The following is a 691,769-nucleotide window of genomic DNA, read 5'->3' as shown; positions in this document are numbered from 1 at the left end:
GTTTTATTTTTTGTGACTTTTTTTGTTAGATTTTTATGAAAAATAGCGTTTCATAACCCTTTTTTAAGGTGTGGCAAATATGTGAACAAAATTCTTAAAAAAAAAATGATTTTCTATTGAATTTTTAGAAATAATTCCTCATGTTTAAGCACTAGCCGAAGCTACAAAAAAATATTTAAATATGCTTATGAAATTCGATGAAATACAAATAAGAGTGAGGTACGGTGAAACCGACCAAATGGGTGTGGTTTATCACGGTAACTATGCATTATATCTTGAAATGGGGCGTATTGAGTGGTTAAGAAAACTTGGTATTTCTTACAAATCTATGGAGGAGAATGGTATTATGCTTCCTGTAGTTTCTTTAAATGTAAACTATAAAAAATCAGCGGGTTATGATGATGTAATTAATGTAAAAACTCAACTAAAAAACACACCCAATGTTAAGATTGAATTTGAGTATGAAATTACTAACGAAAAAGGTGAAATTTTAACAACAGCGAGTACTGTTTTAGTATTTGTGGATATGAAAACAGGGCGACCAACCAAAGCACCTCAATATTTTTTAGATTTATTGGAGAAATAGCTTATAGTTTTTTTATTTTAATCTCGTAGAGACGATCAAAAATGGCATGAATAGATTGGGCTTCACTTTTTCTAACCGAAATGGTGATATTGCAATCTAGCTCTAGTTTTTGCTTAATAATGTTTAAAGATTTTTCTTTTATAACACGCATTACGGTATTCATGTTTTTGTAATCGAACGTTATTAGGTAATCTATGTTTATTGTTTTTTCAATAATGTTAGAGGCATCAAGACTAAGTTGTGCGGCCGTTCTATAAGCACTAATTAATCCACCAACACCCAATTTAACACCGCCAAAATATCTTACTACTACTATTAATATGTTAGTTAGATTGTAAGATTGAATTTGTCCATAAATTGGCATACCTGCAGAGTTACTGGGTTCGCCATCGTCGTTTGCACGATAAGATATGGTTTCGGTACCTACCTGGTACGCATAACACCAATGTCTTGCCGAGTGGTGTTCTTTTTTTAAAGCTTCTAGGTGTCGTTTTATGTCCTCTTCTTGGGTTACAGGAAATGCATATCCAAAAAACTTACTGTTTTTATCTTTATGTAAAACAGGTTCTGTGGCTTTGGTTATGGTGTTATATGTGTCTTTTTCTATCAAATGTATTAAAACAAGTCTTTTTTAGTGGTAAATAGATTTTTAACATCTTCGGTTTCAGGGTTAATTAACCAGGTTTTTATATTTAAAGTATTTGCAGCTTCAATATTGTCCTTATTATCATCAATAAAAAGGCACTCTTCAGCTTTAAGGTTGTTTTCATTTAAAACAAAATTAAAAATGTCTTTATTTGGTTTTACTAAGTTTATTTCGTGAGATAGGTAGAAGGCGTCAAAACAGTTTTTAAATTCATTGTAAAATGAAACATTTATTTTAATAAAATCAATATGAAGTTCGTTGGTGTTACTCAATAAAATCAATTTATATTTTGAAGATTGCTTTAATTCCTTTAAAAAGGTTAATCGACTTTCAGGAAAATCTTTCAGCATAAAATTCCAAATATCAATAAGTTCTTGCTTTGATAGTTTTGGGAAATTTTGTGAATAAAAGTCGAGGAATTCTACTGTGGAAATTAATCCTTGCTCATAAAAACTATTAAAACCTAGCATTTCGTCTGATAGCGCTTCAATATTAAAAGCTTCTAAGGCATGTTTATGAGCGGCTTCTATATTTAAGTTAATAAATACATTACCAAAATCGAAAATTATAGTTTTAATCATTTATGTATATGTTAAGTCTGTCTGATTGTATTTTTTCTTCAGAAATTAATGTTCCTATTAGTCTAGGAGCTTTAATACCATCTAAAAAAGTGGTTGTTCCAATAAAAATTCTAGCTTCGTCCCATAAATTTTCGTCAATAAATGTTTGAAGCGTTTTAGCTCCACCTTCAATAATCACAGAATTTATTTCTATGTTGTAGAGTGCATTGCAAATTTGTAGCCCTATGTTTTTAGAGAAATCTATATTTTTTTTTGAAAACACAATGGTTTCGGTTTCAGCATTAAAAATGTTTAGCGTTTTAGCAAGCTTTTCATCTTTATCGATAACTAGTCGTGTTGGGTTTTTTCCTGTCCAATCTCTAACGTTTAAGGTTGGATTGTCTTGTAAAACTGTATTTGTGCCTACCAAAATAGCTTGTTCTTCTATACGCCATTTGTGTACAAGTTGTCTGGAAAAGCTATTGGTAATCCAAACGGGTTTTTGTTCGTTTTTTGTTATTGGAGCAATAAAACCATTGTTGGTTTCTGCCCATTTTAAAATAATATAAGGCCGTTTTTTATTGTGAAAGGTAAAAAATCGCTTGTGATGGGTTTTGCATTCCTTTTCTAAAACGCCTACAGTAACATGGCAACCGGCTTCCTTTAGTTTTTTAATACCTTTTCCAGCTACCTTTTCGTTATCATCTATACAGCCAATTACAATATTTGGTATGTTGTGCTTAATAATAAGGTCGCTACAAGGTGGTGTTTTTCCGTAATGCGAACAAGGTTCTAGTGTTACATAAATAGTTGCTTCTTTTAATACATCCTTATTTAAAACAGAATTTATGGCGTTTACTTCGGCATGATTACCGCCATACGCACTAGTATAGCCTTCTCCAATTATTTTGTTGTTATGCACAATTACGCTACCAACCATAGGATTTGGTCTGGTGTTTCCTAAGCCGTTTGTAGCAATTTCTAAACAGCGTTTTATGTGGGTTTCGTGAGTGTTCACTTTTATTTTTTGAATATTATATTTGTCTATGCTCAAAAATTTAATAATTCGTCTCCTAGCTTATCCATTTTGTATTGTCATGATTGTTTTTGGATACAAAATGAGTTTTGATACGCCAAATTACGATAATCCAATTTATTTTGGAAAAGCTAAAATTTATGGTGTTTTCCTTATTGGTATCGCTTTGCTTTACATAATATCAGACATTGCGTATCAAATTAAAAAGGTTTGTAATAAAAAAAGTTAAAATTTAATTTTTACATCTTCGGTTTTATCTACATTATAATAATGCGAAAACCCTAAAACTTTATATTTAATCTCGCCTTTATACTGCACTTTTACTTTTTTACTAAATAGGCTACCCAGCAATCCGCTTAAATTTTTATCGCTAAAAATACTATCGGTAGGTACTTTGGTTTTTAAAGGAATAGAGAACTCGTTTTTGGCAGGAACTTCAAAATTTTCTGTAGAAACTGTAGCCATTTCGTTATTGTTTATAAATACTTTTATTTCATCGGTTTGCAATTGGCCTCCAATATCATTAGGGTTAATAAATCTAGCTTCGGCCGTAACCGTAATGTATTTTGAAGTGGATTCTGAAATCTGAATATTTTCTAAACCTATAAATTGTGGTTTTTCATTAACCGAGCAATTCAAAAAGAGAAAACAGATTGTTGATAAGATTATTAGGTTTTTCATTCCGGTTTTTTTCGATTTAGCGTATCTTCACTTCTTTATAATTGACCCTTTAAAGTGAGTAAAGATAGTATAGTTATTCGAGAAATTGAACCTCAAGATAATCCAGAAATTGAAGCTGTTATAAGATCTTGTTTTCATGAGTTTAATATTCCTTTGGAAGGTACAGCATATACCGATCCTGAAACTTCGGAAATGTTTCAGTCCTATCAAAATAATAACGATGCTTATTTTGTAATTGAGCGCAATGGTAAGGTAGAAGGTGGTGGAGGTGTAAAACCATTATCGGCCTCGGATACTGATACTTGTGAAATTCAAAAGATGTATTTTTCTAAAAAGGTAAGAGGTCAAGGTTATGGACGCGCCTTGTTCGAAAAATGTATTGAAAAAGCAAAAGCCTTAGGTTACAAATCGTGTTATTTAGAATCTGCATCGCAACTTAAAGCCGCTATTCATATTTATGAGAGTTACGGTTTTAAGCATTTAGATGGCGCATTAGGGAATACAGGCCATTATTCTTCCGGTGTATGGATGATTAAGAATTTATGAAGTTAAAAGATATACAATACAGGTTTCATGAGGTTTTAGATGCCGATTATGGTAAAGAAGAAGTGGATAGTTTCTTTTTTATGCTTATCGACTTTTATTTTAATGTGTCTAGAGTTCAATTAGCCATGGATTCGGATTACCAGGTAAAGGATACAGAAAAGATATTAGAAGCCTTGCTATTGTTAAAAGAGCAAAAACCTGTTCAATATATTATTGGCGAAACAGAGTTTTATGGTTTAACTTTTAAGGTAAACGAAAGTGTTTTAATCCCAAGACCCGAAACCGAAGAGTTGGTAGAGTGTGTTATAAAACAAACCGATAATAATCCTGCTATAAACATTCTAGATATTGGCACCGGAAGTGGTTGTATTGCTATTTCTTTAGCCAAAAACCTAGAAAACGTTAAGGTTTATGCCTTGGATATTAGTGAGGGTGCTTTAGAAATGGCGAAACAAAACGCTAAGTTAAATGGGGTAGATGTTACTTTTTTTAAGGTCGATATTTTAAATGCAGATCGTATTCAAGATTTAAAATTTGATTTTATTGTATCCAATCCGCCTTATGTTCGCGAAAAGGAAAAACCGCAAATGAAACCAAATGTATTAGAGCACGAACCACATCTTGCATTATTTGTAGAAGACGAAAATCCTTTACTTTTTTATAAAGCGATAACAGATTTTGCAAAAGTAAATTTAAAAGAAAAAGGTAAGTTGTATTTTGAAATTAATGAGTTTTTAGGTCGAAGTATGATTACTTTATTAAACGATAACAATTTTAAGAATATAGAGTTAAAACAAGATATCTTTAAGAAAGATAGAATGATAAAAGGTGATAAAATTTAATGAATACAGTAGAGCAACACATCCAAAACCTTAGAAACGAATTAAGAATGCATAATTATAACTATTATGTTCTTGATAATGCAACTATTTCAGATTTCGATTTCGATATAAAGTTAAAAGAGCTTCAAAATTTAGAGGCTAAACACCCAGAGTTTTTCGATGCTAATTCGCCAACGCAACGTGTTGGTGGGGCTGTTACTAAAAATTTTGAAACTACAGTTCATGAGCATCGTATGTATTCTTTAGATAATTCATACTCTAAAGAAGACTTGCAAGATTGGGAAACACGTATTAAAAAATTAATAGATGGCGATATTCAATACACCTGCGAATTAAAATATGATGGCGCATCTATTAGCTTAACCTATAAAGATGGTAAACTTATTAAGGCTGTAACTCGTGGTGATGGTTTTCAAGGCGATAATGTAACGGCCAATATTAAAACGATTAAGTCGGTGCCATTGCAATTAAAAGGCGATTATCCACCAAAATTCGATATACGAGGAGAGATTGTGTTGCCTTTTGAAGGGTTTATTAAAATGAATGAGGAGCGCATTGAAATTGGTGAAGAGCCTTACAGAAACCCAAGGAATACGGCATCTGGAAGTTTAAAACTACAAGATAGTGCCGAAGTCGCTAAACGCCCTTTGGAATGTTTGTTATATAATTTAACAGGAACCAATTTAGGTGTTAATACGCAATTTGAAGGTTTGGATAAAGCCAGACAATGGGGTTTTAAAGTACCTGATGCTGCTAAATTAGTTAATTCTATTGATGGCGTTTTCGAGTTTATTGAATATTGGGATGTCCATCGTCATGATTTACCTTACGAGACAGATGGTGTAGTTATTAAAGTTAATAATTTACAACAGCAGGATGAGTTGGGGTATACAGCCAAAGCGCCTCGTTGGGCTATGGCATATAAATTTAAAGCCGAACGAGTTTCTACACGCCTAAATAGTATTACCTACCAAGTTGGTAGAACGGGTGCTATAACGCCGGTGGCTAATTTAGAACCTGTTGAGTTAGCAGGAACTACTGTTAAGCGAGCGTCTTTACATAATGCAGATCAAATTGCCAAATTAGATATTAGGGTTAATGATGAAGTGTATGTAGAGAAAGGTGGCGAAATTATACCAAAAATTTTGGGAGTAGATTTAACAAAACGTCCGGAAAACTCAGAACCTACAGTTTATATTAAAAGCTGTCCGGAATGCGAAACAGAATTAGTAAGGCAGGATGGCGAAGCGCAGCATTATTGCCCTAATTATAATGGGTGTAATCCTCAAATTATAGGTAGAATTCAGCATTTTATATCTAGAAAAGCTATGGATATTGATGGCTTAGGAGGTGAAACTGTAGCGCTTTTAGTTAACGAGGGGTTGATAAGTGACTATGCCGATTTATATAAATTAACAAAAGAGCAGGTTATACCCTTAGAGCGTATGGCTGAAAAAAGTGCCGATAATTTAATAAATGGTATTGCAGAATCTGTTAAAGTACCTTTTGAGCGAGTTCTTTTTGCGTTAGGAATACGTTACGTTGGCGAAACAGTAGCCAAAAAGTTAGCAAGACATTATAAGAATATTGATGCCATAATTAATGCGAATCAAGAAGCGTTAATTAATGTAGATGAAATAGGAATAAAAATAGCAGAAAGTGTTGTTGCTTTTTTTGATGCTCAAGAAAATATTGAAACCATTAATAGTTTAAGGGCATTTGGGCTTAAGTTTGAATTAACAGAAGAACAATTAAGCGGACAAACGGAGCTACTTAATGGAGATGTTATTGTGGTTACCGGTGTTTTTGAGTCTATTTCTAGAAATGAACTTAAAAAATGTATAGAGGATAATGGCGGTAAGGTTAGTAGTTCAATTTCTTCTAAAACAAGTTATATTGTTGCAGGAAGAAATATGGGGCCTAGTAAAAAAGAAAAAGCAGAAAAACTTAATATTCCCGTAATAAGTGAGTTAGAATTCCTACAAAAAATAAATTAATTTTTGCAGTAAACCGATAAAGAGTAGGTTTTATTCGATAAATTACATACATTTGTCTTGAAATTTTAATTCTCTCTCATGCTTAAGCCAAAATTTTTGGTTGGAATTGTTTTAATGTGTTATGTTTTATTTACTGTTTGTGAGTTTAACGGTAATGAAACTTTAGCACTCGATCTGCATTCGTTGTTGGTTCCTTTTATAACTATAGGGTATAGCTTTTATGTTTATCCTAAAGATAACTTGTTTTGGGCTTTTTTAATATGCTATTCGTTATCAGATTTGTTAACTATAATGATTGGGAAAATAACTTTTTCTTCGCTATTATTCGCAAATGATTTTGAATACTTCGTGGGGAATTCACTCTATATTTTAGCTTATATATTTCTAATTTTCAGAATAGTACGTTTAACCAATTTTGTGTATGTTTTTAAAAATTTAAAAATACATAGCATAGTTTTAGTTTTTTTAAATATTTATTTGTTTTATGCGCTTAATGGTTTTATTGAGCCAAATTTAATTTATCAAGCAGATTATTATTTTGAGTTTATCTATAATGTCATCATACTTACTTTGTTTTTTGTAGGTATGATAAATTTTTTCTGTCGAGATAATCGAAAATCCCTTTTTATATTCCTGGGGTCTTTAAGTATTGTTTTGGCTGAGATTATAGATATTGCTTATATCTATATAGATGACAGACATCTTCTTAATTTTCTGTCTACCACATTTATGTTATTAGCCTTTAATTTGTTTTACTATCAAACTTCACTGCCAAACGTTGATAATAAAGTTAATAATTTTATTTACTAAGTTTAGTTTCTATTCTTTTTTAAGTAAGGAATATCCCACTTGTATAAATAAAGTATTATAGATGCGAGTATAAAAGTAAGTACTGCAGTTCCAAATAGTAGTCCGCCATCATTTTTTATAGCAATACCAAGTACGGTTAAGTGCATTATAATTGCGCCTCCAATAATTCCAATGGTTAAGCTAGCTCCAAGCCAAACTGTTTTTGGTATAAGAATTAATATGCCAGAAATTAATTCTAAAACACCTATTCCTATTCTTCCAATGGGTTCTAAACCTACTGTTTTAAAAATATAAACACTGTCTGGGTGTGCCAAAAACTTAAAGCGTAGGGTTTGAATTAAAATGGCGGCAACTAGTATTCTTAAAATGAGTGGTATGTGTTTTTTCATGTTGTTTTGGTTATCAAATTGGTCTATTAAGGATTAGACGTATTTAACCAAAAATCATGACAGCATGTTAAACAATAATAGATGTTCCGTTAGCCGTTTTGTTTTTATCGGTATCAAAATAAAAGTCTATTCTACCTAAATTTATTCCGTAGCAGCCTACTTGATTTACAAGTGTATTTTTATTCTCAATATTTTTAACAATAGTTGGTTTTGGTAAGAATGTATGGGTGTGTCCGCCAATAATTAAATCGATGTCCTTTGTGGCTTTAGCAAGCGCTAAATCACATATTTTGTTAGGGGAGTTTTTGTAATTATAACCTAAGTGTGATAAACATATAATAAGGTCGCAAGCTTCATCTGCCTTTAAAATACGTGTCATTTCTTGGCTGCTTTCAATAGGATCCAAATATTTGGTTTCTTTAAACATATTTGGTGCTACCAAGCCTTCTAATTTTATACCTAAACCAAAAACACCTATTTTAATACCATCTTTTATAAAAATTTTATAAGGCTTAGTATGTGTATCCATTATCGTGTTAGAAAAGTCGTAATTAGCCGTTATAAATTGAAATTTAGCATGAGGTAATTGCGCATATAAACCATCAATACCGTTGTCAAAATCATGATTTCCTAGGGTAGCAGCATCATATTTTAACTTGCTCATGAGTTTAAATTCCAATTCGCCACCATAATAATTAAAGTAAGGGGTGCCTTGAAAAATATCACCAGCATCTAATAATAGCGTATTTGGGTTTTCATGTCGGATAGACTCTACCAAAGTGGCTCGTCTAGCAACACCGCCTTTATTGGCGTATTTAGCATCATTAGGACTAAAAGAGTCAATATGGCTATGTACATCGTTAGTATGTAAAATTGTAATTTTAGTAGACGCGCTTGTTCTCGAAAAAGATTGAAGTCCAAGACCTCCTAATGCCATTAGTGCTGTTCCTGCAGAGGTTTTCTGGATAAAATTTCTACGTTTCATGTCTTATTTTATTTGTGTAAAACGATTATCGATTACAGGATTAATAGTATCAAGTTTATTAAAATTATCAATTATGGCGTTTCTAATTTTATAATCTAATCTATATAAAGTGTCATTAGGTTTAAAAAAGTTCATATTGTCTCCACCGTTATATAAATAATCACTTGTGGCTACGTAATAGGTTTTATTGTTAGTAATCTCCTTTCCTTTTATTTTCGCTTCAACAACATTATAATTTTTATCTAAAGTTAGTTTTAGCTTTGAAATTGGGTGTGCTTTTTTCTGTGTAGCTAGATAATCAATTAAGCTATCAATTTGGGGTTTTTTAAGGGCTACTACTACAATACTGTTTTCAAAGGGCATAAGTTGAAAAGCGGTCCTTTTAGATACATTACCTTTATTTAGCAGACCTCTTATTCCTCCATGGTTTAGTAAAACCATGTCAATATCTTTTTGAGTTCTAGATTTAAAAATCGGGTTGGCTTCGCTATAAATAACATCGGCCATAAAGTTTCCTAGAGCACTGTTAAATTCGCCATCGTTTTTTGAGTAAGTACCAGCGGAATAAGCCAAAACACTGTCTAAATCCTTTTGAATATTAACTCTGTAGGGCTTTATAAATGATTCTATTTCCGGATCTGTAGTTATAGAATCGGAAATTGCTATTTGTGTCCCTTCAATTTTAGAAAGCCGTAATTTTCCCTGTTCGCAATTAAGAAAAACTAAAAAATATAACAAAAAAAAGAAATGTGTAAACCTCATTAGAAAACCTATAATTTGAATGTACTTTTGCTACCTTTGCGCAAAGTTATAAAGATAAATGATTTTAAAGGGTTTTAAAGAAAATTCTATTAAAAAGTACTTGAACAAATTGTTAGCTAACCGTGAGGTTATTGTTAATAATAGCGAGGTTGTAAGCCTAGGTATTATTATAAATGTTGATGAATTTGATGATTTTGAGGTCTTTAGAGAACTTGCTGATTACATTAAAATTAGACCAAACAGAATGAAGGTTATTGCCTTTTCTTCTGGTAAAAAAGAAAGTTTATTGTCTTGGGATGATTGTTATAATCCTAAGGATTTTGGATGGAAAGGAACAATTAAAAATGCAGAGTTACAAACTTTTTTAAATAAGGAGTTTGATGTATTGATTAGTTATTATGAAAAAGAAATTTTAGAATTAAAATTAATTACTGCCGAGTCTAAGGCAAAATTTAAAATAGGAATTTTACAAACAGACGAACGTTTAAATGATTTAATTATAAAAACCAATTTAAAACAATTCGATCTGTTTAAAGAAGAAGTGTTTAAATATTTAACCATTTTAAAAAAAATTAAATAGTAATGAATAATAAGTTTGTAGGAACGGGAGTTGCGTTAGTTACACCATTTAATTCAGATTTAAGTATAGATCACGAGTCCTTAGCCAATATTGTTAATTATAATATTGATAATGGTACAGATTATTTGGTAATTTGTGGCACAACAGCAGAGAGTGTTACACTAACAAAACAGGAGAAAAAGGATGTCATTGCAACTATTTCTAAAGCCACTAACGGTCGGTTACCGTTAGTGTTAGGTATTGGTGGTAATAATACAATGGGAGTTATAGAGGAAATTAACTCTACAGATTTAAGTGGAATTGATGCTATATTATCTGTTTCACCATATTACAGTAAACCAACACAAGAGGGGATTTATCAGCATTTTAAGGCCATTGCTACGGCATGTCCAATTGATATCATCCTATATAATGTTCCTGGTCGAACTTCAAAAAACATGGAAGTTGATACAACTTTGCGTTTAGCCAACGATTTTAAAAATATTGTTGGAGTTAAAGAAGCAGGAAATAATATGGCACAATATTACGAGCTTATTAAAAATAAGCCTGAAGGCTTTTTAGTGATTTCTGGTGACGACGACTTAGTTTTAAGCGTTACTTTAGCTGGTGGAGCAGGTGTTATATCGGTTATAGGTCAAGCTTATCCAAAAGAGTTTTCAGAAATGATTCGTTTAGGATTAAAAGGCGAGGCTAAAGCAGCTTTTGCTTTGCACTATAGACTAATGGATGTTATTGGCTATATTTTTGAAGAAAATAATCCTGCTGGAATTAAAGCGGTTTTTGAAACTTTAAATTTGTGTAGAGACACGGTAAGGTTGCCAATAGTCCCTGCATCTAATGCTCTAAAAACAAAAATTCAAGATTTTGTAAAATCATTTTAGTGTGTTAAATATTACTTAAACCTTATAATTACTGTGTTTTAGCTGTTATTTTAGCGCTTAAATATTATTTTTAAAATCCATATAAATAGCGTATTTTTGCGTGCTGTATTAAAAATCTATGAACAAATTTTTTTACATATTAGTATTTCTTACTGTTTTAAGCAGTTGTAGTGAGTATCAAAAGGTGTTAAAAGCCGATGGAGAAGGAGCTATAGCTACAAAATTTAAAATGGGAGAGGAGTTTTATAACGAAGGTAAATTTGCAAAAGCCAATAAGCTTTTTGCTCAAATTGTACCAAGTTACAGAGGTAAACCACAAGCGGAGAAGCTCATGTATTTGTACTCTAACTCATTTTATCAAATGGGAGATTACTACGTAGCAGGTTATCAGTTTGAGCGTTTTGCTTCAAGTTACCCTAAAAGCGAAAAAGTAGCAGAAGCAGCTTTTTTAAGTGCTAAAAGTGCTTATATGTTATCTCCAGTTTTTAGTAAGGATCAAACAGAAACTAAAGAAGCTATTGAAAAGCTTCAAGAGTTTATCAACGTATATCCAGAATCTAATCATGTCTCAGAAGCAAGTACTTTGGTGCAAGAGTTGGATTTTAAATTAGAAAAGAAAGCTTTCGAAATAGCAAAGCAATTCAATCAAATTTCAGATTATCCAGCATCGGTAAGATCGTTTGATAATTTTATTTTTGATTTTCCAGGTTCTAAATTACGTGAAGAGGCTTTATATTACAGACTAGATTCGGCTTATAAATTAGCGGTAAATAGTGTAGAAGTTAAAAGAACGCTTCAATCTGGTTTAGTTTACTTGAAAAAGAAACGTTTAGAAGATGCCAAGGAATATTCGGAAGCCTTTATAAAATCATTTTCAGATTCTAAGTACACAGAAGATGTGAATAATATGATTACAGAAATAAACGAAGAGTTAAAAAATTACAGCGCAAAAAGTTAAATTATAAAATAATGGATTTAAAAAAAACCAATGCTCCAGTTAATACGGTAACGTATGATAGAAATCAAATTGATGAGCCAACAGAGAATATCTACGAATCAATTTCTATCATAGCAAGACGTGCCGAACAAATTAACACTGAGATTAAAAAAGAACTTATTGATAAGTTAGAAGAGTTTGCTACTTACAATGATAGTCTTGAAGAGATCTTTGAAAATAAAGAGCAAATAGAGGTTTCTAAATTTTACGAAAAATTACCTAAACCTCATGCGTTAGCTGTTCAAGAATGGTTAACTGATAAAATTTATTTTAGAAATACTGACCAAGATAGTCAAGAATAATTTCTAAATTTAAACACCATTAAATAAACTCCAAAACCGTTTTACCAAATGGTCTTGGAGTTTGTTTGCTTATTAAAGAAAGTTGCTATGAGTATATTAAGCGGAAAAAACATATTATTAGGTATAACTGGTGGTATTGCTGCTTATAAAACGGCTTCGCTTGTTCGTTTGTTTATAAAATCTGGTGCCAACGTAAAAGTTGTAATGACGCCATCTGCAAAAGATTTTATTACGCCGTTAACTTTATCTACACTTTCTAAAAACCCTGTGCATTCCACCTTTACTAATGAAGACGATGATAATGCCATTTGGAATAATCATGTAGATTTAGGGTTATGGGCAGATCTATTTATAATAGCTCCTGCCACGGCAAATACCTTAGCTAAAATGGTAAATGGAAACAGCGATAACTTATTGTTGGCAACCTATTTATCGGCTAAATGTCCTGTTTATTTTGCTCCAGCAATGGATTTGGACATGTATAAGCACCCATCAACTCTAGAGTCTTTTAAAAAGCTAAAAAGTTTTAATAATATCATGATTCCTGCAGGAAGTGGAGAATTAGCTAGTGGTTTAGTTGGCGAAGGCCGTATGGCAGAACCCGAAGATATTGTTACGTTTCTAGAGCAAGATGTTTTAGGTAAATTACCGCTTCGTGGTAAAAAGGTTTTAATTACTGCTGGTCCAACTTACGAGGCCATCGATCCTGTACGTTTTATAGGTAATCATTCTAGTGGTAAAATGGGATTCGAAATTGCTAAAGCTGCAGCCAACTTAGGCGCAGAAGTTATATTGGTTTCTGGTCCAACAAATCAAAAAACATCACATTCTAGTATTAAAGTTTGTCCTGTGGTTAGCGCAGGAGATATGTATAATGAAGTACACAAGCATTTTGATGCCTCTCATATTGCTATACTTTCAGCAGCAGTAGCAGATTTTACTCCTAAAGAAGTTGCTAGTCAGAAAATAAAAAAGAAGTCCGATACGTTAACGTTACAGCTAGAAAAGACTAAAGATATTTTGGCATCCTTAGGCGCAATTAAAAAAGAACAATTTTTAGTTGGTTTTGCTTTAGAGACAAACAATGAGCTTGAAAATGCAAAAGGAAAATTAAAAAGAAAGAATTTAAATTTAATTGTATTAAATTCGTTAAATGACAAAGGTGCTGGTTTTAAAACAGATACCAATAAAGTAACTTTTATTGATGATAAGGATAATATCTTAGAGTTTCAGTTAAAGTCTAAAACAGAAGTTGCTTCAGATTTATTAAATAAAATTATATCAGAAATTGATGCGTAATATTCTACTTGTATTAATAATTTGCTTCGGAATTAAAGGGTTTGCTCAAGAGTTAAACTGTAGTGTTGTTGTAAATGCAGAACAAACAGGTAACGAAAACTTTCCCATTTTTAAAACTCTAGAAAAGCAACTTACCGAGTTTGTTAATAATACCAAATGGACTAAAAAAACTTTTAAAGATCAAGAGCGTATAAACTGTAACTTGTTTTTAAACATAACAAATTATAGTGGCGAGTCTTTTCAAGGTACATTGCAGGTGCAGTCTTCACGACCAGTTTATGGCTCATCTTACAGTACACCTGTTTATAATTTTAACGATAAAGATTTTAATTTTAGATACCTTGAATTTCAAAATTTAATCTATAACCCAACACAGTTTGAGTCTAATTTAATTTCTGTTTTAGCGTTTCATATTAATATGGTTTTAGGCTTAGATGCCGATTCGTTTTCAGATAAGGGTGGCGATGAATACTTTAAGCAAGCACAAGTAATTACCAACTATTCACAACAAGGTAATTTTAAAGGTTGGAAGTTAGAAGATGGTTTACAAAGTCGATTTGCATTAATAGATAATATCTTATCGCCAACATTTAAAGAGTTTAGACAGGTAATGTATAATTACCACCGAAACGGATTAGATGTTATGAGTACTAATGTAAAAGAAGGGAAAAGTGAAATTGCTTCGGCCTTACAGTCTTTTAAGGAAATGAATAGTCGTAGACCTAATTCTTTTTTACTACGTACATTTTTTGATGCAAAAGCCGAGGAAATCCAACAAATATTTTCAGACGGACCACAAGTTGATATTGTTGCTTTAAATGAAACACTACAAAAAGTAGCGCCAATGCACAGCAGTAAATGGCAAAATATTAAGTTGTAATTATAAGATTCAAGATACACTACTTGGTTAATTAAACCATTATCTTAACACAAAATACTTCATACCTATAGCGAAATATGTTAACTCAACTTTCAATAAAAAATTACGCTTTAATTGATAAACTTCATGTCGATTTTAACGATGGGTTTTCAATAATTACAGGAGAAACTGGTGCAGGTAAATCTATTTTACTTGGCGGATTATCTTTAATTTTAGGTAAGCGAGCAGATTTAAGTAGCTTAAAAGATGCATCACAAAAATGTGTAATCGAAGCCGTTTTTAATATTTCTAATTATAAGCTAAAAGCACTTTTTAAGGCAGAAGATTTTGATTATGAAGAGCAAACCATAATCCGAAGAGAAATTTTACCTTCTGGTAAATCAAGAGCTTTTGTTAACGACTCACCTGTAAATTTGTCTAGTCTGCAAGCTTTGGGAGCACGATTAATTGATGTGCATTCGCAACACCAAACACTGCAATTAACAAGTAACGATTTTCAGTTTCAAGTTATCGATGCCTTGGCTAATAACGACAGTGCTTTATTAAATTATAAAACCGAACTTAAGGTATATAAAACACTTCAAAAAGAATTAGAAGAACTTAAAGTGTTTCAAGCAGAAGCCATTAAGGAACACGACTATAATATGTTTTTGCTAAACGAATTAGTGGAAGCTAATTTAGTTGAAGTTGAAGAGCAAAGTCTTGAAGAAGAGTACGAAACCTTAAACAACATAGAGGGTATAAAAGAAAAACTTGCCGAGGCAGACCATCTTTTAAGTGAAGACGAAGTAGGTGTTATAACAGCGCTTACAACCTTAAAAAATGTGTTTCAAAAATTGGCTACATATTCCTCTAAATACGAGGAGTTGTACAATCGTGCAACCAGTAGCTTAATTGAAATGGACGATTTGTATAGCGAGGTTAACGACCATCAAGAAAATATCGATGCAGATCCAAATAGGCTAGAGGTAGTCGATGCTAAGCTTAAAATGCTTCATAGTTTAAAGCAAAAGCATGTAGCATCAAACGTTTCAGAATTAATAGAAATTAAAAATCAGCTAGAAGAAAAAGTTTCGGTAACCGAAAATTTAGATGCTAATATTTTAAAGAAATCCGAAGAAATCACAGCGCAAGAAAGTCAATTAAATACTATTGCTAAAGGCATTCACGACAGGCGTTTAAAGGTTATTCCGGAGTTAAAAAAGCAGTTAGAAACTATTTTGGCAGATTTAGGAATGCCAAATGCACAGTTTAAAATAGAGGCACAGTTTGGTAAAACTTTTTTTGCAAACGGAAAAGACGAGTTATCATTCCTGTTTTCAGCAAATAAAGGCGGTAGTTTTAACGAGCTTAAAAAAGCAGCCTCTGGTGGCGAGCTTTCTAGAATCATGCTAGCCATAAAATCGGTTTTAGCCAAATACATTCAGTTGCCAACCATTATGTTCGATGAAATTGACACGGGTGTATCCGGCGAAATATCAAACAAAATGGGCGATATCATGTTGCAAATGAGTAAAAGGATGCAGGTCTTTTCTATTACACATTTACCACAAGTGGCCGCCAAAGGACACTCTCACTTTAAAGTGTATAAAGAAGATGTGGACGATGTAACGCAAACCAATTTAGTAAAGCTAAATCACGACGAGCGTATTGTAGAAATAGCGCAAATGTTGGGTGGTACAGAAATGTCATCATCTGCAATAGCTCATGCCAAAGAATTACTCAATTAATTAGTATATTTGACACCTAAAAACAAATTATAAAATCAACTTACAAACCAATACATATGTATAACTTATTAAAAGGTAAACGAGGAATTATTTTTGGAGCTTTAGATGAAAACTCAATCGCTTGGAAAACTGCCGAACGTGTTCATGAAGAAGGAGGCACATTTGTTTTAACAAACGCCCCGGTTGCCATGAGAATGGGACAAATAAATGAGTTAGCCGAAAAAACAGGTTCTCAAATTATTCCTGCCGATGCAACTTCAGAAGAAGATTTAAAAAACCTTGTAGACCAATCTATGGAAATTCTTGGTGGAAAAATCGATTTCGTTTTACATTCAATCGGTATGTCTATAAACGTGCGTAAAGGAAAACATTATACAGACCAAAACTATGCATGGACACAAAAAGGAACAGACGTTTCTGCAATGTCTTTTCATAAAGTTATGCAAACGCTTTACAAAGCAGATGCTATGAACGAGTGGGGAAGTATCGTGGCCTTAACCTATATGGCAGCGCAACGTGTTTTTCCAGATTATAACGATATGGCCGATAATAAAGCATATCTAGAAAGTGTAGCACGTAGTTTCGGTTACTTCTTTGGTAGAGACAAAAAAGTACGTGTAAACACCATTTCGCAATCGCCAACACCAACAACAGCAGGTAGTGGAGTAAAAGGATTCGATGGGTTTATTGCCTACGCTGATAAAATGTCGCCACTTGGTAATGCAACCGCTCTAGATTGTGCAAACTACACCATATCAATGTTTAGCGATTTAACAAAACGTGTAACATTACAAAACTTATTTCACGATGGAGGCTTTAGCAACATGGGAGTAAGCGACGCTGTAATGAGTGCTTTTGTAGATGCCGAAGACAAAAAATAGAAAACAATAATTTATAAAAAAAAAGCGCATCCTAATTACGGTGCTCTTTTTTTTTGCTTAAAAAATAAGGGCGCTACCTCAAGGGTCGGGCTTTCCGCTATATCTTTTTTTGCCATTTATAGCAGCAAAAAAAGGATGTCGCTACAATCCCTAGCGCGGGAGTATTTGCTAACAAAGAGCAAACCGTTTTAGTTGTTGTTTACTTTTGCTAACGTAAGCATTTTGCATGTGCCGTCAAACAAACTAAACTTATATTCTAAACCGTTCTATTAACTGTTTGTGTTCGATTTACTTGACTAAAACCGTCAATAGCAAGACACTCGCAATAGCATAGTTGCAGTCTTCTCTTAATTCTAATTACAAAGCGGACTTTATTCCTAAATTACCTTTATAATTTATATCAATATTTAAAACACAGGTAAACAGGATTAATTACATTTGTACTATGCAATTACAATATTCATTTATAATACCGGTATACAACCGTCCAGACGAAATTCAGGAGCTTTTACAGAGCTTTGAAGCTTTAAAGGGCGCTATCGATTTCGAGATTGTAATTGTAGAAGATGGCTCTACCCAAACATCAAAACCCGTAGTTGATGCCTTTAATGGTAAACTAAATATTTCATATTATTTTAAGGCAAACTCCGGACCAGGAGATTCTCGTAATTATGGAATGCAACAGGCCAAAGGCAACTATTTTATCATTTTAGATTCCGATTGCATTTTACCCGAAAACTATCTACTAGAAGCCGATAAAAGTTTAAAAGCCAATTATGTAGATTGTTTTGGTGGTCCCGATGCGGCACACGAGTCGTTTTCAAACCTTCAAAAAGCCATTAATTTTTCCATGACGTCTTTTATCACCACCGGTGGTATTAGAGGAAATAAAAATAGCGTCGATACCTTTCAACCCAGAAGTTTCAATATGGGGCTGTCTAAAAAAGCATTTCACGATTCTAAAGGTTTTGGTAGAATTCACCCAGGCGAAGACCCAGATTTATCCATAAGACTCTGGAATTTGGGTTATAAAACCAAGTTAATACCAGAAGCTTTTGTGTACCATAAGCGTCGTATATCGTGGAGCAACTTTTATAAACAAGTTAATAAATTTGGTTTGGTGCGTCCTATTTTAAACAAATGGCATCCTTCAACTAAAAAAATAACCTATTGGTTTCCTACGCTGTTTAGTTTAGGTTTAATAGTATCCATTTTGTTGTTTTTAATAGGGTTTAAGTGGTTTTTGTTAGCGTATGCGTGTTACTTTGCTTTAGCATTTGTTTTGGCTGTATTCAATACTAAAAACATCGTAGTTTCAGTATTAGCAATTCCTGCAATCTTAATTCAGTTTTTTGGTTATGGTTATGGATTTTTAAAATCTACATTAGCTGTTTCAGTATTAAACAAAACACCAGAAACGCATTTTCCTAAATTATTTTTCAAATTAAAATAATGAAGAAAATAAAAGCTAACATCATAGAAGCCTTTAAAAATAAAAGAATTAATGTGTTCTTTATTTTTCTGTTTGTATCGTTTGTAATTTTAATGTTTACCAAACTATCAAAACAATACACCAATACCATTCCTTTTAGTGTAGAAAAACTAAACATTCCGCAAGAAAATGTTATTTTAAACGATTCTACTCAAATTAATATCACATTAAAAACCCATGGTTTTAGGTGGTTATCTTATTATTGGACTCAACCAAAAATTACTATAGATTTTAGTGAGGATGTCTTTAAAAAAGAATCTGTTTTTGTTTGGAACAAATCCAAAGCCTATTTAAACAACACCCAATTTGATAAAGATGTAGAGATACTAAATATATCGCCAGATCCCATAACGTTTAGGTATGGCGTTAATATGGTGAAAAAAGTACCCGTTAAATTTCAAACCGATATTAATTTTGCTCCAGGTTTTAATATGACAGGAGAAATTACGGCTAATCCAGATTCGGTAACCGTGGTTGGTCCCGATATTTTGGTGTCCAAAATTAATAGTGTAGAAACCGAAAGTCTTGTTTTTAATGATTTGAGAACGAATATTGCAAAAATAGCAACACTTAAATTACCTGATAACATTTCAGATTTAAAATTTTCGGCAAGCCATGTAGAATTAAAGGCTCAAATAGAAAAATTTACAGAAGGCACACTTAAAATTCCGTTTACGGTTATAAATGCGCCCATAAATGCAAAGCTTAAATATTTTCCTAAATTTGTAAGTGTTTCATATTATGTAAGTTTAGCTAATTTTAAAGCTATAAAAGCAAAAGATTTTAAGGTGGTTTGCGATTTTAATAAAACCAACCAAGAGCAATCTTTTTTAATTCCGGAGTTGGTACAAACTCCCGAATTGGTTCAGCATGCTAAAATTAGCCAACAACGCATAGAATTTATAATTACAAAATGATTGTAGTAGGACTTACAGGCGGTATAGGAAGTGGTAAAACCACAGTAGCAAAAGAGTTTGCTAAGTTAGGAGTCCCTATTTACATTGCAGATAATGAGGCTAAGGCTTTAATGCGAAGATCTAAAGTAATTAAAAGAAAGCTTATCGCTTTATTTGGCGAAGAGGTTTATGTAGATGGCCAATTAAACAAACCATTTATAGCCAATATCATTTTTAATGATAAATCTTATCTGCAAAAAATGAGTGCTATTGTGCACCCTAGAGTGGGAAAGCATTTTCATAAATGGGCATTAAAACAAAAAGCACCGTATGTAATAAAAGAGGTGGCTATTTTGTTTGAAAACGGAGGCGATAAAGCTTGCGATTATGTAATTACAGTTACTGCGCCTATAAAAATAAGGGTAGAGCGTTTGCTAAAACGCGATGATACTTCAAAAAAGAAAATTGAAGCTATCATGAAAAATCAATGGACAGATGAAGAAAAAATTAAACATTCTCATTTCGTAATTGAAAACACCAATCTTGAAGAAACCTTAAATCAAGTACTTCAAATCCATAAGAAACTTCTTATTAAACAATAAATACGTTAAAATTTAACATTTTTGTTAATGTAAGGTTAAAACATAAGATTGCTAAATGTTAAAATGTTAATTTTGATTGATGGGCAAAAAATTATTCATTTTGTTAATAATACTTATGAGTTTATCTCTAATTGGTATTATAGCAATTCAAGCTTATTATATTAACGATTCGGTTAATAACGAAAAAGAGCGTTTTAAGTTTAATGTTATTAAAGCACTTAATTACGTTTCTAATACAATTGAGGAAAACGAATCGGAACAATATTTTTCTAAGTTTTTAGGCTTAGATAGTGAGAAAAAAGCAGATGAAGATGCCGTTTCGCAGTTGTTAATTTATCAAAAAAACAACAGCACAAAAGAAATGTTTGTTTACAGAGGTGATGTTTTAGAAGAAAACTATAAACTTACTTCTTCGCTCTTTGACATTGGTTTAGATAGTATTGATATTAAAAATATCACAACAAAATCTACTACCGAAATTTATAGTGGTAATGGCGATTCTAACAAGGATATAAAAAGCCCTATATCAAAAATTATAAGAAGTGGTAGTATTGATGAAGCGCAGCGTCTAAGTTTTGAACGTGGGTTTAAGGAAATGCGAAAAACATATCCAATACATAAGCGTGTTTCAGAAAATGAAATTAAAAAACTGCTTACCGAAAAACTTAAAAAGGATGATATCGATATTGACTTTGAATTTGCTATTTATAGTAACAATTTAGCAACTAAGGTTAAAAGTGATAATTTTGAGTACGATCCTAATTCTAGTTTTAAAGTGCCCATTTTTTATGATGAAAATAATCAAACACCATATAGATTACATGTAAATTTTCCAGACGACAGAAAGTTTATTTTATCGGGTGTTATTGGTATGATTTTGTTATCCATAACATTTACATCTATTATCATTTTGGCGTATTCAAGTGCTTTATTTCAGTTGGTTAAACAACGTAAAATCTCAGAAATAAAAACAGACTTTATTAATAACATGACGCATGAGTTTAAAACACCTATCGCTACTATTAATTTAGCAATAGATTCTATTAAGAATCCAAAAATTATAGACGATAAGGAAAAGGTTTTAAGGTATCTTGGAATGATAAAGGAAGAGAACAAGCGTATGCACGCGCAGGTAGAAAATGTGTTACGTATATCTAAACTAGAAAAAAATGAGCTTAACATTAGTAAGGATAGGGTAGACTTGCACGACTTAGTAGAAGATGCTTTAACGCATGTAGAATTAATAGTGGAAGACAGACAAGGGTATATAAAAACCTTTTTAGATGCCGAAACGTCATCGGTTTTAGCAAACGAAACTCACTTTACAAATGTTATAGTTAATATTTTGGATAATGCCATTAAGTATTCTCCAGAAGCTCCTAAAATTGAGGTTTATACCGAAAATGCAGGAACAAATATTTTATTAAAAATTAAAGATTATGGTAGTGGTATGAGTAAAGCAGCTGCCAAACGTGTGTTCGAAAAATTTTATAGAGAACACACAGGAAATATTCATAACGTAAAAGGCCACGGTTTAGGTTTGGCTTATGTTAAAAGAATTGTGGAAGACCATCAAGGTCATGTATCAGTAGAATCAGAAAAAGATAAAGGAAGCACATTTATTATAAAGCTACCGCTAATATCATAACTATGGAAGAATTTAAAAAAAGAATATTATTAGTTGAAGATGATCCAAATTTTGGGACCGTACTTAAAGATTATTTAATGATGAATGAGTATGAAGTTACCCATGCCAAAAACGGTATGGAAGGCTTCGAGAAATTTAAAAAAGACGATTTCGATTTATGTATCCTTGACGTTATGATGCCTTATAAAGACGGCTTTACGTTAGCTAAAGAGATAAGAGAAAAAAACACCGATGTGCCTATTATATTCTTAACGGCTAAAACCATGAAAGAAGACGTTTTAAAAGGGTATAAAGTAGGAGCAGACGATTATTTAAACAAACCGTTTGATAGTGAGGTGCTTTTAATGAAGATTAAAGCTATTATACAACGTAAGGCTACCGAAACAATTTCAGATAGTAAACAATTTGAGTTTAAAATAGGTCGTTTCGATCTTAACTCAAAATTACGTTTCTTAAAATTTGATGGTGCAGATCCAGTAAAATTATCGCCAAAAGAAAACGAATTATTACGTTTATTAGCATTACATGAAAATGATTTAATGCCACGTGAATTGGCTTTAACAAAAATATGGCGCGACGATAATTATTTCACATCGCGTAGTATGGATGTGTATATTGCTAAGCTTCGTAAATACTTAAAATTAGACGAAAAAGTAGAAATACTTAACATACACGGCGAAGGTTTTCGTTTGGTTGTAAACAGTTAAGAAAACACACTTTATGATATTAAAAATCTAACTTTATAGTTGGATTTTTTTTATTTAATACTAATCCGATTTGTAGATGAAATTTATAATAAGGTTAATCCGCTTTTAATTTAGAAATGATTCGTCCTACATCTTTAGTTTCAAACTTGGCAATCATTTTTAATAAAAACTGAACAAGGCGTGTTTTTGGTGTTTTAATTATTTCACTCAATTTAACAACAAGTGTGTCTATATTCCTTTTAGTGTTTGCATTATGTGTTTCGCCCAAAGACCATAATAGGTTTGCCGAATTCCACGATTGTTCTCGGGCTTTACGCATACTAAAATCTATTAGTTTTTCATCTTCATTTTGTCCAACCCAATCTAACAGTATCATTAACGGCGAAACGCGGCTTAGGCGATCTTGCAACTCATTAACTATTTGGAACAGGATATCGTTTACCTTGTTAAAATCCTTTTGAATATCATTAAGCTCTAAGCCAGTCATAGTTGTAGCAGTCGCTAAAGCAAGATCTAAGTTTATATGCGCATTCATACCCAACATGATATGTTGGACAATGGTGAATGGTTCTTGGGCATTTATAAAAGCAAACTTCCAAGCATAACTTATGTTTTGGTTGTTTTTATAAGCTTTATAAGCATCTAAATATAAATTAGCAAACTCAACGTCTAGGATTTCTAAACGTGTATTGTCTTCAAAGCGAGCTAAAGCAATCTCAGAGGCAATTTCAGCAGTTGTTCTTCTATAGATGTATGCAAATAAGCCTAACCTGTTGTTGGCTTGGATACACTCGTTAATAATGGCATCAAGCTCAATTAAAACATTCTGGATGGAGGTAGCACGAGGCATGTTTTTGTTCTAATAGGTTTACAAACAGAAATATACGGAAAAACCTAGAGGAATCTACTCGATTGTTATATTTTATAAAATGAACTAGTTGATTATTCTTGTAATACTAGTTGTTGCTTAGATTTACTAGGTTTTATTTGTTGTATGCATGCATACTTGCGGCTTTGTATGCGAGGATTTTCCGAAGAAAAATCATAAGCAAGCAAACTCTCATTTGCTTTTTATTTGTTACTAAACTAAGCATTATTTTTATACATCTTTGTTGGCTATAGTTTATATATTCATTTCCATTTCATATTGATTAACAGTATTCGATAATCCAATTGAATTGATGAAATTTATTTTCTCGTTTAATCTTGTATCAACATTTATTATTTTTATTGAGTTTGATACTTCTTTTATCCCTTTAAATAATCTATTCCAACAGCCATCACTTTCTTTTAAAATCTCAAATTGTGCTAAATATTCATTTTTGGGGTTTACAATAAAAAAAGACTCAATAAAATTATCCTTTGTAATTTGATAGTAATCGTAATCTCCGTTTTTAATTACTTCTAAGTTAAAATCCCAAGAATATAAATTTTGATTAGGTAATTTTCCCCAATCAAAAGTATTATAGTCAACTTTATTCATCTCAATTTTAGCATTTGAGATTAATTTAATTTCTCCACTGAAGCAATTAAATGTTTTACAAATTTCGAATCCAATACTTTGATAAGATTTTATTGCTTGAGTATTTTCAATGATTACCTCTAATAGACATTTTGTAACTCCATTTATTTTTAAATCTGGTATAGCAAAATTGTAAATCGATTTAACGATTCTTCTCCCTCTATATTCTGGAAGTACACCTGTTCCGGTATTAAAGGCTATTTTTTCTCCATTTCGTTTATCTATGGCGTTAATTATAAATCCAACTAATTTTTCGTCATCAAACATTCCATAGGATAAGGCATAATCAACTTTTGCTAATCTCCATCTATTTTTATAATAGTTTTTGTCTGTTGGTAGCTTAACATAATAATTTTCAAAAGACTTTAAAAAGCAATCAACAATTATATCAAATTCAATTTTCTCTAAATTTTTTACTATCAAAATTTTGTCAGTTTTTCGTTCTTAAATTGCACACAACGTCAGTCTGTCTAATAACCGACTGCAATTTTATATATTTCTACTAAAATACAGTTTTTTGAATTAGCTGTATGCTAAGATCTTTTTGTTCGTATACTACTTTAAAACCCATTAGAATAGATACTATGAACCTAAAAAAGGACTTGTAAGCTTTAAAAGCACACGTATTAGCTTTTCTAATGATATTCCAAATTCTTGTTAAATTATAAGCAATAAACATAAAGCCTACATCAGCACTAGCGCGTTGCATAGTTTTCTTAGTCATAATATGATCAAAACTCCATTGACGTTTTATGGTTCCGTAAGGATGCTCAACCATGGCTTGCCTTTTTTTATACGCATCAGGATTTTGCAATACGCTTTGTGCATTAGCTTCAATATACTGATGGTATTCACTGCGCTGTATCACCTTTCCATTTACTTTAGAAGTGGTGCATAATGCTCTTACTGGGCAGGTTTTACATCTGTTTGTTTTATATTGTTTGAAACGATAATTACGCCCTTTATAGGTGCTGCCATTACTTTTAAGTATGTTTCCTTCCGGGCAAGTATACATGTCGTTTTCTTTATTGTACTTAAAATGTTCTGAGTTATAATTTGGATCAGGGGCTTGTGATGCTCTACCTATTCCAGGGATAGCGACAAGGGTTTTAATACCTAATTGATTTGCAGTTTTAAATTCACTCCCCGTATGATATCCTTTATCATAAAGTGCGGTAAAGGTGTTTGTTCCTAAAATAGTTTTAGCGCGCTGCAACATCTGTCCCATAGCTTTGGAGTCATTCATATTGGTGACCAAGTAGTCGAACGGAATATTATGATCTGCATCTACAGTAGATTGTACACAGTAAGCAACTTCAGTAATATTGTTACGCACTATCAAATGCTTGCTATCAGGGTCTGAGGTAGAAATTTGTGGTTCTCCAGAGGTCTTCAGCTGTGCATTTAGTTTTTCATATTCATTTCTGCGACCTTGATGTTTATCAATATTCTTCTTGATGTTTTCTTTCTCATTTTCACTATCACTCTGTTCAAGGGCTTTATTGTACTGCTCTAGTTTGTTGTCTATGTAATCTAAGTGGCGCTGTATCTTCTTCTGATTAAAATTGTTCTTTTTACTATTCTGAGCTCTAAACTTAGTACTGTCTCCAGCAATAAGTGTAGCACCGATAAGCCCAAAATTGCGTGCAATTTGTACGGTAGCAAAAAACACTTTTTTAATAGCCTTTCCATTATTTTTTCTGAAGTTACTAATGGTGTTGTGATCTGGAGCTAGCGATTCAAGCAACCACATCACTTCAATGTTACGCCTGCATTCTTTTTCTAATTGTCGAGAAGAACGAATACGATTCATGTATCCGTATATGTAAAGTTTGAGAAGGACAGATGGATTATAAGCAGGAGGGCCGTTTTCTATAAAGTCTGAACGGAATCCGAGTTCTGCTAGGTTAAGTGAATCTACAAATTGATCTATAGACCTTACGCTGTTCTTAGATTCTATAGAATCTTCAAGAGAAACAGGAAAAAGGCAGGTCTGTTGTCGGTCTTTTCCAAGTATGAATTTCATAACTAAAAGATACAAAAACTACCTGAAAATTACTTTATAACTGTTTCTAAATATCACTAAAAGCTTAAATAGTTATTAGACAGTCTGACGGTTACGTATAAGAATAGTGCGTAGTTTGAGTGCGAGGATTTTCCGAAGGAAAATCAGATGCAAGCAAACAAGCACTAACTCTTGATTAAGGAATAAACTTACGCATTATTTTTATACAATGTTAGCAGTTCGGTTTTTTTATCCAATTTCAAATATGTCATTTATTATTTTATCAATTACATTCTTTGTCCTTGGTACGCTGTCTTTTTTCAAATAGTTTTTTAGTCCATTTGCTATTTTGTCCAGTTTGGGATTGTCAGTCAGTTTAGGATTCAATTCCCTCATGAAAAGAGACTGATTTAGTCGCTCTCCTCTTGTTGTACAGAACATTGTTGCATCGAGTGCAATTAAGCTCAAAGGTCTTCCCTTTTCAAGCCATTTTTCCGCTCTTTTCCAGCTGAAATTTGAACTCGCAGATAAATGTCCCCAATCTTGCGTAATATTTTTATTCCTCTTTGCATTTTTTTTTAATCCAGTCTAAAACGGGCTCATAATTCAAGAAGTTTAAAGGCGCCATAAATTCAGTCAGATATTTGTCCTCACAATCTTTGAGTTCTGTTGTAATCAATTCAAAAGCTTGTTTTTTGTCAAACTTTTCAATTAATTCCTCCATTCTAATCTGAAAGTTTTCTATTTTCTCTTTGTCATACATATGAGTGAGTTCAACTGACTGCTAACGTTTATGTATAAGAATAGTTGCGGGTTTGTATGCGAGGAATTTCCGAAGGAAATTCAGACGTTACAAACACGCAACGACCTTTGATTAAGCACTAAACCGCAATTATTTTTATACTGTGTTGTGTGTAGTGTTTTTTCAGTCAAAAGCATCTCCGATTTTTTCAAATTTATTGTCAATCCAATACCAACTTTCTCCTTTTCCGTTGCTATTATATAAATTCCAAAGTAACTCTGTAAAATCATTCGCTATTATTTCAGACATTCCTTCTTCTCCGTGCGTTTCTAAAAAACTATCATAACATCTTCCGAATTTTTTTTCAGTCAAGTCAACACTAATATATTGTGATAATTCTTCACTTTTAGCAATTAGAAACCATTCATTAGTAATATCGTCCTCAAGTTCTTCCCATATTACATCTCCTTCTGGATAAAGATATTTATTAGTTGAAATAAACTCTTCTTTTCCGATTACTTTTATTCCAAAAGGTTCATTTTCAAAAAGACTAATTCCATTTGTCAGTTTAAAGAATAATTCCAAATCCCTAGGAATTTTCCTGTCAATTTTCAATTCATTATTTGGCTCAAGAATTCTACAATTAGAGTCTTTTGAAATCAATTCGATAATTTTTTTTAAATCTCTCATTTTTTTCACATTACACACAACGTCAGTCTGTCTAATAACCGACTGCAATTTTATATATTTCTACTAAAATACAGTTTTTTGAATTAGCTGTATGCTAAGATCTTTTTGTTCGTATACTACTTTAAAACCCATTAGAATAGATACTATGAACCTAAAAAAGGACTTGTAAGCTTTAAAAGCACACGTATTAGCTTTTCTAATGATATTCCAAATTCTTGTTAAATTATAAGCAATAAACATAAAGCCTACATCAGCACTAGCGCGTTGCATAGTTTTCTTAGTCATAATATGATCAAAACTCCATTGACGTTTTATGGTTCCGTAAGGATGCTCAACCATGGCTTGCCTTTTTTTATACGCATCAGGATTTTGCAATACGCTTTGTGCATTAGCTTCAATATACTGATGGTATTCACTGCGCTGTATCACCTTTCCATTTACTTTAGAAGTGGTGCATAATGCTCTTACTGGGCAGGTTTTACATCTGTTTGTTTTATATTGTTTGAAACGATAATTACGCCCTTTATAGGTGCTGCCATTACTTTTAAGTATGTTTCCTTCCGGGCAAGTATACATGTCGTTTTCTTTATTGTACTTAAAATGTTCTGAGTTATAATTTGGATCAGGGGCTTGTGATGCTCTACCTATTCCAGGGATAGCGACAAGGGTTTTAATACCTAATTGATTTGCAGTTTTAAATTCACTCCCCGTATGATATCCTTTATCATAAAGTGCGGTAAAGGTGTTTGTTCCTAAAATAGTTTTAGCGCGCTGCAACATCTGTCCCATAGCTTTGGAGTCATTCATATTGGTGACCAAGTAGTCGAACGGAATATTATGATCTGCATCTACAGTAGATTGTACACAGTAAGCAACTTCAGTAATATTGTTACGCACTATCAAATGCTTGCTATCAGGGTCTGAGGTAGAAATTTGTGGTTCTCCAGAGGTCTTCAGCTGTGCATTTAGTTTTTCATATTCATTTCTGCGACCTTGATGTTTATCAATATTCTTCTTGATGTTTTCTTTCTCATTTTCACTATCACTCTGTTCAAGGGCTTTATTGTACTGCTCTAGTTTGTTGTCTATGTAATCTAAGTGGCGCTGTATCTTCTTCTGATTAAAATTGTTCTTTTTACTATTCTGAGCTCTAAACTTAGTACTGTCTCCAGCAATAAGTGTAGCACCGATAAGCCCAAAATTGCGTGCAATTTGTACGGTAGCAAAAAACACTTTTTTAATAGCCTTTCCATTATTTTTTCTGAAGTTACTAATGGTGTTGTGATCTGGAGCTAGCGATTCAAGCAACCACATCACTTCAATGTTACGCCTGCATTCTTTTTCTAATTGTCGAGAAGAACGAATACGATTCATGTATCCGTATATGTAAAGTTTGAGAAGGACAGATGGATTATAAGCAGGAGGGCCGTTTTCTATAAAGTCTGAACGGAATCCGAGTTCTGCTAGGTTAAGTGAATCTACAAATTGATCTATAGACCTTACGCTGTTCTTAGATTCTATAGAATCTTCAAGAGAAACAGGAAAAAGGCAGGTCTGTTGTCGGTCTTTTCCAAGTATGAATTTCATAACTAAAAGATACAAAAACTACCTGAAAATTACTTTATAACTGTTTCTAAATATCACTAAAAGCTTAAATAGTTATTAGACAGTCTGACGTGATTGTGTATGGTTAGTTGCGTGTTTGAGCAACTAATTTAGTAAACAAAAACGAACGCGAGAAAATTCCGAAGGAATTTTCCAAATAAGCACTTACCAAAGCAATTAATTATACACGGTGTTGTGTTTTCGTACTTTTTTCCGTTCAGTTTGTAGCGTTGGCAAAGGCATACTCTTTTGCAATTTTTGGTTTAGCGTTGGCTGGTGCGAATTGCAAATGTGTATGGCTTTTAGCGATGGTAAATTCAAGTCGTAAAATTTCGTCTATTCCATTTATGAATTTTTCATTTTTACTCTTTTTAAATTTGGAATATAATTCTAAAATTCGGTCAACTTGTGATTCCGTTAAAGTTGATAAATCAAGCATTTTTGATTTGTTTAAATCGTTTGGTTCAAACTTTTTTAAGCCATTTCCATATTCACGTCTATTATCACTAAAAATTTCTTTGGCAACATCTGTTAGTAAATAAGCAAATAATAAATCATTATTAATCTTTGAAAACAAATTTGAATTTGTAGGATAGACACAATGAAAAGTAGTCAGATTAGAAATTCTTGCTTCATTTCTTATAAATTTAACTCCATTTCTATTGAATACAGAAACCCAAATTGGTGCAGGTGGACGATTTTCCAAAGAATACCAAGGTTTTCTGCTTTTAGTTAAATATTTCTCATTTACTTCCTCCTTAACTCCTTTTTCTATGTAATCTAAAACACTCTTGTTTTTAGAGTTTTGGCCATCAAATAAATATGCCAATTCATTGTTTTTAGCTAAATTTTTATAATCAGATTCTGTAAAGAAATTACCTTTCACATCTTTTGCTTTGCAAATGCAAGGCAACAAGTTTTCTTTTGGAATAGAGAACTCTTTAGCTTTTGATTCTTTGAATGTAAAATAATCATTTGCACCAGTTGCAATACCTCTCACGACTTTGGCATAAGTAGAAAATGGGACAAGATTTTTGTAATTAATTGAATTTTGTAATTGATAATATTTACGCCATTTAATATTTGGGTCTAAATCGTTTAGTTTAAAAGTAAATTCGCCTTTTTCTTTTGGATATGACTTAATATAAGTATCAATTAGTTGTAAATCTGATTTAGAATCTATTGTCGATATATTTATTTCAGAATTGTTTTTATCATTGGCTAAAAGAAGTATAGATGCAGTAGTCATAGCATCATCAAAAACATTTTCTTTAAAATCGATAACAAATAAATGTCTTAAAGTTTTAGTTTTTAGAAGGTATTGTTTTACTAGTTTTCCATAATCAGAATTTAGAAATTCAGATGGAATAATATAAGCAGCTCTACCGTCTTTTTTTAATTGAAATATTGACTTTAAAAGGAATAGCGTATATAGATTTGTAAAGCCATTGAATTTAAATTTTAACTTATTTTCAACTTCTTGTAAGATTTGTTTATTGTCATAATCGTGAAATTTTAAATATGGTGGATTGCATATAATTCCATCATATTTGTTTTTCCAATCATTGTACATATAATCTTCAAGGTTTAATGAAACATTTTTTTGAGATTTGAAATATAATCTTGCTTCATTAAGAATTGTTTCATCAATATCAAAACCTTTAATTTTTAATTTGTCTTGTTTAGATAGCAAAGTCCTTGAAAATATTCCCAAACCAAAAGCTGGTTCTAATACTGTTTTTAATGATTTGTTACCAAGCAACCAATCAGACATAAGATTTGCAATTGGTTGTGGTGTAAAAAATTGAGCAAATTCTTTACGATGAGTTAAACTAGTCTTATTTGTATATTTTTTCTCTAACTCCATCCTAAAAATCTGTTATGTTTAATAATTCTTTAAGGCTGTCAATGTCTAAATAAGCAGTTCCTTTTTCAAAACTAACGTAAAACAATAATCTTCCTCGACCCATTTCTCTTCTGACACTTTTGTGTTCAGGCTCAAGTACTTTATAAGCAACTTGATTTGTATTTCGTGTGTTAATTTTTACTGTCGTTTTATTTTGGTTCTTTATATCTTGACTAATTTCATAGTGCGTTCCTTCTTTGTCAGGTTCGGTAAGTAAAGTCAATATGTTTTTAAAGGATATTCCGTAAGATTTGTCAAAGAAAACTTGAAAATAATAATGTGGAACATTGAATGTTTCAGCCCATTTATAAACGACCTTGACATCTTCTATTTTGGGTGTAATGCTTAAATAATCTCTTTTCTGAACAATGTTTATATTATCTTTTAAGTCCTTAAAAAGTAATGAAAGTTGCTGAAGTCTATCGGTTGCTTTCCAACTTGGTCTTCTGAAGTTTATAGCGTTGATAGTTTCTTCATTAATGCTGTTTAAGATACCTATAAAGTGTTTCTTCTTTTCGTCTTTTAAAATGTCTGAATATTCAGCAAGTATTTTGTCTTTTACAGCGAGTGCTTCTTTAAGATGATATGCTGTTCTATCCTGCATTTCTTTTTCGTATTTATCAATGAGAAATGCACTCGAACGTATTTCTAAACCTGCTATTGATTTTTTTACATAGTCTGTAATCGAAGAATGTTCAAGTTTGCTAATGTCATATCCAAGTTCAGCATCAAAATCAGATTTTTTAAACACAAGTAAGTCTGGTCGTTTTCCAATAGTATCTAACTCATCTTGAAAGTCTGTATAGAATTTATCAAATCCACTATCTCCAGCAATTAAGTCATCTGATTTTCCATATCTTACAGCTACATAATTATGCGAAGTTTCATTGATTGCTCTAAAAATCAAATCTTCCGCCCAATCTCCTTGTTCTTTGTTAGTAATAAAGTTAGAAGATGCTTGTGTTGGTGGCGATGTTCTATCTCTTGGTATAGCAAAATCAATTATTGATGTAGGTATAGTTTTTGTAACTTCCCTTAACTCTTCAAAGTAGGTCATAATGTTTTTCTGTATTTTATTTCTCGTTCTGCAACTTTTAAAACTTCAATTGCCTTTTTTTCATCTTTGATTAAGTCATAAACTTTATTGGCAAGCCACAAAGTTTCTAATTCAGAATATGAGTATTTGAATAACTTACTAATAGTTGTCAGATGCTCTTTTTTAAGATTTTTTTGATTACTCTCAATTTTACTTAAATAGGCATCTCCAACTTTTAATTCATAAGCGAGTTCTCTTTGTAACATTCCTGTTTTCTCTCGTAATTCCCGTATTTTCTGACCGATTGTCATTTTCCTTAATTTGACTTGACTTAATTTGGTCAAATATACAAAATGTTTTTGAAGTTTTTATTCGAGCGTTGGGAAATTTTAGCTCTTTTGGTTTTCGAGCGTTGGAATTATGTGTTGGCAAAACCAAAAGTGCTAAAATATGCGGCTGGCAGTATGAAACACAACGTTGATGTATATGGGCTGTGGCATGTCTCGGCACAGACCTTTCCTGATAAAAACCGACTTTGGAAAATCCGCAGGATTTTCCAAGTGTGGACTGACCAAGCCATAGCTTATATACTGTGTTGCCAGTAGTTTTTATTCCAGTTCAATTATTTCAATTTTCTTTTCAATTAAATTCACTCCGACTTTAAATTCGGGTTTCCATTTATATTCTGGATTATTATAACTTTCAAAACTGTAAACAGTCCAATAATATATATTTCCGTCGGCAGAAACATCCTCAAGATTCGAACTGGTTTGTTCTTTTATTCGCTCTATTTTTCTTTTCCGCTTTTTAACTTGTCTGTCTGATTCAAAAAGTTTTTCAACTTCAATTACCCTTTTCATTTCGGCTATCGTTTCATTCCGAAACTTTTTTTCAGAGTCAATTCCGTGAATACTGTCCATTTTTTTCCAAAGCTTGGAATTAACCGTATTTGCACTATCAACCAATTGTCTTGATACGATACAAGCGGCAACAGGATAGAGTTCAATTCCCCATCTTTTTCCAACAAATTCTTTAGCTTTTTGATGTGAATACATTGGCGTACCATAAGTCAAAATTCGGTCAGGACTATCTTTTTCTTGTGAAAATGAAGTCAGATTTATTAGAAATATTAATATGTAAACGGTTTTTTTCAAATTACTGGCAACGTTTATGTATATGGAAAGTTGCGTGTTTGAGTGCGAGGATTTTCCGAAGGAAAATCGGATGCAAGCAAACAAAGCAACTCACATTGGTTAAGCTAAAAGTAGCAATTTTTTATATACGGTGTTGCCAACAGTATTTTTTTAATCAGTCACATTCAGAGTAATGTCAGCTGGAATTTCGACACTAATACTGTCCAAGTCAAAAACTGTCATCAATTTAATTCGGTTGTCATTTTTGTCTTTTGGCGTATATGAATATTTAAATTCACTAATCTTTTGGTCTTGTAAAATCAGTTCACGTTCATTTTCTTTATCTCCAGTCAAGCGATATACATTGTAATTTTTTATATGATTTCTATACCCAAAAATAAAGTCAATTGTTGCCTCTTCATTTACTTTTAAACTGTTTTTTTTGGTCGTTCCCAAAATGTGAAATGAATAAATATTATTCAAATCATTTTTTGAAATCGAATCTTTTAATATTGCGTTTTGCTTCTTTAATTCCGCTATTTCGTTATTCAAATCAGATGTTTTCTGTTGATTGCAAGAAGTGAAAATCACAGGAAAAATGGTTAAAATAGTTATGAATGTCGTTTTTTTCATATTGTTGGCAACGTGTTTGTGTATGGCTTGTTGCGTTGGCAAGAACTAAGTTAGTAAAAGAAACCGAACCATTAGGAAAATCCGCAGGATTTTCCGAGTACACACAAACTAGCAATTAGTTATACACGTTGTTGTGTGTAGTATTTTATTCGATTTTTAATAATTTATTAGGTAGAGGGAATTCAATTTCTCCAGTTTTATAGTCAATTCTTTTTCCATTTTTATCTATTCGGACTCCTTTAAAATCATTTTCAATGAATTTAGAATAATTTATTTTTCCAATATTAAATTGGACAGGATTAAATTCTTCTTCTTGAGTTGGGAACTTTAAATCATCATTATTACCGTATTTAAAATTAAACTGATTTTCATTTTGTTCCTCAAAATCGAATGGAATTAAAACAGAATACTTTTGGTTGTAAAATTCATTATAAATGAAGAGTTGAAGAAATATTGTAGGTGGATTTTTCATTCCATCAAATCCGCAACTTACGCATCCATATTTCAAGAGGATTGAATAATTTGAGGTCGAGTCATTGTACGTTAACTTTGCTTTACTAAATTTTGAGTTCTGAAATGGTTCGTTAATATATACATTAAGACTGTCTAATTTATATGAATATTTATTAGTTAACTCGAAATTATATTCAAAAGCCCAACCACACCAATCTTGGGAATAAGCTATGGAATTAATCAGAATAAATAGAAATATTAGTATTTTTTTCATTATTAGTGATGTTGCTATATATTACACACAACGTTTATGTATAAGAATAGTTGCGGGTTTGTATGCGAGGAATTTCCGAAGGAAATTCAGACGTTACAAACAAGCAACGACCTTTGATTAAGCACTAAACCGCAATTATTTTTATACTGTGTTGTGGCTAGTGCTTTATTCTCCATTCGGAATGTTTTTATCTTTACAATACTTTTCAATTTCAGAATCATTCTCAAAATAGCCGTCACAAAATTCGTCAAGCTCTTTTTCAGTCGATTTGTAATAACGCTCTTGAGCTGTCATTAATCTGTCAGTTTGCTCAATGAATTGTTCAAATTCCTTGTTTATTTTACATAGTTTATCGATTGTCTTAAAATCGAGGTCTTTATAAATTGCTGGAAATAATATTTTACTTTGATATGGATTAGCATTTAGTTCTATTATTCCAATTCCGAAAGATTGATTTAGTCTTTCCATTTCGTCCGACAAACTATCACTAAACTCAAATGCTACTAAATACCCGTAATTCGCCCAACTTGAATTTGAAACTGCTTGAAAATATGCTTTTTTCAATTCCGTGTCCGAGTTAATTTCTTTTTTTAATTCGTAAGAGCTTAATTTAAAAGTGTCAACTCTATTAATTGACTTCAAGAAATTCTGACTGACTTTGGTTTGCAAATTCAAAAATTTAACTCCAACCATATCTGGATGTGTCCAAATTTGGTTGCTATCTTTTCCGTTTTTTGAGTGTTCGTGAAATATTGTTTTTGAATATATTTTGGTATTCTTTAAATAACTGCTCAAAAGTCTGTGTAAATCTCTTTCGTTATATGATTTAGCTTTTACTTTAGGAAGTTTTACAGAAGTAGTTTCGGTTGAGCCTGATAAGATTTCAATTCCAATATTCTGTTCGTTTTTGGTCAGATAATATGCGTATGAACCTCCTTCTTGTTTTATTCTTTTGACACGAGAATCTCCATTTCTTATGAAATCTCCTAAAAGAGCAGAAATTGTCGCAGGTGGCGTTTTTGCAGGACCAAAGTCATAATATCCATTTTTAATAATATGGTCGTGAACTTCCATATAGTTTGTCAGTCCGTTTATATCGTCAAGACTTTTTAAAATGGCTTCTTTTATTGTCATATTTTTAATTCGTTTTCGGTGGTTTCTCGCATTAGCCACAACGGTTTTGTGTATGGTTAGTTGCGTGTTTCAGCAACTAATTTAGTAAACAAAAACGAACGCGAGAAAATTCCGAAGGAATTTTCCAAATAAGCACTTGCCAAAGCAATTAATTATACACGGTGTTGTGCATAGTTATTTGAAAATTAATTCTTGGAAATATAAACCAATTTCGTCTTTACTTTTCTCCGTAAAAAGTTCATACAAAAATTCATCAGTTATAATTTTTCTAAAACATCTTCTAATTATTTCATCGACATCTTTTGCCGTTGATAATAATAATTGCGATTCATTTTTTAAAAATCGTGATTGTAATCCATCTCCATGTACAACTGAAGACCTAATATCATATGCTAGTTTTAGAGTCTTATAAAGTTCTATTTTATTCTCAAATTTATTTTCTAAAAAGAAACTTACAGTTTCAGAAAGTCTGTGTCTCAGTTCTGAATTAGAAACTGAAAATAAACTTTCTAAAACAGAACAATAAATTGAGACTTTTGTTCCAATATCATCAGTATTTCTCGCAGATGTTAAGAAATAGAATGCACGACTTAATCTCGAAATTTTTGATGTTAATCTTACTGATTCATTCTCTAATGGTTTTTTTAACAAACTAATAGAAATAACAGCAGGTAAAATATCGATGGCTTCAATTAATTCTTCTTTACTAAAATAAGTTGGTTCTACTGTTCCTACACACGTACTATAAGATGAAAGCCACATATTTGAATGCACATTTGTTGAGCTATTCGCTTGATAAATCAAATGTCCTAATTCGTAGTGAACAGAATTGTCTTTAACCAGCCAAAGTGCTTGACAAAAGAATTCCGATAGTTTTAAAAATCGAATTAAGTAGTCTCGTTCTATAAAATTAGTTGCATAGTTCTTTTCATCTTCTTCTAGAAAAAGTATTAATCCAATATTAATAATGCTATGGTATTCAGAAAGTCCAATTATTTCTTTTACATTTCTTTGATTCAATTTGCTTTCAACGAAGGGATTTTTACATGAGATTCCAAAACCAATTTCTTTTATAACATCTAAAGATAGATTCGTTTCAGTTTCTAAATAAAAAACAGAAGTGAGACAATTCGCTTTTTTCATGGGATTGGTTAATTATGCACAACGTTTATGTATAAGAATAGTGCGGTTTTGTGTGCGAGGATTTTCCGAAGGAAAATCAGACGTAACAAAAATGCACGGACTCTTGATGAAGCACTAAACTAAGCATTATTTTTATACGGTGTTGTGGTTAGTTTTTTTATTCCGTTTCGATTTGTTCATTCATAAAGTTCAAGACTTCCGTAAAATAACTTTCCAAATTTATATGTTCTTCTTCTCCAGGATGCCAATTTGCAAATTTCCAATATTTCCACTTTTCATTTGTTGAATTCGGTGGAATTAGAAGAAAGTATTGTTCTTGATTTATGCCTCCAACTAAAATACTTTTTTCAAGTTGTCTTCCTATATTTTTAATTCCGTCAATATTATAAGCTTCTATTATAAAACTGTCAATATTTTTCAGAAAGTCGATTTTGTTAATCGGCTCAAAAGTCGGTTCGATATCGTTTGGAGCAGAAAATCCATTTGTAATTGATAAAAACTGTTTAAAGTCGGTTGGGAATTCAATTCCGAGTCTTTTTTCAGTCAGTTTTATATCAGTTTCTGAAACAGGTTTTGTTCCTAACCATTTATTTTCAGTCTGCTCTTGAGTAAACTCAAAATCAGCTAATTCAATTGCTTTCTCTGATATTTGTTTTAGTAGACTGTTCATTTTTTTAATTAACCACAACGGTTACGTATAAGAATAGTGCGGTTTTGTATGCGAGGATTTTCCGAAGGAAAATCAGAAGCTAGCAAAAGCGCACTAACCTTTGATTAAGCACTAAACTACGCATTATTTTTATACAATGTTAGCTACAGTTTTTATTAACCGGTTACTTTATTCCAAAGTAAATCAGCGTAAATTTCCGCTATTTCACTTTCATTATTTACTTTCCAAGTTCGATGAGTAATTCCTCTTTCTTGGTCAATAATTTTGTCTTTTAATAACCAAATTCCGTCATGTTCAGGATTTGGTGCGTTTTCCAATTTCTGTTTTTCAATAAATCCAGAAATCCGTATGTGTTCTTTAAGGTCATTTTTTGAAATTGTAATATACTTTTTCAAAAGTCGAAAAGGTACTCCTTTGTCCTTAAATTCTGGAACTAATTCCGCAATTGAATTCATATTTCCAGTTTCCATTATTTCCAATTGAGTTTTTTTGTCAAGTTCAGGATAATTAAGTTTTTCGTGAGCTAAACAAATTCCGTTTATTTCATCATTCAGTTTTTTTACTCCGATTTTATTCGAAATAAAAAAGTAAATAATTAGTATTAAAACTAATCCAATTATGATTGTGAAAGTCGTCATTTCAAATTGTAGCTAACGTTGTTGTATATGGTTTGTTGCGTGGTTTAAACAACTAATTTAGTAAATAAAAACCGAATAGAAAATCCGCGAGGATTTTCGTAAGTAGGCAAGAAGCCAGCAATAAATTATATACGGTGTTAGCTTTATGTTTTGTGAAATTTTAATTGTTTGTGATACTTATATATACTGTTCCTTTTGTTGAGTTATCTCCCAATATAGATATATAATCATCTTTATTCACATGGAAAAAATTAATGCCATATTCAAAACTTAGGTTTCGTGCTCCCATATGCGTATCATCGCAAATCAAGGTTAATGCGCTACGATTGTAATTTGGGTCTGCGATTAGAATAGTATCATTTGCATATTTGCTACCCTTCCAAGTATAAGCCTTACCTTTTGGAACATAATATTCAGGCACAGAGATTATTGCTGAGTCTGAAAGAATTTGAAAAGGACCTTCTTTATTTTTTTGAAATGTTATGATTCTCTTTGATAAATAATCTTTTGGAAGCATTTGCTTAATGGAATCGCCAATTATTAAACGATCTTTTCCAATGTGAACAAATTCTTTTTGTTTGAACCAACCAATCATACCATTTTTTGTAAATGGATAACTCCAAAGGGAGTTCAAGATTACTGTATCCTGAATTTGTTTTGTTTTGATTTCAAATTTAAATGGTTCTCCTTGATTACCAGAAATAATCAAACTGTCTATTTTATCTTCTTGTACTAGCATTGCTACTAAAATTGTAAATAAAATTCCCATTCCCATTCCAATTCCAATATACTTGATTTGTTCTTTATTACTGATATTTTCTCCCATTTCTCAATGATTTTAAGTTATATATTCTTTTGTAGGGAGAATTGGAAATAAATCAAAACTAAAGATTTTGATAAGATTCTATTAATTAATCAATTCATTTTTACATATTAGATTAAGTAATTTCTTTTGGGATATTTAGGTAAATGCTATTAAAGTAATTCTTTACTAATTTACAAAAATATTATTTATAATAAAATTAAAGCTAACGTGTTTGTATATGGTTTGTTGCGTGGTTAAGCAACTAAGTTAACAAATAAAAACCGAATAGAAAATCCGCGAGGATTTTCGTAAGTAGGCTATAACCAAGCAATAAATTATATACATTGTTGGGCGTTCGTTATTCAATTATTTCATTTCCAGTATATTTAAAATACTTAACATTATCTTCTGTTGATAATTGAAAGTTTAATGTGCTGTCCTCCGTTAAAAATCCACTTCTCAATCTAATTGTTCCAATATTTCGAGAGGTATTTGGTAAAATAACTGCTCTTTCAGAGCTAATAATTATGGTGTCATCCCCAATTGTTGCTTCTCTCTCAACGATATTTGAATAATGTTTTTCGAAAGCTCCTTGCACAAAAGGACTTGAAACATTCTCGGATGTTGCCGAATCTCCTGTCATATAACAATCCAGATATTTCACAACCTTATTTCCAGAATTATGTATCCAAATAATGACTTCAAAAATTGGTGGATAAGGTGGTGTTTGAAGTAATCTTTTTGGTGGTCTAAATTCAAATTTTATATTAACATCAGTTTTGGATAATCGATTAATAATGTCTTTTATTTCATAGTCTTCCATCATTATTGACTCAAAGTTATATCTTTTGTAATATCTCTTATCCTTTGCTTGATGTGCTGTATTACTTTTAGGTATTTCTACAACATAAATGACTTGGTTATCTTCAACTGCTCCAGCTTGTATTGGTGTGATTTTAATTCCTTTAATTCTCGGTGAAATTGAACTATTGATTACTTGTTCTAACCATTCCTTAGAAAATTCTGTACCATCTATTGGTTCAGTTCTTTCAGGTAGATGATTTCTTTGAGCATCATCAAATTCTCTAACACCATATATTATTACACCTCCATCTGAGTTTGTAAAAGCGCTAACGTCTTTTGAAATTTCTTTCTTTTTCCCATCTGTTTTAGAAATTGAACCTGCACCTTTGTAATCAAGATGAATATTTTCTTCAATTCCGTCAGCAATATATTGTTCTACTTTTTCTAATGTCCACATAGTTTCTTCTAATGACGCCCAACGTGATTGTATATGGTTTGTTGCGTGGTTAAGCAACTAATTTAGCAAATACAAACCGAATAGAAAATCCGCGAGGATTTTCGTAAGTAGGCTAGAACTAGCAATAAATTATATACGGTGTTGGCAGCAGGTTTTATTTTATTTTCAAAGTATATCTACATTTCGGATAATTACTACAACCATAAAATTTCCCGTATTTTCCGCGTTTTTCAATTAATTGATTTTCACATCTTGGACATATCCTTTGCTTTTCTTTTTTATTTCTCTCGTTTATTTGCTGTTTGACTTGTGAGGAATGATTTTTGGATGATTTTCTGTCAGAAATGTTATTCTCAAGTAATTTATTTGAAATCATTTCCATTTGTTCATATGTTAGATTTTTATCTACATTTGAGTTTTTTATCGTTCTAATGAGTTTGTTAGTATAAATTACAGGAAGAGTTGTAGTTACATTTTTTAGTTCTCCATCTCCTGCAAAAACAACAATTGGAAAATATTTTATGTACTTATATTCTGAAAGAATTTTTTTAATAGCAAAGACGTGAACCCAATTTTGTTTAATTGGGTTTCTTAATCTACTTTTATGTTTATAGATAGTTTGAGTCCAATATTCAGAGTTTTGATGTCCGTGAATCCAACCTTTATAGTTTTTAGTCTCAATAACAAATATTCCACTTTGAGAAATGACAATGTGGTCAATTTGAGTTGTTAATTTGCCATTTTTTAATAAAATGTTATTTAAAGCTATATATTCCTTTTGATTGAGTCGTTTTAGTTTAGAAGCTACTTTGTATTCTCCAATTGACCCTTTAATTTTAGGTGTAATTCTATTCTTAAAATAATATGAAATTCCATAAACAGCTAAAATTATGATGATTATTACGAATTCCATTTTTAGTAAGAATGTTCTTTATGATTACGGATTTCAACTTGCTGCCAACGTGTTTGTATATGATTAGTGGCGTGTTTAAGCACCTAATTTAGCAAATAAAAACCGAATAGAAAATCCGCGAGGATTTTCGTAAGTAAGCTAAAACTAGCCATTAATTATATACGGTGTTGGCAACAGTAATTTGTTTATTCATAGCAAGTTAAACATACATTTTCTTCGTTGTCATTATCTCGATAAAGAACATTTCCTTTACAACCTTTATTTGAGCAAGGTTCTCTAATAATATTAAATTCAGCATTGCAGTTTACGCAATATAGATTTTCAGAAGTCGGTTTATTTGGTTTTAAAAATGCCCATTTACTTTCCAAATACCCATATTCTGCATCAATTGTATCTTTGCATATTTTGCAAAAAAATCGTCTTCCATTTAGGTCAACTGAATGAAATTTATTGAGTCTTTTTTTTCCAATCATAAATTCTGCAAAATCCAAAAATTCATAAGACATAGCATCCTCAAAGTCCCAATCAAAATAGCCAAATAGCGGATTTTTGAAATTAAAGTTTGATAAATGAAGAAACCAAGAATCTTTACCGAAAAAATAGGTAAATGTTTTTAATATGTCTTCTAGTAAATCATTTGGCTTAATGCTGATTTTTGAAGCTCCGTGAATAGCTTTATTTCTATTTTGACGTATTTTTTCAATGAAAATTATAAGTTCGTCTTTTATTTCAATAGAAGATTCTACAGCACAAAAAGTTGCGAGTAAAGATTCTCCAGAAATAGTATATAAACTGTCAAAATCTTTATCACTTTTTTTAGGTAGAGTTGGCCAATCTGCTCTATTTTTCTCAATTAGGAGTAAAGGTGAAGTTTTACAAATAACCGACTTCATAAAAGTCTCAACAGCTTGATGCAAAAGAATAACAGAGGTTCTAATTGTTCCATCGTTATGTTCCCAAATTTTTGACATTTCAACATCCTCTTGGACAGTTTCATCATAATCTTGATAGTCCTGATAAACTTTAAATAACAAGTTAAATGCTTGTGTCAAACATTGAAATGTGACTTCTTCAAAATCCTTTGCTGTTGGTAGGTTAGTTATCAATGTCTATAGTTTAGTCTTATTGTTGCCAACGTTTATGTATAAGAATAGTTGCGGGTTTGTATGCGAGGATTTTCCGAAGGAAAATCAGACGTTACAAACACGCAACGACCTTTGATTAAGCACCAAACCGCAATTATTTTTATACGGTGTTGGCAACTGGTTTTTTTTATTCAATATAGTCATTTACGTCATCTTCAGGTATCCATTCTTTCATTTCAGGTAAAACTCTTTTTTGCATAAAATCGAAAAAATCCAAATGTTCTGATTCGATAATATTCCATCCTTTTACATTTGTTCCGAAAGATGGATGAAAGACGATTACATTTTCGGTCATTTTTCCATCTAAAATTTCAAATCCGACAAATGTGTCCATATCTTGTCTACGTCCAAAAGTCAGAACCTCACGATTTTGTTCGCACTCAATTTTAAATCGTTCGTTGATTGATGAATTCGGATTAATTTCCGAGTCAAAATTCCAAGGAATGAATTGGGTTAAATTCAGTTTTGCAAACCAATTATATGAATTTGGTATTTCGTAATTCATCGTTTTATTGAACTTTAGTCTTTTGTTATTTTGTCAGCAATTGTACTAAAATGTATTTTGACTTTTAAAGGTTCTTCAATTCCTCTAATGTGAACTATCGAATATCCAATATCAAAATCTTCTTTCACTAATACTATATCTTTTATATTAATTAAAGTGTTCTGACCATCATTTTTTAACTCTAGAAATGCCATAATTTTTTGTCGTTTATTGTGATTCTGTCGGTTTCGTTAACTTGTTGCCAACGGTTTTGTGTATGATTTCGTTGCGTGTTTAAGCACTAAAGTTAGCAAATAAATCACAGATAGAAAGTCCGCGAGGACTTTCGTAAGTAGGCTATAACTAGCAATGAATTATACACGGTGTTAGCAAACGTATTTTGTTCATTTTCAGTATGCTAATTCAAGAACGATTATTTTTCTATTCAGTTTATCATTTAAATCAATTTCGTAATTCAGCATAACTCTTGCAGTCGATTCAGGGAAAAGAAATCCAGCGTTTTTCTTTGTCTCATAAAATTCTTTATGAAATTCTCCTTTGTCTTTTATTGATTCTAATGCTCGCAGATATTTACCGATATAATTAAAATTCGGTGTGTTCATTTCTCGGTTTATAATAGAATCAAAATTTGAATTTGGCGTAAGTTCTGAAGAATTTCCTCTTGAATATGAATATTCGATAGTTCCGTCTGGATTAGTGTATTTATATCTCGATTTAATATATGGAACTGGATGTTTAATGTATTCTAAAGAGTCAGACTCAATTTTGTCAAAATCACTATTTTCTATAATCCATACAGAATCTGGAAATTCATACATTTCGAGTCGTAAGTCACTTGATTTGAATTTATTCCTTGCCTTTTCGGATATACTTTTCCAGTTTTCGGTTTTTTCATCACGCAATTCAGTTAAAAACTGTCGATAGGCATTTTCACTGTCCAAATTCGGATATTGTCTTTTTAAAAAGTCATTCTCAAAATCGGAAACAAGAAAGTCCAAAGTTTCGATATTCTCTTTACCTAAAACTTTGTCAAATTCCGATGTGTTGTTTTCAGTTTTTTTGTCAGAGCAACTTATGATTAGAATAAAAAGTATGAATGTTTTGATAAATTTCATTGGTTGGTCATATGTTTGCTAACGTGTTTGTGTATGATTTCGTTGCGTGTTTCAGCAACTAATTTAGCAAATACAAACCAAATAGAAAATCCGCGAGGATTTTCGTAAGTAGGCGAGTACTAGCAATGAATTATACACGGTGTTGGCATTAGTTATTTTTTAGTTTCCATCTACTTTTTCTGCTCTTACCTGTATTTTGCACATACTTTAATTTATTTAAAAATTGATAAGTTGATGCAGATGATGCAAAACCTAAATGTTTCATTATCTCTTCATTTGACGCTGCATCATATGATTTAAGAAACTTAAATAACTTTATGTGTTTACTGCTATTAGTAGATGCTCGTGGCGTTTTTTCAACTTCAAATAAATCCTGAATCATTTCATTTGGACAAATAAATACTCCATCGTTATTTCCTTTCAAAACAAGATATCTCTTCATTTCGTCTCTATTCAATGCAGTTTGAATTGAATTCCAAGTGTTAGGAATAATTTTGGATAAATCTGTTTCAATTTCAATTAAATCAGCTTTTCCAGTCTTATAGAGATTATTCAAAATATAAAGTTCTGTTATTCCACATTTAGGAATGCGAGATTGAGTAAGAATAAAAACTCCGCTTTTGAAATATTCAGCTGCCATTGTAACTTCGATATTTCCTAAATTCTCTTTAAATACAGGAAACTCTCTGCCATATTTCAAGGAATTCAAGCCCATTCTTAATACTCCCATGCCAGCCCTATCTACTAACTGAAAATCCATAAGAATTTTTGCTAGAGTTTTATTTCTATGGCGTGGTTCATGATATGAAATGTTATCACTATTAACTCCTCCATAAAATGTTCCTGGATTTGTAATTGTTATTTCAGAACCCTTAAAATTGACAATATTCATTCCATCCATAGAATAGTCTCTATGGACAATCGAATTTAAATAGGCCTCATGAAATGCTATATCGTCTAATGTCCATAATTCGTAATTATTTTTTTTGTACTCAATTATGATTGATGAATTACATTTTTTAAAGTGTTTTTTAGCTCGAATTATTGTGTTCCATATACAATCACTCCAGACGTCATTAATTTTTAACTGACCGTCATTCGTTTTCCAAGAGAATCTACTCTCATAAGTACCTAATATTTCTTGTATGAAGCTTTCCTTTCCGAGAAAAAGTAATCCGCCATAGTTTAATACTCCATTTTTTGTTGCTCCGATTGATTCAAGAAAATTTTCGTCAGATAAAGAATCTGTATCTATTTCTCTTCTAATGCATAAATCATTTTTGGCTTCTCCCAATGCGGTTTCATTCAAGTAATCTTTTGGGTTACCATTAATTTCTTGTGCGCTCCAGTCATAAGATTGTAGATTCTTTACAAGTTCTGCGATTTCATCTGGTGGTGCAGGATAACTAGATTTTCCATGTCTGATACAAATTTTTCCAGAACTTGTTGCTACAAGCGTGTGATTTATGTTGGGAACTTCAATTACTAAATAATTTTTTGAACGATGATTATGTTCAAGAAGTTTTAATGGAATTCTAGGATTTAATTTTCCTTGTAATCTTTCCTTGGTAGTGTCCAAATCAACTGATACAAAACCATTTAGTTGGGTATTCCATAATTGGTTTGATACATTTGAACTATCTATTACACCAACTATTATTTTTCCTCCTTTTTTATTAGCTAAAGCTGAAATTTCTTCGGCTAGGTCTTTAGCATTATGAAGAGCTTGTTCAGAAGAATAGTTTTTAAATTCTATTGATTCAGACTCATATTTTTCGCTTGGTTCAAATTCAAGGCTATCGAGTAATTGTGTTATTTCCATTCTTTAATCTAATTAATGCCAACGTGATTGTGTATGGTTAGTTGCGTGGTAAAGCAACTAATTTAGCAAATAAATCACAGATAGAATATTCCGCAGGAATGTTCGTAAGTCGGCAGTGGACCTAGCAATTAATTATACACGGTGTTGGCAGTAGTTTTTTAATCATTCCAACCGTAGCTTTTCCAATTCTTATTTTCAGATTCATATTTTTCCGTAACCATAAATCCACGTGAATATTTAATTACGAAATGTTCATTGTCTTTCATTCGGATATACTCTATTCCAGCTATCACATCATACTTTTCAGGTAAGATTCCTTTTTCAGATTTGATTTGTTCCAATTCCGATATTATTCGATTACTTCTTACTCGTTGGATATTATCTACAGTAAAACCAGATACTATTTGAGATATTATGAAAATAGGAAGAATTGAAAATATAAACAAAGCTTTACTAGTAGATATGTTTTCATTTATTAGACTAATAATTAAATAAATCAATGTCACTACAAAAATTATTGCGAAAGGAATTAAGAGAAAAAACATTTCAATTACTGTAAACGAGGGAATAAAAGGAACTATAATTCCGATTAATATTATAATTAAAAGTGCTATTTTTTTATTCCGATTCATTTAGATTCGAGAGTTTTTTTAATTACTGCCAACGTTTATGTATAAGAATAGTTGCGGGTTTGTATGCGAGGATTTTCCGAAGGAAAATCAGATGCAGGCAAACACGCAACGACCTTTGATTAAGCACTAAGCCGCAATTATTTTTATACGGTGTTGTGCATAGTATTTATTCTACGCAAATAACTCCTTCTTGTGAAATTTTTTGTCCTTCATTCGTTGTCATTGTTGCATCGTAAAATAAACATTTTCCTTCAATTTTAATTTTAGAAACAACAATTCCGTTATTTTCGTTTATCCATTTAGTCATTTCGTCCATTTCTCCTTTGGAAGAGTCGTAAGTTAATCGATAAGTACAATCATCAATCCATTCAAGAATTTCATAAGTTGGGTTTCCGTTTCCGATTCCGTTTTTCCATTCGGTTTGAGAGTTTTTTTCTCGGATAACAACATAACGATTAACATTTAGGTCTCTTTCGGCTGTCATTTCACTTATACTGTCATTTGAAGTAATTTTATATTTTTTCATTTCATCACTCGTTGGAATGTAGAAAGTTCCGATTTTAAAATCCGAACAAGTCAATTCTTGCGCATTGATTTTAAGTCCGATTAGAAGAAATATTGTGATTAAGATTATAGTTTTTTTCATTCAGCGATCTGTTTGTCGATATTATGCACAACGGTCACGGCTATGGCAAGTAGGGCAGGCAAGGAAACTTTTTGTTTCCGTCTGGTCTGCTAGCCAGAGCTTTTTGTTTTGTAATTATTTTTTCTTTTTTAATTGCCAAATCCAAAAGATTTGGCGGACTTAGTAAACAAGCCTAAGCCTTTAAATATAACACTTAATGCCCTATTTGCTATAGCCATTGTTGTAAGCAGTTTTTATTTCAGAGTTTAATATATATTCGATTTTTTCTAATTCCAAGTAATTTATTCTGATTAATTTATAATTATTCTCTAAAGCAAATTCATTTTTTATTTCGTCTCTTTTTTGTTGTGATTTTAAAGCTTTTTCTCCGCCCCAAATTGAAACTGGTTTAAAATGTTGTATTCCGTCAAATTCAATAAGTGTTTTTGAGTCAGGTAAATAAAAGTCAAATGGTAATGTCGTTTTATGATTACAATCTTTAAACCTTTTTTGGTATTTGTAATTTATTCCTTGACTTTCTAAATAGAGCCTTATCTTTCTTTCTCCTGTTGTTTCTTTACACTTTGGACAACCCTTTCCATTTGAATAAATATGGTCAGTTGGTGCTTGTTTAAAAAATCCGTGAACTGGACATTCAATTTTTACTTTTTGATGAGCGTTTACGTAATTAGCTTTATCGTAATTATAAATCTCTCCGTGTTGTTTAATTGCTTTTTCAACAAATTCGTCTTTTGTTAATCCTGAATTTCCTGTACAGTTTGGACAATTGTGTCCTTTTAAATGTGAAGAAGCAAATTGTTTCCACTTTCCGTGTTCTTTACAAATAATTGTTACTTTTTTATCTGCTCCTTTATATTCTGCCAACGAATAGTCATATTTATTTCCGTGAACTTCTTTTGCTAATTCAATAAATTCTTCTTGTGTTCGAGAAAACAATAATGAATGACCATCTAAACCACATTCGTAACAACCTTTTCCGTCGTTGACGTGATTGTCTGGTGTTTGTCTAAAATCTCCGTGTTTTTTACAAGTGATTATTATTTTAGAAAATGCTCCATTATAATCTAATTCAGATTTAGAATAATCGTATTTTTTTCCGTGAATTTTAATTGCTTGAGCGAGAAATTTTGAAAAAGGCTTTGTTCGTTTACTTTTAGACTTTTCAATTCCACAAATCGGACAACCTTGTTTTCTGTTTAAATGTTTGTAAGGTGTTTGGAAAAATGTTCCGTGTTCAGGAATTTTACAAATTATTTCGAGTTTAGAATCAACATTTTTATATTCAGATTTCGAGTAATCATATTGCTTTCCGTGAATCGAAATTGCTTTTTTTATAAATATGTTTGTCTTATCGTTCAAGTTTTTCTCAAATTGCTTACAACGGCAGTCTGTCTAATAACCGACTGCAATTTTATATATTTCTACTAAAATACAGTTTTTTGAATTAGCTGTATGCTAAGATCTTTTTGTTCGTATACTACTTTAAAACCCATTAGAATAGATACTATGAACCTAAAAAAGGACTTGTAAGCTTTAAAAGCACACGTATTAGCTTTTCTAATGATATTCCAAATTCTTGTTAAATTATAAGCAATAAACATAAAGCCTACATCAGCACTAGCGCGTTGCATAGTTTTCTTAGTCATAATATGATCAAAACTCCATTGACGTTTTATGGTTCCGTAAGGATGCTCAACCATGGCTTGCCTTTTTTTATACGCATCAGGATTTTGCAATACGCTTTGTGCATTAGCTTCAATATACTGATGGTATTCACTGCGCTGTATCACCTTTCCATTTACTTTAGAAGTGGTGCATAATGCTCTTACTGGGCAGGTTTTACATCTGTTTGTTTTATATTGTTTGAAACGATAATTACGCCCTTTATAGGTGCTGCCATTACTTTTAAGTATGTTTCCTTCCGGGCAAGTATACATGTCGTTTTCTTTATTGTACTTAAAATGTTCTGAGTTATAATTTGGATCAGGGGCTTGTGATGCTCTACCTATTCCAGGGATAGCGACAAGGGTTTTAATACCTAATTGATTTGCAGTTTTAAATTCACTCCCCGTATGATATCCTTTATCATAAAGTGCGGTAAAGGTGTTTGTTCCTAAAATAGTTTTAGCGCGCTGCAACATCTGTCCCATAGCTTTGGAGTCATTCATATTGGTGACCAAGTAGTCGAACGGAATATTATGATCTGCATCTACAGTAGATTGTACACAGTAAGCAACTTCAGTAATATTGTTACGCACTATCAAATGCTTGCTATCAGGGTCTGAGGTAGAAATTTGTGGTTCTCCAGAGGTCTTCAGCTGTGCATTTAGTTTTTCATATTCATTTCTGCGACCTTGATGTTTATCAATATTCTTCTTGATGTTTTCTTTCTCATTTTCACTATCACTCTGTTCAAGGGCTTTATTGTACTGCTCTAGTTTGTTGTCTATGTAATCTAAGTGGCGCTGTATCTTCTTCTGATTAAAATTGTTCTTTTTACTATTCTGAGCTCTAAACTTAGTACTGTCTCCAGCAATAAGTGTAGCACCGATAAGCCCAAAATTGCGTGCAATTTGTACGGTAGCAAAAAACACTTTTTTAATAGCCTTTCCATTATTTTTTCTGAAGTTACTAATGGTGTTGTGATCTGGAGCTAGCGATTCAAGCAACCACATCACTTCAATGTTACGCCTGCATTCTTTTTCTAATTGTCGAGAAGAACGAATACGATTCATGTATCCGTATATGTAAAGTTTGAGAAGGACAGATGGATTATAAGCAGGAGGGCCGTTTTCTATAAAGTCTGAACGGAATCCGAGTTCTGCTAGGTTAAGTGAATCTACAAATTGATCTATAGACCTTACGCTGTTCTTAGATTCTATAGAATCTTCAAGAGAAACAGGAAAAAGGCAGGTCTGTTGTCGGTCTTTTCCAAGTATGAATTTCATAACTAAAAGATACAAAAACTACCTGAAAATTACTTTATAACTGTTTCTAAATATCACTAAAAGCTTAAATAGTTATTAGACAGTCTGACGGTTACGTATAAGAATTGTTACGTGGTTTGTGTGCGAGGATTTTCCGAAGGAAAATCAGAAGCTAGCAAACAAGTAACAACCTTTTGATTGAACTAAAATACGTAATAATTTTTATACAATGTTAGCTTTTAGTGCGTTTTTCACGTTTCTATTCTATTTTTTAGTCGGCTTTTTAATTCCGCATTTTATGTTTTATTCAGCTCGATTTTCATTCCGCAAACTTGCTCAAATTCCGCAATATTTTTAATTCAGATTTCGAGTAAGCAATTCCGCTTTTCAATTCAGTTTTTGATTCAGCAAACGAGCTAAAAAGTCAGACGCAATTCAATTTAGAGTTTGAGTTATAATTTCGCATTTTTTTCAAAATTTAGCAGCATAGTTTTTCTGAATTATCTTTCTTAAAATTCTAAAAAAAATCGAAAAATAAACTAGCCTTTTTTCAATTCCGCAAACTTGCTCCAGCATTAAAGCTAACGTTTATGTATAAGAATAGTTGCGGGTTTGTATGCGAGGATTTTCCGAAGGAAAATCAGACGTTACAAACACGCAACGACCTTTTGATTAAGCACTAAACCGCAATTATTTTTATACGGTGTTGTGCTTTCGTTTTTTTATTAATTCAAAATAATCTAATAATCCGGAATTATCAATTTCATAATTAGTTCGTTGATTTTTATTCTCTAAAATTTCATTTACTCCAGAATCAGTTTTAATTTTATTTATCCAAATTAGTATTTTTTCATTTATAAAACCCACTAGTTTTTCGAATTTTATTTTGTCAATTCCATAAACGTTACAATGATTGCTATAACGTAATATAGGTTCATTCAATTGTTCGTCGATATGTTCAATTTTTTCTCCAAATATGGTTTCAGTAATGATAAGGTTTTTGTTTTCCCAATTTCCTTTTTTTGTTAACATAGAGGAAACAGACATAATGTAAGGTCTGATGTGTTTTTCTTTTTCGAGCTCAATACTCGAAATTGATGGAAAAATATCTAAAGACACCCATTCTCCACGAGTATTATTTGAGCTGGAAGAGAATCTTAATTCAAATTTTATTTCCTTGTCCTTATATGTCAATTTTGGAGTCGAACGTGCGTATTTAAATCCTTTTTTTGAATAATATTTTCCTAATTCATCGCAAACAGCTTGAAAAATATCTTTTGGAGCTGAGTCAAAAGTTTGGTTTAATAATATTTCGTTTTCGGTCCAATTCATTTTTTTAGGTGCAGTTTTGTAAATGAAGCACAACGGCAGTCTGTCTAATAACCGACTGCAATTTTATATATTTCTACTAAAATACAGTTTTTTGAATTAGCTGTATGCTAAGATCTTTTTGTTCGTATACTACTTTAAAACCCATTAGAATAGATACTATGAACCTAAAAAAGGACTTGTAAGCTTTAAAAGCACACGTATTAGCTTTTCTAATGATATTCCAAATTCTTGTTAAATTATAAGCAATAAACATAAAGCCTACATCAGCACTAGCGCGTTGCATAGTTTTCTTAGTCATAATATGATCAAAACTCCATTGACGTTTTATGGTTCCGTAAGGATGCTCAACCATGGCTTGCCTTTTTTTATACGCATCAGGATTTTGCAATACGCTTTGTGCATTAGCTTCAATATACTGATGGTATTCACTGCGCTGTATCACCTTTCCATTTACTTTAGAAGTGGTGCATAATGCTCTTACTGGGCAGGTTTTACATCTGTTTGTTTTATATTGTTTGAAACGATAATTACGCCCTTTATAGGTGCTGCCATTACTTTTAAGTATGTTTCCTTCCGGGCAAGTATACATGTCGTTTTCTTTATTGTACTTAAAATGTTCTGAGTTATAATTTGGATCAGGGGCTTGTGATGCTCTACCTATTCCAGGGATAGCGACAAGGGTTTTAATACCTAATTGATTTGCAGTTTTAAATTCACTCCCCGTATGATATCCTTTATCATAAAGTGCGGTAAAGGTGTTTGTTCCTAAAATAGTTTTAGCGCGCTGCAACATCTGTCCCATAGCTTTGGAGTCATTCATATTGGTGACCAAGTAGTCGAACGGAATATTATGATCTGCATCTACAGTAGATTGTACACAGTAAGCAACTTCAGTAATATTGTTACGCACTATCAAATGCTTGCTATCAGGGTCTGAGGTAGAAATTTGTGGTTCTCCAGAGGTCTTCAGCTGTGCATTTAGTTTTTCATATTCATTTCTGCGACCTTGATGTTTATCAATATTCTTCTTGATGTTTTCTTTCTCATTTTCACTATCACTCTGTTCAAGGGCTTTATTGTACTGCTCTAGTTTGTTGTCTATGTAATCTAAGTGGCGCTGTATCTTCTTCTGATTAAAATTGTTCTTTTTACTATTCTGAGCTCTAAACTTAGTACTGTCTCCAGCAATAAGTGTAGCACCGATAAGCCCAAAATTGCGTGCAATTTGTACGGTAGCAAAAAACACTTTTTTAATAGCCTTTCCATTATTTTTTCTGAAGTTACTAATGGTGTTGTGATCTGGAGCTAGCGATTCAAGCAACCACATCACTTCAATGTTACGCCTGCATTCTTTTTCTAATTGTCGAGAAGAACGAATACGATTCATGTATCCGTATATGTAAAGTTTGAGAAGGACAGATGGATTATAAGCAGGAGGGCCGTTTTCTATAAAGTCTGAACGGAATCCGAGTTCTGCTAGGTTAAGTGAATCTACAAATTGATCTATAGACCTTACGCTGTTCTTAGATTCTATAGAATCTTCAAGAGAAACAGGAAAAAGGCAGGTCTGTTGTCGGTCTTTTCCAAGTATGAATTTCATAACTAAAAGATACAAAAACTACCTGAAAATTACTTTATAACTGTTTCTAAATATCACTAAAAGCTTAAATAGTTATTAGACAGTCTGACGTGTTTGTGTATGATTTCGTTGCGTGTTTAAGCAACTAAATTAGCAAATAAATCACAGATAGAAAGTCCGCGAGGACTTTCGTAAGTAGGCTATAACCAGCAATGAATTATACACGGTGTTAGCAGTTCGGGTTTTACTTCTTTTTTTTATTCAAATGGATTGTCTTTTCAAGTAATGCAAAGAATTTATGTCCAACTTCTGAAGTCTCATATTTTATGTCCATTACATTAATTTCTAGGTTTTTTGATTCAAGTTTGTTTACAAGTCCATATCCAACAAGTTTTGGTGCTAAAACTCCATATAAATATCCACCATCATCTAAATTACTATCCAAGTCAATTCCTCTATTAAGTATCGGTGAATAAGTATGGAATAAACTCAATAAATCTTCTTGTGGTGGTTTTCTACCAGAATATCCCATTCCAACTGTTCCAACAGGATAATTTTGGTTTCTTAAAATCTCATAAAGTTCTTTGAATTTATAATTTCCAACTTGTTCATCCCAAATTGGGTCAGTTTTTTTTCTAAATAATCTAATTATTAATTTTATTAGAAAGTATATTCCAATCAGAGATAGAAAAACAAAAACAGGTGTTTTATAAGTCAGTCCATTTAAAAAAAAGTCGTAAATATCTTTAATAGAATAGTTGCTATAACTAGTCCATATGGTAGCAATAAGTAAAATCAGTCCAGTTGATATAAGTTTACTCCAGACAGAATCTTTCCATATTTTTTTAATGAAAGTCCAGACTTTATTTTCTTCCTTTGGTTTATTCATTTACGTTCTGTTTTTTACCTGACTGCTAACGTTTATGTATAAGAATAGTTGCGGGTTTGTATGCGAGGATTTTCCGAAGGAAAATCAGACGTTACAAACACGCAACGACCTTTGATTAAGCACCAAACCGCAATTATTTTTATACGGTGTTGGCAACTGGTTTTTTTTATTCAATATAGTCATTTACGTCATCTTCAGGTATCCATTCTTTCATTTCAGGTAAAACTCTTTTTTGCATAAAATCGAAAAAATCCAAATGTTCTGATTCGATAATATTCCATCCTTTTACATTTGTTCCGAAAGATGGATGAAAGACGATTACATTTTCGGTCATTTTTCCATCTAAAATTTCAAATCCGACAAATGTGTCCATATCTTGTCTACGTCCAAAAGTCAGAACCTCACGATTTTGTTCGCACTCAATTTTAAATCGTTCGTTGATTGATGAATTCGGATTAATTTCCGAGTCAAAATTCCAAGGAATGAATTGGGTTAAATTCAGTTTTGCAAACCAATTATATGAATTTGGTATTTCGTAATTCATCGTTTTATTGAACTTTAGTCTTTTGTTATTTTGTCAGCAATTGTACTAAAATGTATTTTGACTTTTAAAGGTTCTTCAATTCCTCTAATGTGAACTATCGAATATCCAATATCAAAATCTTCTTTCACTAATACTATATCTTTTATATTAATTAAAGTGTTCTGACCATCATTTTTTAACTCTAGAAATGCCATAATTTTTTGTCGTTTATTGTGATTCTGTCGGTTTCGTTAACTTGTTGCCAACGTTTATGTATATGGAAAGTTGCGTGTTTGTGTGCGAGGATTTTCCGAAGGAAAATCAGAAGCTAGCAAACGAGCAACTAACTTTGGTTTAGCTAAAACTAGTAATTTTTTATATACTGTGTTGTAAGTAGTTTTTTATTTTATTATTTCAAAAGATTCTAAAAATGTCTTTATTGATTTATTTAATATTTTGTCTTTTTTAGTAATAACGGTTAAAGCAAATTGCTCATTATTTATTAAATATGTTCTTTCAGTAAAATAAATTTTTGTGCTTGGCATAAAATAGTAAAGTTCTCTTCCATAATTTCCATTGTAATCAATTTGGCGGTTATAAAGTAATTCAGCATCAAAGGCATCCATCAAGTTTTCTACAATTCCATCAAAAAACTCATCGACTTCTTCTTCTGTAAAATTATGCTCGGGGTATTTGTAATGACTAAATGAATAAGCGAAATTTGGATTATTTTTTTTGCTTTTAGTGTTGAAAGTCCAACGTTGAAGATGAACATTTCCAAGCCAATCAACTCTTAAAGTATCATGTTCAATTTTAAAATCTTTTTCAGGGAATTTAAATTCGACATTACGTTCTTTATATTCAATTGTTGACCATTCAGAGTTTATTTTACTATTGTGAAAATCAATTTCTTTTTTATTGTCTTTGCATCCAATCAGAAATGAAAAGATAATTAATATGATATATGTTTTTGTTTTTCTCAAATTACTTACAACGGTTAGTATAAGAATAGTAGCGGATTAAAACCCACGAATTTTTCTTTTAAGCACAGACCTTTTTTACAGATACTTGCTTTCGTTTTATCACTTAAACCGCTATTATTTTTATACATTGTTGTACACTGGCTTTTTTTCTTCAGCTTGTTTTTCAGCGTTGGAAAAGACATACTCTTTTGCAATTTTTGATTTAGCATTGGCTGGTGCGAATTGCAAATGTGTATGGCTTTTAGCGTTGGCTTTTTCAGCACTTTTTTCCTTTTTCAGAAGATTGCTTAACGAATTAGAAATATGCCACATTAGTACTGGCGGTACAGCATTTCCAATTGCTCGATACTGTCGATTATCTGAAACACAATCTAAAATAAATTCTTCTGGAAAAGATTGAATATTTGAAGCTTCTCTTGGTGTAAATCTCCTGTATCTACCTTTTATTTTTAGAACTGGGTCTGTGCTATTTAAACTAACTTTTGCTAAATGTGAACTAATAGTATTACAAGGTTGTTCAGGGTCTTGGTCACGTCCTTTGTTCATTTTCTCTCTAACTCGTATCATTCCTTGTACAGCTCTTTCGCTAAAAAACCATTTCTCGTCTTTATTCGCTTTTAAGTCAATAACTTCTTTTAATTTAACTTTAGAACCATTCAGCGTTGTTGGTTTTGGAAATTCGTAATAAACGTAGTCTTCATAGTTTTTAAATCCTAATATGAAAACACGCTCTCTTTTTTGAGGTATTCCATATTCAGATGCATTAAATAGTTGATATTTCACGTAGTATCCTGCTTTCTCAAATTCCTTAACAATCATTGGAAATGCTTTTTTCTTATTTGCAGAAAGTAATCCTTTAACGTTTTCTGCAATAAAAAATCTTGGTTGTTTTTCTTTCAAAACATTAACCATTTCAAAAAATAGCTTACCACGGTCATCTTTATATCCAAGACGTGGCGGATTTTGAGCACTTATTGAAAAAGATTGACAAGGAAAACCACCTAAAAGAATATCGTGTTCAGGAAGCTTTTCAATTTCCAAATCTCTGACATCTTTAGTTTCACATTGATTCTTAAAATTACTGTTATATATTTTAGTTGCATAAGGGTCATTATCTACTGCATAGACAACCTTAAAAGGTAAAGATTTATAAGTCTTATTAAGAAATTTAAAGTTTCCTTCAATGCCTAAATCCATTCCACCGCAACCGCTAAATAACGATATTGCTTTTAGTTTTGTATTTCTAATAATGTTTGCCATTGTCCTGCGTTTTGAGAAAATTCAACTACTAAATTCTTGTCTACTTTTAAATTACCTTGTTTATATTGTTCAACTGGATTTTGAATAATAAAAACATTTTTTCCGCTATCATTTGCAACTAAATAATAAATAAAATAATTATTACCTATCGTGTCTGCGGTGTCCCATTCATTAGGTGTAAGTTTAAATCTATTGTTTTTTAATGCCTTCCGAGATTTAGTTGTCTTGACTTCAATATATCTTTTCCTTTTTTCTATTTCAACACTTTGAATATCATAACCAACTCCCAGAGGTGTCGGGATTTTATTTATTAAATGTTGCCTTTTTGTTTCCTTTGTTCTTAAATACTCGTGAGCAAGTATTAAGCTTTCTCCATAATCTCCAATTATTTTTGTAGGGACTGTTTTATCTCCTTTAATTCGAGAATAATATTCTTGAATAATACTTGAAATACTTTCGGATTCAGAGGCACTCAATGAAGGTGCAAAAGCTTCTATATTATCAAAGCTATTTACATAAGAGAACCAATCCTGTTCTAAATCGGCTATTTCGGGATTAGTAATTTCTTCCTTGTTATAAAATTTATCATAACCCGAATACCATTCGGAATTTTTTAAATGATAATTAATCGCATCTTTATTTTCATCATTCAAGTAATAATAATAGCCTGTTCCTTTGTCATTTAATAGATTGGCTAAAACCATATAATCTAAAATGTCTCCTGCGTATCTGTGCAAATCTCCTTTTGAAGGATATTTATCTGTATTAGGATTTTTTAGTTGTTCATATTTATGATTGTACGATACCTTTTCTGCTCTATGTTTTAGTATCATTTCGGCAACATCTCTTGGATGCCTTCCATCTCTTGTTACCCTTAAATCAAAATACGCACATTGAGTTAATTCTTCTGCCGTAAAACTGAATGGTTTCCCAATTAGTTTTTCTCCCTCAATTAAAAGCTGTAAAATGAATTTGCAAGGTTTGAATTTTACACCTGCATCAATTTGTTTTATTACATTTTGAGATTTTATATGACCTCCTGGATATTGAAATGAAAATAAAAAATAGTTGAAAAACTCATCTAAATATTGGTTATTAGATAATCTAATTGCACTTAAACTTGGTCTTGTTAAACCATTTTCTTCTTGAATAAACGCAAATAACGCAGATATTTCTGTTCTCCAATTGTCAATTGTTTTTTGGGTAGAAGAGGCATTGTTTTTAAAACCAAATAGAACTTGATTTAGGTTTTCTTTGAACTCTTGTTTTGGAAGTATTTCCATTTCAGAAATAGAAGTTGACACATACAATAGCACTTCTTCAACATCATTTTTAAAACGAGGTCTTACGTGATGAAGTCTAAAAAAATATTCATCTGGAATTTGATATGACTTGACTAAACTCATAAATATTTTTTGATTGTTTCAGCTAAAACCTTTGCCAAAATAGGTGGTACTGCGTTTCCAACTTGTTTGTATTGACTGGTTTTACTGCATTGAAATATAAAATCATCTGGGAATGATTGTATTCTTGCACTTTCTCTTACCGTTGGAACTCTATTAAACTCATAGTGAAAATGATGTCTATGACCTGTATCGATTGTAAAACTCGGTTTTTGGCTGTTCAGTCTTGTCCAAGCTATATTGACCTTTCTTGTTTCGTGTAATTCTTTTGGCAAACTTTTATAATTACCTCCATCTGGAACCATTGCAATTATTTCAACTGTTTTTTCTTTATGCTCGGTAATTTGATGATTGAAAATAAATTTATTTCCATTTCGCATTTGTTTTTGAAATGGACTTTTATGCTTATTTAAATAAGGTGTTCCATCATTAATTGTATGTTCAGTTAAATCTGAAATAGCTTCTTCAGAAGTTACTTTATCATTTGTTGTTGTTGGAATTGGAAACTTAAATTCTGAACCATTTTTTAAACCAACGAAAAAAGCTCTTTTTCTATTTTGAGGTACACCATAATCTGAAGCCAATAATATTTGATGTGAAACTTTATACCCAAGATTTTCAAAATCCTTTATTATTTGATTTTTAATAGCTCCTTTTCCCATTGACATAATGTTAGGTACATTTTCCATTAGAAAAGCTTTAGGCTTGAAATGTTCTACAAAATTCACAAATGTTTTATAAAGTTGATTTCTTTCATCCTCTATTATTCTTTTTCCTGCAATAGAAAAACCTTGACAAGGTGGACCTCCAATTATTACGTCCACTTTATCAATTTTTTCATTTTCCGAAACAGTGACTGGGTTTAGTTCGAGTAAATCAGCTACAATTCCTTTAGAGTCTTTATGATTAAAATTAAATGTTTCTATTGCATCTTTCCATTTATCAATACCTAAAGATATTTGATATCCTGCATCAATGAAGCCTTGTGACAATCCACCACAACCACAAAAAAGGTCTATTACAGTATTTTTTTTACTCATTTTCAAAATTCAATTTTCCTTGTTTGGTATTAGTATTTCTTATGTAGTTAGCTGTGTCTTCTGCGACACTAAAAATAGATTCAGAGCACTTGTATTTAAAAGCTTCTCGTGCAAATTTGTCAGCGAAAAACAAGTCAGTTACTCTTTGTAAATCGAGATTTAACAATTTCGATAATGATTTGAGTTTTGACTTACTAAATTTTTGAGTTCCGTTTTCAATTCGACTGATTGCACTAGAATTTATTCCGATTTTCGCTCCAAATTCAGTTTGAGTCCATTCTCTTTTTTCCCTTTCGGTTTTTATGAAATGCCCAAAACTTGCCATTTTTCTGATTTTATCAATTTAGGGTTTGACCTATTTTTAGCAAATGTAATATTAATTTGCAAATTTTGTATCAAGTCTATAAATATTTTTGGGTGGCGGTGGGGAAGTGAAAGCTCTTTTTATTTTGTGAGGCACGAGCAAAATGAAATGTGCTTGAACGTGCGGTGGGCTTTTCAGAGCTTGTGTACAACGTTTACGTATATGGAAAGTTGCGTGTTTGTGTGCGAGGATTTTCCGAAGGAAAATCAGAAGCTAGCAAACAAAGCAACTAACATTGGTTAAGCACAAAATAGCAATTTTTTATATACTTTGTTGTAACACGTTTTTTATTCCGCTAAATATTTTATTTAGTTCTATTTCACGTTTTTCAATTCCGTCCATTTTATCAATTTTCTGTCCGAATATTTTTTTCCAAAAACCTGTTTTTATAAATTCATAAGAATAGCTGAAGTTTGAGTCAGATTCCGCAATATAAAGTTTGGATTTCAGAATTTTGTCGTTTTTCACGAATTGAACTTCTTTTCCTTTCAGTCCTTTTTCGAGAATTGAGATAATTCCGTTTCGATTCCGCTCATTAAATTCCAATGCAGGATTTCCATATTCAGCAGGCTCGTTAAATTGGTATTGATAAAAATATTCTCCTTCTACATATTTGTTATAACCAGGAACTGTCGGATTGAAAATATGCAAATAGATAAGTAAATTTTCTTTTAAATATCCAACTCGAATTTCAGTCAAAGAATTTTTGTTAGCCGATTTAAATGTCTCAATTTCCGCTTCTCCTTTGAATTCAGTTATTGGATTTTCAAATTGTCCGCTGTCAATTAAAATTCGGTTAATAAACTCTTTCCAATCTTTAAATTCCTGCATTTTCTTGATTTGGTCAAATGTGTTACAACGGTCTCGGCTATGAGTAGTTGCGTGGTTTAGCACTTAACTTTGCAAGTACGCACCAAACTGAAAATCCGCGAGGATTTTCAGAAGTAGGCGAGAACAAGCAATTACTTATAGCCATTGTTGTGTTTAGTTTTTTATAGTCCCGTGAATTCAATGTCAAACCTTCCATCTCTTATTTCCACCATTTCTCCATTTTCGTTTATAGCATCAAACCAAAATGTTCCGGCGATAATATAATTTTCAATATCGTGATATGTAATTTTCACCTCTCCATTTATTAAATCCGTTGTTGTGTAAAATCCATTATCTATTCTACCATCTCTATATAATCCAAAGGTTTGGAATTGTCCATTCAAATTTGAGTCACCATATGAGCCCAATTGATACGTATTTCCAGCCAAAGAAATAGGCTGAAAGGTTATTGGGTCTCTGTAGTCTATATCATATACTTGTATATTCAAGTTTTGGTCATCTCCAATCCCTGAATTTTCGTGACGTATTCCTAATGCAAAGTAATAAATATCATCATCGTTGGAAAATCCGAAGAATTTAGGCGGATTTCCAAATCCAGTTCTATAAGGAACTAAAACTTTTCCGTTAACTAAACACGACATACCACCTGTTCCATCATTATTTATTGATGTCAAAGTATCATCGTCGTCTTTTGAACAAGATATCAGGCTAAATAAAATAAAAAGAAGAAATATTTGTTTCATTTTAATTCGGTCGTTAAATTAAACACAACGTTTATGTATATGGAAAGTTGCGTGTTTGAGTGCGAGGATTTTCCGAAGGAAAATCAGAAGCTAGCAAACAAAGCAACTAACATTGGTTAAGCACAAAATAGCAATTTTTTATATACTGTGTTGTGAGTAGTTATTTGTTATTATTCAATTGTGTTCTTATTTTATTTTCTAATTTTTCAAGCTCAGGAATCAGATTTTCTTTAGGAATTTTAAGAAATTCGTTCCATTCTTCGGAAAAATAGTTGGTGTATAAAATACTTTGCTTTTCTAAATAGGCTAAATCTATATTTTTGATATTAGTTTTTCTTAAGCTGTCTATTTTATATTCCAATTTTCTTCTGTAGACTTCGCATAAGTCGAATCTGGTATTTGCAATTCTTAGAGAAATAGGATTTGTCGTGTCATTTACAAAAGATTTTTCAGGAACAAAAGCAGTTTTCGTTTTATAGTAAATCTTATCGTCGATTCTATATCTTGCTGATATACCAATATTGGCTTGAATATTGTCGGTTAGCGTTTTACTCTCGTCATAGATAAAATCATTCCATTTTAATTCAGTTTTTTTACTCCATATAATATTTTCTTTCATTATCCACCATTCCTTAATGTCAAAGAAAAAACGATTAATAGCTAAAAACGAAATAAATCCAAAAAATAATACCGATATGAATAATATAATTTTTTTTCTCAATTAACTTGGTTTTAATTACTCACAACGTGTTTGTGTATGATTTCGTTGCGTGTTTAAGCACTAAATTTAGCAAATACAAACCGAATAGAAAATCCGAGAGGATTTTCGTAAGTAGGCGAGTAGTAGCAATGAATTATACACATTGTTGTGCGCTGGCTTTTACCAATCAAGTTGTAAAGCTTTATCAGAACCAGGTTCTACTTTTAATTCCGCTCTACAATATTCAATGGTTTCGGTTATAATTTTATTTATTTCTCCAAAACTTTCAATTCGATTACCCTCAAACATTGGTGTTACGTCAAGGTTCGAGTTTATAGAGTGAAATATTTTTTCATAAAGTTCAGCCGTTTTTTTGTCGTTTCTTAAAACTCCATAAGTTATCCGAATAGCATCAAAAGGTCCTTGGTTATGATAAACTTCTTCTCCATTTATGATTGGGAACATCCAAATTTTAACGTCATCTCCAATTTCCGTTTTATTCTTGATTCCAAAATAGTCATCCACTTGTTCAAATCCCAATTCAGCAAGTTTTTCAAATTCTCTGCTATTATGAGGTCGGTCAGGATTTTCAAATCCAACGATTAAAAATAAATCTCCAAAAGTCGGTTTGTCAGAATTAAACTCGAAGTCTATCCTGATTCCCTCGTGCGCCAAAACTTCCAAGTCCACGTTTTTCCTTTCCATTTCCTGTTTTTTCTTTCCACCGTTACAGCTACAGCTTAAAAGTCCTAAAATCAATATTAAGATTATTAGTCGGTTCATTTTTTCAGCTTGCGCACAACGGCAGACTGTCTAATAACTATTTAAGCTTTTAGTGATATTTAGAAACAGTTATAAAGTAATTTTCAGGTAGTTTTTGTATCTTTTAGTTATGAAATTCATACTTGGAAAAGACCGACAACAGACCTGCCTTTTTCCTGTTTCTCTTGAAGATTCTATAGAATCTAAGAACAGCGTAAGGTCTATAGATCAATTTGTAGATTCACTTAACCTAGCAGAACTCGGATTCCGTTCAGACTTTATAGAAAACGGCCCTCCTGCTTATAATCCATCTGTCCTTCTCAAACTTTACATATACGGATACATGAATCGTATTCGTTCTTCTCGACAATTAGAAAAAGAATGCAGGCGTAACATTGAAGTGATGTGGTTGCTTGAATCGCTAGCTCCAGATCACAACACCATTAGTAACTTCAGAAAAAATAATGGAAAGGCTATTAAAAAAGTGTTTTTTGCTACCGTACAAATTGCACGCAATTTTGGGCTTATCGGTGCTACACTTATTGCTGGAGACAGTACTAAGTTTAGAGCTCAGAATAGTAAAAAGAACAATTTTAATCAGAAGAAGATACAGCGCCACTTAGATTACATAGACAACAAACTAGAGCAGTACAATAAAGCCCTTGAACAGAGTGATAGTGAAAATGAGAAAGAAAACATCAAGAAGAATATTGATAAACATCAAGGTCGCAGAAATGAATATGAAAAACTAAATGCACAGCTGAAGACCTCTGGAGAACCACAAATTTCTACCTCAGACCCTGATAGCAAGCATTTGATAGTGCGTAACAATATTACTGAAGTTGCTTACTGTGTACAATCTACTGTAGATGCAGATCATAATATTCCGTTCGACTACTTGGTCACCAATATGAATGACTCCAAAGCTATGGGACAGATGTTGCAGCGCGCTAAAACTATTTTAGGAACAAACACCTTTACCGCACTTTATGATAAAGGATATCATACGGGGAGTGAATTTAAAACTGCAAATCAATTAGGTATTAAAACCCTTGTCGCTATCCCTGGAATAGGTAGAGCATCACAAGCCCCTGATCCAAATTATAACTCAGAACATTTTAAGTACAATAAAGAAAACGACATGTATACTTGCCCGGAAGGAAACATACTTAAAAGTAATGGCAGCACCTATAAAGGGCGTAATTATCGTTTCAAACAATATAAAACAAACAGATGTAAAACCTGCCCAGTAAGAGCATTATGCACCACTTCTAAAGTAAATGGAAAGGTGATACAGCGCAGTGAATACCATCAGTATATTGAAGCTAATGCACAAAGCGTATTGCAAAATCCTGATGCGTATAAAAAAAGGCAAGCCATGGTTGAGCATCCTTACGGAACCATAAAACGTCAATGGAGTTTTGATCATATTATGACTAAGAAAACTATGCAACGCGCTAGTGCTGATGTAGGCTTTATGTTTATTGCTTATAATTTAACAAGAATTTGGAATATCATTAGAAAAGCTAATACGTGTGCTTTTAAAGCTTACAAGTCCTTTTTTAGGTTCATAGTATCTATTCTAATGGGTTTTAAAGTAGTATACGAACAAAAAGATCTTAGCATACAGCTAATTCAAAAAACTGTATTTTAGTAGAAATATATAAAATTGCAGTCGGTTATTAGACAGACTGACGGTTTTGTATAAGATTAGTTGCGGTTTTGTGCGAGAGGATTTTCCGCAGGAAAATCAGATGTAACAAAAGCGCAACAACCTTTGTTTAAGCCTAAAATAAGCAATTAATTTTATACGTTGTTACCACACGTTTTTTTATTCCGCTGTATTATTAATTCAGTTTTTTATTTTCTAAAATGTCAAATCCGAAATAGCCTTTTCTTACTTCAAGTTCAACGTTCGTAAAAAAGTCCATTTTTTTATAATATTCGTGATTAAAAACTAACTCTTTTATTTTTCCATTATAATTTATTCGGAAAGTTGGTTTTCTTTCGTCTCTGTGATATTTCCTTCCAGGTAAAGATGAGCGTTCTATTATTTTAAATGTTTCTTTTTTAGGTGTTTTTTCAGCAAAGTAGTAATTCGTTAACATAAAGATTGAGCAAGCAATAAATCCATAACTCAAAATATATTGCATTCCAGAATAAAAGTAAAGCCCAATTCCTTTCTTCTTATAAGTCTTTCCGTAATTCTTGAAGTCAACCCAAAAAGTTATAATTCCCACAACTAAAATAATTCCGATTAAAATTGAAACGTCAATTATTGTATTCCGAAATATTGTGACTTGCCAAGCCATTAAAAATAATCCTAAAATCAGAATTGTCGCATAATATATTTTTCGTTGTTTTTTCGTCATTTTCGGCAATGTGTGGTAACGTCTCAGTATATGAAAAGTAGCGTGTAAGTACACAGATACTTTTCCGACTAAATTAACGTTATTAAATAAGCAACACAAATAAAATTTGGCACGAAATTAGCTATTTTTTATATACATTGTTGGCAGTAGTTTTTTGATAATCAGATAAATTTTCATATATTTCAATTAATATTGTACATTTGCAAAAGCAAGTAATTGCTAATTTAAAACTAAAATGAAAACAAACTATAGAGCATTAGACGTTTCCTCTTTCTTTATTAAGAAAGGTGTCAGTCCGTTGAAATTACAGAAGTTACTGTATTATTCTCAGCTTTGGTTTTTTGTTAAAAATGACAAAAGGTTATTTGATGACAGAATTCAAGCTTGGATATATGGTCCTGTGGTTTATGATGTTTGGGCTAATTTTAAGTTTATGAAAAGAAGTTCTATTATTCCAAGTAATAGAGCTGTAAATTTGGACTTGGATGATATAACTGTAAATCATTTAAATGATGTATGGAAGTCTTATGGTCATTTAACAGGCTCAGATTTAGTTGATTTAACTCATAATGATTTACCTTGGAAAAACAGTAGAAAAGGGCTTTTAAGTAATCAACCGAGTGATAAAGAAGTAATTATCAACAAAGATACTACAGTTGATTTTGCATTAGATTCTCACAATAGAATTCCAATTGTAAATACACAAAACACTTTAGGGCATTATTCTAACTTTTAGAGTATGGCAAAAAAAGGTTTGGTATTCATTCAAAATGAGTATCCAAAAAGTAATGAAGATTTTTTATATCGTCAGATTTATAGATTTATTCCTGAATTTGGAAAGTCAATCAGAACTATAATAGAAGTTGAAATTTACGAAAACAATATATGTGTAATTTCTTTCTACGAGCATAATAAAGGAACTGAAAAGAATAAGTATAAATTACGCTCAAATATAGGCGCTGGTCACACAAGAGCTATATTCAGAGCTTGTTTAGAAGCATATTACAATTTAGAAGAAGATTTTGCTTTAGTTTTTTCTGCCGCTAATGATGTGGGTGAAATAAAAGAAGATAATTCAAGATATTCCGCATACTTACTTTTCTTATCTTACTATTTTAAGAATTATGATGATTACAATAGGCAAGGTTCAATTGCTATAAATACTTTAATGTTGTATCATCGAACATTTCAATATAAAGATGAAGCAGATCTTTTTTATAGTGAATTTGAGAAAAAAGTAGAGTCAAATCTAAATGAATTAGATGATGATTCTGATAAGCCTTAAATTACTGCCAACGTGTTTGTATAAGAATAGTTGCGGGTTTGTATGCGAGGATTTTCCGAAGGAAAATCAGACGTTACAAACACGCAACGCCCTTTGATTAAGCACTAAAGCCGTAATTATTTTTATACGGTGTTACCCTTTGTTTTTTTATTCCGAAACAGATTTTTTATAAACTCCAAAATTGAAAACTTGTCTTTGTTATTATCAGATTTGGAGTATTGTTTTTTAAAGTCGCTTATCACTTTTTCTTTTGTCCGTTTCCCGTATTTTCTTTCGTGCTTTTCAATCAAATCAGGTTTTAAATAAATTCCCCAGATACAATTAGAAAATTCTCCAGCTACAAATTCAATTGTCTCATTATCATTTTTAATCCAATATTTATTAAATGTTTTTAAAGCTCCATATAGAGGGTCTTTTACAATTATTTTTTCATATTCCGTATTCCATTTCAAGCTCCAAATATCAATTCCGCTTATTTCCAAATATTGGCTATCAGCAATCGAAGTGTAAAATTTCCAATCTAAATTCTCAGTCATTTTTAATAAAGGGTAACGGTCTTGTATATGAAAAGTAGCGGATTTTGAAGAACTAACTTTTCAGAAAGCAATATACCCAATAAAACACAAAAACGGTTCAGGTAGTTACCTAAACCGCTATTTTTTATATACGTTGTTGTACCCAGTTATTTTTTTACTTTTCGATTCAAATAGAAGTTAATTGAAATTAGAATTAAGTAAAAAATAGCTAAATATGGTGGTTTAGATTCCATTGGTAAAATTTCAGCAGGAACATCAGGGTGTAAATGGACATAAATTGCAACCACCATCATAATTGCAACGGTCAAATTACTTAAATAAAATAATTTTCTTTTTATAGAACTGTCTAAATTATCTGCCTTAAATACTAAAAATAATAGTGCAAGTCCAACACCAACTTCACCAAACTTTACAAAATATTGCATTATTTCTGGGAAGGGCATTTCAGTAATCGATACTTGTCTATAAATCCAAGTTTTAAATGGTTCAAAAAACTTGGCTATTCCAGGAATTAACATTCCAAAGCCTAATAATCCTGTTATGATTTTAACTGATTTTTTCATTTTATCTTTTTAATGTATTAATATTTAAAATAGCATAAAGCGGATCCCAAGCTAAAAAAGTAGGCATCATTATTATTGCTCCGACAATTCCCCACCAAGATTTAAAATAAAATCCTGATGCGATAATAATTAGACCAAGAATAGCTCGTATAATTCGTTCTGTAGTTCCAACATTTTTTTTCATTGTTATTATATTTTGTTATTGGAAATTGCTTTTCTAATCATCCAACCATTCATTATACTAAACCCTTTAATAGAGAAAATTCTTTTAGCCATAAAGACCATCATTTTGTTCATAAATCCGGGAATTATTGTTCCTTTTTTTCCGAGATTATTTAATGATATTTTGGCAACTTCAGAGGGTTTCATACTTGACATAGGTAATTTTGACCAGTCAATTCCATTATCAGCAACCATATTCGTTTCAGTTAAACCTGGTGCGAGAACACTGATATCTACATTATTCGCCTTGAGTTCTGGATATAACGATAGTCCTAAATTGTGAACATAAGATTTCGTTGCAGCATAATTACTGAAATATGGTGTTCCCATTAATCCAGCCATACTTGATATTAATAAAATACCTCCTTTTTTAACTGCTGACATTTTTTTTGCGAAATGATTAGTCAGTAAATAGGTTGAAGTGACATTCAGTTTAATCATTTGTAATTCTTTTTCTTCTGAAATTTTAAGAAAACTACCGTTGTTTTCCATTCCTGCACAATGAACAAGCATTCCAATTTCTTGTGTATCAATATCTTTTAAAAAGTCTATGATAGCTTGTTCGTTTGATAAATCAACAGAGTAAGTTTGAGGAACAATATTGTACTTATTTGAAATTTTCTCTGCAATGGATTTTAATTTCTCTTTGTTTCTTGCAACTATAATTAGTTCAATTCCAAGTTCTGCAAGTTCTAAAGCAAATGCCTTTCCAATTCCTGATGAACCACCAGTCACTAATGCTTTATTCCCATATTTGTATTTTAAATTTTTCATTTTGAGTTTGTTTTACATAACTAAACAATCATTTAGTTATTGATTAAAAAAATATTATAATTGTTTGAAAATGTTTTCTATATAATTGGTTAGTTGTTTTTGATTAAAAATTCTTGATGCTGAAGAAAGACCAACCATTGAAATGATTAGATAATCTCCTAGTTCTTGAATTTCTGATGTTGCTTTGGTGTTTTCCTGTTCTAAATTTTTTATAAATAGTTGTCTAACATCTGTACTGAATTTTACGATTTGGGCAAGTATATTTTGGTCTGCATCTTTATCAACTTCATTTGCAGTATTGGTAATTAAACAACCTTTGCATAAATCATTTTCTTTAGAGAAATCAATAAAACTATAGAAGTATTCTTTAATTCCAATAATTCCGTTATTTGAGTTCTGTAATTTATTAGTGATTGTGTTTAAACGCTTTCTGTAGAATTTCATACTCTCAACAAATAAGCCATCCTTACTGCCAAAACTTGAATAAATGGAAAACTTATTAATTCCCATTTCCTTCTCAAGCATCTGCATAGAGGTAGTTTCATAACCCTTTTTCCAGAATAAATTCATTGCTTTTTCGAGAACTTCCTGTTCGCTATATTTCTTTGTTCTTGGCATTAATATTCAATTACAGGACAAAACTAAACAATCGGTTAGAAATAAAAAAATATTTTAACTTTTATTTTATAATTTCAATAGATTTAGTTCAGTTTGAGTAGTGAGGTTGTTGTTTGGGTTAATTGGGTACAACGGTTACGTATATGGAAAGTTGCGTGTTTGAGTGCGAGGATTTTCCGAAGGAAAATCAGAAGCTAGCAAACAAGCAACTAACATTGGTTAAGTACAAAATAGCAATTTTTTATATACAATGTTGGCAAATCGTTTTTTATTCAAATTTTCTGTACCCGTTTTTTATTTTGTCATTCAGTTTAATCCATTCAGGATTACTCTTAATTTCTATTATTTCCACTTTAATTTCTGATTCAAATTTCGGTGGGATTTTAGGTTTTTGAGTTGAGTAGATTTTCAGAGTGTCATTTTCCGTTTTGAATATTATTCCGCCAAATCCGTGAAAAATATATTCAGATATTGAGTCAGGTTGAAATTCCATTTCTCTTTTCGTTGAAATCACAGAAATTTTATGGTCAGCTGTTAATCCCCAATTTTTACTTTTCAGATACAGAGAACTTTTTTTATTCGGAAAGTAAATTTGTTCCCTTTCAAATACAGGTTTTCCTATTTCGTCCCAACTTGCAAATTCGCGTTCTACTTTCATTCCGAACCAAAAGGAAAGTATAATTAGTAAAATCGAAATTATTATTAAATGTCGTCTTTTCAATTCGTATTTCGGTTTTTCTTAAATGTTTGCCAACGGTCTTGTGTATGAAACGTAGCGTATAAATAAACGCTAACTTTTCGGATTTAGCACGAGCCGAATTTTTTATTTTTATGTTTAATTTTCTTTTCTAAATATAACCAAATAAAAAATTTGGCGTACTTTGTAAATATACAAAAACCTCTCGGAAAGCCTTTATTAGCTGTGTTTTATACACGTTGTTGTGCATAGTGCTTTTTCGTTCAGCTTGGTTTTCCGATGTTTGTCATTCAGTTCAAATTTGTGCGTTGGCAAGACATACTCTTTTGCAATTTTGGGCGTAGCGTTGGCTGATGCGAATTGTAAATGTGTATGGCTTTGAGCGATGGCTATTTATTTCTTAATTCCTTTATGTTGTTATTCCAAATGAATTCAGAATCTTTCCCTTGTTTTTGTTTGAATTCATAATTTGTTCTTTGAGTACTTGAGACTAATATGCAACCATTTTTTGCTCTTGTAATTCCAACATAATGTAAGTTTACATCTTGAGTCCAATTATCATAAATTGGATTATTAAAGTCATTATTGGGACCTGGCTTTTTCTTTGGTAGAATCCATTCGTATAAATCTAAATGTATGACAACATCAAACTCTAAGCCTTTAGACTTGTGCAAAGTCATAATATTAATTTCATCTTCTTCAGCTGATTGATAAGAATTAAGTTCTATTTCGTTATTAAGAACGGATTGTAATAACTCAATTGATTCTTGACTTGATGTATTTGGTGAAATAACCTTCGCAATTTTAATAAATTCTGTTTTTAACGCCTCTTTATTAAGAGGTTCTTGTATTGCAATACTCTCTAATTTTTGTTTATATAGTTTTAATTTTTTCAATTCTTTCGATGAAAATTTTTCATAGGATGAAAAAACTTCAATTACATCAATAAATTTATGACCTCTATCAAAAACGAAGTATAGTAAATTTGAAAATATAGCAGACCATATATTTAGATTAATATCTAACGCATTACTTACAAATAACCTATGGTTACAATTTAAGTTTTCATCAATAATTTGACCAGTTCTATTTCCTCTTGTTAGAATAGCAATTTGATTTAATTTTTTGACATTAAAAGTATTTTGAATTGTTTCAATATATTTATCAATCCAGTTGGCAATTGATATTTCATTTCCATCAGTCCTAATAAATAGTATTTGGTTGTTGTCAACTGGAATTAGTTCTGTTTTAGGGTTTAAAAGATAATTTGAGTAATTAATTATTGAAGGGTGACACCTATGATTTTTATCTAGTTTAAAATATTTGAAAGAATCATTTTCTGTTAATTCTAGTAAATATTTAGAATCTTTACCTGAGAAAGCATAAATAGATTGATTCAAGTCTCCAACTGCTGTGGCAGTTATATTTAAATTTAAAATTTTTAGAAATATTTGATGTTGTTGATAACCAGAATCCTGATATTCATCAATATAAATAAACTTGTACTTAGATTTTATATATTTTTGACAAGCAATCGAATTTGTAAAGACATAGTCTGCAAACACACCAATTGTTTCAATTAATATTAAACCCTTAAGAAAATATTCCTTAATAATATTAATTATTTCTTCATCAAGTTCTTCCAAAGTTATCTTTCTATCAAGCCATTCAAAATGCTCTTTTTCTTCATTTGATAGAGAAGAATTCTTAATTATTTTAAATTCATTTACTGGTATACCAAATAAATGTTTAGCAAAAGGTATTATTATTTCGGATAAATTAAACTTGTCTATTGTGCCAAAAAAAGAACTTTTAGGTTTTTCTCCATTTGACAAACTTCTACTTTTTAATTCATTACTTGCTTTGTTGGTATATGAAATTGCAATTATGCCTTGATGGTCAAGTAGTAATTTTAAATTTTGCTTTATCTTTTGGGATAATACAAATGTTTTCCCACTTCCAGGTGCAGCAATTACAACAGAATTACCATCATAATCCAAAATTAACTTTTGTTGGTTAGTTGGTTTCATTTTGGATTAATTCTATTTTGCTTTTGCATTCCAATAAAGGCTTTGAAATATTGTCATCTTTAAGTTTTGATAAAGATTTCGTGTTATTCTTTAGAAAGTTAAACATAAATGTTGCTTTTCTTTTTTGCATACCTGAAACAATTTCTGTTTCATCTATGTCAGAAAAAAAATCTTTGATTTCTGAGTTTAATGAGCTATTAAAAAAATCGTTCTCTAAATCATTAAAAGATAGAAACATTCCATAATTCTCTAAATCTTTAGTAATTATTTTTGCAGACTCAATATTTACTATTTCTGGATTTGGGGTTGACCATTGTAAGTTATTCTCGTGTTCTAAAAGTAGTTTATCTGTTTCTTTATCAGAAATAAAAAACTCTTTATAATAACTAATACATCTTTGAACACCAGCAAAACGATATTCATCTTTTTTCGGAACTTTAAAAATATCGTTATCTGTCCTTAGAACCCAGTCAATATCAAGACTATTCAAAATATTAATATATGTTTTGAATCCAATTCCATCCACCATTAATACACTAATATTAAGTCTATCTAAATCAATATCAATTTGTTTAGACAGAGTTTTATAAAATAAATCTTCTGAAGGTCCTTCTACCAGAAAAACTACATCTGAAAAAAAGGCTTCAGCTGATATAATACTTTTACGATATCCAAAATCTAAAAATGCATCTTCGATGATTTTCGAACAACCATCAGAAGCTGCTGTTGTAGAATTTTCTTTATTAAGTAACCTTACAATCGAATTTGGACTAAATTCACTTGTAATCTGCGGTGAATGAGAAGTCAATATTACTTGACCATTTAAAGATAAATTGAGGTATTCTGCTAATTTTCTTTGTTGGTGTGGATGCAAATGAGCTTCTGGTTCTTCAATACAAAATATGGTTACTTCGGTAAGACTTTCTTCGGTAATTCCATTTCTTGAAGCCCATAAAGCTAAGTATATTTGATTTAAGCGTCCATCTCCACCAATCAAAACATTCTCTTCATTACTTTTAGCTGCAATTGAGACATTATTTATAAAGCTATCAACGTTAGATGTGCTTGCATCAAATACTACCTTTTGTTTTTTGTGATGTAACGATAGTTTAGAAAGTTCATCATTAATTGTGTTCGTTGCTGTAGAAATAAATTTTAACGCAGGAATTTTTTCATCTACTAATTTTAAGTCGTTTTGTATTTCAGAATATAATTTATCATCTGATTGTGTTTCTTCTTCTGTTCGTTCTTCCTTCGCAATCTGAAATAAGTAGTTTTTCTCTCTTTTAATATAATTATGTAGGTCTCTTTTACTACTTATATATTTAATATTTAAAACTTTTCTATAGTATCTATCTTCAATTTCTTCAAGGTCATTAATTGCTTTACCCGCAAAAAGTTTAAATGTCTTAGCTTTAGTTATTTTGTCTCTGTAGCCTTTATACATTAGACACATTTCATCGTCATCACTAATTTTCCCTTTCATTCTTGAAACAACGCAATCTTCAACAACATTTGTAAAATGTAAAACTATTTCAAATTCATTAGTTTCATCGTAAGCATAAAAATCAGAATCTTGCGGTTCAATATCATAGTCAGATAATCCTCTATCTAGCAAAAGTCTAATTGCCCACAACAAATTTGTCTTGCCAACGTCATTTGCTCCGATAATTAATGATTTCTTAGATAAATTAATTTCAGCTTTTTTATAATTTCTAAATCCTTTTAATTCAATTTTCGATAATATCATTGTATGTCATTTTAGCGTTGGCAAAAAACAGCTCTTTTGGATTTTTCAGCGTTGGCTTGTGTGTTGGAAAAAAAACAAATGTGCTGTTTGTGCGGCTGGTTTTTTTAGTCCAAATGTTAAATTTTAGCACGATTTTCGCATTATGCACAACGTTTATGTATAAGATTAGTGGCGTGTTTAAGCACCTAATTTAGCAAATAAACACCAGATAGAAAGTCCGCGAGGATTTTCGTAAGTAGGCGAGAACTAGCCATTAATTTTATACGGTGTTGTGTGTAGTTTTTTATTCCGATTTTATGATTTTTTTAGTAGATATTCCTTTATCTGTGTAAATTTTCACAAAGTAAATTCCGTTTTTTAAGTTTTGAGTAGAAATTGAATTATTAATAAAATTTGTTTCCTTTATTAATTTTCCTGTAATTCCAATAATTTCAACTTTCTCAATATTCAAATTGTTGCTAATTTTGACGCTTAAATTATTTGAAACTGGATTTGGGTATAATTTTATTGAGCTATTTAAATTATAATTATCTACACTTAATGTACTATCATCAACTGTCCAAGAAAATTGATAACTCACACAATTTCCTTGAAGTCTAATACCAAAATCATTTCCACTAAAGTTGAAATTTGAGAACTTGTAAGTTTTTGTTAATCCAGATACGACTACAGTTGTAGCATCAATGAGGTTTAATGAGTTGTCGTAGAGTTCTAATAATCCAAGATTTCCAAAATCATCTTCATCTCCATCATTAATTATGATACTTAATTCTCCGTTTCTTGGCGAAGTAAACTTATACCAATCTACTGAATCAACATTTGTTGTTTTATTATCATTATTAAACCAACCTTCATAATTTATATTTTCTTGTGTTGTTATTGATTGTGAATAGTTATCATTAGGTTCAGAGTCAACAGAATATGTTAAAGGAATGAATTGATAATCAATTGTATAGGAATTGGAGAAAATTGCACTACTATTTGTTTTAAAAACTAAAACATTAATATTTTGATTATTTTCAACGCAACTTGAAACTGTTGATTGAGGGCTTACACCACTCAAATTATTTATACCAGCAATACTGTAATTATCTGGCTGTGGCATTAAACTTACTGCTGTTCCTTGATCAGATGTTAAAGTTATCATATAAGTTCCGTTTCCGGATGAAATTATTTGATAATTATCTTCATTGTCAGATACAGTAACTGTTCCTGAAAAACTACCAGAGCTTTGTGCAAAAACTCCAATAGTAAATAATAAAAATGTTAAGTTTAAAAGTAATTGTTTTTTCATCTTTTATAGATTTTAGTTAATTAATTTGTAATGATAAGTTGTTATGAAATTATAATCAATACCCATTAGTAGGTAAAAATGCAAAATGTCGTTCGGAAATTACACACAACGGTTACGTATAAGAATAGTGCGTAGTTTGTGTGCGAGGATTTTCCGAAGGAAAATCAGATGCAACCAAACGCGCATTTACTCTTGGTTAGGTACTAAACTAAGCATTATTTTTATACAATGTTGGCATGCGTGTTTTTTTTTGTTGGACTTATTTTACGACAGATATGCGTTTGAATTTAGAAAAGTGAGAGTTTTTTTGAGCATGAGTAAAGTCAGTCGCGCGTAATCTTTGAGTTTCGTTTGTCAAAAGTCAGATGTTTTGCGCAAGAGTAAAGTCAGTCGTAAGCAACAGTTGCGCTTTAAATGGTCAGAAGTCGGTTGAGTGAGTTTTTTAACAACTTTTAAGCTCGTTTATATATTTTTTTGAGCTGAGTGAGACATGAATGCCAACGTGTTTGTATATGGTTTGTTGCGTGGTTTAGCACGTAATTTAGCAAATAAAAACCGAATAGAAAATCCGCAAGGATTTTCGTAAGTAGGCTAGAACTAGCAATAAATTATATACGGTGTTAGGCAACGTTTTTTTAATTCGTAGGTAATCCTAGTTTCTCGAATAGAATTCGGTTTCTCATTTTGGCATCTTTCAATAATTTTTGATATGATATTACTTCAATATATGCATTGTATTTATCGTGAAATTTAAAATAACCCATTGAATCAGGTGTCTTTTTAAAATCTTTATCGTCTAAAACTTGTTTTAAATTTTCATTGAAATCTAAAACTATATAAGCGTAAAATGGTGTGTTTGCATTAATAAAATCAATTTTTTTCCCTTTTCTATCAACGCCTTTATTATCTCTTATTGTTCTTATATATTGTAAAACTTGGTCAACTGGATTTTTTTTATAAGATTCAGTTGTGTAACCTTGTCTTTCTGGTCTTTTGAACTCAATTATAGTAAATGAATGATGTGGTGCTTCGTCATTAACGAAAGCAAAACTATCATTAAATATTAATAAATCTGGTCTTTGTAAATCTTCGCTATCCGATACTTTTATACTTTTAAAAGATTTATCAGAAGAAAGATAATTATGGTAAGATAATCTTTCGTCTATTAACCACAAATTCTGTTTGTCGTAGCTAATTTCGTCAGATTCCGAACGAATAGGGAAGAAGATATTATGTATAGTTTCCTCTGTTTGAAATTTATTATCTTCTATTCCTAAGAATTTATCTAATAGTTCAATAACAGCTTTTCTATGAACTATATGTTTCGCAAGATTTGCCTTTCCAATGTCATTAAACTTTTCAATATACTCAGCATATTTTTCCTGATACTCTTCTGTATTTTGTATATCCTCATCTGCATTTAGAACTTCTTCTCCTAGTTCTTTTATTTCTGATTCGAGTTCATTTTGCGCTTTAAAAAGTTCAATATCAAGTTTATTACCTTTTAAATTTGGGGGTAATTTCTTTATAGTTTCAGGATGATATTTTAATATTGTTTTATATTGAGGTGAAGAACTATAAATATGAGATTGATAATTTTCAAACTTTTCTTCTCTCACACTTGATAAATATGGTTCAAGAAGTTTTTCTATTTCTTCTACCGCATTATTTCTAATGTTTTTGATTGTTATTTCACTAGAATCGTCTTCCTCTTCATCCTCGTTTTGTTCTAAAATATTAAAATCGATTCTTTCACTATCTACAGCTTCATCAAAAACTGTACTTGTCAAATAGGCGTGATAAACAAAATGATTACCATCTTCATCATTTATTCTTCTTCCTAAATCTGATATATATTTATTTAACAATTCGAATTTTACTTCTCTGTTATTCGCACAATAATGAATTTGATGACTCATTCTTGTATTAAATACTCTTAAAAGATATAAATGAAATGTATTATCATTTATTGTTAATTCTGACTCTTTAATAGAACCTTTAAAAGTATTTTTATAATAATCTTGTAATAATACTTTTTGTCCATTTTGTTCTCTTAAAGTTATATATGGACATTTGTTTTGTAAAAAATAAATAAGAAAATGTTCTACTATTTTTTCTGCAATATCTTCTAAAGGTTTTGGACAAAATTTTTGATATTCTTCTCTATAATGATTTAATTCAACCTTAGTCCAAGATTTACTTTCTGAGTTAGATTCTTCTTTAAAGTCAAAAATACCATTGCCGATTTGCTTAAACGTGAAACTACGTGTTGAATAACTACCATTTGATTGAAAAGAACTATTGTAATTAACGTGATTAAATGCTTTTAAAGCAACAAATCTTCCAATTCCTTTAGCTCCTTTTTCAATTTTATAATCAGATTCCGCTGTTAAAAAAGAGTTTAAATTATTGTCATTAAAACCAGAGCCATTATCGTGTATTAAAAAACTATTTACAGGATATATGTCTACAACTTTTAGATTTTCATACGTTTCTTTTTTACCATTTCGTATTATATCAATAATAATCTGTCCAGAATCAAGATTACCTTTTTCTTCAATTGCGTGTATAGAATTACTTATTGCTTCAAATAAAGGCCATAAGGCTTTTCTTTTCGGCAATTTTGTATTTCTAACTTTTCCTGCAATGTTTGTATGAAACTCTCTTTTTTTCGTCATTTTTTGTCAAATGTTGCCTAACGTTGTTGTATATGGTTTGTTGCGTGATTTAAGCACCTAATTTAGCAAATAAAAACCGAATAGAAAATCCGCGAGGATTTTCGTAAGTAGGCTAGAACTAGCAATAAATTATATACGGTGTTAGGCAACGTTTTTTATCCTAGTAAAATTGGAATATCACTACCTCCAATACCTTCAAGTTTTATTCCGACTAAACCTAGTTTGTATGCAAATTCAATGTCTTTTCCAGCTCCCAAAGCTGCATAAAACCCAACAGAAAAAGCGATTGCAGTTGCGTCAGGAACCGAATCTTTCATTCCAATTACATACGGTATGTGTTTAGAAATTTCTCTAGCTTGAGATTCAGAATAGCAAGAATTGAGAAATACACATTGCACTTTGTCTGAAAACAGTTCAAACAATGAACCTAAAGCATTATTGTCAATTAATTTTGAATTACCCAAAGAATCTTCTAGAGCAATTCCTCCATTATGACCGTGTCCCGAAAACTGTACGATTGTTGGCTTTTCATCCAACATTGCTTGTTGTAATGTTTTTGTTGTAACAGCCCATTCCGATTTTAACTCAAATCTATCTCTCAATGAAGCAAGTTTCAATCCATTCTCAATATTCCTTACTTCTTCATCAATTCTCAATCTGTCTTCATTTATAGGACTAGCTCCAAGAAAAAGAATTTTTATACTTTCTCCTATATTGTCTTTTTGTGCTAGCTTGTCTTCCAAAATATTAATTTCGTTTAAAGCAGTATTGTAATCTTTATGAAGTTTTTCTTGGTCTTCTAATAACTGATTATATTCAGGAACTAAATTGTTCCATTTTGTAAGTAAATCAGAGTATTTTTCCTTGAATTCTTGTTCAGATAATTCTATTTGTTCCTTACCGATAATATGGAAATCCTTTATGTATTCAATATATCCTTGTAAAGTTTCTCTAAAAGTTCTTTTGATTTCTGCTATTTTGTCCAAATCATTATAATGCAATGTGCTTTGCAACATAATGGCATTTGCTTGAGAACTTCCTCTTCCAAAAATGGCTTGTAAATCTATTAAAGTTCTATTTTGCCAAGCTTTGACATCGGCAGAATATAAGTCAGATAGTCTTTTTTCAAGTAGCTCTATTGCTCTGTTATGTGGAATTTTTATCATTTAGTTCAAATGTTGCCTAACGTTTACGTATAAGAATAGTGCGTAGTTTGTGTGCGAGGATTTTCCGAAGGAAAATCAGATGCATGCAAACACGCATTTAGTCTTGATTAGGCACTAAATTACGCATTATTTTTATACAATGTTAGCGCACGTTGTTATGTTTTTCTCACAAGAGTATTTAAATATGCTTTTTAAGGAACAAAGAAAAGTCCGAAGCAACAGTTGCGTATTGTTTCGCAAGAGTCAGAATTTTTTAAACGCAAGAGTTAAGTCATTTGCGCGTAAACTTTGCGTATTATTTTGTCAGAAGTCGGTTTAATTTTTTATTTAATTTTAGTTTTCGAGAGTAAAATTAGACTTAGGTAACAGTTGCGTTTTGATTTGTCAAAAATCAATTGAGTAAGTTTTAGGAATTGTTTTTAAAATACTTTGAGAAGGTTTATTATTTTTTGAGCTGAGTGAGCAATGTGCGCTAACGGTTACGTATAAGAATAGTGCGTAGTTTGAGTGCGAGGATTTTCCGAAGGAAAATCAGATGCAAGCAAACAAGCACTAACTCTTGATTAAGGAATAAACTTACGCATTATTTTTATACAATGTTAGCAGTTCGGTTTTTTTATCCAATTTCAAATATGTCATTTATTATTTTATCAATTACATTCTTTGTCCTTGGTACGCTGTCTTTTTTCAAATAGTTTTTTAGTCCATTTGCTATTTTGTCCAGTTTGGGATTGTCAGTCAGTTTAGGATTCAATTCCCTCATGAAAAGAGACTGATTTAGTCGCTCTCCTCTTGTTGTACAGAACATTGTTGCATCGAGTGCAATTAAGCTCAAAGGTCTTCCCTTTTCAAGCCATTTTTCCGCTCTTTTCCAGCTGAAATTTGAACTCGCAGATAAATGTCCCCAATCTTGCGTAATATTTTTATTCCTCTTTGCATTTTTTTTTAATCCAGTCTAAAACGGGCTCATAATTCAAGAAGTTTAAAGGCGCCATAAATTCAGTCAGATATTTGTCCTCACAATCTTTGAGTTCTGTTGTAATCAATTCAAAAGCTTGTTTTTTGTCAAACTTTTCAATTAATTCCTCCATTCTAATCTGAAAGTTTTCTATTTTCTCTTTGTCATACATATGAGTGAGTTCAACTGACTGCTAACGTTTATGTATAAGAATAGTTGCGGGTTTGTATGCGAGGATTTTCCGAAGGAAAATCAGACGTTACAAACACGCAACGACCTTTGATTAGGCACTAAACCGCAATTATTTTTATACGGTGTTGTGCATAGTATTTATTGGAAATCGGTTGAACTTATCTCAATTTCATATTCGTAAAGTTCAGTTGTGTTATTAATTGGGATTTGAATAATATGGTTTAAGAAAGGACTTGAACTTCCAATTCGAAAAGTTATTTCGTTAACCACATTTTTGTCAACCCAAATTCTTCTTACGGAATTTTGAATAGATGCTGGTATTGGGTCGATTTGTCTTTCAGGAAATTGTTTGTACATATTTATCTCTTGAGTTATTTCGTCCGTAATAATAACTCTTAAATCTACAGGATAAAGATTTAAACCTTCAAAATTTATCTCTTCTTGGTCTCCAATACTTTCGTCTTGAATAGGTTCTTCCAAATTTGGAATGTGAACCTCTTGTTTATAGTCAAGTTGAATTGAATATTTATTTCCATTTCCAGTAGTATTAAATGGTAAACTGTAATCTCCGTTTATGTCAGTCGTAGTCGAATCTATAAATCCTTTAAATATATAATTTGTACCAGCGAAAGTTCCTTGAGTACTAAATTCCGCTAATTTTATTTTTTCATTTACGATTGGTATGTCATTTGTAAAATCATAAATTTTTCCAAAAACTAAAGTTTCAATATCCGCAGGAATTGGGTCTTCTTCGCAACTTATGAATAGAAGTGAAAAAAAGGTTAAAATTAAAATCAAATTTTTCTTCATAGCAGTAGGTTTATATTATGCACAACGTGTTTGTGTATGATTTCGTTGCGTGGTTTAAGCACTAAAGTTAGTAAATAAATCACAGATAGAAAGTCCGCGAGGACTTTCGTAAGTAGGCTAGAACTTGCAATGAATTATACACGGTGTTGGCAATAGTGTTTTATTTCACGTATGCAAATGATTGTGGTGGATGTAAATTAAAATCCGTTTTCAAGCATTTAGGTTCTTTATATTTTTTCTTATTCTTAACTTGAATTGCGAAACCTTTTTCTCTCTCTGAAAAATATTCATAAAAAAATTCTTCTGTAATTCCCGAATGTTCTTTTGTCAAATTCCAAAGTGTTTCGAGGTCATTATTGAATATTTTACCGATTTCAAATTCGCCAATTACTTTTTGAACAGGCGATGATGCATAAACTATTATAGATTTTACATTATTGTTTTTAAAAATAGCTTTTCTAAATTCAAACTTTTTAGAGCCATCAAAAATCTTAAAGGCAAATTCTGGTTTAATTGATAAAACGACTTTCATATATTATTTACGATTATAAGCAAAATTAACTAATTTGATAAACTGATTGTTATTTATTTCTATAAATCCACGTGGCATATTCATAATGTCAGGAATTACGCCAATTCTATTCAAATCATTGAGCGTTGGCTTTGGTGTCGGAAAAGAGTGAGCGTACAGGAATTTTATTACAAAAGGTCTGTATTTAGGATATTTATTCCACCAATCTTTCTCCAAATCAGCCTTTTTAATCATTGTTCTTCTGTAACAAGCTTTATAAAATTCATCAAAGGACTCAAAACCGTTGAGAACTTCTTCTACAATGCATATTGAAGTTACAGTACTCGAATATTTTTTTGGCTTTGTATCTCCCATTCTGTAAACAACTATAATATCTCCTGCTTTAAGATGTCTGTCTTGAGAATGTGAAATATATACTTTTCCAATTCTATTACGATGTGGTTCGTTTTCGGTATATTTTGTTTCGTCTTCTCGTGTATTAATGCTATCAGGAAATAATTCTGTGTGATATTTAGGTTCTATTTTGATTATATATTTTCTTGTGTCCCACGAAAAGAATGGAAAAGAAAGTTTAGGCTTATTAATTTGTATTGGTTGAGTTTTCCCAAAAGGTCTTGTTAATACGATTTCATCTCCATTCTTGGTGGATTTTATTCCGTGTTCCACAAAACCCCAACCTTTAAGCATATCTATTAATTGTCCTTGCTCTGGTCTTTTGTCAAATACCGTTACATATATTTCATCTACTTTATATTGAATAGCATTATCAAAGACAATTTTTAAGAATCTTTCTCCAATTTTATAGCCATTACTAATTACTTTTAAGGTGCCAATTTTTAGTCTTTTTTTCTTGTCAAATATTGGTTTTATTTCAGAATAATTTTCAGTTTTCTCCTCGACTTTTATATAAAGAAAAGCTGTTAAATTATTGTCGCTATAACATACATAGCAAACCTTATCAAATTTTGATTTAAACCAATTATCAAATTCGTTGTAATCTTCTCGGAAACTATCAAAAAAAATGTCATTAATGTCAACTTCTGCAAAGTCAGCCTTTTTTACAGCAAGGACATTGTATTGAACTAAATCTGGGTTTTCAGAAGTAACTTTTTCAAGAAATGATTGAATCTTAAATACTTTATCTGAAATTCCAAGCTTAGAAGCTTTTGTATGTATTTTTTTGTCTTGAGTAATTAATAAATCTATTCTGCCTTCGTAAATTTCATTTAACAGATGAGTGTCATTAATATCATTATCATTTACATCAAATTTTGCACTTACACTTTGAACATTTTCCGAAAAAGGAAGTTGATGCTTAATTCTATTATAACTATCTAATTTTATTGAAAAAGTGGCAACTACTTGTTTATTTTGATAGGAATCAATTTCAGAGATTGTGATTGGATGAATGTATTTTTCGTAATGTAACTTATCAATCCAATTAAATAATTGTCCAATATCGTGCTCAACAATTCTGTTCGCTTCTCTGTGAATAATTATGTTGGTATCTAAAAGTACTTTCATTTAGTGGTTGTTCGTGGGTTATTCACATTATTGCCAACGTTTATGTATAAGAATAGTTGCGGGTTTGTATGCGAGGATTTTCCGAAGGAAAATCAGACGTTACAAACACGCAACGACCTTTGATTTAGCACTAAACCGCAATTATTTTTATACGGTGTTGGGTGTAGTTTTTTAATTATCTTTTTTCAGCATATTTAAATTTCTCAATTTTCTCTGGTAATTCATTCGTCACAGTCAATCGGTTTGATGTTATGTTCGGTTTAATTTTAATAACTTTAGTTTTTTCGTCAATTTCAACATCGTGTTCACTTCTCATATTTACAACGTCAATATGCAAGGCTTTAAACTGGTGTTTTCCATTTTTAAGGTTAATAATAACATATTCACTCGGTCTAATTTGTCCTAGAGGTTTATTGTCAATCCAAATGTTTAATCTAGCAGTGTTATCTATTTTATGCAAAATATCAGCTCCGTTATATATTAGTATTGTTCCGTTTCCTAAATTATCAAGCTCAACTTTTTCCAAATCAGTTTTGATAAAAGTGTAATCAGAAGTAATCGGCTTTAAAGCGCAAGATGTAAGTAATAAGACTAATGAGAATAGAATTATATTTTTAAGTTTCATAGAATTAAATTTATTTATTGTTTTTATGATTTTTCGAATTGTTTGGTCAAATTACACCCAACGTTTTTGTATAAGAATAGTTGCGGGTTTGTATGCGAGGATTTTCCGAAGGAAAATCAGACGTTACAAACACGCAACTGCCTTATTTTAAGCACAAAACCGCAATTATTTTTATACGGTGTTGCCCACTGGTTTTTATTTATTCAGCTTTATTTTCTTTTTATTCTCGAACCTAAATTCATTCAATTCCTTTAATTCAGACACAATCTTTTCTTTCCATTCAGCAACTTTTTTTTCATTTCGACCACTTTCAGTTTCTCTCATTAATTTCAGTCGAATTTCTGAAAATTCCGCTATTGTTTCGTTATTGATTTTATTCACAATGTCAAAACCTTTTGAAATTTCTTTTTTGTCTTTTAATATTCTTTTTCTGAATTTTCGTGCTTGAATTTCGGCAAGGTCAAATTGCATTTGTTGAAAGTCAATTTGTTTTTCAATACTCTCAACTTTTGTAGTGTCTATCCAAGATGCGTTTCCTAAAAATAGATTTCCAATTTTTTGATTCAGATTCCGTTTCATAAAGTCAAATCCGCCAATTGAGTGAGAAATCATAAATTGGCTATAAACAGCATCATTATTTTCGTCACTGATTTTGATTTTAAAATCATTAATGGTCAGTTTAGAACTTGAACTCCATCTTTTTTGTCCATCTTGTAATTCTTGTCCGAAACTTAAATTCAAACAAGTTATACTTATTATAATTCCTAAAAATATTCTTTTCATTTCTATTTTTCTCAACTTGTGGGCAACGTGATTGTATATGGTTTGTTGCGTGTTTTAAGCACCTAATTTAGCAAATACAAACCGAATAGAAAATCCGCGAGGATTTTCGTAAGTAGGCTAGAACTAGCAATAAATTATATACGGTGTTGGCTTTTAGTGCTTTTTTAAATCAGTTATTCATTCAGTTCCTTATCTACCATATATTGAAAAACTTCATCAAAACGTTCGACATAAGGCTCACTCATTCCATAATTAATGTACTCGTTTGCCAATTTGAAATTTTCATTGGCTTTTACATTTTTGTTTAGTTTTTTATAAATCAAACCTAATTGATAATAAGCTTCAGGAAATTGTTTTACTGATTCTAAAGATTTATTATAGAAAAAGATTGCTTTGTCATAATCTTTCATTTCTGTATAACACCTTCCAATATAAAAGAAAATCATATAATTGTCATTAGTGTCAAATCCCAATTTTTCTTCTTCTATATTAACAGTTTCAAAGGTCTTAATAGCTTCTTCAAAATCATCAAGTTTGTATAACGCTTGTCCTTTGTGAAAGCCACAAGGTTCTCCCCAACAAGAATTATAAGAATTCCCTGTAATTTTTTCTATTAAATTAACATCTCTTATAACACCTTCATAATCTCTGTAATAGTATAAAAGAGTCCAAGCTCTATATTCTAAAACATCTGCCTTTCCATTTGCTGTGTCAATTTCAACTGCTTTGTTTAAGACTTCCATAGCTTTGATATGTTCTCCAACTTTTTTATATGAATAAGAAAGTCTTTGCCTCAAATCAACATTATCAGGCTGAACTATTAAAGCAGAGTCTTTATATGTTCTATAAAGTTCAGATGGTTGTAAAAAATAGTTAGACATTTCGTGATACCAATTTGCTATTTCTCCTTTTTTATTTTCATCTAATGATGAATAATCTTTAGATTGTTTATTATTACAACTATTGACTAAAACTAGTATTGTAAAACTGATGATTTTATATTTTAAGGACATACATCTACGATTTTACCATTATTAATCTTAAACATTAAAAAAGCGTGTACATCTTTGTAATTAAGCCATTCTAATTGTGAGTTGGAAGCTGGAAATTCTTCTAATTTACTTACTTTATTAATAGTGTGATTTACAAACTCTTTCGAGAAAGCTGTTGCTTTAAAGTCTCTATTCATTTGAATTAAACCAAAATTGCCAACTTTTCCAGAACAGTTTATATTAAAATGAACTATTAAATATCCCGAGTTTGTTTCATTTTTTGGAATATTCTCATTAACATAATTTATTATATATTCATTTCCTTTATTAAAAGTAACATCATCGCCAAAGTAATATTCTCCTTGATATCCATCAAAACAATTTGAGTAAATAGAAGAATTTTTTGCTAGTTCGGTATAGTCTATAACACTTATTGATTCTTTGTGCAAAATAATGTTTTTTGAAACTCTTGAAGAAAAATCTCTTAATTCGATTTTGTTTGAATCATATCTCACAATTTGATAAATTGGTTGTGGATTAGAACTTTCTTTTTGAAGTGATAAAAAGTAAATATTATCTATTACAAAAATATTGTATGATTTTGTTTCATACTCTGAAATTGTTTTTAAACCTTGATAGTAATAATTCGTAATAATGTTAAGACTATCATTTTTAAAATAAAATAACTTTTCAATTTCTAAATCATTATTTGGGTTACTGTTTTCGTCTTCAACAACATCGTATTTCCAAATGAATTTCCCTATTTCTTTTTTAACTTTTTGAAGGTCAAGTTTATTTTCTGATTTTATTTTTTTGAATTTAGCACTATTTTTTGGACTCGGATTTCCGTTTTTAAATGTTTTAAAGTTTGTGGTATCTAGTAAGTCAAAAGCAAGGAATTCGTCATCCTCTTTTTGTATGATTTTCAGATGTTTTTCTTGAAAGTTAAGTGATTTGTTCTTGTTTATTGATGTATTTGTAATTTTATCAATACTATTACCTTTATTGTTGTAAAGATATATAGTGTCTTTTTTTTGTTGTATTATGAATGGATAAGGAACCATTTGGTCCATTATTCGGTATGTTCCAATATACGTTTCTGAACTAATATTTTGTTTATCACTACAACTAGTTAAAAAAACTAAAGTAATAAATGATAAAATAGTTAATCTCATATAATTCAATATTATAAATTTAAATTTTACAGGCTTTTGTTTATAACTGTAAACTTGCTGTTTTGCGATGTTCTTCAGCATTAAAGCCAACGTTTATGTATAAGAATAGTTGCGGGTTTGTATGCGAGGATTTTCCGAAGGAAAATCAGACGTTACAAACACGCAACGACCTTTGATTAAGCACTAAACCGCAATTATTTTTATACGGTGTTACCCACAGTATTTATTTTTCGCTTTTCAGTCTGATTTCAGTCATTACATTATTCAATTCAGCGAACAGATTGGAAAATTCCGATTCTCCGCTTTCCATTTTTGAAATACTTTCTGTAATTCGGGTTTGTCCCATATTTGACAAAAAGTAAAAATTCGCATTTCCGTTTGTCGGCAAATCAGGATTATCAAATTGTTTCCCTTTAAAAGAAATCAAATGTCCGTTTTCTACAAATTCTTTAGTTACTTTTTTAACACTTTCGTGTTGTCCAGCTCCAATAAATCCACCACCAGAACTTAAATAAATACTTGCATCTCCAGTCAAATATGTAACCACAGTTGCAGTTCCGCCATCCATATCTAAATCAGATACAATTCCGTAAACTTTTATTGAGTCTCCTGGAATTTGAAATCCAAGTTGTTCAGCTGTAACGGTCAATGCCATTTTTCGCATATCCATATAAGGATTCTGTTCAGCTGTTTTCTCCGTTTGCTGTGTTTTTTCAGTAATTTCTTTTTTCGGTTTGTTATTGCAACTGATTAGAATTCCAATTCCTGCGATTGAAACTATTCCGATTATTATATATGTCAACATTGGTTTTCTCATATTGTGGGTAACGTTGTTGTATATGGTTTGTTGCGTGTTTAAAGCAACTAATTTAGTAAATAATTACCGACCAAGAAAGTCCGTGAGGACTTTCGTAAGTAAGCAAAATGCTAGCAATAAATTATATACGGTGTTGCCAACCGTGTTTTTTCAGTTCCAAATTCCCGATTTTATCCAATTCAATTCTTTTACGTAGCCTTTTTTTAAAAATTTATTCCAATCATCCCAACTAAAAAAATTACTCGTATGTTTTATAAAGAGCAGTTTAATTTCTTTTCCATTAGATTGCTCAATAATTACTTCTCTTGGAAACGTGCCATTGATTTTTTCCAATTTTTTAAATTCCTTTATTTTAAAATCAGAGTTCTTAATTGCTTTTTTCAAATAATCAGAAGCTTGAACTCCAATGAAAAGGCAAAAATTAGGTTTTAAAATAGGCATCATTTCAAAATAATTTGACCATCCTTTTAAATAATCACTTTCAACTGGTCTGCTTTTTCTAGTATGCATTGAACTCTGAATAAAATTGTAAAATGTCAATTTTGACCATAGTACGTTTGTATCAATTTTACTGTCATTTCTAAATAATGCACGATTTAGATAATAGAATACTTTAGTTCGGTCATACTTTTTGTTGATAGCTATAATTGAATGAATATCTCTTGTGAATGTTAGTTGATTATTCCAATCTATCGATTCTTGATTGTCATCTCTATAATGACTTTCTCCAATAACCATTATTTTTTGTGCAGAATTAAAATAGTCTTTGCCAATAAATGGCAACCATTTCAATTCGGTAAGTTCTGTAAATTCCGAATCTTTTGATTTGTCCATTAATTTTATTTTAAAGATTGAATTTGATTTTAGTTACGATTTTCAACATTGTTGGCAACGTTTATGTGTAAGAATAGTTGCGGGTTTGTATGCGAGGATTTTCCGAAGGAAAATCAGATGTTACAAACACGCAACGACCTTTGATTAAGCACTAAACCGCAATTGTTTTTATACGGTGTTAGGTGCAGTTTTTTTATTCCGTTTCTATTTTCATTTCAGTTCTACACGCAGTTCCGCAAACTTTACAAATTCCGTCAATGTAAATTTTTCCGTCAAATTCGTATTCTATTGGATAATTCAGTCCAGTATCTGCTTTTTTACATTTTCCGCAATAATTATTTTCCGTAATCCATTCCTTTTCGTCTATCTCTCTTTCGTTAAAATTCCTTTCCAATCTTTCATAAACGACATTTATTAAAGCTCTTGGTTTTTCATTCGGTTTTACTTTTTCAAACATTTCATTAATTCCGTATTCCCAAGTAAAATCAGCAATTATTTCAGTTCCTGCGATTGCACAATCTTCTATATCATCTTCGGTTGCTGAAAAATCCAATACGCATAACCATTGAACTTCTTTATCCCTTAATTCAATTGATGCTTTTCGTAAAGATTTAGGCGTATTTCCTCCGAGTGCTCTTATAGCACTACTTTTTAAAAATTCGTTTATATCTGTTCCGAAGTTCATCGTTTTCCTCAAATTGCACCTAACGTCTCAGTATAAGAATAGTTGCGGGTTTACGTGCGAGGATTTTCCGCAGGAAAATCAGACGTAGTAAACTTGCAACGACCTTTGGTTAAGCCCAAAATTGAGCAATTATTTTTATACATTGTTAGCCACAGTATTTATTCTTTTTTGATTAAAATTATTGTATCTTTTTCAAGCAAATTCCTTTCTAAAAATTGATATCCTTCAAATTTAATTTTCAATTCAGTTTTTCCGTTTTTTGTATATATTGAATTATCATAAAATTCGATTTCATTGTTTAAATCTATTTCTTTAATTTTCCTTTCAAGTATTAAAAATTGCTTTTCCGTAATTTTATAAGGACAACACATTCCAAGAAAGCCTTGATTTTCTTGATAAATCACAAAATTATCTTTCTTATATTCGATATCATTCGGTTGAATAGGATAAAGAAATATTGAGGTTATAATTCCGAAAAATATTCCGCCAAACAACCAGAATAATAAAGTCAAAATTGGTGTAATTGCATAAAAACTAAAGTAAAATCCAATTTTCTTAAATGGCTTTAAATTCCAGAAAAAGAGAATAATTCCACTTCCATAAACTAATAGGTTTATAATATAAGCAAGGCTATAATTCAGACTTATTTCAATCGTGCTTTTCAGGGTAAAATTCAGTAAAGCAAATCCCAAAAGGTAGAAATGAATCTTTGTTATTATATTTCTGATTTGGGTTTTCGTCATATTGTGGCTAACGTGTTCGTGTATGATTAGTTGCGTTGGCTAGAACTAAATTAGTAAAAGAAAATGAACCAAAAGACAATCCGTCAATTTTTCCGAGTACACACAGACACAGCAATTAATTATAAACGTTGTTGTAAACTGTTATTGAGCGAACCATTCGTTGAGACAATTAATTCCGTTTAAATCAGCTACTCTTTCTATTTTTTCAGTAGCAGTATTTGCTCGCCAAACTTTCTTAATATTTTGTACCAATAAACTATCTGTCTTATCAACTATTGAAATGAGGTTTTCGTCATTATCCTTATTTACTTGACAATATCCAATAGTTATTAATTCAGGTTTATTTAGGTTTGGAATTATTAAAGTGTCTAAAACTTCGAAAATTCTATCTTCATCTATCGAATCTAGAGTAATCCTATTTAATACAATCATATTGTTTACATCATCTCTTAAATGGAGTATTCCATGTTTTGGTTCTGAGTTATTTCCATAAATTGTTGTGTCACTTATTTTAGTGTAATTCGAAAGTTTCTTAATATCTTTTATTTTTTCAAATTTCTTTCCGATAATGGAATCATTTTTATCTGTTGTATTTTTTCCACAACTTAAAATCATAAATACAGATAATATTAAGATAAAATTTTTCATAGATATTTTTTTATTTAAGCCAAAACGATAGTTAAGAAATATTGTTGCGTGATAATTGTTTACAACGTGTTTGTATAAGAATAGTTGCGGGTTTGTATGCGAGGATTTTCCGAAGGAAAATCAGACGTTACAAACACGCAACGCCCTTTGATTAAGCACTAAAGCCGTAATTATTTTTATACGGTGTTACCCTTTGTTTTTTTATTCCGAAACAGATTTTTTATAAACTCCAAAATTGAAAACTTGTCTTTGTTATTATCAGATTTGGAGTATTGTTTTTTAAAGTCGCTTATCACTTTTTCTTTTGTCCGTTTCCCGTATTTTCTTTCGTGCTTTTCAATCAAATCAGGTTTTAAATAAATTCCCCAGATACAATTAGAAAATTCTCCAGCTACAAATTCAATTGTCTCATTATCATTTTTAATCCAATATTTATTAAATGTTTTTAAAGCTCCATATAGAGGGTCTTTTACAATTATTTTTTCATATTCCGTATTCCATTTCAAGCTCCAAATATCAATTCCGCTTATTTCCAAATATTGGCTATCAGCAATCGAAGTGTAAAATTTCCAATCTAAATTCTCAGTCATTTTTAATAAAGGGTAACGGTTACGTATAAGAATAGTGCGTAGTTTGAGTGCGAGGATTTTCCGAAGGAAAATCAGATGCAAGCAAACAAGCACTAACTCTTGATTAAGGAATAAACTTACGCATTATTTTTATACAATGTTAGCAGTTCGGTTTTTTTATCCAATTTCAAATATGTCATTTATTATTTTATCAATTACATTCTTTGTCCTTGGTACGCTGTCTTTTTTCAAATAGTTTTTTAGTCCATTTGCTATTTTGTCCAGTTTGGGATTGTCAGTCAGTTTAGGATTCAATTCCCTCATGAAAAGAGACTGATTTAGTCGCTCTCCTCTTGTTGTACAGAACATTGTTGCATCGAGTGCAATTAAGCTCAAAGGTCTTCCCTTTTCAAGCCATTTTTCCGCTCTTTTCCAGCTGAAATTTGAACTCGCAGATAAATGTCCCCAATCTTGCGTAATATTTTTATTCCTCTTTGCATTTTTTTTTAATCCAGTCTAAAACGGGCTCATAATTCAAGAAGTTTAAAGGCGCCATAAATTCAGTCAGATATTTGTCCTCACAATCTTTGAGTTCTGTTGTAATCAATTCAAAAGCTTGTTTTTTGTCAAACTTTTCAATTAATTCCTCCATTCTAATCTGAAAGTTTTCTATTTTCTCTTTGTCATACATATGAGTGAGTTCAACTGACTGCTAACGTGTTTGTGTATGATTTCGTTGCGTGTTTCAGCACTAAATTTAGCAAATAAATCACAGATAGAAAGTCCGCGAGGACTTTCGTAAGTAAGCCATAACTAGCAATGAATTATACACGGTGTTGGCAGTAGTTATTTTAGTTTTTCACTTTCAAAAGTTGCTATAAATTCCTTTCTTGATTTATCAAAATAACCCACAATTACATTAAAATCATTTTCATTTTCTCTTAAAACCCTTCTTGGATTAGTCCGAACTAAATGCCTTGCAATTTTAGTTGCTGAAGCTTTATTTTTTCCTTCTATAATATGTGTAAATCTATCCAGACTGTTCTTAGAGATTACTTCTACTTTGTTCAATATAGATTTTTTAAGATTACCAAAAATTGATGCATAATTACTAGTTATTGCTCTTTTCATTTCGAAACCTTGTTTCACTCCATCATCATTAATGCTTAAAAAATCAAGACCGTTATCTTTTTCTTTGCCTTCAAATGTTATAAGCATTCTCCATTTATGTTTTTTAGCTAACCATTCGCCTAGGATTGAGTCTTTAGTTGAACTAGAATGCGATTCATAAACTTCTTTAACTTCTTCTATCGATGAATCCTCTATTTTTAAATCTAGGATTTTTTTTATTTTATAGAGGAAATCATTTGAATTATACATCCAAAATTTTTGTTCATTATTAGAACTAAATTCTGAAATTAATTCGTGTCTGGGCGATTTAGTATTAACATTTCCATCAAAATACCACCAATCTTTTTTGTTATCGTTAGTTACAAATATGACAGGTTTTCCATTTACATTAGCATACCTTAGTAATTGTTTCCAGAGGATTAAATCTCCATATTTTTGAAAACCACTTTTTTCATCAAAATCTTCGAAACCAGGTGGGATTTCATTTCTATACCTAAATTCACCCTCTTTACTAATAGCTAATAATTCATCATAATTCCATTCTTCACCTATTGTGAAATTTTCTTTGAAAGAATCATAAACTGAATCACTTGATTTTATTTTTTCAATTTGTTTAATTTTCTTTTTTATGTCTTTTTCGAGAAGCTTTTTGAAATTTTTGAATTCTTCATCTGTTTTTGACAAGTATTCGTCTAATAGATTAATTCTTTTCTCTAGATGGTCAAAATATTTATCTTCAAAAAATGGATGTTTATCATCTTTATGAGTTTTTTCTATAAGTGTTTTTAAATGTCCTTTAACGTTTGCAATCTGTTCAGTTTTGAATTTTTTTATAATTAAGTGCATTTCGTCAAAGTGGCCACTATCTTTATTGTCCTTACTTTTTGATAGTAAACTTTGATATGTTTCAATAGGCTTCATCATTACCTTTTCTCTATTTTTTTGAAACTCATAGAAAACTTGATATGGAAGCCACATTCTATTTTCTATTTTTCTGAAAACAGTGTCAAAAATTTCATTTTGTGTTTTACTTGAATAGTAATAGAAATCAAGTAGGGAAGAAGTGTCAAAAATAATTAAGGCATCATTAAACAATGATTTCTCTTCATTTTCATCTATTAAATATTTGTTCGTCATTTTGTCTAATTACTGCCAACGTGATTGTGTATGGTTAGTTGCGTGGTTTAGCAACTAAATTAGTAAACTTTTACGAACCCGTGAATATTCCGCAGGAATATTCGCAAGTAGAGAAGAACCTAGCAATTAATTATACACGGTGTTCTACGCAGTTTTTATTCAGTATTTTATTTTTTCCAAGTTCATAATTTTATCATATTCGTAAAGAATTCTGTCAGATTCAGAGAACGGAATTTGGTATAAAGCACAAACGTTTCTCAATTCGGTTAAATAGTCCAAATACTGAATTATATTATCGTTTAAGTTCGTTTTTAATTTCAGTTCGGCTCCGTAAATCATTCGATAAACTCTTTGGTCGATAATTTGATAAATTCTCGGATTCTTAAATCTCAAAATGGTCGAAGCCATTGGTAAGCGAATTCCTTTCGTTTCGAGCAAATGCATTAGGATTTCGCCAGTCAGAGCAGAATCGATAAATTCCGATTTTCGGTCAATTTTATTTATCAAATTCAGCGTTTCGTTATTCAATTCAGCATAACGATTGGTTTTCCACAACACAATTTCGTTTATCAATTCCTGATTAAAGTCAGATTTAACTTTATCTAACTTTTCGGTCAGTTCAGGTTGAAAGTTATATTCCAAATTCAGAAGTTCGTCAGTAGATGGATTATGTTCTTGTATTTTCTTCATTTCGTTGGTTTGGTCAAATTGCGTAGAACGGTCTCGGCTATGAGTAGTTGCGTGGTTTAGCACTTAACTTTGCAAGTACGCACCAAACTGAAAATCCGCGAGGATTTTCAGAAGTAGGCGAGAACAAGCAATTACTTATAGCCATTGTTGTGTTTAGTTTTTTATAGTCCCGTGAATTCAATGTCAAACCTTCCATCTCTTATTTCCACCATTTCTCCATTTTCGTTTATAGCATCAAACCAAAATGTTCCGGCGATAATATAATTTTCAATATCGTGATATGTAATTTTCACCTCTCCATTTATTAAATCCGTTGTTGTGTAAAATCCATTATCTATTCTACCATCTCTATATAATCCAAAGGTTTGGAATTGTCCATTCAAATTTGAGTCACCATATGAGCCCAATTGATACGTATTTCCAGCCAAAGAAATAGGCTGAAAGGTTATTGGGTCTCTGTAGTCTATATCATATACTTGTATATTCAAGTTTTGGTCATCTCCAATCCCTGAATTTTCGTGACGTATTCCTAATGCAAAGTAATAAATATCATCATCGTTGGAAAATCCGAAGAATTTAGGCGGATTTCCAAATCCAGTTCTATAAGGAACTAAAACTTTTCCGTTAACTAAACACGACATACCACCTGTTCCATCATTATTTATTGATGTCAAAGTATCATCGTCGTCTTTTGAACAAGATATCAGGCTAAATAAAATAAAAAGAAGAAATATTTGTTTCATTTTAATTCGGTCGTTAAATTAAACACAACGGTCTAGTGTATGATTTCGTTGCGTGTTTAAGCACTAAAGTTAGCAAATAAATCACAGATAGAAAGTCCGCGAGGACTTTCGTAAGTAAGCTATAACTAGCAATGAATTATACACATTGTTAGCTACAGTTTTTTATATTTTAGTTTTTCAGAGTTTAGCATTTTTTCCACTTTTTTATTCAGACTGCTGATAGTAAACTCAGAAAACAGTTCGATAATCAGAATATATATTAGTCCAAAAAGCGGTAACATTAGCATTTCAAATCCAATGTCATTTCCAACTATAATTTGATATAATGCTATAATCAGAGTTAGTGCAACAAAGAAAATCATAAACCAAAACTGCATCTTATATGTTGCTCCATTTACACGATTTAAAGTCAGTTTGCTTTCAGTTCCGTTTTGATTGGTATTCACGCAGTTCAAATTCAGTTTTACTAATGGACCAAGATTTGGTTTAAAAACTGCAAATGAAATAGTGCTATAAATATCAATTCCACCATTATCTGGATAATCGCCTGATAGATTGAATTTCTTTCCGAACGTTTTTCGATTTAATTCAGTTCGGACAGTTTTATAGAATTCATCCGCTGATTTGTAAATGGTATATTCTACTAGTTTCTTTTTCAATCGCTGGTTGATTAAATTGTAGCTAACACATATATATGTGCTACAAATGCTAATATAAAAAAAATGGTTGAATTTTAGTACATCTAAGTAAGTATCTTACCTAAGCGTGGTATATAACTATATGTGTTTGGTATATCAAAATTTAGTATATTTAGGTATTGATATACTAAATACTTAATAAATGGAACTTTCCAATTATACATTTCAGCTTGGTACACATAGAGAAAAAAAAGTAATTTGGATTAAATTTCCTTACAATAAAGAACTGCAAAAACAATTACGCGATCGATTTCCTTCGGTATCCTATAGTGCTTCAAATAAAAGCTGGTACCTCGCCGATCTTCCAGTAGTTCGTAAACATTTAAATATAAATCAGACTTTAGTCGGTCAAAAATTTTTTGAAAATATTCACCTTATTAACCAACAAGCATTTATCGATTATAGAAATCAATTACTTATGAAATCCTACAGTATAAATACACAACGTATTTATATTGCAGAATTTGCAGAATTACTAATCTTAATAAACGATTATCCAATTAATGAGTTAACACCTAAAAGGCTAAAAGACTATTTTTTATACTGTGTACAACAGCTTAAAATGAAAGAACGTAAAATGAATGGGAAAATTAATGCCATTAAGTTTTATTTCGAGCAGGTAATTCACAGGCCAAAAATGTTTTTTGATATTCCAAGACCAAAGAAACCTAGTACGCTGCCCAAACTGTTAAGTAAGCAGGATGTAAAAAAAATAATTAACTATACCGGCAACCCAAAACATAAACTTGCTATAAAGTTATGCTACGGTATGGGGTTGAGGGTGTCTGAAGTGGTAAATATAAAAATTAACCATATTGATAGTTCCCGAATGATGGTACATATAGTAGGAGCAAAAGGTAAAAAGGATAGGTATGTACCTTTGCCCAAGTCCATTTTACTAGAACTAAGATCTTATTATAAAATATATAAACCAAAGGAGTATTTGTTTGAAGGTCAATATGGAGGTAGTTACTCGAAAAGTAGTTTACAACAAATATTTAAAAAAGCTATGCGAAAAGCAGGAATCACTAAAAAAATTGGCATTCACGGATTAAGACATAGCTATGCCACACATTTGCTAGAAGCTGGGGCAGACTTAAGGTTTATTCAAGAGTTACTAGGGCATTATTCTATAAAAACAACTCAAGTATATACCAAGGTGTCTCATGGACACATGTCTAAAATAAAAAGTCCTTTAGATAGTTTGTAACACTTACATAAAATAAGTCTATTAAAGTTGAATACAAAAAAAATCCCGGTATAAACTACCGGGATTTTAAGATTTCTTTTTTTTAAAGGAGGTGTTTACTCCTCAATTAAAACCCATTCACCTTTAGCTAATAAAGGTTCGGCTTGTTTATATTTTAAAGTTTTGTTTTCACCATTAATTACGTGTTTTATAGTAACACGATCGTTACGGCCAATTTTTGGCTTATCACGAACAACAGTTTCAACAACTTCTGGTTGGCGTTGTGTATTGCCTGCAGCTCTGTTTTGTGCCGAACGCTCATCTAGGTTAGGGATTTCTTCTTTTTCTATATTAAGATTTTCTTGCTTTCTTGCACGCGCTTCCTGAATAGTATCTTGTGTTTCTTGAGGTAATTCACCTTTAAATAAAAATGAAATAACATCTTTATTTACTTGGTCAATCATAGCTTTAAACAACTCGAAAGCTTCAAATTTATAAATTAAAAGCGGGTCTTTTTGCTCGTGCACTGCTAACTGTACCGATTGCTTTAACTCATCCATTTTACGTAAATGCGTTTTCCAAGCATCATCAATTATGGCAAGTGTAATGTTCTTTTCAAAATCGGTAATTAATTGTTTACCGTTAGTTTCGTAAGCTTTTTCAAGATCTGTAACTACATTTAAACTTTTAACACCATCTGTAAAAGGTACAACAATACGTTTAAATTTATCGGCTTGAGTTTCATATACATTTTTAATAACCGGGAAAGCAAGTTCTGCATTTCTAGCCATTTTATCTCTGTAATGTGTAAACGCGGCTTTGTATATTTTAGATGTAATGTCTTGTGCCGATAGTTTACCAAATTCTTGTTCAGTAATTGGCGAACTCATAGAGAAATAACGAATCAATTCAAACTCGAAATTTTTAAAATCGTTAGCGCCTTTATTAGTCTCGGCAATGCCTTCCGAAGTATCAAAAATCATATTTGCTAAATCGACACGTAAACGTTCTCCATTTAAGGCATTATAACGACGCTTGTAAACAACTTCACGCTGCGCATTCATAACATCATCATACTCTAATAATCGCTTTCTAACACCAAACTGGTTTTCTTCCACTTTTTTCTGTGCACGCTCAATAGATTTCGAAATCATAGAGTGCTGAATGACTTCGCCTTCTTTTAATCCCATTTTATCCATCATTTTCGCAATACGCTCCGATCCAAATAAACGCATTAAGTTGTCTTCTAGCGATACATAAAATTGAGAGCTCCCTGGATCTCCTTGACGACCAGCACGACCACGTAATTGTCTATCCACACGACGCGAATCATGACGTTCTGTACCTACAATGGCTAAACCACCTGCTTTTTTAACTTCTTCAGATAGTTTAATGTCTGTTCCACGACCAGCCATATTGGTTGCAATAGTTACCTGTCCTGCATTTCCTGCTTCGGCAACAATATCGGCTTCGCGTTTGTGTTGTTTCGCATTTAATACATTGTGCGGTATTTTACGAATGCTTAGCATTTTACCCAATAACTCAGAAATCTCAACCGATGTGGTACCAATTAATACTGGTCTTCCGGCTTGCGATAATTTTGTTACTTCATCAATAACCGCATTGTATTTTTCACGTTTTGTTTTAAAAACTAAATCCTCTTTATCATCACGAGCAATAGGGCGGTTGGTTGGTGTTTCTAAAACATCTAGTTTATAGATTTCCCAAAACTCGCCAGCCTCTGTTAATGCTGTACCTGTCATACCTGCTAGTTTGCGGTACATTCTAAAGTAGTTTTGTAAGGTTACTGTAGCAAATGTTTGTGTAGCATCTTCAATCTTTACATTCTCTTTAGCTTCAATAGCTTGGTGTAATCCATCAGAATAACGACGACCATCCATAATACGACCTGTTTGCTCATCAACAATCATCACTTTATTTTCCATCACCACATATTGGGTGTCTTTTTCAAATAAAGCATAGGCTTTTAGTAATTGGTTAAGCGTATGGATACGCTCAGACTTCACACCAAACTCCTTAAATAATTCTTCTTTCAGGTTAGCTTCTTCTTCAACAGGAAGTCCTTTCTCTTCAATTTTAGCAACCTCAATACCAATTTCTGGCAAGATGAAGAAATCTGGATTATCTTTTCCAGAAATATACTCAACACCCTTATCGGTTAATTCAACCTGATTATTTTTTTCTTCAATAACGTAGTATAAATCCGCGTCAATCTTTGGCATTTCGCGGTTGTTATCTTGCATGTAAAAGTTCTCGGTTTTCTGTAAAAGTTGTTTAACACCTTCTTCAGATAAAAACTTAATAAGCGCTTTATTTTTAGGAATACCACGATATACTTGCAACAGTTTAAAACCACCTTCCTTAGTATCGCCATCGCTAATTAGTTTTTTAGCTTCAGCCAAAACACCAGTTAAATATTTACGTTGTACCGATACAATATCGTCTACCTTTGGTTTTAATTCTGTAAACTCATGGCGATCGCCTTTAGGGATAGGACCAGAGATAATTAACGGTGTACGCGCATCATCTACCAATACAGAATCCACCTCATCTACAATAGCGTAGTGGTGCGGACGTTGTACTAAATCGTCTGGCGAATGCGCCATATTATCACGTAGGTAATCAAAACCAAATTCGTTATTGGTACCATAAGTAATATCGGCATTGTAGGCTTTTCTTCTGGCATCAGAGTTTGGTTGGTGGTAATCAATACAATCAATACTCATCCCATGAAACTCAAAAATAGGAGCCATCCACGCGCTATCACGTTTTGCTAAGTAATCATTTACCGTTACTAAATGCACACCTTTACCAGCTAAGGCATTTAAGTAAACCGGTAGCGTAGCCACTAAAGTTTTACCTTCACCCGTTTGCATTTCGGCAATTTTACCTTGGTGCATAGCAATACCACCAATTAACTGTACATCGTAATGTATCATGTCCCAAGTAATAGGTTTTCCAGCCGCATCCCAAGAGTTTGCCCAAATAGCTTTATCGCCATCTAAAACAACATTATCTTTCGCTCCAGATATAGTTCTGTCAAACTCGGTAGCCGTAACAGTAATAGAAGTATTGTTTGTAAAACGCTTTGCAGTTTCCTTAACTACAGCAAAAGCTTCTGGTAAAATATCGTTTAAAACACCTTCGGTAATTTTATAAGCATCATCCCTTAACAGGTCAATTTTCTCATAAATATCTTCACGAGCATCAATATCTTCGGTATTGTCCGCTTCTAGAGTTAAATCGGCAATTTGCTTGTCAATATCGGCATTAGCCTCGGCAATTTTTGCTTTAAACTCAAAGGTTTTAGCCCTTAATTCATCATGACTTAAAGCCTCTAACGCGGCTTCAAAAGATTTAATTTTATTAACCAATGGCGATGTTGCCTTTACATCTTGTTTGGCTTTATCGCCAACAAATATTTTTAATACCGAATTTAAAAAACTCATTTGTGTAATTTTATATGTTTTATCTAGGACTGTCCTAGGTTTAAGTTCGTTTTTATTATGCCTTTTAAAAGGCTATTCAAAGATACATTTTAGAACAAAAAAAAAGCCTCAATTCGAGACTTTTTTTTATCTATGCTGCAATGCTTTATTTAATATTCATCTTCATTCCAGAGGTAATCCTCATCGGTAGGATAGTCAGACCAGATTTCTTCTATAGAGTCATAAGAGTCGCCTTCGTCCTCAATAGACTGTAAATTTTCAACAACCTCTAAAGGGGCGCCCGTTCTAATAGCGTAATCTATCAATTCGTCCTTTGTTGCTGGCCAAGGTGCATCACTTAAATAAGATGCTAATTCTAATGTCCAATACATTTCTTTTGTGTTTAATTTTTTGCAAAAATAATTTTTTAGTTTAAACACACAAGAAAAAAATGAATTATTTAATCATTAATTATAAGAACGTATCTTTTTGTACTCTAAACCCTTGCAATTATTTCTGCGGGTTAATAATTTTTTTGGCGAAAGATATTTTGGTGTCACTTCGAGTGTCCCGGTTTATTTGGGGAGGTTTCCAGAAGTGGGCGTTACCACAAGGGTCGGGCTTTTCGTTACAAGTCCTCGCACCTCCTTCGTCGGGCTGTGGGCTATCCACTGCAATCCCTAACGCGGGTACGTCTGCAGTTGTCAGTCTTCAGTAAGCAGTTTTTTAACACCTGCTATTTTCAACTTCTAACTTCGTGCTTCAACGCTTCTCAGGAATCCACTTAATTTCATTTGCTTGTAAATCAAACGACAACTTTCGTGCCAACACAAAAAGATAGTCAGAAAGACGGTTTAAATAAGTCAGCGCATTAGCCTCAAAAGGTTCCAATTCGTTAAGTGCAGATGCTAAACGTTCGGCTCTACGGCACACACAACGCGCAATGTGACAGAATGACACGGTTTGGTGTCCACCAGGTAAAACAAAATGCGTCATGGGTGGTAAGGCATCGTTCATGGCATCCATTTCCCGTTCTAAGCGCTCAATATCTTCACTCGAAATTTTTTCAATATTAAGGCGCTCCTTGCCGTTTTTTAAAATAGCTTTTTCGGGGTCGGTTGCTAAAATAGCGCCAACCGTAAACAGTCTATCTTGAATTATAATAAGTAAATCTTTGTAATTAGGGTTAATATCTTGGTCGCGAATTAAACCTAAATGCGAGTTTAGTTCATCCACGGTTCCGTAACTATCAATTCTAATATGGTGTTTTGGTACACGTGTTCCTCCAAATAATGCAGTAGTACCTTTATCGCCTGTTTTTGTGTAAATTTTCATCTGATATTTTTTGTTGTTTTAGAGGTCAGATGTTTTTCGTTAATTTCTTTTTAACGATATAAATTCTGTTTTCTAATTTCATGTTATAAAGGTAAAAGTTAAAAATCGAATACTCAAAAAAAAGGTATTCTATTTAATTACAAGCTACACATAGCACGAGCATTATGTTTTTATAAAAATCACGATTAATTAATATTTAAATAATACCTAAAACTTAATGTATTACCTAAAAAAATAAAGACCTTGTAAAAAAAAGATAAAATGCTAACAATTAAGATGTTTAAACAAGAAAACTCTTATTTTTGCAGCTAAATCGTAAAGAGGGATAATGAAAAAAATTAGCGTGTTATTGGTGTTTACAATGTTTACTTTAATCATGGATGCGCAATCCTATTTAGGGTTTTTAACCGATAATTACAGCGGCGTACATAGCCTTATATCTAATCCTGCAAATATTACCGATTCTAGATTTAAAACCGATATAAACCTTGGTGGTGTAAGTGTTTTTGGTGGTAACGATTATTATGGTATTAATGTTTGGGATGCATCAAGAGACGGCTATAGTTTCGATATGGCAGCAAAAATAAACTCGAATGGTGCTAATAGCGCTCTAGTTAATACCGATGTTTTGGGGCCTTCTTTTATGTTTAATTTAAGTAAAAATAGTTCGATAGCTGTTTTTACAAGAGCGAGAGCTTTTGTTAATGCTAATGACTTTGACGACGCTTCTATAGCAGCAATAGACGATGACTCCACCAGAGATTTTATTTTAAATGAAGCGCAACTAAATGTTTTAGGACATTCCTGGGGCGAAGCAGGAATTACTTATGCCAGAACGTTGGTAAACAAAAATAAACATTTTTTAAAAGGAGGTGTTTCGTTAAAATATTTACAAGGTTTAGGTAGTGTTTTTATAACCGGAACCGATATTTATGTGGATTACGATGCCGATGGAACTGCTTTTTTTGGCGGTGAAAACACAGGAAGTATAACTACTAGTGGAGACTTAACGTATGCACGTAGTGCCGAGTTTGATAATGATGATTACGACATTAAATTACCAGACAATGCTAATGGTGTTGGGGTAGATTTTGGTTTTGTTTATGAGTTAAGACCAAACTATAAAGACTATAAAACATCAGGTTATAGTCCTTATAATTTTAAACACAAAAACAAGTATAAATTAAAAGTTGGGGTCTCTGTAACAGATATTGGTTTTGTAGATTATAAAGATGCCGTTAACGAAACTTTTAATGTTAATTTCGATGACTTAAATCAAGACGATTACGAAGATACAGCAGAAGACCTCGGGAGTTTTTTAAACTCATATTACATTCGTGCCAATACAGAAACGGGTTATAAAATAGATTTGCCAACAGCGTTGCACCTAAACGTAGATTGGAGCCTTAGTAATACCATATACTTAAATTTAAATACCGATTATTCATTAATTTCTAAAAACAGAATAACTGCAAATAGGGTAGCCAACTTGGTGTCTTTTACACCACGCTACGAAAGTAAATGGTTTAGTTTTTATGTGCCACTAACAGTAATTGAAAATAATGGGTTTAGAGTTGGTTATGGTTTTAGAGCAGGTCCGGTTTATGTTGGGTCAGGATCAATTTTATCGGCATTTGGTAGCGATAATAATAGGCAAGCAGATATTTATGCCGGTGTAAAGGTGCCTGTATATCAAAACGGTCCTAGCGATAAAGATGGCGATGGGATTTACGATAAATTAGATTATTGTCCTAAAGAATTTGGTCCTGTTTCAAATAATGGTTGCCCAATTAAAGACCAAGATAACGATGGTATTGTAGATGGAGAAGATGCTTGTCCCGATGAAGTTGGCCCTGAAGAAAATAAAGGTTGTCCTTGGTGCGATAAGGACAAAGATGGTATTTTAGATAATGTTGATGAATGCCCGGAACTAGCAGGAAATCAAGAAAATAATGGTTGCCCTTTTAAGGATACCGATGGCGATGGCGTTTTTGATAAAGATGACGATTGTATTTACGAAGCGGGATCTGTGGCTAACAATGGTTGTCCTGAAGCGGTAATTGAAAGACTACAGAATACTTTAAATAATTACGCTAAGGTTATATTTTTTAATTACGGAAAATCGTCACTTAAACCTGAATCCAGTATGGTTTTAGCTGATATTATAGCGGTTTTAAATGAATATCCTAACTCGAAGTTTGTAATTGAAGGTCATACCGATAGTATTGGAAGTTATGAGTTAAACCAAAGGTTATCAGAAACTCGAGCTTATGCAGTAAAAAATTATTTAATAGAACATGGTATAGATCCAACACGTTTATCTGCTATCGGTTATGGCGAAAAAAGACCAGTTGCTACAAATATGTATAAAGCAGGACGTTTGCAGAATAGGAGAGTGGAGATTAAGCTTGTAAACTAGTAGAAATATTAAATTATAATTTAAAAACTCAATCTAGTTTTAGGTTGAGTTTTTTATTGTCCTAATTATATTCGTATTGTAAAATGTTCCTTTACTTGTTCTTTTCTAAAAAAAACAAATCCCCAAAAAAAGGTATCAATAGTAACGGTTACTTTAGGATGGTTTTTTATAATTTCCCAAGCTTCAGTCATACCTTCCGACCAATAAATATCATCAAAAATAAAAACCGAATCGTTAGTGGTTGATTCTAGTAAAGCTTCAAAATATTGCAATGTCGCTTCCTTTTGATGGTTTCCATCAAAAAAAATGAGATCGTATTGTTTAGAATTTAATTTTTCAATTTCAGTTTTAAAATTGCCATTTACCAATGCTATATTTTCGGCTTTAAATTTGTTTAATTGTTGTTTTGAAAACAACGCGGTTTCCGGACAACCTTCAACAGAGGTTATGTTCGCTTTCGGGTTTCCTAAGTGCATAGCATGTGTTGTAATACCCAAGGAAGTACCTAACTCTAATATATTTTGCGGTTTAAAATAATTAGTAATTCTGTAAATTAACTTAGCACGTTTGTTAGTTGTACCCGCATTTTTAGCAATATTGGCAATATCACGCTCTTGGGTTTTCATTTTTTGAGAACCAGCGCCTAAATCTGTTACCTTAATTTTAGTTTTATTTTTTAAAAGTGAAGCTTTGTAATTACTAATAAGGTTGTAGCTGTTATGCTTGGAAGTATCGTAAAAGCAAGTGGTTACCAAATTATAAACAAAAGGGGAGTGCACACCATGTTGATTGGTGGATTTTAGCAGAAATTTTATGTATTGAATAACCTGGTACAACCCGTGTTTATTTTTATCCTTCTAATTTTGAAGATAATTCGAACCAACGCTCTTCCTTGGCTTCAATGGTATCAATAATTTTCTGAAGCTTATCTGAAAGTTCATTAATATCGTCTTGAGATAAATCTGGGTTATGGAACTTGGCTTCTAATTCTTTTTTATCAAAAGCTAAAGCATTCAATTTGCTTTCAATGTTTCTTAATTCCTTTTCCTCGTTAAAAGATAATTTTGAAGCTTCGTTTTGTTTCCATGATTTGTTATCCTTTTTATCTTCATCAGCTCCTGTATTTGGTATTACAGGTTGGCTGTCTTCATAAACTCTATAATCCGAATAGTTTCCTGGAAAATCTTCAATAATACCTTCGCCTCTAAATACAAAAAGGTGATCAATAACCTTATCCATAAAATACCTATCGTGCGTTACAACAATAATACAACCTGGGAAATCTAAAAGGAAACTTTCTAATACGTTAAGCGTTACAATATCCAAATCGTTTGTAGGCTCATCTAGAATTAAAAAATTAGGGTTTTGTATTAAAATAGTACACAAATATAAACGTTTACGTTCGCCACCACTTAATTTTTCAACATAATCGTATTGTTTTTTTCGGCTAAATAAAAAGCGTTCTAATAATTGCTGAGCGCTAATTGTTTTTCCTTTTTTTAACGGAATATGATCTCCGAATTCACGAATAACATCGATTACCTTTTGCTCTGGTTTTATATTTATTCCACTTTGTGTGTAATAACCAAATTTAACGGTATCACCTTTAACTACTTTACCAGAATCTGGTTGCGCAGTTTGTGTTAAAATGTTTAAGAAAGTTGTTTTTCCTGTACCATTTTTACCAATAATACCAACGCGTTCTCCTTTTTTAAAGGTGTACTCGAAGGCATCAAGGATAGTCTTATCTTTAAATGCTTTGGATACTTTATGGAATTCTAGAATTTTACTTCCTAGGCGTTCCATGTTTAATTCTAACTGCACTTCGTGGTCATTTCTGCGTTGATGTGCACGGTGTTTAATATCGGCAAAATCATCAATTCTAGACTTCGATTTTGTGGTTCGAGCTTTAGGCTGACGACGCATCCAGGTGAGCTCCTTTTTAAAAAGTTGTTTTGCTTTTCCTGTTTCAACCGATTCACGTTCTATTCTAGCCTCTCTTTTTTCTAAATAATAAGAGTAATTACCTTTGTAACTATATAATTCGCCTTCATCTAACTCTATAATTTCATTACATACACGCTCTAAAAAATAGCGATCGTGAGTTACCATAAATAAGGTGATGTTTTCCTTAGCAAAAAAGGCTTCTAGCCACTCAATCATTTCTAAATCTAAATGGTTTGTAGGCTCATCTAAAATTAATAAATCGGGTTTGTTAATTAAAGCATTGGCTAAGGCTAAACGTTTTTTTTGTCCGCCGGAAAGCACACTTACTTTTTGATTTAAATCATCTAGTTTTAACTTAAAAAGAATTTGTTTGTATAGAGTTTCAAAGTCCCAAGCTTGATGGCGTTCCATAGCATCAAAGGCCGTTTGGTATGCATCCGTGTCTTCTGGATTTAGAAGCGCTTTTTCATAACTAGCTATAATTTTTAAAATAGGATTATCGCTTGCAAAAATAGTTTCTTCAACAGTTAAAGCATCGTCAAATTTAGGATCTTGAGATAAGAAGGAAACTTTAATGTCCTTTCTAAAAATAACGTCTCCAGAATCTGCTGAATCATCGCCCGATAGAATATTTAGAATCGATGTTTTGCCCGTTCCGTTTTTTGCAACAAATGCTATTTTTTGGTCCTTATGAACGCTAAATGAAATGTTTTCAAAAAGGGTATGTTCGCCGTAGGACTTCGATATGTTTTCAACTGTGAGATAATTCAAGTGCTGTTGTTTTTTTTGCAAAGAACGGATAAAAAACCAAAAAATCCGTTATAAGTTTTATTCTTCAAAGCTAAAAGTTATATTTGCGTTATATCAATTTGATGAATATGAAGCCCTATTTCGTTGTTACTTTATTGGTTTTTAGTGTTTTATGTACTTCATGTATAAGTAATAAAGACGTTGTTTATTTACAAGATAAAGAGGAATCTGCTAATACAGGTCTTGTTTTAACAGAAATACCTAAGCCTTATCGGGTTCAGGTCAGTGATGTTTTAAGCATTAAGGTTAAGGCATTAGACCCAGAACTTGTTGGGATATTTAACCCTGTTGCCGATGAAGGAAGTGATAGAGAGCAAAATCAATCTGGACTTTATTTTAACGGGTTTACTATAGATATACACGGAAATATAGAATTCCCTATTTTAGGAGAAATTAATGTATTGGGCTTTACTACTGAAGAGATTGAAGAGAAAGTGAAGTCTGAACTTTTAAAGCAATATTTTAAAGAAAATGCAGAGTTATTTGTAACAGTAAAATTAGCAGGACTGAGGTATACCGTAACTGGAGAAGCTAGCGGTGGCGTTTATACTTTATTTCAAGATCGGGTAAACCTTATTGAAGCATTAGCCAACGCTGGAGATTTACCAGATACAGCAGATAGGAAGGATATTTTAATAGTTAGACAATATCCTGGAGGACAAAAAATTCATCATATCGATTTAACAGATATAAAAGCTATGCAATCTCCCTTTTATTATATTCAACCTAATGATATGATTTTGGTAAAACCTTTAAAGCGAAAGTCTTTAGGAGCGGGGCAAACGGCAATACAAAACATTACTACTATTGCTTCAATTTTATCTGTACTGGTTTCTACATATTTCTTAACCCGAAATCTATAATTTTTTTTAGACTAAACTATGGAAGAGGAATTCGAAATTTCAGAATCGCAATCGCTACCTTCATTTGATGTTAAAGCGTTTTTGATAAGAGTTTTAAGTTATTGGAAATTATTCGTTTTGTTTATAGGTCTTGGTATATTTATAGTTTACCAACAAAACATTCGTAAACAACAATCGTATAGATTAAGTACTCAAATTTCTGTTGAAGAAGAATCTAACCCATTATTTACATCTACAACAAGTTTAACTTTTAACTGGGGTGGCGTTACTGGAAAAGTTCAAACTATAATGACTTCTTTAAGATCTCGGTCTATTCATGAGAAAGTGGTTGACAATTTACAATTTTATATTACCTATTTAAAACAAGCTAGGTTTAGAAAAGACGATGTTTACAAAGCATCACCAATAAGAATCAATTTAATACCAAATACAAATCAAGTATTAAATAACCCGATTAAAATAAAATTTCTTGAAAACAATAAGATTTTACTTTCTATAAATTTTGAATCTAATGTAGCAAAAACTCAAAATTACGATTCAAAGAAAAAAACAAATATTGATGTTCCTTTAGGAGAATTTAGCCAACAATATACCTTAGGAGATACCATTAGTCTTCCTTATGTAAATGGGGTGATTTATTTAGCTGAAGAGAGGAAACCAACAGTTAATGAAGAGTATTTTATTCAATTTAGTGATTTTGATGGGGTAGCTGCTAAGTATAGAAACAAGTTGGTTATCGATAATCCTAGAAATTCACCAACTTTAAATTTAAGTATTGTTGACGTTAATAAAGGTAAAATTGTAGATTATTTAAATGAAACTGTTTCCGTTTTAAGTGAAAATCAATTAAATAGAAAGAATCTATTTGTAACAAATACTATTGAGTTTATAGATAGTCAGTTAGATAGAGTGAAATCTCAATTAACTATAAATGCAGATTCTTTAAATGACTATAAACAAAAAAACAGAATATTTGATTTAACAAATGAAAGTGCTGCCATTAATACAAAATTAACTGCTCTTGAAACGGAAAAAGACGATATAAATAGAAAATTAGCATATTATAATAGCTTAGAAACCTATTTAAAAACTAGTAACTCTTTTACAGATGTTCCTGCACCTTCCATTTCTGGAATTGACGAAGGTAATATTCTGTCAAACATCGCTAAAATTAATGCACTATCGGTACAAAAATCTAAGTATGGTGCAACAGTTAGAAAAGACGCTACCATATTTGCCGATTTAAATCGCGAAATCGAAGGATTAAAATTAGTCCTTTTAGAAAACATAAATTCTGCAAATACTGAACTAAAAAGAGAACTACAGTCTTTAAATAATAAAATAGCCATTGAGGATGGTAAAATAAGAAAGCTTCCAAAAGCGCAGCAAAAATTATTTGATATAGAAAGGCAATATGCTCTAAGTGAAAAAACATATAATGTGTTTTTAGCAAAACGAGGAGAAGCAGATATTATAAAGTCGGCTAGTGTTTCAGATATTGTAATAATAGATTCTGCAAAAGATACAGGAGCAACTCCTATAGATTTACGCTTAAGTTCAAGATATTTATTTGCCATTATAGGAGGGATTTTGCCACCATTATTATTAGCTTTTTTGCTAACTTTTTTAGATAATAAACTGCATAACCCCCAAGTGTTAGAAAGCCTATCTAGTATTCCGTTATTAGGTGTAGTTGGTAAAAATAATTTAGAGAATAACATGGTTGTGCACTTAAAACCAAAATCCACATTAGCAGAAGGGTTTCGGTCTATAAGGTCTAGTTTGCAATATTTTTATAAAAAAAATAATTTAGAAGGCTCAAAAACAGTTATGGTTACCTCATCGGTTAGTGGCGAGGGTAAAACGTTTTGCTCTATTAATATTGCTACGGTTTTTGCTATGAGTGGTAAAAGGGCTGTGTTAGTAGGGTTAGATTTAAGAAAACCAAAAATATTTGGTGATTTTGACATTAAAAATGATATTGGGGTAGTTAATTATTTAATTGGTCAAAAAGATATTGAAGCGGTTATTCAAGATACTAAAGTACCTAATTTAGATGTTATTACATCTGGGCCTATACCGCCAAATCCATCAGAATTACTTATGAGTGATAAAATGGATGACATGATGGTTTATTTAAAACAAAATTACGATTATATTGTTTTAGATACGCCACCTATAGGTCTTGTTGCTGATGCGTTAGAACTAACAGAATATGCTGATGCAACTGTTTATGTAGTAAGACAAGATTATACCAAAAAAGGCATGCTTAGCTTAATTAATACTAAATACAGCAAGGGAGAAATTCAAAATTTAAGTTTTGTATATAATGGCTATAATCAAAAAGGAAAATATGGTTATGGTTATGGATATGGCTACGGTTATGGCTATGGTTACGGAAGTTATGGTAATGGTTATAATGATGATGATTCTGAAAAGAAAACAATCATTTCTCGAGTAAAGTCTTTTTTTAAAATTAACTTAAATTAAGTATACCTTGGTGGAAAAAAACGAAAATTGGCTTTATGTTATTTCTCCAAAACAAAAGTTTATAGATTTAAATTTTAAGGAAATTTGGAGGTATAAGGATTTAATGCTGCTTTTTGTAAAACGAAATGTTGTTACGTTATACAAGCAAACCATTTTAGGTCCTTTATGGTATTTAATTCAACCTTTATTTACTTCTGTAATTTTTACTTTGGTATTTAATAATTTAGCCAATATTAGTACAGGTAACGGTGTACCTTCTTTTCTATTTAATTTGGCTGGTATTACTTTATGGAACTATTTTAAAGAATGTTTAGTAGGAACAAGTGATACATTTAAGAAAAACCAAAACATTTTTGGTAAAGTATACTTTCCAAGAGTTATAATGCCAATTTCGGTAGTGGTTTCAAACCTTATAAAATTTGGTATTCAACTTTTGGTTTTTATTATTTTTTATATATATTTTGTTTGTTTAACTACCAAAGCTACTCAAGCATCACCACAAATAGAATTAATCTTTTTACCCGTATTAGTGTTTTTTATGGGACTTCTTGGTTTAGGTTTTGGAATGATTATATCCTCAATGACTACAAAATATAGAGACCTATCTTACTTGGTTACTTTTGGTGTGCAATTATTAATGTACGCCTCTGCGGTTATGTATCCTTTAGATTTAATTAAAACTAAAGTTTCAGAAGGTAAGATTCCTGAAATAGCCGGTGTTTTTATAGAATATAATCCTATGACAACAATTGTTGAAACTTTTAGGTATATCACTCTAGGGGTAGGAGAATTTTCAATTTCGAAAATTATATATGTTATTGCAGTAAGTTCATTTTTATTTTTAGTAGGACTAATTATTTTTAATAAAACCGAAAAAAGTTTTATAGATACAGTATAATGAAAACGAAAGAAAACGATAGTATTTCAAACATTAATAAGAATAGAGACTTTTATGATAAAAAATATAAAAGTGTAAATATTAATGGGCTTTTAAAAACTTTAAACAATTTAGATTCATTTTTAGAAGATGCCACAACTACCGATATTAGTTGGGTAGGTATGTATATAAATGACTTTAAAGATGCTGTAAAAGGTAAAAAAATATTAGAATTGGGCTGTGGTAATTGTGCCAATGTGGCCGTTTTGGCTGCTTTAGGAGCAGAGGTTGTAGCAAATGATATCTCTGATTATAGTAATGACATTATAGAAGCTTTAAATGCCAATTATAAATTTGATTACCCAATAGCATTTGTTAAAGGCGATTTTACTAGTCATAATATATCTAAGGACTCTTTTGATATGGTAATTGGTAAAGCATTTCTTCATCATTTAACTTTAGAACATGAACTTGAAGTTGTAAAAAAAATTAGTAAAGTTTTAAAACCAGGAGGTGAAGCACGTTTTTTCGAACCTGCCATAAATAGTGGGTTTTTAGATCAATTACGTTGGGCAGTACCAATGAATAATAGGCCTTCTAAATTATTTAGTCCAAAAGCTTTTAAACAATGGGAGGATTCAGATCCGCATCCACATCGCGATAATAGCTCAAAACATTTTAAAAGTTTAGGTCTTCAGTTTTTTGATGTTACCGAAATTGTGCCCATGGGCATGTTAGAACGTTTTTATCGCGTTTTGCCCTTTTCAACTAAAAATCTTAGAAAATATAGAAGGTCGGCCTTAAAGTTAGAAAAATATGCGCCTAAATTTATACAGCATTATGGTGCTAGAAGCCAAACCATAATTTATAAAAAGCCAAAACCCAAAAGCCATGTCTAATGTTATTTTAAAGGCTAGTAATATTTCTAAGCAGTATCGCTTAGGTCTTGTTAGTTCTGGCACCTTAAGCCATGACTTAACAAGGTGGTGGCATAAAATAAGAGGTAAAGAAGATCCTTTTTTAAAGGTTGGAGAGGCTAATGATAGAAGCACCAAAGGTAATAGCGATTACGTTTGGGCATTACAGGATATTAATTTTGAGGTTAAACGAGGCGAGGTTTTAGGTATTATTGGTAAAAATGGTGCAGGTAAATCCACGCTTTTAAAAATTCTTTCTAGAGTTACAAGTCCAACTACCGGCGAAATTAAAACAAAAGGACGTATAGCTTCTTTACTTGAAGTTGGAACGGGATTCCATCCAGAAATGACTGGTCGCGAAAATATTTTCCTTAATGGAGCTATTTTAGGAATGACCAAAAAAGAAATACAACAAAAAGAAGACGAAATTATTAGTTTTAGTGGTTGTGAACGCTATATTGATACACCTGTAAAACGTTATTCTTCAGGTATGCGAGTACGATTAGCATTTGCTGTAGCTGCACATTTAGAACCAGATATATTGGTTATAGATGAAGTTTTAGCGGTAGGGGATGCAGAATTTCAAAAGAAGGCTATTGGTAAAATGCAGGACATAAGTAGAGGAGAGGGGCGTACAGTATTGTTTGTTAGCCATGACATGAATGCCATTTCTTTATTAACAGACCGCGTTGTTGTTTTAAAAGATGGTAAAGTATATTTTGAAGGCCAAACAGATGCTGCTATTAAAGAATACTTAAAAGAAGGGAGTACCGAACTGTCATATGTTTTTGAAGGACAAGTTAAATCACCTAAAATCAAAAAAGTAAAAATCCATACAAGTTTGCCAAATAACACACATGAATTTGGTAAAACTTTAAAAATCGATTTTGAAATTGAATTACCCTATGAAGTTGAAAATTTAGCTCTAGCATTTCAAATTATTGATGAGTTTCAAAACCCAATAATTCATATTTGGCAAATAGATTCAGAGTTTAATATTCAACGTAAAAAAGGATCATATAATTTTAAATGTATAATAGATAAGACCCGATTGTACATGGGAACATATTCTCTTAAAGTTTATTTTACAGATTCAAAAAATAAAACTCGATTTGATTTTATTGAATCTACTTGTAATTTCAAAGTTGAAATGATAAAAAATAAAAGAAATGACTACAAATGGGTGTCAGGAACTTGTAAATATATCGAAGATTCAAAATGGCTAATTGAAAATTTATGAAAAAGAGATTTAAACAACTTACAAAAAAGCTCATTTTAAAATCGTTAAAAGTTGATAAAAAAAAGTCTGTTGAGGTTAATAATTCAGATTTTACTTCTTTTGAAAAAGAAGTTATAAAACGTACTGCAAATTATACAATGACTGGTCCTGAGCGTATTGTATCTCTTATTAGAGCGGTTGAATTTATTGTTGAAAACAATATTAAGGGTGATATTGTTGAATGTGGTGTTTGGAAAGGTGGTAGTATTATGGCTGCACTTATTGCATTAAAAAAACAAGAAGTATGTAAAGATGTATACCTTTACGATACTTTTGAAGGTATGGTTGAGCCTACAGAAGATGATATGTCAAACAAAGGTAAATCTGCAACAGATATTTATCAAAACATGAATGGAAAATGGTGTTACTCATCATTAAACGAGGTTAAATCAAATATTGAAACGTTACAATACCCAAAAGAAAAAATACATTATATAAAGGGTAAAGTTGAAGAAACGATACCTAATAATAGCACCCCTAAAGATATTGCATTGTTAAGATTAGATACAGATTGGTATGAATCTACAAAACATGAAATGGAGCATTTATTTCCTAAAATAGTTAAAGGAGGAATTATTATTATTGATGATTATGGACATTGGACTGGATGTAAAAAAGCAGTTGATGAATACTTGTTAAATAATAAGATAACTCTTTTTTTAAGTCGAGTGGATTATACATGTAGAATAGGAGTTAAACTATAGCATTCAACAACTTATTTAAATGAAAAGCCCAATAACAAACACGAGTAATGTTTCAAAACTATATAGTTTTTCCTCAGAAAAAATTATAACGGCCTATAAGCGCATAGGAGTTGATGTGTTATCTTATTTTGAAAATATCAATGAGGTTAATCTATACAAGTGTAACGATACGGGTTATAGGTTTTATACACCTTTTAAAACAATAGGTGATGCGAAATTTTATGATGATTTATCTAAAAACAGAAAAAACTACTATACACATAGATGGGAACATAATATAGCCGTAAATTTTATTAATAAATCAGATTCTGTATTAGAAGTTGGTTCAGGTTTTGGGGTGTTTTTGGAATTGTTAAAGCAAAAAAATATTCAAGCTAAAGGACTGGAATTAAACCCATATGCAGTAAAGCATTGTAAAAATAAAGGACTAAATGTTGAAGAAAAGTTAATTCAAAAAGAAGCCTTAGAACAAAATAGAGCATACTCCATAATATGTTACTTTCAAGTTTTAGAACATATCACAACGGTTCATGAATTTATAAAGGCCTCTTTAGAAGCTTTAAAAAAGGATGGGAAACTTATTGTAGGCGTTCCAAATAATAATCCGTATTTATTTATAAGCGATAAATATCATACACTTAACTTACCGCCACATCACGCTGGTCTTTGGAATGAAAAATCATTAAAAGCTTTACAAAATGTTTTTCCATTAGAACTTGAAGAAATTATATTTGAACCTTTAGAAAAGTCGTATAAATATTTTTTAATGTTTCATTTACAATATTCTAATGTTTTTATAAGAATAATATTGAAAATGCTGAATAAGTTTATGCCTAAAATTCTAAAAACACTGATTTGTAAGCTTATAAAAGGAAGGAACGTATTAGCGGTTTATAAAAAAACAAGTTAAATGAATGATTTTATTAACATACCCTTTAGTAAAAAAAACATAGATAGCTATTATATACGTTTTTCAATTTTTAAAGCCTTAAAAAATATATTACCAAAATTTAATGGGCGATTGTTAGATATTGGTTGTGGAAAAATGCCCTATAAAGAATATATTTTAGGACATTCAGAAGTTACGGAATATGTAGGCTTAGATATTGAACAGGCATTAGTTTACGACATTAAAGTAAAACCAGATTTTACTTGGGATGGAATTAAAATGCCGTTTAAAAATAATAGCTTTAGTTGTGCATTTGGTACCGAAGTATTAGAGCATTGCCCAGAACCAGAGGTTGTTTTAAAAGAAGTTTATCGTATTTTAAAACCAGGAGGAACCTTTTTTTTTACTGTACCTTTTCTATGGAATTTGCATGAAGTGCCTCATGATGAATATAGATATACCCCATTTTCTTTAAAGCGTCATTTAGAAAATTCTGGTTTTCAAAAAATAGAAATTAAAGCAACGGGTGGTTGGCATGCTTCTATGGCACAAATGCTAGGGTTGTGGGTTAAACGAAGCCCTATGTCTAAAACTAAACGTAAATGGTTGTTGTATGCTATAAAACCAATAATTAATTATTTAATTAAATTAGATAAACCCGAAAGCGTTACATTTAAAGAAGGGCAAATGATAACAGGTTTATATGGAACTGCAAGAAAATGAAAAATAACAATTTGAACATAGCCATATTAACCCCTAATAAAAACCCATATTCTGAAACATTTATTCAGGCTCATAAAAATTACCTTAAGGGGACTGTGTTTTATTATTATGGAGCTATTTCTAATATGAAATTAGAAAATCACAACTCCATTACAAATAAATATATAAACTTACTTTTAAAGGTTTATATTAATTTTTTTAATAAACCTAGACGATACCTTAAAGAATATTTTATCATAAAATCATTAAAAAAGCAAAAAATAGATGTTGTTTTAGTAGAATATGGAGATCATTCGTTTAATTTACTTAATATATTAAAAGCTACCAAATTACCTGTAGTAGTGCATTTTCATGGTCATGATGCAGTTAGAAAAAATATTGTAAAAAACTGTAATAATTATAAAGATGTATTTTTAATGGCTTCAAAAGTTATTGCTGTTTCCAAGGTTATGTACCAAAGACTTTTAGGTTTAGGTTGTCCTAAACAAAAACTAATTTATAATACTTACGGACCTAATCCAGATTTTGAATTGGTTAAAGCTCAATTCTCAAAAAAGCAATTTATAGCAATTGGCAGGTTTACTGATAAAAAAGCACCGTATTATACTATTTTGGCTTTTAAAGAAGTATTAAAAAAACATCCAAATGCGACTTTATTAATGGCAGGTGATGGCTATTTATTTAATATTTGTAAAAACCTTATAAAATATTATAATTTAGAGAATTCAGTAAAACTATTGGGAATTATAACCCCCGAAATATTTAGAAATTTACTGCAAGAATCATTAGCATTTGTCCAACATTCAATAACTGCTGAAGATGGAGATATGGAAGGAACACCCTTGGCTGTTTTGGAGGCAAGTATAGCAGGGTTACCTGTAATCTCAACATATCATGCAGGTATACCAGATGTTATTATACATGGTAAAACAGGGCTGCTTTGTAAGGAACATGATGTATTATCTATGAGTCAACATATGCTTCAGGTTTTAGATGATGTTTCATTCGCCAAAAAACTAGGAGCAGCAGGGAAAATAAATATTAAAAATAATTTTAGTATGGAGAAACATATTGATAAATTACAAAACATAATAGAAATCGCTAAAAGTTAAAGCCATTTATTTTTTTATGCAGCCATTAGTTTCCATAATAATTCCTACTTATAATAGAGCACATGTTATTAACGAAACATTAAACAGTGTATTAGCCCAAACATATTCTAATTGGGAATGCATAGTTGTTGATGATGGAAGTACAGATACAACCTCTAATTTACTTGCTGAATATTGTGATAAAGATCTAAGAATAACATATTATTCTAGACCAAAAAACAGGAATAAGGGAGCTAACGCTTGTAGGAATTTTGGATTTGAAATAAGTAAGGGAAAGTATATTCAATGGTTAGATAGTGATGATTTGATGTTACCTAATAAATTAGAAGCTCAAGTTTCGTTATTAAATGAGAAAACCTTCGCTTTAATAACATCAACTTGGGGTAGGTTTATAGATTCTAAAAAACTGGAAGCGTATCCAGATTTTGAAAGTTTTAATAATTTTGATAGTCGTAAAGATTTTTTAAATGCGTTAACTATTTCTAAAGGCTATTTCCCAATTCATGCATATTTAATGAGTAAGAATTTAGTTTTAAAAACTGGAGGGTGGGACGAAAATTTAATTGTCAATCAAGATGGCGATTTTATGTCTCGTATTTTTAAAAATGTAAATAAATTTTACTGTGCCAAAAATACAGCTGTATATTACAGGCATACAAATGGAAATTCGACGAGTGTTTATGGTAATATTGAAAAAGCTGAAGCGGCAATTCAAATATGGCATAAAATATCTAATAGACTTAGAAATGAAAGTAAATCTTTTGTTTTTTTTAATAAAAAATTGCTATATAAAAATATTAAAAAAACGTATCCAAATTTAATAATTAAGTATAAACACTTTTTTAAAGATGTAATTTTATATAATTGGTACAAAAAAACACTAGTAAGCAGAGTTATAAATAAAATAAGTAAATTCTTTAATAATTAACTGTGTATTAGAATAAAATAGTAATTTATCAAATAATGCTAAAAAAGCCTTTATTATCCATAATTATTACGTGTTATAATGATGCTGAATTTGTTGAGCAATCAGTTAATTCTGCATTAAATCAGTCCTATTCTAATAAAGAAGTCATAGTTGTAGATGACGGATCGGATGATGAAACGAAACAAGTATTAATAAAATTAGAAAATAAAATAACAAAGCTAATTGTTCAAGATAACAATGGGCAAAGTTCTGCTAGAAATGCAGGTATAAATAGAGCAAATGGAGATTATATTTTGATACTTGATAGTGATGATTTTTTTGAATCACTATTTTGCGAAAAAGCGATAGATGTGTTTTTAAAAAATAAAGAAGTAAAAATAGTAACATGTTATGCTAATTTACTTTTCAATAATGGTTCAACACATATTTTTAAACCAAAAGGAGGCGATATTAAAGATTTTATATGTTTAAATGGAGCATTAGGTACATCCATGTTCAAAAAATCTGATTGGAATAGTGTTAAGGGGTACGACGAAAATATGCGAAGTGGTTTTGAGGATTGGGAGTTTTTTATTCGTGTTTTACAAAATGGAGGAACCACACATGTTATTAAAGAGCCTTTGTTTAATTATAGAAAAAGATTGAATACTACTACCGCCAAAGCAAACAAAATAAAATATGATTTGATAAAGTATATATATCTTAAACATAAAGATTTATATGTAAAATATAATGATTTATTCGTTTTTCATTTATTAAGAAAGCTTGAGCAAGAAGAAAAAGAAAAAATTAAGAACACTTTGCGTAAAGAGTTTGTAATAGGGAGATCTATTTTAAGTCCATTTAGGATTTTTAAAAAGTTATTTAAATGAAAAACAGTTCATTAGTCACAATTATAATGGCTACTTATAATAGAGCACATTTTATAATTGAAACTTTACAATCTATTCAAAAACAAACGTATCCCAATTGGGAATGTTTAATAATTGACGATGGGGGGACAGATGATACTTATGAAGTAATAAAACCTATACTAAACTCAGATAATAGGTTTCAGCTATTTAAAAGAACTGATAATTATGCTAAAGGTTTACCTGGTAGCAGAAATTTTGGTCTAGATAAAGCTAAAGGTGATTATATTATTTTTTTTGATGATGATGATATCGTTCATCCTCAAAATTTAGAACTTTGTGTAAACGAATTAAATAATATAGAATATAGTTTTTGCAGGTACTTAAGAGCAGTTTTTATAGGAGACTTTAGTTACGATTTTGATTTAAGTAAAGATTATTCAAAATTTCAAGTAAACTTATCAGATCTAGAAGCTATTATTAAAAATGAGCTTCCTATAAATTCTTGTGCTATAATGTGGAAAAAAGAATGTTTCATCAATAAAAGGTTTACTGAGCATTTAATGTATGCCGAAGAATGGGAACTATACTCTAGAATTCTTTCAGAAGGATTTAAAGGCATATCAACTAATAAAACTTTATTTTTTGGCAGAAAGCATTCAAAATCTAATACAGGAGAATTTTTCTTAGGAAATGCTAAAAGAATTCAATCAAAAAAAGAAGCTTTAATTTTAATTATTAATAATTTAAAAGACAAAAACTTATTAACTAGAACTCTTTTTAAATATTTTACAGGCTTAGCAATAGCTTTTAGAGATTATAAGCTATTAAAACAAATATTATTACTCGCTAAAATGAATAAAAAAAGCAATTTGTTCGTACAATTTAAATATTTTATGTTTCCTATTTGGAAGCGTTTTATGCGTATTCAAAAAGCACTGTTTAAAAATTATGAGTAAATCATCTTTTAAAATATTAGTAATTACAGAATCTTTAGATGTTAACGCTAATAGCGCCGCTAAGGGACGCTTGGCTTTTATTAATAGTTTTAAAGCTGCAGGTTTTAACCCCGAAGTATATCATTACACCCAAAAAGATATTGAAATAGAAGGTGTAAAAAACACAACAGTACATGAGTCTAAGTTTAGCGTCATGTTTCTCTTAAGTCGCTTGCATAGATTAATATATCGTTGGTTAAAACTGGATATAGGTAATATTACAAGTCGCTTATTTGGTTTTTCATTTGGATTTTTTAATGATAGAAATAGCATATATAAGGCTATTAAAAATATAAATATAGACGAATATGAAATGGTCTGGACCTTTAGCCAGGGTTCTAGTTTTCGTTCGCATGCGGCTTTATTAAAACTTCCAAAATGGCACAAAAAATGGCTTGCTTTTGTACACGATCCTTATCCGCATCACCTATATCCTAGACCCTATAATTATATTGAATATGGTTATAAGAAAAAGCGTTACTTTTTTATGGACATTACTAAAAAAGCAAACAAAGTAGTGTTTCCTAGTTTACTCCTTAAAGAGTGGATGGAAAGTTATTATGTAGATATAAAAGATAAGAGTTTAATAATACCACATCCTTTAGTTACAAAAAAGATTAATTTAGAGAACGTGCCAAATTACTTTGATAGTAGTAAGTTTAATATTTTACATGCTGGTAATTTGTTAAACTTAAGAGATCCAGCGCCTTTAATTGAAGCCTTTCAGCAATTTTTAAGATTAAAACCAGAAGCAAAAAAAGATGCTGCTTTATTATTTATAGGCAAAAAATCTATTTTTCAGGAGTATTTAAATAAAAAGCAAGCTGAAATTCCACAGCTATATGTAAGCAAGGGCTACGAAGATTTCAGTAGGGTCTATAACATGCAACAAGAAACGTCTATCAATATAATTTTAGAGGCTAAATCTGAAATTAGTCCATTTTTACCTGGTAAGTTTCCACATTGTGTTTCAGCTAATAAACCAATAGTACTAATTGGACCTCATTACAGCGAATGTAAACGTCTTTTAGGAAAAGATTATCCGTATTTAAACGATTTTGATGAGATAGAAAAACTATCAAATATAGTGGCCGATTTGTATGAAATTTGGAAAAATAACCCGAATGAATTAAAACTTAACAGGCCAGATTTATTGCATTATCTTTCAATAGATTATTCGAAAACAGTTTTGTTAAATGAAATAAAAAAAGAGAATATTTAAATGAAAATTTTAATGGTATCTATGTCATCTATCCATTTTTTCAGATGGACAAATCAACTCCAAGACGCTGGTCATGAGGTGTATTGGTTTGATATTAATGATGGAGGCAGAACTATTGAATCTATTTCGTGGGTAAATCAAATTGTAGGTTGGAAACGAAAATGGAATTTTCCGGGACGATTTTTTGTTAAAAAAAGATGGCCCAAATTATATAAAAAAATACAGGTGCTTAATGATAGAAAAGCATCGGTTGTATTCGAAGAACTTTTAAAAGAAATAAAACCAGATGTTGTACAAAGCTTTGTAATGTACATGTCTTGTGTACCCATTTTGGACGTCATGCGTAAAAATCCAGATATTAAATGGATTTATTCTGCTTGGGGAAATGATTTGTTTTATTATCAAAACTATAAAAAGTATTTAGCAGACATTCAAAAAACATTACCTGATATAAACTACTTGTTTACAGATTGTGTACGAGATTATCATATTGCAAAAAATAATGGTTTTAAGGGTGATTATCTTGGGGCATTTCCAGGAGGTGGTGGTTATTTTATTTCAGAATATGATGAGTTTAATGAGGTTTTTGAAAATAGGAAAACTATTATTATTAAAGGGTATCAGCATAAATTTGGTCGTTGTAATCTGGTTTTAGATGCTGTTAAAAAAATGAAAGATGATTTGTATGATTATAATATTGTAGTTTTTTCTGAAAATAATGAAGTAAAAAAACATGTAGAAACTATTGGGTTGAATTCTTGGAATAACTTTAGTTGCACAGGGAAATTAAGTCATAAAGACTTACTAAAATTAATGGGAAGCAGTTATATTTATATAGGCAACTCAATTTCTGATGGTATGCCAAATACATTACTAGAAGCTATTGTTATGGGAGCTTATCCAATTCAATCAAATCCAGGAGGAGCAACTGCCGAAATAATAAATGATGGGCATAATGGTACTTTAATTAATCATAGTGAACATGTAAATGATATTGAAAGTAAAATAAAAAATGCCATAAATAATCCTACGCTAATTGAAAATGCGTTTCATATAAATAGAGAATTACGCCATAAATTGGATTATTCATTTATTAAAAAAGGAGTGATGGAAAAATATGCTGAAATAGAAAAGAATATTTTAAAAATTCAATAAATGGGGCTAACAAAAAATATGTGCGAATTAATTTTAAGCGCAAAGCACAAAAGGCATATTAATTTAGATAAATTATTAATGGTAGGGCGTCAAAACCTGCACTTAAGTCCTAATCATTTAGCTATGAGTTTAGAGAAATTTGGTTACCCAACAGATAATATTTCAAAACTTTTGAATAAAGAAAACACTTTTGCTGATGCCTTTTTCAAGGAAATTGGTGGTAAAGATGTGCAATCCATCGATGCTTCCGATTATGAAGATGCTACAATAATCCATGATTTAAATCAACCTATTTCTAATACTTATAAAAATAACTATTCGCTTGTATTGGATTCTGGAACGCTAGAGCATGTTTTTAATTTTCCTCAAGCCATAAAAAACTGTATGGAGTTAACTCAAGTTGGCGGCCATTTTATGGGGATTTACCCGTGTAATAATTTTTTCGGACATGGTTTTTATCAATTTAGTTCAGAGCTTTTTTATCGTGTATTAAGCAAAGAGAATGGCTTCGAAATAATAGATGTTGTTTTATTTGTTGATGATTTAGATACCACGTTTTATAAAGTGCCCGATACTAGTGAAAAGTATCAAAGAATTGAATTTAAAAATACAAAACGGGTCTATTTATATGTAGTTGCTAAGAAATTAAAAACAGTTGAAATTTTTAAGAATAATCCATTACAAATGGATTATTCAAAATTAAAGTGGAACGGAATTAGAGATAAAGTAAGTAGAAAAAAAGTGCCAAAACAAACATTTAAAAAAATGCCAAGGTATTTTGTAAATCTTACAAAAGCGTTCTTAAATAAGAAAGCTGTGGATGATTCTATTCATTTTAAGAAACCTTATTTTACAGAGTATAAATTAAAATAACTTAAAGATTTTAAATCTTAAAAGAATACAATAGTTAAGAATGAAAAAATATCAAAGAAAACTAATTAATCGTATAATTAATAAACTTTACGTAATAACCAATAGTGATAAAATTCGTTTGTTTTGTTTAAATATAGCAACTAAACTGTTTAAAAACCCAAAAAATAGTATAAAGTTTGATAGTACTAATAACTGGTATTGGCTAAAAAGTAACTCTAAATTTTTAAAATTAACACGAGAACCTTATTTTGATTTTTCTGAGAAAGAAATGAGACAACGTTGTTTCAATATATTTTTTAAACATTATCACCTTGAACCTGGAAATGTTGTCATCGCAATTGGAGCTGGTATAGGTATGGAAGTTTGTTTTTTTGAAGAAGGTATAGGAGATAAAGGTAAACTATATAATATTGAGGCGAGCCCAAGTAGTTTTTACGGATTACAACAAACTACTTTAAAAAACGGTTTTCAAAATTGTTTTAATTATAATCTAGCTATATCTGATAGTAATGAACCGCTTTGGATGGAAGAAGAAAACAATTATATTTTAAACTCAATTAATAAAGATGGCAAAGGGGTTAAAGTTGAAGCTTTAACACTAGATGAGTTTGTAATAATTAATAATATAGACAAAATTGATTTGTTAAAAGTAAATATTGAAGGTGCTGAATATGAAATGATTGACGGAATGAAAGAGTCGGTTAAAAGAATAGAAAACATAGCGGTGTCTTGTCACGATTTTCTTTTTGATAGTGAGGATAAAATTAAAAACAAAATGGTTACTTTTCTTGAAGCACATAATTTTCAGTTATTTTATGTTAATTCAGGTAACAAGGTTTTGGATAGCTGGATTTACGGAAAGAAGCAATACCAATAATTGTATAATAAGCAGATTTAAACAATTAAAATAGTTAATTGATGTTAACAATAGCTCTAAAGTTTACCATAATTTATGCATTTAGGAACAGAGAACCCAATAGGGTTAGGTTGTCCTTGTTGTCACTAAAAAACCAAACGGTAAGAAATTTCGAAGTGGTTTTTATAGATTATGGAAGTACTTCTGATTATTCGGAAAGAGTAAAACAGGTAGTTGAAAGTTTTGAGTTTGCAACCTATTATTATATTGGTCATGAAGGATTATTGTGGAATAAAAGTAAGGCACTTAATTACGGAATATCCAAAGCTAAAACAGAAGCTATTTTTATTGCAGATGTAGATGTTATCGTTGCTCCAAATTTCGCAGAAATTATTGAAACATTAACTTCACCAAATCAGTTTTCATTATTTAAAATTGGCTATTTGCCAGAAAGTACTAGTCCGGAAATAATTGAAAACTCAAATTTTAAAGCATTACAACCTAAACATTATGGCGATACCTTTGGTGTAGGATTGTTTACTAAAACGGCATTAGAAAATGTAGGTGGTTTAGATGAGTTTTTTCATTTTTATGGGTCGGAAGACGAAGATTTAAATTATAGATTAATAGCCTCAGGTTGCAAATTAAATAGATGTGAATTAAATTTACTATTGCATCAATGGCATGAAAGGTATCCACAAAAACTTAAAGAACATTTAACCACTTTACCAAGGTTATCCAATATTCAACGCATAAATCAAAGACACTTTTTAAGGCATAAAGAGAAGCAAGAATTTGAATTAAAGGATCTTCATAACAGAAAATACTATAACATTTCAGATTATGAAACTCTAAAAAAACCTTCAAAAGTCATAGAAATTGAAAACATTGAGTCTCATGTTACTCATTTTTTAAATTATGAATTGCCGCTTTTTAGTGCTAAGGTCTTAAAAATCGTGTTTAAAGAATCGCAGTATTCCACATCATCAAAACACAAACTGAAAAAAGCATTGAATAAACAAACGCAACCTTATCTTACTATGAAACAAGTAAACGATTTCATATTGCAAAAAATTCTTTTTAGCTATAGAAATTATAATTATTCATTTAGGGTAGCAGAAAATTTAAAAACCATAGAATTTACTATAGAATTAAGACAATAATGTTAAAACAGGAAAAAATACGATTGTTTTGGTGGAGCGAATCCTTACTTATGGGAAAGGAAAAAGAAAACTATGGTGATGTTTTGGGTAAGTATTTAGTTGAGAAAATATCAAACCAAGAGGTGCAATTTGTACATCCAAAAAAGTTTCGAATGTCAAATTTTTGGAATCCCATTTATGTAACTGCTGGTAGTATTTTGGCTCACGTTAATAAAAAATGTATTGTATGGGGGAGTGGTATTATTAACAAAAATCAAATAGTTAAAAAAGCAAAATTTTTGGCAGTTAGAGGTCCGGAAACTAGAAATGCTTTAATAAACCAAGGATATCAAGTTCCAGAAATATATGGTGATCCAGCATTATTATTGCCAGATTTTTATAATCCGGAAATTAGTAAAACTTATCAATTAGGTATTATACCGCATTATGTTGATTATAAGTTTGTTAAAGAAAAATTTGGTTATTTAAAAAATGTGTTAATAATTGATTTAATGACTAATAGCATTGAGAAAACAACAAACGAAATTTTGCAATGCAAACACATTATGTCTTCGTCGCTTCATGGAGTTATTGTGTCGCACACGTACAATATACCAGCCTTGTGGATTAAGTTTTCAGATAAATTATTTGGTGATGATATAAAGTTTACTGACTATTTTAAATCGGTAAAAATTGAATCCTATAATCCAATGAATATTAGTGTTTTGAATGAAGTAGATAACATAGAAAAACTATTTCAAAATAAGAATGCATTACCAGACCAACGTGTAATTAGTAATCTTAAAGTTGGTTTAATGGCAGTTTGTCCATTTAAGTAGATTAAAAAGTGTAACAAAATAGGTTTTCCTTTTATCCCGGCAATATAAATTATTAAATTGCCGTGTATCAAAAACAAGAATTTAATATTATGAGTTTTTTAATAGCCGAAATAGGTCAAGCGCACAATGGTAGTATAGATGTTGCCCATAGCTATATTGATGCCATTGCTGAAACTGGCGTAGATGCTATTAAGTTTCAAACGCATATAGCCCAGGCAGAAAGTAGTATTTATGAGCCTTTCCGAGTTAAATTTTCAGATGTAGATGCTACCCGTTTTGATTATTGGAAACGTATGGAATTTACGCTTACAGAATGGAAAGGGCTTAAACTACATTGCGATGAGGTTGGTATAGAGTTTATGAGCTCGCCCTTTAGTAATGCTGCAGTAGATTTATTGGAGGAAGTTGGTGTAAAGCGTTATAAAATAGGTTCTGGCGAGGTTACTAACTTTTTGCTTTTAGAACGAATTTCGCAAACTAAAAAGCCTGTAATTTTATCTTCTGGCATGAGTTCGTTTATGGAGTTGGATAATGCAGTAAATTTTCTAAAAGAAAAAGACTTAGAGTTGGCTGTTTTACAATGCACAACAGCTTACCCAACGCAACCTAAAGATTATGGTCTAAATGTTATTGCAGAGTTAAAAACTAGATACAATATTCCTGTTGGTTATTCTGATCATTCAGCGAAAATTGAAACCTGTATTGCAGCAAAAGTTTTAGGTGCCGAAATATTAGAATTTCATGCCGTTTTAAATAAAGAAGTTTTTGGTCCTGATACCACATCTTCATTAACCATTCAAGAAATTAGTACGCTTGTAAAGGCTGTTAGAAATATTGAAATTGCTAATCAAACTCCAATTGATAAAAACGATATAAGTAAGTTTTCAGAATTAAAATTAATTTTCGAAAAATCGTTGGCGGTAAATAAAGACTTAGCCAAAGGTCATATCATTAAATTTGAAGACTTAGAAGCTAAAAAGCCCGCTAATAAAGGTATTAGTGCGTTAAAATTTAAAAATGTTATAGGAGTAACACTTAAACGAAGTATGAATAAGTGGGAGTTTTTAAAAAACGAAGATATATGAGCCTAAGGCGTATTGCAAAAATAAATTATTTAAGATTTAGTGCTTTTGAAGGTTCTCAACATATAGCTAGCGAATTTGCTATATACAAGTTGTTAGAAGTAACAAAAAAGTTTAAAAGAGTATCGATTTTAGAAGTTGGTTTGGGTATTGGTAGTATTTCGGATACTATTTTAACGTATAAAAAATCGGAGGATTTGTATTATGTTGGTACTGAAAATAATGCGTTTTGCTTAGAAAGTTTAAAGAAAAATTTAAACGAAAAATCGTATAATACATTAAGAATTTTATCGGGAATTGATAAAGTGTTTGAATTAAGAAAAAAGTTTGATTTAGCAATTATTGATGGCAGTGATGATAACATTTTAAGTTTAGCAAATCAATTAGAATCTGATGCTATTATAGCTATAGAAGGCGATAGGATAACTCAGGTAAACGATTTAAAAAAGGTGTTTCCTAAGGCTAAATTTGTTCATTCTATAAGTTTAAGGAAAAATGACCCCAACGGTGTTGGTATTCCATGGCACTGGCAAGGTGGTATTAAATTGCTTTTTTTAAACCCAACTAATAGTCAATTAGTTTATTGTTTTACAGAGAAGTTGAAAACGAAACTAATTAATATGTATAGAAAATTTTTAAAATAAAAATGGCAAAACGAAAAATCTGTGTTGTAGTTACAGCAAGACCATCTTATAGCAGAATAAAAACGGCATTATCAGCAATTAATAATCATGCCGATTTAGAATTGCAATTAGTTATCGCAGGATCTGCTTTATTAGATCGTTATGGTAATGCGGTTGATTATATTGAAAAAGATGGTTTTAAAATTGATGCTAAAGTTTTTATGGTATTAGAAGGCGAAAACAAAACCTCGATGGCTAAAACTACAGGTTTAGGCGTAATGGAGCTGGCAACCGTGTTTTATAACCTAAAACCAGACGCTGTTGTTACCATTGCCGACCGTTTTGAAACCATTGCTACTTCAATTGCAGCCGCCTATCAAAATATACCTTTAGTACATATTCAAGGTGGTGAAGTTACAGGTAATATTGATGAAAAAGTAAGACATGCTAATACTAAATTAGCAGATATTCATTTGGTAGCTTCGGCTGATGCAAAAACACGTTTGTTAAAAATGGGTGAAGATGATGACTATATATTTAATACCGGTTGTCCCTCTATAGATATTGCAAATAGTGTCCAAAAATCACCAAAATTAAATTTTAACCCTATTGAAAAATATGGAGGCGTAGGAAAAAATATTGATTGGAAAAAAGGCTATTTAGTTGTTATGCAACACCCTGTAACTACCGAGTATGATGAAGCAAGATTACACGTTACTACGACTCTAAATGTAATTCACGAATTAGGAATTCCAACGTTTTGGTTTTGGCCAAATGTTGATGCTGGTGCAGATGGAACATCAAACGGAATACGATCTTATCGAGAAAAACACCAACCAGAAAATATTCATTTTTTTAAGAATATGGTGCCCGATGATTTTTTAAGATTATTACTAAATAGTAAATGTTTAATTGGCAACTCTAGTGTAGGTATTAGAGAATGTGCTTTTTTAGGAGTTCCGGTGGTTAATATTGGAACAAGACAAAATGGAAGAGCTAGAGGCGAAAATGTATTGGATGTTTCCTATGAAGGTGAAGCAATTTTAAAGGGTATTAAAAACAGACTTGATAGCGCTGAAAAAATAAAACAAAGTGACATTTATGGCGAAGGAAATTCAGGGGTGAAAATTGCCGAAATTTTGGCAAAAGTCAAACTTCGTTTTCATAAAACTATAACCTATTAATGAAGATTTTAGGAATCATACCAGCACGAGGAGGCTCTAAAACAGTGCCTGGAAAAAATATTAAACTTCTAGAAGGTAAACCACTCATACAATATACTGTTGATGTTGCCAAGGAATCAAAATATCTGACTAACCTAATTTTAAGTTCGGATGATGATGCTATAATTAAGGTTGCCAATCAATTAAATTTAGAAGTTCCTTTTAAAAGGCCATCAAATTTAGCTCAAGATGATTCACCTACATTACCCGTTATTCAGCATGCCTTAAGTTTTTATCAGGATAAAGGAATTTATTTTGATGCCATATGTTTATTGCAAGCAACAAGCCCTTTTAAAACAACTAAATTTTTAGATGAGGCTATTAAAAAATTTATTGAAAGTGGCGCAGATGCTTTAGTTTCGGTAAAAAAAGTGCCAGACGAATATAACCCACATTGGACATTTAAGGTTAACAAAGTAGGAGGTTTAGAGCTTTCAACTGGCGAAGAGAAAATTATTCCCAGACGTCAAGATTTGCCAACAACATATCATAGAGATGGTATAATTTATTTAACAAAATCTAGGGTGATTTTAGAAGAAAACTCTCTTTATGGAAGTACTTTGGCATATATACAATCTCCATTAACGAGTAATGTTAATATCGACACAATGGAAGATTGGCTAAAAGCAGAAAATTATTTAAAAAACAACAAAATTTAGTGGTGTGCCTAAACCTAAAACCAAAATATTAGTTCTTTTAACCGATGGTATAAGCTTAAGAAATTTTGCTTATACAAGCTTTTATAAAAAGGGCTTACAAAATAATGTAGACATTGTTTTTTGGAATAATACAACATTCAATTTAAAAGATTTAGGTATAAATGAAATAGAACTATCTAATTCTAGATTACACAAATACACCACAATTCTTAAAAACGTTCGTAAACGCATTGAGCTTAATTGTTATAAGAAAAGATTTAATGACCCTATTTATTTAAGGTATTCCTTTTCGTTACCATTTAATTCATTAAAAAATATAGTTAAAAGTATTATTACCAAACTTTTAATAGTGCTTTTCAACTCAGAAAAAGGATTACGTTTTATAAGAAATAAAATTAATAAACTGGAATCTAGTACAGCATATTTTCAATCTTGTAAAGCACTATTAGAAGTGTATAAGCCAGATTTGGTTTACTGTACCAGTCAACGTTCTGCCTTGGCCATAGCACCAGTTTTAGCCGCAAAATCATTAGATATTCCCACTGTTGGTTTTATATATTCTTGGGATAATTTACCTAAAGCAACCTTGGATGTTCAAACAGATACCTATCATGTTTGGAGTAATTACATGAAAAAAGAGCTTTTAAAATATCAACCGTTTGTAATAGAAAACCAAGTTTGCGTTACAGGTACACCGCAATTTGAACCTCATTTTTATTCGGACAGCATCCTATCGAAAAGTACGTTTTACGAACGCTATAACCTAAATGTGAACACAACATATTTATGCTATAGTGGCGATGATGTAACAACTTCGCCAAAAGACCCATTATATTTAAGGGATGTGGCTTCGGCTTTAAGAACGTTAAATTTAAAGGGACATAATTTAGGATTGATTTTTAGAAGATGTCCGGTAGATGTTACTAAAAGATACGATGAAATTTTAAATGAATTTAAAGATGTTATTACACCTATAGCACCAATTTGGAAAACAAAAGGACAAGTTTGGAATACCATTTTCCCTACTTTTGAAGATTCCATACTATTGGCCACATTAGCATCACATACAGCTATTGTAATAAACTTAGGGTCTTCAATGGTTTTCGATTATGCAATTCATAATAAGCCTTGTATGTTTATGAATTATAATTATTTTAATGCTGAAGAAAAGCCTAAAAAAGGAGTTTACGTATACAATTATGTACACTTTAGATCTAAACCATCAGAAGATGCTGTGGTTTGGTTAAATCATCCGAAGGAAATTGCAGAAAAAATTGAAAACCTCTTAAATAATCCAGATAAAACAGTTAAGGCAGCACAAGATTGGTTTAATGTAGTAAATCAAAAAGAACCAGTTCCCGCTTTGGCATCCGATCGTATTTTGCAAAATATTAATAAGCTAATTTCAAAACATTAAATAGCATCTTTACTTATGTTTTTCAATTCTATAGCTTTTTTAATATTTCTACCAACAGTATTCTTTTTGTACTGGTTTGTATTTAAAAAAAACCTTAAAGTTCAAAACATACTTTTATTAGTAGCTAGTTACTTTTTTTATGGTTGGTGGGACTATCGTTTCTTGGTACTTATAGCGTTAAGCACCATTATTGATTTTGTTATAGGCTTAAAACTGCAAAATGAAACGGCAAACAAAAAACGAAAATTTTTATTGGCCATTAGCCTAATTTTTAACCTAGGTATGTTAGGCTTTTTTAAATATTATAATTTCTTTGTAGACAGTTGGATTAATAGTTGGAGTCTTTTGGGAGTTACAATGCATGCCTCAACAATGCAAATTATTCTGCCTGTTGGTATTTCGTTTTATACCTTTCAAACCTTAAGTTATACTATTGATGTTTATCGCAAAAAATTAAAACCTAATAATAATTTTGTCAATTTTGCCACTTTCGTCGCCTTCTTTCCACAACTTGTTGCAGGACCTATAGAAAGAGCCACTAATTTACTACCCCAATTTTCAATAAAACGTGTTTTTAATTTTGAAAAGGCGAAATCTGGTATTCATTTAATTATTTGGGGATTATTTAAAAAAGTAGTTATCGCTGATAGCTGCGCAATTTATGTAAATACAATTTTTGATAATTATCAGGAATTAAATTCATTAACTTTAATTGTTGGAGCACTATATTTTGCTTTTCAAATTTATGGCGATTTTTCAGGTTATAGTGATATTGCCATTGGTACAGCTCGACTTTTTGGGTTTAATTTAATGCAAAATTTTAACTACCCTTATTTTTCTAGAGATGTAGCCGAATTTTGGAGACGCTGGCACATATCACTATCAACATGGTTTAGAGATTATTTGTACATCCCTTTAGGAGGTTCTAGAACAAGTAAAGTAAAACAATTAAGAAACGTATTTGTTATTTTTCTGGTAAGCGGCTTTTGGCATGGTGCAAATTGGACTTTTTTTATTTGGGGCGCTTTACATGCCTTGTTTTTTATTCCGTTATTACTTAGAAAGAAGAATAGAAATAATATTAATCAGGTTTCAGAACAAGCTATGCTCCCTTCTTTTAAAGAATTAATTAATATGTTGTTTACCTTTGCACTGGTTACAATAGCTTGGGTGTTTTTTAGAGCAGATTCTATTACACAAGCCATTAATTATATTATAAGACTGTTTTCTAATTTAAGCTTTAAAATTGAATATTTAAGTAATGAAAACTATAGTTTAGAAATTATGCTTTTAATAGGCGTTTTTATGGTGTTAGAGTGGTTTCATAGAAATTCAGAACATCCTTTTTTAGGAAGGTTAAAATGGATTAAAATTATTGCTGTTGTAATAATGATTTTATCATTTGGCGTTTATTCTGACCATCAAGAATTTATATATTTTCAATTTTAATGAAACAGTTTTTATTTTATATATTAAAAATTCTTTGTATTACTATACTAACTATGTATGTCTTGGACGCTCTGTATTCCTATACATACATAAATAACCAACCTAGAAATAAAGTTCACAAAATACTTCAATTAAAAAATAAACATTTTGATATTGCTTTTTTAGGGTCATCAAGAACAGAAAATCATGTAGATAGTGAGATGGTTGAAAAACTAACAGGAAAATCTTGTGTAAACCTTGGTATTTCTGGAGCGAGTTTGGGTGATATGCTTATTTTATTAACCCTTGCAGAATCAAATAACATTACATTTGATAATTTGGTTATTCAAATCGATTATAATTATTATAATTTCGGACTTTCAAATACTTTTAAAGCTAATTTAATTCCCTTCATAAAAAACCCCGTTATTAAAAAAGAATTGAATAAGGATAAGGATAATTTTTATTATAACTATATTCCATTTTATCGTTATATGAAATATGATAAAGTAGTAGGATTCAGGGAGTTTTTAGCTACCTTTTTAAATAAAAAACCAAAAAAAGAGGTGACATTTGGCTATAATCCGAAGCACGGAGTGGGGTTAGAGGTCTCTGGAAAGTTACCAGATACTTTTAGCAAAACTAATGCAGAGTTTGAATCTATTAAGGAATTAGTTAACAGAACACATACTAAACTATTTTTATTCACCGCTCCATATTGTAATAAAATAGATAATAGAGATAAATTGCAAGAATTAAAAACCGTAATACCTTCATTATTTAGCTATGTGGGTCTGTTTGATAATAAAGAAGAGTATTTTTTTAATTGTGGTCATTTAAATATAGAAGGCGCTAGAGAGTTTACTAAAATATTAATTGAAGATATCATTTCTCATAAAGTCAAATAACTTGAATATAGCTTTTCTTTCACCAGAATATCCACATAAAAGTTTAAATCCCTCTGCTGGTTTAGGCTCAAGTATTAAAAATATTGCTTCTGCTTTAGTAAATGCAGGACATAATATTACTGTTTTTGTTGTCTTTCAAAAGGATGAAAGCGTGTTTTTTGATAATAGGGTTAAAGTGATTTCAATTCCTCGTAAAGGGTATAAGTTTTTTGGTTGGTATCTAGAGCGTAAGTATATTGAGAAAGTTATTAATAATGAAATTCGAAATAATAAAATAGATGTTATTGAAGCTCCAGACTGGACAGGAATAACTGCTTTTATGAAATTCCAAATTCCTTTAGTAATTCGTCTACATGGTAGTGATACTTACTTTTGTAATTTAGAAGGTCGAAATCAAAAAAAGAAGAATTATTTGTTTGAGAAAAGAGCTTTAAGTCAGGCAGATAGAATAGTATCAGTAAGTGAGTTTACAGGACAATTAACCAAGAAATTATTTAATTTAAAGTGTAATATAGAAACCATTTATAACGGCATAAATACAGAGCGTTTTAAGCCTCTTGATGTAAAAATAAACGATGGTCAAATTTTGTATTTCGGAACGCTTATAAGAAAAAAAGGCGTATTAGAGTTAGCTAACATATTTAATAAAGTTGTCGAAAAGTCAGAAAAAGCCAGTTTACTTTTAATAGGAAAGGATGTTAATGATATATTGGAAAATAAATCAACTTTAAACTTGTTTTACGAGTGTTTAACTAAAAATGCGAAGCAAAAAGTAACACATTTAAATGAAGTGCCTTACTCAGAAATAAAACAATATATTGCAAAAACTCAAGTGGTAGTTTTACCTAGTTTTGCCGAAGCATTTCCAATGACCTGGCTTGAAACATTGGCTATGGAAAAAGCTTTAGTAGCATCAAACATTGGTTGGGCACCAGAACTTATGATACATGATAAAACAGGCTTCTTAATTAACCCAATTAAGCATCAAGAATACGCAGATAAAATAGTTATGCTTTTAAATGATGAAGAAAAATGCAAGTATTTTGGAAAAAATGGGCGAACACATATTAGTTCTAATTTTTCAACAGCCAAAATCCTTGAAAAAAATGTAAATCTCTATAAATCATTATCTACATAAAATGATTGAGCTTAAAAAATATATAACACAAACTGGAGAGGTTCTTCTATATAATGGAGAACCAAAACTAGACATGTTAGAAGCCCTCTCAAAAGGAGCAGGCGATTTATGGCATAGTAGTTTAGATCAAGGTTTTAAAAATTGTTTTCAAGAGTTAGTATATCAATCTGCGGTATATTGGTGGTTTATAAATGATTTTGATAATCTAGATCATTGTGTGAGCTGGCGACTAAATACCGAAAGCTTTGTTGTAAGAGCTTTGGTTTGGGAAACTATGGGTGGTTTTGATTATCAGTATTCAGAAACCGTTATAAGTGGATTAGATTTTGGATTTAATTTAATAAAAAATTCAGGCGGTGTACCACTTTACGTTAAAGGTTTATTTCCAAAAGTATTAAATAAAGTCATCGTTTCAAAAGAAGATAGATATTTGTTTTTCCTAAAAAACTTTAAAAAGCACCATAGTTATTATATGCTATTTCGAAATGGATTTCGCTTTATTTCAGAATATAAGGCTTTAAAAAAAGCATCTAAAAATGTTGTAAAAAAAGAAAACAAAATTCTTAAAAATAAAATACTTAAACCTATAAGTGGACAACCAACAGTAAGTTTGGTTATCCCAACCATGAAGCGTCAGGAATATACCGAGTTGTTATTAAAAGACCATAACTCACAAACTTATTTAATTAAAGAAGCTGTTATTGTAGACGCTACTCCAGAAGAAGAACGAGATCCTAAATATTATAATTCAGAAAATTTTAAATTTGATGTTAAAGTAAAATGGCAAACAACAAAAGGGAGTTGTCGAGCAAGAAACGAAGCTATAAATATGTGCACAAGCGATTATATAATTTTTGCTGATGATGATATACGGATATTGCCCGACTTTGTAGAAAACACGATTAAAGTTTTACAAACTTATAATGCTAATGCATGTAACGGGTTGGATATAATGGCAGATCATACAAGCCAAAACCTAAATGATTTAAAGGAAAAGCTATCAAAATTAAACCACAGTAGATTTAAAGTTGGTGTAGCTCATTTATTTAGTAATGCAAATTCGTGTGTTAAAAGAACTGTGGTTGAAAAGTTAGTAGGTAATGATGTTAATTTTGATGGTGGTTATGGTGAAGACGCCGATTTTGGATTAAGAATTTTAAAATTAGGTGAGGTTTTAATAAATAATCCTTTTTCACCTAATTTACATTTAAAACCTCCTGTTGGAGGGTATCGTTTTTGGGGTAATCAATCGCGTATTTTAGGAAAAAAACGCAAATCTCAGCCCTGGGAATTGGGGAACCCAGTAAAGTATATTCGTCCAGTGCCAAGTCCAACAGTAACTTATAAATTCTTAAAGCATTTTACACCTTGGCAAATTAAAGAATGGCGTTGGAAACATTTTTTTATATACCTTTTTAAAAGAGGAAAAAAAGGGGGTGTTTTACGATTCTTAAAATTCCCATATAAATATTTACAGTTTAATAAATCGTTAATGTATGCTAAGCAATTAATTAACAAAGGTGACCAGTTTAGTTAGACCACTATTTTACTCATAAAAAAAATATAAATGAATAATATTTACAAAAAATTATCTATAATAATACCAGCTTATAATGAAGCTTTTACTATTCATCAAATTTTGAATAAAATTAAAGAGGTTGAATTATTAGGAAATATGGACAAGGAGCTTGTAATTGTAAACGATTATAGTACCGATGAAACTTCAGAAGTTATAAAAAAATATATCAAAGCAAATAGCGACTTAAATATTAAGCTTTTCGAACATAAAAAAAACAAAGGTAAAGGTGCAGCGTTACATACAGGAATAGATAAAGCTACTGGCGACATTATAGTTATTCAAGACGCAGATTTAGAATATGATCCAATGGAATACAATGTACTTTTAAAACCTATACTAAATGGATATGCAGATGTAGTATATGGTAGTCGATTTATGGGGAGCAACCCACACAGAATTTTGTTTTTTTGGCATAGTATAGGTAATAAGTTTTTAACATTTTTTAGTAATATGATGACTAATTTAAATTTAACAGATATGGAAACCTGTTATAAAATGTTTAGAGCAGATATACTAAAGTCTTTAGATTTGAAAGAAAATAGATTTGGTTTTGAACCTGAAGTAACTGCGAAAATATCTAAAATATCAAAAATAAGAATATACGAGGTTGGTATAAGTTATTATGGTAGAACTTTTGAAGAAGGAAAGAAAATTGGCTGGAAAGATGGTTTTAGAGCCATATACTGTATTTTAAAATATAGATTTTTTAAATAATGATAAAATATATAAGTAAACCTAGTTTTATAGCTATTGCTTTTTTATGTGTTTTGTTACCTAAAATTTACTTCGTTGTTTCATCTTACAAAAATAAATTATACACAATAGAAAAAGCTTATAAAAATGGTGATGCTTCTCATTATTTAAAAATTGCAGAAAACATTAATTTGTTTAAAGTTTTTTCGGATAATAATTCGATAATTCCTACTGAGAGTGCTACATGGAGACCACCACTTTGGCCTTATGTTTTATCCATAGGTTTCTATATAACTAACAACCCATTTGGCTTAATTATATTAAAATCACTTTTAGAATTAGTTTTATTAATTTTAATTTTCTCATTAATAAAATCACTTAAAAATATTAAGCCTGTTCATTCATTATTCTTTTTAATACTTTTTATAGAACCATACTATTTAAAATATTCTACAACATTTTTATCTGAGAGTTTAACAGCAGTTTTAATACTTTTATTAACACTGTCATTTGTGTTGTTTAATGAATCAAAAAAGTATAGTGTGCTTATTCCTTTTTTATCTGTAATAACAATTCTTTGTCACCCTGTTTCTGTTTTTTTTGTATTAACACTATTAATTATATACGGTTTAACTAGTGTGGGAAAACACCTAATAAGAATTGTAACTCATGGTATATTAGTTGTTGGATTAATGATTTTGTGGCCACTCAGAAATCAACAAACGTTTCACCAAGGGTTTTATTTAACGGCATCGCAAGGAGCAACGTTTTCTAAAGGTTGGAATGAAGATGTAATAGCTAAATACACTAATGTCGATGGTGATTTGGCTGATGAAGCTTTGAACTTGAAATATGTAAAAAACATAGAGGATAAAGAACGAAATTCAACTTTAAAATTAGGAAAGCTATACAAAGAAGGCACAGTTAATTATATTAAAAATTTAAATTTTAAAGATTTTTTTCTAACTGTTTTTGTTAAGTTAAAGTCTAATTTTAATCCGTTTCCAGAAAAACCTAAAGGAGGTATGTTAGAGTCTTTAGCTATTGTTTTTAGAATATTATACCTTGTTTTGTTCTTACAGTGTCTATTCTGGGTTTTTAAACGCAGAAAACCAAATATTACATCAGAAAAGGATAAAATTTATTTTGTGGTTTTTTCAATACTAATAGGACAAATAATTATGTCTACATATATTTATACTGGTTTACGGTTTAATGCTATTTATAGTTTAGCCCTATTATTTAGTTTTTTATATATTAATATAGACTTATTATTTAATTGGATAGAGAAATTTAACAAAAACTCAAAGGTTATATCATGAATTTTTCTTTGATAATTTGTACTTATATGCGGGATGAAGCTTTATTGCAATTACTTCAATCTGTAAAGGAACAAACATGTTATCCTAATGAAATTATAATAATTGATGGCTCTACCAATGATAAAACAAAACAAGTATTAAAGCAAAATTATTTTGAAAATCTAAAATATCATAAAGTAAAGGCTACAGAGAGAGGTCTAACAAAACAGCGTAATTATGGTATAAATTTAGTAGCCCAGTCTTCAGACATTATTTGTTTTTTAGATGATGATATCGTTTTAACGCCCTACTACTTTAAAAATTTAATAGAAACCTATAGAAATTATCCAGATGCCTTGGCTGTTGGTGGTTATATTATAAATGAAGTTGACTGGAAGCAAGGAAAGGAAACAAAAAACATTAACAAATTTTATTTTGATGGTTGGCTGCGCAGTGAGCCATCTAGGTTTAAATTAAGACGAAAGTTCGGTTTAGCACCAGATACGCCACCAGCTTTTTTGCCAACGTTTGCCCATGGTAGATCGGTTGGGTTTTTACCGCCTTCGGGTAAAACATACAAGGTTGAACAAATAATGGGTGGTGTTGCCAGTTATAAGAAAGATATTTTTAAAGCCTTAACATTTTCGACCTATTTTGAGGGGTACGGACTTTATGAAGACACAGATTTTTCCTTACGACTAGCTAAAAGGGGTAACTTATATGTTAACACAAGTGCTCAACTATCGCATTTTCACGATAATTCAGGACGGCCAAACAAATATAAATATGGTAAAATGGTAGTAAGAAACGGCTGGTATGTATGGCGAGTTAAATATGCTAATCCAAGTTTTAAATCTAGAGTTAAATGGAACTTAACAGTTTTGTTATTAACAACCGTGCGTTTTACCAACATAGTTACCACAAAACAAAAGAAAGAAGCGTTTACTGAAACTTTGGGAAGAGTGGTAGGATGGTTATCTTTACTGTTTAATTCGCCTAAATTAAGATCATGAATTTTGTAATTATTACTCATGTTAAACATGTTAAGCAAAATCATGAGTTTTTTGCTTATTCTCCTTATGTGCGAGAAATGAACATATGGCTTAAACATGTTAGTAAAGTTACCGTAGTGGCTCCATTAGTAATAACTGCAAAAACGGAAATAGATAGTGCCTACCAACATAATAATATCGATTTTAGAAAAATACCACAAATTGCTTTCACTTCTTTTTATGGTGTTTTACTTTCTATTTTTAAACTTCCAATACTTGTTTTTTCAATTTTTAAGGCATGCCTTAATGCGGATCATATTCATTTAAGATGCCCAGGCAATATTGGTTTACTTGGTTGTTTAGTACAAGTGTTTTTTCCTAAGAAAATAAAAACGGCTAAATATGCGGGTAATTGGAGTCCAGAAGCAAAGAATCAGCCCAAAAGTTATAAGCTTCAAAAATGGTTACTGTCAAATACATATCTCACAAAAAATATGACTGTTTTGGTTTACGGTAAATGGGAAAACCAAACTAAAAATATAAAATCATTTTTTACCGCCACATATACAAATAATGAAAAGGATTTACTTCAAATTAGAGATTATTCAAAAGGGTTAAATTTTGTTTTTTTGGGCAGTTTAGTTAAAGGTAAACGGCCATTATTAGCTATTAAAATTGTAGAGACCTTAATTAGCCAAGGGATAAATATTACTTTTGATATTTACGGAGAAGGTAAACTAAAATCGGATTTACAGCAATATATTATAAACAATAATTTAGAATCTAATGTCATATTGCGAGGGAATAAGCAAGAAACGGAAGTTAAAAATGCTTTGAAACAAGCACATTTTTTAATTTTACCATCTAAGTCTGAAGGTTGGCCCAAAGCTGTTGCAGAAGCCATGTTTTTTGGCGCTATCCCTATAGCTACTTCTATTTCATGCCTACCATTTATGCTCGATTATGGAAACAGAGGTGTTTTGATAGAGCCCGATAGAGTTGCTTCTGTAAAAACGATAATAAAATTTTTAAAGAATGAGGAAGATTTAAAATCTATGTCAAAAAAAGCTAGTGAATGGTCTAGGAGTTATACTTTAGATCTCTTTGAAAAAGAAATAACCAAATTATTAAAACCATAAATGCGGGTATTACAATTAATAGATTCCTTAGAAGCTGGTGGAGCAGAGCGTTTAGCAGTTAATATAGCCAACGGGTTATCTTCAAATATTGAAGCTTCATTTTTGTGCGCAACGCGTAAAGAAGGGTTTTTAAAGGAAAGCCTTTTACCCGAAGTTGGTTATTTTTTTTTAAATAAAAAGAAAACCATCGATTTTAAAGCCATAAAACGATTAATATCATTTATTAAAAAGCAAAATATCAAGATTATTCACGCGCACAGCACGTCTTTCTTTTTAGCAACTATGGTTAGATTAACTAACCCCAATGTTATTATTGTTTGGCATGATCATTACGGAGATAGTGAGTTCTTAGAAAACAGAAAATTTAAAGTTTTAAAAGGATGCTCAAAATACTTCACTCACATTTTTAGTGTAAATAAAATCTTAAAAACATGGGCGGAGAATAAGCTGAAATTTAAAAGTGTATCCTATTTGCCAAATTTTGCTACAATTAATAAATTAGAAGGAGATACCAAATTAAAAGGCATTTCAGGTAAGCGTTTAATGTGTTTAGCAAATTTAAGAGAACAAAAGGATCATATTACACTGTTTTTAGCCTTTAAAGAAGTTTTAAAATATTACCCAGAGTGGACATTACATTGCATTGGAAAAGATTTTAAAGATCGGTATGCTGAAAAAGTTAAAAGTAGTATAGAGAAGTTTGAATTAGCTAATGCGGTATATTTATATGGTAGTAAACCTGATGTTTATAATATTTTAAAACAGGCGGATATAGGAGTTTTATCTTCAAAGTCCGAAGGTTTACCTTTGGCGCTTTTAGAATATGGATTTGCTAAGTTACCTGTAGTGTCAACTAAGGTAGGCCAGTGTGAAACTGTGATTTCACATAATTATAATGGATTATTAGTGGAGCCCAATTCGCCTAAAGAAATGGCTAAGGCATTAATTTATTGTATTGAAAATCCAGATGATATATCTACATTTGCGGAGCGTTTTAATAGGCATATAGAAGAAAATTATTCTCAAATTGCTCAAATTGAAACTATTATAAATCATTATAAGATTTGTTTTAAATAAAATTGAAAAGCATTAATTACATAAAACCCATTTTTTTTCATGTTCTATTAGGTATTGGTGTTTATGGCTTAAGGTTTTTATCGAAGTTATATTTAATTGCGGTTATTGTTTATTTTACTAATCAAATAGTTAGAGCAAAGCCATCTCAAAAAGCATTAAAAATTTTAGTGGCCTGTGGCTATGTAGTTGGAGCAGAGGTGTTTTTAAGGATGACAGGGGGGAGTTTGTTATACGAGACTTCAAAATATGTGGTTATATTTTATATGTTAATAGGCATATTTACAATAAGGACTAATAAAGAGTCCATGCCTTTTATTATTTATGTTTTTTTGCTAATTCCAGGTGTTTTGGTAGCGGGTTTAAATGCTACCGAAGAAACAAATATTAGAACAGCCATAGCATTTAATTTAAGTGGACCAGTATGTTTAGGCATAGTTTCAATATTTTGTTATAAACTTAAATTTAGCTTGCAAGCTGTGCAAAAGGTGTTGTTTTATATGCTTTTACCAATAATATCCATAACCTCTTACTTATTTATCTATACGCCAAATATTGGAGAAACTCTTACAGGTACAGGCTCTAATTTTGTTGCTTCTGGAGGTTTTGGTCCAAACCAAGTGTCTACCATTTTAGGATTAGGCATGTTCGTTTTAACAGTTCGTTTCTTTATGCTATCCCCAACATTATTTCTTAAGGTAATTAATGGTTTTTTGTTGGCCGCTGTAAGTTTTAGAGGCATTGTAACATTTAGTAGAGGAGGGGTATTAACAGGTCTATTCATGATTATGGCATTTGTTTTTATCTATTTTAATAAGGTCAATAAAAAAGCAAAATTTAGAATTAGTAGACTACTTGTTATTTTTGCTAGTTTAGGTGTGCTTATTTGGTTGTTCTCGTCTATTCAAACTAGTGGTTTAATTGAAAATAGATATACAAATAGAGATGCATTAGGGCGAGAAAAGGCAGATGTTTCTACCGGAAGAAGTGATTTGATTTCTTTTGAGTTAGAAGAATTTTTTAAAAATCCAATTTTAGGAGTAGGTGTAGGTAAAATAAAGGAGTTAAGAGAAATAGAAACAGGACTTAGAGTAGCCACTCATAATGAGATGAGTCGTATTTTGTCAGAACACGGTTTGTTTGGTGTTATAGCATTTTCAATTTTATTGCTAACGCCTTTGTTTTTTCGTTTAAAAAATCGATCCAATATTTTTTTCTATTCGTGTTTTTTATTTTGGTTTTTAACTATAAATCACTCATCAATGCGGATTGCTGCTCCAGCTTTTATTTATGGGTTGTGCTTATTAGATATTCAGTACAAAACCAATCGTGTAAAAAGTAATAAATTAAAAGAGAAAAAACAATTAACATCAATATAGCATTGAAAACTTTAATTTATATTGGAAATAAATCTGGTGTTAGCAAAGATGCTAACTTATCGTCTATAGATCTGCTTGTTCCTCTATTTGAAAACTCGGGCTTTAAAATATACACAGCCTCTAGTAAAAACAATATTGTTTTTAGGTTACTAGATATGTTGTGGATGTGTTTCAAACATAAAAATGAGGTAGATTATGTGTTAATTGATACATATAGTACCTTAAACTTCTATTATGCCTATTTCGTTGGCGGCTTATGTACAATACTTAAATTAAAATATATTCCTATGCTGCGAGGAGGAAACCTCCCAGAAAGAATTAAAAAGTCTCCAAAGTTGTCAAAAGCTATATTTAATAATGCACATGTAAACATAGCACCATCTTTATATATAAAGTCTAAGTTTGAATCTGAAGGTTTTAAAAATATTATAAATATTTCAAATTCTATCGAGCTTGATAATTATAAGTTTAAACCAAGAACTTTTTCCCAGGTTAATTTACTTTGGGTACGGTCGTTCTCAAAAATTTATAATCCCACATTAGCTATAGATATTTTAAGAGACTTAAAAGAGAGAGGTATAATAGCTAGTCTATGTATGGTAGGTCCGGATAGCGATGGTAGTTTAAAAAAAGTGCAAGATTATGCTAATAAAATGCAGGTAGTAGTGCGTTTTACAGGTAAATTATCTAAGCCAGAATGGATTAAACTTTCAGAAGATTATAACATTTTTATAAACACTACTAATTTTGATAATATGCCGGTAAGTGTCATTGAGGCTATGGCATTGGGGCTTCCCATAGTATCTACAAATGTTGGGGGAATGCCTTATTTAATTGAGAACAATAAAAATGGTTTGCTAGTTTCTCCTAATTCTGCAGGGTTATTTGCAGAAGCTATACAAGAGCTTATTAAGCACCCATTTAAAACAGATCAACTTACACGAGAAGCTCGATTGTTAGCAGAAAAAATGGATTGGAATTGTATTGAAAAGCAATGGCTCAAAGTATTAAAATAATTAAGTTGTAATAAAATTATACTTCTTATATTTAGGCCCGTTAAATATCCCTCTCAAATGTCTAAAAGCAGTATTCATTTTAACATATCTGAACGAAAAATTCTTTTACGGGTTTTCGATATAGTTTTTATACTTTTTGCGCTTTATTTAGTTGGAAATACTTTTGATTTTGATTATTTCATACTAACTACCGAAAAATGGGCTTGGGGTGTTATTCTTGTTTTGTATATCTCCATTTTTGGAACCATTTTTGAAATATACGATTTACAAAAGTCTAGCAAAATTGATAGTATAGCTGCAGGAATTGTGTTAACGTCCTCCATTACTGTTTTGTTTTATCTTTTAACGCCATTTTTCACACCATTATTACCAGATAATAGGCTACAAATATTATTCTTTTATTTCTCTATTCTAAGTGCTTTGTTTATTTGGCGAATATGCTATGTTACTTTTATAGGGACACCTCGGTTTTATAAAAAGGTTTTAATTATTGGCGAAACGTCTAATATAGAAACTATTATAGAAGCCTTTAAAGGTGCAGATCCTAATTATAAAATTATTGGATTTGTAAACTGCGAAGTGAATACTCTGGAAACGATTAGATTTAAAGGAATTAAAGAGTATCTACCTAGTCAAATAAGGGAAGTTATCAATCAAGAAAAAATATCGGAGATTGTTGTAGCTAGTTATAATTCGGAGAATATTACTTCCGAGGTATATTATACATTAATTAAATTATTAGAAGAAGGTTTTCCTATAAACGAGTATACTCAAGTATATGAAGATATGACGCACCGTGTGCCTGTGCAGTTTGTAGGGAAAGATTTTTATAAATACTTTCCTTTTAGTAGAAGCAATCAAAATAAATTATACCTCTTTTTTCATCGTCTTTTCGACGTTTTAATTGCTTCTATTGGAATCATAATTGGTATTGCAGTTTTACCAATTGTTTTTATTGGAAACATTTTAGGTAATAGAGGTCCTCTTTTTTATTCGCAAGATAGAATAGGTAAAAATGGAAAAGTCTTTAAAATTATTAAGTTTCGTACCATGATAAAAAATGCTGAAAAATCTGGTGCTGTATGGGCGAAAAAAGGAGATTCTAGAATAACACCTTTTGGCAAATTTATGAGACATTCTAGATTAGATGAATTTCCTCAATTTATAAATATTTTAAATGGAGAAATGAGTTTGATTGGTCCTAGACCTGAGCGTCCGTTTTTTGTAAAAGAATTAGCGCAGATGCTACCTTTTTATGAAACCCGACATATTGTAAAGCCGGGATTAACCGGTTGGGCACAAGTAAAAACAAGATATGGTGCATCTATTGATGATAGTCTACTTAAACTGCAATATGATTTGTATTATATTAAGCACAGAGGTTTTTTTATAGATATGAATATTATGATTAAAACTATGAGCACCATGATATTCTTTAGAGGGCAATAAAGCAGTTTATAGTCCTTAAGTTTATTTCTAAAACTTAGTAAAATGTTTAACTAAGTAAACATACCTAACAAATAAAGCTATAAGTAATGGCATTAGGCCAATAGCAAATACTTGAACACCAATTATCCAATGTAGTGTTAATAGGCAAAGTAAAATTATAAGAAGTTTAATGTACTTTACAAACCAATCCTTAGGTTGTGCTTTAAAAAACTGACCTACAACCAGAAGATTTAAAACAAATGCCCATAATAGGTTATAATTTTGATGTGTTCCTGTATGGTCGGTAGCAAACCATAGCAGCAAAATTAAGACACCTATTAAGCCTGTTAGTGTAAAAAGGCTAACATCTAACCATACAGAACGTTTATTGTTTTTAACATCCTTATACGTGATATAGAGTATAAACATAGCAACGAGTCCTAAAATAAACAACGGACTTGTAAAAAATGTGCTTGCTTGTATGTTTTCTTTGGCGGCATATAGTACCGTACTTTGTTTAATAAGTGGTTTTTTCTCGATTCCTACGGTAGCCTTCTCAAAGAATTTATAAATGTTTTTTGGTAAAAACATATGGTCTTCGGTTCTAGCTTTTCTGTCAATAACAGAGCCTAAGGCTAAATCTATACCAAAACTACCCCAAGAGTTTTTGTTTACATGGCTATAAATTAAGGTTCTAAAGGTGGCGTCTTCAAAATCGTTTGGAGGGCTAAAAGTAATACGGTTATTTGTGGCTATATTTGTTACATCTTTAATTTTAGTGGCACAATTATCATAGAAGAACTCGTATAAGTAGCGCCTGTTTTCAATTTTATAATTATTTATTAAATAATCATACAGCTTTTGTTTCTCAGCTTGAGTCAAGTTTAAAACTTGCTCTTTAACACTTCTATTATGGTAGCTGTAAATTTGATAAAACCTAGTAAAATCTGTTTTACTAATTAAGTAGTTAAGCTGTCCTTGTGCAAATTTTAAATAAAAATTGGGTGCATCAAAGTCATATTCACCATAGCCATAAACAACATCTAATCTGTTGTTTAAATCTTTTATTCTAAAACCACTATGCCCAAAAGCATCGTTTAGTGAATTTCCAGGGCCAACCGTTAATACGCTAATTTCTGCCTGATTTGATAATACATTTTGTTGCGAAAAAGCTACTTTAACGCTTAAAAATATGCAAATAAGGAGAATGTTTTTTGGGATAAATAACTTCATTATCTAAAGATACTAAAATCAAATTTTAAAGAAAAAACATTGGAATATAAGGCTCCACTTTGGTCGCCAATATCGGTAAAAGCATAATCAATTTGAATGCCGTTATATTTAAAACCTAAACCAAAACTAGGTTGAAAGGTTAATTCTTCATTTCCAAATTGTTCTTCATTTTGAAAATTACCTAATCCGCCACGTAAATAAACCATGTCTATATACCCAAATTCAAAACCTAACGCCGGATTAATACTAGCAAATGACGTAGAAATAAGATCGTTATTTTCTTCAAACCTAACATTTAAGTTTACCGATGTTAAAAGGGTGTAATCATAATTAAAATCTACTAGCTTAGAAATTCCAATTTGAAGCTTAGGAATAGTTATTTCGGTACTTTCTGGTAATTCTTGGTTTTGTCCTTCAACTGCATCGCTAATAGTTGCAAACTCTTCTTCATCAATGGCCCAAGCATTAAAAGTCGTTGTTATGTCTCTAGCCATAACACCAAATTCCCAACCGTTATCGGTTTCAAACTGGATACCAGCATCTAAACCAAATCCCCATGAAGAGGCAAAATCTCCAATAATTCTTCTAATTACCTTAGCATTTACACCATAATTAAGCCCTTTAAGAGGTAAGGCTCTAGCGTAGGAGAAGGTTAAACCATAATCGGCAGTAGAAAATAAACTTATACGATCATAATTTATATTTCCATCGGCATCAATAAGCTGTGTGGTATTTAAAATATCATCGACCGCGAAACGAATTAATGAAATTCCAACGGCACTATTATCATCTAAAGGCATAGCAAAAGCCGCATAATCGTAATTGGCTATGTTAGCAAAGTAGCTTGAGTGCATTAAGGATAGTTGATTGTCCTCCAGCTTTAAAAGGCCTGCAGGATTCCAATACCCCGAATTGACATCGCCTGTGTGTGATGTAACCGCGCTGCTCATACCCAAAGCCGCAGCATCAACTCCAATATTCATAAACTCATTAGAATATTTTCTAACAGTTTGACTAAATAGGGTAGAAGTTAAGACACAAAATAGAGTGGTGATGTAAAGTCTCAATCGTAATTTTTTTACAAAGATGCACATAATTTATAATCTTTAAAACTTCAATTTGTAATAGATATTGTTTTAGACGGAAATTGTTTGCTATTTTTACAATCTTAAAACAGCTAAACATGAAAAAACAAATACCAAATGCACTTACCTTATTAAATTTATTGTGTGGTTGTATAGCAGTAATTTTAGCTATTAATAGCAATTTTGTAGCCGCTTCTATTTTTGTGTTTCTTGGTGTGTTTTTCGATTTCTTTGATGGTTTTGCAGCTCGAAAGTTAAATGTACAAAGTGAATTAGGCTTGCAGTTAGATTCGCTAGCCGATATGGTAACCAGTGGTTTGGTTCCTGGAGTTATTATGTATAAGTTATTGATATTAACGCTAGATACCAGTGTAACTCAAGACAATAGTTGGGAAGCAAATTCTTTTGGTGTAGATTTTAATTTACCAATACTACCATTGCTTGGGCTATTAATTACACTTGCATCGGCATACAGGTTAGCTAAGTTTAATATAGACGAAGATCAACAAACTTATTTTAAAGGCTTGCCAACACCTGCAAACGCCTTATTAATAATATCTTTACCATTAATTATCGAGTTTCAAAATAGCGATGTTATAAATAGTATAATTCTTAATAAATGGTTTTTGTTAGGGCTTACTTTTTTAAGCTGTTACTTACTTAATTCGGGTATTAAATTATTTGCCTTAAAATTTAAAACTTATGGTTTTAAAGGAAATGCCACACGATACATTTTTATAATTTTATGTGCTGTACTTTTAATTGTTTTACAATTTGCAGCTATTCCAGTAATTATAATACTATATATTTTAATGTCTGTTTTAGACAATTTAACTTCTAAATAAAAAACATAATACAACTATGGCTTCAGGATTTTTTGCATTATTTGATGATATAGCAGCGTTAATGGATGACGTTGTAGTGATGAGCAAGATCTCAACTAAAAAAACAGCTGGTATTTTAGGTGATGATTTAGCTGTAAATGCAGAAAAAGCCACTGGGTTTTTGGCCTCAAGAGAATTACCTGTGTTGTGGGCAATTACTAAAGGTTCTGCCTTAAATAAACTCATTATACTTCCCATAGCCTTTTTATTAAGTGCATTTGCACCTTGGGGTGTTACTTTGGCATTAATTTTAGGAGGTATTTATTTGGCTTTTGAAGGTTTCGAAAAAATATTTCACTTTTTTGTACCAGAAAAGCATAATGAGGTTTCCACAAAGGAAGTTGAGCAGGTTGACTTATCTGAAGAAGACATGATGCTTGCTGAAAAAGCAAAGGTTAAATCGGCTATTTTTACAGATTTTATTCTTTCGGTTGAAATTGTAATTATTGCCTTAGGTACCGTTATTGGACGACCAATTTTGTTTCAAATTATTGTCGTGTCTATTGTTGCTATTATTGCAACTATTGGTGTTTACGGTATTGTTGCATTAATTGTTAGAATGGACGATTTTGGTTTAAAATTGGTAAAGCTTAACGATAACGAAAAGAGTTTTTCTTATATGTTTGGCAATCTACTTATTAATACCTTACCTTGGGTAATACGCAGTTTATCTGTAATAGGTACCATAGCTTTACTACTTGTTGCGGGCGGTATTTTTGTTCATAATATTGATTTTCTACATCATTTTTTAGAAACTATACCAAGTTTTATAAGAGATTTTATAGTAGGTTTATTAGTGGGGTTAGGAGCTTTTATTGCTGTGAAAATTTTTATGGGTATAAAAAAGTTGATTTTTAAGAAGAAGTAAAACATTTAGTCCGTATCCATTTTTGTATTCGCATTACATAATTAAATGTTTCAAATGCTAGTTTGCGTTAAAAGCATATCGCTATTCAACGTCTATACATCTTAAACTATAATTTCTAAGAACTAAAAAAGCTGTAGGGCCTCTATTCGCGAATTTTCTTTTTACGTAATTCGAAATTCTGACCTAAGTACACCTTACGAACCATTTCGTCGTTTGCTAATTCTTCAGGTTCACCGGCTTTAAGAATACTACCTTCAAACATTAAGTATGTTCTATCTGTAATAGCAAGTGTTTCCTGTACGTTATGATCGGTAATTAAGATACCAATATTCTTTTTAGTTAATTGTGCTACAATACGCTGAATATCTTCCACAGCAACAGGGTCAACCCCTGCAAAAGGTTCATCTAAAAGAATAAAATTAGGATCGGTTGCTAGGGCACGAGCAATTTCTGTTCTACGGCGTTCACCACCAGACAATAAATCGCCACGGCTTTTTCTAATATGACCTAAACTAAATTCATCAATAAGCGACTCCATTTTCATAAGCTGCTCTTTTTTACTAAGTTTAGTAAGCTGTAGCACGCTTAAAATATTATCTTCAATACTTAATTTTCTAAATACCGAAGCTTCTTGTGCCAAATAACCAATACCGTTTTGTGCACGTTTGTACATTGGGTATTTAGTAATTTCGGTATTATCTAAAAATATATGACCGCCATTTGGTTTTATTAAACCTACAATCATGTAAAAAGAGGTTGTTTTACCAGCACCATTAGGTCCTAAAAGACCAACAATTTCTCCTTGGTTTACTTCCAGAGAAACATCTTTTACAACTTTTCGTCCGCTGTAGGACTTCATTAAATTTTCGGCTCTTAAAATCATATTTTTTATATACTGAACGTTAAAAATAGTAAAATCATATACAACTATTATAACGTCTTGATTAATTCTTTAATAACGGTTTTATATTTCTGACTTAAAACCTGCCCTAAAAACTATTCCATAAAAACGCAATCGCTTAAAATAATCTTCAAAAATAATAAGTGTTTTATTGTTTTTTAGCCATTTGCTTTTCTTTTCGCTTCTGGTTTCTAATTACAATTTTAGAAATATAAATACTTACTTGGTACAATATTAAAATAGGAATGGCTACTATAACTTGACTTGCAATATCTGGAGGTGTTATAATTGCCGATAAGATAAGTACAATTACCAAGGCATATTTTCTGTATTTTCTTAATATCTCTGGCGTTACCAATCCTATTTTGGTTAAAAAATAAATAATAATAGGTAGCTCGAAAATTAGGCCAGAAGCTAGGGCAGAAGACCTCACTAAAGCAATATAAGAACTTATATCTATTTGATTATCTACCCGTGTAGATATGCTGTAATTAGCTAAAAAATTAAGTGATAGTGGCGTAACAATATAGTATCCAAAAAGGACTCCAATAAAAAACAAAAGAGACGAAATTATAATAAATCCGCGCGAATGTTTACGCTCGTTGCTATGTAAACCAGGGCTTATAAATTTCCAAAGCTGATAAATAACATAAGGAAACGCTATAATAAAACCGCCTAAAATAGCGGTCCAAATATCGGCCGAAAACTGTCCTGCCATGGTTCTATTTTGCAAAATCATGGGCATTTCTTTAGCACAAAATGTGGTGTCCATTCCAAAAAAGTTGGCGGTGTCACATAACATGCTATACGTTGGAAAGCCCATATCTAAAGGAGCAAAAATGATATTGTCGAAAACAAATCTGCTAAAAATAAATACTAGCGTAGCTACAATTATTACGGCTAAACAGATTCTTATTAGGTGCCAACGTAAATCTTCAAGATGATCTAAAAAAGACATCTCATTTATATCCTTTTTCGCCATTATATTATACCTTCTTTAATTAAATCGTGTAAATGCACAATGCCTGCATATTTACCGTTTTCTTCAACTAGTAATTGCGAAATATCGTTATTTTCCATAAGTTCTAAAGCGTCAATGGCCATAGCTTCCGCTTGTATACGTTTTGGGTTATTACCCATAATATCTTTTGCTGTTAAACCAGAAAAATCATCTACTCTGCTTAACATTCTACGTAAATCGCCATCTGTAATAATACCAATAATTTTATCGTTTTCAACAACTGCAGTTACACCAAGCATTTTTTCGGTTATTTCAACAATAACATTTTTAATATTTGTGTCTGGAGCAACCTTTGGCTTTTCGTTAACCGAACTAATATCTTGCACACGTAGGTATAATTTTTTACCTAATGCGCCACCAGGGTGGTATTTGGCAAAATCGTTACTAGAAAATCCGCGTAATTCTAATAAACAAACTGCAAGTGCATCGCCAATTACAAGTTGTGCAGTGGTGCTTGTAGTGGGTGCTAAGTTATTTGGGCACGCTTCTTTTTCAACATAAGCATTCAAAATATAGTTAGCATGTTGCCCTAAAAAAGAATCTGGATTGCCTGTAATAGCAATCATTTTGTTTTTTGCACTTTTTATTAATGGCACCAACACTTTAATTTCAGGAGTATTCCCACTCTTAGATATGCAAATAACTACATCATCTTTTAAAATTAAACCTAAATCTCCATGAATGGCATCTGCAGCATGCATAAAAATTGCGGGTGTTCCTGTAGAATTTAGCGTAGCTACAATCTTACTTGCTATTATAGCGCTCTTACCTATGCCAGTTATTATTACGCGCCCTTTTGATTTGTAAATGAGCTGTATAGCCTCTGCAAAGTCATCTGTTACTAAACTCGCTAAGTTTAAAATGGCCTTACTTTCCATCTCAATAGTTTGCTTAGCAATCTTAATAATAGCATTTTTATCTTTCAAAATTTATAGTTTTTTGAGTTGATTTTTAAAGATTTTATTATCTTTAATGTTAATCAAATTGATTTTTTGTTGTAATTTGGAAATTGGTTACAAAACTAACGAAAAAAAATATGAGGCTTCTCTAAATGTTTTACGAAATTATACAATCATGATTTATGTACTAGTTAGAGAAATAATTAAACAATAATTTTAAAACAATTCATGTCAATATCAAAAAATGACTTGCATGCTGCTCTAAAAAAATATTTTGGGTTTAGTAAGTTCAAAGGGCTTCAAGAAGGTGTTATCGAAAGTTTATTAGACGGTCAACACACATTTGTAATAATGCCCACAGGCGGAGGAAAATCATTATGTTATCAATTACCGGCATTAATGCAAGAAGGGACAGCTATTGTTGTGTCTCCTTTAATTGCTTTAATGAAAAACCAAGTAGATGCCATAAGAGGTGTTTCTAAAGAAAACGGTGTAGCACATGTGCTAAATTCTTCTTTAAATAAAACCGAAATAAAGCAGGTTAAAGAAGATATTGTTAATGGTGTTACTAAATTATTGTATGTCGCTCCAGAATCCTTAACCAAAGAAGAGAATGTCGAGTTTTTAAGAAGCGTAAAAATTTCATTCTTGGCTATTGATGAAGCACACTGTATTAGTGAGTGGGGACATGACTTTAGACCAGAATATAGAAACCTACGTCATATTATAAAACGTATAGGCGATAATATTCCAATTATAGGGCTTACGGCTACGGCAACGCCTAAAGTGCAAGAAGATATAATTAAAAATTTAGGGATTGGTGATGCCAAAACATTTAAAGCATCCTTTAACAGACCTAATTTATATTACGAAGTACGCCCAAAAACTAAAAATGTAGATGTCGATATTATTCGATTTATTAAAAAGAACGAAGGTAAATCGGGTATTGTATATTGTTTAAGCAGAAAACGTGTTGAGGAACTAGCACAAGTACTTCAAGTAAATGGTGTAAATGCAGTGCCTTATCATGCTGGTTTAGATGCCAAAACGCGTTCTAGCCATCAAGATAAATTCCTCATGGAAGATGTAGATGTGGTTGTGGCTACCATTGCCTTTGGTATGGGGATCGATAAACCAGATGTACGCTTCGTAATCCATCATGATATTCCAAAAAGTATAGAAAGTTATTATCAAGAAACAGGTCGTGCAGGACGCGATGGTGGCGAAGGCCATTGTTTAGCATACTATGCTTATAAAGATATTGAAAAGTTAGAAAAATTCATGTCTGGAAAACCTGTTGCCGAACAAGAAATTGGGCAAGCCTTGTTGCAAGAAGTTGTTGCTTTTGCCGAAACATCAATATCTAGACGAAAATTTATACTGCACTATTTTGGTGAAGAGTTTGACAATGAAACCGGCGAAGGAGGCGAAATGGATGATAATGTTAGGCATCCTAAAAAGCAGGTCGAAGCTAAAGATAATGTTAAGTTACTGCTAGAAACCATTGCTAATACCAACGAAAAATACAAATCAAAAGATTTAGTAAACGTTATAATAGGTAAAGAAAACGCCTTAATTAATTCACATAAAACAAACGAACAACCGTTTTTTGGTGCCGGAAAACATAAAGATAATAAATACTGGATGGCCTTATTAAGGCAAGTATTAGTGGCAGGATATCTTAAAAAAGATATTGAAACTTACGGTGTTATTAAACTATCAGAATCGGGTAGGGAATTCCCTAAAAAACCTGAGTCTTTCATGATGACCGAAGACCATATTTTTGAAGGCGAGCAAGAAGACGGTACCATTATAACAGCACAAAAAGGAGGCGGTGCCATTGCAGACCCTGTTTTAATGGGCATGTTAAAAGATTTACGTAAAAAGAACGCTAAAAAATTAGGTGTTCCACCGTTTGTTATATTTCAAGATCCATCGTTGGAGGATATGGCCTTGAAATATCCAATTAACTTAACCGAGTTGGCCAATGTACATGGGGTTGGCGAGGGTAAAGCTAAAAAATACGGAAAAGATTTTGTAGCCTTTATTGAAAAATATGTCGAGGAAAATGATATTACACGTCCAGACGATTTAGTTGTAAAATCTACAGGAACCAATTCTGCAAATAAGCTATACATCATTCAAAATATAGACAGGAAATTGCCATTAGACGATATTTCGTCATCGAAAGGTATGTCTATGTCCGAGTTTATAAAAGAAATGGAAGCTATTGTGTTTTCGGGCACAAAATTAAATATAGATTATTGGCTAAACGATATTCTAGACGAAGACCAGCAAGAAGAAATTCACGAGTATTTCATGGAATCTGAAACCGATAGCATTGGTTTAGCAATCGAGGAATTTGATGGCGATTACGATGACGAAGAACTCCGTTTATACCGTATTAAATTTATTAGCGAAGTAGCAAACTAGATTCATTTAAATAATATTATGGGCGTTACCCGAAAAGGGTCGGGCTTTGCCTTGCAAGTCCTCGCACTTCCTACGTCAGGCTGTGGGCTTTTCATTTCAATCCCTAACGCGGGCTTGTTTATTGTGGTTGGTGTTTGGAGCTAGCTGTTTTATTATTTTTAACTATACTGTTTTCATTTTTTGCGAATGTGTTTGATTTGTGTTTACTTATTTAAAATAAGAGATGAAATTCAGTTTTATACCAATGTGCTATTATTTAAATCTTTTCTTTGGAGTAATAGGGGCGTTATCTCAACAAAATCTTCATTAAAGGTCCTTTAAATATACTATATCTTTCTAGGCTAGAAAAAAATGGTTTTATAAAACCATTAAAAAAAAGATTTTTTTACGAAACTATTACTAATCCACTTTGTAATCTTAGTAAAATGGTTCTTTTTAGTGGAAATTACAGTCTCATATTCAAAAGGAGACATCCAATGAAATTTACACGTGTTGAAGCCATCAAAACAAGTAACAGGTTTTAATTCATAAGCTGCTAGAGTCATTATAAAACGCTCTAAACCACCAAAAGGATAGTTTTCTGTGGAAAACTCTACAATACCAAAACTATCGTTTGTTTTTTTTAGTTGATCCATATCTACCTCGAAACCAAATTCTAAATAATTAAAAATGGAAAGGGCATCCGGTTCACCAAAATAACCTGATTTCTTGTTCTCATTTTGGAGGTAGTTCTCTAAAAACTCCTTTGCATATCTAGGAATCAGTTCTTTATATCTATAAATTTCTGGTTGTACCTGTTGGTCTAAAAAAGTATTTAATTCTTTTAAAGCAGCTTCTACTTCCTCTTCTGGCATAGTATCCCAATCAAATTCAGGACCTACATCATCAAACTTAAAACTAGGTTGTCGTACTTTAACCATGTGGTTGTAAAGTGTTTGGAAATCTTCAAATTTTGACGTATTCTGTATTTCGAATTGGATATATAACATATTATCTAAAACCGTTTGGAATATTATTACAATCTTTTACACATCTGCCACTTTTATTAATATAATAAGGTTCTGAACCTTGCTCACAGCCACTTACGGAAGCCGAATTAGCATCTGGAGAAAGAGGGGAAGACTTACATCTTATTAGCGCCTTTACTTTAGCCATTCCGTTTTCAAATGGTTCAGCGTCATAATACTTAAAAGGAATTTTTATATTATTACTGGTGTCTATAAAGCCATAACGTTTGTTTTTTTTAGCAACTATTAACCCTTCCGTAGGAAGGTGTAAAAAATTGTAGTTTTCTTCAAAAGAAATTATAAATTCATTTTTTTTATTGATTAAACCCCAAGTTTGACGTTCTGAGTAGTCATCATAATTTTCATTTTTTTGAATTACTATACCAATTCCATTTTTAAACCAATAACCACTATCATACATAAAAGGTATCACCGTTTCTCCTTCTTTGTTGATAAATCCAGCTTTGTTATCTAGCGTAACTCTTGCTAAACCATCGCTAAAGTCATCTGCATATTTATAAATGATTGGGATTACTAATTTACCGCTCTCATCAACATAGCCGTACTTAACATCTCTGTCGTCTAGATAAAAAGTTCCACTTGTTCTCACAGTAACTCGAGCTAATCCTTCACTATATTCATGTACTTTGTCATATGCTAACTCTTTAATAATATTTCCTTTAGTATCAATTATTAATTGTTTGTTGTTGGTAAAAACAATTGCTCTGCCACCATCAAAGTCTAGAGCTTTCCAATAATCAAAAGGAATTACAATTTGCCCTGAAATATTTATATATCCAGAAGAATCATCTTTTTTTGCTACTGCCAGACCATCGTTAAATTCTCCTAGCTCATCAAACAAAGGTGCAATCATCTCTTCACCTGTTCTGATTATGTATCCATATTTTTCATTTTTTAATACTTTTACATAATCTCCCACAAAATCGTGTGGTACCCAATCATACCTCTTTGCAGTAATTTCACTACCATGACTATCAATAAATGTAAAACCTTCATTTGTACGAACACAAGCTAAACCATTATAAAACGGATAACCATATTCCCATTCATTATTAAAAACATTACGACCTTGTTTATCTATATAAAAGTATTTGCCAATAGATTTCAAAACTTTAATATCATAGGAAGGATTATCAGAATTGTACAAAAACTTGTGACTTAAATTTGGATTTACTAATGCTATGCCGTTATTGAAATCTCCACAAATGGACAAAAGACCTTGTCTATAATTTAGGTCGGCATCAGCAAGAGATTTCTCTTCTTCATCTTTCCATCTTTGTTCACGTTCTGCTTTCTTTCTTGCTCCACGCTTTTTAGCATTTTCTCTAAAAGCAGCATCGATGCTATTGGCTAAGTTTCCTATGGCTTGAGTTACTTGTTGTTCACTGGCGGCATTTTGTTCACTGGTTAGTGCTGCTCTTTTTGCAGGACTATCAAACCAATAGGCATCAGAGGGTTTTGCCTCTCTGGCTTTTCTTGCTTCTTCTATTCTTGCTAATTTTTGTTCTCTCTCATATCTAGCCGCACCACCTTTTAATGCCGCCTCGACAATATTTTTTTCATTATTTACATAACTGTTGTTATTAATGCTATTTGATGAACTGTTTGCTTGATTATTTGTAGTTTTAATAATAATTTTTTTTGAAGCACTAAAACCTTTTATGTTTTCAATTAAATCAAGATATTCATTTTTTTCATTGATTAATTTGGACTCCTGTATATTGCTTTCGCCATAAAGAGTTCTTTCATAGGAAGCGATTGATTGGTTTATTATTTGCTCTTCTGTAATATTTGTAATGACGTCCCTATAGTGACTAATAGCGGTTGATTTTAAAGTGGATAAGTTTTTCTCATCACCTTGAACAGCAAACCATATATCATTCCCTTTTTCTCTAGCTTCATATTTAGCATTGGTATATACATTTCGTTTTTCTTGGGCTTTCTGGATTTCAGATTGAAGTTTTTCTTTTCTTAATGTATATCTTTCGTTAGCCATTTCATTACGACACATACAATTAACATAGGCAGTTTTTCCTTGCATGTCACACCACCCATTATAATTGTCACCAGTTCCATAGGACTCGTTTCTTTCTTTTAAAGAAGTACAATCTTCATTAATTGGGGCTGTTAGTTGAGCGAAGGAAATTAATGGAAAAAGTAGAAATAGAATGACGTAAAAAAAAATCATTTTACTATTTGCATCGTTAAAAATTAGCATGTTGTGAGGTTTTGATTTTTTCATATTCTTATTAGTTATTACAGCGTTCTGATATTATTTTATGTTTGTTTTTAACATAAGCTTCCTCTAGCACTCTTATTTTATCTTTTTCATGTGGAGAAATTGCTCTTAAAATACGTGAGGGATAATTAAAAAGATACGCATGTACCTTAAGACTATAACTTTTATTTTCTTTTTGCATAATAGCATAATTAGAAAAGTCTTTAGAGCCATAGTAATAAGATTCATCATCTAACCAAACAAAGTTATTATAAGGGAATACAAATAATTTAATATTACTGGTATTTTCGGCTTTATAAAAAAAGGGAACACTATTAAGTAATGGAGCATCTTGTTCTTGTAGATTCTTTAAATTGGTATGAAAGTCTTTTAAGTGAATGTTTACAAAAGTTTGTTTTTTTAAATCTATGAGGCACCAAAAATCTTCCACTATTTCTTTTTCTGGCTGGTATCTTTGAAACTTTATACGTGCAACATCACCTATTTTTATGCTACTAATAAGGCTTATTAGCCCATTAAAATTGGACCATATTTTTTCTTTATATACCTTATGATTTTTAACTTTGGTAAGGCGTAAATTTCCGTTGTCATCGGCAGATAACAGATTGTTTTTATCGAGAACTAAATAATGGGATTGTAATGGCCCATGCAATTTACTATCAATACTTGTAGCGTAAGTATCTTCAATATTTAATGTTTTATTAAACGTTGATGTTTTTGGAATAGCTGTTTTTGGAATAAAGTGGCCGTATTGTTTTTTTAAGATATCTATTTGTTCATTATCAATAGTAGTATAATTTACTTTATACACATAGGTTACAAGGGTGGTTAATTCGTTGGTGTCTTGATCTATTTGGTCTAGATACTGTGGAATCAAATTAATATTGTACAAATGGTTCTTAACAGTATTTAATATATAGTTATCATTAATATTTTGTGTTTTGTAAGGTAGTGGGCCGTTTGTATTATATAAATAGGCGGTAGTATCTTTAACCAGTACATAAGTATTGCTTGCAATAGGAAAAGCAGCCTCTTCTATATATTGAGGTTTAAAATCGTTGTTTATAACTAATTGTTGCGCATGTGATATTGCAGTAGTAATAAGAATTAATAGGGGCTTGTAAAAATTCATAAATTACTGTTTGCCTTTGCTTTTTTATTTAAGCTTATGTTTTTGAGGGAGGAAAGTGATGCTTAAAAAAGAGCTTGTAGCTTTAAGTAGGATTTGTATTTTAGTTTAAAAAAATAAGGACAAATTAATATTTTATAAAATCAAATATATTAATAATAATTGTTTTTTTTCACATGTTTAATCTCGGAATCGATGAAAAACAACTATAAACCTGGTAATTCCATTTTAAGTAAAGTGCGTTTTTTGCTTGGTATTTGTAATGAATATTGGAAAGTATGGGGATAAAGTGAGTCTTTAATAATTACTTTGTTTAGGTTGTAATTTCTAATTTAACAACAATGTCTGGATTTTTAATTACAATTTTTTGTTCTTCAATAACCTTTAATTCGTTCTATAAAGCTGTATCCATTCTTAATTTTTTAAAAGAGCGAAAGCTGATACGTTTTCTATAGAAATTTACTTAAAAAGGATTAGTTTGTAGGCGCTAATTATTATCTTTTTATTTGTACTGATAATTCATATAATCTTGATAACGTTTTACGTAAGTACTATCATTAAGTCGTTTGGTCCAATTTATTAAATTTTTTTTCGGTTCGTCCGTATCTGAAATATTAAACTGTACCAACAAATTTTTTCCTAATTCTTTTTGAAAGAAACCTTCGGATCGCAGTTTCTCCAATACTTCAACGCATGAATTGAATAAAGTATTTCTAAAATATTCGAAGTCTAATTCTTCATTATCAATTTTCAAAGACACCATTTTGCAAATTGCATTGAATTCTTCATTAGCTCCATTAGAAGTAAACCATTCAGCTGGTTCAAATTCATAGTAATCTTTGTGTTCTGGGTTTTGAGCTTGCATGTTCATTAGATGACTTTTAGTATTTGTAAACGGGACTACAGTCATTGCTCCATCATCACTTATTAATGCAAAAGAACAAATATCAGAACCATATTTTTGAATATTTTCTCTAAAACATGTTTTAACAGCCAATTCAATTTTACTTTTTAATACTTCAAAATTTAAAATCATAGTAGTTTTTAGGGTTTTCGGCTATGAGTAATGGCTTGGTTTAATCATTAACTTTACACCTACATACCAAACTAAAAATCTGCGAGGATTTTCAGAAATAGACGAGAACAAGCTATTACTTACAGCTATTGTTGCAGTGTCGTTATTATTCTTTAGTAAATTTATTCTTAATTGCTCTTTCAACTCGAATTAATAAAAATACGACCATCAATATCATTAATGCCAGTCCTAAAAACATTCCGATTTTGCCTTCAGGTTTAAATATTAATCCTATAATCGAACTTAAAGTCAAAATCGCTCCAAGTTTAATCATTTCAATGGAAGCGTATTTTTGAGAAAAATCCCACCTTTCTTGATTTTTCATCGAGTTTGAAGTTCTGTATCCATAAATACCATTTATTTTTTTCGGTGGAAATTTTAGCATTAAAAATCCTGCGAGCATAAAAATTATTCCAGACAATGACGGAATTACAAATAAGGGATTGTCAGAGGATAAATTCATTATTAGTTTTTGATTTTATATTTCTTAGCATTTGATTTTATCAATAAGTATGGTATTCCGATAATCATTGAACTCCAAAAGGCATAATTTTGAATATTGGGATTTTCGGTGAATGCAGTTATTAAATATCCAGAAATTATAATTAAACCCATACCACACAGCACATTTCGAAATAAATTTGCTATTCCTTCAATGTTGTATTTTTCTTTTTCTTCTTTCGGCATTGTATTGTATCCGGCAATCAGCCAATACATTTTTCCGTATTTAATTAAAACTCCCAGTATGATAAATATTAAAGCTGCTACAATCATAGTAATCTATCTTTTTGAATTTTGACGTTTCGTTTTTAAGGCACCATAACTCATGATACGATAACCTTAATCACTCATATTCTGGGAATATAATAAATTTTTCTTACAAATTAAAAGGTAGCACAAGTGGAGTCATTATAAAATAACAACCAATTCGTTTGTTTATATTTCGATTAAAATTTGCTTTAAATGCGTGCTTCTAGCCACGCTTTTAATTCGTAAAAGTTTTGAGGTGCCACACCATGGCCAACAGGAAATTCTGAATAGCTGTGTTTTATGTTTAAAGCTTCTAAAAATGGAGGTGTAAGTCTTGCCCAATCTACAGGTATCACTTGGTCTACACTTCCGTGAGAACAGTAAAAATCTAAATTTGCGTAGTTTTTTGTGTTAATATCGGCAGGGAAAATATCTTTATTAATATAACCGCTAAGTGCTACTACATTTTTAATTTTATCAGGGTAAGTTAATGCTACGGCGTAACTTAAAATAGACCCTTGGCTAAATCCCAAAAGCGATACATTATTTTTGTTAACAGGGTAGGTGGCAATGGCCTCGTCTATAAATTTAGCAATTAAATCCCTTGAAGCTATAGCTTCGTCGTTATCACTCCATTTTCCTTTATCTTCATCAAAATTAATAGCGTACCAAGCATTTCCGTAAGGTTGCATTGGGTAAGGCGCTTTAACTGATATAATAAATAGCTGCTCTGGTAATTCGGCAGCAAATGAAAATAAATCGTTTTCGTCGCTTCCGTAACCATGCATCAAGATTAGTAATGGTGCGTTTTCGGTTAAACTAGATTCGCGAACTATGTGTTGTAAAGAAAGAGATGGATTTGGCATGCTTTTATGTATTACTTTTAGTGAAGTCTGATTTTCTTAGAACTGGGGATTTCATATTTGAGGTTTACACCTTTAAAAGATGAATTAAGACCCTAAGTTTGAAAATATACGTTGGTATAAGTTACCTACAAGTGGAACAGTTTGTGCTTTTCTTGCAATAGCGTTGGAGAACCCATAAATAAAAAGGACAGCAAAAAACAAGTAAAACGAAGAGGTTACTAGCCAACTATCAAAAACACCAATCATGTATCCTAAGGCAAAAAAAGTAAGCCAAAGTCCTAACGATTGTCTAATATGAAAACTTGCAAACTTGCTTTTTTTATCATCTTCATTATTTAAGTAATACGCTATAATAACACCAAAAATGGTAATGTAACTTATTATGGCATTTTGGCGCCCTTTATCAATATCTTGTTCTGTCATGTTATGATTTTATAACCTTTTGATTGTTTGCAATAATACCAAAAACGTGACCTTTTAGAGTTTCGTTTTCAAAAATGGCATTTTTAGATTTCGATACAATATTTTGTTTCGAGAAGGTGTATTTAGTATCTGGATTAAAAAGCGTGATGTTAGCCATATTACCTACAGCTATAGGTTGTGTTTCGGCTCCAAATCTAGCTTTACCTTTAGTTAGTACCTCAATAGTCTTTTTGGTTGTAAATAGACTTTGTAATGCTCCAAAAGCACTTTCTAAACCTATAGTGCCGTAGTTGGCATGATCGAATTCTATCTTTTTTTCCTCAATGTCAATAGGTGTATGGTCGGTAGTAACCATATCAATGGTGCCATCTTTTACACCAGCTATTAAAGCATCGATATCGGGTTGTGTTCTTAACGGTGGTAAGACTTTGTAATTGGTATCGAAATCTGTTAAAACCGCATCAGAAAAATATAAGTTATGTATGGCTACGCTACAGGTAACATCTAATTTTTTATTTTTCGCTTGCCTAATTAATTCTACCGATTTTGCAGTGGAAATAGTTGGAATATGTAATTTTCCGCCTGTATATTCTAGTAAAAATAAATCTCTAGCCACTTGCAGCTCTTCGGCTAATGCTGGAATACCTTTTAATCCTAAGCGCGTACTTGTTATGTTTTCGTTCATAACACCATGTCCGGAAATTTTATTTTCCTGCGGAAATGAGCATACTAAACCATCAAAATTACTAGCGTATTGCAGCGCAATTTTCATGAGGTTAGGGTTAGAAATCGATTTTTTATAATCGTAAAACGCCACAGCTCCAGCGCTACGCATATCGTAAAGCTCTGCGATATCTGTACCCAAACTTCCTACTGTTAGTGCGCCAATAGGCAATAAACTAACAGCGTGGTTGTTGGCTTTAGAGTTTAAAAATGTAATATTAGCATTGGAATCTATTACTGGGTTGGAGTTGGCGTTTACAGCCACACTTGTAAAACCAGAAAGTGCTGCAGTTTTTAAACCATTTTGTATAGTTTCGCGTTCCTCGTAACCAGGTTCGCCAAAACTTACACTACTATCAAACCAACCTTGAGAAATATGTAAATTCTCGAAATTAATTTCTTTGTAATTTTTAGTGTTTTCTATGCTGTTGGAAATCTTAGTAATCTTACCGTTTTCAATTAATACATCCTGAGTTGTGTTGTGAAACTCGCTTTTAGAATCTATGATTGTGGCAGATTTTATAAGTATGTTCATTTAAAGAATTTTAAGATGAGCATTTCAATAATCAATAACGCTAGTGCAAAAATAACAAACCATTTCCATAGCGCGTTAACTTTTGTGTCACTTTTTATAGTATCGAAAATCTCGGTAATTGAATCGCTAACGGTTACATGTTTTAAAGCTGAAAGATCGTTGTAGTTTAAATTACTTTCGCTTCGGTTAAAATTGTAACTCAGTTTTTTTATGGTGTCGTTTTTAGTAGTTAACGCGTAAATACCAGCTTGCGATGGTTCATCGAAAGTGTTTATTACCACTTTATTATTAAAATAGTGTTGTTTTGGTATAATGCTAATACCGTTTTTTTGTAATGAAAGCACCTCGTCTTGCTGCATTTTAGTATCCACATCAAAGGTGTTTTCTTGCCCTATGCTGTAATATAATTCAGGAATTTTAAAACTCTGCTTTGCTACGTTAAACAAGGTTGGCACAATTAAAGGCGAGTTTTTAAAGCTAGAATTGTCTTTATTTAATGCCGCAGTAAAAACAAAAGCGTTTTTAAACTGTCCTAAAAAGAGTTTGCCGTCTTCAAAATTTAAAACTGATGCTAATTGTTTGGTTGTAATAGGGTGGAAGCTGTTCACTTTTGGGTATTGAAAGTTTTTAACTTGCTTTTCAAAAACACCATTGCTGTACAAAGGGTGCGAGTAGTTTATGGTTGTAATGCGCTTTTCGGTATTGGTAATAGCATTAAAGCCACTACTATAATTGGCTAGTAATTGATTGTAGGATGTTAGGTTAATATCTTGCGCTGGAATAATTATAACCGATCCGCCTTGTGCTGAAAATTGTTTTAAAGCAGCATTTAAGGCTACAGGAATTGTTTTTAACTCGTTTAAAATAATGAGGTGTTGGTTGTCAATTAAATTGTAGTTTAATTGGTTTTCTGGAGTGGCTAAATAGTTGAATTCTGTGGATGTGTAAATGCGTTTTAAAAACGAATCGGTTGCGCCGTTTATACTTAAAACATTAATTTTTGATGGTTTATTAATGTTGAAATAAAGGCTATTATCAAATTGTAAATTGGCATCGTTAATGGTTATTTTTCCATTGATGATTTGATTAACCGGAAGTGAAAATAAAGCTTCAGATTCTTGCTGAATGGCTACCGAAGTTTTAGCATTTAGCTTGTTGTTATTATATAGAGAAACCGGTAAATTATCAATGGCCGTACCGCTGTTTTTAAGAATAACTTTTAAGGCAATAGCTGTTGGTGTGGTTTCATAAATGTAAAGACTATCAACCAAAATATTATTGGTGTTTACTGGACTGAGTTTGACAAAACTCAAACTGGTCAATGAGTCTTTTTTAGTTTTTGCTGGTGTGTTACTGTTTTGAAAATCAGATATTAAAATAATATTATTTAAAGTGTTTGTTTTTTTGCTTAAAAACGTTTTACTTTTTAATAAAGCCGCCTGTGTAGTAAGTTGATTTGTAGAATAGTCTAGTTGTAGTAAGTCGTTTTTTATAGCTTTTATAGTCGTGTTTTTAAAAACAGCATCGTTGGTAAAAAGCGATATGGTTTCGTTTTCTGGTACCTGAGTAATTATATCTTGTACCGCACGTTTTAGTAATTCGCCATGTGTGCCTTTAGCTTGCATACTAAACGAATTATCCAAATAAATAATGATTGCTTTTTCTTTTTTAAAGGCATCAGATTTTGATGTAAAAGGTTGTGCAAAAGCAAACACTAAAGCCGCTAGAAGTAATACCCGTGTTAACAGGGTTAACCACTTTTTTATTTGCGAACTTTTACGGGTTTGTAAAGTGGCTTCTTTTAAAAAAGCGACATTGGTAAAGTCTACTTTTTGAAACTTTCGTAACTGAAATAAATGAACAATAATAGGGATGAGCAGTAAAAATAAAGCGTAAAGAAGTTCGGGGTGTTTAAACTGCATATTGTTTTAGATTGCCCAAATATAGAAAATGCATTTGAATTTTTAAATATAGTTTAACTATAAACAGTAATAGTTTATTTTATTAGCTTAATAATATTTGGATAAAAACGTTTCATTCTTTCATTGCGAACTTTTAAAGCAAATATTATAGGTAAAATAATATTTAAAGGGTAAAAAAATATTAGAGGTAAAATCATTGTCATATTACCTGTAAATGGACCAATTTCAAAATGAATTATTTTCATAAATACGCCAAATATAATTGAGAAAAACGTGAAAAAAGTCCAAGTAATTTGGAAATTTAAAAGATTAATCCCCATTTTATTTAATCCAATTACTTTATCCTTTTTTGTTGACCACAAAATAAAAGGAATAATGATATTTCCTAGAGGCATGAATACACCTGTTAAAACAGATAGTTGAAAGAAGATAAGGTAGTTTTTGTCTGTATGCATGCCATAATCTAAAACATCTTCTGTATTCAAGTCTAAAACCTCACAAATTAAATGAAGTGTTTTTCCTCTTGGTTCATTTTCGTTATTTTCTATGCGTTGTATTGTTCTTAAATTTACTTTGGCAGACTCCGCTAATTCTTCTTGAGATAGCCCTTTTTTCTTTCTTACTTCTTTAATTTTATTACCTAATTGATTCATAATTAATTTGGTTTTATTTTGATTCAAAATTATTTATGAAACACACTATTTGATTACGGTTTATTTGCGGCATTTTTATGACATTTGTGTCTATAACCTAAGTTTACTAGAGTTTTAGGTCTACTAACAAAAGAAAACATAATCCTTAATAGAATTCATTTTTAAAGAATCTAAATATTCTCTAATTTCAATTTGAGCCTCTTTATTAGCCACCGTAATAATGCCTTGCGGGTTTTTTATGGATTCCAAGTCTTTAAAAGGTCTTAAGATTTTACCATAAATATCTTTGCCAATTTTTTTAGGGTTATCGCAAATCCATTCAAAATCAATTTGTTTTTCAATAAGGGTTTTGGCTATAAACTTCCCTTTATTTCCGGCGCCCCAAACAAATAGTGTTTTATCAGGATTGTAATCTAGTTCTAAAAAGTAGTCTATTTTTAGGGGGATAAAATGATTCTGGGCGTAATGCTCGTCGGTTCTAGAGGTTCTATGGCTATAATCTCTCCAATCATGTAAAACAACATCACAAGGCAAGCAAGTAAAACCATGTTTGTAAAATCGAAACGCTAAATCGTAGTCTTCAGGATATCTGTTAGGATTAAAAGCATCACAAGCTGTAAAATCGTCTCTATGTATCATCCAACAAGGTGAAGGTATTACACATTCCTTGTAAATTTCAGAGTAATTTGTGCCTTTTTCGGTTAAAGCATTGAGCCAAACTTCATAACTTTTGTATCCTGATTTTATGCCTTCTTCAGCAAAATAATGAACTAAACCAACAGCCAAATTACCTTTTCCGTGATGCATTAAACTAGACGTCATAACCTCTAATTTGCTAGGTCGCATAATATCGTCGCTATCCATTCTAGTAATTAAATCTCCTTCACTTTGTGAGAAAGCCAATTGCAAAGCTTCAATAATCCCACTACCAGAATTTTTAAAAAGTTTAATTCTGCTATCTTTTTTAGCAAATTCTTTAACAATAGTAAAGCTCGAATCGGTCGAGTTATCGTCAATAATAATAAGCTCCCAATTAGTATAAGTCTGTCTTATAATGGATTGGATACAATCGCCTATGAATTCTTGGGTGTTTTTAAACGGAATTAATATACTTACTAGTAACTTTTGCATAATGCGAATTTAACAAAACCTTAAGAAAGGAGACGGTAACATTATGGTAATTTGCGCGTCAATTAAAAAACTTTTAAAATTAATTTAATGTATACAAAAACACTATTCGCTTTATTTGCTGGTGCTGTATTAGTTGGTTGTGGTTCAACTAAAAATGTTAGTAACGATTTAGCAACAAGTTTACCTATTGAGACTTCAATAAATTTATCTAACATTACTGACGATAAAGCTCCTGTAACCATTAATCCGGGTCGTTTTACTACCCAAACGGTAACTTATAGACTACCTAGGGTTATTCAAGGTACGTATTCGGTAAGCGATTTTGGTAAATATGTAGACAATTTTAAAGCCTTCGATTATAACGGAAATGAAATGGCTGTAAACAAGGTAGACACTAATACGTGGACTATTGCCAATGCTAAACAATTAGATAAAATAACGTATTTAGTAAACGATACTTTCGATATTGAACTAGATGGAGGTATTGGAAAAGATACACCGTTTTCGCCAGCAGGTACTAATTTAGAACCTAACAATTTCGTTTTGAACCTACACGGGTTTATTGGGTATTTCGATTCTTTAAAAAATAACCAGTACAAGTTAGATGTTATTGCTGCTGCAGATTTGCAACGTACATCGGCATTGCAAAATGTAAATTCTCAAACTAGCGAAGATGGTAAAACCATGACAACGAGTTATTTTGCGCCTAGATATTTTGATATTACCGATAACCCGATGATGTATGGAAACTTAGATGTTGAAGAGTTTCAAGTTGGCGATATTAAAATTGTATTAAGTGTGTACTCCCCAAATAAAGTGCATTCGGCTAAATCCCTTAAAGATGTGGTTTTTAAAATGATGCAGGCTCAAAAAGCATACTTAGGAGATATTAATGCTACTCCACGCTACGATATTTACCTGTATTTATCAGAAGGTAATGAGGATTCTCCAAAAGGATTCGGTGCCTTAGAGCACCATACATCAACTGTAGTTGTACTACCAGAATCTATGGATGAAAATGCCATAGCATCAAGCATGACAGATGTTGTGTCTCATGAGTTTTTTCATATTGTAACACCGTTAAGTGTACACTCAGAAGATGTGCATTATTTCGATTACAACAATCCAACCTTCTCAAAGCATTTATGGATGTACGAAGGGGTTACAGAGTATTTTGCAACCTTATTTCAGGTTAATCAAGGTTTAGTTAACGAGGCTGAGTTTTATAATACCATTATGGAAAAAATAGAGGCCTCTAAGCGTTTAAACGATGCTATGAGTTTTACTATTATGAGCGAAAATATATTAAAAGCACCTTATAAAGATGAGTATTTAAACGTGTATCAAAAAGGCGCGTTAATAGGCATGTGTATCGATATTATAATGCGTGAGGAAAGTAATGGAAACCGTGGAATTCTTTCTCTAATGAAAGAATTATCGAATAAATACGGGAAAAACAAACCTTTTGAGGATGATAAACTAATTAGCGAAATCACTGCTATGACTTACCCAGCTGTGGGCGAATTTTTAAACACACACGTGGTAGGAGATATTCCTATTAACTACAACACGTTTTTCGAAAAGGCAGGTCTAGAAGTTGGCGAATCGCAAATAAAAGCCAATTACATTTTAATAAATGGCGCGCCAATAGTAAGCGGAGATCCAACTAAAGGTATCTTTTTTGTAGATAGCGTTTTAGAAAACAGTTTTTGGAAAGAGCAAGGTGCGCAACCAAACGATATCATTAAAGCTATAGATGGTACCGCTGTTACCTTACAAAATGCAAACCAAGTTTTAGGTCAGGTTTTTGCTTGGACACCAGGACTAGATGTCGAGGTTGTTCTAGAAAGAGGTGGTAAAGAGGTTGTAATTAAAACAACAACAACGCAAGGGTATACCACAGGACAAGCATTAATAGAAAAGCCAAATGCTACCAAAGCACAAATAGCTTTACGTAACGCTTGGTTAAAGGGTTGAAAAAATAGTAAAGTAAAGTTTAAACGGTTGATGAACATAATGTTTATCAACCGTTTTTTTATGGCGCTACCACACCCTTCGACTTCGCTCAGGGTAGGTGGTCGGGCTTTCCAATACAAGTCCTCGCTCCCAAAAAAGGTCGCTGTGGGCTTTCCTTTTCAATCCCTAGCGCGGGCTAATTTGCCAGTGTCGGTTATAAACCCACTGCTATTTAGTGTATCTAGAATGCAATAATTTTTCAATGCTGCTAGAAGCAAGCGAGTTTTAAAAAAAACTGTATTAAATGTGTTTCTCTACGTTAGGGATTAAAGCGGCATCTTTTATTTGCAGCCATAAATGGCAAAAAAAGATATAGCGAAAAGCCCGACCCTTGGTTAACTCCCAAATGTTATTTAGCAACAGTAAACTTAAAGGTTGTTCCAATACCTTCAGTCGATTCTACGGTAATAGTGCCTCCTAATTTATTTATTAACGATTTTACTGTAAATAAGCCAATTCCAGTGCCTTTATTTCCTTTACTGTCTTCGTGGTGCGCTGTATGGAATAACTCAAATAAAAGTGGTAGTTTTTCAGGTTTAATACCATTACCATTATCCATTACATAAAAGGTGTAGTAAGTATTGTTTTCCTCAAAATCAATACTTACTACAGGTAATTCTTTAAAATTGTATTTAAAAGCATTATCCACTAAGTTTAGTAAAATCTGCTTTAAAACATAGGTGTTTACATTGTTTAACGACGCTGTTTTAAGGAGTTTAAAATTAGAATCGTTTAAGTTTAAAACCGTTTTAATAGAATTAAATACATCTTCTAATTTAGTTTCTATTTTATTCTTGTCAAGTAATTTTTCACTTTTATAGTGTTTTAAAATACCATCAATATAAGCTCTTAAGGTATTGGCAGACTCTTCAATATAATTTAAATATTCTAAATCAATTTCTGGGTGCGATGCCTTTAATTCATCCTTAAATAAACTGGTAAGCGAGGTTATGTTGGCTAAAGGCGATTTTAAATCGTGCGATACTTTGTTGGCAAAGGTGTTTAGCATATCATGACGCTCTTCCAAAGTATGCAAGGTGTCATTAAGGGTTTTGTTTTTTAATCGTAATTCAAAAAGCTTAACCACTTGTTTTGCTAAAATAATTAAAGCATCTTTTTGCTCTTCAGTAAAAGTTCTTGGTGTAATATCATAAACACATAAGGTTCCTAGGGCGTAACCATCAGGATTAACTAACGGTACACCAGCGTAAAATGATACGTTGTTTTCGGTAATTATAGGGTTGTCATGAAACCGAATATCCTTTGTAGCGTCTTCAACTATTAATATTGGATCGTCGCTTAAAATAGCATGTCCGCAAAACGAAATATCTCTAGGCGACTCGTTAAAGTCTATACCGTAGTGTGATTTTAAAAAATTTCTATCCTCATCTAAAAGTGTAATTAAAGAAATAGGAACTTTACAAATTGTAGCTACCAAAGTGGTGATATTATCGTAGTCTTCTTCAGGTAAAGAGTCCAGAAGGTTGTATTGCTTAACGGCATTTAAACGCTTACTTTCGTTTGACGGTAGTTCGGGATTTATCATTGCTAAAAAATCGTTTGCTAGGGTTTAAGGGAATGTAAAAATAGGTAAAAGGCAACTATAAAAACTAAAATCCTTCAAAAACTCCTAAACCAAATAAAGCAAAATCATATTTAACAGGGTCGTTTTCATCTAGCTTTCTTAATACCAAATCAAGCTCAGTCAAGGCAACACCATCGTTTTGTTTGCGTTTTAGTAATCCTAATTTTCTAGCTACATTTCCCGAGTGTACATCCAATGGGCAAGACAATTGGTTTGGTGAAAGTCTATCCCAAATACCAAAATCAACTCCTGTTTTATCATTACGCACCATCCAACGTAAAAACATGTTGATGCGTTTTGCAGCCGATTTTTTTAATGGATCGCTAACGTGTTTTTCGGTGCGTTGTAAATGCTCAATCTCAAAAAAGACAGATTTAAACTTCGATATGGCAGGCTGTAAGGAGTCTTTTTCGGCATGTTTTACAAAAACCGATTCTAATCCACCATGGTTCATATATATATGTTTTAACGATTTTATAAACTGAGTACAATCTAGTCCGTTAAAAGTACGATGTACAAAAGGGGCAAGTCGATCTAAATCGGTTTCTTCGTGGTTTACAACAAAATCGTAAGGCGAGTGATCTAGCAAATCCATTAACCTATTGGCATTATTAATAATACTTTTTCGGTTTCCCCAAGCAATGGTAGATGTTAAAAATCCTGAAATTTCAATATCTTCTTTTTTACTGAATTTATGCGGTATTTGTATTGGGTCGCTTTCAATAAATTTAGGGTTGTTATACTCTAAAACCTTAGCGTCTAAAAACTCTTTAAGTTCTGCTTTGGTAAGTTTTATTTGTTTTTCCTTCATAATTCAACAAAAATAAATGTAATTAGTTGAATAAATAAGAGACTTAACAGCTTATTAAAAAGAATTCGCGCTAAATGACTAGTAAAAAGGCAGTTTTACCCATAATTGTGTTATCTCAATTTTTTTGTACCTCCTTATGGTTTGTTGGTAATGCTATTATTAGCGATTTGGTAATTAGCTTTAATTTAAACCCGTCGGCCTTAGGTAATTTAACTTCGGCACTACAATTTGGTTTTATTATAGGCACTTTTATATTTGCCATTTTAACTATTGCCGATCGTTTTTCGCCATCTAAGGTATTTTTTGTTAGTGCTATAGTAGCCGCATTTTTTAATGTGTTAGTAGTCTTTGGTTCGCACACGCTTTTAAGTTTAATAGCGCTTCGATTTTTAACGGGCTTTTTTCTAGCAGGTATTTATCCAGTAGGTATGAAAATAGCATCCGATTATTTCGAGAAAGGTTTAGGTAAATCGCTTGGGTTTTTAGTTGGTGCTTTAGTATTAGGAACTGCTTTTCCGCATGTATTGAAAGGAGCTCAAGGTTTGTTTTTCTGGGAATATATGCTTTTTATTACATCTGGTTTAGCTGTTTTAGGAGGTGTTTTAATTGTTTTATTAGTTCCCGATGGTCCTTATAAAAAGACCTTACAGAAATTTGATGTGTCAATATGTTACAAGGTTTTTAAACTTAAAACATTTAGAAGTGCAGCCTTTGGCTATTTTGGGCATATGTGGGAGTTGTATGCTTTTTGGGCTTTTGTGCCTGTGTTTTTAAAGGCGTATTCTAGTTACCATAATACAGCAGATTTTAATATTTCGTTGTACAGTTTTTATAGCATTGCCATTGGAAGTTTAGGTTGTGTAATTTCTGGTTATATGTCTCAGTGTTTTTCTAGTAAAAAATTAGCCGCCACGGCACTTGCTTTGTCTGGCTTATGCTGTTTGGTTTCGCCGCTTTTTTTTATGCTAAATTCAGAAATTACTTTTCTATTGTTTTTAATGTTTTGGGGTATGGTTGTTATTGCAGATTCGCCATTGTTTTCAACTTTAGTAGCTCAAAATGTAGATGCGGCATCTAAAGGTACAGCATTAACCATTGTTAATTCTATTGGTTTTGCTATTACCATAATTAGTATTCAGCTTTTAAATTATTTACAAACCGAGGTAGAGGCAAAGTATCTGTTTTTAGTATTGGCTATTGGTCCCGTTTTAGGATTGTATGCGCTGTACAATAAAAGTTAGTCTATTATATTACCATCCACCATTACCAATTTTCTATCGGCCATATTTGCCAAATCTTCATTATGTGTTACAATTACAAAGGTTTGACCAAACTCATCACGTAGTTTAAAAAAGAGGTTGTGTAAATTTTCGGCCGATTCGCTATCTAAATTACCCGAAGGTTCATCGGCAAAAATGAGTTCTGGATTATTTATTAAAGCGCGTGCTACTGCTACTCGTTGTTGCTCGCCACCCGAAAGCTCGTTAGGTTTATGGTTGTATCTATGCGATAATCCTAAAAAATCTAGAAGTTCTTTGGCACGTTTTTCGGCATCAGCCTTTTTTGTACCTTTTATAAACGCTGGTAAACACACATTTTCAATGGCAGTAAACTCAGGTAGTAATTGATGAAATTGAAATATAAACCCAATATGCTCATTTCTAAACTTAGCTAAAGCTTTGTCCTTAAGCGTTGTTATATTGGTGTTGTTAATAAGTAACTCGGAGTCTGCTTTAACCGAAGCTTTATCCAAAGTACCTAAAATATGTAATAGCGTTGTTTTTCCGGCACCCGAAGCTCCAACTATAGAGACTATTTCGCCTTTTTTAATTTGCAGATTAACACCGTTTAAAACTTGTAAATCGCCGTAATATTTATGAATGTTTTTTGCTTGTATCATCTAAAAAAAAATAACAGATGTGAAATTACTATTTAATAACGTTATAGCAAATGTTTATTAACTAATATGTTTTATTAATAGAAGATTTAATTGTGAATTCTATTTTATGCTTATATTTATATATTATTTTGTTTTACAATAAACTTGCACAGACAAGTTGACTATATAGAATTAATTATGCCATATAAGAGTTTTGAGGAATACAGTGATGATGTTACTGATAATGTTAAAAATAAATACCAAGAAATTATAACAGATTTAGGTGAAGATACTAGTCGTGATGGCTTGTTGAAAACACCAGAGCGTGCCGCTAAAGCAATGCAGTTTTTAACCCAAGGTTACGATCAAGACCCGGTTGAGATACTTAAAGGCGCTATGTTTAAGGAGTCTTATAACGAAATGGTAATTGTAAAAGATATTGAATTGTACTCGCTTTGCGAACATCATATTTTACCATTTTTTGGTAAGGTGCATATCGCTTATATTCCTAATGGGCAAATTGTTGGTTTAAGTAAATTACCTAGAATTGTTGATGTGTTTGCAAGACGTTTGCAAGTGCAAGAACGCTTAACTCAACAAATTTTAGATTGTATAAATGATACGCTAAATCCACAAGGTGTCGCTGTTGTTATTGAGGCTTCGCATATGTGTATGATGATGCGCGGTGTACAAAAGCAAAATTCTACCACAACGACTTCTGGTTTTAGAGGTCAGTTTGAAAAAATTGAAACTAGAAATGAGTTTTTAAAGCTTATTGGAAAGTAAATTGTTTTTTAAATTTGGTATGTTTCTTGCTATATTCCTAGTAAAGAAACAATTATGAATTTAGAAAATTTAAGTAAATATAAAAAACTTGGACTAAGCCTTGTGTTTGATGCCATTGGTATGTTAACCATATTCGATATTATTTGGGCACCAGCATCGGGGTATTTAATGAGTAAAATGTATAAAGGCACCAAAGGTAAAGTAGCTGGTGTAATTTCATTTATAGAAGAAATTATTCCAGGGTTTGATATCATTCCAACCTTTACAATTATGTGGTTTTTAACCTATGTATTTCAAAAGGAAGAAGAAACCATTCTTGAAGTTTAAAACACCAGATTTAAGCTGTTGTAATTAGAAACACTACTTATTTGTTTTCTGTTTTTAGCGTTAGGTTTTTATCACTTATAGAATATCCATCTGTTGAAAAAGAGAAGCTCTTGTTGTTAAATTGACCAATCATAATAGCTTGAATTAATGGTCTTGTATTTCGGTTTTTTGCACTCACTTCTACTATAAAATTAGCACCAGAACCACCACTAGTGTCTTCTTTTTCAATAACATAGTTAACGGTTGCCATTGGGTTTAATATAATGGTGTTGTTTATGTAATTTTTAACCAAGGTTCCTCCGGTATTATAATAATCTATTTTAGATATATATAAGGTGTCATTGATGCTTGTGTTTCTAACGCTTAGAGTTGCTGTAAGTAAATGTTCAGGATTATTGTTATCAATATATATGTCTGAATATATAGGAACGTAAATAAGATCCTTAAAATTAACGAGTTCTTTATCTAAAGTTTGTTCTACTTCAAGTGACTTTAATTCGTCTTCTCCTGATTTATTAAGATTTGGATTTTGGTTCTGGCAAGAATTTAAAATCAATGTTAGTATGCAGAAAAATAAGATTCTCATATTGTATATCATTTTAAAGAATTTTTATAAAAATAGTAGTATTGAACTTATTTTTAATGGTTAAATAAATAATTGTTTTTCGGCTAAAATTAAAAACCAATGTAATACGCTGTATGAAAGGGATGTAACAGCTGTTTAAGATGTTGGTTGAAATTAATTATAAAATAAAGTATACCCACATTAATTCGAATATTCAATCTTTCAAAAATTGTTAACAAGTACCACTTAAATAACTATTTTAATTTTGTAAATTTGCCTGCGTTTATAAGCGCAACATGACAACTACAGCAAAATACATATTTGTAACCGGTGGGGTTACATCATCACTAGGAAAAGGTATCATAGCAGCATCACTTGCTAAATTACTTCAAGCTCAAGGCTATAGGGTTACTATCCAAAAATTAGATCCATACATTAATGTAGATCCAGGAACTTTAAATCCTTACGAACATGGCGAATGTTATGTTACAGAAGATGGAGCGGAGACCGATTTAGATTTAGGACATTACGAACGTTTTTTAAACAGACCAACAAGTCAGGCTAATAACGTAACTACAGGTAGAATTTACCAAAGTGTTATTGAAAAAGAACGTCGTGGTGAGTTTTTAGGTAAAACCGTTCAAGTCGTTCCTCATATTACAAATGAGATTAAAGAGCGTATTCAAAAACTTGGTAAATCTGGAGATTACGATATCGTTATTACCGAAATAGGTGGTACCGTTGGTGATATTGAATCTTTACCTTACATAGAAGCTGTTCGTCAATTACGTTGGGATTTAGGAGAAAACAATGGTATTGTTATTCATTTAACACTTGTCCCATATTTATCAGCTGCAGGTGAGTTAAAAACAAAACCTACACAACATAGTGTGAAAACTTTAATGGAAAGCGGTGTGCAAGCCGATATTTTGGTGTGTAGAACAGAACACGATTTACCTAGAGATTTACGTCGCAAATTAGCATTGTTTTGTAATGTTAAAGAAGAGGCTGTAATTCAATCTATCGATGCATCAACAATTTACGATGTACCTAATTTAATGCTTGAAGAAGGATTAGATAAAGTGGTACTTGAAAAATTAAAACTTAAAAGTTCTAAACCAGATATCGATCAATGGAATGAATTTGTACATCGTCATAAAAACCCTAAAACTGAAGTTACTATTGGTTTAATTGGTAAATATGTAGAGTTACAAGATTCTTATAAATCTATTTTAGAAGCCTTTATTCATGCTGGAGCAGTTAATGAGGTTAAGGTAAATGTAGAGTCGGTACATTCAGAATACATAAATAAGGATAATGCAAAATTAAAATTAGGACATCTTGACGGTGTTTTAGTAGCGCCAGGTTTTGGCGAGCGTGGTATTGATGGTAAAATTGATGCAGTACAGTTTGTTAGAGAAAACAATATTCCGTTTTTAGGAATTTGTTTAGGTATGCAAATGGCTGTTATAGAATTTTCAAGAAATGTATTGGGTATTAAAGATGCGGCATCCACCGAAATGGATACCACTACTGCTAATCCTGTAATAGGATTAATGGAAGATCAAAAAAATATTACCGATAAAGGTGGCACCATGCGTTTAGGTGCTTGGGCATGCGATTTAAAAATAGGTAGTAAAGTACGTGATATTTATAAAGCCGAAAGCATTACAGAACGTCATAGACATCGTTATGAATTTAACGGAGCATATAAAGAAAGAATTGAAGCTGCAGGTATGTTGGCAACAGGATTAAACCCAGATACAGGTTTAGTAGAAATTGTTGAAGTTCCTGAACATCCTTGGTTTATTGGGGTACAATATCACCCAGAATATAAGAGTACCGTTGCTAATCCGCATCCTTTGTTTGTGGCTTTCGTTAAAGCAGCACTAAATCATAAAAAAAAGAGTAAATAATGCCACTATGGCACAATTGTAAGATTGGATAGCTATTTGATATCTTATTTTGAATTCTTGAAGATGTGAATCTTTTTGAAGGATGGTAAAGCAATCAATAGACTAAAATCACTATAACTAACACATGGAAGAAAAGAAATTAGATATTAATTCGATTATTGGCTTTGTGCTTATTTTCGGAATATTGGCCTACATGCTTTGGCAAAATAAACCAACGCCAGAAGAACTAGAAGCTCAGGAAAAAGCAAAACAAGAGCAGGTTGAGGCAGAGCAAAAAGCAAAAGCTCAAGATGATACTTTAGTGACTACTGCAGCAGATTACGCCCTTGGTTCTGGTGTAGATTCGCTTCAAATGATTCAGTTAAAAAACAAGTTAGGTGCATTTGCATATTCTGCAGCGCAATCTAATGATAAAGAAACTGTTGTTGAAAGTGATTTATTTGCACTTAAATTTAGCAGCAAAGGTGGTTTTCTTTCAGAAGTACGCTTAAAGCAATTTGTAGATTACGATTCTATTCCAATTTATATGATTAAGGATAACAATGCATCCTTTAATATAAACTTCGGAACAACAGATAGCCGAATTTTAAATACTCAAGATTTACCATTTGTACCAAAAGTTACTAAAAATGGCGATGTAACTGTGGTTTCTATGAAACTTAAAGTTTCCGAAAGTCAGTTTTTAGAATACCGTTACGAGATTAAAGAGGGAGATTATATGATAGATTTTGCTATCCGTTCTCAAGGCTTAAGTTCAGTTATTAATAGTTCGCATGCCATTAATTTAGACTGGAAATTAAAAGGTTTCAGACATGCAAAAAGTATTTCTTATGAAAATAGATATACCGATGTGCACTATGATTATGAAGATGGTAAAGCAGATTATACCAGAGATGGTGAGGATGTTGTTGAAGATGTATCTTGGATTGGTTACAAACAGCATTTCTTTTCTTCGGTATTGCTAACCGATAATAAATTTAAGAATGTAAAAGTTAAAACTGAAAATTTAGTACAAGACGAAGAAATAGACACCGTTTTTACTAAAAGTTTTGCAACTTCTATTCCTTTAGAATTACAAGGAGGTGAGTTTAACCAAACTATGGATTGGTATTACGGACCAAGTGATTTTAAAGTATTGAATGCATACGACAGAAATCTAGACGAATTAGTGCCATTTGGATGGGGACTTTTTGGTTGGATTAACCGTTACATCTTTATGCCGTTATTTGGATTCTTAGGTGGTTACATGTCTTACGGAATTGCTATTGTTGTTATGACGGTGTTGGTAAAATTCTTATTATCATTCGTGCAATACAAGCAGTTTTTATCTCAGGCAAAAATGAAAATTTTAAAGCCAGAATTAGATGCTATTCGCGAAAAGCATAAGGATAACAAAATGAAAGCGCAACAAGAAACTATGGCGTTGCAAACTAAAGCGGGAGCAAGTCCTATGGCAGGGTGTTTACCAGCTTTAATACAACTTCCTGTGTTTTATGCCTTATTCCAGTTTTTCCCATCGGCCTTCGATTTAAGACAGAAATCTTTCCTTTGGGTTAACGATTTATCGTCTTACGATGTTATTGCAAACTTGCCATTTACTATTCCGTTTTATGGAAACCACGTAAGTTTATTTCCAATATTAGCGTCTATAGCCATATTCTTTTATATGCGATTAACTACAGGGCAAAATATGCAATCGCAACCACAGCAAGAAGGCATGCCAGATATGGCAAAAATGATGAAGTATATGATGTACTTCTCTCCAATAATGATGTTGTTTTTCTTTAATAACTATGCGTCTGGTTTAAGTTTATACTACTTTATTTCTAATGTTATTAGTATTGGAATTATTTTAGTGATTAAAAACTTTATTCTTGATGAGGATAAGATTCATGCTCAAATTCAAGAAAAGAAAAAGCAGCCTAAAAAAGAAAATCGTTTTCAGAAAAAAATGGCTGAAATGATGGAACAAGCCGAAAAACAAAAACAAGCGCAACAAAAGCGTAAATAATCTTTACTGCAAGTTTTTTAAACGCTTGCGGATACTATAGAATTAAAAAAGCTGTCAAAAATCATTTTGGCAGCTTTTTTGTTATAAGAAAGTTAGAATATATGCGTTAGTTGAGTATAATTTCGGCGAAAGCGATAAAATCAAAATTTTAAAAATGAAAATCGGTTATAATTTATTTTTCTTCTTAATGTTAAGTAGGGTTGTATTTGGGCAAACTATAAACCAGTTTGACGAAAATGGAAAACGTCATGGTGTTTGGCAAAAGAAATTTGAAGGTACAGATGTTTTAAGGTACGAAGGGCAATTTGCTCATGGCAAGGAAATAGGTTTGTTTAAGTTTTATAAGTATTATAAAAAGAAAGGCATTTTGTCTGCTACTAAGTTGTTTAATGATACTAACCAGAAGGCAGAGGTTACCTTTTTGGCGTCTAACGGAAGGATAATTAGTAAAGGTGAAATGGATGGTAAAAGTTATATTGGCACTTGGAAGTATTACCAAAAAAACTCCGATCAATTACTTATACTTGAACATTATAACGACAATGGCGCTTTAATAGGTGAGCGTTTGGTGTATTATCCTAACGGACAAATAGCCGAAAAGCAAAATTATGTTAACGGTAAACTAGATGGCGAATCTTTGTGGTTATCCGAAAAAAATGTAGTGCTTAAAAGCTATGTGTATGAAAACGGCGAGTTACATGGTGAAGCTAAGTTTTATAACCCAAAAGGCGAATTACTTTCGGAAGGGCGTTATAAACGCGGTAAAAAAGATGGGGTTTGGAAGTACTATGAAAACGGTAAAACTACCAATGAAAAGGACTTTACTTATAAACCTAAATACATAAAAAAAACGCCTTAATTTCTTAAGGCGCCCCTTTTTCATAGACAACTTTTAATTATAAAAACTAATTGTAATCTACAATCAACAAACCAAACTGTTTTATTCCGTGGCAGGAAGTATTACTTTGTCAATTACGTGTACCACACCATTTATACCTTGAATATCTACTAACGTTGTAATAATGTTACTCATTCTTCCATTACCATCTGTAAGTGTAAAGGTAGATGTATCTGCCATAATTGGGTCACCTAGTGTACTTACTTCTCCAGTTGCTAAACCACTAGATTGTACATTTGCATTTACTATATGGTGTAATAGTACAGCATCAACAGTAGAGGTTGCAATATCTGTAAGTGCATCTGCTTCTAATTCTTCTAATAAATCTACAAAAGCATCATTAGTAGGAGCAAAAACAGTAAAAGGTCCTGCATCTGCATTAGATACTGTTGTGATGTAAGGGACGGTTGGATCCCCTGAATCAGCGTATACTAATGCGTCTACTAAAGTAGATAATGCAGGATTTGTAGTTGCAAATGTTGCTATGGTCGGTAATGCTATAACTTGGTCAATAACATGTACAACGCCATTTGTAGTCATTACATCTGGTAACGTTACTTCGGCACCACCATTAAACATTACACCTGCAGTACCGTCGTAATACAAGCTTAATTTTGTTCCGTTTGGTCCATCGGCTAAAGTGTTGGTATATCCTGTGTTTCCAGAAAGGTCTGCAGAGGCAATATTGGTACCTGTAATTACGTGGTTTAATAACACTTGGGTTAATACATCGTTTGGAACTTCAGATAGCGAGCTAAAACCATTATCTTCTAAGAAAGCTGTAAAAGCTGTATTTGTTGGTGCTAAAACTGTTTTGTCTCCTGCGGCTGTTAATGCATCTACTAAACCGGCTTGCACAACAGCATCAACTAGAATACTTAAATCGTCTACAGTTTGTGCCGTTTCAACTATATTAAGTTGCATTGGTGTTTCTGTTGTATTATCATCATCATTGTTACAAGAGCTAAATGCAACTAAAAGCACTACCGCTAATGTGATTTTTTTTAAAGATTTTAAAGTTTTCATAATATCAATGTTTTTGTTTTGTTTAACAAATATATAAAATAATTAAACATAAACATCTTTTTGTTTAATATTTTTTATTAAATAATAAACAAAGTAGTTTTTTAAAGATGGTTATCATTTATGCTAAAGGCATTGCAATCTTACAATAATACGTATCTTTGTAAACTAATTTTTTAAGAATGAAACGCGTTATAATTGGACTTTCTGGAGGTGTAGATTCTAGTGTTGCGGCATACTTGCTGCAACAACAAGGGTATGAGGTTATTGGTTTGTTTATGAAAAACTGGCATGACGATTCGGTTACCATTTCTAATGAGTGTCCGTGGTTAGATGACAGTAATGATGCTATGTTGGTTGCCGAAAAATTAGGTATACCATTTCAAACCGTCGATTTAAGTGAACAATATAAGGAGCGTATTGTAGATTATATGTTTCATGAATACGAAAAAGGTAGAACACCAAACCCAGATGTGCTATGTAATAGAGAGATAAAGTTTGATGTTTTTATGAAAATAGCCTTAGATCTGGGAGCAGATTATGTGGCCACAGGTCATTATTGTAGAAAAGGAACAATACAGAAGGACGGAAAAGAAGTATATCAACTTTTAGCGGGTGTTGACGGAAACAAAGATCAATCGTACTTTTTATGTCAATTATCGCAAGAACAATTATCTAAAGCATTATTTCCAATTGGCGAGTTAACAAAACCTGAGGTTAGAAAAATAGCAACCGAATTAGATTTAGTTACAGCCGAAAAGAAAGATTCTCAAGGGCTTTGTTTTATAGGTAAAGTAAAGTTGCCTGATTTTTTGCAACAACAACTTAAACCTAAAGAAGGTGTTATTGTAGAAGTGCCTAAAGAGCAAGCCGTTTATAGTGAGGTAAAAACACAATTCGATTCCGAAATTGAAAAACTAGAATACCTGTCGCGTAAAATTGATTATAATATTAATCAAGGTAAAGTTGTAGGTAAACATCAGGGTGCTCATTATTTTACAAAAGGACAACGTAAAGGATTAGGGGTTGGTGGCACGGTAGAGCCATTATTTGTTATTGATACTGATGTTGAAGAGAACATCATATATACTGGTCAAGGTAAAGCCCATCCTGGTTTATACAAGAAAGCATTATTTGTTAGTAATGAAGAATTGCATTGGGTTCGTGAAGATTTAGCTTTAAAGTTAGACGAAACCATGCAAGTAAAAGCAAGAATTAGATACCGACAAGCTTTAGAGGACGCAACGCTTCATAAAGTAGATGGCGGCTTGTATGTAGAGTTTAACGAATTTCAGTCTGCAATAACCGAAGGACAATTTGTGGCTTGGTATATTGAAGATGAATTAATAGGTTCGGGAGTAATTTCATAACTTAGCAAAGCTAATGCCTTCGAGTTATGAAAAAAGTATCTATTCTATTTATCGTATTTGTTTTATTTATTAATAATGTATCTGCCCAAATAGAAGATGCTTGGGTATATTTTACCGATAAAGAGAATGTATCTGCTTCATTGGCTAATCCAATTTCTATACTTACCCAAAAGGCTATTGATAGAAAAAATGCGCATAACGTAACCATCGACGAAAGAGATGTGCCTGTTAACGAGGCTTATATTACACAATTAAAAAATACGGAGGGTATAGCGGTATTGGCTAAATCTAAATGGTTTAATGCTGTGCATGTTCGAGGCATTCAAACCAATATTGAGGCTTTAACTGGTTTAATTTTTGTGAGTAGTATTGATTTCGCTGATAAAAGTTTAAACGCAAAAAACGCTGTAGTTACCAAAAAACAGAATAAGCAATTTAAGCTTGAAAGTGCAATAACTACTTTTGATTACGGCAATTCTGCCAATCAAATAGAAATGTTTAATGGCCATGTTTTACACTTAGAAGATTATACAGGAACTGGAATGACAGTTGCTGTTTTAGATGCCGGTTTTCCTAATGTAAATACTATGGCGGCGTTTCAAAGACTGCGAGATGCTGGTAACCTTTTAGGAAGTTACGATTTTGTAAATAGAGATGTTAATGTATTTACTGGCACGTCTAGTAATCATGGTACCTTAGTATTAAGCAATATGGCTGGATACATTGAAAATGAATTTGTTGGTACAGCTCCAGATGCTTCTTATTATCTATTTATTACCGAAGATAGCGCCAATGAAAACCCTGTTGAAGAAAGTTATTGGGTTGAAGCAGCCGAACGTGCCGATAGTTTAGGTGTCGATATTTTAAATACCTCGTTAGGCTATAAAGATTACTCACCAAATTATACAAGATATACCCATTCTGATACCGATTTAGATGGCTACACCACCTACATAACTCGAGGTGCAAATATAGCTTTTGAAAAAGGTTTGCTTATGGTAACTTCGGCAGGAAACTCAGGAAATGATGGAGTAGGAGCGCCTGCAGATTCTCCAAATGTTTTATCCATTGGAGCTGTAAATTCATCTGGAAATTATGTTTCTTTTAGTTCTGTAGGGAGTGCTATACAGCCAACTCAAAAACCAGATGTGGTGGCTCAAGGTTTTGCTAGTGTTGTGGTTACAGAAAATGATGTTATTGGCACATCCAACGGAACTTCGTTTAGTTCACCCATTCTTGCAGGCGGAATAACATGTTTGTGGCAAGCTTTACCCGAGAAAACTAATGGCGAAATTATGCAATTAGTTAGGGAGTCGGCATCACAATATAATACACCAGATTATTTTTTAGGTTATGGAATTCCTAATCTTGAAACGGCTTTGAATACAGCATTAACAGTTAAAGAAAATGGGGTTAATAATGCTTTTAAAATTTATCCGAATCCCGTTTATAATAAGTTGTTTATTGAATTACCATCAGAAGACACTATAGTTTCTGTTAAGCTATATGACGTTTTAGGACAAGAAGTGAATAGCTTTCAAATGACTTCTTATCAAAATGAAATAAATACAACAGCATTAGCTAATGGTGTATATTTTATTCGAGTAGAAAGTAGTATTATTTCAAAAACTTTCAAAATTATAAAGCAATAATGGCAAACAGAATTACAACTTTATTCGGAATTAAACACCCTATTATACAGGCAGGAATGGTTTGGAATAGTGGTTGGCGATTAGCATCGGCTTCAAGTAATTCAGGTGTTTTAGGACTTATTGGAGCAGGATCAATGTATCCAGACGTTTTGCGAGAGCACATACAAAAATGCAAAAAGGCAACCCATAAACCTTTTGGTGTTAATGTACCCATGCTGTATCCCAACATTCAAGAAATAATGGATATTATAGTTGAAGAAGGTGTTAAAATTGTTTTCACTTCGGCAGGAAATCCAAAAACGTGGACAGCTTGGTTAAAAGAACGCGGTATAACTGTTGTACATGTTGTAAGCAGTGTCAAATTTGCTTTAAAAGCAAAAGAAGCAGGTGTTGATGCTATTGTGGCCGAAGGTTTTGAAGCTGGAGGACATAATGGTAGAGACGAAACTACGACCTTAACTTTAATTCCTATGGTAAAGGAACAGATACAAATTCCTATTATAGCCGCTGGCGGAATTGCCACAGGTAGTGCCATGTTAGCAACTATGATTTTGGGTGCCGATGGTGTTCAAATTGGGAGCCGATTTGTTGCTAGCAATGAAAGTTCGGCACATCAAGATTTTAAAAAGGTCGTTGTAGATGCTAAAGAAGGCGATACACAATTAACTTTAAAAGAGTTGGCTCCGGTGCGCTTAATTAAAAACAAGTTTTACAATCAAGTACAAGACTTATATAAAACAGCGCCTACGGTAGAGCAACTTAAAGCATTGTTAGGTAGAGCAAGAGCAAAACGAGGTATGTTTGAAGGCGACCTAGAAGCAGGTGAGTTAGAAATTGGTCAAATTGCAGGGTTAATACATGACATAAAACCGGTAGTTACTATTGTTCAAGATATTATAATGGAGTTTGAAATGGCTAAAAAAAACGCCTTAAATCTTTAACATAAATTTACTTTAAGTATGAAGTAAAGTTTACTTTTGCAACATGCAAATTAGTAACTACACAAAAGAATTTAAATACAATTGGCAACTAGCTGCTCCTGTAATGTTGGGCATGTTAGGGCATACCTTTGTTAGTTTTGTAGATAACATTATGGTTGGGCAATTAGGTACAGCAGAACTTGCTGCGGTATCTTTAGGAAATAGCTTTATGTTTATTGCCATGTCCTTAGGTATTGGGTTTTCAACAGCCATAACCCCTTTAATTGCGGAAGCAGATTCTTCTAAAGATTTTACAAAAGGAAAATCGGCATTTAAACACGGTTTGTTTTTATGTACCGTTTTAGGGATATTACTTTTTTTACTGGTTTATTTTTCAAAACCGCTAATGTATTTAATGAAACAACCTATTGAGGTAGTCCAATTAGCTATTCCTTATCTAAATTATGTAGCGATTTCATTAATACCCTTAATTGTATTTCAAGGCTTTAAACAGTTTAGTGATGGTTTATCTATGACTAAATACCCAATGTATGCTACTTTAATTGGGAATATTATAAATATAGTTTTAAACTATTTATTAATTTTTGGAAAGTTTGGTTTCCCAGAATTAGGCATTGTAGGAGCAGCCTACGGAACTTTGGCCTCTAGGTTAATTATGGTTTGGTACCTGTGGTATTTGTTAAAAGGTAAAGAAAAATCGAAAGCATTTGTTACCAATATTAAGTTTTTTGTGCTCGATAAGTTAATGCTTAAAAAAATTTTAAATTTAGGCGCACCTAGTGCTATGCAAATGTTTTTTGAAGTAGCTATATTTACCGCAGCTATTTGGCTAAGTGGATTACTAGGTAAAAATCCGCAAGCGGCTAATCAAATCGCTTTAAACCTTAGTTCCATGACCTTTATGGTTGCCATGGGATTAAGTGTAGCCTCCATGATTCGCGTGGGTAATCAAAAGGGACTAAAAGCGTATTTAGAATTAAGACGTATTGCATTTTCTTTATTTTTAATGGGCACCTTACTGGCCTTTTGTTTTGCCTTACTTTTCTTTGCTTTTCATGATTACCTTCCAAGAATATATGTCGATTTTAATGACATAGAAAATTATGCAGATAATATGGAGGTAGTAAGTATCGCATCAAACCTATTAATAGCTGCTGCTATTTTTCAAATTAGCGATAGTATTCAGGTAGTTGTTTTAGGCGCTTTACGCGGATTGCAGGACGTAAAAATACCAACGGTAATAACATTTATTTCGTATTGGTTAGTTGGGTTTCCTATAAGTTGGTTTTTAGGTGATAAAGATGCTTACGGAAGTTTTGGTATTTGGTTAGGGTTGCTGGCTGGTTTAACTACGGCTTCAATTTTATTGTATATAAGGTTTAACTATTTGACAAAAAAGTTAATTTTGTCGAACAAATAATATTAAAAAAATGAGTCTTCCAAAATTTATATTAGGTGATAACACCGAATTCCCAAACGCAATCTATGTGATTCATACCGAGTTTCCTAGGTTTATTATTAATCTTGAAAACGATGAGGTAGAGTGGTTTGAAGATTTTGATGCAGAAGACCAAGAGGAATTAGAAGTTGAAACTGAAAACGCTATAAAAGAAGCTACAGATTTTTATGATAGCGAAGTGGCTAAGTACGACGAATAAAAACGAAATACCTGTATTTAAATGATTGAACAGCTTTTACAATATGATACCGCGTTATTTGTATATTTAAATGGGTTGGGATCTGCAACCTGGGATGGTTTATGGTTAGCTATAACGCATAAGTATACCTTTGCGCCGCTATATGCGATTTTGCTGTTTTTACTTTATAGACAGTTTGGACTAAAATCGTTATTGGTTTTTATAGTGGTTATCGCTTTAATGGTAACCTTTACTGATCAAATAACTAATGTTTTTAAGCGTACGTTTATGCGGCCACGACCTTGTGGCGCAGAAGATATAGCCGATAAAATTCGTTTTATAGCAGTGCGCTGTGGTAAATATGGTTTTTTCTCTGGGCATTCATCAAATACTATGGCAGCTGCTGTATTTACAGGTTTAATGCTTAAACCATACTATAAAAATTTAATCTTTATAATGTTATTATGGAGTGCTATTGTTGCTTACAGTAGGATTTATGTTGGTGTGCATTATCCTTTAGATATTTTTTGCGGAATGACTTTTGGAGCCATATCCGGATTTATGTTTTACAAATTGGGAACTTATGCCAATAAGCGGTTTGTAAATGATTAATCTTTAATACTTAATAGATAATCGGCAGCAGCAAAAGGCGTGGTTTTGTTGTTTTCTAAAAGCTTTATTTGTTCCTTTAATGCTTTTTTGATTTTTGGTGTACTGAAGAAGTTCGATTTTAATTGATTTTCTACCGTCTGAATGAGCCAAAACGTATTCTGTTGTAACCTGTTATTTTGAAAGTAATTGCTTTTAGTGGTTGTGCTTACATAATCTAGAATAATATTCCAAATGTCTTCAATACCTTGGTTTTCTAGTGCGCTACACAAAGTAACTTTAGGTTGCCATTGTGATGCTTTTTCTGGGTAGAGGTGAAGTGCTCTTTTAAATTCTACCTGCGCTAATTTGGCTTGTTTTATGTTGTTGCCATCGGCTTTGTTAATGGCAATAGTATCGGCCATTTCAATAATGCCTCGTTTTATACCTTGCAATTCATCGCCGGCGCCTGCTAGTTTTAAAAGCAGAAAGAAATCGACCATGCTATGTACTGTGGTTTCACTTTGTCCAACACCAACAGTTTCTATTATTATAACATCGAAACCTGCGGATTCACACAAAATTATAGTTTCTCTGGTTTTTCGGGCTACGCCACCAAGAGAGTCGCCCGAAGCCGACGGACGAATAAAAGCGTTATCGTCTTTAACCAGAGCTTCCATTCGGGTTTTATCGCCTAAAATACTGCCTTTGGTAATACTGCTACTTGGGTCTATAGCTAATACGGCAACGCGTTTTCCTTGTGCGGTTAGGTCTTTTCCAAAAACCTCAATAAACGTGCTCTTTCCAACACCGGGTACGCCGGTAATGCCAATTCTAACGGATTTGTTGGCATGAGGTAAACAGGCTTTTAATATGGTGTTGGCTTGGGCTTTATGCGTTGTATTTTTACTTTCTACAAGTGTTATGGCTCTACTTAAGGCTGTAATATCTTGGTTTAATATAGACGTTACTAAGCTGTTGCTGTCTAATTTGGTTTTACGTTTTTGTTTAATCGCAGCAATAGACGCTTTGTTAGTCGTTTCGAAACTAGAGACACCTTCTTTTTCTTGTAAAGCAGATTTGTTTTTTTTAGCCATAACTCTTGTTTCCTGTTTTTGGTAATACAGGAATGTTTGTCTAAATTACGATTTTATTTTTATTGACTGCTTATTGGAAACGGTTTTGGTGAAGCGTTAAATTAAGAATTATGGGTAGCTAAATTTACATTCTCTTTTTTTTGTTTTTCAAAATCCTGAACTTTTAATTTTAATCTTTTAATTTGTTCGTAAATATTGTTCCAAGGTTCTGCATTTATCTGAAATGTTTCTGTGGTTTTTATGGATGAGTTTTTATATTTAATTACAAAGCCTTTGTAGAAATCTAATTTAATAATCTCGTTAATATTTAAAATCAATTTTTTTCTACCTTTTATAATAGAGTAGCTTATAATAGTTATTTCATCATGATTCTGAAGGATTTCAAGTATAATTTTATTGTCCTTAAATAGATAAAAAATCGAAAAAAATAAAATTAAAGGGATTGAATACCAATCCATATCCATATCCGTATTACTGTTTATAAGGTAAAGAACTCCACTAAAAATTAAGATGTTCCAAAATAAATTCCAAAACACTTTTAGTTTAAGGTTCTTTATTAAATGGTCATTCATACTTTATTTAAGAGGCACTGCAATTTTTACATCGTCCCATGCCATGGTTAAGTACAGATTATCGGTAGAATTATCGAAAGCAATAGTAAATTGCTCGACATGGTTTGGTAACTTTTGTACAGGCACTTCAATGTTTAAAGCATCGTAATTGGGGTCCCACATAGGTTGCATTTCGGCATTTACACCCCAAGAGTATTGTTTAGAATTAAAAATAACATTCCATGTGGAATCCTTTGGAACGGTCCAAAGGGTATATTTTCCTGCTGCTAATGGCATGCCGTTTACTTGTAGCGTTTTGTTGGTTTCGAAGGTTGTAGCTTCGTTTGCTCCTGTACGCCAAACTTGGTTAAATGGTACTAAAGCGCCAAAAATTTCGCGGCCTTTACGGTATGGACGGTTATAAAATACTTCGAGTTTTAAGTCGTTTAATTTAAATTCTACAGTATCTTTTGGACTTAATCGTTTTGCAAAAATGTTTTCGACAAAAGTTGAATATAAAAATAAACCTAAAGCTATTATTGATAATAGGATTAAGGTGCGCTTTAAAAAGGTGTTCATTTAGAGATATTTATTAAGGTATAAAGATAATTTAATTGAAATAACTGATAAAGTAGAAACGTTAAATTATTTAGATTTGTTGTGAGGGAGAAATAACACAATACAAATGGTTGGCAACAGATGTTTAAAGTAGCATGCAAACCGAGCTTGTACCTATGTTTTTGAACTGCCACCTGCAAACTAACCCGCGCTAGGGATTGTAGCGGATAGCCCACAGCCCGACGTAGGAGGAACGAGGACTTGTAGCGGAAAGCCCGACCCTTGTGGTAGTGCTCAAATTATTTTTTTTGAAAAAAATTAAAGTTTTTGCAACACTCTTATTTTTTAATCGTCTTTTAAACGAACTAACCTATCTGCATGATGCATAATGTGGATAACAACCAAAAGTAAAGGAAGCATGTTTCAAGTTGACATTATTGAGCAATGTAAACGGAATAACCGGAAGGCGCAATTGCAGTTATACAACCAGTACTGCGATGGTATGTATATTGTTGCAAAACGGTTTTTAAAGGATGCTGCCGATGCTGAAGATGTGGTACAAGAGGCGTTTATTAAGGCGTTTACCAAGCTGCATCAATACCAAGCTGAGGTTACTTTTGGTGCGTGGTTAAAACGTATTGTGGTGAATAAGAGTATCGATTTTTTAAAGGCTAAAAAGCACACGCTTGTTGAGTTAAACGAGGTGCACCTTAAGGTTATTGATACGCCTAAAGACGACAAATGGTTGGTAGAAGATACGGTAACATTAAGCGATGTTAAATTGGCTATTAACGCATTGCCAGAAACGTATAAATATGTTGTGATGCTATATTTGATTGAAGGTTACGACCATCAAGAAATTTCGGAGATTCTAGATATTTCTGAAGTGGCATCGAGAACACAACTATCTAGAGGAAAAGTAAAATTACAAAAACTGTTAACACTTAAAAAAGATGGCACAAGACATTAGAGAGTTGTTTAAAACCGACCAGATAAAACATGAGGAGATGCCTAAAAACCATCAAAATCGTTTTCTTGAAAAATTGGATGTTGCAATGCCCGAAAAGCAAGCTGCTACATTTGGTTGGCTTAAAATTGCCGCTAGTATTGTTGTGCTTTTAGGGGTAAGTTTTGGAGCTTATAAATTAATAGAATCGCCAATAAATGGTAACATGCCAGCGGTTGTTACTACTAAAACTATGGAAACAAAATCGTTGGGTGATATATCCCCAGGTTTAAAAAAAGTGGAGGATTATTATTTAGCCAGCATAAATTTAGAGTTGGCAAAAATGACCTATGCTCCAGAAACTAAGGAGTTGTTTGATGGGTATTTAAACCAGTTAAATGAACTTGATAAAGCCTACCAAAAACTATCTTTAGAGTTAACCGAGTCTGGACCAAGTGAGTTAACAGTTAATGCCTTAATTGATAATTTAAAATTGCGTTTAAATTTATTGTATCGATTGAGAGCACAATTAAAAACATTTAATACTTCTGATGGTTTAGCCAATGAGGTATCTCAATCAATCTAAAAAAATCAAAAAATGAACAGTTTTTATATAAAAATCAAATTTGTGGTGCTCTGCTTTCTTATTTCGGGAAGTATGGCAGCACAACAAAAATTAACTAAAGTATCGCAATCTATAAAAGTAGATAAAGATGTTGTGGTAGATTTAAACACAAGTTACTGCAATATTGTGTTTGATACATGGAACAAAAACACTGTAGAGATAGAGGCTTATGTTGAAGGCGAAAAATTAAGCAAAGACCAATTAGACGATGCTTTAAAGCAATGGCATATAGATATTGATGCTACCACAAATAAGGTAACAATTAATGCCGGTAGTGGACATGCTCCAAATGCTATGTGGGCACATCATGAGGCTTACGATTGCGATAATTGCGACGACAATTATGGTGTTGGTGCAATTTTAAATGAATTAAAATTTGAACTTGCAGATATGCCAGAGATGCATATTAATATTCCGGAAATACCGGAAATGCCAGAAATACCACAAATGTTTGAAATGCCCGAATTACCCGAATTACCAGAAGGCGTTAATGCTATTGCTTTTGATTATGAAGCCTATAAAGAGCAGGGAGAGGATTATTTGGAGAAATGGTCGCGTAAATTTGAGTCTAAATACGGCAAAGACTACGCTAAAAAAATGGAAGCTTGGGGAGAAAAATTTGGAAAAGAGTGGAGTGAAAAGTATGGTGATGATTTTGCTGAAAAAATGGAAGCTTGGGGCGAGAAGTTTGGAGAAGAATGGGGCGAAAAATATGCCGAACGTATGGAAGAATGGGGTGAGCGTTTTGCAGAGCGTATGGAAGTTCAAGCCAGTAGAGTGGAAGCCCAAGCAGAACATATTGCTGCCAATGCCGAACGTATGGCGGCACAAAAGGAACGCGCTATGATGCATCGCGAAATGGCTAAGGAACATGTTAAAGACCGTAAAGCGCACCTTAAGGAACGTGCTGTTTTAATTAAAAAAAGAGAGCTAGAAATAGAAAGGCTTTTGGATAATAAATTGTCTATTAAAGTTAAAAAAACGATTAAAATTAAAATACCTAAGGATGCTAAATTACGAGTAAATGTTAAGTATGGCGAGATAGAATTTGCTAATAATATAGATAATTTAAAAGCAGATTTAGCTTATACAAAGTTTAAAGCATTAAGCATTAATGGAAGTTCTACTTCCATTAATGCTTCATATTCGCCAATACAGATTACGCACTGGAATTTGGGTGAGTTGAATTTAAATTATGTTAAAAGTGCAGATATTGAGCATGTTGCTCATTTGGTTTTAAACCTAACATCATCGGAGGTAGATATAGAAACTTTAACAGGAAGTGCTATAATAGATAGTAATATTGGCGATGTAGATATTTATAGTATTGAAGATAGTTTTAATAACTTAAATATTATTTTACAAAATAGTAATGCTGTTATTGGATTGCCTAAAACAGACTATAGTTTGCAGTATAAAGGTACACATTCTCGTTTGGTACAGCCAGATGATCAGGCTGTAAAAAGTAATACCTCTAATTTTTCTACAGGAAATCCTTCTATTGGAAAAACAATTTTAATTAATGCTAAATATAGCGATATTACTATGCAGTAAATCTACTTTTATATTTTGGTATTAGTACCTGTTTATTTGCCAGAATTCTAATTTTCTTCGCGTAACAAAACCAAGTTTTTTATACAGATTTATAGGTCCGAGATTAGTTTGGTCCACATGTAAAAAAGGTGTTTTATTTTTTTCAAATATTTTATTAGATGTATGGGTAACTAGCTGTTTAGCGTAACCATTCCCAACATAATTTGGGTGTGTTATTACACCGCTAATTTCGGTAAACTGCTCTGTTTGCATGCGTTCGCCTGTTATGGCTACCAATTTTTCATCCTTAAAAATGCCAAAGTAGCGTCCTAAGGTATCGGTTTTAGGTTTAAAAAAATCAGGGTAAGCGATGGCAACCAAATCCATGATTTCTTCATGATGACTTGGTTTAAGTTCTACAATGCTTTCGGTTATTAGATGGTCTATTTTTTTATAAAGTATCATTTGTAAACCAACATACTGAATAGGTGGTTTAAAAGATGAAGGCATTTTAGGTTTTTCGCCTACCATAAAAAAGGAAGGCGTTAATTTAGCATGTTCCATTATAGCAGCAGCGGTATCTGCTCCTTTTATAAACGCCCCAAAAGGTGTAAAATCTGGATGATACATTTTAGTGTAACCATAATCTATTCCTTGTTGTGTATGTTTATCTGTTATTGAAAACCAAACTGGATTATCTAAAACATTTTCGTTATGCATAGTATTAAATGATATGGGCGTCTAATTGTTTTGTAATGGTTTCTATTGTTGTATCGAAATTAAACCAAAGGGTATCTTCTTGTCTTTTAAACCAGGTAAGCTGACGTTTAGCAAAACGACGCGTGTTTTTTTTAATTTCGGAGGTAGCAAACTCTAAATCCCAAGTGCCCTCTAGATAGCTGAAAAGTTCTTTGTATCCAACCGTGTTTAGAGCATTAAGGTTCTTGTAGTCTAGTAATGCTGTTACTTCGTCCAATAAACCTTCAGCCATCATAATATCTACACGCTGGTTAATACGTTGGTAAATAAGAGCTCTATCTGCCATTAAACCAATAGTAATGGTTTTAAAATTTCGTTTTGCTTTCCCTTGGTTTAAAAAGGAAGAATACGGTTTACCTGTGCCTATGCAAATTTCTAAAGCGCGAATTACACGATGTGGATTAGCTATGGCTATGCTATTATAAGACGTAATATCTAATGCTTGCAATTGGGCTTGAAGCGATTCTAGCCCATGGGTTTCTAATTGGGAATTTAAGGCTTCGCGAATGCTAGGATCTACTTCTGGAAAATGGTCTAAGCCTTTTGTAACGGCATCGACATACAAGCCTGAGCCACCAACCATAACTACCACATTATGAGCTTTAAACAAGGTGTTTAAGCATTGCAGTGCATCCTTTTCGAAAGCACCAACATTGTAATTGTCTTTTATCGATTTATGATGTATAAAGTGATGTTTAGCACCTGCAAGTTCGTGGGGTGATGGTGCGGCAGTACCTATTTTCATTTCTTTGAAAAACTGGCGTGAATCTGCCGATATAATTTCGGTGCTATAATGCTGCGCCAACTTAATACTAAGTGCCGTTTTTCCTATGGCTGTTGGGCCTATTATGGAAATAAGGTATTTGTTGTTTGTTTTCAGAAGTTAAAAGATAAAAGTTAGACTATTTCTGCACCACACACATAGCAATATTTAGCTTCGCTACGCACATCGCTTGTTAAACATTCTTTACAGGTTTTAGTTTCTATTATAATTTCTTCCTCTTCTTTTATTTCTACCTTTTTCTGTGAAGCAAACTCAGCACTAACAATACCAGTGGGTACAGCTATAATACCGTAACCTATTATCATAATAACAGAGGCCAGAAATTGTCCCACAGGAGTTACAGGAGCGATATCGCCATAACCTACAGTAGTAAGCGTTACAATAGCCCAATATACACTTCGTGGAATACTTGTAAAGCCACTGTCTTGTTCGCCTTCAACGAGATACATAACGGTACCAAGAATAACACAAATAATAACCACAAACGATACAAAAACAGCAATTTTAACTCTACTAGCGCGCAGTGCTTTTAAAAAATTATTGGATTCGCCCATAAAACGGGCTAATTTTAAAATTCTAAAAATACGCATTAAACGTAATGCTCTTAAAGCTACTAAGGAGTGCGATCCTACTAAGAAAAACGATAAATATTTAGGTATTGTTGAAAGCAAATCAATAATGCCATAAAAACTAAAAACATATTTTTTTGGACTAGAGTTGGTAATAACTCTTAAAATATATTCGATAGTAAAAAGTATGGTAATTATCCATTCGGCAATGTTAAGAAAGGTATGATATTCGGCATCAATAGTATTAACACTTTCAAGCATTACCAATAATATACTTGCTAGTATAACTACTAAAAGTACAAGATCGAACAATTTTCCAGCCGGTGTATCCGAATGATAAATAATTTTATAGATCCTAGCTTTCCAATGTTTATCGAATAACTTTTTCATGATAGTAAATGTAGCAAAAAGTTAAGTTACTTTTTACTAGTAGCTTAAATGGTTTTTTTTAATAAAATGAGTGTGTTGTTTTGAATATCGACTATCTTACTCATAAACGCTTTTAAATAGGGGTAATAATCTACGTCGTAAATTGGTGTTTTAAAATCAATTTTGAATAAGAAATTGATGCTATTACCAACTTGTTTTGGGCTAAACACCAGTTGACCTGTATTGTTTGGCAGTGCTATTTTTTGCTCTTTAGGTATTTCTACAATACTGTAATGATCATTTAATTCTATATTAAACATATAAAAATAACTATCGCTATATCCAAAATCTATAGGATATGTTCTTTCTTGTAATTTAAAGGGGTTTTCTTTAAAAAATGTTACAAAAAATGGGTTTAGATAAATATTATCTCCTGCTTCATTAAAGTTATATTCTAAATTGTAGGTTTCTTTAAAGTCTTTACTTGTTTCAATATCTGAAGTAATTTTAAAATTTGATATTTCTAAATATGGGAAATTGTTCTCTAGTTTGTCTAAATAGTCACTAGAGTTTGAATAGTATGCCTTTTTTTTATGTAATGCGTGATAGCCAGTCCTTTTAGATTTTATGGTTCCTACAAGTTGGTCATCCTCATTAAATTTTAAATTTGCTTGATAAAATATATTTGATGTTATACTTGGTTTTAGGGTAATCCATGAACTTCCGTTTTTAAAATCGATAAGTCGACCTTTGTTGTTTAAACATCTAAATGGGATTTCGCCAAAATTTAAATATTTATCGGTTGCATCTAATAAATATACGTTTTCATTAATAGAAGCCTGTACAATTTGATAGTTAAATTCTGAAAGTACAGGGAAGAGATCGGTAGGATAACCATTATTTCTTGTTGATAATATTACTGGATTTACATTAACATTACATGCTTTTAATAAATTGTGAAGTAGAATATTTATAGAAGACACATTACCAGATTTGTTTTTTAAAATATCCTTTATTGAGGTGTTAGAGAATATTTTATATTCTTCATCCCATGTATAATTATGCTGAACGTATTTATAGATTAATTTTGCTTTTTTTAAGATATCTGGTTCGTTATAAATATGGTTGGGTAATATATTTTCGGCATCTATATTTTTTTTGAGTTGTTTACCAATTTCTTTATCGGTTCTTAACTCTTTATCAACGGCATCCCATGTTTTGGTATAATGTTTTATTGTACCATCCATACCTCTAAAAGTTTGTAACTCGTATTCTATACGGGCTAAATAATTAGCCCTTGTAGTCATATAGTTTTCTTCTATAAATGCTGGTATGTCTTTCATGGCATATTTGCTTACGCCACAATCGGCACTTGCACCATTAAACATTTTTAAACAGTTTTTTTCTATTTTAGAATCGTTTAATACTAATTTTTTACCACCAACTAGTTTAATGTTGTACAGCCAGTTTCCTGGAATACTTGTATTATATTCACTATAAAGTTTTGGTATTTCGCTTTGGAAATTCCATCCGTGGTATTTAAACATAAACGGAGATCTTATTTTATAACTATACGTAATAATCGAGCCTTCCTTTATGTTTGGTAGCGTAAATTTTATAATAGTATGGTTTTCATTAAATTCTTCTATAAAAATATCTTTTTCTTGTAATTGGGTTTTTATTACTTTATTATTAACTAGATTATAAGTAGTTGCAAAAATATCTTCAATATATTCCTTGCTATTACCGTTTTTATATTGGTGTATAACAATATTAGCATGATTAAATCCTTGCCTGTTTAAAATTTTAGTTTTATGTTTTTTTTCCGTCCTTAAATCAAAATCATTTTTATCAACATAGCTGTTTCCGTGTTCAAAAATAACTATTGCATTGGCAGTGGAATCTTTTAAGAAGGTATTACTTGTTATATCGCCAAGTGTAACATTGTAAGATTCTGAGTTGTAATTTTCTTGAGCAAGACAGGTAAAACTAATAAGAAGAATAAAGAGTAAAGTAAATTTAGACATAGTTAATCTAATGAAATAATTTTTAAACGTTTGTTTTTTCTTAGGTGGTTTTGAATAATATGCTGTGCATCTTTATTATTTTGCATGGGTGTAATAATAGATTCTAAAACCTTAAGGTTAGTTATTTGGTAGTTTAAATTGAAAAAGCCAATGCCTTTAAAAACGCCGTTTTCAATTAATATAGCACTGCGCTCATCAACCTCTCGACCTCTATCAATAATAACCATATTTTTGTTAGAGTAGCTGTTTTTTTCAATTAAAGCCTCCACACGTTTGTTGTAAGATTCTGGAGATTCTTCTTGAATACAAGCGCCTTTACAAGCTTTAATGTCGTATCCAAAACAACTTGTTTTTGTTTTATATAAGCCTGAAAGTTTTTGGCATAAGTTATAATCTTCAACAGCTCGAGTAATAAAACTTTTTCCGCTTTCGCGATTGCTAAAGGTTGTTATGGCTTTTTTACGACCATCGGCAACATCAATTTTAAGGTTTAAGTAACCTTTGTCGTCTTTAAAAACATATAAGGCGTGCGTAAATGTTGAACGTCGTAAAGCTCTGTTATGTAATGGCTTGTTCTTTTTAATCTCTTCGCTTTCTTTTAACAGTGCTACCAATTCGCTACCTGTAGCTTCATACGTTACCGAGGCTACTTTAGATTGTAATTTTTTTGATTTGGAATTGGTGCCCGTAAAATGCTGATTAATACGTTTTTTTATATTGTTACTCTTGCCAATATAAATGATGTCTCCATCAGATTTATGAATGTAATAAACGCCAGTTATAGAAGGTAATGTTTCAATAATATCCAATAGCTTGGGCTCCATTTTGCGTTTGGCGCTAAGCTTTATAGATTTTTGTATAATGGTTTTAGTGGTGTCCTTAGCCAGTAGTAATTTAAAAAGTTTTACGGTTGCTAAAGCGTCACCCGAAGCCCGATGTCTGTCGGTTACAGGGATACCTAATGATCGCACTAATTTTCCTAGGCTATAAGAGTCTTGTTCGGGAATTAAATCTTTTGAAAGCTCTACAGTACATAAGGTTTTACGCTCGTAATGGAAACCTAATCGTCTAAATTCTGTGCTTAAAATGCGGTAATCGAATTGGGCATTATGCGCCACAAGAATACAGTCTTGAGTAATTTCTACAATACGCTTAGCAACCTCATAAAATTTAGGTGCATTACGAAGCATATTACTATTAATTCCTGTTAGGTTTACTACAAAAGGTTGGATGTCGCGTTCTGGGTTTACTAAGCTTATAAATTGATCGACCACCTCATGACCATCAAATTTATAAATAGCAATTTCAGTTATACCTTCTTCATTAAATTTACCACCTGTGGTTTCTATGTCTAGTATTGCGTAAATAGTATAACTTTATTTTTTAATTTGTATAATTTCGTGAACCAAATATACTACTTCCTACTCGAATCATTGTACTACCAGCTGCAATTGCTAAAGGAAAATCGCCACTCATACCCATACTAATAGTTTTTAATCTGCAGTATTGGGTTTGTAGGGCTTTTAAAGCATCGAAAGCGAATTTTAAACGATTGAATTCATTGGTTATTTGGTTTTCATCAGTAGTAAAAGTAGCCATTCCCATAACGCCAACCACATTAATATTTTTTAATTCTGAAAATTTTTCAGATTGAATAATTTCTGATGCTTCTTCAAAAGACATTCCAAATTTAGAGTCTTCTGATGCTATTTTTAGTTGTAACAAGCAATCAATTACACGATTATGTTTTTTTGCTTGCTTATTAATTTCTTTTAATAATTTGTAATTATCAACACCATGAATTAAGCTCACAAATTCGGCCATGTATTTAACCTTATTTGTTTGTACATGACCAATCATATGCCATTCAATATCCTTTGGCATGTCTTGGTGTTTTTCTACCATTTCTTGGATTTTATTCTCTCCAAAAATACGCTGACCCGCTTCATAAGCTTCCATTAAATCGCTAACAGGTTTGGTTTTTGAAACGGCCACCAAGGTGACGTGCTCTGGAAGTTTAGATTTTATGTTGTTTAGGTTTTCTTTAATACTCATGTATCTATAAATTCTGTTTTATTAATTTAGAAAAAGCCTCTAAATCGTTAACATTATGAAAAATATTTTTTGGGACGTAAATAAATTGACTTTTAGCAATATATATTAACCAATAGTTGTTTTTTGAAACTGCTTTTTGGATGCTATTCGCCACTAATTTCGATTCATTTCCTGCTCTTTTAAAATGCAAATACTCATTATTAAAAGATAAATGGGTTTTTGAAAATATGGGTTTATGGCCTTTTAAACTTGTCCAAAAATAGAGGTAAATTGATATTATGAAAGGGTATGAAAATGAGAAAATAATAAAAAAGGTACTAAAACTATCGTTTCCAAACTTAGGTAAATTGAAAATAGCAATAAGTATCATGATAAGGTAAAGCCACCATGATTTTTTAAATCGCGTTAATAAAACAATTTTATAATAGTTCTCTTTAGTTAATGAAAAAGCCTTGGTTTCAATCATTATTTTAAAAACTGTTTCGAAACCTTTTCTGCTTTTCTACTTTCGGAATAATCGTAAAACCCTTCACCAGATTTTACACCTAATTTATCTGCTTGCACCATATTAACTAATAATGGGCATGGGGCATATTTAGGGTTTTTAAAGCCGTTATACATTACATTTAAAATAGACAAGCAAACATCTAGTCCAATAAAATCCGCAAGTTGTAATGGTCCCATTGGGTGCGCCATTCCTAACTTCATTACCGTATCAATTTCATTAACACCAGCAACACTGTTATAAAGGGTTTCAATAGATTCGTTTATCATGGGCATTAAAATCCGGTTGGCTACAAAACCAGGATAATCATTAACTTCTACTGGATCTTTACCTAAGGTTTTAGATAGGTCCATGATAGTATTAGTAACAGCTTCGCTTGTGCTGTATCCTCTAATTATTTCAACCAGTTTCATGATTGGAACCGGATTCATAAAATGCATACCAATAACTTGCTCTGGTCTAGATGTTGCAGCTGCAATTTGTGTTATGGATATAGACGAAGTATTGGTTGCTAGAATTGTTGATTCCGAGCAAATTTCATCTAAAGTTTCAAATATTTTAAGTTTTAATTCTAAATTTTCAGTAGCAGCTTCAACAACTAAATCTATGGTTTTTACAGCGTCTTCTAAATTGGTGTATGTGCTTATATTTGCTAGAGTATTAGTTTTATCTGCTTCCGAAATTTTTTCATTAGCAATCATTCTATCTAAATTCTTAGCAATAGTATTCATGCCTTTTTCTAAAGCGGTTTCATTAACATCTATAAGCGAGACTTTAAATCCAGATTGCGCAAAGGTATGCGCAATACCATTACCCATAGTGCCTGCACCAATTATTGCTATTTTTTTCATTTAAAAGGCATTTATTATTTGGGTAGCCACACGAAGTGCTTCGGTACCATCATGTAAAGATACAATTGGTGTAGTGTTGTTATTTATAGCATCGGCAAAGGTTTCTAATTCATCTAAAATAGAATTGTTTTCTAATACCGATGGATTATCAAAATAGATCTGTTTTTTTACGCCTTCGGCATTTTGTAACACCATATCGAAATCGCCAGGGTTTTCAGGAGCATCTTTCATTTTTACCACCTCACATTTTTTAGTAAGAAAATCTACAGAGATATAAGCGTCCTTTTGAAAAAAGCGTGCTTTACGCATGTTTTTAAGTGAAATTCTACTCGCTGTTAAATTGGCAACACAGCCATTTTCGAACTCTAAACGCGCATTGGCAATATCTGGGGTATCACTAATTACTGAAACACCACTTGCCGAAATATGTTTAACCTTCGATTTTACGACGCTAAGTATAATATCAATATCATGAATCATTAAATCTAAAACCACAGGAACATCGGTACCTCTAGGATTAAACTCTGCCAATCGATGTGTTTCGATAAACATAGGCGAGTTAATTTCATCTTTAACAGCAAGATATGCCGGATTAAAACGCTCTACATGGCCTACTTGTCCGCGTAGATTATGTTCTGCTAGCAGTTCTCTAATATGTTCTGCCTCTTCAACCGTATTAGTTATAGGTTTTTCAATAAAAACATGTTTGTTTTTAGCAATAGCTTGTTTCGCACAATCGTAATGCGACAAGGTTGGCGTAACAATATCCACCATATCTACAGCATCAATAAGCGCATCTATAGAGTTGAAAAATTTATATCCAAATTCGGCTTCTACCTTTTTACCGTTTGTTTCATCGGCATCATAGAACCCAATAAGGTCGTATTTTGTAGATTGTTTAAGAAGTCTTAAATGAATTTTTCCTAGGTGACCAGCACCAAGAACTCCAGCTTTTAGCATAATTTATACGTTTTCAACAAAAATAAGATAATTAAAAGATGAAGTTAGGAAATTAATCTAAAAATTTGGCCTATAAATGGCGAAAAATAAAATCTCAATAAATAGTTTTTAGCTTAAAAATGTTTGCCTAATTTTATCCAACTAAACCACGCCAGCATTGAAAGACACATTTAAGCATCAAGGATTAAGACAGCAGCTCGTTAAAATATTAGAAAACAAAGGGATAACAGATACCCGTGTTTTAAACGCCATAGGTAAAATACCGAGGCATTTGTTTATGGATTCTAGCTTTTTAGACCATGCTTATCAAGATAAAGCATTTCCTATTGGTGCAGACCAAACCATTTCTCAACCTTACACGGTAGCTTTTCAATCGGAATTATTAAGAATTAAACCTGGAGACAAAATTCTAGAAATTGGTACGGGTAGTGGTTATCAAACTGCTGTTTTATGCGAATTGGGGGCTAAAGTTTATAGTATTGAGCGCCAAAATGAGCTGTTCAAAAAAACGAGTAAGTTTCTACCAAAATTAGGCTATCGTGCTAAGAAGTTAATTTTTGGCGATGGTTACATAGGACTTGTAGACGAGGCACCTTTTGATGGCATAATAGTAACAGCAGGAGCACCTTTTGTGCCAAAACCGTTGTTAAGCCAATTGAAAATAGGAGGAAGACTTGTTATTCCTGTGGGCGACGATGTGCAAATCATGAATATGTTTACCAGAAAAGGCCCTAAAGAATTTGAGCAAGAAGAGTTTGGCGAATTTAGGTTTGTGCCTTTGCTGGAGGATAAGAATTAGTATTCTTATTTCTTCATGAAAATACCAAACAACTCATTACCCTGTCGTGGTGCAATGGAATTATAGCAATCCTCTAAAGTAATAATACTAAAAAAGGGCTCGAAATAGCCTAAATATTCTTGTTTAGAACCACCAAAAGGACGTTTTTCCATATCGCCTGTTAATGGCATTGAAAACCATAGGCCAACTAGTTTGCCATTAGTGTTTAGTAATTCGTGCATTTTAGCAGCGTATTGTTGTCTATTACTTTTGGTAGGAGGAAAGGAGCAGAAAAAGGTTTGCTCTATAATTAAATCGTACGTATTATTATGTGTAAAGAAATCGCCTTGAATTGTTTGGTTCACGGGGAATTCTGGAATGCGTTTTTTTAAAGCGTCCAAAGGTTCTTTAGAAATATCTAAGACATAAACATTTTTAAAGCCCTTGTTAAATAGATATTCGGCTTCGTAAGCATGACCTGCACCGGGAATTAAAATTTTTAAATCCTTGTTTTCTAATTGATCAATATATGCTTTTAAAGGTGCTGATGGTTCGCCAATATCCCAACCGGTTTGGTTATCTAAATAGCGTTGCGTCCAAAAAGTTTCTTCCGTATTAGAATTATCCATATTACACATTTTTAGTGTAAATACGTTTCAGGAATAGGGTGTCTATGAGATTCTTGAGACCAAAACACATTAACAATCCACCAGCGTTCACCATCATTTAATAATTGAATACTATTAATGCCTCGCATAAAAGGTGTGTCGTCTGTTTTGCTTTTAAAACATTCATAAGTACTAAAAACTTGAGCAATATTGCCAAACGTATCCACTTTTCTGTGTATCTCTTTTTCTATAAAACCGTTTTCAACTAACCATTTCCCCGAGCTTTTTATATAATCTCCAGGAGACATGTAAACTACTTTTAAATTACCTTCTTTATCTTTTCCCGACGGAATTAATTTAGCATCAGGTTTAAAAAGAAACTTAAATTGTTTCCAATTTCTTTCTTCATCTTTCTCGCCCGAAATAACGTTATATAAGGTTTCTATAGTTTTATCTAAGGTTAAAACAGAAGTGCTATCTACTATAAATTCTACAGTTTCTTTTTCTGATTTTTCGCCTTTGTCTTTATGTTTATCTTGAGCTTGAAGGTTTATGGTTAAAACACTGAGCAAAATAAGAATAAATAACTTTTTCATTTAGTAGATTTAAAATTGAAAATTAGTAAAAATTAACTAGTCAAAGCGTTAAAAAATATATAATACTATTTGTAAGCTTTTTTTATTCTATCTAGATCGCGCTTATTGTCTCTATCTTTAATCGATTCGCGTTTGTCAAATAATTTCTTACCCTTAGCCAATGCAATATCTAGTTTGGCGTAACCTTTATCGTTTATAAAAAGGCGTAACGGAATAATGGTTAACCCAGAATTTTGTACTTCCTTATTTAACTTTTTAAGTTCCTTTTTATTTAAAAGTAGTTTTCTAGTTGCTTTTGGTTTATGGTTATAGTAGTTACCAAAGGCATATTCTTGAATAGTCATATTCACCACAAATAGTTCACCATTTTCGCTAAACTCGCAAAAACTTTCGGCTATAGAGGCCTTACTACTTCTTATAGATTTAATTTCGGTACCCGTTAGTACAATACCAGCGGTATATTTATCTAGAATTTCGTATAGAAAGCGCGCTTTCTTATTTTGTATGTTTATGTTTTTTTGCATGCCGTACAAAATTACAGAATTTCATTCGAATTTATCTAAAAGTTAAACAAACATTAATGCATTTAAAAGATTTAGCTAGAAGCACTATTTTAGCTCTTATGAAAAAAATGCTATATACATTAGTATTAATAGCCGTTTTGGTGTCTTGTAAGAGTGTTGAAAAATATAATACACAAATTGCCAAGTTACATACGGTACAAGACTTACATCAAGATATTGATAAGCTATATAAGCAACTTAAACGCCATCATCCTAAGTTATATCAATACACACCTAAAGCGGTTTTAGATTTTAAGTTTGATAGTTTAAAACAAGCCATTAATCTACCTATGGATTCCAGAGCGTTTTATAAGCAATTAGCTCCGGTTGTGGCACAAGTTAAGCAAGGTCATGTTTCGGTTGGGCTAGAAGGTAAGCGGTTTACAAGAAAAGAACTTAAGGCATTAAAAAAGAAAAAATTTGAGTTTTACGATTTAGATATCGTTTATCTAGACGGTAAACTTTGGGTGAAAAATTATAAAGGAAACGATTCTACTTTAATAGGAAAAGAAATTGTGCGTATTAATGGCGAGTCGGCAACAAAATTGGCAGAAGTATATAAAACACGTTTTGCTTCCGATGGCTATAATAAAACACTGTATAACAGATATGTGTCCAAAACCTTTTCATTGTATTATTACAGAGATAAAGGGTTTCTAGATAGTTTACAGGCAACTTTTAAAGCTAAGGATTCTGTATTTTCAAAAGTATTAAGGCGTATCGATAAAAATCCAAAAAAAGATAAGAAAGATTCAATTAGCGCTTCCGCGGAAGACATAAAACCTAAAAAACTTAGTCTAAAAGAGAAAAAAGAAAATAGACTAGCAAAAAAACAATTTAGAAAGCACAAAAGGAAATTAGGGTATATACCAAAGGATAAAAACTTTACCAGAAATTTTAAGTACATAGGAAAGGATAGCACCGTAGCCTATATGAAATTAAGAAGTTTTACCAACGGCAATTATAAACGTTTTTATAAAGAAAGTTTCGCTGAAATAGATGCCAAAAACACAACACACTTTATTCTAGATTTAAGGGATAATGGAGGCGGAAGAATAGCCGAAATAGATTATTTATATGGTTATTTAGCTAATAAACCGTTTCAATTTATTAAAGAAAGTGAGGTAACGAGTAGGACGCCATTTATAAAATCTGTAATGAGTAATACCACACCTAATAGTATAAAAATAATTGGTTCGTTGTTTTATCCCGTGGTTGCGACTTATAGTTTAATAAAAACTAAAAAACATAACGATAAAATCTATTTTAATTTTAAGAAGTACACTAAAATGAAAGCACCTAAACCATTAGCATATACTGGAAGGTTATATGTTTTAATAAACGGTAATTCGTTTTCGGCATCCTCCTTACTTTCAACACATTTAAAAGCCACAAAACGCGCTACGTTTATAGGCGAAGAAACTGGTGGTGCCTATAATGGTACGGTAGCAGGCGTTTTTAAAATTTATAGATTACCTGTTTCTCAAGTTAAAGTAGGCATGGGCTTAATGCAAATAGAAGCGCCACAAAAGCAAAATCCAGATGGTTATGGCATTAAACCAGATGTAGAGGTGTTACCTAATTTAATTGATATTCAATCGGGAATTGATACCGAGTTGGAGTGGATTCTTAAAGATATTTATAAATTAGATTAATTTCCTCAAAAAAACTGTTAATCCATTAATTACCTTGAATCTAAATTCGTATTTTTGATTTTCGATTTATAAATAGAAAATCTCAAAATTATTATATGAATTCATACGATGTAGCCATTATTGGTTCTGGACCCGGAGGATATGTTGCAGCTATACGTTGCGCGCAATTAGGCATGAAAACGGCCATTATAGAAAAATACTCAACATTAGGAGGAACCTGTTTAAATGTAGGTTGTATACCAAGTAAAGCACTTTTAGATTCTTCACACCATTACGACGATGCGGTAAAGCATTTTGAAGAGCATGGTATTGAAATTCCTGGTGAGGTAAAAGTGAATTTAGAGAAAATGATTGCTCGTAAACAAGCTGTTGTAGACCAAACCACTGGAGGTATTGATTTTTTAATGAAGAAAAACAATATTGATGTGTACCAAGGTTTGGGTAGCTTTAAAGATGCCACTCATATTACTATTAATGGTGAGGAAACTACCGAGATTGAAGCAAAAAACACCATTATTGCTACAGGTAGTAAGCCATCAAGCTTGCCATTTATAAATATTGATAAAGAACGCATCATAACGTCAACCGAAGCTTTAAAACTTAAAGAAATCCCTAAACATTTAATTGTTATTGGTGGTGGTGTTATTGGTTTAGAGTTGGGGCAAGTTTACCGTCGTTTAGGTGCAGAAGTTACTGTTGTTGAGTATATGGATAGAATTATTCCAACAATGGATGCTGGCTTATCTAAAGAATTAAACAAAGTTTTCAAAAAAGCGAAGTTTAAAATGCAGGTTTCTCACAAAGTGAAATCGGTAGAGCGCGTTGGCGATGAAGTAATTGTAAAAGCCGATAACAAAAAAGGAGAAGAAGTTGAGTTTAAAGGCGACTACTGTTTAGTTTCTGTAGGTCGTAAGCCATATACAGATGGTTTAAATACTGAAGCTGCAGGAGTAAAATTAGACGATAGAGGTCGTGTTGAAGTAAACTCGTATTTACAAACATCTGCATCAAACATATATGCTATTGGCGATGTTGTTAAAGGTGCTATGTTGGCACACAAGGCAGAAGAAGAAGGTGTATTTGTAGCTGAAACTTTAGCAGGTCAAAAACCTCATATTGATTATAACTTAATTCCAGGTGTTGTTTATACATGGCCAGAAGTGGCTGCTGTTGGTAAAACAGAAGAGCAACTTAAGGAAGCAGGTGTTAATTATAAAGTAGGATCGTTTCCAATGCGTGCTTTAGGTAGAAGTAGAGCAAGTATGGATTTAGATGGTTTTGTAAAAATTCTTGCAGATAAAACTACCGATGAAATTTTAGGTGTACATATGATTGGAGCTCGTGCTGCAGATATGATTGCCGAAGCTGTTGTTGCTATGGAATACAGGGCCTCTGCCGAAGATGTTTCTCGTATGTCTCATGCACATCCAACATTTACAGAAGCTATTAAAGAAGCGGCTTTAGCTGCCACTGAAGATAGAGCGTTACATATCTAATTCCTGCGAAGGCAGGAATCTTATAATAAAAAAGGCTGACTTTAATTATTAAAGTCAGCCTTTTTTATTTAATATACAAGTTATTTTTGTTAAAACAAATCATTCAAAACCTTAGCCAAACGAATGCCTGCAATTTGTAACTGGCTTCTAACGGTATCAAAGTTTTCGTAAGAGTAGCGGTATTTTAAATTATCACCTGGTTTCGCAGACGCATATACCTTTTTAGTAAGTTCGTGTGTTTCATTTACCCAATCAACAACAGTTCCTTCTTGAATAGCTTTTACTTGCTTCTTAGATAAAACATCGGCGTTTTCAGCAAGTTCATTATAACTCATATTAAAACTCTCAATCATTTCAGAATCCCAAATACGGTGTAAATTTGAATCTTCATAAAACCATTGTACTTTAAAATCGTTACCTCCTTTATCTTCTTGTAAGCCTACGTGCATAGGTTGGTGTAAATCGCCCACTAAATGTATTAATAGTTTTAAGTAAAACGCTTTATCATCATCAGTAGCATCTTTATCGCTTATAATTTTTTTGCAATATTCAATACCTGTAACTAAATCGCCTTTAGGGTTTACTTTCGAGTCTTCATAGTTCTCTTCATGAGACATATTAATATAGTGCCAAGTATAAAATTCATTGTAGCGCTTATCCGATTTTATTTCATCGGCAAATGTAGATACGAAAGCTAGTGACTTTCTTTTTAAAAGGCGTTTAACTTGTCTTTTTGTTTTTCCGCATAAATGATCGTCGGCTATTTTACCAACAACACGGTGGCCAGTGGCTCCCCAAAAATCATCAAAGGCATGACTTTTAAAAGGTAAAACAAAAAAAGTAACAATTAAGCAGGTGTAAAAGAATTTCATAAAAATTGATTTTGAGCAAATTTAGGAATATCCCTAATAAGTTAAGGCATTAAAATGAGCCTTAACAAAAGTTTAATTTCATTTATTATTATAATATAATGCATCAATAAAAATATATTAAATCATTGTAATTTAAATGTTTATAGATTCTAAAAAGATAAAGTTCGTTGAATCGCCTGTAAATATGTAAGTAATATTTGAATATCTACTATTTTTTGTGACTCTTTACAAAAGGTTGTGTCTTAATACCTATAACAACTAAATAGCGAAAGCTAATTTTGAAAACCCTTAACAACATAAATAATCTAACTGACGAGGAATTAGTGGAAGCGATAGTGGAGACTAATAATACTTTGCTTTTTGAAACCTTATATGATAGGTACGCTACGTTAGTTTATAACAAATGCTATGGGTTCGCAAAGGATGGCGATGAAGCTAAAGATTTAACTCAGGATATATTTTTAAAGCTCTTTGTTAAATTGGCTAGTTTTAAAGGAAAATCTAAGTTTTCAACGTGGCTTTATGCTTTTTCATATAATCACTGTGTTAATTATGTAACAAGAAATACAGCTAAAAAATTTGAAAAACAGTCGGTTGATTATAAGGATATAGAAAATCTTTCAGAAGAAGAGGAAGACGATAGTAGTTTCCTTAGTATGAAGGTTGATAGATTGAAAGTGGCATTAGAATTAATTTCTCCAGAAGAGAAGATGATTTTATTGATGAAGTATCAAGATAACCTTTCTATAAAGGAAATTGTAAATGCTATGGAGATTGGAGAAAGTGCGGTTAAAATGCGAATTAAACGTGCTAAGGAAAAGCTAATAGCAGTGTATAACGAAAACTATAAATAATGGAAGATCCATTCAAATTAATAGACCGGCCCCTTAAAGAAGTTCCACCAGAACTTAAAACAAAGGTAATGAGCGATATTGCTATGGCAAAGCTTATAATGGATTTGGCGTCATTATTTTCATATAATATAGGAGATGTTATAGAAACTGTAATGAAAAATAGAAATTCCGATAATTAAAATTTAACCAACAACAACCCTAACAAAAAAATAAATAATTATGGATAAAGCAACACAATGGAAAGACATGGCCATGGAATCTTTAACAACGATGTGGCTTGAAATATCAAAAATATTTCCAAATATAATAGGTACCATCATTGTACTTGTATTTGGATGGCTAATAACAAAATTAGTAGTTAAGATTATTAAAAAAGCTTTAAAGCTTGCCAAGGCAGAAAAGTTAGATGATGCTATTAACGAAATAGAAATTGTAGAAGGCAAAAAACTAAATTTCGACACCATAAAAATTGTGTCGAGTTTTGTTAAATGGGTAATGTATATCATGCTATTTATTATGGCATCGGATATTATGAACCTTACTATGATCTCTGAGCAAATTAGCAACTTGTTAGGCTTATTACCACAGTTATTTGCAGCCTTAGTAATTTTTACAGTAGGATTAATACTTGCTAACCTTATTAAGAAAGGTATAAAATCATTTTTTGAGTCGATGGATTTATCCGGAGCGAAAATGATTAGTCAGGTAGTCTTTTTTCTTATTTTAATTTTTGTATCTATTACAGCATTAAATCAAGCGGGTATAGATACCGAAATAATAACGAGCAATTTAACCATGATTTTGGCGGCCTTTTTAATAGCCTTTGCACTAGCGTTAGGTTTAGGAGCACAAAAGGTAGTAGCCGACCTGCTAAGAACTTTTTATACTAGAAAAACATATGAGTTAGGCCAGAAAATAGAATTCAATAATTTAAAAGGAAGTATTGAATCTATTGACGGGATAACCGTAACCATTAAGACTGAAGAAGGAAAATTAATAGTACCAATTAAAGATATTGTAGAGAGTCAAGTAAGTATACAGGATTAACTTTAAGTTAGGGTTAAAATTTGGTTGGTTACTTTTCTGTAAACCGAAAAACTCTCTACTCTTATATTACACCTCTTTCGTTATGAGTTTCATCATAACTGAAGAGGTTTTTTTATTTAAAAAAGTATTGAAACGGGATGAATTTAATAGATTTATTTTTTTTTAAATTTACTTAAAATTATTGAAATAGGTTTTTTCTGTCGCATATAATCACCTTTAAACGATTAAATGAGTCTTTAATCGATTTGGTTGACCAATTTTGTTTAAAAAGTTCATCGGGGTATCTATTCTGTAATATTGGAGTATCAATAACCAATAACCCTTTTAATTTTGACAGACGAACAATTAGTATCCGCAATAGTAGTAAAAAATGACTCAGCTTTATTTGAAATTTTATACGATAGATTTTCAAAGCGCATTTACAATAAATGTTATTCTTTTGTAAACGATGAAGACGAAGCTAAAGATTTAACTCAAGACATCTTTTTAAAGTTATATGTAAAACTTTCAAGTTTTAAAGGAGATTCTAAATTCTCAACTTGGGTATATTCTTTTACATATAATCATTGCGTAAATTATTTATCTAGAAATAAAGTAAAAAAATACGAAAAGCGTTTTCCTGATTATTATGATGCAGCCGATTTAATTGAAGAAAGTTATAGCAACCAGGATTTGGTTGATAAGTTAAACTACGGTTTAAGCATGATTTCTGCTGAAGACAAATCAATTTTATTATTAAAATACCAAAACGATTTGTCTATTAAAAATATTGAAGAGGTTTTAGGTCTTGGAACAAGTGCAGTTAAAATGAGAATTAAAAGAGCAAAAGAAAAGTTAGTTAATACTTGCGCCCTGGTATAACAAGTAAATTGTAGTTAGTTATATATAAACAGAGTTTTCTATAAGTTAGGGTTAATTTGGTTGGTTAATACTTGTTAATATTGAAACTTTCTATATTTAAATCCCTTTTCATTAATTTGGAAAGGGTTTTTTGGTTTTTAGAACTTTTCTAGAATCTTTAATACATCCTTTTTGTAACTTCTACTTATGGTTAAAGCAGTGTTATTAATGGTTATTTCTTCGTTAGTAAAAGATTCTATATGTTTTAATGCTATTATATAAGATCGGTGTATTCTTAAAAATTGAGCATTGGGTAGTTTGGCTTCTATAGCGCTAATAGTTTCTCTAGTTACAATAGTTTTATTGGCTAAATGAATTTTAATGTAATCACTATAGCTTTCAATATAAATAATAGATTCAAAATCAATTTTTATCATGCGTCTATCTGCACGCACGAACATAAAATTATTATTGACTGTTTCGGGGTGTTCAATGGTGTTTACATGCGCATAAATTTCAAAATAGTTATTTACCGCTTTTAGCAATCTATCAAAAGAAATGGGTTTTAATAAATAATCTACCGCTTGCAACTCAAATCCTTCAACGGCATAATCGCGATAGGCGGTGGAAAATATTATTTTAACATCAGTATTTATAGATTTTGCAAACGAAATACCTGAGATTTCGGGCATATTTATATCCAGAAAAATTAAATCGACTTTATATTCCCTTAGCGCATTAAAAGCTTCAATAGCATTGGTGCAATGCGCTACTACAGTAATGTTTGGTATTTTGGCTACATGGGTTGCAATAACCTCTCTGGCAATAGCTTCATCATCAACAATAATGCACGATATGTCTTTACTTGCTGTCATTAATTAACCATATTAAGCATTAAATGTACCTTAAATAATCCGTTTTCATTATTAATTTGAAGCGTGTATTGGTTTTTATAGAGTAAATCTAATCGCTTTTTAATGTTATCTAAACCTATGCCATTTTCTGAAACCGTATTAGCATTACTAGTGTTTTCAATAGTAAAAAAAAGGCTTTTATTTTCGCAATACAAATTGATGTTTACGTTTAGAATACCATTTTTTAAACTGCCATGTTTAAAACTGTTCTCAACAAAGGGAAGTAGGAGCATAGGGGTAATCTTAGTTTCTGTAAGTATGTTTTTAGTTTTAAAATCTATGTGTAGCGTGTTATTAAAACGCATTTTTTCTAACTCGATATAATCGTTAATATGATGAATTTCATCATTAAGCGAAACAAAAGGTTTATCTACTTGATACAATAAATAATCCAACAAATTTGAAAGCTTTAAAATCATTTCGGGCGTTTCGTCTGCTTTCTTTAAAGCAAAACCATACATGGTGTTTAAGGTGTTAAATAGAAAATGTGGGTGAATTTGCATCTTCAAATAATTTAACTCTTGCTCTTTTAGTTTTAGTTGGGTTTCAAGAATTTTAGTTTCTAGTTTTTTGGTGTCTTCGGTGTGTTTTAAATTCAGTTTTAAAAGCTTAAAAGCACTTACCATAACAACTACCAAGTAAACTGCAATAGCCACTAATAATAAGCTTTTACTTATCGGCGCCATATTAGCATACTTAAAATTAGAAAGGTAAACTAAGCCGTAAAACACAGATAAAAGAATAAGATACGTCGATATAATTAAGGTGTATAAACTGTACAATCCAAATAAAGCGTAGCGTTTTATAATCAGGTATTCTGGTATTATTTTATAAATAAAAACATAGGTTGTTGCAATAGTAATGGGCATTAAAAATAGCGAGAAGGATAACACGTAACTAAAATCGCTGCTATCTACACCAAAAAAATAGGTGTAAAATAACAAGACCCCGCACCAAAAGGCGATGTGAAGTATTACCTGTCCTATTTTTTTTAAAATGAATTGCTTTGTTAGCATTACAAATATTTTAGGAATTTTGTCAATTCGAGTGTGTTTTTACTCATTTTTAGGAGTGAAATTTGTTTCGAGGATAAAATATTCCGTTTTAAAACGTATTATTCTAGATTAAACTGTGCTTAGCTTAATAAAGTAAAAACACATTTCCATTTATATTACAATAATACTATAAATTTTAAGGGCTTAAATATTTTGTAGACGAATAACCGATTTAATTACGGTTTTAGCATATTGCTGTTTTAATTGCTAAATTCGTTATCCGTCGCATATTAATTTTTAGTACACATTAAGGCTATATGTTTGTACCATGTTTAATTAAAACCAATTAATTATGTTTATGTTATCAGTTGTTTTCTTGAATGTTTTTGTAGATAGATTTATGGAAGGCGGACCACTATTTATGTCCTTAATATTAATTTGTCTGTTGTTGGCTATAGCGTTTCTCGTTATGGGCTTTGTTAATTTGAAAAAGGATGTATTGAAATCTAAAAAAATGACCAAACTAGCATCCGATGTTAGTATGTTAGGTTTAGTATTTGGGTTTTTAGGTTCTACAATTGGCATGATTACAGCCTTTGATGCTATAGAGTCTATTGGTGGTATTAGCCAAGGCATGATGGCCGCAGGACTTAAAGTAGCCTTTTTAACTACTGTATTTGGCTGTATTACATTTATTTTACCACGAATTGGCATTATTATTTTAAAAGGCTTACAGAAGGGTTAATAGCATTAGCGGTTCTTCATCAATCAATTAGTCAAATTATTTAAAACTTCTTTTTCATTTAGTTGAAAGGGAGGTTTTATTGGGTTTACAAGTGTTTATAAGTTTGTTTTCGGTTTTGTAGGTGAAATTCTAAAGTAGTTCTCTCGCTAGCGCTAATTAAAACTAGTGCCGTATTGAGTAAGTGAATCTTGATTTTAAAGCATAATTAATGCCGCCACTAGTAAATACTAGCGCTAGCAAGTGGTTAATATCCGTATGTAAATAAATACAACTTTATCTTGTTATTTAGTTAATAAGACTCTAACTTGCTTATTTACTGATGGATGCGGTTAAAACTTTATTGTGTTTTTTAAGTTTACTTCAGTATTTGTCATTTTAAATATAGGTTGCATAATTGAATGTAACCCGTTTAAAAAATAAATAACCTAACTAAAACCAAAATTATGACTACAAAACAAAACATTGAGATTATTGACAAACTCTACAGTGCTTTTGCCACAGGCGATATGCCAACCGTTCTAGGGTTAATGCATGCTAAAATAGAATGGAATGAAGCCGAAAGCAACTCTCTTGCAGATGGAAACCCTTACGTTGGTCCAAATGCAATTTTAGAAGGTGTTTTTGCACGTCTAGGAGCAAATCACGACCATTTTGGGGTGCAGGATGTAAAAGTTCATGGTATGAATGACAACATGGTTTTGGCTACGCTAAGATATAATGCTAAAGTTAAGGCTACGGGTAAGAGTTATAATGCACAAGCGGCACATTTATGGACACTTAATGATGAAGGTAAAATTACCAACTTTCAGCAGTATGTGGATACTAAAAAGTTGGCAGATTCTGAAAACTAATAATACATCTATCTTTTTATAACCGTCGCTTCCACTAAGCTTTGACTTAAAGTTGTAACGAATTATAAAATTAACACAAGCAAGCAACTCTATAAAAATCACCTAATAATTATACTAGTCAGATAGGTGCGTTAGGGATTGCAGTGAAAAGCCTACAGCCCGACGTAGGAGGAGCGAGGACTTGCAGCGGAAAGCGCGACCCTTGTGGTAACGCCCAAAAATATATAAATATGAAGCTTAAACACTAATTTTTAAAAACGCAACCAACTGAAAACTGCCACTGAAAACTGCGGCTTATTTCCTTTTATTACGTCTGTTGTAGTTTTTATCGCCTTTTGTTTTAGGTTTTTTGTATTTGGCAGCAATTTTAAATTTATAAGAACCGCCTAAGTTTTCTTTAGAGTTTTTCTCAGATTTTTCATGAAAAGCTGGTCCAGGAGCATCTTCGTCTTGACTACGTTTGTTTGGGTTGTTGCGCTCTTTTATTTGCGGACGTTCCTCTTCAATAAGATCGGTAGAGATGGTTACGGTTTCTGGAATTTCTAGAACCGGAATTGTCATTTTCATTAACAGCTCGATATTTTCGATAGCTTCTTGCTCTTTTTTAGTGCTAAAAACAAGGGCTTCACCTTCGCGTTCTGCACGACCTGTTCTACCAATACGGTGCATGTAGTTTTCAGGAAAATCTGGTGTATCGAAATTGATAACATGCGAAACGTTATCGATATCTAAACCACGTGCCATAACATCGGTAGCCACTAAAATACGGTTTTCTCCATTTCGAAATTGCTCGATACTACGTAGCCTGTAATTTTGTGTCTTGTTAGAGTGGATTACGCATAACTCGTCGTGAAAACGTTCGTCTAAATTATCGAACAAACGGTCCGCCATACGTTTATAGGCCACAAAAATTAAAACTTTATTAAAGTGCTCTTTATCTTTTAATAAATGGGTTAACAAATTTACCTTGGTGTAAAAGTTAGGCACTATGTAACGTTGTTGCGATATATTATCTAATGGTGTTCCAGAAACGGCAATGGATACACGCTCTGGACTTTTAAAGAAATCGTTAATTAGTAAATCGACATCTTGCGTCATGGTTGCCGAAAACATAATGTTTTGGCGCTTTTCTGGCAGGATATCAAAAATGTTTATTAACTGGTGTCTAAACCCTAAATCAAGCATAACATCCACCTCGTCAATCACTAATTTCTGTATGGATTTCAGTTGTAAAACTCGTGTTAAAGCTAAATCGTAAAGGCGACCAGGTGTGGCTACTAAAATATCGATACCTTCGGCAATGGCTTGTTTTTGGGTATTTATATTGGTGCCACCGTAAACACCTAAAACACGATTGTTTATATATTTTGATAGTTTTTCTATTTCGTCTACAACCTGCACAACTAACTCTCTTGTTGGTACTAAAACCAAAACTCTTGGGGTTTCTTGTTTCGAAAATTTTAAGTTTTTAAGTATTGGCAGCATATAGGCATAAGTTTTACCTGTACCTGTTTGTGCTATACCAACCACGTCTTTACCAGATGCCACAATGTTAAAGGCCTCTTCTTGTATAGGTGTAGGTGTTGTAAAACCTAAGTCGCTAAGTGCGTTAAGTAAAGGTGTGTTTAAATTTAAATCTTCAAAATGTGCCATAAGTTTCTGTAATACTACTGTTGTTTGCTTTGCAATTAAAGTGAGGTGCCTTAAAAATAAAAGTTAGGCCTAAGCTTAAATTACAAAATAGTGCTATTTAGCACGCAAAGTTAAGCTTATTTATTCTGTTAGACTAAATGGCTATTATGTATTTCAATGCTATAGGTGGCTTGGTAACTTTTATTTGGGGCTAAACTAATAATCCCTTCTTTTTCTATTAGGTTTTGGTTAGTGTCTTCGCTATCTGCTATACCCAGCCATGGCTCTATACATACATAGTCGCCGTTTGGTTTTGCCCAAAGCCCTAAATAGTCGAAATCATGGTAGCTTACGGTTAAAATAGGACCGTGATTCGCACTTTTTAAGGTCACTTTTTTAGATTTTAAATCTTTAAAAATAAGCGCGTCTCTTTTAAATATATCGCGGTTTAGGGTAATGCTGTTAGAATTAAAAAATACTTGTTCGGTATTAGAGGATATTAAACCATTAGCCATATTTATTAAATGGGTTTTAGAGTTTTCGGGGTGTTCAAACTCCAAAGTGTAATCTTCGTAGTTTTCATTTTGGTAAACAGGGCATTTAAAAGCGGGGTGGCCACCAACCGAAAAATACATGGTAGTATCATCTAAGTTTTTTATGCTATGCTTTACTTCTATAGTGTTATCCGTTAATGTGTAGGTAATTAAAAACTCAAATTTAAAAGGGTATTTTTTTATTAAATCGTTATTACTAACAAGTTTAAAAGTAATACTGTTTTTAGTTTGTTCAAGTAGGGTAACATCGTCATTATTTCTTATAAAACCGTGTTTAGGTAACGTATAAGGCTTTCCTTGAAAAACATAGGTGTCATCTTTTAGCGCGCCAATTATAGGGAATAGGTTAGGTGCGTAACTGCCCCAAATATCGGGGTCTGCATGCCACATAAAAGCGGTGTTGTTTTTTAAACCGGTTATGCCACATAACTCTGCGCCCGTTTTTTTAATGTCTATTTTAAGTATATTATTTTCTAAGCTGTACATGAATTTTTCAAATTTAAAACAAGGTACAAAAATCTTCAATTTTAAAAAGCGGATTACTGATTATTGATGGTAATAGAATATCAATTTTATTAAAAGGAATAACAAAACTTCTGGGTTTGGCTGAAAATAATTGATAAAATTTTAGACAGGCTTTATGTATTCTAATTAACTTTGCTTAGAATTAATTTCGACTTAAAGTTAAAATGAATTCTTAATAATTTATTTAATTGAGGACAAAACAAATTCATACTTTCGAGGATATCGAAAAATTTAAGACCCAGCTGCTTAATTGGGCACAACAATTTGATGAAGTTGTATGGCTAGACTCTAACCCAAACACCAACAAAAACGAGCAAAAGCATTACAGTTACGATGCTATTTTAGCGGTAGAAGCTTTTACGAGTATTAAAACAGATTACCACCAAGGTTTCGAGAAACTTAAAGAGTACCAAGGCTATACCAACGATTGGGTTTTTGGTTACCTAACCTACGATTTAAAAAACGACACCGAAGCATTAAAGTCTGGTAATTTTGATGGATTAGGCTTTTCAGATTTGTGTTTCTTTCAGCCCAAAAAGGTGTTTTTAATCAGGGGCAACCAAGTTGAAATTCAATATTTAAATTTTGTTGACGACGAAATTGTTGACGACCTACTAGCCATAAAAATACGCACCCAAGTAGCTCGCGGACAAGCATATTCCGATATTAAAATTAAGCTACGTACCCATAAAGATGCCTACTTCGAGAAGGTAAATACCATGCTAGAGCATATTTATCGTGGCGACATTTACGAGGCCAATTTTTGCCAAGAGTTTTATGCCGAAAACAAGGAAATAAACCCTCTGGAAACCTACCAAAAACTCAACAGTATATCCAAACCGCCCTTTGCAGCGTTTATAAGGTTGGAAGATAAGTACGTACTTAGTGCATCGCCAGAGCGTTACTTAAAAAAGGAAGGCACTACCATAATTTCGCAACCCATAAAAGGGACGGCAAAACGAGCAATGAATACCACCGACGATAATTTGCTAAAAACCAATTTGCATAAAGATAAAAAGGAACGCAGCGAAAACATTATGATAGTCGATTTAGTGCGTAACGATTTATCAAAAACCGCATTAAAAGGCAGCGTAAAAGTGGAGGAGTTATGTAAAATTTACACCTTCCAGCAAGTGCATCACATGATTTCTACAATCACGTCTCAGGTGGATTCAAGCACCCATCCGGTCGATATTATAAAAAGCACTTTCCCAATGGGTAGCATGACGGGAGCGCCAAAATTATCGGCCATGAAAATTATAGAAACCCTCGAGGATAGCAAGCGTGGAATCTATTCTGGTGCCATTGGGTATTTTACGCCCACTGGCGATTTCGATTTTAATGTTGTAATACGAAGCATTCTCTATAATAAAACCAAAAAATTTGTCTCTTATTCCGTTGGTGGCGCCATAACAGCCAAAAGCGACCCCTTAAAAGAGTACGAGGAATGCCTAATAAAAGCCAAGGCTATGCGCGATGTTTTAGAAAATTAAAAGCTTTATGGTGCCTGCTTGCCGGCAGGCAGGTCTTTTTTTTGCCATTTATGGCAGCCAAAAAAGGATGCCGTTTCAATCCCTTGCGTACGCATCTGCCAACACAGGTTTTAAAACAGAAATCAAAGGCACATTTTAAAAACTTAAGGCTTCTCATCTTTTGCGAGAATAAAATAAAACTTAACTTTGAGCGTGCACAATACATTACAAACTCATATTAATAAAAACCTATCGTTTTTAAACGACGGTAAAATACTAATCGCTATTTCTGGCGGAATAGACAGCGTGGTGCTAACTCATTTATGTCACCAATTAAAACTAGATATAACCTTAGCACACTGCAATTTTAATTTAAGAGGCGCCGAAAGTGATGCAGACGAAGCATCGGTAGTTAAACTTGCCGATAAATTAAACCTAGAAGTTTTTGTAGAACGTTTCGATACTCAAACTTTTGCTACAGATGCTAAGTTGTCCATTCAAATGGCAGCGCGCGAGTTGCGTTACAATTGGTTTAACGATTTAGCCAATCAATTAAAATTTGATTACATATTAACCGCACATCATGCCGACGATAATTTAGAAACATTTTTAATCAATTTCACAAGAGGAACAGGGTTAGAAGGTCTCACAGGAATACCCGAAGTTAATGGTAAGTTTGTGCGCCCGTTATTACCATTTTCATCTCAAGATATCGAAAACTATGCCGCCCAAAATAACATAACTTGGCGCGACGATAGTAGCAATAAATCGGTGAAATATTTACGAAATAAATTAAGGCACCAAGTCATTCCTGTTTTAAAGGAAATTAACCCAAGTTTGCTGCAAAGTTTTCAAAATACACTCAATAATTTAAAGGAAACAAATCATATTGTAGAAGATAGTGTCGACGCTTTTTTAAGTAAAGCTATCGAAAATATAGAGGGTAACGAAGTACGGTTTAAAATTTCAGAATTTAAAAAACTTAACAACCCTAAGCCATACCTTTATGAAGCTTTAAAGGAATTTGGTTTTACACAATGGGACGATATTGTTAGTTTATTAGACGCCGAAACCGGTAAGCAAGTATTTTCTAACACCTACCGATTAATAAAAAACAGAGCGCATTTATTGCTAAGTAAAATAGATGCAGAGCATCATAAATCTATTTCAGTTTTAAAAAACGAAAAGCAAATAGAAACACCTTTCGGTATCTTATTTTTCGATGAAGCCGACGCTATTTTTGGAAAACGAACCAATGTTATTTATGTCGATAAAAGCAAGCTGCAGTTTCCTTTAACTATTAAGAAATATGAAGAAGGCGATGTGTTTTATCCGTTAGGAATGACCGGAAAGAAAAAAGTAAGCAAGTATTTTAAAGACGAAAAATTATCACTTTTAGATAAAGAGAATACATGGCTCCTATATTCTGGCAAAGACATCGTTTGGGTAATTAACAGGCGGGCCGATAACCGGTTTAGAGTAACAGACAGTACCAAACAAATAATGAAAATTGAATTGAAATAGCGCATAGCTTTAAATTCTCTTTTCCACGTATATAATAGTAAGCTTATATTTTTTCTTATTAAAACTTAAAAAAGCATCCATTTGATTTTACAAGGCAACATCGTAGACATACTAAATAAACGCATTTACAAAGGGGAAATTACGTTTGTAAACGGTAAAATTGTTTCTATTCAAGAAAAGGAGCATCAGGTTAACCAATATATAATTCCGGGTTTTATAGATGCGCATATTCATATAGAAAGTTCTATGTTAGTGCCTAGTGAGTTTGCTAAACTAGCAGTAACTCATGGTACAGTGTCAACCGTTTCCGATCCGCATGAAATAGCTAATGTATTAGGGGTTAAAGGTGTGGAGTTTATGATTGAAAACGGAAAGCAAGTCCCTTTTAAATTCAACTTTGGGGCACCGTCTTGTGTTCCTGCTACAGATTTTGAATCGGCAGGAGCCATTATAGATTCCGTTGATATTAAAGTACTTCTTGAAAACCCCGATATTAAGTATTTAGCAGAAATGATGAATTACCCTGGCGTTCTTTTTAATGACGATGAAGTCATGAAAAAAATAGCATGGGCTAAATATTTTAATAAACCTATTGATGGACATGCACCAGGACTAAGAGGTAAAGATGTATCGAAATATATTCGTGCAGGAATTACAACCGATCATGAGTGTTTTACCTTCAATGAGGCTCTAGAGAAGCTTCAAAAAGACATGAAAATTTTAATTAGAGAAGGAAGTGCTGCTAAAAATTTCGATGCTTTAATTGATTTGTTACCAGAACATTTTGAAAACATGATGTTTTGTAGCGACGATAAACACCCAGACGATTTAATTTTAGGACATATCAATCAACTGTGCGAACGTGCAGTAGCAAAAGGAATCGATGTGTTTAAAGTCTTGCAAGCCGCTTGTATTAATCCTGTAAAACATTATAATCTAGATGTTGGTTTACTGCAAAAAGGTGATGATGCCGATTTTATTGTGGTTCGAGATTTAAGAACTTTTAAAACGCTTCAAACCTATATAAAAGGAGAACTTGTTTTTACTGATGGAAAATCGTTAATACAGGATGTCGCCTTTGAAAATCTCAATAATTTTAACTGTAATGAAAAAGAAGTTACCGATTTTAGAGTAGAATCCACAGCAAAACAAATTCGTGTTATTGAAGCTTTAGAAGGGCAGTTGGTAACCAATGAGTTAGTTGAAAAAGCAAAACACCAAGGTGGTAACTTAGTATCCAATGTTAAGAATGATATTTTAAAAATGACGGTTGTAAATCGTTATGAAAATCAAAAGCCAGCTATGGCATTTATAAAGAATTTTGGTTTAACCAAAGGCGCCATTGCATCATCTGTTGGGCATGATTCTCATAATATCATTGCCGTAGGTGTTTCAGACGAAGCCATCTGTAAAGCGGTAAATGTTATTATAAAAAATAAAGGTGGAATTTGTGCTGTTTCCAATTCCGAAGAAAAAATAGTGTCTCTTCCAGTAGCAGGAATTATGAGCGATAAAGATGGCGAAACTATAGGAAAGCAATATGCTGAGTTAGATAAAATGGCTAAAACTTTAGGAAGTAAACTACATGCGCCTTATATGACCTTGTCTTTTATGGCCTTATTAGTTATACCTTCGTTAAAATTAAGCGATAAAGGATTATTTAACGGAAATACTTTTAAATTTGCAGACCTTAAAGTAAAATAATTACATGCCAATAGTAGAGTCAACATACAAGCCACCGTTATTCTTTAAAAAAGGATTTGTATCCACAGTGTATTCTGGATTGGTGCGTCGCGTATCTATAAAACAAGAACGTGAACGTATTACATTAATTGATGGCGATTTTTTAGACTTAGATTGGAGTTATTCTAAACAAAAAACAAATAAGCTTGTTGTGCTTCTGCATGGTTTAGAAGGTAACGGACAACGTCCCTACATGACCGGAACAGCAAAATTATTTAACGAAAATAATATTGATGCTGTTTGTATAAATTTTAGAGGCTGTAGTGGCGAAGACAATTTAAAATATAGAAGTTATCATTCTGGTGATACTGAGGATTTAAAAAATGTTTTGGCCCATATTAATGGCACAAAATCCTATTCAGAAATTTACTTAAAAGGCATTAGTCTAGGTGCTAATATTATTCTAAAATATTTAGGAGAACGAAATATTATTCCTGAAGAGGTTAAAGCGGCAATAGCTGTTTCTGTACCGTGCTATTTAGCGGGCTCTGCATTACAATTACATACGTTTAAAAATAAATTGTACCACGATAGGTTTTTAAAACATTTATTAAACAGGTTAAAGGTTAAACAGAAAAAGTTTCCTGATAAGCTAAATGACAAAACGCTAGAATCTATAAAGACATTAACAGATTTCGATAATGTGTATACCGCAAAAGCACACGATTTTGAAGATGCTTTAGATTATTATGTGCGTAGTAGTAGTTTACAGTTTTTGCCGAAAATAAAAATTCCAACTTTAATTATTAATGCTTTAAATGATTCTTTTTTATCTCCAGAATGTTATCCAGTAAAGGAGGCTAAAAACAATGATAATTTGTATTTAGAAATGCCTAATTATGGTGGGCATGCAGGTTTTATAGATAAAAAAAATGTGTATTATAATGAAAAACGTGCCTTACAATTTGTTAAAGACAAGGTCTCTTAAATCACTCTTTTTTTAGTAAGTTTCCTGTTTTTTTAGATTGTTGTATTACGTTATTTAGAAGCCTTAAGACTATCGGGAAATCCTTCAATTACAATACCCCAAAGTTCAGGCAAAACAAAATAGACAAAAAGCGTTAAAATGATTATCGATATGATATTCATAACAATCCCTTTACTAACCATATCAGGTATTCTTAAATAGCCAGATCCAAAAACTACGGCATTTGGCGGTGTTGCCACCGGAAGCATAAAGGCGCACGATGCGGCCACAGCTGCACCAACCATTAAAATAAACGGGTGTATATCTATAGTTATTGCCATTGGGGCTAATACAGGTAATAGCATAGCAGTAGTGGCTAAGTTGGATGTAATTTCGGTTAGGAAATTTACCGCCGCAATTAAAAGGAAAATTAAAAGTATGGTGGTTACACCTTCTAATGCAGTCATTTGGTTTCCTATCCAAGAGGCTAATCCACTAGAATCAAAACCTTTTGCTAACGCCATACCGCCTCCAAAAAGTAAAATAATACCCCAAGGTAAATTCTTGGTGTCTTTCCACGAAATTAAATTCTCGTGCTTCGTTTTTGAGGGTATCAAGAATAAAATGATAGCAAATAAAATAGCTATAATAGTATCATCAATTTGCGGTAATAGTTTCGTTAATAAAAAGGAGCGGGTTATCCAACAAAAAGCAGTTGCTGCAAAGACGGTAGCTATTACTTTTTCTTCATAAGTCATTTTACCAAGTAACTTTAGTAAACGTTTTATTTCTTCTTTGCCTCCTGGGAATTCTTTTTGCTTAAAAGTAAAAGCGAACACCGTTAAATACTTCCAACATATAAATAGTAAAAGCACAGAAATAGGAAACCCAAAAATAAACCATTGTGCAAAGGTTATTTCGTAGCCATAGGTTTCAGCTACAACACCTGCTAATACTAAATTTGGAGGTGTTCCAATTAAAGTTGCAATACCTCCAATTGATGCGCTGTAGGCTATGGCTAGCATTAAGGCCTTCCCAAATACTAAGTTTTCATCTTCATCGGTTTTAGGATTGTCTTTTAATTGTTTAATAATGGCTATGCCTATGGGTAACATCATTACCGAAGTGGCTGTATTGGAAATCCACATCGATAAAAATGCGGTGGCTAGCATAAACCCTAAAATAATTTTTTGAACGTTGGACCCAATTATATTAATTATATTAAGTGCAATGCGTTTATGTAAATTCCATTTTTCAATGGCTATAGCAATTATAAAACCGCCTAAATACAGAAACACAAATTTATGACCGAAGGATGCAGTGGTTGTTCCAATATCCAAACTTCCCGAAAGCGGAAATAATACTATGGGTAATAAAGCTGTTGCAGCAATAGGGATAGCCTCGGTAATCCACCACAGCGCAATCCAAAGCGTTGAAGCTAAAACACCGTTAGCTTCGTCTGAGAGACCTTCAGGATGAAAAAATAATCGTATTAAAACAAATAAAATAGGGCCTAGAATTAGACCAATGCGTTTAGTGTTAGTCATGCCACAATATAAAATAATTTACTTCTTAAACGTAGTTTTTTTTTTAATAGAAAAAATGAAATTACTAAAAGGGCGAATATTGAAAACTAGAAACTAGTTAATCGAATGTTAAATAATTTAAGTTAGCATAGTAATCGCTTTAATTTTTAATATCTTAATACAAAAATTTAAACCATGCCAACATTCAACTTAAAAATAAATAATAAATCTTTTGCTGTTGAAGCAGATAGCGATATGCCATTACTATGGGTGTTACGCGATAAAATTAATTTAGTAGGCACAAAATTTGGTTGCGGTATTGGGCAATGTGGCGCTTGTACAGTGCATGTAGATGGTAATGCTACACGAAGTTGTTTATTACAAGTGTCGCAAGCAGAGGGCATGAATATAACTACTATTGAAGGGCTTTCAGAACATGGAGACCACCCTGTACAGCAAGCATGGAAAGAAGTAGATGTGCCGCAATGTGGCTACTGTCAAGCCGGACAAATTATGACGGCTTCAGCATTTTTAAAAACGAATTCGAGTCCTTCAGGTTCTGAAATACGCGATGCTATGCATGGTAATATTTGCAGATGTGCGGCCTACAATAGTATTGAAGAAGCTGTAAAATTAGCATCAAAAAAATAAGTTAATCCTATATAAATAAACAAATGGCAGCTTCAAAAAAAATGACATTCAGTAGAAGATCGTTCTTAAAATCATCGGCTTTAGCTAGTGGTGGTATGATTATAGGTTTTAATTTATTCAATGCTTGTAAAGCAGATTTAAAACCTTCGGTAGATTTAAGCCAATTAAATTATAACGATTTTAATGCGTTTATTAAAATTTCCGAAGAAGGTATAGTAACTATTTTTTCTCCTAATCCAGAAATTGGTCAGGGCGTAAAAACATCAATGCCAATGCTTATTGCAGAAGAGCTAGATGTCGCCTGGAAAGATGTTTATGTGCAACAAGGTAAATTAGATACCGAAAATTACCAAAGACAAGTAGCTGGTGGTAGTCAGTCTATTCGTCATGGTTGGGAACCTTTAAGACAAACAGGGGCAACGGCAAAACAAATGTTGGTAAATGCTGCTGCTGCAAGATGGGGTGTTGATGCCTCAGAATGTTCGGTGTCAGAAGGTGTAATTACAAACGCCAAAGGCGAAACTTTAGGCTATGGCGATGTGGTAACCGAAGCAGCCATTCTTGAAGTACCAGAAGAGGTAACTTTAAAAGATCCTAAAGACTTTAAAATTATAGGAAAAGGAAAAGGCAATGTTGACATCAATAATATAATAACGGGAAAACCACTTTTTGGAATAGATTATAAAGAAGAAGGCATGTTGTATGCTTGTGTTTTAAGACCACCTGCATTCGGGCAGGTTTTAGAATCTTTTGATGATTCTGTGGCAAAGGCATTACCTGGAGTTGTTGATGTTATTACTATTGGTGAAAAAATTAGAGCCTACAGAGACAGCGGAAAAAGTAATTGGTCAATGCAGATGAGTAGTTCTGATAAAGTGGTCGTTATAGCGAAATCTACATGGGAAGCAATGAAAGGCCAAAAAGCAATTAAAGCTATTTGGAAAACCGAAACACCGCTAGAAAGCACCGAAACTCATGATAAAGCTTTACTAGCTTTATTAGATGGAAAGAAGTTTAAAACAAGGCGAAAAGACGGAAATGTAAAAAAAGCTTTTGCCGCTGCAGATAAAATTATTGAACGGGTTTACGAGGCGCCTTTTTTACCCCATAACACTATGGAACCTATGAATTTCTTCGCTAACGTAACACCAGAAAAAGTGCATTTGGTTGGTCCAGTACAAACACCGGAGGCTGCGGCTAAAGTTGTTTCAGAGTTATTAGAAAGAGATTTGAAAGATGTTCATTTAGAAATGACCAGAATGGGAGGTGGCTTTGGTAGACGTTTATACGGTGATTTTGTTTATGAAGCTGCTGAAATATCTAATGCTATCAAGAAACCAATAAAAGTAGTTTCTTCAAGAGAAGATGATATGACTACGGGTGTATATCGGCCGTCAACAAAATATAAAATAGCAGCATCAATTAAAGACGGCAAGGTTACAGGTTATCATTTAAAAGAGGCTTGTGTAAATGGAAATATGTATGGTTTAATTCCTAATTTCTTTCCTGCAGGTGCTATAGAGAATTATCAAGTCGATACTGCTAACTACAAGAGTAATATTACTACCGGAGCGTGGAGAGCGCCATACACCAATTTTTTAGCTAGTGCAGAGCAAAGCTTTTTTGATGAATTAGCAGAAGAATTAGGTATGGATAGAGTGCAATTACACATGGATTTATTAGATAATGTTAAGAAGAATCCGGAGGCCAACATCGAGTATAGTCCAGAGCGTTTACAGGCTGTTTTAAAATTGGCAGTCGAAAAATCGAATTGGGGTAATGCGGAAGAAGGCGTGTATCAAGGACTTTCGGTGTATTATTGTCATAATTCGCATGTCGCTGAGGTGGCCGACATTACTATGGAAAATGGAATTCCTAATGTAAAGCGAGTTACTTGTGCGGTAGATTGTGGTATTGTAGTTAATCCTTTGGGTGCAATGAACCAAGCTAAAGGCGGTGTTATTGATGGTATTGGGCATGCCTTATATTCAGATTTTGGTTTTAATAACGGTGTGCCACAATCTAATAATTTTAATACGTATCAATTAATTCGCATGGGGCAAACACCTAAAGTCGATGTTCATTTTATAGAAAACAATATAGATCCAACAGGTTTAGGCGAACCAACGTTGCCACCAATTGGGGCAGCTGTTGCAAATGCTATCTATAAGGCCACCGGCAAACGCTTAACAAAACAGCCTTACATGAGTAATATGAATGTTGAAAATTCGGTTGTTGGTTAATTTATGGTATTAGGTTTAGTAGTAATTACTTTGCTGTTGTATGGAATCTATCATTACAAAAACAGTAAACCCAAGAAGATTTATAAAATTCCAGATACGTGGCATAAGTTTTTGTTAACTCATGTATTGTTTTATAAAAATCTAGAATCAAGTAAAGAACAAGCGCTTTTTAGAACCAAAATGGCACGTTTTTTATCGGAAACGCATGTAGAAGCCGTTAAGTTTCAATTAGAAGAATTGGATGTGGTTTTGGTGGCTGCAAGTGCTGTTATTCCCGTTTTTTGTTTCGATAATTGGAGCTATACAAATTTAACAACGGTGCTTATTTATCCAGATCATTTTAATGCCGATTATAATTTTGAAGGCGAAAATAGAAATATAGCTGGCTTAGTTGGTACAGGACGTTTTAAAAACCAAATGATATTATCTAGAAAAGCATTGCGATTAGGTTTTAATAATAAAACAGATAAAGGAAATACGGCAATCCATGAGTTTGTGCATCTTATAGATAAAATGGATGGCGATGTAGATGGTATTCCTAAGCTTTTGTTATCCAATAGCTACGCTATTCCTTGGTTAAAGCTTATGCATGATAAAATGGAAGACATAAATAATAATGCATCGGATATCAGAAATTATGGCGGTACAAATCAAGAAGAATTTTTTGCCGTAGCCTCCGAGTATTTTTTTGAACGTCCTAAGTTATTCAAACGAAAGCATCCGGAGCTTTATAAAATGATGGAAGATTGTTTTTGTAAACAAAACGCAAGTTTAAATAATTAAATGTTTTAGCTTTTAATCATAACTGTTACAAAAAAGACCATTTGCTATTCGAAGATTATGACCTAAACGACGATAATATTGTAAATTTGATTTAAAAGAGTTCCCATTCAAATAATTGAAATTTAATGAGTAAATCACCAATAGAAAAAGCCCTAACACCCGAAAAATTCGAGAATATAAAAACCAAAACGCCGCCAACCAATAGTGTGGGTTTTGGAGCATTGAAAGCTGCTTTGGGTCATGCTAACAAATATATGAAACCTTTAGATGCTTTAAAGGTATCGTTAAAAATGAATCAAAAAGGTGGTTTTGATTGTCCTGGTTGTGCTTGGCCAGATCCAGACGACGATCGTTCTGCAATTGGTGAATACTGCGAAAATGGTTTAAAAGCTATGGCTGAAGAAATGCAGAATAAACTTATTAATCGTGAGTTTTTTGCACAAAATGCTGTTGATGATTTAGCGAGTTTATCAGATTTTGAAATAGGAAAATCAGGTCGTTTGGCAGAACCCATGTATCTGCCTAAAGGAGCATCTCATTACCAACCTATTTCATGGGATGATGCTTTTAATAAAGTAGCAGAACATTTAAATGATATAGATAATCCGGATGAAGCCGCGTTTTATTCTTCTGGTAGAACAACTAATGAAGCCGCTTTTTTATATCAATTATTTGTTAGAGAATACGGGACTTCTAATTTGCCAGATTGTTCTAATATGTGTCACGAGGCAAGTGGAAGTGCACTCTCCGAAACTTTAGGTATTGGTAAAGGCTCCGTTACTTTAGATGATTTATATAAGGCAGAAGTAGTTATGGTAATCGGGCAAAATCCAGCAACCAACCATCCAAGAATGTTATCTGCTCTTGAAAAAACTAAAAAAAACGGAGGTAAAATTATAGCGGTAAATCCTTTGCCAGAAGCCGGTTTAATAAAATTTACAGATCCTCAAAACCCAATAAAAATGCTTACTGGAGGTACTAAACTTTCAGATGTGTTTGTGCCAATAACTATTAATGGCGATGTCGCCTTTTTTAAAGCTTTGTTGTTAAAATTACTAGAAAAAGAGGAGGCTCAAGGCGGTGTTTTTGATAAAGCTTTTATCAATGAATATACTAGTGGTTATGATGCTTTTGTTTCAGATTTAAAAACCTATAATTTTGAAACTTGTTTGGAAGCTTCAGGTGTTACTATTAAAACTTTTAATGAGGCTTTTGATTTAATTCTGAATAACGATAAAATTATTATCTGTTGGGCCATGGGCTTAACACAGCATGAAAACGCAGTCGATAATATTCGTGAGCTTGTTAATTTATTATTACTTAAAGGCAGTATTGGTAAAGAAGGAGCAGGCACTTGTCCTGTTCGTGGACACTCTAATGTACAAGGCGATAGAACAGTTGGTATTTGGGAAGCTGCACCGCAAGCGTTTTTAGATAAAATTGAAGCTAAATATGGTTTTAAACCTTCAGTTAAGCACGGTTATAGTGTTATTGAATCTATAAAAGCTATGTACGAGGGCAAAGTAAAAGTATTTTTTGGTATGGGCGGAAATTTTATCTCTGCAGTGCCAGATACTAAGTATTCTGCACAGGCTTTAGCCAATTGCAGTTTAACGGTTCATGTGAGTACAAAACTAAATCGTTCGCATTTAGTTACGGGTCAAGAAGCTTTAATATTTCCGTGTTTAGGTCGTGCAGAAAAGGATTATCAAAAATCTGGAGTACAAACACAGAGTGTCGAAAACTCTATGGGTATTGTGTCTTCAACAAAAGGTATTTTAGAACCTTGTTCTGATGATTTATTAAGTGAAGTCTCCGTAGTTTGTGGTATAGCTCATGCAACTTTAAAAGACCGCTCTAAAATTAATTGGCTAGCCTACAAGGATGATTATAATTTAGTTCGTGATGATATTGCTGAGGTTGTTTCTGGGTTCGAAGATTATAATAAAAAACTAAAACAGCCTTCAGGTTTCTATTTACCTAATGGAGCGCGAGTAAGGTCTTTTAAAACGAAAACGGGGAAAGCCAATTTTACATCAAATAAACTTCCTGAATGGAAATTGAAGGATGGTGAGTTAGTAATGATGACTATACGTAGTCACGATCAATTTAATACCACTATTTATGGGTTAAACGATCGCTATAGAGGTGTTTATAACGAAAGACGAATTGTTTTTATGAATCGAGAAGATATGAAACTACGTAGTTTTAAAGAACATCAGGTCGTAAATATTAAATCTAAATATAACGGCGTTATTCGAGAGGCCAATCAATTTAAAGTAGTTGGTTACGATATTCCTAAAAACTGTTGTGCGACTTATTTTCCTGAAACAAATGTGTTGGTGCCCTTGGATAGTTTTGCTCATACCGCTAAAACACCGGCTTCTAAGAGTGTTAGGGTAACTATCACAAAAGTTTAAGATTTCAGCAAAATCAACTTCATAATTTTTCTAAAAATCAATTATTAGTATTTCAATTTGAGAAATCAATAATATTACGTGTTTTTTAAGTAGTTTTTTTATTTTTACTACGTAAATTAAGTAAAAATACTTAGTTTTGTTTCAAATACGTAATTATGAAACATATTATTGTTGTTGGAAATGGAATGGTTGGTTACAAGTTTTGTGAAAAATTTGTACAAAAAACCGAGTTTAAAGATTTTAGAATAACGGTTTTTGGTGAAGAACCAAGACCTGCTTATGATAGGGTTCATTTAAGTGAGTTTTTCGAAAACCAAGATGCTAAAGCTCTAGAAATGGCTCCGGCAGAATGGTACGCCGATAATAATATTGACTTAATTACTGGAGAACGTGTTTCAGATATTTCAAGAAAAGATAAAACTATAAAAACAGCTAAAGATCGTGAGTTTTCCTATGATTATTTAGTTTTAGCTACAGGGTCTTCACCTTTTGTGCCTCCAATTAAAGGTGTTGAAAAGGAAGGTGTTTTTGTATATAGAACCATAGAAGATTTAGAAGGTATGTTAGCTTATGCCGCAAAACTTAAAGCTAAAAACCCCAATGCTAAAGCTGCTGTTCTTGGTGGTGGTCTATTAGGCTTGGAGGCTGGTAAGGCTGTTATGGATATGGGTTTAGAACCACATATTGTAGAGTTTGCATCTAAATTAATGCCAAGGCAATTAGATTTAAGAAGTAGTCAAGTTTTACAGCTAAAACTAGAATCTATTGGGTTAAATATTCATTTAAGTAAGGCTACCAATCAAATTTTAGGTAATGGTTCTATTGTAGGCTTGGAGTTTGGTGAAGACGATGTGTTGGATGTTGATATGCTAATTGTTTCAGCAGGTATTCGTCCAAGAGATGAGCTAGGGAAAAATTGCGGACTCGAAGTTGGTGTTCGTGGTGGTATTGTGGTAGATAATAAAATGCAAACTTCCGATGAAAATATTTTTGCCATAGGCGAGATTGCTCTATATAATCAAATGATTTATGGTTTGGTTGCTCCAGGTTACGATATGGCTGGGGTAGCGGTAGATCAAATTATTGGTAAGGCTGAGGTAATTATGCCTGCAGATATTGATATGTCTACCAAGCTAAAATTAATAGGTGTTGATGTTGCTAGTTTTGGTGAGCCATTTATGCCGGCATCTAAAGGTCATTCTATAATTTTTGAAAACAAAACTCAGCATTTGTATAAACGTATCAATGTGAGTCACGATGGTAAAAAATTATTAGGAGGGATTCTTGTTGGAGATGCTTCTACTTACAACATGTTGCATCAAATATATTTAAACGGAATGGCTATTCCGGAAGACCCTTCTCAATTGATATTACCGGCAAGCGATGGTGCTACTTCTTTTGGGGATGTAACCGATCTACCAGACGAAGCTCAGGTATGTTCTTGCGAGAGTGTCACTAAAGGGCAAATTTGTTCATCTATCGAAAATGGTGAAGCCACAGATATTGCAGGCGTAGTAAGCTGTACTAAAGCAGGAACGGGTTGTGGTGGGTGTAAACCAATGGTTGCCGATTTAACTAATGCTACACTTAAAGCGCTTGGTATTGAAGTTAAAGAAGGTGTTTGCGAACATTTCGAACTAAGCAGACAAGATTTATATAAAATTATACAAGTAAAAGGCTATACCACGTTTAACGAGGTGCTGGATAATCATGGCACGGGAGGTCATGGTTGCGAATTATGTAAACCTCTTGTTGCTTCATTAATGGCTACAATTAATGCAGATACTGCTAATAAGGAATATGCTATTCAAGATTCTAACGATAGGTTTATGGCAAATATTCAACGTAACGGAACCTATTCTGTTGTACCGCGTGTTCCAGGTGGTGAAATCACGCCCGATAAGTTAATTGCACTTGGAGAAATTGCTAAGAAATACGATTTATATACTAAAGTTACTGGTGGTGTGCGTATCGATTTATTCGGTGCAACTTTAAAACAATTACCACTAATTTGGAAAGATTTAATAAGCCATGGGTTTGAAAGTGGGCATGCCTACGGAAAATCGCTACGTACTGTAAAAACATGTGTGGGTTCAACATGGTGTCGCTATGGTATGGCCGAAAGTGTAAGCTTTGGTATTGAGCTAGAAAATCGATACCGTGGTATTCGTGCGCCACATAAAATTAAAGGTGGTGTTTCAGGGTGTATTCGTGAATGTGCTGAGGCTAGAGGAAAAGATTTTGGTTTAATTGCTGTTGAAGGTGGTTGGAATTTATATCTAGGTGGAAATGGTGGAGCTACACCGCGACATGCAGAATTATTTGCGGAACAAATTGATAACGAAACTGTTATTAAATATATTGATCGTTACTTGATGTTTTATATGCGAACAGCAAAACCTTTACAGCGTACTGCCGCATGGCAAGAGCGATTAGAGGGCGGCTTGGATTATTTAAAAGAAGTGATTATCGATGATAAATTAGGTATCGTAACCGATTTAGAAACTGAAATGCAATCATTAGTAAATAAATTTGAGTGCGAATGGACTCAAGCGGTCAATGATCCAGAAATGATGAAGCGTTTTAATCATTTTGTTAACACTGAAGATGAAGATGATAATTTAGTGTTTGTGCCTTTAAGAGAGCAAAAAATGCCAGAGCCTTGGAAATAATTAATATCAAAAATTTATATCATATGAATACAATCGCTAGTAAGTACAAAACAGTAAAAAACGACGAGGTAAAGATTTGGTTTAAAGCAGCACATATTAATGACTTTCCAAAGGATGGAGGTGCCTGTGTTAAGTATAAAGATTTACAAATAGCAGTCTTTAACTTTAGCAGATTAAGTACATGGTATGCTTGCCAAAACCTATCGCCTTATAAAGAGGAAATGGTGTTAAGTAGAGGTATGATAGGCGATCATAAAGGAATTCCTATGGTAGCTTGCCCGTTGCATAAAAAAACATTTTCTTTAGTAACAGGAGAAAATTTAAATGGAGAATTAGAGCCTATTGCAATTTATCCTGTTAAAATTGAAGAAGAAAATGTGTATATTGGCTTTTCAGAATAAATGATAGACCAAAACACACACAAAATATGAAGCCTACCAGATTTGAAACTGCCATTGCTTTAATTGATAAAGCAAACTCCGAAGATATTAATACCTACGAAGTTGCAGGTATGAGTTACCCAAAGGAACTGTTGTATTCGCAACGTATGACAAGGAAGTTATTGCAGTTTGAGCCTAATGCATCCAAAGCATTACAAATCGCTGCACGCGCACAACATATTTGTCGTTGGAAAATTGGTAGAGACGAATATCCAATGGATCGTGTAGGGTATTTAAAATGGCGTGAAACATTAAAGAAAATGCATGCCGATTTAACTGTCGATATTTTAAAACAAGTGGGTTTTGATGAGCAATTTTGCGATAGAGTTAAGGCCATAATTCTTAAAAAATTAATTAAGAAAAACGAAGAATCTCAAACCTTAGAAGATACTATTTGTTTGGTGTTTCTAGATTATTATTTTGAGGAGTTTGCTGCTAAGCATAGCGACGATAAAATAATTGATATTCTAAAAAAAACCTGGGTAAAAATGTCCAATAAAGGTCATGAAGCTGCTTTAGGTTTACCTTTTTCTGAAAAAAGTTTAGCCTTAGTAAAACAGGCTATTTCTTAAACCATACGTATGATTAAATCAAGTAATTCATTAGACCAAAGCACGTTTGATAAATTACGCCGTTTATACATTATTGCCTTATTTACCATCGCTATATCGGTGGTTTTAAGTCAGGTTTTAATACGTACACATTTAAGCGATCAGGAAAGCGATTCTACCGTAATTAATGTTGCTGGTCGTCAGCGAATGTTAAGTCAGAAACTTACCAAAGATGTCCTCTCAATATCAGTAGGAACTAATGCAAGTAATCGTATTTTTCTAAAGGAAAAAATCAAAGAGACACTTCATCTTTGGTCTTTATCGCATCATGCACTTCAAAAAGGTAATGATAGTTTAGGGTTACCAAATAATAATAGCGAAGACATTAATGAAAAGTTTAAGCGGTTAAATCCTATTTTCGACTCTATAAGTACGGCTTCACAGTCTATCATTAATATAATTGAGCTATTTCCAGACTTTTCCAATGAGAATTATAAAGAGGATGTAGAAAAAGTTAAAGCGTACGAATCTACTTTTTTAAGTATCATGGATGATATTGTAAATCAATATGATCTTGAGGCTAACGCTAAAGTAGACCGGTTAAGGCAACTAGAATTTTGGTTAACAGCATTAACCTTATTAATTCTTTTAGCCGAGTTTTTATTTATATTTTGGCCGGCAGCAAAATCTGTAAAATCTGTTTTAGCCGACTTGTTACTTGCCGAAAAACGTGCTAAAAAGATGGCTTTCGATGCCGATGAGCTCAGTCTTGCCAAAGAAAAATCTATAAAAGAACTGCGCGCACTAAGTCGTGTTATGGAAGACACGCTATTGTTTGCTCGTATTTTGCCCAATGGTAGTATTGTTCATTTAGGAAATAAGTTTTCCAGATTATTTAAATTTTCAAAATTTAATAATTCTACCATGTTCTGGAAGGTGTTGTCTACCGAAGAAAATGAACAAGTTATAATAGAAGATCTAATTAATAAGTACAAAAAAACGGGTTGGCAAGGCGAAGTAAAAGCTACCACAAAAACTAAAGATGTAATCTGGCTCGAAATGGCCATTATTCCTTACAATCCTACAAATGAGAAATCTGAAATACTAATTATTGCTTCTGAAATTACTGAGCGTAAATTAGCCCAATTAGAAATAAGTAGACTTAATACGCAACGTTTTGAAGAACGTATGAGTCAGCAAAAAATAATTTCTAGCAAGATTATTGAAAACCAAGAAAAGGAGCAAAGTCGTATTGCAAAAGATGTTCACGATGGTATAGGACAAATGCTTACTGGTTTAAAATATAACCTAGAAAGTATTGATACCAAAGATATTGAGAAAGCAACCGTTAAAATTGAATATTTAAAGGAGTTAACGACTAACATTATAAAAGGGGTTAGAACAGCAACTTTTAATTTAACACCACCAGAATTATCAGACCATGGTATTGTGCCAGCAATTACTAAGTTAACGCAAGAGTTAGCAAGATTAACAGGTAAGGATATTATTCTTTTCAATAAAACAGATTTTAATAAGAGACTAGATTCGCTTACCGAAATAAATATTTATAGAATTACTCAAGAAGCTATTAATAACGCTATTAAATATGCCGAATCTACGCATATTTTGGTTTCTTTATCGCATAGCGATAGCATGTTAAGTATTGTTATTGACGATAACGGTAAAGGTTTCGATCCAGACAATGTTAAGCATGTAAAAATGGGCGATGGCGGTATGGGAATGACGTTTATGAAAGAGCGGATTAAATATATAAACGGACGCATTTTTGTAACCTCGGGAGCAGGACAGGGAACTCGAGTGACTCTTAATATTCCTTTAGAGGATATTTATGAGTAATATTATCAAAGCAATTCTTAAAAAATATATACGTATTTTTCTTTTATATACGTATTTTTGAGCTATCATATATAAGTTTATGGATGTAATTAATGTAGTTTTAGCTGACGACCATGTTCTAGTAAGAGATGGTATTAAAGCGCTTTTAGAAGATCAAACGGGAATTGTGGTAATTGATGAGGCATCAAATGGAAAAGAAGCTTTAGAAGTGGTTGCCAAAAACAAACCGCATGTATTGATTATAGATATTCGTATGCCCGAAATGAATGGTATAGAGGCTGTAGGCGAGATTAATAAATTGTATACAGATGTGCGCACTTTGGTACTTTCTATGCACGATTCAGAAGAATACGTAGTAAAAGCAATTCAAGCTGGGGCCGATGGGTACTTATTAAAAGGTGCTAGTAAAGAAGAGTTTTTAAAAGCGGTACATAATGTAGCTGCTGGCGGAAAATATTTTACGGGCGATGTGTCTTCTATTATTATGAATAACTTTGTAAACGGTAACACAAATGCAGCGGTTGCTACTAAGAAAGAGGTAAAGGAAGATCCTTTTAAACTTACTAAACGCGAAAAGCAAATACTAAATTTAGTGCTTCAGCTTAAAAACAATAAAGATATAGCCGAGGAGCTTAAAATTAGTAAGCGTACTGCAGAAGTGCATCGTTTTAACCTCATGAAAAAATTAGATGTTAAAAATTTAATGGAGCTTAATAATAAAGCTAAAGAGTTTGGATTAGCTTAAGGTTTACTTATCGCAAGTGCGTTAATACTTATACCGATAAGGCAACGAAATTAACGCTTTTATACGTTCCTTTGTTTAAAAATTAGTTGCGAATGGAAACCCCAAAAAATCGAAAAATTTATAAAAAGAAGCGTTTCACTATTCCTCTTATAGTGTTAGGGCTTTTGGTTGTGCTTAGGTTTTATCTGCCTACGTTTGTTAAAAATCAAATTAATAAAACCTTAGCCGATATACCAGGATATTATGGTGAAGTTAAGGATGTAGATATTGCTTTGTATCGTGGGGCATACGTAATTGATGGTATGTATTTAAATAAGTTGAAAGCTAAAACAGAAGTTCCGTTTTTAAATTTCCCTAAAAGTGATATTTCTATTGAATGGCGCTCGTTATTTAAGGGCAAAATAGTTAGTGAAATTGTCATGCATAATCCCGAAGTGATTTATGTAATTGAAGATCAAAATGCTACAGATTCAGATGTTAGTGTCGATGATTGGACGAAAGCTTTAACCGAAATTGTACCTATTGATGTTAATGAATTTACTATTCATAAAGGTAAAATTGCTTATGTTGAGCTAGGAACAGACCCAAATATCGATTTACATTTTGATGATCTAGAACTTACAGCAACAAACTTGAGAAATGTTGTTGAAAAAAACAGAACCTTGCCATCTCCAATTCATGCGACAGGAGTTTCCATTGGCGGTGGCAAAATGACTTTAGATGGCCAAATAAATTTAGTAAAGCAAATACCAGATATGGACGTATCGTTTGCCCTAGAAAAAGCAAATATAAAAGCCCTTAATGATTTTACAAGTCATTATGCAGGTATAGATTTTGAATCTGGGAACTTCGAGTTATTTAGCGAGATTGCTATTGCAGACGGTCATTTAAAGGGGTATATGAAACCGCTACTTGAAAATAGTAAACTTATAGGTAAAAATGATAAGTTTTTAGAAGTGCTATGGGAAGGTTTAGTAGGCTTTTTTAAATTTATTCTTAAAAATCAAAGCACTAATACTATTGCGACTAAAATTCCTCTAGAGGGCGATTTAAACAACGTAGAAGGTAGCGTGTGGCCTACTGTAATAAATATATTTAGTAACGCTTGGATTAAAGCTTTTAAGGGTAAAATTGACGATGAAATCGAATTTAAAGATGCTTTTGTAGACGAAAATAAAAAATAATATAGGGCTCTTAGTACTTTCAGCTTTATTTACAACTATGTAATTTTAAAGCATGGATTCAGTTAAAAGTTATATTATTCAGTTTATAGAAGATTATCCTTTATATTCTGGTATTATCAGTTTTGTTTTGGCGAGTTTGTTATTAATTTATAAGCTAAATGAGAAGGATTCTATCAGTTTTAAAAATAGTAATATGGCTTCTTGGAATGCTCACATTAGTCTCTGGGTATTAATAATTATATTTTACATTTTCTCTTTGATTACGCTTTTTGGGTAATGACTATTTTCATATTCTTAATATTTTCTAAATTATTTTCTTCATTTTAGGGATTCTACAAAATTGACATTCTTTAATTAGTAATATCATATTTCTTTTTAAATACTTATTTGTGTTTAACGTAAATTAAGTAAATATACTTAGTTTTGTACGTATAAATTACTTAATTATGGATACTACAACACAAAGTAAATCAACCACATTAAATTTATTTAACTTAAAAAATGTTTCTATACGTACGTTTTGGATAACGGCTATATCATTTTTCTTATGCTTTTTTGCATGGTTTGGTATTGTGCCTTTTATGCCAGATGTGGTTAAAGAACTTGGTTTAACACCAGATCAGAAATGGAACTCTATAATTCTTGCGGTTTCAGGAACTGTATTTGCCCGTTTACTTATTGGTAAATTATGTGATAAATATGGTCCTAGGTTATGTTATACATGGTTACTTATGTTAGGAGCTATTCCCGTTATATTATGCGGACTAGTCCAAACACCTACGCAGTTTTTAATTTGCCGTTTATTTATTGGTTTTATTGGTGCATCATTTGTAATTACTCAAGTACATACCTCATTAATGTTTGCTCCAAATATAGTTGGTACTGCAAATGCAACGTCGGCAGGTTGGGGAAATCTTGGTGGTGGCGCCAACCGATTAGGTATGCCAATTATTGCTGCTGGAGTAGTAAGTTTTGGTATTGCAGAAGGCGAGGCATGGAGATATTCTATGGTTATTGCTGGTGCGGTTTGTTTCCTAATGGGCATAGTGTATTACTTTTTCACACAAGATACACCACAAGGTAATTTTAAAGATTTAAAGGAATCGGGTATCGAAATAGAAAGGAAAAAAGACCAAGTAAGTTTTGCAACCGTATTGAAAGATTACAGAACATGGATTTTGTTTTTTGTTTATGCGGCCTCATTTGGTATAGAGCTTACTGTTTATGGTACTATGGATGATTATCTGCAAAACACATTTCAGTTAGAACGAGTTACTGCCGGAAACCTTGTACTGTCTTTCGCATTAATGAATATTTTTGCAAGAACACTTGGAGGTTTCTTTGGAGATCGATTTGGTAAATTAAAAGGCTTACGAGGTCGTGTTATTTTTTTAGCAGCTATTCTAGCTATTCAAGGTTTTATGCTTATTACTTTTTCTGCGACAACTAGTATAGCGATAGGTATCTGTTTTTTAATATTGTTTAGTTTGTCGGTCCAAATGGCCGAAGGCGCTACTTTTTCGGTAGTACCGTTTATTAATAAAAAGGCTATTGGTTCTGTTTCTGGTATAGTAGGAGCGGGAGGAAATGTGGGCGCATTTTTAGCTGCTATGTTATTAAAATCTCAATCGGCAGTGGCAGAAAAAGCAGCCATTGCAGCTAATCAAGGTATGGGAGAAGCAGCTATAGAAGCGGCACAATCTGCGGCTTCATCGGCAGCAGTTTCTAGTGGTTATTTTATTATTGGTATTGTAGTGGTTGTTACAGCTATTTCTGCTTTAGCTATACGTTTTTCAACAGAAGACGAAAAAGTGGCAGAAATGGATACTGCGGTTGGCGAAAAAGATTTAATTCCTGTTCGTTAAAAAATTATTTTAATACTATAATATTTGATATAGTTTAAATTATAACTACCTTTTTTAAGGTATTAAGAATAATGAGTTGTGCATTTGTTTACTGGAAGTAAAATGCATTAATTAGTGTAAAATGTAAGTCTCTATGATTAAAAGCGAAGTAAAAACAACGTGTTCTTATTGTGGTGTTGGTTGCGGGATTATTGTAAAAAAAGACAGCAATAACAAGGTGTTTGTTGAAGGCGATAAAGATCACCCGGTAAACAAAGGCATGCTATGTTCCAAAGGGATGAATTTGCATTATGTAGCTAATGATACTTCCGATAGAATTTTATATCCAGAAATGCGCTGGAGTCGTTCGCACCCAAGAGAACGCGTAAGTTGGGATGATGCATTAGATAGAGCGGCCAACGTTTTTAAATCTATAATAAAAAAACATGGTCCAGATAGCGTAGGTTTTTACGTGTCGGGTCAGAGTTTAACAGAAGAATATTACATAGCTAATAAACTTACAAAGGGATTTATAGGTACTAATAATATTGATACAAACTCACGCTTATGTATGAGTTCGGCAGTGGTAGGTTATAAAAAAACATTTGGAGAAGATAGTGTTCCTATTTCGTATGAAGATATAGAATTAGCAGATACATTTTTAATTACTGGAGCAAATCCTGCCTGGTGTCATCCTATTTTATTTAGAAGGATAGAAAAACGTAAAGAGGATAATCCAGAGGTTAAAATTATTGTAATAGATCCGAGAAAAACGGATACGGCTAGTTTTGCCGATTTACATTTGCAATTACTCCCTGGAACGGATATTATTTTATACAACGCCATTGGAAGATGTTTGTATAAGCGTGGTTTAATTGATGAAGATTTTATAAAGAATCATACACAAGGATTTGAATCGTACAAGGAATTAATTTTTAAAACCTCTTTAAAACAAGCATCAAAATTATGTGGTGTTGAAGAAAAAGATATTAGAAAAGCAGCAGATATTATAGGGCTATCCAAAGGTTTTATAAGTATGTGGGCCATGGGACTTAACCAAAGTGTGGTGGGTACAGATAAAAATGTGTCACTACTCAATTTATCATTAATTACAGGGCAAATAGGAAAGCCTGGAGCAGGACCTTTTTCTTTAACCGGACAGCCTAATGCTATGGGCGGACGCGAGGTAGGAGGAATGGCAAATTTATTGGCGGTTCATAAAGATTTACTAAATCCAGAACATCGTCGTGAAGTTGCCGAGTTTTGGGGAGTCGATAAGATTAACCCTAAACCTGGATTAACGGCAACCGAAATGTTCGATGCCTTGGAAAGCGGAAAATTAAAAGCGGTTTGGATTGCGTGTACAAACCCTTTAGTTAGCTTACCAAATTTAAATAGAGTAGAAAAAGCCATGAAAAACGCTAAGTTTGTTGTGGTTCAAGAGATATCTCATAAATCGGATACCGTAGGTTTTGCCGATTTAGTTTTACCAGCTGCTGGTTGGTTGGAAAAGGAAGGAACTATGACTAATTCAGAGCGTCGTATTTCATATTTACCAAAAGAAATAGAAGCACCAGGTGAAGCGCGACCAGATGTCGAAATATTTTGTGATTTTGCACAACGCATGGGCTTTAGAGGCTTCAATTTTAATAATGCTAGCGAAATTTACGATGAATATGCGTCTATGACCAAGGGAACAAATATTGATGTGTCTTTTTTAAATTACGATCGTTTAAAGAGCGAAGGTACATTTCAGTGGCCAGTTCCAGAACATAGGCATCAAGGCACTCCAAGACTTTTTGAAGATAAAATATTCTATACACCAAGTAAAAAAGCACAGTTTAATTTACCAAGTGTAACCGAAAATACATCGGTATTACCAAACAGCGATTTCCCGTTAATATTAACCACAGGTCGTGTTCGAGACCAATGGCACACCATGACAAAAACAGGCAAGGTATCACGTTTAAAAACACATTACCCAACGCCTGTTTTAGAAATAAATCCGGTAGATGCTTTTTTAAATAAAATTAAAAACGGGGATATTACGGAAATTAAAAGCGAAAATGGAGTTGTTAGAGTGCGTGCAAAAGTTACAGACACCATTAAAAAAGGCGTCGTGTTTTTACCAATGCATTGGGGTAAACAATTACAAAGTAATTTAAACAGGGCAAATAATTTAACTAATACACATGTCGATCCTTTTTCAAAAGAACCAGATTTTAAATTTACTCGTGTATCGGTTGCTAAATATAAAAAAGCGGCTGAAAAAATTATTGTAGTTGGTGCTGGTGCTGCAGCCTTCAGGTTTGTACAAAACTATAGAGAATACAACGAGGTAGATGAAATTCACGTGTTTTCAAAGGAACCGAATTTATTCTACAATAGAGTCTTGTTACCGGAGTATGTTACCGAAGAATTATCATGGGAACAATTACTTAAAATTAAACAAAAGGAGCTAAAAAAGCTTAACATTCAACTTCATCCCGAAACATTTATAACCAAAATAGATAAAAAAGCAAAACGGGTTACCGATAGTAATAACGTAGAGCATGATTTTAATAAATTAATATTAGCTACTGGTAGTCGCGCTTTTGTTCCTAAAGATGTTCAGATCGATTTACCTGGTCGTTTTACCATGCGAAACAAAACGGATGCCGATAGCTTTAAAGCTCATTTAGAGGCTACAGGTTTGCCTCCAGAAGAACAACATGTCGTAATTGTTGGTGGTGGTTTATTAGGCTTAGAGCTTGCAGCTGCCATGAAACATAAAAACGCTAAAATTACCATAATACAGCGTGGTTCGCGCTTAATGGAGCGCCAATTAGATAAGGTGTCTAGTAAATTATTAGCCTTAGATGTGCAGGAACGAGGCATTCAAATTTATTTTGATAATGAAGTTAGTACGGTGTTTGATGATGAGGATACGGGAGAATTAAACATTACTTTAAAAAGTGGAAAGTTTATAACAGCAAACGCTATTGTGTATGCTATAGGAACTATTCCAAATGTAGAAATAGCAAGAACTAATGGTATTGCATGTCGTAGAGGGGTTATTGTTAATCAACATTTACAGTCATCAGATCCCGATATTTTTGCCATAGGTGAAATAGCAGAGTATAATAATCAATTATTCGGTATTACTTCGGCAGCAGAAGAACAAGCTAATATATTAGCTAACTTTATTGCTGGCGATATTAGTTGTTCATATCACGGATCGGTGTTAATGAATATCTTAAAATTTAACGACCTAAATCTGTGTAGTATTGGCGATATTAATGTGCCAGATAACGATAGTAGTTACGAAGAGATTATTTTCACAGATATTAAAAAGCGTTATTATAAAAAGTGTATCGTAAAAGATGATTTATTGATTGGCGCGGTTTTAATGGGCGATAAAAATGAATTTGCCGAATTTAAAACCATGATTGAAAGTAAAATTGAAATGGCCGATAAACGCGATACTTTGCTTAGAGGCGCATCAAACGATGTACCGGTAATAGGGGAGTTAGTGTGTTCTTGTAGTCAGGTTGGTGCAGGTAATATTCAGGAAGCCATAGCTTCTGGCTGTACAGATTTTACAGAACTGTGTAATAAAACTGGAGCAGGATTAGGCTGCGGTAGTTGTAAAACCCAAGTTAGAGAAATACTTCAAAATTCTAAAGTCTTAGCATAATGATAGAACCATATAGATTAATGATAAACGGAGGTGTTTTATCTCCAGGCGAGTTAAAATACATTTGTGAGGCTGCAGAAGGTTTAGGTTTAGATGCTATATCCTTTGGGTCTAGACAGGATATTATTTTTCCTGAGGAAATAGATGAAAGTAAGTTCGATCAATTCAATAAAATTCAATTTGTAAAACCTAAACGCGATGGCATAGAAAATATAGCGTCATCATACGTTTCGGCAGAAATTTTACCAAGTACTTCGTGGTTAACAAGTGATAGGTATTTATATGTTTTAGAGCAATTTAAACATGATCCAAAACTGCGTATTAATGTTATAGACCCAAAACAAAAACTTGTACCACTGTTTACCGGTAATGTGAATTTTATAGCCTCAGATCATGAAGATTATTGGTATTTATTTGTAAGGCTACCAGGTTGGAAAGAAACCAAAATGTACCCAGCACTTATTTATAGCTGGGATATGGATAAAATTGAATTTGCTATAGAAAACATTCTTATAGAAGAACCTGAAACCATTGAAACTGTGTTCGATTTAGTAAGTGATGCTGTTGATACGAATAACAGAACGGTCGATAAACCACTAGAAGTACCATTTTACCCATTCCCGTATTACGAAGGCATGAATAGAATAGGATCCGATAGGTATTGGTTAGGCTTGTATTGGCGAAATAATCGTTACGACCTTAAGTTTTTAAAGGCTATGTGCGATTTGTGTTCCGAAAATAAAATTGGTAAAATATCCATAACACCATGGAAATCTTTTATTGTAAAAGGGATCCCGTTGCAGTCTAAACTAAAATGGGAAAAATTATTGGGTAAGTTTGGTATTAATGTGCGCCATTCTATGTTAGAAATGAATTGGCATTTACCAGTTAACGACGAAAGTGCTTTAAATTTAAAAAAGTATTTGGTTAATAATTTTGATCAAAATGATATTAGTACTTATGGCTTAACCTTTGGTATTACAAATTTTGATAGTGATACTTATAATTTTACATCTATAGTTATAGAAAAAAACAGACAACCTCAAACTATCAAAGATTTTAAAATTAGAGATACCTATAATTTACTGTACGCTAAAAATTTCGATACCAACACACGCGAATACATTACACATGTACAAGATGTGGATAAGGTGGAGTTACCGGGTTTGCTAATGGAGTTAAGTCAGTTGTATTTCGAGCAATTAGGATCAGAGCGTGAGGAAGAAGATCAAAATTTAACCATTCAAGAAACCATAGAGGAAGAAGTGCATCAATGTTCGGATTGTATGACTATTTACGATGAAACGTATGGCGACCTTACCCAAAATATACCTGCCAAAACACCTTTTGATAGCTTACCAAATACCTACGAGTGTTCACTTTGCGAAGCCCCAAAAAGCAATTTTAAGAAAGTAGTATTAGTTAAGTAAAATGGTGTAAAATCCATTCGTCGACACTTAATCGGTATTCATCGACACTTAAATTGGAATAAGCGAACTCTAATCTGTTTACTGCATATTTATAATACTTTTACGGTAAATATATAGCATCAAAATGGACAAGACATTAAATATTCTACTAATTGAGGACGACATGATTGAAATCATGAAGTTTAATCGAACAATTTCACAACTTCAACTTAATCACAAAGTTATTGAAGCTAATAATGGTGAAGATGCCTTAAAAATTTTAAAGAAAAAAGATGAATTACCTGACATTATTTTGTTAGATTTGAATATGCCTAAAATTAATGGAATTGAATTTTTAGGTATTCTTAAAAATGATGATGTTTTAAAATATATACCTACTATTATTTTAACAACTTCAAGTAATCAAAAAGATTTGCTAGAGTGTTATAAAATAGGCGTTGCAGGATATGTGTTAAAGCCTTTAAAATATGAAGATTACGTTTCTAAAATGGAAAGGTTATTAGCATATTGGAGTATTAACGAATTAAAGCAAATTTAATGAAAGGAATTGTTTTTACTGAGTTTTTAGAGTTAGTTGAAGATAAATTTGGATTAGAAATGGTTGATAACATAATCAATGCTTCTAATTTAGATTCAGGTGGAGTTTATACCGCAGTTGGTACGTATAGTTTTTCAGAAATGTTACAATTACTGGAACACTTAAGCGCAAATACAGGAATTTCTATTGATGATCTATTACTCGTTTATTCAGAGCATTTCTTTAGCGTATTAAAGGATAGCTATCCAGGGCTTTTAGAAACTTACAAAGATCCAATTGAAATGATTTCGTCCATTGAAAATCATATACATGTAGAAGTAAGAAAAATTTATCCAGATGCCGAATTACCAACTTTTGAAGTTGTGGAAAAAACGGAAAATTCGTTAATAGTAATTTATAGATCGAGTAGGGCAATGCATCATTTTGGTTTAGGATTAATGAACAAAACATTCGAACATTTTAATTCAACTGCTACCATTGTTTTAGAAAAATTAAAAGAAGACGGAACAGAGGTTAAGTTTTTAATTAATAAAAATTAATGAGTCAAGACAAAATTGACATGCTCCAGCGGGCACTTGCTCGCGAAAAACTAGCTAGAAAACAAGCAGAAAAAATTCTAGAAAATAAGGCTGCCGAATTATATGAGGCTAAGCAAAAGCTTGAAAAATCGTATGCCGAGTTAGAAACCTTACTTAATAAAACAGACTCCCAATTACAAGGTGTTTTCGAAAACATTGTAGACGCCTATGTTATTATAGATTTAGAAGGAAACATACTTAAAGTTAATGATGCCGCAGTAAGTTTGTTAGGACTAACCAACTCTAACGAAGATTTTAATCTTCTAAATTTGGTAAAACCTAACGAAATGGAGCGTGTAGCACAATCTTTTAAAATGCTACTAAATACAGGGTCTATTACAGATTTTAGTGTTACCATACTTACCGATAAAAAGGTGGAAAAACTAGTACATATTAATGCTAGTATTATTTATGACGATGGTATACCCGTTGCTGCCCAGGGTATTGTTAGAGACATAACATTACAGCGAAAATATCGAAAAAGTTTAGAAACAGAAAAGCTTAAATACTACAATATAATTTCTAACATGAACTTAGGTTTAGTGGAGGTCGATCTTAATGACCGCATCATTATGGTAAACCAAAGTTTGTTGAATATGACAGGTTATACCGAAGAAGAACTTGTTGGGAAACATGGTGTTAACCTGCTGCCTGTAGATGATGATAGAGATCTGTTAGAAGAAAAAATAAATGAAAGAAGACGAGGTAAAACAGAGTCTTACGAATTAAGGATTAAAAAGAAGGACGGAGAAGTAAGGTATTGGCTTGTAAGTGGAGCTCCAAATTATGATTTGGATGGTAATATTACAGGATCAATAGGTATTAATTTTGATATTACAGAGTTAAAAAATTTACAACTTCAAAAGGAAAATTTACTCGAAAAATTAGCAAAAAGTAATGATGATTTGCAAGAGTATGCACACATTGTATCTCACGATTTAAAATCACCACTACGTAGTATAAATGCTTTAGTAACTTGGGTAAAACAAGATAATGAAGGTAAGCTAGACCCTGTGACTATGCAGAATTTAGACCTTGTTGATGTTACTTTAGAGAAAATGGAACAACTCATTACAGATGTTTTAAATTATTCTAGCGTTGGTACAAATGAAAATGAAAAAGTAGATGTTGATTTAGATGTGGTTATTACAGAGTTGGTTAAAATAATGTATAAACCAGACCATATTAAGGTTAGTTTTTTAAATAAATTACCAGTAATAAGAGGAGATAAAACCAAGTTGCAACAAGTGTTTCAAAACCTAATTAGTAACTCTATAAAATTTATTGATAAATCTAGTGGTAGTATTGTTATAGATGTTGAAGATTTAAAAAGTCACTATAAATTTTCAATTAAGGATAATGGTATAGGTATTGAAAAAAAGTATCACGATAAAATATTTAAGATATTCCATTCTTTAAAGAAAAGTAAAGAGTCCTCGGGAATAGGGTTATCTATAGTTAAAAAAATCATAGACTTACACGAAGGTAAAATATGGTTAGATAGTGAACCAAACGTAGGAACCACTTTTTATTTCACATTAAAAAAATAAGTAATGAAAACAGTACAATTAGTAAAACATAAAAATAAAGATTGGGAATATGTTAAACCTAAACAAGAACTAAAAGCACCTTTAGTTTTAGTTTTTGGTAATAGATATATGCTAGAAGATACTAATGTTTATAATGAAATAAAGCAGCTTTTTCCGGACGGACATATTGTATTTGCATCGTCTTGCGCAGAAATCTCATCTAATACAGTAAATCAAGAAAGTATTACTATAACGGCTATCGAGTTTGAAAAAAGTAAATTTATTATTAAAACAAGTAATGTTTTAAACGCAGATTTAGATAGTTATAAAACAGGAAACGACTTAATAAACCAACTTCCGCAAGACGACTTAAAATATGTTTTAGTAGTTTCAGAAGGTAGTTTTATTAACGGAAGTCAGCTAACCAAAGGGTTAAGTGCCTCTACCAAAGACAATGTTTTAATAACAGGTGGATTGTGTGGTGATGATGATCGTTTTGAAAAAACATTAGCATCTTACAACGAAAACCCTAAAGAAGGAGAGTTAGTCGCTATTGGTTTTTATGGCGATACCTTAGAGATCTCGTTTTCTATTCATGGCGGATGGACACCTTTTGGACCAGAACGTGTAGTAACAAAAACGGAAGGGAATACTTTGTATGAGTTAGATGGCCAACCGGCATTAGATTTATATAAGAGTTACTTAGGCGAAAAGGCTAAAGATTTACCTGGAGCAGCATTGTTGTACCCATTAAATGTAACATCTACAGACGAAAACCAATCTATTGTTAGGTCTATTTTAAACATAGATGAAGAACAAAATGCGGTAATATTAGCAGGAGATATTAAAGAGAACTCTAAGGTTCAGCTCATGATGACTAATGTAGATAATATTGCAAATGCATCAGAACGTGCAGCAACACAGGCATTGGAATACAGAAAAAATAAACCAGAATTAGCGTTATTAGTAAGTTGTATTGGCAGAAAATTAGTTTTAGACCAACGCGTTGAAGAAGAAATAGAAGAGGTAATTGAAGTAATAGGTACTGACGCTGTTATTAGTGGTTTTTATTCCTACGGAGAAATAGCACCTTTTCACGGTGAAGTAGCTTGCCAATTACATAACCAAACCATGACCATAACGCTAATAAGCGAATAATGAATTCACTCTTAAAAAGACAAATTCGTAAATATTTAAGTGAAGAATTAAAAAACAATGAAGAATTAACAACGTTTCTTAATGCTGTAGACTTATCGTACAATAACTTTGACGAACAGTCCAAAATGATTCAACGTGCAATGTCCATTAGCTCTGACGAATTATTTACTGCAAACCGAAAATTACAAAATGAAGCAGATGAGCAAAAAGAAGTTATTGAAAAATTAAAAAGTGTAATCGATACGCTAAAGTTTTATAATTTAAAAGAAGACGAGCAGGCGGAAGTTGTAGAACTAACAGGTTCTAATTTGGTCGATTTTATTGATAATAAAACTAAAGAGATCATTAAGATGAACAAGCAAAGGCAGTCTATGCTAAACGAACTTGCACATCAAAACCAAGAACTTAGTGATTATGCGCATATGGTCTCTCACGATTTAAAGTCGCCTTTGCGTAGTATAGATACGTTAACAGCTTGGTTAGCTCAAGATTATCAGGAAACATTTGATGACAGCGGTAAAAAAACATTAAACTTAATACGATCTAATGTTGAGAAAATGGATACTTTAATTAGTGGTATTTTAGAATATTCAACCATTGGAAAAAACCAAACCGAAGTTTACGACGTCGATTTAAATATTATAATTGAAGATATTTTAAATAGTGTTGAAGTACCAGAGCACATTACAATTAAAAAAAGCAGCTTACCAACGGTAAAAGGCGATAAATACAGGTTACAGCAACTGTTTCAAAACCTAATTGGTAACGCTATAAAGTATAACGATAAAGCTAAAGGCATTATTGAAATAGGTGTAGAGGATTGTAATACACACTGGCAGTTTTATATAAAAGATAACGGAAAAGGTATTGAGGAAACATATTTTGATAAAATATTTAAAACCTTCGAAAAATTAGAAAATACACCTGGTTCGTCGGGTATTGGATTATCAATTGTAAAAAAAATTGTAGAACTTTATAACGGTAAAATTTGGGTTGAATCTAAAATTACTGAAGGTTCAACATTCTTTTTTACTATAAAAAAATAATTATGGAACAACCTAATTTATCTTATATAAATCAACTGTCTGGCGATGATAAAGCCTTTAAGGATAAGCTTATAGGTGTTGTGAAACGAGAGTTTCCAGAGGAGAAAGCTATCTACATAAAAAATATATCGGCGAACAATTATAAAGAAGCTGCCGAAAATGTACACAAACTTAAACATAAAATTAGTATTTTAGGACTTGAAAAAAGTTATACTGTAGCCGATGATTATGAAAATAATCTTTTAGAGCAAAATACGTCTGGAAAAATAGAATTCGACGCCATTTTGCAGGCTATTACAGATTACTTAACTACTATCTAATATTATTTTATGAATTGTATTATTATTGATGATGAGGACATGGCTAGAACAATTATTACTCAGCTATGTACGCATATTCCTAGTTTAAATCTACTTGAAGAGTTTCCTAATGCAATGCAAGCCATAAAATATTTAAATCAAAATGAAGTCGATCTTATATTTTTAGACATTCATATGCCAGATTTTACTGGATTCGATTTTATTCAGACCCTAAAAAATCCGCCTAAAATAATATTAACAACTTCAGATCCTAAATTTGCAATTGAAGCTTTCGAGTACGAATGTATTGTAGATTATCTTGTTAAACCTTTGTTATTACCACGTTTTGAAAAAGCCATACAAAAGGCTGAAGCATCTGGGGTAAAGCGAAAACCAACTAAAAAAGTAACTTCAGAAAAAACAGAATCAAGCTCAGGAAACGATTTATATGTTAATATTGATAGACGCCTAATTAAAATAGATATACCAAGTATTTATTTGGTAGAGGCTAAAGGTGATTATATACAAGTTAAAACTGAAGATAAAAATTACACCGTACACTCCACTTTAAAAAAGATTGCAGACAAACTACCAAACGATTTATTTTTAAAAGTACACCGCTCTTATATTATAAATGTTCAGAAAATTATAGATATCGAGGACAATAGCGTGCTTATTAAAAAGGACGTTATTCCAGTGAGTCGCTCCAACCGCCCGGAGTTAATGAAACGTCTTAATTTGCTGTAAGTTAGCGTTGTAAATCAATTATCTTAAAATTAAATTAAAGTTATATCAAAAGGCAAAAGAGAAATCTTTTGCCTTTTTCGTATTGAAAAGGTAGTTTAACCGATAAAAACAACTATTCGTCTATACATGAAAATGGGCTAATCGAAAATAAAAAAATACAAAGGCCTTTCAAATTAATTTTGTCATGAATTTAAACAAGTCCTCATGAAAAAATTATCCTTTTTATTACTCATCATTTTATTAAATATATCATTCTTATCCTGCTCTGTTAAAGAAGATGTAGAAATTCCGGAACAATATAATTCTACCCATATTCAAATAGAATATTCTCAAATGGATTATGATATTGCCGAAATTATTAACGATTACAGAGTTTCAAGAGGTTTATCTAAACTTAATATTCTTGCTGAAGCATCAAAGGAAGCTTTTTTGCATAATTTATATATGGTTGAAAAAGGTGAAGCAAGTCATGATTATTTTATTGAAAGACTAGAAAACCTAAAGAAAAATGTGCATGCTAAAAGTGTTTCAGAAAATGTTGGCTTTGGCTATTCTTCGGCACAATCTATTGTAAATGCTTGGTTAAAAAGTGAAAATCATAGAAAAAATATTGAAACTCCAGAATTCACAGACTTGGGAATTTCATCTAAGGAAGACGTGAATGGAAGGCATTATTTTACAAACATTTTTGTAAAACGCTAATTCACTTAACGGCACAAATCTACCATTTACCTACACTTAAATTTCATCTAGCGAAAATTTTAATAATAAGCCCTTTAATACAATAAGTTTGTACTATAAATAACTCAAATCATGAAAAAAATATTACTTCTATCACTACTTATAACGAGCGTACTTACCGCTCAAAGCGCACCATTTAATTGCGATTATAGTGCTTACTTATTTCAATATAACGATGTTTATGCTGTCGATTTAGCTTCAGGGAACTCGTACGAAGTAGCAAGCAATGTTACTGAAGGTAATATAAACGCAACAGCTTACAATCCTGCCGATGGTTATATTTGGGGATCATTAAGTACGCCTCAAAAATCTATTGTACGTATTGGTAAAGATTTTGAAACGGAAACGTTTTATATCGACGAGTTGCCAAATAGCAGTCGTTATATTGGAGATGTTAGCTCTAATGGTGTTTATTACATAAAAGGTGGCGGAACAACGTATTATGCTATTGATGTAAACCCAGAATCTGAAACCTATACCGAGTATTTAGCAACTAAAACACTATCAAAAAACATTAGTATTCACGACTGGGCATTTAATGCAGTAGATGGTAAATTATATGCTCTAGAAAAAGGCACAAATATTTTATATAGAATTGATTCCGAAACTGGAAGTATGGAAAGCTTAGGTGCTGTACCAATCCTTTCGGGTTTAAATTATACCTATGGAGCGGTTTATTTTGATGCTTCGGGACGTTTTTATGTGTCGGCTAATCAAACAGGAACTATTTACGTTATTCAAAGTGTTCAAGATTTAACAGGTTCAAATACAATGGACTCTAATCTATTTGCCTTTGGACCATCAAGCTCTCAAAATGATGGAGCTCGTTGTCCAACGGCACCGGTAGCTCAAGAAATTTGCGATAATGGTATTGATGATGATGGCGACGGATTAATTGATTGCGAAGACCCTTCATGTTCAGGATATTCAGGTTGCCCAGTGTTAGAGTCTTCTACGGCATCTAGTGCAAACGAAGGTGGATTGGAAAGTAATAACAGACTATCGCAACAAATTAGTAAACGTAATTTTAATAGAGCAAAAACAAGTTACAAGTTCGATAAAACTTCAGCAAAACGTTTTAAAAAATCTAAAAATTACGGTAAAGCTAGTGCAGCTAAAAGTAACGGTTTTAACCTTTCAGATTTTATGCCTTTAGATGTTATAAATGAAGATGCTGTTATCGAGTCTTCGCCAACAGATTTAATAGGAATTACTAATGCTACCGAAGTTTATTCAGTAGATTATATGAAAAATGACGATGCCATTGCATCTATCTTATTACTAAAAACGGATAAAGGGGTTTACGAGCATACAAAATACATTTGCGATAGGTTGTTAGGCGCACAATTAATATCTGTTTCAACTATAGAAATTAACGAGCAACAATTTATAAAATCTTTAATTAGAAATATTGATGGTAGCTTAGAGTTTGTATTAAGTCTTTCGGCAAAATCAATTAACAACAACGCTAATTTTGGAATTGAAAGCCACTGGAATCTTGATAAATATGAAAGTAACGTTGGGTTTTATAATTTTCAAATCTGGTCTAATTCTTTAGACGATTTAATAAAATTAGGAGAAGAAGTAGTTCGTTTATTAGATGTGCAACAACCTGTAACAAGCTATAACAACTCAACACCACCAACCGTATTTGTTAGAACCGGAACTTACAAAAACGGAAAACTAAATTTACAAGTAGTAAATACAAATAGGAGTGAAGCCGTTGCTTTTGATGGCGGTGTAAGAGCTACAGAAACTGAAACGGTAGAAAACGTATCGACAACCATTAATTTAACTGGCGATTATATTTCAAACATTGAAGTAGATGCAGGAAACCTGTTTGATATTGGGTTTAGAATAGGCGATGGTGTTGCCACACCAGACGATTTATTTATGTCCGATGGTCCTTGGGGATACGATGATGCCGCAGCAAGTACAACCGTTACGAATTACAGCGTACAAGAAAATGATACCGATTATAATGCCGATGAGTTTGCTATAGAACGTAGCATAAACCTAGAAGCAACTACAAGCGATTATATTGCCGCTTATCGTGCCTTAACACCAAAGTTCAACGCCATAGATTTAACCGAATATAACAGCTTTAAATTACAAGCTAAAGGTACAGGAACATTAATAGTAAGGTTAGTAAAGGCAAGCGTAAACAACTGGGAAAAACAATACAAAACAAGCCTAGAGTTAACTAACGATTTAACCGATTATACCTTAATGTTTTCAGATTTTGAATCTAGCAACGGCACACCACTTGATGCTAACGATGTAACCTCAATTGTATTTACCATGTTAGCCGAAAATGGCGAGCAAGAAACAAAAACAATGACTTTAGAGCAATTACGTTTCTCAACCAGCAGCACACTTACTGTAGCCTCGCAAGTTGAAACAAACGCCATTGCAACTACAGCTATACCAAACCCAATGCATAACCAAACTACCATACACTTTACAGCTGCACAAACAGAAACTGTACAAGTTATGGTGTATAACCAAGTGGGGCGTTTAGTAAAACAACTAGAAGTTGATGTTAAACATGGCAATAACGAAGTAACGCTACAACGCGGAAACTTAAGTTCTGGTATGTACTTCTGTACTATTAAAAGTAACCAGACTAATTACAAAACAACAAAACTACTCATGGATTAATTAATAGCATTTTTATTCTAGTAGTAAGGCAAAAGACGTAAGTTTTTTGCCTTTTTTTTGGTTTAAGGTATTAGCGGCTAAGATATACTAAAAATCTTACTATATTAGTGCTTGCAAAATGGGTATACAGTTAATGTTGACGCTATACACGTGTGTTGGCTGTAATTAAAAAAACTAAATGAAATTAACCTCTTTTTCAGTTACAAATTTTAGAAGTATAACTAAAGCTTATAAAACACCTTTAAAGGATATCTCTATTCTTATAGGTAAAAATAACGAAGGGAAATCGAATCTTTTAAAGGCTTTAAACATTGTGATGTCTACCTTAAGAGATTATGCAGAAATTAGAGGAAGAAGAAGAAGATATGTTTCGTTTAGAAGTAATGAATCTAGTTACTATGTGTGGAATAGAGATTTTCCAATATCATTACAAGAAAGAAAATCAAAAACAGAATCTATATTTAGACTTGAATTTGAATTATCTGATGAAGAGGTAATCGAATTTAAAAAAGAAATCAAATGTAATCTTAATGGAACTTTACCAATTCAAGTTAAAATCGGAAAAACTTCTGAACCTGAAATAAGTGTTATAAAAAAAGGAAGAGGTTCAAAAACATTAAATGCAAAATCAAAGCAAATTGCAGAATACATTGCTAAGAGAATTCATTTTAATCACATCCCAGCAATCAGAACAGACGAGCAAGCAATGAAGGTTGTTGAAGAAGTCGCTTTAGTTGAACTTTCAAAATTAAATCTTAATCCTGAGTATGAAAAAGCTCTATCTGTTATTAAAGATTTACAAAAACCTGTTTTGAATAAATTATCCGAAAAAATAAAGAGTTCATTATGTGAACTATTACCTAATATCAATGATGTTTCGATTGATATTATAGAAAATAGAAGAAGAAGTCCTCTAAGAAGAGAACTTGATATTCAAATTGATGATGGAAATAGAACAAGTTTAGAATTCAAAGGAGATGGTGTAAAAAGTTTAGCTGCTATGGCACTTTTAAAAGATATGTCTTTAGAAAAAGGAGTTATATCTTTAGTTGCTATTGAAGAACCAGAGTCACATCTTCACCCTGGAGCAATACATATTTTAAGAGATACTATTTATTCTTTAACTAATAATAGCCAAGTAATTGTATCAACACATAACCCATTATTTGTTGATAGAGAAAATATTAGTTCTAATATAATTGTTGAATCTGGTAAAGTTACTTCTGCTAAAAACGTAAGACAAATTCGTGAAACAATAGGAATCAAAGCATCCGATAATCTTCAAAATGCGAATTATGTATTAGTAGTTGAAGGGCAAGAAGATGTTACAGCTCTAAAATCTTTATTACCTGAATTAAGTGAAATACTAAAAAAGTCTATCAATTCAAATTTACTTGCTATTGAGAAAATTGGAGGAGCAAGTAACTTATCATACAAATTAACATTATTAGGAAGCGCTCTATGCGTCCATCACGTTCTCCTTGATAATGATGATGCTGGAAGGAAAGCCTTTCAAAAAGCTATTGATTCAGGAGATTTAGCCTTAAAAGATTCTACATTCATCAATTGTAGAGGTATGTCTGATTCAGAATTTGAAGATTGTATTGAGGTCTCAACATATAAGAAAGAGTTAGAAAGCGAATATGGTGTCTTAATAGATGTACCCGAGTTTAGAAATAACAAAAAATGGTCTGATAGATTAAAATCTGTTTTTCTTTCACAAGGAAAACCTTGGAACGATAATATTCAAGCTCAGGTAAAAAATAAAGTAGCCGAATCTATTGCTAAAAAACCAAAGACAGCTTTTAAATATTCATAAAAGAAATTCAATAGATGCATTAGTACATAGCTTAGAAATGAAGATAAAATAACTACTGCCAACAGTGTATAAAAACATAGGGCGTTTGTGCTTAACCAAAAGGTCTGTGTTTATTTACAAAGTCGCAAAATATAAAATTTGGCGTTTATAATAGAAAAGATAAAAGCAAAATATTTATATTTAGCTAAGTAATAAACTGAAACGATAGTGCTTATCACCTGTCCTACGATTTCTTATACTGAACGTTAGCAATTAGAAAAAACAACTGATGATTTATAAAGTATTCTTCACAGAAACAAGTAATGATATAAATGAACCTTATTCCCATAAAGAATTTTTGGGATTATGGGAAAAGAAGGATGGTTATTTATCAGAAGTCAGGTTTCCGAAAAAGAAAATATCTATCACAGAAAATGATAATTTAATTGAAGTACTAAAAGAAACAAGAATTTGTAAAATATATCTTGAAAATCCCGACCCTGAAATGACTACTGAAATAAGTGTGGAAGAAACAAACCAAGTGAGAGGTATTTATTATCCAAGAATTTATCGAGGTATTGCACATGATGACTTATCAAGTTTTTCTCTTTTAGGAAGAGATAAGAAAACTATAGAGGCCTTTAATATTCCAATAGATGAAAATCTACTTGTTAATTCTATTGAACAACTCAATACGCTTTCGGAGTTTCTAAATAAGATATTAAGAACAGTATTTCCTGCTCCTGCAAATTTTGATGCTTATGGATTTGATATTAGAAACTTGATTATTCTTTCAGCAACAGAGTTTGAAGCACAAATAACCGGAATATTAAAGATTAATGAAATAAAGCCTGATAAATGGAATTATACAATTATTGATTTCTTTAAGTCGGATAAACTACTTCGGTTATCTGATTATGAAGTGGCATTCTCACGTTTTCCTGATATCCCAACCATGTCCCCTTTTAGTAGCTGGAAAAATGCATCTTCATTTCAAAGTTTAGACTGGTACTCAAATTATAATAAAATTAAACACGATAGAGAAGATAATTTCCATAAATCGAGACTCATAGATTTATTAAATTCGATTTCAGCATGCTATATTCTACTTTTGGCTCAGTATGGAAATCGTCCTATAATTAATGAAACTTTATCAAATTACTGGAAAATAGTAAAATCACCTCAATTGGATATTTCAGAGAAACTAATTAGCCCATTAAAAGACACTGAATGGGAAGTGAAAAAATACAATTGCTAGCAGTGTACAAAAAAACATAGGCCGTTTGTGGCTTAACCGAAAGTTTGAGCATATTAACAAAGTCCGCTAAATATAAAATTTGGCGTTTATAATTGAAAAGATAAAAGCAAAATATTTATATTTAGTTAAAAGTAATAAACCGAAACGAAAGTGCTATTATCTGTGATACGTTTCTTAAACGAAACCATTACTCCCTAAAAACAGGCTTCCCACTCAAATACCACTTAAATCGCAAACCTACCTCATTAAAAGTAAAACCAGCTGCAGTTGCCGAGGCTATGTTACTTCGGGTGCCGTAAAGGTTTAATAAAGCACGCTCAGAAAATTTATAGCCTAGTTTCCCTTGTATGCGGTAGGTGCTTTGGCTGCTATCGTCCTCAATGTATTGTAAACCTGTTGCAGCCGTTAACTCATAAAACCATTCTTTAGGTTTGGTTATGGCTTCGTCCTTAATAATATTTACAAATACTTCGCCTGCATTAAATTGTTCTGGGCTAAAATAAATGGTTGGTACTTGGTTTTTAAACGTAATATACTGGTAGTTTAAACCTGCTTTTAGCGATGGTTTTGCTAAAATATTATAGTATAACGAGGTAAATAAAAGGTTTCTAGCATTATCGTCGTTTTGCCAAGTATAAAAATACTGTGTAAACCAACCTAAATTAAAGTTGGTGCTTAAACTGTAATTGGCATAAATGTTATTCATTACAATTTCTCTATCTAATAATTCGGCATTAAAGCTTTGTATTTCGCTTTTAAAACCAATATCTAAAACTTGCAGTTTAAATGGTTTTATGTTTAAAGCTAAGTCGGTTACTAATTGCGTGTAATCGTTTGTGTTTGCTGCTGCCGAGGTAACACCAGCTGTTCCTTTAAACGTTATGTTTGGCAGAAGTTGGTAGGCTAAACCTAAAGAGAAATCGTGCGATGTGGCATCGTTAATGGTTACTTTATTACTTGTGGTTCTGTAACCATAATTTGCTAACCACTTAAATTTAGTTGATGTGGGTAACTCTATGTTTGTTTGTACAGCAAAGGCTTTATTATCGCCATTATCAAAAGAGTAGGACGTTTTAGTTTCCCAAAAAGGGGTAAAGCTAGTATTTAGCGTTTTTATAAAATTGGTGGCATCTTTTTGTTTGTCGTAAAACGTTAATGTATTTTCTGCCGATTGGTAGGCATCATCGTATTTTCCAATGGCTTTTAAGGCATTTGCTTTTCCTAGGTTACCATCAAAAGAACTGCTGTCGTTTACTAATATTTGGTTGTAATCTGCAACACTCTTTTTAAAATCGCTTTTATAAATGTTTAAAGTAGCGCGTAAGGCGAGTAGCCAGTTTTCGTTAGGTTTGGTTTCAATTAAATTGTTAATTAACGTGTTGGCCGTTTTATATTTCTTATTCCAAATTAGAGCTTGTATATAACGTTCGGTGGTAGGTTGTACCAATGCGGCATCGGTTTGTGAGCCTAAACCTAAAAACGCTTGTTCACTAAGTTGTATTGCTTCTTTGTCTTTACTTTTTAAATGTTTTACCAATGCTAAACCATTTAAAGCTATGGTTTTGTTTTCTGGTGTTTCTCCAATGGTATTATATGTGGTTTCAGCTTTATCAAATTCTCCTGCAATTAAATAGAGGTTAGCTAAATTTAAAAGTGTGTCTTTATCATTATTAAAAAGCGTTAAGTTTTCTTTTAAAAGGCGTTCGGCTTCATCATAGTTTTGAGCTTGCTGGTTTTGATATGCGTAGCCTAAATACATATATTTTTTTGAAGTTAAGGCGTTTGGATTGCCAGGTAAAACGTCGAGTGCTTTATTTACATATACTAAAGCATCTTCATATTCTTTTAAGTTGGATAGGGTGTTGGCGTAGCTTAATAGTGCTGGAAAGCTTTTAGGATCTTCTTCAATTAAACCTTTAAAATACGTTTTTGCTTTAGGGAAATTACTGGTCCATAATAAGGATTCTCCGTAGTTTAGTTTTACCTCAAAATCTGTAGGGTAGTCTGCTAATAACTCAGTAAAAAGGGTGTTGGCCTGTTCAGGATTTCCGTTAAGACCTATGGCTCTTCCTAAACATAATCTAGCTGTTTTATTATCTGGATACTCTTTTAATATACCTTTAAAATAAGTTTCTGCTTGTGCATATTTTCCTGTTTCTAAATAGGTGAAACCTTCTTGCATGTTTTGCGAAAAGCTGCTAAAAGAGACTAAAATAAGGAATAAAATAAATAACTTTTTAAGGGACATAGTATGTGTTGTTTATATAAATGCAAGTTAATTAATAGTATGGCATTATTAATCTACAGTAAATGGTTATTCAACGACACACAATGACCTTTGATTGATTAAGATAGAATTTGTTACCTAATTTTTAATTAATGTTATCTGTAATGTATTGCTATTTGACCTAGTTGACCAACAATTTTTACCGAGTCTTTCATGGATAGTTTAGAACCATCAGCATGAATCCAGCGTTTAAGTGGTTGTTCGCAAATGTATGAGATTGCTTTTTTCTTACCGTAATGCTTACGCATTCTCATAAAAATTTCGACATCAAAAATCCAGCGTGTTATAAATTTATCTTTAAACATATGCTTAGCAATATCTTTATCCATAATTTTTGCGCCACATTGCGTGTCGTTAAACGACATGCCTAAAATGGTACGTATAATAAGGTTTATGGTTTTACTTATAATAGCACGTGCAGATTCTTTAGCGATATTGGCGCCCATTCTAGTCATTCTAGAACCGCTAACAATTTTAAAATCTGAAGTCTCAATTGTTTTTACTAAATCGTCAAAATCTCTAAAATCTGTAGATAAATCGGCATCTAAATACCCAATATAATCTAACTGAGGGTCTTTGGCTAAATGCAAAACACCTTGCCTTACAGCCTCGCCTTTACCACCATTTTGCGCACAATTATATACGCTAATATTATTTTCTCTACCTTCTTTAAGTTTATTTAAAACATCTAATGTTTTATCTGTACTACCGTCGTTTACAAAACATAGGTGATAGCCTAAATTACTATCCACAAAATCATGAAACTCTTTGCTTGAGAGTCTTTCTTCTTCATTATAACAAGGAATTACAACACCTACACAGCGTTGTTGCAACATTTGATCTTTAGTAGTTTCGTTTTGTAATTTATTGGTTTTTATACCAAAAATTCTATTAATTCTTACGGTTACTTCATTAAGCGAAACTGGTTTTTTCATGTAATCATCAATACCTAAATCAAAGCCATCAATAATGGTGTCTTCATTAGTATTTCCAGAAAGCACTAAAATTTTAGTATCCGATTTTTTCTCAAGTCTAATGGTTTTTACAACATCTAGCCCTGTCATACCATCCATATTTATATCTACAATTACGATATCTGGTTTAAAGGAGTCAAAAATCTTTAATCCCTCTTCGCCAGAACTGGCACATTTAATATTAAAACCTAAATCGCTTAAGTGTTTTTCTAGAGATAACAATATTAATTGTTGATCGTCTATGGCTAGAATTTTAATCATAATGGCAGATAATTTGGGGTTATTTATCGTATTGTGAACATTATCACGTTGTAAATATAGTATATTTTGAAAGAAAATTACGATTATTTTTATTGTTTTTATCGATAAAAAGCTATATTTGTACGATTTAGCGTGTTGTTTATAGGTTCAAGTATATGTTTTAATATCGATTTAGTTTATTTACAATGTGGAAATTTTAAGAGTGTAATTAGAATATTATCTCATCAATAGAACAGATTCATTCGTCGAAAGCAAAATGCCACTGAACGAAATTTAGGCGCCCTCTAGTGATTCTTGATGGATATTTGTATCGGAAATTAAAACCATATTAATTTAAAATATATAGTTATGTCCCTGAATATTAAAGAAAGTAATGGCGTGTTTTTGTTAGAAGGTATAATTAATACCACAACTTTAAAAAAGTTTAAAGACCGTTTAGAGTTTCTTATAACCAACACGAAATCGGTAACTATTAATATTGAAAATGTTTCTGCTATCGATAATCATGGTTTAAATGTTATTCAAGAGCTTTTTCAAGTAGCTGATGCCAGGAACAAATCGTTTTCGGTTATTGGTTACGGTTGTAATACTATTTATAAAATCTTTGAAGTTCCTGTAACAGCTTAAATAGTAGTTTTTAATTTTTATACCCCAATCATGCAAATTCTTACTATTTTAAAATCAAAAAAAATTTCTCCAGAGCAATTATTTATGCTAAGCGTTCTCGCTGTAAATGGAGGTAATTATTTATACAATTTAATTTTAGGTCGTATTTTAGGACCTGCTCAATTTGCTGATGCCGCCGTACTTATTACGTTTTTATTAGTGTTAAGTTTTGCAGCTATGACGTTTCAATTGGTAACCGCTAAATTTTCGGTGCTTTTTGAAAATGAGGTTTTTAAAAGCTTCATTTCTAAAATATATAAAAATGCACTTTTGGTAGGCCTACTTATGGGTGCACTCATCGTTGTTTTTGCAAGTCAATTACAAAGCCTATTTAATACATCGTCTTCTAATATGTTTGTGGTATTTGGTTGTGGCGTGCCACTTTATTTTTTAATGAGTGTTAATAGAGGTATTTTTCAAGGTAAAAAAGCGTTTAAATCTTTATCTATTACTTATCAAGGTGAAATGTTAAGCCGACTTGTAATTACGTTAGGGCTTATTTTAATATTCGATATCCGATCTTCGGTAGTTATTGCAGTGGGTATTTTGGCATCATTTGTTTTTGGATTGATTCCTTTTAAATTTCCAACGCTTATTCCAAAGCAAGCTTTACAATTAAATAAAACACACGCTAAGGATATTAGAAGTTTCTTTATAATTACAGCTTTTTATGAGCTTACTCAAATAATTATAAATAATAGTGATATCCTTTTAGTTAAGCATTATTTTGAATCTTACGAAGCTGGATTGTATGCTTCTTTAGCTTTAATAGGACGCATTGTGTATTTTATAGCTTGGATGTTTGTCATGCTGCTGTTACCAACTGTAGTTCAACTTAAAAAAGATGGCAAAGAAACGGCATCTATACTTTTCAAATATGTGGGCTATATAGCGGCTATTTCAATAACAATAATCCTGGTGTGTTTAAGTTTTCCAGAAACTATTATTACGCTTCTTTTTGGAGACAGTTACATTGCTATGGCTCCACTTTTATGGAAATATGCTATAGCAACATCTATGTTTGCCATTTCTAATATTTTCGCTTATTACTACCTGTCTTTAGATAAATATATTCCTGTAGTTATTTCGGGTGTATTTGGCATGCTGCAAATGGGATTGGTTATTTTTTACCACGATAGTTTGGAGCAAGTTGTGCACATGCAAATTATAGCCATGTTATTATTATTAGCTATTCAGTTAGCCTTTTTTAAATATGATCAAATAAAAACAAAATCCATTTATCTAAGGTAAAAGACCATTCGTCTACAGTAAATGTTTGCCTATCTAATAATACTGATAACAGACGAATAAAACCTCAAATTTGTACTGTAATTAATATTACACTAAAACCCAAAATCATGAAATTAGCCATCGTAACAGCTTATCCTCCTAGTAAAGTCACTTTAAATGAATACGCTTATCATTTAGTTAAGCATTTTAGACAAAAGGATGATATTACAGAAATAGTGTTGTTAACTGATACTACAGTAGGAGAAAAGGACGTTGCGTTTACCGAGGCGGGTTGCAAAATTACAATTAAGGAATGTTGGTCTTTTAATAGTTTTAGTAACATACTCTCGGTTACTAAGGCTATTAATAAAACAAAACCAGATGCCGTATTGTTTAATTTACAATTCATGAAATTTGGCGATAAAAAAATAGCTGCGGCACTAGGCTTAATGTTACCCTTAGTTTGTAAGCTTAAAAAAATACCAAATATTGTATTACTTCATAATATCTTAGAAGAAGTAGATTTAGGAAGTGCAGGTTTTACAAGTAATAAATTAATGCAGAAAATTTATGGCTTTATTGGCAGTACGCTTACAAGATTAATACTTCAAGCAGATACGGTTGCCGTAACCATGCAAAAGTATGTTGATATTTTAGAAGCAAAATATAAGGCTAAAAACGTAAAGTTAATACCTCATGGTACTTTTGAAATACCACTAGAACCAGATTATAAAGTACCAACTGCACCTATGCAAATTATGACTTTTGGAAAGTTTGGAACTTATAAAAAAGTAGAAGGAATGATTGAAGCTGTGGAGAAAGTAAGACAATCTACAGGTTTAGATTTAGAAGTTGTTATTGCTGGAACAGATAACCCAAATGTACCAGGATATTTAGCTAAAGTAGAAGCTGATTATAAGCACATTTCTCAAGTCCGTTTTACAGGGTATGTTGAAGAACATGAAGTGCCAACCTTATTTAACGAAAGTGCCGTAGTAGTATTTCCATACACATCTACAACCGGTAGCTCTGGAGTATTACACCAAGCAGGAAGTTATGGTAAGGCCGTAGTAATGCCAGATCTAGGAGATTTAGCCTTATTAGTGCAAGATGAAGGTTATAGAGGTGAATTTTTTGAAGCAACCTCGGTTGAAAGTTTAGCACAGGCTATAGAAAAAATTGTAACAAACGAAGCTTACAGAATAGAGTTGGGTAAAGTAAATTACCGAGCAGCAACAGCACATCCAATGTCTGAAATAGCAACTATGTATTTAGATACTTTTGATAGTATAATTGCTAAAAAAAGTAAAAAAGGAACAGTAATGGCGTAAAGTTAAAGTGTTGATATATAAGTAAACGCGGGCTTAGTCTCTCCGTTTTGGTTGATAAAGCCAAAATGCTCTTGAGCTCGTTTACGCCAAGGAAGTCGTCCAACGACTTCCTTTGGTATTTCTGTAAAGTCGTATAATGTCCATGACATAAATTGTAAATTGTGGGTTTTAAATTTCTCTTGAGCCAATTTATAATATGCCATTTGATCGTTTTCTGAATTACCAAAAGGATTCCATATTCCACGATAAGAAGACAGCCCAAACTCCTGAAGCACTAAAGGCTTATTGGGTATTTCTGTTTTCATTTTACTAATGGCTTTGTCAAAATCACTTAAATCTTCATAATAATGAAATGAGATAAAATCTACTTTATCTTTTAATATTGAAGCACTTTCTGTGTTAGACCAACCAATGGTAACAGGATGCTTATCATCTATAGATTTTACTAAATCGATCATGTTGTCTACCCAAGCAATAACCAAATCTTTTCCTCTAGATTTAAAATCTAAATTAGGTTCGTTTTTAATATCCCACGCCAATAGTGCATTATGGTTTTTTACACTATTTATTATGGTTGTGGCATGTTTTTGATTTAAAGTCCAATTTAAAACGGAGTAATCGCCATAAAAATCAAACAAGGTTAAAACGACTTTTAATTGCTGTTCTTCGGCAGCATCTAAGGTGTGTTTTAGTTTTTCTAATTTTTTGTAATCTACTCTAGCTTTTCCGAAGTCTTCATATTGTACAAATAACCTAACGGCATTTAAACCAGCGTCTTTTATTATTTTAAAATCTCTTGAAATGGTGTCTTTAGAAAAAGCATCGCCAAACATATTCCAAGGTGTTGCTTGCGGATAATAGTTAATACCTTTAATGTTCAGGCTATCGGTATTTACCATTTTGTTTTCTGCTTTATAAATTTCGGTATGTTCTTTTACTAAATGTCTTATTCTCCAAAAGCCATCTTCTAATAAAAAAACAATTTTATACGTTGATAATTCTTTAGTTTCTAACACTAATGTTTCGTCTTTAAAAACACGTTTATACTCTAGTACATTTCTATCGGTAATAACGGCTAATTGGCCATCTTCACTAAAAAACTCTAAAGTAGGGTTGTGTTGTAAGGTAGTGGCTTCAATAGTTGTATTTTCAGCTTTATTTAATGCAATAAAATCATATAAATTTTTTCTAGCGCTATCTGTATAGTAATCTTTAATGCCTGCAGTTTTATTGGTTTTGTAGGCTATTTGTTTTACATACCAAGCGTCTAAGTAATCGTTTTGTAGTGCATTTAAGTTTTCGCTATCCATCGGTCTACCTTCGTTTTGTAAAGGTTCCCAATTTAATTTAGGTAAATATTGTTCTACTTTTTGTATTTCAGTATGCAGCATAGTGCTTCTGTCTGCTCCAGTATTTAAATAACTAAGGAGTGCGCTAATGCCTGCAATAATTAGCCCTATGAGAAGAATATAGGAGGCCAATAATATGGTACGCATGATGTTTTTATTAAAACCTACCATAATTTTTTAGATTTAAATACTTTGGTTTTTCCGGCTGTTTCCAATTCGAAATTATAAGTTTCATTCTCGAAAATAGCGGGTTTTAAAGTAAAATTAGCATAGCCATTAAAAGATGTTTTTGTTAGCGTTTTAAATAGCGTATCTCCTTTAAAAACTAGGAGTTTTACTTGTAAGCCATCAGGAATCATTTGCTCCATGAAACTTTGTAAAGGTCCAACACGAATAGTTCTATTATTGTTAGAAAAGGAAACTTCAAAATCTTTAATAACTTGTTTGTAATTTAGTGTTATACCGTTACTTTCTGCCATTCCATCTACAAAGGCTGTAATACGCCACTGGTCTTTAAAATCTGGATGAATTATTTTAGACGTAGCAACACCATCAATTGTAGTGCCTGTTGTTTTTAAAATATTGTTTTCGGCATTAGTTATAATAAAGGTTACAAAAGTGCCATCGCTAACTACATTATTATGACGGTCTTTAATTATGGACGTAGAAAATGTAGTAATTTGGTTGCCATCGGCATAATCATGTGGTCGTATTGCTGAAATTCTAAAATTTGTTGGAATTGCGGCAGATACATTTATGGTAAATTCCTTGGAGTTTATACCTAAACTTTCAGAAGACACCAATATGCGGCCACTTTCCTTTTTAGAATTAATATTTTTAAATGCTATTAAATTATTAGTAAGTATGGCTTCTTTTTCTTCCGAATCTAAAAACTGAAAATTTGCATGTACAGCGGTGTTATTTGGTACAGGATTATCTAAACTATCGGTAGGTATAACTACTAGCATGGTATAATCTGTTCCGCCAGCTTCTATACTTGGTGGGCCAATATAAGTTTCCATGGTAGCAATTTCGGCCTTAGGAGTAATGCTTATGTTACCAGAAATAGGTGTTTTAGTATCTAGGAATCGCCAATTAATAAGGCCAATTTTTTTCGAAATATTATCAGGTAATTTATAGAGGAATTCTTGGTTTTCTCTGTTTCCAGAAATTAAAGTAGAACCATAACTATTGGAACAGTAAAGTAGAGGTGCAACGGCTTTTGTTGCTGGGAATTTTAAAACAATAGGGCTACCAACTTCATATTCGGTTTGCATTGAAACCGGTTTAATAGTAGCGGTTTGTTCATGCTGTTGTGCCACAGCAAAGCCCGATAGTAAAATCAGTACTAATTTAATGATATGTGTTTTCATTATCTGCATTAATTAGGACTGCCTATATAGTTGTTAATTTCAATTTTTATATAACTAAAGTTAGGATGATCGATTTTTTGTAATTGTGCGTCACTGTGCTTTTTAATTCTATTAGGTACAATTTTACTAGAAATAGCATCATTTGGCAAACCGTTTACAAAAATGTTTTTCATATCACTATTTATAATTTTTACCTCACCATCTTTTAAAATTTGATACTCAAAATTTTGCTTGCGCTGTTGTCTTACTCCAGCTTTTACAAATAAATGATCTACCCAAAGCATTTCTTTATTAGCATCGTAATACGTAATTAATAGCTGCGGAATGGTTATTTCTTGCAAACCGCTATTAAACAAATTACCCTGTATGGTTCCTTTGTTAAAATTTACGGCGCTTAGTACTACATTTTTATATAAATCGGCACCCGATACGTTTCCTGCAACTTGAAGATTAAATTTGGTAGGTTGTTCTTCAAATTCTACGGGGGTAAACTCATCTGGATTAAAGGTGTCCGGAATGGAATCTTGAGTTTTAGACCATGCAATACCTTCGAAATTAATACGAAAGCTACTCGATTCTTTAGGCATTAATTTATGTTTTACATGATACTTAGCGTTATAAGTTGCCAGCTGTTTATTGTTATCGTTATAAAGTGTGCCTTTTAGAATAACATCGGCTGGAACATTATCTATATTTTGTACCTCGCCAATAATGGCGTAACTACCGTTATACTTAACTAATTTAGCCGAAACCACTTCTAGTACTGGTTGTTTTAAAATATCTTCGTGGTGGGTTTGCTCGGTTGTTATGCGTCGTCTACCTTGATTAAAATATTTAGTTGCATTATCAGAATACAATTGGTCTGGAGGTAAATCGTTGTTTAAATCGTCTGGTTGTAAATACCATTTACCGTTGTGTTTTGATAATGATTTGTAATCAACTTTTTCAATTTTCTCCAAAGGTGTAATCCATTGGCTAGTTACTTTTGCAGATACGGTACTATCGTTATGTTTTGTAATTTCGGTTTCAATGGCGTCCATTTTAGCATAACTACTAAGTAAACCATCTGTTACCGATATTTCTAACATGTATTGTGCAATGGGTAAATTGCTTTCAGGATCGATTAAACTATGCGCTTTTTCAAACTCCTTAAAATCTAAGGCATCATAATAAGCCATTATGGCATTTTCAGGACTGCGCTGTGTGTCGTTTTTTAAGTAAAACAAGTATATACCGTAGCACATAATAATGGCTAAAATAAAAGACCAAATATGAGTAATGCGTAGCACATTTCTGTTGAATTTGGTGTATGCAACCGGGTATTTTAAAAAGTCGGGTATTGGTTTAACACGGGTTTTTAGCATATTAACCCATAGCATTTGTATATTTAAGATAAAGGCAATTAAAACGGTTAAAAACGGCATAATACCCCAATGGATTTTTAGCCATTTGGCAACATCTTCTTTAGGAAGAATAGAAGATACCGGAGGAATGTTAAGACGCTCCCAAACCATAATACCATTTTCTAATTGGCGTAAACGTTGCCAACCACAGAAGTAGAGAATGGGGTCGTAAAACTTATCGTTAGAAAAAATGTACTTCAGGTTATATTTTTCTGGTGTTGTTAAAAACTGTTGAAGAGATCCAATACCTGCAACGCCTTTAAACTTCGAGTTTTCTAAACGTTCTATGGGGCGTGTGGTTAATTCTGGTAAACGTCTTGCCGAATGGTAATTACCATCAACAGTCATGGCATTAGTTTGTGCACTTAACCATGCCATTTGGTCCCCAAAACCTAAAGTTAAAAAGCGCCACTTGTCGTGATCGTCCTGGTTTAGGAAATTCACAATAGGTAGCATCTTAATTTTTTGTGGTTGCGATGGTCTAAAGTAACCCAAACTCATTGTAAAAATAACCATAGATACAAATAAACCAGCTAGTATACCACCAATGATACGGTGATAAATGGCACCAAATTTGGTTTGTATTAGTGTTTTTAAATCACCTTCAACCAAGCGATACGCAAACTCACCTAATAAGGGAATAGACATAATAGATGCCCAAAGTGTAAAGCGGTCTAAGGTTAAAATATTAAACGCTGTTTCGCCTAACATTTTTAAAGGAATTGGTGTTGTGCCACCAGTTCCTAAAATGGTACAAATGGTTATCGATAAACCAAAAAACAAATAACGTTTGCTATAATATCTATAAAAAATGTATGGTAAAACTATAAGTAAAACACCCCAAGGAATTAAAAAGAAAACCAAACCAGACGAGGTGATTTCTAAAAAGTTATCTCTAGATCCGTGAGGAATAGGTACTTGTGTAATAGGATTTGCTTTAGAGTTTAACCAATACGGGAAAATACAGCCTATTATAAGTACTAAGGATAACATACCAAAACTCACAATACGTTTAAATAGCTTAAAAAAGCTATTTAAAAAGACCTTGAATGTTACCTCTTTCATGGAGTTTACTTGTTCTCTAGAAACATCCATTAACACCATACCAATTAGTGGAAATATAAAAAAGATCATCCCGAAAATTGGAGTAACATGATGCGAGGTTACCGTTACGGCTATTAAGGATAAGGATGTGGCTAAATACCATTTTTTACCCGTTTTTAGCCATAAGTATATTTCTGGTAAGGCATGCATTAAAACAGAAACACCTACTATACTAGGTAATTGACCAAAAATATGAAGGGTTTCTACAAAAGAGGATGAAAATACCGCCAAAACTGTTGCATAACCGGCTACCGTTTTATTGGAGGTCATTAGCAACGAAAACCGATAAGTACCCGTTATAAACAGTACAATGGCTATTAGTGCCACACTAAACATGCCAAATTTTAGCCCTCCAATTAAAGACAATAAACCTATAGTTTGATGCACCAAAGGCGGATAACTCTGTACAGTAAACCCGGTGTACCACTCGTAATTCCAGGGCTCAAACCAGCTATTCGCATAATGATCTGCAAAAAACAAATGTATTAAAGCGTCATAAGTAGTTTCTAAAGTGAAAAATATAGCACTACCATGAAAAGCTAACCCTAAAAGAAGGGCGGAGATTAAATATTTGTTTGAGGTTTCTTTCATTAAATATCTTGGAGGCTGTGCTACATGGTAAAGATAAATAATTTAATTAGGCTACAAATTTAATTTATCTATAGCTTTTTACCATTCGTCTACACTTATAAATGGATTAGTCTAATTTAAAGATTAAATAGAGGTTTCTAGTGTAATTTTGACCTATAATTAGTTTAAAAAAATCCCTCAAAATGAAAGTGTTAGTTATAGATGATGAACAAACGGTACTAATGCCTATTAAAAAAAAGTTAGAAGAATTAGGGTATCAAGTTTGTACAACACCAGATGCCATAGATGGTATTTTATTGTTCGATAGTTTTAAACCAAATTTAGTAATAGTAGATATTAATATGCCTGAAATTTCTGGAATAGAATTTATAAACCATATACGAATTAAAAAAAACTCGTCTTTACCAATTATTGTTTTATCTGGTAATACAAATGATGATGTTATAGCAGAAGCCTTCAAACTAGGTATTAACGATTATATTAAAAAACCAATTTGCTTAAATGATATCTGTTCACGAATTAAACGATTAAATATCTTTTTTCAAACGCATTAATTAAAAAATTAAAAACCTCAAATCATGAAAATATTAGCCATAGACGATCAACAATTAGTTTTATTACCTCTACAAAAAAGATTACAAGAATTAGGGTACGAAGTAATAATAGAAACAGATGCCTATGCAGGTATTTCTATTTACAACCATGAAAACCCAGATTTAGTAATAGTAGATATCAATATGCCTAATGTTTCTGGTTTAGATATAGTAAAGTATATAAGAAACTCTAAAAACGCAGATACACCAGTTATGGTATTATCTGGAAATACATCAGATGATATTATTACTACCGGTTTTGAGTTGGGTATTAATGATTACATGAAAAAGCCATTAAGCTTAAACGAAATTAGTGCTCGTGTTAAGCGATTAATTGGTGCTCCAGCAGGTGAAATTACAGTTAGCAATAGTAATGTTATGATTCAGGAGCGTTGTGTAGGTGTTGTAATACCTTGTTATAACGAAGAAGAGCGTTTATTAAGTAATGAGTTTATTACCTATATCGTTAAAAACTCTGGTTATCATTTATGTTTTGTAAACGATGGGAGTACAGATAGAACCTTAGAGGTTTTAAAAGAATTGCAAAAAGGAAGAGAAGATTTTATTACCGTGTACGATTGTGAAAAAAACGGAGGTAAAGCCGAAGCTGTGCGTTTAGGGATGTTGCACATGGCAAAAAAAGAAGATTTGGATTATATAGGATTCTTGGATGCCGATTTATCTACCGACTTAGCCGATTTTGACGATTTAGTAAAAACTATTGAAACATCAGATTTTAAAATTGTAAGTGGTTCACGTATTTCTAGAATGGGAGCTAATATAACCAAAGAATCTGCACGTAAAATAATTAGTTTAACCATTAACTATATAATCCGAAAAATTTTAAAAATGGATTTTAAAGACACACAATGTGGTGCTAAAATTTTCCATAAAGACGTTATTAATATCGCGTTTGGGGAAAAATTTGTAACGCAATGGATTTTCGATGTCGAAATTTTTAAAAGAATGAGTATTTATTTCGGACTAAAAAACGCAAAAACTATGTTATGCGAGCAACCTTTAAAAAGATGGATTCATGCCGATGGTTCTAAACTATCCATGAAGGATTCAGTAAAAATTGTTGGACAACTAGCACAAATTGCGTGGGTATACCGAGCTAAAAAGTATAAGATGAAATCTGTGGTTGGAAATGAATTAAAAATGATATAACAGCTGCAATTATGATACGAATAGGAATTATTATAGTCTGTCATAATATTGAAAATAATATAAATACAGATTTATTTGTTAAACATTTAAATAAAGCGAAAAACATAGAATTTTGTTTTGTAAATAATGCAAGTAAAGATAATACACATCAAATATTAAAAGATATAAAGGAAATAAGTAAAAAGAATTTTTCAATATTAGATGTTAAAAGGTATAAATCAGATAACTCCGCAGTGCGATCCGGCTCTAGGTATATGTTTAGTCAGTTTAATTTAAACCATATTGGGTATGTTAGTACAAATTTTTTAAATAAAAAAAAGTATAGTATTTGTGGCTTAATTAAGCATATAAGAACAAATCAAGATTATATTTTAGAATATAATAAACAACTTAAGGAGGATAGTGTAATGAAACAAACCATGTTTCAATCTGTGTTTTCAATAACAGAATATTTAGAGAAATCTAAGGCCCTATATTAGCCTAGTAATAAAAAAAACAAAAAAAACTCAAGCTTAATTTAAGCCTGAGTTTTTTTTATTTACCAAGTAACAGTACCATTCATGGTTAGTATTTTACCGGTTTCAGTATTTTCAACGGTAGTATCGTCAAAAATAACCTCATTGTTGTCCTGGTCTACATTAAAGCCAGTGCCACAATCCAATTCATCAGATCCGCCGTTATAATCAGAGGCGCAAACAAATCGATATTCTTCACCATTTTTAACAATAACCATCGAGATAGCTTTTGTAGCGGCTGCATTATTCTCATCATCAAATTGTGCAGTAACAATTATAAAACTGTTGGTAAAGCTTGCTGTGGTTGGGTTTATTTCGCCATCCTCATCAATTTCAATGCTTTTATGTGTTAACGTAACCGATTTACTAGTTCCTGTTTGGTAAGCACCTTCAGCAATATTGCCAACCGTTAGGCTGGTACCAAATATAGCGGTTTCTTCACCAGATAAAGTAATAGTGCCTTTTGCGTTTCCAGAATCCCCATCCGCGTCGCTGCTGCAACCCATAAAGGTTAGTGAAACTAAAGCACATAGAATGAGGGATTTTTTTAATACATTCATAAAAAGAGATTTAAATTATTAATTAATAGCTAAAAGTAAATTTAAAATAAATAGTAAGATTTTACAACTAAAAATTATTAAATGTCTAATTTTAGTTAGTAAGCGACACCTCTAAATTATTATTCGATTTAAAATTATAAGTATTTGAAGCTGTTACCTGCTATCCGTTATATCTTTTTTATGTTTGGGCTATAGTATCTTTTATAATAGTATTAGCAAATACTAAAGTCTTCTTTATCTAGTAACACTGCGTTGCACAAAAAAGGATGCCACTTCTATCAGGGCTAAAAAATCGATTCCTATTAAATAAATAACTTGGTTTTGGAGTCTGGCTATTTATATGTAAATAAATACTAAGCCTCTAAATGTTAAATAATTACTAAGACATAAAAATTAACAAAGCCTTAATTGTTTGTTTCAATTTTTTATTATACTTTTAATTGATTTTCAGATAGATAGAGTGTGATTAAGGTCTTTTTAAATTTACTCTACTCTAATAGGTTTACCCATTATATTGCTGTTTAATTTTATCTCAATTAATTATGTCTCCATTCTCAAAAAACAAACAAAGGTTATCAAGAACCTACAAGCGTTATTTTTCAAAAACTAACGAAAATCCAGATTTAAAAGTTCTAGAAACAGATTCTAGTTTTCATTACGAATTAGAAATTCCTGGTTATGTTAAAGAAGATTTTAATTTTTATGTAAGTCGAGATAATTTGGTAGTTACCACCGATAAAAGTAATTTAAACCAAGACAGTAATGAAAATGCTGAAGGGAAAAAACATTCTTATTGTTACCCTTCTGCTTATTTTAAAATGAGAATTCCTTTACCTAGAAAATTATTAAAAAAGGAAATATTGGTAAATTATAAAAACAAAATACTAAGTTTCGATTTATTTAAGCTTAAGGATCACTCCGATGATGGCTTGTTAATATAAATCAGTACAATTTACCCACCAATAGTAATCATGCTTCGGTTGTTGTTATGCAATTTTGGTTCTTGTAGTTTTTTAAGTGTATCCATGCCACCGCGTACCTTAAATTTATCGGCAACGGCTTTTTGTATAACAGGTTCTATGGAGTTTCCAGCTCTTAAAGTGGTTAATAAATCCGATTCGCCAGCCGAAAATAAACAGTTTTTTAGTTGTCCATTTGCTGTTAAACGCAATCTATTACACGAATCGCAAAACGGATTGGTAACCGAGCTTATAATGGCAAAACTGCCTTTGTAGCCTTTTATTTTATAGTTTTTCGAGGTATCGTTAGGTGCATCTTGTATACGTTCTATGCTGTCTTCCGCGAAAGCGTTATTAACATAATCCATTACTTGGGCATAAGATACCATTTTACTCATATCCCATTTATTACCATCAAAAGGCATAAACTCAATAAAACGAACAGAAATAGGTATATCTTTGGTGAAATGTATAAAATCGATAATTTCATTATCGTTAAAACCTTTCATTAATACCGCATTTACTTTAACCTTAAAACCTTCTTTAACCAAAAGTAAAATGTTGTTGTAAACTTTTTCAAACTCGTGGCGGCGCGTAATATGTTTAAATTTTGCTGCGTCCAACGAATCTAGACTAACATTAATTTTTTTAACGCCATTGGCTTTTAAAACAGCAATAAATTTATCGATTATCACAGCGTTGGATGTAATGGAAAGCTCAACCGGAAGTGTCGCTAACTTTTCTAAAATTACCGGAATATCTTTTCTAATTAAGGGCTCGCCACCTGTTAACCTAATTTTAGTAACGCCGTTGTCTACAAACGTTTTAGCAATTTCGTAGATTTCTTCGTAAGTCATTAAATGACTTTTAGGCGATAATTTTACGCCTTCTTTTGGCATACAATAGGTACAGCGTAAATTGCAACGTTCAATTAACGAAATACGAAGATAGGCATGATCTCTACCATGTAAATCTTGTAATATGTTTGTTTTGTCTTTCATTTTTTCGTTTTGTTTAATTGCAGAATCGCTCAATCGACTTAACGACTGCAGGAATAAATATTTTAGTCGTGTCTTGCGCCTTTTAAAATTCTAAAAACATGTAACACCGATGGAAATATAGCATCCATAGATTCTTTGGCTCCGTTTGTAGAGCCAGGTAAAGCCAGAACTAAAGTATTGCCAATGGTTCCCGCAACACTTCTTGATAGCATTGCAAAAGGCATACGGTCTTGTCCGTAATTACGAATCGCTTCTTCAATACCCGGAATTCTTCTATCCAATAATGGTATTAGTGCTTCTGGTGTAACATCTCGACCCGAAAGTCCTGTGCCACCAGTATAAATTACCATGTCGATACCTTGTTCTTGATAGCTTTTTACCTTTTGTTGAATGGCTTCAATCTCATCGGGAATAATAACATATTCCGAGATTTTAACATCGCAGCTTTCAAGCTTATTTATAATCGCTTTTCCTGCCTTATCTTCTTTATGTCCAGCCGAAATAGTATCGGAACAAACCACAACAGCGGCTTTTAAATCTTTTCTAAACGCATCTTTAAAATCTGATTTACCACCTTTCTTTTTCAATAATTTAATGGCATGGATTTCTATGCCTTTATCGATAGGTTTTAGCATGTCGTACATGTTTAAAGCTACAACACTTGCGCCATGCATAGCTTCAACTTCAACACCTGTTTTGTAGATTGTTTTTACAGTAAATAAAACCGTTATTTCTAAATCGTTTATTTCATATTCAACACCTGTAAATTCAATAGGTAAGGGGTGGCAATCGGGTAAAATATCGGGTGTGCGTTTTACGCCTAATAATCCAGCCGCTTTGCTCATGGCAAATACATTGCCTTTAGGAACAGTGTCGTTTTTAATAGCTTGTATTGTTTCTATTTTGCTAACCTTTACAACAGCCTGAGCAATTGCGGTTCTTAGTGTTGTTACTTTATGTGTGATATCAACCATCTCGAATTGAATATTTATTATTTTTTATTGATTATTTCCTGCTTGCCGTTTTTCTTGAAGCCATAAAAATAGCTGTTAATTCGCTAGATTCTTTCAAAAGATTTTCAATTAAACTCTTTTCAGTTAAGTTTTCATCTAAAGCAAATTCTAACCAGAAATTAGATTCATCCACCTCTTCAATAACTATACTAATTTTAGCAATGAAACTAGGTTTAGACTGAGCAATACATGTAGCTCTATAATTTGCAGCAACAGAAGTAGAGCATCTAATCAATTGACCTCTAATATGATTAGAAAGGTATGTGTTTGGTAAAGATTTTGTTGTTTTAACACAGTTGTGGGCAAATACTTTTGTTCTATTTTTTAATTGTTCTTTCATGGTAGTTTAGTAATAAATAGTAAATAAAAAATAATCAATTATTCACTTTCCATTTATGACTCTCATCTTCAAATATTTCTTTACCAAAAACAGGAACATCTGCTTTTATAGCTTCAACGATATATTCTAAAGCTTCAAAAACTACTTTTCGTTTTGGTGAAGACACAAATACAAATAAGCAAATTTCTCCTGTTTTTACAGTACCTAAACTGTGATAAATATGCATGCATGATAAATCGAATTTATCAAAGGCAGATTCTCTAATGTCATGAAATTTCTGATTTGCCATATCTTCATAAGCCGTGTATTCAATGGCCGAAACCGTTTTACCATCAATCTCGTCTGCTCTTACTTGTCCTAAGAAAATGTTATGAGCGCCAATACTTGTTTTTGTTTGGTGTTTGTAAATAGAATTGCCAATAAATTCTGAAGTTATGGCACCTGGTTGGAATACGTTTTTTGGTTTTTTCTTTGTCATGGTTATATTTTTTCGATCTCCAAATGGAGGCGTTTTTTGTTATTACTTTTTCAGCCTTACAGGTCTTTTTAACTTTCGTTTTCCTGCGTCGTTTTAAAAACGTTGTAAGTATCAATTATTTCCTTTACGCCTTCTTTCAAACTAAAACAGTTTGTAATATTTGCACGTTGCAATATTAAAACCGCACGTTTGCTTCTTACACCAGATTGACACAAAAGGACTTTCTTTTTATCTGTAATTATTTGGTGTAAATTGTTTTCTAGCTCGCTTAACGGGATAGCTGTTATATTTAAACCTTCAATTTTTGGTAATTCATGTGCTTCTCTAACATCAATAAACTGGATGTTGTCTTTAGGAAACAAATCGTGAATAGAAATAATGCTAATTTCTGTTTCGCAATTAAAAACGATTTTGGTATTATGAAAGTTTTCTATGTTTTTTAGAATTTGAGAAATAGCGATTTCATTTCTTTTAATTTTTAAAGTGGAGGTTTTACAAGTTAAAGCATTATAGCAAAGTATGTGTCCGGAAAGGACATTACCAATACCTAAAACTATTTTTAAAACCTCGTTGGCCTGCATACTTCCAATAATACCAGGAAGCACACCTAAAACTCCTATTTCTGAGCAATTCGGTATAGTGCCTTGTGCCGGTGTATTTGGAAACAAACAACGGTATGTTGGTCCATTATTATAATTAAAAACAGAAACTTGTCCTTCAAATTTGTAAATGGCTCCAAATACTAATGGTTTGTTTGTTATTATAGCGGCATCATTCACTAAGTAACGCGTTTCAAAATTATCTGAACCATCTACAATAATATCATATTCATTAAATAATGCCATGGCGTTTTTATGCGTTAACTGTTCCGCGTAAGCGATAATAGAAATACTATCGTTTAAATCTTCTAAACGTGTTTTTGCTGCAATGGCTTTATTTACGCCTAACGATGATTTCCCATAAAGCACCTGGCGTTGTAGGTTTGTAATATCCACCACATCAAAATCTATAATGCCAATGGTTCCAATGCCTGCTGCAGTAAGATATTGTAAAATAGGGCAGCCCAAGCCACCAGCGCCAATAACCAACACTTTAGCGTTGGAAATTTTGTCTTGACCTACTTGACCAATTTCGGATAATATGATATGTCTGTTGTACCTGCTCATCATTCGTACTAAGGTAGGAATCTTATCCTACCAGTTTTTATTTTTTTATTAGCCTCCTGCAAAAGGTGGTAACAATGCAATTTCGGCACCTGTTAATTCGGTTTCTTTCGAAACGAGTTCTTGATTTTGCGCGACTTGAAAATCTTTAGTTTTTAAGGTGTTGTATTTTCTATAAAGCGTTTCTAAAAGTTCATAAATATATGTTCCGGAAACCTCTAAAGTTTCTTCTTCAATATGGGTGATTTCAGTTAATTGCCCGAAATATTTAATGGTTATTTGCATCTTTTATGGCTTTTAATTCTGTTTTAGTATTTACATTCATGGTTGTAAATTCATTTTCTTTTTCTAATATGACGTTTTTAGATTTACAGCAATTAATAGCAACCCGTAAACGTCTTTCATCATTTTTTAAAAAAGTATTAAAGGTCTTTGTAACGTCTTTATTATATAGGGCTATTAATGGCATGCCTTTACCATTGCTCTCTACCTGAATAATTTCGTGATAATCATCAATATTATCAATTAGCTTTTCAAGTATTTGTGTTTTAATTAACGGAATATCGCAACTTAAAATTAAATTATAGTCTGTTGAAGATGCTTCTAAACCTGAGCATATTCCTGCAACGGGACCTGCATTTTTAGTGATGTCGGTAATGCGTTTTAATCCGAAAACATCATAATCAGCATTATCCGAAACAATTATAATTTCGGAAACCAACGGCGATAAAGCATCAATGCTATATTGAACAAAAGGTTTGTTGTTTAGTAGTAGAAAACCTTTGTCTGTACCCATGCGGGAGCTTTTTCCACCAGCTAAAATAATGCCTGTTATGTTTTTTTTGTCTATCATTTAAGTGAAAAATAATTTGCCACAGGCAATGATTAATACAAAGGCCAAAATATATCGTAAACGTTGGTTGTTAATTATTTTACTACCATAATAACCACCTAAAACGCCCCCAACTAGTGCAATGGCAACCAATAGAAAGGATTCTTTTTGGATAGTTACGCCACTATTTAGTTGGCCTATTAATCCTGCTGCCGAATTAACCCAAATAAAAAGTGCCGAAACCGCTGCGGCTTCTTTCATTTTACCCCAATGCAATAGCAGAATTATAGGCGTTAATATAATACCACCACCAATGCCAATAAGCCCAGAAAAGAAGCCTATAATAGCACCTGTAATTAAACCTTGCCAAGGTTTTATTGGTTTTATACTATTGCTTTCTTTACCAAATACGTTTAGCATTTTTAGAATAGCAAAGACTAATAATACGGCGAGTATTTTTTTGTAAATAGAAGCATCAACCTCCAAAGTACCACCCAAATAAGCGAGTGGGATGGAAGCTATGGCAAATGAGATAAATAGCTTTTTATTAAAATGACCCGCTTTGTAATAATAGAAAAATGAAATGCCTGCAACAAAAAGATTTAACAATAGGGCAGTAGGTTTCATGGTTTCTGGTGCAAAGGAAAATAACGCCATTAACGCTAAATAGCCACTAGCACCGCCATGTCCAACACTAGCGTATAAAAAGGATACGACAGGTAGGATTAATAGAAAGAGATATATGTTTTCGGTCTGTAACATTTAAATACGCTCAATTTTTTCTAGCTGTTTGTCTAAGAAGTCCCAACAGTTTTTATTGATTTCATCGAAAGCTTTAACTAAGGCTTGTCCATATTCTGTAAGTTCTGCGCCTCCGCCGCCTTTACCACCAATACTATTTATGGTAACCGGTTTTTTAGCCGATTTATTAACGGAATCTAACAATTGCCATGCTTTTTTATAAGATATATTAAGTGATTTAGCAGCTTTTGAAAGCGACCCCGTTTTTTGAATGGCCTTTAAAAGGTGCACACGACCTTCGCCTAGAAGCACATTGTTATTGGCCTCTATCCAAATTCTACTTTTTATTTTATATCCCATAATGTTGTTTTAAACTGGTAATTGGATAACCTCAATTGTATCACCTTCATTAATATCGGTAACCGTTTCCGGAGCATAAACTAAGGCATTAGAAAGGGCAAAAGTTTGCAACATCGATGAGTTTTGACCTTCCAAAATCTCAACAGATCCGTTGTTATAAATCGCTTTTAGGAATTGAGGTCTGTCGCCTTTTTTCTTAAAACTTGAAACGGATTTGGCGGTGACCCTAGGTAATTCTTCAGTATCTCTATTCATTAGTTTTTGCAACACTATAAACACATAAACATAAAAACACGACAGAGCAGCAGCAGGGTTACCCGGTAAAGCAAAAATCTGGGTGTCATCCTTTTTCCCGTAAAACAAAGGCTTTCCTGGTTTCTGTTTTACTTTATAAAAAAGCTGCTGTACTGTTAATTCGTTTAAGGCTTTACCAACAAAATCGTAATCGCCAACAGAAATTCCACCAGTAATGAGTACAAGGTCATTGTCGTTTATTGCTGTTTGTAGTGTTTCGACAGTTTTAGTATAATTGTCTTCCACTTTGTAGAGCGTAACATCATAAAACTTTAAACTGTAGAGTGCGCTTAAAAGCATTTTAGAATTGCTCTCGTATATTTTTCCGAAAGTTAATTCTTGGCCAGCCTCAACCAACTCATTACCCGTAGTAACAAGAGCAATATTTGGTTTTTTAAATACAGAAACTTCTGTTATACCCAATGAAATAAGATAGCCAATAGCTGCTGGCGTTAGCTTAGAGCCTTTTTTTAAAGCAATATCTCCGGTTTTTACCTGTTCGCCTAATGGCCTAATGTTTTGCTGTGTGTTTGCTTGTATTTCTAGAGTGATACTGTTTCCTGTTTTGGATACCTTTTCTTGCATCATAACGGCATTAGCCGAATCTGGTACTGCAGCTCCTGTAAATATTCTAACAGCTTCTCCTTTTTTTAGAATGGGTTGGTGTCCATCGCCAGCCTTTACTTCGCCAATTAAAATGTATGTTAAATTATCATGTAAATTAAGAGCATATCCGTCCATGGCCGACTGCCTAAACGGTGGCATATTAATGGGTGATATAACATCTTTAAATAAAATGTAACCTCCAGCTTTTTCAACACGCTTAATGGTTTCTTTTAAAAGCGGTTTGCTGCTATGTTTTACAATTGAAATCGCTTCAGAAATAGAGATCATAAATATTTTTCGTTATGTCCTAACAAATATAACGAATCTGTTTAAGTCGGCCATTATTATAAAAGGTTCTTCTGAGATTAATAGAAATCAAATAAAAAATGGTTGTTAAAATTTCGATTACTTAATTAGTAAGTGCATTTTATTGAAGTACCTGTAAAAATTAAATTCTAAGTATGTTAATTAAGTATTAATACTTATTTTTACATAAATATATAACTTCATGTTAGTTTCTACTTCAAACAATCCATTCGAAAATAAAACATCATTAGATGGCACGTGTGGTGTTTGTGGAAGTCATAATTGTTTGATACACAATTTTTATGATGTGCTCTTTAATTCGAAAGAAGTACGCCATAATCCGATACTAAAGTGTCAAAAAGGACAACAGTTTGTTATTGAAGGTGCACCGGTTAATGGGCTTTATTTTATAAAATCAGGAACTGTAAAGGTGTTTAGAACAGGTATTAATGGTCGCGAACAGATTGTGCGTTTTGCAAAGGCTTGTGAAATAGTTGGGCATCGTGGTTTTGGTACTCAAGAATACTATTCTATTGGAGCTATTGCGCTACAAGATACCGAGTTGTACTATTTTGCTAAAGAGCAACTCCAAGATAATTTACTTGAAAACCCAAAGTTTGCTTATAGTATGATGTTGTTTTATGCTAATGAGCTTAATAGAAGCGAGAATAAAGTAAAGTCTATTTCTCAAATGACAGTTCGCGAGCGTGTTATTGACACCTTGTTATATATAAACCGTAAATTTGGCGACTTACGCGGATTTCTAAACTTACCTTTAAGTAGGAAAGAATATGCTGATTATGCAGGAACTACTGAAGAACAAGTAATTCGTGTCTTTTCAATCTTAAAGAAGGAAGGCTTAATAAGTGCTAAAGGGAAAAAAATTAGCATTACCGATGTTCAGCTTCTAAAGAATGAAATTAGTGAGCACAACTATTTCTTAGATACTTAATGTGCTTTAATGCTTGAGTTGTCGTTATTTTACTCTTTCTTCTTCTTCTTAATTTAAGTATTTAAGACTTATAACTTTCTCTATTTTGGGAGTCCTTGTAGTTGATTTTAGTTAACCTCTTGCTGTTAAATAGTATATAGTTTAGATAGTAATTTCATTTTTATTTTGTGTGATTTTCTAAATGTAAGTACGCATACGTATTAATCAAATGAGTTGTAAGTGGTTGTTTTATAGTTTTTTATAATAAAAACATGGTTTTTAATAGTTTTTTCTATGGTAAAAAAAGAGGTAATAATATGGGGATACTCATAAAATGAAATAAAGACTACTTATATATTTGCCTTGAATAAGTATTAATACTTAGTGTAAAATTAAAACATAACAGAAATGAAATCTCTACTAAAAAAAACAACTTGGATTTTACCCGTAGCTGCTTTATTAATGGCATGCGGTGGAAAAGAAAAGAAAAATGCGATAGCAGTAAATACGGCTACACAAACCTCTAATACTAAAACGTTGGCTATTGAAAAGCCACAACTAACGTTTGGTTTTATAAAATTAACAGATATGGCACCTTTAGCCATTGCAAAGGAAAAAGGCTTTTTTGAAGATGAAGGATTATTTGTTTCTGTTGAGGCACAATCAAATTGGAAAAATGTATTGGATCGTGTTATTGATGGTCAGTTAGATGGTTCTCATATGTTAGCAGGTCAGCCTATTGCTGCAGGTGCTGGTTTTGGGCGTCAAGCTAAATTAGTTACCGCATTTTCTATGGATTTAAATGGTAATGGTATTACAGTATCTAACGATGTGTGGTCTAAAATGAAACCAAATGTACCAAAGGGTGCCGATGGAAAACCTGTACATCCTATTAAGGCAGAAGCATTAAGACCAGTTATAGATGAGTATAAAACTAATGGTAACGCATTTAAAATGGGTATGGTTTTCCCAGTTTCTACGCATAATTACGAAATTAGATATTGGTTGGCAGCAGCTGGAATTCATCCAGGTATGTACACAGCAGATAATGTACAAGGTCAAATCGATGCCGAGGTTTTACTATCTGTAACGCCTCCACCACAAATGCCAGCTACACTTGAGGCAGGTACTATTTATGGTTACTGTGTAGGTGAGCCATGGAACCAACAGGCCGTTTTTAAAGGTATTGGTGTTCCTGTAGTAACTAACTATGACATTTGGAAAAATAACCCAGAAAAAGTATTTGTAATGACAGAGAAATTTGTTGAGGACAACCCTAATACGGCTATTGCTATAACTAAAGCTTTAATTAGAGCTGGAAAATGGTTAGATGAACCATCAAATAGAGCAGAAGCAGTTAAAATTTTATCAATGTCTCAATATGTTGGTGCTCCAGAAGAAGTATTAGCTAACTCTATGACAGGAACTTTTGAATTTGAAAAAGGAGACAAGCGTGAGATGCCAGATTTTAATGTGTTTTACAAGTACAATGCAACATATCCTTTTTATTCTGATGGGATTTGGTTTTTAACTCAAATGAGAAGATGGGGACAAATTCCTGAAGCAAAACCTGCAGATTGGTATGCAAATACTATTAAAGACATTTACAGACCAGATATCTGGACAAAAGCTGCTACCCTTTTGGTAGAAGAAGGTAATATTCCTGCAGTAGATATTCCAACAACAGATGGTTATAAACCAGCTACCACAGATTTTATAGATGGTACTATGTATGATGCTAAAGATCCTATCGCTTACATCAATAGTTTTAAAATTGGTAACAAGGATAAAGCGGTACAATAACATAAAATAAATTATTGTCAGTTCGAGTGATTTTGAATAACAAGAAATCCTATTGAGAACAATGTATAGAACAAATGAGGCTCGATAAATTTTCCACTCATTATCTATTACTAAAATCACTGGAACTGACAAGTTTTTAAAAGAAAGAATACATTAAATAAATCATCATGAAGCAAAGTTTAACATTAGGAAAAGTAACCAAATTTATGGGACTCGGTTTTTTAAGCACATTAAAAGGCCTATTTACAGGGAAGCTAGATAAGGAAGAATTTAAAACTTTTTTACGTAAAACGGTAGTGCCAATTGCTTCTATTTTGTTATTTATTGGTTTGTGGCATATGGGGGCAAAGTCTTTGTATAATATTGAAGCCGATCATAAAATTGAAAAAGCTTTAACAGATCAAGGACAAGAAGCTGCAGATGCTTTACGCGCTTGTATAGCATCGGGAGAATCTGGATGCCAGCCAAACACATTACCATCGCCAAGTCAGGTTTGGGATTCTTATAAATCGCTATTACGAGACCACAATATTATTGCGGCAGATAAAGCGGCTTTTATAGAAAAAACGGCTGCCTTAAACGAGACACGTACTGCTCAAGGTTTGGATGCTATAACGTATACGGGAAGACCATCGTTTGTAGATCAAATTTTTAGAAGTTTAAAAACAGTTTTTGCTGGTTTTTTATTGGCATTATTTATTGCTGTTCCTTTAGGAATTTTTATAGGGCTAAGTCCTACTTTAAAAAGTGCTTTTAATTGGTTTATTCAAATATTTAAACCTGTATCGCCGGTGGTTTGGTATTTACTGGTTTTTATGATTGTAAAAACATTACTAATAGGCTCTAATGAAGATAGCTCGTTTACCATCTCCTTTATTAGTGTAGGATTATGTTCTATGTGGGCTACTTTAGTTAATACAGCAATGGGAGTATCATCTGTAGATAAGGATTATATAAACGTTGCCAAAGTATTAAAGCTTGGTAATTTTCAGAAAATATTTAAAGTGGTTTTACCATCGTCTTTACCATTAATTTTTACAGGTTTAAAAATTACATTATCGGTAGCGTGGATGGTTTTAATTGCTATTGAGTTATTAGCCCAAAGTCCTGGTTTAGGATTGTTTGTTTGGGAGGAATTCCAAAATGGTGCAAACGACTCTAACGCTAAAATTATTGTTGCCATGTTTGTAATTGGTATTATAGGTTTTTTATTAGACCGCTTAATGCTAACAATACAAAACTGGGTGAGTTTTGATAAAACGGATGCGATATAATTATTGACAGAAGACGGTTAACGGAAGAGGGAAGTTTAGCTCTTTTGAGGATAAGCTGATGATTGCCTACTGAAGACAGGTAACAGCAAACTAACCCGCGTTAGGGATTGTAATGAAAAGCCCACAGCGGAGGTACGGAGCGAGGACTTGTAATGTAGAGCCCGACCCTTGTGGTAACGCCCCAAAAATAACAGAGTTTAAATGTGGAATTGTTTACCTAAGAGTATTGGATAAACAACAGGCAAGTAAACGTATAAACATATAAGAAATGGCATATTTAGAATTAAATAATATTTATAAAACTTACGGACAAGGTGATAGCGAAACCGAAGTGTTGTCGAACATTAATTTAACTATTGATGAAGGGGAGTTTGTTGCTATTGTGGGATTTACTGGTAGTGGTAAAACAACTTTGGTAAATTTAATTAATGGTTTAATTGAGCCTACTAAAGGAGAAGTTTTATTTAAAGGTGAGCCTGTACAAGGAACGAGCCATGAGCGTGGAGTAATTTTTCAAAATTATTCGTTGTTGCCTTGGTTAACGGTAGGACAAAATGTTTTTATGGCTGTTAAGGAGGCTTTTCCGAAAAAGAGTAAAACCGAGTTAAACGACATTGTTGCCAATTATGTAGAGATGGTAAGTTTAACACCGGCTATTAATAAACGTCCTAAGGAATTATCTGGTGGTATGCGCCAACGTGTTGCTGTGGCTAGAGCATTAGCTATGAAACCAGAAATGATAATTATGGATGAGCCATTGGGTGCGTTAGATGCTTTAACGCGTGGTAATTTACAAGACGAAATTTTAAATATTTGGGGTAAAGATAAGCGTACCGCTTTATTGATTACTAACGATGTTGATGAGGGTATTTATATGGCCGATCGTATTATTCCATTACGACCAGGACCTAATGCAACTTTAGGACCTGAGTTTAAAATAGATTTAGAGCGCCCTAGAGATAAAACAGAAATGAACGATAACGCGAGTTTTAAGGAAACTAGAAATGCCATTATTGAGTACTTAATGGATATTGGCGATGAAAGAAAATCGAAATCTACAGTAGAATATGTGCTTCCGGAATTGAGTCCTAAGGATTTTGTAAACCAGTTTAAATAAGATTTTTATGAGTGCTATAATAGAAAATAATACAGCAACTAAATTAAATGATAATGGTCTTTTTCCTTCTAAGGATGTGATGTTGGATTTAAAAAACCTTAAAAAGGTATATCCAACGCCAAAGGGTGATTATGTGGTTCTTGAAGATTTGAATCTGCAGATTCGAAAGGAAGAGTTTGTTACCATTATTGGTCATTCTGGTTGCGGAAAAACCACTATGCTATCTATGATTGCGGGATTAAATCCTATTTCGGGAGGAAACATTTCGGTATTAGGAAAACATATTAAAGGTCCTGGACCAGATAGAGGTGTTATTTTTCAAGCGCCTAGTTTAATGCCTTGGATGACAACCTTGCAAAACGTTATGTTAGGTGTTAACCAAGTATTTCCGCATGCATCTAGAGCGCAACGTACTGATATTGCTAAATATTATTTACAAAAGGTAGGTATGGAAGATTCGTTTAATAAACGTGCTTCAGAGTTATCTCAAGGAATGCAACAACGTGTTGGTATCGCAAGGGCATTTGCTATTAAGCCAAAAGTATTATTACTAGATGAGCCTTTTGGAATGTTAGATTCGTTAACAAGAGGCGAGCTACAAGATATACTTATAGAAATTTGGAATAAGGAAAAAATTACTGCGGTTATGATTACACACGATGTGGACGAGGCTATTTTTCTAGCAGATCGCGTGGTAATGATGACTAGTGGTCCAAAGGCTAAAATTGGAGATATTTTAAATATTGATTTTGAAAGACCTAGAACCCGTAAATCGGTTTTAGAGCATAACGATTACTACAAATACAGAAAACACTTAATTGATTTTTTAGAACATTAAGTAAAAAATAATACAAATACAGGTTGTAATTTTTTTGAAGTTATGAAAATGTTTTTTTCATGATTACAGGAAAACTACAGCTATAAATTAACAAAAACTCAAACAATCAAAAATTAAAAACAAGTAACATGAAAAAACAATATGTATTAATAGGTTTACTAGCACTAGTGGTTCAATTTGCACAAGCGCAGTTTACATTAGATGGCGAATTTAGACCACGTTCGGAATATTTCGGAAATGGTGGTAATTACACAGGAGGAAGTTTTCCTGCACAGACGGCTACAGATGCCGATGAAGGTTTTATAAGTACATCAGTAAGAGCAGCCTTAAAGGCTACGTATAAAGCAGAAACGTATACATTATATACTAGTTTTCAAGAAGTTTTTCTTTTTGGGGATAGAACTCAAATATCAGCTGTTAGCAATGGAAATTTCAGAGTACAGGAAGCTTGGGCAGATTTAAAATTAGGAGAATTTTCAAGTTTAAAATTAGGTCGTCAACCATTATCTTACGATGATCAAAGAATTTTAGGTGGTCTAGGATGGGCGCAACAAGCCAGAACGCACGATGCTGCTGTTTATAAATACAAGAAAAATAAATTCAGTTTAGATATAGGTGGATCTCTAAATACTACAACTGATGAAGTTTATAATAATTCTACATTATTTTCTTATAGAGATATGGTATTCTTAAGAGCTAATACAAAAGGTGAAAAACTTAATTTATCTTTCTTAGGGTTAGTTAACACGTACCAAAATTCTAATGTAGATGGTTCTAAAAAGTCTAGTTTAATTACTGCAGGTGTACACGCAGATTATAAAGTAAATGCATTGTCGTTAGGAGCAAATCTATTCATTCAAGAAGGAGAAAGAATAGGAGGAGTTGATGTTAAAGGTGCTTTATTAGCAAGTATTTTAGCTAAATATAAAGTTTCTGATAAATTAACTCTAGGAGCTGGTTACGAAACTATCTCGGGTCGAAAAGATGATTCTGCTGCATTCTTCCCATTATATGGAACTAATCATGCATTTAATGGTTTAATGGATCGATTTTATGTTGGAAACCATGCAAACGCTGGAGGTTTAAATGACTTACAGTTATCTCTTTCTACTAAGTTTTCTGGTTTAGCTGTTAGTTTAACAGGTCATATATTTTCAGAAGTTGAAGATGTAAATGGTTTTGATGGTAAAGCTTTAGGAACAGAATTAGATTTAGTGATAGCAAAACAATTCAAAGAATTTAAATTAGTGACTGGTTATTCTCATTTCTTTGAGCCAAGTGAAATAGCTGATTTACCGGGTGTTAAATCTACTCAAAACTGGGCTTGGGCAATGTTAATTATACAGCCAAAGTTTTTAAACTAAAATCTTTTAACTTTTTTCATCAGTGAATTGGATATAATTTCATTTTATAATATGTTGTTAGTTTGATAGTCCAATTTATTTGAATCCCGCTTCGGCGGGATTCTTTGTTTAAATTAAGAAAGCTTTACTAAATTTAAGGGGTTCAATATATTACAATATCTATTCATTTTTTTTCAAATTAAAGGAAAAGAGTACGGGCAAAATAGAACGCATTATCAAATCCATAATTAAAAGATTGAATTTTTAGTGGTTTATATTATTATTGTGTTTTGTCTTTGAAATGCATATAAAAACGATTAAAAGTATTTTTACGAGTACTTTTTTTATATATTGCCAACTTTTAAATCCAAATCTATAATTAAATGAATACTTGCTCTCGCAATATATTCCGTTTCATTTTTACTAGTTTTATTGTTTTTAGTTCGTTTTATGGAATTGCACAATGTGCAGGTACTGGATCGGAAATTACAATATGTGATAAAGAAACAGATCCTAGCTTACAAGCTTTTAATCTATTCGATCAAATAACCAGTGAAACTCCAGGAGGAACATGGGTTGCAGATAGTAACTTTGATTCCGATGCTTTAAATGAAACTACAGGAATAGTGAACCTATGGGCTATAAATAGGTTTGGTACTCATGGATTTACGTATATGAATCCGTCTTGCGACGCTAGTATAGCTTCTGTAATTATAAACTTAGGTGGTTATCCGGGAGAGAACAATCAAAACCCTGGTACAAATAATGTCTGTCAGGTTTTAAAGACCGATGATGATGATACAGCTAATATTATAGATTTATTTATTTTTATAGATACGGCTAATGCCATGATTGGACCAGACACAGGCGGAGTTTGGACAGAAAGTCCAGGGAATATGGCTACGGGTTTACTATCAAATGAATTTTTTGATTTTGGAAATGTACCAATTGGTACCTATACCTTCACCTATACGGTGCCCTCTGTTAATGGTTGCCCTTCAAGTTCGGCAATTATAGATGTAGAAGTTAGACGATCTCCAAATCCTGGTGTTACATTCGATTTAAATCTTTGTGAAACCGATGATATGTCTGGCCTAAGAGCTCTAAATCTTTTTTCTAGACTAAGTGGCGAAGATTCTAATGGCGAATGGTCGGATACTAATATACCAAGTACCGGTGAACTTTCTAGCGGTACAGATTTCGAAATAAATGTTGAAAATATTTATAACACCTTTGGTGCTGGTACTTATTCTTTTAGTTATAAAGTAATACCAGATCATCCAATTTGCGAAGAACAAGAAACAACCTTTACTATTTGTATTGAAGAACAACTAGAATTAGTAGGTACTTTAGATGTGGATTGCGAAGGAGCAGTAACTCTAAATTATGATAATTCACTTTTGGCTAACGGTACATATAGCTTAAGCTATACGGTTACTGGAAGTAATTTAGGTACACATATGAATGCGAAAAATGTTGAATTTGCCAACGGAAATGCAACCTTTGTTTTAGTTCCAGATCTTGTTTTAACTACTAGTGAGACCTTAACCTTGCAAATAGACGATATCACAGCGCCATCTCCATGCGGCGGACTACCACTGTGTACTTCTATTATAAATGTGCCACCAAAAGCTTTCGATATATTTTTAGAGCCATCTATTTCCGTAACATCCACAACGGGTTGTGAGCTCGACGATATTTTAATTACCTATTTAAATACTGTCGATTCTAATTTCGATCCTATTGATGGAACACAATCTGTAACATATTCTATAAACGGTGTCGATTTTACCGATGAGGTAAATTTCTCTAACGGAAATGCCGTATCCAATGTATCTGTAGATCGTTTTATGTTAGGTAGCAATCAATTGGTGTTTTATCAATCTAATAGTTTTGTGCATTGTAAAGATTTAAATGCGGGCATTTCTCTTAATTTAATTCCTGCACCACCAAATCCTATGTTTAGTATTGTACCAGATAATAAGTGCGATGCTTCAAGTGTTCAGTTTGGTTTTAATAGCCCTTCCGGGGAATTTATAGCGTATAACCCAGTAACTTTCGATATTTACCAATATGGTAGCGAACCAGGACAATTCGAACCGAGAGATCCTAGTGTGTCATTAACCAATAATACTCAAGGTGATGGTATCGATTTGAATATTTCTAATACTAACGATGTTAGCCAACTTCCTGATGGCGATTATGTTTTTGTTATACGAAGTGTACAAGATGATAATGCAGCTTGTAGAGGATTAAGTCAAACTGAAATTGATAATTATACCGCTCAAGGTATCGATATTGGCTTAACTAAATCTGGAAATAATCATATTTTCGATGCACGTTTAACGTTTAGAATTGGAGATCCGCCATTACCTAAATTAATTAAAAATAATTTTCAAGTTTGTTTGTTAAATGGACCAGTCACTTTAGGCGATTTATCCATTTTTGCAGGAGCCAATGTTAATATCTCTCTAACCGATATAAATGATGTTGAGGTACCAGAAACTTTCGAAATAACGGAAGATGCTACTTTTAATGCCGTATTTACTAGTGCTATAACAGGTTGCGATTTAGGAACCGAGCAATTAACGGTTTCAGAAGTATCCAATGCATCGTCGCCAGTTTTAAATACCAATGTATTTTGTAGTTTGGTAACCAATACGGTTTCAAACCTAGATACTACTGCGCAAGATATTGTGTGGTACGATTCCGAAACCGATGGAACAGCTTACAACACATCAGACGTTATAGACACTAATAATGCATATTGGGCAGAAATAACTATTTCTGGAGGTTGTGTAAGTACAACAAGAACCCAAGCTGTAATTACTTTTGTAAATCAGGCTAATACGCCAACACCATTAACAAATCAGTTTTGTTCTTCGGCAACGCCTACAATAAGCGATTTACAAATAGAAACAGATGCGGCTATTGTACAGTGGTTTACATCGGAAACAGGACCAGAATACACAAGTACCGCCTTACCACTAGATGAAACAAAGGAATATTGGGTATCGCAAACAGCAATTCAAGGCTGCGAGAGCGAGCGTGTTCAAGTTACATTTACAACAACCGATGTAGCTCCAAACCCAGAGCCTATTACAAACAGTTTTTGTACAGCCGATGGTACGGTGTATACTTTAGAGGATTTGGCTTATAACCAATCGTCACTGTCTCGAGAAGGTGAGCTTACCTATTTTTCAGATGCAGCAGGAACAGTAGTTATTCCTTCTACAGAGTTACTAGAAAATGTTGCTAGTCCTGTTTATGTGCAACAAATTATAGCAGAGGCATGTTCTAGTGCTATAGTGGAAGTTAATTTTTCGTTAGAAGATAGAGCTTCAAAACCAGAATTAACACCAGTAACATTTTGTTTAGAAAACGAGCCTACAGTTCAAGAGTTAATAGATGCTTTAGAAACACAAACGTCAAATACTATAACCATTTATGAAGATGAAACCACTACAACAGCATTAGATGCTACTTTGGAATTATCGACGCTTACAGAGCCTATTTACGCTTCTCAAACCATTACCGCAGGGTGCGAAAGTAACGAAAGAACGGAGGTTGCTTTTACTTTGGCTAATCCAACAATTTCAAGCAACGATTTTCAAGTACTGTACTGTAGTATAGACCAAGCTACCTTAAACGATGTGTATTTTGGCAACGGAACCGTGGTATGGAAGGACGAAAGCGATAATCCTTTATTAGGAACCGTTTTATTAGAAAACGGAATGTCCTATTTTGCGCAGGTAGAAGTGGAATCTTGTTTAAGTGAAGCTATAGAGATTCAAATAACTTTGGTGGATGTTCAAGATCCTTTACCAAGTGCTACAACAGCTAATTTTTGCGGAATAGAAGAAAAACAAATTGCAGATCTATTAGAAGATGAGTCTGGTAATGCACACTTTACTATACCAGCTAACCATACTTTAGTTTGGTATGATTCTTATGACGTGTCTACACGAACCAGTCTAGATAACAACACGGTACTAGATAACGGCACCTATTACGCGGTTTACGAAGTCACTTCAACAGTGTCGGGACAAACCATAACATGCGAAAGCAATGCGGTAGGCATTACAGTCGATTTAACAGCTTGCGATCCAAAAGAATTAGTCATTCCAGATGCATTTTCTCCTAATGGCGATAGCATCAACGATACCTTCGAGTTACAAAACATAGAATTTGTTTACCCAGATTATAACATTGAAATTTATAATAGATACGGACGTGTTGTTTTTAAAGGCGATATAGAAGTTGGTTTCTGGGATGGTAAAAGTAATCAAGGTGGATTTTCTAGCGGCGAAGTTTTACCAACAGGCGTTTACTTCTACGTAATTAATTTTAATCGATTTGATACAAAACCATATCAAGGACAAGTTTATTTAAAACGATAATGACTAGCAATACCAATTCAAAAATGTCAAAATATATAAAATCTGTGCTGTTAGCTTTGTTGTTCTGCAATGTAGTAGTGGCGCAACAAGACCCGCAATTTACGCAGTATACTTACAATATGAACGTTGTAAACCCTGCGTACTCCACAACCGATTTCGGTGTTGTTAATTTAGGTGCTAATTACCGTAAGCAATGGACAAACACCATTGGTAGTCCTAGAACGTTTTCATTTTTTACACATACGCCTTTTAATGATAAAATTGAAATGGGACTAACATTTACAACCGATCAAATTGGGCAAGATGTTATCGAAATAAACGAAAAAAATATTAACGCAGACTTTGCATACGTTTTAAATATTAATACAAACAGTAAGTTGTCTTTAGGATTAAAAGCCGGTTTTACTTTATATGATACTGCTTTTACTGGAAGCTTAATAAATCCTAACGACCCTACATTTACTAATAATGTAAATGAGGTTTATCCAACCATTGGCGCAGGTGCTTATTATTTTACAGACTCCTATTATTTGGGGTTATCTGTTCCTAATTTTTTACGAACAACTCAACTTGATGATGCTGTTGTGGCTACAAAACTAGGAAAAGAGGAGGTGCACTTTTATATGATTGGTGGTTACGTATATCCTGTAAACGAAAATTTAAAATTAAAACCTTCATTTATGGCTAGAGCCGTAAAAGGCGCTCCAGTTAATCTAGATGTATCTGTAAATGCCTTAATACACGATCGTTTGGAAGCTGGTCTTTCGTATAGATTAGACGATGCTGTTAGTGGTATTGTTGGGTTTAGAGTTACACCATCGTTTAAGGTGGCTTACTCTTATGATGCTACGGTTTCAGAGTTTTCTAATTATAACAACGGATCGCACGAAATTGTATTATTGTTCGATGTGTCGTTATTCGGTTTAAAAGAAGGATATAAAAAATCACCAAGATTTTTCTAAAAATATTATTGATGAAAAAATTACTACCAATATTTGCATTCATACTTATGTTTTCTGGGTTTGCACAGGAAAAAGAATCTTCGGTTAATTCCATTTTTAATAATGATTTACGACGTGCTAATGCCTATTTTGAGCGTGCGGATTATGCTAAAGCTATTCCGTTTTACGAAAAAGTAAATACAAAACAGCGTATTACCCAAGTTGTTGAAAATTTAGCGACATGTTATTATAACATTGGCGATCTTAAATCGTCTGCAAGACTTTACGGTTATTTGGTAAACAGTAAACGTGGTAATAAAACAGACCAGAATGTATTTAGGTACATCCAAGCGCTTAAAGCTTCGGGGAATTATAAAGATGCTAATAGTGTTAGTCGTGAATTTCTAGCAGAAAAAGGAGATGTTTCAGTTTTAAAAACTTTTGATGCTGAGGTTGTTAAGCAAGAAAATATTATGGCTATTGGTAATCGTTATAATCTTGAAAACTTAGCTATAAATACTGAGAATTCAGAATTTGGTATGTTTCCTTATCAAGATAATTTAGTGTATGCAGCTTCAAAAAAAGAAGTACATAAAAAGAATATTTTTAGTAAGTATTACGGTTGGAACAATCAGCCCTTTTTAGATATTTATAAGATTAATAAAGATAGTGTTTCAAAAGGAAGTACAGCTTCAGAGTCTATTTCAAACACTATAAATACTAAACTTCACGAAGGTTCTGCAGCTTTTACTCAAGATCTTAAAACCATCTATTTTACTAGAAATAATTATACTAAAGGTAAAGAGGTAAAAGATGATAAATCTGTAACTCATTTAAAAATTTATAAAGCCGAATTAATTGAAGGTGTTTGGACTAATATTGAAGCGCTTCCATTTAATGGTGATGATTTTTCGGTAGAACATCCAGCATTAAGTCCAGATGGCACAAGATTGTATTTTGCCTCGGATATGCCTGGGACTTTAGGTGAGTTCGATTTGTTTTATGTCGATATAAAGGCAGATGGTACTTACGGGACACCTGTTAATTTAGGTTCTGCCATAAATACGGAATACCGCGAACAGTTTCCATTTATAGCAGATACTGGCGATTTATATTTCTCATCGAACGGGCAATTTGGTTTTGGAGGGTTAGATGTATTTTGGGCGAAGAAATCCGGAACTAGTTTTCAAAAGCCAGATAATTTAGGGTTACCACTTAATTCTGGTTACGATGATTTTGCTTTTTATTTAGATAAATCCTTAAAATCTGGATTTGTATCATCCAATAGAATAAAAGGTAAAGGGAGCGACGATATTTATAGTTTTAACGAATCTAAACCTTTAATTATAGAAAATTGTAAGCAATACATAAATGGGATTATTACAGATAAAGAAACCGAAGCATGTATTACAAATGCAAAGGTGACACTTACTTTAATTTCTGAAGATCGTAATACAAATATAGATACGTTTACAACCAAGGAAGATGGTGCTTTTAATACCAATGTTAATTGTGAAATAACAGTGCTGGTAAAAGCATCTGCCAATGGTTATCAGGATGCTGAGCGTAAAATAATAATAGGAGGAGAGCGCCATATAAAGAATGATGCATCTTTAACACTTGTATCTTTAGCTTCTATTAACAAAAAAGAGAAGGAAAAGCAGCAAATAGATTTCGAGAAAGAACGACAAAAAGAGCAGGAAAAACTAAAGCAAGAACAAGTAAAGCTTAAGAAGGATGCCGAAAATAAAAAGAAAGAATATGATAATATTATAGCTTCCGAACCTAATATACAAACCGAAAACAACAGGCTTGTTATTGTAACGGCAGATATAAATTTTGATTATAAACTTTGGTATATTCGAAAGGATGTTAAAAAAGTTTTACAACCTGTTGTCGATTTACTTAAAAAATATCCTAATATGCAAATTGAGATTGAATCGCATACCGATATTAGAGGAAATGAGGCTTACAACAAAGATTTGTCTCAAAAACGAGCAACTTCAACTAAAGAATATTTAGTGTCTAAAGGCATTGAATCTTTCCGAATTACTGCCATTGGTTATGGTGAGTCTAAACCGTTACAAAAGTGTGTTACAGAAGATGCTTGTAGCGAAGAGGAGCATGAAATTAATAGAAGATCGGAATTTGTTATAAAGCAACTACAGTAGTTTTATGTTTCATTTAGTACAAACTAAATGAAACATAAGTTATTTGCTTTAATAAATATATTCTAGTGGGTAAATTTGGACTAATAATTAGTTGCTTTTTGATAAACCGACATCATTACAGTTGTTATCAATAGTAACTTCTCCTTGAACGTCTTTTAATGGTAAGGAGAAAAAGAACGTACTACCTTCACCTAGTTTGGAATTTACCCAAATAGTACCATCTAAAAGGTTAACAAGTTTTTTTGCGATGGTAAGCCCTATACCTACACCTTCATGCGTTCTGTTAAATGATCCATTAACTTGTGTAAAACCATTAAAGATTAAATCTTGATTATTTTGGTCTATCCCAATACCTTCATCTGCCACGAAAAAGATAATACGCATATCATTATCTTTTTTACAAATTTTAAACCCATAATCGATGGTGCCAGTTTCCGAAAACTTAATAGCATTTTTTAATAGGTTTGTTAAAATGTGTTTAAGTTTTAACTCGTCGGTATAAATGATTAATTTACTATAATTTGTCGGGATGGATAGTTTGAAATCTAAGTGTTCTTTTCCTAAATTATTTCGATAATCTCTAATTGATTTATGAATGTCGTAAAATAATATGTTTAAATCGACATCCTTCATAATCAACTTTTCTTTTCCAGATTCAATTTGCGACATCTTAAACAGGTCATTAATAAGTTTTAGTAAATGCTCTCCACTTATATTAATAATTTTTACATACTCCAGGATTTCTTCTATGGAAGAATCGCCTTCTATTAAATCTGAAAGTCCAATAATAGCATTAAGAGGTGTTCTTAACTCATGAGACATGGTGGCTAGAAACTCAGATTTTACTCGGTCGCTTTCTTCAGCTTTTTCCTTAGCATCCGTTAGTTCTAGAGTACGCTCTTTAACTAAGTTCTCTAGGTTGTTTCTGTATTTTTCAAGTTCTTTGTTTTGAAGCGTAATTTCTTGTTGCTTTTCTAGAAGTAAGCTGTTTTTATTATTTAACTCTTCGGTACGCAACTTAACTTTTTCCTCTAAGGATGCGCTTAGCTCACTTAGTTGGTCGTTTTTTATTTTAAGCTGGCTATCCTGCTGGTAACTTTTAAGCGCTTGCTTAACAGTTAAAACAAGGTCGTTAGTATGCCAAGGCTTAGAAATATACCTGTAAAGGCGCGCATAGTTTATTGAATTTGCAACGCCTTCAATAGTGGCTTGCCCTGTTAGCAATATGTTTAATGCATGAGGTGATTTTTCATGAACTTTAGTTAAAAACTCGTCACCCTTCATAATTGGCATGGCATAATCTGCAATAACAACTTGAATTTCATAATTTAATTCTAATAAATTGTCGATAGCCTCTAACGCTTCTATACCAGATTCTGCCGTTTCAATAATATAATTATTACCAAAAGCATTTTTTAGTTCAGTTTTTAAGCTATTTAGTACGATCTTTTCATCGTCTACACAAAATATTACTCCCGTTTTCATTCGTCCTAGTTTTTAATAAGTTGCACTTCCAGAATCTATACAAGAAAATAATTCCGATTGAACCCAAGGTTTTCTAATACATTTATATAAACTTGCTTCTTTCCTAGTTTTTTCAATGGATTTAGTATCTGCCTGCCCTGTTAGCATTATTTTTAAAGAATTAGGGTATTTGTTATGCACTTTAATTAAAAACTCGTCACCCTTAATACCTGGCATTAACCAATCGCTAATTATAATTAATTTAACAGTAAGGTCTATCATTATTTCATCAATAATTTCTAAGGCCTCATTAGCACTTTCGGCGGTTTCATACAGAAATGAATTTCCATAATTTGCTTTTAATTGTGCTTTAATGCTGTTTAATATGATTTTTTCATCATCGACACATAAGATTACAGTTTTCTCCATAGCAATATTCTTATATTTTTGTTGAATCATGTTTACGGTTCATTGTAGGCAGATAAACGTTAAAAGTGGTTTTACCCGGTTTACTTTCTACTTCAATTTTTCCGTTATGCTTTTCTATTATTCGTTTTGAAATGTCCAATCCAATTCCCGTTCCTTCTCCTGTTGGTTTGGTGCTAAAAAATGGTTCGAATATTCGGTTTATTTCATTTTTAGGAATACCTTTTCCGTTATCGGTAATGGAAACAACTACCCAATCTTTTTCAGTATAAACTTTTATATCTAGTTTACCGCTTAATTCCATGGCATAAATGGCATTGTGAAGTATGTTGGTCCATACTTGATTGAGCTCATCATAATAACAAAGGATTTTTGGTACTTTATCGTAACTTTTAGAGACTTCAATACCTTGCTTGATTTGATTGTTATAAAGCGTTAAGATGTTTTCAATACCTTCAGTTATATCTGCAAGCATTTGCTCATCATTATTATTAATTCGAGATGAATTTTTAAGAGCAAAAACTACCTTTGATGCTCTTTCGGCTGCAAATTCAATATTTTCTGTACTGCGTTGTAATCCTGTAATTTTATACGCAACTTCTAGAATTTTTTCAGAATTTTCTGTTTTTAGAAGATCCAAATATTTTTCGACACCTTCAACAACCATCATGTCTACAAAAGTATCTGCAAAAGAGTAGGCATTTTTTATATTATGGTTTTCAAATATTTCTGCTATCTTTTTCTTGAAAACACGCTCCTCTTTCGAGGTTAACATATGTCTGTTTTTAAAGGAGTCTTCCATAAGGGCTAAAAATTCGACCCTAAGTTTCTCTGGCAATTCATTAATGAATATTGGATACTCATTTAACACAAAATTTAAGGTGTTTTTAATATTGCCAATAGAAGAACGAATTGCGCCAAGTGGTGTGTTTATTTCGTGTGCAACACCAGCGATAACTTGACCAAGTGCAGCTAATTTTTCTGAATTAACAAGTTTTTGTTGCGTTTGTTTTAAGTTACCTAATGTTTCTGTTAATTCGGTTGTTCGTTGTTTTAATGATTCTTCTCGTTCGTAAATTTGCAGAAGCATTTTATTATATTCATCTACTAACACGCCTATTTCATCATTGCCTTGTTTTTCAACACGCATTTGATAATTCCCTTTCTCCGAGATTTCTTTAGTAGCTTTTGTTAAATATATTATGGGCTCTGATACTATTTTTTGTAACCAATAAGCAAGTATATAATTAGCAACGAGAAGGCCAACTAATAATAGGAGCATAGTGGTTACGTAGTCTCTAATTTTTAATGATAACACTTCGGTAGAAACTCTTAAGTAAATAGAGCCTACTTTACTGTTTTCAATATAAATGGGTCTGAAAACGCTTAAAAAATTGGCATCGAAATTCTCCCAAGAATCAGAACTATTAGTGTTTGAAATTAGGACTTTTTCTCCGTCTGCATAAAAATCTGCAAATATTTCATTATCATTATTATAAACAATTCCAACATCTACAGAAGGAATGTTTTTTAGTTTTTGTAATGTTTCTACAGCGTTTTCTGAAACATCGAAATCCAGGGAAACAGCACAATATTCTCCAATTAAATTAGCATTAATAATGGTGTTGTTTTTCATGTCTTCTTTAAAATTAGCAATATTGCTAAAGATGACATACGTTAAACCTATTACAAGAGAAAATAAGGATACGAGTTGGATAACAAGTATCATTTTAAATTTTATGGATAGGTTTTTAAATAACATATATTATACTATGATAAATAAAATGCTGCTATTTAAAGGTCATTGTTACTATATAAACTTCATCTTCAAAAGGCATAGTAACTGTACCTACAATTGCTGAAGATGAGATAGATTTAATGTCGATTGATGAATATCCAATATCTCCTACTAAAGGAATGGCATATATTAATGTTTCTCCGAAGGTTAATACAGTTTCATCTGAATTTAATTCCCAAGTGGTTTCTAAAACTACGCTGTTATTAGCATCATTTACTACTAATGTACCATCTGAATTAAATGAAAAAGAGTAGTCTTTGGTTTCATCGGTTTCAAATAAGGTGATATCTGTAATTTCTACTCCTGCGTAAACTATGCTAGGAGAAAGCATTTTACTTTTTATAACCCAAGTTTTAGAACTTAATATATCATTAGACGACGTTGATTCGTCCTCACTACATGAGATTAAGCTAAGAACTAAGCTGAAAATTGTAATTAAAAAGTATTTTCTTTTCATAATAAATTGGGGGTTTAAATTATTTTAATTTAATATTTCCATTTTAAGCCTATTAATACAATAGAGCCTATGTTATCTGCAAAGCCATATTCGCGATGTTTTCCTAATAGGTTTTTTCCGGTAATATGTATTAAAGCGTTTTTATTTAATTGGTAAGTTGTTTTCGCATTTAAAACTAGGTTGGTTTTTATATCCACTTGCGATTTATCCTTTTCAAGATTTTCTAAATCGTTTATTTGATAGTAATTATAACTTGCAAACTCATGTTGAGAATAGACGTAACCATCTGTATTAAAGCTCCATTTACTATTTGGTTTATAGTTTAAAGTAAAACCTCCAAAGAATGATGGTGTTGCATCTTCACTCCATTGTGTAGGGTTTGTGGTATTGCTTAATGTAGTTGTTAAAATATCGCCTTCAGGATTAAAACTAAATTCAATATCTGTTAATTGTACATCAATATCTTTCCTGCCAGAAATGTTCGTTTTTTGATAATTACCAAAAACTTTTGCTTTAAATTTATCGCTAAATTCATAATCTAATGTAAAGCCTAAACCGTATTGGCTAGCATTTAGGTTGTAGTTTTCAAATTTAACAGCACCATCTGCTCTTATTGATAATAACGTTCCTGGCGCTCCAGATTCGTCTAGTTCTTGTTCGCTGGTATAACTATGGTATGCATTAGGATTTACAAAGTTATCTACGTTTGAGTAAAACATTTCCAAATCTAAACTTAAACTGTTTGTTATTTTAGTTCTCCATCCTATTTCGGTACTTGTTATAGTAGGGTATTTTAGGTCCTCTTTTCCGTTAATAGTTAGATGAACAGGTACGTTGATGGGGTCTGTTACCCCTTCTATTGTTCGATCATAATTTATTTGAATATTACCATTTAAATAGGTGTCAAAAAAGAAAGGTGACTTTGACGCTTTAGAGTGTACAGCACGTACTAAATTGTTTTTATTAATGCGATAGGTAGAAGCTATTTCGTAATTCATGAAATAGTGTTTGTTAAACCCAAATTTATCTACGCGAGCAGCACCAATAACCCTAAGTTTTTCGGTAGGTTTCCATTCTGTTAGCATAAATGCTGAAAAAGAAGATGTTTCTCGTGCTTCATCTTTAAAATCGAAATTTAGGTCATTAAAACTAAACCTTTCTTTATAGGTAAAAGGACTGTTGTACGATAAATGTTTATAGTTAATTCCTGGTCTAATACTTACCGTTTTAAATTCTTTAAAATACTCTATATTACCTTCAATATTAGTGAACTTATAAGAATTAAATTGGTAATTGTTTTCGTCTTTACCAGAGTTAATATTAAACTGTCCGCTTAAATTATTGTGCTTTATTTTTGCATTTATATAATAACTTTCTGATTCGGTTTGAGACAATGGTGTTGCTAAATTTAAGAAGCCTGTTCTTTGACTTTGAGACTTTTGAGCTCCAACAGCAATATCTATATTAGAATTTACACCATAATTATGTGTAAAAAAGATGTTTCCGCCAGCTCTTCTTAAGCTAAGATCTTCATCATAAAAAGCACCTAATTCCTTTTGGTATTCATTATAGGTCCAAGGTTCATTGGTAATATGATCTTTAACAGGAGCCACAAACATGGTTAAGCTATCTACGCCTACATAATCTTTTCTAATAAAATCATAGTACTTACTATCAAAACGATAGCGTTCAGAAAAATTACCAGAGAACGTTAGTTTTGTCTTGTCATCCCAATTATAGCCAATATTTAAGCTAGAATTCGTTGCATTATTAGTTCCCATTTGGGTATTTACAGTAATATTTTTTCCTTTTTTATTGGCATGAGAGGTAATAATATTAATTACACCCGTAACAGCATTAGGGCCATATAAAGCAGATGCAGGACCTCTAACCACTTCAATTCTTTCAACATCATTTAAATCTACAGGTAAGGTTTCCCAAAATGTTCCACCACTAAAATAACTATATACAATTCGATTATCAATCATAACCAATATGGTTGTATTATAAGACAATGTTAAATATACATTTTTTGTAATATCATCATACCCTCTAATATGAATATCATAATTACCAGGGGTTATTTCTCTAACAATCAATCCTTGAGATAATCGAAGTGCCTCAGGAATACTAGCTACACCAGAATTACTTATTTCCTCCTTACTAATAATAGTTGTAGATAAGGGGGTTTCAAATAAATCTTCTGGGTGTTTAGAAGCGGTTACAACAACATCTATATCCAACAACTCCTCAAGAGTCATTTCATTATACACTTTGTCCTGTTGAGCAAAGGTTTTAACGCATAACGTTGATGTTATGATGATAATGAACAAAAGTATTTTTTCCTTAAAATTCATAACTTGTTTCATTTAAAAATTTTTCCAATTCTCAATATATCTGAAGAGAATGATTGACCTTCCATATCTAACGATGTTAAATTCACCAATATCTTAGGTTTACTATTTTCAATTCCAAATCCGAGGGAAACTTCGCCTTCCTCTACAAATCGAGTTGTAGCGGTTACTGATAAAACTTTATTAGCTTTACATAGATCAGAAAAACCATGTATGCCTTCCATGAAATAAACTACTTGGAAACCAGAAATGTTTTTCTCTAATTCTTTTGGGGTAATGGCTTTTACAACCATAGAAGATCCTAGTCCTTTAATGAATTCGTCTTTATCCAGTAAAGTGTTATTGTTATAAACAACTAAGATTTTAATTTTATTGTTTTGGGGTATTTGAGGGTTATATTTTAAAACTTTGGTTAATAGTGCCGCCTGAATATTTTCGGGTACAGCTATTTTTTGAGCATTAACAATGTTACCCACGCATAAGAAGATGCAGATAAATGCTAATTTCTTAGCAATGAAGATTATATTTTTGGGTAACTTTAAGTTAAACATTTAGTAGGTGTCTGTTCTAACTTTAGATTCTTTAATTTGGGCAAATTAAAAGAATCTCTTGTTATGGCATCATGATTTTTATCAGGTTATTAAACTTTTAAATTGTACAAAAAAATGCGCCAAGTGTACTTCTACCAATAAATGATTGATTATAATAGGAAATATAAAAGGGCTTTTGAGTCTTTGTTTCACATAGTGAATTACGAGAGAAGAGCATCAAAAGCAAGCTTTTGTATAGAGTCATTTGGGGCTGATTTATTTTATGATTTCTTAAAATAGGTTTAAAATTAAAACATAATTTAAGTGAATCGTAAAATTTTACTGCTACAAAAATAAGTATTTTATCTAACATATTTACTTCTTGTCGATTTTTTTTACTCCAATTATTTTGACGGATTAATGTTTTAGTTGATAAAGAGGACCTTTTTAAACTATAAAGAAGCAGAATATTTCTCTCGAAATAGTATTATATAAGCCATAAAAATTGAGTACTCGTTATAAAATGGTTGAGAGAGAAGCCGATGATTTAGTGTTAAAATTAAAATACATTTCTTACATTTAAGGGGTAAACTAAATTTTATGCTTAAAAAAGTTTTTGCTAGTGCTGTATTTGGTGTTGAGGCTTCAACCATAACTGTAGAGGTAAATGTAGATAAAGGTGTAGGGTATCATCTGGTAGGATTACCCGATAACGCTATAAAAGAAAGTAATTTCAGAATTGCGGCAGCCCTTCAAAATAACGGCTATAGAATTCCAGGAAAAAAGATTATAATTAATATGTCGCCTGCCGATTTACGAAAGGAGGGAAGTGCATACGATTTAACTTTAGCCATTGGTATTCTAGCATCTACAGATCAAATTAAAGCCGAAGACCTAGACAAATACCTTATTATGGGCGAATTATCTTTAGATGGCGGATTACAACCCATAAAAGGCGCATTACCCATTGCTGTAAAAGCCAGAGAAGAAGGTTTTAAAGGCTTTATTCTGCCTTCGCAAAATGCCAAAGAAGCCGCCATTGTAGATAATCTTGAAGTTTACGGCGTTGATAATATAGAGCAAGTCATTAACTTTTTTGATAAAGGCGAACCTCTAGAGCAAACCATAATAAATACGCGAGAAGAATTTGAGAAAAGTTTAGATTTTCCTGAGTTCGATTTTTCCGATGTTAAAGGACAGGAAGGCATAAAACGTTGTATGGAAATTGCAGCTGCTGGTGGCCATAACATTATTTTAATTGGTCCTCCTGGTGCAGGTAAAACTATGCTAGCAAAACGTTTACCTAGCATTTTACCACCAATGACGTTGCATGAAGCTTTAGAAACCACTAAAATTCATTCGGTTGTAGGGCGCGTAAAAGATACAGGTTTAATGGCTCAACGTCCGTTTAGAAGCCCTCATCATACCATTAGCAACGTAGCGCTTGTTGGCGGCGGAAGTTATCCGCAACCCGGAGAAATTTCATTATCGCACAATGGGGTTTTGTTTCTAGATGAATTACCCGAATTTAAGCGAGAGGTTTTAGAAGTGATGAGACAGCCATTAGAGGATAGAGAGGTAACTATTTCTAGAGCAAAATTTACGGTTACCTACCCATCGTCTTTTATGTTGGTTGCTAGTATGAATCCGAGTCCGAGTGGGTTTTTTAATGACCCAGATGCGCCAATAACATCATCTCCAGCAGAAATGCAACGTTATATGGGAAAAATTTCTGGTCCCTTGTTGGATAGAATTGATATTCATATTGAAGTAACCCCAGTGCCGTTTGATAAGTTGAGTGACGACAGAAAAGGAGAAACCTCGGTAGATATTAGAAAACGAGTTACAAAAGCTAGAGAAGTGCAAACTAAGCGCTTTGAAGATTCTGATAGTGTACATTATAATGCACAAATGAATGTGAAACAAATTAGAAAACATTGTGTTTTAGATGACTCCTCAAAGCAGTTATTAAAAACCGCCATGGAACGTTTAAATTTATCGGCTCGCGCGTATGATAGAATTTTGAAAGTATCACGTACTATTTGTGATTTAGAAGGCAGTGAAAATATAAATGGTTCGCATATTAGTGAGGCTATTCAATATCGTAGTTTAGATCGTGATGGTTGGTTGGGTTAATATTTGTTATCGCCACTAGTCACAGACTAGCGGTAGCGGGGAAACATTTAATTGTTTAAAACTTTATAAATGTTTAGTTTAAAAAAGATGGACTAAAGTGTAATTTTGAGAAAAATGAATTATAGTGAATATAAAGCGACTTATTGAAAATTTAAGATCATCAAAAAAAAATAAAATGTTAGGATTATTAGCACTTTTTTTAGGAATTTCAACTTTAATAGTCACATATTTAGCTACTTCAGCTGATAATAAAAATACAGAAGAATTTCAAACACGATCAGAAGGAAAATTAGATAATATAAATAAAACTAATAAGGATATAGATGAAAAATTTAATACTCATAAAATAGAATTAGATTCTTCATTAAAAAACCTTGAAAGTAATGATAAAAAAATTTATGATGAAGTTTCTAATACTAAGGAAATTTCAGGTAATAGTTCAAAGGATATTAAAAAAATAATAACTAATCAGAAGAATACTTCTAATGTTATGAATGATATCAATTTTAATACAGAAAGTGCACGTTTTTTTCAAGAGCATCCATTTGAGAAATATGGAAGTTTTTTTAAATATGGTTATGTAGTTTATCATCATAATTCAGAATTCGAAAAGCCTTTTAAGAAAGCATATGGAAGCAAAATTTTTGTTGAATACATAGAATATTCTGATAATGTTACTTTTGGGCCTCATAAAAGTGGAACAGAAAATTTATATACGCTAGGTTTAAATATTAAGTTTAAAAAAATAGCTGGTGAAAGTTATATAAGGAATGGATACATGGAACACAGTGTTTTAGTTAACTCTTTTAATGTAGAAAAAGTTCAAAAGTTACCTGCTCTTTCAGGATATGGTCATCCGTATTATAATTTTTGTGATTACTTTATTTTACTAAATCATGAAAAACCATTTACTTACGCTATTGGTCCACAAGACTGTGGTATTTCTAAAAATATATGATATTTTCCCCCGATACCGCTAGTCTGGGACTAACGGCGATTATGAAAAAATAAAAAATAGTATCAAATCAAAATCTCATCAATAACGTCTCAATTCATAATCTGAAACTTCACCATTAGTAATTACAACATGATATAAATTCCCAAAATCGTTATCATCATTTTTATTGTAAACCTCACTATTAATGATACTATTCACTAATTTAGGTATGGTATTACTATGGCCAACTATTAAAGTGTTTTTTTGTGCTTTTAATATTTCTGCAACATCAAGTTCATTTGGTTTGTATACAGTTGTTTCCAAGTCGTTTTTATCTGCAGTTGGTTTAGCCGTTAGTAGTGTTCTTTTGTAGTTTGTTGAATATACCGCATCAATATTAACGGCGATTAAAATGTTGCTTAGGTTTTTGGCACGTAACAATCCTTCTTTCGTTAATGTTGGATTGCCATCATTAGGATTTGAGGTGTCTTTTTCAGCGTGTCTAACAAAATAATAATGATTTACAGTCTTTCTAGTTTCAGAGATTTCATCTGTTTTGTTTTTACAAGCAAACAGTGTAAGAATGGAGAAGACGATAAAGATATATTTATAAATCATGGTTTTGTAATTACCAATTTGAGAGTTGTTTTTTAGCTGTTGCAGCGTTTACTTTTTTTCTTCAGTACGTAATACCTTATCAGTCCAAAGTACCGCTGCCATAAGCGTATAAAAAACTTTAAAAGGTTTATCGTAAAAGTTTTTTTCATATTCTGCATTATTACGCATAGTTTTAGTTTTTGGTACTAATGCAATGGCAACCAAATTAGGAATATCTTCTACTTTAGGATATATAAGAGGGTCTACGGTATAGGAATTCATTCTATTGGATATGTAAACCATATCTTTTCCGCTAAAATGTTTTTGAATAATTTTGTTAAGTTCTTTTTCATCAGGAGGTTTTATAATAGCCCCATCATGTATTTGATTGATAACATAATGATCAAAAATAAAAATATCAGTTTGTTTTAAATTGTAATGTTTGATTATTCCCATATATTACTTTAGTAGTTAAATTCAAGTTAATTATCGTTAAAACGACATAATTTCGTACAAATATAAAGCTATAGTAATTCTTTTCGTTATATTTTTCTGAAGTTTTTATATCCAATATGGAATAGAAATAAATTTAAATTAACACTTCTAATGTTAATTTAATGTAAACAAATTGTAAATTTAAGGTAAATAAATTGTATATTTGTTTAAAAATCAGGGTTATGAGCGTTCGAAAAACAGAATCAGAAGGAGTTGCAAATAAATTATCATATAAATATTGGCTGTTTACAGTAAAGCTGAAATTATATATTAAAAAATATAATAGAGTATTGGCGATGCCATATTTATAGATATGTAAATTAAAAATTTAGTTAATAAAAAAATCACACTTTAATTAAAAGTGTGATTTTTTTATATATAACAAATAGTTTCTGTAGTTTGACTTATAGACGATTTGATTCAGGATTAAAAAGCTTGTTTCTAATAGCGTAGAGTACTAAGCCTATTCTATTTCTTACCTTAAATTTAGTAAATAATGCATCACGATAGCCGTCTACCGTTTTTGGACTTAAGAACATTTTATCTGCAATTTCCTTATACGTTTTATCCGTACAGGCGTAGTTTAAAAATTCAATTTCACGTTCTTTTAAAACGGTCATGTTTTTTTCTTGATTATGTAGTGCATCTACTAGAATTTTCGATACGTGTTCGGTATAGTAATAGCCTTTATTTATGGTTTCCGTTAAGGCAATTTCTAGGGTGCTTTTTTCAATATCTTTTAATAAATAACTTTTTGCGCCAGCTTCTAGCATTTGCAAGACATCGTTTATTTTATTTTCTACAGAAATGGCGATTACCTTAATATTTGGGTATTTATCCTTAATGTACTTAGTGGCGTGTATGCCGTTTAAAACAGGCATATTTACATCCATTAAAATGATATCTGGTTGTTTTAGGGAGGCGTCTAATTTTTCAATAATTTCTTTTCCGTTATTACATGAGTAACAAACTTGGAAATTTTTAAAAGAATTCACCAAAGTACTCATAGCCTGAGCTAACAGTTGGAAATCGTCTACAACAGCTACATAATGCATAATTTATACGTTTTTATAGCTATTAAATCGTTCGGTAAAGTGAGGAGTTGTACAAATATAAGAATTTTTAGGGTCGTAAAGTGTTAAAAATCAATTATATATTGCTGTAGTTGTGTTTTTTTTTATTCCTGTAAAAGTGTTGTAAATACACTATTTTTTAATAAAAAATGTCCTTGAATAGGCATGTATCTTTAAAAATTGGGGTTTTTCCTGTAGCTAAATAGGGTTTTTCCTCTTTTAAAGCCTTTATAATTCATTGAAATTGCATAGGTATAAATCAATCTAAATTGTAGAATTATTTGTGCTTTAGGAGGTAGACATGGCGATGCTGTATTTATTATGGTTTATCCAACTAATAGGGTTTTGTGTTATAGAAGATTAACAAATACTGGAAAAGCAAAACTGGCTCCAAGTCCCTTACGCAAACGTAGTAAGGATAATAATAATGATTAAAATTTACACATAACATAATTAAAAGGCCACTCAACATGAAAGAGTCCAACCATATTAAAATTTTAATATCTATTGCTGTTATAGCCGGTGCAATGGGTGGTATTGGGAATTATTTAATGATGGATATGGGGGTAGATGATCGCACGAGTATTGTAAAACCCATATTTTTAGGGATTATTGCGGCAGCGGTTTTACCCTTGTTTTTAAAACTAGTATCTAGTAATATTCTAGACTTTGTTGATGAGCATTTAAGGTTTAAAAACTACACTTATTTTGTAAGTCTTTGTTTGTTGGCAGCCCTATTTGGCGATGTTTTTTTACAAGGTATTTACGCTAAAGTGTTTAATGAATTAACCGAAGAAATAGCGACCATCGATAAAAAGGTTGAAAGCTCTAATGAAAAAGCAGACTATGCGCTTTACAATATTAAATTAGAAAATGATAAGAAAAAAGATCTTGGTAGTGCTAAGGAAATAAGAGATCATAGAGATCAAAAAATTAGTGATTATGCTAAAGATTTTAAACTTAATAAAGCAGAGGCAGCTATACTTTTTGAAATTAAAGAAAACAAAATTTCCGAACCCGATGAATTATATAAATTGGGCGATAAAGCTGCTGTAGATAAGGCGCTTTCAAAATTTAAAAAAGAGGATTTGGTTAAAGAACTTGATTTGAATAATACTAAAGTTATTGTCCCACAAACTAAGTTTATGACAAACTTGAGTACCATGAAAAAGTCGGCATCAAATTAATAGGTTCTTCCAGGTTGGATGATTACCAGTTGTTAATATGGTTTCAATTGTAGCTGTTACTGCTTAATCCCTTTAAATTCCTTTTTCATTAATAGATTTAATTATAAATTTATAACATGAAAAATATTATACTTTTACTGCTCACGCTTTGCGTTTTTAATTGCCAAAATAATCAAAACACAAAAGTAGAAACTCCTAAATTCGAAACCAAACCAGAACCTGCAACTCTACTTAATATTAAGCAAGCAAATGCATTAGCCAATTTACCTCTACACTGCATTAATACCGAGTATCCAAACCGCTTATCACAAACGTTGGGTAATCAAGAAGATTTAAAATCGCCAATGCAATTACATCCTGCGTTTTATGGGTGTTTCGATTGGCACTCATCGGTTCATGGGCATTGGAGTTTAGTAAGTTTGTTAAAATCCTTTCCAGAAATTAGTAATGCTTCAGCAATAAAACAGAAACTACTCAATAACATTTCAAAGGAAAATATAGAAGCCGAAGTAGTGTATTTTCAAGGAAAACACAACACATCTTTCGAGCGCACTTACGGTTGGGCTTGGTTATTAAAACTAGCCGAAGCATTGCATACTTGGGACAATGAAACGGCAAGACAACTAGAAGCAAACTTGCAACCATTAACCAATTTAATAGTAGAGAAGTATATCGAATTTTTACCAAAGTTAAATTATCCACTGCGCGTGGGAACGCATACAAACACAGCCTTTGGTTTATCGTTTGCTTACGATTATGCGGTAACTGTTAATAACGAAGCATTAAAAAACGCTATTAAATCGCGTGCCTTATACTTTTTTACAGCCGATAAAAATTGCCCAATGTCTTGGGAACCTAGCGGAAGTGATTTTTTATCGCCGTGTCTGGAAGAGGCGGCTTTAATGAAGCGACTATTGCCTGTAAACGATTATAAAATTTGGCTGAATGATTTTCTTCCAGAATTAAAAAATAGAAATTATAATTTAGAAGTGGGTGTAGTGTCCGATAGAACAGATGGTCAATTGGTACATCTAGATGGTGTTAACTTCTCGCGGGCCTGGAGCTTGAATAAAATAGCAGAAGACTTGCCAGAGTATAGTCATTTAAAAAATATAGCAAATAAACATATCAATTATTCGCTGCCAAGTATTTTTGGCGATAGTTACGAAGGTGGGCATTGGTTAGGAAGTTTTGCTATTTATGCCTTGAATTCTAATCAAGAATAGCTAACTTAGTATAGTGGAGCATCAAATTATAGATATTAATGTGGATACAGGCGAGGGTATGGGTAATGAATCTCTACTTATGCCTTATATCTCGTCCTGTAATATTGCTTGCGGAGGACATGCGGGAGACCTAAATTCTATGCAACAAGTGGTTGAGCTTGCTAAAAAACATAGTGTTAAAATAGGAGCACACCCTTCGTTTCCCGATCGAGAAAACTTTGGGCGCTCTATTGTAGATATGTCTTGTGTAGCGCTATACACGGCTGTAAAAAATCAAATAAACGATTTATTAAACATTTTAAAGAGTGCGCATGTAGCGCTTCATCATATAAAACCTCATGGTGCATTGTATAATTTGGCAGCAGTAGATGAAAAAACGGCAACTGTTATTGTTGAAGTTGTAAAAGCACTAGCATTACCCACCAAGTTATATGTGCCTTATAATTCTGTAATTGCTCAACTGGCCATAAAAAACAATGTTGAAATTATGTATGAGGCGTTTGCCGATAGGAATTATAACGACGATTTAACATTGGTTTCAAGAGGGGAGCACAATGCTTTAATTACTAATCCAGAGGCTGTGTTCGAACATGTTTATGCTATGGTTTTTCATAAAAAAGTTAAAACTATAGCTGGTAAATTGGTGGCGCTTAAAGCGGACACATTTTGTATGCATGGTGATCATCCTGATGCTGTTAAATTAGTTTCAAGTTTAGTGGGTCGCTTAAAGGCCTTGGGCTATAAAATTAGATAATTAATATTGGGTTATAAACTTACATATAAGCCTTATGGCGAACATTCTGTTTTAATAGAATGGTCAAAGGAAATAGATACTGCTATTTTAAATGATTTGCTTCGTTTTCAGGATTTAATATTAAAAAGCGAGCTTAATAGTATACTTGAGGTTAGGTCTGCATATAATTCATTGTTAGTTGTTTATCGATTAGAGATTGTTGATTTTAACACAGCGTTTATTGAGTTGCAAAATATTTACCAATTAAACACAGATGTTTTGAAAACAGAATCTCGATTATGGAAAATCCCTGTCTGTTATGATTCCCATTTCGGTATCGATCTTGAGCATATTTCAGAATTAAAAAACCGTTCAGAGGAAAGTATTGTTACTCGACATTCTTCTGTTATTTATACGGTGTATTTTATTGGATTTTTACCGGGTTTTTTATATTTAGGAGGATTAGATTCTAAGTTATTTACACCTAGAAAATCTACCCCACGATTAAAAATAGAAAAAGGAGCGGTGGCTATTGGTGGAAATCAAACGGGAATCTATCCACAGGAAAGCCCAGGTGGTTGGAATGTTATTGGAAATTCTCCTATTACGTTTTTCGATCCAACTAAAGAGCAACCATGTTTTGCAATGGCGGGCGATAAAATTCAGTTTTACAGCATATCATTACAAGAATACAACCAGATTAAAACCTTAGTGGAAGCCAAGGTGTTTCAGTTAGAAAGTGAGGTGCTATATGATTAAAGTACTAAAACCTGGTTTTTATAGTAGCATTCAAGATGTTGGTAGGTTTGGTTTTCAGCAGTATGGTGTACCTAGTTCTGGTGCTATGGATCAATACGCTGCAGCATTGGCTAATGGTTTATTAGGAAATTCTGAAAACGCCGCTGTTCTAGAAATAACTATTACAGGGCCAACATTACAATTTAATGGTGCCACCAAAATTTGCTTATCTGGAGCAGATATAAGTCCTAAATTAAATAATGTACCGCTATCCAATAATAGATTAATTAAAGTAAACTCTAATGATGTATTGACTTTTGGGACATTACAAACAGGCGTGCGCTGTTATTTAGCTGTTTCAGGTGGTTTTCAAATAAAACCTGTTATGGGTAGCAGAAGTATGTATAAAGGTATTACGCCTCATCATGTGCTTAAAAAGCATGATGAATTAGACTTAAATAGTGTAACAGTTGAAGCAGGTGAGCACAATTCTAGGCTTCGAATACAACAAAGCTATTTAGAATCAGCTGTACTTCCTGTTTTTAAAGGCCCTGAATTCGATTTACTCTCGGTTGTTCAACAAAAACAATTGCTTTCTGCGAGGTTTACTATTTCAAAAGATAATAATAGAATGGCGTATCAACTAAATGAGCCCTTATCGAATACCTTAGAGGCTATAATAACTTCGGTAGTGCTTCCGGGAACGGTTCAATTAACGCCCTCTGGAAAACTCATTATTTTAATGCGAGACTGTCAAACTACAGGCGGGTATCCTCGTGTTTTACAATTAAAAGAAAGTGCTATAAATAGTTTAGCGCAAAAATTTACAGGACACGAGGTGAGCTTCCAATTAAATACGCAGTATTAATTAAAGTTTAACATAGTTTAATTAAGGTGTTGGCTACTTTTGCTACTAAGGTTAAAATTTAGAAATATGCTTAAAAACACTGTGTTACTTTTAGTTTTAATAGGTTTTAATTACAGTTGTAAGAAACCTAGTGTGGATGCTGATGCTGTTATAAAGCAATCTATTATGCTGTCTGGTGGCGAGCGTTTTAAAACGTCTACCATTGTATTCAATTTTCGAGATAAGCAGTATAGGGCTAAACATAACAACGGTAATTATGTTTTAGAAAGATATTTTACTGTAGGTAATGATTCTATTGTAGATAGGCTTACTAATGTTGGCTTTGAACGCGTTATAAATAGGCAACGGGTTGTTGTGCCAGATTCCATAGCTAATCTGTACAGTGCATCGGTTAACTCTGTGCATTATTTTTCGGTATTGCCTATAGGGTTAAATGCTGAAGCGGTTAATAAGCACTATGTTTCCCAAGTCTCCATAAAAGGAGAGCCGTATCATAAAATTAAAGTGACTTTTAATGAAGATGGAGGCGGAGAGGACTTTGATGATGTTTTTCTGTACTGGGTGCATAGTAAAACTTATAAAGTAGATTATTTAGCGTACTCATACCATGAGGGCAATGGTTTAGGAATGCGTTTCCGCGAAGCTTATAACGAACGTTATGTAAATGGTATCAGGTTTGTAGATTACAATAATTATAAGCCAATTTCTGAAGAAGCAACCTTATTAAATTTAGATGTTTTATTTGCTGAAGATGAACTTAAACTGCTATCCAAAATAGAATTAGAAGGCGTAAGGGTAAGCTATGAATAGTATAAAAAAAACGTCTTTCAAATGAACATTTAAAAGACGTTTTTTTATTGGATTTTACTGTCCAAAATAAATTATAAATAATTAATGCTGAGCATTACTGTTTGATTGCATTGTTGAAGTTGGATTTTTGTGTAGAACCGTTTCAATATAATCTGTGTAAATTTTTGTATTTCTAATTTGTCGGTTATTACTTTTACTTTTTATAGCCTTAGAGGTGCCAATTCTTTCTGCTCCGGCATCTATATATTTTAAGGCAGTTTCAAAATCATGTATACCGCCAGAAGCTTTAATTTTAGCCTTATTTCTAATTGTTTTCTTGATAATTTTAACGGCTGTTAACGTGGCTCCACTTTTAGAAAATCCTGTAGATGTTTTAATAAAATCGGCATTGGCATCAATACATATTTCTGATGCTTTTATAATTTCATTTTTATTTAATTCAGAAATTTCAAGGATTACTTTTAAAGGTGTTGATCCTATGGCTAATTTAACATCTATAATATCTTTTAAAACAAAAACATGATTTCTGCTTTTTAAATAACCTAAGTTAATAACCATATCAATCTCGTCTGCACCATCTTCTATGGCTTTTTGGGCTTCAAAAACTTTGGCTTCTGTAGACATGTTTCCTAATGGAAACCCAACCACAGTACATATTTTAACGTTAGAATCTTCTAGTAGTTGTTTGGCTAAAGCAACAAAGCAACTGCTAATACAAACGCTGTAATATTTTTGGGTTTTTGCTACGTGACATAAGTCGATAATATCACGTTCTGAAGTGCATGCTTTTAAGAGTGTAAAGTCAATGTAATTGGAAATATCCATCATTGTTTTAGTAGGTTTTTTTGTGTTATAAATTTTTTCTTAGTGGGAGAAAAAAAATCAATTGTTTTGTTTGTTTAATGCGTGTTTTGGGGCATACATTATTGCTAATTTATTAATTTTAGTTAATTAAACTGTGTTAAATTGTTAATTTTAGATTAAGTGCAATGCATATTTAATAATAACTAAATTTATGATAAAAAATTATGATTTGGATAATATTTTTTTTAAAGCATTATAGTTCTAGTGGTCTGTTCAGATTATCAAGGACTTGTGCGTAACATTAAAAATTAGCTAATTCAATTAATTGAACTTTTAAATAGTTTTAATGATTTGATAAAAAAAGCAACAATCATCTTAAACTAAGATTCATGTTGCTTTTCAACTAACCAACGATTAATTAGACTATGTCTACATTAAAATGTTACACGTAGCATTTTTTTATTAGAAATCTTCAGTTACTAGATCGCCTTGATTTCTAAAAACCAATTCGTTATCAAAAGCATCTAGTAAAATAATGCTATCTGTTGTTACTTTTCCAGATAAAATCTCTTTGCTTAACTGATTTAATACATCTTTTTGAATGACTCTTTTTACAGGTCGTGCTCCATATTCTGGATTATAACCTTTATCGGCTAAATATTTAATGGCCTCTGGTGTAGCATCAAAAGTGATGCCTTGTTTTGCAATCATTTTTGTGATGCCTTTTAACTGTAATCCAACAATTTGTGTAATGTTGTCTTGCGTTAGCGGTGTAAACATGATAATATCGTCAATCCTGTTCAAAAATTCAGGTCTAACGGTTTGCTTCAATAACGCTAACACATCTACTTTTGCACCTTCCATTGCTGTTTCCACATTTTTTACAGCTTCAAAACGCTCCTGTATTATCTGGCTTCCCATATTGGAAGTCATGATAATAATGGTGTTTTTAAAATCTGCAATACGACCTTTATTATCTGTTAAATGACCTTCGTCCAATACTTGTAATAAGATATTAAACGTGTCTGGATGTGCTTTTTCAATTTCGTCTAAAAGCACTACAGAATAAGGTTTGCGTCTTACTGCTTCAGTTAATTGTCCACCCTCATCATAACCAACGTATCCTGGAGGTGCTCCAACTAATCTACTAACTGCATGACGTTCTTGGTATTCACTCATATCAATTCGAGTCATCGCACTTTCATCGTCAAACAGGTATTCCGCTAAGGCTTTTGCTAACTCCGTTTTACCAACACCTGTTGTTCCTAAAAATAAGAATGTTCCAATTGGTTTTTCTGGGTTTTGTAAACCTGCACGACTTCGTCTTACAGCATCACTTACCGCAACAATAGCTTCTTCTTGTCCGACAACACGTTTGTGTAATTCTTCTTCTAATTTTAAAAGCTTTTCACGATCTCCTTGTAGCATTTTGGTAACAGGAATGCCTGTCCATTTGGCAACCACTTCTGCAATATCCTCATAGGTTACTTCTTCTTTAATTAAAGAGTTTTCCGATTGATTAGCGGCCAACTCCTTCTGAAGTTTTTCTAATGCTTCTTGAGCTTCTTTAATTTTACCATAACGCAACTCGGCTACTTTTCCGTAATCGCCATCCCGTTCTGCTTTTTCAGCTTCAAGCTTAAAGTTTTCTATATCCTGTTTTCTATTTTGGATATTATCTACAACTTCTTTTTCGCTAATCCATTTGGCATTGATTTCGGTGCGTTCTTCTTTTAAATTTGCTAATTCTGAACGTAAGGTTTTTAATTTACTCTCATCTTTTTCACGCTTAATGGCTTCAATTTCAATCTCTAACTGCATTATTTTTCTATCTAACACATCCAGTTCTTCTGGTTTAGAGTTGATTTCCATACGCATTTTTGCAGCAGCCTCATCCATTAAATCGATGGCTTTATCTGGAAGAAACCTATTGGTAATGTAACGTTGCGATAACTCAACAGCTCCAATAATAGCATCATCTTTAATTCGTACTTTGTGGTGTGCTTCGTACTTTTCTTTGATTCCTCGAAGAATTGAAATAGCACTTTCTGTATCTGGCTCATCTACCATAACTTTTTGGAAACGACGCTCTAAAGCTTTGTCTTTTTCAAAGTATTTTTGGTACTCGTCTAAAGTTGTGGCTCCAATGGCACGCAGTTCTCCTCGCGCTAAAGCAGGTTTTAAAATGTTTGCAGCATCCATGGCGCCTTGACCGCCACCTGCACCAACTAAGGTGTGGATTTCGTCTATAAATAGTACAATGTCTCCTTCACTTTCTGTAACCTCTTTTATTACAGCTTTAAGTCTTTCTTCAAACTCGCCTTTATATTTTGCACCAGCAATAAGTGCTCCCATATCTAGGGCGAAAATTTGCTTTTCTATTAAATTTTCAGGCACATCGCCATCTACAATTCTGTGCGCTAACCCCTCGGCAATGGCTGTTTTACCAGTTCCTGGTTCTCCAACTAAAATGGGGTTGTTTTTGGTACGACGCGATAAAATTTGAAGGATTCTTCTAATTTCTTCATCACGACCAATTACAGGATCTAATTTTCCGTCTCTTGCTAATTGGTTTAAGTTTTTAGCATATTTATTAAGCGAATTGTATGTTTCTTCTTGACTTTGAGACGTTACTCTATCACCTTTTCTTAACTCTTCAATGGCTGCTTTTAAACCTTTTTCTGTTACGCTTTGGTCTTTTAGCATTTGCGCTATTTTACTTTTCGATTTAAAAACAGCTAAAATAAAATGCTCAATAGACACATAGTCATCATTCATTGCCTTAGCAATAATAGCTGCTTCGTTTAATGTTTTTCCTGCTTCGCGAGACAGCATTAAATCTGCTCCCGAAACTTTCGGGAAATTTTCTAATTGTTTATCCAATGCTTGTTCTAAGACATTGATATTAACATTCAATTTCTTTAAAATGAATGGTAATACGTTTTCATCAACCTCGAAAATGGCTTTAAAAAAGTGTTCGTTTTCTATTTGTTGATGCCCATAACTTTGCGCAATCTGTTGCGCACGTTGTATGGCTTCTTGCGATTTAATTGTATAATTATCTGGGTTCATATATAATGTGTTTTTTATTTCCGCTATAGCGAAAACCTTATTTTTATTATTGATTTCAAAGGGTATATTTCAATTACCTTACCAATAGTAATTACAAGACAAAATGGCTGTTTAGAGCTTATCCGTGGTGACTTTTCGTCAGTTTGAGTATGATTGCTGTTTTAATGTAAGTTAACGAAAACCTTTCGACAAAATCAATGATATATATCATAATTATGATATTTTTGTTTAAATTAAAGCAGTATAAATTGCTAAAATAAAATGACTATGTTCGGAAAATTATTTGGGGGGTCTAAAACTCCAAAAGAGGAGAAATTATTACCATGGATTGCTTTAAGCGAATTAGCGCAATTGGATGTTATTAGTGAAAAATCGAAAACGAAAACGCAAGTTGTTTTTAAACATTCTACTCGCTGTGGTATTAGTAGGATGGTGATGAAACAGTTTGTGGAAGCTTATGGTTTACCGGAAGCTGATTTAGATTTATATTATTTGGACTTATTGAATTACCGAGATGTTTCTAATGAAGTAGGATATAAATTTCAAGTCATGCACGAGTCGCCACAAATTTTGGTAATTAAGAATGGTGTGGCAGTAGCCCATGCCTCACATGGCGCTATTAATGAGTTGGATTTAAGTACATTTGTTTCATAATATAAAACGTTTTGAATTCGGATTATTTATTTGTTTATGGTACTTTATTGAAGGACACCACTAAGAATGAGATGTCTAAATTTTTAGACGCTAATGCGGAGTGTTTTGGACGTTGTTATTTTATTGGTAAGTTGTATAAAGTGTCTTGGTATCCTGGAGCTGTTATTAGTTATAATGAAACGGATAAGGTTTATGGTGCACTTTTTAAATTAAACAATTTTGATTCTGTTTTTAAAGTTCTAGATGCTTATGAAGGAATGAGTGAAAATGATCCTGATTCTAGTTTGTTTAAAAGAGAACTTGTTACTGCATTTCTAGATGATGGAAGGACATTGAAAACTTGGGTTTATCTTTATAATCAATTGCTTGATGGTATACCTTGTATTGAATCTGGTGATTTTTTGAGGTTGTAAGTAATAAATTAATTATCTTTAAGTGATCCAAATGAAATGTCATCTCTATGAAATTTTTTCTATTTTTTATTTCGATATATGTATTTCAATTTTCTTATTCTCAACACTATGAGTGTTTATCAATAAATGATTCTGAATTTAGCTATCAGTCATGTGATGGAATAAAATTAAAGTTAGATAAATACACAAGAGACTTTCCTATTATTTATAGCATGAAGTCCTTTAAACACTCAGATGACGCTTATAAGTTTGAAACTAAATTTTTTAACATTCATAATAATTCAGATAAATTTACTTTAATTACTAGGGTAATTCCAAAGGAGTGTTTTACTATAAATAATTCGTTCGAGTTTAAATTGTTAGACTATAAAACTAAACTTTATAGCTCAGGTAGTTGTGAAGATATAAGGTTAGCAAATCAATATAGAGAGGCTGTATATAACAAAATATTACATAATAATCATCCTGAAGTCTCAGAATTCATTAGTCCGAGTGATGAAAATGAAATTAAACAAATTAATCAATCTAAAAGTTATTGGAGAAGGAAAAATGAAATAGAAGATAGTATCAAAAATGCAAAAATGCAGATTAAAGAAAATAAATTAGCCAAAGAAAAGAAGTATATAGAAGATTATCAAAAATCAGAATTTAGTAAAATTTCAGGAGGAGAATATTTATTTGCTATATATAAAAATGACTATAAAAAGGTCAGGGAATTAGATAAAGTTTATACAAAGCATATTACTGATGACTTGGAAAGAATGAATAAAGATGTTCGCAAAACTTTATTTTGGCACATGGAAGCAAAATATTTATCTATGTTGAATTTAGTAATATTGGAATATATGCATAATTACAAAAAAAATCCTAAGAGTTGTTTTAAGGATGGAGCTATGTCTTTTACGTATAATAAAACTACGGAAGAATTTCAATTGGTTGATGGTTATGGTTGGAGTCATGGCACTTATGGAGGAGATCTTTTAACGGGACATTACCTTGTTAACTCAAAATTTATAGAAATATGTAAAAAGAAAGCTGGAGTTAGAAATTTAACGCAAAATTTTGCTTCAAGAAACCATCCACTAGCTAAAGGAGTAGAAAGATTAAGATTAAATTTTAAGTGTGATTCGTTAGAGATTGAACAATTTGAAAACAATCTTATTTCTGTTTATATGCGCTATTCAGAAAGTGCAAAAAAATAAAAGTAAAAGAAATTGGATAGTGCAATATATTTTAAAACCCTCCCAAAACTTAAGTTTTGGGAGGGTTTTTCTTTTATCTAATAGTGTAGGCATTAATTATATCCTTTAGTTGTAGTTTTAAATCTTCTCCAGTATCGTAAACCATTTGTTCGTTGCTAGGGAAGGGTAGACGTCTATTGTTTAATAACTTTGTATCTTCATTATTTAATGCACGTTTATCGCCTTTATATTTAGCAAAAACATGTTCGAATACAAACCCACTATCAATGGTAAAGGTATCTACAAGTTGGTTGCTTTGGTTATTGATATATACAACTTCTGCAATAATTTGGGAAGATTTAGTTTGTATGGTTTCATATAAACGAGCGCTTACTTTTATAACTTTTTCATGTTTAATATCGTTACCTAAGCTATCTTTTACGACATTACCTTTTCGGTCTTTTTCGTATTCCCAACCATCTGAAACCTCTTTTTCGCGTAAAAACTCACGCTGATTAATGCGTTCTGGAGCGATTTCTATTTGTTTTAAATTAAGGTTCATAGCATAATCGTACTTAAGGTTTGGTATTTGGTTAGCGTGATATTCACTCCAAAATTTATTTAAACCGTAGGTTTCAAAATTTAATAAATCTGCTTCTAAACGTTGTGGTATAACTTGTTGAGTATCGTTATGGATAGATACTAAAATATAGTCTTTTCCTCTTTGGTGGGCTTCGGTTATAAGTTCTTTAGTGTTCTCGTAATTAGGACTTAAACGCTCTAAATAAGATAACTCCGAATGTGCTTGTTTTATATCCTGCTTATTTTCAGACTCTAAAAGATTTAAACCTTTTTCGTAAATGTAATCTGCTAGTTGTGTTTTAGAATCTATAATATTGTCACTGTAGTCATTAAATGAAAACGGAATGTCTTTTCCGTTTACTGTTAATGGCAAAATAGGCTTTATTGCGTTTTGTCTTGCATTTAAATCTATGTATAGCTCGTAAATTTTTTTAAATGTTTCTGGATTAGCGTCTTTTTTAAGATGTTCAATAGCTTCTAAATCGCGATTTACGACTTTATTATACGCATCTTGAAGCATAATTACATACTCATAATTACGTTTCTTATCCTTATTTTTTCTTAGTTTTTCTAAAGCTGTATTTATTGCACCATCATAATTGCCAGAGTTAACTGCAATTGCAACTTGCTTTTTAGTGTTACAAGCTATGAGTAATAAAAATACAATTGAAAGAAGTAGTAGTTTTTTCATGGGTTAATTGTTTTGATTATTTGGTTACTGTTTCAATAGTGGTGCCAAAATACGAACTTTATGTATGAAATGTTTATTTATACGATAAAGTGTTGTTACGCATCTTATTTTGTAAATTTAATATTACTTTTTATTAATAGCTAAGAGTTTTTTGATTGTGCTAGTTTAATTGTAAAATTGTGTTTTAATGTTTATTAATTTGGTTTTAAAACTATGAGTTTTTCATTTTTATTAATATGTAAAATCAACTTTTCAAATTTATAGTTTGCAATTATAGTCGGTATAGTTTGAATTTAAACAAAAGCCTCTGCAACTAATAATGTTGAAAATCCATTAGTAACTTGTTTTTGCTGGTTTACTCGCGTTAGGGATTGGAATGAATAGCCCACAGCCTGACGAAGGAAGTGCGAGGACTTGTAATGCAAAGCCCGACCCTTGTGGTAACGCCAAAAAAAATAAAACGCCCTTCAACATTAGTCTAAGAGCGTTTTTTTGTGTTTTAAAGTTTAATGTGCTAAACCATTATTTTTTAGTATAAATAGGTAATAATTTATTAGCAACTTTACCAAAACCAATGCGCGTACCATCCTTTTCGCAGTAGCCTCGCATAATTACCGTATCGTTATCGTTTATAAATTTACGTTCTGTACCATCTTTTAACTTAATAGGTTTTTCGCCTTTCCAGGTAAGTTCTAGCATAGAGCCGTAACTATCTTCGGTAGGGCCAGAAATAGTTCCGCTACCCATCATATCGCCAGAATTTACAGGACAACCATTAATAGTATGGTGCGCCAACTGTTGCGACATGTTCCAGTACATATATTTAAAGTTAGATTTGCTTACTACGTTTTCTTTAGCGCCTTGTGGTTGTATGGCCACTTCTAGGTTAATATCGAAACTCTTTTTACCTTTATACTTAAGATAATCTAGCTGTTTTTTTAGCGGTTTAGGGCTTTCCACGCGGTAAGGCTCTAAGGCATCTAAAGTTACAATCCAAGGCGATATTGACGATGCAAAGCTTTTAGCTAAAAATGGTCCTAATGGCACATATTCCCATTTTTGAATATCTCTAGCGCTCCAATCGTTAAGCAATACTAAACCAAAAATATACTCTTCGGCTTCATTAATAGGAATAGGTTCGCCTAAATCGTTAGCGTCGGTAGTAATAAACGCCATTTCTAGCTCGAAATCTATAAGTTTACTTGGTCCAAAAACAGGCTCTGTTGCACCGTTTGGAAGCGTTTGCCCTTGCGGACGGTGTATAGGAATACCCGATGGAATAATAGAACTACTTCTACCATGATATCCCACCGGAATATGTAACCAGTTTGGTAAAAGCGCATTATCGGGGTCTCTAAACATGGTTCCAACATTGGTAGCATGTTCTATACTAGAGTAAAAATCGGTATAATCGCCAACTTGTACTGGTAATTGCATTTCAATTTCGTCCAAACGAAACAGAATGGTTTCCTTATGTTTTGTGTTGTTTTTTAAGGTGTCGTTTTCGGCATCAAAAATTTCTGCTATTCTATTTCTTACGGCACGCCATGTTTTTCTGCCATCGGCAATAAAATCATTTAAGGTGTCTTGTAAAAAAATATCATCGGTTAGTGGGATACCATCAAAATATCCTAATTGATGTAAAGCACCTAAATCTATGGCTGTATCTCCAATTCGAGTACCGATAGTAATAATATCGTCGCGCGTTAAAAATACACCAAAAGGGATGTTTTGTATAGGGAAGTCTGAATTTTTATCAACGTGTAACCACGAAGTTCTATCAGGATTATTTGCGGATAAGGACATAGCTTATTTAGTTAATGGGTTTAGTATTCTTATCAAACCTAAACATTTTTTTTATTTTAACTGAATAAAACAGAAAAAATATATAGAAATATTAACAGTTAATAAACCGTTGAAAACTTAAAACAATTCTACTTTTTTTTAATACTTATAACTAATCTATTTGCTATTTTTGCACATTATTTAAATAAAACTCTATTTATGCAACGCGACGAACAAATTTTTGAACTTATTCAAGCAGAAAAAGAACGCCAATTACATGGTATTGAACTTATTGCATCAGAGAATTTTGTAAGTGACCAAGTTATGGAAGCTGCAGGCTCTGTGTTAACAAACAAATATGCCGAGGGTTACCCAGGAAAACGTTACTATGGTGGTTGCGAAGTCGTGGACGAAGTAGAGCAAATCGCTATCGATAGAGCAAAAGCTTTATTTGGAGCTGTATATGTAAACGTACAACCACACTCTGGTAGTCAAGCTAACACAGCGGTTTACCATGCTTGTTTAAATCCAGGTGATAAAATTTTAGGATTCGATTTATCTCACGGTGGTCACCTAACACATGGGTCGCCAGTAAACTTTTCAGGTAAATTGTACAACCCAGTATTTTACGGGGTAGAGCAAGAAACCGGTGTTTTAAACTACGATAAAATTCAAGAAATTGCTACAAAAGAGCAACCAAAGCTAATAATAGCAGGAGCTTCAGCATATTCTCGCGATATCGATTTTAAACGTTTTAGAATTATAGCAGATAGCGTTGGTGCAATTTTAATGGCCGATATCTCGCATCCTGCAGGTTTAATTGCAAAAGGTATTTTAAACGATCCACTACCACACTGTCATATTGTTACAACAACAACTCATAAAACATTAAGAGGACCAAGAGGCGGTATGATCATGATGGGGCAAGATTTCGAAAATCCTTTCGGAATTAAACTTAAAAACGGAAGCCTACGTAAAATGTCGTCTTTATTAGATTCAGCGGTTTTCCCAGGAAACCAAGGTGGACCATTAGAGCATATCATTGCAGCAAAAGCAATTGCATTTGGCGAAGCTTTAACCGACGATTTTTTAACCTACCAATTACAAGTTAAAAAGAATGCATCAACTATGGCAGATGCCTTAGTAGCAAAAGGCTATAACATTATATCTAACGGTACAGATAACCACTGCATGCTAATCGATTTACGTAACAAAAACCTATCTGGTAAAGATGCGGAACAAGCGTTAGTAAAGGCAGATATTACAGTAAACAAAAACATGGTACCATTCGATGATAAATCACCATTTGTAACCTCAGGAATTCGTTTAGGAGTATCTGCGGTAACAACACGTGGTTTAAAAGAAGACGATATGGGCGCTATTGTAGAGCTTGTAGACGAGGTTATTGCAAACTTCGAAGATGAAGCCGTACTAGAAGCAGTAAAAACAAAAGTAAATGTCATGATGAAGGATAAACCTTTATTCGTATAAGCAAAACCAAAAATAATTATTTTAAAAATCCTGCTGTGAAGCGGGATTTTTTTGTTTTGGACGCTACCCGAAAAGGGTCGGGCTTTACACTATATCTTTTTTTGCCATTTATGGCAGCAAAAAAAGGATGCCGCTACAATCCCTAACGGGCTCACTGTTGCGGCTTACTCAGGCTAGTTATTAGAACTTTATGCGCTTAGTAGAAAAAAATAATTCAATCAAGAATATTTGTGTATTAAATTTCGGCAGGATTTTATAATTTTTTATTACTTACATACGCATGTTATGCACAGTTAATTTACTCTAAGTGTCTGAATATAATAATCTGCTGTAAATTTTATAAATTGATTTTCAGATTTGAGAATTGCTGTGACCTCTTTAAAAGAGAAGTTTTTTTTGCCTTGTTCTTCCATTAAAGGTTTTAGCTTTTTCATGTAATAATAATTTACACATATAAATAATGCACAAATCGCATTTCGAGCATTTTCTAAATTTGCTTCTTTAAAATAAGTGTTTCTTTCATGCTTTACTTTATTATGCATTTTCCACCATTTAGGAGTTTCATTGTTCTCCCAAGGTTTAAAAGGTTGAAGATTGAAGAAGTGAAAACCGACACTTACTTTTTCACCAATGATTTCACTCCAATTTTCACGAATTATTTTCCTATAATCATTAACTTTTTGAGGTTTTAAAGTAGGGTTTATTAAAAAACAAATATCTTTAAAAATTACATCTAGTTCTGAGCAAGCTGATAGTAATATCCTAGTCAATTCAATCGAATGGGTTTTTAAATCTTCTTCAGAGAAATCAATAAAGCGTGACATTTTCTTAAAATCAGATTCCAGCGCACAGTAATATTCCCAATATTGCATTGAGAATTCTTTTTCTTGTTTCTTGTTATCTTTCATTGTCTATTGTGGCTAACGTATTATATCATTACCATTATTAACGATATCCCATAAATAAATCAGGATATAATAATTTTTCAGTTACTGTTATCCCGTAAATATAATTAATTTATATGTAAGAAAATTACAAAGTTGTAGAACACGAGAATAGAGGGTGTATAAAAAGGGCATAAAAAAACCAACCATAATTTAGGTGTCATTATGGTTGGTGTTTGTAAATTGTAAAAACTAAAATGACTCTTCTAAACCTTAGCCACTTTTTTGTCTGCAAGTTCTCTTGTAAGCCAGCCACTTTTGTTTGCAGTAGCAATAGCGTAGGGTGTAATCCAGAACAAGCCAAAGGTGTATAAAATACTGTATGAATAGGCCCAAAACGCCTCGAACGATTTGTATCTATGGGCAAAAAACAACACAGGAAATGTTGCAAGCACTAAAATAGTTACCAGTGTAGAACCTACAAATAATAACGGATGTACAAGTACAAAGTATAACATAAAAAATAAAAACGGAAAGCTCATTAAAATTTTAGAAAACTGACTAATAAATAATAAACGTGTTCCGAATTTAGAATCTGGTCTAAAATTAGTAAACACATATTTAGCCATTTCTAAATTTTCGCGCACATTACTGCGTCCCCATCTAATAAACATTTTATATAAACCTGTATATTCCTCTGGCACATTGGTGTAAGCAATAGCGTTTTTTTGAAACAGCACATGTTTACCTTGTTTTAATATCATGTTGGTCATGGCACGATCTTCACCAATATCCGATGGTGTACCCATAAACTTTTGGTTAATCCATTGTGGTAAACAGTTATGCACTGCTGTACTGCGGTAAGCAGCTAAAGCACCAGGTGTACAAAGCACCGAGTTTAAATTACTTTCAGCAGATCTTACAAACTCGAAACTTAATACAAAACTAACATCTAGCATTTTAGGTAGCGTTGCCTTTTTATTGTTTAAAACACGAATGTTTCCTGCTACGGCACCACATTGCTCGTTATGTACAAACGGACTTACTAAAAGTTTAATTGTATCGGTGTTTACAATAGAGTCGCTATCTACGGTAACATAAATATCGCCTGTTCCTACATTAAAACCACGGTAAAGGGCGTGTCGTTTTCCTTGGTTATGTGGTTGTTTGTATATTTCTAAACGGTCTCCTAATTTTTCTTTAGCATTTTGTATCCATGTCCAAGTATCGTCTTTACTACCATCGTCAATGGCAATAAGTTGTAATTTTTCTTCTGGGTAATCACTTTTAGCTAAACTCATTAAAGTATCATAAACCTGTTTACCTTCGTTATAAGCTGGTACAATAACCGTACATGTTGGTAAGTCTGTATCTGGAACAGCTTCAATAGGTTTATATTTAAAAAAGTTATAAACCATATATATAAATAGTAATACTTTGTACGCCATAAAACTAAACGCTACAACGCCAAAAGCATAACCAATTGTGGTACTAAATTTATTGGAATTAAATTGCTCGAAATCGTTATGAAATACCCAGAAAAAAGAAAGCCCTAAAGCCATGAATAAAAAAGTGCTTAGGGAAACAAAGTTGTTTTCGGAGTTTTCGGGAGTTAATTGATAACGAAAAAAAGTTTTAGTAGAATGGATTGATTTTTTGATAATGAAATTAATTTTACGAAGGTAAACTTGTATGTCCATAAATCTCTAAGGGTTTTTGTTTGATTTTTTGTTATACCAGATTTACGTAGGAAAATTTGGTTTAGATGTCCTGTAAATGTTAATTAAAGCTTAACATTTTTATTAATAACAAGACCATAAATAGGTAATAGACCTATTCCCTGAGGTTTATGTAAGTATTGGATAAGTATTAGGAATTAAATAGTTTTTTTATTCCCTTATAATAATACCATTTTCAAGTTCTGTTTTATCGGGTGTTTCAAACCAAGTTTCCATAAAGTCGAAATTTTCTTGGGTTACCTCAAACTCAAAAGTATCGCCTTTTTCAGTATTGCGTTGCATGACTCGTTTTTGGCGAATGGCTTTTGGTATATCTAAAAAGTGAAGTTTTATTTGGTAACCATTGGCCTTAGCAAAGCGTCTAAATTTCTCTCGATGTTCAAATTTTGATAGGCCTAAATCTAGAATGGCATCTGTTTTAGCTTCTTCCAATTGCTCTACTACATTTAAAATCATTTTTTCGGCTCTTTCAATGCGTTCTAAAAACCATTTTAAACCATTCTCTGGCTTTTTGTCTTCAAGAAATAGCGTTTTATTCCAGGCATCAATAGAAAATATAATACCCTTTGTTTTTTCTTTTAATGCCTTGGCGTAGGTTGTTTTTCCAGCGCCTGTATTTCCTACTATTAAATGTATCATATAGCCTTTAATATACCATCTAAATTAATAAATATAAAGCAATTTCAAAATTTGAAAAAATACAAGGTATTGGTGTTACTTATTATTTAAATACAGGAAAAACCCTTATAAAAATGGGGTGTAATCCTTGTGTGTTATCAGGCTATTTCCTCTTTTAAGCCTTTGTTTTTAAAACTAAATTTGGTTTTATCAATTAAACACGCCCATGAAAAATTACGATAAAGTTAAAGAAGTATTTAAAACCATACAAGCGCAGGTTATAGATTCTACTAACGTAACAGGTATAGAAATAGCATCTTTAAAAAAGGACGGTGTGTATACCAGCGATTTATGTATTAGGGTTTTAGTGAATTCTAAAAACGTAACTAATAAAGATTTAAACATTCCCGAATCTGTAGACGGTATAGCAATTAGCGTAACATATAAAACCATTTTCCCTCAATAATTAATTAAAAATGTAAAACTATGTAGAATTAAAACCCCATTAAAATGAAAGCATTAAATGACATTATTAAGGAAAAGCAATCTGCCGAAGCTGCTTTATTTAAATTGAAAGGCGTTACTGGAGTCGATGTTGGCTATAAGTACACAGATGGTAAACGTACCGATGAAATTACCATTAGGGTACATGTAAAACAAAAAAAGAAAACGGTTGCTTCAAAAGATAAAATTCCAACAACAATAAACGGTATTAAAACAGATGTTATTGAAATGGAAGTTTTCCCTCAGGTGTTTTCTCAAAAACTAGAAAACATTTCTTTACAAGCCGATACCACTACTTATGCAACAGTACAAGGCGGAATTAGCATCGGGCCAGAACGTGCTATTTCTGGATATATATTTACAGGAACTTTAGGGTGTATTGCTAAAGATAATGTTACAAACAACCCCGTGCTATTAAGTAATTATCATGTTATGTGTGTTGATAATACATGGAGTGTTGGCGATTTTATGTGCCAACCAAGTCGTGTAGATACAGGTTCGCCAGGAACCGATAGAATAGGAGCCTTAGAACGTGCCGTTTTAAGCGGACATGTAGATGGTGCTATTTCCACATTAAGTGGCAGACCGCACGACTGTTCTATTGTAGATATAGGTGATGTGAAAGGAACGGCATCGGCTGTTTTAAATTCGGCAGTAAGAAAACGGGGTAGAACAACACTATTTACCGAAGGTTTTGTAGATGCTATAAATGCCACAGTAAATGTTAATTACGGAGACACCATTGGTGTTAAAACCTTAACCGATCAAATTGGTATAAGACCCGATGAAAATGTAAACCCAAAATTTAGTGCTAAAGGCGATTCGGGTTCTGTGGTTGTAGATGCTGATAATAAGGTAATAGGGTTGCTTTTTGCGGGTAATGATACTGGTTACACTTATATTAACCCTATTTCTCATGTATTAAGTGAGTTGAATATTTCTTTATGTATTAAATCTAAAAGTGTTTTAAAAGATTTTAAAGATATTAATAAGGAAACTAAAGAAATTAAACTTGAAAAGCTTGAAAAAACTGAAAAATTAGAAAAGCTAGAGAAAAAGGAAAACAAGGAAATTAAAAAGGAAAAGCTTGAAAAGGTTGAAAAGGTGGAAAGTAAAGAGTTTAAAAAAGAAATAAAAGAAATTAAAAAAGAGTTCTATAAGGAATTGCCAGATAATAAAGGCATTATGCCAGATAAAGTAGATAAGCCTATTACAGATAAGCTAGATAAACCTTTTGATGGTGGTAATAAGCTCAGAGAGATCTCGGATAACTATAAACCAGGTTTAGGTAACTTTAATACTGGCGGAAATACAATTGAAGATCGCTTGTCGCAAATAGAACAAAGCTTATCTGCATTAACTGCTTTTATTGGTTCAGATTTACGGCCAGATTTATCTTCTGGAGCTTTAACTAATGAACAGGATATTGCAGCGATGCAAGAAAAAATGAATAAAGATATTGCTGACAGTATGATGTAATACGGCAAATAATTTTTGAGTTAGTCACTTTTAATAAAACCTTAGAAACAAATATTAAAAGCAAAGTAGCTATTTGTTTTTAAGGTTTTTAATTAATTAACTATTATGAATGTAATATTAAGTCATCCACAAGATAGCGATGCCATTTGGCTTTATTTGGAGCTTAAAAAAAGCCATGTTGATATAGAATTGGTGAGTCCGGAAGAGTTGTTAATGGCCGAAGAATGGACACAGCATATTAATAATGATGAAGACCAGTTTTATATTAAAACAAAAAAAGGGCTAGAAATAACCAATAGCAACCTCAATTTTCTATTTAATAGAACACAAATGGCTATTGCACCTATTTGGGATAAAGCCAACGAGGCCGAACGCCAGTATGTACAATCGGAAATGAATGCCTTAATGATGAGTTGGTTAGCCCAGGTTAGTAAAAAAGGACGTATTTACAACCCAGGAAAAGGCTATAGTTTAAGTGGTGTGTTTTGGTCTAAACAGCAATGGGCTAATGCTGCCTATAAAGCAGGATTTAATTCTGCATCTTCAGAGGCTATGGCACTAACAGAGCCTGTGCTTGTAGTTGGTAAAAAGGTTATTACAAATTGCCGTAATAAAACCTTGATTGAACATTGTATAAAACTCTCTATGCTTGCCCAAACACCATTGTTAGAAATTTATATAAATAAACAGGATGAAACCCAATTTGTAAGTGCCAATACCTATCCAGAACTTAGTAAGTATGGCGCTAAATTAATTACTATTTTAAAACACATTATTTATGAAAACTAAAATGGTATTATTATGTGGTATACCTAGTGAAAGCCCAATCTCGAAAGTTAAAGATGCTTTAATGGAAACAGATGCTCAGGTTGTTGTTTTTAATCAAAGACATTTTGAAAACACCGAAATTGATTGGAAGTTTGTTAATGGTGTGCCTAGAGGGAAATTGTATATGTCGAACTGCAGCTATGATTTATCGAGTTTTAAGAGTGTGTATTCTCGGTTTATGAGCGAAAATAACCTACCAGAAATGGAGGGCAAAGATGAAAAAACTAAGGCTAAATGTAAAATGCTACACGAATCTTTATTTGAATGGTTGGAAGTTACCAATGCTAAGGTTGTAAATAGGCACAGCAACATGTATAGTAATAGTAGTAAACCTTACCAAGCACAAATAATTAAGCGCTACGGATTAAAAACGCCTCCAACTTTAATTACCAATAACCCAAAAGCTGTTTTGGATTTTAATGCTACTCATAAATCTATAATTTTTAAATCAATTAGTGGCATACGTTCCATTGTAAAAGAGTTCGATCCTACTGATACTGAAAGGTTAAATAAAATAAAGTATTGCCCGGTTCAATTTCAAGCACGTTTATCTGGTTTCGATGTTCGGGTGCATGTTATAGGAAAAGAGGTTATAGCCACTAAAATACTAACCACAGGTGTCGATTATCGTTACGCTAGAAAGGATGGTGGAGAAACCGAATTGGAGCCTTTCGAAATTTCAGACGCTATAAAAAAAGCATGTGTAAACGTAAGTGCCGCACTTAAATTAGATTTTAGCGGTATCGATTTAAGATTTACAAATAATGGTGATGTGTATTGTTTTGAGGTAAATCCAATGCCTGGGTATTCCTATTATGAAAGCAATACAGGTCAAAAAATATCTAAAGTTTTAGCTGAATATTTGGTGGCGTAATTAATGGTGTTTAAAGTAAATAATAGCTATTGGTTTGCAATTAAGTTGTCCACTATGGTTTGTATTCTACCGCGTTGAATAGGCTTAATTATATAATCTGAGATTTCACTTATTTTATTCGCTCTTTCAAGATCGGCGTTATCTACAGAAGATGAAACCATATAGATTGTGATCTTCTTTCCTAAATTGGGCTTAATCTTTATGTATTCTTCCATAAATTGGAAACCATCCATAATTGGCATATTAATATCTAATAAAATAATATCAGGGAGTTCATCTTCTTTATTGAGATTCTCAATCATGAAATTTAAAGCCTCTTCACCATCAGAGAAGGCCATGACACTATTGTCCAGATCAAGAGATTTTATTGTTTTTTTAATGGTGTATTGATAAATATCATCATCATCTACAATACAAAAATTTAAAGTTTTAGTCATTCTTATTCATTAAAATTAATATTGAATGTAGAGCCTTCATTAACTACACTTTCAACCGATATTGTTCCTCCCAAAGATTCTACCTGTACTTTTGTCATAAATAAACCTACACCTTTAGCTTCTGGATGCCTATGGAATACTTTATTTAAACCAAAAACTTTATGGCCATGTCTTTCTAAATTGATACCTAAGCCATTATCTTTAAACTTGAGTTTTTCAATGCCGTCTTCAACTACAGATTGAATAAAAATTTCTGGAGATCTATCTTTGGATTTATACTTTATAGCATTGCTTACTAAATTAAGAAAAATACTTTCTAAATATACTTTATTATATTTAATATTTGGTTTTTTTGAAAAATCACTAACTATTTTAGTGTCGGTTTTTAAAATTTGTCCAGACAAAATCTCTTTTGTTTTGTTTAAAACATCGTTAAAGGATAAAGACTCCATATGTTTGGAGCTTCCATCTTTAGTTTTTAAAGCTTCAATTAATGTGTTAAGTGTAAGTGTAAGATGGTTAATAACAATCTCGAACTTATCAAATAAAATAGTCCTTTCTTCTTCTGTTTCAGCAGATTTGTAAAAATCCAATAAAGAATTTAAATTGCTTACAGGAGCACGTAAATTATGCGAGGTAATGTGCGCAAAATCTGCTAATTGAACGTTTTGCGAAGTAAGCTTATTAGCTAGTAGCTCTAAACTTTTATTAGCTTCTAAAATTTTATTCTCTGCTTTTTTCTGAAATGTAATGTCTCTAATAGCGGCCGAAACAAGAAGACCTTCCTCGGTTTTAAGCGGACTTAAACTAATTTGAATAGGGATTTCTTTTCCTTTTTTATTAATACCGAAAAGTTCCTTGCCTTCACCCATTTTTCTGGTTTTTGGTCTTTCAAAAAAGATTTTACGATGCGTTGTGTGATGACTATACCTTTGTGGTATAAGTAATTCTACAGGTTTATTTATCAACTCTTCGGCTTGGTAACCAAATAATTTTTCGGCTTGTTTGTTAATTAACTGGATTTTTCCAAGTTCATTAACAATTACCATAGCATCTGGCGCAGATTCTAGCAGTCCTTTAAACTTAATTTCTGCCATTCTTTGCTCGGTTACATCTTGGCAGGTACCAATTATTTCAATAACATTGCCAGCTTTGTCTGTAACAAGTACGCCTAATAGCTGGATTGTTTTGGTTTTGCCACTAGTTGTTTTTATGCGATGCAAAAGGTCGTAAAAAAACTTATCGTTTAAAGATTTTGCAACCGATATGTTAACGAGTTCCCTATCATCTGGATGTACAAAACTAAAATACGTATCGTAAGTTAATTTTTTCTTCGGGTTTACCTCAAATATATTATAAAGGTTACTAGACCATGTAACATCGTTGGTAATAAGGTTCCACTGCCAATTTCCCATCATGGTAATTTTTTCGGCAGAATTTAAAACCTGATTTTTTCTTAAAAGGTCGGCTTCAATGTTTTTTTGATTGGTAATGTTTTTTATGATTCTAATAAAACCAATGTTTTTTCCACTTTCGCTAATTAAAGGTGTTAGTGTAGAATGTGAAATGAATGTGGTGCCATCTTTTTTAACTATGGTGCATTCGCGAGCATCGTATCCATTATATTCAGCTAATAATTTATAAGGATCGAAATCTGAATCCTTGATGTTGTATTTTAAAGCAATGTCTTTTTTGAAATTTTTAACTTCTTTCTCAACTAGAAAAGAATTGACTGTTTTTAATCCAATCATTTCTGATGCAGTATATCCTAGTAAGATTTCGGCACCTTCATTAAATTGGTATATTATCCCTTCCTTATTTGTAGCTATAACAGCTATAATTTCAGAATTTAAATTAGCTTTCATTAATCTAGTTTGGTTAAGTTTTTTGGGTTGCTAAATGCTAGTTGTAACTGTAAATAAGGTGGAACTTATTAAGTTTTAGATTCGCTATTTGCTAAAGATAATTAAAATAATGTTGTAATAAAAGGCTACAAAGGTTAATCCTCTTCTGGGAAAGCAACGTGCTGATATGCTCCTAAGTCTGGAGACCCTGTTCTGTTTGTATTTAAAATATCTACAGGAACTTGGGTAGAAAAAGCGGCTAAACCTTCTCCATTGGCTGCAGAATCTTCTCCAATCATTAATTGGTTTAAGTCTGTATCCTTAAAGTCTGGCTCTTTATTAAAAATGTTTCTTTCGTATTTTAAAGTGTCATCAAAATTGTAATTATCCCCTGTATAATTGTTATTCGTATCATTAAAACGAATTAAACAATTGGTGAATTTAAAATTGAACACTACATTATCATCTTCAATTTCATCTAAAAGAATTTCCGGATTATCATTTCCGTAGATAATACAGTTATTAAAATTAGCTTCGGTTAAATCTGCAATGCTTGCATTATTGTCTTCATCTAAAACAAAATTGTTTAATAAAACAGCAGGGAATTGTCTAAAACCATTGTTCCAGTAATTTACTAAAGTAGAGTGGGTGAAGTTGTATTTTCCGCCTAAAGTTCCAGCAAAAGAAGATAAACCAGAATTATTTATAACTACGTTTTCACCAGAAATTGACGTGTTTCTTCCTAAAATTCCAAAGCTACTAGAATTGTAAATTTGAGAGTTTGTTATGGTTAGTTTATCGTTTGTTTCATTAGGGTTACCATCAGATAGAATACCTATGGTTGAGTTTTTAATAGTAGCATAATTAATAGTATTGTTAATACTACCATCTAATAACCAAATAGTGCCCCATTGTCCTGTTGTTTCAGAAAAATTAGGTTCTAAACGATCGCCTTCAAAAATAACTTCGTTTTCCAAAAGGTCTTGATCGTTACTAAAAGTACCATTTATATTTATAGAGGCTCCGTTAGGTACGATGATACCCGAATTATCATGAAAGTGAACGCGTGCTCCAGCATTTATTGTTAAGGTTTCGTTTGGAGGAACCGTTGCAAAACCATAAATAACATAGGGTTTTTCGTTTGTAAATGTAAGTTCGTCTGGTAATAATTCGCGGCCCTGTAAATCGGTTACTATTAATTCGCCTGCTATATTTAAAGTAAGCGTATCAATTACTTTGGTGGTGTTATCGCGGTCTGGAAAGATAAAAACAGCGTCTTGTACCAAGGTTACTAATTCTACGGTTTGCTGGTTGTTACCAGTATCAAATTCAATAGCATCGGTATATAAAAATTGATTGGCAGTAGCAGCTTGATTTTCAATATCAACGGTGGTTTCAATAAAAATAAACAAACTGTCTTTGGCTAAAACTTCTACATTTTCAAATACTTTTCCTTCGGAACCTGATGTTCCATTATTTTCGCCTAATATCCCGTCTATACTTAATCTGTATAAGGAATTAAAGCCCTCTTTTAAGCTTATATTAGGAATAACAATATCGTTATCACTCTTATTATATACTTTTAAATTATAGGTGCTAGAGCCAATATTTGTAAAAATAGTGTCTAAGTAAACGGTGTCCTTAGAAAATTGTAAAGTTCCTGTGCTTGGAGCGAATTCAAAGTCTTTACGACAAGAGCTCCAAAGCATTAAAAATATTAGAGTAAGTGAAAAATATAAAAAACGTGTCATTTAAAAATGCTAAGATTTGAGCCCTAAAAATATAACTTTTGAAATTATGATTTAGTATAATAGTACCTAATTAATCAAATAATTCCACAATTTCTTTTGGGATTCTAGAAGGGCGTTCTGTTTTAGCATTTATAAAACACCATTTGGTTTCAGATTTGGCAAGTAGTTTATTGGTGCTCGCATTATGCATTTCTACAACGCGAGTATAAGTAACACCTTCTGCCTTTGCTATATATGTTTTTAAGTTTATGGTATCATTTAAAAACGCAGCGCTCTTATATTCTATAAAATGAGATAATAGAAACCAGCTATATTTAGTTTGGAGTTCTTCTGAGGCTTTCGATTGCCAATGGGCCTTTGCAATATCTTGAACCCATTGTACATAATGCACGTTATTAACGTGGTTTAAATCGTCAATATGATCTTTTGTAACTATTAAGCTTGTTTCGTATGTTTTCATTTAAATAGAAATACTTTGCTAAAAGAGCAAAAGTAGGAGTTTCTATTTAGGTTATCTAATAGAAACTCCTACTTTATGTGTATCGCCTATAATAGTTCTTTTAACATTTTTACAGCAGATTCGGCAGTAATATCTCTTTGAGGCGACCCAAACATTTCATAGCCTACCATAAATTTTTTCACCGTTGCACTTCTTAAAAGCGGCGGATAAAAGCTCATATGCCAATGCCAATGGCTATTTTTATTGCCATCTGTTGGCGCTTGATGAATGCCTGAAGAATAAGGAAATGATGTGTTAAATAATTTATCGTAAGCTTTTGTTATTACAGCAATAGCTTCGGCGTATTGTAGTGTTTCAGCATCAGTCATTTCCAAGATGTTGGTCATGTGCCTTTTTGGAGCAATCATAGCCTCAAAAGGCCATACCGCCCAAAACGGAATGATAACTACAAATCCGTCATTTTCAAAAATAATACGCTCCTGGTATTCTAATTCTTGTGTTAAGTAATCCCCTAATAAACTACTGTTGTTTTTATTATAGTAATTTAATTGTTGTGTGTTTTTTTTGTCTACTTCATTAGGAAGTGTGGACTGGCTCCAGATTTGACCATGCGGATGCGGATTACTACAACCCATTACTGCACCTTTGTTTTCAAAGATTTGGACGTAATTAATTTTAGGGTTAGCAGCCAATTCTTTAAATTCTCTTTGCCACGCGAAAACCACATGTTGAATCTCGTTAGCCGACATATCTGCTAAACTTTTAGAGTGATCTGGACTAAAACAAATTACTTTACAAATACCAGTTTCGCTTTCCGCAACAAGTAAGCCATCGTTTACCGAAAAAGTTGGGGAATCGTTCTGTAATGCTGCAAAATCGTTTGTAAAAACAAACACATCTTTATAATTAGGGTTTACTTCTCCGTTAATTCTTGTATTTCCTGCGCATAAGTAACATGACTCATCGTGTGTTGGTCGTTTTTCGTTATTAACCGCTTCATTTTGGCCTTGCCATGGTCGTTTTGCTCTATGAGGAGACACTAAAACCCATTCGCCAGTTAAAATATTAAAGCGTTTATGCGAGTAATCTTGTAAATCTGTATTTTTCATTATTTGAAATATAAAATCGTTGGTTTTTTTATTTTACTAAGTGTGTGCCATCAGAAAGTTCAATGAAATACACAGAGCAATCTTTATCAAATTGTTTTTTGTATGCCTTAGAAGCCGTTTCTGCAAATGCTTCAGCTTCATTTTTTGCAACTAAATTTATGGTGCAACCACCAAAGCCGCCACCCATCATTCTGGCGCCTAAAACGTGCTTGTTCTGTTTAGCTTGCGCCACTAGATAATCTAACTCATCACAACTTACTTTGTATTGGCTTGAAAGCCCTTCATGCGATTGATAAATTAAAGCACCTAAGGTTTCTAAATCATTATTTTCAATAGCTTTGGCAGCCTTAATAGTTCTATTGTTTTCTTGAATAACGTAAAGCGCTTTCTGGTAGTTTTCTGGAGACACTTTGTCTTTAACAGTTTCTAAATCGGCTTCTTTAGCGTCTCTTAAAGCTTTAATATTTAATAATTCGGAAATAGCCTCGCAAGCCGATCGTCGGTCGTTATAAGCACTATCAGATAAACTATGTTTTACATTTGTGTTGATAAGCATTAATTGATGATCTTTAAAATCGATCTTGTAAGGCTTCGATTTTATGGTTCTACAATCAAGATGTAATGCATGGTCTTTTTTACCAAACATACTAGCGTATTGATCCATTATTCCACATTTAACACCTACGTAATTGTGTTCTGCTTTTTGCGAAATTAAAATCATATCCTCTTTAGATAGACCAAGCTGAAACAACTCATTTAATCCAAAAACAACACTGTTTTCTAGTGCCGCGGACGATGACATACCTGCGCCACCAGGAATATTACCTTTAAACACAATATTAAAATTGCCTATGGTTTTATTTCTATTTTGTATTTCGGCAACAACACCAAAAACATAATTTTCCCAACTCCCTTCTTTTGATGGTTTAAGTGTGTCTAGGTTAAATTCGATAGTGCTATCTAAGTCCAAAGCTATAGCGGTAGATTGTCCTGTGTCGCTTTTTTCAATTGCTGCGGCAATCCCTTTATTAACAGCTGCAGGAAAAACAAAGCCATCATTGTAATCTGTATGTTCGCCAATAATATTAATTCGTCCAGGAGAGAATATAAGTAACGGGGCTGTTTTAAATTCCTTTAAAAATGCGGTTTTAACCTCTTTAATTAGTGTATTGGTCATAATTTAGTTGTTTTCAAGATTTAATGTCCATGTAATGGAGTAGGTGTCGTTTGGTTTTAAAATGTCTAGCCCAATGTTGTTATTAAAACTGTTTGAAACACCGGTTGTAGGTTCTATGGCTATAGTGTTTAATTTTGGAGGCGTGTAAGCTTGTAAAAAGTTATTTTTTGCCGAAGAATGTATAGATAACTTATACTTTGGTGTATAAAACTGGATAATATTAGAGTCTAAAATCCAACAATCATCTAATTTCTTGTTTTCAATTTTAAGAGATTTGAAATTTTCAAGTTTTTCTGTTCCTGTAGTAATATTGCGGTCGCCAATGACTAATTTTTCGGAAGAATCAAATTCTAAAATACTTTCCGATAGGTTATCACTGACAAAATAAGGATGCCAACCTAGGTTAAACGGAAAAATTTTAGAATCTGTATTTTCCACTGAAAAATCAAGCTCTAAATTAGTTTCAGTAAATGTATATTTTAATTGAATTTTAAAGGTGTACGGAAAGCCAATGGATTCGTTTTCTTCTATATACTCTAATGTCAAACTTGCAGAATCGATGTTTGTATAAGATTCAACTACATTAAAAGTTTTGTTGTAAACCAAACCATGTAAAGCATTGTTTTCTTCCTTTTGGTTTATTTCAAATTGGTATGATTTGTCATTGTAAGTGTATTGTCCATCTTTTATTCTATTGGCAAATGGAAATAGAATAGAAGAGGCGTAGGTGTCTTTATAAGGCAATGGCTCTAAACTTTTAATTATGGCTTGTCCGTTTAAGGTGAGCACCTGTAAACTGGCACCTTCATTTAGGTTGATAAGGCCAGAAACGTTATGGTTCAAAGATTTTATTTCAATTGTATTTGATGTCTTATTTTTAATAATTGAAAACATAATTAGTTCTTTTTTTTAGTTAGATTGAGCTTCTAATAATTAGATTATTAGTGTTCTCTATTTTAGTTTGTTCTTTATTTAAAATCATTTCCGCTAGACGTTTACCCATGTAGTTAAAATCTGTTGAAATGGTGGTTATGCCTCCTTCTACAATTTCCTTAAGCAAGGTGTCGTTATAAGATATTATACCAATATCTTCGGCTATTAACAAGCCTTCGCTTTTCATTTGTTTTATGATTTTTAGTAAAATTTTATCTTCAGGAATAATATATAACTCGCCTTTTGTTAAAGTTCTATCTTTTAGTGTTGCGATACAATCAAAAGGCATTTGGTTGGTTGTGCAAAAATTAATAAACCCTTCTCTCATGGGTAATGGTTGTTTATCTTCAGAAAACACTAAAATTAATTTTTTGTATTTTTTTATAAGATGAATAGCCTTGGTAAGATTATTAAAAATAGTCTTTTCGAAATTTTGATAAATAGCAGGATAATCTATTAAATCCTCTTGTATTTGGTCTAATATATATACCTTTTCTTTTGGTAAATTCTTAATAGCAGAATTTGTGTTTTTTAAATTTGCAGGCATGATTACGTAATAATTATAGTTACCTGTATTTTCCAAAATCAGGTTATCGAAGGTGTTTTTGTTAAAATGATGAAAAAATATATCAACCTGAATATTATCTCCTAAATGTTCTAAAAATGAATTATATAAGTCTTCTTTAAAGGAGTTTAATTCGTCAAATAACAAGAATATTTTCTGATTAATATTTATGTTTTCACTGTTAACATAGTAGCCTTTGCCAACTATAGATTTTATAATGCCTCTACTTTTTAGTTCGTTAAAGGCTGTCATTACAGTATCTCTAGATAGGTTGTTCTCATCCTTAATTTTATTAATAGATGGTATCTGGTCACCTTTTTTAAGAGTGCCAGTAAGTATAGCTTCTTCAATAGAATTTATTATTTGCTTATACTTAGGTGTTCCTGATTTTCTTTTAATTTTAATCATAGTGCAATGCAAATATATGTTTTTTATTTTAAAAAACCTACTAGACCGTACTGGTTTGGTTTTTTTTGTTCTGAAGCGTGATAGTTCCAATATTAATATATATATTTGAGGTATTATTTAAAGAAAACTAAACTAAACCACAAACAAATGTTAGGAATACTGTCTTTTGCCGGCTTTACCATATTGGTTGCCGTTATTGCTTATTACGCCACTAAGGGTACAAACGAAAAATCTTCAGATGGCTATTTTCTAGGAGGTAGAAGTCTTACAGCTGGAGTTATAGCAGGCTCTTTATTATTAACAAACTTATCTACCGAGCAAATTGTAGGTTTAAATGGTTCTGCATATGCCGATGGTATTTTGGTTATGGCTTGGGAAACTTTAGCGGCTATAGCTATGGTTGTAACCGCTGTGTATTTGTTACCGAAATATTTAAAAGGAGGGATCTCTACAATACCGACATATCTAGAGGATCGATTTGATACCACTACAAAAGCTATGACTTCAGGATTATTTCTGTCGGGTTACGCTATTGTTTTATTGCCAATTGTACTGTATTCGGGGTCTTTAGGTATTAGCGGAATGTTTAATCTTCCTGAATTACTTGGAATAACCGAATGGCAGTCTGTTTGGTTATGTGTATGGAGCATAGGAATTATAGGTTCTATCTATGCTATTTTTGGAGGACTTAAGGCTGTTGTTGTATCCGATTCTATAAATGCCATAGGGCTTTTAATAGGTGGGCTATTAATTCCTGTATTTGGGTTAATGGCTATCGCGGACGATGGAAGTCTTACAGGGGGGTTAGCTAAATTAGCTAGCGAACATCCAGAAAAGTTAAATGCTATTGGTGGCGAAGATTCTTCAATACCTTTTGCTACTATTTTTACAGGTATGATGCTTGTTCAGCTTTTTTACTGGGGTACAAATCAACAAATTATACAACGAGCTTTAGGTGCTAAGAATTTAGCTGAAGGTCAAAAAGGATTAACACTTGCTGCTTTTATTAAAATATTAGGGCCAATTATTGTGGTTTTACCTGGTATTATTGCGTATCACAAATGGGGTGGTGAGGTTCTTGCTAATAACGATATTGCTTACCCTAGATTAGTGGCAGAAGTGTTGCCAGCGCCTTTAGTTGGTTTCTTTGCTGCAGTTATGTTCGGTGCTATTTTAAGTTCATTTAATTCAGCTTTAAATAGTTGTGTAACATTATTTGGTATAGATATTTATAAACAATATATAAATAAAGAAGCAGAAGAAATTAGAGTGGTTTCTGTGGGTAAAAAATTCGGTATTGTGTTGGCTATATTCTCCATGTTTGTAGCTCCGTTTTTATATTATGCATCCGATGGTTTATTTGGTTACTTACAAACCGTAAATGGTGCCTATAGTATTCCTATTTTAACGGTTATTGTTGTTGGTTTCTTAACTAAGCGAGTTCCTGCGATTGCTGCTAAAGTTGGGATTATATTTTCTTTTACATTTTATGTAACATATATTGTTTTATCGAAGGGATTAGAAATGGATTTACCACATTTCTTGCATGTACAATTTATATGCTTTGTGCTAACGGTAGTGTTAATGTTAGTAATTGGTAAAGTGAAACCTAGAGAAACAAACTTTGTTCAAGAATATACACGAGATGTAGATGTTACCCCTTGGAAATATGTTAAACCTGTAGGTCTTGCAATTTGCATTGTGGTAATTAGTACTTACGTGATTTTTAGCTAAAAAATTATAAGATTTTAATATAAAAGTCGTCATTAACTATGTTTTTGACGATTTTTTTTGCTCTATTTTGAGTTAAAGCATCGACGTAAAATAGCTGTTATTAAGCACATAGCTTTTATTTTTTTTTAAATGTCATGTTATACTAAAAATTATAAACATTTCTTTTGGTTAGATATATAGTTAATTTTATATTTGCACACCGGAAAACGAAAATGTTTTCTTTGAGGGCTCTTAGCTCAGCTGGATAGAGCACCTCCCTTCTAAGGAGGCGGTCACAGGTTCGAATCCTGTAGGGCTCACAAAAAGCTTCAACATGAAAATGTTGAGGCTTTTTTGTTTTATATAACTTATATGATTTAGAAGTAAGATTTTATTCAAAAAAATATATTTAAATAATTTTGTAAACGACAATAGTCAAAATTATTCGTTTTAGTGTAATTATTGTAGGAAATTATTTTGTCTTGATGTGTTTATTTGTTAAGTTTGAAACTTAATCTTAAACCCACCCAAATTATGAACAAAAAGTTACTTTTATTGACCCTTATTCTTACAATAGGTGTTAATGTTATTCAATCACAAAATAATAAAGTATTTTACATCGATGAAGATCCACGTGAAATCCGCATGATGGATGTTGGAGGTGGAAACGATCAAGTTTTTTTTAAGCAAACAGAAAACTTAGCTCCTAAATATGTTACCGTTAATAATACCACACAAGAATTGTATTTTGTGGGATCGAGTGGTGGATATGAGATCTTTAAAATAGGAATGGATGGTCTTGGAGAAGAATCTATTTATTCTGGATCCAGTACAATTTATGAATTAGAAATTGATGAAGCCAATGGGAAAATTTATTGGGGAGAATATGAAAGTCTTAAAATGGCTAATCTAGATGGTTCTAATGTGCAAACAATAAAATCTGTAACAGGAGGCACATTTAGAGGCGTGGCTGTTGGAGGATCATACCTATATTGGAGTGAGGCCATATATTCTAACCCTACAAATAGCACAACTATTTATAGAGGGGCTTTAGACGGAACTGGACCAATTACTATTCATTCAGAAGCATATACTTATCCAGCAGTACCATCAGTACTAGCTTCGCTTTATGGGTTGGATGTAGATGTAACTAATAATGAAATTTATTGGGCAGATAATTCAGCAAATGGTGTTTTCAAGAAAAACTCTGATGGTTCAGGTGGAGTAACCACCATATATAGTAATGCTGATTTTTCACCTAGAGCACTAGCTTTGGATGTACCTAACAATAAAGTATATTGGGCGGATACTGTTTCAGCGGCGGATGCCATCCAGATGTGTAATTTAGATGGAACCGGGTTTACTACACTTGCCAGTGGCTTGGATGATCCAAGAGGTGTTGATGTCGCTATGGTAACGCCTACTAGTGTTGGGGTTCCGGAGATTGATATACAAGGAAATGGACTTAGTATTCTAAACAACGACATGTCGCCTTCTGAAACTGATAATACAGATTTTGGTAATGTGGCTTTAAATAATAATTATAAAGAACACTATTTCTTTGTTAGGAATTTTGGAAGCACAGCATTAACACTTTCTAGTGATCCTAAAGTAACTATTTCTGGCGCGCATGCATCAGATTTTACACTTCAAATGGATGCGATGGTTTCCATAGGAGGCGTTGGCGCTTCATACTTTGTTATTAGGTTCGACCCAACCGTTTTAGGAACAAGAACTGCGACTGTGACTGTTAATTCTAACGATTCAGATGAAGGTGTCTATGCTTTTAGTATTCAAGGAGAAGGAAGTGTGTCAAGTGGAGAAACAGGAGATAATGATGTTAGAATTACCACACATGCAACAGGAGGCGGTTTGGATAATGAAGATCCTAGTATTGCATATGATCCTACTTTAGATCGTTTTTTAGTGGTTTTTGAAAAAGAAATGATTAACAGTGATGAAGAGATTTTTGGGCAATTTATAAATAATTCAGGAGCTTTAATAGGCGGGGAATTTAGAATCTCCAAAACAGGAGTTGATGGTAATACGGCTTTAGATGCTGCTGATCCAAAAATAGTTTTTAATCCTGTTACAAATCAGTATATGGTTGTATGGCGGGCAGATCAAATCGATACAGATACTGAAATGTATGGTCATATAATTAACCCAGACGGAACTCTGGTGAGTGGTTTTGGAAACGAGATTAAGTTAACTCAAAACGGTCCCGATGGAGATGGTACTTATTACTTAAGTACGCCGACTATAGAAGTAAACACAACTAATGGCGAGTATTTTGCAGTATGGCAAGCAAATGTAACAAGTTCGACTTCCGATTATAACATTTACGGACAACGATTATCTACAGCGGGAGCATTGGTTGGTAGTAAGATTCAATTGAGTCAATCTGCAACAGCAACGCAATATGCAAGTTCGCCTTCAGTAAGTTATAATCCAATAAACAATGGGTATTTAGTTGCGTATTATGCTGATTTCCCTGTAAATGGAGATAATAATATATGGTCGAGACTTGTCAGTTCAACGGGAGCTTTAGGAACGCTTACGCAAGTAACAAATGTGGCAGCAAGTAGAGATGCTGATTTTGCTAGCGTAATTTATAATCCATTAAACAATGAATTCTTGATTACTTTTCAAGGCGATATAGGTCCAACTGATAATGAAGATGAAATCTATGGGCAGATAATGACTGCAGCTGGAGTGCTATCAGGCACTGCTTTTCAGGTTAGTTTTGCTGGGGTTGATGGCGACGGAGAAGAAACAGGTAGTTATTCTTCATTAGCTTATAATTCTACTGAGAATCATATCTTAATTACATTTCAATCTGAAGAGCCAGGAAGTGCTGCATACGATATTTTTGCAGCAACCTTAGATGCGTCTAATTATGCTGTTTTAGAAACTCAGAGCAGGGTTAGTGATATGGGGGATGTTAACGGAAATTCTTCATATACTGCCCAAAAACCTAAACAAGCATATGATAGTACAAATAATGCATTTTTTATAGTTTGGGAAGGTGATGATAATACGCCTGGTGATGGTGAAGATGAAGTTTTTGGTCAAAAATGGCAATCACCTCCAACAGCAGAGATCGATATTCAAGGAAATGGCGTGTCTATTGCAGATGGCGATACAACTCCTGAAACTAATGATGATACAGATTTTGGTACCGTTGGTGTAGGAGGTAGTATTGTAAAGAGTTTCACTATATTTAGCACAAATACCGAACAATTAGTTTTAAATGGCACACCAACAATTAGTATATCTGGAGCAGATGCTAGTAATTATTCGGTAACAGAAGCGCCTGATACAGCTATTTCTCCCGGAAACTCTACTACTTTTGAGATTACTTTTACATCTGGAGTAGTTGGAGTAAGTAATGCGAGTATAAGCATTGAAAATAACGATGTGGGTGAAGGTGTTTATACCTTTGATATAAAGGCAGAAATCTCTGGAACTTTAGATACTTCTGAAAATAGATTGAATTCATTAACTCAAATGTATCCTAATCCTAATACTGGTTTGTTTACATTGAAATACTCGGGTAGTGAATCTTTAAACCAACTTCAGGTAATTGATGTGTTGGGTAAGAGATTGGAAACAATTTCTTTAAAAGATTTTAGTGGAAGTCAAGAAGTTGATTTAACAAAACTATCTACAGGAATGTATTTAATTGCTATAAGTTCTGAATCATCAATTATTACTAAAAGAATGGTAATTAAGTAGAAATTATTATCATATTAAAAAAGAGATAAGCCATGATTATTTTATAGTCGTGGCTTTTTTTTTATTTAATTATATGTATGATTTCTTTAAAAGTTATATTCGGTTGTTTAACTGAAAAACTATTAATTGTTTAAAGTAAATAAGGTCTAATTTATAACCTCCTTGAGTTTGTTAATTCTGAAACATTGTTCTTCTCCTATAAAATTAGGATCACCATGTTTTTCGGACCAAAACCCTTCTAATAGATCTTTAGAAATACATTTATACACCGCTACACCTTTAAATATTTTGTGGTGCATTTTGTAATTAAAATTTATTACAAGAATGTTGTCTTTAAAAAAGCCAGTTCCAAATTGTTCCTGGTTTTTGTTAATAAGCCATTTCGCTTTAATTCGATTGTTTTCATCAAGCACTAAGCTAAGTAAGCCTTTGTAGTTGTTTAGGTCACCATCTTGATTGCTGCCTACTACAGTATAATGTCCAACTAAGTCTTTAAGCATCATAGGTTAGTCTTTTTAGTGATTAAAACAATTTTGTTGTCATTCATATCTGTAGTAAAAAACAAATAGTCGTTGCCGCCATCGTTAATTTTGAATTTGCTTCGAATTTGTTGTACCGTTTCCTGGAAATTTCTCGTGGTAATGTTCGCCTTTTTTATACCTAGTCGTTTGAGTGCTTTTTTATTATATGGTATAGAAGCTTCAATAGTGAAAATACGCCCAGGGAAATCTATTAAAGCAGAACTCGTATATAAATGTGAATGCTTTTGAAGCTTGTTAATCTCTAATTGTTTTGATATTTGATTAAAGGCACCAGATTTTAAAATGGAAGCATTAGGCTCGTATAAATAGTCGAGTGGTAGGCTATATGTTGGTTCGGTGAGTTTTTCATCGTGTAAAGGAAACGAAAAGTGCTCTTCTTTATCTTTTTTTATGTTTACTGTTTTGATGGTAATTTCCGAGTCATATCTGTTTTCTAGTACCCAAAGCAATTCTTTAACTTCATTATTAACCGCAACGACATGAATAGTTTTTACGTGTTTTAGTTCGCTAGTTCCAACTGATATATCTAATAAAGGAGATGTTTTAATCATGATGTTATTAGAATGTTTAAGCAACATGTTTAAATGTTCTGGAACATTGGGTAGGCAATCTTTTAAAAAAAAGACCTTTCCTTTGCTATCATGACGTCTAGAAGGATCGATATAAATCCAATCAAATTTATTGTTCAAAGTTTCTAAATACGCAATACCATCTTCGTTTATGGTTTTAATATTGCTAATATTTAATTGATGGTAATTATGGTTAACTATGTCCGATAGGCTTTCGTTAATCTCACAATGTGTAACTGATTTAAATTGCTTGGAAAAGTAAAAACAATCTACTCCAAAACCTCCTGTTAAATCGATTATAGAGTCGCCATTTATTAATTCCGATTTGTACTTCGCTGTGGTTTCAGACGAGGTTTGCTCGATGTTTAACTTGTTAGGGTAGTATATTTTATTAGTGGAGTACCAAGTAAAAAGCTTAGATTTACATCTGTTTTTGGCTTCAATTTGCTCTATGATTTGTTTCGTCTCAACATCCGGAAATGCGGTTCCTTTTAGGACTAAATCACCTATTGCGATATTCGTATTATTTTTTATAAAATTTTGAATATCAGTGTTTAATATGTTTTTATTCAAAGTAAAGATTAAAGGTTTTTGGTCAATTTTTTAACTATTTTATTATCTGATAAAAAGGCCTTTAAAATCACTTTTATAGCGGTATAAGCAGGTACTGCTAATATTAAACCAATAACTCCAAATAAAATACCAGTAATTAAAATTACCAAAAATATTTCTAGCGGATGTGACTTCACACTTTTTGAAAATATAATAGGTTGACTCCCAAAATTATCTACTAATTGACCAATAGCAAATACTACAAGTACCCAAAGTGTTTTAGGTAAAATAACATCGCTAAAGGATTCTCCTAAATTACTTGTCATGGTTAAAGTGATCATTAAAAAACCACCAACTAATGGTCCAACATAGGGTATTAAATTTAAAAGCGCACATAAAAAAGCAATAACAACTGCGTTTTCAACACCAATAATTAACAGCCCAATCATGTAAATAATGAAGAGAATTAGTATTTGAAAAATTAGGCCAACAAAATATCTAGACAGTAAGTCTTTTATTTTTGTGGTGGTTGTTTTCCAACGCGATTCTTTATTCTCTGGAATAAAAGTTAAAATGCCATTTTCAAATAATCTGCTGTCCTTTAAAAAGAAAAAGGATATAAATAAAACCGAAAATAAGCCGATACTAAAGTTTCCTAATCCACTAATAACCGAATTTAAAAAATCGGGTAATATGGATAAATCTATTTTAGACATTAAATCAGATTCTTTAATGGATTTCTCTACATCAATTTGACGAAGATCAAAATACGATATCACTTCCTTATATAAATTCTCAATGTTAGATTGTAGCTCCTCTATGTTTAATAGCGATAAATTATGACCCTGTTCTAGGACTAAAGGAATAAATAAGCCTACCAATCCTACAAATAGTCCAAGTAAAACCACAATGGTAATTATTACGGCTATTATGTTTTTAAATTTTAATTTGTTTTCTAAAAATAATACAATAGGTCGGCCAATTAGCGAAATTACCGCAGATATAGCTATATAGCCTATAACAGATTGTATTTTATACAGAAAGAACAATACTAGGGCGATACCTAATACGACGCCTATGGCTTTTAAAATACCTTTAGAAATGATGTTTGAGTTCATTTAGTAAATATAATATTATTTTAAATGCTGCGTAGGGCTAATTTTAAAATCGCTATTGCAGTTGTTTGGTTATTTCGTAAAGCGCAATGTTGGTGGCTTGAACCACATTCATGCTGCTGTTTTGCCCAAACATGTTTATGTGAACAATAGTATCGCAAAGCTTCAGTATAGGGTCGGATACGCCAAAATTTTCATCGCCTATTACAATAGCTATCGGTGCTTTGTCTGAAAATTTAGAGCTGTGTATGGCTGTGCTAGTTTCTGTAATCTCTAAAGCTAGTATTTGGTGACCTTTTGATTTTAATGCCTTTATAACCGTTAAAGCAGAATCGGTAATTTCATATGGCACTACTTTTTCAGTAGCTCTAGAGGTTTTTGCCATTTTTCGGCCCAATTGAATATTTTCACCACAAAGAATTAGTTTCTCAATACCAAAAGCATCAGCAATTCTAAACAGACTACCAATATTAGGTGCGTTAGTAACGTTATCGCAAATTAATGTAATAGGGAAGGTTCTTGCTGTAAAATTGGTGTTATAGTGGTTGAGTTGCATAATTAAGTTAGCGGTAATCAGTATTCAGTTTGCAGAATTCAGTTTAGTTTGGCCACTTTGGGGCTTATTTTCTAATTTTCAAAAGCATATTTAATAATGTTAGCACCCATTTTAAGTGCTTTTTCTCTTACTTCGGCGGGGTCGTTATGCACTTCTGGGTCTTCCCAACCATCACCCAAATCACTTTCATAGGTGAATAATAATATCAAACGGTCTTCATTAAAAATGCCAAAAGCTTGCGGACGTTTGCCATCGTGTTCGTGTATTTTTGGTAGGCCATTGGGGAATTTAAAAGCATAATTAAAAATAGGATGGTTATTTGGTAATTCTACCAAATCTTTATCCGGAAATACTTTTTTAAGTTCTTTGGTTATGTAAGGCTGCATGCCGTAGTTATCGTCAATATGTAAAAAACCACCAGACATTAAATAATTACGCAGGTTTTCGGCATCTGTGTCACTAAAAAACACATTTCCGTGGCCTGTCATATGTAATAACGGATACTGAAAAATATCGGTGCTTCCGGTTTCAACGGTTTCGGGTTTCGGGTTTATTTTAGTTCTTAAATTGGTGTTGCAGTAGTTAATAAGATTAGGTAAAGCTGTAGGGTTTCCGTACCAATCGCCACCACCTTTGTATTTTAAAATAGCTAAATCTTGACTAAAAACGAAAAGAGCAAAAAGGCATGAGAAAAGAGATAAATATAATTTCATAGAAAATTATTCGTTTGTAAACGCTACCGAATGACAGGCTACAATAGCAGCTGTTTCTGTTCGCAATCTAGTTTCACCCAAAGTTACAGGAATAAAATTGTTTTTTAGTGCTTTGGCTATTTCTTTAACAGAAAAATCACCTTCGGGTCCAATTAAAATAGTAATGTTAGAACCAGGTTTTAACTGTTGTTTTAATGATTTTTTATCGGTTTCCTCGCAATGCGCAATAAACCTTTCGGTTTTAAAATCTTGCTCAATAAAATCTTGAAACGAAATGGCTTCGTGTAATTTTGGTAAATAACAACTTAACGATTGTTTCATGGCCGATTGCAAAATACGCTCAAAACGTTCTGGTTTTATTACTTTACGTTCGCTATGGTCGCAAATTATAGGTGTAATGCTGTCTATTCCTATTTCGGAAGCCTTTTCTAAAAACCATTCGTAACGATCGTTCATTTTAGTTGGCGCCACAGCCAAATGCAAGCTGTAATTGCGTTTACGTTGTAGTACTTTCGAAACAATATTTGCTGTACATTTATTAATATTTGGAACCGAAATTTCTGCAGTAAATAACCAACCATTACCATTTGTTATGTATAGCGTGTCGCCCATGGTTTTACGCAACACTTTTACAATGTGTTTGCTTTCATCTCTATTAAAAGTGAAAAGCGCGGTTTCTTCTGTTATGTCTGGGCTATAAAAAAGTTGCATTATAATTTAGATTCAACTATTTTTAAAACGTCAATTTCTAAAATTTCTTTTGGTTCGTGCGTTTTTAAAATAACATAGTACCAATTTTCCGAAGGCACATCCACTGTAAAGATATCGTTTAACTCATGAGGTTCGCCAAATACGTTAGCTTCAAAAGCAGGGTGAGTTTCTTCCTTTAAAAACCATCCTAAATCGCCACCTTTTTTTGCGTTAGCATCCATAGAGTATTGTTTTGCTAAAAAATCGAAAGGCGCGCCATTGTGATATTTAGCTATAATTTTGTCGCGTAGGGTGTTTATTTCTTCTAATTTATATTTAGAGCCATCTAAATAGATGTAAGATAATCTCTCGTAATTATTTTTAGTTTTATTTACGACTTTGTAATACGTTTTTTCGAACTCGCCGTCGTTAACTTTTTTACCTCCAATACCAAGTTTAAAGAGTTCTTTAGCTAAAATTGTTTTATGCTTCTCTTCGTTAAAGGTAATTAATTTGTTTTTTTTAGACTTATTCGTTTTTAAATAGATTTCGGCTTGCTCTGTAGTTTCCAGAATTTCTAAATCTTTTTCAACCGAAGTTTGAGCGTTTACAAAGACTGTGCTAATTAAGAATATAAGGAGTGATTTTTTTAACATAAGAGTAGGTTTTAATTTCAATTTTCAAATTTATAAGTAAAAATGGAGCATTTAAAAAAAAATCAATAAGTTTTCAAGAAGATGTTGTTTATAACTTAATTTTTTGCCTTAAACATTTTATGGAGCTAATTATAGAATTAGAAATTAGAATAAGTTGAACCAATGTAGCAATACTTCCAATAATGATTATAAAATGATCAATGGAAGTTTCATTATCAAATAAAGGAAAGTTTTTCTTTTCGCCTAATAGAAACATGGGACTTAAAAAATAAACTATAAGACAGCCTAGGGTTAATAGTGTATGGCTTATTGTTAAATATTTAAAAAGTGTGATTTTGAATATTGAATGTATGTAGTAGATTAAACCAATACATGCTAAAATATATCCAATAAAAATATTAAATTCAATATTGGAAATAACAAAATAATTTTCTTGGAAATTGAATACTAATTTTTGACTATGAATTTTAGTGAATAAGGTGTAACCTGTTAGTATGGTTAGTGCCGATGCAAACCAAAAATAAATAAATGGTTTTGTATATAATTGATGCATATTTAAATCTTCAATCTAGCCGAGGCCACAACATTCTGCTCTGCAAAATCGCCTTCTAAAAACTTTAAATAGCCCACAATAGCAATCATAGCGGCATTATCGGTTGTAAATTCAAACTTAGGAATGTAAGTAGTCCATCCAAATTTTTGTTCGCCATCTTTTAAAGCTTTACGAATGCCAGAATTTGCCGAAACCCCGCCACCAATAGCAATATGCTTAATACCTGTTTGCTTCGAGGCGAGTTTTAATTTGTCCATTAAAATGCCAATAATAGTATATTGAATAGAGGCACAAATATCATTTAAGTTTTCTTCAATAAAATTAGGGTTGGCCTTAACCTCGCGCTGTATAAAATAAAGCACAGCAGTTTTAAATCCAGAGAAACTAAAGTTTAACCCGTCCACTTTTGGTTTAGTGAATTTAAAGGCTTTCGGGTTTCCTAAAGCGGCACGTTTATCAATTTCTGGTCCGGCAGGATAGCCCAATCCTAAAATTTTTCCACTTTTATCAAAAGCTTCACCAACAGCATCATCAATGGTTTCTCCAATAACAGTCATATCAAAATAGTGATCTACTCTAACTATTTGCGTATGGCCACCAGAAATAGTCATTGCTAAAAACGGAAAAGGTGGCTTTTTATAACCATCTTCATCAATATAATGTGCTAAAATATGCCCTTGCATGTGGTTTACATCAATTAGCGGGATGTTTAAGCCATAAGCCAAAGATTTAGCAAACGATGTGCCTACCAATAAACTCCCCATTAATCCTGGGCCTTTGGTGAAGGCAATAGCATGTAATTCATCTTTAGTAATACCTGCTTTTTCTAATGCTTGATGCACTACAGGAACTATGTTTTGTTGGTGCGCTCTAGAAGCTAATTCTGGTACAACACCACCATATTCTTCATGTATTTTTTGGCTGGCAATAACATTGCTTAAAATACGTCCGTTATAAATTATAGAAGCCGCAGTATCATCGCAAGACGACTCAATTCCTAGAATGTAAATATTTTGTGAAGACATTAATAAATATTAGGCACAATAATTGTTAATTTTGAAAACGAATAAGCATCTTTGTGGTTACATGCGTTCGTATATGCAAAAATAGTTTATTCTTAATAAAGTTATAACTTTAAGGACATCAAAAAATTTCTAAAAATACTTTTAAAATTAGCAGGTATTTTGCTAATGTTATTCATCATATTGGTGTTGGTGCTGTCTATTCCTTATATTCAGACAAGGCTAGGTAAGTATGCTACCAAACGTTTAAACGACGATTTCAAAACAAACATTAATATTGATAAAGTTAGTTTGCAGTTTAATGGAGATATAGAAATTAAAGATATTTACATTGAAGACTACAAAAAAGACACGCTAATAAGTATTACAGAATTAAATACATCTATTTTAAGTTTCAGGAATTTATACCAAGGCAATCTTGTTTTTGGCGATATTGATATTGAAAACTTGCTCTTTAATATTAAAACCTATAAAGATGAGCAGCAAACCAACCTCGATGTTTTTGTCGATAGGTTTGAAAGCGATAACCCAAGAACTGGAAAAAGCAACTTTTTGCTATCCTCAAGTGATGTTTCTATTTACAACAGTGTTTTTATGCTGTCCGATGAAAACAAAGAAACCACCAAAGTGCTTCATTTTGAAGATTTAAATATTAACGCCACTAACTTTTTAATTAATGGAAGCGATGTTAGCGCACGTATAAACACTTTAGCTTTTAAGGATAGTAGAGGTGTAGAGGTTAAAAATATGATGACGGATTTCGCATATACCTTAACCGATATGACCTTTGCAAATCTGCAAATAAAAACACCAAGCTCGGTATTAAATGGTAATTTAAAGTTTTTGTATGCGCGAGAGGATTTACAATATTTTGTCGACAAAGTAAAGGTTGAAGCCAGTTTTAAAGACTCTAAGGTTTTGTTGGATGAGCTTAATACGTTTTACAATGAATTTGGAGTCAACCAATCGGCAACATTTAGTACAAACGTTACGGGAACTTTAAACGATTTATATACCAGCAATTTAAGGTTAAATACAAACTCTAAAACTAGAGTTTATGGTGATATTAATTTTAAAAACCTATTTAATAAAGAGGATCATAATTTTTATATGAATGGTAGTTTTAGCAACCTATCATCTACATATAAAGACTTAAAAGCACTATTGCCCAATGTTTTGGGCCAAGCTATACCGTCTTCTTTCGATCGATTGGGATATTTTACCGTTAGAGGGAATTCTCAAATTACATCATCAAAAGTATTAGCAGACATTGAAATTGATACCGAATTAGGTTTTGTAGATTCTAACCTAGAAATCACGAAAATTAACGATATTGATAATGCCGATTATAAAGGTCAGATCATTTTCGAGCAATTCGATTTTGGGGTGTTTTTAGACGATCCAAACTTTGGGAAAGGTTCTTTGGATTTTGATGTTAACGGAAAAGGTTTTACAGCCGAAAAGGTAGACACCCAAGTTAAAGGAGAGGTTTTCGAGCTAATTTATAACCGATACAATTACCATAACATTAAAGTTGCGGGAAATTTACAGAATAAAATTTTTGATGGAAATTTAAACGTTATCGATAAAAACTTAAAATTAAACTTTACAGGATTAGTAGATTTTTCTGAAACTGTAAAAAAATACGATTTCGAGGCAATTGTAGATCATGCCGATTTAAACGCGCTTAACTTTGTTAAAAAAGATAGTATTTCTATTTTTAGAAGTCGTGTTAAAATGAACATGAATAGTAGTAGTTTTGATGATGCTGTTGGTAAAATAGCTTTTACAAAAACGAGATACGAAAACGAAAACGATACCTATTTTTTCGATAAGTTTGATATTTCATCAAGGTTTGAAGACGATACGCGATACGTAGAGTTTATCTCCCCAGATATTATTGAAGGCGAATTAAAAGGCCATTTCTTTTTAAAAGATCTAAAAAAGCTGTTCGAAAATTCTATTGGTCATATTTACACCAACTATATTCCGCACGAGGTAGATACCAATCAAAGTATCGATTTTAACTTCAAAATTTATAATAAAATTGTCGAAGTTATTTATCCGGAACTAGAACTTGCCAAAAACACCTTTATTAGAGGTCGTGTGGAAAGCGAGGAGGAAAATTTTAAGCTCACCTTTAAATCGCCTAAAATTAAATACTTAAAAAACTTTGCTAATAATATCGAGTTACAAGTCGATAATAGCAACCCGTTATTTAATACCTATGTGGAGATTGATAGTTTAAGTACAAATTATTACAACGTTTCTAAATTTAACTTAATTAATGTCACCGTTAGTGATACGTTGTTTATGCGGTCTGAGTTTTCTGGAGGAAACCGAAATAAAGATAACTTCAACTTAAGTTTTTACCATACTATAAATGAAGCTAACGAGTCGGTAATAGGTTTTAAACAGTCCGATATTACTATTAAGGATAACAAGTGGTATATAAATGAAGATCAAGATAAATCTCATAAAATAACATTCGATAAAAAACTATCTAAGTTCGATATCGATAAATTTAGGGTTAACCATAATAACGAGGAAATTAAGTTTTCTGGTTTTGTTCGCGACTCTACACAAAAGGATATAAAACTAAATTTCACCAATGTAGATTTAGCTAAAATAACGCCCGATATAGATAGTTTATCCTTGGCAGGAAATGTTAATGGTAAGTTGGATATTTTACAGCAAAACGGTAGCTATCTTCCAAATTCCACTATTGTAATAGACGATTTAAAGGTTAACGATTTCTTATTAGGATCTTTTGATGCTACTATAAAAGGTAATGAGTCGCTTACCAATTATACTGTAGATGCTACTATTAAAAATGATATAACACGCTCGTTTGCAGCAAAAGGAGATATTTCGGTTTCTGGTAAACAATCGACTATTAATGTAACGGTCGATTTTAATGCCTTTAATCTATCACCTTTAAATCCTTTGCTAGATGGCGTATTGTCAAATATTAGGGGCGAAGCCAATGGTAGTGTTAATGTTATTGGCGATTTAAAGAAACCCGATTTTAATGGCGATTTAATAGTTAAAAACGGAGGCTTAGGTGTGCCTTATTTAAATGTGGATTACGATTTTAATACCAATGCATCGGTATCGTTAAAAAATCAAAGTTTTGTGTTTAATAGAATCATGTTAACCGATACCAAACATAAATCTAAAGGCTTTTTAGATGGTTCTATAAGTCATGTTAATTTTGGTAAATGGAATTTAGGTTTAGATATTACAACACCTAGATTACTTATTCTAGACACTAAAGAAACCGAAGAGTCTTTATATTACGGTACTGGTTTTATTGGCGGTCGTGCTAGTATTTATGGTCCTACCGAGCAATTGGTAATAAGTGTGGTAGGCGAAACTAAAAAAGGAACCGTATTTAAAATCCCGTTAAACGATTCAGAGTCATTTGGAGATAACTCATACATTCATTTTATAACAAAAGATGAAAAAGAAGCTCGTAAAATGGGCGAAGAGGTAATTTATGAAGAAATAAAAGGGCTAGAGCTCGATTTCGAATTGGATGTTACCCAAGATGCCGAAGTAGAAATTATCATTGATAAAGAAACGGGTCATTCCTTAAAAGGACGTGGAGTTGGAGGTATTCTGGTAGAAATAAACACCAACGGAAAGTTTGATATGTGGGGCGATTTTGCCGTATTCGAAGGGGTTTACAATTTTGCCTATGGTGGTATTATTCAAAAGCAATTTATAGTACAACCTGGTGGTACTATTGCCTGGAATGGCGATCCGCTTAAAAACACCACTATCGATATGTTGGCTATTTATAAAACCCAAGCAAATCCGTCGCCATTACTAGATAATCCTATTAATAGAAGTATTCCGGTAGAATTAAATATTGCTATTACTGGCGATATCGAGCAACCTGTACCAGAATTTAGTTTTGAGTTTCCTAATGTAACATCAACCATAAAATCTGAGCTTAATTACCGATTAGAATCGAAAGATGAGCGCGATACACAAGCCTTGTTTTTAGTATCTACAGGTTCATTTTCAAGCGGTTTAAATGCATTAAATGCTTCAGGAACTATTGCCGAACGATTAAACGGTATTTTAAACAGCATCTTTTCATCGGAAGACGGAAAGGTTAACGTAGGTTTAAATTACGAAGCCGGACAAAACAGACCAGACTATCAAACTGACGATAGGTTTGGTGTTACGCTACAAACTCAAATTAGCGACCGTGTGCTAATAAATGGTAAGGTTGGGGTTCCTGTTGGTGGAGCAACTAGTACTGTGGTGGCGGGCGATGTGGAAATCGATTTCCTTTTAAATGAAGAAGGCACCCTTACCGCCAATGTATTTAATAGAGAAAATAGCATCCAAAATTTTGGTGAAGATATAGGGTACACACAAGGTGTCGGATTATCTTATAATGTCGATTTCGATACCTTTAAGGAATTGCTTCAAAAGCTCTTTAAAAAATCTAAAACGGACGATAATCCTAGTTTAGAAATTCAAGAGGAAACTACCGAAGAAAATCCATTACCAGAATACATTTCCATTCAACCATCGGCCAAAAAAGAGTAGTTTTTAAGGTCGGTTTCGTAAATCTTTAGTTTTTTTTATCAACTAAAACGTTATAGTTTTTAAACTGTAGTTAATTTACTGTAATTGCTATAGATATGTGCGTTTTGTTTAGTAGTTTTACTTTATTAAAATTGATAATTAATGCCAAAAACAATAAAAAAAATAGCAGTTTTAACCTCTGGAGGGGATTCACCAGGGATGAACGCAGCCATACGTTCGGTAGTTAGAACTTGTGCTTACCATAATATAGAATGTGTTGGAGTTTACCGCGGTTACGAAGGATTAATTGAAGGTGATTTCAAACAAATGGATGCCAGAAGTGTAAAAGGTATCATTAATAAAGGAGGAACTATTCTTAAGTCGGCTAGATCTAATGGATTTAGAACGGAAGAAGGACGAAAAAAAGCCTTTCAAAGCTTAGTTGATGCAGAAGTTGATGCATTGGTTGTAGTTGGTGGAGATGGTTCGTTTACAGGTGCTCTTATATTTAATCAAGAGTTTGGTTTCCCAGTAATGGGTATTCCAGGAACTATTGATAATGATATTTTTGGTACATCTCATACCTTAGGATTCGACACAGCACTAAATACTGTAGTAGAAGCTATCGATAAAATTAGAGATACAGCCAGTTCGCATAACCGTTTATTCTTTATAGAAGTGATGGGGCGCGATGTTGGTCATATCGCATTAAATGCAGGTATTGCTGGTGGAGCCGAAGAAATTCTTATTCCTGAAGAAGATTTAGGATTAGAAAGATTGGTAGACTCTTTAAATAGAAGTAGAAAATCTGGTAAATCATCAAGCATCGTTATTGTTGCTGAAGGTGATAAAATTGGAAAGAATATTTTCGAATTAAAGGATTACGTTGATGAAAACATGGAAGGATACGATGTTAGAGTATCCGTTCTTGGTCACATGCAACGTGGTGGAGCACCATCTTGTTTCGATAGGGTTCTTGCTAGTAGAATGGGTGTAAAAGCTGTAGAGTCGTTATTAAACGGACAAACCAATTATATGGTTGGTTTACTAAACGGAAAAATGGAGCTTACACCATTAGATAATGCCATTAAAGGAAAAACTAAAATAAACTTAGAATTATTGCGTGTCTCAGATATCATGAGCACTTAACATTTATAAACACGATTATGTCAAAATTAAAAATTGGAATTAACGGATTTGGTAGAATAGGTAGAATTGCTTTTAGAGTAGCAGCTTCTAGATCAAATGATATTGAAGTAGTAGGAATTAATGATTTATTAGATGTAGATCATTTAGCTTACTTATTAAAATTCGATTCTGTTCACGGACAGTTTGATGGAACTATCGAAACTAAAGATGGTAACTTAGTAGTAAACGGAAATACAATTAGAGTTACTGCAGAACGTAACCCAGAAGATTTAAAATGGGATGCTATTGGAGCAGACGTTGTTTTAGATTGTACTGGTATCTTCACAACTTTAGAAGGTGCACAAAAGCACATTACTGCTGGAGCTAAAAAAGTGGCTATTTCTGCACCATCTGCAGATGCACCAATGTTTGTTATGGGTGTAAACCACAAGCAAATTACTGCTGCTGATACTATCGTATCTAACGCATCTTGTACTACTAATTGTTTAGCGCCATTAGCTAAAGTAATTAACGATAAATTCGGAATTGCTGAAGGTTTAATGACAACTGTTCACGCTGCAACTGCTACACAATCAACTGTTGATGGTGTTTCAAGAAAAGATTACCGTTTAGGTCGTGCATCTTTAAACAACATCGTACCTGCTTCAACTGGAGCTGCTAAAGCTGTTGGTAAAGTAATTCCTGAATTAAACGGAAAATTAACTGGTATGGCTTTCAGAATCCCTACTGTTGATGTATCTGTGGTAGATTTAACGTGTCGTTTAGAGCGTCCAGCTCCATGGGCAGAAGTTAAAGCGGCTTTAAAAGAAGCTTCAGAAGGTGAATTAGCTGGTGTTTTAGGTTATACTGAAGAAGGTGTTGTATCTCAAGATTTCGTGTCAGAGCCAAAAACAAGTACTTTCGATGCTAACGCAAGTATGGCATTAAATGATGGTTTTGTAAAATTAGTATCTTGGTATGATAACGAGTTTGGTTATTCAACTAAATTAATTGATTTAGCTCAACATATCGGGTCTTTAAAATAATTTATTTATATATTTCCACAGTATTACTCAATAGGGTAATGCTGTGGATTTTTTTATGTAATAAATTCAAGATTGTAACCCAGTTACAAACAAGGCTTTGTTTTTATTTTTAATAGCAAAGCGGTCTATTTTCTTTTTAAAAATTTAAACTTATGATTCTAATTATTGATAGTGGTTCTACAAAATCAGATTGGTTAGCTGTAGATAGTGATGGTAATAAATTAATGGATAAAATCCGTACCAAAGGATTAAACCCAGCAATTTTAAACGAAAAAAAGCTTAAGAAAAGAATCTTAAAGAGTAAAGAATTAAAAACGAATAAAGACAATGTAACACACCTCTTTTTCTATGGTGCTGGTTGCGGTACAGAAAATGCTAAAGAATTGTTAAGCACAGTTTTAAAAGATGTATTTCCTAATGCACATGTTGAAGTTAATGAAGATACTTTAGCAGCAGTGTATTCTACTATTAACACGCCAACCGAGGCTGCAGTGGTTTGTATTTTAGGTACAGGATCCAACTGTAGTTATTACGATGGCGAAACCCTTCACCAACGCGTTATATCGCTTGGTTATACTTTAATGGATGATGCTTCTGGTAATTACTACGGTAAGCAGTTAATTAGAGATTATTACTTTAATCACATGCCAGAAAATGTAAGGATAGCTTTTGGTGCTAAATTTAACATGGAGGCCGATTTTATAAAATACAACCTATACAAACAACCAAGTCCTAATGCATACTTAGCAAACTTTGCAGAGTTTATGTTTTTACAGAAAGATTCAGAGTACACCATAAACCTTATAAAAGAAGGTATTCGTGTATTTTCTAAAAACATGATTATGCAGTATAAGGACGAACTTAAAACCGTACCTGTGCATTTTGCAGGATCTATCGCGTTTTTTGCTCAAAAAGAAATCAAAGAAGTTGCAGAAGAAATGGGCTTTACCGTTGGCAATTTTATTCGCAGACCAATTGATGGTTTAGTACCTTTTCATACTCAAAACTTATAGGTTAAAAAACGGGTGCCAAAACATAAAGCATTTTACATATCTAATACAGCGCGTAAGCCAGAGCTTATTAAAGCCATAACAACTGGCCAGTGGTTTAGTGATTTAAACCATTTAAAAGGCGCAATATTTTCGGAGTTTACTATAAATGCCTTTATAGAGCAAGAACTGCGTCATGGACAGTACGATGTAAAAACGGCAACCAAAAATAGCCTTAATAATTCATCCGAAGGCGAGCGTAAACGCGCTTTACTTAACCATATTCTAGAATCTAAACCCGATTATATTGTTTTAGATAATGTTTTCGATTGTTTAGATGTGGCAGCGCAATCTAGAATTAAAAACACACTTAGTAATTTAAGCGAAAGGGTCATTATTATCCAGCTTTCAACAAGAAAGCGCGATATATTAGAGTTTATAGACACTGTTTATGTCATCGAAAATGGCGAGCCTAAACTATATGTGCCCACTACACAAGACACTCATAAAAACTTCACGCAACAATTACCACAACCTTACCAAACCCAAAGGGAAACGTTTAACCCGTTAATACAACTTAGTAACGTATCGGTTAGTTATGGCGAACGGCCTATACTAAACAACATCTCTTGGGAAATTAAACACGGCGAGTTTTGGCAACTTATTGGGCCTAATGGCTCTGGGAAGAGCACTATACTGTCGTTAATATCTGGCGATAACCCAAAAGGCTATATGGTCGATATGCGATTATTTGGAATAAAAAAGGGGAGTGGAGAAACCGTTTGGGATATTAAAAAAAATATAGGCTTTTATACTTCCGAAATGTTACGCGGTTTTAAACGCAGAGACACCATAGAAAGCATGATTGTTTCTGGCTTTTTAGACTCTGTAGGGCTTTACAAGCATCCAACCGATAGGCAAATTAATATTGCCCATCAATGGCTATCTCTTTTAAATATGTTGCATATTAAAGATAAAAGCTTTCAGTTTCTTTCGAACGGCCATAAGCGATTAGTGCTAATAGCAAGAGCGATGGTTAAACACCCACTATTACTTATTTTAGACGAGCCCACAAACGGACTGGACGATGCCGATGCCAAACTATTCTCCGAATTGGTAAACAAAATTGCAAAAGATAGCGAAACAGCCATTATATACGTTTCTCATAGAAAAGAAGAGTTTATTAAACCTGATTTTGTTTTTGAATTGACTCCGAAACCAACAGGTTCGTTAGGCCAAATCGTTGGTTAATAGTATTGTTTTCAGTACTTCGATTATAATATTTCCTAAAGTTTGTGTTTTTATCCACGATGTGATTATAAAAAGTGTTTTTAGTTTGTTCATTGGCACAAACAAGAGGCTTATGTTAGCCAAAAAACTAATTCATAAAAGCTATCCTAAACCGCAGGACGAATATCTACAGCCACTTTCATTTTATTGGCTCCCGAACTATATATAACACCTTTTAAAGGCGGCACATCATAATAATCGCGGCCATAAGCCACAACAATATGTTGGTCTTTTGGTATTTGGTTGTTTGTTGGATCGAAATCTACCCAGCCAAACGAAGGGATATAAATTGAAAACCAAGCATGAGAAGCATCGGTACCAACTAGCTTTTCTTTTCCTGGAGGTGGTAAGGTTTCAATATAACCGCTAACATAACGTGCTGGCAATCCTACCGAACGAATACAAGCAATAGCTATTTGTGCAAAATCTTGACAAACCCCTTTTTTGTTAACCATAACCTCATGTATAGGCGTTGCTACGTTTGTAACATTGGAGTTAAATTCAAAATCTTTAAAAATGCGTTCCATGAGCTCGTAAGCTGCTTCAAAAATAGGACGATTGGGTTTAAAAGATACTTCGGCGTAAGCCCTAATATCTTTAGATATATTGGCTATTAAAATAGATTCTAGTACAAACTGTTTTACATCTAAATGGCCTCGATTTTCTGTTTTTAGCGCTGCTAAAGCTTCTATTAAGGTCATTTTTTGACCACTTTCCGATTTATAAATATCTGGTTCTAGAGTATGATCACGTAGTATTTTACTTAGCGCGGTTACTTTTAATGTTTTATGCTGCTCTTGTATAGAGAACCGCGTAATAGTATTACCAAAAAAGTCCAGTTTCTCAGAGAATTCTGTTGGCGTTGGACTAATTTCTAGTTTATAATCCACCACTTTTTGTCCCAACATATCCTTAGGTTTTATGGTGGCAATATTATGGCAGAAGGTTACACCAACTTCATATATATAACTTGTTGTATGCGATATTTGATATAACATGGTTATTGTAGTGGAAAGTTTTGGTTCGTCAATTGTTTTTGAGCGTACGAGTGGTTAAAATAGGTATTTGAAACCTCCATAGATGTTTCATGCAATAACTCGCTAATTTCGGCTAAGGCATCATCTAGATTTTGTCGTATGGTATGGTCGTCGTTTAACTTTAAAAGATGCTCTATATTTAAACTTTCTATTTTAGTATGCGCTTTTAAAATTTTTGCTTTACAAGCCGTAACAGCGTTAGAGCCTTGGGAATAGGGGAGTTTGTTGACATCCTTTTCTATACGTGTAATTTTGTAGGTTAAGGATTTAGCATAATCCTTATCTAGCAATAATAGTTTAATTACGTTTTCTACACTTAGGTACGAGCGGTAACTGTATCTGTAAATATTAAGACTTTCGTTACTGTTTAAAAAGGCTTCTAAAACTTCGTATTGTACTTGCTCTTCGTAGTTTATAACCAGTAGCGATCGGCATTTCTCGACGTGCATCATCGATTGTTCGGTTTGCAAGCCAATAAAATATAATAATAAGCCTTGGTTTACTAATATGCTTTCTTCAATAAGTGCCATAAAAGCAATAAGGCGTGTTATAATACGGTCTAGAAATTTTATAAGTTTATTAATTGAAAAGTCTTTAGTTCCTAAAAAGTTTTCCCATTGTTTTTTAATGCCATCAAAAACGCGCCACATGTCTTTAGACCATAAGCTTCTTAACGAGTAATAAGCGTTGTTAAAGCTATTCATGGTTTGTGCTAAGCTACCAATACGTGTTTCGTCTTTTATTAAAGATAAAATTTCCTTTAAAGGATCTTTTAATCGCACTTCGGCACCTTCGCCAACAAACCCTGGAAAGGTGGAGGTGATGTTGGTTATAGATTGAAACAGTAAAATTAAGGTATCTGAATCTGATTTACGTGTTGTAGATTTTTCTTGATTCATTCTATTGAGTACTACGCGTAAGTAACGAGCGGTAACTAATGAACGCCCTAAATAACGCCCCGACCAAAATAGGTTTTCGGCAGTGTTACTCGATAAATCATTAATATCTGAAATGGTATTGTTTGATGACGAATCCCAAGCGTAATTACGTAACGGGTTTTGAACAGCATCTGAAACTATCCAGAAATCTTTACTTATACCTCCACGTTGATTGGATACAAAAATCTTTTTTCTATCGGCCGCAACACGCACTAAACCACCAGGCATAACGCTGTAACCATCTTTTTTAGCAATGGCAAAAGTACGACACGATACCTTACGAGGTTCTAATTTGCCTTTTACAAAATTTGGTGCTGTTGAAAATGATATTTTTTCCTGAGCCACAAATTGATAAGGTGCTAAGGCAATTTCGTCTTTTAATTTTTTAAGCGCATCGTCGTCTAGAAACTCACAGAAATAAATATTTTCTCGGTTAGAGCGGTCTATACGTTTTACAACTAAATCCTTTAAATGCTCAATAACATAATCGAATTCCTTTTTTTGTCCGCACCACCACGATGCAATTTGCGGTAGTATTAAAGGTTCTTTAAAAAAGTACTTGCAAATGGCATTCATAAACGGAATTAGGCCCGAATTATCTAAAATACCAGAACCAATAGGATTTACTACAGCTACTTGTTGCTCTCTTACCACTTCTAGTAAACCTGCAACGCCTAAATAGGAATCTTCTCGTAATTCTAAAGGATCCATAAAAGCATCGTCTACACGTCTTAAAACAACATCGACCTGCTTTAGTTTTTTAAGTGTTTTAAGCCATAACTTACCATTACGCACCACTAAATCGCTACCCATTACTAGAGGATATCCCAAAAACGAAGCGAGATACGAATGCTCGAAATACGTTTCGTTATGCGGACCAGGGGTAAGGATAACTATATTGGGGTTGCTCTGGTTTTGCGGAGCAGCATCAATTAGCATTTGTTTTAAATCGTTAAAAAACGCTAATGGTTGTTTAACATTAATATTTTCGAACATATCTGGCACGACACGGTTAAGCGCATACCTGTTTTCTAGAGCATAACCCATACCAGAAGGCGCTTGCGTACGATCGCTAACTACCCACATACGGCCATCGGGTCCACGAGCTAAATCTAACGAGTAGATTTGTAATTGTTTTGCTGTTTTATATTGAATTTGATCGCATTGACGTAAAAAGCCACGGTGTGCGAGAACAACCTCTTCGGGTACAATACCGTTTTTTATAAGTTCGCGCTTACCATATATATCTTTTAAAATAAGGTTTAATAATTCGGCGCGTTGTTTAATACCTTTTTCGATGGTTGATTCCCATTCGGTTTGATGGATAACATAAGGTACCACATTTAAACCCCAAGAACGGTTAAGACCGTGTGGATCGTTATACACGTTATAGGTTACACCATTTTCTTCCATGAGCCAATTTATCTCGTCTTGTTTAGAGAGAAGATTGTCGGTGCCGACTTCGGAAAATTTGCTTAACAGTGTTTTCCATTCTGTATTGATAGACATATCGGGTTTTAAAACCTCGTCGTAGCCTTTAAAATCAGAAAAGTAATCCTGGAATAATGGTTTAGTTGTAATGGGCATTTTTTGATATTATGGAAATGTAAAATTAACACAAAATCTTGTTATAAGTACTAAAGATGTGATATGGTTTTTTATTTAAAGAAAATAGCCTGGGATTACACTGATTTGGGGTTGTGCGCACCATTGCGTTAGGGATTGAAGTGACATCCTTTTTTTGCTGCCATAAATGGCAAAAAAAGATACAATGGAAAGCCCGACCCTTTTCGGGTAACGCCCAAATTACTTAAGGATGTAATGGTAATAACCATTCCTCATAACACATGTGCGCGCTATGAGGAATGGTGTTGACTTTATTTTTTACGCAAATCGAGCGTGTAAGGAAATTCGAAATTAATTGGCAGCTCTTTGTAGCTAAACTTTTTAGAGCTTTCTTGTTTTTCGACTTTCGATGTACTTTCGCCACCTTGCATGATGCTTTCCTTTTCTTCGATGGTACCTTGAGTGTGCCCAAATTCCCAGAAACGGTTAATGCGTCGCGATTCGGCTTCGTAACTGTTTACCGGATAACTTTCGTACGAACGGCCTCCAGGATGCGCCACATAATAGGTGCAACCGCCAATGGAGCGTTTGTTCCAGGTATCTACGATATCGAAAACCAATGGCGTATCTACATCGATGGTTGGATGTAACGACGAGTGCGGATTCCATGCTTTGTAACGCACGCCAGCAACATATTCGCCTTTTATACCGGTGCTGTTTAATTGCACTTTTACGCCGTTACAGGTAAGTACAAAACGTTCTTCGATAAAATGATTGACTTTTACTTGAATTCGCTCTACGGAAGAATCGACATATCTAGCGGTTCCGCCACCTGTCATTTCTTCGCCTAATACATTCCAAGGCTCGATAGCAGCACGTAACTCTAAATGCACATTATTGATTTGAACCATACCGTGAAGCGGGAACCTAAACTCGAAGAAAGGGTTGAACCAATCTTCTTGAAATTTATATCCGGCTCTGTTAAGTTGCTCTACAATATCCTTAATATCTTCTCTTACATAATGCTCGATTAGGAATTTATCGTGTAATTCTGTTCCCCAACGCACTAAATCATGCTCGTATGGTTTTTTCCAGAACCACGCTACTAGCGTTCTTACTAATAGGTTTTGCATTAAACTCATTTGTGGATGCGGTGGCATATCGAAAGCCCGAAGTTCGAGGATACCCAAACGCCCTGAAGAAGAGTCTGGTGAATATAATTTATCGATACAGAATTCTGCACGGTGTGTGTTTCCTGTTAAATCGGTTAGTAAATGGCGAAACAACCTATCGGTTAACCAAAATGGGACTTCGCCATCTTTTGGTATTTGACTAAAGGCTATTTCGAGTTCGTATAGATTTTCCATACGGGCTTCGTCTATTCGTGGTGCTTGACTTGTGGCACCAATAAATGCCCCTGAGAATAAATACGAAAGTCCTGGGTGATGTTGCCAAAAGGTTAGTAAACTACGTAATAAACTAGGTTTACGAAGTAGAGGACTATCGGCTGGTGATACACCACCTAAAGTCACGTGGTTTCCGCCACCTGTACCAGTATGCTTACCATCGAGCATGAACTTTTCGGTACCCAATCTGGATTGTTTAGCGAGTTTGTATAGCGTTAAGGTGTTATGTGTTAACTCTTCCCAGTTTTTGGCAGGATGTACATTTATTTCGATAACTCCTGGATCTGGAGTGACTTTCATAGATTCTAATCTATGATCTTTTGGAGGATCGTAACCTTCTAAAATAACGGGCAAGTCTAATTTTTTTGCTGTAGCTTCAATGGAAGCAATAAGGTCTAAAAATATTTCGGCAGAGTCCATTGGAGGTAAGAATAAGTATAATTTACCATCTCGAACTTCTGAACATAATGCGGTTCGAATAAAATAGGTGTTATCTATTGGAGCACCATTGTTTACTACATTGTCGTATCGTGTGGCCGCTGTTTTTTTGAAACTTGGTAGTCGTCCTTTTACGGAAAAATTATCGGCCACGAACTGCGGGAATTCGCCATGTTCTGGTTTTCGTATTAAAGAATCTAGGGGTAAACGTAAACCAATAGGGGAGTTTCCGGGTATTAAAAACAAGTGGTTTCTTCTAAAAGTCCAGTCGCTTGTATACCAAGTTCCTAAAGAGTTATTTAATGGTAATACATAACCAACGGCTTTGGATTTACCATCCTTAAGAATCTCTTTAAGTTTGTTTTTTACTAATAGGGCACCATCATCTTTTGTAGGATCGACATCTATAGGTAGTTTACCTTCTTCCCACATAAAATAGAACGCATCCTCGTAAGTGGGAACTATAGTGGTATCTGTAATTCCTAAATGTTTGGTTAAGGTTTCTAGGAATAGAATATCGGCATTTTCTGGAACAATAGGATTATCTGCAAACAAGGATAATAATTTCTTGTTATGCCAAATGTTTCTACCATCTTTTCGCCAACATAATTCTATAGACCAACGCGGTAAAGGTTCTCCGGGATACCATTTTCCTTGTGCTTGATGCAATACACCGCCTTTGGCAAACTCATCATACAGACGTGCCGAAAGGTTTTTGGCTAATTCTCTTTTATGCGGACCATCGGCATCGGTATTCCATTCTGGAGATTCCATATCGTCAATAGATACAAAGGTAGGTTCGCCACCCATGGTTAAACGAACATCGCCTTTTTCTAATTGTTTTTCTACTTTAAAACCTAGTTTGTAAATAGCGTTCCATTGCTCTTCTGTATAAGGTTTGGTAACTCTAGGCGATTCGAAAATACGTTTTACGGAGTTTTCAAAAAAGAACTCTGTTTCGCAAACATCGGACATTCCGGTAACAGGCGCAGCGCTTTCAAAAGTAGGCGTACAGGCTAATGGAATATGTCCTTCGCCAGCTAATAAACCAGAGGTCGCATCGAATCCAATCCAACCCGCACCAGGCAAATACACTTCTGCCCATGCGTGCAAATCGGTAAAATCTTCTTCAGGTCCAGATGGGCCATCTAATGATTTTTCATCAGATTTTAATTGCACCAAATAACCAGATACAAAGCGCGCACCAAAACCTAAATGGCGCAAGGTTTGCACAAATAACCAAGCATAATCGCGACAAGAGCCACTTTTACTATCTAATGTTTCTTCGCAGGTTTGTACACCGGGATCCATCCTGATGTTATAATTTAAGAACTCATATATTTTCTGATTGATATCAATTAAAAAATAAATGGTTTTTCTAGGCGTATAATCTAATGTTTTAAGGAAATCCTGAAGCAGTTTTCCTTTGTCGGTAATTTCTAAATAGGGTAGTAACTCCTTTTTTGTTTCCTCTTTATAAACAAAAGGGTATTCTTCGGCGTATTCTTCAACAAAAAAATCGAACGGATTTATGGTTTTTAAATCGGCTATAATTTCTACATCTATAGTAAGCTCAGTCGTTTTTTCTGGAAAAATTAAACGCGCCATATAATTTCCAAAAGGATCTTGTTGCCAATTGAAAAATTGATTCTCGGGTGTAATTTTTATAGAGTAAGCTTCTATGGGCGTTCTGCTATGTGGTGCAGGTCTTAACCTAAAAATATGAGGTGATAATGAAACTGGTCTATCATATTTATACTTCGTTTTATGAGAAATTACAATTTTTAACGCCATAGTTGTTATTTAATTATTAGATATTACAATTTAAGGGTTTTATATTAAGAAAACACATAAAAAGTCTCAGAATTAATAGTCTTAAATTATCATTTTAATATTTATACTCACTATAAATGCTAAAATTAAAAATCAATTGATTTTTTGCACCATATAGAGAATTAAGTCACTTAAAAATAAGCTTAACTTTTTATTGTGTATAGGTTCTGTTTTCCTGTTCTGCAACCCTAATAAAGGTCGTGCATTTTGTAAGTTCTTTTAATCGTGCTGCACCTACATAAGTACAGGTACTTCGAATACCGCCCAAAATATCTTGTAATGTTTTTTCAACTTTACCTCGATATGGCACTTCTACGGTTTTACCTTCGCTAGCCCGATATTCTGCAACGCCACCAACGTGTTTATCCATAGCAGTTTCAGAACTCATGCCATAAAACTTTCTGTATTTTATGCCATCTCGCTCAATGGTTTCCCCACCGCTTTCGTCGTGTCCAGCTAACATACCACCTAACATAACAAAATCTGCTCCGGCACCAAAAGCTTTCGAGATATCTCCCGGAATAGCGCATCCGCCATCACTTATTATTTGTCCGCCTAAACCATGAGCAGCATCTGCACATTCTATAATAGCCGATAACTGCGGATAACCCACTCCTGTTTTAACACGTGTTGTACATACCGAACCTGGACCAATACCTACTTTTACTATATCGGCGCCAGAGAGTAATAATTCTTCTACCATTTCGCCAGTAACTACATTACCTGCAATAATTACTTTATCGGGATATGTACTGCGTGTTTGCTTAACAAAATCTGTAAAATATTCAGAATAGCCATTGGCTACATCAATACAAATAAATTTAAGTTGAGGATGTTTGGTGATTATTTTTGATAGTTTATCGGCATCATGTTCACCAATTCCGGTACTAACAGCAATATATTTTTCTATGCCTGTAGGTGCGCTTTTTAAAAAGTCTTCCCATTCATTTAGACTATAATGTTTATGTATGGCCGAAAAAAGTTTGTTTTTTGATAGCGCTTTTGCCATTTCAAATGTACCAACGGTATCCATGTTGGCTGCCATTATTGGAATGCCTTTCCAAGTAATTGGACTATGAAGGAATTTAAACTCGCGTTCTAGGTTAACTTCCGATCGACTTTTTAGTGTTGAACGTTTTGGGCGAATCATGACATCTTTAAACCCTAATTTTATTTCGTATTCTATGCGCATTAAAGAACTATTTTTTATTAAATGATTAAAGCTTAAATTTAAGTATTTTCGTAATAAGTAAACCACATAATTCTAAATAATAGTCTTGCTAATTCGTATATTTATAGATAAGTTTGTTAAAAGCGCTAATTAATGAAAGGATTTCCTAAGTCTATAAAACAATTAAAAATGAAAAAGAAGTTATCTTTTTTCATTTTTGGCTCTATAGCTGCCATTTTACTTATTGGATACTTTTACCTTGAAAAGAAAATTTATGCACAAAGCGCTGCCATATTTTTATTTGTTTTAGCCATATTACAGGTTTTGGCATTGCAATATTTTTTAAAAAATCAACTTAAAAATGATGTTGTAGAAAAAAATCTTAGGGCTAGAGCCGAAGAGTTAAAAGAAAGCTTAGAACATGCGGATGAGGTTGCAAACCAAAAGTCTATATATTTAGCTAACATGATTTATGAGGTGCGTACACCACTAAACACGGTTTTAGGTATGCTGAATATGTTAAGGCAAACAGAACTTAATAGCGACCAAACTGCACAGGTTGAAATAGCCGAATATTCTTCAAAACACTTGATGCAATTGGTAAATATGGTTTCGGATAATCAAGAATCTAACGATAAGGAGTTGGAGTTGAATATGCAAACCACCGATTTAAAAACCGATTTATCGCAGCTCTTTAAAATATTAGAATATCAGGCTTGGGAAAAAGGCTTGGAGTTTGAATATAAATTTATATCTGAAGATAGAGGTAAGTTTTTGGTTTTTGCCGATTCGAGAAGAATTCAACAAGTATTAATTAACTTAATTAATAATGCTATTAAGTACACCAATGCGGGAAAAATTTCTATAATAGTCGATCAATCTGTAGGTATTGATAACGATCAAATTATTACTTTTTATATAAAGGATACTGGAATAGGGATGAAGGCTGAAGATGTTAAGCATGTCTTTAATAATTTTGATGGCGTTTATGATAATAAAATCAAAAAGGATTATAGAGGTGGAGGCATGGGCTTATCCATTTCGCATAAATTAGTTGATTTTATGGGCGGCGAGCTCAAGTTGGAAAGTAAAGAAAATGAAGGGTCTACGTTTTATTTCAGCCTTCAGCTTAAAAAGACTTTAAACGTTAAGAAGATTGAGGAAACCAGCGAACCTATATTATCTACTAAATTTAATGTGCTAATTGCAGAAGATAATAGAATGAACCAAAAGGTAATTAAATTCCTTTTGGAGAAGCAAGGTGCCGATTGTACGTTTGCTAAAAATGGTTTAGAGGCTGTGGAGCTTTATAAAATATTGGACTTCGATATGATTTTTATGGATATTTACATGCCAGATATGGATGGGTATCAAGCTACAAAACTCATTAAGGAAACCGATAAATATTATAGAAGTAAAACACCAATTATTGGCGTATCTGCCAGTGCATTTGAGAAGGATATTGAAAAAGCAAAACAAGCTGGTATTGATGATTTTTTACCAAAACCAATTGATGTTTTAAGGCTTAAAGGCTTATTACAAAAGTTTACAAGTTACCATTAAGCCTTAACTTTTATTTTACGGCTATCATGCTAATTTCTACATTAACACTTTTAGGTAATCTCGCTACTTCTACAGTTTCTCTTGCTGGTGCATTAGCATTATTAAAATAGTTTCCGTAAACGGCATTTATTGTGGTGAAGTTATCCATATTACTAATAAATATAGAAGCTTTAATAACGTTTTCAAACGTCATGTCTGCGGCTTGTAAAACAGCTTTTAAATTCTGCATGACTTGCTTAGTTTCCTCTTCTATCGAGTCAAGAACTAATACATTTGTTTCTGGGTTTATAGCAATTTGGCCAGAAGTATATAAGGTGTTACCGGTTAGGATAGCTTGATTATATGGTCCTATTGGAGCAGGAGCATTTTTTGTTGTGATAATGGTTTTCATAATAGTGTGATTTTTAGTTATCCGAAAAAAAGAATTTTCAGTTTACGTTTTTTTAGTCTAATAATACGATCAACCTAAACAGGTTTATAGTTGAATATCGGCTTGCCTACGTTTTTCGTATTTAAGATCGCTTAAGATACTAGATTTAATACCAATAAAGAAATTCCAAGAACTTCTGGTACTAAAAGGAACCCAGCTAAAATTCATGCGCCAACTTAATAAATCACGTTCAAAACGTAACTGTGTATACGTGAAACCTGCATTTTTTAAATCGTAACCCGATGAACCACCTACAGACCATTTTGTGGACAATTCAATATCACCAGAGAACATAAGTGAGTGTGATGATATTTCATTTTGCCGCGCACTATTGCCATAGTTTACAGCATAGGCGACCCTAAAACTCCAGGGTATTTTAAAATTATAGAGTTCACTAGATTCTTCTTCCTTTTCACCCCGTTTCTCGTCTATTTGCTGATTTGAAAAATCTTGAGAAACACCAAACAAATCATCGGCACGACCACCACTACGTCTGTTTTCTTCTAGGTCGGAATCTTTGTCTTTGTTCTTGCCATCTTTACTAGAAAAAGACCAGCTAGCATTCATGTTGGCGTTGGTTAACCTAAAAAGGCTACCACCATTATCAATATTATACGTGTCAATTCTAGTGTTATTATTATCCAAAGCGTAAGGATCTAAAGTAGCTCCAAAATTTATGCTCATTTTGTTTTTAAACAATTGCGTACCACCACTAACACGAACCGGACTCCATTTTAATGAATCTCCAGCAAAATTATACGAGGTAGAAAAGTTTAAGTTATTAAAAATGGTTATTTTTTTATCTTCAGTAGCTGTACTGTCTCTGTCTTTAACTTTCGCTTCAAGATTATTAGAAACAGAAATCCCCATAGAACTTGAAAATGTTTTATTAGGCGTTCCAAAAATGCTTTCTTCAAAACGTGTAAAATCAACATCGCTAGTAGTTAAACCATCTGCACTAACAACCTCGTAAGTATCATAATATTTATCGAAGGCAGGATTAATGTTATAACTAATAGACGGTCTTATAACATGTCTAATAGCTTTAAGCTTCACGTCTTTACCTTCTTTTTCACGATTAAACATACCGTAAATTGTGGTTCCTAAACTGGTGCTAAAGTTATACGTTCTAAAGGCATCAAAACCATTAACGGTTTCTGTTACAACTTCTCTATCGGTAGTATCATAAGTTTTATCAACGGTTTTAAACGTCCAAACTTCATTAAAACTACTGCTAGCACTAGCACTAAAGTATTTAAATAATTTAAAGTTAGTAGATATTGGAATAGAATGTTGAAAACCTGCCTTAGCTTCGTCAAACATTTCTTTTTTAAAGAATAGAGAGTCTGTTGTTGAAATTCTATTCTCTCCACGAATGTTATATTGTAAGTTTATATTCTGTATAATTCCTTTTTTAGAACCATTTTTAGAGGCAAACGGATAAACTCTACCAACGCTTCCTTGAAAAGTTGGAAGTGTCATGTTTATTTCTTCAGTGTTAGTGTTTTGAGAGTGCGTAGCTGTTACACTATAATTAACCTGTGGTTCGCCCTGAAACGTTTTGGAATACGATACAGAAGATGATAAGGTATTATTTAAAAAGTTAGCAACGTTTACCTGGTTAACAGATTGTTGATAGTAAGAACTACTACCTAAGTTAACCGAAGCTGAAAAGCGAGAATTTGGGTTTGCTTTTGAATCTTGACTGTGAGACCACCTTAAGTTATAAATGGTGTTTTTAGCGTAGTCTGAAAATCCACGTTCGCTAGTAATAAGGTTTTCATATCTAAACCCGATATTACCACTGTATTTATAGCGTTTTTTGTATTTGTTTTCTAAACGCAGTCCGTAACTACCATTGGTATAATAATCACCTAAAACAGCTAAATCGACGTAATCGTTAATAGCAAAATAATAACCACCATTTTGTAAAAAATAACCCCTTGTATTTTGCTCTCCAAAGGTTGGAATAATTACCCCAGATGTTTGTGTTTCGCTTTGCGGAAAAAAGCCGAAAGGCAACCCTAAAGGCGTTGGTACATCATATATAAATAAGTTAGCCAACCCAGTAACTATCTTTTTTCCTGGAACAATTTTAGCTTTTCTTAATTTTATATAGTATTCTGGATCTTCTAAATTACTAGCTGTAGTATATTTTGCATCTTTAACAAAGTAAACCGAATCGTTTTCTTTTTTAGTAAGTTCCGATATTACGGTACCTTCACCTTGTTCTGTTTTTGAATTGTAAATTAAGGCCTTTTGGGTTTCTGTATTAAAAACGATAGAGTCGGGCTCTACTACATTACTACCTTGTGTAAAAACTGGTTTTTGACTATAGGCTCCAATAGAATCTGTAATTCCTACAGCGTAAACGGTGTTGGTATTATAATCTATAGTTATACTACCTGCGGTAATATTCATGTCGCCATAATCTATTTTGGCTTCGTTATATAGGTAGAGTTTTTGTTTTTTATTACTGAAAGTCGTGTAATCTTTAGCGTGATACTTCACTACGTTTTCTAACAAATCCTTTTTAGGTTTTATAGAATCTTTTGTTATGGTATCCTGTATTTTCTCTGAAGTATTTAAAACATCGAGACTGTCAACACTAGTAACTAAACTATCCTTAACAGTTCTGTTAATGCTTTTTCCTTTTTCAGGGATATCTTGAGAAAAGCTTAACGTGTTGATAAACACAGTAAAACTTAGTGCAAAAAGTATTTTAAAGTTGTTTGTATGCAACGCTTTTAAATGTATTTTTGTAAAAGTATGGCTCGGTTTTTGAAAAGTCAAAATTACATATATTTTTTTGTGATTGATTTAATAATCAACTAAAAATTTAAAATTAAAATAAACCCACTTTTTTAGCCGTTAAAATCAAATAAATAGTTCATTCTATTTTGGCATCAATAAAAGATGCTTTGTATTGATTTAAGCTGCAAACGATTTAAAATAGTATTCATCAAATGAAAACGAACAAGTTATTAATTTTCGTATCTTTTATAATAGTATTAACATTATCTTCATTTATGACAAGTGATGTTCAAACCGCTAGAAATAAATTTGTAGTTGTGTTAGATGCTGGCCATGGTGGTAAAGATCCTGGAAATTTAGGAAATGGTTATAAGGAAAAGGATATAGCTCTTAAAACCGTTTTAGCCGTTGGAAAGGAACTAGAAAAAAATCCAGATATTAAGGTCGTTTATACGCGTAAAACAGATGTTTTTATCGATTTATTTGTAAGAGGTAAGATAGCGAATAAGGAAAAGGCAGATTTATTTGTATCCATTCACTGCGATTCGCATACTTCGCAAGCTTATGGAGCCGGAACTTTTGTTTTAGGAACACACCGTAATAAAACCAATTTTGAAGTCGCTAAAAAAGAGAACTCTGTAATTTTTATGGAGGAGGATTACGAAAAAAACTATGCAGGATTTGATCCTAACTCACCAGAATCGGTAATGAGTATTTTGCTAAGCCAGGAAGAATATTTAGATCAAAGTATCCAATTGGCAGGTTTAATACAGAAAAAATTCACTAGTAAATTAAACAGAAAAGACAGAAAGGTAAAGCAAGCTGGTTTTATAGTGTTACATCAAACGGTAATGCCTAGTGTGCTTGTAGAATTAGGGTTTTTAACAAATAAAAGCGAAGGTGCTTATTTAAATTCTAGTAAAGGACAAATCCAAATGGCTAATGCTATTAAAGAAGCTATTTTACAGTACAAGCAAAGTCTAGAAACTAATGTTAGCGATTATCAAGTAGGTAATAGCACAATAGAAACAACTTCAAATAATTCTTCTAATATTAGCTTTAAGGTTCAAATAGCAGCAAGTTCAAAAGCTTTAGAAACCAAACCTTATAACTTTAAAGGGTTAAGTACAATTTCTAGAGATAAGGAGGGCGGATTGTATAAATATTTCTATGGTAACACTTCTGATTATGAAAGTATTAAAGGGCTAGAGCGTGAAGCTAAAAACAAAGGTTATAAATCAAGTTTTATTGTTGCTTTTAAAGACGGTAAAAAGATTGCCCTTACAGAAGCTTTAAAATCAGTAACTAATTAGAGGCATTCTTCTTAAATTTATATTAAATTTGTTTATCTAAAGCATTCAATTTTGAAAATAACAAGAGAAGTAAAAACAGGCGTACTCGTATTATTAGGCATCATATTATTATATTATGGTTTTAATTACCTTAAAGGAAGAGACCTTTTTAACTCATCGCTTACTTTTTATACAGAATACGAAAACGTTGAAGGCTTAGTTCCATCTACACCTGTAACTATTAATGGACTTGCTGTAGGACAGGTTACCAAAATAGGCTTTAAAGGCGATGGCTCAGGAAAACTACTTATAGAGCTTTTAGTAGATAGCGATTTTAAATTCTCGAAAAATAGTAGAGCAGAATTATACGAAACGGGTTTAATAGGAGGTAAGGCTATTGCCATAGTTCCTGCTTTCGATGGCGCTGAAACTGCGACAAATAATACCGTTTTAGAAGGCACTATAAAAGCAGGTTTAACCGAGTTAGTAAACCAACGCTTAACACCTTTACAAGAAAAAATAGAAATTATGATGGTCGGTGCAGATTCACTGCTTAGCAATATAAACGATATTTTCGACGAAAAAACTAAAGCACACCTGCAAACAAGTATAGCTGGTTTAAGTTCTACAATAGATTCTTTTAAAAGCACATCAAACTCATTAAACCAATTAATGTTAGCTAATGAAGCTAAAATTGACGCGGTTTTAACAAATGCGGAAAAAGCAACAAGCGATTTAACTAAAATTTCAGGATCATTATCGCAGTCAGATTTAGGACAAACGGTTAAAAATTTAGAATCTACTTTAGCAAATTTTAATACACTTTTGGCTGATTTAGAGCAGGGTAAAGGTACTATGGGTAAATTATTAAAGGATGATCAATTGTATAATAATTTAGAAGGAGCAACTAGCGAATTGGAGGCTCTATTATTAGATTTTAAATTACATCCTAACCGCTACACCAGAATTCTTTCTAAAAAAGAAATACCTTACCAAGAACCAGAATCTAACTAAACACTATGGAATATATACCAAACATACTATTTGCAATAGTACTCTTTTTGGGCGTTGGCTTTTTTGCTAAAAACGTACAAAAGCTAATAAGGAATATCAAACTAGGGCAGGATAAGGATGTTAGCGATAAGAAGTCGCAACGCTGGAAAAACATGGCTATGATTGCCTTAGGTCAAAGCAAAATGGTACGTCGCCCAATTTCTGGGTTTTTACACATGGTGGTTTACGTTGGCTTCATCATTATAAACATCGAAGTTCTAGAAATTATAATAGACGGTTTATTAGGTACACACCGCATTGGGTTAAGTGTATTACCACAATCGGTTTATGGATTTTTAATAGGAACATTCGAGGTTTTAGCATGTCTAGTTTTTATTTCTGTTATCGTATTTTGGATTCGTAGAAATGTTATAAAAATAGCACGTTTCTGGAAAAGCGAAATGACGAGCTGGCCTAAAAATGATGGTAACTATATTTTGTATTTCGAAATGGTATTAATGACGCTTTTTTTAGTCATGAATGCTACCGATTTACAGTTTCAAGCCCTAAACTCAGGTAATGTAATCAGCCAATTTATCACACCTTGGTTTTCTGGGATGCCAGAAGGTACTTTGCATGTAATTGAGCGTGTCGCTTGGTGGATGCATATTGTTGGGATACTAGTGTTCTTAAACTATTTATACTATTCAAAACATTTACACATATTATTAGCCTTTCCAAATACCTATTACGGTAAATTACAACCTAAAGGACAGTTTAATAACCTAGAGGCGGTAACCAACGAGGTGAAAATGATGATGGATCCAAACGCAGATCCATTTGCAGCTCCTGCCGAAGGTGCCGAAGATGACGTGCCAGCCAAATTTGGAGCTAGCGATGTGCAAGATTTAAACTGGGTACAATTATTAAACGCTTATACCTGTACAGAATGTGGTAGGTGTACTAGCGAATGTCCAGCAAACCTAACAGGTAAAAAATTATCGCCAAGAAAAATAATGATGGATACTCGCGACCGTTTAGAGGAAGTCGGTAAAAATATCGATGCCAATAACGGCGAGTTTAAGGACGATGGCAAACAATTATTAGGCGATTACATCACAAACGAGGAACTTTGGGCGTGTACAACCTGTAATGCCTGTGTAGAAGCGTGTCCAGTAAGTATCGATCCGCTGTCTATCATTCTAGAAATGCGTCGCTATTTAGTTATGGAGCAATCTGCAGCTCCAGTAGAATTAAATAACATGATGACTAATATCGAGAATAACGGAGCACCTTGGCCATACAATCAAATGGATAGGTTAAACTGGAAAGACGAGTAAAACTATGAGTCCTAAAACACAAATTATTAAAGGATTTTTATTTAGTACCGTAATGCTTTTTAGTGCTCTTTGTTTCGCACAAAATAACGAACAAGCACTTAAGGAAGTTAATGAAATAGCCCTACAAATGTTCACAGACATGAATAATAGGGATTACAATGCTATTATTGACATGACGCATCCAAAAGTATTCGAAATAGCACCAAAAGATGCCATAAAAGATGTTTTTAAAAGCATGTTCGAGGGGAATGAAGATTTTTCAATAAACATACCCAAAACGGTACCTAACTATAAATTATCAGAAGTTTTTACCAACGAAAAAGATAGTGTAAAATACGTTTTTGTCTCTTACGATATGAAAATGGATATGATCTTTCATAAACAAGAATTCGACGACGAAGCTAAAGCCATGATGAAAACCATGATGGCTTCAAAGGGTATGGATGCTACATTCAAAACCAATAATGCACTCGATATTTTCATGAAAGATCGAATCACCATTATCCTAAAGGACAACCACACAAATAACAAATGGGTTATGGTTAATTACGATGCCGATTCCCCGTTATTCTATAACATTGTTCCAGCTAGCTTGCTAGAAAGTGCAAAAACATACAACCAAGATTTAATGTTATTGCGTAAAAAAGAAGACGAATAAAATAAATTTGGCGTTACCGCAAGGGTCGGGCTTTACGCTATATCTTTTTTTGCCATTTATGGCAGCAAAAAAAGGATGCCGCTGCAATCCCTAACGCAGCAACCAACATTTAATAATAATCCTGCAAAGAGTAAAATCAAAGTAGGTATTAAATAAAATATTATGAGCGAATTACTAAAAGTACCAACAATGGCCGATTTTATGGTAGAAGGAAAACAACCCGAAATATTATTTTGGGTAGGATCTGCAGGTAGTTTTGATGATCGAGCAAAAAAAATAACTAAAGCCTTTGTCAAAATTTTAAACAAAGCCAATGTCGATTTTGCCGTATTAGGAACCGAAGAAAGTTGTACAGGCGATGTTGCAAAACGCGCCGGAAACGAGTTTCTATTTCAAATGCAAGCCGTTACAAACATCGAAATTTTAAACGCTTACCAAATAAAAAAAATAGTAACCTGCGATCCGCATTCATTTAACTGTTTAAAAAATGAATACCCAAGTTTAGGTGGGCAGTACGAAGTTCTACATCATACTCAGTTTATAAATCAACTTATAGCCGCTGGTAGGCTAGAAGGCTTAAACGATACCTATAAAGGCAAACGTATTACATTTCACGACCCTTGTTATTTAGGTAGAGCCAATAACGAATACGATGCGCCAAGAGAAGTGTTGCAAAAAACCAAAGCAACGCTAACAGAAATGAAAAGACACAAGCGTACAGCATTATGTTGTGGTGCTGGTGGTGCGCAAATGTTTAAAGAGCCCGAAAAAGGCGATATGGATATTAATGTACTTCGTACAGAAGGCGCTCTAGAAACCAATCCAGATATTATTGCTACCGGATGTCCCTATTGCAATACCATGATGACAGATGGTGTAAAAGCAAAAGAAAAAGAAAGCGAAGTTCAAGTTCTGGACATTGCAGAATTAATTGCAAATGCTCAAGGTTTATAAAAATATATTCCTGCGAAAGCAGAAATCTAAATTTAAGTTTTAGTTAAAATAAAAACCCCAATAAGTAAATTAAATGCTAGTAGATTTTACAACATTACCAGAAGAATCAAGAGTTTGGATTTACCAAGCCAACCGTTCATTTTCAGAGGTCGAACTTGAAGAAATTCAAGCTAAACTTGATATTTTTATAGGAAATTGGACAGCTCATGGTAGCGATTTACAAGCGGGGTATACAATCAAATACAAACGTTTTATTGTATTAGCTCTAAATCAAGATGTAAGTAAAGCAACAGGCTGCTCCATTGATTCGTCTGTGCATTTTATCCAACAATTAGAAAAAGAGTATAATGTCGATTTAATGGATAAAATGAATGTATCTTACAAACAAGGGGAATACGTGGCTCATAAAACACTTTCAGATTTCAGAAAAATGGCTAAGGATAAAGCCGTTTCTAAAAACACTATCGTTTTCAATAATTTAGTCAATAATATAGCTGAATTTAAAGAAAACTGGGAAGTGCCTGCAAGCGAAAGCTGGCATGGGCGTTTTGTTAAATAAGCCTTATTTAAATTATCATTTTAACTTTTTTCGGTGCTTCTTTTGGTGTGTAATACTACTAAAATGAGATTTATGCGGGAATTTTTTAAGACATTCACTTACATCAATACTGCGAGTATCCACTTTTAATTTAGCAATATAAAATCAAGTGCCTTATGCAGAATTATAAGAATTGTTTTTAACTTCTTTATAAATCTATCTTAAAGTCTTTTAATCTTCTTTTTAAATGTATTATTTTGGCATGATTATTAGTATTTACTAGTATAACTAATAATTTCCCTTAACAAATCTTTTATGCGTCATATCTATATTACCATAATTACATGTTTATTTGTATTACCTGTAATTGCACAAAATTCAATTAATCCCTTGTTAACTAAAGACGTTGCTGCTCAACAAAAATGGGTGGATAGCGTGTATGCTTCACTAACCTTAAAAGAAAAAGTGGGGCAGTTGTATATGGTTCAGGTTATGTCTAATCAAAATCAAGAAACAAAGAATAAAGTGGTGCAAACTATAAAAGATCATCATATTGGTGGTGTTATTTATTCTTTAGGTGGACCAAACAGGCAGGCTAGGTTAAATAACGAATTGCAATCCCTTTCTAAAATCCCATTACTTATTGGTATGGATGCCGAATGGGGTTTAAGCATGCGTTTAGATTCTACCTATGCATTTCCATGGAATATGACACTTGGTGCTATAAAAGATAACAAATTAGTAGAGCAAGCAGGAAGACAAATAGGCGAGCATTGTAAACGCTTGGGTGTACATTTTAATTTTGCCCCAGTAGTAGATATCAATACAAATCCTAAAAACCCTATTATTGGAAACAGGTCTTTTGGTGAAGATAGAGACAATGTAACCGAAAAAGCATTAGCCTTTATGAAAGGTATGCAAGATGCAGGTGTTTTGGCGAATGCCAAACATTTTCCGGGACATGGAGATACCGATCAAGATTCGCATAAAACCTTACCAACAATTAGTTTTAATGAAAAACGTATAGATTCAATTGAGTTATATCCTTATAAGAAATTAATTACCGAAGGCCTATCAAGTGTTATGGTAGCACATTTAAATGTACCAAGTTTAGAAACACGAGAAAATTATCCTTCATCCTTATCAAAACATATTGTAACCGACATTTTAAAGGAGCGTTTAGGCTTTAAAGGCCTTATTTATACAGATGCCTTAACCATGAAAGGTGCAGCCGATTTTAGTGAAACAGGAGATATCGATTTAGCTGCTTTTAAAGCTGGAAACGATGTTATGCTTATGTCGGAAAACGTAGGAATAGGTGTTTCTAAAATTATTGAAGCTTATAATAAAGGAGACATTACCGAAGCACGTTTAGAACATTCGGTTAAAAAGATTTTGCAAGCTAAATATAAAGTAGGACTTCATAATTACGAACCTATTGGACTTTACAATTTATCAAATGATTTAAACAGATTAAAAGACGACATTTTATATGAAGAATTACTTGAAAACGCAATTACTGTTCTAAAAAGTAAAGAAGACATTCTTCCGCTACGCCGTTTAGAAACTAAAAATATTGCTTACGTAAAACTAGGAGACGATTCAGGAGCACCTTTTCTTGATGAATTAAAAAAATATACCAAAGTACACGAAATTCAATCGGATAATTTGTTCTCCTTAATGAATAAATTAAAACCTTATAATACCGTTATTGTTGGGTTTCATAGGTCTAATGATAATCCTTGGAAGTCTTATAAATTCAGTAGCAAGGAATTGATTTGGCTTAATGAAATGGCACAATCCCATACTGTTATTTTAGATGCTTTTGTTAAACCTTACGCGCTTTCTAGCCTAAATACTATCGAAAATATTGAAGGTATTGTGTTAAGCTATCAAAACAGTGAAATTGCTCAGCGTAAATCGGCACAACTTATTTTTGGGTCTTTGGCTGCTAAAGGAACATTACCAGTGTCTATAGGAAACTATTTCAAAGCAGACGAGGGTATACAATATAACGAGCTTAAAAATTTAGGATATACTATACCAGAGCGTGTAGGTATGAATTCTAAAAAATTAGCAAAACTAGACTCCTTAGCTAATTATGCTGTTAACGGACAAATGACACCGGGTATTCAGTTATTAGTGGCAAGAAAAGGCAAAGTAGTTTACAGTAAGAATTTCGGTAAGCATACGTATGGTGGTAAAGAAAAAGTAGAGTTCGATAATATTTACGATGTAGCCTCATTAACTAAAATTTTGGCAACACTGCCATTGTTAATGGAACTTGAGGAGCAAGGTATTGTGACACTCGATACTAAATTATCTACCATTTTACCAGAGTATAAAAACTCTAACAAGGCTAATGTTACTTTAAAAAGTATGTTATCGCATTATGCGCAATTAAGACCTTGGGAACCTTTTTATTATCACACTTTAGATTCGGTTACAAAACGTCCTAGCAAAAAATATTATAGAAAAGTTCGTAGTCCAGAATTCGATGTAGAAGTGACCAAAGACTTGTTCTTAAGAACTGATTATCAGGATTCTTTACCCGAAATAATTAGAAAATCTGAGCTTCTAGAGACTAAAAGATATCGCTATAGTGACTTCCCTTATTACATTTTAAAGAAATTTATTGAATATCATTACGACAGAACATTAGATGAGTTAGTACAATCGCATTTTTATGAGTCATTAGGTGCAAATTACACCTTGTATAACCCGTATCATAAAATCAGTAGCAAAAAAATAGTACCTACAGAGATTGATGATTATTACAGATACCAAAAAGTACACGGTTATGTGCACGATATGGGAGCTGCCATGCAAAATGGAGTTGGTGGTCATGCAGGCGTATTTAGTAATGCAAATGATGTGGCTAAGATTATGCAAATGTATTTGCAAAAGGGATATTATGGTGGTAAACGCTATTTAAAACCAGAAACGGTAGATAAGTTTAACACCTGCTATTATTGCCGAAATAATAATAGACGTGGTATAGGTTTCGATAAACCACAATTAGGCGATTCTGGACCAACTTGTGGTTGTGTTTCCATGACAAGCTTTGGGCATTCAGGTTTTACAGGAACCTATGCTTGGGCAGATCCAGAAGAAGAAATTGTATATGTGTTTTTGGCAAATAGAACGTTTCCGCATGCGGGTAAAAACTTATTGTTAAGGGAGAATATTAGAACAGATATTCAACGTTTAATTTACGAGGCTATAGAAGATTAATAAATATAATAGAGAAGAGATATAAGAATTAAGAAATAAACTTGTAAAATAAACTTATATATATAGGTTCTTTTTTCTTGGTTCTATTTTCTTTACTCTGAAAATTTAGAATATATTTTATGAAAATAGGTATTGTTTGTTATCCAACTTTTGGTGGTAGTGGTGTTGTAGCTACCGAGCTAGGTCTAGAACTTTCTAAACGTGGCCATGAAATACATTTTATTACGTATAACCAGCCAGTAAGGTTAGAACTAATTAGTAATAATGTACATTACCACGAAGTAACGGTTCCTGAATATCCTTTATTTCATTATCAGCCTTACGAGTTGGCTTTATCTAGTAAATTAGTAGATATGGTTAAACTGCATGGTATAGAAATATTACATGTACATTACGCTATTCCGCATGCTTATGCAGCATATATGGCAAAAAAAATGCTGCAAGAAGAAGGCATATTAGTACCTATTGTTACAACCTTACACGGAACAGATATCACATTAGTTGGTAGCCATCCGTTTTATAAACCTGCAGTAACGTTTAGCATTAATAAATCTGATGCTGTAACTACAGTTTCAAAAAGTCTAAAAGAAGATACACTTCGATTATTTGATATTAAAAATGAGATTTCGGTAGTTTCAAATTTTATAGATTTAGAAAAGTATAACCATACCTTTACCGATTGTCAACGTGGTATGATGGCACAGGATAATGAAAAAATTATAACCCATATAAGTAATTTAAGACCCGTAAAGCGCGTTCAGGATGTTATTAGTATATTCTATAACATTCAAAAGGAAATGCCTGCAAAACTAATGTTTATAGGCGAAGGACCAGAAAAAGAACAAGTTGAGTTACGTTGTCAAGAATTAGGTATTTTAAATAAGGTGGTATTCTTCGGAAAAAGTAATGAAATCGATAAGATTTTATGTTTTTCAGACTTATTTCTATTACCATCTCAAACCGAAAGTTTTGGTTTAGTGGCACTTGAAGCCATGGCCTCAGGAGTGCCTGTTATATCAAGTAATACAGGAGGATTGCCAGAAGTTAATATTCATGGTTCTTCTGGCTTTTTAAGCGATGTAGGCGATGTTGACGATATGACCAAAAACGCACTATATATATTAAGTGATGAGGATCGTTTAAAAACCTTTAAAGTAAATGCACGTAAAGAAGCTTTAAAATTCGATTTACACGCTATTGTTCCAAAATACGAGGCTATTTATCAAGACACCTTATCAAAGTGTTTTGTATTATAAGCTTATTCTTTTGAGTTACTTTTTATTGTATTTAGGCTAATTTTAATCTGAGTTTTTATCGATCTTTGAATAAAAACAGATTATGGCTATACTAGGAAATATTATTAAAGGAGTAATTGATTTAAAAGGAACTTTAACTTCAGATACCAATCATGTTGAGGCTCAAAGGGCTGTTTTAAAACTGCTTTTAGAAAAAGCCAAAGACACTCAATTTGGAACGCATTATAAATTTTCTGAAATTTTGGAATCCGATACCATGCTTTCTGCCTTTGCCAAAACAGTTCCATATTTCGATTATAATAAAATTAATGAAGCCTGGTGGAGCAAATTGCATGAAGGTGAAAGCGATGTGACTTGGCCTGGAGCTCCGTCTTATTTTGCATTAAGCTCTGGTACAACAGGTAAAACGAGTAAGCGAATTCCGGTAACGGACGATATGATTTCTGCCATAAGAGAATCGGGAATAAAACAAGTATTCGCACTTCATAATTTTGATTTACCTGCTGATTTTTTCGAAAAAGAAATTATGATGCTAGGAAGCTCAACAGATTTAGAGGAAAATAATGATCACCTTGAAGGCGAAATTAGCGGAATAAGTGCTAGTAATATCCCGTTTTGGTTTAGAAGTTATTATAAACCAGGTGAAGAAATAGCTAAAATTGACGATTGGGATGCACGCGTTCAACGCATTGCAGAACGTGCTAAAGATTGGGATATTGGTGCTTTAAGCGGTATTCCTTCTTGGATTGAATTGATGCTTCAAAAAGTTATAGATCATCACAATTTAGAGAACATTCACGATATTTGGCCAAACTTACAAGTCTATACTTCTGGAGGTGTGGCATTTAGCCCTTATGAAAAAAGTTTTAATGCCCTAATGGGTAAGCCCGTTACGGTTATAGACACATATTTAGCTTCCGAGGGTTATGTGGCCACACAAGTACGTCCAGAAACGGATGCTATGCAATTAAATACCGACAGTGGTATTTATTTTGAGTTTGTTCCGTTTAAACCAGAGTATATAAATAAAGATGGTTCGTTGTCTCAAGATGCTCCTGCTTTAACTTTGGAGCAAGTAGAACGCAATCAAGATTATGTGTTAATTATGAGTACCGTTAGTGGCGCATGGCGCTATTTAATTGGCGATACTATAGAATTTACTGATGTTGAGCGTGCCGAAATTAAAATTACAGGACGTACCAAGTTCTTTTTGAATACTGTAGGTTCTCAGCTTTCTGTGAATAAAATGGATGATGCCATGCAAAAATTAGAAGAGAAATTCTCTACTAAAATTCCAGAATATACTATTTGTGCTAAACGAGGAGAAGACGATGAGTTTTATCATTTTTGGTATATAGGCAGTGAAGCCGAAAATCTTGATAATTCTGAGGTTGCTGAAGCTTTAGATGGATTTTTAAAAGCAGCTAATAAAAATTATAAAGTAGCTAGAAGCAAAGCTTTAAAAGGTGTTAAAGTAAAGCTGGTAAACCCATCAGTTTTTCATGAGTGGAGTGGTGCCAACAAGAAAAAAGGTGGGCAAGTAAAAATGGAACGTGTTATGGGAGAAGATAAATTCAAAGAATGGGAGACTTTTGTTAAGCAAAATTAATTTGTTTGTAGTTTTTCATTTCTAGTGTTTACCAGTTCCATGATTTCTTCTGGCGACAGGTAAAAGCGCTTTATTCTGTTTTTATAATTTTCATTAATATCGGCATGGTTTAATATGAAGTTTTTTGTTTTTAAAATATAGCTTTCCATACCATGGTTTACTGCAAAAGTATCGGCCGAACGCTCTGCTTCTACAATATGATTTTCAGAGAACAGATATCTTATACCAAAGTTTATTAAGTTTAATTTACTTCGGTTTTGATAATCCATAATATGCCCCAATTCATGTCCTATCCAACCAATTAATATATCAGAAGGAATATGTTTGGTTAGAAATTTTTTATCAGAAATTTTGAAGGTTTCACTTATTAAAATCAAATAGCTTCTATTTTTTCTGCTTTTAAAAAAGCTACCAAAGCTGGGTCTAGCCTGCATGGTAGATTTTTTTATGTTTTTTTTAAACTTAAAACTAATTTTTGTATGCTCTAATTCGGGGTAATAGGATAGCGCCTTTTTAATTTCAGCATTAATTACATTAGGTATATTGTGTTGTGCGCTCATAATTTGTGAGAAAAGTATTAGTATAATGATTATTTTAAACAATTTTATATCGTGATATTAGTAATATACCTAATTATTTTGGTATATAAAATTAGATTAATTGATAGCGTTAACTTTTGTTTTAAATGCGTTATAAATAATTTCTCTACACTGAATATTGTTGTAAAAATTTAAAATTTTGTCGTATCTTTATTTACAATCCTTAATCTACTTTTACCCTCAAAAATTATCTATTTATGTCCTTTGAACGTACCCAGGAAAAACTTAAAATATTAGCAGACGCCGCCAAATATGATGTATCGTGTTCGTCTAGCGGAAGTAACAGAAAGAACACCAATAATGGTTTGGGCGATGCAACAGGAATGGGTATTTGCCACTCTTATACTGAGGATGGGCGTTGTGTGTCATTATTAAAAATCCTGCTTACTAATCATTGTATTTTCGATTGTGCATACTGTGTTACACGAAAAAGTAACGATATAAAACGAGCTGCTTTTAAAGTTCAAGAAGTTGTAGACTTAACCATGAATTTTTACCGTAGAAACTACATTGAAGGTTTGTTTTTAAGTTCAGGTATTTTTAAAAGCGCCGATTATACTATGGAGCGTTTAGTAGGTGTTGCCAAAAAACTTAGAGTAGAAGAAAATTTTAATGGTTATATTCATTTAAAATCTATTCCTGGTGCTTCTGATGAGTTAATGAGAGAAGCTGGTTTATATGCAGATCGATTAAGTGTAAATATTGAAATCCCAACCAAATCGGGATTAAAACTTTTAGCACCCGATAAAAATCACGACGATTTTATTAAACTTATGGTAAAGGTTAAAAATGAGATTATACAGTATAAGGCCGAAAAGAAAATTATTAGAAGCACCCCAAAATATGCTCCAGCAGGACAAAGCACACAAATGATAATTGGTGCTAGTGGCGAGAATGATTTTCAAATTATGCAAACTTCAAATCATTTTTATAAAAACTATAATTTAAAGCGTGTATATTACTCGGGTTACGTTCCTATTAGTTACGATAGCCGATTACCTCAAATAGGAACCGAAGTGCCTATGCTTCGCGAAAACAGATTATATCAAACAGATTGGTTAATGCGATTTTATGGTTTTGATGTTAATGAGATATTAAATGTAAACCATCAACATTTAGATTTAGATATAGACCCAAAGTTAAGTTGGGCTTTAAGAAATTTACATTGTTTTCCGGTGGATGTCAATAAAGCTGATAAACGTATGCTTGCTAGAATTCCTGGTTTAGGAATGAAATCGGTTTCTAAAATTATTTATGCAAGACGTTATAGAAAGCTTAATTGGGAACATCTCAAGAAGATAGGAGTGGCTTTAAACAGAGCTAGATATTTTATGATTTGCGATTCAAACGATTTTGAAAGAAGAGATTTAACAGCGTCGCAAATTAAGAACTTTATTTTGCAAAATTCTACAAGTAAATACACCAAAACATTAAGTAACCAACTAAATTTATTTGGTTAACATGAGGGCTTCTAATTTAATTTACGATGGTACTTTCGACGGGTTTTTAACCTGCGTGTTTAACGTTTACGAATATAAATTAGAGGATGTTGCTATTCAAAAAGAAACGGCGGTACAAAATCTACTTTTTTCAGATTCTGAAACAATAATTACCGATACAAATAAAGCCGATAGGGTTTGGAAAGGCCTAAAGACTAAACTATCCAAAGCTTCTAGTTTTAAAGTGTACTACGCGTTTTTAAGTGAAAAAGAAGATATTGAAGTGTTATTACTCGATTTTATAAAGTATGCTTTTAAAAGCACTGTGCCTATAGACAAAGATTATGCGAATCCTACGGTGTTAAAAGTATCTCAAATATCAAAAATGGTAGGAAGAGAAAAACACAGAATGGAAGCATTTGTAAGGTTTAAATTGACAAAAGATCAAATTTATTTTGCAAATATAGAACCAGATTTTAACGTGTTACCACTAATTTCTAAACATTTTAAAAGTAGATATGCCGATCAAAAATGGATTATTTACGATTTAAAAAGGCACTATGGCTTGTTTTATGATTTGCAAAAAGTTGAAATTATTAATTTAAATTTTTCAGATGATTTCGATCCAACGAAAACTTCTGAAGAATATTTTTCAGGTGAAGAATTTGAGTTTCAAAAGCTATGGCAGGATTATTTCAAAAGTACAAATATAGAATCTAGAAAAAACATGAATCTTCATATTCGACATGTTCCCAAACGCTATTGGAAATATTTAAGCGAAAAGCAGCCTAATTAAAATTAAATCTGTTTTGTAAAAGCATCTGCCCAATCCTCAATACGTTTACCAAAACATTCTAATATGGCATCTACACCAATAACGCTGCCTTTACATAAGCGTCCTAAAATAAAAATGGGCAAATTATGGTCTTTAATCGTGCTAATTACTTGGCCGTTTTCTAAGGTGTCTATACCCAATTTCGTGTGTATAGGTTGTATTAAATCATTCTTAAGTAAACTAGTCACTAATGGTGCATTTACTTTTAATAGCTGAGGCGCATCTAAAACACTATTAATCATAATATTTGTTGATACGGTGTCACCCTCTTTATTTGTTAATTCCCATCCCTTGTTAGTCGTTTCAATGTCAGGGTTGTCTACAAAATCAAATACTAAAATGTTAGCATCGGCTAGGGCAAGCATTTGCTGCATACTTTCAATTGGAGGTCCGTAGGAGTAACGCTTACTGCGGTCATCGAGTTTTATAATATCTTCAATAACCTCATTATCTAACAAGGAATGTGAAAGTGAGGCATAAAAAGTAGGTTGGCAATGGCGCCAAACTTGACCCACACAATAATCTAAACTCACGGGGATTTTTCCTAAACCCATCTGTATATAGCGCTCTATAAGTTTGTAAGTAGATATATTTGTTTTTTGGATAAGCTCGTGCTTATAATTGTTATCCTGCAACCAATTTGAAATGATAAGTTTAAGCGCTTTATCATTTAAGTTATGTGGTAGCGCTCTATCTTTTAGTGATAAGTAGATGTGCGAAGCTATTTTGGATATAGCATCTATTAGAAAGTGAGTATCATTAGTAATTTTATTTTCCGAGGCTAATTCAATTTCGTTTTTAAAAGCGCTTAGTGCTTCGTTATTTGGTTTATACCAATCGTCAATAGCTTGGTTTAATGGTTTTGGAGCCATTGGATTTCCATCCAAAGAGAAAGGGACAAGTCTTAAGTTTTGTGGTTTTAGCTGAACGTATTCGGTTTTTAAAGTATGCGTATCAATTACCTTAAAATATCCAAATTCATTAATTGTTAAAGCGCGCATAACATCAATCATAGCCAATCCAAAACCTCTTATGTTTATGGTGTTTGTTTTCTGATTTTTTAGGTCTTCAAATTTGCAAACGGAATACGGATTTACATAAAACTGAATGTTGTCTTTTTCAGTTTCAGCAAAGTGTTTCCATTGTTTCATCTCATCAGAAAGCTCGGTGGGTTGATGGCCTATAGTAATTAAAATGGCATCAAAAACGTAGGTTTGGTTTTCGTTGGTGGATAGCTTTATTAAATTGTCCTGATAATCTAGAGCAGTAACTTCTTTATTTACTTTTTTGAAAAACTTCGATGTTTTTAAAACGGTTTCCAAAGCAAGGTAGCGCTCATGCAAATACTGTCCTATTTTTTTTCTAGACGGAAAAGTATCGGGATCTTTTTGGGTTTGATTAAACTCTGACCAGTCATGATAAGAAGGGAAACTGCTAATTTGTTTTGAATCGAAAATTAAGGAAGGTCTTGCTTTTAAACCACCTAAAGCGCGTTCATGAATGTTTACCCAATTACTTTCAGCTTGATGTATATCCCAAACAGGGCCAGCACCTTCGTGCGCAGTAGGTTCAAAAATGGTGATGTTTAGTTTTTTGTTTGCCTTATTTAAATTAATTAAGAGCATTTCTAAAGCATATAATCCTCTGGGACCAATTCCAATAATGGAAAAGTTTTTCATTTCTCTTTTTTTTGTTAAGATAAATAAAAAGCAGCAATTAGGGAGCTTTTTAGTTTAAAGAGATGGATGATGCTTATAATTGTTAAGAACTACGGAATTAAAGTAGAGTGACTAAGTTGTTAGTTGGATCTAAATTTGTTTAAAACGAGAAGTACATAAACAAAGAAAGCACCTTAAAAAGGTGCTTTTAATATATTGATTTTATTATTTTTAGAATTGGTAACGTATACCTAAAGCGATATCGAAATCTAAATCGTCACTAAAATCTCCAAAACCTAATTCTGGTCTAAAGTCTAATGATAATAATAACGGAATATCAAAATTATATTCGATACCTATATCACCGGCAACAAATAAAGCCGTTTCGCTAACATCATCAAAAGCATCTTTACCATCAAAAGACGCTAATCCACCACCAGCACCAACAAACCAGTTAAAATTACCATCTAAAGGCATAACCCATTGGTAAATACCTGTAAGTTTAAAAGCATTATAATTATTTGAGCTTCTCCAACCTAAATCGGCTTCTAATCTATTGTTATCGCCTAACGCACGTTGGTAAGATACTTCTGCACCTAAACCATCGCTATCTCCTAAACGCAATCCAATAGCATTCTCCGAAATGTCCTGTGCATTTGAAGTAAATGCAAAACCTAATACAGCCACTGATAATAAAAATAATTTTTTCATAAATATTGTTTTTTGTTAATTGTTATAATATACGGTCGTTTATCGTTAAAAGACCATTTTTAAAAATTTAATCTTTAGCAAAAATAGAGCCAATTTTGTGTTTATATTTACGCATATCATATATATTTTAACGCAATGCATTTAAACCATTTAAAATCAGTGTTATCGGGAGAGTTATATCACGACGACTTAATAAAATCCATTTATGCCACTGATGCTTCGGTTTACAGAAAACTGCCATTGGCAGTAGCTTACCCCAAAAATGAAGATGATTTAAAAGCGCTAATAAATTTTGCCAAGGCTAACAAAACATCGTTAATTCCTAGAACTGCGGGAACATCGTTAGCAGGACAATGCGTTGGAGATGGTATTGTGGTCGATGTTTCAAAATACTTCACTAAAATTATTAAGTTTAATGAAGAGGCGCGAACAGTAACCGTGCAACCCGGTGTGGTTAGAGATGCTTTAAACAATTTCTTAAAACCTTATGGTTTGTTTTTTGGTCCGAATACATCAACCTCTAATAGATGCATGATAGGAGGGATGGTTGGTAATAACTCGTCTGGTACAACTTCTATACAATATGGCGTTACACGAGATAAAGTTTTAGAAATGCATACCATTTTAAGTGATGGTAGCGAAGTTGTTTTTAATGCATTGTCTAAAGAAGCGTTTCATGATAAAATTAAACTAGAAACCTTAGAAGGCGAAATTTATAAAACAATTTATAACGAATTAAAATCGGAAGAGGTTAAAGCTGGTATTTATAAACATTTTCCAAAACCAGAAATACACCGAAGAAATACCGGTTATGCCATTGACGAACTAATAAAATCTGCAGTGTTTACGGACGCTCCGCAAAATTTTAATATGTGTAAACTGCTTTCTGGAAGTGAAGGCACATTGGCATTTACCACACAAATAACCTTAAAACTAGATAAATTACCACCAACTGACGCTATTATTGTGGCGGCACACTTTGATAGCATTGAGAGTTGTTTGAATGCTGTACAACCTGTTATGCAACATGATTTGTACACCTGCGAAATGATGGATAAAACCATTTTAGATTGCACAAAACACAATAAAACACAGCAAGAAAACAGGCAGTTTATAGTAGGAGATCCTAAAGCTGTTTTATTGTGTGAGGTTCGTGCGGAAACTCTAGAAGCCGTTAAGCTATTAGCTAATAAGCTTGAAAAAACAATTATCGATACGGGTTTAAGTTATGCTAATCCAAAACTTATTGGGCAAGATATTAGTAAAGCAAATAATTTACGTAGTGCAGGTTTAGGTTTATTGGGTAATATTATTGGCGATAAAAAATCGGCTGCATGTATTGAAGATACTGCCGTAGCTTTACCAGATTTATCGAAATATATTGCGGAGTTTACAAAGCTCATGAAAGGCTATAAGCAAGATGCTATTTATTATGCGCATGCAGGTGCTGGCGAGTTACATTTGCGTCCTATTTTAAATTTAAAGAAGGCTAACGATGTTGATTTATTTAGAAAAATAACCACCGATGTAGCACATTTAGTAAAATCGTTTAACGGTTCTATGAGTGGCGAGCATGGTGACGGTATTGTGCGTTCGGAGTTTATTCCATTAATGATTGGTGAAGCAAACTATAACATTTTAAAACGCGTAAAAACAGCTTTCGATACTGATAATATATTTAATCCTGGTAAAATTATTGATGCTTTACCAATGGATGAGTCTTTAAGATATAAGCCAAATAGGCAAGAACCCGAATTAGATACCTTTCTAGATTTTTCTAGTTCTTTCGGTATTTTAAGAGAAGCAGAAAAATGTAATGGTTCTGGCGATTGCAGAAAATTACCAGAGTTTGGCGGTACCATGTGCCCAAGTTACAGAGCTACCAGAAACGAAAAAGATACTACCCGAGCAAGAGCCAATGCGTTACGCGAGTTTTTAACCAACTCGGAGAAATCTAATAAGTTTAATCATGAGGAATTAAAGGAGGTTTTCGATTTATGCCTTAGCTGTAAAGCCTGTTCTAGCGAATGCCCAAGTAGTGTTAATGTAGCAGCTTTAAAAGCCGAATTTCAATACCAATATCAAAAAGAAAATGGTGTGTCGCTGCGCACTAAATTGTTTGCTTTTAATAATAGACTAAACCAATTAGGGAGTAAAACTACGGGGCTTTCAAATTTTATGTTTTCTAATAGTTTCACCTCGTCATTATTAAAGCATGCTTTTGGCATTGCTAAAGAAAGAAGCCTACCTTTACTATCAAGACCTAATTTAAGTACTTATTACCAAAGCTTCAAAAAAACAAGAGAACCTAATAGTTGCATAAAAACGGTGTATTTGTTTAATGATGAGTTTACAAATATGCTTGACGCTACCATTGGACAGGATGCGTTAGAGCTTTTAAAGGCCTTAAATTATAACGTTCAAATTATTGATAATACCGAATCTGGTCGTTCCTTTTTATCAAAAGGGTTGTTAGAAGAGGCTAAAGAGCATGCTAATAAAAACGTGGCTCTTTTTAAAGATAAAGTTTCAGAAGAAACGCCACTTATAGGTATTGAACCTTCAGCAATATACACCTTTAAAGACGAGTATTTAAAATTAGCAGACGATACCCCTTCCGCGGAAGCGATATCAAAAAACTCCTTTTTAATAGAAGAATTTGTTCAAAAAGAAATCGAATTAGGAAACATAAGGCCAGAGCAATTTACCTTAGCGACTAAAACCATAAAGTTCCACGGGCATTGCCACCAAAAGGCTATGAGTAACCAGTTATCGAGTTTTGCGGTATTAAATTTACCAGCAAACTATAAAGTTACCATAATACCAAGTGGCTGTTGTGGTATGGCAGGCAGTTTTGGTTACGAAAAAGAACATTATGAGGTGAGTATGCAAGTAGGTGAGCAAACCTTGTTTCCGGCAGTTAGAAAGGCTGGAGATTCTGTTTTAATTTCGGCAAACGGAACCAGTTGTAGGCATCAAATTAAGGATGGAACCAATCGCGAGGCTAAGCACCCAATAACGATTTTAAGAGAAGCGCTTGTTTAGTTGCAGTAATCAGTCTCCGTTTCAGTCTCAGTTGCAGTATTCAGTTTAACTCAATTTTTTTATTACTTTTTAATTTTTTTCTTTTTTTCGGCTTGATCTACAATGGTTATGGCAGCAATTAAGTCTTTCATTTGCAAGTCATCATCCTCATCTAAAACAACAAAAGGCGCTAGTTTATCTTTATTAAAATTATAGATTTTCCAACGTTTAAATTGGTATTCTAGAGCTGTAAAATTTTCTACCCAATCGCCAGAGTTTAAATACATGGTTTTACCATGTTTATTCTCAAAATATTGCATTTTTGGTTGGTGTATATGCCCGCAAATAACATAATCGTATTCGTTTTCAATGGCCAGTTCAGAAATGACTTTCTCGTAATCATTTATGTATTTTACCGCGCCTTTAACACCATTCTTAACCCGTTTAGATAGCGAATAACGTTCTTTACCGCGTTTGTCTAAATACCAATTTACACCTCGGTTTAAAAGCGTAAGCAAATCATAACCATAGCCACCCAGTTTAGCCAACCATTTGGCATTTTGTACAGAAATATCGAACACATCGCCATGAAAAAACCAAGCTTTTTGCCCATCGAGTTCTAAAACAACCTTATCTACAATAGAGATGTTTCCAATGGTAGTGCCGCTAAATTTTCTTAGCATTTCGTCGTGGTTTCCAGTTATGTAAATAACCTCTACGCCATTGGAAGCCATAGACATTAGTTTCTTAATAACTTTCATGTGCGATTTAGGAAAATAACGCTTACTAAATTGCCAAATGTCTATAATATCGCCATTAAGCACAAGTTTTTTAGGCTCAATACTGTTTAAATAAGTTAATAAATGCTTGGCATGACAGCCGTAGGTGCCTAAATGCACATCGGATATTACGGCAATTTCTACTTTTCTTTTAATTTTCAAGTCGGGTATTTTTGGTACAATACAAATAACAACTTTTTGTATTATGTAATCATTACGCTATAATTAATTAAATGTCAGTTGATTGTTAACTAATTGTTATGCATTTGGCTATAAAAAATGGCAAAGCTAAATACGATTTCATTTTCGTATTTATAAGAATAGATTTAACTTAGCCAAAAATTGAAATTATGGCTGGTAATTCCTTCGGAAAACTATTTAATTTAACAACTTATGGAGAATCTCACGGACCTGCTTTAGGTGGTGTTATTGATGGATGTCCATCCGGAATTAAGTTAGATTTAGATGAAATTCAAAACGAATTAAATCGCAGAAAACCAGGGCAATCTGCTATCGTTACGCAACGTAAAGAACCAGATACTGTAAAATTTCATTCGGGTATTTTTGAGGGCGTTACTACAGGAACTTCTATTGGTTTTGTTATAGAAAACACCAACCAAAAATCTCACGATTACTCGCATATTAAGGATAGTTACAGACCAAGTCATGCCGATTATACTTACGATAAAAAGTACGGCGTACGCGATTATCGTGGTGGCGGACGTAGTTCTGCTCGCGAAACCGCATGTCGTGTTGTAGCTGGAGCCATTGCAAAACAAATGCTAAAAGGTATCGAAATTAAAGCTTACGTTTCTGGCGTTGGTACCATGAAATTAGATACACCATACAACGACATAGACCTTACGCAAATAGAATCTAATATTGTGCGTTGCCCAGACCAAGATATGGCAGCAAAAATGGAAACGTATATTAAAGAAGTTCGTGCCAAAGGCGATACTGTTGGTGGTATTGTAAGCTGTATAATTAAAAATGTACCAGTAGGATTAGGCGAACCAGTGTTCGATAAATTACACGCCCAATTAGGTAAAGCCATGTTGTCTATAAACGCCGTCAAAGGCTTTGAGTATGGTAGTGGTTTTCATGGCAGCACCATGTATGGTAGCGACCATAACGATGCTTTCAATAACGATGGCACAACAAAAACCAACTATTCAGGAGGCGTTCAAGGAGGTATAAGCAACGGTATGGATATTTATTTTAATGTCGCTTTTAAACCTGTAGCAACTCTAATTCAGAAATACGAAACCATCGATAAAGCTGGCAACACTGTCGAGATGCAAGGTAAAGGACGTCACGATCCTTGTGTAGTGCCAAGAGCTGTACCTATTGTAGAAGCTATGGCAGCACTAGTTTTAGCCGATTTCCATTTAATAAACAAACTTTATAATTAATAGCTTTATAAGCTATTTCCCGCTTTCCACTATCTCTTTTTAAAAGGCTTATGGCTTGAATTAAAGTAAAGGCAATCTGCCAATACTAAGTCATGAACCAAAGTTAAGAATTTCATTAATTTTAAAAAGGATGCCGTTTCAATCGGGGCTAAACCATCTGCTAGAGTAGGTGCTTAACTCGAGCATTAAATGCATTTTCGGAAATTAGATTTTAACTTTTCTAGGAAATTATTTTTGAGGTTTCTTACCCATATGTTTCCAACGTTTATGCGTCCAGAAATAATATTCTGGAGCTTCATAAATTTGAGATTCAACCCGTTTAAGATATAAATCTGTAAGCTCAAAATCTTTATGGTCTTTTGCGTCTCTTATAATATCTGTAAAACTAGCTTCGTAGTAACCACGTTTAACTTTTTTAACCTTTAAAAACAGCGTAACCATACCTAAACGCTTTGCTAGTATTTCGGCTCCAACATGTACAGGTACTTCTACACCCATAAAATCTTGCCAATACAAGGCTTTATCAAGTTTTGGCGATTGGTCGAAAACAAAACCGTTAAGCGTTAATTCATTATTTCTTTTAGCTCTTATTAATGTAGGAAACGTTTCTTTAGTGGTAATTAAATAGCTATTATATTTTGCACGAATACGTTTAACAAGCGCATCAAAATATCTATTTGCTAGTCTTTTATAAACCGCATAGCCTTTATGGTTTATGTGAGTTTGTAAAATAAAAATCCATTCCCAACTCGCATAATGTCCCATAAATAAAACAATACTGCGTTGCTCTTTTTCTATCTTATGTATTTCTTCAGCATTTGTAAATACATACCGTTTTTGCATTTCAGCCTTAGAAATCGTGATAGATTTAATGGCTTCAAACATCATATCGCATAAATGATGATAAAAACGTTTTCTTATTTTTAAAATATCTTGTTCTGTTTTATCAGGAAAGGCAAGCTTTATATTATCATAAACCACTTTTTTTCGGTAGCCAATTATGTAATACACCAAAACATAAAAACCATCAGATAAAAAATACAATATTCTAAATGGTAGTATAGATATTAGCCATAAAAGTGGATAAACCAGAATATAAACTAGAAATTGCATGAATAAGTTTTAGATTTGTAGCGCAAATATATATTAATTTAAGAATAAACGTTTAGACCTTATGGGTAATTTAAGTATTGTAACCATAGTAATTATTGCAGCAAATGTTATAATCTCATATAAGGGATTTAATGATTTTGGTTTTTTCGAGAAGTATAAGTTTCAAGTTGGTCCAGTTCAACGTGGTGAACAGATAAGAATGTTTAGTTCTGGATTTTTACACGCCGATACCCAACATCTGCTTTTTAATATGGTGTCTTTATACTTTTTTGCCGATGTGGTTATATCTAATTTAAGTTCCATTCAATTTCTTCTGGTTTATTTAGGAAGCCTTATGGTAGGGAGTTTATTGTCTTTTTATTTTCATAAAAATGAATACCATTACAGTGCAGTAGGCGCTAGTGGAGCAGTAAGTGGTATTATTTATTCAGCGATACTTTTACAACCCGGAATGAGCCTTTATATGTTTTTTATTCCTATTCCAATACCAGCGTATTTATTTGGTATTGGTTACTTGTTGTATTCTATTTATGGCATGAAAAACAGAATAGGAAACATTGGTCACGATGCCCATTTTGGTGGCGCCATTGGTGGGTATGTAATAACCTTGTTGTTGTCGCCTTGGTTGTTTGAAACTAATTTACTCATGATTGTTTTACTCGCGCTTCCTATTGCGCTTTTGTTCGTTTTAAAGAAGTTAGGGAAGATATAACCATACAATTATTACATTTTTAGAGTTTATGAGTAAATATTGGCATAGCTATTGAAAATACAATATAGATATGTATGTTTTTTGTAATGAAAACATCTAAAATTCAGTATTTTACTGTAATTATTAAAATTTTAAAAAATGATTAATCTGTATTTAATGACAGATTGACCTAAAAATATATATGAAAAAATCTAAATTTACAACCCTTGACAGTTTGTCACTACAGGAGTTTGATGAGAACTCAGAATTAATTCCGTTAATGACACCCGAGGACGAAGAAGCAATAAATAACGAAGAGTTACCAGAAACATTACCTATTTTATCTTTAAGAAATACGGTGTTGTTTCCTGGTGTGGTTATACCTATTACTGCTGGTAGAGATGCCTCAATTAAACTAATAAATGATGCTAATAAAGGCGGAAAAGTTATTGGTGTTGTGGCGCAAAAAGACGAATCGGTTGAAAAACCTGGAGCTAAAGACATTCATGAAACAGGAACTGTAGCTAGAATTTTAAGAGTTTTAAAAATGCCAGATGGTAACGTTACAGTTATTATTCAGGGTAAAAAACGTTTTAAAGTTGCCGAAGTACTTACTGAGGTGCCTTACATGACTGCTACCATAAGAGATATTCAAGAAGCTAAACCAGCAAAAAAGAACAAGGAGTTTACAGCAATTATAGACTCGATAAAAGACTTAGCTTTAGAGATTATTAAAGAAAGCCCAAACATTCCTAGTGAGGCTTCTTTTGCTATAAAAAATATAGAAAGCAATTCGTTTTTAGTCAACTTCGTGTCTTCCAACATGAATTTAACAGTGGATGAGAAACAAGAGCTTTTAGAAATTGATGAGCTAAAAACACGTGCTTTAACAACCTTAAAGTATATGAATGTTGAGTTTCAGAAATTAGAACTTAAGAATGATATTCAGTCTAAAGTTCAAATGGATATGAGCCAACAACAACGAGAGTACTTCTTGCACCAACAAATGAAAACCATTCAGGAAGAATTGGGTGGCGTTAGTCATGATGGTGAGTTAGAAGAAATGCGTGTTAAAGCCAAATCAAAAAAATGGGACGAAAAAGTTGCTAAGCATTTTGAAAAAGAAATTGCTAAAATGCAACGCATGAATCCGCAAGTAGCAGAATACTCTATCCAAAGAAATTATTTGGAGTTATTTTTAGATTTACCATGGAACGAGTTTAGTAAAGATAAATTCGATTTAAAACGTGCCATGAAAATTCTTGATAGAGATCATTTTGGATTAGAAGATGTAAAACAAAGAATTATAGAATATTTGGCTGTTTTAAAACTTCGTAATGATATGAAGTCGCCAATACTTTGCCTTTACGGACCTCCAGGGGTTGGTAAAACATCGCTTGGTAAATCTATTGCCGAGGCTTTAGGACGAGAGTATGTGCGTATTTCGTTAGGTGGTTTACGTGACGAGGCAGAAATTCGTGGTCATAGAAAAACCTATATTGGTGCTATGCCAGGGCGTATTATTCAAAGTTTAAAAAAGGCAGGAACATCAAACCCTGTGTTTGTTTTAGATGAAATTGATAAATTGTCAAATTCTAATCAAGGCGATCCTTCTTCAGCAATGTTAGAGGTTTTAGACCCAGAACAAAATAGTGAGTTTTACGACAACTTTTTAGAAATGGGTTATGACCTATCTAAAGTGATGTTTATAGCGACTTCTAATAGTTTATCTACCATTCAGCCTGCATTACGCGATAGAATGGAGATTATAAATGTAACGGGTTATACCATTGAAGAAAAGGTAGAAATTGCCAAGCGTCATTTATTACCAAAACAATTAAAGGAGCATGGTTTAACCGATGCGCATTTAAAAATAGGAAAACCACAATTAGAAAAAATTGTTGAAGGATATACTCGAGAATCTGGTGTACGTGGTCTTGAAAAGCAAGTAGCAAAAATGGTGCGTTATGCAGCCAAAAATATTGCTATGGAAGAAGATTATAACATAAAAGTATCTAACGAAGATATTATTAAAGTATTAGGCGGCCCTAAATTGGAGCGCGATAAATACGAAAATAATAATGTTGCTGGTGTGGTAACTGGTTTAGCATGGACCCGTGTTGGTGGCGATATTTTATTTATTGAATCTATTCTCTCTAAAGGCAAAGGCGCTATGTCTATTACTGGTAACTTGGGTAAGGTCATGAAAGAATCTGCTACCATAGCTATGGAATACATAAAATCTAATGCAGATAGTTTTGGAATAGATATTAGTATTTTCGAAAAATATAACGTGCATATTCACGTACCAGAAGGAGCAACTCCAAAAGATGGTCCTAGTGCAGGTGTAACCATGTTAACGTCTTTAGTGTCACTTTTCACACAGAAGAAAGTTAAGAAAAGTTTAGCCATGACTGGAGAAATTACTTTGCGAGGTAAAGTATTACCAGTTGGAGGAATTAAGGAAAAAATACTAGCGGCAAAGCGTGCGCGTATTAAAGAAATATTATTGTGTGAAGATAACAGACGTGATATCGAAGAAATTAAACCAGAGTATTTAAAAGGTTTAACGTTTCATTATGTAACTGAAATGAGCCAAGTTATTGATATTGCTGTCACTAAACAAAAAGTTCAAAATGCAAAAAAATTATAAGGCAGCATTTGTTTTTATAATCGCTTTTGTGTGTAATTTAGGGTTACACGCGCAAGGTAAAGTGGTTTATAAAGATGTGCTTCATAATGGAAAAGAAGCAAAATTAAATTTAGCCACTGGCGAATTTATTTTTAAAGATTCAAAAGGAAACGATTCTATTGTAAATGCTAGAAGAAATGACAACGATAATTCAATTGAAAGATTGAATTATCATGTTGTTCAACAAGGAGAAACTTTAGATGTTGTAGCTAAACAATACGGACTTACAGCAAGTAAATTAAAGCAAGCTAATGCATTAAAATCTTCTGATATTAGTACAGGACAAAAACTTCGAGTAAGAAATTTTGAAGCGGTAAAACAAGAAGAAGTAAAAGGGTTTTGGATAGTAGCCAGCGGAAATACCTTGTACGGTATATCTAGAAAAACTGGAGTTAGCGTGGAGACCTTAAAACGATTAAATGGCCTAAAAAGTAACAAATTAGCCATAGGACAAAAATTATTTTTAAAGTAGATTTAATTTTACTTAAAAAAAATAAATTATAGATACCGACGTTTTAGTATAGATTCATTTACTTTGTGTCGAAAATATGCTAAGAAAAATTACCACATTTTGTTTTTTAACTATAACGGCACTCTCATTTGGTCAAATAGGAGGTGAAGCTACATACCAATTTCTTAATTTGGTATCGTCGCCACGTCAAGCTGCTTTAGGTGGTAAGGTTTTAACAAATGTGGATTACGATGTTACACAAGGTCTTTTTAATCCGGCTACCATTAATGCAGAAATGGATAATCAATTGGCCTTAAATTACACGAGTTATTTAGGCGGTATTGGTTACGGAACAGCTTCTTATGCTTATACTGTTGATAGACGCACGCAAACCTTTCATACAGGAATTACTTATGTTAATTATGGTTCTTTTGATGGTTACGATGAAGAAGGCAACTCAACAGGAACGTTTTCGGGTAATGAAACGGCATTATCCTTTGGTTATGCTACACAAATAGGCTATTCCGATTTTTATATTGGTGCAAATGCTAAAATAATTACATCAAAACTAGAACAATATAGTTCTTTTGGTGCTGCTATTGATGTGGGTCTTATTTATATAAATGAATATTTAGATTTTAATGCGGCATTGGTAATCCGTAATTTAGGAACCCAAATTACAACGTATGCCGATTTAAATGAGCGTTTACCTTTTGAAGTCGCTTTTGGAATGTCTCAAAAATTAGAACACGTTCCTATACGCTGGCATGTTACTTTAGAAAACTTACAAAAGTGGCCCATTGCAACGTCCAACCCAGCAAGATCAACAAGTGATTTATCTGGAAATCAAACCTCAGAGAAAATTGGTTTTGTTGGTCAAGTAATACGACATACTATTGTTGGTGCAGAATTATTTCCAGAAAGCGGTTTTAATATTCGTTTAGGATACAATTTTAGAAGAGGCGAGGAGCTAAGAATTTTAGATCAGCGTAACTTTTCTGGGCTATCGGCAGGTCTTTCTATAAAAATGAACAAAATGAGATTTAGTTATACGCATGCTAAATATACGAGCGCAGGAAACTCAAATTTCTTTGGATTACAAATAGATTTACAATAATAAGGCACTTAAAGTCTTTAAATGTTAAAAGTATTTAAAGTTAAGTTCTTAATTTTACAATCGCATTTCAAACTTATATAATGAATAAAATAACCATAGCTATCGATGGGTTTTCATCAACAGGTAAAAGCACCGTAGCAAAACAACTAGCAAAACATTTAAGTTACATTTATGTAGATACAGGAGCTATGTATAGAGCGGTAACTTTTTATGCTATGGAAAACGGATTAATTAGCGCTACCGATTTTAATTCGGAAGCTTTAATTTATCAGTTACCAAATATTAAAATCAATTTTAAATTTAACGATGTTTTAGGGTTTGCAGAAGTTTATTTAAATAATGTAAATATTGAAAAGCAAATTAGAACCCTAGATGTTTCCAGTTTTGTAAGCAAAGTGGCTTCCATATCGGAAGTTCGAAGAAAGCTAGTAGAACAACAACAGGAAATGGGACAAGATAAAGGTGTTGTAATGGATGGTAGAGATATTGGTACAGTTGTATTTCCAGAAGCAGAACTTAAGTTGTTTATGACAGCATCAGCCGAAACTAGGGCAGAGCGTCGCTATCAAGAATTAATTGAACGTGGTGATGATGTTGAATATAAAGATGTGCTAAAAAATGTTCAAGAGCGCGATTATATGGATTCAAATCGAGAAGATTCGCCTTTAGTAAAAGCAAAAGATGCTATCGAAATTGATAATTCACACATGACGCTAGATGAACAATTCAATAAAATACTTCAATTAGCTAAAATGACAATTGAAGATGGTGAGTAAGCATTAGTCATTTAAATATAGGCAAATAAAAAAGCGAATCTTGTATAAGATTCGCTTTTTTGTTTTATAAATAATGTCTTCCTATAAATTAGGAATAATTAATTCTTGGTCTGGATGAATAACATCAGGATTCTTTAAAATATCAGAATTGGCTTTAAAAATTGCTTGATATTTTGATGCACTACCATAATATTGCTTAGCAATTTTACCTAAAGTTTCTCCGCTTTTAACAGTATGTCTAGCAAAAACACTTTCATCGGCTACAGATATGTTAGCCATAATATCAGTTGGGTTTTCACCGCCAATTTCTTTAATTTTGTCCCAAAGAACATTTTTTTCATATTGTGTATTTGCAGTTCCTTTTATTTTAAGAACTCCATTCTCTTCAGATACATCTCCGTTTTGGATATTTAACGCTTCACCTAAGTTTAAAACGTCTTGATACTTTGCTTTCACCATGATTTAGTAATATTAATTTGTAAATAATTGTAGTGAACAATATACTAAAATATTCGAAGCATTTAATTAAATGTTTCTAAGTAATTGTTATAAAATTTAGACACCATCTTTATTAATTAGTCACATCTATTTTATTTGTTCATTTTTAGGTATTTATATCAATATTATGTATTTTTGCACTCCTTTTAGCGAATCGTCAGGATAATAAAAGGAATGAAATTTAAAAATAATATAACACTTCTGTGTGTTATTCGCTTAAAATCCCTGAAACATAACAGAATACAAACGCGGTAAAAGGTAATTTCGAAAACACGGAATATCTTATAAAGTATCGCAGAAATTAATTAAATGGCTGATAAAGCAAAACAAACTGAAGTTGAAGCAACAGAAGCTCCAGCAGTAGAAGCTCCAGTGGTATCTGAAGCAAAAGCAAATCCTGAAAAGTTTTTAAAAGAATTTAACTGGCACAATTACCAAGAAGGTATTGATGAAGTTGATGATTTACAACTTAAAGAATTTGAAAAATTAGTAGCTGAAAATTTCGTTGACACTTTAGATGATGAAGTTGTTGAAGGTACAGTAGTACACATTTCTGATAGAGATGCTATTATTGACATCAATGCAAAATCTGAAGGTGTTATTTCTTTAAACGAATTTCGTTACAATCCAGACTTAAAAGTAGGAGACAAAGTAGAAGTATTAATTGATGTGCGTGAAGATGCAACAGGACAATTAATATTATCTCACAGAAAAGCTCGTGTAATTAAGGCTTGGGATCGTGTAAATAAAGCACACGAAACTGGTGAAATCGTAAACGGTTTTGTTAAGTGTAGAACTAAAGGTGGTATGATTGTGGATGTTTTTGGAATTGAAGCATTTTTACCAGGTTCTCAAATTGACGTTAAACCAATTAGAGATTACGACCAGTACGTAAACAAAACTATGGAATTTAAAGTTGTGAAAATCAACCACGAATTCAAAAACGTAGTAGTTTCTCATAAAGCGCTTATTGAAGCGGATATTGAAGAACAAAAGAAAGAAATTATTGGTCAATTAGAAAAAGGTCAAGTATTAGAAGGTATTGTTAAAAATATTACTTCTTACGGTGTATTTATTGATCTTGGTGGTGTTGACGGATTAGTTCACATTACAGATTTATCTTGGTCTAGAATTAACCATCCAAATGAGATTGTTGAGTTAGATCAAAAATTAAATGTTGTAATTCTTGATTTTGATGAAAACAAATCTAGAATCCAATTAGGTCTTAAACAATTATCTAAACACCCATGGGAAGCTCTTGCAGAAGAGGTTAAAGTTGGTGATAAAGTAAAAGGTAAAGTTGTTGTAATCGCAGATTACGGTGCATTTATTGAAGTTGCTGATGGTGTTGAAGGATTAATTCACGTTTCTGAAATGTCTTGGTCTACACATTTACGTTCTGCTCAAGATTTCGTTACTGTTGGTGATGAAGTTGATGCAGTAATCTTAACTTTAGATAGAGAAGATCGTAAAATGTCTCTTGGTATTAAGCAATTAACTCCAGATCCATGGACTGATATTACTACTAAATACCCATTAGGTTCTAAGCATACAGGTATTGTACGTAACTTTACAAACTTTGGTGTTTTTGTTGAATTAGAAGAAGGAATTGACGGATTAATTTATATCTCTGATTTATCTTGGACTAAGAAAATTAAGCATCCATCTGAGTTCTGTGCTGTAGGTGATAAGTTAGATGTTGTTGTACTTGAATTAGATGTTGAAGGACGTAAATTAAGTTTAGGTCATAAACAAACTACTGATAACCCTTGGGATAAGTATGAAACAGAATTCGCTTTAGGTACTGTACATAAAGCAGCTATTACTGAAATGGTTGATAAAGGTGCTACTATAGATTTTAACGAAGATATCGTTGCATTTGTACCTGCTCGTCATTTAGAGAAGGAAGATGGTTCTAAACTTAATAAAGGTGAAGAAACAGAATTCAAAATTATTGAATTTAACAAAGAGTTTAAAAGAGTAGTTGCTTCGCATACTGCAATTTTTAAAGCTGAAGAAATGGCTAACGTAAAAGCTGCTGTTAAAAAGCAAGCTTCTCAAGCTGCCGAAGCAAAACCAACTTTAGGGGATGCAAATGATGCTTTACAAGCTCTTAAAGATAAAATGGACGGAAAAAAGTAATCCGTAAAAAAATCCTTTGAAAAAAGGAATCTCATTAATCTATATTATAAAGCCTCTCGATTTTCGAGAGGCTTTTTTTATTGCTTATTATTGATAGACGCTTCTGTTTTATAATTTTTTAACGTCTTACACAAACAGCTCTAAAGTCTTCACATTCGTATTTGTTTTATTTTTAAAAGCTAATTGCGGTAAACAAGTTTTATACTTTACGTTTTGCTTATGCGGTTAGTGCGCAAGGGATAGTAGAGGAAAGCTCAAAGCCCGACGCAGGAGGAGCGAGGACTTGCAACGGATAGCCCGACCCTTTTTGGGTTGCGCCCAAATAAAGATAGTAGTATTGGTTTTTACTTCTAACTTTTTGCATTATATTTGTTCTCCAAATACGTTTGGATACAATATGAGTCAAAAAGTTTTACTTAACGCAAAAGAGGTAAACATCATTCTTCACCGATTGGCTTGTCAACTTATTGAAAAACACAACGACTTTTCTAACACCGTACTTATTGGTTTACAGCCTCGTGGCGTATTTTTAGCCAATAGATTAGCTAAAATTTTAAGCGAAGATTATAAGGTTAAAGATATTAAGTTGGGTCATTTAGATATTACTTTTTTTAGAGATGATTTTCGCAGAGGAGACAAAACACTAGAAGCTAATAAAACTAAAATAAATTTTATAGTTGAGGATAAAAACATTGTGTTTATTGACGATGTTTTATATACTGGGCGAAGTATAAGAGCTGCTTTAACAGCCATTCAATCTTTTGGGCGACCTAACGAAATTGAACTTCTTACATTAATTGATAGACGTTTTAGTAGGCATTTACCAATACAACCTAATTATAGAGGTAGGCAGGTAGATGTTATTAATAACGAGAAGGTAAAGGTAAACTGGAAGGAACATGATAATGAAGATGCGGTTTACTTAATTGAAAAGTAAGATTACAGAAGAGCGAAAATTGGCGCTGGAAGATTGAAATAAATAAGGAACTTTTGAAAATTGATGAGTTAAATTTTAAGCAAGTTGAAAAGCAAGATTCTGTAATTATAGAATTCGGAAAATTTGATAGCTTAGAGGTTATTCAAGAAATTGATGCCAAATTAATGCGGGTTATTCCTTTGGAATTAGGTAGTCATGATTTGCATGAAATAGCTTTGGATGACTCTCATGATCAGTTTTTTACTTATGGTAAAAATGCCGAAAAATTATTTAAGTGTATGCTACCCGTATTGAAACAATATGATTTTTTGAAGGAAGCAACGGTGCATCTCAATTTTACGGGAGGCGACAAAGAGAGAGAGATAGATTTTAAATTATCGAGTGTAACTGCAGGCTAATACTGCGAACTGAATATAAAATACCATGAGCGAATTAAGTGTAAATCACTTATTAGGAATTAAATATCTTAAAGAAAAAGATATCCAACTTATTTTTGAAACTGCCGATCATTTTAAAGAAGTTATAAATAGGCCCATTAAAAAAGTTCCATCGCTTAGAGATATTACCATTGCCAATTTATTTTTTGAAAACTCTACAAGAACAAAATTATCTTTTGAGCTTGCCGAAAAACGATTATCGGCCGATGTGCTTAATTTTTCGTCTGCACAATCGTCTGTAAAAAAAGGAGAAACTTTAATTGATACGGTAAACAATATCTTATCTATGAAAGTAGATATGGTGGTAATGCGACACCCAAATCCTGGTGCTGGTGTATTTTTATCTAAGCATGTTAACGCAAGTATTATTAATGCTGGCGATGGCGCGCATGAACATCCTACACAAGCCTTACTAGATTCGTATTCTATACGCGAAAAATTGGGTGAAGTTAAAGGTAAAAAAGTGGTTATAGTAGGCGATATTCTGCACAGTAGAGTGGCCTTATCTAATATATTCGCATTACAATTACAAGGTGCAGAAGTTATGGTTTGCGGACCAAAAACACTTATTCCTAAATATATAAATGAACTTGGTGTAAAAGTAGAAACTAACCTTCGTAAGGCTTTAAACTGGTGCGATGTTGCCAATATGCTACGTGTGCAAAACGAACGTATGGATATAAGTTATTTCCCTTCAACTAGAGAGTATACCCAACAGTATGGGGTAAACAAAGATTTACTAGATTCTTTAGATAAAGAAATAACAATTATGCATCCAGGACCTATAAATAGAGGTGTTGAAATTACTAGCGATGTTGCAGATTCAAAACAATCTATTATCTTAGACCAAGTGCAAAATGGTGTTGCAGTAAGAATGGCCGTTATTTATTTGTTGGCCTCTAAAATAAAACAATAGATTATGATTTTCGATCAAGATGGAAATACAGTAATAATCACTCAAGAAAAAGTTTCGCTAATTGAGTTGGTTAAAAAGCTTCAAACGCTTTACCCTAAATATAAAAACAATAATATAATTGTGGCTTTAACAAGTTTAGATAAACTTACTAAAGATGACATTGTAGAATTTTTAGATTTATCTAATACACATAAGACAGCAAAACACTCTTTCGTTATAGTATCCAATAAAATAGATATAGACGCCGTGCCAGACGAATTGGTAGTTGCACCTACTATTTTAGAAGCTCACGATATTATCGAAATGGAGGTTATGGAACGGGATTTAGGGCTGTAACATGGACCATTATTATCTAGCTGAAGTAAATATAGCCAAACGATTGGCACCAATGGACGATCCAATAATGCAAGATTTTGTCAATAATGTTGATAAAATGAATGCTATTGCAGATGCCTCTGAAGGCTTTATTTGGCGTTTAAAGGATGAAGATAAAGACGAAGCTAATTTCGTTTTTAAAGATGATTCCATTATTATAAACTTATCTGTTTGGAAAAATTTGGACGCTCTTTTTAACTACACTTATAAATCTGGACATATAGAAGTTTTTAAACGAAAAAAAGAATGGTTTAGTAAAATGAAACTGATGCACATGGCGTTTTGGTATGTGCCAAAAGGCTACGAACCTACTTTTCAAGATGCTAAACACCGTTTAGATTATTTAAACACATATGGTGATACGCCGTATGCGTTTAGCTTTAAAAATAAATTTTCATTAGCCGAAGCCTTAACTTATAAAAAGCAATTGTAGCGTATGAAATTATCTATTTTAGGTTGTTATAGTGCAACTCCACGTACATTAAATAATACAACATCGCAGGTTTTAGAAATTAATAACCACATGTTTTTAATTGATTGTGGCGAGGGTACCCAAGTACAATTACGAAAACATAAAATTAAGTTTAACCGTATTAAACATATTTTTATTTCGCATTTACACGGCGATCATTTTTTTGGTTTGGTAGGGTTAATTTCAACGTTTAGGCTACTTACTAGAGAAACCGATTTACATATTTATGGACCCAAAGGCATAAAAGAAATTGTGGTTTTACAAATGAAATTAGCTGAATCTTGGACAAACTACAATCTGTTTTTTCATGAATTAACCTCGAAAGAATCTGAGTTAATTTATGAAGATGAAAAGGTTGAAGTACATACCATTCCATTAAATCACAGAATTTATACTAATGGTTATTTGTTTAAGGAAAAGGAGGGGTTACGTAAGCTAAAAACGAATGCGGTTGAAGATGCCAATATAAACGTGGCATACTATAGAAAGCTTACGCAAGGGTTTGATGTTGAAAATGAAGATGGCATCTTAATAGATCACAAAACCGTAACAAAACCAGGGGCTAAACCTAAAAGTTATGCCTTTTGTAGCGATACCATGTATAAAGAGGATATTGTACCTATCATAAAGGATACGGATGTATTATACCACGAATCTACGTTTTTAGATCAACATGCTCATTTGGCGGTTAAAACAAAACATTCTACAGCTAAAGAGGCTGCACAAATAGCAAAACAGGCAAATATTGGTACCTTAATATTAGGACATTATTCTACACGATATGGCACTATTAATCCTTTTAAGGAAGAAGCTGAAACTGTTTTTGATACGGTAGAATTAGCAGAAGACGGTAAGACTTTTCAATTTTAATTAAACTCCTTTAAATTTTCTACCCATTCTATAGCTTGCTTTAATGACATACAGCGCTTAATACTTATATTCGTGAATTTTTTTTCTATTGAAGCATTCATATAACTAGAGTTGTTATATATAACAATTGCGCTAGCAAAAGGATAAAAATTACTTTGCTCAATTTTTGTCCAATTACTTGGGTCAATGGAGTAGTGGTTTATTCTATTTGAAATATATGCGAACTTGCCACCTTTGCCATAAAAGTTTTGAATTTTATCAAAAACCTCTACAATGTTTTCCCATTCAAAATGAATACCTTCATTTAGTTCTGAAATGCAAAATTTATCACACAAATAAAAATTTCCAAAAGGCATTTCTAATTTGGTAAAATTATAGGCTTTAAAAAAGGAATATTTTTCTATAGTCATAACTGTAGTTAGGGATTGCGAAATTACTGAATTTGACAAACAAGAGCATATTAAATAGCTTGTTTCTATCATAATTTAACACTTATAAACGCTGAAATGCACGACTTTTTTTTTGTCATACAACAACTGTTTATAAATGAGAATATTAAAAAATATAAAAATGTTTACTAGATTTTTTAAAAATGATTTATTTTGCAGTCTATGGAAAAGGATTTAAGTAATTATAGAAAATCTTACGAAAAAGGCGAGCTGTTATTAAATGACGTGCCAGAAAACCCTATGGAATTATTTCAAAAGTGGTTTTACGATGTAGATAAACATTTTACAGAAGATGAAACTAATGCTATGACTATAGCTACTATAGGTTTAGATGGTTTTCCCAAAAACAGGGTAGTTTTACTTAAAAAATTCACCTTCGAAGGGTTTATATTTTATACCAATTATAACAGCGAAAAAGGTAAGGCCATTGCAGCTAACGCTAATGTTTGTCTATCCTTCTTTTGGCATGGCGCAGAACGACAAATTATTATAAAAGGGAAAGCCGAAAAGATTGCACCTAATTTAAGCGATGGTTATTTTGAATCTAGGCCGCGTGGGAGTCAGCTAGGGGCAATAGCGTCAAATCAGAGTGAACCTGTTCCCAACAGAGTCTATTTAGAAAATAAACTTAAAGATTTAGAAACAGATTATAGTGGTAAAGAGATTGATAGACCAAATTATTGGGGAGGCTATATTGTTAAGCCAGTAGAAATTGAATTTTGGCAAGGTCGCCCTAATAGGCTTCATGATCGTATTCGGTATCAGCTCCAGGAGGACTATAATTGGCTGATAAATCGATTATCTCCGTAAATCAACGGTGAAATACATAGTTTTTGACTTCAAATGTGTATTTCAACGATTAAAAACATATAAAATCGATGAAATACATGTTTTTGGTCGATTTTAACATTTCGTTAACAATTATTTCATGGTATAGGGTTAATTTTACAGAACCAAATCTAATTAACTTAACCTATGAAGTTATTTACAAAATTACCTATAGTAGTCTTTTGCGCTTTATTAACACTTAGTTCTTGTAGCACAGAAAGCGATGAAAATGATTCGACTGGAATAGAATTAAGTCTTGTACAGCAAGAAGCTAAAGCTATTGAAGTTGAAATTTTAGAACTTATAAATAGTCATAGATCTTCATTAGGTTTAAATACTTTAACAGAAATGAACATTGTAAAATCTGTAGCTTATAGCCATACAGATTATATGGTAGATAGTGGAGAAGTATCACATCATAATTTTTTTACACGTAGTGATTATTTAAAAGCTAATGCTGGTGCTAAAAATGTATCAGAAAATGTGGCCTACGGATATAGTTCTGCTGAGTCTGTGGTTAGAGCTTGGTTAAAAAGTGAAGCACACAAAGAAAATCTGGAAGGCGACTACACTAATTTTGATGTATCGGCTGAAAAGAATGCAGAAGGTAGATGGTATTACACTAATATTTTTATTAAGAAATAATGTTTTTTTATAAAGCATTTAATTGAATAGCCTTTTTTAATGTATTATTTAATAGCTTAAAAAATGTTTTAAATTGGTTATGATTAATAGCCCCAAATCTAAAAACCTCTCGCTTTTATCGAGAGGTTTTTTTCTGTATAATTGTAAGCACTTATTGTACTTAGTTGATGGCTTGTTTAAATTAAGGTAGCCTGTCTTTTTAGCGATAACTAACTTTTTTATATATTGTTGTATATAAACCTTAGCGTTGTTTAAAAGTAGTTGTTACCGGTTTATTCCTAAATCCATAAGTTCCATCTGTACTTTAAAAGTTGAAACATGTTGTGATAGCTTACTGCTTATCTGAAGTATTATTAATAAGAAAGCAATATTCATAATCCTGAGTTATTTACTAATAGTCTTTGGTTAGTAGTTGACAAGTATTCTTTACTTGATAATTATTGAAATAAAAAAACCATCAAAATATAGTTGTTTTGATGGTTTTTTAGATTGGTTACTATGAGTTTAATTCATTTTAATAACAAACTGCGTGCGTCTATTTTCTTGATGCTGTGCTTCAGTACACTTTTTAGCACTATTGCATTCGTTTATTAAGTTTTTCTCTCCGTATCCCATATAACTTGTAATACGCGAGGCTAGCACGCCTTTATCCAGTAAATAGTTATAAACGTTAGTTGCTCTTTTTTGAGATAACATATCATTATAACTCTCCGTACCTCTGGCATCAGAGAACGATTCAATGTCAATACTCATATTTGGGTATACATTTAGCATAGTATTTACTAAATTATCCAAAGCTATTTTGTCTTGATTTCTAATAGAAGCACTATTAAAATTAAAGTAAATAGGAGAGAAGCTAACGGCTTCTATACTTTCTGTTTTAAGAGTATTACTTGGTGCTGTAGAATTTGTGTTGTCTTCTGGTATTTCTAAATCAGTTTCATTTTTAGTCTTTTCAAGTTCTAATATAGAAACTCTTTCAAAGGCATAAATATCGTCGCTACCAGCACCACCTTTTCTATTGGACGCGAAATAACCAGATAGTCCATCTTCATTCATAAAAAACGAAAAATCGTCTTTACTCGAATTAACAGGTGTTCCTAAATTTATAACGCTAACGATATTTTTATTTTCATCTGCAACAGTTCCGTAAATATCTAGTAAACCTAATCCTGGGTGACCATCAGAAGAAAAGAAAAGAGCGCCTTCGCTATTTACAAATGGAAATTTTTCATTTTTACTTGTGTTTACTGTAGCACCAAGATTTTGAGGTTTTCCGAAAGCCCCATTATTTATGTCTACATAATAAATATCTGAACCACCATGTCCTCCAGATCTATCCGATGCGAAATATAGTTTAGTCTCATCCTCACTTAAAGCAGGGTGTCCATTAGAAAAATGATTGCTGTTAAACGGTAATTCTTCAATGTTTTTCCATTTTCCATTTACTAAGGTAGCCTTATATATTTTAAGGTTTGATATACCATTACCATTACGACCTAAAACATTTTTTATAAAATCTGTTCTAGAAAAATACATAGTTTTTCCATCTTTAGTGATGGTAAGCGGACCATCATGATAAACCGAATTCACGCGACCTTTTAATTTGGCTTTGTTACCAATAAGCGTATCGTTAGAGTTTGCATTAATGGCATAAATATTAAGAAAAGGTTCTTCATCCCAAGCATTTATATGCTTTTTTATATCACCTTTATCTCTAGCCGATGTAAAATATATTTTATTACCATGTTTATAGGCTCCAAAATCGCTAAACTTAGAATTGAACATAACATCTTTTAACGTAAAATGTTTTTTTGCGTTAAAAATAGCATTTAAAAAATCTGAATCTTTAAGATAACGTGCCTCTTCAATATCACCACCAGCGTCTTTAAATTGTTTCATTAAAGTTCTAGACGTTTCGTAGTCTTCAACGCCACGTAAGGCTTGCGAGTAATTATAATAGTAGGCCGTAGGTACGTTATTTTGCTTAATAGCTTTGTCGTAGTAAATAACCGCGCTATCTGGGTTTCTTAAATACGAATAACTATCTGCTAATTGTCTTGTAGCATAATCTGTACTAATACCTTGGTCAATTAATTTATGATACGCATTTGTGGCTTGTACAAAAGCAAAATTATTAAATAAATTATCTGCTTTTTGTTGCTGCGCATTTTGTGCATAAGTGCACATTAAGATTGGCAGCATTAATACTGTTGCTATATAGTTTTTTAATTTCATTGGGGGTATTGTTTAATTAAAAAAAATATTTAAAATATATACCACCAAACACTTACGTATAGTTTGGGAGTATTTATTTGGTATAGCGGTAAATTAACTATTCCATTTTTACCACTATAAATTGTGTACGTCTGTTTAATTGATGCTGTTTTTCTTCACATTTTTGACCATCTTGACAACCATTAGTCAACTTACGCTCACCAAAACCTTGGTGCTCTGTAATTCTAGAAGGATCAATACCTTTAGAAATTAAATACTCGTAGGTACTATTGGCTCTATCAATTGAAAGTTTATCGTTATAAGATAGTGTACCTCTAGAATCGGTATGAGATTCAATACGGATTACCATTTCTGGATAATCATTTTGCATTAGACTTACAATTTTATTTAATTGTGCTTCAGCATCAGCTCTAATAACATGACTATCGAAATTAAAGTATATAGTGTTTAAATCTATTTCAGCAAGTTTAACAACATCTTGAACTGGGTTAAGTAATAAGTTGGCACCAATAGAAGTTAATTCGGTTTGTAAGTCTTTTGAAGTAAATTCTCTATAATCTTCAATGTATTTATCTTGATTCGCAACAATTTTATAATCTTGGTTTCTATCAATATTTATTTGGAAATACCCGTTGTCATCAGTTTCCATAAAGGCAATCTGATTATCGTTCTCGTCAAACAAAGTAATTTTGGCGCCAACAATAGGGAAGGTGTTAATAGCATCTGTTACTACGCCTTCTACATGTAAGGCAGGTTCTCTATGAAAGGCATAAATATCGTCACTTCCTCTACCACCTTGGCGGTTGGAAGCAAAATATCCAGTAATTCCGTTTTGATTCATAGAAAAAGCAAAATCATCCTTATTGGAATTTACAGGAACACCTAGATTAATTACGTCTACAATACTTTCTTCGTCTTCACCTTTAATGGCAGCATAAACATCTAGTAAACCTAAACCAGTATGACCATCAGAAGAGAAGAATAAAACGCCCTCATTATTTATAAACGGGAATCCTTCAGCTTTTTCTGTGTTAACAACATCTCCCAGGTTTTGAATATTTCCTAAAGAGCCATCTGGAGCAATATCGGCTGTCCAAATATCCGATCCACCATGTGTTCCTGGTCTGTCGGATGTAAAATATAATTTTGTTTCATCAACATTTAAAGCAGCATGTTGTGTTGAATAATCGTCGCTATTTATAGAAAGGTCCTCAACGTTTGTCCATAAACTATCCACCTTTGTAGCGCGATAGATTTTCATATTTGTAAGTCCGTTTTTATCCTTCAGTTCAATATCATCTTTGAAATTGTTTCTAGAAAAATACATGGTTTTACCATCTTTAGTAATAGTAACAGGACCATCGTGATAGATAGAGTTAATATCACCTTTTAATTTTGCGGTGTGATCTACATTTCTTTTAGAACCCGCTTTGGTTACATAAATATCTAAAAAAGGTTGTTCATCCCAGCCATATAAGCGCTTAATGGCTACACCTTCATCTCTAGAAGAGGCAAAGTATACTAAGCCATCATGCTCAAAAGCACCAAAATCACTATATTTTGAGTTGAAGCGCACACGATCTAAAAAGTATTGTTGTTTTGCTCCAAATACACTGGTTATAAAATTAAGGTCTTTTGAAAAATCATCGGTATCTACAACACCTCCTGAATCCTTATAGCGTTGAAGCCAAATTTGAGATTCGTCGTATTTTTTCATACCACGTAGCGATTGTGCGTATTTATAATAATATTCAACAGGCACATCTTTTTGTTTTACGGCACTTTTATAATATCTAGACGCATTTCTCGGGTCTCTTAAAAGGGCGTAACTATCCGCAAGTTTTCTTGTAGCATAATTTCTATTGTAGTTATCCTGAACAAGTTCTCTGTAAAGCTTTGCGGCTTTAACAAACGAAAATTTATTAAATAAAGTGTCTGCTCTCTTTTGTTTTCTTTGTTGAGGGAACAGAGATAGGCTTAATAATAAAGCCATACAAACTAATATGTAATTTTTAGTGTTCATAGATAAGTTAGGATTAGAAATATCTTGGTGATTTTAGTTTAGAACTTAAGAATTTAAACTCATACATTAGCAAAATTTCGTGTGTTCCTGTTGTATAGTCAGCAATTTCTGATGTTGGTTTCTCATAAGCATAACCAACACGTAATTGTCTAGATAATTGAAAGTCGACAATGCCACCTATAGCGGCTGTTCTCTCGTTGATTCTATATGAACCACCTATCCAAAATTTCTCGCTAAATAGGAAGTTAGCAGTTAAATCGTATGAAACAGGAGCTCCGTTAGTCGCTTTAATTAAAGTAGCTGGTTTAAATTTAATACTTTTTGTAAGATCAATAACACCACCAGCAGTAAAATAATAACTTATATTATCTAAAGCTTCGAATGATCTGTTATTGTTACTACCATTATTTAATATTCTTGGGGCAGATAAACTTGCGTATACACGGTTTGTACTCCAATAAACACCTGCACCAATATTTGGAGACCATCGATCTTCTGTTCCATATATTAAAGGATCATTTTGGTTATCTTCATCTAGTCTAAAATTAGTATCGAAGCTAAATTGTGTAAATCCAGCTTTTAAACCGAAGGCTAATTTACCATTTCTTCCTGTTGGGATATTGTATGCAAAATCTCCATATAGGTATGTGAAATTTTGAGGGCCTAAATCATCTTCAATTAAAGATAAACCTAAACCAATTCTATCATTTCTTAACGGCGTATGCACCGATAGGGTTTGAGTAATTGGTCCACCTTTAAAACCAACCCATTGACTTCTATGTAAACCTACAACACTTAAAACTTCTCTACTTCCTGCATAGGCTGGATTGATTGAAATAGTGTTGTACATATATTGGGTAAATTGGGGTAGTTGTTGTGCAACTCCAATCGTACTGCTAAATATTACAATAGCGATTATATTAAATTTAATAAACTTCATAGGTTAAGTTTTATTTGGTTCCTAAGTATACTGGACCAGTAATTGGGTCCAATCCACTATTTCTTAAATTAATGATATAATAATAAGTTCCATTAGGTAATTTTCCATTGTTACCAAATGATGCTTTGGTTGATGATCCATTCCATTTTCCGAATATACCAAAAGCGTTTCCTTCTCTTTCGCTTCCTAAGGTATATTCATTAGATTCATAAACTAATGCACCCCAACGGTTAAATATTTTAACTTCGGCAACAAATCCACATAGTGTTATTCCTTCAATATCAAATGTTTCATTGAAATTATCACCGTTTGGCGTTATTGCTGTAGAGATACTAATGTCTTTCTCACCACAAGGTAATACTCTACATTTTGCATCTACAATCATGATTACATCCGTGATATTTAAACATCCAGATTGGAAACCTGTGTGTCTTAAAATATACTGAATACCTTCGGTGTTAGGATTAAATTCTTCAGAATAAACACTGTCTAAATTAGTAGGATCGAAGATGCTTCCGTTTATTGTTGCTACGGGACTACCTTCTATAAGCTCCCAAGAACCGCCAGTTACTTCATTAGATAAAAAGCCATCTAAGTTTACAACACCATTATCAAAGCAAATATCTTCGGCAACAACTTCATTTATTATTTCATCTAGGGCTACGTTTAATGTTTGTGTATAAACTTCTTGATTACCACAAGCATCGCTTACTGTCCATGTCCTTATAATTTGGTAATCTGCTATTACGCTTTCATCAAATGTATTAGTTTCAGTAAATTCTTGGATAACATTTGAAGAACAATTGTCGGAAAATGTCATTTCTGGTGCTTCTGGAATATCCGTACAACTTACATCAAGAACTTCTTCAAAGTCTGATGTAGGAATTGGAGCAGTGGTATCTTGAACTGTTATAATTTGAACATGTGGCGTTGTTAAACCACATTCATCAGTTGCTAAATAAGTACGTGCAATTATATAATTAGATGGACAATTACCATCAGTTCTAACATCGCTTACTGTTACTTTAGCCTCACCACAATTATCTATTGCTGTTATTGTAGATGCTTCTGGTATCATATCACACTCTACCGTAATGTTTTCTGGTAAAGCATCCACAAACGTTGGAGCAGTAGTATCTTGTACAATAATATTTTGAGTGTGTGTTGTTGTTATTCCGCAGTCATCTGTTGCTACCCATCTACGTGTTATGGTATAGTTGCTAGGACAATTTCCGTTAGTTCTAGAATCAGTTACACTTACTGTAGCATTACCACAAGTATCTGTAGCTGTTAATATAATAGCTTCTGGAATGGCATCACATTCTACAACAATATTCGGACTTGGTAAATCTTCAACGAAAACTGGAGGAGTTGTGTCTTGTACTGTTATATTCTGAACATGTATGTTTGCTACACCGCAATCATCTGTTGCAATATATGAACGTTTTATTACATAGTTATAAGGACAGTTTCCATCAATTCTTTCATCTTGAACGGTTACAACTGCAGTACCACAATTATCGGTAGCCGTTAAAGTTTCCGGTAATGGAATATCATTACATTCTACAACAATTGATCCAGGTAGTGTTTCTTGATCGAATGTTGGAGCAATAGTATCTGCTATAGATATTACTTGATCTTTACTAGTTGCGTTACCACAAGCGTCTGTTGCTGTCCAAGTACGAACTATAGTATATACACCGCTGCATGTACCATTTGTTCTTACATCGTTATAAGTGATAATAGGATTAGGATCACAATTATCTGTAGCTGTAGCTTCATCAAGTGTTAATGGAGAAAAATCATCACTACATTCTGCGGTTACACTTTCTGGTATTGAAATTACTGGAGGCGTGTTATCCTTAATTATGTATGTAAATGTATAAACGATTTCATTCCCCGCACAATCGGTATAGGTAAAGGTGTATATTTTTTCACCTTCACAAACAGGATCTTCGTTTTCAGTTATAACAGGAGTTATGTTATTTCCACAAGCATCTGTTAGTACAAGCGCTGTTGGTTGTAAAGCTTCTTCAATACATTCAACAGTAGTACTTTCGTTAATAGGTGCATCTGGAGCTGTTTTTTGAATAGTATAAGTGTAAACGTAAACAGATTCGTTACCAGCACAATCTGTAAACGTGAACGTATAAACTTTATCACCTTCGCAATCTGGGTCTGGACTTTGTGTGATTACAGGTGTAATATCGTTTCCACACGGGTCTGTTACATCTGGAATTGATGGTTGTGTAGCATCTTCAATACACTCCACTATAGAACCGTCGCTATCAGGAACCACTGGTGCATTTATTACATCAATAGTATAAGTATATGTGAAAACAGAAATATTATTGGCACAATCTGTATATGTAAATGTATATACTTTTTGACCTTCACAGTCTGGATCTGGACTTTCTGTAATTACAGGAGTAATCACATTTCCACAAGAATCAAATACCTCAGATATTTCAGGAATAGTTGCATTAGCAAGACATTCTACGGTAGAACTAGCATTTTCTGGTACTACAGGTGCGGTTGGTATTTCGATTGTATAGGTATATACATAAACTGATTCGTTACCAGCGCAGTCTGTATAAGTAAAGGTGTATATTTTGTCACCCTCACAATTTGGATCTTGATTTTGTGAAACTGTTGGAATAATTGCATTTCCACATGTATCAGAAACTACTGGTGCGTCTGGTAAAATAGCATCAGTAAGACAGCTTACTGTAGAACCTGTATTCGTTGGAACAACAGGTAATTCTGTAAGGTTAATTTGATATGTGTATTCCCAAATATCCGTATTACCAGCGCAGTCTGTATAAGTAAATGTGAATGTCTTGTTTCCTTCACAAACAAGATCTGTACTTTGAGTCATTACAGGTATTATTTCATTACCATTAGCGTCGTTAACCGTTGGTGGTGTTGGAGCTATAGCTTCAGAAATACATTCTATACCAGAAGTTTCATTTTCAGGCACTGTGAAAGGAGCTAATTCTATGGTGTAGGTGAATGTCCAATCTGCTGTGTTATTAGCACAATCGGTATACGTAAACGTGTAAATAACCGAACCTTGACAATCTGGAGTTTCAGATTTTACAGCTTCTGAAGGTGTGATAGGATTACCACAATTATCATTTACTGTTGGTGGAGTAGGCTCTACAGCATCATCAATGTTATCGATAATCATGATACCATTAGTTGGTAAAACAAAAGCTGTAAGTTCAATATTATATGTGTAGGTATAAACCGCTTCGTTTCCAGCACAATCAGTATAGGTGAAGGTATATATTTTTTGACCTTCACACTCAGGGTTTGCACTTTCAGTAACTACCGGAGTAATATCGTCACCACAAGCATTAGATAATTCTGGCGCTGCAGGTTGAATAGCTTCCGCTAGACATTGTACAGTAGTTGTGAAATTTTCAGGAACGCTAGGTGCAGTAGTAACATCTATAATGTACGTATAGGTATAAACCGCTTCGTTTCCAGCACAATCTGTGTATGTGAATGTATATATCTTTTCACCTTCACAATCAGGATCTGCATTTTGAGTAATTACCGGTATTATATCATTTCCACAGGCATCTGTTACTTCTGGTGCCGTTGGTTGTGTTGCATTAGCAAGACATTCTACAGTTGAACCTTCGTTATCTGGAACAATAGGCGCATCAGGTACTTCTATGTTGTAAGTATATGTGTAAACAGCTTCGTTATTAGCACAATCAGTATAAGTGAAGGTATATATTTTTTGACCTTCACAATCAGGATCTGCACTTGCTGTAATTACAGGAATAATAGGATTTCCACAAGCATCATTAACTGCTGGTGTTGCTGGTTGAGTTGCATCGGTAAGACAAACTACAGTAGATTCTTGGTTTTCAGGAACCGTAGGTAAAGTTGTTACATCTATAGTATAAGTATGTTCCCAAATACCAGTATTACCAGCACAATCTGTGTATGTAAAGGTATAAATTAAATCACCTTCGCACTCAGGTGCAGTACTGCTAGTCATTACAGGTGTAATTTCATCACCATTAGCGTCGTTAACCGTTGGAGGTGTTGGAGCAATAGCTTGAGATATACATTCTACCGTTGAAGTTTGGTTTTCAGGCACTGTAAAAGGTGCTAATTCTATGGTGTAGGTGTATGTCCAATCGGCAGTGTTATTAGCACAATCAGTATAGGTAAATGTATAAATTACTGAACCTTGACAATCTGGAGTTTCAGATTTTACAGCTTCAGAAGGGGGGATAGGATTACCACAATTATCATTTACTGTTGGAGGAGTAGGTTCTACAGCATCATCTAAATTATCAACAGTTTCAATACTATTAGAAGGTAATATGAAAGCTGTAAGTTCAATATTATATGTGTAGGTATAAACCGCTTCGTTTCCAGCACAATCAGTATAGGTGAAGGTATATATTTTTTGACCTTCACACTCAGGGTTTGCACTTTCAGTAACTACCGGAGTAATATCGTCACCACAAGCATTAGATAATTCTGGCGCTGCAGGTTGAATAGCTTCCGCTAGACATTGTACAGTAGTTGTGAAATTTTCAGGAACGCTAGGTGCAGTAGTAACATCTATAATGTACGTATAGGTATAAACCGCTTCGTTTCCAGCACAATCTGTGTATGTGAATGTATATATCTTTTCACCTTCACAATCAGGATCTGCATTTTGAGTAATTACCGGTATTATATCATTTCCACAGGCATCTGTTACTTCTGGTGCCGTTGGTTGTGTTGCATTAGCAAGACATTCTACAGTTGAACCTTCGTTATCTGGAACAATAGGCGCATCAGGTACTTCTATGTTGTAAGTATATGTGTAAACAGCTTCGTTATTAGCACAATCAGTATAAGTGAAGGTATATATTTTTTGACCTTCACAATCAGGATCTGCACTTGCTGTAATTACAGGAATAATAGGATTTCCACAAGCATCATTAACTGCTGGTGTTGCTGGTTGAGTTGCATCGGTAAGACAAACTACAGTAGATTCTTGGTTTTCAGGAACCGTAGGTAAAGTTGTTACATCTATAGTATAAGTATGTTCCCAAATACCAGTATTACCAGCACAATCTGTGTATGTAAAGGTATAAATTAAATCACCTTCGCACTCAGGTGCAGTACTGCTAGTCATTACAGGTGTAATTTCATCACCATTAGCGTCGTTAACCGTTGGAGGTGTTGGAGCAATAGCTTGAGATATACATTCTACCGTTGAAGTTTGGTTTTCAGGCACTGTAAAAGGTGCTAATTCTATGGTGTAGGTGTATGTCCAATCGGCAGTGTTATTAGCACAATCAGTATAGGTAAATGTATAAATTACTGAACCTTGACAATCTGGAGTTTCAGATTTTACAGCTTCAGAAGGGGGGATAGGATTACCACAATTATCATTTACTGTTGGAGGAGTAGGTTCTACAGCATCATCTAAATTATCAACAGTTTCAATACTATTAGAAGGTAATATGAAAGCTGTAAGTTCAATATTATATGTGTAGGTATAAACCGCTTCGTTTCCAGCACAATCAGTATAGGTGAAGGTATATATTTTTTGACCTTCACACTCAGGGTTTGCACTTTCAGTAACTACCGGAGTAATATCGTCACCACAAGCATTAGATAATTCTGGCGCTGCAGGTTGAATAGCTTCCGCTAGACATTGTACAGTAGTTGTGAAATTTTCAGGAACGCTAGGTGCAGTAGTAACATCTATAATGTACGTATAGGTATAAACCGCTTCGTTTCCAGCACAATCTGTGTATGTGAATGTATATATCTTTTCACCTTCACAATCAGGATCTGCATTTTGAGTAATTACCGGTATTATATCATTTCCACAGGCATCTGTTACTTCTGGTGCCGTTGGTTGTGTTGCATTAGCAAGACATTCTACAGTTGAACCTTCGTTATCTGGAACAATAGGCGCATCAGGTACTTCTATGTTGTAAGTATATGTGTAAACAGCTTCGTTATTAGCACAATCAGTATAAGTGAAGGTATATATTTTTTGACCTTCACAATCAGGATCTGCACTTGCTGTAATTACAGGAATAATAGGATTTCCACAAGCATCATTAACTGCTGGTGTTGCTGGTTGAGTTGCATCGGTAAGACAAACTACAGTAGATTCTTGGTTTTCAGGAACCGTAGGTAAAGTTGTTACATCTATAGTATAAGTATGTTCCCAAATACCAGTATTACCAGCACAATCTGTGTATGTAAAGGTATAAATTAAATCACCTTCGCACTCAGGTGCAGTACTACTAGTCATTACAGGTGTAATTTCATCGCCATTAGCGTCGTTAACCGTTGGAGGTGTTGGAGCTATGGCTTGAGATATACATTCTACCGTTGAAGTTTGGTTTTCAGGCACTGTAAAAGGTGCTAATTCTATGGTGTAGGTGTACGTCCAATCGGCAGTGTTATTAGCACAATCGGTATAGGTAAATGTATAAATTACTGAACCTTGACAATCTGGAGTTTCAGATTTTACAGCTTCTGAAGGTGTGATAGGATTACCACAATTATCATTTACTGTTGGTGGAGTAGGTTCTACAGCTTCGTTTAAACTAGTAACAGTTTCAATACCATTAGTAGGCAAAGTAAAAGCATTTAATTCAATAGTATAAACGAAATCCCATTCATCAGAATTACCAGCACAATCAGTAAATGTATAGGTATAAGTTCTTGTTCCTTCACAATCAAAAGGGTTAGCTGAGTCCGTTATTACAGGAGCCGAAGCGGTTAGTGTATTTCCACAAGCATCTTGTATGATAGGTAATGTAATAGTCGTACCATCGGCATCATCAATACATTCAACTGTTAACGCTCCATCTAAATCAGGAATTGTAAAAGTTGGAGTGCTAATAGTATAAACAAAAGCCCATTCATCTGAATTACCCGCGCAATCGGTAAATGTATATGTGTAAGTTCTAGTACCTTCACAAGTAAGTGGATTAGGAGATTCTGTAATAACAGGAGCAGAGGCAGTTAATTCGTTTCCACAAGCATCTTGTATAGTAGGTAAAGTTATAGTTGTACCATCTGCATCATCAATACACTCAACAGTAAGCGCTCCATCTAAATCAGGAATTGTAAAAGTTGGAGTTACTATAGCATAAGTATGTTCCCAAATACCAGTATTACCAGCACAATCTGTGTAGGTAAAAGTATAAGTTAAATCACCATCACAAGCAGGAGCTGTACTTTGAGTCATTACAGGTGTAATTTCATCGCCATTAGCGTCGTTAACCGTTGGAGGTGTTGGAGCTATGGCTTGAGATATACATTCTACCGTTGAAGTTTGGTTTTCAGGCACTGTAAAAGGTGCTAATTCTATGGTGTAGGTGTACGTCCAATCGGCAGTGTTATTAGCACAATCGGTATAGGTAAATGTATAAATTACTGAACCTTGACAATCTGGAGTTTCAGATTTTACAGCTTCTGAAGGTGTGATAGGATTACCACAATTATCATTTACTGTTGGTGGAGTAGGTTCTACAGCTTCGTTTAAACTAGTAACAGTTTCAATACCATTAGTAGGCAAAGTAAAAGCATTTAATTCAATAGTATAAACGAAATCCCATTCATCAGAATTACCAGCACAATCAGTAAATGTATAGGTATAAGTTCTTGTTCCTTCACAATCAAAAGGGTTAGCTGAGTCCGTTATTACAGGAGCCGAAGCGGTTAGTGTATTTCCACAAGCATCTTGTATGATAGGTAATGTAATAGTCGTACCATCGGCATCATCAATACATTCAACTGTTAACGCTCCATCTAAATCAGGAATTGTAAAAGTTGGAGTGCTAATAGTATAAACAAAAGCCCATTCATCTGAATTACCCGCGCAATCGGTAAATGTATATGTGTAAGTTCTAGTACCTTCACAAGTAAGTGGATTAGGAGATTCTGTAATAACAGGAGCAGAGGCAGTTAATTCGTTTCCACAAGCATCTTGTATAGTAGGTAAAGTTATAGTTGTACCATCTGCATCATCAATACACTCAACAGTAAGCGCTCCATCTAAATCAGGAATTGTAAAAGTTGGAGTTGTTATAGTATAAATATAAGTCCACTCATAAGAGTTGGCAGAGCAATCTGTAAACGTATAAGTATAAGTTCTAGTGCCATCACAATCTAAAGGACTTGGTGCGTCTGTAATAACAGGAGCAGATGGTGGTAATACATTACCACAAGAATCTGTTATTTCTGGTATTGCAAAAGATTCTGTGGCATTGGCTAAACAATTAACAGTTGCTTCTCCATCATCGGGAATAACAATTGGTGCTGAGCCTTCAATTATAATTATTTGAGTAAATTCTTTAGTAGTATTGCTACATTGATCTGTAAAGGACCATGTATTTGTAATGGTTCCAACATCTGGACATGAATTATCTGCAACAAATAAGCCTCTTGACTCTGTTATTGAAAAACTACAAGAAGCATCTATTTCAGGAAGCAAAGCTTGAGCATCAGATAGTGCACTTGCATCATTACATTCAATGGTTCTATTTAAAGAATCTTCTGGTGTTTGCCAATTTACTGTTGGTTTCGTAACATTTATAAAGGTTTTTTCGTTATTTCCAACGCCACATTCAACTACTGATGAACTAGTTGTTGTTTGAGTATCTTCGTTTAAAACACCCCTGTAAGAGGCACTAAATTGTAAACCAAATTCTGTGTCGCAATCTTCTGTTAAAAAATAACATTCATCTTTAATAATTAAATTAAAATCAACATCTAAAGGAGTAGATTTAGTTGTTACATAAGAATCTTCCACTGTAAATTCTAAATATCCTGTTGAGGGATCATAAGTTGCGCTTACTCCAGTAGGTAAATTTGTAATTGGGAAATCTACTGTAAGTTGAGGAGGAAGCGTAGAAAATATTCTAACATTTATAGCATCGTCATTACCTTTATTTTCTACAACAAAATTTCCAGTAACAGTAGCTCCAGGGCTTTGAAATGTACTAGAAACATCGGTAGTAACTTCAATAGGACCTAGTTTTGGTTCAAAAACTTCAACAGATAAACCTAATAGATACAAGCCATATGACTCATTACCTGTAGTTAATCTTATGGTTGTTGAAGTTTGATCATTTCCTATTAACGAATTACCAATATTATTTAATTTAAAAATACCGGCATCAAACCCTAATGTATTTTCACTTGCTGGATTTCTATCCTTAAAATTTGCATTATCAATGGTTATTCGACTGTTAAAAAAATTATTTACAGTTCTTATAGGTAAAATTGTACTAGTAGTTAAATTTTCAAAATCATTATCATTTCCTGCTGTTCCGGGAGGAAGAATTTGCATGTTATCACCTAAATAAGTTCTATCTCCTTCTATAGCTCCAAAAAGTATATTTACATTTACATCTTGAGGTTCTGGAACTGTTAAAAATCCATCTATTTTTATATCAATAGGTCTTTCTCCAGCTACAATATGTCCATAGCCATCAAAAATTGTTACATTTTTTAGAGGAAGCGTAGGGCTTTCGTATACAAAAACTATTTGCCAACCACCAGCACCATTCGCTCTGTTTGTTAAACCGTGTTCGTTAAAACGTTCTATAGTAGCCTCAATATTGGCTACTTGGTAAGTGTCAAAAGGAGATATGTTTTTGTCAATTAATTCTGTATTAATTAAATCTGTAATTTCTGTTACACATGTGTAAGGGTCAAAACTAAAGTGGCCATCTGGAATTCCATCTCCATCACTATCATCTTCACGACCTCTATAAATAATATTTTCAGCTTTGATTTCATGATAAGTTGTTTCGCCAGGTAACATTAATTTTACTTCGTTAAAATCCCAATCTGGTCGATTCTCGGTTGATTCTGGCGTACCACCTGGTTCATGATCTACGGCAGTCCAATATAAAAAAGCTTTTTTAATGGTTAAACATCTAGAATCTGCAATAGGTGCTTTAAATGTCGCACTACTAGAACTAAAAGTGTCGTCGTGGTCATCAATATCAACATATGCCAGTGAAATATAATCGTTATTGTTCCTGTTTCCATTATAATCCCTTGTGGCATGTTCAGAAACAGAATTGTTTGCTATTGTTGCAAAATCACCATTAATGGCGCCTTCATATCGAGGTGAGAATTCGGTTTTTAATTGCGCATACGAGCATACGCTAAATAAAAAGATGAGGGCCAAAATTAATTGGTGGCGCTTAATATATTGGGTAGACGTTATCATAAGCCTTTAATTAACTAATTAATTAATATGTTTTTATAGTAAGTTATTTTTGAAATCTTGTTTTTCGATATGGTTGTATTAACAAAAACACATTCCTTGTTAAAGAATGCAAAACCAGAATATTTAATACCACTTAGTTTCAAGCTATTTAAATGTTTATAAAAATCATTAATTAAAACACACACATTTAATTTTAGAGCCGTTTTAGTTTTCATGATTTTAAGTTTCTTATTACACCTAAATTTATTAAAACCAGATATTACTTCTGATAATTAGTAGTTTTCATTAAAAACAAATTTTGAGGGATACAAAGTAGGGAGGGAATACTATTTCTTAGATAAAAGAATATTACAGTAAAGAGTAAATTTGGGTTCATATAATTTGATTTTGTTAGTAGGTGCTACAAAAAAACGTATATGTAACTAGTTGGTCAAATATTCATGGCAAAGCACTTATAAATTCGATTAAAAGCTAATATGGCTTTTTAATTTACATTATAATTGAGGTATTCCAGAATTTGAATATTATAAAGATTTAATATCTAGAGTTTTATTTATTTTTTTAAAATGTAAAAATATGATCTACGATTGATTTGATGTTCTTCTTTTGTGCATCTAACACCATTAGAACATTTGTTTAATAATTGACTTTCACCATAACCAATAGCGCTTTCTATACGATCTTTGGAAATACCTCTTGAAAAGATATAATCTCTAGTAGCTTTTGCTCGTTTGTCTGATAAGGTCATATTATAAGCATCGCGACCACGACTATCTGTATGGGCTTCAATTTTAATAACCATAGTAGGGTTTACCCTTAACACATCTACAATATTTTCTAATTCATATTGTGCATCTGTTCTAATATTCCATTTATTAAAATCAAAATAAATAGGGTTTATTACTATTTGATTTCCTTGTATTAAGGACTCAAGATACAAATCTTGTTCAATAACGTTTCCGTCCTTATCATTGGTGTTAATAGTTACTTGGTCTCCGGAATACGCTATAAGTTTTGCGGTAATAGTGTATTTTTTTTCACATTTAAGAGTGAATTGATACTCTCCGTTTTCAGTAGTTACTACTTCTTCAATAGTTTTACCCGTTTCATCAATAAGTTTAACAGTTACATCGGCTAGTGGTTGGTTGTCTTTTCTATCTCTAGTTACACCTTTAACTATTTGCGAGCAAACTTTAGTGTACACCGTATAAATATCATCGTTACCTTTTCCTCCTGGTCGATTAGATGAGAAATAGCTTCTCTCGTTTTGATTATCAGAATCTGTAAAGAAAGCAAAGTCATCGAAACCACTATTGTAAGGTGCTCCAATGTTTTTAGGTGTTGCTAAACTATCCTTAATAAAATTAGATTTAAATATATCTAAAAGTCCTAAATTTAATCTTCCATCAGAAGAGAAATAGAAGGTACTATCTTTACTAACAAAAGGAAACATGTCTCGGCCTTCTGTATTAATTTTGGGTCCTAAATTTTTGGGCTCACTAAATTGATTGTTTCCTAAAATATTGACCTCATAAATATCGGTATAACCTAATCCGCCTTCGCGATCTGAAACGAAATATAATTTTTTGTTATCTGGACTTAATGTTGGGTGTCCGGTAGAGTATACCTCGTCATTTATGCTAAGTTCAATAATGTTATCCCACTTACCATCGATCAAAGTAGCTTTATATATTTTTAAGTGTGTTGTTCCTTTTTTGTCAAAGTTTAATTTATTCTTTTTTGTAACATTATCTCTAGTGAAATACATGGTTTTTCCATCGTTGGTAATGGCCACATTTGATTCATGATAATCTGAATTTATATTTGGAGAATCAATTAAAATAGGGTTGGAGAATTCTAACTCAAATCCTTTTTCTTTAACTGAAACTTGATACAAGTCTAAAAAAGGTTCTTTATTCCATCCATATTTTTTAGATTTAGCTGTATCTCTTGCCGAAGCAAAAAAGAGCTCATTTTTATAAATATATGTTCCGAAATCTGAATTTTCAGAATTAATAGTTAGATTTTGTATTTTTATAGATAACGAATCTTCAACTTTATTAAGCTCGTCGTATTTTAATAGATTACCAATATCATAATTTTTGGCGCGGCTATCATTATTCTGAATTTCAACAAACTTTTTCATCCATTTATTGGCTTCAGCATAGTTACCTAAACTTTTTAAAGATTGTATAAATCTGAATAAGTGTTCTGCATCAATTTCATATTTGTTAGCTGCTTTTTCGTACCAAAAAATAGCTTGCTTTGAGTTAGAATTATTATAGTAACAATCACCTAATCGTGTTAAATTATGCTCGCTTTCATCACCATTTTCGATTGCTTTTTCATATAATTCGGCTGCTTTAACAAAACCATAATTATTATAAAACTTATCGGCAAGTTTAGTTTGGGCAATAATTGTGCTAGTAAAAAATAACAAAAAGAGTATAAAAAAATTTGTTTTCATAGTAATATGTTTTAGAAGTACCTTGGGGATTTAATACGTTTACTTTTAAATAATTCGTACATGAATAAAATCTCGTGTGTACCGCTAGTGTAAGGTCTAATATCGGATATAGGATACTCGTATGCATAGCCTAAGCGTATTTGTTTAGACACTTGAAAATCTGCAATACCACCTAAAGCGGCAGCCGATTCGTTAACTCTATATGCAGCACCTAACCAAACTGTTTCGTTGAATAAAAAATTTGCTGTTATATCAAAAGATAGTGGCGCACCGTTTGTTGCTTTAAGCAACATAGCAGGCTTAAATTTTGTAGATTCGTTTAAATTGAAAACGTAACCACCGGTAAAATAATAACTTATTCGCTCTAGTGCGATGTAATCTAGCTCACCTTGTTTTCCTTTATTATAATCGGTATTTAAAATTCTAGGAGCGGAAAGGCCTAAATACCATTTATCTGAATGATAGAATACACCTAATCCAATATTAGGACTCCATCTGTTTGAAACATCGTCAAAAAATGGATCGTTAACGGCATTTGCTAATTCTGGATCACTACTATCGTTTAATAAGGATTGATCTAAACTATATTGTGTAAACCCACCTTTAATACCAAAAGCTAATTTATGCTTTTCACCAACAGGAAGGGTATATGAGAAATCAGCATATAAGTATGAAAAATTTTCATAACCTAGTTGGTCATTTATAAAGGATAGACCTACACCAATTCTGTCATTTCTTAAAGGGGTGTGAACAGAGAGCGTTTGAGTTGTTGGTCCGCCTTCTAATCCAACCCATTGGCTTCGGTGTAACCCTACAACACTTAAGGTTTCTCTACTTCCTGCATATGCAGGATTTATAGAGATAGTATTATACATATACTGTGTAAATTGCGGTAATTGTTGAGCAAACCCAACCCAGCAATTTGCTAGCATAAAAATAAATATATTTAACTTTATTGACTTCATAGTTTGTTTAGATTTATTTAGTACCTACATAAAATGCCTTAGCAAAAGGTTCTAATCCACTATTTTTTAAATTTACTATATAGAAATATGTTCCGTTTGGAACTTTTTCGGCTTTACCAATAGACGAGTTATGAGCGAACCCATTCCAGTTATTTTTGTAATCGGAATTGTCATAAATTTTTGCTCCCCAACGGTTGAATATTTGTAGTTCTACAACGAAATCACAATTTTCAACACCTGTAATTTTGAAAAACTCATTGTAAGCATCGCCGTTTGGAGTAACTACTTTTGATATTACTACATCTTCTCTTCCACAAGGATAAACTATACAATCAATTAATTCTAGATTTAATTCTACAGAGGTTAAACATCCTCCATCAGTAAATCCATAGCTGAATTTATATGTGCCTAATTCTACGTTAGCTGGATCAAATAAGTTGTCATCCAAGGTAGCATTACCCTCAACAATAGTCCATTTGCCACCTAAATCAGAATTACTTAAATAGTCATTTAAATCTATAGTTCCTTCATCAGAACAAGCTGTCTCCTCCATTGAAGAAACGAAGTCTAATAGCGTTACGGTAATTGTTTGAGTATAAACCTGCTCATTATTACAGTCATCTGACACTGTCCAAGTTCTAACAATTTCGTAATCAGAAGGATTGTTTTCGTCTAAAGAATTTGTTTCGGTAAATTCAACATTAACACCAGACGAACAACTATCTATAAATTCAACTTCTGGTACTTCTGGAATAGTATCACAATTAATTGAAATAGAAGGTGAAATGTTTATTGTTGGTTGCGGTGCTTTAGTATCTTGAACCGTTATGGTTTGAGTATGTTCTGTAATTAAACCGTTTTGGTCTGTTGCTAACCATTTACGTTCTAAAATATAGTTTCCACTACAAGAGCCATCAATTTTAGTTTCAGTGAACTTAACATCCACACTGCCACAAGGGTCTGATGCCGTTAGAACTGCAGGCGTTGGTATGCTATCACATTCATAAGTACCATCTTCTGGTAACGACTCAACAAATTCTGGATTTACGTTATCTTCTACTGTTACTAGTTGCTTACAAGTTGCTGTATTTCCGGATCCATCAATTACTGTCCATGTTACAATAGTATCTCCAAGAGGGAAATCATTTGGAGCATCGTTGGTGATTGTTGTTTCTGTACAGTTGTCATTAACAGTTGGTGAACCTAAATCGATATTGTCAATATTCGTAGTACATTTATTAGCATCAATACTTACCGTTACAGGTTCAGCACACTCTACGAAGATAGGTTTGATGTTATCAATTACTGTTACCGTTTGCTCACAAGTTGTTGTATTACCAGAACCATCGGTTACTGTCCATGTTACGATAGTATCTCCAAGAGGGAAGGTATCAGGCGCATCGTTAGTCACAGTTGTTTCGGTACAGTTGTCATCAACTGTTGGTGTTCCTAAGTCGATGTTAGCGATATCCGTAGTACATCCGTTAGCATCTACATTGACTGAAACAGGAGCCGCACATTCCACAAATGTTGGGTCGATGTTATCAATAATCGTTACTGTTTGCTCACAAGTTGTTGTATTACCAGAACCATCAGTTACTGTCCATGTTACGATAGTATCTCCAAGAGGGAAGGTATCAGGAGCATCGTTAGTCACAGTTGTTTCGGTACAGTTGTCATCAACTGTTGGTGTTCCTAAGTCGATATTAGCGATATCCGTAGTACATCCGTTAGCATCTACATTGACTGAAACAGGAGCCGCACATTCAACAAATGTTGGGTCGATGTTATCAATAATCGTTACTGTTTGCTCACAAGTTGTTGTATTACCAGAACCATCAGTTACTGTCCATGTTACGATCGTATCTCCAAGAGGGAAGGTATCAGGCGCATCGTTAGTCACAGCTGTTTCGGTACAGTTATCATCTACAGTAGGCATTCCTAAGTCGATATTAGCGATATCCGTAGTACATCCGTTAGCATCTACATTGACTGAAACAGGAGCCGCACATTCAACAAATGTTGGGTCGATGTTATCAATAATCGTTACTGTTTGCTCACAAGTTGTTGTGTTACCAGAACCATCGGTTACTGTCCATGTTACGATAGTATCTCCAAGAGGGAAGGTATCAGGTGCATCGTTAGTCACAGTTGTTTCGGTACAGTTATCATCTACAGTAGGCATTCCTAAGTCGATATTAGCGATATCCGTAGTACATCCGTTAGCATCTACATTGACTGAAACAGGAGCCGCACATTCCACAAATGTTGGGTCGATGTTATCAATAATGGTTACTGTTTGCTCACAAGTTGTTGTATTACCAGAACCATCAGTTACTGTCCATGTTACGATCGTATCTCCAAGAGGGAAGGTATCAGGTGCATCGTTAGTCACAGTTGTTTCGGTACAGTTATCATCAACTGTTGGTGTTCCTAAGTCGATGTTAGCGATATCCGTAGTACATCCGTTAGCATCTACATTGACTGAAACAGGAGCCGCACATTCCACAAATGTTGGGTCGATGTTATCAATAATCGTTACTGTTTGCTCACAAGTTGTTGTGTTACCAGAACCATCAGTTACTGTCCATGTTACGATAGTATCTCCAAGAGGGAAGGTATCAGGTGCATCGTTAGTCACAGTTGTTTCGGTACAGTTGTCATCAACTGTTGGTGTTCCTAAGTCGATGTTAGCGATATCCGTAGTACATCCGTTAGCATCTACATTGACTGAAACAGGAGCCGCACATTCAACAAATGTTGGGTCGATGTTATCAATAATCGTTACTGTTTGCTCACAAGTTGTTGTGTTACCAGAACCATCGGTTACTGTCCATGTTACGATCGTATCTCCAAGAGGGAAGGTATCAGGTGCATCGTTAGTAATGGTAGTTTCGGTACAGTTATCATCTACAGTAGGCATTCCTAAGTCGATATTAGCGATATCCGTAGTACATCCGTTAGCATCTACATTGACTGAAACAGGAGCCGCACATTCAACAAATGTTGGGTCGATGTTATCAATAATCGTTACTGTTTGCTCACAAGTTGTTGTGTTACCAGAACCATCGGTTACTGTCCAAGTTACGATGGTATCACCAAGCGGGAAGGTATCAGGTGCATCGTTAGTCACAGTTGTTTCGGTACAGTTATCATCAACTGTAGGTGTTCCTAAGTCGATATTAGCGATATCTGTAGTACATCCGTTAGCATCTACATTGACTGAAACAGGAGCCGCACATTCAACAAATGTTGGGTCGATGTTATCTATAATCGTTACTGTTTGCTCACAAGTTGTTGTGTTACCAGAACCATCAGTTACTGTCCAAGTTACGATGGTATCACCAAGCGGGAAGGTATCAGGTGCATCGTTAGTCACAGTTGTTTCGGTACAGTTATCATCTACAGTAGGCATTCCTAAGTCGATATTAGCGATATCCGTAGTACATCCGTTAGCATCTACATTGACTGAAACAGGAGCCGCACATTCCACAAATGTTGGGTCGATGTTATCAATAATCGTTACTGTTTGCTCACAAGTTGTTGTGTTACCAGAACCATCGGTTACTGTCCATGTTACGATAGTATCTCCAAGAGGGAAGGTATCAGGTGCATCGTTAGTCACAGTTGTTTCGGTACAGTTATCATCTACAGTAGGCATTCCTAAGTCGATATTAGCGATATCCGTAGTACATCCGTTAGCATCTACATTGACTGAAACAGGAGCCGCACATTCAACAAATGTTGGGTCGATGTTATCAATAATCGTTACTGTTTGCTCACAAGTTGTTGTGTTACCAGAACCATCGGTTACTGTCCAAGTTACGATGGTATCACCAAGCGGGAAGGTATCAGGTGCATCGTTAGTCACAGTTGTTTCGGTACAGTTATCATCAACTGTAGGTGTTCCTAAGTCGATATTAGCGATATCTGTAGTACATCCGTTAGCATCTACATTGACTGAAACAGGAGCCGCACATTCAACAAATGTTGGGTCGATGTTATCTATAATCGTTACTGTTTGCTCACAAGTTGTTGTGTTACCAGAACCATCAGTTACTGTCCAAGTTACGATGGTATCACCAAGCGGGAAGGTATCAGGTGCATCGTTAGTAATGGTAGTTTCGGTACAGTTATCATCTACAGTAGGCATTCCTAAGTCGATGTTAGCGATATCCGTAGTACATCCGTTAGCATCTACATTGACTGAAACAGGAGCCGCACATTCAACAAATGTTGGGTCGATGTTATCAATAATCGTTACTGTTTGCTCACAAGTTGTTGTGTTACCAGAACCATCGGTTACTGTCCATGTTACGATCGTATCTCCAAGAGGGAAGGTATCAGGTGCATCGTTAGTAATGGTAGTTTCGGTACAGTTATCATCTACAGTAGGCATTCCTAAGTCGATATTAGCGATATCCGTAGTACATCCGTTAGCATCTACATTGACTGAAACAGGAGCCGCACATTCAACAAATGTTGGGTCGATGTTATCAATAATCGTTACTGTTTGCTCACAAGTTGTTGTATTACCAGAACCATCAGTTACTGTCCATGTTACGATAGTATCTCCAAGAGGGAAGGTATCAGGAGCATCGTTAGTCACAGTTGTTTCGGTACAGTTGTCATCAACTGTTGGTGTTCCTAAGTCGATATTAGCGATATCTGTAGTACATCCGTTAGCATCTACATTGACTGAAACAGGAGCCGCACATTCAACAAATGTTGGGTCGATGTTATCTATAATCGTTACTGTTTGCTCACAAGTTGTTGTGTTACCAGAACCATCAGTTACTGTCCAAGTTACGATGGTATCACCAAGCGGGAAGGTATCAGGTGCATCGTTAGTCACAGTTGTTTCGGTACAGTTATCATCTACAGTAGGCATTCCTAAGTCGATATTAGCGATATCCGTAGTACATCCGTTAGCATCTACATTGACTGAAACAGGAGCCGCACATTCAACAAATGTTGGGTCGATGTTATCAATAATCGTTACTGTTTGCTCACAAGTTGTTGTGTTACCAGAACCATCGGTTACTGTCCATGTTACGATAGTATCTCCAAGAGGGAAGGTATCAGGTGCATCGTTAGTCACAGTTGTTTCGGTACAGTTATCATCTACAGTAGGCATTCCTAAGTCGATATTAGCGATATCCGTAGTACATCCGTTAGCATCTACATTGACTGAAACAGGAGCCGCACATTCCACAAATGTTGGGTCGATGTTATCAATAATGGTTACTGTTTGCTCACAAGTTGTTGTATTACCAGAACCATCAGTTACTGTCCATGTTACGATCGTATCTCCAAGAGGGAAGGTATCAGGTGCATCGTTAGTCACAGTTGTTTCGGTACAGTTATCATCAACTGTTGGTGTTCCTAAGTCGATGTTAGCGATATCCGTAGTACATCCGTTAGCATCTACATTGACTGAAACAGGAGCCGCACATTCCACAAATGTTGGGTCGATGTTATCAATAATCGTTACTGTTTGCTCACAAGTTGTTGTGTTACCAGAACCATCAGTTACTGTCCATGTTACGATAGTATCTCCAAGAGGGAAGGTATCAGGTGCATCGTTAGTCACAGTTGTTTCGGTACAGTTGTCATCAACTGTTGGTGTTCCTAAGTCGATGTTAGCGATATCCGTAGTACATCCGTTAGCATCTACATTGACTGAAACAGGAGCCGCACATTCAACAAATGTTGGGTCGATGTTATCAATAATCGTTACTGTTTGCTCACAAGTTGTTGTGTTACCAGAACCATCGGTTACTGTCCATGTTACGATCGTATCTCCAAGAGGGAAGGTATCAGGTGCATCGTTAGTAATGGTAGTTTCGGTACAGTTATCATCTACAGTAGGCATTCCTAAGTCGATATTAGCGATATCCGTAGTACATCCGTTAGCATCTACATTGACTGAAACAGGAGCCGCACATTCAACAAATGTTGGGTCGATGTTATCAATAATCGTTACTGTTTGCTCACAAGTTGTTGTGTTACCAGAACCATCGGTTACTGTCCAAGTTACGATGGTATCACCAAGCGGGAAGGTATCAGGTGCATCGTTAGTCACAGTTGTTTCGGTACAGTTATCATCAACTGTAGGTGTTCCTAAGTCGATATTAGCGATATCTGTAGTACATCCGTTAGCATCTACATTGACTGAAACAGGAGCCGCACATTCAACAAATGTTGGGTCGATGTTATCTATAATCGTTACTGTTTGCTCACAAGTTGTTGTGTTACCAGAACCATCAGTTACTGTCCAAGTTACGATGGTATCACCAAGCGGGAAGGTATCAGGTGCATCGTTAGTCACAGTTGTTTCGGTACAGTTATCATCTACAGTAGGCATTCCTAAGTCGATATTAGCGATATCCGTAGTACATCCGTTAGCATCTACATTGACTGAAACAGGAGCCGCACATTCCACAAATGTTGGGTCGATGTTATCAATAATCGTTACTGTTTGCTCACAAGTTGTTGTGTTACCAGAACCATCGGTTACTGTCCATGTTACGATAGTATCTCCAAGAGGGAAGGTATCAGGTGCATCGTTAGTCACAGTTGTTTCGGTACAGTTATCATCTACAGTAGGCATTCCTAAGTCGATATTAGCGATATCCGTAGTACATCCGTTAGCATCTACATTGACTGAAACAGGAGCCGCACATTCAACAAATGTTGGGTCGATGTTATCAATAATCGTTACTGTTTGCTCACAAGTTGTTGTGTTACCAGAACCATCGGTTACTGTCCAAGTTACGATGGTATCACCAAGCGGGAAGGTATCAGGTGCATCGTTAGTCACAGTTGTTTCGGTACAGTTATCATCAACTGTAGGTGTTCCTAAGTCGATATTAGCGATATCTGTAGTACATCCGTTAGCATCTACATTGACTGAAACAGGAGCCGCACATTCAACAAATGTTGGGTCGATGTTATCAATAATCGTTACTGTTTGCTCACAAGTTGTTGTGTTACCAGAACCATCGGTTACTGTCCATGTTACGATAGTATCTCCAAGAGGGAAGGTATCAGGTGCATCGTTAGTCACAGTTGTTTCGGTACAGTTATCATCTACAGTAGGCATTCCTAAGTCGATATTAGCGATATCCGTAGTACATCCGTTAGCATCTACATTGACTGAAACAGGAGCCGCACATTCCACAAATGTTGGGTCGATGTTATCAATAATGGTTACTGTTTGCTCACAAGTTGTTGTATTACCAGAACCATCGGTTACTGTCCATGTTACGATCGTATCTCCAAGAGGGAAGGTATCAGGTGCATCGTTAGTAACAGAAGAAACTAAACAATCATCACTTGTAATTGGTGTTCCCAAAGTTATTTCAGTTCCATTAATTGTACAATTTTCTGAAGTAACTTCAAGTGATATATTTGCAGGACATTCTATAGTTGGATTTGTAATGTCTGGTATTGTAGTAATTTCGACAATCTGATTAAAAGTACAGCCATTAGCATCTACGGCAATAACATTATAACTTCCTTCAGTTAAATCTGAGAATGTTCCGTTATTTTGATAGTTACTACCATTATCTATAGAGTATGAGTAAGGTGGTATACCGCCATCAGCTTCTACCGTTACTTGACCTGTTGAATTACCAAAACAATCTACGTTAGTTTGATCGGTAATGGAAGCAGAAACCTTAGTATCTGGTTCAATAATAGTAGCGGAATTGGTTGTACTACAACCGTTGGCATCAGTAATTGTAACAGAGTATGTACCAGCTACAACGTTTATTAAATCTTCCGTTTCAGCCCCATTATTCCATAGGAATGTATATTGCGCAGTACCACCGTTAACAGCAAGATCTAATGATCCTGTAGCATCATCTCTACATAATATATTAGTAACAGCAATAGCCGAACTTAATAGGTTAGGCTCGTTAACAGTAATAGTTGTACTTGTAGTACATTGAGTTGTTGTATCTGTAACTGTAATGGTATAATCGCCCGCGGGTAAATTATTAACAGCTGTTGTTGTATTAGGTAAAGAATCCCAAGCATAGGTGAAATTCCCAGAACCACCAGTAACGGTAGCATTAATACTTCCGTTGTTCTCTCCAAAACATTCAGCAGGCGTAGAGGTACCAGTTACAGATAAATTTAAACAAGACCCTGGGTTAACCGTAACTGTGGTTTGGTCTGTACAATTATTAGCATCCGTAACAGAAACAGTATAAGTTCCAGCACTAAGATCTGAAATACTACTTGTAGTTTGACCACCAGGCGACCAAGCATATCTGTAAGGTTCAACACCACCAGTTACAATAGCTGTAGCAGTACCATCTCCAGTAGCAGGTCCTAATTCATCGGTAGTTGTAGCTGTAACATTTAACGCATTACTAGGTTCTGTAATAGCAATAGTTTCTTCAACGGGCTGACATACGGTTCCATCTATAGTTACACTAACCGAATAAACACCGGCAGTAGCATTTGCAAGTGTACTTGTTGTTACTCCAGTATCCTCTTGCCCGTTAGACCAAGTAAAGGTAAATGTAGCAGAAGGGTTAGCGTTAGATTTAGCAGTTACTGTTCCAGAACCAGAAGTATCACCCGTACAAAGTACATCGGTAACATTAGTAATAGCGATTTCAGCATCACAAGTGTTTACACACTCAATAACAATACTTTGAGTTAATTCGCAACCATTAGCGTCTGTAACAGTAACGCTATGGGTTCCATCAGCTAATCCAGTAACTTGAGCCGTTGTAGCATTGCCCGCAGAAGCGCTCCATAAATAAGTATAATCTGCAGATCCACCAGAAACAATAGCCGTAGCTTGCCCATTTGAGCAACCTTGTGCAGTAGTAGCATCTACTTTAGTAATATTTAAACTTAACGGACTTGTAGGTTCAGAAATGGTAGCACCTACAGAAGTTGTACATCCATTAGCATCTGTAATGGTAACATTATAAGCTCCAGCAATTACGTTAGATAAATCTTCGGTGGTTGAGTTGTTAGCATCATTCCAAGCAAAGTCGTATGGTTTTGTACCACCATTAACTGTAATATCAATATCACCAGTAGCTTCGCTGTTACATAATACATTGGTTGTTGATGAAATAGTAGCTTCTAAAGCATTGCTTGGTTCTGTGATGGTTATTGCTTGATTAAAAGTACAGCCATTAGCATCTACGGCAATAACATTATAACTTCCTTCAGTTAAATCTGAGAATGTTCCGTTATTTTGATAGTTACTACCATTATCTATAGAGTATGAGTAAGGTGGTATACCGCCATCAGCTTCTACCGTTACTTGACCTGTTGAATTACCAAAACAATCTACGTTAGTTTGATCGGTAATGGAAGCAGAAACCTTAGTATCTGGTTCAATAATAGTAGCGGAATTGGTTGTACTACAACCGTTGGCATCAGTAATTGTAACAGAGTATGTACCAGCTACAACGTTTATTAAATCTTCCGTTTCAGCCCCATTATTCCATAGGAATGTATATTGCGCAGTACCACCGTTAACAGCAAGATCTAATGATCCTGTAGCATCATCTCTACATAATATATTAGTAACAGCAATAGCCGAACTTAATAGGTTAGGCTCGTTAACAGTAATAGTTGTACTTGTAGTACATTGAGTTGTTGTATCTGTAACTGTAATGGTATAATCGCCCGCGGGTAAATTATTAACAGCTGTTGTTGTATTAGGTAAAGAATCCCAAGCATAGGTGAAATTCCCAGAACCACCAGTAACGGTAGCATTAATACTTCCGTTGTTCTCTCCAAAACATTCAGCAGGCGTAGAGGTACCAGTTACAGATAAATTTAAACAAGACCCTGGGTTAACCGTAACTGTGGTTTGGTCTGTACAATTATTAGCATCCGTAACAGAAACAGTATAAGTTCCAGCACTAAGATCTGAAATACTACTTGTAGTTTGACCACCAGGCGACCAAGCATATCTGTAAGGTTCAACACCACCAGTTACAATAGCTGTAGCAGTACCATCTCCAGTAGCAGGTCCTAATTCATCGGTAGTTGTAGCTGTAACATTTAACGCATTACTAGGTTCTGTAATAGCAATAGTTTCTTCAACGGGCTGACATACGGTTCCATCTATAGTTACACTAACCGAATAAACACCGGCAGTAGCATTTGCAAGTGTACTTGTTGTTACTCCAGTATCCTCTTGCCCGTTAGACCAAGTAAAGGTAAATGTAGCAGAAGGGTTAGCGTTAGATTTAGCAGTTACTGTTCCAGAACCAGAAGTATCACCCGTACAAAGTACATCGGTAACATTAGTAATAGCGATTTCAGCATCACAAGTGTTTACACACTCAATAACAATACTTTGAGTTAATTCGCAACCATTAGCGTCTGTAACAGTAACGCTATGGGTTCCATCAGCTAATCCAGTAACTTGAGCCGTTGTAGCATTGCCCGCAGAAGCGCTCCATAAATAAGTATAATCTGCAGATCCACCAGAAACAATAGCCGTAGCTTGCCCATTTGAGCAACCTTGTGCAGTAGTAGCATCTACTTTAGTAATATTTAAACTTAACGGACTTGTAGGTTCAGAAATGGTAGCACCTACAGAAGTTGTACATCCATTAGCATCTGTAATGGTAACATTATAAGCTCCAGCAATTACGTTAGATAAATCTTCGGTGGTTGAGTTGTTAGCATCATTCCAAGCAAATTCGTATGGTTTTGTACCACCATTAACTGTAATATCAATACCACCAGTAGCTTCGCTGTTACATAATACATTGGTTATGGTATCGATTGATGCTTCTAAAGTTGGTTGATTTACCGTAATTGTTTGCGTATGGACATTGGTTAAGTCACATTCATCAGTTGCGGTCCAAGTTCTTTCTATAGTATAACTTCCTGTACATATATCACCAGTTTCTTCTTCTTCAAAAACAACTTCAGCAGTACCACAAGCATCAGTAGCCGTTAGCGTAGGAGCAGTAGGAATATTATTAATGTTAACTGTTTCATTTGTTGGTAAATTTTCTACAAATACAGGCGCCGTATTATCTTCAACTGTTATAGTTTGTGTGTGTGATACTGTTAGGTCACATTGGTCTGTAGCAACCCACGTTCTTGTTAGTGTATAATTTCCAGGACAAGACCCATCCTCTTTTGTTTCAGTAAAAGTAACATCTGCGGTTCCGCAATTATCTGTTGCTTGAAGATTTGCAGGTTCTGGTACATTGCTACATTCTACAGTTGTGTTTTCCGGTAACGGATTTGTGAATTCTGGACCAGTAGTGTCTTCAACAGTAATAACTTGTATATAATTAGCTATTGTAGCACCACACTCATCTATAAAATTAAAAGTATTTGTATAAGTTCCATTATTTCGGCAGGTTCCATCAGAAACAAAAGATCCAGCAGTTTTAATTGGGGTTAAATTGTCACATGATACCTCGGGCAGTAATGCTTGAACATTCTCTAATTCTGCTGAATTATTACATTCAATAGTCCTATCTAATTCTCCAACTTGACTCACCCAACTCGCACTAGGTTGGTTTATATTTACTACGAAGGGTTCTAAGTTTTCTACATTACACTCATCAACAGCCGTAGAACTAATGGTTGTTTGTTCTTCTGGGTTAATTGCACCAGTGTAAGATGCTGTGAATTGTAAATTAAAATCTAAATCACAAGATTCTTCTAAAAAAAAGCATTCATCTTTTAAAATAAAGTCGAAATCAAGATTTAATATATTACCATTACCATTACCATTTCCCAATGCATCAAGAAGTCCATCTTCAATTTGGAAGGTTAGTGTGTTGGAATTGAATGTGTACGTTACTCCATCAGGTAAATTATTAACTCTTATATTTTCTACTTGTGGAGCAACAGGAGTTGTTAAAATAAAGTTTTTAACATTATCATTGCCAGTATTTTGAATGTTAAAATTAAAATTAATACTATCTTCTGGATCAAAATTAGACGTACTAGAAGTCGTAGTTAAAACCATTGGGCTAACATCTGGTTTATAAACTTCTATTGCTAAACCTAATAAATATAATCCATAAACCTCTTGGTCAGAAGTCATTCTGAAAGTTGCAGATGTCTGATTATTTGCTATTAATCTATTACCGCTATTATCTAAACTAAATAATGCAGCGTCAAAACCTAATGTATTTGTACTAGCTGGGTTTCTATCAATATAATTATTGTTACCTACAGTAATTCTACTATTAAAAAAGTTGTTAGTATCTCGCTGCGGAGCATCAATATCAACAAAATTGTTTGATGTATTTCTGATTTGTAAACGGTCACCACTTAAGTCTCTATCGCCTTCTAACCCTCCAATTAATACATTTGATTGTACAGGACCATTAGAAATAGTTTGAAATCCATTAAAATTTATATTAAAATTGTTTTGAGAACTCGTAATATGTGCATAACCATCAAATACAGTAATGTTTTTCTGTACTAAATCTGGACTTTCATAAACAAAAACAATTTGCCAACCACCAGAAGTCCCAGCATTAATATTACCATGTGCAATTAGCTCGCCGGTTTTAGCTTCAACATTTGCGACTTGATACTTGCCAAAGGGTGTTGAAAGGTTTTGAACTAAATTGGTTATATCTTTAACACAAATATATGGATCATTCGAAAAATGGAAATTACGACCTCTATAAATTACTTCATCTGCAGTTATGGTTGTATAATTCGACTGACCTGGAGTCATTAATTTCACATCATTATAATTCCAGTTAGGCTCATTATCTCCATTTGTAGAGGGTTCTCTATCGGCGGCGGCCCAATATAAATAAGCTTTAATAACAGATAAACAAGTAGCACTAGGTTTTGGGTTAGTAAAATTAGCACTACTAGAGTTAAATGTACTATTATCGTTATCAATATCTACATAAACATTATCTGTGTAATCGTGATTATCGTTGTTTCCGTTGTAATTACCTGTTGATGTTCTAGATAGTACGTTATTTGCTACCATACCAAAATCTCCCCTTACAACTTGATTAAATCTAGGGCTAAATTGTTGTTGTACTTGTGAAAAAACAGCAGTTGCACTTAAAAAAATAAATACAACTACTGCCAATTTTTTAATACTAAAAATAGTAATATTTCTCATAAATCCATTTTTTTGAATAACTCGTAATCGCACATGTATTTAGTTAACCTTTGTTGGGTCTTGTACTAAAGATTTCATTGTTATTGATGATGTATAATTTCCTTCCGCATTAGAAGCTTCAATACGTGCGCAATTCCAAGCAGATTTTTGTGCGTTTTCTGGAGTGATTTTCTTCAAGTAAAATTTAACAGCGCTATTATTGGCAACTGTAACCTCACTAATTTGTTCGGTTTGATTTAGGTTATAAAATTCAAAATTAAAATCTGTCTGCAACTCAAAACCTTCCTCGTTACAATCTATATTTTCACTTGTTAAAGTAAAGGTAATTGAGTCAGATGTATTGTTTGCGACTTGTAAAATATAAAAGTGAATTTTTTCTGTATTTGGCTTATCACTTTTTTCAGTAATAGTTAATTGAACGTCCTGCAGAGCGGATAACATGCTCACTCCAGTTAACATAAACTCAGCGCCGTTTTCGGTTGCCGATTTAAAACTTCTGTCTTTGTGCACCGTTAATGTCGCGCTACAGTTTTGAGTGTTTATTGTGGAGTTCTTTTTTTGTAGCGAAGTACCTCCAATAAACATAGTTAATACTAAAACGTAAAATACTTTCATAGATTATTTTTTTTGGTGAAGGTGATAGCACACCATGTGATCTTAAATTATTTATATTTTGTCGAGAATAGAGTTTTTTTTGTTAATAGCAATTTGATCGTAATATTTCATGCTTCAGGCATGTGAGATTTTGTCCACAAATATATAACAATATTTCTCTTTATATCTACTTAAATACACTCATTTACTACTTACATAATCATTTACAATATTGTGACCCTAGTAATAGAAATTAGTCACATGTGTAATAGATTGAAAATCAGTAATTTAATTGTTATTAATTGTTGTGTTCATGAATTATGTGTTAAAAAAAAATAATGTTACTAAATAAGTACGTGCTTTTTATTTGTTAGAGATTTTTTGGCATATATTTAATTATCATTTTAAATGAACAAATAAATTGATTTTTATCGAGAAAAACAACTTTTTATCGGTAAAATTCAACATTTAATCGAGTATTTTGAAAAAATTAATTTTAATAAGACATGCTAAATCCTCATGGGAGTTTAACTTAAATGACCATGAAAGGCCTTTAAAATCTAGAGGTATAACAGATGCTAATTTAGTTTCTCAAAAATTATGTTATACCTTGAAAACCATAGATTTAGTTCTTTGTAGCGATGCACAACGTACCAAGTTAACCGCAGAAATCTTTATATCCGCCTTAGGTTTAGACGAAAATTTGGTAAAATTCAATCCAGATTTATATGATTTTTCAGGAGAAAATCTAGTTCGAGTAATAAAAAATGTGCATCATTCGGTTAATAATTTAATGGTATTTGGTCATAATCATGCTATTACCGCATTTGTTAATTCTTATGGTACAAAGTACATAGATAATGTACCTACAAGTGGTGTAGTTATTATTGAATTTGATATCGAAAATTGGAGTGCTTTAAAACCTGGTAAAACTTTAAAAACGATATTTCCTCGCGATTTAAAGTAGCCAATTCTATTTTTACATTTATAGCAATAATTTAACATTAAAATGTTTAAAATTTAATTATTCCTTCTTAATAAAATATCAATAATTTGCTCTAAATAGAATATATTTGTTTTTCATATTAAAAATTAAATTATAGTTAATGACTAAACCTGAAATCTCAACAAATAACAGTTATGTAAATAGAGAAATAAGCTGGTTGCAATTTAACGCAAGAGTGTTGCAAGAAGCTGAGGATGAGTCGGTTCCTTTAATAGAAAGATTGCGTTTTTTAGGTATATTTTCCAATAATTTAGATGAGTTTTTTAAAGTAAGATATGCTACTGTAAAACGTATTGTAGAAGCTGGTAAAGGCGGAAAAAGTGAACTTGGTGGTATTAAAGCAAAAGAATTGCTAGAAATAATTACTCAAATTGTTATTAAGCAACAAAGTGAAAGTGTTAAAATACTGCGTAATATAGATAAAAAGTTAAAGGAAGAAAATATTTATATTATTAATGAAACTCAAATTGATGAAGCACAAAGTGAGTTTATAAAACAATATTTTCTTAAAACGGTTAGTCCAGCTTTAGTTACCATTATACTTAATGATTCGGTTGTACTACCAAATTTAAAGGATACTGCTGCTTATTTAGCAGTACGCATGCTAATGTCTGGCGATACAAAGCAATTTGCATTAATAGAAATTCCTAAATCAGTTGATCGTTTTGTGGAATTGCCAAAGAAAGGCGATAAGAACTACATTATTATGGTAGATGATGTTTTGCGCTATTGTTTGGGAGATATCTTTAATATTTTTGAATACAAGGCTATTTCTGCTCACATGATCAAGATTACTAGAGATGCAGAGCTAGATTTTGAAAGTGATTTAAGTAAAAGTTTTATCGAAAAAATATCGGATAGTGTAAAACATAGAAAAATAGGTGAAGCTGTAAGGTTTGTTTACGATAAAACTGTTCATAAAGAAACGCTTCGCTATTTTATGTCTAAAATGGGTATCGATGATACTGATAGTATTATCCCAGGAGGACGCTATCATAATAAAAGAGATTATATGGGATTCCCAAGTTTAGGAAGAACAGATCTTTTATATGATAAAATTGAGGCACTACCAGTTAAAGGATTAAGTATGCAAGACAGTATATTTAATGCCATCAGTAAAAAAGATTATTTGGTACATGCGCCATATCAAACATTCTCTTATATTGTTAAATTTTTAAGAGAAGCAGCCTTAGATCCAAAGGTGAAAACCATTAAAATTACAATTTACCGTCTTGCAGAAATATCACATGTAGCAAGTTCTTTAATTAACGCTGCAGTTAATGGTAAAGCTGTTACCGTATCAATAGAGCTTCGTGCTAGGTTCGATGAGCAAGCTAATATTGATTATGCCCAACAAATGAAAGAAGAAGGTATCAATTTAATATTTGGTGTAACAGGTCTTAAAGTGCATAGTAAAATGTGTGTTTTAGAGCGAGAAGAAGGCAAAAAACTAAAACGATACGGGTTTATAAGTACTGGGAATTTTAACGAATCTACAGCAAAAATTTATACGGATTATACGCTTTTTACTGCTAATAAAAAGATTTTAAGGGATGTAAATCAGATTTTTAGCTTTTTTGAAACCAACTATAGGGTGTATAAATATAAACACTTATTGGTATCTCCTCATTTTACAAAAAGTAGCGTTTTTAAATTGATTGATAATGAAATTGAAAATGTAAAGGAAGGTAGAGAAGGGCTTATTAGATTAAAAATGAATAGCATTTCAAGTTATCCAATGATTGATAAATTGTATGAAGCTAGTAGAGCCGGAGTAAAAATACAAATGATAGTTAGAGGTATTTGTTGCTTAATTCCCGGTATAAAAGGCATGAGTGAAAATATTGAAATTATTAGTGTGGTCGATAAGTTTTTAGAGCATTCTAGAGTTTATATATTTGGAAACAATGGCGATGTTAAACTATATATTTCTTCCGCAGATTGGATGACTAGAAATATTGAAAATAGAGTAGAAGTAAGTTGCCCTATTTATGATGAAGATATTAAAAAAGAAATTATAGATACCTTTAATATTAGTTGGAATGATAATGTTAAAGCGAGAGTTTTGAATGATTCTCAGGAAAATCAATATCTTGTAAACGATAAGCCAAAAGTAAGATCTCAATTTGCTATTTATGACTATTACCTTAATAAATTAGAAAACTAATATGCTTTCAATAAAAAAATATGCTGCCATAGATATTGGTTCAAATGCTGTAAGACTGTTAATTTCAAATATAATTGAACAAAAAGGAAAGCCTGTTGAATTTAAGAAAAACTCACTTGTACGTGTACCAATTCGATTAGGGGCAGATGTTTTTATAAAAGAAAAAATTTCTAAAGAAAACACGCAGCGTATTCTAGATACTATGCTTGCTTTTAAACTACTTATGAAATCTCATAAGGTGGTAAAATATAAAGCTTGTGCTACCTCTGCAATGCGAGAATCTAAAAACGGGAAAAAAGTAGTAGACTTGGTTTTAGAACATGCTGGAATAAACATTGATGTTATTGGAGGCGAAGAGGAAGCTGCAATTATTGCGGCAACCGATTTAAATAAATTTATAGATGCAAACAAAACCTATTTATATGTGGATGTAGGTGGAGGAAGCACCGAATTTACTGTTATAGATAGAGGAGATCAAGTAGTTTCAAGATCTTTTAAAATAGGAACCGTACGTTTATTAAACGATATGGTAAAAAAAGAAACTTGGTTAGAGTTGCAAGAATGGATTAATACGCACACAAAAGACTATCATAAAATTGATGTTTTAGGTTCTGGTGGAAATATTAATAAAATTTTCAAGGTATCTGGTAAGTCAATGGGGAAACCACTTTCTTATTTTTATATGACCTCGTATTACAACATGTTACAAACCTATTCCTACGAAGAGCGTATAACAGAACTTTCGTTAAATCAAGATAGAGCCGATGTAATTATTCCTGCTATGCGTATATATCTTTCAGCCATGAAATGGGCTGGAGCAAAAAATATATATGTACCAAAAATAGGTCTTGCCGATGGTATTATAAAAAGTATATATTATGATACCGTTTCTAGTAATACACAGTAAAATTTTGCACTTTGGCTTGTATAGTTGTTGTTTTTTAAATTTATGATATATATTCGTACGCTATAGTACCATTAATAATAACCCAAATCTATTAATAATGTAAAACCTATGTTTATGTTGCTTTAACTTCATAATCTTTGGGCTATTAGCATCTGATAGATTAATTTAATAAAAATACAGATGAAAAAATTACTACTATTAACAGTGTTACTTGGTTTTTCATTTCAAGGCTTCTCTCAAGAAGACAAAGAGGTTAAATCTGCCAAAAAAGTTAAGGATACTGTAAAGGTTCAAGAAAAGTGGTCGGCTTCAAGCGGAATTAAATTCGGTATTAGAGCAGGGTATACCATTTCTCATTTAGATTTCAAAGATGAACCTTTTTTTAGTAATGTACACAGAAATAGTTTGTATGTTGGTTTCTTAGCTAATATTGGTATGTCGCGTACTTTATCTATCGTGCCAGAAATTCAGTTTTCTGCCGAAGGTGCCAATAAAGAAGAACTTCATTTAGATTATATACAAATGCCAATTCTGTTTAGGTTTAGATTTAGCGAGAAATTCCATGCAGGCATCGGTCCACAAGTAGGATGGAAGGTTCAAAAAGTTGACGACGGTATGAAAAACATGGGATATTCGGCAGTTATTGGTGCCGATTACAAAATTAATTATGCCATTGTTGTAGATGTTAGATATAACTATGGTATTAGAAATGTATTCGATGATAACTTAGGTATCGAAGCAAAAAATAGAAATATTCAATTAGGTGTCGGTTACAAATTTTAACCGTGTATAGCTTCGCTAGTTCCTAAATTTGAAATTATTTCAGCCTCATATTCAAGAAGTTGTTGCCATTTGGTATCAACTTCTTTTTTTTCACCATATAGTCTGGCAAAACCTAAAAACATAGTGTAGTGGTTGGCTTCACTAACCATTAAATTTCTATAAAATTCGGCTAATTCTTTATCTTCTAATTCTTCTGAAAGTAACCTGAAACGCTCGCAACTTCTAGCCTCTATTAGTGCTGCATATAATAAACGATGCACTAGTTGTGTTGTTCTACTACCACCTTTAGGAAAGAATTTTAAAAGCGCGATAACATAATCATCACGTCTATCTCTACCTAATACCCAACCGCGTTCTATAATTTTATCGTGTACCATTTTAAAATGACTAATTTCTTCTTTTACTAAAGCCGTCATTTCTTGTACTAACTCTGTGTATTCAGGAAAACTTACAATAAGCGAAATAGCTGTACTTGTTGCTTTTTGTTCGCAAAAAGCATGATCGGTAAGTATTTCTTCAATGTTTTTCTCTACAATGTTTACCCAACGTGGATCGGTTGGTAGTTTTAATCCTAACATAAATATTAATTTTATTCTATAATTTCTTTTATGGAAAATGTTCCATTACTACTAACTATCATTTCGTTTAGAAAATAGTTGTCGGTTTCAGGCTTACCAAACATAATATATATGCTTATTTCGTTTTCTGAAATAGAATCATTTTGGTTTATCCAAACTCCAGATAAATTGGCAGTTTCAAAATATTGTTTTAATTCTTTATCTCGATTTAAGAAATAGGATTTGTTAATTTTCTCAGATACAATTTCTACCTTATTTTTTAAAACTGTAATTTCTGAAATTGCATCTCTATAATAATGTTTGTGAACAATAGTATCTACTTTAAATTCATTTAAAACGCTACTATTCATATCGGCATAAGTTTTAATTTTAACTTCAAATCCGTTGGATATAATAGTGTCGGTAATAATCTCAAAATAAGATTCAGGGAAATATTTTATATTTTCTAAAATTGAATCCTTAAGGTTCGATGCATTAAAAACTTCTACATTTGTTTTATGCTTTCTTTCACGACCATCGCAGCTAAAAAACATAACGATTACAGGTAGTAATAATATTGATAACCTGATGTTTTTCAGTGAATTAAACATCTAAATCGAAAGTTTTTCTTAAAAGGTCAATATTCGAGTTTTTTTCCTTTAGTTTTTCAAATTTATCTTGAGGCGTATAGGCGTATTTCTTTTCCATAACTTCGTTTACTGTTATAGATAAAGTAATATCATAATTACTTAATTCCTTTCTAATATACCCTAAAAGATTAAATTGCTGACGTTCTAATTCTACCTTGTTTGTCGCATTTGGAAACTCTAAATGCGCTACAGTTCCTTTTACTTTTGGTACATCTATAGATAAAATGGAAGCTAAATTATGTTGCCCATCGGAAACCAATTTTTCGGTATACGTATTCCAAGCTTTAATGAAATCTTGCTCTTCAAATGGTTCTTTAGGTAAGTTTTCCTCGTCTACCACAACATCCATTTGTTTTATTAGATGTTCTTTTTTTGCGCGAATACTAGATAACGTTAATCCAGATTGACGTTTGGCATTTTGTTTTAAAATGATTTTAGGAGGTCCTTGATCTTCAGTTTTATTAACCGTTGCCGGTTTTTTATCTGTGGTTTCAGATGGTTCTGTTTGTGCTTTCGCGGAAGGGGTAGCGTTTTCAGTTTTCTGGGGAACATTAACCGGAATAGGCGTAATGCCTTTTTTCTGGAAATATGAAGCAGGAATTATGTAATGTTTGCTATTTTTTTTTTCTCCATCATGAGTGATAGAGGCAAGTTGCATTAAAGTTAATTCGACAAGTAAGCGTTGGTTTTTACTTGTTTTGTATTTAAGATCGCAGTCGTTAGCTAGTTGAATGCCTTGCATGAGAAACTCTTGCGAGGCTTTTTGCGATTGTTTTAAGTACTTCTCTTTAGTTTGGTCGCCAACTTCTAATAAGGCGATGGTTTCAGGAGTTTTGCTAACCAACAAATCTCTAAAGTGAGATGCTAATCCTGCAATAAAATGATGCCCATCAAAACCTTTTGAAAGTGTATTATTAAACTGAAGTAATAAATCTGGAATCTTATTTTCTAAAATTAAATCTGTACTTGTAAAATACGTTTCGTAATCAAGTACGTTTAAGTTTTCTGTTACGGCTTGTCTAGTTAAGTTTTTACCAGAAAAACTAACTACACGATCAAAAATAGAAAGGGCATCACGCATGGCACCATCTGCTTTTTGAGCTATAATATGTAAAGCGTCATCTTCGGCAGTAATACCCTGTTCGCCTGCTATATATTTTAAATACTCCTTAGCATCTTTTACTGTAATACGCTTAAAATCAAAAATTTGACAACGCGATAAGATGGTAGGTATAATTTTATGCTTTTCGGTAGTTGCAAGTATAAATATACAATGTTTAGGTGGCTCTTCTAAAGTCTTTAAAAAGGCATTAAAAGCGGCTTGAGAGAGCATGTGGACCTCATCAATAATATAAACTTTGTATTTTCCAACTTGCGGTGGTATTCTAACTTGGTCGGTTAAACTTCTAATATCATCCACCGAGTTATTGGATGCGGCATCGAGCTCGAAAATGTTAAAAGCAAAATCTTCATCGCCAGTTTCGTTACCGTCGCTGTTAATCATTTTAGCCAAAATACGTGCGCAAGTTGTTTTACCAACACCACGCGGTCCTGTAAATAATAAGGCCTGAGCTAAATGATTGTTATCTATGGCATTTAGTAAAGTGTTTGTAATAGCTTGCTGGCCAACAACGTCTTTAAACGCTTCTGGTCTGTATTTTCTAGCCGATACAACAAAATGCTCCATAGTTAAATCTTGAGATAACAAAGTTAAAAATTCAATTTGGAATTTAGAATTATGAAACTGAAAATTAATAGGAGTTATTAACAAAAATAAAGTTTAGATAATGAAGGATTTCTTTGACTTTATGATTAAAAATGTCGAATTTTGGTTAATGCTTGCACATACTTTATAGTAAGTCCTTAAACCAAAGGGCTTAAAAATCACACCATATATTACTTGGAACAGCCAAGTTTAAAAAATTAATAACTATGAAATACTTAAAGATTTTTACAATATTATTATGCAGTTCCTTCCTTATTTTATGGTCTTGTAATGACAGTACTAAAGGGGCTAAACAAGAAAATGTAAAAGCGAATGAGGCCATAGAATCTGTAACACCAAATCCGGTGTCGCTTGAGCCTGCTCAAAATGCACAAGGTGTTTGGCATTATGCCTGTAGTAAGGGGTGTGCAGGAGGTGCTGGATCTGCTGTTAATTGCACTAATTGTGGTACACTTTTAGCTCATAACTCTGCTTATCATGCTAATCCTAATGCTGCACCATTATCTTCTGCTCCTTTTGCCGCACCTCCTACTGCAGAACCTAGTAGAAATGCTGCAGGAGTTTATCATTACACTTGTGGAAACGGATGTGCTGGAGGTTCTGGATCTGCTAGTAATTGTGCTAGTTGCGGAAGTGCTTTGGCACATAATGCGGCTTATCATCAATAATTTTATTTTATAGGTAGTTTAAGTTTGTTACAAATACAATTATTAAATAGAGTTCTGTATTAAAAAGTATTAGAGGTAATAAATACAAAATGCTTTATGGCTTAACTTGATGCTAGTAGATATGTGCGTTAAGGATTGAACGGCATGTTTGAGCTCGCCGACTTTAGGAGGAAGCGAGTAGTGAAAGCCTGACCCTTTTTAGGGTAACGCCCAAATATTCAAATTTATTTAGATTATACTTTTAGTTTATTGTAATTTCGCGACAGTAAATCGCCTTATCGCTGTTTTGATTTATTCAAGATGGAGGAAAGTCCGAACACCGTAGTGCAACATAGTGGCTAATAACCACCAGCCGTGAGGTTAGGAAAAGTGCAACAGAAAGGATGTACAGGTCATGCTGTAGTGAAACCAGGTAAACTCTATGTGGTGCAATGTCATGTAAACCAACGTTTGAGGGCGGCACGCTCGATTGTTGGAGGGTAGGCAGCTAAAGTGTATTGGTAACAATGCACGTAGATAAATGATAAGGGCTTCTTTAGTGATAAAAAAGTACAGAATTCGGCTTATAGATTTACTTAAATATACAAACCCTTCTTGAAATTTTCAGGAAGGGTTTGAGGTTTAAAAAAGGGTTGGTTATTGTTTAATTGGTTGGCTTTATTGTTTATTCTTTTGGTGCATAGGATAAATCTGGACGAATTTCTCCTGATTGTTCTTGAACACGACTAGTATTATTTATAACTTTACTAAAAGCATCCCATTTATCTGGCCCTAAAACCTTATCATTTGCTTTAGATTTTGTGGCGCTATCTATTTCATCTTTAGCAGATACTACTACTAGATAAAATTGTTCTGGAGTTCCGAAGCCGCTTCTGTAAATTCTATAATATTCTGTTGATCCTTTTGCAATATATAGTGCTTTTACTGCCTCTATCCCTTCGCGAATTTTAGCTGCATTAGCTGGTGTGAAATATAGATAATAAAATTTTCGGAAATTTTCTCCTTCTCGTATTATGGGCGCACCTTCTTCCATATAGGAGAGGTCTTCTACCAAAGTTATGTTATAATCGGTATGCGAATCGTAACACAAATCAAATTCATCGAACATTTTACCAAAATCGTCTCCCATGGCTTTTGCCATATCTGCGAAAGGGCGCTCATCTAATGCTGCAAAATTATCAATAGGTGTTAGGTATAAATATTTTAACTCGTTTGTGGTAATGGCAGTCCAGGAGGTTTTTACATTATGCTTTTTAGAGGCTTCAAGTAGTTTTTTAGCAACAGCTTCATATTCCATAATCATGGAAGGTTTTACATTGTCTTGATGGACAGTAAACATTTTTTGTGCTTGACAAATATAAGTCGTGAAACATAACAATAGACTAAGTAGTAACGTTGTTTTAATTGTTTTCATATTATTGGTGTTTAATGGTTAGGTAACTTAAAATTTACTTATTTATGGTATTACTTTCGCTAGTAGCTTTTACTTCTGCTATGGCTGCTCGCATACTTGAAGTATCGTAATAGGCGTATTCATTTACTATTTTACCATCTATAAATTGAACCGTTAAATGTATAGGTATTGATATTGTTTTATCAGTAACTTTAGCTTTAGCTCCCCAACTATTCCAGTAGTTTACCCAAGTATCACCATATTTATCAATTACCATTTCAACTTCGGCTACATTATCTAAAAACTTATAGTCAGAAAAACTTGAAAGTGTTTGTTTCATTCCTGCCATAGCTTCATTAGTAGATGCCGCTTTATTAGTATTATGATATATTTTTGCGGTATCTGCATAACTAGCTTTCCACGCATTCCAATCTTGGGCTTCGTAAGCTTTTATGGTTGCTTTTAACGTTTCAATTTCTGGAGAACTTTCGAAGTAACGTTTTTGCTGTTTGTCTTGGCAAGCGACAAATAGAGAGAGTGCAAGCCCTAATAATAAAAGTTTTTTCATTTTAATTTATGGTTTTAAAAGTTAGTACTAACAATTAACCATAAACAATATCAAGAAAAAGGTATGCCCTTAATTTGAGAGATAAAATTTGTGTAGAGCCGGGGAGGCTCTTAAGGAGAGGTCTAATGTACTGAAAAAAAATGGGTTATAAAAATATAATTAGTTATCCCTTTTCGAAAAAACTAAATACATTACCACCATAATTTTTAGAATAGGAGTAGTGTTCTAATTCCGATAGGTTGGTGTGTTTGGAATGTTCTACAATTAATAAACCATCCTCTAATAATAAGTTATTTTTAAAAACTAGCTCTGGTATTTTTGAAAATTGCTCAACATCGAAATTATATGGAGGATCTGCAAAAATAATATTAGATTGCATGCTAGCTTTTTCTAGAAACTTAAAAACATCGCTTTTAATAGTTTGAATAGGCATATCGAAATCTTCGGCTGTTTTGTTTATAAACCTTATACAACCAAAGTCTTGGTCTACACAAGTAATTTGTTCGGTACCTCGAGATGCAAACTCATAACTTATATTTCCTGTGCCCGCAAATAAATCTAAAACTGATATATCATCAAAATAATAGGAGTTGTTAAGGATATTAAATAGGGATTCCTTAGCCATATCTGTAGTAGGACGTACAGGTAGGTTTTTTGGTGCTATTATTTTTCTACTTTTGTATAATCCTGATATAATTCTCATTAAAAGCTATTTAATAAAGTGAAATTGGAATAATTAGATGGCGGGTTACCAAGGTATTTATAGGTTTCTTTTCTTGTACCAAAAGTTATGTTGCGTATGTATTTATAGGCTATGTTGTACAAATTATTATCCTTGGTTATAGCCCCAATTAAAACAAGATTTAGGCTATCTGGGTCTAGATTTAATTGTTCGGCTGTAAAAAGGATGTAATAAATAAAATCTTCCTTTGTGCGGTACGAAAACCTGTTGTAAAGCTGTAAGTTGCTTTTATTTACGACTATAATTTCAAAATGATTATCACCAACATTAACATACATGTTAGTGGTATTCGATTCTTTTTCTGTTTGTAGAATAGATTCTATTAGAATAGTAGAAACATGCTTAAAAGTAAAGGCGCCAAACTTATCGTAAATGTAATTATTAATATTTATGTAAGGTACGTATACGTTTACGCTGTTGTTTTCTTTAATGGTATCATAGGCTATAAAATCAGATTTTAAAATTTTAGAATTAAACTTTAAATAATCTGCCAAATGACTTTCATTAAATAGCGAATTTGGTACAAGGGTAGATAGGTCGTTATCATAAATAATAATAATATTACCGAAGTGTCCTTGTAAAACAGTTTCTCTTGCAAATAGCTGCTTTAATTGATCTAAAACTTCAATAGGGTTTAATTTTTTTTCAAAATTATAGCCCTTAAAAACCACAATAGTATTGGAGTCTCTATTTAGTATAGAAAAAGAAAGTCCACTCAAGCTTATTTGAATGGACAATTCTATATTAGTATTTGTTTTAGTAATATTATTCGCTATCGCCATAAGTTTTTGGCCAGTTACCACCAGTTTTAACTTCGTCCATAGAACCAACCTTTAATGCATCTCCATTAACACCGTCAACAGATATTATTTGGTTTTCTTGTATTACTAAATCTCTGTTTTGATCGTATAATAAAACATCCTTTTTTACAGAAGCTTCAAAAACAGGAATGTTAATGTTGTTTTGCTCAACAAATCCAGCATCCATTTTAAACTTAGCACCTTCTTGACCAACAGGAACATTCATCATTGTTTTGTAACGGTTAGAAGATTTAAATAACGAATCTTTTACAGGAACAGTACCTAAAGTATCGATAATAACAATATCTTTTGTAGTATCTACACCATATCTTCTAGTTAATTCTTTATCGATAACACTAGAATCTCTACGTTGTGTTAAAGTGTATTCAGCTGTGTCAATAAATTTAATTAAGCCATCAAAAGTTTTAGCAAACTTCCCTGTAACTTGTCTGTGCGCTAATTGAGCATCTCTAATATCAATTAAACTTTCAATAACAACTGCATAGCGTTTGTTTTTTTCCTTGTTAAATTTTATTGGCTCATAAATAGACATATAAGTTTGGTACCCTAAAAAGGCGATTAATAACCAAAGTGCTATAGTCAAAACAGGTTTAAGTTTAGACGGGATAAATTTGTCAACTAACTTTACCAAGCCAATTGTACCAAGAATCACTGCTAATGCAATTAAGAAAAATGTCATAGTATCTATTTATTAAAAATTCGTTAATGGTTTTAGCAAATCTACAATTTTTTTTTAATCGTTAAAACCTAAGGACATAAAAATCATTTCTATATTTGAATAATTTTTAATTAGGACAATCATTAATGACAGCATCTCAATTCTATTCCCTTATAAAACAGCAGTTTCCGTTTCAACCTACGATTAAACAAAATATTGTCCTTCAGCAATTGGCAGAATTTATTTTTTCAAAAAACTCAAACGACTTATATTTATTAAAAGGCTATGCAGGTACAGGAAAAACAACCATTGTAGGCGCTATAGTATCTAATTTATGGAAGGCAAAAAAAAGCGCTGTCCTAATGGCTCCAACAGGTAGAGCAGCTAAAGTTATCTCTAATTATTCCAAAAAAGAAGCCTTTACCATTCATAAAAAAATATACTTTCCTAAAAAAGAAAAATCTGGTGGTGTTAAGTTTGTTTTGCAGCCCAATAAGCATAAAAACACCATTTTTATAGTAGATGAGGCATCTATGATTCCAGATACTCCAACAGATTCTAAACAAATGGATAGTGGCTCGTTACTAGACGATTTAATTCAATATGTATATGGTGGCCATAACTGTAAATTACTTTTAATAGGAGATACGGCACAGTTGCCTCCTGTAAAATTAGATATTAGTCCAGCCTTGGATGAGCGTACACTAGCCTTAAACTACGACAAGGAAGTCACAAGAATGGAATTGGATGAAGTAGTACGACAGGAACAAGATTCGGGTATCTTGGTAAATGCAACTATATTAAGAGATACCTTGTCTAGTAACTTTTTCGAGTCTTTTAAGTTCGATATTAAGGGTTTTGCAGATATTATAAGGTTAGTTGATGGCTACGAAATAATGGATGCTATAAACGATTCCTATAGCGAGTTGGGTAAAGAAGAAACCGCAATTATAGTACGGAGCAATAAACGCGCTAATTTGTACAACCAGCAAATTAGAAACCGAATTTTATTTAACGAGCACGAGCTAACCGCAGGCGATTATTTAATGGTGGTAAAAAATAACTATTTCTGGATAAAACCCACAACCGAAGCCGGTTTTATTGCCAATGGCGATATTATTGAAGTGCTCGAAATTTTTGGCATACAAGAGTTATATGGCTTCCGGTTTGCCGAGGTAAAAATACGCATGGTCGATTACCCAAAAATGGCACCCTTCGAAACCGTTTTAATGCTCGATACTATCGATGCCGAAACACCGTCCTTACCTTACGAGGATTCCAATAGGCTGTATCAAGAAGTTATGAAAGATTTCGAGGACGAAACCAGTAAGTATAAAAAGTTTTTAAAAGTAAAAAGCAACAAACATTTTAACGCCTTACAAGTTAAGTTTTCATACGCCATAACGTGTCATAAGTCGCAAGGTGGCCAATGGGACACCGTTTTTGTAGAGCAACCTTATTTACCAAACGGCATCGATAAAGATTATTTACGTTGGTTATATACAGCGGTTACCAGAGCCAAAGAAAAATTATATTTAATAGGGTTTAAAGACGAGTTTTTCGAAGAATAATTTTTGGGCGCCACCCAAAGGGTCGGGCTATCCAATACAAGTCCTCGCACCTCCTACGTCGGGCTGTGGGCTTTACTTTTCTATCCCTGGCGCAGGTATCCGCCAACATTAAACATTAATATAAATAGCAGTGTTCACTAACATTTTACAATTTTTTCTTCTCGTTTCGAGTTTTTAGATTTTCGTCCAAAGTTTCAAAAATCAAGAATTTACGTAACTTTGAATAATTATTAATTAAAAACAAAAATCCCTTACGGAGATTTAGGCGCTTCTTCTATGACATTCGAAACCATAATTAGTATTTGTTTAGGTGTAGGTTTAGCCGCATCCGTAGGCTTTAGAGTCTTTTTACCTCTTTTTGCACTAAGCTTAGCATCTTATTTTGATGTATGGCAACTCAACGAATCTTGGCAATGGATAGGCAGTACTGCAGCTATAATTACTCTAGGTGCTGCAACATTAGTAGAGGTTTTTGCCTATTTTATTCCTTACATAGATAATGTGTTAGATAGTATTGCTGTGCCATTGGCAGCTCTTGCAGGCACCGCAATTATGCTATCTACTGTGGCCGATTTAAGTCCCGTTATAACCTGGGCCTTAGCCATTATTGCTGGCGGAGGTACAGCCGCAGCTGTTGCAGGCACATCAAGTACGGCACGTTTTGCATCAACAGTTACCACCGGAGGTGTTGCTAACCCTTTAGTTTCAACCGTAGAAACGGGAACATCAGTGGTTATGTCTGTGGTTTCCATTTTTTTACCGTTTCTAGCAGTCTTTTTGGTTATTGTAATTTTATTTATAATTTTTAAGCTGTACAAAAAGTTTAAAACTTCAAAAGTGTAAACTCTATTTATTTGTAGTATTTTTGAGCTTACTATGAGTATTTTTAATTGTTTTTATAGAATTTAAATCAGTAAACTTAATAGATGAAAATTATTTCCATGATTCCTGCTCGCTATGCAGCATCGCGTTTTCCAGGTAAACTTATGCAAGATTTAGGTGGTAAAACGGTTATTCAACGAACGTATGAAGCTACCGTTGCTACAAAGTTATTCGATGATGTTTTTGTAGTTACCGATAGCGATATAATCTATAAAGAAATAGAGCGTATTGGAGGTAACGTCATAATGAGTAAAAAGGAACATGAATGCGGCAGCGACAGAATAGCCGAAGCTGTAGAGAACATGGATATTGATGTTGTAGTTAATGTTCAAGGCGATGAGCCTTTTACCGATAAAGAGTCTTTAACAAAACTTATTGATGTTTTTAAAGCGGATGCTAACCAAGAAGTCGATCTTGCATCCTTAATGGTGCACATTACTAATACCGAAGAGATTAATAACCCAAATACAGTAAAAGTGGTTATCGATCAATCTGACTTTGCATTATATTTTTCACGTAGCCCAATACCGTATCCTAGAGATAAAAGTGTGGCTGTTAAATATTATAAACATAAAGGGGTTTATGCCTTTAGAAAACAAGCCATCTTAGACTTTTATAAACTACCAATGCAAGTTTTAGAGGCTTCAGAAAAGCTAGAACAGTTGCGATATCTAGAATATGGCAAGCGTATAAAAATGGTGGAAACAGATGTGGAAGGCGTTGAGATTGATACTCCAGAAGATTTAGAACGTGCAATTAAATTATGGAAATAGACTACCAAAACATTAAGGTTATTGGTTTTGATGCCGATGATACGCTTTGGGTAAATGAAACCTACTTTCGCGATGCCGAAAAAGAGTTTGCACAACTGTTATCTAAATACGAAACGGTTAATAAAATAGACCAAGAACTTTTTAGAATGGAAATTGATAATTTGCAGCTATACGGTTATGGCGTTAAAGCCTTTACATTATCAATGGTCGAGTCGGCTTTGGAGATTTCTAATTATAATGTGTCTACAAAAACCATTGAAGCCATATTAAATATAGGAAAAGATATGCTTAATAAACCTGTCGAACTTTTAGATGGGGTAGAAGAAGTGCTAAAAATCTTATCAAAAAAGTACCGGTTAATTTTAGCTACCAAGGGCGATTTACTCGATCAGGAACGGAAGTTGGAAAAATCTGGGTTAACAAATTATTTTCATCATATCGAGGTGTTAAGTGATAAAAAAGAAGCTAATTATTCCAACCTATTGAATCATTTAGATATTAATCCATCCGAGTTTTTAATGATTGGTAATTCCTTAAAATCTGATGTATTGCCTTTAGTAAACATTAAAGCCCATGCTATACATGTACCGTTTCATACCACTTGGGCACATGAAGAGGTTACCGAGGCCGAAAAAAATGGTAAAGCTTACAATACGTTAAGTTCAATAGATAAGGTATTAAATATTCTTAAATAGTATGAAGATTATTGATGTAAATACTTGGAACAGAAAGCAGCATTACGAACATTTTTCTGCTTTAACAGATCCTTATTTTGGATTAGTAATTCCTTTTAACGTTACTAAAGCGTATTATTTTTCTAAAGAAAAAGGAATATCTTTTTTCGGAAAGTATTTGCATGCTTGCATGCGAGCCATAAATGAGGTTGAGAATTTTAAATACAGAATCGAGAACGGGAATGTAGTAGAGCACGATGTTATTCATGCTTCTTCAACAATTATGAGGGAGGATAAAACAATTGCTTTTTCGTTTATTGATTATAATGAAAATCTTGGTACATTTCTTGATAATTTGGAAGCAGAAAAAGAACGCATTAAAAATTCTAACGATCTGTTTCCTCCTAAAAATGGACTAAATTGTATTCATTGTTCTGCAATGCCGTGGCTAAATTTTACCGGACACAAGGAGCCTGTTTCGGGTGAAATTGAATCGGTACCTAAAATTGCTTTTAGTAAAATATCAGAGGTTGACAATGAATTAATGATTAACGTAGCTATAAATGTTAATCATGCTTTAATAGATGGTTACCATGTTGGTCTTTTTTCAGAGAAATTTCAGCAGTATTTAAACCAATAGAAAATAAATAATGGTATTTTTACCTTTTATAAAGAAATTAAATAAATGACTTATAAGAACTTTCCAATGGTGCCAAAAGTTATGTTTGGCAGAGGTGGTTTTAATCAATTAAATGATATTTTGGCCCCAAAACGTCTTGGACTTCATGCGCCTTTCATTTTTTTAATAGATGATGTATTTAAAAGCAATCCATGGATTACTTCAAGAATATCATTGTCTTACGATGATAGGATAATTTTCGTTTCAGCAAAAGAAGAACCTAAAACATCTCAAGTTGATGCCCTTGTTGAAGATATTATATTACAATCTAAACAACGTCCTTCTGGTATTATTGGTATTGGTGGCGGTACCTTATTAGATTTAGCAAAAGCAGTTTCAATCATGATTACAAATGATGGTGGAGCAGCCGATTATCAAGGTTGGGATTTAGTAAAAAATCCTGCTATATATCATGTGGGTATTCCAACAATTTCTGGAACAGGAGCCGAAGTTTCAAGAACTACAGTGCTTACTGGACCAGATAAAAAATTAGGTATAAATTCAGATTACACACCTTTTGATCAAGTTATTTTAGATTCAGAACTGACTAAAGAGGTTCCAAAAGACCAATGGTTTTACACAGGTATGGATTGTTATGTACATTGCATAGAATCTTTAACGGGTACGTATTTAAACACCTTTAGTGAAACTTATGGGCAAATGGCCTTGGAGTTGTGTAATGAAATATTTTTAAGTGATAGTCTTTCAGATACGGAGTCTCAAGAAAAATTAATGATGGCCTCGTGGCATGGAGGAATGAGTATTGCATATTCTCAAGTAGGTGTTGCCCATGCAATGAGTTATGGTTTATCTTATTTATTAGGTACTAAACACGGTATTGGTAATTGTATTGTTTTTGATCATTTAGAAGAATTTTATCCAGAAGGTGTTAAGGTATTTAAACAAATGAAAGCAAAGCATAACATTACACTACCAACTGGTATTTGTGCAGATTTAAGTGATAGCGAATTCGATATTATGATTGATGTTGCCTTGGGGCTAGAACCGCTTTGGGAAAACGCGTTAGGTAAAAATTGGAAAAAAACTATGACTAAACAGAAGTTGAAAGCTTTATACCAAAAAATGTAGTATGAAATGGCTTGCAAAACTCATATATTTTAAAATTTTAGGTTGGCAAGTTATTGGTAACACCTCATTTTCACAAAGCACTATTAAAAAGGCTGTTATAATAGCGGTACCACATACAAGTTGGCACGATTTCTACATTGGTGTACTGTTACGTAAAGTAACGGGTGTAAAAACTAATTTTGTAGGTAAAAAGGAGCTGTTTATTTTTCCATTCGGTTATTTTTTTAGGGCTTTAGGTGGAGCGCCTTTAAACAGGCAATCTAATGAAAACAAGGTCGATAGCATTGCTAAATTATTTTCACAACACGATGAGTTTAGAATGACTTTAGCGCCCGAAGGCACTCGAAAAAAAGTAAACAAATGGCGTACGGGGTTTTACTTTATAGCAAAACAAGCTAACGTTCCTATTATAATGTTTACACTTGATTTTAAGAATAAGCAAAATGTGATTTCCGAACCATTCTACCCAACTGATAATATGGAAGCCGATTTTGAATTTATGCATAATTTCTATAAAGGCGTAGTTGGAAAAAAGCCTAATTATTCATGATTTTCTATTTACTTTTTAAATTTTGGCACAACTATTGTTTTCTTGATAAGTAAGCGCATGAAACATAAAGTAAACAATTATTTGTACCTAAAAAGAAACATGAGCTTCCCTAAAACAACAAAAGCTACCTCATTAATGAAGTAGCTTTTTTTTATTACTATTTATTTCGCTTATTTTATCTCTTTAACAGCGTTATCAATTAAGGTTCTTAAGTGTTGTTTATGTGCTCTAGATGCTATATTTCCAGAAGGAGCAGCCATAGACCTAATCGCTTTAAGATTATACAGAGTCATTGATTTAGCTGTGTTTGTATACTTAGTACTTTGTTTACCTGTAAGCATATCAATTAGCATATTAGTATATTCTAATTGTAAATTTTGTCTAAATGAATTTACAGAGCCCGAGATGTCCGTTTTAAAAATAGCATCATTCAAATCGACCATAAAGGTAGATAAGGTGTATTCATTTCCATATAACTCAGAATCAGTAATTCGTTGTAATGTATTATAGTGTAAAAGTTGACTTAATACGTTTTTCTGATAACCCAAAACTTGGTTATGAATTTTAGGGTCTTCAGGAGCGCTCATAAAATTAAACCCTCTTCGTTGTTTTGCTAAATAATTATATAAATCATTTGGAGCTTGAAAGGCTTCTGGTGCAAATACATAAGTTTTTAAAGCGCTCATGGCTCTTTTTTGGTCTTTTAAGCTCACAGGAGTATAAGGTTGATTTGCTTGGTCTTGGCCCGCCATAGAACGATCTACATAAACACCTCCAATAAATCTAGAAATGGTATTTGTAGCAGAAGCTTTTTGACCATTTAATAAATAATAAACAGATCTTAATTCTTGGTAAGACTCGCCGGTTTTTATAAACTTAAATTTTAAATCTTTCATTAAATCGTTAGATAGTTCTATTCTATCAACAGCCCATTTAATTTGATTGTTAGATTGATCGGACACATTTACTCTAGGATCAATAGCTTTACCAGGATAACGCATGTCATCTGCATCGTTTCCAAAAATATGTTCAGGTTTCGTCGATTCGTTTAATAAGGCTTGACGTTCGGCTTCTGTTTTAAAAGGTTTGTAACCTAGTTGAATAGCCCAAATATCATATGGTCCCACAGCAACATCATCATATTGACCTTGTTTACTACGGTCTCTAGTAATATTTAAAGCCGCATAATCCATTACGGAAGCCGTTAAACACTTTCCCTTAATAAAATCGGCATCTGCAAGTTGCTCAGGAGAAAACAACTGACTCGCCTTCATATTATGATTTAAACCTAAAGTATGCCCAACTTCGTGCATAATTAAAGCCGTCATAGACTCTTTTTTAATACGTTCCATTTCTAAATCTGATCCTCCAGCTACAGAGGCAACAGTACTTGCCAACATAACTTCATTATGCAGTTCATGACCTAAAGAACAATACAAGTCTTCTTGATGATCTATAGTGTTATTAAGGGATTCATTCGAAGAGGTTTCAAAAACTTTTTCATAAAAAACACGATTTGTAAAGTGTTTATATTCAAGCATGATATCCGCTCCAAAAATTTCACCAGTTTTCGGGTTTTTCATACTTGGCCCATAGCCTCCAAATGGCGGTGTTGGAGAAGCGGTCCATCGTAATACATTATATCTAATATCACCAGCATCCCAATCGGCATCATCAGGTTGTTGTTTAACCACAATTGCGTTTTTAAAACCAGCCTTTTCAAAAGCTACATTCCATTGTAATACAGCATTTTTTATAGTTTCTCGCCATTGTATAGGGGTTGAGTTTTCCATCCACCAAGTAATAGGTTTTACCGGTTCAGATAATTCGGCTTCTGGGTTTTTCTTAACTAAGTTCCATCGGTTTATTAAATCGCGATATGGCGTTACACTAGTTGAAGTTTGGTCTGTGATTTCAGTAGTGAAGTAACCAACTCGAGGATCATCGAATCTAGGTTCAAAATCATTTTCTGGCATGGCAATTAAACTATGAAACACCTTTATACTAACATTTCTGCCATCGGAAACAGCACTAGAACCACCATTTAAAACGGATGGAGCCGAATACACATATTCCACCTCTAAATTTACATTTTCAGGATAGTTTTTTATGTCATTAATTTTTGTCTTTCCTTTATCCAAGCCTCCTAATTTAAAAGAGCTAGGAGATGTTCCTGGTCTCGAAGCTGGTTTTATTTGCGAAAATGTTTCTTTTAAAAACAAATCGTTAGCTTTTATTAGGTACAAACCTTCATCCGCGTTAGTGGCTTCAATTTTTAAGCTGGCCATAATACCTTGGCTAATATTGGCGTCTTTCGATTTTGAAATAGCATTATTAGGGTCGAAATAAAACGAAGTATTTTGAGTTGTAAACTCTATTTTATTAAAGTATTTTGATACTGTAAACACTTTAGAACCTTTATAAGAGCCTCTATTTATTCTTCCGGCATCTAAAACACCATCCGCAATTTGGCTAAAGTATATAAACTCTTTGTCTAATTGATTTTTTGTTATAACCATTTGTATTTCACCTGTAATAGTGTCTTGGTAAACAGTAAACAAACCTTCAATTTTTTTACTTGATTTTGTTAAGTCTGCAATAGATTTTTCTTTTAACTTTTTAACAGGGTTGTTTTTTGTAGCTTCAACAGCATTTTTTTTATTCCTCTTTTTTTTATTTTGAGCTTCTGCACCAAATGGTGCTAAAAGAAGTAAGATTAAGAAAGAAATGGGGAAAAGCTTAAAAGTAATTTGATTTAATTTCATAGGGAGATTTTGTGATTTATTAGGATTTCACCTAGTTATTTGAATTAGTCGCAGTAAAAATAGGTATAAACCAATATTCCTTCACCAAAATAAAAGTTAAAATAAATGTTATTGTAAGGTTTTACTATAATTTTTTATTTTTTACCTTTAACCATATGATTAAAGACACTAAAATTGCCGTATTAATTGATGGAGATAATATCCCGTCAAAATACATTACAGAAATGATGGAGGAAATTACCAAATATGGTACGCCTACCATTAAACGTATTTATGGAGATTGGACTAAGCCGCATCTATCTAAATGGAAAAATGTTTTGCTTGAAAATGCCATTACACCCATACAACAATATGGCTATACTACAGGTAAAAACGCTACCGATTCTGCAATGATTATTGATGCAATGGATATTTTATATTCCGAAAAGGTGAATGGTTTTTGCTTAGTGTCTTCCGATAGTGATTTTACTAAACTTGCTACGCGTTTAAGAGAAGCTGCTATGGTAGTTTATGGAATGGGCGAGAAGAAGACGCCTAATCCTTTTATTGTGGCTTGCGACAAGTTTATTTATTTAGAAATTTTAGCTCTTGATGAAGATGAAGATCCTAAGGACAAGCAATCTAATAAACCTAAAAAGGCAAATCTTTACAACATTACACCAAAGGTTATTAAATTACTTAAAAACTCGGTTGATGATGCTGCCGACGATGATGGTTGGGCATTTTTAGGCGATGTAGGTTCTTTAATCCTTAAAAAACAACCTAATTTTGATTCTAGAAACTTTGGATTTCAAAAATTAACACCACTTTTTAAATCGTTGCCACAATTTGAGTTGGAACAGCGGGACCAAACCAACGGACGATTTAAATTAATTTTTGTTAAGAATAAATAATGCTTTCAATAGCGTTATAAAGCGTCTGCTTAACATTAGAAGTTACTTTGTTGTTATTTGCAAATTTTTGATTCAATTCCAATTCTACACCAATATAGTTTTCAGGAAATTGTTTGCGTAAATAGGTTGTAAAACCGTCTGATTTCCCTAAATACGGATAATTATAACGGACATTAAAATCAGGATAGAGCCTATTTATTTCCTTTTTTAATACGGTGCAATAGGCTTTTTCTTCTTTTATTCTAGAGTCAAATAATAAACCAATATCGCAACGTCTTTCAATAGTATTTAAAATAGGAGTGAAGCTATGTACCGAGATATGCAGTACTTGCTCATTGGTATCAACTAACTTTTTTATTTGCGATTCAACATCATGTCTGTAAACATAATAATAGTCAATTATTAAACCGTTTTTCTCTGGTCTTGTGAGGTTTTTACTGAATTCTGAAAATAACTTATCATGGTGTAACGAACGGTTAAGCTCTATAAGTAGCCTACTTACCTTACTAAATTTCGAAAAATAAGCAAGAGGTTGTAAGGCTGTAAAGAGGTCTAAAGCACCTAAATCGTAACTTCGGTGTGTATTTAACACATCTTGAGCGTTTTCAAAATAATTATGAAAGTTTTCTGGAATAAAGCATCCTCCATGTTCGCAAGTTAAAATGAGTTTCATGCTCTAAACAAGCTGTTAGTTTGTAGACAATTTGCTAAGTCAAAATAAATGGTTTTAATGTTGTCTTCTGAAAAGTCATTGTCAATGGCTTTTAATATTCTGGTTGATAACGTACCTTCATTTAATATAATATCTAAGGCTTCATAATGCGATGTATCAATATTAGATTTTACGTCTTCGTATATTTTTTTCCAAATATTTTGAACGCTTAAAGGTTCATGGATTCGGAATAAGTCTAAATAGTTAATATCTGAAACTATATAAGCTTCACCTGATTTTATAATAGGGTTTAAAAGATTAAAAAGGGATGCATTCGACCATTCTTTTTGATTTGAAAGCGAAGTAAAACCGTTATTAACAAGATGTTTTAAAACTTCAATTATAAGGACACAAATGGCCATATCTGCCTTTGGGCATTCTTGTATATCTACTAATCTAATTTCTATAGCATTTCTATCAAACCTAGCAATAGCGCCTCTTGAGTTTAAAAAATGATGATCCAGTATATTCTGGTTATCAAAAGGTTTGATTGCTTTTTTAATAGGTTCGAAAATGGTTTTATGATAATCCGATTTATTAAAAACTTGTTCAGGAATTACAAAACCTGTCATTTCTGGTATTTCCTTTTGGTTGGTTTTATAATATTCCAAACGGGTATCTTTAAAGCCCGTAGATAGCCCTTCAAGAATTGGAGAACTTGCACATAACCCAGGAATAAGAGGTAGCAGAATTCGTATGGCAGCATGTAGTTTTTCAAATTCATTATCGTCGTAAAACGGTAAATTAATATGCGTGCTTTGTACGTTGCTCCAACCATGACCTTTACAATTAAAAATTCTGTTGTAAAGCTCATACACTTCACTATAACTGTGTTTCCAGAGTTGTGTATCGGTTAACGGATTCATTAACGGATGTGAGGCTGTTGGTAATAATTGCGTATTTAAAGGTTGTAATAACGCATTGATTTCTACTATGTTTTTATGAAACTCATTGGATAAGCTATTTAAATTAGCTGTTGGTCCATTGGTTTTTATTTCTACAACATGAGCTACCAATTCGTTGCTCCAAGCAATAGCGCCATTTTCAATATCGGAAGTTAGCTCACCATTCTTTTTTGTTAAGAGTGCATCAACTATAGGAGCTACCTTTTGGTTAGATTGATTGACTAACATGTATTCTAATTCGATACCATAAACTTCAAATAAATGATATTTTTTACCCATTACGTTACTATTAAAATTTTAAAATTTCGAGATTTACCTCGTGTGTTTTTTTTGTGGAGTTAGTGTTTGTTTTGCCCGCTTATAAAGTGTTTTATTCTAATCGCTTTTTTAAGGTATTTAAAACTTCAATATATACGTTGTCTCCATAATATTCGTCTTCTACACCAAAATCTATATTTGGGTTATCATTAATTTCTATAACCATAGGTTTTTTATTAACGACTTTTATATCTATTCCGTAAAGCCCTTTACCCATAAGTTTAGCCGATTTTATGGCCATGTTCAAGATGTTTTTGGGCACTTTTTCTATGGGTAAACAATCCGCATCGCCATCTTGCTCGTTTTTTTTCTTGGCATTCCAATTATAGATTTGCCAATGCCCTTTGGCCATATAGTATTTACAAGCAAAAAAGGGTTTATCGTCCATAATACCAATGCGCCAATCGTAGGTTGAAGGGCAAAATTCTTGTGCAATTATCAAATCAGATTCTTTAAGCATGTCGTTTACCAGCGCGTTATATTCAGCTTCGTTTTTAGCTTTTTTTACACCAAATGAGAATGTGGAATCGGGCGCTTTTAAAACACAAGGTAAACCCGTGTGTTCTAAAATGGTGTCTCTATTATCTTTGTGTACTATTATAGTTTTAGGAGTTGCAATATTTGCATTCTGTAAAGCTTCGGCCATATACACCTTATTGCAGCATTTTAAAATAGCATCAGGATAATCTACAATAGCAATGCCTAATTGTTGGGCTTTTCTAGCAAAGGCATAGGCTTCATTATTTACATCGGTGCTTTGTCTTATAAACAAGGCATCAAAAGAAGTTAAGCGTGATAAATCCTTTGGCTCAATAACTTCAGCATAAATATTCATTTTTTCAGCAATATCTATAAACTTTTTAATAGCCTTAGGGTTGCTTGGTGGCGCAGGATCATTAGGGTCAACTAAAATGGCTAAATCGAAATCTGAATTGATTACTTTTGGTGTATCGTAGCGTTTTTTAGAAAAGAATTGATTAGCAAATACATGAACACTTTCCATATGCTCTTCGGGTATTTGCGATTCTGAAATAGCTTTAATACTTTGAATGTTCCATTTGGTAGTGTAATTAAACTTCACCCTTAAAAAAGGCACTTGAAAATGCTTGTAAAATAAGCCGCTTAATTCCTTATATTTTTTAGCTACGTTTTGCCCAAAATAAATACTTAAGGTAAACTCTTGAGACTTTATGCCTTTTAAACTTTTCTGAATTGTTTCTTCAAATTCATCAGATACCATTCTAACCAATTTAATGGTTTTTAAATCTACAATATTTTTAACTGTAGGTATTGCTGAATGTCCGCGAGCTTCTGCTAAAAGAGAGACATAATAGCCCTTAGATTGGTAGGAGTAATCTTTACAAAGATTAAAGATTCTTGCTTTTTTAATTTTTGAAAAATCAGGATTAGTAAGGTAATCTTGTGATGAAATTACTTTAATATTTTCAATGGAAAAACTCCATTTATCTGTCTGATTTACAACAATATATTTGTTCATTTTTAGTAAAGTAACCCCATGTGAGTTTTGAGTAAAATTATTCTTTTTTAGAATATGTTTTACAAATAATAAAAATAATTTTATAAAATATTTTTATCTAAAAATGACATTAAAATAGGTGATTAACTATTATATAGCGCCTAAAATTTTATCCATAACCCAACTGGTATGTAGGGCTGTTTGTCCTGTAGAAGGATGTTTTTTATCATGGTCGTTAAAATAGTTTTGCATATTCTCAACATGATATTTTTGGATGTGTTTGGGGTTGTCTATAAAAAGTTCTTCCTTTATCTTATCGGTTTCCAAGTAAATAGGGTTTTCATGAAATACTGAAAACTTAATGGTGCCTTTACTGCCATAAATGGTTACTAAGTCTAAATGATGATGGCATCCAAAATTCCATGTTCCCGAACCTGTAATACCATTGTCGAGCAGCCACGACGCTGTAACGGCATCTTTTGCAGAGTATAAACCTTGTTGGTTTAAACTAAAGCCTGTAGCATTGCTAATTTGGCCTAAAAAGAAGGTAAATAAATCTAAACCATGGCTTGCTAAATCATCAAAATAGCCTGCAGGTGCAATGTTATTATCTGTTCGCCAGTTATAATTTTTCGAGGTGTCTAGTTCGCTTGCGGGTTTGCTTAAATGTGAGTTTATATGTCTTACGTCGCCAATAAGTTGGTTATCTAGCCATTCCTTAACTTTTAAAAATCGGGGTAGTGAACGTCTGTAATAAGCAACAAACAACGGTATGTTTTTTTCTTGAAATGCCTTTTGAATCTCTAAACTATCAGCATAACTAGGTGCTAATGGTTTCTCGATACAACAAGGTTTGCCGGCAGCGGCTATTTTTATCGCATAGAGTTTATGGGTGTCTGGTGGTGTGGCAATATACACAGCATCCACATTGGGGTCGTTAATTAAAGCATCGGCATCCGTATACGTGGTTGGAATGTTATGTCGTTTAGCATAATCCAATAATTTTTCTTCGTTACGACGCATAACGGCTACAACCTTAAAACCTTTAGTTTGTTGATATGCTGGTCCGCTTTTAACTTCGGTAACACTTCCGCATCCTATAAATCCCCAATTCATAATTTGATAATTTAGAAATTAAAAAAAGAGAACCGTTTAGTTCTCTTTTTAATTACTTTATAATTTAATTTACTCTGTTGTTTCCTCCATGGTGTGATATACATTCTGAACATCGTCATCTTCTTCAAGTTTTTCAAGTAGTTTCTCCACATCTGCTGCTTGTTCTGCATTAAGTGGTTTTGTTACTTGCGGTATGCGCTCAAACCCAGAAGATAATATTTCAATCTCTCTAGATTCTAATTCGGCTTGAATAGCTCCAAAGCTTTCAAAAGGTGCATATATTAAAATCCCATCATCGTCTGCAAAAACCTCTTCGGCACCAAAGTCTATAAACTCTAACTCTAATTCTTCAGGGTCTAATCCTTCAGCATTAATTCGGAAATTACAAGTATGGTCGAACATAAATACCACAGAGCCAGAAGTTCCTAAACTACCATCGCACTTATTAAAATAACTACGCACATTAGCAACGGTTCTTGTATTATTATCGGTAGCAGTTTCTACTAAAACAGCAATACCATGCGGTGCATAACCTTCAAATATAACTTCTTTATAATCACCTTGACCTTTTTCACTTGCTTTCTTTATGGCACGCTCAACGTTATCTTTTGGCATGTTTACAGATTTCGCATTCTGTATAACTGCTCTTAAACGCGAGTTACTATCCGGATCTGGGCCACCCTCTTTTACAGCCATAACAATATCTTTACCAATACGTGTAAAGGCTTTGCTCATAGCAGACCAACGTTTCATTTTCCTTGCTTTTCTAAACTCGAAAGCTCTTCCCATAATTATATAATTTGTTTTTTATTTCCGACGAATCAGAAATATTTAAATTCATTTAAAATTTTCAATGTAGCAAATTTAAAAAAATCTACTAATTGAGCTCCTTTAAATTTTTATAAAGTTTAATTTACTGGCTAGTGTTTAAAACTGCTAGTTACTTTATTCCTCATCTGGCTCTACAATGTTCTCTATAGCTTCGGCTAATAAAAAATCTTTATTAGTAACACCATCGGCATCGTGAGTTGATAACGATATGGTAAGTACGTTATATGTATTGCTCCAATTGGGATGATGGTTTAAAGCTTCGCACTCAAAAGCGATTCGGCTCATAGCACTAAAGCAATCTTTAAAGTTTTCGAATTCGAATTCGCCGTGTATGGCATTGTCGTAGTATTCCCAATCTGGAAATCGAAGTAATTTTTTCTCTATATCGTCGTCTGATAGTTTATTCATACTTATGGTTTTAGTAATTCTTATTAAAAATAAACTATATTTTTAAATCTGTTAGAATATCGTCACTCTTAATTTGTAAATGTTTTGGGAGGGTATTGAATTTAGGTAAAACAGCTAAATATCTATCATCATTTGTAGTATAAACCCTTTTATAAATGGGCTGATTTATTAATTCTAAAGATTTTACTATTTCTTTTATAAAATCTTCATGATGTACCAAATCGTTACTTCCTAGATGGTAAACACCAAATTTATTTCGGTTAATCATATAATGAATTTGTTGTGTGATTTTCGATGCAGTTGTAACATTCATTATTAAATTAGGAAAAACCTCGATAGCTTCCTTTTTGTTGGTAAGATTAATAATGTCCTGTACTCTTGGTGAATGTGAGCCAAAAACCATAGGCAACCTTAATATAACGACTTGTTTTTTAGGCAAGCGCAATAGCATGTTTTCAATTTTAATTTTGAAATGCCCATAAATGCTATTACTATATGTTTTATCGTATTCGTAACTCGGGTATTTTATATATGCATCGAATACGTTGGCAGACGAAACAAAAATAATCTTTATTGCATTTATTAAAACATACTCCGCGATATGTTGATGCATTAACACTTGCTTTGAAAAATCGCCTCGTAAAGCAGAAATAATAATAGTAGGTTTTACAATGTCAAGTATTTCGTAAATATCATCTTCTTCAATATTATATTGAAAAAATTGATGGTTCTTTTCAAGCTGATTATTTGAGGTGTTGTAGGTGCCAAACGTTCTAAAATAGGGGTAGAGCTCCTTGTAAATCGAGCTTCCTAAAAAACCGCTTCCACCTATTATTAGTATTCTATGTTTACCTTCCCGCTTTATCATGTATTATAATTCACCAATGAAGATGCACTAGAAAATAGATTGTTTAGTTTTAGTTGTAAATTCTTGTAGCGCTAGCATACCAAGTTTAGAATTTCCTTTCTTGTTAAGACCAGGCGACCACGTTGTAATTACAAACTGGTCTGGTAATAGGGCTACAATGCCACCCCCAACACCGCTTTTTCCGGGTAAACCTACCTCGAAAGCAAACTCTCCAGCTTCGTCGTAAAATCCACAAGTAAGCATTAAAGCGTTTACACGTTTTACTTGCCTGTCGGTAATATGTAGTTTATTCTGTAAACATTTACCATTATTTGCAAAGAGGTAAAAAGTGTTTGATAACTGGCTGCATGTCATTTCTATTGAGCATTGATAGAAATAGAAATCTAATACAACATCGACCGGATTATTTAAGTTTTTGAATGATTTTAAAAGATTGGCTGCTGCAAAATTTTTAAACCCTGTAGATTGCTCCGATAGCGCTACATCAATATTATAATTAATAGAAGCATCGCCAGCTAGTTCTCGTACATAATTTAAAAAATCTTCTTTTGGGTTTTTTAAATGAGATACTAAAATATCTGCAATTACAATAGCCCCAGAATTTATAAACGGATTTCTAGGAATACCATTTTCAATTTCTAATAAAGCCAATTGGTTAAATGGGTGTCCAGATGGTTCTACATCGACACGTTTCCAGATATCTTCTCCAATAAGTGACATGGCCTTGGATAAGGCTAAAACTTTCGATATACTTTGTATAGAAAACAATTTATTATAATCGCCAACGCCATAACATTCACCTTTAGCTGTTCGTAATTGAATAGCAAAGTTTTCCTTATTCACGTGCGCTAATTCTGGAATGTAAGAGGCTACAACACCTTTATCAGTAGCTTGAATAGCATCCTGATAAATGCTGTTTAATACGGCTTGAAAATCTGTCATATAATTATTTGTAGAACGGCAATTTAACGACCGTAGCAGTAACAGCGTTTTTACGTATTTGTATATTTATTTTACTATTTACATCGGCAAAAACAGTAGGAACATAACCTAAGCCAATGCCTTTTCCTAACGACGGACTCATGGTTCCTGAAGTTACAACACCAATAGTTTTTCCTTGGCCATCAACAATATCGTAACCTTGGCGTGGTATGCCACGTTCTTCCAATTGAAACGCAATAAGTTTACGTTCGGTGCCTTGTTCTTTTTCGGCCTTTAAAGCTTCAGAGTTTGTAAAATCTTTAGTGAATTTTGTAATCCATCCTAAACCTGCTTCGATTGGCGAGGTGGTATCATCAATATCATTTCCGTAAAGACAATACCCCATTTCTAAGCGTAGCGTATCGCGTGCCGCAAGTCCAATAGGTTTAATGCCAAAATCGGCACCTGCTTCTAAAACCTTATCCCAAACTTGTTTTACTTCGTTGTTTTTACAATAAATTTCAAAACCACCGCTACCAGTATAACCTGTTGCCGAAATGATAATATGTTCGATACCCGCAAAATCGCCAACAATAAAGTTATAAAACTTAATGGCAGATAAATCATGACTGGTAAGGCTTTGCATGGCTTCAATAGCTTTTGGACCTTGAATTGCAAGTAAAGCGTAATCTTCACTTAAATCGCGCATGGTTGCACCAATATCATTTTTAGACCTAATCCAGTTCCAATCCTTTTCTATATTACTCGCATTTACAACTAGTAAATACGCATCGTCTTTAATTTTATAAATAATTAAATCGTCAACAATACCGCCATCATCGTTAGGCATACAGCTGTATTGCGCTTTACCAATAGTTAATTTAGAGGCATCATTACTCGATACTTTCTGTATTAAATCAAGCGCATGTGCACCTTCAATTAAAAACTCACCCATATGCGATACATCAAACACGCCAACACTATTACGTACGGTATCATGTTCGGCATTTACACCTTCATATTGTACAGGCATATTGTATCCTGCAAAAGGGACTATTTTCGCTCCTAGCGCTTTGTGAGTTTCTGTTAAGGCTGTGTTTTTCATTTAAAAATCTTTAGTCAAAAAATAAACAATAATTAAGCAAATTAATAAAATAATAAATCCCGATAATAAAGCTTTCTTCCTTTTAAAACCGGTAACAATATCTCCGATTGTATTTCCGAAAAATTTAATTATTCCAATTAAAATGTCTTCCATAGTTATAAAAACAAATGTATTGAAAATTTATATTAACGCTTTCCCGGAAGGATAAAAAGGTTTGTTAAAGTTAGGAGGCTTTGATTAAATACCTGTAAAACGAATTACAAGGATATTAAATTTTGTTCATCATTAAACTTTAGGAAATATTTTAGAAACTTTTAGTTTAAGTAGCTTATTTTCGTGCGGTTTAAAAAATTTAAATACTTTCTAAAAATTAGAGTTTTAATTATTAAATTGTAACATATAGTTTTATGATAATCTTAAAATCATCGACTATTTCTGTTATTTTATTAGTAAACAACTGTTTAAAGTAACACAATAACTTAGAAGGTTTTAAATAAAAGTGCTTATGACGAATAATATACTTATTGAGGATCAATATAAAAGAACATCTTTATTTGAAAAAGAAAATGTTAATTATCTCGTACATGTATTAAAAAGGTTTAATACGGTACCTAAAATAAATAACATTCAAATTATTACTTCTACTAGTGTACCAAATGTGTTTAAAATAGTACCCAACAAATCCATTATTATAGGAGAGTTATATTTAAGAAACCCCGTTTTAGCCTTAGTATATTTAAGGTATGGTATAGAATGGCAACTTTGGTATAAGGCCTTAGAAAATAAAAAAGACGATATCGCTTTATGTGACGTAGCAGCCTTTGAAGTTACCCGTATATTTTACCAGTTATTGCCTAAAGAAGATAAAGAAAAACTACAAAACCTTGATTATTTTCTAATTAATTTAATTAAAAATGATAGCACTATCGATGTTGATTTTTTACTGAAGAGTAAGGAGTTACAAGCATTTCATGGGTTAACAAGCGACAATAAAGTATTTAAAGAATCTTGGAAACCTATTGTTGAAAATTTAGCAAAACCTACCGAATATCTATTAATGGCAGGTGGCGATTTTAGATTAAATATAGATGAAGTTGAATTGTTAAACAAATATGGTTGTCGCCCGTTTCCTAGGCCAGATGCCTTTACATTTGCATCGTCTACAGCAACGAGTGTTTCTAATTTTGCATTCGATAAAACCGATAAGACTAGAAGCATTTTAATTAAAAACAGTCTTAAAAATGGATTTGAAACTAGTACTACGGATTTTTCGGAGTTACTAAAAACCAATTTTAGAAAAATATTCAAACTTAACGAAGCTTGCGAAATTATTTTTTCGCCTTCGGGAACAGATTCTTCTTTACAAATTGCGGCTATAACTCAAATTATTACCGATAAGGAAATTACACATGTTTTGGTAGCATCAGACGAGACGGGTAGTGGTGTGCCAGCTGCATTAAAAGGATGTCATTTCGAAAATAATACCGCATTAAATTTCCCTATTACTAAAGGGGAACAAATGGAAGGCTTTAGGGATGTAGATTTAATTAAAATTCCGTTTAGAGATGAAAAAGGACAATTAAAATCTACTGAAGCTTTAGACAAAGAAGTGTTTACAGCTATATCAGATACTAATAAATTGGGGCGCCATGTGGTGTTGCATGTTATGGATCATTCAAAACTAGGTTATCAATCGCCAAGTAAAAAAATGATGCAAGATTTAAATAGCATAAAGGATTTATCAATGCAAGTTATTATTGATGCCGCACAATTACGATTAGATCCATCTGATATTCAAAATTATTTAAAAAACGGATATATTGTTAGTATTACTGGTAGTAAGTTCTTTACAGGACCTCCTTATTCTGGAGCCTTAATTTTTCCAGAACGTGTTAGTAAACTAATCGATTGTGTAAAAAGTAAATTGCCAAAAGGTTTAGTGCAATATTTTAATGCTTCCGATTGGCCAACATCTTGGATTTGTTCAAAAAATTTATCCGATGGTTTTAATTATGGTTCTTACATGCGATGGAATGCCGCTATGGTAGAAATGGAACGTTATTTTAAAACACCAATCCTATATAGAAATATGGGTATTGAAATGTTTTGCAATTTTGTTGAAGACTCGATAAACGACGCTCCGTTTTTGCAGCCAGTTTACAGTGCTGTAACGCGTGCCAATACGTATAACAATAAAGAGTTTGGAATTCGAAATATGCGTACTATATTCCCGTTTTTCATTCTTAAAAATGAAGATCCTTTGACTGTCGATCAGGTAAAAAAGCTATACAAGTTGCTAAACTCAGATATTTCACAACATTTTGAAGGCACTCCTATTGAAACATTTAGATTGGCTGCACAGAAGTGTCATATTGGGCAAGCTGTAAACGTTAAATATACTAATGGCGTGCAAAGTGCTGTATTACGAATAAGTTTAGGGGCAAGAGTTATATCGGAAAGTTGGGTAAATAGAGATATTAGTCTCTTTTTTAGAAATATTGAATCGCAATTAGACCAGATTACGGTTATTATTAAAAAGATAGAATTGATACTTAATAACCCAGAGTTATTGGATTAATAAATAAGGCGTTATTTGCGATTTAATACCTCGTTTTCTTCATCTGTTAAAAGTCTGGAGTGTATTAAAAAGCGCAATCCTAAAGGTATTTCTAACGAAAAACTAGCACCTCGACCTTCCGTTACATCAACGGTTAAATGGGTGTGTTTCCAATATTCAAATTGGTCTTGATTCATATAAAAATTAACACCATGTACGGTGCCTAAAAGGATATCGCTTTCATCTAAATACATATCATATTTTTCAAATAGCATGGGCGCAGAACCATCGCAGCAACCACCACTTTGATGAAAAATTAATTCGCCATGTTTTGATTTTAATGTATCTAATACTTTTTTAGCCTTTTCGGTTATTGCAACGCTTTCCATAATTTAAATATATTAAAAAGGCTGAATCTTTAAAATAAATCCAGCCTTTGTGCTATTAATTGGTTTCTACTAAAAGAAGCCTAATTTGTTTTTATCATAAGAAATCAACATGTTTTTTGTTTGGCGATAATAGTTAAGCATCATCACATGGTTTTCTCTACCAAAACCAGATTTTTTATAACCTCCAAACGGTGCATGCGCAGGGTATGCATGGTAACAGTTTACCCAAACACGACCTGCTTTTATGGCTCTTGGTATTTGATAAAGTTGATGTGAATCTCGCGTCCAAACACCCGCTCCAAGACCGTATAATGTATCGTTAGCAATTTCTATAGCTTCGGCTTCATCTTTAAATTTTGTAACACAGGCTACAGGGCCAAAAATTTCTTCTTGAAAGACTCGCATTTTATTATGCCCCTCTAATAGTGTAGGTTTAATATAAAAACCGTTTGCCAAATTACCATCTAATGTATTGGCAGAACCTCCGGTTAATACTTTTGCACCTTCCTCTTTACCAATTTTAAAGTACGATTGTATTTTTTCGTATTGATCATTAGAGGCTTGTGCACCAACCATTGTATTTACATCGTATGGGTTGTCTTGAATAATGGCATTTGTTCGTTCAATTACACGCTTCATAAACGCATCATAAATATCTTCTTGCACCAAAATTCTAGATGGGCAGGTACATACTTCTCCTTGATTAAAAGCGAACAGAACAGCGCCTTCAATAGCTTTATCTAAATAAGCATCGTCATGATCCATAACAGAATTAAAGAACACGTTTGGCGATTTACCTCCAAGTTCCATAGTTACTGGGTTAAGGTTTTTTGATGCATATTGCATAATTAATTGTCCTGTTGTGGTTTCGCCTGTAAAGGCTACTTTATCTACTCTAGAACTCGATGCTAAAGGCTTACCAGCTTCGGGACCAAAACCATGTATAATATTTACAACACCAGGAGGGAATACATCTGCAATTTTTTCCATCAATAAGGTTGCGGATGATGGTGTTTGTTCTGCAGGTTTTAAAACCACACAATTTCCAGTAACTAAAGCTGGCGGTAATTTCCAGGATAACATTAGTAAAGGGAAATTCCACGGAATTATTTGTCCAATAACTCCTAAAGGTTCTTTAATATTCATGGATAAAGTATGCTGGTCTAACTCAGTAGCGCTACCTTCTTCCGATCGGATACAGGCAGCAAAATAACGCCAGTGGTCCACAGCCAAAGGAATATCTGCATTTAAAGTTTCTCGTATGGGTTTACCGTTATCACAAGTTTCAACCAGTGCAAACTCTTCTAAATTAGCTTCAATAATATCAGCCACTTTATTTAATAAGGTAGCACGTTCTGTTGCCGATGTATTACCCCAAGATTCTTTTGCAGCATTGGCAGCATCTAAAGCTAATTCTACATCTTCTTTTTGAGATCGGGGGTATTTAGCAATTAATGAATTATCAATTGGCGATGTATTTTCAAAATACTGCCCACCAATTGGGTCAACAAATTTTCCGTTAATAAAATTGCCATACTTCTCTTTAAACTTAGGTTTCGAATAACTCATGTAATTTCTTATTTAATTAGTAAATTGTTAAAAATTTAATATATAAAATGTGTTATATTTGTTTTTTATAAAGATATTTTATCAAATTCGAATTATCTTGAACATATTTATTATATTCTTGAACATATCTATTATTTAAACCGTTTTGTGCTAAAATTTTGTATTATTGAGTATGAAATCCATTATTAATCAACATAGAAGTAACAGAAAACTAACCACTTTAGTGGAAAACAGAACGACTTATAATGCTGATTATGCAGAACTTAACATATTTGAAACGCATGCTGTAGCAGAAAAAGTGGCTTTAAAATTCGATTTCCCCATAATAGCTAGTATGCTAACAGGGAAAAAGATTATGCATTTAGAAGGTTTTGAGTCGTTCGATTTTTTTCCGGGCGAATCTGTGGTTATGCCAAGTCGTAAAGAAATGATTATTGACTTTCCTGTGGCAACAAAAAATAAACCAACACAATGTTTAGCACTTGGTATCGATGCCGTAAAAATTAACGAAGTGGTCGAGAAATTTAATGAGCATGTGGCTATTGAAAATGAAAATAACACATGGAATTTAGATGCTACATCTTCGCATTTAATTAATAATACCGATGTAAATCACTTAATTGAGCGCCTCACATATACCTTTACAAATAATAATAAATCTAAGGATGTGCTTTTAGATTTAATGATACAAGAATTAATAGTAAGGTTACTACAAACCAAAGCGAAATCCTTAATTGTAAATAACCAAAATCAGGTATTTAACGACACACGAATTGGCACCGTTATTAAATTTATAAAGGAAAATCTAACTAATAAGGATATTAGTGTGGATTTACTTGCAAAGAAAGCTTACATGAGTGCGTCGCATTTTCATAAGCAGTTTAAAAACACGCTTGGTGTATCGCCAATAGATTATATTAATTCCGAAAAAATTAAGTTTTCAAAAAAACTTATAAAGGAATGTAAAAACAGTAGAATGTCCGAAATTGCCTTTAAATCGGGTTTTAACAATACCAGTTACTTCAATAGGCAGTTTAAAAAAATGGAAATGATGACGCCGCAACAGTTTAAAAAATCTGTTAGTCATTAATTAATACTTTTCTGGTCTTTTCTTAAATATGGGTATATCGCTTTCGCGGAATTGTTAAAAGCACACCATAAGCATAGCTACAAATAATAAGCTTTTTAACTATATATTTTATTAAATTTACAGGGTAATAAATTGAATATATGGGACCACTAGTGCATCATGTTTTTTTCTGGCTGAAAAATCCAGAATCTTTAGAAGATAAGCAACAACTTATTGAAGGTATAAAACAATTGAAAACCATCGAGCAAGTGGCCGATATTCATATTGGTGTTCCAGCTTCAACCGAAAAAAGAGATGTTGTTGAAAACAGTTATTCCGTTACCGAAATGCTAATTTTTGCAAATGAGCAGGATGAAGCTATATATCAAAAACATAAAATACATCAAGAGTTTGTTGATAAGCATCAACATTTATGGCGTAAAGTTTTAGTTTTTGACAGTAAAAGTGTGTTGTAAAGAATAGGTTTATTATGCCTTTTTTAGTGTTATTAAGCTATAGAGTGACACTAAAGCCCAAATACCTTCTAAAATAATAAATGGCCAATATTGTATTAAAATTGAGGCTATACAAGCCATAGATGCTCCAACAAGATTTAATAATATAAAAGCCAAATGCTTATTGTGTATTTTGCCTAAAACATTTAGCAAATATGCTAAAAGAATTTGGAATACGCCTAAAAAACCAATCCAGTCATCAAAAGTCATAACTAATTAATTTAAAAGAAATGATTTTAAATCGTTGTAAGTTGAAATTAAAGTCGCTTCCTTTTTTCCACCCATTACAGATTGTATTTGTTCAGGTAAAGGTTGCTCTTCTTTAATGACTTCTTCAACCACATCTAAAAATTTAGTAGGATGTGCGGTTTCTAAAAATACACAATGCGCATTAGGGTTTTGCTCTAAATGCGATTTACAACCTAAATAACCAACCGCTCCGTGTGGGTCGGCAACGTAATTGTAGGTGTTGTAAATCTCTAACATGGCTTCGCGAGTTTCATCATCAGAAAAACTGTAAGATGACACGTTTTCTTTTAAGGCTTCGAAGTTGTTTTTATAAATTTCTTGAATACGAATAAAGTTACTCGGTGCACCAACATCCATAGCGTTACTAATAGTTTGTACCGATGGTTTTGGCTCGTATAACTCCGAAATTAAGTAGCGTGTAACAACATTGTTTGCATTATTAGATGCTACAAAATGCTTAATTGGTAAACCTAGTTGTTGTGCCATCATACCAGCACATACATTACCAAAATTTCCACTAGGTACCGAAAAAACAATCTCTTTATTACTAGCTTTAAGTTGTTTATAAGCAAACATAAAGTAGAATAATTGCGGTAACCAACGTGCTACATTAATGGAATTGGCAGATGTTAATTGCATTTGGCTTGTTAGCGCTTCATCTAGAAACGCTGTTTTTACCATGGCCTGACAATCATCAAACGTTCCATTAACTTCTAAAGCTTTAATATTTTGACCTAAAGTAGTTAATTGCATTTCTTGAATATCGCTCACTTTTCCGCTAGGGTAGAGTATAACGACATTAACACCTTTTACACCTAAAAATCCATTGGCAACAGCTCCTCCCGTATCACCAGAAGTGGCAACTAAAACGGTAACTTCGTTTGTGTTGTTTTTATTAAAATAGCCTAAACAACGCGCCATAAAACGCGCACCAACATCTTTAAAGGCCATGGTTGGACCATGAAATAACTCTAAAGTTGAAATGCTCTCGTTTAGTTTTACAACAGGAAAATCAAAAGACAATGTTTCGCTAACAATAGTTTTTAAAACGTCTTCTGGAATTTCTGGAGATACAAATTGTTTTATAGCTTCAAACGCAATTTCAGAATACGATAAATTATCAAAATTATCCCAAAACGATTGTGGTAATGGCGTTATGCTTTCAGGAAAGTATAAGCCTTTATCTGGTGCTAGTCCTTTAATAACCGCATCTTTAAACGTTGTGTTTGGAGCTTGATGATTTAGTGAGTAGTAATTCATTGTTTTAATAAGTTGACCGAAGACCTTTGACGGAAGACGGGTGTTATTTGGTTTTCTATAAAGAAAATTTATTTTTATTTTTTTAATTCTTCAGCTCTAATAGAGCAAGACTTTTGTTAATGATAATAAGCCTTCTAGCTAATTATCTTTACACCTTCAGTATTAATTTTAGTAACATGTATTTCAAAAGCAATATCGGTTTTGGAATAAATAGCAGCCATAGCTTCTTTAACTTTAGTTGCTGTTTCTAAACCTTTGCTTAACGAAAATATGGACGGACCAGAACCTGAAATTCCAGCACCTAGAGCACCAGCAAGTAATGCAGCTTGTTTAACTTCATTAAAGTGCGGAATTAGTTGGCTTCTGTAAGGTTCTACAATAACATCGTTTAACGAGTTGCTAATTAAATTATAATCGCTAGTATGTAAAGCGTGCACTAAACTTCCTAAGTTTGCCCATTGCTCTATAGCATCACTTAATGGTACTTCTTTTGGCAATACAGCTCTAGACTCCGATGTTTTAATTTCTATTTGCGGGTGTATTATTGTAGCAAACAAATCATCTGGTGCGGGTATTTCTAAAATTTGTAAAGGCGATATGCTTTTAACCAAGGTAAAACCTCCAAAAAGAGCAGGAGCGAGGTTGTCCGCATGTTCGCATTTACTCGCTAAAGCTTCACCTTTAATAGCAAATTCTGTTAATTGTGTTTTGTTAAATGGTCTTCCAATAAGTTCATTCATTCCAAATACGCTACCAACAGCACTTGCAGCGCTACTTCCAATACCGCTTCCTGGTTTTATGTTTTTATAAATTTCAATTTCGAAACCAAAATCAACATTAATGGCATTGTACATTGCTAATGCCGATACACCAGCAACGTTTAATTCGGCCTCAAATGGTAAATCGAAATTCTCAATTTTGGTAATATGAATTCCTTTTTTATCTGTTTTTCTTATCACCATGTCATCGCCAACACTATCTAAGCAAAACCCTAAAACATCGAAACCACATGCTACATTGGCAACGGTTGCCGGAGAAAAAATTTTTATTTCGTTCATTACAAAAGTTCTTTTGTCATTTCCGCAAAAGCGGAAGTCTAATCAAGCAAACCGCTTACTTGTTTAATCGTTTCCTAGTCTAATAATGTCTGCAAATAAACCAGAAGCCGTAACTTCTGCACCTGCTCCGGCACCTTTAATAATCATAGGTTGCTTAGCATAACGTTCTGTGTAGAACATAACAATATTATCACTTCCTTCTAAATTATAAAATGGGTGTCCTTCTGGAATTTCTTGTAAGCTCACGCTTGCTTTTCCGTTATCGAACTTGGCTACATATTTTAATTGGCAGTTGTTTGCTTTTGCCGAAGCGTATAAGCTTTGGTAATGCGCTTCGTCTGCAATTAAAGTTTTGTAAAAATCATCTACAGAATCACTTTTTAATCCAGCTTCCGATAAGAATGATGTGTTTTCAATGTCTTCTAAATTCATTTTAACACCACTTTCTCTAGCCAAAATTAAAATTTTACGGGCAACATCTACACCACTTAAATCAATTCTTGGATCTGGCTCTGTATAACCTTCGGCTCCAGCTTGTTTTACCACATCGTAAAACTTAGTTTTATCTGTAAAGTTATTAAACACAAAGTTTAAACTACCAGATAATACCGCTTGTATTGAGTTTACTTTATCGCCAGAAGCAATTAAATTATTTAAAGTGTCAATTACAGGTAAACCTGCTCCAACATTAGTTTCAAATAAATACGGTGCGTTGTATTTTAATGATAATTCTTTAAGGTTCTTGTAGTTGTTGTATTCACTAGAACATGCAATTTTATTACAAGCTACAATACCAATACTTTCTTTTAAATATTGCGCATATAAATCGGCAACATAGGCATTTGCGGTAACATCAACAAAAATACTGTTACGTAAATTTAAGGCTTTAGTGTTTTCAAAAAAGCCCTGTAACGATGCTTTTTCGCCTTGCTCTAATTGCTCTTTCCAATTTTTTAAATCGATGCCGTCTTCATTAAAAATCATGTGTCTAGAATTCGATAATCCAGCAACACGTAATTTAATTTTAAGATTGTCCTTTAAGTATTTTTTCTGTTGTTTAATTTGTTCTACCAAACGTTCGCCAACATTTCCAACACCTGTTATAAAGACATTAATTTGTTTTGTTTTAGATTCAAAAAACTGCTCGTGTAAGGTATTTAAAGCTTTTTTAACGTCTTTTTCGTTAATAACAGCTGTTATGTTTTTTTCTGAGGCACCTTGAGCAATGGCTCTAATATTAATATTGTTTTTTCCTAAAGTACTAAACATTTTACCGCTAATACCTTGGTGGTTTTTCATGTTATCGCCAACTAAGGCAATTATAGATAATCCTGTTTCAACAATAATAGGTTCTATTTTGCCTAAAGCAATTTCATTTTCAAAAGCGGTATCAATTGCTGTTTTTGCAGTTTCGGCTTCTTTATCTTCAATTCCTAAGCAAATAGAATGCTCTGAAGAGGCTTGAGTAATCATAATCACATTTATTTTTTCTTGTGATAATGTTTCAAACAAACGTTTTGAAAATCCAGGAATACCAACCATTCCTGTGCCTTCTAAAGTTAATAATGCAATATTGCTAATGTTACTAATTCCTTTTACCGGCGAACTAGATTTTGTTTCTTCATTAGAAATTATAGTTCCAACAGCATCTGGCTCTAAAGTGTTTTTAATATGAATAGGGATTTCTAAACTTAACACAGGTTGAACCGTTGGTGGATATAACACTTTGGCACCAAAATGCGATAATTCCATAGCTTCTTGATATGAAATTTTATCGATTGGATAAGCCTGTTTTACTAATTTAGGATTGGTTGTAAACATACCGCTTACATCCGTCCAAATTTCTAATTGTTCAACATGTAGTGCTGCAGCAATTATAGCTGCCGTAAAATCTGAACCACCGCGACCAAGCGTTGTTATTTCTCCTAGTTTAGATTTAGAAATAAACCCAGGAAGAATTGTTATTTTTTGATTAGCAGATTTAAAATACTCACGAATATTAGTATTTGTAACTGTATAATCAACCTCTGCTTTAGTAAAGTTGGAGTTTGTTACTATAAGCTCTTGTGAATTTTTAACATTGGCAGATAAACTTCTGTTTTTCATAGTTTCTGCTATGATAAAAGACGATAATAATTCGCCAAAACTAACAAGCTTATCTGATGTTTTAGGAGATAATTCATTAATTAAATAAATACCTTCCAATAAACTTTTTAGGCTTTCAAGTTTATCCTCAACAAACTCCAAAATGGCAGTATGGTTGTCTGGATTAAGCTCTGTTATAATGTTAAAATGTCTTTCTTTTATACCTTCAAACGTTTCTAAAAAGGCTTCATCTTTATTTTGCGCTTGTTTGCCTGCTAAAAGTAATTTATCTGTAATGCCACCAACCGCAGAAACTACGCAAGCTATAGTATCAGTTTTACTATAATCTACTAGTATGTTAATAACGTTATTTATATTTTTTGAAGAGCCTACTGAAGTACCTCCGAATTTTAAAACTTTCATGTTTTAATGTCTTATATAATTAAAAATAATAGTTGAGATGTTGTAATTTTTTAAAATTACAAAAAAAGTGTGCGGAATATATATAACTAGTAACCCCAAAGGGTTGTAGTATTTGTAATTGTACCAAAAATAGATGTAGTTCCTTTTACTAGAAAAGAAACAGTTTGAAGTGTATTTTGGTTGAAATGATTCATTATAGTTATATAATACCCATCAAAAGTATTACTTTTAGGCTTATAAAAAAACTAAAATAACTTTTTTACAATATTCTTATCTTCAATCGCTATTCGTTTAAAAAAAACGACAAATTGCAATAAGAATTGAAAAATCTATAATAACACATGAAACTTCCATAACGAAAAGTTAAATCTTAACATTCAAACTATGTGGAAGCTATATGTGACCATTAAAATATAATTAAAAAGAACAAATGAAACTATTTTCTAAAGAACAGATTTACGAAGGAGATAAACTAACGGCTGAAAGACAAAATATTACCTCAACCGAATTAATAGAGCGTGCTGGTACGCAAATTTTTAATTGGATTCATGCACGAATGCAAGGGGCACAAGTACCTATTCATGTGTTTTGCGGAATTGGCAATAATGGAGGCGATGGCCTTGTTTTAGCGCGACATTTAATAACTCATGGTTATAATGTAAATACCTATATAATTAATTGTAGCGATAAGCGATCCAAGGATTTTTTGGTGAATTATGATAGGATTAAAAATGTGACTAAAAAATGGCCAGTTCTTTTAAATTGTGCCGAAGATTTTCCTGCGATAAACCCTGAAGATATAATAGTTGATGCCATTTTTGGTATAGGATTAAATAGACCTGTAGATGAATGGGTTAAACAATTGTTTTTACATTTTAGAGCTAGTAAAGCATTTACTTTAGCTATTGATATACCATCTGGATTGTTTCCTGATAAGGCTATTGAAGATGAAAATGCCGTAGTTTGGGCGGGGTATACTTTAAGTTTTGCATCGCCAAAATTGGTGTTCTTTTTGCCAGAAACTGCTAAATACACAGTGCAATGGGAAGTCTTGGATATAGGCTTAGATAAAGAGTTTTTGTATACCACTCAAACCGAAGTAGAACTTATTGGTAAACATGAGGTATTATCTAATTACATTCCGCGAGAAAAATATTCGCATAAAGGGCAATTTGGACATACGTTAATAGTTGGCGGTAGTTATGGTAAAATTGGTGCTGTTACACTGGCTAGTAGAGCTGCGTTGTCTTCTGGTGCAGGATTAGTTTCTGCATATGTACCAAAATGTGGGTATTACCCTTTGCAAACATCTTTTCCTGAAGCGATGGTAATTACAGATACTGATGAAGAAAAGATTACTAAAATTAAATTTAATATAGAACCAACTGTTATAGCTTTTGGAATAGGAGCGGGAACAGATAATGAAACGGCTAGTGCATTTGAAGCCTTTTTAAAAACCAACAAAGCGCCTTTGGTTATTGATGCCGATGGTATTAATTTACTGGCTAAAAAGAAATCTTTATTAAAACTTTTACCTGAAGCTACAATTTTAACACCACATCCAAAAGAATTAGAGCGTTTAATGGGAACCTGGAAAGATGATTTTGATAAGCTTAAAAAAGTTAAAGCGTTTTCGAAAAAGCATAAAGTAATAGTTATTATAAAAGGTGCTAATAGTATTACGATATTTGATGATAAATTATATGTAAATACTACAGGGAACTCTGGATTATCTACAGCGGGTAGTGGCGATGTTTTAACGGGTATTATTGCGGGTTTAGTGTCGCAAGGGTATAATCCTTTGGTTGCTGCTATTTTTGGGGTGTATTTACACGGTAAATCGGCAGATATAGCTGTTGAAGATTTTGGATATCAAAGTTTAATTGCCAGCCATGTTATAGATTATCTTGGTGAAGCGTATTTGGATTTATTTAAACAACCTGAACAGCCACCTCAACAAGAAGAGGAAATAAAAAAGTAAGCTCAAAAGGTATAAAAATAAAGAGCCCTCAATAAAGAATTTACCTTTAAAGAGGGCTTTTTATTTTTAACGCATTTATGTTAGATATTAAGTTCGTTAAACAATTGGATTAACTGAGGGCTTGAAGGTCTAGGTGCATTAGCATCTACAATATTTCCTTTTGGATCCACTAAAATAAATTTCGGTATACCTTGAATTTGGTAGTCTTGTACAAAAGCAGAATTCCAATCGCTATCCGCAAATAATTGTATACCTCCTAAGTCTTTTTCAACCACCATAGTTTTCCATTTTTCGTAATCTCTATCCTTATCAATAGAAATACTTACAAACTCAATATTTTTACCAAAATATTGTTTTTCAACTTTTTGTAAATGTGGTATTTGTTGAATGCAAGGTCCGCACCAAGTAGCCCAAACATCGATATAAACGTACTTTCCTTTTAAATCTTCTAAAGATGTTTTACCACCAGAATGATTTTCGTAATTAGTAAATTTAGGCGATGGTTTCCCCTTTTTTAGTGCAGTAAGCTTGTTGTATTTTTCAGTTACAGTAGTGTTGTTTTTTTCGTTAGTAGAATTCTTTAAAAAAGTGTTATATAAAGCATCTACATCATTTGAATACGTTAGGTTGAAGTTTACGAACTCAAATAACAAAGTGTTTTTTATCGGTTCACTTTCTACGGCACTTACGGTTTTAAGAAATGCTAAATCGTAAGCAATAGAATCTTTAGTTTGTAATTCTCGAGCTTTACTAGCATAATGATCGTTGACAATACCTTTGTAATGACTAGAAAACTCAAAATCTTCGGCATTTGAAAAATCCATACCATCTAAATCATTTAAGAAGTCTTCTGAAACTTTAAAGTCATTATTTTTTGTAAAGTATTGATGCGCTCTTTCAAAATTACTAAGGCTACTTAAATACCCATAATTAATGCTTCTTTTTTCTTTAGAAATAAAATCTGAAGGTAAATCTTTAGCATTTTTTAAAATATCCTCTTGGGTGTTTTTAAACTCTAACATTTTAGCTTTATAACTAGCTTCATCAAGTACAAAAATTTCTGCACTTTTTTTGGCAAGCTCCATTTCTGCTTTTCTTTTGGCCACAAAATAGTTGTTTATTTTAGAGCCATTACCCGAAATAGCAATGGTATTATCAAAATTTGTAGCATCGTAAGTTATATTTAAATTAAAGCCTGGAGCTAAATTTAAAAACACTGGATTTTTACCGTCATACAATACATAAGATTTTATGTCTGTGCTTAAAGTATCAGTAAAAGTACCATCTGCAGCAACTTTTATAGGCGCTGAAAAAGTACGGTCTTCACTGTTAATGGTAAGTTCTCCGGGTTGCTTGTTTGTTATTTTTCCAGAAATAACAGCATGATTTTCAGTTGCAGTTTTTATTTCTTTTTTGCAATTAAATACGCTAATTGCAAGCGCTATTAAAAGTAGTTTTTTCATTGTTATAGGTTTTCAGGATTCAAAAATAGAAAATACCTGAGTTTTGTATGTTAAATTGATTTTTAATTAACATTTATTATAAATGTAGGGTTATAGTTTATGCGTTAGCTTTTCATAGTCTACAATTTCTGGAATAATATTTAAGGCAAACAGTTCTTTTTGAACATTCATAACGGTTTCTTTTTCTATTAGTGTTTGCGACCATTCCGTAAGTCCTAACCATTCTTGCACATCTTCTAATTTTTGTTCGTAACGATTTGCAATGGTTTTATCAATATTAGGAATGTCTTTAAAATCTGAAGTAGTTTGATTAATAATGTCTAAAATGGTTTTTAACTCTTCACTATTATTCTCAATAAATTCATTTCTAACAGCAATAACAAAACATGGCCAAGGAGAAGGGCAGTTGTCTATACGTCTAAACACACCATTATCTACTATGGGCTTTGTTGTGAATTTTTCCCATAAAAAATAATCAGCTTGTCCATCGGTTAAACCTTCAACAGCGCCATCAAGGTTTTTTATAACTTCAAAATCTAAATCTTGGTCTAAATCCCAATTATGATTTTCGGCATTTATATAAGCCATTAAATGAGATCCAGAACCATATCGACTAATAGCAGCCTTAGTACCTTTTAAATCTTCTACGTTTTTGTAGTCTGAATTGTGAGCCACATGCACACCCCAAATTAGAGGAGTCTCCACGTAAGTCTGCACAATTTTACTAGGGTTACCATCTATAATATCTTTTATAATACCTTCGGTTAAAATTACAGCAATATCAATATCGCCATCTCTAAGGGCTTTACACATGGCACCTGTTCCGCCGTAATAATCGTGCCAACGTAGGTTTATGTTTTTGTCTTTGTATTCGCCATTTTTAAGCGTTAAGTACCAAGCTAAATTAAAATGCTCTGGTACACCGCCAATATTAACTTTCTTCATTAATCAATCGGTTTTATCTATAATTTTGTTTAGTGCGTAAGTAATTAAGTTTGAAATTACGGTATTAGAATCTTTGCTAAATGTACCTATTGCTCTGTTTGCAATAATAGCATTTAAAGAAATAGCTTTATGCCCTAAGAGACTTGAAAGTCCATAAATAGCAGAGGTTTCCATTTCTAGATTGGTGATTCTAATGCCATTATGATTAAAAGCGTCCATTTTATCGTTTAGTTTGCCATCCTGAATCGCTAATCGTAATACGCGTCCTTGTGGCCCATAAAAACCACCAGCTGTTGCTGTTAAACCTTTATGTATATGGCCTGCTTCAAACAGCTTTTCTAATTCTGCGCTCCCTTTAATTATAATAGGGCTCGCTTTGTCCTTATGCCAATCGGTTTGTTGGGTAAAGGCCTCCTCAAGTTCTGGAGTTCTAATGCTGCCGGTTTTATAAGCTTGCAACATACCATTCATATCTAGGGCATGTGTGCTTATTAAAAATGAATCGACATCAATGTCTTGTTGTAAAGAGCCAGAAGTACCTATTCTTATAATATTTAAGCTTGTTAGCGATTCTTTTATTTTTCGGGTTTTAAAATCTATATTGACAAGGGCGTCTAATTCATTTAAAACAATATCTATATTATCGGGACCTATTCCCGTAGACATTACGGTAATACGTATGCCTTTATAGTAACCAGTTTGCGTTTTGAATTCGCGTTTTTGAGTTTCAAATTCTATAGAATCGAAATGAGATGTTACTTTACTAACACGATCTTGATCGCCTACAAAAATTATGGTGTCTGCAATGTGTTCTGGTTTTAAATTTAAATGATAAATACTACCATCTGGATTTAAAATAAGTTCTGATTCTTTAATCGACATTAGTAATTGTTTTAACAAGTTTATTCAGCTTTTTGCTGAATTGATATTCGTATTTATTTACTCCGCCAAAGCACATATTACTATCAATTTTATGTGAAGAATTATATTGGCCAATAAGTGTTTCGTGACCTGTTCTATTTAAAACTAAGGCATCCTTTTCTTCGGTATAAAAAACACTTAATTTATCTATTAAACGTTTAAGTTGCATATCGCCAAAGCCGTAGTAACCTTGGTAGTTTAAAGCATAACCTAAAAGATGGTGTTTTGATTTTATGGTGTTATCTCTCACAATTTCTAGAATGTTTCGTTCTAGGGTATTTAAACCATCAACAGAATCTGGAAAACGTTTTAAATGTGCCTTTAAGCAATTTGTTAAATATTTAAACGACGAATTTTTAACAATAAAAGGCTTTAATAAATTATGATCTTTTCCGCAGTAAATACCCCAAACAGTTGTAGCTATATCAATGTCACTTTTGTTTAAAGCTATTTTATTTTTATAGTGTTCTAGAAGTTGTTCGGTATTAAGTTCGGTTAACGCTTTTAAAGTTTTACTTCCTGGAACACGCCCGCTACAAACCAAATAAAGCGGAAGGTCTATTTTTTTATACTGCAGTAAACTAATTACGGCAATCATGTTTATATGGCAAAATAAGTCATATTCAAACCACAGGACAATTTCAGAATAGCGTTCTGTATTAGCAAGTTGCTCGTTTAGAACGAAATCAACCTGTTCCAGGTCTAATTCAACATTATAAAAATCATTAAAAAACTGGCGTCTTAGTTCAATATGTTCTTTACTGTGGATGGCTTGCTTAGTTGGGCCTTCACATAGCATTTCTTGCCAAACCAATTTTTCGCCAACAATTTCGAGTTCATTTAAATATTTATTAAGATGATCTCCGTTTGTAATATGCAGTGGATATTTGTTCATGTTTTAGCCGCCTACACGTTTTACATTAAAACCTTTATCCTTTAGCATTTGCATTATTTTATCGCGATAATCCCCTTGAATAATAATTTTATCATCTTTAAAACTGCCACCTACACTAAGTTTTGTTTTAATTTCTTTGGCAAGTATTTTAAAATCTTCAGTAGCTCCTGTATAACCTTCAAGTATTGTTATTGGTTTGCCTTTTCGCTTTTCGTACTTGCATAGTATCGGGTCGTCTTGCATCCAAATGTTTTCAGAATCATTGGTTTCAGAAGGTGTTTCCTCTTCAACATGCTCTGGAAATAAATTTTTAAGTTGATCTTGTAAATCCATTCGTTCAATCTTCAGTTATCAGTCTTCAGTAAGCAGTATAATACATGCGTATACAACTACCAACTTTGGAATGCATACTATTTTTTAAGTCCTAATTCTATTAAGCGTTCGTTTAAAAATTCGCCAGCTGTAATATCATCAAATTGTTTTGGATTGTTTTCATCAATACAGCCTTCTAAAACATCTAATTTCATTTCGCTAACTGGGTGCATAAAAAACGGAATAGAATAGCGTGATGTACCCCAAAGTTCTTTAGGCGGATTAATTACACGATGTATAGTCGATTTTAATTTATTATTGGTATGTCTAGATAGCATGTCTCCAACATTAATCATAAGTTCGTCTGGTTCTGCAATAGCATCTATCCATTCACCGTTATGATTTTGTACTTGTAAGCCACGACCTTGAGCACCCATTAAAAGGGTTATTAAATTAATATCTCCATGAGCAGCAGCTCTAACAGCCTCTTTAGGTTCTTCTGTTATTGGCGGGTAGTGTATAGGTCTTAAAATAGAGTTTCCGTTATGTATGTAATTATCAAAATAGGTTTCTTCCAAATTTAAATGTAAAGCTAAAGCACGTAAAACATACTTTGCTGTTTTTTCTAGCATTTGGTAGGCTTCTTTGCCAATTTTGTTAAAGTTAGCAAGTTCATTAACCGTAACATTTTCTGGGTATTCTGCTTTTAATGCATCATTGTCATCAACGTATTGTCCAAAGTGCCAAAATTCCTTTAAATCACCTTCTTTTTTACCTTTTGCACTTTCTTTACCAAAGGAAACATAACCACGCTGGCCACCAATACCTGGTATTTCGTATTTCTGTTTAGTTTCGGTTGGTAAACTAAAAAAGTTTTTAATTTCTTTATATAGATTATCAACTAAAGCTTCATCTAAAAAATGACCTTTAAGTGCTACAAAACCAATATCTTCGTAAGCCTTACCTATGGCTTCAACAAACTTTTGTTTTCTAGCAGGATCATCAGATAGAAAGTCCTTTAAATTAACACTTGGTATGATATTCATTGCTGTTATTTTATGGTGTGAATAAAACAAATGTACAAAAACATTCAAAGTTAATTGTACTGTGTAATAGGCATTTTTTGTTAATAATGCATTCTATTTATGTTATATTTGATAGTGAAATAAGGATTTTATTATGAAACCAACAAATTCTTCAGTTAACTTTAACTATTCTATAAATAATTTAGACGAAACGCTATTGTTGTCCTTATACAGAAATATGCTGAAACCAAGGCTAATAGAGGAGAGAATGCTTGTTTTGTTGCGCCAAGGGAAAATTAGTAAATGGTTTTCGGGCATTGGACAAGAGGCTATTTCGGTTGGCGTTACCATGGCTATACATAGTGATGAATATATTTTACCTATGCATAGAAATTTAGGTGTTTTTACCACCAGAAAAATCCCTTTATACAGATTATTTGCACAATGGCAAGGAAAAGCTTCGGGCTTTACTAAGGGTAGAGATAGATCATTTCATTTTGGAACACAGCAGTATAAAATTGTTGGAATGATTTCACATTTAGGTCCTCAATTGGGAGTTGCCGATGGTATTGCTTTGGCTTCAAAATTAAAAAACAAAAATCAGGTTACAGCTGTTTTTTCTGGTGAAGGTGGCACAAGTGAAGGCGATTTTCATGAAGCTTTAAACGTGGCATCTGTTTGGCAATTACCTGTTTTATTCTGTATAGAAAACAATGGTTATGGCTTGTCTACGCCAACACATGAGCAATATAATTGTAAAGATTTAGCAGCTAGAGGCATAGGTTATGGTATGGAATCGCATATTATAGATGGTAATAACATTGTTGAAGTTTATACAAAAGTAAACGCTCTTGCCAAAGATATAAGAAGAAACCCTAGACCTATTTTGGTAGAATTTAAAACCTTTAGAATACGCGGACATGAAGAAGCGAGTGGCACTAAATATGTGCCGGAGGAACTTATTACGTCGTGGACAACTAAAGATCCGCTTTTAAATTTTGAAGCGTTTTTAAAAGCAGAAACTATTATAACAGAAGAACTTGAAGCAGATTTTAAAGCTGAAATTAACAAAGAAATTAATGAGCATTTAAAGGTCGCTAATGAAGAAGAAGAGATAAAACCTAATGAAAGTGAAGAGTTAAGTGATGTTTTTCAATTAATTAAAAATGAAGGCATTAATAGTAAATCGAAACCTGAAGAGATTCGGTTTATTGATGCCATTTCAAGTAGTTTGAAGGAAAGCATGATACAGCATGAAGACCTAGTGATTATGGGGCAGGATATTGCAGAATACGGAGGTGCTTTTAAAATTACCGAAGGGTTTATAGATCAATTTGGAAAGGAGCGCGTGCGCAATACACCTATTTGCGAATCGGCTATAATTGAAACAGCTATGGGCTTATCTATTGCCGGAATTAAGAGTGTGGTAGAAATGCAGTTTGCCGATTTTGTAAGTTCTGGCTTTAATCCTGTTGTTAATTATTTGGCAAAGTCGTATTACAGATGGAAACAAAATGCCGATGTAGTAATTAGAATGCCTTGTGGTGGAGGCGTGGCTGCAGGACCGTTTCATTCGCAAACAAACGAGGCTTGGTTTACCAAAACACCAGGTTTAAAAGTGGTTTATCCAGCATTTCCTTATGATGCTAAAGGCTTATTAAACCAAGCTATTAACGATCCTAATCCTGTATTGTTTTTTGAGCATAAAGCGTTATATCGTAATATTCGTCAAGAGGTGCCTACGGATTATTATACTTTACCTTTTGGTAAGGCTTCGGTTATAAAAGCTGGTAACGATGTTACTATAGTGTCCTACGGAGCTGCTGTGCATTGGGTATTAGAAACTTTAGATAACAACCCCGATATTTCAGCAGATGTTATAGATTTAAGAACCCTTCAGCCCTTAGATTTAGAGCGTATTTATGCCTCGGTTAAAAAAACTGGAAAAGCTATTATTTTGCAAGAAGACTCACTTTTTGGTGGTATTGCAAGTGATATTTCGGCTAATATTATGGAGCAATGTTTTAAATATTTAGATGCACCCGTAATGCGGGTTGCTAGTATGGAAACTCCAATTCCTTTTGCCGCTCAGTTAGAGCAGCAATATTTGCCTAAAAACAAGTTTGAAACGGCTTTAAAAACGTTATTAGCGTATTAAGTATTACCATTAAGATGAATAAACCTATAATTTTTAAAACCTTTATTTGTATTTGTGTTTTTATAGTTTTAAGCTGTGGAAAGTCTAAACCAACCATTGAAGACAACTATATTTGGAAGCCTTTACAAGTTACGGCTACCGCTTATAATTCGTTGGCATACCAAACCAATTCGAATCCGCATATAACTGCGTTTGGAGATAGTTTAAAACCTGGGCTAAAGTATATTGCGGTTTCTCGAGATTTACTAAAACTAGGGTTAAATCAGGATACTCCAGTAAAAATTGAAGGACTTAAAGGTGTATATTGGGTTAAGGATAAAATGCACTCTAAATGGAGAAACAGGATAGATATTTATATGGACGAGGATGTCAAAGCCGCTAAAACCTGGGGAAGAAAAAAAGTAAAAATTGAATATGGTATTCTTAAGCTTTAAAGCTTATAAAAATTGAGTTATTAAGTTTGCCGCCAAAATAACTCAATCTTAAAAATTGTTATTTATTTCGTTTCAGCTTCCGAAATAATAAAAGGATAAGCCTTTTTTACCTGATTTTCTTCAGCTGTTGTTAAATTTACAGCAGGTTTTCCTAGTACATTCAAGCTGTATTCTTGTCTTAGTTCATAGTAGGCTTTTGTTAATTCATTTTGCACAGCAACAAAGGTTTTGTAAGTAGTTTGCTTGCTGTTTTGTAAGGATATAACGACTTTGTTAGGGTTGTCTGAAGCAGTCGATGCTCTATTACCATTGCAATAATTACAACTAGCATCACCATTATTATCAGCAAAATTTTTAACAATCTCTTTAATTTCAGATAAGGTTACGAGTTCATCTTCAATTAGAATATCATCAGTGCTATTAATGGCAATTCTTAAAATATTTCGTTCGGCAATTACACCACCACAATCGTTGGTAGGGCAGTCTTTTGGAAGGACTCGGTTTATACCTTCATCGGAAGATATAGTAGCGGTTACTAGAAAAAAGATGAGTAATAAAAATGCGATATCTGCCATGGATCCCGCATTTACTTCTGGTACTAATTTTGAGTGTCTCATAAAATAGATTTTAAAATGTTAATGTTTTCTAGAAGTCACAAAAACAGTACCGAAATAATACGGTCTAAATATTAAAATGAAGTAAAACATTGAAAATAGATATGGGTTTTTGTTAAATTCTGATTGGTTTAGGTATGGTATTTGTTAAACCATTACTAAATATTGGGATTAAACGGGGTGATTTTCTAAGAAAGAAATATCTTTGATAAATTAATAGCCCTCAATCCATAAACTATAAATTGATAATAGATTGATGAAACCTTATGCTTTTTTACTTTTTTTAATATGCTTCTCGCTGTCTATTGAAGCGCAAATAGATAGTAAAAATAAATCTTTTTCTATACCTGCCGTAGAGAGTAAAAAAGATACAGCAGATATAGCGCCATTAACACCTTCTAAACCCATTGAGAGTAGTAGCACTATTGGTTTAAACAGACCAAAAGTGACTCCAAATCTAGAAATGCCTAAAAAAGAATTCTCCATGTTTCCTGAAGAAGAATTTGGAAATCCGGGAGAATTATATAGTAAAAGGCTAGGGCAGGTAGAAAAAGAGTTATTGCCGGAAGGACATGGTGAAAATGCTGGATTAAAAGAAGATGCTTATTGGGGTGATTATAGAACAAAATCTAAATTTATATATATTAAATACAGAGATTATAGCGCTATTGATGGTGATGTACTTAGAGTTTTAGTGGACGACGATGTAATAAAATCGGGTGCATATTTAACCGAAGGGTTTGGCGGCTTTAAGCTAAAGCTAAAAGACGGCCTTAATAAAATTGACTTTTATGCCGTTAACGAAGGTTCATCGGGACCTAATACCGCAGAATATAGAATTTTAGATGAATGGAATAAGGTAATCTCTGGAAAAGTATGGGCGCTTTCCAAAGGGGTAAAAGTGACTATTATTATTATAAAGGAGTAGTTGTTTTTTTATGCTATTATGCTTTCAATCAACTTCAGTTCTTCATCTGAAAATTTCAATAAATCTAAAGCTTTTACATTTTCTTTTAATTGATTTGAAGAACTAGCCCCCACTAATACCGATGCTACTTGTGGTTGTCTTAATATCCAAGCAATAGCCATTTGAGATAGTTTTTGTCCACGTTCTTTCGCAATAGCATCTAGCTTTCTTATTTTATCTAAATTATCTGTAACCGATTCTTTATTTAAATACGTTAATTCTTTAGCAGCACGAGACCCTTCCGGGACACCGTTTAAATATTTATCGGTAAGCATACCTTGCGCTAAAGGGGAAAAGGCAATACAGCCCACACCGTTGTTTTCTAAAGTATCAAGAAGACCATCTTCAACCCAACGATCGAACATTGAGTATCTAGCTTGGTGCAGAATAAAGGGCACTTTTGATTCCTTTAAAAGTTCTGCGGCCTTTTGAGTATCTACTGGATTATAATTAGAAATACCAACATATAAGGCTTTGCCTTGGCGTACAATATCTGCCAATGCACCCATGGTTTCTTCTAAAGGCGTGTCTGAATCGGGTCTATGATGATAAAAAATATCAACATAATCTAAGCCCATACGTTTTAAACTTTGGTCTAAGCTTGATATTAAATATTTTCGAGACCCAAAATCGCCATAAGGCCCTGGCCACATATCGTAACCTGCTTTGGTCGCAATAAATAATTCATCGCGGTACGATTTAAAATCCTTTTTAAAAATGGTGCCAAAATTCTCTTCGGCAGATCCGTAAGGTGGTCCATAATTATTAGCTAAATCAAAATGCGTAATACCTAAATCGAAAGCTGTTCTTAAAATTTCTCGACCATTTTGGATAGGATCAATAAACCCAAAATTATGCCATAAGCCAATAGAAATAGCGGGTAGCAAAACGCCGCTTTTTCCCGAACGTTTGTAGGTCATGTTTTCATACCTGTTTTCGGTGGCTAAATATTTTTTCACTCCAGATTTATCGTTTGCTTTCATATTGGTCTATTAAGAAAATCAAAAGTATCAAAACCTTTTAAAAATATAAGATAAATATTAAGTTTAACATTTTACAAGATTATTAAACATGAGGATATTTTGCTTAAAAATATTGAATTTCAAAGGGTTAGGGGGTATTTGGGCTCTTGTAATTTGATCTAATTTTTAAACTGTTAATATTAGTTTAATAATTTCATACCAAAAATGCTTGATAACCCCTTTAAAGATGTTATTTTTGCACGTTTCAAAATTTAAAATATGTCGGTTACAAAAGCAGAATTAGAATTAGAAGAAAGAGCAGAAGGTAAAAGTTTATACAGTTACCAGAAAGGTGCGATAGATAAGATTTTTACTGCTTTTGAAGAATCTCCAGAGGATTATCACTTGCTTTACCAATTGCCAACAGGTGGTGGTAAAACTGTAATATTTTCTGAAATAGTTAGACAATATTTAAAGCACCACAAAAAGAAAGTGTTAGTAATGACACACCGAATTGAATTGTGTAAACAAACATCTAATATGCTTACTGAATTTGGTGTACACAATAAAGTGGTAGATAGTAAGGCCGATTTAAGTGATCAAGCAGATTTTAGCTGTTTTGTTGCTATGGTTGAAACCTTAAATAATAGATTAAATGACGACAAACTTGATATTTCTGACATAGGTCTAGTAATTATTGATGAAGCACATTATAATTCATTTACAAAACTATTTAAGTTTTTTAGTAAATCGTTTATTTTAGGCGTTACTGCAACACCTTTAAGTTCTAGCATTGAATTACCAATGACCGATAATTACGATGAACTTATTGTTGGAGAAAGTATTGAATCGCTTATCGAGAATGGCTTTTTAGCACGAGCTGAAATGTTTACCTATAATGTTGGGTTAACCTCTTTAGTGGTAGGAGCCAATGGTGATTATACAGTTAAATCTTCTGAGGATTTATATACGGATAACGACATGTTATCCAAGTTATTACAAGCATACGAGGAGCGTGCTAAAGGAAAGAAAACGCTTATTTTTAATAATGGTATTACAACATCATTACATGTTTACGACACGTTTAGAAGGGCGGGATACCCAGTAGCGCATTTGGATAATACGAATACCAAAAAGGAGCGTTCCATGATATTAAAATGGTTTAAAAATACTCCAGGTGCCGTTTTAACTTCGGTTAGTATTTTAACTACCGGTTTTGATGAGCCAACAGTAGAAAGTATTATTTTAAATAGAGCGACAAAATCTTTAACACTTTACTACCAAATGATTGGTCGTGGATCTCGTATTTTAAAGGATAAGAAAACCTTTTCTGTTATCGATTTAGGTAACAACTTCCACCGTTTTGGTCCTTGGGGCGATGGTTTAGATTGGCAACGTATTTTTAAGTCGCCAACCTATTACTTGGATTCTATTTTAACGGATGACGAGTTAGAAAGCAATTTTAGATATGAAATGCCAGATGCCTTACGCGCAGAGTTTGCTAAATCTGAAGACGTACATTTCGATATCCAGAAAACATATGTAGATTCTATTAGAAACGGAGAGTCCTCAAAAGTTGTATTAGAGCGGTCCATAGAGCAACATGCTAAAATTTGTATTGAAAACAGCGAAGATGTTTACGATGCTTTGGCGCTTGCGAAACAACTTGGTGATGATATCGATTTTAGAATTCAACGCTATACAAAGTGTATTAGTAAAAGTACATATAACTTTGTAGATTGGTTAAAAGGAGATTATCGTAAGAAATTAAATTCCTATTTGCGTTCAAATTTCGATGAAGTTTTCGAGCAAATTCACGGGTTTCCTCCTGAAGATTAAAACTTTAGTTTTTATAGGAATATTTCTATTACCGTACCTGAAATTTCTTCTATCTTCGTAGTCTGTTTAAATATATATTTATTCAGGATAAAATGTTGGCTTAAAACTTAAAAATTGCTAAGTAATATATTAAATATAGGCATCAATTCTACCTTAAATCCAGATTGGATTAAAAGGGTTAGGATTGTAAATATGATGTCCTTAATAACGTTTTCAATCTCTATATCTTTTATAATATATGGAGTGCTTTTCAGCTGGCCAAATTTAATTATTTTAGTTGTAGTTATACCTTTTATAACATCGAGCACAACTTTAATTTTAAATTTTAAAAGACTATTTAAAATTGCTATAATAAACTATATAGCTTCTAACTTTATAATGATTTTTACTACTGCAATACTGTTGGGTTCAAAATTACATTATCAATATTTTTTAGTATCATTAATTGGCTTACCACTTATTTTTATAAAAGGAGATAATAAAAACTTAAGAACTATTTTATCCTTGCTACCCATTGTGTTATGGATTTATTTAGAGTTTCATTTTACTAAGTTCGAACCTGTTTTTTATTTACCGGAACATTACAATTATTTAATTAGAATAATAAATGATTTTTTAATGTTTGTTATTGTTTTTTGTATGTTTTATGTGTTTACAAAAGAGAGTAATACACATTTAAAAGAGCTGGAAAACAAAACATTAAAACTAACAGAATCTAATGCTAAATTAGAACAGTTTTCTTATATCGTTTCTCATGATTTAAAAGCGCCATTAACTAATATAGATTCCTTAATTTCAATTGTTGAAGATGATTATTTTAAAGATTTTAATGAAGAAGTACGCGATATATTCTCTATGATTAAAGAAAGTTCTATTAGGATGAACGCACTTGTTACTTCTATTTTAGAATACTCTAGAGCTGGAGAAGGAAATATTCGTATTACCACTTTTAACACTGCAGATATTTTTAAAGACATTCCGTTATTAATCAATATTCCGGAAAACATCCAGTTTAAGTATCCTAGCGTTACACATACTATAACAGGTTCTTACAGCCAGTTGGAGCAAGTTTTAATTAACTTGGTTAATAACGCTGTAAAGTATCATGATAAGGATGAAGGTACAATAAAAATTACGGTAGCTTCTTTAAATGCTGATTTTTTAAAGTTTCAAGTTATAGATGATGGTCCGGGAATAAAACCTCAATTTCATGATGTTATTTTCGAAATGTTTGGTACTGCTAATGAAGAGAGCAGATTAGATAGTTCTGGTTTAGGTTTATCGATTGTAAAAAAAATAGTGAGCTTAAACCTTGGCGAAATAGGTATAGAAAGCACTTACGCATCGGGTAGTTGTTTTTGGTTTACATGGCCTTTAAAAGTAATAGGTAAATAGCTTAAAACATGTACTTATCTGCTAGTTTTAGTACTTATATATTTTCTAGCTCATTTTATTTTAGGAAATATCGAGAGTCGGTAGGTTTAAGGCTAAACGTAGTGACTTGTTTTTTATGCGTTACAACGGGTAATATTGCACATGGGTGCTTTTTTATATAATTTTAAAATCAATTAACGGAAAAGGATTTACAGGGGTAAAACTTATGGGTGTTTTTTCGGTAGTTTATCATATTAAATTGTTTATCCCTCATAAAGAATTTTTAATGCTGTTAAGATTTTTCCTTTTAGTACTGCTCTTTATTCCCTTTTTTTCATTTTCTCAAGATAATTCGCCTTATATCGAGGTTACCGATAGTCAAGGAGGCGATGCTGTTTTTGTAGATTGCGATTACCCTGTAGATGCCGATAGGTGTTTTGATTTAGAAGCAAATTACACTATTATAAGCGAAACAACTTCTTATGAGGTAAACGCTATTCCTTTTACGAATTTAACAGGCTTAACAAACGAAACTTTAATTAGTATTTCTGGCGATGATAAATGGAGTGCCGTTTTACCCATGCCTTTCGATTTTTGTTTTTATACTGAAGGTTACAACCAACTCTTAATTGGTGATAACGGAATAATTAGCTTTAATACTACTTTAGCACTTGCCGATAGTCCATTTTTTGCAGGTAGTATACCAAATGCTTCTATGCCAACAAACGCCATTTTTGGTGCTTACCACGATTTAACTAATGATAATAATGTTTTTGGTTGTACAAATGATCCCGGAACACCAGAAAATGAATGTGGCGAGATAAAAACATACACAATAGGTACAGCACCTTCAAGAGCATTTGTTATTAGTTACGAAAATTTAAATCATTTTAATTGCGAAGTTAGCCGATCGACTTCGCAAATTGTTTTATACGAGGGGTCAAATATTATTGAAGTTTACATAAGAGAAAAACCATTAAACTGCGAAACTAGTGCATCGGCTGATTATCGAAAAAACGCACTTATTGGTATTCAGAATATCGATGGAACCGTAGCTACAACGCCTGTAGATAGAAACACAAGTGTTTGGAGCGCCACTAACGAAGCTTGGAGATTCTCGCCCAATGGTACGCCAGTAACAAATGTACAGTGGCGAAACGCAAGTAATGCGCTTATTGGAACAGGCGATCAAATTACTATTTGTCCAGAAGAAACAACAACATATACAGCTACCGTTACTTACGATATGTGTATTGGTGCAGATATTGTTTTACAAGACACGATTGATGTTGAAATTGATCTTTTGTTTCCAATTGCTATTGATAATAGTACCGTAGTTTGCGATGTAGATGTTATAGGTGCCGAAATCATTGATTTAACAACTTATAATCCTTTAATGGTGGGCACGCAAACCGGATTAGTATTAAGTTATTATAATAATTTGGCTGATGCTCGATTAGAAAATAATCCTATATTAAATCCTAATGCCTATACACTTACAAATCCAGATGAAACTATATATGTAAGACTTCAACGTGGTGTGGGCTGTTTTGATGTTGGGATTTTAAGTATAAGTTTAGAAGAATTAGGAACTAGCCAATTATCAAGAATTGCCCTTTGCGATGTAGCTAATGATAATTCTGAGTTTATAAACCTTGCTAATTACACGAGCCAAATAATAGGAGGGCAGACAGGAGTCAACATGACCTATCACGCAAATCAGAATGATGCGGATAATAATGCATTTCCAATTACAAGCTTAACAGCGGCAAATGGCGATTCTGTTTTTGTTAGATTCACTTTGCAACCAAATGCTACCTGTCCTAACGTGGAAGAAATTCCTATAGTTCTTTTTCCAGTTCCTGTTGTAGAACCTATTCCGGTTACATTGTGTTCTAACATAGCTATATATGATTTAACCCAACATGAAAGCGATGTGCAAGCTAACAATACCGAAGCAATTAACTTCAGTTATCATTTATATGAATCTTGGGCAGATAGAAATCTGTATCCTTTCGATCCTTCTAGCGTCTCGAACCCAATAGATCCTTCAACTTATGTTTTAAATAGTGTAAGTAGCATTTGGGTGCGTACATATACAAGTGCTGGCTGTGTGGAAATCTATCCAATAAACTTTACGTATATAGAAGGGGTTACCGTGCAGAATGACACACAGGTAAGTTCGGGTACTATTTTCGATTTAACCAATTCTGTAAATGATATGGTTGCCGATTTAACAGGAATAACTTATCAATTTCACGATACACTTGCAGGTGCGCAAACTCAAGATCCTAGTAGTTTAGTTTCAGATCCAGCTAATTTTGCGGTAACAAATCCAGAAACTGAAGTTTTTGTCGTATTTACTAATACGGCTTCGGGTTGTATTACAATTGGCGATATCCTTTTAGAGTCTGTTGGTTTTGGTGGTTCTGGAAATGGTGATTTTCAAGTTTGTGATAGCGCTAACGATTCGGAAGAACTGGTAACCTTAAGTGATTTTGATGACGATTTAATAGCCGGTTATGATGATGCACAATACATGGAAGTTACTTATCATGTTTTAGAATCTGATGCTAATAGTGCTACTGTTATTAATCCTATAACTCAAATTAATATTACAACAGCAACCGTAATTTATGCAAGAATTGCTTTGGTTTTTGAAAGTAAAGAAGAAGATTATAGCGTAGTAGAGGTGACATTAGATTTTCAATCTACCATACTTTTAAACGCGGTTACAGATACTATTTGTGATGAATTTTACAACAACAGAGAAGTCCATGATTTAACCCAATATGAGACAGATATAACAACAGAACCTGGTGCAACATTTGCTTATGAGTATACCTATGGTTCAGCCATAAATAATCCAACCACGTTTACTGTTGTAGGGCCAACGCGCATAATTAATGTTTTTGTTACTACACCAGATGGTTGTACCACAGAAACTACCATTACATTGTCTTTTCATCCAAGAGTAAGCACTAGTAATGCTACCCTCCAAGCCTGCGACACAGATAATAATAGTGAAGAGTTATTCGATTTAAACGATGCTTTACCCGTTATTACACCCGATTATTTAAATTATACAGCTACCTATTATCCAACATTAGCAGAAGCACAACAAGGCGACGTAGCCAACGAAATTGCAAATCCAATAGCACATCCGGTATCTACAAACACAACGGTTTATGTTCGGTTGTACGACGCTGCAACAACCTGTTATACAACATCTCGAATTAGTTTATCCATTGTGCCTGTTCCCGAAATAAGAAATGATGAAATAACGTATTGTGATTTTGATAATGACGGTATCGAAACCAACGTGAGTTTATCGCAATTTAATTCTCAAATTTTAGGCTCTCAACCTGGAGTTACTATTACGTACTATAATTCTTTAAGTAATGCCACTGCTTTAAGTGATCCTATTTCAGAATCTACAATAACAGATACAACAGAGCTTTTTGTAAATCTTGCTGCTCCAGATAATTGTAATACAGTTGGCGCAATAAATTTTAATTTACAATCCGCTCCAGTAGTTACTGATGTAAATGTTATTGTATGCGATAATTTTACCGATGCGGAAGAACGATACAATCTAACCCTTAGCAATCCTAATATTATTCCGGACCCGGAGAACCACACATTTCGGTATTTTAGAAACGAACCTAATGCTATTAATAATTCTGGTGCCATATCTTCAAATTATTTAATTACTTCTGTGCCTCAAACTATCTTTGTTCGTGTTACAAATAGAGTTACTGGTTGTTTTTCTATAGCTGAAATAGGATTAGATTTCACATTTCCTGTGGTCGTTAAAGATGTAGAATTAACGGCTTGTGATGATGATTATAACTTATCTGAAGAATTTGACTTAACAACAGCTATTCCCGATATGTTAGCAGATACAAGCGGATTGACTATTAGTTATTATTCTGATTTAGCTGGTGCAGAAACCGAAAATACAAGTTTCCAAATTACTACTCCAGAAAATCATAATACGGCATCGGAATCGGACAACGTTTTTGTTCGGTTTGATGATTTAGCAACAGGTTGTTTTTCCATTGGAAAAGTGGTGCTAAAAGCATTAGCTACTCCTAAATTAGTTGAAAGTGCTTACGAAATTTGCGATACCGATTTTGATGGCTTTTACACCTTAGATTTAACCGATTTAAATCCATTAATCATTCAAGATCAAACCGATTTAGACTTTACATATTACACTAGTATAGATGACGCTGAAGCAGAAGAAGATGCTATAAGCAACATTTCTAAATATGCTATTCCTAATGATAATCATATTATTTACATTCATGTAGTAAATCAATTTGGATGTAAATCAATAACGACGGTAACCATTTATATTAAAACCTCTGTAGCAGTTGAGATGGTTTCTGAAGTTATGGAATCCTGTGATAACGACTTAAATAACTATGCGTTTTTCGATTTAACATCTTTTGAAAATTTATTTACTACTGAAACCGGCACGACTTTCAGATATTTTAATACGCAAAATGATGCCAAATTAGAGCAGGGTGAAATACTAAATCCTTCGGTTTACGAAAATATTAACCCGAACTCACAGGTGGTTTACGTTCGTGTGTCAGCACCAGATAAATGTGATAATATAACCTCTTTCGGAATTAAGACTATTCATATTACGCCGCCAACTCTAACAAAAGCGACGTTTTGTGCAGGAACAACGGTAACCTTAGATATTGGTTCAGATTACGAAGAATACGAATGGAGTACCCTAGAAACCACGCAAAGTATTGAAGTTGATGCAGCAGGAACCTATAGCGTAACTTTAATAGACGATAACGGTTGTACAGACACCTTTAATGTAGAGGTTGAAGAATTACCATTACCAGAAGTAGTTTTAACAAGTATTACCGAATGCGATTATTATCAAGATGCCGATGGCATTATGCAGTTTAATTTACACGATTACGATGATGATTTAACGAATAGCAACGGCAACGTAACTACGCATTTTTACTTATCGCTAGATGATTTGGATAATGATTTCGATGAGCAAACAGGAACGTTTACAAACAGCGCAAACCCACAAACTATATACGTAAAAGTTGTTGATAATGATACGGGATGTTTTGATTCAACCACACTAACGCTAAATAGTAGTTTTGAAATTGTAACAAACAATACTTACGAAATTTGCGATACCGATTTTGATGGTAATTACAGCTTTAATTTAACCGAATTAAATACTTTGGTTGTTACAGGTGTTACAGGTTTAACATTCGAATATTACACATCTCAAAATCTAGCAGAAACACAAACCGACGCCATTTCAGGCAATTATACCATACCAAATAACAACCACAATGTATTTGTTAGAGTAGAAAACAATTTGGAATGTGCTTATATTGCAACGGTCGAGGTAAGCCATAAAGCAGATGCACTTGTCAATGTTGTAAGCGAGGTTTTAGAAGCTTGTGATGATGATTTAGATACCTATACCATTTTCGATTTAACAAGTTTCGAAAATTTAGTTTCTACGGAAATTGGTGCAACCTATCGCTATTACAATTCAAGGATTGATGCCAATCTAGAACAGAATGAAATTCCAGACCCAACGGCACATCAAAACATTACACCAGATGCTCAATCGGTTTATGTTCGTGTATCAGTTGCAGATAAATGTGATAATATCACCTCTTTTAATATTGAAACCATACATATTACGCCGCCAACACTAACAAAAGCAACCTTTTGCGCAGGAACAACGGTAACCTTAGATATTGGTGCAGATTACGAAGAATACGAATGGAGTACCCTAGAAACCACGCAAAGTATTGAAGTTGATGCAGCAGGAACCTATAGCGTAACTTTAATAGACGATAACGGTTGTACAGACACCTTTAATGTAGAGGTTGAAGAATTACCATTACCAGAAGTAGTTTTAACAAGTATTACCGAATGCGATTATTATCAAGATGCCGATGGCATTATGCAGTTTAATTTACACGATTACGATGATGATTTAACGAATAGCAACGGCAACGTAACTACGCATTTTTACTTATCGCTAGATGATTTGGATAATGATTTCGATGAGCAAACAGGAACGTTTACAAATAGCGCAAACCCACAAACTATATACGTAAAAGTTGTTGATAATGATACAGGATGTTTTGATTCAACCACACTAACATTAAATAGTAGTTTTGAAATTGTAACAAACAATACTTACGAAATTTGCGACACCGATTTTGATGGTAATTACAGCTTCAATTTAACCGAATTAAATACTTTGGTTGTTACAGATGTTACAGGTTTAACATTCGAATATTACACATCGCAAAGTTTAGCAGAAACACAAACCGATGCTATTTCAAGCAATTATACCATACCAAATAACAACCACAATGTATTTGTTAGAGTAGAAAACAATTTGGAATGTGCTTACATTGCAACGGTCGAGGTAAGCCATAAAGCAGGTGCACTTGTTAATGTTGTAAGCGAGGTTTTAGAAGCTTGTGATGATGATTTAGATACCTATACTATTTTCGATTTAACCAGTTTTGAAACCCTAGTTTCAACCGAAGTTGGAGCAACCTATCGCTATTACAATTCAAGGATTGATGCCAATCTAGAACAGAATGAAATTCCAGAACCAACGGCGCATCAAAACATTACACCAGATGCTCAAACGGTTTATGTGCGTGTTCTTGTGGCTGATAAATGTGATAATATAACCTCTTTTAATATTGAAACCATACATATTACGCCGCCAACACTAACAAAAGCAACCTTTTGCGCAGGAACAACGGTAACTTTAGATATTGGTGCAGATTACGAAGAATACGAATGGAGCACACTAGAAACTACGCAAAGTATTGAAGTTGATACAGCAGGAACTTACAGCGTAACTTTAATTGACGATAATGGTTGTACAGACACATTTAATGTAGAGGTTGAAGAATTACCATTACCAGAAGTAGTTCCAACAAGTATTACCGAATGCGATTATTACCAAGATGCCGATGGCATTATGCAGTTTAATTTACACGACTACGATGATGATTTAACCAATAGCAACAGCAACGTAACTACGCATTTTTACTTATCGCAAGATGATTTAGATAATGATTTGGATGAGCAAACAGGAACGTTTACAAACACCGCAACCCCTCAAGTTTTATACGTGAAAATTGTAGACAAAGATACAGGATGTTTTGATGTTGCAGAACTTACCTTAAATGCAAGTTTTATTGATCCAAACCCTGCGATACTTGAACTTTGTGATGAATTAGACTCGGAAGATGGTTTTAATACTTTCGATGTATCCTTGGCCGATTCTCAAGTTATTAGCGGTTTACCTGCAAACACGCAAGTAGTGTATTACGAAACTTATGATGATGCTTTTAATATAGTAAATGCACTTAATACGAATTATGAAAACAAAGAAGCGTATTCGCAAACTATTTATTCTAGAGTAGAAAACACAGATGGCTGTTTTGGTATTGATGAGGTTTTATTAATTGTTAATGATCTTCCAATTATTGAAGCCGATGAGTCGGCAATTTATTGTTTAAATACATATCCAGACACCATGACTTTAGAGGGCGGAATAATTGGCGATTCACCTAGCAATTACACCTACAATTGGAGTACAGGAGCGCAAACTCCTACTATAGAAATTAATGAAATAGGCGTGTATAATGTGGATATTACGAGTACAGTCGGATGTACAAAAAGCCGTACTATAACCGTTTTACCTTCCAATATTGCGACAATTGAAAGTATCGATATTCAAGATGCTATGGATATTAACAGTCTAACGGTTTATGTTTCAGGCGAAGGTGATTATGAGTATGCTTTAGATAGCGAAAATGGTCCTTATCAAGATGATAATGCTTTTACTAGAGTAGAAGGTGGACTGCATACTGTTTATGCAAGAGATAGAAATGGCTGTGGTGTTGTGCAAGAAAAAATATCGGTAATTAGTATACCAAAATTCTTTACACCAAATGATGACTCTTATAATGATACATGGCTTCCTAAAGGTATTTCTAGAGAATTTCAAACCGATGTTTACATTTATATCTATGATCGTTACGGTAAGCTTTTAAATCAATTAAACCCTTACGGAATAGGGTGGGATGGAAAGGCTAAAGGCCAAGTCATGCCAACGTCAGATTATTGGTTTACTATAGAATTTAAAGAAACATTTAGCGATAAACATAGAGCATTTAACGGGCATTTTACGCTAAAACGATAATGACAATTAATTAACTTTAAAACTGTCAAAATTAGTAATACATATGAATAGAAAACTACAATTATTATTTGCCTTTATTATGGCAACATCTACTTACGGTCAAGATTTAAAAGTAGAAGACCTCGGCTTTGGGTTTAAAACCTATAAAGAAGGTCAAGCATTTACAACTATTGCTTATGATAGTATAAATAAACGCGTTTGGGGAGGAACCAATCAAGAAGGTGTATTTTATATGCAATCTGAAGATGGGGCTCCTAACGGAGATTTCTCTTCGTTTTCTGCAAGTGCATCTGGAGGTCCTGATATTTCCAATTTAAGAATTCAGAGTATGTCGGGCGATGGAAATGGAAATATTTGGGTTGGTCATGCCGGAATAAGCACGAATGAAACTCAAGGTGGTATGGAGCTTATAAATAGTGCTATGAGTGTTTCACATTACTATGCCGATACTGATGCTAGAGGATATGCTAACCAAGGACTTGCTTTTAATCAAAATGATGGTTTAGCCACTCGAGATGTTCGATCGGTTACTACCGATAAGAATAATACAGTTTGGGCAGCTCAAAGATATCATCAATTATTTTTAACAAGTCCTTACGTGTATATAGTAACTCCGGGTACTATTTCTTATAGATTTAGTAACGCTAGTTTGTTTGAATCTGTAAGTACATGGAAAGATTATCAGGAAGGCAATCAAGCACCCGAATTACCTTATCCTGCATTCACATATAATCCAGATGCCAGTCAAACAGCTCAAACTAGAAATTTGCAAGCCATATCTTCTGATGATACAGGAGTTTGGGTTGGTGCTTGGAGCTATGCCATTCATGATAATCCAGATGTTAGAATGGAAAATAGAATTTTGCATTATAATTTTAACGGGAGTTTCGCAAATGAATCATTCACTTTCGATCAAATGAATTTCCCTGTTGGTGGTATAATTAATGGACTTTGTGCCAATAATGAAAAAGGAATTTGGGTAACAACAAGTTTTAGTGGTAAAGGTTTTTCGGTATATAATGGCATGGAGTGGACTTACATGAACCCTTCAGGAAATGCTAGTCAAATAATTCCTTCTGGAACAAGATTTAACGATAATGCCACATGGAAAAATGAATACGGAAATGTATTTCTAGGTACCAATAAAGGATTATTAATATACGATGGTAGAGGTCCAGTAAATGAGCAATCGTCATATACATTTTATAGTAAAACAGATCAAATTGCTAATAGTCCATTTGCTATTGTTGATGAAGATATGGCTTCAAACAACATAACTGGCGGTGTATCTCAACAAAATGGTATACAATGGATTGCCACAGATAATGGTATTATGCGTTCGCAACTCGGGTTTATTAAGTTTGATGATAATGTTGGTGTTTGTCCTAACTTATGGAGAGACCTTGCAAGTAATTTTTCAGTTGATGCAAGTTTAAAACAATGTACTAACTCTCAAGACTTGTCAAGTAATGAGACTGTTATAGAAGTTGAAAACAAAATCAATGAAGGATTAGCAAGCGGAGACAAAACATATCATCGTTATCAAATAACAACAAAAATTAGTGGCGGAGAATCTAAATACGGAACAGTAGAGAATATTTTTCATATTCTTAAGGAGCAAGCTAGATTTCAAGCTATAATTCCATACGATTTACCTGTAGAAGTTCTAGGAGACGACTTTTTAAGAGAAGTCGATGATAGCCACGTTAAAATATTTGAAGATTTATCTAATTCTCAAACAGAACATATAAGCTCGGTTCAAGAGCTTATGAATGAAAGACAAGATGTTTTTGGTGATTATGATATTTTAGATAATGATTGGAAAACAGCGGCTGGTTTTCTTATCGATATTAATGAATTTCATTGGCTTAAATTACAAACTGTAAATTACTATAATTCGCAAGTTGAAGTAAATGAAACAAAATCATTACATGAAAACACTACTTATAAACTCTATAATAACCCTTCAGCGTCAGAAGCAAGGGCAATTTTTATGGATTATTATGATTCTTTTTTGAAATCAATAAAAGACGACGAATTATGTGATAGTGGACTTGGTTTAGAATCTGCACTTTATGATCCTGTTATAATGCATATAGATGATACTAATTATACCATTACAAACTACACAAAAGAAGGACATTATTTTCATCCTGGTAAAATTACAAGAACAGTATTGCGAGATCAAGAAACAGGAGAGGTTTATGTTAGAACTATAGGTGAGGGGCTTCATTTCTGTAAAGGTGAACTTGGAGAGTTTTCAGGAAAACTTAATACCATCATGGGAGTGGTTCTATTTAAAAACCTAGACATTAGATTAAGAAAAGCATTCGAAACATTATCTGAATAATTTAAAAAAAATAAAAAATGAAATATACAATTACATGTATAATATTACTTCAAGCAATATATATGCAAGCACAAAATATTGATGCATTAACCGGAAAAATTTGGGCGGTTCAAGAACAATATGTATTACATGAAGAGTCTGGAAAAAGAACAGATTTATATAATTTTAATAGTGAAAACGAATTGAATAATAAGTTTGATGGTTTTAAATATGATTTTCAAACTTCTGGCACACTATTGGTTACCCTTGAAAGTGCTACCGAAACTAAAACTTGGGCGTTTTCTAATTCAGGAAATAGCTTTTCTATTAATGATGCTAGTTATGAAGTGGTGAGTTTAACAACAGAAGAGTTTATTGTTAGAAATAGTGTTGAAAAATATGGTGTAGAACTTAATTATTACCTTAAATTAGGGTCTGTTCAAAGTTTATCAAATGGAGCATTTAATTTAAATAATTACTTGGATGTTTACCCTAATCCTGCATCGGATGTTCTAAACCTAAAATTCGATAATGCTATTATTAATAATTTAAAGGAACTAGTTGTAATCGATGTAATGGGGAAGAATATCATGACTTCAGCCTTATCGAATAATAGCCTTCAAGAAATTTCTGTAAATAGCCTTTCAAAAGGGGTTTATTTTGCAAAAATAATTGATAATTCGAATACAACAGTTGCTATCAAGAAATTTATAGTAAACAATTAATTTTGTAACATTAACAACTATACTAGATAAGGTATTACATATTAAATGATGTGATACCTTATTTTTTTAAGGCTATACAAAGTATAAATGAACGCGTTATTTGCTTTGCTATAACGCCTAACGACTTATTTTAACGTCATAAAGTTATTTGCGATTGTGAAAGCTTAATAATGGGCTGAATATTATAACATCATGAAAATAAGGCGTATCTTTGTTCTATATTAATATTAAAACCCAGTAGGAGTATTTAAACTATGGCAAAATCGCAAGTAACATTTAACAAAATTGAAAAAGAAAAAAAGCGCTTAAAGAAGAGAGAAGAAAAGCAAAAAAAGAAAGACGCTAGAAAAGCTGAAGCTAAAGAAAACCCACAAGGAATTCAGTTTGCTTATGTAGATTTTAATGGAAATTTAACAGATACGCCGCCAGACCCAGCAATGCGCGAAAAGGTTGAAGCTGAAAGTATTGAATTAGGTATCCCTAAGAAAGAAGATAGAGAAGAAGAAGAGCCAGCAAACAAAGAAGGGAAAGTATCTTTCTTTGATCATTCTAAAGGTTTTGGTTTTATTTTAGATAGTATAAACCAAGAAAAATATTTTGTGCATGTTAGTGGTTTACTTGAGGATATCGAGGAAAACGACAAAGTAACTTACGAGTTAGAACGTGGGCAAAAAGGAATGAACGCCGTTAGAGTTAAAAAGATTTAAGAATTTTTTTTCTAGTGTAATGCTAGGAATATACATTATACAAAAGGCTAAAATATGAGTGCATCGCGTAAAACGGTTCTTATAATTTTAGCCTTTTTTGCTATTTATGTTATTTGGGGATCTACCTATATGCTTAATAAAATAGCAGTCTCACAATTACCACCATTTTTTCTTGCAGCCGTTAGGTTTCTTGTTGCAAGTATTATCATTTTTATTATTGCAAAAAGCTTAGGTATTAGTTTAACTATTACCAAAAAGCAATTTATAAATACTTGTATAGCAGGTTTATTGTTTTTAACCCTAGGAAATGGGTTAGCGGTTGTGGCTTTAAAATATATAGATAGTGGTTTTGCTGCTTTAGAGATTTCTTCACAGCCTTTGGTTGTTCTTATCATGATGCGCATTTTTCTCGGGAAAAAGATTAAAACCATGTCTTACATTGGTGTTGTTTTAGGGTTTATAGGTATCTTTTTATTAGTTAGCCAAAATCAAATAATAAATAAGGAAGGGCAAATATTAGGCATGATTCTAATATTCTTATGTATGCTCTGTTGGGCCTATGCAAGTATTTTTGTTGGAAATGCCGATTTACCAAAAAATCATTTTGTAAATACAGGATATCAAATGCTTACTGGTGGTATTATGCTGTGTATTGTAAGTTTATGTTTAAACGAACCGTGGTCGTTGCCAAATGTTTGGAAGAATGATGTACAATGGGCTATGGGTGGTCTTATTCTATTTGGAAGTATTGTTGCTTTTACAGCTTTCAATTATCTTTTAAAAGAAGTGTCTCCCGAAAAAGTAGCAACATCTACTTATGTAAATCCTATTATTGCTTTAGTTTTAGGTTGGTGGGTTTTAGACGAGCAAATAACTTTACAATCCATTATTGCAGCCGGAATTTTGTTAACTGGTGTTTATTTTATAAATACAAAACGCCTTTTTAAATTAAGAAGTATTGGACGTTAAGCAAGCTATTAAATTTATGATTATAAGCACTATGGCCTTTGCTTGTATGAATGCAACAGTAAAATATTTAACGCACATTAGTGCCTACCAAATTGTATTTTTCAGATCTATTGGCTCTTTGTTTTTTACATTTGGCTTTCTCTTAAAAAATAAAATTCCTTTTTTAGGAAACAATAGAAAACTATTGGTTTTACGAGGCCTTGTAGGTGTTGTATCTATGACCTTGTTTTTTATGTCTACCAAATACTTGCCTATAGGAACCGCAGTGTCGTTACGCTATATGGGACCAATTTTTGCCGCCATTTTTGCTGTTTTTCTTTTAAAAGAAAAAGTAAAAGCCTTACAATGGCTATTTTTCGCCATGGCTTTTGCTGGTGTTATAATCTTAAAAGGATTCGATACCGAATTAAATTGGTTTGGTTTAACACTAATTTTTATTTCGGCAATTTTTATTGGTCTAGTTTATATTATAATTAGTAAAATAGGTAAAGGCGATCATCCTGTTGTTGTGGTTAATTACTTTTTAGTTATTTCCACGATTGTTGGTGGTTTGTTATCCATTAACAATTGGGTGCAGCCAGTAGGAAAGGAGTGGGCTTTATTATTAGCTTTAGGTGTTTTTGGATATTTTGGGCAAGTAAATATGACCAAAGCACTACAAGCAGCATCTACAACTCAAGTAGCACCACTAAAATATTTAGAGGTTATTTTTACTTTGCTTTTTGGCGTATTCTTTTTTAGCGAAATTTACACGTTTTGGAGTTTATTAGGTATCGCATTAATTATAGCTGGCTTAGTACTAAATATTATTTATAAAGGCAAAAAAATAGCGAAGCATTAAATTATAAAGGACAATATAATTCGTAATTTTACTGCAATTTATTTGAACATTTTATTTCATGAGTTTTAAAACGCGAGTTAACAATTACAGAAGAAAAATTATGCGCAGCATTACCAAAAATATTGGTAGCTCATACACCGAACCTAAAAAGGGTGAAATTAATAGTTCTGAAATTAAAACCGTTTTAATAATAAGGCCTAACCATCGTTTAGGAAATCAATTACTATTAACGCCACTTGTGCAAGAGGTTATAAATACGTTTGATGGCTGCGAAATTGATTTATTTGTAAAAGGCGGTGTAGCACACCCTGTATTTGAAAACTACAGCCAAATAAATAAGATTATAAAACTGCCTAAGAAGCCTTTTAATAACTTATTTCAATACTCTAAAAGTTGGATTTCTATTAAAAAGAAAACATACGATTTGGTTATTAATGCCGATAAAAACTCATCTTCAGGAAGGTTGCTAACGAAAATGGCTAAGGCAAGAGTTAAGGTTTTTGGCGATATTGACGATAGTATAAAAACCACCTATCCAGATCACGAACATATTTCGAAATATCCTATTTATAATTTAAGACATTACTTAGCCAAAATAGGCTTGGATAAAGCAAATATCGAAATGCCCGTTTTAAACATTAAACTTGATGATGCCGAAATAGATAACGGTAAAGCTATTCTAAAAGATATTATTAAAAACGATAAAAAAACCATTTGTATTTACACGAATGCTACGGGAGCTAAGTGTTATTCGGAAGATTGGTGGGAAACCTTTTACAGCCGATTAAAACAAGAGTACACAGATTACAATATTATAGAAATGCTACCTATCGAAAATATTTCTAAAATTAATTTTAAAGCACCTCACTTTTATAGTAAAGATCTAAGAGAAATGGGGGCTATTATCCACAATACAAGTATTTTTATTGCGGCCGATAATGGCGTTATGCATTTGGCTAGCGCGTCGTTAACACCTTGCGTAGGTTTCTTCTCGGTTACAAACCCTAATATTTATGCGCCTTACGGCAATGGAAGTGTTGCTTTACATACCAAGGAAACGACTATGGAAGATTGGATAGCGGCCATAAATGCCATTCTAAATTAATTAAAAATTGGTTTCAATTTATTTGTTGTAATTTTAGTGTGTATCTTTTAATACACTCCAAATGAAAGCGAATTTTCTATATTTAATATTAGTATTTACAATGGTTTTATCTTGTAAAACAGTTAAGTTTTCGGAGTCTGAAATTCAAACTTTTGATAATTTAATAGCTAGTAAAAACTTTACAATAGAATCGGATAGGGCATATCCTTTAATTACCAATGCCATGCAACAGGTTTTAAATTCTGGTATTATGCGACCAGATAATGCAGGTGGTGTAATTAGTTTAATTGGTAATTATAATTTCTTGACTATTAAAGGCGATAGTATTTCTTCGCATTTACCTTATTTTGGTGAGCGCCAAATGGGTGTAGATTATGGTGGTGGCGATAGCTCGATTGAGTTAGAAGGGTTAATAAAGGACTATAATGTTACAGAAGGTAAAAACAATACGTATACCATAACGTTTGATGCAAAAAGTAAAGGTGAAAAATTTAAAGGGCAAATAGTTGTATTCCCTAGTTTAAAAGCAGAAATACAAATATCGGGTAACTCTAGAAATTCAATTTCTTATTCGGGTGCACTAACGGCTACTGCAGACTCTAAAGATAGCAAGTAAGCGCGTTAAGAGTTGTAAGGGAAAGCACACAGCCCAACGTAGGAGGAGCGAGGACTTGTACTGAAACATTTATGTTCATGAATACAAAAACATAAATGCAAAAATCATGAATAAAAGCCTGACTCTTTTTAGGGTAACGCCCAAATGTCTATTTTTTTACAGGAATGGGTTTAAGGTGTATTAAACCAACGGCATCTAGCAATCTAATAATAAGATAGGTTATGTCTATTTCGTACCATTTTACTCCAAAATTAGCTCTGTTAGCGTGTTTATGGTGGTTGTTATGGTAACCTTCGCCCATCATTAAAAAATCGAAACGGAATAGATTTTTACTAGTGTTTTTCATTTTAAAATTTACATACCCGTAAATATGCCCAAACCAATTTATAATAACACCATGTATTGGTGCCATTAAAAAAGCAACAGGAAGTAAAAGCCATTGCCACCAAGCGGTTACAAATAGGGCGAAAAAGAGTATGTAAAGCCCAATCCACAGTAATCGTGAAAAACGTGAACTTGCAAAGGCATCGAAAGATTTCCATTGCGGTACGTTTTTGGTAAAACGCTGGTCTATAGCAATACGCTCCTTATTTATATCTTGATAAATGGTTTTTGTACGCCACATCATAGCAAATAAATTAGGATCGTGCGATGGCGAATGTGGATCCTGATCGGTATCTGTATACGCATGGTGCATACGGTGCATAATACCGTATCCATAAGCGCTTAGGTAGCTAGAACCTTGAAAAATCCAGGTTAATACAAATGTGATACGCTCCATGGTTTTACTCATGGTAAATACTTGGTGTGCTGCATAACGATGCAAAAAGAACGACTGAAAAAATAGGCCGCCATACCAAAGCACTATTACAAAAAGGACTACTAACATAACTTTTTTTTACAAAGATACTAGCGTGTGGTATTTTAAACAATGAACCTAAATCAATAAATGCTTGTTATAATCGTTTTCTAATTCGGCTTAAAGCCTGTGCGGTAACCCCAATATAAGAGCTTATATATTTTAAAGGTATTACTTTTAAAAGTTCTGGACGTTCCTTAAACAGCTTCATGTAACGCTCCTCGGCAGTTAGGTTTAATAAGTTTTGCTCGCGTTTAGATTTTAGTAAAAACAGGCGTTCGGCAGTTAATCGGCCAATTAAATTACCAATCTGTGTGGTTTTATAAACGTCCTGTAAATCGTTATACGTTATACTTACAATTGTGGTTTCGGTAAGGGCTTGTAGTTGGTATGCAGATGGCGTTTGCGTTAAAAATGAATCGTAAGCACTTACAAATTGGTCTTTAAAACTAAAACCAAACGTAATTTCTTTTTCGGGGTTTTCCTTTGGTATAAATAAACGTACCACGCCAGATTCTATAAAGGATATATGATTTTCAACCTCGTTAAGCTTTAAAAAAACGCTTTTTTTAGGGATAACACGACGCTTTAATTTAGACATAAAAAAATCCCAATCTGCTTGAGATATCGTGGCAATTTGATCTAAATATTTTTTTATCTGTTCCAAGTTTAAATCTACTTTATTTGGTATACAAATATAAGAATATAGACACCTTTTACCTCTAATTTAAAAAACTAACAGCTATTATTCAATGTATTTTTTCTAAACCCTTTTTTTTATCCTATTTTTGCGACTTAGTAAATTAAAAATAAGTAGACTATTGTAAGTCGAATAAAAATTAGAAAAGTTGATTAAAGATTTAATAAGCAGGTTATTTAGCAGTAAAAAGGAAACGAGTTTAAAAGAAGGCACGGTTAAGTTTTTCAATTATAAAAAAGGATACGGCTTTATAACCGTAAAAGATTCTGGCGACGAAATCTTTGTGCATACCAAAAATCTTATAGACAAGATTAGAGAAAAAAACAAAGTAACCTTCACTATCGAGAAAAGTCCTAAAGGTCCAATAGCCACCAATGTGCGCGTTATAAAATAAAATAGAGCTTGCTAAAAGTTACAAAACCATCTGTTATAGGTGGTTTTTTTATGCCTAAACTTTTAAGTTATTTGTGCTCGTTCCTGGCGGTAGGCAGGCAACCATACCCTTCGGATCTCCTCAGGATAGGAGGTTAGGCTTGAAGCCTGTCTTGAGTAAAGCCAAAAGGTTGCAAGTTCTCGCACCTTCAACGTCGGGCTGTGGCCTTTCCACTGCTATCCCTAGCGCGGGCATTTGCCTAGGCTTTTTTTATTACGTTTTAGTTTCTACTAATTTCAAAATGTCAATTTGACTTTTAATTAAAAACCTAGAGATCGATATTCTGAAAAATTGACAGAAAAACACACTATTTTAACAGCGTATTTAGCTTAATTTACAGTTTTTTCATTTTGGTATTTTTTTTGCTCTATTTAAATCGAAATCAATTAAGATTTCAAATTTGAAATAATGTTTAATTTAAAATTTTGTAATTATGAGCAATTTAGTTAGTGTTCCTAAAAACGGAAGTTTAGCGAACAGCAATTCAAATCAAAACTTCCCTACGTTGTCAAATTGGTTAGACGATATTTTTAACCGAGATCTACCATCAGTATTTGCATCAAACTTTAATACTAGTATCACTTTACCAAAAGTAAATATTAAAGAAAGTACCGACGATTTCACTGTAGAAATGGCAGTTCCGGGACTTAAAAAATCAGATTTCCAAATTGATATAGACGACAAGGTATTATCAATTTCTACAGAAACCCAAAAGGAAAGTGAACAGAAAGAAGAAAATTATACGCGTAGAGAATTTGGTTATTCTTCTTTTAAAAGAACATTTACACTCCCAGAAAGTGTTAACGACGAAAAAATTAATGCAACCTACAAGGAAGGTATTTTAAGTATTCTTCTACCTAAAAAAGAAGAAGCTAAACAGAAACCTGCCCGAAGCATTAAGATTTCGTAATGGAGTCACTAAAATTTTAGATTCAAGTAACAAGTGTATGGAAGGAGACCGCAATCGGTCTCCTCTCTATTACTAATTGTTTAATTTTTAAAATTTTAATGGTATGCAAAGAAAATTTAAATCTGGCGATTGGGTAAAAATTAGAGGAAGGCTTACAGCTCCAAAAATGCAAGTCATAAAATATGTACCCAAAAGAGATGCTGTATTAGGCGTGGTAGATTATAATTGCTATTTGGAATGTGTTTGGTATAAAAATGGCGAACGAAACACAGAAGTGTTCCATCAAAATAAACTTATTAAAACCATAGAAACAGGTGGTTTGTTCAAATTTTTTTTATCACAGCCTAAATTAAGTTTTAGCTAGTTATGCTATAATAGTTTTTATGTTGTTGTAATATTTACTCTTCTAATTAGTAAAGAGAATTTAAATAATAATAGAAAAACAAAATATAGATTAGCTAATCATAGAGGTCCGCGTAGTTTTTACGTCGGACTATTTTTTTTAGGCTTATCTAACGTCTCGATTTGTTGATTCTTTTTTTATAAGTTACAAGTATATTTTCTTTGTTTAAGTTATATAATTAATATGGCTATTGCGCTATCTAACAGATGTTTAATCTCAGTATTTAATATTTATTATGATATCTATAATTAGCCTATAAATATTTAAAATCATAGATCACTAATAAATACTTCAGCTAAAGGTTAATACTTACCTTTGTCAAAATTATTTTTATGTCAAAAAACTTTTCCGATTTAGGTATTAACGTACAGTTACAAAAAGGGTTAGCAGATTTACAAATATCTGTTCCAACAGATATCCAAGTAAAAACAATTCCTACAGTTCTAAATCAAAAAAAAGATGTTGTAGTTTTAGCCAAAACAGGAACGGGTAAAACTGCAGCTTTTGGTTTACCATTATTACAACTTATCGATACAACAAACAACGGCGTACAAGGGCTAATATTAGCGCCTACAAGAGAGCTAGGGCAGCAAATATATAATAACTTAGTAGCATTTTCGGCGCATAGTCCGGAACTAGAAATAGCATCGGTTTGCGGTGGTATTCCTATTAAACCGCAAATAGAACGCTTAAAAACACCCACTCATATTGTCGTGGCAACGCCAGGGCGTTTGGTGGATTTAATGCAGCGTGGCGCCATAAATATTAAAAGTATAAACTATTTAGTGTTAGATGAGGCCGACGAAATGGTAAGTGCCTTAAAAAAGGAAGTTGATGTTATTATAAAAGACATCCCTAAAACACGCAGAACATTATTATTTACTGCAACTATGCCAGGAGCTATTAAGCAATTGGTGCAAAATTACATGTCTAAACACGTGGTGCAAATAGAAGCAGATATGGCAACGCTTGGGCATCAAGGAATCGATCATCAATTTGTGGTTGTAGAACCTATTGAGAAATTAGAGGTTTTACTTCATTTTTTAAACTCAAAAGAAGGACAGCGTGGTATTATATTTTGTAAAACTAAGGCTGCTGTAAATAAATTGGCTAAAAAACTAGCTATAAATAAATTCTCATCTGGTGCTATACACGGTAGTTTAACCCAGGGTATTCGCGATCGTATAATGGGGCAATTTAGGGAAGGCTATATTGATATTTTAGTAGCTACAGATTTGGCTGCACGTGGTATTGATGTTAAAGATGTGGAATACGTTGTAAATTATCATTTACCAGATACCTATGAAGCCTATGTGCATAGAAGCGGACGAACGGCTAGGGCAGGTGCTAAAGGACTTTCGTTAAGTATTATTCAGCAAGATGAAATTGAAGAAATACCGGAATTTGAAAACGAATTAGGTATTACGTTTAATGAGTTTGTTAAAGCAGATGCACAAAGCATCGAAGAGAACAACGGCTTAATTTGGGCTAAAAAAATATTTAAAACCAAGCCAAATCGTGAGGTTTCGGAAGATTTTAAATCTAAAATAAAAACCATTTTTCATCATTTAACAAAAGAGGAATTGGTGGATAAGATATTAGCCAATTATTTAGCGGAAACTGGTTCTGTGCTACCAAAATCGAATGATCCTAAAAAGGGTAAAAAGAAATAGAATTATGTATTTTAATTAATAATATAGTTTTGTTCGTCAGTTCTAGTGATTCCGATTTTTATTGAAATTATATCAAGACAGATTAAAATTGAAAACTAATTTTAGGTACAAATTTCTCTCATAAAAATGAGTAAAACTCACTAAAATTGGTAGGTATTATAAAAATTCAAAATGCATTAACACACGTAAATTATTATGGCAAATAGTATTAAAAATCAAGAGGATATCTTGCAGAAATTAAATATTGAAGCGCTTAATCCTATGCAGGAAGAGGCGGTTCCAATAATTTTAGTAGCCACTAACACTATTTTATTGTCGCCAACCGGAACAGGAAAAACTTTAGCCTTTTCATTGCCATTATTACAAAGTTTAAATCCAGAATCGGAAGAAATTCAAGCTTTAATAATTGTACCTTCTAGAGAGTTAGCCATTCAAATAGAACAGGTTATTCGTTCTATGGGATCTGGATACAAAGTTAATGCTGTTTATGGTGGCAGACCCATGTCTAAAGACAAAATAGAAATAAAACATAATCCAGCTATTTTAATAGGAACACCAGGCCGTTTGTTAGATCATTTTGATGCTAATCGTTTTGATAAATCAAGTATAAAAACACTTGTTTTAGATGAGTTCGATAAGTCGTTAGAGGATGGTTTTGAAGATGAAATGAAAGCCTTAATTGGTCAAATTCCTAGTTTAAATAAACGCATTTTAACTTCTGCTACTCAAGGTGTTAATATTCCTGGTTTTGTGAGAATGGATAAACCCATCATTATAAACTATTTAAAAGAAAAGGTAGCTTCGAAACTAACTATTAAAACAGTGATTTCGCCAGACCAAAATAAGCTTAAAACGCTATTAGGTTTGCTACAACATATTGGTAACGAACAAGGTATTATTTTCTGTAATTTAAGGGATAGTATTGATGTGGTTGCAAACTTTTTAAAGCGTAATAAAATTAGATATAGTAGTTTTTCTGGCGGCATGGAGCAAAAGGAAAGAGAGCGCTCTTTAATTACATTTAGAAACGGAACATCGCAAGTGTTGTTAGCCACAGATTTGGCGGCACGAGGGATTGATATTCCGGAATTGAGCTATATTATTCATTATGAATTGCCACGTCATGAAGAAGAGTTTATTCATAGAAATGGAAGAACTGCAAGAATGACTTCTAAGGGAACAGCTTATATTTTAAAACGGCAAGACCAACGTCTTCCTGAATTTATTCAAGATGTTAAAGGTATTAATATTAATAAGAAAGCCCCAGTTAAACCTCAGTATTGGGAAACCTTATTTATTTCTGGCGGCCGAAAAGATAAAATATCTAAAGGTGATATTGCTGGCTTGTTTTTTAAACAAGGTGACATCAATAAAGACGAATTAGGAACTATTGAACTCAAGCAAGATTGTGCTTTTGTAGCAATTCCGATAGCTAAAGCAGACGATTTAGTAAACAAACTTAACAATTCACGTTTAAAAAAGAAGAAGGTCCGGGTTACCATCCTTTAATATATGAGAGAAATCAATCAAAACAAAGAGATTGCCTCTTGTATTGAAACACTTCAGAAATTGGTTGATAATTCAAATGGCCTTTCTGAATTACCAGAATCGCAACGTGTTGCACTTTTAACAGTTGCTGGGAAGTTGACTAGACCAAATCGCGATGAATTTAAGCGCCGAGGTAAAGACGCTAAAAAAGCAATAAAACGTAAAATGATTGAACGCGATAAACACGCGCGCAAGGAAACAGGAATAAGATCTGCAAGAGAAGCGAGTGTTTTTACAGCACCAAAATTATTAGCGGCTGCCGACACTCAAAAAGACACACCTGAATTGGAATCGCCGAGAAATTGTTACGTCTGTAAAACTGTATTTACCAAATTGCATCATTTTTATGATACCATGTGTACCGATTGTGGCGATTTAAATTATGCAAAGCGTTTTCAAACCGCAGATTTAACAAATCAAGTGGCTGTAATTACGGGTTCTCGATTAAAAATCGGTTATCACATTACATTAATGTTATTGCGTTCTGGAGCCACAGTTATAGCTACTACGCGCTTTCCTGCAGATTCTGCTATTCGTTTTTCTAAAGAAGATGATTATAAATTATGGAGTGGTCGTTTGCATATTCATGGTTTGGATCTACGTCATATTCCGAGTGTTGAAATATTTTGTAATTATATCGAACAGCAATATTCGCGTTTAGATATTTTAATTAATAATGCCGCACAAACTGTAAGACGTCCTTCAGGGTTTTATTTACATTTAATGGAAAATGAAAAAAAGTCTGCTATAGAATTACCACAAAACGCACAACCGCTTTTAAAAAATCATTTCGAATGTTTGAAAGAACTTTCAGATTTAAGTGTGTCAACATCAAAAACATCTAAAAATAACGTCCTGCCTGTAAAATGGCATGGTCCGGAACCAGGAATAGGTTTACGTTCATCTGCTGAATTATCTCAAATTCCATATAGTTTTGATAATGCTATAAAAACTTCGGAAGCATTTCCAGAAGGGCAATTAGATGTCGATTTACAACAAGTGGATTTACGTAAAACAAACAGTTGGCGTTTAAAACTAGGCGAAATCGAAACTACTGAAATGGTAGAAGTTCAGTTGGTAAACGCTGTTGCACCTTTTGTATTATGCAATCGTTTATCAAATTTAATGATGAAAGAAGACACAGGTAAGAAGCACATTATTAATGTAACTGCTATGGAAGGGAAATTTCATCGTTTTAAAAAGCAAGATCGTCATCCGCATACCAATATGGCAAAAGCCGCTTTAAATATGTTAACTCACACATCGGCTTCAACGTTTGCGAAGTCCGGAATTTACATGAATGCTGTAGATACGGGTTGGGTTACTGATGAAGATCCAATAGAACTATCAAAAAAGAAAGTTGAAGTTCACGATTTTCAGCCGCCTCTAGATATTGTTGATGGTGCAGCTCGTGTTATGGATCCTTTAATAGATGGTATCAATACAGGAAAGCACTGGTGTGGCAAATTCTTAAAAGATTACTTTCCTATTGATTGGTAGGCCTTCTTTTTTCAAACTCTATAGACCGCTTTATTTCTAGATGTTATAACAGGTAGAATGGTTTACCTTAAAAATAATAGCCAAACGGAGTTAAGCTACACTTTTAGATCTAAGAGCTAGAGTGTGTGATATTTTGGAATGTATTAGGTGTAAAGAATTAAAAACACACCGGCCATAATGCCCACTAACGGAATTAATTTTTTCCGTTTGTTTTGTTCTTTAAAAATAAGTCCACCAACTACTACGGCAATAATAATTTGACTTCTTTTTATGGCAGATAGTAGCATAATTAAGGCTTCTGGGTCTTGCAATGCTTTAAAATAGAAGTAATCTGCTATTTGTAATAATACACCAACCATGGGTATAGTCCATCGCCACTTAAAAGCTTTTCTTTTTTCGGCATGCGGAAACCATGTTATAGATAGAATAATAAGTAAGATAAGAATGGTGTAAAAGCAAAACCAAAACTGTAATGTTTGCGGGTTTAAAGCTAAAGTCTGTATAAGAAATTTATCGTATAAACCACTAGAAGCGCCTAAAAAGGTAGCGCCTATAATAGCGAAAATCCATTTGTTTTTCTTAAAAATAATACCTTCCTTTTTTCCAATTCTTGAGTAGAGGAACACAGAAAAAATAATTAAGAAAAAACCAATCCACTGCCAAAAGTTAGGCTTTTCTTGATAAATAGTTATAGCTCCAATAAAAGTAAAGAATGGACCTGCCGATCGTATAGGTGTTACAATGGTTATAGGCAAATGCTTTAGTGCTTGGTAAGCTAATACCCAAGAAGCAGCCATTATAGCCGATTTAATAATAATGAAACCATGCGTTTTCCATGGAATATCTGTGATATAGAGTTCCATTTTTAGCATTTGTTCTGGGTATAATTTAGAACCTATGTAGAAAGGCAGAATCAATAAAAACCCAGCAGTAATGGTGCCTAATAGTACCGGAAACACTTCGTTACCTTGTACTGCATGTTTTTTACACAGATTGTGTAAACCTAAAAAAAGAGCTGCTAATAAACCTAAATACATCCACATGGCGCGAAAATAGGTTTTATCATTTTTTTCAACTAAAAAATGGCACAAAAAATTAAAGTATTTATTCACTTTTAAAAGTGGATAACAGGGAGTGTTTTTATTAGAGTTTGGAATTAGAAAAACAAATTATTTATAGGTTAGTTAGAATGCTAAATTACCATCTCTTTTTTTCGATATTGTGTGTATAATCGAGATGTTCATGTGCTTATAAAACCCAATACTTCAGCAACTTGTTAAATTTGGTTAAAAAAGTTAAACTTTAATTAAAGGTAGGATTTGTACCTCTTTTAATCCTTTGCTTTGTTTCAAACAATAATAAATTAAAATCATGAAAAAATTATTACTTATTGCGCTTGTTGCAGCCTTTGGGTTTTCACATGTTAATGCTCAAGACATTCAATTTGGAGCTAAATTAGGAATTAACTTTGCTAACATTAATGGCGATAATACCAGCGCTTTAGACCCCATTACAAGTCTTGTTAATTTTGGTGTTGTAGCCGAAATGCCAATTAATGAGAAATTTGCCTTTCAACCAGAACTTATGTATTCTATTCAAGGCTTTAGTGTTGGCGACGATGTTGTAGCCTTAAACTATTTAAACTTGCCACTAATGGGGAAATATTATATTTCAAAGGGGTTTAGCGTTGAGGCTGGTCCACAAATTGGTTTTTTACTTTCGGCTAAAAATGAAGACATAGATGTAAAAGACAACTTTAAAACGGTAGATTTTGGGGCCAATTTAGGTATTGGTTATAAGTTGGATAGTGGTCTTAATTTTGGAGCTCGTTACAACTTGGGCTTATCTAACATTAATGATGTAGAAGGCTCTTCAGATTCCTTCAGAAATGGAGTAATTCAAGTTACTGTAGGCTATATGTTTTAGTACATTACATAATTACATTTTTGGCTCTATAATTAGTTCTTCTAAGGCTGATTGTAGAGCCATTTTTTTATGCATAATTTCTGTGTTTATACTTTTACTTCTCATTTAAAACTATTAGTGTAAAAATCCCATTGGTAAAATAACAGATTTGGTATAGTCAATACCGCCAAACGTAGATTAGACTTTATATATAGCCTATTAAGTTTCATTTTTGAAGTGTTAAACCAAAACACTCATTACAATGAAAATATTCACATTCATATTAAGCTTCTTTTTTATGCAAATTGCTTTTGCACAGGAAACTCAGCCTAAAGTATGGTCGCTTCAAGACTGTATAGATTATGCTTTAGAACATAATATTTTGGTTAAAGATGCCATATTAAATAAAAATAGTGCCGAAGTAGATTATAGTAAAGCAAAGTCTTCAAGATTACCAGATTTATTTGGTAATGCTTCTCAAAGTTTTTCTAGTGGTAGCACCATCGATCCTATTACAAGCGATTATGTAACCGATCAAATACACAGTACTAATGTTGGGATAAATAGTTCGGTTACTTTATTTCAAGGTAACCAGATTAGCAATCAAATTAAACAAAATAAAATTCTTTTAGATCAGAGTATTTTTCAAGAGGAGGTCGAAAAAAACAATATTGTTTTAAATATACTAGAAACGTATTTACAAACCCTTTATAGTAAAGAAAGTATCGCTATTGCGGAAAACAATTTAGAAGCATCTGAAAAAGAGGTGTTTAGAGCAAAATCACGTTTAGATGCAGGAACCATAGCGTTAAGCGATTACACCGAAGCACAAAGTCAAACTGCCACAAATAGATACAATGTAATTGCTGCTAAAAACGACTATCAACAATACATAATAGCATTAAAACAGCTACTGGAATTATCTCCAATGGACGATATAGAAATAGAAACTTTTGATGATAATCTAGACCTAGTAAACCTTCAATTGGATAAAACTGAAGTTTATAATAACGCACTAGACTTTTTACCAGAAATTCAAAGTAGTATGCTAAACATTGCTGCCAACGAAAAGGCGTTAGATATTGCTAAAGGTGGTTTTTTGCCAACCTTATCCTTAATAGGCAGTATTGGTTCTGGATACACGAGTATTAGCGACAATACGTTTTCCGATCAATTTGATGTCAACTTTAATCAGAAGTTAGGGTTGTCGTTAACTATCCCAATTTTTAATAGAAACCAAACCAAAGCTGTTGTAAAAACAGCAACTATAAATATTGAAAAAGCAGAAATACAAAAACAATTAACAGAAAAGGAAGTGTATAAAAAAGTAGAAACGGCGTATCAAAATGCGGTATCTGCGCAGGAGCAAGTCATTGCATCAGAAGCATCAAAAACGGCAGCAGAGCAATCGTATAAGCTAGCTCAAAAGAAATATGAATTAGGCGACTTAAGCACAACCGATTTAGTGATAAGTCAAAACACATATACTAATGCGCAACAAAATTATTTGCAAGCCAAATACCTAAATATTTTATACAATCAATTATTACAATTTTATCAAGGAAACGATATCAAACTTTAATATTAATTCATATGAAAACTAAAAAAAACATCATCATAAGCAGTATAGTAATTTTAGTACTCGCTTTTGTAGGCTACTCTTTTATAAATAGTGAGAATGCTATTGTTATAGAAGCAAAAACGGTGGCAGTTAAAAAGGCAAATGTAATTACAATGGTTACTGCAACAGGAACCATGGAACCCATAACTCAAGTAGAAGTAGGTACACAAGTGTCTGGAGTTGTAGAAAAAATATATGTGGATTATAACAGCGTGGTTAAAGAGGGTCAGTTAATTGCTGAGTTGGATAAAACCAACCTAAATGCTGCAAAAACACAAGCACAAGCAGCTTACGACAACGCTGTAAGCCAAAGAAATTACGTAAAATCAATTTACGACAGACAAAAAACATTGTTCGATAATCAAGTGATTAGTAAGTCTGATTTTGATGATGCTGCTTATAACTACGAAACAGCAAAAGGAACGGTAACTCAGCGTTATTCCGATTTACAACAAGCTAGAACCAATTTAGGTTATGCTAATATTTATTCGCCAATCGATGGTGTGGTTCTGTCCAGAGCGATTGACGAAGGGCAAACCGTTGCGGCAAGTTTAAGTACACCAACGCTATTTACCATTGCACAAGATTTAAAAGAAATGCAAGTAGAAGCCGATGTGGATGAAGCAGATATTGGACAAGTAAAAGATGGACAACGTGTAACATTTACCGTAGATGCTTATTTAGGAGCAACCTTTGAAGGTGTGGTAACACAAGTTCGTTTAGATCCAACAGTTACTTCAAATGTAGTAACGTATACAGTTGTAATTAAAGCGGATAACCCAGATTTAAAACTAAAACCAGGATTAACAGCAACCATTTCTATTTATACTTTAGAATTGAATGATGTTTTAACTGCGGAAGCAAAAGCCATCAACTTTAAACCAGAAAGAGAAGTCTTAGCAAATTATAATTTACAACATCAATTGGAAGCTAATAACACTGAAATAACCAAAGAAGAAACAACTCTTTGGGTGTTAGGAAACAACGGAGAAATTACTCCTAAAACCGTAACGCTAGGAGCAAGCGATGGTGTAAATGTGCAAGTGTTAAATGGAGTTTCTGAAGGAGAAAAACTAGTATACAGCTTAAAAGGTGTTTCAAAATCGGAGGCAAGTGCTTCCGCTAAAAGCGAAAGTCCATTTATGCCACAACGTCCTGGAGGTAACAAGAAAAAATAAAAAACCATGAGTAAAGCAATCATTAAAATAGAAGATTTAAAACGAGAGTTTACCATGGGAACCGAAACGGTTCATGCATTGAGAGGTCTTTCGTTTGATATTAAAGAAGGGGAATTTGTCACTATAATGGGATCTAGTGGTTCTGGAAAAAGTACGATGTTAAACATTTTAGGATGTTTAGATCAACCAACATCTGGAACTTATGAAATTGATGGTGTACGTGTAAAAGATTTATCTCGAAATGAATTAGCAACCATTAGAAACGAAAAGATAGGTTTCATTTTTCAATCGTATAATCTATTAGCAAGAACATCGGCTATTGAGAATGTTGAATTACCATTATTGTATAATAGCAAGGTTTCTTCCGAAGAACGCAGAAAACGGGCTATTGAAGCTTTAGAAAAAGTAGGACTTGGTGAACGTTTAAATCATACCCCATCACAACTTTCCGGAGGACAACAACAACGTGTGGCTATTGCAAGATCTCTGGTTAATAATCCGGTTATGATATTGGCTGATGAAGCTACCGGGAACTTAGATACACGGACATCTTACGAAATCATGTCCTTATTCCAAGAATTAAACAAACAAGGTATTACCATAACATTTGTAACGCACGAACCAGATATAGCTACGTTTAGCAGTAGAACCATTGTATTAAAAGATGGAGAAATTATGCAAGATTATTTGAATAATAATGTGCAATCTGCGGCAAATGAATTGGCAAAATTACCTAAACAAGACCATTAATTATGAGACTATTAAATTTATTTAAAATCGCAACAAAAGCCATCGTTCTTAATAAAACAAGAACCTTGCTAACCATGCTTGGAATTATTATTGGTGTAGCATCTGTAATCGCTATGTTAGCCATTGGAGAAGGTTCAAAAGAGAGTATTCGTTCTACTATTTCTGCTATGGGTTCCAACATGATTACTGTAAAAGCAGGAGCAGACACAAGAGGAGGCGTGAGACAAGAATCGAGTGTTATGGAATCGCTTACTTTAAGTGATTATAAAGCGATTAAAGCTCAATCTAATTTACTTAGTTACAGTACACCTGTAGTAGAAGGCAAAGGGCAAGTTATTAATGGCTCTAACAACTGGCCATCTTCTATTTATGGTGTAAATCCGGAATACTTAAGTATTAAAGTAGTGGATTTACAGAGTGGAAGTATGTTTACCGAAGCCGAAGTACAAACCGCTGCTAAAGTGGCTATAATAGGACAAACTGTGGTAGATAACATATTTCCTGACGGACAAGAACCCGTGGGACAAATGATTCGTTTTAATAATATTCCGTTTAAAGTGATTGGTGTTTTGGAAGAAAAAGGCGAAAACACCTTTGGTCAAGATCAAGACGATGTGGTTATTGCTCCTTACACCACTGTACAAAAACGTATTTTGGCAATCGATCATTTAAATCAAATTATGGCCTCTGCAGTTAGTGAAGAAGAAGCACCAAATGCGGTAATAGAATTCTCTAGTATTTTACGAGAGCAACATAAATTAACAGATAGTGAAGATGATGATTTTCACGTACGTTCAATGGAAGAGCTAATTTCTACCTTTAGTTCTACTAGCGAAATGCTAACCATATTACTAGTTGCTGTGGCAAGTATTTCGCTATTAATTGGTGGTATTGGAATTATGAACATCATGTATGTTTCTGTTAAAGAACGTACCAAAGAAATAGGGTTACGTATGGCTGTAGGTGGCAAAGGTTCCGATATTTTAATGCAATTTTTAATAGAAGCTATTTTAATAAGTATTACAGGGGGAGTTCTAGGTGTATTATTAGGACTTGGAGCAACGGTGTTCATAGAAAAATTCTTAAATTGGCCTACAAGCGTGGCTATGTATTCTATTGTGATCTCTTTTGCCGTTTGTGCAGTAACAGGTATCTTTTTCGGATGGTATCCAGCTAGAAAAGCTTCGGCTTTAGACCCTATTACTGCTTTGCGTTATGAGTAAAGCCTTTGAATTCTAATAAATAAAACTTATAAAAATGAAAATCAATAAACATTTAAAACCATTCTTAATTTTAGCATTTATCGTTGTGTTGGCTTCTTGTAAATTTAATAAAAAAGTAGGGCAAACAGATGGAGTTAAAATAGTTTCTGTAAATCCTGATTATTTTATTGCAGATAATATTATAGGTGAAATTACTCAGAAAACAATGGATTTAGATGGAACACCAACATTGTGTTATGTGTTTAAAACCAACTCAAGACCATCTGAACATCAAATGGGACCGTGGTGTCCAAGACATATCGATGATTTTAAAGAAAAAGGTGGTATTTGGTTTAAAGATGGAGAAGTGTATGATGTGGATGGCCATTTTATTGCGGAGCTAGCTGATTTTTATGAAGATGATCAATGGAAAGTCTTTAGAGAAGATGGTAGCGTAAAATATACATCAACACAAGAAGAATGTGAAGGTGCGGCCAAACCTGATGTAGAAGAAGCGTACCAGAATTACTGTGTAGAATGTCTTCCTAAATATTATAAAGATCAAGTAACAACCTTTACTATTCCTGTTACTCCAGTCTATACAGATAGAGAACAACGATTAGGAAGAGGTGGTCTTGGGGTTGCTTTTAATGGTGTTAACTTTGATCCGCCAGCACCAACACATGCAATATTAGCAGCGCATACAATTGCTCCCTTAGATGACCATGGTGGTCATGTAAACCCTCATGGAGGTTATCATTATCATGCAGTAACTGGATCTACAAAAGAAGTCAAACAAGCAGATGTGCATTCGTCAATGATAGGTTACGCAATTGATGGATTTGGTATTTATGCACTTTTAGATGAAAACAAAAATCAACCAATAGATTTAGATGATTGTGGCGGTCATGTAGATGAAACACGTGGTTATCATTATCATGCAGGAGAACCAGGAGATAATGAAATTATAAAATGTTTACATGGTGTTCCTGGTAGCGTTAATGTTCAGGAATAACAATTTATTTCAGTAAAAAGTAGAATAATAAAAGTAAATAAAGAGTTAATGTATAAGAACAAAACAATAACGGTAATATCACATGTGCTAGTTTGGTTAACATTATTTTGTTTGCCTTACTTGTTGTCTTATGGACAAGAACAAGAAATAAATAGAGTAATTGCGCATTTTTGGATTCCTTTATTCTTTTCGGCAATCATCTTTTATTTCAACTTTTTTGTATTAGTGGATCGTTTTTTATTTCCTAAAAAAACGATCCAGTTTATACTAATTAATGCAGTGCTTATTGTATTCTTCTTGTTTTTAAAAGAATACATTGAAGATGATTTTTTTCAAGATATTTCAAAAAAACGACTTGAAAGTACGGAAAGAACTGGACCGCCATTTAAAATGGCGATTTACATACAATTGTTATCGTATTTAGCACCTTTATTCTTTTCGGTGGCTTTAAAATCTACAAAACGTTGGGTTAAAACGGAAGCCGAACGTAAGGAGGCTATTAATTTTAAATTAAAATCTGAGTTACAGCATTTGCATTACCAACTGCAACCGCATTTCTTTTTTAATTCGTTAAACAATATTTATTCGTTAGTAGATATATCACCAGATCAAGCAAAATCTTCTATTCATAGCTTAAGTAAGCTGATGCGTTATATGTTGTACGAAACGAATTTAGAAGTGGTCCCGCTTAGTAAAGAAATCGATTTTCTTAAAAAGTATATCGATTTAATGAAGTTACGAGTGTCTGACAAAACAAGTGTTAGTTATAGTTTTCCTGTAAAAGAAACAGGTATAGAAATAGCACCGTTGTTATTTATTTCGTTAATCGAAAACGCTTTTAAACATGGGGTTTCTGCTACCAAACCAAGCACAATTGATATTAATATGACTTGCGATGATAATACCGTTTTATTTTCTGTTGAAAACCATAATTTCCCAAAGAAAACAGACGATAAAAGTGGCTCTGGGATAGGCCTTCAGAATTTAGAAAAACGTTTGGAGTTATTGTATTCAGATAAATTCAATTTTAAAACTATTTTAAAAGATGATCGCTTTTTAGTAACCTTAGAAGTGGAAACAGACTAAGCATTACAACATGACTAAAAGAATCGATTTCTCAAATCACAATACACTTAAATTTTAATATATGAAAGATGCCTCTAAGCAGACGCTTGTAGCGCTTTTTAAAAAACTTTGGGATTACGTAAAACCTTATAAAAACTTGGTAATTGCATCTTTAATCCTAACCATAATCGGCTCATTACTGGCGCAGGTCAATGCATTAGTATTACGATATACCGTTGATGAATTAACAACCTTAAGTGACGCCAATAAAACCGTAAAAGAAGGTTTTTCTCTATTAGTAACAATTAGTGCTATTCTTCTTTTAAAGGAAGGTTTTTATGCACTAGTACAATTTGGTCAAAAGTTCTACGGAGAAAAGATGAAAATTTACATTTCAAAAGACTTTGCTCAAAATATTGTAGAACGCATATTGACTTACAAAATGGCTTTTTACAGCTCTCCAACTAATGAAAGTGGCAAATTACAAACCAGAATAGATTTAGGCGTCTCTAGCCTTACACAGTTAGTAAAAAACTTTTTTATTGACATATTACCTTTATTTTTTAATGCTTTTGTAGCATTAATTATCATGTTTAACGCCAACGTATATGTTGGGTTAGTGAGTCTTTCTATTATTCCACTTTTCTTCTACATAAGCAGTCTGCAAGCTAAAAAACTGAAAGGTTTTAGACGCACCATGAGGAAATATAGAGAAACAAAAAATAATGGCATTATAGGTTTAATAAATTCTATTACCGTTATAAAATCTTTTACAAGAGAAAATTTTGAAAGTAAAAAGCATGAAGCCATTCAGTTAGACATGACTGAAAATCAATTACAAACAAGAAAATTAAGTTTCTTATTTGACGGATTGAAGAAATTCACAGAACAATTTGGAGTCGTAATAATTATCATATTAACCGCTTATTTTGTTTTAAACGGCAGCATGACTATCGGCGCCATAATGTTTCATATTTTACTATTTAACAATGTATCGGCACCTATACAACAGCTACATCGCATTTATGATGAAGTACAAGACGCGATAATATATTCGGATGCGTTTTTTGAAATTATGGACGCCGATGAAGAAACAGAATTAAGTGGCACTTATATTCCTGAAAAATTCACCGGTACTTTTGAAATTGAAAATGTAGATTTTGCATATCCTAACGGAACCAAAGCCCTTTATGATGTTTCTATGGTTATTAAACCCAATACGATAAATGCTCTAGTTGGTTTAAGTGGTGCTGGAAAAAGCACGGTGATTAATTTGTTAGATAAATTCTATGCACCAACCTCAGGCGAAATATATTTAGATGGCGTTGACTTACAAAAATATGATACACAATGGCTAAGAGATAATATCGGATTGGTTTTACAAAAAAATCATATATTCAACGGAAGTATAAAAGAAAACATCCTTTACGGAAAAGAAAATGCTACAGATAACGAGGTTGTAGCAGCAGCAAAACAAGCCTATATACATGAGCAAATAATTCAATTACCAGAGGAATATAACTCAAAAGCAACATTATTATCTGGAGGGCAACAACAACGGGTTTCTATAGCACGATTATTTTTGAAAAATCCTCCTATTATTTTTCTTGATGAACCCACGGCGAGTTTAGATGCTATAGCTACAGAAGAAATCAAGAAAAGTTTAGACGCTATAAAAAAGGGGCGAACGGTAATTGTTATTTCGCATAGTATTTCTCAAATAATTGATGCTGAAAATGTCATTGTTTTAGAAAAAGGAAAAGTAATAGAACAAGGTACTCATGAGGCTTTATATAATAATGAGAGTGCCTACTATAAAATTTTTAATGCAATGGCAAATAGCTTAAATATTGATAAAATTAAAAACACATTAAAAGAATAAATTTCTGATTTCACTAATCAAGATTAAAAGTATATTATAACCAACTTAGATATATTTTAAATTAGATTCAAGAAATTATTTTTCATACAAACTAAATCGATTTAAATGATGAGCAATATAAAAATAACATGTGTAATTGTAGATGATGAGCCAATGGCATTAAATTTAGTTGAAAGTTATGTGCAAAAAACACCTTTTCTAGAACTAAAACAAAAGTGTAGTAGCGCTATTGAAGCTATGGAGTTTATAAAAAACGAACCTGTAGATTTACTGTTTTTAGATATACAAATGCCGGATTTAACAGGGTTGGAGTTTTCTAAAATGTTGCCAAAGGAAACTCGTGTTGTTTTTACAACTGCGTTTGATCAATATGCATTGGAAGGTTTTAAAGTTGAAGCTTTAGATTATTTATTGAAGCCTTTTGATTATGCTGAGTTTTTGGCTGCAGCCAATAAAGCAAACACTTGGTTTGAACTTAAAAAAGGAAAACAACAAAATGTAGTTTCTGAAGCAAAAGAATTCCTTTTTGTAAAATCGGAATATAAACAGTTGCGCATTAAGCTAGCCGATGTCCTGTATTTTGAAGGTTTAAAGGATTACATTAAAATCTGGTTAAAAGACAACCCGAAGGCTATTTTAACGCTTATGAGTTTAAAATCTTTGGAAGCCGAATTACCAGAAACGCAATTTATGCGTGTACATAGATCGTTCATAGTAGCCTTAAAAAACATAGATGTTATTGAGCGTAGCCAAATTATAATTAACAAGCAACGTATTACGGTTTCGGAACAATATAAACCTAAGTTTTTAGAGTTTATTAATAGCAATTCACTTAACTCATAAAGTCTAAATCTTGTAGTAAAGTTTACAAGAATCATTCTTTTTTTTTAGTCTTTACATGAAATTATTACGGAAATTACGCAGGAAACTTATGGGTACTCGTAAGTTTAAATCCTATGCACTTTATGCACTAGGAGAAATTGTACTTATAGTTATTGCTGTTTCTATAGCTTGGAAAATAAACGATTTAAATGATATTAGAAAAAACAACTTAGAGGAGGATAAAATCTACATTAATTTAAACGAAGAGTTGGAAACTAATTTACGATTAGTTAAACGTATTATTGAAGAAGACAGCCAAAAAATAATCTGTTTAGAAAACACCTTAAACTATGTTGGTAGGCGTGGTACAGAACTATCCAAATCAGCTAAAGATAGTATAATTAACATAGCAGATCCAGCGTTTGAATTACAAGATAGTTCAATCAATTCTATAGTTAGTACAAGTAAATTAGAAACCATTGACAGTGCTAAGTTAAAAGACTTAATAGCTTCTTACTTAGCTAAAATAGAGTTGTTTAAAAGTGAGGACACTCAAGTTAAAGCTATTGTATCCAATAAGATAAAACCTATTTTAGAAAAACATATTTCGTTGGTTGATTTACTACCAGATAACATAAAATACAATCACGTAAAAGTATATGCCGTTGGGTCTAATTATTCAGCATTACTCGCTAATAAGGAATATCAAAATAGTATTATCGATCGTTTATTACGTACCCAGCACCGCTTAGCTCTAGCTAGAATAATTCGTAGTAAAACGAAAACCTTAATAAGTCATTTAAATCGAGAATTAAATTAGTGTTTCACTACTCTATATACTCTAAATCTATTGATTTTAAAGTATCTCTTCTATAAAATCTTCCAATTGGTAGATACAATTCCAGGTCTGGTCTAGTTTGGTTTCTAGACAAAAATAATCCAAATATCTTTAAACTATTAATACTAAGAAACGTCTTAGATAATACATGAAAAGGAAGTTTAATTATTTAAAAACAAACATTATGAAAACATTTATAAAAATATTCGTTTTACCTTCATTATTTATAGTAGCTATTTCTACTCAAGTTTCAGGGCAAACCCGAAGAAGTTCAACAACTAACGCTAACAAAAAAGTGACTACTACCACAAGAGTTACAACAACTAAAACAACAACAGCGCCTAAATCTACAGATAGAAGGGTTTCAAGTACTAAGGTTATTTACAAAACCCCAAAAAAGAAAGTTGTTTCAGTAAGAAGTGTTCCCAATAGAACAGTTATAAATCATAAAGGGCAAAATTATTATTACTCAAATAATAAATACTATACACAATCTAGAGGGCACTATATAGTAATTCCGCCTAAAGTAGGTTTCCGGATAAATGTACTGCCTTCAAACTACAAAAGGGTATACTTTAATAACCGCAATTACTTTAATGCTGGAGGTATATTTTATATACAAATAAACAATCAATATGAGGTGGTGGAACCAGAGGTAGGAACAGTAGTTTATGAGTTGCCAAACGATTATGAAAAGGTTGTAATTGATGGATTAACATATTATGAATACGCAAATGTACTATATGAAAAAGTACAAGTTAATGGTGCCAGAGCTTACGAAGTAGTAGGCATCATTGAAATAAATTAGTTTGATTTGGTTTTTTAGTTAAAAAGGAGGATAACTTAAGTGTTATCCTCCTTTTTATTGCCTTTTTTAGACTTATTCCACTATTAATTATTATTGGTTATAATAACCTTGTGGCTTTTTAGGTTTAGTTTTAGTAATGAAAATCATGAAAAGATAAATGGAAATGAAGTGTGAAATAATAATTATAACTGTAAAGGTTTTGTTGAAATAAAAATATTCATTTATAGGCGATAAGCCAATATGAAAAATGGATGAAATTCCGGAGCCTAATAAAACAGTACCATGTTGATAGTTGTTTTTTAAATAAATTTTGGCAACTACTGTAGCATAAATAAGTAGACAACAGGCGCATAGAATCATATAAAACAGGTTGCTTTTTGGCATATAATCAATAAGTAAAGCAACCACCGAATAGATGATATAAACAACTAATAAAGCGCCAATGGATACAGATATTGAAATTGAATATTTGGCTTTTACAATGTACTTTTTAAGGATTAAGCAGTACAATAATAAATAAGAAGACGTGAGTAATGTTAGTGTTTTAAAGTAATTATTAAAACCATAAAATGAAAAGAAATTAACACCAATTAGGGCTATAAGTGCAAGTATAAATAGAGGGTCTGCGTTTTTTTTGGTGGCATTAATGTATTTTATAAGTAGGGTAACCACAACTAATGGAGATGCATATAACAAAGCTTTACTTTCCAAGGTTATGCTAACTATAAGGCATACTGCAAAAGCTATGTAAAACAACAAATCATAAATATTAGGTTTTATTTTCAATCCTGGTTAGTTTAAAATTCCTACTTATTCAAATATAATTAATTTACTTGTTATAGTTACTAGTTAAGTTCTTTTTATATTTAAAATTGAAGTTGTTTCGCAAAATATTACAGATAAACGATAATTATAAATAAACAGAGATTGTATTAAAATTTTATCAAAACTTTAATACAATCAATACATAAAATACATCTACTTTTGCGCTCTTATTTTTTAATTTGAAATAAATTAGTTTTAAAGACTTAAATAACAATTTATTATAACGTATAGGAAAGAAACTTTAAAACGAATTATTACTTTACAATAAATTATTGCATTACATGGATAACTTAGTTACATTCTCAATAACCGTATTTACAGCTTTTTTTGCTATTACGAACCCGATTTCTAATATGACGGTTTTTGTTTCATTAACCCAAGGTGCCGATGCGAAAACAAAGCATGATATAAATAAGCGGTCAAATTTAATAGCCTTTATTATTGTTGCTGTTTTTGTGCTTTTAGGTAAATATATTTTCGAGTTATTTAATATCAGTATTCCTGCGTTTAAAATTACAGGTGGTATCTTAATATTTTTTATTGGGTTTGATATGTTACAGTCTAAAACATCCAATGTTAAAACCATTGATAATGTAAATATAGACGAGAATATTGCTGTGTCGCCATTAGCAATTCCAATTTTAGCAGGTCCTGGTACCATTGTAACAGCTATGAACTTCGTGGCTAATGTTGAAACTATTCATATTTTTTTAGTGATTGCTATTTTTGGTTCTATGAGCTTGTTAACCTATTTCACCTTTCGTCTAAGCGACTGGATTGTTAAAATGGTTGGTAATAATGTCATTTCTGTAATAGGAAAAATTATGGGACTTATTATTGCTATTATCGGAACAGGTATGATTATTCAAGGTATTAAAATTTCATTTAATTTAATGGCTTAGTATCAAGCATGTTTTTTTAGTAAAGTGTTACATCTTGAAAGGATATGTGTTTTTTGTACTTCACTTAATTTATTACCGATTTAATTATTTGTTAGATAGTATTCTAATACTCGTGTTAATTTTTATTACCTTTATAAACAGGAGGTTATAAATTTTAAATTCGATTGTTATGAGTAATGAACCCGTAGTAAATTTTCATTTTAGTGTTGATTTTAATGATATGATTGGTGGTTTTTCTGAAATAAGTGGTCTTAAAGCCAAACATGAAATTTTAGAATATAGAAGTGGTGCAGATCCTACTTATAGTCCAATTAAAATACCAGGACTAAAAAAGTATTCGAACATTGTATTAAAACGAGGTGCGTTAAAAGACGATAACACTAGTTTTAGTTGGTTTAATGATATTGGATTAATTGTTGAGAAACGCGATATAACGATAAAACTATTAAATCATCAACACGAACCAAGTATTGTTTGGAAAGTTAAAAATGCATGGCCTATAGAAATTAATTTCTCCGAACTCAATGCTCTAAAAAGTGAGATTCTTATTGAAACTTTGGAGTTAGCACATGAAGGTTTTATAATGGAACGTTTAGGTAATTAGTTATGGCAAAAATTAACTATCCTCCATTAAATATGCACTTTGCTGTTCATTTTCACAGTAAGGCACTTATTAACGATGTTAGTTTTCAATCGGTTCAAGGACTTCAATCTCGAATTATTAAAAACGAAGGCAAAAAGCAGGTTAAATATGATAATCTTGTTTTAAAACGTGCTTATCAACCAGATTCTAATTTAGTAGCATGGTGCATGGATGCTATTAATAACAATAAAAAACAAGCCATAAACTTAACCGTTAATTTGCTTAATGCCGACCATGAGATTATAAGTGGTTGGCAAATAGAAAAAGGCCTACCTGTAGCTTGGGGTGTTGAAGAACTTCATGCCCAAGACACTAAAATATTAATAGAAACCGTAGAGTTACAATACCAACGTTTTAATGTGCTAAATAATAAAGGAGAAGTTATTGCACTTTTTAAATTATCGCCAATAAAATTACCATTTATCCCTATTTTAAAGAAGCCTAAATTATAGCACAAAACACTATTTAAATTAAAGTAAATATGTAAATAATGGCTGCAATTTTACGATACCCAGGAGTATACATTCAAGAGCAAAGCTCTTTGCTTCACTCAGTTTCAGATTTACCAACTGCTGTTCCGGCTTTTATTGGCTACACTGAAAAGGCTTCAATAAACGAGGAATCCGTATTAAATATACCTACAAAAATCAGATCTTTTGCTGAGTATGTTAGCGTATTTGGAGTCGGTTTTAATTCTAAATTTGATATTTTAGATCCGCTACCAAATGGTTCTGGTATACTTATTAAAGTTAAAAGTGGTAAAAAAGTAGTGGATTATGTGCCTAATCACAAAGCGTATATGTTTCCAAGTATAAAGCTTTTTTACGATAATGGAGGTAAGGACTGCTATATTGTTTCGGTAGGAACTTATGGCGATGCCTCATCCGTTACTGTTGAAGCTGATGATTTATTAGGTACCAAAATCGTAAATGGCAATATTTTAGAAGGTGGTTTAAACGCAATTGAAAACTATGTTGAGCCTACTATTATAGTTATTCCAGATGCTGTAAATCTGCCTTCAGTGCAATGCTATCAAGTTTATCAAAGGATGCTAAGCCATTGTTTCAAAATGGAAAATCGTTTTGCTGTTCTGGATATTCATAACGGTTTTCAAAAACAAATAGCACGACAAGCACCAACCGATGTTATTACACATTTTAGAGGGCAAATTGGTACTGAAAATTTAAAATTCGGAGCTGTATATTATCCATGGTTAGAATCGATTATTGATAGGAGTGAACCCACTTTTCAAGATATTAATCTTCAATTAAACGAGTTAAATCAATTATTACCAGAAAATAGAGCCAACGCTATAATTGATGAACACCTTAAATTAAATGATATTACAGCAGATATTAACCATAACCTGCATTTGGAGTTATTATCCGTTAGCTTAACATATAAAGCAATTATTAAAGCTATTAAAGTTTTAAATAATCGTATTCCTCCAAGTGGTGCTATAGCTGGAATTTATGTTACCACAGATAATAGCAGGGGTGTTTGGAAAGCTCCTGCTGGCGTATCTGTAAATTCTGTTATCCAACCAACGGTCCAATTATCTAGGGTAGAACAAGAGCTTTTAAATATTGATGCTGTTTCAGGAAAATCTATAAATACGATAAATTATTATACAGGTAGAGGCACTCTTGTTTGGGGTGCGAGAACTTTAGCTGGTAATAGTAATGAATACCGTTACGTAAGTGTTCATCGCACCATTCTTCATATAAAAAATTATATTAAAACAGGTTTAATACCTTTTGTTTTTGAAACGAATGATACTAATACATGGGTTGCTGTTAAAAATATGATTTCAAATTATTTAATAGTTCTATGGCTTAATGGTGCTTTTGCTGGTTCTCAGCCAGAGAAAGCATATTTTGTTCAAGTAGGTTTAGGACAAACCATGACTGCTCAAGATATTATAGAAGGTAAAATGATAATTTCGGTTGGCGTTTCAATTATTAGACCAGCAGAGTTTATAGTTTTCCAGATTACTCAAAAAATGCAAGAATCTTGATTTATGGGGCACTTGTTTTTAGCATAGGAAAAGGGATTAAGCTAGTTAAGCAACTTACTAATTAAATTATTTTACCTATATTTATTACAACCATTTTATGGTTAGTTTTCCTAATAGCAATTACAATAGCACAGTTTATGTTTTTCCCTGTAAGGGGTATGTTTTGGTTTAATTTAAACCTAAACATCGTGTATTGTGGAACCAAACCAAGTTATTATGAAAACCAAGATATTCACTTTTATCCTTTTTTCTTTATGTAATATTCTTTTTAGTCAAGACAGCAATGATACAACAGTCGTAGAAGAACCAAAACCAAAGGAACAAAAGGAGTCGGTTACCGAAGTAGAAAAAATTGATAGTCAAGCCAAATTAACGTTAATAGAGAAACTAAAAATCGAAGATTCCATATTAGAATTTAGAATAGACTCTAAAGACTCTACATTCGATATGCAAATTTGTAAATCGGATGATTGTAAAAAGCCTGTTGAATATCTAAAAGATATGGATCCCGAATCTTTTGCTTTTGCGGTAAAATTGAATATAAAGAACGAATTTGGAATAGATTTAATTTCAGAATCTTCGCCTGTAGAAACAGAAGACAATGATCCTATTGAAGAAATCCTCCAAAAAGTAAAGTCACATGATGAAAAAGAAATTCGTAAAGAACTTTCAGAAGCTAAAAATGTTTTACGAAGTATTGATACGGCAGAAGATAATTACTCGGGCCAATTAATTCTGAATATCGATAAGAATATACCTTATCAAATAACGCATTATAAACTAAAGTTAAAGAAGTTAAAAGAACGGCTAAATGAGGAATCTTTAATAAAAAATAACATTCAAGTTTTAAGCGAAGAAGATAAAGCCGCTTTTATGGCTTTAGATAGGGAATCGACCATGTACCAATATTTAATCATTAAATCGGAAGAAGGAAAAAAAGCTTTTATTGAAGATGAAACTATAAAGGGAAAATTTGAAAATACCACTTTGGCATATTATCAAATACTATCGCAACGTACCGAAAGCAGCAAGTATTGCTGTAAGGATTTTAAAATTGAAACATCGAATGGAACGGGAAATTTAAAAGTTACGTCTGCAACTGTCCAATTTTTTAATAACAAGGCTGCAACCATAAAAGTTAGAGCAAAACTAAATGAAAGCATAGATTTAATATTTATTAATTCAGATTTTTCTGTGCCTATTAGATATTTTAATATTTACGGAAGTAGAGTTTCTACATTTATGCCAGAAAAAGATGTTTTTGGTCAAAGAGCAAAAATAGAGATAGACTACAATGATGTTTTCGATTTTCTAAATTATAAAGATTCATATAGTTACTCAGTCGCAAACGATAAAATGGAATTATACAAAGATAAAGAAGGTAAATCCACGCACATGGCAAAGGTAAAGGAAAGGCGCTTTTTCGACTTTTTCTCAGCTATTATTTATTCGGATCTTATGGGGTTTAATACCGAATCTCCAAATTCTTTAGTAAATGCTCAGGCACGAATATTATTACCAATAAACCTGCTAAATTGGAAGAAATTGTCTTTTTTTAGACAACTAACAGCGGTTACAAATTTTTCAATGCAAAATAGCTTCGATGACGAAAACCGGTTTATAAATATTAAAGATGAAGAGCAGTTTAATAATTTCGATTTATTGCGAAAAAACAATTTATATGGTAAACTATCTTTAGAAGTACTAACGCATGAAGCCAAAGGGTTCTTTACAAACATAGGACTTGGTTATAGCGCTGGCTTTTATAGAACTGGTTTTAAATTAACTAATATTGTAGATAATGAAGAAGATAAAACCTTTACCAAACAACTATTTTCTGTTGCTCATGGCCCTTATTTAAATTTTGAAATAAGACCACAATCTAATTTTGGTGCAGATATTACATTTAGTCTAGAAGATTTAAATTATGCTGGCGATGAGAAGTTTAATGATGCTTCATTCTCGGAATCCTTAATAACTAATAAAGGAAAAGATCATTTTGGAATGCCTTACAACTTATTAAATCTAGAAGCTAATTTCTATTGGCTTACTAATCCAAAAACTTCTGTTGGTGGCGTATATGCCAAATTAGGCTCCTATTTCCATACCGATACAAATAGTATATACCCACAATTCATGGTCGGTTATGCTACAAACTTAACGTCATTTGTAGATAAATTTCAATCAAAAAAGCCCATGCCTGCCCAGGAGGAAGAAACTAAAAAAGAATAGAGATATGGAAACTAATCATAAAAATAAAACAAGTTTTTCCCAATGGCTTAAATACTTAATACAAGCCATTATAAAACATGCATTTCCTTTAGTATTTGTTTTTGTTCTATTTGTCATTTTTAGAATGCCTCATTTAAGTGATCTCACCATAGTAATTATTCAACTACAAGACCATAACGATTTTATAGTTATGCCTATTTTTTATACGTCCATATTAGTAATGGGCTTACTTATTAGTTACGGGAATTTAATTAAAATTGAATCGGTTAAAAAGAGTTTTAAAGCTGAAGCTGATGGCAGCATAGCAACTAAAGACATTAAGCTACGCAGTAAAGTTGTTAAAGCCATTAACCCTAAAGATTCCAAAGAAATAAGCATTGAAAAAAGCAATGTTTCAACAAAACCTAGTGGTCAAATTGACACTAAAATCATTGATGAGTCGACCGAAGATCCTAAAATTTATGTGGAAAGAATGTATACCAAAATACTAGGTATTTTTATGATTTTAAGCATTACCTTTTCAGTAGAAAACACCTACTACCACTTGTTTGGCGAGTATATAACATTTAAGTATTTCTTTTTATTGTTAACCCTTTTTTTAGTTGCAATTACAAACCCAAGACTCGGCATGTTCTTAAAAGGCATTTTAAAATGGAAATCGAACAGAAAGTGGCTTCCCATAATTATTGTAGCCATTGCCTTTGCTATAATTTTAATACTAGGTTTTGTAAACACAGGAGGTACCAAACAAGATATTAAAAATTTGTTCTGGTCTATGGGGTGTTTAAGTGTGTTGTTTTTCGTTTTTAGTATTTCGTATAACGAAAAAATTCTTTGGTTTAAGGAAAACTATGGTATTCCATTGGCCTATATTTTTACATTTAGTATGGTACTAATGTATATTATAATGCTTATTGATCCGGAATTACATTATTTAAAATACTTAACACCAATGGTTATAATAATGGTGTGCATTATTGGGCAGTACACCATTTTTTTAGGACTAAATTTATATGGTAAAAGAAAGAAATGGCCCATTTTAACACTCGTGTTTTTTGGCTCTATTTTAATGACGGTTTTTGTTGCAAAAAGCAATTGTTTTACACATTATGAAGTTAGTACAGTAGTTTCAGAAAACATTCATCCAGACAGTCGTTTAAGCCTTGAAGCCTACGTGGATAAATACATTTTAGAGCGAAGACAAGACATTTTAAACGCTACTAATAAAGCGCCATTTCCTATTGTTTTAGTTTCGGCAGAAGGCGGAGGTTCAAGAGCAGGTCTTTGGGCTTTTTTGGTACACAGTTATTTGTATGGCAAAAATGAAAATTATTTTAAGAAACATCTGTTTTCTATAACAGGTGCTTCTGGAGGTAGTGTTGGTAGTAATATGTTTTATATTCAGGCGTATGCCAATAAAGACCGCTACAAGAAAAATCTATTTTTAGCTCAAGAAAGTGATAGTATTTTAAATGAAAATGATTTTTATTATAAAGCAAGTGTGTTTTATCAAAAAGATTATATTTCTTCGTCCGTTGCAGGACTTTTAGGTAGAGATATCGTGGCAAGTATTCTTCACTTAAACTTTTATCGAGACCGAGGAAAAATAACAGAAACCGAATGGGAAGCAACTTTCGATTCCTTGTTTAATGTGGGTTTACTAAAAAGACCGTATTTAGACATTATGCCTAAAAAAGGGGATACATTTACTCCTCCTATAATGGTTACTACAACCACCCATGTGCAAAGTGGGCAATTATACCTTATGAGTCCGGTTAAGTTTAATACCACTGAACCTCGCGAGTCGGGATTTAACGATCTGCTCTCAGAATATGTAAAAAAGAATGATAGCTCAAAAATGATAAAACGATCGGCAGCCATGTTATTAACCGCAAGATTTCCTTATTTAAGCCCTAATGGTCGTGTTTCTGGCATTGGGCAATTTGGCGATGGCGGCTATTACGATAATATTGGAGGAACCGTTACCAATTACCTGGAAGCGGCACTAATAAAAGGCTTAACAAAGGATTCGCTTTTACAAGGGAAATACAAAATTAAACATCTTGTAATTACTAATAATAGCGAAGCAGAAAACGAAAAAAAAGAAGAGGTAGATTATTACAGCCAGTTTACTACGCCAGCGCAAATGGCCGTTAATGCTATATTTGCTCACGCCGATGAGTTTATTAACGCCCACCCGGACTGTTATCGTATAGAATCAAAGCGAACAGCCTTACCGAATCCTGGAAATGATACATTATTTAAACCTTTAATACCGCTAGGTAGATATTTAAGTATAGATGCTGTTAGATCATTAGAAGAACGGTTGAAGGATTCTACAGAGGTTATAGTAAAACTAGATAACCTATTAAAGTTTGAGTAATTGCGTATCATTTTTATATAACAAACTATTAATTAACTTCATTTTCGAAATCAGGAAAAACCCTGTAAAATTATAAGGAATTTCCCTTATTAAAAGGATGGATTTCCTCTTGACTTCGCTTATGCTACTCTCTACATTTGTACTCTGACATGATTATTAGTTAATAAATATTAGCGTGCTATAAAGCTGCCACGTACGATATTTCATTAACCAGCCAGTTAATGCAGCCTAATTTTTAAACCTTTTATTATGAATGTTGAAAACAAGAATGCTTGTTGTCCTGAATTACCGGACGGCAAAACATGTGATTATTTAGATTTTGTGTACCGTTTAACTCATTACACCGATGTTAAAATGGACAACCAATCACAAAGAGTACCCGTTGAAGTAGCACTTCACGTAAGGGTAGAAAGATGTACTGGCCCCTTGCAATTAGGAAACCTAGTATACAGTACAACCTTATTGCCAGGAGAAAAAGTGCGCTTGTATACACAAGACCGTCGATCTAGATTTTCTTTTGATAGCGAAACTCAATTATCTTACAGACATGAGCAATCTGCCGAAGAACAATTCTATTTAGACTCGTACGAGAAATTCATGTCCGATTTAAATAGTCGTGAAGATATTAATTCCAGTACATCTAATAGTGGAAGCGCTAGTACAGACGCGTCTACAAGTGGTATTCTTGGAACTATAGTAAATGGTCCTTCTGCAACAATTTCCGGGAGTTTTGATGCCTCTTCAACTAAAGATTTTATGCGCGAATTAAGCATTCATGCCGAGGCTAGCCATAACAAATCCATACAAATGACTCGAGAATCGAGCGCTATTCAGGTAGGAGAAGTATCTACTAAAACCCATGCCGAAGGTGAAAGCGAAAGCCATGTGGAAAGTAGCAGCAGAACCTTCTATAATGAAAATAGATGCCATTCGGTAAGTTACTTGTTTTATCAAGTAGATAAACAGCAAACTACAAAAGTAAGTATCAAAACTATTAAAACCCGTGTTATTGATCAGGCAACACCTAGTAGCGTGGTAAATAAGCCAATTTTAACAAATGCAAAACTCTCTGTGGTGCCAACAGCAGTTTTAGCAACCTCAAGTAAACTACCTGAAAAAATTAAAGAAATAAAAGCCATTAACAACGATAATAACTTACGTTATTCGGCTGCATATGTAGCATCTAACTCAAGATATAGTGTTGTTCAACCGTTATCGGAAACCGTTCGCGTAAAAGCATTAGAAAACGTTAAAAATAACTTGATAGAAGCAAATATATTAACCAAAGATGGTGGAGCTACAGAACAAACCATTGCCGAATTTTCTTTTGAATATACAACCTCTATTCCTACGGCAGGTGTTGTAGTAAAAGGCTGTTTGGATAATTGTAATGTTTGTGAAGAGAGCTTAATGGAAGATATAAAGCTAGATCTTGAACATAAAAAACTTCGAAATAAATTGTTGGAGAAACAAGTAGAACTACTAGAAAAATCTCAGGAATACCGTTGCTGCCCTGTTGATGAGCAATTAGATGATGAAGACTAGAATCATCAATTAAATAACAAAATGACATATCTGTTTTATAAATAGATATGTCATTTTTTAATGTACTTATTTAAAATCCCTTTGATAATCTCTTTAAAAGTTCCCAATCAGCAATTTGTTAAGTTAGTAATATATCCTAAAGGTATATAGCTATACTTTTTATGGTTTATTTTTGACTTTTAGTTGGCTGGTAATTAGTGTTTTACTAAATTATTTTATACTATCACTTTTGACCGTTATTGCAAGATTTAAATACTATATATACTTTTGTCACTATAAAAGTTATAGTATAAAAAAACTCAATTAAAAAGTAATAGAATAATGAGTACACCAAATATCCAAACAGAAGACATTTTACATGCATTTGAATACAGATATGCAACGAAAGAATTTGATTCTAGTAAAAAGATTTCAGACAAAGACATTAATTTCATATTAAAAACAGCTAATTTATCGCCAAGTAGTTTTGGTTTCGAGCCTTGGCATTTTATTGTAGTTCAAGATCAAGAATTACGCGAATTATTAAAACCTGTAGCTTGGGGAGCACCTTTAAAGTTGGATACGGCAAGTCATTTTGTATTAGGCTTAAGTATGAAGGCACCTATGGTAAAGCATGATTCTGAATATATTATGCACATGATGAAAGATGTAAAACAATTACCGGAAGATGTTATTGAAATGTATTCAAAATTTTATAGAGAATTTCAAGAGAATGATTTCGATTTAGATACGGATAAAAAATTATTCGATTGGTCTTCAAAGCAAACTTATATTGCTTTGGGTAATATGATGACATCGGCCGCATTAGTAGGTATTGATAGTTGTCCTATTGAAGGATTTCATCAAGAAAAAGCAGAAGCGTTATTAAAAGAAAAATTTGGTGTGGATACCGATAAATATGGATTATCTTTTATGGTGGCTTTTGGTTACAGAAAAGAAGATCCACCACATGCAAAATCTAGAAGAAATTTTGAAGATATTGTTACCTGGAAATAAGGATTAACCTATTAACATGCATTTATAAAATTAAGAAGCCACTACTAAGTGGCTTTTTTCATTTAATATATAATCAAAGTAGCATATGGCTTTAACTTTATTAAAAACTAAAATATTTGCATAAGTTATTAGGCTAATATATTACGATGAATTAAAACCATTTCATTTTCCTATTAAAAATGTAAATATTATATTCGTTATCAGCAAATAAGCTCATTTTATTAAAATGTAAATAGTCGAATGCAAAAAGATAATCTAAACACTGACAGTAAAAGTTCAGAACCAACCCAAAACGCTAATAATTTAGATTCAAAGCAATTAGAGAAAGATAAAATTATAGAAAGGCATTTACGTTTTCAAGACTTATTAATTAGTATTTCTACAAAGTATATTAATTCAGATTTATCAGATATTGATAAATTAATTCGCGAATCATTACAACAAATAGGGGAGTTTGTCCAATCTGATAGAAGTTATATCTTTTCTTACGATTTTGTAAACAATACATGTTCTAATACTTACGAATGGTGTGCTAGTGATATAGAACCTGAAATAGATAACTTACAGAATATACCTCTAGATTATATAACACATTGGTTAGAGTCTCATAAAAAAGGGGAAGCCTTTTATGTAGAAGATGTAAGCCTTTTAGAGGAAGATGGCGAGTTTGGTTTACGAGCCATTTTAGAGCCTCAAGGTATAAAAAGCTTAATTACCATTCCTAAAATTAAAAATAACGAATTAATTGGTTTTATTGGTTTCGATTCGGTTAAAAAGCTAAATAGTTATTCTGAAAACGAGCAGGACATTCTTTTTGTTTACGCGAATATGCTTGTTAATGTTATTCAGAAGAAGGAATATGAAGCTCGAATAAAAGCACAAGAAAAGAAAAAGGAAGAATTATTAAATAGCTTGTCTATTCAAAACGAAGAACTTAATGAATATGCACATGTTGTATCGCATGATTTGAAAGCGCCATTAATTAATATTCACACATTAGTGAGTTGGTTTATGAGTGATAACAAAGACGTTTTAGATAAAACGGCCTTTAAACCTTTGGAACAAGTGTTGTTTAATGTGGAAAAAATGGATTTTTTAATAAAAGGCATTTTAGACTATTCTACCATTGATAAACTAGAACAGGAGGATAAACTAGTAGATTTTAACTTAATTATAAATGAGATATTACAAACCATGTTAATACCAGAACATATTAAAATTAGTATTCAAGACGATTTACCAAGTGTATTTGGAAATACTTGGAGATTTAAGCAAGTCTTTCAAAACTTAATTCAGAATGCTGTAAAATATTGCGATAAAGATAGTGGCTTTGTAGAAGTAGGTTTTGTTGAAAAGGATGAAAACTACGAGTTTTTCGTGAAAGACAATGGTATGGGAATTAACACCAATTATTTTGATAAAATATTTAAAGTCTTTACGAAATTAGAAAGTACAGGATCGTCTTCCGGAATTGGACTATCCATTGTTAAAAAGATAGTAAGTTATTACAAGGGTACTATTTGGGTTGAGAGTAAAGAGGGTGTAGGTTCTACGTTTTACTTTACCATTTTTAAAAACGACTAATTATACTTTTTTAAATAAGATTAAGGCGCAGAAAATAAAAAGGTTATCCAAATTGGATAACCTTTTTTATTACATATTATACTTAGCTTATTTTAGAGCTTCAAGTAATTTTTCTGCAACTAACTCTGATGACGCCGGATTTTGTCCAGTAATTAAATTACCGTCTTGAATAGCGTAAGCCGCCCAATCTTCTTTTTTAGAGTAGATGCCTCCGTTTTCTTGAAGCATATCTTCAACTAAAAATGGTACCACATCTGTTAAACCTACAGCAGCTTCTTCGCTGTTTGTAAACCCTGTCACTTTTTTACCTTTAACTAAAGGTGTTCCATCGGTGTTCTTAACACCTTTTAAGGCAGCAGGAGCGTGACATACAAAGGCAACTGGCTTTTCTTGAGTGTTAAATTTTTCAATTAAAGCAATTGAAGTTGCATCATTAGCTAAATCCCATAAAGGTCCGTGACCCCCAGGGTAAAATACAGCATCAAAATCATCAACATTCATATCAGATAATTTGTTTGTGTTTGCAATTTTGGCCTTAGCAGCATCGTCTTTATCAAAACGTTCTGTAGCTTCGGTTGCAGCATCTGGTGAGTCGCTACTTGGATCTATTGGAGCAGCACCTCCGTTTGGTGTAGCAATTGTAATATCTACCCCTTTATCTAATAATGTGTAATACGGGTTTGCAAATTCTTCAACCCAAAAACCTGTTTTTTTTCCTGTATCTCCTAGTTTATCGTGAGATGTTAATACAAATAATACTTTCATATCTTTTTCTTTTTTTAATTCTGTTTTTTCTTCTGAAACGTTTTCAGAAGGTATTGCGCTTTTTGTGTCTTTACAACTAGAAGCTGTAACGATTGTAAGCGTTAAGGCTATTGTTTTTAAAATCTTCATTTTTAAAACTAATATGCCATTTTTACTATTTTTTCAACTTTGTCTGGCGATAAAGATTGGTGTTCTCCTAAACCTGACCATCCGCGATCTGTAAATCTCTTTGAAATTTCTTCAGCAGTTCCTTCATAGTCTTTAGTGTAATCCGATAGTTTTGTATCGATTCCTAATTCATGGAAAAAGCCTACTGTTTTTTCAATAGCAGCATATGCTTTATCGTCTGTACTACCTTCGGTAATATTCCAAACACGTTCACCATATTGTGCTAATTTTTCTTTTTTAGCTTCAAAATTAAACTTGTAATGGCTAGGAGCAATTACAGCTAAAGTACGTGCATGATCGATACCAAATAAAGCTGTTAGTTCGTGGCCTATAGCATGGACAGCCCAATCTCCAGGAACTCCTTTTTGGATTAATCCGTTTAAAGCCATAGTACAACTCCACATAAAGTTTGATGCCGCTTTGTAGTCCGTTGGATCCTTAATAACCGTTGGCGCTATTTCCACTAAAGTTTGTAAAATACTTTCTGCAAAACGATCTTGTAACAATGCACCAATTGGATACGTCATGTATTGCTCTAAAACATGTGTAAAAGCATCTGTTATGCCGTTTGCCAATTGACGTTTAGGGATTGATGTAATTACTTGAGGATCTAAAATAGAAAACTCAGGAAATAAACCAGGTCCACCCATAGCAAGCTTTTCTTTAGTTTCTGCTCTTGAAATAACCGCTCCAGAATTCATTTCAGATCCTGTTGCCGGTAAAGTTAAAACAGTACCAAAAGGCATCCCTTTTTCTGTTCTAATATTTTTAGTTAAAATGTCCCAAGGTGTGTCGCCATCGTAAACTGCTGCTGCAGATAAAAATTTAGTTCCATCAATTACAGAACCACCACCAACAGCTAATAAATACGTTATGTTTTTATCTTTTATAACCTGTAACGCTTCCATTAAAGTCGCGTATTCAGGGTTTGCAGGAATACCTCCAAACTCAGTTACATCTACCTTTGCTAAAGCTGTTTTAACTTGGTTGTAAATACCATTTTTCTTAATACTTCCGCCACCATAAAGCAATAATACTTTAGCATCTTGAGGGATTTCTTCTTTTACTTTTTCTATAGTGTCCTTTCCAAAAATAATTTTGGTAGGGTTTTTTAATTCAAAATTGTTCATCTTCTTTTTCTTTTTAATTATTAAAATCTAAATTTTAACTATCATTTTCCCTTTGTTTTTACCTTCAAATAAATCGATAAAAGCATTTGGAATATTATCAAAACCTTCAACAATAGTTTCGGTGTATTTTAGTTTTCCTTCGGATAGCCAACCTGCTAATTTCTGAATAGCTTCTGGAAATTTTTCAGCATAATTAGATACAATAAAACCTTGCATTAAGGCGCTGTTTTTAACTAAAAACGGCTGTACACTTAAGCTGGTAGGTAATTCGGTTTCATTATAAACAGAAATAGCACCACATATTATAATACGCGCAAAACGGTTAATATTAAATAATACAGCATCAGAAATAGGTCCGCCAACATTATCGAAATAAATATCAACACCATTTGGTGCTAATTTTTTAAGGTCAGTATTAATGTCTTTACTAGTGTTATAATTGATACCTACATCAAACCCAAATTTGTCTTTTAGCATGTCAATTTTCTCATCTGTTCCAGCAATTCCAATTACTTTAAGCCCTAGTATTTTTGCTATTTGCCCAACAACACTACCAACAGCACCTGCAGCTCCAGAAACTACAATAGTTTCTCCTGCTTGTGGATTTCCTATTTCGTTTAAACCTAAATAAGCGGTTAATCCTGTCATTCCTAAAACACCTAAGTATGTGCTTAAAGGCGCTTTAGAACCGTCTACTTTATTTAAACTTTCACCATTTGAGATTTGTTGTGTCGACCAATTTAGCATACCAGAAACATAATCGCCTTCTTTAAATTTTTCATTTTTTGAAGCGACTACTTTTGCTACAACACCAGAGTGCACCGGTTTATTTAACTCGAAAGGCGGAATATAAGATTTTGCATCGCTCATTCGTCCTCTTAAATAAGGGTCTACAGATACGTAAGCGGCTTCTAAAAGCATTTGGCCTTCAGAAATTTTAAGTTCAGAATCTTCAGTAACAAATTCAAAATTTGATACTGTAGGTTTCCCTTGTGGTCTATTATTTAATAAAATTGTCTTTCTCATAGTTATTTTTTTTTACTCTATTACAGTTATAAAATCTTCCATAGGTTTTCTAACCTTTACAAGACCTGATAACCAATCTTCATCTTCTTTTCTGTATCCTAATGTTAAAAACATGGTGCTACGTAATCCTTTTTCTCGTAGTCCTAAAATCTCGTCCACAGCATCTGCACTAAAGCCTTCCATAGGCGTACTATCTACTTTTAATTCTGCAGCAGCAACCATTGCAGTTCCTAATGCAATGTATGCTTGTTTTGCAGCATGATTAAAGTTTTCTTCGGCGTCCTTTTGCGGATAAGAACTCAATAACATTTGGCGGTAGTTTTCCCATCCTTCGTTTTCAAATCCACGAATTTTGTTTGTTAAATCGAACATATAGTTAATTCTATCTGCAGTATAAGTGTCCCAAGCAGCAAAAACAAGTAGGTGAGAGCAGTCTGTAATTACAGATTGGTTCCAAGCTACTGGTTTAATTTTTTCTTTAATATCCTGATTTTTAATAACAATAATTTCGAAAGGTTGTAAACCACTTGAAGTTGGCGCTAAACGTGCCGCTTCTAAAATACGTTGTACTTTATCTTCGGCTACTTTTTCACCATTCATTGCTTTTGTAGCGTATCTCCAATTTAACTGATCTAATAAATCCATAGTTTTCAATTTTTCTATTTTAGTTTTTTGTAATTCTTTTAATTTCGGTTGAAGTAATAATGACTTCGGCATGACTTGTACTGTTAGCCAAATTTATCATGGCTTGAGCAATATTGTTTGGTTCTGTGATTTTATATTGCTCTAATTTACCTTTAAATAAAGGCTGAATCACTTTAAAAATGGTTAATCCTATTTTCTCTAGTGTTCGTCTTTCATTGCGCTCTCCACCAATTAATGAAGGTCTTAAAATAAACGTGTTTCTAATATTTTGTTTTTGAACATCACGTTCCATTTCGCCTTTTGTTTTATTATAAAACACCGAGCTATTTAAGTTTGCTCCTAAGGCAGAAACTACCAAAAAAGTTTCAATATTATTTTCCTTTGAAAGCTTTGCAGCTGTAACAGGAATGCCATAATCTATTTCTTTATAATGGTCTTTATCGGGTGTTTTTGCTTTAGTTGTTCCAATGCAACAGTATACTTCATCTGCAGTAAAAACGGCATTAAATTGCTCTAGATTTAATAGGTTACCTATAAACTGTGTCACTTTATTTGGTAAACCTTCTATTTTAGAACGTGAAAATAGTTTGATGCTTAGGTATCTATCATTCGCTATTAATTTTTCAAGTAAAATGCCTCCAGTTAATCCTGTTGCACCCAAAATAATTGCAGTTTTTTTCATGTTATTTACAAACTTTTATACTGCTCCAAGCAGATTGAAAGGCCTCTTCTAAATGTGTTTTGTCTAATTGAAATGCACCACGCTTTTGGTTAATCATTAAAAATGATAATGGATTTATGGAATAGGCGTACAATAAATAATTGGATAAAGGTTTAATTATGCCTTCCTTTTTTCCGCGTTCCCAAAGGTCGAGTAGAGGTTGTAAGTGTTTTATGCCTTCTTGTCTACTAGGTTCATCAATCATTGGTGTATTATCACATTGGGCTAAAAACATAGCATGTTCAGATTCTTTTAGTTTAAAATCTGCAATACGTTTCCAGATGTGTTCAAAACCAGCTTCAACAGATAATGTGGTATCAAAATCGTTAAAAGCATATTTGGTGTATTCTGCTTTTACATCAATATAAGTTTGATTTACTAAATCTTGTTTGTTCTCAAAATACAGGTATATAGTTGCTGGCGATACATTGGCCATTTTAGCAATTTTACTCATAGGCGTAGCATGGAAACCATTGTTGTTTACTAGTTCTATAGTTGCTTTAACCAATGCATTACGTTTATCTATACTTTTTTGAAGTTTTGCCATTTCTTTCTAATTCTTATACAAAGATATAAAAAAGTGAACGTTCATTCTTTTTTTTAACAAAGATTTATAAAGCGTTAATGTTTTATAAATATTTTACATATTATTATCACAATCACCACGATTGTGTAATTGGTCCTCTTAATAGGAAATAATAACAGGTTTCGAATATGGAAGTTGAAAATTTGGTGTCTAACTTGATAACGTTTCTTCCAACAAACCAGACGCATAATCATAACCAATAATATAGGCTTTTTCAATACCTTTTTTATCTAAAACTCCAATAACATCTAAGTGATTTGGAGTAAATAATAAATCGGGAATACTTAACTTATGTCGAACGTTAGAGTGAAGCATTAAAAGATTAGCCCGTTGCGATAACTGAAAAGAATTTTTAAGTTCATTTTCGCCAACAACTTTCATAGCTGTCGTGTAGGATCCAATAATAAACTCTGTAGTATCAATTAAGGGATCAACCGGAAAATTATTCATAATGCCACCATCGGCATATAATTGTCCATTAATGGGCACAGGACTAAAAACAGGAGGTAAGGCAGACGAGGCCAAAACCGTATTTAGTAATTCGCCTTTGCTAAAAAATTCTGATTCTCCGCTTTGCAAGTTTGTAGCTACTATATATAGTTGCTTTTCTAACGATTCGAAGGAATTAATTGGGAAATATTTTTCAAAGAATACCAAATATTTATTGGTATCAAATAACCCAGGTTTATTTATAGTAAGTAAGTTGTATTTTAATAAAGGTGTTTCCTTAAAGAAGTGAAGCATATCCTCAGGCTGTATTCCATTGGCATAAAGCGCACCAACAACAGCACCAGCACTTGCGCCAGAAACAATGTCTGGAACAATACCGTGTTCTAATAAAGCTTTAATTACTCCAACATGTGCAACGCCTTTAACACCACCACCAGAAAGCACTAAACCAATAGTTTTATTAGATAAATCACTTAATTTAATCATGAAACAAAAATATACATAAATCTCGTTAATTCTTGCTATAAATAGGAATGATATACTAAATTATATTATTTAAAAATGAAGTATAACCTTAAGCTGCATGAACGTATGTTAATACAAGTGAAGCATTTTAAATAAAACCTAATCTTTAAGCACAACGCCCTCCTTTTCGGTAACTACGTAAACGCCCCAATCTGCAATAGATTTAATTAAAGGAATTAAAGTTTTTCCAAAATCGGTTAACGAATATTCCACTTTTAAGGGCGGTTTAGAGGTATATACTTTTCTTTTAACAATCCCATCTTCTTCCAAAGTTTTTAACTGTAAGCTTAAAGTACGTTCGGTAACGGTAGGCATTTCTTTTCTTAATTCATTGTATCGAAGTGTTCCATCTATTAAATGAAATAAAATAACAGTTTTCCATTTACCTCCAATTATTCCCATGGTTAAACTAGCACAACATGGATATTCTTTTCCTTTAAAATGATACATAATATATTTATAAATAATAAAATTCTTAATTATAGGGTACAAATATATAATACTATATTAAATTATACAACTATACTTTTTATAGTATTTTTTATTTTGATTAATAATTTGATTTCCAGAAAGTTGTGGGTTTAAAATAGTACTATCATTTTTGACCATTATTGTGAGTATTAATAACTATATTTACTTTTGTCACTATAAAAAATATAGTATAATAAATTTAGAATAGATTTTAATTTTAAAACATAAAAAATGAAAGCAATAGGATATAAAGAGAACCTTCCAATAGAAGATAAAAACTCATTACAAGACATAGAATTAAAAACACCAAAAGCAACAGGAAGAGATGTTTTAGTAGAAATTAAAGCTATTTCTGTAAATCCAGCCGATTATAAAGTACGCGCAGGAATGCCAATAGAAGGAGACGATTGGAAAGTTATTGGATGGGATGCTTCTGGAATAGTTAAAGAAGTGGGTGAAGATGTTTCCCTGTTTAAAGTAGGAGACGAGGTTTGGTATGCAGGTGATTTTACCCGTCAAGGAAGTTATGCACAGTATCAAGTTGTAGATGAACGTATTGTAGGTAAAAAACCATCAAGTTTATCATTTCCAGAAGCTGCTGCATTGCCTTTAACGTCGCTAACAGCTTATGAATTGTTGTTTGATAGATTACAAGTAGTAACCGATGATGCTCACAAATCCATTTTAGTAATTGGTGCTGCAGGAGGTGTTGGTTCTATTTTAGTGCAATTGGCTAAAAAGTTAACAAAACTAAATATTATTGGTACGGCTTCTCGCGAAGAAACTACAGCATGGTTAAAAGAGTTGGGTGCCGATTCGGTTATAAATCATAGAAATAAATTAAGTGACGAATTGGAAAAATATGATCTTCCTGAACCAGATTATATTGTGAGTTTAAATGCCACAGAACAACACGCCGATGAGATTGTAAAAGTGATAAAACCACAAGGAAGATTTGGTTTTATTGACGATCCAAAATCCTTTAACGTGATGCCTTTTAAGGCAAAAGCAGTTTCTACGCATATCGAATTTATGTTTACACGTTCTATGTTTCAAACGGACGATATGATGGAGCAACATAACATCTTAAATGAAATCTCTAGTTTAATTGACAACGGAACGATTAAAACCACTTTAGGTGAAAATTTCGGAATCATTAATGCAGAAAACCTTCGTAAAGCACATGCGTTTTTAGAAACAGGAAAAGCAAAAGGTAAAATTGTTTTAGAAGGATTTTAATCTTTTCATGAAGTAAAACATTATAAGAATTGTCACTTCGAGTTAATTTTGAGGCATGAGAAACTAGTATCGATAAGTTTATTAACTCTAATGGTTCTCGATACAAAATTCTGAAAAAGAATTTCACTCGAACTGACAAAAAAATCATTTAAAAATTGAATTTTAAATCCATTATAGCTGCATTAGCAGTAACAGTAATGTTTGTATGGAATACAGTAAATGCACAATTAACAGTTTATGATGCTGAGAAAATCAGAAACTTATTATAGACCACCAATAAATTATTAGCTAATTGGGGTATTTAGTTTGTCATTTTTAACAAGTTTCTTCAAATTAGGTATATTTTAAGCCATTATTTAGGGTTAAATTTGTCAGATGAAAAATATACTCGTTCTGTTTTCGCATCCTAAATTTGAAAAATCTAGAGTAAACCAAGCTTTAATTAATCATATTACGGATAAAGATAATGTTACTATTCATGATTTGTATGAGGAATATCCAGATTTTCATATCGATGTCCCTAGAGAAAAAGAATTACTAAGTCAGCATGATATTATCATCTGGCATCATCCATTTTACTGGTATAGTTGTCCGCCAATAATGAAACAATGGATGGACATGGTATTAGAGTTCAATTGGGCTTACGGACCAAGTGGTAAGGCATTACAAAATAAAATATGTTTCAATGTTATAACAACAGGAGGTTCACGAGAAGTGTATTGCTCCGAAGGTTATAACAGCTTTACTGTAAGACAGTTTTTAAGACCTTTTGAACAAACTGCCATTTTGTGTGGTATGACTTATTTTCCACCTTTTGCAGTAATGGGAACATACACATTAACTGATGAAGATTTAAACCGTTATAAAAATAACTACGGAAAATTAATCGATTTACTACAAGCTAATTTATCTGTAAATGATTTTGACAATAAATCATTTTTAAACGATATTCCTCAACTTAAAACAACCTAAACTATGAGTGGAAGTATACTTTTTGAAGCCATAGTATTTTTAGCAGGAGCCATAATTTGTGTCTCTATTGCAAAACGTTTAGGTTTAAGTTCTGTAATAGGCTATTTGTTGGCTGGCGTTTTAATTGGCCCTTATGTATTAGGATTTATTGGCGAAGAAGGGCAAGATATATTACACTTTGCCGAATTTGGTGTGGTTGTAATGCTGTTTTTAATCGGACTAGAAATTGAGCCAAAAAACTTCTGGAACATGCGAAAAACCATTGTGGGCATGGGTGGCATACAAGTAGGAGGCACCATGCTACTTTCATACATTTTGTTCGCTGCATTAGGTTTCGATTGGAAAGTGGCTTTAGTCATTTCTATGGCTGTCGCACTATCATCCACAGCTATTGCATTACAAACTATAAAGGAAAAAGGATTAATGGATACCACATTTGGTACGTCTTCATTTTCCATATTATTGTTTCAAGATATCATTGTTATTTTCATGTTGGGTTTTATTCCGTTGTTAGCTAATTCGGAACAAAACACGACTGCCGAAAGTCACAGCGAGCATGCGAATTTATTGGAAAACCTACCCATGGGATTTCAAACTTTGGCTATTATTTTATCGGTAGTTTTAATTATTGTTGCTGGTCGGTATTTAATTGTACCTATGTTACGAAAAGTGGCCAAAACAGGTGTTCGCGAATTACTTATCGCCGCTGCTTTATTAATTGTATTTGGTATTTCATTTTTAATGGAATATGTTGGCATTAGTCCTGCTTTAGGTGCTTTTTTAGGTGGTGTTGTACTTTCTAACAGTGAGTTTAAGCACGAACTAGAGAGCACCTTAGAACCTTTTAAAAATCTACTTTTAGGGTTGTTCTTTATGGCTGTTGGGGCATCTATTAACTTTATAGTCATTGCTAAAAGTCCTTTAACTATAGGTGGTATTTTATTGGCTATTATTGTTTTAAAAGCGCTCGTGTTATTTATAACTGGACATATTTTTAAATTAAAACTAGACCAAAAATTATTGCTAACCTTCAGTTTAGCACAAATTGGTGAATTCGCTTTTGTACTGTTGTCCTTCGCTTTCGGACTCAATATTTTAGAACAAGAACAAATGGATATGATGCTTGTAATCACAGCACTTTCCATGTCCATAACGCCAATAATTAGTATGATTAACGAACGTTTAATACTTCCTAAAATAGGTACCAAAGAATCGATTAAACGACCTATGGACCACATTGCAAAATCGCAAAAAATAATATTGGTTGGTTTTGGTCATTTTGGAAGTACTATTGGTCGCTTTTTACGCTCTCATGGTGTGGAAGCAACTATTTTAGATCATGATTCTAATCGTGTAGATTTCTTGCGTAAAATGGGTTTTGAAGTTTATTATGGAGATGCCACGAGACTCGATTTATTAGAATCAGCAGGCATTTCCGAAGCTAAAATCATTATTTGTGCCACTAATAAATTAAGTGTTTCAAAAGCTATTAGTAAAATAGTAAAGGAAAAATATCCGCATGTAGAACTTATGATTAGAACTAAAAACAGGTATGATGCATACGAGTTACTAAACCTAGGCCATCAAAATATTTATAGAGAATCTTTAGAAACGTCCTTAACTTTAGCTAAAGATGTATTAAGCAAAATGGGTTTCAGGAAATACACGCTAACTAGACAAGTTCAAAACTTTATTAAGTATGATGTAGATAGTTTAAGACGCTTAGCTTCTGAACCTAACCGAGAAGACGACTATATTTTTAAAGCTAAAAAAGAACTAGAACAACAAGAAAAATTTTTAAATGAAGATTTCAAGCGAGGTGTAGTCGATTATGATAATCATTGGGATAGCGACCATATTAAAAAAGCCTTAAAAAACCCAAATGCTAAAGATTAATTCCTAAAAGAATAAAAGTTTTCCATTAATTTTGTGTTTTAAACACCTTTCATAAATTCTGAGATTTGTTAGAAAAAAGAGAACAATTACCCCAAAATCAATTAATAAATACAGACTATTTTATTTACTGTTTAGAAGCGGTTGAAGATGTCGAAATAGACACCGCTACCGAAGCACAACATAAATTAGCACAATTAACCTCGCAATATGGTGTAGCCAGTATTTATAAAACATGCGATACTATTGAAGGTTTAGAAGATAGCCTGAATGCCTTAGTTTTAGGCGATCATAATTTTAAAGACTACGAAATCATTTATTTGGTTATAACAGGTGAAGCCAATAGTATTTGCTTAAATGATTATTACTATAGTTTACAAGAAATTGCTGAAATCTTTGAAGGCCGATTACAAGGCAAGATTTTACATTTTTCGAACGCCAAGGTTTTAGATTTAGATGAAGAAGAAGCACAGTATTTTCTGGATATAACAGGAGCAAGGGGTATTTCGGGATACGGTTATGCTTCAAACGGAATAACTAGCTCAAATCTCGATATTGCTTTTTTTAATTTATTTAACGACGACGATAATATGTTGGATGTGGTTGAAGAACTTCATCAAAGACATTATAAAATGTGTAAACTACTAGATTTTAGGTTGTATTATTAGCTTAGGACTTTCATTTGCTTTACAACATGTACTTACCCCTTATAAAACCTACAGAGCAGACCAAATAAATTCGTTTGAGTCAACATTTTATTGAAATACATCAAGCATTAACGGCTAATATGGGCATCTTGTAAAAAAAAACAAATGGAAAACGTATTAGTAGTAGGTGCCACAGGTACCACAGGAAAAAAAATAGTTCAATTATTAAAAGCATCGCAGTATTTCGAACCTGTAGCTATGGTTAGAAATAACCAGCAGCAAACCGAGTTTGAGGCACATCAGGTAAAAACTGTTATGGGCGATTTAGAGCAAGATGTATCGCATACAGCAAAAGATATGGATAAGGTTATTTTTGCTGCCGGATCTGGAGGTAATAATGTAAAAGCAGTCGACCAAGATGGTGCAATAAAAATGATTGATGCCGCATCAAAATGGAATATCAACAAATTTGTAATGCTAAGCTCGATGGGAGCAGACCAACCCGAAAAAAGCGATAAGCTTCAAGATTACCTAAAAGCTAAACATAACGCCGATGAATATTTAAAATCGTCTCCTTTAAATTATGCCATTGTAAGACCAGGAAGTTTAACCAACAGTGTTGGTGATGGTAAAATTAAATTATCAAAATCACTTAATGAGCAAGGAGAAATATCTCGCGATAATGTGGCGCAAACCTTAGTGAGAACGTTACACGATGATGCACCAAATAAGGAAACCTTCGAGATTATTTCTGGTGACACTTTAATAGGTAAAGCCTTAGAAAAATTTTAAATATTGTTTTTGGCAAACACCATAAAGCCAATAGGTTAATATATAAAACACGCAAGATTTTTAATCTTGGGTGTTTTTTTGTGTTTTGGAAAGAGACTATGCGCTTGAGGTATTATATAAACTAGGAGGGAAGTGTCATATTTTTGTCGGACTTATTTTTTTAAAATATTGCAAACCAATTAAGGGAACTAGAAACAATTCATCCTTTATATATTACAGTTCAGTTGTTTACATTATTGTTTTGTTTGTATTAAAAATATATTTGTACTCATAAATAAAAACCAACACAACCTATTAGCATATAAATCATGAATAAAACAACAGCTAAACCTAGGCTAGGGAAACAAATTTTTAGAGTAGTATTACTTGTTGGAACTTTAATTTCCCTTTGGTTTGTACCTTGGATATTAGTAAAAGCATGGCTATTACCACTGCCAGATACGGTGCAAGAGCAAGTAGACCAAACCTTGAGTTATGGGTTTGATGGTATTATTGTGTATGTAGACGAAGCCGGAAAACCACCAGCATTTTATACAGCAGGCTACCATAATAAAGAGGAAAAAATACCAGCCAAACCTGATGCCCTATTTAAAATAGCCAGTATAAGCAAGCTATATGTCGCCGTTTCCATTACTAAGTTAGCAAATGCCAATCGTTTATCATTAGATAAAACAGTAGCCGATTATTTTCCAGAACTCGTAAGAAGAATAGAATATGCAAAAGATATCACCTTACGTATGATGGTGCAGCACAGAAGTGGCATTCCTAATTTTACAGACAACCCTGAGTTTTGGGCAAACCAACCAAACACCAACATAGATGTACTAAACTATGCGCTCGATTTACCAGCCAATTTTAAGCCCAATACAGATTATGGCTATTCAAATACCAATTATTTATTGCTGTCTAGAATTATTGAGCAAGTAACTGGAGGTCCTCGTCAAGACTATTTTAAAAGCGAGATTTTAACACCACTTGGTCTAAAAAACACGTTTGCTTCTCTTGATGAAGTAAAAAACATAGACGACGTAATGAGTGGTTATTATGTGGGCTACAACGATGATTTTAAAACGGTTGAACAAGGTATGATAGCTACTGCACAAGATGTAGGCGTTTTTTTAAGAGCCTTAAATGATGGCACTCTGCTTAATGAAAAAGAAATGGAAGTCTATGCTTCTATTTACGAGTTTAATCATGGCGGACTAGTGCCTGGGTATCAATCTATGGCAGAATACCACAAGGATATCGATGCCGTGGTTATTCAATTTATGAACACCACCGATTTTGAAGGCTACCAATGGAACTTGCTACAAATAACACATTCGCGCGTTGTTAAAATATTGCGTAAAGCAAAAGGTCTATAAGTGAAACAATTAGGGCAATAGGTCATCATACATACAAATGTTTAATGACCCGAGTACTACAGTTTATTGTGTGTACAAGACTTCCTGGGATATTTTACATAATATTACATTATAGCTTACGAATATTAATGAAAACTAGGTCGTAAAACGGCTGTTACATAAATGCTGACGATATAGACCTAAAGGCGCTATATCTGCATCTATGTAAAATAGAACAGAAAAAGTTCTATTCGCCGTTTTACTCATATACTATATTTGTACTATAATGTTCTGCGTTATGTAACTTTGCTTTGGTAAAAGCGAAGTTGTTATTTCAAATTTTCTTTTATTTTTTTCTTCTCAAATGTTTCTTTAAAAATGTAATGGAATACGCTTTGCCCGAAGCGACGATAGGAGTGAAGTGGGAATGTGTATGGAATGGGTTGGTTATTATGAATTTAAAAGGCTTGTGAACAGCTAACTTTTATTATTACCAAAATAATAACCAATTATTACACCTATAATACCAGTAAACAATGAAGCAGTTTTATCTATAAAAGTTATCCATGTTTCTAAATTTCTATTATACCCTGTTAATTGAGCTATTAATGGATAAATTATTACTACACCAATAATTAACAAAAATCCAAGAACCAAAATAGTTGCTAATCTATTTCTCATTTTATTATCATCCATTACAATTTTGTATTAAAGTTCTTAGTTTATTTATTCCATGACCTCTTTCATTTGTTTCTTGAAGCATACCTATTTTTTTTTCTAGCGAATCAAAATATTTCACAGTACATTTAATTTTATCTGGGTCAGAGTAATCAATTGAAAAAATTTCTAAAAGATAAGCATCTCCACCAAAAATATTATTTCTAATTCTACTTAAATAATTATAAAACCAAATTTCTTCAACATTTTTATCATTTATGTATAACTGATATTCTTTAAAATTATCACGTATCAATTGTTCATAATCACAAATAATATTGTTTTTATTTATAGTACTCTGATCAAATGGTGTTGCATCTGAAATTTGTTGTACAGGTAGAGTGTATGTCTCATTTAATATTTCATTTGCTTTCAAAGTAGAATTAAGTTTTAAAGTAGATACATTTAACAAGTTTTGAATGTCTTTTTGTTTCGCTTCGAGGTCTGTGTATATTTTTTTTGATACACATGCACTAAGGAATAAAGAACTTATTAGTAATAAGATTAATCTATAATTTTTGTGCATGGAATTTTATTGTATTAAATTAAGAAACTATATACAATTAACAAAAATTTAATTATATATACAACATGACTTTCATCTTATTGCATCTAAAATTAAAAGTTCAAGTTGTTACATATTCTTTTCTTCTAAAAAATTTCTTCTACAATGTTAATGGAATACGCTTTTTACGAAATGACGTAAGAGAGAAGTGAAATGTGTATGAAATGTATTAAAGATTTATGTGCTTTTTGTAGCTTTACTAAAAATATTAATTTAATGAAAGATTGGGGAGAAGTATCAGAAGTATTTGAAAAAATAAGTGCAGAAGCTTTTAATAAAAATTTAAAAAATAATTCTGAAGCACAAACTCGATTTGATGTTATTGATAGAATCATACGAGAAGTATTGCAGTGGAAGCATGGGCAAATTAGCGTTGAACCACATACCAAAGGGGAAAGAGATGGTTATATTGATTACAAACTTTGTGCCGGAGATATTAAAATAATCGTTGAGGCAAAAAAAATAGGTGCTTCTTTTCCATCTCCTACTAGAAGAAAAAAACTAAAATTAACTGGACCAATTCTTGGTACTGGTGGAATCTCTTTAGCTTTAGAACAGGCTGAAGACTATGCAATAAACGAAAAAGCAGATATTGTAATGGTAACCAATGGTGAATGTTGGTGCTTTTATCCGTTAGATAATGGAAAAAACAAAGATTTAATTTTTGCAACTGTATTATTCCCTTTTATTGATACTGCAGATGCAGAAGAGTTATTTAATTTTTTTGCAGTCGGTAATGTTGAAGGTCATAGCTTAGATGATTTAACAACAAATAACCCTATTGAAATAAATAATAGGTTACATACAATTGTTGATAATGCTGACTATAGAGTAGGTAGAAACAATATAGCTGATTATATTATGCCTGCACTTGATAAAGCAACACTTTCAGAAGAAATGTTTTCTAATGAAGATGTTTTAGAAAAATGTTATGTATCTACTGATTCTCGTACAAAATTTGACAGAACGCTAAATATGCATTTAGCACAATATAAGCCAAAGTTCATAAAGCCAGCTTCTAAGGTTACTAGGAAGTCCAAACAGGATGAATTAATAAAAGACTTAGAAAAAGCAGGCGCTAATGTTTCTTCATCTCCTGTAACTCTTGTAATTGGTTCAGTCGGTTCAGGAAAGTCTACTTACTTAAAGCATTTTGAATTAATCAAAGGTAAAGAGTTGTTAGAAAAAGAAAATGCTCATTGGATTTACCTTGATATGGAGAAAATGGGGAAAGAAGGTAATCCACGAGACTTCATTTATTCAGAGTTGAAAGATTACTTAATTAAAGAACACCCGAATAATCCAATAGATTATAATAATAGTATAAGACCAGCTTATAAAGAAGAATTTAATAATTTGGCAAGAGGTCCATATGCATTAATTGCAAAAAACAAGGATAAATTTGATGAAAAAAAAGCAGAGTTAATTGATGCTGATTTTCAGGCTACAGAACCTTATGTTAATAAATTATTTAAGTATTTATCCTCTATTAAATTATGTGTTATTGTTATTGATAATGTAGATTTATACGAGGATGATGAATTAGAAACAAAAGTTTTTTCTGAAGCTATATCTATTTCAAAACAAATAAATAGCCATATTCTAGTTTCAATTCGAGATACAACTTTTATAAAGCATAAAAATGATTCAATTTTTAATGCATATGAGTTAAAGAAATTATGGATAAACCCTCCATCTTTTAATGAAGTTTTATCGAGAAGATTAAATTATTCAAAATTAATTTTAAAAGGAAAAAGTGTAGATATTGAATTATCAAATGGCGCAATACTTAAAGTAGATGATTTAAGTGTTTTCTTTTCAATTGTTCAAGAAAGTTTATTGAATGAAGAAAATGGTCAATTATTAGGGTATTTAAGTGATAGAAACCCAAGAAAAGGAATTAATCTTGTTAGAAATTTTCTTTCTTCTGGACATATTCAAGCTGATAGAGCAATTAATAATTATATAAATGGAGAAGCTAATTTCGTTTTCCCTTATCATGAAGTTTTTAAAGGAAGTATTCTAGGTTCATGGAAATATTTTAAAGAAAAAAGAGCTGATGCAATAAATCTTTTTGATTCAAGTATTGGCAATAATGCATTACAATTATTACGATTATATATATTAAAATACTTATATATTAGGTCTTCATATGGTAATTCTGAAGTTCCATTATCTGATATTATTGAGGTAATTTCAAAATTAGGGGCTTCCGAAGATGTCATATTCAATGTATTAAATTATTTAAAAAACAACTCCTTGATTCATTCAAATGATGAAGATTTAAACTCCAATTCGTTGTATAATGTGACTTTATCTGGTGGTTATTATGTTGCAATAATGGCAAAGAAAATAGTCTATTTGGAAACGGTTATGTACGATACTAATATTTTTGATATTGAATACTGGGAAAAATTAAAGATTCTTACAATTGAAGTTGAAAATAGCTATGATATGGTTCATAGATTGGAGTTAAGACAAGAAAGAATGCGGATTTTTATGAATTATCTCGAGGCAATTGAAAAAAGTGTTTTAACAACAACTAAGTTGCTTGAACTATCATGTATAGAAAATTATAAAACATCTGTAAACAAACAGTTTAATAAAGTTATAGGTAAAGTAAGGAAGAGAAACTAATTTTCGACCTCATAAAATTTTGGTAAAACAATAGGTGAGTGTAGCGTACATATTTTAGGGGTCTAGTAATACAGTTTCTTAAGAGTTGAGAATATACAATTACATCAAAGTAATCTTAACGAGTTACCATGTTTCCTAAAATATAGCGTAACGAGCCGTAATTGTTTCCAAAATTATATGCAGTCATGATTTTTTTGTTTCTTTTTTCATCAAGGAAAAAAGATAATAAAACTTAAAAATGTATCTTGTTATCTATGAATACTGTTAATGAAAACGCTTTGCAATTTATGAAACTGGAGCTTAAAAAAGCTCAAATTAAAGTTTCAGCTAATGAAAGTGGGCGAGAAGGAGTTGATTTTTTAATTGGGAATAAGAAAATATACTTTAAGCCTTTAGATTTAGATAGCATACTACAAAGTATTAAAATTTTAAAGCAAGAATTAGGAGAACTAAACGATAACTTGTTTGTCGCTTTGGTTTTAATCATAGAAAAACAACCAAGAGTTGTTTATATAATTCCATCTAAACAATTACAAGATTCCAATAATAACTTCTTTATAAATAATGAAGTGAGCTTAATGCCTAGTTTATCTAATTGGGAAATTAAGATATCAAGTAAAACCATAGAAGAGTTAGAAAAGTATACTTTAGAGAATATGATTGACAAACTTTAAATCATATCTATAAATATTATGTAAAATAGGATTTCAAAAAAGTTTAATAGGATTTCTAAATAAAACAAGTGTATAGAAATTTTTAAGCAAGGAATTATTGAGCGATGGAAAATTTTATACTCTTGTGGCAACTTTACGAGAATCGCGTAGAAAAAAATATGGAGCTCAATTATTCAATTACGCTAAAATTTTAATAACATCTAAAAACTAGCTTTTTTTTGGCGTTGCCAAGCGGCGGTAAATTGTGTTTAAAAATAAATGTTAATGAAACATTTAAATTTTTAAAAAGCAATCGAGCGATTGGCAGCGGCTATTTTACATAGCGACTAATTATAGTACAGAAATAGAATTATGAGGCTTCTTGAGAATCGCGTATTTAAAAAATGATTAAGGATTGTACAGAATATTAAAATTATACGAATAGCAAAATGATAAAGTTTAATGACCCAAGTTTGAGTTTTCTTTTAATTCTAAAAACTTTCTGGGATATTTTACATAATATAGAATTATAGCTACACAATAATAAATACAACTACGAAGCCACAATTAGCTTGACATAATTACTATCGATATAAGTCTAAAGACGTATATCTGTAATTATGTCAAATATCGCCCAAAAGCGCTATTACGCTAATTGTTGTAAAATGTACTATAATTTATATTATGTAAAATAGAAAATTTAGAGCTCTCTATAGCCCATTTCAAAACCATAAAAATTAAAACACCTATTACCTTTGTATTTGCGCCAGAATTGTTGGGTCTTTAATTTTATTGTCTTCCGATAATAATTTCATTTTAGAAATAATTTCAGCAGTTTTAGGATCATCATCTATAAATGGTAAAAACAAACGACCACGATGTTGACTATGCACAGGAATTATAGATAATTGCAATCCGGTTTTACTAACCATACCGCTACCTAAGTGAATACTATAATCTGCTAGTGTGCCTTTTATTAATATATGTCTTTCTTTAACCGTAACATTGCTAGCCTTAAATAATCTGGCTGTTTCTCGCGCCAAAGCACCTCGCATTTGCATGGTTGAATGACTAGCTTCTGGATCTACGCCTCCTACATGCGCAACACTTACTACCAAGTCTAAATCGCGCATAACTTCGCTAAACGTAACAGCATCAATATCTGTTAAAGGCACTGGTTTGTAGTTGTTTCTAGAATGAAAAGCCACATGCTCTAAAGTTGGCGCTTCTATATCGGCTGGAGAAAACCAATCTGCCATTGCATAAATTGAGGCTATAAATCCTTTTTTATGATACACTTTCTGTAAACCTTCTTCGTGATTTACAGTCCAACCTCTTGATCTTAATAAAGCTACTGTTTTTTGTGGCTGAATTTGGTGTCCTTGGTAACGATCGGATTTTATTTTGCTTTCAATTTCATCGTTGGTAATAACATATAATTCTCTAAATATCTGTTTAAAAGGTTGCACCAACGCTGTATCAAAAGCATATTTTTGGTATAAATCCCAAACGACACCTTGGTATAAATGCGATGGATGTGCAATAATTATTTCATCTTTTTGCTTTATTGGTAGTCGCTTTCCGTCGTTATCTACTAACGCGTCATCTGTATAAAACCCAAATATATTTTGTGTTTTATTGAACAGTAACAATTTAGTTAACATGGCTTTTACAACCGGATGAATCAAAATGTTTTTCAGTTCTTCCTTGCTAAACACTTCTTCACGTAACATAGCATTTTCTAAAGAAATACGCGTTCTGGAATATTGCTTTCTTAAAAAGGCTTTATTTTTTTGTAAAACCTTAATGTTTTTGTCCTTTCTATATTTAGCAGGAATAGATTTTTGTGTTTTACCATCTTTAGTGACTTTAACATCGGCTTTACCTTGCTCGTTTACAAATAACTCTACATTTACATTATCAATTTCCACAGTAGCGTGCTCCATAATTTGTTGGGTGGCCTCCCCTTCCATGGCCCACGAAAAACGGATACTATCATCGTATCCTGCATTTCTAGCCAAATTATCTAAAGCGATTTCTACAGCGTTTTTTTCGCTTTCTTGTCGTTGCGATCCAAATTGTTTGCTTTCTCTTAAAAATTCTTGGAGCAAGTTGTATCTATTTAAAAGATCTTTTTTTCGGTTGGCTTTACTTAAAGGAACTAAACCAAAGGCTTTTACATAATCTTTATCTCGTTTATCGTTTATTTTGGCTAGCGCTTCTCTAATTTTTATTTCTCCTAGAATTACAGAGGAATACAGTTTTACAAGGCGGTGTCCGTTACCATCTGAAATATACTTGGCTGCATCGTGTAATACTTTCCAATTTTGTTTTCCTAGATTAGGATACACCTCATTAAACCAGTCTAAATCTATTACGCCTTTAGCAAAATCTGCACGATCAACATTCGAATATCTAGAGATAATGGTTTCCTTTTCGGCATTCATATAGTCTGATGCATGCGCATGAAACCACCAAACGGCATCTTCTAGTTTTTCAATACCCAAAAATTTACCAATCCAACTCGCCCATTGCGGCGCATAAATGGCTGTTTCAACCCATCGCTTTTTTGTGATTTTGGTGGAGTTAGCCTTGGTTTCAAACTCTTGAAAATCTTCAGTATCTTTAGGTACACATCGTTTAATTAAACTACTAAATACTTCTTTTTTAGAATCGAATCGGTACCACGAATAGCCTCTATGAAAGGTATCCTTACCTAAACGGGTTAATAATTCAAATAAATAATTAATACCCTTAATATTGCCAATTTGCCCCATATATGGCGTAGCTTCGGTAGCTAAATCACCTCTTTCTAATTCAACCGACAGCAAGTTCTTCTTCAAATTATGTGCAATACCAGAAGGAATAGTGTCTATATTAATCTCATTATTTCTGTAATGCGTATTGCCTTCTAATAAATTGAGTAAATCTGTATTTATTAATAATTGATATTTAAAATCGTCATCATTAAGTTTATTAGCCTTGTACAATGCTACTGTAATCCACCCTGGAGGGGAACTTGGTTGCATTGGGTTAATATCTGTTTTAGCGATCTCGCTAATATGTTTTGGAGTATCTGGAAAGGTTAATTTAGCAGCAAATAGGTACATTTTTAAATCCCAATAGCGTTTTAGTAACGCAGTATTATTGGAAATTTCATGTAAATCTGTAGCCAATGCACTTAAATCCATAATTTGATATTCTATCATATCAGTCCAATCTGTGACCTTTTGGTTCCAACGATCTTTAGAAGTTTTTAATCTTAAATCTTGCGGAAGTCTTGCCATAGCATCTTCTAAAACATCAATTTTAAATTGAAGTACGGTTGGAAAATCGGCGTAACCGTTAAATAGAAATTGAAGCAAATGTGCTACCTTTTTGTTAATGGAATCCCATCTTTGCGTTTTAACCAATCGTAATCCCTTAAAATCAGGTAGGTATTGTTTAGTAAAATTGAGGTAATCTTCACTTTTATAAATATAAGGAAAGTTGTCGCAATAATAAATGGCAGCCAACATTTCGAAATCGTTTAATTTAGAGTTTTCATACCAGTTTAGCCAAATCTCTGCCAAAGGAAGGTATTGTAATTTATCTTTAGCCTTGTCTAAATCGTGTGCATTCTTATTATTATAAGCAATACTTCTAGCTAATAAAACAATTTCTTTATGTCCGTTTTTATAATGCGCTTCGTATTCGTGATTTTGGTGCTTTTCAAATAAAGCAATAAGCGCATTTACTGCGCGTACTGTTTTTTCGTTATCAATTAAATTACTAAAAAGGAAATTAGTTTTAGGTGTTAGCTTTGAAATGATATTTGATAACAGCGATTTGTTATCCTTACCAAAAATAATTTTAGGAGTTATTAAAGGTGATAAATTATTATAATCAATGGCTCCAAAACCATTTTCGAAACTGTAAGCCTGTGTGGTTTTTGAAAATTTATCAATATAAACCTGTTCGTTTTTCGATAATTTTGGACGCTCTGAATACAGGTTAATTTGAGTATCCACAAAAGGGACTAAACGATTACTTTCATTTAGTACAGTCATGATTTCTAGAGCTGCTAATCGCTGATCTACTTTCGATGATTCTATAAGGTTTGAAGTAATAGCTTCCACCCTATTTTCCTTTTGTTTTAGTATCAGTTTAATGATGTTTTCTCGTAAATCTTTGTGCTTTCTTTGTAACAAATCTTCAAGTACTAAAACATCATCATTATTTAAATCTATAGATTCAAACAAGGTAATTCCTGTAGCCATTACAGCCGTATTTCTATCTTTAATAGCTTGATGAATAACATCTCTTTTCCATGGTGATTTTTTTAAGTCAACCTTAGGATGCTTCTTTTCATTTGCTCTGTAATAAGACCATGTATAATGATTTGGAAATAGTTTTCTAATGAAATTACTACGTTCGTCGGAAGTTATAGCACTTAAGTTTTTAGCTAAAATTATTTGTTGATCTGCATTAGAATAATTTACTAAAAACTCAAAAAAGTAATTGGGTTTAATAGTATATGCGGTCCATGAAAATACTTGCCCTGATATAGATTTTCCTTTAGCTGGCAGACTTTCTCCATACGCTTTTATGGTATTAAATAATGTATCGCTAAGCTTCGGCTTTACTGGCATTGCATTTAAGACCCAAAAGTCGACTTCTAAGTCGTTACCAAAATTCGAGTTCATCCAATCTAAAACTTTATGATTGGTGCGTCCTGTTTGCGAAATAAACATACAGGCTAATATTTTCTTCTCTTTACTGCCGTTATTTATTAAGTCTATAGCTGCTAGGTTTGCAGAATCAACATCCGTTAACCCCAAAAACCATAAAGCCACATAAACCTCTAAGTTATCTTTACTTGTTAAGGCGTTTTTGGTTAACGATGGGTTTTCAAAAAAGGAAAGACTTAACTCTAAAACTCTTTTTATGGTTGCTGTTTTTGGAGCTTCCCACCCAAAGCCAAACCAAGAATCTACAGCCCTAACAACACTACTAAAACGTATTAAATTATGCTCTAAAATCACTTTTATGAAATGATTTAAGGCTCCTAGAGATGTTTCGTCTAGGGATTCTAATATGGTTTGACGCAAGCCTTCTTGACGTTGGGCTGCTAATAATAAATTTTCAACTAATTTCCAGTTCTCAGGATTTTCGGTAAGTAACAAACCTTTAACTAAACTTCGTGTAACACCACCTATCTCGTCTTCACTTATAAAAATATCCTGTATTAAACTATAAAGCGCTTGAGACTGCGTGCTATCATTTAAAGCTGCAGCAAATATATAGGCGTGGTTTTTATAATAATACTCGTCGTACACATCATATTGCGCGAGTTCTAAAATTGTTAATCCGGAAAACCCTACCGTTCCTGATTTGTATAAATTTTGCAAATAACGGATTCTATTTACAATATAGTCCTCGGATGATTTACTACGAAATGAACGTCTTGTATAGCCAGTTTGGTAAGGCGATTTTAAAATTAAATCCCAAACACTAGCTATATAAACTGCTTGATGATTCCCAAAAAGTAATTTTGCTAGTTTTAATCCTTCTTTACTGGTCCAAGGGTTAAAGGCTAAATCCTTACCAAAATACTCTAGATAAGGCTTTATATTTAGGTTATTGGAATAGTAACTTTGCTCCGTTTTGCTAGAAAGTTGCGTAATTAGCAATCCTAAAACATTGTATTTTTTATTAAAACCAATAAAATCAGTCTTACTTAATTTTGAAGGTTTTTTACTTTCTATAAATTTTTGGGCATCTTCTAATTTAATCATACTAAATTTTGATTTTTACCAATATGTTCCTGTTAGGAAAGTCATTCTTAAAAAGGTAATATTAGTATCTGGAGTAAGGGAAATATTCTCGTTTAAGTCGGTTATTTCTTCATCATTAATAAACACTAGAAACATATCATCTTTATAAGCTTGAATTGCTGTTTCAATACTTGCCTGTTCATCGGCTAAGTTATAATTAGCAATATCACCAAAACCTATTTTACCAGTTTCCGATTGCTCTTGAATTTGTGAAGGTGTTAAAAAAGAAAGAAGTTGATTGTTTTCTCGTTTAGAATTATAGTCTTTTACTTTACTAGATACACAAGCCACAAGTAAATCCTTTAAATCATTGATTTTAAAGTCTAATTGTATGGTTTCGGTATAGATTTTCTTTTTGCCTAAACGCTTTAAATTGATGAAAAATTCTTGCACGCTTTTATAAATTGATTACTGCAATATAGGATAATTTACACAAAAACCATTGGTCATTATTGGTCATAATAGTCAAAATTATTACCCACATAAAAATATGCTTTATGAATTTTTAGCGTTTTTTACGTGAAATTTAGCGCTATAAATCTCAGCTTGAATTAAATAACCCTAAAATCATGTTAAATTTCTTCTAAAGTCAAATATTTATACATTTTAATACTAAATCTAGTATTATATTTGCAGTCCCTTTATTTATAGTAAGCATGAAACCGGAACCAAAAGATAAAACTCAAAAATCGCGACTACAGTTGTTGCACCAGTATTATAAATATACAGGGTTTTACACGTTTGTTTGGGATGCAGTAAAAAAATCGTTTCCATATATTGTGGTTATTGTGATTGCTATATATGCGTTAAATCATTTTTTTGATATTAACGAAGCTTTAGTACGTCTTACCGAAATTCTTCCGGCTTACGGTGTATTAAGTTTCTTTTTTGTTTCAGAAACGCTTTTAGGTCTTGTACCACCAGAAATTTTTATTGCTTGGGCAGGTAAAATGTACAGTCCGTGGTTATATTTATCGCTACTCGCTATTTTTTCATACAGTGGTGGTTTAGTATCGTATTGGATGGGACGCTCCATAACAAAAATGCCATCGGTACATAATTACCTAGAAACTAAAATGGAAAAGCAATTAAAAAACTCCAAAAAATGGGGTGGATTTTTAATTATGGTTGGAGCCGTATTGCCACTACCCTTTTCTATTGCTTGTTTAGCCGCCGGAATTATAGAGTTCCCTTTTAGAAATGTGATGATGTATGGGGCTTTAAGGTTTGTGCGTTTTGCTATTTACGGTCTTATTATTTTTAATGTATTTTAGTTTTTAATACGCTAAAAAAGTCTTGAATATTAACGGTTTTTAGGGCAAAAACTATACTTTTTCTATCTATTTTTACACTATAAATTTATACTATGTTTTCATTTTTAAATATTTTCAGAATTGTAGCTTTACTAGAAGGTGTATCCTACCTTTTATTGTTATTTATTGCCACGCCTATTAAATATATTTCTGGCAATCCAGAATACGTTAAGCTATTAGGTATGCCACATGGCGTATTATTTATGCTGTATGTTGTTTTGGCCTTTTTATTAATGAAAGATATGAAATGGAATACTAAAACCTTATTTATTGTACTTATAGCTTCTGTAATTCCTTTTGGTACATTTTATATCGAAAAAAAATATTTAAAACCAGTTGTTAATGATTAGTTACAAACATTGGTTATATGACTATTTAATTACAGCAGACTTCTCTGAAACCACTGCCAAATACCTAAACATGCTAGGTTTATTAATAGCCTTGTTAATTGTGGTGTTTGTTGTCGACTATATTACCCGAAAGCTTTTAGTACAGGCCTTTGTAAAGTTCGCTACGGTTTCAAAATCTAATTTTGACGATCTTCTAGTTAAAAATAAAGTACCTAGAAACGTAGCACATATTATTCCTTTACTAATTGCTTTAAAGTTTTTTCCTATTGTATTTTATGATTTTCCGGCGTTCGAAACTACTTTTGAAAAAGGCTTGCAAGTATTTGGTATCATTTTAACCTTGTGGATTGTTAGAAGCATTCTGCACACCTTAAAAGATTTCTTTAAAACCTTACCGAGTTTAAAAGATAAACCTATAGCAAGTTATATTCAGGTATTCATGATTTTTGCTTGGTTGGGCGGTTTTATGTCGGCCATAGCCATAATTACAGGCATTCCGTTTTTATCGTTTGTTACGGGACTTGGAGCTATTTCGGCAGTAATCATATTGGTTTTTAAAGATACTATAATGGGCTTTGTAGCTAGTATACAAGTGTCTATTAACGATATGGTGCGTATTGGCGATTGGATAACTTTCGAGAAATATGGAGCCGATGGCGATGTTACCGAAATTACTCTGGCCACCGTTAAAGTTCAGAACTTCGATAAAACCATTACTACGATTCCAACTTATGCTTTAATTTCCGATTCCTTTAAGAATTGGCGAGGTATGACAAGCTCTGAAGGCCGACGTATTAAAAGAGCACTCTATATCAAGCAAGATGGCGTAAAATACTTAACAGATAAGGAGGTTGAAGCATTAAAAGGTATTCAGCTTATTTCGTCTTATATTGAAATTAGACAAAAGGATATTTCAGATTATAACGCTAGCCATAATATTGATAAAACACTCTTATTAAACGGAAGAAACCTTACCAACCTCGGGATTTTTAGAAAATATATAGATGCGTACTTAAAAAATCATTCAGCCATTAACAAGGACATGATGATTATGGCGCGACAATTAGCACCAACAACACAAGGTATTCCATTAGAAATCTATGCTTTTAGTAGCGATAAACGTTGGGAAAATTACGAATATATTATGTCTGATATTTTCGATCATCTTATTGCTGCCCTTCCCTATTTTCATTTGGAGATTTTTGAGTTACCTAGTAGTAGTAGCTTTAAATCTAATGATCTTAGTCTATAATTATTTTTTTACTTGTAGAGTTATTAATCTTGATAACATATAGTCCTGAAGCTAAACGCTTAAGGTCCAATTCTATTTTATTTAAATCATTATAATCTTGATTTAAAAGTTCTTTGCCTAAAATCGAATATAATTTAATATTATTAATTTGATGGCCTTCAACCCTAATTTTTTTAATGGACTTTATAGGGTTTGGTATTATTTTAAAATCCTTCAGAATAGCGTTTTTAGTATGTAATGTGGTACCAAAGTTTTCATTACGTGAAATTACTAGTACCGTGCCTTTATTAAAATCTAAAGTTTTGCCTTCTGCATCTTGTTGGTTTGCTACATTTTCAGAATCTGGATGTTGAATAGACATAAATAAATATTTATAATCGGGAGAAAATGTAATACCTGTTGGCTCTGATCCAATTGGTGTTCTGCCAAATAATTCCACTTTAGGGTTCGCTTGCGTGTGTCCTTGTTTTACAACCCAAATATAATGCTCGTCTCCGTCCTGAAAAACCCATAAATTACCTTGATCATCAAAGGCTAAATTATCGCTGCCACCACCCCATGCCACGGCTGTCGTGCTAGTGCCATCATTTATATTATATTCTATATTTTGATTTGCATCAGTATTTCCAACAAAGGTTTCCATAGTTACCAAGGAATTGGTAATTTCTAAAGGATCTGAATCTTGAAACCTATAAACACGCCTATCTGGAGCACCTTTAACAGCAAAATACACCCAACCATCTGGACCAACTTCAACATCTTCTACTCCATTAAATACCGTCGCATTGGCGTAATTAGTGTCAATGTCCGAGATGTCGGGGTCCGCACCACTTCTTGCATAAGTATCATTACGTTCAGCTTTCGTTGTATTTGGTAATAAAACCCAATGTCCTGAACCATTTTTAGAGCCTTTATAAACATAAAGTAACCCATCGTTTAAATCTTCAGTATTTGTAGCGACAAACTTATAAATATAACCTAGCTGCCCAAATACTATTACATCTGCGCCTTGATAAACCGTTCTATGATTAGGGTGGATAGCCACATTTTCATGAGAAAAATTTCCCATGGACCATAATTTCTGATTGTTTATAACGGTTTTAGTAACCGGATCAATTTCAACATTCCAACCCGTATCATTATAAGAATCACCGTTACTATCGGTAGAAATAGGTAATTCTTCCGAAGAAATAATCGTGCCCCAAGGGGTAACAGTTCCCGAGCAATTAGCAGCCGTACCTGCTACCAAAGAAAAATCTACGGCTTCAGAAAATGTTGTTTCCCAAAATTTTGTGGTGCCATTAAAGTTAATATCTAAAATGGCTACGGCTCCAGGATAAATTTCAGAATTAATACTTAAATAGCCATTAACACTACTGTTAGCAATTGGTACGTAGCCAGTAAAATCTGGATTTCTTTGTAAAGCGCCACCTTCAGTTAAAGCATCGCCAACCTCTATAATACTTTGAAAGGAGTGTGTAGATGGAATTATAAATTCCGATGTTCTTACGCCACTACCTACGGAGGTAAAATCTCCTATATTTTGTGCGAATGTAGATTGTAATAAAAAACCAAAAAGTAATAGTAAGTTTATTTTCATAGTAATAAAAAAGGATTCTGTATTAAAATACAGAATCCTTTTAAATAATATACTATTATATCGTTTAACTCTAGATATTAGCAGCTAAAAAATCGCCAACTTCTTTAGTTCCGTAAGCTTTTCCACCATCTGCTAAATCTTCAGTAACAATACCTTCAGCTAAAGCTTTATTTACAGCATCTCTAATTACTTTTCCTTCTTCCGGTAAGTTAAATGCTATTTCAAACATCATGGCAGCAGATAAAACCATAGCCATTGGATTAGCAATATTTAAACCAGTTGCTTGTGGGTAAGACCCGTGAATTGGCTCAAATAAAGAAATATCAGACCCCATAGATGCCGATGGCATTAATCCCATAGATCCAGAAATAACCGAAGCTTCATCCGTTAAAATATCACCAAATAAGTTTTCAGTAATTAACACATCGTAGCTATTTGGCCATTGTACCAAACGCATAGCAACTGCATCAACCAACTCATAACTTACTTCAACTTCAGGATAATCTTTTTCCATAGCCTGAACAGTTTCTCTCCATAAACGAGACGTTTCCATCACGTTAGCCTTATCAACACAACATAATCTTTTAGAACGTGTCATGGCTAATTCAAAACCTTTTTTAGCCAAACGTTGTACTTCAACACGTGTATAAACACAGTTATCAAAAGCCGTTTCTCCACCGTCTCTTCTACCTTTTTCTCCAAAATAGATTCCACCAGTTAACTCACGTAAAAACACCAAATCGGTACCTTCAATACGTTCTTGTTTTAATGGCGACTTATCCAATAACGACGGAAACGTAAATGTTGGACGTAAATTAGCAAATAAACCAAGTTGTTTACGCATTTGTAGCAAACCATTTTCCGGTCTAACTTTTGCCGAAGGATCATTATCAAATCTCGGTAAACCAATAGCACCAAATAAAACAGCATCCGAAGCTAAACAAACTTGATGCGTACTATCTGGGTAAGGTTCTCCAACCGCATCAATTGCCGCTGCACCTGTTAATGCTGGTTTCCACGTAATTTCATGTCCAAATTTCTTTGCAACCGCTTCACTAACTTTTTGAGCTTGATCCATAACCTCAGGTCCAATGCCATCACCTGCTAAAACTGCAATATTAAATTTCATCTTTATTTATTTTAATCTTTAATTTATAATTTTTGTTACTTTAAGTGCTTCGATTTTATTCGAGCATTTGTGCGTTTCTTTTTACTCATACCTACAAGGTTTTAAAAACCTCGCAGGATCGTAAAAAGTCGGGCTTTCACTACTCGCTTCCTCCTACCGTCGACGAGCTCAAACATGCCGTTCAATCCCTAACGCGAGCAAGTTTGCTGGCTTCAGTATATAGTCCTAGGTTTTCAGTAATCCGTAAAAGCTATATCCGCGAACAAACTAACTTCCGTCGCCCGTCTTCTGTCATTTTTTTCAAAATCAAGCTAGCCTTCTGTCTTCCGCCATTATTTCTAACTCACAATAATATTCAGCATCTTCTCAGTAGCCTTTATTGCCGACACCGTTTGGTCACTATCTAAACCACGCGTTTTAAATTCGCCACTACTATTTCTCCAAGTAATAATCGTTTCACACAAAGCGTCCGAGTTACTTCCTGGTGGTATTCTAACCGCGTAATCAATTAAAGCGGCCAGCTCCAATTTCTTCTTTTTAAACACCCTTTTAATGGCATTCATAAAAGCATCAAATTGTCCATCGCCTTGCGAGCTCTCTTCAAAAGTCTCATTATTTATAGTTATAGAAACTGTTGTAGATGGCTTTAAACCTTTAGAGTGTGTTAAAACATAGCTATTTACCTTAACTTTCTCTTCGTAGGTTCTATCTAAAACATCAGAAATTATATAAGGTAAATCCTCCTTAGTAACCACTTGTTTTTTATCACCCAACTCAATAATACGTTGGGTTACTTTCTTTAAGTCTTCATCATTAAGCTGAAGTCCTAATTCCTGTAAATTCTTCTGTATATTGGCCTTTCCAGACGATTTTCCTAAAGCATATTGACGTGTTCTGCCAAAACGCTCTGGCATTAATTCGCTAAAATACAGATTGTTTTTATTATCACCATCCGCATGAATTCCAGCTGTTTGTGTAAATACATTAGCACCAACAACAGGCTTGTTAGATGGTATCATTACACCGGAAAACGTTTCAACCAATTTACTAATGGTAAATAAAAACGTTTCGTTTACACCAATTTCAATATCTGGCATAAAATCGTTAATCACTGCAATACTACTTGCCATGGGCGCATTTCCTGCGCGTTCGCCCATACCGTTTACAGTTAAATGTAAGCCATCGGCTCCAGCCTTTAAACCTTCCATAATGTTCGATACGCCCAAATCATAATCGTTGTGCGCATGGAAATCAAAATGTAAGTTCGGATATAAATCCTTTATTTCTTTTATAAAATCGTAAGATTCCTGTGGGGTTAAAACACCTAATGTATCAGGTAGCATTATACGCTTAACGGGTTGCGTAGATAAAAACTTTAAAAACTCAAAAACGTAAGCTTTAGAGTTTCGCATACCGTTACTCCAATCTTCCAAATAAACGTTGGTAGATATGCCATGCTTTTCAGCTAATTGAATATTCTCTTCAATTTCGCTAAAATGCTGATTAGGAGTTTTTTTAAGCTGATGAGTTAAATGATTTAATGAACCCTTGGTCAATAAGTTTTGAACCTTTGCTCCTGCTTCAAGCATCCAATTAATAGACACGCCTTTATCAACAAAAGTTAAAACTTCAACCGCTTGTAAATGGTTGTTTTTAGATGCCCAATTGGTAACATCTTTAACCGCCTGAAGTTCACCTTCACTCACACGTGCCGATGCAATTTCAATGCGATCTACCTTTAACTCTTCTAGTAAAAGTTTAGCTATTGTGAGTTTCTCTGAAGCAGAAAACGACACGCTCGAGGTTTGTTCACCATCGCGCAATGTCGTATCCATTATTTCAATTCGTTTTACCGCCATTATTTAGAAAGGACGAGATTCTGTGAATGTTTCAATCTCACTTTTCATGCTTTGTAAATAGTCGATATCATCAAAACCATTTAGCATGTTACCTTTTTTGTAACCATTAATATCAAAAGATTCAGATGTACCAGAAGATAATAATGTAATGGTTTGTTTCTCTAAGTTTACTTCTAACTCTGTGTTAGCATCAGCATATATAGCTTCAAAAATCTCGTTAGAGAATTCTGGGCTAATTTGTACTGGTAATACACCAATGTTTAAACAGTTATTTTTAAAAATATCTGCAAAGAAACTAGATACTACACAACGGAAACCATAATCGTATACCGCCCATGCAGCATGCTCTCTAGAAGATCCAGAACCAAAATTCTTTCCTCCTACTAATATTTTTCCTTTGTAGATAGGGTTATTTAAAACAAAATCCTTTTTTGGTGTATTATCACCATTGTATCTCCAGTCACGAAATAAATTATCTCCAAAACCTTCTCGTGTTGTAGCTTTTAAAAAACGTGCTGGTATAATTTGATCGGTATCTACATTCTCTATTGGTAAAGGAACTGCAGTACTCGTTAATGTTGTAAATTTATCGTAAGCCATGTTCTTGTATTCTAAATTATTAAAGTAATTCTCTTGGATCTGTTACTACACCAGTTACTGCAGCAGCCGCAGCTACTAATGGACTAGCCAATAAAGTTCTTGATCCTGGTCCTTGGCGCCCTTCAAAGTTTCTGTTTGATGTACTTACTGCATATTTACCAGCAGGTACTTTATCATCATTCATAGCTAAACAAGCCGAACAACCTGGTTCTCTTAATACAAAACCAGCTTCTTCAAAAATATCAAGTAAACCTTCTTCTTTAATTTTAGCTTCAACAATATGCGAACCTGGAACTAACCAAGCTGTTACATTATCGGCCTTTTTTCTTCCTTTAACAATAGATGCAAACGCTCTAAAATCTTCAATACGACCATTAGTACAACTACCAATAAATACGTAATCGATTTTCTTACCAATCATTTGCTCATTTTCTGCGTAACCCATGTATGCTAAAGATTTATCGTAAGTTGCCTTACCACCTTCAACAGATTCTGCAGTTGGAATGTTATTAGAAATTCCCATTCCCATACCTGGATTTGTACCGTATGTAATCATAGGTTCAATATCGTTAGCATCAAATGTTATTTCTTTATCAAAAACAGCATCATCATCCGTTTTTAATGTACTCCAGTATTCCATAGCGGTATCCCAACCTGCACCTTTAGGTGTTTTAGGACGACCTTTTATATAATCGAAAGTTTTATCGTCTGGAGCAATCATACCACCACGTGCACCCATCTCGATAGATAAGTTACAAACCGTCATACGACCTTCCATAGACATGTTTTCAAAAACATCACCTGCATACTCAACAAAATATCCAGTAGCACCAGAAGTTGTTAATTTTGAAATGATATATAAACCAACATCTTTCGGTGTAACACCTTTATTTAATGTACCATTAACGCTAATACGCATTTTCTTTGGCTTAGGTTGCATAATACATTGTGTAGTTAGCACCATTTCAACCTCCGAAGTTCCGATGCCAAAAGCAATAGCTCCAAAAGCACCATGAGTTGATGTATGTGAATCTCCACAAACAATTGTAGCTCCAGGAACTGTAATTCCGTTCTCAGGACCTACAACGTGAACAATACCATTATTTGCATGACCTAATCCCCAGTGACTAATACCGTACTTATTAGCGTTATCTTCTAAAGTTTTTAATTGATTAGCAGATAACGGATCTTCTACTGGTAAATGTTGGTTAATAGTTGGTGTGTTATGATCTGCAACCGCAAATGTACGCTCCGGATATAAAACACTCAAGCCTCTACTTTCTAACCCTACAAAGGCTACAGGACTTGTAACTTCATGAATTAAATGACGATCTATATACAATATGTCTGGTCCATCTGCAATATTTCTAACAACATGCGAATCCCATACTTTGTCAAACAATGTTTTGCTCATAAATAATTTAAATTTTTAAAGATTACAAAGTTAAATTATAATACAGATAATCGAAAGTTTAGACCACATTGTTATTTTATTTTTATAAAATCTATAATGGATGCATAATTCGTTGCGTTTTCTGCAATAAAATCAAAAAAATGATTATAATTTTTAAAGATAAATTGGATTATCTGCCTTCAATCGAGTTTTTACGTATTCAATTTCCCTAATCCTCCAATTTATTTACTTTTAATTTTCACACCTATTAAAAGTATAATATTGCTTAAAAAAAGAGTGGTTTTATTGCACAGAAACGAAACTAATAGTTAATAATTTTATAAATATATAATTAACATTGCTTCTCATCTATTTTATTGAAATATTCTTGGTTTATTTATTGGTTGACATTAAATTCACCCTATATTTAATAGCCCCCCTCGCTTTTAGCAACTAATCTACAATGAGAAAACTTACAACTTTAGGATTACTATTCTTTTTATTTTTTTTACAGCAGAATATCAATGCACAAGTAGGTATTGGAACAACAAGCCCCAAAACTTCTGCTATTTTGGATATTAGTTCGTCTGATAAAGGTCTGTTAATACCTAGAATATCCTTAGTATCAAAAACAGATAACACTACAATTACAACTCCAGTAGCCAGTTTATTGATATATAATACTGCGAATGTTGGTGGTATTACACCAGGTTATTACTATTGGAATGGTACCGAATGGTTAAAATTTGTAACCGATAATACAGCTAATACGAATTGGGATATGCTAGGAAACGCTGGGACCGATGATACCCTAAATTTTATTGGAACTAGTGATGACGAAGATCTGGTTTTTAAACGAAATAATATTGCTGCAGGATTACTAGACGAAACTAGTACCGGTTTTGGTGTTAACGCACTTTCTTCTGTGGTGGTAGGCAGACGTGATACGGCCTTAGGTTTAAATTCACTTAGCTCTAATACTACTGGTTACGAGAATACTGCCACTGGCTCTAACAGCTTATTTACTAACACGACAGGTAGCTACAATACAGCTAGCGGTGCTAATGCATTAAGCAGCAATACCACTGCAAGCTTTAATACTGCAATTGGGTACAATGCTCTAACGGCCAATACAACAGGAAGCAGTGATACTGCTATAGGCGCTAATTCACTATTTACTAATGAAACAGGAGCTGGTAATACTGCCGTTGGAGCTAACACCCTTTATGCTAATATATCAGGAAATAATAATACTTCTATTGGAAGTAATTCTCTTAAGGAAAATGAAACTGGAACCAATAATACAGGAACAGGAGTAAATACTCTTAATAAAAACACAACAGGTCTTAATAATACTGCTAGTGGTGTAAATTCAATGTTACGTAATGTATCGGGATCTGGTAATACCACAAGTGGCGTAAACTCACTATATAATAACTTAACGGGACTGTACAATACTGCTATTGGTTTTGGCACTATGGCATCGAATTTAGACGGGAATTACAATATATCTATAGGCGTAAACAGTTTACGAACAAATGAATCTGGGAATTATAATACAGCATTAGGAAGCAGTTCCCTTTTTGATAATTTATCAGGGATTGGTAATACGGCGTCTGGTTACAGTGCATTGCCAAATAACACTATTGGAAACTATAATACAGCAATGGGATATATTGCTATTAATGCTAACACGGAAGGGAATTATAATTCAGCTTTTGGATATCAATCTTTAAGATTAAATACAACAGGAAATAATAATACAGCAGTTGGGTATAGAGCCCTAGATAATGTAACTTCAGGTAGTAACAATACAGCAATTGGATATTTATCTTCTGTTCCAGATCCAACAGCAAACAATCAGGTACGCATTGGTGGTACTGCTATAACTTATGCAGGAGTACAAGTCGCTTGGACGATTACTTCTGATAAAAGATGGAAAAACACTATTAAAGACTCGAATCTAGGCTTAAAATTTATAAACGACTTACGCCCTGTATCTTATTATCGAAATAACGATGAAAACAAAAGAATTGAATATGGTTTTATTGCTCAAGAATTAAAAGATGCCTTTCAAAAGAATGATACCGATAGTAATGGTGTAATAACTAAGGATAAAGAAGGCATGTTAAGTGTTCGATATAATGATTTTTTTGCACCCATTGTTAAAGCTATCCAAGAGCAAACACAAGAAATTGAATTGTTAAAAGCGCAAAACGAAACCTTAACCCAAAAACTACAAGTGTTAGAAAAAGAAGTAGAAGACATTAAAAATCTTCTAAAAAACAAAAACTAATTATATTTTTTATCCTTTATTAAATAGGAATAAAACAACATTCTTGAAGCATATTAAAAAAAGCTATTTTGGTTAATTAAAGTAGCTTTTTTTAATATCTAATTATTCACAAGGTTATCGCAATCTATCCGCAACATACTCTACTTCGGTTTTTCCATGAGGTAAAGCCTGCCCGTTAGGACCAATATTTACCATAACAATATTAGAAATCGTTATTATAGTTTCTCTAGTTCTCATGTTTCTAACTTCGCAACTTAGCGTTAAAGATGCTTTTCCAAATTTTATAGCTTCAATACCTATTTCGACAACATCACCTTGTTTTGCCGAAGTTTTAAAATCTATTTCGCTAATGTATTTTGTTACTACTTTTTGGTTATCTAGTTGCACTATGGAATATAAAGCAGCCTCCTCGTCTATCCATTCTAATAATCGGCCGCCAAATAAGGTTCCGTTAGCATTTAAATCTTCTGGCTTAATCCATTTTCTAGTGTGAAATCTCATCGTTTTAATTTTTTTTAAAGATAAAAAAATCCTGAATGTTGATAACCTCGTTAACAATTATAATTCAAAAAATTAAATGCAGCAGGTATAATCGATAATTTTAGTAAAAATCTAAAATAATGGACTCTAGACAATTCAATCTTAAAAGTATTCGACCTGAAATTTTAAGTACTACCATTAACGACAATATGAGTGCCGATGAGCGTTTTCAAAATTTAGTATTGCGACCAACCATAAAATTTCAAAACGATTTATTAATTGAAGTTTTTAAAAATTACATTACCAAACATAAATCTGTGTTTTATGATTTAAGCTTAGAAAAGCGTATGGATTATATTGAAAATGCCATTCAAAAAGACATGAAATTTCGCAACTCCATGAAGGGAATGATTATTGGTATTTTTACTGTTGAAGAATATACTATTTATATTAAAAACTCTTCGGCATTAAATAAACGCATGATGAATATTGTTAAAGAACGCTTACTAAGCCATATTCAATTATTTGAAAAGCCCGAATTACTAACGGCCGTTTAAATTTAGTTAAAATAAACTTAAGTTTAGGATTTCGCACAAGCAGCGTTAGTTACTTTAATCAATTAACGAAACGCCATTTAAATCTGTGGTTAATACGTCGCTCATATAATCGAAAAAAGGACGAATTGCTTTAAATGATGTGCTTAATTCAGTTATAAAATTAGTGTCTAATACTTCGGCATCGGTATATTTTTTAATAAATATATATTGTTTTTTTTTAATTAAATCGATGGCTTTATCTTCTTTATTAAATCCGCGAGGAGCTGTTTTTACTTCATCTCCAACAAAACCACCCCATGTTTTTTTAAAAGAGTCTTCGTTAATAATCTCACGAATTTCAGAATCGTCCATTTCAAATTCCTTTCTTATACGCATTAAATCTGCAGGAGCCGGATCCCAAAAACCGGTAGCAATAAAACTTCCATTATTGGGTTTTATTTGTATGTGATACCCACCCCGAAGCCTTGGTTTTACTCTATGAAAAGAACCGCTAAAATGTGTTTTATACGGTAGTTTGTTTTTAGAAAATCTTACATCTCTGAAAATTCTGAAAATTTTAAGTTTATCAATTTCATCATGAGCATTTAAATTGTCTAAAACCCCATTATAAAACAATTTTATTTCTTTTTGAACCGTTTGAAATTCGGGTTTATTGTCGCCAAACCAATCGCGATCATTATGTTTTTCTAACTTTTTTAAATATGTAAAAACTGATTTCGAAACAGAAACACTCATATAAATTACTTCCTTTTTATTGAACATCTAAAATACAAAAAGTCCCGAACGAATCGGGACTTTTATTTTAATCTTACATGAAAATATTATTTTAAACTGCTAACAGCCTTATTATATTTAATCTTCATGATATCTTTTAAATTATAATCGTAATATTCCACTATAAAGTTTCCTTCACTATCAAAATATCCAATACCATTTTTATTTTCTCCGCTCACTATATAATGACCGTTTGTTGAAGACTCCCATGCATTTCCAGTTTTTACAAACTGATTTGTATTGTTATTAAAAGCTATGTCAAAGCCTTTCTTGTTCGGGGTAAACTTATAGTTTTTATCTTCTGAGATATAAAAGGTTTCCTTGGTAAGAAAATCATAAGCTGGGTCGGCATCGTCATCTACCATAATCATTTTCTCTACCTTTTTAGTTGTAGATACACGATTTTGATTTATTTTTTCGGCATCTGCACCCTCCAACTTCACGTTTGATGTTTCTCGAGTTATTACCTTTACCTTACTTTCAGTAGTGCTATCACTATCTTTATATTTAATAGTTTTAACCTCTACTTCTTCTTTTACTTCCGATGGCTTCTCTTGCGCCATTATGGTACTACTAAATACTAATACTATTATATAAACCAAATTTTTCATTTTCTCTTTTTTTTAATGATTAATAATTTCAATTTTAAGATGTACTATATATTAATTGCTTGAAAACTCCTCTTTAATAATCGGCTTATCAATTGCCAATTTGTTATCAAACTGTAATGTTCTAATTGGGAATGGTATATTAATTCCAGCTTTATCATATGCCTTTTTAATGGCAATAATGGCGTTTGTTTTCGCTTTGAGCTTTTCGAGCATACTCTCCGAATCAATCCAAAAACGACATAAATAATTAATAGAGCTTCCTCCAAATTCGGTATAGTAGAACTCTACATCTTCTGGTTTTTTAACCTGATCGAATTCATTGGCTATTGTTTGTTGTGTTAAACTTTTTACTTGATCCAAATCAGATTCATAACCTACACCACACTCAATAAAAACACGCATTTTAGTGGTTAATGAATAGTTTTTCAATGGGTTTTCTAGAATAGATTTATTAGGGATTAAAACCATGTTGTTATCAGATTCTTTTATTACGAAGTTTTTTAAACTGATTTCCACAACTTCACCCGAATATCCATTGGTTTCTACCCAATGTCCTAATTCTACACTTTTTCTAAAACTTAATACAATACCAGCAAAAGTATTACTTAGAGTACCTTGCAAGGCTAAACCAATTACTAAACCAGATACACCGGCAGCACCAATTAAAGTTTCTAAGGTTTTGCTTAAATTTAAAACACCTAAAGCTAAAAACAAACCTATAGCTATTATGGCTACAGCAGTTATTTTAGTTATTATAGAAACTAAAGAATCTTGGTGCACTTTTTTAGACACCAACCTTCCTACAAGTTTTGAAACGTATTTGGAGATATAGTAAAATACCACCATAACGATAATGGCTATTAATAGGTTTGGCAAGTTGGCAATAATGGTCTCTAACCAACCTGTAAGTTTACCTGAAATGAGTTCGTATGCTTTATTAAATTCTTCTGTCATGATTATAAGTTTTATAGGGTTAAAAGTTAAATATTAAGTTACTTAACTTGTTTCAGCTTATAAGCTCCCTTTTTTTTGGTTGCTCAATTTTACTTGTAGCCCAAGCGTTTAGCATCCAACTAGATTTCTCTAATTCTCTTATGTAAGCACCTATTAAATCGATAGTACCTTCATCTGAAATTTTATTAGCTTTTTCAATAACCTTCGACATTTGTTTCAGTAAAATCTTATGATCATTTAAGGTTTCGTCGACCATATCTTGATCTGATTTTATTGGTCTATCTTCATGTATTGTAGCTGTGTTTAAATAATCCTTCATTTTACTCATAGGATTATATCTTAATGTTAAAACACGTTCTGCAATAGCATCGATTTTTATTTTAGCATCATTGTAAAGTTCTTCAAACTTTTCATGTAAATCAAAAAAGTTTTTACCATTTACGTTCCAGTGATTGCTACGAAGTTTTTGATAGTATATATGATAATCTGCTAATAAAATATTTAATTCCATCACCACAGGTAATACTTCTTCTTCATTCATATTTAAATAGTTCATAATTATAATTTTAAAGGTTAAAATTTATTTAAAAAAAGGTTTTATAACACCTTTCTTTCTTACTGCTAAATTATAATATGACTAGCAATACGGTTTGTTCGTATGATAAAAATCCTTGCTCATTTCAAAATGAAACAAGTAATTCAGGAAGTAAAAACACCTTGAGATGCTTTTTAAATAAGCTGCTTAGAGTGAATTAAGATTATTCAAACTCTATTTTATTAAGAATTAACCCTGAAGCAGGCGCTATATAATTCATCTTAATATTACTATCAGGAACCAAGGTATCTTGAATATCCTTTATGGTAAGTTTACCTTTGCCCAAATCTATAAGAGTTCCCATCATTAATCTGATTTGATTGCGCATAAACCCTTTGCCTCTAACTCGTAATAAATAAGTTTGCTTTGGGAAGTAGTTGGCAGTATACAGATTGTTTTCTATTAACTCGCAGGTTAATATGGTTCGTGTATAAATACCATTATCGGTAGGTTTATAGCAATAGGTTTTTAAATAGTTCTCACCTTCAAAAAGCTTAGCACCTTGTTTCATAATATCAATATCTAACTCATCAAGGATGGTAGTCATAATAGGTGCGCAAAACGGATGACATTTTTCACCATGTGCAAAAAGATATAAATATTCCTTTATTTTTGAATTTTGAATAATATTGAATTGAGCGTCGACTTCCTTAATATCTAAAGCGCGAATATCCTGAGGTAAATTACGATTAAAAAGCTCTAAAAAAGCTGTTAAGTCCTCTATGGGTTCATATAAAAAGAGCTCAATGGCTGCACATTCTGCCGAAACCATAGCATCCGTTCTGCCCGAACTTAAACTCTTAAAACGTTTACCTTCTAGAATGAAATTGAATGTTCTATCCACCATTAAATGCAACGTTTTCACATCTGGTTGTTTTTGCCAACCGTGAAAACGATAACCTAAATATTGAATTGTAATAAGGTAGAAGTATTTTTTCAAAAGGGTCTATTTACTTTTGTCTTCCCATTAATTCTTTCTCAATATCTTTTAAGGTAAATCCTTTGGCTTGTAAAAGCATTAAGTAATGAAACATTAAATCTGCCGATTCATATAAAAATAACTCATCGTTATTATCCATAGCCTCAATAACGGTTTCAACAGCCTCCTCGCCAACTTTTTGAGCTACTTTATTTATACCTTTAGAAAATAAACTAGCCACATATGATTTTTTAGTATCCTTATTAGCTACACGTTCTGCAATAACATCTTCTAAAGTAGAAAAGAAACCATAATTAGAATTGTTTTCCTCTTTCCAACACGTATCTGTTCCTTTATGACATGTTGGTCCTACTGGATTAACTTGAATAAGTAAAGAATCGTTATCACAATCATTTTTTATATCCACAAGGTTTAAAAAATTACCGCTTTCTTCACCTTTTGTCCAAAGGCGCTGTTTACTTCTACTAAAAAAAGTAACCTTTTTAGTTTCTAAAGTTTTCTCGTAAGATTCAGCATTCATATAGCCCAACATTAACACATTTTTTGTTGTTGCATCTTGAATAATAGCTGGAACTAATCCGTTTGAGTCGTATTTTATGGTCATGATTAATTTTTATTATTGAAATGCCAAACCGAGTTAAGCATAACACGCGCGATTTATAATCGTACTTCTATATTATTACTTTTTAATTCTTTTTTCAATTCTGGAATTGGAATTTCACCAAAATGAAACACACTTGCTGCCAAGGCTGCATCAGATTTTCCATCTTTAAAAGTGTCTACAAAGTGTTGTACATTTCCAGCTCCACCCGAGGCTATTATGGGAATGTTTAATTCTTCAGATAATCTAGCTAAAGCTTTATTTGCAAATCCATTTTTAGTGCCATCATGATCCATTGATGTGAATAGAATCTCTCCTGCTCCTCGTTCTTCGACTTCTTTTGCCCATTCAAATAAATCGATTTCTGTTGGAATACTTCCGCCTGCTAAATGCACTTTCCATTGGCCATCTATTTGTTTTGCATCAATAGCAACAACAACACATTGGCTTCCAAATTTATTTGATAATTCATTTACCAATTCCGGTCTTTTAACAGCGGAAGAGTTTATAGACACCTTATCTGCACCGCATTGTAATAAAGCATCAACATGCTCTACACTAGAAATGCCACCACCAACAGTAAATGGAATATTAACTTGTTCGGCTACATGCAGAACCATATCTAAAGTGGTTCCGCGACCTTCTAAAGTAGCAGAAATATCTAGAAACACTAATTCGTCTGCTCCTTGATTTGCATACTGTTTAGCCAGTTCAACAGGATCACCTGCATCTCTTAAATCAACGAAATTGACACCTTTTACAGTTCGTCCGTTTTTAATATCTAAACAAGGTATAATTCTTTTTGTTAGCATTATACAAATTTTTCTAATTGGTGAAGTTTAATTCTATTTTCGTAAATGGCTTTTCCTATTATAACGCCTTCACAACCTAATTCGATTAATTTAGGTAATTCATCGATATGAGAAATCCCTCCTGATGCTATAAGCTTTATAGACTGTCCGCTGCTACTGTTACTACAAGAATCAATAATTTCTTTATATAAATCGAAAGAAGGACCTTCTAGCATACCATCTTTAGAAATATCTGTACAAATAACATATTGAATACCTTTCTTTTGGTAGTCTTTAATAAACGGAATAACGTCTTCCTTACTTTGTTCCATCCAGCCACTTATGGAAACTTTTCCAGCATCGCTATCAGCTCCTAAAATAATTTTATTTCCGCCATATTTGGAAATCCAACCTTCAAAGGTTTCTGAATCTTTTACGGCAATACTACCTCCTGTTACTTGTCTTGCTCCAGAATTAAAAGCAATATGTAAATCTTCGTTAGTTTTTAAACCACCACCAAAATCTATCTTTAACTTTGTTTTTGAAGCTATTTGTTCGAGGACCTTATAGTTGACAATATGCTTCGCTTTTGCACCATCTAAATCTACTAAATGCAAATACTCAATGCCCGACCCTTCAAACATTTTAGCAACTTCCAAAGGGTTTTCGTTATATATTTTTTTAGTATCGTAATCGCCTTTTGTAAGGCGAACACATTTTCCATCTATAATATCTATTGCTGGTATTATTCTCATTTCTGAATATTAAAAGTTAAATATAAAATATTAAAAGTTTGATTGTTGATATTTAAATTAATTACGTTTTTGATTTCTCTTTGCTGTATTAATTGAGGCAACAGTTATTGCTAACAGCTCTTTACCTTCTTTTTGAAGCATCAATACTTCTTCAGAATGTTCAGAAAGAATTTCTTCAAAAATTTCCAACCAATAAACACTTTCATCTACTTCTTCTTCAACAATTTTTAATTTATTTATAAAATCTGCTGTTGATTTTGCACGCTGTGATGCTCTATAATTAGCACCAACTGAACTCGAACTTCTTATTAATTGATTAACGAATGCATTATACTCTCTAGATTTTGGAACTTTGAAACAAAATCCCCAACAATCTAATGCGAATTGTTTTGTTCGTTGTATTAATTCGTTTCTCATTATAATCCCTTTAATATCTAACTTTTAACTTCTAAGTTTAGGAAGTTCTTTAATATTTTAGCGCCTTCAATGCCGCTCTTTTCTGGATGAAACTGAACACCGTAAAAGTTTTGGTGTTGCAATGCAGAAGCATAATTAAGCCCGTAATCTGTTTTAGCAATAGTTTCATTACAATGCTCTGCATAATAACTATGCACTAAATACATGTATTCGCTTTCTTTAATGCCTTTAAACAAATCAGATTTTAAATCTTTAATGACATTCCATCCCATTTGCGGCACTTTCACATCGTTTGTGAAGCGTTTTACATTCGTTTGAAAAATACCAATGCCTTTAGTATCGCCTTCTTCTGTGTGTTTGCAAAGTAATTGCATACCTAAACATATTCCTAAAACCGGTTGTTTTAAGGTAGGAATTAATTTATCTAACCTACTTTCCTTAAGCATGTTCATAGCAGTACTTGCTTCACCAACTCCAGGAAAAATAATTTTATCGGCTGCTTTAATTTCATCTGGATTATTAGATAAAATAGCATCCACACCCAATCTTTTAAAAGCAAACTGAATACTTTTTATATTTCCAGCGCCATAATTTATTATAACTAATTTCATTAAAGCATTCCTTTAGTTGATGGTAAAAACATTTTGTTAGGATCTCTTTTTACAGCCATTTTCATAGCTTTTGCAAAAGCCTTAAAAATACCTTCTATTTTGTGGTGCTCGTTAACACCTTCTGCTTTTACATTCAAATTACATTTAGCCCCGTCTGTAAAAGACTTAAATAAATGGAAAAACATTTCGGTTGGCATATCACCAATTTTTTCACGTTTAAATTCGGCATCCCATTCTAACCAATTTCTACCTCCAAAATCGACAGCAACTTGGGCTAAACAATCATCCATTGGTAAACAAAATCCGTAACGTTCAATACCTAATTTATTACCTAAAGCTTTATTAAATAACTCGCCTAGAGCAATCATAGTGTCTTCTATAGTGTGGTGTTCGTCAACTTCTAAATCGCCATCAACTTTTACTGTTAAATCCATGGCACCGTGGCGACCAATTTGATCTAACATATGGTCGAAGAAAGACAATCCGGTATCAATATCATTTTTACCAGAACCATCTAAATTTAATTTTATATAAATCTTGGTTTCATTGGTGTTACGCGTAATTTCTTCAACACGACTTTCAAGTTTTAAAAACTCATATATAGCCGACCAATCTGTACTTGTTAAGGCAATACAATCTTGAATATCTCGTTTTGAAGTTTCAATTTCATCGGCTCCTAATTCTGGGTATTCAGATAAATAAATACCTTTTGCTCCCAGATTTTTTGCCAATTCCATGTCTGTAATTCTATCTCCTAAAACGAATGAATTTTCTAAGTCATAGTCTTCAGAAAAATACTTAGTTAATAGGCCTGTTCTTGGTTTACGCGTTTCTGCATTTTCATGAGGAAACGTTTTATCTATAAACACTTCAGAAAACACCACGCCTTCTTTAGCAAAGGCATCAATTATTTTGTTTTGGGCTGGCCAAAATGTATCTTCTGGAAAGCTCTCAGTCCCTAAACCATCTTGATTTGTAACCATAACCAACTCATAATCCAACTCATTGGCTATTTTAGCCATGTATTGAAATACTTTTGGGTAATATTCTAGCTTCTCTAAACTATCTAATTGATAATCAACAGGCGGCTCTAATACAAGTGTGCCATCTCTGTCTATAAAAAGTACTTTTTTCATATTTATGCTTTTGGCTTTTGGCTTTTAGCTAATTGCTAACTGCCTTAAAGCAGAAATTAATGTTTTATTTTCAATTTCGGTTCCAACCGTAAAACGTAATGTGTTTTTACAAAGCGGTTGGGTTGTTCGGTTTCTAATAACAATACCGTTTGCTATTAGCTGGTTGTATCGTTTAGTAGCATCATCTACCCTAGCCAAAACAAAATTAGCTTCGGTAGGAAAAATGGTTTCTACAAAATTGATGTTTTTTAAAGCTTCAATTAATATATTACGTTCTTTCAAAACTGATTTTACTTCATCCTTTACCGCTTCTAAGTTAGAAATACGCTCTAATGCCCGTTTTTGAGTTAACTCATTAACGTTATACGGCGGTTTGATTTTATTTAGAACAGAAATAATTTCCGCGGAAGCGAAACACAGACCTAAACGAATTCCTGCCAAACCATAAGCTTTTGATAGCGTTTGAGTCACGATTAAATTCGGGTAATTACTTAATTCTGAAACCCAACTATCTTGATTTGAAAAATCGATGTAGGCTTCATCAATGACTACTAAACCATTAAAATTTTCAAGTAATGTTTTAATTTTCTCTGAAGCAATAAGGTTTCCTGTTGGGTTATTAGGCGAACAAATGAAAAGCATTTTTGAGTTTTCATCTATGGCCTCTAGTATAGCTTCAACATTTGGTTGAAAATTTACATTTAACTCAACTTTACGCTCTTCAACTTCGTTTAAATTAGATAAAACAGTATACATACCGTAAGTTGGAGGTAATGTGATGATATTATCTTGCTTTGGCTCGCAAAAGGCTCTAAACAATAAATCTAAAACTTCATCGCTTCCATTACCAAGTAAAATCTGATTTTCTAGAACATTTTTTTGTTCCGATAAAACAGATTTTAATGAACGTTGTAGCGGGTCAGGATATCGATTTACACCATTCTCGAAAGGATTTTCGTTGGCATCTAAAAAAATCATTTTAGAACCATCGGAAACATATTCGTCTCGCGCTGAACTATAAGCTTTCATAGCTTTTACGTTCTCTCTAATTATATTTTGGATGTTAAACCTTATCATGTTAAATCTTTTAAACGAATACTTACAGCATTTTTATGTGCCTGTAAACCTTCGGCTTCTGCCATTAACTCGATAGTTTCTCCAATATTTAAAAGTCCTTCTTTTGATATTTTTTGAAACGTCATGCTCTTTAAAAAGCTATCTAAATTAACTCCAGAATAGGCCTTAGAAAAACCATTAGTTGGCAATGTATGGTTGGTTCCCGAGGCATAATCACCAGCACTTTCCGGTGTGTAATCACCAATAAATACAGAGCCAGCATTGGAAATACCATCAACATACAAATCTTCGTTTTCTGCACAAATAATAAAATGTTCTGGACCGTATTCGTTAATTAACTCTAAAGCGATAGTATCATTTTCAACATATATTAACTTCGAATTAGCAATAGATTTTTCAGCAATTGCTTTACGCGGAAGGACATTTAATTGTTTTTCAACTTCATCCGAAACATTATCAATCAACTCTTTTGAAGTTGCTACTAATATCACTTGGCTATCTGTACCATGTTCAGCTTGACTTAATAAATCTGAAGCAATGTATGAAGCATTTGCCGTTTCGTCAGCAACAATTAGTAATTCACTTGGACCCGCAGGCATATCGATAGCTACACCATGCTTAGTTGCTAATTGTTTGGCAACGGTTACAAACTGATTTCCTGGTCCGAAAATTTTATAAACCTGCGGAATAGTTTCTGTTCCAAACGTTAGTCCAGCAATAGCCTGAATACCGCCTACTTTTATAATTTTAGTCACACCACAAAGTTGTGCAGCGAACAAAATCTCGGCAGCTAATTCTCCTTTTTTATTTGGTGGCGAACATAAAACAATCTCTTTACAACCTGCAATTTGAGCAGGAACTGCCAGCATTAAAACGGTTGAAAATAAAGGCGCTGTACCGCCAGGGATATACAAACCTACTTTTTGAATAGGTCGTTTTTCCTGCCAACATTGTACACCAATCGTAGTTTCAATATCAACTTTTGGTGTTTTTTGAGCGAAATGAAAAGCTTCAATATTAGCCTTAGCTTTTATTATAGCATTTTTAAGGTTTTCTGGTACTTTCGCAATTGCATTTTCAATTTCTGAAAATGAAACCACATTATTTTCTAAACGAATACCATCAAATTTCTCTGTATATGTTCTAATGGAGTCATCACCGTTTAAAGATACTTCGCTAAATATTTCGTTAACGATAGATTCTATATCACCAACTGTTTGGGTTGGTCGTTTTAAAACATCCGACCAGCTTTCTTTATTTGGATTATCTATAATTTTCATGATAAGCGATTAAAGCACCATTTTTTCAATAGGACACACTAAAATACCTTGTGCACCATTTGCTTTTAAACCTTCAATGATATTCCAAAAGTCATTTTTAGGAATTACTGAGTGTACAGAACTCCATCCTTCTTGCGCTAATGGCAATACTGTTGGACTCTTCATACCTGGTAATAAAGCAATAATGTCATCCAACTTATCATTTGGCGCGTTAAGCAAAACATATTTAGAATCTCTACCTTTTAAAACAGATTGAATTCTAAATTGTATAGTATCTAAAATGGCTTGTTTTTCGGCATCTAAAATTGGAGAAACAGCCAATACAGCTTCAGATTTTAATAAGACTTCAATCTCTTTTAATCCATTTTTAAACAACGTGCTTCCACTAGAAACGATATCGCAAATACCATCTGCTAAACCTATGTTTGGTGCAATTTCTACCGATCCGTTAATGATGTGTAATTGCGCATCAATATTTTGTTCCTTTAAAAACTTTTTAACAGTTTCTGGGTAAGAAGTTGCTATTTTTTTTCCGTTTAAGTCCTTTAAAGAATTATCCTTTGAATCTTTAGGAACGGCAATAGAAACTTTACATTTTGAGAAGCCTAAACGCTCTACAAACTTTAAGTCATTTCCTTTTTCAATTAAAACATTCTCGCCTATAATAGCGGCATCTACTACGCCATCTTTTAAATACTGCGGAATGTCGCCGTTTCTTAAATAAAATACTTCAACAGGAAAATTTCTAGCCGAAGCTTTTAATTGATCTTTTCCATTATCAATAGAAATTCCGATGTCTTTTAATATTTGCATCGAATCTTCATTTAAACGACCCGATTTCTGTACTGCAATTCTTAATTTACTCATTATCTTGTTTTTATGAGTTTGAAACAATCTAGTTGGCATTAGAATTAAAAAACCCGCTTGATTGTCTCAAACGGGTTTAGAAATATATGCTGATTTTACTCAATACATTTTCACTTCGCTTGAGAGCAAATATGAAAATGATGATGTAATTGAATAAAAGTCATGTCTTTTTTTTATCTGAACAAATATCTAAAATTTATATGAATAAATCCTAATAATAAATGCAATTATTAAAACAATTCAATATTTTTAAATTTTAGACCTTAAAAATAAATAATTTTTAAAGGATTGCTTTAAATGCTGAATTATTTGATTAATTATTATTGATTACCTAGTATAATTGGTAATCCAGAATCTCCTGAGCCAATAACAATAACTTTACTATTTGGAGATTCAGCTAATTTTAAAGTCGCGTCCACTCCTTTATCTTGTAATATTTTATCGGTTAATGAAGCACTTAAAATCCTGTTAGATTCTGCTTTACCTTCAGCTTCAATAATTACTTTTTCTGCTTCTTTTCTAGCACTTTCAAGTCTAAACTCATACTCCAAAGATTCTTGTTCCTGACGTAATTTACGCTCAATCGCATCTTTAATCGTGTTAGGTAGCTTAACATTTTCAACTAATACACGCTTTACATTTACGTATTGGCCATCTAGTTCTATTCTAACTTGTTCTAGGATTTCTAGCTCAATAATATCTCTTTTACTAGAATATAACTGCTCTGGTGTATAACGACCTACAACACTTTTTGCTGCTGCATTAATAGCAGGACTTAGTAATTCTCTAATATAATCCTCTCCTTTAGTTTGAATTAATTTACCTAAGTTTTTATACTCTGGTTCAAACCAAATTGTTCCACTAACAGTAATATCTAAACCATTTACAGAAAGTACATTCATATTATCTGAAATAGATTGCTGACGCACTTTTTGAACGATCATATCATTCCAAGGCGCAACAATATGAAAACCTTCTCCATAAGTTCTCTCTGTATTAATACCATCTCCTAGAGGTTGAAATAACACACCACCTTCACCTGGCCCAATGGTAACTAACGATTTTGAAATGATAATAAAAAGTATAACTGCCCCGATAATTAAAGGCATTGCAATTTTTGGTAATTTTTCCATTTTTCTTATTTAAATAAATCCGTTAAATTTTCTTAAAAACCATTCTAAACCAAGGCTTATAGCGATTATTGCTAATAAATATTTCCAATCTATCAAAGGTATGGTATTTTTACTGCTTTTCTGTATTGGTGTATAACGATTATCGTTTAATAATTCTTGAACTACCTGTTCTGTATCAGCAATAAAATAACTTTTACCCAAACTGTTAGTCGCTAATTTTTCTAGCTTTGTTACATTGGCATTTAAAAATTGTTGCTCGACATTATATTCAATTATTTGGAAACTACCAGACTTGGCCATGTTTTCCTTAGTGGCTTTTACGGTAAAATTATATTCTGAAGGTTGTAAACTACTTAAATCTACCTGATAATAGTTGTTTTTTAATATTAAAGGCATGGATTTACTAGCCTTAGAAGCCCTATCTGTTACTGTAATGCTTAATGTTTCTCTTGGGTCGAAAACATAATTTTTATCGAAAAATTCAGCTTTAATAATTACATTTCTGCTTCCTGTGTAAAAGGATTCGTAATCTAAATTTAGCCTACTTTTTTGTTTGTTTGATGCTAAATACTGAATTAGCCTACCAATAAAATCATCGAAAGGATTAAACGATTTTTCATTTAAATAACTTTGCGCACGCCATTGCCAAATATTTTCGCCAAATAAGACAGCTTCTCTCCTGCCCTTAGTTTCGAAGGTTGCCAATAATGGTTCATCAATAGCAACTCCGTTAATGGATTTTTTTAATATGGTTTGATAAGGTATTTTGAAATTAACCTGACCATAGTTGGATAACAATGGAGGAAAGGATTCGAAATTTATATCTTCAATACGATACGGAGAATAATTAGTATTTAACTCCGGAAGATAATTTTCTGTTTGACGCGTAATAAGATGAGAATAATTTTCTGTTACTTTATTTAGAAAATTTAGATCTGTTTTAGAACCAATTATCGTAAACGTATTCCTATTTAATGCCTTTAATTTGGTGTATAAGCCCTTAAATCTTATGTTGGGTTGATATACTATAATTAATTGAAAATCATTTATTTGATTAATTATTTTTTTTGAGTCAAGAATGGAGATTGAACGCTGCTCGTTACTTTCAATGCTTTTTTTAAGCATGCCTAAATCTGGATGCGAATAATCGCTAACAAGTGCTATTTTGGTTTGCTCGTTTATAACTTCTACAGCAAAATTCTTAGTATTATTTATGGTGTTTTTTTCACCGTCCAGCGGAATTAATGTGGTTGTATAATTACTTACACCTACACTATTGGCAGGCAACATAAAATTAACAACACTTGAGTTTTTATTTTTTGAAAAACTAATGGCTTTTGAAAATACCGTAGTATTTCCATTTTTCACAACAAGCTTAGAATTTGCGTCTTTGTTTCCGTTATATACTAAAATCGCTTCAACAGGAAACTGATTTTTTAAATACGCATATTTATTAACGTTTAACTGCTCAATTTTTAAATCGGTATACGAAATCGTATCACCTAGAATTATGGGGTAAATAGGCTGCTTATATGTATTTGTAGAGAATTGGTAATCGTTACCATAAGTTTGGTTTCCATCGGTTATTAAAATGGTTGGACTTATGGTTTGTTTGTAAACATCATTTAATTGATTAAAAGCTTTTGCTATATTGGTTTGTTGCCCTTTAAAATTAATAGAATCGAGTGTTTGTAAACTCTCGTTAAAAGAAAAATAGTTGACGTTAAATTTGTTTTGAATGTCTGAGTTTACTTTTAACGCATTAACAAAATCCAAAGCGTTTTTATCCTGTTTTAAATGTTTTATAGAGCTAGAATTATCGACAGCAACAACTAAATTGGGTTTCTCTGTAGTTACCTTAACTTGATCGAAAGTAGGATTGATAATTAAAAGTAATACAGAAAATAAGGTAAGAAATCTTAAAAAAGAGAAAAGCATGTTGATTTTAGACATGCCTTTCTCTTTATTAAAATACTGAAAAAGCGCTAATCCTAGCGCTACTATTCCAGCGAGTATGATGTATAATAGAGTTTCTGAACTCATTAAAAAATTTGATATATTTTATGAGATTCCCTCCTTCGAGCGAATGACAAATAAGTTTAAGTTAGCATTCCGCCATCAACGTTTAATGTTTGTCCTGTAATATACGCACTCATGTCGCTACCTAAAAACACACAAACATTAGCGATATCTTCTGGTGTTCCTCCACGTTTTAGTGGAATTCCTGCGCGCCATCCTTTAACTGTTTCTTCATCTAACTTAGCTGTCATTTCGGTTTCGATAAAACCAGGAGCAACTACGTTACTTCTAATATTTCTTGATCCTAACTCTAAAGCTACAGATTTAGAGAAACCTATAATTCCTGCTTTTGAGGCTGCATAATTGGTTTGTCCTGCATTACCTTTTACTCCAACTACCGAGCTCATGTTTATTATTGAGCCTTTACGTTGTTTAAGCATGGTTCTTTGAACTGCTTTAGTCATGTTGAATACGGACTTTAAGTTAACTTCGATAACAGTATCAAAATCTTCTTCTGAAATACGCATTAATAAATTATCTTTTGTAATACCTGCGTTATTTACTAGAATATCGATGCTACCAAATTCTTTGGCTACTTCTTCTGCTAATTTTTGAGCTTGGTCAAAACTTGCTGCGTTACTTTGATATCCTTTAGCTTTTACACCTAAAGCATTTAGTTCTTTTTCTAATTCGTTAGCAGCATCAACAGATGAGCTGTATGTGAATGCTACATTTGCACCTTGTTGAGCAAAAACTTGCGCAATTCCTTTTCCAATTCCACGACTAGCACCAGTAACAATTGCTGTTTTACCTTCTAATAATTTCATGTTTATAATTTTATTTTTTTAAATGAGCTATTACACCTAAGCATTTATTGAATTAAACTTTTGTGCTTTATAATTGATGTACAATTCATTTAATGGTTAGTTTTTAAACGAGTTTTTGAACATAATCAAATATAACAAATACCTGTGTTATGTTGAAATAAACCTTGTTGTTTTTAACTTGTTATGGTTTTGCGTTAGGGATTGCGGCATTTGTTGAAGCTCTTTTTGTGTTGTTGCACGTATGCAACACAAAAAAGCGACTGCCAAAAAAACCGACCCTTGTGGTAACGCCCAAATTATTTAAAAAAAAATCCGTTAACTAAAATAGCTAACGGATTTATTTATATGTATTAAGGATTATCCTAAAACTTCGGCAATCTTTTTTCCTATTTCGGCTGGAGAATCTACAACGTGAATTCCACATTCTCTCATAATTGCTTTTTTAGCTTGTGCAGTGTCATCGCTACCACCAACTATGGCTCCAGCGTGTCCCATTGTTCGACCTGCAGGAGCAGTTTCGCCAGCAATAAAACCAACAACTGGTTTTTTACTTCCGCTTGCTTTATACCAATGTGCAGCATCTGCTTCTAATTGACCTCCAATTTCACCTATCATTACAACAGCTTCTGTTTCTGGGTCGTTTATTAATAACTCTACCGCTTCTTTAGTTGTTGTTCCAATAATTGGATCGCCACCAATACCAATGGCTGTAGTAATACCTAAACCTTGTTTTACAACTTGGTCGGCAGCCTCATATGTTAATGTTCCTGATTTAGAAACAATACCTACTTTTCCTTTTTTGAAAACGAAACCTGGCATAATACCTACTTTTGCTTCGCCTGGGGTAATTACACCTGGACAGTTAGGACCAATTAATCTACAGTCTTTACCTTTAATGTAGCTTGAAGCCGTAATCATATCGGCAACAGGAATACCTTCTGTAATTGTAATAATTACTTTTATTCCAGCATCGGCAGCTTCCATAATCGCATCGGCAGCAAATGCTGGCGGAACGAAAATAATGGTAGTATCTGCACCAACTTTTTCTACAGCATCTTGTACTGTATTAAAAACCGGACGATCTAAATGCGTTTGACCTCCTTTTCCTGGAGTTACACCACCAACAACGTTGGTACCATATTCAATCATTTGACTTGCATGAAATGTACCTTCACTACCTGTAAATCCTTGTACTATAATTTTTGAATCTTTGTTAACTAAAACACTCATATTTTCTTATTTGGATATTGTTCTACAAATGTAATTTTTTGAAATCACTTTTTATATTAAATCTCTTTATTTTTTATTCGTTTTAAAAGATTAGGAATTTGTTTAACAGATGCCATTTCTTTTAATTTTGCGCGAACTTCTTGCGCTGGTGTACCCCAATAGGTTTTTCCGCCTTCTATAGACTTTGTAACTCCAGATTGCCCTTGAACCACTGCTTTTTTACCAATAGTTATACCGCTTGTAGTACCTACTTGCCCCCAAAGTGTTACTTCGTCCTCAATAATTACGCAACCAGCAATACCAACTTGAGATGCTATTAAACATTTTTTACCAATAACGGTATCGTGACCAACTTGAATTAGGTTGTCTAGTTTAGATCCTTCGCCAATAATGGTATCGCCGGTTACCCCTCTATCGATTGTGCAACCTGCACCTATATCGACATGATCTTTTATTACCACGCGTCCCCCAGATTTTAATCTATCGAAACCCTCTGGTCTATTTTTGTAATAGAATGCATTTGCTCCTAAAACGGAGTTAGCATGAATGGTAACATTATTTCCAATTACAGCATCATCATAAATACTAACGTTAGAGTGTATAGTGCAATTATCGCCTAATGTTACATTATTTCCAATAAAACAATTTGGTTGAATAACTGTGTTTTTTCCGATTTTTACTGAAGCTGAAATTGCTGTGTTTGAAGCTCGAAAAGGTTTAAAGTGATTTGTAAGTTTATTGAAATCTCTAAAAGGATCATCGCTTACAAGTAATGCCTTTCCTTTTGGACAGTCTACTTCTTTATTAATTAACACAATTGTAGCCGCCGACTCTAAAGCTTTTCCGTAATATTTGGGATGGTCTACAAACACAATATCTCCGGGTTCTACAACATGAATTTCGTTCATGCCTAAAACTTGAAAATCTGCATTTCCAACAAAATTACAATCAATAAGATCTGCAATTTTTTTTAGAGTGTGTGGTTTTGGGAATTTCATATTCAGTGGTCAGTACTCAGTTAGCAATATACAGTGTTTAAGTAAGACCTGCTTACTGAACACTGCAAACTGTGGACTGATTATTTATTCTTTAACACGTTCTTTATACGTTCCTTTTGCTGTTTCTATTTTAACCTTATCACCTTCATTAATAAATAAAGGCACATTTACAGTTGCTCCAGTTTCTACGGTTGCTGGTTTAGTAGCATTTGTAGCTGTATTTCCTTTTACACCTGGCTCTGTAGCTGTTACTTCTAGAATTACACTTGCAGGTAAATCTACAGATAAAGGAGCGTTATCTTCAGTATTTATTAAAACAGTAACTACTTCTCCCTCTTTCATTAATCCTGGGTTATCTAAAGCTGCTTCTAATAAACGGATTTGCGTATAATCGGCCTCATTCATAAAATGATAAAATTCACCATCATTATATAAATATTGAAATTTATGTGTTTCTACACGAACATCTTCTAATTTGTGTCCTGCCGAAAATGTATTATCTAAAACTTTTCCGCTAGTAACACTTTTCATTTTTGTTCTTACAAACGCTGGACCTTTACCAGGCTTAACGTGTAAAAATTCAATTATTTTATAGATATCGTTGTTGTAACGTATACATAATCCGTTTCTAATATCACTTGTAGTTGCCATAATGCTTTTATTGTAAAATTGTTATTTAATAAGCTGTTTTAAAATTCTAGTTAGATTTGAAATATCCTTTCATGATACCTCGATGTGAATTTTTAATAAATTGAAGAATTTCGTCGCGCTCTGGAGTTGCCTCCATTTCCGCTTCAATAATTTCTGCAGCTTGAGTATTATTATAATTTTTTTGATATAAAATTCTAAATATATCTTGAATTTCTCTGATTTTCTCAGTGGTATAACCGCGGCGTCTTAAACCTACGGAGTTAATACCAACATAAGATAAAGGCTCTCTTGCCGCTTTTACAAATGGTGGAACATCTTTTCTAACTAAAGAACCTCCAGTTACAAAAGCGTGGTTTCCAACAGATACAAATTGGTGAACAGCCGTCATACCTGCTAAAACTACAAAATCACCAATAGTAATGTGTCCTGCCAAAGTACTATTATTTGAAAAGATACAGTTTTTACCAACAATACAATCGTGAGCGATATGGCAATACGCCATTATTAAACAGTTATCGCCTACTACAGTTTTCATTCTGTCAGTTGTACCTCTATTTATAGTAACACACTCTCTAATGGTAACATTGTTTCCTATTTCAACAGTGGTATCTTCATCATTATATTTTAAATCTTGAGGCACAGCAGAAATTACTGAACCTGGGAAAATATTACAGTTTTTACCAATTCTAGCACCTTCCATAATAGTCACATTACTGCCTATCCAAGTGCCTTCGCCAATTATTACATTATTGTGAATGGTTGTAAATGGCTCAATAACTACATTCTTTGCAATTTTTGCTCCTGGATGTACGTAAGCTAAGGGTTGGTTCATATTTATTTTACTTTAGATATTTGAGCCATTAATTCAGCTTCTGCACATAATTTTCCGTTAGCATAAGCATAACCTTGCATATGGCAAATACCACGACGTATTGGAGTAATTAACGAACAATTAAAAATAAGCGTATCTCCTGGACTTACTTTTTGTTTAAACTTAACATTATCCATTTTCATGAAGAAAGTTAAATAGTTTTCTGGATCTGGCACTGTATTTAAAACTAAAACACCACCTGTTTGCGCCATAGCTTCTACTATTAAAACCCCTGGCATAACTGGTTGTCCTGGAAAATGACCTTTAAAGAACTCTTCGTTCATGGTTACATTTTTTGTAGCAACCACATGGTTATCTGTTAGTTCAAATACCTTATCAATTAACAAAAATGGTTGTCTATGAGGTAACATATCCATAATTTGAACCACATCCATTAATGGTGGCGAATTCAAATCTATATTAGGAACATTGTTTCGACGCTCATTTTTAATAATTTTTGAAAGCTTTTTTGCAAACTGCGTATTAACAAAATGACCAGGCTTATTAGCTATAACTTTACCCCTAATTCTGGTTTTTACTAAAGCTAAATCTCCTAAAACATCTAACAACTTATGTCTGGCTGCTTCATTAGGATGATGTAATGTTAGGTTATCCAATATCCCGTTTGGCTTAACAGCAATAGAATCTTTTTTAAAAGCGACTCTAAGCTTTTCCATGGTTTCTTCAGATAATGCTTTGTCAACATAAACAATAGCATTATTTAAATCACCACCTTTTATTAATCCATGCTCTAAAAGCATTTCAATTTCATGCAAAAAACTAAACGTTCTAGAATCTGAAATATCCTTTTTAAAGTCTGATATGGTATTTAAAGTTGCATTTTGAGTTCCTAAAACTTTTGTACCAAAATCAACCATAGTTGTAATTTGGTATTCATTTGATGGCATTACTAGAATTTCACTTCCAGTTTCTTCATCCACATAAGAAACAATATTAGTTACAACAAACTCTTCTCTAAAAGCATCAACTTCTACAACACCTGCTTTTTCAATAGCTTCAACAAAAAACTTAGACGACCCATCCATAATTGGAGGTTCAGAGGCGTTCAATTCAATTAAAACATTATCAATATCTAAACCTACTAAAGCGGCTAAAACATGTTCTGATGTTTGTATAGTAACACCGTTTTTTTCTAAGCACGTGCCACGTTGAGTGTTTGTAACGTAATTAGCATCTGCCTCAATAACTGGCATGCCTTCTAAATCAACTCTTTTAAAAGAAAACCCGGTATTAGCTCCAGCAGGCTTAAATGTTAAAGTAACATCCTTTCCTGTGTGCAACCCTACTCCGGTTAAAGAAATCTCTTCTTTAATAGTTTTTTGTTTGATTGTAGTTTTAACTATTCCCATTTATCTTCTCTAAATCGTTTATATTCTTAACAATATTTGGCAAGTTCTTAAAATGAACGTAAGCCTTATTATAATCGCTTAATTTTATGGCAGGAGAACCTTGAAGCACTTCATCGTCCTTAACGTTTCTACCAATACCTGATTGTGCTTGTATTTTAACGTTATTACCAATAGATATATGTCCTGCAATACCTACTTGGCCACCAATTTGACAATTTTCACCAATTTTAGTAGAGCCAGCTATACCGGTTTGAGCCGCTATTACTGTATTACGACCAATTTCAACGTTATGTGCTATTTGAATTTGATTATCTAGCTTTACACCTGCTCTAATGATGGTAGAGCCTAATGTTGCACGATCAATTGTTGTTGCTGCACCAACATCTACAAAGTCTTCAATAATTACATTTCCTATTTGTGGTATTTTTTTATAACTACCATCTTCACTTGGTGCAAAACCAAATCCGTCTGCTCCTATTATAACTCCAGAATTTATAATGCAATTTTTACCTATAATTGTTTCTGAATAAATTTTTGCTCCAGAAAAAACAATTGTATTATCATCAATAACCGTATTATCTCCTATATAAGCATTTGGAAACACCTTTACATTATCGCCTAATATTACATTAGAGCCTATATAACTAAATGCCCCTATATGTACATTATCGCCGTATTTAGCGGAATCAGAAATGAACGATGGCTGTTCTATTCCTACCTTATTTAACTTAACAGAATTATAGTATTCAAGAATTTTTGAAAATGCTAAATACGCATCATCAACCTTAATTAAGGTTGTTTTTAAATTATGCTCTGGTTTAAAAGTTTTATTTACTATGGTTACCGAAGCATTAGTAGAATAAATATGTGAGGTGTATTTTGGGTTGGCTAAAAAGGTTAGTGCGCCTTCAAAGCCCTCTTCAATTTTAGCAAGTTTAGAGACTTCAATATCTGGATTACCAACTACATCACCTTCTAATATTCCTGCTATTTGTTGTGCTGTAAATTTCACACTTTGTAGTTTGTTGTTGTTTTTTGTTTGATTGAACGCAAAAATAGGAAAAATGTGTTAAAGTTTAACCTTAGGGTAACATATATAATATTTTGTTACCGGTTTTGACAGTGCTTTTAGGTTCAATTGATCTGAAGCTTTTACAATATCTTGAATTTTTCCAGATTTATGTAATATGTTAATACGCTTAGTATTTAATTGATAGGCCTGATTTGAAATGCTACCTTGAAACACAAAGTACTTAGCTTCTTCTTTAGAAATATTAAACTTTTTCATGATAAGATCTATGTGTTTTTTCAAGCTATTTGCCTTAATTTCTTTATTTTTTAATTTTACTTTAAGTAAATTTCTGTTAATAATCATTTCACATAAATGGCTAAGCACAAAATCGTCATGATATTGCCATTCTTTCATAGCCGATATAATATCATAATCATCTAAACGAGAAAAAACCTGAAGTGTTTCAGCATTAAAATTATCTCGGGTTATTTTGTTTTCTAAAAAATACAGCAAAGCATCACTAGCTTTTAATTTATGTCCTAGTTCATGTAACTCTTTAGCCCGTTTTAAAACCCTAATAAGTAATTGTTCGGCCGCTAAACTTGTTTTATGTAAGTATACTTGCCAATACATTAAACGTCTCGCAATTATGAATTTCTCAACGCTATAAATACCTTTTTCTTGAACTACTAATTCGTCATTAACAACATTAAGCATAGTAATTAAACGCTCACTATTAATGTTTCCTTCTGCAACTCCAGTATAAAAACTATCGCGTTTTAAATAATCGGCTCTATCCATGTCTAATTGACCAGAAATAAGCTGGCACATAAACCTTCTTGGGTATTCGCCTCTAAAAATTTCTATAGCAAGCGTTAAACTTCCGTTAAATTCTTCATTTAAACGCTCCATAAAAAGCAAGGAAATCTCCTCATGAGATACGTTATTTACTATACTATGTTCCATGGCATGCGAGAAAGGACCGTGACCAATATCATGCAATAAAATGGCAATATACAGGCCTGTTTCTTCATCTTCAGAAATGGTAACCCCTTTAAAACGAAGCACATTAACTGCTTGCTGCATTAAATGAACGCAACCAATGGCATGATGGAATCTAGTATGATGCGCACCCGGATAAACCAAATAAGACATACCCATTTGTGTAATTCTGCGTAAACGCTGAAAGTATTTGTGTTGAATTAAATCGAAAATTAACGAATTTGGAATAGTAATAAATCCGTAAATTGGGTCGTTTAATATTTTAAGTTTATTCAAACTTTAAATTTTTACATTAAATAAATACAAATATAATGATAAGGGCTTATAATGGCGCTTTCAATTAAAACGTTTTAATAATAAAAATAAATACAGTAATATGATAAAGATACTTTGGGTTGATGATGAAATTGATTTACTAAAGCCGCATATTTTATTTCTTGAAAAGAAAAACTACCACGTTACAACCTGTAACAGCGGTACTGAGGCAATTGACGTATTGGATGACCATAATTTCGATATTGTATTTTTAGACGAAAACATGCCGGGACTAACCGGGTTGGAAACCTTGCATGAAATAAAAGAGAAAAAAGACAATCTTCCTGTTGTAATGATTACAAAAAGTGAGGAAGAATATATTATGGAAGAAGCTATTGGAAATAAGATAGCCGATTACCTCATAAAACCTGTAAACCCAAATCAAATTCTTTTAAGTCTTAAAAAGAACTTGGATCATTCCCGTTTGGTTTCAGAGAAAACAACTTCCAACTATCAGCAAGAGTTTAGAAAAATTGCCATGGATCTATCGATGGTTAATAGTTATGAAGAATGGGTAAACCTTTATCAAAAGCTTATATATTGGGAAATTCAATTAGAAGATATTGAAGATATTGGGATGTTTGAAATTTTAGAATCTCAAAAAAATGAAGCAAACAACCAATTCGGAAAGTTTATCGATAAAAATTATGCCGATTGGTTTGAGCCTCATACAGAAGCTCCAATAATGTCTCATACCCTATTTAAAGAAAAAATAGTGCCAGAAATAAGTAAAGAGCAACCAACACTATTAGTTGTTATTGATAATTTAAGATATGACCAATGGAAGGTTTTCGAACCAATAATTAATAATTATTACAAAAAAGATAAGGAAGAAGCATTTTTTAGCATATTACCTACAGCTACACAGTACGCACGTAACGCCATTTTTTCTGGGTTAATGCCTAGTGATATGGAAAAGCTATTTCCGCAATATTGGAAAAATGATACGGATGAAGGTGGAAAAAACATGCATGAAGCCGATTTTTTAGAAGCTCAATTAAAACGATTAGGCTTATCTCATTTAAGTTATGAATACCATAAAATAACAAATTTAAAAAATGGTAAAAAACTAGCTGAAAATTTTAAGTCTTTAAAAGATAACGACTTATCTGTTATTGTATACAATTTTGTAGATATGCTTTCGCACTCCAAAACAGAAATGGAAGTTGTTAAAGAATTAGCATCTAATGATAAAGCTTATAGATCTTTAACTTTAAGTTGGTTTAAAAATTCACCTCTTCTAGATATGATACAGCAAGCACAGCAACTAGGTTTTAAATTAATTTTAACCACAGACCATGGCACTATTAACGTAAAGAACCCATCGAAAGTTATTGGAGATAGAGATACAAGTTTGAATTTACGTTATAAAACCGGACGTAGTTTAACTTATGATCAAAAAGATGTTTTAGCCACAAAAGATCCTAAGGAATTTCACTTGCCTTCCATTAATATGAGCAGCTCTTATATTTTTGCTAAAAATGATTTGTTTTTCGCTTACCCAAATAATTATAACCATTATGTTAGTTATTACAGAAACACATATCAACATGGTGGAGTTTCCTTGGAAGAAATGATTATTCCATTTGCGGTGTTTAATCCTAAATAAATCCATAAAAAGCATATTTTATCGATGAACAGCGTTTTGTTTTAGGTTTTTTAAATTAAAAAGGTTATTATTGCATATATAAATTTGTAGAAAGTTGGAAATTTGTTACGGAATTGATGATGTTGAGCAAGTTGCAAAACAAATCATTGAAAATTCAAAGTCGAAAACGTTACTGTTTTTTGGAGATATGGGTGTTGGCAAAACTACACTTATTAAAACTATAGTAAAGATTTTAGGATGTATGGACGAAGTTAGTAGTCCAACTTTTTCTATAGTTAATGAGTATGATTTAAATGAAGGGAAGATTTATCATTTTGACTTGTACAGAATTAACGATATTGAAGAAACATATAATTTTGGAATCGAAGATTATTTAGATTCCAATTTTTGGAAGCTAATAGAATGGCCCGAAATAATTGAACCCTTGCTAATAGATAACGTTTCCAAAATTGAAATTAAATTAGAAAGTAATAACCAACGATATTTAAGTTTAAAAAACACAAATCAATCAACCAATCAACCCAGTTTATGACAATAATGCAACATTCCTTCAAAAAAAATCAATGATTTACGGTAAACCCGTAATAAATAAATGAAATATTTATGTTTTTAACATAAATTTAACATTTACACATGTGACTCTTTTTAGTGTTTATATAAATTTGAGGTATTAATTCATTAAAATCCCTTACATTATGAAAACTAAAAAGTATTTAATTGCACTAGCAATTTTCGGAGGCGTGTTATTCTTGGCACAAACAGCAAACCAGTTTAACTTAGATGCACAACAAACATCAAAAATCCAAAAAAACAGAATTAAAGTACCATCAGCTGGATAAAAAAAGTTTAGTTATAGGTAGTATTGTTGCTACTTTAATAGCTATAACACCGTATTTATTTTATTTATATGAAAGTGTTCCAGATATAAAAACCTGGAACACTTTTTTTGGTCAATATGATAGTAGATATAATGAAAGTGTTTTTGTTCTTGCTTGGACATTAGCAGGGAAGCTAGTACCTCTATACTTATTATTTATTTGGTTTTTTACCTGCAGACATTGGTGGTATCATGTGCTAATCATTCCAATTGCAATGTATAGCTATCAAATATTTAATGCCATTAAGCAAGATATTTCTAATCTAGATTCCAATCAACTAATATACTTAATACCATTGATGGCAATAATTGTTCCTTCAATATATCTAGTTCGTGCTAGGATATTTAATAAAATTAATGATGCCGATAAATCGTTAGAAGATTTTGAAGCGGAGTTCAAAATTACTCCAAAAAGTTTATGGGGAAGAATAAAAGAATACTTTTAAACTATTCGCTTTTTAGTCTATCACGTTCTTGCAACTCTATGGTTCTTTTGTTGGAATTTAAATTAAAGTTTCCAAACTTATAATTAAACCCGAAGGTAATTAGCCTGTTTTCCATTCTTGAATTAAACAAAACATCCTGGTTTAAATACTTGGTTGTTTGCGTGAAATTTAGTCCATTAAAGACATCTGTAATACCTAAACTTACTGAAGCTCTATTGTTCCACAATGTTTTTTTTAAATTAATATCTAAACTTGATCTTCCACTTAATTCAGATGGACCATCGGCATAAGCTGACATATAAAATAAGGACACATCGGTACTTAAGCTTTTATCCTTTAAAAACGAAAAATAATTTATTATTTGCGCATAAACGCTCCACTGATTGTTATTGAATAACTCGTTATCACTTTCAATGGCATAAAACTGATTATCATAATAAAATATAGAAGATAATACATATACATCCCACTTATTAACTATTGGTGTATATGTAGTAAAATCCAAGCCATAGGAAATACTTCTATCTATATTTGTATTTACGTATTTTAATAAATTATTGGTATTATCCTGAAATACAATTTCTAGAGCAGGATTGTTTTCATACCTGTAATAAGCCTCAAAAGTATATTTTTGATTTATCGTGTATCCTAAGGTAAAAGTGTCATCCACTTGAGGCATTAAATTGGGATTTCCTGTAATATAAGAATTATCATTTAAAAAATATTTATAAGGATTTAATTGATTATACCTAGGTCTATAAATGCGTTTGTTGTAATTAAAATATACTTCATTTTTATCATCTACAGTATGCAATACATGTAGAGAGGGAAAAAATTTTGTGTAATTATTATCATTTGTAGAATTACTGGATATTGATGTTCCTTTAATATTAGTAAACTCCGTTCTCAACCCTAATTTTAAACTCCACGACTCCCATTCTTTGGAATAACTACTGTATAAAGCAAAATTAGTTTCATCGTATAAAAAAGTATCCGAGTTTTCTAAATCTTCTACTTTTTCTCCTTCTTCAATATCATTTTGAGACAATTCACTTTTAGAATTTATACCAGAAATTTTAGCGCCAGCTTCAAAAAAAGCAGAATTATCTAAAGGCAACTCATAATCTAACTGGCTTGTAAATAATTTAATTTCTTGGCTTGAAAATGTTTGAAATCTATTGTTACGTAAAAACGAATCGTCTGGTAAAAAATAATTAGTATCAACATCTTGAAAACTTGAAAAATCATAATTAGTATGATGCGCATTGACAACCAACTTTTCTCCTTCTTTTTTAAATTTATGAATATAGTCTAGCGTGAATGCCATATTTAAGGTTTCATCTACCTTTAAATTATCTGTTATAAATGTAGAATCTAAAACTTTATTAGCGTTGAAAACCTGCGTTATAGAATTAACCTTATTTTGTGTTTGTCTTCTAGGAGATATTAGCACACTTGATGAAAATCCTAAGCTATTATTTTCGTCAAACTCGTAATCAATATTTGCATTAATGTTTTGGTTTGCCGATTTACGAACTCTTTCAAAGTTTGTTTCCCAAGTAGTAGTATTTAAATTATCTTCAAAAAAGTTAACGGATTCCTCATTATTTCGAAACTCCTTTTTTGGGCTAATGCTATAATTTAAATATAAATTTAATTTTTTAGTTTTAAAAAAATGGCTTGTTCCAAATGTGTATTTTGGAAATTCTGATCCTTGTTTATAATTACCAAATACGCTTCCGTTATACCCAGCAATAATATTTTTACTTGTAATAATATTTAAAACAGCACTTCCTTCCGCTTCATATTTGGCAGGTGGGTTTGTAATAACCTCAATAGATTTAATATTACTTGCTGAAGTTCCTTCTAAAAGTTGTTGTACTTCATTTGACGATAAATTTACCCGCCTATCATTTATATATATTGTTGGAGCCGATTGTTTAACCGTAATGGTCTCGTTCATCACCAAAACACCTGGAGTATGTTTTAAAACATCTAAAACATTATTACTAGAAAGCGTTGAGTTTTCCACATTAAAAACGAGTCTATCGACCATCCTTTTAATAGTGGGCCTTTTTGCTATAACAGTAACACCATTTAAGGCTTCTATGTTTTCTTTAAGGATAATTGTTCCTATATTCGAATCACTTTCAATTTTTAATGTTTTTGAGAATTTTTCAAAACCTAAAAAACTCACGGTTAAAATATATTCACCGCTAACTAAATTATCAAACTCAAAAAAGCCATCATCGTTTGTCGTTAACCCTTTCACATTTTCAGGTTGTTCGTTATTGAAAATAATTACGTTAGCATAGGCAATGGGCGTATTAACAGAATCCAAAACAGCTCCTCTAACACTAAATTGCTGAGAAAAACATAATGAAGTAAGGGTTATAAAAAAGAAAGAAATTAGTTTTTTAAACATTATGCTAATTTATAAAAATTAGATTACACAGATAAACACCGTAGATTAAAAAAGTAAGTTTTTTTAGTAAAATTTCATTATTTATAAAAATGATATAAATAAATAATTAGTTTAATAGAAATCTTTCTGATTAGAAAATTTATTTGTAATTTGAAATTTAATAATTTAATCTAATCATGTCGAAACAACCTCTTTCGCCTTTTACCAAACAACAGCTTTTACCACAAGAAGAAACCCTTGAGATTTATAAGAAAAAAGGAGAGCTTTTTATAGGCGTTCCTAAAGAAACAGCTTATCAAGAAAAACGTATTTGTTTAACCCCCGATGCTGTATATGCATTGGTAAGTAATGGACACAGGGTATTAATTGAATCTGGCGCTGGTGAAGGTGCGAGTTTTAGTGATAAAGATTATAGTGAAGCCGGAGCGGAAATAACCAAAGATACAGCAAAGGTTTTTTCGTGTCCCATGATTTTAAAAGTAGAACCTCCCACTATAGAGCAAATTAAACTTATTAATCCACAAACTATTTTAATATCTGCGCTACAACTAAAAACACAAAATAAAAAATATTTTGAAGCTTTGGCCTCAAAAAGAATTACGGCTTTAGCATTTGAGTTTATTAGAGATACAGATGGCAGTTATCCTGCGGTAAGATCGTTAAGTGAAATTGCTGGTACAGCTTCTGTTTTAATTGCCTCTGAATTACTGTCTGATACTAAAAATGGGAATGGATTAATGTTTGGAAATATTAGTGGGGTTCCACCTATTGAAATCGTTATTTTAGGAGCAGGAACTGTTGGTGAATTTGCAGCAAGAAGTGCTTTGGGTCTTGGTGCTGGCGTTAAAATATTTGATAATTCGATTACCAAATTAAGACGCATTCAATCGCAACTGGGAAGGCCTTTATTCACTTCAACCATACAACCTAAAAATTTACTAAAAGCTCTAAAACGATGTGATGTTGTAATTGGTGCAGTTAGAGGTACAAATAGAGCTCCAATAGTTGTTACAGAAGATTTAGTACGCTCTATGAAAAAAGGAGCCATAATAATTGATGTAAGTATAGATATGGGTGGGTGTTTTGAGACAAGTGATGTAACATCACACAGGCAACCCACATATATTAAGCATAATGTTGTGCATTACTGCGTACCAAATATTCCTGCAAGATACCCAAGAACCGCCACAGTATCTATTAGTAACATCTTCACACCTTATTTGCTTAAAATTGCAGAAGATGGCGGTATAGAAAATTCTTTAAGATTTGACAAAGGTTTAAAAAATGGATTGTACTTTTACCACGGTATTTTAACAAGTAAATCTGTTGGCGAATGGTTCGATTTAAAGTATAGCGATGTCAATCTACTTATATTTTAAAACAACATTTTCTTACACTAAAATTTTTAAATGAATCTTATTCAACGTATTGGTTATTATCTTGGTGGATTTTCTATAGGATTAGTTATTTTAGCATTCTTTTTAAATGGAAAAAAAACGTCTTGTAGTTATGGTCCAGATTCTAGAGTTTTAAAAAATATTAATTCTAAAAACCTTATTTATAGTCAAAATATTTCCGAAGCTTTAAAATCTGCAGAAATAGATTCTTTTGGAATCACTTATATATTGAAAAAAGGAGATATTAATTTTTCCGAAAGTACTCCTAGACAAGAACCTTGTGGAGTATATACTATTGATGCCAACTATAATGAAAAGGATGTTAGTTTAGTTGTCCAAAACTGTGATAGTACCGCAACACTTCAAAATTTAATAATCAAAAAATAACATGACTAAACGACTTTTTGACGTTGTTTTTTCCATAATAGGATTATTAGTATTAGCTCCTATTCTATTAGTTATTGCCTTTCTAATAAAAATAGACTCTAAAGGTCCTGTGCTTTTTGTTCAAGGACGAGTAGGTAAAAATAATATAGACTTCAATATCTATAAATTCAGAACAATGAAAATGGAGTCTAACAAAAAGGGACTACTTACACTTGGTAATAATGATTCTAGAATAACGAAAATAGGTTATTTTTTAAGACGTTTTAAAATAGATGAATTTCCGCAACTTATAAATATTATAAAAGGAGACATGAGTTTTGTAGGCCCTAGACCAGAGCTACGTTATTATGTAAACTTTTATAGTGAAGATGACCTTAAGATATATAAAGTTAGACCTGGAATAACAGGCTTAGCATCATTAAAATATAGAAATGAGGTCGAATTACTTAAAGCTGCTAAAGACCCCGAGGAATATTTTATTAAAACAATAATTCCAGATAAATTAAGGTATAATAAAGAGTATATTAAAAGAAAAAATCTCTTTTTTGATTTAAAACTTATTGCGCTAACTATTATAAAAGTGATTTCTAAGTAGTTACAGTGCCTTTCTTCTCTTTTTCTCTTTAGTTAATAACGCTAACTCTCTTCCTGTTTGTCCTGCAACCGAGGTATTCTCCTCCGCTCTTCGTATCAAATATGGCATTACATCTTTTACTGGTCCAAACGGGACATATTTAGCAACATTATAACCCTTATTAGCTAAATTAAAACTAATGTGGTCGCTCATTCCATATAACTGACCAAACCATACACGAGGATCATTATTTAATAGGCCTTTATTATTCATTAAATCCATTAACAAATACGAGCTATCTTCATTATGCGTGCCCGCAAAAATAGACATGCAATCTAGATTTTCAATTATATACCTTAAGGCTTTATTAAAGTTTTCATCGGTTAATGCTTTACTTCCACAAATTGGTGATTGGTAACCAAGCTCCTCTGCCCTATCCTTTTCTTTTTCCATGTAAGCACCTCTTACCAACTTATATCCAAGAAAATATTTCCCTTCTTTGGCTTTTTTATGCTCCTTTTCCAGAAAAGACAACCTATCATGCCTATACATTTGCAATGTATTATACACTATTGGTTTTTCGGTATTATATTTTTGCATCATAATGGTAACCAAATTATCTGCAGCTTTTTGCATCCAACTTTCCTCTGCATCAATAAGCACAGCAACATCGTTGTCCTTAGCCTTTTTGCACACTACTTCAAAACGATTAACAACACGCTGCCATTCTTCTATTTCCAATGTTTTTAAGTCTTCACCTGTAGATATTTTTTCATACAAATAAATACGTCCAAAAGCTGATGGTTTAAATACAGCAATAGGAATAGCATCAATTTCTTTGGCAAAATCAATTATTTTTAAAATTTTGTGTTGTGCCGAATCAAATTCCTTTTCACTTTCTTTACCTTCCACTGAATAATCTAAAACTGAACTAACGCCTTTGGCAAACATATTATCAATAACCGTTAAACAATCATTTTCATTAACACCTCCACAAAAATGATCGAAAACAGTCGAGCGAATTAAACCTTCAATAGGCAAATGCGCCTTAATAGCAAAATTTGTTGCAGCAGTGCCTATACGTACTAAGGGCTCTATTGATATCATTTTAAATAAAAAATAAGCACGCTCCAATTCCGAATCTGATTTTAAGGAAAAAGCAACTTCGGTATTATCAAAAATTAAATCGGTATTCATTTTAAAAAATTTACATAAATATAATTATATCTAAGTTACCATTTTATGTAAAAACTCCTTAATTTCACAGCCTTAAAAAACAACATTTATTTTATGGATTCTATAAAGGCTAATGATAGTATTGTACATTTTAACGAAAGGTGCTATAATAATATAAATGAGCATATTAAGAGCAGTAATTTTTCGAAAATTTTTATTTTGGTTGATCAAAACACGCATGAGCATTGTTTGCCTAAGTTTTTAAACCGACTTGAAACAGATAAAATTATTGAAATAATTGAAATTGAATCTGGCGAAATAAACAAAAACATCGACACTTGTGTTGGTGTTTGGAATACACTTTCTGAACTTGATGCAGACCGTAAAAGTTTAATGATAAATATTGGTGGTGGTGTTATTACAGATTTAGGAGGTTTTGTTGCTTGTACTTTTAAGCGTGGTATTTCTTATGTAAATGTTCCTACCACTTTATTATCAATGGTAGATGCCTCTGTTGGTGGTAAAACAGGAGTAGATTTAGGCCACTTAAAAAACCAAATCGGGGTAATAAGTAATCCTGATTTAGTGCTTATTGACACATCGTTTTTAGACACTTTACCTAAAGAGCAAATGCGCTCTGGATTGGCTGAAATGCTAAAACATGGTTTAATAACAGGAGAGAGCTATTGGAACAAATTTCAAGATTTATCAAAATTAACTTTAGATAATTTAGATGAATTAATACACGAATCTGTTATAATTAAAAGAAATGTTGTAGAAGAAGATCCTTTTGAAAATGGCTTACGCAAAACGTTAAATTTTGGTCATACTTTAGGACACGCTATAGAGTCTTACTTTTTAAGTAATGAGAATAAAACAACCTTATTACACGGTGAAGCTATAGTTGTGGGAATGATTTTGGCTAGTTATATTTCAACTGAATTATTAGATTTTCCAAAAGAAACAACCCAGGATATAAAAGACTTATTTCTTAGTTATTATGATAAGGTAAACTTTCAAGATATTGATTATGATGCTATTATAGAATTACTTAAATACGACAAGAAAAACAATCATGGTAATATTAATTTTGTTCTACTAGAATCGATTGGTACTTGTAAGATTGACTGTTTGGTGGATAATATAGTAATTTTAGACGCCTTTCAATTTTACGCGAATTAAGGCCTAAGTACACGAAATAATAACCTATAAAAAAAGCATCTATATAAATAGATGCTTTTTTTTGTACTTAATCTTAGTGATATTAAGATTTTTTAAATCTTCCAAAGAAGCCTTTTTTCTCAGGGGCTCCGTAGTAACCGTATTTTGCGCCATATCCAAAATTAGATTGTTTAACATCATTAACCACAAGCATCATATTGTTTAATTTATTTTCGGCATGTAATTCTTTTGCAAAGTTTAGTATTTTCTTTTCTGTATAATTTGCTCTAGTAACATAAGCCGTATGTCCAGCGTATTTACTAATTAGCAAGGTATCTGTAACTAACATTGCTGGGGCAGTATCTACAATAACATAATCGTAGTTCACAGAAACCTCTTCAAATAATTGTTTAAACCTATCACTCATCAATAATTCCGCAGGATTTGGCGGTACAACACCCGACAATAAAACATCAAGATTAATGTTATTAATATTCAAATGATTTATACTTTCCTCGATAGTTATGCTACTATCTCCTAAATACTCAGTTAACCCTCTATCTTTTAAATCTTTTGCATTCTTTTTAATTGCAGAAAATATTTGAGGATTTCTAATATCCGCACCAATTAATAAAACTTTTTGATTCGTATTAGCCATAGTAAGAGCTAAGTTTAAACTAAAAAATGATTTTCCTTCATTATTAATTGTAGAAGTAACAAAAATGACATTATTAAACTCCTTAACCTCTTTACTTCTCCTTACAAAATCTAGGTTAGTTCTAATAATTCTGAAAGATTCAGATAGAATAGATCTATCATTTTTCTCAACTATAAATTTATCACTACCATTCACTTTAGGAATTTCTCCTAAAACTGCAATATTTTTAATTTCCTTCTCTAAATCTTCTTTATTATGAATTTTAGTATCCATTAAACTTTTTAAGTAAATAATTCCAAAAGGAATAACTAAACCAAAAAACATGGCAGCAATATATGCTATCTTTTTATTCGGAGATACTGGACCTCCATTACTATTATAGGCTTCATCAATAATTTTTGCGCTTGGCGATGTGGCCGTTAATGATATAGCAGCCTCTTCCCTTTTTTGTAATAAGTATAAATATAATTGTTCTTTTGTACCCTGTTTTCTTTCAATAGATCGCAATTTACTTTCTTGACCTGGTACAGATAAAATTTTAGAATTAATTCTAGAAGATTGGTTTTGTAAATTATTAATTCTAATTTTTAATGAATTTGCGGAATTTTCAATGTTTTGAGCTAGATTTTGACGAATACCAGATAAGGTTTGATCCAATTCAACAACAATAGGATTTTGCTCACCAGCACTTTTCAATAACGTTTTTCTTCTTTGAAGTAATTCATTATATTTATTAGAAAGCCCTCCAATGGCAGCATCTCCTAGACCTAAATTTGAAGGTATAGGGTCATATTTTTCAGAGTCATCACCTAACACACCCTTCATAGAATTTAAAAGACTCAATTCTATCTTGGATTGATCCATTTCCTGCTGATTAACCGTACTAGATTGTATAAATGTTGAGGCCTCTGTACTAACATCAGTTAACTTGTTACCGGTTTTAAACCTAACAATGCTGTTATCAACACTTACTAAATCATCAGCAATGGCTTCAATACGTTCATCAATAAATTTTGCAGTGTTATTTGAAATTTCATTCTTTTTATCAATACTCGACCTATTATATTCTTTTATTAAAGTATTAATAATATCCTTTGCCTTTTCAATAACAGGATCTGTTAAACCTATACTTATAACTTTTGAAGATTTTGCAGAAGGCACTATATTAACTCTATTTTTTAATGATTCTGCAAGACTTTCTACGTTCGATATCTTAACCTTAATAGTATTACCCAGGTAATTATTTAAATTGCCATCTTTAGGCGTAATAATTATCCCACCAAAACTAGTTGGTATAGTTTCTCCAAATGTATATTTCTTAGAAATACCATCTTCAGTTATTTTATAATTAAATTCTGTACTTGAAATTATTTCCGTATAAAAACTAAAACTCACACTATTTATAATAGAGTCCGATTCTATAAAATTTAATGTTATTGGAGATTTTTTATATAATTCTAATTCCTGTAGCCTACCCTTAACAAAATAAGTAACATTCAAATTTAAGTCTTTTATAATATTTCTTAAAAAACTTCTCGATTTTATAACCTGTATTTCATCATCAACTTTAGCTTCTTCATTCTCTGAAAAAAGTGATAAATCCTTCAAAGCTCCCATTGATTGATCACTATCATCAATAAGCATAATTTTAGCGATTGCTGAATATTGAGGTGTTGTATATCGTAATTTAAAAAACGTTAGTGCCAGAAAAACCAAACAACTAAAAACAAACCATTTCCATTGTTTTAAATATGTAAATAGCATTTTCTTTAAATTAAAATCCTCAGAATTGCTATTAGATAAATTTTCATTTTCTATTAATGCCATGATGTGTAATGTCTAATTTCTAGTAATCAATAATAATGAGGTTGTAACAAGAAAAGATACTACAGAAATAATAGTGCCTATTCTAGTATCAGTAACAGATCCACTAATAGCAGATTTATTAGGTTCTACATATACGACATCATTCTGAGTAAGATAATATACAGGAGAATTGAATAATTCTTTACTTGTTAAGTCCAATCTTGAATATGTTTTAGTACCGTTAAAATCTCTAATAACCAAAACATTCTTTCTTTCTCCTTTAATATTTAAGTCTCCTGCCATAGCTATTGCTTCTAGTAAAGTTATACGTTCACCAGAAACTTCATATCTTCCAGGTGAATTAACCTGGCCTAGAACAGATATTCTAAAATTTAGTATTCTAATATTTACAATAGGATCCTTAAGGTAATCAGATAGTTTTTCTTTAAACAACGTTTTCGCCTCTTCAACTGTTAATCCTATTAATTTGATTTTCCCCAAAACAGGATAATCAATATTTCCATTTATATCTATGACATAATCCACTATTTCGGATTGACTTTCGCCTGTACTTTTATACATGTTAAAAGGCTTTACAGCCTCTAAATCGAATGTTGAAACAAAAACACTAACAATATCATTTACTTTAAATTTTGGTGTAAAGGTATCTGTGTCTACCAAAGTTTCAAAATCTTTCGCATTTTGAAAATAAACAACATCTTTTTTTGAACCACAGGAGGTAAATAAAAAAATGAAAATTAAAAAAGATAGTAGTGCTCTTTTAAAAGATAATAACAATTTGTTCATACTTATTTTAATCATTTAGGGCTTTAACCGAAATAAATATACGAGTTATTTATTTATATGGAATGTTTTTTCGATGAATTTGAATTATCTGATAGTCCTTTAGCTTTTTTATAAGTTTTAACTCGAGTATCAAATCGCTCGTACTCAGAGTTATTAGATTTATACTCAGGTATTAAACTCTTCATTTTCATTACAATATTATTGTTTTGAAAACGATTAGTAATACAAAGCTCTTCGATTTCCGACTTTACCTTGGAATAGTCTAACTCCCTAGTTTTACTTATCAATATTTTTTTATGGTATGTAGACAGCGTATTTTCACCATTTGCTAAAAGTTCTTCATATAACTTTTCACCTGGTCTTAGTCCAGTAATTTTAATATCAATATCTTCAGGGTATCTCAAACCTGAAAGTTTTATCATATTTTTTGCAAGGTCATAAATTTTAACAGATTCTCCCATATCGAAAATAAATATTTCTCCACCTTTCCCCATAGTTCCAGCTTCAAGCACTAATTGAGCTGCTTCAGGTATAGTCATGAAATAACGAGTGATATCTTTGTGCGTTAAAGTTAAAGCACTACCCGCTTCTATTTGTTTTTTAAACAAAGGAATAACAGAACCGTTAGATCCTAATACATTTCCAAAACGCGTGGTAATAAATTTAGTTTTACTTTCCTTTTGAAGACAGCTAATATACATCTCTGCCATTCTTTTGGTCGCTCCCATTACACTAGTTGGGTTAACTGCTTTATCTGTTGAAACAAAAACAAATTTCTTAACATTATATCGGGAAGCTGTATCTGCCAATAACTTAGTTCCGTTAACATTAATTTTTATAGCCTCATAAGGCGAATTCTCCATTAAAGGCACGTGTTTATAAGCTGCGGCATGAAAAACCATTGTTGGTTTATGCTGTTGGAATATTGAATCAATTCTTAAACCATCTCTAATATCTGCTACAATAGCTGTATAACTATATTTTCCTTCACGCTTTAAATCTTGTTGTACATCATAAAGTGCGGACTCTGCTTGATCTACTAAAATTAAATGCTTCACATTAAAATTAGACAATTGTTTTACTAACTCACTACCAATAGATCCAGCTGCTCCGGTAACCAAAACAGTTTCCCCATTAAATTCACTCAATAAATTAGGATTATCAATCTCAATTGGTGGACGCCCTAATAAATCATCTATTTGTACTTGTTTAATTTGTTTGGCACTTAACTCACCATTAATCCACTGTTCAATTGGTGGCACCTTAGTAACCTTCACACCAGAATCTGCTAAACTATCCATTAGCTGTATAAGCTTATTAGTTTCGGTGTTTTGAGGTGTTATAATAATTTCATCAATATCATTATCTAAAACATAATCTTCATTTAAAGCCTTATAGGTTAAAATAGGAATACCGTTTATAATTTTAGAATTCTTTTTAGGCTGATTATTAATAAATGCAACAACAGTAAAACTTACCGCGGCATTACCTAATAAGGCGTTATAGGTTGCAATAGCTGAATCCCCCGTACCATATATTAAAACGCGTCTTGTGGATAAAAATTTACATTTTAAATATTTGTAACCCATTTTAAAAGCCAACCTACTTGCACTTAGTATCACAAAGCTAAGTAAAGCATGTATAACTATAATTGAAAGAGGAATTGTAAATCCAGGAAGTATATCTACCGTTCTATTAGCAAGAACAAAACCTATACAAAATAGAGACATTAAGGCTACTGATTTAGACACGTTAACGACATCTGTAAATCCAGTATGTCTAATAACACTTTTAAAAGATCCTACTATTAAAAAACTAAGAGCAGAAACAACCATTAAAAATGGTATCTCCATTAAAAATTGATTCAAATCAAAATTTAAAGTAAAATTAAACCTTATTACATATGCTGCAAAAAACGCGACTAGTATTAATGCTAAATCAATAGCAAATACCAACCATCTTGATGCATATTTTTGAGAGAAATTAATAAAGTAACTATTTATCATAATTTGAGGGTTTTAGTAATATTAGTTAAGATTCTAAATAAATCATCTTGCGATAAATTAGAACCACTTGGCAAACAAAGTCCTCTTTCAAAAAGATCTTCGGATGTGCCATTAGTAAAATGCAAGCTATTTTTAAACAGAGGTTGCATATGCATGGGTTTCCATAGTGGTCTAGATTCTATATCGTCTTTTAAAAATTCTAATCTTATTTTTTCTCTTAATTCGTATGATGGTGTTTCTATACATGTAATCCATCTATTCGAATAGAAATTATCTGGTTCTTCTAAAAAAGTTATCTCTTCAAATTGAGATAAATGTTTTTTATAAAACTCAAAATTTTGTCTTCTTGCATGCACTCTATCATCAAGAACTTCCATCTGCCCTCTTCCAATACCTGCTAAGACATTGCTCATTCTATAATTAAATCCAATGGAAGAATGTTCGTAATGCGGTGCATTATCTCTCGCTTGAGTAGCATAAAACACAGCTTTTTGTTTCAACTCTTCCGTATTAACAACTAATGCGCCTCCGCCAGAAGTTGTGATAATTTTATTACCATTAAAAGATATAATACCTATATCAGAAAGTATGCCACACTTCTTATTAAAGTATGAACTTCCTAAAGCTTCTGCACTATCTTCAATTACAGGAATACCGTATTTTTTGGCTACAGCATTTATTTCATTAGCCTTATATGGCATGCCATATAAATGCACTGCAATTATAGCTTTGGGCTTTTTATATTTTTCAATTCTATCTTTAATAGCTATTTCCAACAAGTCTGGACACATATTCCATGTGTCTCTTTCACTATCAATAAACACAGGTGAAGCTCCTTGATATAAAATCGGATTTGCTGATGCAGAAAATGTGAAACTTTGACATAAAACTTCATCACCAGTAGTTACTCCTATTAGTTGCAACGCCAAGTGAATAGAAGCTGTCCCTGAACTTAACACGGCTACTTCTTTACTATTACCAAGATATTTTTTTATGTCACCTTCAAAACCATCAACATGTGGCCCTAATGGCGCTATCCAGTTTGTATTAAAAGCTTCCGAAACATACTTGCGTTCTGAAGTACCCATGTGAGGGGATGATAAGTAAATTTTTGTTTTGGTCAGCATAATCTATTTAATTCTATTACATGAAAAGTTTAAACTCGTAATTTTACAAGCCATAAAATCAATAACTAAATAACTGTGAATAAAAATCCCTCTTCTAAACATATAACAAAATTAATTTGATAAAATAGTTAAACATAGTATTAAACAACCACTAAATATTTCTAATTCATATGCTGATCACATATTTACATTGAGAGTTTAAAATATTTATGAGTTTTTAAGTACTTATTAAATACTTTTAATACAATTAAATTAATTCGCTATTAATCAATCTAATTTCATTTTGTTGGAACAAATTTAATAATTGTTTTAAATCTAATAGACATCAATCTACTTATTTCGCCAAAACAGTACTTAAAATCGGTTAAATACCTTTTATGATTTTTTCAAAGCAAAAGTTGGTACATTATCGATAATTACTTTCTAAAATTTGTAAGTAGTTATACTAATCTTTTAAAAATAAAAATTGTTCATTTACACTAAAAATGATATAATACAACAATAAATACACAACTTTGTAAAACCATAAATAATAAAGAGTTACAGTTTGCTTAAACGACTAAAACGCATCAGCATAAAGCTGTGCAACACCAACTTAAACATAATGACGCGCATAGCTTAAACCCTGCTAAGTTAACCGTAAAAGACTACAAAAACAAGAGTCTCACATGTATGTGTTAATTACATTTTTTTTTAATTTCAACTCTTATAAACAAAAGAATCCCTCTATAAAATAATGTCTATTTTAAAGTTATAAAGCACTTTTTTACCGATAAATTCCTATTAGTAATTCATTTTATGACTTTTGTCGTAAAAAACCTCTACTTAGTATAATAAAAGCGCTTGTTAATTTATTTTTTTACATATTTGTTGCGTAATATAAAATAAACCCAAATTGAATGTTTCAAAATTTAAAAAATAAAACAGTTTTAGTTACTGGAGGAGCAGGTTTTATTGGCTCGAATTTATGTGAAGTGCTGCTAGCCAATAACATTAAAACTGTATGCTTAGATAATTTCTCGACCGGGAAAAGAAAAAATATTGAGCCTTTTTTAAGCAATCCTAATTTTAAACTAATTGAAGGAGATATTAGGAACCTTGTAGATTGTAAAACAGCTTGCGAAAACGTTGACTATATTTTACATGAAGCAGCTTTAGGTTCTGTACCACGATCCATAAACGATCCTATTACTACTAATGATGTTAATGTCTCTGGTTTTCTAAACATGCTAGTTGCCGCGAAAGACGCTAAAGTGAAACGTTTTGTTTATGCTGCAAGCTCCTCAACTTATGGTGATCATGAAGCATTACCTAAGGTAGAAGATGTAATTGGAAAACCGCTATCTCCTTATGCTATTACTAAATACGTTAATGAATTATATGCAGATATATTTCAAAAATCATACGGTTTAGATACTATTGGTTTACGTTACTTTAATGTATTTGGTAAACGTCAAGATCCAGACGGTGCATACGCCGCAGTAATACCTTTATTTGTTAAACAATTTATCAATAAAGAATCTCCTATAATTAATGGGGACGGAAGTTATTCGAGAGATTTCACATATATTGATAATGTTGTACAAATGAATATCCTTGCATTAACTACAACCAATCAAGAAGCATTAAATACTGTTTATAATGTAGCTTATGGCGACAGAACAACACTATTACAGCTGGCTACAATATTAAAAAACAATCTTTCAGAGTACGATGCTTCTATCCAAGATATTGAAATTAAACATCGTGATAATCGTGTTGGAGATATTCCTCATTCTTTGGCCTCTATAGATAAAGCTAAGAAACTTTTAAATTATAATCCTAAATTTGATATTAATAACGGCATAAAAGAAGCTGTTAAATGGTATTGGAAAAACTTATAATTACACAAATGAAAGTTACAAAAATTTGTTGTATTGGTGCAGGATATGTTGGTGGGCCAACAATGGCCGTTATAGCTAAAAAAAATCCAAACCTAAGAGTTACTGTTGTTGATGTAAATCAAGACAGAATCGATGCATGGAATAATCCAGATGTCACTAACCTTCCAATTTACGAACCTGGTTTAGGAGATATTATAAAGGAAACTAGAGGGCGAAATTTGTTCTTTTCAACCGAGATTGATAAAACCATTGATGAATCAGAAATGATTTTTATTTCTGTAAACACACCTACCAAAACTTATGGAAAAGGAAAGGGTATGGCTGCAGATTTAAAATACGTTGAGCTATGTGCAAGAAATATTGCAAAAGTAGCCACTACAAATAAAATTGTAGTAGAAAAATCGACACTTCCGGTTAGAACAGCTCAAGCCATTAAAAGTATTTTAGATAATACAGGTAGTGCTGTTAAATTTAGTATTCTTTCAAATCCAGAATTTCTAGCTGAAGGTACTGCCATTCAAGATTTATTAAATCCAGATCGTGTATTAATAGGTGGAGAATCAGAAGAAGCTATAGAAGTTTTAGCTAATATTTATGCAAGCTGGGTACCACAAGATAAAATATTAAGAACCAATGTATGGTCTTCAGAACTATCAAAATTAACTGCTAATGCATTTTTAGCACAACGTATATCGTCTATTAACGCGATTTCAGAACTTTGCGAAAAAACAGAAGCCAATGTAAACGAAGTAGCAAAAGCTATAGGAATGGATTCTAGAATTGGCCCTAAGTTTTTACAGGCTTCGGTAGGTTTTGGCGGTTCTTGTTTTCAAAAAGACATCTTAAATTTAGTATATATAGCGCGTAGTTATAATCTTCATGCTGTAGCCGATTACTGGGAACAGGTTACTACATTTAACGACCATCAAAAAAGACGATTTGCAGACCATATAGTAAACACACTTTATAATACAGTTTCTGGAAAAAAAATAGGTTTTCTAGGTTGGGCATTTAAAAAGGATACTAATGATACTAGAGAGTCTGCAGCTATTTATGTGGCAGATTATTTACTAAACGAACAAGCAAACATATCGGTTTACGACCCCAAAGTACCAGCTAAAAAGATTCAATCGGATTTAAATTATCTAAATACGAGGTCTGTAAGTGAAAATGAGAAACAGATAACCACTTTTAACGAGCCTTATGCAGCTCTAAAAGACACTCATGCTATCGCTATTTTAACAGAATGGGATGAATTCAAATCGTATGATTGGAAAAAAATATATTTAAACATGAAAAAACCTGCTTTTATATTTGATGGAAGAAATCTTCTAGACAAAAATAAAATGATAAAAATAGGTTTCGAATATTCTTCAATTGGACAATAATAAATTATGAATAAAGAAAAAATCGCGATTATAGGACTTGGCTATGTTGGTTTACCATTAGCTAGATTATTTGCAACTAAATACGCTGTTGTTGGTTTTGATATAAACCAAAAGCGTGTTTCAGAGCTTACTAAGGGTAAGGATGTTACTTTAGAGGTTGAAGATGATGTTTTAAAGGCTGTTTTAAAAGACACTTCAGATGATACAATGGGACTTTTTTGTTCTTATGATATTAAGGATATTGAAGATTGTAATTACTATGTAGTTACTGTACCCACACCTATCGATAAAAACAACAGACCAGATTTAACGCCACTTTACAAATCTAGCGAGACGGTTGGTAAAGTATTAAAAAAGGGAGATATTGTAATTTACGAGTCTACCGTTTATCCTGGAGCTACGGAAGATGAATGTATTCCTGTTCTAGAAAAAGTAAGTGGTTTAAAATTTAATGTAGATTTCTTCGCTGGTTATTCACCAGAGCGTATTAATCCGGGCGATAAACTACATACCGTAGATAAAATTTTAAAAGTTACCGCTGGTTCAACACCAGAAATTGGTAAAAAAGTGGATGCCCTTTACTCAAGTATCATTACAGCAGGAACTCACCTTGCTCCTACTATTAAGGTAGCCGAAGCCGCAAAAGTTATAGAAAACTCGCAACGCGATATTAATATAGCCTTTGTAAACGAGTTAGCTAAAATATTTAATTTAATGGATATTGATACGCATGCTGTTTTAGAAGCTGCCGGTACAAAATGGAATTTCCTTCCGTTTAAACCAGGTCTAGTTGGGGGGCATTGTATTGGTGTCGATCCTTATTATTTGGCTCAAAAAGCACAAGAAGTTGGGTATCATCCAGAAATTATATTAGCGGGGCGTCGTGTTAATGATGGCATGGGGCAATATGTTGCTTCAGAAATCATTAAGCTCATGGTTAAAAATGATATAAAAATTAAAAATGCAAATATTTTAGTTTTAGGTATCACCTTTAAAGAAAACTGTCCGGATGTAAGAAATACAAAAGCAGTAGATGTTATTAGTCAACTTGCAAGCTATGGTACGGCTATTACAATTCATGATCCTTGGGCTAATCCAGAGGAAGTAAAACATGAATATAATTTAAAAACGACTAGAGATTTACCTCAAGAAAAATTTGATGCTATCGTGTTAACAGTGGCACATAAAGAGTTTTTAAACATTAATCTTAAAGCCCTATTAAACACAAATGGCGTGCTCTATGATGTAAAAGGTGTTTTAACAGAGGGTGTAACCGGTAGATTATAAATCTATTTTAAAAAAAAATATTTTGAGCCAATTAAAAAAAGGAGCCTTTTTAAACTATGCCACCATAGTTTTAACCAATGTAATTGGGTTACTAATGACGCCCTTTATATTAAACCATTTAGGTAAATCGGAGTATGGTATTTACTTAACCATTGGCGCATTAGTTGGTACCATTTCTTTATTAGATTTTGGGCTTAACAATACTATAGTTCGTTTTGTTGCCAAATATCGGGCCGAAAATGACAGTAAAGGACAAGAGAATTTTTTAGCAACAACTATGGTGTTGTATTTAATAATCTCAACGGTTATTGTAAGTATTGGTCTTATTTTCTATAATTACATCGATACGTATTTCACTAAAATGAATGCGGCCGAAATTGAAATAGCTAAAACCATTTATAAGATTTTCATTTTTAATCTAGCCATAGGTTTACCAGGAGCAGCTTTAACCGGTATTTGCTATGGTCATGAAGATTTTGTATTCCCAAAAACGCTAAACATTATTAGATACATTTTACGTTCTATTACTGTAGTGGCTGTATTGTTATTAGGTGGTAGAGCCATTTCATTGGTAATAATAGATTCTATATTTAATGTTTTAATTATTAGTATTACAAGCTACTACGTATTTAGAAAACTGAAGGTAAAAATAAAATTACACGAGTTTTCAATTAATTTTATAAAACACATATTTAGTTATTCTACTTGGATATTTGTTTTTGCGCTAGTGTCTTTATTTCAATGGAAAGCTGGTCATTGGGTATTAGGTCGTATTAGTCCACCAGAAGTGCTAACTATTTATGGAATAGGTATTGTTTTAGGAACTTACTACGGTGCCTTTTCAACAGCAATATCAAGTGTGTTTTTACCTCGAGCAACAAAAATGTCTGTAGATGATGCTTCAGGTGAAGAATTAACAGATATGATGATTAAAATTGGTAGATTATCATTTATTGTTCTTATGTTTATTCTTACCGCATTCGCGCTTTTTGGAAGGCAATTTGTGTTTCTTTGGGTAGGAGGAGAATTAGGAGAAGATGGCAGTTTCCAATCATGGATAATAGCTTTAATGATTATGGTTGCCTATACCCTGCCCTTAGTTCAAGGTTTTGGTAATTCTATTTTAGAAGCAAAAAGCAAATTAAGGTTTAAAGCCATATTATATTTATCCTTTATGTTAATAGGAACCGTATTAGGTGCTATTCTTGCTGAGAAGTATCAAGCCATTGGTATGATGGTGGGTACGGTAATAGCTTGGTTAATCGTTCAGAACGTTATGAATTTTTATTACCACAAAACCATTGGTTTAAATATCCCTAGGTTCTTTAAAAGCCTTTTAAACAAAACCTTTGTTGTCGTTATTATAGCTTCTGCAATTGGTTATGCTATTAATTTTATTCCGGGTATTGGTTGGTGGAATTTTATTATAAAAGCGACTTTATACGCTATGGTATTTTCACTACTCATGTACAACATGGGGTTAATAGCTTTCGAAAAACAACTTTTTAAATCAACATTGAGTCCCATATTTAAGTTCTTAAAATAATAACATGGTAAAACTTAATAACATACAATTAGCAGATAATAATCATAAAATAGTTTATGATTACGTCGCCCTTGCTGATTCTAAAAAATATTTTAATAAAAACGTAAGCTTTTATTCAAAATACAAACAAGATATATCAAGTGTCCCACAAAGTATTTTAGCCATTCCTTTTGTATCTAACCTCATTCCTATAGCGTGGTTTGCCGGTTTCGATATAGAAGTTCCAGAACTAGACGAAGACTTTTTTAACGCATTAAAACAGGTAAAAATTGAGTTTGAAAACCAATTTCCAGAATATGAACTTAAAGGCGATATTAAAGTATTAAAACTTGTAAAAAATACAATAAGCGCATCTAACTCCGCTATGTTATTTAGTGGAGGTGTTGATGCTTATGCAACCTATATTCGCACTTTCGCTGAAACACCAGATTTAGTGACCATTCTGGGTGCAGATATCGAAATTGAAGACCAATCGCAATGGTTAAGTTTCACTAATTTTATTGAAGAGGAACCTCTATTAAAAAGCAACGAGAAAAGATATATAGAAACCAATGTTCGCGCCTTTTATACATATCAGGTAGAGTTACTATTAAAAGATGTAGGTTGGTGGGGAAAAGTACAACACGGTTTGTCTTTAATTGGCTCCCTTGCTCCTATATCCTACTTAAACGGCTATAGTAAAATTTATATAGCATCCTCTTACACCGAGCAAATAGCTATCGCTTGGGGTTCAACACCACAAATCGACCAAAGTATTTCTTGGGCAGGTATAAAAGTTTTTCATGATGGTTACGAGCTACAACGTCAAGATAAAGTCGACTTAATAACTCAGTTTTCAGAAGAAAAAAACACCGATTTTAAATTACGTGTTTGTTATTCCGAGTTACGTAGCGCCTTTAATTGCAGCAAATGCGAAAAATGCTATCGTACTATATTAGGGCTTATTCTTAACGGAAAAAACCCCAATAATTACGGCTTTAATGTCGATGAGCAAGTTTATACAAAAATGTTTGCTAACCTAAATTATGGAAGTGCAAGTAAAGGCATGCAATATTTTTGGTGGGAACTCATGGAAAAAGCAAAAACCACCAATGCTATCTATACGTTTAAAGATGAAGCTATCGAAAAAATAGAATTAGATAGGATAAGAAATGGTGAAATACACAACATTTTAGAACAAAAAATAAACACCCCAAAAAGTAGAAAAAGTAAAATAAAATTTTTAATCAGAAATAAATTTTCTGGTTTGTACAAAATATATAAGAAATTAAGATAGATCAATATTATGAAATACGGATTATTAAAATACGAAGAAAACAATCGCTTTTTTAATGTTGGCGATAATATACAAAGCTTAGCTGCAAAGCAGTTTCTTCCTCAAGTTGATGATTATTTAAATAGAGAAAAATTAGGCGAATATCATGGAGGAAAAACTAAAGTGATTATGAATGGTTGGTTTACACACAACATTCATAATTGGGTTCCATCAGAGGATATTGACCCATTATTTGTGTCTTTTCATATGAACAATACCGCTGCCCCATTTATGCTTAGCGAAAAAGGTATTGCTTATTTAAAAAAGCACCAACCTATTGGCTGTAGAGATAAATTTACAGCACAAACGCTTAACGAAAAAGGTATTGATGCTTATTTTACAGGCTGTTTAACCCTTACTTTAGATTCTTATAAAGTAGATGATTCAGAACGTGGTGACGATATTTATATTGTAGACCCATTATATAGCTACCCAAGGCCAGAAAAAATATTTTATAATGCCAAAGCTACGGTACGTAACATATTAAATGGTACTGCTTTTCAATTATCTAAAAAAAATAAACACTTAAAAAACTTTATTAGTTCAGAATTATTAGAATCTGCTCATTTTGTTAATCAAGAGCCACCTTCAAACACTTATTCTACTGAAGAAAAATTTGAAATGGCAGAAGATTTATTAAAAAAATACGCCAAGGCAAAATTGGTAATTACCTCAAGAATTCACTGTGCACTACCCTGCTTAGCCATGGGAACACCTGTTATTTTTGTTAACGGTTTTAATAGTTTTGTAGATTCTTGTCGTTTTGATGGTATTTTAGAGCTGTTTAATAGAATTGATATCGATAGTAAAACAGGGAGTTTTACAAATAATTTTAATTTGGAAGGTAAAATTGATAAAAACACAAAAATAAAGAATCTTGAAAAGCATCATGACCTAGCAGAACCTTTAAAGAAAAAATGTAAAGAGTTTATTGACTCTTAAACCAAGCATTAATAATATGAAGTTAGTATACATAGTAAATAGAATAGATGGCCCTGGTGGTCTAGAAAGAGTGCTTTCAATTAAAGCCAGTATGCTAGCGGATGACTATAATTATGATGTTCACATTATAACGCTAAATCAGGAAACTACTGATTTATTTTATGAATTTAGTAATGAAATTAATTATTATAACATATCGGCGACGGGTAATCCGATATCCAAAATATACAAATACATTACTGAACTACGAAAAGCAATAAAAACTTTGAAGCCAGACGTTATTGCGGTTTGTGATGACGGATTAAAGGGACTTTTACTTCCTCTGCTTTTAAGTAAACCTGTTCCCATGGTCTATGAGAGGCATGTGTCCCGACAGGTTGAAAACCAAAATGATACAAAATCATTTTCTTCAAAATTAAAAGCTTCTATGACCTTTAAGTTAATGAACTTTGGAGCTAAGTATTATAATAAATTTGTAGTTTTAACTAATGGGAATTTAAATGAGTGGAATTTAAAAAACATAATGGTTATACCTAACCCGCTTTCTTTCTATCCAACTGAAAGTAGTACTTTAAATAATAAAACGGTATTGGCGGTTGGTAAACAATGTTATCAAAAAGGATATGATAGACTTTTAAAAAGCTGGCAGATCATAAATGAAAAATTTCCTGACTGGACCCTCAAAATTTATGGTACTATAAGTGAAAAGGAAAACCTCGATACATTAGCCAGAACACTTAATATACAAAATAACGTAAATTTTTATGCACCTGTTAAAAACATAAAGGATAAATATAAAGAGTCCTCAATTTACGTGCTTTCTTCACGCTATGAAGGTTTTGGTATGGTATTAACAGAAGCTATGGCGTATGGTGTACCATGTGTGTCATTTAACTGCCCTTATGGCCCATCAGATATCATAACAGATAAAAAAAATGGTATTATGGTTAACAATGGTGATATTGAAGGTTTAGCTCAAGGGGTTATCAACCTCATAAGTAATGAGGACCTTAGAAAAAGTATGGGCGAAAAGGCTAAAATAGATGTAAAACGTTATTTTCCTGAAAAGATCGTAGCACAATGGAACGACTTATTTCTTAGTTTAATTAAATAACAAATATGAAACGTATTTTATTAATTTTACCTTATGGAGGTGTTGGAGGCATGGAAAGGTTAGCTTACTCCTTCTATAATTTCTATAAAGAAAAAGGGTACTATATAAAAGCTGTAAAGTTTATTAAATTAGAATCGGATATTATAAATTTTGATGAAGACGAATTGTTTTTATCTCATTTAGATTATCAAGACATGTCTAAATCTAATAGACTATTATTTAATTTAAAAGCACCATTAAAGATAAGAGCACTAATAAAAAAGCATAAAATAACACACTCTATTGCTTTTGGAGATCCACCAAATTTATATAGCTCACTTACATTTACAAATGAATATAAAATAGGAAGTATCCATGCTTTAAAAAGCGTAGAGCTAAGTAACAATTCTAAACTAAGTAAATTAACTAGGTTTGGATTTAAACATACCTATAAAAAGCTGGATAAGTTAGTATGTATAAGTAAAGCTATAAAAGAAGATTTAGTTAAAAAATGTGATTATAAATTTGAAGATAATTTAAAAGTCATTTACAACCCTCATGATCTGGTTGAAATTAATAAACGAGCTTTAGAGCCTTTGGATGCGAAAGAATCAACTGAATTATTTAAAACAAAAACATTATTGTTTTTAGGTCGATTATCCACCCAAAAATCACCATGGCATTTAATTAAATCTTTTTCGTTATTACTTAAAAAAAGTCCGGACACCCAATTACTTATTATAGGAGATGGAGATAAAACTGTTACCGATCATATTATGACTTTAATTTCAAAATTTGAAATTGAAAAAAATGTAATTTTCTTAGGCCGAAAATCTAATCCATATAAATATTTAGTAAAAGCCGATGCCTTAGTACTATCTTCTCATTACGAAGGTACACCAAATGTTATTGTTGAAGCTATTTGTTTAGGAACTCCAATTGTTACCTCAAACTGTACCGAAGGTATTTTAGAGCTTATGAGTTTAAAAGTTCATCCAGAAACAAATAAAAACTTAGTGGTAGAGAGCGGTATTATAACTCCAAACCTATTTAAAGGACGTTTAGGTATACCAACAGATAACAGCTTTATAGATGAGGAAAGCTTATTTGCAAATGCCTTATTTGATGTTTTGAATTCTAACCAATATTTCAATACATTAAAGAAACATAAAAGCGATTTATTGGATAAATTTAATTTAGAACGTGTAGCGCATGAATATTTAAACCAAAAAACAAATTAATATGAGCTTTATACATCGTTTTATTTATAGTTTACTATTAATTCCGCACCTTATAGTTTATAAATTTAGCCCAGTAAAAAGGACTATAAATATGGATCTTAAAAGGTGGGCTATAGAAAAAAACATTTCGGGTAGTAATATTAAATTACTCATTAGATTTTTATCGCTATCACCAGATTTTAGAACTATTTTTTACTTTAGAAACCGAGGTATGATTACTAGTCTTTTAAACATCTATTGTCCTAAAGAAAAATACTTTAGAATTGATATGTCTACTAAACTAGGCGCAGGCATTTTAACAGGCCATCCTTATAGTACCATTTTAAATGCAGAATCTATTGGCGAAAATCTATATGTTAACCATTTAGTAACTGTTGGCGAAGTTAATGGTAAACGCCCCATAATAGGCAATAATGTATCTATTTATACAGGGGCTATAATAATTGGAGGGATTACCATAGGCGATAATGTTAAAATTGGTGCAGGTAGTGTGGTAACAAAAAATATACCAGCTAATAGTACCGTAGTTGGTAATCCTGCAAGGATTATAAAACAAGAATAATAGAAAGCTATAACAATTAAATATTTCAATTTTTAGCTTGTCGTTTTAGATAATAAATTTTATACCGAAAATATTGTTAATTCACAGATTATAAATTGAAAAAAATCATAAATAGTGCATATCTATTGCATAATTATTTCATACCCTGCGGAATAAATTGAAATAGCAACTTTTTCTAGTTTTAATCCTATGTTATACTAAACATAATGGAAATAAAATAATAAGAAAAGGAGCCTACTAACTAACCTACAAATTTCAATTCAAGATAATTTTGATAATAATGCTTCTACATTAAAAATCATTTTTTAACCTATAAAGAACTAGCTAGAATTATATCTAGCATTAAAAATGTTATCCTAACTTCTATAAAGAAAACAGAGTTAAATATTGGGTTAATTACTAATGATGATATTTATACATATGCTTCAATAATTGCTTTATAGTAAGAAAGGAAAGCTTATGTACCAATAAATACTTCAACCCCTTTGGAAAGAAATAAATTCATTCTTCAAGCTACATATAGTAAAACAATTTTGGCCTCAGAAATACCTACGAGGTTCAATTTTTCATTTAATGTATTAAAGAATAAAAGCTAATCAACTACAAATATTAATTTTAAGCCATTTTATTTTTCAGAAAAAAAATTGGCTTACATTTTGTTTACGTCTTGGTTCACTGCTTTACCTAAAAAGGGTGCCAATATCTTTTAAATATCTCAGCGCTCTTATATCAGCAATTAATTCAAATAAGCAGCCATTTATGCGACTTGATTGTTAGAAGAAAATAAAAGGATAAATTAGTTAAACGACAATTGCTATAGTAGTAAAAAATAATTGGACACACATTGGTGCGAAATTGGTCCTAAAAGAGATCTACAGACTAATATTAAATTGAAATTATAAAATAAATAGCACTTTCAACTAATTAAATCATCGTTTATTGCATGTTGTACGTTCGTTCTTTAATGTTTTTCATCAAGATAGAAATAATTATATTCGTTTTAATTTCAATTCCTTCGTATAACAGATGGTAGGGGGAATCGTAAAAATATTTGGAATCCAAAATCATTTTATCGGTTGGGTACGCATAATTTAGGCCTGCTTTTTTATAATATTCCACATTTGCTTCAATTAAATTTTTACTTAATTTAAAGCTATTTTTTTCATACATAGGAGGGATTAATAAAATACGATTTCCTCTTTTAGTGAAATTGTCAGTAAAACTTTTAAGATAGTTTGTGGATACAACCTCAATTTTATCCGGATCGATATAGTCCTGATGTTTTTTATGATTCCAATACCAATGAGCATTACAATCTCCAAATTCATTAAATGCACTTTCTCTATTGTGACTGTTTTTATTTGGGAAAGTACCTTCTCTTAATTTAATTAAGAATCTAAACCTTTCATTAGCATAAGAAAGAAAATCTCTGGGAGATATATCAATTTTAAAATCCGAGTAATTTAAGTTTTCTATACGTAATTTTGCCAATGCTTGATTTCCAAAGTAATCATCTAAAATTAATTGGTATTCGGGGACAATAACTATAATATCATTTTTATTTAAATAATTTTTAATTTCACTTATATAGAAGTCTAATCCATAATGAAATCGATGGCCATAATTAATTATTTGATAGTCTGGAAATGAAGATTGAATCTTATTGGAATTAAGACCTAATGCTAGATTACTTCCACCAATAAATATTATTTTTTTAGTATCCTTATTTTTTTTTAATAATTGATGTTTTAGTTTTAATCCTCCATCAAAGTCATAGTCAGACATCAATGGGGATTTTAAATGCAGACAAAATAATATTAACAATATTAATATCGGAAAAGCTGTAAAATAACAAATTTTAATAAAAAACTGTTTCATATTAAAATTGAAAATAAATAAATTGTTGTTCTTTACCACCAAACCAAAATATAGCGATAATAATTGTGTAATACATTAAATACCTTATTGGACGTTTCCACTTTAATCCTAATTGAGCAATTGCAAATTCGCCCGCTCTCCCTTTCCACTCAACTAAAGTAAAAATCACTACAAGAAAAATTATTATTAAAGCACTACCAATTCCATCAAATTTTGGTATTGAAAAAAGTGATGATGAAAATATTTCAGAAATGTAACTTAACGCATGGTTAATGTTATTTGCTCTAAAAAATATCCATGCGAAAACAGTTAAGCTAAAGGTTAACAGTATAGCAGAAAACTCTCTAATGTTTGGGAAGTTTTTTCCTTGAGCTACAATATCTATATTATTGCGATTATTTTTAGTAAGCATGAGTGGTAGAAAATAAATGGCATTTAATGCACCCCAAACAATAAAAGTCCAATTTGCACCATGCCAAAATCCACTAACTATGAATATAACAAAAGTATTTCGAACTTTCATCCATGTACCACCTCTACTTCCACCTAAAGGAATATAAAGATAATCCCTAAACCAAGTCGATAAAGAAATATGCCAACGTCTCCAAAATTCTGCAATATCTCTTGAAAAATAAGGAAAGTTAAAATTTTTCATAAGATCAAAACCAAACAAACGTGAAGTACCAATCGCAATATCAGAATAACCAGAGAAGTCACCATAAATTTGGAATGTGAAGAACAAAGCACCTAGTACCAAAGTACTTCCATTCATATCTGCAGAATTGTTAAATATTTGATTTGCATATTCAGCACAGTTATCAGCAATTACAATCTTCTTGAATAAGCCCCAAAGTATTTGACGCATCCCATCAACGGCTAATGTGTAATCAAATTTTCTACTCTTATAAAATTGAGGAAGTAAATGTTTTGCTCTTTCAATAGGTCCTGCAACTAATTGCGGAAAGAAACTCACAAATGCAGAAAATGCAATAAAGTCCTTTGTGGGTTCAAGTTTTCTTTTATAAACATCAATTGTATAGCTCAAAGTTTGGAAAGTGTAGAAACTAATTCCTACTGGTAGTATAATATTTAATGAGTTGGCTTTAATTTCCGAACCAAAAAATGAAAAAACAGTTATAAAATTATCAAGGAAAAAGTTGTAATATTTAAAAAACCCTAGAAATCCAAGATTTACTAAAATACTTGTCCAAAGTAAAACCTTCCGTTTAGTTTGCTTTTCTTCGGTTTGGAGCATTCGTCCAATTGAATAATCAACAATTGTACTAAAAAGAATCAGTGATAAAAATCTCCAGTCCCACCAGCCATAAAAGATATAACTTGCTACAACTATTAAAAAATTCTGCAGTTTCAAGTTTTTGTTTGCTACAAACCAATAAAGTATAAATACTATCGGCAGGAAAATCGCAAAGTCAATTGAGTTAAAAAACATAAAATTCTATCTATTCGTTTAAAATTATAATTATTCTATTCTTAATTTATATTCGCTATTTTATGCCTATTACTATACATTTATTATTTAATAAGCTTCTCTGTCAATTTAATAGCTCCAATTACAGAAAGATGGTCTCCGTCTGGAATAAAACAGCTCTCATCAAATGATAAGTTGTCAAAATCAATAAGTTTTAAATTAAACTTATCAATTATTTCATCATATTTATTTATAAATTTTTTTGGGATTTTTTCTTTATAATACGGATCCAAAGGCGTATTAATTATCACTAAATCAAATTTATATTTTTTACTAAGATTGATTATTTCTTCTAAATAAAATAAATTTAGATCAGAGTAACCATTCACCAATTTGTCTTTATAAAAATGATAATTAATTCTTTTATCCATAATTCTACTTTTTGACGCAGTACTAGTGAAATAATTTGAGTAACCTCCAAATTTCGAATTATTCACTATAGGTCTAAAGGAGCTCTTGATTAAAATTTTAAAATAATTATGTAAATGATTACTTTTATAATTTGAATGGAGTAGCTTTTTTTGCTCATTAAAAGGTAGTAGGTAAAAATATTTAGGAGATGTTGAAAATGAACTTTTGCCATAGACAAAATCATCATTAATACTGCTTAAACTATGATACCCAAATCCTAAATACACCTTCTCGATATTATTTTCTGATTCAAGTATATTTTTTAATCTATAATATGAAAAGAAAAATGTTTCAGCCTCTATAGCAATATTTTGACTTTCTACCAACAAACTATCCACAATCGCATATTGTATGTGAGAATCACCAACATATAAATTTTTAATCGCAGGGTCAATCTTATAATATGCCGATTTAGGTAAAAAAACTAACGCAGCAATACTTATAATTAAAAGAAAAAGAAACGGTACTAATAAAAAACGTAATATTCTTTTTAAAAAATGTTTCATCTAGAATATATTTATATAATAGTTGTTAGGTGTTGAAACATATCTAAAAAGTAAAGGTTCTCTCTGTTTTTAACGGGAATACTTAGTAAATTCATTTAGCACGTTTTGACTTTTAAAATTCAAATATAAATGTATTTTACTTGCGTGGCATAAAAAAAATATAAATTTTACTGTCATTTTCAATTATGAAACCTTTGTAAATGAATTACTAAGGTTCCAATTAATAAAGAAATATCACCATTTTTTATCAAATAAAGACAATAATTTATACAGAATCTTAATTATTTTTAAGCAAATTAATAACCAAATAAAAACCGGCGCTTATAATATGTTAGATAAAACAATTTACACTATAATTTGTAATTAACAAGTTCTACTTATTAGCAGTATTATTAGTAACTAATAAAGTTGTTTTTGTACTTAGCTAGATAATGATAAATACTAATTAATAGTAAAAAAATAATTTCATGTCAAATTAAAACAAACTAAGTTGGCTTAATATTTAAGTGTTTATACTTTTTATTATTCTCTTTAACTAGTCAATAACACATTTAGACGAAATTTTAAATAAATATGATTAGGTTAAAAAAAAAAATAACATATTTGCTTTCCAAATTATATAAACTTATACCCTAAAATCATTAAAATGGACTTTAATTTAAGTTTTAGAGCACTTCAAAAACTTGCAAAAGATTTCCCTAAAAGTAATACGGCAATAAAAATTGCAGTTCTTGGAAATCATACTACGACTTTTTTCTGTAAAGCGATAGAAAATCAACTTATTTTGGCCGGCTTTAATCCTGATATTTTTGAAGCTGATTTTGATCAAATTGATATCACTTTAATTGATGGAACTTCAAAACTATATGATTTTAATCCTGAAGTTATAATTATATTTGAATCAACGCTTAAAATCAAAGACGATTTTTATGCCTTAAAATCAAATGAGTCACGTGCACAGTTTCACAATGATTTGGCAAATAAAGCGAAAAACCGAATAGCTTTTTTAAATAAAAATAACAGTAGTGCAAAAATTATTTACGCATCCTATGAGTTATTAGATGATGAACTTTATGGAAATCTTTTTTCTAAAGTACCTCATAGCTTTTATAATCAATTATGGAAAACCAATACTGCGCTTATTAATATATCGGAAAATGAAAATAATTTTTATGTGTTTGATATTAATAAACATATAAAAAATCTTGATACTTATAGAGATTGGCCAGCTTACATAAATTCCGATTTGCATTACACCATAGACACTTTTGCACATTTTAGCTACCATATGGCTTTATTTATAAAAGCCTTAAAAGGTAGCTTTAAAAAATGTTTGATTATTGATTTGGATAATACAACGTGGGGAGGTATTATTGGAGATGATGGAATTGATAAAATACAAATTGGAAACTTAGGTATTGGAAAAGCATTTACCAAATTACAAAAATGGATAAAGGAATTAAAAGAACGAGGAATAATTATCGCAGTATGTTCTAAAAACACTGAAGAAGTAGCTAAAGAACCTTTTATAAAACATAGCGAAATGGTTCTAAAATTAGAAGACATCTCCATTTTTGTTGCTAATTGGAACAATAAAGCTGATAATATTCGATATATACAAGAAGTGCTCAACATAGGTTTTGATTCTATGGTCTTTATAGATGACAATCCAGCCGAACGCGATATCGTTAAACAAAGTTTACCACTTGTAACTGTACCAAATTTGCCAGAGGACCCTGCATTATATTTACCGTATTTAACAGACTTAAATTTGTTTGAAACGGCTTCTTTCTCTAGTAATGATAAAGATAGAACTTTACAATATCAACAGGAAGCTGAAAGAAAAAAGCTTATTACATCTGTAACCAACATGGATGACTACTTAAAGTCACTAGAAATGATTGGAGAAATGGAAAACTTTAATTCTGAAGATGTATCTCGTATTGCGCAGTTAACACAGCGTTCCAATCAGTTTAATCTAAGAACAAAACGTTACACAGATGAGGATATTATTCATTTTATGAATTCTGAAAATCATGTAACTTATAGTATAAAACTAAAAGATAAATTTGGGGACTACGGCCTAATATCTGTAATCATATTAGAAAAAACTGATGCCAATACTTTTTTTATTGATACGTGGATTATGAGTTGTAGAGTATTAAAAAGAGGCGTAGAATATTTTGCCATGAATCAAATAGTAGAACAGCTATTACATGTTAATGCTAGTAGTTTAATTGGAGAATATTTAGAAACACCAAAAAATAAATTAGTTTCAGATTTATTAGATAAACTAAGCTTTACAAAAACGAATGAATTTAAATATAAAACAGAATTAAAAGAATTTAACAACTTTAAACATTTTATCTCATGCAAGAATATCTAAACCAATTAAACCTACTTTTCCGTGAAGTTTTAGAAAATGAAGACATATCTCTTACTCCTGAAACTGTAGCTAGTGATATTGATGAATGGGATTCTATAAATCATATTTATTTAGTAGTTGAAATTGAAAAATATTTTAATATAAAGTTCACCAGTTCTCAAATTTTAGAATGGAAAAACGTTGGTGAAATTGTAAACTCTATTCAAGAGAAAAAATAAAATTATGCTTTTTAATTCTTTTGATTTTTTTGTTTTTTTACCTATTGTTTTTTGCGCTTATTGGTTTATTTTAAAAAAGCATTTAAAATCTCAAAATGCTCTACTTTTAATAGCAAGTTATGTGTTTTATGGGTGGTGGGATTGGAGATTCCTCTCGCTTATTATGCTAAGTACAATAGTAGATTATTTTGTAGGTCTTCAAATTTTTAAAAATGAAGATGCCAAAATACGAAAAAGGTGGTTAAGGTTATCTGTTTTGTTTAATCTGGGCTTGCTGGGATTCTTCAAATACTTTAACTTTTTTATTGATTCATGGGTTGATGCTTTCAATAGCATTGGCTATCAAATGGATTACTACTCCTTAAGTATAATTCTTCCAGTAGGTATATCGTTCTACACGTTCCAAACAATGTCTTACTCTTTAGATATTAGTAAAAGAAAATTAGAGCCTACTAAAGACTTCATTGCCTTCGCAACATTTGTTGCTTTTTTCCCGCAATTGGTGGCAGGTCCTATCGAGCGAGCTTCCAATTTATTACCACAGTTTTTTAAAAAAAGAAAATTTGATTATAATATCGCAGTTGATGGTGCTCGCCAGATGCTTTGGGGTTTGTTTAAAAAAATTGTTATTGCAGATAACTGTGCATCTTATGTTAATGACGTATTTCAAAACTATTCAGACTATTCTTCTGGCACGTTAATTTTAGGTGTTGTTGTATTTGCATTTCAAATTTATGCTGACTTTAGTGGTTATACCGATATTGCCATTGGAGTCGCCAAATTATTTGGTTTTAATTTTAAAAGAAACTTTAACTACCCCTACTTCTCTACCAATATATCCGATTTCTGGAAGCGCTGGCATATTTCATTATCTAGTTGGTTAAATGATTATGTATTTACGCCTCTTGCCATTGAGTATAGAAACTATAAAAAGTATGGAATTTTTTTAGCGCTATTCCTTACTTTTTTAATTTCTGGTCTTTGGCACGGAGCAGGTTGGAATTACATTGTTTGGGGTGGATTGCATGGTTTATTCTATATTCCTGTAATTTTTTCTAAAAAACGATTCAGTTCTATTTCATCAAATAAAATTAATTCGAAAAACAAAAGTACATTACGAGATTTCCCTAAAATGGTTTTAACTTTCGCAATGGTGTGCTTTACATATATTTTTTTTAGAGCCATTAATCTAACAGAAGCAATAAACTTTAATAAGGCTATAATTAATGGACTAATAACGAATAACATATTTGATATTAAAATACCTGATATTAGAATAGTTCTTTTCATACCTTGTCTTATTCTTATTGAATGGGTTCAAAGAGAAAAAGCATATGGGATGGATTTGCAAAAAGTAAATTCTACAGTTTTAAGATGGGTAATTTATTTCATATTAATTAGTGTTATAATTATTTTTGGAGCAAAATCGCAATCATTTATTTATTTTCAATTTTAAAATGAAAAAATTTATAAAAAAAACCTTATTATTTGTTCTAATATCGACTATACTTATGTCGTTATTTTTAATGGCTTTTGGAGGGGTAATTGATAGTTTTTATTTAAAGTTTACAACTCCTAAAGCAAAGTCCATGATAATTGGCGACTCAAGAGCTTTAATGGGAGTTGTACCTAGCATGATAAATAATAAACTGAAAAATGAAGGATATGAACTTCCTATAACAAATTATGCATTTACGATTGCTCAAGCTCCTATTGGCCCTTTGTACCGAAAAAGTATATTAAAAAAGCTTGATCCAGAAACTAAAAATGGTTTATTTATACTTTCAATTTCTCCATTAATGCTACTTTCTGAAAATTCTCATGATAATTATAAAAATGAATTCATTGAAGACGACATGTCACCTCACAATATGAATTCGGTAGATATGAATCCAAATTTTGAATACTTAATTAAAAATTATAGTAATTTTCATTTTAAAGCCATTTTTAAGCGAAAACTTGTTTTACATAATGATGGTTGGTTACAAGACAATAACTTACCAAAAAATAAAAATGAATATGAAGACAGAAGAGCTTGGTGGCTAAACAGCTATAATAATTTTGATAAACAATATGCGTTTTCTAATTATCGTTTAGCAAGTTTAGACACTTTAATAAAAACATTAAAAGTTTATGGAGAAGTACATTTAGCTCGATTACCGGTAGACTCAATTTTTCTTAAACTTGAAGATAAGATGGTGCCTAGTTTTGATAATCTAATTGATTCTATAACTAAAAAGAATAAAATTAAATATTACAATTATAAGAATACCAGTAAAAAATATAAAACCCTTGATGGTATGCACATAACTAAGTTATTTAGTGATAAATTTACTGAAAGCATATGTGATTCTATTTTGCCTAATTAAATTAATTCATTCCTGTAACAAGAAGTTAAATATAATATGAATACTCTAGTTCCCCTGCATTTATATTTTCAAGTTTTTATAAACGTCTTCTTTTTTCTAATAATGCTTACATTATTACATACTAGGATATTAAAACTAGATGATCCAAAAAACATAAATTTCATAAAGGTAGCCGGATTACTTATATTAGTGTTTAGTATTTTATATATTGGGCAAAGACCTATAAGCGGAAGGTATTTTGGAGATATGAGAACCTATTCTATATACTATGCCGATTACCAATCAGGATCACCTATAAAAGGTACGAAAGATATTTTTTTTCATATTTTTATGAAAACGTGTTCTTACTTTGTTTCTGTTCATACGTTTTTCACATTTTGCGCTATGATATATATACTTCCAATGGCAAGAATTTCAAAAGTCCTTTTTAAAGAATATTGGTATTATGCTTTCTTTATGTTTTTGGTTTCTTTTTCATTTTGGGCCTATGGTGCTAATGGCATTAGAAATGGAGCAGCCGGCTCGTTATTCTTATTAGGGCTGAGTTATAAAAACAATAAATTTATTATGGGATTATGTTTTTTTATAGCGGTATCTTTTCATAAAACCATGTTTTTACCAATATTTGCTTATCTCATTACATTGGTTTATAACGAACCTAAAACTTTCTTAAAGGGCTGGTTAGCTTGCATTCCCTTATCCTTGGTACTTGGAAGTGTTTTTATAACTATATTTAGCAGTATAGGTTTTGGTGATGATGATAGGCTTGCTGGCTATCTATCAGGTCAGTCTGAAGAAGGTACTTTTTCTAGTACAGGTTTTAGATGGGATTTTCTTTTTCACAGTGCTTTTGCTGTTTTTGCCGGTTGGTATTTTGTGATTAAAAAGAAATTTCATGATAAATTTTATTTTCAATTGTTAAATACATATCTCATTTGTAATGGGTTTTGGATTTTAGTCATTAATGCTAATTACTCCAATAGATTTGCCTATCTATCTTGGTTTATGATGGCTATAGTTATAATTTATCCCTTACTAAAACAACGCCTTTTTAAAGATCATCATTTCATGATTGGTAAAGTATTATTTGTCTATTTTATGTTTACATATTTAATGGCTTATGTATTTTATGCATAAATAACAAATTATTAATAAATTAAAATTTAATGTACTATTAGATGACTAAAACATTAACCATTTTTACACCAACATACAATCGCGCTTATTGCCTAGATAAATGCTATAAAAGCCTTATAAGGCAATCTAACCAAGATTTTTTATGGCTTATTATTGATGATGGCTCTACCGATAACACTAAAGAATTGGTACAATCTTGGATAAATGATGGAAAAATAGCCATCCAATATCAATACCAAAAAAACCAAGGCATGCATGGTGCTCATAATGGTGCGTATCGTATTATGGAAAGCCCATTAAACGTTTGTATTGATAGTGATGATGCCATGGCCGATAATGCTGTAGATATTATTCTTGAGGCTTGGAAAACTATTGAAAACAAACCAGAATTCGCAGGTATTGTTGGTCTTGATGCCGACGAATCTGGCAAACTTATTGGTACAAGAATACCAGAACATGTTAAAGCTACAACGCTTTATGATATTAATAATACTTTAGGTGTTAAAGGTGATAAAAAATTAGTGTACAGAACCGATGTTGTAAAAAAGTACCCACTCTACCCTATTTTTGAGGGTGAGCGTTTTGTACCCCTTGGCTATTTGTACCAATTAATAGATCAAGATTATAAACTTTTACCGCTTAACGAGGTGCTGTGCGTGGTTGAGTACATGCCCGACGGTTCTAGCTTAAACATGTCTAAACAATATAGAAGACATCCCAAAGGATTTGCATTTTCTAGAAAGAGTAGAATGGAATTATCACCAAGTTTAAAGGTGAAATTTAAAAATGCTATACATTACGTGTCCTGTGCCCTATTTACTAAAAACTGGAAATTTCTGCAAGAATCTCCAAAAAAACTAATAACGTTTTTAGCAATACCATTTGGCATTGTGCTAAATATCTATATAAGATTAAATACACGAGATGGTATGTAATTACAGCTTTTATTGCTTTGCAAACTAAAAACACTTAAAAACAGATTAAAAATTATACAAGGCTTTATTTATAAACACTAAAACACTATGGGCGGTTTAAAAGAAACTATTTATAATAAAATGCCATACCCGTTTAAATTTGTTTTACTTAATATTAAAGGATATTTAAACAAAAAACAACGCTATAATAAACAATTTGAATCTTTTTTAAAGGAATATAATACCTTATGGAAAGCGGACATAGCAACTATAAAAACTTATCAAGAAAACAAGTTAGGTGTATTATTGTTGGAAGTTCTCGAACATTCGCCATGGTATAGTAGTATCATGAAAAATTTAGGCATTACTAAAACACAAATAGAACAAGATCCTTTTAATGTTTTAAATAAAATGCCAATTCTAGAAAAAACCGATAGAAAAAATAATGTCCAAGCTTTATTAAATAATAAACGGGAAACAGCAATGGTTGGCCATACAAGTGGTACTTCGGGTTCGCCAACTTTAGATTATATTGATATAGAATCCATAAATGCGTCTTTTGCATTTTGGAAGCGATTTCACCACACCATTGGCATTAAACCAAACACCAAACAAGTTAGATTCTCAGGCCGCTTAATAGTAGATGCCAAAGCGAGTAAACCACCTTTTTGGATGTATAATTACTTTGATAACCAATTGTTAATGTCAACCTATCATTTAACAGAAAACAACTTAGCATCCTATATAAAAAAACTAAATGCTTTTAAACCTAAATTATTAGACGGCTACCCTTCTGCTATTTATATTATTAGTAAATACATTAATAAAAACAATTTAAAACTAAGCTTTATACCTAGTGCTATAGCGGTAACTGCCGAAACCTTATACGATTATCAAAGGGAAGAAATAGAAAAAGCATTTCAATGTAAAGTCTATAATCAATATGCATCAAGTGAAGGCAGTCCGTTTATTACCGAATGTACGGCAGGTAATTTACATTTAAATTTAGATTCTGGCGTATTCGAATTTATAAATATAAAAGGAGAACCAGCAAAAACTGGAGAAATTGCTAAACTAGTAGTAACCAGTTTTATAAATTATCGTACACCATTAGTTCGCTATAGTATTGAAGATACCGTTTTATTAAGCAATAATAAAACCCTATGTTCCTGTGGTTGTAAAATGCCTATTATAGAAAGATTAATAGGTCGTGAAGATGATATTCTATGGACCGAAGCTAAAGGTTTTGTTGGCCGTATGGATACGGCTTATAAAGGGTTAGAAGGTATTATTAAAGGACAAATTATCCAGAAAAGCCCAACACTAATCGAAATAAACCTAGAAACAGATGCCTTGTTTACTAAAAAAATGAAAACTACTTTTCTAAACAATTTAAAGGCTAGATTAGGAGAAGATATCGAGTATCAATTAAATACAGTCGATACCATACCTTTGGGTGCCAATGGCAAATTTGTTGCCGTAAAACGCCAATTTAAACTCAATTTTTAATAAGTTAATACCATTTAGATATGCCTCCTATACGAGTTTTACAAGTATTTACAATAATGGATCGCGGTGGTGCAGAAACCATGATTATGAACTACTATAGAAAATTAGATACCACTAAGGTTCAGTTTGATTTTTTAGTTCATAGACCAAATAAAGCAGCCTACGATGATGAAATAGGAGCTTTAGGTGGTAAAATATATAGATTACCCGCTATAAATCCCTTTATGCCTAACGCGTATTATAAGGCATTACGTGCTTTTTTTAAAAAACATAACACTTATAACATTATACATTCGCATTTAAATACATTTAGCTATTTCCCGCTTAAAATGGCTGAAGAATTTAAAATACCTGTCCGTATCGCACATGCCCATATTGCTATAAATAAGGTAAGCTTACGCTCCATATTATCTGGTAAAGAAAGTATAAGCGAAAGTTTGAAAAAAATAGTAAAACTGCAACTAAAAAAACGTGTAAAACTACATGCTACACATTATTTTTCTTGTGGCGATAAAGCTGGGAATTGGTTATTTGGTAGTACGCCATTTGAAACCATGAATAATGCTATAGATACTGACAAATTTAAATATAACCCCAGTGTATCAGCAACTTACAAAAAAGAATTTAAACTAGAAAACGAACTCGTTATTGGTCATATTGGCCGTTTTGTAAGCCAAAAAAATCATGCCTTTTTAATTAAAATATTTGCGGCTATATTAAAAAAGCAACCCAATGCGACATTAATATTAATTGGAGATGGTCCCCTAAAATCGGGATTGCAAACCGAAGCACAACGATTACAAATCGACCATAAAATACAATTCCTTGGTGTTAGAACTGATATACCACAACTTTGCCAAATGATGGACGTTTTTGTTTTTCCGTCGTTTTATGAAGGACTTCCTGTTACTTTAATAGAAGCCCAAGCCGCTAGTTTAAAAATTATAGCCTCAGATTCTATTACAAAAGAAGTTCGCTTAACCAATAACATTTCGTTTGTTTCTATTGATGAAACGGCAGATGTATGGGCGCAGAAAATTTTAACACTAGATACCTCTAAAAAAATAGACCAATCGCAGAATATTATAGAGGGGAATTATGATATTATATCCAATACTCAAAATATACAATCCTTTTATTTAAATCACATTAAATAATAAAAATGGGCCAATTACAAGACAAATTATATAACAAAGCACCTAATTATATTCAAAACGTCCTGGTAAGCGTTTATAACATAATGGCTTATAGAGGACGTAATTCTGGTAAATATCACGAGTTTTTAAAGCTATACAAAGCAAATAAAAACCTATCATTAAAAGAATTACAAGCTATACAATCAGAAAAATACACAGCATTTATAAATTATGCAATAACAAACTCTAATTATTATAAGCAAGCCTTTTCTAAAATAGAATCTCCAGAAAAAATTGAAAACATCCATTTACTGCCTATAGTTAATAAAGAACTGATAAGACAAAACATAAATGATATTTATACCATTAAAAAAAGCGAAGGCAGTGTAGCAAAAACAGGAGGTACAACAGGAAAATCTCTAGAAGTTATTTATGTATTGGAAGATTCTAGAGAACGTCATGCTATACTAGACTATTTCAGGCATAATTTTGGTTACCGCTTAGGAAAAAAAACAGCCTGGTTTAGTGGTAAAAACTTATTAAACCAAAGAGATATTAGTAAAAATAGGTTTTGGAAAACAGATTATATTTATAAGGTACGTTACTACTCTACGTTTCATATACACTCTAAATATTTAAAATACTATATAGAAAACCTTATAAAATTTAAACCCGAATATTTTGTAGGTTTTCCTTCTACCATGTACGAAATCGCGAAATACGGCGTGCAGCATAATATTGAATTTCCATCTGGAATTATAAAAGCTATATTCCCTACTGCCGAAACCATAACTACCGAAATAAGAACAGTGCTAGAAAGTTATTTTAAAACAAAAGTATATAATCAATATGCGTCTTCAGAAGGATCGCCTTTTATAATAGAATGCGTGCAAGGTAACTTGCATCTCGAATTACAAAGTGGTGTTTTCGAGGTGTTGGACGATAATGATAACCCAACCACCAATGGCAGATTAGTAGTAACACCGTTTAATACCCGTGGCACACCACTAATTAGATACGATATTGGCGACCAAATTGAACTAGACAAGCCTACAGCGGTTTGTAATTGTGGCAACAATAACCCGTTAGTAAAACATATTTTAGGAAGAATTTCAGATTATATCTATTCCGAAGAAAAAGGAAAAGTTAATCTAGGAAACATCTCGAATTGTTTAAAAGGTGTAAAAGGCGTAATTAGGTTTCAAATACAACAAGATCAATTAAACGCCCTAGTAGTCCTTATAGAAAAAGATGATAATGCCTTTACCAAACAGGATGAGCAGGTGTTTTTAAAAAACCTTAAAGATCGTGTTGGTGAGCAAATTACAATAACACTTAAATTTATCGATAATATTCCTGTAGAAAACAGTGGAAAATATCGCTTGATTAAGAATAATATTAAAGCTAAAATTGTAGAGAACTGATTATTAAAATAAGTATAACTTATAAAATTATACAAACCAAAAAAGGTAAGACTAAAAATTAGTCTTACCTTTTTATATAAATTATGTTTATTAACTTAATTACAAGTATTCCCTTTCTCAACAATTTCATCCTGACTCTCTGAGCCATTATTTATACATTGAAATCTAGAAGCACCTGTAGGTTCATAAATGGTATTATTTATAAGTGATACATTGTCATGATCGCTGTATAAACGAATGCCATCAAAATCTGTTGGTTTTATAGTATTATTAGAAATTGTCAAATTTGTTGAGTTTGATATTTGAATACCAGCAACCTCATTATTGGAAAAAGTAATTCCATTAACGAGTAAGAAATCTATTTTTTTGTCTGTTTTACAAATATTATCTGTAACAGAAAAGGTATAATTAGCATGCTCTGGTTTATTATTACTATTAGAAAATTTCATATTTAAACTTCCTGCATCAATAGTGTTTCCGGTTATGTCTAATTTATCGGCCCAAGAATTAATCAAGCTTATTCCAGTTGTCGTAGCCGAAATGGTATTGTTATAAATTTTCGAATTGATAAGTTTATATAGTTGAATTCCTGTATCCACGTCGCTAATAATATTATCATGAACTTCTACATCTATTGAACTTATAACCATCCCAATTCCATAGCCTTTAATTATGTTGCCAGAAATCTCATTGTTATAAACAGTTTCACTTTCTGTTGATGATGAATGTATTGCATATTTTGCATCGGAGTTCCCCTTAGCCAATCTATTGTTAATGATCTTTGTATTATTAGTATAAGTAAATCCGACTGCGCCTTCGAAATCATTGTCTTCAATGGTAACGTTCTGGCCAATATGCACAGATATAGCACCTCCTCTGCTCCCAGTTTCTTTATTTCCACGTATTATGATATCTGTTACTTTTTCACGTTCAACTAATATTCCGTTATCGTCTCGTACTCTGGTTGCCTCCATATTCATGGCATAACCAACCTCACCGCCATCAGCATTCTCATCCGCGATTCCAGTATCTGTAAACGTGTTTCCTTCAAAAAGTATGTCACGCCCATCAGTTAATGCAATTGCCATTCTTCTTATATTGGTAAACTCACAGTTTAGAACTTTTATATATCTACTAGGGTTGTACCATGCTTGAAAGGTTGCGCCTAAAGAATAGATGTTTAAAGCTCCTTTAGAGCCATCAATAAACTTAATCCCTTCTAGTGTAACATTACGCCCAGATTCTATGTAAAATAAATGAGCACCTTCTAAACCAGGTACATTACCAGTCCAATTTGGTGGTGAAAAATATCTCGTTTTTCTATCTCCGTGTAAATTCCCACCCGTAACAGTTATATTATCCCCATCTCGAATGGAAAAAATAGCACCATTTTCCAAATTTTCTGACTGAGCAGTGGCCGGTTGGATTCTTAAATGTGTATCGTCTGTCATTACTACATTAAAGTTTGAGGGAATATTTACAGCTTCTACTGAAGGGTAAAAAACTGTCCCTGGCTCATTTCGAGACCCTTCAAAATAAGCATCTATTACATCCATTTTTAATGTTGTTGCCCCTAATTCTTTAACAAAAGACATTGTATATTCTAAAATTTTATTGTTCTCCCAAGCAATATCAGAAGTGGTTTCTCCTTCTACAATATTCCATCTTTCAGGTTTAAAATTAAATTCTGGCTTACTAAGTTTTGGAGTTTGCCCTTCCACTTTTAAAGTATAATTTAAAAGTTCACCATCAATAGTGCTACTAGCACCAAAATTAATAGTACCATTTACAATATCACCTCCAGCATAACTTACATATACACTATTTGGCAAGTCTATCGTTTTTCCTTCCAAATCTAATATACAATCTATTACAACTGTAGAATTTGCTTTAGCACTGCTTAGGTTAAAATCACAAGGATCGGTTGGATCTGTTGGGTCTAAAATTTCTTCTTTTATTTCATCTGTTACTACTAGTTCTTCCGAAACGGCATCATCTACAAATAACTCTTCATTGTTGCAAGATGTTAAAACGAACATCGTTGCTATTGCCAAAGCAATGTTTTTAATTGTAATCTTCATAATACTAAATAATTAAAGGACATAAAATAAGTTGTTCAATGATATAATTTTTTTTTGGAAAAATCGATAAACTGTCAAAATAAATCGATAAATCTAGTATTTATCTGACAATAAATTCGATGAAATGCATAATTTAACGTTAAAAACACTCCTCTTTCTGTATACCACTGATTAACTTACGTTTATATTTTTGATTTAGACTTTACGAGGCAAAAATAAATGCAAATAATTAAAATACACTCCATTGTTAATAAAAAATAACAATTTTAAAAAACTGAAATACAATTAGTTAACATAGTTGCATTTTGATTTTACAATGCTTAAAAAAATATAAAAAAGCTTAATTATAAAATAAATCATTAGTAAAACAGCCATTTATTTACTTATAATTTTGTAATTGTGAAACTGTTTACTTAAAAAGAATAACTTTTATATATTTACGGCCTATTGGAATAAGCAGATAATAAAGTCTTTATGAAGAAAAAAATTATTAGAGTTACAACAGTACCAGCATCCCTAAGAGGGTTACTTTTTGGTCAACTAAAATTTATGTCTGCACATTACGATGTTATTGCAGTCTCATCCAATGATAAGTACAACCTCCTTAAATTAGTTTCGGAAAGAGAAAATGTACCTACCATAGCTATTGATATGACTAGAAAAATAACACCATTTAAAGACCTCGTTTCTGTTTACAAACTTTATAAATTATTCAAAAAAGAGAAACCTTTTATAGTGCACTCGCATACACCAAAAGCAGGAACATTATCTATGATTGCTGCAAAATTTGCTGGTGTACCACATAGATTACATACTATTGCAGGCTTACCTTTACTGGTAGCTACCGGCAAAAAAAGATGGTTATTAAATACCGTAGAAAAAATTACTTATGCATTTGCATCTATGATTTACCCGAACTCGCACGGTTTATACAATATTATACTAGAAGAAAAATTTACCACTAAAAACAAATTAAAAGTTATAGCCCATGGTAGCTCTAATGGTATAGATGTCGATTTATTTAATTTAAAAAATTTTAGTAATGTAGCCGAAAATAAAGCTTTAAAAAAACGTTTAAATATTGCTGAGTCTGATTTTGTATTTATTTATGTAGGTCGCTTAGTGGCCGATAAGGGTATAAAAGAACTTTTAGAGGCTTTTAGGACCTTTTCTAAAACGCATAAAGATGCTAAACTTTTATTAGTAGGCGATTTTGAAACAGAATTAGATCCTTTAGATGAAAGAACTTTAGAAATAAAAGATACCAACCCACAAATTATATCTACAGGTTGGGCTACCGATGTAAGACCGTATTTTGCCATTGCCGATGTTTTGGCTTTCCCGAGTTATCGCGAAGGGTTTCCTAATGTTGTTATGCAAGCTGGCGCTATGGAACTTCCTGCTATTGTTACCGATATTAATGGGTGTAATGAAATAATTATTGAAGGCGAAAACGGTTGTATTATACCTGTAAGAGATGCTGATGCTTTACACGACGCTATGTTAAAAGTTTATAACAATACCTTTATATATGATAGAGCTAAGTGTAGAGAACTTATTGTAAAGCGTTACCAACGCCAAGTTATATGGGATGGTTTGCTTGAAGAATATAAAAATTTAGAAAACAAATAGATGTTATTTAATTCAGCCATATTTTTTGTTTTTCTGCCAACGGTATTACTATTATATTGGGTAGCCTACAGAAATTTGAAACTACAAAACATTATTCTATTAGTTAGTAGTTATGTTTTTTATGGATGGTGGGATTATCGTTTTTTAATTTTAATAGCCACTAGTACTGTTGTGGATTATTATGTTGGACTAAAAATTTATAATTCGGATGAAAAAGCTACTAAGAAAAATTGGATGCTTGTTAGTATTGTTTTTAATATTGGCCTTTTAGGCTTTTTTAAATATTACAATTTCTTTGTGGACTCCTGGGTAGATGCTTTAAACACTTTAGGCTATACCGTTCAAAACAGCTGGACTTTAAATATTATACTTCCTGTAGGAATTTCTTTTTATACGTTTCAAACCCTATCCTACTCTATTGATATTAATCGAGGGAAATTGAAACCCACAACAAATTTTATAAGTTTTGCTGCTTTTGTTTCGTTTTTTCCGCAGTTAGTCGCTGGCCCTATTGAAAGAGCTTCTAATTTATTACCACAAATTTTAAACTCTAGAGTTTTTACAAAACGTAAGATAGCCTCGGGCGTTAAACTTATGATTTGGGGTTTCTTTTTAAAATTAGTTGTAGCCGATAGAGCTGCCATTTATGTAGATGCTGTTTATAATAATGTAGAAAACCATGATGGTATAACGTTTATGGTTGCTACAGTTTTCTTTGCTTTTCAAATTTATGGCGATTTTGCAGGCTACTCTTTAATAGCTATTGGTGTTGCCAAATTATTTGGTTTAGAATTAATGGTCAATTTTAATCGACCTTATTTTGCGGCATCGGTTGGCGAGTTCTGGAAACGCTGGCACATATCTCTTTCCACCTGGTTTAAAGATTATGTTTACATTCCTTTAGGAGGAAACAAGACTAAAAAAGGACGTTATTTATTTAACTTATTTATTACCTTTTTAATAAGTGGTTTATGGCATGGTGCTAATTGGACCTTTGTTTTTTGGGGCGCAATAAATGGCTTGTATCTAATTACCGAAACCTTAATTTTTAAAAAGAAAAGATCTGGACTTATTAATATAGCCATCACCTTTGTACTTATAAACTTAACCTGGGTGTTTTTTAGGGCTAATTCTTTAAGTCAAGCATTACTTATATTTAAAGACATTTTTACTAATTTAGGTAATCCTTATATTGGAGGAAGAGACGATATTACAGCTCCTGTTTATACGGCTATTGCTATTATAATATTAGTTTTAAGTGAGTTTAAAAGAGAATTTTTTAATAGTTATTTATCCGTACCTAATCGTATTAAACCAATGGCTACGCTTTTAAGATACAGTATCATCATTTTTATGATTTTTTACTTAGGTGTATTTGGTAATAGTCAATTTATTTATTTTCAATTTTAAAGATTATGAAAACTCAAATAAAGCGTGTTGCCATTCTCATTATAAAATTTGCTATCCTAATTGTAGTTATAGATTTTTGTTTTGGATTGGTTGCTAAAAAACTATTTTTAAGTCAAGAAACTGGAAAATTTGCGCGCTCATCTTACGTGGTAAATGACTCTAAGGATGCTATTATGGTTATTGGGAGCTCTCATGCCATTAGACATTACAAACCTGAAATTATAGAAGACAAAACTGGAAAAACGTGTTACAACGCTGGTGCCGAAGGTCAACAACTTATTTACCATACGGCACTTCAAAAAATGCTTTTAAAAAGACACCGTCCGGAATTAATTATTTTTAATATAGACGAGGAGTTTCTTTTTAAATCGGATATAGCCTTTAGTAGGCTTAGTGATTTACACCCATATTACGGCGAACACAAGGCCGAACTAAATCCGTTTTTAAGATTAAAATCCAAATTTGATGATTATAAGCTATGGTTTAAAGCTTATCAATATAATTCAACTATTGTTCATGTTTTAAAATATAAGGTAGCACCTCAATTTTCAGAAAAAGGATATAGAGCCTTAAAAGAGGAAATGACTCCAGCGCAACTTGTTTCTTATAAACAACATCCACCAAAAAAGATTTATACCGAAGAGATGGAACCCATTTTTGTTCAATTGCTTAAGGATTTTATAAACGAAGCTAAAACACACAATGTTAAATTAATATTTGTAAGTTCTCCAAAATTAATTGAACGCGATTTATCTAAAAACAAATCTTTTACTACTATTAAAGCTATAGCAAAATCTGAGGGTGTTCCGTTTTATAATTATTTAAATTCAAAAGATTACATTAATAAATTAGATTTATTTTGGGACCCATCACATTTAAATGATAAAGGCGCTACCCTATTTAATAATAATCTAGTTGAAATTATTAAGCCGCATTTACCATAAGGTATTGATAAAACGTTTTAGTTTTATTCTCTCACAAGTAAAATGAGTAATGTATTATTTGTTTATATAAAAATTAATGACCTCTCATCGAAAAAAAAGCCATTAATAACGTAAATGTATAGATGAAACCTAATTGCTAATCATATAATTATATATTTGAATGAGATTGTTGTTTTTACTTAAAACTAACACGTATACCAAAACCAATGAGTGAAGATTTAGAAATCGTTAACTTAACTAAAAGTAAGTTAAGGGAACATATTGAAGATAATACATTTTGGAAATCTGGTTTAGCACCTATGGCTAAAAGTAAAGCGATATGGTTACTTTCTAATAATAGAATTGAAGAAGAAGATTTTTGTGGTGTTTTAGCCATGGAAAAGGATGAAATGGTAGCCTTTATCTACATGTTTCCCGATTTTATAAATATGCACGACCAACCCGCTAAAAAAGTATATTGGATGATTGATTGGTGGGTTGCTAAACGTTATAAAGATACGGTTTTAGGAACTTACATATATGATTACTCTGTAAAACTAACACAAAATCAAGTGGTTATAAAAAGCTATACAGAGAATATTCAAGAGTTTTATGATAAACGACCTTTTAGCGTTATCGCATCAAGATTGAGGCATACCTTATTTTTTAGCTTAGATCGATCTATGCTACTAGGTAGGTTTCCGTTTTTAAAACCTGTAAAGTTCCTTATGGATATTATGGATGGCATTACTGGGAAACTAGTTCGTTTTGTAAATAGAAGGAAGTTAGGAACAAACACAGCTGCCTTAACCTATGAGTTTATAAATGAATTAGATAATGACACTTGGAATTTTATAAAACCATTATGCAAAAACGATCTAATATTAAAGACTAAAGATTATGTAAACTGGCAATTAAGTAATACACAATATTTGCAAGTGCCGACAAACCATAAAAGACCTTACTCCAATTTGCAACCAGGAATAAGTGATAATATTCATATTCATAACTTAAAAATTATAAAAGATAATAGTGTTATTGGTTTTTTATCATACATCATCAATTATAACGAATTTAATGTTAAATACTTTTTAGTAGAAGACCCTATTAATTATGATGTTTGTGTTGATGTTTTAATGGAAAACCTCTTAAAATCTAAACGGAATTTTATTTTTACCGATGATACTGAATTGTCTGATAATTTAAACAAGCGTTATTTATCTGTTTTTACTCATAAAGTCATAAAAAAAGGTATTGCACATAACGATACTAAATTTGATTATGATAGTGTAACATTGTTTAATAGAGACGGGCATTTTTATTAATACACTATGGAGTATATAGCTAATTTACAACAGTCCATTTTAAAGCACGCAAACAAGGAGGCTTTTTACATTAATAACATATTTTATAGTTATAATGAGTTTGCAGTAGAAATCTCTAAAATTAGGTTATATCTTGCAAAACATATAGATAGTAATGAAAAATTAATAGGTCTAGTTACAAATGATGATTTACAAACCTATGCCAGTATTATAGCATTATGGTTAGAAGGAAAGGCCTATGTGCCTGTAAACCCTTCTACGCCAATGGAGCGTAATATTCAAATTTTTAATGCTACCGAAATTAAAACGGTAATCGACTCATCGGAGCATTCCATTTATAACGACTATAACATTATTGCATCTAAAACTTTAGAGTTTACAGAATTAAATCTAGACTGCAAAAAAGTAAATCCTGAAGACATTGCCTATATCCTATTTACTTCGGGTACAACAGGACAACCAAAAGGTGTTCCAATAACTTTTAATAATGTAAATAGCTTAGTAGATGCTATTGAGGCAGAACCAGATTTTAATTTATTGGCTTCCGATAGATGCTTGCAAATGTTTGAACTCACGTTCGATTTTTCGGTAGTAACCTATTTATTTCCACTGCTAGCTGGATCTTGTATATATACTATTCCTAAAAAAGCTATCAAGTATTTTTATATTTTTAAACTTATACAAGAACAAAAGCTTACTGTACTTACAATGGTACCTTCTATTTTAAATTATTTGCGTCCGTATTTTTCAGAAATTAACTCGCCACATGTGCGTTATTGTAGTTTTGGTGGTGGTGCTTTACACAATGATATTGCTGTAGAATGGAGTAACTGTCTTCCTAACTGTAAAATTTTCAATTATTACGGTCCTACTGAGTTTACTGTGTATAGTGGTTTTTATCCTTACCATAAACAAACAAACACCAAAGCTTTAAATGGTATAATTGCCATTGGAACACCTCAAAAAAACACAAAATATTTGGTGGTTGATGAAAATAATAATGAATTACCTATTAATACGGTTGGCGAATTATGCTTAGCAGGGCCGCAAATAACACCCGGCTATTGGAAAAACCCAGAACGAAACGCTATTAGCTTTTTTAACTTTGATTGTAATGGAAAAACGGAACGGTACTATAAAACAGGAGATCTTTGCTTGAAGGATGAGGATGGCGATTTTTTATACGCAGGGAGAGCCGATTTTCAAGTAAAAATACGAGGATATAGAGTAGAATTAGCAGAAATAGAATACCATGCTAAATCCATTTGCAAAAAGAAATCTAATTTAATTGCTATTGATATTACTAATGAATTAGGTAATGCTGAGTTAGGTTTAGCTTTTGAAGGCGATCCTTTTGAAACAGATTACATTTTTGATTATATGAAAACTAAAATGCCAGATTATATGATTCCAAGACATATTTGTTTTATTAAAGAATTTCCACATAGCATTAATGGTAAGATTGATAGAAAGACATTAAGAACCCATTTTTTCAAAAAATAACATATTATAATTATGAATGAAGATGCTATTAAAATTAAGGTAAGAGCTGCTTTTGTAAAAGTACTAGAACATGAAAATTTTGTTTTAAATAACGATACCAGTGCTAATGATGTAGAGGGTTGGGAATCTATAACACACATGATGATTATTAATGAGATTGAACAAGAATTTAATATAAAATTTAAGTTAATGGATTTAATGAATATGAATAATATTGGCGACCTTATAAAAGCCATACAAACGACATTGAATTAATTTTGTATGTATAAAAATATAATTAAGCCACTTTTAGATTACCTAATAGCATTTATTGCTCTAGTTTTGTTGTCGCCAATAATACTTATAGCTACTTTATTATTATTATTTGCTAATCAAGGCAAACCCTTCTTTTTACAAGTAAGACCAGGTAAAAATGAAAAATTGTTTAAAATCATTAAATTTAAAACCATGAACGACAAAAAGGATGATAAAGGGAACCTGCTACCCGACACTTTCCGTTTGACCACGATTGGTAAAATAATTAGAAAAACATCTATTGATGAGTTGCCGCAATTATTTAATATCATAAAAGGTGATATGTCCTTAATTGGTCCTAGGCCTTTATTACCTGAATATTTAGGATATTATACCACGAAAGAACAAAAAAGACATTGGGTAAAACCTGGGATTACCGGGCTTGCACAAGTTAATGGAAGAAATTTTTCTAATTGGGATACAAAATTACAATACGACGTTGATTATGTGGAAGATATTTCGTTTAAAAATGACGTTAAAATACTACTAAAAACAATTATAAATGTTTTATCATCAAAGGATGTCTCTGTAGATACAACCAATGTAGAACCTTATCTTAATAAGTTAAGAGCTAATAAAAAAGATTTTGGCATTATAGATTGATATAAAATATAATGTTAATAGAGTAAATATCTATAGAATGAGAATTACAAAACTAGATGGTTTAAGAGGTATATTCAGTGTAATGATTGTTATATATCATTATTATGAAAAATTTATACCGGCGTTAATACATGATAATTTTATAGTTAGAAGTTCTTATTCGTTTGTAGACTTCTTCTTTGTTTTAAGCGGCTTTGTAATTAGTTATAATTATGATTTGCATTTAACTTATAAAGAATTCTGGATTTTTATAAAAAAAAGGTTTGCTAGATTATTTCCATTGTTACTGTATAGTGTAACTATAGTGTTTTTAATAAAAATTGCAACTATCTTTATAGAACCTAAATATGAACCGGACACCATTCAAGTAGTAATACTTCGTTTTTTTAATTCTATATTGTTTCTCAATTCTACCGAAATAAGTGGAGTTTTTAATCTTTCAGCATATGAAGGCTTAAATATTCCTTCATGGTCTATATCATCCGAAATGATTTCTTATATAGTATTCGGAATAATTTCTACCTGTGTAATTGGTAAGAAAAAAAGTGTTGTTTTATTTTCTATTATAGTTTTATCTGCTCTTTATGTTATCAATAAAGAATATTTCTTTCTAAAAGGAGATAATGGATTTATAAGAGGTTTGATATCTTTTAATTTAGGTTACTTTGTATACAAAATATCAAAAGTAAATTTTAAATTAAATAAACATGTGGAATTAATAATACCTATTTTACTAATAGTCGTATTATACTACCTTCACAATTTTAGGGGAATTGAAAAGCAAATGTTTGGTTTAAAAGCAATACCACTATCCTATGCCCTTTTCATTTTAATCCTTCTTAAAACAAATAGTATTATTAGTTGGTTCTTGGACACCAAGTTTTTACAATTTTTAGGTAAAATATCCTATTCAGTCTATCTAAACCATTCTATTTGTATAACTTTAATTCCAACTATAATATTTGAAATAATTGGTGTAAAACAAAACACAATAACCGAAACATTAGTTTTTATTTCACTACTAATATTTGTTATTTTTTATTCTAATTTAACTTACAAATATATAGAAATAAAAGGAGGTAAACTTTTAAGAAAGTATCTTTTGAAGCAGTAATGTAGTTATTTTCCTAAATATGTAGCCTCGATACTTTTGTAATTAATTTTTCCGTTTTCCGTAATGGGCAAACTATCAAAATATAAAAATTTAACAACAGAAGTATGTATTTTATATTTTTCAAACAGTTGTTTTTTTAAGGCTGCTTCATCTAGCCCTTCAATGCCATAAGAAACTAGAATAAATTTATCATTAATACCATTGCAAGCCAACAAACTAATGTTTAACGAGGCTTTTAAATAGCTTTCAACCTCATCTAAATTAACCCTGTTACCAAAAAGTTTCACAAAACGCTTCAACCTTCCTTTGATAAAATAAAATCCATCTTCATCTTGAATAGCTAAATCCCCCGTTTTTAAAGTTATAATGTTTTCCCAAATTTTCAGATCTTCTTTTTTATTAGCATACCCACCAAAAACATTTGGTCCTGAGTATAACAACTCCCCTGTTTCCTTATCAATACTTAACTTACCATTTTTAATAGGAATACCAATTGAGGTTATTTTCTTTGCTAACATGTTATCTGGCACATAAGATATTCTTGCCGTCGCCTCAGTTTGTCCATACATAACGAAAAACCTAATAGCGTTAGATTCACAATAATGATAAAAAGCTGATTTTACATTTTCACTTAAATTACCTCCTGCTTGACTTATATATTTCAAACTTGGATAAGATTTTTTAAGAAAACCAATTCTTTTAAGCATTTCATATATAAATGGAACACCTGCTATAGAAGTGAATTTAAATTCATCTAAATACTTCCAAAAATCTTTTTCTAAAACATCTGGAAGCCCACAAACAATCTTGCCTCCCGCAATAGCATTAGAATTTATAACAGATAAGCCATAAGAATAATATAATGGTAAATTTACAGGGGCAACATCATCTTTATTTATTGGAAGATAGCTAGCAATTGAAAGTGCATTTTGTAAAATATTCTCTTCTGATAATTTTACAAACTTAGGCGACCCTGTTGTTCCAGATGTAGATAATAATATTTTACAATTATTATGTATACTATTATCATTATTTAATTCATTTTTAAAAAATGACGTTTTAAAATTATCATTATCAAGAGTATTGAAAACGTAATCATTAATACGCTCTCTCGACTCGTCGAAAATAATATAAGGTAAATACTCTTTCTCTAAATTTTCTTTAAGCTCTTGTTTTATAGAACTACTTAATAAAACTATAGTATGACTACTTTTTAAAAAAGTTAAGTAATATAATATAGATTTTATCCCTGAATCTAAATATAAAAAAACTAATTTTTTGCTTGTACAAACAATATCATTTAAGGGTAAAATAAGATCCTTTAACTTGTATTGCTCACCATCTCTAGCATTGATAAATGATAAGTTTTCATTTAGAGCTATTAGTTCAAACAATGATGTGTTTTCTGTATTGTTAAAATCAGTAGTGTTTGATAGAGTCATAATTAATTCTAAAATTCTATATTATGCTTTATAAGCACTTGCTGAGCTTCTTTAAAACTTTTTATTTCTAATACATCATCATTATCTATCTCAATATCAAAAATAGTTTCAATTTCACTTATTAAGTACATGTGATTAATGGAATCCCATTCAGGGATGCCTTGATATTTTAAATCTTCTATTACAATATCATCACCTATTTCTAATGTTGATTTAAAAACACTAATTAAGAGTTTATTATTCACGATTTTAAAATTTTATTTACTAATTATATTTTCATCAAAGGTATAAAAAACATTATTGCAACAACCAAGTTTTTGGTTTTATGCATCTTTTTAATAATCAAATGGCGTAAAAAAAACTATTCTTTTTAATCAATTTGTCGAAAAACATTCCAAAATAAGAAATATAAATACCGTTAAATTTAAATATTAGATTTTCAACGATAAAATGAATCAACATTGAACTAAATCAATACTTTTGTTTGAGTTTTTAATTTATGATTTAAAATAATTTAAAACACAATCCATATTATATGTATAAAAATTTTTTCAAAAGAATACTAGACATAATTATTGCCGCTGTTGGGTTAATTTTTTTATCTCCCATAATTTTAATTTTGTTCTTAATATTATGTTTTACTAACAACTTTAAACCTTTTTTCTTTCATAAAAGACCTGGTTTAAATGAAAAAGTATTCATGTTAGTAAAATTTAAATCCATGACGGACAAAAAAGATAAAAATGGAGAACTTTTACCTTACAAGGAAAGAGTTACAAAAATTGGCCAATTTATAAGAAAATACTCCCTAGATGAAATACCTCAATTATTAAATGTTGTAAAGGGAGACATGAGCATAATAGGCCCTAGGCCTTTATTAATTAGCTACTTACCTCTTTATAATGAAACTCAAAAAAAAAGGCATTTAGTTAAACCAGGCATATCTGGTTGGGCCCAAGTTAATGGTAGAAATGCGATATCTTGGGAAAAGAAATTTGAACTCGATTATTGGTACGTTAATAATATCTCATTAAAAACAGATATACGAATCATTTTTTTAACTTTAAAAAAAGTTGTTTTAAAGAAAGATGTAAATTTAAGCCCAGAATTAAACATGAAAGCCTTTACAGGTACTACTAAAAAATGAAAAAATCTATTATTATAGGCGCTGGAACACAGGGTCAAATTTATGCTTCATATCTTAAAGAAGCAGGCATAGAAGTTATTGGTTTTATCGATGATAATGATGCCATTCAAGGAAGTAATGTTAATGGGTTACCCGTTATAGGCAAATACCATGATTTATTTTCGAAAAAACTAAAAGATAAAGCATCCGACGTGTTTTGCCCAATTGGCAATAATTTAATAAGACAAAAATATTTAGTGTCACTTAAAAAAGAAGGATACAATACACCTAGTTTTATTCATCATTCCGTTTCAATTGCACCCGACGTTGTATTAGGAGAAGCTATATATATGCTTGTCGGTAATATCATTATGCCCTTTACTACTATCGGTAATTACTTAATGGTTAATATGGGTACAACTATAGGGCATCATGTTACTATAGAGGATGGTGTTTTTATGTCTTCTGGAGTAAACGTTGGCGCTAGTTTAACCGTCCGTAATATGGCATACATAGGTATTGGTGTTACTATAATTCCTGGAATTGAAACCATTGGAAAGGAATCTCTTATTGGTGCAGGAACTGTAATTTTCAAAAATGTACCAGACTATGCTGTAATGGCAGGAAACCCGGGTAGAATGATACGAACTAACACACCTAAGATGTAACAATAATTTAATTTAATAACGTGTCTTAGTCAATTCAAAACACGATATTTATATTTTTTATAAGACCATTAAATGTTACTTATAAATGAATGGATTGTTCTAGTTTAATGATGAACTTTATTATTATAATGCATCTTATTAATAGTAACTTAGATGAAATAATTATTACAAAATTTAAGAAATATGATCTGACATTTTAAAATGTTAAGATACAATAAAAAAGTTCCAGGATATATTCTAATAACTAGGAAGAACTGGAAGAGTTCTAAAAATTAAAAATAAAGATTAAAGTGAACAATACTAAAGCAATCTCAGACTTAACTTTTATAGGATCGGGTATATCAACATCTTTTAGTATCCTAAATTTTTTAAAACTCATTAATAATGATGAAACTAATGGTAAAAAAATAACCATAAATATTATTGAGAAGTACCATGAATTCAATTTGGGATTGCCATATGGTGAAAGGTCTGGTTTTTCTACACTTTTAATCACGTCCTTGAGAAATTTTTTAATAGAGCCCGAATTGGGTTTATTTATTGCCTGGTTAAACAGTAATAAGAATTGGTTGCTTCAAGAACTTAAAAATGAAGGTGGCGCATTAACCGAAGCGTGGTTAACTAAGAACCATGAAGATATAAAGCATAATAGATGGGAAGATTTATTTATCCCTAGACGTTTTTTTGGTTGCTACATGGACCAATTAATAAAGGCCAAAACAGATAAACTTAGGGACACCAATAAAATTGAATTAAATAAAATTAACGCAAAAGTTATCGATGTTGAACGCATTAATGGTATTTATAATATAAAACTAGAAAATAACGAAAACCTTAAATCTAAAAAGGTCGTGCTTTCTGTAGGTTCTTTACCAACAAATTATCTATGGCAAAATAAAAGAATTATTGAACAAGATAATCTCTTATTTTTAAACAACCCTTATAAACCCAAGCTAAAAGTATCCCTAAATAAAATACAAAATTTTATAAGTTCAAATACAAATAAAACATTAAACATTTTAATTGTTGGCGCTAATGCGAGTGCCCTAGAGGTCATATATAAAATTAACGATTTTAAAAGCGAAGAATTTAAAAATACGAATTTTACATTTCTTTCTACCCAAGGGCGAATCCCTGATACTACCATAGATATTGAAGGGCAAGAAAAATTTAAACCTATACATCTAGAAGCCTTAAAAAATTGTAACAAATTAACAGCACAAACTATTGCTGAAGCTGCTTTTAAAGATTTGGACCTCGCTGATGAAATTAATTTAGGTCCTGCATCAACAGTAGATATTATTTCGAAATCCTTTGGCGTACTATTAAAATCTTTAAATGAAAAAGAGCTTGAAATATTTGCGTGCGAATATGGAAACGCCATAGGAAAAAGACAACGCTGTGCAGGACAGCATTATACAGATGTAATAGATAATCTAGAACAACAAAATAGGTTCGAACATTTAGCAGGCAGATTTAAAGACTTAGCAAAAGACAATAACGGCGATTATCTTTTAACTTATTTAGATACAAAAACGGGTAAAAGTTTAACAACTAAAAAAGCGTTTCATATTATTATAAATTGTGTTGGTGGAAAAAATTTAAAACATGATGATCTTCCTATACTTTATAAAAACCTACTGCAAAAAAAATACTGTGTACCTAATCAATCAAATATAGGTTTTCATGTAAATGGCGCTTTAGAATGCAGCAAAAACTTACATGTTATGGGGCCAATGCTAGCTGGTAATGTTATTGAAAACAGAGCAGTATGGCATGTAGAGCACTGTGGTAGAATAATATGGCTATCTAAAGTGTTGTCTAAAATTCTTTATAACGACATCTTCCCAGTACAGAATATTAATAAAAAATATGACTTTGTAAGTAAAAAATTAAACAGTACTGAAGATATTGAAGAGTATAAAACCTTACTTAAAGAGAATTGGAACAATAACGTATATTATTCATACGACCACTTAAAATATTTTGTTAGCGAAACGGATACCTTAAAGTGCTTTCAATTTAAAATAAATGGCGAGGTAAAAATTATAATGCCAATAATACTAAGGAAAATAGACACAAAACACGCCCAAGAGGAATGCTTTGACACTATAACTCCATATGGTTATAATGGCCCTTTATATGATGACAAACAAGTCAACTCAATCGATTTACAAGCCTTTTGGAAAGCCATTGATTCTTGGTATGAAAAAAAGAATGTCGTTACAGAGTTTATTAGGTTTAGCTTAAACAGAAATTACATTAGCTATTCTGGCTTACTCATTTCAACGCTTTTAAATGTTAAAGGCACATTAGAGACTGATTTCGAACTGCAATGGGAAAAATTCCTCCCTAAGGTTAGAAACAACTATCGTAAAGCTGCAGCTAGCAACTTGACCTTTAAGATTCTGCAAGAACAAGAAATAACTCAAGAAGAAATTAACACGTTTTATAAAATCTATACAGAAACTATGAAACGAAATAACGCAAAAGAGTTATACTTTTTTTCTTTGCAATATTTTACAGATTTAATCTCAAATCATAATTCTGAAATCCTTCTAGCCTTTTCGTGTTTTAATAACCTACCCATTTCCGCAGAATTAATTATTAAAAACAACGATACGCTGTATGCTTTTTTAGGAGGCACAGAGGCAGAATACTTTAGCCATCGTCCAAACGATTTCTTACGTGTTGAAATTATTAAATGGGCTATTAAAAACAAATTAAAATATTACGTATTAGGTGGAGGCTTAAGCGATGGGGATGGCTTATATAAAAGTAAAAAAGCCTTTTTCCCGAAGGATGGTGATATTGTTTTCTATACAGGAAGAAAAATAAACAATTACCAGATTTATGAAAATCTATGTAAAAGTAAACATGAGGACTACAATAATGCACATAAGGATGAAGTTAAAAAATATTTCTTTCCATTTTATAGGTTTATGAACAGATAACCAAATATATCCCTCAAGTTTTATAGTATTCTAATATTTAATGCTCAAAATATTTCATTTTTTAAATGAAACATTTTAATCTAATCAATGAAAAAAACAGATATAAATATAACCTTAATAAAAGAAAAGTCGCTTTGGCAAAAAACGTTGTCTGAGGTGTCATGTTACGACTTTTATCATACTTTCGATTACCACGAATTATCAAAATTAAAAAACGAATCTTCTGTTTTAATAAAATACATTGAAGGCGATATTATTATTTGTTTACCATTACTTATTAGACCCATTGAAGGCACTACGTTTTACGATGCCACTTCTGTATACGGATATGCGGGTCCATTAAAAAATAAAAGGGACACTAATTTAGATAATACTAACTTTAAAAAACATCTAAATGAATTCTTAATAAAGGAAAACATAATTTCTGTTTTTAGCAGACTACATCCGTTTATTGATAAGCAAGAAGACATTCTTGAAAACATAGGTACTATAAAAACGCTTGGTAACGTAGTATATCTAGATTTAAAAGAAGCTAAAGAAACACAAGAATCAGCATTTTCTAAAACAGCAAAAAGATATTTAAAGAAAGCTCAAAAAACTCTAATTGTAAAGAAAAGTAATAATTTAGAGGCCCTAGAATCCTTTATAGATTTATATTATAAAAATATGGATCGATTAAACGCACACAAAAATTATTATTTTAGTAAAGAGTATTTTTTAAGTTTCATTAATAGTAATGAATTTGAAACAGATATTGTTTATGCTGTTGATAAAGAAACTAATAAAACAATTTCGGCTGCTTTAATAATCAGAACAAATGAAATTATTCAATATCATTTATCTGGAACGGATGAAGATTATTTGCGCCTCTCCCCGCTTAGAGCATTAATTAACAAAGTTAGATTGGATTATTCTGGCGCTAATTATTCTTATTTCAACTTAGGCGGTGGTTTAGAAAATAAACAAGACAGTTTATTTGATTTTAAGTCTTCGCTATCCAAAAGTTATAAGCCTTTTAAAATTTGGACTTATATAGTTAACGAAGACGTTTATAATACTTTAGTTTCCAATAAAAACTTCTCGAAAGATATTATTTCCGACTTTTTTCCTAAATACAGATGGGAAGAAAAAAATACTATTTAATTAAAGGGTAAACATAAAAAATAATGAATAAAGCCTTATCGTCTTCCACACTCTTTATTGAAAAGTGGAAATTACACTATGCCAAGGAAACCAAGATCTATAATTTTAAGGATATAGGAGGTATTAGCTTTATTAAAGGCAAGTTTCTTCCTGTTTTTAGTAGTGTTGGTGGTAGTTTATTAATGAATAGTAATAGTTATATTATAAAAGAAAATGAGGAATCTAATTTTAAAAATAAACTTTTAGTTATTTACAATGTTCCCAACTATAATAATATAACTAAAGGTACAACTACGGATAGCGAATTAAAAATTAAACGTATTCCAGAATATGAAGCTTATATGGCTGATTTTTCGGAATATGATAGTATAAACGATTATTTTAGTAAGCAGGTTGGTAGAAAAAAAATTGGTAACATTAAAAGACGAAAAAAGAAATTAGAAAAATGCTTCAATATTTCATATAAATTATTTTACAAAACGGCTATTCCTAAAGACGAATATGCAGATTTAATGAATGCTTTTAAGGCTCTGTTAGTTGAAAAATTTAAATCAAGAAAAGAATTTTACAGTGTAACAGACAACTATTTTTGGGACTTTTATAGCGATACAATTCTTCCAATGATTGCCAATGGAGAAGCCTCTTTATATGTAGTCTATAATAATAAAAAACCGATATCATTTTATTTATGTTATCACATAGAATCACTCTCGGTTGGTGTAATTCCAGTATTTGATATTAATTATTATAAATTTGGTTTAGGATCTATCACCATTATGAATTTATTTGAAGAGCTTGCCGAAAAAGGCTTTAATAAATTCGATTTTTACAAAGGTGAATATGGCTATAAGAAAGATTGGTGCAATAAAATCTATAATTATGAATATCATTTAGTTTACAAAAAATCTATATTATCAAGTTTACTATCAACAATAATAGCCGCTAAATTTAAACTAAAGCAATACCTCAGAAAAAAAGGAGTAAATGATTTCTATTACAAAACAATCTTTAAACTGAAAAACAGAAAAAAGGAAGAAACAAAACACTATCAAACAACACCTCTTTTGGATATTGATACGGCTAATTTAAATCCAAAACCATTATCTCTATTCGAAAACTCTAATTCAGAACTTAAAAAAGAAATTTATAATTTTCTATACGCTAATAACTTGCATATCGATATTATTGAACTATTTGAATTAGAAAATGACAGCTATTTAATTAAAAACAATAGTAATAATACATATTTAAAACTTTCCTAATTTAGGTTTCAACTTAACAAGGTGTGGCCACATAATAATTAAAAAACTAGGCTAATTCTAACAAAAAGCACTTATTAATTTTTGTGTTTTTTGCTAAATAAGTATTGTCATCGATTTTAAAAGCCAGCATGTCTTCAGTTTTTGAAGCCTGAATATATTGTAAATCAAATATAGGTTTTCTTAAAAAAGTAAATTCCTCCCCTTTTATATCCACAGGTGTTAAATTTTTATAATCAGCTTCATTATAATCATTTAGTTCTCTAAATACCGGTCCTTTAAGTTGATTAACATGCTCCTCATTATTATTAGATTTAATGTCTCCTTTCAACTTATTTCTAAAACCAGCTAAAGCCTTAAACTTATCTTTATTTAAAATAGCATAAGTAATAGCTTGGTTCTTTTTTAACACTACAAAAGCTCTTATTAGCTTGCCTATAGATTTTTTATACACCACATAGCTATCATATAGAAACACCGTGTTACACCACACACGTTTATAAGGATAATCACCATAACGCATGTTAAAAATATTATATCCGTTGGCTAAGCACCACTCTATCTTTTTTAATACAATAATGTTACCTAGTCCAAACTTGGCATAATCAATTTCATAAGAGCTTATAGCACTTTCGAAAATATCATTACATAAAAAATTTAAACTTATCGAAATAGGTTTATTATCATTATAAATTACAAATAAACAAGCCTTTTTCTTTCTAATTAAATTTGCAGCTTCCTCTTTATAAAAATCCCAAGCTTTTAAACTACTATGTATATCTCCTCTTTGATCAAAACGCTTAATAATCATAGTTTTAAAAGCATCCATCAAGTCATCACACTCCTCATCCGATATATCGCCATAAAACGTTTTGTATTCAATATTAAAACAAGTTTCCAAACGTCTTAAACGACTAAGCACAACTTTTTTCTTCTTTTTACCCAATTGGGTAGACATATAATCCTCCAAAGTTTTACTTGTGCTTAAATCGCACATAAAACCTTTAAAATACGTGTATTTAAATGAAGACAAACGCCCTTTAGAAGCGTTAAATTTTAATTTAAAAAAAGGAGGAACAAACTCAATTAAATGTACAGCACCTAAATTAGTGCTATCTAAATTTTGATTAGGGTTTTCAAAATTCTGATTCTTATTTTCATTATAAATTTCTCCTATAAGAGGGTTAAAATCACCTTTTTCAAAAAAATTTTGTGTGAAGTTATGATTAACCGTATTTAATAAACCCATTTTTACCTTTAGTTTAAAGCAATTTTGACTGATTTCCTTTAATCAAATGTCCAACAAAAGATTAATAATTACAAAATTATTCTTTCAACAGTAAGTTTTATCTTATTATTTACACATAAAATCGAAATAGTATAAATAATTAATAGAGAAAGCTTACTTATTCGGGATTATTTTTAAATATTTGAATTATATTAATGCGCCCCAAGCAAATTAAAACTTAACTAAAGAACTACTTACTTATGGCCAGTGAAACTATATCTATTCTGATACCCGATGGAGAGGCTCCTGTTTTAATGATTGTTTTAAACTGCCTTTCAGAAATTCAGGGGATTAAAATTCATGTGATGTCTGATGATCCAGACATCCCCATGAAACACTCAAAAAAAGTAACTAAATTTTATTACCGGCAGAAAACGGAAAGTGCTACTGATTACATTAATAATATTAATGATATTACTAAAAATCAAGACATTGATTTAGTAATGCCTATTTTTGAAGATAGTATTGGGTTAATTACTAAATATATAGATTTAATAACTACACCTCATAAACTAGCCTTACTCCCATCTCATAGCAATTTTAAAAAGGCAATAAACAAGGGGACTTTAACAAGTTTTTTAAAAACAATAGGCTTGCCTTATCCTAAAAGTCAAGTTATAACAGAAGGATTAACACCCGATTTAAATAAGGTAACTTACCCTGTGCTTATTAAACCTATTGAAAGTCCAGGAGGTGGATTGGGTATTAAAGTTTTTAGAGAAGAATTTGAATTTTTAGATTTTATAAACTCAAACGATTCTAAAAACAATTACCTCGTACAAGATTATATTGAAGGCTATGATATTGATTGTAGTGTGCTATGCAAAAAGGGAGAAGTTTTAGCTTACACCATACAAAAGCCAAATATGTTTGGAGGAAGTAAGTTTGCTCCTCAAATTTCATTCAAATTTGTAAAAGAAGATGCCATAATAGACCAAGTAAAAACCTTAATGAAAGCATTAGATTGGTCTGGAGTGGCGCATCTTGATATGAGGTTTGATGAAAATTCGAAAAATTATAAGGTAGTGGAAATAAACCCAAGATTTTGGGGCTCTCTAGAAGCATCATTATTTGCAGGCGTAAACTTCCCATACTTATACTACCTATCAAGTTTAGATAAATCGTTTGAAACTCCAGATTATAAATTAATAGATTTTATGCTATTAAAGGGCTTAGTAAAAAGTATTAAAAAAAATAAAAGTCAATTATTAAAATTAAAATTTATTTTTAACAACACACCTATTAAATACATGTTAAGCGACCCAAAACCAACGATTTATAGATCAAGTCGTTTTATTTTAAGAAAACTGAATTTTAGTAATTAAACTCCAATTGCCTGGTGTAGTTTACAATAGCATTCGCTACAATGCTCCTGCCTTTATCATTCCAATGGCTATCATAAATTAATGTCGTAGGTGTTTTAGACGACTCTAAATCAGTAGTTAAATCTATAAATTTAAAATTATTTGTCTTTAAATAATTTTTAAACGCATTTGGTGTATTTCTTTTTTCTAATAAGAGAACAAACCTTAATTTATCGAAATTATAAGTTTCTACCAACTTATTAAAATTAGCTAAATATTTAGGATTAATTTCATCAACTTCCTGAAGCTTGTTTTTATTCTTAGATCTTATCTCTGGTTTTATTTTGAAGGCTATTAATTCTCTAAAACGTGTTTTTAAATCTCCTGTTACACCTATACTATTTAAGTATACTAACAATTTAAATTTACGTAAGTTTCTATAAAAGGGAGTTTCTAAGTTCATTCTGTCCTGAATTACAGCATACTCCCCTCTTTGTAAATCTGTATTAAATTTAAGATCTATAAAAACATAATCGATTAGATTAAAATCGTCTTTATACTTATTGATTAAGTTAAGTTCATCGGCAAAGTCATAGCCCGCGTAAGCATACTCATAAACTTCAAAATCAGTTAACTGGTTTTCTATTTTTTTTCCTACAGAAAATTGATAGTCTTGATGGAACCCCTCTATATATGAGTCTCCAACTAATGCTATTTCTTTTTTTTCTTTTGAAGGTGCAAACTCGCGATAGGAATTGAAACCTGAATTATTTATTCGGAATTCGGAAAAATTTTGACGTCTATTACCGGTAACTGAAAACCCATTTTGATTAGGTTGCCACTTCTCCACTTTATTTTCATCAATAATTCGAACTGGATAATCTTTAGTTAAATGAAACCCTCTAACCACTAGCTCTAAAACTAAAACAATCAATAAACTATAAAAAGCACCTTTAAAAAATATTTTTTTCATCTCTTAGCTTATTAAATAATTAAAATTGAAAATAAATAAACGATCGATCAATTTTGCTATCATAAAATAACAACATGCAAAGAACAACAACTGCATAGGCAATTAACCGAATGTACTTAGATTTAAATTTAAACGGCGCGCGTTCGTCACGTCTAATTAAGTATTCATAAATAACAAAGAGCATTATTAAAATATAATAATCAATCATTCTGAAACCTCTGGGATGCATATATGAATAAAACGTAAACTCCGTAAACATTCTTGAAATATAGCTAAATGCATCACCAATAGTAGCCGACCTAAAAAACACCCACGAAAAGGTCACAAGACTAAAAACCATTACCATTCGAAGTACTTCGTTTATTGATGGCAATAATGAGTGCTCCCCTATTGTAGAATTTTTATATTTTGAATTTTTGCCCAATAAAAATATAGGAACAAATGCTATGGCATGAAAAGCACCCCAAAACAAATAGGTCCAATTAGCACCATGCCATAAGCCACTAATTAAAAATACAATGGCAATGTTTCTAATTGAAATTAATTTTGATTTACGAGAGCCTCCTAATGGAATATAAACATAGTAACGAAACCAATCGGACAAAGAGGTGTGCCAACGCACCCAAAACTCGGCAATATTTCTTGAAAAATATGGGAATTTAAAATTAGATTTTAATTCTATTGCAAAAAGCTTAGCTGTACCAATGGCTATATCAGAATACCCACTAAAATCCCCATAGATTTGAAAACTAAAAAATACCGCTCCTAATAATAGAGTTGATGCGGAATAGTCCGCGTAATTCGCAAAGATATCGTCAACAATGGGTCCCAACGAATCTGCAATAACCATTTTTTTAAACAATCCCCATAAAATAAGTTTTAGGCCGCTTACACATTGGTTATAATTAAATGTTCTTCTGTTTGTAATTTGATGTAATAAATTAGAAGCTCTTTCAATTGGGCCAGCAACTAACTGCGGAAAGAAACTAACAAAAGCAGCAAAGGCCAAAAAGTTTTTGGTAGGCTTTAATTTTTTATAATAAATATCAAACGAATAAGACATCGTTTGGAACGTATAAAAGGAAATACCAACAGGTAAAATAATATTTAATGTCCAGGTGCTTTTTATATTATACCCTAACAAGGAGAACATATCTATCCACGAATCCACAAAAAAATTATAGTATTTAAAAAAACCTAGTAAGCCTAAATTAAACAGAACACTACCCCACAACCATGCCTTGCGCACGTTTTGTTTTTCGTTTTTATGAATAGCAATACCTATAAAATAATCAACGATTGTACTTAACAATATTAAGAACAGAAATCTCCAATCCCACCAACCGTAAAAAACATAACTTGAAATAAGAAGTAAAATATTTTGACCTTTTATGCTTTTTTTTAATGCTAACCAATACAGCATAAAAACCACAAAGAGAAATAAAAAAAACTCTAAAGAATTAAATATCATGTTTTTCTAAATATTACTCAAATATGGTTGAAGTCGAGAATATTACCAAATACTTTCTTTAAACGGTAAAAAATATTACATCAATGCCAAAATAACAACTAAAATCAAAAATCAGGTTACGTTATAAAACTAAAAAAGCCCTGTTTTCACAGAGCTTTAAAATATATTCTTTACTTTTAAATTTACATATCATTAAAAATAGAATGCATCAAACGTTTTTTATCGTTTATACTCTCTTCTAACGAAATCATAGTTTCTGTTCTATAAACACCCTCAATATCATCTAATAAAAAGATAACTTCTTTAGCGTGCTCTGTGCTTCTTGCTCTAATTTTACAGAAAATATTAAACTTACCTGTAGTAATATGTGCAACAGTAACAAAAGGAATCTCATTAATTCGCTCTAAAACAAATTTAGTTTGAGATGTATTATTTAAATAAACACCTACGTAAGCAATAAATGAATAGCCTAATTTTTTATAATCTAACATTAAAGAAGAACCTTTAATAATTCCAGCTTCTTCCATTTTTTTTACACGAACATGAACTGTACCTGCAGAAATTAATAATTTTTTTGCGATATCAGTAAAAGGAATTCTTGTATTGTCGATTAACATGTCAAGAATTTGATGATCTATTTCGTCTAATTTGATTTTTCCCATAATTAACTATTCTTATATATGAGGCAAAATTAATACATTTTTATTAAAAATACAGAACTATTTCTATGTTTTATTTCGATAAAAGCAATAATTTCTCATTATTTAATATTACGAAAACGTTTTCGTAACCTAATTCCAACAAACCTCCTTCAGCGTTATAAACTTCAACTCCTTTAGCATCAATCTCTTTGTGGCCATATAATTCATCTAACTTTTCAATTTTATCTATTTTTGGTATAAATTTCACCTTATTATCAATTAAGCGTTCTTGAAACAACACGCCCACATCTACCAAAACGCCATTTACTTTTGCATTCCTAATAATAACATCTAGAAAACATTTTCCATTTTCTGGAATGGTGAAATAAGGCTCATACTCACTTCCGGTAACCTCTGTTCTAGCTATATAGTCTAACGAAGCTAAATATGACACATATATTAACTCTCGCGTCACCTCCCTTCCGTAATCATTAGCAGAATGTCCGGCTTCGAACAAAATAGTTGGTACGTTCTCACTTTGAAATGTATCTCCAACACAATTTAAATTAAAAGCATCGTCATACACGCCAACTTGATCGGGTATAATACCTTGCAGAGCGCTCTTCATTACCCCAATTAACTCCATGGCTATTTTTCGATTAGGCGTAACTGTACAGGCCTCGTCTTGCGCTGGCGCTAAAAAAGAAACGGTTGCCAATTTATTTGTATTTCCCGCACTAAATATAGTGCGCTGTCCATGTAAATTATAGCAAAAATGAGGTTTAAACTTCTCAAAAGCGTTGCGAAGCACTACACTTTCCGGCTGTGTTCTGTTTTGAGCATCCCTATTCAAATCCACCTGATTAGCATTAATTCTAGTATAAGCTAAAGCACCATCAGGATTTAAAATAGGAATAATATATAAGGTACAAGCTTCTAAAATGTAATTAAGGTTAGAATTGGTACTCAATAGGCTATTAAAGAGATCAAATAAAGCCTTAGTAGTTGTCGATTCATTACCGTGCATTTGAGACCACATGAGTAATCGTTTTTTACCACTACCAATTTTTAAACCATAAATAGGATTTGATAAAACAGATTTACCAATAGTTTCTACTTGAACATGTTTTGATATTTTTTCCAACAAAGGTTCAATGTGTTTATTGGTAATATATCGATGAGATAATTGATCTTCTTTATGCTGTAAAAACAACTCCTTAATATCTTCTAATTGCATGTTAATTATTTTGTGTAGACAAATGTAAACAATTACTTTTTTACATTTGTAAACAATAAAATTAAACGATTTGTTTACAATACTAAACAAGAACTCTAGCTTAAGCTTAATTTTAAACCTCAAAAATAAGCCTAAATCTTAAATAGTAAATAAAATACATTAAATCAATTATTTAACATGTTTTATTTAAACCAAAACTTAACATAAACCCTCAGCTCTAGCACAATATATTTCCTGGTTTCAAGTTATATTGTTACATTTGTAACATCATCTACCCCAGACCACTATTTACAATGATAAACACAGAGGATTTTATTAAAAGATTACAAAAAGTAATAGATTACTACGGTGAGTCTGCGTCTTCTTTTGCTGAAAAAATTGGCGTCCAACGCTCAAGTATTTCACATATATTATCCGGCCGAAACAAACCAAGTTTAGACTTTATTTTAAAAGTACTCACCGCCTTCCCCGAAGTTGATTTGTATTGGTTGTTTAACGGTAAGGGGGCTTTTCCTTCTGAAGAAAAAACTAAAGAACCCATTCAACAGAATATCACAGTAACACCTTCAATCCCCAAATTACCCCCAATTGAAATAGATAATAACAAAACAATAGATCGTATTGTTGTATTTTATTCTGACGGAAGTTTTAAAAACTATGAAAATTAACAGTATTGTTTAGTAGCTTTGTAAGCAAAACAATAAAAAATGCGTGCATTACTTCTTTTAGCTTTTCTTCTTAGCCTAACAAGCTGCTATGAATCCACAAGAAACTGTAAAGATTACAAAACAGGTACATTTCGTTTTGACTACATTGTAGATGGCACTTCAAAAAGCGCTAACTTTAAGAGAACAGAACGCTATAGTATTAATTTTTATGATGGGAAAACAGACAGTTCTGAAGTGAAATGGATCAATGATTGCGAGTTTGTATTATACAAAATAAACCCAAAATCAATCGCAGAAAAAGACCCTATCCATATGAAAATACTAACCACTACAGATAGCTCGTACACCTTTGAATACGCCAAAGCCTCTTTTAACGAAGGTGAGCCCCAGCGAAAAGAAAAAGGAATAGCTATTAAAATTGACTAAGCAGCTTTCCGTAATATTATATTACTTAAAGATTAATCCTTAATCAAAAGGATATAAAAAATGTTCTACTAGTTGAAATTTCAGTTGTTTTTCTTGCGTAATTTCATAGGTTAGAAGTACTTCTCCCCAATATTGACCATCGGAAAAATCAGCTATAATCCATTTATGATTTAGCATTTTTACTGTATTCAACAGCATCTTTCTGCCTTCACCTGAAGCATAAGGAATAATTGGGTGATCGCCTTTTACTTCATTCATCTTATACAATTCATCTTTAATAAACGGAATCAATTCATCTATTTTATAGCCATCATTTTCAAAATAACTAATAGCATCTTCATTTCTATAAAGATTGAAATGCGATAATTCTAAAATATCATTATGTAAAACAGCAACAGAATCCTTATATTTTTTAAGCTGCGTGTTACTTGTTACTAACTGCTTGTCTATATCCTCAAAAATTCGTTTTGAGCTAACGTATTGAAACAATACCAAAAGCGCCGTAAACACAAATAAATACATAAAAATTCTCTGCTTCATTATAATTTTTATTTAAACTGTTATTTTCAATCCGTCGTAAGCCAAAAATACATTTTTTGGTAACATTTCCTCAACATCATCATGAAACCCCAACAAATGACTTATATGCGTTAAATAGGCCTTCTCAGGGTTAACTCTTTTTATAAACTCCAGGGCTTCCTCTAGATTAAAATGTGAGTGATGTGGCTCTATACGCAAAGCATTAACCACCAAAACTTTTACATTTTTAATTTTTTCAACTTCCTTATCCGAAACCGTTTTCATGTCGGTTAAATACGCAAATTCCTTAAATCTAAACCCAAAAACTTGCAACTCATGATGCTTCCCGCTTACAGGAATCACCGTTAAGTTTTTTAATTTAAATGGCTTATTTTTAAGTCTGTGCGTAACAACTTCCGGAGCTCCTGGATACCTGTTTTCTTTTTTAAAAACATAATCAAAACGCTTTTTTATAGATTTCAAAACACGTTTATGGCTGTAAATAGGAATATCACCTTGGTTGAAATAAAACGGCCTAATATCATCCAAACCTAAAACGTGATCGGAATGCTCATGCGTAAATACAATGCCATCAATTCGCTTTACATGCTCCCTAAGCATTTGGATTCTAAAATCAGGACCACAATCTACAACATAGGTAAACGCATCCCACTCCACCAGAACAGAAACACGTAAACGCTTGTCTTTAGGGTTCTCGCTTAAACAAACTGGATGATCGCTTCCTATAACTGGAATGCCTTGAGAAGTACCGGTACCGAGGAAAGTAATTTTCAAAAATTTTAAGTTTTTACAAAAATAAGTTTATTTTTTTGTTTGCTACACTTATTTGATACCTTTGTAAGGATAAGACGTAACCTATATAAATTATGGAAATAACCATTACTGGCGATAAAGAGTTTGACGATATCCCATCGTTAAAGTCTAAGGCATTAAAAATCAACTTAAACGCAAACATTTATGGAACCTTTGCGGAAATTGGCGCAGGACAAGAAACTTGTCGTCATTTTTTTAGAGCTGGAGGAGCCTCAGGAACTATCGCTAAAGCTATGTCTGCTTACGATAAAGATTTTAGTGATGCTATTTATGGCGCCGAAGACGATGGACGGTACGTAACCGAAGCACGCTTAAGAAAAATGCTTGCCCACGAAATGGACCTAATGGAAAATAGGCTAACCCGTGAAAAAAACCCAAATAAAATATTTTTTACGTACGCCAACACAGTTGCAACAATTGATTTTGCTAAGCAATTTAAAGGTCATGGCTGGGTAGGAATTAAATATCAAGTTGAAGCTGGAGCTGAGTACAACGAAATAATCCTGCATTTACGTTTTAAAGAAACTGATGCACGACTGCAACAAGAAACGCTTGGTGTTCTAGGTACAAATTTGATTTATGGTGCGTTTTACAAGTATAATGAGCCTAAAAAGTTATTGCGTTATTTGTACGACCATTTAGATAAAGACCAGTTAGAAATTGACACCATTAACTTTTCAGGACCTGTTTTTAAAGATATCGACAACCGATTAATGAGTTTGCAGCTTGTTAAAAATGGCATGACAGACGCCGTAATGTTTGGTCCAGACGGCACCAACGTTTTACCGGCTCGTGTGTTTTATAAGAAAAACATTTTAGCACTTAGAGGTAGTTTTAGACCAGTAACAAAAGTAAATATGGCAATGTATGAGAAATCATATGAAATGTTTATTAAGGAAAATAAAGTTGATGAAAAGAAAACCGTTGTGGTTTTTGAAATTACACTATCTAATTTAAGAGCCGAAGGTGAAATTGACGAGCAAGATTTTATAGATCGTGCAGATTTATTATGCTCTCTAGGACAATCGGTTATGATATCCAACTTTCAAGAATACTTTAAGGTGGTTGAATACTTCTCTAACTACACAAAAGCTAGAATGGGATTAGCAATGGGTGTTAGTAATTTAGTAGATATTTTTGATGAAAAATACTATCGCCATATGAGCGGTGGTATTTTAGAAGCCTTTGGTAAACTATTCTTTAAAGACTTAAAAGTTTACCTGTACCCTATGAAGGATACTGAAACCGGAGAGCTCATAACTAGCGAAAACCTAAAAGTTTACCCACGTATGAAAGAGTTATATAAATTCTTTAAATACAACGGAAAAGTTATCGATATAGAAGATTACGATGAAAGCATCATGAATATATTTTCTAGAGAGATTTTACGTAAAATTTCGCAAGGCGAAAAAGGTTGGGAAGAAATGGTACCTGAAGGCACTGCTGAGTTAATTAAAGACTACAGGTTATTTGGGTACACTAGAAGACCACTCACCTTAAGCAGAAACATTACAAGAAAGAAAAAGTAAAACGCGATAAAAAAAATAAAAAACGGCTATTTTGTACAAATAGCCGTTTTTTTTATACAAACTGGTAAATTAATTTTCTAAAATTTGCGCCGCATGATCTTTGGTTTTTACCTTTTGAATAACACGATCTACAACACCTTCCTCGTTAATTAAAAATGTCATTCTGTGAATACCGTCATATTCCCTACCCAAAAACTTTTTAGGCCCCCAAACACCAAAGGTATTAATAACCGTTTTATCCTCATCTGCTAACAACGGAAATGGAAATTCATGTTTGTTTTTAAAATTTGATTGTCTTTTTGCAGAATCCGCACTAACACCTAACAGCTCATAGCCTTGCGCTTTAAGTTCGGCGTAATTATCTCTTAAATTACAAGCTTCAACCGTACAACCTGGCGTGCTTGCCTTTGGATAGAAAAACACAACCAATTTTTTACCTTTATAATCGCTTAACGAAATATCATTTCCTTGCTCATCTTTAGCTGTAAAATTAGGAACAGCATCGCCTTGTTTTAGTGTATTCATAGTCTTAACTTTGATTTTTATCAAAAATACAACTTATGACTAAACAAGAAAAGGTAAACTTTGTTAAAAATACACTTTACAAGCTATACCCAGAAATACCAATTCCGTTAGACCATAAAGATCCTTACACCCTATTAATAGCTGTTTTACTTTCGGCGCAATGTACAGATGTTCGCGTAAATCAAATAACCCCTTTATTATTTGAACGTGCCGACAATCCTTTTGACATGATAAAAATGTCGGTAGAAGAAATTAAAGAAATCATTAGACCTTGCGGTTTATCGCCAATGAAAAGCAAAGGCATTTACGGCTTATCAAAAATATTAATTGAAAAGCATAATGGTGAAGTGCCTCAAAGTTTTAAATATTTAGAAGAATTACCTGCCGTTGGCCACAAAACAGCAAGCGTAGTTATGTCTCAAGCCTTTGGTGTTCCTGCATTTCCTGTTGATACTCACATTCACAGATTAATGTACCGATGGAATTTAACCAATGGAAAAAATGTAGCACAAACCGAAAAAGATGCGAAACGTTTATTTCCTGAAGAATTGTGGAATGACCTACATCTTCAAATTATTTGGTATGGTCGTGAATATTCACCCGCTCGAGGTTGGGATTTAGAAAAAGATATTATTACTAAAACTATTGGAAGACAATCTGTTTTGGATGATTATTATAAATCAAAAAAGCCCTAATTCATAGAATCTGGGCTTTTTTTTTTAAAACTTTTAATTCAGAAGCGCTTCAAACTTCATTTTTTTATAATCTATAACACTTAAAGCTTTTGAGTAATTGAGAAGAAAATCAACTGTCTCCCCTTTCGGCTCAAGTTTTTCAATGTTTTTTAAAGAATCTTCAGAGTAAATTTTTTCCATTTTATCTATTTAAAGGGTTAATTCTAATAGAAAACGAAACAAGATTTACTTTATTGCATCAATTCGTTAAAACTATATTATGCTTATCTATTATTTTACGCAAATTAATAAGTGCATAGCGCATTCTTCCTAAAGCAGTATTAATACTAACACCCGTTCTTTCAGAAATCTCTTTAAAACTCATATCGTTATAAATACGCATCATTAACACCTCTTTTTGATCGTCAGGAAGTTCATCAACCAATCGTCTTACATCATGTTCTACCTGTTCTTTAATAATCGTTTTTTCAGCATTCAAGCTACTATCGCTTAAAACAGAAAAAATATTAAAATCGCCAGCATTATCAAATTTAGGCATCCTGTTATTTTTTCTAAAGAAATCTATCACTAAATTATGCGAAATACGCATTACCCAAGGTAAAAACTTACCTTCTTCGTTATACGCACCTCGTTTTAGAGTTCTTATAACTTTAATAAAAGTATCCTGAAAAATATCTTCAGCAACATCTCTGTCGTATACTTTCGAGTAAATAAAACTGTAAATTCTTTGCTTGTGCCGTTTAATTAAAATTTCTAGCGCGCTTTCATCACCTTTAATGTAGTTGCTTACTAGAATCGCATCTGTAATAAGTTCTTGTTGCATAATGTTTACTTTTAATGCACGAAGTAAAACCTCGTTGCTTGGGGGTTATTAAGTTTAAAAGTAATTTTATGCTATAGATACGTGTTTATGAAGTTATTATAAGTCAAATATAACAACAATCGTTCCTAAAAAACAATAAATCATAATTTTTTTTAACTTTTTATTCGATAAACGGTTATTTTTTATGCTCGCCCACTTGTATTATCTTTACAAATTATTTCGACAAACATCCTATGAACACTAATATTTCCGAAGTTAACCCAAAAGAAAACATCATTATAAAAGGTGCAAAACTGCATAACCTTAAAAATATCGATGTTGTTATTCCAAGAAACAAATTAGTGGTTATTACGGGCTTATCGGGTTCAGGAAAATCAAGTTTAGCTTTCGATACGCTTTATGCCGAAGGTCAACGACGCTATGTAGAAAGCTTATCAAGTTATGCACGTCAGTTTTTAGGGCGATTAAACAAGCCAAAAGTAGATTATATAAAAGGCATTGCCCCTGCTATTGCTATAGAGCAAAAAGTAAATTCTACAAATCCACGCTCTACAGTAGGTACAACTACCGAAATTTACGATTATCTTAAGCTACTATTTGCTAGAATCGGAAAAACCTACTCACCAGTTTCTGGTTTAGAAGTAAAAAAAGACACGGTCACAGATGTTTTAGAATACATTAAAACATTTCCAGAAAGAGAAAAACTACTGCTCCTCGCTCCTATTTATTTAGAAGAAGGACGCACCATTGAGGACAAATTAAAAACATTAAACCAGCAAGGTTACGCACGTATAAAAGTTAACGACGATGTTTTAAGAATAGACGAAGCTCTGTCTATAACCAAAAAAGACACCATACTATTAGTTGTAGATAGAGTGATCACCAAAAATGAAGAGGATTTTTACAACCGATTAGCAGACGCCGTACAAACAGCTTTTTTTGAAGGTAAAGGCGAATGTATTATCGAAACCTTAAGCAATAACAAACAACGACCATTTAGTAATAAATTCGAATTAGATGGTATTAACTTTCTAGAACCTAATGTTCATTTATTCAGTTTTAACAATCCCTATGGCGCCTGCCCAAAATGTGAAGGTTATGGCGATATTATTGGTATTGATGAAGATTTAGTAATTCCAAACACAGGGCTTTCTATATATGAAAGTGCCATTTTTGCTTGGCGAGGAGAAAGCATGAGTTGGTATAAAGACCAATTGGTAAACAACTCACATAAATTCGATTTCCCTATTCATAAACCTTATTTTGAGCTAAGCGATTCCCAAAAACAATTGGTTTGGACAGGAAATAAACATTTTGAAGGTTTAAACTCCTTTTTTGCCGAGTTAGAGTCTAAAGCTTATAAAATTCAAAATCGGGTAATGTTATCACGTTACCGCGGTAAAACCAAATGCAAAACCTGTAACGGTAAACGCTTACGTTTTGAAGCTAATTACGTAAAAATTGCCGGTGCCACACTTACCGATTTGGTAGAAATGCCATTAGATAAGCTCACCATCTTCTTTAAATCGCTAAAACTAAACGATCACGACACGCATATAGCCAATAGATTATTAAAAGAAATAAATAACAGGCTATCATTTCTTGCCAATGTTGGTTTAGATTATTTAACGCTAAACAGAAAATCGAACACCCTTTCTGGTGGCGAAAGTCAGCGTATAAACCTTGCAACATCGTTAGGAAGTAGTTTGGTTGGTTCCATGTACATTCTGGATGAACCTAGTATTGGCCTACACCCTAAAGATACCGAACGTCTTATTTCTGTTTTAAAATCCTTACGCGATTTAGGTAACACAGTAATTGTGGTGGAACATGATGAAGATATCATGAAAGCCGCAGAATACATTATCGATATTGGACCCGAAGCGGGAACCTTTGGCGGACATGTAGTTGCAGATGGCACTTATGCCGATATTTTAGCATCACAATCCTTAACAGCCAAATACTTAAACGAAGAGTTAAAAATCGAAGTTCCCAAAACACGCAGAACATCAAAATACCATGTCGATATTATTGGCGCTCGCGAAAACAACCTAAAAAACATCAACGTTAGCTTTCCTTTAGGCATGCTAACCGTAATTACAGGAGTTTCAGGTAGTGGAAAAAGCACCTTGGTTAAAAAAATATTATTCCCTTCGCTTCAAAAAAAGCTAACCGATTTTGGAGATAAACCAGGACAATTTACCGAGCTAAAAGGAAATTTTAGCAATATAAATCACATCGAATTTGTAGATCAAAATCCAATTGGGCGCTCATCAAGATCCAACCCGGTAACCTATATAAAAGCATACGATGATATTCGCGCGCTGTTTTCAAAACAGAAATTAAGCACCATAAGAAACTACCAAGCAAAACACTTTTCGTTTAACGTAGATGGCGGACGTTGTGAAACTTGCAAGGGCGAAGGTCAAGTAACCATTGAAATGCAATTTATGGCCGATGTGCATCTAGAATGCGAAACCTGCAAAGGCAAACGCTTTAAAAAGGAAGTCCTAGAAGTTACATTTGCCGATAAAAACATAGACGATATTTTAAACTCAACAATCGACGATGCCATTGCTTTTTTCGAAGCTACCGAGCAAACAAAAATTAAAAACAAACTCCAACCACTACAAGATGTTGGTTTGGGTTATGTTACTTTAGGACAAAGCTCGTCTACCCTATCTGGTGGCGAAGCACAACGTATTAAATTGGCTTCATTTTTGGGTAAAGGAAACAATAAAGAAAAAGCGCTATTCATTTTCGACGAACCTACAACCGGACTCCATTTTCACGACATTCAAAAGTTACTAAAATCATTTAACGCTTTAATAGCCAAAGGCCACTCTATTATTGTTGTCGAGCACAATATCGATTTAATTAAATGTGCCGATCATATTATCGACCTTGGTCCAACGGGCGGCGAAAAAGGCGGGAATCTAGTAGCAACTGGAACTCCAGAAGAAATATCTAACATAAAAGCATCTCAAATTGGTAAATATTTAAAAGAGAAGCTATAATTCCCTTTTTATTATTTAGGCGTTACCACAAGGGTCGGGCTTTCACAAGTCGCTCTCTTCGAGGAGAGCTCCAACAATTGCTCAATCCCTAACGCACCTATTTGCGAAATTTTAGTCTAACGCCACAAGTTAGTACATTTTACTTATTTCTTTTCTAAAAAGAGGCGTTTCAATAAAATAATTTCTTCTTAAAAAAACTTGACCTTTTTAGCACAAAACACAACCCGCTAAAAACCAACCAACTAACAATAACAAGACTGTTAAAACCAAGTTAATACAGCAATCTAATCGTTTTTTTGGCACGCAAATTGAAAACCACTAAACAACAAAGCGAAAGCCGAAAAGCTAAAGAGTAGGCACAATGAAATCCTTATGATTATGAAAAGAGTAGTACTAGTATTTGCAAGTTTGTTGATAGGATTAACAACTGCATCAGCAACCGAAACCAACACACACAAACCAACAATAAAAGTAGAAAAAAGAAAAAGCAACCAGCTATCGCAACCTATTAAGTTTATAGAAAACGGTGTGGAGTTTTTAATTTTCTCAGATGGTAGTTTCGATTTTAATACAAAACACACAAAACACTTCAACCCATTACCATATAACAAAAACAAGTACAGAAACAAAAGTTATAGAGGCCCAAATGCCAATGTACAGTATACACGTTTCTCTAATAAAGGTCTAACAATTACCCACGACAGATTTGGAAAAATTAAACGCATTGGCCATGTAAACATAAATTATGATCGTTACGGACGTATAACTCGTGCAGGTACTGTTAATATGAGCTACGAAAGCAAAAAACATGGCGATTTAACCAAAGTTGGTGGTTTAAAAGTAGAATACAACCGTAAAGGACAAATTGTTAAAACCCGTGGCCAAGTAAAACATAATGTAAAAACAAAGCATTACAATAAATATAAAAGATAATATTTTTTGAGATTAGTTAGTTTAGTTAAAGGTGAAAACCTCGAAGTCGTAAAGGCTTCGAGGTTTTTTATTTATCACATTTAATCTTCAATACCCTTTCCTACTTCAAAAAAGCTTCAACTCATCACTAATACACCCTATAATATAGTTAATGTAATTACTAATGTTTTAATGGAAATTTCAGCTGTAAACTCTATTACATTTTCAGGAAAAAACTTATTTCAAAAAACAAAATATCGTGTTGCTCTATAATGTGCTCATCTATTAAATCGTTAAATTTTCTAATATCCCCATGTTTCAGAATTAATTTTAAATAAGGCCACTTACAAACTAATTACATTACACATGGTAATTTCTGTGTTTTTTTTAGTCAAACTCAAATTAACTCACTTCCATTTCAAAACGCATGTAAATTATTTTATCAATGTTTACAAGGCTTAAAGCAATATATTATTTTTTTGGCACGATGGTTGTAATTACTAAAACAGTAACCCATAAAAAATTACAGTTATGAAAAAGTTTATATTCTTATTAGCAGGTTTAGTCCTAACAGGATTTACTGTTAACGCAACCACAACCAACACTAAAGCAAATGCAAATGAAGCAGCAACATATTATGGAGGTTATGGAAACTCTTTTATATTTAATGTAGATGGCGTAGAGTTTTCTGTTTTTAGAGATGGACAATTCGATTTCAACCTAATTAGAAACAATGCTCAATTTGGCGTAAATATTAATACACGAAATGTAAACCTGAGTTTCAATTCGGGATACGACTATAATGCGTATGTGCAATATGATGAATACGGGGCTATAATTCAAATTGAAAACATTCCTATTTATTATGATTATTACGGTCGTATTAGTCAAGCCGGAAATGTAAACATCTATTATAACAACTTTGGCTACATAAACCGTATTGGAGGGTTAAATGTATATTACAGAAACAACGTGTTTTCTCATTACTCTGGGTTTATCAACATCTATAACAGAGGCTATGTGTACAGACCATGGCACAGATATTACAGCATACCAGCTAGAGATTACTGTGTAGTATACAATAGACCTTACAGACAATTTTACAAACCAGTTCGTTACTCGTATCACAGAGCGTTTCAAAACAACTATAGACCTAGAACAGCTATTGCAACTAGAAGAGGAAATACTATTGCGAGAAACAGAAGTTACGCTACGGTAAATAGAAGCAAAAAAAATGTTACACAAGTTAACAGAAGTACAAATTACAAAAGATCTGTTGCTAGTAACAACACAAGTACAAGACGTACTAGTAGCACTATAAACAGAAGCACTAGAACTATTGGTGATGTAAAAAAACAAGTAAGCAGACGTGATAATGGAACAATTAATAACACTCCAAGAACAACAACGTCTAGAAATAATTCTCAAATAAATAATAGAAGAAGCTCTGGAAACACTAGTAACATAGGTAATAGAACGAGTACTAGAAACAATACGGTAACACCTAACAAAAAAACTACTACAGTTCAAAAACCAAAAACAACAAATACACGTACATATGATAGAAACGATAATATAACTAGAAGTACACAAGCAGCTCAACGTACTGTAAGTAAACCAAGAACAACGCAAAAACGCACAGTTTCAAAGTCTACACAAAGCAGAACACCAAGAGTAACACAAAGCAGAAGTAGTTCTAGCAACAATACAAGATCGACATCAACACGAAGACGATCATAATAATTTTGGTTGGTTAGTTTGAAAATCCCTACGAAAAGTTTGCCTCAAAGCAACATCGTGGGGTTTTTCTTTTTAAGTAAGTTTTAGTCATTTTGGCGAACACGGAAAGTTTCATATTCTAATACCCTAACCCTGTTTCCACTGTTTTCGCTTTCGCGGAAATAATAATCAATTACTTCAGCCTTAAATACTTTTTAATAACGGTTGAAATATCTTCAGATAAATTAAATCTATAAATTGCAAAAACATAAAGTGAAGTTATAAAAATCGACTTTATCGCAATATTAAAAATAGGATGAAAAGGAAATTCCCAGAAATAAAATAATAATGCACTTACCAACAAAAGCATACTTATCTTAAAGGTAGCAAGCGTAAACGGAAACATTTTAAATTTTCTATAAACGAAATATAATTTTATTGTATTATAAAGAAAAACCGCTATAAACGTCGCTATTGCAGCTCCATTTATACCATACATGGGTATAAGCATAATATTTAATAATATCATGACCACAATAATAACAACACCAATAATCAATACCAATCTATAATAATCACTATTAAATAAAATAGCATTATTGCTTCCTAAAAGCGAATCGTACAGCTT

Annotated in this window: 594 protein-coding genes, 1 tRNA gene and 1 other RNA gene (1 of these 596 only partly in view); 297 read left to right on the top strand and 299 right to left on the bottom strand. The window is 32.4% G+C overall.

Annotation, left to right across the window (positions count from 1 at the left end):
- Window positions 1-187: 187 nt before the first annotated feature.
- A complete protein-coding gene (locus AAFN75_RS18075; protein WP_144116295.1) occupies window positions 188-586 on the top strand; it encodes an acyl-CoA thioesterase in 399 nt (132 codons plus the stop codon).
- Window position 587: 1 nt separating this feature from the next.
- Here the strand turns inward: AAFN75_RS18075 and AAFN75_RS18070 are convergent, their stop codons facing one another.
- The 4 genes from AAFN75_RS18070 to AAFN75_RS18055 all read right to left on the bottom strand — a co-directional run bounded on the left by AAFN75_RS18070 (window position 588) and on the right by AAFN75_RS18055 (window position 3,509).
- A complete protein-coding gene (locus AAFN75_RS18070) occupies window positions 588-1,196 on the bottom strand; it encodes an IMPACT family protein (protein ID WP_411807674.1) in 609 nt (202 codons plus the stop codon).
- Window positions 1,197-1,201: 5 nt separating this feature from the next.
- Complete coding sequence (locus AAFN75_RS18065) at window positions 1,202-1,813, bottom strand: HAD family hydrolase (RefSeq protein WP_411807673.1); 612 nt, start codon at window positions 1,811-1,813, stop codon at window positions 1,202-1,204.
- Window positions 1,806-2,810, bottom strand: a complete 1,005-nt coding sequence (gene ribD, locus AAFN75_RS18060) for a bifunctional diaminohydroxyphosphoribosylaminopyrimidine deaminase/5-amino-6-(5-phosphoribosylamino)uracil reductase RibD (RefSeq protein ID WP_411809299.1) — start codon at window positions 2,808-2,810, stop codon at window positions 1,806-1,808. Before ribD ends, AAFN75_RS18065 begins: the two co-directional genes overlap by 8 nt.
- Window positions 2,811-3,053: 243 nt before the next feature.
- Complete coding sequence (locus tag AAFN75_RS18055) at window positions 3,054-3,509, bottom strand: LEA type 2 family protein (RefSeq protein ID WP_411807672.1); 456 nt, start codon at window positions 3,507-3,509, stop codon at window positions 3,054-3,056.
- A 54-nt stretch (window positions 3,510-3,563) separates the two neighbouring features.
- On the opposite strand from AAFN75_RS18055, the gene AAFN75_RS18050 reads away from it, so the two are divergent.
- The 3 genes from AAFN75_RS18050 to ligA are packed head-to-tail and all read left to right on the top strand — an operon-like array spanning window position 3,564 to window position 6,894.
- Window positions 3,564-4,055, top strand: a complete 492-nt coding sequence (locus AAFN75_RS18050) for a GNAT family N-acetyltransferase (RefSeq protein WP_411807671.1) — start codon at window positions 3,564-3,566, stop codon at window positions 4,053-4,055.
- Window positions 4,052-4,897: a peptide chain release factor N(5)-glutamine methyltransferase gene (gene prmC, locus AAFN75_RS18045; protein ID WP_411807670.1), complete on the top strand. Its 846-nt coding sequence runs from the start codon at window positions 4,052-4,054 to the stop codon at window positions 4,895-4,897. The genes AAFN75_RS18050 and prmC overlap by 4 nt, the downstream gene beginning before the upstream one ends.
- Window positions 4,897-6,894, top strand: coding sequence for an NAD-dependent DNA ligase LigA (gene ligA / locus AAFN75_RS18040; protein ID WP_411807669.1), 1,998 nt, complete (start codon window positions 4,897-4,899; stop codon window positions 6,892-6,894). Before prmC ends, ligA begins: the two co-directional genes overlap by 1 nt.
- Window positions 6,895-7,706: 812 nt before the next feature.
- On the opposite strand, the gene AAFN75_RS18035 is transcribed toward ligA, so the two are convergent.
- The 3 genes from AAFN75_RS18035 to AAFN75_RS18025 all read right to left on the bottom strand — a co-directional run bounded on the left by AAFN75_RS18035 (window position 7,707) and on the right by AAFN75_RS18025 (window position 9,816).
- Window positions 7,707-8,093: a DoxX family protein gene (locus AAFN75_RS18035; protein WP_411807668.1), complete on the bottom strand. Its 387-nt coding sequence runs from the start codon at window positions 8,091-8,093 to the stop codon at window positions 7,707-7,709.
- A 67-nt stretch (window positions 8,094-8,160) separates the two neighbouring features.
- Entirely contained in the window at window positions 8,161-9,078 is a 918-nt protein-coding gene (locus AAFN75_RS18030) for a bifunctional metallophosphatase/5'-nucleotidase (protein ID WP_411807667.1), read from the bottom strand.
- A 3-nt stretch (window positions 9,079-9,081) separates the two neighbouring features.
- Window positions 9,082-9,816 (bottom strand): 5'-nucleotidase C-terminal domain-containing protein, encoded by a 735-nt coding sequence (locus AAFN75_RS18025; protein WP_411807666.1) that lies wholly within the window; start codon window positions 9,814-9,816, stop codon window positions 9,082-9,084.
- An 82-nt stretch (window positions 9,817-9,898) separates the two neighbouring features.
- On the opposite strand from AAFN75_RS18025, the gene AAFN75_RS18020 reads away from it, so the two are divergent.
- From AAFN75_RS18020 to AAFN75_RS17960, 13 genes are all read left to right on the top strand, one after another.
- Window positions 9,899-10,420, top strand: coding sequence for a DUF6913 domain-containing protein (locus AAFN75_RS18020; RefSeq protein ID WP_411807665.1), 522 nt, complete (start codon window positions 9,899-9,901; stop codon window positions 10,418-10,420).
- 2 nt (window positions 10,421-10,422) lie between these two features.
- On the top strand, window positions 10,423-11,301 hold the full coding sequence (gene dapA, locus AAFN75_RS18015) for a 4-hydroxy-tetrahydrodipicolinate synthase (RefSeq protein ID WP_411807664.1): 879 nt from the start codon (window positions 10,423-10,425) through the stop codon (window positions 11,299-11,301).
- Window positions 11,302-11,419: 118 nt separating this feature from the next.
- Entirely contained in the window at window positions 11,420-12,259 is an 840-nt protein-coding gene (locus tag AAFN75_RS18010) for an outer membrane protein assembly factor BamD (RefSeq protein ID WP_411807663.1), read from the top strand.
- 11 nt (window positions 12,260-12,270) lie between these two features.
- Complete coding sequence (locus tag AAFN75_RS18005) at window positions 12,271-12,600, top strand: DNA-directed RNA polymerase subunit omega (RefSeq protein WP_172625860.1); 330 nt, start codon at window positions 12,271-12,273, stop codon at window positions 12,598-12,600.
- An 87-nt stretch (window positions 12,601-12,687) separates the two neighbouring features.
- Complete coding sequence (gene coaBC, locus AAFN75_RS18000) at window positions 12,688-13,899, top strand: bifunctional phosphopantothenoylcysteine decarboxylase/phosphopantothenate--cysteine ligase CoaBC (RefSeq protein WP_411807662.1); 1,212 nt, start codon at window positions 12,688-12,690, stop codon at window positions 13,897-13,899.
- Window positions 13,892-14,779, top strand: coding sequence for a DUF4835 family protein (locus AAFN75_RS17995; RefSeq protein WP_144116278.1), 888 nt, complete (start codon window positions 13,892-13,894; stop codon window positions 14,777-14,779). Before coaBC ends, AAFN75_RS17995 begins: the two co-directional genes overlap by 8 nt.
- 77 nt (window positions 14,780-14,856) lie before the next feature.
- Window positions 14,857-16,509: a DNA repair protein RecN gene (recN, locus tag AAFN75_RS17990; RefSeq protein ID WP_411807661.1), complete on the top strand. Its 1,653-nt coding sequence runs from the start codon at window positions 14,857-14,859 to the stop codon at window positions 16,507-16,509.
- Between the two features lie 56 nt (window positions 16,510-16,565).
- Window positions 16,566-17,390 carry an enoyl-ACP reductase gene (locus tag AAFN75_RS17985; RefSeq protein ID WP_411807660.1) on the top strand — a complete coding sequence of 275 codons (825 nt, stop codon included), beginning with the start codon at window positions 16,566-16,568 and terminating at the stop codon, window positions 17,388-17,390.
- A 445-nt stretch (window positions 17,391-17,835) separates the two neighbouring features.
- On the top strand, window positions 17,836-18,843 hold the full coding sequence (locus AAFN75_RS17980; RefSeq protein ID WP_411807659.1) for a glycosyltransferase: 1,008 nt from the start codon (window positions 17,836-17,838) through the stop codon (window positions 18,841-18,843).
- Window positions 18,843-19,799, top strand: a complete 957-nt coding sequence (locus tag AAFN75_RS17975) for a CdaR family protein (protein WP_411807658.1) — start codon at window positions 18,843-18,845, stop codon at window positions 19,797-19,799. Before AAFN75_RS17980 ends, AAFN75_RS17975 begins: the two co-directional genes overlap by 1 nt.
- Complete coding sequence (gene coaE / locus AAFN75_RS17970) at window positions 19,796-20,380, top strand: dephospho-CoA kinase (RefSeq protein WP_411807657.1); 585 nt, start codon at window positions 19,796-19,798, stop codon at window positions 20,378-20,380. Before AAFN75_RS17975 ends, coaE begins: the two co-directional genes overlap by 4 nt.
- 115 nt (window positions 20,381-20,495) lie before the next feature.
- Window positions 20,496-22,028: a sensor histidine kinase gene (locus tag AAFN75_RS17965; protein ID WP_411807656.1), complete on the top strand. Its 1,533-nt coding sequence runs from the start codon at window positions 20,496-20,498 to the stop codon at window positions 22,026-22,028.
- Window positions 22,029-22,030: 2 nt separating this feature from the next.
- Window positions 22,031-22,735, top strand: a complete 705-nt coding sequence (locus tag AAFN75_RS17960; protein WP_144116271.1) for a response regulator transcription factor — start codon at window positions 22,031-22,033, stop codon at window positions 22,733-22,735.
- A 94-nt stretch (window positions 22,736-22,829) separates the two neighbouring features.
- On the opposite strand, the gene AAFN75_RS17955 is transcribed toward AAFN75_RS17960, so the two are convergent.
- From AAFN75_RS17955 to AAFN75_RS17750, 42 genes are all read right to left on the bottom strand, one after another.
- The gene (locus tag AAFN75_RS17955; protein WP_411807655.1) at window positions 22,830-23,585 is read right to left on the bottom strand and encodes a DUF5995 family protein; all 756 of its coding nucleotides are present in this window, start codon (window positions 23,583-23,585) and stop codon (window positions 22,830-22,832) included.
- Window positions 23,586-23,858: 273 nt separating this feature from the next.
- Window positions 23,859-24,680, bottom strand: coding sequence for a GNAT family N-acetyltransferase (locus AAFN75_RS17950; RefSeq protein WP_411807654.1), 822 nt, complete (start codon window positions 24,678-24,680; stop codon window positions 23,859-23,861).
- A 79-nt stretch (window positions 24,681-24,759) separates the two neighbouring features.
- On the bottom strand, window positions 24,760-26,283 hold the full coding sequence (locus AAFN75_RS17945; RefSeq protein ID WP_411807623.1) for an IS1182 family transposase: 1,524 nt from the start codon (window positions 26,281-26,283) through the stop codon (window positions 24,760-24,762).
- 535 nt (window positions 26,284-26,818) lie between these two features.
- Window positions 26,819-27,025 (bottom strand): hypothetical protein, encoded by a 207-nt coding sequence (locus AAFN75_RS17940; protein WP_411807602.1) that lies wholly within the window; start codon window positions 27,023-27,025, stop codon window positions 26,819-26,821.
- Between the two features lie 162 nt (window positions 27,026-27,187).
- On the bottom strand, window positions 27,188-27,694 hold the full coding sequence (locus AAFN75_RS17935) for an SMI1/KNR4 family protein (RefSeq protein WP_411807653.1): 507 nt from the start codon (window positions 27,692-27,694) through the stop codon (window positions 27,188-27,190).
- 63 nt (window positions 27,695-27,757) lie between these two features.
- Window positions 27,758-29,281 carry an IS1182 family transposase gene (locus tag AAFN75_RS17930; RefSeq protein WP_411807623.1) on the bottom strand — a complete coding sequence of 508 codons (1,524 nt, stop codon included), beginning with the start codon at window positions 29,279-29,281 and terminating at the stop codon, window positions 27,758-27,760.
- A gap of 235 nt (window positions 29,282-29,516) precedes the next feature.
- Window positions 29,517-31,166, bottom strand: coding sequence for a class I SAM-dependent DNA methyltransferase (locus AAFN75_RS17925; RefSeq protein ID WP_411807652.1), 1,650 nt, complete (start codon window positions 31,164-31,166; stop codon window positions 29,517-29,519).
- A 1-nt stretch (window position 31,167) separates the two neighbouring features.
- Window positions 31,168-32,262, bottom strand: coding sequence for an AccI family restriction endonuclease (locus tag AAFN75_RS17920; protein ID WP_411807651.1), 1,095 nt, complete (start codon window positions 32,260-32,262; stop codon window positions 31,168-31,170).
- A complete protein-coding gene (locus AAFN75_RS17915; protein ID WP_411807650.1) occupies window positions 32,259-32,552 on the bottom strand; it encodes a helix-turn-helix domain-containing protein in 294 nt (97 codons plus the stop codon). Before AAFN75_RS17915 ends, AAFN75_RS17920 begins: the two co-directional genes overlap by 4 nt.
- Before the next feature lie 297 nt (window positions 32,553-32,849).
- Entirely contained in the window at window positions 32,850-33,395 is a 546-nt protein-coding gene (locus AAFN75_RS17910; RefSeq protein WP_411807649.1) for a hypothetical protein, read from the bottom strand.
- 150 nt (window positions 33,396-33,545) lie between these two features.
- Entirely contained in the window at window positions 33,546-34,049 is a 504-nt protein-coding gene (locus AAFN75_RS17905) for a hypothetical protein (RefSeq protein ID WP_411807648.1), read from the bottom strand.
- Between the two features lie 103 nt (window positions 34,050-34,152).
- Window positions 34,153-34,734 carry a hypothetical protein gene (locus AAFN75_RS17900; RefSeq protein WP_411807647.1) on the bottom strand — a complete coding sequence of 194 codons (582 nt, stop codon included), beginning with the start codon at window positions 34,732-34,734 and terminating at the stop codon, window positions 34,153-34,155.
- Between the two features lie 165 nt (window positions 34,735-34,899).
- Complete coding sequence (locus AAFN75_RS17895) at window positions 34,900-35,868, bottom strand: hypothetical protein (protein ID WP_411807646.1); 969 nt, start codon at window positions 35,866-35,868, stop codon at window positions 34,900-34,902.
- 174 nt (window positions 35,869-36,042) lie between these two features.
- Window positions 36,043-37,011, bottom strand: a complete 969-nt coding sequence (locus AAFN75_RS17890) for a hypothetical protein (protein WP_411807645.1) — start codon at window positions 37,009-37,011, stop codon at window positions 36,043-36,045.
- A gap of 157 nt (window positions 37,012-37,168) precedes the next feature.
- Complete coding sequence (locus AAFN75_RS17885) at window positions 37,169-37,681, bottom strand: SMI1/KNR4 family protein (protein WP_411807644.1); 513 nt, start codon at window positions 37,679-37,681, stop codon at window positions 37,169-37,171.
- Window positions 37,682-37,836: 155 nt separating this feature from the next.
- Window positions 37,837-38,319: a hypothetical protein gene (locus tag AAFN75_RS17880; protein WP_411807643.1), complete on the bottom strand. Its 483-nt coding sequence runs from the start codon at window positions 38,317-38,319 to the stop codon at window positions 37,837-37,839.
- Between the two features lie 160 nt (window positions 38,320-38,479).
- A complete protein-coding gene (locus AAFN75_RS17875) occupies window positions 38,480-39,145 on the bottom strand; it encodes a hypothetical protein (RefSeq protein WP_411807642.1) in 666 nt (221 codons plus the stop codon).
- A gap of 337 nt (window positions 39,146-39,482) precedes the next feature.
- Window positions 39,483-40,385 (bottom strand): helix-turn-helix domain-containing protein, encoded by a 903-nt coding sequence (locus tag AAFN75_RS17870; RefSeq protein WP_411807641.1) that lies wholly within the window; start codon window positions 40,383-40,385, stop codon window positions 39,483-39,485.
- Between the two features lie 154 nt (window positions 40,386-40,539).
- Window positions 40,540-41,298 (bottom strand): NERD domain-containing protein, encoded by a 759-nt coding sequence (locus AAFN75_RS17865; protein WP_411807640.1) that lies wholly within the window; start codon window positions 41,296-41,298, stop codon window positions 40,540-40,542.
- Window positions 41,299-41,483: 185 nt separating this feature from the next.
- Complete coding sequence (locus tag AAFN75_RS17860; protein WP_411807639.1) at window positions 41,484-42,404, bottom strand: hypothetical protein; 921 nt, start codon at window positions 42,402-42,404, stop codon at window positions 41,484-41,486.
- 166 nt (window positions 42,405-42,570) lie between these two features.
- Window positions 42,571-42,777, bottom strand: a complete 207-nt coding sequence (locus tag AAFN75_RS17855; RefSeq protein WP_411807632.1) for a hypothetical protein — start codon at window positions 42,775-42,777, stop codon at window positions 42,571-42,573.
- Window positions 42,778-42,962: 185 nt separating this feature from the next.
- The gene (locus AAFN75_RS17850; protein WP_291794170.1) at window positions 42,963-43,142 is read right to left on the bottom strand and encodes a hypothetical protein; all 180 of its coding nucleotides are present in this window, start codon (window positions 43,140-43,142) and stop codon (window positions 42,963-42,965) included.
- 195 nt (window positions 43,143-43,337) lie between these two features.
- Window positions 43,338-44,063 (bottom strand): hypothetical protein, encoded by a 726-nt coding sequence (locus AAFN75_RS17845; protein WP_411807638.1) that lies wholly within the window; start codon window positions 44,061-44,063, stop codon window positions 43,338-43,340.
- A 148-nt stretch (window positions 44,064-44,211) separates the two neighbouring features.
- Entirely contained in the window at window positions 44,212-45,885 is a 1,674-nt protein-coding gene (locus AAFN75_RS17840) for an RNA-binding domain-containing protein (protein ID WP_411807637.1), read from the bottom strand.
- A 158-nt stretch (window positions 45,886-46,043) separates the two neighbouring features.
- The gene (locus tag AAFN75_RS17835; RefSeq protein WP_411807636.1) at window positions 46,044-46,517 is read right to left on the bottom strand and encodes a hypothetical protein; all 474 of its coding nucleotides are present in this window, start codon (window positions 46,515-46,517) and stop codon (window positions 46,044-46,046) included.
- A 166-nt stretch (window positions 46,518-46,683) separates the two neighbouring features.
- Window positions 46,684-47,097 (bottom strand): hypothetical protein, encoded by a 414-nt coding sequence (locus AAFN75_RS17830; RefSeq protein ID WP_411807635.1) that lies wholly within the window; start codon window positions 47,095-47,097, stop codon window positions 46,684-46,686.
- 267 nt (window positions 47,098-47,364) lie between these two features.
- Window positions 47,365-48,522: a hypothetical protein gene (locus tag AAFN75_RS17825; RefSeq protein WP_411807634.1), complete on the bottom strand. Its 1,158-nt coding sequence runs from the start codon at window positions 48,520-48,522 to the stop codon at window positions 47,365-47,367.
- Between the two features lie 65 nt (window positions 48,523-48,587).
- Window positions 48,588-50,111, bottom strand: coding sequence for an IS1182 family transposase (locus tag AAFN75_RS17820; protein WP_411807623.1), 1,524 nt, complete (start codon window positions 50,109-50,111; stop codon window positions 48,588-48,590).
- 675 nt (window positions 50,112-50,786) lie between these two features.
- On the bottom strand, window positions 50,787-51,422 hold the full coding sequence (locus tag AAFN75_RS17815; protein ID WP_411807633.1) for a hypothetical protein: 636 nt from the start codon (window positions 51,420-51,422) through the stop codon (window positions 50,787-50,789).
- Between the two features lie 76 nt (window positions 51,423-51,498).
- Window positions 51,499-53,022, bottom strand: coding sequence for an IS1182 family transposase (locus AAFN75_RS17810; RefSeq protein ID WP_411807623.1), 1,524 nt, complete (start codon window positions 53,020-53,022; stop codon window positions 51,499-51,501).
- Window positions 53,023-53,245: 223 nt separating this feature from the next.
- Window positions 53,246-53,890: a hypothetical protein gene (locus AAFN75_RS17805; RefSeq protein ID WP_157364927.1), complete on the bottom strand. Its 645-nt coding sequence runs from the start codon at window positions 53,888-53,890 to the stop codon at window positions 53,246-53,248.
- Window positions 53,891-54,056: 166 nt separating this feature from the next.
- On the bottom strand, window positions 54,057-54,263 hold the full coding sequence (locus AAFN75_RS17800) for a hypothetical protein (protein ID WP_411807632.1): 207 nt from the start codon (window positions 54,261-54,263) through the stop codon (window positions 54,057-54,059).
- 185 nt (window positions 54,264-54,448) lie between these two features.
- Window positions 54,449-54,628 carry a hypothetical protein gene (locus tag AAFN75_RS17795; protein ID WP_291794170.1) on the bottom strand — a complete coding sequence of 60 codons (180 nt, stop codon included), beginning with the start codon at window positions 54,626-54,628 and terminating at the stop codon, window positions 54,449-54,451.
- 186 nt (window positions 54,629-54,814) lie between these two features.
- A complete protein-coding gene (locus tag AAFN75_RS17790) occupies window positions 54,815-55,396 on the bottom strand; it encodes a hypothetical protein (protein ID WP_411807631.1) in 582 nt (193 codons plus the stop codon).
- A gap of 120 nt (window positions 55,397-55,516) precedes the next feature.
- Window positions 55,517-56,656, bottom strand: coding sequence for a DNA cytosine methyltransferase (locus AAFN75_RS17785; RefSeq protein ID WP_411807630.1), 1,140 nt, complete (start codon window positions 56,654-56,656; stop codon window positions 55,517-55,519).
- Complete coding sequence (locus tag AAFN75_RS17780) at window positions 56,626-58,062, bottom strand: protein NO VEIN domain-containing protein (protein WP_411807629.1); 1,437 nt, start codon at window positions 58,060-58,062, stop codon at window positions 56,626-56,628. The genes AAFN75_RS17785 and AAFN75_RS17780 overlap by 31 nt, the downstream gene beginning before the upstream one ends.
- Window positions 58,059-59,099, bottom strand: coding sequence for a DNA cytosine methyltransferase (locus AAFN75_RS17775; RefSeq protein ID WP_411807628.1), 1,041 nt, complete (start codon window positions 59,097-59,099; stop codon window positions 58,059-58,061). Before AAFN75_RS17775 ends, AAFN75_RS17780 begins: the two co-directional genes overlap by 4 nt.
- The gene (locus AAFN75_RS17770) at window positions 59,092-59,424 is read right to left on the bottom strand and encodes a helix-turn-helix domain-containing protein (protein WP_411807627.1); all 333 of its coding nucleotides are present in this window, start codon (window positions 59,422-59,424) and stop codon (window positions 59,092-59,094) included. Before AAFN75_RS17770 ends, AAFN75_RS17775 begins: the two co-directional genes overlap by 8 nt.
- Before the next feature lie 300 nt (window positions 59,425-59,724).
- A complete protein-coding gene (locus tag AAFN75_RS17765; RefSeq protein ID WP_411807626.1) occupies window positions 59,725-60,294 on the bottom strand; it encodes a hypothetical protein in 570 nt (189 codons plus the stop codon).
- 161 nt (window positions 60,295-60,455) lie between these two features.
- Entirely contained in the window at window positions 60,456-61,037 is a 582-nt protein-coding gene (locus AAFN75_RS17760) for a DUF6252 family protein (RefSeq protein ID WP_411807600.1), read from the bottom strand.
- Window positions 61,038-61,197: 160 nt separating this feature from the next.
- Window positions 61,198-61,758: a hypothetical protein gene (locus tag AAFN75_RS17755; RefSeq protein WP_411807625.1), complete on the bottom strand. Its 561-nt coding sequence runs from the start codon at window positions 61,756-61,758 to the stop codon at window positions 61,198-61,200.
- A gap of 159 nt (window positions 61,759-61,917) precedes the next feature.
- Window positions 61,918-62,496: a hypothetical protein gene (locus AAFN75_RS17750; RefSeq protein WP_411807624.1), complete on the bottom strand. Its 579-nt coding sequence runs from the start codon at window positions 62,494-62,496 to the stop codon at window positions 61,918-61,920.
- A 133-nt stretch (window positions 62,497-62,629) separates the two neighbouring features.
- On the opposite strand from AAFN75_RS17750, the gene AAFN75_RS17745 reads away from it, so the two are divergent.
- Complete coding sequence (locus tag AAFN75_RS17745; RefSeq protein ID WP_411807623.1) at window positions 62,630-64,153, top strand: IS1182 family transposase; 1,524 nt, start codon at window positions 62,630-62,632, stop codon at window positions 64,151-64,153.
- Window positions 64,154-64,346: 193 nt separating this feature from the next.
- On the opposite strand, the gene AAFN75_RS17740 is transcribed toward AAFN75_RS17745, so the two are convergent.
- Complete coding sequence (locus AAFN75_RS17740; protein ID WP_411807622.1) at window positions 64,347-64,871, bottom strand: hypothetical protein; 525 nt, start codon at window positions 64,869-64,871, stop codon at window positions 64,347-64,349.
- Between the two features lie 298 nt (window positions 64,872-65,169).
- Here AAFN75_RS17740 and AAFN75_RS17735 point away from each other — a divergent pair, with 298 nt between their 5' ends.
- Both AAFN75_RS17735 and AAFN75_RS17730 read left to right on the top strand, forming a co-directional pair.
- Entirely contained in the window at window positions 65,170-65,607 is a 438-nt protein-coding gene (locus AAFN75_RS17735) for a Panacea domain-containing protein (protein ID WP_411807621.1), read from the top strand.
- A gap of 3 nt (window positions 65,608-65,610) precedes the next feature.
- Window positions 65,611-66,156: a hypothetical protein gene (locus AAFN75_RS17730; RefSeq protein ID WP_411807620.1), complete on the top strand. Its 546-nt coding sequence runs from the start codon at window positions 65,611-65,613 to the stop codon at window positions 66,154-66,156.
- Window positions 66,157-66,278: 122 nt separating this feature from the next.
- Here AAFN75_RS17730 and AAFN75_RS17725 read toward each other — a convergent pair whose 3' ends face one another.
- The 30 genes from AAFN75_RS17725 to AAFN75_RS17580 all read right to left on the bottom strand — a co-directional run bounded on the left by AAFN75_RS17725 (window position 66,279) and on the right by AAFN75_RS17580 (window position 94,731).
- Window positions 66,279-66,692, bottom strand: coding sequence for a hypothetical protein (locus tag AAFN75_RS17725; RefSeq protein ID WP_411807603.1), 414 nt, complete (start codon window positions 66,690-66,692; stop codon window positions 66,279-66,281).
- 146 nt (window positions 66,693-66,838) lie between these two features.
- Window positions 66,839-67,255 carry a hypothetical protein gene (locus AAFN75_RS17720; protein WP_215939763.1) on the bottom strand — a complete coding sequence of 139 codons (417 nt, stop codon included), beginning with the start codon at window positions 67,253-67,255 and terminating at the stop codon, window positions 66,839-66,841.
- A gap of 1 nt (window position 67,256) precedes the next feature.
- On the bottom strand, window positions 67,257-67,439 hold the full coding sequence (locus AAFN75_RS17715; protein ID WP_215939762.1) for a DUF2892 domain-containing protein: 183 nt from the start codon (window positions 67,437-67,439) through the stop codon (window positions 67,257-67,259).
- 5 nt (window positions 67,440-67,444) lie between these two features.
- The gene (locus AAFN75_RS17710) at window positions 67,445-68,251 is read right to left on the bottom strand and encodes an SDR family NAD(P)-dependent oxidoreductase (protein WP_215939761.1); all 807 of its coding nucleotides are present in this window, start codon (window positions 68,249-68,251) and stop codon (window positions 67,445-67,447) included.
- Between the two features lie 54 nt (window positions 68,252-68,305).
- Window positions 68,306-68,869 carry a TetR/AcrR family transcriptional regulator gene (locus tag AAFN75_RS17705; protein ID WP_215939760.1) on the bottom strand — a complete coding sequence of 188 codons (564 nt, stop codon included), beginning with the start codon at window positions 68,867-68,869 and terminating at the stop codon, window positions 68,306-68,308.
- A gap of 268 nt (window positions 68,870-69,137) precedes the next feature.
- The gene (locus tag AAFN75_RS17700) at window positions 69,138-69,527 is read right to left on the bottom strand and encodes a hypothetical protein (RefSeq protein ID WP_411807619.1); all 390 of its coding nucleotides are present in this window, start codon (window positions 69,525-69,527) and stop codon (window positions 69,138-69,140) included.
- 428 nt (window positions 69,528-69,955) lie between these two features.
- Window positions 69,956-71,596, bottom strand: coding sequence for a UvrD-helicase domain-containing protein (locus tag AAFN75_RS17695; protein ID WP_411807618.1), 1,641 nt, complete (start codon window positions 71,594-71,596; stop codon window positions 69,956-69,958).
- Entirely contained in the window at window positions 71,583-73,346 is a 1,764-nt protein-coding gene (locus AAFN75_RS17690) for an ATP-dependent nuclease (RefSeq protein WP_411807617.1), read from the bottom strand. The genes AAFN75_RS17695 and AAFN75_RS17690 overlap by 14 nt, the downstream gene beginning before the upstream one ends.
- A 283-nt stretch (window positions 73,347-73,629) precedes the next feature.
- Entirely contained in the window at window positions 73,630-74,640 is a 1,011-nt protein-coding gene (locus tag AAFN75_RS17685) for a T9SS type A sorting domain-containing protein (RefSeq protein ID WP_411807616.1), read from the bottom strand.
- A 635-nt stretch (window positions 74,641-75,275) separates the two neighbouring features.
- A complete protein-coding gene (locus tag AAFN75_RS17680; protein ID WP_411807615.1) occupies window positions 75,276-77,318 on the bottom strand; it encodes a hypothetical protein in 2,043 nt (680 codons plus the stop codon).
- 155 nt (window positions 77,319-77,473) lie between these two features.
- On the bottom strand, window positions 77,474-78,484 hold the full coding sequence (locus tag AAFN75_RS17675) for a hypothetical protein (protein ID WP_411807614.1): 1,011 nt from the start codon (window positions 78,482-78,484) through the stop codon (window positions 77,474-77,476).
- Between the two features lie 923 nt (window positions 78,485-79,407).
- Window positions 79,408-79,614, bottom strand: a complete 207-nt coding sequence (locus AAFN75_RS17670) for a hypothetical protein (RefSeq protein WP_411807602.1) — start codon at window positions 79,612-79,614, stop codon at window positions 79,408-79,410.
- Window positions 79,615-79,772: 158 nt separating this feature from the next.
- Complete coding sequence (locus AAFN75_RS17665) at window positions 79,773-80,444, bottom strand: hypothetical protein (protein WP_411807613.1); 672 nt, start codon at window positions 80,442-80,444, stop codon at window positions 79,773-79,775.
- 160 nt (window positions 80,445-80,604) lie between these two features.
- Window positions 80,605-80,976 carry a hypothetical protein gene (locus tag AAFN75_RS17660; protein WP_411807612.1) on the bottom strand — a complete coding sequence of 124 codons (372 nt, stop codon included), beginning with the start codon at window positions 80,974-80,976 and terminating at the stop codon, window positions 80,605-80,607.
- A 3-nt stretch (window positions 80,977-80,979) separates the two neighbouring features.
- Window positions 80,980-82,500, bottom strand: a complete 1,521-nt coding sequence (locus AAFN75_RS17655; protein ID WP_411807611.1) for a PIN domain-containing protein — start codon at window positions 82,498-82,500, stop codon at window positions 80,980-80,982.
- Window positions 82,501-82,675: 175 nt separating this feature from the next.
- On the bottom strand, window positions 82,676-83,125 hold the full coding sequence (locus AAFN75_RS17650; RefSeq protein ID WP_411807610.1) for a hypothetical protein: 450 nt from the start codon (window positions 83,123-83,125) through the stop codon (window positions 82,676-82,678).
- Window positions 83,126-83,320: 195 nt separating this feature from the next.
- Complete coding sequence (locus AAFN75_RS17645; protein ID WP_411807609.1) at window positions 83,321-83,908, bottom strand: hypothetical protein; 588 nt, start codon at window positions 83,906-83,908, stop codon at window positions 83,321-83,323.
- A 173-nt stretch (window positions 83,909-84,081) separates the two neighbouring features.
- Window positions 84,082-84,921: a tetratricopeptide repeat protein gene (locus tag AAFN75_RS17640; protein ID WP_099570539.1), complete on the bottom strand. Its 840-nt coding sequence runs from the start codon at window positions 84,919-84,921 to the stop codon at window positions 84,082-84,084.
- Window positions 84,912-86,075 carry a hypothetical protein gene (locus AAFN75_RS17635; RefSeq protein ID WP_099570538.1) on the bottom strand — a complete coding sequence of 388 codons (1,164 nt, stop codon included), beginning with the start codon at window positions 86,073-86,075 and terminating at the stop codon, window positions 84,912-84,914. The genes AAFN75_RS17640 and AAFN75_RS17635 overlap by 10 nt, the downstream gene beginning before the upstream one ends.
- Window positions 86,076-86,298: 223 nt before the next feature.
- Window positions 86,299-86,892, bottom strand: coding sequence for a hypothetical protein (locus AAFN75_RS17630; protein ID WP_411807608.1), 594 nt, complete (start codon window positions 86,890-86,892; stop codon window positions 86,299-86,301).
- A 150-nt stretch (window positions 86,893-87,042) separates the two neighbouring features.
- Window positions 87,043-87,726 (bottom strand): hypothetical protein, encoded by a 684-nt coding sequence (locus tag AAFN75_RS17625; protein WP_411807607.1) that lies wholly within the window; start codon window positions 87,724-87,726, stop codon window positions 87,043-87,045.
- A 193-nt stretch (window positions 87,727-87,919) separates the two neighbouring features.
- Window positions 87,920-88,411: a hypothetical protein gene (locus tag AAFN75_RS17620; protein WP_411807606.1), complete on the bottom strand. Its 492-nt coding sequence runs from the start codon at window positions 88,409-88,411 to the stop codon at window positions 87,920-87,922.
- A gap of 158 nt (window positions 88,412-88,569) precedes the next feature.
- Window positions 88,570-89,154, bottom strand: coding sequence for a hypothetical protein (locus AAFN75_RS17615; RefSeq protein ID WP_411807605.1), 585 nt, complete (start codon window positions 89,152-89,154; stop codon window positions 88,570-88,572).
- A 141-nt stretch (window positions 89,155-89,295) separates the two neighbouring features.
- Complete coding sequence (locus AAFN75_RS17610; RefSeq protein WP_411807604.1) at window positions 89,296-89,802, bottom strand: hypothetical protein; 507 nt, start codon at window positions 89,800-89,802, stop codon at window positions 89,296-89,298.
- Between the two features lie 176 nt (window positions 89,803-89,978).
- Window positions 89,979-90,392: a hypothetical protein gene (locus AAFN75_RS17605; RefSeq protein WP_411807603.1), complete on the bottom strand. Its 414-nt coding sequence runs from the start codon at window positions 90,390-90,392 to the stop codon at window positions 89,979-89,981.
- A 463-nt stretch (window positions 90,393-90,855) separates the two neighbouring features.
- A complete protein-coding gene (locus AAFN75_RS17600; RefSeq protein ID WP_411807602.1) occupies window positions 90,856-91,062 on the bottom strand; it encodes a hypothetical protein in 207 nt (68 codons plus the stop codon).
- Window positions 91,063-91,217: 155 nt separating this feature from the next.
- On the bottom strand, window positions 91,218-92,639 hold the full coding sequence (locus AAFN75_RS17595) for a PIN-like domain-containing protein (protein WP_411807601.1): 1,422 nt from the start codon (window positions 92,637-92,639) through the stop codon (window positions 91,218-91,220).
- 159 nt (window positions 92,640-92,798) lie between these two features.
- A complete protein-coding gene (locus AAFN75_RS17590) occupies window positions 92,799-93,329 on the bottom strand; it encodes a hypothetical protein (RefSeq protein WP_382384260.1) in 531 nt (176 codons plus the stop codon).
- 161 nt (window positions 93,330-93,490) lie between these two features.
- A complete protein-coding gene (locus AAFN75_RS17585) occupies window positions 93,491-94,072 on the bottom strand; it encodes a DUF6252 family protein (protein WP_411807600.1) in 582 nt (193 codons plus the stop codon).
- A gap of 152 nt (window positions 94,073-94,224) precedes the next feature.
- Window positions 94,225-94,731 (bottom strand): hypothetical protein, encoded by a 507-nt coding sequence (locus AAFN75_RS17580; RefSeq protein ID WP_411807599.1) that lies wholly within the window; start codon window positions 94,729-94,731, stop codon window positions 94,225-94,227.
- A 181-nt stretch (window positions 94,732-94,912) separates the two neighbouring features.
- Here AAFN75_RS17580 and AAFN75_RS17575 point away from each other — a divergent pair, with 181 nt between their 5' ends.
- Complete coding sequence (locus tag AAFN75_RS17575) at window positions 94,913-95,980, top strand: tyrosine-type recombinase/integrase (protein WP_411807598.1); 1,068 nt, start codon at window positions 94,913-94,915, stop codon at window positions 95,978-95,980.
- A gap of 95 nt (window positions 95,981-96,075) precedes the next feature.
- On the opposite strand, the gene secA is transcribed toward AAFN75_RS17575, so the two are convergent.
- The 3 genes from secA to AAFN75_RS17560 form a co-directional block, all read right to left on the bottom strand.
- Window positions 96,076-99,429, bottom strand: a complete 3,354-nt coding sequence (secA, locus tag AAFN75_RS17570; protein ID WP_411807597.1) for a preprotein translocase subunit SecA — start codon at window positions 99,427-99,429, stop codon at window positions 96,076-96,078.
- Between the two features lie 149 nt (window positions 99,430-99,578).
- The gene (locus AAFN75_RS17565; RefSeq protein WP_019387375.1) at window positions 99,579-99,800 is read right to left on the bottom strand and encodes a DUF2795 domain-containing protein; all 222 of its coding nucleotides are present in this window, start codon (window positions 99,798-99,800) and stop codon (window positions 99,579-99,581) included.
- 370 nt (window positions 99,801-100,170) lie between these two features.
- On the bottom strand, window positions 100,171-100,743 hold the full coding sequence (locus AAFN75_RS17560) for a cob(I)yrinic acid a,c-diamide adenosyltransferase (RefSeq protein WP_092849922.1): 573 nt from the start codon (window positions 100,741-100,743) through the stop codon (window positions 100,171-100,173).
- 328 nt (window positions 100,744-101,071) lie between these two features.
- Here AAFN75_RS17560 and AAFN75_RS17555 point away from each other — a divergent pair, with 328 nt between their 5' ends.
- A complete protein-coding gene (locus AAFN75_RS17555; protein ID WP_411807596.1) occupies window positions 101,072-103,162 on the top strand; it encodes a DUF5723 family protein in 2,091 nt (696 codons plus the stop codon).
- A gap of 65 nt (window positions 103,163-103,227) precedes the next feature.
- Here AAFN75_RS17555 and AAFN75_RS17550 read toward each other — a convergent pair whose 3' ends face one another.
- Both AAFN75_RS17550 and AAFN75_RS17545 read right to left on the bottom strand, forming a co-directional pair.
- Window positions 103,228-103,998 (bottom strand): O-methyltransferase, encoded by a 771-nt coding sequence (locus AAFN75_RS17550; protein ID WP_411807595.1) that lies wholly within the window; start codon window positions 103,996-103,998, stop codon window positions 103,228-103,230.
- Between the two features lie 13 nt (window positions 103,999-104,011).
- Window positions 104,012-105,880: an ABC-F family ATP-binding cassette domain-containing protein gene (locus AAFN75_RS17545; protein WP_411807594.1), complete on the bottom strand. Its 1,869-nt coding sequence runs from the start codon at window positions 105,878-105,880 to the stop codon at window positions 104,012-104,014.
- A gap of 107 nt (window positions 105,881-105,987) precedes the next feature.
- Here AAFN75_RS17545 and AAFN75_RS17540 point away from each other — a divergent pair, with 107 nt between their 5' ends.
- The 35 genes from AAFN75_RS17540 (at window position 105,988) to AAFN75_RS17370 (ending at window position 143,737) form a co-directional block, all read left to right on the top strand.
- Window positions 105,988-106,782: a polysaccharide biosynthesis/export family protein gene (locus AAFN75_RS17540; protein ID WP_411807593.1), complete on the top strand. Its 795-nt coding sequence runs from the start codon at window positions 105,988-105,990 to the stop codon at window positions 106,780-106,782.
- Window positions 106,783-106,800: 18 nt separating this feature from the next.
- Entirely contained in the window at window positions 106,801-109,272 is a 2,472-nt protein-coding gene (locus AAFN75_RS17535) for a polysaccharide biosynthesis tyrosine autokinase (RefSeq protein WP_411807592.1), read from the top strand.
- Between the two features lie 7 nt (window positions 109,273-109,279).
- The gene (locus AAFN75_RS17530; RefSeq protein WP_411807591.1) at window positions 109,280-110,170 is read left to right on the top strand and encodes an ABC transporter permease; all 891 of its coding nucleotides are present in this window, start codon (window positions 109,280-109,282) and stop codon (window positions 110,168-110,170) included.
- Window positions 110,170-111,048, top strand: coding sequence for a class I SAM-dependent methyltransferase (locus AAFN75_RS17525; RefSeq protein ID WP_411807590.1), 879 nt, complete (start codon window positions 110,170-110,172; stop codon window positions 111,046-111,048). Before AAFN75_RS17530 ends, AAFN75_RS17525 begins: the two co-directional genes overlap by 1 nt.
- Entirely contained in the window at window positions 111,041-112,306 is a 1,266-nt protein-coding gene (locus tag AAFN75_RS17520) for an ABC transporter ATP-binding protein (RefSeq protein WP_411807589.1), read from the top strand. Before AAFN75_RS17525 ends, AAFN75_RS17520 begins: the two co-directional genes overlap by 8 nt.
- Entirely contained in the window at window positions 112,303-113,049 is a 747-nt protein-coding gene (locus AAFN75_RS17515; RefSeq protein WP_411807588.1) for a TylF/MycF/NovP-related O-methyltransferase, read from the top strand. The genes AAFN75_RS17520 and AAFN75_RS17515 overlap by 4 nt, the downstream gene beginning before the upstream one ends.
- Before the next feature lie 19 nt (window positions 113,050-113,068).
- Window positions 113,069-113,959, top strand: a complete 891-nt coding sequence (locus AAFN75_RS17510) for a class I SAM-dependent methyltransferase (RefSeq protein ID WP_411807587.1) — start codon at window positions 113,069-113,071, stop codon at window positions 113,957-113,959.
- Complete coding sequence (locus AAFN75_RS17505; RefSeq protein WP_411807586.1) at window positions 113,960-114,661, top strand: class I SAM-dependent methyltransferase; 702 nt, start codon at window positions 113,960-113,962, stop codon at window positions 114,659-114,661.
- A complete protein-coding gene (locus tag AAFN75_RS17500) occupies window positions 114,658-115,773 on the top strand; it encodes a glycosyltransferase (RefSeq protein ID WP_411807585.1) in 1,116 nt (371 codons plus the stop codon). The genes AAFN75_RS17505 and AAFN75_RS17500 overlap by 4 nt, the downstream gene beginning before the upstream one ends.
- 16 nt (window positions 115,774-115,789) lie before the next feature.
- Window positions 115,790-116,701, top strand: coding sequence for a glycosyltransferase family 2 protein (locus tag AAFN75_RS17495; protein WP_411807584.1), 912 nt, complete (start codon window positions 115,790-115,792; stop codon window positions 116,699-116,701).
- Between the two features lie 35 nt (window positions 116,702-116,736).
- Entirely contained in the window at window positions 116,737-117,573 is an 837-nt protein-coding gene (locus tag AAFN75_RS17490; protein ID WP_411807583.1) for a glycosyltransferase, read from the top strand.
- Window positions 117,570-118,511, top strand: a complete 942-nt coding sequence (locus AAFN75_RS17485; RefSeq protein WP_411807582.1) for a glycosyltransferase family 2 protein — start codon at window positions 117,570-117,572, stop codon at window positions 118,509-118,511. Before AAFN75_RS17490 ends, AAFN75_RS17485 begins: the two co-directional genes overlap by 4 nt.
- A complete protein-coding gene (locus tag AAFN75_RS17480; RefSeq protein WP_411807581.1) occupies window positions 118,504-119,772 on the top strand; it encodes a UDP-glycosyltransferase in 1,269 nt (422 codons plus the stop codon). The genes AAFN75_RS17485 and AAFN75_RS17480 overlap by 8 nt, the downstream gene beginning before the upstream one ends.
- A complete protein-coding gene (locus AAFN75_RS17475; RefSeq protein WP_411807580.1) occupies window positions 119,773-120,927 on the top strand; it encodes a glycosyltransferase family 4 protein in 1,155 nt (384 codons plus the stop codon).
- Entirely contained in the window at window positions 120,928-121,800 is an 873-nt protein-coding gene (locus tag AAFN75_RS17470; RefSeq protein WP_411807579.1) for a hypothetical protein, read from the top strand. It begins immediately after the preceding gene.
- A 40-nt stretch (window positions 121,801-121,840) separates the two neighbouring features.
- Window positions 121,841-122,677, top strand: a complete 837-nt coding sequence (locus AAFN75_RS17465; RefSeq protein WP_411807578.1) for an FkbM family methyltransferase — start codon at window positions 121,841-121,843, stop codon at window positions 122,675-122,677.
- A gap of 41 nt (window positions 122,678-122,718) precedes the next feature.
- Entirely contained in the window at window positions 122,719-123,819 is a 1,101-nt protein-coding gene (locus tag AAFN75_RS17460) for a glycosyltransferase (RefSeq protein WP_411807577.1), read from the top strand.
- On the top strand, window positions 123,819-124,637 hold the full coding sequence (locus tag AAFN75_RS17455) for a polysaccharide pyruvyl transferase family protein (protein WP_411807576.1): 819 nt from the start codon (window positions 123,819-123,821) through the stop codon (window positions 124,635-124,637). The genes AAFN75_RS17460 and AAFN75_RS17455 overlap by 1 nt, the downstream gene beginning before the upstream one ends.
- 89 nt (window positions 124,638-124,726) lie before the next feature.
- Window positions 124,727-125,722, top strand: a complete 996-nt coding sequence (locus AAFN75_RS17450) for an N-acetylneuraminate synthase family protein (RefSeq protein WP_411807575.1) — start codon at window positions 124,727-124,729, stop codon at window positions 125,720-125,722.
- Entirely contained in the window at window positions 125,719-126,363 is a 645-nt protein-coding gene (locus AAFN75_RS17445; RefSeq protein WP_411807574.1) for a hypothetical protein, read from the top strand. Before AAFN75_RS17450 ends, AAFN75_RS17445 begins: the two co-directional genes overlap by 4 nt.
- A gap of 2 nt (window positions 126,364-126,365) precedes the next feature.
- Window positions 126,366-127,526, top strand: a complete 1,161-nt coding sequence (gene neuC, locus AAFN75_RS17440; RefSeq protein WP_411807573.1) for a UDP-N-acetylglucosamine 2-epimerase — start codon at window positions 126,366-126,368, stop codon at window positions 127,524-127,526.
- Window positions 127,526-128,224 carry a cytidylyltransferase domain-containing protein gene (locus AAFN75_RS17435; protein ID WP_411807572.1) on the top strand — a complete coding sequence of 233 codons (699 nt, stop codon included), beginning with the start codon at window positions 127,526-127,528 and terminating at the stop codon, window positions 128,222-128,224. The genes neuC and AAFN75_RS17435 overlap by 1 nt, the downstream gene beginning before the upstream one ends.
- A gap of 4 nt (window positions 128,225-128,228) precedes the next feature.
- Window positions 128,229-129,641 (top strand): UDP-glycosyltransferase, encoded by a 1,413-nt coding sequence (locus AAFN75_RS17430; protein ID WP_411807571.1) that lies wholly within the window; start codon window positions 128,229-128,231, stop codon window positions 129,639-129,641.
- 15 nt (window positions 129,642-129,656) lie between these two features.
- The gene (locus AAFN75_RS17425) at window positions 129,657-131,090 is read left to right on the top strand and encodes an MBOAT family O-acyltransferase (protein WP_411807570.1); all 1,434 of its coding nucleotides are present in this window, start codon (window positions 129,657-129,659) and stop codon (window positions 131,088-131,090) included.
- A complete protein-coding gene (locus AAFN75_RS17420) occupies window positions 131,090-131,977 on the top strand; it encodes a hypothetical protein (protein WP_411807569.1) in 888 nt (295 codons plus the stop codon). The genes AAFN75_RS17425 and AAFN75_RS17420 overlap by 1 nt, the downstream gene beginning before the upstream one ends.
- 1 nt (window position 131,978) lies before the next feature.
- On the top strand, window positions 131,979-133,115 hold the full coding sequence (locus tag AAFN75_RS17415; RefSeq protein WP_411807568.1) for a glycosyltransferase family 4 protein: 1,137 nt from the start codon (window positions 131,979-131,981) through the stop codon (window positions 133,113-133,115).
- Between the two features lies 1 nt (window position 133,116).
- Window positions 133,117-134,652 (top strand): glycosyltransferase family 2 protein, encoded by a 1,536-nt coding sequence (locus AAFN75_RS17410; RefSeq protein WP_411807567.1) that lies wholly within the window; start codon window positions 133,117-133,119, stop codon window positions 134,650-134,652.
- A 30-nt stretch (window positions 134,653-134,682) separates the two neighbouring features.
- Complete coding sequence (locus tag AAFN75_RS17405; RefSeq protein WP_411807566.1) at window positions 134,683-135,408, top strand: glycosyltransferase family 2 protein; 726 nt, start codon at window positions 134,683-134,685, stop codon at window positions 135,406-135,408.
- Window positions 135,408-136,709: a hypothetical protein gene (locus AAFN75_RS17400; protein WP_411807565.1), complete on the top strand. Its 1,302-nt coding sequence runs from the start codon at window positions 135,408-135,410 to the stop codon at window positions 136,707-136,709. Before AAFN75_RS17405 ends, AAFN75_RS17400 begins: the two co-directional genes overlap by 1 nt.
- Window positions 136,706-137,701, top strand: a complete 996-nt coding sequence (locus AAFN75_RS17395) for a glycosyltransferase family 2 protein (protein WP_411807564.1) — start codon at window positions 136,706-136,708, stop codon at window positions 137,699-137,701. The genes AAFN75_RS17400 and AAFN75_RS17395 overlap by 4 nt, the downstream gene beginning before the upstream one ends.
- Window positions 137,698-138,819 carry a glycosyltransferase family 4 protein gene (locus AAFN75_RS17390; RefSeq protein ID WP_411807563.1) on the top strand — a complete coding sequence of 374 codons (1,122 nt, stop codon included), beginning with the start codon at window positions 137,698-137,700 and terminating at the stop codon, window positions 138,817-138,819. Before AAFN75_RS17395 ends, AAFN75_RS17390 begins: the two co-directional genes overlap by 4 nt.
- Complete coding sequence (locus AAFN75_RS17385; RefSeq protein WP_411807562.1) at window positions 138,820-139,896, top strand: glycosyltransferase; 1,077 nt, start codon at window positions 138,820-138,822, stop codon at window positions 139,894-139,896.
- 2 nt (window positions 139,897-139,898) lie between these two features.
- Window positions 139,899-141,272, top strand: coding sequence for an O-antigen ligase family protein (locus AAFN75_RS17380; protein ID WP_411807561.1), 1,374 nt, complete (start codon window positions 139,899-139,901; stop codon window positions 141,270-141,272).
- A gap of 2 nt (window positions 141,273-141,274) precedes the next feature.
- Window positions 141,275-142,288 carry a glycosyltransferase family 4 protein gene (locus AAFN75_RS17375; RefSeq protein WP_411807560.1) on the top strand — a complete coding sequence of 338 codons (1,014 nt, stop codon included), beginning with the start codon at window positions 141,275-141,277 and terminating at the stop codon, window positions 142,286-142,288.
- A gap of 57 nt (window positions 142,289-142,345) precedes the next feature.
- The gene (locus AAFN75_RS17370) at window positions 142,346-143,737 is read left to right on the top strand and encodes an exopolysaccharide biosynthesis polyprenyl glycosylphosphotransferase (protein ID WP_411807559.1); all 1,392 of its coding nucleotides are present in this window, start codon (window positions 142,346-142,348) and stop codon (window positions 143,735-143,737) included.
- A 27-nt stretch (window positions 143,738-143,764) separates the two neighbouring features.
- On the opposite strand, the gene AAFN75_RS17365 is transcribed toward AAFN75_RS17370, so the two are convergent.
- Together AAFN75_RS17365 and AAFN75_RS17360 are read right to left on the bottom strand one after the other, a co-directional pair.
- A complete protein-coding gene (locus tag AAFN75_RS17365) occupies window positions 143,765-144,949 on the bottom strand; it encodes a DUF4105 domain-containing protein (protein ID WP_411807558.1) in 1,185 nt (394 codons plus the stop codon).
- Window positions 144,949-145,932 (bottom strand): PorV/PorQ family protein, encoded by a 984-nt coding sequence (locus AAFN75_RS17360; protein WP_411809298.1) that lies wholly within the window; start codon window positions 145,930-145,932, stop codon window positions 144,949-144,951. The genes AAFN75_RS17365 and AAFN75_RS17360 overlap by 1 nt, the downstream gene beginning before the upstream one ends.
- Before the next feature lie 200 nt (window positions 145,933-146,132).
- Here AAFN75_RS17360 and AAFN75_RS17355 point away from each other — a divergent pair, with 200 nt between their 5' ends.
- Both AAFN75_RS17355 and AAFN75_RS17350 read left to right on the top strand, forming a co-directional pair.
- Window positions 146,133-146,879, top strand: coding sequence for a CDP-alcohol phosphatidyltransferase family protein (locus tag AAFN75_RS17355; RefSeq protein WP_411807557.1), 747 nt, complete (start codon window positions 146,133-146,135; stop codon window positions 146,877-146,879).
- 16 nt (window positions 146,880-146,895) lie between these two features.
- Window positions 146,896-147,786: a DUF808 domain-containing protein gene (locus AAFN75_RS17350; RefSeq protein WP_411807556.1), complete on the top strand. Its 891-nt coding sequence runs from the start codon at window positions 146,896-146,898 to the stop codon at window positions 147,784-147,786.
- Between the two features lie 142 nt (window positions 147,787-147,928).
- On the opposite strand, the gene lptB is transcribed toward AAFN75_RS17350, so the two are convergent.
- From lptB to AAFN75_RS17335, 3 genes are all read right to left on the bottom strand, one after another.
- Complete coding sequence (gene lptB, locus AAFN75_RS17345) at window positions 147,929-148,669, bottom strand: LPS export ABC transporter ATP-binding protein (RefSeq protein WP_411807555.1); 741 nt, start codon at window positions 148,667-148,669, stop codon at window positions 147,929-147,931.
- Between the two features lie 166 nt (window positions 148,670-148,835).
- Window positions 148,836-149,669: a twin-arginine translocase subunit TatC gene (gene tatC / locus AAFN75_RS17340; RefSeq protein ID WP_411807554.1), complete on the bottom strand. Its 834-nt coding sequence runs from the start codon at window positions 149,667-149,669 to the stop codon at window positions 148,836-148,838.
- Complete coding sequence (locus tag AAFN75_RS17335; RefSeq protein ID WP_411809297.1) at window positions 149,669-150,586, bottom strand: SIS domain-containing protein; 918 nt, start codon at window positions 150,584-150,586, stop codon at window positions 149,669-149,671. The genes tatC and AAFN75_RS17335 overlap by 1 nt, the downstream gene beginning before the upstream one ends.
- A 249-nt stretch (window positions 150,587-150,835) precedes the next feature.
- Between AAFN75_RS17335 and recQ the strand changes: the two genes are divergently transcribed.
- Window positions 150,836-153,040 carry a DNA helicase RecQ gene (recQ, locus tag AAFN75_RS17330; protein WP_411807553.1) on the top strand — a complete coding sequence of 735 codons (2,205 nt, stop codon included), beginning with the start codon at window positions 150,836-150,838 and terminating at the stop codon, window positions 153,038-153,040.
- A gap of 368 nt (window positions 153,041-153,408) precedes the next feature.
- Here recQ and AAFN75_RS17325 read toward each other — a convergent pair whose 3' ends face one another.
- The 12 genes from AAFN75_RS17325 to AAFN75_RS17270 all read right to left on the bottom strand — a co-directional run bounded on the left by AAFN75_RS17325 (window position 153,409) and on the right by AAFN75_RS17270 (window position 165,514).
- Window positions 153,409-154,029, bottom strand: coding sequence for a hypothetical protein (locus AAFN75_RS17325; RefSeq protein WP_411807552.1), 621 nt, complete (start codon window positions 154,027-154,029; stop codon window positions 153,409-153,411).
- Window position 154,030: 1 nt separating this feature from the next.
- On the bottom strand, window positions 154,031-156,310 hold the full coding sequence (locus AAFN75_RS17320) for a WG repeat-containing protein (RefSeq protein ID WP_411807551.1): 2,280 nt from the start codon (window positions 156,308-156,310) through the stop codon (window positions 154,031-154,033).
- Between the two features lie 7 nt (window positions 156,311-156,317).
- Window positions 156,318-157,439 (bottom strand): hypothetical protein, encoded by a 1,122-nt coding sequence (locus AAFN75_RS17315; protein WP_411807550.1) that lies wholly within the window; start codon window positions 157,437-157,439, stop codon window positions 156,318-156,320.
- Between the two features lie 499 nt (window positions 157,440-157,938).
- A complete protein-coding gene (locus AAFN75_RS17310; RefSeq protein WP_411807549.1) occupies window positions 157,939-158,433 on the bottom strand; it encodes a DUF4303 domain-containing protein in 495 nt (164 codons plus the stop codon).
- 184 nt (window positions 158,434-158,617) lie between these two features.
- Entirely contained in the window at window positions 158,618-158,974 is a 357-nt protein-coding gene (locus AAFN75_RS17305) for an SdpI family protein (RefSeq protein WP_411807548.1), read from the bottom strand.
- Window positions 158,975-158,976: 2 nt separating this feature from the next.
- Complete coding sequence (locus tag AAFN75_RS17300; protein ID WP_411807547.1) at window positions 158,977-159,285, bottom strand: DUF3784 domain-containing protein; 309 nt, start codon at window positions 159,283-159,285, stop codon at window positions 158,977-158,979.
- Window positions 159,286-159,470: 185 nt separating this feature from the next.
- Window positions 159,471-160,127 (bottom strand): alpha/beta hydrolase, encoded by a 657-nt coding sequence (locus tag AAFN75_RS17295; RefSeq protein WP_411807546.1) that lies wholly within the window; start codon window positions 160,125-160,127, stop codon window positions 159,471-159,473.
- Window positions 160,128-160,211: 84 nt separating this feature from the next.
- Complete coding sequence (locus tag AAFN75_RS17290; RefSeq protein WP_411807545.1) at window positions 160,212-160,550, bottom strand: hypothetical protein; 339 nt, start codon at window positions 160,548-160,550, stop codon at window positions 160,212-160,214.
- A 1-nt stretch (window position 160,551) separates the two neighbouring features.
- Complete coding sequence (locus AAFN75_RS17285; protein ID WP_411807544.1) at window positions 160,552-161,808, bottom strand: dihydroorotase; 1,257 nt, start codon at window positions 161,806-161,808, stop codon at window positions 160,552-160,554.
- Window positions 161,805-163,730, bottom strand: coding sequence for a BatA domain-containing protein (locus AAFN75_RS17280; RefSeq protein WP_411807543.1), 1,926 nt, complete (start codon window positions 163,728-163,730; stop codon window positions 161,805-161,807). The genes AAFN75_RS17285 and AAFN75_RS17280 overlap by 4 nt, the downstream gene beginning before the upstream one ends.
- A gap of 74 nt (window positions 163,731-163,804) precedes the next feature.
- A complete protein-coding gene (locus AAFN75_RS17275) occupies window positions 163,805-164,383 on the bottom strand; it encodes a DUF4870 domain-containing protein (protein WP_411807542.1) in 579 nt (192 codons plus the stop codon).
- Between the two features lie 123 nt (window positions 164,384-164,506).
- On the bottom strand, window positions 164,507-165,514 hold the full coding sequence (locus AAFN75_RS17270; RefSeq protein WP_411807541.1) for a glycosyltransferase family 2 protein: 1,008 nt from the start codon (window positions 165,512-165,514) through the stop codon (window positions 164,507-164,509).
- A gap of 87 nt (window positions 165,515-165,601) precedes the next feature.
- Here AAFN75_RS17270 and AAFN75_RS17265 point away from each other — a divergent pair, with 87 nt between their 5' ends.
- Window positions 165,602-167,491: a peptidase M61 gene (locus tag AAFN75_RS17265; protein ID WP_411807540.1), complete on the top strand. Its 1,890-nt coding sequence runs from the start codon at window positions 165,602-165,604 to the stop codon at window positions 167,489-167,491.
- 388 nt (window positions 167,492-167,879) lie between these two features.
- Here AAFN75_RS17265 and AAFN75_RS17260 read toward each other — a convergent pair whose 3' ends face one another.
- Window positions 167,880-169,076 carry an ATP-binding protein gene (locus AAFN75_RS17260; RefSeq protein ID WP_411807539.1) on the bottom strand — a complete coding sequence of 399 codons (1,197 nt, stop codon included), beginning with the start codon at window positions 169,074-169,076 and terminating at the stop codon, window positions 167,880-167,882.
- Between the two features lie 64 nt (window positions 169,077-169,140).
- The gene (locus AAFN75_RS17255) at window positions 169,141-169,926 is read right to left on the bottom strand and encodes a TIGR02757 family protein (RefSeq protein ID WP_411807538.1); all 786 of its coding nucleotides are present in this window, start codon (window positions 169,924-169,926) and stop codon (window positions 169,141-169,143) included.
- A gap of 74 nt (window positions 169,927-170,000) precedes the next feature.
- On the opposite strand from AAFN75_RS17255, the gene AAFN75_RS17250 reads away from it, so the two are divergent.
- Complete coding sequence (locus AAFN75_RS17250) at window positions 170,001-171,167, top strand: MFS transporter (RefSeq protein WP_411807537.1); 1,167 nt, start codon at window positions 170,001-170,003, stop codon at window positions 171,165-171,167.
- Here the strand turns inward: AAFN75_RS17250 and AAFN75_RS17245 are convergent.
- On the bottom strand, window positions 171,164-171,826 hold the full coding sequence (locus AAFN75_RS17245) for an ABC transporter ATP-binding protein (RefSeq protein WP_144117648.1): 663 nt from the start codon (window positions 171,824-171,826) through the stop codon (window positions 171,164-171,166). The two genes, AAFN75_RS17250 and AAFN75_RS17245, sit on opposite strands and share 4 nt — an antisense overlap.
- 177 nt (window positions 171,827-172,003) lie before the next feature.
- Here AAFN75_RS17245 and folE point away from each other — a divergent pair, with 177 nt between their 5' ends.
- Both folE and AAFN75_RS17235 read left to right on the top strand, forming a co-directional pair.
- Window positions 172,004-172,591, top strand: a complete 588-nt coding sequence (gene folE, locus AAFN75_RS17240) for a GTP cyclohydrolase I FolE (RefSeq protein ID WP_092850059.1) — start codon at window positions 172,004-172,006, stop codon at window positions 172,589-172,591.
- A 54-nt stretch (window positions 172,592-172,645) separates the two neighbouring features.
- Entirely contained in the window at window positions 172,646-172,918 is a 273-nt protein-coding gene (locus AAFN75_RS17235) for a hypothetical protein (protein ID WP_411807536.1), read from the top strand.
- 37 nt (window positions 172,919-172,955) lie between these two features.
- Here AAFN75_RS17235 and AAFN75_RS17230 read toward each other — a convergent pair whose 3' ends face one another.
- A complete protein-coding gene (locus AAFN75_RS17230; RefSeq protein ID WP_411807535.1) occupies window positions 172,956-173,504 on the bottom strand; it encodes a DUF3124 domain-containing protein in 549 nt (182 codons plus the stop codon).
- Window positions 173,505-173,779: 275 nt separating this feature from the next.
- Between AAFN75_RS17230 and AAFN75_RS17225 the strand changes: the two genes are divergently transcribed.
- The 3 genes from AAFN75_RS17225 (at window position 173,780) to AAFN75_RS17215 (ending at window position 178,269) form a co-directional block, all read left to right on the top strand.
- Complete coding sequence (locus AAFN75_RS17225; protein ID WP_411807534.1) at window positions 173,780-175,399, top strand: CTP synthase; 1,620 nt, start codon at window positions 173,780-173,782, stop codon at window positions 175,397-175,399.
- Between the two features lie 124 nt (window positions 175,400-175,523).
- The gene (gene yidC / locus AAFN75_RS17220; protein WP_411807533.1) at window positions 175,524-177,410 is read left to right on the top strand and encodes a membrane protein insertase YidC; all 1,887 of its coding nucleotides are present in this window, start codon (window positions 175,524-175,526) and stop codon (window positions 177,408-177,410) included.
- A gap of 154 nt (window positions 177,411-177,564) precedes the next feature.
- Complete coding sequence (locus AAFN75_RS17215) at window positions 177,565-178,269, top strand: toxin-antitoxin system YwqK family antitoxin (RefSeq protein ID WP_411807532.1); 705 nt, start codon at window positions 177,565-177,567, stop codon at window positions 178,267-178,269.
- A gap of 81 nt (window positions 178,270-178,350) precedes the next feature.
- On the opposite strand, the gene AAFN75_RS17210 is transcribed toward AAFN75_RS17215, so the two are convergent.
- Complete coding sequence (locus tag AAFN75_RS17210; RefSeq protein ID WP_411807531.1) at window positions 178,351-179,334, bottom strand: fasciclin domain-containing protein; 984 nt, start codon at window positions 179,332-179,334, stop codon at window positions 178,351-178,353.
- 179 nt (window positions 179,335-179,513) lie between these two features.
- Between AAFN75_RS17210 and mnmA the strand changes: the two genes are divergently transcribed.
- From mnmA to AAFN75_RS17180, 6 genes are read left to right on the top strand one after another with little or no spacing between them, the layout of a single operon-like run.
- Entirely contained in the window at window positions 179,514-180,701 is a 1,188-nt protein-coding gene (mnmA, locus tag AAFN75_RS17205) for a tRNA 2-thiouridine(34) synthase MnmA (RefSeq protein WP_411807530.1), read from the top strand.
- 26 nt (window positions 180,702-180,727) lie between these two features.
- A complete protein-coding gene (locus AAFN75_RS17200; RefSeq protein ID WP_411807529.1) occupies window positions 180,728-182,353 on the top strand; it encodes a S8 family serine peptidase in 1,626 nt (541 codons plus the stop codon).
- Complete coding sequence (locus tag AAFN75_RS17195; protein ID WP_411807528.1) at window positions 182,353-183,294, top strand: NAD(P)H-dependent flavin oxidoreductase; 942 nt, start codon at window positions 182,353-182,355, stop codon at window positions 183,292-183,294. The genes AAFN75_RS17200 and AAFN75_RS17195 overlap by 1 nt, the downstream gene beginning before the upstream one ends.
- A gap of 43 nt (window positions 183,295-183,337) precedes the next feature.
- Complete coding sequence (locus AAFN75_RS17190) at window positions 183,338-184,714, top strand: MATE family efflux transporter (protein ID WP_411807527.1); 1,377 nt, start codon at window positions 183,338-183,340, stop codon at window positions 184,712-184,714.
- Between the two features lie 10 nt (window positions 184,715-184,724).
- Complete coding sequence (locus tag AAFN75_RS17185; RefSeq protein WP_144117625.1) at window positions 184,725-184,952, top strand: hypothetical protein; 228 nt, start codon at window positions 184,725-184,727, stop codon at window positions 184,950-184,952.
- Between the two features lie 21 nt (window positions 184,953-184,973).
- Entirely contained in the window at window positions 184,974-185,543 is a 570-nt protein-coding gene (locus AAFN75_RS17180; RefSeq protein WP_411807526.1) for a phosphatase PAP2 family protein, read from the top strand.
- On the opposite strand, the gene meaB is transcribed toward AAFN75_RS17180, so the two are convergent.
- From meaB to AAFN75_RS17165, 3 genes are all read right to left on the bottom strand, one after another.
- Window positions 185,540-186,616: a methylmalonyl Co-A mutase-associated GTPase MeaB gene (gene meaB, locus AAFN75_RS17175; RefSeq protein ID WP_411807525.1), complete on the bottom strand. Its 1,077-nt coding sequence runs from the start codon at window positions 186,614-186,616 to the stop codon at window positions 185,540-185,542. The genes AAFN75_RS17180 and meaB overlap by 4 nt on opposite strands.
- A gap of 101 nt (window positions 186,617-186,717) precedes the next feature.
- Window positions 186,718-187,188 carry a hypothetical protein gene (locus AAFN75_RS17170; protein ID WP_411807524.1) on the bottom strand — a complete coding sequence of 157 codons (471 nt, stop codon included), beginning with the start codon at window positions 187,186-187,188 and terminating at the stop codon, window positions 186,718-186,720.
- Window positions 187,189-187,191: 3 nt separating this feature from the next.
- The gene (locus AAFN75_RS17165) at window positions 187,192-187,746 is read right to left on the bottom strand and encodes a DUF2911 domain-containing protein (RefSeq protein WP_144117619.1); all 555 of its coding nucleotides are present in this window, start codon (window positions 187,744-187,746) and stop codon (window positions 187,192-187,194) included.
- A 397-nt stretch (window positions 187,747-188,143) separates the two neighbouring features.
- On the opposite strand from AAFN75_RS17165, the gene AAFN75_RS17160 reads away from it, so the two are divergent.
- From AAFN75_RS17160 to AAFN75_RS17150, 3 genes are all read left to right on the top strand, one after another.
- The gene (locus tag AAFN75_RS17160; RefSeq protein WP_092850908.1) at window positions 188,144-188,695 is read left to right on the top strand and encodes an RNA polymerase sigma factor; all 552 of its coding nucleotides are present in this window, start codon (window positions 188,144-188,146) and stop codon (window positions 188,693-188,695) included.
- Entirely contained in the window at window positions 188,679-189,257 is a 579-nt protein-coding gene (locus AAFN75_RS17155) for a hypothetical protein (RefSeq protein WP_411807523.1), read from the top strand. The genes AAFN75_RS17160 and AAFN75_RS17155 overlap by 17 nt, the downstream gene beginning before the upstream one ends.
- Before the next feature lie 72 nt (window positions 189,258-189,329).
- Window positions 189,330-190,850, top strand: coding sequence for a hypothetical protein (locus tag AAFN75_RS17150; RefSeq protein WP_411807522.1), 1,521 nt, complete (start codon window positions 189,330-189,332; stop codon window positions 190,848-190,850).
- Between the two features lie 21 nt (window positions 190,851-190,871).
- Here the strand turns inward: AAFN75_RS17150 and AAFN75_RS17145 are convergent, their stop codons facing one another.
- The 9 genes from AAFN75_RS17145 to AAFN75_RS17105 are packed head-to-tail and all read right to left on the bottom strand — an operon-like array spanning window position 190,872 to window position 199,708.
- Window positions 190,872-191,549 carry a GNAT family N-acetyltransferase gene (locus AAFN75_RS17145; RefSeq protein WP_411807521.1) on the bottom strand — a complete coding sequence of 226 codons (678 nt, stop codon included), beginning with the start codon at window positions 191,547-191,549 and terminating at the stop codon, window positions 190,872-190,874.
- 4 nt (window positions 191,550-191,553) lie between these two features.
- Window positions 191,554-192,468, bottom strand: coding sequence for a tRNA (adenosine(37)-N6)-dimethylallyltransferase MiaA (gene miaA, locus AAFN75_RS17140; RefSeq protein ID WP_411809296.1), 915 nt, complete (start codon window positions 192,466-192,468; stop codon window positions 191,554-191,556).
- A gap of 17 nt (window positions 192,469-192,485) precedes the next feature.
- The gene (locus AAFN75_RS17135; RefSeq protein ID WP_411807520.1) at window positions 192,486-193,331 is read right to left on the bottom strand and encodes an ion transporter; all 846 of its coding nucleotides are present in this window, start codon (window positions 193,329-193,331) and stop codon (window positions 192,486-192,488) included.
- A 44-nt stretch (window positions 193,332-193,375) separates the two neighbouring features.
- The gene (locus tag AAFN75_RS17130; protein WP_411807519.1) at window positions 193,376-195,337 is read right to left on the bottom strand and encodes a hypothetical protein; all 1,962 of its coding nucleotides are present in this window, start codon (window positions 195,335-195,337) and stop codon (window positions 193,376-193,378) included.
- A 2-nt stretch (window positions 195,338-195,339) separates the two neighbouring features.
- Window positions 195,340-196,704 carry an exonuclease domain-containing protein gene (locus AAFN75_RS17125; RefSeq protein ID WP_411809295.1) on the bottom strand — a complete coding sequence of 455 codons (1,365 nt, stop codon included), beginning with the start codon at window positions 196,702-196,704 and terminating at the stop codon, window positions 195,340-195,342.
- 16 nt (window positions 196,705-196,720) lie between these two features.
- Window positions 196,721-197,392 carry a YggS family pyridoxal phosphate-dependent enzyme gene (locus AAFN75_RS17120; RefSeq protein ID WP_411807518.1) on the bottom strand — a complete coding sequence of 224 codons (672 nt, stop codon included), beginning with the start codon at window positions 197,390-197,392 and terminating at the stop codon, window positions 196,721-196,723.
- A 4-nt stretch (window positions 197,393-197,396) separates the two neighbouring features.
- Window positions 197,397-197,858: a YcxB family protein gene (locus AAFN75_RS17115; RefSeq protein WP_411807517.1), complete on the bottom strand. Its 462-nt coding sequence runs from the start codon at window positions 197,856-197,858 to the stop codon at window positions 197,397-197,399.
- The gene (locus AAFN75_RS17110) at window positions 197,858-198,748 is read right to left on the bottom strand and encodes a 3-hydroxyacyl-CoA dehydrogenase family protein (protein ID WP_411807516.1); all 891 of its coding nucleotides are present in this window, start codon (window positions 198,746-198,748) and stop codon (window positions 197,858-197,860) included. The genes AAFN75_RS17115 and AAFN75_RS17110 overlap by 1 nt, the downstream gene beginning before the upstream one ends.
- Window positions 198,749-199,708 (bottom strand): Gfo/Idh/MocA family protein, encoded by a 960-nt coding sequence (locus AAFN75_RS17105; protein WP_411807515.1) that lies wholly within the window; start codon window positions 199,706-199,708, stop codon window positions 198,749-198,751. It lies immediately after the preceding gene.
- Between the two features lie 157 nt (window positions 199,709-199,865).
- Between AAFN75_RS17105 and AAFN75_RS17100 the strand changes: the two genes are divergently transcribed.
- A complete protein-coding gene (locus AAFN75_RS17100) occupies window positions 199,866-200,507 on the top strand; it encodes a protein-L-isoaspartate(D-aspartate) O-methyltransferase (protein ID WP_411807514.1) in 642 nt (213 codons plus the stop codon).
- Window positions 200,508-200,512: 5 nt separating this feature from the next.
- Here AAFN75_RS17100 and AAFN75_RS17095 read toward each other — a convergent pair whose 3' ends face one another.
- From AAFN75_RS17095 to smpB, 3 genes are all read right to left on the bottom strand, one after another.
- Window positions 200,513-201,115, bottom strand: a complete 603-nt coding sequence (locus tag AAFN75_RS17095; protein ID WP_411807513.1) for a methyltransferase domain-containing protein — start codon at window positions 201,113-201,115, stop codon at window positions 200,513-200,515.
- A gap of 11 nt (window positions 201,116-201,126) precedes the next feature.
- Window positions 201,127-201,690 (bottom strand): hypothetical protein, encoded by a 564-nt coding sequence (locus AAFN75_RS17090; RefSeq protein ID WP_411807512.1) that lies wholly within the window; start codon window positions 201,688-201,690, stop codon window positions 201,127-201,129.
- Window positions 201,691-201,755: 65 nt separating this feature from the next.
- Window positions 201,756-202,214: an SsrA-binding protein SmpB gene (smpB, locus tag AAFN75_RS17085; protein ID WP_411807511.1), complete on the bottom strand. Its 459-nt coding sequence runs from the start codon at window positions 202,212-202,214 to the stop codon at window positions 201,756-201,758.
- Between the two features lie 56 nt (window positions 202,215-202,270).
- Between smpB and AAFN75_RS17080 the strand changes: the two genes are divergently transcribed.
- Window positions 202,271-203,908: a S41 family peptidase gene (locus tag AAFN75_RS17080; protein WP_411807510.1), complete on the top strand. Its 1,638-nt coding sequence runs from the start codon at window positions 202,271-202,273 to the stop codon at window positions 203,906-203,908.
- A gap of 95 nt (window positions 203,909-204,003) precedes the next feature.
- The gene (lpdA, locus tag AAFN75_RS17075) at window positions 204,004-205,404 is read left to right on the top strand and encodes a dihydrolipoyl dehydrogenase (protein ID WP_411807509.1); all 1,401 of its coding nucleotides are present in this window, start codon (window positions 204,004-204,006) and stop codon (window positions 205,402-205,404) included.
- Between the two features lie 89 nt (window positions 205,405-205,493).
- Here the strand turns inward: lpdA and AAFN75_RS17070 are convergent, their stop codons facing one another.
- Entirely contained in the window at window positions 205,494-206,276 is a 783-nt protein-coding gene (locus AAFN75_RS17070; protein WP_411807508.1) for a S1/P1 nuclease, read from the bottom strand.
- Between the two features lie 278 nt (window positions 206,277-206,554).
- Here AAFN75_RS17070 and AAFN75_RS17065 point away from each other — a divergent pair, with 278 nt between their 5' ends.
- The 3 genes from AAFN75_RS17065 to AAFN75_RS17055 all read left to right on the top strand — a co-directional run bounded on the left by AAFN75_RS17065 (window position 206,555) and on the right by AAFN75_RS17055 (window position 209,038).
- On the top strand, window positions 206,555-207,130 hold the full coding sequence (locus tag AAFN75_RS17065; protein WP_411807507.1) for an RNA polymerase sigma factor: 576 nt from the start codon (window positions 206,555-206,557) through the stop codon (window positions 207,128-207,130).
- A 219-nt stretch (window positions 207,131-207,349) separates the two neighbouring features.
- Window positions 207,350-208,177: a mechanosensitive ion channel family protein gene (locus AAFN75_RS17060; RefSeq protein ID WP_411807506.1), complete on the top strand. Its 828-nt coding sequence runs from the start codon at window positions 207,350-207,352 to the stop codon at window positions 208,175-208,177.
- 330 nt (window positions 208,178-208,507) lie between these two features.
- A complete protein-coding gene (locus tag AAFN75_RS17055; RefSeq protein ID WP_411807505.1) occupies window positions 208,508-209,038 on the top strand; it encodes an RNA polymerase sigma factor in 531 nt (176 codons plus the stop codon).
- 137 nt (window positions 209,039-209,175) lie between these two features.
- Here the strand turns inward: AAFN75_RS17055 and AAFN75_RS17050 are convergent, their stop codons facing one another.
- Window positions 209,176-209,892 (bottom strand): LytR/AlgR family response regulator transcription factor, encoded by a 717-nt coding sequence (locus tag AAFN75_RS17050; protein WP_411807504.1) that lies wholly within the window; start codon window positions 209,890-209,892, stop codon window positions 209,176-209,178.
- A complete protein-coding gene (locus tag AAFN75_RS17045) occupies window positions 209,892-210,947 on the bottom strand; it encodes a sensor histidine kinase (RefSeq protein ID WP_411807503.1) in 1,056 nt (351 codons plus the stop codon). The genes AAFN75_RS17050 and AAFN75_RS17045 overlap by 1 nt, the downstream gene beginning before the upstream one ends.
- 331 nt (window positions 210,948-211,278) lie before the next feature.
- Here AAFN75_RS17045 and AAFN75_RS17040 point away from each other — a divergent pair, with 331 nt between their 5' ends.
- Both AAFN75_RS17040 and AAFN75_RS17035 read left to right on the top strand, forming a co-directional pair.
- Window positions 211,279-211,671, top strand: a complete 393-nt coding sequence (locus AAFN75_RS17040) for a MotA/TolQ/ExbB proton channel family protein (protein ID WP_411807502.1) — start codon at window positions 211,279-211,281, stop codon at window positions 211,669-211,671.
- Window positions 211,672-212,114: 443 nt separating this feature from the next.
- Window positions 212,115-212,522, top strand: a complete 408-nt coding sequence (locus AAFN75_RS17035) for a nuclear transport factor 2 family protein (RefSeq protein WP_411807501.1) — start codon at window positions 212,115-212,117, stop codon at window positions 212,520-212,522.
- Between the two features lie 294 nt (window positions 212,523-212,816).
- On the opposite strand, the gene AAFN75_RS17030 is transcribed toward AAFN75_RS17035, so the two are convergent.
- On the bottom strand, window positions 212,817-214,175 hold the full coding sequence (locus AAFN75_RS17030) for a DEAD/DEAH box helicase (RefSeq protein ID WP_411807500.1): 1,359 nt from the start codon (window positions 214,173-214,175) through the stop codon (window positions 212,817-212,819).
- A gap of 128 nt (window positions 214,176-214,303) precedes the next feature.
- Window positions 214,304-215,194: an aldose 1-epimerase family protein gene (locus AAFN75_RS17025; RefSeq protein ID WP_411807499.1), complete on the bottom strand. Its 891-nt coding sequence runs from the start codon at window positions 215,192-215,194 to the stop codon at window positions 214,304-214,306.
- A 227-nt stretch (window positions 215,195-215,421) separates the two neighbouring features.
- Here AAFN75_RS17025 and pabB point away from each other — a divergent pair, with 227 nt between their 5' ends.
- The 4 genes from pabB to AAFN75_RS17005 all read left to right on the top strand — a co-directional run bounded on the left by pabB (window position 215,422) and on the right by AAFN75_RS17005 (window position 220,900).
- Window positions 215,422-216,726, top strand: coding sequence for an aminodeoxychorismate synthase component I (gene pabB, locus AAFN75_RS17020; protein ID WP_411807498.1), 1,305 nt, complete (start codon window positions 215,422-215,424; stop codon window positions 216,724-216,726).
- Between the two features lie 192 nt (window positions 216,727-216,918).
- Window positions 216,919-218,229 carry a tRNA lysidine(34) synthetase TilS gene (gene tilS, locus AAFN75_RS17015; protein ID WP_411807497.1) on the top strand — a complete coding sequence of 437 codons (1,311 nt, stop codon included), beginning with the start codon at window positions 216,919-216,921 and terminating at the stop codon, window positions 218,227-218,229.
- 81 nt (window positions 218,230-218,310) lie between these two features.
- Window positions 218,311-219,933 (top strand): adenine deaminase, encoded by a 1,623-nt coding sequence (gene ade / locus AAFN75_RS17010; protein ID WP_411807496.1) that lies wholly within the window; start codon window positions 218,311-218,313, stop codon window positions 219,931-219,933.
- A 4-nt stretch (window positions 219,934-219,937) separates the two neighbouring features.
- Window positions 219,938-220,900 (top strand): YheT family hydrolase, encoded by a 963-nt coding sequence (locus AAFN75_RS17005; protein WP_411807495.1) that lies wholly within the window; start codon window positions 219,938-219,940, stop codon window positions 220,898-220,900.
- A 50-nt stretch (window positions 220,901-220,950) separates the two neighbouring features.
- Here AAFN75_RS17005 and AAFN75_RS17000 read toward each other — a convergent pair whose 3' ends face one another.
- Window positions 220,951-222,426 carry an SLC13 family permease gene (locus tag AAFN75_RS17000; RefSeq protein ID WP_411807494.1) on the bottom strand — a complete coding sequence of 492 codons (1,476 nt, stop codon included), beginning with the start codon at window positions 222,424-222,426 and terminating at the stop codon, window positions 220,951-220,953.
- A gap of 174 nt (window positions 222,427-222,600) precedes the next feature.
- On the opposite strand from AAFN75_RS17000, the gene AAFN75_RS16995 reads away from it, so the two are divergent.
- The 24 genes from AAFN75_RS16995 (at window position 222,601) to AAFN75_RS16880 (ending at window position 255,254) form a co-directional block, all read left to right on the top strand.
- Entirely contained in the window at window positions 222,601-223,056 is a 456-nt protein-coding gene (locus tag AAFN75_RS16995) for a (2Fe-2S)-binding protein (protein WP_411807493.1), read from the top strand.
- A gap of 23 nt (window positions 223,057-223,079) precedes the next feature.
- Window positions 223,080-225,299 carry a molybdopterin cofactor-binding domain-containing protein gene (locus tag AAFN75_RS16990; RefSeq protein ID WP_411807492.1) on the top strand — a complete coding sequence of 740 codons (2,220 nt, stop codon included), beginning with the start codon at window positions 223,080-223,082 and terminating at the stop codon, window positions 225,297-225,299.
- Window positions 225,300-225,302: 3 nt separating this feature from the next.
- On the top strand, window positions 225,303-226,082 hold the full coding sequence (locus AAFN75_RS16985; protein WP_411807491.1) for a zinc-dependent peptidase: 780 nt from the start codon (window positions 225,303-225,305) through the stop codon (window positions 226,080-226,082).
- 125 nt (window positions 226,083-226,207) lie between these two features.
- Window positions 226,208-228,502 (top strand): FdhF/YdeP family oxidoreductase, encoded by a 2,295-nt coding sequence (locus AAFN75_RS16980; RefSeq protein ID WP_411807490.1) that lies wholly within the window; start codon window positions 226,208-226,210, stop codon window positions 228,500-228,502.
- Between the two features lie 155 nt (window positions 228,503-228,657).
- Window positions 228,658-231,174, top strand: a complete 2,517-nt coding sequence (gene nirB, locus AAFN75_RS16975; RefSeq protein ID WP_411807489.1) for a nitrite reductase large subunit NirB — start codon at window positions 228,658-228,660, stop codon at window positions 231,172-231,174.
- Window positions 231,175-231,197: 23 nt separating this feature from the next.
- The gene (gene nirD / locus AAFN75_RS16970) at window positions 231,198-231,575 is read left to right on the top strand and encodes a nitrite reductase small subunit NirD (RefSeq protein WP_411807488.1); all 378 of its coding nucleotides are present in this window, start codon (window positions 231,198-231,200) and stop codon (window positions 231,573-231,575) included.
- A gap of 26 nt (window positions 231,576-231,601) precedes the next feature.
- The gene (locus AAFN75_RS16965) at window positions 231,602-232,186 is read left to right on the top strand and encodes a DUF4202 domain-containing protein (RefSeq protein WP_411807487.1); all 585 of its coding nucleotides are present in this window, start codon (window positions 231,602-231,604) and stop codon (window positions 232,184-232,186) included.
- Between the two features lie 9 nt (window positions 232,187-232,195).
- The gene (locus tag AAFN75_RS16960) at window positions 232,196-234,022 is read left to right on the top strand and encodes an ATP-binding protein (RefSeq protein WP_411807486.1); all 1,827 of its coding nucleotides are present in this window, start codon (window positions 232,196-232,198) and stop codon (window positions 234,020-234,022) included.
- A 79-nt stretch (window positions 234,023-234,101) separates the two neighbouring features.
- The gene (locus tag AAFN75_RS16955) at window positions 234,102-234,767 is read left to right on the top strand and encodes a response regulator (RefSeq protein ID WP_411807485.1); all 666 of its coding nucleotides are present in this window, start codon (window positions 234,102-234,104) and stop codon (window positions 234,765-234,767) included.
- Between the two features lie 92 nt (window positions 234,768-234,859).
- On the top strand, window positions 234,860-235,951 hold the full coding sequence (locus tag AAFN75_RS16950; RefSeq protein WP_411807484.1) for a DUF748 domain-containing protein: 1,092 nt from the start codon (window positions 234,860-234,862) through the stop codon (window positions 235,949-235,951).
- Window positions 235,952-236,397: 446 nt separating this feature from the next.
- Entirely contained in the window at window positions 236,398-237,816 is a 1,419-nt protein-coding gene (locus AAFN75_RS16945; protein ID WP_411807483.1) for an MFS transporter, read from the top strand.
- A 133-nt stretch (window positions 237,817-237,949) separates the two neighbouring features.
- The gene (locus AAFN75_RS16940; protein ID WP_411807482.1) at window positions 237,950-241,471 is read left to right on the top strand and encodes a molybdopterin-dependent oxidoreductase; all 3,522 of its coding nucleotides are present in this window, start codon (window positions 237,950-237,952) and stop codon (window positions 241,469-241,471) included.
- A complete protein-coding gene (locus AAFN75_RS16935) occupies window positions 241,471-242,901 on the top strand; it encodes a rubredoxin (RefSeq protein ID WP_411807481.1) in 1,431 nt (476 codons plus the stop codon). The genes AAFN75_RS16940 and AAFN75_RS16935 overlap by 1 nt, the downstream gene beginning before the upstream one ends.
- Before the next feature lie 124 nt (window positions 242,902-243,025).
- The gene (locus AAFN75_RS16930) at window positions 243,026-243,439 is read left to right on the top strand and encodes a response regulator (RefSeq protein WP_144117528.1); all 414 of its coding nucleotides are present in this window, start codon (window positions 243,026-243,028) and stop codon (window positions 243,437-243,439) included.
- Window positions 243,439-243,978, top strand: a complete 540-nt coding sequence (locus AAFN75_RS16925) for a heme NO-binding domain-containing protein (protein ID WP_411807480.1) — start codon at window positions 243,439-243,441, stop codon at window positions 243,976-243,978. Before AAFN75_RS16930 ends, AAFN75_RS16925 begins: the two co-directional genes overlap by 1 nt.
- Window positions 243,978-245,567, top strand: coding sequence for a PAS domain S-box protein (locus AAFN75_RS16920; protein ID WP_411807479.1), 1,590 nt, complete (start codon window positions 243,978-243,980; stop codon window positions 245,565-245,567). Before AAFN75_RS16925 ends, AAFN75_RS16920 begins: the two co-directional genes overlap by 1 nt.
- 3 nt (window positions 245,568-245,570) lie before the next feature.
- Window positions 245,571-246,704 (top strand): FIST signal transduction protein, encoded by a 1,134-nt coding sequence (locus AAFN75_RS16915; protein WP_411807478.1) that lies wholly within the window; start codon window positions 245,571-245,573, stop codon window positions 246,702-246,704.
- On the top strand, window positions 246,704-247,750 hold the full coding sequence (locus AAFN75_RS16910; RefSeq protein WP_411807477.1) for a sensor histidine kinase: 1,047 nt from the start codon (window positions 246,704-246,706) through the stop codon (window positions 247,748-247,750). Before AAFN75_RS16915 ends, AAFN75_RS16910 begins: the two co-directional genes overlap by 1 nt.
- A 2-nt stretch (window positions 247,751-247,752) precedes the next feature.
- Window positions 247,753-248,070, top strand: coding sequence for an Hpt domain-containing protein (locus AAFN75_RS16905; protein ID WP_411807476.1), 318 nt, complete (start codon window positions 247,753-247,755; stop codon window positions 248,068-248,070).
- 9 nt (window positions 248,071-248,079) lie between these two features.
- The gene (locus AAFN75_RS16900; protein WP_411807475.1) at window positions 248,080-248,796 is read left to right on the top strand and encodes a LytR/AlgR family response regulator transcription factor; all 717 of its coding nucleotides are present in this window, start codon (window positions 248,080-248,082) and stop codon (window positions 248,794-248,796) included.
- Between the two features lie 204 nt (window positions 248,797-249,000).
- A complete protein-coding gene (locus AAFN75_RS16895; RefSeq protein ID WP_411807474.1) occupies window positions 249,001-249,498 on the top strand; it encodes a CAP domain-containing protein in 498 nt (165 codons plus the stop codon).
- Between the two features lie 111 nt (window positions 249,499-249,609).
- Entirely contained in the window at window positions 249,610-252,198 is a 2,589-nt protein-coding gene (locus AAFN75_RS16890; RefSeq protein ID WP_411807473.1) for a DUF6923 family protein, read from the top strand.
- 178 nt (window positions 252,199-252,376) lie between these two features.
- Window positions 252,377-254,017, top strand: coding sequence for an ATP-dependent nuclease (locus tag AAFN75_RS16885; RefSeq protein WP_411807472.1), 1,641 nt, complete (start codon window positions 252,377-252,379; stop codon window positions 254,015-254,017).
- A gap of 268 nt (window positions 254,018-254,285) precedes the next feature.
- Entirely contained in the window at window positions 254,286-255,254 is a 969-nt protein-coding gene (locus AAFN75_RS16880) for a hypothetical protein (RefSeq protein WP_411807471.1), read from the top strand.
- A gap of 187 nt (window positions 255,255-255,441) precedes the next feature.
- Here the strand turns inward: AAFN75_RS16880 and AAFN75_RS16875 are convergent, their stop codons facing one another.
- Entirely contained in the window at window positions 255,442-257,502 is a 2,061-nt protein-coding gene (locus AAFN75_RS16875) for a tetratricopeptide repeat protein (RefSeq protein ID WP_411807470.1), read from the bottom strand.
- A gap of 134 nt (window positions 257,503-257,636) precedes the next feature.
- Window positions 257,637-258,773, bottom strand: coding sequence for a response regulator (locus tag AAFN75_RS16870; protein WP_411809294.1), 1,137 nt, complete (start codon window positions 258,771-258,773; stop codon window positions 257,637-257,639).
- Between the two features lie 351 nt (window positions 258,774-259,124).
- Here AAFN75_RS16870 and AAFN75_RS16865 point away from each other — a divergent pair, with 351 nt between their 5' ends.
- The 3 genes from AAFN75_RS16865 to AAFN75_RS16855 all read left to right on the top strand — a co-directional run bounded on the left by AAFN75_RS16865 (window position 259,125) and on the right by AAFN75_RS16855 (window position 262,003).
- Window positions 259,125-259,403 (top strand): STAS domain-containing protein, encoded by a 279-nt coding sequence (locus AAFN75_RS16865; RefSeq protein WP_411807469.1) that lies wholly within the window; start codon window positions 259,125-259,127, stop codon window positions 259,401-259,403.
- Window positions 259,404-259,433: 30 nt separating this feature from the next.
- Window positions 259,434-260,693, top strand: a complete 1,260-nt coding sequence (locus tag AAFN75_RS16860; RefSeq protein WP_411807468.1) for an oligosaccharide flippase family protein — start codon at window positions 259,434-259,436, stop codon at window positions 260,691-260,693.
- Window positions 260,694-260,800: 107 nt separating this feature from the next.
- Window positions 260,801-262,003 (top strand): glycosyltransferase, encoded by a 1,203-nt coding sequence (locus tag AAFN75_RS16855; RefSeq protein ID WP_411807467.1) that lies wholly within the window; start codon window positions 260,801-260,803, stop codon window positions 262,001-262,003.
- A gap of 2 nt (window positions 262,004-262,005) precedes the next feature.
- Here the strand turns inward: AAFN75_RS16855 and AAFN75_RS16850 are convergent, their stop codons facing one another.
- From AAFN75_RS16850 to AAFN75_RS16840, 3 genes are read right to left on the bottom strand one after another with little or no spacing between them, the layout of a single operon-like run.
- Window positions 262,006-263,523 (bottom strand): cellulase family glycosylhydrolase, encoded by a 1,518-nt coding sequence (locus tag AAFN75_RS16850; protein ID WP_411807466.1) that lies wholly within the window; start codon window positions 263,521-263,523, stop codon window positions 262,006-262,008.
- Window positions 263,517-264,725, bottom strand: a complete 1,209-nt coding sequence (locus AAFN75_RS16845; RefSeq protein WP_411807465.1) for a hypothetical protein — start codon at window positions 264,723-264,725, stop codon at window positions 263,517-263,519. The genes AAFN75_RS16850 and AAFN75_RS16845 overlap by 7 nt, the downstream gene beginning before the upstream one ends.
- An 8-nt stretch (window positions 264,726-264,733) precedes the next feature.
- The gene (locus tag AAFN75_RS16840; protein ID WP_411807464.1) at window positions 264,734-267,823 is read right to left on the bottom strand and encodes a hypothetical protein; all 3,090 of its coding nucleotides are present in this window, start codon (window positions 267,821-267,823) and stop codon (window positions 264,734-264,736) included.
- Between the two features lie 182 nt (window positions 267,824-268,005).
- Between AAFN75_RS16840 and AAFN75_RS16835 the strand changes: the two genes are divergently transcribed.
- The 3 genes from AAFN75_RS16835 to AAFN75_RS16825 are packed head-to-tail and all read left to right on the top strand — an operon-like array spanning window position 268,006 to window position 270,065.
- The gene (locus AAFN75_RS16835; protein ID WP_144117495.1) at window positions 268,006-268,377 is read left to right on the top strand and encodes a response regulator; all 372 of its coding nucleotides are present in this window, start codon (window positions 268,006-268,008) and stop codon (window positions 268,375-268,377) included.
- A gap of 24 nt (window positions 268,378-268,401) precedes the next feature.
- Complete coding sequence (locus AAFN75_RS16830; RefSeq protein ID WP_411807463.1) at window positions 268,402-269,586, top strand: response regulator; 1,185 nt, start codon at window positions 268,402-268,404, stop codon at window positions 269,584-269,586.
- Between the two features lie 11 nt (window positions 269,587-269,597).
- Window positions 269,598-270,065, top strand: coding sequence for a family 2 glycosyl transferase (locus AAFN75_RS16825; RefSeq protein WP_411807462.1), 468 nt, complete (start codon window positions 269,598-269,600; stop codon window positions 270,063-270,065).
- Window positions 270,066-270,124: 59 nt separating this feature from the next.
- Here the strand turns inward: AAFN75_RS16825 and AAFN75_RS16820 are convergent, their stop codons facing one another.
- Window positions 270,125-270,661, bottom strand: a complete 537-nt coding sequence (locus AAFN75_RS16820) for a hypothetical protein (protein ID WP_411807461.1) — start codon at window positions 270,659-270,661, stop codon at window positions 270,125-270,127.
- A gap of 542 nt (window positions 270,662-271,203) precedes the next feature.
- Here AAFN75_RS16820 and AAFN75_RS16815 point away from each other — a divergent pair.
- Window positions 271,204-271,602, top strand: a complete 399-nt coding sequence (locus AAFN75_RS16815; RefSeq protein ID WP_411807460.1) for an Hsp20 family protein — start codon at window positions 271,204-271,206, stop codon at window positions 271,600-271,602.
- 11 nt (window positions 271,603-271,613) lie between these two features.
- Here the strand turns inward: AAFN75_RS16815 and moaA are convergent, their stop codons facing one another.
- The 10 genes from moaA to AAFN75_RS16765 all read right to left on the bottom strand — a co-directional run bounded on the left by moaA (window position 271,614) and on the right by AAFN75_RS16765 (window position 278,736).
- Window positions 271,614-272,621, bottom strand: coding sequence for a GTP 3',8-cyclase MoaA (gene moaA / locus AAFN75_RS16810; RefSeq protein ID WP_411807459.1), 1,008 nt, complete (start codon window positions 272,619-272,621; stop codon window positions 271,614-271,616).
- A gap of 62 nt (window positions 272,622-272,683) precedes the next feature.
- On the bottom strand, window positions 272,684-273,595 hold the full coding sequence (gene moaCB / locus AAFN75_RS16805) for a bifunctional molybdenum cofactor biosynthesis protein MoaC/MoaB (protein ID WP_411807458.1): 912 nt from the start codon (window positions 273,593-273,595) through the stop codon (window positions 272,684-272,686).
- 31 nt (window positions 273,596-273,626) lie between these two features.
- Window positions 273,627-273,974 carry a four helix bundle protein gene (locus AAFN75_RS16800; protein WP_411807457.1) on the bottom strand — a complete coding sequence of 116 codons (348 nt, stop codon included), beginning with the start codon at window positions 273,972-273,974 and terminating at the stop codon, window positions 273,627-273,629.
- A gap of 34 nt (window positions 273,975-274,008) precedes the next feature.
- Entirely contained in the window at window positions 274,009-274,452 is a 444-nt protein-coding gene (locus AAFN75_RS16795; protein WP_411807456.1) for a molybdenum cofactor biosynthesis protein MoaE, read from the bottom strand.
- Window positions 274,453-274,520: 68 nt separating this feature from the next.
- Entirely contained in the window at window positions 274,521-275,621 is a 1,101-nt protein-coding gene (moeB, locus tag AAFN75_RS16790; RefSeq protein ID WP_411807455.1) for a molybdopterin-synthase adenylyltransferase MoeB, read from the bottom strand.
- Between the two features lie 45 nt (window positions 275,622-275,666).
- Window positions 275,667-275,900: a MoaD/ThiS family protein gene (locus AAFN75_RS16785; protein WP_411807454.1), complete on the bottom strand. Its 234-nt coding sequence runs from the start codon at window positions 275,898-275,900 to the stop codon at window positions 275,667-275,669.
- On the bottom strand, window positions 275,884-276,468 hold the full coding sequence (locus AAFN75_RS16780; RefSeq protein WP_411807453.1) for a molybdenum cofactor guanylyltransferase: 585 nt from the start codon (window positions 276,466-276,468) through the stop codon (window positions 275,884-275,886). Before AAFN75_RS16780 ends, AAFN75_RS16785 begins: the two co-directional genes overlap by 17 nt.
- On the bottom strand, window positions 276,469-277,209 hold the full coding sequence (locus tag AAFN75_RS16775; RefSeq protein ID WP_411807452.1) for a sulfite exporter TauE/SafE family protein: 741 nt from the start codon (window positions 277,207-277,209) through the stop codon (window positions 276,469-276,471).
- The gene (locus AAFN75_RS16770; RefSeq protein ID WP_411807451.1) at window positions 277,210-277,548 is read right to left on the bottom strand and encodes a winged helix-turn-helix domain-containing protein; all 339 of its coding nucleotides are present in this window, start codon (window positions 277,546-277,548) and stop codon (window positions 277,210-277,212) included.
- 9 nt (window positions 277,549-277,557) lie between these two features.
- Window positions 277,558-278,736 (bottom strand): molybdopterin molybdotransferase MoeA, encoded by a 1,179-nt coding sequence (locus AAFN75_RS16765; protein ID WP_411807450.1) that lies wholly within the window; start codon window positions 278,734-278,736, stop codon window positions 277,558-277,560.
- Window positions 278,737-278,956: 220 nt separating this feature from the next.
- Here AAFN75_RS16765 and AAFN75_RS16760 point away from each other — a divergent pair, with 220 nt between their 5' ends.
- The 9 genes from AAFN75_RS16760 (at window position 278,957) to AAFN75_RS16720 (ending at window position 293,572) form a co-directional block, all read left to right on the top strand.
- Entirely contained in the window at window positions 278,957-279,706 is a 750-nt protein-coding gene (locus AAFN75_RS16760; protein ID WP_411807449.1) for a Crp/Fnr family transcriptional regulator, read from the top strand.
- A 387-nt stretch (window positions 279,707-280,093) separates the two neighbouring features.
- Window positions 280,094-281,488: a CmpA/NrtA family ABC transporter substrate-binding protein gene (locus AAFN75_RS16755; RefSeq protein WP_411807448.1), complete on the top strand. Its 1,395-nt coding sequence runs from the start codon at window positions 280,094-280,096 to the stop codon at window positions 281,486-281,488.
- Between the two features lie 167 nt (window positions 281,489-281,655).
- Window positions 281,656-282,762, top strand: a complete 1,107-nt coding sequence (locus AAFN75_RS16750) for an ABC transporter permease (protein WP_411807447.1) — start codon at window positions 281,656-281,658, stop codon at window positions 282,760-282,762.
- A 268-nt stretch (window positions 282,763-283,030) separates the two neighbouring features.
- Window positions 283,031-283,879, top strand: a complete 849-nt coding sequence (locus AAFN75_RS16745) for an ABC transporter ATP-binding protein (protein ID WP_411807446.1) — start codon at window positions 283,031-283,033, stop codon at window positions 283,877-283,879.
- Between the two features lie 7 nt (window positions 283,880-283,886).
- Window positions 283,887-284,717 carry an ABC transporter ATP-binding protein gene (locus AAFN75_RS16740; RefSeq protein WP_411807445.1) on the top strand — a complete coding sequence of 277 codons (831 nt, stop codon included), beginning with the start codon at window positions 283,887-283,889 and terminating at the stop codon, window positions 284,715-284,717.
- Window positions 284,718-284,845: 128 nt separating this feature from the next.
- Window positions 284,846-286,081: an alginate export family protein gene (locus tag AAFN75_RS16735; RefSeq protein ID WP_411807444.1), complete on the top strand. Its 1,236-nt coding sequence runs from the start codon at window positions 284,846-284,848 to the stop codon at window positions 286,079-286,081.
- Between the two features lie 362 nt (window positions 286,082-286,443).
- On the top strand, window positions 286,444-290,460 hold the full coding sequence (locus tag AAFN75_RS16730) for a gliding motility-associated C-terminal domain-containing protein (RefSeq protein WP_411807443.1): 4,017 nt from the start codon (window positions 286,444-286,446) through the stop codon (window positions 290,458-290,460).
- A gap of 23 nt (window positions 290,461-290,483) precedes the next feature.
- Entirely contained in the window at window positions 290,484-291,422 is a 939-nt protein-coding gene (locus tag AAFN75_RS16725; protein WP_411807442.1) for a type IX secretion system membrane protein PorP/SprF, read from the top strand.
- An 11-nt stretch (window positions 291,423-291,433) separates the two neighbouring features.
- Window positions 291,434-293,572, top strand: a complete 2,139-nt coding sequence (locus tag AAFN75_RS16720) for an OmpA family protein (protein WP_411807441.1) — start codon at window positions 291,434-291,436, stop codon at window positions 293,570-293,572.
- An 87-nt stretch (window positions 293,573-293,659) separates the two neighbouring features.
- On the opposite strand, the gene AAFN75_RS16715 is transcribed toward AAFN75_RS16720, so the two are convergent.
- From AAFN75_RS16715 to AAFN75_RS16690, 6 genes are all read right to left on the bottom strand, one after another.
- Window positions 293,660-295,057 carry an ATP-binding protein gene (locus tag AAFN75_RS16715; protein ID WP_411807440.1) on the bottom strand — a complete coding sequence of 466 codons (1,398 nt, stop codon included), beginning with the start codon at window positions 295,055-295,057 and terminating at the stop codon, window positions 293,660-293,662.
- A gap of 12 nt (window positions 295,058-295,069) precedes the next feature.
- Complete coding sequence (locus AAFN75_RS16710) at window positions 295,070-295,495, bottom strand: response regulator (RefSeq protein ID WP_411807439.1); 426 nt, start codon at window positions 295,493-295,495, stop codon at window positions 295,070-295,072.
- Window positions 295,476-297,191 carry an ATP-binding protein gene (locus tag AAFN75_RS16705; RefSeq protein ID WP_411807438.1) on the bottom strand — a complete coding sequence of 572 codons (1,716 nt, stop codon included), beginning with the start codon at window positions 297,189-297,191 and terminating at the stop codon, window positions 295,476-295,478. The genes AAFN75_RS16710 and AAFN75_RS16705 overlap by 20 nt, the downstream gene beginning before the upstream one ends.
- Before the next feature lie 61 nt (window positions 297,192-297,252).
- Window positions 297,253-297,717, bottom strand: a complete 465-nt coding sequence (locus AAFN75_RS16700; protein ID WP_144117450.1) for a hypothetical protein — start codon at window positions 297,715-297,717, stop codon at window positions 297,253-297,255.
- Between the two features lie 29 nt (window positions 297,718-297,746).
- A complete protein-coding gene (locus AAFN75_RS16695; protein WP_411807437.1) occupies window positions 297,747-300,074 on the bottom strand; it encodes a TonB-dependent receptor plug domain-containing protein in 2,328 nt (775 codons plus the stop codon).
- 8 nt (window positions 300,075-300,082) lie between these two features.
- Window positions 300,083-300,547 carry a YfiR/HmsC family protein gene (locus tag AAFN75_RS16690; RefSeq protein WP_172625909.1) on the bottom strand — a complete coding sequence of 155 codons (465 nt, stop codon included), beginning with the start codon at window positions 300,545-300,547 and terminating at the stop codon, window positions 300,083-300,085.
- 654 nt (window positions 300,548-301,201) lie between these two features.
- Between AAFN75_RS16690 and AAFN75_RS16685 the strand changes: the two genes are divergently transcribed.
- A complete protein-coding gene (locus tag AAFN75_RS16685; protein ID WP_411807436.1) occupies window positions 301,202-302,737 on the top strand; it encodes a YifB family Mg chelatase-like AAA ATPase in 1,536 nt (511 codons plus the stop codon).
- A gap of 175 nt (window positions 302,738-302,912) precedes the next feature.
- A complete protein-coding gene (locus tag AAFN75_RS16680) occupies window positions 302,913-303,695 on the top strand; it encodes a hypothetical protein (protein WP_411807435.1) in 783 nt (260 codons plus the stop codon).
- A gap of 78 nt (window positions 303,696-303,773) precedes the next feature.
- Here the strand turns inward: AAFN75_RS16680 and AAFN75_RS16675 are convergent, their stop codons facing one another.
- The 3 genes from AAFN75_RS16675 to AAFN75_RS16665 all read right to left on the bottom strand — a co-directional run bounded on the left by AAFN75_RS16675 (window position 303,774) and on the right by AAFN75_RS16665 (window position 305,821).
- Entirely contained in the window at window positions 303,774-304,292 is a 519-nt protein-coding gene (locus AAFN75_RS16675; RefSeq protein ID WP_411807434.1) for a SixA phosphatase family protein, read from the bottom strand.
- A gap of 48 nt (window positions 304,293-304,340) precedes the next feature.
- Complete coding sequence (locus AAFN75_RS16670) at window positions 304,341-304,727, bottom strand: hypothetical protein (RefSeq protein WP_411807433.1); 387 nt, start codon at window positions 304,725-304,727, stop codon at window positions 304,341-304,343.
- A gap of 443 nt (window positions 304,728-305,170) precedes the next feature.
- Window positions 305,171-305,821: a response regulator gene (locus AAFN75_RS16665; protein WP_411807432.1), complete on the bottom strand. Its 651-nt coding sequence runs from the start codon at window positions 305,819-305,821 to the stop codon at window positions 305,171-305,173.
- A 488-nt stretch (window positions 305,822-306,309) separates the two neighbouring features.
- Here AAFN75_RS16665 and AAFN75_RS16660 point away from each other — a divergent pair, with 488 nt between their 5' ends.
- The 6 genes from AAFN75_RS16660 to AAFN75_RS16635 all read left to right on the top strand — a co-directional run bounded on the left by AAFN75_RS16660 (window position 306,310) and on the right by AAFN75_RS16635 (window position 311,401).
- Window positions 306,310-307,026 (top strand): YEATS-associated helix-containing protein, encoded by a 717-nt coding sequence (locus AAFN75_RS16660; RefSeq protein WP_411807431.1) that lies wholly within the window; start codon window positions 306,310-306,312, stop codon window positions 307,024-307,026.
- Window positions 307,027-307,142: 116 nt separating this feature from the next.
- Complete coding sequence (locus AAFN75_RS16655) at window positions 307,143-308,252, top strand: DUF2891 domain-containing protein (protein WP_411807430.1); 1,110 nt, start codon at window positions 307,143-307,145, stop codon at window positions 308,250-308,252.
- A gap of 13 nt (window positions 308,253-308,265) precedes the next feature.
- Entirely contained in the window at window positions 308,266-309,006 is a 741-nt protein-coding gene (gene pxpA, locus AAFN75_RS16650; RefSeq protein ID WP_411807429.1) for a 5-oxoprolinase subunit PxpA, read from the top strand.
- Between the two features lie 6 nt (window positions 309,007-309,012).
- Window positions 309,013-309,744 carry a 5-oxoprolinase subunit PxpB gene (gene pxpB, locus AAFN75_RS16645; protein WP_411807428.1) on the top strand — a complete coding sequence of 244 codons (732 nt, stop codon included), beginning with the start codon at window positions 309,013-309,015 and terminating at the stop codon, window positions 309,742-309,744.
- A complete protein-coding gene (locus tag AAFN75_RS16640; RefSeq protein ID WP_411807427.1) occupies window positions 309,737-310,591 on the top strand; it encodes a biotin-dependent carboxyltransferase family protein in 855 nt (284 codons plus the stop codon). The genes pxpB and AAFN75_RS16640 overlap by 8 nt, the downstream gene beginning before the upstream one ends.
- Before the next feature lie 66 nt (window positions 310,592-310,657).
- On the top strand, window positions 310,658-311,401 hold the full coding sequence (locus tag AAFN75_RS16635) for a DUF6503 family protein (protein WP_411807426.1): 744 nt from the start codon (window positions 310,658-310,660) through the stop codon (window positions 311,399-311,401).
- 81 nt (window positions 311,402-311,482) lie between these two features.
- On the opposite strand, the gene deoC is transcribed toward AAFN75_RS16635, so the two are convergent.
- Window positions 311,483-312,229 carry a deoxyribose-phosphate aldolase gene (gene deoC, locus AAFN75_RS16630; RefSeq protein ID WP_411807425.1) on the bottom strand — a complete coding sequence of 249 codons (747 nt, stop codon included), beginning with the start codon at window positions 312,227-312,229 and terminating at the stop codon, window positions 311,483-311,485.
- 438 nt (window positions 312,230-312,667) lie between these two features.
- On the bottom strand, window positions 312,668-315,277 hold the full coding sequence (gene clpB, locus AAFN75_RS16625; protein ID WP_411807424.1) for an ATP-dependent chaperone ClpB: 2,610 nt from the start codon (window positions 315,275-315,277) through the stop codon (window positions 312,668-312,670).
- Window positions 315,278-315,538: 261 nt separating this feature from the next.
- On the opposite strand from clpB, the gene ytxJ reads away from it, so the two are divergent.
- The 3 genes from ytxJ to AAFN75_RS16610 are packed head-to-tail and all read left to right on the top strand — an operon-like array spanning window position 315,539 to window position 317,546.
- The gene (ytxJ, locus tag AAFN75_RS16620; protein ID WP_411807423.1) at window positions 315,539-315,931 is read left to right on the top strand and encodes a bacillithiol system redox-active protein YtxJ; all 393 of its coding nucleotides are present in this window, start codon (window positions 315,539-315,541) and stop codon (window positions 315,929-315,931) included.
- Window positions 315,932-315,942: 11 nt separating this feature from the next.
- Window positions 315,943-316,344 (top strand): gamma-glutamylcyclotransferase, encoded by a 402-nt coding sequence (locus AAFN75_RS16615; protein WP_411807422.1) that lies wholly within the window; start codon window positions 315,943-315,945, stop codon window positions 316,342-316,344.
- A 47-nt stretch (window positions 316,345-316,391) separates the two neighbouring features.
- Window positions 316,392-317,546, top strand: coding sequence for a hypothetical protein (locus AAFN75_RS16610; protein ID WP_411807421.1), 1,155 nt, complete (start codon window positions 316,392-316,394; stop codon window positions 317,544-317,546).
- A gap of 73 nt (window positions 317,547-317,619) precedes the next feature.
- Here AAFN75_RS16610 and AAFN75_RS16605 read toward each other — a convergent pair whose 3' ends face one another.
- Together AAFN75_RS16605 and fahA are read right to left on the bottom strand one after the other, a co-directional pair.
- Window positions 317,620-318,798 (bottom strand): hypothetical protein, encoded by a 1,179-nt coding sequence (locus AAFN75_RS16605; RefSeq protein WP_411807420.1) that lies wholly within the window; start codon window positions 318,796-318,798, stop codon window positions 317,620-317,622.
- Window positions 318,799-319,320: 522 nt separating this feature from the next.
- The gene (gene fahA, locus AAFN75_RS16600; RefSeq protein WP_411807419.1) at window positions 319,321-320,604 is read right to left on the bottom strand and encodes a fumarylacetoacetase; all 1,284 of its coding nucleotides are present in this window, start codon (window positions 320,602-320,604) and stop codon (window positions 319,321-319,323) included.
- A 198-nt stretch (window positions 320,605-320,802) separates the two neighbouring features.
- Here fahA and glyA point away from each other — a divergent pair, with 198 nt between their 5' ends.
- Complete coding sequence (gene glyA / locus AAFN75_RS16595; protein ID WP_411807418.1) at window positions 320,803-322,074, top strand: serine hydroxymethyltransferase; 1,272 nt, start codon at window positions 320,803-320,805, stop codon at window positions 322,072-322,074.
- 293 nt (window positions 322,075-322,367) lie between these two features.
- Here the strand turns inward: glyA and AAFN75_RS16590 are convergent, their stop codons facing one another.
- From AAFN75_RS16590 to AAFN75_RS16580, 3 genes are all read right to left on the bottom strand, one after another.
- Complete coding sequence (locus AAFN75_RS16590) at window positions 322,368-322,982, bottom strand: hypothetical protein (protein WP_411807417.1); 615 nt, start codon at window positions 322,980-322,982, stop codon at window positions 322,368-322,370.
- A gap of 242 nt (window positions 322,983-323,224) precedes the next feature.
- The gene (locus AAFN75_RS16585; RefSeq protein ID WP_411807416.1) at window positions 323,225-324,658 is read right to left on the bottom strand and encodes a glycosyltransferase; all 1,434 of its coding nucleotides are present in this window, start codon (window positions 324,656-324,658) and stop codon (window positions 323,225-323,227) included.
- 189 nt (window positions 324,659-324,847) lie between these two features.
- The gene (locus tag AAFN75_RS16580) at window positions 324,848-325,336 is read right to left on the bottom strand and encodes an AAA family ATPase (protein ID WP_411807415.1); all 489 of its coding nucleotides are present in this window, start codon (window positions 325,334-325,336) and stop codon (window positions 324,848-324,850) included.
- Between the two features lie 205 nt (window positions 325,337-325,541).
- Between AAFN75_RS16580 and AAFN75_RS16575 the strand changes: the two genes are divergently transcribed.
- The 4 genes from AAFN75_RS16575 (at window position 325,542) to AAFN75_RS16560 (ending at window position 329,000) form a co-directional block, all read left to right on the top strand.
- Complete coding sequence (locus AAFN75_RS16575; RefSeq protein ID WP_411807414.1) at window positions 325,542-325,781, top strand: hypothetical protein; 240 nt, start codon at window positions 325,542-325,544, stop codon at window positions 325,779-325,781.
- 44 nt (window positions 325,782-325,825) lie between these two features.
- Complete coding sequence (locus AAFN75_RS16570) at window positions 325,826-327,298, top strand: hypothetical protein (RefSeq protein ID WP_411807413.1); 1,473 nt, start codon at window positions 325,826-325,828, stop codon at window positions 327,296-327,298.
- A 105-nt stretch (window positions 327,299-327,403) separates the two neighbouring features.
- Window positions 327,404-328,087 carry a hypothetical protein gene (locus AAFN75_RS16565; RefSeq protein WP_411807412.1) on the top strand — a complete coding sequence of 228 codons (684 nt, stop codon included), beginning with the start codon at window positions 327,404-327,406 and terminating at the stop codon, window positions 328,085-328,087.
- Complete coding sequence (locus AAFN75_RS16560) at window positions 328,077-329,000, top strand: ATP-grasp domain-containing protein (RefSeq protein WP_411807411.1); 924 nt, start codon at window positions 328,077-328,079, stop codon at window positions 328,998-329,000. Before AAFN75_RS16565 ends, AAFN75_RS16560 begins: the two co-directional genes overlap by 11 nt.
- 26 nt (window positions 329,001-329,026) lie before the next feature.
- Here the strand turns inward: AAFN75_RS16560 and AAFN75_RS16555 are convergent, their stop codons facing one another.
- The 8 genes from AAFN75_RS16555 to AAFN75_RS16520 form a co-directional block, all read right to left on the bottom strand.
- A complete protein-coding gene (locus AAFN75_RS16555) occupies window positions 329,027-329,437 on the bottom strand; it encodes a response regulator (protein ID WP_144118121.1) in 411 nt (136 codons plus the stop codon).
- A gap of 2 nt (window positions 329,438-329,439) precedes the next feature.
- A complete protein-coding gene (locus AAFN75_RS16550; RefSeq protein WP_411807410.1) occupies window positions 329,440-331,302 on the bottom strand; it encodes a PAS domain S-box protein in 1,863 nt (620 codons plus the stop codon).
- Between the two features lie 134 nt (window positions 331,303-331,436).
- Window positions 331,437-333,032: a hypothetical protein gene (locus tag AAFN75_RS16545; protein WP_411807409.1), complete on the bottom strand. Its 1,596-nt coding sequence runs from the start codon at window positions 333,030-333,032 to the stop codon at window positions 331,437-331,439.
- 70 nt (window positions 333,033-333,102) lie between these two features.
- Window positions 333,103-333,492: an acyl-CoA thioesterase gene (locus AAFN75_RS16540; RefSeq protein ID WP_411807408.1), complete on the bottom strand. Its 390-nt coding sequence runs from the start codon at window positions 333,490-333,492 to the stop codon at window positions 333,103-333,105.
- Between the two features lie 86 nt (window positions 333,493-333,578).
- On the bottom strand, window positions 333,579-334,601 hold the full coding sequence (locus tag AAFN75_RS16535) for a UDP-glucose--hexose-1-phosphate uridylyltransferase (protein ID WP_411807406.1): 1,023 nt from the start codon (window positions 334,599-334,601) through the stop codon (window positions 333,579-333,581).
- Window positions 334,602-334,629: 28 nt separating this feature from the next.
- A complete protein-coding gene (gene galK, locus AAFN75_RS16530; RefSeq protein ID WP_411807405.1) occupies window positions 334,630-335,778 on the bottom strand; it encodes a galactokinase in 1,149 nt (382 codons plus the stop codon).
- A gap of 3 nt (window positions 335,779-335,781) precedes the next feature.
- Entirely contained in the window at window positions 335,782-336,672 is an 891-nt protein-coding gene (locus AAFN75_RS16525) for an aldose 1-epimerase (RefSeq protein ID WP_411807404.1), read from the bottom strand.
- A gap of 19 nt (window positions 336,673-336,691) precedes the next feature.
- Window positions 336,692-337,684, bottom strand: coding sequence for a GntR family transcriptional regulator (locus AAFN75_RS16520; protein WP_411807403.1), 993 nt, complete (start codon window positions 337,682-337,684; stop codon window positions 336,692-336,694).
- A gap of 147 nt (window positions 337,685-337,831) precedes the next feature.
- Here AAFN75_RS16520 and AAFN75_RS16515 point away from each other — a divergent pair, with 147 nt between their 5' ends.
- The 3 genes from AAFN75_RS16515 (at window position 337,832) to AAFN75_RS16505 (ending at window position 343,135) form a co-directional block, all read left to right on the top strand.
- Window positions 337,832-339,418 carry a solute:sodium symporter family transporter gene (locus AAFN75_RS16515; protein WP_411807401.1) on the top strand — a complete coding sequence of 529 codons (1,587 nt, stop codon included), beginning with the start codon at window positions 337,832-337,834 and terminating at the stop codon, window positions 339,416-339,418.
- A 225-nt stretch (window positions 339,419-339,643) separates the two neighbouring features.
- Window positions 339,644-339,717, top strand: a tRNA-Arg gene (locus AAFN75_RS16510).
- 214 nt (window positions 339,718-339,931) lie between these two features.
- Window positions 339,932-343,135, top strand: a complete 3,204-nt coding sequence (locus tag AAFN75_RS16505; RefSeq protein ID WP_411807400.1) for a choice-of-anchor D domain-containing protein — start codon at window positions 339,932-339,934, stop codon at window positions 343,133-343,135.
- A gap of 146 nt (window positions 343,136-343,281) precedes the next feature.
- On the opposite strand, the gene AAFN75_RS16500 is transcribed toward AAFN75_RS16505, so the two are convergent.
- From AAFN75_RS16500 to tsaD, 9 genes are all read right to left on the bottom strand, one after another.
- Complete coding sequence (locus AAFN75_RS16500; protein ID WP_411807399.1) at window positions 343,282-343,638, bottom strand: hypothetical protein; 357 nt, start codon at window positions 343,636-343,638, stop codon at window positions 343,282-343,284.
- Complete coding sequence (locus AAFN75_RS16495; RefSeq protein ID WP_411807398.1) at window positions 343,635-344,819, bottom strand: THUMP-like domain-containing protein; 1,185 nt, start codon at window positions 344,817-344,819, stop codon at window positions 343,635-343,637. The genes AAFN75_RS16500 and AAFN75_RS16495 overlap by 4 nt, the downstream gene beginning before the upstream one ends.
- An 8-nt stretch (window positions 344,820-344,827) precedes the next feature.
- Entirely contained in the window at window positions 344,828-345,916 is a 1,089-nt protein-coding gene (locus tag AAFN75_RS16490; protein WP_411807397.1) for an AI-2E family transporter, read from the bottom strand.
- 52 nt (window positions 345,917-345,968) lie between these two features.
- Window positions 345,969-346,469 (bottom strand): TrmH family RNA methyltransferase, encoded by a 501-nt coding sequence (locus AAFN75_RS16485; protein WP_411807396.1) that lies wholly within the window; start codon window positions 346,467-346,469, stop codon window positions 345,969-345,971.
- 71 nt (window positions 346,470-346,540) lie between these two features.
- Window positions 346,541-347,182: a DUF4159 domain-containing protein gene (locus AAFN75_RS16480; protein WP_411807395.1), complete on the bottom strand. Its 642-nt coding sequence runs from the start codon at window positions 347,180-347,182 to the stop codon at window positions 346,541-346,543.
- A 6-nt stretch (window positions 347,183-347,188) separates the two neighbouring features.
- Window positions 347,189-347,893 carry a 16S rRNA (uracil(1498)-N(3))-methyltransferase gene (locus AAFN75_RS16475; RefSeq protein ID WP_411807394.1) on the bottom strand — a complete coding sequence of 235 codons (705 nt, stop codon included), beginning with the start codon at window positions 347,891-347,893 and terminating at the stop codon, window positions 347,189-347,191.
- A complete protein-coding gene (locus tag AAFN75_RS16470; protein ID WP_411807393.1) occupies window positions 347,893-348,528 on the bottom strand; it encodes a peptidylprolyl isomerase in 636 nt (211 codons plus the stop codon). Before AAFN75_RS16470 ends, AAFN75_RS16475 begins: the two co-directional genes overlap by 1 nt.
- 88 nt (window positions 348,529-348,616) lie before the next feature.
- Window positions 348,617-349,081 carry a hypothetical protein gene (locus tag AAFN75_RS16465; RefSeq protein WP_411807392.1) on the bottom strand — a complete coding sequence of 155 codons (465 nt, stop codon included), beginning with the start codon at window positions 349,079-349,081 and terminating at the stop codon, window positions 348,617-348,619.
- 2 nt (window positions 349,082-349,083) lie between these two features.
- Complete coding sequence (tsaD, locus tag AAFN75_RS16460) at window positions 349,084-350,106, bottom strand: tRNA (adenosine(37)-N6)-threonylcarbamoyltransferase complex transferase subunit TsaD (RefSeq protein ID WP_411807391.1); 1,023 nt, start codon at window positions 350,104-350,106, stop codon at window positions 349,084-349,086.
- 165 nt (window positions 350,107-350,271) lie between these two features.
- On the opposite strand from tsaD, the gene AAFN75_RS16455 reads away from it, so the two are divergent.
- The 5 genes from AAFN75_RS16455 (at window position 350,272) to AAFN75_RS16435 (ending at window position 359,062) form a co-directional block, all read left to right on the top strand.
- Window positions 350,272-354,669 (top strand): translocation/assembly module TamB domain-containing protein, encoded by a 4,398-nt coding sequence (locus AAFN75_RS16455; protein WP_411807390.1) that lies wholly within the window; start codon window positions 350,272-350,274, stop codon window positions 354,667-354,669.
- 141 nt (window positions 354,670-354,810) lie between these two features.
- Window positions 354,811-355,797 carry a 6-phosphofructokinase gene (gene pfkA, locus AAFN75_RS16450; protein WP_411807389.1) on the top strand — a complete coding sequence of 329 codons (987 nt, stop codon included), beginning with the start codon at window positions 354,811-354,813 and terminating at the stop codon, window positions 355,795-355,797.
- A gap of 17 nt (window positions 355,798-355,814) precedes the next feature.
- Window positions 355,815-356,822 (top strand): type I glyceraldehyde-3-phosphate dehydrogenase, encoded by a 1,008-nt coding sequence (gap, locus tag AAFN75_RS16445; RefSeq protein ID WP_144118100.1) that lies wholly within the window; start codon window positions 355,815-355,817, stop codon window positions 356,820-356,822.
- A 152-nt stretch (window positions 356,823-356,974) separates the two neighbouring features.
- On the top strand, window positions 356,975-357,835 hold the full coding sequence (locus tag AAFN75_RS16440) for an N-acetylglucosamine kinase (RefSeq protein WP_411807388.1): 861 nt from the start codon (window positions 356,975-356,977) through the stop codon (window positions 357,833-357,835).
- 12 nt (window positions 357,836-357,847) lie between these two features.
- Complete coding sequence (locus tag AAFN75_RS16435) at window positions 357,848-359,062, top strand: ATP-binding cassette domain-containing protein (protein ID WP_411807387.1); 1,215 nt, start codon at window positions 357,848-357,850, stop codon at window positions 359,060-359,062.
- A 146-nt stretch (window positions 359,063-359,208) separates the two neighbouring features.
- Here AAFN75_RS16435 and AAFN75_RS16430 read toward each other — a convergent pair whose 3' ends face one another.
- The 4 genes from AAFN75_RS16430 to AAFN75_RS16415 all read right to left on the bottom strand — a co-directional run bounded on the left by AAFN75_RS16430 (window position 359,209) and on the right by AAFN75_RS16415 (window position 367,511).
- Window positions 359,209-360,099: a transglutaminase family protein gene (locus AAFN75_RS16430; RefSeq protein WP_411807386.1), complete on the bottom strand. Its 891-nt coding sequence runs from the start codon at window positions 360,097-360,099 to the stop codon at window positions 359,209-359,211.
- Between the two features lie 2 nt (window positions 360,100-360,101).
- Window positions 360,102-362,663, bottom strand: coding sequence for a circularly permuted type 2 ATP-grasp protein (locus AAFN75_RS16425; RefSeq protein ID WP_411807384.1), 2,562 nt, complete (start codon window positions 362,661-362,663; stop codon window positions 360,102-360,104).
- A gap of 290 nt (window positions 362,664-362,953) precedes the next feature.
- Window positions 362,954-366,280, bottom strand: a complete 3,327-nt coding sequence (locus AAFN75_RS16420) for a DUF2126 domain-containing protein (RefSeq protein WP_411807383.1) — start codon at window positions 366,278-366,280, stop codon at window positions 362,954-362,956.
- 190 nt (window positions 366,281-366,470) lie between these two features.
- The gene (locus AAFN75_RS16415; protein WP_411807382.1) at window positions 366,471-367,511 is read right to left on the bottom strand and encodes a GMP reductase; all 1,041 of its coding nucleotides are present in this window, start codon (window positions 367,509-367,511) and stop codon (window positions 366,471-366,473) included.
- Between the two features lie 168 nt (window positions 367,512-367,679).
- On the opposite strand from AAFN75_RS16415, the gene AAFN75_RS16410 reads away from it, so the two are divergent.
- A complete protein-coding gene (locus tag AAFN75_RS16410) occupies window positions 367,680-369,053 on the top strand; it encodes an ATP-binding protein (protein ID WP_411807381.1) in 1,374 nt (457 codons plus the stop codon).
- 10 nt (window positions 369,054-369,063) lie between these two features.
- Here AAFN75_RS16410 and AAFN75_RS16405 read toward each other — a convergent pair whose 3' ends face one another.
- Together AAFN75_RS16405 and AAFN75_RS16400 are read right to left on the bottom strand one after the other, a co-directional pair.
- Window positions 369,064-369,444: a Rid family detoxifying hydrolase gene (locus tag AAFN75_RS16405; RefSeq protein WP_411807380.1), complete on the bottom strand. Its 381-nt coding sequence runs from the start codon at window positions 369,442-369,444 to the stop codon at window positions 369,064-369,066.
- Window positions 369,445-369,528: 84 nt separating this feature from the next.
- Window positions 369,529-372,276 (bottom strand): putative LPS assembly protein LptD, encoded by a 2,748-nt coding sequence (locus AAFN75_RS16400; protein WP_411807379.1) that lies wholly within the window; start codon window positions 372,274-372,276, stop codon window positions 369,529-369,531.
- Between the two features lie 173 nt (window positions 372,277-372,449).
- On the opposite strand from AAFN75_RS16400, the gene AAFN75_RS16395 reads away from it, so the two are divergent.
- From AAFN75_RS16395 to AAFN75_RS16355, 9 genes are all read left to right on the top strand, one after another.
- Window positions 372,450-373,550, top strand: a complete 1,101-nt coding sequence (locus tag AAFN75_RS16395) for an N-acetylmuramoyl-L-alanine amidase family protein (RefSeq protein ID WP_411807378.1) — start codon at window positions 372,450-372,452, stop codon at window positions 373,548-373,550.
- A gap of 51 nt (window positions 373,551-373,601) precedes the next feature.
- Window positions 373,602-374,543 carry an MlaD family protein gene (locus AAFN75_RS16390; RefSeq protein WP_411807377.1) on the top strand — a complete coding sequence of 314 codons (942 nt, stop codon included), beginning with the start codon at window positions 373,602-373,604 and terminating at the stop codon, window positions 374,541-374,543.
- 5 nt (window positions 374,544-374,548) lie between these two features.
- On the top strand, window positions 374,549-375,862 hold the full coding sequence (locus tag AAFN75_RS16385; protein ID WP_411807376.1) for a 4Fe-4S dicluster domain-containing protein: 1,314 nt from the start codon (window positions 374,549-374,551) through the stop codon (window positions 375,860-375,862).
- A gap of 4 nt (window positions 375,863-375,866) precedes the next feature.
- Entirely contained in the window at window positions 375,867-376,520 is a 654-nt protein-coding gene (locus AAFN75_RS16380) for a hypothetical protein (RefSeq protein WP_411807375.1), read from the top strand.
- A 162-nt stretch (window positions 376,521-376,682) separates the two neighbouring features.
- A complete protein-coding gene (locus AAFN75_RS16375; protein ID WP_411807374.1) occupies window positions 376,683-377,474 on the top strand; it encodes a (Fe-S)-binding protein in 792 nt (263 codons plus the stop codon).
- A 73-nt stretch (window positions 377,475-377,547) separates the two neighbouring features.
- Entirely contained in the window at window positions 377,548-378,033 is a 486-nt protein-coding gene (locus AAFN75_RS16370) for an ABC transporter ATPase (protein ID WP_411807373.1), read from the top strand.
- 294 nt (window positions 378,034-378,327) lie between these two features.
- Window positions 378,328-381,246, top strand: coding sequence for a glycoside hydrolase family 3 N-terminal domain-containing protein (locus tag AAFN75_RS16365; protein ID WP_411807372.1), 2,919 nt, complete (start codon window positions 378,328-378,330; stop codon window positions 381,244-381,246).
- A gap of 119 nt (window positions 381,247-381,365) precedes the next feature.
- Window positions 381,366-382,502 (top strand): N-acetyl-alpha-D-glucosaminyl L-malate synthase BshA, encoded by a 1,137-nt coding sequence (gene bshA, locus AAFN75_RS16360; RefSeq protein ID WP_411807371.1) that lies wholly within the window; start codon window positions 381,366-381,368, stop codon window positions 382,500-382,502.
- Between the two features lie 82 nt (window positions 382,503-382,584).
- Window positions 382,585-384,111, top strand: coding sequence for a GH3 auxin-responsive promoter family protein (locus AAFN75_RS16355; RefSeq protein ID WP_411807370.1), 1,527 nt, complete (start codon window positions 382,585-382,587; stop codon window positions 384,109-384,111).
- Here AAFN75_RS16355 and AAFN75_RS16350 read toward each other — a convergent pair.
- Window positions 384,108-384,671: a hypothetical protein gene (locus AAFN75_RS16350; RefSeq protein ID WP_411807369.1), complete on the bottom strand. Its 564-nt coding sequence runs from the start codon at window positions 384,669-384,671 to the stop codon at window positions 384,108-384,110. The two genes, AAFN75_RS16355 and AAFN75_RS16350, sit on opposite strands and share 4 nt — an antisense overlap.
- Before the next feature lie 236 nt (window positions 384,672-384,907).
- Between AAFN75_RS16350 and AAFN75_RS16345 the strand changes: the two genes are divergently transcribed.
- Together AAFN75_RS16345 and AAFN75_RS16340 are read left to right on the top strand one after the other, a co-directional pair.
- A complete protein-coding gene (locus AAFN75_RS16345; RefSeq protein ID WP_411807368.1) occupies window positions 384,908-386,170 on the top strand; it encodes a putative DNA modification/repair radical SAM protein in 1,263 nt (420 codons plus the stop codon).
- A gap of 1 nt (window position 386,171) precedes the next feature.
- The gene (locus AAFN75_RS16340) at window positions 386,172-386,945 is read left to right on the top strand and encodes a TIGR03915 family putative DNA repair protein (protein ID WP_411807366.1); all 774 of its coding nucleotides are present in this window, start codon (window positions 386,172-386,174) and stop codon (window positions 386,943-386,945) included.
- A 2-nt stretch (window positions 386,946-386,947) separates the two neighbouring features.
- Here AAFN75_RS16340 and AAFN75_RS16335 read toward each other — a convergent pair whose 3' ends face one another.
- The gene (locus AAFN75_RS16335; RefSeq protein WP_411807365.1) at window positions 386,948-388,663 is read right to left on the bottom strand and encodes an FAD/NAD(P)-binding protein; all 1,716 of its coding nucleotides are present in this window, start codon (window positions 388,661-388,663) and stop codon (window positions 386,948-386,950) included.
- A gap of 210 nt (window positions 388,664-388,873) precedes the next feature.
- A complete protein-coding gene (locus AAFN75_RS16330) occupies window positions 388,874-389,353 on the bottom strand; it encodes a hypothetical protein (protein WP_411807364.1) in 480 nt (159 codons plus the stop codon).
- A 135-nt stretch (window positions 389,354-389,488) separates the two neighbouring features.
- Here AAFN75_RS16330 and AAFN75_RS16325 point away from each other — a divergent pair, with 135 nt between their 5' ends.
- Window positions 389,489-392,398, top strand: coding sequence for an FAD-binding and (Fe-S)-binding domain-containing protein (locus AAFN75_RS16325; protein WP_411807363.1), 2,910 nt, complete (start codon window positions 389,489-389,491; stop codon window positions 392,396-392,398).
- Window positions 392,399-392,460: 62 nt separating this feature from the next.
- On the opposite strand, the gene AAFN75_RS16320 is transcribed toward AAFN75_RS16325, so the two are convergent.
- Entirely contained in the window at window positions 392,461-393,318 is an 858-nt protein-coding gene (locus tag AAFN75_RS16320; protein ID WP_411807362.1) for a UDP-2,3-diacylglucosamine diphosphatase, read from the bottom strand.
- Window positions 393,319-393,506: 188 nt separating this feature from the next.
- On the opposite strand from AAFN75_RS16320, the gene aroC reads away from it, so the two are divergent.
- On the top strand, window positions 393,507-394,568 hold the full coding sequence (gene aroC, locus AAFN75_RS16315; RefSeq protein WP_411807361.1) for a chorismate synthase: 1,062 nt from the start codon (window positions 393,507-393,509) through the stop codon (window positions 394,566-394,568).
- Between the two features lie 228 nt (window positions 394,569-394,796).
- Here aroC and AAFN75_RS16310 read toward each other — a convergent pair whose 3' ends face one another.
- Complete coding sequence (locus AAFN75_RS16310; protein ID WP_411807360.1) at window positions 394,797-395,681, bottom strand: lysophospholipid acyltransferase family protein; 885 nt, start codon at window positions 395,679-395,681, stop codon at window positions 394,797-394,799.
- Window positions 395,682-395,742: 61 nt separating this feature from the next.
- On the opposite strand from AAFN75_RS16310, the gene AAFN75_RS16305 reads away from it, so the two are divergent.
- The 5 genes from AAFN75_RS16305 to cmk all read left to right on the top strand — a co-directional run bounded on the left by AAFN75_RS16305 (window position 395,743) and on the right by cmk (window position 401,408).
- The gene (locus AAFN75_RS16305; protein ID WP_411807359.1) at window positions 395,743-396,393 is read left to right on the top strand and encodes a rhomboid family intramembrane serine protease; all 651 of its coding nucleotides are present in this window, start codon (window positions 395,743-395,745) and stop codon (window positions 396,391-396,393) included.
- Window positions 396,394-396,574: 181 nt separating this feature from the next.
- Window positions 396,575-399,025, top strand: coding sequence for an endopeptidase La (gene lon, locus AAFN75_RS16300; protein WP_411807358.1), 2,451 nt, complete (start codon window positions 396,575-396,577; stop codon window positions 399,023-399,025).
- Window positions 399,009-399,536: a LysM peptidoglycan-binding domain-containing protein gene (locus AAFN75_RS16295; RefSeq protein WP_411807357.1), complete on the top strand. Its 528-nt coding sequence runs from the start codon at window positions 399,009-399,011 to the stop codon at window positions 399,534-399,536. The genes lon and AAFN75_RS16295 overlap by 17 nt, the downstream gene beginning before the upstream one ends.
- Before the next feature lie 76 nt (window positions 399,537-399,612).
- The gene (gene porQ, locus AAFN75_RS16290; protein WP_411807356.1) at window positions 399,613-400,632 is read left to right on the top strand and encodes a type IX secretion system protein PorQ; all 1,020 of its coding nucleotides are present in this window, start codon (window positions 399,613-399,615) and stop codon (window positions 400,630-400,632) included.
- An 80-nt stretch (window positions 400,633-400,712) separates the two neighbouring features.
- Window positions 400,713-401,408: a (d)CMP kinase gene (cmk, locus tag AAFN75_RS16285; protein WP_411807355.1), complete on the top strand. Its 696-nt coding sequence runs from the start codon at window positions 400,713-400,715 to the stop codon at window positions 401,406-401,408.
- Between the two features lie 81 nt (window positions 401,409-401,489).
- On the opposite strand, the gene AAFN75_RS16280 is transcribed toward cmk, so the two are convergent.
- A complete protein-coding gene (locus AAFN75_RS16280; RefSeq protein WP_172625931.1) occupies window positions 401,490-401,867 on the bottom strand; it encodes a LysM peptidoglycan-binding domain-containing protein in 378 nt (125 codons plus the stop codon).
- Window positions 401,868-402,215: 348 nt separating this feature from the next.
- Between AAFN75_RS16280 and rpsA the strand changes: the two genes are divergently transcribed.
- From rpsA to AAFN75_RS16245, 7 genes are all read left to right on the top strand, one after another.
- On the top strand, window positions 402,216-404,048 hold the full coding sequence (rpsA, locus tag AAFN75_RS16275) for a 30S ribosomal protein S1 (RefSeq protein ID WP_411807354.1): 1,833 nt from the start codon (window positions 402,216-402,218) through the stop codon (window positions 404,046-404,048).
- Between the two features lie 397 nt (window positions 404,049-404,445).
- Entirely contained in the window at window positions 404,446-404,985 is a 540-nt protein-coding gene (gene pyrR / locus AAFN75_RS16270; protein ID WP_144118065.1) for a bifunctional pyr operon transcriptional regulator/uracil phosphoribosyltransferase PyrR, read from the top strand.
- 53 nt (window positions 404,986-405,038) lie between these two features.
- Window positions 405,039-405,383, top strand: coding sequence for a hypothetical protein (locus AAFN75_RS16265; RefSeq protein ID WP_411807353.1), 345 nt, complete (start codon window positions 405,039-405,041; stop codon window positions 405,381-405,383).
- Window positions 405,384-405,408: 25 nt separating this feature from the next.
- A complete protein-coding gene (locus tag AAFN75_RS16260) occupies window positions 405,409-406,338 on the top strand; it encodes an aspartate carbamoyltransferase catalytic subunit (RefSeq protein WP_144118063.1) in 930 nt (309 codons plus the stop codon).
- A 3-nt stretch (window positions 406,339-406,341) separates the two neighbouring features.
- Window positions 406,342-406,674 carry a ribonuclease Z gene (locus AAFN75_RS16255; protein ID WP_411807352.1) on the top strand — a complete coding sequence of 111 codons (333 nt, stop codon included), beginning with the start codon at window positions 406,342-406,344 and terminating at the stop codon, window positions 406,672-406,674.
- A 1-nt stretch (window position 406,675) separates the two neighbouring features.
- Entirely contained in the window at window positions 406,676-407,146 is a 471-nt protein-coding gene (locus tag AAFN75_RS16250; RefSeq protein ID WP_411807351.1) for a DUF3291 domain-containing protein, read from the top strand.
- 3 nt (window positions 407,147-407,149) lie between these two features.
- Entirely contained in the window at window positions 407,150-408,055 is a 906-nt protein-coding gene (locus AAFN75_RS16245) for a ribonuclease Z (RefSeq protein ID WP_411807350.1), read from the top strand.
- Here the strand turns inward: AAFN75_RS16245 and AAFN75_RS16240 are convergent.
- Entirely contained in the window at window positions 408,052-408,537 is a 486-nt protein-coding gene (locus AAFN75_RS16240) for a hypothetical protein (RefSeq protein WP_411807349.1), read from the bottom strand. The genes AAFN75_RS16245 and AAFN75_RS16240 overlap by 4 nt on opposite strands.
- Before the next feature lie 129 nt (window positions 408,538-408,666).
- Between AAFN75_RS16240 and pdxH the strand changes: the two genes are divergently transcribed.
- On the top strand, window positions 408,667-409,314 hold the full coding sequence (pdxH, locus tag AAFN75_RS16235; protein WP_411807348.1) for a pyridoxamine 5'-phosphate oxidase: 648 nt from the start codon (window positions 408,667-408,669) through the stop codon (window positions 409,312-409,314).
- A 165-nt stretch (window positions 409,315-409,479) separates the two neighbouring features.
- Window positions 409,480-409,977, top strand: a complete 498-nt coding sequence (locus tag AAFN75_RS16230) for a CAP domain-containing protein (protein WP_411807347.1) — start codon at window positions 409,480-409,482, stop codon at window positions 409,975-409,977.
- A gap of 504 nt (window positions 409,978-410,481) precedes the next feature.
- Here AAFN75_RS16230 and AAFN75_RS16225 read toward each other — a convergent pair.
- From AAFN75_RS16225 to AAFN75_RS16190, 8 genes are all read right to left on the bottom strand, one after another.
- A complete protein-coding gene (locus AAFN75_RS16225) occupies window positions 410,482-412,215 on the bottom strand; it encodes an OmpA family protein (protein WP_411807345.1) in 1,734 nt (577 codons plus the stop codon).
- Window positions 412,216-412,312: 97 nt separating this feature from the next.
- Window positions 412,313-414,238 carry an OmpA family protein gene (locus tag AAFN75_RS16220; protein WP_411807344.1) on the bottom strand — a complete coding sequence of 642 codons (1,926 nt, stop codon included), beginning with the start codon at window positions 414,236-414,238 and terminating at the stop codon, window positions 412,313-412,315.
- A 13-nt stretch (window positions 414,239-414,251) separates the two neighbouring features.
- Entirely contained in the window at window positions 414,252-415,178 is a 927-nt protein-coding gene (locus AAFN75_RS16215; RefSeq protein WP_144118054.1) for a type IX secretion system membrane protein PorP/SprF, read from the bottom strand.
- Window positions 415,179-415,188: 10 nt separating this feature from the next.
- Window positions 415,189-425,409, bottom strand: a complete 10,221-nt coding sequence (locus AAFN75_RS16210; protein ID WP_411807343.1) for a gliding motility-associated C-terminal domain-containing protein — start codon at window positions 425,407-425,409, stop codon at window positions 415,189-415,191.
- 553 nt (window positions 425,410-425,962) lie between these two features.
- Window positions 425,963-427,876 carry an OmpA family protein gene (locus AAFN75_RS16205; RefSeq protein ID WP_411807342.1) on the bottom strand — a complete coding sequence of 638 codons (1,914 nt, stop codon included), beginning with the start codon at window positions 427,874-427,876 and terminating at the stop codon, window positions 425,963-425,965.
- Between the two features lie 11 nt (window positions 427,877-427,887).
- Window positions 427,888-428,841, bottom strand: a complete 954-nt coding sequence (locus AAFN75_RS16200) for a type IX secretion system membrane protein PorP/SprF (protein ID WP_411807341.1) — start codon at window positions 428,839-428,841, stop codon at window positions 427,888-427,890.
- A 13-nt stretch (window positions 428,842-428,854) separates the two neighbouring features.
- Entirely contained in the window at window positions 428,855-441,952 is a 13,098-nt protein-coding gene (locus AAFN75_RS16195; RefSeq protein WP_411807340.1) for an HYR domain-containing protein, read from the bottom strand.
- Between the two features lie 39 nt (window positions 441,953-441,991).
- Entirely contained in the window at window positions 441,992-442,567 is a 576-nt protein-coding gene (locus tag AAFN75_RS16190; RefSeq protein ID WP_411807339.1) for a hypothetical protein, read from the bottom strand.
- Between the two features lie 460 nt (window positions 442,568-443,027).
- Between AAFN75_RS16190 and AAFN75_RS16185 the strand changes: the two genes are divergently transcribed.
- From AAFN75_RS16185 to AAFN75_RS16170, 4 genes are all read left to right on the top strand, one after another.
- Complete coding sequence (locus AAFN75_RS16185; protein WP_411807338.1) at window positions 443,028-443,513, top strand: SixA phosphatase family protein; 486 nt, start codon at window positions 443,028-443,030, stop codon at window positions 443,511-443,513.
- Window positions 443,514-443,652: 139 nt separating this feature from the next.
- On the top strand, window positions 443,653-445,719 hold the full coding sequence (gene ppk1, locus AAFN75_RS16180) for a polyphosphate kinase 1 (RefSeq protein ID WP_411807336.1): 2,067 nt from the start codon (window positions 443,653-443,655) through the stop codon (window positions 445,717-445,719).
- Window position 445,720: 1 nt separating this feature from the next.
- On the top strand, window positions 445,721-446,626 hold the full coding sequence (locus AAFN75_RS16175; protein WP_411807335.1) for a Ppx/GppA phosphatase family protein: 906 nt from the start codon (window positions 445,721-445,723) through the stop codon (window positions 446,624-446,626).
- 180 nt (window positions 446,627-446,806) lie between these two features.
- Complete coding sequence (locus AAFN75_RS16170) at window positions 446,807-447,409, top strand: porin family protein (RefSeq protein WP_411807334.1); 603 nt, start codon at window positions 446,807-446,809, stop codon at window positions 447,407-447,409.
- Here AAFN75_RS16170 and AAFN75_RS16165 read toward each other — a convergent pair.
- The 3 genes from AAFN75_RS16165 to dnaX are packed head-to-tail and all read right to left on the bottom strand — an operon-like array spanning window position 447,406 to window position 450,303.
- Window positions 447,406-447,987, bottom strand: coding sequence for a tRNA-(ms[2]io[6]A)-hydroxylase (locus AAFN75_RS16165; protein ID WP_411807333.1), 582 nt, complete (start codon window positions 447,985-447,987; stop codon window positions 447,406-447,408). The genes AAFN75_RS16170 and AAFN75_RS16165 overlap by 4 nt on opposite strands.
- Window positions 447,988-447,998: 11 nt before the next feature.
- Window positions 447,999-448,577, bottom strand: a complete 579-nt coding sequence (locus AAFN75_RS16160) for a hypothetical protein (protein ID WP_411807332.1) — start codon at window positions 448,575-448,577, stop codon at window positions 447,999-448,001.
- Complete coding sequence (gene dnaX / locus AAFN75_RS16155; RefSeq protein ID WP_411807331.1) at window positions 448,570-450,303, bottom strand: DNA polymerase III subunit gamma/tau; 1,734 nt, start codon at window positions 450,301-450,303, stop codon at window positions 448,570-448,572. Before dnaX ends, AAFN75_RS16160 begins: the two co-directional genes overlap by 8 nt.
- Window positions 450,304-450,548: 245 nt before the next feature.
- On the opposite strand from dnaX, the gene AAFN75_RS16150 reads away from it, so the two are divergent.
- Both AAFN75_RS16150 and rnpB read left to right on the top strand, forming a co-directional pair.
- The gene (locus tag AAFN75_RS16150) at window positions 450,549-451,010 is read left to right on the top strand and encodes a hypothetical protein (RefSeq protein ID WP_411807329.1); all 462 of its coding nucleotides are present in this window, start codon (window positions 450,549-450,551) and stop codon (window positions 451,008-451,010) included.
- Window positions 451,011-451,272: 262 nt separating this feature from the next.
- Window positions 451,273-451,592, top strand: an RNA gene (gene rnpB / locus AAFN75_RS16145) — RNase P RNA component class A.
- An 82-nt stretch (window positions 451,593-451,674) separates the two neighbouring features.
- Here rnpB and AAFN75_RS16140 read toward each other — a convergent pair.
- The 5 genes from AAFN75_RS16140 to AAFN75_RS16120 all read right to left on the bottom strand — a co-directional run bounded on the left by AAFN75_RS16140 (window position 451,675) and on the right by AAFN75_RS16120 (window position 455,213).
- Window positions 451,675-452,424: a hypothetical protein gene (locus AAFN75_RS16140; protein ID WP_411807328.1), complete on the bottom strand. Its 750-nt coding sequence runs from the start codon at window positions 452,422-452,424 to the stop codon at window positions 451,675-451,677.
- A gap of 34 nt (window positions 452,425-452,458) precedes the next feature.
- The gene (locus tag AAFN75_RS16135) at window positions 452,459-452,971 is read right to left on the bottom strand and encodes a nuclear transport factor 2 family protein (protein ID WP_411807327.1); all 513 of its coding nucleotides are present in this window, start codon (window positions 452,969-452,971) and stop codon (window positions 452,459-452,461) included.
- Between the two features lie 163 nt (window positions 452,972-453,134).
- Complete coding sequence (rsmD, locus tag AAFN75_RS16130; protein WP_411807326.1) at window positions 453,135-453,674, bottom strand: 16S rRNA (guanine(966)-N(2))-methyltransferase RsmD; 540 nt, start codon at window positions 453,672-453,674, stop codon at window positions 453,135-453,137.
- The gene (locus tag AAFN75_RS16125) at window positions 453,674-454,495 is read right to left on the bottom strand and encodes a DUF3822 family protein (protein ID WP_411807325.1); all 822 of its coding nucleotides are present in this window, start codon (window positions 454,493-454,495) and stop codon (window positions 453,674-453,676) included. The genes rsmD and AAFN75_RS16125 overlap by 1 nt, the downstream gene beginning before the upstream one ends.
- Window positions 454,479-455,213 carry a hypothetical protein gene (locus tag AAFN75_RS16120; RefSeq protein WP_144118031.1) on the bottom strand — a complete coding sequence of 245 codons (735 nt, stop codon included), beginning with the start codon at window positions 455,211-455,213 and terminating at the stop codon, window positions 454,479-454,481. Before AAFN75_RS16120 ends, AAFN75_RS16125 begins: the two co-directional genes overlap by 17 nt.
- Window positions 455,214-455,338: 125 nt before the next feature.
- Here AAFN75_RS16120 and AAFN75_RS16115 point away from each other — a divergent pair, with 125 nt between their 5' ends.
- The 7 genes from AAFN75_RS16115 to AAFN75_RS16085 all read left to right on the top strand — a co-directional run bounded on the left by AAFN75_RS16115 (window position 455,339) and on the right by AAFN75_RS16085 (window position 461,410).
- Window positions 455,339-456,763 carry an ATP-dependent RecD-like DNA helicase gene (locus tag AAFN75_RS16115; RefSeq protein ID WP_144118030.1) on the top strand — a complete coding sequence of 475 codons (1,425 nt, stop codon included), beginning with the start codon at window positions 455,339-455,341 and terminating at the stop codon, window positions 456,761-456,763.
- Window positions 456,764-457,039: 276 nt separating this feature from the next.
- Window positions 457,040-457,606 (top strand): DUF4126 domain-containing protein, encoded by a 567-nt coding sequence (locus AAFN75_RS16110; RefSeq protein WP_144118029.1) that lies wholly within the window; start codon window positions 457,040-457,042, stop codon window positions 457,604-457,606.
- Window positions 457,607-457,689: 83 nt separating this feature from the next.
- Window positions 457,690-458,418 (top strand): 3-deoxy-manno-octulosonate cytidylyltransferase, encoded by a 729-nt coding sequence (gene kdsB / locus AAFN75_RS16105; RefSeq protein WP_411807323.1) that lies wholly within the window; start codon window positions 457,690-457,692, stop codon window positions 458,416-458,418.
- Window positions 458,409-459,113 (top strand): HAD family hydrolase, encoded by a 705-nt coding sequence (locus AAFN75_RS16100; RefSeq protein ID WP_411807322.1) that lies wholly within the window; start codon window positions 458,409-458,411, stop codon window positions 459,111-459,113. The genes kdsB and AAFN75_RS16100 overlap by 10 nt, the downstream gene beginning before the upstream one ends.
- A 1-nt stretch (window position 459,114) precedes the next feature.
- Window positions 459,115-459,732, top strand: a complete 618-nt coding sequence (locus AAFN75_RS16095) for a CatA-like O-acetyltransferase (protein WP_411807321.1) — start codon at window positions 459,115-459,117, stop codon at window positions 459,730-459,732.
- A 45-nt stretch (window positions 459,733-459,777) separates the two neighbouring features.
- Window positions 459,778-460,860: an iron-containing alcohol dehydrogenase family protein gene (locus AAFN75_RS16090; RefSeq protein WP_411807320.1), complete on the top strand. Its 1,083-nt coding sequence runs from the start codon at window positions 459,778-459,780 to the stop codon at window positions 460,858-460,860.
- A gap of 1 nt (window position 460,861) precedes the next feature.
- Window positions 460,862-461,410: a 1-acyl-sn-glycerol-3-phosphate acyltransferase gene (locus AAFN75_RS16085; protein ID WP_411807319.1), complete on the top strand. Its 549-nt coding sequence runs from the start codon at window positions 460,862-460,864 to the stop codon at window positions 461,408-461,410.
- 170 nt (window positions 461,411-461,580) lie between these two features.
- Here the strand turns inward: AAFN75_RS16085 and AAFN75_RS16080 are convergent, their stop codons facing one another.
- Window positions 461,581-464,175: a zinc-dependent metalloprotease gene (locus AAFN75_RS16080; RefSeq protein ID WP_411807318.1), complete on the bottom strand. Its 2,595-nt coding sequence runs from the start codon at window positions 464,173-464,175 to the stop codon at window positions 461,581-461,583.
- Window positions 464,176-464,330: 155 nt separating this feature from the next.
- On the opposite strand from AAFN75_RS16080, the gene AAFN75_RS16075 reads away from it, so the two are divergent.
- A complete protein-coding gene (locus AAFN75_RS16075; RefSeq protein ID WP_092853734.1) occupies window positions 464,331-465,068 on the top strand; it encodes an NYN domain-containing protein in 738 nt (245 codons plus the stop codon).
- Here AAFN75_RS16075 and AAFN75_RS16070 read toward each other — a convergent pair.
- The 9 genes from AAFN75_RS16070 to gcvT form a co-directional block, all read right to left on the bottom strand.
- A complete protein-coding gene (locus AAFN75_RS16070; protein ID WP_411807317.1) occupies window positions 465,055-465,741 on the bottom strand; it encodes an N-formylglutamate amidohydrolase in 687 nt (228 codons plus the stop codon). The genes AAFN75_RS16075 and AAFN75_RS16070 overlap by 14 nt on opposite strands.
- Window positions 465,738-466,964, bottom strand: a complete 1,227-nt coding sequence (locus tag AAFN75_RS16065; protein ID WP_411807316.1) for a glutamate-cysteine ligase family protein — start codon at window positions 466,962-466,964, stop codon at window positions 465,738-465,740. Before AAFN75_RS16065 ends, AAFN75_RS16070 begins: the two co-directional genes overlap by 4 nt.
- Before the next feature lie 91 nt (window positions 466,965-467,055).
- Window positions 467,056-468,501, bottom strand: a complete 1,446-nt coding sequence (locus AAFN75_RS16060; protein ID WP_411807315.1) for a RimK family protein — start codon at window positions 468,499-468,501, stop codon at window positions 467,056-467,058.
- 129 nt (window positions 468,502-468,630) lie between these two features.
- On the bottom strand, window positions 468,631-469,596 hold the full coding sequence (locus tag AAFN75_RS16055; RefSeq protein ID WP_411807314.1) for a Gfo/Idh/MocA family protein: 966 nt from the start codon (window positions 469,594-469,596) through the stop codon (window positions 468,631-468,633).
- 69 nt (window positions 469,597-469,665) lie between these two features.
- Entirely contained in the window at window positions 469,666-470,385 is a 720-nt protein-coding gene (locus AAFN75_RS16050) for a YebC/PmpR family DNA-binding transcriptional regulator (protein ID WP_411807313.1), read from the bottom strand.
- A gap of 156 nt (window positions 470,386-470,541) precedes the next feature.
- A complete protein-coding gene (locus tag AAFN75_RS16045; protein ID WP_411807312.1) occupies window positions 470,542-470,835 on the bottom strand; it encodes a 4a-hydroxytetrahydrobiopterin dehydratase in 294 nt (97 codons plus the stop codon).
- A 34-nt stretch (window positions 470,836-470,869) separates the two neighbouring features.
- Window positions 470,870-471,703 carry a sugar nucleotide-binding protein gene (locus tag AAFN75_RS16040; protein WP_411807311.1) on the bottom strand — a complete coding sequence of 278 codons (834 nt, stop codon included), beginning with the start codon at window positions 471,701-471,703 and terminating at the stop codon, window positions 470,870-470,872.
- 27 nt (window positions 471,704-471,730) lie between these two features.
- Entirely contained in the window at window positions 471,731-472,645 is a 915-nt protein-coding gene (locus tag AAFN75_RS16035; RefSeq protein WP_411807310.1) for a glutaminase, read from the bottom strand.
- Between the two features lie 4 nt (window positions 472,646-472,649).
- Window positions 472,650-473,729: a glycine cleavage system aminomethyltransferase GcvT gene (gene gcvT / locus AAFN75_RS16030; protein WP_411807309.1), complete on the bottom strand. Its 1,080-nt coding sequence runs from the start codon at window positions 473,727-473,729 to the stop codon at window positions 472,650-472,652.
- Window positions 473,730-474,234: 505 nt separating this feature from the next.
- Between gcvT and AAFN75_RS16025 the strand changes: the two genes are divergently transcribed.
- The gene (locus AAFN75_RS16025) at window positions 474,235-476,307 is read left to right on the top strand and encodes a hypothetical protein (protein ID WP_411807308.1); all 2,073 of its coding nucleotides are present in this window, start codon (window positions 474,235-474,237) and stop codon (window positions 476,305-476,307) included.
- 11 nt (window positions 476,308-476,318) lie between these two features.
- Here AAFN75_RS16025 and AAFN75_RS16020 read toward each other — a convergent pair whose 3' ends face one another.
- The gene (locus AAFN75_RS16020; RefSeq protein WP_411807307.1) at window positions 476,319-476,675 is read right to left on the bottom strand and encodes a DUF779 domain-containing protein; all 357 of its coding nucleotides are present in this window, start codon (window positions 476,673-476,675) and stop codon (window positions 476,319-476,321) included.
- 69 nt (window positions 476,676-476,744) lie between these two features.
- Window positions 476,745-478,244: an aldehyde dehydrogenase family protein gene (locus AAFN75_RS16015; protein WP_411807306.1), complete on the bottom strand. Its 1,500-nt coding sequence runs from the start codon at window positions 478,242-478,244 to the stop codon at window positions 476,745-476,747.
- A 172-nt stretch (window positions 478,245-478,416) separates the two neighbouring features.
- Between AAFN75_RS16015 and AAFN75_RS16010 the strand changes: the two genes are divergently transcribed.
- The gene (locus AAFN75_RS16010) at window positions 478,417-479,334 is read left to right on the top strand and encodes an AraC family transcriptional regulator (RefSeq protein ID WP_411809293.1); all 918 of its coding nucleotides are present in this window, start codon (window positions 478,417-478,419) and stop codon (window positions 479,332-479,334) included.
- Between the two features lie 140 nt (window positions 479,335-479,474).
- Window positions 479,475-479,789, top strand: a complete 315-nt coding sequence (locus AAFN75_RS16005; RefSeq protein ID WP_411807304.1) for a Dabb family protein — start codon at window positions 479,475-479,477, stop codon at window positions 479,787-479,789.
- Window positions 479,790-479,801: 12 nt separating this feature from the next.
- On the opposite strand, the gene AAFN75_RS16000 is transcribed toward AAFN75_RS16005, so the two are convergent.
- From AAFN75_RS16000 to thrA, 4 genes are all read right to left on the bottom strand, one after another.
- Window positions 479,802-480,038, bottom strand: a complete 237-nt coding sequence (locus AAFN75_RS16000; RefSeq protein ID WP_411807303.1) for a CBU_0592 family membrane protein — start codon at window positions 480,036-480,038, stop codon at window positions 479,802-479,804.
- A gap of 6 nt (window positions 480,039-480,044) precedes the next feature.
- On the bottom strand, window positions 480,045-481,337 hold the full coding sequence (thrC, locus tag AAFN75_RS15995; RefSeq protein WP_411807302.1) for a threonine synthase: 1,293 nt from the start codon (window positions 481,335-481,337) through the stop codon (window positions 480,045-480,047).
- Window positions 481,338-481,471: 134 nt separating this feature from the next.
- The gene (locus AAFN75_RS15990) at window positions 481,472-482,395 is read right to left on the bottom strand and encodes a homoserine kinase (protein WP_411807301.1); all 924 of its coding nucleotides are present in this window, start codon (window positions 482,393-482,395) and stop codon (window positions 481,472-481,474) included.
- 63 nt (window positions 482,396-482,458) lie between these two features.
- Entirely contained in the window at window positions 482,459-484,903 is a 2,445-nt protein-coding gene (gene thrA, locus AAFN75_RS15985) for a bifunctional aspartate kinase/homoserine dehydrogenase I (protein ID WP_411807300.1), read from the bottom strand.
- 430 nt (window positions 484,904-485,333) lie between these two features.
- On the opposite strand from thrA, the gene AAFN75_RS15980 reads away from it, so the two are divergent.
- Complete coding sequence (locus tag AAFN75_RS15980) at window positions 485,334-486,884, top strand: NAD(P)H-hydrate dehydratase (protein ID WP_411807299.1); 1,551 nt, start codon at window positions 485,334-485,336, stop codon at window positions 486,882-486,884.
- An 80-nt stretch (window positions 486,885-486,964) separates the two neighbouring features.
- On the opposite strand, the gene AAFN75_RS15975 is transcribed toward AAFN75_RS15980, so the two are convergent.
- From AAFN75_RS15975 to AAFN75_RS15950, 6 genes are all read right to left on the bottom strand, one after another.
- The gene (locus AAFN75_RS15975) at window positions 486,965-488,347 is read right to left on the bottom strand and encodes a TlpA family protein disulfide reductase (protein ID WP_411807298.1); all 1,383 of its coding nucleotides are present in this window, start codon (window positions 488,345-488,347) and stop codon (window positions 486,965-486,967) included.
- A 90-nt stretch (window positions 488,348-488,437) separates the two neighbouring features.
- The gene (locus tag AAFN75_RS15970) at window positions 488,438-489,292 is read right to left on the bottom strand and encodes a substrate-binding domain-containing protein (protein ID WP_411807297.1); all 855 of its coding nucleotides are present in this window, start codon (window positions 489,290-489,292) and stop codon (window positions 488,438-488,440) included.
- Between the two features lie 3 nt (window positions 489,293-489,295).
- Entirely contained in the window at window positions 489,296-490,174 is an 879-nt protein-coding gene (locus tag AAFN75_RS15965; protein ID WP_411807296.1) for a nucleoside phosphorylase, read from the bottom strand.
- Window positions 490,164-491,108, bottom strand: coding sequence for a DUF1835 domain-containing protein (locus AAFN75_RS15960; RefSeq protein ID WP_411807295.1), 945 nt, complete (start codon window positions 491,106-491,108; stop codon window positions 490,164-490,166). Before AAFN75_RS15960 ends, AAFN75_RS15965 begins: the two co-directional genes overlap by 11 nt.
- Window positions 491,109-491,111: 3 nt before the next feature.
- Complete coding sequence (locus tag AAFN75_RS15955) at window positions 491,112-491,441, bottom strand: translation initiation factor (protein WP_144118000.1); 330 nt, start codon at window positions 491,439-491,441, stop codon at window positions 491,112-491,114.
- 77 nt (window positions 491,442-491,518) lie between these two features.
- Window positions 491,519-492,466, bottom strand: coding sequence for an isopenicillin N synthase family dioxygenase (locus AAFN75_RS15950; RefSeq protein WP_411807294.1), 948 nt, complete (start codon window positions 492,464-492,466; stop codon window positions 491,519-491,521).
- 133 nt (window positions 492,467-492,599) lie between these two features.
- Here AAFN75_RS15950 and AAFN75_RS15945 point away from each other — a divergent pair, with 133 nt between their 5' ends.
- Entirely contained in the window at window positions 492,600-494,603 is a 2,004-nt protein-coding gene (locus AAFN75_RS15945; RefSeq protein ID WP_411807293.1) for a thiamine pyrophosphate-dependent enzyme, read from the top strand.
- A 14-nt stretch (window positions 494,604-494,617) separates the two neighbouring features.
- Entirely contained in the window at window positions 494,618-495,037 is a 420-nt protein-coding gene (locus AAFN75_RS15940; RefSeq protein WP_411807292.1) for a 3D domain-containing protein, read from the top strand.
- 62 nt (window positions 495,038-495,099) lie between these two features.
- Here the strand turns inward: AAFN75_RS15940 and AAFN75_RS15935 are convergent, their stop codons facing one another.
- Window positions 495,100-495,654 (bottom strand): ExbD/TolR family protein, encoded by a 555-nt coding sequence (locus tag AAFN75_RS15935; RefSeq protein ID WP_411807291.1) that lies wholly within the window; start codon window positions 495,652-495,654, stop codon window positions 495,100-495,102.
- Window positions 495,655-495,904: 250 nt separating this feature from the next.
- On the opposite strand from AAFN75_RS15935, the gene AAFN75_RS15930 reads away from it, so the two are divergent.
- Window positions 495,905-496,579, top strand: coding sequence for a hypothetical protein (locus AAFN75_RS15930; RefSeq protein WP_411807290.1), 675 nt, complete (start codon window positions 495,905-495,907; stop codon window positions 496,577-496,579).
- Window positions 496,580-496,587: 8 nt separating this feature from the next.
- Here the strand turns inward: AAFN75_RS15930 and mgrA are convergent, their stop codons facing one another.
- Window positions 496,588-497,601 carry an L-glyceraldehyde 3-phosphate reductase gene (gene mgrA / locus AAFN75_RS15925; protein ID WP_411807289.1) on the bottom strand — a complete coding sequence of 338 codons (1,014 nt, stop codon included), beginning with the start codon at window positions 497,599-497,601 and terminating at the stop codon, window positions 496,588-496,590.
- 258 nt (window positions 497,602-497,859) lie between these two features.
- On the opposite strand from mgrA, the gene AAFN75_RS15920 reads away from it, so the two are divergent.
- The 10 genes from AAFN75_RS15920 (at window position 497,860) to AAFN75_RS15875 (ending at window position 516,327) form a co-directional block, all read left to right on the top strand.
- Entirely contained in the window at window positions 497,860-499,419 is a 1,560-nt protein-coding gene (locus tag AAFN75_RS15920; RefSeq protein WP_411807288.1) for a DEAD/DEAH box helicase, read from the top strand.
- Window positions 499,420-499,533: 114 nt separating this feature from the next.
- Entirely contained in the window at window positions 499,534-500,814 is a 1,281-nt protein-coding gene (locus AAFN75_RS15915) for a sensor histidine kinase (protein WP_411807287.1), read from the top strand.
- A 265-nt stretch (window positions 500,815-501,079) separates the two neighbouring features.
- Window positions 501,080-509,035 (top strand): T9SS type B sorting domain-containing protein, encoded by a 7,956-nt coding sequence (locus AAFN75_RS15910; RefSeq protein WP_411807286.1) that lies wholly within the window; start codon window positions 501,080-501,082, stop codon window positions 509,033-509,035.
- Window positions 509,036-509,078: 43 nt separating this feature from the next.
- Window positions 509,079-511,385 carry a hypothetical protein gene (locus AAFN75_RS15905; protein WP_411807285.1) on the top strand — a complete coding sequence of 769 codons (2,307 nt, stop codon included), beginning with the start codon at window positions 509,079-509,081 and terminating at the stop codon, window positions 511,383-511,385.
- Window positions 511,386-511,402: 17 nt separating this feature from the next.
- Window positions 511,403-512,089, top strand: coding sequence for a T9SS type A sorting domain-containing protein (locus tag AAFN75_RS15900; protein WP_411807284.1), 687 nt, complete (start codon window positions 511,403-511,405; stop codon window positions 512,087-512,089).
- Window positions 512,090-512,343: 254 nt separating this feature from the next.
- Window positions 512,344-512,796 (top strand): cold-shock protein, encoded by a 453-nt coding sequence (locus AAFN75_RS15895; protein WP_144117991.1) that lies wholly within the window; start codon window positions 512,344-512,346, stop codon window positions 512,794-512,796.
- A 54-nt stretch (window positions 512,797-512,850) separates the two neighbouring features.
- Window positions 512,851-513,765 (top strand): EamA family transporter, encoded by a 915-nt coding sequence (locus tag AAFN75_RS15890; protein ID WP_411807283.1) that lies wholly within the window; start codon window positions 512,851-512,853, stop codon window positions 513,763-513,765.
- Window positions 513,766-513,781: 16 nt separating this feature from the next.
- Complete coding sequence (locus AAFN75_RS15885; RefSeq protein WP_411809292.1) at window positions 513,782-514,606, top strand: DMT family transporter; 825 nt, start codon at window positions 513,782-513,784, stop codon at window positions 514,604-514,606.
- 58 nt (window positions 514,607-514,664) lie between these two features.
- A complete protein-coding gene (locus tag AAFN75_RS15880) occupies window positions 514,665-515,711 on the top strand; it encodes a glycosyltransferase family 9 protein (protein WP_411807282.1) in 1,047 nt (348 codons plus the stop codon).
- A gap of 61 nt (window positions 515,712-515,772) precedes the next feature.
- Window positions 515,773-516,327, top strand: a complete 555-nt coding sequence (locus AAFN75_RS15875) for a DUF4251 domain-containing protein (RefSeq protein WP_411807281.1) — start codon at window positions 515,773-515,775, stop codon at window positions 516,325-516,327.
- Between the two features lie 148 nt (window positions 516,328-516,475).
- Here AAFN75_RS15875 and AAFN75_RS15870 read toward each other — a convergent pair whose 3' ends face one another.
- Both AAFN75_RS15870 and AAFN75_RS15865 read right to left on the bottom strand, forming a co-directional pair.
- On the bottom strand, window positions 516,476-517,216 hold the full coding sequence (locus AAFN75_RS15870) for an acyl-CoA desaturase (protein WP_411807280.1): 741 nt from the start codon (window positions 517,214-517,216) through the stop codon (window positions 516,476-516,478).
- 67 nt (window positions 517,217-517,283) lie between these two features.
- Window positions 517,284-517,853 (bottom strand): Crp/Fnr family transcriptional regulator, encoded by a 570-nt coding sequence (locus tag AAFN75_RS15865; RefSeq protein WP_411807279.1) that lies wholly within the window; start codon window positions 517,851-517,853, stop codon window positions 517,284-517,286.
- Window positions 517,854-518,034: 181 nt separating this feature from the next.
- Between AAFN75_RS15865 and AAFN75_RS15860 the strand changes: the two genes are divergently transcribed.
- The 6 genes from AAFN75_RS15860 (at window position 518,035) to AAFN75_RS15835 (ending at window position 524,353) form a co-directional block, all read left to right on the top strand.
- Window positions 518,035-518,280 carry a cold-shock protein gene (locus AAFN75_RS15860; protein WP_411807278.1) on the top strand — a complete coding sequence of 82 codons (246 nt, stop codon included), beginning with the start codon at window positions 518,035-518,037 and terminating at the stop codon, window positions 518,278-518,280.
- A 472-nt stretch (window positions 518,281-518,752) separates the two neighbouring features.
- The gene (locus AAFN75_RS15855; RefSeq protein WP_411807277.1) at window positions 518,753-519,229 is read left to right on the top strand and encodes an Hsp20/alpha crystallin family protein; all 477 of its coding nucleotides are present in this window, start codon (window positions 518,753-518,755) and stop codon (window positions 519,227-519,229) included.
- 103 nt (window positions 519,230-519,332) lie between these two features.
- On the top strand, window positions 519,333-519,593 hold the full coding sequence (locus tag AAFN75_RS15850) for a hypothetical protein (protein ID WP_411807276.1): 261 nt from the start codon (window positions 519,333-519,335) through the stop codon (window positions 519,591-519,593).
- Window positions 519,594-519,964: 371 nt separating this feature from the next.
- A complete protein-coding gene (locus AAFN75_RS15845) occupies window positions 519,965-521,305 on the top strand; it encodes a DEAD/DEAH box helicase (RefSeq protein WP_411807275.1) in 1,341 nt (446 codons plus the stop codon).
- A gap of 195 nt (window positions 521,306-521,500) precedes the next feature.
- A complete protein-coding gene (locus AAFN75_RS15840) occupies window positions 521,501-522,814 on the top strand; it encodes a DEAD/DEAH box helicase (protein WP_411807273.1) in 1,314 nt (437 codons plus the stop codon).
- Window positions 522,815-522,817: 3 nt separating this feature from the next.
- On the top strand, window positions 522,818-524,353 hold the full coding sequence (locus AAFN75_RS15835; RefSeq protein ID WP_411807272.1) for an SDR family NAD(P)-dependent oxidoreductase: 1,536 nt from the start codon (window positions 522,818-522,820) through the stop codon (window positions 524,351-524,353).
- 143 nt (window positions 524,354-524,496) lie between these two features.
- On the opposite strand, the gene AAFN75_RS15830 is transcribed toward AAFN75_RS15835, so the two are convergent.
- Window positions 524,497-525,396 carry an EamA family transporter gene (locus AAFN75_RS15830; protein ID WP_411809291.1) on the bottom strand — a complete coding sequence of 300 codons (900 nt, stop codon included), beginning with the start codon at window positions 525,394-525,396 and terminating at the stop codon, window positions 524,497-524,499.
- Between the two features lie 328 nt (window positions 525,397-525,724).
- Here AAFN75_RS15830 and AAFN75_RS15825 point away from each other — a divergent pair, with 328 nt between their 5' ends.
- From AAFN75_RS15825 to AAFN75_RS15775, 11 genes are all read left to right on the top strand, one after another.
- On the top strand, window positions 525,725-526,279 hold the full coding sequence (locus AAFN75_RS15825; RefSeq protein ID WP_411807270.1) for a porin family protein: 555 nt from the start codon (window positions 525,725-525,727) through the stop codon (window positions 526,277-526,279).
- A gap of 241 nt (window positions 526,280-526,520) precedes the next feature.
- Window positions 526,521-527,840: a TolC family protein gene (locus AAFN75_RS15820; protein WP_411807269.1), complete on the top strand. Its 1,320-nt coding sequence runs from the start codon at window positions 526,521-526,523 to the stop codon at window positions 527,838-527,840.
- Between the two features lie 11 nt (window positions 527,841-527,851).
- A complete protein-coding gene (locus AAFN75_RS15815) occupies window positions 527,852-529,057 on the top strand; it encodes an efflux RND transporter periplasmic adaptor subunit (RefSeq protein ID WP_411807268.1) in 1,206 nt (401 codons plus the stop codon).
- Window positions 529,058-529,063: 6 nt separating this feature from the next.
- Window positions 529,064-529,807 (top strand): ABC transporter ATP-binding protein, encoded by a 744-nt coding sequence (locus AAFN75_RS15810; protein ID WP_411807267.1) that lies wholly within the window; start codon window positions 529,064-529,066, stop codon window positions 529,805-529,807.
- Between the two features lie 2 nt (window positions 529,808-529,809).
- Window positions 529,810-531,030 (top strand): ABC transporter permease, encoded by a 1,221-nt coding sequence (locus AAFN75_RS15805; RefSeq protein WP_411807266.1) that lies wholly within the window; start codon window positions 529,810-529,812, stop codon window positions 531,028-531,030.
- A gap of 34 nt (window positions 531,031-531,064) precedes the next feature.
- Entirely contained in the window at window positions 531,065-532,024 is a 960-nt protein-coding gene (locus AAFN75_RS15800; RefSeq protein ID WP_411807264.1) for a YHYH protein, read from the top strand.
- Between the two features lie 48 nt (window positions 532,025-532,072).
- Window positions 532,073-533,110 carry a sensor histidine kinase gene (locus AAFN75_RS15795; RefSeq protein WP_411807263.1) on the top strand — a complete coding sequence of 346 codons (1,038 nt, stop codon included), beginning with the start codon at window positions 532,073-532,075 and terminating at the stop codon, window positions 533,108-533,110.
- Between the two features lie 61 nt (window positions 533,111-533,171).
- Window positions 533,172-534,971 carry an ABC transporter ATP-binding protein gene (locus AAFN75_RS15790; protein ID WP_411807262.1) on the top strand — a complete coding sequence of 600 codons (1,800 nt, stop codon included), beginning with the start codon at window positions 533,172-533,174 and terminating at the stop codon, window positions 534,969-534,971.
- Window positions 534,972-535,079: 108 nt separating this feature from the next.
- Window positions 535,080-535,814, top strand: coding sequence for a LytR/AlgR family response regulator transcription factor (locus tag AAFN75_RS15785; protein ID WP_411809290.1), 735 nt, complete (start codon window positions 535,080-535,082; stop codon window positions 535,812-535,814).
- Between the two features lie 88 nt (window positions 535,815-535,902).
- Complete coding sequence (locus tag AAFN75_RS15780; RefSeq protein ID WP_411807261.1) at window positions 535,903-536,613, top strand: hypothetical protein; 711 nt, start codon at window positions 535,903-535,905, stop codon at window positions 536,611-536,613.
- Window positions 536,614-536,815: 202 nt separating this feature from the next.
- Window positions 536,816-537,439, top strand: a complete 624-nt coding sequence (locus AAFN75_RS15775; RefSeq protein WP_411807260.1) for a DUF6515 family protein — start codon at window positions 536,816-536,818, stop codon at window positions 537,437-537,439.
- 90 nt (window positions 537,440-537,529) lie between these two features.
- Here the strand turns inward: AAFN75_RS15775 and AAFN75_RS15770 are convergent, their stop codons facing one another.
- A complete protein-coding gene (locus AAFN75_RS15770) occupies window positions 537,530-538,225 on the bottom strand; it encodes a hypothetical protein (RefSeq protein WP_411807259.1) in 696 nt (231 codons plus the stop codon).
- 320 nt (window positions 538,226-538,545) lie between these two features.
- Between AAFN75_RS15770 and AAFN75_RS15765 the strand changes: the two genes are divergently transcribed.
- From AAFN75_RS15765 to AAFN75_RS15725, 9 genes are all read left to right on the top strand, one after another.
- Window positions 538,546-539,166, top strand: coding sequence for a MarC family protein (locus AAFN75_RS15765; RefSeq protein WP_144117969.1), 621 nt, complete (start codon window positions 538,546-538,548; stop codon window positions 539,164-539,166).
- A 169-nt stretch (window positions 539,167-539,335) separates the two neighbouring features.
- Complete coding sequence (locus AAFN75_RS15760; protein ID WP_411807258.1) at window positions 539,336-539,770, top strand: phage tail protein; 435 nt, start codon at window positions 539,336-539,338, stop codon at window positions 539,768-539,770.
- A gap of 2 nt (window positions 539,771-539,772) precedes the next feature.
- Window positions 539,773-540,261, top strand: coding sequence for a phage tail protein (locus AAFN75_RS15755; protein ID WP_411807257.1), 489 nt, complete (start codon window positions 539,773-539,775; stop codon window positions 540,259-540,261).
- A gap of 38 nt (window positions 540,262-540,299) precedes the next feature.
- Complete coding sequence (locus AAFN75_RS15750; protein WP_411807256.1) at window positions 540,300-541,826, top strand: phage tail sheath family protein; 1,527 nt, start codon at window positions 540,300-540,302, stop codon at window positions 541,824-541,826.
- 216 nt (window positions 541,827-542,042) lie between these two features.
- On the top strand, window positions 542,043-544,058 hold the full coding sequence (locus tag AAFN75_RS15745; protein ID WP_411807255.1) for a hypothetical protein: 2,016 nt from the start codon (window positions 542,043-542,045) through the stop codon (window positions 544,056-544,058).
- Between the two features lie 4 nt (window positions 544,059-544,062).
- Window positions 544,063-546,441 carry a hypothetical protein gene (locus AAFN75_RS15740; RefSeq protein WP_411807254.1) on the top strand — a complete coding sequence of 793 codons (2,379 nt, stop codon included), beginning with the start codon at window positions 544,063-544,065 and terminating at the stop codon, window positions 546,439-546,441.
- Between the two features lie 249 nt (window positions 546,442-546,690).
- A complete protein-coding gene (locus tag AAFN75_RS15735; protein ID WP_411807253.1) occupies window positions 546,691-547,986 on the top strand; it encodes a hypothetical protein in 1,296 nt (431 codons plus the stop codon).
- Window positions 547,987-548,307: 321 nt separating this feature from the next.
- On the top strand, window positions 548,308-548,982 hold the full coding sequence (locus AAFN75_RS15730) for an NAD(P)H-dependent oxidoreductase (protein ID WP_411807252.1): 675 nt from the start codon (window positions 548,308-548,310) through the stop codon (window positions 548,980-548,982).
- Between the two features lie 240 nt (window positions 548,983-549,222).
- Window positions 549,223-550,566, top strand: coding sequence for a sensor histidine kinase (locus AAFN75_RS15725; protein ID WP_411807251.1), 1,344 nt, complete (start codon window positions 549,223-549,225; stop codon window positions 550,564-550,566).
- Between the two features lie 87 nt (window positions 550,567-550,653).
- Here the strand turns inward: AAFN75_RS15725 and AAFN75_RS15720 are convergent, their stop codons facing one another.
- The 8 genes from AAFN75_RS15720 to AAFN75_RS15685 all read right to left on the bottom strand — a co-directional run bounded on the left by AAFN75_RS15720 (window position 550,654) and on the right by AAFN75_RS15685 (window position 557,032).
- A complete protein-coding gene (locus tag AAFN75_RS15720) occupies window positions 550,654-551,460 on the bottom strand; it encodes a type 1 glutamine amidotransferase domain-containing protein (protein ID WP_411807250.1) in 807 nt (268 codons plus the stop codon).
- Window positions 551,461-551,468: 8 nt separating this feature from the next.
- Complete coding sequence (locus AAFN75_RS15715; protein WP_411807249.1) at window positions 551,469-552,629, bottom strand: iron-containing alcohol dehydrogenase; 1,161 nt, start codon at window positions 552,627-552,629, stop codon at window positions 551,469-551,471.
- A gap of 27 nt (window positions 552,630-552,656) precedes the next feature.
- Window positions 552,657-553,655 (bottom strand): NADP-dependent oxidoreductase, encoded by a 999-nt coding sequence (locus tag AAFN75_RS15710; protein WP_411807248.1) that lies wholly within the window; start codon window positions 553,653-553,655, stop codon window positions 552,657-552,659.
- 12 nt (window positions 553,656-553,667) lie between these two features.
- On the bottom strand, window positions 553,668-554,300 hold the full coding sequence (locus AAFN75_RS15705) for an NAD(P)H-dependent oxidoreductase (RefSeq protein WP_411809289.1): 633 nt from the start codon (window positions 554,298-554,300) through the stop codon (window positions 553,668-553,670).
- Window positions 554,301-554,319: 19 nt separating this feature from the next.
- The gene (locus tag AAFN75_RS15700) at window positions 554,320-554,982 is read right to left on the bottom strand and encodes an NAD(P)H-binding protein (RefSeq protein ID WP_411807247.1); all 663 of its coding nucleotides are present in this window, start codon (window positions 554,980-554,982) and stop codon (window positions 554,320-554,322) included.
- Window position 554,983: 1 nt separating this feature from the next.
- A complete protein-coding gene (locus AAFN75_RS15695; protein ID WP_411807246.1) occupies window positions 554,984-555,568 on the bottom strand; it encodes a TetR/AcrR family transcriptional regulator in 585 nt (194 codons plus the stop codon).
- A 189-nt stretch (window positions 555,569-555,757) separates the two neighbouring features.
- Window positions 555,758-556,543 (bottom strand): patatin-like phospholipase family protein, encoded by a 786-nt coding sequence (locus AAFN75_RS15690; RefSeq protein WP_411807245.1) that lies wholly within the window; start codon window positions 556,541-556,543, stop codon window positions 555,758-555,760.
- 138 nt (window positions 556,544-556,681) lie between these two features.
- Window positions 556,682-557,032, bottom strand: a complete 351-nt coding sequence (locus AAFN75_RS15685; RefSeq protein WP_411807244.1) for a winged helix-turn-helix transcriptional regulator — start codon at window positions 557,030-557,032, stop codon at window positions 556,682-556,684.
- A gap of 252 nt (window positions 557,033-557,284) precedes the next feature.
- On the opposite strand from AAFN75_RS15685, the gene AAFN75_RS15680 reads away from it, so the two are divergent.
- From AAFN75_RS15680 to AAFN75_RS15655, 6 genes are all read left to right on the top strand, one after another.
- Complete coding sequence (locus AAFN75_RS15680; protein ID WP_411807243.1) at window positions 557,285-558,292, top strand: zinc-binding alcohol dehydrogenase family protein; 1,008 nt, start codon at window positions 557,285-557,287, stop codon at window positions 558,290-558,292.
- A gap of 375 nt (window positions 558,293-558,667) precedes the next feature.
- Window positions 558,668-559,264 carry an NAD(P)H-dependent oxidoreductase gene (locus tag AAFN75_RS15675; protein WP_411807242.1) on the top strand — a complete coding sequence of 199 codons (597 nt, stop codon included), beginning with the start codon at window positions 558,668-558,670 and terminating at the stop codon, window positions 559,262-559,264.
- A gap of 3 nt (window positions 559,265-559,267) precedes the next feature.
- Window positions 559,268-561,160 carry a monovalent cation:proton antiporter-2 (CPA2) family protein gene (locus AAFN75_RS15670; protein ID WP_411807241.1) on the top strand — a complete coding sequence of 631 codons (1,893 nt, stop codon included), beginning with the start codon at window positions 559,268-559,270 and terminating at the stop codon, window positions 561,158-561,160.
- 65 nt (window positions 561,161-561,225) lie between these two features.
- On the top strand, window positions 561,226-561,825 hold the full coding sequence (locus AAFN75_RS15665; RefSeq protein ID WP_411807240.1) for a DUF6642 family protein: 600 nt from the start codon (window positions 561,226-561,228) through the stop codon (window positions 561,823-561,825).
- A gap of 144 nt (window positions 561,826-561,969) precedes the next feature.
- On the top strand, window positions 561,970-562,596 hold the full coding sequence (locus tag AAFN75_RS15660; RefSeq protein ID WP_411807239.1) for an SDR family oxidoreductase: 627 nt from the start codon (window positions 561,970-561,972) through the stop codon (window positions 562,594-562,596).
- 308 nt (window positions 562,597-562,904) lie between these two features.
- On the top strand, window positions 562,905-563,960 hold the full coding sequence (locus tag AAFN75_RS15655) for a serine hydrolase domain-containing protein (protein WP_411807238.1): 1,056 nt from the start codon (window positions 562,905-562,907) through the stop codon (window positions 563,958-563,960).
- Window positions 563,961-564,416: 456 nt separating this feature from the next.
- On the opposite strand, the gene AAFN75_RS15650 is transcribed toward AAFN75_RS15655, so the two are convergent.
- Both AAFN75_RS15650 and AAFN75_RS15645 read right to left on the bottom strand, forming a co-directional pair.
- The gene (locus tag AAFN75_RS15650; RefSeq protein WP_411807237.1) at window positions 564,417-564,620 is read right to left on the bottom strand and encodes a hypothetical protein; all 204 of its coding nucleotides are present in this window, start codon (window positions 564,618-564,620) and stop codon (window positions 564,417-564,419) included.
- 7 nt (window positions 564,621-564,627) lie between these two features.
- Window positions 564,628-565,032: a hypothetical protein gene (locus AAFN75_RS15645; RefSeq protein WP_411807235.1), complete on the bottom strand. Its 405-nt coding sequence runs from the start codon at window positions 565,030-565,032 to the stop codon at window positions 564,628-564,630.
- A gap of 405 nt (window positions 565,033-565,437) precedes the next feature.
- On the opposite strand from AAFN75_RS15645, the gene AAFN75_RS15640 reads away from it, so the two are divergent.
- The gene (locus AAFN75_RS15640; RefSeq protein WP_411807234.1) at window positions 565,438-567,858 is read left to right on the top strand and encodes a hypothetical protein; all 2,421 of its coding nucleotides are present in this window, start codon (window positions 565,438-565,440) and stop codon (window positions 567,856-567,858) included.
- A 254-nt stretch (window positions 567,859-568,112) separates the two neighbouring features.
- Window positions 568,113-568,532, top strand: a complete 420-nt coding sequence (locus AAFN75_RS15635; RefSeq protein ID WP_411807233.1) for a hypothetical protein — start codon at window positions 568,113-568,115, stop codon at window positions 568,530-568,532.
- A 728-nt stretch (window positions 568,533-569,260) separates the two neighbouring features.
- Here AAFN75_RS15635 and AAFN75_RS15630 read toward each other — a convergent pair.
- The gene (locus AAFN75_RS15630) at window positions 569,261-574,288 is read right to left on the bottom strand and encodes a DUF4132 domain-containing protein (RefSeq protein WP_411807232.1); all 5,028 of its coding nucleotides are present in this window, start codon (window positions 574,286-574,288) and stop codon (window positions 569,261-569,263) included.
- 15 nt (window positions 574,289-574,303) lie between these two features.
- Window positions 574,304-574,720, bottom strand: coding sequence for a hypothetical protein (locus tag AAFN75_RS15625; RefSeq protein WP_411807231.1), 417 nt, complete (start codon window positions 574,718-574,720; stop codon window positions 574,304-574,306).
- Between the two features lie 263 nt (window positions 574,721-574,983).
- Between AAFN75_RS15625 and AAFN75_RS15620 the strand changes: the two genes are divergently transcribed.
- From AAFN75_RS15620 to AAFN75_RS15610, 3 genes are all read left to right on the top strand, one after another.
- Window positions 574,984-575,601, top strand: a complete 618-nt coding sequence (locus AAFN75_RS15620) for a YqaA family protein (RefSeq protein ID WP_411807230.1) — start codon at window positions 574,984-574,986, stop codon at window positions 575,599-575,601.
- Between the two features lie 92 nt (window positions 575,602-575,693).
- Window positions 575,694-575,990: a DUF3817 domain-containing protein gene (locus AAFN75_RS15615; RefSeq protein ID WP_144117929.1), complete on the top strand. Its 297-nt coding sequence runs from the start codon at window positions 575,694-575,696 to the stop codon at window positions 575,988-575,990.
- A complete protein-coding gene (locus AAFN75_RS15610) occupies window positions 575,983-577,242 on the top strand; it encodes a mechanosensitive ion channel family protein (RefSeq protein ID WP_411807229.1) in 1,260 nt (419 codons plus the stop codon). Before AAFN75_RS15615 ends, AAFN75_RS15610 begins: the two co-directional genes overlap by 8 nt.
- On the opposite strand, the gene AAFN75_RS15605 is transcribed toward AAFN75_RS15610, so the two are convergent.
- The 5 genes from AAFN75_RS15605 to leuC all read right to left on the bottom strand — a co-directional run bounded on the left by AAFN75_RS15605 (window position 577,232) and on the right by leuC (window position 583,844).
- A complete protein-coding gene (locus tag AAFN75_RS15605; protein ID WP_411807228.1) occupies window positions 577,232-578,842 on the bottom strand; it encodes an alkaline phosphatase PhoX in 1,611 nt (536 codons plus the stop codon). The two genes, AAFN75_RS15610 and AAFN75_RS15605, sit on opposite strands and share 11 nt — an antisense overlap.
- A 70-nt stretch (window positions 578,843-578,912) precedes the next feature.
- Window positions 578,913-579,971 (bottom strand): 3-isopropylmalate dehydrogenase, encoded by a 1,059-nt coding sequence (gene leuB, locus AAFN75_RS15600; protein WP_144115863.1) that lies wholly within the window; start codon window positions 579,969-579,971, stop codon window positions 578,913-578,915.
- A gap of 338 nt (window positions 579,972-580,309) precedes the next feature.
- Window positions 580,310-581,830: an alpha-isopropylmalate synthase regulatory domain-containing protein gene (locus tag AAFN75_RS15595; protein ID WP_411807227.1), complete on the bottom strand. Its 1,521-nt coding sequence runs from the start codon at window positions 581,828-581,830 to the stop codon at window positions 580,310-580,312.
- Window positions 581,831-581,833: 3 nt separating this feature from the next.
- Complete coding sequence (gene leuD, locus AAFN75_RS15590) at window positions 581,834-582,430, bottom strand: 3-isopropylmalate dehydratase small subunit (RefSeq protein WP_144115865.1); 597 nt, start codon at window positions 582,428-582,430, stop codon at window positions 581,834-581,836.
- Window positions 582,431-582,449: 19 nt separating this feature from the next.
- Entirely contained in the window at window positions 582,450-583,844 is a 1,395-nt protein-coding gene (leuC, locus tag AAFN75_RS15585) for a 3-isopropylmalate dehydratase large subunit (RefSeq protein ID WP_411807225.1), read from the bottom strand.
- Between the two features lie 442 nt (window positions 583,845-584,286).
- Between leuC and AAFN75_RS15580 the strand changes: the two genes are divergently transcribed.
- A complete protein-coding gene (locus AAFN75_RS15580; protein WP_411807224.1) occupies window positions 584,287-586,119 on the top strand; it encodes a tail fiber domain-containing protein in 1,833 nt (610 codons plus the stop codon).
- 114 nt (window positions 586,120-586,233) lie between these two features.
- Here the strand turns inward: AAFN75_RS15580 and AAFN75_RS15575 are convergent, their stop codons facing one another.
- Window positions 586,234-586,620 (bottom strand): acyl-CoA thioesterase, encoded by a 387-nt coding sequence (locus AAFN75_RS15575; protein ID WP_411807223.1) that lies wholly within the window; start codon window positions 586,618-586,620, stop codon window positions 586,234-586,236.
- 119 nt (window positions 586,621-586,739) lie between these two features.
- On the opposite strand from AAFN75_RS15575, the gene AAFN75_RS15570 reads away from it, so the two are divergent.
- Complete coding sequence (locus AAFN75_RS15570; RefSeq protein ID WP_411807222.1) at window positions 586,740-587,156, top strand: glyoxalase; 417 nt, start codon at window positions 586,740-586,742, stop codon at window positions 587,154-587,156.
- 54 nt (window positions 587,157-587,210) lie between these two features.
- On the opposite strand, the gene AAFN75_RS15565 is transcribed toward AAFN75_RS15570, so the two are convergent.
- The 24 genes from AAFN75_RS15565 to AAFN75_RS15450 all read right to left on the bottom strand — a co-directional run bounded on the left by AAFN75_RS15565 (window position 587,211) and on the right by AAFN75_RS15450 (window position 609,954).
- The gene (locus AAFN75_RS15565; protein WP_411807221.1) at window positions 587,211-587,891 is read right to left on the bottom strand and encodes a DUF2461 domain-containing protein; all 681 of its coding nucleotides are present in this window, start codon (window positions 587,889-587,891) and stop codon (window positions 587,211-587,213) included.
- A gap of 86 nt (window positions 587,892-587,977) precedes the next feature.
- On the bottom strand, window positions 587,978-588,541 hold the full coding sequence (locus tag AAFN75_RS15560; protein ID WP_411807220.1) for a hypothetical protein: 564 nt from the start codon (window positions 588,539-588,541) through the stop codon (window positions 587,978-587,980).
- A 51-nt stretch (window positions 588,542-588,592) separates the two neighbouring features.
- Complete coding sequence (locus AAFN75_RS15555) at window positions 588,593-589,495, bottom strand: mechanosensitive ion channel family protein (RefSeq protein ID WP_411807219.1); 903 nt, start codon at window positions 589,493-589,495, stop codon at window positions 588,593-588,595.
- Window positions 589,496-589,547: 52 nt separating this feature from the next.
- On the bottom strand, window positions 589,548-590,051 hold the full coding sequence (locus AAFN75_RS15550) for a Dps family protein (RefSeq protein WP_411807218.1): 504 nt from the start codon (window positions 590,049-590,051) through the stop codon (window positions 589,548-589,550).
- 202 nt (window positions 590,052-590,253) lie between these two features.
- Window positions 590,254-591,030 carry a tRNA pseudouridine synthase A gene (locus AAFN75_RS15545; RefSeq protein ID WP_411807217.1) on the bottom strand — a complete coding sequence of 259 codons (777 nt, stop codon included), beginning with the start codon at window positions 591,028-591,030 and terminating at the stop codon, window positions 590,254-590,256.
- Window positions 591,031-591,040: 10 nt separating this feature from the next.
- A complete protein-coding gene (gene hisIE, locus AAFN75_RS15540; protein ID WP_411807216.1) occupies window positions 591,041-591,634 on the bottom strand; it encodes a bifunctional phosphoribosyl-AMP cyclohydrolase/phosphoribosyl-ATP diphosphatase HisIE in 594 nt (197 codons plus the stop codon).
- 53 nt (window positions 591,635-591,687) lie between these two features.
- Complete coding sequence (gene hisF, locus AAFN75_RS15535; protein ID WP_411807215.1) at window positions 591,688-592,443, bottom strand: imidazole glycerol phosphate synthase subunit HisF; 756 nt, start codon at window positions 592,441-592,443, stop codon at window positions 591,688-591,690.
- Window positions 592,443-593,177, bottom strand: a complete 735-nt coding sequence (gene hisA, locus AAFN75_RS15530; RefSeq protein WP_411807214.1) for a 1-(5-phosphoribosyl)-5-[(5-phosphoribosylamino)methylideneamino]imidazole-4-carboxamide isomerase — start codon at window positions 593,175-593,177, stop codon at window positions 592,443-592,445. The genes hisF and hisA overlap by 1 nt, the downstream gene beginning before the upstream one ends.
- A 57-nt stretch (window positions 593,178-593,234) precedes the next feature.
- Window positions 593,235-593,594 (bottom strand): four helix bundle protein, encoded by a 360-nt coding sequence (locus tag AAFN75_RS15525; protein ID WP_411807213.1) that lies wholly within the window; start codon window positions 593,592-593,594, stop codon window positions 593,235-593,237.
- Between the two features lie 17 nt (window positions 593,595-593,611).
- Complete coding sequence (gene hisH, locus AAFN75_RS15520) at window positions 593,612-594,205, bottom strand: imidazole glycerol phosphate synthase subunit HisH (protein WP_411807212.1); 594 nt, start codon at window positions 594,203-594,205, stop codon at window positions 593,612-593,614.
- Window positions 594,205-595,341 carry a bifunctional histidinol-phosphatase/imidazoleglycerol-phosphate dehydratase HisB gene (gene hisB, locus AAFN75_RS15515; protein WP_411807211.1) on the bottom strand — a complete coding sequence of 379 codons (1,137 nt, stop codon included), beginning with the start codon at window positions 595,339-595,341 and terminating at the stop codon, window positions 594,205-594,207. Before hisB ends, hisH begins: the two co-directional genes overlap by 1 nt.
- Before the next feature lie 24 nt (window positions 595,342-595,365).
- Entirely contained in the window at window positions 595,366-596,418 is a 1,053-nt protein-coding gene (hisC, locus tag AAFN75_RS15510; protein ID WP_411807210.1) for a histidinol-phosphate transaminase, read from the bottom strand.
- On the bottom strand, window positions 596,415-597,698 hold the full coding sequence (hisD, locus tag AAFN75_RS15505) for a histidinol dehydrogenase (RefSeq protein WP_411807209.1): 1,284 nt from the start codon (window positions 597,696-597,698) through the stop codon (window positions 596,415-596,417). The genes hisC and hisD overlap by 4 nt, the downstream gene beginning before the upstream one ends.
- 9 nt (window positions 597,699-597,707) lie before the next feature.
- A complete protein-coding gene (gene hisG, locus AAFN75_RS15500; RefSeq protein WP_411807208.1) occupies window positions 597,708-598,565 on the bottom strand; it encodes an ATP phosphoribosyltransferase in 858 nt (285 codons plus the stop codon).
- Window positions 598,566-598,885: 320 nt separating this feature from the next.
- A complete protein-coding gene (locus AAFN75_RS15495) occupies window positions 598,886-599,698 on the bottom strand; it encodes a prohibitin family protein (RefSeq protein WP_411807207.1) in 813 nt (270 codons plus the stop codon).
- 9 nt (window positions 599,699-599,707) lie between these two features.
- Window positions 599,708-601,741 (bottom strand): VWA domain-containing protein, encoded by a 2,034-nt coding sequence (locus tag AAFN75_RS15490; RefSeq protein WP_411807206.1) that lies wholly within the window; start codon window positions 601,739-601,741, stop codon window positions 599,708-599,710.
- 56 nt (window positions 601,742-601,797) lie between these two features.
- Window positions 601,798-602,544, bottom strand: a complete 747-nt coding sequence (gene fabG, locus AAFN75_RS15485; protein WP_411807205.1) for a 3-oxoacyl-[acyl-carrier-protein] reductase — start codon at window positions 602,542-602,544, stop codon at window positions 601,798-601,800.
- A 357-nt stretch (window positions 602,545-602,901) separates the two neighbouring features.
- Complete coding sequence (gene sucD, locus AAFN75_RS15480; RefSeq protein ID WP_411807204.1) at window positions 602,902-603,774, bottom strand: succinate--CoA ligase subunit alpha; 873 nt, start codon at window positions 603,772-603,774, stop codon at window positions 602,902-602,904.
- Window positions 603,775-603,830: 56 nt separating this feature from the next.
- Window positions 603,831-604,772 (bottom strand): UDP-3-O-(3-hydroxymyristoyl)glucosamine N-acyltransferase, encoded by a 942-nt coding sequence (locus AAFN75_RS15475; protein ID WP_411807203.1) that lies wholly within the window; start codon window positions 604,770-604,772, stop codon window positions 603,831-603,833.
- A gap of 84 nt (window positions 604,773-604,856) precedes the next feature.
- On the bottom strand, window positions 604,857-605,423 hold the full coding sequence (efp, locus tag AAFN75_RS15470) for an elongation factor P (RefSeq protein ID WP_144115887.1): 567 nt from the start codon (window positions 605,421-605,423) through the stop codon (window positions 604,857-604,859).
- 46 nt (window positions 605,424-605,469) lie between these two features.
- A complete protein-coding gene (gene lpxA, locus AAFN75_RS15465) occupies window positions 605,470-606,255 on the bottom strand; it encodes an acyl-ACP--UDP-N-acetylglucosamine O-acyltransferase (RefSeq protein ID WP_092850833.1) in 786 nt (261 codons plus the stop codon).
- Between the two features lie 2 nt (window positions 606,256-606,257).
- Window positions 606,258-607,664 carry a bifunctional UDP-3-O-[3-hydroxymyristoyl] N-acetylglucosamine deacetylase/3-hydroxyacyl-ACP dehydratase gene (locus AAFN75_RS15460; protein WP_411807202.1) on the bottom strand — a complete coding sequence of 469 codons (1,407 nt, stop codon included), beginning with the start codon at window positions 607,662-607,664 and terminating at the stop codon, window positions 606,258-606,260.
- On the bottom strand, window positions 607,651-608,676 hold the full coding sequence (gene lpxD, locus AAFN75_RS15455; protein ID WP_411807201.1) for a UDP-3-O-(3-hydroxymyristoyl)glucosamine N-acyltransferase: 1,026 nt from the start codon (window positions 608,674-608,676) through the stop codon (window positions 607,651-607,653). Before lpxD ends, AAFN75_RS15460 begins: the two co-directional genes overlap by 14 nt.
- Before the next feature lie 57 nt (window positions 608,677-608,733).
- Window positions 608,734-609,954, bottom strand: coding sequence for an HD domain-containing protein (locus AAFN75_RS15450; protein ID WP_411807200.1), 1,221 nt, complete (start codon window positions 609,952-609,954; stop codon window positions 608,734-608,736).
- Between the two features lie 100 nt (window positions 609,955-610,054).
- On the opposite strand from AAFN75_RS15450, the gene AAFN75_RS15445 reads away from it, so the two are divergent.
- From AAFN75_RS15445 to AAFN75_RS15430, 4 genes are all read left to right on the top strand, one after another.
- Entirely contained in the window at window positions 610,055-611,602 is a 1,548-nt protein-coding gene (locus tag AAFN75_RS15445) for a PglZ domain-containing protein (protein WP_411807199.1), read from the top strand.
- Between the two features lie 94 nt (window positions 611,603-611,696).
- Window positions 611,697-612,134: a tRNA (adenosine(37)-N6)-threonylcarbamoyltransferase complex ATPase subunit type 1 TsaE gene (gene tsaE / locus AAFN75_RS15440; RefSeq protein WP_411807198.1), complete on the top strand. Its 438-nt coding sequence runs from the start codon at window positions 611,697-611,699 to the stop codon at window positions 612,132-612,134.
- A gap of 163 nt (window positions 612,135-612,297) precedes the next feature.
- Complete coding sequence (locus AAFN75_RS15435; RefSeq protein ID WP_411807197.1) at window positions 612,298-612,441, top strand: hypothetical protein; 144 nt, start codon at window positions 612,298-612,300, stop codon at window positions 612,439-612,441.
- Window positions 612,383-612,925 carry a hypothetical protein gene (locus AAFN75_RS15430; protein ID WP_411807196.1) on the top strand — a complete coding sequence of 181 codons (543 nt, stop codon included), beginning with the start codon at window positions 612,383-612,385 and terminating at the stop codon, window positions 612,923-612,925. Before AAFN75_RS15435 ends, AAFN75_RS15430 begins: the two co-directional genes overlap by 59 nt.
- 1 nt (window position 612,926) lies before the next feature.
- Here the strand turns inward: AAFN75_RS15430 and AAFN75_RS15425 are convergent, their stop codons facing one another.
- Window positions 612,927-615,350: a TonB-dependent receptor domain-containing protein gene (locus tag AAFN75_RS15425; protein ID WP_411807195.1), complete on the bottom strand. Its 2,424-nt coding sequence runs from the start codon at window positions 615,348-615,350 to the stop codon at window positions 612,927-612,929.
- 176 nt (window positions 615,351-615,526) lie between these two features.
- On the opposite strand from AAFN75_RS15425, the gene AAFN75_RS15420 reads away from it, so the two are divergent.
- From AAFN75_RS15420 to AAFN75_RS15410, 3 genes are read left to right on the top strand one after another with little or no spacing between them, the layout of a single operon-like run.
- Window positions 615,527-616,729 carry an alanine dehydrogenase gene (locus AAFN75_RS15420; RefSeq protein ID WP_411807194.1) on the top strand — a complete coding sequence of 401 codons (1,203 nt, stop codon included), beginning with the start codon at window positions 615,527-615,529 and terminating at the stop codon, window positions 616,727-616,729.
- 30 nt (window positions 616,730-616,759) lie between these two features.
- Window positions 616,760-617,134 carry a hypothetical protein gene (locus AAFN75_RS15415; protein WP_411807193.1) on the top strand — a complete coding sequence of 125 codons (375 nt, stop codon included), beginning with the start codon at window positions 616,760-616,762 and terminating at the stop codon, window positions 617,132-617,134.
- A gap of 1 nt (window position 617,135) precedes the next feature.
- Window positions 617,136-617,729, top strand: a complete 594-nt coding sequence (locus AAFN75_RS15410; protein WP_411807192.1) for a sugar transferase — start codon at window positions 617,136-617,138, stop codon at window positions 617,727-617,729.
- Here AAFN75_RS15410 and AAFN75_RS15405 read toward each other — a convergent pair whose 3' ends face one another.
- Window positions 617,730-618,905 carry a proline dehydrogenase family protein gene (locus AAFN75_RS15405; RefSeq protein ID WP_411807191.1) on the bottom strand — a complete coding sequence of 392 codons (1,176 nt, stop codon included), beginning with the start codon at window positions 618,903-618,905 and terminating at the stop codon, window positions 617,730-617,732.
- 93 nt (window positions 618,906-618,998) lie between these two features.
- Between AAFN75_RS15405 and aroB the strand changes: the two genes are divergently transcribed.
- Window positions 618,999-620,066: a 3-dehydroquinate synthase gene (aroB, locus tag AAFN75_RS15400; RefSeq protein WP_411807190.1), complete on the top strand. Its 1,068-nt coding sequence runs from the start codon at window positions 618,999-619,001 to the stop codon at window positions 620,064-620,066.
- 82 nt (window positions 620,067-620,148) lie between these two features.
- Here aroB and AAFN75_RS15395 read toward each other — a convergent pair whose 3' ends face one another.
- Genes AAFN75_RS15395 through AAFN75_RS15380 form a run of 4 tightly spaced genes read right to left on the bottom strand, consistent with a single transcriptional unit; the run spans window position 620,149 to window position 626,449 of the window.
- Complete coding sequence (locus AAFN75_RS15395; protein WP_411807189.1) at window positions 620,149-622,530, bottom strand: GumC family protein; 2,382 nt, start codon at window positions 622,528-622,530, stop codon at window positions 620,149-620,151.
- A gap of 12 nt (window positions 622,531-622,542) precedes the next feature.
- A complete protein-coding gene (locus AAFN75_RS15390) occupies window positions 622,543-623,316 on the bottom strand; it encodes a polysaccharide biosynthesis/export family protein (RefSeq protein WP_411807188.1) in 774 nt (257 codons plus the stop codon).
- Window positions 623,317-623,369: 53 nt separating this feature from the next.
- On the bottom strand, window positions 623,370-625,322 hold the full coding sequence (locus AAFN75_RS15385) for a polysaccharide biosynthesis protein (RefSeq protein WP_411807187.1): 1,953 nt from the start codon (window positions 625,320-625,322) through the stop codon (window positions 623,370-623,372).
- Window positions 625,319-626,449: an aminotransferase class I/II-fold pyridoxal phosphate-dependent enzyme gene (locus AAFN75_RS15380; protein WP_411807186.1), complete on the bottom strand. Its 1,131-nt coding sequence runs from the start codon at window positions 626,447-626,449 to the stop codon at window positions 625,319-625,321. Before AAFN75_RS15380 ends, AAFN75_RS15385 begins: the two co-directional genes overlap by 4 nt.
- Before the next feature lie 899 nt (window positions 626,450-627,348).
- On the opposite strand from AAFN75_RS15380, the gene AAFN75_RS15375 reads away from it, so the two are divergent.
- The 9 genes from AAFN75_RS15375 to AAFN75_RS15335 are packed head-to-tail and all read left to right on the top strand — an operon-like array spanning window position 627,349 to window position 637,706.
- Window positions 627,349-628,332, top strand: coding sequence for an SDR family oxidoreductase (locus tag AAFN75_RS15375; protein ID WP_411807184.1), 984 nt, complete (start codon window positions 627,349-627,351; stop codon window positions 628,330-628,332).
- Between the two features lie 8 nt (window positions 628,333-628,340).
- Entirely contained in the window at window positions 628,341-629,720 is a 1,380-nt protein-coding gene (locus tag AAFN75_RS15370) for a nucleotide sugar dehydrogenase (RefSeq protein WP_411807182.1), read from the top strand.
- Between the two features lie 6 nt (window positions 629,721-629,726).
- Window positions 629,727-631,007, top strand: coding sequence for a nucleotide sugar dehydrogenase (locus tag AAFN75_RS15365; RefSeq protein ID WP_411807181.1), 1,281 nt, complete (start codon window positions 629,727-629,729; stop codon window positions 631,005-631,007).
- A gap of 22 nt (window positions 631,008-631,029) precedes the next feature.
- Window positions 631,030-632,553, top strand: coding sequence for a lipopolysaccharide biosynthesis protein (locus AAFN75_RS15360; protein ID WP_411807179.1), 1,524 nt, complete (start codon window positions 631,030-631,032; stop codon window positions 632,551-632,553).
- Window positions 632,554-632,557: 4 nt separating this feature from the next.
- Window positions 632,558-633,829, top strand: coding sequence for a hypothetical protein (locus tag AAFN75_RS15355; protein ID WP_411807178.1), 1,272 nt, complete (start codon window positions 632,558-632,560; stop codon window positions 633,827-633,829).
- A gap of 9 nt (window positions 633,830-633,838) precedes the next feature.
- Complete coding sequence (locus tag AAFN75_RS15350) at window positions 633,839-634,810, top strand: polysaccharide pyruvyl transferase family protein (protein WP_411807177.1); 972 nt, start codon at window positions 633,839-633,841, stop codon at window positions 634,808-634,810.
- A gap of 16 nt (window positions 634,811-634,826) precedes the next feature.
- Window positions 634,827-635,924 carry a glycosyltransferase family 4 protein gene (locus AAFN75_RS15345; RefSeq protein WP_411807176.1) on the top strand — a complete coding sequence of 366 codons (1,098 nt, stop codon included), beginning with the start codon at window positions 634,827-634,829 and terminating at the stop codon, window positions 635,922-635,924.
- 5 nt (window positions 635,925-635,929) lie between these two features.
- A complete protein-coding gene (locus AAFN75_RS15340) occupies window positions 635,930-637,144 on the top strand; it encodes a glycosyltransferase (protein WP_411807175.1) in 1,215 nt (404 codons plus the stop codon).
- A 1-nt stretch (window position 637,145) separates the two neighbouring features.
- The gene (locus tag AAFN75_RS15335; RefSeq protein WP_411807174.1) at window positions 637,146-637,706 is read left to right on the top strand and encodes a hypothetical protein; all 561 of its coding nucleotides are present in this window, start codon (window positions 637,146-637,148) and stop codon (window positions 637,704-637,706) included.
- Window positions 637,707-638,642: 936 nt separating this feature from the next.
- Here AAFN75_RS15335 and AAFN75_RS15330 read toward each other — a convergent pair.
- The 3 genes from AAFN75_RS15330 to AAFN75_RS15320 all read right to left on the bottom strand — a co-directional run bounded on the left by AAFN75_RS15330 (window position 638,643) and on the right by AAFN75_RS15320 (window position 641,990).
- The gene (locus AAFN75_RS15330) at window positions 638,643-639,491 is read right to left on the bottom strand and encodes a hypothetical protein (RefSeq protein ID WP_411807172.1); all 849 of its coding nucleotides are present in this window, start codon (window positions 639,489-639,491) and stop codon (window positions 638,643-638,645) included.
- A gap of 94 nt (window positions 639,492-639,585) precedes the next feature.
- Window positions 639,586-641,034, bottom strand: a complete 1,449-nt coding sequence (locus tag AAFN75_RS15325) for an MBOAT family O-acyltransferase (protein ID WP_411807171.1) — start codon at window positions 641,032-641,034, stop codon at window positions 639,586-639,588.
- An 83-nt stretch (window positions 641,035-641,117) separates the two neighbouring features.
- Window positions 641,118-641,990: a hypothetical protein gene (locus AAFN75_RS15320; RefSeq protein WP_411807170.1), complete on the bottom strand. Its 873-nt coding sequence runs from the start codon at window positions 641,988-641,990 to the stop codon at window positions 641,118-641,120.
- A 646-nt stretch (window positions 641,991-642,636) separates the two neighbouring features.
- Between AAFN75_RS15320 and AAFN75_RS15315 the strand changes: the two genes are divergently transcribed.
- From AAFN75_RS15315 to AAFN75_RS15275, 9 genes are all read left to right on the top strand, one after another.
- Window positions 642,637-644,376 carry an HAD-IIIC family phosphatase gene (locus tag AAFN75_RS15315; RefSeq protein WP_411807169.1) on the top strand — a complete coding sequence of 580 codons (1,740 nt, stop codon included), beginning with the start codon at window positions 642,637-642,639 and terminating at the stop codon, window positions 644,374-644,376.
- The gene (locus AAFN75_RS15310) at window positions 644,361-644,594 is read left to right on the top strand and encodes an acyl carrier protein (RefSeq protein ID WP_411807168.1); all 234 of its coding nucleotides are present in this window, start codon (window positions 644,361-644,363) and stop codon (window positions 644,592-644,594) included. Before AAFN75_RS15315 ends, AAFN75_RS15310 begins: the two co-directional genes overlap by 16 nt.
- Window positions 644,595-644,598: 4 nt before the next feature.
- Window positions 644,599-646,050: an MBOAT family O-acyltransferase gene (locus AAFN75_RS15305; protein ID WP_411807167.1), complete on the top strand. Its 1,452-nt coding sequence runs from the start codon at window positions 644,599-644,601 to the stop codon at window positions 646,048-646,050.
- Between the two features lies 1 nt (window position 646,051).
- Window positions 646,052-646,963 carry a hypothetical protein gene (locus tag AAFN75_RS15300; RefSeq protein WP_411807166.1) on the top strand — a complete coding sequence of 304 codons (912 nt, stop codon included), beginning with the start codon at window positions 646,052-646,054 and terminating at the stop codon, window positions 646,961-646,963.
- A gap of 102 nt (window positions 646,964-647,065) precedes the next feature.
- Entirely contained in the window at window positions 647,066-648,100 is a 1,035-nt protein-coding gene (locus AAFN75_RS15295) for an EpsG family protein (RefSeq protein WP_411807165.1), read from the top strand.
- Window positions 648,101-648,141: 41 nt separating this feature from the next.
- A complete protein-coding gene (locus tag AAFN75_RS15290; protein WP_411807164.1) occupies window positions 648,142-649,035 on the top strand; it encodes a glycosyltransferase family 2 protein in 894 nt (297 codons plus the stop codon).
- Window positions 649,036-649,122: 87 nt separating this feature from the next.
- On the top strand, window positions 649,123-650,523 hold the full coding sequence (locus AAFN75_RS15285; RefSeq protein ID WP_411807162.1) for a hypothetical protein: 1,401 nt from the start codon (window positions 649,123-649,125) through the stop codon (window positions 650,521-650,523).
- 20 nt (window positions 650,524-650,543) lie between these two features.
- The gene (locus AAFN75_RS15280) at window positions 650,544-651,680 is read left to right on the top strand and encodes a glycosyltransferase family 1 protein (RefSeq protein WP_411807161.1); all 1,137 of its coding nucleotides are present in this window, start codon (window positions 650,544-650,546) and stop codon (window positions 651,678-651,680) included.
- Window positions 651,681-651,685: 5 nt separating this feature from the next.
- Window positions 651,686-653,083, top strand: a complete 1,398-nt coding sequence (locus AAFN75_RS15275) for a phenylacetate--CoA ligase family protein (RefSeq protein ID WP_411807160.1) — start codon at window positions 651,686-651,688, stop codon at window positions 653,081-653,083.
- A gap of 95 nt (window positions 653,084-653,178) precedes the next feature.
- Here AAFN75_RS15275 and AAFN75_RS15270 read toward each other — a convergent pair whose 3' ends face one another.
- Window positions 653,179-655,164, bottom strand: coding sequence for a right-handed parallel beta-helix repeat-containing protein (locus AAFN75_RS15270; RefSeq protein WP_411807159.1), 1,986 nt, complete (start codon window positions 655,162-655,164; stop codon window positions 653,179-653,181).
- A gap of 474 nt (window positions 655,165-655,638) precedes the next feature.
- Here AAFN75_RS15270 and AAFN75_RS15265 point away from each other — a divergent pair, with 474 nt between their 5' ends.
- The 8 genes from AAFN75_RS15265 (at window position 655,639) to AAFN75_RS15230 (ending at window position 663,968) form a co-directional block, all read left to right on the top strand.
- The gene (locus AAFN75_RS15265; protein WP_411807158.1) at window positions 655,639-656,796 is read left to right on the top strand and encodes a glycosyltransferase family 4 protein; all 1,158 of its coding nucleotides are present in this window, start codon (window positions 655,639-655,641) and stop codon (window positions 656,794-656,796) included.
- A complete protein-coding gene (locus tag AAFN75_RS15260; protein WP_411807157.1) occupies window positions 656,797-658,206 on the top strand; it encodes an MBOAT family O-acyltransferase in 1,410 nt (469 codons plus the stop codon).
- 5 nt (window positions 658,207-658,211) lie between these two features.
- A complete protein-coding gene (locus tag AAFN75_RS15255; RefSeq protein ID WP_411807156.1) occupies window positions 658,212-659,150 on the top strand; it encodes a hypothetical protein in 939 nt (312 codons plus the stop codon).
- Between the two features lie 206 nt (window positions 659,151-659,356).
- A complete protein-coding gene (locus AAFN75_RS15250) occupies window positions 659,357-660,454 on the top strand; it encodes a hypothetical protein (protein WP_411807155.1) in 1,098 nt (365 codons plus the stop codon).
- Between the two features lie 6 nt (window positions 660,455-660,460).
- Window positions 660,461-661,957 (top strand): AMP-binding protein, encoded by a 1,497-nt coding sequence (locus AAFN75_RS15245; protein ID WP_411807154.1) that lies wholly within the window; start codon window positions 660,461-660,463, stop codon window positions 661,955-661,957.
- A 12-nt stretch (window positions 661,958-661,969) separates the two neighbouring features.
- On the top strand, window positions 661,970-662,212 hold the full coding sequence (locus AAFN75_RS15240) for an acyl carrier protein (RefSeq protein WP_411807153.1): 243 nt from the start codon (window positions 661,970-661,972) through the stop codon (window positions 662,210-662,212).
- A gap of 6 nt (window positions 662,213-662,218) precedes the next feature.
- Window positions 662,219-662,854 (top strand): sugar transferase, encoded by a 636-nt coding sequence (locus AAFN75_RS15235; protein WP_411807152.1) that lies wholly within the window; start codon window positions 662,219-662,221, stop codon window positions 662,852-662,854.
- 37 nt (window positions 662,855-662,891) lie between these two features.
- Window positions 662,892-663,968 carry an acyltransferase family protein gene (locus AAFN75_RS15230; RefSeq protein ID WP_411807151.1) on the top strand — a complete coding sequence of 359 codons (1,077 nt, stop codon included), beginning with the start codon at window positions 662,892-662,894 and terminating at the stop codon, window positions 663,966-663,968.
- A 5-nt stretch (window positions 663,969-663,973) separates the two neighbouring features.
- Here the strand turns inward: AAFN75_RS15230 and AAFN75_RS15225 are convergent, their stop codons facing one another.
- Together AAFN75_RS15225 and AAFN75_RS15220 are read right to left on the bottom strand one after the other, a co-directional pair.
- Entirely contained in the window at window positions 663,974-665,410 is a 1,437-nt protein-coding gene (locus tag AAFN75_RS15225) for an AMP-binding protein (RefSeq protein ID WP_411807150.1), read from the bottom strand.
- Window positions 665,411-665,418: 8 nt separating this feature from the next.
- Complete coding sequence (locus tag AAFN75_RS15220) at window positions 665,419-665,655, bottom strand: acyl carrier protein (RefSeq protein WP_411807149.1); 237 nt, start codon at window positions 665,653-665,655, stop codon at window positions 665,419-665,421.
- A 290-nt stretch (window positions 665,656-665,945) separates the two neighbouring features.
- Here AAFN75_RS15220 and AAFN75_RS15215 point away from each other — a divergent pair, with 290 nt between their 5' ends.
- The 5 genes from AAFN75_RS15215 (at window position 665,946) to AAFN75_RS15195 (ending at window position 672,563) form a co-directional block, all read left to right on the top strand.
- Window positions 665,946-666,557, top strand: coding sequence for a sugar transferase (locus tag AAFN75_RS15215; RefSeq protein ID WP_411807148.1), 612 nt, complete (start codon window positions 665,946-665,948; stop codon window positions 666,555-666,557).
- Window positions 666,554-667,204 (top strand): acetyltransferase, encoded by a 651-nt coding sequence (locus AAFN75_RS15210; RefSeq protein ID WP_411807147.1) that lies wholly within the window; start codon window positions 666,554-666,556, stop codon window positions 667,202-667,204. The genes AAFN75_RS15215 and AAFN75_RS15210 overlap by 4 nt, the downstream gene beginning before the upstream one ends.
- A 290-nt stretch (window positions 667,205-667,494) precedes the next feature.
- Window positions 667,495-670,158, top strand: a complete 2,664-nt coding sequence (locus AAFN75_RS15205; protein WP_411807146.1) for a GNAT family N-acetyltransferase — start codon at window positions 667,495-667,497, stop codon at window positions 670,156-670,158.
- An 87-nt stretch (window positions 670,159-670,245) separates the two neighbouring features.
- The gene (locus tag AAFN75_RS15200) at window positions 670,246-671,301 is read left to right on the top strand and encodes a GNAT family N-acetyltransferase (protein ID WP_411807145.1); all 1,056 of its coding nucleotides are present in this window, start codon (window positions 670,246-670,248) and stop codon (window positions 671,299-671,301) included.
- A 23-nt stretch (window positions 671,302-671,324) separates the two neighbouring features.
- Window positions 671,325-672,563, top strand: coding sequence for a GNAT family N-acetyltransferase (locus AAFN75_RS15195; protein ID WP_411807144.1), 1,239 nt, complete (start codon window positions 671,325-671,327; stop codon window positions 672,561-672,563).
- Window positions 672,564-672,609: 46 nt separating this feature from the next.
- Here the strand turns inward: AAFN75_RS15195 and AAFN75_RS15190 are convergent, their stop codons facing one another.
- Window positions 672,610-673,809, bottom strand: coding sequence for a GNAT family N-acetyltransferase (locus AAFN75_RS15190; RefSeq protein ID WP_411807143.1), 1,200 nt, complete (start codon window positions 673,807-673,809; stop codon window positions 672,610-672,612).
- A 239-nt stretch (window positions 673,810-674,048) separates the two neighbouring features.
- On the opposite strand from AAFN75_RS15190, the gene AAFN75_RS15185 reads away from it, so the two are divergent.
- Window positions 674,049-675,173 (top strand): ATP-grasp domain-containing protein, encoded by a 1,125-nt coding sequence (locus AAFN75_RS15185; protein ID WP_411807142.1) that lies wholly within the window; start codon window positions 674,049-674,051, stop codon window positions 675,171-675,173.
- Here the strand turns inward: AAFN75_RS15185 and AAFN75_RS15180 are convergent.
- The 4 genes from AAFN75_RS15180 to AAFN75_RS15165 all read right to left on the bottom strand — a co-directional run bounded on the left by AAFN75_RS15180 (window position 675,163) and on the right by AAFN75_RS15165 (window position 679,474).
- Entirely contained in the window at window positions 675,163-676,125 is a 963-nt protein-coding gene (locus AAFN75_RS15180) for a hypothetical protein (protein WP_411807141.1), read from the bottom strand. The two genes, AAFN75_RS15185 and AAFN75_RS15180, sit on opposite strands and share 11 nt — an antisense overlap.
- Window positions 676,126-676,144: 19 nt before the next feature.
- Window positions 676,145-677,596: an MBOAT family O-acyltransferase gene (locus AAFN75_RS15175; protein WP_411807140.1), complete on the bottom strand. Its 1,452-nt coding sequence runs from the start codon at window positions 677,594-677,596 to the stop codon at window positions 676,145-676,147.
- Window positions 677,597-677,778: 182 nt separating this feature from the next.
- Window positions 677,779-678,258, bottom strand: a complete 480-nt coding sequence (locus tag AAFN75_RS15170) for an Lrp/AsnC family transcriptional regulator (RefSeq protein ID WP_144115933.1) — start codon at window positions 678,256-678,258, stop codon at window positions 677,779-677,781.
- A gap of 70 nt (window positions 678,259-678,328) precedes the next feature.
- Complete coding sequence (locus AAFN75_RS15165; protein ID WP_411807139.1) at window positions 678,329-679,474, bottom strand: M14 family zinc carboxypeptidase; 1,146 nt, start codon at window positions 679,472-679,474, stop codon at window positions 678,329-678,331.
- A gap of 293 nt (window positions 679,475-679,767) precedes the next feature.
- Here AAFN75_RS15165 and AAFN75_RS15160 point away from each other — a divergent pair, with 293 nt between their 5' ends.
- Entirely contained in the window at window positions 679,768-680,142 is a 375-nt protein-coding gene (locus AAFN75_RS15160; protein WP_411807138.1) for a helix-turn-helix domain-containing protein, read from the top strand.
- Between the two features lie 39 nt (window positions 680,143-680,181).
- Window positions 680,182-680,568: a hypothetical protein gene (locus AAFN75_RS15155; RefSeq protein WP_411807137.1), complete on the top strand. Its 387-nt coding sequence runs from the start codon at window positions 680,182-680,184 to the stop codon at window positions 680,566-680,568.
- Window positions 680,569-680,607: 39 nt separating this feature from the next.
- Here the strand turns inward: AAFN75_RS15155 and AAFN75_RS15150 are convergent, their stop codons facing one another.
- Complete coding sequence (locus tag AAFN75_RS15150) at window positions 680,608-681,108, bottom strand: hydrolase (RefSeq protein ID WP_144115937.1); 501 nt, start codon at window positions 681,106-681,108, stop codon at window positions 680,608-680,610.
- A gap of 12 nt (window positions 681,109-681,120) precedes the next feature.
- Window positions 681,121-681,882, bottom strand: a complete 762-nt coding sequence (locus tag AAFN75_RS15145) for an MBL fold metallo-hydrolase (RefSeq protein WP_411807136.1) — start codon at window positions 681,880-681,882, stop codon at window positions 681,121-681,123.
- A gap of 92 nt (window positions 681,883-681,974) precedes the next feature.
- Here AAFN75_RS15145 and AAFN75_RS15140 point away from each other — a divergent pair, with 92 nt between their 5' ends.
- On the top strand, window positions 681,975-683,450 hold the full coding sequence (locus AAFN75_RS15140) for a TonB-dependent receptor (protein ID WP_411807135.1): 1,476 nt from the start codon (window positions 681,975-681,977) through the stop codon (window positions 683,448-683,450).
- 69 nt (window positions 683,451-683,519) lie between these two features.
- Here the strand turns inward: AAFN75_RS15140 and bcp are convergent, their stop codons facing one another.
- Window positions 683,520-683,975 (bottom strand): thioredoxin-dependent thiol peroxidase, encoded by a 456-nt coding sequence (gene bcp / locus AAFN75_RS15135; protein ID WP_411807134.1) that lies wholly within the window; start codon window positions 683,973-683,975, stop codon window positions 683,520-683,522.
- Window positions 683,976-684,010: 35 nt separating this feature from the next.
- On the opposite strand from bcp, the gene AAFN75_RS15130 reads away from it, so the two are divergent.
- On the top strand, window positions 684,011-684,670 hold the full coding sequence (locus AAFN75_RS15130; RefSeq protein ID WP_411807133.1) for an endonuclease III domain-containing protein: 660 nt from the start codon (window positions 684,011-684,013) through the stop codon (window positions 684,668-684,670).
- Window positions 684,671-684,703: 33 nt separating this feature from the next.
- Here AAFN75_RS15130 and AAFN75_RS15125 read toward each other — a convergent pair whose 3' ends face one another.
- Together AAFN75_RS15125 and AAFN75_RS15120 are read right to left on the bottom strand one after the other, a co-directional pair.
- A complete protein-coding gene (locus AAFN75_RS15125; protein ID WP_411807132.1) occupies window positions 684,704-684,850 on the bottom strand; it encodes a hypothetical protein in 147 nt (48 codons plus the stop codon).
- 58 nt (window positions 684,851-684,908) lie between these two features.
- On the bottom strand, window positions 684,909-685,493 hold the full coding sequence (locus AAFN75_RS15120; RefSeq protein ID WP_411807131.1) for an RNA polymerase sigma factor: 585 nt from the start codon (window positions 685,491-685,493) through the stop codon (window positions 684,909-684,911).
- Between the two features lie 233 nt (window positions 685,494-685,726).
- Between AAFN75_RS15120 and uvrA the strand changes: the two genes are divergently transcribed.
- From uvrA to AAFN75_RS15105, 3 genes are all read left to right on the top strand, one after another.
- The gene (gene uvrA / locus AAFN75_RS15115) at window positions 685,727-688,510 is read left to right on the top strand and encodes an excinuclease ABC subunit UvrA (protein ID WP_411807130.1); all 2,784 of its coding nucleotides are present in this window, start codon (window positions 685,727-685,729) and stop codon (window positions 688,508-688,510) included.
- A 378-nt stretch (window positions 688,511-688,888) separates the two neighbouring features.
- Window positions 688,889-689,443: a hypothetical protein gene (locus AAFN75_RS15110; RefSeq protein WP_411807129.1), complete on the top strand. Its 555-nt coding sequence runs from the start codon at window positions 688,889-688,891 to the stop codon at window positions 689,441-689,443.
- Between the two features lie 510 nt (window positions 689,444-689,953).
- Complete coding sequence (locus AAFN75_RS15105) at window positions 689,954-691,162, top strand: hypothetical protein (RefSeq protein WP_411807128.1); 1,209 nt, start codon at window positions 689,954-689,956, stop codon at window positions 691,160-691,162.
- 172 nt (window positions 691,163-691,334) lie between these two features.
- Here AAFN75_RS15105 and AAFN75_RS15100 read toward each other — a convergent pair whose 3' ends face one another.
- On the bottom strand, window positions 691,335-691,769 hold the 3' portion of the coding sequence (locus AAFN75_RS15100) for a polysaccharide biosynthesis C-terminal domain-containing protein (protein WP_411807127.1). It continues 1,026 nt past the right edge of the window; only the last 435 of its 1,461 coding nucleotides appear in the window; its start codon lies beyond the right edge, outside the window; it ends in the stop codon at window positions 691,335-691,337.

This window comes from Algibacter sp. AS12 (genome assembly GCF_046736315.1).
GTDB lineage: Bacteria > Bacteroidota > Bacteroidia > Flavobacteriales > Flavobacteriaceae > Algibacter_B > Algibacter_B amylolyticus.
Note: the sequence above shows the minus strand (reverse complement) of the source record. Positions and strands in the feature narration are given on the sequence as shown.

Excerpts from the sequence above, each read along its gene's own strand:
- AAFN75_RS17235 (WP_411807536.1), top strand. The coding sequence starts at position 172,646 with ATGAATTTAGAAAATTTAAGTAAATATAAAAAACTTGGACTAAGCCTT.
- AAFN75_RS17495 (WP_411807584.1), top strand. The coding sequence starts at position 115,790 with ATGCAGCCATTAGTTTCCATAATAATTCCTACTTATAATAGAGCACAT.
- AAFN75_RS17000 (WP_411807494.1), bottom strand. The coding sequence starts at position 222,426 with ATGACTAACACTAAACGCATTGGTCTAATTCTAGGCCCTATTTTATTT.
- AAFN75_RS15430 (WP_411807196.1), top strand. The coding sequence starts at position 612,383 with ATGCACAACAAACATCAAAAATCCAAAAAAACAGAATTAAAGTACCAT.
- AAFN75_RS16885 (WP_411807472.1), top strand. The coding sequence starts at position 252,377 with ATGAAATTAACCTCTTTTTCAGTTACAAATTTTAGAAGTATAACTAAA.
- AAFN75_RS17385 (WP_411807562.1), top strand. The coding sequence starts at position 138,820 with ATGCGGGTATTACAATTAATAGATTCCTTAGAAGCTGGTGGAGCAGAG.
- AAFN75_RS15605 (WP_411807228.1), bottom strand. The coding sequence starts at position 578,842 with ATGAAAATAAACTTACTATTACTTTTTGGTTTTTTATTACAATCTACA.
- AAFN75_RS17405 (WP_411807566.1), top strand. The coding sequence starts at position 134,683 with ATGAATAATATTTACAAAAAATTATCTATAATAATACCAGCTTATAAT.
- AAFN75_RS15460 (WP_411807202.1), bottom strand. The coding sequence starts at position 607,664 with ATGGGAATAGTTAAAACTACAATCAAACAAAAAACTATTAAAGAAGAG.
- AAFN75_RS17690 (WP_411807617.1), bottom strand. The coding sequence starts at position 73,346 with ATGATATTATCGAAAATTGAATTAAAAGGATTTAGAAATTATAAAAAA.
- AAFN75_RS15715 (WP_411807249.1), bottom strand. The coding sequence starts at position 552,629 with ATGAACAATTTTGAATTAAAAAACCCTACCAAAATTATTTTTGGAAAG.
- AAFN75_RS16765 (WP_411807450.1), bottom strand. The coding sequence starts at position 278,736 with ATGATCTCTATTTCTGAAGCGATTTCAATTGTAAAACATAGCAGCAAA.
- AAFN75_RS16500 (WP_411807399.1), bottom strand. The coding sequence starts at position 343,638 with ATGATGCTTAAAGACTTAGTTGGACATTATACTGTAGTAGGCAGCAAT.
- secA (WP_411807597.1), bottom strand. The coding sequence starts at position 99,429 with ATGAGTTTTTTAAATTCGGTATTAAAAATATTTGTTGGCGATAAAGCC.
- AAFN75_RS15610 (WP_411807229.1), top strand. The coding sequence starts at position 575,983 with ATGATTAGTTACAAACATTGGTTATATGACTATTTAATTACAGCAGAC.
- AAFN75_RS15375 (WP_411807184.1), top strand. The coding sequence starts at position 627,349 with ATGTTTCAAAATTTAAAAAATAAAACAGTTTTAGTTACTGGAGGAGCA.
- AAFN75_RS15775 (WP_411807260.1), top strand. The coding sequence starts at position 536,816 with ATGAAAACATTTATAAAAATATTCGTTTTACCTTCATTATTTATAGTA.
- AAFN75_RS15275 (WP_411807160.1), top strand. The coding sequence starts at position 651,686 with ATGGGCCAATTACAAGACAAATTATATAACAAAGCACCTAATTATATT.
- AAFN75_RS15760 (WP_411807258.1), top strand. The coding sequence starts at position 539,336 with ATGAGTAATGAACCCGTAGTAAATTTTCATTTTAGTGTTGATTTTAAT.
- AAFN75_RS16780 (WP_411807453.1), bottom strand. The coding sequence starts at position 276,468 with ATGATAGACAAAAAAAACATAACAGGCATTATTTTAGCTGGTGGAAAA.
- AAFN75_RS16060 (WP_411807315.1), bottom strand. The coding sequence starts at position 468,501 with ATGAACAAATATATTGTTGTAAATCAGACAGATAAATGGAGTTTTTCC.
- AAFN75_RS16890 (WP_411807473.1), top strand. The coding sequence starts at position 249,610 with ATGAAAAAAATATTACTTCTATCACTACTTATAACGAGCGTACTTACC.
- AAFN75_RS17745 (WP_411807623.1), top strand. The coding sequence starts at position 62,630 with ATGAAATTCATACTTGGAAAAGACCGACAACAGACCTGCCTTTTTCCT.
- AAFN75_RS15315 (WP_411807169.1), top strand. The coding sequence starts at position 642,637 with ATGGACTTTAATTTAAGTTTTAGAGCACTTCAAAAACTTGCAAAAGAT.
- AAFN75_RS17160 (WP_092850908.1), top strand. The coding sequence starts at position 188,144 with ATGTTTCAAGTTGACATTATTGAGCAATGTAAACGGAATAACCGGAAG.
- AAFN75_RS15730 (WP_411807252.1), top strand. The coding sequence starts at position 548,308 with ATGAGTACACCAAATATCCAAACAGAAGACATTTTACATGCATTTGAA.
- AAFN75_RS15245 (WP_411807154.1), top strand. The coding sequence starts at position 660,461 with ATGGAGTATATAGCTAATTTACAACAGTCCATTTTAAAGCACGCAAAC.
- bshA (WP_411807371.1), top strand. The coding sequence starts at position 381,366 with ATGAAAATAGGTATTGTTTGTTATCCAACTTTTGGTGGTAGTGGTGTT.
- AAFN75_RS17475 (WP_411807580.1), top strand. The coding sequence starts at position 119,773 with ATGAAAATTTTAATGGTATCTATGTCATCTATCCATTTTTTCAGATGG.
- AAFN75_RS18005 (WP_172625860.1), top strand. The coding sequence starts at position 12,271 with ATGGATTTAAAAAAAACCAATGCTCCAGTTAATACGGTAACGTATGAT.
- AAFN75_RS16485 (WP_411807396.1), bottom strand. The coding sequence starts at position 346,469 with ATGCAACTCAACCACTATAACACCAATTTTACAGCAAGAACCTTCCCT.
- AAFN75_RS16010 (WP_411809293.1), top strand. The coding sequence starts at position 478,417 with ATGAAATCCATTATTAATCAACATAGAAGTAACAGAAAACTAACCACT.
- clpB (WP_411807424.1), bottom strand. The coding sequence starts at position 315,277 with ATGAACCCAGATAATTATACAATTAAATCGCAAGAAGCCATACAACGT.
- AAFN75_RS15260 (WP_411807157.1), top strand. The coding sequence starts at position 656,797 with ATGTTATTTAATTCAGCCATATTTTTTGTTTTTCTGCCAACGGTATTA.
- AAFN75_RS15105 (WP_411807128.1), top strand. The coding sequence starts at position 689,954 with ATGAAAAAGTTTATATTCTTATTAGCAGGTTTAGTCCTAACAGGATTT.
- AAFN75_RS17450 (WP_411807575.1), top strand. The coding sequence starts at position 124,727 with ATGAGTTTTTTAATAGCCGAAATAGGTCAAGCGCACAATGGTAGTATA.
- AAFN75_RS16845 (WP_411807465.1), bottom strand. The coding sequence starts at position 264,725 with ATGAAAACACATATCATTAAATTAGTACTGATTTTACTATCGGGCTTT.
- AAFN75_RS15325 (WP_411807171.1), bottom strand. The coding sequence starts at position 641,034 with ATGTTTTTTAACTCAATTGACTTTGCGATTTTCCTGCCGATAGTATTT.
- AAFN75_RS17835 (WP_411807636.1), bottom strand. The coding sequence starts at position 46,517 with ATGAATCGGAATAAAAAAATAGCACTTTTAATTATAATATTAATCGGA.
- AAFN75_RS16295 (WP_411807357.1), top strand. The coding sequence starts at position 399,009 with ATGCAAAAAAATTATAAGGCAGCATTTGTTTTTATAATCGCTTTTGTG.
- AAFN75_RS16025 (WP_411807308.1), top strand. The coding sequence starts at position 474,235 with ATGACGAATAATATACTTATTGAGGATCAATATAAAAGAACATCTTTA.
- AAFN75_RS17840 (WP_411807637.1), bottom strand. The coding sequence starts at position 45,885 with ATGGAAATAACACAATTACTCGATAGCCTTGAATTTGAACCAAGCGAA.
- AAFN75_RS15120 (WP_411807131.1), bottom strand. The coding sequence starts at position 685,493 with ATGCAACAAGAACTTATTACAGATGCGATTCTAGTAAGCAACTACATT.
- AAFN75_RS15710 (WP_411807248.1), bottom strand. The coding sequence starts at position 553,655 with ATGAGAAAGACAATTTTATTAAATAATAGACCACAAGGGAAACCTACA.
- AAFN75_RS17865 (WP_411807640.1), bottom strand. The coding sequence starts at position 41,298 with ATGGAATTCGTAATAATCATCATAATTTTAGCTGTTTATGGAATTTCA.
- AAFN75_RS16535 (WP_411807406.1), bottom strand. The coding sequence starts at position 334,601 with ATGAAAAATACAGATTTACAAGATTACTCGCATAAACGCTTTAATATT.
- AAFN75_RS16550 (WP_411807410.1), bottom strand. The coding sequence starts at position 331,302 with ATGAAAGCTAATTTAAATTCTGAAATTATAGCTGTTATAGCTACAAAT.
- AAFN75_RS17245 (WP_144117648.1), bottom strand. The coding sequence starts at position 171,826 with ATGATACAAGCAAAAAACATTCATAAATATTACGGCGATTTACAAGTT.
- AAFN75_RS17325 (WP_411807552.1), bottom strand. The coding sequence starts at position 154,029 with ATGTTATATATCCAATTCGAAATACAGAATACGTCAAAATTTGAAGAT.
- thrA (WP_411807300.1), bottom strand. The coding sequence starts at position 484,903 with ATGAAAGTTTTAAAATTCGGAGGTACTTCAGTAGGCTCTTCAAAAAAT.
- AAFN75_RS15890 (WP_411807283.1), top strand. The coding sequence starts at position 512,851 with ATGAGTGCATCGCGTAAAACGGTTCTTATAATTTTAGCCTTTTTTGCT.
- leuB (WP_144115863.1), bottom strand. The coding sequence starts at position 579,971 with ATGAAATTTAATATTGCAGTTTTAGCAGGTGATGGCATTGGACCTGAG.
- AAFN75_RS17805 (WP_157364927.1), bottom strand. The coding sequence starts at position 53,890 with ATGAATAAACCAAAGGAAGAAAATAAAGTCTGGACTTTCATTAAAAAA.
- AAFN75_RS17665 (WP_411807613.1), bottom strand. The coding sequence starts at position 80,444 with ATGAAGAAAAATTTGATTTTAATTTTAACCTTTTTTTCACTTCTATTC.
- AAFN75_RS15380 (WP_411807186.1), bottom strand. The coding sequence starts at position 626,449 with ATGCTGACCAAAACAAAAATTTACTTATCATCCCCTCACATGGGTACT.
- AAFN75_RS15825 (WP_411807270.1), top strand. The coding sequence starts at position 525,725 with ATGAAAAAATTATTACTTATTGCGCTTGTTGCAGCCTTTGGGTTTTCA.
- AAFN75_RS17585 (WP_411807600.1), bottom strand. The coding sequence starts at position 94,072 with ATGAAACAAATATTTCTTCTTTTTATTTTATTTAGCCTGATATCTTGT.
- moeB (WP_411807455.1), bottom strand. The coding sequence starts at position 275,621 with ATGATGAGCAGGTACAACAGACATATCATATTATCCGAAATTGGTCAA.
- meaB (WP_411807525.1), bottom strand. The coding sequence starts at position 186,616 with ATGGCTAAAAAAAACAAATCTGCTTTACAAGAAAAAGAAGGTGTCTCT.
- AAFN75_RS16815 (WP_411807460.1), top strand. The coding sequence starts at position 271,204 with ATGTCTCCATTCTCAAAAAACAAACAAAGGTTATCAAGAACCTACAAG.
- AAFN75_RS16950 (WP_411807484.1), top strand. The coding sequence starts at position 234,860 with ATGGAAACCCCAAAAAATCGAAAAATTTATAAAAAGAAGCGTTTCACT.
- AAFN75_RS15845 (WP_411807275.1), top strand. The coding sequence starts at position 519,965 with ATGTCAAAAAACTTTTCCGATTTAGGTATTAACGTACAGTTACAAAAA.
- AAFN75_RS15670 (WP_411807241.1), top strand. The coding sequence starts at position 559,268 with ATGAGTGGAAGTATACTTTTTGAAGCCATAGTATTTTTAGCAGGAGCC.
- AAFN75_RS15230 (WP_411807151.1), top strand. The coding sequence starts at position 662,892 with ATGAGAATTACAAAACTAGATGGTTTAAGAGGTATATTCAGTGTAATG.
- AAFN75_RS16755 (WP_411807448.1), top strand. The coding sequence starts at position 280,094 with ATGAAATCTCTACTAAAAAAAACAACTTGGATTTTACCCGTAGCTGCT.
- aroC (WP_411807361.1), top strand. The coding sequence starts at position 393,507 with ATGGCTGGTAATTCCTTCGGAAAACTATTTAATTTAACAACTTATGGA.
- AAFN75_RS15200 (WP_411807145.1), top strand. The coding sequence starts at position 670,246 with ATGAAAAAAACAGATATAAATATAACCTTAATAAAAGAAAAGTCGCTT.
- AAFN75_RS16465 (WP_411807392.1), bottom strand. The coding sequence starts at position 349,081 with ATGCATCAATTATATACAAAACCATTTATTTATTTTTGGTTTGCATCG.
- AAFN75_RS15155 (WP_411807137.1), top strand. The coding sequence starts at position 680,182 with ATGCGTGCATTACTTCTTTTAGCTTTTCTTCTTAGCCTAACAAGCTGC.
- AAFN75_RS17935 (WP_411807653.1), bottom strand. The coding sequence starts at position 27,694 with ATGAGAGATTTAAAAAAAATTATCGAATTGATTTCAAAAGACTCTAAT.
- AAFN75_RS15370 (WP_411807182.1), top strand. The coding sequence starts at position 628,341 with ATGAAAGTTACAAAAATTTGTTGTATTGGTGCAGGATATGTTGGTGGG.
- AAFN75_RS16955 (WP_411807485.1), top strand. The coding sequence starts at position 234,102 with ATGGATGTAATTAATGTAGTTTTAGCTGACGACCATGTTCTAGTAAGA.
- AAFN75_RS15910 (WP_411807286.1), top strand. The coding sequence starts at position 501,080 with ATGCTGTTAAGATTTTTCCTTTTAGTACTGCTCTTTATTCCCTTTTTT.
- AAFN75_RS17300 (WP_411807547.1), bottom strand. The coding sequence starts at position 159,285 with ATGATTGTAGCAGCTTTAATATTTATCATACTGGGAGTTTTAATTAAA.
- AAFN75_RS16570 (WP_411807413.1), top strand. The coding sequence starts at position 325,826 with ATGAAAGCATTAAATGACATTATTAAGGAAAAGCAATCTGCCGAAGCT.
- AAFN75_RS17695 (WP_411807618.1), bottom strand. The coding sequence starts at position 71,596 with ATGAAACCAACTAACCAACAAAAGTTAATTTTGGATTATGATGGTAAT.
- tsaD (WP_411807391.1), bottom strand. The coding sequence starts at position 350,106 with ATGTCTTCACAAAATATTTACATTCTAGGAATTGAGTCGTCTTGCGAT.
- AAFN75_RS15970 (WP_411807297.1), bottom strand. The coding sequence starts at position 489,292 with ATGAAGAAAGTTAATATTGGCGGTGTACCAGAGCATTTTAATTTAGCT.
- AAFN75_RS17920 (WP_411807651.1), bottom strand. The coding sequence starts at position 32,262 with ATGACCTACTTTGAAGAGTTAAGGGAAGTTACAAAAACTATACCTACA.
- AAFN75_RS15365 (WP_411807181.1), top strand. The coding sequence starts at position 629,727 with ATGAATAAAGAAAAAATCGCGATTATAGGACTTGGCTATGTTGGTTTA.
- AAFN75_RS15945 (WP_411807293.1), top strand. The coding sequence starts at position 492,600 with ATGAAACCAACAAATTCTTCAGTTAACTTTAACTATTCTATAAATAAT.
- nirB (WP_411807489.1), top strand. The coding sequence starts at position 228,658 with ATGAAACATATTATTGTTGTTGGAAATGGAATGGTTGGTTACAAGTTT.
- AAFN75_RS15195 (WP_411807144.1), top strand. The coding sequence starts at position 671,325 with ATGAATAAAGCCTTATCGTCTTCCACACTCTTTATTGAAAAGTGGAAA.
- AAFN75_RS17710 (WP_215939761.1), bottom strand. The coding sequence starts at position 68,251 with ATGAAAAATTTAAAATACAAATATGGGAATAAAGCATTAGTGACTGGT.
- AAFN75_RS15235 (WP_411807152.1), top strand. The coding sequence starts at position 662,219 with ATGTATAAAAATATAATTAAGCCACTTTTAGATTACCTAATAGCATTT.
- AAFN75_RS17230 (WP_411807535.1), bottom strand. The coding sequence starts at position 173,504 with ATGAGAATCTTATTTTTCTGCATACTAACATTGATTTTAAATTCTTGC.
- AAFN75_RS16940 (WP_411807482.1), top strand. The coding sequence starts at position 237,950 with ATGATTAAAAGCGAAGTAAAAACAACGTGTTCTTATTGTGGTGTTGGT.
- AAFN75_RS15330 (WP_411807172.1), bottom strand. The coding sequence starts at position 639,491 with ATGTCTGACTATGACTTTGATGGAGGATTAAAACTAAAACATCAATTA.
- AAFN75_RS17780 (WP_411807629.1), bottom strand. The coding sequence starts at position 58,062 with ATGAGTTTAGTCAAGTCATATCAAATTCCAGATGAATATTTTTTTAGA.
- AAFN75_RS15920 (WP_411807288.1), top strand. The coding sequence starts at position 497,860 with ATGTCGGTTACAAAAGCAGAATTAGAATTAGAAGAAAGAGCAGAAGGT.
- AAFN75_RS17070 (WP_411807508.1), bottom strand. The coding sequence starts at position 206,276 with ATGAAATTCTTTTACACCTGCTTAATTGTTACTTTTTTTGTTTTACCT.
- AAFN75_RS15225 (WP_411807150.1), bottom strand. The coding sequence starts at position 665,410 with ATGACTCTATCAAACACTACTGATTTTAACAATACAGAAAACACATCA.
- AAFN75_RS17660 (WP_411807612.1), bottom strand. The coding sequence starts at position 80,976 with ATGAAAGTCGTTTTATCAATTAAACCAGAATTTGCCTTTAAGATTTTT.
- AAFN75_RS16075 (WP_092853734.1), top strand. The coding sequence starts at position 464,331 with ATGATTAAAGACACTAAAATTGCCGTATTAATTGATGGAGATAATATC.
- AAFN75_RS16575 (WP_411807414.1), top strand. The coding sequence starts at position 325,542 with ATGAAAAATTACGATAAAGTTAAAGAAGTATTTAAAACCATACAAGCG.
- AAFN75_RS15800 (WP_411807264.1), top strand. The coding sequence starts at position 531,065 with ATGAAAATCAATAAACATTTAAAACCATTCTTAATTTTAGCATTTATC.
- AAFN75_RS15490 (WP_411807206.1), bottom strand. The coding sequence starts at position 601,741 with ATGAGTTCAGAAACTCTATTATACATCATACTCGCTGGAATAGTAGCG.
- AAFN75_RS15745 (WP_411807255.1), top strand. The coding sequence starts at position 542,043 with ATGAAAACCAAGATATTCACTTTTATCCTTTTTTCTTTATGTAATATT.
- AAFN75_RS17880 (WP_411807643.1), bottom strand. The coding sequence starts at position 38,319 with ATGACGACTTTCACAATCATAATTGGATTAGTTTTAATACTAATTATT.
- AAFN75_RS15900 (WP_411807284.1), top strand. The coding sequence starts at position 511,403 with ATGAAATATACAATTACATGTATAATATTACTTCAAGCAATATATATG.
- AAFN75_RS15240 (WP_411807153.1), top strand. The coding sequence starts at position 661,970 with ATGAATGAAGATGCTATTAAAATTAAGGTAAGAGCTGCTTTTGTAAAA.
- AAFN75_RS17795 (WP_291794170.1), bottom strand. The coding sequence starts at position 54,628 with ATGGCATTTCTAGAGTTAAAAAATGATGGTCAGAACACTTTAATTAAT.
- lon (WP_411807358.1), top strand. The coding sequence starts at position 396,575 with ATGAAAAAATCTAAATTTACAACCCTTGACAGTTTGTCACTACAGGAG.
- AAFN75_RS17120 (WP_411807518.1), bottom strand. The coding sequence starts at position 197,392 with ATGAGTATTAAAGAAAACCTAAACAACATAAAATCTAAACTTCCAGAG.
- AAFN75_RS15795 (WP_411807263.1), top strand. The coding sequence starts at position 532,073 with ATGTATAAGAACAAAACAATAACGGTAATATCACATGTGCTAGTTTGG.
- AAFN75_RS15175 (WP_411807140.1), bottom strand. The coding sequence starts at position 677,596 with ATGATATTTAATTCTTTAGAGTTTTTTTTATTTCTCTTTGTGGTTTTT.
- AAFN75_RS16050 (WP_411807313.1), bottom strand. The coding sequence starts at position 470,385 with ATGGGAAGAGCTTTCGAGTTTAGAAAAGCAAGGAAAATGAAACGTTGG.
- AAFN75_RS18030 (WP_411807667.1), bottom strand. The coding sequence starts at position 9,078 with ATGAAACGTAGAAATTTTATCCAGAAAACCTCTGCAGGAACAGCACTA.
- AAFN75_RS15270 (WP_411807159.1), bottom strand. The coding sequence starts at position 655,164 with ATGAAGATTACAATTAAAAACATTGCTTTGGCAATAGCAACGATGTTC.
- AAFN75_RS16385 (WP_411807376.1), top strand. The coding sequence starts at position 374,549 with ATGGAATATATACCAAACATACTATTTGCAATAGTACTCTTTTTGGGC.
- AAFN75_RS16525 (WP_411807404.1), bottom strand. The coding sequence starts at position 336,672 with ATGTTTTCAATTATTAAAAATAAGACATCAAATACAATTGAAATAAAA.
- AAFN75_RS16370 (WP_411807373.1), top strand. The coding sequence starts at position 377,548 with ATGCTAGTAGATTTTACAACATTACCAGAAGAATCAAGAGTTTGGATT.
- AAFN75_RS16840 (WP_411807464.1), bottom strand. The coding sequence starts at position 267,823 with ATGAAAGAAACCTCAAACAAATATTTAATCTCCGCCCTTCTTTTAGGG.
- AAFN75_RS17590 (WP_382384260.1), bottom strand. The coding sequence starts at position 93,329 with ATGAAGAAAATACAAGAACATAATCCATCTACTGACGAACTTCTGAAT.
- nirD (WP_411807488.1), top strand. The coding sequence starts at position 231,198 with ATGAATACAATCGCTAGTAAGTACAAAACAGTAAAAAACGACGAGGTA.
- AAFN75_RS16200 (WP_411807341.1), bottom strand. The coding sequence starts at position 428,841 with ATGAAGTCAATAAAGTTAAATATATTTATTTTTATGCTAGCAAATTGC.
- AAFN75_RS16520 (WP_411807403.1), bottom strand. The coding sequence starts at position 337,684 with ATGATTAAAATTAAAAGAAAATCAGGAACACCTAAGTATAAGCAAATA.
- AAFN75_RS17625 (WP_411807607.1), bottom strand. The coding sequence starts at position 87,726 with ATGGACAAATCAAAAGATTCGGAATTTACAGAACTTACCGAATTGAAA.
- AAFN75_RS17855 (WP_411807632.1), bottom strand. The coding sequence starts at position 42,777 with ATGGACACATTTGTCGGATTTGAAATTTTAGATGGAAAAATGACCGAA.
- dapA (WP_411807664.1), top strand. The coding sequence starts at position 10,423 with ATGAATAATAAGTTTGTAGGAACGGGAGTTGCGTTAGTTACACCATTT.
- AAFN75_RS17365 (WP_411807558.1), bottom strand. The coding sequence starts at position 144,949 with ATGAAGTTATTTATCCCAAAAAACATTCTCCTTATTTGCATATTTTTA.
- AAFN75_RS16585 (WP_411807416.1), bottom strand. The coding sequence starts at position 324,658 with ATGGACATACAAGTTTACCTTCGTAAAATTAATTTCATTATCAAAAAA.
- AAFN75_RS17705 (WP_215939760.1), bottom strand. The coding sequence starts at position 68,869 with ATGCCAAGAACAAAGAAATATAGCGAACAGGAAGTTCTCGAAAAAGCA.
- rpsA (WP_411807354.1), top strand. The coding sequence starts at position 402,216 with ATGGCTGATAAAGCAAAACAAACTGAAGTTGAAGCAACAGAAGCTCCA.
- hisH (WP_411807212.1), bottom strand. The coding sequence starts at position 594,205 with ATGAAATTAGTTATAATAAATTATGGCGCTGGAAATATAAAAAGTATT.
- recQ (WP_411807553.1), top strand. The coding sequence starts at position 150,836 with ATGTCAATATCAAAAAATGACTTGCATGCTGCTCTAAAAAAATATTTT.
- recN (WP_411807661.1), top strand. The coding sequence starts at position 14,857 with ATGTTAACTCAACTTTCAATAAAAAATTACGCTTTAATTGATAAACTT.
- AAFN75_RS17510 (WP_411807587.1), top strand. The coding sequence starts at position 113,069 with ATGAAAAGCCCAATAACAAACACGAGTAATGTTTCAAAACTATATAGT.
- AAFN75_RS16610 (WP_411807421.1), top strand. The coding sequence starts at position 316,392 with ATGAAATTTTTTCTATTTTTTATTTCGATATATGTATTTCAATTTTCT.
- AAFN75_RS17720 (WP_215939763.1), bottom strand. The coding sequence starts at position 67,255 with ATGAAAAAATCAGTTAAAATCATAACAGGATTATTAGGCTTTGGAATG.
- AAFN75_RS17740 (WP_411807622.1), bottom strand. The coding sequence starts at position 64,871 with ATGACGAAAAAACAACGAAAAATATATTATGCGACAATTCTGATTTTA.
- AAFN75_RS15310 (WP_411807168.1), top strand. The coding sequence starts at position 644,361 with ATGCAAGAATATCTAAACCAATTAAACCTACTTTTCCGTGAAGTTTTA.
- AAFN75_RS17925 (WP_411807652.1), bottom strand. The coding sequence starts at position 31,166 with ATGGAGTTAGAGAAAAAATATACAAATAAGACTAGTTTAACTCATCGT.
- AAFN75_RS17775 (WP_411807628.1), bottom strand. The coding sequence starts at position 59,099 with ATGAGTAAAAAAAATACTGTAATAGACCTTTTTTGTGGTTGTGGTGGA.
- AAFN75_RS17145 (WP_411807521.1), bottom strand. The coding sequence starts at position 191,549 with ATGCATAACGAAAATGTTTTAGATAATCCAGTTTGGTTTTCAATAACA.
- AAFN75_RS16115 (WP_144118030.1), top strand. The coding sequence starts at position 455,339 with ATGACAGCATCTCAATTCTATTCCCTTATAAAACAGCAGTTTCCGTTT.
- AAFN75_RS16280 (WP_172625931.1), bottom strand. The coding sequence starts at position 401,867 with ATGGTGAAAGCAAAGTATCAAGACGTTTTAAACTTAGGTGAAGCGTTA.
- AAFN75_RS16750 (WP_411807447.1), top strand. The coding sequence starts at position 281,656 with ATGAAGCAAAGTTTAACATTAGGAAAAGTAACCAAATTTATGGGACTC.
- AAFN75_RS16880 (WP_411807471.1), top strand. The coding sequence starts at position 254,286 with ATGATTTATAAAGTATTCTTCACAGAAACAAGTAATGATATAAATGAA.
- AAFN75_RS15975 (WP_411807298.1), bottom strand. The coding sequence starts at position 488,347 with ATGAAAAAACTACTTTTAATAGCGCTTGCAATTAGCGTATTTAATTGC.
- AAFN75_RS17305 (WP_411807548.1), bottom strand. The coding sequence starts at position 158,974 with ATGAATTTATCCTCTGACAATCCCTTATTTGTAATTCCGTCATTGTCT.
- AAFN75_RS15810 (WP_411807267.1), top strand. The coding sequence starts at position 529,064 with ATGAGTAAAGCAATCATTAAAATAGAAGATTTAAAACGAGAGTTTACC.
- AAFN75_RS15185 (WP_411807142.1), top strand. The coding sequence starts at position 674,049 with ATGGCCAGTGAAACTATATCTATTCTGATACCCGATGGAGAGGCTCCT.
- AAFN75_RS17040 (WP_411807502.1), top strand. The coding sequence starts at position 211,279 with ATGTTTATGTTATCAGTTGTTTTCTTGAATGTTTTTGTAGATAGATTT.
- AAFN75_RS16605 (WP_411807420.1), bottom strand. The coding sequence starts at position 318,798 with ATGAAAAAACTACTACTTCTTTCAATTGTATTTTTATTACTCATAGCT.
- AAFN75_RS16415 (WP_411807382.1), bottom strand. The coding sequence starts at position 367,511 with ATGCGCATAGAATACGAAATAAAATTAGGGTTTAAAGATGTCATGATT.
- pyrR (WP_144118065.1), top strand. The coding sequence starts at position 404,446 with ATGAGTCAAAAAGTTTTACTTAACGCAAAAGAGGTAAACATCATTCTT.
- AAFN75_RS17565 (WP_019387375.1), bottom strand. The coding sequence starts at position 99,800 with ATGTATTGGACATTAGAATTAGCATCTTATTTAAGTGATGCACCTTGG.
- AAFN75_RS17680 (WP_411807615.1), bottom strand. The coding sequence starts at position 77,318 with ATGACGAAAAAAAGAGAGTTTCATACAAACATTGCAGGAAAAGTTAGA.
- AAFN75_RS17760 (WP_411807600.1), bottom strand. The coding sequence starts at position 61,037 with ATGAAACAAATATTTCTTCTTTTTATTTTATTTAGCCTGATATCTTGT.
- AAFN75_RS17290 (WP_411807545.1), bottom strand. The coding sequence starts at position 160,550 with ATGACAGAACAAGATATTGATAAAGGGCGCCAAAATGCCATAATAAGT.
- AAFN75_RS16715 (WP_411807440.1), bottom strand. The coding sequence starts at position 295,057 with ATGAAAACGGGAGTAATATTTTGTGTAGACGATGAAAAGATCGTACTA.
- AAFN75_RS16100 (WP_411807322.1), top strand. The coding sequence starts at position 458,409 with ATGGAAATAGACTACCAAAACATTAAGGTTATTGGTTTTGATGCCGAT.
- AAFN75_RS17265 (WP_411807540.1), top strand. The coding sequence starts at position 165,602 with ATGTATACAAAAACACTATTCGCTTTATTTGCTGGTGCTGTATTAGTT.
- dnaX (WP_411807331.1), bottom strand. The coding sequence starts at position 450,303 with ATGGAGCATTTTGTTGTATCGGCTAGAAAATACAGACCAGAAGCGTTT.
- leuC (WP_411807225.1), bottom strand. The coding sequence starts at position 583,844 with ATGAGCAAAACATTGTTTGACAAAGTATGGGATTCGCATGTTGTTAGA.
- AAFN75_RS16990 (WP_411807492.1), top strand. The coding sequence starts at position 223,080 with ATGGCAGCTTCAAAAAAAATGACATTCAGTAGAAGATCGTTCTTAAAA.
- AAFN75_RS16425 (WP_411807384.1), bottom strand. The coding sequence starts at position 362,663 with ATGCCCATTACAACTAAACCATTATTCCAGGATTACTTTTCTGATTTT.
- AAFN75_RS17095 (WP_411807513.1), bottom strand. The coding sequence starts at position 201,115 with ATGGATAATTCTAATACGGAAGAAACTTTTTGGACGCAACGCTATTTA.
- AAFN75_RS15350 (WP_411807177.1), top strand. The coding sequence starts at position 633,839 with ATGAAATACGGATTATTAAAATACGAAGAAAACAATCGCTTTTTTAAT.
- AAFN75_RS17500 (WP_411807585.1), top strand. The coding sequence starts at position 114,658 with ATGAAAAATAACAATTTGAACATAGCCATATTAACCCCTAATAAAAAC.
- AAFN75_RS15130 (WP_411807133.1), top strand. The coding sequence starts at position 684,011 with ATGACTAAACAAGAAAAGGTAAACTTTGTTAAAAATACACTTTACAAG.
- AAFN75_RS16775 (WP_411807452.1), bottom strand. The coding sequence starts at position 277,209 with ATGTTACAGACCGAAAACATATATCTCTTTCTATTAATCCTACCTGTC.
- AAFN75_RS16190 (WP_411807339.1), bottom strand. The coding sequence starts at position 442,567 with ATGAAAGTATTTTACGTTTTAGTATTAACTATGTTTATTGGAGGTACT.
- AAFN75_RS17485 (WP_411807582.1), top strand. The coding sequence starts at position 117,570 with ATGAAAAACAGTTCATTAGTCACAATTATAATGGCTACTTATAATAGA.
- AAFN75_RS17285 (WP_411807544.1), bottom strand. The coding sequence starts at position 161,808 with ATGAACATACTTATAAAATCTGCCACAATCATAGATTCTAAAAGCGAG.
- AAFN75_RS16920 (WP_411807479.1), top strand. The coding sequence starts at position 243,978 with ATGAGTCAAGACAAAATTGACATGCTCCAGCGGGCACTTGCTCGCGAA.
- yidC (WP_411807533.1), top strand. The coding sequence starts at position 175,524 with ATGGAAGAAAAGAAATTAGATATTAATTCGATTATTGGCTTTGTGCTT.
- AAFN75_RS15855 (WP_411807277.1), top strand. The coding sequence starts at position 518,753 with ATGAGCAATTTAGTTAGTGTTCCTAAAAACGGAAGTTTAGCGAACAGC.
- AAFN75_RS17650 (WP_411807610.1), bottom strand. The coding sequence starts at position 83,125 with ATGAAACTTAAAAATATAATTCTATTCTCATTAGTCTTATTACTTACA.
- AAFN75_RS16355 (WP_411807370.1), top strand. The coding sequence starts at position 382,585 with ATGGCTATACTAGGAAATATTATTAAAGGAGTAATTGATTTAAAAGGA.
- AAFN75_RS16720 (WP_411807441.1), top strand. The coding sequence starts at position 291,434 with ATGAAAAAATTACTACCAATATTTGCATTCATACTTATGTTTTCTGGG.
- AAFN75_RS15285 (WP_411807162.1), top strand. The coding sequence starts at position 649,123 with ATGGGCGGTTTAAAAGAAACTATTTATAATAAAATGCCATACCCGTTT.
- AAFN75_RS16125 (WP_411807325.1), bottom strand. The coding sequence starts at position 454,495 with ATGGCGATAGCGAATAATATTACTAAAACAAATACTAATATAGAATTG.
- AAFN75_RS16255 (WP_411807352.1), top strand. The coding sequence starts at position 406,342 with ATGATTTTCGATCAAGATGGAAATACAGTAATAATCACTCAAGAAAAA.
- AAFN75_RS16740 (WP_411807445.1), top strand. The coding sequence starts at position 283,887 with ATGAGTGCTATAATAGAAAATAATACAGCAACTAAATTAAATGATAAT.
- AAFN75_RS16090 (WP_411807320.1), top strand. The coding sequence starts at position 459,778 with ATGACTTATAAGAACTTTCCAATGGTGCCAAAAGTTATGTTTGGCAGA.
- AAFN75_RS15950 (WP_411807294.1), bottom strand. The coding sequence starts at position 492,466 with ATGAATATCATACCAAGTGTTAATTTAAAGGACTTTCTATCTGATGAT.
- AAFN75_RS18035 (WP_411807668.1), bottom strand. The coding sequence starts at position 8,093 with ATGAAAAAACACATACCACTCATTTTAAGAATACTAGTTGCCGCCATT.
- AAFN75_RS15335 (WP_411807174.1), top strand. The coding sequence starts at position 637,146 with ATGAGCTTTATACATCGTTTTATTTATAGTTTACTATTAATTCCGCAC.
- AAFN75_RS15340 (WP_411807175.1), top strand. The coding sequence starts at position 635,930 with ATGAAACGTATTTTATTAATTTTACCTTATGGAGGTGTTGGAGGCATG.
- AAFN75_RS16310 (WP_411807360.1), bottom strand. The coding sequence starts at position 395,681 with ATGCAATTTCTAGTTTATATTCTGGTTTATCCACTTTTATGGCTAATA.
- AAFN75_RS15165 (WP_411807139.1), bottom strand. The coding sequence starts at position 679,474 with ATGCAATTAGAAGATATTAAGGAGTTGTTTTTACAGCATAAAGAAGAT.
- AAFN75_RS16210 (WP_411807343.1), bottom strand. The coding sequence starts at position 425,409 with ATGATAACGTCTACCCAATATATTAAGCGCCACCAATTAATTTTGGCC.
- AAFN75_RS17635 (WP_099570538.1), bottom strand. The coding sequence starts at position 86,075 with ATGAGATTAACTATTTTATCATTTATTACTTTAGTTTTTTTAACTAGT.
- AAFN75_RS17520 (WP_411807589.1), top strand. The coding sequence starts at position 111,041 with ATGTCTAATGTTATTTTAAAGGCTAGTAATATTTCTAAGCAGTATCGC.
- AAFN75_RS15835 (WP_411807272.1), top strand. The coding sequence starts at position 522,818 with ATGAGAGAAATCAATCAAAACAAAGAGATTGCCTCTTGTATTGAAACA.
- fahA (WP_411807419.1), bottom strand. The coding sequence starts at position 320,604 with ATGTCCTTATCCGCAAATAATCCTGATAGAACTTCGTGGTTACACGTT.
- AAFN75_RS17940 (WP_411807602.1), bottom strand. The coding sequence starts at position 27,025 with ATGTATGACAAAGAGAAAATAGAAAACTTTCAGATTAGAATGGAGGAA.
- AAFN75_RS15305 (WP_411807167.1), top strand. The coding sequence starts at position 644,599 with ATGCTTTTTAATTCTTTTGATTTTTTTGTTTTTTTACCTATTGTTTTT.
- AAFN75_RS16965 (WP_411807487.1), top strand. The coding sequence starts at position 231,602 with ATGAAGCCTACCAGATTTGAAACTGCCATTGCTTTAATTGATAAAGCA.
- hisA (WP_411807214.1), bottom strand. The coding sequence starts at position 593,177 with ATGAGAATAATACCAGCAATAGATATTATAGATGGAAAATGTGTTCGC.
- AAFN75_RS17560 (WP_092849922.1), bottom strand. The coding sequence starts at position 100,743 with ATGAAAATTTACACAAAAACAGGCGATAAAGGTACTACTGCATTATTT.
- AAFN75_RS17715 (WP_215939762.1), bottom strand. The coding sequence starts at position 67,439 with ATGAAAAAAAATGTTGGAACTACAGAACGAATTATACGAGCTATTCTT.
- lpxA (WP_092850833.1), bottom strand. The coding sequence starts at position 606,255 with ATGAACCAACCCTTAGCTTACGTACATCCAGGAGCAAAAATTGCAAAG.
- AAFN75_RS15190 (WP_411807143.1), bottom strand. The coding sequence starts at position 673,809 with ATGGGTTTATTAAATACGGTTAATCATAACTTCACACAAAATTTTTTT.
- AAFN75_RS17295 (WP_411807546.1), bottom strand. The coding sequence starts at position 160,127 with ATGCCAAATCCATCTCTTTCTTTACAACACATAGTTCGCGAATCTAGT.
- AAFN75_RS16665 (WP_411807432.1), bottom strand. The coding sequence starts at position 305,821 with ATGCATTATGTAGCTGTTGTAGACGATTTCCAACTGTTAGCTCAGGCT.
- AAFN75_RS16135 (WP_411807327.1), bottom strand. The coding sequence starts at position 452,971 with ATGAAAAAACTTTTATTATTAGGGCTTGCACTCTCTCTATTTGTCGCT.
- AAFN75_RS16590 (WP_411807417.1), bottom strand. The coding sequence starts at position 322,982 with ATGAAAGATAACAAGAAACAAGAAAAAGAATTCTCAATGCAATATTGG.
- AAFN75_RS15705 (WP_411809289.1), bottom strand. The coding sequence starts at position 554,300 with ATGGATTTATTAGATCAGTTAAATTGGAGATACGCTACAAAAGCAATG.
- AAFN75_RS16240 (WP_411807349.1), bottom strand. The coding sequence starts at position 408,537 with ATGATAGAAACAAGCTATTTAATATGCTCTTGTTTGTCAAATTCAGTA.
- AAFN75_RS17955 (WP_411807655.1), bottom strand. The coding sequence starts at position 23,585 with ATGCCTCGTGCTACCTCCATCCAGAATGTTTTAATTGAGCTTGATGCC.
- AAFN75_RS16915 (WP_411807478.1), top strand. The coding sequence starts at position 245,571 with ATGAAAACAGTACAATTAGTAAAACATAAAAATAAAGATTGGGAATAT.
- AAFN75_RS16335 (WP_411807365.1), bottom strand. The coding sequence starts at position 388,663 with ATGAAAAACTTTTCCATTATTGGAATTGGTCCCAGAGGATTATATGCT.
- AAFN75_RS17700 (WP_411807619.1), bottom strand. The coding sequence starts at position 69,527 with ATGAAAGTAGAACGCGAATTTGCAAGTTGGGACGAAATAGGAAAACCT.
- AAFN75_RS16070 (WP_411807317.1), bottom strand. The coding sequence starts at position 465,741 with ATGAAACTCATTTTAACTTGCGAACATGGAGGATGCTTTATTCCAGAA.
- AAFN75_RS17870 (WP_411807641.1), bottom strand. The coding sequence starts at position 40,385 with ATGTGGACATTAGAAAAAGTAGAACAATATATTGCTGACGGAATTGAA.
- AAFN75_RS16230 (WP_411807347.1), top strand. The coding sequence starts at position 409,480 with ATGAAGTTATTTACAAAATTACCTATAGTAGTCTTTTGCGCTTTATTA.
- AAFN75_RS17630 (WP_411807608.1), bottom strand. The coding sequence starts at position 86,892 with ATGAGAAAACCAATGTTGACATATATAATAATCGGAATAGTTTCAATC.
- AAFN75_RS17270 (WP_411807541.1), bottom strand. The coding sequence starts at position 165,514 with ATGCAAAAGTTACTAGTAAGTATATTAATTCCGTTTAAAAACACCCAA.
- hisIE (WP_411807216.1), bottom strand. The coding sequence starts at position 591,634 with ATGACCATAAAATACGACTCAAACGGATTAGTTCCAGCTATTATTCAA.
- mnmA (WP_411807530.1), top strand. The coding sequence starts at position 179,514 with ATGAAACGCGTTATAATTGGACTTTCTGGAGGTGTAGATTCTAGTGTT.
- AAFN75_RS17355 (WP_411807557.1), top strand. The coding sequence starts at position 146,133 with ATGAAAAAACAAATACCAAATGCACTTACCTTATTAAATTTATTGTGT.
- AAFN75_RS15620 (WP_411807230.1), top strand. The coding sequence starts at position 574,984 with ATGAAACCGGAACCAAAAGATAAAACTCAAAAATCGCGACTACAGTTG.
- AAFN75_RS15785 (WP_411809290.1), top strand. The coding sequence starts at position 535,080 with ATGAGCAATATAAAAATAACATGTGTAATTGTAGATGATGAGCCAATG.
- AAFN75_RS16565 (WP_411807412.1), top strand. The coding sequence starts at position 327,404 with ATGAATGTAATATTAAGTCATCCACAAGATAGCGATGCCATTTGGCTT.
- AAFN75_RS16850 (WP_411807466.1), bottom strand. The coding sequence starts at position 263,523 with ATGGTAGGTTTTAATAAAAACATCATGCGTACCATATTATTGGCCTCC.
- AAFN75_RS16725 (WP_411807442.1), top strand. The coding sequence starts at position 290,484 with ATGTCAAAATATATAAAATCTGTGCTGTTAGCTTTGTTGTTCTGCAAT.
- AAFN75_RS16700 (WP_144117450.1), bottom strand. The coding sequence starts at position 297,717 with ATGAAAAGAAAATACTTTTTAATTACAATTTTCAGCTTAGTTCTTAGC.
- AAFN75_RS16325 (WP_411807363.1), top strand. The coding sequence starts at position 389,489 with ATGCATTTAAACCATTTAAAATCAGTGTTATCGGGAGAGTTATATCAC.
- AAFN75_RS16560 (WP_411807411.1), top strand. The coding sequence starts at position 328,077 with ATGAAAACTAAAATGGTATTATTATGTGGTATACCTAGTGAAAGCCCA.
- AAFN75_RS15680 (WP_411807243.1), top strand. The coding sequence starts at position 557,285 with ATGAAAGCAATAGGATATAAAGAGAACCTTCCAATAGAAGATAAAAAC.
- AAFN75_RS17945 (WP_411807623.1), bottom strand. The coding sequence starts at position 26,283 with ATGAAATTCATACTTGGAAAAGACCGACAACAGACCTGCCTTTTTCCT.
- AAFN75_RS16670 (WP_411807433.1), bottom strand. The coding sequence starts at position 304,727 with ATGGGAATAATCAAACATTACAATTTAAAACAAACTGATATTTTTATT.
- AAFN75_RS15125 (WP_411807132.1), bottom strand. The coding sequence starts at position 684,850 with ATGGAAAAAATTTACTCTGAAGATTCTTTAAAAAACATTGAAAAACTT.
- cmk (WP_411807355.1), top strand. The coding sequence starts at position 400,713 with ATGAATAAAATAACCATAGCTATCGATGGGTTTTCATCAACAGGTAAA.
- AAFN75_RS15755 (WP_411807257.1), top strand. The coding sequence starts at position 539,773 with ATGGCAAAAATTAACTATCCTCCATTAAATATGCACTTTGCTGTTCAT.
- AAFN75_RS17030 (WP_411807500.1), bottom strand. The coding sequence starts at position 214,175 with ATGGCACATTTTGAAGATTTAAATTTAAACACACCTTTACTTAACGCA.
- pfkA (WP_411807389.1), top strand. The coding sequence starts at position 354,811 with ATGCCAAAAACAATAAAAAAAATAGCAGTTTTAACCTCTGGAGGGGAT.
- AAFN75_RS15820 (WP_411807269.1), top strand. The coding sequence starts at position 526,521 with ATGAAAATATTCACATTCATATTAAGCTTCTTTTTTATGCAAATTGCT.
- tatC (WP_411807554.1), bottom strand. The coding sequence starts at position 149,669 with ATGGCGAAAAAGGATATAAATGAGATGTCTTTTTTAGATCATCTTGAA.
- AAFN75_RS16160 (WP_411807332.1), bottom strand. The coding sequence starts at position 448,577 with ATGTTTAATTCACTGAAAAACATCAGGTTATCAATATTATTACTACCT.
- porQ (WP_411807356.1), top strand. The coding sequence starts at position 399,613 with ATGCTAAGAAAAATTACCACATTTTGTTTTTTAACTATAACGGCACTC.
- AAFN75_RS16205 (WP_411807342.1), bottom strand. The coding sequence starts at position 427,876 with ATGAAAACAAATTTTTTTATACTCTTTTTGTTATTTTTTACTAGCACA.
- AAFN75_RS15635 (WP_411807233.1), top strand. The coding sequence starts at position 568,113 with ATGAATACTGTTAATGAAAACGCTTTGCAATTTATGAAACTGGAGCTT.
- AAFN75_RS16260 (WP_144118063.1), top strand. The coding sequence starts at position 405,409 with ATGAGCGAATTAAGTGTAAATCACTTATTAGGAATTAAATATCTTAAA.
- AAFN75_RS16960 (WP_411807486.1), top strand. The coding sequence starts at position 232,196 with ATGATTAAATCAAGTAATTCATTAGACCAAAGCACGTTTGATAAATTA.
- AAFN75_RS16380 (WP_411807375.1), top strand. The coding sequence starts at position 375,867 with ATGAGTCCTAAAACACAAATTATTAAAGGATTTTTATTTAGTACCGTA.
- AAFN75_RS15110 (WP_411807129.1), top strand. The coding sequence starts at position 688,889 with ATGAAAAGAGTAGTACTAGTATTTGCAAGTTTGTTGATAGGATTAACA.
- mgrA (WP_411807289.1), bottom strand. The coding sequence starts at position 497,601 with ATGAAAGCAAACGATAAATCTGGAGTGAAAAAATATTTAGCCACCGAA.
- AAFN75_RS17170 (WP_411807524.1), bottom strand. The coding sequence starts at position 187,188 with ATGAATGACCATTTAATAAAGAACCTTAAACTAAAAGTGTTTTGGAAT.
- AAFN75_RS15885 (WP_411809292.1), top strand. The coding sequence starts at position 513,782 with ATGATTATAAGCACTATGGCCTTTGCTTGTATGAATGCAACAGTAAAA.
- AAFN75_RS15385 (WP_411807187.1), bottom strand. The coding sequence starts at position 625,322 with ATGATAAATAGTTACTTTATTAATTTCTCTCAAAAATATGCATCAAGA.
- AAFN75_RS17930 (WP_411807623.1), bottom strand. The coding sequence starts at position 29,281 with ATGAAATTCATACTTGGAAAAGACCGACAACAGACCTGCCTTTTTCCT.
- AAFN75_RS17400 (WP_411807565.1), top strand. The coding sequence starts at position 135,408 with ATGATAAAATATATAAGTAAACCTAGTTTTATAGCTATTGCTTTTTTA.
- AAFN75_RS16695 (WP_411807437.1), bottom strand. The coding sequence starts at position 300,074 with ATGAATTTTAAGGAAAAAATACTTTTGTTCATTATCATCATAACATCA.
- AAFN75_RS15750 (WP_411807256.1), top strand. The coding sequence starts at position 540,300 with ATGGCTGCAATTTTACGATACCCAGGAGTATACATTCAAGAGCAAAGC.
- AAFN75_RS16580 (WP_411807415.1), bottom strand. The coding sequence starts at position 325,336 with ATGATACATTTAATAGTAGGAAATACAGGCGCTGGAAAAACAACCTAC.
- AAFN75_RS16800 (WP_411807457.1), bottom strand. The coding sequence starts at position 273,974 with ATGAAAGAACAATTAAAAAATAGAACAAAAGTATTTGCCCACAACTGT.
- AAFN75_RS15615 (WP_144117929.1), top strand. The coding sequence starts at position 575,694 with ATGTTTTCATTTTTAAATATTTTCAGAATTGTAGCTTTACTAGAAGGT.
- gap (WP_144118100.1), top strand. The coding sequence starts at position 355,815 with ATGTCAAAATTAAAAATTGGAATTAACGGATTTGGTAGAATAGGTAGA.
- AAFN75_RS16020 (WP_411807307.1), bottom strand. The coding sequence starts at position 476,675 with ATGGAAAGCGTTGCAATAACCGAAAAGGCTAAAAAAGTATTAGATACA.
- AAFN75_RS16245 (WP_411807350.1), top strand. The coding sequence starts at position 407,150 with ATGAAATTATCTATTTTAGGTTGTTATAGTGCAACTCCACGTACATTA.
- AAFN75_RS16795 (WP_411807456.1), bottom strand. The coding sequence starts at position 274,452 with ATGACAAAGAAAAAACCAAAAAACGTATTCCAACCAGGTGCCATAACT.
- AAFN75_RS16095 (WP_411807321.1), top strand. The coding sequence starts at position 459,115 with ATGAAGATTATTGATGTAAATACTTGGAACAGAAAGCAGCATTACGAA.
- AAFN75_RS16350 (WP_411807369.1), bottom strand. The coding sequence starts at position 384,671 with ATGAGCGCACAACACAATATACCTAATGTAATTAATGCTGAAATTAAA.
- AAFN75_RS17370 (WP_411807559.1), top strand. The coding sequence starts at position 142,346 with ATGTCTAAAAGCAGTATTCATTTTAACATATCTGAACGAAAAATTCTT.
- AAFN75_RS17455 (WP_411807576.1), top strand. The coding sequence starts at position 123,819 with ATGTTAAAACAGGAAAAAATACGATTGTTTTGGTGGAGCGAATCCTTA.
- AAFN75_RS17115 (WP_411807517.1), bottom strand. The coding sequence starts at position 197,858 with ATGATTGAAACCAAGGCTTTTTCATTAACTAAAGAGAACTATTATAAA.
- AAFN75_RS16305 (WP_411807359.1), top strand. The coding sequence starts at position 395,743 with ATGGGTAATTTAAGTATTGTAACCATAGTAATTATTGCAGCAAATGTT.
- AAFN75_RS16875 (WP_411807470.1), bottom strand. The coding sequence starts at position 257,502 with ATGTCCCTTAAAAAGTTATTTATTTTATTCCTTATTTTAGTCTCTTTT.
- AAFN75_RS16640 (WP_411807427.1), top strand. The coding sequence starts at position 309,737 with ATGATTAAAGTACTAAAACCTGGTTTTTATAGTAGCATTCAAGATGTT.
- AAFN75_RS17605 (WP_411807603.1), bottom strand. The coding sequence starts at position 90,392 with ATGACTGAGAATTTAGATTGGAAATTTTACACTTCGATTGCTGATAGC.
- AAFN75_RS17765 (WP_411807626.1), bottom strand. The coding sequence starts at position 60,294 with ATGCAGGAATTTAAAGATTGGAAAGAGTTTATTAACCGAATTTTAATT.
- AAFN75_RS18075 (WP_144116295.1), top strand. The coding sequence starts at position 188 with ATGAAATTCGATGAAATACAAATAAGAGTGAGGTACGGTGAAACCGAC.
- AAFN75_RS16170 (WP_411807334.1), top strand. The coding sequence starts at position 446,807 with ATGAAAAAATTACTACTATTAACAGTGTTACTTGGTTTTTCATTTCAA.
- AAFN75_RS17315 (WP_411807550.1), bottom strand. The coding sequence starts at position 157,439 with ATGAATTTTTACAAGCCCCTATTAATTCTTATTACTACTGCAATATCA.
- AAFN75_RS17850 (WP_291794170.1), bottom strand. The coding sequence starts at position 43,142 with ATGGCATTTCTAGAGTTAAAAAATGATGGTCAGAACACTTTAATTAAT.
- AAFN75_RS17035 (WP_411807501.1), top strand. The coding sequence starts at position 212,115 with ATGACTACAAAACAAAACATTGAGATTATTGACAAACTCTACAGTGCT.
- AAFN75_RS15965 (WP_411807296.1), bottom strand. The coding sequence starts at position 490,174 with ATGTCGATTAAAGAATCAGAACTTATTTTAAATCCAGATGGTAGTATT.
- AAFN75_RS16785 (WP_411807454.1), bottom strand. The coding sequence starts at position 275,900 with ATGCAAATAACCATTAAATATTTCGGGCAATTAACTGAAATCACCCAT.
- AAFN75_RS16660 (WP_411807431.1), top strand. The coding sequence starts at position 306,310 with ATGAAAGAGTCCAACCATATTAAAATTTTAATATCTATTGCTGTTATA.
- AAFN75_RS15655 (WP_411807238.1), top strand. The coding sequence starts at position 562,905 with ATGAATAAAACAACAGCTAAACCTAGGCTAGGGAAACAAATTTTTAGA.
- AAFN75_RS18010 (WP_411807663.1), top strand. The coding sequence starts at position 11,420 with ATGAACAAATTTTTTTACATATTAGTATTTCTTACTGTTTTAAGCAGT.
- AAFN75_RS16045 (WP_411807312.1), bottom strand. The coding sequence starts at position 470,835 with ATGAATAAACTATCAGACGACGATATAGAGAAAAAATTACTTCGATTT.
- AAFN75_RS16140 (WP_411807328.1), bottom strand. The coding sequence starts at position 452,424 with ATGAAAACAATTAAAACAACGTTACTACTTAGTCTATTGTTATGTTTC.
- AAFN75_RS17575 (WP_411807598.1), top strand. The coding sequence starts at position 94,913 with ATGGAACTTTCCAATTATACATTTCAGCTTGGTACACATAGAGAAAAA.
- AAFN75_RS16330 (WP_411807364.1), bottom strand. The coding sequence starts at position 389,353 with ATGAAAAAATTATTTTTATTATCAGTGGCTGTATTAGGTTTTGCATTT.
- AAFN75_RS18055 (WP_411807672.1), bottom strand. The coding sequence starts at position 3,509 with ATGAAAAACCTAATAATCTTATCAACAATCTGTTTTCTCTTTTTGAAT.
- AAFN75_RS16080 (WP_411807318.1), bottom strand. The coding sequence starts at position 464,175 with ATGAAATTAAATCAAATTACTTTTAAGCTTTTCCCCATTTCTTTCTTA.
- AAFN75_RS16430 (WP_411807386.1), bottom strand. The coding sequence starts at position 360,099 with ATGTTATATCAAATATCGCATACAACAAGTTATATATATGAAGTTGGT.
- AAFN75_RS16985 (WP_411807491.1), top strand. The coding sequence starts at position 225,303 with ATGGTATTAGGTTTAGTAGTAATTACTTTGCTGTTGTATGGAATCTAT.
- AAFN75_RS15300 (WP_411807166.1), top strand. The coding sequence starts at position 646,052 with ATGAAAAAATTTATAAAAAAAACCTTATTATTTGTTCTAATATCGACT.
- AAFN75_RS17410 (WP_411807567.1), top strand. The coding sequence starts at position 133,117 with ATGATTGAGCTTAAAAAATATATAACACAAACTGGAGAGGTTCTTCTA.
- AAFN75_RS15830 (WP_411809291.1), bottom strand. The coding sequence starts at position 525,396 with ATGTGGATGTATTTAGGTTTATTAGCAGCTCTTTTTTTAGGTTTACAC.
- AAFN75_RS15320 (WP_411807170.1), bottom strand. The coding sequence starts at position 641,990 with ATGAAACATTTTTTAAAAAGAATATTACGTTTTTTATTAGTACCGTTT.
- AAFN75_RS15555 (WP_411807219.1), bottom strand. The coding sequence starts at position 589,495 with ATGACAGAAGAATTTAATAAAGCATACGAACTCATTTCAGGTAAACTT.
- AAFN75_RS17155 (WP_411807523.1), top strand. The coding sequence starts at position 188,679 with ATGGCACAAGACATTAGAGAGTTGTTTAAAACCGACCAGATAAAACAT.
- AAFN75_RS16175 (WP_411807335.1), top strand. The coding sequence starts at position 445,721 with ATGCTTTCAATAAAAAAATATGCTGCCATAGATATTGGTTCAAATGCT.
- lpdA (WP_411807509.1), top strand. The coding sequence starts at position 204,004 with ATGAATTCATACGATGTAGCCATTATTGGTTCTGGACCCGGAGGATAT.
- hisG (WP_411807208.1), bottom strand. The coding sequence starts at position 598,565 with ATGAGTAAATTAAGAATTGCAGTACAGAAATCGGGTCGTTTAAATGAA.
- hisB (WP_411807211.1), bottom strand. The coding sequence starts at position 595,341 with ATGAAAAAAGTACTTTTTATAGACAGAGATGGCACACTTGTATTAGAG.
- AAFN75_RS17320 (WP_411807551.1), bottom strand. The coding sequence starts at position 156,310 with ATGAAAAAATCAAAACCTCACAACATGCTAATTTTTAACGATGCAAAT.
- AAFN75_RS15210 (WP_411807147.1), top strand. The coding sequence starts at position 666,554 with ATGAAAAAATCTATTATTATAGGCGCTGGAACACAGGGTCAAATTTAT.
- AAFN75_RS15675 (WP_411807242.1), top strand. The coding sequence starts at position 558,668 with ATGAAAAATATACTCGTTCTGTTTTCGCATCCTAAATTTGAAAAATCT.
- AAFN75_RS18065 (WP_411807673.1), bottom strand. The coding sequence starts at position 1,813 with ATGATTAAAACTATAATTTTCGATTTTGGTAATGTATTTATTAACTTA.
- AAFN75_RS17975 (WP_411807658.1), top strand. The coding sequence starts at position 18,843 with ATGAAGAAAATAAAAGCTAACATCATAGAAGCCTTTAAAAATAAAAGA.
- AAFN75_RS15550 (WP_411807218.1), bottom strand. The coding sequence starts at position 590,051 with ATGAACTATTTAAATATGAATGAAGAAGAAGTATTACCTGTGGTGATG.
- AAFN75_RS16480 (WP_411807395.1), bottom strand. The coding sequence starts at position 347,182 with ATGAAATTATATTTATCTCTTTTCTCATGCCTTTTTGCTCTTTTCGTT.
- AAFN75_RS15265 (WP_411807158.1), top strand. The coding sequence starts at position 655,639 with ATGAAGAAAAAAATTATTAGAGTTACAACAGTACCAGCATCCCTAAGA.
- AAFN75_RS17360 (WP_411809298.1), bottom strand. The coding sequence starts at position 145,932 with ATGAATATTGGAGTTGATGCTGCGGCTTTGGGTATGAGCAGCGCGGTT.
- kdsB (WP_411807323.1), top strand. The coding sequence starts at position 457,690 with ATGAAAATTATTTCCATGATTCCTGCTCGCTATGCAGCATCGCGTTTT.
- AAFN75_RS15180 (WP_411807141.1), bottom strand. The coding sequence starts at position 676,125 with ATGAAAAAAATATTTTTTAAAGGTGCTTTTTATAGTTTATTGATTGTT.
- AAFN75_RS16120 (WP_144118031.1), bottom strand. The coding sequence starts at position 455,213 with ATGACATTTTTCTTAATTGCATTAGCAGTGATTCTTGGTACAATTGGC.
- AAFN75_RS15595 (WP_411807227.1), bottom strand. The coding sequence starts at position 581,830 with ATGGCGGTAAAACGAATTGAAATAATGGATACGACATTGCGCGATGGT.
- AAFN75_RS15215 (WP_411807148.1), top strand. The coding sequence starts at position 665,946 with ATGTATAAAAATTTTTTCAAAAGAATACTAGACATAATTATTGCCGCT.
- AAFN75_RS17655 (WP_411807611.1), bottom strand. The coding sequence starts at position 82,500 with ATGAAAGTACTTTTAGATACCAACATAATTATTCACAGAGAAGCGAAC.
- AAFN75_RS15405 (WP_411807191.1), bottom strand. The coding sequence starts at position 618,905 with ATGAATACCGATTTAATTTTTGATAATACCGAAGTTGCTTTTTCCTTA.
- AAFN75_RS15630 (WP_411807232.1), bottom strand. The coding sequence starts at position 574,288 with ATGATTAAATTAGAAGATGCCCAAAAATTTATAGAAAGTAAAAAACCT.
- AAFN75_RS16420 (WP_411807383.1), bottom strand. The coding sequence starts at position 366,280 with ATGGCGTTAAAAATTGTAATTTCTCATAAAACGAAGTATAAATATGAT.
- AAFN75_RS16490 (WP_411807397.1), bottom strand. The coding sequence starts at position 345,916 with ATGAACTCAAACATCATTTCTAAAGGTATTTTAAAAGCCATAGGCGTC.
- AAFN75_RS17820 (WP_411807623.1), bottom strand. The coding sequence starts at position 50,111 with ATGAAATTCATACTTGGAAAAGACCGACAACAGACCTGCCTTTTTCCT.
- AAFN75_RS15695 (WP_411807246.1), bottom strand. The coding sequence starts at position 555,568 with ATGGCAAAACTTCAAAAAAGTATAGATAAACGTAATGCATTGGTTAAA.
- AAFN75_RS16035 (WP_411807310.1), bottom strand. The coding sequence starts at position 472,645 with ATGACAGATTTTCAAGCCGTATTAAACAGCATTTATCAGGATGCTATT.
- moaCB (WP_411807458.1), bottom strand. The coding sequence starts at position 273,595 with ATGGTTGATATCACACATAAAGTAACAACACTAAGAACCGCAATTGCT.
- AAFN75_RS16085 (WP_411807319.1), top strand. The coding sequence starts at position 460,862 with ATGAAATGGCTTGCAAAACTCATATATTTTAAAATTTTAGGTTGGCAA.
- AAFN75_RS17425 (WP_411807570.1), top strand. The coding sequence starts at position 129,657 with ATGTTTTTCAATTCTATAGCTTTTTTAATATTTCTACCAACAGTATTC.
- galK (WP_411807405.1), bottom strand. The coding sequence starts at position 335,778 with ATGACCAATACACTAATTAAAGAGGTTAAAACCGCATTTTTAAAGGAA.
- AAFN75_RS17525 (WP_411807590.1), top strand. The coding sequence starts at position 110,170 with ATGAAAACGAAAGAAAACGATAGTATTTCAAACATTAATAAGAATAGA.
- AAFN75_RS16195 (WP_411807340.1), bottom strand. The coding sequence starts at position 441,952 with ATGAGAAATATTACTATTTTTAGTATTAAAAAATTGGCAGTAGTTGTA.
- AAFN75_RS15160 (WP_411807138.1), top strand. The coding sequence starts at position 679,768 with ATGATAAACACAGAGGATTTTATTAAAAGATTACAAAAAGTAATAGAT.
- hisF (WP_411807215.1), bottom strand. The coding sequence starts at position 592,443 with ATGCTAACAAAAAGAATTATACCTTGTTTAGATATTAAAAACGGACGA.
- AAFN75_RS17505 (WP_411807586.1), top strand. The coding sequence starts at position 113,960 with ATGAATGATTTTATTAACATACCCTTTAGTAAAAAAAACATAGATAGC.
- AAFN75_RS16860 (WP_411807468.1), top strand. The coding sequence starts at position 259,434 with ATGCAAATTCTTACTATTTTAAAATCAAAAAAAATTTCTCCAGAGCAA.
- AAFN75_RS16410 (WP_411807381.1), top strand. The coding sequence starts at position 367,680 with ATGAAAAAGAAGTTATCTTTTTTCATTTTTGGCTCTATAGCTGCCATT.
- AAFN75_RS16150 (WP_411807329.1), top strand. The coding sequence starts at position 450,549 with ATGAAATACTTAAAGATTTTTACAATATTATTATGCAGTTCCTTCCTT.
- AAFN75_RS16855 (WP_411807467.1), top strand. The coding sequence starts at position 260,801 with ATGAAATTAGCCATCGTAACAGCTTATCCTCCTAGTAAAGTCACTTTA.
- AAFN75_RS16635 (WP_411807426.1), top strand. The coding sequence starts at position 310,658 with ATGCTTAAAAACACTGTGTTACTTTTAGTTTTAATAGGTTTTAATTAC.
- AAFN75_RS16555 (WP_144118121.1), bottom strand. The coding sequence starts at position 329,437 with ATGACTAAAACTTTAAATTTTTGTATTGTAGATGATGATGATATTTAT.
- AAFN75_RS16705 (WP_411807438.1), bottom strand. The coding sequence starts at position 297,191 with ATGATACTTGTTATCCAACTCGTATCCTTATTTTCTCTTGTAATAGGT.
- AAFN75_RS15495 (WP_411807207.1), bottom strand. The coding sequence starts at position 599,698 with ATGGAAAAATTACCAAAAATTGCAATGCCTTTAATTATCGGGGCAGTT.
- AAFN75_RS15525 (WP_411807213.1), bottom strand. The coding sequence starts at position 593,594 with ATGAGAAACGAATTAATACAACGAACAAAACAATTCGCATTAGATTGT.
- AAFN75_RS16455 (WP_411807390.1), top strand. The coding sequence starts at position 350,272 with ATGTTATTCATCATATTGGTGTTGGTGCTGTCTATTCCTTATATTCAG.
- AAFN75_RS15475 (WP_411807203.1), bottom strand. The coding sequence starts at position 604,772 with ATGAAATTCCCAAAACCACACACTCTAAAAAAAATTGCAGATCTTATT.
- AAFN75_RS17480 (WP_411807581.1), top strand. The coding sequence starts at position 118,504 with ATGAGTAAATCATCTTTTAAAATATTAGTAATTACAGAATCTTTAGAT.
- AAFN75_RS15780 (WP_411807261.1), top strand. The coding sequence starts at position 535,903 with ATGGGTACTCGTAAGTTTAAATCCTATGCACTTTATGCACTAGGAGAA.
- AAFN75_RS15395 (WP_411807189.1), bottom strand. The coding sequence starts at position 622,530 with ATGGCATTAATAGAAAATGAAAATTTATCTAATAGCAATTCTGAGGAT.
- AAFN75_RS15880 (WP_411807282.1), top strand. The coding sequence starts at position 514,665 with ATGAGTTTTAAAACGCGAGTTAACAATTACAGAAGAAAAATTATGCGC.
- AAFN75_RS18020 (WP_411807665.1), top strand. The coding sequence starts at position 9,899 with ATGATTTTAAAGGGTTTTAAAGAAAATTCTATTAAAAAGTACTTGAAC.
- AAFN75_RS15415 (WP_411807193.1), top strand. The coding sequence starts at position 616,760 with ATGAATCTTATTCAACGTATTGGTTATTATCTTGGTGGATTTTCTATA.
- AAFN75_RS15355 (WP_411807178.1), top strand. The coding sequence starts at position 632,558 with ATGGTAAAACTTAATAACATACAATTAGCAGATAATAATCATAAAATA.
- ppk1 (WP_411807336.1), top strand. The coding sequence starts at position 443,653 with ATGACTAAACCTGAAATCTCAACAAATAACAGTTATGTAAATAGAGAA.
- AAFN75_RS15805 (WP_411807266.1), top strand. The coding sequence starts at position 529,810 with ATGAGACTATTAAATTTATTTAAAATCGCAACAAAAGCCATCGTTCTT.
- AAFN75_RS16675 (WP_411807434.1), bottom strand. The coding sequence starts at position 304,292 with ATGATTTATAAATATATCTTTATCGTCTTCTCCATTCTTACACTGTTT.
- AAFN75_RS17080 (WP_411807510.1), top strand. The coding sequence starts at position 202,271 with ATGCATTTAAAAGATTTAGCTAGAAGCACTATTTTAGCTCTTATGAAA.
- gcvT (WP_411807309.1), bottom strand. The coding sequence starts at position 473,729 with ATGAAAAACACAGCCTTAACAGAAACTCACAAAGCGCTAGGAGCGAAA.
- AAFN75_RS15980 (WP_411807299.1), top strand. The coding sequence starts at position 485,334 with ATGAAACTATTTTCTAAAGAACAGATTTACGAAGGAGATAAACTAACG.
- AAFN75_RS16375 (WP_411807374.1), top strand. The coding sequence starts at position 376,683 with ATGAGCGAATTACTAAAAGTACCAACAATGGCCGATTTTATGGTAGAA.
- AAFN75_RS17725 (WP_411807603.1), bottom strand. The coding sequence starts at position 66,692 with ATGACTGAGAATTTAGATTGGAAATTTTACACTTCGATTGCTGATAGC.
- AAFN75_RS17130 (WP_411807519.1), bottom strand. The coding sequence starts at position 195,337 with ATGTCTAAATTTACTTTACTCTTTATTCTTCTTATTAGTTTTACCTGT.
- AAFN75_RS17915 (WP_411807650.1), bottom strand. The coding sequence starts at position 32,552 with ATGACAATCGGTCAGAAAATACGGGAATTACGAGAGAAAACAGGAATG.
- coaBC (WP_411807662.1), top strand. The coding sequence starts at position 12,688 with ATGAGTATATTAAGCGGAAAAAACATATTATTAGGTATAACTGGTGGT.
- AAFN75_RS16900 (WP_411807475.1), top strand. The coding sequence starts at position 248,080 with ATGAATTGTATTATTATTGATGATGAGGACATGGCTAGAACAATTATT.
- folE (WP_092850059.1), top strand. The coding sequence starts at position 172,004 with ATGCCATATAAGAGTTTTGAGGAATACAGTGATGATGTTACTGATAAT.
- AAFN75_RS17890 (WP_411807645.1), bottom strand. The coding sequence starts at position 37,011 with ATGAAAAAAGCGAATTGTCTCACTTCTGTTTTTTATTTAGAAACTGAA.
- AAFN75_RS16395 (WP_411807378.1), top strand. The coding sequence starts at position 372,450 with ATGAAAACGAACAAGTTATTAATTTTCGTATCTTTTATAATAGTATTA.
- AAFN75_RS17460 (WP_411807577.1), top strand. The coding sequence starts at position 122,719 with ATGTTAACAATAGCTCTAAAGTTTACCATAATTTATGCATTTAGGAAC.
- AAFN75_RS17980 (WP_411807659.1), top strand. The coding sequence starts at position 17,836 with ATGCAATTACAATATTCATTTATAATACCGGTATACAACCGTCCAGAC.
- AAFN75_RS15875 (WP_411807281.1), top strand. The coding sequence starts at position 515,773 with ATGAAAGCGAATTTTCTATATTTAATATTAGTATTTACAATGGTTTTA.
- AAFN75_RS15150 (WP_144115937.1), bottom strand. The coding sequence starts at position 681,108 with ATGAAGCAGAGAATTTTTATGTATTTATTTGTGTTTACGGCGCTTTTG.
- AAFN75_RS15850 (WP_411807276.1), top strand. The coding sequence starts at position 519,333 with ATGCAAAGAAAATTTAAATCTGGCGATTGGGTAAAAATTAGAGGAAGG.
- hisC (WP_411807210.1), bottom strand. The coding sequence starts at position 596,418 with ATGATAAGGTTTAACATCCAAAATATAATTAGAGAGAACGTAAAAGCT.
- AAFN75_RS16730 (WP_411807443.1), top strand. The coding sequence starts at position 286,444 with ATGAATACTTGCTCTCGCAATATATTCCGTTTCATTTTTACTAGTTTT.
- AAFN75_RS15390 (WP_411807188.1), bottom strand. The coding sequence starts at position 623,316 with ATGAACAAATTGTTATTATCTTTTAAAAGAGCACTACTATCTTTTTTA.
- lptB (WP_411807555.1), bottom strand. The coding sequence starts at position 148,669 with ATGATTTTAAGAGCCGAAAATTTAATGAAGTCCTACAGCGGACGAAAA.
- AAFN75_RS17225 (WP_411807534.1), top strand. The coding sequence starts at position 173,780 with ATGACAACTACAGCAAAATACATATTTGTAACCGGTGGGGTTACATCA.
- AAFN75_RS16770 (WP_411807451.1), bottom strand. The coding sequence starts at position 277,548 with ATGGGATATAAAATAAAAAGTAGAATTTGGATAGAGGCCAATAACAAT.
- AAFN75_RS17620 (WP_411807606.1), bottom strand. The coding sequence starts at position 88,411 with ATGAACTTCGGAACAGATATAAACGAATTTTTAAAAAGTAGTGCTATA.
- AAFN75_RS17395 (WP_411807564.1), top strand. The coding sequence starts at position 136,706 with ATGAATTTTTCTTTGATAATTTGTACTTATATGCGGGATGAAGCTTTA.
- AAFN75_RS16250 (WP_411807351.1), top strand. The coding sequence starts at position 406,676 with ATGGACCATTATTATCTAGCTGAAGTAAATATAGCCAAACGATTGGCA.
- AAFN75_RS17490 (WP_411807583.1), top strand. The coding sequence starts at position 116,737 with ATGCTAAAAAAGCCTTTATTATCCATAATTATTACGTGTTATAATGAT.
- AAFN75_RS15445 (WP_411807199.1), top strand. The coding sequence starts at position 610,055 with ATGATAAAGATACTTTGGGTTGATGATGAAATTGATTTACTAAAGCCG.
- coaE (WP_411807657.1), top strand. The coding sequence starts at position 19,796 with ATGATTGTAGTAGGACTTACAGGCGGTATAGGAAGTGGTAAAACCACA.
- leuD (WP_144115865.1), bottom strand. The coding sequence starts at position 582,430 with ATGGCTTACGATAAATTTACAACATTAACGAGTACTGCAGTTCCTTTA.
- thrC (WP_411807302.1), bottom strand. The coding sequence starts at position 481,337 with ATGAATTACTACTCACTAAATCATCAAGCTCCAAACACAACGTTTAAA.
- sucD (WP_411807204.1), bottom strand. The coding sequence starts at position 603,774 with ATGAGTGTTTTAGTTAACAAAGATTCAAAAATTATAGTACAAGGATTT.
- AAFN75_RS15765 (WP_144117969.1), top strand. The coding sequence starts at position 538,546 with ATGGATAACTTAGTTACATTCTCAATAACCGTATTTACAGCTTTTTTT.
- efp (WP_144115887.1), bottom strand. The coding sequence starts at position 605,423 with ATGGCAACTACAAGTGATATTAGAAACGGATTATGTATACGTTACAAC.
- bcp (WP_411807134.1), bottom strand. The coding sequence starts at position 683,975 with ATGAATACACTAAAACAAGGCGATGCTGTTCCTAATTTTACAGCTAAA.
- AAFN75_RS15740 (WP_411807254.1), top strand. The coding sequence starts at position 544,063 with ATGGAAACTAATCATAAAAATAAAACAAGTTTTTCCCAATGGCTTAAA.
- AAFN75_RS17895 (WP_411807646.1), bottom strand. The coding sequence starts at position 35,868 with ATGACAATAAAAGAAGCCATTTTAAAAAGTCTTGACGATATAAACGGA.
- AAFN75_RS16545 (WP_411807409.1), bottom strand. The coding sequence starts at position 333,032 with ATGACACGTTTTTTATATTTTTCACTTACTCTAATATTTTTAATGCTT.
- AAFN75_RS17730 (WP_411807620.1), top strand. The coding sequence starts at position 65,611 with ATGGCAAAAAAAGGTTTGGTATTCATTCAAAATGAGTATCCAAAAAGT.
- AAFN75_RS16680 (WP_411807435.1), top strand. The coding sequence starts at position 302,913 with ATGTTAGGATTATTAGCACTTTTTTTAGGAATTTCAACTTTAATAGTC.
- AAFN75_RS17535 (WP_411807592.1), top strand. The coding sequence starts at position 106,801 with ATGGAAGAGGAATTCGAAATTTCAGAATCGCAATCGCTACCTTCATTT.
- AAFN75_RS17110 (WP_411807516.1), bottom strand. The coding sequence starts at position 198,748 with ATGAAAAAAATAGCAATAATTGGTGCAGGCACTATGGGTAATGGTATT.
- AAFN75_RS15410 (WP_411807192.1), top strand. The coding sequence starts at position 617,136 with ATGACTAAACGACTTTTTGACGTTGTTTTTTCCATAATAGGATTATTA.
- AAFN75_RS15905 (WP_411807285.1), top strand. The coding sequence starts at position 509,079 with ATGAATAGAAAACTACAATTATTATTTGCCTTTATTATGGCAACATCT.
- AAFN75_RS17420 (WP_411807569.1), top strand. The coding sequence starts at position 131,090 with ATGAAACAGTTTTTATTTTATATATTAAAAATTCTTTGTATTACTATA.
- AAFN75_RS17280 (WP_411807543.1), bottom strand. The coding sequence starts at position 163,730 with ATGCAGTTTAAACACCCCGAACTTCTTTACGCTTTATTTTTACTGCTC.
- AAFN75_RS17785 (WP_411807630.1), bottom strand. The coding sequence starts at position 56,656 with ATGGCAAACATTATTAGAAATACAAAACTAAAAGCAATATCGTTATTT.
- AAFN75_RS15895 (WP_144117991.1), top strand. The coding sequence starts at position 512,344 with ATGGCAAAATCGCAAGTAACATTTAACAAAATTGAAAAAGAAAAAAAG.
- AAFN75_RS15290 (WP_411807164.1), top strand. The coding sequence starts at position 648,142 with ATGACTAAAACATTAACCATTTTTACACCAACATACAATCGCGCTTAT.
- glyA (WP_411807418.1), top strand. The coding sequence starts at position 320,803 with ATGCAACGCGACGAACAAATTTTTGAACTTATTCAAGCAGAAAAAGAA.
- AAFN75_RS16540 (WP_411807408.1), bottom strand. The coding sequence starts at position 333,492 with ATGAAAACATACGAAACAAGCTTAATAGTTACAAAAGATCATATTGAC.
- AAFN75_RS17995 (WP_144116278.1), top strand. The coding sequence starts at position 13,892 with ATGCGTAATATTCTACTTGTATTAATAATTTGCTTCGGAATTAAAGGG.
- AAFN75_RS15790 (WP_411807262.1), top strand. The coding sequence starts at position 533,172 with ATGAAAGATGCCTCTAAGCAGACGCTTGTAGCGCTTTTTAAAAAACTT.
- AAFN75_RS16505 (WP_411807400.1), top strand. The coding sequence starts at position 339,932 with ATGAACAAAAAGTTACTTTTATTGACCCTTATTCTTACAATAGGTGTT.
- AAFN75_RS15140 (WP_411807135.1), top strand. The coding sequence starts at position 681,975 with ATGGAAATAACCATTACTGGCGATAAAGAGTTTGACGATATCCCATCG.
- AAFN75_RS16475 (WP_411807394.1), bottom strand. The coding sequence starts at position 347,893 with ATGCAACTTTTTTATAGCCCAGACATAACAGAAGAAACCGCGCTTTTC.
- AAFN75_RS17445 (WP_411807574.1), top strand. The coding sequence starts at position 125,719 with ATGAGCCTAAGGCGTATTGCAAAAATAAATTATTTAAGATTTAGTGCT.
- AAFN75_RS16165 (WP_411807333.1), bottom strand. The coding sequence starts at position 447,987 with ATGTTAGGATTAAAACTACCAACCGATCCACGTTGGGTAAACATTGTA.
- AAFN75_RS17900 (WP_411807647.1), bottom strand. The coding sequence starts at position 34,734 with ATGAAAAAAATACTAATATTTCTATTTATTCTGATTAATTCCATAGCT.
- AAFN75_RS16055 (WP_411807314.1), bottom strand. The coding sequence starts at position 469,596 with ATGAATTGGGGATTTATAGGATGCGGAAGTGTTACCGAAGTTAAAAGC.
- AAFN75_RS15940 (WP_411807292.1), top strand. The coding sequence starts at position 494,618 with ATGAATAAACCTATAATTTTTAAAACCTTTATTTGTATTTGTGTTTTT.
- AAFN75_RS17090 (WP_411807512.1), bottom strand. The coding sequence starts at position 201,690 with ATGAAAAAGTTATTTATTCTTATTTTGCTCAGTGTTTTAACCATAAAC.
- AAFN75_RS16685 (WP_411807436.1), top strand. The coding sequence starts at position 301,202 with ATGCTTAAAAAAGTTTTTGCTAGTGCTGTATTTGGTGTTGAGGCTTCA.
- AAFN75_RS17595 (WP_411807601.1), bottom strand. The coding sequence starts at position 92,639 with ATGACGAACAAATATTTAATAGATGAAAATGAAGAGAAATCATTGTTT.
- AAFN75_RS16040 (WP_411807311.1), bottom strand. The coding sequence starts at position 471,703 with ATGATAAAGCGGGAAGGTAAACATAGAATACTAATAATAGGTGGAAGC.
- AAFN75_RS17555 (WP_411807596.1), top strand. The coding sequence starts at position 101,072 with ATGAAAAAAATTAGCGTGTTATTGGTGTTTACAATGTTTACTTTAATC.
- AAFN75_RS17135 (WP_411807520.1), bottom strand. The coding sequence starts at position 193,331 with ATGAAAAAGTTATTCGATAAACATTGGAAAGCTAGGATCTATAAAATT.
- aroB (WP_411807190.1), top strand. The coding sequence starts at position 618,999 with ATGGATTCTATAAAGGCTAATGATAGTATTGTACATTTTAACGAAAGG.
- AAFN75_RS17210 (WP_411807531.1), bottom strand. The coding sequence starts at position 179,334 with ATGAAAACTTTAAAATCTTTAAAAAAAATCACATTAGCGGTAGTGCTT.
- AAFN75_RS15575 (WP_411807223.1), bottom strand. The coding sequence starts at position 586,620 with ATGAGATTTCACACTAGAAAATGGATTAAGCCAGAAGATTTAAATGCT.
- AAFN75_RS17215 (WP_411807532.1), top strand. The coding sequence starts at position 177,565 with ATGAAAATCGGTTATAATTTATTTTTCTTCTTAATGTTAAGTAGGGTT.
- AAFN75_RS15725 (WP_411807251.1), top strand. The coding sequence starts at position 549,223 with ATGCAAAAAGATAATCTAAACACTGACAGTAAAAGTTCAGAACCAACC.
- AAFN75_RS16760 (WP_411807449.1), top strand. The coding sequence starts at position 278,957 with ATGTTAGTTTCTACTTCAAACAATCCATTCGAAAATAAAACATCATTA.
- AAFN75_RS16935 (WP_411807481.1), top strand. The coding sequence starts at position 241,471 with ATGATAGAACCATATAGATTAATGATAAACGGAGGTGTTTTATCTCCA.
- AAFN75_RS15255 (WP_411807156.1), top strand. The coding sequence starts at position 658,212 with ATGAAAACTCAAATAAAGCGTGTTGCCATTCTCATTATAAAATTTGCT.
- deoC (WP_411807425.1), bottom strand. The coding sequence starts at position 312,229 with ATGATGGATATTTCCAATTACATTGACTTTACACTCTTAAAAGCATGC.
- AAFN75_RS17670 (WP_411807602.1), bottom strand. The coding sequence starts at position 79,614 with ATGTATGACAAAGAGAAAATAGAAAACTTTCAGATTAGAATGGAGGAA.
- AAFN75_RS16220 (WP_411807344.1), bottom strand. The coding sequence starts at position 414,238 with ATGAACACTAAAAATTACATATTAGTTTGTATGGCTTTATTATTAAGC.
- AAFN75_RS17875 (WP_411807642.1), bottom strand. The coding sequence starts at position 39,145 with ATGGGAGAAAATATCAGTAATAAAGAACAAATCAAGTATATTGGAATT.
- AAFN75_RS17675 (WP_411807614.1), bottom strand. The coding sequence starts at position 78,484 with ATGATAAAAATTCCACATAACAGAGCAATAGAGCTACTTGAAAAAAGA.
- AAFN75_RS17105 (WP_411807515.1), bottom strand. The coding sequence starts at position 199,708 with ATGCTAAAAGCTGGAGTTCTTGGTGCTGGTCACCTAGGAAAAATTCAT.
- AAFN75_RS16000 (WP_411807303.1), bottom strand. The coding sequence starts at position 480,038 with ATGACTTTTGATGACTGGATTGGTTTTTTAGGCGTATTCCAAATTCTT.
- AAFN75_RS16945 (WP_411807483.1), top strand. The coding sequence starts at position 236,398 with ATGGATACTACAACACAAAGTAAATCAACCACATTAAATTTATTTAAC.
- AAFN75_RS17815 (WP_411807633.1), bottom strand. The coding sequence starts at position 51,422 with ATGAATTGGACCGAAAACGAAATATTATTAAACCAAACTTTTGACTCA.
- AAFN75_RS16005 (WP_411807304.1), top strand. The coding sequence starts at position 479,475 with ATGGGACCACTAGTGCATCATGTTTTTTTCTGGCTGAAAAATCCAGAA.
- AAFN75_RS16995 (WP_411807493.1), top strand. The coding sequence starts at position 222,601 with ATGCCAACATTCAACTTAAAAATAAATAATAAATCTTTTGCTGTTGAA.
- AAFN75_RS17190 (WP_411807527.1), top strand. The coding sequence starts at position 183,338 with ATGCAAATTAGTAACTACACAAAAGAATTTAAATACAATTGGCAACTA.
- AAFN75_RS16345 (WP_411807368.1), top strand. The coding sequence starts at position 384,908 with ATGTCCTTTGAACGTACCCAGGAAAAACTTAAAATATTAGCAGACGCC.
- AAFN75_RS17390 (WP_411807563.1), top strand. The coding sequence starts at position 137,698 with ATGAATTTTGTAATTATTACTCATGTTAAACATGTTAAGCAAAATCAT.
- ytxJ (WP_411807423.1), top strand. The coding sequence starts at position 315,539 with ATGACTATGTTCGGAAAATTATTTGGGGGGTCTAAAACTCCAAAAGAG.
- AAFN75_RS17885 (WP_411807644.1), bottom strand. The coding sequence starts at position 37,681 with ATGAACAGTCTACTAAAACAAATATCAGAGAAAGCAATTGAATTAGCT.
- AAFN75_RS15700 (WP_411807247.1), bottom strand. The coding sequence starts at position 554,982 with ATGAAAAAAACTGCAATTATTTTGGGTGCAACAGGATTAACTGGAGGC.
- AAFN75_RS17260 (WP_411807539.1), bottom strand. The coding sequence starts at position 169,076 with ATGATAAATCCCGAACTACCGTCAAACGAAAGTAAGCGTTTAAATGCC.
- AAFN75_RS16515 (WP_411807401.1), top strand. The coding sequence starts at position 337,832 with ATGTTAGGAATACTGTCTTTTGCCGGCTTTACCATATTGGTTGCCGTT.
- AAFN75_RS17165 (WP_144117619.1), bottom strand. The coding sequence starts at position 187,746 with ATGAACACCTTTTTAAAGCGCACCTTAATCCTATTATCAATAATAGCT.
- AAFN75_RS16925 (WP_411807480.1), top strand. The coding sequence starts at position 243,439 with ATGAAAGGAATTGTTTTTACTGAGTTTTTAGAGTTAGTTGAAGATAAA.
- AAFN75_RS17150 (WP_411807522.1), top strand. The coding sequence starts at position 189,330 with ATGGCAGCACAACAAAAATTAACTAAAGTATCGCAATCTATAAAAGTA.
- AAFN75_RS17845 (WP_411807638.1), bottom strand. The coding sequence starts at position 44,063 with ATGAAATTTATCAAAACATTCATACTTTTTATTCTAATCATAAGTTGC.
- AAFN75_RS16405 (WP_411807380.1), bottom strand. The coding sequence starts at position 369,444 with ATGAAAACCATTATCACAACAAAAAATGCTCCTGCTCCAATAGGACCA.
- AAFN75_RS16835 (WP_144117495.1), top strand. The coding sequence starts at position 268,006 with ATGAAAGTGTTAGTTATAGATGATGAACAAACGGTACTAATGCCTATT.
- AAFN75_RS15250 (WP_411807155.1), top strand. The coding sequence starts at position 659,357 with ATGAGTGAAGATTTAGAAATCGTTAACTTAACTAAAAGTAAGTTAAGG.
- AAFN75_RS16820 (WP_411807461.1), bottom strand. The coding sequence starts at position 270,661 with ATGAATGTATTAAAAAAATCCCTCATTCTATGTGCTTTAGTTTCACTA.
- AAFN75_RS16735 (WP_411807444.1), top strand. The coding sequence starts at position 284,846 with ATGAAAAAACAATATGTATTAATAGGTTTACTAGCACTAGTGGTTCAA.
- smpB (WP_411807511.1), bottom strand. The coding sequence starts at position 202,214 with ATGCAAAAAAACATAAACATACAAAATAAGAAAGCGCGCTTTCTATAC.
- AAFN75_RS17965 (WP_411807656.1), top strand. The coding sequence starts at position 20,496 with ATGAGTTTATCTCTAATTGGTATTATAGCAATTCAAGCTTATTATATT.
- prmC (WP_411807670.1), top strand. The coding sequence starts at position 4,052 with ATGAAGTTAAAAGATATACAATACAGGTTTCATGAGGTTTTAGATGCC.
- AAFN75_RS17645 (WP_411807609.1), bottom strand. The coding sequence starts at position 83,908 with ATGAAAAGAATATTTTTAGGAATTATAATAAGTATAACTTGTTTGAAT.
- AAFN75_RS16215 (WP_144118054.1), bottom strand. The coding sequence starts at position 415,178 with ATGAAGTTTATTAAATTTAATATAATCGCTATTGTAATATTTAGCAGT.
- fabG (WP_411807205.1), bottom strand. The coding sequence starts at position 602,544 with ATGAAATTATTAGAAGGTAAAACAGCAATTGTTACTGGTGCTAGTCGT.
- AAFN75_RS15955 (WP_144118000.1), bottom strand. The coding sequence starts at position 491,441 with ATGGATTTACAAGATCAACTTAAAAATTTATTTCCAGAGCATGTTGAA.
- AAFN75_RS17180 (WP_411807526.1), top strand. The coding sequence starts at position 184,974 with ATGATTGAACAGCTTTTACAATATGATACCGCGTTATTTGTATATTTA.
- AAFN75_RS17195 (WP_411807528.1), top strand. The coding sequence starts at position 182,353 with ATGGCAAACAGAATTACAACTTTATTCGGAATTAAACACCCTATTATA.
- AAFN75_RS15720 (WP_411807250.1), bottom strand. The coding sequence starts at position 551,460 with ATGAAGATTTTAAAAACAATAGCCTTAACGCTTACAATCGTTACAGCT.
- AAFN75_RS17200 (WP_411807529.1), top strand. The coding sequence starts at position 180,728 with ATGAAAAAAGTATCTATTCTATTTATCGTATTTGTTTTATTTATTAAT.
- AAFN75_RS16655 (WP_411807430.1), top strand. The coding sequence starts at position 307,143 with ATGAAAAATATTATACTTTTACTGCTCACGCTTTGCGTTTTTAATTGC.
- AAFN75_RS15425 (WP_411807195.1), bottom strand. The coding sequence starts at position 615,350 with ATGTTTAAAAAACTAATTTCTTTCTTTTTTATAACCCTTACTTCATTA.
- AAFN75_RS17685 (WP_411807616.1), bottom strand. The coding sequence starts at position 74,640 with ATGAAAAAACAATTACTTTTAAACTTAACATTTTTATTATTTACTATT.
- AAFN75_RS17060 (WP_411807506.1), top strand. The coding sequence starts at position 207,350 with ATGGATAAAGCAACACAATGGAAAGACATGGCCATGGAATCTTTAACA.
- AAFN75_RS16110 (WP_144118029.1), top strand. The coding sequence starts at position 457,040 with ATGACATTCGAAACCATAATTAGTATTTGTTTAGGTGTAGGTTTAGCC.
- AAFN75_RS15295 (WP_411807165.1), top strand. The coding sequence starts at position 647,066 with ATGCTTACATTATTACATACTAGGATATTAAAACTAGATGATCCAAAA.
- AAFN75_RS16910 (WP_411807477.1), top strand. The coding sequence starts at position 246,704 with ATGAATTCACTCTTAAAAAGACAAATTCGTAAATATTTAAGTGAAGAA.
- AAFN75_RS16980 (WP_411807490.1), top strand. The coding sequence starts at position 226,208 with ATGAGTAAATCACCAATAGAAAAAGCCCTAACACCCGAAAAATTCGAG.
- AAFN75_RS17540 (WP_411807593.1), top strand. The coding sequence starts at position 105,988 with ATGAAGCCCTATTTCGTTGTTACTTTATTGGTTTTTAGTGTTTTATGT.
- AAFN75_RS16830 (WP_411807463.1), top strand. The coding sequence starts at position 268,402 with ATGAAAATATTAGCCATAGACGATCAACAATTAGTTTTATTACCTCTA.
- AAFN75_RS17615 (WP_411807605.1), bottom strand. The coding sequence starts at position 89,154 with ATGACGAAAACCCAAATCAGAAATATAATAACAAAGATTCATTTCTAC.
- AAFN75_RS16905 (WP_411807476.1), top strand. The coding sequence starts at position 247,753 with ATGGAACAACCTAATTTATCTTATATAAATCAACTGTCTGGCGATGAT.
- AAFN75_RS15685 (WP_411807244.1), bottom strand. The coding sequence starts at position 557,032 with ATGTATCATTTTAAAGGAAAAGAATATCCATGTTGTGCTAGTTTAACC.
- moaA (WP_411807459.1), bottom strand. The coding sequence starts at position 272,621 with ATGAAAGACAAAACAAACATATTACAAGATTTACATGGTAGAGATCAT.
- AAFN75_RS16710 (WP_411807439.1), bottom strand. The coding sequence starts at position 295,495 with ATGATTCAACAAAAATATAAGAATATTGCTATGGAGAAAACTGTAATC.
- AAFN75_RS17275 (WP_411807542.1), bottom strand. The coding sequence starts at position 164,383 with ATGAATCAATTAGGTAATAAAATTAAAGAAGTAAGAAAGAAAAAAGGG.
- AAFN75_RS17350 (WP_411807556.1), top strand. The coding sequence starts at position 146,896 with ATGGCTTCAGGATTTTTTGCATTATTTGATGATATAGCAGCGTTAATG.
- AAFN75_RS15735 (WP_411807253.1), top strand. The coding sequence starts at position 546,691 with ATGAATGTTGAAAACAAGAATGCTTGTTGTCCTGAATTACCGGACGGC.
- AAFN75_RS15990 (WP_411807301.1), bottom strand. The coding sequence starts at position 482,395 with ATGAACGAAATAAAAATTTTTTCTCCGGCAACCGTTGCCAATGTAGCA.
- pdxH (WP_411807348.1), top strand. The coding sequence starts at position 408,667 with ATGGAAAAGGATTTAAGTAATTATAGAAAATCTTACGAAAAAGGCGAG.
- AAFN75_RS15170 (WP_144115933.1), bottom strand. The coding sequence starts at position 678,258 with ATGGGAAAAATCAAATTAGACGAAATAGATCATCAAATTCTTGACATG.
- AAFN75_RS15565 (WP_411807221.1), bottom strand. The coding sequence starts at position 587,891 with ATGAGTGTTTCTGTTTCGAAATCAGTTTTTACATATTTAAAAAAGTTA.
- AAFN75_RS17435 (WP_411807572.1), top strand. The coding sequence starts at position 127,526 with ATGAAGATTTTAGGAATCATACCAGCACGAGGAGGCTCTAAAACAGTG.
- AAFN75_RS16365 (WP_411807372.1), top strand. The coding sequence starts at position 378,328 with ATGCGTCATATCTATATTACCATAATTACATGTTTATTTGTATTACCT.
- ligA (WP_411807669.1), top strand. The coding sequence starts at position 4,897 with ATGAATACAGTAGAGCAACACATCCAAAACCTTAGAAACGAATTAAGA.
- AAFN75_RS16745 (WP_411807446.1), top strand. The coding sequence starts at position 283,031 with ATGGCATATTTAGAATTAAATAATATTTATAAAACTTACGGACAAGGT.
- AAFN75_RS17515 (WP_411807588.1), top strand. The coding sequence starts at position 112,303 with ATGAAAAAGAGATTTAAACAACTTACAAAAAAGCTCATTTTAAAATCG.
- AAFN75_RS15650 (WP_411807237.1), bottom strand. The coding sequence starts at position 564,620 with ATGAGAAATAGATTAGCAACTATTTTGGTTCTTGGATTTTTGTTAATT.
- AAFN75_RS17250 (WP_411807537.1), top strand. The coding sequence starts at position 170,001 with ATGACTAGTAAAAAGGCAGTTTTACCCATAATTGTGTTATCTCAATTT.
- AAFN75_RS15690 (WP_411807245.1), bottom strand. The coding sequence starts at position 556,543 with ATGATTAAATTAAGTGATTTATCTAATAAAACTATTGGTTTAGTGCTT.
- AAFN75_RS16865 (WP_411807469.1), top strand. The coding sequence starts at position 259,125 with ATGTCCCTGAATATTAAAGAAAGTAATGGCGTGTTTTTGTTAGAAGGT.
- AAFN75_RS17610 (WP_411807604.1), bottom strand. The coding sequence starts at position 89,802 with ATGAAAAATTTTATCTTAATATTATCTGTATTTATGATTTTAAGTTGT.
- AAFN75_RS16470 (WP_411807393.1), bottom strand. The coding sequence starts at position 348,528 with ATGTTAAAAAAATCACTCCTTATATTCTTAATTAGCACAGTCTTTGTA.
- AAFN75_RS17465 (WP_411807578.1), top strand. The coding sequence starts at position 121,841 with ATGAAAAAATATCAAAGAAAACTAATTAATCGTATAATTAATAAACTT.
- AAFN75_RS15420 (WP_411807194.1), top strand. The coding sequence starts at position 615,527 with ATGTCGAAACAACCTCTTTCGCCTTTTACCAAACAACAGCTTTTACCA.
- AAFN75_RS15660 (WP_411807239.1), top strand. The coding sequence starts at position 561,970 with ATGGAAAACGTATTAGTAGTAGGTGCCACAGGTACCACAGGAAAAAAA.
- AAFN75_RS15960 (WP_411807295.1), bottom strand. The coding sequence starts at position 491,108 with ATGAACAAATATCCACTGCATATTACAAACGGAGATCATCTTAATAAA.
- AAFN75_RS16065 (WP_411807316.1), bottom strand. The coding sequence starts at position 466,964 with ATGGGTAAAAAATATCATTTATTTGAAGTTTATGGTATCGAATTAGAA.
- AAFN75_RS17335 (WP_411809297.1), bottom strand. The coding sequence starts at position 150,586 with ATGGAAAGTAAGGCCATTTTAAACTTAGCGAGTTTAGTAACAGATGAC.
- AAFN75_RS17985 (WP_411807660.1), top strand. The coding sequence starts at position 16,566 with ATGTATAACTTATTAAAAGGTAAACGAGGAATTATTTTTGGAGCTTTA.
- AAFN75_RS16930 (WP_144117528.1), top strand. The coding sequence starts at position 243,026 with ATGGACAAGACATTAAATATTCTACTAATTGAGGACGACATGATTGAA.
- AAFN75_RS15345 (WP_411807176.1), top strand. The coding sequence starts at position 634,827 with ATGAAGTTAGTATACATAGTAAATAGAATAGATGGCCCTGGTGGTCTA.
- AAFN75_RS17810 (WP_411807623.1), bottom strand. The coding sequence starts at position 53,022 with ATGAAATTCATACTTGGAAAAGACCGACAACAGACCTGCCTTTTTCCT.
- AAFN75_RS16225 (WP_411807345.1), bottom strand. The coding sequence starts at position 412,215 with ATGAAATTAAAAAACTATATAGCAACAGTATTAATGCTGCCAATCTTA.
- rsmD (WP_411807326.1), bottom strand. The coding sequence starts at position 453,674 with ATGAGAATTATATCAGGATTATACAAAAGTAGAAAAATAATAGCACCA.
- AAFN75_RS15815 (WP_411807268.1), top strand. The coding sequence starts at position 527,852 with ATGAAAACTAAAAAAAACATCATCATAAGCAGTATAGTAATTTTAGTA.
- AAFN75_RS15435 (WP_411807197.1), top strand. The coding sequence starts at position 612,298 with ATGAAAACTAAAAAGTATTTAATTGCACTAGCAATTTTCGGAGGCGTG.
- AAFN75_RS17800 (WP_411807632.1), bottom strand. The coding sequence starts at position 54,263 with ATGGACACATTTGTCGGATTTGAAATTTTAGATGGAAAAATGACCGAA.
- AAFN75_RS17255 (WP_411807538.1), bottom strand. The coding sequence starts at position 169,926 with ATGAAGGAAAAACAAATAAAACTTACCAAAGCAGAACTTAAAGAGTTT.
- AAFN75_RS15580 (WP_411807224.1), top strand. The coding sequence starts at position 584,287 with ATGAGAAAACTTACAACTTTAGGATTACTATTCTTTTTATTTTTTTTA.
- AAFN75_RS17640 (WP_099570539.1), bottom strand. The coding sequence starts at position 84,921 with ATGTCCTTAAAATATAAAATCATCAGTTTTACAATACTAGTTTTAGTC.
- uvrA (WP_411807130.1), top strand. The coding sequence starts at position 685,727 with ATGAACACTAATATTTCCGAAGTTAACCCAAAAGAAAACATCATTATA.
- AAFN75_RS17960 (WP_144116271.1), top strand. The coding sequence starts at position 22,031 with ATGGAAGAATTTAAAAAAAGAATATTATTAGTTGAAGATGATCCAAAT.
- AAFN75_RS15560 (WP_411807220.1), bottom strand. The coding sequence starts at position 588,541 with ATGAAAAATTTGGTTTATATAATAGTATTAGTATTTAGTAGTACCATA.
- AAFN75_RS16440 (WP_411807388.1), top strand. The coding sequence starts at position 356,975 with ATGATTCTAATTATTGATAGTGGTTCTACAAAATCAGATTGGTTAGCT.
- AAFN75_RS17005 (WP_411807495.1), top strand. The coding sequence starts at position 219,938 with ATGCCAATAGTAGAGTCAACATACAAGCCACCGTTATTCTTTAAAAAA.
- AAFN75_RS15840 (WP_411807273.1), top strand. The coding sequence starts at position 521,501 with ATGGCAAATAGTATTAAAAATCAAGAGGATATCTTGCAGAAATTAAAT.
- AAFN75_RS17770 (WP_411807627.1), bottom strand. The coding sequence starts at position 59,424 with ATGGCAAGTTTTGGGCATTTCATAAAAACCGAAAGGGAAAAAAGAGAA.
- AAFN75_RS16895 (WP_411807474.1), top strand. The coding sequence starts at position 249,001 with ATGAAAAAATTATCCTTTTTATTACTCATCATTTTATTAAATATATCA.
- hisD (WP_411807209.1), bottom strand. The coding sequence starts at position 597,698 with ATGAAAATTATAGATAATCCAAATAAAGAAAGCTGGTCGGATGTTTTA.
- AAFN75_RS17050 (WP_411807504.1), bottom strand. The coding sequence starts at position 209,892 with ATGACAGCAAGTAAAGACATATCGTGCATTATTGTTGATGATGAAGCT.
- neuC (WP_411807573.1), top strand. The coding sequence starts at position 126,366 with ATGGCAAAACGAAAAATCTGTGTTGTAGTTACAGCAAGACCATCTTAT.
- AAFN75_RS17025 (WP_411807499.1), bottom strand. The coding sequence starts at position 215,194 with ATGTACAGCTTAGAAAATAATATACTTAAAATAGACATTAAAAAAACG.
- AAFN75_RS17185 (WP_144117625.1), top strand. The coding sequence starts at position 184,725 with ATGAGTCTTCCAAAATTTATATTAGGTGATAACACCGAATTCCCAAAC.
- AAFN75_RS17600 (WP_411807602.1), bottom strand. The coding sequence starts at position 91,062 with ATGTATGACAAAGAGAAAATAGAAAACTTTCAGATTAGAATGGAGGAA.
- AAFN75_RS15570 (WP_411807222.1), top strand. The coding sequence starts at position 586,740 with ATGGACTCTAGACAATTCAATCTTAAAAGTATTCGACCTGAAATTTTA.
- AAFN75_RS17045 (WP_411807503.1), bottom strand. The coding sequence starts at position 210,947 with ATGCTAACAAAGCAATTCATTTTAAAAAAAATAGGACAGGTAATACTT.
- AAFN75_RS15935 (WP_411807291.1), bottom strand. The coding sequence starts at position 495,654 with ATGAGACACTCAAAATTAGTACCAGAAGTAAATGCGGGATCCATGGCA.
- AAFN75_RS15280 (WP_411807161.1), top strand. The coding sequence starts at position 650,544 with ATGCCTCCTATACGAGTTTTACAAGTATTTACAATAATGGATCGCGGT.
- AAFN75_RS17470 (WP_411807579.1), top strand. The coding sequence starts at position 120,928 with ATGGGGCTAACAAAAAATATGTGCGAATTAATTTTAAGCGCAAAGCAC.
- AAFN75_RS16015 (WP_411807306.1), bottom strand. The coding sequence starts at position 478,244 with ATGAGTTATTCGAAACCTAAGTTTAAAGAGAAGTATGGCAATTTTATT.
- AAFN75_RS16340 (WP_411807366.1), top strand. The coding sequence starts at position 386,172 with ATGAGGGCTTCTAATTTAATTTACGATGGTACTTTCGACGGGTTTTTA.
- AAFN75_RS15870 (WP_411807280.1), bottom strand. The coding sequence starts at position 517,216 with ATGTTAGTAGTCCTTTTTGTAATAGTGCTTTGGTATGGCGGCCTATTT.
- AAFN75_RS15640 (WP_411807234.1), top strand. The coding sequence starts at position 565,438 with ATGAAAGATTGGGGAGAAGTATCAGAAGTATTTGAAAAAATAAGTGCA.
- AAFN75_RS16825 (WP_411807462.1), top strand. The coding sequence starts at position 269,598 with ATGATACGAATAGGAATTATTATAGTCTGTCATAATATTGAAAATAAT.